General features: G+C 40.4%; 841 protein-coding genes and 2 pseudogenes (2 of these 843 running past the window's edge). 413 read left to right on the forward strand and 430 right to left on the reverse strand.

The genetic code is table 11. The annotated features are described in order from the left end of the window. Positions 1-765, reverse strand: partial view of an alpha/beta fold hydrolase gene (locus tag AC2IOM_RS15255; RefSeq protein WP_486360287.1) — the 5' portion only. The gene continues 132 nt to the left of window position 1, outside the view; the window shows 765 of its 897 coding nt (coding positions 1-765); its start codon is at positions 763-765; its stop codon lies beyond the left edge, outside the window. Positions 766-889: 124 nt separating this feature from the next. Between AC2IOM_RS15255 and rlmF the strand changes: the two genes are divergently transcribed. After that, the gene (rlmF, locus tag AC2IOM_RS15260) at positions 890-1777 is read left to right on the forward strand and encodes a 23S rRNA (adenine(1618)-N(6))-methyltransferase RlmF (protein ID WP_486360288.1); all 888 of its coding nucleotides are present in this window, start codon (positions 890-892) and stop codon (positions 1775-1777) included. A 76-nt stretch (positions 1778-1853) separates the two neighbouring features. Here the strand turns inward: rlmF and AC2IOM_RS15265 are convergent, their stop codons facing one another. From AC2IOM_RS15265 to efpL, 3 genes are all read right to left on the reverse strand, one after another. Beyond that, a complete protein-coding gene (locus AC2IOM_RS15265) occupies positions 1854-2450 on the reverse strand; it encodes a thymidine kinase (RefSeq protein WP_010559099.1) in 597 nt (198 codons plus the stop codon). 102 nt (positions 2451-2552) lie between these two features. Further along, positions 2553-3719, reverse strand: a complete 1167-nt coding sequence (locus tag AC2IOM_RS15270) for a nucleotide sugar dehydrogenase (protein WP_486360289.1) — start codon at positions 3717-3719, stop codon at positions 2553-2555. Between the two features lie 225 nt (positions 3720-3944). Then, positions 3945-4514, reverse strand: a complete 570-nt coding sequence (efpL, locus tag AC2IOM_RS15275) for an elongation factor P-like protein EfpL (protein WP_100915255.1) — start codon at positions 4512-4514, stop codon at positions 3945-3947. A gap of 161 nt (positions 4515-4675) precedes the next feature. Here efpL and AC2IOM_RS15280 point away from each other — a divergent pair, with 161 nt between their 5' ends. From AC2IOM_RS15280 to AC2IOM_RS15290, 3 genes are all read left to right on the forward strand, one after another. Further along, entirely contained in the window at positions 4676-5143 is a 468-nt protein-coding gene (locus AC2IOM_RS15280) for a GNAT family N-acetyltransferase (protein WP_486360290.1), read from the forward strand. Positions 5144-5217: 74 nt separating this feature from the next. Further along, positions 5218-6318, forward strand: a complete 1101-nt coding sequence (locus AC2IOM_RS15285; protein ID WP_486360291.1) for a DUF481 domain-containing protein — start codon at positions 5218-5220, stop codon at positions 6316-6318. Between the two features lie 100 nt (positions 6319-6418). Then, on the forward strand, positions 6419-7303 hold the full coding sequence (locus AC2IOM_RS15290; protein WP_486360292.1) for a dTDP-4-dehydrorhamnose reductase family protein: 885 nt from the start codon (positions 6419-6421) through the stop codon (positions 7301-7303). On the opposite strand, the gene AC2IOM_RS15295 is transcribed toward AC2IOM_RS15290, so the two are convergent. Further along, positions 7297-7923 carry an NAD(P)H-dependent oxidoreductase gene (locus tag AC2IOM_RS15295; protein WP_486360293.1) on the reverse strand — a complete coding sequence of 209 codons (627 nt, stop codon included), beginning with the start codon at positions 7921-7923 and terminating at the stop codon, positions 7297-7299. The genes AC2IOM_RS15290 and AC2IOM_RS15295 overlap by 7 nt on opposite strands. 111 nt (positions 7924-8034) lie before the next feature. Here AC2IOM_RS15295 and AC2IOM_RS15300 point away from each other — a divergent pair, with 111 nt between their 5' ends. The 3 genes from AC2IOM_RS15300 (at position 8035) to AC2IOM_RS15310 (ending at position 9436) form a co-directional block, all read left to right on the forward strand. Then, positions 8035-8721, forward strand: coding sequence for a tRNA (adenine(22)-N(1))-methyltransferase (locus AC2IOM_RS15300; RefSeq protein ID WP_486360294.1), 687 nt, complete (start codon positions 8035-8037; stop codon positions 8719-8721). Positions 8722-8801: 80 nt separating this feature from the next. Then, positions 8802-9041, forward strand: coding sequence for a DUF2960 family protein (locus AC2IOM_RS15305; protein ID WP_054978849.1), 240 nt, complete (start codon positions 8802-8804; stop codon positions 9039-9041). Between the two features lie 2 nt (positions 9042-9043). Next, positions 9044-9436 carry an MAPEG family protein gene (locus tag AC2IOM_RS15310; protein WP_486360295.1) on the forward strand — a complete coding sequence of 131 codons (393 nt, stop codon included), beginning with the start codon at positions 9044-9046 and terminating at the stop codon, positions 9434-9436. 112 nt (positions 9437-9548) lie between these two features. Here the strand turns inward: AC2IOM_RS15310 and AC2IOM_RS15315 are convergent, their stop codons facing one another. After that, positions 9549-10442, reverse strand: coding sequence for a tetratricopeptide repeat protein (locus AC2IOM_RS15315; protein WP_010559089.1), 894 nt, complete (start codon positions 10440-10442; stop codon positions 9549-9551). Between the two features lie 154 nt (positions 10443-10596). On the opposite strand from AC2IOM_RS15315, the gene AC2IOM_RS15320 reads away from it, so the two are divergent. Continuing rightward, positions 10597-10950, forward strand: coding sequence for a RidA family protein (locus AC2IOM_RS15320; protein ID WP_010559088.1), 354 nt, complete (start codon positions 10597-10599; stop codon positions 10948-10950). Positions 10951-11017: 67 nt separating this feature from the next. Here AC2IOM_RS15320 and AC2IOM_RS15325 read toward each other — a convergent pair whose 3' ends face one another. Both AC2IOM_RS15325 and AC2IOM_RS15330 read right to left on the reverse strand, forming a co-directional pair. Next, entirely contained in the window at positions 11018-11617 is a 600-nt protein-coding gene (locus AC2IOM_RS15325; RefSeq protein ID WP_486360296.1) for a M23 family metallopeptidase, read from the reverse strand. An 81-nt stretch (positions 11618-11698) separates the two neighbouring features. Then, complete coding sequence (locus AC2IOM_RS15330) at positions 11699-12634, reverse strand: LysR family transcriptional regulator (RefSeq protein WP_486360297.1); 936 nt, start codon at positions 12632-12634, stop codon at positions 11699-11701. A 111-nt stretch (positions 12635-12745) separates the two neighbouring features. Here AC2IOM_RS15330 and AC2IOM_RS15335 point away from each other — a divergent pair, with 111 nt between their 5' ends. Next, entirely contained in the window at positions 12746-13402 is a 657-nt protein-coding gene (locus AC2IOM_RS15335) for a nitroreductase family protein (RefSeq protein ID WP_486360298.1), read from the forward strand. A 200-nt stretch (positions 13403-13602) separates the two neighbouring features. Further along, positions 13603-15315 carry an alkaline phosphatase D family protein gene (locus AC2IOM_RS15340; protein ID WP_486360299.1) on the forward strand — a complete coding sequence of 571 codons (1713 nt, stop codon included), beginning with the start codon at positions 13603-13605 and terminating at the stop codon, positions 15313-15315. Here AC2IOM_RS15340 and AC2IOM_RS15345 read toward each other — a convergent pair whose 3' ends face one another. From AC2IOM_RS15345 to AC2IOM_RS15370, 6 genes are all read right to left on the reverse strand, one after another. After that, on the reverse strand, positions 15316-15561 hold the full coding sequence (locus AC2IOM_RS15345) for a hypothetical protein (RefSeq protein WP_486360300.1): 246 nt from the start codon (positions 15559-15561) through the stop codon (positions 15316-15318). 83 nt (positions 15562-15644) lie between these two features. After that, positions 15645-16565: a M61 family metallopeptidase gene (locus tag AC2IOM_RS15350; RefSeq protein WP_486360301.1), complete on the reverse strand. Its 921-nt coding sequence runs from the start codon at positions 16563-16565 to the stop codon at positions 15645-15647. Continuing rightward, positions 16540-16992: a tellurite resistance TerB family protein gene (locus AC2IOM_RS15355; protein ID WP_486360302.1), complete on the reverse strand. Its 453-nt coding sequence runs from the start codon at positions 16990-16992 to the stop codon at positions 16540-16542. Before AC2IOM_RS15355 ends, AC2IOM_RS15350 begins: the two co-directional genes overlap by 26 nt. 70 nt (positions 16993-17062) lie before the next feature. Next, positions 17063-18292 carry a TMEM143 family protein gene (locus tag AC2IOM_RS15360; RefSeq protein ID WP_486360303.1) on the reverse strand — a complete coding sequence of 410 codons (1230 nt, stop codon included), beginning with the start codon at positions 18290-18292 and terminating at the stop codon, positions 17063-17065. Between the two features lie 134 nt (positions 18293-18426). Then, positions 18427-21546: an efflux RND transporter permease subunit gene (locus AC2IOM_RS15365; protein WP_486360304.1), complete on the reverse strand. Its 3120-nt coding sequence runs from the start codon at positions 21544-21546 to the stop codon at positions 18427-18429. After that, positions 21543-22616 carry an efflux RND transporter periplasmic adaptor subunit gene (locus AC2IOM_RS15370; protein ID WP_486360305.1) on the reverse strand — a complete coding sequence of 358 codons (1074 nt, stop codon included), beginning with the start codon at positions 22614-22616 and terminating at the stop codon, positions 21543-21545. The genes AC2IOM_RS15365 and AC2IOM_RS15370 overlap by 4 nt, the downstream gene beginning before the upstream one ends. Positions 22617-22795: 179 nt before the next feature. Here AC2IOM_RS15370 and AC2IOM_RS15375 point away from each other — a divergent pair, with 179 nt between their 5' ends. The 3 genes from AC2IOM_RS15375 to AC2IOM_RS15385 all read left to right on the forward strand — a co-directional run bounded on the left by AC2IOM_RS15375 (position 22796) and on the right by AC2IOM_RS15385 (position 24766). Continuing rightward, a complete protein-coding gene (locus AC2IOM_RS15375; RefSeq protein ID WP_486360306.1) occupies positions 22796-23131 on the forward strand; it encodes a DUF2164 domain-containing protein in 336 nt (111 codons plus the stop codon). A gap of 68 nt (positions 23132-23199) precedes the next feature. After that, the gene (locus AC2IOM_RS15380; protein ID WP_486360688.1) at positions 23200-23937 is read left to right on the forward strand and encodes a dienelactone hydrolase family protein; all 738 of its coding nucleotides are present in this window, start codon (positions 23200-23202) and stop codon (positions 23935-23937) included. A 178-nt stretch (positions 23938-24115) separates the two neighbouring features. Beyond that, the gene (locus tag AC2IOM_RS15385) at positions 24116-24766 is read left to right on the forward strand and encodes a hypothetical protein (RefSeq protein WP_486360307.1); all 651 of its coding nucleotides are present in this window, start codon (positions 24116-24118) and stop codon (positions 24764-24766) included. A gap of 15 nt (positions 24767-24781) precedes the next feature. On the opposite strand, the gene AC2IOM_RS15390 is transcribed toward AC2IOM_RS15385, so the two are convergent. The 4 genes from AC2IOM_RS15390 to AC2IOM_RS15405 form a co-directional block, all read right to left on the reverse strand. Then, positions 24782-26713 (reverse strand): TonB-dependent receptor domain-containing protein, encoded by a 1932-nt coding sequence (locus AC2IOM_RS15390; RefSeq protein ID WP_486360308.1) that lies wholly within the window; start codon positions 26711-26713, stop codon positions 24782-24784. Beyond that, positions 26700-28262: an alpha/beta hydrolase-fold protein gene (locus AC2IOM_RS15395; RefSeq protein ID WP_486360309.1), complete on the reverse strand. Its 1563-nt coding sequence runs from the start codon at positions 28260-28262 to the stop codon at positions 26700-26702. Before AC2IOM_RS15395 ends, AC2IOM_RS15390 begins: the two co-directional genes overlap by 14 nt. Before the next feature lie 157 nt (positions 28263-28419). Next, positions 28420-29304: a cation diffusion facilitator family transporter gene (locus AC2IOM_RS15400; protein WP_486360310.1), complete on the reverse strand. Its 885-nt coding sequence runs from the start codon at positions 29302-29304 to the stop codon at positions 28420-28422. A 9-nt stretch (positions 29305-29313) separates the two neighbouring features. Beyond that, positions 29314-31950: a sensor domain-containing protein gene (locus AC2IOM_RS15405; protein WP_486360311.1), complete on the reverse strand. Its 2637-nt coding sequence runs from the start codon at positions 31948-31950 to the stop codon at positions 29314-29316. 63 nt (positions 31951-32013) lie between these two features. On the opposite strand from AC2IOM_RS15405, the gene AC2IOM_RS15410 reads away from it, so the two are divergent. From AC2IOM_RS15410 to AC2IOM_RS15425, 4 genes are all read left to right on the forward strand, one after another. Continuing rightward, positions 32014-32952 (forward strand): substrate-binding domain-containing protein, encoded by a 939-nt coding sequence (locus tag AC2IOM_RS15410; RefSeq protein ID WP_486360312.1) that lies wholly within the window; start codon positions 32014-32016, stop codon positions 32950-32952. A 78-nt stretch (positions 32953-33030) separates the two neighbouring features. Then, entirely contained in the window at positions 33031-33825 is a 795-nt protein-coding gene (locus AC2IOM_RS15415) for a substrate-binding periplasmic protein (RefSeq protein WP_486360313.1), read from the forward strand. Positions 33826-33935: 110 nt separating this feature from the next. Then, positions 33936-35534, forward strand: a complete 1599-nt coding sequence (locus tag AC2IOM_RS15420; protein ID WP_105172821.1) for an ABC-F family ATPase — start codon at positions 33936-33938, stop codon at positions 35532-35534. 314 nt (positions 35535-35848) lie between these two features. Next, entirely contained in the window at positions 35849-38323 is a 2475-nt protein-coding gene (locus tag AC2IOM_RS15425) for a DUF5666 domain-containing protein (protein ID WP_486360314.1), read from the forward strand. 67 nt (positions 38324-38390) lie between these two features. Here AC2IOM_RS15425 and AC2IOM_RS15430 read toward each other — a convergent pair whose 3' ends face one another. Further along, the gene (locus AC2IOM_RS15430; protein WP_486360315.1) at positions 38391-39800 is read right to left on the reverse strand and encodes a PQQ-dependent sugar dehydrogenase; all 1410 of its coding nucleotides are present in this window, start codon (positions 39798-39800) and stop codon (positions 38391-38393) included. 105 nt (positions 39801-39905) lie between these two features. Here AC2IOM_RS15430 and AC2IOM_RS15435 point away from each other — a divergent pair, with 105 nt between their 5' ends. Further along, on the forward strand, positions 39906-41981 hold the full coding sequence (locus AC2IOM_RS15435; RefSeq protein WP_486360316.1) for a TonB-dependent receptor: 2076 nt from the start codon (positions 39906-39908) through the stop codon (positions 41979-41981). Positions 41982-42085: 104 nt separating this feature from the next. Next, positions 42086-43387: an ABC1 kinase family protein gene (locus tag AC2IOM_RS15440; protein WP_486360317.1), complete on the forward strand. Its 1302-nt coding sequence runs from the start codon at positions 42086-42088 to the stop codon at positions 43385-43387. Between the two features lie 34 nt (positions 43388-43421). Here the strand turns inward: AC2IOM_RS15440 and AC2IOM_RS15445 are convergent, their stop codons facing one another. From AC2IOM_RS15445 to AC2IOM_RS15460, 4 genes are all read right to left on the reverse strand, one after another. After that, positions 43422-45425, reverse strand: coding sequence for a methyl-accepting chemotaxis protein (locus AC2IOM_RS15445; RefSeq protein WP_486360318.1), 2004 nt, complete (start codon positions 45423-45425; stop codon positions 43422-43424). Positions 45426-45541: 116 nt separating this feature from the next. Then, positions 45542-46657 (reverse strand): DUF4785 domain-containing protein, encoded by a 1116-nt coding sequence (locus AC2IOM_RS15450; protein WP_486360319.1) that lies wholly within the window; start codon positions 46655-46657, stop codon positions 45542-45544. A gap of 2 nt (positions 46658-46659) precedes the next feature. Beyond that, positions 46660-47526, reverse strand: coding sequence for a lipase family protein (locus AC2IOM_RS15455; protein WP_100915288.1), 867 nt, complete (start codon positions 47524-47526; stop codon positions 46660-46662). Positions 47527-47773: 247 nt separating this feature from the next. After that, positions 47774-48211: an Lrp/AsnC family transcriptional regulator gene (locus AC2IOM_RS15460; protein ID WP_010559059.1), complete on the reverse strand. Its 438-nt coding sequence runs from the start codon at positions 48209-48211 to the stop codon at positions 47774-47776. 94 nt (positions 48212-48305) lie between these two features. On the opposite strand from AC2IOM_RS15460, the gene AC2IOM_RS15465 reads away from it, so the two are divergent. Continuing rightward, complete coding sequence (locus tag AC2IOM_RS15465) at positions 48306-48893, forward strand: LysE family translocator (RefSeq protein ID WP_486360320.1); 588 nt, start codon at positions 48306-48308, stop codon at positions 48891-48893. A gap of 206 nt (positions 48894-49099) precedes the next feature. Here AC2IOM_RS15465 and AC2IOM_RS15470 read toward each other — a convergent pair whose 3' ends face one another. Then, complete coding sequence (locus AC2IOM_RS15470) at positions 49100-50104, reverse strand: substrate-binding domain-containing protein (RefSeq protein WP_486360321.1); 1005 nt, start codon at positions 50102-50104, stop codon at positions 49100-49102. Between the two features lie 358 nt (positions 50105-50462). On the opposite strand from AC2IOM_RS15470, the gene AC2IOM_RS15475 reads away from it, so the two are divergent. The 3 genes from AC2IOM_RS15475 (at position 50463) to cydB (ending at position 53619) form a co-directional block, all read left to right on the forward strand. Next, complete coding sequence (locus AC2IOM_RS15475) at positions 50463-51017, forward strand: GbsR/MarR family transcriptional regulator (RefSeq protein ID WP_100915291.1); 555 nt, start codon at positions 50463-50465, stop codon at positions 51015-51017. A 243-nt stretch (positions 51018-51260) separates the two neighbouring features. Beyond that, complete coding sequence (locus AC2IOM_RS15480) at positions 51261-52628, forward strand: cytochrome ubiquinol oxidase subunit I (RefSeq protein ID WP_486360322.1); 1368 nt, start codon at positions 51261-51263, stop codon at positions 52626-52628. After that, positions 52621-53619 carry a cytochrome d ubiquinol oxidase subunit II gene (gene cydB, locus AC2IOM_RS15485; RefSeq protein WP_100915293.1) on the forward strand — a complete coding sequence of 333 codons (999 nt, stop codon included), beginning with the start codon at positions 52621-52623 and terminating at the stop codon, positions 53617-53619. The genes AC2IOM_RS15480 and cydB overlap by 8 nt, the downstream gene beginning before the upstream one ends. A 61-nt stretch (positions 53620-53680) precedes the next feature. On the opposite strand, the gene AC2IOM_RS15490 is transcribed toward cydB, so the two are convergent. From AC2IOM_RS15490 to hemA, 9 genes are all read right to left on the reverse strand, one after another. Continuing rightward, a complete protein-coding gene (locus AC2IOM_RS15490; RefSeq protein WP_105172811.1) occupies positions 53681-54085 on the reverse strand; it encodes a hypothetical protein in 405 nt (134 codons plus the stop codon). 188 nt (positions 54086-54273) lie between these two features. Further along, complete coding sequence (kdsA, locus tag AC2IOM_RS15495; protein ID WP_486360323.1) at positions 54274-55122, reverse strand: 3-deoxy-8-phosphooctulonate synthase; 849 nt, start codon at positions 55120-55122, stop codon at positions 54274-54276. 20 nt (positions 55123-55142) lie between these two features. After that, positions 55143-56393, reverse strand: a complete 1251-nt coding sequence (locus AC2IOM_RS15500; protein WP_054978740.1) for a DUF819 family protein — start codon at positions 56391-56393, stop codon at positions 55143-55145. 27 nt (positions 56394-56420) lie between these two features. Continuing rightward, positions 56421-57215 (reverse strand): tetratricopeptide repeat protein, encoded by a 795-nt coding sequence (locus AC2IOM_RS15505; protein WP_100915296.1) that lies wholly within the window; start codon positions 57213-57215, stop codon positions 56421-56423. Positions 57216-57414: 199 nt separating this feature from the next. Then, entirely contained in the window at positions 57415-57789 is a 375-nt protein-coding gene (locus tag AC2IOM_RS15510; protein WP_138630898.1) for a SirB2 family protein, read from the reverse strand. A gap of 4 nt (positions 57790-57793) precedes the next feature. Continuing rightward, complete coding sequence (locus tag AC2IOM_RS15515; protein WP_100915298.1) at positions 57794-59338, reverse strand: DUF3369 domain-containing protein; 1545 nt, start codon at positions 59336-59338, stop codon at positions 57794-57796. Between the two features lie 58 nt (positions 59339-59396). After that, the gene (gene prmC, locus AC2IOM_RS15520; RefSeq protein ID WP_486360324.1) at positions 59397-60245 is read right to left on the reverse strand and encodes a peptide chain release factor N(5)-glutamine methyltransferase; all 849 of its coding nucleotides are present in this window, start codon (positions 60243-60245) and stop codon (positions 59397-59399) included. Beyond that, complete coding sequence (gene prfA, locus AC2IOM_RS15525) at positions 60238-61323, reverse strand: peptide chain release factor 1 (RefSeq protein WP_010559037.1); 1086 nt, start codon at positions 61321-61323, stop codon at positions 60238-60240. Before prfA ends, prmC begins: the two co-directional genes overlap by 8 nt. A 16-nt stretch (positions 61324-61339) precedes the next feature. Then, on the reverse strand, positions 61340-62593 hold the full coding sequence (gene hemA / locus AC2IOM_RS15530) for a glutamyl-tRNA reductase (protein ID WP_486360325.1): 1254 nt from the start codon (positions 62591-62593) through the stop codon (positions 61340-61342). Between the two features lie 87 nt (positions 62594-62680). On the opposite strand from hemA, the gene lolB reads away from it, so the two are divergent. From lolB to AC2IOM_RS15550, 4 genes are all read left to right on the forward strand, one after another. Then, on the forward strand, positions 62681-63262 hold the full coding sequence (lolB, locus tag AC2IOM_RS15535) for a lipoprotein insertase outer membrane protein LolB (protein WP_486360689.1): 582 nt from the start codon (positions 62681-62683) through the stop codon (positions 63260-63262). Continuing rightward, on the forward strand, positions 63250-64104 hold the full coding sequence (ispE, locus tag AC2IOM_RS15540) for a 4-(cytidine 5'-diphospho)-2-C-methyl-D-erythritol kinase (RefSeq protein WP_486360326.1): 855 nt from the start codon (positions 63250-63252) through the stop codon (positions 64102-64104). Before lolB ends, ispE begins: the two co-directional genes overlap by 13 nt. Positions 64105-64151: 47 nt before the next feature. Continuing rightward, positions 64152-65099, forward strand: coding sequence for a ribose-phosphate pyrophosphokinase (locus AC2IOM_RS15545; RefSeq protein ID WP_010559033.1), 948 nt, complete (start codon positions 64152-64154; stop codon positions 65097-65099). Between the two features lie 303 nt (positions 65100-65402). Then, positions 65403-67355, forward strand: a complete 1953-nt coding sequence (locus AC2IOM_RS15550; protein ID WP_486360327.1) for a methyl-accepting chemotaxis protein — start codon at positions 65403-65405, stop codon at positions 67353-67355. Between the two features lie 123 nt (positions 67356-67478). Here the strand turns inward: AC2IOM_RS15550 and AC2IOM_RS15555 are convergent, their stop codons facing one another. From AC2IOM_RS15555 to AC2IOM_RS15595, 9 genes are all read right to left on the reverse strand, one after another. Then, a complete protein-coding gene (locus AC2IOM_RS15555; protein WP_486360328.1) occupies positions 67479-68054 on the reverse strand; it encodes a PepSY-associated TM helix domain-containing protein in 576 nt (191 codons plus the stop codon). Further along, positions 68041-68526 (reverse strand): DUF4920 domain-containing protein, encoded by a 486-nt coding sequence (locus AC2IOM_RS15560; protein ID WP_486360329.1) that lies wholly within the window; start codon positions 68524-68526, stop codon positions 68041-68043. The genes AC2IOM_RS15555 and AC2IOM_RS15560 overlap by 14 nt, the downstream gene beginning before the upstream one ends. Before the next feature lie 232 nt (positions 68527-68758). Further along, positions 68759-69802: a ribosome small subunit-dependent GTPase A gene (rsgA, locus tag AC2IOM_RS15565; protein WP_486360330.1), complete on the reverse strand. Its 1044-nt coding sequence runs from the start codon at positions 69800-69802 to the stop codon at positions 68759-68761. A gap of 161 nt (positions 69803-69963) precedes the next feature. After that, complete coding sequence (locus AC2IOM_RS15570; protein WP_010559028.1) at positions 69964-70434, reverse strand: CreA family protein; 471 nt, start codon at positions 70432-70434, stop codon at positions 69964-69966. Between the two features lie 24 nt (positions 70435-70458). After that, on the reverse strand, positions 70459-71697 hold the full coding sequence (locus tag AC2IOM_RS15575) for an ABC transporter permease (RefSeq protein ID WP_010559027.1): 1239 nt from the start codon (positions 71695-71697) through the stop codon (positions 70459-70461). Further along, positions 71690-72391, reverse strand: a complete 702-nt coding sequence (locus AC2IOM_RS15580; RefSeq protein ID WP_010559026.1) for an ABC transporter ATP-binding protein — start codon at positions 72389-72391, stop codon at positions 71690-71692. Before AC2IOM_RS15580 ends, AC2IOM_RS15575 begins: the two co-directional genes overlap by 8 nt. Then, positions 72372-73553, reverse strand: a complete 1182-nt coding sequence (locus AC2IOM_RS15585; protein WP_486360331.1) for an efflux RND transporter periplasmic adaptor subunit — start codon at positions 73551-73553, stop codon at positions 72372-72374. The genes AC2IOM_RS15580 and AC2IOM_RS15585 overlap by 20 nt, the downstream gene beginning before the upstream one ends. Positions 73554-73579: 26 nt before the next feature. Beyond that, the gene (locus tag AC2IOM_RS15590; protein WP_486360332.1) at positions 73580-74296 is read right to left on the reverse strand and encodes a YIP1 family protein; all 717 of its coding nucleotides are present in this window, start codon (positions 74294-74296) and stop codon (positions 73580-73582) included. Between the two features lie 191 nt (positions 74297-74487). After that, positions 74488-74661, reverse strand: a complete 174-nt coding sequence (locus tag AC2IOM_RS15595; protein WP_158523467.1) for a hypothetical protein — start codon at positions 74659-74661, stop codon at positions 74488-74490. Positions 74662-74824: 163 nt separating this feature from the next. Here AC2IOM_RS15595 and AC2IOM_RS15600 point away from each other — a divergent pair, with 163 nt between their 5' ends. Further along, positions 74825-75100: an HU family DNA-binding protein gene (locus tag AC2IOM_RS15600; protein WP_486360333.1), complete on the forward strand. Its 276-nt coding sequence runs from the start codon at positions 74825-74827 to the stop codon at positions 75098-75100. Positions 75101-75202: 102 nt separating this feature from the next. Here the strand turns inward: AC2IOM_RS15600 and AC2IOM_RS15605 are convergent, their stop codons facing one another. After that, entirely contained in the window at positions 75203-75544 is a 342-nt protein-coding gene (locus tag AC2IOM_RS15605) for a hypothetical protein (RefSeq protein WP_336437035.1), read from the reverse strand. Then, positions 75541-78228, reverse strand: a complete 2688-nt coding sequence (locus AC2IOM_RS15610; RefSeq protein ID WP_486360334.1) for a DUF2339 domain-containing protein — start codon at positions 78226-78228, stop codon at positions 75541-75543. The genes AC2IOM_RS15605 and AC2IOM_RS15610 overlap by 4 nt, the downstream gene beginning before the upstream one ends. 57 nt (positions 78229-78285) lie before the next feature. Here AC2IOM_RS15610 and AC2IOM_RS15615 point away from each other — a divergent pair, with 57 nt between their 5' ends. Continuing rightward, entirely contained in the window at positions 78286-79101 is an 816-nt protein-coding gene (locus tag AC2IOM_RS15615) for an SDR family NAD(P)-dependent oxidoreductase (protein ID WP_486360335.1), read from the forward strand. Here the strand turns inward: AC2IOM_RS15615 and AC2IOM_RS15620 are convergent. Continuing rightward, positions 79098-80642 (reverse strand): HD domain-containing phosphohydrolase, encoded by a 1545-nt coding sequence (locus tag AC2IOM_RS15620; protein WP_486360336.1) that lies wholly within the window; start codon positions 80640-80642, stop codon positions 79098-79100. The two genes, AC2IOM_RS15615 and AC2IOM_RS15620, sit on opposite strands and share 4 nt — an antisense overlap. Before the next feature lie 497 nt (positions 80643-81139). Here AC2IOM_RS15620 and AC2IOM_RS15625 point away from each other — a divergent pair, with 497 nt between their 5' ends. Both AC2IOM_RS15625 and AC2IOM_RS15630 read left to right on the forward strand, forming a co-directional pair. After that, the gene (locus AC2IOM_RS15625) at positions 81140-81532 is read left to right on the forward strand and encodes a DUF4019 domain-containing protein (RefSeq protein WP_486360337.1); all 393 of its coding nucleotides are present in this window, start codon (positions 81140-81142) and stop codon (positions 81530-81532) included. Between the two features lie 184 nt (positions 81533-81716). Continuing rightward, positions 81717-83192, forward strand: a complete 1476-nt coding sequence (locus AC2IOM_RS15630; RefSeq protein ID WP_486360338.1) for a cytochrome-c peroxidase — start codon at positions 81717-81719, stop codon at positions 83190-83192. A 39-nt stretch (positions 83193-83231) separates the two neighbouring features. On the opposite strand, the gene AC2IOM_RS15635 is transcribed toward AC2IOM_RS15630, so the two are convergent. Next, positions 83232-86588 (reverse strand): methyl-accepting chemotaxis protein, encoded by a 3357-nt coding sequence (locus AC2IOM_RS15635; protein WP_486360339.1) that lies wholly within the window; start codon positions 86586-86588, stop codon positions 83232-83234. Between the two features lie 221 nt (positions 86589-86809). After that, a complete protein-coding gene (locus AC2IOM_RS15640) occupies positions 86810-88048 on the reverse strand; it encodes a DEAD/DEAH box helicase (protein WP_486360340.1) in 1239 nt (412 codons plus the stop codon). Between the two features lie 202 nt (positions 88049-88250). Here AC2IOM_RS15640 and AC2IOM_RS15645 point away from each other — a divergent pair, with 202 nt between their 5' ends. From AC2IOM_RS15645 to nhaD, 5 genes and pseudogenes are all read left to right on the forward strand, one after another. Further along, a complete protein-coding gene (locus AC2IOM_RS15645; protein WP_486360341.1) occupies positions 88251-88787 on the forward strand; it encodes a hypothetical protein in 537 nt (178 codons plus the stop codon). Between the two features lie 14 nt (positions 88788-88801). Beyond that, positions 88802-89878 (forward strand): annotated as a pseudogene (locus tag AC2IOM_RS15650) (MBL fold metallo-hydrolase). Between the two features lie 68 nt (positions 89879-89946). Next, complete coding sequence (locus AC2IOM_RS15655; RefSeq protein ID WP_486360342.1) at positions 89947-91647, forward strand: sensor domain-containing diguanylate cyclase; 1701 nt, start codon at positions 89947-89949, stop codon at positions 91645-91647. 147 nt (positions 91648-91794) lie between these two features. After that, entirely contained in the window at positions 91795-93891 is a 2097-nt protein-coding gene (locus AC2IOM_RS15660) for a M13 family metallopeptidase (protein ID WP_486360343.1), read from the forward strand. Positions 93892-94260: 369 nt separating this feature from the next. After that, a complete protein-coding gene (gene nhaD, locus AC2IOM_RS15665; RefSeq protein WP_100915884.1) occupies positions 94261-95673 on the forward strand; it encodes a sodium:proton antiporter NhaD in 1413 nt (470 codons plus the stop codon). 35 nt (positions 95674-95708) lie between these two features. Here the strand turns inward: nhaD and AC2IOM_RS15670 are convergent, their stop codons facing one another. Then, positions 95709-96605: a LysR family transcriptional regulator gene (locus tag AC2IOM_RS15670; RefSeq protein WP_486360344.1), complete on the reverse strand. Its 897-nt coding sequence runs from the start codon at positions 96603-96605 to the stop codon at positions 95709-95711. Between the two features lie 113 nt (positions 96606-96718). Between AC2IOM_RS15670 and AC2IOM_RS15675 the strand changes: the two genes are divergently transcribed. Next, on the forward strand, positions 96719-97408 hold the full coding sequence (locus AC2IOM_RS15675; protein ID WP_486360345.1) for a pirin family protein: 690 nt from the start codon (positions 96719-96721) through the stop codon (positions 97406-97408). Here the strand turns inward: AC2IOM_RS15675 and AC2IOM_RS15680 are convergent, their stop codons facing one another. After that, a complete protein-coding gene (locus AC2IOM_RS15680) occupies positions 97409-97744 on the reverse strand; it encodes a hypothetical protein (RefSeq protein WP_486360346.1) in 336 nt (111 codons plus the stop codon). It lies immediately after the preceding gene. A gap of 225 nt (positions 97745-97969) precedes the next feature. After that, entirely contained in the window at positions 97970-99334 is a 1365-nt protein-coding gene (yegD, locus tag AC2IOM_RS15685) for a molecular chaperone (protein ID WP_486360347.1), read from the reverse strand. A 333-nt stretch (positions 99335-99667) separates the two neighbouring features. Between yegD and AC2IOM_RS15690 the strand changes: the two genes are divergently transcribed. The 6 genes from AC2IOM_RS15690 (at position 99668) to AC2IOM_RS15715 (ending at position 103434) form a co-directional block, all read left to right on the forward strand. Next, on the forward strand, positions 99668-100558 hold the full coding sequence (locus tag AC2IOM_RS15690) for an endonuclease/exonuclease/phosphatase family protein (RefSeq protein WP_486360348.1): 891 nt from the start codon (positions 99668-99670) through the stop codon (positions 100556-100558). A gap of 62 nt (positions 100559-100620) precedes the next feature. Then, a complete protein-coding gene (locus AC2IOM_RS15695; RefSeq protein WP_084616604.1) occupies positions 100621-100776 on the forward strand; it encodes a DUF2986 domain-containing protein in 156 nt (51 codons plus the stop codon). Between the two features lie 302 nt (positions 100777-101078). Beyond that, positions 101079-101810, forward strand: coding sequence for a substrate-binding periplasmic protein (locus tag AC2IOM_RS15700; protein WP_100915886.1), 732 nt, complete (start codon positions 101079-101081; stop codon positions 101808-101810). A 159-nt stretch (positions 101811-101969) separates the two neighbouring features. Beyond that, positions 101970-102143 carry a hypothetical protein gene (locus tag AC2IOM_RS15705; RefSeq protein ID WP_158683559.1) on the forward strand — a complete coding sequence of 58 codons (174 nt, stop codon included), beginning with the start codon at positions 101970-101972 and terminating at the stop codon, positions 102141-102143. 33 nt (positions 102144-102176) lie between these two features. Further along, a complete protein-coding gene (locus AC2IOM_RS15710) occupies positions 102177-102488 on the forward strand; it encodes a hypothetical protein (RefSeq protein ID WP_486360349.1) in 312 nt (103 codons plus the stop codon). Positions 102489-102507: 19 nt separating this feature from the next. After that, positions 102508-103434, forward strand: a complete 927-nt coding sequence (locus AC2IOM_RS15715) for a hypothetical protein (protein WP_486360350.1) — start codon at positions 102508-102510, stop codon at positions 103432-103434. 124 nt (positions 103435-103558) lie between these two features. Here AC2IOM_RS15715 and dbpA read toward each other — a convergent pair whose 3' ends face one another. Next, entirely contained in the window at positions 103559-104959 is a 1401-nt protein-coding gene (gene dbpA / locus AC2IOM_RS15720) for an ATP-dependent RNA helicase DbpA (RefSeq protein ID WP_486360351.1), read from the reverse strand. 101 nt (positions 104960-105060) lie between these two features. On the opposite strand from dbpA, the gene AC2IOM_RS15725 reads away from it, so the two are divergent. The 3 genes from AC2IOM_RS15725 (at position 105061) to AC2IOM_RS15735 (ending at position 106547) form a co-directional block, all read left to right on the forward strand. Continuing rightward, entirely contained in the window at positions 105061-105534 is a 474-nt protein-coding gene (locus tag AC2IOM_RS15725; RefSeq protein WP_421973620.1) for an NYN domain-containing protein, read from the forward strand. A 10-nt stretch (positions 105535-105544) separates the two neighbouring features. After that, positions 105545-105991: an acyltransferase gene (locus AC2IOM_RS15730; protein WP_486360352.1), complete on the forward strand. Its 447-nt coding sequence runs from the start codon at positions 105545-105547 to the stop codon at positions 105989-105991. Between the two features lie 88 nt (positions 105992-106079). After that, entirely contained in the window at positions 106080-106547 is a 468-nt protein-coding gene (locus AC2IOM_RS15735) for a nuclear transport factor 2-like protein (RefSeq protein ID WP_138630963.1), read from the forward strand. Positions 106548-106649: 102 nt separating this feature from the next. On the opposite strand, the gene AC2IOM_RS15740 is transcribed toward AC2IOM_RS15735, so the two are convergent. Then, entirely contained in the window at positions 106650-109460 is a 2811-nt protein-coding gene (locus AC2IOM_RS15740; protein WP_486360353.1) for a bifunctional aconitate hydratase 2/2-methylisocitrate dehydratase, read from the reverse strand. A gap of 411 nt (positions 109461-109871) precedes the next feature. Continuing rightward, entirely contained in the window at positions 109872-111914 is a 2043-nt protein-coding gene (locus tag AC2IOM_RS15745; protein WP_486360354.1) for a winged helix-turn-helix domain-containing protein, read from the reverse strand. A gap of 238 nt (positions 111915-112152) precedes the next feature. Here AC2IOM_RS15745 and AC2IOM_RS15750 point away from each other — a divergent pair, with 238 nt between their 5' ends. Further along, entirely contained in the window at positions 112153-112350 is a 198-nt protein-coding gene (locus AC2IOM_RS15750) for a hypothetical protein (RefSeq protein ID WP_100915340.1), read from the forward strand. A 125-nt stretch (positions 112351-112475) separates the two neighbouring features. On the opposite strand, the gene AC2IOM_RS15755 is transcribed toward AC2IOM_RS15750, so the two are convergent. The 27 genes from AC2IOM_RS15755 to AC2IOM_RS15885 all read right to left on the reverse strand — a co-directional run bounded on the left by AC2IOM_RS15755 (position 112476) and on the right by AC2IOM_RS15885 (position 135503). Further along, positions 112476-113522: a hypothetical protein gene (locus AC2IOM_RS15755; RefSeq protein WP_486360355.1), complete on the reverse strand. Its 1047-nt coding sequence runs from the start codon at positions 113520-113522 to the stop codon at positions 112476-112478. A gap of 178 nt (positions 113523-113700) precedes the next feature. Next, positions 113701-114780, reverse strand: coding sequence for a type III secretion system export apparatus subunit SctU (gene sctU, locus AC2IOM_RS15760; protein WP_486360356.1), 1080 nt, complete (start codon positions 114778-114780; stop codon positions 113701-113703). 8 nt (positions 114781-114788) lie between these two features. After that, positions 114789-115574, reverse strand: coding sequence for a type III secretion system export apparatus subunit SctT (gene sctT, locus AC2IOM_RS15765; protein ID WP_010558992.1), 786 nt, complete (start codon positions 115572-115574; stop codon positions 114789-114791). A gap of 2 nt (positions 115575-115576) precedes the next feature. Further along, the gene (gene sctS / locus AC2IOM_RS15770; protein WP_486360357.1) at positions 115577-115843 is read right to left on the reverse strand and encodes a type III secretion system export apparatus subunit SctS; all 267 of its coding nucleotides are present in this window, start codon (positions 115841-115843) and stop codon (positions 115577-115579) included. Between the two features lie 3 nt (positions 115844-115846). After that, a complete protein-coding gene (sctR, locus tag AC2IOM_RS15775; protein WP_010558990.1) occupies positions 115847-116497 on the reverse strand; it encodes a type III secretion system export apparatus subunit SctR in 651 nt (216 codons plus the stop codon). A 1-nt stretch (position 116498) separates the two neighbouring features. Further along, positions 116499-117482 (reverse strand): type III secretion system cytoplasmic ring protein SctQ, encoded by a 984-nt coding sequence (gene sctQ / locus AC2IOM_RS15780; protein ID WP_486360358.1) that lies wholly within the window; start codon positions 117480-117482, stop codon positions 116499-116501. After that, positions 117479-118918 carry a hypothetical protein gene (locus tag AC2IOM_RS15785; RefSeq protein WP_486360359.1) on the reverse strand — a complete coding sequence of 480 codons (1440 nt, stop codon included), beginning with the start codon at positions 118916-118918 and terminating at the stop codon, positions 117479-117481. The genes sctQ and AC2IOM_RS15785 overlap by 4 nt, the downstream gene beginning before the upstream one ends. Then, a complete protein-coding gene (sctO, locus tag AC2IOM_RS15790) occupies positions 118915-119394 on the reverse strand; it encodes a type III secretion system stalk subunit SctO (RefSeq protein WP_486360360.1) in 480 nt (159 codons plus the stop codon). The genes AC2IOM_RS15785 and sctO overlap by 4 nt, the downstream gene beginning before the upstream one ends. Further along, complete coding sequence (sctN, locus tag AC2IOM_RS15795) at positions 119391-120761, reverse strand: type III secretion system ATPase SctN (RefSeq protein ID WP_486360361.1); 1371 nt, start codon at positions 120759-120761, stop codon at positions 119391-119393. The genes sctO and sctN overlap by 4 nt, the downstream gene beginning before the upstream one ends. Before the next feature lie 137 nt (positions 120762-120898). Beyond that, on the reverse strand, positions 120899-123013 hold the full coding sequence (gene sctV / locus AC2IOM_RS15800; RefSeq protein ID WP_486360362.1) for a type III secretion system export apparatus subunit SctV: 2115 nt from the start codon (positions 123011-123013) through the stop codon (positions 120899-120901). Continuing rightward, a complete protein-coding gene (locus AC2IOM_RS15805; protein ID WP_010558984.1) occupies positions 122994-123398 on the reverse strand; it encodes a hypothetical protein in 405 nt (134 codons plus the stop codon). The genes sctV and AC2IOM_RS15805 overlap by 20 nt, the downstream gene beginning before the upstream one ends. Then, complete coding sequence (sctX, locus tag AC2IOM_RS15810) at positions 123398-123778, reverse strand: type III secretion apparatus assembly protein SctX (protein ID WP_486360363.1); 381 nt, start codon at positions 123776-123778, stop codon at positions 123398-123400. Before sctX ends, AC2IOM_RS15805 begins: the two co-directional genes overlap by 1 nt. Then, positions 123778-124152 carry a hypothetical protein gene (locus AC2IOM_RS15815; protein WP_486360364.1) on the reverse strand — a complete coding sequence of 125 codons (375 nt, stop codon included), beginning with the start codon at positions 124150-124152 and terminating at the stop codon, positions 123778-123780. The genes sctX and AC2IOM_RS15815 overlap by 1 nt, the downstream gene beginning before the upstream one ends. Continuing rightward, positions 124149-125249, reverse strand: coding sequence for a type III secretion system gatekeeper subunit SctW (sctW, locus tag AC2IOM_RS15820; protein ID WP_486360365.1), 1101 nt, complete (start codon positions 125247-125249; stop codon positions 124149-124151). The genes AC2IOM_RS15815 and sctW overlap by 4 nt, the downstream gene beginning before the upstream one ends. A gap of 87 nt (positions 125250-125336) precedes the next feature. Continuing rightward, positions 125337-126059 (reverse strand): winged helix-turn-helix domain-containing protein, encoded by a 723-nt coding sequence (locus tag AC2IOM_RS15825; protein ID WP_486360366.1) that lies wholly within the window; start codon positions 126057-126059, stop codon positions 125337-125339. A 27-nt stretch (positions 126060-126086) separates the two neighbouring features. Then, positions 126087-126530: a type III secretion system chaperone gene (locus AC2IOM_RS15830; protein ID WP_486360367.1), complete on the reverse strand. Its 444-nt coding sequence runs from the start codon at positions 126528-126530 to the stop codon at positions 126087-126089. A gap of 18 nt (positions 126531-126548) precedes the next feature. Next, on the reverse strand, positions 126549-127007 hold the full coding sequence (locus AC2IOM_RS15835; protein ID WP_486360368.1) for a type III secretion system chaperone: 459 nt from the start codon (positions 127005-127007) through the stop codon (positions 126549-126551). 72 nt (positions 127008-127079) lie between these two features. After that, a complete protein-coding gene (locus tag AC2IOM_RS15840) occupies positions 127080-128513 on the reverse strand; it encodes a regulator of G-protein signaling domain-containing protein (protein WP_486360369.1) in 1434 nt (477 codons plus the stop codon). Between the two features lie 87 nt (positions 128514-128600). Next, positions 128601-129086 carry a hypothetical protein gene (locus tag AC2IOM_RS15845; RefSeq protein WP_486360370.1) on the reverse strand — a complete coding sequence of 162 codons (486 nt, stop codon included), beginning with the start codon at positions 129084-129086 and terminating at the stop codon, positions 128601-128603. Beyond that, entirely contained in the window at positions 129064-129768 is a 705-nt protein-coding gene (locus AC2IOM_RS15850) for a hypothetical protein (protein ID WP_486360371.1), read from the reverse strand. The genes AC2IOM_RS15845 and AC2IOM_RS15850 overlap by 23 nt, the downstream gene beginning before the upstream one ends. Before the next feature lie 5 nt (positions 129769-129773). Beyond that, a complete protein-coding gene (locus AC2IOM_RS15855) occupies positions 129774-130631 on the reverse strand; it encodes a helix-turn-helix transcriptional regulator (protein ID WP_486360372.1) in 858 nt (285 codons plus the stop codon). A 96-nt stretch (positions 130632-130727) separates the two neighbouring features. Continuing rightward, entirely contained in the window at positions 130728-131492 is a 765-nt protein-coding gene (locus AC2IOM_RS15860) for a hypothetical protein (RefSeq protein WP_486360373.1), read from the reverse strand. Positions 131493-131503: 11 nt separating this feature from the next. Next, on the reverse strand, positions 131504-132733 hold the full coding sequence (gene sctE / locus AC2IOM_RS15865) for a type III secretion system translocon subunit SseC family protein (RefSeq protein ID WP_486360374.1): 1230 nt from the start codon (positions 132731-132733) through the stop codon (positions 131504-131506). Beyond that, positions 132720-133223 (reverse strand): SycD/LcrH family type III secretion system chaperone, encoded by a 504-nt coding sequence (locus AC2IOM_RS15870; protein ID WP_486360375.1) that lies wholly within the window; start codon positions 133221-133223, stop codon positions 132720-132722. The genes sctE and AC2IOM_RS15870 overlap by 14 nt, the downstream gene beginning before the upstream one ends. A gap of 21 nt (positions 133224-133244) precedes the next feature. Beyond that, the gene (locus AC2IOM_RS15875) at positions 133245-133526 is read right to left on the reverse strand and encodes a hypothetical protein (protein WP_100915359.1); all 282 of its coding nucleotides are present in this window, start codon (positions 133524-133526) and stop codon (positions 133245-133247) included. A gap of 253 nt (positions 133527-133779) precedes the next feature. Then, on the reverse strand, positions 133780-134625 hold the full coding sequence (locus AC2IOM_RS15880; protein WP_486360376.1) for a hypothetical protein: 846 nt from the start codon (positions 134623-134625) through the stop codon (positions 133780-133782). A 2-nt stretch (positions 134626-134627) separates the two neighbouring features. Then, a complete protein-coding gene (locus AC2IOM_RS15885; protein WP_486360377.1) occupies positions 134628-135503 on the reverse strand; it encodes a hypothetical protein in 876 nt (291 codons plus the stop codon). A gap of 277 nt (positions 135504-135780) precedes the next feature. Here AC2IOM_RS15885 and AC2IOM_RS15890 point away from each other — a divergent pair, with 277 nt between their 5' ends. The 15 genes from AC2IOM_RS15890 to AC2IOM_RS15960 all read left to right on the forward strand — a co-directional run bounded on the left by AC2IOM_RS15890 (position 135781) and on the right by AC2IOM_RS15960 (position 150723). Then, a complete protein-coding gene (locus AC2IOM_RS15890; RefSeq protein ID WP_486360378.1) occupies positions 135781-136191 on the forward strand; it encodes a type III secretion system chaperone family protein in 411 nt (136 codons plus the stop codon). Next, positions 136172-137968, forward strand: a complete 1797-nt coding sequence (gene sctC, locus AC2IOM_RS15895; RefSeq protein WP_486360379.1) for a type III secretion system outer membrane ring subunit SctC — start codon at positions 136172-136174, stop codon at positions 137966-137968. The genes AC2IOM_RS15890 and sctC overlap by 20 nt, the downstream gene beginning before the upstream one ends. Beyond that, positions 137965-139254, forward strand: a complete 1290-nt coding sequence (sctD, locus tag AC2IOM_RS15900) for a type III secretion system inner membrane ring subunit SctD (RefSeq protein ID WP_486360380.1) — start codon at positions 137965-137967, stop codon at positions 139252-139254. Before sctC ends, sctD begins: the two co-directional genes overlap by 4 nt. A gap of 10 nt (positions 139255-139264) precedes the next feature. Next, complete coding sequence (locus tag AC2IOM_RS15905; protein WP_486360381.1) at positions 139265-139468, forward strand: hypothetical protein; 204 nt, start codon at positions 139265-139267, stop codon at positions 139466-139468. A 67-nt stretch (positions 139469-139535) separates the two neighbouring features. Beyond that, positions 139536-139796, forward strand: a complete 261-nt coding sequence (gene sctF / locus AC2IOM_RS15910) for a type III secretion system needle filament subunit SctF (protein ID WP_395389266.1) — start codon at positions 139536-139538, stop codon at positions 139794-139796. After that, a complete protein-coding gene (locus AC2IOM_RS15915) occupies positions 139796-140167 on the forward strand; it encodes a hypothetical protein (protein ID WP_395389268.1) in 372 nt (123 codons plus the stop codon). Before sctF ends, AC2IOM_RS15915 begins: the two co-directional genes overlap by 1 nt. Next, positions 140167-140490 (forward strand): type III secretion system inner rod subunit SctI, encoded by a 324-nt coding sequence (gene sctI / locus AC2IOM_RS15920; protein WP_486360382.1) that lies wholly within the window; start codon positions 140167-140169, stop codon positions 140488-140490. Before AC2IOM_RS15915 ends, sctI begins: the two co-directional genes overlap by 1 nt. 3 nt (positions 140491-140493) lie before the next feature. Then, entirely contained in the window at positions 140494-141246 is a 753-nt protein-coding gene (gene sctJ / locus AC2IOM_RS15925) for a type III secretion system inner membrane ring lipoprotein SctJ (RefSeq protein ID WP_486360383.1), read from the forward strand. Then, positions 141239-141910, forward strand: a complete 672-nt coding sequence (locus AC2IOM_RS15930; RefSeq protein WP_486360384.1) for a SctK family type III secretion system sorting platform protein — start codon at positions 141239-141241, stop codon at positions 141908-141910. Before sctJ ends, AC2IOM_RS15930 begins: the two co-directional genes overlap by 8 nt. Continuing rightward, a complete protein-coding gene (locus AC2IOM_RS15935) occupies positions 141889-142506 on the forward strand; it encodes an HrpE/YscL family type III secretion apparatus protein (protein WP_486360385.1) in 618 nt (205 codons plus the stop codon). Before AC2IOM_RS15930 ends, AC2IOM_RS15935 begins: the two co-directional genes overlap by 22 nt. Before the next feature lie 31 nt (positions 142507-142537). Beyond that, the gene (locus tag AC2IOM_RS15940; RefSeq protein WP_486360386.1) at positions 142538-143248 is read left to right on the forward strand and encodes a response regulator; all 711 of its coding nucleotides are present in this window, start codon (positions 142538-142540) and stop codon (positions 143246-143248) included. A gap of 68 nt (positions 143249-143316) precedes the next feature. Further along, positions 143317-145401: a tetratricopeptide repeat protein gene (locus tag AC2IOM_RS15945; protein ID WP_486360387.1), complete on the forward strand. Its 2085-nt coding sequence runs from the start codon at positions 143317-143319 to the stop codon at positions 145399-145401. Between the two features lie 367 nt (positions 145402-145768). Continuing rightward, on the forward strand, positions 145769-146494 hold the full coding sequence (locus tag AC2IOM_RS15950) for a TetR/AcrR family transcriptional regulator (RefSeq protein WP_486360388.1): 726 nt from the start codon (positions 145769-145771) through the stop codon (positions 146492-146494). Between the two features lie 21 nt (positions 146495-146515). Continuing rightward, positions 146516-147625 carry an efflux RND transporter periplasmic adaptor subunit gene (locus AC2IOM_RS15955; RefSeq protein WP_486360389.1) on the forward strand — a complete coding sequence of 370 codons (1110 nt, stop codon included), beginning with the start codon at positions 146516-146518 and terminating at the stop codon, positions 147623-147625. After that, positions 147625-150723, forward strand: a complete 3099-nt coding sequence (locus tag AC2IOM_RS15960) for an efflux RND transporter permease subunit (RefSeq protein ID WP_010558953.1) — start codon at positions 147625-147627, stop codon at positions 150721-150723. Before AC2IOM_RS15955 ends, AC2IOM_RS15960 begins: the two co-directional genes overlap by 1 nt. A gap of 345 nt (positions 150724-151068) precedes the next feature. Here the strand turns inward: AC2IOM_RS15960 and AC2IOM_RS15965 are convergent, their stop codons facing one another. Next, complete coding sequence (locus tag AC2IOM_RS15965) at positions 151069-151980, reverse strand: LysR family transcriptional regulator (protein ID WP_486360390.1); 912 nt, start codon at positions 151978-151980, stop codon at positions 151069-151071. 99 nt (positions 151981-152079) lie between these two features. On the opposite strand from AC2IOM_RS15965, the gene AC2IOM_RS15970 reads away from it, so the two are divergent. Further along, positions 152080-152568: a GNAT family N-acetyltransferase gene (locus tag AC2IOM_RS15970; protein ID WP_486360391.1), complete on the forward strand. Its 489-nt coding sequence runs from the start codon at positions 152080-152082 to the stop codon at positions 152566-152568. 84 nt (positions 152569-152652) lie between these two features. Here AC2IOM_RS15970 and AC2IOM_RS15975 read toward each other — a convergent pair whose 3' ends face one another. Together AC2IOM_RS15975 and AC2IOM_RS15980 are read right to left on the reverse strand one after the other, a co-directional pair. Next, positions 152653-153120 (reverse strand): phosphate-starvation-inducible PsiE family protein, encoded by a 468-nt coding sequence (locus tag AC2IOM_RS15975; protein WP_010558950.1) that lies wholly within the window; start codon positions 153118-153120, stop codon positions 152653-152655. 55 nt (positions 153121-153175) lie between these two features. Beyond that, the gene (locus tag AC2IOM_RS15980) at positions 153176-154759 is read right to left on the reverse strand and encodes an ATP-binding cassette domain-containing protein (protein ID WP_486360392.1); all 1584 of its coding nucleotides are present in this window, start codon (positions 154757-154759) and stop codon (positions 153176-153178) included. 470 nt (positions 154760-155229) lie between these two features. Between AC2IOM_RS15980 and AC2IOM_RS15985 the strand changes: the two genes are divergently transcribed. Continuing rightward, positions 155230-156075, forward strand: a complete 846-nt coding sequence (locus AC2IOM_RS15985; RefSeq protein ID WP_486360393.1) for a hypothetical protein — start codon at positions 155230-155232, stop codon at positions 156073-156075. A gap of 34 nt (positions 156076-156109) precedes the next feature. On the opposite strand, the gene AC2IOM_RS15990 is transcribed toward AC2IOM_RS15985, so the two are convergent. Both AC2IOM_RS15990 and AC2IOM_RS15995 read right to left on the reverse strand, forming a co-directional pair. Next, positions 156110-156898, reverse strand: a complete 789-nt coding sequence (locus AC2IOM_RS15990) for a transporter (protein WP_486360394.1) — start codon at positions 156896-156898, stop codon at positions 156110-156112. A gap of 71 nt (positions 156899-156969) precedes the next feature. Next, positions 156970-158181: an EAL domain-containing response regulator gene (locus tag AC2IOM_RS15995; RefSeq protein ID WP_486360395.1), complete on the reverse strand. Its 1212-nt coding sequence runs from the start codon at positions 158179-158181 to the stop codon at positions 156970-156972. Between the two features lie 244 nt (positions 158182-158425). Between AC2IOM_RS15995 and AC2IOM_RS16000 the strand changes: the two genes are divergently transcribed. Further along, positions 158426-160621: a fasciclin domain-containing protein gene (locus AC2IOM_RS16000; protein ID WP_486360396.1), complete on the forward strand. Its 2196-nt coding sequence runs from the start codon at positions 158426-158428 to the stop codon at positions 160619-160621. Between the two features lie 41 nt (positions 160622-160662). On the opposite strand, the gene AC2IOM_RS16005 is transcribed toward AC2IOM_RS16000, so the two are convergent. Further along, entirely contained in the window at positions 160663-165141 is a 4479-nt protein-coding gene (locus AC2IOM_RS16005; protein ID WP_486360397.1) for an EAL domain-containing protein, read from the reverse strand. A gap of 508 nt (positions 165142-165649) precedes the next feature. Then, positions 165650-166522, reverse strand: coding sequence for a patatin-like phospholipase family protein (locus tag AC2IOM_RS16010; protein WP_010558943.1), 873 nt, complete (start codon positions 166520-166522; stop codon positions 165650-165652). A gap of 210 nt (positions 166523-166732) precedes the next feature. On the opposite strand from AC2IOM_RS16010, the gene AC2IOM_RS16015 reads away from it, so the two are divergent. From AC2IOM_RS16015 to AC2IOM_RS16050, 8 genes are all read left to right on the forward strand, one after another. Then, entirely contained in the window at positions 166733-168307 is a 1575-nt protein-coding gene (locus tag AC2IOM_RS16015) for a methyl-accepting chemotaxis protein (protein ID WP_486360398.1), read from the forward strand. Between the two features lie 174 nt (positions 168308-168481). Continuing rightward, entirely contained in the window at positions 168482-169684 is a 1203-nt protein-coding gene (locus tag AC2IOM_RS16020) for a hypothetical protein (protein ID WP_486360399.1), read from the forward strand. Between the two features lie 451 nt (positions 169685-170135). Beyond that, the gene (locus AC2IOM_RS16025) at positions 170136-172940 is read left to right on the forward strand and encodes a TonB-dependent receptor (RefSeq protein ID WP_486360400.1); all 2805 of its coding nucleotides are present in this window, start codon (positions 170136-170138) and stop codon (positions 172938-172940) included. Positions 172941-173247: 307 nt separating this feature from the next. Then, positions 173248-174495 carry a DUF5690 family protein gene (locus AC2IOM_RS16030; RefSeq protein WP_486360401.1) on the forward strand — a complete coding sequence of 416 codons (1248 nt, stop codon included), beginning with the start codon at positions 173248-173250 and terminating at the stop codon, positions 174493-174495. Positions 174496-174504: 9 nt separating this feature from the next. Next, on the forward strand, positions 174505-175314 hold the full coding sequence (gene phnX, locus AC2IOM_RS16035; RefSeq protein WP_486360402.1) for a phosphonoacetaldehyde hydrolase: 810 nt from the start codon (positions 174505-174507) through the stop codon (positions 175312-175314). Next, positions 175314-176729, forward strand: coding sequence for an FAD-dependent oxidoreductase (locus AC2IOM_RS16040; RefSeq protein ID WP_486360403.1), 1416 nt, complete (start codon positions 175314-175316; stop codon positions 176727-176729). Before phnX ends, AC2IOM_RS16040 begins: the two co-directional genes overlap by 1 nt. Before the next feature lie 81 nt (positions 176730-176810). Beyond that, the gene (locus AC2IOM_RS16045) at positions 176811-177497 is read left to right on the forward strand and encodes a UTRA domain-containing protein (RefSeq protein ID WP_486360404.1); all 687 of its coding nucleotides are present in this window, start codon (positions 176811-176813) and stop codon (positions 177495-177497) included. A gap of 117 nt (positions 177498-177614) precedes the next feature. Then, on the forward strand, positions 177615-178727 hold the full coding sequence (locus AC2IOM_RS16050; protein ID WP_486360405.1) for a GGDEF domain-containing protein: 1113 nt from the start codon (positions 177615-177617) through the stop codon (positions 178725-178727). A gap of 55 nt (positions 178728-178782) precedes the next feature. Here the strand turns inward: AC2IOM_RS16050 and phnW are convergent, their stop codons facing one another. The 6 genes from phnW to AC2IOM_RS16080 form a co-directional block, all read right to left on the reverse strand. Further along, the gene (gene phnW / locus AC2IOM_RS16055; protein WP_486360406.1) at positions 178783-179883 is read right to left on the reverse strand and encodes a 2-aminoethylphosphonate--pyruvate transaminase; all 1101 of its coding nucleotides are present in this window, start codon (positions 179881-179883) and stop codon (positions 178783-178785) included. Between the two features lie 108 nt (positions 179884-179991). Next, a complete protein-coding gene (gene ybaK, locus AC2IOM_RS16060; protein ID WP_486360407.1) occupies positions 179992-180462 on the reverse strand; it encodes a Cys-tRNA(Pro) deacylase in 471 nt (156 codons plus the stop codon). A 151-nt stretch (positions 180463-180613) separates the two neighbouring features. After that, positions 180614-180838, reverse strand: a complete 225-nt coding sequence (locus tag AC2IOM_RS16065) for an EF-hand domain-containing protein (RefSeq protein ID WP_010558932.1) — start codon at positions 180836-180838, stop codon at positions 180614-180616. 110 nt (positions 180839-180948) lie between these two features. Then, positions 180949-181164, reverse strand: coding sequence for an EF-hand domain-containing protein (locus AC2IOM_RS16070; protein WP_010558931.1), 216 nt, complete (start codon positions 181162-181164; stop codon positions 180949-180951). A gap of 72 nt (positions 181165-181236) precedes the next feature. Continuing rightward, positions 181237-181449 carry an EF-hand domain-containing protein gene (locus tag AC2IOM_RS16075; protein ID WP_010558930.1) on the reverse strand — a complete coding sequence of 71 codons (213 nt, stop codon included), beginning with the start codon at positions 181447-181449 and terminating at the stop codon, positions 181237-181239. A gap of 86 nt (positions 181450-181535) precedes the next feature. Further along, positions 181536-181757: an EF-hand domain-containing protein gene (locus AC2IOM_RS16080; RefSeq protein ID WP_010558929.1), complete on the reverse strand. Its 222-nt coding sequence runs from the start codon at positions 181755-181757 to the stop codon at positions 181536-181538. A 350-nt stretch (positions 181758-182107) separates the two neighbouring features. Between AC2IOM_RS16080 and AC2IOM_RS16085 the strand changes: the two genes are divergently transcribed. From AC2IOM_RS16085 to AC2IOM_RS16095, 3 genes are read left to right on the forward strand one after another with little or no spacing between them, the layout of a single operon-like run. Further along, positions 182108-183460: a sensor histidine kinase gene (locus AC2IOM_RS16085; protein WP_486360408.1), complete on the forward strand. Its 1353-nt coding sequence runs from the start codon at positions 182108-182110 to the stop codon at positions 183458-183460. Further along, the gene (locus tag AC2IOM_RS16090; RefSeq protein ID WP_486360409.1) at positions 183457-183975 is read left to right on the forward strand and encodes a hypothetical protein; all 519 of its coding nucleotides are present in this window, start codon (positions 183457-183459) and stop codon (positions 183973-183975) included. Before AC2IOM_RS16085 ends, AC2IOM_RS16090 begins: the two co-directional genes overlap by 4 nt. A gap of 9 nt (positions 183976-183984) precedes the next feature. Next, positions 183985-185319, forward strand: coding sequence for a sigma-54-dependent transcriptional regulator (locus AC2IOM_RS16095; RefSeq protein WP_010558926.1), 1335 nt, complete (start codon positions 183985-183987; stop codon positions 185317-185319). A 26-nt stretch (positions 185320-185345) separates the two neighbouring features. Here AC2IOM_RS16095 and AC2IOM_RS16100 read toward each other — a convergent pair whose 3' ends face one another. The 6 genes from AC2IOM_RS16100 to AC2IOM_RS16125 form a co-directional block, all read right to left on the reverse strand. Next, the gene (locus AC2IOM_RS16100) at positions 185346-185738 is read right to left on the reverse strand and encodes a DoxX-like family protein (protein ID WP_486360410.1); all 393 of its coding nucleotides are present in this window, start codon (positions 185736-185738) and stop codon (positions 185346-185348) included. 194 nt (positions 185739-185932) lie between these two features. Then, positions 185933-186472, reverse strand: coding sequence for a cytochrome b (locus tag AC2IOM_RS16105; RefSeq protein WP_486360411.1), 540 nt, complete (start codon positions 186470-186472; stop codon positions 185933-185935). 127 nt (positions 186473-186599) lie between these two features. After that, positions 186600-187385, reverse strand: a complete 786-nt coding sequence (locus AC2IOM_RS16110) for a LytR/AlgR family response regulator transcription factor (protein ID WP_486360412.1) — start codon at positions 187383-187385, stop codon at positions 186600-186602. 205 nt (positions 187386-187590) lie between these two features. Continuing rightward, complete coding sequence (locus tag AC2IOM_RS16115; protein ID WP_486360413.1) at positions 187591-189132, reverse strand: N-acyl-D-amino-acid deacylase family protein; 1542 nt, start codon at positions 189130-189132, stop codon at positions 187591-187593. A gap of 8 nt (positions 189133-189140) precedes the next feature. After that, positions 189141-190292 (reverse strand): M14 family metallopeptidase, encoded by a 1152-nt coding sequence (locus AC2IOM_RS16120; RefSeq protein ID WP_486360414.1) that lies wholly within the window; start codon positions 190290-190292, stop codon positions 189141-189143. Positions 190293-190362: 70 nt separating this feature from the next. After that, positions 190363-193182 (reverse strand): TonB-dependent receptor domain-containing protein, encoded by a 2820-nt coding sequence (locus tag AC2IOM_RS16125; RefSeq protein ID WP_486360415.1) that lies wholly within the window; start codon positions 193180-193182, stop codon positions 190363-190365. A 336-nt stretch (positions 193183-193518) separates the two neighbouring features. Between AC2IOM_RS16125 and AC2IOM_RS16130 the strand changes: the two genes are divergently transcribed. The 4 genes from AC2IOM_RS16130 (at position 193519) to AC2IOM_RS16145 (ending at position 197481) form a co-directional block, all read left to right on the forward strand. Continuing rightward, complete coding sequence (locus AC2IOM_RS16130) at positions 193519-194394, forward strand: LysR family transcriptional regulator (RefSeq protein ID WP_010558919.1); 876 nt, start codon at positions 193519-193521, stop codon at positions 194392-194394. A gap of 123 nt (positions 194395-194517) precedes the next feature. Continuing rightward, the gene (gene dgcN, locus AC2IOM_RS16135; protein ID WP_486360416.1) at positions 194518-195510 is read left to right on the forward strand and encodes an N-acetyltransferase DgcN; all 993 of its coding nucleotides are present in this window, start codon (positions 194518-194520) and stop codon (positions 195508-195510) included. Beyond that, the gene (gene dgcA / locus AC2IOM_RS16140; protein WP_486360417.1) at positions 195510-196526 is read left to right on the forward strand and encodes an N-acetyl-D-Glu racemase DgcA; all 1017 of its coding nucleotides are present in this window, start codon (positions 195510-195512) and stop codon (positions 196524-196526) included. The genes dgcN and dgcA overlap by 1 nt, the downstream gene beginning before the upstream one ends. A gap of 1 nt (position 196527) precedes the next feature. Then, positions 196528-197481 (forward strand): integrase repeat-containing protein, encoded by a 954-nt coding sequence (locus tag AC2IOM_RS16145; RefSeq protein WP_486360418.1) that lies wholly within the window; start codon positions 196528-196530, stop codon positions 197479-197481. Here the strand turns inward: AC2IOM_RS16145 and AC2IOM_RS16150 are convergent. Next, complete coding sequence (locus AC2IOM_RS16150) at positions 197478-198284, reverse strand: DUF2145 domain-containing protein (RefSeq protein WP_486360419.1); 807 nt, start codon at positions 198282-198284, stop codon at positions 197478-197480. The two genes, AC2IOM_RS16145 and AC2IOM_RS16150, sit on opposite strands and share 4 nt — an antisense overlap. Before the next feature lie 89 nt (positions 198285-198373). Then, positions 198374-198715: a hypothetical protein gene (locus AC2IOM_RS16155; protein WP_486360420.1), complete on the reverse strand. Its 342-nt coding sequence runs from the start codon at positions 198713-198715 to the stop codon at positions 198374-198376. Positions 198716-198844: 129 nt separating this feature from the next. On the opposite strand from AC2IOM_RS16155, the gene AC2IOM_RS16160 reads away from it, so the two are divergent. The 3 genes from AC2IOM_RS16160 to AC2IOM_RS16170 all read left to right on the forward strand — a co-directional run bounded on the left by AC2IOM_RS16160 (position 198845) and on the right by AC2IOM_RS16170 (position 201535). Continuing rightward, on the forward strand, positions 198845-199585 hold the full coding sequence (locus AC2IOM_RS16160) for a helix-turn-helix domain-containing protein (protein WP_138633706.1): 741 nt from the start codon (positions 198845-198847) through the stop codon (positions 199583-199585). A gap of 121 nt (positions 199586-199706) precedes the next feature. Then, on the forward strand, positions 199707-200138 hold the full coding sequence (yiaA, locus tag AC2IOM_RS16165; protein ID WP_010558912.1) for an inner membrane protein YiaA: 432 nt from the start codon (positions 199707-199709) through the stop codon (positions 200136-200138). A gap of 137 nt (positions 200139-200275) precedes the next feature. After that, positions 200276-201535 (forward strand): outer membrane protein transport protein, encoded by a 1260-nt coding sequence (locus tag AC2IOM_RS16170; protein WP_486360421.1) that lies wholly within the window; start codon positions 200276-200278, stop codon positions 201533-201535. A 29-nt stretch (positions 201536-201564) separates the two neighbouring features. On the opposite strand, the gene AC2IOM_RS16175 is transcribed toward AC2IOM_RS16170, so the two are convergent. Next, the gene (locus tag AC2IOM_RS16175) at positions 201565-203595 is read right to left on the reverse strand and encodes a CapA family protein (protein ID WP_486360422.1); all 2031 of its coding nucleotides are present in this window, start codon (positions 203593-203595) and stop codon (positions 201565-201567) included. 269 nt (positions 203596-203864) lie between these two features. Between AC2IOM_RS16175 and AC2IOM_RS16180 the strand changes: the two genes are divergently transcribed. Together AC2IOM_RS16180 and AC2IOM_RS16185 are read left to right on the forward strand one after the other, a co-directional pair. Next, a complete protein-coding gene (locus AC2IOM_RS16180; protein WP_100915413.1) occupies positions 203865-204458 on the forward strand; it encodes a lysophospholipid acyltransferase family protein in 594 nt (197 codons plus the stop codon). Positions 204459-204594: 136 nt separating this feature from the next. Beyond that, positions 204595-205038, forward strand: coding sequence for a hypothetical protein (locus AC2IOM_RS16185; protein WP_486360423.1), 444 nt, complete (start codon positions 204595-204597; stop codon positions 205036-205038). A 123-nt stretch (positions 205039-205161) separates the two neighbouring features. On the opposite strand, the gene AC2IOM_RS16190 is transcribed toward AC2IOM_RS16185, so the two are convergent. Further along, positions 205162-206433 carry a sensor domain-containing diguanylate cyclase gene (locus tag AC2IOM_RS16190; RefSeq protein WP_105172727.1) on the reverse strand — a complete coding sequence of 424 codons (1272 nt, stop codon included), beginning with the start codon at positions 206431-206433 and terminating at the stop codon, positions 205162-205164. A 317-nt stretch (positions 206434-206750) separates the two neighbouring features. Between AC2IOM_RS16190 and AC2IOM_RS16195 the strand changes: the two genes are divergently transcribed. From AC2IOM_RS16195 to AC2IOM_RS16210, 4 genes are all read left to right on the forward strand, one after another. Next, positions 206751-207626 carry an endonuclease I family protein gene (locus AC2IOM_RS16195; RefSeq protein ID WP_486360424.1) on the forward strand — a complete coding sequence of 292 codons (876 nt, stop codon included), beginning with the start codon at positions 206751-206753 and terminating at the stop codon, positions 207624-207626. A 91-nt stretch (positions 207627-207717) separates the two neighbouring features. Beyond that, positions 207718-208335 carry a LysE family translocator gene (locus AC2IOM_RS16200; protein ID WP_486360425.1) on the forward strand — a complete coding sequence of 206 codons (618 nt, stop codon included), beginning with the start codon at positions 207718-207720 and terminating at the stop codon, positions 208333-208335. A gap of 140 nt (positions 208336-208475) precedes the next feature. After that, complete coding sequence (locus tag AC2IOM_RS16205; protein WP_486360426.1) at positions 208476-209132, forward strand: NAD(P)H-binding protein; 657 nt, start codon at positions 208476-208478, stop codon at positions 209130-209132. Between the two features lie 774 nt (positions 209133-209906). Next, positions 209907-212870: a TonB-dependent receptor gene (locus AC2IOM_RS16210; RefSeq protein WP_486360427.1), complete on the forward strand. Its 2964-nt coding sequence runs from the start codon at positions 209907-209909 to the stop codon at positions 212868-212870. An 85-nt stretch (positions 212871-212955) separates the two neighbouring features. Here AC2IOM_RS16210 and AC2IOM_RS16215 read toward each other — a convergent pair whose 3' ends face one another. Together AC2IOM_RS16215 and AC2IOM_RS16220 are read right to left on the reverse strand one after the other, a co-directional pair. Next, entirely contained in the window at positions 212956-213168 is a 213-nt protein-coding gene (locus AC2IOM_RS16215) for a hypothetical protein (protein WP_010558902.1), read from the reverse strand. A 145-nt stretch (positions 213169-213313) separates the two neighbouring features. After that, positions 213314-214261: a polyprenyl-phosphate transporter gene (locus AC2IOM_RS16220; protein WP_394225680.1), complete on the reverse strand. Its 948-nt coding sequence runs from the start codon at positions 214259-214261 to the stop codon at positions 213314-213316. A 492-nt stretch (positions 214262-214753) separates the two neighbouring features. Here AC2IOM_RS16220 and AC2IOM_RS16225 point away from each other — a divergent pair, with 492 nt between their 5' ends. Continuing rightward, entirely contained in the window at positions 214754-215764 is a 1011-nt protein-coding gene (locus tag AC2IOM_RS16225; protein ID WP_486360428.1) for a GGDEF domain-containing protein, read from the forward strand. Positions 215765-216074: 310 nt separating this feature from the next. Here AC2IOM_RS16225 and AC2IOM_RS16230 read toward each other — a convergent pair whose 3' ends face one another. Next, positions 216075-216551, reverse strand: a complete 477-nt coding sequence (locus tag AC2IOM_RS16230; RefSeq protein WP_486360429.1) for a low molecular weight protein-tyrosine-phosphatase — start codon at positions 216549-216551, stop codon at positions 216075-216077. 721 nt (positions 216552-217272) lie between these two features. Between AC2IOM_RS16230 and AC2IOM_RS16235 the strand changes: the two genes are divergently transcribed. Both AC2IOM_RS16235 and AC2IOM_RS16240 read left to right on the forward strand, forming a co-directional pair. Beyond that, positions 217273-218064: a hypothetical protein gene (locus tag AC2IOM_RS16235; RefSeq protein WP_486360430.1), complete on the forward strand. Its 792-nt coding sequence runs from the start codon at positions 217273-217275 to the stop codon at positions 218062-218064. Positions 218065-218504: 440 nt separating this feature from the next. Beyond that, positions 218505-218837: a DUF1330 domain-containing protein gene (locus AC2IOM_RS16240; protein ID WP_212751795.1), complete on the forward strand. Its 333-nt coding sequence runs from the start codon at positions 218505-218507 to the stop codon at positions 218835-218837. A gap of 303 nt (positions 218838-219140) precedes the next feature. On the opposite strand, the gene AC2IOM_RS16245 is transcribed toward AC2IOM_RS16240, so the two are convergent. Then, a complete protein-coding gene (locus AC2IOM_RS16245) occupies positions 219141-220037 on the reverse strand; it encodes a LysR family transcriptional regulator (RefSeq protein ID WP_486360431.1) in 897 nt (298 codons plus the stop codon). Between the two features lie 136 nt (positions 220038-220173). On the opposite strand from AC2IOM_RS16245, the gene AC2IOM_RS16250 reads away from it, so the two are divergent. Together AC2IOM_RS16250 and AC2IOM_RS16255 are read left to right on the forward strand one after the other, a co-directional pair. After that, positions 220174-220491 (forward strand): monooxygenase, encoded by a 318-nt coding sequence (locus tag AC2IOM_RS16250; protein WP_486360432.1) that lies wholly within the window; start codon positions 220174-220176, stop codon positions 220489-220491. Further along, positions 220488-220865 (forward strand): hypothetical protein, encoded by a 378-nt coding sequence (locus tag AC2IOM_RS16255; protein WP_486360433.1) that lies wholly within the window; start codon positions 220488-220490, stop codon positions 220863-220865. The genes AC2IOM_RS16250 and AC2IOM_RS16255 overlap by 4 nt, the downstream gene beginning before the upstream one ends. 675 nt (positions 220866-221540) lie before the next feature. Here the strand turns inward: AC2IOM_RS16255 and AC2IOM_RS16260 are convergent. The 11 genes from AC2IOM_RS16260 to AC2IOM_RS16310 all read right to left on the reverse strand — a co-directional run bounded on the left by AC2IOM_RS16260 (position 221541) and on the right by AC2IOM_RS16310 (position 237512). Further along, positions 221541-222344: a substrate-binding periplasmic protein gene (locus AC2IOM_RS16260; RefSeq protein WP_486360434.1), complete on the reverse strand. Its 804-nt coding sequence runs from the start codon at positions 222342-222344 to the stop codon at positions 221541-221543. 158 nt (positions 222345-222502) lie between these two features. Next, positions 222503-223495, reverse strand: a complete 993-nt coding sequence (locus tag AC2IOM_RS16265) for an ABC transporter substrate-binding protein (RefSeq protein WP_486360435.1) — start codon at positions 223493-223495, stop codon at positions 222503-222505. A 414-nt stretch (positions 223496-223909) separates the two neighbouring features. Beyond that, positions 223910-224827 (reverse strand): GGDEF domain-containing response regulator, encoded by a 918-nt coding sequence (locus AC2IOM_RS16270; protein ID WP_486360436.1) that lies wholly within the window; start codon positions 224825-224827, stop codon positions 223910-223912. A 103-nt stretch (positions 224828-224930) separates the two neighbouring features. Then, positions 224931-228371: an ATP-binding protein gene (locus AC2IOM_RS16275; RefSeq protein WP_486360437.1), complete on the reverse strand. Its 3441-nt coding sequence runs from the start codon at positions 228369-228371 to the stop codon at positions 224931-224933. Positions 228372-228385: 14 nt separating this feature from the next. Next, positions 228386-230644 (reverse strand): ATP-binding protein, encoded by a 2259-nt coding sequence (locus AC2IOM_RS16280; RefSeq protein WP_486360438.1) that lies wholly within the window; start codon positions 230642-230644, stop codon positions 228386-228388. 9 nt (positions 230645-230653) lie between these two features. Beyond that, positions 230654-231922, reverse strand: a complete 1269-nt coding sequence (locus tag AC2IOM_RS16285; RefSeq protein ID WP_486360439.1) for an ABC transporter substrate-binding protein — start codon at positions 231920-231922, stop codon at positions 230654-230656. Between the two features lie 87 nt (positions 231923-232009). Next, positions 232010-232930 (reverse strand): diguanylate cyclase, encoded by a 921-nt coding sequence (locus tag AC2IOM_RS16290; RefSeq protein ID WP_486360440.1) that lies wholly within the window; start codon positions 232928-232930, stop codon positions 232010-232012. Positions 232931-232951: 21 nt separating this feature from the next. Beyond that, positions 232952-235021, reverse strand: a complete 2070-nt coding sequence (locus tag AC2IOM_RS16295) for a two-component system response regulator (protein WP_486360441.1) — start codon at positions 235019-235021, stop codon at positions 232952-232954. A 293-nt stretch (positions 235022-235314) separates the two neighbouring features. Further along, a complete protein-coding gene (locus AC2IOM_RS16300) occupies positions 235315-236451 on the reverse strand; it encodes a porin (RefSeq protein WP_486360442.1) in 1137 nt (378 codons plus the stop codon). A gap of 11 nt (positions 236452-236462) precedes the next feature. Then, positions 236463-236903: a type 2 periplasmic-binding domain-containing protein gene (locus AC2IOM_RS16305; protein WP_486360443.1), complete on the reverse strand. Its 441-nt coding sequence runs from the start codon at positions 236901-236903 to the stop codon at positions 236463-236465. A 402-nt stretch (positions 236904-237305) separates the two neighbouring features. Continuing rightward, positions 237306-237512, reverse strand: coding sequence for a hypothetical protein (locus tag AC2IOM_RS16310; RefSeq protein ID WP_486360444.1), 207 nt, complete (start codon positions 237510-237512; stop codon positions 237306-237308). Between the two features lie 448 nt (positions 237513-237960). Here AC2IOM_RS16310 and AC2IOM_RS16315 point away from each other — a divergent pair, with 448 nt between their 5' ends. After that, a complete protein-coding gene (locus AC2IOM_RS16315; RefSeq protein WP_486360445.1) occupies positions 237961-238701 on the forward strand; it encodes a hypothetical protein in 741 nt (246 codons plus the stop codon). A 468-nt stretch (positions 238702-239169) separates the two neighbouring features. Next, positions 239170-239385 carry a hypothetical protein gene (locus AC2IOM_RS16320; RefSeq protein WP_486360446.1) on the forward strand — a complete coding sequence of 72 codons (216 nt, stop codon included), beginning with the start codon at positions 239170-239172 and terminating at the stop codon, positions 239383-239385. Between the two features lie 277 nt (positions 239386-239662). Here the strand turns inward: AC2IOM_RS16320 and AC2IOM_RS16325 are convergent, their stop codons facing one another. From AC2IOM_RS16325 to AC2IOM_RS16335, 3 genes are all read right to left on the reverse strand, one after another. Further along, the gene (locus AC2IOM_RS16325; protein ID WP_486360447.1) at positions 239663-240097 is read right to left on the reverse strand and encodes a hypothetical protein; all 435 of its coding nucleotides are present in this window, start codon (positions 240095-240097) and stop codon (positions 239663-239665) included. Between the two features lie 302 nt (positions 240098-240399). After that, positions 240400-241320, reverse strand: a complete 921-nt coding sequence (locus AC2IOM_RS16330) for an ornithine cyclodeaminase family protein (protein WP_486360448.1) — start codon at positions 241318-241320, stop codon at positions 240400-240402. Beyond that, positions 241321-242484 (reverse strand): alanine racemase, encoded by a 1164-nt coding sequence (locus AC2IOM_RS16335; protein WP_486360449.1) that lies wholly within the window; start codon positions 242482-242484, stop codon positions 241321-241323. A gap of 106 nt (positions 242485-242590) precedes the next feature. On the opposite strand from AC2IOM_RS16335, the gene AC2IOM_RS16340 reads away from it, so the two are divergent. From AC2IOM_RS16340 to AC2IOM_RS16365, 6 genes are all read left to right on the forward strand, one after another. Beyond that, on the forward strand, positions 242591-243496 hold the full coding sequence (locus AC2IOM_RS16340) for a LysR family transcriptional regulator (RefSeq protein ID WP_486360450.1): 906 nt from the start codon (positions 242591-242593) through the stop codon (positions 243494-243496). Between the two features lie 867 nt (positions 243497-244363). After that, positions 244364-244609, forward strand: coding sequence for an excisionase (locus AC2IOM_RS16345; protein ID WP_138633595.1), 246 nt, complete (start codon positions 244364-244366; stop codon positions 244607-244609). Positions 244610-244611: 2 nt separating this feature from the next. Beyond that, complete coding sequence (locus tag AC2IOM_RS16350) at positions 244612-246030, forward strand: site-specific integrase (protein WP_486360451.1); 1419 nt, start codon at positions 244612-244614, stop codon at positions 246028-246030. A 98-nt stretch (positions 246031-246128) separates the two neighbouring features. Then, a complete protein-coding gene (locus tag AC2IOM_RS16355; protein ID WP_486360452.1) occupies positions 246129-247385 on the forward strand; it encodes a hypothetical protein in 1257 nt (418 codons plus the stop codon). A 590-nt stretch (positions 247386-247975) separates the two neighbouring features. Continuing rightward, positions 247976-248527: a hypothetical protein gene (locus tag AC2IOM_RS16360; RefSeq protein ID WP_486360453.1), complete on the forward strand. Its 552-nt coding sequence runs from the start codon at positions 247976-247978 to the stop codon at positions 248525-248527. A 329-nt stretch (positions 248528-248856) separates the two neighbouring features. Further along, on the forward strand, positions 248857-249699 hold the full coding sequence (locus AC2IOM_RS16365) for a hypothetical protein (protein WP_486360454.1): 843 nt from the start codon (positions 248857-248859) through the stop codon (positions 249697-249699). 68 nt (positions 249700-249767) lie between these two features. On the opposite strand, the gene AC2IOM_RS16370 is transcribed toward AC2IOM_RS16365, so the two are convergent. Next, positions 249768-249977 (reverse strand): hypothetical protein, encoded by a 210-nt coding sequence (locus AC2IOM_RS16370; protein ID WP_486360455.1) that lies wholly within the window; start codon positions 249975-249977, stop codon positions 249768-249770. Then, the gene (locus tag AC2IOM_RS16375; RefSeq protein ID WP_421973282.1) at positions 249970-250191 is read right to left on the reverse strand and encodes a hypothetical protein; all 222 of its coding nucleotides are present in this window, start codon (positions 250189-250191) and stop codon (positions 249970-249972) included. The genes AC2IOM_RS16370 and AC2IOM_RS16375 overlap by 8 nt, the downstream gene beginning before the upstream one ends. Positions 250192-250647: 456 nt before the next feature. Here AC2IOM_RS16375 and AC2IOM_RS16380 point away from each other — a divergent pair, with 456 nt between their 5' ends. Next, positions 250648-250911, forward strand: a complete 264-nt coding sequence (locus AC2IOM_RS16380) for a hypothetical protein (RefSeq protein WP_486360456.1) — start codon at positions 250648-250650, stop codon at positions 250909-250911. Positions 250912-250946: 35 nt separating this feature from the next. Next, entirely contained in the window at positions 250947-251741 is a 795-nt protein-coding gene (locus AC2IOM_RS16385; protein WP_486360457.1) for a 6TM ABC transporter family protein, read from the forward strand. A 65-nt stretch (positions 251742-251806) separates the two neighbouring features. Here the strand turns inward: AC2IOM_RS16385 and AC2IOM_RS16390 are convergent, their stop codons facing one another. The 7 genes from AC2IOM_RS16390 to AC2IOM_RS16420 form a co-directional block, all read right to left on the reverse strand. Continuing rightward, a complete protein-coding gene (locus AC2IOM_RS16390) occupies positions 251807-252208 on the reverse strand; it encodes a hypothetical protein (RefSeq protein ID WP_486360458.1) in 402 nt (133 codons plus the stop codon). A gap of 62 nt (positions 252209-252270) precedes the next feature. Then, the gene (locus AC2IOM_RS16395; RefSeq protein ID WP_138633571.1) at positions 252271-252576 is read right to left on the reverse strand and encodes a hypothetical protein; all 306 of its coding nucleotides are present in this window, start codon (positions 252574-252576) and stop codon (positions 252271-252273) included. Between the two features lie 909 nt (positions 252577-253485). Further along, entirely contained in the window at positions 253486-254661 is a 1176-nt protein-coding gene (locus AC2IOM_RS16400) for a cytochrome-c peroxidase (RefSeq protein ID WP_486360459.1), read from the reverse strand. 68 nt (positions 254662-254729) lie between these two features. After that, a complete protein-coding gene (locus tag AC2IOM_RS16405; protein ID WP_486360460.1) occupies positions 254730-257423 on the reverse strand; it encodes a TonB-dependent receptor plug domain-containing protein in 2694 nt (897 codons plus the stop codon). Next, positions 257424-260222, reverse strand: a complete 2799-nt coding sequence (locus AC2IOM_RS16410) for an Ig-like domain-containing protein (protein WP_486360461.1) — start codon at positions 260220-260222, stop codon at positions 257424-257426. Positions 260223-260662: 440 nt separating this feature from the next. Continuing rightward, positions 260663-263566, reverse strand: a complete 2904-nt coding sequence (locus AC2IOM_RS16415; protein ID WP_486360462.1) for a response regulator — start codon at positions 263564-263566, stop codon at positions 260663-260665. Then, positions 263567-264790: a type 1 periplasmic-binding domain-containing protein gene (locus tag AC2IOM_RS16420; RefSeq protein ID WP_486360463.1), complete on the reverse strand. Its 1224-nt coding sequence runs from the start codon at positions 264788-264790 to the stop codon at positions 263567-263569. Positions 264791-264993: 203 nt separating this feature from the next. On the opposite strand from AC2IOM_RS16420, the gene AC2IOM_RS16425 reads away from it, so the two are divergent. Then, a complete protein-coding gene (locus tag AC2IOM_RS16425) occupies positions 264994-266400 on the forward strand; it encodes a DEAD/DEAH box helicase (protein WP_486360464.1) in 1407 nt (468 codons plus the stop codon). Between the two features lie 243 nt (positions 266401-266643). Here the strand turns inward: AC2IOM_RS16425 and AC2IOM_RS16430 are convergent, their stop codons facing one another. Together AC2IOM_RS16430 and AC2IOM_RS16435 are read right to left on the reverse strand one after the other, a co-directional pair. Continuing rightward, the gene (locus tag AC2IOM_RS16430) at positions 266644-266844 is read right to left on the reverse strand and encodes a helix-turn-helix transcriptional regulator (RefSeq protein WP_100915427.1); all 201 of its coding nucleotides are present in this window, start codon (positions 266842-266844) and stop codon (positions 266644-266646) included. Between the two features lie 2 nt (positions 266845-266846). Further along, on the reverse strand, positions 266847-267290 hold the full coding sequence (locus AC2IOM_RS16435) for a hypothetical protein (RefSeq protein ID WP_486360465.1): 444 nt from the start codon (positions 267288-267290) through the stop codon (positions 266847-266849). Between the two features lie 719 nt (positions 267291-268009). On the opposite strand from AC2IOM_RS16435, the gene AC2IOM_RS16440 reads away from it, so the two are divergent. The 4 genes from AC2IOM_RS16440 to AC2IOM_RS16455 all read left to right on the forward strand — a co-directional run bounded on the left by AC2IOM_RS16440 (position 268010) and on the right by AC2IOM_RS16455 (position 272428). Next, positions 268010-270163, forward strand: coding sequence for a TonB-dependent siderophore receptor (locus AC2IOM_RS16440; RefSeq protein WP_486360466.1), 2154 nt, complete (start codon positions 268010-268012; stop codon positions 270161-270163). A gap of 69 nt (positions 270164-270232) precedes the next feature. Further along, on the forward strand, positions 270233-271336 hold the full coding sequence (locus AC2IOM_RS16445; RefSeq protein WP_486360467.1) for a PepSY-associated TM helix domain-containing protein: 1104 nt from the start codon (positions 270233-270235) through the stop codon (positions 271334-271336). Positions 271337-271512: 176 nt separating this feature from the next. Next, a complete protein-coding gene (locus AC2IOM_RS16450; protein WP_138633551.1) occupies positions 271513-271788 on the forward strand; it encodes a hypothetical protein in 276 nt (91 codons plus the stop codon). A 49-nt stretch (positions 271789-271837) separates the two neighbouring features. Continuing rightward, positions 271838-272428 (forward strand): CBS domain-containing protein, encoded by a 591-nt coding sequence (locus tag AC2IOM_RS16455; protein WP_138633548.1) that lies wholly within the window; start codon positions 271838-271840, stop codon positions 272426-272428. 68 nt (positions 272429-272496) lie between these two features. Here the strand turns inward: AC2IOM_RS16455 and AC2IOM_RS16460 are convergent, their stop codons facing one another. From AC2IOM_RS16460 to AC2IOM_RS16505, 10 genes are all read right to left on the reverse strand, one after another. Continuing rightward, positions 272497-272721: a DUF3955 domain-containing protein gene (locus AC2IOM_RS16460; RefSeq protein WP_486360468.1), complete on the reverse strand. Its 225-nt coding sequence runs from the start codon at positions 272719-272721 to the stop codon at positions 272497-272499. A gap of 170 nt (positions 272722-272891) precedes the next feature. Beyond that, positions 272892-275780 (reverse strand): insulinase family protein, encoded by a 2889-nt coding sequence (locus AC2IOM_RS16465; RefSeq protein WP_486360469.1) that lies wholly within the window; start codon positions 275778-275780, stop codon positions 272892-272894. Between the two features lie 209 nt (positions 275781-275989). Then, on the reverse strand, positions 275990-276901 hold the full coding sequence (locus AC2IOM_RS16470; RefSeq protein ID WP_486360470.1) for an SMP-30/gluconolactonase/LRE family protein: 912 nt from the start codon (positions 276899-276901) through the stop codon (positions 275990-275992). A gap of 9 nt (positions 276902-276910) precedes the next feature. Beyond that, entirely contained in the window at positions 276911-279319 is a 2409-nt protein-coding gene (locus AC2IOM_RS16475; protein WP_486360471.1) for a family 20 glycosylhydrolase, read from the reverse strand. Beyond that, the gene (locus AC2IOM_RS16480) at positions 279300-280241 is read right to left on the reverse strand and encodes a sugar kinase (RefSeq protein ID WP_486360472.1); all 942 of its coding nucleotides are present in this window, start codon (positions 280239-280241) and stop codon (positions 279300-279302) included. Before AC2IOM_RS16480 ends, AC2IOM_RS16475 begins: the two co-directional genes overlap by 20 nt. Before the next feature lie 41 nt (positions 280242-280282). Then, a complete protein-coding gene (locus AC2IOM_RS16485; protein ID WP_486360473.1) occupies positions 280283-281734 on the reverse strand; it encodes a sodium:solute symporter family protein in 1452 nt (483 codons plus the stop codon). A 36-nt stretch (positions 281735-281770) separates the two neighbouring features. Continuing rightward, entirely contained in the window at positions 281771-282157 is a 387-nt protein-coding gene (locus AC2IOM_RS16490; protein ID WP_054980188.1) for a RidA family protein, read from the reverse strand. Positions 282158-282231: 74 nt separating this feature from the next. After that, entirely contained in the window at positions 282232-283692 is a 1461-nt protein-coding gene (locus AC2IOM_RS16495) for an N-acyl-D-amino-acid deacylase family protein (RefSeq protein WP_486360474.1), read from the reverse strand. 2 nt (positions 283693-283694) lie between these two features. After that, positions 283695-284567, reverse strand: coding sequence for a MurR/RpiR family transcriptional regulator (locus tag AC2IOM_RS16500; RefSeq protein WP_486360475.1), 873 nt, complete (start codon positions 284565-284567; stop codon positions 283695-283697). Positions 284568-284584: 17 nt separating this feature from the next. Continuing rightward, entirely contained in the window at positions 284585-285811 is a 1227-nt protein-coding gene (locus AC2IOM_RS16505; protein ID WP_486360476.1) for an amino acid deaminase, read from the reverse strand. Positions 285812-286227: 416 nt separating this feature from the next. Here AC2IOM_RS16505 and AC2IOM_RS16510 point away from each other — a divergent pair, with 416 nt between their 5' ends. The 10 genes from AC2IOM_RS16510 (at position 286228) to AC2IOM_RS16555 (ending at position 303720) form a co-directional block, all read left to right on the forward strand. Next, positions 286228-289266 (forward strand): TonB-dependent receptor, encoded by a 3039-nt coding sequence (locus AC2IOM_RS16510; protein WP_486360477.1) that lies wholly within the window; start codon positions 286228-286230, stop codon positions 289264-289266. Positions 289267-289455: 189 nt separating this feature from the next. After that, positions 289456-290994: a tryptophan halogenase family protein gene (locus AC2IOM_RS16515; protein WP_486360478.1), complete on the forward strand. Its 1539-nt coding sequence runs from the start codon at positions 289456-289458 to the stop codon at positions 290992-290994. Beyond that, entirely contained in the window at positions 290985-292508 is a 1524-nt protein-coding gene (locus AC2IOM_RS16520) for a tryptophan halogenase family protein (RefSeq protein ID WP_486360479.1), read from the forward strand. The genes AC2IOM_RS16515 and AC2IOM_RS16520 overlap by 10 nt, the downstream gene beginning before the upstream one ends. A gap of 136 nt (positions 292509-292644) precedes the next feature. Continuing rightward, on the forward strand, positions 292645-293055 hold the full coding sequence (locus AC2IOM_RS16525; protein ID WP_486360690.1) for a DUF2170 family protein: 411 nt from the start codon (positions 292645-292647) through the stop codon (positions 293053-293055). Between the two features lie 19 nt (positions 293056-293074). Further along, positions 293075-293764 carry a PspA/IM30 family protein gene (locus tag AC2IOM_RS16530; protein WP_486360480.1) on the forward strand — a complete coding sequence of 230 codons (690 nt, stop codon included), beginning with the start codon at positions 293075-293077 and terminating at the stop codon, positions 293762-293764. A 177-nt stretch (positions 293765-293941) separates the two neighbouring features. Further along, positions 293942-294259, forward strand: a complete 318-nt coding sequence (locus tag AC2IOM_RS16535; RefSeq protein ID WP_336437064.1) for a hypothetical protein — start codon at positions 293942-293944, stop codon at positions 294257-294259. A 27-nt stretch (positions 294260-294286) separates the two neighbouring features. Then, a complete protein-coding gene (locus AC2IOM_RS16540) occupies positions 294287-294904 on the forward strand; it encodes a DUF1449 domain-containing protein (RefSeq protein ID WP_486360481.1) in 618 nt (205 codons plus the stop codon). 38 nt (positions 294905-294942) lie between these two features. Continuing rightward, the gene (locus AC2IOM_RS16545) at positions 294943-297033 is read left to right on the forward strand and encodes a flotillin family protein (protein WP_486360482.1); all 2091 of its coding nucleotides are present in this window, start codon (positions 294943-294945) and stop codon (positions 297031-297033) included. Positions 297034-297106: 73 nt separating this feature from the next. Next, positions 297107-303202: a DNA repair ATPase gene (locus AC2IOM_RS16550; protein ID WP_486360483.1), complete on the forward strand. Its 6096-nt coding sequence runs from the start codon at positions 297107-297109 to the stop codon at positions 303200-303202. A gap of 56 nt (positions 303203-303258) precedes the next feature. Further along, positions 303259-303720, forward strand: a complete 462-nt coding sequence (locus tag AC2IOM_RS16555) for a SixA phosphatase family protein (RefSeq protein WP_486360484.1) — start codon at positions 303259-303261, stop codon at positions 303718-303720. Positions 303721-303878: 158 nt separating this feature from the next. On the opposite strand, the gene AC2IOM_RS16560 is transcribed toward AC2IOM_RS16555, so the two are convergent. The 4 genes from AC2IOM_RS16560 to AC2IOM_RS16575 all read right to left on the reverse strand — a co-directional run bounded on the left by AC2IOM_RS16560 (position 303879) and on the right by AC2IOM_RS16575 (position 306467). After that, positions 303879-304490 carry a DsbA family protein gene (locus tag AC2IOM_RS16560; RefSeq protein WP_486360485.1) on the reverse strand — a complete coding sequence of 204 codons (612 nt, stop codon included), beginning with the start codon at positions 304488-304490 and terminating at the stop codon, positions 303879-303881. A gap of 9 nt (positions 304491-304499) precedes the next feature. Next, positions 304500-305120, reverse strand: a complete 621-nt coding sequence (locus tag AC2IOM_RS16565) for a hypothetical protein (RefSeq protein WP_486360486.1) — start codon at positions 305118-305120, stop codon at positions 304500-304502. Beyond that, positions 305113-305670: a sigma-70 family RNA polymerase sigma factor gene (locus AC2IOM_RS16570; RefSeq protein ID WP_486360487.1), complete on the reverse strand. Its 558-nt coding sequence runs from the start codon at positions 305668-305670 to the stop codon at positions 305113-305115. Before AC2IOM_RS16570 ends, AC2IOM_RS16565 begins: the two co-directional genes overlap by 8 nt. Before the next feature lie 155 nt (positions 305671-305825). Continuing rightward, positions 305826-306467, reverse strand: a complete 642-nt coding sequence (locus AC2IOM_RS16575; RefSeq protein ID WP_486360488.1) for a TonB family protein — start codon at positions 306465-306467, stop codon at positions 305826-305828. Positions 306468-306753: 286 nt separating this feature from the next. On the opposite strand from AC2IOM_RS16575, the gene AC2IOM_RS16580 reads away from it, so the two are divergent. Beyond that, positions 306754-306894: a hypothetical protein gene (locus AC2IOM_RS16580; RefSeq protein WP_158523471.1), complete on the forward strand. Its 141-nt coding sequence runs from the start codon at positions 306754-306756 to the stop codon at positions 306892-306894. Between the two features lie 217 nt (positions 306895-307111). Here AC2IOM_RS16580 and AC2IOM_RS16585 read toward each other — a convergent pair whose 3' ends face one another. From AC2IOM_RS16585 to AC2IOM_RS16595, 3 genes are all read right to left on the reverse strand, one after another. After that, positions 307112-307387 carry a DUF1496 domain-containing protein gene (locus AC2IOM_RS16585; protein WP_486360489.1) on the reverse strand — a complete coding sequence of 92 codons (276 nt, stop codon included), beginning with the start codon at positions 307385-307387 and terminating at the stop codon, positions 307112-307114. 201 nt (positions 307388-307588) lie between these two features. Then, on the reverse strand, positions 307589-309337 hold the full coding sequence (locus AC2IOM_RS16590) for an amidohydrolase (RefSeq protein WP_486360490.1): 1749 nt from the start codon (positions 309335-309337) through the stop codon (positions 307589-307591). 144 nt (positions 309338-309481) lie between these two features. Further along, positions 309482-310375, reverse strand: a complete 894-nt coding sequence (locus AC2IOM_RS16595; protein WP_105172696.1) for a LysR family transcriptional regulator — start codon at positions 310373-310375, stop codon at positions 309482-309484. 112 nt (positions 310376-310487) lie between these two features. On the opposite strand from AC2IOM_RS16595, the gene AC2IOM_RS16600 reads away from it, so the two are divergent. The 7 genes from AC2IOM_RS16600 to AC2IOM_RS16630 all read left to right on the forward strand — a co-directional run bounded on the left by AC2IOM_RS16600 (position 310488) and on the right by AC2IOM_RS16630 (position 314774). Further along, positions 310488-311009 carry an NADPH-dependent FMN reductase gene (locus AC2IOM_RS16600; RefSeq protein ID WP_138633498.1) on the forward strand — a complete coding sequence of 174 codons (522 nt, stop codon included), beginning with the start codon at positions 310488-310490 and terminating at the stop codon, positions 311007-311009. 262 nt (positions 311010-311271) lie between these two features. Continuing rightward, complete coding sequence (locus tag AC2IOM_RS16605) at positions 311272-311607, forward strand: PadR family transcriptional regulator (RefSeq protein WP_010558865.1); 336 nt, start codon at positions 311272-311274, stop codon at positions 311605-311607. A gap of 12 nt (positions 311608-311619) precedes the next feature. Further along, positions 311620-312354, forward strand: coding sequence for a hypothetical protein (locus tag AC2IOM_RS16610; protein WP_486360491.1), 735 nt, complete (start codon positions 311620-311622; stop codon positions 312352-312354). Between the two features lie 20 nt (positions 312355-312374). Beyond that, on the forward strand, positions 312375-313199 hold the full coding sequence (locus tag AC2IOM_RS16615; RefSeq protein WP_486360492.1) for a flagellar motor protein MotB: 825 nt from the start codon (positions 312375-312377) through the stop codon (positions 313197-313199). Positions 313200-313207: 8 nt separating this feature from the next. Then, positions 313208-313996 carry a motility protein A gene (locus AC2IOM_RS16620; RefSeq protein ID WP_486360493.1) on the forward strand — a complete coding sequence of 263 codons (789 nt, stop codon included), beginning with the start codon at positions 313208-313210 and terminating at the stop codon, positions 313994-313996. A gap of 54 nt (positions 313997-314050) precedes the next feature. Next, positions 314051-314449 carry a fosfomycin resistance glutathione transferase gene (fos, locus tag AC2IOM_RS16625; RefSeq protein WP_486360494.1) on the forward strand — a complete coding sequence of 133 codons (399 nt, stop codon included), beginning with the start codon at positions 314051-314053 and terminating at the stop codon, positions 314447-314449. Between the two features lie 25 nt (positions 314450-314474). Next, entirely contained in the window at positions 314475-314774 is a 300-nt protein-coding gene (locus tag AC2IOM_RS16630) for a DUF3088 family protein (protein ID WP_486360495.1), read from the forward strand. 68 nt (positions 314775-314842) lie between these two features. Here AC2IOM_RS16630 and AC2IOM_RS16635 read toward each other — a convergent pair whose 3' ends face one another. The 3 genes from AC2IOM_RS16635 to AC2IOM_RS16645 all read right to left on the reverse strand — a co-directional run bounded on the left by AC2IOM_RS16635 (position 314843) and on the right by AC2IOM_RS16645 (position 317794). Further along, complete coding sequence (locus AC2IOM_RS16635; RefSeq protein ID WP_105172690.1) at positions 314843-315193, reverse strand: VOC family protein; 351 nt, start codon at positions 315191-315193, stop codon at positions 314843-314845. Between the two features lie 131 nt (positions 315194-315324). Beyond that, a complete protein-coding gene (locus AC2IOM_RS16640) occupies positions 315325-316683 on the reverse strand; it encodes a Na+/H+ antiporter NhaC family protein (RefSeq protein WP_336436005.1) in 1359 nt (452 codons plus the stop codon). A gap of 67 nt (positions 316684-316750) precedes the next feature. Further along, complete coding sequence (locus AC2IOM_RS16645; protein ID WP_486360496.1) at positions 316751-317794, reverse strand: PLP-dependent cysteine synthase family protein; 1044 nt, start codon at positions 317792-317794, stop codon at positions 316751-316753. 132 nt (positions 317795-317926) lie between these two features. On the opposite strand from AC2IOM_RS16645, the gene AC2IOM_RS16650 reads away from it, so the two are divergent. Beyond that, positions 317927-318490: a DUF4136 domain-containing protein gene (locus AC2IOM_RS16650; protein ID WP_010558856.1), complete on the forward strand. Its 564-nt coding sequence runs from the start codon at positions 317927-317929 to the stop codon at positions 318488-318490. A gap of 75 nt (positions 318491-318565) precedes the next feature. Here AC2IOM_RS16650 and AC2IOM_RS16655 read toward each other — a convergent pair whose 3' ends face one another. Continuing rightward, positions 318566-318856 (reverse strand): YkgJ family cysteine cluster protein, encoded by a 291-nt coding sequence (locus AC2IOM_RS16655; RefSeq protein WP_105172687.1) that lies wholly within the window; start codon positions 318854-318856, stop codon positions 318566-318568. Between the two features lie 237 nt (positions 318857-319093). Between AC2IOM_RS16655 and AC2IOM_RS16660 the strand changes: the two genes are divergently transcribed. From AC2IOM_RS16660 to AC2IOM_RS16670, 3 genes are all read left to right on the forward strand, one after another. After that, a complete protein-coding gene (locus AC2IOM_RS16660; RefSeq protein ID WP_486360497.1) occupies positions 319094-320293 on the forward strand; it encodes an efflux RND transporter periplasmic adaptor subunit in 1200 nt (399 codons plus the stop codon). Between the two features lie 3 nt (positions 320294-320296). Continuing rightward, positions 320297-323455 carry an efflux RND transporter permease subunit gene (locus AC2IOM_RS16665; RefSeq protein WP_486360498.1) on the forward strand — a complete coding sequence of 1053 codons (3159 nt, stop codon included), beginning with the start codon at positions 320297-320299 and terminating at the stop codon, positions 323453-323455. Between the two features lie 376 nt (positions 323456-323831). Then, on the forward strand, positions 323832-325622 hold the full coding sequence (locus AC2IOM_RS16670) for a hypothetical protein (RefSeq protein WP_486360499.1): 1791 nt from the start codon (positions 323832-323834) through the stop codon (positions 325620-325622). Here the strand turns inward: AC2IOM_RS16670 and AC2IOM_RS16675 are convergent. The 6 genes from AC2IOM_RS16675 to dapB form a co-directional block, all read right to left on the reverse strand. Next, positions 325619-326311: a potassium channel family protein gene (locus AC2IOM_RS16675; RefSeq protein ID WP_100915469.1), complete on the reverse strand. Its 693-nt coding sequence runs from the start codon at positions 326309-326311 to the stop codon at positions 325619-325621. The two genes, AC2IOM_RS16670 and AC2IOM_RS16675, sit on opposite strands and share 4 nt — an antisense overlap. Positions 326312-326364: 53 nt before the next feature. Further along, positions 326365-327480: a tetratricopeptide repeat protein gene (locus AC2IOM_RS16680; protein ID WP_486360500.1), complete on the reverse strand. Its 1116-nt coding sequence runs from the start codon at positions 327478-327480 to the stop codon at positions 326365-326367. A gap of 89 nt (positions 327481-327569) precedes the next feature. Beyond that, positions 327570-328046, reverse strand: a complete 477-nt coding sequence (gene greA, locus AC2IOM_RS16685) for a transcription elongation factor GreA (RefSeq protein WP_010558849.1) — start codon at positions 328044-328046, stop codon at positions 327570-327572. A 105-nt stretch (positions 328047-328151) separates the two neighbouring features. Beyond that, on the reverse strand, positions 328152-331370 hold the full coding sequence (gene carB / locus AC2IOM_RS16690; RefSeq protein WP_138631479.1) for a carbamoyl-phosphate synthase large subunit: 3219 nt from the start codon (positions 331368-331370) through the stop codon (positions 328152-328154). A gap of 17 nt (positions 331371-331387) precedes the next feature. Further along, positions 331388-332518, reverse strand: a complete 1131-nt coding sequence (gene carA, locus AC2IOM_RS16695) for a glutamine-hydrolyzing carbamoyl-phosphate synthase small subunit (protein WP_105172680.1) — start codon at positions 332516-332518, stop codon at positions 331388-331390. Between the two features lie 217 nt (positions 332519-332735). Continuing rightward, positions 332736-333536, reverse strand: a complete 801-nt coding sequence (gene dapB / locus AC2IOM_RS16700) for a 4-hydroxy-tetrahydrodipicolinate reductase (RefSeq protein WP_486360501.1) — start codon at positions 333534-333536, stop codon at positions 332736-332738. Between the two features lie 339 nt (positions 333537-333875). On the opposite strand from dapB, the gene AC2IOM_RS16705 reads away from it, so the two are divergent. Both AC2IOM_RS16705 and AC2IOM_RS16710 read left to right on the forward strand, forming a co-directional pair. After that, entirely contained in the window at positions 333876-335192 is a 1317-nt protein-coding gene (locus tag AC2IOM_RS16705; RefSeq protein ID WP_486360502.1) for a Na+/H+ antiporter NhaC family protein, read from the forward strand. Positions 335193-335712: 520 nt separating this feature from the next. Then, the gene (locus AC2IOM_RS16710) at positions 335713-337002 is read left to right on the forward strand and encodes a hypothetical protein (protein WP_486360503.1); all 1290 of its coding nucleotides are present in this window, start codon (positions 335713-335715) and stop codon (positions 337000-337002) included. A gap of 151 nt (positions 337003-337153) precedes the next feature. Here AC2IOM_RS16710 and AC2IOM_RS16715 read toward each other — a convergent pair whose 3' ends face one another. Then, positions 337154-338491 carry an FG-GAP repeat domain-containing protein gene (locus AC2IOM_RS16715; protein WP_486360504.1) on the reverse strand — a complete coding sequence of 446 codons (1338 nt, stop codon included), beginning with the start codon at positions 338489-338491 and terminating at the stop codon, positions 337154-337156. A gap of 117 nt (positions 338492-338608) precedes the next feature. On the opposite strand from AC2IOM_RS16715, the gene AC2IOM_RS16720 reads away from it, so the two are divergent. Further along, entirely contained in the window at positions 338609-340588 is a 1980-nt protein-coding gene (locus AC2IOM_RS16720; RefSeq protein ID WP_486360505.1) for a winged helix-turn-helix domain-containing protein, read from the forward strand. A 6-nt stretch (positions 340589-340594) separates the two neighbouring features. On the opposite strand, the gene AC2IOM_RS16725 is transcribed toward AC2IOM_RS16720, so the two are convergent. Beyond that, positions 340595-341113, reverse strand: a complete 519-nt coding sequence (locus tag AC2IOM_RS16725) for a GrpB family protein (protein ID WP_486360506.1) — start codon at positions 341111-341113, stop codon at positions 340595-340597. Positions 341114-341500: 387 nt separating this feature from the next. After that, complete coding sequence (locus AC2IOM_RS16730) at positions 341501-342373, reverse strand: AraC family transcriptional regulator (protein ID WP_486360507.1); 873 nt, start codon at positions 342371-342373, stop codon at positions 341501-341503. Between the two features lie 646 nt (positions 342374-343019). On the opposite strand from AC2IOM_RS16730, the gene AC2IOM_RS16735 reads away from it, so the two are divergent. The 3 genes from AC2IOM_RS16735 to AC2IOM_RS16745 are packed head-to-tail and all read left to right on the forward strand — an operon-like array spanning position 343020 to position 347680. Further along, positions 343020-344264, forward strand: a complete 1245-nt coding sequence (locus AC2IOM_RS16735) for an MFS transporter (RefSeq protein WP_486360508.1) — start codon at positions 343020-343022, stop codon at positions 344262-344264. Positions 344265-344274: 10 nt separating this feature from the next. Beyond that, positions 344275-345141 carry an ROK family protein gene (locus tag AC2IOM_RS16740; RefSeq protein ID WP_486360509.1) on the forward strand — a complete coding sequence of 289 codons (867 nt, stop codon included), beginning with the start codon at positions 344275-344277 and terminating at the stop codon, positions 345139-345141. Further along, positions 345134-347680, forward strand: a complete 2547-nt coding sequence (locus AC2IOM_RS16745; protein ID WP_486360510.1) for a family 20 glycosylhydrolase — start codon at positions 345134-345136, stop codon at positions 347678-347680. The genes AC2IOM_RS16740 and AC2IOM_RS16745 overlap by 8 nt, the downstream gene beginning before the upstream one ends. 285 nt (positions 347681-347965) lie before the next feature. Here AC2IOM_RS16745 and AC2IOM_RS16750 read toward each other — a convergent pair whose 3' ends face one another. Continuing rightward, positions 347966-348805, reverse strand: coding sequence for a GNAT family N-acetyltransferase (locus tag AC2IOM_RS16750; RefSeq protein WP_486360511.1), 840 nt, complete (start codon positions 348803-348805; stop codon positions 347966-347968). 91 nt (positions 348806-348896) lie between these two features. Here AC2IOM_RS16750 and AC2IOM_RS16755 point away from each other — a divergent pair, with 91 nt between their 5' ends. Then, on the forward strand, positions 348897-349340 hold the full coding sequence (locus AC2IOM_RS16755) for a hypothetical protein (RefSeq protein WP_486360512.1): 444 nt from the start codon (positions 348897-348899) through the stop codon (positions 349338-349340). Positions 349341-349597: 257 nt separating this feature from the next. Here the strand turns inward: AC2IOM_RS16755 and AC2IOM_RS16760 are convergent, their stop codons facing one another. The 3 genes from AC2IOM_RS16760 to AC2IOM_RS16770 are packed head-to-tail and all read right to left on the reverse strand — an operon-like array spanning position 349598 to position 353651. Continuing rightward, positions 349598-350287, reverse strand: coding sequence for a polyphosphate polymerase domain-containing protein (locus AC2IOM_RS16760; protein WP_486360513.1), 690 nt, complete (start codon positions 350285-350287; stop codon positions 349598-349600). Then, the gene (locus AC2IOM_RS16765) at positions 350284-352920 is read right to left on the reverse strand and encodes a CotH family protein (RefSeq protein ID WP_486360514.1); all 2637 of its coding nucleotides are present in this window, start codon (positions 352918-352920) and stop codon (positions 350284-350286) included. The genes AC2IOM_RS16760 and AC2IOM_RS16765 overlap by 4 nt, the downstream gene beginning before the upstream one ends. 2 nt (positions 352921-352922) lie before the next feature. After that, positions 352923-353651, reverse strand: coding sequence for a DUF4956 domain-containing protein (locus tag AC2IOM_RS16770; protein WP_100915491.1), 729 nt, complete (start codon positions 353649-353651; stop codon positions 352923-352925). Between the two features lie 481 nt (positions 353652-354132). Between AC2IOM_RS16770 and AC2IOM_RS16775 the strand changes: the two genes are divergently transcribed. Together AC2IOM_RS16775 and AC2IOM_RS16780 are read left to right on the forward strand one after the other, a co-directional pair. Further along, a complete protein-coding gene (locus AC2IOM_RS16775) occupies positions 354133-355515 on the forward strand; it encodes an Lcl C-terminal domain-containing protein (RefSeq protein ID WP_486360515.1) in 1383 nt (460 codons plus the stop codon). Positions 355516-355526: 11 nt separating this feature from the next. Continuing rightward, on the forward strand, positions 355527-356147 hold the full coding sequence (locus tag AC2IOM_RS16780; RefSeq protein ID WP_486360516.1) for a hypothetical protein: 621 nt from the start codon (positions 355527-355529) through the stop codon (positions 356145-356147). A 73-nt stretch (positions 356148-356220) separates the two neighbouring features. On the opposite strand, the gene AC2IOM_RS16785 is transcribed toward AC2IOM_RS16780, so the two are convergent. From AC2IOM_RS16785 to AC2IOM_RS16810, 6 genes are all read right to left on the reverse strand, one after another. Then, the gene (locus AC2IOM_RS16785; protein ID WP_486360517.1) at positions 356221-358404 is read right to left on the reverse strand and encodes a carbohydrate-binding protein; all 2184 of its coding nucleotides are present in this window, start codon (positions 358402-358404) and stop codon (positions 356221-356223) included. Between the two features lie 396 nt (positions 358405-358800). Continuing rightward, the gene (locus tag AC2IOM_RS16790) at positions 358801-361386 is read right to left on the reverse strand and encodes a TonB-dependent receptor (RefSeq protein ID WP_486360518.1); all 2586 of its coding nucleotides are present in this window, start codon (positions 361384-361386) and stop codon (positions 358801-358803) included. A gap of 235 nt (positions 361387-361621) precedes the next feature. Continuing rightward, entirely contained in the window at positions 361622-363220 is a 1599-nt protein-coding gene (locus AC2IOM_RS16795) for a glycoside hydrolase family 3 protein (protein ID WP_486360519.1), read from the reverse strand. A 124-nt stretch (positions 363221-363344) separates the two neighbouring features. Beyond that, a complete protein-coding gene (locus AC2IOM_RS16800; protein ID WP_486360520.1) occupies positions 363345-364142 on the reverse strand; it encodes an ATP-binding cassette domain-containing protein in 798 nt (265 codons plus the stop codon). Then, entirely contained in the window at positions 364135-365127 is a 993-nt protein-coding gene (locus AC2IOM_RS16805) for an ABC transporter permease (protein ID WP_486360521.1), read from the reverse strand. The genes AC2IOM_RS16800 and AC2IOM_RS16805 overlap by 8 nt, the downstream gene beginning before the upstream one ends. Before the next feature lie 9 nt (positions 365128-365136). Continuing rightward, positions 365137-366231, reverse strand: a complete 1095-nt coding sequence (locus tag AC2IOM_RS16810) for a substrate-binding domain-containing protein (protein ID WP_486360522.1) — start codon at positions 366229-366231, stop codon at positions 365137-365139. A gap of 177 nt (positions 366232-366408) precedes the next feature. Between AC2IOM_RS16810 and AC2IOM_RS16815 the strand changes: the two genes are divergently transcribed. Then, the gene (locus AC2IOM_RS16815; protein WP_486360523.1) at positions 366409-367602 is read left to right on the forward strand and encodes an ROK family transcriptional regulator; all 1194 of its coding nucleotides are present in this window, start codon (positions 366409-366411) and stop codon (positions 367600-367602) included. Positions 367603-367670: 68 nt separating this feature from the next. On the opposite strand, the gene AC2IOM_RS16820 is transcribed toward AC2IOM_RS16815, so the two are convergent. From AC2IOM_RS16820 to AC2IOM_RS16845, 6 genes are all read right to left on the reverse strand, one after another. After that, positions 367671-367847, reverse strand: a complete 177-nt coding sequence (locus AC2IOM_RS16820; RefSeq protein ID WP_157813591.1) for a hypothetical protein — start codon at positions 367845-367847, stop codon at positions 367671-367673. Positions 367848-368034: 187 nt separating this feature from the next. Next, complete coding sequence (locus tag AC2IOM_RS16825; protein ID WP_486360524.1) at positions 368035-370152, reverse strand: methyl-accepting chemotaxis protein; 2118 nt, start codon at positions 370150-370152, stop codon at positions 368035-368037. A 206-nt stretch (positions 370153-370358) separates the two neighbouring features. Then, a complete protein-coding gene (locus AC2IOM_RS16830; RefSeq protein ID WP_486360525.1) occupies positions 370359-371372 on the reverse strand; it encodes a tetratricopeptide repeat protein in 1014 nt (337 codons plus the stop codon). A gap of 73 nt (positions 371373-371445) precedes the next feature. Continuing rightward, the gene (locus AC2IOM_RS16835) at positions 371446-371922 is read right to left on the reverse strand and encodes a hypothetical protein (RefSeq protein ID WP_105172657.1); all 477 of its coding nucleotides are present in this window, start codon (positions 371920-371922) and stop codon (positions 371446-371448) included. Beyond that, positions 371922-372521 carry a hypothetical protein gene (locus tag AC2IOM_RS16840; RefSeq protein ID WP_486360526.1) on the reverse strand — a complete coding sequence of 200 codons (600 nt, stop codon included), beginning with the start codon at positions 372519-372521 and terminating at the stop codon, positions 371922-371924. Before AC2IOM_RS16840 ends, AC2IOM_RS16835 begins: the two co-directional genes overlap by 1 nt. 295 nt (positions 372522-372816) lie before the next feature. Then, on the reverse strand, positions 372817-373665 hold the full coding sequence (locus tag AC2IOM_RS16845) for a LysR family transcriptional regulator (protein WP_486360527.1): 849 nt from the start codon (positions 373663-373665) through the stop codon (positions 372817-372819). Positions 373666-373783: 118 nt separating this feature from the next. On the opposite strand from AC2IOM_RS16845, the gene AC2IOM_RS16850 reads away from it, so the two are divergent. Next, on the forward strand, positions 373784-374479 hold the full coding sequence (locus AC2IOM_RS16850) for an FMN-dependent NADH-azoreductase (protein ID WP_486360528.1): 696 nt from the start codon (positions 373784-373786) through the stop codon (positions 374477-374479). Further along, positions 374463-374933, forward strand: a complete 471-nt coding sequence (locus AC2IOM_RS16855; protein ID WP_486360529.1) for a nucleoside deaminase — start codon at positions 374463-374465, stop codon at positions 374931-374933. Before AC2IOM_RS16850 ends, AC2IOM_RS16855 begins: the two co-directional genes overlap by 17 nt. Before the next feature lie 70 nt (positions 374934-375003). Here AC2IOM_RS16855 and AC2IOM_RS16860 read toward each other — a convergent pair whose 3' ends face one another. The 8 genes from AC2IOM_RS16860 to AC2IOM_RS16895 all read right to left on the reverse strand — a co-directional run bounded on the left by AC2IOM_RS16860 (position 375004) and on the right by AC2IOM_RS16895 (position 379574). Continuing rightward, positions 375004-375609 (reverse strand): DUF998 domain-containing protein, encoded by a 606-nt coding sequence (locus tag AC2IOM_RS16860; RefSeq protein WP_486360530.1) that lies wholly within the window; start codon positions 375607-375609, stop codon positions 375004-375006. Between the two features lie 66 nt (positions 375610-375675). Further along, positions 375676-376014 (reverse strand): GNAT family N-acetyltransferase, encoded by a 339-nt coding sequence (locus tag AC2IOM_RS16865; protein ID WP_486360531.1) that lies wholly within the window; start codon positions 376012-376014, stop codon positions 375676-375678. A gap of 22 nt (positions 376015-376036) precedes the next feature. Continuing rightward, the gene (locus AC2IOM_RS16870; RefSeq protein WP_486360532.1) at positions 376037-376306 is read right to left on the reverse strand and encodes a hypothetical protein; all 270 of its coding nucleotides are present in this window, start codon (positions 376304-376306) and stop codon (positions 376037-376039) included. A gap of 38 nt (positions 376307-376344) precedes the next feature. Continuing rightward, the gene (locus AC2IOM_RS16875; RefSeq protein WP_486360533.1) at positions 376345-377202 is read right to left on the reverse strand and encodes an alpha/beta fold hydrolase; all 858 of its coding nucleotides are present in this window, start codon (positions 377200-377202) and stop codon (positions 376345-376347) included. Between the two features lie 55 nt (positions 377203-377257). Further along, positions 377258-377611 (reverse strand): 2OG-Fe(II) oxygenase, encoded by a 354-nt coding sequence (locus tag AC2IOM_RS16880; protein ID WP_138631418.1) that lies wholly within the window; start codon positions 377609-377611, stop codon positions 377258-377260. Continuing rightward, positions 377612-378172, reverse strand: a complete 561-nt coding sequence (locus tag AC2IOM_RS16885) for a GNAT family N-acetyltransferase (protein ID WP_486360534.1) — start codon at positions 378170-378172, stop codon at positions 377612-377614. 106 nt (positions 378173-378278) lie between these two features. After that, entirely contained in the window at positions 378279-378593 is a 315-nt protein-coding gene (locus tag AC2IOM_RS16890) for a hypothetical protein (protein ID WP_138631414.1), read from the reverse strand. 186 nt (positions 378594-378779) lie between these two features. Beyond that, positions 378780-379574: a polysaccharide deacetylase family protein gene (locus AC2IOM_RS16895; protein ID WP_486360535.1), complete on the reverse strand. Its 795-nt coding sequence runs from the start codon at positions 379572-379574 to the stop codon at positions 378780-378782. 253 nt (positions 379575-379827) lie between these two features. Between AC2IOM_RS16895 and AC2IOM_RS16900 the strand changes: the two genes are divergently transcribed. The 3 genes from AC2IOM_RS16900 to AC2IOM_RS16910 all read left to right on the forward strand — a co-directional run bounded on the left by AC2IOM_RS16900 (position 379828) and on the right by AC2IOM_RS16910 (position 383338). After that, positions 379828-380709, forward strand: coding sequence for a class II glutamine amidotransferase (locus AC2IOM_RS16900; protein WP_486360536.1), 882 nt, complete (start codon positions 379828-379830; stop codon positions 380707-380709). A gap of 447 nt (positions 380710-381156) precedes the next feature. Then, entirely contained in the window at positions 381157-382848 is a 1692-nt protein-coding gene (locus tag AC2IOM_RS16905; protein WP_486360537.1) for an ATP-dependent nuclease, read from the forward strand. 226 nt (positions 382849-383074) lie between these two features. After that, on the forward strand, positions 383075-383338 hold the full coding sequence (locus AC2IOM_RS16910) for a hypothetical protein (protein WP_486360538.1): 264 nt from the start codon (positions 383075-383077) through the stop codon (positions 383336-383338). A 305-nt stretch (positions 383339-383643) separates the two neighbouring features. Here AC2IOM_RS16910 and AC2IOM_RS16915 read toward each other — a convergent pair whose 3' ends face one another. The 5 genes from AC2IOM_RS16915 to AC2IOM_RS16935 form a co-directional block, all read right to left on the reverse strand. Continuing rightward, entirely contained in the window at positions 383644-383784 is a 141-nt protein-coding gene (locus AC2IOM_RS16915; protein WP_157813594.1) for a hypothetical protein, read from the reverse strand. After that, positions 383774-384112, reverse strand: a complete 339-nt coding sequence (gene maoP, locus AC2IOM_RS16920; RefSeq protein ID WP_010558808.1) for a DUF413 domain-containing protein — start codon at positions 384110-384112, stop codon at positions 383774-383776. Before maoP (AC2IOM_RS16920) ends, AC2IOM_RS16915 begins: the two co-directional genes overlap by 11 nt. Positions 384113-384436: 324 nt before the next feature. Next, a complete protein-coding gene (locus AC2IOM_RS16925; RefSeq protein WP_486360539.1) occupies positions 384437-385096 on the reverse strand; it encodes a cysteine hydrolase family protein in 660 nt (219 codons plus the stop codon). Between the two features lie 75 nt (positions 385097-385171). Then, positions 385172-385738, reverse strand: coding sequence for a Crp/Fnr family transcriptional regulator (locus AC2IOM_RS16930; RefSeq protein WP_486360540.1), 567 nt, complete (start codon positions 385736-385738; stop codon positions 385172-385174). A 197-nt stretch (positions 385739-385935) separates the two neighbouring features. Beyond that, positions 385936-388050: a TonB-dependent siderophore receptor gene (locus AC2IOM_RS16935; protein ID WP_486360541.1), complete on the reverse strand. Its 2115-nt coding sequence runs from the start codon at positions 388048-388050 to the stop codon at positions 385936-385938. 270 nt (positions 388051-388320) lie between these two features. On the opposite strand from AC2IOM_RS16935, the gene AC2IOM_RS16940 reads away from it, so the two are divergent. Further along, complete coding sequence (locus tag AC2IOM_RS16940; protein ID WP_486360542.1) at positions 388321-390351, forward strand: TonB-dependent receptor; 2031 nt, start codon at positions 388321-388323, stop codon at positions 390349-390351. A 75-nt stretch (positions 390352-390426) separates the two neighbouring features. On the opposite strand, the gene sdhD is transcribed toward AC2IOM_RS16940, so the two are convergent. After that, positions 390427-390765 carry a succinate dehydrogenase, hydrophobic membrane anchor protein gene (gene sdhD / locus AC2IOM_RS16945; protein WP_486360543.1) on the reverse strand — a complete coding sequence of 113 codons (339 nt, stop codon included), beginning with the start codon at positions 390763-390765 and terminating at the stop codon, positions 390427-390429. Further along, entirely contained in the window at positions 390753-391136 is a 384-nt protein-coding gene (gene sdhC, locus AC2IOM_RS16950) for a succinate dehydrogenase, cytochrome b556 subunit (protein ID WP_486360544.1), read from the reverse strand. Before sdhC ends, sdhD begins: the two co-directional genes overlap by 13 nt. Before the next feature lie 245 nt (positions 391137-391381). Between sdhC and AC2IOM_RS16955 the strand changes: the two genes are divergently transcribed. The 3 genes from AC2IOM_RS16955 to AC2IOM_RS16965 all read left to right on the forward strand — a co-directional run bounded on the left by AC2IOM_RS16955 (position 391382) and on the right by AC2IOM_RS16965 (position 395266). Then, positions 391382-391885 (forward strand): RNA polymerase sigma factor, encoded by a 504-nt coding sequence (locus AC2IOM_RS16955; protein WP_486360545.1) that lies wholly within the window; start codon positions 391382-391384, stop codon positions 391883-391885. Beyond that, entirely contained in the window at positions 391878-392771 is an 894-nt protein-coding gene (locus tag AC2IOM_RS16960; RefSeq protein ID WP_486360546.1) for a FecR family protein, read from the forward strand. Before AC2IOM_RS16955 ends, AC2IOM_RS16960 begins: the two co-directional genes overlap by 8 nt. 68 nt (positions 392772-392839) lie before the next feature. After that, positions 392840-395266, forward strand: coding sequence for a TonB-dependent receptor (locus tag AC2IOM_RS16965; protein WP_486360547.1), 2427 nt, complete (start codon positions 392840-392842; stop codon positions 395264-395266). A 48-nt stretch (positions 395267-395314) separates the two neighbouring features. Here AC2IOM_RS16965 and AC2IOM_RS16970 read toward each other — a convergent pair whose 3' ends face one another. Further along, complete coding sequence (locus tag AC2IOM_RS16970) at positions 395315-397567, reverse strand: carboxypeptidase-like regulatory domain-containing protein (protein ID WP_486360548.1); 2253 nt, start codon at positions 397565-397567, stop codon at positions 395315-395317. Positions 397568-397995: 428 nt separating this feature from the next. On the opposite strand from AC2IOM_RS16970, the gene AC2IOM_RS16975 reads away from it, so the two are divergent. From AC2IOM_RS16975 to AC2IOM_RS16985, 3 genes are read left to right on the forward strand one after another with little or no spacing between them, the layout of a single operon-like run. Beyond that, positions 397996-398226, forward strand: coding sequence for a helix-turn-helix domain-containing protein (locus AC2IOM_RS16975; protein ID WP_486360549.1), 231 nt, complete (start codon positions 397996-397998; stop codon positions 398224-398226). Between the two features lie 14 nt (positions 398227-398240). Beyond that, on the forward strand, positions 398241-398843 hold the full coding sequence (locus AC2IOM_RS16980; RefSeq protein ID WP_486360550.1) for a hypothetical protein: 603 nt from the start codon (positions 398241-398243) through the stop codon (positions 398841-398843). A gap of 36 nt (positions 398844-398879) precedes the next feature. After that, complete coding sequence (locus AC2IOM_RS16985; RefSeq protein WP_486360551.1) at positions 398880-400118, forward strand: serine hydrolase domain-containing protein; 1239 nt, start codon at positions 398880-398882, stop codon at positions 400116-400118. A gap of 62 nt (positions 400119-400180) precedes the next feature. Here AC2IOM_RS16985 and AC2IOM_RS16990 read toward each other — a convergent pair whose 3' ends face one another. From AC2IOM_RS16990 to AC2IOM_RS17005, 4 genes are all read right to left on the reverse strand, one after another. Then, positions 400181-400813: a LysE family translocator gene (locus tag AC2IOM_RS16990; RefSeq protein WP_486360552.1), complete on the reverse strand. Its 633-nt coding sequence runs from the start codon at positions 400811-400813 to the stop codon at positions 400181-400183. A gap of 119 nt (positions 400814-400932) precedes the next feature. Beyond that, entirely contained in the window at positions 400933-401430 is a 498-nt protein-coding gene (locus tag AC2IOM_RS16995) for a P-loop nucleotide/nucleoside kinase family protein (protein ID WP_486360553.1), read from the reverse strand. 25 nt (positions 401431-401455) lie between these two features. After that, complete coding sequence (locus AC2IOM_RS17000; RefSeq protein WP_010558790.1) at positions 401456-401692, reverse strand: helix-hairpin-helix domain-containing protein; 237 nt, start codon at positions 401690-401692, stop codon at positions 401456-401458. Between the two features lie 58 nt (positions 401693-401750). Further along, positions 401751-402554 carry a DUF2071 domain-containing protein gene (locus tag AC2IOM_RS17005; RefSeq protein ID WP_486360554.1) on the reverse strand — a complete coding sequence of 268 codons (804 nt, stop codon included), beginning with the start codon at positions 402552-402554 and terminating at the stop codon, positions 401751-401753. 395 nt (positions 402555-402949) lie between these two features. Here AC2IOM_RS17005 and AC2IOM_RS17010 point away from each other — a divergent pair, with 395 nt between their 5' ends. Then, the gene (locus tag AC2IOM_RS17010) at positions 402950-405031 is read left to right on the forward strand and encodes a TonB-dependent siderophore receptor (protein ID WP_486360555.1); all 2082 of its coding nucleotides are present in this window, start codon (positions 402950-402952) and stop codon (positions 405029-405031) included. A gap of 216 nt (positions 405032-405247) precedes the next feature. Here AC2IOM_RS17010 and AC2IOM_RS17015 read toward each other — a convergent pair whose 3' ends face one another. Both AC2IOM_RS17015 and AC2IOM_RS17020 read right to left on the reverse strand, forming a co-directional pair. After that, on the reverse strand, positions 405248-406159 hold the full coding sequence (locus AC2IOM_RS17015; protein WP_138631359.1) for a hypothetical protein: 912 nt from the start codon (positions 406157-406159) through the stop codon (positions 405248-405250). Positions 406160-406260: 101 nt separating this feature from the next. Continuing rightward, on the reverse strand, positions 406261-407223 hold the full coding sequence (locus AC2IOM_RS17020) for an alpha/beta fold hydrolase (protein ID WP_486360556.1): 963 nt from the start codon (positions 407221-407223) through the stop codon (positions 406261-406263). A gap of 335 nt (positions 407224-407558) precedes the next feature. On the opposite strand from AC2IOM_RS17020, the gene yiaY reads away from it, so the two are divergent. The 3 genes from yiaY to AC2IOM_RS17035 all read left to right on the forward strand — a co-directional run bounded on the left by yiaY (position 407559) and on the right by AC2IOM_RS17035 (position 410228). Continuing rightward, complete coding sequence (gene yiaY / locus AC2IOM_RS17025; RefSeq protein ID WP_395389034.1) at positions 407559-408707, forward strand: L-threonine dehydrogenase; 1149 nt, start codon at positions 407559-407561, stop codon at positions 408705-408707. 240 nt (positions 408708-408947) lie between these two features. Further along, positions 408948-409181: a phage tail tube assembly chaperone gene (locus AC2IOM_RS17030; RefSeq protein WP_010558784.1), complete on the forward strand. Its 234-nt coding sequence runs from the start codon at positions 408948-408950 to the stop codon at positions 409179-409181. Between the two features lie 150 nt (positions 409182-409331). Further along, positions 409332-410228: a hypothetical protein gene (locus AC2IOM_RS17035; protein ID WP_395389035.1), complete on the forward strand. Its 897-nt coding sequence runs from the start codon at positions 409332-409334 to the stop codon at positions 410226-410228. 51 nt (positions 410229-410279) lie between these two features. Here the strand turns inward: AC2IOM_RS17035 and AC2IOM_RS17040 are convergent, their stop codons facing one another. After that, a complete protein-coding gene (locus tag AC2IOM_RS17040) occupies positions 410280-412247 on the reverse strand; it encodes an LTA synthase family protein (protein WP_486360557.1) in 1968 nt (655 codons plus the stop codon). 312 nt (positions 412248-412559) lie between these two features. Between AC2IOM_RS17040 and AC2IOM_RS17045 the strand changes: the two genes are divergently transcribed. The 6 genes from AC2IOM_RS17045 to AC2IOM_RS17070 all read left to right on the forward strand — a co-directional run bounded on the left by AC2IOM_RS17045 (position 412560) and on the right by AC2IOM_RS17070 (position 417663). Then, positions 412560-413300 carry a transporter substrate-binding domain-containing protein gene (locus AC2IOM_RS17045; RefSeq protein WP_010558781.1) on the forward strand — a complete coding sequence of 247 codons (741 nt, stop codon included), beginning with the start codon at positions 412560-412562 and terminating at the stop codon, positions 413298-413300. Between the two features lie 83 nt (positions 413301-413383). Further along, positions 413384-413884, forward strand: coding sequence for a hypothetical protein (locus AC2IOM_RS17050; protein ID WP_486360558.1), 501 nt, complete (start codon positions 413384-413386; stop codon positions 413882-413884). Between the two features lie 41 nt (positions 413885-413925). Then, positions 413926-414132, forward strand: a complete 207-nt coding sequence (locus AC2IOM_RS17055) for a DUF805 domain-containing protein (RefSeq protein WP_486360559.1) — start codon at positions 413926-413928, stop codon at positions 414130-414132. 82 nt (positions 414133-414214) lie between these two features. Beyond that, positions 414215-415237 carry a winged helix-turn-helix domain-containing protein gene (locus tag AC2IOM_RS17060; protein ID WP_486360560.1) on the forward strand — a complete coding sequence of 341 codons (1023 nt, stop codon included), beginning with the start codon at positions 414215-414217 and terminating at the stop codon, positions 415235-415237. A 139-nt stretch (positions 415238-415376) separates the two neighbouring features. Further along, positions 415377-416135 carry a DsbC family protein gene (locus AC2IOM_RS17065; protein WP_486360561.1) on the forward strand — a complete coding sequence of 253 codons (759 nt, stop codon included), beginning with the start codon at positions 415377-415379 and terminating at the stop codon, positions 416133-416135. 418 nt (positions 416136-416553) lie between these two features. Next, entirely contained in the window at positions 416554-417663 is a 1110-nt protein-coding gene (locus AC2IOM_RS17070; protein ID WP_395389041.1) for an OmpA family protein, read from the forward strand. A 63-nt stretch (positions 417664-417726) separates the two neighbouring features. Here AC2IOM_RS17070 and AC2IOM_RS17075 read toward each other — a convergent pair whose 3' ends face one another. Both AC2IOM_RS17075 and AC2IOM_RS17080 read right to left on the reverse strand, forming a co-directional pair. After that, positions 417727-418662, reverse strand: coding sequence for a sodium-dependent bicarbonate transport family permease (locus AC2IOM_RS17075; RefSeq protein ID WP_486360562.1), 936 nt, complete (start codon positions 418660-418662; stop codon positions 417727-417729). Positions 418663-418665: 3 nt separating this feature from the next. Next, complete coding sequence (locus tag AC2IOM_RS17080) at positions 418666-418884, reverse strand: hypothetical protein (RefSeq protein ID WP_138631336.1); 219 nt, start codon at positions 418882-418884, stop codon at positions 418666-418668. Between the two features lie 124 nt (positions 418885-419008). On the opposite strand from AC2IOM_RS17080, the gene AC2IOM_RS17085 reads away from it, so the two are divergent. The 3 genes from AC2IOM_RS17085 (at position 419009) to AC2IOM_RS17095 (ending at position 421351) form a co-directional block, all read left to right on the forward strand. Further along, a complete protein-coding gene (locus tag AC2IOM_RS17085) occupies positions 419009-419944 on the forward strand; it encodes a LysR family transcriptional regulator (protein WP_486360563.1) in 936 nt (311 codons plus the stop codon). Between the two features lie 272 nt (positions 419945-420216). Then, the gene (locus AC2IOM_RS17090) at positions 420217-420711 is read left to right on the forward strand and encodes a hypothetical protein (protein ID WP_486360564.1); all 495 of its coding nucleotides are present in this window, start codon (positions 420217-420219) and stop codon (positions 420709-420711) included. A 31-nt stretch (positions 420712-420742) separates the two neighbouring features. Beyond that, positions 420743-421351 carry a superoxide dismutase gene (locus AC2IOM_RS17095; RefSeq protein ID WP_486360565.1) on the forward strand — a complete coding sequence of 203 codons (609 nt, stop codon included), beginning with the start codon at positions 420743-420745 and terminating at the stop codon, positions 421349-421351. A gap of 50 nt (positions 421352-421401) precedes the next feature. Here AC2IOM_RS17095 and AC2IOM_RS17100 read toward each other — a convergent pair whose 3' ends face one another. After that, the gene (locus tag AC2IOM_RS17100) at positions 421402-423357 is read right to left on the reverse strand and encodes a hypothetical protein (RefSeq protein ID WP_486360566.1); all 1956 of its coding nucleotides are present in this window, start codon (positions 423355-423357) and stop codon (positions 421402-421404) included. A 200-nt stretch (positions 423358-423557) separates the two neighbouring features. On the opposite strand from AC2IOM_RS17100, the gene AC2IOM_RS17105 reads away from it, so the two are divergent. The 4 genes from AC2IOM_RS17105 to AC2IOM_RS17120 all read left to right on the forward strand — a co-directional run bounded on the left by AC2IOM_RS17105 (position 423558) and on the right by AC2IOM_RS17120 (position 426705). Next, positions 423558-424604: a ChaN family lipoprotein gene (locus AC2IOM_RS17105; protein WP_486360567.1), complete on the forward strand. Its 1047-nt coding sequence runs from the start codon at positions 423558-423560 to the stop codon at positions 424602-424604. 142 nt (positions 424605-424746) lie between these two features. Continuing rightward, a complete protein-coding gene (locus AC2IOM_RS17110; RefSeq protein ID WP_486360568.1) occupies positions 424747-425235 on the forward strand; it encodes a hypothetical protein in 489 nt (162 codons plus the stop codon). A 63-nt stretch (positions 425236-425298) separates the two neighbouring features. Next, positions 425299-425601 (forward strand): hypothetical protein, encoded by a 303-nt coding sequence (locus tag AC2IOM_RS17115; RefSeq protein ID WP_010558769.1) that lies wholly within the window; start codon positions 425299-425301, stop codon positions 425599-425601. A gap of 54 nt (positions 425602-425655) precedes the next feature. Continuing rightward, positions 425656-426705: a hypothetical protein gene (locus tag AC2IOM_RS17120; protein ID WP_486360569.1), complete on the forward strand. Its 1050-nt coding sequence runs from the start codon at positions 425656-425658 to the stop codon at positions 426703-426705. A 45-nt stretch (positions 426706-426750) separates the two neighbouring features. On the opposite strand, the gene AC2IOM_RS17125 is transcribed toward AC2IOM_RS17120, so the two are convergent. Next, on the reverse strand, positions 426751-427359 hold the full coding sequence (locus tag AC2IOM_RS17125) for a glutathione S-transferase family protein (RefSeq protein ID WP_486360570.1): 609 nt from the start codon (positions 427357-427359) through the stop codon (positions 426751-426753). 106 nt (positions 427360-427465) lie between these two features. Between AC2IOM_RS17125 and AC2IOM_RS17130 the strand changes: the two genes are divergently transcribed. Further along, the gene (locus tag AC2IOM_RS17130; protein WP_486360571.1) at positions 427466-428350 is read left to right on the forward strand and encodes a LysR family transcriptional regulator; all 885 of its coding nucleotides are present in this window, start codon (positions 427466-427468) and stop codon (positions 428348-428350) included. A 411-nt stretch (positions 428351-428761) separates the two neighbouring features. Next, a complete protein-coding gene (locus AC2IOM_RS17135; RefSeq protein ID WP_486360572.1) occupies positions 428762-431179 on the forward strand; it encodes a TonB-dependent receptor in 2418 nt (805 codons plus the stop codon). A gap of 109 nt (positions 431180-431288) precedes the next feature. Here AC2IOM_RS17135 and AC2IOM_RS17140 read toward each other — a convergent pair whose 3' ends face one another. Further along, entirely contained in the window at positions 431289-432182 is an 894-nt protein-coding gene (locus AC2IOM_RS17140) for a LysR family transcriptional regulator (protein WP_486360573.1), read from the reverse strand. A 109-nt stretch (positions 432183-432291) separates the two neighbouring features. Between AC2IOM_RS17140 and AC2IOM_RS17145 the strand changes: the two genes are divergently transcribed. Then, the gene (locus tag AC2IOM_RS17145; protein WP_486360574.1) at positions 432292-432927 is read left to right on the forward strand and encodes an NAD(P)-dependent oxidoreductase; all 636 of its coding nucleotides are present in this window, start codon (positions 432292-432294) and stop codon (positions 432925-432927) included. Positions 432928-433071: 144 nt separating this feature from the next. Here the strand turns inward: AC2IOM_RS17145 and AC2IOM_RS17150 are convergent, their stop codons facing one another. The 4 genes from AC2IOM_RS17150 to AC2IOM_RS17165 form a co-directional block, all read right to left on the reverse strand. Beyond that, entirely contained in the window at positions 433072-433365 is a 294-nt protein-coding gene (locus AC2IOM_RS17150; RefSeq protein ID WP_105172607.1) for a hypothetical protein, read from the reverse strand. 69 nt (positions 433366-433434) lie between these two features. Next, positions 433435-434043, reverse strand: a complete 609-nt coding sequence (locus tag AC2IOM_RS17155; RefSeq protein ID WP_486360575.1) for a glutathione S-transferase family protein — start codon at positions 434041-434043, stop codon at positions 433435-433437. 13 nt (positions 434044-434056) lie between these two features. Continuing rightward, positions 434057-435106 carry an NADP-dependent oxidoreductase gene (locus AC2IOM_RS17160; RefSeq protein ID WP_486360576.1) on the reverse strand — a complete coding sequence of 350 codons (1050 nt, stop codon included), beginning with the start codon at positions 435104-435106 and terminating at the stop codon, positions 434057-434059. A 35-nt stretch (positions 435107-435141) separates the two neighbouring features. Next, positions 435142-435816 (reverse strand): type 1 glutamine amidotransferase domain-containing protein, encoded by a 675-nt coding sequence (locus tag AC2IOM_RS17165; RefSeq protein ID WP_486360577.1) that lies wholly within the window; start codon positions 435814-435816, stop codon positions 435142-435144. 174 nt (positions 435817-435990) lie between these two features. Between AC2IOM_RS17165 and AC2IOM_RS17170 the strand changes: the two genes are divergently transcribed. Beyond that, positions 435991-436875 carry a LysR family transcriptional regulator gene (locus AC2IOM_RS17170; protein WP_486360578.1) on the forward strand — a complete coding sequence of 295 codons (885 nt, stop codon included), beginning with the start codon at positions 435991-435993 and terminating at the stop codon, positions 436873-436875. Between the two features lie 66 nt (positions 436876-436941). Here AC2IOM_RS17170 and AC2IOM_RS17175 read toward each other — a convergent pair whose 3' ends face one another. Next, positions 436942-437778, reverse strand: a complete 837-nt coding sequence (locus AC2IOM_RS17175; protein WP_486360579.1) for a DUF417 family protein — start codon at positions 437776-437778, stop codon at positions 436942-436944. 187 nt (positions 437779-437965) lie between these two features. After that, positions 437966-438829 (reverse strand): alpha/beta hydrolase family protein, encoded by an 864-nt coding sequence (locus AC2IOM_RS17180; RefSeq protein ID WP_486360580.1) that lies wholly within the window; start codon positions 438827-438829, stop codon positions 437966-437968. Between the two features lie 145 nt (positions 438830-438974). On the opposite strand from AC2IOM_RS17180, the gene AC2IOM_RS17185 reads away from it, so the two are divergent. Beyond that, positions 438975-439409 (forward strand): hypothetical protein, encoded by a 435-nt coding sequence (locus AC2IOM_RS17185; protein ID WP_486360581.1) that lies wholly within the window; start codon positions 438975-438977, stop codon positions 439407-439409. A 156-nt stretch (positions 439410-439565) separates the two neighbouring features. Continuing rightward, positions 439566-441221 (forward strand): amidohydrolase, encoded by a 1656-nt coding sequence (locus AC2IOM_RS17190; protein ID WP_486360582.1) that lies wholly within the window; start codon positions 439566-439568, stop codon positions 441219-441221. Between the two features lie 137 nt (positions 441222-441358). Here AC2IOM_RS17190 and AC2IOM_RS17195 read toward each other — a convergent pair whose 3' ends face one another. Both AC2IOM_RS17195 and AC2IOM_RS17200 read right to left on the reverse strand, forming a co-directional pair. Beyond that, positions 441359-441799 carry a hypothetical protein gene (locus tag AC2IOM_RS17195; protein ID WP_486360583.1) on the reverse strand — a complete coding sequence of 147 codons (441 nt, stop codon included), beginning with the start codon at positions 441797-441799 and terminating at the stop codon, positions 441359-441361. Positions 441800-441835: 36 nt separating this feature from the next. Next, positions 441836-442324, reverse strand: a complete 489-nt coding sequence (locus tag AC2IOM_RS17200) for a helix-turn-helix domain-containing protein (RefSeq protein WP_486360584.1) — start codon at positions 442322-442324, stop codon at positions 441836-441838. Between the two features lie 283 nt (positions 442325-442607). Here AC2IOM_RS17200 and AC2IOM_RS17205 point away from each other — a divergent pair, with 283 nt between their 5' ends. From AC2IOM_RS17205 to AC2IOM_RS17215, 3 genes are all read left to right on the forward strand, one after another. Continuing rightward, complete coding sequence (locus tag AC2IOM_RS17205) at positions 442608-443102, forward strand: DoxX family protein (protein WP_486360585.1); 495 nt, start codon at positions 442608-442610, stop codon at positions 443100-443102. Positions 443103-443241: 139 nt separating this feature from the next. Next, positions 443242-443613 carry a BlaI/MecI/CopY family transcriptional regulator gene (locus AC2IOM_RS17210; RefSeq protein WP_054979629.1) on the forward strand — a complete coding sequence of 124 codons (372 nt, stop codon included), beginning with the start codon at positions 443242-443244 and terminating at the stop codon, positions 443611-443613. Between the two features lie 11 nt (positions 443614-443624). Then, positions 443625-445226 carry a M56 family metallopeptidase gene (locus tag AC2IOM_RS17215; RefSeq protein ID WP_486360586.1) on the forward strand — a complete coding sequence of 534 codons (1602 nt, stop codon included), beginning with the start codon at positions 443625-443627 and terminating at the stop codon, positions 445224-445226. Between the two features lie 287 nt (positions 445227-445513). Here the strand turns inward: AC2IOM_RS17215 and AC2IOM_RS17220 are convergent, their stop codons facing one another. From AC2IOM_RS17220 to AC2IOM_RS17230, 3 genes are read right to left on the reverse strand one after another with little or no spacing between them, the layout of a single operon-like run. Then, the gene (locus AC2IOM_RS17220; RefSeq protein ID WP_486360587.1) at positions 445514-446899 is read right to left on the reverse strand and encodes an alpha/beta hydrolase family protein; all 1386 of its coding nucleotides are present in this window, start codon (positions 446897-446899) and stop codon (positions 445514-445516) included. Between the two features lie 12 nt (positions 446900-446911). Beyond that, a complete protein-coding gene (locus AC2IOM_RS17225; protein WP_486360588.1) occupies positions 446912-448174 on the reverse strand; it encodes a DUF885 family protein in 1263 nt (420 codons plus the stop codon). A 2-nt stretch (positions 448175-448176) separates the two neighbouring features. After that, positions 448177-449355: a hypothetical protein gene (locus AC2IOM_RS17230; RefSeq protein ID WP_486360589.1), complete on the reverse strand. Its 1179-nt coding sequence runs from the start codon at positions 449353-449355 to the stop codon at positions 448177-448179. Positions 449356-449675: 320 nt separating this feature from the next. Here AC2IOM_RS17230 and AC2IOM_RS17235 point away from each other — a divergent pair, with 320 nt between their 5' ends. Continuing rightward, positions 449676-450863 (forward strand): helix-turn-helix domain-containing protein, encoded by a 1188-nt coding sequence (locus tag AC2IOM_RS17235; RefSeq protein WP_486360590.1) that lies wholly within the window; start codon positions 449676-449678, stop codon positions 450861-450863. Between the two features lie 62 nt (positions 450864-450925). Here the strand turns inward: AC2IOM_RS17235 and AC2IOM_RS17240 are convergent, their stop codons facing one another. Continuing rightward, positions 450926-451954, reverse strand: coding sequence for a methionine synthase (locus AC2IOM_RS17240; protein WP_486360591.1), 1029 nt, complete (start codon positions 451952-451954; stop codon positions 450926-450928). A 21-nt stretch (positions 451955-451975) separates the two neighbouring features. Then, on the reverse strand, positions 451976-452953 hold the full coding sequence (locus tag AC2IOM_RS17245; protein WP_486360592.1) for a DUF1852 domain-containing protein: 978 nt from the start codon (positions 452951-452953) through the stop codon (positions 451976-451978). 452 nt (positions 452954-453405) lie between these two features. On the opposite strand from AC2IOM_RS17245, the gene AC2IOM_RS17250 reads away from it, so the two are divergent. The 5 genes from AC2IOM_RS17250 to AC2IOM_RS17270 all read left to right on the forward strand — a co-directional run bounded on the left by AC2IOM_RS17250 (position 453406) and on the right by AC2IOM_RS17270 (position 457749). Beyond that, positions 453406-454215, forward strand: coding sequence for a sulfite exporter TauE/SafE family protein (locus tag AC2IOM_RS17250; RefSeq protein ID WP_486360593.1), 810 nt, complete (start codon positions 453406-453408; stop codon positions 454213-454215). 188 nt (positions 454216-454403) lie between these two features. Then, positions 454404-455702: a DEAD/DEAH box helicase gene (locus AC2IOM_RS17255; RefSeq protein WP_486360594.1), complete on the forward strand. Its 1299-nt coding sequence runs from the start codon at positions 454404-454406 to the stop codon at positions 455700-455702. Between the two features lie 505 nt (positions 455703-456207). Further along, positions 456208-456807: a hypothetical protein gene (locus AC2IOM_RS17260; protein WP_486360595.1), complete on the forward strand. Its 600-nt coding sequence runs from the start codon at positions 456208-456210 to the stop codon at positions 456805-456807. Between the two features lie 118 nt (positions 456808-456925). Next, positions 456926-457318, forward strand: coding sequence for a hypothetical protein (locus tag AC2IOM_RS17265; RefSeq protein WP_486360596.1), 393 nt, complete (start codon positions 456926-456928; stop codon positions 457316-457318). A gap of 38 nt (positions 457319-457356) precedes the next feature. Then, complete coding sequence (locus AC2IOM_RS17270) at positions 457357-457749, forward strand: VanZ family protein (RefSeq protein ID WP_486360597.1); 393 nt, start codon at positions 457357-457359, stop codon at positions 457747-457749. A gap of 180 nt (positions 457750-457929) precedes the next feature. Here AC2IOM_RS17270 and AC2IOM_RS17275 read toward each other — a convergent pair whose 3' ends face one another. Further along, a complete protein-coding gene (locus AC2IOM_RS17275) occupies positions 457930-458271 on the reverse strand; it encodes a DUF6172 family protein (protein ID WP_486360598.1) in 342 nt (113 codons plus the stop codon). Positions 458272-458478: 207 nt separating this feature from the next. After that, positions 458479-459714, reverse strand: coding sequence for an FG-GAP repeat protein (locus AC2IOM_RS17280; protein ID WP_486360599.1), 1236 nt, complete (start codon positions 459712-459714; stop codon positions 458479-458481). A gap of 453 nt (positions 459715-460167) precedes the next feature. Here AC2IOM_RS17280 and AC2IOM_RS17285 point away from each other — a divergent pair, with 453 nt between their 5' ends. Further along, positions 460168-461343, forward strand: a complete 1176-nt coding sequence (locus AC2IOM_RS17285) for an acyltransferase family protein (protein WP_486360600.1) — start codon at positions 460168-460170, stop codon at positions 461341-461343. Between the two features lie 187 nt (positions 461344-461530). On the opposite strand, the gene AC2IOM_RS17290 is transcribed toward AC2IOM_RS17285, so the two are convergent. Both AC2IOM_RS17290 and AC2IOM_RS17295 read right to left on the reverse strand, forming a co-directional pair. Further along, positions 461531-462076 carry a DUF3750 domain-containing protein gene (locus tag AC2IOM_RS17290; protein WP_486360601.1) on the reverse strand — a complete coding sequence of 182 codons (546 nt, stop codon included), beginning with the start codon at positions 462074-462076 and terminating at the stop codon, positions 461531-461533. Between the two features lie 240 nt (positions 462077-462316). Beyond that, positions 462317-463798, reverse strand: coding sequence for a serine hydrolase domain-containing protein (locus AC2IOM_RS17295; protein WP_486360602.1), 1482 nt, complete (start codon positions 463796-463798; stop codon positions 462317-462319). 346 nt (positions 463799-464144) lie between these two features. Here AC2IOM_RS17295 and AC2IOM_RS17300 point away from each other — a divergent pair, with 346 nt between their 5' ends. Continuing rightward, on the forward strand, positions 464145-464285 hold the full coding sequence (locus AC2IOM_RS17300) for a hypothetical protein (protein WP_158683525.1): 141 nt from the start codon (positions 464145-464147) through the stop codon (positions 464283-464285). A gap of 26 nt (positions 464286-464311) precedes the next feature. Further along, positions 464312-464452: a hypothetical protein gene (locus tag AC2IOM_RS17305; protein ID WP_486360603.1), complete on the forward strand. Its 141-nt coding sequence runs from the start codon at positions 464312-464314 to the stop codon at positions 464450-464452. Positions 464453-464553: 101 nt separating this feature from the next. On the opposite strand, the gene AC2IOM_RS17310 is transcribed toward AC2IOM_RS17305, so the two are convergent. Continuing rightward, complete coding sequence (locus AC2IOM_RS17310; protein ID WP_486360604.1) at positions 464554-465927, reverse strand: S41 family peptidase; 1374 nt, start codon at positions 465925-465927, stop codon at positions 464554-464556. A gap of 214 nt (positions 465928-466141) precedes the next feature. On the opposite strand from AC2IOM_RS17310, the gene AC2IOM_RS17315 reads away from it, so the two are divergent. Beyond that, positions 466142-467332: a DUF418 domain-containing protein gene (locus AC2IOM_RS17315; protein ID WP_486360605.1), complete on the forward strand. Its 1191-nt coding sequence runs from the start codon at positions 466142-466144 to the stop codon at positions 467330-467332. A 295-nt stretch (positions 467333-467627) separates the two neighbouring features. Next, positions 467628-468719, forward strand: a complete 1092-nt coding sequence (locus AC2IOM_RS17320; RefSeq protein WP_486360606.1) for a M35 family metalloendopeptidase — start codon at positions 467628-467630, stop codon at positions 468717-468719. A gap of 76 nt (positions 468720-468795) precedes the next feature. Here the strand turns inward: AC2IOM_RS17320 and AC2IOM_RS17325 are convergent, their stop codons facing one another. Continuing rightward, on the reverse strand, positions 468796-469230 hold the full coding sequence (locus AC2IOM_RS17325; protein ID WP_486360607.1) for an acyl-CoA thioesterase: 435 nt from the start codon (positions 469228-469230) through the stop codon (positions 468796-468798). Positions 469231-469579: 349 nt separating this feature from the next. Between AC2IOM_RS17325 and AC2IOM_RS17330 the strand changes: the two genes are divergently transcribed. Further along, entirely contained in the window at positions 469580-471922 is a 2343-nt protein-coding gene (locus AC2IOM_RS17330) for a hypothetical protein (protein ID WP_486360608.1), read from the forward strand. 100 nt (positions 471923-472022) lie between these two features. Here the strand turns inward: AC2IOM_RS17330 and ppiC are convergent, their stop codons facing one another. After that, positions 472023-472301: a peptidylprolyl isomerase PpiC gene (ppiC, locus tag AC2IOM_RS17335; RefSeq protein ID WP_010558734.1), complete on the reverse strand. Its 279-nt coding sequence runs from the start codon at positions 472299-472301 to the stop codon at positions 472023-472025. Between the two features lie 216 nt (positions 472302-472517). On the opposite strand from ppiC, the gene AC2IOM_RS17340 reads away from it, so the two are divergent. The 4 genes from AC2IOM_RS17340 to AC2IOM_RS17355 all read left to right on the forward strand — a co-directional run bounded on the left by AC2IOM_RS17340 (position 472518) and on the right by AC2IOM_RS17355 (position 476906). Continuing rightward, positions 472518-473285: a substrate-binding periplasmic protein gene (locus AC2IOM_RS17340; protein WP_486360609.1), complete on the forward strand. Its 768-nt coding sequence runs from the start codon at positions 472518-472520 to the stop codon at positions 473283-473285. A gap of 444 nt (positions 473286-473729) precedes the next feature. Further along, entirely contained in the window at positions 473730-474428 is a 699-nt protein-coding gene (locus tag AC2IOM_RS17345) for a hypothetical protein (RefSeq protein WP_486360610.1), read from the forward strand. Positions 474429-474881: 453 nt separating this feature from the next. Beyond that, positions 474882-476408, forward strand: coding sequence for an arylsulfatase (locus AC2IOM_RS17350; RefSeq protein ID WP_486360611.1), 1527 nt, complete (start codon positions 474882-474884; stop codon positions 476406-476408). Positions 476409-476699: 291 nt separating this feature from the next. Beyond that, entirely contained in the window at positions 476700-476906 is a 207-nt protein-coding gene (locus tag AC2IOM_RS17355; RefSeq protein WP_054979605.1) for a hypothetical protein, read from the forward strand. A 56-nt stretch (positions 476907-476962) separates the two neighbouring features. Here the strand turns inward: AC2IOM_RS17355 and AC2IOM_RS17360 are convergent, their stop codons facing one another. Beyond that, a complete protein-coding gene (locus AC2IOM_RS17360; RefSeq protein ID WP_486360612.1) occupies positions 476963-477781 on the reverse strand; it encodes a DUF3667 domain-containing protein in 819 nt (272 codons plus the stop codon). Positions 477782-478049: 268 nt separating this feature from the next. Here AC2IOM_RS17360 and AC2IOM_RS17365 point away from each other — a divergent pair, with 268 nt between their 5' ends. After that, positions 478050-478538 (forward strand): RNA polymerase sigma factor, encoded by a 489-nt coding sequence (locus AC2IOM_RS17365; protein ID WP_336436124.1) that lies wholly within the window; start codon positions 478050-478052, stop codon positions 478536-478538. 4 nt (positions 478539-478542) lie between these two features. Further along, on the forward strand, positions 478543-479187 hold the full coding sequence (locus AC2IOM_RS17370; RefSeq protein ID WP_486360613.1) for a hypothetical protein: 645 nt from the start codon (positions 478543-478545) through the stop codon (positions 479185-479187). A gap of 217 nt (positions 479188-479404) precedes the next feature. Here AC2IOM_RS17370 and AC2IOM_RS17375 read toward each other — a convergent pair whose 3' ends face one another. From AC2IOM_RS17375 to AC2IOM_RS17425, 11 genes are all read right to left on the reverse strand, one after another. Continuing rightward, the gene (locus AC2IOM_RS17375; RefSeq protein WP_486360614.1) at positions 479405-480046 is read right to left on the reverse strand and encodes a hypothetical protein; all 642 of its coding nucleotides are present in this window, start codon (positions 480044-480046) and stop codon (positions 479405-479407) included. After that, a complete protein-coding gene (locus tag AC2IOM_RS17380) occupies positions 480043-480645 on the reverse strand; it encodes a sigma-70 family RNA polymerase sigma factor (protein WP_486360615.1) in 603 nt (200 codons plus the stop codon). Before AC2IOM_RS17380 ends, AC2IOM_RS17375 begins: the two co-directional genes overlap by 4 nt. 43 nt (positions 480646-480688) lie before the next feature. Further along, on the reverse strand, positions 480689-482392 hold the full coding sequence (locus AC2IOM_RS17385; protein ID WP_486360616.1) for a vWA domain-containing protein: 1704 nt from the start codon (positions 482390-482392) through the stop codon (positions 480689-480691). A gap of 212 nt (positions 482393-482604) precedes the next feature. Next, positions 482605-483462 (reverse strand): chitodextrinase, encoded by an 858-nt coding sequence (locus AC2IOM_RS17390; protein WP_486360617.1) that lies wholly within the window; start codon positions 483460-483462, stop codon positions 482605-482607. A 249-nt stretch (positions 483463-483711) separates the two neighbouring features. Continuing rightward, entirely contained in the window at positions 483712-486030 is a 2319-nt protein-coding gene (locus tag AC2IOM_RS17395) for a TonB-dependent siderophore receptor (RefSeq protein WP_486360618.1), read from the reverse strand. A gap of 462 nt (positions 486031-486492) precedes the next feature. Further along, positions 486493-487674 carry a glutathionylspermidine synthase family protein gene (locus tag AC2IOM_RS17400; protein ID WP_486360619.1) on the reverse strand — a complete coding sequence of 394 codons (1182 nt, stop codon included), beginning with the start codon at positions 487672-487674 and terminating at the stop codon, positions 486493-486495. Between the two features lies 1 nt (position 487675). Continuing rightward, positions 487676-488299: a DUF1190 domain-containing protein gene (locus tag AC2IOM_RS17405; RefSeq protein WP_138631222.1), complete on the reverse strand. Its 624-nt coding sequence runs from the start codon at positions 488297-488299 to the stop codon at positions 487676-487678. Between the two features lie 13 nt (positions 488300-488312). Further along, complete coding sequence (locus AC2IOM_RS17410; RefSeq protein ID WP_054979597.1) at positions 488313-488729, reverse strand: DUF350 domain-containing protein; 417 nt, start codon at positions 488727-488729, stop codon at positions 488313-488315. A 12-nt stretch (positions 488730-488741) separates the two neighbouring features. After that, complete coding sequence (locus AC2IOM_RS17415) at positions 488742-489386, reverse strand: YjfK family protein (protein ID WP_010558716.1); 645 nt, start codon at positions 489384-489386, stop codon at positions 488742-488744. 131 nt (positions 489387-489517) lie between these two features. Beyond that, the gene (locus AC2IOM_RS17420) at positions 489518-490213 is read right to left on the reverse strand and encodes a PspA/IM30 family protein (protein ID WP_010558715.1); all 696 of its coding nucleotides are present in this window, start codon (positions 490211-490213) and stop codon (positions 489518-489520) included. An 11-nt stretch (positions 490214-490224) separates the two neighbouring features. Then, the gene (locus tag AC2IOM_RS17425; RefSeq protein WP_010558714.1) at positions 490225-490614 is read right to left on the reverse strand and encodes a DUF2170 family protein; all 390 of its coding nucleotides are present in this window, start codon (positions 490612-490614) and stop codon (positions 490225-490227) included. A gap of 250 nt (positions 490615-490864) precedes the next feature. Here AC2IOM_RS17425 and AC2IOM_RS17430 point away from each other — a divergent pair, with 250 nt between their 5' ends. From AC2IOM_RS17430 to AC2IOM_RS17445, 4 genes are all read left to right on the forward strand, one after another. Next, positions 490865-491155: a DUF6471 domain-containing protein gene (locus tag AC2IOM_RS17430; protein ID WP_010558713.1), complete on the forward strand. Its 291-nt coding sequence runs from the start codon at positions 490865-490867 to the stop codon at positions 491153-491155. A gap of 324 nt (positions 491156-491479) precedes the next feature. Next, on the forward strand, positions 491480-491815 hold the full coding sequence (locus AC2IOM_RS17435) for a metalloregulator ArsR/SmtB family transcription factor (protein WP_486360620.1): 336 nt from the start codon (positions 491480-491482) through the stop codon (positions 491813-491815). A 13-nt stretch (positions 491816-491828) separates the two neighbouring features. Further along, complete coding sequence (gene arsB, locus AC2IOM_RS17440; protein WP_486360621.1) at positions 491829-492848, forward strand: ACR3 family arsenite efflux transporter; 1020 nt, start codon at positions 491829-491831, stop codon at positions 492846-492848. 2 nt (positions 492849-492850) lie between these two features. Next, positions 492851-493282, forward strand: a complete 432-nt coding sequence (locus AC2IOM_RS17445) for an arsenate reductase family protein (RefSeq protein WP_486360622.1) — start codon at positions 492851-492853, stop codon at positions 493280-493282. 175 nt (positions 493283-493457) lie between these two features. Here AC2IOM_RS17445 and AC2IOM_RS17450 read toward each other — a convergent pair whose 3' ends face one another. After that, positions 493458-494324, reverse strand: a complete 867-nt coding sequence (locus tag AC2IOM_RS17450; RefSeq protein WP_486360623.1) for an AraC family transcriptional regulator — start codon at positions 494322-494324, stop codon at positions 493458-493460. A gap of 199 nt (positions 494325-494523) precedes the next feature. Beyond that, on the reverse strand, positions 494524-495705 hold the full coding sequence (locus tag AC2IOM_RS17455; protein ID WP_486360624.1) for a helix-turn-helix transcriptional regulator: 1182 nt from the start codon (positions 495703-495705) through the stop codon (positions 494524-494526). A 133-nt stretch (positions 495706-495838) separates the two neighbouring features. Between AC2IOM_RS17455 and AC2IOM_RS17460 the strand changes: the two genes are divergently transcribed. Then, entirely contained in the window at positions 495839-497239 is a 1401-nt protein-coding gene (locus AC2IOM_RS17460) for a S41 family peptidase (protein WP_486360625.1), read from the forward strand. 251 nt (positions 497240-497490) lie between these two features. On the opposite strand, the gene AC2IOM_RS17465 is transcribed toward AC2IOM_RS17460, so the two are convergent. Beyond that, entirely contained in the window at positions 497491-498363 is an 873-nt protein-coding gene (locus AC2IOM_RS17465) for a LysR family transcriptional regulator (RefSeq protein ID WP_486360626.1), read from the reverse strand. 104 nt (positions 498364-498467) lie between these two features. Between AC2IOM_RS17465 and AC2IOM_RS17470 the strand changes: the two genes are divergently transcribed. Next, positions 498468-498842 carry a nuclear transport factor 2 family protein gene (locus AC2IOM_RS17470; RefSeq protein WP_486360627.1) on the forward strand — a complete coding sequence of 125 codons (375 nt, stop codon included), beginning with the start codon at positions 498468-498470 and terminating at the stop codon, positions 498840-498842. A gap of 165 nt (positions 498843-499007) precedes the next feature. On the opposite strand, the gene AC2IOM_RS17475 is transcribed toward AC2IOM_RS17470, so the two are convergent. Then, positions 499008-500429: a S41 family peptidase gene (locus AC2IOM_RS17475; protein ID WP_486360628.1), complete on the reverse strand. Its 1422-nt coding sequence runs from the start codon at positions 500427-500429 to the stop codon at positions 499008-499010. 221 nt (positions 500430-500650) lie between these two features. Continuing rightward, entirely contained in the window at positions 500651-503410 is a 2760-nt protein-coding gene (locus AC2IOM_RS17480; RefSeq protein ID WP_486360629.1) for a PKD domain-containing protein, read from the reverse strand. A 624-nt stretch (positions 503411-504034) separates the two neighbouring features. On the opposite strand from AC2IOM_RS17480, the gene AC2IOM_RS17485 reads away from it, so the two are divergent. The 3 genes from AC2IOM_RS17485 to AC2IOM_RS17495 all read left to right on the forward strand — a co-directional run bounded on the left by AC2IOM_RS17485 (position 504035) and on the right by AC2IOM_RS17495 (position 507166). Then, entirely contained in the window at positions 504035-504880 is an 846-nt protein-coding gene (locus AC2IOM_RS17485) for an alpha/beta hydrolase (protein WP_486360630.1), read from the forward strand. Between the two features lie 313 nt (positions 504881-505193). Continuing rightward, positions 505194-505664: a type III secretion system chaperone gene (locus AC2IOM_RS17490; RefSeq protein ID WP_486360631.1), complete on the forward strand. Its 471-nt coding sequence runs from the start codon at positions 505194-505196 to the stop codon at positions 505662-505664. Between the two features lie 110 nt (positions 505665-505774). Beyond that, complete coding sequence (locus tag AC2IOM_RS17495) at positions 505775-507166, forward strand: hypothetical protein (RefSeq protein ID WP_486360632.1); 1392 nt, start codon at positions 505775-505777, stop codon at positions 507164-507166. 176 nt (positions 507167-507342) lie between these two features. Here the strand turns inward: AC2IOM_RS17495 and AC2IOM_RS17500 are convergent, their stop codons facing one another. From AC2IOM_RS17500 to AC2IOM_RS17510, 3 genes are all read right to left on the reverse strand, one after another. Then, a complete protein-coding gene (locus AC2IOM_RS17500) occupies positions 507343-508221 on the reverse strand; it encodes an aspartyl protease family protein (RefSeq protein ID WP_486360633.1) in 879 nt (292 codons plus the stop codon). A gap of 66 nt (positions 508222-508287) precedes the next feature. After that, positions 508288-509679, reverse strand: a complete 1392-nt coding sequence (locus AC2IOM_RS17505; RefSeq protein WP_486360634.1) for a sensor histidine kinase — start codon at positions 509677-509679, stop codon at positions 508288-508290. Further along, positions 509676-510371 (reverse strand): response regulator transcription factor, encoded by a 696-nt coding sequence (locus AC2IOM_RS17510; protein ID WP_486360635.1) that lies wholly within the window; start codon positions 510369-510371, stop codon positions 509676-509678. The genes AC2IOM_RS17505 and AC2IOM_RS17510 overlap by 4 nt, the downstream gene beginning before the upstream one ends. Before the next feature lie 227 nt (positions 510372-510598). On the opposite strand from AC2IOM_RS17510, the gene AC2IOM_RS17515 reads away from it, so the two are divergent. Then, entirely contained in the window at positions 510599-511216 is a 618-nt protein-coding gene (locus AC2IOM_RS17515) for an outer membrane beta-barrel protein (protein WP_486360636.1), read from the forward strand. 251 nt (positions 511217-511467) lie between these two features. On the opposite strand, the gene AC2IOM_RS17520 is transcribed toward AC2IOM_RS17515, so the two are convergent. The 8 genes from AC2IOM_RS17520 to AC2IOM_RS17555 all read right to left on the reverse strand — a co-directional run bounded on the left by AC2IOM_RS17520 (position 511468) and on the right by AC2IOM_RS17555 (position 521349). Then, a complete protein-coding gene (locus AC2IOM_RS17520; RefSeq protein WP_486360637.1) occupies positions 511468-512442 on the reverse strand; it encodes a transposase in 975 nt (324 codons plus the stop codon). A gap of 82 nt (positions 512443-512524) precedes the next feature. Next, positions 512525-513031: an REP-associated tyrosine transposase gene (locus AC2IOM_RS17525; protein WP_486360638.1), complete on the reverse strand. Its 507-nt coding sequence runs from the start codon at positions 513029-513031 to the stop codon at positions 512525-512527. A 223-nt stretch (positions 513032-513254) separates the two neighbouring features. Continuing rightward, positions 513255-513854, reverse strand: a complete 600-nt coding sequence (locus AC2IOM_RS17530) for a hypothetical protein (protein WP_486360639.1) — start codon at positions 513852-513854, stop codon at positions 513255-513257. Then, positions 513851-515659 carry an NACHT domain-containing protein gene (locus AC2IOM_RS17535; RefSeq protein WP_486360640.1) on the reverse strand — a complete coding sequence of 603 codons (1809 nt, stop codon included), beginning with the start codon at positions 515657-515659 and terminating at the stop codon, positions 513851-513853. The genes AC2IOM_RS17530 and AC2IOM_RS17535 overlap by 4 nt, the downstream gene beginning before the upstream one ends. 164 nt (positions 515660-515823) lie before the next feature. Next, positions 515824-518715 carry an aminomethyl-transferring glycine dehydrogenase gene (gene gcvP, locus AC2IOM_RS17540; protein ID WP_486360641.1) on the reverse strand — a complete coding sequence of 964 codons (2892 nt, stop codon included), beginning with the start codon at positions 518713-518715 and terminating at the stop codon, positions 515824-515826. A gap of 241 nt (positions 518716-518956) precedes the next feature. Continuing rightward, entirely contained in the window at positions 518957-519346 is a 390-nt protein-coding gene (gene gcvH / locus AC2IOM_RS17545) for a glycine cleavage system protein GcvH (RefSeq protein WP_010558681.1), read from the reverse strand. A gap of 73 nt (positions 519347-519419) precedes the next feature. Continuing rightward, positions 519420-520502, reverse strand: a complete 1083-nt coding sequence (gene gcvT, locus AC2IOM_RS17550; RefSeq protein ID WP_421973375.1) for a glycine cleavage system aminomethyltransferase GcvT — start codon at positions 520500-520502, stop codon at positions 519420-519422. Positions 520503-520752: 250 nt separating this feature from the next. After that, complete coding sequence (locus tag AC2IOM_RS17555; RefSeq protein ID WP_486360642.1) at positions 520753-521349, reverse strand: hypothetical protein; 597 nt, start codon at positions 521347-521349, stop codon at positions 520753-520755. A gap of 141 nt (positions 521350-521490) precedes the next feature. Between AC2IOM_RS17555 and AC2IOM_RS17560 the strand changes: the two genes are divergently transcribed. After that, positions 521491-522333, forward strand: a complete 843-nt coding sequence (locus AC2IOM_RS17560; protein WP_372771467.1) for a LysR family transcriptional regulator — start codon at positions 521491-521493, stop codon at positions 522331-522333. Positions 522334-522462: 129 nt separating this feature from the next. Here the strand turns inward: AC2IOM_RS17560 and AC2IOM_RS17565 are convergent, their stop codons facing one another. The 3 genes from AC2IOM_RS17565 to AC2IOM_RS17575 are packed head-to-tail and all read right to left on the reverse strand — an operon-like array spanning position 522463 to position 525627. Beyond that, positions 522463-523248, reverse strand: a complete 786-nt coding sequence (locus tag AC2IOM_RS17565) for a class I SAM-dependent methyltransferase (protein ID WP_486360643.1) — start codon at positions 523246-523248, stop codon at positions 522463-522465. Positions 523249-523281: 33 nt separating this feature from the next. Then, positions 523282-524625, reverse strand: coding sequence for an NTP/NDP exchange transporter (locus AC2IOM_RS17570; RefSeq protein ID WP_486360644.1), 1344 nt, complete (start codon positions 524623-524625; stop codon positions 523282-523284). An 18-nt stretch (positions 524626-524643) separates the two neighbouring features. Beyond that, entirely contained in the window at positions 524644-525627 is a 984-nt protein-coding gene (locus tag AC2IOM_RS17575) for an SDR family oxidoreductase (RefSeq protein ID WP_486360645.1), read from the reverse strand. Positions 525628-525869: 242 nt separating this feature from the next. On the opposite strand from AC2IOM_RS17575, the gene AC2IOM_RS17580 reads away from it, so the two are divergent. The 5 genes from AC2IOM_RS17580 to AC2IOM_RS17600 all read left to right on the forward strand — a co-directional run bounded on the left by AC2IOM_RS17580 (position 525870) and on the right by AC2IOM_RS17600 (position 532455). Then, positions 525870-526967 carry a sensor histidine kinase gene (locus tag AC2IOM_RS17580; protein ID WP_486360646.1) on the forward strand — a complete coding sequence of 366 codons (1098 nt, stop codon included), beginning with the start codon at positions 525870-525872 and terminating at the stop codon, positions 526965-526967. A 2-nt stretch (positions 526968-526969) separates the two neighbouring features. Next, a complete protein-coding gene (locus AC2IOM_RS17585; RefSeq protein WP_486360647.1) occupies positions 526970-527692 on the forward strand; it encodes a LytR/AlgR family response regulator transcription factor in 723 nt (240 codons plus the stop codon). Positions 527693-527855: 163 nt separating this feature from the next. Then, positions 527856-528473, forward strand: a complete 618-nt coding sequence (locus AC2IOM_RS17590; protein ID WP_486360648.1) for a hypothetical protein — start codon at positions 527856-527858, stop codon at positions 528471-528473. Positions 528474-528736: 263 nt separating this feature from the next. Beyond that, entirely contained in the window at positions 528737-531991 is a 3255-nt protein-coding gene (locus AC2IOM_RS17595; RefSeq protein WP_486360649.1) for a sulfatase-like hydrolase/transferase, read from the forward strand. A 2-nt stretch (positions 531992-531993) separates the two neighbouring features. Then, complete coding sequence (locus tag AC2IOM_RS17600; RefSeq protein WP_486360650.1) at positions 531994-532455, forward strand: hypothetical protein; 462 nt, start codon at positions 531994-531996, stop codon at positions 532453-532455. Between the two features lie 82 nt (positions 532456-532537). On the opposite strand, the gene AC2IOM_RS17605 is transcribed toward AC2IOM_RS17600, so the two are convergent. Together AC2IOM_RS17605 and AC2IOM_RS17610 are read right to left on the reverse strand one after the other, a co-directional pair. Beyond that, entirely contained in the window at positions 532538-532813 is a 276-nt protein-coding gene (locus tag AC2IOM_RS17605) for a pyrroline-5-carboxylate reductase dimerization domain-containing protein (RefSeq protein WP_336436161.1), read from the reverse strand. 17 nt (positions 532814-532830) lie between these two features. After that, entirely contained in the window at positions 532831-533871 is a 1041-nt protein-coding gene (locus tag AC2IOM_RS17610) for a zinc-dependent alcohol dehydrogenase family protein (protein WP_486360651.1), read from the reverse strand. 137 nt (positions 533872-534008) lie between these two features. Here AC2IOM_RS17610 and AC2IOM_RS17615 point away from each other — a divergent pair, with 137 nt between their 5' ends. Continuing rightward, the gene (locus tag AC2IOM_RS17615; RefSeq protein ID WP_486360652.1) at positions 534009-534473 is read left to right on the forward strand and encodes an Lrp/AsnC family transcriptional regulator; all 465 of its coding nucleotides are present in this window, start codon (positions 534009-534011) and stop codon (positions 534471-534473) included. 81 nt (positions 534474-534554) lie between these two features. On the opposite strand, the gene hmpA is transcribed toward AC2IOM_RS17615, so the two are convergent. From hmpA to AC2IOM_RS17630, 3 genes are read right to left on the reverse strand one after another with little or no spacing between them, the layout of a single operon-like run. Next, positions 534555-535745, reverse strand: a complete 1191-nt coding sequence (gene hmpA / locus AC2IOM_RS17620) for an NO-inducible flavohemoprotein (RefSeq protein ID WP_486360653.1) — start codon at positions 535743-535745, stop codon at positions 534555-534557. Between the two features lie 56 nt (positions 535746-535801). Further along, positions 535802-537019, reverse strand: coding sequence for an NnrS family protein (locus AC2IOM_RS17625; protein ID WP_486360654.1), 1218 nt, complete (start codon positions 537017-537019; stop codon positions 535802-535804). Between the two features lie 8 nt (positions 537020-537027). Further along, on the reverse strand, positions 537028-537321 hold the full coding sequence (locus AC2IOM_RS17630; RefSeq protein WP_486360655.1) for a hypothetical protein: 294 nt from the start codon (positions 537319-537321) through the stop codon (positions 537028-537030). Positions 537322-537502: 181 nt separating this feature from the next. On the opposite strand from AC2IOM_RS17630, the gene norR reads away from it, so the two are divergent. Next, a complete protein-coding gene (gene norR / locus AC2IOM_RS17635; protein WP_486360656.1) occupies positions 537503-539089 on the forward strand; it encodes a nitric oxide reductase transcriptional regulator NorR in 1587 nt (528 codons plus the stop codon). Positions 539090-539496: 407 nt separating this feature from the next. Here the strand turns inward: norR and AC2IOM_RS17640 are convergent, their stop codons facing one another. From AC2IOM_RS17640 to AC2IOM_RS17665, 6 genes are all read right to left on the reverse strand, one after another. After that, positions 539497-540405, reverse strand: a complete 909-nt coding sequence (locus AC2IOM_RS17640; protein ID WP_486360657.1) for an AraC family transcriptional regulator — start codon at positions 540403-540405, stop codon at positions 539497-539499. Next, positions 540395-541042: a flavodoxin family protein gene (locus AC2IOM_RS17645; RefSeq protein WP_486360658.1), complete on the reverse strand. Its 648-nt coding sequence runs from the start codon at positions 541040-541042 to the stop codon at positions 540395-540397. The genes AC2IOM_RS17640 and AC2IOM_RS17645 overlap by 11 nt, the downstream gene beginning before the upstream one ends. A 307-nt stretch (positions 541043-541349) precedes the next feature. Beyond that, entirely contained in the window at positions 541350-542333 is a 984-nt protein-coding gene (locus AC2IOM_RS17650) for an alpha/beta hydrolase (RefSeq protein ID WP_486360659.1), read from the reverse strand. Between the two features lie 48 nt (positions 542334-542381). Continuing rightward, positions 542382-543368: an alpha/beta hydrolase gene (locus tag AC2IOM_RS17655; protein WP_486360660.1), complete on the reverse strand. Its 987-nt coding sequence runs from the start codon at positions 543366-543368 to the stop codon at positions 542382-542384. Between the two features lie 337 nt (positions 543369-543705). Beyond that, positions 543706-544140, reverse strand: coding sequence for a hypothetical protein (locus AC2IOM_RS17660; RefSeq protein WP_486360661.1), 435 nt, complete (start codon positions 544138-544140; stop codon positions 543706-543708). Positions 544141-544396: 256 nt separating this feature from the next. Further along, on the reverse strand, positions 544397-545020 hold the full coding sequence (locus AC2IOM_RS17665) for a TetR/AcrR family transcriptional regulator (RefSeq protein ID WP_486360662.1): 624 nt from the start codon (positions 545018-545020) through the stop codon (positions 544397-544399). A 133-nt stretch (positions 545021-545153) separates the two neighbouring features. Between AC2IOM_RS17665 and AC2IOM_RS17670 the strand changes: the two genes are divergently transcribed. Both AC2IOM_RS17670 and AC2IOM_RS17675 read left to right on the forward strand, forming a co-directional pair. Next, the gene (locus tag AC2IOM_RS17670; RefSeq protein ID WP_486360663.1) at positions 545154-546254 is read left to right on the forward strand and encodes an efflux RND transporter periplasmic adaptor subunit; all 1101 of its coding nucleotides are present in this window, start codon (positions 545154-545156) and stop codon (positions 546252-546254) included. 11 nt (positions 546255-546265) lie between these two features. Then, positions 546266-549325 carry an efflux RND transporter permease subunit gene (locus AC2IOM_RS17675; RefSeq protein ID WP_486360664.1) on the forward strand — a complete coding sequence of 1020 codons (3060 nt, stop codon included), beginning with the start codon at positions 546266-546268 and terminating at the stop codon, positions 549323-549325. Between the two features lie 73 nt (positions 549326-549398). Here the strand turns inward: AC2IOM_RS17675 and AC2IOM_RS17680 are convergent, their stop codons facing one another. Together AC2IOM_RS17680 and AC2IOM_RS17685 are read right to left on the reverse strand one after the other, a co-directional pair. Beyond that, entirely contained in the window at positions 549399-550214 is an 816-nt protein-coding gene (locus AC2IOM_RS17680; protein ID WP_486360665.1) for a hypothetical protein, read from the reverse strand. A 1-nt stretch (position 550215) separates the two neighbouring features. Then, positions 550216-551100, reverse strand: coding sequence for a CE1 family esterase (locus AC2IOM_RS17685; RefSeq protein ID WP_486360666.1), 885 nt, complete (start codon positions 551098-551100; stop codon positions 550216-550218). Between the two features lie 119 nt (positions 551101-551219). Here AC2IOM_RS17685 and AC2IOM_RS17690 point away from each other — a divergent pair, with 119 nt between their 5' ends. Continuing rightward, positions 551220-553226: a winged helix-turn-helix domain-containing protein gene (locus tag AC2IOM_RS17690; RefSeq protein WP_486360667.1), complete on the forward strand. Its 2007-nt coding sequence runs from the start codon at positions 551220-551222 to the stop codon at positions 553224-553226. A 124-nt stretch (positions 553227-553350) separates the two neighbouring features. On the opposite strand, the gene AC2IOM_RS17695 is transcribed toward AC2IOM_RS17690, so the two are convergent. Continuing rightward, the gene (locus tag AC2IOM_RS17695; RefSeq protein WP_486360668.1) at positions 553351-555432 is read right to left on the reverse strand and encodes a S8 family serine peptidase; all 2082 of its coding nucleotides are present in this window, start codon (positions 555430-555432) and stop codon (positions 553351-553353) included. A 458-nt stretch (positions 555433-555890) separates the two neighbouring features. On the opposite strand from AC2IOM_RS17695, the gene AC2IOM_RS17700 reads away from it, so the two are divergent. Continuing rightward, positions 555891-556340 (forward strand): RDD family protein, encoded by a 450-nt coding sequence (locus tag AC2IOM_RS17700; RefSeq protein WP_054981386.1) that lies wholly within the window; start codon positions 555891-555893, stop codon positions 556338-556340. 54 nt (positions 556341-556394) lie between these two features. Here the strand turns inward: AC2IOM_RS17700 and AC2IOM_RS17705 are convergent, their stop codons facing one another. Beyond that, positions 556395-557270 carry a LysR family transcriptional regulator gene (locus AC2IOM_RS17705; RefSeq protein ID WP_010558648.1) on the reverse strand — a complete coding sequence of 292 codons (876 nt, stop codon included), beginning with the start codon at positions 557268-557270 and terminating at the stop codon, positions 556395-556397. Positions 557271-557447: 177 nt separating this feature from the next. Here AC2IOM_RS17705 and AC2IOM_RS17710 point away from each other — a divergent pair, with 177 nt between their 5' ends. Together AC2IOM_RS17710 and fghA are read left to right on the forward strand one after the other, a co-directional pair. After that, on the forward strand, positions 557448-558596 hold the full coding sequence (locus AC2IOM_RS17710; RefSeq protein ID WP_100915655.1) for an S-(hydroxymethyl)glutathione dehydrogenase/class III alcohol dehydrogenase: 1149 nt from the start codon (positions 557448-557450) through the stop codon (positions 558594-558596). A 66-nt stretch (positions 558597-558662) separates the two neighbouring features. Next, positions 558663-559502: an S-formylglutathione hydrolase gene (fghA, locus tag AC2IOM_RS17715; protein ID WP_486360669.1), complete on the forward strand. Its 840-nt coding sequence runs from the start codon at positions 558663-558665 to the stop codon at positions 559500-559502. A 349-nt stretch (positions 559503-559851) separates the two neighbouring features. Here the strand turns inward: fghA and AC2IOM_RS17720 are convergent, their stop codons facing one another. From AC2IOM_RS17720 to AC2IOM_RS17745, 6 genes are all read right to left on the reverse strand, one after another. Further along, positions 559852-560445 carry a hypothetical protein gene (locus AC2IOM_RS17720; RefSeq protein WP_138631122.1) on the reverse strand — a complete coding sequence of 198 codons (594 nt, stop codon included), beginning with the start codon at positions 560443-560445 and terminating at the stop codon, positions 559852-559854. 367 nt (positions 560446-560812) lie between these two features. Next, complete coding sequence (locus tag AC2IOM_RS17725) at positions 560813-560968, reverse strand: hypothetical protein (RefSeq protein ID WP_486360670.1); 156 nt, start codon at positions 560966-560968, stop codon at positions 560813-560815. Between the two features lie 23 nt (positions 560969-560991). Continuing rightward, the gene (locus AC2IOM_RS17730) at positions 560992-562407 is read right to left on the reverse strand and encodes a mannose-1-phosphate guanylyltransferase/mannose-6-phosphate isomerase (protein ID WP_138631120.1); all 1416 of its coding nucleotides are present in this window, start codon (positions 562405-562407) and stop codon (positions 560992-560994) included. Between the two features lie 96 nt (positions 562408-562503). Next, positions 562504-563136, reverse strand: coding sequence for a glycine-rich domain-containing protein (locus AC2IOM_RS17735; RefSeq protein WP_486360671.1), 633 nt, complete (start codon positions 563134-563136; stop codon positions 562504-562506). Between the two features lie 288 nt (positions 563137-563424). Then, the gene (locus AC2IOM_RS17740) at positions 563425-563733 is read right to left on the reverse strand and encodes a putative signal transducing protein (RefSeq protein WP_486360672.1); all 309 of its coding nucleotides are present in this window, start codon (positions 563731-563733) and stop codon (positions 563425-563427) included. Continuing rightward, the gene (locus tag AC2IOM_RS17745) at positions 563730-564206 is read right to left on the reverse strand and encodes a GNAT family N-acetyltransferase (protein ID WP_486360673.1); all 477 of its coding nucleotides are present in this window, start codon (positions 564204-564206) and stop codon (positions 563730-563732) included. The genes AC2IOM_RS17740 and AC2IOM_RS17745 overlap by 4 nt, the downstream gene beginning before the upstream one ends. A gap of 34 nt (positions 564207-564240) precedes the next feature. Here AC2IOM_RS17745 and AC2IOM_RS17750 point away from each other — a divergent pair, with 34 nt between their 5' ends. From AC2IOM_RS17750 to glsB, 4 genes are all read left to right on the forward strand, one after another. Then, positions 564241-564561, forward strand: coding sequence for a hypothetical protein (locus tag AC2IOM_RS17750; protein WP_486360674.1), 321 nt, complete (start codon positions 564241-564243; stop codon positions 564559-564561). 84 nt (positions 564562-564645) lie between these two features. Continuing rightward, positions 564646-564876, forward strand: coding sequence for a hypothetical protein (locus tag AC2IOM_RS17755; protein ID WP_105172516.1), 231 nt, complete (start codon positions 564646-564648; stop codon positions 564874-564876). Continuing rightward, the gene (locus tag AC2IOM_RS17760; RefSeq protein ID WP_486360675.1) at positions 564877-565740 is read left to right on the forward strand and encodes a DNA alkylation repair protein; all 864 of its coding nucleotides are present in this window, start codon (positions 564877-564879) and stop codon (positions 565738-565740) included. It abuts the gene before it with no gap. 116 nt (positions 565741-565856) lie between these two features. Next, a complete protein-coding gene (gene glsB, locus AC2IOM_RS17765) occupies positions 565857-566774 on the forward strand; it encodes a glutaminase B (protein WP_486360676.1) in 918 nt (305 codons plus the stop codon). A gap of 4 nt (positions 566775-566778) precedes the next feature. On the opposite strand, the gene AC2IOM_RS17770 is transcribed toward glsB, so the two are convergent. From AC2IOM_RS17770 to AC2IOM_RS17780, 3 genes are read right to left on the reverse strand one after another with little or no spacing between them, the layout of a single operon-like run. Further along, complete coding sequence (locus tag AC2IOM_RS17770) at positions 566779-568344, reverse strand: sugar porter family MFS transporter (protein ID WP_486360677.1); 1566 nt, start codon at positions 568342-568344, stop codon at positions 566779-566781. Then, a complete protein-coding gene (locus AC2IOM_RS17775) occupies positions 568334-569344 on the reverse strand; it encodes a LacI family DNA-binding transcriptional regulator (protein ID WP_486360678.1) in 1011 nt (336 codons plus the stop codon). Before AC2IOM_RS17775 ends, AC2IOM_RS17770 begins: the two co-directional genes overlap by 11 nt. A 42-nt stretch (positions 569345-569386) precedes the next feature. Next, complete coding sequence (locus tag AC2IOM_RS17780) at positions 569387-570727, reverse strand: GH1 family beta-glucosidase (RefSeq protein WP_486360679.1); 1341 nt, start codon at positions 570725-570727, stop codon at positions 569387-569389. Positions 570728-570905: 178 nt separating this feature from the next. Here AC2IOM_RS17780 and AC2IOM_RS17785 point away from each other — a divergent pair, with 178 nt between their 5' ends. Then, positions 570906-572162, forward strand: a complete 1257-nt coding sequence (locus tag AC2IOM_RS17785; protein ID WP_486360680.1) for a sugar MFS transporter — start codon at positions 570906-570908, stop codon at positions 572160-572162. Continuing rightward, complete coding sequence (locus AC2IOM_RS17790; RefSeq protein ID WP_486360681.1) at positions 572155-574692, forward strand: glycoside hydrolase family 3 protein; 2538 nt, start codon at positions 572155-572157, stop codon at positions 574690-574692. The genes AC2IOM_RS17785 and AC2IOM_RS17790 overlap by 8 nt, the downstream gene beginning before the upstream one ends. A 49-nt stretch (positions 574693-574741) precedes the next feature. Here the strand turns inward: AC2IOM_RS17790 and AC2IOM_RS17795 are convergent, their stop codons facing one another. The 3 genes from AC2IOM_RS17795 to AC2IOM_RS17805 all read right to left on the reverse strand — a co-directional run bounded on the left by AC2IOM_RS17795 (position 574742) and on the right by AC2IOM_RS17805 (position 584212). After that, positions 574742-578440 (reverse strand): sensor histidine kinase, encoded by a 3699-nt coding sequence (locus tag AC2IOM_RS17795; protein ID WP_486359571.1) that lies wholly within the window; start codon positions 578438-578440, stop codon positions 574742-574744. A gap of 99 nt (positions 578441-578539) precedes the next feature. Beyond that, positions 578540-581497: a TonB-dependent receptor gene (locus tag AC2IOM_RS17800; protein WP_486359572.1), complete on the reverse strand. Its 2958-nt coding sequence runs from the start codon at positions 581495-581497 to the stop codon at positions 578540-578542. Between the two features lie 60 nt (positions 581498-581557). After that, a complete protein-coding gene (locus AC2IOM_RS17805) occupies positions 581558-584212 on the reverse strand; it encodes a family 16 glycosylhydrolase (protein WP_486359573.1) in 2655 nt (884 codons plus the stop codon). A 461-nt stretch (positions 584213-584673) separates the two neighbouring features. Between AC2IOM_RS17805 and AC2IOM_RS17810 the strand changes: the two genes are divergently transcribed. From AC2IOM_RS17810 to AC2IOM_RS17830, 5 genes are all read left to right on the forward strand, one after another. Further along, complete coding sequence (locus AC2IOM_RS17810; RefSeq protein WP_486359574.1) at positions 584674-585909, forward strand: sugar MFS transporter; 1236 nt, start codon at positions 584674-584676, stop codon at positions 585907-585909. A gap of 264 nt (positions 585910-586173) precedes the next feature. Continuing rightward, on the forward strand, positions 586174-587136 hold the full coding sequence (locus AC2IOM_RS17815) for a prepilin-type N-terminal cleavage/methylation domain-containing protein (protein WP_486359575.1): 963 nt from the start codon (positions 586174-586176) through the stop codon (positions 587134-587136). Between the two features lie 17 nt (positions 587137-587153). After that, positions 587154-587576: a hypothetical protein gene (locus tag AC2IOM_RS17820; protein ID WP_486359576.1), complete on the forward strand. Its 423-nt coding sequence runs from the start codon at positions 587154-587156 to the stop codon at positions 587574-587576. Between the two features lie 2 nt (positions 587577-587578). After that, positions 587579-589285 carry a GspE/PulE family protein gene (locus AC2IOM_RS17825; protein ID WP_486359577.1) on the forward strand — a complete coding sequence of 569 codons (1707 nt, stop codon included), beginning with the start codon at positions 587579-587581 and terminating at the stop codon, positions 589283-589285. Between the two features lie 192 nt (positions 589286-589477). Next, positions 589478-589792 carry a hypothetical protein gene (locus AC2IOM_RS17830; RefSeq protein WP_486359578.1) on the forward strand — a complete coding sequence of 105 codons (315 nt, stop codon included), beginning with the start codon at positions 589478-589480 and terminating at the stop codon, positions 589790-589792. Between the two features lie 49 nt (positions 589793-589841). On the opposite strand, the gene AC2IOM_RS17835 is transcribed toward AC2IOM_RS17830, so the two are convergent. The 17 genes from AC2IOM_RS17835 to AC2IOM_RS17915 form a co-directional block, all read right to left on the reverse strand. Beyond that, positions 589842-590507, reverse strand: coding sequence for a YoaK family protein (locus tag AC2IOM_RS17835; RefSeq protein ID WP_486359579.1), 666 nt, complete (start codon positions 590505-590507; stop codon positions 589842-589844). A gap of 99 nt (positions 590508-590606) precedes the next feature. Next, positions 590607-590993, reverse strand: coding sequence for a tautomerase family protein (locus tag AC2IOM_RS17840; protein ID WP_486359580.1), 387 nt, complete (start codon positions 590991-590993; stop codon positions 590607-590609). A 36-nt stretch (positions 590994-591029) separates the two neighbouring features. Then, positions 591030-591722 carry a hypothetical protein gene (locus AC2IOM_RS17845; RefSeq protein WP_138634368.1) on the reverse strand — a complete coding sequence of 231 codons (693 nt, stop codon included), beginning with the start codon at positions 591720-591722 and terminating at the stop codon, positions 591030-591032. After that, positions 591715-592485: a hypothetical protein gene (locus AC2IOM_RS17850; RefSeq protein ID WP_486359581.1), complete on the reverse strand. Its 771-nt coding sequence runs from the start codon at positions 592483-592485 to the stop codon at positions 591715-591717. The genes AC2IOM_RS17845 and AC2IOM_RS17850 overlap by 8 nt, the downstream gene beginning before the upstream one ends. Continuing rightward, positions 592475-592810 carry a cupredoxin domain-containing protein gene (locus AC2IOM_RS17855; protein WP_486359582.1) on the reverse strand — a complete coding sequence of 112 codons (336 nt, stop codon included), beginning with the start codon at positions 592808-592810 and terminating at the stop codon, positions 592475-592477. The genes AC2IOM_RS17850 and AC2IOM_RS17855 overlap by 11 nt, the downstream gene beginning before the upstream one ends. Then, a complete protein-coding gene (locus tag AC2IOM_RS17860; RefSeq protein ID WP_486359583.1) occupies positions 592807-594165 on the reverse strand; it encodes a sensor histidine kinase in 1359 nt (452 codons plus the stop codon). Before AC2IOM_RS17860 ends, AC2IOM_RS17855 begins: the two co-directional genes overlap by 4 nt. After that, on the reverse strand, positions 594152-594808 hold the full coding sequence (locus AC2IOM_RS17865) for a response regulator (protein ID WP_486359584.1): 657 nt from the start codon (positions 594806-594808) through the stop codon (positions 594152-594154). Before AC2IOM_RS17865 ends, AC2IOM_RS17860 begins: the two co-directional genes overlap by 14 nt. A 3-nt stretch (positions 594809-594811) precedes the next feature. Further along, the gene (locus tag AC2IOM_RS17870) at positions 594812-595471 is read right to left on the reverse strand and encodes a tetratricopeptide repeat protein (protein ID WP_486359585.1); all 660 of its coding nucleotides are present in this window, start codon (positions 595469-595471) and stop codon (positions 594812-594814) included. Between the two features lie 2 nt (positions 595472-595473). Further along, a complete protein-coding gene (locus tag AC2IOM_RS17875) occupies positions 595474-596271 on the reverse strand; it encodes an SDR family oxidoreductase (protein ID WP_105172493.1) in 798 nt (265 codons plus the stop codon). Between the two features lie 28 nt (positions 596272-596299). Further along, positions 596300-596968 (reverse strand): iron-containing redox enzyme family protein, encoded by a 669-nt coding sequence (locus AC2IOM_RS17880; RefSeq protein WP_486359586.1) that lies wholly within the window; start codon positions 596966-596968, stop codon positions 596300-596302. Between the two features lie 23 nt (positions 596969-596991). Beyond that, a complete protein-coding gene (locus AC2IOM_RS17885; RefSeq protein ID WP_486359587.1) occupies positions 596992-598413 on the reverse strand; it encodes an AMP-binding protein in 1422 nt (473 codons plus the stop codon). Beyond that, entirely contained in the window at positions 598407-599075 is a 669-nt protein-coding gene (locus tag AC2IOM_RS17890) for a thermostable hemolysin (protein ID WP_486359588.1), read from the reverse strand. Before AC2IOM_RS17890 ends, AC2IOM_RS17885 begins: the two co-directional genes overlap by 7 nt. 158 nt (positions 599076-599233) lie before the next feature. Beyond that, positions 599234-599626 carry a YbaN family protein gene (locus AC2IOM_RS17895; protein WP_486359589.1) on the reverse strand — a complete coding sequence of 131 codons (393 nt, stop codon included), beginning with the start codon at positions 599624-599626 and terminating at the stop codon, positions 599234-599236. Further along, on the reverse strand, positions 599623-600213 hold the full coding sequence (locus tag AC2IOM_RS17900) for a biliverdin-producing heme oxygenase (RefSeq protein WP_486359590.1): 591 nt from the start codon (positions 600211-600213) through the stop codon (positions 599623-599625). The genes AC2IOM_RS17895 and AC2IOM_RS17900 overlap by 4 nt, the downstream gene beginning before the upstream one ends. A gap of 68 nt (positions 600214-600281) precedes the next feature. Further along, the gene (locus AC2IOM_RS17905; protein ID WP_486359591.1) at positions 600282-602999 is read right to left on the reverse strand and encodes a TonB-dependent receptor; all 2718 of its coding nucleotides are present in this window, start codon (positions 602997-602999) and stop codon (positions 600282-600284) included. Positions 603000-603082: 83 nt separating this feature from the next. Further along, entirely contained in the window at positions 603083-604069 is a 987-nt protein-coding gene (locus tag AC2IOM_RS17910) for a FecR family protein (RefSeq protein WP_486359592.1), read from the reverse strand. 16 nt (positions 604070-604085) lie between these two features. Further along, positions 604086-604553: an RNA polymerase sigma factor gene (locus AC2IOM_RS17915; protein WP_486359593.1), complete on the reverse strand. Its 468-nt coding sequence runs from the start codon at positions 604551-604553 to the stop codon at positions 604086-604088. A 275-nt stretch (positions 604554-604828) separates the two neighbouring features. Here AC2IOM_RS17915 and AC2IOM_RS17920 point away from each other — a divergent pair, with 275 nt between their 5' ends. The 3 genes from AC2IOM_RS17920 to AC2IOM_RS17930 all read left to right on the forward strand — a co-directional run bounded on the left by AC2IOM_RS17920 (position 604829) and on the right by AC2IOM_RS17930 (position 606865). Continuing rightward, on the forward strand, positions 604829-605887 hold the full coding sequence (locus AC2IOM_RS17920) for a serine hydrolase domain-containing protein (RefSeq protein WP_486359594.1): 1059 nt from the start codon (positions 604829-604831) through the stop codon (positions 605885-605887). A 144-nt stretch (positions 605888-606031) separates the two neighbouring features. After that, positions 606032-606388, forward strand: coding sequence for a MerR family transcriptional regulator (locus tag AC2IOM_RS17925; protein WP_486359595.1), 357 nt, complete (start codon positions 606032-606034; stop codon positions 606386-606388). A gap of 72 nt (positions 606389-606460) precedes the next feature. Continuing rightward, positions 606461-606865, forward strand: coding sequence for a hypothetical protein (locus AC2IOM_RS17930; RefSeq protein ID WP_486359596.1), 405 nt, complete (start codon positions 606461-606463; stop codon positions 606863-606865). A 120-nt stretch (positions 606866-606985) separates the two neighbouring features. On the opposite strand, the gene AC2IOM_RS17935 is transcribed toward AC2IOM_RS17930, so the two are convergent. From AC2IOM_RS17935 to AC2IOM_RS17960, 6 genes are all read right to left on the reverse strand, one after another. Continuing rightward, positions 606986-608017 carry an alpha/beta hydrolase family protein gene (locus AC2IOM_RS17935; RefSeq protein WP_486359597.1) on the reverse strand — a complete coding sequence of 344 codons (1032 nt, stop codon included), beginning with the start codon at positions 608015-608017 and terminating at the stop codon, positions 606986-606988. A gap of 96 nt (positions 608018-608113) precedes the next feature. After that, the gene (locus AC2IOM_RS17940) at positions 608114-608989 is read right to left on the reverse strand and encodes an AraC family transcriptional regulator (RefSeq protein WP_486359598.1); all 876 of its coding nucleotides are present in this window, start codon (positions 608987-608989) and stop codon (positions 608114-608116) included. 160 nt (positions 608990-609149) lie between these two features. Beyond that, positions 609150-611051: a S9 family peptidase gene (locus AC2IOM_RS17945; RefSeq protein WP_486359599.1), complete on the reverse strand. Its 1902-nt coding sequence runs from the start codon at positions 611049-611051 to the stop codon at positions 609150-609152. Between the two features lie 150 nt (positions 611052-611201). Continuing rightward, a complete protein-coding gene (locus tag AC2IOM_RS17950) occupies positions 611202-613574 on the reverse strand; it encodes a TonB-dependent receptor domain-containing protein (RefSeq protein ID WP_486359600.1) in 2373 nt (790 codons plus the stop codon). Positions 613575-613894: 320 nt separating this feature from the next. Beyond that, positions 613895-614863: a hypothetical protein gene (locus AC2IOM_RS17955; protein WP_486359601.1), complete on the reverse strand. Its 969-nt coding sequence runs from the start codon at positions 614861-614863 to the stop codon at positions 613895-613897. A 337-nt stretch (positions 614864-615200) separates the two neighbouring features. After that, a complete protein-coding gene (locus AC2IOM_RS17960) occupies positions 615201-615383 on the reverse strand; it encodes an alternative ribosome-rescue factor A (protein ID WP_010558625.1) in 183 nt (60 codons plus the stop codon). 214 nt (positions 615384-615597) lie between these two features. On the opposite strand from AC2IOM_RS17960, the gene AC2IOM_RS17965 reads away from it, so the two are divergent. Continuing rightward, on the forward strand, positions 615598-616014 hold the full coding sequence (locus AC2IOM_RS17965) for a hypothetical protein (protein WP_486359602.1): 417 nt from the start codon (positions 615598-615600) through the stop codon (positions 616012-616014). 76 nt (positions 616015-616090) lie between these two features. On the opposite strand, the gene AC2IOM_RS17970 is transcribed toward AC2IOM_RS17965, so the two are convergent. The 4 genes from AC2IOM_RS17970 to AC2IOM_RS17985 all read right to left on the reverse strand — a co-directional run bounded on the left by AC2IOM_RS17970 (position 616091) and on the right by AC2IOM_RS17985 (position 628995). Beyond that, positions 616091-617506 carry a DUF1996 domain-containing protein gene (locus AC2IOM_RS17970; protein ID WP_486359603.1) on the reverse strand — a complete coding sequence of 472 codons (1416 nt, stop codon included), beginning with the start codon at positions 617504-617506 and terminating at the stop codon, positions 616091-616093. 248 nt (positions 617507-617754) lie between these two features. Beyond that, positions 617755-618729 (reverse strand): transposase, encoded by a 975-nt coding sequence (locus tag AC2IOM_RS17975; RefSeq protein ID WP_486359604.1) that lies wholly within the window; start codon positions 618727-618729, stop codon positions 617755-617757. Positions 618730-619048: 319 nt separating this feature from the next. Continuing rightward, positions 619049-624334, reverse strand: a complete 5286-nt coding sequence (locus tag AC2IOM_RS17980) for an RHS repeat domain-containing protein (protein ID WP_486360691.1) — start codon at positions 624332-624334, stop codon at positions 619049-619051. Continuing rightward, positions 624334-628995 carry a PKD domain-containing protein gene (locus AC2IOM_RS17985; RefSeq protein ID WP_486359605.1) on the reverse strand — a complete coding sequence of 1554 codons (4662 nt, stop codon included), beginning with the start codon at positions 628993-628995 and terminating at the stop codon, positions 624334-624336. Before AC2IOM_RS17985 ends, AC2IOM_RS17980 begins: the two co-directional genes overlap by 1 nt. Positions 628996-629423: 428 nt before the next feature. Here AC2IOM_RS17985 and AC2IOM_RS17990 point away from each other — a divergent pair, with 428 nt between their 5' ends. Beyond that, positions 629424-630416 carry a YncE family protein gene (locus AC2IOM_RS17990; RefSeq protein ID WP_486359606.1) on the forward strand — a complete coding sequence of 331 codons (993 nt, stop codon included), beginning with the start codon at positions 629424-629426 and terminating at the stop codon, positions 630414-630416. Positions 630417-630600: 184 nt separating this feature from the next. Here the strand turns inward: AC2IOM_RS17990 and AC2IOM_RS17995 are convergent, their stop codons facing one another. Beyond that, positions 630601-631017: a hypothetical protein gene (locus tag AC2IOM_RS17995; protein ID WP_486359607.1), complete on the reverse strand. Its 417-nt coding sequence runs from the start codon at positions 631015-631017 to the stop codon at positions 630601-630603. Positions 631018-631400: 383 nt separating this feature from the next. Here AC2IOM_RS17995 and AC2IOM_RS18000 point away from each other — a divergent pair, with 383 nt between their 5' ends. From AC2IOM_RS18000 to AC2IOM_RS18020, 5 genes are all read left to right on the forward strand, one after another. After that, positions 631401-632657 (forward strand): efflux RND transporter periplasmic adaptor subunit, encoded by a 1257-nt coding sequence (locus tag AC2IOM_RS18000; protein ID WP_486359608.1) that lies wholly within the window; start codon positions 631401-631403, stop codon positions 632655-632657. Positions 632658-632667: 10 nt separating this feature from the next. Next, positions 632668-633408 (forward strand): ABC transporter ATP-binding protein, encoded by a 741-nt coding sequence (locus AC2IOM_RS18005; RefSeq protein ID WP_486359609.1) that lies wholly within the window; start codon positions 632668-632670, stop codon positions 633406-633408. Beyond that, positions 633405-635837: an ABC transporter permease gene (locus tag AC2IOM_RS18010; protein WP_486359610.1), complete on the forward strand. Its 2433-nt coding sequence runs from the start codon at positions 633405-633407 to the stop codon at positions 635835-635837. Before AC2IOM_RS18005 ends, AC2IOM_RS18010 begins: the two co-directional genes overlap by 4 nt. A gap of 86 nt (positions 635838-635923) precedes the next feature. Further along, entirely contained in the window at positions 635924-637249 is a 1326-nt protein-coding gene (locus tag AC2IOM_RS18015) for a sigma-54-dependent transcriptional regulator (protein ID WP_486359611.1), read from the forward strand. Then, on the forward strand, positions 637249-638514 hold the full coding sequence (locus tag AC2IOM_RS18020) for a sensor histidine kinase (RefSeq protein ID WP_486359612.1): 1266 nt from the start codon (positions 637249-637251) through the stop codon (positions 638512-638514). Before AC2IOM_RS18015 ends, AC2IOM_RS18020 begins: the two co-directional genes overlap by 1 nt. Positions 638515-638519: 5 nt before the next feature. On the opposite strand, the gene AC2IOM_RS18025 is transcribed toward AC2IOM_RS18020, so the two are convergent. Continuing rightward, positions 638520-639371, reverse strand: coding sequence for a LytTR family DNA-binding domain-containing protein (locus AC2IOM_RS18025; protein WP_486359613.1), 852 nt, complete (start codon positions 639369-639371; stop codon positions 638520-638522). A 145-nt stretch (positions 639372-639516) separates the two neighbouring features. Between AC2IOM_RS18025 and AC2IOM_RS18030 the strand changes: the two genes are divergently transcribed. The 14 genes from AC2IOM_RS18030 (at position 639517) to AC2IOM_RS18095 (ending at position 650712) form a co-directional block, all read left to right on the forward strand. Continuing rightward, positions 639517-639936: a DUF2141 domain-containing protein gene (locus AC2IOM_RS18030; protein WP_486359614.1), complete on the forward strand. Its 420-nt coding sequence runs from the start codon at positions 639517-639519 to the stop codon at positions 639934-639936. An 11-nt stretch (positions 639937-639947) separates the two neighbouring features. Next, entirely contained in the window at positions 639948-641471 is a 1524-nt protein-coding gene (locus tag AC2IOM_RS18035) for a carotenoid oxygenase family protein (protein WP_486359615.1), read from the forward strand. A gap of 79 nt (positions 641472-641550) precedes the next feature. Further along, positions 641551-642279, forward strand: coding sequence for an SIMPL domain-containing protein (locus AC2IOM_RS18040; protein ID WP_486359616.1), 729 nt, complete (start codon positions 641551-641553; stop codon positions 642277-642279). A gap of 132 nt (positions 642280-642411) precedes the next feature. Further along, positions 642412-642717: a Fis family transcriptional regulator gene (locus AC2IOM_RS18045; protein WP_486359617.1), complete on the forward strand. Its 306-nt coding sequence runs from the start codon at positions 642412-642414 to the stop codon at positions 642715-642717. Positions 642718-642748: 31 nt separating this feature from the next. Continuing rightward, a complete protein-coding gene (locus AC2IOM_RS18050) occupies positions 642749-643150 on the forward strand; it encodes a hypothetical protein (RefSeq protein ID WP_010558610.1) in 402 nt (133 codons plus the stop codon). Positions 643151-643179: 29 nt separating this feature from the next. Then, the gene (locus AC2IOM_RS18055; protein ID WP_486359618.1) at positions 643180-643719 is read left to right on the forward strand and encodes an isochorismatase family protein; all 540 of its coding nucleotides are present in this window, start codon (positions 643180-643182) and stop codon (positions 643717-643719) included. Positions 643720-643837: 118 nt separating this feature from the next. Then, positions 643838-644065 (forward strand): DUF2798 domain-containing protein, encoded by a 228-nt coding sequence (locus AC2IOM_RS18060; protein ID WP_010558608.1) that lies wholly within the window; start codon positions 643838-643840, stop codon positions 644063-644065. Positions 644066-644185: 120 nt separating this feature from the next. Then, positions 644186-646882, forward strand: a complete 2697-nt coding sequence (locus tag AC2IOM_RS18065; RefSeq protein ID WP_486359619.1) for an Ig-like domain-containing protein — start codon at positions 644186-644188, stop codon at positions 646880-646882. Between the two features lies 1 nt (position 646883). Continuing rightward, complete coding sequence (locus AC2IOM_RS18070) at positions 646884-647345, forward strand: hypothetical protein (RefSeq protein WP_486359620.1); 462 nt, start codon at positions 646884-646886, stop codon at positions 647343-647345. A 70-nt stretch (positions 647346-647415) separates the two neighbouring features. After that, entirely contained in the window at positions 647416-647850 is a 435-nt protein-coding gene (locus AC2IOM_RS18075) for a YtoQ family protein (RefSeq protein WP_010558605.1), read from the forward strand. Next, positions 647847-648968 carry an alkene reductase gene (locus AC2IOM_RS18080; RefSeq protein WP_486359621.1) on the forward strand — a complete coding sequence of 374 codons (1122 nt, stop codon included), beginning with the start codon at positions 647847-647849 and terminating at the stop codon, positions 648966-648968. Before AC2IOM_RS18075 ends, AC2IOM_RS18080 begins: the two co-directional genes overlap by 4 nt. 27 nt (positions 648969-648995) lie before the next feature. Then, positions 648996-649469 (forward strand): hypothetical protein, encoded by a 474-nt coding sequence (locus tag AC2IOM_RS18085; RefSeq protein ID WP_100915728.1) that lies wholly within the window; start codon positions 648996-648998, stop codon positions 649467-649469. A 1-nt stretch (position 649470) separates the two neighbouring features. Then, positions 649471-650013, forward strand: a complete 543-nt coding sequence (locus AC2IOM_RS18090) for a GNAT family N-acetyltransferase (protein WP_486359622.1) — start codon at positions 649471-649473, stop codon at positions 650011-650013. A 3-nt stretch (positions 650014-650016) separates the two neighbouring features. Then, complete coding sequence (locus AC2IOM_RS18095; protein WP_486359623.1) at positions 650017-650712, forward strand: aspartate/glutamate racemase family protein; 696 nt, start codon at positions 650017-650019, stop codon at positions 650710-650712. A 36-nt stretch (positions 650713-650748) separates the two neighbouring features. Here AC2IOM_RS18095 and AC2IOM_RS18100 read toward each other — a convergent pair whose 3' ends face one another. Beyond that, on the reverse strand, positions 650749-651339 hold the full coding sequence (locus AC2IOM_RS18100) for a carboxymuconolactone decarboxylase family protein (RefSeq protein WP_486359624.1): 591 nt from the start codon (positions 651337-651339) through the stop codon (positions 650749-650751). A gap of 169 nt (positions 651340-651508) precedes the next feature. On the opposite strand from AC2IOM_RS18100, the gene AC2IOM_RS18105 reads away from it, so the two are divergent. From AC2IOM_RS18105 to AC2IOM_RS18145, 9 genes are all read left to right on the forward strand, one after another. Continuing rightward, positions 651509-652096, forward strand: a complete 588-nt coding sequence (locus AC2IOM_RS18105; RefSeq protein ID WP_486359625.1) for a MarR family winged helix-turn-helix transcriptional regulator — start codon at positions 651509-651511, stop codon at positions 652094-652096. Positions 652097-652119: 23 nt separating this feature from the next. Further along, positions 652120-652578 (forward strand): GNAT family N-acetyltransferase, encoded by a 459-nt coding sequence (locus AC2IOM_RS18110; protein WP_486359626.1) that lies wholly within the window; start codon positions 652120-652122, stop codon positions 652576-652578. A gap of 452 nt (positions 652579-653030) precedes the next feature. Continuing rightward, positions 653031-653456, forward strand: coding sequence for a VOC family protein (locus tag AC2IOM_RS18115; protein WP_486359627.1), 426 nt, complete (start codon positions 653031-653033; stop codon positions 653454-653456). Positions 653457-653523: 67 nt separating this feature from the next. Further along, on the forward strand, positions 653524-654960 hold the full coding sequence (locus tag AC2IOM_RS18120) for an ankyrin repeat domain-containing protein (protein ID WP_486359628.1): 1437 nt from the start codon (positions 653524-653526) through the stop codon (positions 654958-654960). A 158-nt stretch (positions 654961-655118) separates the two neighbouring features. Next, on the forward strand, positions 655119-655550 hold the full coding sequence (locus tag AC2IOM_RS18125; RefSeq protein ID WP_486359629.1) for an RDD family protein: 432 nt from the start codon (positions 655119-655121) through the stop codon (positions 655548-655550). Between the two features lie 569 nt (positions 655551-656119). Continuing rightward, positions 656120-657415 (forward strand): hypothetical protein, encoded by a 1296-nt coding sequence (locus AC2IOM_RS18130; protein WP_486359630.1) that lies wholly within the window; start codon positions 656120-656122, stop codon positions 657413-657415. Between the two features lie 559 nt (positions 657416-657974). Next, on the forward strand, positions 657975-658592 hold the full coding sequence (locus tag AC2IOM_RS18135; RefSeq protein WP_486359631.1) for a class I SAM-dependent methyltransferase: 618 nt from the start codon (positions 657975-657977) through the stop codon (positions 658590-658592). A 424-nt stretch (positions 658593-659016) separates the two neighbouring features. After that, a complete protein-coding gene (locus AC2IOM_RS18140) occupies positions 659017-660051 on the forward strand; it encodes a hypothetical protein (protein ID WP_486359632.1) in 1035 nt (344 codons plus the stop codon). A gap of 354 nt (positions 660052-660405) precedes the next feature. Next, on the forward strand, positions 660406-662589 hold the full coding sequence (locus AC2IOM_RS18145) for an OsmC domain/YcaO domain-containing protein (protein WP_486359633.1): 2184 nt from the start codon (positions 660406-660408) through the stop codon (positions 662587-662589). A 119-nt stretch (positions 662590-662708) separates the two neighbouring features. Here AC2IOM_RS18145 and AC2IOM_RS18150 read toward each other — a convergent pair whose 3' ends face one another. Beyond that, entirely contained in the window at positions 662709-663428 is a 720-nt protein-coding gene (locus AC2IOM_RS18150) for a hypothetical protein (protein ID WP_486359634.1), read from the reverse strand. Between the two features lie 203 nt (positions 663429-663631). On the opposite strand from AC2IOM_RS18150, the gene AC2IOM_RS18155 reads away from it, so the two are divergent. Genes AC2IOM_RS18155 through AC2IOM_RS18180 form a run of 6 tightly spaced genes read left to right on the forward strand, consistent with a single transcriptional unit; the run spans position 663632 to position 670784 of the window. Beyond that, positions 663632-665245 carry a diacylglycerol kinase family protein gene (locus AC2IOM_RS18155; protein WP_486359635.1) on the forward strand — a complete coding sequence of 538 codons (1614 nt, stop codon included), beginning with the start codon at positions 663632-663634 and terminating at the stop codon, positions 665243-665245. A 36-nt stretch (positions 665246-665281) separates the two neighbouring features. Continuing rightward, the gene (locus tag AC2IOM_RS18160) at positions 665282-666664 is read left to right on the forward strand and encodes a sigma-54-dependent transcriptional regulator (RefSeq protein ID WP_138632195.1); all 1383 of its coding nucleotides are present in this window, start codon (positions 665282-665284) and stop codon (positions 666662-666664) included. Between the two features lie 20 nt (positions 666665-666684). Further along, on the forward strand, positions 666685-666891 hold the full coding sequence (locus tag AC2IOM_RS18165; protein WP_010558585.1) for a hypothetical protein: 207 nt from the start codon (positions 666685-666687) through the stop codon (positions 666889-666891). A gap of 5 nt (positions 666892-666896) precedes the next feature. Continuing rightward, the gene (locus AC2IOM_RS18170; RefSeq protein ID WP_486359636.1) at positions 666897-668393 is read left to right on the forward strand and encodes a sensor histidine kinase; all 1497 of its coding nucleotides are present in this window, start codon (positions 666897-666899) and stop codon (positions 668391-668393) included. Continuing rightward, complete coding sequence (locus tag AC2IOM_RS18175; protein ID WP_010558583.1) at positions 668380-668826, forward strand: response regulator; 447 nt, start codon at positions 668380-668382, stop codon at positions 668824-668826. Before AC2IOM_RS18170 ends, AC2IOM_RS18175 begins: the two co-directional genes overlap by 14 nt. 8 nt (positions 668827-668834) lie before the next feature. Next, positions 668835-670784 carry a response regulator gene (locus AC2IOM_RS18180; RefSeq protein WP_486359637.1) on the forward strand — a complete coding sequence of 650 codons (1950 nt, stop codon included), beginning with the start codon at positions 668835-668837 and terminating at the stop codon, positions 670782-670784. 80 nt (positions 670785-670864) lie between these two features. Here the strand turns inward: AC2IOM_RS18180 and AC2IOM_RS18185 are convergent, their stop codons facing one another. The 3 genes from AC2IOM_RS18185 to AC2IOM_RS18195 form a co-directional block, all read right to left on the reverse strand. Next, positions 670865-671302, reverse strand: coding sequence for a GNAT family N-acetyltransferase (locus tag AC2IOM_RS18185; protein WP_486359638.1), 438 nt, complete (start codon positions 671300-671302; stop codon positions 670865-670867). Positions 671303-671504: 202 nt separating this feature from the next. After that, positions 671505-671924 (reverse strand): hypothetical protein, encoded by a 420-nt coding sequence (locus AC2IOM_RS18190; protein ID WP_486359639.1) that lies wholly within the window; start codon positions 671922-671924, stop codon positions 671505-671507. A 163-nt stretch (positions 671925-672087) separates the two neighbouring features. After that, positions 672088-672657, reverse strand: a complete 570-nt coding sequence (locus AC2IOM_RS18195; protein ID WP_138632210.1) for a BON domain-containing protein — start codon at positions 672655-672657, stop codon at positions 672088-672090. 273 nt (positions 672658-672930) lie between these two features. Between AC2IOM_RS18195 and AC2IOM_RS18200 the strand changes: the two genes are divergently transcribed. The 4 genes from AC2IOM_RS18200 (at position 672931) to AC2IOM_RS18215 (ending at position 674855) form a co-directional block, all read left to right on the forward strand. After that, complete coding sequence (locus AC2IOM_RS18200) at positions 672931-673824, forward strand: mechanosensitive ion channel family protein (RefSeq protein ID WP_232732369.1); 894 nt, start codon at positions 672931-672933, stop codon at positions 673822-673824. Positions 673825-673963: 139 nt separating this feature from the next. Beyond that, complete coding sequence (locus AC2IOM_RS18205; RefSeq protein WP_010558577.1) at positions 673964-674410, forward strand: ferritin-like domain-containing protein; 447 nt, start codon at positions 673964-673966, stop codon at positions 674408-674410. Positions 674411-674443: 33 nt separating this feature from the next. Further along, on the forward strand, positions 674444-674614 hold the full coding sequence (locus AC2IOM_RS18210) for a DUF1328 domain-containing protein (RefSeq protein ID WP_010558576.1): 171 nt from the start codon (positions 674444-674446) through the stop codon (positions 674612-674614). 49 nt (positions 674615-674663) lie between these two features. Continuing rightward, a complete protein-coding gene (locus AC2IOM_RS18215) occupies positions 674664-674855 on the forward strand; it encodes a hypothetical protein (protein WP_105172429.1) in 192 nt (63 codons plus the stop codon). A 92-nt stretch (positions 674856-674947) separates the two neighbouring features. On the opposite strand, the gene AC2IOM_RS18220 is transcribed toward AC2IOM_RS18215, so the two are convergent. From AC2IOM_RS18220 to AC2IOM_RS18250, 7 genes are all read right to left on the reverse strand, one after another. Continuing rightward, positions 674948-675646, reverse strand: a complete 699-nt coding sequence (locus AC2IOM_RS18220; RefSeq protein ID WP_486359640.1) for a hypothetical protein — start codon at positions 675644-675646, stop codon at positions 674948-674950. Further along, the gene (locus tag AC2IOM_RS18225; protein WP_486359641.1) at positions 675646-676767 is read right to left on the reverse strand and encodes an FAD-dependent monooxygenase; all 1122 of its coding nucleotides are present in this window, start codon (positions 676765-676767) and stop codon (positions 675646-675648) included. The genes AC2IOM_RS18220 and AC2IOM_RS18225 overlap by 1 nt, the downstream gene beginning before the upstream one ends. A gap of 66 nt (positions 676768-676833) precedes the next feature. Then, the gene (locus tag AC2IOM_RS18230; RefSeq protein WP_486359642.1) at positions 676834-677037 is read right to left on the reverse strand and encodes a hypothetical protein; all 204 of its coding nucleotides are present in this window, start codon (positions 677035-677037) and stop codon (positions 676834-676836) included. Beyond that, the gene (locus tag AC2IOM_RS18235) at positions 677027-677242 is read right to left on the reverse strand and encodes a hypothetical protein (protein WP_486359643.1); all 216 of its coding nucleotides are present in this window, start codon (positions 677240-677242) and stop codon (positions 677027-677029) included. The genes AC2IOM_RS18230 and AC2IOM_RS18235 overlap by 11 nt, the downstream gene beginning before the upstream one ends. Then, entirely contained in the window at positions 677235-677618 is a 384-nt protein-coding gene (locus AC2IOM_RS18240; protein WP_486359644.1) for a hypothetical protein, read from the reverse strand. The genes AC2IOM_RS18235 and AC2IOM_RS18240 overlap by 8 nt, the downstream gene beginning before the upstream one ends. Before the next feature lie 1009 nt (positions 677619-678627). Further along, positions 678628-679620: a fatty acid desaturase family protein gene (locus AC2IOM_RS18245; protein WP_486360692.1), complete on the reverse strand. Its 993-nt coding sequence runs from the start codon at positions 679618-679620 to the stop codon at positions 678628-678630. A 65-nt stretch (positions 679621-679685) separates the two neighbouring features. Further along, entirely contained in the window at positions 679686-680738 is a 1053-nt protein-coding gene (locus AC2IOM_RS18250) for a flavin reductase family protein (protein WP_486359645.1), read from the reverse strand. Between the two features lie 1013 nt (positions 680739-681751). Between AC2IOM_RS18250 and AC2IOM_RS18255 the strand changes: the two genes are divergently transcribed. The 5 genes from AC2IOM_RS18255 to AC2IOM_RS18275 all read left to right on the forward strand — a co-directional run bounded on the left by AC2IOM_RS18255 (position 681752) and on the right by AC2IOM_RS18275 (position 684385). Continuing rightward, positions 681752-682357: a DUF2314 domain-containing protein gene (locus AC2IOM_RS18255; RefSeq protein ID WP_486359646.1), complete on the forward strand. Its 606-nt coding sequence runs from the start codon at positions 681752-681754 to the stop codon at positions 682355-682357. Between the two features lie 435 nt (positions 682358-682792). After that, the gene (locus tag AC2IOM_RS18260) at positions 682793-683188 is read left to right on the forward strand and encodes a cupin domain-containing protein (RefSeq protein ID WP_486359647.1); all 396 of its coding nucleotides are present in this window, start codon (positions 682793-682795) and stop codon (positions 683186-683188) included. A 114-nt stretch (positions 683189-683302) separates the two neighbouring features. After that, a complete protein-coding gene (locus AC2IOM_RS18265; RefSeq protein ID WP_486359648.1) occupies positions 683303-683722 on the forward strand; it encodes a hypothetical protein in 420 nt (139 codons plus the stop codon). Between the two features lie 107 nt (positions 683723-683829). Beyond that, positions 683830-684072, forward strand: a complete 243-nt coding sequence (locus AC2IOM_RS18270) for a hypothetical protein (RefSeq protein WP_486359649.1) — start codon at positions 683830-683832, stop codon at positions 684070-684072. Between the two features lie 157 nt (positions 684073-684229). Then, complete coding sequence (locus AC2IOM_RS18275) at positions 684230-684385, forward strand: hypothetical protein (RefSeq protein WP_486359650.1); 156 nt, start codon at positions 684230-684232, stop codon at positions 684383-684385. Positions 684386-684668: 283 nt separating this feature from the next. Here AC2IOM_RS18275 and AC2IOM_RS18280 read toward each other — a convergent pair whose 3' ends face one another. Beyond that, a complete protein-coding gene (locus AC2IOM_RS18280) occupies positions 684669-685379 on the reverse strand; it encodes an ArsR/SmtB family transcription factor (RefSeq protein ID WP_486360693.1) in 711 nt (236 codons plus the stop codon). Between the two features lie 275 nt (positions 685380-685654). Between AC2IOM_RS18280 and AC2IOM_RS18285 the strand changes: the two genes are divergently transcribed. Continuing rightward, on the forward strand, positions 685655-685975 hold the full coding sequence (locus AC2IOM_RS18285) for an antibiotic biosynthesis monooxygenase family protein (protein WP_486359651.1): 321 nt from the start codon (positions 685655-685657) through the stop codon (positions 685973-685975). Positions 685976-685987: 12 nt separating this feature from the next. Further along, entirely contained in the window at positions 685988-686620 is a 633-nt protein-coding gene (locus AC2IOM_RS18290; protein ID WP_486359652.1) for a LysE family translocator, read from the forward strand. A 322-nt stretch (positions 686621-686942) separates the two neighbouring features. Here the strand turns inward: AC2IOM_RS18290 and AC2IOM_RS18295 are convergent, their stop codons facing one another. From AC2IOM_RS18295 to AC2IOM_RS18305, 3 genes are read right to left on the reverse strand one after another with little or no spacing between them, the layout of a single operon-like run. After that, on the reverse strand, positions 686943-687560 hold the full coding sequence (locus AC2IOM_RS18295; RefSeq protein WP_486359653.1) for a DsbA family oxidoreductase: 618 nt from the start codon (positions 687558-687560) through the stop codon (positions 686943-686945). Positions 687561-687594: 34 nt separating this feature from the next. After that, entirely contained in the window at positions 687595-688476 is an 882-nt protein-coding gene (locus tag AC2IOM_RS18300; RefSeq protein ID WP_486359654.1) for a glutathione S-transferase C-terminal domain-containing protein, read from the reverse strand. Between the two features lie 28 nt (positions 688477-688504). Then, on the reverse strand, positions 688505-688969 hold the full coding sequence (locus AC2IOM_RS18305; RefSeq protein ID WP_100915765.1) for a Dps family protein: 465 nt from the start codon (positions 688967-688969) through the stop codon (positions 688505-688507). Between the two features lie 166 nt (positions 688970-689135). Between AC2IOM_RS18305 and AC2IOM_RS18310 the strand changes: the two genes are divergently transcribed. Then, the gene (locus tag AC2IOM_RS18310; protein WP_486359655.1) at positions 689136-690038 is read left to right on the forward strand and encodes a LysR family transcriptional regulator; all 903 of its coding nucleotides are present in this window, start codon (positions 689136-689138) and stop codon (positions 690036-690038) included. Between the two features lie 45 nt (positions 690039-690083). On the opposite strand, the gene AC2IOM_RS18315 is transcribed toward AC2IOM_RS18310, so the two are convergent. After that, positions 690084-690977, reverse strand: coding sequence for a DMT family transporter (locus AC2IOM_RS18315; protein WP_486359656.1), 894 nt, complete (start codon positions 690975-690977; stop codon positions 690084-690086). 283 nt (positions 690978-691260) lie between these two features. Here AC2IOM_RS18315 and AC2IOM_RS18320 point away from each other — a divergent pair, with 283 nt between their 5' ends. From AC2IOM_RS18320 to AC2IOM_RS18360, 9 genes are all read left to right on the forward strand, one after another. Continuing rightward, a complete protein-coding gene (locus AC2IOM_RS18320) occupies positions 691261-692061 on the forward strand; it encodes a hypothetical protein (protein WP_486359657.1) in 801 nt (266 codons plus the stop codon). 179 nt (positions 692062-692240) lie between these two features. Beyond that, the gene (locus AC2IOM_RS18325; protein ID WP_486359658.1) at positions 692241-692579 is read left to right on the forward strand and encodes a DMT family transporter; all 339 of its coding nucleotides are present in this window, start codon (positions 692241-692243) and stop codon (positions 692577-692579) included. Beyond that, positions 692579-693265, forward strand: a complete 687-nt coding sequence (locus AC2IOM_RS18330) for a hypothetical protein (RefSeq protein ID WP_486359659.1) — start codon at positions 692579-692581, stop codon at positions 693263-693265. Before AC2IOM_RS18325 ends, AC2IOM_RS18330 begins: the two co-directional genes overlap by 1 nt. 160 nt (positions 693266-693425) lie before the next feature. Next, positions 693426-693830 carry a DUF1801 domain-containing protein gene (locus AC2IOM_RS18335; RefSeq protein WP_486359660.1) on the forward strand — a complete coding sequence of 135 codons (405 nt, stop codon included), beginning with the start codon at positions 693426-693428 and terminating at the stop codon, positions 693828-693830. 85 nt (positions 693831-693915) lie between these two features. After that, the gene (locus AC2IOM_RS18340; RefSeq protein WP_486359661.1) at positions 693916-694260 is read left to right on the forward strand and encodes a hypothetical protein; all 345 of its coding nucleotides are present in this window, start codon (positions 693916-693918) and stop codon (positions 694258-694260) included. An 83-nt stretch (positions 694261-694343) separates the two neighbouring features. Next, complete coding sequence (locus tag AC2IOM_RS18345; RefSeq protein ID WP_486359662.1) at positions 694344-695150, forward strand: alpha/beta fold hydrolase; 807 nt, start codon at positions 694344-694346, stop codon at positions 695148-695150. 23 nt (positions 695151-695173) lie between these two features. After that, on the forward strand, positions 695174-695755 hold the full coding sequence (locus AC2IOM_RS18350) for a class I SAM-dependent DNA methyltransferase (RefSeq protein ID WP_486359663.1): 582 nt from the start codon (positions 695174-695176) through the stop codon (positions 695753-695755). A 60-nt stretch (positions 695756-695815) separates the two neighbouring features. Then, on the forward strand, positions 695816-696103 hold the full coding sequence (locus tag AC2IOM_RS18355; protein ID WP_274760254.1) for a YciI family protein: 288 nt from the start codon (positions 695816-695818) through the stop codon (positions 696101-696103). 169 nt (positions 696104-696272) lie between these two features. After that, positions 696273-697502, forward strand: coding sequence for a glycerophosphodiester phosphodiesterase family protein (locus AC2IOM_RS18360; protein ID WP_486359664.1), 1230 nt, complete (start codon positions 696273-696275; stop codon positions 697500-697502). 126 nt (positions 697503-697628) lie between these two features. Here the strand turns inward: AC2IOM_RS18360 and AC2IOM_RS18365 are convergent, their stop codons facing one another. The 5 genes from AC2IOM_RS18365 to AC2IOM_RS18385 all read right to left on the reverse strand — a co-directional run bounded on the left by AC2IOM_RS18365 (position 697629) and on the right by AC2IOM_RS18385 (position 701698). Further along, the gene (locus AC2IOM_RS18365; RefSeq protein WP_486359665.1) at positions 697629-698318 is read right to left on the reverse strand and encodes a hypothetical protein; all 690 of its coding nucleotides are present in this window, start codon (positions 698316-698318) and stop codon (positions 697629-697631) included. 236 nt (positions 698319-698554) lie between these two features. After that, a complete protein-coding gene (locus AC2IOM_RS18370) occupies positions 698555-698851 on the reverse strand; it encodes a hypothetical protein (protein WP_486359666.1) in 297 nt (98 codons plus the stop codon). Positions 698852-698937: 86 nt separating this feature from the next. Beyond that, entirely contained in the window at positions 698938-699378 is a 441-nt protein-coding gene (locus AC2IOM_RS18375) for a GyrI-like domain-containing protein (RefSeq protein ID WP_486359667.1), read from the reverse strand. Between the two features lie 95 nt (positions 699379-699473). Further along, the gene (locus AC2IOM_RS18380; protein ID WP_486359668.1) at positions 699474-700802 is read right to left on the reverse strand and encodes a GAF domain-containing sensor histidine kinase; all 1329 of its coding nucleotides are present in this window, start codon (positions 700800-700802) and stop codon (positions 699474-699476) included. After that, positions 700802-701698, reverse strand: coding sequence for a DUF3369 domain-containing protein (locus AC2IOM_RS18385; RefSeq protein ID WP_486359669.1), 897 nt, complete (start codon positions 701696-701698; stop codon positions 700802-700804). Before AC2IOM_RS18385 ends, AC2IOM_RS18380 begins: the two co-directional genes overlap by 1 nt. A gap of 374 nt (positions 701699-702072) precedes the next feature. On the opposite strand from AC2IOM_RS18385, the gene AC2IOM_RS18390 reads away from it, so the two are divergent. After that, positions 702073-703047 (forward strand): helix-turn-helix domain-containing protein, encoded by a 975-nt coding sequence (locus AC2IOM_RS18390; protein ID WP_486359670.1) that lies wholly within the window; start codon positions 702073-702075, stop codon positions 703045-703047. A 19-nt stretch (positions 703048-703066) separates the two neighbouring features. Here the strand turns inward: AC2IOM_RS18390 and AC2IOM_RS18395 are convergent, their stop codons facing one another. The 6 genes from AC2IOM_RS18395 to AC2IOM_RS18420 form a co-directional block, all read right to left on the reverse strand. Then, a complete protein-coding gene (locus AC2IOM_RS18395; RefSeq protein ID WP_486359671.1) occupies positions 703067-703495 on the reverse strand; it encodes a GNAT family N-acetyltransferase in 429 nt (142 codons plus the stop codon). 11 nt (positions 703496-703506) lie between these two features. Continuing rightward, complete coding sequence (locus AC2IOM_RS18400; protein WP_486359672.1) at positions 703507-704148, reverse strand: glutathione S-transferase family protein; 642 nt, start codon at positions 704146-704148, stop codon at positions 703507-703509. 43 nt (positions 704149-704191) lie between these two features. After that, positions 704192-704833 carry a glutathione S-transferase family protein gene (locus AC2IOM_RS18405; RefSeq protein ID WP_486359673.1) on the reverse strand — a complete coding sequence of 214 codons (642 nt, stop codon included), beginning with the start codon at positions 704831-704833 and terminating at the stop codon, positions 704192-704194. Between the two features lie 15 nt (positions 704834-704848). Then, positions 704849-705478, reverse strand: a complete 630-nt coding sequence (locus AC2IOM_RS18410; RefSeq protein WP_486359674.1) for a DUF6058 family natural product biosynthesis protein — start codon at positions 705476-705478, stop codon at positions 704849-704851. A 66-nt stretch (positions 705479-705544) separates the two neighbouring features. Continuing rightward, positions 705545-705964, reverse strand: coding sequence for a hypothetical protein (locus AC2IOM_RS18415; RefSeq protein ID WP_486359675.1), 420 nt, complete (start codon positions 705962-705964; stop codon positions 705545-705547). Positions 705965-706099: 135 nt separating this feature from the next. After that, positions 706100-706402, reverse strand: a complete 303-nt coding sequence (locus AC2IOM_RS18420) for a hypothetical protein (RefSeq protein WP_234004797.1) — start codon at positions 706400-706402, stop codon at positions 706100-706102. Between the two features lie 252 nt (positions 706403-706654). Here AC2IOM_RS18420 and AC2IOM_RS18425 point away from each other — a divergent pair, with 252 nt between their 5' ends. The 5 genes from AC2IOM_RS18425 to AC2IOM_RS18445 all read left to right on the forward strand — a co-directional run bounded on the left by AC2IOM_RS18425 (position 706655) and on the right by AC2IOM_RS18445 (position 712879). Further along, complete coding sequence (locus tag AC2IOM_RS18425; RefSeq protein ID WP_486359676.1) at positions 706655-707125, forward strand: hypothetical protein; 471 nt, start codon at positions 706655-706657, stop codon at positions 707123-707125. Between the two features lie 133 nt (positions 707126-707258). Beyond that, positions 707259-709004: a methyl-accepting chemotaxis protein gene (locus AC2IOM_RS18430; protein ID WP_138632294.1), complete on the forward strand. Its 1746-nt coding sequence runs from the start codon at positions 707259-707261 to the stop codon at positions 709002-709004. A 336-nt stretch (positions 709005-709340) separates the two neighbouring features. Next, entirely contained in the window at positions 709341-710180 is an 840-nt protein-coding gene (locus tag AC2IOM_RS18435; protein ID WP_486359677.1) for a collagenase, read from the forward strand. Positions 710181-710223: 43 nt separating this feature from the next. Then, positions 710224-710934, forward strand: a complete 711-nt coding sequence (locus AC2IOM_RS18440; protein WP_486359678.1) for a hypothetical protein — start codon at positions 710224-710226, stop codon at positions 710932-710934. A 325-nt stretch (positions 710935-711259) separates the two neighbouring features. Then, positions 711260-712879, forward strand: coding sequence for a sensor domain-containing diguanylate cyclase (locus AC2IOM_RS18445; protein WP_486359679.1), 1620 nt, complete (start codon positions 711260-711262; stop codon positions 712877-712879). Between the two features lie 21 nt (positions 712880-712900). Here the strand turns inward: AC2IOM_RS18445 and AC2IOM_RS18450 are convergent, their stop codons facing one another. Genes AC2IOM_RS18450 through AC2IOM_RS18460 form a run of 3 tightly spaced genes read right to left on the reverse strand, consistent with a single transcriptional unit; the run spans position 712901 to position 714769 of the window. Next, the gene (locus AC2IOM_RS18450; RefSeq protein WP_486359680.1) at positions 712901-713566 is read right to left on the reverse strand and encodes a TVP38/TMEM64 family protein; all 666 of its coding nucleotides are present in this window, start codon (positions 713564-713566) and stop codon (positions 712901-712903) included. Between the two features lie 8 nt (positions 713567-713574). Further along, complete coding sequence (locus AC2IOM_RS18455; protein ID WP_486359681.1) at positions 713575-714033, reverse strand: DUF2141 domain-containing protein; 459 nt, start codon at positions 714031-714033, stop codon at positions 713575-713577. Between the two features lies 1 nt (position 714034). Then, positions 714035-714769, reverse strand: coding sequence for an SDR family oxidoreductase (locus AC2IOM_RS18460; RefSeq protein ID WP_486359682.1), 735 nt, complete (start codon positions 714767-714769; stop codon positions 714035-714037). A 179-nt stretch (positions 714770-714948) separates the two neighbouring features. Between AC2IOM_RS18460 and AC2IOM_RS18465 the strand changes: the two genes are divergently transcribed. Then, complete coding sequence (locus AC2IOM_RS18465) at positions 714949-715479, forward strand: Crp/Fnr family transcriptional regulator (protein ID WP_486359683.1); 531 nt, start codon at positions 714949-714951, stop codon at positions 715477-715479. Between the two features lie 163 nt (positions 715480-715642). Here AC2IOM_RS18465 and AC2IOM_RS18470 read toward each other — a convergent pair whose 3' ends face one another. The 7 genes from AC2IOM_RS18470 to AC2IOM_RS18500 all read right to left on the reverse strand — a co-directional run bounded on the left by AC2IOM_RS18470 (position 715643) and on the right by AC2IOM_RS18500 (position 721168). After that, a complete protein-coding gene (locus AC2IOM_RS18470) occupies positions 715643-716539 on the reverse strand; it encodes a DUF4350 domain-containing protein (RefSeq protein WP_486359684.1) in 897 nt (298 codons plus the stop codon). Positions 716540-716669: 130 nt separating this feature from the next. Continuing rightward, entirely contained in the window at positions 716670-717326 is a 657-nt protein-coding gene (locus tag AC2IOM_RS18475) for a hypothetical protein (protein WP_486359685.1), read from the reverse strand. 494 nt (positions 717327-717820) lie between these two features. Beyond that, the gene (locus AC2IOM_RS18480; protein WP_486359686.1) at positions 717821-718405 is read right to left on the reverse strand and encodes a hypothetical protein; all 585 of its coding nucleotides are present in this window, start codon (positions 718403-718405) and stop codon (positions 717821-717823) included. A gap of 83 nt (positions 718406-718488) precedes the next feature. After that, the gene (locus AC2IOM_RS18485; protein ID WP_486359687.1) at positions 718489-718818 is read right to left on the reverse strand and encodes a hypothetical protein; all 330 of its coding nucleotides are present in this window, start codon (positions 718816-718818) and stop codon (positions 718489-718491) included. Between the two features lie 18 nt (positions 718819-718836). Continuing rightward, positions 718837-719322, reverse strand: coding sequence for a hypothetical protein (locus AC2IOM_RS18490; protein WP_010558526.1), 486 nt, complete (start codon positions 719320-719322; stop codon positions 718837-718839). A 138-nt stretch (positions 719323-719460) separates the two neighbouring features. After that, the gene (locus AC2IOM_RS18495; RefSeq protein ID WP_486359688.1) at positions 719461-719952 is read right to left on the reverse strand and encodes a hypothetical protein; all 492 of its coding nucleotides are present in this window, start codon (positions 719950-719952) and stop codon (positions 719461-719463) included. 388 nt (positions 719953-720340) lie between these two features. Further along, a complete protein-coding gene (locus AC2IOM_RS18500) occupies positions 720341-721168 on the reverse strand; it encodes a TIGR02285 family protein (protein ID WP_486359689.1) in 828 nt (275 codons plus the stop codon). Between the two features lie 228 nt (positions 721169-721396). Here AC2IOM_RS18500 and AC2IOM_RS18505 point away from each other — a divergent pair, with 228 nt between their 5' ends. From AC2IOM_RS18505 to AC2IOM_RS18530, 6 genes are all read left to right on the forward strand, one after another. Further along, positions 721397-721834 carry a GNAT family N-acetyltransferase gene (locus tag AC2IOM_RS18505; protein ID WP_486359690.1) on the forward strand — a complete coding sequence of 146 codons (438 nt, stop codon included), beginning with the start codon at positions 721397-721399 and terminating at the stop codon, positions 721832-721834. Between the two features lie 166 nt (positions 721835-722000). Then, a complete protein-coding gene (locus tag AC2IOM_RS18510; RefSeq protein ID WP_486359691.1) occupies positions 722001-722522 on the forward strand; it encodes a GrpB family protein in 522 nt (173 codons plus the stop codon). Between the two features lie 43 nt (positions 722523-722565). After that, on the forward strand, positions 722566-722970 hold the full coding sequence (locus AC2IOM_RS18515; RefSeq protein ID WP_486359692.1) for an MAPEG family protein: 405 nt from the start codon (positions 722566-722568) through the stop codon (positions 722968-722970). 8 nt (positions 722971-722978) lie between these two features. Continuing rightward, complete coding sequence (locus tag AC2IOM_RS18520; RefSeq protein WP_486359693.1) at positions 722979-723617, forward strand: class I SAM-dependent methyltransferase; 639 nt, start codon at positions 722979-722981, stop codon at positions 723615-723617. An 8-nt stretch (positions 723618-723625) separates the two neighbouring features. Further along, complete coding sequence (locus tag AC2IOM_RS18525) at positions 723626-723997, forward strand: hypothetical protein (RefSeq protein ID WP_486359694.1); 372 nt, start codon at positions 723626-723628, stop codon at positions 723995-723997. Continuing rightward, positions 723994-724791: a PhzF family phenazine biosynthesis protein gene (locus AC2IOM_RS18530; RefSeq protein WP_486359695.1), complete on the forward strand. Its 798-nt coding sequence runs from the start codon at positions 723994-723996 to the stop codon at positions 724789-724791. Before AC2IOM_RS18525 ends, AC2IOM_RS18530 begins: the two co-directional genes overlap by 4 nt. Before the next feature lie 18 nt (positions 724792-724809). Here the strand turns inward: AC2IOM_RS18530 and AC2IOM_RS18535 are convergent, their stop codons facing one another. After that, positions 724810-725217: a helix-turn-helix domain-containing protein gene (locus tag AC2IOM_RS18535; protein ID WP_010558517.1), complete on the reverse strand. Its 408-nt coding sequence runs from the start codon at positions 725215-725217 to the stop codon at positions 724810-724812. 81 nt (positions 725218-725298) lie between these two features. Here AC2IOM_RS18535 and AC2IOM_RS18540 point away from each other — a divergent pair, with 81 nt between their 5' ends. The 9 genes from AC2IOM_RS18540 (at position 725299) to AC2IOM_RS18580 (ending at position 730788) form a co-directional block, all read left to right on the forward strand. After that, positions 725299-725904: a class I SAM-dependent methyltransferase gene (locus tag AC2IOM_RS18540; RefSeq protein ID WP_486359696.1), complete on the forward strand. Its 606-nt coding sequence runs from the start codon at positions 725299-725301 to the stop codon at positions 725902-725904. Between the two features lie 73 nt (positions 725905-725977). Then, complete coding sequence (locus AC2IOM_RS18545) at positions 725978-726733, forward strand: alpha/beta hydrolase (protein ID WP_486359697.1); 756 nt, start codon at positions 725978-725980, stop codon at positions 726731-726733. 1 nt (position 726734) lies between these two features. Continuing rightward, entirely contained in the window at positions 726735-727229 is a 495-nt protein-coding gene (locus tag AC2IOM_RS18550; protein ID WP_486359698.1) for a GNAT family N-acetyltransferase, read from the forward strand. 7 nt (positions 727230-727236) lie between these two features. After that, positions 727237-727695, forward strand: coding sequence for a 2-thiouracil desulfurase family protein (locus tag AC2IOM_RS18555; RefSeq protein ID WP_486359699.1), 459 nt, complete (start codon positions 727237-727239; stop codon positions 727693-727695). A gap of 330 nt (positions 727696-728025) precedes the next feature. Next, positions 728026-728568, forward strand: coding sequence for a GNAT family N-acetyltransferase (locus AC2IOM_RS18560; protein WP_486359700.1), 543 nt, complete (start codon positions 728026-728028; stop codon positions 728566-728568). A 142-nt stretch (positions 728569-728710) separates the two neighbouring features. Continuing rightward, entirely contained in the window at positions 728711-729196 is a 486-nt protein-coding gene (locus tag AC2IOM_RS18565; RefSeq protein ID WP_486359701.1) for a helix-turn-helix domain-containing protein, read from the forward strand. An 8-nt stretch (positions 729197-729204) separates the two neighbouring features. Beyond that, a complete protein-coding gene (locus AC2IOM_RS18570) occupies positions 729205-729615 on the forward strand; it encodes a GFA family protein (RefSeq protein ID WP_486359702.1) in 411 nt (136 codons plus the stop codon). Positions 729616-729619: 4 nt separating this feature from the next. Then, the gene (locus tag AC2IOM_RS18575; RefSeq protein ID WP_486359703.1) at positions 729620-730366 is read left to right on the forward strand and encodes an SDR family oxidoreductase; all 747 of its coding nucleotides are present in this window, start codon (positions 729620-729622) and stop codon (positions 730364-730366) included. Positions 730367-730368: 2 nt separating this feature from the next. Beyond that, on the forward strand, positions 730369-730788 hold the full coding sequence (locus AC2IOM_RS18580) for a GNAT family N-acetyltransferase (protein ID WP_486359704.1): 420 nt from the start codon (positions 730369-730371) through the stop codon (positions 730786-730788). A gap of 36 nt (positions 730789-730824) precedes the next feature. Here the strand turns inward: AC2IOM_RS18580 and AC2IOM_RS18585 are convergent, their stop codons facing one another. Next, entirely contained in the window at positions 730825-731436 is a 612-nt protein-coding gene (locus AC2IOM_RS18585) for a TetR/AcrR family transcriptional regulator C-terminal domain-containing protein (protein WP_486359705.1), read from the reverse strand. 221 nt (positions 731437-731657) lie between these two features. Between AC2IOM_RS18585 and AC2IOM_RS18590 the strand changes: the two genes are divergently transcribed. Beyond that, positions 731658-732740, forward strand: a complete 1083-nt coding sequence (locus AC2IOM_RS18590) for an efflux RND transporter periplasmic adaptor subunit (RefSeq protein ID WP_486359706.1) — start codon at positions 731658-731660, stop codon at positions 732738-732740. Positions 732741-732742: 2 nt separating this feature from the next. Continuing rightward, on the forward strand, positions 732743-735793 hold the full coding sequence (locus tag AC2IOM_RS18595; protein ID WP_486359707.1) for an efflux RND transporter permease subunit: 3051 nt from the start codon (positions 732743-732745) through the stop codon (positions 735791-735793). A 101-nt stretch (positions 735794-735894) separates the two neighbouring features. Here AC2IOM_RS18595 and AC2IOM_RS18600 read toward each other — a convergent pair whose 3' ends face one another. Together AC2IOM_RS18600 and AC2IOM_RS18605 are read right to left on the reverse strand one after the other, a co-directional pair. After that, complete coding sequence (locus tag AC2IOM_RS18600; RefSeq protein ID WP_486359708.1) at positions 735895-736413, reverse strand: cytochrome b; 519 nt, start codon at positions 736411-736413, stop codon at positions 735895-735897. Next, positions 736410-737378, reverse strand: a complete 969-nt coding sequence (locus tag AC2IOM_RS18605) for a catalase family peroxidase (protein ID WP_486359709.1) — start codon at positions 737376-737378, stop codon at positions 736410-736412. Before AC2IOM_RS18605 ends, AC2IOM_RS18600 begins: the two co-directional genes overlap by 4 nt. A 522-nt stretch (positions 737379-737900) precedes the next feature. Here AC2IOM_RS18605 and putP point away from each other — a divergent pair. Both putP and proB read left to right on the forward strand, forming a co-directional pair. Further along, positions 737901-739379 (forward strand): sodium/proline symporter PutP, encoded by a 1479-nt coding sequence (gene putP, locus AC2IOM_RS18610; protein WP_486359710.1) that lies wholly within the window; start codon positions 737901-737903, stop codon positions 739377-739379. Positions 739380-739382: 3 nt separating this feature from the next. After that, positions 739383-740492 carry a glutamate 5-kinase gene (gene proB / locus AC2IOM_RS18615; RefSeq protein ID WP_010558501.1) on the forward strand — a complete coding sequence of 370 codons (1110 nt, stop codon included), beginning with the start codon at positions 739383-739385 and terminating at the stop codon, positions 740490-740492. 102 nt (positions 740493-740594) lie between these two features. On the opposite strand, the gene AC2IOM_RS18620 is transcribed toward proB, so the two are convergent. Genes AC2IOM_RS18620 through AC2IOM_RS18640 form a run of 5 tightly spaced genes read right to left on the reverse strand, consistent with a single transcriptional unit; the run spans position 740595 to position 745818 of the window. Beyond that, positions 740595-741830 carry an ABC transporter permease gene (locus tag AC2IOM_RS18620; RefSeq protein ID WP_010558500.1) on the reverse strand — a complete coding sequence of 412 codons (1236 nt, stop codon included), beginning with the start codon at positions 741828-741830 and terminating at the stop codon, positions 740595-740597. After that, the gene (locus AC2IOM_RS18625; RefSeq protein ID WP_486359711.1) at positions 741827-743017 is read right to left on the reverse strand and encodes an efflux RND transporter periplasmic adaptor subunit; all 1191 of its coding nucleotides are present in this window, start codon (positions 743015-743017) and stop codon (positions 741827-741829) included. Before AC2IOM_RS18625 ends, AC2IOM_RS18620 begins: the two co-directional genes overlap by 4 nt. Further along, entirely contained in the window at positions 743014-744180 is a 1167-nt protein-coding gene (locus AC2IOM_RS18630; RefSeq protein ID WP_486359712.1) for an efflux RND transporter periplasmic adaptor subunit, read from the reverse strand. The genes AC2IOM_RS18625 and AC2IOM_RS18630 overlap by 4 nt, the downstream gene beginning before the upstream one ends. Then, positions 744173-745147, reverse strand: a complete 975-nt coding sequence (locus tag AC2IOM_RS18635; RefSeq protein ID WP_486359713.1) for an HlyD family secretion protein — start codon at positions 745145-745147, stop codon at positions 744173-744175. Before AC2IOM_RS18635 ends, AC2IOM_RS18630 begins: the two co-directional genes overlap by 8 nt. Then, positions 745144-745818 carry an ABC transporter ATP-binding protein gene (locus AC2IOM_RS18640; protein WP_486359714.1) on the reverse strand — a complete coding sequence of 225 codons (675 nt, stop codon included), beginning with the start codon at positions 745816-745818 and terminating at the stop codon, positions 745144-745146. The genes AC2IOM_RS18635 and AC2IOM_RS18640 overlap by 4 nt, the downstream gene beginning before the upstream one ends. 800 nt (positions 745819-746618) lie before the next feature. Here AC2IOM_RS18640 and AC2IOM_RS18645 point away from each other — a divergent pair. From AC2IOM_RS18645 to AC2IOM_RS18655, 3 genes are read left to right on the forward strand one after another with little or no spacing between them, the layout of a single operon-like run. Continuing rightward, a complete protein-coding gene (locus AC2IOM_RS18645) occupies positions 746619-746810 on the forward strand; it encodes a hypothetical protein (RefSeq protein ID WP_486359715.1) in 192 nt (63 codons plus the stop codon). 42 nt (positions 746811-746852) lie between these two features. Beyond that, positions 746853-748019 carry a reverse transcriptase family protein gene (locus AC2IOM_RS18650; protein ID WP_486359716.1) on the forward strand — a complete coding sequence of 389 codons (1167 nt, stop codon included), beginning with the start codon at positions 746853-746855 and terminating at the stop codon, positions 748017-748019. Next, positions 748012-748242: a retron Se72 family effector protein gene (locus AC2IOM_RS18655; RefSeq protein ID WP_486359717.1), complete on the forward strand. Its 231-nt coding sequence runs from the start codon at positions 748012-748014 to the stop codon at positions 748240-748242. The genes AC2IOM_RS18650 and AC2IOM_RS18655 overlap by 8 nt, the downstream gene beginning before the upstream one ends. 145 nt (positions 748243-748387) lie before the next feature. Here the strand turns inward: AC2IOM_RS18655 and AC2IOM_RS18660 are convergent, their stop codons facing one another. Further along, entirely contained in the window at positions 748388-749356 is a 969-nt protein-coding gene (locus AC2IOM_RS18660) for a dihydrodipicolinate synthase family protein (protein ID WP_486359718.1), read from the reverse strand. Positions 749357-749730: 374 nt separating this feature from the next. On the opposite strand from AC2IOM_RS18660, the gene AC2IOM_RS18665 reads away from it, so the two are divergent. The 5 genes from AC2IOM_RS18665 (at position 749731) to AC2IOM_RS18685 (ending at position 752260) form a co-directional block, all read left to right on the forward strand. Beyond that, positions 749731-750075 carry a VOC family protein gene (locus tag AC2IOM_RS18665; protein WP_486359719.1) on the forward strand — a complete coding sequence of 115 codons (345 nt, stop codon included), beginning with the start codon at positions 749731-749733 and terminating at the stop codon, positions 750073-750075. Between the two features lie 10 nt (positions 750076-750085). Then, positions 750086-750535, forward strand: a complete 450-nt coding sequence (locus tag AC2IOM_RS18670; RefSeq protein WP_486359720.1) for a GNAT family N-acetyltransferase — start codon at positions 750086-750088, stop codon at positions 750533-750535. Positions 750536-750555: 20 nt separating this feature from the next. Then, positions 750556-751044 carry a GNAT family N-acetyltransferase gene (locus AC2IOM_RS18675; protein ID WP_486359721.1) on the forward strand — a complete coding sequence of 163 codons (489 nt, stop codon included), beginning with the start codon at positions 750556-750558 and terminating at the stop codon, positions 751042-751044. A 103-nt stretch (positions 751045-751147) separates the two neighbouring features. Next, a complete protein-coding gene (gene def / locus AC2IOM_RS18680; RefSeq protein WP_486359722.1) occupies positions 751148-751651 on the forward strand; it encodes a peptide deformylase in 504 nt (167 codons plus the stop codon). Positions 751652-751882: 231 nt separating this feature from the next. Further along, complete coding sequence (locus tag AC2IOM_RS18685) at positions 751883-752260, forward strand: hypothetical protein (RefSeq protein WP_486359723.1); 378 nt, start codon at positions 751883-751885, stop codon at positions 752258-752260. 36 nt (positions 752261-752296) lie between these two features. Here the strand turns inward: AC2IOM_RS18685 and AC2IOM_RS18690 are convergent, their stop codons facing one another. Then, complete coding sequence (locus AC2IOM_RS18690) at positions 752297-753469, reverse strand: benzoate/H(+) symporter BenE family transporter (RefSeq protein WP_486359724.1); 1173 nt, start codon at positions 753467-753469, stop codon at positions 752297-752299. A 101-nt stretch (positions 753470-753570) separates the two neighbouring features. Between AC2IOM_RS18690 and AC2IOM_RS18695 the strand changes: the two genes are divergently transcribed. Beyond that, positions 753571-754110 (forward strand): helix-turn-helix domain-containing protein, encoded by a 540-nt coding sequence (locus AC2IOM_RS18695; protein ID WP_486359725.1) that lies wholly within the window; start codon positions 753571-753573, stop codon positions 754108-754110. 90 nt (positions 754111-754200) lie between these two features. Here AC2IOM_RS18695 and AC2IOM_RS18700 read toward each other — a convergent pair whose 3' ends face one another. Further along, positions 754201-755421 (reverse strand): endonuclease/exonuclease/phosphatase family protein, encoded by a 1221-nt coding sequence (locus tag AC2IOM_RS18700; protein WP_486359726.1) that lies wholly within the window; start codon positions 755419-755421, stop codon positions 754201-754203. Positions 755422-755657: 236 nt separating this feature from the next. On the opposite strand from AC2IOM_RS18700, the gene AC2IOM_RS18705 reads away from it, so the two are divergent. From AC2IOM_RS18705 to rsgA (AC2IOM_RS18725), 5 genes are all read left to right on the forward strand, one after another. Continuing rightward, the gene (locus AC2IOM_RS18705; protein WP_486359727.1) at positions 755658-756110 is read left to right on the forward strand and encodes a hypothetical protein; all 453 of its coding nucleotides are present in this window, start codon (positions 755658-755660) and stop codon (positions 756108-756110) included. A gap of 11 nt (positions 756111-756121) precedes the next feature. Then, complete coding sequence (locus AC2IOM_RS18710; RefSeq protein ID WP_486359728.1) at positions 756122-756439, forward strand: hypothetical protein; 318 nt, start codon at positions 756122-756124, stop codon at positions 756437-756439. A 230-nt stretch (positions 756440-756669) separates the two neighbouring features. Continuing rightward, on the forward strand, positions 756670-757224 hold the full coding sequence (locus AC2IOM_RS18715; RefSeq protein WP_486359729.1) for a TetR/AcrR family transcriptional regulator: 555 nt from the start codon (positions 756670-756672) through the stop codon (positions 757222-757224). Positions 757225-757340: 116 nt separating this feature from the next. Then, entirely contained in the window at positions 757341-757751 is a 411-nt protein-coding gene (locus AC2IOM_RS18720) for an RNHCP domain-containing protein (protein ID WP_019647342.1), read from the forward strand. Next, positions 757738-758766, forward strand: coding sequence for a ribosome small subunit-dependent GTPase A (gene rsgA, locus AC2IOM_RS18725; protein ID WP_486359730.1), 1029 nt, complete (start codon positions 757738-757740; stop codon positions 758764-758766). The genes AC2IOM_RS18720 and rsgA (AC2IOM_RS18725) overlap by 14 nt, the downstream gene beginning before the upstream one ends. Positions 758767-759118: 352 nt before the next feature. On the opposite strand, the gene AC2IOM_RS18730 is transcribed toward rsgA (AC2IOM_RS18725), so the two are convergent. From AC2IOM_RS18730 to AC2IOM_RS18750, 5 genes are all read right to left on the reverse strand, one after another. Then, positions 759119-759583: an Sbal_3080 family lipoprotein gene (locus tag AC2IOM_RS18730; protein ID WP_010558467.1), complete on the reverse strand. Its 465-nt coding sequence runs from the start codon at positions 759581-759583 to the stop codon at positions 759119-759121. Positions 759584-759986: 403 nt separating this feature from the next. Beyond that, positions 759987-761459, reverse strand: a complete 1473-nt coding sequence (locus AC2IOM_RS18735) for a sensor domain-containing diguanylate cyclase (protein ID WP_486359731.1) — start codon at positions 761457-761459, stop codon at positions 759987-759989. A 172-nt stretch (positions 761460-761631) separates the two neighbouring features. After that, on the reverse strand, positions 761632-761850 hold the full coding sequence (locus AC2IOM_RS18740) for a DUF6500 family protein (RefSeq protein ID WP_010558465.1): 219 nt from the start codon (positions 761848-761850) through the stop codon (positions 761632-761634). 62 nt (positions 761851-761912) lie between these two features. Beyond that, the gene (locus AC2IOM_RS18745; RefSeq protein WP_486359732.1) at positions 761913-762893 is read right to left on the reverse strand and encodes a nucleotidyltransferase family protein; all 981 of its coding nucleotides are present in this window, start codon (positions 762891-762893) and stop codon (positions 761913-761915) included. Further along, a complete protein-coding gene (locus AC2IOM_RS18750; protein WP_486359733.1) occupies positions 762886-763302 on the reverse strand; it encodes a GFA family protein in 417 nt (138 codons plus the stop codon). Before AC2IOM_RS18750 ends, AC2IOM_RS18745 begins: the two co-directional genes overlap by 8 nt. A 139-nt stretch (positions 763303-763441) precedes the next feature. Here AC2IOM_RS18750 and AC2IOM_RS18755 point away from each other — a divergent pair, with 139 nt between their 5' ends. From AC2IOM_RS18755 to AC2IOM_RS18770, 4 genes are all read left to right on the forward strand, one after another. Beyond that, positions 763442-764671, forward strand: coding sequence for an alpha/beta hydrolase (locus AC2IOM_RS18755; protein ID WP_486359734.1), 1230 nt, complete (start codon positions 763442-763444; stop codon positions 764669-764671). 214 nt (positions 764672-764885) lie between these two features. Then, the gene (locus tag AC2IOM_RS18760) at positions 764886-765293 is read left to right on the forward strand and encodes a hypothetical protein (RefSeq protein WP_486359735.1); all 408 of its coding nucleotides are present in this window, start codon (positions 764886-764888) and stop codon (positions 765291-765293) included. Positions 765294-765419: 126 nt separating this feature from the next. Next, the gene (locus tag AC2IOM_RS18765; RefSeq protein WP_394225019.1) at positions 765420-765797 is read left to right on the forward strand and encodes a BlaI/MecI/CopY family transcriptional regulator; all 378 of its coding nucleotides are present in this window, start codon (positions 765420-765422) and stop codon (positions 765795-765797) included. Beyond that, positions 765794-767071 (forward strand): M56 family metallopeptidase, encoded by a 1278-nt coding sequence (locus AC2IOM_RS18770; RefSeq protein WP_486359736.1) that lies wholly within the window; start codon positions 765794-765796, stop codon positions 767069-767071. Before AC2IOM_RS18765 ends, AC2IOM_RS18770 begins: the two co-directional genes overlap by 4 nt. 137 nt (positions 767072-767208) lie before the next feature. Here the strand turns inward: AC2IOM_RS18770 and AC2IOM_RS18775 are convergent, their stop codons facing one another. The 6 genes from AC2IOM_RS18775 to AC2IOM_RS18800 form a co-directional block, all read right to left on the reverse strand. Continuing rightward, a complete protein-coding gene (locus AC2IOM_RS18775) occupies positions 767209-768507 on the reverse strand; it encodes an MFS transporter (protein WP_486359737.1) in 1299 nt (432 codons plus the stop codon). Between the two features lie 203 nt (positions 768508-768710). Next, complete coding sequence (locus AC2IOM_RS18780) at positions 768711-769112, reverse strand: GFA family protein (protein WP_486359738.1); 402 nt, start codon at positions 769110-769112, stop codon at positions 768711-768713. A 36-nt stretch (positions 769113-769148) separates the two neighbouring features. After that, a complete protein-coding gene (locus tag AC2IOM_RS18785; protein ID WP_486359739.1) occupies positions 769149-769571 on the reverse strand; it encodes a VOC family protein in 423 nt (140 codons plus the stop codon). A 117-nt stretch (positions 769572-769688) separates the two neighbouring features. Then, on the reverse strand, positions 769689-770498 hold the full coding sequence (locus tag AC2IOM_RS18790) for an arylamine N-acetyltransferase family protein (protein WP_486359740.1): 810 nt from the start codon (positions 770496-770498) through the stop codon (positions 769689-769691). A 10-nt stretch (positions 770499-770508) separates the two neighbouring features. Further along, positions 770509-771012, reverse strand: coding sequence for a flavodoxin family protein (locus AC2IOM_RS18795; protein ID WP_138629233.1), 504 nt, complete (start codon positions 771010-771012; stop codon positions 770509-770511). Positions 771013-771117: 105 nt separating this feature from the next. After that, the gene (locus AC2IOM_RS18800) at positions 771118-772110 is read right to left on the reverse strand and encodes an AraC family transcriptional regulator (RefSeq protein ID WP_486359741.1); all 993 of its coding nucleotides are present in this window, start codon (positions 772108-772110) and stop codon (positions 771118-771120) included. 100 nt (positions 772111-772210) lie between these two features. Here AC2IOM_RS18800 and AC2IOM_RS18805 point away from each other — a divergent pair, with 100 nt between their 5' ends. After that, positions 772211-772639, forward strand: a complete 429-nt coding sequence (locus AC2IOM_RS18805; protein ID WP_486359742.1) for an SRPBCC family protein — start codon at positions 772211-772213, stop codon at positions 772637-772639. After that, positions 772626-773435: a sterol desaturase family protein gene (locus AC2IOM_RS18810; RefSeq protein ID WP_010558451.1), complete on the forward strand. Its 810-nt coding sequence runs from the start codon at positions 772626-772628 to the stop codon at positions 773433-773435. The genes AC2IOM_RS18805 and AC2IOM_RS18810 overlap by 14 nt, the downstream gene beginning before the upstream one ends. Here the strand turns inward: AC2IOM_RS18810 and AC2IOM_RS18815 are convergent. From AC2IOM_RS18815 to AC2IOM_RS18830, 4 genes are all read right to left on the reverse strand, one after another. After that, positions 773432-774154, reverse strand: coding sequence for a substrate-binding periplasmic protein (locus AC2IOM_RS18815; RefSeq protein WP_138629249.1), 723 nt, complete (start codon positions 774152-774154; stop codon positions 773432-773434). The genes AC2IOM_RS18810 and AC2IOM_RS18815 overlap by 4 nt on opposite strands. A 203-nt stretch (positions 774155-774357) precedes the next feature. Further along, a complete protein-coding gene (locus tag AC2IOM_RS18820) occupies positions 774358-775707 on the reverse strand; it encodes a class II 3-deoxy-7-phosphoheptulonate synthase (RefSeq protein ID WP_010558449.1) in 1350 nt (449 codons plus the stop codon). 76 nt (positions 775708-775783) lie between these two features. Further along, on the reverse strand, positions 775784-776563 hold the full coding sequence (locus AC2IOM_RS18825) for an ATP-binding cassette domain-containing protein (protein ID WP_100915862.1): 780 nt from the start codon (positions 776561-776563) through the stop codon (positions 775784-775786). Continuing rightward, complete coding sequence (locus AC2IOM_RS18830; RefSeq protein WP_486359743.1) at positions 776563-777546, reverse strand: FecCD family ABC transporter permease; 984 nt, start codon at positions 777544-777546, stop codon at positions 776563-776565. Before AC2IOM_RS18830 ends, AC2IOM_RS18825 begins: the two co-directional genes overlap by 1 nt. Before the next feature lie 116 nt (positions 777547-777662). On the opposite strand from AC2IOM_RS18830, the gene AC2IOM_RS18835 reads away from it, so the two are divergent. Next, entirely contained in the window at positions 777663-778526 is an 864-nt protein-coding gene (locus tag AC2IOM_RS18835; RefSeq protein WP_486359744.1) for a DNA replication terminus site-binding protein, read from the forward strand. Between the two features lie 6 nt (positions 778527-778532). On the opposite strand, the gene AC2IOM_RS18840 is transcribed toward AC2IOM_RS18835, so the two are convergent. Then, positions 778533-779750, reverse strand: coding sequence for a hypothetical protein (locus tag AC2IOM_RS18840; RefSeq protein ID WP_010558445.1), 1218 nt, complete (start codon positions 779748-779750; stop codon positions 778533-778535). Positions 779751-780607: 857 nt separating this feature from the next. Here AC2IOM_RS18840 and AC2IOM_RS18845 point away from each other — a divergent pair. The 4 genes from AC2IOM_RS18845 (at position 780608) to AC2IOM_RS18860 (ending at position 787218) form a co-directional block, all read left to right on the forward strand. Further along, the gene (locus tag AC2IOM_RS18845; RefSeq protein WP_486359745.1) at positions 780608-781843 is read left to right on the forward strand and encodes an AAA family ATPase; all 1236 of its coding nucleotides are present in this window, start codon (positions 780608-780610) and stop codon (positions 781841-781843) included. 13 nt (positions 781844-781856) lie between these two features. Beyond that, positions 781857-782825, forward strand: coding sequence for a ParB N-terminal domain-containing protein (locus tag AC2IOM_RS18850; protein WP_010558443.1), 969 nt, complete (start codon positions 781857-781859; stop codon positions 782823-782825). 194 nt (positions 782826-783019) lie between these two features. Further along, positions 783020-786172, forward strand: a complete 3153-nt coding sequence (locus AC2IOM_RS18855; protein ID WP_486359746.1) for a DEAD/DEAH box helicase — start codon at positions 783020-783022, stop codon at positions 786170-786172. 230 nt (positions 786173-786402) lie between these two features. After that, positions 786403-787218: a BrxR family transcriptional regulator gene (locus AC2IOM_RS18860; protein WP_486359747.1), complete on the forward strand. Its 816-nt coding sequence runs from the start codon at positions 786403-786405 to the stop codon at positions 787216-787218. A gap of 13 nt (positions 787219-787231) precedes the next feature. Here AC2IOM_RS18860 and AC2IOM_RS18865 read toward each other — a convergent pair whose 3' ends face one another. Beyond that, on the reverse strand, positions 787232-787474 hold the full coding sequence (locus AC2IOM_RS18865; RefSeq protein ID WP_486359748.1) for a hypothetical protein: 243 nt from the start codon (positions 787472-787474) through the stop codon (positions 787232-787234). 262 nt (positions 787475-787736) lie between these two features. Between AC2IOM_RS18865 and AC2IOM_RS18870 the strand changes: the two genes are divergently transcribed. The 4 genes and pseudogenes from AC2IOM_RS18870 to AC2IOM_RS18885 all read left to right on the forward strand — a co-directional run bounded on the left by AC2IOM_RS18870 (position 787737) and on the right by AC2IOM_RS18885 (position 790441). After that, entirely contained in the window at positions 787737-789095 is a 1359-nt protein-coding gene (locus tag AC2IOM_RS18870) for a DNA recombination protein RmuC (protein WP_486359749.1), read from the forward strand. A 221-nt stretch (positions 789096-789316) separates the two neighbouring features. Next, positions 789317-789526 (forward strand): DUF3465 domain-containing protein, encoded by a 210-nt coding sequence (locus AC2IOM_RS18875; RefSeq protein WP_486359750.1) that lies wholly within the window; start codon positions 789317-789319, stop codon positions 789524-789526. A gap of 254 nt (positions 789527-789780) precedes the next feature. Beyond that, a pseudogene (locus AC2IOM_RS18880) lies at positions 789781-789972 on the forward strand (DUF3465 domain-containing protein); the annotation flags it as partial. A gap of 178 nt (positions 789973-790150) precedes the next feature. Beyond that, positions 790151-790441, forward strand: a complete 291-nt coding sequence (locus tag AC2IOM_RS18885; RefSeq protein WP_486359751.1) for a hypothetical protein — start codon at positions 790151-790153, stop codon at positions 790439-790441. Positions 790442-790647: 206 nt separating this feature from the next. On the opposite strand, the gene AC2IOM_RS18890 is transcribed toward AC2IOM_RS18885, so the two are convergent. Continuing rightward, positions 790648-791409 (reverse strand): DUF4097 family beta strand repeat-containing protein, encoded by a 762-nt coding sequence (locus AC2IOM_RS18890; protein ID WP_486359752.1) that lies wholly within the window; start codon positions 791407-791409, stop codon positions 790648-790650. 312 nt (positions 791410-791721) lie between these two features. Between AC2IOM_RS18890 and maoP (AC2IOM_RS18895) the strand changes: the two genes are divergently transcribed. After that, entirely contained in the window at positions 791722-792060 is a 339-nt protein-coding gene (maoP, locus tag AC2IOM_RS18895; RefSeq protein WP_336436383.1) for a DUF413 domain-containing protein, read from the forward strand. Next, positions 792047-792193 (forward strand): hypothetical protein, encoded by a 147-nt coding sequence (locus AC2IOM_RS18900; protein WP_171043630.1) that lies wholly within the window; start codon positions 792047-792049, stop codon positions 792191-792193. Before maoP (AC2IOM_RS18895) ends, AC2IOM_RS18900 begins: the two co-directional genes overlap by 14 nt. Positions 792194-792253: 60 nt before the next feature. Here AC2IOM_RS18900 and AC2IOM_RS18905 read toward each other — a convergent pair whose 3' ends face one another. Together AC2IOM_RS18905 and AC2IOM_RS18910 are read right to left on the reverse strand one after the other, a co-directional pair. Next, positions 792254-792823 (reverse strand): GNAT family N-acetyltransferase, encoded by a 570-nt coding sequence (locus AC2IOM_RS18905; protein WP_486359753.1) that lies wholly within the window; start codon positions 792821-792823, stop codon positions 792254-792256. A 26-nt stretch (positions 792824-792849) separates the two neighbouring features. Next, positions 792850-793251, reverse strand: a complete 402-nt coding sequence (locus tag AC2IOM_RS18910) for an MAPEG family protein (protein WP_486359754.1) — start codon at positions 793249-793251, stop codon at positions 792850-792852. A 282-nt stretch (positions 793252-793533) separates the two neighbouring features. Here AC2IOM_RS18910 and AC2IOM_RS18915 point away from each other — a divergent pair, with 282 nt between their 5' ends. Further along, a complete protein-coding gene (locus AC2IOM_RS18915) occupies positions 793534-794679 on the forward strand; it encodes a capsular polysaccharide export protein, LipB/KpsS family (RefSeq protein ID WP_486359755.1) in 1146 nt (381 codons plus the stop codon). A 36-nt stretch (positions 794680-794715) separates the two neighbouring features. Here the strand turns inward: AC2IOM_RS18915 and AC2IOM_RS18920 are convergent, their stop codons facing one another. After that, positions 794716-795609, reverse strand: coding sequence for a LysR family transcriptional regulator (locus AC2IOM_RS18920; protein ID WP_486359756.1), 894 nt, complete (start codon positions 795607-795609; stop codon positions 794716-794718). Positions 795610-795749: 140 nt separating this feature from the next. On the opposite strand from AC2IOM_RS18920, the gene hutH reads away from it, so the two are divergent. The 3 genes from hutH to AC2IOM_RS18935 all read left to right on the forward strand — a co-directional run bounded on the left by hutH (position 795750) and on the right by AC2IOM_RS18935 (position 800050). Further along, positions 795750-797249, forward strand: coding sequence for a histidine ammonia-lyase (gene hutH / locus AC2IOM_RS18925; protein WP_486359757.1), 1500 nt, complete (start codon positions 795750-795752; stop codon positions 797247-797249). Between the two features lie 11 nt (positions 797250-797260). After that, positions 797261-799270, forward strand: coding sequence for a urocanate hydratase (locus AC2IOM_RS18930; RefSeq protein WP_486359758.1), 2010 nt, complete (start codon positions 797261-797263; stop codon positions 799268-799270). Between the two features lie 132 nt (positions 799271-799402). Further along, positions 799403-800050 carry a peroxiredoxin-like family protein gene (locus AC2IOM_RS18935; protein WP_486359759.1) on the forward strand — a complete coding sequence of 216 codons (648 nt, stop codon included), beginning with the start codon at positions 799403-799405 and terminating at the stop codon, positions 800048-800050. A gap of 10 nt (positions 800051-800060) precedes the next feature. Here AC2IOM_RS18935 and AC2IOM_RS18940 read toward each other — a convergent pair whose 3' ends face one another. Next, complete coding sequence (locus AC2IOM_RS18940) at positions 800061-801347, reverse strand: diguanylate cyclase domain-containing protein (RefSeq protein WP_486359760.1); 1287 nt, start codon at positions 801345-801347, stop codon at positions 800061-800063. A 228-nt stretch (positions 801348-801575) separates the two neighbouring features. Here AC2IOM_RS18940 and AC2IOM_RS18945 point away from each other — a divergent pair, with 228 nt between their 5' ends. Continuing rightward, the gene (locus tag AC2IOM_RS18945; protein ID WP_486359761.1) at positions 801576-802484 is read left to right on the forward strand and encodes a histone deacetylase family protein; all 909 of its coding nucleotides are present in this window, start codon (positions 801576-801578) and stop codon (positions 802482-802484) included. Between the two features lie 48 nt (positions 802485-802532). Next, positions 802533-802751 carry a TIGR02450 family Trp-rich protein gene (locus AC2IOM_RS18950; RefSeq protein ID WP_486359762.1) on the forward strand — a complete coding sequence of 73 codons (219 nt, stop codon included), beginning with the start codon at positions 802533-802535 and terminating at the stop codon, positions 802749-802751. Positions 802752-802773: 22 nt separating this feature from the next. On the opposite strand, the gene AC2IOM_RS18955 is transcribed toward AC2IOM_RS18950, so the two are convergent. The 4 genes from AC2IOM_RS18955 to AC2IOM_RS18970 form a co-directional block, all read right to left on the reverse strand. Beyond that, positions 802774-803904: an NAD(P)/FAD-dependent oxidoreductase gene (locus tag AC2IOM_RS18955; RefSeq protein WP_486359763.1), complete on the reverse strand. Its 1131-nt coding sequence runs from the start codon at positions 803902-803904 to the stop codon at positions 802774-802776. A 32-nt stretch (positions 803905-803936) separates the two neighbouring features. Continuing rightward, entirely contained in the window at positions 803937-806084 is a 2148-nt protein-coding gene (locus AC2IOM_RS18960; protein ID WP_486359764.1) for a LodA/GoxA family CTQ-dependent oxidase, read from the reverse strand. Continuing rightward, positions 806084-807484: a hypothetical protein gene (locus AC2IOM_RS18965; RefSeq protein ID WP_486359765.1), complete on the reverse strand. Its 1401-nt coding sequence runs from the start codon at positions 807482-807484 to the stop codon at positions 806084-806086. The genes AC2IOM_RS18960 and AC2IOM_RS18965 overlap by 1 nt, the downstream gene beginning before the upstream one ends. Positions 807485-807709: 225 nt before the next feature. Continuing rightward, a complete protein-coding gene (locus tag AC2IOM_RS18970) occupies positions 807710-809932 on the reverse strand; it encodes an exonuclease domain-containing protein (protein WP_486359766.1) in 2223 nt (740 codons plus the stop codon). Positions 809933-810022: 90 nt separating this feature from the next. Here AC2IOM_RS18970 and AC2IOM_RS18975 point away from each other — a divergent pair, with 90 nt between their 5' ends. Together AC2IOM_RS18975 and AC2IOM_RS18980 are read left to right on the forward strand one after the other, a co-directional pair. Beyond that, positions 810023-811504, forward strand: a complete 1482-nt coding sequence (locus AC2IOM_RS18975; protein WP_486359767.1) for an FG-GAP repeat domain-containing protein — start codon at positions 810023-810025, stop codon at positions 811502-811504. Positions 811505-811568: 64 nt separating this feature from the next. After that, positions 811569-812291 (forward strand): substrate-binding periplasmic protein, encoded by a 723-nt coding sequence (locus tag AC2IOM_RS18980; protein WP_010558411.1) that lies wholly within the window; start codon positions 811569-811571, stop codon positions 812289-812291. 547 nt (positions 812292-812838) lie between these two features. Here the strand turns inward: AC2IOM_RS18980 and AC2IOM_RS18985 are convergent. Continuing rightward, on the reverse strand, positions 812839-814068 hold the full coding sequence (locus AC2IOM_RS18985) for a NupC/NupG family nucleoside CNT transporter (RefSeq protein ID WP_010558410.1): 1230 nt from the start codon (positions 814066-814068) through the stop codon (positions 812839-812841). A 21-nt stretch (positions 814069-814089) separates the two neighbouring features. Continuing rightward, positions 814090-814716 carry a uridine kinase gene (udk, locus tag AC2IOM_RS18990; RefSeq protein ID WP_040642196.1) on the reverse strand — a complete coding sequence of 209 codons (627 nt, stop codon included), beginning with the start codon at positions 814714-814716 and terminating at the stop codon, positions 814090-814092. Between the two features lie 309 nt (positions 814717-815025). On the opposite strand from udk, the gene AC2IOM_RS18995 reads away from it, so the two are divergent. The 5 genes from AC2IOM_RS18995 (at position 815026) to AC2IOM_RS19015 (ending at position 820100) form a co-directional block, all read left to right on the forward strand. Further along, a complete protein-coding gene (locus AC2IOM_RS18995; RefSeq protein ID WP_010558408.1) occupies positions 815026-816237 on the forward strand; it encodes a phosphopentomutase in 1212 nt (403 codons plus the stop codon). Positions 816238-816254: 17 nt separating this feature from the next. Further along, the gene (gene deoD / locus AC2IOM_RS19000; protein WP_010558407.1) at positions 816255-816956 is read left to right on the forward strand and encodes a purine-nucleoside phosphorylase; all 702 of its coding nucleotides are present in this window, start codon (positions 816255-816257) and stop codon (positions 816954-816956) included. A 215-nt stretch (positions 816957-817171) separates the two neighbouring features. Further along, positions 817172-817510, forward strand: a complete 339-nt coding sequence (locus AC2IOM_RS19005) for a DUF3718 domain-containing protein (protein ID WP_486359768.1) — start codon at positions 817172-817174, stop codon at positions 817508-817510. Positions 817511-817659: 149 nt separating this feature from the next. Continuing rightward, a complete protein-coding gene (locus AC2IOM_RS19010) occupies positions 817660-819339 on the forward strand; it encodes a substrate-binding domain-containing protein (RefSeq protein ID WP_486359769.1) in 1680 nt (559 codons plus the stop codon). A 116-nt stretch (positions 819340-819455) separates the two neighbouring features. Continuing rightward, complete coding sequence (locus AC2IOM_RS19015) at positions 819456-820100, forward strand: hypothetical protein (RefSeq protein ID WP_138629321.1); 645 nt, start codon at positions 819456-819458, stop codon at positions 820098-820100. A gap of 920 nt (positions 820101-821020) precedes the next feature. Here the strand turns inward: AC2IOM_RS19015 and AC2IOM_RS19020 are convergent. Continuing rightward, positions 821021-822628 carry an isocitrate lyase gene (locus AC2IOM_RS19020; RefSeq protein ID WP_100914611.1) on the reverse strand — a complete coding sequence of 536 codons (1608 nt, stop codon included), beginning with the start codon at positions 822626-822628 and terminating at the stop codon, positions 821021-821023. 253 nt (positions 822629-822881) lie between these two features. On the opposite strand from AC2IOM_RS19020, the gene AC2IOM_RS19025 reads away from it, so the two are divergent. Beyond that, a complete protein-coding gene (locus AC2IOM_RS19025; protein WP_105172274.1) occupies positions 822882-825050 on the forward strand; it encodes a malate synthase G in 2169 nt (722 codons plus the stop codon). A 293-nt stretch (positions 825051-825343) separates the two neighbouring features. On the opposite strand, the gene AC2IOM_RS19030 is transcribed toward AC2IOM_RS19025, so the two are convergent. After that, positions 825344-826066, reverse strand: a complete 723-nt coding sequence (locus tag AC2IOM_RS19030) for a YebC/PmpR family DNA-binding transcriptional regulator (protein WP_010558401.1) — start codon at positions 826064-826066, stop codon at positions 825344-825346. 271 nt (positions 826067-826337) lie between these two features. Continuing rightward, positions 826338-827162 carry an autotransporter domain-containing protein gene (locus AC2IOM_RS19035; protein ID WP_100914613.1) on the reverse strand — a complete coding sequence of 275 codons (825 nt, stop codon included), beginning with the start codon at positions 827160-827162 and terminating at the stop codon, positions 826338-826340. 464 nt (positions 827163-827626) lie between these two features. Between AC2IOM_RS19035 and AC2IOM_RS19040 the strand changes: the two genes are divergently transcribed. Then, positions 827627-827860: a hypothetical protein gene (locus AC2IOM_RS19040; RefSeq protein ID WP_010558399.1), complete on the forward strand. Its 234-nt coding sequence runs from the start codon at positions 827627-827629 to the stop codon at positions 827858-827860. A gap of 23 nt (positions 827861-827883) precedes the next feature. On the opposite strand, the gene AC2IOM_RS19045 is transcribed toward AC2IOM_RS19040, so the two are convergent. Together AC2IOM_RS19045 and AC2IOM_RS19050 are read right to left on the reverse strand one after the other, a co-directional pair. Next, positions 827884-828483 carry a lytic transglycosylase domain-containing protein gene (locus tag AC2IOM_RS19045; protein WP_100914614.1) on the reverse strand — a complete coding sequence of 200 codons (600 nt, stop codon included), beginning with the start codon at positions 828481-828483 and terminating at the stop codon, positions 827884-827886. Positions 828484-828847: 364 nt separating this feature from the next. Continuing rightward, complete coding sequence (locus AC2IOM_RS19050; protein ID WP_486359770.1) at positions 828848-830746, reverse strand: beta-ketoacyl synthase; 1899 nt, start codon at positions 830744-830746, stop codon at positions 828848-828850. A gap of 128 nt (positions 830747-830874) precedes the next feature. Here AC2IOM_RS19050 and AC2IOM_RS19055 point away from each other — a divergent pair, with 128 nt between their 5' ends. The 3 genes from AC2IOM_RS19055 (at position 830875) to AC2IOM_RS19065 (ending at position 834670) form a co-directional block, all read left to right on the forward strand. Continuing rightward, the gene (locus AC2IOM_RS19055; protein ID WP_054977934.1) at positions 830875-831861 is read left to right on the forward strand and encodes a GlxA family transcriptional regulator; all 987 of its coding nucleotides are present in this window, start codon (positions 830875-830877) and stop codon (positions 831859-831861) included. Positions 831862-832401: 540 nt separating this feature from the next. Then, positions 832402-834219, forward strand: a complete 1818-nt coding sequence (locus AC2IOM_RS19060) for a S8 family peptidase (protein ID WP_486359771.1) — start codon at positions 832402-832404, stop codon at positions 834217-834219. Positions 834220-834229: 10 nt separating this feature from the next. Next, positions 834230-834670: a hypothetical protein gene (locus AC2IOM_RS19065; protein ID WP_010558394.1), complete on the forward strand. Its 441-nt coding sequence runs from the start codon at positions 834230-834232 to the stop codon at positions 834668-834670. A gap of 45 nt (positions 834671-834715) precedes the next feature. Here AC2IOM_RS19065 and AC2IOM_RS19070 read toward each other — a convergent pair whose 3' ends face one another. Together AC2IOM_RS19070 and AC2IOM_RS19075 are read right to left on the reverse strand one after the other, a co-directional pair. Beyond that, positions 834716-836845, reverse strand: a complete 2130-nt coding sequence (locus AC2IOM_RS19070) for a sensor domain-containing protein (protein WP_486359772.1) — start codon at positions 836843-836845, stop codon at positions 834716-834718. Between the two features lie 275 nt (positions 836846-837120). Then, positions 837121-837687 carry a DUF6942 family protein gene (locus tag AC2IOM_RS19075; protein WP_486359773.1) on the reverse strand — a complete coding sequence of 189 codons (567 nt, stop codon included), beginning with the start codon at positions 837685-837687 and terminating at the stop codon, positions 837121-837123. Between the two features lie 83 nt (positions 837688-837770). Here AC2IOM_RS19075 and AC2IOM_RS19080 point away from each other — a divergent pair, with 83 nt between their 5' ends. Further along, complete coding sequence (locus tag AC2IOM_RS19080) at positions 837771-838121, forward strand: gamma-glutamylcyclotransferase family protein (protein ID WP_486359774.1); 351 nt, start codon at positions 837771-837773, stop codon at positions 838119-838121. A 262-nt stretch (positions 838122-838383) separates the two neighbouring features. On the opposite strand, the gene AC2IOM_RS19085 is transcribed toward AC2IOM_RS19080, so the two are convergent. After that, a complete protein-coding gene (locus AC2IOM_RS19085; RefSeq protein ID WP_486359775.1) occupies positions 838384-839499 on the reverse strand; it encodes an anhydro-N-acetylmuramic acid kinase in 1116 nt (371 codons plus the stop codon). A 464-nt stretch (positions 839500-839963) separates the two neighbouring features. On the opposite strand from AC2IOM_RS19085, the gene AC2IOM_RS19090 reads away from it, so the two are divergent. Then, positions 839964-843347 (forward strand): S8 family serine peptidase, encoded by a 3384-nt coding sequence (locus tag AC2IOM_RS19090; RefSeq protein ID WP_486359776.1) that lies wholly within the window; start codon positions 839964-839966, stop codon positions 843345-843347. Between the two features lie 192 nt (positions 843348-843539). Further along, complete coding sequence (locus AC2IOM_RS19095) at positions 843540-845120, forward strand: methyl-accepting chemotaxis protein (protein WP_486359777.1); 1581 nt, start codon at positions 843540-843542, stop codon at positions 845118-845120. A 112-nt stretch (positions 845121-845232) separates the two neighbouring features. Here AC2IOM_RS19095 and AC2IOM_RS19100 read toward each other — a convergent pair whose 3' ends face one another. The 3 genes from AC2IOM_RS19100 to AC2IOM_RS19110 form a co-directional block, all read right to left on the reverse strand. After that, entirely contained in the window at positions 845233-847407 is a 2175-nt protein-coding gene (locus AC2IOM_RS19100; protein ID WP_486359778.1) for a M3 family metallopeptidase, read from the reverse strand. Between the two features lie 334 nt (positions 847408-847741). After that, positions 847742-848749 (reverse strand): S66 family peptidase, encoded by a 1008-nt coding sequence (locus AC2IOM_RS19105; RefSeq protein ID WP_486359779.1) that lies wholly within the window; start codon positions 848747-848749, stop codon positions 847742-847744. Then, positions 848749-849282 (reverse strand): dihydrofolate reductase family protein, encoded by a 534-nt coding sequence (locus AC2IOM_RS19110; protein ID WP_486359780.1) that lies wholly within the window; start codon positions 849280-849282, stop codon positions 848749-848751. The genes AC2IOM_RS19105 and AC2IOM_RS19110 overlap by 1 nt, the downstream gene beginning before the upstream one ends. Positions 849283-849498: 216 nt before the next feature. Between AC2IOM_RS19110 and AC2IOM_RS19115 the strand changes: the two genes are divergently transcribed. The 3 genes from AC2IOM_RS19115 to AC2IOM_RS19125 all read left to right on the forward strand — a co-directional run bounded on the left by AC2IOM_RS19115 (position 849499) and on the right by AC2IOM_RS19125 (position 853510). Further along, positions 849499-850224: a substrate-binding periplasmic protein gene (locus tag AC2IOM_RS19115; protein WP_105172260.1), complete on the forward strand. Its 726-nt coding sequence runs from the start codon at positions 849499-849501 to the stop codon at positions 850222-850224. Between the two features lie 243 nt (positions 850225-850467). Then, positions 850468-851379 carry a DMT family transporter gene (locus tag AC2IOM_RS19120; protein WP_486359781.1) on the forward strand — a complete coding sequence of 304 codons (912 nt, stop codon included), beginning with the start codon at positions 850468-850470 and terminating at the stop codon, positions 851377-851379. An 85-nt stretch (positions 851380-851464) separates the two neighbouring features. Further along, entirely contained in the window at positions 851465-853510 is a 2046-nt protein-coding gene (locus AC2IOM_RS19125) for a TonB-dependent receptor (RefSeq protein WP_486359782.1), read from the forward strand. 68 nt (positions 853511-853578) lie between these two features. On the opposite strand, the gene AC2IOM_RS19130 is transcribed toward AC2IOM_RS19125, so the two are convergent. Further along, the gene (locus AC2IOM_RS19130; RefSeq protein ID WP_486359783.1) at positions 853579-855204 is read right to left on the reverse strand and encodes a methyl-accepting chemotaxis protein; all 1626 of its coding nucleotides are present in this window, start codon (positions 855202-855204) and stop codon (positions 853579-853581) included. 451 nt (positions 855205-855655) lie between these two features. On the opposite strand from AC2IOM_RS19130, the gene AC2IOM_RS19135 reads away from it, so the two are divergent. Further along, positions 855656-859087, forward strand: coding sequence for a PAS domain-containing hybrid sensor histidine kinase/response regulator (locus AC2IOM_RS19135; protein ID WP_486359784.1), 3432 nt, complete (start codon positions 855656-855658; stop codon positions 859085-859087). A gap of 117 nt (positions 859088-859204) precedes the next feature. Here AC2IOM_RS19135 and AC2IOM_RS19140 read toward each other — a convergent pair whose 3' ends face one another. Both AC2IOM_RS19140 and AC2IOM_RS19145 read right to left on the reverse strand, forming a co-directional pair. Continuing rightward, the gene (locus AC2IOM_RS19140) at positions 859205-860089 is read right to left on the reverse strand and encodes a hypothetical protein (RefSeq protein WP_486359785.1); all 885 of its coding nucleotides are present in this window, start codon (positions 860087-860089) and stop codon (positions 859205-859207) included. Between the two features lie 239 nt (positions 860090-860328). Then, the gene (locus AC2IOM_RS19145) at positions 860329-860679 is read right to left on the reverse strand and encodes a DoxX family protein (RefSeq protein ID WP_486359786.1); all 351 of its coding nucleotides are present in this window, start codon (positions 860677-860679) and stop codon (positions 860329-860331) included. 109 nt (positions 860680-860788) lie between these two features. On the opposite strand from AC2IOM_RS19145, the gene AC2IOM_RS19150 reads away from it, so the two are divergent. After that, on the forward strand, positions 860789-861667 hold the full coding sequence (locus tag AC2IOM_RS19150) for a LysR family transcriptional regulator (RefSeq protein ID WP_486359787.1): 879 nt from the start codon (positions 860789-860791) through the stop codon (positions 861665-861667). Between the two features lie 185 nt (positions 861668-861852). After that, complete coding sequence (locus AC2IOM_RS19155) at positions 861853-863094, forward strand: EAL and HDOD domain-containing protein (RefSeq protein WP_486359788.1); 1242 nt, start codon at positions 861853-861855, stop codon at positions 863092-863094. Between the two features lie 341 nt (positions 863095-863435). On the opposite strand, the gene AC2IOM_RS19160 is transcribed toward AC2IOM_RS19155, so the two are convergent. The 4 genes from AC2IOM_RS19160 to AC2IOM_RS19175 form a co-directional block, all read right to left on the reverse strand. Beyond that, a complete protein-coding gene (locus AC2IOM_RS19160; protein ID WP_486359789.1) occupies positions 863436-863828 on the reverse strand; it encodes a hypothetical protein in 393 nt (130 codons plus the stop codon). Between the two features lie 132 nt (positions 863829-863960). Then, positions 863961-864365 carry a GFA family protein gene (locus tag AC2IOM_RS19165; protein WP_486359790.1) on the reverse strand — a complete coding sequence of 135 codons (405 nt, stop codon included), beginning with the start codon at positions 864363-864365 and terminating at the stop codon, positions 863961-863963. A gap of 665 nt (positions 864366-865030) precedes the next feature. Continuing rightward, positions 865031-865702, reverse strand: coding sequence for a response regulator (locus tag AC2IOM_RS19170; protein WP_100914639.1), 672 nt, complete (start codon positions 865700-865702; stop codon positions 865031-865033). 110 nt (positions 865703-865812) lie between these two features. Next, on the reverse strand, positions 865813-868125 hold the full coding sequence (locus tag AC2IOM_RS19175) for a TonB-dependent receptor (RefSeq protein ID WP_486359791.1): 2313 nt from the start codon (positions 868123-868125) through the stop codon (positions 865813-865815). Between the two features lie 258 nt (positions 868126-868383). Between AC2IOM_RS19175 and AC2IOM_RS19180 the strand changes: the two genes are divergently transcribed. The 9 genes from AC2IOM_RS19180 (at position 868384) to AC2IOM_RS19220 (ending at position 876458) form a co-directional block, all read left to right on the forward strand. Beyond that, on the forward strand, positions 868384-869685 hold the full coding sequence (locus AC2IOM_RS19180; protein ID WP_486359792.1) for a GntP family permease: 1302 nt from the start codon (positions 868384-868386) through the stop codon (positions 869683-869685). A gap of 9 nt (positions 869686-869694) precedes the next feature. Further along, positions 869695-870870, forward strand: a complete 1176-nt coding sequence (locus AC2IOM_RS19185; RefSeq protein WP_486359793.1) for an E22 family MetX-like putative esterase — start codon at positions 869695-869697, stop codon at positions 870868-870870. Further along, positions 870870-871631, forward strand: a complete 762-nt coding sequence (locus AC2IOM_RS19190; protein ID WP_336436441.1) for a 3-hydroxybutyrate dehydrogenase — start codon at positions 870870-870872, stop codon at positions 871629-871631. Before AC2IOM_RS19185 ends, AC2IOM_RS19190 begins: the two co-directional genes overlap by 1 nt. Positions 871632-871640: 9 nt before the next feature. After that, positions 871641-872345, forward strand: a complete 705-nt coding sequence (locus AC2IOM_RS19195) for a CoA transferase subunit A (RefSeq protein WP_486359794.1) — start codon at positions 871641-871643, stop codon at positions 872343-872345. Beyond that, on the forward strand, positions 872345-873004 hold the full coding sequence (locus AC2IOM_RS19200) for a CoA transferase subunit B (protein ID WP_486359795.1): 660 nt from the start codon (positions 872345-872347) through the stop codon (positions 873002-873004). Before AC2IOM_RS19195 ends, AC2IOM_RS19200 begins: the two co-directional genes overlap by 1 nt. 336 nt (positions 873005-873340) lie before the next feature. Beyond that, a complete protein-coding gene (locus AC2IOM_RS19205; protein WP_054978058.1) occupies positions 873341-873811 on the forward strand; it encodes a hypothetical protein in 471 nt (156 codons plus the stop codon). Between the two features lie 433 nt (positions 873812-874244). Next, entirely contained in the window at positions 874245-874622 is a 378-nt protein-coding gene (locus AC2IOM_RS19210) for a GNAT family N-acetyltransferase (RefSeq protein WP_486360694.1), read from the forward strand. A gap of 166 nt (positions 874623-874788) precedes the next feature. Beyond that, the gene (locus AC2IOM_RS19215) at positions 874789-875277 is read left to right on the forward strand and encodes a hypothetical protein (protein ID WP_486359796.1); all 489 of its coding nucleotides are present in this window, start codon (positions 874789-874791) and stop codon (positions 875275-875277) included. 161 nt (positions 875278-875438) lie between these two features. Further along, entirely contained in the window at positions 875439-876458 is a 1020-nt protein-coding gene (locus AC2IOM_RS19220) for an acyltransferase family protein (RefSeq protein WP_486359797.1), read from the forward strand. Positions 876459-876520: 62 nt separating this feature from the next. On the opposite strand, the gene AC2IOM_RS19225 is transcribed toward AC2IOM_RS19220, so the two are convergent. Beyond that, positions 876521-877072 carry a TetR/AcrR family transcriptional regulator gene (locus AC2IOM_RS19225; RefSeq protein WP_486359798.1) on the reverse strand — a complete coding sequence of 184 codons (552 nt, stop codon included), beginning with the start codon at positions 877070-877072 and terminating at the stop codon, positions 876521-876523. 105 nt (positions 877073-877177) lie between these two features. Here AC2IOM_RS19225 and AC2IOM_RS19230 point away from each other — a divergent pair, with 105 nt between their 5' ends. After that, positions 877178-877642: an HPP family protein gene (locus AC2IOM_RS19230; RefSeq protein WP_486359799.1), complete on the forward strand. Its 465-nt coding sequence runs from the start codon at positions 877178-877180 to the stop codon at positions 877640-877642. 140 nt (positions 877643-877782) lie between these two features. Here the strand turns inward: AC2IOM_RS19230 and AC2IOM_RS19235 are convergent, their stop codons facing one another. From AC2IOM_RS19235 to AC2IOM_RS19250, 4 genes are all read right to left on the reverse strand, one after another. Then, entirely contained in the window at positions 877783-878142 is a 360-nt protein-coding gene (locus AC2IOM_RS19235) for a hypothetical protein (RefSeq protein WP_010558355.1), read from the reverse strand. A 164-nt stretch (positions 878143-878306) separates the two neighbouring features. Beyond that, complete coding sequence (locus tag AC2IOM_RS19240) at positions 878307-878516, reverse strand: cold-shock protein (RefSeq protein ID WP_010558354.1); 210 nt, start codon at positions 878514-878516, stop codon at positions 878307-878309. Between the two features lie 482 nt (positions 878517-878998). Further along, positions 878999-879541, reverse strand: a complete 543-nt coding sequence (locus tag AC2IOM_RS19245; protein WP_486359800.1) for a redoxin domain-containing protein — start codon at positions 879539-879541, stop codon at positions 878999-879001. 11 nt (positions 879542-879552) lie between these two features. Continuing rightward, positions 879553-880134 carry an NAD(P)H-dependent oxidoreductase gene (locus tag AC2IOM_RS19250; protein WP_486359801.1) on the reverse strand — a complete coding sequence of 194 codons (582 nt, stop codon included), beginning with the start codon at positions 880132-880134 and terminating at the stop codon, positions 879553-879555. 118 nt (positions 880135-880252) lie between these two features. On the opposite strand from AC2IOM_RS19250, the gene AC2IOM_RS19255 reads away from it, so the two are divergent. The 5 genes from AC2IOM_RS19255 to AC2IOM_RS19275 all read left to right on the forward strand — a co-directional run bounded on the left by AC2IOM_RS19255 (position 880253) and on the right by AC2IOM_RS19275 (position 885085). Further along, positions 880253-880618 carry a winged helix-turn-helix transcriptional regulator gene (locus AC2IOM_RS19255; RefSeq protein ID WP_010558351.1) on the forward strand — a complete coding sequence of 122 codons (366 nt, stop codon included), beginning with the start codon at positions 880253-880255 and terminating at the stop codon, positions 880616-880618. Between the two features lie 182 nt (positions 880619-880800). Further along, complete coding sequence (locus AC2IOM_RS19260; RefSeq protein WP_486359802.1) at positions 880801-882672, forward strand: methyl-accepting chemotaxis protein; 1872 nt, start codon at positions 880801-880803, stop codon at positions 882670-882672. Between the two features lie 65 nt (positions 882673-882737). Next, on the forward strand, positions 882738-883868 hold the full coding sequence (locus AC2IOM_RS19265) for a porin (protein WP_486359803.1): 1131 nt from the start codon (positions 882738-882740) through the stop codon (positions 883866-883868). Between the two features lie 6 nt (positions 883869-883874). After that, positions 883875-884681 carry a substrate-binding periplasmic protein gene (locus tag AC2IOM_RS19270; protein ID WP_486359804.1) on the forward strand — a complete coding sequence of 269 codons (807 nt, stop codon included), beginning with the start codon at positions 883875-883877 and terminating at the stop codon, positions 884679-884681. Between the two features lie 29 nt (positions 884682-884710). Next, positions 884711-885085, forward strand: a complete 375-nt coding sequence (locus tag AC2IOM_RS19275; RefSeq protein ID WP_486359805.1) for a hypothetical protein — start codon at positions 884711-884713, stop codon at positions 885083-885085. Positions 885086-885161: 76 nt separating this feature from the next. Here the strand turns inward: AC2IOM_RS19275 and AC2IOM_RS19280 are convergent, their stop codons facing one another. From AC2IOM_RS19280 to AC2IOM_RS19295, 4 genes are all read right to left on the reverse strand, one after another. Then, positions 885162-886097, reverse strand: a complete 936-nt coding sequence (locus AC2IOM_RS19280) for a GTP-binding protein (RefSeq protein WP_486359806.1) — start codon at positions 886095-886097, stop codon at positions 885162-885164. A gap of 116 nt (positions 886098-886213) precedes the next feature. Further along, entirely contained in the window at positions 886214-886879 is a 666-nt protein-coding gene (locus tag AC2IOM_RS19285) for a DUF1826 domain-containing protein (protein WP_486359807.1), read from the reverse strand. Between the two features lie 71 nt (positions 886880-886950). Next, on the reverse strand, positions 886951-888279 hold the full coding sequence (locus AC2IOM_RS19290) for a dihydroorotase (RefSeq protein ID WP_486359808.1): 1329 nt from the start codon (positions 888277-888279) through the stop codon (positions 886951-886953). A 32-nt stretch (positions 888280-888311) separates the two neighbouring features. Continuing rightward, positions 888312-888761, reverse strand: a complete 450-nt coding sequence (locus AC2IOM_RS19295) for a Fur family transcriptional regulator (protein ID WP_010558343.1) — start codon at positions 888759-888761, stop codon at positions 888312-888314. 133 nt (positions 888762-888894) lie between these two features. Here AC2IOM_RS19295 and AC2IOM_RS19300 point away from each other — a divergent pair, with 133 nt between their 5' ends. From AC2IOM_RS19300 to AC2IOM_RS19325, 6 genes are all read left to right on the forward strand, one after another. Continuing rightward, positions 888895-890295, forward strand: coding sequence for an alkaline phosphatase PhoX (locus AC2IOM_RS19300; protein WP_486359809.1), 1401 nt, complete (start codon positions 888895-888897; stop codon positions 890293-890295). A gap of 77 nt (positions 890296-890372) precedes the next feature. After that, positions 890373-891119, forward strand: coding sequence for a subclass B1 metallo-beta-lactamase (bla, locus tag AC2IOM_RS19305; RefSeq protein WP_486359810.1), 747 nt, complete (start codon positions 890373-890375; stop codon positions 891117-891119). 732 nt (positions 891120-891851) lie between these two features. Then, complete coding sequence (locus AC2IOM_RS19310; protein WP_486359811.1) at positions 891852-892529, forward strand: hypothetical protein; 678 nt, start codon at positions 891852-891854, stop codon at positions 892527-892529. A gap of 818 nt (positions 892530-893347) precedes the next feature. Then, entirely contained in the window at positions 893348-893698 is a 351-nt protein-coding gene (locus tag AC2IOM_RS19315; protein ID WP_486359812.1) for a hypothetical protein, read from the forward strand. A gap of 124 nt (positions 893699-893822) precedes the next feature. Beyond that, entirely contained in the window at positions 893823-894170 is a 348-nt protein-coding gene (locus AC2IOM_RS19320; RefSeq protein ID WP_486359813.1) for a hypothetical protein, read from the forward strand. Positions 894171-894308: 138 nt separating this feature from the next. Then, positions 894309-895265, forward strand: coding sequence for a glycerophosphodiester phosphodiesterase family protein (locus AC2IOM_RS19325; RefSeq protein WP_486359814.1), 957 nt, complete (start codon positions 894309-894311; stop codon positions 895263-895265). A gap of 125 nt (positions 895266-895390) precedes the next feature. Here AC2IOM_RS19325 and AC2IOM_RS19330 read toward each other — a convergent pair whose 3' ends face one another. After that, entirely contained in the window at positions 895391-895894 is a 504-nt protein-coding gene (locus AC2IOM_RS19330; RefSeq protein ID WP_486359815.1) for a lactoylglutathione lyase family protein, read from the reverse strand. Between the two features lie 102 nt (positions 895895-895996). Here AC2IOM_RS19330 and AC2IOM_RS19335 point away from each other — a divergent pair, with 102 nt between their 5' ends. Further along, positions 895997-896902, forward strand: coding sequence for a LysR family transcriptional regulator (locus tag AC2IOM_RS19335; protein WP_486359816.1), 906 nt, complete (start codon positions 895997-895999; stop codon positions 896900-896902). Here AC2IOM_RS19335 and AC2IOM_RS19340 read toward each other — a convergent pair. Next, complete coding sequence (locus AC2IOM_RS19340) at positions 896891-897505, reverse strand: LysE family translocator (protein ID WP_486359817.1); 615 nt, start codon at positions 897503-897505, stop codon at positions 896891-896893. The two genes, AC2IOM_RS19335 and AC2IOM_RS19340, sit on opposite strands and share 12 nt — an antisense overlap. Before the next feature lie 9 nt (positions 897506-897514). Next, entirely contained in the window at positions 897515-897850 is a 336-nt protein-coding gene (locus AC2IOM_RS19345; protein WP_486359818.1) for a DUF2834 domain-containing protein, read from the reverse strand. A 230-nt stretch (positions 897851-898080) separates the two neighbouring features. On the opposite strand from AC2IOM_RS19345, the gene AC2IOM_RS19350 reads away from it, so the two are divergent. The 5 genes from AC2IOM_RS19350 to AC2IOM_RS19370 all read left to right on the forward strand — a co-directional run bounded on the left by AC2IOM_RS19350 (position 898081) and on the right by AC2IOM_RS19370 (position 902559). After that, complete coding sequence (locus AC2IOM_RS19350; RefSeq protein WP_486359819.1) at positions 898081-898785, forward strand: spondin domain-containing protein; 705 nt, start codon at positions 898081-898083, stop codon at positions 898783-898785. A 12-nt stretch (positions 898786-898797) separates the two neighbouring features. Beyond that, positions 898798-899508 carry a spondin domain-containing protein gene (locus tag AC2IOM_RS19355; protein WP_486359820.1) on the forward strand — a complete coding sequence of 237 codons (711 nt, stop codon included), beginning with the start codon at positions 898798-898800 and terminating at the stop codon, positions 899506-899508. Between the two features lie 142 nt (positions 899509-899650). Continuing rightward, a complete protein-coding gene (locus AC2IOM_RS19360; protein WP_416143383.1) occupies positions 899651-900388 on the forward strand; it encodes a response regulator transcription factor in 738 nt (245 codons plus the stop codon). Beyond that, positions 900385-901860, forward strand: coding sequence for a sensor histidine kinase (locus tag AC2IOM_RS19365; protein ID WP_486359821.1), 1476 nt, complete (start codon positions 900385-900387; stop codon positions 901858-901860). Before AC2IOM_RS19360 ends, AC2IOM_RS19365 begins: the two co-directional genes overlap by 4 nt. 141 nt (positions 901861-902001) lie before the next feature. Continuing rightward, positions 902002-902559: a prepilin-type N-terminal cleavage/methylation domain-containing protein gene (locus AC2IOM_RS19370; protein ID WP_486359822.1), complete on the forward strand. Its 558-nt coding sequence runs from the start codon at positions 902002-902004 to the stop codon at positions 902557-902559. Between the two features lie 15 nt (positions 902560-902574). Here the strand turns inward: AC2IOM_RS19370 and AC2IOM_RS19375 are convergent, their stop codons facing one another. Beyond that, a complete protein-coding gene (locus AC2IOM_RS19375) occupies positions 902575-903699 on the reverse strand; it encodes an alpha/beta hydrolase (protein ID WP_486359823.1) in 1125 nt (374 codons plus the stop codon). An 86-nt stretch (positions 903700-903785) separates the two neighbouring features. Next, complete coding sequence (locus AC2IOM_RS19380; protein ID WP_486359824.1) at positions 903786-904835, reverse strand: helix-turn-helix transcriptional regulator; 1050 nt, start codon at positions 904833-904835, stop codon at positions 903786-903788. A gap of 170 nt (positions 904836-905005) precedes the next feature. On the opposite strand from AC2IOM_RS19380, the gene AC2IOM_RS19385 reads away from it, so the two are divergent. The 5 genes from AC2IOM_RS19385 to AC2IOM_RS19405 are packed head-to-tail and all read left to right on the forward strand — an operon-like array spanning position 905006 to position 910228. Further along, a complete protein-coding gene (locus AC2IOM_RS19385; RefSeq protein WP_486359825.1) occupies positions 905006-906364 on the forward strand; it encodes a DASH family cryptochrome in 1359 nt (452 codons plus the stop codon). Further along, positions 906365-907816, forward strand: coding sequence for a cryptochrome/deoxyribodipyrimidine photo-lyase family protein (locus AC2IOM_RS19390; protein WP_486359826.1), 1452 nt, complete (start codon positions 906365-906367; stop codon positions 907814-907816). It begins immediately after the preceding gene. Further along, complete coding sequence (locus AC2IOM_RS19395; protein ID WP_486359827.1) at positions 907816-907968, forward strand: DUF2256 domain-containing protein; 153 nt, start codon at positions 907816-907818, stop codon at positions 907966-907968. The genes AC2IOM_RS19390 and AC2IOM_RS19395 overlap by 1 nt, the downstream gene beginning before the upstream one ends. Then, positions 907958-909517 carry a cryptochrome/photolyase family protein gene (locus AC2IOM_RS19400; protein ID WP_486359828.1) on the forward strand — a complete coding sequence of 520 codons (1560 nt, stop codon included), beginning with the start codon at positions 907958-907960 and terminating at the stop codon, positions 909515-909517. The genes AC2IOM_RS19395 and AC2IOM_RS19400 overlap by 11 nt, the downstream gene beginning before the upstream one ends. Before the next feature lie 54 nt (positions 909518-909571). Next, positions 909572-910228 carry a flavin reductase family protein gene (locus AC2IOM_RS19405; protein ID WP_486359829.1) on the forward strand — a complete coding sequence of 219 codons (657 nt, stop codon included), beginning with the start codon at positions 909572-909574 and terminating at the stop codon, positions 910226-910228. Positions 910229-910304: 76 nt separating this feature from the next. Here the strand turns inward: AC2IOM_RS19405 and AC2IOM_RS19410 are convergent, their stop codons facing one another. Genes AC2IOM_RS19410 through AC2IOM_RS19420 form a run of 3 tightly spaced genes read right to left on the reverse strand, consistent with a single transcriptional unit; the run spans position 910305 to position 913016 of the window. Then, positions 910305-911495, reverse strand: coding sequence for a hypothetical protein (locus tag AC2IOM_RS19410; protein WP_486359830.1), 1191 nt, complete (start codon positions 911493-911495; stop codon positions 910305-910307). A gap of 16 nt (positions 911496-911511) precedes the next feature. Then, positions 911512-911922 (reverse strand): type 2 periplasmic-binding domain-containing protein, encoded by a 411-nt coding sequence (locus AC2IOM_RS19415; RefSeq protein WP_054981364.1) that lies wholly within the window; start codon positions 911920-911922, stop codon positions 911512-911514. A 14-nt stretch (positions 911923-911936) separates the two neighbouring features. After that, positions 911937-913016: a porin gene (locus AC2IOM_RS19420; RefSeq protein ID WP_138632929.1), complete on the reverse strand. Its 1080-nt coding sequence runs from the start codon at positions 913014-913016 to the stop codon at positions 911937-911939. 157 nt (positions 913017-913173) lie between these two features. Between AC2IOM_RS19420 and AC2IOM_RS19425 the strand changes: the two genes are divergently transcribed. Then, entirely contained in the window at positions 913174-914787 is a 1614-nt protein-coding gene (locus AC2IOM_RS19425) for a methyl-accepting chemotaxis protein (protein ID WP_486359831.1), read from the forward strand. Positions 914788-914843: 56 nt separating this feature from the next. Here the strand turns inward: AC2IOM_RS19425 and AC2IOM_RS19430 are convergent, their stop codons facing one another. Next, complete coding sequence (locus AC2IOM_RS19430; RefSeq protein ID WP_486359832.1) at positions 914844-915374, reverse strand: GNAT family N-acetyltransferase; 531 nt, start codon at positions 915372-915374, stop codon at positions 914844-914846. A 209-nt stretch (positions 915375-915583) separates the two neighbouring features. Between AC2IOM_RS19430 and AC2IOM_RS19435 the strand changes: the two genes are divergently transcribed. Then, positions 915584-916369 carry a hypothetical protein gene (locus tag AC2IOM_RS19435; protein WP_486359833.1) on the forward strand — a complete coding sequence of 262 codons (786 nt, stop codon included), beginning with the start codon at positions 915584-915586 and terminating at the stop codon, positions 916367-916369. Positions 916370-916653: 284 nt separating this feature from the next. Next, a complete protein-coding gene (locus AC2IOM_RS19440) occupies positions 916654-917193 on the forward strand; it encodes a hypothetical protein (RefSeq protein WP_486359834.1) in 540 nt (179 codons plus the stop codon). Positions 917194-917324: 131 nt separating this feature from the next. Here the strand turns inward: AC2IOM_RS19440 and AC2IOM_RS19445 are convergent, their stop codons facing one another. Next, positions 917325-919172, reverse strand: coding sequence for a TonB-dependent receptor plug domain-containing protein (locus AC2IOM_RS19445; RefSeq protein ID WP_486359835.1), 1848 nt, complete (start codon positions 919170-919172; stop codon positions 917325-917327). A 179-nt stretch (positions 919173-919351) separates the two neighbouring features. Between AC2IOM_RS19445 and AC2IOM_RS19450 the strand changes: the two genes are divergently transcribed. Further along, complete coding sequence (locus tag AC2IOM_RS19450) at positions 919352-919873, forward strand: peptide-methionine (S)-S-oxide reductase (RefSeq protein WP_486359836.1); 522 nt, start codon at positions 919352-919354, stop codon at positions 919871-919873. 143 nt (positions 919874-920016) lie between these two features. Here AC2IOM_RS19450 and AC2IOM_RS19455 read toward each other — a convergent pair whose 3' ends face one another. Next, positions 920017-920325: a hypothetical protein gene (locus AC2IOM_RS19455; RefSeq protein ID WP_486359837.1), complete on the reverse strand. Its 309-nt coding sequence runs from the start codon at positions 920323-920325 to the stop codon at positions 920017-920019. Positions 920326-920569: 244 nt separating this feature from the next. Here AC2IOM_RS19455 and AC2IOM_RS19460 point away from each other — a divergent pair, with 244 nt between their 5' ends. Next, positions 920570-922495 carry a S9 family peptidase gene (locus tag AC2IOM_RS19460; RefSeq protein ID WP_486359838.1) on the forward strand — a complete coding sequence of 642 codons (1926 nt, stop codon included), beginning with the start codon at positions 920570-920572 and terminating at the stop codon, positions 922493-922495. Between the two features lie 47 nt (positions 922496-922542). Here the strand turns inward: AC2IOM_RS19460 and AC2IOM_RS19465 are convergent, their stop codons facing one another. After that, positions 922543-922746: the end of a peroxiredoxin-like family protein gene (locus AC2IOM_RS19465; protein ID WP_486359839.1), read on the reverse strand. 447 nt of this gene lie beyond the right edge of the window; 204 of the gene's 651 nt are visible here — the last part of the coding sequence; its start codon lies beyond the right edge, outside the window; its stop codon occupies positions 922543-922545.

Here is a 922746-nt window from a genome sequence, read left to right on the forward strand (position 1 = left end):
TTCACCGTTTCCGCTCTCTTTAATAAACGCTTCTATATCAATTTTTTGTGCGAGTGCTTTGTCGTTTACTGCGCCAATATGCAAAATAGGCGGAAGCGCTATGTCTTCAAGTGCTTTACCGTAATCGAACTGATCAAATGGACATACCCAAGGATTTTTCTTAACCCACTCAACGCCTTCTTTATGTGACAAACGAGTTTCATCATCCGAGCCAAACTTAAAGCGTTTTGCAGGTAAATAGCCATATCTTTTAATTAGCAATGGGGAAATTAAGTACCACACTAAATTTGCTTGAATATATTTTGATGGGTGACGGTTATATATTGTCCGTTTAGAAGCAAAATAAACACACGCTTTTAAATCATCTAGGTAAGTTGGGAAGCGTGCCAATACAGAGTTAAGTAATACCCCACCCCATGAATGTGCGCAAAAATAGACAATAGGCTGTTTAGAATAGTCTTTAATATATTCCAACATCGCTGGGATCTCTTCAACAATAGAATCCCTTTGCCCTGTGCTGCTATGTTTGGAGATTTTTGGTTCACTTAACCCGCGGCCACGCAAGTCAGCAACAAAACAATTAAAACCAGCGTCTGCTAAAAACGGCGCTAATCCTTTGTTTGATTGGGTATAAAAAATGCGGCCATTTTCAACAGCACCATGCATAAAAAAGACAATAGGGCCGTTTTGGTCTTTGTAAATTTGGCGCAAATGGACTTTGTCGCCATTTTTTAATGGAACGAAATGTGAGGCTTGCGTAATCATAAGTATTGCCTTTGAGCTGGTCGCACCAGAACGATACTAAAAACAAATATGAATAAATACAAGCGTTCAAAGGCTAGCATGTTAAAATCAGCGTTATGTAACACTTTTGAATTGCCCCATAACGATGGAAAAAAAACATCACTCGCGAAATATTCACCTCAATGGTTATGATTTAGCAAAACTAGCGAAATTTAGCCCGACACTTACACCATACTTAATCAAAAATGAATTTGGTAACACGACGATTGATTTTAGCGATTCAAAAGCAGTAAAGGCACTTAATCAAGCGCTTTTGGTTGTAGATTATCAGTTACTCGTATGGGATATTCCAGAAACAAATTTATGCCCTGCCGTACCTGGCCGCGCTGATTTAATTCACACGCTCGCAGATTTACTCGCCGAACAAAATAACGGTGATGTACCGACCGGAAAAAACACACAGTTACTTGATATTGGTACGGGCGCATCACTCGTCTACCCGATTTTAGCCAACAAGATTTATGGGTGGAAAGCGGTAGCGTCCGATATTGATGCAAACTCCATTAAACAAGCTAAGAACTTAGCGCAGTTTAATAAGCTGCCCGTAAAATTGCGTCAGCAAAAATCAACTGACAACATATTTCACGGTGTGATTAACGCAAACGACTTTTTTGATGTCACCTGCTGCAACCCACCATTTCATAGTTCGTTAGATAACGCTGAAAAAGCTAACCAACGAAAATGGAAAAACCTCTCACACGAAAACAAAGGGTTTAATTTTTCAGGTCAAAAAGCTGAGTTGTGGTGTGAAGGCGGTGAAATCGCGTTTCTTACGACAATGATTAACGAAAGCGCTGACTATCAAGACCAAGTAGGTTGGTTTACATCGCTAGTATCAAAAAAAGAGAACTTGCCAAAGCTTAAATCGCAATTAACACGCTTTGCTAATTCTGAGGTTAAAGTAATGCCATTAGCCCACGGCCAAAAAGTAATGCACGTGTTGTGCTGGCGTTTTAACAACTCACCTACCTAAGCGTATTGGTGTAAAACAAATAAGGCTTGCGATACATTCACAAGCCTTTTGGGTAACTAACTTAAGATAGTAAATGCTAATTCGGTATTGCTACCTGATTTTCAAGCCCTTCAAAATAGTGCTTTCGGCACACTGACACATATCGGTCGTTACCACCAATTTCAACCTGCTCACCTTGGGTAATTGGTACACCCTGTTCATTGGTACGAAGCACCATATTGGCTTTTCTCCCGCAATGACACACGGTTTTTAATTCAATTAACTTATCCGCCCACGCCAGTAAATACTGGGCACCAACAAATAATTCGCCGAGAAAGTCGGTACGTAATCCATAACACAATACTGGAATATTTAGCCTATCAACAACGATACACAGTTCTTCTACTTGTTTTTTAGTTAAAAACTGGGCCTCGTCAATAAGTACACAATCAACTTTTTTAACTGCATGCTGCGTGGCAATTTCGTCGGATAAATTAGATTCAGGCGAGAACAAAGATGCATCTGCGGCTAAGCCGATACGCGAACTTACTTTACCTTCACCATAGCGTGTATCAATGGCTGCGGTATAAATTAATGGCTCCATTCCACGTTCTTTGTAGTTAAATGCAGATTGTAATAACGTGGTTGATTTACCTGCGTTCATTGCAGAGTAATAAAAGTACAGCTGAGCCATGAATTATCCGAGAAAGCAAAAACGCTAATGCTATATGAACTAGCGTTGTTTCGCTAGTTCAAAATCATAAAAGACACGTTTAAAAGCATTACTATATAAAGCTTAATCGCTACCGAAGAGGTCCCGTGTATAGACTTTCTCAGCAACATCCTTCAGACATGGCTCCATTCGGTTTGATACGATTACATCCGATATTTGTTTAAACTCTTCAAGATCTTTTATAACGCGTGAGTTAAAAAAGGAGTCTTCTTGCATCACAGGTTCATACACCACAACTTCAATTCCTTTTGCTTTAATGCGCTTCATAATGCCTTGTACCGAAGACGCTCTGAAATTATCGGAACCGCTTTTCATAATCAAACGGTGAATACCGACTACTTTTGGTTGCTTATTAATAATTGAAAATGCGATATGGTCTTTTCGTACAGTGTTAGATTCAACGATTGAATTAATCAGTGTGTTTGGTACATCTTCAAAATTTGCGCGAAGCTGCTTGGTGTCCTTTGGTAAACAATAACCGCCATAACCAAACGATGGGTTGTTATAGTGGTTGCCTATTCGAGGGTCTAAACTTACGCCTTCAATAATTTCTCTTGTATCTAACCCGTGACTTTCAGCGTAAGTATCGAGTTCATTAAAATAAGAAACACGCATTGCTAAGTAAGTGTTTGAGAAAAGCTTAACCGCCTCAGCCTCTGTAGAACCCGTTAAAAGAATATCGATGTTCTCTTTCAACGCGCCCTGTGCCAATAATTCAGCGAATTTTTGTGCCCGTTCTGATTTTTCACCAACAATAATGCGCGACGGATGTAAATTATCAAATAGCGCTTTACCTTCACGTAAAAATTCAGGCGAAAATATAATATTGCTGGTACATAACTTTTGCTTAATGCGTTTAGTAAAACCAACCGGCACAGTTGACTTTATAACCATTATTGCTGAAGGATTGACTTTGTTAACTTCATGAATAACCGCCTCTACTGACGATGTATTAAATTTATTTGTTACCTCGTCATAATCCGTAGGTGTTGCGATAATAACGTAATCTGCGTTTTGAAACGCCTTGTTGCTGTCGCTTGTCGCAACTAAATCTAACTTTTTATTTGCAAGGAAATGTTCTATTTCAGGATCTGCAATGGGGGATTGTTTTTGATTAATCAGGTCAACTTTTGTATCGATAATATCATAAGCGATTACTGAGTTATGTTGCGCTAATAAAACCGCGTTTGATAGTCCAACGTAGCCAGTACCTGCGATCGTAATATTCATTGTTATCCTTTAATGCCCAAATCGGGTCGTTTCCACAGTAATAGAGATTGAGATGTGTATTGCGCGTAAAATTTAATACCCTAATTTTAAGTACGAAATGTCAATCACGCAAACACGTTTCGATTAAAATACAACAAGATAGTTAACGTATTATGTTGCCACACCACCGTATAAACAAAAAAGGCTTAGCAACCTTGCTAAGCCTTTTTACAAAACCAAACCGATTTATTCAGCACGGCCCATAAATTTTTGCTCTGAGGTGTTAATTTTTACTTTATCACCGGCTGAAATATGCTCTGGCACTTGAATGATTAAACCTGTTGTCATTGTTGCAGGTTTTGTACGTGCACTTGCTGAAGCACCTTTAATTGAAGGTGAGGTGTCTTCAATTACCAGCTCTACACTTGACGGTAAGTCAATCGATACTGGGCTACCTTCAACCACTACGACCAATAAACCTTTGGTATTTTCATCGATGAACAAAAGTTGCTCAGCAATTGATTCTTTGTTTAAGTTATATGGTGTGTAATCTTCTTCATCCATAAACACATATTCTTCACCATCAACGTACGAAAACACCGCTGGGCGACGATTTAAATCAGCGAAGTTTAACATTTCGTCTGCTTTAAACGTTTCATCAACTTTACCGCCATTTACGACATCATACATACGCATACGGTATAAACTGCCGCCTGCACGCCCTTGAGGAACTGAACGTTCGATATCACGTACAATCATCACTCGACCGTTGTATTCAATGGCTGCATGCTTTTTAATTTCACTTGCTTTAGGCATTTCTAATTCTCATTATGTCAATTTATGCAGACCCTACAAAAATATGCTCTGTTAGTAAATACATAATGATGAAAATCAAACTTGTATTTTTTGTTAACTTGATTTTTAATTATTTGCCCCAACGTATCTAAAGCACAATAATAAAGTTGTTAGAGGACACTATGCAGTTAGTTTCGTTAGATGCCAACGACCCACATGTAATTAGTCTATTTGCTGAAATAGACCGCCTTATGAATTCACTCTACCCAATTGCAAGTGACCAATCCTTACCTTTATCTGAATTAAACCAACCTAATGTACACGCGATTGGTTTGTTAACAGATGAAGGCATCATCGCCTGCGGTGCGATTGTAAAGAAATTTGAATCAAGCCTGTATGGCGAAATTAAGCGTGTTTACGTTAAACCAACACACCGTGGTAAAGGCTTATCTCGTCGCATTATGCAAAACTTAATGTACTGGGCCGGCCAAGCGCAAATCCCATTACTTCGTTTGGAAACCGGTAGTAAGCAAACCGAATCCATTAACCTTTACGAAAGCCTTGGTTTTGAACGTTGCGAATGCTTTGGTCGTTATCGTGATAACCCGCTCAGTGTTTTTATGAAATTACCTTTATCGGCTGCAAGCTAACTGCGTGTTGGTGATGGACCACTACACAATAAATATGTACATATAATATGGATAATAGTTCACAGGATGTTTATATGAAATCTATTTCGCTTTTATTATTAACCACATCGCTGTTGTGCCCGTTTGCCGCTAGCGCAAGCACAAGCCCTCTTTGGAGACCTGCAAACAGCGACTTTAAGCAAAAGTATGATTGGCTTAAAACCGCCTCAGGCGAGTGGATAAAAGGCGACTTAATTACTCTATATGATGAAGACATCGAATTTGATTCAGATGAATTCGGCATTCAAACAATCGATATCGATGATGTTGCGGAGCTTTACACTAAAGGCAAGCAAAGTATTCGTTTAAACGATGGTACGGTGTTAACTGGCAAGCTAGTAATCCAAGACAAACTTCTAACGCTAACCAATGGTCAAGAAAAGCAACAAATTGCAGTAAATAATCTTTTATCAATCGCTTCTGCAAATGGTAACGAACGTGATTATTGGGACGGCGAAATTAACTTTGGCACTAACTTTCGCCGAGGTAATTCCGAGCAATCTGACTACACATTAAGCGGTGAAGCGCAAAGGCGCACTGCTACGACGCGTTTGTCGGGGGAGTTTGTTAGTAATTTTAGCGAAAGAGTAAGTCAAGATACCGGTAAAAAAGAACAAACCACTAACGACCAAAGGCTCTCAACTAGTTTCGATTGGTTTTTCTCTCCCAAAACCTTTATCCGCGTCGCCGATTATGAATATTTCGCTGATGAACTTGGCAACATAGATAACCGTCATACATTGGGTTTTGGCGTTGGTTATGAAGTGCTCGATACCGGTAATTTTGTTTGGGAAATAAGTGCAGGCCCTAGCTATCAATCTACTCGTTACATTACCGTTGAAGCCGGTGAAGACGACAAAGAAACATCCGGTGTATTAAACTTAGGTACCGCCGTTCAGTGGGATATAACCAAAGACATTGAGTTTGACGCAGATTACCAAGTTAAAATTGTAAGTGAAGAAGCAGGTGAATATATTCATCGTCTTAAAGCTGGCTTTGAAGTAGATCTGATTGGCGACTTTGATTTAGACCTCACATTCTATTTAGATCGTATCGAAAATCCGAAACCGACCGATACATCAACCCCAGATAAAAACGATTATCGGTTTGTTGTAAGCCTAGGTTACGAATTTTAGCCGCCTTTTAACAAAATGATACATTAAGTTTTGCTTAAAAAATGGGGTTAAACTGCGCTTTGTTTTACACTAACTGCCCCAAAAGAGTGTTAGGAAATTCATGAAAAAAGTATTGATAACAGGTGCAACTGGCCTACTTGGTAGAGCACTGATGCGTATATTTAATGAAAACGGCTTTGACGTAATCGGCACAGGGTTTAGTCGCGCACAAAGCCCAATTGTTAAGGTAGATTTAACGCAGCATCTAACGGTAACGCAATTTCTTAATGAAACTAAACCCGATATTATTATTCACGCGGCAGCTGAGCGAAAACCAGATGTATGCGAAAATAACCACGCCCATACCAAAGCCCTTAACCTTTCAGTAACCGAGCATCTATCTCACGAAGCGGCTCGTTTAAACGCACAATTCTTTTTTATCAGTACTGACTACGTATTTGACGGAAAAACGCCACCATATAGTGAAAGTGATACACTAAACCCGCTTAATTTTTATGGTGAAACTAAAGCACAGGGGGAGCAAATAGTTTTAAACACGTGTAAAACACATACTGTTATTCGTGTGCCCGTGCTTTATGGGCAAGTTGAAACATTGAGCGAGTCGGCAATTACGGTTATCGCACACCAAATTAAACAACGATCAAACAATGCACATGACAATTGGGCGATTCGTTATCCTACCCATGTTGACGACATTGCCTTAACGCTTGTTGATTTATGCCAAGTAACCAACACAAACATTGGCGGCATATTCCACGTTTCAGATAATCAAGCATACACCAAGTATCAGATAGCATGTATTGCAGCAAAGCAACTTGAAATTGATGAAACAACACTTTCGCCAATAAACGAGCCAAGTCAAGTTGCAAGCAGGCCGCATAACTGTGCACTGCAAGATAGTCGACTAAAACAACTCAATATCTGTCATAGCCGACCATTTGAACAAGCATTTATTGCGTGTATACAGCCCTTATTAACTCATTGACCAAATGGGTGTTTAATTGAAAGCTGAGTGAGCTCATGTCGAATTGGGGCGAGCTGTTTTGCATAGATTACTAGCGCCTGTAAGCCAACTTCTAAACGCGAAAATATGCTTTTTTGCCTGCTGCAAAGCGCGTTATCTTTTTTAGCAAAACTCATAATAAACTCATCGACATTGTTAATGATCACGTGGAATGGCAACCAAACCAAGTGTGAATTTTTAGCACTATAGCCTTTTAATAAACTAACTGGATTGTGCCCACCGCCTGACGTTGATATTCCAATGGCTAACGCAGGCTTATGACCGAGCGGAAAGCCAGAAGCAGAGCCATAAGCACTGAGCAATAAAAAATTATGTAGCACTGGCGGTAACATACCGCCCCACTCCGGTGCCACAATCACAATGCCATCACTTGAATATAATTTTTCAAGAAGTAACGCTTTTTGCTTGTTGAGTACCCCATCATTATGCGCTTCGTAATGATGTAATAGTCGCGTCATTTCGCTTAAATCGACTAAATCACATTCAATGTCTAATCGTACAAGTTGTTCGCTTATCTTAGTTGCCAACTGCACACTATTTGAATTTGGTCGACCGCTGCCACTAACAATCACTATTTTCATATTAACTCCAACACCAACAATGAATACAATATACATATAGAGTTAGGATTTATAAATGAGAACTTGTTAAAATGCAGCTGTTTAAATTTATTATTTTCGCCTAATTTAGCTATGCCATTATCTTACCGCCTGCAATCCATCGCCAATGCAATCAAAAATCCGTATCACCATATTTGGGATACATGTTGTGATCACGGTTACTTAGGCATGTCTTTACTCGCAACTTACCCATCTAGCACCATACACTTTGTTGATATTTCTGCGCACATTATGAAAGGCGTGGAAAATGGGCTAAGTACGCAGGCTGACTCTCAGCAGTTGCCTTATAAAAATTGGCAGTGCCATACAATAAGTGTTAACGAGCTCCCACTTGATCAATACCAAGGTTGTCACCTGATAATTATTGCGGGCGTGGGCGGTGATTTAGCGGCGGAGTTTATTCAACAATTAACGGTGCGCTTTGGTGATTTAGCGCTCGAGTTTATCATTTGCCCCGTGCATCATACGTTTACACTTCGCCAGCAATTAATTGCTTTAGACTACACATTGATAGATGAATCGCTTATTTCTGAAAACAAACGGTTTTACGAAATTATGCACGTATCACGCAATAAGCGCCAAGGTGTAGCAATATCCCCCATCGGCGACAAGCTATGGCATAGCGCTGAACAATGCGAAAAAGCGCAGTACCTCACGCGCTTAATCACGCACTATCAAAAAGTCAGCCGAAATAATCAAAACGCTCTTGTCGCGTTACATGCGTATCAAGCGTTAGAAAATAAACTTAAATGCAATTAATCGATTAAATTAGCGTAAACGTATATCAACCCGTTTACCTGTTAAGTACAATGCAGGTAAATTTATTCCTTAGGTTTAACATGGCTAAGAAAATTCAATACACATATAACCAGCAGCAAAAGTTAATTAACTTCGCGCAAGACAAATATAATTCTATGTTTGAGGCAATCGCCGCAGCAGAAGGATTCGATATTGCGGAGTATTCCAAAATGGAACATCAAGTAACTTTGTACGCAAAAGACAAAGCGGCAATTCGTAACTTTAGAGATGAGTACTTTAGAAAGCTGGGTGTCACTAACATCACATTTATTAAAGAGTAACTATGAATACACTCATCGTTTGCGCCATTATCGCAGCATTACTTCCCTATTTAGCAAAAGCACCTGTCGCAATTGCAATGAACAAGCTCGATGGCTATGACAACCGTCATCCGCGTGCACAACAAAGTAAGCTTACCGGATTTGGTGCACGCGCATTAGCGGCACATCAGAACAGCTTTGAATCATTACTTATTTTTACTATTGCATTAGTTGTTGTTTTTGCCTCTAACACCATCACGGCTACAACTGAAACACTGGCAATTATTTATTTGATTTCTCGGGTTTTATACTGTGTGTGTTACTACGTAAATTGGCATGTGTTGCGCTCAAGCGTATGGCTTATTGGCCTAGTTTGCCCAATTGCAATGATGGTTGTGAGTATTCAACCTAGCTAATAAAGTAAGATAAAGTTAGCTCAGATTTTTGAGTAGTTTTATCGGCTAACGCGATATCAGATTAACAATTTCCCAAACTGATATCGCGTAAATAAGCGAATGCTAATTGCGATTATTCACCCAGTTTTACACCAGCGTCGTCCAATAATTTCAAGAATGCAGGTAATACTTGTAAGTTTTCAAACGCGACTTCGTTTACTAGCTCGTTCTTTAAATTTGGTGATAGCTTAAGCGCCATATGCAAATCATCCATTGAATCACTTAAGCGATTTTCTTGTGCATAGGCACATGCACGCTGCCAATAGGCATAGCCATAATCTTCTTCTTCTTCAATCGCTTGATTACAAAGCGCAATTGCTTTAACCGTTTTACCTTGCTCTAATAATGCATCAGCTTTGTAGGTAATCGCTTCTACATCATCAGGCTTACGCTTTAAAATTTCATCGTAAATTTCAATTTTCGAATTAACATCGCTTTCCAATGTTGCACGCATCCATAGCGAATGTACTTCATTGGTAATGGTAATTTTCCGATGGTTATTAATGATCTCTTCTGAGCGTTCTTTTAATTCACTTTCAAGCACACCTAAACGGCTTTCATACTCTTCGGTAATACTTTTCACCCGTTCGTTAACAATGCTTTCTACTTTGTTTTTCACATCGCGCAACGAATTCCAACCAACCAAAATCAAAATTGTTGCGGTTGCAGTGATAATAAACATTACATTGTTTATGGTGTCATTGGTATAATCAAGCGCTCTGTCTGCTGCACTTAATTCCGTATGGGTAATTTGTTTTGTTGTGTCTTCACGCAGCTTTTGCTGGTCTTGTCGTAACGATTTAAGCTCGTCTAATACGTAACGCTCCAAAAGCGGACGGTACAGCGGTTCGTTGAGTTCTTTTATTGCCTTTTCTTGCTGTTGTTCTGTCATTGGTTTTGATTCATTTGCAAAAGCCCCAAAGCACAAAGTTGTAAAAATAAACAGTAAGATAAATTTTAATTTCATTAAGTTAGCCTTATTAATTTGAGCCACTAATATACAACAATTCAGTTATAAGCTACACCCATGTTTTATAACTTTCATTGCGTTTTCAATACTAATTACCCGTTTGTTTTGCTACAGTTTTGCCAATTTATGTCACCAAAGTTTAGGAACCCGTATGACCATTCAACGCATGCAAACAAAACAGCGCATGAGCCGCATCGTAATTCACAATAAAACAGTCTATTTATGTGGTCAGGTATGCGCAGATGCCACTAAAGGCATTAAAGAACAAACGCAAACCATGCTCGATAAAGTGGATGAATTACTTATTGAGTCAGGTAGCAGTCGCGAACATATGTTAAGCGCAACTGTATACATTAAAGACATGCAGTATTTCAAAGAAATGAACGAAGTATGGGATGCATGGGTACCAGAAGGTCATGCACCTGCTAGAGCTTGCGTTGAAGCTGCAATGGCGCGTCCTGAGTTATTAGTGGAAGTATCTGTTATCGCGGCGCAAAAAGACTAATTTAACTAAATTCCACTTATTAATAACCACAGCCTCAAGGTTGTGGTTATTCATTTTTTATTACGCACTATATTGCTTTGTAAACTTTTCCAGCTTCAATACCGCATTGATGGGGCTTAGTATTTTCAAAAACGACGGGTAACGTTTGTCCACATGGTTTTTGGTTATAGTGTGGTGGTAAATTTGGCCCGCATGTTTGCACATCAAAATGTAAATGTGGCCCACCCGATTGCCCAGTGTTACCACTTTTAGCAATGATCTGACCTTGTTTTACCTGCTCACCTTCTTCTACCAAAGCGCCTAAATGAGTTAGGTGAAAATAACGCGCAACAGTGCCATCAGCATGCTTAATAAAGACAAAATTCTCAGCTAAATCTTTCCCGTTCCAATCTTCAAATTGCTCGCGAACGGCTACAACCTCACCCGCTCTGGCTGCAACAATTGTTGTACCTATAGGCATATTAAAATCAACTGCATACAACCCTACGCCACCATTACTTTCTCGGTAATGGCCGGTTGCAACTTCTACTTTATAGGATTCACCTTTTTGAAATGGCAAGATGTATTTCGATTTTGCTTGTTCGTCAAATACCGAACAGTCTACGGCTTGTTCCGCACATGCCGACAAAGATAAGGTTAAAAAAATTGCGTGTACTAATTTGTTCATTGTAACTCTCCCTTTTGACTTTATTTGTCGCAGCACACCATCAAAAAGGTTTAAACGTAATTTTCTTTTTAACTCAAATAACTAATCAAGTACGCTTTTAGTCAAAATTCCTTTATCTATCAGTTTTTGCAGCAACGCTTTCGTGCGTTTTCTGCACTCATCTCGCACTAATCGCACGGCAGGGGTGATTGATTGTCTACTTGGGCAAATAAGCCACAACTCGGTACTTTTATGGGGGAATTTAGGCATTAATGTCACTGCTCTGCCCTCAATCAGATCATCGGCAATATCTATCGCTGATTTAACGGCAAGGCCTTTGCCTTTTAAACACCATCGTCTCACCAAATCTCCGTCGTTAGCCGCACGTCGACCTTTCATTTTTACTTTTATTACCTTGTCGTTATCTAAAAACTCCCAAGTGTCGTTGATGCGATCTTGTAGCTGATAAAAAAGCCCTTGATGCGCTTGTAAATCAGACGGTTTAATTGGTTCGCCATTGTGTCTTACATATTCGGGCGTTGCGCACAGTAGCTTTGGAATATTACAAATTTTAAAACCATATAAGTTTGTATCACTTGGCTTGCCATAACGAAGCGCCAAATCAACTGAGTCACGATAAAAATCGATATTGCTGTCACTAATATGACTGCGCAAACTTAAATTTGGGTAACTATCAAGTAGTTCATCTAGCCAGGGTATTACAATGTTTCGCCCTAAATCGGACGATAAAGCAACGCGTAATTCGCCCTCAATGTCTTTATTATCAGCTTTAATATTTTGTTTGGCGATAGAGAGTAAATTTATCGCTTCTTGGCATTGCGGTAAAAAGCGCTCACCGGCGTTTGACAGCCTCAAATGACGGGTAGTACGAACAAACAATTCCACACCAAGCTCGGCCTCAACACGTTTTAACGCTGCACTGGCTGTTGCTGCCTGCATATCAAGGGATACTGCCGCAGCAGAAATACTGTTAAGTTCAGCAATTTTTAAAATGAGTTTTAAATCGGTTATTAACATATTAACTATTATTTTTTGATAATGATTCAAACATTACCGTGTTTTTATTTAAATAATCAAGTTTTACAATAGGCTCAAGTTTAACAGCACCTTGTTTGTTAGGAGCAATCAATGACACACCCAATTATTACTGACCTAAATCGTCGTTATACAAGTAAACGTTACGATGCGAGTAAAAAAATCTCACAATCAGATTTAGATATCATTTTAGAAGCTATTCGCTTATCTCCATCGTCAATTAACTCACAACCTTGGAAAATTATTGTGATTAGTTCTGATGAAGCGAAACAACGCATGCATCAAACATTTGTTAACAAGTTCCAGTTTAATCAGCCGCACATTAAGGCAGCATCTCATACGTTGCTATTCGCTTATAACCCTAAATATGCCCGCAGCGATTATGAAAAGGTGATTGATACTGATATAAAAAATGGCCGTACATTAGCTGAAAATAAAGAACAAGCATTCGGTGCGTTTGCGTTTGTTGATTTAAACACGGATGAACATGGTAACAACGCACATTGGACTAAGGCGCAAACTTACATTGCACTGGGTAATACAATGCACACAGTTGCGCGTTTAGATATTGATTCAACACCAATGGAAGGCGTTGATAAAGAAATGATCAGCGAATTATTTGCCGATGAATTAGACGGTTACGTATGTGAAGTTGCGCTTGCGATTGGTTACCATGAAGAAAGCGAAGATTACAACGCCACTTTACCAAAATCACGTTTAGCAAAAGACCAAGTAATTACGATTTTGTAATCTAATAATCGTCGAAACGTTATCAATAAAAGCGCACTTTTATAAAAACTGCGCTTTTAAGTAATTGTTATCTCAATAAGCTAAGGAATTTAATAATAAAATTGTTACATCCATTAACAATGAGGTGGTTGGAGGTTTGACCAGACCTAATTTTGTCATATATGGTAGCTATGATAATAAAAAAAACAAAAGGTCACCTTATGAGTCACAACTTCTCACGCCGAAATTTTTTAAAAGCCTCTATGTATGGTCTTGGCGCCGCGACAATTGCGATGTCACTTACTGGTTGTAATAGCGACGATGATAACAAGCTTGCTGAAAACGATTTTGCGATTAATTTTAATCATGGTGTTGCCAGCGGCGACCCACTTAGTGATGCAATAATCCTTTGGACACGCGTTACCCCAAGTGGCGCACCACAAGGGGTTAATTTAACGCTGCAAATCGCTGATGACGAAAATTTTGACATTAACCGAGTGCAACAAAGCGTTGTTGCATTGGCATCAAACGACTACACAGTAAAAATTGACTTTGCAGGCCTTAACTCGGGTAGCAAGTACTATTATCGTTTTGTCACCGAAAATGAAGTATCACCAACAGGTCAATTCAAAACCCTGCCACAAGGTTCGATTGATTCGGTTAAATTTGCTGTAATGTCGTGTGCAAACTACCCTGCAGGTTATTTCCACGCTTACGCTGAAGCGGCCAAGTTAACGGATATTGACGCAGTATTACACCTTGGCGACTACATTTACGAATACGGTATGGGCGGCTATGCCACAGAAAATGCACAAGCACTTGGCCGTGAACTAGCTGACGATAATGCGGGCGAAATTATCACCCTAGAAGACTACCGTAAACGTTACGCACTTTATCGCAGTGATACATCATTACAACAGCTTCATGCCAATAGCCCATTTATTGCGGTATGGGATGACCATGAAGTTGCCAATGATTCATTTAAAAGCGGTGCGGAAAACCACAACGATGGTGAAGGTGATTTTACAGCGCGTAAGCTTGCCGCATTACAAGCCTATTTTGAATGGATGCCAATTCGTCCTTACGTAAAGGGGCAAACTGAAAGTTTGTATCGCCAATTTGAATATGGTGATCTGGTATCGCTTTATATGCTAGACACCCGTCATGAAAGTCGCGCAAAACCGTTAGATTATGCAAACTACATTGATCCAGTAACAGGTCAAATTGATAGTAACCGCTTTATCTTAGATTTAATCGAACCAACACAAAAGCTAATTGGTACTGACCAATTAATTTGGCTGCAAGATGGCATGATTAACTCAAATGCAACATGGCAAGTGCTTGGCCAGCAAGTATTAATGAACCGTATGCATATTCCAGCTGAGTTACTTGCTGAACTGGCTAACCCAAGTGCACAAACAGCACAAACACTAACAGAGCTTGCGCAAATTAAAGGTCGATTGCTGGCAGGCGATCCAACCCTAACAGAAATGGAAAAAGCCCGCGTTACCACTTTGGCACCATACAATCTAGATGCATGGGATGGCTACCCAGTTGAACGCGAGTTAATTTTACAAACGGCCAATGAATTTAATAAGAATTTAATTGCGCTTGCAGGTGATACTCACAACGCGTGGGGTGGACAGCTAAAAGACGGGAAAGGTAATGTGTGTGGCTATGAGTTTGCAACAAGCTCTGTAAGCTCGCCCGGACTTGAATACTACCTACAATTACCGGAGCAAATGGCATTACAATTTGCCGAAGCGCTTAAATTGTTAGTTGACGACCTTGAATATGCCAATATTCATCAGCGTGGTTTTATGACAGTAACATTTACCGCTGAAAAAGCGCATAGCGAATGGCATTTACTATCAAGCGTACATCAAAGTGACTATCAAATGAGTTCACAAATGACCGAAGTACTCGCTAAATAGTTAGTGATTAAGTTCATTTATAAATTCATCATTTAATATTGTCAGGCGATTAAGTTGTTGTAACAATAACGCTTTATCGCCTTTTTCAACGTTGCAACACAATAGATTGTGTAACTCCAACTGTAACCCCTCAAAACGCGTGATAAGGGATGACAGTTCGTCATTTTGCTCAACATTCATAGTATCAACATGATTGTTATCACCTAACAACATGGTTAATTCTTCGCGGCTTAATTGCATATTCATCTTAGTTTTCCTAAAACGTTTTGTATTTACACACTTTCAAAAGAAAAATTAGCAGGTGAAAAATTAACCTTAAATGAACTTACTTATTGCAATTGCGATTTAGGTGTAAAAGGCGTAATTAGCGAGGCTATTTGAGATTTTGAAATTGCCGGAAAATCTTGTCGTGTTTGATAACGACGGTAAAGCGACGTAAAAATACCTGAGCGTGATAATCTATCGAGCGATTGCAAAAACTGTTTGGCTTGCTGAACACTCGCATATTGCTCGTTTTCACGACAGCACATTTGATACTGCTTGATTAGTGACGCTAAGTCAGATTTGCCTTGCGCTTTCAACTGAGATTCAGCTTCAATAAAAAACGCAACACCGGTCCAATAAACCCGCTGATACGCATTACGTTGCCACATATTTTCACTTACGCTATTTAATTGGCCTTTATTTTGTTTAGTATTAAGTTTACCTCGCTGTAATCCCGCACTAATGCGATGGATAAATTCATCACCACTTATCAGTTGATTGTGTAACATAACGCGATTTTGTAAGTAAGTCGCCAATCCCTCGGCAAGCCAAAAGTCTTTATAATCAAATAGCGGATGATAAAGATGAGAGAGTTCATGATACAAGGTCCAATCTCGTTTTAAGCTTGTAAGCGACGCATAACGATAAAAGTGAAGCTCAACGGTATCAAAAACGCCTCTATTAATACGCGCCCAGGGTACGGGTTCGGTGGCAAAGTAACGGGGATTTAAATCAAAATAGTAATGCGCTTGCCTCGGTAAACCCAACACACGCTTATTAGCATTAATGCCAAAGTTTAACCACGTTTTTACCTTTGTTTGGTGAGACATTGAAAGTGATGACAAATTTTTATACGTCACCTCTGTATCTGAGTTATGGAGCGTGACAGTTTCTGCGCTGTATGCACTAAAGGCGAAAATGCATAAAGCCGCTTTGTATAAGTTTATGGTTAGCTCAAATTTACTGTTTTCTGCTCTCATCAACATTAATCTTGGCCTGAATAAAGTCAGCGTGGGTAACATACATTAGGCTGGCGATTTTACGAATAACGTGATCTTCTTGCCCATCAACTTGACCATCAGCAAATGCTACTTGCCATAGCAGTTCTATAATCTCAATGCGTTCAATATCGCTAGTATGTTCGTTTACTACGTTAACAAACGAATATAGATCAATGGCTTGTTCAACCAATTGCTTTGCTTTTGTTAATAAGCGGCTTGCAGCATCCAGTTCTAACTCACAATAGTGAATCAATGTATTTTGAATATTCTCTAACTCTTCAGTGAGCACTTTGCCATCGGCACGCATCACCTCTACAAGTAAAGCCGCCAAGCCCGTTTCAAAGTCAATTGCAGCGCGCTCTACCGAGGTGTCGTTAAATTTAGATAGTAAAGATTTTAAATGGGCTATCACTGTACACACTCCTAAACCAGTTTTATAAAGCGATATTACAAACACTAAAACACATTATGTGTTTTGACACTTAATATTGAAAAAAGTTATCCCATAAATTATCTAATTGCTTTTTGGCATTTTTGAGAGGCAATGCGGTATACCCGTCTTGTTGTTTTGAAACGAGTTTAAAACGTTCTAACTTAGCTAACGCATCGCTAATTTCAAAATCTAAGGTACATTGGTAATTGTGTTCAAACCAGCTTTCAATTGCGTTGTCTAATTCGTCTGCGCTTTGCGGTTTGCCAGCGTTAAGTAAAAAGCTATATGCGATAATCGCTTCTTTACAGTCCTCTTCTTCTGCCGCGTCGACTAGTGTATGAAACACGCCTGCATTGTTGTCTAAGTTTTTAAAATAAAGGTTATCTGATAACGCTTTCATAAACTTAATTTTTCGATTTTTAAATTTAGTCCATTCTTTAAAAATAAAGCTGCCAAATACTCCTAAACCAAGTCCAAGACTGATTAAATGTTGCTGACTAAACTCCACGCCTTCACTTCGTAATCCTAACCAATACGATAACAGCGCAACCAGCAAAATAATCGATGCGCCCAATTTGGTTACTAAGACAACGGCGCCGCCAACAGCGGCTGATGCACTTATGATCACTTTATCTATGGGCCTCATGCGCACTTCGCTATTAGGAAATAGCATTTCTAAATCAGCCTTTGGTACGTTTTGAAACAGCTTAATAATGGTTGAACCGGGCTCAAAACCTAACGGCGTTTTTTTAGCGTGTTGAAAGTACGCCTCGTCTTTAAAACGGATAAACACCGCAACTCGCTCATAATTCGTAAAGCGAATAGCTTGTTTCTTAAGCCCCCACCAAGTGCGTAATGTTTCATCTTTTTGAGAGGCGCCGCGGCGGTAAAAAACCACTTCAGCAAAATCATCAAACGCTACCTCAAGCCTTACTTTAAAAAGTGATTCTTCGCTTAACGCGTCTTTTAAATCTTGGTCGGTGATCCGCTCAAAATTAGCCGCGTTTAGAATATCGCTAAAGGCCTGCGCAAAACGTTTTTGGCACGTGTGTTTATCGTTTTCAGATAACGGCGCTAAAGAACGCGTATCTGCGTTCGGGTCAAACGGTGCATAATTATCTTTCAATAATTCCAAACGTTTATGGTATTCAAAATGAATAATGCTAGAAAAGAGTTCTGCAAACTCGTTAAATGATGTGTGTTTTTCAGTTGGTAGCAGTGTTTGACACATGCTCACAACATCAGACTTACGAAACGGTATATAACGCTCTAATGACATGGTTTTAGATAGCTAGCTTGGTATATTTTAGACTTTACCCGTTAACGCGCAGTAAACCAATTGCCAAAGCACAAAAAAAAGGCCCTTAAAACTCGGGCCTTTTATAAACAAAGCACAATTACGCAAATGCGTTATTATTTTTCTTTTACCACAGCAACAAGTAATGCGGGTAAGAATGTCAGCGTAAGTATTGTAGACACCAAAATACCACTCATTACAATCACACCTACCCCGCGGTAAAGCTCTGTGCCATCCCCAGGGATTAACACAAGTGGCGCTAGGCCAAATAAGGTAGTAGCAGTAGACATAAGAATGGGCATTAAGCGTTTTTCAAGAGCTTGTTCAACTGCCTGCTTTACACTTAATCCGTGTTTAATAACAAAACGGCGGGTTTGATCAACAATAAGAATTGGATTGTTAACCACAGTGCCAAGCAAAATTAAAAAGCCTAACATGGTGATCATATCAAACGGTTGGTGATAACTAGTTAAACCAATACTGCCTAATACGCTATTTACCCCATTAACAAGCACAAGGCCTAATAGGCCGCCCGCCATGCCTAATGGTACTGTTGCCAAAATAAATAACGGATAGCGCCAATGTGTAAATATGGCTACCAATAATAAGTAACTCAGTGCCAAGGCAATAATAAAGTTACTTGAAAGCGCCTCTTTTGTCGCTTCTAATTGGTCAGCTGCGCCACTAATATTCACTTTTATGCCTTGCGCGATTTTACCTTGCTGCCAAAGCGCCGGTAACAACTCATTACGCACTAATTGTTCCGCTGTTTCTAACGCAACATCTCGCGGCGGAATAATGTACACAGTCACAGTACGATTACCGTCAACACGACGAATTGAGTTACTGTTGTTTGAATTGGTTAAATCAGCCAAAGCGTGAAGCGGTAAAATATTACCCGCAGGCGTTACGATTGGAGAGCTGGCAAGCTCTGCCATATTTTGGCGATTGCCAGCACCGCTAAACAAAAACATGTCAATTTTGTCATCGTTTAGAATAAACTCATCGACATAAGCACCATCGCTCATTGCCGCAATTGCATAGCCAAAGTCATTGTTATTAATGCCTAATTCGGCTAAGCGCTGCCAACGCGGTTTAATTTCAACTAACGGCTGCTCAAGCGCTAACGAGCCGGGATCTGAGTTTATTTGCGGCTTATCAAACACCACATTCGCTTGCTCATAAACGGCTTCTGCCGCGCCGTATAAATCAATAATATTACTGCCCGCAATATCTACTGCAACTGCACGCGTGCCGCCATCATTACTTGATATAATTGAACCTCGCGAACTAAATGCGCGCATATTCGGATAAGCGCGGAATTTATCGGTGACTGCTTCCATCATTTGATTGATATGGTCTGGATTAACCGGTGCGCTTAAAAACCAAATACGCCCCACCGATACCGACATCGAGTAATAATCAAGCGGTGGCATCGCCTCTTTACCGGCAATAAAATCGGCGCTATCAGCGTGAATATACCCATCAAAATATTCCCGTAATTCTTTACCGATTTTTTGCATTTCAGACAAGTTGTAACTTGGCGGCGCAATCATCATAGAAAACGCTTTTGGTTCTTCTCCTTCAGGCAAATATTCTGCCGCAGGCATAAACCACAGTGCACTACCCAAAATACCTACAACGAAAATGGCAACAGCAGTACGCGCGCGTTTTGTTGATTTGCTGAGCCATGCTGCTGGTTTTAGCCACTTGTTTGACAGTTGCAGCTGCTTACCTTCACTGAGTTCTTGTTTTTTACCTATATTGGCAATAGCCGTAGGAACAATAAATATCGCAACCAACATAGACGCGATAATGGCACCTGAAATCGCGATAGCAATATCAGAATAAAGCTGGCCGGCTTCTTGTTGCACAAATAAAATTGGCGCAAATACCATGACGGTTGTTGCGGTTGATGCAAGTACTGCTGGCCATACTTCTTTTACCCCGTTAATTGCGGCGTCGCGTTTACTGGTGCCATTAACCTTTGATTGCACAATCGCCTCTAGCACTACAATGGTGTTATCCACCGTCATACCAATTGCGAATGCCACACCAGCAAGAGAAATAACATTAATGGTGCGGCCAAATAAACTCAGCGCTAAAAACGCAGCGATGGTGCAAAGTGGAATACCAATAATACCCACCAACGTGGCGCGACCTGAACGCAAGAAAAAATACATGACTAAGGTTGCAAGTAAGCCACCTAACGCCAAGTTTACCCAAACATTTTTTAATGAGCTACGCACGTATTTCACATCATCGCTCATCAATTTTAACTCTAGGCCATTTTGACTCAACAGTTGTTGATTGAGCTCAGCGACAATCGGTAACATCGCATCTTTAATTGCTAGTACGTTAGAGCCACTTTCACGGCGTACCGATAAACTTAATGTACGTTCGCCATCGGAAAAAGACATACCACGTGTTTCAAAATGGTCAAGCGTTACGCTAGCCACTTCTTTAAGAAGAATATTTGCACCATTTTTACGTGCAATAATCAGGTTTTCTAACTCGTTTAAGCTTTCAAAGCGCGATACTACACGCAGCAAATAACGGCTTGTGCCTGATTCAATATCACCCGCTGAGGCATCTTTGTTACGGCTACGAATTGCGGTTCTTAATTCTGGTAAACTAATCCCGCGTTGTGCTAATCGGTGTGCGTTCACTTTAATTTGAATTTGCCTTTGCGCACCGCCGCCCACTCGCACTTCTGAAACACCCGAGACACTTTCCATGCGCGGTCGTACATAGTCTTCAGCAAAGTCGCGTAGCAAATCGACATCTAACTCAAGTGGGTTTCCCGACAATGGTTTGAGCGTAAAGTACATAAATGCATTGCCAGAAAATGAGCTTGAAAACAGTCGCGGTTGGTCAACGTTCTCAGGGTATGCCGGAACTTGACTTAGCGCGTTGTTAACTCGAATAAGTGCATCGTTGGCATCAACACCAAACGGAAACTCTAATTCAATGCTAGCAGAGCCCATTTCGCTGTAAGACACCATACGTGACAGGTTCGCAAGGCCGCGTAAATAGCGTTCTTGTTCAATAATGATTTCTTTTTCTACATCCTGTGGTGTCGCACCAGGCCAACCGGTTTGCACAGTAATAGTTCTGACTTCAAGATCGGGGATCATTTGCACCGGAATGTTAAGCGCGGTTACTAATCCCAATATGCTGGTGATCAGTACACAAACCGCAACTAACGTGCCGCGTTTTACTGCCGCTGTGATCATTGCGCACTTCCCTTAACTGAGCTTACCGTTACTTTTAAGCCATCGCTGAGTGCTTCAACACCACTCATAACAAATGCATGATTACTCGGCGCGTTCGTTACGGCAATGCGTTCTGCTTGCTCTGCGATCACATTAACGATATGACGTTTAGCTACATTGTTGGTCACAGAAAACACACTGTATCCGCCATCTGGATGGTGCTTTAATGCCGTTTTTGGCAGCCATAGTTTTTCTTGTGCTGATTGCTGGAGTGCTATTGTTGCCGTTGCTGAAATACCCGGAATGAGTGCGATTGATTTATCAATATCAATAAATACTTTAAAGGTGCGTGATAATTCGCTTGTTGCGCCAACGACATTAGAAATACTGGCTTTAAATTGGCTTGCGTGTTGCAAATCTGGTGTGATGTTCGCAACTAAATTCGTTTGCTTAAAATTAGCGTAATACTCTTGTGGAATTTCAAGTTCAAGTCGTAATTTGTCATTTGCAACTAACGAAAAAACAGTGGCTTGTGGCGTTACCCATTCACCCACCTCCGCAAAACGATTAACAATAACACCTGAAAATGGCGCACGAAGCGTATGTCGATTTACAATTTCTTTTCGCTCAGCAAGCAACGCCTTTGCTTGAGACATAGAAGCTAACGCTTTAGCACGTGTTGCTTTGCGCTCAGCAATTAATGTTTTTGCAACCACTTGTTGCTTTGACAGTTTAATTACTTCTTGAAGCAAACGCTCTGCTTCTTGATAGGCTATTTCGCTTGCCTCTAAGCTTGCTAAAGCTTGCTGATACTGGGCCTTTGCAATACTGCTGTTTAATTCAAGTAATGTATCACCAGCGCTTACATGGTCGCCCGCCTCAACAAATAGCTTTGCCACTACACCTTGTTGTAATACGGTAACCTTGGCATCTTGCTTTGATTTAATCGTGCCCGACAGCGACAGTTGCTCTGAGAATTGATTTACTTGGGGGTAAATTAAATCAACGGCAATTTCCTTTGCTGTTAGCAACGAAGTGTTAAAAAATAAAACGATAAAGGCTAAGGCTAACCTTACGCGCACGACACACATAGCTATCTCACTTTACATTAATGATAATTATTTCTATTTATTTTAAACATCTACGCGTAAAAACACACCCGTTTGCGACTAAATACACAATTTTACGTCTGAATGTATGATGTTTGTGCAGAATTTATACGTTTTAATTGAGTATTTAAAAAGAATACAAACACTACAATGACTTACCTTTGGCTCAATGGCAAAAATCTGATGCAACAATAGACAGTAACGACCAACACGCTTTAGTATTAACAGCCATACAGTTACAAACAGTGCCAACTATGACCATAAAACTAAACCAACACGATAAACAACAGTGCATTAGCAAACTGCAAGATTACTTTGATAAAGAACTCGACGTTGAACTAGGCCAATTTGATGCCGATTTTCTATTAGACTTTATTGCAAAGGAGCTAGGAGCCGCCTTTTACAACCAAGGTATTTACGATGCACAAGCCTTATTGCAAAGTAAAATTGATACCCTTAATGATGGTTTTAGCGAACTTGAAAAGCCTATTCGTTAATTAAATTCATATGCAATTGTTGCGTGAAAAAATTACAATTCTACTCAAATTCAATTGTTAAACTTACTATGATCATTTCAAACCACCAGCACGATATAAAAACTGCAACAGGTATTATGCGCACTTATTGCTATTCTCCTGTTGATTCTGGCACCTACCCTTGCATTATTTTTTATTCCGAGATTTTTCAACAAACTGCGCCAATAGCGCGTTCTGCTGCAATTTTAGCGAGCCATGGGTTTCATGTTTTAGTGCCTGAGGTATTTCACGAGCTAAACCCAATCGGTACCGTACTTGCCTACGATGACGCAGGTAAAGATAAAGGTAATCAAGATAAATGGAATAAGCCACTTGAATCGCATGATAGTGATACAGTTGCTTTAATTGAATTTGCTAAAGCATTACCCAATTGCACTGGTAATGTTGGCGCAATGGGCGTGTGTATTGGCGGCCACCTTGCCTATCGCGCAGCGTTAAACCCTAATATTAAAGCGGCATTTTGTTTGTATGCGACGGATATTCACAGTGATACATTGCCAGCGAAAGAAGGTAATAACTCACTAGAACGGATGTCAGATATTAAAGGTGAAATTCACTTTATCTTTGGCAAGCAAGACCCACATGTTTCAGTGGATGGACGTATAAAAATTTATCAAGCCTGCCAACAAACTGGTATCAATTTTCAATGGCAAGAAGTTAACGCGCAACACGCGTTTATGCGCGACGAAGGTGAACGTTACGACGCTGCACTTGCTATAAAAATGTATCAACAAGCCGTTGCGCTATTTCAGCGTAAATTAGTGTAATTATTAACAAGGTTAGATTAATGTAGTAATCAGGTATACATTGCTACATTATTAACCTTACTTTAACCTTTTCTTACAGACCCTTACACTTTTAGACGAAGACTTACAGAAGTAATATTTACCACGTTAAATTCTAGGCCTACACTCCTGCTACGTACTAATAGCAGGAACGCTAATTGTGAATACTTTAGTCTCTGTGACATCACAAAAAACAAATAATGCAGTAATAAAATGGAATTTATACTACATAATCGCAATCATCGCTGTCTGTCTAATTGTTAATGTCAGCATTCGCTTAGATTATTATTTCTTACAAGGTATTCCTGAACTTTCGTTTACTGAAACCTTGCAAGGCTTAGCACTTGTTTGTATCAATCTGTGCTTTTACAAAATAATAAAGGCGCCAAACGTTGGTGCCGGTAGCTTACTTGTATTTGGATTTTTTACCGCCCTGTTAATACGAGAGTGTGACTTTTGGTTTGACAAAATTACCCATGGTTTTTGGTTTTACCCAGCCATGTTTACAACGCTTATTACGTTAGTTTTGTTTTCAAAACGAGGAAAAAGCGGCTTTACTGAGTTTGTTAACTTACTGCGAGTACCGGCCATGAACAAGGTAATCGTAGGCGTTATTGTATTGATTATTTTTAGCCGTATTTTTGGTACTGGTAGCTTTTGGCGCGATGTTGTAAGCCAAGACGCCTTTGTTGTAAAAACCATTATTCAAGAAGGTTTAGAGCTACTGTGCTACTGTTTTATTACAATTGGCGCATGGGAAACTCAGCAACAAGTTAATACCCTAAACAACAACGAATGTGGTGCGCTTTAACGCACCACGTTTAGTTTAAAAGCTAAAATCTACACCTGCGAAAATGCTTCTTCCCACCTCGGCATATCCATAATCGAATGCGTCTTGGTCAATACGTTTATCGAATAAATTGGTAATACCCACCCTAAAAGCAATTGTTTGCGATAGTGAAAAACGGCTTCCTAAGTCAACGATGACATAACCATCTGCTGGTGTTTTCTGCCATGTTGGTGCCATTTCAATATACTGTTCACCAATATAATTCAGATTGACATAGGTACTGAGTGACTCAATAACTTGCCAATTTAATTTTGCATTTGATTGGTGTTTTGGCGTTTTAATTAACGGGAGCTTGTCACTTTTGTTTTCACTATCAATATAGCTATAGTTAAAACTAAGATCTAACGTATCAAGTACCTGCCAAAGTACATCGAACTCAATGCCTTTTGTCGTCACTTCATTGATATTGATATGTTGGATCATTGGCTGATTATCTGGCGTTACACCGACAAATGTACTGGTGTCACGTGCAATCATATCTTCAATTTCATTATTGAATACAGTTGCTCTAACAAAGCCAAAATCAGTTTGATAACTTGCTGATAACTCATAACTCACCGACTTTTCAGGTTCTAAATCGGGATTACCAACTAATACACAGCGTCCACCACAACTTATCGTTGCAAAATCAGCACTACTGCGCCATATAGCGGGTGCTTTAAACCCTGTACCGACACCGCCTTTAAACGTTAAATCACTGTTAGCGTTATACACTAAATACGCACGTGGACTAAAATGTGACCCAAACTCACTGTGATCGGTAACACGCCCGCTAAACGTCGCAGTCATTTCATCAGAAAGCGCCCATTCATCTTGTATGTAGGCTGCAAACTGAGTATTTGAGGTTTCTTTTGCGTAGTCTCTAGGGTGACTTAGTGTATTATCAGAAACATCAAAACCCGTTGTGATCAAATGATTTTCGTTTCCAAATACTGCTCGACCATCTACATTGTGATTTGTTTGCGTTCCCGTTGTTAACGCTAAGCGAGCGTTATCTTCTTGAATATCTGTTTGCTCAAAATAGTAGTTAAACTCACTGTTTCCCCACTGCCATTCTCGCGCATAATTAACACCAAAATTAACGCGTTCACTCTCATAAAAGTTAGCGACATACGAGCCATCAGGCGCTTGCCATAAATTATAACTTTTATCTTCTTCTAGGTATTCAAGGTTCGCGCTTAACGTATCTTGCGATGTGACATGCCATAACACACTCGTATTTACGCCTGCACGTTGTTGTTTTTCTGTCTTAGAGGTAATTCCATAGTCAGAATCATCTGGTTGCCAAGGGTTGCGATCGCTCCAGTTCACGCCGAACGTCGCTAAAACCCTATCATCTATCAAAGCACCACTTGAAAACACACCAACTCGTGCTAGCTCGCCGCCGCCATCGATTGGCGTACTGTAGTCAATATTACCATTGGTTTGCCATTCATTGTTTGCTTCTTTTAGAATGACGTTAATTACACCACCAATGGCTTCACTACCATAAATAGCTGACATTGGGCCGCGAACAATTTCAACACGTTCGATTGCCGTCATTGGTATGCTCGACAAATCAAACGAGCCTCTAATTAATGCCTCGCGTGAATTCACTCGCTTGCCGTTAACCAGTAACAATGTGTAGCTCGGGTCTAACCCTCGTAGACTAACGGATGCTTCACCATTTCCAGAACGGCGTACATTAACCCCGACTACGTCTTGTAGGCTGGTTGTAATATCCGTTGCTGGGATCTTGATGATTTCTTCAAAATCAATAACACTCACCGAGGCTGGTGCATTAAGTAATGTTTGTTCACCTTGCGTTGCTGTCACTACAATTACATCATTAATTTGAGCGTCGTCCGCATATACGTAATTACTAACGACTAATGTACTGACAAATGCTGCAAGCTTATTTAACCTCATCGTTTATTATCTTCCTGTTTGTTAATAAATAAATCAGTCCATCAGCCAATTCATTACGCCAAACATAAGAATCGTGCCCCCCTGAGAACTCGTGGTACTTTACCGTATAGCCTTTTGCGTTGAGTACATCACGCAAATGGCGATTACTTTCCAGAATATCAATTGTGAAATAACCTGTTTCAAATACTCCTGCGTTCATGTAAATCGACAGTTTTTTGTAGTTATCGCGAGCGATTTTACGCGTTAGCCACTGCGGTTCTGTTTGCTCTTTACTCCCTTCACGTGGCGACCACCAAAATGAACCAGATTGACTTAACACATTGCCAAATACATCAGGGTATTGCATTGCAACATACATTGACGCGAGGCCACCGAAACTAGAGCCCGATAAAACCGTGTTTTGTGCACTTGGTGATAATCCTTTTTTTGTCAGCCAAGGCATAAGTTCATTTGCCATAAACCATGCAAAATCTGGATTTGGTGGCAACTCTTGGCCTCTGGTTTTTCTAGATACATTGCTTATAAATACCGCATTAACAGGAGGAATTTTTTTGTCGTTTACTAAGTTGCTTAGCGTATTGGGTACTTTTAGTTTTGACTGATAATTTTTTCCGTCGAAAAACAAAATTGTTGGTGATTGTGGTGTTGCATCTTTATGTTTGTATATGGCGATATCACGTGTGTTGTTAAGGCGAATACTCGCGATAGTGCTCTGCGTCAAGCTGTAAAAATTTTCTGAAACATCGCGTAAATACGGCGAATGTTTTGTATCTTTTAATGTTAAAATTGAATGTGTTGCGTAGTTATCGGTACCTTCAAATTGCCATGTTGTTGGGTTAAGCGGGTCTTGTTGTTTAGTGGCCATAATGGCAATTCGCGAAGCGCGAGGTTGATTAGGTACATGCGGCACATCTGGTGCTAATTGATATGAAATCAAACTGTCTGTTGGTAAACGATACGTTTTAAACCAAATATCAGTGCCTTCTATTTTTTCCAAATCTTGATGACTGCCAAAAGGCGCGCCGAATAGTCGTACATTATGACGCGCGCCGCGCCACAAAAATGTTACAAGCGCATCAGTTTGCTCGTATTCGACTAAAGGTGTGTCCTCTTTTTCAACATTTCGCCAAAAATCATCTACCACCTTGACCTTGTTATTACCTTTTAGCCTTGTTACTAACGATTGCATGATGGGACTAAGTAACGTTTCATTATCTGACACTGCTGGTTGTGAAATAGGCTCAGAGAGATTAATCGTCGCTAAATTTTTATTAGCACTGATTACGCGTACTTTATACTGCTGATCCCTTTGTGCTAATAAATACAGTTTAAAGGTGTTCTGCTGCTTAGCTAACACTCGCACTAGACGTTCATTTTCGTCAATTAACTCTGCTTTAATAAAAGGCTGTGAAAACGAAAACTCTCCGGTTATATATTGGTCTTTTTTAAGTTTAATTGAATGAAAAAATTCGTGAGAATTGCCAACGGTGCTGGCGAAACACACCCCAGCTGACAATAGAAAATATAAATAAACACCAAAACGAAACATTATTAAACCCATGTAATGAGAGTGATTTGCATTATCACTCATATAATGTGGATTTTCAATATTTTTAACGTGATATTAGGCAGTTATGAAATTTTAGGCTGTTAAACTTTCTAGACTAAGAAAGTTTAACAAGTAAAGATATAGCGAAAACGTGCCGTTACTGTGTTAAATAACAGCCTTTAAAGGATTGTGTACAAGGCAAGGTTTCGATTGTCGAATGTGTGATAGAAAACCGTTTAGCTAACATGTCTTTGACTGACTGCAAATCATCATTACTCAGTGTAATGCTGGCCTCAAGATGAAGGGTTGTGTCGTCCAACTGCCACACGTGCAAATGGTCAACTGCTGACACATTATCTTGTTCTAAGATTGCTGAATACACACTATCAACATCGACATCAGCATGGGTGCCTTGCATCAAGATAATAACACTTTGCTTCGCATAATCTGCGCCATGGTAAAGCACGTACACAGAAATCAAGATTGTGGCGATTAAATCGATAATATACCATTGATATAAAATAATTAATGTGCCTGAAATGATTACAACAAGTGACGCTAAAGCGTCTGATAAATTGTGAATAAACGCCGCTTTTAAATTTAAATTGTCCTTTGCTCCAGCTTTGTATGTAAGCCACGCTGTAGCAACGTCAATCACCAACGCAATCGCCGCAATGTAAACAACAATCCAGCCATCAACGGGCGATGGATTTAAAAATTGACTAAACGCTTCAAAAATTAGGTAACAGCCAACTAATATTAAAATAGTGCTATTGATCAAAGCACCAAGGATCTCAGCGCGTTTATAGCCAAATGACATTACGCTGGTGGCTGGTTTTCTTGCGATTCGCCGCGCAATAATTGCAATAACAATGGCACCTGCGTCACTTAAATTGTGAAGTGCATCAGCAACAAGCGCCATACTGCCAGACAAAATGCCACCAATAATCTGCGCCACAGTCAGTAATACATTAATCACAACGGCAAGCGACAATTTGTTATCGCCGCTATGATGATGGTGGTGATGATGTGAATGCGACATTGAACTTCCTTATGCTATTTGGCGGTATTGTTGTGTGTTAACCAGCTCAGTTGCGTCTTTACACTCTAGCGGTTTACTGAACAAATAACCCTGTACTTTATCTACGTGTAAATCGATTAACGTACTTTGCTGATCGATGTTCTCAACACCTTCTGCAACAATGGTTAAGTTTAACGCTTTTGCAATGGCACATATTGCTTTTACAATTTGTAAGCCAGCTTCACTTGATAAATCATTAACAAACGAGCGGTCAATCTTCAAGCCATTTAGTGGCAGAGCCTTTAATCTAGCCAATGAACTGTATCCTGTACCAAAATCATCAATGAGTAAGTGATACCCTGCATCTGATATACATTCTAGTATGGGTATAATATCAGCCTGATTTTCCATCATTGCAGACTCGGTAATTTCAAGTTGTAACAGTGACCTAGAAACGACGTTTTGTGACTCGAGCCAGTTGAGTAATTCGTTGTTTTTTAACTGCTTTGGAGAAACATTCACATTTACAAAAAGTTGATTTGATGTATCTAGATTAACACTAGCACAAAAGTGTGCGGCTAATTTCGCAACGTGTAGTCCTACGTCAGATATTTTGGCCATATCTTCAATAATAGGCACAAACTCAAGCGGTGAAATAGTACCAAGTTTATCGTCATGTACTCTAAGTAATGCTTCAAAGCCTAAAAGGCGATTTGACATTAAACAGAAAATTGGCTGGTACACCAATCTAATTGCCGATAGGTAACTATCGCTGCTGCAAAAAGTTTCAATTTCACGTTTACGACGATTTGCGATTGCAAGTTCATCATTATAAAAAGAATACTGATCTCGCCCCATTTGTTTCGCACGATACATAGCAAGATCGGCTTCATGTAATAATTGTTCTGGGCATAACTCACACGGTGCCGCGATAGTGCGCACGCCAATACTCGCTGTTATACATTGATATGCGGTTCGTTGTTTTCGCAATTGATGTATGGCGTAAGTCAGTCGCTCAAGCATATTCTCGATTGAAACAGTTAAACGCTTTTGTGCTATAAACAATGCAAATTCATCGCCGCCCAGACGCGCTACTTCACCATAGCTTGAGAATTCGCTTTGAAGTAATCTGGCAAACGCTTTTAACAGTGCATCACCTACCTTGTGCCCATAACCATCATTAACCAATTTAAATCTATCAAGATCAACATATAAAAGATGATAACAACCTTGGCGACTTGTGAGTTCATTACCAACACCATCTAAAAACGCTTGTCGGTTTAATAAATCGGTAAGTGCATCGTGCTCAGCCTGATACCTTAGTTTCTCTTCATGTTGCTTGGTGGCGGTTATGTCGAGCAAGCGCCCTTCAAACAGTGTACGCTCTACATCCTTTATCCAATGCCCTTTTAACAATAAACAATACGTATTACCTAACTTGTTTTGCACAAACAACTCATTGGAAAACTCATTGTTTTGACACGCCAAAAATAAAGCCTGTTGTCTCTCGCTCATCAGGCCACAAATATTGTTATTTGCGTCATCTGGTAAAAGCAGATCAATAAACGCCGGATTCTTCTCTAATATGTCGCCTTTATCGTTACAACAAAAGAGTCCTTCGGAACAATTTACAAACAAGGTTTTGTATTTTTTCTTGGTTTCTAATTGCTGTTCTAGTGCCTTTACTTTTAGTTGTGACGTGGCTGCTAAATTTTGCTGTGTTTTCTTTAATGAATACGTTTTGATACGCACAAGGCGGTTAATATGTGCATATTGATTACGAATAGTGACTAAATACATGAAAAGCGCAAAACCAAATAAAATAGCTAAGGTACAAAGCCCCGCACTTATAAGGTAATGGCTATGGCGCACGTAACTTGGGTTGAAGTAAGCAATATCCAGTGTTTTATCAAAAAATGGGATGCGTTGTTGCGCTAGTGGCTCAGCAAAGGACAAATCTAATGAGTTTTGCCAATCTGAATTATAAATGGCTTGATTACCTACACTAATTGTAATGTGCTGATTTTGCGTATCACCTGATGCATGAATGTAGTCGAAAAAGCTTTTAATATTAAACCTGAGTGACACTGTTTTTACATCAGCGGTATTAAGAATAACACTCCAAAACTCAGTGTTTGGCCACTCTTTTACAATAAAAGCGTTAGCACTGTCATTGTTAATCGATATTGTACTGCCAACTAAGTGACCAAAGTCAGATTCAGGGTAATTGGCCAGTAACACATAATTATCATACTGGTTAGAGAAACTAATACTATCGCTAATAGTAAAGTCGAACGCCCCGACTTGTTGCATATAATCTTCAACAAATTCAACATTGCTTGGTGTCAGGCGATAATAGAACTCAATGCTTGAATCGAACGCTAAACCATTAATTTGGTCATCAATTAATGGTTTTACGTGCTCTTTCGACGCATTTGATGAAGCGCTATATAGGCTCGCGATACCTGAAATTAAATTCTCTACATAATCACTTTTACTTACAATAGCCTTACTAAAGCTTGAAAGTTGAAACTGCCACTGCTCGGACTGCTTTTGCTGTAATTGCGATGCAAACCAATATGCCAGAGCAATGCACGCAATCACATAAATAACAAATACCAATAAATAAGGTTTATATTTATTGATGAGCAAAAAATCAGGTTTCATCTATAGACTTATCGCTAGAACTAGTTAAAAATACAGTAACGATAATAATTACTATTACGATTTATGAAAAGTGTTATTTTCCTTTTTATCTCGTTTTTCGCGTTAAATGCACAGGTATTAGCCAATTCTGTAGTAAACGTATACTCATTCCGAAAGGCTGAAATAATTTCCCCTTTAATAACCGCGTTTGAACAAGAGCATAACGTGCGGGTAAATCTGGTTTATGGAAAACCAAACGCATTGCTCAATAAATTTACTGCCAATGCAGACAATAGCCAAGTAGATGTATTATTAACGTCTGAACTAGGACAACTTCAATCGGTAAAGCACCTATTGCAGCCAATAAATATTCGAACATCGTCTATCGCCCCTCAATTAGTTGACGATGAATATAAGTGGGTCGCACTGTCGTTACGAATTAGGGCATTGTTTTCTCGAACAAATGAAAAAACAATCACGTCATACCGCGAATTAGACAGCGAGCAATTTTATGGCAAGCTTTGCAATCGTGATTTTAATCATAGCTACAATCAACAAATGGAAAAATCACTGCATGCGATTGGTAATAAGCAAGATGTAAAGTGGCTGAAAAGTTACGTTTCGCTCTTAAACAAACGCCCTTCTGGCGGCGATCGCGACCAGTTGCGCGCTGTATTTAAAAATCAATGTGATTATGCACTCGCAAATCACTATTACTATCACATGCTACGTAACAGCAAAAAGCCATCGGACCGTGAAGTTGCGGCAAGCTTAAGCATGCATTTTTTAACAACTTACAATGGAAAAACGCCTGTTTCAGCGACTGCCGCAGCAATTAGTCAATACGCGCCAAATAAAGAAAATGCGCAGCGATTTGTTAACTATTTGCTGTCATCTAATGCGCAAGCAATGATTGCAAATGAGCTTCACGAATTTGCGGTAAACAAGCACGTGCGAGATCGCCAATTAGTGCACTACCCAAATTTGTCACTGTCATTGCAAAGTGTAAAACGGGCACTTTAATAGACCAATTCCATTTTCAGGCGTTTTTGTGAGATTGGTTTATACTTTAGCGATTAGCAAAAGTAATAATAAGTTGTTATGCAAAAAGCGTGGTGGTCATTTTTGTTATTGGTAGTGTGTTGTCAGTGTTACAGTGCGCAAACACCACCTGTCGAATGCAAGACCCCGCTTTCGCTATCGATCACTAACGACTGGTATCCCTATGTTAAGTTTTCTAAGTTTGATAGCACTACCGGTGTCGATGTAGAGCTACTGAAAAAAGTGCTCGAGCAAATGGGCTGTGAACTTACCGTGATTCGCTTTCCTGAACGTAGAACCCTATTTGAACTCACTATCGGTAATTTTGATATTGGTCTTGGCGCCAGTAAAACGCCCGAACGGGAACGGGACTTCTACTTTTCAAAAACCTACCGCCTAGAGCGGAATCGATTTGCCTATCGACAAAACGACCATAGCGTTAAACAAAGCAAAAGCTTTAAATCAATTATTAAACAGCGTAAACTTATTGGTGTTAATTTGGCGGGTTGGTACGGTGACGAACTAGAGCGTGCCAAACAAGCGTATAACGGCTTTGTTTTTTCAGAAACAACAATTAAACGCTTGGAGATGTTAGTTAAAAACCGTGTCGATATTGTGATTGATGACGACGTTGTACTTTGCAGCGAAATATCAAGACAAAACCATCCTCAGGTGGTTATCCACCCTTTACTACTGTCACAAGCAAGTATTCATTTTATCTTTAATAAACAGAGCGTTTCACCTACTTTTATGGCGCGCTTTGACACTGCGCTAACTAAAGTATTAGCCAATGGCGAGCTTGAAGCTTTGTTTTCACATTATGTATCACCAAGTTGTGCTGAGCAGCTTATATAATTTTCATTTTTATAACCAACCGTCACTTTAAAATAAACCGCGCTATCGCTATGTTGTGCCATAAGATAGTGTTAAAATGCCGCCAATTTTGATTCGATGAAAAATATATAATGCTTAGTTCAAACAACATCACCATGCAATTTGGTGCAAAGCCACTTTTCGAAAATATTTCAGTTAAATTTGGTGACGGTAACCGTTATGGTCTAATTGGCGCTAACGGCTGTGGTAAATCAACGTTTATGAAAATCTTAAGCGGTGAGCTTGAGCCAAGCGCAGGTAATATTTCATACGACCCAAATGAGCGCATTGCAAAACTAAATCAGGATCAGTTTGCTTACGAGCAATTTACCGTTGTTGATACCGTAATTATGGGCCACAAAGAGCTGTGGGATATCAAGAAAGAGCGTGACCGTATTTATTCTTTGCCTGAAATGAGTGAAGAAGAAGGCATGTTGGTTGCTGACCTTGAGACCCAATTTGCCGAAATGGACGGTTATTCAGCCGAAGCAAAAGCCGGTGAATTACTGCTAGGTGTTGGTATTCCAACCGAGCAACATTATGGTTTGATGTCGGAAGTTGCACCAGGTTGGAAACTACGTGTGCTACTTGCACAAGTACTGTTTGCCGAGCCAGACATCATGTTACTTGATGAACCGACCAACAACTTGGATATCTACACCATCAAGTGGTTAGAGGATATTTTGAATCAACGTGACTGCACTATGATTATTATTTCCCACGACCGCCATTTCTTGAACTCAGTATGTACTCATATGGCTGATATCGACTATGGTGAATTACGTATTTATCCGGGTAATTACGATGAGTACATGTTTGCCGCAACACAAGCGCGCGAACGTTTATTATCAGATAATGCCAAGAAAAAAGCGCAAATTGCCGAACTACAACAGTTCGTATCTCGCTTCTCTGCTAACGCATCAAAAGCAAAGCAAGCGACATCTCGTGCTAAGCAAATTGATAAAATCCAATTAGAAGAAGTAAAAGCGTCGAGCCGTCAAAATCCATTTATTCGTTTTGAACAATCAAAACAATTATTTAGAAATGCACTTGAGCTTGAAAGCCTTGCACAAGGTTACGACGATACTTTATTCAGTGATTTATCTGCGCTTGTTGAGGTAGGTGAAAAAGTAGCGATTATTGGTGAAAACGGCGTCGGTAAAACCACGCTATTACACACCCTAGCGAATCGCCTGCCTGCGAAAAGTGGCAGCCTTAAGTGGTCTGAAAATGTAAACATTGGCTACTACGCACAAGATCATGCAGATGACTTTGCGACCGATATGGATCTGTTTCAATGGATGGAACAATGGCAACAAGAAGGTGATGACGAGCAAGTAGTACGTGGTTATTTAGGCCGTTTACTGTTTTCTCAAAACGACATCAAAAAATCAGTTAAAGTAATTTCTGGTGGTGAGCAAGGTCGCATGCTATTTGGTAAATTAATGATGCATAAGCCAAATATCTTATTAATGGATGAACCAACAAACCACATGGATATGGAATCGATCGAATCACTCAACCTTGCGTTAGAACAATACCAAGGTACTTTGTTTTTCGTATCCCATGACCGCCAATTTGTATCGTCGCTTGCAACCCGTATTTGGGAAATAAAAGACGGTAATGTAATTGATTTCCAAGGTACTTATGACGAATACCTTGCAAAAAAAGCAGCTGACGAAGCAAAATAACCTGGGTTAGCTTAACCAATTACATTCTTAAAAAGGCGCTATTTATTAGCGCCTTTTTTATTAGCTACGCCAAACAACGCGAACACTTTCAAAAAACAACGCTGTCATAAAAAATTCATATACTAATTTTGTACATAATAAAATCAACATCGAGAATAAATCTCATTGATTTTAAACAGTTTTATTTAAATGTTACGTATATTTAATCTGCCTTTACTTTTGCTTTATGACAGTTTTATTGCAGTTAACGTAATCCTTTCGTATCTTATTCTTGTTCAAGGTGAACACATGTTTATATATTTTAAGGAAATTTCATGACTCGTAAGTTAACACTCTCGTTGCTTGCAGCATCAACCCTCAGCCTTGTCGGCTGCGGTGGCTCATCAACTTCACACGAACCAGCGCCAATCGTACCTAATTCTGGCGAACTTAATATTGGATTTTTAGGACTTCCTGACGGTGCGTCTGCTGATGTGTTGGTTGAAGGCCCCAACGGTTATTCCAATACCGTTAGTACCAGCACCTTACTTACGCAACTGGCCCCTGGTACCTACACACTTTCAAGCGTTGCCCAATCCATAAACAATAAACGTTATCTCGGCATAAACGAATCGATATCGCTGAACGTTTCAAATGGTTTGGTTTCAAATGCGATTTATGAATTTGGCTATGCAACGCAAACCATAGGGACGGTAAGTGGTTTTGGTAGTTTGTATGTCAATGGTGTTCGTTACAATACCGATAATGCCGACTTTACAATTAATGGCCAACCAGGCTCAGAAGATGCAATCCGTTTAGGTGATCGCGTTGTGCTTTCAGGCTTAACCAACAACCAAGGACGTTTTATTGCAAATAGTGTTAACTACGAAGCAACAGCGACCGGTCACATTCAGCGCATTGATTATGCTAATGAGACAATAACAGTACACGGCCAAACATTTGTCTTAACCGGTGAATCTAACTTAGAAGAAGTTACCTTTGATGCGTTAAAACAAGGTGACTTTGTCGAAATCAGTGCCGTATATTCAGAACAAAGTGGCTTTTTAATCTCCAAGCTAGAACGTAAAGACGATGAAGACACGCTTTCTCTTACCGCAAAAGTTACAGCGCTGGATAGTGCTAATAACACCTTAACAATCAACGATACAACTTTTGATGCATCAAACGTTACTGTACCCCCAGAGCTTGCTGTTGGTGATATTGTCGAAATTGAGTTTAACCAGCTAAATGATGTTAACGTTATTACTGACATCGAAATTGAGCACTATGATGAACGAGATGGTGTGTCTGTTATTTTAGATGGTCCAATAGTCAATGTTGCAGATAGCAGTATTACAATTGCCAACACACAAGTATTGATCAATGACGACACGGATTTTGAAAATATATCATTAGCGCAACTTGTAAATGGTACACGTGTCGTTGTTGAAGCAATCATTATTGATAATCAACATATTGCTGAAGAAATCGCGCTGTATGTTAGCGCAGACAGTGATATTGAAGGTGTAATCACCGATATTAATCTGGCATTAAATACCATTACTGTAAATGAGCGCGAATACACAATCACACCGTTTACCCTCTTTGATGATGAATCAAACGCCGACGATAAACAACTGACGCTTTCAAGCTTAGCGATAGGCGATTTTGTTGAAATAGATTTTTACAGCGATGATAACGGTAACGCCTTTGTGACTAAGGTAGAGCGCGAAGAGCAATCTGAAAACGACGATGACATTTCGATTTCAGGCAAGGTTAGCAATATTAACCTTGATACCAATACCTTTAACGTTTCGGGTATTACAGTATTTGTAAATGCATCGTCAGAGCTTGAAAACCGTTTTGGCAATGATGTGTCCGTTCAAGACTTTATGGCATCACTTAGCGATAACGATAAATTGGAACTAGAAGTATTCAAGACATCGGAAGATGGCTACTTAGTGCTAGAAGCAAAATACCAAGATAGTTACGACGATAGCTTTGACATTGAAGGTTCAATTACAGAGTTCAATAGTATTCAAGATTTTAACGTAAACGGTTTTCAAATCATTACCGATGAAAACACGCAATTTTCACACCCACTAGATATGTTTCAAAACGGTGTCGAAGTTGAAATCGATGCAGTACAGCAAGACGGCAACACCCTGCTAGCACTTGCTGTTGAACTTGAAGATGAGAATGATATACGCGAAATCGAAGGTGAAATCACCGCGATTCAAAATGATACAATTACTGTTAACGACACTGCCATTTTGCTAACTGCCGATACCCAGTTTGAAAATGGCACACGTGAACAGTTAAGAGAAGGCGTGACGGTTGAAATTGACGCTATCATTAACGGCCAAGGTCAACTTGTTGCGACTGAAATAGAATTTGAACAACAAGACGACATAGAATTAAACGGTTCAATCACAGAAATTGTAAGCGATTTTCAATTTAAGGTTAACGACACCCTTGTTTACTTTGATGCCAATACGCAATTTGAAAATGGAAATCAAAGTAAACTCGCGCGCGATGTACCCGTAGAAGTTGATGCGATTGAAACCGCAATTGGTTTGTATGCCGCTGAAATCGAGTTTAAAGCAAACGAAGAATTTGAAATTGAAGGTGAAATTCAAAACCTAACCGACATTCAATTTACATTAAGTGACGTTGTTATCCACTACTCAAGCGATACCCAGTTTGAATTAGAAGGTAATCAACTTGAAAATGGCTTAAGTGTTGAAGTGGCTGGCACAATAGATAAAAAGGGCCAATATATCGCATGGCGAATTGCCTTTGATGACTAGGCACTCATAGATATCACATACTAAAAGAGTACGTTCTTAAAATGAACGTACTCTTTGTTACTTTAATTTAACTCGCTGTCAAGATTGAAATAATTTTACTTTCGTTTTTATTTCGGTCATTTATGGTTAAGTAGATTGTGCCATTTGGCGCGGTAACCACATCACGAATACGCCCTAAACCTTTCAGAATAATCTCATCTTCAATTACCTGATTATTTTCAATACGTAAGCGATGCAATTGCTTTTTAGCTAGGCTGCCAACAAACAAGTCGCCCTGCCAATTTTTAAACACATTTCCGGTATAGAAGTTAATCCCAGCAACCGCAATTGATGGCGTCCAATGGTGAATTGGCGACTGCATACTTGGTAACTCAGTGTGTTCGGTGATCGGCGTACCGTTATAATTCATACCAAACGTCGCTTTTGGCCAACCATAATTCACACCTTTTGTGATTAAGTTAAGCTCGTCGCCACCGCGTGGGCCATGCTCGGTTGACCATAAATCCCCTGTTGTTTGATTTATTGTTAAGCCTTGTGGGTTACGATTACCATACGTCCAGATTGTTTGTTGTGCGTCCTTTTCATTATAAAACGGGTTATCTTTTGGAATGCGTCCATCTTTAAAAATGCGGTGTATTTTACCGTTCTGCGTTGTAATGCTTTGTGCATCATTTTGATGGCCTTCATCACCGTTACTAAAGAACAAGTAATCGCCTTGAATAGCGAAACGCGAGCCAAAGTGCCAACCGCGATTTTTACGGTTTTCTGGCTTCGCCTCAAACAAGGTTTGCTCTGAACCCCATTTACCATCGTTTATTTTGCCGCGCACAATTTTCGTAAAGGCAATCTCGTCACCGTTATCGTTTTCCCCAGCAGCTTGACTAAACGACAAATAAATCCACCCGTTTTGGCTATATTGTGGGTCGGGATATACATCAAGTAAGCCACCTTGACGGTTGTGCCAAACCTCAGGAATGCCAATTACTTGCGTTTTTTTGCCGTTTTTCGACATCATCCACAGTTCACCCTGGCGAAGCGTATACAGTAAACTGCCGTCCGGTAAAAAATCCATCGCCCAGATAATACCTTCACTTGTCAGAACTTCTTGTGTCGTAACAGTTTGATGCTTTGTGGTGAATACTTTACCAAGAGATGATTTTGGCGCTTTTTGCCTTTCTACTTTAGCGCCCGCTTCGCGAATAAATACAACAAGCGTTCGCACTTGTTCATCGCTTAGCGTTTCACCAAATGCTGGCATGCCAACGTTAGCGATACCATTTTTGATAGCATTGGTTAATGCTTTATCAGTGCCATCTGTTAGCCATGTGTTATCAACTAACGAGGGAGCCATTGCGCCCATTAATGTTTCGCCATGGCAAGACGCACAGGTAGATTTAAACAATTCTTCAACTTTTGCGTGGGATGGCAAACTTGCAATGCTTGCTAACATCGCGACTAAAATCGGTAACTTATTCATTTTTTGATACATATTATTATTTCACGGTAGAACGAATGCACGGTAATTACAGTATAATGTGCCGAGTTTCTGTTTTCAGTCAAGATGCGTTTAAAGGTTTGTTTCGTGCGAGAAGTGTTTAAGAAGTCGTTAATTGTTTCATTATTAGGTGTTCATTTCACATCATTGGCTAAGCAAAATAGTCAGAGTTTTGCCGATATTGAAACCATAGTAACAACCGCGTCGCGTTCCAAGAAACGCCATTTTGACCTAATTGGCAATACCAGCATTATTGCAAAAGATGCGGTTGCTACCATTAACGCAGAGCATTTAAATCAAGTGTTAAGTTTAGCGTCGGGAGTATGGTTAAGTCGTGGTAATGGCCAAGAATCATTGCTTTCGTTACGTTCGCCGGTGTTAACAGGAGCAGGTTCTTGCGCTGAATTTTTGATGTTAGAAAATAACATTAGCCTACGGGCACCCGGATTTTGCAACGTAAATCAATTATTCGACAGCCATTTTGAAATAAGCGACCGTATCGAAGTAGTAAAAGGCAATAATTCTGCACGTTATGGTTCAAACGCAATCCATGGCGTAATCAACATTAATAATACGCTCTACGCCAGCGAGAATCAGCTCGCACTAGACGTAGGCAATGATGATTTTTATCGGCTAAATGCAACGGCAAGTAACGATTTTGACAATATGCAGTTAGGTGTTGGCGTAACCGTAACGAGCGATGGCGGTTATCAGTTGAGTTCCGGTTATCAACAGCAAAAACTATCAGTCTCGGCACAACACCAGTTAGGCAATTGGCAAACAACACACCATTTTAGTGTAACTAACCTCGAGCAAGATACCGCAGGTTATTTACAACAAGGCGAAAATGCATATAAAGATAAATCGCTGTTGAAAATTAATGAATTTCCAGATGCCTATCGCGAAAGTGTTGCTATGCATTACAGCATGCAAAATAGCGCTGAAATAAACAATGCTCTATGGCAACTAACGCCCTATCTACGATACACAGATATGACTTTTTTGATGCACTTTTTGCCTGGCACTCCCATTGAGAAGAACGATCACCATAGCATTGGACTCCAGTTATCTCGCTACGCTCAAGTTACGGATACCTTGTCCCTTAAATTAGGTAGTGACCTCGATTTTACCCAAGGTTCGTTACAACAATATCAAATAAATGACACCATATCAGATTCGGCATTTTTAAGGGCGGTACTGCCTAAAGGCCAACACTACGATTACACGGTTCATGCAATAAATTACGCGCTTTATGGTCAGCTTGATTATCAAATAGCAGCTGATCAGAGTGCTTTTTTAGCGCTTAGACATGATATTACCGAATACGATTACGATAACGCATTAAGCACAGGTAATTTAAAAGATGACGGCACTGCGTGTGGCTTTGGCGGTTGTCGATACACTCGCCCCGCTAATCAAACCAATCGCTTTAACGATACAAGCTACAGCCTTGGCTATTCTTTTACGCTAAACGACAATACGATTGTATTTGCTAAACTAGATAACAGTTTTAGAGCACCACACACCGCCGAACTTTATCGCCTGCAGAACAATCAGCAACAAAATGACATAACCAGTGTCGACGCAAACCAGCAAGAGCTTGGCCTGCGTTTTCAAACAGAAACGGTATTCGGTGAGCTTGCGTTTTATCATCTAACTAAGAAAAACGCGATTTATCAAGATTCAGACAGACATTATCTCAATGGTTTATCGACTCAGCATAAAGGGCTCGAGTTTGATCTCACCTGGCGCCTTAGCGACACATTTAAAACGCGTTTGAATTCAAGTTATGCAAAACACACCTATGAAAATAATCCAACGAATGGGCAGCAGCTCAAAGGCAATGAGATAGATACCTCTCCACGCTTAATAGCAAACCTCGTTCTTGATTGGCAAATAGCGCAAAACATAACCAGTCAGTTTGAACTAAGGCATCTTGACGGTTATTACTTAGACGATAAAAACACGCAAACATATAATGGGCATACGGTTTCGAATTTACGTGCAAAATGGCAAATAAACAGCAATTTCTCTATCGCATTTGCCGTACTTAATGTATTTGATACACGTTTCGCTGAAAGGGCCGACTATGCGTTTGGTAATCACCGTTATTTTATTGGCGAGCCACGTAATGCCAGTGCAACCTTGCGTTATCAGTTTTAATTTAAAACCGATGCTTTTGCGTAACCCCAATTAAAACCGTTAAGCGCATTGAACTTAGTAACTAATTGTGGCGTATAAACATAAGGTATTATTCGGAGAGCACAATGACACGTAAAGAGGTTAAAGTTCCTAGTTCACGCTTGAGTCGAGCGAGTAAGTTTGGCGGGTTATTAGCAAAAGTAGCAACCAATGTTGCCTACAATGGCACCAAGCAACTATTTAGTGGTAATAAGCCGTCCGTGTCAGATCTCGTTTTAACGCCCAGTAACTTACAAAAGTTAACCAATGAGCTTGCCGCAATGCGTGGTGCTGCAATGAAATTAGGTCAACTTCTTTCGATGGATGCAGGTGAGCTTATTCCACCTGAGTTAAGCCATATTTTAGCGAAACTACGAGACAATGCGCATGCTATGCCACACAAGCAGTTACTCACTGTGCTTCGTGACGCTTGGGGTGATAATTGGGTTGATAATTTTGCTTATTTTAATCTTCAACCTTTTGCCTGTGCATCTATCGGGCAAGTGCATATTGCCAACGACGATAGCGGAAAAAAGCTCGCGATAAAGTTACAATATCCGGGTGTCAGTAACGCCATAAAAAGTGATGTGGATAATCTAGGGCGTATTTTAAAACTCTCAGGCCTTGTCCCAAAACAGGTTGATCTCAACACATTACTTGAAAAAACAACCGAGCAGTTAATCAATGAGGCAAACTATCAACTTGAGGCAAGCTACATAGAAACGTTTAACAATAAACTCGACAAGACACAGTTTGCTTTACCTAACGTTTCCCCTTTAAGTACAGGAACCATTTTAGTAATGAGTTTTATTGAAGGTATGCCGATTGAACAAGCGGCGGCACTGCCAGAAGAAACTCGAAATCACATCGTAAAGAGCTTATTTTCGCTGTTTTTTGTTGAATTATTTGAGTTGAAGCTTATGCAAACCGACCCAAATTTCGCCAATTATGTGTTTAATAATGAAACACATACAATAGGCTTACTGGATTTTGGTGCTACCCGAGAGATTTCACCGGATATATCTAAAGGATATTTATCACTTTTCAGTGCGTTAAGTAATCAAAACAGCGCTCAAATCGAAGATGCAGCCCGTACCATTGGCTTTTTTAAGCAAGATATCGATACTACCTACCTTGAGCAAATACTGGCGCTTTTTGATATCGCGTCAATGCCATTACGATTTGACGGCGAGTACAACTTTGCAACCTGCACTATCGCAACACAGTTACGCGCACAAAGCGTTACAATTAATAAACGTAAAGACCAATGGCACACACCACCCGTTGATGCCCTGTTTATCCATCGTAAAATCGCAGGATTGTATTTAATAGCGAAGCGTTTAAACGCAAAAGTAAACGTCAAACAGCTGTTTGCTAAATACGCGTAAGAAGCAAAAAACAAATTTAAAGAATCAATAAGCGCTATAGCTTAAAGCGGTTTAGTGCATCACTCACTTTATGGCCGAGCTCATTTATCTGACGAATATTTTCACTTAGTGCCGTTAGTTCATCACTATTTTGTTCTGCACTATGCTCTACTTCCTGCATACGCGTAACGATGTCTTGCGCCATGGCACTTTGCTGTGCACTTGATTGATCTATTTGGTTACTTTTATCTGCCAAACGCGACAAACCTTGCTCAATCAAATCGACTGCACCTGTAAGCGCTGCGCTTCGTTCAGTACACGTCAGCGCAGCCTCTTGCCCTTGGTTAATCGCGCGCTGCGCATCGCTGGTACCGCTTTGTAGCGCGGTTATCATTTGCGCTATTTCTTTTGTTGATTCTTGCGTACGCGATGCTAATAACCTCACTTCATCGGCCACGACGGCAAAACCACGTCCCTGCTCTCCCGCACGTGCAGCTTCAATGGCTGCATTCAGTGCTAACAAATTAGTTTGTTCAGAGATTGCGACGATAGTATCAAGAATACTACCAATATTACTTGATTGGTTTGAAAGCTCAGCCATCAACGCAACCGATGTATTCAAGTTTGAAGCAAGCAATTGTATTTGTTCTCGGTTTTGCGTTGCCAAATTTAGCACAGCATCGCTTTGTTCACTTGCTTGATTAATATCTTCGGAGCTTTCTTTGGTTTGTGTGTTTACCGTATTAGCGCTGGTATGCACATCTTGTGCAAGTGCCGTGGTGTGTTTTGCCCGCTCAATTTGTTTTTCGGCATTGTGCGAAACCGTTGCACTTCTTGCTAAGGAATTTTCAAGGCGCGACTCAAGTGATGCCACCTGTTCGAAAATATCGGTGATCAGCTCTTTTAAATTATCAATAACCCGATTCAATTTATCGCTTACTTCACCAAATTCATCATCGTTAATCTTGCGCGCATGACGCGAGAAATCGCCATCAGCTACTTTTGTAAGCGTATGATTTACATAGCCTAACGGTATTATAATCGCACGTATCGTTAAGGTAGCGATAATTGCAGCAACCAATAGAAAAACACCAGCAATGACCATAAGTAACAACTGATTTTCATCTATTTTTTCATCTGCTAATTGTTGATAACGGTTCACTAGTTCACTGGCGCTTTGTTTTATGGTGTGAATTGAACTGTTAATTTCTTCAGAAAGCGCTTCTACGCGATTGTAGTCTTGTTCAAATTGATTGTACTTAGCAAGCTGTAACGTCTGTTGTTGATACAAATGTGCAGGGTTATCTACGTTACTGTTAAATACAGCCAAGTTTTGTTCAAAACGCGTTTGAAAATCACCGCTTTCAATATCTGTGAGCTGTTGATTGAGAAAATTGTAGTTGTCTTTAATATTTGCCAGTAAAAACCGCGTATCGTTTTGATGTTTAACTTGCGTTTCACTGTCTAAAGTTTGACTAAGTGCATTGGTTACTTCAGTTAAATTAAACAACATATCATCGATGCGGATCGCGGTGCCCATCACTTCATCTAACAGGCGCGAACTTAATCCTGTTAATGTTTCTAGGTCATATAATAAATCGGAGCTTTGTGAAATAAGCGCGAGCTGCTTTTCAATCAAAGTTTTGTTTGTTTTTTTAGCATTTAAATAGGCTATTTTGTTATCAGTTAAACTTTCAGAAGCATCAATTAATGCAAGTGATTGGTTATTTAGTTTTTCAAGGTCAATGCTGTAATCTGCAATGCTACTTGAAAGTGTTTGTTGTAGTTGATTTTTAAGTGATTGATTTTGTGCTCTGAATTTTTCTATAACATTTAATTTGTTGGCACCGTAAATTGCGTTAGCGTTTTTTGAGTAGTTGAGAATAAGCGTTTGAATGTCATCGGCACTGCGTTGTACTGGTAAAGCCTGCTCTTTAATATTTAAGTAAGCACGCTCAATATTCGACAAAGACATATAAAAAAACAGGCAAACACCCGCAAGCAAAATGCCCACTGATGCAAAGCCAAAGGTGATTTTTTGTTTTACCGTAAAAACCATTAAAACGCCCTACTACTTTAATAACTCGGTTTAAGTATAACGTAATATTTATAAAGTGATTTTGTTTTGAAATGAAACGAAAATACGCCAACTAATGTTGGCGTATTTTGACATCATTAAATTGATGGACGAAACAACTTCTGAGGTGTTTGTAACACTAATAAGCGACTTTGATCTTTCAGTACCATATTGTTTAAACGATAAGACGAATAACGTACCTGAGTGGTAAATGGTAGCGACAGTGAATCGTCACCGTTTAACTCTTTTGCCATTTCAACCGTGGCTATATCATAAAAACGTACCCCATCATTACTACCTTGTAACGTTGCTTGTAAACTAAAACGCCCCGCATCATTTACAACCAATGGCACCTTCGCTTCAATGTGCGATTGCGACGCATTAAATGTCACATTAGGTAACGCCTTTGCGGTTTGTTTAAAATTAACAAATGGAATTTTAAGCGAACGCTTTACTGGCATATTAGCGCGCTCGGCATCTATTTGAAGTTCAAGCTCATACAAGCCATTGATTGCACCAAAATACGCCAGTGCTTTATCAAAGTTAAAATGGTTATTGGTTATATCTACCGTTACTTTTTCATTTGTTGGGCTAATCAGTTTCGCTGACATCGTTTTGATTTGAGTCGCGTTATCAGTAAACGAAAGCGAATGATATGCCAGTTTATTTGCACTTTGAATAGAACGGTTATTCGCTGCAACGGCAAGAACAACATCACTGTGCTTTTCCTTTACGTGCACTAGATATTTCGCATCATCAATCAGATATTGATTTGTTTTTAGCGTTAGTTGCTGCAAAGCATGTTGCGACTTTACCTTTAGCGCTACACTGCCATCAGTAAAACCTGCATCGTTCATTTCCTTTTGCGCAAACACTTGTTCTACCTGTGCACGATTGCCCTTTGTTAACACTTTAGAATTTGGCGTTAACGACAATGCACTCACATCAAGCGGTTCAACAAATCGTGTGTTTGCAACATCAAATTTAGGCGCAACTCGAACAAAACTATTCTGAGCAGAAAACGGCAACTCAACGCCTTGCTTAAGCGCTTTGCCAGATATTGTCATCCAATATTCATCGCTTTTTAATGCTTGCTGTAACGGCTGCTCAACAGCTGGTTGTACTTTTTTAAACTGATATACAACCGGTTCAGCATGGAGCGAAAACGCCGATAGTAAGCTTGCAAAAAAAGTTAATACAGTAAAATGTTTCATAATTAGATCTCCGTAATTCGATTGCGTAGTAGGCCATCTAAATTGAAACATTTACGACGACTTTGATGATGACTTAAAGGCTCACTGCCACGTGTTTTATTTTTATCTTTAAACCACACACTGCCCGCAAGCGATTGCGAACTACATTCCAAGAATCCGTCAGAGCAATCATCTAACCAGTTTTGTGTAACCTCAAGCGCCACTTGATATTGATAGCCTCCACAGTAACTATCGCCATCCCAAATTGCCGAATCGACATCACTACCTACAACTGCCTCAAATGCAGAACTAAGTGCCGGTCGATTAGGCGTACCATATAACCAATTTTGATTGTAATGTGCCATCCAACCAACTTGCTGCTGTTTCACCGCGTCACTGTCGTAGCCTAAGATCCAGCCAAGGGTTGTTTCAAATGAATTACCAGCGGTTACCGCATCGGCTAAAGGTGTACCACCAGACGACGGTGCAAGCGCGATTGTCTTTTTGACCGTATTTATAATAGTGACAAAACGGCTATCCCAGGTTGGATTAGATAAAATCCAACGCACAACATTACCACCATTTGAGTGTGTAATAAGTGTTAAAGACGTAATGTTTTTACTATTTATAAAGTTAGTGAGCTGCTCTGCCAAACAGCCAGATGCTCGCGTATCCCACATATACCGATCGAAATCGCAATTGATCACCGTGTAATTGTTTGTGTTACTTAACCCTTGCCTCACTGAGTTTACAAATTCACCCGTCCAGTAGTCATTATATGCATCTGTTTGACTTCCAGTCCCATGAATAAAGGCCAGTCCATGACTTGCCCAAAGAGGCGTGCTTGCGTACAACAACACCGCATAAGCTATTATTTTCGTTATTTTCATACTGTGTGTTCCTAATTATTGTTTGTAATCGGAGGAGTGACCTCCGATCACAAAATAGCCAATTTAGGTACAATTACAACACTTTTTTACACTTTATTAACAATCGGTATGGTTAAGCCGATTGTTATTACATAAATATGAAAGCTGGGTTATATATTCATAACCATTTGATATAGCTAAACGAATCGTTTGTATTAAATTTGACGTGGATAACACACTGTTTTACTAAGAAAAGACGCTAAATCCACTAACTATCTTTAACGGAATCCATTACAACATGGGTCGTTATGGTCGCGACCTGCTCGATATCACCTAACACATTGGTGTGAAATTGCTTATAACTTTTCAAATCTTTGGTTTCGACTCTTAAAATATACTCAAACGCACCGGTTACGTTGTGGCATTCAAGCACTTCTTTTGAAAGCGTTATTGCCTCTTCAAATTGCGTTTGCGCTGTTTTAGTGTGTACCGACAAGCCTACCGTAATAAATGCTTTAAAGCCGATCCCTAATTGCTCGGTGTCAATGGTGGCTTTATAACCTGTAATAATCTTTGCCCGCTCAAGCTCTTGTACGCGGCGTAAACATGCCGATGGCGATAATCCAATTCGCTCAGCCAATTGAATATTGGTCAAACTACTGTCGCGCGATAACTCAAACAATATTTGTTCGTTAAATTTGTCCATATCTAAATTTTATTGTGCCATTTAATTATATTAGACAATATAAAACAGCAAATTGCGCAATAAGTAAATTACTCTATTAAAAAAGGAGTCCACTATGAATACTGAATTACTTATTGCATTAATAACATTTTGTTTTGTTTCATCTATTACCCCAGGCCCGAATAACTTAATGTTATTAAGCTCAGGGTTAAATTTTGGTCTGCGCCGTTCGATTTCGCATTTGTTAGGTGTTGCCATTGGTTTTAGTGTGATGGTGCTATTGGTCGGAATTGGCGTAAGTCAGTTATTTCAAGCCCTACCTGCAAGTTACACCGTATTAAAATGGGTAAGCATCGTCTATTTATGTTACCTTGCATACAAAATCGCTAATAACCATACTATTGATGAACTCGCATCGGATGCGAAACCATTAACCTTTATGCAAGCTGCGCTTTTTCAATGGGTCAACCCTAAAGCGTGGACAATGGCGTTAAGTGTAAATGCAGTATATGCCAGTGATCAAAGCATACAATCTGTGATGTTAGTAAGTGTGGTGTTTTTACTTATTAACTTACCGTCTATTGGCTGTTGGTTAGTATTGGGAAAAAGTTTAAAGCAACTTATTGCCTCACCCATTAAAATACGTTTGTTTAATTGGCTTATGGCAGCACTATTAGTTGTATCGGTTATACCTATGCTTTAATCCCCTAGTGGCTAGAAGTGTATTAGCGCTTTTGAGCATAATACATTCAAAGTCATGAAGAAATAACAACAGAACAAACGGGTGACTTGGACTTTCTGGCAGCGTTTTCTTGGCGTTTAGCTTTGTGAACTAAAGCGATAACCGCACTAATTTATTTCTAAAGCAAATAAACAAGTTTGAAGATAGCGATTAACGTTAAACACGCCTTAATAGTTTACGGTACATGTATCAACATTCTGTTTGTCGCAATAGTGAAAACCTAAATAAGTAAATTCTTGCTTAGGTTTCACATTGTGTTTTAAATACTGATACAAATATTCCGCGCCCTGTTTTCCCATATCAAACGGTTTTTGGCCAATATTGACATTAGAAAGCCCCTTAGATAATGCACTCAATTGCAACTCTTCGGTATCGGCCGAGACAATCACAATATCACCTGATTTAATCTTAGGCTTAAACTGATTAAGCTGGTCAATGTAACGTGGATTAAACTGAGCAAATCCCGCTACGGCGATAAAAACCGGCGGCGCATCGAGTTTGATCTTACCTACTAACTGACTGAGTGCTAGGCCTCGTTTACCCAAGCTGTAAACAGGGCATAATTCATGCTCTTGCCATTGGTAGCCATCATTCAAACGCTGTAAACTTTGGCCACTTAACGCATGGCGCACACCTTTGATTCGCTGGTTTAAGTTTGGTGTAGATGGATGCCCAGACTGCAGGCACACAGTGTTTGTGTGTTTAATGTTATTTTTAACGTATTCGCCTAGGGCAACACCAAAGTCGAAATTATTAGTACCAACATACGCTAAACGGTAATCATGATGTTGCGGTAACAAGTCAGAGTCAAAGGTAATAACTGGAATATCAAGCTCAAATGCTCGCTTAAGGGCACCATTTACTAAGTAATCAGAATCAGTAACCGAAATGAGTAACGCATTTACTCCGCTTTCGATCAGTCGGTTAATTTTGAGCGTTTGACCACGAATATCTTGAAAATCATCAGCGCCTTCGTAAATACATCGTAAATCTGGGTGATTTTTAGCGACAGACTCACACCCTTTAAATGATTGGATATAAAAACTATCATTTTTGGTTTTACCGATAACACCAATTGTGTAGCTGGCATTACTGGTAAAACTAAATAAAACTAAAAATAAGTTGAATAAAAACAACAACCAAAAACTACTATTTTGTGCTTTATTCCGCATGGAGATGACTACAATAAATTTAAAATACAATCTCAGTATAGAAGCATCATTGTGTTAAATTAAACAGTTATTTACGATTTTTTTAATTTTCATTCATTTTTGAATAATAACCAATCAAAAGTGGCGTTAAAAACGAACAAAAATAAAACAGCAATGATAATAGGTGCCAATATAATGTTGCAAAAGAATGCCTGACAGACATTACTCATTTATTACAATTCAAATAAATCCGCTTAAATCAATTCGATTGTTCACTTTTCAATCCAAATACGAACAACTTAAACGCATAAAAAGATTGATCTATATCAATGATGGGATTAGTATATTTTAAAGTTTCAGAAATTATTGAAAGTTTAGAATGTTGCTAACACCAAAAATCGAAAGTTTTGTAATGCATTGCGGCGAAATGGGCAGCCGTTGGGGATTTAACCGCACAATCGGTCAAATCATGGGTTTATTGCTAATGAGTGAAGAACCTCTTAGCGCTGTTTCGTTATCAGAAACCTTAAATATCTCGCGCGGTAACGTTAGTATGGCAATCAAAGAATTACAGTCGTGGCGCTTAGTATCGGTAATTCATAAGCCTGGTGACCGAAAAGATTACTATGCACCCGCTGGCGATATTTGGGAATTAGCAAACCGAGTATTTGAAGAGCGCAGAAAAAGAGAGATGGACCCAACCCTATCTCTTTTGCGCGCTTCAATCATTGATGAACCCGCTAACGCAGAAGAAGCGTATGCACAGGACAAAATGTCTGAGCTGCATGATTTGCTTGAAACCATCACCGTTTGGGCAAGTGAGTTACAAAGCATGAGTCCTGAAAAGCTGACAACACTTATGAAGCTCGGCTCTGGTGTTGTTAAAGTACTCGATTTTAAAGATAAAGTTTTGAAAAGCGGTAATAGTAATTAACCGCTTTTTTTGTGCGCACTGAAAAAGTGCATATGTCGTCGTGTTGCTATTTAATTTTTGTTTTATTAAATACCGGAAGAAGTATCGCAAATAATAAACAAGGTGCTATAAGGCTCAATTTCCCCTTTGTTGTTTGTATACAATGGCAAATACAGCCCAACCAGTACACGTTAACACTTGCTAACCAAATCCGTGTTTAAAAAACACTAGATAAATAGCTCGTCTATTCTTTGGGGGTCGTTTATGTTGGATACGTTAATGCTTTCACGCATACAGTTTGCTGCCAACATTAGTTTTCACATTTTATTTCCCACTATAACCATCGCGATGTGTTGGTTTTTAGTTTTCTTTAAAGTCAGGTTTGATATGACAGGCAATCCGGTTTGGATGCGCGCATATCGATTCTGGGTAAAAATCTTTGCCCTTTCATTTGCCCTTGGCGTTGTAAGCGGTATTACCATGTCATTTCAGTTTGGTACTAACTGGCCCGGTTTTATGGAAAAAGTCGGAAACATCGCGGGGCCACTATTAGGCTACGAAGTGTTAACTGCATTTTTCCTAGAGGCGACATTTTTAGGCATTATGTTGTTTGGTATTAAACGTGTGCCACCAAAAGTACATACTTTAGCTTGTATCGTGGTAGCAATCGGCACCACGCTTTCAGCGTTTTGGATCTTAAGTTTAAATTCGTGGATGCAAACACCAACCGGTTTCGAGATGCGCGATGGAATCGCCTACCCAACCGACTGGTTTGCAGTAATTTTTAATCCAAGTTTTCCTTACCGCTTAGCGCATATGCTTTTGGCTTCGGGCTTAACGGCGAGCTTTATGATAATTGGCGTGAGTTGCTATCGTTTACTTAAAGGAGACGATAAACAAGCACCAAAGTTAACATTAAAAGTAGCGGTTATTGTGGCGGCGATTTTATCACCGTTACAAGCATTTGTTGGTGATTTACATGGTCTTAATACACTTGAACATCAACCACAGAAAATAGCGGCAATGGAAGGTGTTTGGCAAACCGAAAAAGGCGCACCTTTACTGCTATTTGCAATTCCTGATGAAGAAAACAGAACGAATCATTTTGAAATTGGCATACCTAACATGGCAAGCTTTATTCTTACCCATGAGCTTGATGGTGAAATTAAGGGGCTTGATGAATTTAAAGGTGAGCATCCGCCAGTTAAACCTGTATTTTTTGGCTTTAGAATAATGGTTGGCCTAGGTTTACTGATGATCGCCATCTCTTGGTTTGCAACCTATACCCTTAAAAAACGCGCCCAATTACCCACATGGCTAATGCGTATTCTTGTTGGCTTAACATTCTCAGGTTGGTTAGCTACGTTAGCTGGCTGGTATGTAACTGAAATAGGCAGACAACCTTACCTTGTTAGCGGTGTGCTAAAAGTGTCTGACGCTGCAACACAAATTGCGCCTGCAAATGTTGGTTTTAGCTTAGCGCTCTATTTAACTACCTATGCCATTTTGTTAGTCGCTTATCTGCATACAGTGTTTCTAATGGCGCGCCGTGCCGTTGAAATTGAAGAATTTGATATGAGCGAAAAGCCAATAAAACAATTACCAAGTAAAGGGGATAATGCATATGTTTGATCAAGCAACTCTGGCAATTATTTTTGTATCCCTAATGGGCCTTGCAACATTAATGTACGCTGTTTTGGACGGTTACGATCTAGGCGTAGGGATTTTACTGCCGTTAGACGATGAAACCTCCGCAGATACCATGATTGCGTCGATAGGACCGTTTTGGGATGCTAATGAAACTTGGCTAGTATTAGCGATTGGCCTTTTACTTATTGCGTTTCCAACTGCACACAGTATTGTCTTTCAAGCACTTTATATCCCGTGTACATTTATGTTGATTGGCTTAATCATGCGCGGTGTAGCATTTGATTTTAGAGCCAAGGCCATTGTTGCCCATAAACGTAAATGGGATACTGTGTTCAAATCTGGCTCTTTGCTCGCCTCGCTGGCGCAAGGTTACATGCTCGGTTTGTATGTTATGGGGTTTTCAAACACCTTAGAAGCGCACGGTTTTGCCCTTTTAAGTGCAATTGGAGTTTCAGCGGCTTATACCTTTATTGGCAGTGCATGGCTAGTTATGAAAACCGAAGGTGATTTGCAACAAAAAGCCATAGCGCATTGTAAATCAACGGTTGTTATTACGTTTGTTGGTATATTGCTGGTATCACTCGTTAACTTGCTTATTTCACCAGAGATCTATCAAAAATGGTTCGACTTTCCGTATGCACTGATCTTAATTCCCATTCCGATTATTTGTGCAAGCTTCTTTGTACTATGTTGGTTTGTACTAAAGCGCTTAGCTAAACAGCCAAATATTGGTGCAGCCCTACCATTCTTTTTTGCGCTATTGATTTTTACCCTATCATTTTTTGGCTTAGCATTTAGCTTTTTCCCTGAGATTGTGCCGGGTAAATTAACAATTTGGCAAGCTGTTGCAGCACCTGAAGCACTTAACTTTATGTTGTGGGGGGCGTTAATTGTAGTGCCAACTATTTTGGCTTATACCGCATTTTCTTACAGAGTGTTTTGGGGAAAGGTGGACGAACTTCGCTACTATTAGCTTCAATTCAGTTATTAAAATAAGTGTGTAGCCACTGGGGTACACACTTATAATAAATCTATTAGAAATATAGGCTTTCAACCGTTTCACCGGCAATTTTAACGTCACACTTGTCGCCTGACTTTGAATTAGATGACTGAATAGCGCCCGCTACTGCACCAAATACACCACCTTTTTCATTCAGCACAGAGCTAAAGTAACAATAGCTAGAAACATTAACTTCTTGATAACTCGTATTTAAATTAAGTGTTGGCGTGTATGGAGGAAAACGACCTTTCATTACCGGATCGCCATTTACCGTTAGTTGTACTTCATTTCGCTTAGTATCGTACTGGCCACCAAAAACGTAAGTCTTACCTTGGTACGCGATGGTTTTTTCTTGTGCTTGAATTGGCGGTGTAGAACCACAACCAACAAGTGTAAGTGAAGAAAGTGCAACAAGTGAAAGGGTTAGTGTTCTTAACATAATTGAATTTCCGTATAAAAATAAGACAAAAATTACTCTACGTTAAAGAATATCTAGATTCAAGAAAATGAATGTTAAGATTTGAAATCGTTTAGATTGTTTCTGTTTAAATAAAAAAGCCAACCTCACTGGCTGGCTTATTACGAAAGTCAACGACATAGCGTTAACCAAGTATCTTTTCTTCCTGATTAACTTGCTGATGTATCAAGTGGCTCAAAGCTTTTTACAAGGTCATCAACCGCTTTCATCTGGCTTAAGTAACCTTCAAGTTTAGCAAGTGGTAATGCACATGGACCATCACATTTGGCAATGTTCGGATCTGGGTGAGCTTCAATAAATAGGCCTGCTAGCCCGAGTGCCATACCGCTTCGTGCAAGTTCTGCAGCTTGCGCGCGACGGCCATCAGCTGAATCGGCACGTCCACCCGGACGCTGCAGCGCATGTGTTGCGTCAAATATAACGGGCGCTTGGTGCTTCATATCATCCATACCCAGCATATCAACTACTAGGTTGTTGTAGCCAAAGCTTGAACCACGCTCACATAAGATTACTTGGTCGTTACCCGCTTCGTTAATCTTTTTAATAATATGACGCATTTCATGAGGTGCTAAAAACTGTGGTTTTTTCACATTTATAACCGCGCCAGTTTTTGCCATCGCTACTACTAAGTCGGTTTGACGTGCTAAAAATGCAGGTAACTGAATTACATCTACAACTTCAGCAACGGGCGACGCTTGATACGGTTCATGTACATCTGTAATCACTGGTACATTAAAGGTATTTTTGATCTCTTCAAAAATCTTTAATCCTTCGTCCATACCTGGACCACGATAAGAGTTAATTGATGATCGGTTTGCTTTGTCAAATGACGCTTTAAACACATAAGGAATGTTTAATTTTGTTGTCACTTCAACATAATGCTCAGCGATTTGCATTGCTAAGTCACGTGATTCAAGCACATTCATACCACCAAATAGTACAAACGGCTTGTCGTTAGCAACTTCACAGTTACCCACTTTAATAATTTGTGTATTCATTTAAATTCCTAACAGAATAATTAACTACCGACTAGCTGCAGCACTTGGCCACAGAACCACGCAGCATATGTTCCAAGTGCATAACCAAGTACAGCCAGTAACACACCAACAGGTGCTAATGCCGGGTGAAATGCAGATGCAACCACAGGCGCTGAGGCAGCACCGCCAATATTCGCTTTACTGCCCACGGCAACATAAAACACCGGCGCTTTAATAATCTTGGCAACAACAAATAATAGAATAACGTGAATTGCCATCCAAATTAGGCCAATAATCACGTATTTTGGTGCTTCAAATACTTTGCCGATATCCATATGTAAGCCAATGGTCGCCACTAAAATATATAAAAATGCGCCGCCTACTTTTGATGCGCCTACGGCTTCAAATTGACGTGCTTTTGTAAACGATAAGCTTAAGCCTATTGTGGTTACAACAAAGATAATCCAAAACAATTTTGAATGCAGCGAGAACTTCTCAAGTGCTGGGTAGTTTGCTTGGAAAAAAGGCACTGCTGTGTCTGCAATTAAATGTGCAAAGCCTGTCGCACCAAAACCAAATGCCACTAAAATCATTAGATCACGCAGTTCTGGCTTGCGTGAATTTTTCTTTTCAAACTGCGATACCGTATCGATTAGTTTATCGATAGATGAAGTATCTGCACCTGTGTGCTTATCAATCTCTTTATGACGAGCCGCTAAATATAAAAGTCCTGCCATCCAAATATTCGCCACTACAATATCTACGGTTACCATAATGGTAAAAATATCGCCGTTAGCTTGATAGATTTCTTTCATCGCTACCATATTTGCGCCGCCGCCGATCCAACTACCAGCCAGTGCCGCCATGCCGCGCCAAAGCTCCCCGGCGCCATCAACACCTAGCAGTTCTGGCATAAAAGTGGCCGCCACTAATAACGCGATTGGTCCGCCAATAACGACGCCAACGGTACCGGTTAAAAACATAATAATGGCTTTTGGCCCGAGCGCTGCAACGGCTTTTAAGTCAATACTCAGTGTTAGTAGTACTAAACAGGCAGGTAATAGGTAATATTTTGCAACCGTATACACGCTATTGCCTTCACCGTCGACAATACCAAATGTATTTAATAGCGATGGTAAAAAATAACACATCAATAATGCAGGAACGTACTTATAAAATTTTGCCCAAAATCCGGTTTTAAGATTAGAGGTATAAAACACGAAACCTAAGATTATGGCCAACATACCCATAACGACGGCATCGTTGGTGAACATCACGCTGTGAGAGTCCATGAAGTTGCTTCCTGTATTAAGTTATTTTTAGTGGATTGTTCTAAAGTGCGAGTCCATTTCTTCAATTTGGCTTTGCAGCACATCAATTGATGGGTCATCTGGGCACTCTTCGATAAACTTTTCAAAGTCTTTAATGGCGAGTTCATCACAGTTCAAATTATGTAATAAATAACCGCGATCGCGTAACTCGTACGGATCACCATCGGTAAGAACCATCAGTTTTTCAACACATTTAAACGCTTCGCCGTAGCGTTTTTCACTGATAAATGCCCATTTTTGATGGGCCAAAAATAGCTTCACAACATCGTCTTCAAACAATTGTTGAAATGCATTATCTAGGCTATTTTCATCGTCATTTTCTGGTTTGATATACCAGCGTTGCCCACCTGAGCACGGGTCGATTAAATACCCTTCACCTTGGCTTACTTCTAGCAATACTTGAATGTCGTTTTCAAATACCAACATTTCAACATCAAAACCAAGTTGTTCCATCACGTAGGTTAAGATCATGCCAAGCGATATGGTGCTGCCAGTGCGATAATTAAGTGCATAGGCGACACTATTAAGCAGACTCATCGGCACTTTTTGGCTCGTCCCGCTAAAGGCAAAGTCGCTGTAAAAACTATCGAGTAGCGAATTTAGGTTTTGCTCTATGGTGTTTTCAGACTTTTGCGTTTTTACCGCCATCAGAACCAGTTCAGACAATTTATCACGACAAAGGGCGTAATCGAACTTTGTCAGCCACGATGATTCATGATTTAGACATGTAAATACCGGCGCTTCTATTGCCGCTGTATATTCTTCCTCAGAGATATCAAACATCAATATCCTTCGGTCTCTCTATAACTAAAAATTAATGCCAGTTTATCGTGTTTTAAAATGAATACCAATGAAGATCGGCGAATAGATAAAGAATAGAGACTAACTTAATGTTCTGTATCAATAATCGCTGAATAGATATAGCGCACTTGTATGAATGTAAAAGCCCAGATAGAAAAGAAAAAGGCTGAATAATCAGCCTTTAAAAAAGAAATGGTGTTTTAAATCTCGCTAAATAAAAAATAGCGAAAATAACGGTTGTAGCAAGCAATAAAAGCGATATTTGCCCTTTAATATGTTTTTGCCTCGCCATAAAGACTCCTACAACAATATACGCTACCACAAGCACGATTTTTTCAAGTAACCAAGGTTGATTATGAGGACTCATACCAAGTGTCACTGCGAGCGCTACGGCTGAGATAAGCAACAAGGTATCAATACTATGACTACCGATAAACAGAATTTTATTTTTAGCAAGTTGTAACTGCTTGATGCGAGCAAATGCACGTGTATAAAAAAGAACAACACTCAGTACAGCTAACAACATATGTGTATGCTTTAACGCAATATATTCCATTTTACTACCCTGGATAATTATTAAGAATTTGTTCGAATCTATCGATGTTGTTAAGTAATACATCAACTAACTTAGGCTCAAAATGCAGCCCACGTTGATTTTGTAATTCAGTTGTAACCTGCTCTACGCTCCACGCTTCTTTATAACAGCGCTTATGACGAAGTGCATCATACACATCTGCTAACGCGACAATACGGCCATAAACATGAATTTCTTCACCTTTTAACCCGCGAGGATAACCTGTGCCGTCCCATTTTTCATGATGGTCGCGGGCCAAAATCGCTCCTGCTTGAATAATATCCCGACGAGATCCCGCTAAAATATTGTGTCCTTTCATGGCATGAGTTTGCATCACTTTCCATTCTTGCTCATCCAATTTACTTGGTTTATGCAAAATTGTGTCGGGAATACCAACTTTACCAACATCATGCAGTGGTGCTGCATAACGCAGTACATCGGCCTCTTCTTCGCTCAAGCCATAACCTTTTGCAAGTTCATAACTAATGAGTGATACACGCTTTACATGATTACCGGTTTCAGAGGAACGCTGTTCAACCGCTTCACTTAGGCGATAAACCAGTTCTCTTTGCGTATCTTCAATTTCAGATTGCAGCTGCACATTTTCGTAGGCAATTTGTACATTTTGCGAAAAAATTTCAATCAAATCTTTATGTGTTTCAGTGAGACTGCGTGGAATACCCGATACGTAAAGCATTGAGTTATGGTTAAAACGGCTTGAACAATAGGCAAAAAGGTAATCTTCTTCATAAACAATGGTTTTGTTACTGAGTGCTTTCTTGCACGCTAACAATTGCTTTTCAGATAGCACCTGGTTAACTGGCTTACCTTCGCTTTTTTCAAACTCGCCTTGTCCTGCAAACACAATCAGCTCTTGCTGTTTTTCATCAGGGCTACTTGCAACAAGTGAGGTTGCATACATCGCCTCATCAACTGACCCTAAAATCGAGGTAAGTTGTTGCATTACGCCATGAATAAAAGTGTCCATAGAATGAGATGAAAAGATATCGCGTGAAGCGGTGATGATTTTCTCAAGACCTTGGCGAGAGTGCTCTATTGATAAAATATCGCGATAAGAACGTAAACTCGACATAACAACCGTAAATAGTTTTTGTGCTGTTAATTCGGTTTTAGATTTGTAGTCATTAATATCATAGTTAACAATGACTTGACGTTCCGGCGCTTGCCCCGGTTGGCCAGTTCGTAAAATAATTCGCACATGGTTATTTTTAGCAGTTTCGCGAATAAACTGGGCAACTCTTAAACCCGCGTCATCGGTTTCCATAACCACATCGAGCAACACAATGGCTGCATCTGGATGCGCTATAATTTTTTCTTCTGCTTCTTTGCCAGAATAGGCGCTAATAAATTCAAGTCGCTTGTCTTGAAATGAGAAATCGCTCAATGCGAGTTTCGTTACCGCATGCACTTCCGGTTCGTCATCAACAATAATAACTTTCCAAGTACCGTGGTTATTTACTTGCTTCGGTGCTTGCTCTGACTCATCAGAAAATAAAAAATCACTCGCCATTCTATCCTTACCCCTTATAACCACTTCACACTCGCGTTAATACCAACTCACTAAATAGCTAATCAGGATCCCACTGCGCTAAAGTTACACGGTCGTTGCCGCCTAAATCTTTTACTGTTGAAATATCTTTATATGCCATTTTTGCAAAAAAATCACGTACTAACTGGCCCTGATCATAACCATGTTCTAATAATAACCAGCCTTTTTTCTGCAAATAGTTACGTCCGGTTTCAATGATATGTTCAATATCGGCCATCCCCTTTTTCGGTGCGACTAACGCCGACAAGGGCTCAAATCGTACGTCACCTTCAAGCAAATGAGGATCTTGTTCATCAATATAAGGCGGATTTGATACGATGACGTCAAACAATTGCGCATCGAGCGCGCCAAACCAATCGCTTTGTACAATGGTCGCATTTGCAATCGCTAAATTTTGTTGATTTTGCGTTGCCAACGCAACGGCATCTGGTTGAAAATCGCAGCCAATCACTTGCCATAAAGGGAGCTCACTTGCCAGTGACAATGCGATTGCACCGGTGCCGGTACCAAGGTCAAGTAATCTACCTTGCTTGTTTATTGCTTTATCAAGCGCACATTCAACTAATGTTTCAGTATCTGGGCGAGGAATAAGCGTAGCAGGACTCACCTTAAAATTTAGGCTCCAGAACTCGCGATATTCAGTAATATGCGCAACAGGTAAACCCGTTTTGCGTTTTTCAATTGCTGACAAAAAATCAGCTTGCTGTTCATCGGTCAGTAATTTTTCAGGCCACGTAAAAAGGTATGTACGCGATTGTGAAATGCAATCTAACAGTAATACTTCTGCGTCAAGTTTGGGGGATTCTGATGTGTCAGTTAAAGCACTTGCGCCAACGGCAAGTGCTTGTTGTATTGAATAATTACTCATCGCCCATCGCTGCAAGCAAGTCTGCTTGATGCTCAAGAACAAGTGGGTCAACAATGGCACCTAAATCGCCTTCAACCACTTCGTTTAGCTTATAAAGTGTTAAGTTGATACGGTGATCGGTAACGCGACCTTGCGGATAGTTATATGTACGAATACGCTCAGAACGGTCACCACTACCGACAAGGTTACGACGCTCAGAGGCTTCTTCTGCCATACGCTTCTCATCTTCAGCTTGCTGTAAACGCGACGCAAGCACACTCAGTGCTTTCGCTTTGTTTTTATGCTGTGAACGCTCGTCCTGACATTCTACAACAACACCCGTTGGAATATGGGTAATACGAATCGCTGAGTCGGTTTTGTTAACGTGCTGACCACCGGCACCTGATGCGCGGAAGGTATCAATTTTAAGATCAGACGAATTGATTTCAATTGCTTCTGCTTCCGGCACTTCTGCCATAACCGCAACTGTACATGCAGACGTGTGCACTCGGCCTTGCGATTCTGTTTCTGGAACACGCTGTACGCGGTGTGCGCCTGATTCAAATTTCAGTTTGCCATACACACCTTCACCAGAAATATTCGCAATAACTTCTTTAAACCCGCCGTGTTCGCCTTCGTTCGTGCTAACAACGTCAACTTTCCACTTTTGTGTTTCAGCATAACGGCTGTACATGCGGAATAAGTCACCAGCAAAGATTGCCGCTTCGTCACCACCTGTACCGGCACGCACTTCAAGAAACACATTGTTATTGTCACGAGGGTCTTTCGGTAACATAAGTACTTGTAGTTCGTCTTCTAACGCTTCGATATTTGCTTTGGCTTCTTTGAATTCTTCTTGCGCCATTTCACGCATATCGGGATCGTTATCTTTAAGCATTTCTTCGGCTGTCGCAACGTCATCTTCTGCCTGACGATAAGCATTAAAAGCCTTAGTCACATCTTCAAGTTCAGAATATTCTTTTGAAAGCGAACGGAAACGGTCTTGATCAGAGATCACGTCCGGATCGCTTAATAATGCTTGTACTTCTTCGTAACGCTCAACCAGCGTTTCTAATTTTCTGTAAACGGATTCTTTCATCTAAGCTTGACGCCTGTTAATTATCTAAATCTAAAACTTTTTTGATTTGTGCAAGCTTGGCAATATCATCTTGCTCAGCAGCTTGCTTAATCGCTTTGGTTGGTGAATGAATAATTCGATTTGCTAATTTATTAGCTAATTCATTCAGCACTTTTTCTGGGTCTTTACCTGATTTTAACTGACCTTGCGCCTTTTGTACTAACTCTAATTTTATTTGTTCAATATTTTTGCGGTAAGTACGAATAATGTCGACTGAATCAAGCGCATTTCGCCAAGTTACAAATTCATTGGCTTTTACAACAATTATCTCTTCGGCTTCAGCGGCCGCACGCTCACGTGATTCCATATTCTGATTAACAATTTCTTGTAAATCATCAACAGAATATAAATACGCATCGTCAAGTTCAGCCACTTGCGCTTCAATATCGCGCGGTACGGCAATATCAACAAGCAGCATTGGTTTGTAGCGACGCGCCTTTAACGCCTGCTCAACCATACCTTTACCGATAATTGGCAGTGTACTTGCCGTTGAGCTGATCACAATATCGGCATCGATTAAACTCTCTGGCACGCGCGATAGCGGCACAACATGTGCGTTGAATTCATCTGCTAAATTTTGTGCACGTGATAAGGTACGGTTTGCCACCGTCATATGCTGACAACCGTTTTGATATAAATGGCGTGCGACAAGCTCTATGGTTTCGCCCGCGCCAATTAACAATACTTTGGTTGGTTCTAAATTACCGTAAATGTGTTTAGCTAAATTAACCGCTGCATAAGCAACCGAGACCGCACTTGCTCCAATATCGGTTTCTGTACGCACTTGTTTAGCAACCGAGAAACACTTTTGAAAAAGACGCTCAAGTAAGGCATTCACCACACCTGCTTGTTTTGCCTTTGCGTAAGCTTGTTTAATTTGGCCAAGAATTTGTGGCTCACCCAACACTAACGAATCTAATCCAACCGATACACGCATTAAGTGCTGAATAGCTTTAAAGTCTTGATGCTGATACACGTGTTCCGCTAATTCGCTTTTATTGAGTTGGTGAAAATCAGCCAACCAATCAATAAGCACTTGGGGTTGTTGATTTTCAACGATACAATAGAGTTCGGTGCGATTACAGGTAGACACAACCACAGCTTCGTTCACGCCATTCTGTTGGCAAAGTTGAGCAAGGGCAACGTCGATTTGTTCAGGAGAAAACGCCACGCGTTCTCTTAATTCAACAGATGCGGTTTTATGATTAATGCCTAAAGCAACTATGGTCATTATGTCTACAATTTGTTTTTAGCACGTTTTAAAGCGATTAATTTTACGTAAATCAAGTCAATAAAAAAAGTAAGGATTTAAGATTTGATGCAATTACGCATGATATTTGTCATATTTTTGGTTTTTTTAACAGGCTGTGCAAGTCAATATTACGACAATGCAACAGTTAAAGAGAATTGGCAAAGGGAATTACTGCAAAAACAGTCTTGGCAGGTAAAAGGCAAATTGGCGATTATTCAGCCAGAAAAACGTCAAAGTGCTAATTTATTTTGGGCCACTACCGCCAAAAAAGATGTGCTTAATCTCACATCATTTGTTGGCACCTCAGTCCTTTCACTTGAAAAGACGCAGACCCATGCCACTTTAGAATTAGATGGCGAAACCCATGTTGGCAAAAATGCACAGCAACTAGTGTATTGGTTAACGGGTATGAATCTCCCATTTTTAGATGACCCTAATTGGTTAAAAGGATTGCCTCATACCCAAACATTTCTTGCCGATGAACTAAATCGCGTTAGCAATGCCACACTTATTGATTCGCAAGGCAAGCAATGGCAAATAACCTACAGCAACTACCAAAAACACGGGGGGTATTGGTTGCCCTATTCCATTTCACTCACTCATGACACCGTTAAACTAAAATTAAAAGTATATACATGGCAGATTTAACAACGCTTTCGCTTATTGCGCCCGCAAAACTTAATTTATTTCTACATATTAATGGGCGCTTACCTAGCGGTTACCACGAACTTGAAACCTTGTTTGTGTTTTTAGATTATGGCGATCGTTTACATTTTAAACGCACAAACGACGGCGCGGTTACGCTAAAAACCCAAATAGACGGACTGCCAGACGAAGAAAATTTAATTTATAAAGCGGCAAACGCATTAAAACTTGCAACAAATACTGCATTTGGTGCAGAGATTTCATTTGATAAACACCTGCCAAGTGGTGGCGGTGTGGGTGGTGGTTCATCCGATGCGGCAACTACATTGCTTGCTTTAAATACACTTTGGCAATTAGCGTTACCACTAGAGAAATTAGCAGAAATTGGCGTTGCACTGGGTGCCGATGTGCCCGTATTTATCAACGGCCAGGCCGCTATTGCACAGGGTATTGGAGAAAAATTAGCCCCAGTAAATTTACCTGAAACTTGGTATTTAGTGGTCCACCCAAATGTACACATTAGTACGGGCGTAATCTTTAACAATGCCAATTTACCGCGTAACACACCGAAATTATCAGGCGACTGGCAAAGCTCCAAACATCGCAATGACTGCGAAGAGTTGGTGAAAAAGCACTATCCCGAGGTTGAAAAGACCCTTAACTGGTTGTTAAAATACGGCCCGTCAAGAATGACAGGTACCGGAGCATGCTGTTTTGTCAGTTTTGAAACGCAGCACGCAGCCCTTGAAGCATTAAAATCGCTCCCTGAAACTTGGCAAGGCTTTGTAGCAAGAAGTACGAACATATCTCCAGCACATTCGGAGTTACGTACTAAACTAAATTAATTATTGGTAACTACTGTTACCCAAAAAAGTGCCTGAGGAAACCTACCGTGCCAGACATGAAGCTCTTCGCTGGTAACGCAACGCCTGAGTTAGCTCAAAAAGTTGCAAAACGCTTATACATTGATCTTGGTGACGCTGAAGTTGGTCGTTTTAGTGACGGTGAAATTAGCGTTCAAATCAACGAAAACGTACGTGGTTCTGACGTTTTCATCGTACAATCTACTTGTGCGCCTACAAATGACAACTTAATGGAATTAATCGTAATGGTTGACGCACTTCGCCGTGCATCAGCTGGCCGTATCACAGCGGTTATCCCATATTTCGGTTATTCTCGCCAAGATCGTCGCGTGCGCAGTGCTCGTGTTCCAATCACAGCGAAAGTAGTTGCTGACTTCCTTTCAAGCGTTGGTGTTGACCGTGTGTTAACTGTTGACCTACACGCTGAACAAATTCAAGGTTTCTTCGACGTACCAGTTGATAATGTTTTCGGTAGCCCAATTCTACTTGAAGATATGAAAGAGAAAAACTTTGAAGATGTTGTGGTTGTATCGCCAGATATCGGTGGTGTTGTACGTGCACGTGCAATTGCAAAACTACTTGATGACACTGATCTTGCAATTATCGATAAGCGTCGCCCACGCGCTAACGTATCGCAAGTAATGCACATTATTGGTGATGTTGAAGGTCGTGACTGTATCATTGTTGACGATATGATCGACACAGGTGGCACTCTTTGTAAAGCTGCAGAAGCATTAAAAGAACATGGCGCTCGCCGCGTGTTTGCTTATGCGACACACCCTGTACTTTCAGGTGCAGCAGCAGAAAACATTAAAAACTCTGTAATTGACGAAGTTATCGTTACTGACTCAGTACCACTTACAGATGAATTAAAAGCAATCGACAAGATTAAAGTGTTAACGCTTGCTGATATGCTTGCAGAAACAATTCGTCGCGTAAGCAACGAAGAATCAATCTCTGCATTATTTGAGCACTAAAATCTGCTTAAATAAATGATAAAAACGCAGGCCTAGCCTGCGTTTTTTGTTTTAACAGCAACGCTATTATCGCCCACGTATATCTTTTTATAAGTTACACATTTAATTTACAGTTTGTTTTAAGCACTCGCTTTACCCCTCCCAAAACGCTTTAGATTAATTCAAAGCACATCAACTAACACATTCATATCTAGTAAATTTTTAGCAATAATGAAGAATTTACAGTGTGCATTAAATTTTCTACCTATACTTAGTTAAATTTATCTTAAATTTAATTCGTCAGATCTAATGAGAGTAGCGTTTATGTTCACTAAGTTAAAACTGGTTCAACAATTATCTATTTCATTTGGCGCCATGATAGGACTAATGGTTTTACTTGCCACTATTTCGTTTTTTGGATTACGCAGTGGCTACAATGATTTTGTCGAATATCGCGGGCTCGCACGCGACAGTAATTTAGCAGGCTTAGTGCAATCTAATTTATTATCTATCCGTTTACATGCCCTTAAATTTTTAAAAGAACAAAATAACGAAAACATCAACGACTTTAAAAAACGCGCTAAGCAACTAAACGAGCAACTCAACATAGCAAAAACCGAAATTATTGAGCCCGGGCGTTCAAACCTTATTAAACAGTCATTTGATAAAGTTATGGCCTACGAGCAAGGATTTTCTGACGTAGTAGATTTATATGCCAAACGTGATGATATTGTTAAAAATCAACTTGATGCAAACGGTGTAGTCATTCGAAAAAATATTAGCGAAATTATTCGAACCGCTTACGAAGATGGCGATACAGATGTCACGTATTTTGCCGCCATTGTTCAAGAACAGCTGTTATTAGGTCGTTTATACACTAGCAAATTTCTCGTTTCAAACACTCAAGATGACTATTTGCGCGCCATCGCGGAATTTAAAGAAGTAATGAAGTCAGTAAAAGTACTTAAGGACAATATTCAATCACCTAAAAGAATCGCACTTCTAAATGAAGCGGCTACTCGTTTAACAACTTATCAGCAAGGCATTGACAATGTTAATGACGTAATCAACCAGCGCAATAACATCATTACCAATGTGTTGAATAAAGTCGGCCCTGAAATTGCCGAGGCTTATGAAGAAGTGAAGCTATCCGTTAAAAATGACCAAGATTCTCTTGGTCCTAAAGTTCAAAGCCGCAGTGAAACCACCACAACGACAATTATTGTCGTCTCAATAGCTGTTGTCGCTGTGGGCGTATTTTTCAGTTGGTTTATCTCCATTACCATTCGCAAACCTATTGGCGGCGAACCAAAAGACATTGAATACATCGCAAACCGTATTGCTGATGGCGATTTAACCATTTCCTTCACAAAATCAGGTAACGAAACTGGCATATATAAGGCCATGGGCGAGATGGTTGGCACACTACGACATATTATTGATAGCCTAAAACACGCAACTACCGAGCTAATACGCTCAACAAAAATATTGGATGAAAACACTGCAAGCTCAATGCAAGGTGCAGAGCATCAAATGGAGCAGTTAAATCAAGCCGTGCTGTCGATGAATGAAATGGCGGCCACAGTTGCGGATATCACACAAAGTGCCCAACTTGCAGCCGATGCCGCAACCAATGCCGACGACCAAACTCATACTGGTAAGCGAGTGGTTGATAATACGCGTAATGCAATAAACGACTTAGTTGATAACACTGAGCTGGTGAGTAATTCAATTAAAAACCTTGAAAACGAAACCGAATCAGTTGGGTCAATTTTAGATGTGATCCGAGCAATTGCAGATCAAACAAATTTATTGGCGCTTAACGCTGCCATTGAAGCTGCCCGCGCAGGCGAACAAGGTCGTGGCTTTGCAGTAGTTGCTGACGAAGTAAGAAGCCTTGCCAGTCGTACACAAAAGAGCACCGAAGAAATTCAAGCAATGATCCATAAACTGCAAAGCGAAGCTAAGACGTCAGTTGACCAAATGAATGCAAACCTAGAAAGTGCGCGCGTTACCACAGAAAAAGCTAACGAAACCAATGAAGCGCTTGACTCAATCTCTAATTCCGTTGGCACAATCCGCGATATGAATATGCAAATCGCCGGTGCGTCAGAAGAGCAGAATGTGGTAACTCAGCAAATCACCGACAGTGTTGGCCAAGTAAATGAAATGGCTGTGCAAACCGTTGCAGGTGCAGAAAAAGCGGCTGAAACAGCACGTGGATTAGTTGAAATTGCCGCTAATTTAGAGGGACTCGTTAACCGCTTTAAAGTGTGAACAAACCCTTAGGCAATACAACAGCACACCAGATGTGCTGTTGTACTGTTTACTTCGTTTCAAAGACATTTTTTGCGCTTTTTAGTCGTTGCTAACTAACCTTTTTTGACACGCTCTGAGCCGTTATAAAAAGATAAAGCCGGCAGGAATCGCAAAGCCCGCCAAAATAAAAAGCCCTCGTTTACCAAATGGTCCGTATTTACCTCGGATCATAAAAAGTGAACTCATTGCCAAAAACAACAACAAAGCGGCAAAAATATCAGATACGATAATCCATGATTGATGTGTTTCGTTCAGGTGCAACCGATTAAGTGCTTGGAAAACCGGTCTAGGCCTTATTTGTTCAACAGTAAGCGTATTAGTATTTAAATTTAAGCTAATATTCGCGTCATCATGTAAAAAAACCTTAAATTGATTTGGCGATTGCCAATAAGACGCTTTGACGTCTAATTGTGTATTAGCGAGTGTCAAAACCTGCTTAATTAAAGCCTGATCGTTATTTATATTCCAATCAATATCACGTGCGTTTATCTTGGTAGTATGTACTGCGTAGTTCGGATTCCAATCATTTTTATGATTAACCGCGATTCCTGAAATCGCATAAATCAAAATAAAGCCAATACAAAAATAACCAACATCGCGATGTAAACTGCGATTTAATCTAAACCAGTTAATGTGATTGGGCTTACTTTTCAACATTGTTATCAATAATCTCAACACCTGTCGGCGACAGTTGGTAGATTACGTCTTGCTCAGTTACTGAATCGGGATTAAAGTCTTTACCTGCTTTTTGAGCGCGATGAGCGAGTAATCGTTTTGTTTGACCAAGGCTTAGTTCTATTTTTTCAAGCGTACCCGTTGCAAGCGCTTTGTTTCCTTTCGCGGTCATCGGGAACACCATGTGCCCATCTTCTACTTTGATACGTAAGTTTTGAAAGCGCTTATCTGATGCAAGTGTCATCCAGCAGCCTCGCTTTTCGCATACGCCGACAATGGTCCCTTCAATGGTAATTGGCGAACTTAAATAATTATCTGGGTTTGCCATCACAGTTGATATTTTAATTAGTTTGTCGCTATCGACCTCTTCACCAAACGTAAGCGTTTTGGCAAGCGCTTGAACTTGCACCAGCATAAGTGCAACAACCAATGTTATTTTTGTAAAAAACGGCATAAGAATTCCTTTTCAAGGTTTACTAGTTAACTGGAATCTAATCTTAGGAATTAAATCTACCGCCATTTTTATCAAAAAACGTCAGTGTATCAACTAGTTTTCTTTTTATTGGGTAATATTTAGAGAATGATGTCAACAAACGACGTATCAACAACATTTTGAAATTTATGTGTTCATATAAGTAAAAATGCGCCTATCAAAACGTGATAGACGCATCGATAAAGCCTACTAGCTATTCGTTTAATTTCTTAAACTTAACTGCCTGGCTTTGTACTCGTTTATACATTTTAGTAAGCGATTTATCGTGCGCTCGGCGTTCACGTAAAGATGCTGTATTAAATTGGTTTTCTTTACGTAACTTTTGGTAATTTAAAAAACGTCGCTCAGTTAAACTACCATCGCTAATTGCTTGCTGTATCGCACATTTTGGCTCATTACTATGTGAGCAGTTAACAAACTTACAACTTGATGCCAAGGCTTCTATTTCGCTAAAGGTTTGCTCTAGCCCCGCGGTTACATCGCTAAGCTGAAGTTCTCGCATTCCCGGCGTATCGATTAATACTGCGCCTGAAGCTAACTTAAGTAAGTATCGCCCAGTAGTAGTATGACGGCCTTTGCTATCTTGCTCACGAATGGCACTTGTTTTCTGCTGCGTTTGCGCCAACGTATTACTTAATGTTGACTTTCCGACACCAGAAGACCCCAACAGCACGATACTAGTTTGTGGTTTTAACCAATCTGACAATTGATTAACCAGTGTAACATCGTGGCAGTCAATGACTTCGACCCGTAACATTGAACTAAGGTTTTGAACTTGCTCACGCTTTTCTAGGCCATCATTTGCAAGATCGGCTTTAGTTAGTATTACCACAGGTTCACAGCCCGCTTCATTGACAAGCGCTAAATAACGTTCGATGCGATTGAGGTTAAAGTCATCGTTCAATGAACACAACACAAACGCAACGTCGACATTTGCCGTAATTGCCTGTTTTTCTAGTTTGCTGCCGGCAGCGCGTCTAGCAAAATACGATTTACGTTCAAAAACACGATTTACGTCGTGTTTTTCAGTAAGTAACAACCAATCGCCAACAACACACTGCGATACTTTTTCAGTTACTGGTAATTGAAATGTGTCGCTACCAGAATCAACCACTAGTCGATTTCGATGTTGTTCAACAACCCTAACAGGAACGCTGTTGTACCATTCGTCGATATCAAGTTGTTGTTGAAAAAAGCTTTGCCATCCAAGTAAGTTTAATTGATTAATATTTAACATTTTTGCCCTTAAATAAAAGAAAAATAAGGGGCTTTTAACCCCGGTTATACAAACCGGGTGTATTAATTATGCGTTACACCCGGTTGGGTTAACTACAATCATCAAAATCTCCTGTTTACGTTATTTACTGTGTAATTTGCGACATTAATCTACTTAATGCGTTAGTTATCTACTGATACACGTGTTTGATATGCTTTTGTACCATACAAAGGCACTGTCGACAAACTGTGCTTAAAACTACCTGACGTTTCTTTCGTTGAATACGACAAGTACATTAAGGTTTGATTTTCTTTATCTAAAATTCGTCTTATCTTCATCGATTTAAAGAAAACGCTCTTCGACTTTTTGAAAATCACTTCACCTGAATCTGAGCTATCTATTTGCGCTATCATCGCTTGGGTGATTGGTCCTGTTTGACGACACGCAATTGAGCTATCACTTGGATCTGAAAAGCTTAAATTAGCTTCAACAGAGGCAACATGACATGTTACCCCTGTTACTATTGGGTCTTGAAAATGGTTTAGTTTAATGTCTTTAAGCGTAAAAACACCAAGCGACACATCACCTACCTCACTTGAATCACAACCAACAAGTGACCCAAGTAACAGTACTAAACCCATTGCCTTTTTCATTTGTTTATTCCTTGCGTAACGCGTTTATTCATATCTTAACGCATCAATTGGGTTGAGTCTTGCCGCTTTTATCGCAGGCACTAAACCAAAAATAACACCAATTGCTGAGGTAAAACCAAATGACAATAATATCGCCCACATTGGAATATATGCCGCAGGCATGCCTGGTACAATCGCTGATATGGCAGCAGCAGCGCCATAACCTGTTATAAGGCCAATTACGCCACCAAATAAACTGAGTACCACGGCTTCTACTAAAAATTGCAGCATAATAAAGCCCGGCGTCGCGCCAAGTGCCTTTAGCGTGCCAATAATACGGGTGCGCTCAGTTACAGACACCAGCATAATATTCATTACACCAATACCGCCAACTAACAAGCTAATACCCACAATACCTGCAGTAATTGCCGTTGCACTGCCCGTAAATTTGTCGATATTCTCACGCGCTTTTTCAGCGGTTTCGAACTCAAAATCGTCGTGATCATCTGGGCCAAGTTTATGATTCTGACGCAAGATACGTTTCATTTGAGCCAAGGTTTGTGCTTCATCAACATCCGGCTTTAAGCGGAACATAATTTGAAAATATGGTTTACGCGCATTGCCTTCTAAAATTTGCATAGTACTGATTGGGATATTGATGTAATCATCCTGATCGAATCCCAAAAAGCTGCCTTGCTTCTCTGCAACCCCAATAATACGAAACCATTCACCACCGAGTTTAATGTATTCACCCACTGGGTTTTCAGGTAGCTTAAGCTTTTCAATCAGTGTTTCACCAATAAAGGCAACGCGACGGCGTTTATCGTCATCTTGTGGGCGAATATAGCGGCCCATTTCAGGATAAATGCGATAGGCCTTTTGATAGTTTGATTCTGTGCCAACTACCCGCGTATTGTGACTTTCGCCTTTGTACTCTACCGCGCCTTGAAAACGAAACGCCATCATTTGTGCAGTGATAGTATCGAACCCTTGTACTTTACCTTTTAGCGTTTCAAAATCACGCACTGTTAAATACGAACGTTTACCAAGCATTTCTTGCTGCGGTGTGGTGTACGGCTTAATGCTAGTCACATCCGGCGCCATATCAGCCAATTGATCGTTAATTTGCTTGGTAAAGCCCTGCATCACAGCAACAACCGTAATAACTGCTGCAACGCCAATGATTATACCTAAACACGTGAGCGCACTGCGCATCGCATTAGCACGAATCGCCTGAAGCGCGGCTTTGGTTCCCTCAATAATCGCGAGAAATGACTTAAACATACGCTCTCTCCTCGCTATTTCGTGTATCCGATACCACTTTTCCATCAACCAAGCGCAATACACGCTGGCAATGTTCAGCAATTTCTTGCTCATGGGTCACCAAAATAATGGTATGCCCGTCATTATGCAGCTCATCAAACAAACTCATAATTTCATTGGTTGTTTTGCTGTCCAAATTACCCGTCGGTTCATCTCCCAGCAGGATATCAGGCTTTGTCACCAGCGCTCTTGCTATTGCCACACGTTGACGTTGACCACCTGAAAGTTGTGATGGTAAATGGTGCAATTTATCACCTAGGCCAACTTTCTCAAGCGCCTGCGTTGCTAGCTTTTGACGCTCTTTTGCTGAGATAAAACGGTAAATCAACGGCTGCATTACATTGCTTAACGCACTGGCGCGAGGAATAAGGTTGAAACTCTGAAAAATAAAGCCAACACTTTTATTTCTCTGCCCTGCGAGCTCAGTTTCAGTCATTTTTTTTACTGGTTTACCTTGCAACACATACTCGCCGCTACTTGCGACATCCAAGCAGCCTATAATGTTCATTAGGGTCGATTTACCTGAGCCCGATGGACCGATAATCGCAAGATACTCATTTTCTTCAATGTTTACGCTTACATTATCCAAAGCCAAAAAGCTTTGTTCACCCATTTTGTATTCTTTGCAAATATTACTAAGCGCGATCACTGACATCTTTAGCATCCTTATCAGCTGTTTTCAGCTTTACCTTATCGCCCTCTTTTAGTTTGCTAACTGCGCGCGCTGGCCCTACTACAACCGTTTGCTTTTCTTCAAGACCACTTTCAATTGCTTGTTCAATATCTGATGACACACCGAGTTCAACCGCTTTCTTAGTGACTGTTTTATCGTCGTTTAATACCCAAACATAGTGATTTTCATCTTCGCTGTGCACTGCTTCAATTGGAATTTTAATGGCGTCTTTACCAATGGCCGTTGCAATTTCTGCACGGCAACTCATACCTGCATACAAAGTGCGTTCATCGTCGTTTAACAGCACTTTCACTTTAAATGAACGCCCTTGTGAGCCAACAAATTGCTTGGCTGACGTACCAATATGAATGACTTTGCCAACAAATGGTTTATTTGGGTAGGCTGCAGCGTAAATTTCTGCCTCTTGGTTTAATTTAATGCTGGCAATATCTGTTTCGTCTACTTTTAGTTCAGCAAGGATTTTGCTTGGATCCGCCAATAACATCAGATCTGAACCAACAATATTGGTGGTACCTGCAATCACGGTTTCGCCTTCTTTAATATCAACCGACGCTAATAAACCACTCATGGTTGCTCTGAATACACTTTTACTTAAACGGTCTTCAGCAATTGACAATGACGCTTTAGCTTGGTTTAGCGATTCTTTACGCGCCGATACATCAATTTCAGCCAGCTCTTTTGCATTTTTAATGTTATCGTAAACTTCTTGCTGCGATAGTCCTACATCGAAGAGTTCTTTTTGACGGTTAAGCTGAGAGATTAAATTCTTAAGACTTGTTTGCGCACGCTCAATATCAATTTCGCTTTGTCTTACTAACGCTTGATAACGGTCCACTTCGGCTTCAAAAGCTTCGGTATCAAGCTGCATTAACATGTCGCCTTTCTCTACACGCTGCCCTTCTTCTACAAATACTTTTTCAACACGGCCGGTTACTTCTGAGCGCAATTGCACTTGGGTGTTAAAAACCAAGGTACCCGACGCTAAAATAGAATCTTTTATTTTTCCTTTTTCAGTTAGCGTGGTTTTTATCTCTGGTAATTTACCATCGCCCTTGATTTGTTGGCTTACAATCATGGCGACAAATGCCGCCACCGCGACTGCTACGATAATAATTTTTTTCATATTCAACCCCAAAGCAAAGCAGCACCTTAAAGTGCTGCAATAATTACCCAAATACCATAAATTAAAATGCTTGGTAGTAATGCAAATAGCATTGCTTTGTTGTTGTTAAAGTTAGTCCATGACTTTAAGCCAATATACGTCAGCGCTAGAGACCAAATTGAGAAAATATTGATACTCTCTAGTAAACCCGCAAATGCGTGGTTAGCGTCAAAGCCAAAAATAAGTTGGTTTAGTGAAGAGAATGTAAGTACTGTTGCAGGGATTTCACCGCTTGAGGCAGTTAACACCAATGCCATGGTACCAATTGCTGCAAAAATTGTTGGCAAGCTCGTAAAAGCGGTAAAACCAAACCAATCACCAAATGTCATATGACACTCTGGGTCTTGCTTCCCAATTAAATAGTAGTACAAAGCAAAAATACAGAAGATAGTTGGAATACCAATTAACACACCGACTGCAGAGAAAATCCACATCATTGGAAATTGCTGTGCGGTCATCGCTTCAGCTTGTTCAAGTTCCGCAGGATTGTAATCGCCACTTTGTTCCATCGTAGCAATTTGTTGTTCAACAAAATATGCTTGGTCAACAGAGTTAAAGTAAATAACTTGTGCCGAGATACCAAACACAAATAATAATATCATCGCAAGCCATGACCAGCCTTTTGCATCTTTTAGGCCGTTAAACGCCTTGGTAGGGGCTAAAAATGTATCGCCAATCGCGCTAATTGCATTTTCTGATTTCATAGTTTTACTCGTTTTTAGTTGTTTTGATACACAAACCATAACAACCTGAAACACTTTGAAAAACTAAAAGTGATAAACGGTAAAATACGATTTTAAGCGGTAAAATATGCCTAGCTACCTAAACGATGTCACGCCGTGAAAACAACTATTGCTTGAAAAAGCGACAAATTCACTGGGGCGTAACACGTCCGCTAATCGAAGTGCGAATGCCTTGGCTCATTTGAATCGCAAAATCCAAGTTCACATTTGTGGCTTTCAAAGTAACTTAGGTTTTCCTCAGCCCATTCATAATCCTGTATTGCAGGATCTTTTCGTCCTTCATCACGTGCTTTTTGATATGCCAAAACCGAAACTAATAGCTCCATAAACACCTCCAACATCAAAAAATAGGAATTTAGTACTGATTACGCTTTAAATAATAAATTGGATCATTAACCGTTAATTTTTCAAATACAGCGTAAAAGGCGCTAAATACTTGACTCGAGCATAAGACATAGTTAGCCTTTGCCGCTTTTTAAGGGCGCTATTATGAATAAATCCCAACTTATTAAACTCATCGCAAAAAACAACGACATGCCAAAAACGACCGCTAAACGTGTTGTGGAGAGTTTAGTTTCGACAATCACTCAATCATTATCAGAAGGTGACTTAGTACAATTACCAGGGTTTGGCAGTTTTTCATTGAGTTATCATCCAGAAAAGCAAGGGCGTAACCCACAAACTGGAGAAGAGATCACCATAGCCGGACAAAATAAAGTAGCGTTTAAAGCAGGTTCGAAACTAAAAAGCGCGATTAACGAATAGCCTTTAATAATTAGGCAGAACACCTAATCCCGAAGTGAATCGTAAACTGGTAGCACTTTAAGCGCCGCCAGTTTACTTAACAATCAACACGCTAACAAAATATCACTTGCCAATCGGTCGACGGTCTTTTATTTCTATTTCGCTCAGCTCGTTACGTAAATGATCAAGCACTTGATTTATAAAACGGTGATTGATAAAAATATCGACCGAACTTTTTGCTGTGCGCAAAAACACATGCGTATTGGTAGCTTCAATTGCACGAATTTCATCAACCGACACTGTAACAGCAAGGCCTTTAATCAAACGTGCAATCGGCGTATCGCGTACAATCAGCTTGCTATCTTGTTGCTCAATTAAATGCTCAACGCTATTAAGTCGTTTTGAATACGTAAGCCAAAGCATAAAAAGCCACATAAAAAAGCAAATTATGATCAATACAATCATTGAGGCGCCTCTTCAGACACTAATTTAAATCGCGTAAATAGCCAGCCTAACGCTACTAACGACAAACCTAAACCAATAAACGAAATCGCACGATAAAGCCCGTCTAGGTGCGCCATATCAAATAGGAAGGCTTTTAAAATAACCACAAGTAAAATTGCAAACCCCGCTTGGTAAACCACAGACTTGGCAATACGCTGCCCGAACAAAATAAATCCTGCCGCGATAATTAACCACACAACCGAATAGCTGTAAATCTCAGCTTGACTCGTTAGTAACGAAAGCCGAATTTGTTCGGTTTGAAAATAACTGCGCACAACACCGTTAATAAATAAAAAGCTAAACCCTGCAGCTATTGGCAACAACACTTTATTTTTATTGAGTTTTAACTGCTTTGGCACAATATCAAAGTAATACACAAGCGCAATTATCACCGCAGGCACAGCCCACATCACCATTAACCAATTAAACAAGAAGATATCACCAATCAAAATAGCTTCTAAGAACGGATTATACTGCGTATTCAAAGCTAAATGACACAAACCACTTGCCGCAGCCAGCGCACAGCCAGCGTACAAATATAAAGAGCGCGAACTGATTTTGAATCGCCACCAATAAACCACGGCTAGTATCAACCAGTTCATTGATAACACGCAAAGTTCTGCGAAGTTTAAGTTACTAAAGTCAGGGTAATGGCCGACTAAGAAATAACTGGTTTCGGTCGTTACAAATAACGCGATTAAATGCAGTAATGCGCCTTCATACCACTTTTTAAGTTCAGAATTGGAATGTAACCGATAAGCATAAAACACCATGGCAAACATCATGGGCAGTACCACTAAACTCCAGTGCACACCAAATACGAGCTCATTACTGTACTGCTGAGTCCAAGGAGCGAGCGTGATGCGCATAAGCACTAGTGACAGAGCTATTTTACTTAGCCACAACGGCAACTCGACTTTAAAACGCTGTTGCCCATAAGCGATTAACACTAGTTGTGCACAAATTGCCAATGATAACGTACTAGCATTCAACCACATGGTAAATACTAACGCTAAAAAACTGTTCGCAGTAAGCCAAAACGAGATTGTTGCTAGCGCATGATGTGCTTTGGTTATTTGCCATAGCGCATAGCCTGCCATCACCATCAGGTATACCGTCCAAAGTGGGTATAAGGTTGTTTCAACTGTTTGCGGCGTTACTATGTAGGACACGGCAAACACCAACAGCGGCGCAATGCCTAACAACAAACTATAACTGGCACGCTTTATAAATAGTTTTTGCATTACCACGCTATATACAAAATACGCTACACCCACTAATTGCGCATATAAAAATACACTGCTAAAAACCAGCATAGGGTCATCGAGCTGATGCACGATAGGATAGCTTACTATCGCAAAACAACTGAAGATTAACGATACAAATGGCCAAGAATCAAATGCACTGTGCCTTAGTGGCAAATACATGCAAAGTGCACTCAATAACACACTTACAATCAATAAACTGCTACTAAAGCCGTGCAAACTATAAAACAGTACTAGCAGTAGTATGTTAAGCACTAAGGCTAATTGCTCTTTGCGTGGCATTAATAGTACTTTTATTGCTAGTGGCGTTAAGTTCTTATTAGTTAAGCGCCAACCGAGCACACTGGATAATACATACAGGTAAAATGCAATTGCCATAGTCGCTGCAATTACCCAAATATCGCTTTTACCTGCAATCGCAACACTAATGGTAAGCCATACAAAATGTCCGACAAAACTTTGCCACCACAGCCACTCTCGTTTGACTTTATTGGCAACCCAAATCGCCGCAATTGATACAAAGTTAACGTACATTAGTAAGGCAAACACATTGTTGCTGCCAGTATTAACCAAAGCAGGCACCGTATATGCGCCAATAATACCTATCACCGCAAGCAATGGACCAAACCGTAATGCGAGCGCAGTAGCTATTAAAGAAATTGCTGCAAGTGCAGCAAAGGCAACAACAGGCGAGATAAAATGATAATAACTAAAGGTAGCAAGTACCAATGCAAACCCAGTAATAATGCCCCCGCTGGCAAGTGCAGCACTGGTGTTCGTAACATGATTGCTGGCACCGTGCTTGCGATACAAATATTCCGCCAATATCACTAATGCCAAAGCAAACACACCACCCAAAATTAAGCGTAACGTAATTGAAATAAGTCCCGACTCTATTGAGTACTTGGCGAGGAAAATACCACCGAGCGCTAAAATACCAGCACCAATCCAAAGCAAACCATTATTTGCTAAAAATTGCTCCAATCGCTGCGCTAAACTTACAGTCTCTATTGGTTTAGATTTAGGTTTTTCATTTAATGAGGTTTTTGCCTGCTGTTGATGGGTTGCCAGCGCTACGCTCACATTGCCTGTGCTATCCACCTGTGGTGTTTGCGGTTGTGAATTGTCGGCAGCTTGTGTGTCGCTTTCTGCGCTTTGTTCGACAACAGATTCTTGCGCTGACTCTTCAGATGTTGCGCGTAGTGTATTAGTTTCGCTTAACTTTTTAACGAGCGACTTTAAATGTAATACCGCGAGCGTTAATTCCTTTATTTTTGCGTCGGCGCTGCGTAATTTAACAAAGCTGTACCAGGCAACGATTAAACCGCCTAACATAAACACAGCAAACACCAGCGCAAAAAGTCCTAATAGAGTTTCCATACTTTTTACGATAAATTAAAACAATCTTGCACTAATGTACCTTGAATGGCTGACGAAATGAATAACTATAAAAATAAAACCGTTTTAATAACAGGTGCTTCGAAAGGTGTAGGCGCTGAAACTGCAAAGCAATTTGCCAAACTTGGGGCTAACGTTGCACTGGTTGCTAGAAACAAAGCGCCCCTTGAGGCACTGGCAGCTGAAATTAATCAATATGGTCATGCTGCGGTATTTCCCTGTGATATTGGCGAGATATCAAGCCTTGAAACCTTAGTAACGCAAGTAGTTGCCACCTTTGGTGCAATCGATGTGCTCGTGAATAACGCAGGGCTACACCATCGCGGCGATTTTGAAAAACTAACGCCAGTTCAGGTTTCAAATATGGTGAATGTGAACTTAAATGCGCCGCTAACACTCACTCATCTTTGTTTAGATCAGCTTAAACAATCAAATAATGGCGCGGTGATTATGGTAGGGTCGTTAGCGGGACGTGCGCCACTGCAAGGTGCCGCGGTTTATTCAGCAACAAAAGCTGCACTAAGGGCATTTAGTTATGCGCTACATGATGAACTTAAGCCTCACCAGATTAAAGTGGCGGTAGTGTCACCGGGTCCAATTGATACTGGTTTTATAATGGATGAGATTGATCACGTTGAAGACATTGTATATTCGCAGCCGATGAGCAGCGCATTAGAGGTTGCAAATGAGATTATCGCATTGTCGATAAACGACAGTGAAGAAAGCGCTATGCCATGGTTTAGCGGCAAGCTAACCACCCTCGCCTATCTATTTCCAAAATTGCGACGAGCCCTGCGCCCCTATCTTTATAAAAAGGGCGCAAAAGCGAAGTTAAAATATAAAAGCCGACGCTAACTATCAAAAGGTGAATCGTCGCTGATTTGGTGTTTTATCGCTACTAACTCACAAAAGTGATCTGTTGCGATTTTTGCGAACTGCGGGTCAAACTTAATACCCGCATTTTGCTCAACATACTGACGAATTTGATCATCGCTCCACGGCGCTTTATAACTTCGTACACTGCCGAGAGCATCAATTACATCCGCAATCGCGACAATACGTGCTTCAAGTGGAATATCGTCACCTTTAAGCCCCTGCGGATAACCACTTCCATCATAATTTTCATGATGAAAACGCGCCATCGTTGCGCCTAGTTTTGCAATTGGCATACTTGATTTATCAAGCAGTTGGCCGCCCTTTTCAGCATGTGTTTTAATTAACTCAAACTCATCTTGCGTAAGCTCACCTTGCTTATGCAAAATGGCATCAGGAATGGTCGTTTTTCCAATATCGTGTAACGGCGCAGCAATGCGTATTGCATCACATAACGAATCTGGTAACCCCGCTTTTATCGCAATAAACTCAGCCATTGCGGCAACGCGCTTAACATGACTGCCTGTTTCTTTGCTACGTGCTTCTATTGCATCACCCACAATATAAAGTAATTCTTTTTGTGTAGTTTGTGTTTGATGTTGGCGCACTAAACTTTCAAGCATCAACGCAATATTATTTATAAATAATTCCGCGATGCTGGCTTTAAAGTCACTGGGTTGATGATCAAATTCAATATACAGCACTGCTTTGGAGTCGCTAGATGTGCTGATACATGCCACATAATAGTCGTCTGAAAAGTGACTTTGTCCACTGCTCAGCGCTTCTTCCACAATAGCATTAACGTTTTTAGGGAAGGGTTGATTTGCTTTTTTAAGTTCGTTAAAGCGACCAGAACTTGCGAGCAGTATTTTATGAGATTGATTAAAGATATCATTTTCATGGCGCATTATGTAAATTGCTGAACTGTCCACTTCCATTAACGATAGAAAGTTATCAAGGGCAGCACATGCGAAATCGTTTATATTCTGAATTTTAAGTAAGTCACCAGACACTTCTATTAAATTGCGAAATGACTTAAGGGATTTTTCAACCGTGTTTAAGTCGCGAAATCCACGTAGCGCCCCATACGTACAGCTTACCAACTTAGTCGCTGTTAACTCGGTTTTTGTTCGATAATCATTTATATCGTACTTTTCAATCACTTCTTGCTCGGGTGCATAACCAGCTTGCCCTGTACGAATTAATAACCTTACTAAGTGATTGTTAAGTGTATTTCTGATCCAGTTAACCAGCTCCAATCCTGCATGGGTAGACTCCATCACGACATCAATAAATACACATGCCCAATTAGTATCGGACATCAAGAGTGTTTTAGCTTGCTCAGATGAAAACGCACTGGTGCAACTAATTGTACGCCCCAATATTTCTTTGCCTTCCAGCACTAATTTGGTTACATCATGAATATTTTTATCATCATCCACGATCAAAATATGCCATTTAAGTGTTTTAGGCTTTTGTGTTTTCTCTGGCTGCTCGCCCTGACTAAACAGGTAATTATCCATAAGGTAATGTAATATATTTGACTAAACTGTTGGCTGACTGCCGCTGATTATTTAAGTTGAACCAGCCCGATAAATACGCAGTACGACAACGTTAAAACGTTAAGGTGAAAGTGTAATTTTAATCTAATCCCACACTTTAAAAAAGGTTATTCACATTTAATCACATGTGAATATTTCATATGTACCCACACTATTTCTAAAGTGCTATTACATTCACAATAAGTAACATACGGTACTACGCATAAACATCAATTAAGCAATTGATATTAAATAATTTTTATAAAAACCAAGTCCATTCTAAAACCCACATTATTGAAATAACGCTTAAATAAATTCGATTAAAAGCGTATTCATTTTAGGGCGACACGTTACGTTTGTAAGAATTTTGAAAAGCGTTAAAACATGCACATCAAATTGTTAACGCACTGTTTTAATGCTATTTATTATTTCAATAATTTGCTAACGTGATGACAGTTTTAAGAAAAAGGTATTTCTCAATGAAACAGTTATTGATCCTTATTTATTTTATCGCATTCAGTGCCGTAGCTAACGACAAAGCCTATGAACAAAGTGCTAATAATTGGCTTGAACTGATTGATAGCGGCGATTATCAAGCTTCGTGGCAAGACACCAGTGATCGCTTTAAAAATCAAGTCAGTGAAGCACAGTTGCAACTTGCTCTAGAACAAGTACGCACCCCATTAGGTAAAGTCGTAAAGCGAAGCCCGCTTGATAGCACTCGTCACACTAGCCTACCCGGTATGCCAGATGGCACATACCAAGTAATGCAATTTAGTACCCAGTATGAAAATAAGCGGGAAAGTATCGAAACCTTGTCTATGACACTGATTGATGGAAAATGGCAAGCAATAGGCTATTTTATTAAATAATCACTAGCACATGTAGCCAGTTCGTTTTCGCCGCGTATTAATTGTTTTTTATGCAGCAGCTTATAACTCTAAAGCGCCCTAGCGGTAGCTTATTGCTTATTTGTCATTAAATGTAATTGATTTACTAATCCTTTCTACTAATATTTTCGCACTTTACTTAAATTTAAAATAAACAGGGGCGCAAATGAAAAGGATATTTAGCAGTATAATCGTGCTGTCGCTACTGGGCTGTAGCGACTCAGACAACTCAGAAACAATCGATGAAAAAGCGGGTTTGGTAAGTGACGTTCGCACTTTAATCGAACCATATCAGTTACAAGGTCTGTCTCAGCATGTAGCTAATCTACCTAATATTGAGCAACCAATCGCACAATTAGGCATGCAACTCTTTTACGCTAAATCACTCAGCGGCAATATTGATACCGCATGTGTAAGTTGCCATCATCCGTTTTTAGGCGGTGGCGACGATTTAGCGTTGCCAATCGGTGTTGATGCCGTTGAACAGAACCTATTGGGACCAGGGCGAGAACACATGCCATCAGCAGCGCATTCCGACGGTGGCCCGACTGTTCCACGTAATGCGCCATCAACCTTTAATATCGCTTTTTACAACAAAGTCATGTTTCACGATGGCCGTGTTGAGAGCCTTGATACCCAATGGGCATTAAATGGCAGTAATCAATCGATCAGAACGCCTGATAGCCAATTTAATACCAAAGACAACGTGGCAGGTGCAAACTTAGCCGCTGCACAAGCACGTTTCCCTGTTACCTCGACGGAAGAAATGCGCGGATTTAATTATGCCGCGGGACAAAGCAATCAAGTATTACGTGAACAGTTAACTTCACGACTAAAAGGTGAAACCAACGAACTTGCCCATAACGAGTGGTTTAATGCTTTTTTGAATGGCTTTGAAGCTGACATTAATGACGTTGATATCAACCAATTAATCACCTTTGATAATATCGCTTTTGCGCTCGGTGAATTTCAACGTTCACAAATTCTAATCAACTCACCGTGGCATAATTTTGTCGAAGGGGATGACAGCGCATTAACAGAGCAACAACTACAAGGTGCAAAGCTGTTTTACACCTCCTATGAAAATGGTGGCTTTAATTGTGCTTCATGTCACTCTGGCGATTTTATGACAGACGAATCATTCCATGTAATTGCCATGCCTCAAATTGGTCGTGGCAAAGGTAATGGTTTAACTGGCGATGAAGACTTTGGCCGTTTTCGCGAAACTAACGAAGAGAATGATCGCTTTGCGTTTAGAACACCGCACTTAACCAATATTGAGGTTACTTTTCCATACGGTCACAGCGGCGCGTTTTTAACCTTAGAAGCGGTCGTTAAGCATCACCTCAATCCGGCACTTTCGATCGCAAATTATGACCCAACCGAGTTACAACCTGGATTACAAACTAATAATTGGTTAGCTAACACGGAAAAAGCATTACATCAGCTTACGCAATTACAAGCGGCAGGTGAATCAAAACTACAAACTGTCGACTATACTGAGCAGCAAATCAGTGCCGTTGTGGCATTTTTAAAGGCGCAGACAGATCCCTGTGTTAAAGATCAGGCGTGTATGTCAAAGTGGGTACCAACACGCGAACAAGATGTCGATAACACTCAGTTAGTCGCTGAGTTTAATTAAACCTTGGATTAGTATGAAAAGGAAACCTCCCTTTTCATACTAGCTCACTTTGAAAAAGTTCACTTCGTCCACCATGCGTTTAGTTTCTTCATTTAGCGCGGCTGCGGAACTGGCAATTTGTTCGACCATTGCGGCATTTTGTTGCGTACTTTCTTCAATATTTGTAACGGCAATATTTATTTCATTAAAGCTTGCTGTTTGTCGTTTATTTGCTTCGGCAATTTCTTCCATTTTCTCGTTAGCATTGGTAATCGAGTGTGCGATACCGACAAGCGCTTCACTTGATTGATCAACATGCAGGTTACCATGTGCCACCTGCTCAACGCTCGATGTGATCAAGGATTTTATTTCGTTTGCTGATTGTGCGCTACGTTGTGCAAGGCTTCTTACTTCGCTTGCCACCACACTAAAACCGCGACCGTGCTCACCCGCTCGTGCAGCTTCTACCGCCGCGTTCAACGCAAGCAAATTAGTTTGGAACGCAATTTCATCGATAACACCAATAATATTTTTAATACGGTCGCTCGACGCACTCACTTGTTGCATCGTTTCTTTTGCTTCAAGCGCAATAACCTGCCCGTTTTGCGCATTAGTTTGCATGGTTAGCATTAGTTGTTCGGTTTCAAGTAAGTTAGATTGCGCTACTTTTGCTGATTCATGCACTCGTTGCACGCTCACACTCGTTTGTTCTACTGCGCTTGCTTGAGATTCAGTTCGGCGTCTTAAATCTTCATTTGCATGCGCAATTTCATGCACACTATTCGACACCGACTGCGCTAGGTTTAGTAAATTTGATAACAGCGAGTTTAACTTACCAACTGAGGTATTCGCGTTATCTTTCAATCGTTTAAATTGACCATCATAGTGAGTCGTAACATTGGCTCTTAGATCTCCCGCAACCAAGCTTTCAAATAAGTGGTCTAAATCGTTGAGTACTCGGCTAACAACCACAATAATCTCATTGACACCCTCACTTAGTTGCAAAAAGCAGCCTTGTTTATTAGCGCTATCAATGCGTTTATCTAGGTTGCCTACTTGTAATGCGCTGATAACATCTTGAACTTCGACCTCAATAACCTGGCTTAGCTGTTCAAGTGATTTATTTATATTCATTTTTAGGGTGTTGAATTCACCGGTATAGTCGCCATTTACATGTATGTGTAGATTGCCATTCGCCAGCGCATTAGCAACAGAGTTAAGCTCACTAATAACATTTTGATTAAGCGCTACTAAGTTATTTAACGAATTACTTAACGACAAGAAAAACCCTGATTTATCATCGGTATTTATACGTTTGGTCAATTCGCCCGATAAACAACTCTGCACTATTTCAGTAATTTCATTCTCTATGATGTGATTAAGTGTAGAAATGGTTTTATTGGCGTTAAGTTGTAAGCGTGCGTACGCACCTTCATATTCCCCGTCTATTGTTACTGCCAAGTTGCCTTGTGCTAAATTCGCAAAAACATTGTCGACTTCATCTATCACATTGCGATTAATCTGTTGTAATTTGTTGATGCTTTGCGTAAGGGTTAAAAAGCCGCCTTGTTTATTTTTCTCATTAATAGATACATCTAACTCGCCTGAAGTCGCACAATCCACCAGCTGTTGAATATCTTTTTCAATAATTTGCTGTAGCGTATCGCGACAATCGATAGCCGAATCCAGTAAAACCGCAAACTCCCCTTGGAGTTGGTTAGTATACTGATTGCTTAAATTGCCGCGCGCTAAATCATTAACAACCGTTGATATCGCACTAAACGAGCGATTGCAGGTATTAATCGTGCTGTTAACATCGTCCTTTAGTTGCCCAAGTTGTCCTTGTAAATTCTCGCTAATGGTATTTGAAAAGTCACCCTTTTTTACCGCCGACATCACTTTTCGTATTTCCCCAACGCCTATGCCCACTTGATTGCCTGCAGTTTCAATTTGCGATACTACTTTTTCCAAGTCACCATTGTATTTTCCGGTATAGTTAATATGGTTGTATTGGCCACTAGCTAACGCATTACTCATATTGCCTATTTCACAAAACGCATTGCCTAAGTTTTCAAGTAATGCGTTGATGTTTTTAGCTGTTTGACCTATTTCATCGTGTTGATTAACTGCAATTCGTAAACTGTAATCGTTGTCTTGTTGTATTTGCTTAATGGTTTGTTGAATGGTGTTCAGCGCCTTTTTAAATGAATGCGCAATGACAAAACCAATAATTAAACTAACCAGTAAAAATGCAAGCGCTGTATAAAACGCATTTTGTAATGTCTGCTCTGTGCTATTTAAATTTTGCTTTGCAGTATTAGTTATTTCGGTTGCCAAGGCCTTAATAAGCCCATTAACCAATTTTATTTCGTCCGTGGCACTGGCAAACCAGGTTTTTGCATCAACATGTGGCAAGATAACGGCGGTAGCGAGTCGCTTACTAATGGCGCTTTTTTGATTACCTGTAATGTCTCGCTCAGCGCTTAATCGGCTCACATAATTTAGAAGCGCCGAAAATACATGCGCGGGTAAATACGGCTTCATATTCAATACAATCGCATTCAACTCATCAATTGACTGCGCGCTCAAAGCGTCTTGACTGAGTAACAGCAGTAATGATTTTTTATCGTTCCTAAGTGCAACGTTATTAGTAAATGTAGCGGTCATTGCCTTTACGTTTACCACTTGTGGGTCAGTTTTTAGCGCCTCAAAACGCTTCAAATAATCGTTATTGGCATAATGGGTAAACTGCTTTTCACGCTTTCGTATTTCGGCTAAAAAGCGATTTACTGCTTCTGCACGCTGTGGCGTGTAATCACCTTTTGCAAATACCCCGTTTAAGGCGCCACGTACTTGGCCCAAATGCTCTTTTAACCAAATTAACTGAATTGACGATTTAAATTTAGCTGACAACTCTGGCTCAGTAATATAAACCGATAGCTTTTCAGTCAAGGTAATGGCATCTGCGTTAATTGCAGAATAAAAGTGAAAAAAGCCAGAGTCAGGTACTAGTGCATCCACTTTTCCTCTTATGTTCATGCGTTCAGAAAGCGTCTTTTGTAATTGCTGTATAACGTCGAGTGAATGTTTATTAAGTGAAAGGGACTGTATCTTATCGATTTTCAATAAGAGTGCGTCAGCTGCGCTATCGGCATTTTTACGCTGCGATTGCAATGCTTGTTTACCTTGAGTGCCACCAGAGCCTAAGTACCCGGCACTCAACCCGCGCTCTACCGCAAAGTTATGTGCTAAATTATTAAGTAATTGTGTTAACTCAATAACCTCGTTTATATGAGTTTGAGCTGTCACTTGTACTTCGCTGTTTTTATTTAATTGGTAAATTAAAAATCCACTAAGCACACTGGGAATAAGCAAAATAAGAAGGAGCTTAAGAACAATCGGTAGGTTTTTTAGCATTGTGTGCATCCCTAAGTTTGGCAAGCAAAGCAGTTAAATGATACGACTCCTCTTTCACAATAGTTTAATTTCAGCAAAACAAAATTTATTAATACAAATAAATTGGTTATCTATTCGTAACGGATTACCAAGGCAAACAAAAAAGCGCGTAAAACGCGCTTTTAGATAAATTACTAATCGTTATTAACGACCAATAAATTTAGAAACAAACACGTGCACCGTTAATTTTTTTTACGGCGACGATTACTGCGTTGACCTAAAATACGCTTTTTATCTCGCTGTTTGCGAGATTTTGTTGTGTTTTTTCTATTGTCTTTTGGCTCTCGGGTTAAATCCGGCTCAAATCCCGTTAACCATTGTGGGGTTAAACGTTCATCCAGTAATACTTCAATTTCTTCCAACAACCAATTTTCGTCTAGGCTTACCAGTGAAATTGCAGTTCCTGCTTTACCTGCACGCCCAGTTCTCCCAATGCGGTGTACGTAATCCTCTGCGATATACGGCAACTCAGCATTAATCACATAATCCAAACTCGGAATATCGATGCCACGCGCCGCAACGTCGGTTGCCACTAAAACACGTAACTCACCGGCGCGAAACTGCTCTAGCGCTTTATTTCGTGCGCCTTGAGATTTGTCGCCATGAATAGCCGTGGTTGGTAAACCGTCTTTATTGAGTTCTTTCGCAAGTTCATCGGCATAATTCTTGGTACGCGTAAACACCAACACTTGGTGCCAGTTGTTTTTTCCTATGGTGTAAGCGATTAACTCGCGCTTTCGTTCATCGTCTACAGCATAAAATAATTGCTCAACTTTGGTTGCTGCGGTGTTAGGCGCATCTACCCCTACGCGTTTTGGCTCATTTAGCCACTGCGATACATTATTGAGTACTTGCTCATCAACCGTTGCCGAGAATAGCAAGGTTTGTCGTGTTAGTGGCACATGACGCATTATGCGCTTAATTTCACCCATAAACCCCATATCCAGCATGCGATCTGCTTCATCGAACACTAAATACGCTAAATCTGACAACGAAAGCGTGCCTTTAATCAAATGGTCGAGCAAACGGCCGGGCGTTGCTACAACAATTTGCGCGCCTTGTTTAAGTTGTTTTTCTTGTGGTCCAATATTTGCGCCACCATACAAACACGCAACGTTCAATCCGCAGTTTTCACTGTACTGAGTACTCGCCTTTGCAACTTGTTGCGCAAGCTCTCGTGTTGGCACTAAGATTAAGGCACTTACCGTATTCGATATCGGCTGACGTGATAACAACTTATCGATAATGGGTAACATAAACGCTGCCGTTTTACCGGTTCCTGTTTGCGCGTGCGCAATGATATCGTGGCCGGCCATAATCTCTGGAATAGCCAATGATTGAATAGGCGTGGCCGTATGGTAATCCAATCGCGTTAAGGTCTCGGACAAGTGAGAATTTAGGTTAAATGCTGAAAATGACATGAGGTTACAAGTGAAAAGCACATGCGAAGAATTATACCATTAATCGTTGTGAAAAAAGCTAACTCACTGGCCTATTTGCCCAAAATCTAACAAAAAAGCTAACATACACATATCACCTGAAATTTAAGCCACTGATTTTCAATAACTTTCGTTTTGGCTTAATTGTTGCCATAGTTAATAAAAACACCAAACGAGAATTCCTATGATAAAAAATAAATTTCTATGGTGCGTTACTGTGTTAGTAGCATTGTTACAAGCTGCTGTTTTGTGCTGGCATTACTTTAATCCTAAGATTGTATTTATTGGTGTATTGGATGCGCCTTACCTACTTGATGTGCCATCTTGGTTTTCACTGATTATCATGCCTATTTTTTCATTGTGCTGTTTGCTTTTAATGCGAAAACGCCTTCAAAGTACGACTGTGAATCGTGGTAAAGCAACCACCTACGCACTAATCGGATTTGTATTTTCATTTAACTATGGTGCAACACTTGCGGGCAGTTACTATTGGGCAATGGAGTTATACACTGTAATGTTAATTATTGGCATCGCTGTGATTGCGTGTATCGTAAAATCATATCGTGCGGAATGTGTTTTTGGTTTTGCCTTGAGCCTTAGTTTTGTAATTGGCGCACTTCAAGCCTTGGTATTAGCATTAGTGACTGCCACAGTGTGCTGGCTGCTTTACAAATGCCGCAAACTGCCATTACACTTCGCCCGAGATAATTCATTTACATAATCATAAAAATATTAATGAGTTCTAGGTATAAATTGACGATCTGCGCTGTGATTTCGCTGCTCGCAGGTTGTGCATCAAACAAGATCACAACAATAAATAACCTTAACGCAGACGGAGCAAGCCTAAAGCAAGGGCGCTATATCAATCGCTACCCCGGTAATAAAACATACCCCTATAGCTGTGAAGAAAATTGCTACCCTCCTACTGACGACATTCACTGCGAAAGTGATATGGAGCAGTGCCAATACAGAGGTAAAAACCCAAAACTAACAACACACTCAGGCTATCAAATTCACTGGCTTGGTCATGCAAGCTTTGAAGTTAAAACGCCATCCGGCAAGCGATTTTTATTTGATCCGGTATTTGATGAATTTGATTGGCCTGTAAATTGGGCGTTTCAGATGGCGAATGGCTTTGAGCGTCAATCACCCAAAAGCAAAGTGCAAAACCTAAGCGATGTCGACGCAGTGTTATATTCCCACTTACATTATGATCATTTTAATAAGCACGATATTGCGTTAATTGGCAACAAACCAAAATATTTGGTGCCGCTAAATTTTGCCAAGCACTTTGACCGCAACCACTACACCATTCACGAAATGGATTGGTTTACAACGCATCTCGTTGCACAAACCAAAATCCACTTTGTGCCTGCCCATCATTTTAATAGTCGAATTTGGGTGCCCTTTTTATACAATGACGATAATCAGGCACTGTGGGGCGGTTGGGTGTTAGAAGAAAACGGCAAAACTTTATTTTTTGCTGGCGACACCGATTATTCAGATCATTTTAAAGATATTCAACGTCAATATGGTGATATCGACGTGTGCTTACTGCCAATCGCATCTTACTTTCACTAAGAGTACGAAGCTTGGTATCGCTATGTACATACACGACCAGAAGACGCTATTGCGGCGGCAAACGATCTTAACTGCAAAGTGACCATTCCTTGGGGTTATGGCAATGCTAGCTGGCAAATGGGCGACCACAGTTCTCACTCCGCGCTTTTTAGGCTGTTACACACCTTGAAAATCATTGAAACAGACAGTCAATTTTATATTATGAACGAAGGCGAAAGGTTGTTTTTGTAACACTCACTGCTGTAATAAAGTGTGTTAGCTTTTTGGTTTGTTTAACGGTATAAATACTAAAAAAGAAGATGCCTTTAGCTGCCATGTTGGTATTTTTACTATTATTTTTTAGTGTTTCAGCAAATGCCCAAATTACAGTAAACCAAGATCAAATTGCATTAACGCAATTTGATACGCATTATTATATTGATGAATCTCGTACGCAAAGTATCGCTGATATACTAAATGCGCCGTTTTCCAGTGCAACCAACCGCCTTACCCTAGGTACAAATGCAAAAACAACTTGGGTTCGATTTGCTTTGCACAACTCATCGGCTCTAAAAAAACCACTGTTTTTGCATGTGCCAGAGGCTTACCATACCGAGCAGTTAAGCCTCTATCTGATTAGTGACAGCAACACACAAATACGCCATTCGATTGACCTAGAAAACAATCAAGCTCATGAAATGTTATATGGTGGAACCGCAGTGTTTCCTTTAATACTTTTACCTAACGAGCGGTATCAGGTTTACTTAAAAAGTGATGTATTTTCACACCAATGGTTTACGCTTGCCATATACGATGAAACACAATCTAAACATGCCCTTGTAAGCGAAAATTATGATATTGCCATCATGGTCGGCATGCTGTTGGCGCTGATGTTTTACAACGTCATATTGTTTTTATCATCACGTAAAAAAGAAAATATTTTCTATGCGCTGTATTTAGTCTCGGGTACAACGTGGATTGCCCTTTCCTATGGTTTTTTAGCAACCTTATTTGGCATTTACGGCAAATCCATGATGCATCTGCACCTTTCACTACTTACCATGCCAAGCTTTCTGATCCTATTTATGATCAGTATTTTTGAAACCAAACGCCTGTACCCGACTGAGCACAAAGCACTTATGTTTGTTTTACTGCTACTGGTATCTGATTTAGTGTTTGGCGTATTTGATATTATTGCAGCATTAAAACCAGCAAGCACATTAGCCGCAATAATGATTGTAGTGACATTAAGTGTCAGCCTCTCAATTCTAAAAAAAGGGAATCCGTTGGCAAAATACTTCTTATTTGGTCACGGTTTGTTTTTCACTTTTAACCTATTAGCAATCGGCTATTATAAAGGCCTATTACCAAATACTTATGTGACAAGTCACGGTGTCGGCATCGGCATTATGCTCGAATCATTTATGTTAGCGTTTATTATTTCGTACCGTATTCGTGTGTTAGAGCGCATAGAAAAGCAACAGGCGGCGCTGCAAGTGCAAGCAAACACCGACCCGCTAACGCAACTTTATAATCGTCGTTACTTTGACCAAGCTACCGAAGCGGTATTAGCGGACGATAAGCAAACCGGTCCTACAAGTATTGCCATCGCTGATATTGATTTTTTTAAGAAGTTTAACGACAAATACGGACACCAAGTAGGCGATGAAGTACTTGTGGTTTTTGCCGATATATTGCAAAAATTCACGCCCGATAATGCCATCGTCGCGCGACTTGGCGGTGAAGAATTTATCATTGCCCTGCCTAATCACAGCGAGAACCAAGCATTTGCCTTAATTGATAAAGTACGCAAGCAAATCGAAAACACCACCATTAGCTCGCATACTCATGATGCCTTATCAATAACGGCAAGCTTTGGTGTGTGTGAAATTGAGTCATTACTGAAACCAGCCATTATTAATGCTGACAAAGCACTTTACCGTGCAAAAGAAAATGGGCGAAATCAAGTGATGCCTTTTAGCACGCTGAGCGAACCTAGATTATCGTTACAAACACAATAACTTAAGCAATAAAAACATATTTATTTACAAAACAGCGCGTTGTTAAACGTGTTCTATTTGCTATCTTGACGTATTTTCGTTAAAAACAAGCTAAGTTTTGCAGTTTTTAACGCAAAATAGAAATATTTAACGCTAAGGGAAATCTTAATGAAAAAATCAATTCTTGCAGTTGCACTTGCAACTGCGTTTCTTGGTGGTTGTGGTGACCAACAAGCTGATACCGCTAAAGTAGAAAAAGAACAACAAGCGAAAGCACCTGTAGCCACAAAAACAGCAGCACAAACTAAAGCAGAGCTTGGCAGCTTTGGTGTTGACCTGACTGCTCGTAATTTAGATGTGAAACCAGGTGACGACTTCTTTATGTACGCAAGTGGTACATGGTACGACAACTATGTAATGCCAGCGGATAAAACGCGCTTTGGTGCATTTACTGCGCTAGCTGAACGCAGTGAAAAACAAGTTAAAGAAATCATCGACGATATCACAAGTCGTAAAGACCTAAACGCAGAAGAGCAAATGATTGCTGATTTCTACAATGCGTATATGGATGTTGAAACAATCAACAAAAAAGGCATTACGCCAATCCAAGGTTTACTTGATGAAATTGGTTCAGTTAAAAACACGGATGACTTAACGCGTATCTTTGGTAATGCATGGCTAACAAGTGTGTCATCACCGATTGGCGGTGGCATGTGGTTTAACCGTTTAGACCCGAATCAATATGAAATGTCGATGGGCGCTGACGGTTTAGGTTTACCAGATCGTTCATATTACCTTGAAGACAGTGAGCGTTTTGCTAAGACACGTGACGCATATGTTGCGCACATTGCAAGTGCACTTAAATTTGCCGGCGTTGACAACACCGAAGAACGTGCAAAAGCAATTTTAGCGCTTGAAACTAAAATTGCCGAGGGTCATTGGCCACGTGAAAAGCGTCGTAATCGCGATTTAACATTAAACCAAATTAAGCGCACAGACCTTGCAAAAGAATACCCTGGCTTTAACTGGGACCTGTATTTTGAGCAAACTGGTTATAAAGTACCGCAGCTAAATATGGCGCAGCCAGAACCAATCAAAGCCATGATTTCACTGATTAACGGTGAAGACATTAACGTTTGGAAAGATTACCTAACGTTTCATGCGATCCGTGGTAATGCAAGCCTACTTTCTGAAGAAATCTATGCAAATAATTTCGAATTCTTCGGTAAAGAATTAAGTGGTCAACAAGAACCGCGTCCACGTTGGAAGCGTGCAATTGGTGCAATGTCTGGCACTGAATCAATGGGCTTTGCAATTGGTAAAGTATACGTAAAACGTTACTTCCCAGAGTCATCAAAAGCACAAATGGCTGAGCTTGTAGAAAACCTTCGTACTGCACTTGGTGAGCGTATCGATGGTTTAGACTGGATGGGCGCTGAAACTAAGGTTAACGCAAAAGCGAAACTAGCTGCGTTTAATCCTAAAATTGGTTACCCAGATGTATGGCAGGAATTCGACGGCCTGAAAATCGCAAAAGATGATTTAATGGGTAATGTGCGTAACACGCGTCAATTCTTCCGTGCAGAAAGTGCAGCAAAAGAGCTAGAAAAAACAGATCGTAATCGTTGGGGCATGACACCACAGCGCGTAAATGCATACTACAACAGCTCGTTTAATGAGATTGTATTCCCAGCTGCGATCTTACAGCCGCCATTCTTTGATCCAAACGCTGACGCGGCCGTTAACTATGGTGCGATTGGTGCGGTAATTGGTCACGAAATGGGTCACGGTTTTGATGATCAGGGTTCGAAATCTGACGCTAACGGTATTCAACGTAACTGGTGGACTGATTCAGACCGTTCTGCCTTTGAAGCAAAAGCAGACAAATTAGCTGAGCAGTACAGCAAGTACGAACCAATTCCAGATAACTTTGTAAACGGTCGTAACAGCTTAGGTGAAAACATCGGTGATGTGGGCGGCCTTGCAATGGCTTATCACGCGTATAAATTAAGCCTTAACGGTAAAGAAGCCGAAGTAATTGATGGCTTAACAGGCGATCAGCGTTTCTTCTTAGCGTGGGCACAAGTGTGGAAAGAAAAACGCACTGAGCAAAGCATGCTAAACCAATTACGCGCGGGTACTCACGCACCAGGTCGTTTCCGTGCACTTGCGCCACGTAACCATGATGCTTGGTACAAAGCGTTTGACGTAAAAGAAGGTGATGCACTTTACCTTAAACCAGAAGAGCGTGTTCGCATCTGGTAATCAAAATAGTACGTTTAAAAGCCCGGCTTAAGCTGGGCTTTTTTGTTAACACCACATGTTAATTTAACAAATGGCTGGATACTCTCATTTTACTTTATTCTAAACCGCCTTTATCACCTTTATTTTTGTATATGGCGTAATCACTTAGCATTAAACGCTCGTCTACTTAGCGTGGCACTCATAAATCACACATTCTTTTGATCTATTTCCGCTATTTGTCAATATTTTAGCCACTTAGACCTCTGTACTATGCAACTTGTTAAATATTTGTGTTAATGTTCGCGCGCTTTTTAACAAACGCTGTAATTTTAATACAAGGCTTCACTCATGAATAACAAGCTGTTTTTGTGTCTACTGTTATTCAGCTTTATGCTGTTTACTCCGACTTCAATGGCCGCCTCCACGGTAGGCTCTCCTCTTGATTTAACTGCGAGCACGCTGGGCTACATCTGTATCGCAATTTTCGTTTTAGCATACGCATTTGTGATGCTTGAAGAAAAATTACATATGCGTAAGTCCAAGCCAGTATTGGTTGCCGCAGGTTTGATTTGGATTTTAATTGGTAGTTATTACGTAAATAATAACTTGCCAGGGATCACAGAAGCTGCGTTTAGACACAACTTGCTAGAATTTGCCGAGTTAATGTTGTTCCTATTAGTTGCCATGACCTACATTAATGCACTTGAAGAACGTAGAGTATTTGATGCATTGCGCGCATGGATGATCCGTAAAGGCTTTAGTTATCCTGTGCTATTTTGGTTAACTGGTTGGTTATCATTCTTTATCTCACCAATTGCAGACAACTTAACCACCGCACTACTCATGTGTGCTGTGGTAATGAAAGTGGCTGAAGGCGACAAGAAGTTTATTAATTTGTGCTGTATTAACATTGTTATTGCAGCTAATGCGGGTGGCGCATTTAGTCCATTTGGCGATATTACAACACTTATGGTGTGGCAAGCAGGCAAAGTCGAATTCCTTGAATTCTTTGCGTTATTCTTACCGTCAGTAGTTAATTATCTTGTACCAGCTGCGATTATGAGCTTCTTTGTTGAGCGTAAACAGCCAGCTGCAGCGCAAGTAGATGTTGAACTAAAGCGCGGTGCAATACGCATCTTATGCCTATTTTTACTTACCGTAACCACAGCTGTATTGTGTCATAGCCTACTTCACTTACCACCAGTACTTGGCATGATGATGGGTCTAGGTTATTTACAATTCTTTGGTTATTTCCTGCGTATGACATTACCAGGCTCTCTTGCACGTAAAAAGGCGCTTGCTGAAAGTAAAGGCGATGAAAGACGCTTAAAATCATTGGGTAGCGTAGTACCGTTTGATGTATTTGCTAAAGTATCACGCGCAGAATGGGACACCTTATTATTCTTCTACGGCATCGTAGTGTGTGTTGGCGGTCTTGGTTTCTTGGGCTATTTAACATTAATGTCTGAAGCGCTATACGGCGGTATGTCAGCAACGACGGCAAACGTATTACTGGGGATGATTTCTGCGGTTATCGATAACATTCCAGTCATGTTTGCGGTACTTGCCATGTCGCCTGAATTATCACATGGTCAGTGGTTATTAATTACGCTTACAGCAGGCGTGGGCGGTAGCTTGTTATCAATTGGTTCTGCGGCGGGTGTGGCATTAATGGGTCAAGCGCGTGGTTACTATACCTTCTTTGGTCATTTAAAATGGGCACCGGTGATTGCGCTTGGTTATGCCGCAAGTATTTTGGTGCATTTATGGGTTAACTCTGAGTTATTTACCATTTACACCTAACACACATTAAGGGAAGCAAATGCTTCCCTTTTTTACTAGCACGCTAATTTTTCACTAAATACACTTTCTAAAAGCTGCAGTAATATTTTTATTTTTGGTAAGTTTATACGGTTTCTAGGATAAATCGCGTACATATCTGACGGCGTCAATTGCCAATTTGGTAATACCTTAACCAAACGCCCAGAGTTTACATCATCTTGACACATATAATTGGGTAAGGCGGTTATACCTAGCCCGTCAATACACGCTTGCTTAATCACACTAAAGTCATCAACAACCAGTTTGGGCGAAAAACTAACTTCCTGTGCTTGACGTTGGTTTAATAGCGTAATGCCCGACACGCTAATACTGCTGCTCATTACAAGCCAATTTAGTGTGTCTAGAGATTTAATCTCGGGTTTAGTTGCTAACGCGTTTAAGTATTTTGGGCTTGCGTACAACCCTCGAGTCGCGCAGCCTAACTTTTTAGCTATTAAGTTCGAATCCTCAAGCTTGCCAATGCGCACTAACATATCAAATCCACCTTCAACTAAGTCGACACGTTGATTAGTTAAATTAAGTTGCAATGAAAGCTCGGGATATTGAGATAAAAATTCAGTGATCTTGGGCTTTAAAATCTCTTGACCAATCGACACAGATGCGCCGATTTTTATTTCACCCGAAACTGTATTTCGTGCCTTATCAATAACCGCATTGGCTAGTGCTGCTTCTTCATAAATACGTTTGCAGTGCGCTATATAGTGCTTGCCCGCTTCTGTTAATTTTTGCGAACGCGTGGTTCTTTCAAGTAAGGTAATACCTAACGTTGACTCTAGTTTTGCTATTTTTCGACTGACGTTAGCTTTTGGCATTGCTAACCTTTGTGCTGCTGCGGTAAAGCTACCGCTTTCTACCACCGCAAGGAACACCATCATGTCATTTAAGTTAAGCATTGATTCTAATTGTTGTTGAAAATGAATTTATCTTAATCATAAATAGGCATTTTTAAAACAATAATTTCACTCTACTATGTGTCTATCAAAGTAGAAAATGAATAGGAAATACAATGCAAGTATTAACACGTAATGAATTACCACTTGGAGGTTTTGCTGGTTTAGTTGAACACCGTTTTGTCACGGATAGTCGATTATTCGGTTCACGTAAATCACCGTTAACTTTCGAAGGATTGGGTCAATTTGTTTATTTGGCTGATGCCAAATTTAACCCATTTGGTGAAACCACAATGCACCCTCATAAAGAGATAGACGTCATCACTATCATGCTTGATGGGCAAGTCACCCACGAAGGTTCATTAGAGCACGGTAAAAATCTGAAAGCGGGTGATGCGCAAGTACAGCGCGCTGGTGGTGAAGGCTTTTCACACAATGAAATAAACCCAAATTCGTCAACTAATCGTTTATTGCAATTATGGGCGTTGCCAGACACATTAGGCGAACCCGCAGCGTATAAATACTATAAAACAGACAAACAAGGCATTACACATATTTACGGCGGTGATAAAACTCAAAACGCTACGTTTGATAGTAAAACCCATATTTACATCGTTAAACTCGCCGCTGGCGAAAGCTACCGTGCAGATACAGAAACATTAGCATATTTCTATAAGGGTAACCTTGATGTTGAAACTACAGAGCGACAAATAATGGCAACTGATGGCACACTAGTACGTACTAAACACGCGACCTTTAGCGCACTAACACCGAGCGAGTTTGTAGTAATAAATCACGTAGAATAGTTAAAACGCCAATGCCAGTAGCGGCACATTTGACACAAACACAATTGCCGATGTAAGTGTTAACACTTTAATTTGCGTTGAAAGCATTCTCATTGAAGGAAAAAGCAAGGTCGTTGCTACTGCCACAAACGGTAAACCAAATGTGGTACCAAGAATAAACGCAATTTGCTTGCTGGGAACATCAAATGCACCATGGTTTATTGTGGCGTAATGAGCAAGATACGCATTTGCGATAATTAACACGGTTAATAACAACACCATTACCCAATCGAGCTTACGTTGAAAGGTGGGGTTAACCAACGAGTGTGACGTATTGGTTTGTGCTGACGTATTCATAAGTCATCCTTGATAAGTTAGGTAGCGACTGGCTTAATATTGCGCGACTCCATTTGCAATAATTTAATATAAGCAAAGGGTGTACCTAATTTCAAGGAAATACGTCACTTAAAACATAATGCGTTATTGTGTTTATAAGTACGCCGTGTTGTGTCGCTTTTGCATTAGCGCAACAAATCCTTATGCAACGCTAATTTTAAGCTGATTAACCTTTTTAAAACCGGGTTATTTAAAGATTTTATTCGCCCACTTCGTTAAACCAGCAGTTACACTACCAAAGTTGTCACCATTTAACATTGGGATATCACCCAAAGCCTGTTGTAATGCCTGTTTGAGTAATGGCGATTGTGCACTGCCGCCAGTAAGATAAATCACATCTGGGCGGGTACCGGCAGCACAAATTGCGTCGTTCGCAAGGTTCACCATTTGCTTTAAACTGTCATTAATCGCATCGCTCAAATCATGATGTTCAATTAACTGCATAAGATCAGATTCAACAAACGAAAGATCTGCATGATGCGTGCTCTGTTCCGATAAACCAATTTTCGCCAACTCCCCTTGCCTAACGACTTGATGAGATTGTTTATTCTCAAGCACTTTAATTAAACGCGAAAGTAAATTTGGCTGCTCTACATCACGCAATAAACGCGTTAATTCGCGATGATTTGTATCGCTGTAAAACTCACTTTGCAAATGAATATCGTTGATTTTACACGCTTGCCAATAAAGTGGATGTGGCATAGGTAAACCCGATTTCATTTGTGTTCCTAAACCAAATTGCGGCATCAATTTATGAAAACTCAGGGCGATGTCTAAATCGTTTCCGCCAATACGTTTACCTGTATGCGAAAGAAAGTCGTTGCTGCGATCATGGTTTTCGCGAAACGATGGACCCATTTGCACGAATGAGCAATCCGACGTACCACCGCCAATATCAACCACCAACACTTTAGTATTTTCAGTGAGGGAGGTTTCAAAGTCGATACCAGCAGCCAGTGGCTCATACAAGAATTCTACGTGTTTAAACCCTGCTCGCAGTGCTGCCTTGGTTAATATACTAATCGCTTGTTGATTGCTTTCTTCTCCGCCAACGGCTTGAAAGTTAACTGGGCGACCAATTACCGTATGCGATAAACTATGTTTTAAATGGTTTTCGGCGCGGGTTTTGATTGCCATAATCATGGCTGTAGCAATGTCTTCAAAAAATGCAATTTGCTCAGGTTTTAATCCGGTTGCACCGAAAAATGATTTAGGAGATTTAACGTAAAAGCCTTCTTCGGGGAATTCTATGTACTCATCGATGGCTTCTCGCCCAATGTAAATTCCGCTTTCATTATTTGCTAAATCAAGATCGCTGCGAATAGCAGGAATACCCGCCAAGAGTCCTTTACGTTGACTAACGTAGGTGTCAGCCAGATCGCCCTTAGCTAAATTTTTAGCAACATAGTCAACAATTAAACTGTTGTGCTGTGCATATAAAGTCGATGGTAAATACGGTTTGCCATTCTCTAGCGGTACAAGCTTAGGAACACCTTGCTCTAAAACACCCATAGCGCAATTTGAACTACCATAATCAAAACCAACAATCATCGCATACTCCTAAGCAAAAAAAGGTCGCGCAGAGTAGCACAGAGCGTTAGCAAGTACCATGGTTTTTAAAGTTGATTGTGCATCATCCAATAAAAGCCGCTCTAGTGAGTTAAATAAGACGTTAGTTTTAAACATGTGCTTATTTCTTAATACATTTAAATAGTGAACGTATCACTTAAAACTCGATTATACTGCAAATAACAAGTTGAAAATGCTTACTATACTATTAGTTAAATGACTAAAAAGAGTTAAGCTACTTGTCCTTACGCAATCATGGTTAAATATTTACTACTTATAATTATCAGCGTTGCCTTCACGTTGGCGCTAGTTGCAATGTCGTCGCTTTCAGCCACTTATTATTGGCTTGATTTAGTGACAAGTTTTATTCCACACCTATTGATGCTGAGCTTTGGCTTATCGTTGATACTCATTTTTATAAAGCCAAAATTAGCATCTAGCATCGCTGTGATTACATTCACCACACTGTTATTAAATCTACCTATAAATCTTTCATTTAATTACTACAACGACCCCAGCATTACGGTAAACCAACTTAACCTTAATTATTACAACGCAGATATTGAAGGCGTTTACAACCTACTTGGCAACGAAGGTAGCGATATAACAGCTCTATTTGAAGTGAATGATACGGATCGCGCACGCTTTATCGCGCTGCGTGGAAATTACTTTGATTATGGCTCTGCCGAAATTGAAGGGTTTCCAGATGGTATCGGTGTCATTACTAAATTCCCAATTTTGCAACGTATCACTCACTCAGTTTTTGAAAACAGCGTACGGGGTGTTATTGTCGAACTGCATTTAGCCGTAGAACATCAAAAGTTGCGTGTATTTGCGCTGCACCCACCCTCGCCGCGTAATCAAAAATTGTGGCATAAACGCAATATGATGTTGTTGTACTTAACAAACCTATTAAACCAACCCCATGACATTAAACACACATTAGTATTAGGAGATTTTAATACCGGACCGTTGTCACAACACTTTATCCGTGTTGGGCGTTTCAACACTTGCTATCAATTAGCTGGCCATTATGCATCTTGGTCACCTGTTAAATTACCGCAGCCGTTATATTCGATTTTTGCACTTACCATTGACCACTGCTTACTAAGTGACTCACTATTACTCGATACATTAACCACCCAATATATCCCGGGTAGTGACCATGCTATGTTGAAATATAACATTGTATTACCAAAGCAATAAAAATACGTTGAGATATGGCAGACTATGCTAAACTCCGCGGCGATTTATTAAGTGAGAATACTATGAACCGCCGCAAAAAAATTTATGAAAAGCTGAAAAAGAAAGACAAGAAAGCAAACGAAAAGCTGAACAAAAATAATAAGCCAAAATACATCTCGAAAGCAGAGCGTGAAAAACTGGCACAAACGACACCTGACAACAATCAGTCAGAAGACTAGAGCGTAAAGTAAAACACGCTCTACATTGTTTATGTTGGGCGTTTTTAAACAGCAATAAAATAAAGTAACGCTCGTTTGCAGCAAAGCGTTAAACGCACCGAATACAGAAACAAAGAAGTAACACATTAAATAAGAATTTTGTCGGTTTATTTAGATTTAACTACGTTATATATTAATAACGGGAATAATAGTTAAATTATGCCGAACACTAAAAACGATTACTTGTTATATAATTGAATGTAAAAGCGTTTTTAACTGAAAGGTACGTTATTAAACACATAACGCATGGAGTGGGTACGAGTTTGTATCGAATAGCTATTTTTAATGTTTGTTTAATACTTTGCACGTTTTCGCTATATGTAGCGGCAAGCGCAAAGCTCAATGTGGTCACCGAAGAGTGGCGACCATATAATTATACAAACGAGCACGGTGAAGTGGTTGGTCGCGCGACTGAGCGCGTCAAAGCTATTCTAGACAGTATTAATATTGACTACCAAATTACGTCTTACCCGTGGGCGCGTTCTATGATTTTAACCGCTAACGACGAAAACACCCTTATTTATACCATTCTTAAAACAAAAGAGCGTGAAAACTTGTTTCAATGGGTTTGTCCGCTTATTGGCCCAGTTAAAGTTAACTTGTACAAGTTAGCGAAGCGCAAAGAAATAAATGTAACCACGCTTGAACACGCCAAGCGCTATGTTACATCCATCGAAAAAGGCGAATCTGATCATGAGTATTTGTTGGCAAATGGCTTCAAAAATGGCGTTAATCTTGATGTAACGAGCGATCCTTACGCAGGCGCACGAAAGTTTTTTGCTGGACGAGTAGATTTGGTATTACAAACAGAGTGGGAAATGTCAGAGAATCTGCGTCATTTTAATCATACCGAGTCTGAAATCGAAAAGTTGATTGAGGTAACTAAGGCCAGTGACGCCGAAGGATGCTTAGCGTTTAGTAATAAAACAGATAAAGCATTAGTAGAGAAAGTTAGAAATGCATTAAAAGCGTATAATCAAAAACACGGCTTATAATTGCAACTTAAACCAACAGCAACCCGCTTCCCGGCAATACACATTTGTTAACATTTATTGTGATGAGTTTATAGTAAAGTGCTTTTAGATTTGGTAAATATATCAATCATATAGAAAGCCCATAAAAGTATATTACTTTAACTTCAAAAGGATTTGACCTTGCAATACGTTGAAATTTTCACGCTCGTTCTGTTTGTTGTGCTCTTTAGCATTGGTTACAAAAAAAATAACCGCAATATGATGTTAACCGCCTCATTATGTTTGTTAATTGGTTTTGCTATCGAACCATTTGTAATCGGGTTTGAACAGGGCATAGCAGATGCGCGAAATTAAAAATTAACAGTATCACATTAAAAGGACATTCAAATGAGACTTAAACTGGCTCCCCTATTCGTAATCTTTCTGTTTTTTGTTACACACTCGATGAGTGCAAATGCACAAGACTGCTCTGTAAAACTCAGCGCGAAAGAACAAACGCGTTGTTTAGAACGAAAAATTGTTAAATTAGAAAAAGTGATTGAAACATTAAGCAAACAATCAAGTTTGCTGCCAAAAAATACGATTGTTGAACTTGATGCGACACAATGCCCACTTGGTTGGACTAAATATGAATCACATCAAAATAATGTAAACAGTCGTTCTGTCGCGCCAACAACCATTAAATGCAAAAAATCCTAGCGCATCCTAATTGGTGACTATGAAAGCATTTACTTATATCGCAATTTCTTTGTGCGCTGTGACTTCGCTTATTTTAATTTTAAACGGCGAAAACACAACGCAAGATATAACAAATACGTCGCTTAAAACGCAGCAGAACATCGAACGGTTTGAGCATGAAAAAATCACCGAACCTCAGCCTATTACTAACGCGTTACCCACACAATCAAAGCACACCAAGCAAGGCCATTTAATTGAAATTACCAAACCTCAATGGCGTTTTGATGATGGCATAAAGAGCCAGTTAAGCACATTAAAGTTACGTGCAAAATCGGGGGACGCTGAAGCGAGTTACCTTCTTGCCCGTAATTTTCGTTATTGTTTATTCGCACCGTTAAATGAGCAAATGTTTGAAGACAAGCTTGAGCAAACCTACCAATTAACAGACAGCACCGTGGCAATTGAGCGAATCGAGGAACAATATAGTTATTGCCAAGGGCTTGAATCAGAAAATTTAAATGCCTTTTACATCTACTTAGAAACTGCAGCAACTCAAGGATTTGTGCCTGCGCAGGAAACATTAGGGCACGTCACTGCTGAGTTTTACATGCAATCACAAGGCTATGCATCATTATCGCGCGATGATTATATTGCAACGCGCAATGCATTTACGACACAAAAACTTGCGCTGTTGGAGCAAGCGGGTAAAAAAGGCAGTATTGATGCATTAATTCAATTGTCGAATCTGCATCACTCACAAAACGCAGGGAAATTTGGTCATGTAAAGTCATTTGCTCTAAACCAATTGATCACCCAATTTACCAACAATGACGAAATTTATAATCGCTTCTCTAGGTTCGTTAATAGACAATACGATAAGCTCTCTGCTGAAGAGCATGATAAAGCGAGTGAACTGCTGGAGCAGTGGTCAACGGATATTTATAAAAACGGTACGCTCTATCATTAGCGTATTTTTATAAAATATAACGCTAAGCGAGTAGATATAAGGTTAGTGAAAACACTATTAAAATTAGCGCGTTATTTAAAGGTGTGTGACTTTGTCACACACCCGTATAACAGATTGAGTACGACTATTTAGTGACTTTGCGTACCCTAAAGTTACGGCCTTTCATTTTGCCTTCGCTAATGGTTTTTACAGCCGCATTGGCAATTTTTCGTGTTACCGCGACATACGATGTCATCGCCGTTACTTTGATTTTACCAATGTGTTCACCGGTAATTGCGCTATTTGACGTAAGCGCACCGAGAATATCCCCCGGGCGAAGTTTTGCTTTTTTACCACCATCAATTTGCAGCGTAATATTTGGCGCGCGCTCAATCGCGTTGGCAAATACTTCATCGCCTGGTAAATCAGTTGGCAACGCTTCAATCTTTAAATAGTCTTCTAACGCATTCACTTTATGAGATTCTTTATAACTCATAAGCGAACAGGCAATACCTTTATTGCCGGCGCGGCCGGTACGGCCAATGCGGTGAACATGCACTTCAGGATCGTGCGCTATGTGATAATTCACCACCATATCAACATGGTCAACATCAATGCCGCGCGCCGCAACATCGGTTGCAACCAAAATGGTTAAACTCTTGTTAGCAAAGCGCACTAAAGTACGGTCACGATCTTTTTGTTCTAAATCACCATGCAGCGCAGCACTATCAAAGCCAAAATGACTTAATTCATCGCATACATTTTGACATTCACTTTTGGTATTACAAAACACCACCGCTGATTTTGGCTGAAACTTAAGTAATAGGCGATTAACCGCATCTAAACGTGCATCATTATTTTCAACTTCATAAAAATATTGGCTAATTGAGCTGTGATCATGCGTTGCTTCGACCACGATTTTTTCAGGATTAACCATTACATGCTGTGCTAACTGCTCGATTTTAGTTGGGTAAGTGGCACTGAATAATAAATTTTGTCTTGCTGTTGGTAGGTGCTCAATGATGCAATTAAGCGACTCTTCAAACCCCATTTCTAGCATACGATCGGCTTCATCAAGCACAAAGGTATTTACTTCATCAAGAATTAAACGCCCTTTTCGTAAATGCTCTTCAATACGCCCAGGCGTACCAACCACAATGTGGGCGCCATGTTCAAGCGAGCCAATTTGCGGCCCCATCGGTGCGCCACCACATAATGCAAGCACTTTAATATTGTGAATCGCACGCGCTAGCTTTCGTATCTCTACCGCTACTTGGTCGGCAAGTTCACGTGTTGGGCACACAACCACTGCTTGTACGCGAAAACGTTTAACATTTAAGTTATGTAACAAGCCAAGTGAAAACGCAGCCGTTTTACCCGAACCTGTTTTGCCCTGCCCAATCACATCTTTACCCGCAAGAATAAGCGGCAAGGTTTGCGCCTGAATATCGGTCATTGTGGTATAACCTAAACTGGTTAAGTTTTCTAAAAGCGCGGGCGATAACGCCGTAGTTGAAAAACAAGAAGTTGAAGACAAAGCGAACACTCAAATATTGCAAAAAGAGAAGTATATCACAGCATGTCATCACTGTTAGTCTCAAACTATGCTTGCTATAGTGTCACAAACAATTAAATGAAATGATCACTTTGAAAAAAATCGCGCTCTTTGTAGATATTCAAAATATCTACTACACCACACGTCAAGCCTATCAACGCCAATTTAATTACCGTGAATTATGGCAACAATTATCAAATCAAGGGGAGATTGTACTCGCTAATGCATACGCAATCGCGCGCCAAGACGACCAACAGCATAAATTTCAAAAAGCACTTAAACACATTGGCTTTGACGTAAAACTAAAACCCTTTATCCAACGCGCTGACGGCTCAGCAAAAGGTGATTGGGATGTAGGTATTACCATTGATGTTTTAGAGCATGCGCCGAATGTCGATGTGGTGTGTTTACTCTCTGGCGATGGGGATTTTGATTTACTACTTCAAAAAGTTGCAGCTAAACATGGTATAGAAACTTGGGTATATGGGGTTGAACAATTGACTGCACAGTCACTCATTTACAGCGCGAGTCGTTTTCAGCCCATTACTAATGGATTGTTACTATAGATGACTAGTTATGGCGAGAAAATTATCCCTTATACAATATGTAAAACGCCGTAATAGTGTACCACTCGGTGCATCAGGCTCGCTTACAAACATGCTTAAAAATGCCCTTGGTGCTAATAACTTTTCGCAGTTTTGGCTTTATTGGAACCCGATCTGGGGCTATTACTTAGCGACGAAAATTCAAAAACCACTAACGCTCTTTTTGCCGCACTCTCTCGCTCTAATTTTAACATTTAGTATCAGTGGACTAGTTCACGATTTAGCGGTAAGCGTAATCAAACAAGAAATGTTTTTTGTTTGCACACCGTGGTTTTTTGTAATGAGTTTAGCCGTTATAGCATCGACTAAATTGAACATTAATGTGAGCAAGTTTACTTTCGTTATCCGAGCATTTATACATTTATCGACCATAGTTATTTGCTACTGGCTAAGTGATTTCATTTTGCGATTAATGTAACAAAATAATTCTAAGCCTTTATTTTTCTTGGCTTTAAAAAATTAAGTCGCTAGATTAGTTGATGTTTATAAAATCAACAGGAACTAAAATGCGCTTAATTATTATTTGCTTATTATCATTTTTAACAATACCTACGGTGCTTGCAGATACAAAAAAAATTGACCTAAAAGCATTCGCCACAGACTACTACAATGCAATGGTTGCAACTCAAGCACCAAACGCAACATCAAAAGAGTTAGAAAATTACTTAGCATTTTTAACCGATGATATAGGTCACACGCATTTACCTTATGTGACTGACGATACAAGACAACCCGATGGCAAAGAAGCAATGCGTAAAGGCATGACGTTTTATTTAGGTGCACACACAGAATACAACTCAAAATTACTCAATGTCTTTGCTTTTAATAACTCTGCCGTTGCCATTCGTTACACATCAAATGCCAAAGGCATTCACCCGCAAAATAAGCAGCCTCTTGCATATTCAAATGTGATGATGGAAGTACTCGAAATTGAAGATGGCAAAGTTGCGGTTATTCGCAAATACCATGAATAACGGTTCGCTTCAGAGCAGTGATAAGAATACTCAAATGATTCGTTAGATAATAAAAAAGCGCGGTAAGTAGAACTTACCGCGCTTTTTCGTTAAATCGGTTTATTAAACCATTTTAACTGGTACTGCTTGCTCTGAACCGAACTTAGTCGTTAGTTCTTCTTCAAGCGGTGTGAACGCTGTTAGGTCAATGCCTTCAACTGCTGCTGAGTATTCAGCCATAGTTGGGAAGCGACCAAGAATAGTTGAAAGTACTACTAATGGTGTTGAACCAAGTAGTGATTCACCTTTCTTCTCTGATGTATCAGCTACAACACGGCCTTGGAAAAGACGTGTTGATGTAGCGATTACAGTGTCACCCGGCTCAGCTTTCTCTTGGTTACCCATACATAGGTTACAGCCTGGGCGTTCAAGATATAGGATGTTTTCGTACTTAGTACGTGCAGCTGTTTTCGGATTTGCATCGTCAAACTCAAAGCCTGCGTACTTAGCGAGTACTTCCCAATCACCTTCTGCTTTAAGCTCATCAACAATGTTGTATGTTGGTGGCGCAACAACAAGTGGCGCTTTAAATTCGATTGAACCGTTTTGCTTTTCTAGGTTACGTAGCATTTGCGCGATGATCTGCATGTCACCTTTGTGAACCATACACGAACCAACGAAACCAAGGTCAACTGGCTTGCCATCGTAGAAAGAAACTGGACGAATAACATCGTGCGTGTAACGCTTAGACACGTCATCGTTGTTTACGTCTGGGTCAGCGATCATTGGCTCAACGATTTCGTCAAGGTTAACCACAACTTCTGCGTAGTACTTCGCGTTGTCATCAGGTGCAAGTGCTGGTTGCTCACCAGACTTAATACCTGCGATACGCTCGTCAGCTAAGTCGATAAGACCTTGAAGCGTCTTCGCTTCGTTTTCCATACCCTTGTTGATCATGATTTGGATACGGCTCTTAGCAAGTTCAATTGACTTGATAAGTGTTTCGTCGTTTGAAATACAGATTGATGCTTTCGCTTTCATTTCTGCAGTCCAGTCAGTGAACGTAAACGCTTGGTCAGCCATTAATGTACCAATGTGTACTTCGATAATACGACCTTGGAACACATTCTCGCCGCCAAATTGCTTAAGCATTTGTGCTTGCGTTGCGTGTACCACGTCACGGAAGTCCATGTGCTTAGCCATTTTACCTTTAAACGTTACTTTAACTGAGTCAGGAATTGGCATTGCCGATTCACCTGTTGCTAAAGCAAGTGCTACAGTACCTGAGTCGGCACCGAATGCTACACCTTTAGACATACGCGTGTGCGAGTCGCCACCGATGATAATTGCACGGTCGTCCACAGTAATATCGTTTAATACTTTGTGGATTACGTCAGTCATTGAGTGGTAAATGCCTTTAGGATCACGTGCAGTGATAAGGCCAAACTTGTTCATGAACGCCATTAATTTAGGAATGTTTGCTTGCGCTTTTGCATCCCAAACTGATGCTGTATGACAACCAGACTGATAAGCACCATCTACAAGTGGTGAAATCGTTGAAGCAGCCATCGCTTCAAGTTCCTGGCATGTCATAGGGCCCGTTGTATCTTGCGAACCTACGATGTTAACTTTAACACGTACGTTTGAACCTGCGTGAAGTGGCGTTTCAGATTGAACACCTACTGCATTACGGTTAAAGATTTTCTCAACAGCAGTAAGGCCTTGACCTTCGTGTGAGATTTCTTTTGACGGTGCGTAAACTGCTGGTGCATCAACGCCTAACGTTTCTGCTGCTAGCGTTTGAAGTTTCTTACCGAATACAACCGCGTAAGAGCCACCCGCGCGCATGAATTCAACTTTCTGTGGCGTGAATGCAGACGACACATCTACAAGCTCTTTGTCACCGTTGTATAGTTTCTTCGCTTGAGTATCAATTGTTAATACCGTACCCGTTGCAACTGAGTAAGCTTCTTCTAGTACTGGGTCGCCATTTGCGTCTGTAACTGTTTTACCGTCAGCGTCTACTTTCTTAACCCAGTTTTTAAGGTCAAGACCGATACCACCAGTTACGTCAACTGTAGTAAGGAAGATAGGCGCAATACCGTTAGTACCCGCAACTACCGGTGCGATGTTAATAAATGGAACGTATGGGCTCGCTTGCTCACCTGCCCAAAGTGCAACGTTGTTCACACCAGACATACGTGAAGAACCAACACCCATAGTTCCTTTTTCTGCGATAAGCATTACTTTCGCGTTAGGGTGCTTTTCTTTAAGTGCAACAATTTCTTGTTGTGCTTCAGGTGTAATCATACATTGGCCGTGTAATTCACGATCAGCACGTGAGTGCGCTTGGTTACCTGGAGAAAGTAAATCGGTAGAGATATCACCTTCACCTGCAATGTAAGTTACAACTTCAATCTTCTCAGGAATGTTAGGTAGTTTTGTGAAGAACTCAGCATTTGCGTAGCTTTCAAGAATTTCTTTCGCAACCGCATTACCTGCTTTGAACGCATCTTGTAAACGCGTTGTATCTGCATCGTATAGGAATACTTGTGTTTTAAGTACATCAGCAGCTTGTTTTGCAACTGCTTCATCATTACCTAGTGCAAGATCAAGTAATACTGCGATTGATGGACCACCTTTCATGTGTGAAAGTAGTTCAAACGCAAAATCAGCTGAAATTTCAGCAACACTTTCTTCACCAAGAATGATTTCTTTTAAGAATTGCGCTTTAACGCCTGCCGCTGGTGTAGTACCAGGAAGCGTATTGTAGATGAAGAATTTTAATGAATCTTCACGGTGCTCATTTGTTGTATCTTTAATTTGAGCGATGATTTCAGATAGTAGCTCTGCACTATCAATTGGCTTTGGGTTTAAACCAAGGTCTTTTTTACGAACCTCAATTTCTTCCATGTATTCTGTGTACAAACTCATAAAAAACTCTCGACGTGTTTTTGAAAAGATATGAACTAAGTATTTTACATGATTTTTACTCACTCACTAAACTGTCGAGTCTAAAAAACATGAAAAACTCAGTAAATTAATACTAATTGATAACCTTACTGGTCATAATAGCGAAGTCGTCAATAACTCATTGATAATAGTTATTATTACCAAACAAAAACCTAACCACTTTGCAACCAATTAAAGCACGTTAATGGGATTACGCAATAGTCTGTTTTATCTGTCGGCTTCACTTTAGATATTCATTTTCTGGCATTGTAACACGAGGATATCACAAGCAGGATTTAGCCAAATAATACCCATTATAAATGAAAGTTATAGTGGAAAGAAAAAATATAATTTAGCTTAATATTTGAACGCAACAGAGCGTTAAATAGCGTTTTACCACCAGATCCGTTCGATATTTATATCTTTCATAATTCTGCTCCCAAGTAATATTTGGTGCTTATTTGTTATGTCCATACTGTGAATATTAAAATCGAGCTTACTGACATCGGCTTCTTTATCACCATCTTTAAAACGATAAACCGTTTTAATTCGGTCAGTTGCGTAAAAGTAATCATCTACAGAGTTAAATCGCATATTTAAATCGACAATAACATTGTCAGGCAGTGTAACTAATTCTTTAGTATCAAGATTAACTAAGCCTTTATCAGTTGCGGCATAAGGCACACCGTTATTACTGTTAAATAGTGACAATGAGTTTACTGATAATATGGTTTGCTGTTCCTCGGTTATAAAATCATAACGCTTTACCCGTGCATCATCACCTTTTTCTACATACAACAAAGTATTACTGTTTTCGCCCCATATGATCGACAATAGTTCTTTGTTCGCTAAAAAATCAACGCTGCGCAACTTGCCCGATTCTACATTTAAAATTTCAATGCGGTTATTTCGTTCAAACAACAAATGGTTGCTGTTTGGGCTTAATTTTAACTTTGATAATGCAGTTGCTTTATCTTCAAAATGGGTTAATTGCTTAACGCCTAATTTGTTACCATGCCATACCTGCGGTATGCCACTTCGTTTAGAAATAAAATAGGATTGCTGGCGCTCATTATCGTACTGAATAAAATATGAGTGGTGTTTTGATTCATAAATACTGTACGCATCATGCCCACGGCCAAAGTCATCAACTTGTTTAAAACCGTAATGCTGGGTGTTACCTGTTGTGTAATAAAGATCTGTTGTGTTTCTGTGACTTATATAATAAGGCAACACAAAATCAGGTAGTGATAGGCGTTCAATGACACTTGATGAGTGAATATCGATTGTTACGATTTGATCATAATCGATAAATCGCAACGTTTTTGCGTCGACCCAATCTAATGCAAATGAATACGTTGCTGACTTATTTTGATATAGCCTTTTTGACTCTAGCGTTTCGAATGAATGTAAAAACACTTGCACACGCTTATTTTTCTCAAAAATTAAATAAGCCAACCACTTTCCGTCTTGTGACAGCTTTGGCATCGCTGGGCCAAACAAATCAGGGCGTGCCGGAACCAATGCGTGTGATGTCTTGGTTTCTGTATCGTACTTTAACAAGGCTTTTGTTTTTAGTTCGTTATTGCTCGATGTGTAATACAAATAGCGTCCTTGTTTATCGAGCGCTACGTAGCCATCTGTTTGGTAATTACAATCTGATAGATGAGTAAAATCTGAACGTGCTGTAAAGCCCGATACATCTGCCAACAGAAATTCGCATTTACCCAAGCTGATATCTACTGCCTGCACAATTAAACTGTGCTGCTGATTTTGCCATGCCAATGCGGAAATCATCATTGTTGGGTGAATCAACGTAATTTCTTGCTTATCCGCCATGCGTCTAATATGGACTTTTCTCTCTTTGGTATCTGGATAAGAGCGAGTGTAAGCCATAAAGGCTTTATCAAAACTAAATAACGGAAGCATTTCAGCGCCGCTATCGTTAGTTACAAGTTCGGTTTTAAAATCTGCTGTCGCCACATAATCGCTACTTTGTTTTGGCCAAAAATACCAACAAAGTTGCCCAACAACCAACAGCAATACACCAATAACAAGCAAAATATTTGGACGTACATTCGTTCGCGTTGGTTTCTCTTTTTCGTTAACTTCAGTGTTTTGAGTTTCAATTATTTTTGGCTGTAGTTGTAAGCTATACCCTTTACGATAATGGGTTTTGATTAGCGGCGCTTCAAGCTCAGAATGCTGGAGTTGTTTTCTCAATTCAGACATTGCACGATTTATCGCATTGTCATCAACAAATGATTGCTGCCAAACATTATCAACCAACATTTGGCGAGAAATAATTTGCTTTGGATGTGCAATAAAATACCGCAATAACTTACCAAGAAGTGGGTCTAATTCCGTTTTAGTATCATCATTCGATAGCAAACATAAATCGCTATCAAAAAGCCAAGGTCCTAACTGATAAATCACGTTGCTCGCAGTTAACAAAAAATAAACGCGATATTAGCATAACTCACTTTATTTTCTATAAGTAATATTATTTATTTAAAAAACAACCAAATAAGGTTTTATTTAACACATTGAAATAAATAAGTAATTTCCAGCGAAACCTTATATTTAGCGATATAATAGTTTGATAAGAGACAAGGATTAATTTAATCGGCATCATGGCCCCACAAACGTAATTTATGTAAAGCGGAAACAACCAATGTCACTTATTGCACTTATTTTTTCAGCACAATTAGCGTTACCTGAGGTTAATCAAAATGAAGTGTTACAAGCTTCAAATACAAACCAGTACACACAAACAAAGCAGACGAATACACAACAAGTAAAAAAGAAGCAAGTTGAAAAGAAAAAAGACACTGGTAGCCTGTTTTCAGTGTCCTTTAAGATTAGATTTTAGCCATTAGTTTTTGATTGGTTATTTAACCCAAGTACATACCGCTTTTCACGTTAAACTTCGCTTGAGTATATTTAACCATTTCAAAAAACAAAAAGGCGGTCAAACTTAACCGCCTTTATAACTATTTACTGCTCACCTGACTGATCGTTTCCAGCAGTTTCTTTTGGCTGTGCGCCCACCTGCTGCATATCTTCTATAATATCATCAAATGCTGCATTCATCGCTTCCATTTCAGCTTTAAGGTTATCGGCAAATTTTGATTCATTCGCTTTACTTTGCTGTGCAATTGCCTCTTGTCTTAATGCATCGACATCAATGCTTTTACCCTCACCCGCTTCGCCAAACACATCTTCGAAATTAGTATCTTTAGCGGCAATATTTTGATCTAGAGCCATTGCAGCAGCCTGTTGTTCAAAGCCAGTGTTCATCATCCCTTCAAAATCGTAAGCAGCTTGTGCCTGCTCGGCAATATTTTGGTCAACTGCCATTTGTCTGTTCACTGGTGAATCACTTTGATTCACAACATCATCAATATAGCCAGCCGTAGCGCCTAAATTAATGTTATCTGGTATGCCTTCGCTACTACCTTCTCGGCTAAGTTGCGGGCCATTTGCCACAACATTAACATCTGCATCTTCACCGCTTTGGTTCATCATGGCTTGTATATTTGACTGAATTTGATTTGGCACATCATCCATTGCCATCATATTATTAACAGGGGCTCCTGGTCCCATACCTGCACCCGGTTGGTCATTCTGATCAACAACAATAGACACTCCCGCCTCAAGATTGGCATGGCTATCAATGGAAAGACCATTATTGTTACTTGAAATCATGTTTTTAATACTATTAAAAATTGAATTTGCTTTGTCACTAATTGCTTCGCCAATATCCGCTAATTTTTCAGAGGCTTTATCGCACCACTCGGCTACACCGTCTTTCACATTACTTAGCGTCGTAACAATCGAGTTTTTAATCGAAGTGCAGGCATTACTAAACTTATCTTGCCAGTTCACAGATACAGGGTCATTTGACACTTGTTGCACATCACGGTGACCTAATTCAGCACTGTTAATCTGAGAATTAGCATCATTATTACTATTAACTTGTGATGGGTTAATCACATTTGTTTGTGAAGCGGATTGAGCTCCGCCTAAACCAAATTCTGGCATATATTCGCTCCTAATAAGTAACTAACTTAATGTTGTTTTCCTAAATTAAGACTTATTATGATGGGTAAAATGCAATGAATTATGCAGAAATGTGCGCAATTAACGAAATTTGTTTTTTGTTTTATTTGAATTTCAAATCTTTGATTTATATTATCTTATTTTTTAAATACTGTTAAGATCAGTAGTCAGATTCATTCTCTGCAAAATCATCATTTTCTAAACTGCGCACAAAACGGATAATATCTGCAACTGCTTCAATGTATTCCTCTGTAATAAAGTTATCCATTTCAACCTTTGCAAACAAACCTCGCGCTAAATATTTTTGGCGGATAACTGGCACACCATGTTTTTCAGCAATGGTTCTAATTTTCTTTGCCGATAGTAGTTCACCTTTAATCGTGACATAGGGCAATGGTGCTTCGGTTGCATCATATTTTAAGCCTACAGCTATTCGCGTTGGGTTAGTCACAATCACATCGGAAGATTTAACTCTCTCTTCGACTTGCTCTTCCATTAACTCTTGATGCAATTGTTTGCGGCGACCTTTAATTTCTGGGCTGCCTTCCATCTCTTTATATTCACGTTTAACTTCATCATGACTCATCATCAGCTGTTTTTTATGCTGTTTCATTTCGAGCAAATAGTCAGCGGCTGCCAAAAAGATAAACACACCTAAACAATACAAAATTAATTTAAATACTAAGCTGCCTGATAACGTAAAGGCACACGCTGCGCCACAGTGAGGTATTGCCATCAGCGTTTTCATTTCATTGGTGAGAATAAAATAGGCAGTGTAGCTCAGCACAATAATTTTAATCAGCGACTTAATGAACTCCATTAAGTTCTTAAAGCTAAATATTTTTTTTGCGCCTTCTTTGGGGCTTATTTTTTTAAGCTCTGGCTTGATTGGTTTCGCGCTCATAATCCAGCCACTTTGTACTAAATTACTTATGATGCCAGTGAGAAAAACGATTGAAAGTAATGGCGCAAGCATTTTCATCGTCTGCAATAAAAACAATAATAAAATTTGGCCAATGGTTTTATTAAATGTGTGATTATCAACGCGATCATAGAAATGCGTTGGTAAACTGAATAGTGTCATAATCTGTTCAAGTAACACTGTACCAAAAATATAGAAATAGCCCATTACAGCAAGCAGCATGGCGAGCGAGACAATTTCTTTGCTTTTCGCAACCTGACCATCTTTTTTAGCATCTTTGAGCTTTTTCGGGGTGGGTTGTTCGGTTTTTTCAGACACAAAGATACCTAGAAAGAGCTAATCATAAATTCGATGATTTGACTGGGTGTTTTTTCGATTAAATCGTATAAGTGCTCTACCAAGTATTTTAGGTATAAAATTAATACAAAAAGCGCAATCGCACTTTTTACTGGCATAGCAAGAAAAAACACATTCAGTTGGGGTGCAAATCGGCTAATTAATGCCAGCGAAAATTCAGATAAGAACATGGCTAGAATTACTGGTGCAGACAACACAACAACCAATTCCATCACTAAATCTAATTGGCTCAAAATAAACGTGTCCAACCCTGTCATAAACTGTGGCAACAGCACACCAACAGGCCACACAGCGTAACTTTGCACCATAACAAGGATAAGCGATAAAAACGCGCCACTAATAACAAAAATAGTAACCATTATTTGTGTCATAAAAATACCTAGCGGTGAAGTCTGCTCGCCCATAATCGGGTTGACCGAGCTCGCCATCGCCGCGCCGCGTTGGTTATCAATAAAAAAGCCTACGCCTTCGGCAATCCAAAATGGCACGGCCGCCATATATCCAATCACCAGCCCTAACGTCATTTCTTTGATTAATATAGTAAAGTAGTCCGCCAACGATAAATCAGGTGGCAATGAGTCTGCGGTCATTGGGTAGATAAAAAGCGCAAACGACAACATGGCGCCATTTCGCACCATGCTGCCACCCAGCACAGACTTACTTAATACCGGTAGTATCATAAACGCTACTGTTAAACGCGGTACACCGAGCAGATAGGTTTTGATGATTTGTTCAAGCCCTGCCGCATCTAACATGGTTAACCACCAATCGCTTTAAAGATATTGTCGGTCAAAGTACTAATCTCTTGTCCCATCCAATTGCCTGTAATCATTAAAGTGATAACTACAGCAATAAGCTTTAGAACAAACGAGAGGGTTTGCTCTTGAATTTGCGTTAATGCTTGCACCAAACTTGTCAGAGTACCGACTAATGATGCAGCAACGATGGTCGGCAATGATAAAATCAAGGTTAAATAAAGTGCTTCATTCGCTAGTTGGATCAGTTCCGCTGTCGACAAATTCACTGGCTAATACCCCGCGATTAAACCATGTGTAAGACGTGTCCAACCATCAAGTAACACAAATACTAATAATTTAAATGGCAATGAAATTGTCATCGGCGACACCATCATCATACCCATTGCCAATAAGATGTTTGACACAATCAAATCAATTACAAGAAACGGTAGGTAGATTAAAAAGCCTATTTTAAATGCTTCTGTAATTTGCGTGACTGTAAACGCTGGCATCAGTACTAATAGGCTGTTTTCATTCAATGTTTTAGCATGTTTCTCAGGCCATAGCTCGTGTGCTTTATTGATAAAAAAATCACGCTCCGTTTCGGTAGTATTTTTATGAAGAAATTGTAAGTACGGCTTAAGCCCATTATCAATTAATTCGCCAAAACGTTCTGGCGATTCAACTACTTCAGGGTTGTTATCCATATACTCTTTTACTTCAAAACCCACAGGGGCCATCACGTACAAGGTCAACACCATTGCAACACCGTAAAGCGCCATATTAGGTGGTGTTTGCTGCACACCCAGCGCATTTCTTAATAGTGAAAATACAATCACTATTTTTATAAATGAGGTCGCCATCACTGCTAAAAAAGGCACTAGGGCTAATGCGCCTAAAGCAATAATTAACGAGACGTAATCTAAATCATTGCCGAGCATATTAGTTTCCAGCTACATCCAAGATACGTACGCCCAGTTTTTCACCGACTTTGACTAATTCGCCATTAGCAATCACTTGATTATTCACTTTTATCAAAATGGGGGAATCGGGGTTGCAGTCACTTTCAAACACATAACCTGGTTGAAGGTTTTGCACATCCGGTAATGACAAAGTCTGTGACGGTAAAGAAAAATCCAATTCAACTTGAACAGTATTTAAATCAAATACCGCATTAGGTTGTGCAAGTTGTTCTTCGCTCATGGTATTACTCCAAGAATGTTCAATTGTGATTGTGTGGTTATTAAGCTTTGCTTGCCAAGCAGGTGTGTTTTCGATTGAAAGACAAACACGCTGCTCTTTGTCGAAATAACATTGGTCAAAAAACACAACATCGCCGCATGCAAGCGCTAAATAGTCTGTTTGATGCAAAGTTGTTTTACCCATGCTTACACTAACCTTGAGGTCGATTGCCGAAAGGTCTTGTCTTACGGATATTGGGTTTTGTGAAATTAAGCGCGCTAGCTGGTGTTGTTTTAACGCGATGATTAAGGCTAAATCGTCGGGTGTGCTTAATGTAAATTCGCAGCAAAAAGACTCTTTATCCGCTTTGTAAGGTGAAGAGAGTGAGATCGATGCAATCGCAACAAATTCGCCGAATAATTGTTTGAAACTGCCTTGAAGTGGTGACAGCAGTTTTTCAATCAAAGCTTCAAGTAAAGCCGAAGGTAAGGAGGTAATACTTAATGCATACCCTTTTTTTTCAAGCCATGACTGCAATGCAGCATGGGTTGCGAATAGACTAAATGACTGTTGTCCAACTGCACACTCAATTTTAACCAGCTCCTCTTGAGGTATCGAGATTTGACGCAATTGATGACAGGTTACCTGTTCTGATACGAGTCTTAGCGGTTGTTTTAGTAATAAATTTGCAAACCTAACTTGTTCAGGTGCTGTCGCGGCTAATTTGAATTTTTCAACCATCATGATTGCTCACCATCAATCTGCTCGTCTTGCTCTTCTCGTTGCTGTCTTTGCTGATCAGAGTCATTCATTGAAAACTGGGTATTAAATTGCGGATAGCGTTCATTCAGTACTAGTTTTAAATCCGGTAAAGATTGCGTAAGCTGCGCCAAAACTTGTGATGACGACACATCAAAATGAATCGTTAAACGCCCTTGTTCAATGTCAATTTGTACTTTACCGCCTTGTAAATATTGACTTTCTAACGAAATAGACAATGACGGAGATTGCTTAAGTATTGCTTCGTCAATCTGGGCAAAGTGTGATTTAAAATTTTCTACAATATGGATTTGGTCAATAGACTTTAACTGGGCACGAAAAACTTGCTCAACCGATGGCAAAGCGTGCGGTGTACTTTGTAATGACACTGAGCTTGCCACTTCATTTATTGAGTCGCCCAAGTTTTCTAATGCAGCTTCAAGGCTTGGCATTACTTTTTGGGGAGCATGGGCCCAGTGAATAGTCGTAGGTCGTTCACCTTTGACGGTAATATTTAGCTGATTGTTATGTAATAAATCATTTACGTCTTTAGAAAACGCAATATCGTTCAACACACTACCATGAAAACCATGCGAAGGCTCAGGCATGAAAATTTGACTGGCGACCGCATTATTGTGTGACGCTTGCGATGTTAATCGGTTAACAAGAGCTGCGTTTACAATAATCATTTCTTCATTGTTTGGCGGGGTTTGCAATGGCAAATTAACCGCTTCGGTTTGGTTGATGTTCGCTTTTTTCTTGCTTCCAGTAACCTCTGCTAATTGAAAAACCTCAGGGAAATGTACAAATGAATATTCATTATTTTCTAATGTTGAACACTGTTCAATAAAGTCAGTCGCTATTGCAAATTGTGGCGAAAATTCTTTTATCGGTTGAAAAACAGGCTGTGCTTGCGTTGTGCAATTTGGATTTTCAACCCCACCAACGCTAATACCCATGGTTGTTGTTGATTTATGTTCTAATGGAATAATTAAGTGCTCAAAACCGTCACAACAAGCAACTGTCGGCTCATGGCATGACAAAGAAGGTTCACAGGCTTGATAGGTTGAAGTAACGTTATTTGCACCGCGTATTTGTGCACTCACATTATCATCAACACCTTTAGCAGCAATTATCGGGTTTTGCTGCTTTTTAGGAAAATCATAATCTGACGTCAGAAATTCATCCAGTTGGGAGTGTGGTATCACACGCTCTTCTTGCTTTATTGTCGTTTTCTCAGGATTATTTTCATTCGGATTTAGTACCAAACCATCATTAATCTGATGGTATTTAGTCGGTTTTTTATCATTCATTAAATGACTAAAGCGACTGCCCTGCTCAGTTAGTTGAGCGCCGTGATTTGTAGGCACATCAACCCCATTAGAAGGTCTATTTTGCATCGTATCATTAGTAATTTTCATATGGTTTTCATTCCCGAAAAGCGCGATGTCACAAATTCATCGAGTTGGTTTTCTTCGTTGCGATTGGCCAGTAATGCACGCTTTGTGTTTTCAAGTGCAATTAAAGAAGCAAACTTTTCCATCGCTTTATTCGCTGTTTGTAACCCAGCCTGACATACCTGAACGGTGTTTTTTGCCGCTTCAATCTGCTGCTCACACGTCGCGATATTTTTTTTCAAGGTCGCATCATGACTGCGAAGGTTGGCAATTTTGAGGCGAAACTTATCTACGCCAGAACGTGTTAAAAACGCATCATGTGCCTGCTGATAGAGGGCTTTTTCTTGTTCTTTTCGCCACACGATATACTCTTCTAACGTTTCAATGTGCCCCTTAAGTTCCGTTTCTAACGCACGCAACCTTGCACCAGCTTGCAACAGTGCTTGCTCTGATTTGTCTCGTTGGCGTTGTTTTATTTGTTGTAAGCGTTCAAGCATCATTTAAATAACGCCTGTAACATCTCGGCAGACTTATCAAACGGAATGTTTTCTTCTGTGCCCTGTTGTAAAAATGCTTTCACCCGGTCAATAACCTCCACAGCCTTATCCGTTTCTTGATCTTGTCCTTTTTGGTATTCACCAATTCGAATAAGCAGTTCTACTTCTTTGTATTTAGCAAGCGCATTTCGTAAACTTAGTGCCGCCTGTTTATGGCCTGAACTAACAAAATGATTCATCACACGACTTGCACTTTGTAATACATCAATTGCCGGATAATGTGCCGCAGCAGCAAGCTCTCGAGACAATACAATATGGCCATCTAATATTGAGCGCGTTTCATCGGCAACTGGCTCGGTCATATCATCACCTTCAACCAAAACTGTGTATAAAGCCGTAATCGAACTGGTATTTGATTGCCCTGCGCGCTCCATTAATTGCGGTAATGCTGCAAATACTGAAGGTGGGTAACCACGACGTGTTGGCGGCTCGCCTGCTGCGAGACCAATTTCTCGAAGTGCCCGCGCATAGCGCGTTACAGAATCCATTAAGAGCAGGACTTTTTTACCCTGATCACGAAAATGCTCTGCTATTGAAGTGGCAACAAGGGCTGCTTTTGCCCGTTCCATCGCGGGTCTATCTGAGGTAGCTACAACAAGTACCGCCTTTTTACGGCCTTCTTCGCCTAAATCACGTTCAATAAACTCGCGTACTTCACGTCCACGTTCACCAATAAGCGCTAGTACTGTGATATCAACATCGGCATTACGAATAAGCATGGCAAGTAAGGTACTTTTACCACCGCCTGCAGCCGCAAAAATCCCCAGGCGCTGCCCTTCGCCACAACTCAACACACCGTCAATGGCTTTCACACCCAAAGAGAGTGGTTTTTCGATGGTATTTCGCGTCATTGCATTTGGTGCATCAGCATACACACTGATTAATGCGCCTTTTTCAGACTCTGCGTGTTCGTCCTTATTCATCGGTTGACCAAGACCATCAACCACTTCACCGAGTAGATGCTCACCCACCCTAATTTGGTGAGGTTTGCCTGTTGGGATCACCTCTGTGCTGTTTGAGATCCCCATCATGTCACCCATCGGGGTCAAGAGTGCTTGGTGTTCATCAAAGCCAACCACTTCTGCAAGGACATAGCTATTATTTTCAGGGTCAACTAAACGACATAATTCGCCAATTTTTACCCCAGGCACCACAGCCCGAATAATGGTTCCGGAAACCTGAGACACCCATCCCCTTACGCGCAATGGACGTGCAACAGATAAATTCGCATTCATCTGTGCCATACGCTTTGCGTTAGCATCTTTTTGCTCGTTAATTAACTCGGTTAGGGTATTACTGAATTCTGACACGGAATATCGTTAGTTAGTTTTGCTTAACGTTATTATGTAAAAACGTAAGGGATAACGATTTTAACCAAGGGCGGCTTTTTTTATAGTTTAGGCAAGAATAGAAATTGAAGGCGTGGGCGATTGCCCACGCCTAACTATTACACGACAACTTTACCAACTGGTTGCACATTGATTTCTTTGGTTAATTCTTGAAAAGAAACGACCGGTAACTCATAAAGTTCACTTTCAAGTAACTTGCGCACATAGCGACGAATATCCATCGCTACCAGCAACACAGGTTTACGTTGATATTTCTTTAAGTCACCTACTGTACTTACTGCATTCGCAATAAATTTTTGCGAGGTACTTGGGTCAAGCGCTAAATAACAGCCTGTTGAGGTTTGTCTAATGGCTCCACGGATTTGCTCCTCAATTTGCTGATCGAGCATAAATGCTGGTAATACATTTTGCCCAGCAGCGTACTTGTAGCAAATAAATCTTCGTTGACTCGCACGAATGTACTCGGTGAGCTGTACAACATCTTTTTCTTTTTGACCCCATTCGACCAAAGATTCTAAGATAACGCGCAGGTTTCGAATCGAGATATCTTCTGACACTAACCGTTGCATCACCTCACTCATTTTATGAATTGGCACCACTCGCTGGGCTTCTTTTACTAATTCGCCGTAATGAGGTTCGAGCTTTTCAAGTAAAAAACGGGTTTCTTGAATACCGATAAATTCTTCTGCATATTTACGTAATACATGGGCTAAGTGAAAAGTCATCACTTTATCGATTGAAAAATACGATAATGAGCCTGCTATCACCTCTTCTAAATCCTCTTTATCAACCCATAAACTCGGCATATTTGGCAAAAATGCCTGCTCTTGTTGATAGGCAATACCAAGCATATCTAACTGTTGCGCCGGCTCGGAAACTAATATCTTATTGGGTACAAGTTTGCCACGAGCCACTGGCAGCTCTTGCATCAAAATCGCGTATTCATCTTTAGGCATAGCCGCATTAAAACGCAAATGCACGCCGGGAAATGGCACGCCCATGTCTAAATAAAGTGCTCGCCTGACTTCTGCAAGCTCCGCATTTAAATTAGTCGCATCAAGTGCCGTTTCTAAATTCGCAGATACATCAACCAGGAGCGGAACAGTAATCGAAAAGTCATCCCCTTGCGCTTTACTTTTAGCCGTGGCTTTTTTACTTTCAGCAGAACTTGTCGCTGCTGCGCCACTGCCTTTTGACAATACTTCTGGCAAGGTCTCAACGGTTTGAACCGCTTCTTGATTACGCTTTATTAAATATACGCCACCTGCACCAATTACAGCAGCAAAGCCTAAGAAGATAAATGTGGGAAAACCAGGGATGAGCGCAAAGCCAGTTAATAGTGCTGCGCCAATAAGCAGCGCTTTTGGTTGAGCTGTCACCTGCGAGCCAATATCACCACCTAAGTTTTGTTGATCTTCTTCGTCTTCATCACCTGCTGAAACACGGGTAACGATAATACCGGCAGTAATTGAAATAAACAGTGCTGGTATTTGCGATATAAGTCCATCACCTATGGTTAAAATTGAATACACCTCAAGGGCTTCGCCTGCCGACATCGCGGCTTGACTCATACCAATGGTAATACCGCCTAAAATATTCACGAAAATAATAATTAAACCAGCGACAGCGTCGCCTTTCACAAACTTCATTGCACCGTCCATTGAGCCAAATAACTGGCTCTCACGGCTTAGGGCATTTCGCTTTACTCGCGCTTCATCAACGTCTAATACCCCTGCGCGCATATCACCGTCAATACTCATTTGTTTGCCCGGCATGGCATCAAGTGAAAAGCGTGCACTTACCTCAGCGACACGCTCAGCCCCTTTGGTGATAACCATAAATTGCACAATGGTAATAATTAAGAAAATAACCACACCGACCACTAAATTACCACCCACAACAAAGTTACCAAAGGTGGTAATAATATCACCAGCATCGCCATCCATTAGGATAAGGCGGGTAGTGGTAATGGAAAGTGCCAAACGAAAAAGTGTAGTGATCAACAACACGGCTGGAAATGCAGTAAACTCAAGCGGTGATTTGATGTATACCGACATCATCAGTAGCACCACAGCAATTGAAAGGTTCATTGCAATTAAGCCATCAACTAAGCCAGTTGGTAGCGGTAGAATCATCATAAAAATGATGGCGACAAGTAACACTGCAAGTGCTAAGTCACTGCGTTGACTCATTTTAAGCAGAAGGTTTTTCATCACTTTCCTGATTTATATTTGAGGCTAAAGAAAGGTACAACTGATGGGCTCTTCGTGCACCGATAAGATCGTCCGCTTGGAATCGTGAAAAGCTTAAACAATAATAAATTGCTGCGCGCTGCTCACAGTTCAATTGGTTATCCGCAAGCAATCGCTCAACGCGTTGTTCTAATAAGGTTAATTCGCCAAGATCTGCCCAGGCGCGACAGAGCATCAGACCTGTTTCTAAATCGGCACCATAAACCGACTCAACCAAGTTAATTAACGACACCGCCTTTTCATTACTGGCATAGTCTTGTTGCAGCTGCGCTTGCATCAATAGCCATTGACGATACTCGCGATGAGGTCGCTCTATTTTATTGTGTTGAACTGGTGTTTCGGTCATCATTGCACCAACAATTTACTACTGATATTCAAGATTAAAGACAACTCTGCAATTTCATTTAACACCGCTCTGGCTTCTTGCTCTGTCTTAGCGTCTACATCGCCACTTTTTTTCATTTCGCCTAACCATTGCAAAGTATCGGTAGGCATATTGAATAAATTGAGATGCGCAATTTCTTTACATGTTGCGTCGGATAACCGGCAGGTATTTTCGACTAACGTTTGGCCTTGGTAAACGTGAAAAAGCGCATCAAAATGCGAGTCAATCGCTTCACCTAGCTGGGGCAATTCTGACTTTTCAGGCAGTTTGGTGGGCACTTCGTCATGTCGTATATGACTGATGGAGGTTAAACCCACTTTTAAATCAATCGGTGTGCTCATTACAATGCCTTAATCGTTTGGCTTTCATTAAGTAAGGCGGTAAAGGCTTGCTCTAAGGCAATTTCGGTAATCTCTTCGTGAGCTAAATTTAGCTGCACAATGGCTTGGTTTTGATACCAGTGATAGCGGAAAAACTGCCCTTTTTGAAAGTGTACGGGGTTCATCTTGGTTAAATACGCAAGTACTTGCGTCTGGCTCGATAACACGATAGGTGTTAAAAAGCTCACCATTAATTGCGCATCGAGAACAGATATTTCACAGGTTATGTCTCCGTCGAATTGCAAAGACAAATGAGGAGAGCTCTGCCAAGGCTGCATAGGTAAACCGAGCTTGGCTAAAAAACCATTTAAGCTGCTCTCTAACCAATCACTCATAGTGCTTCCTCGATTGCAATTACCGCATGACGTGCCGCTTCTAATGCCAATACACATAGCCCGTGCTGCTCTGGATCTTTAAAGGCATCGTGAGGAATGTTATTCACAATATTACGCACCTCAGCAAACAAATTGATTTGTGTACCAAGCGGTAAATCACTTACATTGAGTGCTCTTTCCACGTCAGCTTGTTCAGCCCACGGCATATCATTTATGGTAATGACACTTTGCATTAGTCCACGTGGCGTGACTTGTGCTTGGTTGAGCTTTTGCGCAACCTCGTTACACTGATCAAACATCGCCGCCAGCATTTTCAGTCGGTTCATATCTTTCATAATCACACTAAGCTGCGACTTATCGATACTGCTGCCTTGCGCTTCATAATCGGCCGCGAGCGCTTGCAACATAAAAGCAACGGCAGTCTCAAAACGACTTTCCCCATACTTTTCAATTAAATCCGTAAATGCAGCAGCAGTGCCTTGGTAATCCATTACCGAATCAGCATAGAATTGGCGCAGCTGACTACCTTCATCTAAACCGGCATTGGCAGCTTCAATAGTTGGAATAAAGGTGTTAACACCTAAGGTCAATGTTTGACCGTATTTTCGCTCTAGTTCAGCTAACTGTTGGTTAACCAGTTGAAGAATGGCTTCATTGCCCTCGCCTGCACTAAGTTGCTCACGCACACTTAATAAGCCGATGTATTGCTCTGTAACATCATCGCTGAATTCTTGTAATTTTTGTCTAAGCGCTTGATGGTCGGTTTTGCCACCTGATAGTAAATCTGCCGCTAATTCATCTAATTGATTGCGTTTTTCAACTTTAAACGCCATTTCCATTAATTGTTGAATTTTTTCAACACGGTCAGCATTTGACTGGCGCATGTCTTTGGCTTTACTTTGCGTAAATTGAGCTGATGCTTTATCGCCCAACGCTTTGGTCAGCTCTTCTAGTGCATTTAGATGGTTTTGTGCACTGTTTCCAATCACTCCAACAGAAGTGTTTTGAAACTGGCTGGTTGTTTTCGTTTCGACATTTGCTCCCGCCAGTTTTGCGTTAAACTGATTTGGGTTTATCGGCGCTGCATTTATAGACATATTTCACTCCTTAGGGTAAGAGTAAATCAATTAAGAAGGCGATTTTTGTGAAAAAAGACGAGTTTTTATTAAGTTTTGGCCCAAGTATTAGGTTTGTGTTGTATTTGCTGATGTAAACACATAGCCATGGCCATAAAGCGATAAGATAAACTGTGTGTTAGGACACACTTTCTTAAACTTTTTACGTAAATTACAGATCAACCTATCTAACGTGCGGTCTTCAGGGTTAGGTCTAAAGCGCCCTAAAGCCATCATTAATCGCTCTCTTGATAAGGTCTCGTTGTGATTATCAATCAGCATTTTTAATATTTTTGCTTCACTGTATGACAGTGAGCCGATAACTTTTTCATCAACACTGAGCACACGGCTTTGTGAACAAAAATGCCACTTTTTACCATCAACTACTGGCGCAGTGGCTGGCAGTGATTGCATCAATTGTTGTTGCTGTAAGGTGGTAATCACGGTTCTAATTTCAAGTGCAAGTGCTTGTTTAGAAAACACGTGATTCACGCCTAGGTTATAAAATGCTAATCGTTGATTCTCAGTCAATATATCCGACAAAACAAATAACATGCCTCGCGTTTTAATTTTTAGAGACTCAACATCACTCGTCAGAGCAGAGTCTTCATCGAAGATGATAACCGTAGAGACCGTTAGATTGGCCAATAAGCTAAGTGCGCGTTTACAATTTTGTTCAATTAAAACAAACCAGCCAACCTCAGAAAAACCGACTCGAAGGCGTTCTACAGCAAGATGATCCGATCCAATAATCAGTATTGTTTGCGGAATCGCTTCAACATTGAGAACCATAGAATACCCCCGTTTAAAATCGAACCATTAAACCAATAACATGCTCGAATGTAACGGCACGACATCGTCGTTCGCTTCATCTTTTGCGGTCGCTAAGGTCATTTGCCAAAACAGCGCTATCTGAGTAAAAGATAAAATCTTTTGCGCTAATTGTTCGCCTTCTTGGATTACCGAAGGTAATAGTTTCGCTAACACAATTTGATTAGTTGCGGAATCAATTCCCACTTTGCACCCTTGTAACTGAACGCCCGTTGCATTGGCATTCAGCATTAAGTTATACACAGATGAGGGTAAATCACCTGTCGGTTTTGCTAACGCTGCTTTTAAGCTAAACGTGCCGTTATTCGGATGAAACGAGATGCTAAACACCAATTGCTCTAAATTTACTTGATAATCTTCGTCTGTCAGTGCCTGTGGTGTGACTTCTAACAAAGCGCACGCTTCTTCAACCATTAATTTGAATTGTTTCATTTCAATTACTCCTTCGTCTTACACTGATAACAAGGTGTTATCTAATGGCTGGTTTGTTGATGTCGGTAAGTATTTAACTTCGGCGATGTCTTTTTTCACTTGTTCAGCAATGTCGACAAACTTATTTAACTCTGCGATAACCAATTCTGCACGGTCTAACTCACTTGGTAACAATTGATAAATTGTCACGATATTGTCATTCGGTAAAACACCAATCGACGTGCCACCAGTTGCCCTAAATTCTGCATTTTTTTGCAGAATAAATGTGCTTACTGGCGGAACCTCATCATCATTCAGCGTTTCTAGTTGAGCGTAGAAAAAGAGACTTTCTTTTTCCGTCTCGGTGGCATCAGCGGGTTCTATTAACACTCGAATGCCATCAATCAAAAGTGCATAAAAGTCTTCTTTTACATCAGGTTTGTCGAAGCCAATAAGCTTTGCACATTCAGTGACTAATTCTTTGAATTTATTACTCATGATATTCTCTCTTAGTGAAGCAGCTTTACTGCTCCACTGGTTTAATACAGTTAACGTGTTTGTTATAGCGGACTAATTTTCGCCCATTCCTGGTACCGTTAAGGTATTGCCATAGGTGTGTGTTCTGCCAATCGGATTATTTGACACATTGCCATTAGTCTCGTCTGAAATAGCTAATTGATCGTCATTTTGGGGCACACTTAAATCATTTACCGACAAGCTATTTGTTGGCTCTATCACATCCGCGGCTTTTGAAATATGCGCTAATGTCATATGACTGTGACTAAACGTGCTTGAATGAGTTATTTGATCATTTGCAGCAGTTGGTGCGCCTGATGGCGCCAATGTCGAAGCAACAGTTGGCGCGATAGTTGGAGCCGGAGCTGCATTTGCTTGCGGATCAAAACGCGTGCCCTCAATGTTTTTTTGCAGCTGAATAACCATGCTGGTATTCGCTGCATTGAGTAAATAGGTCGCCTCTTTTGCCGCCGCCCTAAACGAAATATCAAGATTTTCTTTACAATCAAGAACTGCTTGCTTTTGCGCAAATAATGGATCGCTCTGCTCTAAAGTTTCGGAGCGTTTTACGTCCACCGCTTCGAGTTGTGCGAGTTGCTCGGGCTGTACAACTGGAGTCATTTTATTCAATTGATCCGCTGGTATTTGAGCTGTTTCAATGCGTGCTGGATTATCTTCAGTTTGTGCACGTGTAGCTAATTCCAGATCTTTGAGTGCTTCTAAATAATTTTGGATATCCTGTGAGAATACGTTGCGTGCCACACCTGCGATATTTATTTGTAAATCAGAATTTGTACTTACGAATTTGCTGTGAACCTCTAGCGTATCACCCAAGGTAAAATCTAAATTTTGGCTTTGCCTTGAAAGCGGTGCATCTGCATCAATTAAAAAGTTTTCCTGAATTGATTTCAGAAATTCTAGATTTTCCGTCGCAAACTCCTTATCAATCTGTTTAGTCAAAACTTTTGCTAATGGGGTTTTATTATCAAGCTCTTTCAATAAAAAACTTTCATTTAAGTGATGACTCGTTCCTGGATACGCATTCAATATTGTATAGCTCGTCTCTGCACTTAACTTATCTGCAGGTCGATTGAGTCGCATATCGCGATCAACACGCACTTGAATTGCCTGTTCATCATGACCTAGCGCGTTTGCAGTCGCTTCCTGAGTCATCTCTTTTGTCGTAACTGCGGCCTCGCGCACGCCCTGCAACCCGTGAAATAAACGTGAATTCTCAACGTGTTTTTCCACTTTGCTCCAAAATTCTCCAAACTTTTCACAAAAACCATCAACCATTTTTTGAAATGCATTGCGGTTATCATTTGATGCTGCTTGTTGTGCCTGGGTTTCGGATTGGTTTGTTACATCAGTCACTTGACGATTGTTAGTCGCATTATTACTAACTGTAGTAGGCGTATTATCTACATTTGTCGTCGTCTGAGTGGTGGTTTGACTCACATCACCCACATTATTACTGCCTATAGTCATGTTATTTCCTTTTTTATGGCTGAGAATGCACAGAGAAATCCCCTTAGCATCTCAATAACATTGTTGTATGTTCACGAAAATGAACGGTTATTTTTTTGCTTCGTACAGTTTTGTCAGTATGGACGACAAAACATCAAGAATTGCCTTATTAATTAGCGTATTACCTGCATTTTCATAAAGCGCAGTTAGGCAATTTGTATATTCATCAAACAAATGTGTACAGCCAATAAAAGTACTGTGGTTAATCACATTTGCTAACTGTTTGTGGAGCTGAATAAACACCTCACTTAGTGCGTCACTATTATCATTTGGCTGTTTTGCCAGCGTTATTACATCACTTTCAACAATCGCGAAAATCAGTGCTCGGTAGGCAAGCCCTGCTTCTGTCCGAGTAAATTCATGTAACAATTCTGGGTGGCGTTGATAAAACTTAACAATGTCAAAACCGCGCAGGTTTTGCCCAATTAGCCCTTTTTTAGAAAACCCCGCAATGACGTTAATTTCTGCCCGGCGCTGTGATTCTTTTATCTCGATTGCCGCGTCACACGGTTTAAAATGTCTGTTCTTTATCATGATTTGAAAAGAGTTTACCTAGTTCGTTTCGTTCTGTTTGTGTAAGTGTTTTGTCGTTCATTAAAAGCGTAAAACCTACGGACTTTTCAAACCCAACTGTTACTAGCGTGTTATCGCTATTAAACGTGTCAAGTGCTGCTGTATCACTGTAAATTGCATCAATCTCCTGACTAACAAGTAATTGAAAACACTGCTCTAATGAGTCGCATTGAATATAAGATTGGTGCCTAAGTGGTTTTGGCATCACCAGTTCGTTAACCACGCCAGATTCACCTTTAGCAACGTAACCCACGCGTTGAACTTGCCTTAGAAAACTACTTTCGAACACATATTCACTCAGTAATCGTTGATCATCTTTGTAAACCAAATAATCGAAAACGCGTTCTTCTAACACAATGCTGCGACTGTGCATCATCACTTTCAGATCTTCTGTTTCAGGAATGCCAACGATAAGGTCGACATTGCCAACACGCATCTCATCTAGAAGCGCGTCGTAAGGTAATTCGATGACGTTTCCGGCAAGTGTTTGGTTCGACTTACTCAGTAAACGCCAATCCGCAAGGCGTGTATCCTCTAACACACCAATGTTTACAGTGTTAAGCAATGGTTGCACTTGCTCTTTAGTTAAACTGCATGCGCTTAATCCGCACATTACTGTTAAGCTAATAATAAAATTCTTCATTATATTTACTTACGCGCTTGCTTTGGTGTAATGCCAAAACGCGATTTATATGCTTGGGTAAAATAAGACTGGCTTGAAAAACCCGCTTCGATAGCAATATCAATTACGCGCATCTGACTGGTGTGCAATAAATGTGCTGCATATTTAAGACGGCGTTCATTGAACCAGGCACGCGGTGATGTGTGATAAATTTGATTAAATGCCGATTTAAACGCAGTAAGCGACATGCCAATTTCTTTAGCAAACTGCTCTAACGACCATTCTTTTAAATAGTGCTGTTCAACAAATTCTCTAAAGCGTTCTGTTGCAGGGTCACAACTTTCCACCAGTAAATTAACTAAACAGCTACCTTGTGGCTTATTTATTTGCAGTAGCAACAATTCTTCGACTTTAAGCGATGTCAAGCTAGGGACTTGTGAATCACTTAAAAGCTGATCTAGCCCAGTCATCGCCATACGCGTTAAATCACAGCCGCAGAATGCTAGCGGTGCTGAACTATCGTGATGTTTTCCTAACTTTGCGCCAGTTACTAACGCTTGATAGCGTTGTTTAAAATTTACAAGCCATGTTTGTTCAAGTGACAAACATAAAATAACGGTATCACGAGTACTATTAAGGTTTTCAAAGTGACAAAAGCCATCTTTTACAAGCAATAAACTGCTCGGTGCATAAGCACTTAAATTGTTTACACCAGCCGTACCTGTGACCACCATTAACAGTGTCAAGGGGGCCTTAAACGCGACAGAATACTCTGTGCCTGCTGGCAAAGTTAATCGAAATGCAGTCCCATATTCAAACGCCAAATTATTCGTAAACGCTTGTTCTAAAGTCGTATTTTCAAGCGTAGCTAATTGTGTTTGCATAATGCTTCCCTCAAATTTAGGCCGAAAAAACCCGCGATGTCGAAACACCGTTATTAAAAAAACGTGGAATTAGGCAGGTATCAACCTGCCTGTAAGTTAGATGTTGTTACCCATATTGCGCGCTGTGCTTGGCTCTTGTGAAAAGAGCTCTTTTGCCAGGCTCAATAATGCAGCTTGAATATCATTCAAAGTGCCTTCCCAGTTTTGCGCACGTTGTTGCAACGCAGCAGCTTCTTGTGCAGTGGCATCATTCTCAGCTTGCTCTGCTTTTGATTTCTCTTGGATCTCAGTAACTTTATTGTTCTGATTTGCCGCTTCAGCACTAGCAAAACCAGCACTACCACCAGAGCCTGTTGTCACCAGTGACGACACTGCTGCACCTGCTTGAGCACCAGCAAATTTTGTTGCACCGGCACCTGCTAAACCACCACAAACAGCACCACCAATGTTAATTGCTGCTGCAATACGCTGTTGGTGAACGGCTTCATCGCCTTTGTCTTTTGCATCTTTCGCCTCTGAGGCAATGGTCTCTGCGTTGTCGCGTTTAACTTCAACTTGTGTTTCCATTTGTTGAATAATCACTTCCGCGCGATTTTCAGCCGCTTCACGCAAAGATTGCACTAATTGCAAAAACAATTGAGCCATCTTTGTTGCACTGTTTGCAGACGCAGTTAAATCAAATGCAAGCGTTTCTGCACTTTTAACCACATCGCTATCCAAACTTAAAGGCTCATAACGTTGCGCCGCATCATTGGCATTCACACCACAGTTGTGCTGCGCTTTATCCAAGTTGTTTTCGCCCGAAACGACTTGTGGTTGCATTGTATTAATGCGTGAACCATCGAGTACTAAACCATTCATGATAATTTTCCTTAAATTGGTGCACGTGCGTTGTTTAGCACTGTAAGCGATGCTTGCATTTCATTTTTTGCTGCATCAGATAAAATACTTGCAATGTCTACCACCGTACCGGACTGTGATTGAATAAACGCAATAAAGCGTTGCAAAATCGATTCAAGCTTAGATACCAAAGCCTCATTTTCAACTAATTCACTTTCTAAAAGTTGTACTTGTAAATTAACTTTGTTAAGCGCTTCTTGAATGTCTGCTTGCTCTGCACTAATAATGCCACTGCCCGTTTGCGCCCCCATAGATGCAGCACTTGATGCCCAAGTTGTACGCCCCATTGCAGATTTAATCATGTCGTCACTTTGTTTTTTAATCATGGTTTCACAAAGGTTTTTCGCAGCACGCTCTATGGCATTTTCAGCAATTTCTTCAGACACATTTTTTGAAATTTCTTTCACTACAGCTTTAGCTGCTTGTTCTACAACTTCTTCTGCGGCTTCACTTGCTGCCTCTTTTGCTGCGGCTTTTACCCCTTCTTTTACTGCCACTTCGGTTGCTTCTTTTGCAACTTCTTTGCCCGCTGCCGCACCTGCTGCTGCGCCAGATGCAGCACCATAGGTGAGTAATCCCACACCAATAACGGTTAGCGCAATAGCGGTATAGCTTAGTATTTCAGCTGCTTCATGTTCACCAAACATAATGCACACTTGCGCCGCCACTTCACACATGCCTGCAGCTGTAAGCGCAACGCCCGCAGCGATCAGGTTAGGCTGAGAAGCAACCACGCCAGCTACCAGCGAAGCTGCGCCACCGACCATAGTCGCAACCGCGGTAAGAAAGCCAAATGCTTTGCCAAAAATGCCCGCTTGTTTTGCTTTTTTACGCGCTTTTTCCGCTTTTTCAATCTGATCTAAACGGTTGTCTTCTTGCTCATTAAGCTTGTCGATTTGTTCGTTCATTAAATCTTCTTGCTCTGCTTGAACACGCTCAAGTTCCGCTTTATTCGCTGCAATGGTCGAGTCTTTAATCTCTTTGATTTTTCCCAACACAATAAACATGGTGGCAATACCACTTAACGTGGTGTCGCTATCGGGCTCTGCAATACTTGGATTACCCGACTCGTTCGATGCACTGGTTACCCCAGAGGCATCAGATGGGTTAATCCCACTAAAGCTTTTCATTACCGCAGACATTCCTTCTTGGAAAATCTGAGTAAATGCCGTATTGCCAACTCCTAGGCTATTTACTGACATCAGTTTGCTCCTGTTTCTTTTTACGTTTTTCAACGATGGATAGTAACCCTTGTGCTTTCGTTGCAAGTTCGCTGTATTCATCACGCCCTTCACAACGCACAAGCGTACCGGTAAACCCTGCTTCTGCGCGCTCTAAATCACCCAATGCTAAATGGCACTCGCCTGAATGGAATGCAAGCTTTGGTTCCTCAGCATCAATTAACGTCGCCATGCTGTAGGTGTCAGCCGCTTCTTCATATTTACCTTGCGCTTGGCGTGTCGCCCCAAGACCGATTTGATACTTCACGTTTAGGTGGTCACATAACACCAACATTTTGAATACTTGTTCTGCCTCGCTCATGCGATTGGCTTGATACAAGTTAAACGCAACGGCATATAAGCTTTCCATTTGCTCTTTACTTAAGTCCACCAGCTCATGCATTACACCGCCTTTACCAATAAACGTTTCAAGCTGTTCCTTTTTAACTAGACTTGGGTCGATCTGTGCCATAGTGTTTTCACTCCTCAGAATTTAAATGTAATGCGTATGTCGCGGTAATTTTTTAGGTTTGCTGGCAGTAACTTCTTTGCTGGTTTGATTAAGCACTTTACTCACCATTTTTTTAACATCGCTGTGCTGCGTTTTGCCTTTTTCGCGTTCTTTTTTACAGCGCGCTTTGAACTGCTCAAATGTCATGCCTAGCTTTTGCGCTAGCTCCTCTTCTAAGCGACGCGTTTCACGTAAACGTGCATTCACATTCGCGGTTACAGCTTGTAATCTGCGTTGTTGTAGTAATTTGTCAGGATCAAACATGGTGAACACCTTTATTACTGCCTTTTGACTTTATGTGTTCAGTATAAGAAGGGAAATATCAATAAATATGGAGAATTGTTTCTTAATTGTGGCTTTTTACGATTAATTCTAACTTATTGAATATAATAAAATTAACGCTATCACCAAGAACTGGATTTAGAATATGCAGAGATTGTGCAAATTGCTTCATTGAGATTTTGCACATTGTGTTATTTTTACGCCAACAATGTGCAAATTTGCAAAAAATACCTGATTAGTCTGTAAGCTGTTTAATACTACCGTAAAAATCTTCTGCGTATTGCGACATAGCGGTAATAACAGAAGTGTATTGTTCATTTGATGATTGAAAATCAGTACTTAAGGTTTCCGTTTGCGTGGTTTTTTCTTTTACGGTATTGCGAAGAGCTTCAAGTGCATTTGAAATATCGTTTTCCTGAAACGTCATTAGGTATTGTGTAGTATTTAATGTTGTTGTACCAAAGCGATATGTACCGGTATTACTTGTGGTACTGCCACTGATGTTTTCCCAATAAATATAATCATTATTGGCATCTTGTAACAAGGTTACCCGCTCGGTGTCACTCAGTTCTGGTGTTTCTTGTTTCAATAACTTGAAAAATTCATCGCTACCAAATGCCGCAGCAAATGAGTTGTAGGTAATTTCACCGTCTTCTTCAAACGTGGTACTTTCACCTAATGCTGCCGAAATGTAATTCAGCTTCTCTAACAACTCATTGATCTGTTCAATATCGTCTTGTAGCTTTTCGATCATTAGGGTATGAACTTCGTAACCAACCTCAGCGTATTCCAAAGTCTCTCCATTAAACACTATTGAACCTGCTGAAGTTAACGTTAGATCACCATCATTAATCATGGTTTGTATTTCGTTTGACGTATATTCAACCCCTTTAATTTGATAGCGTACCGTATCACTGGTTTCACCCAATGATGCCAAAATACTCCAAGGGTCGATATTTTCATCAACCACTTTCAGCTCATCGGCATCCAGAGTTTCAGTTTTACGTTCACCATCCTCAAAAACGGTTGCTGTAACGGAAGCATTGGCAAATGCGCCAAATTGCCAGTATGGATCAGCCATGGTTACCCTCCTGTTAGCAGGCTTTTTGCTGCATCAAAATAGGTACTATAATAATTCGACATGGCTTCCATTAAACTGTTGTACTGTGATGTATTACTTTGTAGATCAGTACCCAATTGCTCTACTTGAGTTGTTCGTTCTTTTACCTTGTTGTTTAGTACCTCAATGGCGTTTGAGTAATCATTCGTTTGAAAATGTATCCTATTGTATATAGATATTTTGGCTGACGCGAAACTATAGTAAGTGTCACCATCTGCACTTGATGAAGTAGCGTCTACGTAATCATCCACTTCAGCCCATACTAAGTAATCATTGTTTAAATCTTTGATAAATTTGCGAGCATCGGTATAGCTAAAACTTGGCATCTGATCCATTAAACCATTAATAATTGGATGGTCATCCCAATCGGCGTGATTATAAAACTCTTCGCCTTTGTCCTTTATATCATCGTTGAGCTTAAGTACGTTTTCCATAATCTGCATATCACTGATGAAATCATTTAACTCACTTATTTCATCCTGTAATTTTTCAATCAGTAACGAGTGAACTTCGTAACCAACTAAATCTGTGTCTAGTTGATTACCATTAAACATCACATAACCTGAAGAAGTAATATCCAAATCACCATCATCAATAAAGGTTTGAATCTCGTCACTGGTATAAAGTGTGCCATTTATTTGATATTGCACGGCATCAGCAGCATCATCGAGTGCTGATAAAACTTCCCATGGATCGATATTGGCATCGGCATCTTTTAAGTTGGTAATTGATAGCTCTTTGCTTACACGTTCACCATCTTCAAATATGTCTGTCGTTACTTTTTCATTTGCATGATAACCAAATTGCCAATAGGCATCGTCAGTTGAAATACCGCTCATTTCTTTGTTCCTTTATCAGCCAAGATAATCACTCTAACAAATAATTTTGCAAAAAATATGCAGCAATGTGCGTGTGCACTCAGATTTGACGCCAAGTAAAAAATTTACACCCGAATTATAAAAATGAAGCTACGCAAGTATTTCAACGCACGTAATGCTTAACTAAATTCAGTTTTTATGGCTACGACTTTCAGCTTACCCAATATATAAAATTTTGCGCCTTCCTCTACAAACTTATGTTTTTAAACCATGAGACGCTAAGCACCGTGGAGGAGATATGTTAATTAACGATTTTATAAAGCAGCTTGCTACTGAACTAAACATTGATATTAGTCAAAGTGAACAAGGATTTGCGAGCGTGAGTCTGGATGATATTTTGGTCGATATCCAAAGCTACAAAGATACACTGGTATTTTATAGTTACATCGATCACTTCAGTGAACAAGCTTATGAACAAGAACAACAGCTAAAACAAGCAATGAGTTGGACTTACGGCTGGCAAAAAAGCGAATCAAGCATCGCACAATTGTCGGAACGCTTCGCTATACAAACTACTCAACCGCTATCTCTCTCATTTGAGCAGTTACTTGAATTATTGAACAGCCATTGCCAATTAGTGGCGCAAATTCAACAACTCGAACTTCAACCAATTCAACACAGCCAACAGCATGCGTATATTTTACCTTAGATTATTGTTTATCAGCTTTTTACTGCTGCCATTTGGTGTGCTGTGTAAAGCCGCACTTACAAAACAGCCATTTGAATACTATGGTGAAGGCGACTCTCTTAGAAAGGTATTGACTGCGCTTGCTTCAAACGCTGATATTAGTGTCAATGTCTCTTCCACCATTGATGAAAAATTTAATGGTCATTTACGTTATGCTTCAAGCCTTAAAGCGTTAGATTACCTGGCCAGTGCATACGATTTAATTTGGTATTTTGATGGTGCAACACTGCATATAAATCGCAGTGCTGAAAGGCAAAGTCAGATGATCCGCTTAGAGTTACTGTCAACTAATCAACTCAAGCAAACAATGCAAGATTTAAAGCTGTGGGACCCGCGCTTTGAATGGCGCACCATACAACATACCAACATGATTATGGTATCTGGTCCACCGCGTTATATCGAATTAATCAATGAAACCGTAGCCTTATTGCAAGACAGTTCAGATTCCGGCTTTGTTGATCCACTTGTGATCCGCATTTTCAAACTTAATCATGCCAGTGCCATCGATCGGGAGTTTGAAGTGCGCGGTGAGGAAGTAATTATTCCTGGTATAGCTACACTATTAAGCAATATGGTTAGTAGCGAAAGTCGTGGCCAAAGCGGTAATGTGCAAATGCAAGACGTCGATGGCTCATCGAGCGAACAATCAGCAACCAGTAATGCCCATACACAAGTAAGCATACAGGCCGACGCCAGTTTGAATGCGGTAATCATTCAAGATTATCGTTCACGTATCGATATGTATGCGCAACTCATTGAACAACTCGATACACCGCGCGAGCAACTTGAAATTAGCCTAGTGATTATCGATTTAACTATGAACTCATTGTCTGAAATTGGCATTGATTGGGCGACTAAGCAAATAAAAATAGGCGAAGGTTTAGTTGACTTAATCTTACCAGGTGCTGGGGCCACTGATGCTGAAACACTGACGACAACGAATGCTGATTTTTTAGCAACAGTGAGCTTGCTCGAAACACAAGGCCGAGCACGCGTGACCTCACGTCCCGCCATTGTCACTGAAAATGGCCTGCAAGCATTACTTGATAATAACGAATCGTTTTTTGTCCGTGTTGAAGGTGAACGGGTCGCAGAGCTTGAAGAAATCACTTACGGCACTTTGTTACAGGTGACACCTCGCATAATTCAAACAGCCGTACCACGTCAAATTTACCTTGATGTTAACATTCAAGACGGAGCCCGTATTGATGATGGCGGCCCTGACTCTCTGCCATCAATTAAGAACACACAAATCACAACACGTGCCCAAGTACCTGAAGGGGCAAGCTTACTAATTGGCGGTTATTCACGAGAATCAAATAGTTCAGGTGTCGGTAAAGTGCCTGGTGTTGGGGATATTCCAATGCTCGGAAAGCTTTTTCAAAACAATACCAGCAATTCACAACAAATGGTGCGTTTATTTATGATAAGTCCGAAAGTGATGGAAACGCATACCGTTCCTGATGGCACACAAGAAATTGATTATGAGTTACTGCCCGAAAACAAACGCATTAAGCAGTTAATGCGCTTAAGTAACAGTAATGGTCATATTTTTAGTCTGGTTAACCGCTTGCCGTGTGAATCTGCAATCGAAGCACGTGTACGTCGTAATCACTATCAAAATAAACAATACGGCACGGCTATTCGCAGCTGCCGAGACCTTGATGGTTACCAAGGTTATCAAGTGACTCTCAATAACTGCCCAACAACCGCAACTGAGCCGGAGTGTGCACTGTGAAAGAATGGAAGTTACTAATTCTCAACACCGCATACAAAGGTGCTGAAATCAACTTTACGCATTCTCAACGTTTGGGTAGTGACGAAGACAGCATGGATTTAGTACTTAACGACGCTGATATTCCCCCGCATTTACTTAGCCTAAATTGCCAAGATGACGCTGTGTATTGTGAACCTTTTGCACAAACTGTGGGCGTAAAGGTGCAAGGTGTGCTCCATGATAATACGCTCGCATTACCCACCCTGACCCCAATCAACGTGGGGGAATTATGGTTTATGATTGGCGAAGTTAACGAGCCTTGGCCTAAAAAATTACCGGTATTTGATAAACCTTCGGTAAATCAAAGTAAATCTGAACAGCCCGTCAAGATGAATAAAACCTACAAGCACCTGTCAAATGTGATTTGGCTTGCGGTACTTGGCACCATTACCGCTGCGGTATTGCTGTTTTTAGATATAAAAGCAGAAACTGGCCAAGAAGTTGATTCTGAAAAACTCAATTTATCCATCGCTAAAGACCTGCTACAAACTGACAGTCGCCCTCACCTAATAATTGATTGGGACGAAGTCGATCAAAAAATCAGCCTATCTGGTTATGTTGACAGCAAACTTGAACGTAAAAAACTATTGAAGCAAGCAGAAAAACTTAATATTCGCTTTACCAGTGATATTCGTACTATGGAAGAAATTAAGTTTGCAGCACGGTTTATTTTGAAAAACCTTGAGCTTGATGCCATTGAAATGCGTTCAGGTGAGCTTGCTGGCAGTCTTGTATTTGTTACTGACTCAAATAATTTAAATGCATGGAGTCGCGCCGAACAGGTATTGCAGCGAGATATTCCTGGATTAACAGCGTTTGACCTTGAAATTCTTGAAGATAAACCCGCGCTTGAGCAGCTAAATGAACTACTGGTCAATTCCAGCTTTAATGACAAGATTATTGTTGAAGATCGCGGAGATATCATCGAATTAGTAGGTCAACTAAACGGATCTCAATTACGCGAGTTTGATCAATTAAAAAAGCAGTTTGCCACCAAGTTTGGTAATAACCCGCGATTAATTCTATCTACGCCAATGATCAAACAAGACGATAGCCCAAACCTAAGCTTACGCTTTCGTACCGTTAATCTTGGAAAAGTCCCCTACATTGTGCTCGATAACGGCGAACGCTATTTTGAAGGTGCCCGTTTACCTAATGGTGCGCGTTTAAAATCAATTAGCAGTGAAGGGGTCTTTCTTGAGTCGGGGAACAAAAGTTACATGATAAATTTTAGCCGCACTATTTAAGGAATAAACTATGACACTCATTGAAAAAATCAAAAGCCCAGAACAACGCCAAGCGATAACTAATCATTTGGAAGCACTAAAGTCAGCTCACATCGCTGCGCTTGCCAAAGGATTACCACCTCAGGAATTTAAGCAAACAGAGGCATGGATTAAAGCGTTAAACGCCTCACTTAAAATAGTTAAAAGTCCAAAATTACAAGTTTTAAACCCGTAAGCTAAATCACCTCCTTGGTAGGTGATTTAAAATGTTATGGCACTATATTTTTAAAAGAGGATTTATCATGGCTTTAACCCACGCAGGTTACGACGGTACACTAGGTAACTTAAAAACAGTATCAGGTCATCTTGTAACAGTTGCAGATAGCACCGCAGGCACACTTGATTCAGCACTTGAGGATCTTAAAACAGACCCTAATAACCCAGCTAAGCTTGCAAATTTTCAAGCCTCTGTGAATGAGTATTCAGTTGTAATGAGCCTAGTCGCCACAGTACAAAAATCTATTAAAGATGCCATGTCAACCATAGTACAGAAGATGGGCTAATGGATATTCAAGATATCAAGCTATTGGCAGATATCGGCGTGTTAGGCTCAAATTCGGGCCTAACGCGTGAAGCCGAACATATATTTGCTGCATTACGATTATCGAAATCGGGCGAACAGATTGCGGTAACTACAACCGCGTTAAATTTATTTAATCGAGGACAATTTCCAGAGGCTGCACAAGCGCTTTCAAAATGGTGTGAGAATAAAGCCCCAGCTATTCCACATGCATTATTGGCAATGGTGTATTGGACATGGGGATTTAATGTAAATGCCGAAGCCTATGCTCGAGATGTGTTATCACAAGCAATTGAACCAGAAGCACATGCACTTGCCAAAGAAGTACTCAATGGTATGGGAGTAACTTATTAATGGACGCTATTAACCAAATCACCGCTGTTTCAATGGACTCATTGCAAGGACAGCAAGATTATACGCTACCAACCGCACCGTCTATGGCTGAGATGGAAGGCTTAAGCGCACAATTTTTAGAAGCCCTTGGTGAAATGAAAGCTGAAGTGTCTTCGCGTGCCGACAGCGTTGAGCTTAGTTTAAGCAACTTAACGGATTTATCGCCTCAAAAGTTACTTCAAGTACAAATGGAGCTGATGCAAGTGACATTGCAGCAAGAGCTGATAAGTAAAGGCGTAACCAAAACAACACAAAATGTTGAATCATTAATCAAGGCGCAATAATTAATGAATAGGTTTATATCAGTGTTACTTGCTTGTCTTGTACTAACAGGGTGCAAAGTAGACCTTTACTCGGGCCTTGATGAAAAGCAGGGAAACGAGATGCTTGCATTATTGTTGGTTGAGGGCGTAGATGCGGAAAAAATTGCCGACAAAAAAGGTACGGTTAAGTTGCGTGTTGATAAAAACCAATTATCGAACGCCATTGAAATCCTCTCTCGTAACTCTTATCCACGGGATAAATTTGCAACATTAAGCGATGTTTTTCCTGAAGGTGGACTGATTTCGACACCTACTGAGGAGTCGGCCCGATATAATTATGCGGTGTCGCAAGATTTAGCTGCAACAGTATCCAATATCGATGGTGTGTTAACGGCGCGCGTTCATTTAGTATTACCAGAGCAAGACAGCAACAAAAAACCCAAGTCAGATCCCAATCTTGCCAAAGCTTCAGTGTTTATTAAGCATTCCAGCAATATCAGCCTGGATGCCTATATTCCACAGATTAAACAAATGGTTGCTAATTCGGTGGGCGGATTAAAATACGAAAATATCGCAGTTATTCTATTCCCTAGTGTTGCAACATTTAACCCCATTGCAAAAACCAGTACCGATGTAAGTCTTGGTATTATTCAACAATTCAAAGATTTAGGTCCTTGGCTAATTGCCGCTGCAGTACTACTAATCATTGGCTTACGCTTTGAAAAGCTAAGCGGTACAGCAAAAGAAATATACGAACGACAGCAGCGAAATGGTTAATCAAAAACATCACTATGCTGCGATGCTTGAAAGTCAGCATGCCGACGCTATTATCGCTAAACTGTATCAACCATTACGCTGGGTACACCCTCAATGGATTGAAAAGGTGATGCCTACAGACTTTCCAATTAATCATCACTGTATTAAAACCAACCAATTCCTCGCGGAACAATTAAGCATTCCCGCAACATTTGATACTGAGCTCAGCTCGCCGTTGTCTAAATTTTTGTTGCTTGAACGTGAATTGATCACGCAAGTGATTGGTGTATTGGGATTGTCATGTTTTCAACGACCATTGAAAAAGCTGATAAGCAAACACATTAAACACGCCATTGAACAACAAATCGGCTGTAATGCATGCCAAATAGTGATGCAAAAACTTCCTTTTATGTTGAGCGACTTTCCAAAAGAATTGCTGGTTGAAGATATCACGTTGAATTCATCGACCAATTTACCCAATTTCATTGAGAAAGGATTGTCAGTGTTTAAGCAAATTTGTGATGACGAGAGTCATTTTCAATTACTGTGTTTTATTTTATCACCTGATCATGTGGGTAACACAAAACAAAGTGCCCTCTCAGTGGAAGCTTGTCGTAAAACCACCCTACTTATCCGTAAACTAGCCATTGAGATAGATCCACTATGTTCAAATTTACTGAAATAAAAGCTGATAAGCTGCAATTAATCAGTGGCGCTAAAGTGCTAAAAGCCGTTGATTATAATCATTACTTAGGTTCACAAGATATCGTCGAAGCAGCTCAGAAAAAAGCAAATGATATTATTGAAAATGCTGAGCGTGAATATAAAAACCAGCAGGCGCTTGGCTTTGCACACGGTATGGAACAAGCAAAACAGCAACAAGCTCAGTTACTTCTACAAACAGTGGAGCAATGCCATCACTACTTTGTTTCTCAAACGCCAAGAATTGCTGAACTAATTATGACTGGCGTATCACAGCTTGTCAGTCAATTTGATGATACAGAGCTAACCCTTGAAATGGCCAAAAAAGCATTGAGTACAGTAACAAATCAACGAAAAGTTACGTTACGCGTAAACCCAAACTTAGTCGACTCAGTAAAAGAAAAACTCTCAATCCTTTTGAAACAATTCCCTGAAACAAGCTATGTTGATGTTGTTGCAGATCAGCGAGTTGACGCCGGGGGCTGTTTATTAGAAACCCAAGTAGGCGTGATTGATGCAACCATTGAGAACCAAATTGCCGCAATTGAATCTCTGCTTTTAAGCGAAGATCACGTATAATTCGCCAATCTAACGGATATATTTAACACCTATGCTCAAACAAACAATTCTTTTAATTGAGGATGACGAAGATCTCGGCGAAATTTTAATTCGCTTTATCGAGGCATCAGGCTATCAAACAAAGTGGCTTAAAGCCGGCGATACTGTCATGGATTATGTTAATAACAACATGCCAGATCTCATTTTAATGGACGTGATGTTACCTGGTGTCGATGGCGTTACCCTCACCAATCAAATTCGCCAATTTAGTGATGTTCCAATTATTATGGTGACCGCTAAAACTGATGAAATCAGCCGTTTAATTGGCTTGCAAACAGGAGTAGACGACTATGTTTGTAAACCCTATTCGGGCCCAGAGCTGGTACTCAGAATCAAAGCGATACTGCGCAGGGTAAACAACAACACCTCTCCTAAAACAGTTGAAACTAAGGTGTCTCAGGTTAACAATCAAAGCTTACAGCTTGATGAAGCACAACTCAAAATCAGTTACGGTGAACATCAGCAAAAGCTCACATTTGTTGAATATAGTTTATTAAATTTACTAATATCACACCCTAACCGAATTTATAATCGAGAACAAATCATTGAATTAGTTTACGATTCGTATCGCGAAATCAGCGACCGTACAGTCGATAGCCACATTCGTAATGTGCGAAAAAAATTATCCTTACTTGGGTTGGATTACGAAGCTATTGAATCAGTATATGGTGTAGGTTATCGCTATATAGAGCGAGTAATATAATCATGTTCATCCATAAATTGTTTATTATCATACTATGCTCAACAGTCTTTTTTGTTCAGGCCAACCCTTTGCTCACTGAAATTGATGAAATCGCAAAACAGGCTGATAACATTGAAGTTTTAAACTCTTTGCGTCAAGAATCAATTGACCAAAATAACATCGAAGCTTTTGCCAATAGCACCGATTATATTTTAAAAAATTATTTGAAAGCAGGCTTATTTGAACAATTTGATGAGGAGGTGACAAACTTAAAATTATTACACTTTTGGCAAACATCACCAGAACTAAGAGCCATTACTTTAGCAAACCAAGCCAACAAAGCGCATCGCCAAGGTGATACAAAAAAAGCAATAGAGATACAAGCTAGCGCCATTGACATTGTAGAAAGTTTCAAGATTATTTCACGTTTTAGCGAAGTTTATACGCGCATGGGAATTTATTTACGAAATGATGGTGAAATTGATAAAGCAGAAACTAGCTATAATAAAGCGCTTGAATTTGCCAAAGAACAGAATGATCACGAACAAATAGCACGAATCACTATGAACCTTGGCGTGGTTTACGAAGCGCGGCATAACTTTAACAAAGCACTTGAGCTGTATAAAAGCGTTCTTCCCAAAATCGAAAAAACCAATAACCGAGTGCTATTAGCCGATTGTTTGTTCAATATTGCAAACTTATACGCTCGGCTGCGTAATTTCGAACAGGCACTAACTTTTTCAATGAAAGTCCTTGAGCTTGATAAACAAGCGGGTGATATAACGAACCTTATTTACTCTTATAACAAAGTCGCCGAAATTTCACATTTACTAGGTCACTATACGACGGCTCTTGAGCATGTAAACCAGTCAATTGCACTTTCAGACAAAAGCCAGAATATGCAATTACTTTCTAGTGCGTTAATGCGAAAAGGTTATATTTACCTCAAAATGGGACAGCTTGATGAGGCGTTTAAATTTGCAGAACAAAGCGCAGATATTACATTAAAGCTTGATAACGTTATTCATAAGAATAACTCTTTACCTCCTCTTGCTCGCCTATATATTTCGATTGAAAAGTACGAAGAAGCCATTGTTTTACTTAACCAGATTTCTGGTGAAGAAATATCACCTTCTTACATGATTAAGAAACATGCAAGTTTAGCCAAGGCCTATCACGGTTTGGGGGATTATTTACAAGCTTACAATCATCAAATTAAAGTGCAGGAAGCAATGAAAGAAGATCATGCTTCAACAATCAAAGCATATAAAGATGAAATGGATACAGAGCTCGCTAAATTTACCGAAGAGCTCAAAGTAAAAGATTTAGAACTTGAAAATGAAAAGCAGCAAAGTGACCTTGAAGTAATGCAGTATCGCCAATACTTCGGCATTACCTTAGCGTTAATTGTTTTTTTACTACTTAGCCTTTTGATTTACTCACAAATTAAGAAAAAGCAGATGGCACAAGCGCAAGCTCGATTAAAAGAAGCAGCAATTGACCATAAAAACCAAATGCTTTCAGATATTTGCCACGAACTACGCACACCATTTAGCGTGCTGAAATTACAAATTGAAGCGCTGCAATATAACTTAGAACCTGATACTGAACTCGCTCATAACCGTTTAAATGCAAAAATTGAGCAGCTAAGTCACTTGGTGTCTGATATCGACCAACTATCGCAAGCAGATTCGATGGTACTAACCTTAAATAAGGTTAAAATTAACGCACACAACTTACTTAATGCCATTATTACTGATAACCGTGTGCTTATTGAAAAAGTAGGCCTCGAGCTTAAGCTTGATATTCAACTTGACGAGACACTTGATGTTGACCTTGATATCAACCGTATCCAACAAGTTTTCCATAATTTATTTAGTAATGCGATCCGCTACACATCAGTGCCTGGTTTTATTCGATTAAAAGCGCGAAATGACCATAACAATCTGTTTATTCAAGTAGACGACACTGCCCCGGGTGTATCACTTGAAGATATCGAACACTTATTTAATCGCCTCTATCGAGTTGAGAAGTCACGAAGTCGTGCCACGGGCGGTTTAGGTTTAGGTTTATCTATTTGTAAAAGCTTAATTGAATTACACAACGGCTGCATTATTGCCAAACAGGGAAAAAGTGGCGGACTATGTATTCAGATTACACTGCCCTTACACTAAAATGTGACTTGCCAACGCGCTACACATTATCGCGCTTTGGCAAGTCCACTTTCTAGTCATTATTAACGATTACATTCATTATTGTCACTCAACTAACTTACTCGCCGGTTAAATCATTCTTATCACCTACTCTTACGACCATTGTTGTTTAACGAACCGAAAAGCCATAAAAATAACAATGCCTAATTGTTTCACGCAGGTTTTGTACTCAACCTAAGTAGCCATAAGCCTGCGCAAAGAATGCTGCCTTTAACAAAGCTAGTATTACGTATTTTTTAATTGACATTAACCTTTGCTGAATTAGAATAACGCCATTCGAATATCATTCGAATGGCGTTACCAAAGAAAATAAGCAAGAGGTTTAGTAATGGCACCAGCACCAAAATATAGCCTGCAAGAGCAGGAAAGAATGATCTTAAATGCCGCAGAAAAGTGCATTAATGAGTCGTCAGTTACTGACTTTACGATGGCGAAGGTCGCCCGTTTGGCAGGGCTTTCTATGGGTTCTGTATATAAGTTCGTGCAGAGCAAAGAAGATATTGTGCTTGCCCTTGCATATCAGTCATTTGATCACGTATCAAAGGTTTTTGAACGTGTGCTTAGCTTACCCTTATCAACGCCAGAAAAAATGCTCGCGGTATGTTTAATATCCCCTAAAGCCATGCAACGCTTTGAATTTGATTACGAACTGCAATCTTATTCAACCAATAAAGCGGTTATTCAACGCGCATCAAGTCGTTGGACTGAAAAAATGATCGACGCCTGTAACTGTTGTGAACAAGGTTTTAAATTAGCCCTTTCCGATGGCATCAGTGCGGGCGAGCTGCAAAATGTGCCTAACCTAAGCGAAGTGATTGAAGAAATACTCATTAGTGGCTGGGCTATAACTGTTGGATTTGAACAAGTACAACGGGTTAAACAAACGCAAGAAATTGTCGAAGGCACAGACTCATTACTTGAGCCATTACCGCTTAATCATCCTATTATTAGAAGCACAGTGCGTTTGCTTAATAGTTATCCATGGAAGAAACCCATCGATGATGACTCACTTGTCACCATTGAAAACGAATTAAAGAAATTAACATTGCGTTAATGCAATACAAACGGAGAAAGTATGAAAATTAAACGCTGGCTCGCAGCCATTATCCTTATACTTGTTGTTGTCTCGGGACTAGGCTTTGCCAAGTTTAGTCAAATTCAAGCAATGATTGCCTTTGCCGAATCATTTCCTGAACCTTCCGCATCGGTGAAAAGTACCTATGCACAGCCAACTCAGCACATTAAAACCGTAAAAGTTATTGGCCAAGTGCAAGCACCGAATACACTAACCGTAAGCAATGAATATGCTGGCAATATTACCAAAGTAGGTTTTAAGCCAGGTGATATAGTTGAAAAAGATCAGTTGCTTATAAAACTTGATACCAGTATCGAAGAAGCCAACTTAAGTGCTGCTAAAGCACGCCTTACACTTGCAGAATCAACCCTATCGCGTGTTGAAAAGTTGTTATCGCAAAAGCGCATTAGCCAAGATGAAGTGGATAAAGCGCTGGCAAATGTCAATGTCGCTAACGCTGAAGTGGCTAATTTAACGTCAGTTATTAATAAAAAAACCATTAAAGCGCCGTTTGCTGGTCGCGTTGGCTTAACACAATATCAAGTCGGTCAGTTACTTGATGTCAATAGCCAAATCACCACTTTGGTTGGCTTAAATGATAATATTTGGATTGATTTTGCTGTGCCACAAACGCTACCACGCTTAGCAATTGGTGATGCCCTGCGCGTTGCACCAGTAAAGCAGCAAAAGTCAGACGCCACGTTAACAGCTGAACTTATTGCTATTGCGCCAAATATCGACATAAATTCACGCCAGCAAAGCTATCGCGCCATTGTAAACAATCAAAATAAGCAGTTACATCACAACCAAATGGTAAGTGTGTTTGTACCAATTAAAGTGATTGACGCAGTAGCAGTACCGACCAATGCAGTAACACGCAGCCACTTCGGTGATTTTGTTTATAAATTAGAGAAAGACGATAAACAAAATTGGCGCGCCAAGCCAATTAAAGTAGAGCTAGGCGACAAAATCCAAGACCAACAATTAATCTTAAGTGGTTTAAATGCCGGTGAGTTTATTGCCAGTGAAGGTGCGTTTAAACTAAAAGAAAACCTCTTGGTTTACACCACAGAAACGGCTGAAAGCACAACGCACACTGGAGGCTTGTAATGAGTTCATTACACGAAAACAAGCCCTCCTTTATGGACATATTTGTCAATCGACCTGTATTGGCAATTGTACTGTCAGTATTAATTGTGCTCGCGGGTATTAACGCTGCGCAAAAAATCTCGGTACAACAATATCCGAAAATTGAAAGTGCCTCGTTGGTCATTAATACCGTTTACACTGGTGCATCAGCCGATGTTGTAAAGGGCTATGTTACCGAGCCTATTGAGCGTGTCACCTCTACGGTTCCTGGCGTAGACTACGTTGATTCAATTACCACAGCAGGCCTTAGTAAAGTAACTGCGTGGCTTGAACTAAACCACAATACTACGGATGCTTTAGCAGAGCTCACGACTAAATTAAATCAAATCAAATTTGAACTGCCAACGGGCGCTGAAGATCCAGCAATTCAAATTGTACGTGCCGATAGCCCGTACGCGGTGTTTTATCTGGATGTGCAATCGCAAGGTTTACCGCGTAGCGAAGTAAGTGACTACCTAACCCGCAACATTGTGCCGCAAATGAGCGATATTGATGGCGTGCAAAAAGTAACCCTTGAAGGCGGTCGCGATCCCGCTATGCGTATTTGGCTTGATACCGATAAACTCGCTGTTTATAACGTGAGTGCGGTTGATGTGTTTCAAGCGCTGCAAGCTAACAACACCATTGCAACATTAGGCTACAGTGAAAACAACCGTCAACGCATTGATTTAATGGCTAATACGTCATTGAAAAGCGTTGCTGACTTTGAAAACCTGATCGTAAAAGAAAGTGACGGTGTGCAACTTCGTCTTGGTACGATCGCCAACGTCGAAATTGGCGAAGCCGAAGGCATGGTAACAGCGCGTTTAGATGATCACGATACGGTATTTTTAGCAGTTTGGGCGCTGCCAGGCGCTAACGAAATTGTAATTGGTGATGCACTTTATAAAAAGCTAGATCAAATCAATGAAGTATTACCAAACGGTATGCACATTGAAATTGGCTACGATGGCACGCTTTATATGCGTGACTCAATTAAAGAGATTTTTACCACGCTGGGTGAAACCGTACTGCTCGTTGGCATTGTGGTTCTTGCCATGATGGGCTCATTTAGAACGGCTATGGTGCCACTTATCACCATTCCTATTTCAATTTTAGGTGCGATTGCCGTTATTTATGTGGTTGGTTTTTCACTTAACCTGCTGACAATTCTTGCAATTGTGTTATCCGTTGGCCTTGTAGTAGATGATGCCATTGTGGTCGTTGAAAACGTAGCACGCCATATGCGAGAAGGCAGACCTCGCTGGCAAGCGGCGCTCATTAGTTCACGTCAATTGCTTGTGCCGGTAATCGCCATGACCTTAACGCTTGCGGCAGTATACGCCCCCATTGGCTTTTTAACGGGTTTAACGGGTTTCTTATTTAGAGAGTTTGCGTTTACCCTCGCCATTGCTGTACTTATTTCCGGTGTTGTTGCAGTTACTTTATCACCCATTATGAGTGCGTGGGTTAACGCCGAAGGTGGTAAAGAAAGTAAACTGACGAAAAAAGTAAATAGCTACTTTGACAAGTTACAAAATTTCTACTTTAACGCATTAGACACCCTATTTAACTGGCGTGCTCAAGTGTTCTTCGTCGCTATTGTGTTTTCATTGTTGTCGGCACCTTTTTATCTTTTATCACAAAAAGAGCTCGCGCCAATTGAAGACCAAAGCAGTATTCAAGTAGTTGTTGAAGCGCCGCCTGAATCATCGCAGGCGTATACTTCAAGTAAAATGAATGATACCGCAGAGGTAATGAACGCGACCGAAGGTGGTCAGTTTACCTGGCAAATTATTACTGCCGCAGCCGGTTTTGGTGGCGTTGAACTTGCGCCATATGAAGAACGCGAAAACTCGGTACACGACTTACTGTTTGACCTTTACGGTCGACTTGGCAGTGTAACGGGCTTAAGCTTGTTCCCAATTCTGCCAGCGTCATTGCCTACCGCAGGACAGTTTGACGTTGAAGTTGTATTGCGCGCGAATGATAAGCCAGAAACCATGAAGCAATACGCCGACGAGATTATTGCAAAAGCAAACGCCAGCGGCAGCTTTATGTTTATTAATACCGACTTAAAAATCGATTTACCGCAGGCAGAACTAGAAATCGACCGCGAATTAATCGCTGATTTAGGGTTAAATTTACAATCGGTGAATGATCAGCTGAGCATTTTAATGTCGAACAACTTTGTTAACTATTTTAATAAAGATGGCAAAGCCTATCGCGTGATCCCAATTGTTGGCGATAATGAGCGCTATAACCCTGAAAATATTCTCGATATGAAAATACGCACCGGTAGTGGCGAGCTTATTCCTGTGTCGTCATTTGCAACATTACGCACATTTACCAGCCCGCGCGTATTGGGCTCGTTTAACCAACAAAGTTCATTTCGAATTTTAGCGGGTGTTTTACCTCATATCACCAAAGAGCAAGGTTTAAGCACAATTGAACAAATAGCAGCTGACGTTTTACCAAAGCATTATTCTATTGATTATGCAGGTGAATCACGCCAACTTCGTAAAGAAGGTAATACCATGGTTGGCGTACTATTAGTGTCAATGATTGTGGTTTACTTCCTGCTGACAATTCAATTTAATAGCTTCCGTGACCCGCTTGTTGTATTGCTTGGCTGCGCGCCTTTAGCACTTGCAGGGGCTCTAATGTTGCCATTTTTATCATTAACTACGGTGAATATTTATAGCCAAATAGGCCTTATTACCTTAATCGGATTGATTGCAAAGAACGGTATTTTAATTGTTGAATTTGCGAATCATTTACAGCTTGAAGGTAAATCTAAACTAGACGCTGTAAAAGGCGCTGCCGCAACACGTTTACGCCCAATTTTAATGACCACAGGTGCAACCGTACTCGGTCACTTCCCATTGGTACTCGTAACAGGCGCAGGCGCTGAAGCGCGCAATAGCATTGGTATTATTTTGGTTGCCGGAATGTTGATTGGTACCTTCTTTACTTTAGTTGTGCTGCCGCTACTTTATGAAAAAATAGCAAAAGATCACCGCGGCGAAATGGAAACAGAAGAAGCGTTATCTCATACGCAATTTCAAACTAGCCTTTAATAAAAATGCCAGTCAGAAGCCCTGACTGGCTTTTTAGCTTATACTAAGTCTGTGATCAGAGATAGCGCTGGATAAATGACATAGTAACAAAGCGGAATTTTTCTTATGTAGTTATTCTACAATGTTAAATTATAACGTAGTTAGCCTGACATTTAGTCCGGTAGGATGAATAGCGACTTATACCAATTCTGTTAAGTATGTGATCAGAGATAGCGCTGGATAAATGAAATGGTAACAAGGCGGAATTTTTCTTATGTAGTTGTTCTACATTGATAAATTCTAACGCAGTTAGCATGATATTTAGCCCGCTAGGATGTTCAGCTACTTAAGTGAATTGGTATTACATCACGATTCAATAAATAACGTTTCAACTTCACCGACAAACCAATTAATTGCTGCATTATTTGATTTGGATACATGCCAATACAACTGTAAATGATAATTTGGAATATGAATTGGTGGCTTAAGCACCTGTAATTGCAATTTATCAGCCACTAAGGTTGCTATGCGTTTAGGCATAGTTAGTACATATTCGCTGTTAGGCACTAAATACGGCGCAACCAACACACTTGCCTGTTGGCAGCCAATTTCACGGGTCAAATCTAAGCTTGCAAGCACATGGTCAACCACACCGGCATTCTCACCCCACGGTGCTATTAAAATATGCTTATGCGCCAAAAATTGTTCGAGCGTAATTTGATGCTGAACATGCGTATTATGTTTACACGTCACAGTCACATACTCATCACTTAGCCAGGTTAAGTGCCTAACGCCTTCCATTTCACTATCTTGATGTTGAAAGCCCAGGACAAAATCCAAATCACCTTGTGATAATTGCTGTTTAACGGGCAACGGGCTTGCAGGCAACACTTGTAATTTAACCTTAGGCGCAACGGTGGCAAAGTGCTTGGTCAATTTGGGTAGTAAACAAAATTCTGAAAAGTCGGTTGCAGCAATACGAAAGGTTTTTTCGCTTGTTAACGGTTCAAAAGGCGTCACACTACTTAAGCCTTGTTCAATAAGCGGCAGCCCTTTTTCTGTATGCTGAGCTAATAAGTGCGCGCGCTCTGTTGGTTGCATATAATTGTTTTCACGAATAAAAAGTGGATCGTTCAGGCTTTTTCTTAAGCGTGCTAAGGCGTGACTAAATGCAGACTGGCTAATACACATCTCATCTGCGGCTTGGCTAACCGAGCCCGTTACGTAGAGTTTATGAAATAAAATAAGTAAATTCAGATCAAACTGTTTTAGATTCATATACCATGAGCACCTTTCATGTATTTATGATTATTATGCACTGGTTTCATTAGCGCGTTAATCTTAAACTAGCAAAAAAGTTTAAACGATGAGGTTTCAATGAGCTTAACAATTCGCCCGGCAACACTAAGCGATGTCGATACAATTTTGCACTTTATTAAAGAGTTAGCAATATACGAAAAGGCAGAGCACGAAGTATTAGCAACGCCCGAGACCATCAAACAGAGCATGTTTTCTGAGCACTCTGGTGTTTACGGTTTAATTTGCGAAGTAGACGGTCACGCCATTGGCTTTGCCGTATTCTTTTACAACTATTCAACCTGGCTTGCAAAACCAGGTTTATATCTAGAAGACTTGTACGTATCACCTGAATACCGCGGCAAAGGCGCGGGCATCGCGTTACTTCAGCATTTAGCACAAATTGCTGTTGAAAAAGGGTGTGGCCGCTTTGAATGGAGTTGCTTAGATTGGAATACCCCATCACGTGAATTTTATGAATCACTTGGCGCTGAGCCTCAGCATGAGTGGATTGGCTATCGAATGAGTGGTGAAACGTTAGAAAAATTTGCTGAAAACGGAAAATCTTAAAACCAAAGCGTTACGCATAAATAGATAAGAGTGAAAGCGACTTAAATATGCCGCTTTCACTACGAGAAGCCAGCTGTTATTACGTTACAATAAGCTGGCTTTTTTCTTATCCTTTACTGCAATCAACCAATAGGTAACGCCAAGCGCAAGTACTAAGCCTGCTGTGCTCCAAATGTATTCAGGGGCGAGTTTTGTAAAGTCGAGTACAATTACTTTTCGCGCTATCGCCATTAATGCTGTCGCGATTACTAAGTTAACGTGTATTACATCGTCACGCAGATACATAACAATGTTGATAAAGATTTCAATTGCAATCAATACAGCCAAAAACGCGCTGAACACTGCAAGAATGTCACTAATTGATAGTAAGAAATAAGGCGGTGAACTCAATTTCATGTACATCACGTAGACAACATCTAACACCCCCCAAATAATGAGCAACGTCATTAAAATTGCGAGTATTTTTACGCAAAAGCGAATAACAGTATGGCTAAAACGGATCGCTTTATCATCATAACTTGCTTCATCAAAGCCACTATCATGCTTTTCCATTGCATCTCCTTAATGCGGTAAATTTAACAATGATAACTTATTGAACTTTACACGTTTATTCGTGTTCTTCAATAGCACGGCCAGAATTAATATCAAGGCGCATATTGACCCCAACTTGCTCAACAAACTGGGTGTCGTGACTCACTAATATAAACGCGCCTGGATAGTTTTTTAACGAAATCGCCAATGCAGTTTTCGCAGCGATGTCCAAATGATTATCTGGTTCATCAAGTAGCAATAACGCGTCTTTTTTTGCGTGGCTTACGCATAGCATCGCCAGCTTCATTTTTTCGCCGCCACTTAGTGATTCAACAGGTAAAAAAACGCTATCACCTCGAAACCCTGTTGACGCAAGTAAGGTACGCGCGGTTTGTTCACTTATCTGTGTTGTCAAAGCCATAATTGCGGTCAGTACATCACTGTATTGATCGAGCCAGCGACAATTTTGTTCAAGATAAATCACATCGCAATTACTATTAACTGTTAAGTTTGCCTTACTCAGGTTCGCTATGTTTTTAAGTAAGGTAGATTTTCCTGAACCATTACGGCCTTGAAGCCAAACGCGACTTGTATGTTTAATGGTAGCGTTCAGTGGTGGATGATGATTAAACTCACATTGCCAGTTGCTTATATTAACCAGTACCTTATTTTTATGAGTGTTTATATCGGCCATGTGGAATGTGACTGGTTCGTTTAAAACCTGATCATCGCATACCGCACGCAACATTTTATTTGATGTATCAATACGCGCTTTTTGCAATTTCACTTGCCGACTATGGGATTTGGACGCAGCTTCTTTTTTACTATCGAGTAACACTTTAGGCTGACTGCCCGATGCTCTTTTTTGCTTGCCCTGCGCCGCACGCTGATGTGCTTTTTCTAAGCTTAGTTGTGCAATGCGCTTAAATTGCGTTTGTTCGCGTTTAATGTACTCTTGCTTCGCTCTCAGTGCTTTTTGCTTCGCATTAAACTGTGCTTTAAATTCATGATAGCCAACACCGTATTCATTTACCGTACCATTAATTAAGTGCAATGTACGATTGCTGTGATCCAATAGATTTTCATCGTGACTTGCCATAACCACAATCCCCCTAAAGGCTGTTATCTGACCGCTTAACCATTTTCTGGCATTTAGGTCGAGGTGATTGGTTGGCTCATCCAACAATATAATATCTGCATCACTGTTAAAGCACCGATGTAGCATTAAACGAGCTAGCTGCCCATAGCTTAATTTATTACACGATATGAACGGGTCTTTTGGTAATGCAAGTGACGTTAACAGTGCTATTGTATCTCGTTCGCAATGCCAATCATCTTGTAACATTTGATAGTCGTTAACGTCGATGCTACCCGCATTAATGCGCGACAACGCGTTTAGTTTATCGGCAATACCCAAATAGCCTGCAACCGAGCAATTTGGCATAGCATTGAGCTGTGAAAAAATAGCGGTTTTGCCAGTGACTTTAATCGTGTTATTGCAGCCATCAAGCTTTGCTATTGCGTTTATAAGTGTCGACTTACCACTACCGTTGTTACCCACTAAGCCGTAAACGCCACGTGTTAGTTGCAGAGATACGTTTTTTAAAATGTGTTTTTGCGCTACGCAGTATGAAAAATTTGAAATCGAAATATGTGGCATAAGACCATCCTTTTACCCAAGTAAAAGGGATCAGCATCACCTGCGAGAAACGTCTAAGCATAATAATACTTAGCGTCAATATTGATTTTCAGTGAAAAATTGGCAAAGCAACGCCTACTAATCCCTAACATTAAACAGAAAGTTAAAATTGTTTGGGGAGTTAGTTGTTCATGTCGGCGTTTGCTCCAATAAGAAAAGTAGGTTCACTTTGCCCTAAAACGACAAAACGCGCAAGTAATCAGCAATACGAAACGAAAAGAGCGTAGAAAATAAGGTTATTATCAGCCTTCAACACATTGATATTTAAACAAAGCACAGGTATATTGCGCAATTATTACACAGGGACTTTTCTACCTCCCTAATGAACCTTTCAAAAATAAACTGAAGTTAAGCCAACTTAACCAAAAAACGATATAAATTAATCAAATACAACTCGAATTACGAGTAGTTTAAATTTTAAAGGATTTAAAATGCGATATTGGTTTTTTGTTTTAAGCATCGTGTATACGTGTTCGCTTGGGGCAAAAGAAACGCTTAGAATTGGTGTTCAGCTAGAAGGCCAAAAACATGTCGAACAATTTATTGCGGGTCGCGAAATTAGCAGTATAGATGATTACTCAGGCGAGTTTGCGTATCGCGATGTTGTTGAGCAAGTATTGTTGTTACAAGCGCTTCACTTTGGTGGATTTCGTGGCAACATTGAATTAGTGCAAGCAGATCACTATAAACGTCGCTTGCGTCTGCTCGAACAAGGACTTCTTGATTTAAGCGTTACAGGAGTTTGGCTAAGCGACGCTCTGCCCATTAAAGATAATCTCTATATTTCAAGGCCGTTATTACGTGATGGTGAAGCCGAGGCAGGTTTTTATGTACATCAAAATAACACACGCGCACGTCAGGTAAATGACAAATTTGGCTTACAACGCCTAAACGCAATTTCCAATAAAAACTGGCAAATTGATTGGCGAATCATGTCGGCAATTGGTTTTGCTCATTTAGATAGCGTAAGCCAATTTACACAAATGACAGATATGATTATGAAAGGCCGAAGTGATGTTATGCTTGCAACATTTTACAACACCGACGACCTGAGTTTTTCACAAGACAATGAAACCTTTGTACCAATTCATGGATTGAAAGTTAAGCTTCCCGGTAGCAGGCATTTTGTTGTATCAAAAGCCGCGGGCAACTCAGAAATATTTGCATGTGTGCAACTGGGCTTAAAAGAATTGCGAAGCCGCGGTTTAATCAATAAAGCGTATCGACAAAGCGGCTACATAAATGAAAAAGTGAAACACTGGATGGTGATTCGTTAACCGTACCATGCAAAAGTTTAAATTTTTAGATTGGTTATTGCGGAATTAACCAGGTAATCATAATTCGCGCCCCCATTCCATCAGGCCCATTTTCTGGGCCTTTTGCCCAGTAATGCAAGCCTGCACCAAGGCTAAATACATTATCGCCGATGGTTATCACTTGACTGGCAACCAAATTGATTGGTACCGACTCTACATCATTTTCCCAGTCGATTGTTGTTTCGCTGTTTAAGAATACTGAGGTTGCACTTGGCCATGTATAACCAATAAATGGTTGAATAAAAGTTGCATTTACATCCGCCTGGCCTTGGTCCTTATCTGCACCAAAACCCCAAATATGATTTGCCAATGCACCAAAAGTCCAGCCATCACTTTGTTTAAGCAGTACCGCCGTTGGGCCTATTCCCCAATTGTCGCTACCAAACATAGGCTCAGAGGCACTCGGAAACATTAAAACAGGCCCTGCCCCCCAAATCCAGCCGCTGTCGGTTTGTTGTTTAGGTGAAAAGAAAAAGCTTTGAACTATATCGCCAATGCCGTCTTCACGAAACGAGCCAAAGTCTTGACTTACTATGGGAATAATTGTGCGAGAGATTAAATTCCAATCATCGTTTAAATCGTACGGTACAACAGGCTGAACATTAGTTAACCAACGTTCACCTTGCTCGTCCAGGCCAATATTCGGGTCGTAATTAAACTGCACTGGCACACTGATCATATCGGCAACAGGATTTTGTAATTTTTTGGCGATATCAGCGGAATTGTTTGCTGTGGCAGTAAATGAGCTTAGTACAAGCAACGTACTGAGAATGCGGTATTTCATGCGCTTCATCCTTAAAGACTAAAAATCGTTTTAGTTTACTATTTACATACTTACACTAACGCAGTTTGTCTTTAAGAGATAGATTTTTCGGAGATTTGTTTCCATTTGCTGTACCAACGCACAACTTCATTAATGGGTTTTGGCCGACAGATAAAAAAGCCCTGTAACAAAATGCCAATTTCACTTTGGCGCAAGTATTCTAAGTCTTCAATATCTTCGACGCCTTCCGCAACGAGCTCTACCTTTTGCTCTTTTGCAATATCGATAAGCGACTTAACAATTACCTGAGAAAATTTATCATCACGAATGCTCGAAATAAAACATCTGTCTATTTTAATCTCGGTAAACGGCAAGGTTCTTAACTGATTTAAATTGGTAAATCCCGTACCAAAGTCATCAAGCGCAATACCATAACCATGCATGCGCAAGCGGTTTAACGTTTCCAGTTGTTCAGGCGTACGCAACGCATATTCTTCGGTTACTTCAATAATAAATTGGCTTGGCTCTAAACCATTTACACACAAGATGGTCGCCATTTGCTCGGCGCAAAATGAATCTTGCATTTGTTTGGGTGATAAATTAATTGCCAGTTTAAAATCGTGGTCAAAAATCACCTGCAACTCGCAATAATGCCGTGCGGCTTTTTCAACAAGCTGAAAGGTAATAATATTTTCGATGCCAAGTGATACAGCAGTCGGCAAAAAATGTTGCGGCAAAATGGCGTCAATACGACCAGGCTTTACGATTCTTGCAAGAATTTCCAAACTGTCGACGCGGTTAGTTTGGCTGTTAATTTTAGGTTGGTAGTAAGGTTCAATTTGCTGGTTTTCAATGGCTTCTATCAGTTCTTGTTCAGAGAGGTATTGCAAGGTTTGCATTTTAACAACATTGAGTGTTTTTAGCCGGTCTAACACCATTTCAATTTGCTTAACGCTAACTGGCTTTGACAAATTGCCAATAAGCCGGACTTTATGAATTTTAGCAAGGTCAGCGGCCAGCGAGATAACACGTTCATCCATTTCTGAAACAATTGCCACACCGCCATTAAAGCCAATTTCACCTAACTGCCTAATAAATGCCATACCGTCTAATTCAGGCATATTTAAATCAGTTAATACGCAGTGATAAGCTGAACTATCTTTTCTGATTTCGTCAAATGCAAGACGCGCGGAAGAGAAGGTCTCGGTATTTTGATAGCCGAGGCCATTGAGCATTGCTTTTAGCGTTAACAACATGGTTTTCGAGTCGTCAACAATCGCAATTTTAATTAAATTTTTATGCATGTCGCATTCCTTGCAAGTAAGAACATCTTTGACGCCAGCCCTTTCCTTTATAAGTCTAGTAACAAACTGAAAGATTACAAAAATTTAATCGTCAAATTGACATCAAATAGTAGGTCATCTTGCGTTTAGTTTATTCATTAAAAATGATTAACAAAACCGAAAGCTCACATTAATTTGATCTAGTTAAATTTTTAACCCGTACAAAATCTCGCCAGTTAATTATCAAAATAAAAGGATAAACAAGGTGAGAAATTTATTAAAAATAGCACTTTTAGTGTCATCAACGCTTGTAGTAACTGGGTGTAACGACGATGACGACGATCATAAAGTGGAAACGCCAACGACGCCTGTTGCCACACCAACAACAGTGGTCGACGTTGCAGTGAGCAATGGCAACTTTTCTACGCTAGTCGCTGCGCTTGAAGCAACGGGGCTCGACGAAACGCTTGCAAACGCTGATGCCAACTTTACCGTATTTGCGCCTACCGACGCTGCTTTTGCGCTGTTACCTGAGGGCACTGTTGACGCACTTTTAGCCGATACAAACACCCTTTCTGACATCCTCACATACCACGTTATTGCGGACAAAGTCGATGCGGCAACGGCCGTATCAAGCGCAGGATCAAAAGTAACCATGGTTAACGGTGATTCGGTGGGTTTATCGCTCGACGGTGATAATTTGCTGGTCAATACAGTAACTGTTACAGCAACCGATATAATGGCTGACAACGGTATTATTCATGTAATTGATGCTGTATTAATGCCACCGAAAGAAAATACCATGCCGTCGGCAAATATTGTTGAAACGGCGGTAGCTGCAGGGTCTTTTAATACGTTAGTAGCAGCACTTCAAGCTGCTGGATTAGACTCAGTTTTAGCCGATGAATCAAAACAGTACACTGTTTTTGCACCTACTGATGATGCCTTCGCTATGCTCGGTGAAGAGACCATTAATACCTTGCTAAACAACACCGACGTTTTGAGTAATATCTTGCTGCAACATGTCGTGATGGGTGAAGTCGATTCCATCACCGCATATACACTAAATGGTATGGAAGCTGAAACAGTTTCAGGTGCTACCTTGCCTATTTCTATCAATGCGCAAACCGACAGCTTAATGTTTGGTGGTGCCAAGATTGTTTCTGAAGATATTTATACTTCCAACGGCATCATTCATGTAATTGACGCGGTAATTGTGGGTGACGTAAGTGTACCTGAGCCTGTAGGAAATATTGTTGATGTTGCTTCACAAGCTGGATCATTTAATACCTTATTAATCGCTGCAGCAGCTGCAGGACTTGATGGCGTACTTGCGGACGAATCGGCTACATTCACAGTGTTTGCACCAACAGATGCTGCATTTGCACAACTTCCTGAAAGTACATTAAATGCCCTACTCGCCGATACAGAAGCGCTGAAAAATGTGTTGCTCTACCACGTTATTGCTGATGCGAAAGTGATGTCGGATGGAGCTGTAGCAATTGCTAATAGCGACGATAACAAAGTAACAATGGCCAATACGCAAATGGCCGCTTTGTCACTGTCAGGCTCTGACTTATACATCAATGCCTCAAAAGTGCCTGCTGCCAATGTTGCAGCGAGTAACGGTGTTATTCATGTTGTTGATCAGGTTATTTTACCTCCATCAATGAAAGGCGAGCCAACACAAAATATTGTAGAAGTTGCGGTAAATAACCCTAATTTTTCAACTCTCGTCAGCGCATTACAAGCGGCGAACTTAGTTGATGCACTCGCTGATGAAAGCAAAACGTACACGGTTTTTGCCCCCACTAACGCGGCGTTTGATAAAATTCCTGACGACGCATTATCTGCGCTACTAGGCGACAATACTGCTCTTACAAACGTGTTGTTACAACACGTTATTGACGGCGAAATTGGCTCTGTTAGTGCCTACGCAGCTAATGGTAAAACAGTAAACACGCTAGCGATGGAAGATGTCAGCGTAGATTTAGTTAATTATGCCAGCACATCCAATACAGCAAGTGACGAAGTTGCTTATAACGCCGAAATGCAAATGCTTGTAGGCGGGGCAGGTTCATCAAACGCCGGAAATACTCTGTATGTTTTCGATAACGACTTAGGGCAATCGACAAGTACTTGCGTAGATGATTGCAAAGACGCTTGGCCGCCAGTATTAGTCGATGATGGTATGGTGGATAACATTCAAGGTTTGAGCGTGATTACCAGAGCAGATGGTACTAAACAAGCAGCCTTTATGGGACGCCCGTTATATTATTATGCGCAAGATATGGCACCGGGTGAAAGTAAAGGTGACGGCGTAAATAATTTATGGTGGAAAGTGTCACTGCCGCAAGTTGCGCTGCAAGTACAAGGGGCAAACGTGGTAACTACCGACATTTACACTACTAACGGTGTTATTCATGTGATTGATACCGTGATCACTGAAACTCTAAACTAAACACTCCCTTCGCGTTAAAGGGGCGCTGAAGCCCCTTTTTTTTAAGCATTCTTACAGGCGTTGATTTTACGAGATACATCGTTTTGGAATTCGTCACTTAAAAAGGTAGTTGCCGGTACCGGTTTGGCAAAATAAAACCCTTGTAGGTTATAACAGCCTAAACGCTTTAGCACACTGACTTGCGTAAGTTCTTCAACCCCTTCGGCGATACAGTAACTACCTAAATTTTTCGCTAAATCTGCGATGGTTTGTACAATTGCTTGGTTTGTACGGCTGGATAACATTTGACGAATAAAACTCTGATCTATCTTAATCACATCAATTGGAAATTGATTGATATAAGTTAACGACGAATACCCTGTGCCAAAGTCATCCAAATACAGTTTAAAGCCCGCTTTTTGTAAGCGCTCTAGTTGCTCAAGGGCGTTCACTGTATCTTCAATCAAAATACCTTCGGTAATTTCTAAGCGAATTTGACGTGGCGATACGTTGTTGTCGGCTAAAATGGTGACAAATCGTTCAACCAAGTTAGGCTGGGTAATATGTAGTGCTGATAAGTTAATTGATAGATAGCGGTTTTCATTACTTGCTAACCATGACGCTAGCTCTGTTGTCGCAGTTTCAAGCGCTATTTCGGTGATCGCAACAATTTGCCCAATTTGCTCAGCCAACGGAATAAACACACCTGGTGAAATCATGTCACCGTCTTTAAACCAGCGCAATAGCAACTCAACACCTACTACTTTTTGTGATTGCGTATTAATAATAGGTTGATAGAAGTTTGTCAGTTGGCGGTTTTGTACCGCATTTACTAATTCGTTTTCAAGCAACATACGGTTGCGCGCTTCTTTATTAAGCTGCTCGGTGTAAAAACGGTAGCAATTACGACCACTGTTTTTCGCGTGGATCATCGCAATGTCTGCTTTTTGTATTAATTCTTCAGTTGTTTCTGCATCAAATGGATAAAACGAAATACCGATTGATGAACTAATATTGACCGTGTTACCGCCAATTTTATAGGGTTTGGCAAGTTCGCTGTTGAGGTCGTTAGCATATTGGCTAATTTCCTGTGGCGAAACCACATCTTCAAACAACACAATAAACTCATCGCCGCTTTGACGACCTACACTGTGTTGCTCACCAACAACCGAGGTCATGCGCTCGGCAACTTTAACTAATAATCTGTCACCGACACTGTGGCCAAGCGAATCGTTCACTTGTTTAAAGCGGTCAAGGTCTATAAATAACACCGCAACGACTTTGTTTTGAGCATGCAGCAAGGCTTGTTCAATACGATCGTTGATTAAACTGCGATTAGCTAATTGCGTTAGGTGATCAAAATTAGCCATTTGTGTAAGTTTCTTCTCTGCTGCTTTTTGCTGCGTCAAATCCGACACAACAACCACATAGTTACTGACACTTTCTTCACCGATCGCTGAAATTGATAACAATACTTCAATGGTTTCGTTATCAAACACCCAAGTTTCTTCGCGACGTAAATGCTCGCCAACCTTAAGACTGGCTAATTGCTCAACGTAAAATGCTTGACGTTGCTCATCAAATAACGCCAATAACGTATCTTGGGTCGCATCTTCTGCATGTTTTGAAAAGCGTTTATTAAACGCTTCATTTGACGCAACTAATTTGAATTTGCTGTCTAAAATAATCAGCCACTCGTTCATTTTGCGCAGTGCTTCACCGTAGAGTCGAGCTTGGATCTCTTTATTTTTAGTTTCGCTAATATTGGTGTACGTCCCTGCATAAACGGGGGTTTCTTCGTTTTTACTTTCTTTAGAGCGCTTACCTAAGTCTCGATACCAGACCCATTCACCACTTTTTGCGCGCATACGATACGTAACGTCCCATAAATTGGTCGCGCCACTTGAAAATGCCCGCCACTTTGCTTCTAAACGAATACGATCTTCAGGATGAATAAGTGACATATGATCATTAAGGCTAGTTAGCGTTTCACGCTCATAACCTAAGTCAGACACAATGCGTTCTTGATCCAATTGCTGGTTATGACTGTTATAAACCCATACGCCACTGTTACTTGCCTCAAGCGCCAAGCGTGCACGCTGCTTCGCCGCCATCGATTCATTATGAAGTTGTTGCAGAATATGCTGTTGCTTAACGCGCTTAATATAAATTAACGTAAAGCTACCAAGAAACAGAATAATGTAACCAACAATGGCATATGGCGATGTCCATGGGTTGTGCTTTACATAAAATGAAAAAGTTTCAGGCGTGCCTAATTGGCCATCTTTTAATGAATAAGCTGCTACGTTGAAGGTATAATCACCGGGCAACAAGCGGGTAAACTCAATGTTATTTTTACCGTAATGTTCATACACCACACTGCTGGGCCCTTGTAAATCAACGCGGTATTTTATTTGTTTTTGGTTGGCAAAATCAAAGTTAGAAAAGTGAAACTTCAAGCCAAAATCATCATGTTCAAGCGATAATTGTTGCTCCATTAAGCCTGATAACGTCAGTTTTTCATCGCGAGATTTCACCTCGACATCAAGCAACCTGACCGGTTTGTCGTTTCGAGTTTTTTCAATTTCTTCAGCATTAAATAAAATAATGCCCGCGGGTGTTGTAAACGCAATGCGGCCATCTTTTAATTTATGCGGCGCACTGTAGACCTCATCACTTATCAATCCTTGTTCGTGGGTATACTGATTAAGTGCATCTAAGTCTTTATCATATTTGATTAAACCACTTTGCGAACTAAACCACAGTGCGCCGTTATCACTTTGCGTGACACTAAATAATCGATTATCAGGCAAACCATCAGCAAAGGTAATCTCTTTTTGTTGTTGGTATTTATCATCAAGGGCCACTATGCCGTGTGCGTTATAAGCAATCCAAATTGTATTATCTGCATCTCGTGCCCAGTCAGATACAAACTTAAAATCGTGTACTTGATAATTCTCGAGTTGATGAATTAAATCAAATGTATCTTCTTGATAGTTATATTGATAAATCGCACCACCAACACTATAGAGCACGCCAGACTCATCAACGAAGCTTTTCATAAAACCAATTGATAAATCGGGCTCAAAATGTTTATCAAGATTCTTAAGAGACGTGAGGGTATTTTTCTGTGTATCTAAAATAAAATGCCCTTTGTAACTAACAAATATCAAACGATGTTTGTCTAGTGGGTGAACACCGTAAGGGTATAGCTCAGTAAATTCTTTATTAACCTCTGCAGATAAGTTGGTCGGCACAACAACTTCTTTTTCAGTATCAAAAAGCGTCAATCCCTCACTGTGTACCAGCCAAATTTTTCCATCACCTGCGTCAAAAATATACTGAATAAAATGCTTTCCCCATTTATTTTTGGGGTTATCTTCAACGAAGAAATGTTTAGTCTCTTTTGTTTCGGTATTTAGTTTTGTCAGGCCGTTCTCGGTTGCAACCCAAAGCGTACCCGCTTGCAATTCAATAAAATCGGTTACCGATGAATTAGACAAATCGATACCAGACGCTTTGCTGTAACTTGAAAATCGTTGTAAATCTGGATGCCAGTAATAAACACCTTTCGACTCAGACGCAAGCCAAAGTAGCCCGCTGTCGTCTTGGTAAATATCTTTAATAGCGTCGTTACTGACTAATGGGTGACGTTTTGAATATTGTGCCAGCAGATTTAACTCAAACGACATTGGGTCAAAACGATACAACCCTTTTTCAGAGCCAATATAAAATGCATCTGCATTTCTAACTACACCCCAAATATTTAAATCGGGAATAAGCTGCATGGGTTTAGCATCTTTTTCATCGAGTTTAAGTGCAAACAACCCTTCAACCGTGCCAATCAATAAACCTAGGCGATGATCCCATGCTAAATATTTAACATTGTTGTTATCATCCGTATCCTTGATGCTAGAAGGTTTATGATGCGTTAACCCTGCCCCGCCAGTTTCTAAATGGTAGACATAAAGGCCTTTAGACGTACCAAAATAGATGTACTCACCTTTTTGAAATAAGGCGCGAATAAGGTCTTGTTTTTCACTTAATGAAAACAAGATTTTAAATTGCTTGCTTGCAACACTATACGAAACCAAATGACGACCAATTGCTAATATCAAGTCACCCTTTACTTCAATAACACTTTCAATACTTAAATATTCGTCTTTAGTTTCAACTAATTTACCGTCATAAAACCGTGTGGCTTCAAGCGTAAGAGGATCAACAAAATACGCACCTGTATAATAAGTGCTAACAATTAAACTGCCATTTTTTAGCGAATGGAGTGCAATAATGCCATCGTTTGTAAATACGTTGTCAGGACCCGTTATTTTTTCAAATTCATAACCATCAAAACGATTCAAGCCATAATCTGTGGCAACCCATAAGTAGCCATAGTTATCTTGCAGCGTTTGATTGACATAGCTTTGCGATAGCCCTTCTTCTACGGAGTAATTTTTTAGATAGCGGCTATATTCCGCAGTAAACGCATTGCTGGATGCAAAGAGTAAGACAAGAACAAAAGAAAAGACTTTATGAAACAAAAAATTAAACCCTAGTCACATGAATCCGTTCAGAATATGAGAAGTGAACCAACGAGCCATCACTGCTGTCGTTTCATTAATACAGTGTAAAACACAATGCATATTCAAAGAAGAAAAAATTGATCTTATTTAAAACAACTTCTTAACATTACAAAGCGAACTTTAAAGCAAAGCCAAACTCGTAACAAGCTGAAATAGCTAATTATTAACGATAAAACACATAATACGGAATAATCCTTTTGTCGTATCAAAGTACTTTAAAGCTAACCTATGCTTGGCAAGTCTGATCTTGCTCTGGCACGATAACTTAATATTTGCCATTCATTTATAATAGCCCGTATTGGCCTAAGTGCGCGTATTTTGGCCATAAAATACAACAAAACATGTATATTTAACCGACAATCCAGTAAACCCCATTTAAATTGTGAAGTTCTTCACCTGTTTTAGCGCTTTTAAATCGCTAACTTTGCGCTACGACAGGCTGTGTTAAGGCGCTCTGGGTTACACCTTACTCAATCAGTAAATAGTTATTTTTAAGCGCTTTTATACAGGTACTGTAGCCAAGCGCAATCATCTCAGCGGCTTTATCAAACTCTAATGTGCCACAGGCATTACGGCTAATCTCAACCAGTACATCAGGCGGATATGCCGCTAATTTAGCAGCAGCTAAGTGAGACTGCATGGCATCAAATGCTTTATCAGCTACTTCGTACGCCCCCAGTTTATTCACCTCTTTTTCTTCTTTATCAAATCGCAATGAATCAATAAAACGTGAAATTGGGGATGTATCATCATGGGTTTCGACTTTTTCGATGGGCTCTGGTGGTGTTGCTTTTTCACTGCCTAAATTAACCGCTATTTTATAATCACTGTCATCATTAAACGTAGGCGCAATCGGCACAGGATTTAGCACCCCACCATCAATTAAAATTCTATTATTGGTTTCAATCGGTGTAAAAAACAAAGGAAGTGAAATCGATGCGCGGATCGCGTCGAATAATGACCCCGAATTTAGCCATACTTCTTTACCGTTTAAAATATCAGACGCAACAGCCGTGTAGCTAATTGGTAACTCGGCAATCGTAATATCCCCTACCATTTTCTTTAAGGTGTTGATTATTTTGTCGCCCTTTACCAACCCATTATTGCCCCACGCTAAATCAAGCAATGACACAATATCGTATTTGTCTATTTCTAAAATCCATTTCTCAAATTCAGGCAACTTACCTGCCGCATAAATACCACCGATTAAAGCACCAATTGAACACCCTGATATGGAACAAATCTCAAAGTTGTGCTGTTCTAGCGCTTTAATTACTCCGATATGCGCAAGCCCACGTGCACCGCCACTGCCTAAAATAAGTGAAATGCGTTTTTTCATCGTATTTATCTAATTTTAATGAATTTTTATTATTAATACATAAGATTACATACCGATACAATAAGATCAGTTAAACTTATTAGCTGGGTTAAAAATCGATACCGTCATATCAACTCATTTTGGAATAAGCGCAGGAATACACTGCTGTCTAATGTCTCAGTTCGTAACAAAATAAATATCATCTCTGGCGCTCTGCTATTTGCCTTAATATTGTTTGCGAGTTTTGAGATCTATAAGCTCAATTCAATCAAATCGAGCTTTGAGCAGTACAGCCGTGTCGCGGTTAAGTTAGAAGTGACTACACTCAAAATTAATCGCGATGTAAATTACGTATCGCGCATTAATCGCAGCATTATGCTTGGTGACGATTATCAATCAAACCTTGCTAAAATGCGTGAACGTATCAAGGATATTCAATCGCATTTTTCACAGCTAAATTCATTAGCCCTTAACGACAACACCGAACAAAAAGAGCTCAAGCAACTGATTGTTAAATCACAATCATCCACCGAAACATTTTTATCAAAAAGTCTTCAGCTGGTTCAAACGCTCTCATCGACATCGACAAAAGCAGAACTTGAACAAGCATGGCAAACGTATAAACGTGATTACAGCCCTGTTGCTGCAAAATCTCGCGAAGACTTTGCCGCGCTTAACCGCAAAATGAATCAAGAAAGAGAAGTCATTTTTCAGGCAACGACCAACGATATTGACTCATCGATTTCCGTTAGTATTTATTTTGCTGTGGTTGCTGCTTTAGTTGCGGCAATATTAAGTTGGCTTGTCACAAACAATATTATTGCCCCGCTTAATACGTTGCGAAATTCCATTAATGATATTGCAAAGAGCAACGATTTAACGAAACGCACCCAAGTTAAATCGAACGATGAACTTGGCGTAGTGAGCCATGCATTTGATACGTTAATTGATAATTTCCACGGCACATTACAACAGGTGGTTAACGCCAGTGAACAGGTACATCAGGCGTCTAACATGCTGGCCCAATCAAGTGAAAATACTAGCTCGTTAATAAGCGAACAGCGCCAAGAAACCGATATGGTTGCGACTGCAATGAACGAAATGGCAATCACCGCTAACGAAGTCTCTCGCAACGCTGCCGATACAGCAACAGGGGCGATGGATGCAAACACTCAAGCATCCAGCGGGCAACAAGTTGTTGGGTCAACAGTCACCAGCATCGATAAGCTTGCGCAACAAATCGATACGGCTTCACTCTCGGTTGATAAATTATCAAACGATAGCCAAGAAATTGGCCGCGTACTCGATGTTATTCGCGGCATTGCGGAACAAACCAATCTACTTGCGCTAAACGCAGCAATAGAAGCGGCCCGAGCTGGTGAGCAAGGCCGCGGTTTTGCTGTGGTAGCAGATGAAGTGCGCTCGCTTGCATCACGTACCGAAAGTTCAATTCAAGAAATTCATCAAATGATTGAAAGCTTGCAAAATGGCAGTAAAGACGCGGTCGCATTAATGCTGCAAAGTAAGCAACAAGCAGAAGACAGTGTAAACAATGCAACACAGGCAGGTGAAGCACTTGATTTGATCACTACTGCGGTGGCAAAAATAAACGATATGGCGGCACAAATTGCAACCGCTGCAGAAGAGCAAACCAGTGTTAATGAAGAGATAAATCGCAATGTAGTGAATATTTCTACTATCTCAGACAACACCTCGCAAGAGGCCGCAAACACCAGCAGTGCAAGTACTGAACTCGCCGCACTTGCCAGTGAATTAAAGAACCAAGTATCGCAGTTCAAAGTGTAACGCATTAAAGGTGTAACGCGATTAGCTACGCAGCATATGCCTATAGCGATAAGCATAGGCACACTTGATATCAGTGAATATTGATACTTAAATTAATAACCGAGCTCCAAATTGTATACAATTTAAATCTCGGTTATTATGCCTGTTATTTCTATCGTTTAAAATGAGTTCGCTATGTCATTAAACCCCCTTGCCGAGCAATATGTAAAGCTTGTACTGGCAATTGGCCTTCATCACCCACACTATGTTGACGCTTACTATGGCCCAAGTGACTGGCAACCAACTATCAAAGAGCCGCTTGAAGCTATTCAACAGCAAGTTATAGAGCTTGTAGATAGCTTAAAAAATACAACACCAAATGAAAGCGAAACACTCAGACATACCTTTTTATTAAAGCAAAGCGAATCAATACTAACCTTTATAAGTGTGATTTCGGGCAACGCACCGAAATTTGATGATGAATCGCTTGCGTTATACGATGCCATTTCGCCAAATAAGACGGAATCTGAGTTTGATAATGTCCTACTAGAGCTTGAAAATCTGGTACCAGGCGATGGTAGTTTAAGCGAACGCATGGTGGCATTTAATGCACAATTTGAAATCCCCAAAAACAAACTCGATGACGTATTTAAAGCCGCAGTAGCGCGCTCACGGGAGATTACCAAACAGTATATTCCCCTTGCAGATAACGAGAATTTTCAGTTGGAGTATGTAACAAACCAAATTTGGAGTGGCTATAACTGGTATAAAGGCGATAACTTTAGCCTGATTCAAATGAATACCGACTTCCCGATTTATATTTCACGTGCGGTCGATTTAGCTGCCCATGAAGGCTATCCCGGCCACCATGTGTTTAACTCTCTGATGGAAAAGCACCTAGTAAACGAAAAAGGTTGGATGGAATATTGTGTTTATCCATTATTTTCCCCGATGTCACTGCTTGCTGAAGGCTCTGCTAACTATGGAATTGAAGTGGTTTTTCCAAAGCCTGAACGCATGGTCTTTGAAAAAGAAGTGCTCTTCGTGCTTGCCGGTCTCGATGTCTCACAAGCTGAGCGCTACTATCAAGTACAAGCGCTAATGCAAAAACTCTCTTATGCTGACAATATGGTCGCTAAACGCTTACTTGATGGCGAAATATCAGAGCAACACGCAGTCGATTTATTAGTTAAATACACATTAGTGAGTAAAGAGCGTGCAACACAGCGCTTAGGGTTTATTAAAGCAAACCGTGCCTATGTGCTTAATTACAACCTCGGCCAAGATATTGTTAAAGCCTACATTGAAAAACATGCCAATATGCAAGATAAAGCCTCTGTTTGGCAGGTGTTTGCCGATTTATTAGCAAATCCAAGGCCCGCTAGTTTATTGGTATAACTCATTCAATAAGGCCTTTTTTGTTGTTTCACTTTGTTGTAAGCCTCTAAAAAATTCCAAATAAGCAGTTACAACCAATACTCTTTGTGACTGCTTTATTTTATATCATTTAAAATCAATGTATTAAATAACCTGAGCTAGGAATAACAAATTACTTTCTAGCAGCTACTTTTACTTATTACTGCGTTAAATTTGTTTGCAATAGACTCGCTATTGACGCACAAATTTGCCTTGTACTAAGAAAAATTATCAAGCTAGAAGGCTTAAATAAAAATATATATGTATTAAAAATTGTTAGTTAACTTCTTATCCCAAGTTCAGGTTAAATAAAAAACTCAGTCAATTTTCTATTTTTCACACAAGCGTAACCGATTTGTAAAAAACCCTCGTTAGACTGTTTTTCAGTTTCTGGTCTAGACCATAATAATTTTACTAACTGAGAAGCCTTAACATGAAAAATATATCGCGTATTGCCGCCAGTATACTGCTGATAACAAGCCCCCACATTCTTGCCGCCGAAGCAAAACTGACAGGCGTTGTAAAAGATCAACATGCAACACTGCCAGGTGCCATGGTCAAAGTAGTTGGTACTAATAACAGTGCCGTTACCGACTTTAATGGCCGCTTTGAACTGCCTAAATTAACACCAGGTACGCATCAACTGGAAGTTAATTATATGGGTTACCAAACAAAGTTACTGAGCGTTTCTGTTAAAGATGATGAAATGAAAGTACTTGAAACCATTTTCCTCAATGCAAACAACACCAACAATGAAATTGAAGAAGTGGTTGCCATTGGTCAAATTCAACGTGGCGAAATGGCTGCAGCTAACAGCCAAAAAAATGCCAGCAATATTATCAATGTGATTTCAAGTGATGGCATTGGCAAATTACCAGACCGAAATGCAGCAGAAGCAGTACAGCGTATTCCGGGTATTTCCATTGAGCGCGACCAAGGGGAAGGCCGCTTTGTTGCTGTACGCGGTTTACCATCGCAATGGAGTTCAGCATCAATTAATGGCAATCGCTTACCAACCGCTGAAGAAGAAACCACCAGCCGCGCTACCGCATTTGATTTTTTCCCAAGTGAACTTATTGAATTTGTTGAAGTATCAAAAGCCATTTCACCGGATATGGAAGGTGATGCAATTGGCGGTAACGTTAATTTCATCACCAAAAAAGCCCCTGACGAATTTACCTTAAATACCAATATCGCGCTGGGCGCAAATGAACTTGCCGAAGGCACTAACTACTCTGCGAGTGTGCTATATGGCGACCGTATCGCCGATGACAAACTCGGTTATCTAATTAATGCCACTGCATGGAAACGTGATTGGGCGACGGATAACTTTGAACCTCGTCGCGGAAATGATGGTATTGGTATTCGTCGTTTAGAGCTTCGAGACTACACAGGCACACGCGAAACCTACGGTTTAAATGGCTCTTTAGAGTATACCTTAGATCAGGGTAAAGTCAGTGCAAGCGCAATGTACGGTACCTTAATCGACGATGAAACTCATTACAAACATCGTATGCGTTTTGACAAAGACCGCGTTGAAGTGCAACACATTCGCAATGAACTTATCACCGAAATGCGTGGCGGTGAACTTGCTGGTGAACATTATTTTGGTTTTGATAAAACACTTTCTTGGTCACTGTCGAGTTACGAAAATGAGTTCCGCTACGGCGATATGCCAAATGGCGAAGACAACAGTTACTTTGTTGTGCGTTTTGACCAAAAGAACGTTGGCTATGTTGGCCTTGAAGACCGTGGCACAGGTAAAAACTACGCCTACAACGAAGTGGACGGCGGCAGTGACCCATGGAATGCCATCAGCAACCACTTGCCAAATGGCTTTCAAATGTCACCGAGCGATACCAAGCTTGCATGGGTAGAGCTCTACAAAGTTTTCGTGAATGAAAAAGACAAAATCGTTTTCAGCAGTGATTTTGACTGGCAACTAGATAACAGCTTATTACTTAAATTCGGTGTGAAGTACCGTGATAAAGAACGCGTTGCCGAATTTGCTGATGAATTTTACGCATGGGACAGTGAGAACTACGGCGATGCGCCTACGCTTGCTGACTTTGCGTTAAGCGACCAACCAGGTCGAAATGATTACTTAAACGAACTAAGCATTGATTACGCAAGCCAGTTCTCTCAAGTGGCTTCCACGGATGCGTTAGCACAGTTTTGGACACAAAACCGCAATAAATTTAAGCTCGATGCCGGTGAATCAGCACTTATTTCAAACGGTGGCGCCCTTGGTCGTAACTTTGATGTAAACGAGCAACATGCCAGTATTTACGGTATGGCAACTTGGCAAGCTAATGAACAAATCGAAGTACTCGGTGGCCTGCGTTTAACCCAAACCGATACCGAAGTATCTGGCTTTACCTATCTTGCCGATCAAGACAAAGTGGTTGAAAGTAAAGCCGAGAATGATTATCTCTCTGTGCTGCCATCGCTCCATGTCACATATAAAATGAGTGATATGACCAATTGGCGTTTAGCACTCACGCGCACCTTTGCCCGTCCGGATTTTGGCTCATTATCGCCAGGTGCAACTTACCTAGAAGCAGATAACCAACTGTTTTCAGGTAACCCTGAACTCGACCCAACCTATTCAAACAACATTGATGTCATGTTTGAACATTACTTTGACCGACTTGGTTTAGTGTCAGCCGGTGTGTTCTATAAAGATATTGAAGATCCTATTTTCCAAAGCAGTTCCATTGGCAGTTACAACGGCCGTGAAGGTGTTAATTTAATTCGACCAGAAAATGGCGACAACGCATCGTTAGTGGGATTAGAACTTGCGTTTAATCGTGATTTTAGCTTTATCGCGCCAAGCCTTGAGAACTTTGGGGTAATGGCAAATGCGACTTTTATGGATTCTGAAATGACCATCCCAGAGCGCGATGACAAGGTGAGCATCCCTCGCCAAGCCGATGAATTATTTAACATTACCCTTTACTACGATAACACCTTCTTTGCTGCGCGTTTAGCTGTGAACCACAAAGGTGAGTACATTGAAGAGCACGGCAGCGATAAACAAAGCGACAGTTACTACGGTGACTATACCAGCGTTGATTTTACTACTTCATATCAAATTAATGACGATGCCATGGTTTACCTTGAGCTTAATAACTTAACGAACGAACCTTTAATGTATTACCAAGGTCAGCAAGGTCGCCCGCTGCAAGTTGAATATTACGGTATTCGCGGCATGCTCGGCCTTAATTATCGTTTCTAACATTCGTTAAAACGAAGTTTTAACGAATGTTTTTAACGCGAACAAGCTAACAGGGGTAAGGGTGCATCACAGTGCAAACTTAACCCCTTTGGTTACACATTAAGTTCACATAACACTATCACAATGGGTTCCCGAATAAATTGCCCTAAATTAACACTGATTTGTTGATAGTACCGAGGTTGCAAAGCACCTGCTTTGCACCCTTTTTCAAACGCAGTCGAGACGTATTATGTTGTTTAAAAATGCTAACTGGTTACAAAAGACACAAGGCCCCGCGTTCGTATTATTCGCAGCCTCCGCTGCCTTTATGACTTATTTTTGTATGTACGCATTTCGAAAGCCATTTGCCGCATCAAGCTATCTTGCATTTGAGCAAGAAAACTGGCTTGTAAGCTTTAAAGTGGCGCTGGTATTAAGCCAAGTATTTGGTTACATGCTAGCAAAATTTATCGGTGTAAAAGTGATTTCCGAAATGCAATCTAAGCAGCGAGCTAACGCCATCATTTTGATGATCTTAGGCGCAGAGCTCTCGCTGGTGTTATTTGCACTATTGCCAATTGGCCTTAACATTATTTGCCTATTTTTTAATGGTTTATCTCTTGGCATGATTTGGGGGGTCGTCTTTAGTTATTTAGAAGGTAGACGCACTACCGAAATCCTCGGTGCCATTTTAAGTATCACCTTTATTTTATCATCCGGTGTTGTAAAAACTGTTGGCCGCTATATTACCAACAACCTAGGCGTTTCTGAGTTATGGATGCCTGCCCTAACTGGCCTACTCTTTTTACCCCTATTGCTGCTCAGTGTTGTGTGTTTAAACGCCATTCCAAAACCTGATCAAAGCGATATTGCTGCAAGGCAAAAACGCACACCAATGGATGGCAAAGCACGATTTAACTTCTTTAAACAATATTGGTTTGGTATTACAGCGCTCGTTTTAAGTTTTTTACTTTTCACAGGCTTTCGAGACTTTTTAGATAATTTTCAAGCAGAACTCTGGATGGCGTTAGGTTATGGTGAAGAGCCTACCATTTTTGCTTACGCAGGCATTCGCATTTCATTTATCGTGCTGATTGCCCTTGCCATGATGGTACTGATTAAAAACAACAAAACCGCGTTTTTAGTCAATCATGGTTTTATCTTATTTGGTACATTGTTACTCGGTGCCAGTACTTATGGCTTCGAATTGGGCCTATTAGATGCCAAAGCCTGGATGGTACTACTTGGCGCAGGGCTTTATATCGCGTATATCCCCTACAACTGCTTTTTATTCGACCGCATGATTGCCGCCGTGGGTGGTGTTGCCAATGTGGGTTTTCTACTCTATTTAGCTGATTCAGCGGGGTATATCGGCTCGGTCAGTATTTTGCTGTACCGCACTTTTGCCGAGCCAGAGTTGTCATGGCTGAACTACTTTATTGCTACCAGTTACTGGATCTGTGCGGTTGCAAGCGTATTGGTCATCAGTTCCCTTTGCTACTTCAGCATTATTTTATCTAACAAATACAACTATAAACGAGCACTTAATGCTAAGTCGCTCGCACCAACTCATTAAGGACTATTTATGAAACAAGTAGAAGCACTTATTCTCGACTGGGCAGGCACCGTTGTTGACTATGGCTCAATTGCACCCACTACCATCTTTGTTGAAGCGTTTAAATCAGCCTATGATTTTGACATCACGCTCGAAGAAGCACGAATTCCAATGGGTATGGGTAAATGGGATCATATCGAATCACTTGGCAAACTCGACAGTGTTAATCGCCGTTGGTGTGAACAGTTTGGTAAGTCAATGACCACCGAGCAAGTTGACCATATTTATCAAACCTTTATGCCGCTGCAAAAAGCCAAAGTTGCGGATCGTTCAGCACCTATCGAAGGGGTGCTACCCGTGATCCAACGCTTACAAGCAAAAGGAATTAAAATCGGTAGCTGTTCAGGCTACCCGCGCGAAGTAATGACCGAACTTGAAATTGCCGCAGCTGAGCACGGCTATCGCCCAGATTACTGCGTGGCAAGTGACGAGTTAACAGCGGGCTCTCGCCCCGGTCCTTGGATGGCATTGGAAAATGTTAACAAGCTGGCAATTAATTCAGTCAATCACTGTGTAAAGGTCGATGACTCAGTTCCCGGTATTTTAGAGGGATTAAATGCAGGCATGTGGACAGTGGGTGTTGCACTCACGGGCAATGCTGTAGGCAAAAGTGAAGAAGAATGGCAAGCATTATCAGCAAGTGACCAAACTAATTTAACACGCGAAGCATATGCCCAATTATCAAGCGCAGGTGCTCATTTCGTGATTAATAGCTTAGCCGATATTGAACCGGTTCTTTTTGAGATTAATGCACGCTTAGCAAGAGGCGAACGCCCTTAATGACGTATCAACCCTTTTGGTTTGATCAAGCAATGGCTGAAGAAACAACCTCTGTTTCTTCAGCTGGTATTGATGAAAACCCTTACGACATTGCAATTATTGGTGGCGGATTTACCGGACTTTGGACAGCAATCACCATTAAACAACGCGAGCCAAACACACGTATTGTGATCCTTGAAAAAGATTTATGTGGCCAAGGGGCTTCGGGTCGAAATGGCGGTGCCATGTTAACGTGGTCAACCAAGTATTTAAGTTTGAAAAAACGCTTTGGTGAGTCACAGGCCAAGTGGCTAGTGCAACAATCTGAAAACGCCGTTCATGCAATATCCAAATTTGCCAAAGAGCATAATATTGACTGTGATTTACGTATCGATGGCTGTTATATCACTGCATCCAATACTGCGCAGCTAGATGTGCTTACACCCTGTCTTAATGCCCTAGACGCTGTTTCGCTTAATCAATGGCAAGTTGTAAATAAAGAGCAGCTGAAACACACGGGCTCACGTCAGAATCAACACGCGGTCTTTTCACCTCACGCTGGCAGCGTGCAACCGGCCAAGCTGGTTCGCGGACTACGCCGTGTTGCCATAAAAATGGGCATAGTGATAAGTGAATCTACCCGTTATGTTTCCCACAGAAAGGTAAACGCACCACAAAACCAGACTATTAGCGTTTGTTATAGCGATAAAAGCCAGTCAATAAAAAGCCTTAAAACTGAAAAATTGTTATTTGCCGTCAACGCCTGGTTACCAGAGTTAATGCCGCAATTTTCGCGAAATGTTGTGTTGGTATCATCCGATATGGTGATTACTAAGCCGATGCCTGAAAGGCTAAAAGCACTTAATCTTAACCATGGGGCAGCAGTTATCGATTCGCGTATTTTTGTGAATTATTACCGCACAACATCCGATGGCCGTTTAATGCTCGGTAAAGGCGGTAACTATTTTAGTTTTGCCAATCAGATGAGTAATAAATTCAACGCCCCCAGCCAATATCAAACTGAGTTACAACACTCACTTAATTATTTCTTTGGCGATCATGGCTTTGAAATTGAGCGCACCTGGACAGGTCCATCAGATCGCAGCGTAAGCGGCTTTCCATTTTTCCAAGAGAGCGATAAAAATGTAGTGGTTGCAGCAGGTTACTCGGGTAATGGTGTGGTGCAATCGTATTTAGGCGGGCAAATTCTCGCGTCTATGCTAATAAATACGCACGATGAATGGCGAAAGTGTGGCCTTGTAAACCAAAACCTTGAACGTTTTCCAATCGAGCCCTTTCGCACACTTGGCGCTTATGTCATTCGTAACGGCATCAGGCGAAAAGAGCGCGCGGAGGATAACAAAGAAGCACCATCTAAACTCGATAATTACTTAGCTAAGCTTTCCGGTGCTGCTGCAAAGGCCGATACAAATTAACGCGCGATTCATATGCTTGACATATTTCTTAGGCCTAATAGCATAGGCCTCGTTTTCTGCAGATTCTAAAAGCCGCTTTCTATGTTGCTATATCAAAAAATACAAAAGTATATTCAAACACATATCGCCAATGGTGAACTTGCTATTGGTGATAAACTGCCATCGGAGCGCACGCTGCAAGAACACTTTAATTCTACGCGTATTACTGTGCGTGAAGCATTAAACCGCCTCGAAGCACAAGGCTTAATTTACAGCCAAAAACGTCGCGGCTGGTTTGTGACACCCAATAAACTTAAGTGGCGACCTGCAACTAAGGTTAATTTTTATCAATTAGCGCAAGAGCAAGGCTTTACGCCAAACACCCATGTGTTGAGTATCGAGAAGCAAGAAAATGTGTCGCTTAACCAGCACTTTAGTGGGGATACGTTATATAAAATCGAACGTGTTCGCAGCCTTGATGGCCGACCAATTATGTTTGAGCAGATTAACTGCGATGCCAGCCGTTTTGATGATTTAGAATCACAACCGCTCAATGGCTCAATCACCACGATTATGACCTCTCATTATCATGTGGATATTAACAACGAAGAATGCGTTATAAGTGTTACAGTACTGCCCGATGATGTTGCCAAAAGCCTTGAAAAAAATAGCGGTGCGCCGTGTTTAAAAGTGATTCGTCAGCGTTACGAAACAAGTGGTATTTTAATCGATTACAATATTGAATACTGGTTACACGATGCCATTGAAATGATTGTAATTGGTCAATAATAGGTAAAACACTAGCATTCACTTTTTATCACTTTTACTCTAAATTTAACCGCTAACATTTTAACTCTGTTGGATTTTTACTAAACTCAAAGCATAAGTTGCTAAGCGGCAGAGTTAATGAGTATCAGTTACCAAGAAGCAGTGGGTGTTAGCACCACCATAGAGATCATCGCCTGTATCTTCGCGCTATTTATTTTGCGCTCGGTAATGAAAGACAACAAAGAAACCCCCTACCTTTTTGGTTACTTTATTAGCTCGTTACTGTTCTTTTACTTTCTTAATAAATCGACCTTAGAGATTGGCAATACAGGTTGGTACATTGAAGACTTATTGGGGAGCTTAACATCGCTCTTTTTTGGTTTAACCATTTGTAAAAAAGGCCATAGCGAATGGCTTTGTAAATTATTAATCGCAGCATTTATTGCGTTTTCAGCGTCGATATTATTTGTTGCAAACCACGTTCATTACACCATGTCTTTTTCGGCATTTTGCATTCTGCTTGCGTTTGTTAGCCTTGTTCGTACTAAAAATTTAAACCAAGCAGATAAAGGCTTAGCCATATTTATCGCTGTGTCTTTGCTGGTTATATTTTACGAATTAAATAGTATTCCTCATAACATTAGTCGAATTGAGTATTACGCATCTGATTTCTATTATCCGCTGGTTTATTTTTCATCGTTAATATTAGTATTAACGGTATTTATTTTTACCAGCCAATTAATAAACCTTACGCTGAAATACAAAACGCTCGCCACGCAAGACGCACTCACCGGTTTATATAATCGGACTTCTGTTTATGATTTAGTTAACAACCAGCTGGCGCTCGCAAAACGTAATAAACAAGCTTGCGCTGTACTTATGTTAGATATTGATCACTTTAAACAAGTAAATGATCAGCATGGGCATCAACAGGGAGATGATGCAATTAAGCTTGTGGCACAGCAAATACAACACTGCACACGTGAATACGACATTAGTTGCCGTTATGGCGGTGAAGAGTTTTTTATTTTTTTAACCAATACTGACAGTAATCTTGGCTTTCAAATTGCCGAACGCATTCGTGGTTCGGTGACGGAACACTCAAAAGATAAAGCCTACGGGCCATTAACCATCAGTGTTGGATTAACACAGTTTAATGAAACCGTGTCTTTGGATGATAATATTGCACAAGCTGATAAAGCCTTGTATCAGTCTAAACAAGCTGGACGTAACCAAACAACGATTAACTAACAAAACAAAAGGCAATAACCTTAGTTATCACCTTTAGCTTATCGACAATTTTATCTTAAGCTTCTAACCAAAATCGGCTGCGCTTTATTGCACTAAGTAATCGCGTTATATCATCAGGGTAAATTTCGCCAATATTACCAATGCGAAAACAATCAGCATCTGATACTTTACCCGGATAAATTACAAACCCTTGCTCTTTTAACGCACTGTAAAACAAAGCAAAATTGTATTTATTACTGGTTGGTGAATAGAACGAGGTGATAATCGGCGAATGCAGCTCTTTCGCTAGCAAGGTCTCAAATCCAAGTGCGTGCATACCATCAACTAAACGCTGTTGATTTTCTTTGTAACGGTTATAGCGCGCTTTAACACCGCCTTCCTCTTCTAATTCCAAAAGCGCCTGATAGAAAGCTCTTACCACATGAGTCGGCGACGTGAAACGCCACTTACCGTTATGATCTTCCATGGTTTTCCACTGCGCGTACAAATCTAAGCTAAGCGAGCGTGCAATGCCTTGGCATTGCTCAATAATTGCCTTTTTAACAATCACAAACCCAAACCCCGGTACACCTTGAATACATTTATTAGCAGAGCTTATAAGCACATCTATGTTAAGTTCAGCCATATCAAGCTCAATACCACCAAAGCTGCTCATTGCATCTAATATAAAGGTTTTTTGGTACTTTTTAGCAAGCGCGCCCATTTCAGCAACGGGGTTAAGCATACCTGTGGTTGTTTCACAGTGCACCATGGCTATGTGAGTAATATCACTGTGTGTTTGTAACTGCTCTTCAACCTCAGCCATATTTGGTAACTGGGTTTCATTTAAATTTACTACCTGCGCATTAATATTTAAGTAATTTGCAATTTCAGCGATGCGCTTACCATAAGCGCCATTATTAATGATAAGCAGTTTATCAGTGTTTTTAATTAAACTGCCAAGTGCTGACTCAACGCTTGCCGTACCACTGCCTTGCATTAATACACTGGTATAATCGTGAGTGTTACTCGCAAGTGCCGTGAGTTTTGCACGGATCGCCTCTACAACCTCAATGTTATAGTCGTCATCCCAGGTACACCAATCTTTAAGCATTGCTTGCTTTACTGTATTACTGGTTGAGAGTGGGCCCGGCGTCAATAACAAGTATTCATTCATTTCATCTTTTCCAATCTGGTATAGTCCAGATCATTTAAGCATAAAAATGACCTCGAATTATGAAACTTCAATGACAAATAACGGTTCGGGATAAACCTTAGATAGGAGTTATTCGGCTTTTAGTGGTACAAACTGCCCATTAGTCAGTGATAAAAGATCACTTGGTTGAAGTTCAATCTCCAAACCGCGACGACCGGCGCTCACATAAATAGTGGATTGTGCTTTAGCAGAGTCATCAAGCAGGGTTTTAAGACGTTTCTTTTGTCCAAGTGGGCTTACGCCGCCAAGTACATAACCGGTTGAACGCTCAACATCGAGCGGTTTGGCCATTTTGGCTTTTTTTGCTTTACTCGCCTTGGCCACAGCTTTTAGATTTAACTTTTGGTCGACAGGAATAATCGCGACAACCAGCTCGCCATTATCTAAGCTTGCTACCAGCGTTTTAAACACAGTGGCCGCAGATACGCCAAGCTTTTCACTGGCTTCTAACCCGAAAGATGCAACACTGCTGTCGTGTTCATACTGGTGTACGGAGAAATCTATCTTCGCTTTTTCTGCTGTTTTAATTGCTGGCGTCATGATTTTGCTCATAAAACTAAGATGTTATAAGCAGCTTACATAAGCCAATTCAAAAGCAAAAGCACTTTTAATGTGAAAATAGTGCGACCTTAAAAGTATTCATGTCCAACAAAAAATAGTTCAGGTCGCACTAGGGAGGGTTGATACGGGGTTATCCAGTGAATCTGGCGAATTCTTGTGGACTTAATTCGCCATTATTATCACGGTCTAAATGTGTAAATTGTTCAAGTAGTGCGTGATTGCGTTTCGCCTCGTCTACGCTGATGGTACCGCTGTTGTCAGAATCGAACAAAGCAAACTCTTCATCTGCAACGGCTTTTACGGTGGCAAATAACATTACATACATTGAGATTGCGATAACTAAGGCTTTTTTCATTTCACTTCACTACTTGATTTAATAAAAAAAGTTGGACTCACTCGGCATACTGATTGACAAGGAGTTAAGTGAGCCCAACTGTAAAACGGGATATTTAAGAAGCTTTAAACCTATGACGCTTTAAACTTCGAAAATTCCTCTTTGCTTAACTCGCCACTGTTGTCTACATCTAAGTCAGCAAATTGGTGAACTAGCGATACGTTTTGCATTGCTTCGTCTTTGCTGATAGAGCCGTTACCGTCTGTATCAAGTGTTGCGAAATCGTCCGCTGCAACTACTGAGAATGAACTTGCGATAACAAATACTGACATTACTAATTTTTTCATTTTAAATTCCTTCATCTTTACTTTGGGTTTGTTACTTAACGTTGGAAAGTAGCGCACTTCCCTTGGTACGGATTAGCCTTTAAATGCTGCAAACTCGTCTTTGCTTAGCTCGCCGTTACCATCAACATCCAGTGTTTTAAATTGCTCTGAAAGTGCTTCATTTTGTGCCGCTTCCTGCTGGCTGATTGCACCATTGCTATCGCTATCAAGTGTTGCGAAATCGTCCGCTGCAACTGCTGAGAATGAACTTGCGATAACAAATACTGACATTACTAATTTTTTCATTTGGAACTTCCTTTCATTTTAACTTTGAATATCTAAACTGATTGGAAAGTAGCGCACTTCCCTATTATTAAGTGGTAAGGCGTTTATTAGCCTTCAAATGCTGCAAATTCGTCTTTGCTGATTTGCGCATCTTCGTTTGTGTCTAACTCTTGAAACACTTCAGCTACTTTGCTGTTTGCAGCTGCTTCTACTTCAGAAATGAAGCCATCTTTATTAAGGTCAAGCTCATCAAATAATGTGTTTGCTTGTGTATTAAATGCTGCTACACCAAGTACTGCTGTTAAATATGCAATTGCTCTAATCTTCATGGGTATTTCTCCCTATATTTGGATGTCTGTTAAATTTTTGCTTAACGCAAAATACATTTGTTAAGCTAGTCTCGTTTTATGCTTTCGCATTGTCGCTAAGACTATTACAAACATAATGCCAACTTTAAAAAAAGCATATAAAACAAATAGATAGGATATTTTAGAGGTATTTCGCTCGAAAATAAGCTGTTTATTTGTTGCTAAATTGCAACAACAAAACAGCCATCATATTTTTATCTATATAAAACAACTGGTTACATTGTCGCAATTTTGCAACAACTAATTTAATTTCTACTTTTAATCGAGCAAAAGCTGTTCGGTTCAGCCTGTATTTGCAAAGGTTTTTTTTAGTGAAACAATTTTTTTCTCAGTCGTTACAAAAACAAGCGCTAGTTGCCATGTTAGTGGGTGTACTTCCGATCGTATTGCTTACACTGTGGTATGCCACCAGCATCTCGAAACACCAGCAAGAAACGCTTAGTATTTATGATGAAAATCAGGAGCTTATACTCGAATACAATTATATAAAAGCAGACGTAAATGGCATTGAAAAGGCGCTCAAAAACAACCAACTGTTAAAGAGTGAACAATTACAAATTAGTATCGAACAAAAATGGCAAACCACGCAAAATCGCATCGAATTACTAAAATTAAAACTCGCGAAAAGTGATTTTGTTGCTAAATTGCAACAAGCGACATTATTAGACCCAAAAAGCGCTGACGAATTTGCGCAACTGGTGGCGCAACTTAAACAACTTGATGCCAATTTTGATGACACACTAGATACCCGCCTAGCAAATAAAAATGAACAGTTTAAGTCGTTACAAACCGAGTTTGTTGTTGGCCTTATTGTGTTACTGCCGATATTAGTGATTATTAGTTCGTTTTTAATCTTTCGCATTTGTCGTCAACTCAATCAGGTTGAAACCGTGTTATCTGATGTAGGTAAGGGGCAGTTAGATCAGCCGATAAAATTATCAGGTAGCCATGAGCTGCAACAACTTGGTAGGCGACTTGACTGGCTTCGCTTGGCACTAAAACGCGTGCAACAACAAAAGGAAACCTTTTTACGTCATGTCACACACGAACTGAAAACACCGCTAGCCTCAATTAATGAAGGCAGCAGCTTATTAAACAGCGGTTTACTTGGCGAGGTAAGTGATAAACAAGGTAGAATTCTAACCATAATGCAACAATCGGTCGAAAAGCTTGCGCGCATGATTGATGATTTACTTAATTACAGTGCAGCCAGCCACCCTGACGGATTACAACAGGTCACCTCTTTCAACACACTTGAAGAAGAAATTAACCGTCACTTAAGTGATACTATTGCGAATAAGGACGTCGCTATATGTTGGCACATTAGCGCTACAAATAAGGTACCTCACTTACCGTGTAAATTGATCCTTACGCAACTAGTCAGCAATGCGCTAAATCATGCGACGAGCACAGTAGATATTTACATTAGACAAAATCATAATACCATTGAACTTAACGTGGCGGACGACGGACCAGGCATTAATCAAGAAGAAGCACACTTACTTTTTCAGCCTTTTTACCAAAGCGAACACAATAAAAACAAGCAAGGTTCTGGGTTAGGGCTTGCCATTGTGTCAGAATGCGTCAATCAATTAAAAGGCGATATCACATGGCAAGAAACAGACTCAGGTGCAAACATACTAATTACATTCCCAAGCCAATGAAGATATTTAAACTAATTACACATTTAAGTGCAGCACTGCTTATTGTCGCATGTACAAGTACACCACCTGTGCAAAATAACAGTGAACACACTCAGCCGACAACAAATAAAGCGGCAGAACAAACGCATCAACCGATTACCGCAGTAATAAACGCCTTGCTTGCAAATTGTACTCAAGCGCCAACACGCCCAACTCTTGAAAACGAGGCGTTACAAACATTTATTGGTGAATATTGTACAACGACCTCTACCAACAAACAGTTAAAACTGATTGAGGACATTAAAGCCAACGCGTTATGGCCAAATGATTACGTGGTTTGGTTTGATTCGTTAACTTGGCATACGGAAAACTTACGAAAACAAAAGATCACTAACTTTTATTCAGATTCAAAAGCTCAAAAACACGAGCAACAATTGCTCGAGCTGCAAAGGCAATTAATTGAACTTAAACAAAAGCTAGTCGACATTGAAAAACAACGCCTTGAAACCTCTCTTTCAGAAAACAGAACACAATAAAGGACACCTATGAAACATTTGGCTAGCGCTGCCAATTTATTACTGGTTGACGATGACACTGCGCTTGCAGAACTGCTTGCGATTCGCCTTGAAGGCAACGGATATAATGTCACTGTGGCTGAAAATGGTAATCAAGCACTTGCCCTGTTAAAGCAAACCGCCATTGATTTAGTGATCACCGATTTTAAAATGGCGAATATGGATGGCTTTGCTCTTAATCAAGAAATCAAAAAATTTTACACTGGCATGCCAGTAATTATGATGACGGCACATGGCTCTATTCCCGATGCGGTAGATGCCATGCACCAAGGGTTTGTTAGCTTTTTAACAAAACCTATCGATAGCCAACAAATGCTTGATGTGATTGAAAAAACGCTTGCCGGCAAAGTAAGCCAAAACAGCAGTGTTGAGCCAGATAACTTTCATGGCCTCATTTACCAAAGTGAAAAAATGCACCAATTAGTGCAGCAAATAAAAGCGCTGGCAAACAGTAAGGTTAATATCCTTATTCAAGGTCAAAGCGGTAGCGGTAAAGAAGTCGCAGCAAAAGCCATTCACTTAGCCAGTAATCAAGCCAACGGTCCTTTTATTGCTATTAACTGTGGTGCAATGCCAGGTCACTTACTTGAATCAGAGCTATTTGGTCATAAAAAAGGGGCATTCACAGGCGCAGTGAGCGATAAAGAAGGTTTAGTGCAAGCGGCCAACGGCGGTACCTTATTTTTAGATGAAATTGGCGATATGCCGCTTGATTTACAAGTTAAATTATTACGGGTATTACAAGAGAAAAAAGTTCGTCCGGTTGGCAGTCAAGTTGAACAAGAAGTAGATATTCGTGTGGTCTCGGCAAGCCATAAAAATATTGTGCAAGCGGTCAAAGATAATCAATTCCGTGAAGATTTGTATTATCGCTTAAATGTGGTTTCAATTACCTTACCGAGCTTAAAAGAACGCTTAGATGATATCCCCCTACTTGCCACGCGATTTTTAGCCAAACTCACCGACGATGCCAAACAATTTAATCCACAAAGTATCACGCGAATGCTAAGTTACGATTGGCCGGGTAATGTGCGTCAACTGCACAATATCGTTGAACACTGTATTGCCATTAGCGCTGGAAATATTATTACCGAAGATGTTGTCGCAAACGCATTGCCTGATTCAGACGAAACGCATAACGCCTTTGTTGGTTTAAATGAAGCCAAACGTCAGTTTGAATATGACTATATTCAAAAGGTGTTAGCACTGTCTGGTGGCAATGTGTCTGAAGCTGCAAAACTGGCACAACGAAACCGCTCCGACTTTTACAAATTAATGAAAAAACACGAAATTAATAATGAGTGATCATACAGTTACGTAATAGTGTTCCGTTACACTTGGGCGTTATCACCGTTTTTGGATTGGTTTAAGTCTGCGAGTAAAATGAGGCTTAAACCAATTATCGCAATATTCGTTGTAACTGGATTAAATGCTTCAATCAGTAACGACGGCTGTAAAATCGCAACAAACAGTAATAAACCACATAACGCTAAGATATTGAAATATAAAAGCAGTTTTGAACGATAATAAACAAAAATAAGCAGACCGAACAACACTTCCCCAACTCCTGCGGCTTTAGTAATGAAGTATGAGGCTTCTTCAGAAAACCCGATACTCGCCGTCATTAATTTTTCAAGTGGCGCAATATGCACTAGTTTTGGAAAAATTCCGTGATACAACCAACTAAAACTCACGATATAACGAGCAATTTGAACTGATGACACCGAGTTTCGTCCTTGATTTACAGCATTAATATTGACGTCATCCTAACATCAAAACACCCAGCAACGTTTTAAAGATTGCAAAAAACACCAATTTAAATCGCTTACGATGTATTACAACCATAAAAAACACCCAAACAACGACGCGCCGTTTGGGTGTTGGCCCCAAGCCTTACAGCATTTTTCGAAAAATGAGTTTAAGCGCGCCCAAGCATGCGCAATAAGGTGACATCTTTACTCAACAGGTGATGTTTAAACGCACCCAGAATATGCAACGCAATCAATCCAGTTAAACAATAGGCAATATACGAATGCGCTGCTTTAGCTAAAATGAAAATGGTTTCGCTATAGGGAACAGCAGTAGAATCGATGTAATTACTGGCAACCAATGTAAAACCAAAAATATCAATACCGTAACCGCCAAAACCTGAGTACAACATACCACTTATAGGCATCATAATAGTACCGGCTAATAGCGCCCAGTGGGCTGCTTCAATGAGCTTTTGTTGATGGTGTGACACCGCTGATGTAGGCGTTAGCAACCCTTTTTGAAGACGATACAAAGCACGCGGAAGTACGACTAGCAAAGCTAACACACCAATAGACTTATGCGTTGGGTAAAGTGCCCACACCTCCCAATACACCATGTAATAACCTACGCTGATCAGGCCCAACATAATAAACGCGCTCAACCAATGAAAGTAGCGAGTGGTACGATTAAGTGACGGTATATTCATTTTAATTACTCCAATTATGTAATGCGCCATACGTTAAAGTGCACAATAACAGGGGTAAAGTTGGCTGTGATAAATTCACTTATTTTGGGATGAACGGCACGCCTCCATTCATCCCAAAAGCCTATATTTACTGGGCTAAAAGCTGTTTCACAAGTTGCCGTTGTGATTTGCTCACAGGTACGTTTTGCGCATTAGCAAGTACTAAATTGGCATTGCCTGCTCGAATGTTTTGCATGTGTTCTGTATGCACTAAATTAACAATGTAAGAACGGTGTGTGCGAATAAAGTAATCACTTGGTAATAAAGCGATAAGCTCTTTCATTGTCATGCGCAGTAAATAGGTTTTATGTTTTGTCACTATGTCGATATAGTTGCCGGACGATTTAGCGTAATAGATATCACTAAAAGCTAACCTCAATTCAGATGTGACTAACTGGCCTGACAATGGTGCTTTTTCGTCACTTACAACAACGCTTGAATTTGCGCAGTTTTCTACGGTACTCGATTCAGAAAAGAGCTGCTTTCTCGCCCAGACCACCAGAACAATACCGCCATAGGCAAAAACGTGTTTATGCCAATTATAAAACACACTTTCTTGCCATCTAATTCCCTCAAACAAGATATCTAAACTGGTATTAACGCACAGTACAATAAGCAGCGCACTTACACCTATTGATAAGATACGTTTAAACGAAAACTGCGCCTGTAATCCCATACAAATAAGTGGCGTTATCAGTAACCAAATACCGTATTTCTGCAATGACCACGCAATAGACGAGGCAATATCAACACGTGTTTTTGCAATAAATAAACTATGAACGGTACAATTTAAACAAACCAAACTCAGCATAAATAACCATGCGAGTGTCAGTAATTGATAATCTTTAAGGGTAAGAAATTTTTTAGCGAGCACAACCATTCCTGTCTTTGCAAAACGAGTGTGTAATCATAAGAAATGGTCTTATCTGAGTAAAATGCTATTTTCGAAAGAGATATATTCGATAGCAATAGCAATGCAAGGGTTTAAACGCAGTTCATATTTATGTGCTGAGTAATGAGCATCGCGTTTACAGTAGATGCCTTGTGCAGGTGTCACCTACTGTAAACCCCGATTACAATTAATGAGGCTTAATAAATTCGCCCGCTAGCGCGCCGGTAAACGTGCCCGCTTTAATCACATGCTGGCCATTTATAAACACATCGTTAAATCCACTGGTCAATACATTCCATTGTTTAAAGCTGGCATTGACCGTTACATCTTTAGGATCAAACACAATCAAATCAGCGGATAGCCCGTGTTTTATTGCACCTCGATCTGAAATATTGAGTGCATGTGCTGTGGCCGTTGTACTTTGATAAATAAACGTTTCTAAACTAAGTACCTGCTGCTCAAGCACATACGTGGTTAGTTTTTTCGCAAAACTCGCATATTTACGTGGGTGACCATTACTTCCATCTGATGATGTGACAACCCACGGCTTAACCATAAAGTGATTAACATCCTGTTCCGACATATTAAACGATGCAACTTTCACAACAGGACCTTGTGCCAACTCAATCACGGTATCTGCAGGCGTAAGTGAACGGTCTTTTGCAACCTCAGCGAGGGTTTTACCAGTAATCCCCTTTTGCTCTGTGACGGTAATAAGCAAGCGTTCAGCCCCACCACGGCGACGGATATTTTCACTTATTTCAGTAAAAATTTGTTGATATAAACGTTTATCTTTTAAGCGCTTAATAGTGGCTTTTTTACCCCCTTCGCGCACCCAGCTTGGTACAACAGCGCCACTGATTGAGGTTCCTGATGCAAGCCAAGGATATTGATCGGCTGTTATCTTTATGCCACGTTGCTGCGCCGCTTCAATAAGTGCAATCGCATCATTTGCTTGTCCCCATACATCAACGCCGAGCGCTTTAATATGACCAAGATGCAATGGCATCTTGGCTTGCTCCGCTACATGAATTGCTTCTTTTACCGCGTTTAAAAAGCCAATATTAAAAGTACTTTCGTCTCGTAAATGCGTTTCATAAATGCCTTGGTAATTAGCAGCGACTTTAGCAAGTGTTACCACTTCTTCTGTCGTTGCAAACGTGCCCGGTAAATAATAAAGCCCTGTTGATAAACCTAATGCGCCAGCTTGCATATTGCGCTCAACAAGGGCTTTCATTTTATTCATTTCTCGCGTACTAGGTTGACGGTCTTCTTTTCCCATTACCGCATTGCGCACTGTATTATGGCCGATAAAAAATGCGACATTTGTACCAATACCGTGCGATAACAGCTGCTTTGTAGTTTTAGCAATTGAGAGCGGACTTTTGCCATCGTTACCATTAATTACTGTGGTGACACCTTGCGTGAGGTAGTTCAAATTAGCGCTCGTTTTTTCGTTTTTCAGTTCAGACAAGCTGTGCGTATGTGGGTCAATAAAGCCTGGACTAATCACTTTACTACCGTAATCAATATAATTTACATCTAAAGAACGGTATTTAAAGCGTTGGCCGATATCACATATTGTTTTTCCACAAATTGAGATATCAAGGGCTTCAAAGGATTTTTTATCGCTATTGAATACGCGTTCGCTACTGATCACATAATCAATTTGTGGCTTGGCAAACACACTAAGACTCAACACACTCAATGTTAATAGTAGATACTTCATGGTGTTTCCTATTTTGCTGTTTTGGACTGATTAAGTAAGGTTTCACTCAAGGTGTTCGCTGCCGAAATTGCCACTTGCTTAATCACCTTACGATTGGTGTTATCACCCATTTCGTATGTAATGGCGTGCACACCATAGGTATCTGATAACCACTGTTTAAATACGCCGCGCCCTGGGTTATGTCCTGGCTTATCAAGCACAGTGAAATTTGGTTCAGCAAGCGCTAAGCGTTCAAGCCAATTAACGGTGGTATCGTCAGGTGTTAAGCCTTTGCCTTGCGGCATAGTGTAAAACACATCGTGGTGTGTTGAGTGAAAATCAACACCGTAGGTTATCTTGCCGCCACGTTTAACTATCGTATCTAAATATTGCTTAATTGCCGCGGTTTCAGGTTGCTTAAAGTGTTTCCAATCGCGGTTGAGGTCAACCCCGTTAACATTGTGTCGCCAATGACCAAGTGCTACACCATCAGGGTTAATATTTGGTACAAACACAATATTGTAGTGTTGCCTAAAAGTTGAATTTTCTAGCAGGGTTTCACTAAATGGGAAATACGCTAAAGCACCGGTAATTTCTGGTGGGTGCTGGCGTCCTATCACCAATAAATATTTGTCGCTTTGCCCTTTACTCAATAGCGCTGTAATGGCGCGTCCTTGAACCGATTGGCCAAGAGAAACTGAGGTTAATTCAAACCGCGTTTTAATGTTTTGCATCCAATTTTCATACGCGTGATTAGACACAATTTCTTGTCCTGCAACCAACAATGGCGTGTCGCCAAGTGTCACTTGGAACACTAAATCACCGTTTTTAATACGGTACGGTAGCGCGGTCCAATTTACACCATCGACACTAGCCTTGGGATGATAACGATGTTTACCACCATAGTACTTCACCCTAACGGTCACTTCGCTTGCGGTTTTTGCCTCTAACTTAAACGCGTACCAAGGGCTGTCATTAATCGGTTTATTTTCCGGTTTAATGCTAATTGAGACATGGTTGCCATTGATTTTGCAATCATTCACTCGTGCACTTTCAAAATCAGTCGTTAACAACAGTGACTCACTTTGACAGCTTGCTTTACCATCAAAATTAACGCTTGCGTGTAACGTGCAGCAAATGAATAAAAGCGATGCAGATAAGAGGTGTTTATGAAATAACATAATGTGCCTTAAGAATACGAGAAATAGCGGCATTGTTTATGCCGCTGGTTGCTTACATCACGTTTCAGAATTAAAACGATTTGCTGATATCAAAATAGAAATAACGGCCTCGGTTAGAATGCACACTTGAGAAGTAACCAAAGCTTTCATCCGCAATCGGTGGCTTCTCGTCAGCAATGTTACGAACGCCAACACGTATACGCGTTTTAGATAACCAACCTGCGTCTTTAAAACGATAGTCGCCGTATAAATTTATGGTCGTAAAACTATCTATTGGCAAAGGCTCACCATCTGATGTGGTAATGCTAGTATCGTAAAAATCACTTACATAGTTTGCAGTGGTACCAACTGACCACTGGTCGCGCTTAAAACGCATTGACGCATATGCGCGCCACTCAGGTCGGCCATTTTGCTGGATTAAATCGCCAGCGCCCGTAATCACAATAGATTCTGGTACGGCTGGATCGCCAGCTTGCTGCGCCGCTAGCACTTGCGCTGTAATGTCATCAGGTTGTTGTTCGAAACGAATTAAGCGCGCTGCGTTCACCTTAAAATCAAAATTACCAAAGTCGGTTTTTAGGTCATAAAAAACACTAAAATCAACGCCTTCAATTTCTCTTGGGCTTAAGTTGTCATATTGATTATTAACATGGATCACTTCATTGTCATCACCGCGAATAACATTTGCATTACTGCCACCTTGCGAGCGCAATAATGAATCATAGAGTAAGTGCGTTTGACTGTTTAAAATACCTACCACACCATCTTGTTCGATATTCCACCAGTCGGCAGTCACAGTGATGTTATCAAATGGCATAAGTACTAAACCAAACGATGTATTAGTATCGTCCTCAGGTTTTAAGTTTTTGTTACCACCGCGAATTTCTGTTATGCCATAAGAACTGTCGGTAATCGGGTCGTAGCGCGTATTTGAACGTGAAATTCCTTGTTCAACAACCTGTGGTAAGTTTGGCGCTCTAAACCCTTCGGCATAGGCGGCACGTACCTGTAACCAATCGCTTGGCATCCAGCTCAATGCCACTTTAGGTTTGGTCACTGATCCCACATCAGAAAAGTTTTCATAACGCGCAGCAAGTTGAAGCTCTAAATTTTTGGCAAACGCTCTATCCATTAATAATGGTGCTACAAATTCAACATAGGCTGAAAACACATTGCGTGAGCCATTTGAGTCTGGGGTATTGCTAGAGCCTAACACACCACTTTCAGACAACATTTCGCCGCTATTTTTATCAAAAAACGCTTTACTACCATCTAACAAGGGGTCACGATCATCTGAATAGGTTTCACGGCGAAATTCTACACCACTGGCCATTCCCACTTCGCCATCGCCTAATTCAAATAGCGCAGCGTTTGAAACTTTAAAGTCCATAAGTGCCAGAGATGTTTTACTTTCTCGGTCAATATTTACTAAAAACTGATCAATCACAGCTTGTGAATTAGGTGTTGCATCACCTGAGTTTAAGTTTGCTGGGTCTGCACCATTAAAAATGTTATATGCTGTCGCTGCATCTGTACTATTTACCGCGTCAAAAAAGGCATTCGCATCAATACGGTTGTAAGTTTTATCATGGGTTTTCGCTTCGCTGTACAGTACCGCACTTTCCCAATCCCAATCCTGATAATAACCAGACAAACCTGTTAACACCCGAAAGCTTGTATCTTTAACCTGAATGTCTCGCAATCCTGTATCAACTGGGCGGTAACGGCGCATTGTCACTGTTTCACCGAACGGGTTGTAATACGCATCAGGGCTGATAGTAAAGCGTTGTGCGGTTAAATTGCCAGCTTGTTCACGCCAGCGCTGAGTTTCTGCATGGTAATAAATGGCTTCGCCAAATAATGTGATGTCGTTATCCAAGTCGTGATTTAAATAGCCGTAAAAGTTTGCACGTTGCACGTCAGAGGTCATGCTTTGCTCAAGTGCACGATCATAACGCATGTCGCGCGACAAACTGCCCTTATCAGCACATAAACCGTCACCTAACTCAACAACACAGCCTGACATTGTATTTGGTTGAATATGAAATGTTTTTAGCGTATCTGTTGAAAATTCGCCCCAAGGTGATGAGGTTGAACGATTATCAAGTTGCGTATCGCCAATATAATCTTCAGGTAACCCTGCGTATTCTCTGCGGTCTTGCGAAGCCGCATAATCTCTGTCCGACGCGGGCATGCCTTTTCTGTCATATAGGCTTAAGCTCATTGTTAGGTGGGTTTTGTCATCATTAAACGATAACCCTGTTGCACCAGAGATACTTGTTTGACTAAGCTCTGTACCTTGTGACGTACCGTGGTTTACACTGATACGTGAGCCTTCATAATCATCTTTTAATACATAGTTCACAACACCCGCCACGGCATCTGAGCCATAAATTGCCGCAGCACCATCACGTAAAACTTCAACACGCTTTAAACCACTTACCGGTAAGGTGTTTGCATTAACCGTTGACACTGGAACAAAGTTTTCAGTTTGCGTGCCTGGGTGTAACACTAAACGACGACCATTTAATAAGGTAAGTGTATTACCAGTACCTAAGCCACGTAAGTTAATTGACGATACATCGCCACGTGCATCGTTTACACCACCAATAGCACGTTCGTTATTAAACGCCATTTCACCGATTTGTGGAATTGAACGTAACAACTCTTCACCGGTTGCCGCCCCTGTTGCTGCGATATCGTCACTGCTCATTACTGTAATCGGTAAGGTATCTGTCACTTGAGCACGTTTGATATTTGACCCAAGTACTTCGACACGTTCTATTTCAGTGTCTTTTGTCGTTTGCTCATTTGCGTTTGCTGTTATGCTGGTTATCACAGCCAGTGCCATTGCACTTAGCTGAAATCTGGTTTTGCCCGTGTTGTTCATAATGAATTACCATTTATTGTTATAGTGACGCTACCAAACAGGGTTAGCTGTTCATTTCTGAATAACAAAAGTTACAGATGGGCTTCAAAATAACAACTTATAGTTTTTTACCACCCCATAACCTAAAGTTATGCATACCGATTATTTCGTCACTACCAGGGGGGATTTCACCTTTGTTAATATGACGTTACATCTTTCTCACAGAAACTCGTTTTATTGCATAAAATAATATACAAATATAATAAATCGATACGTTGAGTAGACTTTTGGTTTACAACGAGTCCAATTTAGCGACTTGCTAAGCATTAAATTCAGCATTAAAAGAACGAGAACACTATGCGATTAAGACACATTGAAGTATTTCACGCCATATACACAACTGGTTCAATCACCAATGCGGCGCAGTTTCTTCATGTTTCTCAACCATCAGTGAGTAAGGTGTTGGCTCATGCCGAACAACAATTAGGTTTTGCACTATTTGAACGGGTAAAAGGACGCCTTATCCCCACTTCGCAAGCAGAAGCCTTGTTTAGCGAAGTCGACAAGGTATACAAGCAGATCCGCGGGGTTAGAAATACCGCAGAAAATATCAAGAAAAGCAGCTCTGGGCACATTAATATTGGCTTTACTCCAGCGCTTGGTTTTGATCTTATTCCTCTTGTAATTAGCGAATTTAAAAAGCGCTACCCAGGAGTACATATAAACTTGCAAACATTACATAACGAAGATGTACAACAAGCATTGATGGAACATAAACTCGATTTAGCTATTATGTTTTCTCCGCCACCGATAGCCAACATCAGCGCAATTCCACTTTGTAAAAGCGAGATGGTAATGGTTGCACCCAAACCAATTTTGCCGTCGCAGCAAACTGATATCGAAACCAGTGAGCTGGCAAAGCATGAACTAATCGGCATTTGGGATAGCGGACCGCTCGGTGACTTATTATGGAATCGCTTATCCGAAAATGAAGTCAGTGTGTCAAGTTCGATTCAAGTACAAACCTATTTCATTGCGTCGCGTTTAGTGGCGCAAAATATTGGCGTATGTGTGGTAGATGAATTTACTGCGCGAGGTAATTTAACAAATGATACCGACTACGCAGGATTCAAACCTAAGCTGGAATTTGATGTACAAGCGCTTCATTTAAGTGATAAACCTTTATCGGTTAACTGCCAGGCATTTATCGATATTTTAATGAAACAGGTTTAGTTAACACATTCAAAAATAATACCTATAACCTTTAGTTATAGGCCTAAAAAGGCTTGGAAATAGGCAAGGTTTGTACATTCACTTAGTGTAGAGGTATCAACATTAAGAACAACGAGACCCACTATGCTACAAGCCCCTTATTTAGTTTTCCTTGGCGATGCCACCGATCCACTTTCCATCAAAATGGCCAAAGGCGTAGCCACATGGAAGCCAGAGTTATGCGTTGGTCAATATCGTTTAGATGGCTGTTCTGAAAGTGCTAACTTACCCGATATGAGCATTGCCGAAGCTGCTGAAAAAGGAGCGAAAACCTTTGTACTAGGGTTTGCCAATTCTGGCGGTAAAATTGATGTAAGCTGGCTGCCCTATATAAAAGAAGCAATTGAAAATGGCATGGATATTGTCAGCGGCCTTCACGATAAACTCACTGATTTTCATGAGCTTGTAGCGCTAAGTTCACAACATCACTGCAAATTAATCGACATTCGCCACCCAACTGAAAAGTTCGCTACAGGTACTGGCTATAAACGCAGCGGTAAACGCCTATTGACCGTTGGTACTGACTGTTCGGTTGGCAAAATGTATACTTCGTTAGCCCTTGAGAGTGCAATGCGTGAAAACGGCATAAATGTGGATTTTCGCGCAACAGGCCAATGCGGCGTACTAATTGCGGGCAAAGGCCTTGCAATTGACTGTGTAGTGGCAGATTTTATTAGCGGTGCAGCGGAAACATTATCACCCAATAATACTGCTGATCACTGGGATATAATCGAAGGCCAAGGTTCGTTATCGCATCCCGCCTTTGCAGGTGTCAGCCTTGGATTATTGCACGGTTCACAACCGGATGCGCTGGTTATTTGTCATGCGCTTGGACGCAGTTCAATGCGCGGGCTAACAGATCGCCCTTTACCTACTTTAAAGCACACAATCGAACTTAATCTTGCGGCAGCCAGTATCACTAATCCAGCGGTTAAAGTTGCTGGTATTACAATTAATACATCCTCGGTAAGTGAACAACAAGCCAATGAAATCTGCCGTAATTTAAGTCAAGAGCTGGGACTGCCCGTGGTTGATCCATTACGTCATGGCGTACAATCAATTGTGGACAATTTATAATGGCTATTTCGATATCATTACATCAACAATCTTGGCCCTTAGCACAGCCGTTTCGTATTTCACGCGGGGTTAAAAGCCATGCACAAACGATTCTTGTGACTATTTCAGACGGCGAATTTCAAGGCATTGGCGAAGCTGTGCCCTATGCTCGCTATGGTGAAACCTGTGCATCAGTAGCTGCACAAATCGAAGCGCTGGGCTGTGAATTTTCATCGGAAGCTGCGCTCCAGCACGCAATCAGTGAATTAAAAGCAGGCGCTGCTCGTAACGCGCTTGATTGCGCACTTTGGGACTTTAACGCGAAGTCACAATCACAAAGTGTTAGCAAAATGCTGAAAATACCATTACGCCCCTTAACGACAGCTCAAACAATTAGTTTAGACAGTACACAAAATATGGCTGTTGCGGCAAAAGCATTAGCCAATGCACCGCTCATTAAGGTCAAACTTGATGCCGATTCGGTGCTAGATAAAATGAAAGCAATTCACGTAGCAGCGCCACACAGCAAGTTTATTGTTGATGCGAATGAAGCATGGAATTTCGATTTATTAAAAGCCGTATTGCCTACGCTGAAACAGTACAATGTTGCATTGATAGAACAACCCCTGCCAGCCGGTAATGATCAGGCGCTCACTCAGTTAACGCCTTGCGTTCCAATCTGTGCCGACGAATCATGCCATACACGACACCAATTAGCAGAGCTTAAAAACCGCTATCAGGCAATCAATATTAAGCTTGATAAAACTGGCGGTCTAACCGAGGCACTAGCTTTATTAAACGAAGCAAAACAACACGGCTTTATTATTATGACCGGCTGTATGGTAGCGAGTTCGTTAGCGATGGCACCCGCCTTTCTAATTGCACAGCACGCTGATTTTGTTGATTTAGATGGACCTTTGCTCCTTAGCAGCGATATTGTATGTGGCTTTGAGTTTCATGGTACACAAATGTCTCAACCCACCCCCTTTATTTGGGGGGAAGCAAAAGCACACTCAAGCAAAATAGCGGGGCTTTAGTATGAGCAAGCGTGACTTTTATACGACATTTGCCGAAGCCAAGCACGCAGCACACACTTTTAACTTTACCAGTGCTATCGACTATCGCTATCGGCGTTGCCAATGTGATAGTCGTTTACATTCTAATCCGCAGTCCTATTACAAAAATGAGTGGCAAGGCTGGCATGATTTTTTAAACACAGCCCCTGCCACAGAAAGACTTTACAAAGATTACTCCAGTGCAAAACGCGTTGCTGCAAACGCAAATTTTAAAAATGCCCGTGCATATAAGCTATTTTGTAAATCAGTTGACGAGCGCCTGCCCAAAGTACCCGAACAGTTTTACGCAGAGCAATGGCAAGGTTGGTCGCACTTTCTCGGCATTAAAAGAAAGACCTATTACCAAGACTACAAAGAAGCCCAGCAAGCTGCAAAAGCGCTCGGTATTTCAAGTTCGCTTGCTTATTTTGCAACGCGTAAAGAACATGACGAAAAGCTGCCTCCTAACCCAATTAAACATTATGTGAATGACTGGATATCTTGGTATGACTTTTTAGGCACTAAACGTGAAGACAATAAGCTTTACAGCGAATACAACACCGCCAAATCGGTTGCGAAACAATTTAAATTTACCTCAGCCAGTGATTATCAAAAGCGCGCGAAACGTTGTGACATTCGTCTACCCTGTAAACCGCGCGAAAAGTACAAAAACGACTGGATTAGTTGGCGTGATTTTTTAGGATTATGCGATTGTAACCAACACACACTACCTTCGTTTTCAACACTTAAAACGATGGTGCGCGAACAGCAATTTCGCAGTATTAATGATTATGTTACCAAGCGCCATTTCATTGCAGATAACCTGCCGATTTTACCTAACGAAGTATATGATGAGTGGCAAGGCTGGCGAGATTTCTTAGGTGCGAGTTACCGCACCAATCCGTATTTTCCTACGCTGATTCATAATATGCGCTAGTTAGACGCAAGTAACTGACGAGCGGGTTGATTGTAACTAAGCGTTATGACATTTGATGCCAAATCATACGATGACAGGTATTTCGCTATGCTCGTAAACGTGGTGGTATAAATTTTCGTACCATGATCATCGGTCGACACTCCATCCATAAATAAGTTTCCCATTGCCAACTTTGCACGGTTTACTCTAATACGCTGCGGCTTAAAATACGCTTTGGTGTTCGCTTTTAATTGCTGTTTATCTGTAGTTTGATAAATCGCTGAGTTAATCAGATCTAATAAATGCTCGTTGCAATTTTGATATTTTGTTGTGTAAGGGTTTGATATAAGTGAGTAATTGCTATTGTGCAAAGTAACATTATTACCGTTAATAACGGCTTCAATTAGTCGAGATTGTAGGTCGCTGTCAGGAATAATAATACCCGCAGTAAGCTCTGGCACACCCCAAAAAAAATCCACAGGATAATCTGTCACTAAACTGCTTTTGTCTTTATCTTTTAGCTCTTGATACAAGTTATAAATAGCATACCCTTTTGCTGTGTCGCCGTTATCAAGGGCAATTTCAGAATAAATCGCTAATGCCGAATGGGTGAAATTGACACCTTTTGGTAAATCTTTTTTCGCTTGCCCCATGCGCGCAATAATAAATGCACGCGCACCTTTTTTAGCGGCATAGTGCTCAACTTGTTTAGCAAACGCGGTTACATCCTCAACCGGAAACGTTTGCTTTTGTTGTTGCTGGCTGCCTGCAATGGCAGCCTTCGATAACAACAAGCAACTAAATAATGCATATGTCCATTTCATAATGTTTCTCCCTTAATGCTATTTAACCCGGAAATAAGTAACAGGAGCTGCTAGAAACTCATTTGTTACTCCGAATTCAGATTACTTAATTACTGCTTACACTTTTTCTTCATTGCATGTGCAGGTGAACGGTCTACTGTGATAGTCACCTCGGTAATTTCAAGCGGTGAATCTGGTTTTTTGCTAAGTGATTTTGCAGTGCGCATTGCTTTATCGCCCGCAGCCATACTCGCCATGCCAACACTGCCAGCAGCAATTAAAGGTACCGCGACTACACCGCTAGCAACTTGTGCTGAGCCTTTTGCTGAATGGACCGTTGCTAGCGATGAATGCTTGCTCGCCTCACTAAAATTATCTGATGCTGCATTTGCGTGATACGGCATTGCTGCGAAAAGTACTGAACTGATTACAATTGATTTAATAAACTTCATGTTAATTCCTCTTGGGTGGTTCCGTTTACGTTTTTTAAATTAGGAGAAAGGATTATCTCTGTAAACCAAAATGGTTGAAGTATGAGATTTAAAGACTTAAAGTATCAAAAAATAATACCAAGGATGATTATGAGCCAAATTAAAAGCGTCACCTTAACGCTTAAACAATTGCTTAAACAACATAAACTCACCTACCGCGATGTTGCAGCGCATCTAGATTTAAGTGAAGCAAATGTAAAGCGTGTTTTTGCTAGTAATAACTTTTCGCTAACGCGGCTTGAACAAATTTGCCAACTGCTCAATATTAGCCTTACTGATTTGTTTTCATTAACTGAGAAACAACAAAGCCAATTATCACAATTAAACTTAGAGCAAGAACAACAGCTGGTTGACGACCCTAAACTGTTACTTGTTGCGGTATGTATTCGCGATGGCTGGCAATTTGATGAAATTATTGACCAATACGACATAGATCAATTCGAAGCGATCCGTTTGATGGCTAAGCTAGACAAACTCAAAATTATTCAGCTATTGCCCAATAATCATTACAAATCGCTTATCGCACAAGATTTTCGTTGGCAAAAAAATGGACCATTAGAGCGCTTTATGGAAAACGAAGTCATGACTAAGTTTATGGCTAACAAATTCGATAACATTGATGCATCTCGCTTCTATTTACGTGGTCGTTATTCACAAACTTCCATCGATTACATTAAGAAGAAACTAGAACAGCTGACTAAAGAAGCCGCACAACTCAATATTGAAGATGCTGATCTTGCCCTTGATAAACGCAAACACATGGGCATATTATTTGCGATGCGGCCATGGGAGCCATCGTTATTCGAACAGTTTAGACGCACAAAAAGTTAGTTTAGTAGCACAAATTAATACCAGAAAGCGTAAAATAAGCAACTTTCAAATATAAAGTTTACTTATTTGTAATTATCCCGATACTTGTATGTAACTTAATTGACAAGCATGGAAAAATATTATGGATAATTTAAAACCAACCAGCGCATTTAAATTAAGCGCTATCGCAAGTTTAGTGATTGGCATGGGCGCGTATTTAATTGGCTTATACAATGCAACCTTACTGTTGAACGAGAAAGGTTATTACCTAATTATTTTGCTTTACAGTTTATTTGCAGCAGTGTCGTTACAAAAAGTGGTACGTGATAAACAACAAGGTTTACCTATATCAAAGCCGTACACAATGATTTGCTGGGTATCACTGGCAATTGCTATTGCATTACTTGCGATTGGCCTGTTTAACGCCGATATGTTACTCAGTGAAAAGGGCTTTTTTGCCATGGCGTATACCTTATCACTGTTTTCAGCCATCACGGTACAAAAGAATATTCGCGATATGTTAGCGTTCAAACAGGATGAAGATGCCCCTGCATCGCCAGAAATAATTGAATAATAGTAATTAAAAAGGGAAGCTCGCTTCCCTTTTTTTACATTTGTAACCACGTAATTACAACAATCACCAATAACTACAGGCTTACACTTTTCATTACTCTACACTAGCGCGAAATCTTACTATAAAGAGTAACGTCCGTGCTTATTAGAAAAACACTTATCGCATCATCACTAATGATGGTGTGTGCAAATGCCACCGCTGGCGCTTTTCAACTCAATGAACACAGTGCATCAGGTTTAGGCCGAGCCTTCGCAGGTGACGCTGCGATTGCCGATGATGCCAGTATTGTTGCGCGTAACCCTGCAGGTATGAGCAAAATTAAAGACGCACAAATCAGTGGTGTTGTGTCATACATTGCGCCCGATGTGTCGGTATCTGGGTTAAGTGCCTCAAACGGCAGTGATATCACAAGCTTAAATGACAACAGCATCGCGCCTTCAGCTGTCATTCCAGCAGGATATTTTGTGTTACCAATCGACGAGCGTTTAACGCTTGGTGGTGGTGCATTTTCAAACTATGGTTTAAGCACCAAGCTAAATGACGATTACAACGCGGGTCAACTCGCCGGCGAAACATCACTTACCACGGTTAATTTTAATCTAAGTGCTGCATACAAGGTAACAGAGCAACTGAGCGTAGGCGCAGGTTTAAATTTAGTCTATGCCGACGCAAACTTAGTTAGACACTTTGGTGAAACAGCATTTAACCTACCAAATGAGTTAGAAGCAGCAAACTTAGAAGGTGATGATATTGCATTTGGTTGGAATATCGGTGCATTGTACGAAGTAAACCATGACCACCGTTTTGGCCTAAGCTACCGCTCTCAAGTAGAGCTCGACCTAGAAGGTGATTACTCTAATCAACTACCGACCATGATTGGCGGTTTACAAGGTAAGGTATTACCAGGCGAACTTGCCATCACCTTACCTGATATTGCTGAGTTTTCGGGTTATCACGCTTTAACTCCGGCATTGGCTATTCATTACAGCGTGCAATGGACCGACTGGAGTGATTTCCAAGAGTTGGCCGCTTATGTTGAAGGCAAAGAAGACGCAGTATTTACCAAAACTGAAGATTTCAGCGATGCATATCGTGTATCGCTCGGTGCGAGTTATCAGCTTACACCGACAGTAATGATCCGTGCAGGTATCGCCAATGACGCGACACCGACTAACTCGGCGCACAAGTCAATTTCAATTCCAGATAGCGACCGAATTTGGTACAGCACCGGCTTAAACTATTCGCCTAACAAACAGCATAAAATTGATTTTGCAGTCACCTTCATTGACGGTGAGTCGGTTAGTTTTGAAGAACGTGATGATTTAGGCCAAACTTGGGGTTTTGAATCGCACGGCGACGCCAGTTTAGCTGCAGTGCAATACAGCTACACATTCTAATCGTAAAAAAGAGGCATTTGCCTCTTTTTTTAGCGTTGTTTTATCACAAGCCCTGCAGTCTTTTTCAATGGCTGTTCAAAGCCAATATAGGTTGCATGGCCCGCCCCATTATGAAAATGTGCTTGCTGTTGTTTTGGCAGAAAAGGGGTTCGCCACTCGATAAAGGCTATATCGTCTATAAACACCTCTCCACTGTGCTCAAACTCAAACAACACGCGAATACTGCGATACCCTACTCTTGGCGTATTAAATTCACTGGCTATTTCTTGCCAATTTCCATTAAGCTCAATGCTATCTATTCGATGTTTTTTACCATTTTTTAGTGAGTCGAGTAATTTACCTCGCGTTTTACGCCCCTGCCAATAAACATTAACCCTACCTTTACCTTTCACCATTGCACTGACGGTTGCTGGGTTTCCTGCTCGGTAAACACGCGTAAAGTTAGTCATTGCCAGTTGCGACTGCCCATTGTCACCTTGGCTTTTTAGCGCATAATCGCCACTGAAAGCCTGTTTATCACTGATCTGGAACGAACTTTGGTCCAAATTAAATCCACGATCATGAGAATAATATGCCATGTGGGTTTCTAAATTCGCGTTGTTTATCAAATTTATCCCTAATCGATAGCGGTTTTTTTCACTCGTTTTAACGGCCGTAACATGTCCTTCGCTTGCACGATAAGGCAAGGCTAAAACACGTTTATTTTGTGCCGAAAGTGTAATTTCAAATTCTTTCGCCACTTTTGTGTTTGGTAATATAACGCCATGGCCGGCATTTCGTGCAAAATGGGTATTGCGTTTACTGGTTAGCTCATCAAGACGTGTCAAAATACGTGTACGATGACTGCCTGTTGCCGGCGTTGGCACATAGCCCTGTAGATAAACCGGCACAACTTCAGCACGATAGAAGCGCTCGCCATCCATCCAAACGTACAACATAAATGAGTGATTTGTAGCGTAAAAAAACTGATCAAAAATAAAGTTGCCCATTGAATACGCAATCAGCTTTCCGTTATACACTTCAAAACCCTGCGCAACGTGCGGATGGTGTGCAATTGCCAGATCTGCGCCGGCGTCAATTGCCGCCTTTAAGCGTGTCTCGGTCATCATTGAAGGTTCATCTTGGTATTCCAGACTGCCATGATATTGCGCAACCGTTACACGATTATCTGCCACTTCGCGTTTCACTGTAGCAACAATATTGTCATAAGAGCCATAGGCTGCCCCGCCCTTTACCTTTGCTGCTGTTTGACTAGGCTGTGCACTGCCTTCCCATCCAACATAACCAAGCATTGCGTACTGATTACCTTGAATAGATGTACGATACGCTTTGAGCGCTTCGGCTTCATTAACGCCTGCGCCTGAATACGGCATTTGGTAATAATTCAGCGCTTCTAGGGTGGATTTTAGACCTGAATCTAAGTAATCGTAAGTATGGTTGTTTCCAAGAGTGACGTAATCAACACCCGCATCTTTAAGTGCGCTAATCGTCTCTGGTGGTGAGAAAAACGTCACCGATTTAGGCGCACGTTGCGTTGGTGTTTTATCCGCTATTTGGCTTTCTAAATTAACCGCTGCAAAGTCGGCTTTTTTAATGTAAGGCGCCATATACTGAACAATTGCTTTGGTATCAGTGGCGATCGTTTCATCGTGAATGAGAGTAGGATTATCAAAATACGGTTTGGCATAACGCCTGCCCATCATTACGTCGCCGCCAAACGCTAACAGAACCCGCTCTTTTTTCTTAGCAACTAAGGTGATTTTGCCTAAATCAACATTGCCTGTATGGCTGTTTTCAAGTTCGAAGTGCGAATAGCTAAAGCGCATACTATAAAAATTAGAAGCACTAATATCGAGCGCATATATGGTATGTTTTGACAGCTCTAATGAAAAGTTACCTTCACTTGAAGTAACAACGGATGTGTCGCCAATTTTTATATGTGCATTGGCAATTGGTTTATTGCTATCTGTAACAACCTTGCCCGACAACATCATTAAGCTCTCTGCTTTGCTCACGAGCGGCAAGAGTAAACAGACTGTAAGCGCTATTCGTAAAATCATTTTTTTAAGTTTGTTTTTTTGGTTATGAAGCAATACGCTAACACGGAAAACACACCAGCAACAGTGACAGAATAAAGGGTGTGCATAACCTGAGGTTATAGCCCTGTATGGAGTTAAAGTATAGTGTCAAAAACACTTTGCTACTTGATGCGCTCATCCATCACAACAAACCCACTCACGGTAGTATTAGCAAAATAGAAACCATTACTAAACAACTAGACTTTATGCTCTAAATCTGTGATGGTGATAGATGGTAGTAAAAATAATATATGCTTATGCACACTGAAGTACCTAATTCAATTCCTCGCACAAACAGCCAACTTGGTCGTTTTATCGGACGCAACTTTCTTAAGTTATTTGGTTGGCGTGTCTCTGGGGCATTCCCGGATCAGTCAAAATTTGTTGCGGCTGTGGCACCTCATACATCAAATTGGGACTTTATAATCGCAATCGCCGTTAAGCTTTCGTTGGGTATCGAGATTAAGTTTCTTGGTAAACACACCATATTTTTCTGGCCGCTGGGTGTTTTACTTAAAAAGTGGGGTGGCATTGCCGTTGAGCGCTCTTCTAAGCACGGTTTGGTTGCGCAGGTTGCCGATGTATTTCAACAACAAGACAAACTTATTCTAGGCATTGCACCAGAAGGCACACGAAAGCACACCGATGAATGGAAGACGGGCTTTTTACACATAGCCTATGCTGCTAATGTTCCTGTTGTGCCTATGGCACTCGATTTTCGCACCAAAGAATTTATTGTAATGCCACCGGTTACACTAAGCGGTGATATCGAAGCTGACTTAGCACTTATCAAACAACAATTTCCAAAGGCGATGGCCAAGTATCCAAGCAATGTATCAGGTTAATTAATACACTGTGTTACGTGTGCAAGCGCAACAAAATTGAACTTACTGTGCGCTGAAAACGCTCTAAAATAATAAGGATTGGCACTTAACTTGCTCATATTTTGTTCCACACAATACGTATGAAAGGAACTCAATCATGAATGTATACAGCGCAAGTAACCTCAGTGCGGTTAACAAACCTCAATCGTTGCGGGTGACACACGCAGATCAGACGCCTCAAGATACAGTGAACAAAAGTGTCAGTGATTCGGTGTCAATCAGTGAACAAGCCCATAAAATGAATGAAAACTGGCAAACCATTGCCTCTCAGTACGATTTACACAGTATCTATGGCGATGAAATTCGCAGCCTATCTAAAGAGTTATTTGAAGGTGGATTTATTGGCCGCGGTGAAATGATGGCGATTGGTGCCCCTACTTCAATGAATGAATTACCAAATCAAAAACATGACTTGCTCAATGATATGAAACACACCTACAAGCTAAGCACATCATTTGGCGGGCAAAACAGTGGGTCGAATGAGGTTTATCTAAATGCCATAGACGTACTGACGCGGCTAGAACAAACGCGCAGCCAATAACCTGTTACTGACTTCATCTATTCGCGATGTAGTATTCGAACTAACGCGAACAGAAACAAAAAAGCCGCGATTTCGCGGCTTTAAACTAACAACGGGCTGTAAAAATGAGTAACGTGCAACAGCTTAACTTACGTGCGCGACGACTCGGTTGCGGCCTTGCTCTTTGGCTTGATAAAGCGCCTTATCAACACGTTTAAACATGCTATCGAAAGTATCATCGTCATGTTCTCGCATCACTAAGCCGATACTCACTTTTGCCAACACATCATCTTGCTCCGTAGCTATGGCATGAGATGATTGATAATCACGAATGCGCTCAGCTACCTTACTGGCTTGTTCAAAGTTCGTATGTGGCAAAATAATCGCAAATTCTTCACCACCGATACGCGCTAAAACGTCTTCGTCACGTAAATTTCCAATCAGGTTTTTTGCTATTGTTTTAAGCACTTCATCACCTGCTGGGTGACCAAACTTGTCATTTATGCGCTTAAAATGGTCGATATCCAGCGACATTAACGCAAACGGTTCGCCACTGCGCATTGCTCGCTTAAATTCCCGTTCAGCAACTTCAACAAAATAACGGCGGTTATACAGTCCAGTCAAATAATCGGTATTTGCTTGTTTACGAAATTGCTCTTTGAGCTCATAAAGTTCTGTCACTTCGGTTGAAAAGCCAATTAGTGAACGGCGTCCTTGTTGTTCAAAGGGTACTTTTACACTTAAATAGTGGCGCGTATTACCACTTTCATCCGTTACGGTTTCTTCAATTGTTTGTTTTTTACCGCTGGCAAATAACTCTGAATCACTTTGATGGAAATGTGCAGCCATTTCTTCCGGCAATATATCTTGTTCTTTCGCACCGATAATTTGCGATACCGGCAAACCAAATAGCGACGCTACTTTAGCGTTAACATACATAAACTCACGGGCATCATCTTTCATATAAATGTGCGCTGCTACATTATCTAATACAATATCGAGCAGTTGGTTTTGTTCATGTACTTTGCTTTCTAATTCACGTTGCTCGCTAATATCATTGGCAATACCAAATAAGCCGATAATATTTGCGTCTTCATCATAAATTGGCTTTTTTACAATGCGGTAAGTTTTCTCTTTATTAAACGATTTAACAAAATTCGTTTCTTCTTTTTCCAGCACTTTGCCTGTTTGCATTACGGCGCGGTCATTCTCGATGACTTCTTGAGACTTCGCTAAGTTGAAAAAGTGACTATCGTCTTTTCCGAGTACATCTTCTTCATTCAAATCAAACACATTTAATACGGCTTGATTAACATAGGTATATCGTCCATCTAAATCTTTACTAAAAATACAAGCACCCACGTTATCTAACATCCTTTCTAAAATAGCGATTCGCTTCTTTAATTCAGCCGTCATTGGTCACCTAATGTCAGTTTTCTTGGAATTATTTACCTGCGCGACATAATTAATCGCCACACTAGAGTGTACGGGCATGAAACAATAGCGTGTATATTACTCAAGTATATCTTACTTTGCGTTTTTCTCACACTCTTAGAGACGAAAAGTTAAGTAATAATACCAATTAAGTCATACACTTATATTTAGTGCGGTTTTTAAATAAGTAAACTAGCGTAAATCTGATGATTTGACTACGCACAGAGCTTTTGATTGCATAATTATCAATAAACTAGGTACAATTTAGCGGCCTAAAAAAATAATAATAAATGCGCGTAATGTTAAAACCTTGTTTGTTTTTGCTTGTTTTCTATTTGAGTGTTAATTCTGTACTCGCCAAATCGAATGCCCCATGTACGCATTGCCCTATTGTCGAGACCGTTAAAGACGCGAGCTTATTTGACGCAAATATTTATTACCGCGACAGTTACCGTGCGCTTAGCGCAGGGCCACAAAAGCTCAAACACGCAATTCACAAAGACATCAATCGCGAATTTCACACTCTTAAATATAAAGAAGTATGGTCGGTACTTACCTACAGCGATGAAGAGCCAAATAATCGCGAAAATATTCGGTTAATTTATAAAAACACCTCGATTTCAAAACGACATAATGGCACCGGTAAATTTAGTCGTAATCAAGATTATTGGAACCGAGAACATATTTGGCCAAAAAGTCATGGCTTCCCTAAGCGCTCGCAACAAGGCTATACCGATGTTCATCACATAAAACCCGCCGATGTGTCACTCAATACTCAGCGCAGTGATAATGATTTTTTTAATGGGGGCATGCCTATTAAAGAAGCCCCCTGGAATAAAAAGTATAAATCACAGTCTTTTGAGCCACATAACGGGGTTAAAGGCGATATTGCGCGCATGATTTTTTACATGGATGTGATGTATGAAAATGGTTCGCACCATGATATGCCAGATTTACAAGTTGTAACCCATCACGATACTGCACGCAGCAAAATCGAAGACGGCGTTGGCCAGATAGGCGATTTATGCACGTTATTGCAATGGCATTTTGCCGACCCAGTTGATAGTTTCGAAATAAACAGAAATACGGTAATTTATACTTTTCAGGCAAATCGCAATCCCTTTATCGACCACCCTGAGTGGGTTACGTTATTGTATAAAGCCGATTGTGATTAAATCGTCGAATTTAACTTGTGCACGGTCTAAACAAACACGTATGTTGAATTTGCAACACCAGTAAACATAACTGGTAAAAAAAGGAATAATTATGGATTTTGCACTTTGGATAAGTCTTGTTGGTGTTTGTGCAATCGGTGCTATGTCCCCAGGACCTAGTTTAGCGGTGGTGTTATCCCACTCCATGACACGCGGGTTAAAACAAGGTCTGATTGCAAGCGTCGCCCATGGCGTTGGAGTTGGCATTTACGCAACACTTGCGGTTGTTGGATTAGCCGGTTTTATCCATGAATTTCCTATTGCGTATAAGGTAATTTTATTTGCTGGCGCCGCTTATTTAGTTTATCTCGCAGTTAATATTCTGCGACAAAAAACAAATCATTTTGAGATCACGAATAATGCGAATACGGGGAATTTTGCTGCAGCGCAAGATGGCTTTGCCATCGCATTTTTAAACCCAAAGCTCGCCATTTTCTTTTTGGCGCTATTCTCGCAATTTATTGACCCAGATAGCATAACAATTAGTTCAGCCGCTATTATGTGCATTACTGTTTTAGTGATCGACACACTGTGGTATTGCTTGGTAAGTTTCATCACTAGTCATGCTAATCAAAAATTTGAATTGTTACGATACGGTAAAGCAATTAACAATATGCTCGCCATTGCATTTATTCTGCTAGCGATACGCGTTGTAGTAACCAACATTTAGCAGCTGGCGTGTATAAAGTTTCACGCCAAAACGTTTTTAAATTAAAAAGAGGTTAATGGCCGGGTTACGTTGTTGATCGACTAAGTTAAAACAAAGACCGACCGCAATAAACTTAATACGATAAAAATTGAGAAAGATATATGGCGTATAACGTAACAGTGATTGGTGCAACGGGCCTTGTTGGTAGCAAACTAGTAAAGCAATTAATTGAATGTGATCAAATTAAGCACATAAATCTACTGGTAAGGCGAAATGTTGAGTTTCATCATGCCAAAATAACCTGCCACAGAATTAATTTTGACGAGCTAGTACAACATCACGCATTGATAAACGGTGATATGTTATTTTCTTGTTTGGGAACAACAAAGCGACAAGCAGGTTCAATTAACGCACAACGTATTGTCGATGTTGATTATCAATATACAGTAGCAAAAATTGCAGCGGAAAATGGCGTTAGTCGCTATATTTTAGTGTCTTCTAGTGGTGCTAATAGTAAAAGTGTGAGCGCATATCTCAAAATGAAGGGCGAACTAGAAACAAAAATAAAGGCGCTGCCTTTTAAACATATTAGTATTTTACAACCGTCATTACTTTTGGGGAATCGAGATACATTTCGCCTTGGCGAATATATGGCAAGTTTAATATTACCTGCACTGTGTAAGTTTGCTTTTCTAAAGCGCTTTCAACCGATAACCGCATCAAAAGTAGCAACAAAAATGCTTGATGTGTCACTTAATCAAACGTCACCGTTAGCGATTTATTCACTCGACCAACTGTTTGAGTTGCATAAAGACTAATCAGGCTATTTACTACAAGCTCTTTGGAACTTTTAAATTACCAAGATACCAATTTTCCTGAAATCACTGTGCGCTAAATGCGTTAAATAGTATTGTAATCAAGCCTTTAATATTCCCTTTCCATACAAATTAACGCTCAACCTCAAAATAAGCCTCACCATTCAAACTCCAAAAATGTAAGACGAATCTAACCTAGTATTTGGTGTTAATTTTATGCTTTGCATTTTTATATGTTTTTTGTATTTCGACATAATACAACACTGTTACTTTTGCATTTATAAGAACATAAACGTTTTACGCGTTAACAAAGTAAAGTTAGCAGTGCCTTGTAAATAGACATACGTATAAGGCGTGATCTCTTGACAAAACACCTGCCATGTTTGCCATAAAACAAAATCAAAATAGTCATGTTTTTTGCTAAAAAGAAAAGCTCTGTTTTTATGTACATTGCCTAAATTTGATCTCAATTCTTAACATATCCAATTGACTAATGTTGGCATTCTTAAACACATTTTTTACATCGACAATCTTGTAGTGACGCTAATTAGTTAAATTATTATTGTTTAAATTTCACCCAAAGATACATTAACTTAAAATACATAACCTTTTGTATTGTTTGAATTTTAACTTTTTCACTAGGGTTACATTTCGTCCGTAAATGTAAATCAATACAAAATATAATGTATACAATCTTTACACAGCAAGCACATCCATGTTACATCTATTTACATAATGTATACATTATACCTTCACAACAATTCAGGATATGCAACAATGATAAAAACAAGCAACTTACTTAAACGTTCGGCATGCGCCCTTGCCGTTTCCGGCGCAATCGGAATAAGCGCACCAACGTTTGCAAATGATACCTTCAACGGCACTGTAAAAGGTGTTGTGTCAAATGCGCAGCAGCAAGTACTCGAAAACGCTACGGTTACACTAAAACATAAAACAAAAGGTGTAACACGTACTATCACAACCAACGAAGACGGCAGTTATACCCTACGCAAACTACCTGTTGGTGAATACATTATGACCATTGAAAAAAATGGTTATGAACAGATCATCGAGCAAGATCTTCTGGTGACCGTAGGTGGATCAGTTGTATTTAACAATACCATGTATTCTGTCGGCACTGATATGGAAACCATAGAAATTACCGGTAGCAGCATTGCTCGCGTTAACATGGAATCTTCTACCGGTGGTATCGTTGTTACAAAAGCTGAACTAGAGCGTTTACCTGTGGAAGCAGGGTTTGAAGCAATCGCTTTACTGACACCAGGTGTTGTAAGTAACGGTGAATTTGGTGCATCAAGCATTGGCGGAAGTTCGTCTGCTGAAAATGCCTATTATTTAAATGGAATTAATATTACCAATATCAAAACCGGTATTGGCTCTATTGGTTTACCGTGGGAAGGTGTTGCGCAAACCGAAGTTATGACAGGCGGCATTGACCCTAAATTTGGTGGCGCTTTAGGTGGTATTGTAAATGCCGTATCAAAATCAGGTAGCAATGAATGGGAATTCGAAGCATACGCTCGTATCGACCCAGAACTTACGCGTTCACATCACGACAATTTAATCGATAGAGAAGGCAATTACTTCTCAAATACAGCGCAAGACGAAAGCACGTTTACCCGCTACTCAATCTCGGCAGGCGGCGCTTTAATTGAAGATACCCTATTCTTTTATGGTGTTTATGCGCCGCAAAAGAATGATTACGAAAACGGCAAAAACAACACGATAGATATCGGTGAAAATACATCAGACCGTTACCTTGCTACTGTTGACTGGTTTATTACCGACGATCATTCAATTACTGCCACAGCCATTGGCTTTACTAACAAAGGCAAAGGTAAAACTTACGCAAACGATTGGCAAACAGAAGACGTTGGCGAGTTTCTAAGTGATTATAAGTCGCGTACAGGTGGTGATATTTATGGCTTAACATATTCAGGTATTCTCAATGACGATATGTCGATTGAAGTGGTTGCTGGTCGCACAGTAGATAAAACGTATAACTCAGCGACAAGCTCAGATCCACTCGTGTGGTCACAACTCTCAGGTAGCTGGAACAAAATCTCACAAGAGTCAGCATCATCAATTACTGAAAGTGAGTTTATTCGCGATCAGTTCCGCGCTGACTTTAGCTGGACACTCGACGACCACGATATCAAGATTGGTTTTGATTACGTAAATATTGATGTTGATTACGAAAACAGCCCAAATGGTGTTGGTGATCGCGCTGGTTGGTGGGAAGTACTTTACGCGTGGGAAGGTAACCCAGTTGGACACCCTGCGGGCGAAGCATTTATTGATCAACGTGTAAGAACCGACTTCACTAATTCAGAGGTCAACTCAACCGCATTCTACATTCAAGATACGTGGATGGTTACCGATCAACTAACCTTAAACTTAGGCTTACGTTACTCAAGCGTTTACAACACGGTTTCTACGGGTGAAAAGTACGTAGATGTTGACGACCAAATCGCACCTCGCCTACAAGCGATTTATGATTTAGGTGAAGGCACGTCAAAAGTATATGCCACATTTGGACGCTACTACCAGCCAGTATCAGCCAACATGAACATCACGCAAGGTGGTCAACGCCGTGATATTCATTACTACTATGAACTCGGAGATTTAGATGCAAACGGCGAACCAATGCTACTTGCTGATGGCTCACCAAGTACAGGTGCATTTTTAGGTGAAGATGTTGTACAAACTGGTGAGATCAACACAGGTATGATTGTGAGCCAAGACCTTGAAGCCATGTATTCTGATGAAATTACAATTGGTTATCAGGGTGAGTTTTTAGACGGTGATTTAGTTTATGGTGTACGCGGTATTTATCGCGACTTAAAGAAATCAATTGAAGACACCAACTACGGCCCTGTAATGCGCAAATGGTTTGCAGAAAACGGTATCGACAGCGATCCTGGTTATGCTTATATCTTGAATAACCCGGGTACTGACCTTGATATTTTCTACGATACAAATGGCGACGGTGTGGCCGAGCGCATTGTTATTCCAGCAGAGTACATCGCATTGCCGGACCCTAAACGTAAATATGGCGCAATTGAAAATACCTTAAAAGGCAATATTGGCAACGATTTCCATTACAACGCATCATACACTTGGTCGCACAGCTGGGGTAACACCGAAGGCCTTGTACGTACCGATAACGGTCAAGCGGATCCAGGTTGGACTACCTCTTATGACTACGCTGATTTAATGGACCATTCAAGCGGTAACCTGCCAAATGACCGTCGTCACTCATTTAAAGTAAATGGTTATTACAACATTACTGAAAATCTTGTGCTTGGCTTTAACGCGCGTGTTACGTCAGGTGTACCAATTAGCCGATTCTCACGTCACCCAGAAGGCATTGATAGCTGCGCAGCGAGCTCAGTGTGGAGTGAATGTAATAGCCGTGGCTATGACCATGTATCATTCTATGATGCTGATGGTAACCCTGCTCCACGTGGCACATTTGGCGAAACAGATTGGCTAAAAGAGTTTGATTTAAGCCTAGCTTACAACATTTCAGTTGCCGGTAACCCACTTGAGTTAAAAGCAACAGCATTTAACGTGTTTAACTTTGATACGCAAACAGCTGTTGTACAAGAGCATGCGCGCGACGGTGAAAACGGGCAAGAAGTGAATCCGAACTGGGGTATGACATCATCACGTTTAGGTGCTCGTTACCTGCGTTTTGAAGCACGTTATACATTCTAATTTACGTACTTAAAAAACTAAAAAGCCCGAAAGTTATTTCGGGCTTTTTGTTTTACATAATTAAGTTAAGTAACCTAAGTTCAAGTTACGTAATAGACTCAAAATCATCGTTTAATATTAGCTGACCTTGGTCATCATAATGAATGTAATTTTCTTGCGTTAAATATTCGATTACCGTATCAACATCGCTATCTGCCACTCCAGACAGAACTAATTCATGGCGCTTAATTGGCTTTGGATGAGATGTCATCAACTCACTTAATACCACGCGCATAATTAATTTATTTCTACGACACATAACACTTCACTTACGGTTATTTTATGTACAACCACTTTGTACCATAAAAAATCAAATTCGCACACATTTTATTCAAAGCAAATTTTACGCAATAAAAAACCCGAGAATGCATCTCAGGTTTTAATTTTAAAATCAGTTAATTAACCTAGCCTTTTGGCTTATCTGCTGTTAACTTCTCAATCGCTAAAATTAAGCCCAAACCAGCCATTGCCAACGCAAAACAAATTAAGGTTTGCGGATCTTGCCCCGTCAGTGTGTGGTATGTTTCCGGCCCGATATTCGTTTGGCTAAGTGGCTTTTCAATACCTTTTGAATTGGTATAAGTCGTTACCACTTGTTTCCAAGGCCACAATAAATTTAGTGAGCCAAATAAAAAACCAGCCAGTAAAGCAAAAGTTACGTCTCTAAAACGGGCTAACAGCCAGCCTAAAAAGTGCGAAAATGTCATTAAGCCAACAACACAACCCGCTAAAAATAAACCGATTAGCGGTAAATCAAAAGAGGTAACCGCGCTTAATACATGGCCGTACATACCTAACAACAACAAAATAAAACTGCCAGAAATACCAGGTAAGATCATCGCGCAAATGGCAATTGCCCCTGCGACAAAATAATACCACCAGCTTGCATTGGCCTCTGCTGGCGCCAGTGAAGTAATTGTAAAGGCAATTAAGGTTCCGATAATACATGCAATAACGGTTTTTATATCCCAATTCTCAAGCTGTTTTGCGATATGTAGGAAAGACGCGATAATTAATCCGAAAAAGAAAGACCAAACAAACGTTTGATGATTAGCTAATAAATAGGTGATTACTTTCGCCAAAGAAAGCGCACTTAATGCTAAACCACCGAAAACAGCAACCAAAAAATTACCATCAATATGTTGCCATAATGCTTTTATTCCATTTTCCTTTAACACCTTAAACGCAGTTAAGTTAACGCTACGTATTGCGCTTAACAAGCGTTCGTATATACCAGTAATAAATGCGATAGTTCCCCCTGAAACACCGGGAACTACATCAGCCGCGCCCATTCCAGCACCTTTTAAAAAGGTCATTACATAGTCTCTCAGCGTATCTTTGTGCTGTGACATAACCTTAATGTTCTCCATAATTAAAAACTAAGCGTATATTAGGGTAAGTCGCAGCAGAATACTATCGTGAGTTATTACCCAATAACATGAAATCTATTGAATTTTGCGTACCGAAAATCTAGGGTCTGTTGACCTTTCAAGTTCGTTTTTGCAGCAGTTTGATTGGGGTTTATACAAGGCAGAGGCTGCGTGACATAGTTATTCTATGTGAGTCAGCCGATAACACAGTAGAAAAGCCAATCAAGCGCTGCCGAACGGTTCTTTTGAGCGCACTTTTCTCATTGTTGCTCGATATTCGCTTAGATTGCTAGGCCACACATCGAGCGCCGCGATAAAAGCACGCTCAAAGAGAACAAAAATAGAACAGCAAAGATCAACAGACCCTAAAAATTATTGCGCTAAATCAAAAGCATCACTGGTAAAACCACTACTATAGTAGTAAAGGAAAACACTAAGGTGCAGGGAGGTACAGGTTTAAATAGGCGGATGTATATGCTTACCCCCCAACAAGCAAGACAGCGACTGCGTCGCGTTAGCTCATTAACGATTAATGAAGCATCAAATTTAGATAGTTTATTAACCGATTTACTATCTGAAGGCTGTCACTTTTTATGTGTCGATCAAATAACTGTTTGGCTAATCAATGACATTGATTCGGCTGAATATTTACATTGCGTTGCCAGCAGTTGCGAAATTGATGTGCAAACAATACCCAATTTAGATATCGCACAACACCCAGACTACTTTGAACGCATGTTCAAAGGTGAAACCATTATGGCAAATCACCAGCTGCAAAGTACCCACAATGACCAGTCTGATAACGTGGCTAACACAATATTAGATACAGTTATTTTTCACAATGGTAAAGCGCAAGGGGTGATCAGCTGTAAAACAAAAAGCCCTCACTGCTGGAGCAACGAAGATATTGTATATGCCGAATCACTGGCTGATAGCTGCAGTCGGCGACTTATGGCGCTTGAAACACTAAAATTACAAAACAAACTAAGCGAACTGGTGTTTGTTGATGCGCTAACAGGCCTCAAAAACAGACGCTATTTTAATGAACGCGTGCAAAGTGCTAAAAATTCGCAATACCGCATGCAAACACCGCTTTCACTTATCATGATCGACCTAGATCATTTTAAGCATATTAACGACGAATTTGGCCACAAAGCCGGCGACATCGTACTTTCACAATTTGCTAGAACGTGTCAAAACCAATTACGCTTGGAAGATTGTTTATGTCGATACGGCGGCGAAGAATTTATTATTATTTTGCCCTACACTGGCGAACAACAAGCAAGCCAACTCGCTGAAAGACTGAGAGTAACCATTGAAAATATGGTAATTCAGCACGAACAACGAATAATAAAGCTTACCGCTAGTTTTGGTGTTGCAGAAATGGCGTTAGAACATTCTATTGAAGATACAATTAAAAAGGCTGATGTCGCGGTTTATCAGGCAAAAAATGCAGGTCGAAATTGTGTAATTACCCTTTGCTAGAAGTGCTATTACACCAACTTCACGTTAAATACAGCTTAACTACGATTAAAAACTAAGAGCTGACTTATACTAAAACGACTACGTAAAACCTCTGATGAATTGCTGTTTGTTAAAGCAACGTGGTAACAATAGCTCATGAGATTAGGTTAACTGAACTCATTCAGAGCAACAGACCGTGGCACCTAAGGTGCCACGACAGAGCACTTAATTTCTATCAGCGCTTAACTAAACTCATTTCAAGTTTTACTCAAACTTTCACAACCAAACACCATGCTATTTGGCACACACTGCACTTAGTACGCATTAAAAGTTATTGTTTTAGCTGTTGTAAAAAAGCAATGCTGGCATGTTCAATCAGATCGAGTACCCTCTCAAAACCGTGGTCACCGCCATAATAAGGGTCTGGAATTTCATCAACCTCGTTATCACCGTAACTTAAAAACAGTTTCAGTTTATATTGACTCTGCTTTGGGCAAATTGCTTGTAAGTCCGCCAAATTTTGCTTATCCGCACAAAGAATCTCATCGAAGTATTCAAAATCATTAGCCGTCACTTGTCGCGCACGAATTGATGAAAAATCATAACCACGCGCCTCGCCGGCAGCACGTGACCTAAGATCTGAGCGCTCTCCAGCGTGATACGCAATAGTACCTGCCGAATCCACTTCTAAAGCTATACCCGCATCAATCGCCTTAGCTTTAAGCACCGCCTCACCCGTAGGCGAACGGCAAATATTACCCATGCATACGACTAGTACTCGAAAAGGTCTATTTTTCCCTTTACTCACAATAACTTGCCCCAGTTTTAGACACTTGTTACACCTATCATAACATATCTTTAGCTATCAATAGGTTACATTTTTTGTGGGGAATATATTAGGAGAATCCTAGGAGAAAAACCTCCAATTTTTTGTAATAGTAAACAAGTGAAATGAGTGCACGAAATTGTGATTAAGCTGATTTAATTTTTTATATGTGAAACGAATAAATGGTGACTTAGATAACCAGATACGTTGCTTTTGACAAGTTTAAGAGACGTGTAAAGCTGGGGACCTATTAGGCGAGGGATTGCTCAAAGCCAAAAAGTGGACTTTGAGAATGAGAAGATAGATAAGCTTTAGAACTAAAAAGATAATATCACTTTAATTCTGATTAACATGATTTGTTTTACATAGTTAAAATATAGTAGCTCATATCTGAACTTACAGCTTAGGAGAATTAACTTATTTTTAAGCTGATAAGCATCATTAAGCGCTCAAGAGACGGTTGTACTAAATCATTTTTATCCAAACATAGTAGACTTAACGTATCTCACGCTAAAAAGTAGTTGTTGCAAACCTTGCCTTATTAGGTATTATAGATGGCGGCTCAGGTGCCATAGTTAGTCATCGTCTAGAAACCTTTTTAATTGTCTATTGTAATAAAACAAATTTATCTATTTTGGTATTACGACTTTAAAATAAAATGGTGGCATCACGTAATACCTAATAAAATAAATAGGGTAAATCTATGATTATTAACGGTAGAAGCGATGTTAAAGAAATTGCTAAAGTAATAAAACGTTCACTCCCCACAGATTTTAAAAATCAACATATCTATGAAGCTATCGCTTGTTCTCAGTCATTCAACACTGATGCACATTTCAAAGCTAAATTAGACGGTATTAAATACCTGTTAAATACTACAAGTGAGGCTAACCAGAGGTTTAACTCTAGATTGACTGAACTTTCAGGTTTAAATGGTCATAAGTTACATACAGAATTCAGAGATGCTGTTTCTTCCGTATCTCCGCTTCCTTACATATCCAAGCGTGGGTTTGTATTAGCCCTTGAAATTGACTTTGAAAGTAAATCGGTTCATGGACCAATAGAGATTCATGAAAGCGAGTTTTTTCCAAGTCCTGATTTTCTTTTGATCGGTGATTGTATTTCAAAGATTGGTTGGGAAAAATTAAAGGCATACATAGTTGAAGAAATGGCAAAATCTGACTGTATTGAAGAACTGTACATTTCGATTAATAGTGAAGATAACACTACTATGCGAACTGAATCCGATAGCCCTTTGAGTTCCGAAATATATCAGTTACCAACCGATCACTATGAAATTGAACATATAATTTATGATGGTAAGCCGATCCTCAATTATGCTAGTAATGAATTTGAGATTAGAAAGGTAATTGCAACATTCTTGAAAGATGAGATAGATAACGAAATATATTCCGAGCACCCTGAAGATTTATTTGAAGAGTTACAGAGTCAAGTTTATCAAGCAAAGGAAATCTTAGATCAAGGCGAAAAGTAATCTTTACTTAACAAGTATTCACCACACTGTGGGCGTTTTCTAAAGAAACAGAGCGTCCATCTACAAAAATATTAACCAATCCTTTTATTTGTTCATAATCCAATAGCGGGTTAAGAACCATACTAAACAGTTAATGGACATTTCTGAATTAGCACTTTTGCTAAATTAGGGAAAGACGAATTTATTGAAGTATAGCAAACATTGGTTTAACTTGTATCTTAAACAATTATTTGCGATCACGGCTAGTTATCCAACGGCCATTCATGTGTTTCTATCAACCCTTTTGCAAGCAATTCATGACGAAGTTGATGAATCTTTGCTTTAAGTTCATCACGTTGCTGCTAAATAACGAAACAAAAAAGTTAAATTTCAATATCGAGTAGATGAAAGCGATGTAACACTAATCGCTTTCATCTTTTCTGACGGTTTTATCTAGCGGGTTGAGAAACATTAACGCTATTCGCTCTAAAAGAGGAATCTATGTATTTATATATATTCAATTTTCAATTAAAGATCAGCAAGCATTTTCTATATATGCAAAACAAGTAAGCGCTACTGTTGAAAAATACGGCGGAAAAACTATTGCTGTTAATAAGCAAGTGACACCATTAACTGGCGAAATTAATGCCGATGTTAGTGTGATTCAACAGTGGCCTTCTTTAGAAGATGCGGAGCAATGGTTAGCATCACCAGAGTATGCTCCATTAAAGAAAATAAGAGATGAAAAAGCGATGGAAAACTTAGTAATACTTCATTTAAGTAATGTAACCTAAACTAGGCTATTTAATTCACATGCCGTAATTAAAGAGTTGGATAGAAAAACTTCCAAGTTTAACTTGATAAGTAATTTGTGTTACCTCATATCTTTTCTAACAATTTAGTTAAATAGATTTGAATTTAACCTGACAGGCCATTAGGAACAAACGAGCGACACAAACTAAAACAGGTAGAATTCGACCAGTTTAATCTTAGTTGTACTAGCTCATTACTGCCTGATACATAATGAAATTCAGAGGCTTACTTCCGCTTTGTGCCAGTAACGGACATAAGTTTCTATAATTATATGTCTTTTTCCACTATTTATGTTCAGGGGCATAGGTATCTCGAAGTAACATTTCATAAAAAGTCTTGGCTGCGAATCCTGTTTTACTCCGTTTAGGTAAAGTAATATGTATAGGCACTTGGTATTTTTCATTTTGCTCTATCTTGATAATTTTAAGCTTTTCACCATTTCTTTTCCTTATTATATGTTCAGGCAGACGACAGAACCCTAATCCTTGCTCAGTGGCTCTAAATGCATGATCAAAGTTATCAACAGTAATTCTTTGATTTGCTTTTAACCAGCCAACATTTTTTCCCTCGACGTTAGATGAAACGCTACCTAAATCTCGGATAACGATTTGACTATGAATTGCCAAATCTTGAATACATACATAGTCTAGAGCGGCAAGCGGGTGGGTGGTAGATACTACAGGAATCATCGTGGTTAGAGAGAACACCTGTGCGGGATAATTCGTCACTGGCAAAGTAATAATAGCTATATCAGCCTCCTCACTAGTAACCATTTCAGAGGTTTTCGACAGCGATGTTTCGACAACCTGAATAGATGTAGTCGTGTTAGCTTTTAGAAACTCTTTCATTGGCTTATAAAGTAACGTAGGGTCACATAAATGATCCACAGCTATGGTTATTTCTGATTCGACACCAACAGACAGTTGTTGGCTCATTTCCTCTAAATCTCTAGCTTGTTCTACCATGCTTTCAGCCCTTCTGAGTAAGGACTTAGCATGTTTGGTAAGTATTGCCCTACGTCCACTTATCTCCAGTAGCTTTATGCCCAATTGGGCCTCTAGCTTTTTTATTGAGTAGATTAGAGTAGTATGGCTTTTATTTAGTGATGTAGCGGCTGCTTGGATGCTGCCAGATTTATCCACTTCTTGTAGTGTAATCCATTGCTCCAGCGTACTTTTCAATCTCAATACACTATTACCTGTCAGTTTTTTCTACAGTTATTGACAATATTATGAACTTTAATATGTAAATTTTGTAGTGAATAATAAATTTAATGCATAACACAGCGCTTAAAGCGTTATATTTGGAGACTACACGATGAAACTATTACAAGTTGATTTTGAATATCAAGGTGCTTTGGGTGAAGAAATGTCGAAAGCCCTTGTTGGCTTAGCAGAGTCAATTAATCAGGAAGAAGGCTTAATATGGAAAATCTGGACTGAAAATGAATCAGATAAACTAGGGGGTGGCATTTACCTCTTTGAAGATGAGGTCAGTGCGAAGTCATATCTAGAAATGCATACAGCTCGCCTAAAGGGCATGGGAATACCTAACGTTAGGGGAATAGTTTTTGACATAAACTTACCATTGACCAAAATTAATAAAGGTCCCGTATTTAAAGGAGAAACCGTATGAATAATAGAGCATTTTTAACATTACATGGCAGCATTTACTTCGTTTTTGCTTTGGTATTGTTCTTTTTACCTACACAGGTTTGGCCTATGTATGGTGTAGAGATAAACGATAAATACGCATATTTTTTATCACAACATACAAGTATATTTTTAGGTGGATTAGGTGCGGTTAGTTTACTCTTTAGAAATATTAACGATGGTGAAGCCGTTAAACAAATCCTTAAGGCCCTGATAATTACTAACTTACTTGGAATCATAATTACAAGTTACGCAGGAATAACAGGAATATTTGTTGGGTTTGGTTGGAGCGATCCTGCTTTCTTCACGGTATTAACATTACTAAGCTATTGGCAACTCAAAAAATATAAAAGTTAGATTTTATCACTTAAATCAAGCGTGAGCTTTGTATGCTCTCGCTATTGAGTGGTAAAAAAAAATGAACGACCGTTCTTCGCTCATAGCTGCCTGTCAGATTAAGTCCAAACCTACACATAGAAACTGTAAGATCAGATATGAGCTACTACAATTTACAGCAAGTGGTCCAAACGTTCTTAACACCCTTTAAGAAAAGTGTGTTCACGGTAAAGTGGTTTCCTTTTAGGACGCGGGAGTATCATTTCTAATTAGCTGTACTAGCTCAGACTCTTTTTCTGTAGACCCCAACTATGTGTCAATGATGCTGCGTAACCACATAGTTGAAGACATATATCGAACCAAAAGATAAACTTAGAATCACAACCTATCTCAGTATAGAAAACAGCCCAATTATTTCCCTTTTTATCCAAGTTAAAAGCGCCACTGCATCTGCCCGACACAGAAAAATTAGCAGGATTGCACACTTCCGCGATCTATTTTTTGTAACTATGATTCTTTTATTAAGAGTGTTTAACAGTTTTTGAAGAGACAAGTTGCCTGATAACTTTCCACTTATTCATCACAACTAAAAACACAACATATAGTGCATACCATCAATCTCAATTGACAATAGTACTCGTACATATCGGCAATTTAATAAGCACTCTTAAGCAAGGGTTTTGGCTATCATTAAACTTATAGTTTTTTCGCCCCTTCTAACCAAGCATTATGATAATTGTTGATACTTTTTTCTATTTCTCCGCTTTGCCTTAGAAGTGACAACTGCTTATCGAATTCTTTTACAATTCTTTGGCACTCTTTTGCGTACTGATGCGTAAACCCGTTATGTATTTTAAGCCCATTTATTTTAAAAGCGACCTCAACATGACTATCCAACTTGTTGGCTTTCAAGAAGTCGTAGCCTGTGTAAAATCCTGTTATAAAATAGTCTGTTCTACCGAGAATTAACATTTCAAAGTTTTGTGATAGTCCATGAATAAATTGCATATTAGATTGACTTGATACAAATGAATCGACTTTATCACCGTGTTTGTCACCAGCATTCACACTGCCATATAACCCAATTAAGTCTTTAAACGATTTGGGTACTAGCGCCTTGCTTTTTTTTACAAAAATTGCGACTGGATTTGTTGCGAATTCGTTTTGAGTGAATTCGAGGTACTGCAGCCTATCTGATGTTTTTTTTAACGCAGGTATGAAGTCGATTTTTTCTTGCTTGATGGACATAAGCACTCTCTTCCAAGGGCCTTCATAGCTAACTTTTACATCCAATCCCAAATTTTGAAAGATGCTTCGACTGATATCAATCGAAGCGCCAACTAGTGTATCCTGCTCTTTCCAATGAAAAGGAGGGTAATTCGGATGGGCTGATATACTAATACTCTGGCATTTAGAACCGCTAGCAATGGCTATTTGAGATGGAGAAAATATCGTGAAAAATACTATCGATATAAGTAAAAGCTTATTTGTGACTACCATCAGTATTTGAGTCTGTTTTGTTCGTTTTAAATTAATACTAGTTTATTCTTAATTATTGTAAATTGACCAACTTCACAATCGTATTTTTAAGCGACAACATAACAAAGTCATAGCAACTGTACGACGGAGAAGCTATAACACATCAAGCTGACTAATAATTACATGCAAGTGTTTGAGCGCCAAACTTCTATCGCTGACGAATTAGAGGCAATCCATTGCTCAGCCGCCTCTTCTAGGTTTAACTTGTTAATAACAACCAAAGATGAAGCTTCTATAATCATCTCTTTAGAAAAGTTGACCTGTTTAATAAACTGAAAAATACAGTGATAGTTTTCTTTCAATGATTTTGACGCCGCTTTTTTTAGCCAGCCATTCTTTCGATTAGCACAGTCTTTTACGTACTTTTTATTTAATCCCCATTCTGGATTTATTTCACATTCTTCTTCATACTCCGGAAATTGAATGAACTTTCCATGTGCATATTTATCAGTCCAATTTGGGCTCCAGTTTAACAATACAATAGGTTTTTCTTTGTGTATCGCTTGTGCTAATTCGTGCCAAAGCTCTAACCCTGTCTGTAACCGATTAATTTTGAAATTAATATTTAACGCACGAATAATATCAGCATCACCATAATTCCAAGGGCCACCATGGTAAACCCCTTTATTATCTGATGGTTTTTCCTTGAACAAATCAATACACTCATTGAGTGAAGTCCACACTGGTAACGACGGACAGTATTTTTCAACATATTCAGGATACCACCAATCTTCTATCACTGTTGCTTTATGAGTACCCAAATCAATTATTTCGTTTTGTGCTACTAGATGATTGAAAGCCTTTTTCATTGATGGCTCCCAGACCTCTAATTGAAAATGAATTGCGCCACGCCTCAAAGCTCCCCACTGGTCCTCTACATTTATCTCAACGTACTCTACCGGAGTGCCTGAGTCGCTAATAACTTTTCCCACAGCTTTAGATAACACTCGCTGACTTGACCATTTGTTCAATGGAATGTGTATCGACTTATCTGCATACAAGTCAACGCTATAAAATGTTACTAAAACAAAAATGAAACTTAAAACCATCCTATTCAAAATTTTCAATCCTTTAAAATTCAGCAATTCATTGTTTACGATACTATACGCCACTTTTCCCCAACAATGAGGCAATAAAATGAATTTTGCTATAAATGAAGTACTTTTTAGATTTAAAATAATTCAATAGACTAAATTTAGATAAGTTGTGAGAGTATTAATCCTGTTTAGTCGTGAAAGTCATACATATTATCAAAAGCATCTAGAAAATAACTCAATCCTAAATATCTTTAGTCTAGTGTTTTAGAAAATATTCAGAAAGGAGTGATTGAAGAAAACTTACAAATACGATGTATGCAAAAAATGAAATGTTTGCTCGATTTGTGTGGTAAAACTACTACTAATTAAACCAAGAAACGCTAGTCCTTTTTTTCAACTAACATCACGTAGTAGCACAAGAGATTAATTTCTGACAGCTTCACGTGCTTGCGAAAGGCTCTCGTCAATTAACTAAATATCCTAATTATTTCATATGACAAACTGATTTTTACCTAAACGTTTTGCTTCGTAAAGGTTTTCATCTGCAATTTTTATCATTGATTCTAAAGAATATTCACAAATTTTAGTATGCGATAATGCACCACCAATACTAAAAGACACATATTCAAATGGGCTTTCTGCATGTTTTATATTTTTCTTTTTAATATTCGATAGGATATTTTCTGCAACATGTTGAAGACCCGTTAAATCAGTATATGGGAGAATTATCAGAAACTCTTCTCCCCCATATCGCACAGCAACATCTTGAGGTCTTTTCAACGATTCAACTATTGCATCAGCTGCATCTCTGAGACACTCATCTCCTGCCTGATGTCCATATAAATCATTAAAGCGCTTAAAAAAGTCCAAGTCCAACATTAAAAAACCAATCGACTCATTTAACCTCTTTACTTGTTTAACTATCGCTTCGGAATGTTCATTTAAATAATGTCGATTATACAAACCTGTTAACGAATCTTTATAGGTTAGCTTTTGTAACTGCTCTAATCTTGCCTTGTTGAGCAAATGTGCTTTAACTCTATGAACAAGAGTCGATGGCGCAATAGGTTTACTTATAAAGTCGCTGCCTCCAGCTTCCCAACACTCATTCTGCGATTTCACTTCGACGCTTGCAGTAACAAAAATAATTGGAACATCATTCATAGCTTTTAATTCTCTAAGCTGCTTACAAACTTCCAAACCATTTATCTTTGGCATGTGAACATCAAGTAATATTAAGTCAGGAGGAACTCCTGATATACAATAGTCCATAACTTGAGTGCTATCTGACAAAACGTCTACATTGCAGATATCTTTCAAAATAGTACCCATGACTTTTCTCATGAGTAAGTCGTCATCAACAACAAGAATTTTTGAATCTGATAAAGGCTTTAAATCAAGTGGCACGAATACTCCGTTTCGATTATAAGATTTCAGAAAACATTCGCTCTTCAGTATTATCTACATCATGAAATGAATATTGAAATTAATAGTCTACAATACGTTTAATTTACAACTCTTGTAAAGTATGGACTAACTTTGGTAATGATTCCCCTATTTCTTCCAGTTCATTGTTGCATTCAAAATTGCCTTGGCTCGCTTTTATTTCAATTTCTGAGAAAAGCTCTCGAAGACCATTAGCACTTATTTCACCACACATTCCTTTTAGTGAATGTGCTAACTGTCGAGAAAGTTCCTGATCTTTTTGCATTATGGCATCACAAAGTTCTTTAAATCGTCCTAATGCTTTCACAGAAAACATTTTACAAATCTTGAATAATAAATCTTCTTTATTTAGAAGACGCTTCAGTGCGCTATCTCTATCCCATAGTTGGCTACCCTGAGTATTATTAACCTTAACTTCATTGTTGAAATTAGATAATGACCACTCTATTGTTTTTTCCAACACTTGAGTTGAGCTTAATGGTTTACTAAGGTAGTCGTTCATTCCTACTAATAAACACTTTTCCCTCTCACCCTTCATAGCATTTGCAGTCATGGCAATAATAGGAATATTAGTAAATTCTTTACCTGCTTCACCTGCCCTAACTTTTTCACAAGTCTCATATCCATTCAATTCGGGCATTTGACAATCCATCAATACGCAACAAATTGGCACCTCATTTAAGCCGCTTTGTTTCAATTGTGCTATTGCATCTACTCCATTGTTAGCTACATAGATTTCTATTGGTAGAGTTGAGAGAGCATCTTTTACCACTTCAATATTTATGTCATTATCATCAACGATTAGTACTTTGCTGCCAGATAATTTATCAAGAATTGATTGTGAGACTGTTTCTGTTGCGTCGTGAGGTATAGAAGGCTGGGCAATGCTTTCATCGCATACCCCACCACCACTAACCATTTTTAGCTTGCTTTGCGTAAGCGGTTTATTAACCACAGTATATAAATCGACTAAGTTCTTGCTTAAAGGAGCACCAGGCCTATTTAGAATGATAATATTCTCAGGATTAACGTTTATTGATGTTTTTTTGAGTATTTCCTCCGACTTAGCTAGATCAAAAGACTCTTTATCAAAAAATATATAATCGTAGCTTTTATGCATATTCAAATGAACATCGTGACCAGAAGACTCGTGAACAAAAGCTCCCTCAAAGTTGAGTAAATGACGTAAAGACTCTTTAGTTTTTTCAATATCACTAACAATTAAAATATTTTGTGAATCAAAGCATGCAGCATTTGGTGTTTCTGTTTCGTCTTGATTTTCTACACTAATGAAAAATGAGAATATACTACCAACATTACGAGTAGATACACAATTAATATCGCCCCCCATCTTTTGACATAATTGCTTGCATATTGAAAGTCCTAAGCCAGCGCCCTCTCCGTTAGAGTCAGAAAGATTTTGTCCATTATTAAACCGGTTAAATATATCTTTTTTCTTTTTATAGTCTATGCCTATACCAGTATCACTTATTTCAATTATTAGCTTGTAACTATTATCGTCAGTGGCAACGGTCGATGCCTTAACTTCTATACTACCATCTTCAGTAAACTTAACAGCGTTGCTAATCAAATTATCAATAATTTGCGTCAGTCTTATAGGATCTGTTTTTACAACACCACACTTCAACTCTGTAGTATCAAGATAAATCTCTAGCCCTTTGGAAAACACTTTCACTGATAAGGACTCAATTAAATTTTCAATTAAAGTTTTTAACGGTACTACCTTATAATTTAACTCTAATTTCCCAGCTTCAATTTTCGACAAGTCCAAAATGTCATTAATATAAAGGTTGAGATTCTCAGCGCTAGACTCTATCATCTCAGTTAATTTCATAGCGTCTTTTGATAAGGGCTCACGTTTTAGTATATTTAATGGGCCAATTATGCCATTTAGCGGTGTAATTAATTGATGGGTTATGTTTGATATAAATGCATTTTTGATATTGTTGTTTTTTACCGCCATATCTTTTGCTGTTGCAAGCTCTTTTGTTCTCTCTCGAACTTTAGCCTCCAAATCATAATTCAAGCGTTTAACTTTTTCTTCTGCTGATTTTTCATTACTAATATCTCTAATTATTAATGAAATACCTATAATTTTACTACTTTCGGAAAATAAAGGACTGACAGTAATAGCATAGTAATTTTTATTTTCATCAGGTTCAGATGAATACTCATCCCTGAGTATATGTGAATTATCTTTAGCTTCACTTATGTACCTTACTATCGGTAACTCTTTGAGAATATTCACATTAGAAAAGTGCTGTCCGATACTCATCCCTTTAGTTGTTTTACATAAATACTCCGCTGCTAGGTTTAAGCTTGAAACATTTCCGTCAAGGTCAAACCCGATTATTGCATCAATAGCGCCATCAACTATTGCTTCCGCTTCACGCCTGGTTTCCGCTAGAATTTTATTTCGCAGTGAATTCCTATGGAAAAACATAATCAACACGGCTGAAAATATGACGATTGCAACCAACACTCCATATGTCGCATATCGACGCTCATTAATTTGTGCGTTTAGATACGGCTGTTCGACAGTAACACTAAGGCTAAAAAAACCTCTTTCTTGACCATTTCGTATTTGTACTTTTTGGGAGTAAGAATAAGAAGGTTCCATATTGAATAAATTCGATTCAGAAAACTGTAGCGTGTCATACTTAATCGACTGTTTATACAAAGACTTCCAGTTTATTTCTGTCCCTAAATCTTTAGAAAACAAGAATGACTCATTAGGATGATAAACTACATCCCCATCAGGTCCAGTAATAACCAAATCAGCATAGTTCAATGTATTGTCATTTAAGTCCCTTAACAATTGACTAGCATCTATATTCATAATCAAAAAAGCGTAGCGCTTACCATTTTCACTATAGATTGGTATGGAGAAACGAATTGTTGGTTGGTAAGGGAATATCACTTCATTGTGCTCTTTATTAAGTGATATTAGCGATGTATATATCTGGTTAACTTCAAGTTGAGAGCTCGGTAAAAAATATGGCTCACTACTTTTGCTCTGTAGCTGAAAATCTCTCACAGGGGCTATCTTCGACCCATTTTTATCTACTCTTATGAGCTCTTTACCATTTGAACTCACTTCAATAACTCTTAGTTGAGTGATTGTAGGATTGTTTTGCATAAAGCCTACAAAAATTGTTTCTAATCTATTTTTCCACTGTGCAAACGTAGTACCATCAAAAGGATCAATATTTCCATTAAAATGTGCTCGAGGAAGTCCTGAAATTGGTGGTGTGGCATGTAAAAATCTAAGATTTGCTTTTGAACGCTTTATAGACGACTGAAGCGTCGTTTCTAATAGCTGACTATTTTCTGAAAGGCTATTATTTAACTCTCGTAAAGTGTTTGACGTAATTTGGGCTTCAAATATGTAGACTGCCAAAGACAAAAAACTAACTACGAGTACAACAACAAGAATGAGTGATTTTTGCGACAAAACTATATGGTTATGTGGTTTATTTTTCATTTTATCCAACCCAGTTAATTTGTATTAGCTTTATTCGACCACTTAGTCAGTACAGCCTTTAAGCTATCGAAATTTATAGGTTTTGAAACAAAATCATCCATCCCAGAATCAAAACAACGTTGCCTATCTTCCTTCAAGACATTTGCTGTAAGTGCAATAATTGGCGTATCGACATGATTTATCATTTTCCTGATATGCTGAGCGGCTTCTTCTCCTCCCATTATGGGCATCTGCATATCCATTAATACGATATCAAACGCGTTAAACTTACACTCTTCAATTGCCTCTACACCATCACTTGCAATTGTTATGTCGGTAATATTGAATTCCTTTAACAATGCTTCGATTACAATTTGGTTTATCTCATTATCTTCAACAACTAATACACTAAGGTGGGACAAGTTCAAATCTAACGTAATATCATCAGTACTAATTTCAGCTCTTTCAATACTCTTTGCGCGTTTTGTTTTAAAATCAAAGTAAAACTGCGTTCCCTTTCCTAACTCGCTTTTAACCCGAAGTGGTGCATCCATTAAATTGAGTAACTTGCTTGAAATAGTTAATCCCAGTCCGGTACCTCCGAAACGCCTAGTAATTGATGTATCTGCTTGTGAAAATGCTTCAAACAGGTCTTTAATATTATCTTCAGATATACCAATACCTGTATCAGATACGCTGAAAGAAAGTACTAATTCATTGTTTTTTTCATGAATATGTACATTTAAGGAAACGCTACCAACTTCCGTAAATTTGATTGCATTCCCTAATAAATTAATTAATACCTGTTTAAGCCTTGTTTTGTCAGCGTAGAACAACACCTCAGTGTCTTCCGACTTAGAAACAAACAACTGAATGCCTTTATCTAATGCTTGATGAACAAAGAGTTGTTCCAATTCGTTTAACAAAAGCGTTAAATCAACAACAGTATGCTCCAACTCTATTTTAGATGCCTCGATTTTACTCAAGTCTAGGATGTCGTTAATAATCACAAGCAGACTATCACCTGAAGATTGGATGATGTTTAACATGCTTGATTGCTCTGAAGTTAAAGGGGTGCGTTCCAACTGCCTCGCCATGCCGAGAATACCATTCATAGGCGTTCTAATTTCATGACTCATATTAGCTAGAAACTCTGACTTAACTTTGGATACACGTTCTGCTTCAAGTTTGGCATCGTTTAAAGCTTTACTTAGATGCCTAAACCGATCTGCAGCGAGTGCAAGTTGGCCTATTTCATCTCGTCGATTAAGGTCTTCAATAGGTGCGCTAAAGTCACCTTTTAAAAAACTGGAAAAACTATTGGTAAGTCGTTTTAATGCAAAAGAAACGTGTGATTGGATAAAGATGGCTAGCAGCACCAGATAACAGAAAATTCCAATACTTAAGATCGATAATATAGACTCTGCCTCATTAATATTTTTTTCGCTTTGCAGCTTAATTTTCGATAAGCGTTGGAGTGATGATTCCCTTAACCTATTAGCCAGGGAACTAAACTCTATAGAGTCACCCGACATAACAACATTAACCAAAGTGAGATAATTTCGATTCGCTTGAATACTTTTACGAAAAACTTTTGCATATTGCGTAGAAATATTTGAAACCTGGTCCAGCTTTTCATTAAATCCATCATTACTGACAGCATAATTTAGCTTAGATAATAGTTTAAAAATATTTTCTACATTTTGTCTTTTTGAATAATCTTTTTTATTTAAATAAAGAAGCGCATCATGATGTAGGGAATGCCATTTATCTATTAGCTCTAAAGAGTATTGTTTCTCAGTAGGCGTAATTGCAACCGCTTTAAGGCTATTCAATAAATTAACCCCATTAAAATATGTATTTGGAAGCGCTTTCTCAAGTAAACTTTCTCTTATTTCATGCCGTTTATGAAACGTGGGCAAATTACTTTTATACCTAACAATAAGCTCCAACATTGCATCGATATACATCTGCTCAGATGGGTGTATTTTACCGCTGGCGATAGAATTCAACCTGGTTTCAATACTTAAAAAGTTTTCTTTGATTTTATCGAAAATACTAGCACTTCCAGATACACCGTAAACATTAATATCACGCTGTAGTTCAACAATATCTTTACTTATCTTCAATATTTCAAGCGAGTAATGACTTATCTCTGCAGTACTTTGTACAGATTTTTCAATGCTATTCAAACGTTGCGACATAATAAAATAACTTATAACGAGGATCGCAAACACTACCACTAATGCCAGTGTTATTTTTGAAGCAATTGAACTTACTATTTTATTGAACAATTCATTACCCTATGAATTTAGCAGCTCGTACCACTTATCAAGACTGTAGTCATAATTGTTCATAACAGTATTCCATACTGCAATATTTGAAAAGCGCTTAATATAACTGCCTCCATCTCTTGTTTCTCCTGGGTGAACAGACACTTTTCCATCCGTTCCTTTTAACTCTATTGTGGCTTCTTTACCGTTATACCAATAATCCCACTCAGGAATAGACATTAGTGGCTGACTTCTTTCGGGATTCGATATGTAATACCCCTGTCTAGCAATAAATGCTCCAGGATATCCTGATAACCACCAGTTCATGTATTTATATGCCGCTTCTTCCACATAGCCTGTTACGTTTTTAGACATGCACATAACGCCGTGCCAAGCTCGATAACCTTCCTTGGGAGAAGCATATACAACAGGTATGCCACTCCCTCTACATGCACTGACACCTGGAGAAAACATACTCTGAATATGCACTCGATTAGATTTCATAAAATCGACTGACTGCGGGACCGATGTCCAGAACCCTGAAAAATGCCCTTCCCTTTTCTTTGCAAGCAATATACTAAAAAGTGAATCAATTTCATTTATTGACATATTACCAATATCGTTAAACTTCATAAGATCCGCACCTTGAGCAGCCAGTGCGGCATCAAATATGCCAATGGTTGGTGCATTTACTAATGCGACTTTTCCCCTATTTTTTTCATCTAATAACCAAGCCCACGATTCTGTTTTGTACGGGACCCCTTTGTCTAAAAATTTCGTGTTGTAGCCAAACGAATCTACGTTGTGAACATACGGTAAAAAGCTTATCTTAGTGCTCGACTTATTACCTAGGGTTCCATCCGGTTGAACAAACAGTAATTTATTTGGCGAGTCACCAGATCCAATCTTAGCTTCGGGAGCGATTTTCCCAGTTTTTGTCAGCGAGTTTATCTCATTCCAATACACAATTCGGTTAATATCTAGCGGCTTAATAGCATCTGCTTGCCACAAAATATTTATGGAATCTGACCATTGCTCATACAAATCGAAAGAGTTAGGGTCAGCAGCCGCCTTTTGAAGTACCGCAGCACTTCCCATTGGGGTGAATTCTAGATTGATGCCTAATTCTCGCATCGCTCTTTGTCTAAGCTCTTCTTGTAGGGTGACATGGGTACCCATCACTCGGAGTGTCACTTGTTTTTTTGCTAAAACATATGGTGCTTTAAACCCTAAAGACGTTACCGCTGCTCCAACCCCAACTGTCTTGAGAAACTTTCTTCTATTAAATGAACTTTCCATTTCTACACCGTACATGAGAATTGAATTTAGAGTGTAGAACAAGGAGCTTAAAAAATATAAGAAATATAGGCAACTTTATGAAATAGATTAGATTTTAGTGATAATAACGCAGTTTCTACCTGACTCTTTTGCTTGGTATAAGCTTTCATCAGCAAGTGACATCATAGATTCTAAAGATAAGAAACAAAACTTTTCAAATAGTACACCACCAATACTTAAAGTTACTGCTTTATGGGGTGATAGTGGATGGGGGAGTAAACAATCTAGTAACTTAGCCTTTAAGTTTTCACAAATTTTCGTAACCCCGGTATAATCCGTATAAGGCAACACAACTAAAAACTCATCCCCACCGAACCTAACTGCAACATCATGTGGTCTTTTTAGTTCGCCCTTGATTAAGTTTGCAATAGCTACAAGGCACTCATCCCCTTTAAGATGACCAAAATGATCGTTATACAATTTAAAATTATCAATATCTATCATAAGTAGCGAAAATGACCTTTTTTCTCTTATCGATTGTGCTAGTACATTTTTTACTTCTTCCATTAAATAGTAGCGATTGTATAGACCTGTTAAAGGCTCTTTCAGAGAATACTCAAACAGCTTTTCTAAATGTAATTTATTGGTGAGATGATTTTTAGTTCGATGAACTAAAGTAGACGCGACTATTGGTTTAAATATGAAATCTGATGCACCTACTTCCCAACACTTGTCTTGTAATGATTCCTCCGTGGAGGATGTGATGAATACTACTGGAATATATCTAAGAGCAGGAACCTGCTTAAGCTTCTCACATACTTCCAACCCTGATATGCCTGGTAAATTTACATCCAATAACAATAGATCGGGTATCTCCTTCACACAATAATCTAAAACAGCTTCACCACTATTCACTGAGTCGACCTGAAACTCTTCTTTCAGCAAAGTAGTTAATGATAATCTAATCAAATCATCATCATCGACAATAAGCACTTTACAATCTGAAAACGGTTTTATGTCTAGAAGCATATTAAACCTAATGAATGTTTATTAATTTTTATTGAAAGGTTCAGGTTTTCCTAATAAATATCCTTGCCCTATCAAGCAACCTAATGATTGCAACTTCTGTTTTTGCTCTATTGTTTCAATCCCTTCTGCAACTATTTTTAAATTGAGCGTTTTCGCAAGTTCAACAATTGTAGAAACAATGTCTAGTGCCTGTGAGTCATTCAACATGTCTCTCACAAAAGATTGGTCAATCTTCAACACATTCAAAGGGAAAAGCCTTAAATACGAGAGACTCGAGTAACCCGTACCAAAATCATCAAGCGCAATGCTTATACCCATTTTAGATATAGAGTTGAGTTGTGTTACCGTTTGCTCATAGCAATCGATTAATGCTGACTCCGTTATTTCTAGTTCAAGGTAACGACTTGGTAACTTTGTTCTTTCTAAAATTGATGCTACCAATTCGACTAAGGAGGAATCAGAAAACTGTTTGGCAGAGATATTCACCGCTACTTGCTTGGGACACCCCGCATCTAACCATTTTTTCGCGATAACACAGCTTTTCTCTAATACTTGTTCTCCTAATCGGTAAATCAAACCTGTTTCCTCAGCATACTCAATAAATTGTAGCGGTGATATACAATTACTTTCTTCATCGATTAAGCGAACCAGACTTTCATACCCAACAGTTTCATTTGTACCTAAATCCTTTTTGGGTTGAAAATAAACTTCAAGCGTATTTTCATCTAATGCTTTTCTGAGCAAGTTGCCAATTCTTAAGCGTTCATTCATCGCTAGTTGCAATTCGTCATTAAAGTAACAATAACTGTTCGATGCTTCATGTTTTGCTTTGTACATTGCAGAATCTGCATGCCTCAACATTTCTTCAACACTCTTGGCATCATCAGGGTATACACTTATCCCAACACTGGCACTTAATACATGTTGCTCATCTGCGATTCTAAATGGTGTGCCTATTACGTTAAGCACTTGCTCTATTAAAGGCTCAACATTAGATAAAGTTGAAGTATGCGGCACTACTAATGCAAATTCATCCCCTCCCACTCGCGCTACCGTAATATCGTTGCAAGCAAACTTATCCAGACTGTGTCCTACATGGGCTATTATCTCATCTCCAACATGGTGCCCAAGCGCATCATTAATGTATTTAAATTTATCGAGGTCTAATAACATTAAACTGAGCTTGTTCTCACTGAAAGCCGCTCGTGTTATAGCTTGAGTTAGACGGTCATGTAACAAAACTCTATTGGGCAACGCGGTCAGCTGGTCGTGGTGCGATAAGTATGTCATTTGAACCGCCATAGCCATCGTTTCACTCACGTCTTGAAACACCATCACTGCACCACATTGCTCATCATTATTGTTTAATATTGGCGCGGCACTATCTTCAACTCGGTGGGTAATACCTTGCCTACTTGTTAGTTGTGTATTAATTGCCATTGCAACAGGTCTGTTCTCTTGTAAAGCCATTACTAACGGATTGAGAGACTGAATTCCTGTACTTGCATCATTCAGTGTCATCACTTCTTCGATGTGCTTCCCTTTAGCGGCTACGAGTGGCCATCCTGTTAGCCTTTGCGCTACTGGGTTCATATAGTTAATACGCGCTTTGTCATCTGTTGAAATTACACCGTCGGCAATTGAATCAAGCGTAATTCTTAGATGCTCTTTTTCAGACTGAAGTGAGGATTGCGCTTCGTAAAGCATGTTTTCTTGCCGTTTAAAATTGACATGATTTTCTATTCGCATACGACATAACGTGAGATTAAGCGGTTTAGAGATAAAATCTATGGCGCCTAGTGATAACGCCTTTTCTTCTATTTCAATATCACTATGTGAAGTGATTACAATAATACGAAGGTCATTGAAATAGTCTTTCTGTCTAAGTTCTTTTAAGATATCGAATCCGTTTACCTCAGGCATTTCAATATCTAAAACAATAACATCTGGACGGAAAGCATCTATTGTAGAAAGTGCCTTAGAGCTATTATTACAAGACAAAACCTCACCGCACTCTTGCAATATATGCTCAAGTTGCAGTGTGTTAATCTCCTCATCATCAATGATAAAAATACGACAATTTATTTCCATTATCATGTCCTCAAACCTATCCCAAAATAAAAAATAGTAGAAGTTAATCAATAAAACTAATTAAAACTTATGCAAAGAGTTAAAATTTATTCGTGAAAAGGCGCTAAAAAAGAAAGAAGGAACCGTTTTAAGGTTAAATATGTAAGCTCTGTTTATGCTTGATTTAGAAAGATATAGTAATAAAAAATTAGATACGTTTATTTTCTCAGATAATTCAAGTAATGGAATTGGTTAGTATACGATTTTGAAATTTATTGTATGAAAAAGGGCTTTCTCAGCCCTTTTAGACTTGATTAGAAAACAAAATCTATGCCCATACTAATCGTTCTAGAATCACCATGATAAGCCCAACCTGTTGCTTTATCTCCCTGATCTACGAATGTGTCGTATTGTACTTTAAATGCAACATTTGAATAAAAATCATACCTCAAACCATAACTCAACATATAATGCTCTTCTAAATCTTCCGTAGGAACATTTGAACGTTCATGATCTGCTTTGGAATAAGAAACATAAGGTTGGAATTCATCAATGTTGTAAACCACAGAAATAAGATATGTAGGAAATTCAGTTCCAACTGCATCATCATATTCAACATAGTTCATATCAAAAAGAATGGTAAAGTCACTTATATTAACCTGGCCACCAAAGCCAATAAATTGTTGAGAAAAAGGTGTATAAGGGCTAATGCTGCCATCTTGTTGAATGGTTTCTCTATCCCTGTCATTTTGGAAGTAAACAAAACGAAGGTCAAAGAAATCACCTGACATATTCCAGTTGAAGCCTGCAATATCTGTCCAATATTCATTAACTGTCCGTGCTGTGCCACCATATAGCTTATCGTAATACAGCATTTCAACATTATCGTCTGAATATTCATTACCATAAAATGCTGTAATAGTATTTGAATAATCACCGATTTCGAAGCTATACATAGCATGGGCGCCATCGAACTGCGTTACTTGCCACCAGTAAAGGTTTGAAGGTGGACGCATCCAAGGGTATGCGTAACCTACTTCTGCAAACTCTGAGAAATAGTACATCGGTATATTTCGTCGTCCCGCCATGAAAGTCCAATCTTCATTGGCTTGATAAGTAACATAATACCAATCAAATTCAGGTTTGAAATCGTCTACTCCTTTCGCAACCAATTGAGCTGTAAAGGATAGCTTATTATTGAACCGATAAGTACCCTGTACTGCGAGAATAGACTCAGCTTTAAATGTGAGATCATTATTATACTGACCAACATCATAAAAATCAGCGGTGAGGATTTCATCTCGCTTTTGTCCAGGGTTAAGAGGGTCATTGACTGTACCGAGGGTTTTACCTGCGATAATAGATCCGTAGCCACTTATTTTTAGCTCTGCATTTGCTGATTGAGAGAAAAAAACAAGCAGTGCTAATGCTACTAGTGAAAGCTTTTTCATTTTATCTCTCCTCAGAATGTTGCCACGACTTTAACATCGCTTGTTACGGCGCTCGCATCAACGTATCCGATTGCATCAGGGTTTGATGCTACAGATGAAATGACGGCCCCATTTGAGTCCATCTCTTGAGGCGGAGTTCCTTTGCCGGTAAACAAAATTTTTGACCAGTAAGCTTTAACCTGGCTATTCGATTTGCCAAGCACTTTTGAATTAAACTCTTCCACCGCAATATCAGTGTTGCTAGGGCTGATTAAAATTGCAGAGCGGCCATTTGTATAACTTTTAGTTTTACCTAAAAATATTTTCTTAATAGTGCCCTCATCAAAAGTTGAATCATTTGTTGGGTGGACAACAACAGCCACATCAGCTATTGCATGTGACATGTTCATTATTGTCAATGTGGATACTACACAAACAACTTTCCACGTTTTTTTGGGTGAAGGTAATAACATAGTTAATCCTTATAATTGCTGCGCTATTTGTCATGCTCGGGGCACAACGTATTTAAAAAGTAGTCCTCTATTTATTTGATTTCAAGAAATTGAAGAGAATAATAATCTAGACGGAGGCTATAAATAACAACAATTTACAGGTAAAAAGTGAACACCGTTACTCTCTATTAAGCATAGATATCGAGCGCTTATCTTAATTGGGCGGATAAAAGGAAAGGACTTAGCAAAGTCCTTTATTTGGGGTGGTGCTTAAAGAACGAGTTTGATCTCCTTGATCCAAACTCACATCAAGTATAGACAGCGTTTTAACTTTTGCTATTTTTTATTTAACACAACCTCTACAATATATGTAACACCTGCGGCGTTATACATTTTTTCCCATGAGTCGAATGATGTGTTATTTCAGATAAATTTATCCCATTCATCATCGAAATTCGTCTTATCTCCTTTAGAATCGATCACAACTCCGCTTGCTTCAATCAGGTTGTCTATATTTTCAAACTTTGAATGTTCAGATATAAATTTCGGCGGCATTAGTTCATCTAACCCAATTACAAACTTATCTTTCAAAGCTTTAAGATTATTCTCTTGCTTACTCAATTTTCCCATTTTTCACCAGGGGTATCAGAATAGTTAAAAAATAATTTCAGATTACTTAAACATAGCCACAAATATACGTGCTTTCGAAGTTTCATCAGTCGGATATCTCAAAGCATCGATAGTCTATTTCACAAGAGAATCAACACTACAATAATTATCTTAGTGAGTTTAGGTCAGAAACTGAATGAATGTAGTCAAAATTTGGAGCATCTAACCAAAAAAATGTTGCAATACAGATGAGAATAAATTCCAGTGCAACTATATTCAAACCAGAGTTAAAAACTAAATTAAGTTCATCAAATTACTAATTTCAAGTCACACTATCATTAAGTTCCGACTTTAGAATATGAGCCTAACCTTACAAAACACTACAAATCCCTACATTCGCGTACTTGTTTTAGGCATTTCGGGATTTAGAATATATTTTTAATTTATTTTCTTTAACGAAACTACGACGATGAAAAAAACGGGTATTAGCATTCTCGCCCTAGGAATATTAGCTACGGGCTGCACAAGCGACACAGATTCTGATTTATTAAAAACAAAAGCTATCCAAGCAGAAATTTTAGTTAGTTCAAATGGCGAAAGAACAAAGGTGAACGCAGAACTAAACTCTGGCAATAGTTTTGGCTCAAATGTTCGCCTGTCAAATGGTGATAAAATTTACGCTGAGGTACATAACAAACGAATTCAACTAGAGGAAGACACTGATATTCTCGATATCGATTATGAAGGTAGGTTCAGCGGCTCTGAAGAGAGTGCAGAATTTAAAGTTGAATTAATAAGAAGCGATGCGCAAAACGCAAGTTCTACAGTCGAGTTACCATTGAACTTTAAAATTTTAGCCCCAAACAGTAATTCAGAAATTAGATATAATCAGTCTGTCAACGTATTACTTGACGGGATTGATGTTGGTAGCAAAAATGAATTTATCCTCAACTATATTTGTGACAACAATAACGGCGGCACTACCAGCGGTTCCGCGAGCAGACAGTTCGAAAATAAAAGCAGTTTTACCATTAATTTACATACTCTGAAGTTGTTGGAAAACGTAAATTTAAGTAGCGTTAAGAACTGTGAATTGGACGTGATAATCAACAGATACAAACTCGGAAACATTTCAAGTGAATTTGCTGATTCAAGTCAGATACGTGCGGAGCAAACGCGTAAAATTGAAAACATTACTTTTAAAATTTAATAAAGTAATTGGGCTATGCTGGGCTAGCGTTTTATTTGCATAGCCCACGAACTCTGATTGTTAAAATCTGGTGCTTTCTCTATCAAGCTGCTGCACTCAAACTCTTACCTTTGAAAGATATACTTCGTATATACACTCCGATTGACTTTCACCCCCACTATTTATTGGTAAAAGTACATAAAGCAAACAAGAACGCAAGTTAAAATAAATGACAAAAAACAGAAAACCACCATTGATTCAATAGCTTACCATGACACCCTGACATCATGTTAATTAATCTATCACCGTCTCACCAATAATATTAATTACTGACCTAAGTGTTATATCTTGCGCAATAATAATTCATAGAATTATCTAACCAAGTACTCTTAAAAACTACAACACGTTGTTACCCAAAAACCATAAGAGCAATTAAAAAAAGATGTTGTTTATACTAATATTGTAAGATTTTAGAAAAGGGCAAAACCAATGAATGACCGAGACACAGTAAATTTTAGGGAAGATAACGAACTGGACTACCATCTGGAGTTAGTAAATAAATCAAAATCTCATGCGAACCGTACCTTCTTAAGAGAAAATACACAGTGGACTGCAAAAGACGAACTAGGTAAAAAAATCATTACTCACAAAGAATTCAAACCATATGTAATAGCCGACCAATCAAACTTAAATGATTTGAAATAAACAATCAAAAAGGTTCCTTACCTTAGAGTTGAGATTAACTTGTAAATACTCACTATAAATCAGTTTTCATGACCTTGCTAATATAGGCAGCTAAAAAGTATCTATACCTAAATAAATCAAAATTTAAATTGTTATATTTAAGTAAATGTACTCAATCAAAGGCGCGTACTGCAAACAGTCAAACACCAAATCCAGTGTGTAAAATACAAAATTGCTAAATTACAGCGAGGCTGGCTACAAAACATGTATATCATTTTGTATCTGCCAAACATCTTAGTTATTTGTTGTCAACGCTATAACCGTTTAATCGAGCAACTACAATAGGTGAAAACAATGTGACCAATAAAACGAGTGAGAAGAGATTCCCTTGATGCACACTAAAGACTTCATTAATCTCTGATAAAGTTAACTCTTGAGAAAAACCTAATCCATACTCAAGCAGCAATGTTAATGTTAATGTTAATGTTAATGTTAATGTTAATGTTATCCAAAAAGTACCCACACATAGGTAAGTTGTGGAACTTTCACCTTTAACAAACACTAAGAGTTTTAATGAAATCACTATTATCAATACAGATAAAATTAAACCACTTAACGGCAATGCTATTTCAGGTGATAAATATTTGTTCAAAAAAAACTCTCTAAGCGTTCCATTAACTATCGCAGCAACCACCATTAACAGCCATATACCTGTAATTTTTAGTAATAACATAGTAATCCCCGATATTTAGGCACACAAAATTAAGCTCTGCATTTTGCATGGTGATTACAAGTTTTCAACGACTAAAATCGAACAAAATTACGATTAAGCTCAGCGAATTGCTTCTATTAGATACCGCTTTGTGTCGTTTCGCTATTTCGTCAGATTATTAATAAAACCCAAATGACGGGAGTTCAATTTAACTCATTTTTGAACAAAAGTTTGCTAGTGACTTTGCTAATGTAGCTTTTCATGAATTACTTTAGGTATGGCAAAGTCACTTTTAGTATTTGAACACAACTTGACAGACTAAATTATTCAGCAGCCTTTCTATCGACCAAATCTAATAGTTTTGCTGCGACAAATAGATCCTGAATGGCAATGCCAGAGCTATCAAAAACGGTGATTTCTTTATCCGTTTTTCTCCCTGTAGCATTTCCCGTTATGACTTGACCAATCTCAGTAACGAGTGGATTTACCGTATGTTGAAACTCCCCTATAGCAACCGATTGCATTTTATAGTCGCAAAATAGCCTTGCCGTATTATAAAGTTCTGGTGGTAGCTCTTGCTTACCAACTTTATCCGCCCCCATAGCAGAAATATGGGTTCCACCCTTTACCCATTGGGCATCAAATAAAGGCGATTGGGCTGTTGTCGCGGTTACAATAATATCAGCTTGATCACAAGCAGTTTGTGCACTGGCACTTTCCGCATTAATACCCTGTTGCTTTAATTTTTCAACAAATACTTCTGTGTTGCTTCGGCCTACGACCAAAACTTTTTCAATCTTACGAATGTCACAAATTGCTAAGACCTCGAATTCAGCTTGATGTCCAGTGCCAAATACAGCCAGAATCTTTGAATCTTTTCGAGCTAGGTAATCAGCAGCTACAGCATCAGCAGCAGCCGTTCGATAGGCATTTACCTTACTTGCTGCAATTGCTGCCTGCAATTCACCTGTATCTGGCTTTATTAAAAAAACAGTCGTTCCATGGCATGGTATATCTAATTCGCGATTATTGGGCCAATATGTCCCTGTTTTCCAACCGACGAAGTTGGATGTACAAGCTGACTTTAAAGAAAAGATGGAGCCGTCTTGCGAACCAGCAGCATTAACGACAGGAAACAGTGTTGCTTCGTCACTCACTGCCGCTATAAATGCTTCTTTTACAGCATCATAAGCAAGTTCATGAGAAATAAGCTGCGCTGTTTGTTGCTCACTCAGATAAATCATTTACCACCCCTGAACTCGGTTCCAAGTTTCATAAGTATCATTTTTAATATCAAACACATGGTATTGCTGGTGCATTGATGCCATGGCACAGGCATGGTTAGGCAACACATGTATACGACTACCAATTGGAAAATCAGAAAAGTCGATGCTTTCACCATTTACGGCTTCAAGAATACCGTGCTCCTGATTGACACTTGTAACTTGCACATTAGAAATTGGGGCACCGCGATTTTTCGTCACTAAGCCATATCCGCAATCAGTTGGCTGGTTAGCCGTGCCACGATCTGCTGATAACGCCATCCAGCCAGCATCAATTAATACCCAACCTTTTGCTTTGTTATGCCCAATGACGGTTGCAACAACGCTGGCAGCAATATCGCTATACTGACAAACACCGATTCCAGCCATAACCAAGTCAAAAAAGGAATAAACTCCAGCTCTTACCTCTGTAATACCCGTAAGGTCCTGATAATGGTGTGCCGTTGGTGTGGAGCCTATACTGACAATCTCACAGGTGATGTCATGCTGTTTCAAAATATCAACAGCTTCTAATGCAGCCCTAACCTCATTGGCAGCACTATTTTGTAATGAGAGGGGGTCAAAACAGTGATATGACTCCCCTGCATGACAAAGTATTCCCGCAAACTGGGTCTTTCCACCACACAACAACTGGGCAATATCTAATAACTTAGGGTCTTCAGGAGACACGCCACCTCTATGTCCGTCACAGTCCACCTCGATCAAAGCAGCAATAGAACACTGATTTTCTATACAAAACGTATTGAGTTCGATGGCTTGCTCCACACTATCCAGCAGTACAGTAATATCAATTCCATTCGAAATGAGTTCAGATATTCTGTGTAACTTTTGAGCTGAAATACCGACCGCATAAACGATGTTGTTATACCCGATACCAGCGAGTTCCTCCGCTTCTTTCACCGTCGAAACGGTAACAGGAGCAGAGTGTTCTGGTAATAAGTATTGAGCCGCTTCAAGTGAGCGAAGCGTTTTGAAATGCGGTCTCAATCTTGCCCCTTGTGATTTTATTTTACTTCTCATTCGGGTCAGGTTTTTGAGAAATGTACACTTATCAACATACATAAATGGCGTGTCAATTTTTTCATATTGAGCCATCAACGTAGAAGCTTGATTCAAGCTAGACATGTTTTCTTACCTCAGCGATTAGATCCAAGTATCACATTCTAGTATCCACTAATTAGATTTTCCCGTACATTAACAATTATTAACTTATAGATTAGGTTTAAACCAAATGGTTACTACAGAAGATTTGAAGTTTATTGTGACAATAGCTGAAAACCGTACACTGGCTGAAGCCGCCAGAGCACTGAATATCACACCTCCATCAGTCACACTTCGGCTTCAGCATATTGAAAAGAAGCTAGCGGTAAAATTAATTCAGCGACCATCCAGAATCGTTACCCTGACCGAAGAAGGTCAACTTTTACTCAACAAAGGACGTTTGATCCTCCAAGGTTTAGACGACTTGCAAGAGCAGATTAACGAAAGAAAAGAACAAGTTTGTGGCAAGCTAAGAGTTCTGGCTCCACTAGGGTTTGGTAACGACTATATAGCCCCTTTGCTTGGTGAGTATAAAGCCATGCATCCTCAATTAGATGTTGAACTTGAACTCTCTGATAACCCTAATTGGGCCAAACATCATAAGTGGGATATTATTATCTATATCGGCGAATTAAATGATTCATCTCTCAAAATGATCACACTGGCGTCAAATCAACGCTTTATCTGTGCATCACCCAAATATATCGAAAGACAAGGATGCCCCACAACGCCAAATGAATTGACTAGGCATGAATGCATCGCACTTCGAGAAAATAATGAAGATGTAACGTTATGGCAATTTGAAGACGAGAATGGCCGTCCTGACATCGTCAGAATTACACCTACACTAGCAAGTAACGAAGGTAGAGTGGTCAAAGATTGGGCGATATCAGGATTCGGGATTATTATGCGTTCTGAATGGGATGTTCAACCTCAAATTAATAATGGTGATTTAGTGCGTCTGTTACCTACCTATTCGCTCCCCAATGCCAATATAGTGGCGCTATTAAGTAGTCCAGATAAAGAGCGGTCAGCTCGAATTTCAGGTTTTATTTCATTACTGAAAGATCGGATTACACCAATGCCATGGAGATAAGATAGTTGGTACTGGATGTAGAATAATCAGAGTAAATTAATATCAGTTTTGTATTAGATTATGTAAGTTAAACAGCCCCATCAGCACAACTAGAGAGCTTTTGCTCTAAGTTGTTTCGGGGCAGAAATGTTTTAGCCCGAAAAGGCTGAAACGAAAATAGACATAAACAATTTAGAGCCTAAGGCTCTGCCAACAACTGTCATTCGAGCTGACCCTGAATCCATTGCATTTCCAAAGGCATCGACTAGCAAAAATACCGACCTGCGGGTCATTTTCATCATTGTACCAGTTCTACCACACTAACTAACTTGTTGCTACAGATAAACTTTTGATCATTATAGAAATTATGAAAAGGGTAAAAACGACCAAATGGGTCGTTTTCCTGAATATAGGAGAAACACATAGCAACCGAACATAAAATCAGTGTTGAAAAATAATTTTCTAATGACCGCTATTCGCTCTTTTGAGTACTTAGCCTAAACACGTTTTGGGGCAGAAACGAATCAAGCGTGACGATCCGCTTTTGCCTGCTATTGACCACCAAATTTAACTCATTCTAAAACTCGAATCTGGCAAACAGATTCAGCTCAAACTTCTTCAATTGAATGGCTAACGTCAATCCTTATTAACTTTAATGCTATTTTTGACTTCCCACATAAATCACAACCATTAAATTATGCTCATTATTTAGCCAAACAGTATTCAATACTAAAAATATTTTTTATAAAAAAAGCAAAATAAATGAAACCTTTCTCCTATTGCACTGTTTTAATTAGAAAAAGATATTATTTTTTTGCTTAATCGAAGTTTTGTACATTTCGAAAATTATTTTCTAATAGGGGAAATTAATTACTTGGAGTACAAAACTTGAATAACTTAGTAGATCTAAAAACTTGGTGGCATTTAAATTACGGCGATGCTTACTGTGCACAAACAGTTCGCCGCTGGTGCCAAAAAGGTTTAATTTTTCCGACCCCAGAAAAACATGGCGGCAAATATAAAGTTTTTAGAAATGCCAAGTATATCAATAAGGTTGTTGAGTTGAAGCCCAAGCTAAAAACCATAGATGAACGCAATAAAATAAGCCAAAAATTACAACAACTTTTAGGATAGTCATGCCTGTACAAAAAACAAACTCATTATCAATAGGCCTTCCTACCGGTGTCTATGGCAAGTCAGACGATAGATCGGCAACTAAGGAAAGTTTCCAAATGGACAATCCATTTTATGGTTTACATGGCTTATATAAAAGCAACGTAGAGAGACTATCGTTAGGCAGCTGTAAAGAGACAGCAAATACGAAAGCAAATCAAATCCTAGAAGAATTCGCACAATTATCAATTGCCGAAATTAAGGCTTACCAAGAGGAATACAAAATTAGAAATCATGGAAAATACATAAAAACAGTCAAACCAGAAATTTCAATCAGTCCTATTAAACATAAGTTGGTGCAAACCAGTAATGAACAATTAACAGTGAATTGCGTAATTAACTCAATTAAACAAGAGCACATTCGAGATAATGTAGCAGCTGCTACTTTTAAAACTTACAACACGCCTTATAACAGAATCGCAAAGATTTTTGGTAATCATTCTCCCGAATTTCTAACTATCGAAAACATATCAAAACATATGGCTGTTTTAATAAGTAAAGGAAAAAAAAGAGCTGCTCAACAACTTAAAAATGGTTACAAAAGACTTTTAAAACATGGATCACAACAGGGTTTCTTTGACTTTAATCTAAGCGACCTAGACAAGCTCAAGTCTATAAAAGTAAAAGTTAAACGATCGAGACTTGAATATAAGGTATTTATTAAAATTCAGGCGAATAAAAGTCAACCGAAAATATATAAATTATTCAATGACCTTTGTCTCGTACTAAATGCGAGACCTATCGAAGTATCTACAATGAGAAAAGAGACAGGGCAAGATTATGAACAAAGAGTAAAAAACTATAATGACGGGAAATTTACGAATTCTGAAGTCAAAACGTTCAAAGATATAATTAATAACTTACCATATTCTTATATTGATAAAGATGCTCAAGTATTTCGCATTTTTGAAACAAAAAAAGGAACATTCCGTAATGTACCATTCTCACATAAGATAGATGAAAACATCAAAAGCGCAGGTGAAATACTAAAAGAAATAGAGGAATACATAACAGTAGAATCGGATTTCGTTTTAAGTTATCAAAAGGGGCGCGGGCGATCAAAAGCGGGTGCTCCAATCTCACCAAAAGCTGCAGCAGGTAATTTTAATAAGCAGATTGCTAACCTTAATTTAACCTGGGCAAGTGGTACTCCGCCTTCATTATATGAACTTCGGAGTCTTGCAGCCAGACTATCAGAAAAATACAATGGTCGCGATGGTGAACGCCTTACACAAGAAGCTAAAACAGGCACCATAGATGACGAAATTGAAAATGCACAATGTGCGAGTAAAGGAGTTAGGTCCGCATTAGGGCATTCTTCAAAAAGTAAAATAACTGAAACTTATTTAGCACCACGCACTAGCTTTGCTGTGATTGAATAGCATAAGAATATCTTTTACAGGCGTAAAACATATTCATGACTTTTATCATATAAATTAGGAGAATTAAAGAGTTATAAATAAAACAGGTCTTGGATTAGATGAGGAATGAGCTAAACCAACATGGCGTCGACAATCTTTATGTAAGACGTGATAAAAGAACTCGAACAGGTGTTGCTTGCCAATATAAAGACCCCAGATTTGGGTTTAAAGAATTCACTGGCGTCAAGCAATATCGAGGCCTTGGTAGCGATGTAACACAAGCTATAGAAACAGCACGGAAGCTCAATGCTTGCCTTATCCCATTAGTTGCTAGTGCTAAGGTTACTTTGATAGTAAACACAGCCAAAACTTCGAGCAAAAGCATTAAACTCAGCACATGGCTTACCCAATACACAGCTGTTCAAGAAGACAAACTAAAATCTGGTGCTTTGAAACCAAACACTTGGAAAGTTCGCCGCGGATTAATTAACCGCATTAATAAAGCACATGGTAAATACAAACTTGATGCTATCACAACTAAACTCGTTAAAGCTTTACTTGATAGCTATGTAAAAGAAGGAAAAGTGCGCTCAGCTCAGGCTGTGAGAAGCGTGTACATCGACATATTCACAGAAGCGGCACAAGCTGGTGAAGTCGATTCTATGTTTAATCCAGCTAAAACAACTAAAAAGCCAGTTGCTAAAGTCACAAAATCTCGTTTATCACTATCGCAATTTGAGCAAATCTCAGCTCAATTTGATTACAAGCCGTTCAAATTAGCGAGTCTTTTAGCTCTCGTCACGGCGCAACGTAGGACTGACCTATGTCTTCTAAGAAAATTTAAAGGTAGCGATTGGGAAGAACGTTTTAATAAATACAAAGAAAACCCAAACCACTTTATCGACACCAATGATGCGGGCGATTCATTTCAAAAATTAGTTAGATTTGCTCCCTACTCCTATCTTGAAAACGACTATTTACACGTTTTTCAGTTAAAGACAGGCAAGCTTTTAAAAATACCTTTAGCTCTTAAGTTAAATGTAATTGATCAATCAATACATGATGTCATTAAATTAGCGCATCACAATATTGTAAGTGACTTTGTATTACACCACACAAAAAACCGTAATAAAGCTAAAATAGGTGATGCAGTGAGCCCTATTCTTTTAACTCGTCATTTTAAAAATGCCCGCGATAAAACAGGTATTAATTGGAGCAGCACACCAGCTAGCTTTCATGAAATAAGATCTTTATCTGAGCGCTTGTACCGTGAGCAAGGCATAGATACACGCCTACTATGCGGTCATAGCGAACAAAAAATGACAGATGCTTATAACGACTTACGCGGCTCGGATTGGCAAATCGTTAAAATATAGCGCCTTCTGAAAGAACAAAATCAGTAGTTTGCTGCAAGCAAAATGCAATAAAAAGCGCATCAGCATGATGCCAACAAGCGCGTAATTTTAGTTGTCAGCATGACAAATCAAATGAAGCCGCGCTATCTACAGCTGGTCTGTAGTAACCGCGTTTTCGTTTTGCCTTCAGCAAAATTCGCTAAGAGTTTGTAAAACTCGAAAGCGAACCATGACTTTCGTTAGAAAGCAGCGCGTTATGGTTGGACTAAGCGTTTTGCAAAAACAGTCCAAACCAAAAACGGGCGGAAAGGCGGTTACTACAGAGCGTAGCTCGGTAGATAGCGCGAGCAATTTAAACGCCCAGTGCGTAGCACGCAGAGTCATTGCTTTGCGTAGCAAAACCCAGCAATGACAGGCGATTAAAGTGCTTATAGTTGAGTTGCAACGCAATGAAACTATTAGCCGAAGGCTATTTTCATCACACAGTGATTGCGAGAATCATATCGAGCCTAATTTTGTAGTAACTAGCAATGAATATTGTTAGTCGGTGTGTTTGACTGCTACTTGTAAGTATTGAATAATCAAAATTCAACATGGTGTAAAAGGATTTTATGATGAAGATGGTTTTTGTTGATGCCGAAAATATTGGCTTAAAGGAACTTGAGAAAGTAAACGCCACAATTATTGATAAAGTGTTTGTTTTCTCAAAAGTTGAAAGCATTAAACGCGTATGCGAACAGCAACTATTTTTGTGCTTATCGGATTATCCTAGTTCGTCTAACCAAGCAGATTTTTATATCATCGCTTACTTATCGCGTATTCTCGCCTCACTACCAAAATCACACGTTAAAAACGTCGAGTTTTGTTTATATACCAATGACACAAGCCTGATTGAAGCGTTTGAGTTTCAGTGTGCATTAATTGGCGCAAAGACTAGCATCATAAAAACTAAAGACGACACCGTTGTACCTATTCAGCCAAAAACACATATCGAGTTAGTGTTTGAGGCATTACATCAACCAAGGCCACTAAACGATAAATTGCAAAAGCAGTTAGGGTTAACTAAAGCAGAGTTTTGCCGCGCTATTACCTCGTTAAACAAAGCAAATAAAATCATTCGCTCACCCAATAACAAAAAACATTGGGTGCAAAAAACGGCTTAATCAAAATTTTTGCTATCTGCACTAATTTCATAAGATAGCTTTACCGATACACGGGCGACGAACATCTGGTGTGCGCATAATTTATAAGCCAGCGCTGTTCGATATATGGATTGTTTGCCAGGGGTGTTGAGATCCGAAGAGTGCACTCAGATTTTATTTTGATTAAGAGATAAAGCGATGAATACGAGCTAATAATTTCTAAAAGCGGGTATATTGACGAATGTACCCGTTTCTATTTAGTGTTTTGTTATCTTTATTGCGATGAACATCGCTATTTTGCATGCGTTAAATCTAAGTAATTACTCCATTAATAAAATGAGTAATTAAATATGAACAATCCTATAAACAATTTTAATCGCTACCTCTCTGTCGATATGTTTTATCGCCCTGGTGCAAACAACCTTGTTACTGGCTTAAATCGCCGAAAGCTTACCTCTATAATTGCCGTTAGGTTCGGTATTATATCGCCAACACTCGTTAGCAGGTTATATCAAACCAGTAGGCATCATGCACTTGAGCATTTAAATAAACTCGTAAAAGAAGGTTTATTACTGCTTGTTAAAACCCACCGTTCGAACGATGGCCGTATTTATGTACCCACTTACTCTGCTGCAAAATATACGGAGGAGTTAACGGGCATTCAAACTAATTTTCGTTCTAAAGCTAACCCGCAACTCTCCTTTAACCACAACACCGTAATGCATGATTTAATTAATGCATTTGTGTTACTTCGAGGTATTCACAACTGGCAAACAGATGAAAACTATTCGCCATTTTGGCAAGGATTTGTGACTGAAAAAGAGTTTAAACGCATTACTAATAAAGACGTACGTAACATTGATGGGCTGGTGCAAGAGTCTGATGGTGCGCTCGTTGCTATCGAAGTTGAACACTCATTTAAAAACAAAACTGCCCGCCGCCAAATCCTGCTTAAATACTTAAGTGCGATAAAAGGGGGTTATTACAGCAAGGTGTTCTTAGTATCGCATTCGCTCGACATATTAAATGATGCAAAACGTCTCAATAACCAAATAATTGATGAATTAAGCTCTGCCAACAACGGCAAGTATAAAAAAGACTACTTAAGTGATGAAGATGCTGCACTTTTAGAAGCAAGCATCATCTATCGTACTAAATTTTGTAATGAGATAAATGAGTTGTTTTATCAATAAATCACATCGATATCATTACTAAAAATCATCAAATAAAAAAGCCCACGTTTGTGGGCTAGTATTTTAAATTAGTCTGGCTTTTTTGTTAGTTTTACTAATAAGCCCGTTATATAAATCAGTATTGAAAGCTCAACAAGCTCCCAGTTACTCAGCGGGAAATTATTATGCAAAGTGATTACATCAAATACGCTTAATACCCCAAGTAAGCAACCGAATAGTCCCAGAAAGCGTGTAATGCGATAGAGCTCATCCAATAAATAGTTTTGTAATTTACTCATCAGGATTTAACCTCATATCGAGTACATACAGCGCTAATGCCAGCGTATACAAACAAAGTGATACCAAAACAGCATCTTTTAAATAAATGACCCGCAAGTCGTTATTTAAATCGCCTAACGCACCAACGATTATGACAAGGTCGCCTGCAACTTTGAATGCTTTAGCAAATATCCCTGCTAATTCAGTTAGTTTCTGTTTAATTAAACCTTTCATGCAATCTCCTATTGTTATGTCTTGCATTAACAACTAGGTTTGCCATGGGGTAAAAATAAGAAAACAGGCTCAAATGAGCCTGTTTTCAGGTGTCCTAATCATTGAACTCTGTCAATATCCATCGTTATTACAAACTCATTTTAGAGTTTACAAAAACAGGCCAAAAAGCTACTTTCAGCCTCCTTCTGAGTAAGTTTCGCTGTAGCTAGCGAGGTGACATTTTTTAAGGTTGATGAACGAGGTTTGATATCTAAGATATCTTTATTATTGTTTTCTATTTATATATAAGTTTAGAACATGGGAAATACCGCTCATATATGTATTAAGCAAGTAATACTTGCTACTCCAACTTAATAAAAATATTAAATTTAGTCATAAATTCAGTATGTTAACTTGAATGTCATGCGACTATGTACCAACCTTATTTCATAAGGTTTACGAATATAAGTAATGCCAATGACTCAAGCAATCAACAAGGATGTAATCAAACAAGTCGCTATCCCTTCTGTTCTGATAAAGCTTCTATCACTCGCCGTACCATTAACGGTTTTACAAATTTATGATCGGATACTGTCCAATCAAAGCTATGGTACTGCTACTTTATTAATTTTAGGCGCTACAACCGCTGTTTTATTGGAAGCGTTTATTCGCTATGTAGGAAGCTGGTTACTCTCAGCAACTGCTAGCAATACTGAGCGTAATACTATGTCGAGCTCGTAAAAACCGTATTTAGTGCAAACTCTAATGAATTACGTATGTTTGATGCGTCAGGTGTAGACAACGGCCTTTCCTCCATCGCTAAATTCAGAGAATGGTATTCTGGCGGAATTGTTTCTGGCTTTATAGATCTGCCATTTGCTTTGCTATTTTTAGCATTGGTTTTTTATATAGGCGGTTCCTTAGTGCTTGTACCAATTGTTGTATGGGCAATAGCCAAGGTGATTGTTTTGTCTGTTTCAATCAGATCAAAGGAGCTTGGCAAACTCGCTTTAGAGAAAGAACAAGTCCGGAAAGGATTTATGTTGTTACTCAGACAGAGCATCAAACGACAAGCCGTAGAATCTCGACTGTATAGTCAATTTAAGCATGTAAATGATATTCGATTCCTTTCTAAAGCAAGCGAAGAACAACTAAATGCGTTTGCGATGGAGTTTATTCAATTAGCCTCTATCATAACATCCTTGATTATTGTAGTTGCAGGTAGTTTATGGCAATTAACTACAGGAGGTCTCGCAGCATGTTCCATTTTAGCAGGGCGGGCTGTTGCACCATTAAGTGCACTGATTGGACTTCGCGTGAAGCTAAATACGGTTCAAACTGCAAATCAAGCAATTAAAGTACTCAGCTCTTTAAAGCAAAAACCACAACATGTAATGTTAAAAGATGACATCATTGATATCAAAATATCTAATCTCACGGTTGAGCGATTTAAGCAACATTATGCTATCACACTTGATTTACAACCAAGTGATATTACTCTTCTCACGAATGACGAACGTCATATTGGTAGCTTTATCGCATCCTCTATAATTTGTATGTTTAAACATTAACTCAAATAGCCTTTAAACATATCAACTTTGATTCAAAAAAAAGCGAGCCATTTGGCTCGCTCTAGTTAAGCATTTTCAATTTGTTCACACCAAACTTGGATTGCTACCTCAAAATAGTCTTTTGGTGACAGCATGAAAATGCTTTTAAACTCATCCGAAAATAACTCACAGAACTCAGCAATTTCATCAATATAAGAAAGTATCAATAACAACATGTCATTGCCCTCCAGATAACGTTCTTCAAATTGAAGATCGGTCTCATCAAATATCGCTTTTGAAATCGATATACCGAGTGCCTTGCCCACCTCATCTCGATGTAAATAGATATATCGGGTAAATCCCAGTTCTATTTCACCACCTGAGTCAGCAATAACGTCTGCCAAAAGTAAAATTGTACTTTTGTCATGTGATGCCCACTTTGATTTAGAGATACGCTTATATTTACGGATAAATTGATTTTGGCTCATTTTAAAGTTCCTACTTTTATGTCTTTTAAATTAAATAGGAACACGTTGTGGGAGTTATTAGGTTAGTCGTAAAAATCTAAAATGAGTTGCTCATCAAAATAATCATTTTCACGGTCTACCACTAAATTTGGCGTAGTTCTTAATTCATCAAAAATTGTCAGATAACTTATAAACAAGCGTTTACACAACTCATATTCAAAATCATCATGCTGACTATAGTGAGGATCGAGTGTACGCTTCCAAATGTCTTCGTAAGTCAGTTCGCTAACGCCGGCATTCAAATCACAGAATGCATTTTCCGCCATGTAAATTGCTGAGCCTAGGTCATCGTTTGCTTTTAATAAATCAACGGTCGAAATTCGTTTCATATTCTTTATTCCTTTTCTTATTAGTTCAAATCTAACTAGGAACAGACCATGAAAATTATTGTTGAAGAACTAAGAAATCTATTTTTACTGAGCAAATAATAGCGAGTGGGGAGTACATATTTTTCTGTGGGGAATTTTAGGAGAATTATGGGGAATACATCCTCACGGCTTAAGCTATTGATTTTAATAAGTAAAAACACAGTCAATTTCCAAGGGTATTCTACCCATGCATACGACTAGCACTCTAAAAGTTCTATTTTTCCCTTTACTCACAATAAGTTACGCCATTTTTAGACACTTGTTACACCTATCATAACATATCTTTAGCTATCAATAGGTTGGAGTTGTTTAGGAAAAATTGGACAGAACGCCAATTTTGCAATAGTGAACAGACAAAAGAGGTACACAATCAAAACGAAAAACATAGTATTTTTAATATTTGATACGACTAAACAGCGGCTTTTTTAACTAATAAGATTACATTATAAGATCTTGACTTGCATAAAAGTACGGTTAAAAAATACATTAGATGGATTAATTTCTATTCTTAGTGAAGTAGTCAGATGAAGCTGTTTTTCAGCCTCGAAAAGCATAGCTATTAGGATATTATTTGCCACCTATAAAAACATGTATACGCTCGGTAATGCAATGCAGCAATGATTAATACCACTCTCTATCCAAGTCTTTCACTATAAATAGTAAGCTAAATAGCAAGGATATAAGCACGCCATCAAAGATATCTGAAAGTACAATGCAAAACCTATTGGTTTTGTTGAGATATACCCGATTTACAACTAAAAAATAGGACGTGCTTCGATGTGTTCATATACAATCAAGTTTGGCCTAGAGTTAAACGCTAAGTTACTACCACCCTTTAAAAACAGTTCAATTAGTAGTCTCGAAATGTTCTCACTTTACTAAAACAGCTTTTTCATCACGTTCTTGAATTAAAAAACGGGCTTGCGGGCCACCCGCTGGTGATGCCGTAATTGATTGAAGGAATGCTTCAAGTGCATTCATTTCATTTTCGGTCAATTGTAATGGTTTAAGTAATACAGATGTTTCTGGCGATAGCGGATCGTTCGGGTCTTTTTTAATGGGAACGCCTCCCGCATTGTAAATATTGAGGATGCCACGTATATCACCAAATAAGCCGTTATGCATCCACGGACCTGTATTCATTACGCCACGCAAACTAGGCGTTTTAAACTTGCCCACGTCTTCAGCTTTTCCAGTCACATTGTAACGACCTAAATCCTCATATTCGCGTTTATAATACGTCAAACCAATATTGTGAAATTGATTGTCGGAAAATAGCGGCCCAGCATGACAATTCATACAGCCAGCTTTGGTACGGAATAGGTGTAAACCCAAAAGGGCTTCATTACTAAAGCGCTGGTTGTAGGCACGCTGCAAACGCTCATTTTTGATGTTTGGCGCCAACAAAAAAGCATCGAAATCAGAGCGGCGAGAAACCAGCGTTCGCTGATAGGTTGCCAAGGCTTTGCCGATCCGTTCAGAGGTCACTTTGGGGTCGCCAAATACTGCTAAGAATGCTTGTTGGTACTCAGGTAGCTTGTTTAAGCGTGCTTCCAGCTCAGGTAAAGTGAAATTCATCTCAACCGGATCTTGGATTGGCATCAGCGCTTGTTGCTCTAAGCTTTCTGCTCGGCCATCCCAAAAAAGGGTATGCCAAAAAGCGGCGTTTTCAACTGCTGGGGCATTGCGATTACCTTTTTGTCTATCATGACCAAACGACAAAGTACGCCCATCAGCCCACCCTAAATCTTGGTCGTGACAACTGGCACAGGCAATTTGACCAGAACGAGACAGTTTTGGGTCGAAATAAAGTTTTTCACCTAGGCGCATTTTCTCGGTGCTGTAAGGGTTACCTTTTGGAAACGTGACTTCGGGCAAAAGTCCAATTTCGTTGTGTGCTACGTTCGGTTCTAAAGTTGGCTTGGGCCACTCGGTTGGTGGTTTTGAATACGCTTTTCTCAGCGCATCAATATCTATTTGTTCAGCTAACGCTGTTGCAGCTGAACAGATAAGCAAAAAGCCTGTGACGGAAGCTATAAACTGCATGTTATTTAACTCTAATAAAAAATGAAGTGGTGGCAACGCTGCCACCACCTTGTGAAAGGTTAGGGAAACTAATAATTAATATTTACCCCTAACCAAAAGCGACGACCAAGCTCTAATCCTGTGCTATACGGGCTAACTTGATATGTGCGTTTGTTTAGTAGGTTTTCACCTTCAAATGTAAAGGACACGCGATAATCATTGGCTACATGCATAGTGTACTTTACGCTACCACTTAAAAGCCAAAAAGCAGGGCGTTTATCGATACGATATACAGGGAACTCTCGTCTATCTGGTTCACAGCCATCACATATAGTGTTTGCTTCTTTAACTGATTGTGATTGACCAGTTGCATATAAGGCATCTTGTTCACCATTGTATCTGGCATAGGCAGAAATTGACCAATTTTCCCAGCGACCACCCCAACTTAGATTTGCGACAATAGGTCGGTTAAAATCTTGTTTTTCTTGCTCCATGTCACTGCGAGTTACTAAGAAAAAATCTGTTTCATTCTTACGGTTTTCTATGTCGTAGTATTCTGATGATAAGAATACAAGTTCATTGTCATCATAGTTAAAGTTTAAGAAATAGTTGTTTCCACTGGTAAATGTTCTTGGATCTCCATCAAACTGAGCGCGACTTGTGGTGTTTGTGGCATGAGAAACATTCAATTCCACATGTTGATTTTCAAAAGTAGCCATCCAAGCAAGTGTCCAACGTTGGTATCTACTACTACCATCATTAGCTCCGAACAGAATGGCTTCACCGGCATCATTGGTACCTTTGATTCGATTAATAGAATCTTTCTGCTCTCGATAAAGGTACTTTAACTCTAAAGTACCTCCAAAAACCTGATGACGATAGGCGGCTGATAACTCATCACTAAATGGCGTTTTCAATTTATCATATACATGCTTATAGCCGCGGCGGTTGACAGCTTCTTTCCATTGTTGCGGTCTATTTTGATATAGAGGTCTAACTTCGGTGAGAGTAGGCTGCATAGCTGCATTAAGCTTATAACTAATTGTATCACTCGCGTAGTAGCGATTGGCACCAAGTACAATCATTCCCTGAGAATCAAAAAGGTAGATACTGCCTCGTATACGTGGAGCAAAATTATGATTCTTAAAAAAATCATTGTAATCATATCGAGCACCTAGGGTTAGGCGATAATTTTCCCAGTCAAATTCATTTTCAAGGTATGTTCCGAATGAATTAACTGTTGCCTCAGCTCTTGCTTTTGGAGAAACCTGACGGTACTGAAAATACTGCCCGGTTGTTTTAAAGTTATTTTGGTACAAGACGAAGTCATCGATATTAGTTAAATCTATCGGACGACCAAGCTCAGCTTCAATTTCAGAAAAAGGTCGGAAAAGTTCTGTTTCGATACAGTCTGAAATATAACCTGCGCAGTTGATGTTAGTGGATGTAATAGCACCATTGTAAGTGACAGCATCTTCCAGACGGTCAAAAATTGAGGTTTGTTGCTCTAATGAATAACCAAAAGTAAAACTATTATAGGCACCCAGAAAATGATTTGTTGCCAGTTCAAAGTCTTGGGTGAGAATAATACTTTGCTGTTTTTTTTCTATATCACCAAACCCACCTTCAGAGCTATTAATCGACCCTTTTACATCACCCCAATTTTTGCCAGGAATGTTTAACCAATTAAACCAAATAGGAGCTGCATTTTTACTATTTCGGCTGTCTCGCCAAGCCAACTTTGTAGTAAAATAAGCCCAATCTCTGTCAGCATCCCATTTAAATGATGCATTATTGCCGCCTCCTTTTATTATGTAATCACTATTAATAGCGTTCACATCAAAATATTCGCCTTCATAAGGGGCAAACAAATAACTAACAGATATGTCGTCGTGGGGCGTCAGGGCATAATCTAATTTCAATAAGCCATTATAATTCGTTTGAGTTTGCAAACGAGAACTTCCCAACTGGTCCAGACTTTCTTTGGAATCTAGAAATTGGATTTGTGCAACCATGCCTAACTTTTCAGTTAGTGGTGCTGAAACGTAGCCACTAAAATTACGCTTATTAAATGTTGCTGTGTCTAGTTCGTTAGAACCATCAAAATCAGGTGCATAAAATCTGTGATATTCCACCCAATCATCTGCAGTCTGACGGTAGCTTAAACCAAACTCTAGACTCTCACGGGCTTTGCGGGTTTCTGCTTTTACCAATCCACCGCTAAAATCTCCGTATTTGGCAGGAATATTACTGTCGTAAACTTCAATCGAGTCCACAAGTTCTAGGTTTAAAAAAACTTCTTGGCTATGACCTACGACATCTTGCAGTAGATTACGATCATTCGAACTATCATGATTATTTAGATTAGAGTTATTTGAAATTCCATCGATGAGATAACCGGTAGCTTTACCTGTTGTTCCAGCCAAAGAGACTTCAGACGGCTTGATATTTGTTATTTGCTCTGCCGAATAGGCTGCTTCACCATATTGAACCCCAGGTAAAACCCCTAACACGTCATTAAGATTACCATTACCAAAGCGGTAGTCTTCGATGAGCTTTCTGTCGAGTGTATAAACGCCTTTTGATGTAAATGAGATTGGATTGGGTTTCTGCCCTCGAACCTCAATTACCTCCATGTTTTTTATGCAATTGTCTCGTCTAACTTTGCAATCTTCAAAGGTACTTTTTTCGATTAACTTTTCATTTGTTTTTTCATTATCAGCAGAAAAAACAGGACCAGTTAGCACAAGGCTAACTAGTCCGATACAGGGAGTGCTTTTCATTTACTTTTTTGAAGGGTCTAAAGGATATCCGTCGCTATCGTCATTGACACCGTCGTTATCACTATCTTGGTCTAACTCAATCCCAGAGTTAGCGATCATTTCCTCAGTTGCCCAAGGAGCAAAGAAGTTAGCTTTTCCATCTAAATCAGTATCTACGGTCGCAATACTGTATGAAGTAAATGCGTCATAGCTAGCTAAATGTGAAATTACATTAGAAATAATTGAATCTTGCTCAACCTCACCTAGCATTCCTTGATCTTTTAGTGCGAGCGCTTGATCAAACATACTTAGTTTGAGGTATTGATCTGCAAATTCAGGATAGAAAACCACTTGCTGTTGAAGTGAAGCTGTTGGTAAGTTGCCAAGATTCCAAGCAACTAGATCCGCCCATGCTTGAGTAGCAGCGGTGTATACTTCACTGTAGTTATCGATTGAACCGGTACTGTTTCTAACTTGAGATAAGTATTGTGCATAGTTGATATCTTTATATCCAGTATAGTCAAAGAAACGTTTAGTGAAGTCAAAGCGGTCTTCATTTGCAACATTCGTCTCGATCTCTTTAACCAACTCAATCATTTGATTGTAGTAAACCTGAGCTTCACTGAACATACCACCTAGGCCGAGTGCACCACCGAGTTTACCTAAATCAACTGCCTTATCTATTATTTCCTCAGCGCTATATTTTACGATGTATTCGTCAACTTTCGCTGTAAGCGCTTTAACTTCTGCCGCTTGGCCTAAGGGATTGTGATATTTGATTAAATCGATATGCGCATTTATTACGTCTTCTTTTAGTATGTCGATTCCATCTTCTTCTGCATAGCGCGTTAGAGCAACAGTGCGACATGATGCTAGGGTTTCAATCATCTGCTCTCTGTACTTCGTGTCGCCAGAGATACGTGTAAGGTCGTTCAGTTGGTCGAGCATCATGCCACAACCTGTAATACCCGTCACAAATGTCGTTATTGCAATATTCTCTTTTAAATAATCATCTGAAGTTAGTAGCTTTAACCCTTCAGAGATAAACTTGCTAGCTGCTTCAAATTCACCTTGGTTAATTAATATTCTTGCGGCGCCTGGGTTTGAACCATTGAATGAAATTAGGTTAGTAAACAAGGAACGCAAGTCTGAATCATCACGGCTAGCTAAAACGGCGGCTAATGCGGCATCTTTGTCTGGGTTGTTACGAACCTCGGCTAGTAATACTGCTTCCTCAGCGTCACCCTTTGCCCAATCACGATAGAAGTCGCCTTCTTCAAATCCATTTAAGAAAACGTTTAGGTCTTTGTTTGGGTATAGATTTACAAAGTGAGGAGCCATCATTACTAAGCCATATGGATACTCAACATGAGTTACGGCTGCATATTCGTGAGGTTCACGAGGGTAATTTTCATCAACACCAACTAACCCGTGTAATGCTAAAGCATCAGCTAATGCAGGCTTCGCTTCCTCTAGCTTATTTAGTGCAATATAGCTTGCGATCACATCACTAAGCGCAACTTGTCTAGTTGAAAAGTAAGGCTTACCTTCATTACTGTTGCGGTTATTCCGCACATAACGATGGCCAATCATGTTCGCATATCTATGCAAACGTTCTACCATATCTAACGCATTATCGTAGTCAGCCTGGTTACGAGACTCTTGCCAGATAGCTATAGTATCTTCAACTCTATTGCGGAAACCAAAGAATAAACGTAGAGCTTGTGTTGTTTGTTCACCGTCAAGGGCTGAAGTAAGTAGTATGTCGAGCACGCTAAAACTCTGAGCAGCTAATGCTAGTTCCCCTGCTTTTTGGTATGACGAAGCGAGAGAGTTATAAAACTCTTGATCGTCATCATTAAAGTTTGCGATACCTTTACTTGCGACATACTGTGTATAAAGTGTATTTGCTTGCTGGCGAAGCTCGTTTGCTTCTTCCAATTTATTCTGAAGGTTGTATTGGTTAGCAACATTTAAGAAAGCAATTGCGCGAAGTTCATCACGTATAATTTTTTCTTCGGTAATTAATCTGTTTACTTCGCTTTCTAAGCCAGCTTCTGCATAACCGCCAGCAAGTGTCGCGTAAACATTACCTTGGTTAACATCATTTTTAACTGATGCTATTAACGCTTCTGCACGTTTTAAGTGAGACATTTCGCTAGCGTAATAGTAATACGCACGGTCAGTGTTAGTTGCTAGATTAGTGCCGATCGTAATTTGTTTTGCTACTACACCGCCATTCCCATCATCTACTGTTAGTTCAAAACTGTCTACAGCATTTGTCAAATCTGTTGGGGTATAGGTAATTGCACCGCTAGCAGAATCAATGGTTAAGGTACCATTGGTTGGGTCTTGGGTTATGCTGTAGTTTAACGTATCGCCATCGATGTCAGAGGCGTTAACTTGCCCGTTTTTAATTTCACCACCTGAAACGATGACTGAGTCAATATCAATGATAGGTGCGTCGTTTACGGCTGCAACAGTAACAGTAACCGTCGCTGTGACTGAATCTTCACCGTCAGAGACTGCGATTTGGAAAGTGTCTTCACCATTAAAGTTTGCATTTGGCGTGTAATCGATTCTACCAGAGCTTGAATCAACTCTCACAGCACCATTTGCCGCTGCATTTGCTAGTGAATATGTAAGTGAGTCATTGTCTTTGTCTGTTGCAGCAACGGTTAGCGTGCCAGAGGTGTCTTCGTTAATCGAAATAGTGTGATTCGATTGACCAAATACTGGGGCCGTATTTGAATCATTGCTTGAGCCACAACCAGTCAAGAACGCTGATGCAACTGCAAACGCGAGTAAATTAAGCTTCATAGTAACAATCCTGATAAAATTCACAGAATAATAATGCAAACCATTATCATTGGCAATGAATAAATATTCCAATTTTATCATTAATGTTTTTGTGACAAATCTGAAAATAACTAATTTAAACTACTGTAAAGTAGGGACAAATATTCTTTAATCACTGTTTTGTTGTTGAGTTACAATTACTTTTATGTAACTCGCAAAAATGGTCCAACTTTAGAGTTTAGACTCTAAAAACCTTTTAAAATAAAGGGATTTAGCCCCACTTTTAACACTTCGTTGAATTTGACTTCTCTTTAATACAACCGAATGATAATGGATATTTTACGTTGGAAGACCATGCAAAAATATGAAATCGTTAAAACGATAGAGTGAAACTTTTGCGAGAATCACTTAGCGATTCAAGTAAAGCCTTAATATGTGTCAAACTTAAGCCCGTTAGACGCTCAAGATTCAGCTTCTTTTTCCTCTGGCAGCCACGCGCGCAGTTTAGTTTTAAGGTTGGCTTCAACAATTGGTTTAGTAATGTAATCATCCATGCCGGCTGCAATACACTTTTCGCGATCGCCAACCATTGCATTTGCTGTCATTGCGATAATTGGAATGCGTGTGTTGTGCTTTCCTGCCTTACCATTTCGAATCGCCTTGGTGGCATCATAGCCGTCGAGTTCTGGCATTTGGCAATCCATCAAAATTGCAGTAAAGCTGTCTTCGCTTTCGTTTAATATGGTTAGGACCTCTTGCCCATTTGAGGCAATTTTAACGTCCGTTAAACCTAACTTTGCTAAAGTGCTTTTGGCAACAATTTGATTTACTTGGTTATCTTCGGCAAGCAGTAGTTTAATATTTTTCGCCCATTTAACCTGCTCATTAGTAGCATGAGTTTGTAGCGTTTGAATATAATGGCGAGTTACTAAGGGTGTTGCTTGCTCAAGTGCATCGCCGCCGTCAACCACAATCGATAACGCATCGAGTAAGTCTGAGGTAGTCGCGGGTTTTGGAAAATAACCCGCAAAACCAAGCTCTGCGAAATAAGATGCATCGCCTTGATGGTTCATTGAGGTCATCATCACCAATTTTGTTGCATGAAAATCTGCGTGCTGTTTAATTGCTTTACCTAATTTCGCACCATCAACATTCGGCATTTGCATATCCAAAAACGCAATATCAAAGCATCGTTGGTGAGTTTCAAAGTAGGATTTACACGCCAACATCGCTTCATCTGCTGAAAGTGCTTCTGTTACACGTGCTCCCCAAAACTCAAATTGACCACGTAAAACGTCTAAATTTGTTTTATTGTCGTCAACAATCAAAATATGTAATTTACTAATATCAATCGATGGAATACTGGCTTTAGCCCCACTGCCACAGCCAAGCACTAAACTAAATTTGAAGCTGCTTCCCTTGCCCTCGAGACTACTCACCTCAATACTGCCCCCCATCAATTCACATAACTGCTTTACGATGGCCAAGCCCAACCCAGTACCACCGTATTTACGTGTTGTAGATGCATCTACCTGAGAAAATGTTTTAAAAAGCTTGGATTGTTGCTGCTCAGGAATACCAATTCCGGTGTCATTAACCTCACAATTCAGAATATATTTATCAGAATCTTTTAATTCTAAGGCCGCTTTTATCACGACTTCACCGTGTGAGGTAAACTTAATGGCATTGCCTACTAAGTTGTATAGTATTTGCCGAAGACGGTTCGGATCGCCCATTACGGTTTGCGCATTAACCTTAGTAATATCAAGTATCAATTCAAGGTTTTTTTGATGGGCTTGAATCGCTGCGGCCTCTGCAAATTCGCCAAGCAAGGTGCGTAAATCAAATTCTATAAATTCAAGTTCGAGTTTACCTGCATCAATTTTTGAAAAGTCCAAAATATCATTTAACAAATTTAATAATGCATTTGCACTACCAATTGCCACATTTACCCGATGCAATTGCTCTTTCGATAGCTCACTTGTTTGCAGTAAATTAAGCATTCCCAACACCCCATTCATTGGTGTTCGGATCTCATGACTCATTGACGCCAAAAATTCACTTTTGGCTTTATTGGCATTTTCTGCTTGATGCTTAGCTAATTCCAGCGCTTTATTTATTTCAATACGCTCGGTTACATCGGTAAGCGATCCTGCCATACGCGTTGCATTGCCATTTTCATCCCAAATTGCGGTACCTCTTGCACGATAAAACCGGTACTCCCCACTTTTTGTGCGCAAGCGGTATTCAATATCGTAAAGCTGCCTTTCTTTTAAATGTTGTTCGATTGCTTTATTAACACGTTCTTTATCATCAGGGTGCAGGGCATTTTCAAAACTCGCAAAAGTATTAGGAAACGCCTCATCGTATGACGAGTAGCCTAGTAATTCTTTATAGCGCGGCGCATAATAAACCGTTCCGGCTTTTATATCCCAATCCCACAAACCATCGTTACTTCCAGCTACAGCCACTTTATAGCGTTCTTCACTGAGTTTAATTGCACGCTCAGAAGCCGCTAAACGCCGATAGGGATCGAGCAATAATCTGTGGCCAACGAGATAAAGTACAATCCAAGCCACTAAAAGGCTTATTAAAATTGACGACGCAATTTTAATAATCACCGCCATCACGCGCTGCTCAATAAGTTGCATATTTAAATGATAATTGAGCGTAAGTCCCGTATTACCAAGTGCCAACGTAGCAACTGATAAATATTCGGTATTGCTCATTAAACTTGAGAAATCTAACCATTTTCCATTAAGCGTTACGCCATAATTCGCACTGTTTATTACATCTTGAAAAAGCTCGGCGAGGGAATAGCGGAATTCAACAATCATTACCCCTTCGGTAAAACCGTTATACTTTACAGGTACCGCAATTAAGAAATGATCACCTGCTTGCAACGTATTTAAAGTAACTACGTGTGCAACGTTCTCACTCAAAAGTTGTGCAAGCCAAGGGGCGTTTAAATCTGGAGGCTCTGCTTCACTGTTACTATAAACAAGTTCACTAGCAATATTCACAAGCCAAATTGGATGCTTTTTACCGACTAAATGGTAGTCATCTAAATAATCTGACAAAGATGCAGCAGACACATCTGAGCCCATAACACCATTTACTAACATAGGTTGCTTAGCCAAGTCATGCAGCAGCTGTAATCGTGTTTCGACAAACTGTTCAATGTAACTTGCACTCAACTTAGCTTCAGTCTTGGCGTTATTAATCTCATATTGACGCATATTTTTATCGGTGGTGAAACCAACAAACACTGCGCTCACCAACACCGACAATAACAGGCTTAGCACCACAAAAGATAAAAATGCGCTGTTTGCTGATAGCTGTGTACTTAACTTATTATTCGCCATTTAGCGCTCTTTATTGTTAAACACACGAATACCGCCATTCTCTTTGTACTCGGCCATGCATAAGTGTTCAAGTCCTAATGCGTCGTGAGCGTCAGGCTGTGCTGGGCTCCATTGAGAAAACGGCTGTTCATATGTTTTAATCAAACCTGTAATGGGGTTCTTAATACGCTCCAATTCATTACGCAAAGATAAACGAATATCACTAATATCGCCCTCGGGTTTAACATTAGCGAACGCCGTGAAAAATATTTTCGCAAAATCGAAGCTATGAATAAATCCAGCTGGCGCCGATAAATTTTCCAATCCAGTAAATTTATTTGGAAACAACTTTGTAGCTGTAATCGCGGCCTGTTTTGCAAGAGGAGATTGGTTTTGTGGTTCGATAGCGAAACACGTTTGAATAAAGTTTAATTTAACGTCAGTGGCTAGATGTTGCTTAACATGGTTAAAAAAGTCGCCGCCAGTGATCCCCCAATGGCTCACTATTGGCACGCGTTGGTCAGCCGGCAGCGCCGCCATTGCATCAACAAATTGCTTTCCCTCTACTGCATTACCAACAAACAAAATACATTCTGCGCGCGTCGAGGTAATATCTCGCAGCATTATTTTGGCTTGATTAAGTTTTGTATTCCAACTAAACCAGGTTACAGGCCCCTCATTTTCGCTGCCTAGCGCCTTTCGCATGGTAGTGTGGTTAGACTTGCCCCAAGGCGTTTGCTCAAGCAGCATGTGTGGCTGCTCACATCCTAATTGATCACGCGCAAAGCTTACGATGCGATGCCCGGCTTTAGTGCCATCAACCGACACACGAAAAACCCAATTTGTTGGCTCTGCATGGCGAGTGATTGGCCCACCTGCGGCCCATGGTACTAACAGCAACACTTCATTTTTACTAATAAACTGTTTGTACTTAATATAAGGTGGCGAATGTAAGCCGCCCAGCATAAACAGAGCATTTGGGTCTGCTAAAAACTGCTTCATATGCAACAAACTACGATTACTGTTGCCGCGATGATCTTTTTCAATAAAGTTAAATTCTACATTGTTAAACTCGTTTTCGTATTGCGAAAGCGCAGTTAAAAAGCCCATTTTCATCGCATTGGCGGATTCTGCATGATTTGAATAGTCAGAGTCATGGTAGATATTAAAAACGCGCTTTTGTGCAATTGCGTGACTTGTGATAAACAGGGAAACCACCAGTATCCCTCTTACTAAAACTAACATCTGTTTACCTGCAAAATTTCCAGTAATTAAACAATAGTCAACATTTCAAGTTTAGAGTAGTGATAAGCAATTAATTTTGTTCAATAAAGCCATTGTATATTTGTTATTACGCAAAAAGCTATCAAAGCTGAAATCACGTGAAAATTGCGTTCCGAGCGGGGATGCTGTACCCTGCTCGGCCGCCGTTATAAGAGTTACTAAAAATGCATTTCTCAGACTTAAACCTGTGCCCTGAAATAAACCAAGCAATTGAAGAGCAAGGTTATGAAAGCCCAACGCCAATTCAAGAAAAGTCAATTCCAGCAATATTAGCGGGACGTGACGTAATGGCTGCGGCGCAAACCGGTACAGGTAAAACCGCAGGTTTTACCCTGCCAATGCTAGAAATGCTAAGCAAAGGGCCAAAAGTTAGTAGCAATCAAGTGCGCGCATTAGTACTCACACCAACGCGAGAATTAGCAGCTCAAGTTTGGCAAAGTGTTGCAACCTACAGCAAACACCTCCCCCTTTCATGCCAAGTTGTTTACGGTGGTGTTAAAATTAACCCACAAATGCTGAAACTGCGAAAAGGCTGCGATATTTTAGTTGCCACACCAGGGCGATTACTCGATCTCTTTCAGCAAAATGCCGTAAAATTTGACCAACTTGAGTTGTTTGTGCTCGATGAAGCTGACCGCATGCTCGACATGGGTTTTATTCATGATATTAAACGCGTTATTAAAGCGCTGCCTTCAAAGCGACAAAACTTGCTGTTTTCAGCAACCTTTTCTGACGATATTCGCGCACTTGCTAAAGGTCTAATTAACGACCCAATCGAGATCTCAGTTGCTGCTGCCAATACAACCGCTAAAACAGTGACCCAATGGGCCTATCCCGTTGATAAAAGCAAACGTACTAGCTTGCTTAAACACCTAATTAAAACCAATAACTGGCAACAAGTATTGGTATTTACGCGTACTAAGCATGGTGCAAACCGTTTGGTTCGTGACCTTGAAAAAGCCAAAATCAATGCCGCTGCAATTCACGGTAATAAAAGCCAAAGCGCACGTATGAATGCACTTAATGGCTTTAAATTAGGTGATGTAAATGTACTGGTTGCTACCGATATTGTAGCGCGTGGACTCGATATTCAAGAGCTACCTTATGTGGTTAACTTTGACCTACCAAATGTGTATGAAGATTATGTTCACCGTATTGGTCGTACTGGCCGTGCGGGTGCATCGGGCGAAGCAATTTCGTTTGTAACCCAAGACGTAGCTGCCGATTTATTTGGTATTGAACGACTTATCCAAGAAGTTATTCCGCGTAAAATTGAAGCTGGGTTTGAACCACAAAGCCCTGTGCCAGAATCAAAGCTAGATACGCGTCCAATTAAGCCTAAAAAGCCGAAGAAACCGAAAAAGCCAAAAGAAAACGCGAGTACCAACGACAAAGTAAAAGCTGAAGCAAAAGCGGCAAGTAAGCCAAAAAAGAAAAGCAGTTCACACAATGCTAAGCCTAAAAATGGCGAAAAACCAAAGCAAAACAGCAAAGGCAGAAGTGATAATAACGGACAAGCTAAGCGCCCGAAACGAAAGCCAAACAATGTGAAATTTAAAGCAAACAAATAACAGAAAGCCAGCATTAGCTGGCTTTTTTATATTCTTGCTATCGTGGATTCAAAACACGTTAAAAAGTCGGAGTTCTATTTTTCTTTAAAAATAATAAATAACATAATTATCGAATCTGGAATAATAATTGAGTTTCTTACACACAATTTAGCATCTAGTTGACTAGAAGTACTCTGTAAAGTCTAGTATTTTTGTGAACCACAAAAACAGGATGAATCATCAATTAGAATTAACGGTTCTCAGTTAATTCAAACTAAATATCTCCTCTACAGTGACATTAAAAAAGATCGCCAGCTTCAAAGCAATTGTTACCGAAGGTGTAAACCGGCCGGTTTCAATCGTACTAATCGTTTTTCTAGACACACTAATAGCATCAGCTAATGCTTGCTGTGATATTTTATGTTCAGCACGTAACACAGCAATACGATTTTTAACCTCACTCATCACTAACTTTCGCCATATTCGTGCGAATTTTCAATATCTTGATTATCTTTGAAATTTCGCCATAAAATGTAGCCTCCCTGTGCACCAAACATACATCCAATACACAGTTTTGCCGCATATTTAAGGGTAAAGTAATGCGCAAGCCAATCATCAAAAAGCATAAAAACAAATAAAGCGATTACAGCGCCTGTGGCAGCATAACTATATGATGTTTGATAAACATGTTTTAAATATTCATCATCACATCTTTCCGTCATGTGTTTAAAGCTCTTAGCACTCCAATACAATATCAATAAGAATAATATGGCACCCAAAGTTCCCCAAAATGCATTAAAGGTGAATTCAAAGCTGGTATAAATAGCATCGACTGTAAAAAATAAACCAACAGCAAAAAGTATTTTCGCCGTAATTAGTAAATTTCGTTCTTGTTTTAAAATAGCAGTCATAATTATCATTCCTTAGCATTGCACTGCAAATATTTGGTCTTTATAAACCACCCACTGACGGCACTCTTATAAACTAATATCACTTTACCAAAGCCACTATATCCATCTTTTGGAATACGTCTTCGGTATTTATGTTTGTATTAAGCTGTCAAAAGTAACATTAAATTGATAATGACCAATTAAACATTGCTTCAATAAGATGACAAAATGGCTAATACAAATTAGCCTTTTCTAAATACTTTCAATTTATCAACCAATGTAAGATGTCCATTATGTAACTTTGTACTCAGCTCAAATACTTTCTTTAACTTTGATATTTAAATTCTATCAGCCAAAAGTGTAACCCCTAGGTATCACCAAATCAATCATTTTGTAACCTTAAGGTATCTTGTTGATACATTAAGGTATCAACAAATAGTTATTCATTTCACTCGTTAGTGAAATAACCTTTAAATAATGTGCCTGCCCTGTACTTACAGTGATCAAACAAACTTTAATTTAACTAGGTCACATTTAATTTATACGTTTTATTATGTTTTCTCGTGATCGTTAAATTGGAAAAGCGATGCTCAAACCGAACCATAAACTCCATTCAGTTTTTAGAATCTAATGCAATTAACAGCTTAATTGAAAATAACACAATAATAGTATTGAGATCGATTATCATTTGAATTACGATACGCAACAATTTTAGTCACTTGTGAATTTAGGTCCCTGTTATGAAATCGCGTGCTTTTAAACTAAGTACTTTATTTGTCGCCACATCTTCAGTATTCGCTACCCCACTTTTTGCTAACGATCAAACAGATAAAAGCATCGAAAAAATTGAGGTGTTAGGAAAGAACCACTCAAACTACCTTGCCGTTGAAGCAGAAACCGCTTCAAAACTCGGTATTTCAATTAAGGAAACGCCACAATCGGTACGCGTAATTACTCGTGCCCTTATGAACGACTTTTCACTTGATGATGTGAATCAAGTACTTGAAACAACTCCGGGCGTTTCGGTAGAAAAAATTGAAACCGATCGTACTTACTACAAAGCGCGCGGTTTTGATATCACCAACTTTCAAGTAGACGGGTTGGGATTACCGCAAGAAAGTGGCGCACTGCAAGGCACACTTGATACAGCCATTTATCAACGAATTGAAGTGGTTATGGGTGCGAACGGCATGATGACAGGTGCCGGCAACCCATCAGCTACGGTTAACTTTATTCGTAAACGTCCAACCGATGATCTGCGCGCCAATGTGTCAATTACTGCGGGTTCTTGGTCAAATATGCGCTTGGATGCAGATGTGTCAGGCCGCTTAAATGAATACGCAGCAGGACGTGCTGTAGTTGTTAAACAAAAACGTGATTCATACCTTGACCGCTACAGCGTTGAACGTGACGTATTTTATGGTATTACCGAGTTAAACCTAACTGATAGCACCACATTAACAACAAGCCTTACCTACCAGCAAAACGATGCTGACAGCCCACTTTGGGGTGCACTTGCATTATTTGATTCAGAAGGGAACCCTACAGATTATGATACCTCTACTTCTACCGCGGCTGACTGGGCTTATTGGAATAACACGTCAAAACAAGCTTTTGTAGAATTAGAGCAACTTGTAGGTGATAACTGGAGTGTGATCGCACGTTATGCGCATACTCAAACCGAGCAAGACTCAAATCTATTTTATGTTTATGGTACGCCAGATGCGCAAACGGGTTTAGGTTTAACCGGTTATGCCAGTGATTACCAACTAACCGACCGCCTTAACCTATTTGATGTGTATGCCAAAGGGAGCTTTGAATTATTCGGACAAGAGCACTTAATTGCAGCTGGTGCGAGTGTTGCTGATATGGCATATCAAGATAGCTCGTTATACGATTACACGACCGGAAATGGCTTCCCAGCGATGCCAAATCTAAATGATTGGGATGGTGTAGCACCAGTACCAGTATTAAAAGACGGCTTAAATGGTTCTCGTGTAGACAGTGAACAAGTTTCAGAATATGTCTCTGCGCGTTTCTCGATTACAGATGATTTAAAACTACTTGCAGGTATTCGTCACACCGCTTGGGAAACTAACGGTTTATCATACGGTAAAAACAAATCTCGTGATGTGAGCGACACGACCTCTCACTTAGGGTCAGTTTATCAAATCAACGACGATATTAATGTTTACGCATCGTACAGCGAAACCTTTGCTCCGCAAGCTGAAGAAGATAATAACGGCCAAACGCTTGACCCTATTAGTGGCGATACAAAAGAAATTGGTATTAAAACTGAGTTATTTAACGATTTAATGATGTTAAATGTGGCTATTTTTGATGCTGAACAGAAAAACATCGCGATTGGTGTTACCCAAGATCCAAACGATAACGACAACGATGATGGAAAAATTCAGTACCATAGAGCTGCACCTGGTATTCAATCGCAAGGTTTTGAACTTGAATTAAGTGGTGAAGTTGGGTTTGGTATTAGTGCGAACTTAGGCTACACCTACACTGATATTGACGTATCGGATACAATTAATTCAGGCAATAAAGACGCGCAATTAGTAAAAGACTATACGCCAAAACAAGTATTTAAACTTGCTGCTAAATACGATGCGACTTTTGTTGATGGCTTATCATTTGGCATGAACATGCGTTGGCAAGACGATATTAGCCGAGTGCAAAACGACACTCCACTTATTGTTACGAAACAAAACGCCTACGCACTTGTGAATATGATGGCAAGCTACGAAATTAATTCGCAAGTAAGTGTTACAGCTAACGTAAACAACGTATTTGATAAGAAGTACGTGAATTCACTTTACTGGGCACAAGGTTTTTATGGTGCACCGCGTAACTACGCACTGTCACTTAACTGGTCACTATAACAAAACTCAAAACGTAAAGGTCGCGCTATGCGGCCTTTTGTTGTTTTTATAAACGGACGTCACCGAATTATGAAAAAGAAACTCCATCTTTGGCACCGCTACTGCGGTTTAGTCATTGCCCTGCCGCTTATTATAATTTCGCTTACGGGCAGTATTTTAGTTTTTAAAGAAGAAATTGATCACTTAATTATGCCCGAGCTGGCAAGTGTGAATGCTTCACCTGGAACACGCCTTAGCTACGATAACTTGCACACAACCATCAAACATAACTTACCTAACTATGAAATTGGTAGCTGGGAAATATTTGATGATGGGCAAACCGCTGATCGGGTATATGTACTCAAGCACGGTACAGATGAGTGGTCTAAAATTTATTTAGATCAATACCAAGGTATTGTTCGATCAACGCCACAAGCGGTCGACTATTACCTTACCGATTGGCTGTTAGACCTACATTACAAGTTCTTGATTGGCGAAACAGGCCTTTGGTTTACAGGCACTATTTCGCTTATTTTAATGTTTATGGGCATTTCAGGCCTCATTATTTACCGTCAGTTTTGGAAGAAATTTTTTACCTTGCGCGTAAAGGTTAAACGCATCGCTTTTTTTAGCGATCTACATAAGCTAGTCGGAATTTGGTCTGCGCCAGTGCTGCTTATTTTAGGTTTTACAGGTGTATACTGGAATATTTCTGAAATTATTCATCATGAATTTGAGCACGCTGATGAGCCACCACATTTAGTTAAAGGCCCACTATACAACCACCAGCTTTCACTCGATAACTTAATGGTAACCGCAAAAACACAAATGGGCGGCTTTAGGGCGACTTATTTAATGTTCCCTTATGAACCCGACTTACCCCTCACGTTTTTTGGCGACGTTGCAAATACCAGTTTTGTAACGAGTGAATACGCGTCAACGGTCAGCTTTGATAAAGAGACAGGTAAACAACTTTCCAATTACGATATTCGTGAAGCACCGTTCTTTTTAGTTGCAGTAGATAGCTTTCGCAAGCTACATTTTGGCTATTTTGCAGGGTTACCGAGCCGTATAATTTGGTGTTTAATCGGTTTAACACCGCTTATATTTTCGGTTACCGGATGCTATTTGTGGCTTAAACGCAGAAAACCCAAACGCCGAATGCAACATAAAAATGAATACGTTACCTCGTAATTATGTGTTTTGCCGAATATAAATATATTCGGCAAAACTAAAACCGTAAATACAACTTAAATTCAGCAAGTTAAAACCAAATATAAAAATAAAATAAACTTTACATAAAATAAGTGTTGAATTATCAACCAAACAGACCCACTATTAAAGTAACAGTAATTTTTAAGTTGTAAATTATGCTTCGTTGGTTGTTTGTCGTTACAGTAGTTGTTTTGGCGCTTAGCTTAAGCACCACGACAGCTATAGCAAGCGATAGCCAAGCAACCGTTATCAGCTTTGATAACTCTGAAGACTTAAATCCAAACCAACTTGATTTTGACGACGTCGTGTTAGACGTCAGCACAAAAAACGCCATAGCGTTAAGTTTTTACCAACCCAACCAGCTATTACAACCTGCGATTCAATCACGCATCGCGATTAAACTAATAAGAGCACCGCCTACAACCTGTTAGCTTTTCATATTTATCTTAATTCTAACAGTTAATAAATAAGGTGGTCGTTATGAACCAATTCACTTCATTTTCAACAAAACCGCTTCTTGAAGGCGCAAGCTTATTTGCACAAGTTCATGTAGACACAAGTGTGTCACTTTCAAGCCCTGCTTCATTTGTAATGCATGGCTTTCACCTTGAGCCTTTGCAGTATATTGATATCGATACTAATTTAGATGATGCAAACCGCATTTTGGAAAAAACCCATATGCGCACTAGCTTTGTAGTTGATGGACAAAACCAACTTAAAGGCGTGATTTCAAAGGCGCGCTTGGCAAGCAGCTATGTACTTAAAATAGCAAGTAAAAAAGGCTTAACACGCGCGCAACTTACGATTGGTGACATTATGGTGAGATTAGAAGAAATTGACACCGTGTCGGAAACAACACTCGCCAATGCCAAAGTAGGCGACGTGTTAAAAACCATGGAAAAAGCCAGTTACGAATATTTATTGGTAACCGGTGCTAATCAAAACGAATTGCGCGGCTACTTTGATTTAATTGATATTGCAAAAATCACTGGCTATTCACTTAATCAGGCAAAAAGTGCCAAGACTTTCAGTCAATTGGTTGATTCGCTAGTCAATCACAGCGAAATTTAGATCAAAAATCGCCCAGTATTTACTGGGCGATTACTTAACGAGTTTAACAACAAGGAAGTGGTTTACAATCAGCTAAGTTGTGAACGTCTACCAGCTTTTACTTTTAAGGCAATAAAAACCACAAGTAATACACTGCCTAACATAAACAAGCTCAATGAAATGGGAATAAGAAAAAATGCCTCCCTTAAAAACCCATTTTCATTAACCGTAACTCCATTAAATTGATAAGCAAAATACGCGACTAATGAGAAACTAAAACACACTATTGCAGGCCAAACTTTTTTAAACGACATTTTCTCACTTAAATCATACTGTTCTTAGATTATTAAGAATAGTATGAGTTTATGTTCCAGATAAAACAAGTATGTTGAACCAACTTACGGGAATACCCAGCACGAACCTCTGTTACAAAGATTAAAAAGGTCAACATTCATTGACCTTTTTAATCCATAAGATGGAGAGTTTAAAGTTGGTAAGTCACTTTTCCGTTTAACTCTGCAACATTTGTAATTTTGGTTTGTCCTTTAAGTTCAGCAAACGGTTTTTCACGGTAACTAGCACCTCTTAGTTGTACATTAATACGAGAAGCTTTTTCATTTGCTACTGTAGCCAAATAAAAACTTTTAATATCTGACAAAGTTACTTTTCGTACTTCTTCGGTCAGCTTCTGCTTTGAATCGTACTGCCAGTTTTCTTTGTACCAATCGTCTAAGATAGGTGACACTTCTTCATACATATTTTTTGGTGCCTGGGTTAAGCCGACAATAACACCTTGCTTAATCGCATTGAACTGGTCTTGCGTTAATTTATCCAATGCTATTTGGTACTCTACTTTGAAATCATCAAAACGTTTCTGTGCTTGCACTAAGTCCATTACAGGTGACTGAATGTAAAGGCCAACACCGGCATATTCATCAACTGTGTAGTCAAACGCACCAACCGCATAGGCAAGCTGTTCTTCAGTACGTAGCTGGTTAAACGCTTCGTGGTTAAAGTGTTTCGCAAGAACCTTGGCTGTTGCTTTTTGTTTGAAACCAGTCTGACTGTGTACGTGAATGTCTACTAGTCCATTATCTGCGGATAATGTATCTTTTTGATAACTTAGCACTTGACCTGGGCGAGGGGTAATCGTCTTCACTGTAGCAAAATCTGTTTGTTTGTGATTTATACCTAAAGATTTACCGACTAATTTTGCTACTTGCTCGAGGTTTTCATCGTTATAGTTACCAAACGCAAACACTCTAGGTTGGTTTTCATTTAATAACAGGCGCATTTGTGCGTTAAACCCTGCTAAATCAAGTTTATTCACTGCCGCAATTAAAGCCTCACTCTCAAACTGGTGTGCCTTTGTTAAATTAATAAGCGCGGGAAATAATTGGCGAACAGTAAATTGTTTTTTCGCGTTATTAAGTTTTCGAATATAGCGGTCTTTTGCTTGTTCAAACCCTGTTTGACTCACTGTAGGTATTAAATTATTTAACAATTCAGTAAGTAAGAATGACTGTTTATCAGTAAAGCCATTTAATAAAACACTCATACCGTTTGAGTTTTGAGCAAATGCTTTGATTCCCGCAACACTTGCTTCTGCTCTAAGTAGACTCTGCTCTAAGTTATAAAGATCAGACCATAGAGACAAGGCTACATGGCTTTCTATATTCGCGTTAGCATCACCAGCGTTAAAATCAATTTTGATCACCCCTTTTGGCTGTTCAGCAAATAATTGACTAGGATAGTGCCACACTTTTACTCCGTGCTTGTCTACCTTTAACTCAGCTGTTGCCTGCTTCATTTCTTGAGTTTTTAAATCAAAGTTTTCAGGTAGTAAGCGATTAACTGCGGGCAAATTAAGTGCGGTTTGAGTTGAAGCTTGCCAACTTGATATTTCTGCCTCAGAAATGTCTTCGATGCGGTACTCTCCCGCATAAAAATGTTGCTTGCTGTCTACTTTTTCATCTTTGCTTATGTACCAAATACGCAATGTATCAGGAGTAAGCTGCTCTAACACATTATTTACAGCGTCAGCATCAAACTGACCAAAATAATACGGTGCATTGATACTGTAATTAATCGGGTAATCTTGCATACTATCTACAAGTTGCGCAGCGTAACTAAATTCATCTGTTTTTTGTAAGAAACGAAACTCGTTATCAAGCGATGTTTTTATCTCACGATAATATTTCTCATCAACTCCTTTATCTTTGATAAGCTGAATGTATTGCATCAATGTCGCAACAATTTCGTCACGCTTTGCCATACCTTGGTCGGTAAGGTTTAGCGTTATTGACATTTCACCATAGTTACCATAGTGGTTTGGGCTCGCACCAGCACTTAATGAACTAATCCAACCTCGGGCTTTCAAAATTTGTGCAGGTGTTCCTGGCATTTCTGAGTCTAATAAATAAGAGACATAGCGGTTTGGTTTAAACTTAAATTGATCTTGATTATTGCGAATTGTGAAATCAAGTTTCAGTTGTTTTAAATCGTTATTTGGCTTGTAGTAAATTTTTTTTGCAGCCAGATTTGTAAAGTCAATTTCTTGCTGTATGCGCGGCTTTTCGATGTTTTTATCTTTAATTGATGAAAAATGTTTGTTAGCTAATCGTTCCATTTCATCAAGAGGTAGATTACTGATTAACGCAACCTTCATAATATTTGCTGAATAGTACTTATTATAAAAATCAACTGTTTCTTGATGTAAATTACTATCAGGCTTATCGCCTAAGGTCTCTAAATTACCAATTAAGAAACGGTTAGCTGGGTGCTCGCCCATCATTTCGCGCGATAACTTAAATTGACCGAAGAAGTCTAATTCTCGTCGCATTGACCACTCAGCATTTACTGCATTAATTTCTTTATCTGTATACTCAGGATATAGTTTTGGTGCCTTAAAAAAATCTGAGAAACGATCTAAAGTTGCATCATATGCATCATTGTTTACTTTAAACATGTAGTTTGTATACGTAAGCCAAGTCGATGCATTTGAGACACCGCCATTTTGAGACAAGAATTCTTTATATTCATTGGTATCTGGGTACTTGTCCGTGCCTAAAAACAATAGATGCTCTAAGTAGTGTGCCATACCTTGCTGTGTTTTCGGGTCTTGTAGGAGACCAACTCCAACATTAAGTGCAGCAGCAGACTTTTCTGTGCTTGGATCTGAAACTAGGATAACTTCTAAGTTATTTTCCAATTTCAAGGTGCGGTAACTACGCTTATCATTTGGACTAACAGCAAGCTCTGTTAAAGGAGAAAGTTGATTAGTTGCAACCGCTGTTGAGTTTTGATTCGTTGTTTGTGAGCAAGCAGTCGCTAATGCGAGCGCTATTGCACTGACCGTAAATGCTTTTTTCATTGTAAAATCCTGGTTTCCCTTTGAAATAGTGAGTGCAATCTACTTGTTAAACAACGAAAAATGATTAATTTGTGACTAATGGTAATATGAAAGGATGAACGGTAGAAAAGATGATTATAAGTAGCTTTCTTTCTAAAAACGAAATCAAAAAGGAAATAAGTTAGCGTGTTCAACTAATCACGCTAACTTTTAATCTTTACTTTTAAGCTTTACTTTTGAATAAACGAACGCCCGGCAATATCCACATTAAAGGTTTCAATAGCACCGCGTTTTTGCATGGTTACAAACACGGTTTTGCCGTCTTTACCACCAAACGCCAGATTGGTTGGGAACTGTCCTTTTAGTTTAATTTCTCTTAGTAACTTACCTTTTGAAGAAACCACTGCAATAACACCTGCACCATAGCGTGCAATATATAAGTTACCTGCTTTATCTGTACGCATGCCATCAAGGCCATGATCTTTAAATTCGATTAGTAGCTGTTTATTAGATATAGCACCTTTGCTGTCGAGATCATAACGCCATACTTTGCGCTGCACGCTTTCATTCACATACAAGGTGTTGTTATCTGGGCTCACTTCAACCCCATTGGTGGTGCCCATATTTGCCTCTAATAAACTTGTTTCACCTTGTTGGTTGATGCGCCATAAGTTACCTGTGCTGATTTGCCAGTTTGGGTCGCTCGCAAATAAAATACCGTTATCCATAATGGCGAGATCATTTGGTTGATTCATTTTTGCATTATGGGAAAACACCTTAACTTTGTCTGTGAGTTCGCCGCCTTGCGCTAAGTCTTTCGCAGCTATTGTTAGTACATTGTGATTAACGTAGTCAGCAATATACATATTGCCTTTTTTATCAAAGCGAATGCCATTACCGATAGAGCCATTTTTAAGCGTAACGAGCGTCTCGACTTTATCTTTACCAAGCACTTTACCGATAGTGCCTTGGTGGTTGTAATTCACCGCGTATAACACACCTTGCGAGTCAACTGCAGGGCCCTCTACTCCATTGGTAAACGCATTATCTTTCACCCAGTCACTTGTCTCAAATAACGTGTCACTGCTTGCATGGGCGGCAAATAATGCCAGAATTAGTGCACTTGCTATGTTTAATTTCATTGTTATTCCTTATTGTTCGGTGCAAGCAAGATAGAGATCTCGCATTGGATAAATACCCGCAATCACAAGTTCATCTGTGAGTTTTTGTAAATCAAGCAACTGCTCGTCTAATCCGGTGCCCTTTATTTCACTTTTACAACTGCTTATCACCTGTTGTGAAAGCCCAATAAATTGCGTTAGTGATGAAAGCGTCGGTTTTAGCACGCTTAATTTTTTACTTGATGAGAGGGTTTCAAGCCCCATTTCAAGGCCTTTTTGCCATTTTATTAATTGCTTATCTAATTGCGTAAGCGAGTCAAAATCGCCCGCGGTATAGGCTAATACCCAGCGTTTAATTTGGCGTACTTGCTCACTTTCGACATTTAAATAATCAACAAATAGATTTAGTGGTGCCTCTTGATGATATTCATCGTTTAAATATTTAATATGGTGGCGCGTGTAGTAATGAGCGGGTTCAAGCAGTGCTGCCATCGCATTAAGAAGCGCTAAGGTAGTGGCTTTTTCTTGTTTACTAAGCGACTTAGAAAACTGGCGTTCAAAGCCACTTTGTTGCTGCGATAAATGCGCTGCACCAATCACATTTGCAGCAAATGTATTGATAAAAGCCAAGCGCAAATACATGCTGTTTTCATCTGTATTCTCTTTACTTGACCACAAGCGCTCACTTATCACATACAAACGCGGCCAAATGCGCAAATCAATATTGTCATCAGTCACCATTTCGCTCCAAATTGTCGCTTCAGCACCTAAAATATTCGCTGCATGTGAGCTTTTTAATGGTTGAGATAATGTTATAGGTGATGGCGTGTTAAGCATTGATAATTTAACTGGGTAACGGCTATTACCAATCATCACTGCGCTATTTTCACCTTTCAAATCAAATTCAAAGGTCAATGGCCCCATCCAACTGTCCATTTTGGCTTTAAATGCATTTGTTGTTTGATTAGGTGTTTTATTAACTAATGCCAACTGATGGTGGTTATTATTAAGTTTAATTAAAACTTGCTCACCTAAAACAACCAGCTCACCTTTAACATCACTGCCTTTTAAGCGGTCAATCACAAACGACTTTGCCAATACCTGCGGTTTCGATAAATCAACCTGAGGCAATTTGCGTAGAGGATCATTACGATAGTGGTATTCGCTGTATTGTGGCTGATCAATATAAAACCCTGTCGATAAAATGCCTAAATGGCCGCTATTCGCTACTTCATTTAATGAGTCATGACCGCGCCATGATTGCACCACAATATCTTTTGGTAAATCTTGATGAAAAATCTCATCCCAACCCATCATTATGCGCTGGTGTTTAGCAATAATAGATTGAATTTGGGTATTAAAATAATTCTGCAAATCATGGCCATTTTTAAGGGAGTGCTTGGCCATTAGCGCTTGAATATCCTTATTATTTAGCCACTGCTCGGGTTCCACTTCATCACCGCCAATATGTAAATACTGATCAGGGAAAATAGCTGTCATTTCTTCAATTAAACTATCTACAAACTGATATGCCTCAGGTTTAGAAATATCAAGTAACGGCTTAAATACGCCCCAATGACGCTCCATTTCATAGGGTTTCACCTCTGCCATAAGCTCAGGGTATGCAACGGCAATGGCACTCGCATGACCCGGCATACCAAATTCAGGCACCACTCGAATACCTAAAAGAGCAGCATATTCAATAACCTCCTTTACCTCACTTTGGCTGTAATAGAGGCCATCTGATGCCTTTTGCGTAAGCTGTGCAAAGCGTTTACTTTCAATGCGCCAACCTTGATCATCCGTTAAATGCCAGTGCAACACATTTAATTTGGCAGAAGCCATAGTGTTTAGCTGACGTTTAATTGTCTCAGTTGATAAAAAATGCCTCGCACTATCAATTAATAACCCACGCCAAGCAAAACGTGGCGCATCAGTAATCGTTGCATGAGGTAATATCAGTTGATTGTCAAAATGGTTTGCCGCTATTTGTATGAGCGTTGTTAAACCATGCTGTGCGCCAAACACGGTATTGGCGTTTATTGTGATGCCATTTTGGTTAATCACTAATTGATAGCTTTCGTCGTTATTGAGCTGTGGCGCCAGCAAATCGCTTTCTTTGTCGCGCACAATGACTTTAAGGGTAGCGTTATCTGGCGTTTGCTTTTTGTTATTTGCTAATTCTATTAAGGTGATTTTGTGCTTTGCTAAACGTGTTAAGTGCAACTCTAAACGCTTGGCTTGAAATTTTTTTCGCTTATCACTAAATCCTTCAAATGAAAATTCAATTTGACTAGGTAAGCGCAGTTCACCCGTTTGCCTTTCAAATGATTGTGGTTGTGGCATTAAGCTGGTTTCTGCAAAAAGTAATGAGCTAAACAGCAATAAACTACACAGCTTTAAAAATACACATGCTTTATTAATAAAATGTATCGACACCTAAACACTCCTGGTTCGAAAGTTTGGGAAGAAAATGAGTTGGGATAAGCGCACCATGCTGCTTAATCACCGAGGCAGCTACCTTATGCGCAAAATGCGCGGCACTTTTCGTATCACGCCCAAATAACATTGCCGCTAAAAAACCTGCAGCAAACGAATCGCCTGCGGCGCAGGTATCGACAACTTGTTTTTGGGTTAGCTGCTCTGCTGCCACATAAAGCAATGAATCTTTGCCAATTTCTTGAATCACACAGGGCCCTGCCCCTTGCCTAATAACAAGAGTTTGCCTAGAACTTTTTCCTTTGAAGTGTAAGTCAATTATATCGCTCACCGATTGCGTGCCATAAACGGCATATTCATCGTCATTGGTTAAAAATGCGATGTCAGCAAGTGCCATTAACGAAAAGTAATCATGAATGGGCGATACAGACTGCCAAAGCGCTGGGCGATAATTATTATCAAAATAAATGATGCCGCCCTTCGCTTTAAATTGGTGCAGTGCATTTATAAGCAAAGCTCGTTGCTTTTCATCTAAAATGGCAAGGCTTATACCCGACAGATAAATGGCATCCACTTGTTTTGTTTCAAGTTCAGTAAGTAGTTTGCGAGACAAAGCCAAATAATCCCTAGCCGCACTATTTTGCCTATCAAAACGAAAAGAGCGCTCGCCGCTATCACAAACATCAACCCAGTATTGCCCTAATGTTTTGGTTGGATGGCGCTCAACAAAATCAAGCTGCATTCCAGATTGTGTCATTAACGCTTTTAGCATTTCGCTTTGGTTATCAGTGCCAATTGCCGTTGCATAATAAATTTGAATAGGTTTTTCGCCCTGCGAAGCTATGAGTTGACTCAGGTAATAGGCGGTATTAAAGCTATCTCCACCAAAAAACACATCGCCATCAGCGCGATGCTCAATCATACACTCACCTAAAAACACAATAGAATTAAATGGTTGCAGCATCACATTAGCTCCACTGTATTTTTCTGCACTATTTTTGATGGCGTTTTTACTTGTGTAACTAGGCTTACAACAATGCCAAAAAACGCACCGCTTATTACCGCCGGTATTGAAGGGTTACCAAAAAATGCGAGCCACGTGGGGTTAAAACCTATCAGTGCTGCCGTTAATGTACTCGCCACTAAAATTGCAATACTGCCTTGCCATGTAAGCTTTTTCCAAAAACGACCAAGTAGCCCCATCACAAACAAGCCACAGAGTGCGAGCGAGATCATTTTAGTGATATAGGTAATGATATTATTTGATAAAAGGGCAAATAACAGTGCGATGGTCACGGTTAAAATCATGGCTAAACGTGACAATAAAAGTTGCTGTTTATCTGTTAGAGGTTGCTTACTCTGTGATTGTTTGAAAAGCCAAGCATAAATATCACTGACAAATACGCTCACCCCTGCTATAGCATCTGAGCTTGCGCTTGAAAGAGTCGCCGATATGCCCGCTAATAAAATAAGCCCGCCCAGTAAGAGTGGCAGAGTATTAAGAGCAATATACGGAAAAGCATACGCAGGATTATCTAAATCCCCCTTAATCAAATAAGCGCAAATACCGATAATTGCAGGTACTAATGAAAACCCTAAATAAAGTACGCCCGACATCACAAACGATTTGCGAATACTATTCACATTGTCACCTGAATAGATGCGCTGGCGAAATGAAGGGGTGGCCATTACCCCAACTAATACTGCAAATGACATAGAGATTGCTGGAATAAGACCGATATTCTGATAAGACAAAAAACCACTACCGTTAACCAGTTGGTTGTTTTGTACCGCTTGCCAACCACCGACAGAATCAATCGCAAAATAGGCCATTAATAAAAAGCCTACAAATAAAATCACCGCTTGAATGGCATCGGTCCAAACCACTGCAGAATAGCCCCCTAGCGTGACATAAATGGCAAGACCAATGCCGATAATTAGCTTTGCAGTGGTATCATCTATGCCCGTAAGCCATGCTAAATACATACCACCGCCAATTAAATGCGCACCTAACCAGCCAATACTTGCAGCATAAATAATCACAGCGAGTATTTTTTTTACAAGCGCATTATTGCCAACATAGCTCGCAAGCTCTTCACTCATGGTGGCAAATTGTTGTTTGCGCACAGGTGCAAATATCCACGCCAATAACAGTATTCCCACTGCACCACCTATGCCATAGAGCGCACCCGCCCACGCATTTTGATAGGCAAAACCCACAGCCCCCATAGAAGAGCCAGTGCCGACCATAGTTGCAACCGTGGTGCCGAGTGTGAGAAATAAAGGCACTTTTCGCCCTGCTAACAAAAAGTCACTACCGGATTTTTGCCAGCGAGAAACAAACCAACTAATTGCAATCATGGCAAGCAAATAGGCAAAAAATGCAGCCAGAAACGTCATTTGTTGTGATGTCATAAGTGCCCCTATTTTTATTATTCTTGCTTAGTTCCCTTATTGGCCTTTGTAGCAGGTCACATCAACTTCCACTTTACAGTCAACAACTAGGTCTGCCACCATGCAAATTCGCGCAGGCGGGTGCTCACCAAATACTTCTGCAAATACTTTATTAAATGACTGAAAATAACGAGAGTCAGTTAATACCACCGATACATGGGTTACTGTTTCAAGGCCATATCCTGCCTCAGTCATAATGTCGATACAGTTTTGTATGGCAAGACGCGATTGCTCAATAATGCCGCCTTCAACAACTTCGCCATCGCGCATGGGGGTTTGCCCCGATACTTTTAACCAACCACCCGCTTCTACTGCGCGTGAAAAAGGTAAATGTTGGCCACCTGTACCTGTGCCGCCTTCTGCGCCAATACGTCTAATTGTCATAATTTCCTCTTTTAAATGCTGCGTTGAGAACCTTTTCTCAACATTTCAAAATTCTTATTTAGTTGGCGCTCATATTAAGTGCGCGCTAAAAATCGCCCGGCTCGTCCAAATTGCGTAATGCTTAGACCATCAAGACCCTCAACAAAACTTACTTTGCCGTTGACCCATACACACCTAATGCCGTCAGCTTGTGCTTGAGGGTTTTGATAGCTGGCGTTATCGATAATCACGTTTGCATCAAATAACACTAAATCCGCAAAGTAGCCTGTGGCAATTTTGCCGCGATTGTTGAGCTTAAATTGCGATGATGGCAGCGCTGTCATTTTATGAATAGCCAATGCCAGCGACAGCGTTTGCTGCTCTCTTGCGTAATGCCCTAACACCCTAGGAAACGTGCCCCATAATCTCGGATGCGGGTGTGGATCGCAGGGTAAGCCATCCGAGCCAATCATACTGTTCTCATAGCTTAAAAACTGTTTTACATCGTCTTCTAACATGCAGTGATAAACCGCACCGGCAGGCATTAATTTTTTAGCAGCGTCCATTAATGATAATTGCCAGTTATTTGCTATATCACGCAAACTTTTTTCAGCCATTTCAGGATGGGTTTCAGACCACGTAATGTAAATCTCGGTACTGTCAGTGACCTGATTTAAATCGAGTGTGCTTGAGCTCGCAGCATACGGATAACAATCGCAGCAAGCGAGTTGTGATTGTCGTTTATCTTCTAGATGCGCTAATACTTCCTGTGCTCGCCCCCAGTTATCTAAACCGGCGCATTTCAAGTGGGAAATAATCAGCGGAAGCTTTGCTTGTTTCGCGGTTGCAAATGCTTCGTCCATAGCATCAATAATGCCTTGAAATTCAGTGCGTAAGTGGGTGGTATACACACCTTCAAACGGCGTTACACATTTGGCAAGACGATTCACTTCTTCACGACTTGATGCTTTAGCATTCGGATAAGCAAGCCCAGTACTTAGCCCTAAAGCGCCCTCTTCCAGCTGAGTACGCAGTAACGACTGCATTTGGTTAATTTCTTGTTCTGAGGCAGCTTTTGATAAATCATTCATTACTTGCGCGCGAAGGCTAGTATGACCAATTAACTGAGCAAGATTAACGCTTGGCTTTGCCCTTTCAAAAGCATTTCTAAAATCAGTTAAATTGGTGTATTTGAAATCTGCTTTTGGGCCCAATAAATTAATGGGATCTACCGGCTCTATATCAGCAACATAGGGCACACTACTAATACCACAATTGCCTGCAATTACCGTAGTTACACCTTGACTGACTTTGCTCAGCATATGCGGATTACGCAGCACTTCTAAATCGTCATGAGTATGCACATCAATAAAACCAGGGGCTAATGTTAACCCTGTTGCATCAATGTCCTGCTCTGAGTAGAAGTGAGAACAATCACCTAGCGCAATAATGCGGTCGTCACGTATGGCAACATCGCCAACAAAGCATTCATTTAGCTCGCCCGTGTAAACAGTCGCATTACGAATCACAGTGGTAGTGTGGTTATTATCACTCATATTTAATCGCCTAGCGGAAAGCGTGTGTCCGCCGGTGGCGCGTCGCTATTTTGATTACGATGCTGATCTAATTGAATTTTTAAACGACGTAATTTTTCTTTTGAGCGGCGCTGATTTTTAGTTGCCACTTCACTTGATAAAATATCAATCGCGGCCATCATTGCATAACGCGCAGCACTTGGCTTAAAGATGTAATCACTTTCTTGCGTTTTAATCGGCAAATGCACATCTGCAATATAAGCAAGTTCACCTAGAGGGCAAATGGCAATAATATTTGCACCGTACTCTTTTGCAATACGCGCCGCAGCAATCACATCTGGCGATACGCCACTTAGCGATAAACACAGCACCACATCATTTTTGTTGATGGTTGATGCGGTCATACGCATCATCATAGGATCAGAGTGAGCGTTACATAACACATCTAAGCGAAATAGGCGGTTTTGACATTCCATCGCCAGCATACTGCTACCGCCACCCACGCCAAAAATCAAGCAATGGCGTGTATCACAGATTGCTTCTGCAGCGGTCATAACAGCTTCTTCGCTAATTAGACCGACATTAAGTGCTAAAATTTCTTGAATTGACGAGTAAACATGAAAGATATCTTTCTTTTCAATCGGTTCTGAATTAGTAAAGCGCTCACCGATCGCTGCTGACTGAGTGATCTGAAACTTTAGATCGCGCACATTTTCACAGCCTAAACTTTTGGCAAGGCGCGTAATGCTCGCGTGACTCACACTGGCTTTGTCTGCCAGCTCATTAATTGAAGCAGTCGCCGCAAATTCAAGATCACTCAAAATTAGATGAGCAACCTTGTCTTCTGCTGGGCTAAAGTGCCCTAACCCTTCTTTTATTTTGTTAATAATATCCATGTGTTACTGCTTCCTAACTAAAAAAAGGTGGAAATGGTTTTGCGAATTACCCAATCATCATCGGCGATTGCTACCTGACGCCATTTATCAAACGTTAAACACGGATGAGACGTCGAAAAACAGACCATATCACCCACTTTCAGATTGCAGTTGTCAGGCAAGGTTAGCATGGCATGTTGGTCCATGATTTTAACGGTTTCAATTAAGGCATCAGCCGGTTGCAACGTTTGGTTATCAACATGATAGATTAATTCTGCTTTTGGTAAACCTGCGTCAAATGCCACATCACGTTTACCTAAACCGACAATGGCAAGCCCTGCTTCGGGACGCGATACAACATACGCCCACACCGTTAAGCTTGATGCTAAAGCACCTGTCACATCACAAGCCAATTGACTACGTGCCATTACCGCATTTTGTGCATCTTGATAAATGCCAGTGTCATGAATAAGGTAACAGCCTGGGCGAATCACTAAATTAAAGTTCTTTTGGTGATTATGCTTGCCGAGTGTATTCGCTACAATGTCATACCAAGCAGATCCTGCGCCAGTAATAATGGGCTTATCTAAATCAAACGCATTTTGCTTTTTAAGTGTGCTTGCAAGTTGATAAATTTCATCAACAAAACTAGTGACTTTTTCAAGGGCATTACTACCGCCAATCACCCCTTCATAAAAACCAATTCCTGCGAGCTTTATACTTGGGTGCTGTTTACATGCAGCTAAAAATGCCTCTGCATTATTCACATCACGCCAACCACAGCGGCCACCTTGTGCACCAATTTCTAAAAGAATGTTAATTGATACTTTTCGCGCATCAAAAAAGCGGCCTATTTGCTTGGCGTTTTCTACCGAATCGACAAAACAGTAAAATTCTACATCGGTGCTTTCAAGTAAATTAGCTATTTGTTCAAAGTGGTATTTTCCTACCAATTGATTTGCCAAAATAATTCGTTTAACACCGTGATTTACTGCGTTAAGTACTTGCGCGACCGTTGCAAGGGTAATACCCCAGGCACCGTGCTCAAGCTGCATTTTAAAAAGCGCTGGCGCCATAGTGGTTTTGCCATGGGGGGCTAAGTTAACTTTAGCCTTTTGACAAAAGTCGCCCATCCACTTTGCATTATTATTAATGGCCGATTGTGATAATACTGCAACCGGAAAACTCACCTCTTCACGCAATATATGCCAGCCACCGTGTGCAAGAGATTGTGGATTTCCCGCACCTTTAATTACTTCATTCATAAAACTTGTTACCAAATTGCTAACAGCGAAACACCCAACTAATACAATTCTATTCAATCTAGATGCATTTCAAACAAATTTGTTATCAAAGTGTTGCTTTTTTAATTATGTTAATGTTAAAAAGTAACAAGTTCAAGATATTTATGTGTTACTTTTTAACATCACAAAGGAACGGACATTTACATCTTGACGAGGTGAGTCAACTTTCAAGTATCAGCTAAACTGGGCTGTTGATAAGAGTTTAGCGCTGCGTGAATTGAGCTGTAAAACGCATTAATTACTGTCGAAGTTACGACCCTTTTATTATTTTTTTGACAAGCAATGACAACGCTGTCAGCGAATTATACAAGTAATCACAACAATAAGGTTTCTCGGAATTATTTTCTGATAGAACTAAACACTAATAGGGGAAAACTGTGTCAAACAGAACATTTAAACGAAGCGTGTTGTCTTCAACCATAGCGGTGGCACTCTCTGCCGGTTTCGCACAAAACGTTATGGCGGAAGAAAAGTCAGCTGCTGAAGCTGAAATGGAAGTAATTCAGGTTAAAGGTATTCGCGCAAGTACCGTTAAAGCAATCAATACAAAACGATTTGCTTTATCTCAAGTTGACGGCATTGCGTCAGAAGACATCGGTAAACTGCCAGATGTAACAATTTCAGACTCACTCCAACGTATTACTGGTGTACAGGTGGAGCGTGCAGCTGGTGAAAGTGGTCCAGTTCAAATTCGTGGGATGTCACAAGTTGATACTACACTTAATGGCGAAGTATTTTTAAGTGCAACAACCATTGATTCATCAGGCGCTGACTTTGGTGACTTACCTTCTCAGCTTTTCTCTGGTGTTGATGTTTATAAAACAAGTGAAACGAAACGCACAGCTTCTGGTATCACCGGTGCAGTTGACCTTAAAACACGTCGTCCATTCGATATGAGCGAAGGCTGGACAACAAACGTTGCAGCAGATGTGACACGTGGCTCAATTAGTGAAGAAACAGATCCTAACCTAAACGGCTTAATTAGCTACAATGCTGATAAATGGGGTGTGTTATTCTCAGCTGTGACGCAAGAAGCAACACTTGCAACAGACTACAATGGTTTCTTTGATACGTCAGAAAATGGTGGTATTGGTGCGGCAAACAACAACTTCACATGGGGTCAAAACCCACAAGGCAATGACATACGTCACGTTGTACCACAAGGTTTTGCTGCATTTAACAAACAAGAAAAGCGTGAGCGTCAAGGTTATCAGTTCGCTTTCCAAGCTGATTTAAGTGAAGGCGTAGAACTAGTATTTGAAGCTTTCTACACCGACCAAGAGCGTTTCAATGAGCGTCAAGGCTTCTCGCATAACAACCGTTGGTACTCATTTAACGATTATGCATTCCCAACAGAATCAGGCTACACCGATAAATTCACCGACATTCATGGTAATGAGTGGGGCTCGGTAAATGATTTTTACCTTCAGCCATGGCGCATGCAGACGTTCACTCAGGTAAACAATAACTACGAAACATCTACCAACTTAAACTTAGAACTAAATTTTAATAATGGTGGTCCACTTTCAGGTCAAGTACGTGTAACACGTGCTAAAGCCGATGCAAGCATGCGCCACGGCTACGGTGAAGGTGACTTACTAAGTATCGACCAAGGTACACGTGTAACAGGCCCAGGTCAGTTCACACCAGCTGAGTACTGTGGAGCAGGTGACACGATTGTGGGCGACCAAGGTGGTTGTTACGCAGCCTTTGCACCAGGCGGCATCGAAGATGATTCATTCCTTATCCGATATGATGCACGTGGCGAATCTCCAGTATTTAGTGGTTTTGACCAAATGGTTAACGGTGGTCAAGGCTTAATGAGCATTGCTGATTATATGGGCAGCTTAGATTCATACCACATTGGTGCATTCTCATCAGAAGGTAACACGGACGACGAAGGTGAAATTAATACATTCAGCACAAACTGGAATTACCAGTTTGATGATATGCCATTCATTACAAGCGTCGACTTTGGCGTGCGCTTTATGGAGCGTAAAGTAGATCACGACCAATTCACATATACTTCAGAATTTGGTGATGGCTGTGATATCGCACAGTGGAAAGCAGTTGACCAATACCACACAACATCTACATGTGAGGGTAATCCTGCTGCAGGTGAATACCTAACAGAAGATGTTGGCGATTTAACTGCAGGTACTTGGGTACCTTATACATTACTTAACCCAACTCGCCTTGACACACATACTACAGTTAGCCAAATTTCTGACTTCGGTAGCGCAAAAGGCATTCCGACAATGTGGGCAATTGATCCATCAAACTTCCGTGACCCACGTCAGTTCCACTTAGATACGTTTGGAAACGTACAACGTGTTGAAAATGCGGGTGCATCATACGATGTGAAATTAAGTGAGTTTAGCTACTTTGCACAAGCTAACTTTGAGTGGGAAATGATTCGCGGTAACTTTGGTATGAAGGTGGTTGAAACTGACCTTTATGTTAAGCAAAATCTGGCAGGTTCAAACTTACCTCACTCAGGTTTAGGCCCGGATATCGGTGATGTGGTAACTGAGCGCAGTTACACTGATTACTTACCTTCACTAAATATTATTGCAGATATTACAGAAGATGTGATTGTTCGTGGTGCCTACTCTAAGAATATGCAAGCACTTAGCCTTGCTAACTGGGGCGGTGGTAAAACAGTGGGTAAAGCCATTAACGGTGAATGTGACTGCTTACGCGTAGTAAATGGTACCCTAACAGGTAACCCGGCACTTAACCCATGGCGTTCAGAAAACTTCTCACTTTCAGCTGAGTGGTATAACGGCGAAGCATCTATGATGTTCTTAGCGTTTTATAAAATCGATATTGAAAGCTTTACTACAGGTGGTGAAGTAATGATCGATGAGCCAGATGACGATGGTATCCGTCGTGGTCCTTGGCCGTTCAGTACACAAATACAAGGTACGGGTGGTCATGTCCAAGGTGTTGAAGTTGGCATTAAAGCAGCGTTTAACGACTATATGGACGTAGCAATTCTAAATAACTTTGGTGTAGATGTTAACTATACGTACAGTGATAGTGGTTACGAAACTGATGATCCAAGCCCATTTGGTGCGCTTCCGTTCCCAGGTAACTCTGAGCATACATACAACTTTGTACTATGGTACGAACAAGATGATTTCTCAACGCGTTTAGCATGGAATTCACGTAGTGAACGTATGATCATAGAAGGCTCTGACAATTCTGTAGCTAAACAGCGTTTATTACAAGACCCTTATTCGCAACTTGACTTCAGTGCAACATACCATGCAACTGAAAACCTCGATATCTTTATTCACGGTTCTAACCTTACTGAAGAAGTACAACAGACTTATCTGCAGTTCTCTTCACAAAAAGCGTTCCGTAACGAGTATGAATCGCGTTGGACCCTTGGTGTTAGGGCAACATTTTAATCCTTAGAATTATTAGGATTTAGGTTGAATTAACACTTTCTGCCCAAGACTGCCGTCATTTGGCGGCAGTCTTTTCTTTTGGTTTCATCACGATACAATGAAAATACCCATTTGATTAACTAATTGCCTATTTACTTAATCAAGTTACTTAATCAAATTGGTATTGAAGTATAAGCACGAGTGTGAACCATGACAGAAACAACAAAAACAATAAATTCCATCGTCATAGTCGGCGGCGGCACATCTGGCTGGATGACAGCTGCTGCCCTTGCTAATCATGCCCCGCTAAAACACTGTAAAATAACCCTAATTGAATCAAGTAAACTTGGCACCATAGGTGTCGGTGAAGCCACTATTCCAACCCTACGCCGCTTTTATCAAAACTTAGGTATTAGCGATATTGAGGTATTAAAAGCCACCAAAGGCAGCTGTAAACTTGGCATTGAATTTCAAGGTTGGGCGGGTGAAAACTCGCGTTTTATTCACCCGTTTGGCATTTACGGGCAAAGTACGCCTACTACCCCATTTCATCATTATTGGCTGCGCGCAGAGCGTGCAGGTGCCCACAGCGATTTAAATGACTATTCTATTGGCGTGCAAATGGCAAAACACAATAAATTTGTGCCGCCCAAAACTAAACCACAAAACCAGTTAGAAATTTTTGATTGGGCACTGCATTTTGACGCCAGCTTGTTTGCGAAACTGATGTTCGATTATTCAACCAATAAAGGTGTTCAGCATATCGATAACACCATTTTTAGCATTGAAAATCATCCTGATGGCAGCATCAATCAATTACATTTTGAAGATGGCTCAAGCATCGCTGCGGATTTATTTATCGATTGTTCTGGCTTTAAGGCGCTGTTAATTGGTGAAAACCAAGCTGTTGAATATGAAAATTGGAGCCATTGGCTATTAAATGACAGCGCTATCGCAGTGCAAACAAGCGCAACGGCTGAGCCCATCACCCGTACACTCGCTATCGCGAAAAAAGGCGGCTGGCAATGGCGTATCCCACTTCAGCATCGCGTTGGCAATGGCTACGTTTACAGCAGCAAATACCTTTCCCATGAAGAAGCAGAGCAAAGTTTGCTTTCATCAATTGATGGCGACATTTTACAGCCACCACGTAAATTTAGTTTTACCCCAGGACGGCGAAAATCTGCATGGCATAACAACTGTGTCGCCATTGGTTTAAGCTCTGGCTTTTTAGAGCCATTAGAGAGCACCAGCATTGCACTAGTTGAAACGGCAATCGAAAAACTCTTACTTACTTTCGCACGCAATCACTACTCAACGCACGATGTCGCTAAATTTAATGATGTGAATGCGCAAGAATATGAGCGCGTACGCGACTTTATTATTTTGCACTATAAGTTAAACGGCCGCAGCGACAGCCCTATGTGGCAGTACTACCGTGATATGGCAATTCCGGCAACACTCGAAGAGAAAATGCTAACCTTTGCTAAAACCGGTGAGTTAAAACGCCTGCCTTGGGAAATGTTTGGCCCTGATAGTTGGCTGGCTATTTACCACGGTTTAAACTTTTTACCTGAAAACTACCAAGCAAGCGCAGATAATATGCCGCTCAATTACTTAAACGAACATTTAACTAAAATGCGCGAAATGGTTTCAAGCCAAGTAAACAATGCACCTACCCACAGCGAATTTTTGGCACAACACTGTGGCTATCAACCCATAAAGCAACAGGAAGCGGTATGCAGTTAACCCAAAACCCGATTAATAAATTTGTCATTGTTGGTGGTGGCACCGCAGGTTGGCTCGCCGCAGCAACACTTGGCAATATTTTTAAAAACAGTAACACCCAAGTAGAGCTGATTGAATCAGACGAAGTCAATATTATTGGCGTAGGTGAGGCCACTATTCCACCGCTCATTGATACGCTTGAAAGCTTAGGCATCGATTTAGTTGAATTTATAAAAGCCACCCAAGCTAGTTTTAAATGGGGTATTCAGTTTGAAAACTGGTATCAAGAATCACACTGCTATTTTCACCCCTTTGGTGAAGTTGGCCAAAAAATTGATGGTCACGAGTTTTACCAATGTTGGCTAAAACAAAAAGCTGAAGGCGACAGCACACCGTTAATGGCCTATTCGCCAGAAGCGGTATTATCTGAAAAAAATCGTTTTTTTGTACCGCACCAAGCAATGAATACCCCACTTGCAGGTGCCCGCTTTGCACTGCACCTTGATGCGGTGCTGGCGGGGCAATACTTACGCAAATTCTCAGAAAATGTTGGTGTAAAACGCACCGTTGGCCACGTCGAATCAATCAGCAAAACTCTTGACGGCAATATTGCCTCTGTCACATTAAAATCAGGCGAGACAATAAGCGGCGACTTTTTTATTGATTGTACAGGCTTTAAGGGCTTACTGATTGGTAATGCACTGAATACCGAATACCAAGATTGGTCGGAACATTTACCGTGTAATCGTGCGGTTGCCGTGCAAACTAAACTTACGGGTGATACCAAACCGTATACCGTTTCGCGCGGGCAAAAAGCAGGTTGGAGCTGGCATATTCCGCTACAACACCGTACTGGTAATGGCTATGTATTTTGCGATAAATACATCACCGATGAAGAAGCGATTCAAACTTTGCTCGAAAATGTTGACGGCGAGCCGCTAACCGAGCCAAGAGTGATCCCCTTTGTTACCGGTGTGCGCGATAAAGTATGGAATAAAAACTGCCTATCACTTGGTCTTGCACAGGGTTTTTTAGAGCCGCTTGAATCTACTGCAATTCATTTAGTGTCTAAATCGCTAGCGCTGTTTGTACGTATGTTTCCGACTAAAACGCCAAATGCGGTACTACAAAATGAATTTAACCGCCGCATTATTGGCGATTATGAAGAAATTCGTGACTTTTTAGTGCTGCACTACTGCACCACAAAACGTGACGACTCAGCGTTTTGGCGCGATTGGCAACAAAAGCAAATTCCGGCAAGTTTAGCCACACGCATCGAATTTTTTAAACAAAGCGGTGGATTGATCCCTGGTGTTGAAGAGTTATTCCAACCCACCAGCTGGTATGCAGTGTTTGATGGTATGGGTGTGGTACCCAATGGCTACAACCCAACCCTAGATGCGCTTAACAGCGAAATGCTTGCAAAAAGCCTAGCGGCTGGCAGAAATGCCCTTGAAAAATGCGCTGAAGCGCAGCCCAGCCACGATGATTTTTTACAAAAGTACTGTCCTGCCAATGAGGCGATATTTGTTTAAGTGCGTAATAATTTCACAGAAATCAAACTTATGTAATATTTATTTAAATTTTAAATATTGAGTTGACAGATGAAATGGCCTGTGTAATTGTGTTCCCGTAAGACATACTATGTCAAGGAAAAAGGAACGTAACTATATGGATTTAAACGAGCTATCAATTCAATTAGCTGCCGCTAGCTCTAAAAGCAATGAATTCGAATCATTCATTATCTCAAGTAATTCTCAAGACGTACTACAGGTAATCGTCGACGGTAACGATGAATTACCTATTTTTGTAACGCGCACAGATGAACAGGTCTTGTGCATTTGTTATCTGTTTAAAGAGAATGAAATTAAAGAGGCACAACAAGTTGAACTCAATAATTTACTGCTGCAATTAAATGTACCTATGCCTTTAAGTGCATTTGCCAAAATAGATGACAGATACGCAATTTTTGGCGCGTTATTTACCACATCAACATTTGATCAGGTTGAACATGAAATTGTGACACTCGCAGCTAACAGTATCGATGCGCTTGAGGCTATTTCAAATTATTTAACCGACTAATTTTTCAATGGAGTGAACTATGAGTATCTTTCAAAAATTATTTACAGCCCTCAAGGGCGGCGCTCGTGAAGTTGGTGAAGGGTTGATCGATGCAAATGCCATTCGTATTTTCGAACAAGAAATTGTTGATGCTAAAAATGCACTAACCCAAGCAAAGAAAAGCCTAACTCAAGTAATGGCAAAAGAAATGCAATCTAGTCGTGCAATCAAAGCCATTGATAACAAAATAAGCGAACACGAGAATTACGCTGCGCATGCACTTGCCCAAGATAATGAGCCTATTGCATTAGAAATTGCACAAAAAATTGCAGAATTTGAACAAGAAAAAACACATCAAGTTGAGGTGTTACAAAGCTTTCAAAACCACATTGCCGCATTAAAGCAACAGATTAAAAAAGCTGAAAAAATCATTCAGGAAAATCAACGTCAGTTGAGTATGGTCAAAACAACTGAAAGCGTGCAAAAAGCAACCTTGGCTGTTAACGATACTTTAATAAACAATAACTCTTCAATGGCGTCAGCAAAAGAGTCGCTCGAGCGCATAAAACAACGCCAAGCTGACAGGCAAGACCAAATTAATGCCGCTGAAATATTAGAAGCTGAAACAAACAACTGCGACCTTGAGAACAAATTACATGAGGCCGGCATTGGCAAAGATGCTTCTCGCACTCAAGCGATATTGGCGCGCATAAAGGCAAAACAAAGCTAAGTAACATAAACCATATTGTTTTGTTGTTCACGCTGCGTAAATCTTAAATGTGCTTTTTAACTTTATGCAAGGTGAATAACAACAATACAAGTGTAATATTCGTAACACTACTTGTTACTAAAACTGAATTTTTGGCATTAAAAACTCTGCAACTGCAAGCGTAAAGGATTACACGTGATTAAAAACAAGCATACCTGGCAAAAACAAGAACAAGCTGTACGCGCAACTCAGCTCGCTTTTGATTTAAGTTCAGATGCGCAAAAATATATAAAAAAGCAAGCAATTGATGCCGAATTAACGCCATCCGATATGATCAGGCGGATCCTAAACCTAGAAGTAAAATCAAAAAAAACACGTCAACGTTTAAGCTTTAATCTAAACGATGATGAATTGCTCTTGCTTGCAAAGCGTTTTGACGTAGAGCCTCTCGATAAACGCCTAGTTAAGCAAAAAGTCGCTGAGCTATTAATTCAATACGCACAACAAAAAAACTAATCCACCCATTTTATTGAGACAAAAAGTATGGAATTTCTAAATATCGCATTTAGTTTCCCGAGCAGTGTTTTTACATTGTTAATGGTAATTGTAATTTTATTCTGGTTTATAACCCTTATCGGCTTTGCCGACATAGATATGTTCGAAGGAGACGTCGAGCTAGATGCGGATGCAGATGTAAACGTCGATTCTGGTTGGTTCCAAGCCGCATTTGGCGGTGTGCCACTCACCATATCTTTGAGCATCGTTATTATGCTCAGCTGGGTATTCAGTATTTACTGCCAAATGTTTTTTAGCTTTTTGCTAGGTAACGGCATCTTATTTTATGTATTTGGCACATTTATGCTGCTCGCCAGCTTTATTGCCGCAATTCCACTTACCGTACTTTTTATCAAACCATTAAAACGATTATTTAAGAGTCAAAATGCAACCTCTCGCAACGATCTTCTCGGTTTAGAGTGCACAATTGCAACTGGAAAAGTCACCCAAACTTTTGGCCAAGCTCGTGTTTATTTTAATGGCGCAGAGCATCTAATAGAGGTTAGATGTGAACAGGACAACCAATTTAAATCAGGTGATCAAGCAGTATTAATTGATCATCTCGCTACTCAACACAGTTACATTATCGCTGATAAGCCTTGGTAACAACATATTTAAATAACTAGGAAATTCAGGAAAACAACATGGAATTTTTAGACAACATAATGCCAATCCTGACGATTGCAGGCATTGCGGTTGCTATTTTTTTTAGCATCTTACTTATTATTGGCAAGTTCTACCGAAAAGTTGAGCAAGGCCAAGCTCTTATCATCAATAAAATGAAAAACGAGCCAGATGTCACAACAACTGGTGGTATTGTCTATCCTGTCATCCATAAAATGGAAGTCATGGATATTTCCACAAAACGCATGGTATTAGACCGCCGTGAAAGCAGCGGTTTAATTTGTAAAGATAACATTCGTGCAGATATCGCTATTACCTTTTATATTCGCGTTAATGAAAGTAAAGAAGACATTCTACGCGTAGCAAAACAGGTAGGCTGTTCTCGTGCCTCACAGCCTGAAACACTGCAGGAATTGTTTGAAGCCAAATTTTCAGAAGCACTCAAAACAGTTGGTAAGCAACTAGAATTTGAAGAACTGTTTACTCAACGTGATATGTTCCGCGATAAAATTAAAGAAGTTATCGGCCAAGACTTATCTGGCTACACGCTTGAAGATGTCGCAATTGATTATTTAGAGCAAACTAAAATTGAAATGCTCGACCCAAATAATATTCTCGATTCAGAGGGTATTCGCCGCATCACGGAAAAGACAGCACAACAAAATGTTGAGACTAACCAACTAAAATGTGATGAAAAAATCCGTATTGAGCACCAAAACCAGGCTGCACTTGAAAAATCGAAAGAAATTGAGCGCCAACGCGAAGATGTGCTCGCAAAACAACAGCGTGAAATCGAAACCGTGCGTGCACGTGAAACTGCGGAAGTTGAGCGTGTTAGACATGAAGAACGCATCAAAGCGGAAGAAGCTCGCGTTGCGGCAGATGAGCAAATCGCTATTGCGGAGCAAAATAAGCAGCGTGAAATTGATATCGCAGAGCAAAACCGCCTACGTGTTCTTGCTATTGAAGAAGAAAAAGTAACTCGTGCGCGTCAAGTTGAAGAAATTGATCGCGAGAAAGAAATAGAAATTTTGCGCATCAATAAAGAAAAAGCGCTCGAAGTTGAACGTAAAGAGATAGCCGAAGTACAACGTGATCGCGTCGCAGTAGAAAAAACCGTAGCTGAAGAGCAAGAACGTATCAGAGATGTACAAACTATCGCCGCAGCAGAGCGAGAAAAAGAAGCAATCGTGATCCGCGCTAAAGCAGAGGCCGAAGAGGCATTAGTAAAGGACATTGAGTCAGCGAAAGCAAAAGAGCAAGCCGCTGAATACAAAGTGCGTGAGCTTGAAAAAATGGCAGAGGCGGACCTTCGAGTTGCACACCAAAAAGCTGAATCAATTAAGATTATGGCGGAAGCTGAGCAAACTGAAATCGCTGCCAAAGGCCTTGCTGAAGCAGATGTTATTAAGGCAAAAGCAGAAGCAGAAGCGATCCAAGGCGAAGTTGATGCAACTAAGTTAAGACAACAATTCGAGGCTGAAGCACAAGGTAAACGCGAAATTGGTAACGCCGAGGCTGAAGTACAAACAGCTATGGCAGAGGCAGTGAAACAGCAAGGACAAGCTGAGGCCGACACCCTTGAACTTAAAATGACGGCAGAAGCTAAAGGCTTACAAGAGAAGTTAGAAGCGCTAAATGCAATGAATCAAGAAGCGCACGATTATGAGACCTTCTCATTGCAACTAGCACAACAAAAAGAACTTACACTTGCAAAGATTGATGCGAGTAAAGATATCGCAGCACATCAGGCCGAAGTATTAGCGCAAACATTGGGTAATGCAGATATCAATATTATGGGCGGCGACGGTCAGTTCTTTAATCAATTTATGAAAGCCATCACTCTTGGTAAATCAATTGATGGCCTAGTTGACGAGAGTCAGGTAGTCCAAACCGTATTTAAAGACCATTTAACCGGTGAACGTAACTTAGTAGAAGATTTAAAAGGGGTACTTGCCGGTGCCAATGAATCATCTGAAACCCTAAAAAACATCAATATGAGTAAGTTATTAAGCCAATTATCAAACTCAAGCGATGCACAAAAATCTCAGTTGCTCTCGCTACTAGGCATTGATTTAAAGCAAACTCAAAAACTCGAAACACAAGACTAGAAAAGCACTATAAACAAGGCGCGCATTTGCGCGCCTCGCACTCTAAGGCAATTTTTTCAGGACACATTGGTAAATGACGGAACAAACACAACAATCCGCTTTAGAACAAGGATCATACGACCTTATTAAGCGCCGCCTAAGCAACCTAGGAAGTGATTTAAAATCATCAGTTGATGCCATTAATCAGCAACGTATTGATAGCTTCGGCAGTACCGAGCTGCAAGTTAAAGGCCGCGTACGCGTACGTACCGAAAATAACTGTGTTCCTCGAGACATTGTGATCATTGGCGACAAATTAATATTCGCTTACAACGTGTTTATCGGTTTGAAGAAACAAACCAGTATTCACGATGTATTTAGCGTACAAAAGCTAACCATAGTGGATGACCATTTTGAGATCGATAACTACCCAAGCGATACCCGTTTTTTAACGGATAGCCGTTTTATTCGTGACTTTGAGGAACTTTACACTTATTACAAAGAAGCAAAGCTACAACATTTGTTTGCCCAACATGGCAAACTCTATGCCCTATTCCAAATCGGTGACAAGCTCAGCGACGTAAGAGTGTTTCGTTGGCAAATTGAAAACGATAACACCTTAAACTATATCGACAACCGCGGCGAAAGAGACATTCAAAGTCGCCAAGACTACGATTTTGAATGGGAAAAAACCTCGCGTGAAAACCATGTTGAAGGCACTCACCCGCATATAAATGTGTGTGATAAAATCTTTATCGATACCAAAGGTGGATCGCTTACTTTCAAAGTTGAAAACAACACTAATTCTGGCCAGGGTATCTACCAAGAGTCTCTAGAAGACAAAAATCAGTCTTTGGCTGATTGCGATTTAGACTATGCCATTGTTGGTGATCTCGTACTGCTAAAAATATTGCCTTATCGCGAAAAAATCGTTCGTTACTATATTTACAATACACGTAGCCAATCGATTGTGCGGCAAGATGCCCTAGCACATGCCTGCGTATCTTTACCAGAAGATCATGGGATTATTTATCCCGGTGGTTATTATCTGCAATCAGGACAATCACGCTACTTCGAAGATAAACTAAACGACTTAGAGTTTCATAAACAGTTGCGCTCACCTAACGGTGAAGATGTACTGTATATATTTTATGAGCCAAGCGAAGGCCGTTACGCCCTATTCGCTTATAATATAATTGAAAAAAATCTGCAAAACCCTATTTATTGTCACGGCTATGGCGTTTACCAAGATGGCTTAACTGTTACTTTTAAAGCCGAAAAAGACGAAGCTGAACGTGTACATCCATTGCAAATTTGGCAAAGTCCCTTCGTATCGGCTGAGTATGCAGCAAGCGCGCCTGCACCAACCGATACCTTTGGTAAGATTGGTAACCCCGATTTAGTACGCGGTATTTCAGATTTATTCAGTGTCTGTAGAGCTATCCAAGAACAGAGCGCAACACAAAATCACTATGAAGATCTTATTGCCTTAGCACGTGCCATTTTCGACCGTTATCATTGGTTAAGCAAAAAAGAGTTCGATAAACTAAACAGCGAACTGCACAACGTACTTGAAACTGCAGAACAAGTGCTCGATGAGTTTGAGAAAGTCACTCAAATTCAAAACAAAGCGAAAGAAGCGCTTGATGACATCGAACTACAAATAAACAATGCACTAAAAGAAATTCGCCCTGATAGTTTTAAATTTGCGAATCAATTTGTTGCAAGCCTTGCTACACTCAAGCAACTAAGCGGTAAAGTTATCAGTCTTGAAGATGTGAAATACATTGATATCGCTGCACTCACCCAGCTGCAAAACAACATCACAGCACAAGAAACACAGCTAAGCAATGCAACTGCATCGTTCTTACAAAAAGCCGAAGCGCTAGCGCCTTATCATAAACAACTTGATGACATTTCCGAGTTAAGTGAAAAAAGTGAGGGTGTAACCGAGCTTAATGACTTCCTTGGCAAACTAGATGCATTGGCTGCAGAGCTTGATTTACTCAATCACACGATGCTTGACCTAGAGATTGATGATAGCCGTGTGCGCACTCAAATTTTAGAAGATATAAGTAGTGTTTATGCGCTCGTAAATCGCACAAAAGCCAGTATTGAAATAAGACGTAAAAGCTTAGGTTCAGTCGAAGCAAAAGCAGAATTTGCCGCGCGTTTTAAACTCTTTTCGCAAAGTATCACAGGTGCATTAAATAGCGCCAATACACCACAAGAATGTGATGAGCAGTTATCTCGTTTACTGATCCAATTAGAAGAGCTTGAATCACTTTTCAGTGATCATGATGAATATTTAGCTGAAATTATCGCAAAACGCGATGACGTTTATGAAAGCTTTGAAGCACATAAACAAAAGCTACTTGATGAACAACAACGTCGCGCCCTATCTCTGACTAATGCTGCAGAACGTATCTTACAAGGCGTAACTCGTAGGCTATCTAGTTTTAATGAGCTCGATGCGCTAAACAGTTATTTCGCTGGCGACCCAATGATAGGCAAGCTGCGTAAACTAATAAAAGAACTGCAATCTCTCGGCGACGAAATTCGTGCAGATGATCTAGAAGCCAAGCTCAAAGCCACGCGCGACCAAGGTATTCGCGCGCTGCGAGACAAACAAGACATTTATACAGATGGTGGTAACACCGTTAGTATTGGTAAACACGCATTCAGTGTTAACAATCAAGTACTCGATTTAACGCTGCTTCCACGTGACGATGCACTTATGTTCCACCTCACTGGAACAGATTACTTTGAACCAATTACCGACCCCGACACGTCAATAAAAATGCTCGCTTGCCAAGAAATATGGCAACAGTCTTTAATTTCTGAAAGTAGCCAAGTTTATCGCGCAGAGTATTTGGCATATCAGATCCTTAGCGCGGCGAGAACGCAATATCAGGGGCTCACATTAGAACGCTTAATTTCAGCGCAACAAGAATCTCAGTTATTACCGTTAGTTCAAAAATTTGCCGAGCCAAGATATCAAGAAAGCTACGACAAAGGCATTCACGATCATGATGCAGCTATTATCTTGCACAATTTATTATCTCAACAACAGAGTTTAGGCTTGCTGACATTTCCAGTTTCAGCCCGCTTTTTAGCGCAATCATTGTTTATCTCTTTGTCTGAAATTGAGCGTGATACACTTAAAAGCCAAGCTCAAAATAGCCAGCTAATGAGTAACGAATTTGGCAATGATCAATTTAAGCTTTCACTGGCAAATCAACTAACAGAACAGCTTGAACAATTTAGTGAAAATTTAGTAACTGTCGCACCATTGCTTGGGGAGACCTCTTATACGCTCGCTGCAGACTACTTGATAGTTGAGCTTGCTAGCATGCCAAATGAGTCTCTACAGTTTACTATCACCACACAGGCAAAAACGGCAGCTGAGCAATTTATTGGTTCAGCTAAAAGCAAACGGTTTTGGCATACGTTAGCTGACACTGTTAGCAAACTCAACACTTTTGATGACCAAGCGGCACTAATAATTAATTGGTTGAATGCGTATTGTAAAACAAACGAAGTCGATACTCACACCGCGATTGAAGCTGCAAGTTACGTTTTGTTTAGTCACCAATACCAAGCAACGTTTGTTGAAATCGACAGCAAAATCGAAAATCAAGTAACAGGTCTAATGGGACAGCATGCACGGGTTAAAGAACAAATCATGGAGCTCGATTATGCTGAGTTTAGTCAACGCTTAAGCCAGTATAGTAGCGATGTAGTGCCACGTTTCGAGCAATACCATGCGCTTAGAAAGGAAGTCATTGCGTTACAAAAAGATAAGTTACAATTGGATGAGTTTAAAGCTAAGCCACTCAGTTCATTTGTTCGTAACCAGCTAATAGATAAAGTTTACTTTCCAATTATCGGTGATAATTTAGCAAAGCAAATTGGCGCGTCTGGTAAAAATAAACGCACTGATTTAATGGGTATGTTACTGCTTATTTCGCCACCGGGTTACGGTAAAACCACCTTGATCGAATACATAGCCAATCGCTTAGGTTTAACATTCGTTAAAGTAAACTGCCCGTCAATTGGACACGACCAAATATCACTCGACCCCGCACAAGCAATTAACGCTACAGCTGCAAAAGAAATCGAAAAGATAAATCAAAGCTTTGAAATGGGTAATAACGTGATGTTGTATCTCGATGATATTCAACATACAAATCCTGAGTTTTTACAGAAATTTATCTCTTTGTGTGATGGTTCTAGACGAATAGATGGCGTTTGGAATGGCAAAAGTAAAACCTATGATCTGCGCGGCAAAAAGTTCTCCGTTGTGATGGCGGGTAACCCATACACAGAATCAGGTGAATCATTTAAAATTCCAGACATGCTTGCAAACCGTGCGGACATTTATAATTTAGGTGACACCTTAGCTGGTTGTGAACAAGAATTTGCCATGAGTTTTATTGAAAACTCACTGACCTCAAACGCTGTACTTGCGCCACTTGCTAACCGTAATATGCAAGATCTGTATAAATTTGTGCGTATTTGCCAAGGTGAAGACATCTCTCTAAACGAGCTAGAATATGGATATTCACAAGCAGAAGCGAATGAAATTACCGCAGTACTCGACAAACTAATGCACGTAAGAAATACCGTGTTGAAAGTCAATGCCCAATACATCGCGTCTGCAGCACAAGATGATAGCTACCGCACCGAGCCGCCATTTAAACTACAAGGCAGCTACCGAAATATGAACAAAATGGCAGAGAAAATCGTAGCGGCAATGAATGATGAAGAGCTAGAAAATTTAATTCAAGATCATTACCGCGGTGAAGCTCAAACATTAAGTAAAGGCAGCGAAGAAAACCTGCTGAAACTCGCTGAACTGCGTGGCACACTGAGTGAACACGACAATCAGCGTTGGCTGCAGATAAAAAAAGATTACAGCAGTAAAAACAAACTTGGCCAAGCTGGAAGCGCTGAAATGATGGCTGTTGAGCAGCTCGCTAATGTGCATAGTTCACTCGAGCAAATAGGCGAAAAGTTAAATGCAAACACCCTAATGCATAACTACGCTGAACAATTTACGGCGCTAAGTGACTCACTCGCAAAGCTTGATAGTTCGCAATCATTTGAAACGCTAACATCTGCTTTATCTGAACAATTAGCAAACACACCGTATCAAGATTCACTTGCCCTGATTGCTAAAAATATTGCTGAAAATAACAGCGGCGCTACGCTTGATAACATTGCAGACATTCTCACTCAGCGCAATGAGCACAGCACAGAATATGCTGATATGTTCGCAAACCTCACTAGCGCGATTGCTAAACCTAAACTTGCCAATGTAGAGCAATTACTTGCTAAGTTGGCCTTAGCACAAGACAATACGGCACATTCAGTCAATCAGCAAAATGACATATTACTTGAAACGCTGACACGCAATAACAGTAATGACTCGCTATCACAAATCGCAGTCGAGTTAAGTCAAAGCAATGAAAATAAAGGCCACCAGCTTGAAAAGCTGCAAAGTCTAATTGAAACACTCAATACACCAAAATTAAGCGAAGTAGAAAATCAGCTTGCAAAACTTGCTGAATCACACGAAAACATGCTTAACAACTTGAGCAAACAAAACGAAGTTGCATCAACGCGTAACACCCTGCTAGATAAAATCACTCAGCAAAACCAAGAACAGTTAACGTGTAGTCAACAAACTCAACAAAATGCAAGTGCGCTTGCGCTAACATTGCAAAACCTTGCTGACGTGCAGCAACAAAATTTGGAAAGGGACGCAACGAGTGATGTTAACGAATCATTATTAGCACAATTACAAACCATTGTTCAAAATAGCCAAACTCAAAGCAATGATATCAACCAACAATTAGCCACAATAAGCAAGACAATAGAAACGCAGCAAACCTTATCACAACAGACCCTTGAGCAATTAATTGTGGCGCTTTCAGCTATTTCGCCAAAAGTCACTGTCGATAACCATACCGATCCTAAAGTGGCTGAAGCAGTAGCGGCCGTGGCCCAAACCATTGACGCTTCACTACTACCTGTGCTTAAAATTATGCAACACAAAGTAAGGCTCGACCACGATGTTTGGAATAAAGTTGACGCTGTTTCAAAGCAATTAAAGTCGATTGATAACTCTTTTGAAGAGCCAAAAACTGTGTTAACAGAAGATGATAAAGACATCATTGTGTCTTAATTTAAAATAAAGGGCTCAAGTAACTGAGCCCGTCAAACAACATAAGTAGTAACGCTATGCGAACTTTATTTTTTCTAATTATTACTCTATTTTCATCGGCAACATTTGCAACACCTGACAAGCTATTTTTGTTACGTCACGCAGAAAAGCGCGATGGTATTAATCCAAACTTGTCTGAGGCGGGTAAAGCCCGTGCAGAGCACCTCGTTAGCATGTTAAAAGACAAAGAAATTAAGCATATTTTTAGCACTAATTACAACCGCACCTTAGAAACCGTAAAACCGCTTAGTCAAAAATTGGGCATTGTGGTAACCCATTATAACCCGCGTCAGTTAACCGCTTTGGTTAAACAGCTAAGAACATTAAAAGGCAATACCGTAATTGTTGGGCACAGCAACACCACACCACAATTGGTAAAGTTGTTAACCGATCAAGATGTCACTATTAATGAAGATCAGTTTGATAAGCTGTTTGTGATTAAAGGCGCCACGTTAACCCAGCTTAGTTCTAATAATTAAACCTTAGCTTTGAGCAAGCAGCACCCATTGGGGTTTGCTTATAAATACGGGTAACTCACTATTGAGAGCCCGTATTATTTAGCTTATTAAATACATAACTACACATTTTGCACTTTTCGAAAATCCGGCCACCAAACACACCACGTAAATACCGCCAATCATTTTGAAATACGATTAAATCGCTGTGCTAATTCGTTAAATGTGCAAAAGCCAAGGACCAATGGGTAAACATGGTTATTTTCATCAAGGTAAAACAAGGCGGGAAAACCCGTTACGTTTAACTGCTGTGTAATAGCAAGATGTTGTGTCAGCGTTTTTTGCGTTTGTTCAGACTTAAGGGCGTGAACAAACTCACCTTTATTTAATCCAATTGTTGCGGCACATTCAATTAACGTGTTTTCTAACGATGGGTTTTGCGCCTTTTGGTAATACGCTGTTTGAATTGCATTGACCATTTTTTCGGCCCCATTTTCCAGTGAATCATTTGCCACAATCTCCGCACGACACGCTAAATAGGTTGAGCGATACGGCGTATTGCACTGCCAATAATCATGATTAAATGTTACCTGTGTTTTCGCTTCAATTTGCTGCCAATAGGCGGCAATTGTAGCGCGCATTTGCTCGCTCATGGGCTGGTTGTTATCGGGGGCTAGTCCGCCCATAACCCATTCAACATGGATACCTGAATGCGTTTCAAAAAACGCTTCCAGTTCAGGTTTAAACCCGTAACACCAAGCACACATTGGGTCCATTACATATATCAAACGCATATTTTCGCCTTAACTACACACACTGGCTTTACCTGTTTTACGCAGCGCATAAGGACTACCCTGCTCATCTAATACCAACGCTAACCACTGACCCGTGTGCGTACTATCAAATAAATTCGAAGACGCCATTAATTCAGCAACAACCTCACGTTTTATTTTTATTAAAGTCGAACCATCACAGCTCTCTAAATGCCAATCTAATTGCGTATTAAGCACCTTAACGGTCATTATATTTGTATTATCTGATGCGTTGTTAAAGTGTCGATTTAAGTTCGCTATTTGCGCATTACGGTCATTTTCTAACGCATTTTTTTGAGTCGTAATAAACCAACTTAGTGTTTCTGATTGACGTTCTACTACAGCCACTTGATAGTAATTCGCTTCATTGATCTGGCTATATTGAGGCGTAGCCTCACGCTGCACTTGGTTAAACACAACAAATCCGAGCATCGTTAACGCAGCAATGCTCATGGCAAATTGAAGACGGTAAAAAAGTTTAGATTTTGGTTTTTTTATCGACTGGGCAATAATGTTATCGCTAAATTCACGCCTCTGCTTTACGCTTGAGTGCAGTTGTTGTTTGCGCTTTTCATAGAGCGAATCAATTAGTTCGTCTGCTTTATTACTCATCTGCGTACCCTTTCAACATATTGCGTAAATTTTGTTTTGCGTAGCGTAGTCGTGATTTTACTGTCTCAAACTCGCACCCTGTAATATGTGCAATTTCATCAACCGAAAACCCTTCTTTTTGCAGAATAAACGCTTCTCGTTGGTAAAAGTTGAGTGCGTTAAGCGCACTATCAAGTACCGCCAACATGTCATCGCCGCTCACTTCTTGTGATTGGCCGCATACTAGCTGCACATCATCTAGCTGAGTCAGTTTATTTTGACTGCGAAATTCATCAATTAGTAAGCGCCTTGCAATCATAAACAACCAAGATTTAAACGAAACTGATGTTTTAAATAACGCTTTTTTTTCAATCACTTTAAGCCATGTTTTTTGACTAATATCTTGCGCAAGCACTTGATCTGACTGACTTACCAGAAAGTGATATAAATCGTCATAATAAGCATCTACCAATTGATTTAAATACCGCTTTTTCCCTGAATCACGGTACCGCACCATGATTTCCTCTGCGCTGAGGTCTGCACTAAGCCAAGTAGTCAAAGTTAACAGCATCTATAACGACTCCTTTTGCTCGTTGATCCAACTTTTGCGTAGGCGCTGTGTTAGGGATTAAGCGTATTTATGAAAAATACGCTCGTAAAGCTTTTTAAAACAACACAATAAGTCATTTACATTCGCAAAAACAATCCCCTAAACATAACAGCACTTTATTCTTGCGCTAATTTAAATTCAAGCAACACTGACTGGTTTGTCTGAATATGTGCCACCCCGTTATCAATAGAGGGTTTATACTTCCAGCGTTTCAACGCCTTTAGTGCAGCTGTATTAAAAACACGTTTAGGTTCAGCAGCAATTACTTGCGCATCGATAACACGGCCGGTTTTATCAATACTAAACGTCAATTCTACCCAGCCCTCAATGCCATCGCGAGCTGCACCTACAGGATACTTAGGTGGCACACGCACAATTGGGCTTGCCTGCCCACTTTGCGACATAAGGCTAGGCCCACTGCTTGGCATACTACCAATAGACACATTTAAGTTGGGTGCAAATGTTAACGGAACATTGCTCGACACATTTGCTGGCGCTTCTATAACACGCTTCGGAGGCTCCGATAATTTTGGAGGTGGTTGAATTTTAGTTTTCTGCTTAACCTCTGAAATTTCGCGCGCTTGGTATAAAGCAATATCAATTATTGGCTTGGGCGCATCAACAATTCGATTTGGCGATTTAATTAAAAACTGCATAAACGCGAACAAACTAAATGTCACAGCCAACGCAGCAATAAAGCAAAGTGCTAGTTTTAGTATCGGCGTTTGTGACTCGAAAGTATCAAGTTGCAATAACATAGGCTTTCCCTTTTTTAATTGAGTTACCTATAAAACGCAGCGCCATATAAAAAGGGGTAAAATTTTTTTAATAATTTTGAGTTCAAACCTCAACCTTTCAAATTATAAAACTTTATCAACGCATTACACCCCGTTTTGGTCCAATAAATTCAATAAAAAAAATCGCTTACTTAAGTTAACGCCCATTTCTTTTCTAAAACTTTTTAAACCTTTTTAAGCCCTGCTACGACTTATTAAATAACCAAAGCGATAAATGCTTTACTTAACACACAATAGGAATAGCGATATGAACACTTCAAATGCGTTTGATTTATTATTTACGGCAGGTTTAACTACATTTGTTGTTGCAAGCCTGATTACTGCGGGCATGACATTAGCACTGGTAACAGGAACATTAATTGGCGCAAGCTACCTCGTGTTTAAATAATTTAACACATAGCTTAAACACATAAGGGGCTATATATGGCACTAAACTCTCTAAATTAAAAAAGCACTTAGCTTGGCGCAAAGTGCTTTTTTATTGTGCCTGGTTTACCTTAAATTCAATTGTTAACGTGTTTACACGCATTACTCGAATCAACGCTTATCGTTTTCTTAACACCCAATAAATATTAAACTAATAAGTGCTAAAAAGGTGCACGCATTTATTTATCGGCTTGCTTAATTGCCAATGAGTATTTTGAGTCTGCTTTTATAATTTCCACCCACGCTAATTTTTTAGTGTCTGACGGCTTATCGTAGGTATACACGCAGCGTAATACTTTCTCATTTTCACTTTTAATCACCGCACCTTGTGAGTATTTAAGTTGTTTATCGTCGTAGCAAAACTGTGTATTTTCATCTTGCTTTTTTACGTCTGCACTTGTGGTAAATGATGCAAAAACAGCAGAAACGGCCAGCACTGTTAATATTTTTGTCATTGGAATGTTTCCTTACATTAATTAATTTTTTAAAAATAGTGTGTTACCGTATTTTATCTTTCAACTTCAATAAGTCTTATTTCACTATGCCATAAGCGAGTCATCGTACTCGTAACCCGCCTTAAACATTATGAGTACGGTTGATTATTGAGCGAATAATTTTAGATTCAACCGTGTTACATAACCTATAAATAGCGAGTTTTACTCGCTACGACGATAAACGGTGTCACCGCGGCTAATGGTTTCAATCACCTGTAAATCTTTTAACGTTTCAGGTGCTACTTTAAGCGGGTTTTTGTTCAAAATGATTAAGTCGGCCTGTTTGCCCTCTTTTAAACTACCTTTACTGTGTTCTTCAAAGTGCTGATAGGCAGGCCAAAGCGTCATTGATTTTAAACCTGTGTAGGCATCTACACGCTGATCGGGTCCAAGCACTTTATGTGTCCGCGTAGTGCGATTAACCGTTGCATCTAGCACTCTAAAAGAGCTTGGCAATGCCACTGGCGCGTCATGGTGACTGCTGAAAATCAATCCCGCATCAAGCATGGCTTTAGTTGGTGAAATAAAATCAGCGCGCGGAAGACCTAACACCGAGTCGCGATGCCAATCGCCCCAATAAAAGGTATGCATTGGGAAAAGCGCAGGGAAAATACCTGCATCTTTTAATCGTGCTACTTGATCTTGTCGTATTGTTTGGCCATGAATTAATACCGGGCGACGGTCTTTTTTGCCAAGTTTGCTGTTAGCTTTTTCTACAGCAGTAATAAATTGTTCAATTGCCGCATCACCATTGGCGTGGGTTAATACTTGCCAATCATTTTTAAATGCGGTTTCAACATAGTTATAGGCGGTTTCATCTTTAAATGTTGGGTAGCCAACATACTCATTATTTTGCCCATGAGGTGGATGAAAATAGGGCTGTGTTAACCACGCTGTTTTGCCTTGTGGTGAGCCATCAAAATTTAACTTAACACCACCTATGCGAAAATGATTTGTGTACGTTGGCGCATTGTATAGCGAAGTCATAAAGTCACTGCTCGTTACCATATCGGCATATGCAACAACATCTATTAGCAGTTGCCCTTTGGTTGATGCGCGTTTAAGCGCTTGATAACCATCGGTGGTTGCACGGCCCTCTTGCGCGGTGGTGTAGCCAAATTTCGCATACATCTTTTGCGCCGCTTCTAACATAGTGTCTTGCAAGCTTTGGTCGATGAGTTTATTGAGGCTAAATAACACTGCAAAGTGTGCGTTTTCTTCAAGCACACCGTTTGGCTCTTTGCTACCTTCAATACGGCGAATAACACCGCCCTCTGGATTAGGTGAATCTGCGTTGATTCCGCTTAGTTCGAGCGCCTTACTATTTGCCACACTTAAATGGCCCGAAGTGTGCACAATCAACACCGGCTTGTCGGTACTTACCTTATCAAGGTCCTCTTTAGTAGGATAGCGGTCAAGTTCTGCATCGTCATAGCCAAAGCCTAAAATCCAACCTGTTTTCTCGATAAATAAGCGTTGCGTTTGCTCTTGGTCAGCCGCTTTTAATATCTCAATAATGCTGTCTACTGTATTTGCTTTTCCATCAGGCGGCGGTAAAACATTGGCCACCACGGCTTGAAGCCCTACACCATAAACATGGCTATGCGGGTCAACAAACCCCGGTAACAGTGCTTTACCTTTTAAATCAATCAGTTTTGTTTTACCAAACTTATGCACCATGGCACTTTTTTTATCACCGACAAAAATGATTTTTTCGCCAAGGGTTGCGATTGCTTCTGCGTATTGAGGCGTATCACCTTCCATAGTTAATATGTCACCACCAAAGTAAATTCTATCGGCTGCTGTTACTGCAAGCGGTTTTGAAACTGCCTCACTTTGTGTTGGTTTTTCTGAAAAACAGCCTGTTAGTGTAAGCCCAACAGCGCCTGCTATCATCCAATGCCATTTCATAACGTACTCTCCTTTACTTAAGCTTGTGAACTTGTTTTATCAATTCGCACTCACTAAAACCAGTAAACCGCATCTCATTCAAAAAGGGAACAAATTATTTAAGCGCTTGTTATTTCAGATCAAAAATTAGCAGCTGTCGGTCTCTCAAGTTAACTTTTCTTGTAATAGCTCAACAAACTTTCTAACTTTCGGCGATAAATGCTTACGGCTTGGATATACCGCATACACATGAACTTCCGTCGTTGGAAAATCGGTAAACAGTACTTCAATATCGTCATTCTGCAACGCCTCTGCTAAAAAAAATTCGGGCAAGCGCACAATTCCATGGCCGTCTAACGCCATTGCCAATTCCATATGGCCGTTATTGCTGCGAATACGTTCTTTAACAGGTACCGTAAACTCACTGCCATTTTTATCGATAAAGTCCCATTTATCGGCCTTTTTTAAATTGCTATAACAAATGCAGTGATGATTAGACAGCTCACGCGGGTGATGAGGTTTACCATAACGCTCGATGTATTTTTTACTGATTACCGTATAAGTTGGGTAACTGGTTAAACGCTTACAAATTAACGTAGAATCATCCAGAGCGGGCGTTGCGCGAATCGCTAGGTCGTAGCCTTCGTTAATCAAATCGACTTTTTCGTCACTGATATTCCACTCTAAACTTACATTGGGATAAAGCGATAAATATTCCGACAATGCAGGCTGTAACAACCCTTTACTCAAGCCAAGCGGACAGCTCACTTTTAAACTGCCTTTCGGTTTTTCATCACTTGGTGAGATAGATTGCAGTGCCTGCTCAGTATCATTCACCAGCTGCTCGCAGTGATTAAAAAACACTTGCCCCTCAGGCGTGAGTGAAATAGAGCGTGTGGTTCGATTTAATAAGCGCACGCCTACACGCTCTTCTAACTTACTGATTACTTTACTAACATGGGAGTTTGAGTGATTCATCGCCTCAGCAGCTGCACCAAAACCCCCCAGTTTTACCACTTGCACAAAAATGGGAATACCATCAAATATATTATTAGCCATATGGAAACAGTATTTTAATTTTATAAGTATTAATATCGTAAAGGAATTAATATAACCTTATATTCAACAAGTCAAGGTAACTACTTAATTAGAATTCGTGTCGGAGAGCATTATGAAATTATTAGCATTCGCAGCAACAAACAATAGCCAATCAATTAACAAGCAACTAGTACAATACGCATCATCATTAGTAGATGCAGAAGTTGAGATTTTAGATTTAAACGACTTTGAAATGCCAATTTACAGCCAAGATCGTGAACAACAAGGTGGCATTCCAGAGCAAGCACAAACCTTTTACAAAAAAATTGGCGACGCAGATGCCGTTGTAATTTCATTTGCTGAGCATAACGGTTCTTACACGGCGGCGTATAAAAACCTATTCGATTGGACATCACGAATTAATATGAAAGTGTACCAAGATAAGCCAGTTGTATTAATGGCATCATCTCCAGGTCCTGGCGGCGCACAAAGTGTATTAGGCGCAGCAACAGGCTCTGCAGGTTTTTTTGCGATGGACGTTAAAGGTAGTTTTTCACTACCAAGCTTTTTCGATAACTTTGATGTAGAAAAAGGTCAAATTACCAATGATGAACTTGCAGATGAACTTGCAACTGTTATGGCGCAGCTTGGTTAATTAAAACGTAACACTTACGTTTTATTGTGAGGTTAAAACACCCTCCCCTTCAACAGGTGCATTGCACCTGTTTTTTTATGCTGAGCGTTTGATACTCTGAAGTAATTTTTCAACTTCTAACCCAAAGTCACGTTACTTTTAAAACCACGCTTTTAGCTCGCTTGCCATTTTTTACTACAAAATAGTAAAAACCATTTGCATCTTTCAGTTTAAAAAACTATTTTGTAGTAAATTAAGCCTTGATAGTGTCCATAGGTGGTTTGTGGGTAAAAGTGATAAATTTTTAGGTGAGTTTGAACAAATGGTTTTGCTTGCCTTATTACAACTAAAAGAGAACGCTTATGGCGCGGCTATTCGTCAACTTTTAGACCAACAAATTAAACGCACCGTTGCTTTGGGTGCACTTTACGCCACCCTTGAACGGCTTGAAAAAAAGGGCCTAGTGTCATCAAAACTTGGCGAGGCAACGCCTGAGCGCGGCGGTCGCCCAAAGCGTTTTTTTAAAGTAACGAATGATGGATTAAAAGCGTTACAGCGGGCAAAAGATGCTATGGATACCCTTTGGCAGCACGTGCCAAATCAGCCCTTTGAAGTATAAACGGTGAACACCATGGCTAAAAACAATGTAAATCCACCTAAGCTCGCTGCTTGGCTAATTGCGCGCTTTACACCAAAACACCATCAAAATGCCCTATTAGGCGACTTGTACGAAGAGTATTCTCTACTGCAAACGCAAAACCCATCGGTTGCAAATTGCTGGTTTTGGCATCAAACCTATCTTTCAGGTCAAACGGCATTTCATCGCCTAGTTACTAACGCGAATGTTATTAAAGGCGTTACTTTTAGTATCGGACTTACCATTTTTACAATTATTGCCCTCTTGGTAATGTGGTTAAGTAGCATGGATAACGTTGATGGCTTTAGTGACGGTTTTTGGCACTCACTGTTAAATGGCAATATCCACCTCGCCTTGCTCGAAGGGGCATTTTGGTCAGGCACACCTGAATATGTGATGAAAAGTGTCGATGATGGCATTTGGTCGTTTATAAAACTGTTTATTGATGTTCCGGCTGTGATGATGGCGACAGTATCCCTCTTTGCTATTCGTTATTTAAGTAAAACCGCATCAATGCGACTACTTTGCATAGCGTCTTTATTAATGGTGTGTGTGCCCTACTTGTACGGTATGTATTTACTTAGCAATCAAGATTACGCGGCAACGCAAACCGGCCCTGTACTGGCTTGTATGTTGCTCAATGTGTTCTATTTAGTGCTGCCAAGCTGTTATTTTATTGCGAAACGCTTACACGTCGAACACAACAAAGTCTGGCAATCCAACAGTTAAATAACGCAAGAAGTATCGTCATGGAAAACCACGAATTTGTAGATGAAAAAGCCAAAGGTGCGCCTAATTGGATGACGACGTTTGCTGATTTAATGTCGCTTCTGATGTGCTTTTTTGTATTGCTGTTATCTTATTCAGTGATGGATGTCGAAAAGTTTAAACACATTGCGGGCTCAATGAAAAAAGCCTTTGGTGTGCAATCAGAAGTAATGTTAGAAGATATACCTAAAGGCACATCGGTTATCGCTACCGAGTTTTCACCAGGAAAACCAGAACCCACGCCAATACAGTCTGTGCAACAGCTTACAACTGAAAATGAACAACGTGACTTACAAACGCAAAAAACTGAAAGTTATGTAGCTAAAATCAATCTAAAGTTAAAAGAAACCTTAGAGCACTTGCTTAAAAGCGAAATTGACAACGAACTAATTGAACTTGAAATGCTTGGGCAGCAACTGATTATTCGATTAAACGAGCGCGGCAGTTTTCCGTCTGGTTCAAGCTTTTTGCAACCGCGATTCAAACCCGTTTTAACGACTATAGCTGAGCAACTCGCGCGTATTCCGGGGCAAATTTCCGTATCTGGGCACAGTGATGACTTGCACGTAAGTAATGAACTGCATGCCAATAACTGGGAGTTATCATCAAAGCGGGCGAATGCCGTGCTGCAAGCCTTACTCGGTTCAAATCAGCTTAACAGTAACCGCTTGCATATAGCGGCTTACGCCGATACCAAGCCTTTGCTGCCCAACACATCGCAACAAAATAGAGCTAAAAATCGCCGCGTTGAAATTGCAATTTCGCAAGGAAACGCGGTCGAACTTCAACCTTCTCAGTCTTTTTAGGAAAACCCATGGATTCAGCAAGTGGCTTTGGCCTTTCAATCATCATTTTAGCGCTGATTTTTGGCATTTTTGCCAGCGGCGCAGCACCAGAGGCATACGCAAATCTATCGTCTATTTGCATTGTACTTGGCGGCACCTTAGGTGCGGTAATGCTAAGTTATCGCTTATCTAAATTTATCGCTGCAATAAAACACATTAAATGGGTATTTTCTAAAACCACGCCCGATCTCTTCAACACCATGGATGAACTCGTTGAATTAGCTGAAATTGCCCGTAAAAGTGGCTTTTTAGGGTTAGAAGAAAAACCGATAAACGACCCGTTTATGGCTAAAGCAATTAACTTACTGGTCGATGGTCATAACCCTGAAGCCATTGAATTTACAATGAATCGCGATATTTTGCATACTCGCCAAAATAACAACGATGCCATTAAAGTAATGAACAGTTTTACCGAACTTGCACCTGCTATGGGCATGATAGGTACATTAATTGGCTTAGTTGCGATGCTAATTGCAATGGACGATCCAAAAACCATCGGGCCGCAAATGTCAGTCGCGTTATTAACGACTCTATATGGCGCATTGATTGCCAATGGCATCACTGGTCCTTTTGCTAATAAACTGGGCGAACGCGCAGAAGAGATAAAGCATCATATGTGTTTAGTGCGTGATGGTGTGATGCATATTGCCAAAGGGGATAACCCAAAAACCATGATGAATTTGTTAGCTGGCTACTTAGGTGAAGATTTAATATCTAATGCAAGCTTTGTTGATGAAAAAACTAGCGCCAGCCAATAATCATTTTGCTATAGTAAATCGCTGATAACAAAAACAGTTTTAGGTTGCCCAACAATGATTTTAGGCTTAAATCATATCACTATTGCGGTGAGCGATTTAGCTCGCTCCCTTGAGTTTTACATCGATGTACTCGGTTTCAAAGGGCATGTGAAATGGCAACACGGAGCATACTTATCTGTAGGCGATTTATGGTTTTGCCTAAGTGTTGATACACCTTCAACACGAACTGACTATTCGCACATTGCATTTGATATTGCTAAAGCGGACTTTGATAGCTTCAGAACGCAGATAACAGAGCACAATATTCCTCTTTGGAAGAATAATAAAAGTGAAGGCGACTCGCTTTACTTTTTAGACCCCGATGGTCACCAATTAGAAGTGCATGTCGGCTCGTTGAAAACGCGCCTGCAAGCACTCAAACTACGCCCTTACGATAACCTTGAATGGTTATAAACGTTCAGATTTAATGGAGTAAACATTGAAACCAATTTTATTTATTTTAACTATGCCATTTGAAGATGGACCTGGAAAAATGTGGGTATGCTCTCATTGTGCGATGATAGAGGGTGCACTACAGTTTAATCCGCATTGGCAACAACACCTGGATATTCGCCGCATTGAATTTGCTAAACCAAGACAGCAAGTGGTTGAATTACTTGGCGAAGAAAATCAGTGGTTGCCAGTACTTATTCTAGAAAACAAGCGTACCATCACCGATCCAGTAGCTATTATCAACCATCTAGCGAGCGAGTTTGGTGGCGCTGCGGCGCATCCATAAATAAGATACAAAAACGAGGCACACGTTATTTGATTTAAGTATGCCTCGTTATTTATAGAGTTAGTGCGTTATTTATCGCTCCACACAGCAAATTCGTTGCCACAAGGATCGCTAAAGTGAAAACGTTTTCCACCTGGAAACTCAAACGTTTCCACTACAATTTTACCGCCAGCTGCGGTAATTTTGTCTTGAGTTTCAGCCAAATTTGCACTGTAAAACACCACTAATGCTGAGCCTTTAGCTACCGTCATAGCGTTGTCACTTAAATAAAAGCCACCATCAATACCGGCATTATTAAACGCGGTATATTCAGGCCCGTAGTCGGTAAATTCAAAGGCAAAAACCGCATTAAAAAAGGCTTTTACCTGTGATAAGTCGCTGGCTGGAAACTCAAGATAGTTTATTTTTTCGTGTTGCATACGGCCTCCGTGTCTTCGCTAAAAATACTAAATAACCTGAACTTGGCTTAATACGTTAACTACCAATTTGTCATAGATAGATTTATTGGTTTAAACCTTCTCGCTTGATAATTTGTTATGCCAAATCCAAATCAAATTATAAAACTGCCTACCACAACGTACAGTAATAAACTGATTGCAGCAATCACCAAACAATACGGTAACTGGGTTTTCACGTGCTCAATATGATCGCACCCACTGGCGATAGACGCCACTATGGTCGAATCTGAAATTGGTGAAGCGTGATCGCCAAATACCCCGCCGCCCAAAACGGCTGCTAATAGAAACGCCGGCTCAATGCCTGTTTGTAACGCAATAGGTAGGGCAATTGGGAATAAAATGGCAAAGGTTCCCCACGATGTGCCCGTAGCAAATGCCATAATACCTGCAGTAATAAACAGTAACGGTGCAATCCAAAGCATTGATACTTCAGAGCTCATAAGGCCGCTAACGTAAGTGCCTGTGCCAAAGGCTTTTACCGCATCGCCAAAGGCAAACGACAACACTAACACCGCAACCGCTGGCACTAAGTTTTTAATACCTTTCAGGCTGTGCGATAGCAGATGTTTAATTGAAAATACCTTATCAAGTAACAACATCAACACAAGTACAAGGTAACTCGTCACCACGGCCCAAAGCACTGAAAACGAACCACTGCCGCGACGTAAATCTCCATCACCAGTGTAATAAAGTAAACCCAAGGTAATAAAAATAATGCCAAGCATCGGAATAACAAGGTATCGCGCTTTGCCAATCGTATCATTTTGTTCAAATTTTGATTCGACCTTGCTGCTGGCTGCTTTTAAAGGGCCAAACACGCGTCCGCTTAACGCCGTGTAATACACCACACAAATAACGATAATGGGATAAAAATTATAACCTATGGTGCTGATCAAAACGCCCACTTCATCCGATAAATTATATCCATCAAGCAAGCCTAAAATGTATGCGCCCCAGCCATTAATCAGCAATAGAATACTAATTGGCGAACAGGTAGAATCGAGAATAAAAGCAAGACGCGCACGCGATAATTTGTATTTATCAAAAATACTTTGTGACGCAAGACCCGCGGTAAACATACTTAAATTAGTATCGGTAAAAATGGACGACCCGATCAAAGTCGGAACCATCGCTGCTTTTCTATCGTTATCAACCCAATGCTTTTTATTCAGCGCGTTAATAAAGCCAGCCACACCACCACTGGCATTTACCAGCGCAAGCACCGCACCAATCAATAAACTAAATATAATAATGCGTTGGTTATAGGTGGATGTTGCGACATCAATCACCCCTGTAGTCATCGCGCTGACACTTGTTAATGGCGCAAAATTTGATGACATAAAGTATGTAAGTACTAACCCAACTACTAGGGCTTGAATTGCACTTTTGCGCCAAATGGCAACTAATATCGCCACAATCGGCGGGATAATGGTATAAATTGAATCGTTCATTATTATTCTCAGCACGCAATAAGCGGCTTATTTTGAACAGTTAAAAACATAATTGCAAAAAAATGCTCTAAACCAAGGCACTAAGCCAATTTTGATAGTTAGCATCTATCGGAATATGCGCGTGTTGCCAATCGTTATCGTGATAGGTATTTAAATAACGCTCGCCACTATCACAAATCAAACTTACGATAGAGCCCGACTGCCCTGCTTCATGCATTTGTTTTGCTAGGTGTAACATGCCAACAAGATTAGTGCCTGTTGAAGGGCCAACTTTTCGACCGAGTAAATTGGTTAGCCACATCATCGCTGCAATACTTTGTCCGTCAGGCACTTTTAACATATCGTCAATCACACCGGGTACAAATGAGGGCTCTACTCGCGGGCGACCAATGCCTTCAATGCGACTACCCGTTTGATTTGTCAGCGTGTTATCACCATTTTTATAAAAGTCATAAAATACCGAGTTATCTGGGTCTACTACCAACAACTGTGTATCAACACCTTGATAGCGCACGTAACGACCTATTGTTGCCGATGTACCACCGGTACCTGGACTCATCACTATCCAGCGTGGAATAGGGTTTGGCTCTTTAGCCATTTGTGAAAAAATACTCTCAGCAATATTGTTATTACCACGCCAATCGGTTGCCCGCTCAGCATAGGTAAATTGGTCCATGTAATGGCCACCAAGCTCATCTGCTAAACGTTGTGATTCGGCATAAATCTGTGTGGTATTTTCAACTAAATGGCATTTTCCACCATAAAACTCAATTTGCTTTATTTTCTCTTTCGCTGTGGTTTTTGCCATAACTGCAATAAAGGGTAAACCGAGTAATTTTGCGAAATAAGCCTCAGAAACCGCCGTTGAACCGCTTGAAGATTCAATAATCGGTGTATTTTCATTGATCCAACCGTTGCTAAGCGCATATAAAAACAATGAACGTGCTAAACGATGCTTTAGTGAGCCTGTTGGGTGCGTGCTTTCATCTTTTAAATAAAACTCAATATGAGGAAATGCCGTTAAATTAAATGGAATTAAATGGGTATCCGCAGAGCGGGTATAATCGGCGGCAATTTTAGCAAATGCCTGTTTTGTCCAATTGTTATTCATTTTATCCCTATTCATTGTCTATTAAGATAAAAACTGTAGTCTTACCATTAGCATAGAGATTACAGTTCCTAAAATCTATGTTATCTTTCTTAAACAAAACACAACTTCGTTAGCTGGCCAAGGAGCTTGATTATGAAAAACCTACTAATCGCATGTGGCGTGTTACTGTTAGCTGCCTGTGCAAAAACCCCTGATTGGGACTATGACCGCACAGCAAATTTTGCAAACTATAAAACATTTGCCTTTGTTGATAACGCCGATCTTGCTAAAAACACCACTAATTACCAAATTAGCCCGCTAATGGAACAACGTGTGCGTGCAGCAGTTGCACGAGAATTAAAAGCGAAAGGCTTTACCCAAACATCAACCGACTCAGCTGACGTACTGATTAACTACCACGCATCAGTTGAAAAGAAAATTAGTACCGACACCATTTCATACAATACCGGTATGGGTTACCCGTACAGCGCGCGCTGGGGTTACTGGGGTGTAGGAATGGAAACCCATACATCAACTCGCGAATATGAAGTAGGTACGCTGGTGTTAGATGTTATTGATCGCAACGAAAAAGCCCTTGTTTGGCGCGGTGCAAAAGGCGGTAAGTTAACTAAAAATCAATCGCCAGAACAACGTACAAAAGCAGCCAACGAGCTGATCGCTGAAATTCTATCAAACTTCCCGCCTGAATTAATGTAGGGTAAGCGGACACAAAAAAGCCATCAATGATGGCTTTTTTGTTATTAAGGGCATGCCCAATTGGTGAAAGCGAAATTAGGTTGCACCTTCAAGATAGCTAATAATCTTCATTGCATCGTCATTGGTGTCACCACACACATCATGTGTCGGCTTAAAGTCTAAACAGACTTTAGGGCGGGTTTTATCTCCAAATAATCGACATAAGTTATTTTCGTCCAGTTGCACACAACGCACACCCGCAGGTTTACCCATTGGCATACCCGGTATTGATGATGAAATACTTGGCGCAATGCAGCACGCACCACATCCTAATCGACACTCCACGTTTAAAACCCCTTTTGTTTCTCGGCTCGCATTATAAAACATTCTGCCTAGGCTTGCGATAGCGTCACTTCAAGTACCAACGGCCTGGTAAAGTGTAACAAAACATGTTTTTAGGTTATCTTTAGATAACATTTAGAAACTAGGTATTTCATACACTTATAAGCGTATTAAAAATCATTATCAAAAATCACACATAGTTTGTTACATCTAGCTCATCTTCGTAAACATTCTCTTCTCTATAGTAACGTCGTCATCAATAGAAAAATGTAGGGATTTACAATGGCGAGCAAATTAAAACTCACCGGGATCACCCTAGCTGTTTTGCTAGGGTCAGTTGGCGTTGCAGCAGGTTTAGGTGCAATGAAAAAGCCACCGGAAAAAAAAGAAGAAAAAGATTCAATTCCAGTTGTTGTCGTTGAAGATAACAGTGTTGAAACCATCACACTAAACGTTAATTCTTACGGGTTAGTTAACCCTAAGTATCAAACCTCACTTACTGCGCAAGTAACCGGCCAAGTAACTGAAATTTCAAATGCCTTTGTTAAAGGTGGCTTTGTAAAGCAAGGCGAAGTGATTGCCCGTATCGATCCAAACGATTACGAAGCAGCGCTGACAGAAGCAGAAGCAAGTCTCGCGCAAGCGCGCGCAGCACTTGAATTAGAACGAGCACAAAAACGCGTTGCCGAATCCGAATGGGAACGTATTAAAGAAAGTGCCAAAAACGAATTTGTGCCAACCGAACTTTATTTGCGTAAACCACAACTTGCGGAAAAAGTAGCGCGCTACCGTGCGGCAGAAGCCGGTGTTAAACGTGCAAAACGCAACCTTGAGCGTACTTACATCAAAGCACCTTACGACGCAATTATTACCGCACGCTCAGTGGCCCTTGGCTCAGTAGTAAATTCAGGAAGCCCAATCGGCGAATTAAGTAGCACCGATTTTGCCGAAGTGCGCCTGCCTGTTGCGGATAAAGAATTACAATTCTTAATGCAAGGCGGTTTAAACGCTGAGGTTGATCTTGTTACAAATTACCAAGGCAAACTACACCATTGGCAAGCAAAAATTGTACGTAGCGAAGGCCAAGTGGATAACAAAAGCCGAATGTCTTATTTAGTCGCAGAAATTAAAGATCCATATGGTTTAGAATCTAACAATACGCCATTGCGTTATGGTTCTTATGTAAATGCGGCAATTTCAGGCTTATCAATTGAAGGCGTAAGCCGTGTTAAGTCACACCTTGTTAAAGATGGTAAAGTTGCCGTGTTAGAAGACGGCGTGCTGGCATATCGCAGCGTTGAAGTACTGCGTGAAGAGGGCCGTGATTTAATTGTTAAAGGCGACTTAGGCGATAATGAGCAAATTATCGCGTCTAATATTAAGCGCCCTAAAGTAGGGATGAAACTTGCCAACGCAGTACTTGCAAGCGATATCAAGCCTGCAAAGCCTGTTGCAGAACTTGCGATGAAAAACGAGGACTAAACCATGATTGATACAAATAAAGGTATCATTGCATGGTTTACTCGCAACCCTGTTGCTGCAAACCTGCTAATGATCATTATTTTGGTCGGTGGTTTATTTACCGCTATGACCATTCGCAAACAAATGTTCCCGCAATTTGAAATTAACTGGATGTCAGTTCAAGTTGCCTACCCTGGCGCTGCCGCCCAAGAGGTAGAAGAAGGCATAACCATGAAAATTGAAGAAGCATTAGAGGGAATGCAAGGCATAGAACGCCTTATCACCTACTCTAATCGCGGCTTCTCGCAATCGTGGATCCGAATTGACGAAAGTTACGATGCCAAAGAAGTACTTGATGAAGTTAAGATGCAAATCGACTCCATCTCAACCTTCCCAGATGGTATGGAACGCCCTATTGTTGCCAAAGAAAAGTACCGTCAGGAAGTGATGTTTTTATCGCTACATGGCCCGCTTTCGCAACGCGAACTAAAAGATTTAGGCTACAAAATTCATGATGAACTATTAGCATTACCCGGCATTAATATTGCCGAGTACTACAGTGGCTTAAACTATGAAATTGGCATAGAAATTAGCCCTGACAAACTGCGTGAATACGGTCTAACTTTTAGAGATGTTGCCAATGCAGTGCGTGCATCGTCAGCTAATATGTCGGCAGGTCAAATTCGTGCTGAAAACGGCTACATTTCAATGCGTGTTGAAAACCAAGCCTATCGCGGCAAAGAGTTTGAAAAACTCCCGCTTGTTAGCTTAGCCGACGGCAGCCAGATTTTACTTGGTGACGTTGCAACAGTTAACGATGGCTTTCAAGAAGGCATTCAATTTTCTAAATTTAATGGCGACAACTCGCGTACCTTCTTTATTGGTGCGTCAGAAGATCAAGACATCACAAAAGTTGCTGCAACAATTAACACCTACTTAGAAAAGAAAGCAAAAGAGCTGCCTGAAGGCGTAACGTTAGAATCATTTGTTGATATGACCTATTACCTTGAAGGTCGTTTAAACATGATGATTGAAAATATGGCATGGGGTGGCTTGTTGGTTATCCTGAGCTTAGCATTATTCCTTCGCATTAAACTGGCGTTTTGGGTAATGATGGGATTACCTGTGTCGTTCTTAGGCGCATTGTTAGTTATGCCACTTGGCGGCCTTGATATCACCATTAATATTATGTCGCTATTTGCCTTTATTCTGGTACTCGGCATCGTGGTGGATGACGCCATTGTCATCGGTGAATCAGCACACAGTGAAATTGAAAAACACGGCCACTCAACCGATAACGTTATTCGCGGCGTAAAACGCGTGGCAGTGCCTGCAACCTTTGGTGTACTCACCACCATTGCGGCATTCTTACCAATGATGCTAGATAGCGGCCCAGAAGCTGCGGTATCAAAATCCATTGGTGGTGTAATCATTTTATGCTTAATCTTTTCACTGATTGAATCAAAGCTGATTTTGCCTGCTCACTTAGCAAAAATGAAATTAAAGCCACATAACCCTAAAAACCCACTACACCGTATGCGTGAAGGGTTAGATGGTGGTTTAAAACGCTTTATTGATAACAGCTACCGCCCAATGATTGTTAAATTTATTGAGTTCCGCTACCCGGTTATTTTCGCTTTCGTTGGCTTAATGATTATTAGTGGAGGCCTATTTGCAGGTGGCTTTGTTAAATTTGTTGCCAACCCTAAAGTGCCGCACGATTTCGCTAATATCAACATTGAGATGGAACAAGCAACTGCCGAGCGCACAACGCTTGATACGGCGTTGAAAATTGAGCAATTGATTTTGAACGAAGACAAGCTAATTGAACAAGAGCACGGTCAAAAAATGATTGAAGCAATCTCAGTACGCTTAGAAGGCCGTACCAATGCTGAAATTATGGCAAAACTAGTTGACCCAGAACTGCGTCCGATGGATACCTTTGAACTTGCCGATCGCTGGCGTAGTAAAATGCCTGACTTTGCCGCAGTTAAAAACCTAAATATACGCGACAGCATTGGTGGTAACCAACGTGACGACGGCGATATTAGTTTCCGCCTTGAAGGCAAAGATATGGAAGAGCTGCGTTTAGCTGCCGCAGAGTTAAAAACACATCTAAATACCATTAAAGGTGTGGGCGATGTAAATGATTCAATGCAAACGGCGACCGATGAAGTGCAGTTTGAACTGAAACCAGTTGCCTACAGCTTAGGCTTAACCTTAGCGGATGTTGCGTCTCAAGTAAGCTTTAGTTTTTACGGCTTAGAAGCACAACGTATTTTACGTGACGGCGAAGAGGTACGCGTGATGATCCGCTACCCAGAGCAAGAACGTAACGCAATCAGCCGTATTCACGATGTACGCATTATCACACCACAAGGTGCTGAGGTACTGCTATCAGAAGTCGCTGAAGTAAAATTGGTTGAAGGTGTAAGCCGCATTCGCCGTGAAAATGCGCGCCGTACAATTAATGTATGGGCCAGCATTGATGCAGAGCAAGTTGAACCGTTTAAAGTCGCAGAAGATATTCGTGAAGAGTACATCCCAACATTACTTGAGAAGTTCCCAGGTATTAGCACCAATTTAACAGGTCGCGTGCAAGAGGAAATGGACTCAATGATGGAGCAAATTAAGAACTTCATTATCTCATTAATGGTGATTTACAGCTTGCTGGCAATTCCACTGCGCTCATACTCGCAGCCGCTGTTAATTATGTCGGTTATTCCATTTGGTATCATTGGCGCAATGTTCGGCCATATGGTCCTTGGCATGACCATGAGTGCCCTGTCGATGTTCGGTATTATTGCCGCAGCAGGTGTGGTAGTAAATGATTCGCTGGTTATGGTGGACTTTGTTAACAACGCTCGTAAGCAAGGTGTTGCCATTAAAGATGCGGTGGTTGACGCTGGTTGTAAACGCTTCCGCGCTATCTTACTGACTTCAGCAACAACATTTATTGGTCTTATTCCAATTTTGAGTGAAACTAGCTTACAAGCACAACTTGTGGTGCCAATGGCAGTATCACTCGCATTTGGTGTGTTATTCGCAACGGTGATCACCTTAGTGCTGATCCCATGCCAATACGTTGCACTTGAAGATATAAAAGGTCTTTTTAGACGAGGCAAAGAGAAAAAGGAAATTTCTCAATCAGACATTGATGACGACGCTACTGTAAAAATCTGATTACTTGTCTAACCAACCAAAGCCCACACCTGTTGTGGGCTTTTTATTTACTAAATACTAATTTTGTTAAACGTATTTTGATCATTCAACAGCTCATAATACCAATTCTGTTAAGTATGTGATCAGGGATAGCGCTGGATAAATGAAATGGTAACAAGGCGGAATTTTTCTTATGTAGTTGTTCTACATTGATAAATTCTAACGTAGTTAGCATGATATTTAGCCCGCTAGGATGATTAGCTACTTAAGTGAATTAGTATAAAAGTTTAAATAATAAAAATATTCCTTATACTGTCGGTAAAGGTGCTGTCATCTAGGTGATACTAACAGTTGTACTTGGAAACACAGCACCCGTCAGACTGCAAATTAACGATTTATGGAAGAGAATGTGGTAAAAAAGTACAGCGTAATAACCTTAATTATTGTGCTATTTGGCGCACTTATATGGTTCGCCAACTTTTATTCACTGCCTACACCAGAAGTTGATCACGCTTTACCTAACACACCGATTACCGATGAAATAATACTGGAACAGGTAAAAACCGTCCCCGAAAAAGCACAAACACACACAAAAACTGCGATAGCGGAAGATTCAGCTAAAAATAGTTATTGCAAGGACCAAACACGCTACATTGCCAAATTTGAGCGTGACAAAAAAGGTTATTTAAGTACGCTTGCTGTCGCTTGGAAACTACAAGGGCAAAATCCACAAACCATAATTCATGCACTTGAAACAACAGTATCAAAAGACGCCGCACAGCGTTTTAAGCGAGACTTAAAACTGGTCTCATCGTTTAACGAAAGTAATTTGAGTAAAAGCCAACAATACCTCAATGAATTAACCTTTAATGATTATGCGAAAAATAAACACCGTTTACACTTTTTAAAATGGCGTCAGCACGCGATTAAAAACGACTTTATAGAAAGCTATCGCGAACAAGCAGAGCGTTACCCTGATATCGCAGCCGATATACTGCAACAAGCATTTTTACAAGCAATCAATATTGATAACCCCAAGCCCGATTTTGATCAATTACTGTTACTTTACGATAGTTACTACTCACTTAACCCTGTTCCAAACAAATTGATTACGTCACACCAACTATCTTATTTGCTAAGCGGATTAACGCCCGATGTTGCCAATAAAGTGCTATCTCGTTTATTGCTGATTGAACAATTAGACAGTGAGGAAACAAAGTCCATTGTGCTAGCGCGCATTGGCGGTCTCAACAAGCAGTTCGCCGAGATAATCAAAGGTGCGACGGTTAGCGCAAAACCAGTTGTTGAAAGTGATGAATTAAAAACCCGTATCGCAAATATTATCGAAAAAGAAAAACTGAGTCTCAGTGAACAAAATGTTTGTCAGCTTTACGATGTGGCCGAAATCGACAGCCAAATAAATGTTACGTATGTAGATGCATCGACCCTTGATTATGACCACCCGAGTTGCGATCGTTTGCTGTCAGAACAAGCTAAAGAGATTGGCATGTTGGCGTTATTTTCTGAATTATCAGCTCAGTTTTTAGCGGCGGGTATCGACCTTAGTAATCTAAATAATGCAGAGCAGGTAAAACGAGCAGATCTTACCTTGATCCATGAATACCTTGCTAAAAAGCCTGAGTTCGAACGTGAACTTGCGTATTTATTAATTTATTCAAGGCCGATGCATAGTCAACGTGTCGCAATCATTGATGCGCTAGTCACGCAAGGGCTTTATCCGAAAGATGCCAATGCCGTTGCCGTAATTCAGCGCCTTAACAGCGAAGATGCACTGCGTATGCTTGATCGCATGGGCAATATCGATAAGCCAAATCAACGTGGTGAAAGTGTGGTGTATAACCTGATGTTTATCAATCCAAGCCTAACCGTCGAATTAATAAATCGTGGTTATGTGCAGCAACACAGCGAGCGCCATCCGGATCCGCTACTGAAAATGTTACATTTTTTAAAAGAAAACCGTGCATCAGATCAATGGATTAGTGTTGTCGATGCACTTATTAACAACGGTGCAAAACTAAAAGCGCGCCACCTAGACGAAGTGTACCGCATTAAGCTGACCTTACCGGAAATTTACCAAAAGCTAATAGAGTTACACCCCGAATTAGCCGCTGAAAAAGCAGGTTCACTCAAAGTAATACAATGTCAGGGCGTAAGCGACGCACACTAAGCGTCATTATCGTGTTTTTTTGTCATCGAAAGATGATTTTGGTGCATTATATTTAGTCGTGAACCAACTAAACTGGCAACTAATATTGTGAGGTATAGCTGCCCTACCACTGCTTCAAAATACACAAACACCCTAGAAATTGGAATATTAGGGGCAATATCACCAAAACCCAGCGTGGTTAACGTAACAAAGGAGAAATAAATAAACTCTGGAAATAGCGCGAACCACTTGATGGTCGAAGGTACGTTATTAAAAGCTGGCATAAAGTTAATATGGATAAGGCTATAAATAATCGCCCAAATAATCCCCATCATAAAATAGAGGCAAATTGCGCCAAGAATTTTGTTACCGTCTACAACACCTGAAAACAGCACCTGCTTTGCCGTTTTAATTGCAGTAAATGTAAAGAAAACAAGCATTAAGCCCAATGTGACATTATCGCCCATCACACTATCAATAAACAAAGTCAGCCAAGAAAATGCGATAATCACAAACGGAAACAACATCTTATATTTAAACAATTGATTGCTTGAATCTACGCCCCACACCGAAATCACCAAAGTAAACATGGTGCACGATTGCATCATATGTTGCATTTTACTGCTGAAAAATTGGTGACACAGGGCTGTACCAAACAGTAGCAGAGTTAAGGCGATGGTTAGATAAAGAAAGTTATCTCGTTGGCTCATATTAATTCCTTTGAGCGTTGATACAATAAACGGTCTATAGGCGCGTTGTTTAACTAGAATTTTGCTGCAAAATTAAAGTCACTTGCAACACGTATATAAGGCATCGCAATATTATACGTTTGCACTAACTGCTGAGCGCGTTTTTTAGCCGCGGCATATGTCGCAAAATCAAAGTTAATGGCATAATAAAAACCTGCCAGCTCAACAACCTTACAATCAAGCTGTTGCGCCACTCTTAATGCATTTTCACGTTCTGCATATTTACCAAACTGTAAAACAAACCCACTTAAATTTTGACTTGGTTGTGGTGGCTCAAAGGTCAATGCATCGTGCGAACGAGTGCTGGTTTGATGTGCTGCAGCAGATTGATTGCTATGCTCGTTAATAAGGAACATTTCCGCTTGAGGCACACCTTGCTTAAGGGCCATTAGCGCGTATTCATGGGCTTTGTTTTTATCTTGCGCTAGGTATTCGCCATTAAAGTGTAACGACGCCAAGTTATGCGCTGCAAAACCATTGCCTTGTTTGGCGGCACTTTGGTAATAACCAATACTTTCTTGTGGCTCAGTTTTAAAAATCAGTGTGGCATAAATAAATTGCGCTTTATCATATCCTGCATCAGCAGATCCTTTGATAAGTGCCAAGCCCCGTGCTTGATCTTTAGAAACGCCCTCGCCTTTCAAATAAAGCGCGCCTAATTCTAATTTGGCTTTATTATCACCCTGTTCAACAGCCGCAGTTAACCACTGGGCTGCTTTCTCCGGTTGATAAACAACACTCGTCTCATTGCTATAGCGACTCGCCAATTTACGCTGCGCATTAATCGAGCCATTACGCGCTGCTTTCAAATAATAATCAAACGCCAAGCGCTTACGCTTTTCAACATCAACGCCAACAACTTTTCCAAGTTCAAACGTAAGGGCAAGATTAAACGTTGCCTCCGCGTGACCTTGTTCATCGGCAAGGGTTAAGTATTCGAGTGCTTTTTGTTTGTTTTTAACAACCCCATGTCCTTTAGCGTACAAGGTTGCCAAGATAAAATTTGCTTCTGCGTTATCATCTTCTGCTAATTCGGCACATTTATAGCGCGCGTTTATATAATCCGCATCGTTAAACGCACGGGTGCATTCATTATCAAACTGGGGCGTGTACTGGGCTTTAACAGCCATAAATGGCGTTAAAAGTAGCAAGCAAAACAGGAAATGTATTTTCATAACGCTAAAACAAAAAAGCTCGGTAATAACCGAGCTTTTATAAGTTAGATGTATTCTACTTCTGTGATTTCGTACTCAACCGCACCATTTGGGGTTTTGATTGTTACTGCATCATCGATTTCTTTACCGATTAAACCACGAGCAATTGGTGAGTTAAATGAAATCAGATTATTTTTAATGTCTGCTTCATCATCACCAACGATGCGATAAGTTGTTTCTTCGTCGGTATCAACGTTAACGATAGTAACAGTTGCACCGAAAATCACTTTGCCGTTATTTTGCATTTTAGTAACGTCAATGATTTGAACCGTTGAAAGTTTTGCTTCAATCTCTTGAATACGGCCTTCACAAAAACCTTGCTCTTCACGCGCTGCGTGGTATTCAGCATTTTCTTTTAGGTCACCGTGTTCACGCGCTTCTGCAATATCAGCGACAATTTTAGGACGGCGTACCGTTTTTAATTCATTTAACTCGTCACGCAGTAATTGTTCACCACGTACTGTCATTGGTGTTTGTTGCATTATTCTTCCTAGAACTCTTTCACAATAAAAGCCCGGATTAACCGGGCTTTTTATCATTTCTACTTTAATTGTCTTAGTCTATATCAAAAAATATAGACGGGGCAATTAATTTACACGCTTGTGTAGCTCTTGTACGGACGATACCGTTGAACGGTCATCAGCAGCATGTGCTTTACAGTTAGCAAATGCGGCATTAAGCGTTGTTGTGTAGTTTACTTTACCTTGCAGAGCACCACGACGAAGTACTTTAGAATCTTCAATCGCTTGACGACCTTCAGTGGTGTTTACAATGTAGCTGTACTCACCATTCTTGATACGGTCAAGAATATGAGGACGACCTTCGTAAACTTTGTTTACACGACGCGCTTCAATGCCTGCTTCTTCAAGTGCTTTTGCTGTGCCGCCAGTTGCGTCAAGCTCAAAGCCTAAATCACGCATGGTACGTGCTAATTCAACAATACGCTTTTTATCGCTGTTACGAACAGATAGTAACGCACGACCACCACGTGGCATTACGTTACCTGCACCAAGCTGTGCTTTAGCAAATGCGTCAGCGAATGTGTCACCCACACCCATAACTTCACCTGTTGAACGCATTTCAGGACCACGCATTGGGTCAACGCCAGGGAATTTAGCGAACGGAAGTACTACTTCTTTTACGCTGTAGTATGGAGGAATGATTTCTTTCGTTACGCCTTGGCTTGCAAGAGACTGACCCGCCATACAACGTGCAGCTACTTTAGCAAGTGCAACACCTGTTGCTTTTGACACAAAAGGGACAGTACGTGCAGCACGTGGGTTTACTTCAATTAAGTATACTTCGCCATCTTTAACAGCAAACTGCGTATTCATTAAGCCAACAACGCCAAGCTCTAATGCCATGCGAGTTACTTGGTCACGCATGCGGTCTTGGATTTCAGGGCTTAGTGAGTATGCTGGTAGTGAACATGCTGAGTCACCTGAGTGAACACCTGCTTGTTCGATGTGTTCCATGATACCACCGATGATCACTTGCTCACCGTCACAGATAGCATCTACGTCGATTTCGATTGCGTCATCTAGGAAACGGTCAAGAAGTACTGGTGCTTCGTTTGACGCAGATACAGCTTCTGTCATGTAGCGGCGTAAATCGTCTTCGTCGTATACGATTTCCATCGCACGACCACCCAGTACATATGAAGGACGTACAACGAGTGGGAAGCCGATTTCAGCAGATTTAGCTACCGCTTCTTCTAGTGAAGTAACTGTTGCGTTTTCAGGCTGAAGTAGGTCTAAACGCTCAACCATTTGTTGGAAGCGCTCACGGTCTTCTGCACGGTCGATTGCATCTGGCGAAGTACCAATGATTGGCACGCCGTTCGCTTCAAGTTCACGCGCAAGCTTAAGTGGTGTTTGACCACCGTACTGCACGATTACGCCTTTTGGCTTCTCAACACGTACGATTTCTAATACGTCTTCTAGCGTGATTGGCTCGAAGAATAAACGGTCCGATGTGTCGTAGTCAGTAGAAACTGTCTCAGGGTTACAGTTAACCATAATCGTTTCGTAACCATCTTCACGCATCGCAAGCGCTGCGTGTACACAACAGTAATCGAATTCAATACCTTGACCGATACGGTTAGGGCCACCGCCGATAACCATGATCTTGTCTTTGTCAGACGGGTTCGCTTCACACTCTTCATCGTACGATGAATACATGTAAGCTGTGTCTGAGCTAAATTCTGCCGCACAGGTATCTACGCGCTTGTAAACTGGTAATACTTCAAGCGTATGACGCTTTTTACGTACTTCAGCTTCGCTAACACCAAGTAGTTCAGCGATACGTGCATCCGCAAAACCTTTACGCTTTAAGCTACGTAGGAAGTCTTTGTTAAGACCAGCCATGCCGCCTTCAACGATTTTTGCTTCGTCTTTGATGATGTCTTCGATTTGTACTAAGTACCAACGGTCAATCTTAGTCAGTTCGAATACGTCTTCAACACTCATACCATGACGCATTGCATCAGCAACGTACCAAATACGCTCCGCACCTGGCTCACGTAATTCACGTACGATTTTTTCTTTCGCGTTCGGGTCGTCAAGCGCAACGATTGGGTTGAAACCCGTTGCACCAACTTCTAAGCCGCGAAGTGCTTTGTGTAATGATTCTTGTTGGTTACGGCCGATTGCCATAACTTCACCTACCGACTTCATCTGAGTCGTTAGACGATCGTTAGAACCTGCGAATTTTTCGAAGTTGAAACGCGGGATCTTAGTTACAACGTAGTCGATTGACGGCTCGAACGATGCAGGTGTTGCGCCACCCGTAATGTCGTTTTGAAGCTCGTCTAGCGTGTAACCTACTGCTAATTTTGCAGCGATTTTTGCAATTGGGAAACCTGTTGCTTTTGATGCAAGTGCAGATGAACGTGATACACGTGGGTTCATTTCGATGATAACCATACGGCCATCAGCAGGGTTAACACCAAACTGTACGTTTGAACCACCTGTTTCAACACCGATTTCACGAAGAACCGCCATCGATGCGTTACGCATTAGCTGGTATTCTTTATCAGTGAGCGTTTGTGCTGGCGCTACTGTGATTGAGTCACCTGTGTGAACACCCATTGGGTCGAAGTTCTCGATTGAACATACGATGATACAGTTGTCGTTTTTGTCACGAACCACTTCCATCTCGTACTCTTTCCAACCTAGTAAGCTTTCATCAATAAGAAGCTCGCTTGTAGGTGAAAGGTCAAGACCACGCGTACAGATTTCTTCGAACTCTTCCATGTTGTAAGCAACACCACCACCGGTACCACCCATAGTGAAAGAAGGACGAATAATACATGGGAAGCCGATACGCGTTAGCGTGTCACGTGCTTCATCCATTGAGTGTGCAATTTCTGCGCGAGGACATTCAAGGCCAATCGCCTTCATTGCCGCATCAAAACGCTCACGGTTTTCTGCTTTGTCGATTGCATCAGCAGTTGCACCGATTAACTCAACGCCATGCTTTGCAAGTACGCCATGCTTGTCTAAATCAAGTGCACAGTTAAGCGCAGTTTGACCACCCATAGTCGGTAGTACTGCATCTGGCTTTTCTTTTTCGATAATGCGCTCAACTACTTCCCAGTGAATTGGCTCGATGTAAGTTGCATCAGCCATTTCTGGGTCAGTCATGATAGTAGCAGGGTTAGAGTTTACTAAGATTACGCGGTAACCTTCTTCTCTTAGTGCTTTACACGCCTGTGCGCCTGAATAATCGAATTCACATGCCTGACCGATAACAATCGGACCTGCACCTAAAATTAAAATACTTTTTATGTCATTACGTTTTGGCATTTTAGTCTCAGTCCTAATTATTTACGTTCTTGCATTAAGTCGATGAAATGGTCAAATAACGGTGCTGCATCGTGAGGACCTGGGCTCGCTTCAGGGTGACCTTGGAAGCTAAACGCTGGCTTATCAGTGCGGTGAATACCTTGTAATGTGCCGTCGAATAATGAAACGTGCGTTGCACGTAAATTTTCAGGAAGTGTGTCTTGGTCCGCTGCGAAACCGTGGTTTTGCGCAGTGATCATTACCACATCGCGGTCTAGGTCTTTAACCGGGTGGTTACCACCGTGGTGACCAAATTTCATTTTTACTGTCTGAGCACCTGACGCTAACGCCAGTAACTGATGACCTAAACAAATACCAAAGATTGGCGTGTCTGTTTCAAGGAAAGTTTTTATTGCTTCAATTGCATAAGTACACGGCGCTGGGTCACCAGGGCCATTTGATAAGAAGATGCCATCTGGGTTAAGTGCAAGTACGTCAGCAGCTGGGGTTTGTGCTGGTACGACAGTTAACTTACAACCGCGGTCAACTAACATACGTAAAATGTTACGTTTCACACCAAAGTCATATGCCACAACGTGGAATTTTGCATCTTCATCGCTCAGAGTTTTAAACCCTTCGCCTAACGTCCAACTTGTTTCGTTCCAAGTGTACTGTTCTTTTGTACACACTACTTTAGCAAGGTCCATACCTTTAAGGCCTGGGAATGCTTTTGCCGCTTCAAGTGCTTTTGCTTCATCAACATCACCTGCGATGATACAGCCGTTTTGTGCGCCTTTGTCACGTAAAATACGAGTTAGCTTACGCGTATCAATATCAGCAATACCTAGGATGTTGCGTGATTTAAGATACTCATCTAATGATTGCTCATTACGGAAGTTGCTTGCAAGCAGCGGAAGGTCGCGAATAACTAGGCCTTTAGCCCAAATTTTTGAAGCTTCTTCATCTTCGCTATTGGTACCTGTGTTACCGATATGTGGGTAAGTTAAAGTAACAATTTGTTCAGCGTAAGATGGATCAGTTAAAATTTCTTGATATCCAGTCATTGAAGTATTAAAAACTACTTCACCAACTGAGATACCCTCAGCACCAATGGCAGTACCGCGAAATACCGTGCCGTCTTCAAGGACTAACAGAGCGGATTTAGACAAGTTGACCTCCTAACAGTAAAAAACGGGCAAAATTTGCGTAAAATTCAACCCGTTCAATCGACCTAACGCCCTAGAGAAAGCGCTAGATTATAAAATTTTGGCAAATTCCAAGTATTTTAGATGAAATCTGAAAAAAGGTCTAATAAAAAATCAGAAAAAATTAAAAATAACGTGTTTAACAGAAAATTCACTTTAACCTGCCAAAAAATTCAGTTATCTACCTAAAACCAAGCACATCTTGCATAGTATAAAGTCCAACTGGTTTATTATGTAACCAAGCCGCAGCCCTTACAGCGCCTTTAGCAAAGGTCATTCGAGAGCTTGCTTTATGAGTAAGTTCGAGTCTTTCGCCGTCAGCCGCAAAATAAGCCGTATGTTCACCAACTATATCGCCGCCACGCATCACAGAATAGCCAATTTCTTTTTGACTTTTCGCCTGCTCATCTTTTGATCGGTCAAAAACTGCAACTTCATCGTGTTGCCAGCCTTTTGCCTCAGCAATGGCTTCACCAATCATTAATGCCGTGCCAGACGGCGCATCAATTTTATGTTTGTGGTGCAGTTCGAAAATTTCGATATCAATATCGTCTGCCAACGTTTTTGCCGCAGTTTTAACCAGGTTCTCAAGTAAATTGATTCCTACTGAATAATTGCGAGAAAAAACAATTGGGATTGATTTTGCAGCAGATTCAAGCTCCGCCATATCATCCGCGGTTAAACCGGTCGTGCCAATTACCATTGGAATATTATGTGCCACCGCGTAGGCTAAGTGTTTTTTCATGCCTACAGGTAGTGTGAAATCAATAATGACGTCAGTGTCAGCGCTTACACGAGTTTCATCACTGAAGGTTACTGTGCTGTCGCCTTGGTTAATAAAATGCTTAACGGCTTGTCCAAGTAATTCATTGTTAGCGCGCACTGCGGCACATACTAATTGTGTTGACTCATTGTTGATGCTTGCTTCACAAAGTGCGCGGCCCATTCGGCCATTCGCCCCAAACACTGCGATGTTTGTCATAATTTTCTCTACTTTTGTTCGGTTAAATGCGTTAAACCTGACGCTTTCATAATTTCGGATAAAGTTTGTTTGATATTACCCTTTAAAGAAAGCCGACCTTAGCATTTTTTAGCGGTTAATTTTATTCCTTTGCCAATTATAACAAGTTCAATTTGACAAAACATCTAGACATCTATACATTCGCACATCCATTTTTATTCACTCTATTTTTTTGCCAATATCGCTTAAAACTTGCGCTCACGCGCAAAACATGGAACTAATAGAACTGAATAAGAAGAAGAAATTTCAGTTATTGCCTGTTGTTAGCAATAACTTACAAAGTTTCCGTTTGAGGTTTTTATGGATACGCACATTAACAAAACCGCAGCAAAACTCTCGTTGCTGCCGTTACTTACATTTGTCGGCCTATTTTTAGGGGCGGGTTTATATTTGCAGTCGCAAGGCGTTGATTATGCATTTTATCAATTGCCAGCGCCTGTAGCGATTTTACCTGCAATTTTACTGGCATTTTTACTCAATAAAAAAACCATTAACGAATCTGTAGACACCTTTATAAAGGGTGCGGGCCACAACAATATCATCACTATGTGTTTGATTTACCTGCTTGCTGGTGCGTTTTCAACGGTCGCAGGCGCGACTGGTGGTGTTGATGCTGTGGTAAACGCAGGTCTTGATTTAGTACCTCCTTCGTTTTTATTGCCAGGCTTATTTTTAATCTCAGCAGTGGTATCAACGGCAATGGGTACATCAATGGGTACCATAGGCGCCATTGGTCCAATTGCCTATGCACTCTCAGTTAAAACGGGGCTTGATCCTGCGCTTGTTGCCGGTACGGTGGTGTCAGGTGCAATGTTTGGCGACAACTTATCAATTATTTCAGATACCACGATTGCCGCTACGCGCACGCAAGGCTGTGAAATGAAAGATAAATTCCGCGAGAATTTAAAAATTGCCTTACCCGCCGCTGCGTTAACCGTATTACTGTTAGCCTTTTTAACGCCTGAACCTGAAATCATTGATGTTAAGGATTACGACTTATTATTAGTATTACCTTATGCCTTTATTTTAGTGCTTGCGGTCGCAGGCTTGAATGTGTTTGTTGTGCTGTTTAGTGGCATTGTGTTTGCCGGTTTAATGGGCTTTACTGGTGACTACCAAGGTGGTCAATTTGTTAAAGACATTTACGAGGGCTTTAAAGGCATGCAAGAAATTTTCTTGTTGTCGATGTTTATTGGCGGCCTGTCTGAGTTTATTCGTGTAAATGGTGGCCTTGATTATATCGCTCACAAAATTCAAAAAGGCACAGCTGTTATTGCTAAATGGAATCGTAAAGTAGCCGACCAGTTTGGTATTGCTGCGTTAGTACTTACTTCTAATTTATGCATTGCGAACAACACAGTATCAATTATTGTCGCAGGCCCAATTGCGAAAAAGCTTGCTGAAGACGGCAATATTCCGGCTAAACGCTCAGCAAGTTTGCTCGATATTTTCGCCTGTGTAATGCAAGGCAGTTTGCCATACGGTGCACAAGCACTATTACTTGGCGCAACTTTCCATATTACGCCTTGGGATGTTGCAACCAGCTCTTACTATTGCTTTATTTTAGCCTTTGTTGCGCTGGCAATAATTGCTTTTTATAAGCGCAACGAAGCCTAGTTTCGCTTTTAACGATTCCGTGTTTGGCGCTCAAATGAGCGCCTTTTTTTAATCTTTAAAATGTACTTGTCGCTCAAAGGGAGCAACCTCTAAATAAAAACTCTATTACTTATTACCGAGTTAAAAGGAAAATCTAAGCTATTTTAAGACTGAAACACCCTCTGTTATTCCCGCTTTTTTCATAAGCACATCGTTTAGTTTACGCTCTCTTGTACCTTAAATTACGTACAATCTCGCTATGTTAAGACGTAGACAGATTCAGTTTTGGATAACGCAGCATTGCTATCAATTATTATTACTGATATCAGCTTTAATTTTGTCTGCAATAAAATGTGATAAGAAAAGTCGCCTTAAACTCTGTAATCACTACGCCCTATAACTATATACATAACCTTCTACTATTAAATTTAGACAGTCGTACTGTTTCATATTCAGGTCTGATACCAAATAACACTTGCATTTAATTGTTATAGTATAACATAATACCAACGTTACTATATAACATTACAAGGATAAAAAGATGATACGTAAAGCGCTTGCAAGTGCTATTTTGGTTTCCCTACTGAGCGCCTGCGGTTCAGACAAGCACACCGTAATTGACAATACGCCGGTTGTAGATCAACCTTCTGAGCCTCATCCAGAGCTTGAATTACCTGCGGGTCGCTTAGCGATTAACTCTCCCGATTCAAATCAAGTTAGTATTTATGATTTAACCAGCAATCAAATCATTGATACATTTTCTGTTACTAACACTGTATCTGCACTTTATGCCAGCCCTAATGGTCGCTACGCGGTAGCGATTCAGCGTAACGATAATCTAGTTGAATTTATTGATGGCGGTATTTATTTAGAAGAGCACGGCGATCATCATGATCTACATGAAGATGTCCCCTCTGCTAACTCGTTTGAATTACTCGATGTAAAACCAACGCACTATGTGCCTGTAGGCGAACAAGCTCTAGTATTTTTTGACGGTGATAAAGACGCATCTGCAGATGCCGGGTTTGCAATTGTTTCTGACGAAAGTATTACTGAAAGCCGCGTTATTGCTGAGCACCATTATGAAACCTATCAACACGGTACAGGACAAATTCGTGATGGCTTCGTACTTGCCACTATTCGTGATGTAAACAGTGAAACATCATTACCTGAAACAATTGGTTTATTTGAAGTACATAACGATCACTTCCACCAAGAACAAACATTTGAACACGCATGCCCTGATCTTCACGGTAGTTTCCAAACTGAAGACTATATCGCGTTTGCGTGTAGTGACGGCGTTGTAAAAGTAAAACAAGAGGGTGAGTTATTTACGTCTAGCAAAATCGCTAACCCAGAAGAATTACCAGCAGGAGTGCGCATTGGTAAATTTATTGGTAGCAAAGAAAACAACACGATTATCGGCTTATCACGCGGGGGCGTATTTGCTGTTGATTTAACAACTGATGAAATTAGCCCATTCCAATGGCAAGCTGAAGGTATTACTAGCTACTTAGCATACGGTGTTAGTGGTGATGAAGAATCAATCGTCGTATTAGACGAAGCTGGCTATATTAATGTTTATAACCAAGAATCGCAGTGGCAAAGTGTCGCACGTTTCGCCGCGATTACGGAACTAAATGCTGAAAAAAGCGCTAAGCTTATTGCAAATAAAGCAAATAATCACGTTTACCTAGCGTACGGCAATACCGTGTATCAAATTGATATTGAGCAGCAAACAGTCGCTGAAATTACAACGTTTGAAGATGGTATTGGCAACCTAACTTGGCTAGGTGCGTTTGAGGAAGAAGAGCACGAACACGACCATTAATAAGCGCATATTTTATATTTAAATAAAAATACGCTTATCGGTTTAACGCTTTCACTTTGGTTTCCCATTAAAGTGATCTTAATGCCGGCAAGGCTACATTGCCGGCATTTTTTATCTTTCTTAAATGCGATTTAGTTTAAAGCAGCTGCCTCTACTTAAATTTTGCTTTTTTTATATTTACGCTTCTGCGAACAAATACAAAGCCAAGTAAAGCCATCAACCAGTTATGAAATGTGCCACCACTACTTTTACTCGTTTCTTCTGCGTTCGGAGTAGCGGTTGAATTAGCGCTAAAATTTGCAGTTAGTTCGATAGTTGAGCCTTTAACAACACCACAATCAATGTAGCTTTCAGCGGCATGGTAGTAAAAGGTCTGACTATTAAATTCGCCAGTAGCAATATCTTTATAGCCATCAAGATTATAGTCAGCAATTTGTACTGCAGTTAACCCATCGGCACCTTTGCCTATTTGTTCCGCAGAACTATAACTGCCTTCGATATTATAAATAATACGTAAACTATATGGTCCATAATGGGCTGTAACAATATCCATATCACCGTCGTCATCAACATCAGCAAACCCGACTCCATAGGGAGCATTACTCTGATCGACAACGATACCGGAAAAGTCGTCGGATGACCTATACACAGAAACATTACCTGTATCAATTTCTGCTGAAACAATCACTAAACCATGTTCGGCATCAAGATAGCTATCCAATGTAACACCTGCTGTATTAGCGATGTTCTGGGATTTTACGTAACCATCCTCCGATTTTTCATAAATCGAAATTTCTTGATTTTGAATTGAGTTAACAAGTTGAAATAAATCCCCCGACCTATCGGCAAAAAAACTTGAGATAATCAGCTCTGTAGAGCCGTCTTGATTTAAATCTGTTGCACTAATCGAGTAAGGGTTAATATCAGGGATCTTGATGATCTCTGATTCAGCCAATTGCCCCGCGCCATCGTTTCTATATACACGCACTTGTTGAGCACCGTACTCGGCTACGAATAAATCGGAAAATCCATCTTGATCCATATCATGAGTAGCCATCGCCGATGGATATTTTAATGAAGAGGCGAATGTATTAGAAATAAAAGTTCCATCTCCTTGGTTTCGGTATTTTACTAGTTGTCCTTTAAAAAGGCTAATTCCCAACAGATCACTATCTCCATCATTATCAAGATCGATCGTTGCAAGGGTTTTTGCTCCGCCACTCGCCTTTCCGATTAGTGTGCGTTCAGAATTTGTTTTAACACCTTGTCCAAAGTCACATTGCTGGCCACTCCAGTGAGAAAAGCTATCACCAGCGTTTGCACTTGGTGAAAGCATCACATTATTATTCTCTGTACTTATCGTACATGTGTCAGTACAAGTTTCATCACCATATTTAACACTACCATTACCGGTAACACCCAAAGTGATTTGATTCGCAAACACGCTAAACGGCAAACTAATTAATATTGCACAGAGTTTTTTATTCATTTTATTCTCCTAGAAGTCAAACTTTCCGCACAATGCCTTAGCCAAGTGTTCAATTGCAATTAAGAAGTTATCTCGATACTATTTCAAAGTTATCTTATTTATTTTCAGAAGGTTATAATGAGAACGTTTTACATAGCAGATTTCAAAGTTGAACCTGAAAAGAATAAGGTAAGTTTACCCAAGGCAGAATTTCGTTTAGAACCCCGTGTAATGTCAATTTTATGTTACTTAGTCGAACATCAAGGTGAGGTATTAAGTAAAGAACAAATTTTGGCTTCACTTTGGCCAAGCCAATCACTTGAGCCAGAACTCGTTACTAAGGCCGTTTTCGAAATTAGAAAGGTACTAAATGACAACCCTAAAACCCCTCGTTTAATTGAGACTATCCCTCGTAAAGGCTACGTATTTATAGGCAAAATAAACTTACAAAAACCTAAGCTCAGCACAGCTAACATCTCTTTGATTAGTATTTTGGTATGTATAGTTGCCGCATTTTTTTACACCAATAATACGCAAAGAAATGGTATAGATTTATCTAACATACCGACTAAAAAAATAATACGACATAGTGTAGATGGGGAAATCAGTTCGATAAGTGTAAATAACAATAATCAGCTGCTGTTTACTCAAAAAGAAAACTCAAGTTCATCGCTTTATTTACATAACAATACAACGCTCAAAAACACCAAGCTTGAAACTTCGCTGACTGAAATAAGAGATATATTTTCAACGAATGAGTCAGATTATATCCTTAATTGCAATGACGCTTGCTCTATATTCAAACGCGATAAAGACAACGACACACCTATTTTAAAGATTAATGAAAGAATCATTAAATTAAACGTTTCTCCAAACGAAAAATGGTTAGCATTGCAAATCACTAAGCACAATAGACACAATATAGCGTTAGTCTCGATTGAAGAAAAAGACGCCAAAATCTTCTATCTGCCTCATGATGGTAGTGAACAACACCCAGTGTTTGCCAACGACAATAGCCTATACTACATTTCGCAAACTTCAGACAGAAAAACTTACTTAGCAAACTACAATCTAGACACTCGCCAAACGACAACTAAGCCATTACCCATTGATAGAGTGAGCGGTTTATCTTTTTATACTGATTCAAAGTACGTTATAACAGGACGTTACAATGGGCAGTATGCATTATGGCTCTTAACTATAGACCCACTCTCTTTATCAGTTATAGCTAACATTGACCCACAGCAAAAAGTGACTGGGATAGCAGTTGATCACAAAACTAAAACTATCCATTATGCCATACAAAATAGGCCTATCACCATTCAAAGCAAAGGTGCACTATCAACTAAAATTGAGCACCCTAGCATCAACCTCGATGGTAAATACCTTAGTGAAAGTAAAGCTTTTATTTTTAATTCAAATCGCTCAGGAAGCTACGAACTTTGGTTAGAATCGCACGACCAACAATCAAAACTAACCGAAATAAATGCAAGCTACATTCATACGATAAAAGTGGATAACTCACAAAGCCTAATTGCCCTTAGTTACACCAAAGACAAAGCTAAGCACATCGCGGTATATTCTTTATTGAACAATACGATAATCTTCGATGTTACAACCGAAAACGATAGCTATTTACTCAATTTTGACCACACTTCAACTAATTTATATATAAGTCAAAGGGCTGCCGAAAATTATGATTTACTTAGCTTAAATATCAAAAATCAAACTGTCTCTAAAATTGCCCTTAATGCGGGTATTGCAACAATGAGTGATGCTAATGGTATCTACTATTATTCGTTCAGTAACCAAGCTTTGCAATATCAAACAAACCTTGGCGCAACCAATACCCTTTTTGATTTTGAGAACAAAGCGCTTCAAATCAGAGCGAGCAGCATCAAATTAACAAAAGAGGGCTTTTTTTATTTGAGTAAAATCAATAAGCAGCAAGTAATTAGTTTTTACGACTTCAATTCAAAAATAACGAAACCATTATTTATGATAAAACCTAATCAGTTCGTGACTGATTTTGGATTTATCAACTCCCTGCCATATATCATTTTTGATGAAGATGCAGATGTTACAAGCCAGATAATTAGTTTAGAATTAGTTCACTAGCCTAATTTAAAGTTGACTTAAAATACTTTTCACAAAAGGCGATTTTGCTTTGCCGTAGTCATCTTGAACGGTATTACCTTCAGCTAGTACCGCTTTCTTTTTTGCTTCATAGGCAGCTCTATCTTCTGGATTTTCGAGCATATGATGTTTGTAAGCGACTTGCTTTAAATGCTCTTCGCTATTGTGTTCAATAACATGTAAATGCACATTAAACACTTCGCCATTATATTTAACGCCTATGTCTTTACGCGGGCGTGTTGCTGGAAAAGGCTTATTACTGTGTTGGTCAACAAAACCAAACTGCTTGATGTATTCGACTGCCGATTCCAGGTTACCTGGTTGATATAAAATAGAAATATCAATGATGCCCTTGCCGGCAACATAAAATGATGACGAGCCAAAATGTAAAAAGGTAAAACGAGGATCATCAAGGCGTTGCATAATATGCGTTGCGACGGTTAAAAATTCTTCTCGCCAAGGATTAAAGCTAGCTGGCACTAATTTATAACTACAAAATTCAATCATTGAAATGTCTTAAAAACAATTTTGTTTAATATAACGCTTTGTTAGTTAGCGATAAATAGTTTCTCGTTAGATGAAGTTTATTTGTTACAGATCAATAAACACCATTGAGAATAATTATCAATTCACTTAAGATGAATATCAATCTGATACAGTGTTTTTGTCTAAAATAATGCCAATTCAGTTAGCGCAGTTATATTGCTAAACACCTTATGTGCTAACAATTCGTGATTTCGGTGAAGTGGTTTAATTGTACCTGTATTTAACACCCCCTGGTTTTTAGTAACGATGGGCTGTATTTCAGCCTATTCCACTAAGTTAACAAACCAAAGGGCACGCACGTGCCCTTTTATCTTTCAAATGCATGGGCTGTTGCAAAAACTAACAATCTCAATTAATTAAGTTGTGGTTAATGAGTTGTTGACGAAATTTACGCGGCGTACACCCTTTAAACGCCAGAAAACGACGATTAAAGTTAGACACGTTATTAAAACCGCATTGGTCGCTGATCACCGAAATGGGTGATGAACTGGTCACCAACAGCTTGCACGCTTTACCAATGCGTAAACGATTAATAAACTCAGTGAGCGTGCATTCGGTGCGCTGTTTAAAATAGCGATGAAAGTGGTTGGTTGACATATGCGCCAGTTCTGCAAGTTGATCGGCGTATAAATTATCTGTGTAGTGTTGGTATATAAACTCAATCACTTGGTTAAGTTTGCCGTTATCTTGTTCCATCTGCTTACCAAATGCGAACATTGGGGTTGATAAAGTAAATTGCTCTACATCGTGCTGCATTTTATCTAACAAATCGAGTAATAAAAACAAACGCTGAGTTGCCCCCGCATTATCCATAGCTTCAAATAACGCTTTTGCTTCAATTGCGCATTCTTTTGAATACTTAATGCCTTTTAGCGAACGCGCTAACATTGGCAGTAAGCCATGTAACTCTTTATGGTCACGCGCTAGCTTATCAAGCCATTTTACTGGAATTTGCGCTACATACACGATTTGCTCTGAGCCATCTTGGTTTGCTTCAGATTGCCATGTGTGCGGTAAATTAGGCCCGACAAAAACCAAATCTAGCTCACCATATTCCTCAATATGATCGCCAATATGGCGCATACCTTTACTGTTTAATGTTAGGCAAATCTCATATTCAGGATGGTAGTGCCAACTGAACGGCAGATATGGCATCAGGTATTTATGATACCGCCATGACGCATCGGTAGGCGTTATCACCTTTTCGCAAAATGCACGCATAATTTAATAACTAACTTAATTCAATTACTACAAACCATTTCAACAGAATCGTGCATAACAAAAGATACTATTCTATCAAGTAACGATACTTTTCAATTTTATCGTTAAGTTGTATTTCAGACTATTCGCTAAAAGTCGAACAAGTATGTACCTATAAAATTAACGGGTTACTTATTAAAGTGGTTTAAAATAACCTAAATGTTGTGATACCGGCTTCAGCTCCTGTGTTGTTTGGAGTAATCTGCTTCGATATTTACAATAAGTAGATCTGCTTATCTCAAAAAACTCTCAAAACTTACAACATTTCAGCGGTGATGGGCGCATTCAATTAACGCTCCATCCAAAGTCAAAATCACGCCTGAAATGATCGAAAACTGCTGTTAGCTTGATTGAAAAGTATTATTAATAAATAGAAAAATACCGCTATCTGATTCTTTATCTTGGCACACTAGATAACGTTTACAGTCTACTCGGTATTTCCCCCTAAGAAATCACCTCACAGGACATGTAAGCGCGAGGCTGTGGCAATCCCCTTGTTTTTGTCTGCCCGTCAAAAATTAATTTTTGTCGCAGCCTCACCCATACGCTCTTGGCGAACGAAAAATACTAATAAACGAATAAAACCAATAATAAACAGGAAATAATCATGAAAGCCTATCCCGTCGTGCTCTTAGTCTTAATCACCTTTTTTGTGATTTCGTTTGTTTCAAACCTCCTGGGCCCTATTTTTCCCGCACTGATTGAAAGCTATCAAATTGGTCTGATGTTAGCTGGATTTTTCCCCTTTGCCTTTTTTGCCGCATACGGCTTAATGTCAATCCCAGCGGGACTAATCGCACAAAAAAAAGGGGAAAAATTTGTTATTTTACTAGCGTTTGCGCTGGCAGCACTCGGCGCCATATTATTCGTATTACTGCCTAATTTTGCCATGGCAATGTTTGCACTCTTTACCATTGGCAGTGCGATGGCATTACTCCAAGTGGCGATTAATCCGCTGCTTCGACGCGCCGGTGGTGAGCAAAACTTTGCCGCTTATTCTGTATCGGCTCAATTATTATTTGGTGCAGCAGCGGCATTATCACCATTAGTGTACAGCACTTTGGTTAGCCACATTGAAAATGGTACACCAACTGGGCAACTGCTGGCGGCCTTCACTGAACCAAACAAAGCGTGGCTAATTATGTATGCGCTATTTGCGGTTATTAGCTTAGTGATGTTGGCCGTTACTTTTATTACTCCAATCGCGCGCGAGCCTCAGCAACAACAGAACACCAACCTTGCCGATTCGTTAGCACTTTTCAAAGACAAAACCGTATTACTGTTTTTTATTGCAATTGCCTGTTATGTCGGCTTAGAGCAAGGCATTGCGAATTCGATTTCGGTATTTTTAGAGACCTACCACGGACTTGATCCTAACACCCAAGGCACTGAAGTAGTCAGTCAGTTTTGGTTATTTTTAACCATTGGCTGTGTATTAGGGTTAGTGCTGTTAAAAGTGCTCGACGCTAAATTAGTGCTAAAACTGTTTTCTCTGGGTGCTGCAGCGTCACTTACTTGCGCTATTTTTGGCAGCAAGCAAGTTGCGCTTGTGGCGTTTCCAGCAGCAGGCTTCTTTTTATCAATTATGTGGTCTGTACTGTTTTCACTTGCGCTAAATTCGGTTGCAAGCGGGCACAGTGCGGTGTCTGGTATTTTATGTACTGGCATTATTGGTGGTGCGTTGGCATCGCCAATTATTGGCTTTATCGCAGAGTTTTCAGACGATTTACGTGTTGCACTGTTAGTGTTGTTTATTCCACTGGGCTTTATTTTCAGCGTTAGCATTTGGGCTAAACCGCTAATTAAAAATCACACCATTCAATTTAATAAAAAACGTATCGCAGTAGATTAAGAGAGCAGTAATGACTAATTGCAATACCCCGTTTATTACCTGTGTTGACTTAGGCGGCACTAAACTTGCCATCGCAAACATTGCGAATGGCGAGATTATTAAATCGCATACATTGCCAATTGATGCGAGCTTAAGTAAAGACGACTTTAACGCGTTTTTATTTAATAATTTAACCCCCTTTGTAACCAAGGCATGCCGTGGCATTTGCATTGGTGTGCCGGGCTTAGTCGAGAGTGATAGCGGCTTTGTTATTGAGGTGCTCAATATTAAGCACTGGCAAAATGTGGCACTTAAAACGCTGCTTGAAGCGCGCTTTGCTCGGCCTGTTTTAGTGCATAACGATGCCAATTGTTTTGCCTATGGCATTTATAAAAGCAAAGACTATCAACATTATGAAAATTTAGTTGGCGTCACCTTAGGCACAGGCCTTGGCGCGGGCTTAATCTTGAATGGCCGCCTTTATACCGGCAAACAATCTGCCGCTGGCGAGTTTGGTAGTTTCCCCTATTTAGACGGCATTATCGAAGACTATTGTTCAAGCCAATTCTTTAAAAAACAAGGTTTAGATGGCGCTGCTACTTATCAGCAAGCACAAGCAGGTGATAACCGCGCTCTGGCGGTGTTTACCGAACTAGGTAAGCATTTAGGCCACGCACTAGTGCAAGTAGTGCAAGCATTTAACCCTGAAAAAGTAGTGTTTGGCGGTGCCATTGCTAAAAGTGCCCCACTGTTTATTGATGCGTTACAGCAAACATTACTTAAGCAACTGCCGCAAAGCGTTTATAACGCACTGCAAATTCATTACACCCAAGATACAAATACTGCGCTGTTTGGCGCTTATCAGCTTTTTTTAGACGAGGTAGCAACAGGTGAATAAGTTATTAGCCCTTTCTGTTTTATGTTTAGTAACACCGAAACTTGTCAATGCCAATCAACACACCATCGATACGCTTGCCAACGAGCTTGATGTTAACTATCGCTTAATTAGTGCCAGCCCTAAAAGTTGTCCAGGCGATGAAAAAAAGTGTTACTTATCTGAGTTAACACTGACCAACCCAAGTGACCTCAAAGACACCAACTTTGCAATATTTTTTAGCCAACTGATGCCGATTTATGCTGTGGAATCAACGCACTTTGATATTAGCCATATCAACGGCGACGTTCACAAAATTTCCGCAAAAAAGCACTTTAAAGGTTTTACTAAAAATACCCCAGAGGTGATCCGTTTTTACAGCAAAGATTCGCAAATTACCCGCTCCGAATTTATGCCAAACTACATTATTAGCGATAGAACTGCGAGCGATAAGGTAACTGCACGCACCATTAAAAGCACCCATACGAGTATTGATCCTGACACCGGCCTTGAGCGCCAGCCCTACCTTGCGCCATTTACCTCACTTGCGCAGTTACGCGTAAGCAAACAAGACCAAACGCCGTGGATGTCGCCACAATACCTCTATCAAACGCAGTTAAAACCGAACCTTAACACGGCGCCGGTGAGTTTAATCCCGAAACCAAGTCGCCTTGATATTAATTCAGCCGATAATCTTGTAAAGCTCAGCAAAGGGCTAAACTTAGCTCCTGAGCTTGTCAATAATAACGCGCTGTCTGCGGCGTTAACGCGCCTTGAACTGTTCGGTATTGGCCATTCCAAAACAGGCATTCCAACACAACTTAACATTGATAATACACTCGCCAATGAGGCCTATCAGTTAACCCTAGCGCCAGATGCCATTACCATCACAGCGAGCAGCAACACCGGTGCATTTTACGCACTGATGTCGATCGCGGGCTTAGTCAGCCTTGATAATTTAAGCGTACCAAGCCTTACCATTGTTGATGAACCGCATTTTGAATTTAGAGGTTTGCATATTGATGTGGCGCGAAATTTCCGTAGCAAACAGTTTATCTTAGATACCTTGTCACAAATGGCGGCCTACAAACTCAATAAATTACACCTCCATTTAGCCGACGATGAAGGTTGGCGCTTAGCCATTAACGACTTACGAGAGCTTACCGAGGTCGGCGCATATCGCTGTTTAGACTTAAATGAAAGCGAATGTTTATTGCCACAATTAGGCGCAGGTATCGACAAATCGAGCCCAGTTAACGGCTTTTATAGCAAAGCAGACTACCAAGAGATTTTAAAATTTGCCGCGCTTAACCATATTGAAGTCATTCCATCGCTGGATATGCCAGGGCACTCACGCGCTGCCGTAAAAGCCATGGATGCGCGTTACAAAAAATACATGCAAGCGGGCGAGCAACAAAAAGCCGAGCAGTACTGGTTAAGTGAAGCAAACGACACCACCCAATACTCATCAATTCAGCATTATAACGACAACACTCTCAATGTATGCTTGCCAAGCACTTATACTTTTATTGAAAAAGTAATTGATGAACTTATCGCGATGCACCATGAAGTTGGTGTAGAGCTTGCCACTTATCACATTGGCGCGGACGAAACGGCCGGTGCGTGGCTTAATAGCCCGGCATGTAACGCCCTTAAAGCCAGCACACCTGAGCTAACCTCATTTAACGGCTACTTTATTGAAAAAGTATCGCAATTAGTTGCCAGTAAAGGGGTTAAAGTAGCGGCTTGGAATGATGGTTTAGGTGATACTAATCCACAAAATATGCCATCAAAAGTACAGTCGAACGGCTGGTCGATGATCACTGAGGACGGCTACAAAGAAGTACACCAGCAAGCTAATTTAGGCTGGGATATGGTACTCTCGACCCCCGAAGTTACCTACTTTGATTTCCCTTACCAAAGCCACCCTGAAGAGCGCGGCAATCATTGGGCGGCACGTGCCATTGACGGTTATAAAGTGTTTGGTTTTATGCCCGAAAACTTACCTGCTCACGCAGAAATTTGGCAAACCAAGGAACATCTCGCATATCGCGCTGATGATAACCAAGAGCGTCTAAACCAAGGTATTAAATTTAAAGGCTTGCAAGGCCATTTATGGAGCGAAATGTTACGTTCAGATAACCAAGCCGAATACATGCTTTATCCGCGCTTATTAGCGCTGGCTGAACGCGCTTGGCACAAAGCCGACTGGCAACTTAGCTACGCTGAAAAAGGGCGTATCTATGATAAGCAAAGCGGTGTGTTTACAGCACAAAAACAAGCCGAAAGAGATACTGATTGGCAGCGCTTCGCCGCGTTGGTTGGCTTAAAAGAAATTGCAAAGTTAGAACAGCAAGGAGTATTTTATCGCGTACCAACCGTTGCAGCAGCGGTTAATAACACCAAGCTAGATGCATTTACGCCTTACCCTGGCTTTGCAATTGAGGTGCAAGATAACCAAGGCACTTGGCATGCAATTAACCACATCAAAGATGTAAACGATGCTCGTTATATTCGTGCGCGCAGTGAAACACGCGTTGGTAGAAGTCTTTCGTTAAAATAGAAAGTTTGCGCCGCTTTACATTTACGCTAGCCTAAAGCGGCGCAAATAATATATACCGATTTGCTACAAAGGGGTAACTTTTAGTTATTTATAACAAAAGTATTAGCTCACCTAGCACCATGATTTAAATGATAAAATAGTACTTTTAAACAGCTTTACACACCTTTTCTGGGGATAACCCTCTAATAATTATGGATGAAGGTATTAGTTTCCAAATAGACCAGCGATACTATTTAAATAGCAAACAACCATTTCATCATAAAAGGCTTATTTGTTTTTTGCATGTTAACCCAACTCAAAGGTGGTAATGCCATAAATTTTATCACGTGCGGTAGAGGGTATTGTTTTTTGATACATGCGCATTGTGGCAAACACCACATCCATACGTTCCGATTCAGCTAAAGAGATTGCCTGTGGGTTGTTTTCGGGCACATCTAAAATAATCTGTTCACCTTGAATATCCACCTGCAACGCCTGAAAAAGCGATAATGCAATATCTGGCGAATCAGCAAAAAGCGGCCCTACTTTATAACCTTCCTGACACTTGCGCCTGACTGCATAGCCTTTAATTTCACCGTTTTGTAAAAAACATACAGACTTACCCTGAGGTTGTGATAACCACGCTGCTAGAAATTGCTCACGCGTAGCACCAAAACATGGCTTATCGTAAGTTAAAATATCGGGAATATGTTCTTTTGTAATATCAACAACGTGCGTCGAACGAGTTGTCGCATTGGCTAATTTTAGAAAGCGTTTATTCTGGTAATAAGGCACGTAACCGATGCGCTTGTATATTTCGACATTTTCCAGCACACCATCAATGCCAACATTTCGATCGCCGCAATACGCTAAGCGGTGTTTGGTCAGGGTTAAACCATAACCTTTACCTCGATGCTCAGGTGCAACAATATACAAACCACAAAACGCATACGCGTGATCATAAGTGACCGCACTGCCAACTGCGACAATTTCACCGTTTAACTCTCCAACAAAAAAGCCATTGGGATCTGCCAAATAAAACAGCTCAGCATCGTTTAAGCCTGGGTTCCAACCTTCTCTTGCAGCCCAATCAATGGCGATTTTTAGCTCATCAGCCAACATAGGACGAATTGTAAATTCTGACATGGGTTCAACTTTTAAGATAAATAAAGCATTTATTTAAAGTAACAGAAGTTATTGTCGATAAGATAGCGATAACTTTTAACCAAGGAATGTTATGAGTATTTCCAGCATTAATAAAATACCCTTTGCCATTCACCCAACAAGCTCTGTTGTCACTGCAAATGAGCAAGATAATGACGATTCGAGTAACGAAAAAGACGGAACAACCGTGTCAATCTCACCTGAAAGTTGGCAAAAACTAAAAGAAAGTGAAGAGGAGAAAGAAGCCAAATTAAACGCCTTACCCAAACATATTAAAGACATGATCAAGGCAATTGAGCGCATAAAAGAGCAAATCGAAATGGCTGAAGAAATGCTAGCAAAAGCCAAAGAAGCTGATTATTCCGATGAAAAAGTAAAAAAAGCAGTCATTGACAGCCAGCAGAGTTTTTTAAACTCTTTAGAAATTGCGCGCTTCGATGCAATTCAAGCACTGCAAGATGCGATGAAAGAGGCCGGTATTGAAGACGTTAGTATCATTACAGACTTAATGTCTTAAAGCGATAAACCGTGTATACCTGGCTAATAAAGTGGCGCAATTATTAAAAATTGCGCCTTAATGCGTTATTCACTCAAACTTACTCGATAACCATAATCAGCGTGTTATGTATTAAACACTTACGCATACGGATTTTCTGATTATAGACACCGTATTTTTTAAAAGACTACCGTTTCTTCCTCTTGCTTAAACATGTTTAAAAACATTTAAGTGAAAAAAATAAATGATTCGGTTAAATGCCTTTTAAACCTCCAACCCTATTGCCACATCAAATGACGAATGCAGTTAACGTATTTTGAGTGCCGAGAGGGTCTTAACGGGCAGGTAGCCAATAAATCACTTAACGCAGCTTCATTATCCGCGTTTGTTTTAAGCTCCAGTAAGACATAATCACCCAAAGCTGCAGCACGCGTTAAATTTGCCTGCTGACGATACCGTTGATCGTATGATTCAATGTTACTATCAAACGTTGCTCGAATGGACTCATCACCTGAAATATAATACTCCCGACGGTAGCGGCAGATAATAATTGGAGAATGTTCTGTATCCCATAAATACTGAGCATTCACTGGCAAAGATTGGTAAGCGTTTTTAAGTGCGTAAAGCCATGAAAACTCGGGATTTTCGAACTGTAATGCGGTATCAAACGTGACCTTAAACCCTTTGCCACCTTGGCGGTGCTTAAATTCGAGTTTGGCCTGATGAGCATGATGCAGCTCACCATACCAGCGAATGCGTACTTTTTTACGCGTACTAATGCCACTTAAATTTTCTTCAAAGCGTGCTAAAAACGGCGTATCTAGGTACAAACTATTAATATCTCGTGGTGCAAAATGTTCACGAAACATCATCGAGTGCGCCATTAACCATATATACACTTCTTGTAATCGATTTAAAGGAACTGGCACTTTAACCTCAAACCGATATTCTCTATGCTGTAGGTTCATTTTGGTTTATCCGATTTCATTACTGTGTTGTATAAGTCTTTCACATCAAGCGCTTCAGTGCGCACAGCTAGCCCATTCACGTGTAATTGACTACCCAATTCCGCTGTATTCTTGCCACTGCAGTTGGGATCAGAACATAAGTAATCACTAACTCGCATTATCGCAGGGCCAAAAATCCGCTTTTTCGAATAACTCATTAACGCTTTATGTTGAATGTTAGACGCACGCACTCCGTCAGCTTCAATTAAGGAGCTGTCTTTGGCAACCAAGCCAAAATTTACATCGTCAAATTCAGTGTCACTGACAAACAATTGACTGCGCTCACCCGCTGAAATGGCTTTGTCACGCACATTATTAAACTTGGCATGTTTTACCGTAAGCGTTGAGCCACTTACATCTAAGCCATCACCACCAGAGCGAAAACCAATATTGGTAAATTGACTGGTATCAAGTACACCAGTGCAAAAATCGCAATCAAATGCATCAGACAACGCGTTTTTGATGGTTAAGTCGAATATATCCACCTTTGCATTAATAATGTTTAAGCCATCTTCAGATTGATTATCAGTAATTTGCACCGAGCGCATATTCACCTTGCCTTTAACAAAATAAATAGCGCCTCGTGGCTGCCACAAGCCAAGTTTTGGGCTACTGGCATAACTTATTTGCAGATGTTCAACTTGGTTTATGGTATTTACGTCATTTGAGAAAACACTTAAGCCTGACCACTTGGAAGTATCCGCTTGGCGCGTCATAACAACGGGTTGATGCTGTGTTCCTTGACTATGAAGTGCGCCAAACACCATCAAACCTGCATACCGGCTAAATTTAAGCGTAGTTCCTTTAGGGATCACCACTTGTGTATTCGGCGGCGTCACTAAATATTCATTAATAAGCCATTCGCCCGGCTTAAATACCCATTTATTTTCGGTTTGTGTAATAAACGCTTGATAATGAGATGCGTTGAACGGTGTGATGCCACCGCGAGGAATAAATGCCAATGGAGGCGTGTCTTTTTGAAAATAAAAACTGTCTGTGCCTTTATCTTCAAGTCCCGCACGTACCTTGATTGCATGTAAACGCTCTGGCAAAGTAACCGCTAATGTTTCGCCTGCGGCAATAGTAACGGGTAGCTCATCATTAATTTGCTCAAGTGGCGAAATTTCTTGGCGTTTTGTAACACCTTCAATGCTTTTAATCGTCAGTGGAACTCCTTGATTATTCACCACCGACCACACAAGTTTACCATTTTCATTTTTTAATCGACTTAATAGATCCCATGGCGCTAGCGCGCTAAACCCATCCATTTGCTTATGCAGCTCTTCGCTCACTTGCACAATACTCTCACACTCATCAGTTTGGTAATTAGCAGCCCAACAGTTAGCTTGTTGCTTCATTACCTGATAGTTAAATGGCGTAGCGAGTGGACTATCACTGTGCAGCGATTTGATAAATTGCTTGTCGTAATCAGCCAGTGCTGGAATAAGCGTAGTATCAAGGCTCGCAATTAAACGCTGTTTAGCTGTCAAATAATGTTGCTTGATATTAGCGTCTGCAAGCATTGCCTTGCTTAGTGCGAATTGATGACTTGGCGGTTTCATTAACCAAATATGCGCAGCTGGCGTTACCGCTACATCGCTTTGGATCGGTTCGAGTTTGGCGATATGCGGGTTGTAATACCAACGCCAGTTATTCCATGTCAGCGCATGCCATGCTCCCCATAAATCAACCATTGCAAGATATTGCCCCATGCGCTGCGCATCAAATACATCGCTTGCTGGGCGCGTGCCTGTTAAAAAGTCATCTAACAGTGCCAAGGCAATTTGTCGTTGATTAGCAAGTGCTTGATTTGCCAAAATGGTTTTGCGTTGCAAAACTCTCGGCTTCAGCGTACGAATCACTTTGCCGTTTTCATCTGTTGTTTGCGATACTAAATCAAGTCGTGTAATCAAGCCTTCCGTGCGGTTATTAACCGCCAACAAATCTTGACTAAAGGATTGTTCAAACAACATAACGCCCCAATCTGCACCATTAACAATTAAGCGCACAGGAATATTTTTCGGCGAAACAATGTCAAAGTTGCTAAGCGCTAAACTTTTGGCAAACAGGTTCGGTCCCTGGTTTACACGCACACTTGGCGCAACTAAGGCGAACTTACGCGATTCAAACAAAGCTTGTTTTTTCTTAAGTTCAACTTTTAGGGACCAGCGTATTCGTTTATTCACGTGATCTAACATATCACCTTGCAAGCGCACTTTTGCAGTATGGCGTTCCTTACCATATACAATGGTGGCTGGCACTTGGCTACGCAGTTCTGGGATCATGCCACGCTCAAATGCAGTGCGTCTGTCATTTTCAAGCTTAAGCCAATCCTGATACTTAATATCGACCTTGATGAGTGGTAAATCGGTGTTGGCTGATAAGTAACTTTGCGGAGCCTGCACTACACTGCGCATTAATTGCAACGCTTTGTCTTTACCTGAAACATGCTCAGCAACAAACCCTTTATCAACTAAGTATCGTTTGACTGCACCTGCAGATGGCATTAGCAAAATTGCTAACACCAGCAGGCCACCTAATAGTTTTATGCGGTCACCTTTCGTTGGTGATTGAATCGGAGTATCTAATCGCATGGCTAAACCCCCGCAATATTATGTTGCTCCAGCAGCGAAATATTGATACCAGAAAACGCGTTTGACAGTGCCTTCATACACAGGTCAATTTGGCTTTCATCGCTTACTGAAATAAAGAAGTTGGCGTCAAAACGATTATCTGCAATATCAATACGGCGTAATTCAATTCTATCGGCATGTTCACTCAACAAACTTTTAAGTTGCGAGACCAGTTGCGTATCTTTTAAGCTTTGATCACTAATAAAATTAAGCGACAAGAACAAACCGTTTTCTTGTTTGCTTTTATCGTCGCGTTTTTTAACCCAACCAATTAAGAACAGAGTGACAAAACACGCAACTACCGCGGCCAGCGTTTGTCCTGCGCCAAGCGCAACTGCCACACCAATATTCAAAAAGAGGTAAAGCAGTTCTTCGGGTTCTTTTATAGGTGTTCTAAAGCGTACTATCGATAACGCCCCCACCAAACCAAGAGCCAGCGCGAGTGATGCTTTGACTACTGTGATAATTAAAATCACGCTTAACATTAAAAGTGGAAACAAACGCGAGAAATCTTGGCGATTGCAAAACGCGCTCGCATATTTGCGAAAGTGCACACCTATAATGCTGGCCATTACAAATCCAATCAACAGATTGAGCACAAGGGCTGCAAGTTGCACACTTGCGTATGGGAAGAACATGTTGCGTATATCTTTAGGTAGAAACGCGATTAACATTGGGTCAACTGATTCCATAACGGCTCCTATTATATTGCTAACGTAAGTCATCGCGCAGTTGGCAGTGATAACAGTGTATCTACCCAACTGCGCTATTAATGACTCAGGCATAAAGCAATCCATAACTCGCAACCTTTCCTAGCACGCTATTAAAAACCAACAAAAAAGACAAATTAAACAAATAGTTATAATTTCAACATTAATACTGCTCCGCGCGAGCTATTCAATAACCGGCACCGCAGCTAGATAAAAATGCGTTGCAATTTGCGAATTTTCCGCCGAATTTTGCAAAAACGAGTAGTCGATAAACAACAATGGTTAACGCTTGCTACGCTGCAAATGCTCAGTCCGCTAGTTATTTTGAGAAAATTACACGCGATAATTCATAGCGTTAGAAAATTAAAACGCCACATCATTAACGCTTAAAGACGTTCGTGTAACTGCCATTGGATTTGTTTTTGCAAACATTAATCTATTCCAATCTGGCTAAGGCAACGTTATGAAAAACGAGGCAAGATATTCATACTCGCTATTGCACCTCGCAATTATGCTTAGCTGCACTTTACTGGGTGCGTGTAAATATGAAGCGGTTGAGCAAAGTGCAGCACAAGTAAATGACGCAAACACGTCGCAACCAGCTCCAGCTGATTTTCAGCTGCCATTATGCGATGGCGAATGCACATGTGATGAGGTGAGCATTGCATTCAATGATACTGGGTCGCAACTTGCTGGGGATTTTCCCGCTGGCAATTTTGCTAGCTGCAATAACCAATCGGGTTTCTTGCAAGATTGCGATATAGGTGCGGATGCTACGCAAAACCAAGACCTAGACGGCCATGCTGGGTTTAGTTTTACCAAGCTCGATAACGCTGGCAATAGAATTAATGATATGAATGAAACTGCATCATGTGTACTTGATAATGTAACCGGCCTTATTTGGGAAGTAAAAACCTTTGCTGGCTCTGGCGGCCTGCAAGATGCAAATCATACCTACACTTGGCGCGATGATAATTTCGGCGCATTTTCAAGCATTAACGGCGGTGATTGTGATCGTGATTGCGATAGCCAAAGCTATTTAGCACGACTAAATCAACAGGCATTGTGCGGTTACAATGATTGGCGTTTACCGAGCAAAATCGAGTTACAGGAAATCGTTAACTACCACACCAATACACCAGCCATTGATAGTAATTTTTTCCCACATACCAAAACCGCATTTTATTGGAGCAACACCCTCGATGTTGATGATGAGGGCAGCGTGTGGGCGGTCGATTTTAATGTGGGCCGTGTGGCTGGTGGCGTTAGTTCTACAACGCGCCATATTCGTGCGGTTCGTGGTGTTGACCGCATTCTTCAACAACTTCAACCGCCAACAAATGAAGAACAAGAAATTGAAAGCCGTCGTCGCTATGCACCACAACAAAGGTGTAATGCAATTGAAGCGAATACCGCACCTACTATACGTTACAAACAAGATCAAAACGGTAATGTAATCGATACCCTAACCGGACTAATTTGGCAAAAATGCGTTGTTGGCTTAAGCGGTGAAAACTGTGAACAAGGCGAAGCAGAAAAACTAGATTGGCAACAAGCATTTGAATACGCTAATACATTAAATGATAACACGCCAAATGCGCAGCCATGGCGCTTGCCGAGTATCAAAGAACTGCAACAAAATATCGAGCTTGCCTGCGAGGAGCCACCACTAAACCCGTTTGCGTTTAAAAACGTTCCTTTCGGTGAAGTGTGGAGTGCTACACCAAACCCACGTAATGATGACGCCAGTTATCACTACCAGTATCAAAATAGTATTGTCTTTTACAGCTCCCGACAAACAAAACACCACGTTCACTTGGTGCGCAGCTGTCAAAGCACTTTCTAAGGAGATAACTCATGAAAACAGTAATTTTAACCAGCTTAATACTTTGGCTTGTCAGTGCGCATGCATCTGAAAAGCAAAACGTGAACTTCTACGACTATTCAATTGGCGTAAGTTATCAATATTTAACCGCTAGTGATTATCAAGCTACCAATGACAGTGTCACAATCGATGGCGGTAATGCGCATGCAATCGGGTTGTATTACAAAGGTGAACCACATCGCTATTTGCAGTTTGCTACCGGAATGGATTACATGTACATGGAAGATACGTCACCGTTTACACAATCCGTAAAAAACGAATTTACCGGCCAGATCAGTAGTAAAGAGTCATCAATTACGGGGTTTGCAATGTATGCTGAAGCTGGCTTTAAATTCGCACCGCAAACTGTTGAGCGTATGTCATTTGGCGTACTCGCTGGTTATCGCTACAACAATATTGAACGCGCCGTATTTAACTGTGATAGCTGCGAAAGCCAAACATTAGATGACTTTGAAAGCTCACTTTATGCTAAAGCGTTTTTTGAGTATCAGTTAACACAAAATGTACATATTCAGCTCAATTATTCAAACTTTTTTGCTGACAAAGGCTTTGATAACGCCATCGGCTTACATATTAGTTTTATGGGGCTATAACTGTGAGTTGTTATGAGGTGGAAACGCAAATAAAGCGATGCAATGAGCATCGCTTTGCTATTTTATGAAATGATTACTGGCAGTCACTTATAAACTTCCACGGATCACCCGCTGTCGGCACATTATTTTGCGACCACCATTTGGCCTCGTATATTTTGCCTTGATAAGTCACTTGCATACCGCCCGTGTAAACCTCTGACGAACGCCATGCATTTGGACAAGAAACCCCTTGTTCAAAGCTCACAGAAATAGTGTGATTACTACTGATAGTATTAAAGGTATAAGCATTTGCTGCGCTGACCGTTACCCCATCAACTGTAATGTTTGCCACGCGATAACCACTGTCTGCAACAAAATTAAGTGTGAAGTCAGTGTTACCTTTTGCACTTAGCTCACCATTTGCATTAGGTAGTGGTGAAATACTGCCACCATTACCCACCACTGCCGCTGTTACCGTGTAATACACTGGAATATCGATTGTCGCGTCACTAAAGTTACCATTAACAAATGAAAAGTTTGCTGCACTTAGTGTTGTTACATCGGTATTTTTGAGCACTAGTCGTTTTTGATCGCCTTGCGACGCCGCTGCATCTAGTGTAATAACCGTATCCGCCCCCTCTTGCGTTAACACTAGCATCGAAAAACTGTAGTTAAACAGTGGCATACTAATCACTGTTTTTGCAGCATCAAAACTATTAACCGACAAGGTCATGTTCCAGCCCCAGTTTTGACTATTAAGTGGAACAATAAAGCCTAAACGGTCATATCCACCGGTTACATTATCAAACATATCTGGTGTTAAATCGGCGATGGTTAACCCCACCAACTCAACCGAACTATAAATACCGCCATCTGCTGCTTGCACGCCAACCACCAGCGCATTATCCGTTTCGTACGCTTTTAAATGTTTAAAACCAATCCCTGCGGTGCCACGAATTTTATCTAAGCGTGGATTAAAGTTATTAACCGTTTGCGAACCCGACCAAGCAATTTCATAAATTTTTGATTCTGCAATCACAGCACTTGGATTTGCGCTAATTTCAGCGGCGCTCATCCCTTCAATCACCACACGTTGATTAGCAAAGCTAAGCTCTGCACCTGCACCTGCAGCAACATCAGCTATCTGTAAATTTGCCAGTGGCGCTGATGCTGTCCAATCTCTTAGCACAATAAAATCTTCTGCAAGGGTGAAACCGCGCACTGTAGTGATAGCGCTGTCATTTTGATGTAACGCAAGCGTATCCACTCCGCCACCTAATATCACAAGATCATTACCCCAACCTGCGGATAATGTTTCTGCGTAGCTTGAGCCTTCAATTACATCGTCAAAAGGCGTATCGAAAATGGTATTATAACCGCCAAATTTATGTACATATTTAGTGATGCAAGTGCCTAATTCGTCACACGTAATTTCATCCTTTGTTAATAAACGTGCTGTGCCCCACGCACCGCGTAAATGTGCTGCGGCTAACAACCCCGACATAGTCGCTTGCACTTGCACTGGATTGCCATTGTCATCAACACCCGGCCAGCTTTTTGTAAGTGCTTCTGCCCATGTCATATTGGCATCACTTAACAATTGCGTCATCACTCCGTAATTAAAATGCATGGCGTCGCGAATAACCAATTCTTGTTTTTCTGGCTTTATTAAGTCGGCAAATGAGTTAACACCGTTTTTGCCGACGAATGTGCCTTGCCAGTTATTAACATCCGTTGCTAAGATTTTATTGCCATCAGAGCCAACGATTTCGACTAACGCTTCAGTTTCGCAACCAATCCACGTCGAATCATCAACAAAGACATAAAAACTGTCGTATTCAACACCGTCTACGGTAACCACTTTTGGGCTGTAATACCCTGCATCGATTAATACTGCTTCACCTAGCTGATAACCAACAAAGCCCCACGCATTCATTGAGTTGTACTGCATGCTCTTAAACATTTCTGGGTCGTTAGGGGTTTGCGCGTTGTAAAAATGGTCGACCCCCAGTTTAGTGAAAAACTCATTGATGGTAGTTGGCTCGGGGATCATGCTACCAGTTGAGCAATCACGCACCATACGACCGGGTGCACTTACCCGTGCATAGTTATAAACAGGATTATTGAGGTTTTCGAGATAAAAATCGGCGAGATTTGGGTTTATACCCGATTCAAAGTTTCGCAATGAATCTAAAAAGTCTTGAATACCAGTACCTGCATTAACATTACAGCTAATTAATACAGCCAGTGCGCAAGTAGTCATTTTAGCGTGACGCATTAGGGTGTCCTTCTTAAAATTGTTTACAAGTTGCTAATTTTGCAAAAGTTAAATTTAAGTATGCTTAAACAATCGCATTGTCTTGGTTAAACCAGAACTGCGCTAAATCTAATGGTCTAACATAATTCACACTAACGCTTGACTAAAATTTAGTCAATATAATTTACTTATTAATTTAACTTTTTATTTACATTTTAAAATGGTGATAATTGTGAGATAAAGATAAGGCAAACTGGGCAGCTTGCCTTAGGGGAACACGAGCCACTAATCTAAACAACATAATTCGGCCCATCTGTGTTAGACAGATAAACGTTGCTGATGTGGTATTGGTAATACTTTTGCATTCAACAACTAGGAATATAGCGGTTTGAGGCACATTAGCCTCAAACCTTTTATTTAAAAGCGAATGCTGGCGCCAACAAAGTAACGGGTACCGAATTCATCCACACTGTGAACAATATTGCCCGCTTTAGGTTGACGCAATACCAATGCTTCGTTGAGCAAATTCACCGCTTCAAATGACATATCTACATTTTCTGTAACATGCCAAATAACCGATGCATCTAACTGATCATACGCATCATTTAAGCTGTCTAAGCTACTACCATTGTACTGACGGACCCAGTCATCACGGTAGTTATAAGCTAAACGTACACTAAACATTTCGTTTTCAAAGTAACCTGATAAGTTAAATGAGTTTTTAGACACTTCTTCAATTGGTACTTCTTCACCGGCTGAGTTAGTACGTGCACTGTCGGTATACGTGTAATTAAACTGAGCACCAAAACCGTTACCAAAGTCGTGTTGGTATTGTAATTCAATACCTTGCACATCAGCGGTGCCCACGTTACGAGAACGTGTCACTAAACACTCCGGACCACACCCAGCATAGTTCTCTTTTGCTGTGGTTTGCTCTATGTAATCACTAATATTTTTTATAAAGAAAGTCGCACCAACAATCGATGACGGATTAAAATAATACTCTAAACCCATATCGTATTGATCTGATTTGTATGGATTTAATTCAGGACTGCCTACATTAGCTGTTTGAAAACTTTCAGAGATAATGTCTGCTACTTTCATATCGTCATAGTCAGGACGCGACACCGTCGAGCCTGCTGCAACACGGAAAATAAGATCATCTGATAGGTCCATTGCCACATTCACACTTGGCAAGTAATTGGTATAAGACTTTTCAACTTCACCCGCTACACCGTTAATTTCGCCAACTGAAAGAATATCAGTATCGACGATACGCAAGCCTACGTTACCGCGAAAGCCTTCACCTGAAAAATTAGCTTTAACATAGGCCGCGGTAATGTCTTCTTCTATTGAAAACGCGTCACGTACAGAAATGCTACTTGGTTTATTTGCCTCGGCATAACGCCAAATATCGCGACTCGCTACTGGAAATGACGACATACTTCCCGCACGCCCTTCTGCTGAGTGTAGGCCAGATACAAAACCGCCATTAAAATCAGCTAACGAAAGACCCTCAGCCATTGCCGCTGCAAGGTCAAGATCTTGGTAATTACCTTGTGATGAAAACGCTTGTTGTTGATATTTTAAACCCGCTTGAATTGACGTTACTAAGTCGCTCTCTAGCAAGAAAGTAAAATCAGCCTGGGCGTAATCAATTTCGTTTTCACGAATGTAATTGATATAAGTAAACTCTTGAAATAAATCAAAGTTACTGTGTGAATCAAGATAGGCTGGATTCGTTGGGATAAGTTCCAGTGGACCAGCGACATCAAAGCTAAAACTTGAATTTTCGGTGTTGGTGATATCCCCCCACCACGTACTCGACTGCAACGTTTCACCTTTGGCATCCGATTTACCAATTACAAAATCAGCAGACCATGTATCTGCCTCATATTCAACGGTAAAGTTAAGCGCATCTGTTTGCATATCAGGTTTACGCAATACCGCATTGTTAAAAAGTGGCGCAAGTCCAGCACCTGATGCAAGCGATGTTGCTTGAGTAACGATGCCGTTTGCATTTTCAACTACCGAATCACCTTGCATTTGGCCAAAACCAACAATGGCAAACATCGCTGAATTGACGTGATCGTTCTTCAATTCAAATAAATTATAATTTAAGTTAAACGATAAATTATCGCTTGGCGCGTATTGCAATGTCAGTTGAGAGCTTGCACGCTCGCGATCTTCATCGAATAAAATAGATGACATAGCGCCATAAGAGCTACGCTCTACGCCATTAGAATCAGTAAACGTGGCGTTTCCAGCGGGGCCAAAATTCGACAAGGTTTCGCGGTATACCTTTGACTCTTCATTGGAATACGCGAGTAACACACCAAACGTTTCGCTGTCATTCTTCCAACTGCCTAACGCTGAATACGCAGGCGACCAGTCTTCAGCATTATTGTGATACATGCCTTCAACCGACGCAAATACGGTCCCAGCATCCATATCGAGCGGTTTACGGGTTTTAAGATTAACCGTACCGCCCATCGCGCCTTCATTAATATTAGATTCAACGGATTTATACACATCCATGCCAGCAATCTGCTCCGACGCTAACATTTCAAAGTTAAAGCTGCGGTTCATACCGCCCAAGTCAAACCAACCAACGCTTGCTACATTTTGACCGTTTAATAGCACCATACTGTGCTCAGGTGCCGTACCACGAATGGTTACTCCGTTCACTTCACCAAATGTTCTAACAACTGTCACACCAGGAATACGTTGTAGTGCATCACCGATGTTTTTATCGGGAAACTTACCAATATCTTCAGCTGAAATTGAGTCGACAACAGCATTGGCAAAGCGCTTTGTATTGAGTGCTTTGGTTAAACTTCTGCGAATACCACGCACTTCAATGGTCTCAATATTGTCATTTTCAGCCAGTTGTTTGCTTTCTTGCGCTGACAAATTAAAGGTCATGGCACAAAGCGCGGCACCAATACACAATGACAGGCGCGTTGCTTTTAGTGTTACCGCAACAGGTTGGTTAGTCTTCATCTTGTTGTCCTTATTATTATTTATAAGTTTTCAAATGTTATGTGGTCTCACTGCCGCTAACCAACTGAAATATCTTTGCATTCTCAGTCAACTCGCTCCGTCAAAGCACTGCCTTCTCCCCAGACGCATGCAATTGCCACTTTAGTTTATTTGTATTAGTAAATTATTTTGATTAATTATTTATTAAATCATTTTGACTAATTGTCAAGCAATTCTCATTCTTTTTGTTTAATTTCTATAAAAGTGACGCAATGTATTTTGCGGCACAAACACGACTTGAGTATGCACAAATGTAAGTCGCCAATTCTGTATAGTCCGTTAGTTCGTAATCTGAGCGCATAGCAATCACCACTACTTGCTTGCCAAAGCGTTTTAGCGCGCGTTGTACTAATTGCTTTTGCTCCGCTACATCAAAGCTTTCTCCGGGCAGCGGATAATCTTCGGTAACAATTACAAGCGGTGTTGAAATTGTCTCATCACTACCTTCAAGCAACGTTAAAATCTCATCAAAAGGTAATAAGTTAACTTTACTTGTGCGCTGTTGTAGGCCCTGAATAATTGTATCTTTTGCAGATCGGGGATCGTTTGGCCCAATACCTCGACTATTTACTAAGCTGTCATATTTTTTCGGATGCGCGGCAAAGGTGAGAGTAAACTCACGACCAGTAAGTGGCCAATTCCCCACCTCATTACGCAACACCGAAACGCTACTACTAACCGCCGTTTCAATTAACGCTTCAATATCGTCTGCAGTTAAGTGCACCGGCGTTTTTACAACATTGAGCTTGTCATATTTAAACGACAACACATGGTGTAACCGTTCGTTTATCACGGCTTCATCAAGTTGCCCTGATTCAACTGCGTGGATCACCCCATTTAACGTAGCAAGTTGCAGCGCTTTATAATCAGTTGCACTGTTTTCATAGTGCTCTTCGCTTAGCATCACTAAATGCGCACCTGCTTTTAACGCTAAAATCGCAGCTTCAGCAGGTTGGTAGTTTTTACGCATTGCCCACATATTCATACTGTCGGTTATGATCAGTCCATTAAAGCCCATTTGTTGCTGTAGCAAATTGGTTAAGATTTTTGATGACAATGTTGCAGGGTAAGTATCGTCAAGCTGTGGGAAGCAAATATGACTTGTCATAATCATCGATACACCGGCATCAATTGCCGCTTGAAACGGTAACAAATCACCCTGTTGCAGTTCGCTCAACGTTTTGTCGACGGTTGGCAAACATTGATGGGAATCACTATGCGTGTCGCCATGACCTGGAAAGTGTTTTGCCGTTGCCAAATTGCCGCCGCGTTTAATACCCCTAACTGCTGCAGCAACATGCGTTGCGACCTGCTTAGGTGTTTCTCCAAATGAACGCAAACCAATAATCGGGTTATTTGGATTGGTGTTAACGTCAGAGCAAGGCGATAGCAGTGTGTTGTAACCAATTTCATGCATTTGCTCAGCATATACCTGATACATTTGCTCAGTTAGCTCTGCTTTATTGGCTTTGCCAAGAGCCAAATTTCCCGGCCCTAAATCGGTGTGCTTGGCTAAAATCCCCCACGAGCCTTCTTGGTCAACACACAGCAATAAGGGGGCATCGCACGCACGTAACTGGGCTTGGTGTTGCAGTTCGTCAGCTAATGTTTTCGCATCTTTAGGTGTGGCAGCGTTGTCATCGGTAATATAAAAACCACCCACATGATGTGATTTCACCAACTGTTTCGCATAATCAATATCGGGCCCAGCAAATGCCAATACAAAGAGCTGCCCAACTTTTTCAGCTAACGTCATAGTGCTAATTAACTGAGTTACTTTACTGTTATTATTCATGATTTCTCCAAATTTAGGCCGCAAGAGACCGCTTTTATGAATTAACATAAAAGTAAAAACATTGGTTAAGTGAAACTTTTGCTATTTGGCTTAGCGCTAGCAATCGCGCAAAAGCCAAAATCCGTTAAGCAACCTTGGACGTAGTAACGTCGAGTGCTGTTTTTGCGCCCGTGATTAAACTGACTAAGTCTTCTTTCGTAACATCAGAAACAGATACATCGGCAACAGATTGTCCTTGATATAGCACTACTGCCCTATCGCAAGTATCAATCACATGCTGCATATTGTGGCTGATCAGAAGCACTGCCACCCCTTGCGAGCTAATCACATTTATTAATTCATTTACCTGAGCACTTTGCTCAACACCTAGGGCCGCAGTCGGTTCATCCATAATCACAATGTCCGCGCCCCAATTTACCGCTCTGGCAATAGCAACCGCTTGTCGTTGCCCCCCAGAAAGTGATTGAATTTGCGCCTGAAAGCTCGGAATACGACTGTTTAAGCGATTAATCGCTTTTTTGGCGCGCTTTTCCATGGCTTTTTTATCAAGCCAACCAAGCGCACGTAATAGCGGGTTTTTATGCTTTATTTCACGGTTCAAGAATAGGTTATCGGCAATATTAAACTCTGGCACCATGGCGAGGTCTTGAAACACCGTTTCAATTCCCGCATCACGCGCTTGCTCTGGGTTGGTTATGTTTACGGTTTTATCATTCACCAAAATACTGCCGCTGTCGGGCGCATGAATGCCTGATATGCAGCGCACCAATGTTGATTTACCCGCGCCGTTATCACCTAACAAACCCACCACTTCACCTTTGTTGATTTTAAAGCTGACATTTTTTAACGCAGTTACCGCACCAAAGCTCTTTTTAATGTCTTTTAATTCCAGTGCAACTTGATCTAATGCTGTTCTAACCATTTTTAATCTCCTTAACACCAATTGCTACGGCAACAATTAATATTAGGCCTCGAGCTATCATTTGTTCATTGGTCGAAAAGCCAGATAAAATCAAACCGTTATTAATTAAGCCCATTAACCATGAACCAAGCACCGCACCAATAATACACGCACGCCCGCCAAATAAACTCGTACCACCAATGGCAACTGCAGCAATCACGGTAAGCAAATCTGCCTCGCCTAATGTATAGCGCGCGCCATGTAAACGGCCCGCATATAAAAGCCCTGCGAGCGCTGCTGCCATAGATGAAATGACTAAGGCATAAATACGAATGCGCGTTACCTTAATCCCCATAGCAAGCGCCGCTTTAGGGCTGCCACCAACCGCCAAAAGGTGTCTGCCAAAGGCCAGTTTGGTTAATGCCACATAGCCAATCGCAGCAATAACAACCGTCCATACTAATAACGATGGAATGCCAAATAATTCGCCTGCGCCAAAAAATCCGGTGAAGCAACTATTAATAATGGGTACCGATTCTAAATTAGTGAACTGACGCGCAAGCCCTGTGATAACACCCATTGTGCCAAGTGTGATTAATAACGAAGAAACCTGTAATCGCTCAATTAAAAAGCCATTTATTAAACCGACAAACAAGCCTACGCACAGAGCGCCAAGTACCGCCAATGGTATCCCGGTATACTGCAACAAAACCGCACCGACTAAGGCTGATAATGCCACCACGGCGCCAATAGATAAATCTATATGACCCACAGCGAGCGCAAATGTTAAGCCAACAGCCATCACGGTAATAGGCGCTGTTTGACGAATAATATTCATAAAATTAGTCAAACTAAAAAATGCGGTGTCATGCAGTACAACGGCAAAAAGCAATAACACAGCGACGAAAATATAGTAAATAAATAGTTCACGCTTAAAGGCGTATTTAGCGACAAATTCGGCAATGCGCGATTTTGTCTCTATGGTAGTTAAGTCACTGGCACTCATTATTTTTCCTTATTGTTTTAGTGCAAGGTCAAGCATTTTAGGCAATGGCGCTTTAAATGCTTGTTGCCAAATATCAGCAATATTGTCTTTCGTAACAGCATCATATGGCACCAAAGTAAAGTGCGGTGCAGGTAGATCTAATGTTGCTAATGCACCTAACTTAGCCATCGTCGCGCCAATAACATAAGGCCTATCGGATATGGTTGCGAGCATGTTGCGCTGCATCGCCATATCGAGCAAATTATTAACGCCAAGGTCGTGTGTTACTACTTTAATATCGCGATTACCAAATGAACGCAGTGCCTCAATAACACCTTCTGCTGCGGCATCCCAAGATACATAAATCACATCCAGATCAGGATGTTGCAAAATCATTGCCGCGGCGATTGCACTTGTTTCATGCTCTTTAACAAAGCCTTTTTCGACAACAATTTTATGACCCGCCAAGGTGGAAACTTGTTTACGAAATGCGCTATCGCGATTATTGGTAATAAAGTACTTTGCATCGTGAAAAATCATGCCTATTTTGGCGTTCTCACCAAATGCTTGTTGAATACTTGTTGCTGCAGCTTTGCCCATTCCGAACATATCGTCAGTTACAATGCCAACATACTCTTTGCCATGGCGAAAGCCTGGTATTGGGTTGCTTAACAGTACTAACTCTGCACCTGCATTGATGGCTTTTTGGTAACTTTGCTTAGTGCTTGTGCCATCAACACTGAGTGATAACAAAATGTTAGGTTTTAATGCGGTGATATTTTCAAGATCAGCAACTTGCTTGGCCGGATCAAACTGTGCATCAGTACTGGCAACCACTTTAATGCCAAGCGCTTCAAAAGTATCGCTCGCACCGCGAGATACTGCGCTTATCCAAGGGCTTGCACCATGCCAAGCCATAGCTGCTGTAAGCGATTTTTGTTTAATCTTTTGGGCTTGTTCTTTGCTTATCGTAATTGATTTTGCTTGTTTTGCCTGTTGCCAATCGATATTTTGTTCATCGGCGTGAGTTGGCATGGCGAAAGAGATGAGTAATCCCGCGGTTATTGGGATTAGTTTTTTTAATTTCCTAATATTTCGCCAAATTGGCTGTCCTTGCTCTTTCATTTTTGATTTCTTTTTATACAATGGATTGTGTTATATTTATGCAAATGGTCAATTATGTCAAATGTTTTGACTAATTAATTCTGGCGAAAAATACCAGTTAATAATTGCACATCCATCATTACTCAATATATCATCGTTTAAACTTCTGAATTTTGGGATAAAAGCAGGACATTTCTTTTGAAAGGATCAAACGCAAAGCAAAATAAAGCGCTTAATTTACGCTTAGCCCTGTCCCAAATTGTTGCTTTGGGTCCAATCTCCCGCGTTGAGATCGCTCGAAATACTAATCTGACCAAACAAACAATTACCAATATGGTTGAAACCTTATTGGAGCATGATCTGGTGTCTGAAGTTGGCATAAAAAAAGCCGAAGGTGCCGGTAAACCCTCAAAAATGCTCTGTTTTAATGAGAAAGCGGCGTATTCGATTGCCATTCGCATTATGGAAAATGAGTTGTTTGTGGGTATGTTTAAACTCAATGGTGACTGCATCAATAGCTTAACTACGCTATTTTCACATGATGAGCTGGTGAGTAAAGCCACTTATTTAGTAAACACCTTAGTTAATATTGAAAATATCGATAGCAGCAAGGTGCTTGCCGTAGGTCTTGCCATGCAAGATAGCAATAACTTTGCTTTAGATGCGCACAAAGTAGCAAAAGAAACCCAAGTCGCCCTTGCCGAAAGCCTAAACTTACCTGTTGCGTTAGAAAGCACCGCATCCGCGTGTGCCGCTTACCAAATGCTGTTTGGTGAAGCTCAAACGCTGCAAAGTTTTGTTTATGTACATATAGGTAATCGAGTTGAATCATCCGTTGTTTATAACCGCGACATTTTGCTAGGTCAAAACGGCCTAACAGGTGCGTTAGGCGATATATTTGTTACTCCCGAAACGGATAACGATACTGGCGAACTGGGCCGTTTAAACGACTTTTCATCGCTTAATTCATTAAAAGCGGCGCTCAATATTGATAATCAAAAGCACGATGATTTTTTAGCGAATTTAACTGCCGATAATAAGCTTCTTGAAAGTTGGGTTAATCGTGCGGAAGAACCAATGCGCATCGCGATTCATACAATAGAATCTATTTTTAATAGCCAAACGATTATTTTAGGCGGCGATATAAACGAATGGTTACTCGATACCTTAATCAAGCAGCTTCGCCCTTACATTCCAAGCATCGCACAATATGGCGAGCGTCAAGTTATCCGCTTAATTAAAACCCCAGAAGTTAGCCAAATCACGCAAAAGGGTATTGCTACGTTACCACTTTATGCGGCATTAGGCTTTGAGAACCATCATATTCTTTACTGCCCAACCGCGCTACAAGCAACGCCTTTGCAGGCACTTATTTACGCATTAGACGCATAAAAAAACACTTGCTGGTTGAAGGCAAGTGCTTTTATGGTTGAGATACTGTAACTGTAAAATTATAAATGTTATTTATGACGAATTAAGTATGTCGCTAATGCTGCAACTGAGCCGATAACTACTGCACTTGCCATACCTGCACCCACTAATGTGCCAATGGTTGCGCCTAATGCAAAAATTGCGATACCGCCCTCTACCAGGTGTGAAACGTCAAAATCGAATGTTGTGTTATCTGCTGTTGTCATGGTCTTAATCCTGTTCTGTTGATGGGTTTAGTATAGGCAGATCCACGAACTGAAAGTTGGCTTTGTGTTTAGCGGTAAATTTAAGTGATATTTGGTAAAAGCAGAGGATAAAGCGTTGAACAGAGTTAAAAATAAAAAAGGCGCAAATCTAGTTACTTGCGCCTTTTCACTCAAACACCAAAGCGTGTTAGGTTTTTAATTGTCCAAGTTGCTTGTGTTTCTCTTCAACTAGATGTGTTAGTTGTTGCGCCGCTTGTTCAACGGTATCGGCCAGCTGTGACAGTTCCGCTGCGGCATCTGAAATACCTGTCATATTGGCACTTAAATCTTCGGTTACTGCACTTTGCTCTTCCGCGGCTGTAGCGATTTGCGTTACCTCATTTGAGATAAGGGCCAGCTCATCAACCATTTCTCCCATTTGCGACGCGGCTTTAGCACAGTGCGCCATCGCATCGCTAGCTTGCGATACTGATTTTTCGATAATTGATTCAGATGTGCCAACCTCACTTTGCAGGTTATCGATCAATTGGCTAATTTCATTGGTTGATTCTTGTGTTTTCGATGCGAGCGAGCGAACCTCATCAGCAACAACCGCAAAACCTCGCCCTTGTTCACCTGCACGCGCTGCTTCAATTGCCGCATTTAATGCTAGCAAGTTAGTTTGTTCTGCAATCGAGCGGATCACATCAAGAATATGCGTAATATCATTACTGCGCTGAGCAACGGCAACAATTGATTCTTTTGCACTACTTACATATTCGGTCATGGTTTCAACCGAGTGAGATGCTGCCACAATACCCTGTTCGCTCTCTTTTACCTTTAAGTTGGTATTGTTTGTGGTCATCGCAGCATTTTCTGATGAGCGAGCGACTTCACTGGCGGTCGCACTTAATTCATTAATCGCCGTAACAACACTGTCAATTTCCATATGTTGCATATTTACTTTGGCTTTTATTTCCTGCGCAGCCTGTGAAGTGTTTGCGGATTGACTAAACGAGTTATCCGCCAACTCTTTTAAGCCATCAACCATAGTACGCAGCTTTTGCGTAAACATATTAAAACCAGCCGCCAGTGAAATGAGTTCTTCGTGTTGCGTAACCGTTAAGTTCACGGTTAAATCCCCTTCACTGCTGGCTAAGTTTTCGATGCGCTGTTTTATATCGGTAATTGGCTGGATAATAGTGCGTAAAATGACGATTGAAATCGCAATTGCAATTACCGATACCAAAACACCAATAAACATCATGGTACGGCCTACTGACGCGGTTGCTTTAGCTTGGCTTTGTGCAAGTGCTACCGCGTTTGCCAATGCGACATTTTTAGGTAATTCTAAAATTAAGCTCCAAGTAGTATTAGCCGCTTTAATATTGATTGGCATAGAAAAAACCAAATTCTCTCCAATTTCAATATTATCTTGGCGCTTGCGTATTGCCATAATGTTTGTCGCATCACCATTGGTAAGTGACTCGCTTAACGGGCGCGCCAGCTTTTTATAATGACTTGAGCCAACAACTAAACCAATATCACTTAAAATAGTCACTTTAGCTTGCCCATTGTATAGGCTTTGCGAAATGCTCTCAGTAAGTGATTGGAATTTAGGTAAATTAATATCACTGCCTACCAAACCAATAAACTTGTTATTGCGGATGATTGGCACTGTTAGTGACGTCATCAATTCAGATTTGCCGGGCTCAATTTCATAGAGATACGGTTCCATAATACAAGGCTTACGCGTATCCATGGCACACAAGTACCATTCACTTTCTCGAAAACCGAACTCATTTTTTGCATGTAAGTATTTTTCAGCAGCATCTTCAACTTGATGTTGTAATAAGCTGCCATCGTTTTCACGTGTAATGTAAATTTCGAGCGTACCGGCTCCTGGCACCGAGTGTGTAAATCCAGTGGTAAATTCACTATCGCGTTGGTCGTAGCCATTTGCTTCAAATTGCGCATAAATGGACGAAATATCAGGGTTTTTAGCAAGGGCACCGCGTGTCATTTGATAAACACTATCACGTGATAACGGAGAACTTTCTGAAGTATTGGCCAAGCCACCCGACAAAGTTAATGGAATTTTATATTCTGTATTGATGTAGCCCGCAATCTCCGTGGCATAAAATTGCGTTTTGGCCATTAATTTATCGTTTATTTCTGCAAGCAATACGTCCTGTACTTTAGCGCTTTGCGTATCATTATTAGTGTTTAATTGAGACCAACTAATAGCAACCAAAGTAATAACCAGTAAAGCCAAGGTTATTGAGATAAACGCTATTAGTTTTGTTTTGATTGAGAGGTGATGCATAGATGTAGCGACTCTTTGTTTTTGTACTCAATTAAATATAGTCAAACATCAGAGAAATAAGAATTTTTTTGCGCTAAGTGGCGAGTATTTGAGCAAGTGAACCAACGGCAAAGTTACTGCAATTAACTAATGCGATGTTAAATAACAAAAATACGGTTCAGCCAAATGTTTTTGACGTGTTTAATATGCCTTGCTAGCTGCTGCTTTTAGCTTGTTTTCTGACTAAAGTCACAACTTTTTACGTAAGCAAACCAAGGGGCATCAAAACGCGATGATTGCACTTTTGGCGCTTCTAGTGCGAGTAAAATCCCCATCGGCTGAGCAAGGTATTTTTCAACAACCACTTGCTCGCGATAGTCCACTATATAAGCAAACTCTTGTAATAATTGAGTGCGCTCGGCTGCTGATGGTTTTTGCTCTTTTAAATCTAAATAACGAGCGTGAACCCAAGTGAGTAACGCGTGTGACCGTTCGTTTGGAAATGCCTGTGCTTTTCTTGAAATAGGCGCATACAAACGTTGAAAATTAGTGAGCTGCTCTTGAATTACAAACGTCAGTAGCAGATACGTGCCAGTGTTAATATTACCCGCGCGTTTATTGATTGAGGTAAAGTATTCAAGTGCGTCTCTAAAGCGCTGCTCTGCAACACTAATTTGCCCCTGCTCTAACGCTATTAAACCTAGATTGTGGCTTGTCATCCCCATCATATTTACGTTGCGACTTGCCTTCGCTAGCTTAAACGAGTATTCAAACAGGGATTTAGCGCGTTCCAAATTATTAACCTGGCGAACTACCAACGCCAAGCTGTTGTTTAATATTAACTTTAATCGATCATTTTTAGCATGCTGATAGGAACATTCAAAGCTCAACTGAGCATCTTCCAAATAATTATTTTTTCGCAGCCAAATGCCCAGTGCACTTGTTACTGTCGTGATATTCTCAGTAAAATACGGATGGTTATGATGTTCAAACAAGCCTTCAACAGCCAAATAAAGCTCGTCTAACTTATCTAACGGCAATGCAGCTCGCGCTATCAGTATATTTAAGTCAATTTGTTGTTGCGTTGTTAACCCAGTATTTTGCTGCAAGTTAGTTAGAATTTCATAACTTTTTGAGGGTTTAACTGTTAAATAATCCTTGGCTTCTTGCAGCTGTTCATCAATGGGATCTGCACTCAATAACGTTGAAAATGTAATTATCAGCAAATAAATAAAGCGCACAATTAAACCCCATCAGGTACCACAAAAATTTAACCTAAACCTATTTAGGTATAACACATAGCATCAATAAACTTTATAACTCTGGCAAATTATTTTCATAGGGCTTACCAGTAAACTCTGCCATATTTTTACACACGTTTACCGCTACACCTCGTTCTTTGGGGTTTGCCACCGCAACATGAGTGCCATCGTTTAAAACCATATAAACACGGTACCTCTGAGTTGCGGCTTGAGCAGTCATTGCTCTAAAACCCTTTATATCTTTGAGATGATAAACACGGTTAAAAACGGTGTATAAATTACTCGCCTTAAGCTGAATTGTTTGTGAGCTTAAATTCATACGGCAAACATAGCCGCCAAACACGCCGAGCCAACCCAGCCAACAAAAAAAGCCTGATACCCAAATTGGTAAAGACCTTGCAGAATCAGAACCTAAAACACTTACAATGCCAACAAATAAAATCACTAAACTTAGCAATCGTAACAATAACTTAGCAATACCTGTAACGCGATAAACCGCTTCATCATTAGATAGTTTGTTAAAGTACATTAAAGCACTCCATACTTAACCAATGCGCCGAGCACGGTAAAAAAGAAAAAAGGCAGTGACAACCTAATGATTGATTTACGATCCCATATTTCAATATACAGATCGCTTTTATCATTGAGTGTTTCAGTTTGGTCAAGTGGCGTAATATCAGCAGCCTGCATATTGTCAAAGCTAAGCGGTGTTTTGCTAGGCCAATTTGAGATGTTTTCTGTTACAGGCAACTTATAGTGCAAAGACAAAAACGCCAACAAAGCGTAGGCATCTTGATAGTCGTCGAATACGTAGTTTTGCTCTGCCACGGTTATTTGATACGGGCCCTTCGTTCCAAGGCTGGTTAATTCGCATGTCAGCGCACTAAAAGGTGTTATCGCACTTCGTTTTTGAAAAAAATGCCAAAGTGATGTTGATAAATAAACTTGTTGGGTGGCGCTATCAAACTCTAGTAATCGCTTTCGACCGAATAACAGCAATGAAATGCCACAAAAGAATATAGCGGAAATGATAAAAGCGAGTCCGGCTGTTTGATGCAATGCGATTGCCATCACCACACTCGCAATACCAGGCACAAGCGCAACCAATGCAAACAATTTGGAGGTCATTTGACGCCTTGATGGCAAAGTAGCATTGCCACTTGCCGTTATTTTTAGCAAGCGTCTGACCAATTTGGGCAGAGTTTGATAATCCATTATTTTAACCATTACAATTGAGACTATTGACTCTGAAACTAGTCACAAAGAGAAACAGAGCCAAGCTTAATATCGACAAAGGTTACCACAAACAGTACGTTAACTGGCTAAAAAGTTACTAAGCGCAAATAAGCTACCCTACAAAAACGTACGTTAAATAATTAACTAGCGCGCTAATAACCAAAAATGGCAGCGTAAAAGTAATTTGTTATGCCGAGATCAGGTTACTTAACCACTCACTAAACAAACGAGCGGGAAGCGTTGCCAACGCGCTTTTATTAGGAATGTAATAACAAAGGTCAGACGTAACAGGCAAAGTAGTTAGCTCACACAATTCTCCGCGTGCCACATAACTTTTGGCTAATGTTTGTGAGCAAAACACGTACCCGCCATGATCTATGGCCTGTTGCAAAGCAAAAAGCTCTTGATCGTACTGGGTTAAGGCTAACGCTTGCGTTATGCCATTTTGGTTACACCATTGAGTTAATGGCACAGGCGGTAAATCGGGATTTTTCCATTTACAGGTATAAATATGACTTAACGAGGCTAAGTTGTTTTGCTCGCCTGCCGACTTGGCGCGATACACATTAAATACATCGCACTGCAAAATATCTTGGCTACTTACAACGCGTTTATCGCCTAAACGAATAGCCACAGCATATTGATTATGCTCAACGCTCTCTCCCGTTGAAATCGCAACCTCAATATCACCGTGCTTTGCGTTGAACTCTGCGAGCGACGGTAACAACACCGAGGCAGCAAATGACGATGTCGTGTTTACATTAACCAACTTACCAATATGCGTGATTTCATCTAACGCCTGTGCAATTGTTTGAAAACCCGAATTGGTTGCTTGTGCTAAGCGTTTTCCTAATTCGGTCAATTCTATTTTTCGCGTTTTACGTACAAATAATTGGGTATTTAAACGCGCTTCTAGCTTACTTACATGATGCGAAATTGCAGTTGGCGTTAATGCAAGCTCACTTGCTGCTAGTTTAAAACTGCCATGACGCGCCGCCGCATCAAATGCTTTTAACGCTTGTAACGATACTTGCAAAGCTAATCCCACCCTTTCTATAAATAAGTTTTACTCATCTATAAATGATATCAAATCGTTTGTCCGAAGCCACCTAGAAACGCATTATTCAACACACATTTTTAATAGAGGAAACATCATGACCACAATACTACACATAGATTCAAGCGTTAGAGCGATAGATAATGATAATCCCGCACACAACTCACTGTCTAAAAACATTGCTAAAACATTTTTAGACAGCTGGCGAGAAAGCAATCAGATAGATGAATATATTTACCGTGATGTAGGTGTAAATCCACCTCATTTTATTTCCCAAGATTGGATTGGCGCCGTGTTTACGCCAAGTGACAAAAGAAGTGCAGCGCAACACCAACAATTACAACTGTCAGATACCCTAATTGATGAACTAACGCGCGCCGATATCATTTTAATGTCAACACCTATGTACAATTACGGCATGCCAGCACAGTTAAAAGCGTGGTTCGACCAAGTCATTCGCATCAATAAAACGTTTGATTTTGATTTAGCCCGTGGCGATCAACCTCTAAGACCTTTACTCAGTGGAAAAACCTTAGTGCTGATCACCTCATGTGGCGAGTTTGGTTTTGGTAAAGGCGAGGTAAACGAAGCGCACTCACATCTCACACCACATATTCAAACCTTATCGAAATATTTAGGGGTACAAGTGATGTTTGAAATTGCCTCTGAGTATCAAGAATTCAACGATAAAAGACACCAAGATTCTGTTGCTAAAGCGCATCACGATGCAGCCAAGCTGGCAAAGACTCTAAGCACACAACGACAGGAAATACAGCATGCCAGCGCAGTTTAATCAAAATCACATAAGTGCCATAATTTCGCTCGCAGAGAAAAACGTGGCACAAGCTGGCTTACCTTTCTCTGCCATGATTCTTGATGACAAAGGTGAAATATTAAGTACCGGTGTGAATCAAGAATCACAATGTCACGACTGCACGGCTCACGCGGAAATTCAAGCCATTCGAGCCGCAACGAAAAAATGTCGCCGCTTGAGTCTTGAAGGCAGCACATTAATTGCCTCGGGTGAACCATGCGCCCTTTGTTATATGGCTATGCATGTGGCGAAAATATCGCATATCGTGATTTTAACCGACCGCCATCAAGCAAGCGCCTATGGGTTTAACTATCTCGCGAGTTACGACAACATCAATGCACAATTACTTGATAGTTTTTCCATAACCTACTTGCAAAACAGTGATGCAATACGCCCATTCGAGCAATATCGAAAGACACTAAATCAAGGTTAAAAAAGGCGCATTAAGCGCCTTTATACACTGTAACTTTAAAGGGTTGCGATAATTTACACGTTAACGCACACTACCCAAGCTGCAACGACAACCCAGTTAACCAAATTAATTGTGCACCATAAGATAATCGCTGATGAATGCCTGGGTTTGTTTGCTGATTAATTGCACGCGTCATAGTCAGCAAAAATACAACAGCCGCGACCACCATAATCCAAGAAAACACCTTAAAATGCTGTGAAATGACATCACTGGTTGGGCTAAGTGCCACCAATACTGGCGCCACAAATAACGACAACAACATCACTATGCCTGCAATTGTGTGTATTTTGCAGTTAAAAGAAGGATTTTCAGTAAAAGGGTCAGCATCCATCGGGAAATAACCCGCAACCCAAGTCGCGAGGCCATGTGCAATAACACACCAGCCTGCACCGGTGACTAGCAAAGATACATTTGGTAACTGGATTAAATACCAGCCAAAAAAGCAAAAAAGTAAACCCAATGGGTAATTATTGATACGGGGTGACAATTTTTCTGTTGGACACCCCGCAGCACCAAGCTCACTGCAGAACTGCTTAGCATGGTTGTAACCCGCATAATATCGCCCAGCAATAAACACACCGAACACAATCCAGACCGTTGCAATAAGCCCTGAATAAACTGCCACTTTTTCAAACATAAACCACCTTCCTGTGTTATTTCAGTTCCATTTATTTACACTTTCTAATGTCGTTTTTAAAAAGCGTTATTTGCTATGCGTATTTTGCCAAACCATTGGCACAAAACGAATTCCATTTACACTCATTTGAGAGCCTGTTGCCACAAAACCTTGAGACTCATAAAAAGAAACCGCATTTAACGATGCTTTTAAACTTACCTCGCCAGCGTGTGACGTTGCCATTAGCCGTGCAAGTAATGCTTTACCTACGCCCGTTGCCTGATACTGATTATCGACAAACAAGTGCGTCATACCAATTCTGTTAAGTATGAGATCAGGGATAGCGCTGGATAAATGAAATGATAACAAGGCGGAATTTTTCTTATGTAGTTGTTCTACATTGATAAATTCTAACGCAGTTAGCATGATATTTAGTCCGCTAGGATGATCAGCTACTTAAGTGAATTGGTATTATGTAGTTGCCCTCTCGCATTGCAGCAAAACCAATGAGTTTATTGTTAATAGACGCTTTAACGCTTTGATACTCACTGCGATTGAGCACAGTATTAATGTCTGATTGAATGCTAGCAACATACGCGTTTTGCCCGTTGGATTCTAAATACGGCAAAATCGATTGTTGTGATACATCAAGCACTAATGTCGCCAGACTACTGGCATCACTCTGTGTTGCTGTTTCAAACGTTATTTTCTTAAGCACCAATCATCCCTTTTGTGTTTAACCGCATAAAACAATAATTACTCAAGTAGCTGCTTAATACTTTTGACTACAAGGTCGGCATCGGCGATATGAAGGTGATGCTTGTTTGACTTTGAATACACGATTGCGCTTTGACTCGAAAGCCTCAAAAAGTCGTGTTCAGCGCCTGCGTAAAGCGTATCCATTTTTAGCGCAATTTCATCTGGTACAAAAGGCGGATCGTAGCGTTCATCCGATGCCTTAGCGCGTAACACGATAATCGGTTTATTTGCAAAACCGCCTGACTTAACCAGCGATTGATAGCTTGCGATATGGTCAACATTTTCCGGCACTTTTTTATACATTGGATCACGCACACTTTGCTCAAATTGATAGTAACGCGCTAAGTTTTCATCGTCTGTTTTAAAATTTTTCGGCCAGCGTGTTGCCATTGTATAAAAGTAACCAAATGGCGGAGGGTCGATAAATACCGCGCCTTTCACCTTGTCTGCATACTGGTTATTAAACGCTGTGATAATGTAAGAGGCGTAGGAGCCACCAGCAAAATAGTATGGTGGTTTAACATTGGCATTGTGCAGCAGCGCGTTAAGCCGTGTTGCCATATCAGTAACAGTAAACGGTACTGGGCCTTTTTCACTTTTACCTAACCCTGCACGGTCGTACAAACAAATACTAAAATCGCTGTGTAAACGTTTTACATTGTCGAGCCAAACACCATCAGAGCCTGAACGACCAAAACCTTGTTCAATTATGAGTGTCGGTTTATCGTTTTCATAACAGGTCAAATACAGCTTAAATCCACCAACATCAAATAATCCTGATTTTGTTGGTTCCAGCTCTTGCGCAATTGTCGTAACACTCATCGCAAGTGCACATAACCCAGCAACAATCTTCATGTAAGTTCCCTAAATAACATGTTTTAGTATATTTTTTATTAGGCTCACGTGAGCACTACGTATTTCTTATCCAACCAATACTTAATATGTAACGATTACCTTTAATTACTTTAGAAACTCGATGTTCACATGCATCGGGGCGGAAAAATTTAATACGCTCACTGTCGTAAATCGGTGATGCACATATAAACTCACCACCTTGTTGTGCTTTTTTAAGCACAACATTCAATCGATAATGTTTGCCCGACGCAACGTTATCGGTATGCGCTGGTATTTCACTGCCGGTTGGGAATTTCAGTAGGTAAACATCAAATTTAATTGGCCACACGGCCCCACATAACAGCATTTTATCGTAGCCACTATTTTGACGCCCACGTTGCCAACGAAAAAGCCGTGTTGTAAACGGCATTTAACAACCAACCTTGCTGTTAACTAAGGAAGATGCTGCCTTTAACGCCTGCTGATTTAATTCGCTCAGGCGCAAACTAAACTCAGTGCACGCCAAACTTTGTCCGTTCAAGCGTAAAAAATCGGGTTGCGTACTAGCAGCTTGAAAAGCAAACTTGTGCAATACGCGCTCTGACGCGGGGTTATTATTGAGTACCTGTGCACGCAGTGTTGTTAAACTAAATTGCTGCGCAGCAACCTTAATTAGCTGCGCTACACATAAACTGGCGATACCTCGCGAGGTCATGTTTTTTGCTACGCGATAACCGATGTATGCTGTGTCACCTGTTATATCTTTTAAATTTGCACGCGCCACAATTGCATCGTTTTGTATCAACACCGCAGAATAACCGCTTTTCGAACGCATTGTTGCCTCAAGCAAAGCAATATGTTTTAAAACGCCAACATTGGAATAAAAATCGGCGTTTCTTGGTGCGATAAATGATTCAAACCACGCTTTATTGTCTAGTTCAAAGTCGAGTAACTGCTTACTATGACTGCTATTAAGGGTTTCAAATTTCATAAATCACCTTACTACCGCGCATCTGCTGCCTTATTGCACTTTGTTATGGCAATGCTCACAGCAGCAAAACAATTGTTACTTGAAAAATGATTTTTTACTCAACGAATTAATTGCTGCTTTCGATGGTTAAATACCTGTTTTTACCGAATGAAATGTAATACCAAGCGAAAAACATTGCTTCAATAATATTGTTAGCAAATGTGTTTTTAACAGTGATTTTTGTGCCACTTAATTCACTCACTTTCACCTCAGCACTGCTACACCAATCGATTTTTGCTTGAATAACTTGGGTATTCGCAGGCAGCGACACGGTTTGAGTTTTACCTCGTTTAATCACAGCAACTTGTTTACCATCGGCAAATAGTTTGTAATCTCGCGCCATATCTTGGAACTGTTTAGGTCGGAAAACTTCAATATCCATATTTATCCTTGTCTCACTAAAAACTACAGGTCATTAGCAAAAGAGCTTAAAGTAATTACCTAAACACCTATTTTTGCTAATTTTTTAGAACTTTAACAAGAAAAAAACGTATTTACTATCGATTCACCAAGGTTACGTTATGCGCTTGAAAAGAGGACTCAAGCGCTATTAGGTTTAAAGTAACAATTACCGAGTACGTTTTTGCTGAATATACTGATTTACCTCAGCAACGGGTGCTAACCAAAAGCCGTTTTTAGGATCTTTTAAATATACGATTAACTGATCTAATGCCTTGCTATCGATAGTGTAAAGCGCTCTATCACCAACTTCGTGACCGGCAAGTACTATCCATGCGTCATCAAATTTAGCCCGCTCGATAATCGCCTTTATTTCTTCAAACGATTTATTATCGATATCAAACGCGCGGATTTGTGCTGTGTCATAATAATGCGGGTCATTTGCCGTTTCATCATTCCACGTTCTGCCGTATTCAAATGACTTAGCAATCAGCGGCACATAGCTTTTTACCGATTCACCGCGGCCCACAAATTTATGACCACACGGATAGGCATAACCCACAGGCGCCACACCTGTAATTTGCTCAATTTGCTGTTGCGCTGTTTCAATATCTATTTCGATAAATGGCAAATCGACTTGTTCTAGCCCTTTGTTCTTTTCCCGTAACCAGCGAAAATTGCCCGTACATAAATGGCTAGCACTGTGATTCGCAATTTCATGCCCCGCTTTAGCGGCGGCTTGCCACTTAGCTTCTTTGCCTTTCATTTGCACTGGCATCAAGTAAAACGTGCCCTTTACGTTATGTTTATCTAAAATTGGTAGCCCAATATCAGCTTGAGAGCGGCGCGCATCGTCAAAGCTCAAACTAACCGCATGCTGTGCGTTATTGGGGTAAAAATCGCCAGCAACTGAAGCGAAACTCGATAACGTGAAACAAATTGCAAAGGAAGAAATAAGTCGCATAAAACACACTATAAAAAGAATAAGTTAGACACAAACTAACCAGCCACTTTAGTAAATACAAGTGAAAAAAATTTGTATAAACTGAGTTTTAAACACCATATTTTAGCGCCCTTAAACACCGTAAAAACAATCTTTTAGCCTTTTCCCTTCACGTTTACTGTAAATAACAGAAAATCAGCGGTAAACCGTGCATATTTTTGTATGAAATTTTTAAAAATCGCCTATAGTGTAAAAAATTTTTTTGGATAAATTTATGTGTCGTTTTATTGCGTATAAAGGTGAAGAAGTCACTTTAAACGATATTGTTATTTCGCCAACGAATTCGCTTATTGAACAAAGTAAAGATGCGAAAAAGCGTAAAAAGCCGCTCAATGGCGATGGATTTGGCTTAAGTTGGTACCCAACTCACAACGATCCTTTTCCTGCGCGATTTGTCAGCATTGAGCCTGCGTGGAGCAATCAAAACTTGCAACAAATTGCGAGCAAAGTGCGCAGCCAGTGCTTTTTTGCCCATGTTCGTGACGCATCTGTTGGTATGCCTGTCTCGCAAGCAAATTGCCACCCATTCAATTATCAAAAATACACCTTTATGCATAATGGCCGCCTCGACCAATTCGCAAAATTTAGGCGCAATTTACTTAATCAATTATCAAATCGAGCGTTTGATTTAGTGAAGGGAAACACCGATTCTGAGTGCATTTTTGCCCTCTTTCTCGACACCATTAAATTTGCTGATAATTTGTCGACAGATGATCTAACTCAGGCGCTATATCGTGTCATTGAGAAAATTATTCAAATAAGACGCGAAGCAGATGCAAACACCAATGCATTTATTAACTTAGCAGTGAGTGATGGCACATCGATGGTCGCCACGCGTTTTGCAACTGACCGCGAGAGCCAACCTGCTTCATTGTTTTATGGTCAAGGTAAATTGGCAATTGCAGCAGGCAAAGACTTTAGTTTAAACGGAAATTCAGCGCAAAATACGGTAATCATTAGCTCAGAGCCTTTAACGAGTGAACCGCTTACAAGTGATAAAAGCGATTGGATTAAAGTAGCACGTAATCACGCGGTGATTGTTGATGCACGCAATCAGGTTGTCACCCAAGCAATCCCAATAGATTACCAAACATAGCTAAGTAACTACTGAGATAGCTGTAGTCATTTATAGCTATCTCGTGAGTTTATTGATATCTAAGTCAAAAAGTAGCGATAAGCGAAATTTAATAATTAATAATACAACTTCATTTAAGACATTCGGTTTATCATTCAAAATTGATTCGGGTTTGATATAAACGCAAAAGAATCTTAGTGGCAGTCTTATAGGTCAGAAATGAGCGTTCTGCGGTCTTTCAAAATTACTTTTCTACTTCGTCAAAGTATATTGCTTGCATAGTCAGGAACACGACCCAATCGCTCGTTTTTGTCCTGAGATAAAAGCTATAACCACTGCATTTTGTTAGTATTGGCAAATAGTTAAGAAGTTTGTTACAAATGAGTTATTCAGAAAAACGAGCAACGCTGTGGTAGAAAAACGCGCGATTCGCTCGCTATAAACATGTTATAAACCATAAGCATCCATATGATAATCAATAGTCTCAATATTAAAAATGGCTCTAAAGTTGATATAGGAAAATTTACTATATTGATCGGACCAAACAATGTAGGTAAATCTCAAACACTTAAAGACATACATCACAAGTTTACAAAAAGTGATGGAATGGAGGCCGTATTACTCGACTCTTTGGAGTTCGATGAAAAACCTGATTTTGACTATTTCTTAAGAGGATTAGATGTCAAACAGGATCAACACAATGTAGGTATGGAGCAATTGTCAGGAATTACTTCAAAGCTTAATACCTCGGAGAGTGTTGGATTCATGAGACAACATATTGAAAGGGAATATCAAAATAAAGGCATAAATGCTCTTTTCGGAAATATAGCAAAATTTAGAATTTCTTATCTTGACGCTGAGTCAAGGCTAAACGTTGCCAAAACAGCACCCTCGGCAAATTTACATAAGGTGGCACCTCAGAATTTATTACAAGCACTTTATGGAGCGAATGAAGAAATAGAAGAGCAATTAAGAGCAGCTTTTTATGCTGTTTTTGAGAAAGATATAAAGCTGGATTATAGTGGACTAACTGAATTGACTTTTAGGGTTGCAGATAAGTTTGAAAATGTACCGCAAGATCCTAAAAAAGCAGCTGAATTTTTTAGTGAACATTCATTGTTAGACGAACAAGGAGATGGCTTTAGAAGTTTTGTTGGCGTGGTTTTAAGTTTACTATTATCGCATGACCGTATAGTTTTACTCGATGAACCTGAAGCTTTCCTCCATCCAGCTCAATCTAGAAAACTTGGTTATTGGATGGCCAAACATATTGAGCGAGTACCAGGGCAAGTAATTATATCTACGCATAACTCCAATTTTATTGCAGGTATTTTAGCTGCTAATCAGCCCATTGACATTTATAGGCTTAATCGAAAATCTAACTTAACAACATTTAGTCAAATCCCACCTGAGTCAACGGAGCTTCTATCTAAATCTCCTATTTTATCAAGTCAAAGAGTTCTCGATTCTTTATTTCATAAAGGGGTAGCTGTATGTGAGGCGGACTCAGACAGGATTTTGTACAGCACTGTTGCTACCAATGAATTGTCCACACAAGAAGTATTATTTATTCATGCGCACAATAAACAGACTGTTCATGTAGTTTTGGATTTACTTACCAAAGCAAATATACCTTGTTGCGGTATTGTTGATATTGATATTCTTAATAGCAAAAACGAATTAAATAGGATTTTAACCTCTTTAATGCAATCTGTATTAAACCAAGAACAAGAAAAACTATTAGAAGCTCTAATGATTGAGGTTGAACGTACCAGTGATAGTGAAGCATTAAAATCAATTGCAGATTCAATTGAACTGTTTTTAAGTCAGCTTCACAGTGGGGAGCATACTTTTTCAGGTGCAAGAGGGGCTATCAATCGAATTAGAAAAGACGCCAGTAAATGGTCAAATATTAAATCTTCAGGTACTAATATTTTAACTGAAGATATGCGAATAAATATTGATAAACTAATTTCAGTTCTATCTAAAATAGGGGTTTTTGTCGTTCCTGTCGGAGAGCTTGAGGGCTGGATTGATCTTGGTGACGTGAAAAAGAATAAATGGATTGTCCCAGCATTAGAATATATTGATGAACATGGGGCACCTGAACCACTTAAGTGCTTTGTAAATAATGTCATTGAGCATCTAAATGGTTTATAACAAGGCGCTTAAACGGAAAAATTACAGTTGGCTTTGTTCACTTCGCTCACTATTTTAGCCAAACTGTACTTTTCCGCTTAGCGCGGCGTTACGACTGTCCGCTGCGGAAGTAACCCTCTGAATTTAATTATGTATCCGACAGTAATGAGCCAATAACGGTTGTTGATAAAACTATTATGAGCATACAAAATGCAAAGCAGCTCCCCATTTTTAAAAGGACAATAGATTGGGATTAAAAGTAAATATGTATTCAGCCAAAACAACGAGCTCTTCATATTCTTTAGATATCGAAACTCTTTCTATTGAGTTTGCAATTGGCACTATTTGTACTGTAATAGCTATTGCGGGTTATCAATCGCATTTATTATTAATTTTTATCCCATTTTTAATTATTGCAATTGCCTGTTTTTCTCTAATTTCATACAACATATATCAGTATTTTTCAGATAAGAAAAACTGCCAAGGTTCATCTACCAAAAAGTCAGATTAACTGATTCACAAAGTCTATTGTGTGGGGATAATTACCACAAATTTTGAGAGGTAACATTCGTTAGCTGTAGAAAGTTATTTTTGCAATTAATGGGGGAGATGTTGATTTTTTCTCGAACGACCGAATTTGACACCTTTGCGTCTGTCACTCTTGATTTAATTAGGTTAGTTACATAACACAAAGCTAAAGACTCGCTAGAGTAAATAACTGGGCTTTTACATACCATTAGGGCTGGTTTTTCCTAGTTGAACTATCAACAAGAATAAACAAGCCCTATGGTTTTTGTGTAGATAAAGACGTGAGTACTACTCGTCACTCCAGTCATCATCGTCAAATTTTTTGCGTTTAGATTTGTGACTTAATTTAGCTTTCGGTTTTTCCTTTTTTGCTTTCTTGTGTGCTTTATTCTTCTCAAGATAACTACCTTGATTTTGCTCATGCTTCATCGAAACTCTCATACGACCGTGTTACTTCATTGCGAGAACTATTTGCACTCGCTCTGTGGCTCACTTTATATAGCGCTTTTAAGTACTTGCGCCATAAGCGTACCTCGTATAATCCAGACTCAGCATCCACATTGATGTTATCAACAAAGTTTTGCTCCGCCTCGTTACTCGGTGCCAATTCGCCACAATACAAGCCGTTTAACGTATAGCCATAATTAATTAAAAAATTTGCCTCAGGAATAGTGAAAAAGCCAGCCCTATCGATGCCACCAGGAAAGTGTTCATCGTCATAAAATTTTCGACCACCTAATCTAATTTCAGCTGCCATATTTTTAATCTCAACATGTTAGTAAATTAAACCTTGCCCGCATCAACTATTGATGCGCTCGCAAGTGAAAAATAGTTAAATTTTTCAAAGAAGAAAATCAAAAAATTATTATCGTGAAGATAAAAATTAATGGTGGTAAAAGAGAGCGAAAAAACAGCCCGATTTACGCTTAATTAACGGCCAAAATTTTCATCTTAGAAAGACGTTTAATAAATCAAAGAAACTGCAAACATTTAAAATTAAACGTGATTAAAAGCATATTAAAACAATCAGTTATAACCCGTTATTTTAGATAGAACAAAAAAGATGAGGTACTATTTAGTGCTAAAGTGCGTTGAATGTCTCTACTAAAATCCCTTTCCCAAAGTGATGCAAAATCTCGTCTTTGAAATAAGTTTGCTGTTGCTGAGTAAATGCCCCTGTTGCGTCGGTTACAACATACGTTGTATAACCTTTGTCGTGCGCTTCTCTGAGGGTAGATTCAACACACACATGCGTAGCAAAGCCAGCAAGGTACAGTGTTGTAATGTTATTATTTCTTAGGTAACTATCTAAACTACTACCAGCAAACGCTGATGCCCCCGAGCGTTCTGAAATAACAAACTCACCTACTTTTGGCTGAAAATCAGGGTGGATATTTGCCATATCACCTTGCCATGTTTTGGCTTTTTTAATGGCGGCACGTAACCCGAATTGCGCCTTGCCAAAAATTTGATAATTAGCATCGGGCTTTAATGTGACGTGTACAATATGCATTTGATGCTGACGTGCTTTTGCTAATAATTGCTGAGATTGGCTAATAGCCTGTGCAAATGCCTTTTTATCTTTAACCAATAAGTTTCTTAGTGTGCCTTTTGGCGATACCCATTCATTTTGGTATTCAATCAACACTAACGCGCTTGTGTTTACCTGTTCCTTTGCCAATACATGGCAACTAAAAAACAAGCAGCAGATGACTATTTGGCAGTTGAGTAAATTTTTCATAACTATTCCTACAAAGTAAATGTAGCAATAGTGTGATTTGAATAAACTGCGTTTGCCTTAACATTTGATAAGGCATTAATGTTTGTTTTTTACACGCGATAAGGTAACGTCTGTCATACCAAGATACGAAGCGATGTGTTTAAGCGGTATTTGTTGACAAAGTGTTGGGTATTTTTTTGAAAAATAAGCGTAGCGTTTTTTCGCGTCTTGCTGCAAAAACATTAATTCGCGCTCTATTTTGTCTTCGAGCAATTGCGCTGTTAAGCAATGAAATAAGCACTGACTAATACTGCAATCTGCTAAGAGCTCAACCACTTTTGCGTAAGCCATATGGCAGCCATGCACCTCGGTCAAAGTTTCAACATAAAAATTCGATGGGCCTGATATTGCCGACGGCGCAATTGGTGCCAATATGTCACCTTCGCTAAAAAAACCTTTATTTGATTCTTTACCCTCTGAGTCGAGGTAGTACAGGCGCACAAGTCCTTGTGAGATAATATAAAAATCTTGCCAGTGCTCACCTTGGGATAATAACGGCGTGTTTGATTTAAAGATTACGGGCTTTAATTCTTTAGCAAGTAAAGCCGCTTTTGCTGCACTAATGCCTTTGGATTCTAAAAATACGGAAAGTGGCATATCCATTTGCGATACCTATCCAACTTGTTTTGGCCACTATACTATTCGCAAACAACCAATAATGCAGTAACACATTACAAGTTATATCTAATCTTTGCTAAACCACCGAATGTTGTGCGCTTTAAAAGCATGACCTACACACCAAATATACTGAGGCAAAACCCTATAAAAAAGGTGCTAGCAACGCCAGCACCTTAAAAAGCTTAAAACGTATAATTAGCAGATAACGACACAAGGCGTCCGTTACCCGGCGCTACGCCCCAATCCATGCCCTTTGCCCCAGCCGATACCCAATATTCTTTATCAAATAGGTTTTCAACTTTAAAGCGTAGCATTAAATTAAGGTAGCTAAAGTCATAACGCACGCCCGTATCAACGCGCGTATAGCTTGGCAGTGATAAGCTGTTTTGTAAGTTTTGTTGGCGCTCACCCACGTAAAAAACACCAATATTGGCGCTTAACCCAGACAAGCCTTTTAGCGAAGCAAAGTTATAATCAACAAATAGGTTGCCTTGCGTTTTTGGCACATTATGTGGCTGATTACCATTGATCTCTGCTTGCCCCGCTAGCTCTCTAATTTCTGCATCCATAAAGCTGGTTGAGAATACTAACGATAGGTTCTCGATAATTTCACCATTGGCGTTTAGCTCAATACCGCGGTGACGTTGCACACCATCTTGCACAAAGTAATTGGTAGCGCGATTATGATACTCCAATGACTTTTCAATTTGATAAATCGCAGCGCTAAATGTGGCCTTGTTGAAGCGATACTTTACACCTACTTCCATTTGCTCACTTTCTTGCGCACCGAGGTACTGGCCTTCGTTTTCAGCGCCACTGCCAATCACCGCAATGCCGCCTTCGCCTGCGCCTTCGGTATACATACCGTAAAATGCCAGCGCATCATTTGGGTTGTAATTAATACCCAGCGTTGGTGTTGTATAACTATCATCGTGAGTGCGTACTCGTTGCTCGCCAGGAGCTGTTTTATCACGCTGATAGGTTAAATGCCTCACTCCTAAGGTTGCATACACATGATCGCTAAAGTGCACAATATCTGTAATAAATACCGCACGTTCGCGCGATTTTTCTAGATTCGCATCTGGGATCTCTGGAAACTCAGGGCGCGCTGTATAAACAGGCTCAAATAGGCTTGCAACTGGGTTATCAAGTTCGAACCAACGACCCGAAATAGATTCTAAATCACGGTAACTTACGCCAACCACCAGCTCATGATTTATAAAGCCGGTTTCTACTTCGCCACTTAAAAAACTGTGGCCAGAGCGTGCTTTAAACGACTCATCAGGCGTGACTAAAATGGCAGCACTCAGTACTTCCCCGTTAGGTGATGTGGCATAAATATCTGGGAAAATGGTAAAACGATCATTGTTGCTTAGCGCCACCTGATTAACCCATTGCCAATTATCGTTTAACCAATAATCAACACGTGCGCCAATATTATAAGTTTCTGTCTCGTACAACGCCCACGGTTGGCCTAGCAGGACCTCTTGGGTGTCGACATAAGGTGGTAAAAAGGTTTGCCCATTTTCACCATACACTAAGCCAATTAGGGGTTGCGAGACAATCGACTTATCGTGATAGTCAAAGTCTAGTCTGACAAGCACCTGATCATTTAACTGCCAATCAAATGCACTGCTTAAAAAGTAGCGTTCGGTGTCATCACCGCCGGTAAAATCACCATTATCTTCAATCGCTGCGTTCACACGATACCCCACATCACTTTGTGCTGATAGCGGGCCGCCCATATCAAGCGATAAATAACGACCATCACTACTATTAAGCTCTGCACCAAGCTCAATAAATTGCTCAGAGGTAGGTCGTTTGGTGACGTAATTAACCGTGCCTCCAGGATTGTTAAACCCTGCAATCACACCCGAAGGCCCTTTTAGCACATCAATACGTTGAACATTTTCAAGTGCTACATCTTGGTATGGCGCTAGCGATAAACCATCACGTCGCAGGCCATTATTCCAATCCAGTTGAAAGCCACGCAAACTAACAAAATCAAACACAGTACCTATCGAGGTGTTTTGTACCGACGCATCATTACTTAATACCTCACTTAACGTACGCGCAAGTTGATTATCGATAAGTTGTTCTGAAAACGACTGAATGGAAATTGGCAGCTGCAAAGGATCTTTAATGCCCAAGGCCGCGGCGTTCACATCGCGGGCATCATACATTGGAGCACGTGTGCCCAATACTTCAATATGTTCGAGTGACTTTTCAGTATTGGCATAAAGGGAGAGGGTCAATAGAGAAAGAGGTAAGGCACACACGCAATTATTTAACTTCATGGTTTTAAGGTCCGTTTAAAAAAACAAAACGATACATTATAACATATTATTTTTAAAGCATTAGCCAACACACAGCTGCCGCTTTTTCCTTTGGATAAAAAAGAGAACATCGTTAATTTTTATTTAATATCAATAAATAAGCCCTAAAAATGTAGATTGAACGTGTTCTAATTGACATTAATAAAAACATTAAATGATAATTATTACCACTTTTATTTGATTAGAAGTTTCTACAGTAACGTTTTAAATTTTCTCATTATAAGGATTTACATGAAGGCTTTACCTTTTCGGCTAAATACCGTTTTCACAGCCATTTTTCTCGCTTCTATTTTCCATGCAGAGGCACAGCAAAGCGCCGATTCAAACGAAATTGAAACCATTACTATCTTCGGTGAAAAGAAAGAGCAAACCATCTTTGAGACGGGTTCCAGCGTACACGCATTTGATGCAAATGCATTAAATTCACTCACCAATGTAAGTGAAATCGATGACTTACTTGAAATCATTCCAAACCTAGTCAGCTCCGGCATGGATAACAATCTGCCAACAGTTCGCGGAATCGATGGTTCTGGCCCGTCAGTGGGTGGATTGGCGAGTTTTGCAGGCACAGCTCCTCGTTTAAACATGTCCATAGATGGTCGCTCTCTCACTTATTCAGAAATCGCGTTTGGCCCACGTTCCTTATGGGATATGCAACAAATTGAAGTCTATTTAGGGCCGCAGAGTTATATTCAAGGGCGCAGCGCATCTGCGGGTTCAATTGTGATGAAATCGAATGATCCTGTGTATTATTTTGACAGCGCTATCAAAGTGGGAATTGCGAACCACGATTACCGACAAACCGCGGTAATGGTAAACGCACCACTTGTTGATGATGAATTAGCATTACGTTTTAGTGCTGATCGCCAAACTAAAAACAGTCATCTCGATATCGTCAGTTACCAGCCTGCTGGAGATTCTCGCGAAATAAGCACAACAAATATTCGTACTAAATTACGCTATGAACCGAGCGCTCTCGAAGAACTCACCTCTACTTTAACGTTTAATTATATGGATACACGTGCGCCACAATCTGAAAACGAAGTTGGCAGCTTTTTCCCAAAAGAACGTCCTGTTTATGAAACCGATTCGACCAGTGCTGATTGGCAAATCGTTTATCAAATTTCCGATGCTGTGATCTTTGAAAACAGTGTTAACTACACTGATTTTGGTTATGAGCGAATTACAGACCCAAAAGGCCGCCGCGCTGATTTTATCACTGATGGTGAAGAAATATTTATAGAACCGATAATACGTTACAACCCTAGCAATGCGTCATTGTCTGCAATTACGGGGCTGCGCTACTTTGATTCAGCACATGATGACGTGTATACCCACAACCGCGGTAAAAGTGATATGACGGGAGAAACGACAACTCGTTCAGCTTTTGCCGAAGTGGTATATAAAGTTAATGCGCAATTTACAGCGACACTTGGCGGTCGCTATGAAAGTGAAACCGTAACCCGAGTGGTTCCCCTATTCGCACTTGATTATGATGAAACCACCGATGTATTTTTGCCAAAAATAGATATTAATTTTGCACCAAAAGAAAATCAGGCATTCGGTTTTAAATCAGGCAAAGGGTTTAACTCAGGTGGTGCAGGGTTAAGCTTTAATACGTTTACTGCTCGTGCCCCAATGAAACCTTACAGCTTTGACACCGAGTACGTCTGGAATTACGAACTGTATAGCAGACAGCGATTTTTCCAAAACACGCTCGAGCTAACCTCAAATCTATTTTATAACGATTATGATGGTATGCAGATCCTACAAACTCATTCCGACGGTTATGTATCGGTGCAAAACCTCGATAGCGCAAATACTTATGGTGTAGAGGCAAACCTTCGTTGGCTTGCCCTTGATAATTTAGAGTTATCTGGTGGCGTTGGTTTACTTGAATCTGAATACAAAAAAAACAACACTAATACAAAAGTTGAAAAGGAACTACCAAGAGCCCCCAGCGCTTCCGCTAACCTTAACCTTGTGTATCGTTTCTTAAATAGCTTCCAGTTTTCGGCTAATGCCAATTACTCTAGCAGTTACTATTCAGACCGAAATAATATTGAAGCATTAAAAGTAGATGCCTATTGGCGCGCTAATGTGAAACTAGCTTACAAGTTTGATAATGGCCGCATTGCTTTATATGTAGATAATTTATTTGATGCAGATGATATCACCTTGATAAGCTCTGAGTTTGCACCCGAATCGCCGCTTACGATTACGCCAAGAACCATAGGCGCAAACTTCGAATATCACTTTTAAATACAATAAAGCCTGTTTTTAAACAGGCTTTATTTTTCACATAGACTTTTGTGCGTTGGCAATGTTAAACACGGGTTAAAACCAAATAATATAGTTACCGAGTGCTGCAATCATTACACTTACCACAATACACAATGTATTGAATAAATAGTTAACGAAACTTCCCTTTACGTAATCGCCTGCGATTTGCCAACCTGCCAACATGCTATTAAGCGATAACACAATAAGGCTTATACTTGCGATTACTTTAAACCAATGTGCGTTTAACAAGCCGATTAACGATGCATAATCGTCGACAGGAAAAGTAGCGAACACAAAAACAAAACACAGACTAAGTAGCACAATTAATAAATTAGCAACCCGCTGAAAAACCCACTGTTTTGTACCGTGACGATTAATGTTTAAACTAACCAAACCCAGCCTCCTGCAATAATGCTTAATACCAACGCTAAGCCAATCGTAACGCGAGAAATCGCAATGCCGCCTGATAACTCTTCAAAATAACCAAATTCCTGAATAAAGTGTTTAACACTTGCAACGCAATAATACGCCAATGCGGTTAACCCACCCCAAACTAAAAATTGGATAAAAAATACGTCATTGAAATAGGACTTCACTTCGTCAAACTGTTGTTGCGTTCGACTCGCATAATAAATAACAGGGATTAAAGCCACTGAATAAAACCAAATGATCACTGCACAAATTCGATGCAAAATTGATGCGTAGGCCGTAATCGGTAACGCCATGGTATGAATTGCCAAATTGACTGGCCGCTTATTTTTCATAACATAAAACCAAAATGAAAGAGTGAAAACAAATTAACACTAACGATAATCATTATCAATCTCATATATTTATATTAACAGCCAATCACACTGTGTTGATGATTAATTGTGCTAAGTCCAACACGTTTTTGTATGAAGTTGAAAAGAATGGATTTAATAAACACAGTGCACCGACCACATAAAGCTTGATTTTGATAATAGCTATCATTAGCATTAGCGACAAATTGACTGTTTTAATGATTTCAATGCAGCCTCCCTATACTGCCGAGCCAATTTATCAACATTGCATGCCGTTAATGCAGCAACACCTCGCCAAAAAAGTAGCATGTAGCGAAACCAGAAAAGATCTTTCGCAAGAGCTTTACCTCAAGCTTATGCTCGTTGAAAACTGGCATAGCATTGGCAATATTAATGCCTATGTCACAACCATGTTGAACAACTTAATTATTGATTTTTATCGAAAAAGTAGTAAAGAGTTAGTTGATGATGTCGATCTGGATTCACTTAAAGCCGATACTTGTCCAGAACAATATGTTGGCCAGCACCTGGCCATTGAAAAAATTCAAAAACTGCTCGATAAACAAAAGCCCGAAATGAAAGATTTAATTTGGCGCGCTAAAATCAATGGCGATAGCTGTCGTAATATCGCGTGTGATAAAGGGCGCTCACTAAGTTGGGTTGAAAAGTCATTGGCGAATTTGCAAAGCAAATGCCGTCAGCTTATTTTAGGGTCGCAGCATAATGATTAAACGCTGGTTAATTCGAGTACAAGCCAAGCGCTGGTTAACAAAAATGCGCGCTGAGAATGTAACTTACGAGCAACAGCGCGCTTTTGTCGCTTGGTGCAAAAAGTCTAAACAACATCAAGATACCTATTTTGCTGAGCGCGACATATTACTAGACAGCAACAGCAATAAAGCGCCTCGTTTAGGTCATTCATTGGCATTTTTATCGTTAGTGGCATTTGCGCTGACAATTTGGCTTGTCAAAACGCCCAACACCAGCAAAATAGCGCCATCATTGGTGTACTTTAGTGCCGAGCAAAGCCCTGTAACCTTAAGCGATGGTTCGGTAATTGAGTTAAAAAAAGCCACTAAAATTGCCGTTGCTTACAGCCAAAACGAACGCATAATCAAATTGCTTGAAGGAGATGCCTGGTTTGACGTTGCAAGTGACGCTAATCGACCATTTCGCGTTGAGTTTAATAATAAGCAAGTCACCGCGCTAGGTACGTCTTTTTTGATCAATACGTTAGGCGTTGCAAAAGTGGTTGTAACCGAGCATAAAGTTAGTGTTACTAACACCCAAACCAAGCAAATGCAGCAACTTGCACAAGGTGAAGGGTTAATTTTATCAAATAAACATTGGCTGAAAATGCACGCAAGCGAAATTAATGCGGCACTGGCATGGCGTGATGGCAAACTGATCTTTAATGCAACTCCGCTCGGTGATGCAATTAAGCAGTTACAACCTTTTGTGGATTACAAAATTAGCGTCGTTAATCAGCAACACCTAAATTTAAAAGTAACGGGTAATGTGAATACACAATCGCCTGAGTTTGCGCTTTCTTTGTTATTAGAAAGCTTAAATTTAAAGCAAATGCGCAATGCCAGTAACGATCTCATAATTTATTAAAAATAATTTACGGTTTTTCATTTTTAACGCGTTATAGATAGTAAGAATTATTTTTATTAAGGTTAAAAATGAAAATCCTCCCACTTGCATTAGCTATTTCAGCAGTCTCACTTTCTACGATTTATTCACCTGTTGTGCTTGGCAATACGCAAAGTGTCAATCAGCTTGTTCAATTTGATATTAATGCATCCTCGCTACGCCAAGGTTTAGCTGAATTTACACGCGTTACTGGCATTCAATTATTTGTAAACGATGCGCTATTAAACGAACAACAAAATGCACCGCTTAAAGGCCAATTTACAGCGGCTCAAGGCCTTACATATTTGCTCAACCAATCAAATTTATACGCTGAGTGGAAATCACCGCAAGGTGTGGTGCTAAAAGCAAAAGCACCGCAAAATCAACGTTCGCAAACGACGAGCAAACCATCAACAACTGCGCCATTAGATAACATTGAAGTAGTGCAAGTAAATGGATCTCGTATGCAACAAGGGCTGACCAGCGTTGCACGTCAAACCAGCTATTTTTCAGCAGCCGATATCACTAATGCAATGGCCGCGAATGCAAATTTAGCTCAGGTAATTGGCAAACTAGTGCCCGGTGTATCGCCTGCCAGTCAAACCATGACGAATTTTGGTTTAACATTGCGTGGGCGCAACTTACTGGTGTTGATTGATGGCGTGCCAATGAGCACTAACCGTAATGTGTCGCGCGACCTATTTAATCTTGATCCATCACTGATCTATTCAATTGAAATTGTACGTGGTGGTAACGCCATTTACGGTTCAGGCGCAAGCGGCGGTGTGATGTACATCACAACTAAAACGGCTAAGCAATCAAGCACTCAAACGCGTGCAGAATTAAGCACTAGCTTAACTGAAATTTCAAGCGATGCCACCACCTATAAACTGGGTCAAAGTATTGCTGATCAACGTGATAAGCTGTCGTTTGCAGTGGACTTTGATATCGCATCGACCGGTGGCTATTTTGATGCAAATGGTGACAGAATTGCACCAGAGCCAAGCCAAGGTGATCTGTTTGACAGCACTCAATTTAGCCTTCACGGCAAGGTCGGTTATCAGTTTGATAAAAATGCAGAGCTGTTTGCCAGTGTAATGTGGTTTGATTCAAGCCAAGACACTGAGTTCGCGTCAGATCCAAGTGTTAACTCGCTGCCATTACATAGCGTAAGTGCAAAACCGCGCAAAGGCCTGGTATTAGCTGAACAAAATAGTGCCGACAACTTAATGTTTAATCTTCATTATGTTGATAATGACTTATGGTCGCAGCAGTTTTCTGGCCAGCTTTATTATCGCGACTACGAAACCCGCTTTTATCCGTTTGACGGTCGCCCATTCGCCTCTTGGAATCATTTAGGGCAAGTTTACCTTAATGCGCAAGTGCTTGGTTTTAGAAGCGCATTTAGCCTGCCAATTAGCAATCACACCGTTATTTATGGCCTAGATGGTAATTTTGAATCAACTAAAATGCCGATCACAGCATACGACCCTGAAGTATTTGATAACAGTAACGGCTTAGAGTTTGTCAAACTCGAAGATAAAACCTTTATGCCAGAAACCGACACCAATAACATTGCCGCATTTGCGCAATACAAATACCACACAGATTGGGGACTTAATGTAGACGCCGGTGCACGTTTTGAACATATTCGTGTTTCATTCGATGATTTTACAACTCTTGGCCAAGGTAATTCTGTTGATGGTGGCAGCAAAAGCTACGACGGCACTATGCTAAACGCTAGCGTAAACTATAGTCTAACCGACAATATAAAAACCTATATCGCATTTGACCAAGGGTACGAATTACCTGATATTGGTCTGCTACTTCGCTACGCATCAAGTGATTTTGACATCGCAAGCAGTGAACTTGAACCCGTAACCTCAGATAACTTTGAAATTGGTTTTAACTATCAATCGGATAACGTTAGCGTTAATGGTGCGCTCTTTAATTCAACGTCGGACCGTGGACGCGTTAAAAGTAGTGGCTTTGGTTTAGATTTGCGCCGCGATAAAGAACGAATTTCAGGTATCGAGCTGGACGTAAACTATTACCTAACGGATGCCCTAAGCATGATGGCGTTAGTAAGTAAAATAAACGGTGATGAAAAACCTGAAGGCGCCGACACGTGGCGCGAAATGAATGGTTTTAGAATCGCGCCGTTAAAAGCAACATTCGCAACCCAATATCAGTTCGATAACATCAATCTGCAAGCGCAACTAAACTATGTTGACGGTCACGATTACCGCTTAAATGGCAACACCGGCTTTGGCCGCCACCAAACAGATTCGTATACCACACTCGACTTATTCGCCAGCATTGAGCTAGACCAAAGCGTTGTAAATATTGGTATAGAAAACGCCACAAACCGCGAGTATTACCCGCTTTATAGTCAATTATTGCGCTCAAACGCTAATACCAGCCATATTCCTGCGAAAGGTGCGATGGTTAAACTCACTTATCGCTATAACTGGTAAATTAACACGTCAATTTATTAAGCGTTAAGGGCATACGCCCTTAACGTTTTAGCGCGCTACATTGGTGTAATTTGCTCTGTCTACTTCTCGCTCAATATTAATGCGCGACGGGATAAAGGTGTTGTAACCTGGCTGCCCGCCAAACCACAATTGCGCATCACGTTCTTCACGTTCAACAATGTAAAACACTCTATCGCCGTTAATAATAGTACTTGCAATGGGATACCAAAAACGTTTGGCAAAAGGTAGACGGTTAATTTCAATATTCTGTGCCCCCACCTGATAACTCACTGCATCACTTAGCACAAAATTAATGCTGCTTAATCCGTTTTGGTCAGGTCCCTGCCAAGCAACGCCATCGATATTTTGCACTGTGTGACTGGTAAACAACCAGCCCCATAAGCGTTCTGGAATAAGCAAACCATTGCTATCAAACGAACCCGGGATCCACGAATTAATTTCGCCATTCCAGTAATGGTTGCTGCTTGTTGGCTGCAAATAAGCACTATCGAGTACAAAGCTAGTTTGCCCTTTTACCCAAATATCATAGGTAGCAAATTCCCCTTCTGGCGTACTGAACTGAGAAAACACACCGTATTCTAATCCAAGTTGATCAATGATTTCGCTCGTTTGCACAGCGCCATTTGGATATTGGATCACTAACTGACCCGCATTATTTACCTGCCAGTTTGCGCTAATATTAGATATTTTGCCGTTTGCCACGCCATTTGAATCAAACATAATTACATCAGCATACGAGGTGGTAGGATAAATATAATCATCATAAGCGCGTTTACCTTCCGAGTAATTATATTGCCCGCCCCACTGACCAAGCACACATGCAACGCCATTGCTACAGCCCGCTTTAAACGCAATCGGCTCAATATCAAGCGCTGAACGGAAAGTTTGCTGACCACTACTGATTTCAATTTTATTATTTTGCAGCGTTAAGGTATCGCCATTCGTTAATTGAATTGGTGGCGTGCGCTTTTCAACGCGCGTTTCAACATTAATTACATCAACTAACGCACCATCAACAACACGAGCGTAATTTTGCGACAGCGTTGATTGATAAAACACGATTTGGTCATCTACGCCACCGCCCGCATAAAATGCATCAATTTCAGCCTGATCGTCAGTAAGCGATTCAATATTGTAAGTTAGTAATTCTTGCTCGATAGGGGTGGTATAGGTTGTTTCGATTCGGCCATTGGCAACATGCCACGAATAGCCCGCGTTAATTGCTTGCCCATTCCATGAGGTAAAACTGAGCTTGCTTCCTGTACCTGTCACGTTAAATGTAAGTGCTGAGCCACTGCGTGATAAATATCCAGGTTCGGCGGTATCAATGGCGTAATAAAAACTTGGAATATCACTTTCATCGAATCCTGCCACTAAGTCACTGTCGGCTAAAATCGCGTTTTGCGCTGCGATTAGGTCAACCTCGGGTGTGTTCTCAATAAAACTCTCAACTGCACTTTGCGATGAAATAAATTCAATAATGCTGTTGTAACCATCGGGCAATTGATAATTCGCATCATCAACAATCAATTTAATTACCGCGGCTAATTCAATTAACTGCGATGCATCGACGGCGGTTTCAGCTTGTTGTAATTCTGTAATATTAGTCGGTTCTTGAAAGCCATTTGCCGCAAGAGTTAATACGTAACTCGCAGTTGTTACGTTCGTAACATTATGAGAGTCATCTTCTAGTACTTTTTCAAACGACCCTAACAAATTAACGAAGTTAATTTCATCGCCAGTTTGCGCATCAAAGGCCGATGATTCTATTTTCACAAGTGTTTCGAGTGTAGTGGTTAAAATCGTCAGCGAATACGCGCCGTTTTCATCGGCTGTAGTCGTAAAGGTATTACCATTTACGGTAACACTAACGCTGGCATATGGAATAGGTTCATCAGTCACTAAACCCGATAATGTCGCACTGTAACCGCCGCAACTACTAACATCGGTCACATCTGCGCTATCAATTAAAGTGGTATTGTTATTCGCAACAGCGGCAATTTTACACGGCACATAAATCAGATCTTCAATTTGCACTTGCGCATTAAAGCGTTTGTTTTTCACGGTTTCTGAATGAAAAATAACGTTTAAATTGTCGGCATCTCGTAAGGTTAACGACGTATTTTTACCAAAGCCTTTTAGTTCACCTTTAACCTTGAGCCAAGTTTGCTTGTTGTTAACCGACACACTGTCGATTTCAACCGACTGAGTGCCTGCCCAACTCGCTGGTGAGATTGCGGCGGCGCTCAGTAACGCCGCCATAACTAACTGTTTAATCATTGCTTTTCCTAAATCTGAGTTGTTGTCCTCAGAGTTAGATTAGACGTTGGTAAGCAGTTGAGATTTGTCGCAACTGAACACGCGCTTCTAAATCGCTTACTGTTGCGAGAAAGGTGACACCAACTTAAACAAGTTAGTGAGTAATTAACGCAAAAGCAGTAAAACGCTCTCATCCAAAACTGAGGTTATTTAGTTTATTAAGTACCACTTAAAAACAAATGCATCCCTACTGCTCAATGCTTCATTCAGCCTAACAATTGTTTGTTAATTGATCAAATTATTGCAATAGTTTCACATTTTTAAAACTCAAACCAAGGCAAAAAATGTGCTTTTCACATTACTCTCGAAAAAACGTTAAACATCAAATATTTTACGTTTATCATAAAACTTTATTTGACAAACATAAATCACATGATTAATTTATAAGCATGAGTATACGAATCAACCTAGATATAGAACTGGCAAAAAATAAAATGTCATTGAAACAATTATCGCAAGATATCGGCATTTCAATGACCAATTTATCACTGCTTAAAAATGGCAAAGTGAAAGCCATTCGGTTCTCAACATTAGAGGCAATTTGTGCGGCGCTTAATTGTCAGCCGGGCGATATTTTGCAATATGAACACGATCATTCAGACACTGATCTGGATACATAACAAAAGGACGTATTATGACTTCTCGCGATAATTTTATATCCGCTGGGGCGGCTGCTTTGCTAGCAGTGTTATTTCCATTTTACTGGATCACGTTTTTGGGCCAAACCTTTGATGGCTTTGAGGCCGCACTTAAACAAGATCTACTCACATTCAATTGGCGTGATTTACTGTTTGTATTGATTGGCGCATTAGAAGTGTGTGTTTATTTGAGCTTAAGCAATCACCTGAAATCTCACTTTAATGCCCGCTCCGCTCGTATTTTGCTGTGTGCTATGGCCGCAGTCGTCGCCATATTTCACTCAACTGTGTTATTTGATATTTATTTAGCCTTAACCAACCAAGATATGCTTTCAGAAAGTACAGGCATCGTAGCAATGGTGGTAGCATTTGGTTCTTTGGGGCTGTACACATTATTCGCGGCTGTATTTTCAATTGTATGTTTAATTAACAAACATTTGCCGCCACTGTTGAAAGTGTTCTCGGTGTTAATGTTATTAATGAGCATTCTACAAATGACCCTTGTTTTGTCTTTCACCAACGTATTCCTATTCCCTGCGGCACTGCTGGTACTGTCTATTTACTTTGTTAAAGACAAAGAAGAACTAGAAGTAATTTAAGCCATACAAGGTGATGAAACAAAACAAGGAAATGTTATGCGTTTAGTTAAAGTACTTATAAGCTTTATTATACTCACTTTGAGTTGGAGTTGCGTTTGCCTTTATGGCGCATTAAATGGTTGGTGGTTAACACCGCTTGCCAAACAAGGTGATTCGGCCGCATTTATTGCCAGGGTTCAACAGCGCTTTTTAAACGAGGCAAAAGGAAATTTTGCCATGGTTATCATTGAAGATGGGCGGGTTGTGTCACAGCAATTCACACCATCAATAAATTCGGTAAATGGCGATACCCTCTTCCCTGTGGCGTCAATGAGCAAGTTATTTACCGCATATGGTGTGTATCAATTGGCACAACAAGGCGACATTGATTTAGATGCACCTATTTCTAATTACCTAACAGCAGCATGGCAACTACCCGCATCCAGTTTCAATCATAATAAAATCACCTTGCGCAGTTTACTGTCCCATACCTCGGGGTTAACCGATGGCTTAGGCTTTGCCGACATGAGTAAAAGCCAGCCAATGCCTAGTTTAATTGATTCATTAAACCACCCAAAAGGCGCACGCGGTGACGTTAAACTTGAAATCGGATTCGAACCAGCAACGCAGTGGCAATATTCGGGCGGCGGTTACCTAATTACAGAACATATCATCGAGAATGTGACTAAGATGCCATTTGAAGATTTTATGGCAAAAACCGTTTTCAGCCCGCTTTCGATGTATCGCGCCAATTATGCATTTATCGAAACGCACAGTAATGTGGCAAACCCTTATGATTCGGCTGGCAAAAAAGCACCTTTTTATCAATATGTAAGCCCTGCCGCAACGGGGTTACTGGCTAGCACTAATGACCTTACTCAGTTTGTATTGGCCTTACAGCAAACGGATAAACACACTAAAAATGCCATCAACACATTAAGTAAACCTCTCGGTCATAAACTAGGGGCGCCAATTTGGGGCATGGGTGCGATGCTATATGCCCCGCTACCGGATGGTAAATTTATTCTCGGTCATGATGGCGCAAATGAGCCCGCAATTAACAGCGCACTTCGCCTCAATCCAACTAATCACGATGCAATCATTGTGTTAACCTCTGGCGGAGAAAATCTTGCAACCGCTATCGCATCTGAATGGACCTTTTGGCAAGCAGGTATACCCGACTTTTTAACCTTCGAACGCGCGATTCTCAGTGCCTTTTTACCCATAGGTTTAGGCGTAGTCGTAATTTTGCTCGCTCTTGCTCTCGTTTACCGAAAACGGGTTATCTCAACCTAAAGTGACGAGTAGAATACGTGACAGCATAGAGCATGGCTGGCACGTAAAACGTATTAAAACGATTACTTGGTGGCGTCACTGACCAGCACTTTACTGGCTAAGCCCACCAGTAGCACGCCGGAAATGCCATCTAAAACACGGGTAAGACGCGCTGAATTTGCTCTTTTAAACAGCCAACTGCCCAATACCGCGTACAGTAAATTACATGCCGTTGCTAATAGACTGAAAACACACCCCAATAAAAGCAGCTGAAACGCAACATCAGCAGACGATGCGTCGATAAATTGCGGTAAGAACGAGAGAAAAAATAGCGCTACTTTAGGATTTAAAACACTTACAATTATTCCTTGCAAAAATACATTGTCTGACGCGCGTGATTTATCGTTTAGCACGACCTGACTTTCACCACGCCACATTGCGTAAAGTGACTTAATACCGAGGTAACATAAATACGCTGCTCCTAACACCTTAACTAGGGTAAATGCCAGTGCAGAGCTTAAAATTATCGCCGACAAACCAAGGCATGCAGCTAAGGTATGTGCAAAATAACCAACGCCCAGTCCCATTGCCGCTTTTAATCCCGTTGTCATTTTACCTTTCATTGTGTTTGATACGATGTAAATCACATCGGGTCCGGGAATTAAATTTATTGCCAGGCAAGCAATAACGAATATAAGTAATGCGTTTAAATCCATATATTTTCCTATTTGTGTTTCTTAAGCGGTGTTATGTCAGGTTAATCTATGCTCAGGGGCTTAAATTAACACTCTTTTTCTTCAAGCTTAACGTAAAACTATCTTTTAAATTTAGTATGTTATTGCGCATTTTTATTTAGGACTATGTTAAGTCCTTCATTCTCTTTCGGGGGCTCAAAATATTGTGTCACATGATGAAACATTGCTTCTGTATCAAAATGCGATCGCTCAGGTTCTGAAATACGACGCTTGGCGATTTGTGCAAGGCACGTTGCATTACTCACATCTAAGTAGATAACTTTATGTTGGCCATTAATTTCATCACTCAATGAACGCAACCAAGCGCGTTGCTTTACGGTATTCGCAGGAAAATCCATTACCACATGACTACCCGTTGCTAACATACGCTGCACATGCGTTTTCATGAACGGTTTTATCAGATTTGCATAATGAATATAGTCATCAAACGACTTAATTTGCTCAGGGAAGTGCGCACTTAACCATTCATCTTCAGAAATCAATACTCCGTGCGTTTGCTTCGCTATAAGCTTTGCTTGGGTTGACTTACCCGCTCCCATCTTGCCGCAAAAAAAGGTTAAGTTACCAAGATTATTCATAAAACGTCCTGTAAAAAGCGTACGATTAAAGCGTTAACTTTGCGCGTTCAATTGCTGCTGCAATGGCCATTTTAGCCTGCGGGCTATTCTTCCAACAGCTCGTTCTTAACATTGAGGCGACCATTTGGGCGATATCATCAACACTGTATTGGGTTAATTCTGCAAATGAGTGAATGCCTATTTCTTCAAAGCGCTTTATCACGGTTGGCCCAACCCCTTTAACGGCAAGCAATGCCGCTTTTTCTTGGCTTGAAAATGCCATTACAACTCCTTGTAAACATCAAAATAAATGATTAAAAAATATCAGCTCTAAAAGGCTATTAACCCGCGTTCAGTTCGTTAACCACCGTTGGCGGCAGATAAATCGTAAATTCATTGATAGGTTCGATTAAAACACTGTACGGCGACTGTTGCTCTTGAATATTTACCAAGTTTAAATCCGATAACAGCTTAAAGTTTGCAGATTCAAGCTGACCGGGTTTTACATGCAATTCGTCATGCCATACCCGATACGTGCCAAGCTTTTTATCACGACGATAATAAAAACCCGCGAGCGGATGGGTTAAATAAACCAGCGCTGATTCTGTATCTGGAAAGCCGGGAAAATTTAAACTATCGCTATCAGATTGGCTTAACTCAACCGATGCCGCAGCCCATTGGGAACGTGTTTCCATACGATATTGCTGGTACAAGCCTGTCGACTCATCAAAAATACAATCAAACCGAATATTGCCCGCATGCCATGGCAAATTCCACAGATAACGCGGTACCGCTAAGGTCCATGAATCAAGCGTGGTGCCTAAAAACCAAACACAACGCTCGCCCGTTTCACTATCAATAATGTAGATGCGGTAATTGGTTTGTCCCATCGTGAATTTGGGAAACGGAAACACTGCCGAGGTAAAGTCAACATCAATAAAGGGCACTACCGAGATGAGTGCCATCTGCTCGCCATTTAATTCAATGGTGTCGAGTAAAAAGCGCTTCGGAAACAAGCCTGCAAATCGCTCTGCCGGCACCGCATACGTTATGATGGCAAAATGCTTTAAACCGCATAACACATCAATGCCTGTAGGTTTAGGTCGAGCGGTGAGATAATCCTTAAATTTACGTGAACTTTGCACGCTACCTCCTTGAAATTCTTACCTCGATTTATAACACGTTAATTACACCTGTGTCACTGCAATGTAAAAGCGGCTAAGAGTTTGACATAAAAGGCCTATATTTACGGTTCAAGTTTATAATCGCGAATACCTAGGGTCTGCCCACCTTTGCTGTTCTATTTTTGTTCTTTCTGAGCGTGCTTTTATCACGGCGCTCGATGTGTGGCCTAGCAATCTAAGCGAATATCGAGCAAAGCTTCCGCATCCTGCTCACGCCCCTTACCTACATCCATATAGGCAACAATGAGAAAAGTACGTTCATAAGAACCGTTCGGCAACACTATATCAAAACACACTTGCACCTTTTATCGCCACACGATACCATGCCGCCACCTTAAATCTAAATGATAACTATTATGAAATGGGGTTTATTATTGTTTCCAGTCTTTGCATTAAGTGCACTGCTTAACACGCTCAATGCGTCTGAATCCGATGACAAGAAAACAATAGAAGTAATTGAAATTACAGCAGATCGCCCTAACAGTTATAGTGCTAAGTACGTGCAAGCAGGCACCTTTTTTAACGCTAATGTACTTGATACCGCATTAACAACGAACATAATCACAAAAGAGTTATTGGACGCACAACTCGCCAGCTCTTTAGCAGACTCCATTAGAAACACTGCAGGCGTCAGCGCCGCGCAAATCAACACCACCATTTACAGTAACCTTAACATCCGTGGTATTCGACTTGATCCCACCACCAATTATCGTCTTAATGGCATATTACCCATTGCCAACTACGTGCAAACGCCAATGGAGAACAAATACCGCGTTGAAGTACTTAAAGGAGCGGCTGGCTTGTATTACGGTTTCGGCTCTCCCGCCGGAATTGTAAATTTAGTAACTGAACGTGCATATCAAGACCAAATTGCGGGGTCGTTGTTTGCAAATCAACACGGTACCTATGGCGCATCACTCGATATTAGTAAAATATTTGACGATGCCGGTGTGCGTGTAAACTTAGTTGCGGCAGACGAAGAAATCGGTATTGAAAGAACATCAGGCGAGCGCCAATTCGCGTCAGTTGGTTATCATTTTGATATTAATGACAAACTACGTTTTGAATTTGATGGTGAGTATATTGCCCGCGACATTACCGAGCCGACCCAATATTATTTACTTGCAAATCAAGATGGTTCTCTCTCGCTCCCTCCTTTACTCGATACAGATATCAATCACGGTGCTGAATGGTTTAAAGCAGAAACAACGGCGCATAACCTACTCGGAAAATTAAGCTACGCAATCACACCGAATTTACACATAAATATGTCACTTGGGCGTGCTTATGCAGACACAACGCGTCGTTATTCTGCCTTTTTTGGTTATGATATTGAAACAGGTAGTGATGGGTTAGTCAGTTTATCTACATTTCCTAATACTGAGTACGAAAACAACATTGCCGATGTAAAACTTACCAGCAGCTTTACGTTATTGGGCACTTCTAATCAATGGGTTATGGGTGCAAGCCGTCGTAACAATGAGTCGATTATTGCTGATCGTGTGCGCCAAGGTAAGTGGGCGCAAAATTTGTATCATCCTGTCGATATAGCAAAGCTGCCAACCCCGCCCAGAAGTATCAAGAACACCATTGAAAAAACAGATATCGGTTACTTTTTAAATTTGAAAACGCACTTTAATGAGCAATGGCAAACTACCTTAGGTTATCGCTATGCTGATTATAAAAATACCAGCGACTTTGCTCAGTACGATGACACCGAAGACACACTATCAGGCAGTGTGATATACAAACCTCAGCCAAACTTTGCGTTTTATACAAGTTACATTGAGGGGCTTGAAGAAGGCGGTATCGCCCAAGGTATTGCGAAAAATGCAGGGGAAGTATTACCCGCAGCATTAAGTGAACAATGGGAATACGGTGTCAAATTTGAAACATCACAGCAACTGCTGCTAACACTCGCTTATTTTGATATCGACCGCGCATCTGCATTTATTCACCCCGAAACTGAGTTTTTTGTGCAAGATGGCCGTGCAAACTATGCGGGCGTTGAATTAAGTGCCTCAGGCGGCATAACTGAAGGCTGGTCAGTTTACACCACAGCAAGTTATATTGATGCAGAGCAGCAAAAGTCTTCCAACGCACAACTAAACGGCAACGCGATTGAAAATACACCAAAGACCACAGCATCAATATTTACCACATACGAATTAAATAGTGTGCTGGGGTTAAGCCTATCATTAGGTGCCTATTACACGGGTAGCCGCTATGTTGATGCGCTTAATTCAGCAAGTGCCAACGCATACACACTATTTGATGCTGGGATAAACTACCAATTGAATCTTCGCAATCATGATGTTGCGATTAGTCTTTACGTTCAAAATATTGCAGACAAAGCTTATTGGGCGGCAACGGGGTCTAGACTACTGGCACAAGGTCACCCTAGAACAATCAAATTTGAGCTAAAAACAGCGTTTTAGTAAACAAAATTAAGCAAAATGGGGCGGCCATTTTGCTTAATTTATACCAATTCCATTAAGTATGTGATCACAGATAGCGCTGGATAAATGAAATGGTAACAAGGCGGAATTTTTCTTATGTAGTTGTTCTACATTGATATATTCTAACGCAGTTAGCATGATGTTTAGCCCGCTAGGATGATCAGCTATTTAAGTGAATTGGTATTATTGTAGCTGTTAGCTAAAATGCACTCCGGTGATGTCATATTCGCCAATGTATCGCTCACCGTACATATCAGCAAAGAAAAACTCCATTTCGATTTTGTGCCTGCCTTGATGGTTGAGTAGCTCGATTACATAAAAGGTTTTTTTGGGGCCTGAATAGGTTTTAAGATCGCTCGATTGCACTATTTTGAAATCGCTCGGATTACCTATCTTATCAAAATATTCATAAAGCACATTTAAGCCTCGCGAATAAATGTCTATTTCTCGTTGGCTTGCATTGGGAATGTGCTGCGCCATCAAAAATGCAGTATTTTGGCTATTAATCGCATCAATAAATTGGCTAATTAACTGCTGATGCTCAACAGGCGGTACAACTTTAACCTTTGTTGCTAACGCTTTTAACTTATCCGACGGCGGCATAATGCGATTTTGATACACCGTGAAATCACGTGAGTAAGCAACAAAATTCAAATAGCTTTCTAGGCTTTTTTGGTATTGGTTGTGAAATTGTTTAAAATCTTCCGCTAGGTTATTTTCCAAATCTAAGTAAAAATCATAACCAGCTTGTCCAGTTAAATGAAGAATATCTCTATGATCAATGAGTAAGCCAAATAACAATGCATTAAAATCTATCACATTGTCTTGTTGGTTAAATAAAACCAGATCACTTGACCAGGTTTTATTACCTTTTTTTATTTCAAGCACATAATCTTTAAAGGGTGCTTGGCTGCCAAATTCTAGGTGTATTTGGTTAGATTGAAACGGAATAGACTCAGATTTGAAAAATTTTTCGCGTAAATGTAACTGAAAACCTTCGCTTGCTTTAGCAAACTCAGCTGATTTTTGCACTAGGGTCGTCTGTGACGAATGCACCTTAGTAACAAACATAATAAGTACGGTAACAATCAGTAGCTTAATTTTCATTATCACTCCTTGATAACTTGCACATGCGCTTTGATAGTATAAAAATCAATCGGCAAAATAAAGTCTTAACCGTTAAATTTGCATCTATAACTAAGTGTCTGTTACACAGTTACTTTGTTTAGAAACGAAATGACAGCGTGATTGAACACATTTGGCTGCTCCCATTGCAATGCATGTCCAGCTTCTTCCACCACTAAGGTTTCACAACCCGGTAATTGCCTTGCTGCTGCGCGCATCAGAGCAGGCGGTTGATACAGATCTGCGCCGCCAGTTAGTAGGAATATAGGTAAATTAAGATCCTGTAGCTTTTGCCATGTAATCGTATTTTTATCTTTCTGACGATTTCTAAGACCGGGCTCTTTCGCCTGTTTCTCCATCGCTATCCACGCTTTTACGCCCTCAGGATGAGCAAAGCGATACGAGGGACCCAGCTCTTTAAATTCAGGCGGCAAATCGGCAAACCCTTTTGACAAAATAAAATCTGAACGGATATCAAGATCCTTGTCCCACATACCAAACAAACTGCATGCTATGGTGATACTTAACAACCTGTCTGCAAATGAAACGGCAAAATCAGTAACGGTAAAACCACCAGCAGCTAAGCCTACAATATGAAATTTACCAATGTTTAAATGGTTAATCAGCGCATGTAAATCATCGGCATCGGTACTAGGCTGCTCGGCCGATTTAATTGGCGAGCCTTGATGGCCACGCCTTGAATATGCGATGGTTCTAAACCCAGCTTGCGCAAATGCATCTTGTTGATACGGCCATGAATAAGCACTGCCCCGCCCTGGATGCACTAAAATAACCACAGGTCCGTTGCCACCGGTATCCCAATAGTAAATTCCTTGTTCATTTGACACCTGAAATACACCTTCTTTTGCAGGTGCATGCTTAGGTACAGGTAAAAACGGCGCTTCGTCAAAACTGTTCGATACTAGGCCGCTATTTTCTTTTGCATTTACTTTTGAGGTTAGCGCCAAAGATGCGCCAAGCGTGCCAAACGCTGCGCTTTTTATAAACTGGCGTCGTGACGTTCCTTGCTGAATATGGTCTGCCATTATTATGTGTTCCCTTTTTATTATTGTGTACTATTTAAACGCCACCGGTTTTCAATAAACAAGCCAGATACGATAAAACAATGCGTAAACGAGATAGAATCGTTAAATGTAATAAAACTTGTCATAACATACTGAAGTTTTGATTATTTTTTCTGTCACTTTTTATTTTTTCAGCCACTCTAAATAACTCAAATAAACGCCGTTACAAGCGCATTAGATTAAAGTCTAAGTGTTCTAAGCGCGGTATTTGTTTTAAATCAAAAAGGCGAAAGGTTTCGCATGTGACAATCACCGTCGCAATAAAGTAACTCTCACTAAATAAAGGACAAATCATTATGACTACTGCATTTTATATTCCTACCGTTAACTTAATGGGTGCAGGTTGTTTAAAAGATGCCGCTGATAATATTCAAGCAAAAGGATTTAAAAAAGGGCTTATCGTAACCGATAAAATCCTGAACCAAATTGGTGTTGTTGAAAAAGTTCAGTCGCTGCTTAACGAGCGCGATGTCGCAACGGCGGTATTTGATGGTACCCAGCCAAACCCTACCGTTAGCAATGTAAACGATGGCCTAAGTATTTTAAAAGACAATGATTGCGACTTTGTAATTTCACTTGGCGGCGGTTCGCCACATGATTGCGCAAAAGGCATTGCGCTTGTTGCTGCAAATGGCGGCAAGATTGGCGACTATGAAGGGGTCGACCAATCAGCAAAACCAATGTTACCGCTTGTCGCAATTAATACAACAGCCGGTACAGCTTCAGAAATGACGCGTTTTTGTATTATTACCGATGAAGAGCGCCACATTAAAATGGCCATTGTTGATAAACACACCACGCCGTTAGTATCGGTTAACGATCCTGAGCTAATGCTGGCAAAACCTGCCTCGCTTACTGCCGCAACCGGTATGGACGCGCTTACCCATGCAATTGAAGCGTATGTATCAATTGCTGCAACGCCAATCACTGATGCTGTTGCAATTAAAGCAATTGAACTTATTCAAACACATTTGCGCGAAGCGGTGAATAATGGCGAGAACATTGAAGCACGTGAACAAATGGCCTATGCGCAATTTATGGCAGGCATGGCGTTTAACAATGCATCACTTGGTTATGTACACGCGATGGCGCACCAGCTTGGCGGTTTTTACGATCTGCCTCACGGTGTATGTAACGCAATCTTATTACCACACGTACAACGTTTTAACGCTAAAGCGGTTCCAGGTCGCTTGCGTGATGTTGCAAAAGCAATGGGCGTTGATGTGAGCAATTTAAGCGAACAACAAGGTGCAGATGCAGCAATTGACGCAATTGTTAGCTTAGCCAGTGATGTTGGTATTCCATCCGGTATTGAGCAATTAGGCGCAAAAGCTGACGATATTCCTACACTTACTGAAAATGCGCTAAAAGATGCCTGCGGATTTACTAACCCAATACAAGCTACATCTGAAGAAATTGCAGAGATATTCCGCGCTGCAATGTAGTGATAACGCGATAACTCCTTAAAAAATAAAAAGGTTAGCATTCGCAGCTAACCTTTTTTCTTGCCTTAATAATAATGTTGCTTGGCTATCTAATCTAGCGCGTGTTGCTCTTTACGTTCTGCATAAATGCAAAATAAATTTTACCTTTACGACAATTATTTATCGTTTTACTTAAAACAAAAATAGCCCTAATTTGTCGGTGTTAAAAATATCAATCCAGTTAATTGAAAAAGGGTAAATATGAAGATTTTTTTAATGGTATTGGCATTAGCAAGCACTGTAGTTTGGGCAAGCGAAGAACAAGCGAGCGTAGAAACAGTGAAAGATTCTTATGAATTCTGCCTAGATATGGCTGAAGAAGAAGAGAATAAAGACAGCGCCGTGCTATTTTGCGTAAACGATGAATTAAAATCTCTTGGTTACAAAGGGTTTGATTCATTACAAGCAATCAAAAGCTTTATTAAAGCAGATTAAGCGTTAACCGCTAACACACATGATACAGACGAATAAAGGCCAGCATTTGCTGGCCTTTTTGTTTTTTAAGCTTTTGTTTCGTCAAAAAATATTGCAACCTTTTAAAAACAATTTGCGACTTAGTTAAAAACAACAGCTAAACAAACAACTATGAACAAATTTTTACTCGCACTTTGTACACTCGCTATTACCTTTTCAACAAACGCTAGCGCCGTACCAGCCAGCATTTTTGATATTTCGATAAGTGAATCATTTGATTCATCTCTAACTAAATTACAAGAAAATTGCCAAACAAAAGTGCGCGTTTTGTCTAACTTACCAGTGCGCTTTCCACTCGCAAAACACACAGAGCAACATTTAGTATGTGACATTGTAAAACACGGCGGAAAGGCTGCTATTGTAATTGCCGACGGTAAGGTTGCGCACATTAACACAAATAATATCAGTGAAAGCGCCGTTACCGGCTTAAGCGATAAATATGCTGAGTACTTAGCGTATCAAGCACACAGCAATCATTTATTGTGGTTAAATACAGACATCAACAGTGCTACCTTAATCGGGCAGGATGCGCTTCACCCAAATTTATTTGTTTGGTCAAACCCATATATCAACAATAACCAGCAAAGTGAGGTTACGTTAAATACCTTACTTAAATTTGGTGCGTCAATTGATGCGCTTATGCCCATATTTGAAAAGCACTGCCAACCGCTGGTGATTCAAGACACTAAACCCTGGTTGTTAACCAAGCCTAATGCGCAAAAACAAGTTAACTGTTTTAATTTTTCGGCATTTGGTTTTCCGCGCAAAATTGAAGCCGTATTCGGTGATAACCACCTAGAACTCGCTTGGATTTTAACTGCAAGCGCTGAACAAACACGTGTGGCGCAATCACTTAGCAACACCTACGGCAAAGCAATATTTGAAAATGCTCAGTGGCAGGCATATCAAAATGGTGAAATTTATTTACGCAAAGACAAGCCAGAGGTCTTAGCAATATCAAAAAGGCTTATTCCTCTTATCAAAGAAAAATACGCAATTACGTTTTAAAACAAAACACCGCATGTGATTCGTGTGCCAATTAGCTTACCTTGACGCTAACTAATTGGCATGCCAGCCATTTTGATATGCTAAACTGCCCCAAAGCGCATGTGCCAACGCCACTTTCGCCTCATTATGATCGAGTGGTTTTTCACTCATATAATTATCTGCGCTATTAAAATCGAACATTTTCGGTTTTTTCCCTGGCTGCAAAATGGTGATACCTTTATTACTGTAGTAGGCAAAATTATCCGCATACTGCATTAATGCCCTGCCAGTTGTGGTACTTTGTGTTAAATCGCGCCCAATCATAGGCGATTGATTAGTTACCCCCATTAATGACAGCAAGGTTGGCGCTAAATCAATTTGGCTAGCAATGGCTTTATAGCTCTGATTATCAAACTCACTGTTTAAAATAATCGCTGGAATATGAAAATTGTTTACCGGCACTAGAGCCTGACCTAACGCGCGAGCATCGTGGTCAGCAACAATCAAAAACAGCGTATTTTGCCAATACGATTGGGTTTTTGCTGTATTAATAAACTCACCTAAGGCCAAGTCTGCATATTGAATTGCTTTATGTCTTGCGCGCTCTTTATCATCATACTGAGCAAGCTGAGATGGTGTGTAATCAAACGGTTTTATCGCCTCGTTCGGAATTTCAAATGGATCATGATTGCTTGAAGTGAAAATCAGGCTAAAAAACGGTTTTTCTTGTAACGCCAGCTTATTAAGCTCTGTATTCGCTTGTGTGAACACATCTTGGTCACTTGCACCCCAAGAGCCGACAAAATTTAGCTTATCAATATCATCAAAATCCACAATTGTTTGAAAGCCATTGCCGAGAAAAAAGCTTTTCATATTGTCAAAGTGGCTTTCACCGCCATAAATAAACTGCGTGTTGTAACCTTCAGATTGCAACAAACTTGCAAGTGTAAAAAAACCTTTCTGTGACTTGTCTAACTTAACCACCGCCCTTGCAGGCGTCGGCGTAAAGCCAGTAACAACGGCCTCAATGCCACGTACAGATCGCGTGCCCGTTGCATAAAGCTTGTCAAACCCCCATCCCTGTTGATACAAACTGTCGATATTAGGTGTCAGTGGCAAGCCGTTTAAACGTTTAACATACTGGGCGCCGAGGCTTTCTTCTAAAATGATCACCAAATTCTTTTTCGCACCTAGGTAGCTAGGTTGCTGTATTTTAAACAATGGATTATTCGGTAAAGTAAAAGCCGATGTTGGTAAGCCTGTTTCTTGACGAACAATGTTTATAACCTCGCGCTCAGGCATCGCGCCATATAGTTTGCTCGCATTTTTTTCATTTAGCAGCGCTTTAACTGCATGGAATACACTATAGGTGGAATTAAGCGTTAGCGAATTCACTAGCGCATCATTTGAAAAAAACACATACGCGGGATTGATAGGTCGGTGTCCCAACGTGCCACGTGCAAACAGTATAAGTGCAGCAAGTAACAGTAAAATAGCGACGAGTTTAACCTTTGCTGTAGAGTGAGTTTGCCCAGTAGTTTTAAACACAAAATAATTGGCTAGCGGCAGCACAATTAACTTAATTGCAGCGACCAATAAAATAAGTGTTACAAAAACAGCGGCAGAATGCCCGCTCATCAACATTGAAAACACTTCTTTTGGATACACCAAATATTCCACAAACAAACGATTTGGTCGCAAGCCATACTCTTCTATAAACATGGGTGTTGCCATTTCTAAAAACACCAAGATTGTTAGAATTAGCACTAAGTAGCTTTTAAGACATGCTAGCCATATTGGTTTTAGCGCTTTAATACTTAATGCAAGCGGTGAGATAAGTGCAGGGATAAGCAGTAAATAACCCAACGTACTTAAATCAATGCGTAATCCACCAATTAATAAATTTAACAACGCGTTGGGGTTTGAAAAGTGTTGATACTGCCAAAGGCTAAAGCCCAAACGAAAAGTGCTAAGTACACCTAGCACACACAAAGTTAATACCAAATACGGCATTAGATGTTTTTTAAGATCTGTCAGCATTATTAATCTCAGCTGTGACTACCTAGAGCGTTCTATTTGTTAGACCTTAAACGGCAATACTTAAGAAAAGCTTAAGAAACGGTTTGCTGCAGCTTATTGCTAAAATAACCTTGTTAACGTAAGGCAAAGGCAATTAGCTGTGTGAAAGCTGAACAATATCGCTATTAAATGCAATTTCTTTGATGTAGCGCTAATTCTTAAACGCAAACGCGGTTAATTTTTAGCGCGCATTAAACTATAATTTGTGTCGCTAATTACCTTTTACTCGCGTTCTCTTTGCGCTGCACCTTTTTGACTACCGGCTTGTAAATAATGACTACGTTTCTTTTCCGCTTTGCTATGGTTTTTTTGCTAACAGTTTTTACCTACACCGCGACTGCACAAACGGGGAATAATATTAAATGTGGTATGGCGACAGGCTATCCGCCTTTTCAGTTTATCGAGAATAACCAACCCACTGGCTTTGATTACGATGTGCTGACGCGTGTGTTACAGCAAGTTAATCAAGAACTGTATTTAGTTGCAGATACATGGGATGAGGTAGTAAACCACTTACGTTTTGCCGAGCTTGATTGCGTCACTGGAATGGAAATCAATCCGCTGCGAGAAAAGTACTTTGATTTCACCATACCCTATTATTTTCGCTACACCACAGTGTTTGTAAAAGAAGACAGTAAAGACATTGAAATTGTACGTGACCTCTACGGAAAAAAAATTAGCGGCGACAAACACTCGCTCACCGAAACCATATGGCAAGAAAAGCATATAAAAGATAACTTTCGTTTAATCCAAACTGAGTCAAAAGAGCAAGCGATGTTAATGCTTGCCAACGGTGAAACTACCGCTGCTATTATGCCGCGTTCAGTGGGGCTGTACCTCGCTAAACAGTACGGTGTTAAAGTTAAAATTGTGCAATCAAATTATCGCGGTACCCCCGTTGCCATTGCGGTCAGAAAAGGCAACAAAGTACTGCTCGACAAACTGAATTCAGCGCTTCAAACACTGCTTTCGTCAGGCCAGTTAGACACCTTGCAATCTAATTACCAAGACTAATTTAACAATTGATTTAATTGAAAAAATTTATTTAAAGCGTAGCCTAACGCCACATTTTATTTAAAATCACTACAAGGACTGTAATGAACTGCTCTCATGCGCTTTATTGTGTAGAAGACTTCCTTCAAATTGCTTACTTACTTTCAAATCCTATCTTTGCTAGTGGCATCGTAATTCTTGCTTTTATGCTTCGCAATATTCCAGGTCGCCCTTGGCTAATTAGTTTTGCTGCGCTGTCGTTATTTTCCAGCGTGTTTTATTCTGCTATTCAAATTGCGCAATATACATTATGGGGCGATTTACTTTATTTATACAAACATTATAACGACACGATGAGCGTATTAAATTTATTAAAATTTAATATTTTATTTCCCTGCTTTTTACTTAATTTATGGACTCTGAAAAATCTAAACATACCAATTCATACCTTGTTCTTTTCGTGGCGAGGACGTGCTACTCGAAGCATATTTTGGGGTATGTCGCTGCTTTACATAGTATTATGCTTAGGGTTATTTAACGTATTAAATAATTTCTTTAAATCCAATTCTAGCCTGCCCGTTTACGCTGAAGCGATTTTTTCTTAGTATTCTTTTTCACCCTGTGTGTGATTTCCTGGATGACCTTAATGATCCACATAAAGCGTTGGCACGATTGTAATCAGTCGGGTTGGATGATGTTTTTGAGTCTGATCCCTGTGATTGGTCCTATCGGTTGTATGTTATTCCTAGGTTTCGCCAAAGGAACCGATTCAGAAAATAAATATGGCCGCCCAGTTTCAGTAGGTGCTGGCGTTACCAATAACTCGGCACCTAACGAAATAAATCACGGGTAAAAATAAAGCAGCAGTTGCCTTAACCTTGTTTTATCTTTATAACACTAAAGAAAAAACAAACACATGCTGTTAAGGACAATTTATGGCTATTTATCAATTTCTCGATTTCACGTTTTGCGCAACAACATTTGCCTTAACGCAATCAGGTAAAGAAAAGCCGATTCGCCCTAAAACTGCACAAGCACTGCTGTTTTTTTTAACACAGCCAGAGCAATTAATATCAAAACACGCATTGTTTAAGGTGCTGTGGCAAAGTGAAGACGTGCAAGACTACCGCCTTTTTCAAGTGATCAGTGAATTGCGTAAACTGGCACCAGAGCAACAGCTTATTCGCACTCAACCTAATCAAGGTTATATTTGGCAAGCCACGGTAACACAGGTAACGCCGGTTCAAAGAGCACAGTTGCCTTGGCGCGCCATTGCTGCCGGCCTAACCTTAATGATATCAACAATTACCAGTGCTATGTGGGTATCACATAGCGATACACCGCCTACAACAAATTTATTGCCGGCAATGAGCAGCTACTCAAATGCGCTAATCGCTTTTCAAAAAAGTGATTTAGAGAATGCCGAAAAGTGGCTTAACTTTAGTTTGCAAGAAAACCCCCACTCCATAGAGGCGCAACTATTGCTCGCTGAAGTAAAATTACACAAAAAAGAGCTCACTCAAGCAAATCAGCTTGCGTTTAAGATTATTAATCAAACGCCAACTTCAGATTATTATCGTACGCAAGCACTCGACCTGTTAAGCCGTATATCATTAGAAAACAGTGAAATTAATGATGCACTCAACTATGCAATTGAAAGTAAAGCGCTACTTAATTCAAGTTTAGCCGTGTGTAGTAGTGAAGTAGTTAATCAGCGTATTGCGACGATTATCACCAACAAACCAGCAACTGCAAGCACAACTCAGCATAACCCGGTTAACAGAGAATCACTTATTGCAACAATAGTGACAAATAACAAGCAGCAAGCCAACACAGAGCAAAATGCTGAACACTTAGCGCTTTGCCACCAACTAAATCAGCCAACCAGTTTTAATTTCACAAATAGCACCTTGCATAGTGATATTTTTGGCTTACGACAACGCACTATGCGCACCTAAAACCACCTTACCCTTAAAAACATAAGCCATTAATATTAAACAAATTATAGCTATTTATAGATGATTATAGATAGTTTTAAATGCGTCGAACGCTGCTACCTTGTAAGTTGGCCTAATCCAATTTTAATAGGCTAATTATATGCAATCAGTTAATCGAATTATCGCGTTATTGTTCACACTTTCACTCTTTTTTTGCGCTGCGTTTGTGCATTCACAAACAGTGCAACCACTTGAAAATAATCACTCGACTCTTGCAGCGGTAAAACAAAAGTTGTTTGATTTACTCGGTGAAAATACACAGTTTTCCGTCGAGCCCTATAACAATGAGCTCCGCTTAGTCACAACACAAAACCATACGTTTTTCGCAAGCCCCGATGGTAAATATTTATATTTAGGACAAGTTATCGACACCGAAAGCAAAATAGATCTAACTGAATTAGTAAAGCAGCAGCAACGTGTAACACTTATCAAAACCTTGCCTAGAGATGCACTACTAAGCTATCAAGCAAGTAACGAACAGCATGTCATCACGATTTTTACCGATATCGATTGCCCATTTTGCCGCAAATTGCATGGAAAAATTGAGGTACTCAATCGCCAAGGCGTTACGATTGACTATGTAATGATCCCACGAGGCAAAGTCGGCAGCAGCGCATTTGAAAAAACCGCCGCCGCTCTGTGTGCACGCAATCCACAAGAAGCCATGAACCAAGCAATGCAAGTTGGCCACTACCAAGGTAATGTTACAAACGTCTGTGAGAATAACTTAGTTACACAGCAACAGCTGGCACAGCGATTTGGCTTTAGTGCAACGCCTACTATCTTGCTACAAAATGGTGAAGCCATTTCGGGATTAATCAAAACCGATGAGTTGCTACAGCGATTAGCAGATATTTAGTACTTTCGCTTTGTTATGTTGCTGTACCACATTATAAATTGAGGGTCTGTTAAACCCTCATTCCCCATTGTAGTTCGGTTTATAAACACATTGTGTGTAATACCATCATCTAATCATAAAACCACAACATAGTGCCGTTTTTTGCTTTCAAACCCAGCTTGTACCGATTTACAATATACCTTGTGTACCACTGAGCAATGTAAAACTTACAAATTGCGACTTTTTTACCGAGTAACTCTTTACACAGTTATTGTTAAAAAACTAAGAAGCCTTATTAATCCATTGAAATATAAATGAAAAATAATAGGCATAAAATTTGTAAGCCAGTTCGTAAAAAGCAGAACGAACATATTTACTTCGCCACTGCAGCAATCTACTAAACTAAATGACGTTTACATGAGAAAACGGAGATCATTAAATGAAAAAACACACTCTTGCGCTATCTATTTTGGCAGCTGTAACAAGCATGCCATCGCTTGCTGAAGATAAGGAAATCTGGCTTGGTGGCTTTGCCGAATATTACTATGCAGACAAAGATAAATTCCAAGCAATGCCAAAAGACCGTATTGATTGGGGTTGGGGCTTAGAGCTTGGCGAACGTTTCACTCCTTCATGGGGTGGTCGTTTTGAATATGCACGCATCGACTTAGAAGCATATCCAGGTCAAGAAAGTATTGACGGTCATCGCTACGGTTTAGATGCGATGTTCTTCCCATTCCAAGGCAATTCATACGTATTTGCAGGTTTAAAACACGAATCACTTGATACAGGTTATAACCTAGGTAATTTAGGTGTAGGTATGCATTGGCCAGTAGCCGACAAATGGAAAGTGATCACAGAAGTGGCGGCTTACCATGACTTTGGCGAAAATCATAAAGATTATAGCGGTAAACTTGGCCTGCTTTATCAGTTTGGCGGTAACAGTGCGCCTGCAACCGAAGCACCTAAAGCAGCGCCGGTCATTGACAGCGACAACGACGGTGTTATTGACGCAAACGATCAATGCCCGAACACAAAACAAGGTGTACGTGTAGACAGCACTGGCTGTGCTATTGTGCTTGATAGCGATAACGACGGTGTTAACGACAACGAAGACAGATGTCCAAATACACCAACGACAGATAAAACAGACGCACAAGGGTGTACACTGTTTAAAGACATGCAAGACAGCATTAAATTAGCGGTGCAGTTTGATAACAACTCAAGTGAAGTACTTGATCCAAACAGCACTGACTTACGTCGTTTTGCTGACTTTATGAAAAAATACCCTGAACAAAATGTGCAAATTGAAGGCCACAGCTCAGCGCCAGGTAACGCGGTTTATAACCTGAAACTGTCAGAAAAGCGTGCCAAAGCAATTAAACAAGTGTTAATTGACACATACGGCATTGATGCGTCACGTATTAGCGCTGTAGGTTACGGTGAAACGCGTTTATTAAACGACGCAAACACAGCTGAAGCACACAGTGAAAACCGTCGCATTGAAGCGAAATTGATGATTGAAAAACGTGTAAAAGTGACGCGTTAATTCTAGTAAAAACTAAAAAACGGCGAACTTAGATTCGCCGTTTTTATTTAATGACTATCACGATTATTTTGCCGCAAGATATTCTGCAAACGTGATAAAAAATGGCACACCAATCAGTACGTTAAATGGAAAGGTAATACCTAAAGATGCGGTAATCGACATACCAGCATTAGCTTCTGGCAGGCTTTGTTTCATTGCAGCAGGCACCGCAATGTAAGACGCACTTGCGCCTAGCACCGCCATTAATGCAATACCACCGCTACTTAGGCCAAGCATTAACCCAAGCCCTGTGCCCGCAAGACCACCAATCATTGGCATCAGTACAGCAAAGCTAATTAAGAACACACTGTTCTTTTTAACCGATACAAGCTGTTTGCCTGCGATTAGCCCCATTTTGAATAAAAACAGCGCAAGAATGCCCGAAAAAAGCTCAATAAAGAAAGGCGATAATTTAGCAACACTTTCACCACCCAAATAACCAATAATTAAGCTCCCAAGCATCAGCAGAATGCTTTGGTTCGCCACAAGCTCTTTTTTAACAAATTCACCGTTGATGATTTTCAAGCTGCCTTTTGCTAATACTAAGCCTACAACGATCGCTGGCATTTCTAATAGGACGACAAACAGCGGGAAGTATGCCTCATACGAAACATTGTTCGCTTCAAGAATAGCTATTGCAACAGCATACGTGGCCACACTCACCGAGCCATAATGTGCGGCAATTGCCCCAGCATTAATTTTATCGAGCTGTCCGAAGTAGCGTAAAAGTGGGTATGCGATTAACGGTAAAACAAGGCCAAAAGCAACGACGGCCAGTGACATTGTAAGTAATGCGGGATCGATGTATTTTTGCAATGCAAGGCCCCCTTTTAAGCCAATCGCAATCATCAAAAACATGCTTAGCGACTTATACAGCCCATCAGGAAATCCTATTTTGGCACCTAATAATTGACTAACGATACCCAGAATAAAAAAAGCGACAACGGCATCAATAATCATGGTTTATTTTTCTCCCACACGTTGCATATAGTGCTCTGCGGCAGGTCGAGACAAGCCTAGCTTGTTGCGTGCGACTAACTGTGAATAAAGTGAAAAGCTAAACAATAACGCTGCAACAATAACAAATGCCAACTGAGGCTGACCAATTTGACTGCTCAGCGCGTAAAACGCCAGCAGCATTGCACAGGTAACGAGAGACAATATAAAACTTCGGTTCTTCATTTTACTTTCCCATCCATTAAATTAAGCGACAGAAAAAAGTTTACACACCGTTTTGATTAGATAAAAATAGATATTAACTATCTTTGAATTAGATTTTTGTCTAATTTAATATTTTGGAATGAGTATGGCATCACGATTACACGCGCACATTGGCACCTTTCGTCAACTTGAAATTTTATTAGCCGTATTTGAAGGTGGCAGCATTAAAGCTGCAGCAGAATCATTATTTTTGACCCAGCCTACGGTCTCTATGCAACTTAAAAAGTTAAGTGAAGCCATTGGCTTACCGCTTTATCAACAAGTAGGACGGCAACTTAAATTCACCGATGCGGGATTGGCAACCGTGGCAACAAGTCGGCAAATAATGCAGCAATGCGAGGCGCTTGATATGCATTTATCTAACTTGCGAGGACTTAAGTCGGGTACGCTTCGTATCGCCTGTGCCACAACAGCAAAATACTTTATTCCTCACTTATTAGGCCCGTTTTGTAAGCGTTATCCAGGAATTAACATTCAATTTACCGTTGCTAACAGGCAACAAGTCATTGAGCGATTTGAACAAGGGGTAGATGACTTTTATGTATTTAGTTACGTGCCACAAGAGCTTGATCTTGAAGTTATTGAGTTTATGTCGAACGACCTTGTGGCAATAGCCAATGCGGACCACCCGTTTGCAAAACGTAAGCAAGTTTCATTAGCAGAGTTTTCAGCGGAAAGTTTTATTATTCGTGAAGAAGGCTCAGGTACACGCTACGTCACCGAACAATTTTTCAAAGCAAACAATATAAAGCCTAATGTCAGAATGACTATTGCCAGTAATGAAGCCATTATTCACTCTGTACTCTCAGGCATGGGCGTAGCCATTTTATCAGCTCATACATTGGCATTTGGCGACAGCTATAATGTAAAAGTGATTAACGTATCCTCCTTACCTATTCAATCCAAGTGGTCTTTCTCTTGGGCCAAATCGCAACAGCTTTCACCCATTGCCAAAGTGTTTTTAGATTACGTAGAAACCGAAGGTAAAGCAATGATGACAAAAGCTATTCGTTTGCAGTAACACGCTAACCTAAGCAAACACTGCAATACACTTTTTAAAGCATGCTGCTCCATAGTTACCAGCACCAATATGGAGCAAGTGCTAACGTTACGTGAGACATTGTGCAAACCACCAAATCTCACGCTACTATGCGTTCAAAACACATGAAAGTCCGACAATTAACGCCTTATGCTGCCAATCTAGCCATTACATCCCCTAGCTAAAATCAAATTACCGCTTGAAATAATTCAAATATTAATGATAATGGTTTTTATTTAAATTAACTATTTGAGATGCCCGATACTAAAACCTGTATTCATAACGTGATGCAAATTTGGCAACAGCATGTATCAAAAGGTAACCAAGCTTTCGATAGCTGCCAGTTTTCTTACGCTAACCTCTTTTATGCCGATTGTTTAACTGCGTTAGAACAAGTAGAGGCGGAAATCGAATCTGATTCACCTCCGCCAGACGCTTGGATTGTGGATCAGTATATACCCGCTGTGGTGGTGTCGTATTTAAACTTGGTAGATTCCAATATCGCACAGCAAAATATAAACAACGCCTGCGATCTGTTAGTTGAAGGCTACAAAAGCGTATGCAAATGCGCCGCACATATTTTTACATCAACCCAATCTTCGCATCAGCTCCTCGTATTAAAGCATCTCTCACAACTAAAACACCATTGCTTCGTTTTACTAAAACAATATGGCGACGATGCGAATATCGTCAGCAAGTTAACTACCATCATGAACACAATCAGTGCTCAAAACAACACGATTCACTAGCGAGTAACGCTAAATTATAAAGGAAAAAAATATGGCAATTACACTACCGAACCTCGAATATGCATATGACGCATTAGAGCCGCACATTGACGCAAAAACGATGGAAATACATCACACTTTGCATCACCAAACTTATGTGAATAAAGCTAACGAAGCGCTAGCTGATTCTGAGTTTGAACAAAAAAGTGATGAATGGCTACTAGCTAATATTGCTGCATTACCACACTCATTACAGGGGGCAGTTAGAGATCATGTAGGTGGTCATCATAATCACAGCTTATTTTGGCAAGTGATGTCACCCACTGGTGGTGAGCTTCATAAGGGGACGCTCGAAAATGCCATTACTGCAACATTTGGCTCATTTGATGCGTTTCATGATCTGTTTGTTAAAGCAGCATTAACTCGCTTTGGTAGTGGTTGGGCATGGCTTGTTGTAAACGCAAATGGCGAACTAGCAGTGACAAGCTCTGCAAACCAAGATAGCCCGCTAATGAATAACGAAACACCAATTTTAGGTTTAGATGTGTGGGAGCACGCCTATTACTTAAAATACCAAAACCGCCGTCCAGAATACATTAGCGCATTTTTCAATGTAATAAACTGGCAAGAAGTAGAGCGCCGCTATTTAGCTTTAATCTAATCTCGATAAAAAGGCTTACCACATGGTAAGCCTTTTGCTCTGTTAATGGGTTAATGAACGGAAAGCTCTTTTGTCCCTGACACTACGTCATTTGAACCTTTAACTTTGTATTCATAGTTGATTGTGATTGTATTTTTACTCTCTGAAGTATCATCATAAAAATGATAACCCACATCATTTAAAGAAACACTGTAATATTCACCTTGTTCTAATGATGTATGTAACTGGTAGTAACTTGAATAATTACTCTCAACATTTTCATTTTTTGCAAGTGAAGCAATAAATCGTTTTCCAACTTTAATTTCCCCATTTTCTACTACAGAATATCGAGAAAATTCGTCACTCTGATTACTATTTTTTACAGATTTTATTACTGTGATATCAAGATAATCTAATGATGAAATACTCAGAGGAAGGTACAGGGCAGGCGTGTTTGAGTTATAGCTACTATCGTCAATCACCCCTGCAGTATTCTTTTCAATACTACGTAGACCCAACGTAAAGCCGTTATTGTTATCAACTTTAATGTCATCAATATTGAATACTAAATTTGAATTTATGAATTCAAACTCATTTGTGAACTGCTTTGAATAAACATTGCCTGTGTCTACTGATCTGAGGTTATTAACTTCATAGCGATATTCACCAGTTGATAGCTCTGCATTCGGAGTTACAGTTAAAAAGCTATTGTTGTACTCCAGTTTTAAGCTGACGCTACGATCAACACTTTTTCTTTCAATAAGCGTTGTTCCGGCTGGCACCATATCATTGTCACTGTCATTACCTCTGGTTACTACGATGACATTTTTTTGCGTAAACTTAATCGAGTCTTCTGACAATTCAACAGGATGTGATAAAAATAAATTTAATGAATTATTTTCGCTATTTATGTAATTACTCAACGCCCTGAAGTAATAATTAGAGTCAGAGTTTGAATCGTTTTCTTTAAGCATCACGACAAGATTTAATTCACCTTGGTCATCTAGCACATATTCTCTACTTTGATTTAGTACATTATCAAAAGAAACATATGCCTTTTCATCATTCGGGTTTATTTTTGCGAAGCCAGTGTTGTAACTCACGCCATTGAATTCAATTTCAGCTATATTCACTTTAATCGCCGCGGATCCTTTGTAAACAAAGCTGTAAGCTTGCTTTTGCTGATCAAAGATCAGTGCTTGCGGTAATTTGAATTCACTAGAAATAAATACAGCATCATTATTTTCAATAAGCTCACCTTGCTTACTGAGAAGAGTAATATTAACGGGGAATTCTTGGTTATAGACAGTTTTCTTTGCATATACAACATCCGCATTCAGCAATCTACTCGAGTGGATTCGGCTGCCAAAGTCATCGTAACCAAAGTAATAGTCATCTATACCGTCATTATCTATATCACCATCAAATTCAACATCATAACCAGTACCTTGAGGCACTAGTAACGTATAGTTTCCAGTTTGTGTATCATAAGTAGCATTTACTCTGTTAGTAAAACCTTGTGTCTGATAGCCATTTGAGAGGTATGAAATAACAGGGTAACCAATTTTTACATCTTTTATCACGCTATTTGCACTATCTAAGATAGTGAAGCTAGCAGTGGTTGCTCTATACAAATGTTGCGAGCCTAAGTTTTGAACACTGTTTTGACCTTGACTAACCGTACTGGTTTTAAAATAAAAAACGCGTTTCAAGTAAGTATTATCTGGCGATGTAACTTCAACCAAAACGTCGCTATTTCCAGGTAAATTATCTATTACAACCTGTCCGTTTGAGATTGTAAGGCTATCAGACCAATCAACACCAACTTGGTAGCGCACTTGAGTACCACTTATTGGTTCATTTGTTGTTGGATCAATTAAATCCAGTACAGCTTGAACACTTGCGGGTGTTAACTCAGCTTGTTCAACAACAATAGTCTCTTTTGAATCACTATCTTCGACTTTTAAGCAGCCAGATAATGGTAATGCGGCAGTTACGGCCAATACTATCGCTGATTTCTTAAACATTTTATTCCTTAATCCTTGTCTAAAATCAGACGAATCCTATCAAAAAACACCTTATTTTTACAGGATAATCATTGAGTTAATTTACGTTACATAGAATGAAAACATCACTAAAAACCAAATAGAAATAATTCTCACTACGAGTTAAGATATATGTTTCATCCCAGAAGCTAGATTTTAATAAAATATTTAAGGATTTCCGTTTGAATAACAAACAAAAAATCATCATTTTGCTGATTTCGCTACTTGTCGGCGCATGTAAATCTATCAAAGTTTCACAAACCAATTCGAACTTAACTCCCATGAAAAACAACAACCAATGGCACTTAGCTATACCGCTAACAAACTTGTATGACTATCAACTGATCGATGTGCGTTCAGGGCAACCTAAGACTGTTGATTTAGCAAAAGGCGTTGGCGGGTTGAGCGATTATGACGTGATATTTATTGGTGAAAATCATCGCCATCCAGGTAACCATTTAGCACAGGCAAACATTTATCAAGCGCTACTGAAAGCTAACCCTAAAATCATCCTTTCGTTAGAACAATTTGAGCGAGATACGCAAACATACCTAAATGCGTATTTAAATGATGAAATTGGTGAATGGTCATTACGCCACTTTGGCCGTGCATGGGATAATTACCAAAGCAGTTATCGCCCCCTTGTTGAAATGGCAAAAACACATGGTTTACCTGTTATTGCCGCAAACGCACCGAAAGATACCGTGGTATGTACCGGAAGACACGGCTTAGAGATACTTGACAACTTACCAGAAAAACGAAAACACCAAGTGGCACAGTCGTTTTTTACGCCAACCGAGGGCGCTTACTTTAACAAGTTTACTGCCAATATGGGACACAGCCAGGAAACAATTAAACCAAGTGCGTTAAATCGCTATTTTGCCCAAGTAGTTCGTGACGATACCATGGCTGAATCAATCCATAATGCATTAGAAAATCACCCAAATCATAAACTAGTGCACTTAAATGGTCATTTTCACTCTGCATCACATCTCGGTACCGTTGAACGGGTAATGCTGCGAAAAAAGCGAAAAGTCGCGGTGATCCAACCTGTTTTAGTAGATAACCCAAGCGCTCCCTCATTTTCAGTTGATGATATGAACAAAGGCGATTACCTACTGTTAATTCACCCATTGCCAGAACAAGTTAAAACCAAAGAAAACCGAAGTATTTGGATGCAAACCGTATTCAAACGCTCCGAGCAAGACTGTACTTTTGGCACTAAATAAACTTAATCTAAGCTGTTAGATAAAACGTACAAGTTTGGGGTAATGAGTGTGTAGCGTAAATACGTTGCAGGCACACTGATTACTTAGATTTCAGTTTAAGTTATTACGCCACGTTTAAATAAAGCAGGATTTAAAGCATATTATGAGATTTCTAAACATTTTCGCTGTTTTTTCGCTACTTTTAACCTCATGGGTTAGTGTTGCCGAAACTGCAAAGCCGACATTAACCGTGGGACAAACACTCTCGTTACCCGAGCTTAATGACCAATTTGATAAAAAACAGGCACTTTTACCTAGTACGAATTGGCTGGTATTCAGTCACGATATGGATAGTAGCAAGCTTGTTAAAGCGGCATTTGAGAATAAAAAAAATGATGATTTATTGGCTGCAAATGTTCAATACTACGCCGATATTAGCGCCATGCCATCACTTATAAGCCGCTTTATTGCTATTCCTAAAATGAAGAAGCTCGCTTATTCGGTAATTATGGATAAAGAGGGCAACGTACTAAATACTATTCCCAAAAAAGATGATCACGTTACTGTGTTAAAACTCAATAACGGCAACATAACGCAAGTAAATATAGTGGACACTAGCAAGGCATTAAAAGCCCTTATAAAGTCCTTTTAATTTATTTACATATGGCTTAACATTGAACGGTAATGATTATCAATTGCAATTTAATATTAAGCCATGTTAAACGAATTCGTTACTCGCTCGTGCCCATGCTGCAACAAACCGCTTAAGCTAAGTGACCGCCTTGCATTATTAAATCGCGAGCCACTCAACTGTAAGTATTGCGCTAAACCGCTTAAACCAAATGTAAACATCACTTTGTTTAACGTATTTTGGCTAAGTATGAGCATTTCATGGCTAATTAAAAATACCACCAGCTTAAATTATTTATACGCTCTCGCGGCGGCGCTATTTACCGTCAGCGTGTTTCTGCCAGCGCTCGATCTGCTCTTTACACTCGAACCAGATGAATCAGACTAAATCAACAAACGCCTATTCAAAATCTTACGTTCCCCTATTTTCTCAAGGATTATCATGAAGTACTTTACTATTGTATTAATTGCTGTCTGCTTAGCTGCATGCGACTACTTACCGAAAAATGCGACGCTAAATCTATCACCAGAGCAAATTAGTCAATTACAAACACAGTTACAGCCAAGCAAACAGGTTGTCGTCGATGCACTCTCAACCCATCAATTTGTAGCACTTGGCGATGCCCATTACTACCCTGGTTTTATGCTGGCAATAAGTGACATTATTACCTCACCAAAAATTGTATCGCAGCAGCCAATTATTGTGCTGGAGTTTGGCAATCAAAATTATCAAGACTATATAAATCAGTATATTAAAGGTGATGCTGTTGATGAGTCACAGCTAAAACACGTACTGCGCGAAACCCTCTATTTCACCGCATGGCTTGGCGACGGGTATAAGGAGTTATTGCAATCAATCAGGGCCATAAACCAAACATTGCCCGATGACAAAAAGCTAACAGTACTGTTGGCAGAAAAACACTTTAACTGGGAAAATGCAACCGCCGAGTCGTGGCAGCGTGCTGCATCGAGCAAAGTAGATGGCTTTTACGATACACTCAAACCGTTTATTCAGTCTAACCAAAAAGCGATTTTAGTGTTTGGCGGTTTTCACTTATTAAAAGCAGCGCATCCAGAAACGGTTAATCAGCACGATTTATCGCTGGTTTCCCGCATCGAGATGGCTAAACCTAACTCAGTATTTACTGTGTGGCCTGTTATTCAAAACGTGCTATATGACGTGTTGCCTAATACAAACACGGCAAAAATTATTAAACTAGACGATAACTCCGTTCTCGCCAATATCCCATTTCGCGACATAATGCCAAAAGCGCGACCTATGCTTAGTAAAATAAACAGTAAAGATGCGACACTTCAATCACTTGCCGATGCCTTGTTGTATGTTGGTCACACTAAACGCGATATGACGTTTTCAAAAGATGTGATGAGCGATGAAAAATGGATAACAGAAATGAAAAAGCGTGTCGCGATTATCGGTGGCAAACTCGAAACCCGCTTTAATTCGTTACTTACCGATAATCACATCAAGTAACGAATTACACCGTACTAAACATCTGTTGTTAGTACGGTGGTTAACTTAAATATTTTGTAAGGTTTCTGATTGCGGGAAAGTCGTTTGTAATCGCTGTTTATAAACCTTAAATTCAGGGAAACGTGTAAACAGCTCAAAACTTAACACCTGCCCCCAGCCTAAGACCACTGCAAAATATAAATCCGCAAGGGTTGGTTTTTCGCCCGCTAAATAAGGCGATTGAGCTAATCGGTCTGACACAAAATTAAGTAACTTAACAATCTCTTCTTCAGTATTTTGTTTAACCGAATCATGATCCGTTGACACTTTTTCCGGATGAAATATTTTAGTGAAATGGCCATGCAAACTACTGGCAACCAAATTTAACCACTTTAACGCTTCCATGCCATCAACACTTGCTAAATCAGGCATTAGGTGTGCATTTTTATGCTTTTGCGACAAATAAATTAAAATTGCTTCGCCCTGCGTAAAGGTGTGGCTGCCATCTACCAATACTGGCAATTTACCAAGTGGATTAACAGCCAAAAAATCGGCGTTGTGCTGCGCGCCTTCAAAGAGATCCACCACCACAGTTTTATGTTCCACATCAATCACTTCTAGCGCCATCTTTACCGCCGAAGAGCATGAAATTTGAAAATGATAAAGGGTATACATAATTAGCATCCTGTCTAAAGTTAAATTAATTACACACTCACTTTACGCCACTTAAGCGATAAAAAAATTAGTGATTTACGCATTTTTATTGTGCAATAATGCACAGATGAACTTAGATGATGATTACCAATACATAGTTGCACTTTATCAGTCGGGTACCTTATCGGGCGCTGCCAAGCAACTTAAGGTTAACCACACAACCGTTGCACGGCGTATTCAAGCATTTGAAAATCGCTTTAAGGTTAGGCTGTTTGAACGTGTGCCAAAAGGTTACCAGCTGACGGAAACCGGCGAAGCGGTGTTACCTGATATCACGCTGCTAAAAGAGCAACAGCGCAATATTGAACGCAAATTATTCGGTCAAGATCAGCTGCTAAGTGGCGAGGTAAATATAGCCTTAACACCTGAACTAGCAAACGATTTTGTGGTACCCGCACTTAACGAGTTCAATTCACTTTATCCTAATATTCAAACCAACTTACTAATTGGTTCAATGCACAAAGACTTACGTGCAAGAGAGGCCGATATTGCACTGCGATTCACCCCAGCACCGAGCCAAGACGACCTCATTGGCAGAAAGCTGTTTTCATCAAATTGGGGCGTCTATGCAAGTAATGATTATTTAAGTACCTCACGCGCACAGCATCGCGTGTTATTGTGGGAATTAGAATTTGAAGCCGATTGGCATAGCAAATACTTACCAAGTAGCAATGTAATCGCACGATTTGATCAACTCGGCCCGCTTGTTACCGCGACTAAAAATGGCTTAGGTATGGCAAAATTACCCTGTGGTTTAGTCGATTCACAACCACATTCAAATCTTTACCGCTTAGATATACCGGTAAAACCCTCAATTTGGAGTTTATGGTTGCTGTATCATTCTGATTTAAAAACAGCAGCAAAAGTAACCGCAACCAAAGACTTTTTATACCAGCATCTATCGCAATTTTCACACTACTTTTCGGGCGAAAATTCACGCTATTGGAAATAAATTAACTCACCTTACGGTAGTACAAAAAAGCCGCAACTAATTGCGGCTTTTAGTGTTATATAACGGTTTAAATTACACCCTAATTTGTTTGACCCACAAATTTAATGTTATCAATCCAAACCGCATCATCTGACTCCGCAACCGATGAATCTTTGGTATAACGCCATTCATTCTTTTTCAGAAAAATACACGTGTTTATTATTTGTATAGTTCGCATTAAGTGGGCGTGGATATAACTGCACTTATCCAAAACATCGTCTCATCGGCTTATACAGCTCATAAATAGCGCTAATTTGTTAATAACGTTAACTGTAACTTTTATTAATGTTAAATGTCACATTGCCTGATTGAATATAGAAAATGATTACAGTTATCATTTGCACCTTAGTTATAAATACAATTATCTAAACAATGAAATCATTTAATCTCTCGCTTATTGCACTGTCATGTGCAGCACTTTTACCAACTTCAATGGCTTTTGCTAATAACCAAGCAATAGCTAAAAACAACGACGATATTGAAGTTGTCAGTGTTTATGGCCGCCAAAATAAAGTGGTACTAAACTCGGGTCTTGCTACTAAATCGAATATGTCGTTAATGGAAACCCCAGCAGCCGTAGTAGTGGTTGACAGTGAATTACTTAACTCGCAACTTATCGATAATTTACAAGATGCTATCAGAAACATCAGTGGTGTAACCCAAGCTGGTAACAACTATGGCATTGGCGACAATTTAGTGATCCGTGGCCTTGGTGCTAACTACACATACGACGGCATGTATGGTGGCGCAGGCCTTGGCAACACCTTTAACCCTACCCGTTCAATGACCAATGTTGAGTCAATCGAAGTACTAAAAGGCCCTGCAACCGGTTTATACGGTATGGGCAGCGCTGGCGGTGTTATTAACCTAATTGAGAAAAAACCAGAGTTTGAAGCCTCTCACACCATGACTGCCGATTTAGGCCAGTGGAATACCTATGCGCTTGAACTTGATTCAACGGCAGCAATCACCGACGACCTCGCTTACCGTGTTTTGGTTAAATCAGCGCGCAGCGATGGTTATCGCGATTTAAACAGCGACCGCGACGAAGCCTACCTCAGCTTCAAATACGTATTTAGCGACAGCCACGATATAATGCTTTCGACTGCCTATATTAAAGATGGCATTGCAGTTGATTCAATCGGTCACCCTATTCGTATTTATAATGCCGAATCGGTCGGCGGTAAAGGCGCGGGCGACGTAAGCTGGACTGACTTAGTAAACGACCCTAACGGGGTTGGTATTCAGCTTAGCGATGCACAAAGACAACAATTAGCAGAGTCACTTGCTGCCAATGATGGCCTAACGCCTTACACCTTTGGTCATAACGGCATCATTTCTCCAATGGCAAAAGACAATGAAGGTGAAGAGTTTCGTGTAAAGCTAACACACAATATTAACTTCACTGATAACCTCTACTTTAACCAGCAATTACAATACCGCGACTATGATTCAGGGTTTGTTCGCCAAACGGGTGCCTATAACTATGTGTATTGGAACCGCCGCGGCACTATAAATGCCGATCCGCGCGCTCCACTAGTCGTTGACGGCGAGCTTTTCCCATTTGCTGCAAGACGCCAAGAGTACCGAAAAGTAACTGCAAATGAGCAATCGTTACAATATTTTGCTGATTTACGTTACGATTTTTCAATTGGTGATATCGACAACGAATTATTAGTTAATGCGAATTATGAAGATCGCGACATTCGCTTTCAGCAATATTCAATCTATGATGCTGATCAGGTATTTAAAGACGAAGATGGCAATATTACGTATCGTGGACAACTACCATATTTATTAGATATTCGTACACCTAATTGGGGGGTTGGTAGCTTCGAAGATTATGATCCGCTTAAAACCGCTAACTACAACAAGGAAGTCAGTGCTTGGGGTTTAGGTATTCAACATGTAGGTTATTTTGACTTTGGGTTAACCACGCGTATTGGTGTGGCGTTTAACGAAATTACTCAGCGTTATGAGCACTTTGGTGTAGATGCGCGTTACCGCGCAAGTGCTGCAGAGGCAACACCAGAGCAAGATACCTCTGATAGTGGTATCACTTACAATTTAGGTGCAACCTACCTTGTAAATGACGACTTGTCGATATTTGTAAACCACGCTAAAGGCAGAACCGCCTACAGTGTGCTTGGCACTATCTACGGCAACGAAAGTGACCGTGAAGATTCGGAATCAATCAGTAATGATATTGGTGTGCGTTACAAAGCACTCGATGATCAACTGGTCGCATCATTAGTGGTATTTGAATCTAGCCGCACTAATTTACGCTACAGCAACCCAGATTTTGACAAAGGTGTTTCAGCACCGGATGTACCTCGCTACTTCTATGATGGTAAAGAAGAAACAAACGGTATAGAACTTGATTTAAACGCTTATTTAAATGAGCAGTGGAAACTAAATATCAATGCGGTGTATCAAGATGCCCGTAATAACGATGATGAGCGACAAAAAGGTGTGCCGTATGTTACCGCGGGTGCTTGGTTAACTCATTCAAGTTATGTCTTTACCAATGAAAGCCCGATTGAATTCAGCCTAGGCGGCATCTATGTTGATGAGCGCAGTACAAATTCAAAATACTTTGGTATTCCTGACGGTTATGTACCAAGTTATACCGTGTTTGACGCGGGTATTGCTTACCAAGCTGAGAATTGGGGTGTACAACTTAAGTTAAATAACTTATTCGACAAAGTATATTACGAAAAAGCCATGTTCTTAGGTGGTATGCCTGGCAAAGAGCGTAATGCCCAATTGCGCTTTAACTACCGCTTCTAAAACTGTGGTCTCGGGTGAAGTTAACACATATACGGCTAACGTAAATTAATTTAGCCAAACCTGAGATCATAACCATTTTCATACCCAAGGGATCTGAACATTCAGATCCCTACTTGTTTGGCAAAATATCCTGCTGCCAAGAATCCGATACAAAATCGATAAATGCGCGTACAAGCGGAGATTGATAACTTCGTGATAGATACACGGCCCACAACTGACTCGCTTCAAGTGAATACTCAGTTAAAATAGGCACAAGCTGTTGTTGCTGTATGTAACTGCGAGCAATATCAAACGGCAACCATGCTATTCCGGCACTATTTATCGCCGCGTGCACAATCGTGGTTACATCATTACACACGAGTGGCCCAGACACCTTCACTTCAACACGTGTATTGTCATTAAAAAAGCGCCATTGGTTGTGATTTAAATGCACCAAACAAGGGTGATCTGTTAATTCATCCGGTGTTAAAAGCGCACCATTTTTAGCCAAATAACTTGGCGAAGCACAAACACATGCGCCAATTTTCAGAAGTGGTCGTGCAATCAAACTTTCATCTGGTGTATTTGTATACCTAAGCGCAATATCAATACGCTGTTCGACTAGATTTGAAAAGCTATCGCTGGCGTGAATATCGACCTTAACTCGCGGGTGTTGTGCAATAAACTGGCTAACTGCATCTACTAACATAGTTTGTGCAAAACCAATTGGACTCGAAATTCGAACGGTTCCTGACAACTCTGTTTTATTTGCAATACTTTCAGCCACCAGCGCACTGGTTTCATTCAATATTCTCTCAAAACGGATTAATGCGCGCTCGCCTTGTTGAGTCAAACTTACTTTACGGGTTGTTCTGTGCAGTAAACGCTGTTCTAACCATTGTTCCAGCTCTTGAACATGACGCGACACTTGCAAGCGACTGAGTTCCAGGCGCTCAGCTGCTTTAGTAAAGCTTGCCAAGTGTGCAACTTCAACAAAGCTTTTAATTGCATTGATACGATCCATAATTAGTAACTTTAATTGATACAATCTATTTCAATTTAACCTGATTATTTCATGATAGTTTTCTTCTAATCTAGACACAACGAAATCAAACACATTGTGAGGAAATAATATGAAACTCGTTGTTTTAGGTGCATCAGGTTGGATTGGTAGCCATATTGTTGCAGAAGCAAAATCAAGAGGACACCAAGTTACTGCACTGGTACGAAACCCCAAAAACTATGACGTGACCGATGTTAACGTTAAACCATTCGACTTAACCGATAACAGCTCCCTTTCAGATGTAATTACGGACGAAAGCGTATTTGTTGCAGCCATAGGTGGCCGTGCGTTGGGAAATCACAACATAGTGGCAGACACCGCAAGGCGATTACTGAGCGAATTGCCACATACCGCGATTGAGCGACTGGTTTGGGTGGGCGGTGCAGGTTCATTAACCGTTGCACCAAATGTAAAACTGGTTGATACGCCTGAGTTTCCCGCAGAATACAAAGATGAAGCGATTGCTCAAGGCGAGGCATTAACGGTATTTCAGCAAACACAAAGCCCATTAAACTGGACATTTATATGCCCTGCCGCTGAAATATTCCCTGGCGATAAACAGCAAAATTATCGCGTGACAGACGACCAACTATTAGTTGACGAACAAGGCCAGAGCCGTATTTCTGTCGCTGACTATGCCGTTGCGTTTGTTGATGAGCTAGAAAAAGCAAAATACCTGAATCAGCGAATTGGTGTGGCTTACTAAACAAAGTTCACTCATTGGGTTACACCTATTTGATGTATAACGCCGCGTCTAAATAAATAGCCCAAGTTCTGGTTAAGTAAAAGTCTTGTCGCGTATTAGTGCAACAAGGCTTTTTGTATCAAAAGGTTTAAGCTTTGGTTCTGGCTAAAAAAAGCCATTTTCAAAATCCATCGCATGGTCTAAATCATCAGGAAAATAGAATAGCCAACCTTGCGTTTGCTTTTCTACCAGCAACATATTAAGTAATTTAATGCTTAGGCTGTGAGCTTGTAATTGATCAACCCCGAAGGAAAACTTTTCAAATTTGAAGGCGTTGATTGTTACTTTACAGCGAAAATCGCCACCGGGTTCTGGATCAGGTTCAGGTAACCCTATTTCAATGGTTAAGTCTAAAAAATCCCCTTTAGGACTTTTTGCAACATAGTGACTGCTAATCATAAACGTTATTATCAATAAAAAAACGCGACTAGTGTAAATCATGGCCGCGTGTTTTTGTATCGATAATCGTTAGCCAAATGAACGGGCTTTTTGATATGCATCTCGGCTGTGTACATTTGCCAAATAGCGGGTAATGTTATCGCGGTTTTCAAGCAAGTTTAAATTAGCCGCAAACTCTAACGTGATTGTCATCATAATATCTGCGGCGGTAAACTCGTTACCAGCAAAATAGGTTTGCGTCGCAAGTACGGCATCAATATAACCTAAATCTAGGTTAATCTCTTTTGCAATATAGCCATCCATTGGGTTAGTGCCATCACGTTTTTCCATTCGCATTAGCAAGGTCGCAATAATTGGCAAGCCTAACGAGCCTTCGGCAAAATGCGACCATTCAAGATACTGGTAATAACTTTTTGTACCTTTTTCTGGGCGCAAACGCTGTTTGTCATCTTGGTCGAGAATGTACTCCATAATGGCGCTTGATTCGCAAATTACGACATCGTCGTGTTCAATGATTGGCGCTTTATTTAGCGGATGAATTTCACCCAAACTAGCGGGGGCTAATCGCGTTGTCTCATCACGTTTATGGTGTTCAATTTGGTATGGCATTCCCAATTCTTCAAGTAACCACAATACGCGTGTTGAGCGTGATTGATTAAGATGATGTACTTTAATCATAAGCAACTCCTGTTTATTCTGTATCCAAGTGTTCTGGGCCAACTTGCACAACCAATTTGCCAAAGTTTTCGCCTTGCAATAAGCCAATAAATGCTGACACTGCATTTTCAAGGCCGACTACTTTGTCTTCTTTATATTTGATTTGTCCTGATACTAGCCATGGCACCATGGCTTGTTGAAATTCACCATAGCGATGACCGTAGTCGTCAAATACAATAAAGCCTTGCATTTTTATGCGCTTAACAAGCAAATTGCCCATTAGTAAACCAAGGCGATCTGGGCCAGATGGTAAATCAGTCGCGTTGTATTGCGCAATTAAGCCACACAATGGAATACGAGCTTTAGTATTTAAAAGGGGCAGTACGGCATCAAACACTTTTCCGCCCACATTTTCATAATAAATATCAATACCCGAATCGCACACTGCTGCAAGTTGTTCAGCTAAATCTGCATCATTGTGGTTTAAACAGGCATCAAAGCCTAACTCGTTTACCGCGTAATCACATTTTTCTTGGCTGCCCGCGATACCAACCACTTTGCAGCCTTGCAACTTACCAATTTGACCAACAAGACTACCTACTGCCCCTGTTGCTGCTGCAACGACTAAGGTTTCCCCTGCCTTTGGTGCACCTATGTCCATTAACCCCATATACGCGGTTAAGCCTGGCATACCCAGTACACCTAACCCATAAGATGGATTGGCCATTGCGCTATCAAGTTTGATTACGCCCTCGCCATTTGAAATGCTGTAATCTTGCCAACCACCAAATGCGACAACCAAGTCACCTTTCTCAAACCCTTTTAAATTGGACTCTTCGACGCGACAAATACTGCCGCCTACCATAACCTCGTTAATCGCCACGGGGTCTGCATAAGACTTTGCGTCACTCATTCGCCCACGCATATATGGGTCAAGCGATAAGTAAATGGTGCGCAGCAACATTTCATTGTCACCCACAAGTGGCAGGCTGTTTTCTACTAAATTAAAATTCGCGGGTGTTGGTGCGCCATGGGGGCGCGACGCCAAGGTAATTTGGCGGTTTACTGTGCGATTTTGTTTCATATTAAATCCTTCTTATTTAACAGACTGTTGGCTGATTACTCAGCCAATAGCTTTGCCAAAAACTCACCTACAGCGTGTGCGCTCGTTGGGTTTTGCCCGGTGATTACACGCTCATCTTCAATTACAAACTCGCCCCAAGGCTGAACTTTGCTATATTGCGCAGCTTTACGTGTTAACGCTTCTTCAAGTAGGAACGGAATATCATTGATAGTACCAAAATCAATCTCTTCTTCACGGGTAAATCCTGTTACTTGTTTGCTCGCAATTAATGGTTCGCCGTTACTCAATGTGATAGGTAACAATGCCGCAGGGCCGTGACATACTGCAGCAATAATGCCACCTGCTTCATAATGTTTAGCCGCCATACTCGCAACTTCTTCATTGCTCGCTAAATCAGACAGCAAACCAAAGCCACCTGGGTAGAAAATTGCATCGTAATTATCAATATTAACTTGCGATACAGGCACCGTATTGTTGATCTGCGTTTGGAATGACGCATCACCAAGTACTTGGTTATTCACATCATCGCCCTCGATATCTGTGCCATAAAGCGGTGCCTTACCACCATTAATTGATACAATATCAAACGCAATTCCGTTGTCGTTCAATACATGAACAACATGCGTAAGCTCTGGCGCATATGTGCCGTTTGCTTGGTCGGTTTCACCCAATGTTGCGTGATTTGTTACTGGAATAAGTACTTTTTTCATAATAAATACCTTTATTGCGTTTTAATAAGTTAAAACCACTTTATATTGTTTCTAATTTAATGATAATTACCTAAATCAGTTAAACTCTTTTGCTATTTAGCAACAATCAACGCAAACGTGCGCTTTATCATAAAAACGTTAAAACAAAGCAGGTTGTTATAATGGAGCCGTTATATGGACAGTTTTGAAGGTATATTTGAATTTGTGGCCGTTGCCGAAAGCGGTGGTTTTTCAGCTGCCGCTAAAAAGTTAGGCTGCTCCACCAGCCACATTAGCCGACAAGTATCGCGCTTAGAAGAGCGTTTAGGCTCGCGTTTGCTTGCCCGCACCACGCGGCAAATCAGCTTGACCGAAAACGGTGAGTTTTATTACCAACAATGCAAATATCTAGTAAATGGTTTACAACAGGCTAATGAACAAGTTACTCAGCAGCAGTATCAACTTAACGGAACACTGAGAGTCAGTGCTGCAGGGGGCTTTGCTGAGAACTTTGTCGCTCCCGCGCTTATGACGTTTGCCAAAAATCACCCTGAGCTTTCCATTGATATCGACTTTAATAGTCGCATGGTTAATTTTATTGAAGACGGCATAGACTTTGCGATTCGCTATGGCGAATTAAATGATTCAAACCTTATCGCGCGAAAACTAATTAGCCGCTCTATGATGCTTGTGGCAAGTCCAGACTATTTGGCCAAGTACGGAACACCAAATCACCCGAATCAATTAAAAAGTCATCGCTGCATTTTGGCAAACAGTGATCACTGGACCTTTAACATTGATGGGATTAAGCAAAGCATTAAAGTCAGTGGCAACTGGCAAAGTAACAATTCAAATGTGGTACTTGATGCGTGTGAACAGGGTTTAGGTATAGCCTATATGCCTGATAGCACCTTTACTGAGTCAATTAAACAAAACAAGTTGGTGCCCATATTAGCGCCCTTTTGTATTACTGGCGCAACAAGTTGGATTGTGTATCAAAACAAGCAATTTATGCCACTGCGTGCACGCCTTGCGATCGATTATTTATTAGAACACTTCGCTAAATGGCCAAATGAATAAAAACGACTATTTCGAGCTGTAAAATGGCATTAAGAGGTCTTAATGCCATTTTGAATCACGTTATCGCTAAAGCGTATTCTCATCACGATTATTCAAACAATAATACAATACGAGATTTGCGATAAACCATAAGTCTTTAATTAAAAACTGCCCACCCGATGTGAGTAAAGTCTCGCCCGATAACGCTGGAGGCCATGTAAACAGGAATGTTTGAGTGGTAAGCATGACTGCCCCAGCCATAGCAATACCTGGTAACAATAAACGCTTAAATTGCAGAGATAAAATTAATACACTAAGTGCAACAAGGTCGTAAACCCCAATAACATTTGAAGCGGTCTGCACAGACCAAATTGAATACATCCAACTCATTAATGGCGACGAGCGAACCAGATCTTCAATGCCTTGTGCTTCAAGCAAAGTAAACTTCATACCACCAATCCATAACAGCACTAATACAACAGGAAATAGCTGTAAAACGTGCTGTTGACGAAGTGTCATTTTCTCGGCGTAAAGAAAGTGAATTGCAAGTGCCAACAACGCAGCATACTTAATGATCCCTTGCCCCGAACCAATCGCCGGAAAACCACCTAAATCAGCAATCCAACGACTACTGTCCAGTAACGTGAGTAACGGCACTATGCTAATAACGAGTAAAAAAGCAGATAAATCACCTTGGTATTTACGCTTTTTTATACTCAACATAGCAAGAATAGCCATAGCCAAAAATGCAAAACCCGCTAGCAAACTTGCATAGTGCGAACTCATCACGCCATCGAGCAAATAAAAATCCAGCACGCGCTGTAAACTTACATCTTGTCCAATCAGCAAGGTGCTTATCGCCATTAATAAACCGGAAACGCCAAGCAATGCGCCAACAATTACTTTATTGCTGCTCTCTTTCATAAATTATGTACTCAACCGTCTAATCATAAATCGTATGGTGATAGACCTGTATTGAGTACAAAACTATTCAAAAAAGTAAAATAATCCGCCAGTTCAGCTTCGCCCTGACTTACAATATGTTGCTATCAAAATAAAAACAGGCCTTATAACGGCCTGTTTTTAATATGGTAAATCAGCATTATTACTGTTAAGCATGTGAATTCAACCAATCGAGTGCAATTGGCCACAATGTATTGGCGCGACGACTAAAAAACTTCATATGGCCAATTTCGTTTAAATTATGATCGGCTGGCGACAACGTCAGTGTGTTTGCCACTAAGTTGGGGCAAACTGACAGCATATCGCGCACATTCTCATCGGTCGCAATAAAGTCATCTGCGGCATTTACCCATAACGCTGGCATAGCAAGTTCGTTGTAGTAATGCGTAAAAACCGTTTTATTAAATGCGGTTTTTACATATCCACTTCCGTTACACCAAGTTTGCCATTGCTTCGCAACCTGTTTTGGCAATGGCTCTCCCATGCCAAACCATTGGGATTTCGTATAACCAAATACCATGTTTGAAAACGGAATAAACATATTCATGAAGAAATGTGATTTAAACTGATCTTTCAGTTTCATATTGCGCAGTTGCCCTGACGAGCTTGCAAAATTGAATATTGAACTTAATTCGGTCGCATTTTTGGCAAGGCCAATAAGCTGCCCCCCGGCGCTGTGGCCAACTAAATGGTACGAAGTATTTGGAAATAACTGCTGTAAGCATGAAATGGCGGCAGGTTTATCTAATTGCCCCCAACATTGTAAGCTCGCGGTATGCGACGCAATATCGCCATCAATTGATTGCCCGATACCACGATTATCATACGTTAAAACGCCAAAGTCATTGCCTGCTAAATATTCTGCAAACGCATTATAGAACTGACGTTTTATACCAGTAGCCGGCCCAATAACAACCGCTGCTTTTACATTATCAGGTAAATAAGCTGTTGCGGCTAATACATAATTATCTTCACAACTAATTTTAATTTCTTGTTTAACAAAGCTCGCCATGGATTATGCATTTATTAAATGTTCATACTTCATAGATTACAAGTGGTCTTACCAGATAGCAATAAGCATAATCCGTCAAAAGCATTTTTATAAAAGGCACAATAGTTGCTTAACTGCCTGTTTACATGTCAAATTATGGACGTTTATGAACATTAATAACCTTTCCTCGGGCTATTCAGGATATAACACATTACTTCACACCAACAAGGACGACATAACACAATCAAAAAACGATACGGCCACCGCTGACGCAAAAGACAAAGCGAGTGAATCACAAAACGAAAAACCGGCGAAAACAGAAGAGCAACACGATGCTGCTAAGCCAAATGAAACACAAGATAAAATTAATCACATTGTGTCGCTGCAGCAACAAATAAAAAACTTACGTAACACCTCAGATGATGACGACCCAGAAAAAAATACGAAACTCATTGAGCTACAAAAACAATTAGATGAAGCCCTTGTGAACGTACAATCACTAATACAACAGCAAGCAGCAACTTATGTAAGCGGACTCTTTGCAAAACCTAGTCACACAACACAGATCAACGCTGGCTTATTTTTAAATAGTAAAGCGTAATTTATAGGCGTAGTTAAACGTTGACTGTGAATGCAAATAACATAGGATTTACAATAAAATCAATGACAATAATTAAGCAACACAATAAGATGAACTAAACATCAAAAGTACGCTGAAGTGAGCTTTTTACACCTGTAAATCAACAAGGAAGGATCCATGAGAATTAACACAAAATACGTCATGTTAATTGTATTAGCGTTATTTCAATTTAGCGCGATTGCACAAGAAAACAGCCACTTAGCACAGCAGAAAGCATCGCTTTATTACGGAGGGAAGATTATCACAATGGAAGGTGATTCCCCTATGTATGTTGATGCCGTAGTTGAGCAAGCAGGAAAAATAGTTTACGCAGGTTCAAAACAAAAGGCAGAAAACGCATACTCACATGCACGTATGGTAAACCTAACGGGCAAAACATTGTTGCCTGGATTTATAGAGCCCCATCTGCACCCTTCAATTGCGGCCTTGATGCTTCCTAACGATACAATCGCTCCCCATCAATGGAAAAAGCCCAACGGCATTTCCAAAGCGACCAAGACACCTAAAGCATTTCAACAACAACTCAAACAGTCAATCGCTAACGCACCAGAAAACAAAATGCACTTTATTTGGGGCTATCATCAGCTTTGGCATGGTGAACTTAGTAGAGAATTGCTCAACAAATATGCTGGCGAAAACAAACCGGTAGGCATTATTCATCGTTCCTTTCATGAAATTTACCTAAATGACGCAGCCATTAAGTTGTTTAATATCTCCGAAAATGACTTTGTAAGCAACCCGCAAGTAAACTGGCAAAAAGGCCTCGCGATGATGACGGAGCTGATGCTACAAAATGGCATCACAACAATCGCAGAGCCAGGCTTTCCAAGTTCAGACTTTAAAATGGAGTACGCATTTTTAAAAAATGAAATGAATAAGCAGCCACCCTATGATATTTACCTGATCCCGAACGGTACTCAATTGTACGGTATGGCTGGGAATAGCAATAAAAAAGCCGAAAAACAGATGCAAGGCTTAGCAGAAAAATACAATACCGATAATATTTTCTTTTTACCTCAACAAGTAAAGTTATTTGCCGACGGCGCTATTTATTCACTTGCGATGCAAATGAACGAACCTTACCTTAGCAAGCAATTTCACGGCGAATGGATGACACCACTAGAACTTTTTCAACAACAACTCAGCTTTTATTGGCGTAAAGGTTACAAAATCCATGTACATGCCAACGGCGACAAAGGAATACAACAAGTTGTCGACTTTAACAAAGCAGACCAAAAAACACATCCGCGCGAAAATCATCGTTTTACACTACACCATATGGGCTATTTTGATGCCAACATCGCAGAACAAATAAATTCACTCAATATTGAAGCATCTGTAAATCCATTTTACCTGTGGGCGCTGGCCGATAAATACTCAGAGAACGGATTAGGACCACAACGCGCCGAGAATCTGGTGCGTGTAAAAGAGCTCACTAAACGAAATATTCCGGTATCGTTCCACTCCGATTTTGCGATGGCTCCTGCAGAGCCCCTAACCTTGGCATGGACAGCAATCAATCGTGTTACCAGCGAAAACAGTGCTTTTTCTCAAGACCAGCGCTTAGATGTTTATACCGCAATGAAAGGCATTACTATAGATGCGGCTCGTACGCTTAATCTCGAAAATAAAATTGGTTCTATCAAAGTAGGGAAAATCGCCAATTTTACAATACTAAAAGAGAATCCATTTACAGTAGATCCGATGACAATCAAAGATACCCCCGTCGCAGCGGTTGTGCACAAGGGTAAATGGGTACAAAACAAACATTAAAGCCCACGGTCAAGTTTCCCTGTATTAGACAAATTAATTTGAGCATCAAACATATGATGCTCGGTGGACTTTTTAATAGTGCGTTTTGCTCACTTTGCGAAGTGAAGTGCTACCCAAAGGTTTTGAGCGTTAACAGATTACTCAACTGCAAGACTCGGCATTTGCTTCTTCTGTTGGTATTGCGTTGCGATTAAATAACCGAAATAACATAACGGAGCAGGAGACAATACTTTCAATACGTTAATCAACATGGACGCTTCAGGGTGCAATACAATACTTAAAACGCCATACAAGATTAACAATCCGGTAAAGTATACGATCTGTAAAACATGTCTTTTAGCGCGAAAAGTAATAAATGCGGCGGTTATCATAGTTGTAAAGACGCCTATTATCGCACTTCCAATAATTATAAACGGCGATTGTTCTGCCTGTTGTGCCAACGCTTGATAGTTTTGATTAGTAACGTCCAAATTGAGTTGCCAAACCAAGGTTAATAAAATCGAACATGCGATGCTCACAACTAAATACAGCCCGCACGCCATCGCTAACACATTAAATTCTACTGATAGTCTTTTCATCTTTCATCCTTAGCAAGCTCTTACTTGCTCCTTTGGTTAAATTTCAGATGAACCAATGCCTAATTTTCGCTTCAACTTGTATGCATGAAACATAAAATAAAGGGCAGAAAAGACCAAGACAATTGACAAGCTATTCTTCAACACTTGAAACGTTTCACTATCAATTCGTTGCTCGTCATATGCGAAGAAAATGCCTACAAAACCAAACATGTGACAGGCAAATACAAACGCAAATTGAATATACATTCGCTTTAACTGTAATTTGCTCTGTGCGCCTTTTTTTTGTACTTGTTCGTCATCTATTTCCGCTGAAGACTCGCTTATTGATAAGTCACTAATACACAATGATTGCACCGGTACCTCGTACACCGCCGCCAAGCATTTAATGCTTTCTTTCGATGCAACCGATTTTGCTTCAATTCTCTGTATTGTACGTAAACTTAAGCCAGAGAATTCCGACAGCGCTTGTTGCGACCAACATCGAGATTCTCTGAGCGACTTCAAATGCGCAGCGTTTATTTTCAATTGTATATTTGGGCTTCCTTACTGGCTCAGTACTAACCTAGCAAGCAAGCGCAATCTCCGTGACGTTATTGTTCCGTAAGCCTTACGTTACCTTTACGTAACCAAACAATAAATTCAAGCATTAACTGTGGTTAGCAATAAGTAATATTCCGTTAAGCTTTTTTACCAAACCACATTAGTTTGTATAAGTTTTGTAATGTCAGTGAGTTATAGTGGATACAAGGATGTGGTTTTTACGCTTATTAACACCACACATAACAAATAAAGCAATTTGCGAGGGAACGTGATCACACCGGTAATAATTCTTATCTTGCTAATAAGCCCATTACTGTTTGGGTTTATTAAAGGGCAAGTAACGCAACAAGCAATAAACATTAAACAATATGCGTCTATTGGGTTGGGCATCACTTTCGTTTTCTTTGCAATTGGTCATATTGTAAAAACACACGGTATGATTGAAATGTTGCCGCCTTGGGTTCCCCTGCGTTTACAATTAGTTTATGCCACTGGACTATTAGAATTTGCAGTTGGCATTGCACTTTTTACTACAAAGTACCGTGAGCTGGCAGCAAAACTTGCAATTGTTATTTTTATTGTGTTTTTTCCGGCAAATATTTATGCGGCCTTAAACAGCATTGGTTTAGGTGGCCACCAATGGGGACCAATTTATTTACTTATTCGTGCGCCATTACAAATTATCCTCATTGCGTGGGCTTACTTTTTATGTGTTAAAACACACCGCCCAGCACTTATTGCAACGACCGAAAACAATCAATAACCCCGCCATGTTTTAGATACTGCAAAGTTACTTTCAATAATAAAAAGCAAAATTGCTCAAAAAATAGTTTGACTTCATTTTTTATTACTACTACATTTGTAGAAAATAAAAACTACAAACGTAGTAATAAGGTGAGAATATGAAACTAAGTGATTTTGAGCTCGATGTAATGCAATTAATGTGGCAGCACGAACCGTGCACGGCAGCGCAATTACATCAGCTACTTTCGCAAAACAAAGAAGTTGCTTACACCACAGTTAAAACCATTATCGACCGATTAGAAAAGAAAGGTGCAGTTGAGCGCGCAGACAAACAAGGCAGAGCCATTGTGTATCGAAGCAAGGTGCAACAAAGCACCCTTTCAAGCCAAGAAACTCCCAGCTTTATGCAACGTTTTTTTGGTGGAAACTCACGTAGTTTAATTGCCCACTTCATTAAAGAAGAAGAGCTAAATGAAGACGATATACATTACCTACAAGAACTATTAAAAAAGAAAAAGTCACACAAATAAGGTAGGTCAATATGACGGATTATATTCTTACAAATATCATCATTAGCCTGTTGGCACTATTGATTATTAAGGGCCTAACAAACGCCCCTGCAAGAATTGGGTTTTATGTCGCTGTAATCGCTTTAGCTGCTTGGTTTATGCCTTGGCATCTTTTACCTGAAGTTTCGATGTATGCGCAATCTTCAAGCAGCACTTTATTCTTAACAGAGATTAACTTGGCTGATCCCATACTAACCTATAGTGCTTTACCTATTTCGGCTGATGTAACGAGTGAGCTAACACCTTGGTATCATTCACTTGCTTGGTGGCACCTTAGCCTCGCTGTAACCGCAATTGGTATCTACTTATTTTTAAATAAAGTACGTCACTATTTCGCTTTAGTAAAACAGTTAAATAAAGAAGCACGTGACTGTGCAGTGAACTCACAGGGGGAAAACTACCAAGTTAAAACCGTGAACTTAGGCACCCCTGGCATAACAACAGGCATATTAAAGCCAGTGATATGGTTAGACCAAACCCTAGTATCACGTAGTGAACTCGACTCTGTTTTATTACATGAAGCGACACATATTAAACAGCGAGATATTTATTGGATTTGGTTTATATGCCTTACCGAGAATTTATTTTGGTGGAACCCCATCTGTATGTTGCTTGGTGCGAAAGCACGACAGCAACTAGAACTGAGTTGTGATGAGCGTTGCTTTAATCAGCTAAATCAACGCTATCAACATGACCTGGCAAGTTTGACACTTGAAGCTTTTACCGGAGCTCCAAAAGGTTCAAGTTATTGCTCGCCAGTATTAAATATGGCTCATACCAAGCACTTTAACGTGCTCCGAGTAAAAATGTTAAACAAGGAAAAAGTGATGAAGAAAAGACATATCGTAATGATGTTAGCAGCTGTTTCGTTTACTACAATCGCAGCGGCTCAAATTGTTGAGAAAAAAACCTCAACGAATAATGAATCACAAAGTGCGCAATACGAAACAAGTGAATCATATAATACGCAAATGGCAGAATTGCTAAACCTAGCGAAAAACGCAAAATCGGAAGATGCCGCTGAGCTTAAAAAAATTGCCAACACAATCGTTGCATGGCACGAGCAACGCCCTGTCTTATCGCAGGTAGAAGAAAAGCAAATGAAGCTACTTAGCCTAACATTGGTTAACCACCTTTTACACAAAGTTGGCGATCACCAAGGCGCACTTTCTGCATACGAGCTGTGGTACAAAGATGGTAACAACGCACCACACTATACTCGTAATATTAAAGCAGACACCTTGCTCAAACTAGGGCAACCGCAACTTGCAGAACAAGAAATAGAGGCGCTTAAAGCAGACCTTGGCCAGAATGTTAATCAAGGTAGTCTTATGGTTCTAGCGCGTGCCTACATCGACCAAGCAAAATATGAACAAGCGCTTGCTACACTGTCTCATCCAAATGTGGGCGATAACACAGTAACGAATGTCTATAAACGTTACGTTTACTTAAAACAAAACGACATTGAAAACGCCAATAAAATAAAAGCAAAGCTTCCGGCACAATTAGCCACTGAACAACCGTGGATATTTGATTATGGCATTCCAAATTCACCATTGCTGAAACAAATCTAAACTCGTCAGCAATTTAAACGAGTGAAATTGCTCCCGCTACCAAGTTATCTTGGTAGCGATTTTCTCGTTTAAAAACGTGTTTCCTTGTTTAACGACACGTAAACTTCACACTAAAAAGGCGTACAACCTATGTGTACGCCTTTGTTATTAGGGTTATTGGGTATATTACTTAAGCTTGTACTTCTGCGTGCACTATCGCTGCACCTTGGGCAAGGGCATTACGTTTTGCTCGTGCAAGCTTTCAGCCTATTCCCTTAAAAATACATTTGTAACAACATTTGCGAACCTTACTTAAATTGCGCAAGCCAATGAATAGTGTGCTCCCCTATGCGTGCATCAAATAATTCGTTTGGTTCTGTTGGGTTATATTGACGAGATTGACGCGCACGCATATAAGCTTGTTTACTGTCAAAGCGCATAAATGCATGCTCCGCATTTTCGATTACAAGCCCTTTGCTTTGTGGCCTGCCCGATAGTTTCGCGATATCAAATGCCCACGATGGCTCAATGGCTTGAATATCTAAACTGCCATGCATCATCAACACAGGCGTATTTAGCTCTCGCCACAAAGCGCTAAAATTATAGCGATTCAAATCCCTGAAAAAACTGTAATGACGATTTACCGATAACTCACCATTTATATCAACCAAATTTGCTGCAATTGCTTTTTGAACACGTTCATCACTCACGATGCGCTGCCATGGGGTATCTGTATTTAGCCACATATCTAAAAATGGTGTCACCAGCTGTGTATTTTCCAATGCTTGCGCTTTACTAACATCAAAATGTTTCACTGACTGCTTTTGATAAATATCTAGCATATATTGGTACCAACCTTTGGCTACACCACCATACCCTATTATGCCCTTAACTGGAGATTGCTTTGCAATCACAGGGGCATGGAGCACACCGAGCGAATGCCCCCATAAAAACACCTTGTTTGGATCGACGTTTTTGTGTGCTTTAAGCGCCGTTAAACCATGCAAAAATGCGTTTGATTCTGTTGTAAAATCAATATCTCGGCATGCTTTGTCTGAGATGCTGTCGCCTAGTCCGGGCTTTTCTACACGATAAACTACATAACCTGCATTCGTAAATTGGTCGATCATTTGTCGCGTAGTGACATTAGGGATCATGCCATAATCTATAGAATCGCAGGTATAACCCTGAATAAAGAAAATAGCAGGCGCTTTTTCATTGGCTTTTAAGCCATTTGGAATATGCACAATACTGCGAAGTATATTTCCCTGATAGCTCACCTTACTGTATTCAACCTCAGCAAAATCGCTTGTTTCGTATGGCCGAGGCTGCATTTTATTCGACACAGTCAGTACCTTTTTATCGCGCACTAACGAGATACCAATGTCATCTCCTGATTTAAGTGGTCGCACTGCTGATAAGAGCTGATTAAAGTCATTAATCTGCGTACCGTTGACTTGTGTTATCACATCACCAACCGTTAACCCCAATGTAGATGCGGTACTATTAGGTGCCACATGTGCCAGCATCACCCCTTGGTTTTGATGATTGTTATTTGGCATTACGCCAAGTAATGTGGCTCTAGGTAAGGTGTTTTGAGACTCTTTTTTTACATCCGCTGCACTACTTTGGTTTGATAGCATAAACATAGTCAGACAACTTAATGCCAGTAAGTTCGTTTTTATTAATGTCATGATGTTTCCTTGTTATTTATTATCATCAAGCGGCATAAAATCTGCTAACTGTTCTAATGCCAATGGCGGTTGATTACTCAAGCGCAATACTCGATTAAGCGCTCTGGTTCGATTATTTCTATATGGTTCAATCGCCTTTTCAATTCGATATTTGCCATACACATACGTAATAACTTGTGCCGGCCAGTTTTTAATACGATTAATTTCACGAACCATGATTTCTGGGTGCTCTGGCAGATATGTTTGCCAAAGCACTCTGGCTTTTTCATCCGGCCAGCCTTGGTAATGAATGCCGATATCAATTAACACTCTAAGCGCGCGTAATACACGCCACTTTAACGCATACGCCTCAGATGAAGGCATTTTATAAAGCCCCATTTCTTTTCCGAGTGTTTCAACATAGGCCGCCCACCCTTCACTACTGACAAAAGGAATAGGCACAATTGCACTCGTTGGACATAAGCTCTCAGTACTCACCACGTTAAACTGAAGATGGTGGCCGGGGATCCCCTCGTGTAAATAAAGCCAATCAAAATGCGATAAGTGCATTTCGCCATTTTGGGGATGATAAAGAAAACGTTGGGTTCGATTATCATAAATACCAGGCGCAGGAAAACTCTCTGGCAACCCTGAAGGTGCAATAGTTAAAGGCGCATCAAACTCAGGTAAATTTAGCATTGTCTGCAACTTTGCTTTCACTTTCTGCTCTCTGGTTATAAACGCCGCCACGATTTTCTGGTGTTCAACTGCTGGAATAGCTGCTGTGCTCGCACGTGCTTGGGCGTTCATTTTTTGATACTGCGCAAACGCAACTTGAAGCTCATTAAATGCGATTTCTTGTAATTCAGAGGGTGTTACATCATCCATTAGCCAGGTTTCGAGCCAGTGTAAATACCATAACTTACCGTTTGGTAATGCACTAAAATCGCCCGAGTATTGACTCTCTTTAGACAATTGGCTCTTTAACGATTCACGCACTTTAATGCGTCGTAGGTGATTTTCTAAACTCTGAAATGCAATTTTCTGGCAAGTGGTGTGTGGCGTTAACTTTTGTAATTTTGCCTGCCATTCGCTTACAGTGTTTTCTGCAATTTTGGGCTGTTTTTTTAATCTTTCTATCGCATTAGAGAAATCTAGTTGCGGTTGCAAATATGGCTTGTTTATTACGTCATCAACTAACGCTTGATAATGTTGATTAAAATTATGCTCACTAGCATAAAGCACAGAAGCACTTTGTAACCAAAGGCAAAGTAGTAAAGAATAACGTAACAACATGGTTATTCAGCCGACTCTGTTTGTTTTGGTGTGTACTTTGTTAAATCACGATTGAACAAAGTGCGTTTTGCACCGCCATCGGCTTGATAGTCGAACTTTAATGCTGCCGCGCCGCCTAACATTGAGCTAGGTGACAATTGCTCCTTTTCATCCAGCGACTTCAACCATAAGATATGTGAATTAGTTTGGTTATACTCGATTACTAAGTAACGACTTAAACGGCCATTTTCATCAAAGATTTTATGGCTTTTTTGGTTACCATTTGGGTAATAAGTGCTTTTGTGTTCAAACGCGCCCCAGCTAAATACTTTACGCTGACCAAACTTGTCATACCCTCTAAGCCCTACTTTATTGCCAAATTCATCGTAAAGATGTTCGCCCATATGCACCATAGGTCGATTGCCTTCTACCGGATTACCGTCTTTATCGTAAACTTGCCAGCGCGTAAAGTTGCCATGTTGATCATAAATAATACGATCGATGCCTGCACCACTGTCATTATTTGTCGGCTTTCCCTCTAACCCTAAGTTTTTTACAAAACTAAGTTTGTTGTCATGGTCGTATGTGAGCTCAACCTCATAAAACGTAAATTCAGGTCGAAGTGGCTGCTGCTCATTATTTAAATTAAAGCGTTTCTCATATACTTTGCCATTTTCGTGTCGCCACTCATAGCGGTGAATATGCCACGCACTTTCAACTGGTCTCGCATGTTCATCAAAAAAACTCAGGCCCACACGCTTCCCCTTTTTATCTAAAGCATAAACGGCACGATATACCTTGCCATGCGCAGAGGTTTGTTTATTTTGCGCGTCATAATAAGTGTGTATTTCTTTATCTTTATGATAGCTAATAGCCACTTTTGGCGAAAACCAGATAAACGAATCCCACACTTCATTTCCATTAATCAGCTGATTATTCATTTGGTATCGTATCTCGCTAATACGTCCATTTTCATCATAACTAAATTGGTAATGCGCGTTATTTTGAGATGCTTTTTCAGAAATTGTGTGAATGCCACGATAAGGCGCATAAGGCGATTCACGAAACATAATATGGCGAAAATACTTGTGGCTAGACGCACTTTTAGGTGCTGCTTGTACCATTAATGGCACAGATAAAATGTGTACCAACACTATGATGGCACTTAAGAAAAGCACGTGTTTTTTATTCCAAGAAAACATTATTTATCCTTAACAACTTAATTCGATAAATAAGCTTACTTATTATGAAAAAACATGTGTAAAACTAGCTTGAGGTTAACAATTAAGACTGTAAACCATTGATTTTTAGATTATTAAAAACACTTAAAATTTCTATTCTTTTTTCTACGCAAACTTAAACGAGATGGCGTTTTTGCCTCCCTTCAACCATTTCTAGGTTAAACACGTTGGTAATTTAAGCATGTAAACGATTTAAAAAGCTGTAAGAATAGCTTGAACTTTACACTGTCAAAAAATTTATAGTTAAGCTGAGAAGCATAACTTCAAGATTTGGAAAAAGTATGCCACAAACAGTTTTAGGTGTTATTTACTTTATCGCTTTTAGCCACGCATTAATGCTGGCGATTAGCTTATGGCGAAAAACCAAACTAACTAATATTACTACCGCAAAATGGCTCGCCTTGGTATGTTTAATAATCAGCTACAAATTATTTGAAGCAGGTGCGCTTTACCTTGGGTTATACCCGCATTTAGCCCATTTTATGGATTTGCTTCCTGGCGAAGTATTGCTCATTGGTCCGTTGGTGTTTATCTATGTCAGCTTAGTGGTAGGCGAAGAGAAACCAAAGACATATCAACTCATACTTCACTTTATTCCTGCAATTTCATTATGGTGTTATAACGCACCATCGGTGTTTCAATCGCTCGATGCTAAAGTCACTATGTGGCAATTTGTTTTGTCACAAACCGAAGCCCGCGTAATTCCGCTCAAGTTTGTTCTATTGTTTTTAGCAATCAAAACACATTTAAGCATCTATTTATTTTTGAGTTGGCAGCATATTCAAAAGTTTGAAAAAGTATGTAACGCCTTACGTGCAGATAACAGTAAAGCGGTATTAAAACAGCTTACGTTTTTAGTGGTATCACTCTTTTTACTAGAACTCATGTGGGTGGGTCTCTTTATTGGTCAGCAATTTTTCGAAATTGGTACACTTGCATTGGTAAGTGATATTTGGCTGCTATTTATTGCTGTGATCATTTTAGCAATCGGTTATGTCGCAATGCAAAAAACTGATTTGCTTATGAGCAAAGAAGAGCATGCTGTAATACAGCAAAATTATTCGGAAAATAAAGATGAGAGCAGCAATATTAAGTACTTTCACTCCTCCTTAAGTGAGCAACAAAGTAATCAAGTTGCCAAGCACTTAGAACAACAAATTAAGGCAAAACAACTGTATTTAAATGACAAACTCACTTTAACCACGCTCGCACACGAAACCGATATAAAAGCGCATACCCTGTCACAAGTGATCAACCAAAGCATGCAAACAAACTTTTATCGTCTTATTAATGGATACCGTATTCAACACGCTATTTCGCTTATTGATAACCCAAATATTCATTGGCCTTTGGAGCGAATTGCGTTTGAATCAGGCTTTGCAAACCGTGTTACCTTCAGCAAAGCATTCAAAGAAATTATGGGACAAACCGCATCGGAATATAAAAAACAGCGTCAACAAGCAGGCTAACGATAAAAAAGCGTACAGTATTAACCGTACGCTTTTCTTTTGCTTATGTAGCGGTCAACCTACTAAGCGTTTAGCTCTGCCCGCACAATGGCTGCGCCCTGTGCAAGGGCATTCAGTTTTGCTCGCGCAACCTCACGTGATAACGGCGCTAAGCCGCAGTTAGTTGATGGATAAAGCTTATCTGCATCCACGTATTTCAGCGCTTCGCGCAACGTATTGGCGACTTCTTCTGGCGTTTCAATATCATCGGTCGCTACATCAATAGCCCCTACCATTACCTTTTTGCCACGAATAAGTGCAAGTAACTCAATTGGCACACGCGAGTTATGGCATTCAAGAGAGATGATATCAATATTCGATTGCTGTAATTTAGGAAATACTTCTTCGTATTGACGCCATTCAGAGCCTAAGGTTTTCTTCCAATCTGTATTTGCTTTAATGCCGTAACCGTAGCAAATATGCACTGCAGTTTCGCACTTTAAGCCCTCAATCGCGCGCTCTAAACACGCAATACCCCAGTCATTTACTTCATCAAAAAACACGTTAAACGCTGGCTCGTCAAACTGAATAATATTAACACCCGCAGCTTCGAGTTCTTTTGCTTCTTGATTAAGAATTTTGGCAAATTCCCACGCAAGTTTTTCACGGCTTTTATAATGATCGTCATACAAGGTATCGATCATTGTCATTGGGCCAGGCAATGCCCATTTAATTGGTTTGTCGGTTTGCGCGCGTAAAAATTTTGCATCTTCAACAAACACCGGGGCTTTTCTTGCCACGGGGCCGACTACCGTTGGTACGCTTGCATCATAACGGTTACGAATGCGCACGGTTTTGCGATTTTCAAAATCAACACCGTCGAGGTGTTCAATAAAGGTTGTTACAAAGTGCTGACGCGTTTGCTCACCATCGCTGACGATATCTACGCCAGCTTGTTGTTGTTCATGAAGCGATACTTTTAGTGCATCGTGTTTGCCATCAATAAGTGCGTCGCCGCTTAATTTCCATGGTGACCAAAGCACTTCTGGCTCTGCAAGCCAGCTTGGTTTTGGCAAGCTGCCCGCGGTCGATGTCGGTAATAATGTTTTCATAGTTAATGCTAATTCCGATTTTTAAGCAGCAAAGTTTGCCGACCACTTTTCAAGTAGCGATTGATAAGGTTCAATAAAGTGCGTTTGTGCAAATTTACCTTGTTTAATTGCCAGTTGGCTGCGCTCTTCACGGTCGTAAACAATTTGCGTTAACGAGTGATCTTGATTCTTTAAGCTCGGTTGATAACAACTGCATGCCGCTGCGTTAGCGTTATAAATTTCTGGACGATAGATTTTTTGGAATGTTTCCATTGTGCTTATCGTACTGATTAGTTCTAAATTGGTGTAATCGTTTAGCAGGTCGCCAACAAAATAAAATGCTAACGGCGCTTGGCTATTTGGCGGCATAAAGTAACGTACCTGTAGGCCCATTTTTTTGAAATATTGCTCCGTTAATGACGATTCATTTGGCACATATTCGGTGCCTAACACGGGGTGCTGATTATCACTTTGGAAATAAGTTTTGTTATCCGAAACGCTTAAGCAAATAACTGGTGCCTTGTTAAAGTTGTTTTTATATACCTCTGAATTAATGAAGCTTTTAAACAGTTTGCCGTGTAATTCGCCAAAGTTTTCAGGAATACTAAACGATGGCTTGTCTTTGTTATGCTCAAGCAGTAACACGCTAAAATCATAATCACGCACATACGAAGAAAAGTTGTTGCCAACAATGCCTTCAAAGCGCTGATTTGTCTCATGATCAATAATATTGGTTTTTAATACTTCAATTGACGGAAACGCCTCGCTACTGCCCGCTATTTCCATATCTACCGAAATAATATCCAGCTCAACTGAGTAACGCTGGCCATTTTTATTATCCCATTTAGCGCGCGCATTAAAGCTTGTATTAATCATGGTTAATGCGTTGCGTAAGTTCTGTTGGCGGTTTTCACCTCGCGCCAAATTCGCAAAGTTGGTTGTAATACGTGTGCTGTTTGATGGGTGATAGTTTTCGTCTAACGGAAAACGCTTAACAGTAAAAGTAAATTCGTTATTCATGGTGTACGTGTGTCCAATGTGTAAATGCAGTGTATTTCCATTTCACTTACTGCCGTTTTAAATCTGTATTACGGCTCACTTGCGGTGACTGAAAATAAGTTCACGTTAAAAGATGAGTAATTTATACGCGCTCAGTACCATAAAGAAAAACGGTTTTCTTTCACTTAAAACGTGAAGCATATTCATTTCTTAGAACTTCGCTTCGCACTTTTTACAACAAAAAAGCATCCACCAGACAAAAGAAGTTAAGACATCTAGGTGTCCAAATAGCCAAATCAAATTTACTTCATGTTGAATGTGAATATTGCTCACGGCGTAGTTGCAGTTTATCTATCTGTAATTACACATAATATTGCTATACTTTTGCGCTTTTGTTGTAGGCATAAGCGAATCTAAAAGTTTCTGCTCCAACGCCAGCGACGACAAATCAACTAAAAAAACGAGGCGATGGAATGAGTGAACTAATCGAACTATTTGTTTATTGTGCAGTGTTAGGCAGTGGCGTTGGCTTTCTTGCAGGCTTACTGGGAATTGGCGGCGGCTTAGTGATTGTACCAATTTTAAGTATGATTTTGTTGCACTTTGCCGTGCTACCCCAAGAGCAAATTGTGATCACCGCAGTTGCCACATCCCTTGCATCTATTTTGTTTACATCAACCTCCTCTGCCATTGCCCACCATAAAAATGGCAATGTGCCTTGGCAGCTCGCGCCTTGGATTATGACAGGCGTTGCCTTAGGTGCGTTACTAAGTGGCTTTATGGCTGCACTGCTACCAGAAAAAGCCGTACGTTTAGTATTCGTTATCAGCGTTATATTTATTGCCATAAAAATGATGTTTGATAACACTCAAACTGATGACACAACGCGTAAACTGCCTAATAAAGGGCTACTGACTGTGCTTACCACACTTACTGGCGGCTTATCGGCAATGATTGGTATAGGTGGTGGCGCCGTGCTTGTGCCGCTACTGACATTTTTTTCAGTGAATATGAAAAAAGCGATTGGCTGCGCGTCAGCCTGTGGCATTGTAATCGCACTGTTTGGCTCGGTTGGCTATATTGTGTCGGGTAGTGAACAGCTAAGTTTATCGCAAGGTTTCGCCGGCTTTGTGTATTTACCTGCACTATTTGGCATTGTCTGTACTTCGTGGTTTACCGCCCCGCTTGGCGCTAAAGCAACTCATCACTTACCCGTTAGCACCATTAAAAAGAGTTTTGCAGTGCTATTGGTGATCATGGCGGCAAACATGTTGCTACGTTAAGCTTAAACACTCAGGCTATTTATTCTCGCGCAGTTAAACAATTGCGCGAGCATTTCATTTATACACTCCATTCTCAAAATTACTAAAATGCCAAAAGGTGATAGAATACAGCTCGCAATGAAGTGTGCTTATTGCTTAGCTTCTTAATATGCACCCTTTTCTTATTCATTCTTTTGAGAACACATTACATGAGTTTTAAAACCCTTGGTCTTAACAACGCACTTCTAACCGCAATTGCAGAGCAAGGTTACGATACGCCTTCTGCTATTCAACGTGAAGCAATTCCAACTATTTTAAAACGCCAAGATGTAATAGCCATTGCCCAAACGGGTACCGGAAAAACAGCCGGATTTGTTCTTCCGGTATTGCAATTAATTACTGAAAAAACAACGACAAAAAATGTACAAGCGTTAATAATTGCGCCTACCCGCGAGCTCGCTGCACAAGTAGCCACCAGTGTGAGCAATTACAGCGCACACTTAAATGTAAGTTCATTGGCGGTGTTCGGTGGTGTGCGAATTGAGCCGCAAATAGCCGCACTTGAGCAAGGCATTGATGTGTTAATTGCAACGCCTGGGCGCTTGCGCGATTTACATCAACAAAACGCCGTTTGTTTTGACCAGTTACACACCCTAGTACTCGATGAAGCCGACCGCATGCTGGACTTGGGCTTTATTGATGACATAAAAAAAATCAGCGAGTTATTACCGAATAAACGCCAAACGTTAATGTTTTCAGCAACCTTTACTGATCAGATTAAAACGCTCGCAAATACCATGTTACACGAGCCACAATTGATTGACGTTGAAGCCGCCAATACAACGGTTGACAACATTAAGCAAACGCTTTACCACGTTGATAAAAATCAAAAAAGTAATGTGTTAATTCACTTATTGTCAAAACATAACTGGCAGCAAGTATTGGTGTTTAGCCGCACCAAACAAGGTGCCGATGCACTCGTAACCACATTAAAAGAAGCCGGTATAAGCGCAGAATCGATTCACGCTAATCGTACACAGCACGCCCGTACTGAGGCGCTTGCAGCATTTAAAAACAACGATATAAACGTACTTGTTGCTACCGACATTGCCGCACGTGGTATTGATATTAACCACCTACCTTGCGTTATTAACTACGATTTACCTTATGTGGCGGAAGATTATGTGCATCGCATTGGCCGCACCGGACGTGCTGGCAAAAAAGGCGTGTCTATCTCGTTATTTAGCAGCGATGAAAGCAAACAATTGAATGCCATTGAACGCCTTATCAATCGTAAGTTTGAACAACAGGTGGTCGCCGGATTTATACCAAGTATTCAACGTGCCGAACAATTGTGGGGCGGGCAAGGCATTAGCAAGCCTAAAAAAGGCAAAACGGCAGGTAAAAAGTCCAAAACGAATCAGTTTGATGACGATGAATATGGCAATTTTGAACCTATGCCAGATACATCAAGCAAAAAGAAATCAAATAAACGTAAGCGCCGATAAACTGCATAAACTAAACCGCCTTTAAGATGTGAACATCACTGACGTAGGCTTTTAAAACAAACGTTACATCTGCTAAATCTGTGATCGGATGTATCACTATATAAACCAGTGCCAAAAAGAATCTCGTTTTCTTATAGAATGACTCAGCATGGATAAATAAAGATGCTGTTATTATGATTAGCTATGTCATTGAGCCATTATTAAACTCTGCTTCTTACAGCAAATAACAGACGTTCAATTTTGCTCTATCAAAAATTAGCGTTGGCTGTTCACCTTTGCAAAAATGCAGGTTTGAGTAGAATTAGCCACCAACGCGCCATTTTAGGCGCGGTTATGTAATGGCACATATTTACCAAACCATTTTCACGTTGCTAGCGTCACAAACTACTGATAACCTTCTAAAAGTATTAAATAAAAGTTTTATTAGCCTGCGAGTTTAAGGTTGTAGATAGCTTCCTTAAATCGAAATGCACACTAATAAGCTGTAAGCTTTCTAGGAGTATTTGTGAACTATTCAAGCTATTCAATAAGTGAATTAAAAGAGAGTTTAGAAACAATTGATAAGGATGCTTATCCTGATAATTATAAAAAACTAATTGAAGAATTGAATTCAAGAAAGGATGAAGTTCAAAAATACGAAAAAGAACAGAATGAGAGCTTTATCATAAAAACTGAAAACCGCCTGAAAATTGTAACTTGGCTTCAGGCAATTACAGCTATTGCATTCATTTATGCGGGTTTTATAAATTTTAATTCAGAACAACAAGCTTGGGTAAATATAGTACCTTTTTGTATTGCTATTTTTAACGGAGTAGCTGGTTATTATCTTTTCAAACGAGAAAAGCTGGGGTTCAACTTATCTATAATAAATCAAATTTTACAATTATTGACCGTCAACTTAGGCTTTATTTATTATAGCTATTCAGGCTTAGGCTATTTAATGATAGTTATTCAAGATGGTATTGCTCTCAAAGCTAATATTTTTAATCCTTCCTACAATATTCTTTATGGAAGTGGCTTAGGGTTTGGAGTCGGGATAGATTTACTTTCACTATTCTTTCTTACATTACTATATTCTGGTCGTGAAAATTTAGAGCAAAACTAAAGCTAACAAACGTTTTAACTAAAAGAGCGCAAAACAGCAGGCTTGCGCTCCTTTTCGCTAATTTTAGCCTGCTATTCTGCGCTGGTTAAGCAAGGCGTTTTCATGGAAGGAGTTTAATTTGAAATATTTATTTTATTCATTTTTGTATGTTCTTACTTTATCTTTTCTTATCGCAAGTAATGCATACATAGGGCAAGCTACCTATGAAAATGAACCTTGGAAGTATCTTTATTTATTTTGCTTTGCAAGCCAGCTCTTAATACCCTGCTCGGCTATTCTGTTGGTTCTAAAAAGCAGAAGTATGGGGTTAGAATATAAACAAAGTCTTCAAAATAAACTTAATATTTCATTAATGTTAATTGTTGCGTTAGCTTTTTTAGCCGAGTTGTCCTTAACTCCGGAAACAAATATTAGAATAGATCTTTTATTAGTAGTACCGGTTTTATTCATTCACATTATTGTTTATTTAATTTATACGTTCAGCATCAAAAATCGCGAAAGAAACATATAACAGAACAAATATGGAAGAGATACAAAAAGAAAAAACCTATGTATAAATTAACAATAACCCTATCCAGTTTGTTCTTTGCATTTATTATCTGGATTATTTACCTAGCCAATACAGGGCAACAGAGCATTTTCTTTGAGCTTGTTCGCTTAATTCCATATGGTGATAAGGTCGGGCATCTCGGGTTATTTGGCGTGCTCACCTTACTTGCTAACCTTGCGACTAAGTTTAAGGTGTTCAAGTTAGGTAAAATCAAAATATTTTGGGGCTCGGCGATTGTTTTTGTATTTGTGACGTTTGAAGAATTAAGTCAGCATTTTTTACCAACAAGAACGTTAGATATATTTGATTACACCGCTGATATGCTGGGCATTTTACTATTTACTTGGCTCTCGTCCATTTTAGCAAGGAGAAACCTAGCAAAATGCAACTAATGACTATGCCAAGCGCTTTGTGACTATCAAATAAATTAAAGCTTCTAATTAATAGCCTCAGTTTATTTAATACTTAATCGACTATCGCAACATAAAAAAACCGAAGCATTGTGCTTCGGTTTTTTGCAATAAATAGCTTAGTGTTTTTAGCGACCAAGCCAAATGACTTAGCTGAAGTGCTTAGTCTTCGTCATCAAGATCAAATTCATCGTCAAGATCAAAATCGTCATCTTGTTCAATGCGAGATTGTCTTACCGCTGGCTTTGCTAAAATCTCAACGTAGAACGACGTTAAGTTTTCAACTTGCGTTTGGTCAATTAGCTTATTAATTTGCGATAAGTGAATTGGCTTTGCTTCTGCTTCTGTGTTGCCAAATTGACAATCAAAATCCCAATAGTCCGCGCCAGTTGGTAGCTTTTTATTACGCTCGCGCTTAATGTATTTTTTGATTTCATGTTTAACCGCGTCAACACGTCTTGCTAACTTAATTTTTGGGTGTGTTAATTCAAATGTTTTTTTCATGATTGCCTTCAGACAGAAATATTCTGCAGTGCTTTACCTACAAAATATATGGGTGTATTTATAAAGTGCGACAAACCTGCACCTATAAACAAAGATTATGGCTTATTTTACGTTAATTTAAATGCGGTGGCATTAACTAAGCTAAATTTACACTAAAAAAGTGCCCTATTTCCAAGGCCTGAGCACTACTCAATTAACTTATTAGCGTTACGGTTTAGTCGTTTGCAATGTATGAACGTACGCAGCGCCCGATTGCTCACCGTTATCATCGCGATTAGGCGTTGCAATAACGGCATGCTGATCAGACATTGCAATGTTCCAGCCGAATTTATCGTGAGGAGCAGCGTTTTCGGCCATTATTTTCGATGAATATTGCCATGTATCGCCCGCTTTGTTGAAAACGTAAACTGCACCGGCGTTTTCACCACTGGCATCATGGTGCATTGCGCTAACAAGTGCGGTATTACCTTGTATTGCAACGCCTCGGCCAAATCTATCATCGGCTTTTAAATCGGGCGAGCGTAATTTTTGATGTTGGCGCCAGTTGCCATTTTTTCGAACGAAAATATACGCAGATCCTGCGTCTTTGCCAACTCCCTCAATGTCATCGCGACGCGCAGAAATAAGCGCGGTATCGCCAAATATCGCAACACGCACACCAAAAATGTCGGTATCGCCGCCATCAGATGCCACTAATTTAGCCTGTTGCTGCCATGACGCACCATTAAACTCAAACACATAAACCGCGCCAGCATTGTTGTTTTGCTGGTCATTTAAATCTGCGCCCACAAGCACTGTATTACCATCTATAGCAAGGCTAATTCCAAACAGATCGCCCGCAGCCCCATCACTTGCGGTAAGTTTTACCTGATATTGCCAAGCATTATTAACGCGCTGGTAAACGTAAACCGCCCCCGCATCTTTGCCGATAGCATCACTTTTTGGTGCGCCGATTACTAATATTTTTTCTGTAAGCGCAATACTTTGCCCAAACGAATCACCAGGCTTTGCGTCAAATGCGCCCAGTACTTGTGTTTGTTGCCAGTTATTAGATGCGCGCTCGAAACTTATTACCGCGCCCGCATTTTCGCCTTTATCGCTTCGACCAATTGCACCCAAAAGCGCCATATTACCTTTTAATGCAACCTTACCACCCATGGTATCGTTGGAAAACGCAGGGCTTGCAATAAGCTTTTGTTGAAACTGCCAACCATTTGAGCCCAGTGAATAAATATATCCTGCACCACTATCTTGCGCGTTTTTACTATCCGCCTTATGTGCACCGACTAAAATGGTGTTGCCATCAATCGCCACGCCGTAAGCAAAATTATCACCGTGTTTGCCATCGTACGCGAGCAGTTGCTGCTGATCAGCATGTACGTGGCCCATCATTACGGTAACTAAAAAGCTTAATCCGAATTTTACCTTGTGACTAACGCGCATACATGTTCCTAATGGTTAGTGTTCATCAATATTGCTCTTTACTTTAAATGCTCTTAGTTTTAATTACGTGATTGATATTGTAAGAAATTATTTATTTTTTAACTAAAACCAGCAGCGAAACAAACACCTGAATAAGCACCATCCCTTGTCGTGCTTGTTGTGTTGAAAAGCGGCGCTAATGTGGTGACCGCCTTAATCTAACACTTAGATTTTATTACTTTTATTGGTAATATTAACGCGTATACATCATGCAAGGATGACCGTGTATTTCGCCCATTGAGCGAACTGATAACGAGCGAAGTAACTAAACTGTTTTTAGACTTCGCTACTGACAGCGTTCAACTATATAAGCCAAAGACTCAAAAATGAGTGGCGATAACAACGGCACCTTTGTTGAGAGTGATTCTCGGTTTTAATTATTTACTTACTGGCTAACGTTTAAAGGAAGAACGAATGCACACTCAAAGCCGCTTTCATTATATAGATAACCTGCGTTGTATCGCGCTATTGCTCGGTATCGCATTTCATGCAGCGCTAGCGTATGGTCCTTACTTTCGAAATGTGTGGTTTACCGCCGACACGACTAATCATGTGTTATTTAACTACTTTGCTAATTGGTCTCACTTATTTCGCATGCCGTTGTTCTTTGTTATCGCTGGTTTTTGCGCCGCGTTACTGATCAGTAAACGCGGTAGTCGTCATTTTATAAAAAACCGCTTTAAACGCGTGTTACTACCTTTTTTCATCTTTATTCCATTTGTATTTGGCTTAACATTTCACGCCATTACGTGGGGATTGGGCTTTGCAAAAACCACACCCGCCGTATATGTGGTATTTGAACAAGTAAAAGACCTGCCAATTTCGACAGGCCATTTATGGTTTTTGTGGAATTTAATGCAGTTTTGCCTGCTGTTTTGGTTACTTACTAAAAGTCAAAAGGCGTATAACTTAGTACTTTCGTGGGTTGTGAAGCCGCTGTTTTTGTGTGTTTTATTGCCAACAATAATTACAATATCAATGCTTAACGTGGCGGTGCCGTTTCCACCGCCAGATAAACTATACCCTGAGCTTTGGTCATTTGGCTTTTATGGCCTGCTATTTTTAGTGGGTGCAGGGCTTTTTGAGCATAACGATAAAATTGCACAAATCGCAAAGCAATTTCACTGGCTGTTATTGTTAGCAACCGTATCTACCGTTGCCTATTTTTATGTATTGCCGCCTGCGTTCACTATAGAGCAAGTTATTGAAGCCGCCAAAACGGGTAGCTCAGCGCCCAAAGTGATTGCATTTGTGCCTGTTATTGCGCAAACCATAGCCATTTTAAGCTTAACTGCGGTAGGTTTTATTGCAGGTTACAAGTGGTTAAATGTTGAAAACAGTACAAGCCGTTATTTGTCTGACGCGTCGTATTGGCTTTACCTGATTCATGTACCAGTTTTGTTATACATTCAGTTTGCGCTTATTAACCTTGCGATCCCGGCTTTGGTAAAGTTTTTAGTGTCTATTTCGCTCACCATGATTATTGGGCTAATTACCTATCATTTCCTTGTTAGAAACACAGCGATTGGTGTTTTACTTAATGGCAAACGTATTCCTTTAACAAACAAAAGTGTACAAGCAACGGCGTAAGTAACCTAAGTGACAGTAACGAGTTGTAGGTGGTACAAATCAGTTTATTTGCAGTAAATACACTTGATAAATAACGTTAAAAAGCCAATTGAATCATTCAACTGGCTTTTTTGTTGCAACTTCTCTCCAATAAACGTGATAACTCATGCAACTTACACATGCTGATTCTCAACACATAGGAACCGAGTTACTTTTCCACTTCGGTATCAGCGTAACCGCTGCCAATTGCACTAAATGGCATATCGAGTTCAAGTTCTTCCACTTGTAAGCCTAGCCATGCAGGAAACGTATTGCTGTTAGGGCCTGGTAGCAAAGTATATTCGTTCGCCCATGGGTAACGCTCTGTTGCAGCAATAATTTCTGGAATCAATTTTTTAGCTTTATCGCCGGTGATTGAGAGAATTTTTTCTGGCTTTGCGCCATACCAATAACGGTCAGGTGTTTGAGTTGTGTACTTTTTAAGTGCTGGTAAGCCACGCTTTACACGCCAACCTACCACTTCATAAACGGTGTATTCTTTCGCATTCTCAGGCTTTATCGCGACCCAAGTATGCACCGCAAACCAGCCGCGCCAACTAAACGCATCGGCACCATAAAATTCAATAACCGCATCATTAACTAGCATTGGATTAGGCGCGATACCCGCTGGCTCTCGGCTAGCTGTTCGCCAATTTGAATTGCTACACCCACTCAATAAAGCGATAACAATAAATAATGAGATTAAACGTCGCATGGAATACCTTTTAGTTACTACGGTTTAATCATACGTTTAATCACACAGAAATGCCTATTAATTTGCGCTCAATAAGCAGTTTTAATGCCGTTTAACACTTGCTCTACAGCTAACCTTTCAAAGTTAGTCTTATAAGCACAGTAAAATGTGCAAACAAAAGCGAAAAAGTCGTTAGAGTACCTCTACAAAAAAGCACCCGTCAAAGCTTTGAGCGAGTGCTTTTCGTTGTTTGTTATTGTTTTAGTTTAAATGTTTTTCTAACTCAGCAATGCGCTTTTTAGTTAATTGGGCATTTGGATTGATTGCTAATACAGCTTTATAGCTTTCAAGTGCTTGAGGGTAACGCCCTAGGTTGTCGTAAGCTTTCGCTAAACCATAATTAAAATACGATTTTTGGTCTGATAGCGAAACTAAAAAGTTAAAAACTTCTGCAGCATATTCATTTTGATTCTTATCCAATAAAGCAAACCCCCACTCTCCTAGAATGTCCAGATCATACATAACACCCGTATCTTGTTCTGCTTTTGCGAATATACTTGGGAAGTCTTTAAAGTTACGTTTTTTTGCTAGGTCATTTAGGTATTCCATTGGTTTATATGCTTTTAATTTTTCAGAATTTTTAAAACCTGGAATGTAATAAGCAGCAATTTCATCGACAAAACTAATTGGCAAGCCTCCGAGTAAATTTGTAAGCACAACAACAGAGACATTATCTTCCGGATATGTGATCAGGGTCGTTGCATTGCCTCCACTTGCGCTCACTGTAGGGTGATATTTGCGCTGACCAATTTGCCAACCCATAGCATAGCCGTTTTCTTTATTTCCAAAGCCTTCGGTACGGCCGTTATTATGTTTAACAGGCTCCCACAGTGTGTCTAAATTCTTTACTAACTTTCCATTTTGTAATGCAATCATATAATTGGCGAGCTCGGCTGCCGTTGAACTCATACCTGCTGCGGTTCTTAAAATATAAGCAAACTCACCGTAAAAATTCTTATAAACGCCATCACCTTGGTAAATGTATTGTCTTGCTTGATTGGGTACCACGGTTTCTAGGTTATCAAAACCTGCAAGGGCGGTTTGTGTCATGCCAACAGGTTTAAGCTGATTCTCAGAAATATATGCTGGAAAGCCAGCTGGTTCATATTTATCAATAAGTTTGCCAAGTATCACATAACCTGTTTGGTTATATTTAAAGTATTCATTTGTTTTAAATAAAAACGGGCGCTTTTGTACTTCTTGCCACGAGGATTCAATATCGTAAGGGACGATAAGCTCAAGCGTACTGGTAGAGGCTAAAATTTCTGGCAGTCCACTGGTGTGTGCCATTAGCTGTTTGATGGTAAGCGAATGCCAAGCTTTCGGTAAAGCAGGTAAATGTGTACCAATTGTGTCATTCAAATCTAACAAGCCTCTTTCAGCAAGTTGTACTATTGCAACGCCAGTAAAACCTTTGGTCATTGAATTAATTGGGAATAGTGTTTTATTTGTTACTGGTACTTTGTGTTGTAGATCAGCAAAGCCATAACCTTCTAGCTTAACTATTTTGTTGTCTTTAACGACGGCAAGCTGCAAACCAGGAATATTCCGTTCAGCCATCACGGTGTGAATGTACTCATTAAGTGTTTGTTTTGCATTCGCCGTAAAAGGCATGAATGTAGTGGTAATAACCATTACAGATATAGATAGATAAAATGCAAACTTATTATTTTTGTTAAACATTGCTCTTCCTGTATTTTTTAATACAAAACAAATAGCTTTGCATTTTTTAAGCATTTCAAATTCGGCGTGACTTTAATTGATTTTAGCTTTAATTGCTTTATCAATATTGTAAACAACTATTAACATCCGCCCTTATTTGGCATTGGTGCTTCAAATCGCGCGCCTAGTTTGGCTTATCAGAACAATTTAAATTTTTCGCCTTTCAAAAACACTTTATCCCCGATATTTTCCAAACATCACCTTATTTGACCAAACATCACAAAGGGCAGGATCGTAGCGTCAATTCGCCTATTCTTTAACTCAAGCAAAACGCTTTACTCAAACAACACTGAATAGGAAACATAGTATGAACACGTCAAACGCAATCGAAATTTTAATGGCAGCTGGTTTAACAACATTTGTAGTTGCAGGTTTAGTAACCGCTGGTATGACAACAGCAATCGTAACTGGTGCAGCGATTGGCAGCGCTTATTTATTAACTAAATAACCAATTAAAATTAAGAGACAATTCAAATGAACAATGCAAACACTGTAGATATTTTGATGGTCGCGTCACTTAGCACCTTTGTTATTGCAGGCTTAATTACTGCGGGTATGGCAAGTGCAATCGCAACTGGCGCAGCAATTGGCGGCATTTATATGCTAACAAAGTAACCTTTAGGACAGCCTATGAAGCAAACAATAAAACTGTTTTACCATTATAAAAAACAATTAAAATAAGCCTTTCCACTATAACTGCGGAAAGGCTTTTTTGTTTAATTGGCTAATGTATTAAATTCATCCACTATTTTGTCAATTAGCAGCTGCGGCTTTAGCACATCGTCTTTCAATTCTTTATCCGGTGTGACCGGTAACCCTTTTTGTGAGCCACTGGGTCTTTCTAAATAAAAACGAGGTGTTACAGCTTTTAGTTTTGAATGCGGGAGCGTAAAAAATTGAATACCCCCAGTTTGCCACGAATAGCCCGCAGACTCTTCTCCCACAATTTCAGCAAAACCAAAATCTTGCATGGTGTTAGCAAATAAAATGGCCGATGAATATGTATAACCACCTACAACAACCGAAACTTTACCGTTAAACTTTAACGGCTCATCTTTTACTGGTTGCTCAAAACGGTCAAACACTTTAGTTACCACCTCGCCTTCGGTTTCGCCTTCGTCCATATATTTTGCAATGATTTTTTTAGTATATTTACTGGTGTGTTGATACGGCTTGTTTGCGATGTATTTTACAATTCCTTGTTTCCACATATCGTCATCGCCGCCACCATTATTGCGAACATCAATAATAAGTTGCTGAATCTGTCGCTCTTTTAGCTGTTTAAAAACACTTTCAGTAAAACTATAAAAGCGTTCTTTGTCTTGCCACCAAAACTCATCAATTGTTAAAAGTGCATGTTGCTGATTTAAAATTTCAAACTTAAACGTTTGTTCAAATGTTTTACTGTTGAATGATTTAGGTAAGACTTTAGCAGCTTGCATCTCAATCACTTGAGAAGACTTACCTTGTTTAATTTCAAGCTTAAAATGCTCAGTTTTATTGACGAACAACCAGTAAAAAAGTGCAAATTTGTCTGATAGTAAACGCTCACGGTGTTTTACGGTATCGCCATACATACGCGTAATTAAAGTATTATAAATAGCATTAATTGGCTGATCATTAATGCTAATAAGCTCAGATTGAGCAAACGATGTTTCACTGCCGCCAAGTAAGCTTGCTAAATACACTTTGCCTTTGTTAACAGTCACTTCGAAAGGAAATAACCCTTTTTTTTTAATCACTTCTTTAGCGAGTCCTTTTTGGCTACGCGTAAAAACCAACATATGCGCATCGTTAAACTGACTATTGAATTGTGCAAATTGTGACAAAAAGTCGTTTACACGCATTGGTTTGGTGATCGACTGTTTAAAGGCGGTAAGGGAATTTTCAAATGCCGTTGTGTTTTTAATTCGAATACTTAAATCGGGGTGAGTGTTATTTACAAACTCTTGCCAAGCATTTATATCCTCTTTCATTTGCGCTGGCGTTAACATATTTTGTAAATTTTGCGTATGTTCACTCGCCAACGTACTGTTAGCCATAAAAGCAAAAACACATAGTAATACTAAAATTAAGCGCTTAATAATCATCTTCTTCCATTATTGTTTTTATTTAAGACCTTGTATTAGACGAAGCTTTTTTTGAAAAGGTTTAAACAAGATTAATTTTTTAATCACGTTTTTTATTACCAACTAATATGTCAAAAGGCTTATCGCCGTATGACCCAAACCATGATTGCATTCGTTCTGGCATTAGGCATTCGACCGTGTCATCATTAATAAAAAAACAATAATAACAAATACAATGACACCAGCTCAGCGAGATCCACTGCTCGATATTTTTCGTGGCTTTGCCATTTTCGGCATCTTTTTTATTAATATCACAATTATGCACTGCTTGTTTATCAACCAAGATGCCTTTTCAAGCCAATTCCAAGATACTACGAGTGAGCTTATAAACCGGGTATTACAACTCTTTTTTTACAATAAGTTCTTCCCTATTTTCTCGTTTTTATTTGGTTTTGGTATCACTTCGCAGATCATCAAAAAGCAGTTAAATAACAAACCGTATTTGGGCTTTTTTAGGCGAAGAATGGCAGCGTTATTCGTCATTGGCTTGCTGCATATATCCTTTTTTTGGTCAGGAGACGTATTACATTTATACGCTGTTTTAGGGTTGCTTAGTTTAGCTATGGTTAGACTAAATGTACGCGTTTTAATTTTGATTGGGGCTGGTTTATTAGTCTTTCCGTTTTATGACAACCTTGCTGAATTATTCCTCAAAAGCCTAGCTACACCTCTTGATAAAGGACTATTGGCGTATGGTGAACAAGGCATAATTAGCACGCTGCGTGAAGGCGAATACTTTGAGACAATACAACTTCGTTTTCATGAATATATGGCAAACCTACCTATGCTATTGTTTTACCTTGCACCAATGGCATTTGCGATGTTTACATTAGGTATTGCTGCTGGCAAAAGTACGCTTACATTAGGTTCAAAACAATGGCTAGTTTATTTTAAAAAACCAACAATTTTTGCATTAGTTTTAACAAGTATTTACCGTGCAGTTTTCCTTTTTTGCTTACCGGAAAGCGAGCTTTATCGCCACGAGTTACTAAGGCCATTATGGTTTAAATTAATGTTTTTGAGTGATATTACCTTTGGCCTTTGTTACCTGTGGGCAATTGCTTGGCTTTGGCACCGCGGCTTTATAAAAAAACTATTGATACAATTTAGTTATGTTGGCCGCCTTGCACTAAGTAATTACATTCTTCACAGTGTAATTGGCTTGTTTTTATTTACAAACCTCGGGCTTTCGCTATACCAAACACTTAGCCCGCTGATGTGCTTTTTTCTTGCGCTAATAAGCTTTGTTTTACAGTCTCTGCTGAGTAAATGGTGGCTTACACATTATCAATATGGGCCATTAGAATGGGTTTGGCGCTGCATTACTTATAAACAAAAAATGCCATTTAGGCGGGTCGCTTGCTAAAAGATGCTCGACCCATAAAACGCTGCTCAACAATGAGTAAATAGTCAATTTTAAAATTGGCTATCTACTTTAATGTTCAAAATGATATTTATTAGACTGTGCAAAGCACAACCGTTTCATCAAGCACACTCAATCAACTGATTTAGTTGAACCTTGTATGAAAATTCAATTTAAACCTTGCCTATAATTGTGGCACAGCAATAATACCAAAAACATCAACACTTCTTTTCCGTTAACAACTCTGCTACATTTATTTTACCCAAACCGGGTACTTAAAATAATAACAGGAAAAATTATGACAACACTCTCACTCTCACGCATACTCATAACAATATCGCTCGTGATCGGCTTAACGCTATCGGCCTTTGCAAATGCGAGCAACCGAGCGTTAGACGTAGATTTAAATGTTACCCATTTAGATAACGGCAACGTGCAAGCAGAACTGACAATTACGAATAGCGGTAAAGGTGTGCAAAAAATATTAAGTTGGTATACCGACCTTGAAGAAGAGAATCTATTCGCTATTACCCGCGATGGTCAAGCGATCGAGTTTATGGGGCCGCACTACAAGCGTCACGCCCCAACGGATAAAGATTTTATAATGCTAAAATCGGGTCAAAGTTTAAGTAAAACCTTTGAGCTTTCTGGCTTGTACGACTTTTCTCAAGCAGGTAATTATGACGTAACTTATCAAGTTAAATCATTCGACTTATTTGGCCGTGCAACAGGAAGAGATAAACAAGCGAAGCGCCAAGTGGAGCAACTAAAGTCAAATACAGTATCGCTTTGGTCTGAAGGTATCGCACAAAAAGGGTCATCTAACAAAGGAAAACCAGGTGGTGGCGGTTCTACTGGTGATTGTATTGATGGCACATGCTTTACCGGCCGCTGTGATAACAGTCAAAAGAACGACATTATGACAGCACTTTCGGCAGCAGACCAAATCACAAATGACTCAGTCTCGTACCTAAACAGCCATAACGCTTCGAACACATCAGCACGTTACCAAACTTGGTTTGGTGCAGCAACATCATCTCGCTACAACACAGTTAGCGCCAATTTCAATGCAATTAACGACGCAATTGATAATCAACCGCTTACATTCGACTGTAGCTGTAAAAAAACCTATTTTGCCTATGTTTATCCAAATCAGCCTTACAAAGTTTATTTATGTAGAGCGTTTTGGAGTGCCAATGTACTAGGTACTGATTCACGCGCAGGTACAATTGTGCATGAACTAAGTCACTTTACTGCGGTAGCGGGCACGGATGATATTGTTTATGGCCAATCGGGCGCGCAAAGTTTAGCGAATTCAAACCCTGATCAGGCTATTGAAAACGCTGATAGCCACGAATACTTTGCTGAAAACACACCTAATCAAAATTAGTTAGATAACAGTGTTGGGGTCTAGTTTGACCCCTTTTACGTTTTAAAAATAGCGCTTATTATAAGCCAAAATTTGTTTAATACTCACCTTTTTCGTACTGTTTAAGTACCGCTAACATGTCTTCTGAAATAGGTGATTTTTGCCCTGTTTTCATATTAAACATCACTACATTGGCATAGCCTGTAGTGCAAATAGCCTGCTGCGATTCACTGAACGCTTCATAGCGCATAGTAAAGCGGTCACTTTTAATATCGGTAATGTATGAACCAATATATAAGGTATCAGGAAAGGTCACTGGGCGTTTATATTGTGCGTAGGTGTCTCGTAATACAGGGCTACTGGTCGGGTCCGACAACACTGAAAGCAAACCAGTTTGTGTTAAAAAGTCGATTCGTGCTGTTTCAAAGTAACGAAAATAAGACACATTATTTACATGCCCTAACGCATCCATTTCGCCCCAAACAACGTTAATTTTAGTGTGAATTGGATACTTTTCGAAAAATTCCTGCATGGTGTTGCCTTTATAGTTATTAGTGTTTTGAGATTAACAACTCACTTGTCGGACCACAAGTTTTTAAGACTACTTGGTATGGGTTTTACATAGCGGCAAGATGCGCATAAAACGTAATTTATTGCGACTACCATGTTAAACAATAAGTAATTACACCAGCAAAGCCCCCCTAAATACACTCTCACAATTTATTGTCCTTTAGCGCATGTTGACCTTCACGCTCTAATCTAATCAAAAGAATAAATGCTTTGGTCATCAGTTAAATGCCTATCGTCCCACCCCCCTATTAACTTGTGAGCTATGTAAGTACATTTGCGAGCTAGAGTTAATACTTTAAATAGGAACAAGGATGCGTGACGCAATTATTTTATTAACCATAATGCTGTTAGTCGGCTGTGGCGGCTCATCAAGTAAAAAACCACCTCAGGTTGTTAACAGTGCCCCTCAACTGACACTTGAATCTGCCTATACTGCACAAAGCGGTGCAATACTTACTATTGAACATCAAGTAGCTGATCCTGAAAACGACACGGTTTCATTAACTTGGTCGAACGACATTAACCAAGTTACTATCACCCAATCAACACTTGCAATAACCAGTGTTCAATTACCAACAGTAACAACAGAAACCACGCTAACGTTAACTTTAACCGCGCGAGACGATAAAAATGCAACAACTAGTCAGGATGTTACGGTCACAATAAAGCCTAAATCTGCGCAAGTAACGTTTGACTTACTTGATGCATATTCTGCTAAAGAAAACAGTTATTTTGAGCTAACTACGCAAATCGAAGCGAATCATGTTATTTCAGACATTTCGTGGCAGCTAGATGAACCACTTAATGCAGATGTAAATGTACAAAATTCATTAAATGGCACTTTGGCCACATCCTCATTAACACTATTAACGCCTGACGTAACTCAAACACAATCGTTTAATGCCATTATATCGGTTACCGCCAATGGTCAGCTCTCACAAAAGCACACACGTATTACAATCAACCCAGACACCTCAGACTTTTTGTCGATATCACTGCCTGAACGCTACGTTATTGATGAAGGCAAAGACGCAAGCATAAGCGTGACGATAAATTCAAGTGACAGCCAATCTGAAATTAAGTGGCGCTGGCACAATAGTGAAATTGCGCTTACCGGTGACACATCAAAAACGGTATCGTTTAACGCGCCTCAAGTTGATAGCGATCAAACGCTGATACTGGAAGTAAGCGTAACAAGTGCAAACCAAACACACATTGCAGAGATACCAGTAACAATCAAAGATGTTACTGTCTATTCAAACATTAGCTTGGCGGCAAATCGTACTTTAGCAGTAAAAGGGCATGCAGTTTTTGTTGATGTAATAACTGAAAATCCAGAACAAATTTCTAGCATTAATTGGACTGTAAATAACCTTACTGAACAAGATTATAGCGCCAATGACCATCGCCTAAACATTACTGTACCTGAAGTAAGCAGTGGTTTTTTTATTGATTTAGAAGCACAGGCAACGCTCACTTTAACCAATGGCAACCAGCAAACCTTAACTCAATCTATCCGCGTATTAAATCCCTACACGTTAGATACTGAGCTAAACATCGGGCATAATATCGACCGCCCATTGCCGGTATATAACGGCGAAACGGGTAATTTCACATTGAGTGTATCAAATGCGTATGATTTGATTGATTCAGTAGCCATTGATTTACCGTTCACCGTAACGCCTTTCGCAACACAAAATGCTGAGTTAATTAACAACACAATTCAGCTGGCACTGCTATCAGATAACATCACCACAGAAGCAGAAACCACGTTACAAGTTACTGCGTTTGTGGGCGACTACCAAGTAAATGATTACTTTAAGCTAAGACTAAAACCATCCCATTTTACCATTTACCCTGGGTTAACCGAGCAGTTTTACGCGGGCTCTCAAATAACATTATTCAACCAAATTTACCATGATGATACCTTGCGTGCAGAAACCGCCCAGTGGCAAACTGACACACCGATTGGTGATATTGTGCAATCAGATGGTGGCGAATTTAGCTATGAAAGTTCACCGTCGTTTCACGGTGAAATCAGCCTTAACGCATCATTTAATCAAAATGAGTCAACAACGCAAAGCGACAAACTCATTGATATGTATCGCACATTAAGAATTGATAAGGACGATATTAGTTGCTCCGTGAGTGGTCGCAGTACTGTGTGTGTTTATGATGGTCGTACTATCAGGTTTACCCTTGATACCGCCCAACTCCGACAACTAAAATTGAATGACGAAGTCGCCTGTTTACTCACACAAAATAGTGCTGTGGAATGTATTGGTAATTCGGCAAATCCAATTGTTAGCGACACTCCTACACTATCAGGCGAAATTGAACGCCTAAATATGGTTGGAAATAACGCAGCGTGTGTGCAATTTAAAAACGCTCAGTGGCAATGTTGGGGTCAAAATGCAGCTAATACTACTTCATTAACAAACGCTTTTTCTCATGTGTATACGATTACACAACATAAACAGAATACCTGTTTAGTAGCTGATGGCTTTTTACATTGTTTTAATCAAGTTGGCGAGCAAAGCTTTAATGATTTAACGGGCTTTATTAAAGATATTGAGATTAAAAGCAGCGGCTTATGCTACCAATATACTCACCAAAAAACGTCTTCTTGGCAGTGCCCAAGCGAGCTTAAATAACCATTTAAAAAGCGGCTTAAATGCCGCTTCTTCTTTGTATTACGCAATAGTTATATTCATTTAAGGCAACTATAAAGGTTTATTCACCTACAGGTGCCTTTTACGTGCGGTACAGCACTTTAATGATATGCCAACCAAACTTGGTTTTAACTAATTGCGGAGTGAGCACTTCGCAAGAAAAACACACTTTATCAAATTGAGGCACCATAGTGCCGCGTTTAAACTCTCCTAAATCACCACCCTTCTTACCCGACGGGCAATTAGAATACTTCTTTGCCAAAGTTTGAAACTTTGCCCCTTTTTTTAACTGCTTGAGAATATCTTCCGCTTGCTCTTTATGCTTTACCAAAATGTGTAGAGCATGTGCTGTACTTGCCATTGTGCTTAATTCTCACTTTTAATGTTACCGCGCTATTGATAGCGTAATAATACACGAATACAGACCAAAACAAGAAGCAATGGCACAAAGCAAGCATCGAATCCCAGCCCGTATCGGTCTTTTACCCACTTAATTTACGCTGATCTGTTACAATTAATTATCAAACCGAGATACTTTGACCTAAGCTCAAATAATGTGGATAAAAAGGCGAGATTTATGGATATAAAACGCGCAAAACTAACGAAAAACTATGTTGTTTTTATCTACCTTATACTGCTAACAGTGAGTGGATTTTCAAGCAATACTATCGCTAACTCTCTATCTATTTCAGTTGGTTGGAACAAGCCGCCTTATGTTATTGAAGAGAGAAATTCTGGCTTTGAACTCGATATGGTTTCAGCAATATTTGCTAATATGGGTTATTCTGTCAGCTACGTGTATGTGCCATTTGGCCGCTCAAACACACTCATTAAAGTAAAAAAAGTAGACGCCGCATTAACAATGAACGAACACATGGATATAGAAGGCTTAGTGCTTAGCGAGCCCTATATTTCATATCAAAATGCTGCCATCAGTTTGAAGGGGCGCAGTATTGAAATCGACTCAATATCCGATCTAAAAAACCATTCTATTGTTGCATTTCAAAACGCGTCGGTGGTTCTTGGTGATGAATATCGAAAAGCCGCCCAAAAGAGCCCACTGTATTTAGAATTACCCAATCAGCGAAAACAAGTTGAGATGCTGTTAAAAGGCAAAGTCGATTTTGTCGTTATGGACATCAATATTTTTAACTATTTAAGCAATGAGCTAATTGGCAGTTCACATATGGCAAACGTGGTCATTCATCGATTATTTCCAAAAACGACCTATCACATCGCCTTTACTGATGAAAAACTTATGCTTGCTTTCAATAGTGCAATGAGTACCTATAAACAAACAAAAGAGTACAAGAATCTTGTCGCGAAATATGAGTTTCTGTATTAGGCCGTGTTCTCAAACACAATACAACTGAAACTAAACAATCAAATCTGTATCGGTACTTTTTATTACGGGAGCTAAAGATACACACTTTTCGCCATAAGTAGCGGGATAATCTAAAACTTTGCACCTACCAACACCTGATTTTTTAACCCGCTATTTGCGAAATTTCGCTGAAGTCGTGCATGGCAAGTTATGAAAATAGGCGCCGATAACTTAAACGATAATGTCGATGTGGGAATAATTATTTACTGAAGTTATGTAGTCATAGACATAAAACTGGCATTCCAATGAAGTCATAGTAAGCGGGCAAAAAGTAAAATTGTATAACGTTTCAGCCAGAATGATAGCGCCAACTAAAACACGCGCTCGGTACTCTGCTCTTATCACGTAATAAGTTGGCGCTGTTGAACTTTTCTTTTCAAAAAGGCAATATCCTCTCAGTATAAAATGCGTACTTCAGCTATTGATATGCGTGTTACAAAAGCCTATGTATTAGTAATGGATAACAATACAATGCTAACAAAAATACCAAGCGCTTACCGATATTTAGTGGCTTCAGCTTTAATATTATTTTCATTCCTTTGCCAGTCAGAAACGAGTGTAAGTGATAACTCGCACACTACCTGTAGCGCTAAAAATGTTGGATTTAGTGCCGAACCAAACTCCCTCACAGCCAATTCACTTGAGGGATTCTATGGCTATTCAGATCTTTTCTATTTACCCAACAGTCCATCTCAAAAAGTTGTGTTAGTTTCTAACGGACAAAAATTCCAAACCGAACAAGGTATGTTAGATGATATTGAGGCAATGGTTTCAGTGGAAAAGTACAATAATCATTGCGAAAAAATAGACATTATCATCGTTAGAGCAAGGTATTTCGAATCTGGATTAGAGTTAATTCGTGAACTTGCATATTTATATGTGAATACCCATACCACGCCTTTTCGCTACATTGGCGCATATGATTTTGTGATTGGCGACGATAACGAATATCAAATGCTGATGCAAAATACGGCGTTGCTACCCGATGATTTTAAAGACATTTTTTCAACGCTAGATTTAACCCTGAAAAATAGTGCGTTACAGCTGCGCATTACCAACTTTTTAAACACCAAAACCACAGTCAAGGTGTACCCAATCAAATAAAATCACCAATCAGCAGATGCACAAAATTCATTATTATCATGAGCCACACGCTATAGCTCAAGTTAAACTGCTAGATTTACACCAAATCAAACACATTCATTACGTTTGCTAACAAGTGCAAACCAAAAACTTACAACTTACGTAATCTTTCATTTAGGTATAAGCAACATTTAAAAATACCAATGCCGTCAAAGTACCCAAGTATATTGTTCACTAACAGCATTTATATAACAGAGTGAAACTGCTATTTAACTTTGATATTTATAATCTTTTTTTCCTATTTAAATCAAAGTTAGGGTGGAATTAGCTTGTAAATAGATAGCATTCAAATAGTATGGAAAATACACAACCCGTCTTTTTCGGGCATATCGTTATAGCGCAGTATAAGGTGCCTGCAAACAAGGGATTTTTCAGCCGAGGTCTATGTCTTGGCTTGTTTTCAAGGAGAAAGAAATGTTCAAGTATCTATTGGTCTGTATGACCATTTTAGCTTTTAGTTTACCCAGCTATGGGGCAGATAAACCCAATGTGCTTGTTATTTGGGGCGATGATGTTGGCATGTGGAATATCAGTGCCTACCACCGCGGTATGATGGGAGGTAAAACACCTAACATAGATAGCATAGCCAACAATGGCATGATATTTATGGATCACTACGCACAAGCCTCATGCACTGCAGGGCGGGCTGCGTTTATTACGGGTCAATACCCGATGCGAACCGGACTTAGCACAGTTGGTTTGCCAGGTGCACCACAAGGTCTGCAAAAGAAAGATCCAACGCTCGCCACTATGCTTAAATCGAAAGGGTATATCACAGGTCAATTTGGTAAAAACCATTTAGGCGACCTCGATGAGCACTTGCCAACAAACCACGGTTTTGATGAGTTCTTTGGTATTTTATACCACCTTAATGCTGGTGAGTATCCAGAGCAACATGACTACCCGCAAGATGCTAAAACACAAAAGCAATTTGGCTTAAACATGCGTGGCGTGATTCATTCAAAAGCACTCGCTAATGGCAAGCAAGAGATTAAAGATCTTGGCCCGTTTGGGAAAGAGCGCCAGCGTAATTTAGATCAAGAAGTGCTGGTTGAATCAAAGCGTTTTATTCGTGATGCTGTAAAACAAAATAAACCTTTCTTTGTATGGCATAACACAACGCGCATGCACTACCAAACTAACTTAAACAAAGCCTATGACGGTAAAACTGGCTATGGATTATATGCCGATGGTATGGCTGAGTTGGATGATGATGTTGGTGAATTACTAGGTTTATTAGACGAGCTTAATGTAGCTGATAACACAATTGTGATGTTCTCTACCGATAACGGCGCAGCATCTAACTCTTGGCCTGATGGCGGTAACCAGCCGTTTCACGGCGAAAAAGGTGTTGGTGGTTGGGAAGGTGGCTTTAGAGTACCTATGCTTGTTAAATGGCCGGGGCATATTCCAAAAGGTGTAAGCACCGGTGAATTTATGACCATGGAAGATTGGATGCCAACAATTATGTCGTGGGTTGGCGACAAAAATTTAAAATCTAATCTGCTTAAAGGTAGCAAAATTAATGGTCAAAAATATAAAGTGCATTTAGACGGCTTTGATCAGAGTGATATCTTGCTAAACAATGGTAAAACAAAGCGCAAAGAGTTTTACTACTTTACCGAAACCACATTTCACGGTATGCGCTACGGCGATTGGAAGTTAATTTTCACGGAGCAAGAGCACTGGTTTAGGTCAACACAGCAAGCGCTAACTTCACCGTACATTATTAACTTAAAAATGGACCCATTTGAGCGTTTTATTCACGCCAGAGGTTATGATGAGTGGGCAGAAAACCGTAGTTGGATTTTAGGCCCTGCGGGTAAGCAAATTGCAGATTTTGTAAAAACCTTTAAAGCATTTCCGCCAAGCCAAGAAAGTATGTCGGTACAGGTTGATAGTGTTGCTGACATGATTTCGAAACAAGCACACAACCGATAATCAATTAAAGCCAACCGGTACAGCGTATTATCTCGATGCTGTGCCGGTTGTTAAACACAATAAATCAAATAAGAAGCTGCACTTTCACACTTTCCCCTTGCTAATAAATACGCCTTTATTACAACACTTTATCGCAAAAACCATTAACGCAGCCAAAGCTGCACAATCCAAAAAAAGCGAAGTAAAAGGCAATTAATGACAATTGTCACCTTATATTGATGACACTTGGCAGCTGTGCTGCGTGCGGTCATTTGCCACAATAATTACATCAACTAAACAAGGAGAGATATCATGAACAACGTAATTAAACACTTTATTGAATACAGCTTAAGACATTTGCCACTGCTTATCGGGTTAACATTAATTAACCTGTTTACTGCACCAAATCATTTATGGGTGCTATGGGTAGCATTATTTACGTTTATCGGATTTTTTAACGAAGTGAGTTTTACAGGTAAAAATAAGGCTAGCAAGCGCGACGATAATGATACTTGGTAAGCGAATTCGCCTTACCAAGCATCACCACTTGAAAACTCTCTATAGAAAATATGGTTTTATCGTGTATGCAGTGCAATTCCCATCATAATTACAAGAGTGGACAGAAAGGTTACAAACGTCAGCACAAGCGCAAAAAAAGATGCAAAGCCATTGTGATGCGCTTTGCCATAAAAGCCGCGACAAGAGAGCCAACCAAATACAAAGCAAATTAAAACTGAGATCGGTGCATGAACGTCTGGGTTAATCATCATACTGATAAAGCCCAATAATCCGGTGCATAACACAAAATGCCCCATAGTATAAAAAGAGAATACCAGTGTTTCTGCGGTGTTATAAACCTGCCTATGCTTTTTGGAAAATAAACGTAGAAAAAGTGCAAACGGAATACATAAGAAAATAAACCCTAAGTAGGTATAGCCCTGATTGATTACCGACAAATACAAATCAGCATATTTTTTAGGGGCATTTTCTCCCAATAGACCTTTTAAACTTTCGAGCATTTCGGGAGATTGCTGTACTTGCGCAATCATTTTTTCAGATAAAACATCTTTAAACACAAACAACATTAGTAATTGCGCTGCTGCGCCAATCAAATAATAGGTTAACGGATTAGTAAAAATAACCCTTTGCCCTTCTACATGACGCTTTGCAACGGAACCCGGCGATTTAAAATGTTGAAAGAACGTGTAAAAAAAGCCCTTATCTAGGTTAAGCCATTGTGATGGAATATCTATCAACAGCATTTTTAACGATAATCGCTCTGAGCGATAGCGTTGCCCGCATGAAGGGCAAAATTTATCTTCTAATGACGTTTCACAATTTGCACATGCGCTTAAATGCGCTGAAACTTGAGTCGCGTTATGTTCTAAACCCACGGTAGTCGCCTTATTCTTTTTAGGTAAAACGTTACCTAAGCGGCTAATAAATTACAAATAAGTATTTAAAGTAAGGTAAATTGAATAAACGTTGCAAATTTACTTAGTGATTTGCTTACTAGGCTATTGATAAACGTTAACTTTAGCTGACCTTTGCTATTAATGTTTTTCTTCAAATACTTTCCTTCAGAAAAAAAATTCCAATAAGCTGTAATAAACAGCGTCTTTAATCCACTAACTAAAAAAAATACAAAACGGAACAAGGTGAATGGGAAGCGATTTTTATCAGCAATCGATACTGCCCTATGCGGGAATCATCATCAAAATATGTCGGGCATACACACATAGCCAAGAAGATTTTGATGACTATTACCAAGAGGTATGCCTGCAAATATGGCGAAGCAAAGACAGCTTTAACGCGGGATCACAATGGTCTACTTGGGTTTACAAAGTGGCCTTAAATGTATGCTTAACCAATTTAAAACAGCGTAAACAGGGCGAAAAACACTTTGTGTCTGATGCGTTACCCGACGAGGTACAAGATGATTTAAAAGCATTTAACTCAGACGACATTAACGTGCTTTACAACGCCATAAAACATCTATCTGAGATAGACCGAGCAGTAATTTTACTTTATTTAGAAGAAAAATCTTACAGCGAGATTGCAGAAATTATCGGTGCTAACACCAACAGTATTGGCGTGCGCATTACGCGCATTAAAGAAAGATTGAACAAGTTTATAAACGCGCAGGAGTGAACACATGAAAAAATCAATTGAAACAATGTGGAAACAAGGCTTTATTAGCGAAGGCGAACTAGTAGTGCCTAAAGTTAACGACTTATATAGCAGAAAGTCTCAAAACTTAGTTGATAAACTGCAACATATGTTTGCTGTGAACATTAAAGCAATCGTAATTGGGGCTTTGCTGTTACTCGTAGTGATGAGCTTAATCGGCGCACCTTGGCTTGGCTTATATATTTGTGTATTACTGGCTCCGTTGGTGCTGATGGCGAGAAAAGAGTTAGATAAATCGTACAACTTATCGAAAGGGCAAAGTAGTTTAGAGTATTTAGAAAGCTTTAATGCGTGGCTTCAGGATTCAATTACGCGATACGCTATTTACTACAAGTTTTTCTACCCATTATTTTACGTCGGAATGGTGTCACAAGGACTTGCGAGTGACGCAGGTACTCGCGTAATGGCACGGCTCCTAAAAGCCTACCCAACTGACTATGTTTTTCTAGATATTCCTGGTTATGTTTGGGCTCTAATCACTGTGCTATTACTAGTGGTGATAAAATATTCAGCAGCGCTCTATCGCCTAGACTTAAATATGATCTACGGACGACAATTTAAAAAATTAGAAGAGCTAATAAAAGATATGCGAGCGTTAAAACCAGAATAACCTATCAAAAACATAATCAACAAAAGTGTAAAACGCAGCACCTCGACTGCGTTTTATGCATAGCTTTCAAAATATTAGCTATAAGTATATCTGCAGCACGCAATTAACGTTTAAAAGCGAATGAGAGGGTGGAGTTACGTTTAGCCCCAACCTTGCGTTTAACACGATGCTACTTTTTCACGAATGTGTGATTTAAGCCCGCTCTAAAATCCTCTAACTACTCTGGCTTGGCCAATTTACCGTTTTTAACTAGCTCTTGATATAAACCCTTCAGAGGTCCTGGGATCTTATCGTGAAGTTTTGGTTTTGCTTTTAGTAATTCAATTAGCGCTTGTTCTGCGCCATTTTTGTCATTTTCTTCAAGTTTAGCTAAAACAACGTTGAATTCAGAACGTGGTTCAATGCCTTTTAAATTCGGCATCGCGGGCAGTGGCGCTGGAACAGATGGCGCTTTTTGTTCTGGGGCTACGTGTTCAACTCTTGAACCCGTTACTTCTATTTTTTCTAACTGCACGTCATCTGCTAATAATTCCATCATTTCAACTTGCTGTTCACGTTTGGCTGTTTTCTTGGCTTGCGGCAACGCGGGCTTACCCATTGATTCTACAGATTTTAATTCTGATTCAAAATCTGGCTCTTGATAATACTGCCAAGGTGCAAACACGGCGATAGCAACCATTGCTGCTGCGATACCTGAATAATGCCACCAGCGGTTTGGCTTTATGATAACGGGCTGTTCTTTGCTAATTGCATCGGACGCGTGGGCCAAAATGCCGTCATCGAGGGCTTTTGGCGGCAGCTCGTCATTACCTTGTTGATAAAGCTTAATGATCTCTTCATCGTTAAATTGCTTACTCATACCTGCCTTTCGCCTCCTAATTCAGTAGCACCCGCTTTGCGCTTCAAGCATTCGCGAAGTTGCGACATAGCGTAGCGTAATCTGGTTTTAACGGTTTCAGGTTTTGCCTCAACAATGTCGCAAACTTGTGCGGGCTCAAACCCTGCTTCGTGGCGTAACAAAAACGCTTCGCGTTGCTGTGGTACAAGTAGCTCAACACAATGCTTAATGGCCTTTTGTAAATAATCATTATGCAAGGTGTTTTCGTGATGCGTTTGGTTTGAGGCAAGAGTAAGGTGATTGCCTTCATGTTGTTCGTCATCAACTAAAGACAAGTGCTCACCTCGTGCTGTTAACTTTCGGTGTTCATCAACCAACAAGTTATGAGCGATGCGATAAAGCCAAGTGCTAAATTTAGCCTCTACTTTGTAACGGGTGCGATTATCGATTACCCTCAGCCACACTTCTTGAAACAATTCTTGTGCTTTATTTTGCTGCTTTGTGCCTAATTGGCGACACACATAACGATACAAGGGCCCTTTATGACGGGCATAAAGGGCACGAAAGGCAGCTTGATTACCTTTACCATAATCAAGCATAAGTTCCTCGTCCGTTTCCATGTGTGGTTCAATGTTTGTAGTCATATAGGCTATGGTGATTCAGCTATAAAGCACTGGCAAGTTCAACCAAGTTAACAAATTCACCGCGATAGTTAAATGGGTCATCTCCCCTATTTGCTCGTGCAATTGTGGCGATATCTTGGTAATTCATACTGCCTAAGTACTGACTCTGCTTTAACTTTTGCGCAAATGCCGCGACTGAAGTCGCAAATTTAAAATCCAAACTTGCACTATCGAAATCATTTAACACCTGTTGTTTATTAACTACTTGGCTAATTAGTTTACTCTCCGTTTCGCCCGGTAATTTATAGCGAATTTTCACCTGTAACAGTTCATCGCTTGAGTTGACCACTTGTTTTTGTTGGTAGCGCAGTGCATCAACTTGCCCTTTATTGCCTGCAAGCGTTAATTCATATAAGGCAGTCACAGTATGACCTGCGCCAATTTCGCCGGCATCGACCTTATCGTTATTAAAGTCTTCGTCTTTCAGTAAGCGATTTTGATAGCCAATCAAACGATACTCTTTAACATGTGCTGGGTTAAATTCGAGCTGAATTTTGACATCATTCGCAATACTTTGCAGTGTGCCACTCATTTGCCTTAAAAGTACTTTTTGCGCCTCGTGCAGGGTATCAATATAGGCGTGATTGCCATCACCAATATTTGCTAATTGTTCCATCATGGCATCGTTGTAGTTACCGCGGCCAAAGCCAAGTGTGGTTAACGAAATGCCCTGTTTGCGCTTGTCAGCAATCATCTCTTTGAGTGCATCAATATTAGTTGTGCCTACATTAAAGTCACCATCAGTGGCTAAAATTATGCGGTTCACTCCACCTTTAATAAAGGCTTTTTTCGCGGCTTGGTAAGCCATTTTGATACCACTTTCACCATGTGTACCGCCACCTGCTTGTAGTTTTTGTAGCGCATTAATAATAGTTTGCTTTTCATTGCCTTTAGTGGGGCTAAGTACTAACTGTGTATTGCCTGCATAGGTCACCAAACTCACCGTATCGCGTGCCGATAACTGTTTCACCATCATGGTTAGGCTTTGCACTAGTAAAGGCAGCTTGTTTTTATCATGCATCGAACCCGATACATCCAATAAAAACACCAAATTAGACGGCTTGCGTTCACTCACTGGTAAATCATAACCTTGCAAACCAATTCGCAAAATATGGCGCTCATCACTCCAAGGAGCTGGCGCTAATTCAGTAAAAGTAGCAAAGGGTTGTGATTTATCTTCTGGTACGCGGTAGTTGTAGTCAAAGTAATTAATAAAGGCTTCTTCGCGTATGGCATCTTTTGGTGGTTTTTGCCCCATACTCAAATGGCTACGCACATTTGCATAACTTCCGGTATCAACATCAACCGAAAACGTTGAAAGCGGTGTGGTTGCAGCTTGAAATACCCCATTACTGTCACTCGGCAGGTAGTTATCTTGGTTTTGAGGCTGCGTAAAATATTCAGGTGGTGGCGGTGGTGCGATACGCTTTCTCATTGCAGGTGCTGCCATTAACACTTGTGGCTGACTGGCCTTCATGTACTCCACAACTCCCCCATCAGCCAATCGACTACCCGTCACAGTAATTTTTTCAACCTCTGCAACCTCTTTATTTTCTAAAACAGTTTGGGCTTGTTTTTCATTTTCAGACTGCTTTGCAATTGTTGTTTCCGACTCTTGATTCGAACAGCCAGAAATAAATAGTGTGCCGATTGTTAATGCGATTAAGGTTTTATTTGTCTTCATAATCAGTCTCTTTTATAGATGGTTTAACGCTATAAACGGACGACGATGAATTTGGGGGTGAATTATTTTTAAGATTTTTTGTTAGGCCGTTCCCGAGCGCAATCAGCAAACGGTTAGTTTCAATATCCCAATTCTCAAATAATGTAACGAGATCAATTCAATCTGCTCAAATATCGCTTTCGCGTTTAAACGCTCACTCTATAAAAGTTGGATCAGTGCGCTACCCCGGTTAATGCGCCGCAATCTTTATCAGCTGAATAATGAAAATCATCATCCCATGGAATAAGACGATGAACTTTATTTTGCCCCGTTCGATTAGCAAACGCTCTCTCCAAAGTGTTGAAATAGAGGAGTTTGGGGTTTCTAAAGTGTGGGAAAGTAGTCTGTAACACTCTGGTACACATACTAATATTTACGAAATCCAAGATGATTTTTTTGCCTATATTTTCATCTAAATGTGAGAATCTGTTTTGTTCAACATCAATCACTAATTGCAAGGTCGGTGCGGCGGCTAAACTAAAGGTGATAAGCTCTGGTGAGTCAAACTTTTCATAAACAACTCGCTCATAATCATCTCGAATACCGTTTGCGTTTTGATCGACGCCGTCTAACGTCTTATAGTCGTCAGAATGTACTGGTGGTAACTTTGGATCAACATAAGAAAGATCACGTATGCGCTGCCAACTATTATGGGCCTTAGGTTCGCTATTTTCATTCCAATAACGGGCAACAAAATAATCTGTACCAGATTTAACTAAATCACCTCCCTGGTAAACCTTAGTGGGTTGCCATTTTTCGATGACTGAGTTTTGCACCCAGATCCACCCATCCCAATTAATAGTATTTTTAACTGGTTCGATGCCTTTGACCCAGTGCATTGCAACAAATACATTTTCATTATGAGCAACCACATCACCTGCAATATAAACTGAGCTTACATTCCATGGATTATGTTTGGGCTGGATGTTAGCTAAATCAATGTTTTCCTTATCAGAAGCTAACCGTAATAGATTAGTAGCGTAAGTGTGAGCACAAAAAAATAAACACGCTAAAAGCAGTATTCTAACCATTTCAAGTTCCTTTTGAATTAAATGTTAGTACCTCTTAACTCAAGTTCATTTTCTTATTTAAAGCAAATATAAAATGACATAATTATTACAACTCTTTGTTAATAATTGAAATTACTTACTCAAGAATAAAACGAAGACATTTTAATTCTGCGACAAGAGGATTTACCCATCACCCCTTTTTAGTAACAGCTCTTCATTTCATAAAAAATTAGCCTCAGATACGAGGCTAATTTAATACGTGAATTGCGATTAGAAACTATATCTCACGCCAACATTCCAGCTTAATGGTTCGCCACGAACAACGGTCGGGCTCCACGTAGCAATTGCTCCGTAGTAATCTTTATCAAGCGCGTTGTCGATATTAAAATTAACAGTTAAATCGTCTGTTACATCATAACGCGCCATCAAATTGATTAAAGTTACATCAGACTGTTCTATTCGATAAGGAGTGGTAATTGAAGAACCATTACTATCAAACTGCCCCGTTGGACGGCCATGTTCTACATAGTATTTACTTTTATAATTGATACCTAAACCAATTGTTAATCCATCCACTAACTCGCTAAAATCATAAGTGGAATATACGTTAAATAACACTTTAGGTATTTCAGTATTAATACGCTCGCCGTCGTTATCTTCTGTTTGTGTATAAGAAACACCACTGTAAATATTCCAACCATTGCTAATGGCACCTGAAACTTCCGCTTCAAAACCACTGGTTTCGTCACCATCACCACGTACTCGGTAAGGAGTATTACCCTGCGCTGTTTGGTAATTTTGACCAAATCGTGGATCGCGCTCCGCGACACCATTTTCAATGATTCTAAATAGTGCACTTGAGAAATTCAGCGCACCTTCAAGTAATTCAGCTTTTAAGCCAATCTCATAACTTTGGCCTGTAACTGCGTCTAACAAGTTGTCATTTGCGTCATAAACGCGTTGCGGACGAAATGCATCAGTGTAGCTGGTGTAAATACTAAAATCTTCATTAAGGTCATAAACTAAACCAGCGTAAGGCGTAATTTCATTATCAATTTCACGATTATCGCGTTGCTTTAAAAATTGGTTAGTAAGTGGATCGTAGCTATCTGAAGTGTAACGCCAATTAGTCGTTCTTAAGCCTGTAATAAGTTTAAAGTCGTCATGCAGATTGACGCGCGTTGCGGCAAAGAAGCCACTTGTATCTGTGGTGTTAACATAACTTCGCCCTAAACGCTTAAAGTCATAACGCGGTAGTTTTCCATCCCATGTAAACCAATTTGGATTATCGGGAATACTGGATGCATTTGAGCTTTTTGTGCCAAAACCTACAGATTCTCGGTCGTTTATACTGTAACCAATAATCAATTCGTGAGTGCGACCGAATAAGTCAATAGGGCCTTGTAGCGTAAAATCAAATGTGACCTGCTCATCTTCACCACCTGGCATTACCCAATTAGCACCAAATGTGCCTGAGCCATCAGGATTCAAGAAATCGTCGTACCAAAGAAACATTAAATGGCCGCCTTCCATATCAATGGTATTGTAGGTGGCCATTGCATTAAGTAACCAGCCGCTTTCAAAGGAATGATCGATACTTGCAAACGCAGTATGCTCCGTTAAAGGCCAAGCACTCCAAGTTGCAGACATACCAGTTTTACCTGGGCCTACTTTTACTTTACTACCATCATTAAAGAAATAAGGTTGATTATGCGAGTTCATCGCACCGCTCTGAGACGTATCGGCATATTCATAGCCGATACGTAATAGGGTGTAGTCAGTTAAATCAGCCTCGGCAGTCACATAAAGCGACGTTTTCTCTTGGCCATAACGTTCAATGTATGAATCTTTATCATTATAGGCAGCGGCGACACGACCTCGAATACGACCATCGCTGGTAAGTGGTGTTGAAATGTCTGTTTCAACACGATAGTGATCCCAGCGCCCTAGCGACGCTGCTACACTACCTTGAAACTCTTTGCTCGTAGCACGCTTACGTACAATATTTACTGTCGCCGTTGGCTCGCCTTCACCTGTCATAAGACCATTCGCACCACGTAATATTTCTACACGCTCGTACGCAACTGAATCGCCATCAACATCAGGACGACGTCCACCACCAAACTGTTGTACACCGTCAATTTGAATACGGTTTACTTCGCCACCTCTAATATTGTATGAGGGGCGATCTAAACTACCTGTACTTGTTGCATGAAAGCCTGTTGAATGCTGTAAAATATCGGTAATGTTAACTGCTTGCCAATCTTGTAGTTGCTGATTAGTAATAACCGATACTGATTGTGGCGTTTCTCGCAAACTTAATACAAATTTGGTCGCAGATTTTGTAGCCGGATCCGAGTAGCTGTTTGCGGTGTTGCCGTAAACGTAAATTCGCTCCAGCTCTTGGACACGATCCGCCTCATTTTCTAGTTCGATTGAAACGTTATCGCCACTGTCTTCTTGGCTGCTGTCTGCTATTTCGTGTTGTTGAGCCAAAGCGTTAAACGAAATACTTTGAGAAATTATGAGTGCGAGTGTTGTTAACTTAAATACTGGGATTGAAAGCTTAACGCTTTTTAGGGGATTCATTCTATTCCTTTTAAATAAATGTGTGATTGAATTTGCTCTCATGCAATAACAAATCAAAATAACAGAAATAGTAATACTTATCATTCCAATTAAATTTACAACATAACTTTTGTCACCTCTCAAATTGTAACTTAATATTTCAAGCGTAAATCATGTTAATTTTTATAAGTTAAGTTTATGTTTTTGAATCATTTGTGGAAGTATTTAAAGGATTAATCATATTTTTGAAACAATACAAATACTTCCATTAAATCAAAATAGTTCGGGTGTATTAGTTGTTTGTTTACGAGGAATCGACGACTCGTTAATGCGATTTGGACCCACTAAACTGCCTCTTTTCACAATCAGGAAATAAGGCAGAAAATAAAATTTTAAAGCTGAATAATGGAAGTTAGAGAGGATCAACAGCTTCAGCAATTGATCCACAATATGGTTTACAGTGTTATTATCAATAAACGGGCATTAATCGACAATAACATGTGGCAAGTAACGGCTCATATCCTGTGTAATTGCGCTGTCATCTTCTCGAATTGAAATCCCCGCGGCTTGGTCATCCACCAGCCAACTGCCAATAAGTGTGTGGTTTTGGCCGAATTTCGGTAACGCATGTTTGGCTTGAAAGATAAACCCTTCTTCACCGTAAGGGCCATCAGAACCTGATGAGCCGCTAATAGGATTGCCTCGACTATCAACAAATGAAATATTCGCGCCTTCACGAGAGAATATTGGTTTTTTAACCAACACATCACATTCTTGCGCTAAGTGCAGTTCATCATCAAAGAATGCGGGCAATAAATTTGGATGATTTGGGAACAAGCGCCATAACATTGGCAACAATGCTTTATTAGATAAAATCGCTTTCCATGGCGGCTCCATCCAGCGCATGTTTTGTTTGCCTAACAGGTTGCCAAACTCTTCTTGAAACATAAATTCCCAAGGGTACAGTTTAAACATCCAATCGATAACCTGATCATCTGAATCTGTGAAGCGGTTATCTGCATCTACACCGATTTCTTCGATGTAAACGAATTTGGTGTTTAATCCAGCCGCGATTGCGCAATCTTCCATGTACTGCACTGTGCCGCGGTCTTCTTCTGAATCTTTACAGCAGGCAAAGTGTAAAGTCCTATCGGGCGTTAAATATTCAACCTCTTTAAAACGATTAACAAGCTTTTCTTGCAACGAGTTAAATTGGTCTGCTTTTTTTACAATTACCCCATTATCAACGTTATCAGCCAACCATAACCACTGCCAAAAAGCGGTTTCGTAAACTGACGTTGGGGTATCTGCGTTATTTTCGTATAGTTTTGCCGAACCATTGCCTGAATAAGCAAAGTCTAATCGGGAATACAAACTTGGGTCACCATTGACCCATGATTGGCGAATAAAATCCCAGTGCTGCTCGGGAATACAAAAACGCTTAAGTAGCGTTTCGTCGTTAATGACCTGGCTAACAACTTCCAAGCACATTTGATGTATCTCTTCAGTCGGCTTTTCCAGGTCGTCTTCTATTTGCTTAAGATTAAATTGATAATAAGCAGACTCATCCCAATAGGTTTCCCCATACATGGTGTGAAATTTAAAGCCAAATTCTTCGGCTTTTCGCTGCCAGTTTGGTCGTTGCGCTATTGGGAGTCGTAGCATATTAGCCGCCCCAACCGCGAGAAGAAGACTTACCACCGCCCCAGTTAGACTTAGCAGAAGCCTGAGCACCGAACCCACCTCGCGATATCGTGCGTGTTACCGCCGGTTTTGGTTTAGTTACAGAGCTAGGCACTTTATAGCTGCTTTTACCAGCACTACCTAAAATGGTGCCATCCGCAGTCATTATTTTTTGACGGTGTTTAGAGCCACTTTTTTGATAGGTGTATACTGGGTTATAACGGCGTCGATGTTTACGCTCAAACGCATCACCTACTTCATCAATTATCTCAGCTACAATGTAACCGGTAATAAACGGCGTAAAAAAACCTGAGCTAGATTGCTGACACTGACCAAAGTCAGCTTCACATAAATATTGGTGCTGGTAACGCGGCCCTGTGCGCTCTGCTTCTGCCAACGCTTCTTGGTAAGCAGCTTGACATTGCTCAACCGACAATTCAGTTTGGCTCACACAATCATCAACCGATGACACTACTTTAACACGTTCCTCTGGTTCACCTGAGCATCCTGCAAGCGCCGCTGCAACACCAACAGAAAGTGGTGCAAGGCTGAATTTTCGTACTTTTTTTCGCAGCAATGATAAGTCAATATGTCTGGTCTTTTTCATCATGACCTCCCTATTAATATGTCATGCTTGCAGCGTTTAATAAGCCTACGGCAATATTGGTCGAAGCGAGAATTACACCAGCACTGATTTCATTATCTTCAATACGTTTCACGATTTTTGGCATAAAGGCAAAACGCACAATTGCAAACGCGAGCAATTGCGCAATTAGCGCAATACCGCCCCAAATTGCAAAGTCTAAAATGCCACCAGAGTTGCTTACCGCGCCAGCGAGTGCCAAAGCAAAACCCACTACCGCACCACCAAAGCCAATGGCAGCCGCTGCGTTTTTGTCTTCTTTGATGAGTTTCCACTCATCGTGTGGCGTTACAAAAGCAAACAGTATTTTGAACACAAAAAGTAATACCAAGCTTATGCCAAACGACATTGCAAAATTAGTGACACCGGCGATCAGATCATAACCGTTTTCCATTATTGGACTCCTTTATCCATGTATTGTTATTTGAGAAGAGCTTAACGTTATGCCAGTGCTAATTACCAAACACCGTGAAAGATTGCCTGACGATTCAAGCGACTCTTCTGCTGAAAGAAATAGCGACTCGGTTGTGCCATCGCTTAATTCACGTTCAAACAGCATGGTGAATTGGTCTGTTTCACTGGGTTGAGATTTACCATCGAAGGTTTTTTCAGCCATATGAACTGGGTTGTGATAATCGCCCATTGAGGTCCATACGCGATTGTATTCATGCCCATCCAATGTATAGGTAGGCGTGCCAATTTGTTGGTTAAGTAGTTTTTCCCACTGTGCTTGGTTTTGAATATCCAAGGTATCAAAGTAGTAAAACAACTTCACATCAACCACATTCTCGGCTGTTGGTTGGCCTTCACAAATTACTTGAAGCCATGCTTCATCATCTGTGTAAAACCGAAAAAGATAGGTGCCATCCATATCGACTTTGCCAACGGCCTGAATAATCTGGGTGGCGGCAAAATCACCTATTACGAGCTCATCAAGTATCAGCTTGATCGCGAGTTTATCTATTTCAAAACTTGCTCCGAGTCGCAAGCCCATTATTTCTGGCGTTGAGATGGTTGCTTTGGGTTTGTCTTTTTTGAAGAAATTGAACATCAATGTTCCTTAACTTTGCTTCATAGGTTGCTAACGTTACATGTGGGCTAACCAGTTGTCTACAGTGATGTTTACTGTTTAAAAACTAAAAAAGAGATAACTAAGTTATCTCTTTTTAAATTGGTTACTCACTAACCTGCGTTTTTCTTCGCTAGCAGCTGTGCAAGTTTGTCCTGACCCGATGTTTGACCACCTGGCGTTACACCTGCTGCTTTTAATTTTTCGTCAAGACTGCTGCCAGATTCATCAGCCGCGCGCTCTTCAGCGGCTTCTAATTCAGCTGCTCGCATCGCTTGCTTTTGCTTAACACGTTCAAGGCTATCTAGTGCAGTTTTAACTTTGCTATTAGCACCAACATGATGGGTAGATGCTGCTGCTTGCGCCTTTTGCACTGACTCAGTCGCTTTTACCTGATCGATTTGCTGCTCCATGCGTCGTACATTTGTTTTCGCTTTAGCAATGTTGTCCTTCAGGGTTTTCTCTGACTTTTCGAAACCATCAAGAATCGATTGTTCAGTTGCCATTTGGCTTTCTAAATCAGCAACGCGTTCTGCACATTCTACCGCAAGTTCCATATTACCTGATTCACTTGCAGACACGGCATGCTCTGAGTATTTATCGATATCTGCCTGAAACGCAGCAACCTTGTTCGAGGTTAATTTACGTTTTGCCATGATGCTAGTTAGGCTTTGATCTGAACGTCTTAACTCTTCTTTCGCTTCGCGAAGTTCTTGCTCTAAAATTCGGATGGCTTGCGTATCTGCGGCCGCTTCAAGCCCTTCATTTGTTGCGCCTACTAGCGCAGTCCATAATTTTTTAAGACTCATGTGACTTGCTCCTAATTGATATAATCTTCATACAGTTCAAGGAATTCTGGAATATTGGCAAACAAAGACTCAATTTCCTCAACAAGCACTGAATCTTTACTGTCAACAGACAACGCACCAAACGCCACGTAATATTCTTGCCCAGATATCGAACTAATACCTACAGTAGAAAGTGGAACCAACTGATGACTTTTTAAAATCAGTTCATTCAGTCCTGAAGTGTCTGTAACGCTACTTACCGGAAACAACACACTTTCAGCCACTACCTGTGTTTCACCCGCATAAACAAACACATCAATTCCTTCATCGTTTGAAATGCTTACACAGTCACCTTCTTGTTCAACAACCCAATCTGGATGTGTTGAAAACACCGTTTTCAGTTGTTCGGTATTAAAAGCCATTTTGATCTCCATATTTCTATTGGTATTAAATTAATGTCACATATAACTAACACTTGCAAGTTTTATATTGCACTAGTTATTATTTTGTTACACTTAAAATGTATTTGTGTTATATCAATACAGGTAACTTTTAGCATTTAATATGCCTAGCCCTGTTTGCATTCAGTATTACGCTGTAGCAATACCGGTGCGCAATATAGGCTATTTATCTAATACATTGGCGTGAATGTAAACTACTTAGGTATTTTTTATGGATCAACAAACGAGTATTCAAAATAATCTAGCCCTCGCCCCTTACGGTGAGGCATTTTCACGCTTTTTAAGCATGAAGCTAAAACAAAAAAAGGTAACGTATCCACAGCTAGCAGAACTGCTTGAACAAAAAGGTATTGTTCTTACCCCCGGCAACCTGCGCAATAAAGTGTCTAACCGACTAATGCCAACAAGCCTATTTCTTATCATTCTTGAAGTATTAAATGTAAAAGGCGACATCTTGTCTGAAATTCTTACCATGGCAAAAGAAATAGAAGACGAAGTGTAAGCGCACTTAGCGTAGGTTGGCAAAATGCGATTTTCTTTGTATTAGCATTAAAAACCAAAGATACCTGCCCCTTTTTTCACAGTGTTCAGTGCTTACTTAAACTTTTAGGTTTTCAATCGATTAGCAGGGCAACTTAATTAGCTTGCTGGTCGATTTATAACAATTCGAGCCAGTGAAGAATAAATCACAGATTAAGCTAAATAATTACTCCCCCCCTCTTTTTGCTTCCCATCAAAAATTACCTATCAAACAAACGCCCAAGTTGCATAACAAATAAACACATGCGAATATTTACATATGTGTTTTTTCACATATATAAAAACTATGGTTCCACTTCAATTTTACAAATGCCTAGCAGACGATACCCGTTTGCATATCTTATTGTTATTAACGCAGGTTGAAAAAGCGTGTGTTTGCGACTTTATAAGCGCACTTGAGTTAGATCAGCCAAAAATATCACGTCATCTAGCATCTCTAAGAAAATGCGGTTTGTTACGGGATGAACGACAGGGAAAATGGGTTTACTACCAAATACACAATGAACTGCCTGATTGGGCAAAGCAGGTACTTACTCTCAGTGCAGCTTGTAATAAACCCTATTTTCAAAATACATTAACTCGCCTTAAGTCCGCTCAAACGGACGCGAACACTTGCAAGTAGTCAGGAGCATATTATGGGATTATTTGAACGCTATTTATCGGTTTGGGTAGCATTGGCAATTGTCATCGGAATTGCTGCAGGTAGCTTTCTACCTGATCTATTTACTGTGATAGCTAGTTTAGAATTTGCACATGTGAACATTGTGATTGCGGTACTCATTTGGCTAATGATTTACCCTATGATGGTGCAAGTCGATTTTTCAGCGATTAAAGACGTCGGCAAAAAACCAAAAGGCCTAGTGTTAACATTAATCGTAAACTGGCTTATTAAACCGTTTAGCATGGCGTTTCTTGGTTGGTTATTTTTTAAAATATTTTTTGTCAGTTGGGTAGAACCACAAACCGCTAATGAATATATCGCCGGTATGATTTTGCTCGGTGTGGCACCGTGCACAGCAATGGTATTTGTTTGGAGCCAACTAACTAAAGGCGATGCCAATTACACTTTGGTACAGGTATCAGTAAATGATTTGATTATGATATTTGCTTTTGCACCACTCGCTGGATTTTTACTCGGCGTGACGGATGTTACCGTCCCTTGGGATACGCTTGTTTTATCAGTATTGCTGTATGTTGTTATTCCCTTACTCGCGGGCGTTTTTACCCGTAAATTACTAGACAAAAAAGACAACCACACTCAGCTCAATCACTTTATTAGTAAGCTAAAGCCTTGGTCAATTATGGGGCTACTTTCCACCGTGGTATTGCTGTTTGGTTTTCAATCGCAAACCATTTTAGGCAACCCAGTGGCAATTGTATTAATTGCAATTCCCTTATTGCTCCAAACGTATGGGATCTTTGCATTTGCCTATTTACTCGCGAAAAAAATGAAATTACCTCACAACGTGGCGGCTCCTGCTTGCATGATTGGCACCTCAAACTTTTTCGAGCTTGCCGTGGCTGTGGCTATTTCCTTATTTGGCCTGCATTCAGGTGCAGCACTAGCAACTGTCGTTGGCGTATTGGTAGAAGTGCCTGTAATGCTGTCTTTGGTTGCATTTGCCAATAAAACCCGGCATTGGTTTAAGGAGTAGCTATGATTGTTATTCATCACAACCCCGACTGTGGTACATCGCGAAATGTGCTGCGCTTTATTCGAGAATCTGGCTATACCCCTGTGGTGATTGAATATTTAAAAGAAGGCTGGACACGGCCACAACTTTTAGCACTATTAGCGGCAACAGGGTTAACCCCTCGCCAATTACTACGTGAAACCAAGTCGCCAGCCAAGGCGCTGGGACTGCTAGAAAATGGTGTATCTGATGAACACATTCTAGAACATATGCTACAGCACCCCATTTTAGTTAACAGGCCAATTATTGCGACAAAAAATGGCGTGAAGCTCTGTCGCCCTAGTGAAACTGTGTTTGATTTACTTGATCGGCTACCTAAAGGGCCTTTAACCAAAGAAGATGGTGAACTTGTAATAGACAAAAACGGTAAGCGAGTGACGCTCATAGACACATAATCGTTTCGTTTAAAACATCTAATTTATTGTCTAATTAGTTTATTTTAAGTAACGGATAGCCATATATTACTCATTTATCTGGATACCAAAACGAGCTTTCTAGATCATCACGGTGTGTTAGAAGTAATTAAAAAATAGTAAAAATAAGAACCTAGCAATCGCTAGGTTCTTAGTGTTAAGCCGTTAAACAGTATATACGGGTTAATAGCTGCTGTGGCGGTGTGTTCTTCGCATCATTTAAATATTCTTCAAACGGTGGAAAGTCCTTAAGTTGGAAATTACTTTGAGGCAAATATTCACCAAACAGCCAATCATAAGGCTTTTCTAGTTCAGGGTAGTCGCCTTCAAATAATAGTGAAACAGCTTTGGATGAGGGTATATTTAACAGTTCAAACTGATGCTCTTCAGGTAGTTGAGTTACATCAACTGAGATACATGCCTTCGCGCTGAGTTTATCTTGTTCAACCGTTTTTGGATCATCATAATAAATGCCAAAAAAGCGTGTATTTTCATTAATAAGACCGAGCTTACTCGCCATCACAGACAGCTTTTCAAACGCTTGGCCTATTTTCATGTAGTCACCCTTGTGCTCAACGCCAATTAAGCTCATGGCAGGCACAGTGTGTTGTTCAACTTGATACATAATGGTGTACTCCTTGTTAGACTTGGGATAGAGCAGGGTTACCCTTTCTTCAACGCGCGTTATTCGGTATTGATGGGGTGTTTCACCATAGTGTTTACTAAACGCACGGTTAAATGCTTCAACACTGCCATAACCAACCTGTTTCGCAATTTGTTGCTGGGTTAAGTTGCTCCGCAATAAAAGCGCCGCAGCCTTCAATAACCTCATTCTCCGCACTGTTACATTGATCGTTTCACCTGCAAATTCACGGTAAATACGATGAAAGTGATAATTCGACATACAGGCAACATCCGCTAGGGCATTGACGTCCAATTCTCCATCGACATGTTCATAGATATAGTCAATGACATTAAGCAACCGATGCTCATACTGATTTTTAGTTACGTGTTTATGCTTCATTATTTTCACTTTAAGTGCGTTGATTCAGTTAACTGACTGCGACAAACAAAGAGTACTTGATGTTAAATTGATAATGTTTGCGAACTTTAAGATTCACTCGATAAGACTACAGCCCATTGTTTTAGCCTCTAAACATAAAACAAAATGCGCTTTTCGTCTTGTACAGTTCAAGATTGGGTTCTATTGATTGCAATCTTCGTCAAATTTCAGATGCGTTAGGTTCAGTAATAAGCTGTTTTCTATATGCACTTGGTGTATTCCCAACGTGCTTTTTAAATGCTTGATTAAACGTGGAGCGAGAATTAAACCCTACTTCAAATGCAACCTCTAAAATAGTGTGTTCAGATTGCTCAATAGATTTGCATGCCGCATTAATTCGCCAACTGTTAATAAAATCATAAAAGCCGATATTCATGGCTGTGTTTAGCACTTGAGAAATCCTAATTTCAGCTATTCCAGTTAAATCAGACAGTTTCCTTAAGGTAAGGTTAGGATCCTTGTAAAAGCCATCAGCCATGGCTGCGTTCAGTTTGTTTTTGATTCGTTCAATATCGCTATCTTGCATTGGCGAGTTTTGATATTTCCCTTGTTGTTTATCAGCACAAAGTAGCGCTCGCTCTGACTCAACTTCACTTTTGTAGATAGGGCCTTGAGTGATTGATAGTACGCCAACGATCACAAGCCAAAACAGCTCAAAAGTTAAGAATAAGATATTATGCCATCCTTCTTCTGAGAGCCGCTCGGGTAAAAATATGCGGATCGTTGATACAGCGAACGCAATACACAAGGCGATAATTGACCAGCGGATCCATGATAAATCGCGATTATCGATATTAGAAAAATAACTTTTTATAGTATTTAGATGTTGAGCTAACAACTTAACGATGGCGATAACGTAGCAAAGCGAAAACGGCAATAACAACAATAAAACAATGGTTGGCCCTAAAGTTGTTAAACCTAAATGCTCTAACGTACCTGATGGAGCAGATAAGCGGGCGAGTTTAATATCGCTATCGAGCACAAAATAAGGTACACACACCAAGAAACTTACGATAAACCCAATACCATGCTTTACATTTGCCAATAAACGGTTGTTATAACTAGGATCTGTTAACCCTTTTACATACAGATAAAAACTAGGAGCGATTAAATATAAAATAGGCAGATATGCGTTGGTTAATATGGGTGCTACTTGCCATACACCAAAATGCCAAAACCATTCATCAAGAATATTTGCGATGTTCGCACCATAAAATAGTCCCAAATAACGGACTGATGTCACCCGTTCTTTGAGCCACAAATGCGCAAGAATGAATAGACATACGCCAAAAGATGCACCTACAAGCAAAATTTGAATAGCACTTTCTAGTTTTAATTCCACGTAAATTTCCTTGGGCACATACAAAATCGCAATAAGTAAGTTTATTTAATGTGTACTAATCAGCTTAGACGGACGAAAAAAACAAACAAAATCATAGTATCAAGGTTCTTATGGACAATAAATGAGCGTGACTATGCAAATTTTAAAAACATTAATACTAAGTGGCGTACTCGCATTGGCAGGATGCGATAATCGCCCTAATTTTCCAACATCATCAACCTTTAATATTGCTGAACATTCGGGGGTGTGGCAGTCGCAAGGATATGGCTATCTAATGAAAATTGATGCCAACGGAATGCAACTCTTTGATACAACACGAGTAGGTTGCGTGCAAAAAGCGATGAGCAGTGCCGATATCGCATCTCATATGGCCGTATTCCATACGATAACAGATGAACATATTTGGGTGAGTGAAACTCCTAATTCGACGCGCTATTATTTTAATCGGTTACCCAATAAGGATGCGAAAAGCGTCATCGATAAGTGTTTAACGTCACCCAATCACAACCCTACTGACAATTTTATTTACTTTACTCAAACCATGTCAGAACACTATGCCTTTTTTGAGACATACCAGCAGGACTGGCCAAAAATTGTCGAACAGTACGAGTCGAAAGTGAACGACGATATGTCACAAACTGAACTGTTTAATCTCTTTTCAAATATGATAAAGAAATTAGACGATGCTCATGTGTTTTTATCTGCACGTATAAACGATACGTCAAAGCGATTTCAGCCGAATGAATCCCGTATTCTGCGCCCAGCATTATCGCGCGCGTTCAAAGAACAAAATGAAATTAAGGACGAACGCACCTTCCGTTTAAATTGGTATGAGCAATACAAACACCAAGTGCGCACCGCTATCTTAAACGAAAGTGCCAACGATATAGGTAAATTCATTATTTGGGGTATGACTGACAATATTGGCTACATCAATCTTCAACGCATGCAGAACTTTTCACAAAGTGGCTCTATTCAAGGTGATGTGTTGGCAATCCAGCAAGCCATGGATACCATTATGGCAACACTCGCTACCAGCGACGCGATTATTTTTGATATTACTGCCAATGGTGGTGGACATGATGAAGTTGGCTTAGCCATTGCGCAATACTTCAATGCGAAGCAGCGTTTAGCATATTCGAAAACCGCGTTAGGAGGTCCTACCGTACCTCAAAAGTTCTATTTAAACAAAGCAAATGAGCCACCATATATTAAGCCTGTCTATTTAGTAACAAGCGACCACACCGTTAGTGCGGCTGAAACCTTTACCATGGCGATGAGAGCAATTCCTAACGTGACTCATGTTGGTGATACAACACGAGGAAATCACTCCGATGTATTAGATAAAACACTGCTAAATGGCTGGCATTTAGGCCTATCTAATGAAACATATCAAGAAAGTGACGGCAAAATATCTGAAGGTATTGGGCTCAAACCAGCGCAGTCATACCCCATTTTTTCAAACGACAATATATTTGAAAGCCATTCAATTGCTATAAACACCTTAGTTAGAGACGTTAAAGCAAAATTGTAAGCAAGGAGTTTGAGCCAACCGCTTTATCAACCTCAGTAGTTAAATTGACGTTAAGTTTAATCAAATACATAGATAAATTACCGGTGATTACTTAAAAACGGTGACTAGTTCGAGGAATACAACTAGTCACTTTTATCATTACAATCATGAAATTAAAGGAGGGTAATTCTGTTTAAATTAAAGGTGAGTTAATGCTTTTTTCATAGTGTAAAAAAACCTCATGATTGCGCATCCTAAAATTGCCACAAAAATTAGCTATCGCCCACTAAGTTTTGTAAGTGTTTCTGGATACCTTCTACACACACTGCAACGTTAAGCGGTTGGTTTTTACCAAAAGGATGAATTGCAAAAACCGGGTTGCTAGGCAATTTAAGGTTTGAGTCTACCGGTACTAATTCACTATCAAATCGCGACAAATAAAAATCTGGAACAATCCCAATACCCGCACCGGCTTTAATTAATGCCACACACGCATAAAATGAGTTCGTGGTGCATTGCGCCTCAGTAGAGAAAAGTTGTTCAGAGCCATCTTGCGTCGTAAACGTGTGTTTAATGTTGCTCCCCTGCCAAACATTTGCAATGTAGGGCAATGTATTGATGTTTTTCTGCGCAAACCCCACTACACCACACAATATATCATTAAACGACCCAATGCGTTTTTGCGTCAAGTTACTGTCTGCAGATCTGCCAACTCTAATCGCCAAATCAATATCGTTTGCCATAAAATCAAGCTGTTCATCCGCACTTACCAGTTCTGGTTTTAACCCTGGATAGTCTTTCATTAGCTTTGCAATCACTGGCGTTACTAACATTTCCATTAAGGCATTTGGCGCAGTAATGCGAATACGCCCTTTTGGCTGAGCTAAATAAGCTTGCGCTTGCTCCCATGCATTATCCGCAATCGAGTTAATTGTTTTACACTTGGTGTAAAAACGCTCCCCTGCATCTGTCAGTGACAGCCTACGTGTTGTGCGCTTGAGTAAAACAACTCCCAGCGATTGTTCCAGTTGTTTCAAGTTTTGGCTTATTACTGATTTCGATAAGTTGAGTTGTTCACCAGCTGCCGATATCGATCCTGCCTCAACAATATGGGCAAAAATCATCATTTGCTTAAGTCGATTCATATTTATTGTTCTGTATAGCAAAACAGTTATTTCTATTATATCTGTTTTTTAGCGCTTAGTAGCTCGTTAATCTAGCTACTCATTACTAACTAAGAGACAACAAGATGACTGAACAGCAGATTTTAAACGCCTGTAAAGATGGTATTACGGCATGGCAAAACGCATTTAACAACCAAGACGCAGCTGGCTGTGCTGCACAATACAGTAAACATGCCATTATGCATGCTCGCCCTTTTGGTACGTTTAAAGGCTCTACAGAAATTGAATCTTTCTGGCAAGGGATCATTGAACAAGGATTTAAAAACATTGAATACACAGATGTTGCATGGTCAAAGTTCGATGATAAGAGTTTTATCCTTAGCTCAAAATGGACAATGAATAAAGCGTATGGTGTTGTACATCGCGAATTATGGCGCGTTGAAGAAGACGGCAAAGCGCGCTTAATTGACGACGAATTTGAAGTGCAAGGTGAACGTTAATTACAAAACATGTTGTGTTTTAGATTAAGCACAATTCAAAACACTAAGTTATTAACATTTAGGAAAAAGGTTAACGCGTAAAGCGATAACCTTTTTCAAAATGGCTGGCGTTACAAACCACAGTATCAGATCTCGTCTGAACTAATTCAATTTAACAAAAAAGAATTAACGCGCTTCTAAGATCTGTTGTGTGTGATCAATCCATTGGAAAGCAGGCACGCTCGCATCAATGTAATAGTCGGGTTGAATGCCTTTACTGTCTATCGCCATCTCTGGAATTCTAAAGCTCTTTGACAAGCTGTAATAGAGTGTAAAGTGTTTATTTGGCGACTGAACTTGATACATATTCGAAATATCTAAAACGCCGCGGGTTGTCACACCAAACAATTTCACTTTCTTACTTTGCTTGGCCGCCAATAAAAATTGCTCGGCCGTGCTGCCATTGCCATTATCAATTAATACACCAACATTTTTAGGCAGTGGATGCACACGCTCGAATGTTTCTACCGTGACTGTATCGTCTTCCAAATTAACAAACTCACCCAAGCGATTTTCTAACTTGTTATAACTCTCCTTTGCCCACTCTTTATCTTCGTCGCTAAAGTTATCGTCTTCCATAAACTGCAGCATTCTCGAGTTATTAAGTGTTGTAGACAAAAACTCTAGGCCAATAGTACGGATAGGATTGGTATAAATAATTGGTAATATCTCGTCGTAGCTAACATCACTGCCGCCGCCGTTACCACGTATATCGATAATCAAATTTTCCGTCTGCAAAATGGTATCTAAGTTATCTTTAATAACCGTATCAATCTCTTTTTTATAACTATGATCAAATGACGGAATTCTAAGCAGTGCAGTTTTATTTGATAACACCTCAAATAGTGGTTTGCGTGCCGCCATAAGCTTCACATATTGAGTAATGGATGGTGCGCTCACAGTTTTTGCATTCTGACGTGACAACGTTAACCAATTTTTCCCTATCACTAAGTGGTTTTTATCTAGGTTACTTACCGAATCGATAGAACGTAAGGAGTGATCTGACATGTAGTAGCTGACCGTATGTGTGCCGTTGCTGCTATCATGAATTGTGAATTTAATTTGCCCTTTTTTCCAACTTGCGTTGCTCGACTCAATAACGTAAGCGTTATAATCCGAACCTTCTTTTTTCAACGCAAGTGTATAGCCTGAAAACGCCCAAATTCCCTCCCAGTCCTCTGCTTGTTTGGTATCAAGATACTGGCTAAAAGCTAATTCATTAAACTCATGAATTTTAGACGCTTTGTTTTGTACTTCTTCACCATAGGTATTAAGCCCAATGTGAATATGGCCATCTCGAAAAAATGACAACCAGCCCTTTAGATGTTGATGGCATTCAGTTACTGAACCACTCTTTTTAACAGCGTTTAGGTATTCAGCATTGTGACTTTTATAGCTGCTTTCACCTTTTGTAGAAACAGCATATTCAAAACCAGCATCATTATTTTCAAACGTGGTTTTAAGCCACTCAAACTCAGCTGTACAATTAAAAGGGTTTGCAATCGCTGAAAATGGCAAAAGAAGTGTTAAAAAGGCAAGTTTTTTCATTAATATTCAATCTTTTATTATTATAATTCTAGTTACTTTAGCAGTCCATTAAGTAGGCAGACTACCTAATTTAAAACGCCTGTTCAAATAGAAAAAATAAGGCAAAAACAAAAAGCTAGCCCAACGGCTAGCTTTTAGTGAGAGAAGTTTAAAAAATTAACGACTCTGATTGAGTCAGTGTCTTTGTTATTTTTTAAGGCTTAGCTTCTTTCTCTTTTTACTTATTGTGCTGGCGGCATTTCTGCGACATTCCAACGCATATCTAACTGCTTTTTATCTGCGTCGGTACATGTGGCGCCCGCTTCATGTAAACAAACAGTTAGTGTATCTCGCTCAAACTGCTCAAGCGACATTTGCATCGATTTGCCCGCTAATGTGAAATAAGCAATACCATTATCAAGATAGAATGGCGCTACCTCATGCTCATCATTTGCATAGCTAACACTCAATGCATACCTAGGTTCGCTTTCTTCATCACTGATATATAGCTCACTGAAGAAATAATCATTTTTTTGACCGTTCGGTAAGTACTCTCTTACACGCAAGCTGTTCAACATACCATAATCAAACTGCGTAATATTAATACCATCTTGCTTTACTAGGCGCGTAATTCTACTAATTCCGTAAGCTCGTTCACCATTACTACCGAACCCTGACTCTGTGAGCATGACAACATACTGATTCGTATCGTTAGCAAATAAACGGTAAGACGTTTGCTTCGACAAGAAGCAACGCCCATCGTCATTTGTTCGACATAGTTCAAGTGTATCTCTATCTAAATACGTTTCTAATTGCAAAATACCGTTTTCATCTACACGGGCAACCTTATCTTCCCTGTCGATATCCTCTCGTGCAATCAGGTCATCATATATAATTAAGTTTCCCGTATAATGAATGCGCTGTCCTGTCACCTGTTTAAAATGGCCTACAATATCATTTTCGTTAAAGCCTGTTGTTGTTTTTTGCTTCACCATAATGCCGTTACGTGCGAATTGCTGGCCGCCGTTGGTTACACTTGCAACAAACGCATAACCGATTTCGTCTTTATGTGTCACATAGTAAGTAAAGCGAGTCTCATTATCACCACTACCAGAGATTATCTCTAAATTACCATTAGTCACTTGCCACTTGGCATTATTAGTATAAAAATCAACACTTGGCACTTCAATGCTGGCAGAGCCGTCAGCCATTAGATTAGCAATTGCTGGTTCGGTGAAATAGAGACCCTCTGGCGTAAATACATCGTCAATAAACCACGTCCCCGGAAAATCCGCTTCAGATAATTTGGCCGCATTTTGTTTTTCGGTAAAACCGCCGTGCACCACATTGTCATAAGTACCCTCTACAACCGTGCCACTCTTATCGACAAGGCGAATACTTTCATTTAGAACCCCTTCGATAGTGTTACCACGCTGAAAAACAGTATAAAACGCAGACGTCAATAATTGCTCTTCATAAGAGTCCGTTTTTTCATTGATATTGTGAACCCCCATGCGCAGGGTAATAGGCACTTTATATTCCAGAATTAATATTCCTGCCGCATCAATAGACCATGTAAGTTCGCCGCTATTACCATTTTCTAGCACTGTGCTGCCAGTACCGTCTGGGTTTAGCGTGTAGTGGCGGCCTATGGTGTACAAATTAAAACCAGGTGCAAAAACTAACTGCTTAGTTTCATTAATTGCAGGATAAGTAGTTGTTTCAGCAATTAGCTTTTGATTATCATCCGTATCTGATGGATAGCTATCCAGCATACGCTCTCTAAATTCACTGATTAATAAGTCATTTTCAAACAGCTGCCCAAGTGTCGTAACCCCTGTAGGTAAGGGATAGGTTTCACCCTGGTTACCGTTAAGTAACATATGCAGTACATTAGCGTTGATTGCTAGCTCCCCTGAATAGATCCTGCCATAATTGTTTTCTAGCTGCTCTGTGGTTGTAATGTTTTCTCTATCATCAAGCATGTAATATAGCGCCGTTGATATAGCACCAACGCTAACGCCAGAGTACTCATCCTCAGTTAATATATTATCGCTGCCAGCACTTTGCTTTAGCTCGCCTAATGTCAGCAATTGTGAAACAAAATTAAACTCCGGGAAAAATACCGAATTACTAGGCGCAGATAGCTTAACTAAATGCGAGTCATAGCTTTCTTCAAGTTCAACGGGTAAGCTGAATTCACCGCTTCCATTGGTAGTTGCTGTAACAATTTTATCGCCAACGGTTAAATTTACGGCTGAATTAACGCCATTATTAACGCGACCTTTCAAAGTAAATACTTGCGTTTGCGCGCTGGCTTTTACTAGCAAGTGATGCTGCGTCATTGCAATCGCACCACCATCATCGGTTACCATAACGGCAATAGTAACTTGCTGATCTTCATCGATATCTGCTGTAGTGACTGTTACTTGTGCTTTATCGGTATCGCTTAACGTGACTCCTTCACCACTTATTAGTTGCCAGAAATAACTGACAATTTCGCCATCGTTATCGCTGGCGTTGGCGGTAAGGTTAAGCTCGCTTTGCTCATCAACCTCGGTAACCCCATTAATTACCACACTAGGCGCTTGGTTATCTGCATTATCTACAATTGTAAGTGTGTGTTCATCGCGCGCGGTTGCACCATCATTATCGGTTACCGTGACGCTAATGGTGATTTGAGTATCACTATCTACATTTGGCAAAGTGAGATCGACCGAAGCTTGTTCACTATTGTTTAAAGTAACGTTCTCACCCGATGTGATAGACCAAGCATATTTGCTGATCGAGCCATCGCTATCGCTAGCCGCAGCATTAAGTGTTACGACGCTCGATTCTTGTGCGCTGTTGTCACCATTAATAGTAACGGTTGGCACGCGATTACCTTGATCGGGATTGGGCGATGTATCTTTATCAGACGAGCCTCCGCCGCATCCGTAAAGAAAAACGGATAGCGCAGTACTGCAGGCTAAAAATCTAAAAGAAGAATGTGTAGATTTCATTGAATATCCTTATTCCTGAGGAATCACAAACAATCAATGTTTATGACCTGCATGCAATTCCTTTTACATGTTTAAAGGTATTTTCGCTGCGCCAACAAGTGGCGCAACGCATTAAAACTGTACCAAAATTGGCATCAGACTAAAACCCCAAATAACAACAATATCAACGAATATCTCAATAAAAACAACTACTCTAGCGGTTTAAACAGTTAACTAAGTGGATTACAACGCTTATAAAAACGGCGCAGCGATTTCATTTTTAAAAGTTGAAAGTTTGAAGCGGTTTTATGTAAATCAATTTAAACTTTTTATCGAATTTTTTCAAAAGGCAATCGTTTCCCAACAAACCATTATAGTGGATTAGAAGGTTTTCTTTTTTAGGGTAAAAATTGGGCTTTTCAGTTAATTAAGCAAGTAATTTGCGCGCATTCGTTCCGTTGGCATGCCACTCCTTTTCGGGACGCTGGCAGCAGTATATACAAAAAGATGTTTTTGTTTTTTCTCTTAACAATTGAATAACGCCGCGCAGTGAATGGTTCAATTTTTCTTTTTGTAACAAATAAATAACAGCACCTTGCATATCAAAACACAAACAGTTATTGATAATAAAAGGAGTAATAAAACATGAAGTCTCTAAAAATCTCATTCGTGCTCATCGTGATAGCTGGGCTGGCATCTATTTATACTTATATTCGCTATCTCGATCACTACACATCTCCCTATCTAGATGTAATGATTAACTCTCACGTGTTAGGCGAGAGTAGAAAAATTTTTATCCGCTTACCCGATAAATATAATGTGCAAAAAAGTTATCCCCTTGTTATTAAAACCGATGGCAATTTTAATTTAGACAGATGGGCTGAAACAGTTGCCAAGCATGATGACGCTATCGTTGTGGCAATACCAAATCAATTTTGGACAGATACACGAAATCGCGACTTAGTTCCGCCATTTGCAAGAAAAGACGTCAATATCAACGCGCGCCCAACTAATGAAACGGCAAGAGAGCTGTTTGGCCGAGCAGATACGTTTTTAGCCTTTATTGAAACCGAGTTGCTGCCCTACATAGAAAGTCGTTATAAAATATCAGACGACCGTTCACTCAGCGGTTATTCTGCAGGCGGCAGTTTTGTGTTGTACACCATGATCACTCACCCCTCGCTATTTAATGCATATTTTGCGTTTAGCCCAGCAGCTTGGTACGACGATTCAGTGGTTGTAAAAGAATTTAAGAAGAACCTAGTTAAACTTGAAGGTGCACCAAAGTTTTTTTATTTAAGCTTAGGAGCAAAAGAGCCGTCTATCATTACAGGCTCGTTTAAAGGACTGTTAGCAGCTCTCAACGAAAATGCACCTAACAACTTGGTTTGGGCTCATCAATTTACGGAAGGTGCTGATCATGGTAGCAACCCCTACATGTCTATACCCACAGCCGTAACTGAATATTCAGCTTTCAAACAAAAGCTTTAACTACGATCTTAACTAAGGCCTGCTCAATGGGGAAAGTCTGATCTTTCCCATTTGCTTAAAATGACCATAAATCAATTAGGTCTAAGTAAGTTCCTTTATTGCCTTATCGAATCAGTAATTAAAACAGTAGTTTCACCTTATTAAGTTATACCAATCACAATATCAATACACATTAATAGTCACGCATTACTTTATGACATTGTCCTGAATGAATTGTCTACTCTATAAAAAATCTCAGCTAAATCTTAAATTTTTAGCGTGCTCTATAACCTATGCTTCGCTGTGAATGGTTATTAAACAAGCAGAGGGAATTATGGATAGTTGCTTTAATTTTATAGCGCTCATTGAGGAATACCAAAAACTTAAAGGCATAGCGCAATTAAATTGGGAGGCTGGAAACAGCTTCTCTCTCAGTAATGAAGAGTTTGAAATTAACATTGGGTTTGATGAGCAATCTCAAACTATTCTTCTCGTTAGCTACGTGGGTGTAATTAACAACAGCAATAAAGAAGACACCTACTTAAGGCTGCTGTTAGAGAATTATGCAAATCGCTCTGGTAGTAATGCCTTTTGGGGATTCTATTCCACTGACGAAGCCACACTCACAATCAAAAAAGCAGCTCATCACACAGACCAATATATGTTTTCACAGTGGGTCGATCAATTATGTTTAGACACTCAAAAGGCGCGCCAGCTATTGAAAGAGTTAGCCGAGTCTAATGTGCAAACTAATCATGCCGACTCGAGTGAAGCATACGCACTGAATCAATTTATCACACCTTAATTTATCGTTTTCGCAACAAGTACGTTATACGCTTTTATAGTTTCGCTTTATTAGCCAACTAAGTGAAGCGCATAACGTGATAACTATCAGCCCTACTCAAGGACGCTACTATGACGTTTGAACTAACAGCATTTAGAAATATCGCACAAAATAAAGGCTTACAAGACACCGTTAACCTGATAGACAATCATGACGGGCAGTTTGGAGATGTTTCAAAATTAGGATCGAGTGCTACCCCTCTACGTGAAGAGTTTGTTAAATCATTAGATCAATCAGGCATGATGAAAGGTTTGAGCCAAGAACACCAAGCAACCTTAAAAAATAGCGCAACCCCTCTCACCGTAGGTGAAGTAAGAGCAGTCTTTAAATCATCTTCTATTGATATTCGAGGTAACGACAAAGTCGCTGCAGCAAAAGAAAGCTCTATTGCTCGCCAAGGATTGGTAGAAATGGGAAGTTCAGCCTTTGAAGCCGTCAAAGACCATATAAGCGGCCAGTTAGACCGTATTATTGATATGGAAAACAAACTCACTAGTTACAGAGAACATAAGGCAGAAGGGACCTTAAGCACGTCAGAATTGACGAGTGAAGAACAAGAAATATTGGAAGAAATAGATAAGCTGTACACTGATGCACGAATCAGGAAAGCATTAGTGGAAAGAAAGGCAAGACTTCTCGAGAAAATAGACACTAACAAGATAAATATTGCTGAAATATTTGGCGATTCATATGACGACATGAAAACCCGCCTTGACGCTTTTACCAATTTTTACCTGATTTCAACCGATGCGCATAGTAAGGAACGCTATGATTCAGCCCGTGCAAATGATGTCTTCAAAGATAGAGGAAGAGGAGACAACATAGCGAGGCGCGATCGCGCCCCAAGTGCAAAAGACAAAAACTCAGGAATTTCTGCCCAAGAGCATCGCCGTGAGTCACAAGAAGACGTGTTTGCGAAGTCAACTTTTCATGCCAAAGGCAAACTTACAGCTCAAGATGTCGATACTAGCAATACAGTAAAAGCTTTCCGAGAAAACGGTGCGCCATTTATTGGTGGTGTCTCAGGTTCGCTTCTTTCAGAAATATTAGACATAGAATTTGCAGCTGACGGTACAGAACCCAAAGTTGCAGATAGTGATGGTATTAGTGCTGACGAGCTAGCTAAACGTGAGCTATTGCTCGGCGTTAAAAGCATGGAACTTATTGCTTTGGGCCATCATAGTTTATCTGAGTGCTTAATTGCAGCACAAACACTTGGCTATTTCCAACACATCGAAAGCCCGCTGAAAGATTACCCAAAAGCTGTCTCTCAATTTGATGAATTTATGAGTGACGCCTTAAAAGATAAACCTGAGGCAGCCCCTGAAGTTGCAATGGTGGCAGCTGAACAGGCAGCACCCGTAAATGACGCTGCGGCACCGATTATTGATGAAGTTGCTGTAGCTGCAAATAATGGTAACGAACCAGTGGTTGCTGTCGCCGCCGCAGAGCCCAAAAAATAGGTGAAAAGGGAACTGGTCTTGTAAAAGAAAAAGAGTCACCCATTAATTAGCCAATGTAAAATGCGCGGGTACCCCCTAACCTAAACACAGAAAAACACCCAAACTAAACCAAATTAGAGTGGGTGCTTTTGTTATTCCTGATGGGTAAGCCGTTGATGATTTTTTAGTGTATTGATTTAAAAATAAATATGCTTGGCTTGATAGTCGATGACCAATTTTCCGCCTTTGAAATCTGCAAGGCCCATTAGTATTACAGGCTTATTTTCATAGCCGAGTTTTTTAAATACTGGCATATCAGAAACCGTTGTTTTAGCGCTAGTTACGGTATGTTCACCAATATTAAAACTAACCTCACCTAACTTTTGTTTTTGTATTGCTTTGCCATGAAGGCCCTTAAGATCTTCTTTGTCTTTTTTCTCAACGTCAAGCTTTGCCAATAAGTGAGAGTTAATGATGTTTATCGGTGCACCTGTATCTAACACCGCATCAACATTGTGGCCATTAAACTCAACGTTAAACTTAATAAATTCTTCATCAAGCCAAAACGCTTGCGATTTTAAACCATGCGTAACTTGCTCTGAACAGGTTTGTGCGTAAAAAGTCACTTCACTTTTAACAAAGTCTAAAACGGTGCAGTGTTTTTCTAAAAATCCATACCCTAAAATACCCGGCACTTTACCTTGTGCGGTTTTAAGCACGGTTAAATCTTGTGTGATGTAAGGTAAATCCATCACCGCAGTATGGCCAACACGGGTTGTATTGACATTCGCTTGCGTGAGAGTCATTTTGCTTGTTGCACTGGTCACTTCTTCTTTTTCGAGTGCGCTTTCTGGCAATGCCAACTCATTTAATAGGCTATTTGAAATAACTCCTGAAGTAGCTGCGGTATCCAAAACCATAGGTACTGTGTCGGCATTATTTAACTGAGCATCCACCATAACATGGCCATATTGTGTGAACTGCATTGGCATTGTAACCGGTTTAGTGTTCTCTTCATTTGCATTAGTTGAGAAACTCATAATGCCCATAATTACTGTACTTAATATTGCTTTCATAAATTACCTGCTTTGTTATTCTTTGTTTTGTTAGGTGTACTTTAAAAAGCAATTGTTAAGCAATTATCAAGATTTTTTAAAAAGCCTTAATGAAAACTTTGCGCCTTTATTTGGTTCACTTACTACCGTCAATGTTGCACTTAAGAGCTCCGCAAGTTGCTTACAAATAGGCAAACCGAGCCCTAAGCTATTGGTATCGTTACGAGACGTTTGTACTCGGTAAAAGCGCTCAAAGATATTGTCTAATTGAGTTTGCGACATGCCCTCACCATGGTCCTCTACGGCAATATCAACATACGTGTCACAAGCGTATAGACTTACTTTAATAAACTGTCCAGCTGAGCCGTATTTAAACGCATTATCAAGTAAGTTCACCAATATTTGCCTCAGTCTTTTAGCATCGGTGACTAACTTAGTGTTTGGTGCTAAATCCGATGTAAACACAATGCCAAGCGAACTTGCCTGAAGCTGATACTTAGCCATTAAATCAGTAATAAGCCGTGTAATATCAACTTCTTCAAATTGTAAGGTTAGCTGATTTGATTCGGTCAGCGATAATAGGCTTAAGTCATCAATTAACTGACTCAGTGATTCAACCTCTTTACCAAGTACGCTTAGCTGCTCAGGCTCCATCGGTAATATTCCGTCTTCCATTGCTTCAATGCGAGAACGAATGGCATTGAGCGGAGTACGTAGTTCATGAGAAAGGTCTGAATTCATTTGTCGATATTGCTGATGTAACCCTTGCAACCACGCAGCAAGGCGGTTGAAACTGGCTAGGATTTCACCTACCTCATCGTGTTTGGTTACTTCAATACGGGTGTCTAAATTGCCATTTTCAATATCTTTAAAACTGTGTTTAAGGTGTTTTAGCGGCTTTAAAAAGTACCATGCGCCCAACCAAGATAGCAGCGCAGCAAGCAAAGATAAACCAAGCAAACTCAGCATAAATTCATCGGCCAAGCGCGACATCAGCAAAGACTGTTGGTGCTTTCGCTCCAGCGTGTTTTTGGGTAACCAGAATAATGCATATTCACCCGTTTGGTCATTCAGTAGTAACTGTTCCTGGCTGAATTGAATTAATAATGGAGACTGATTGAGCGGTGCTATTTTAAACTGATGACCGCGCTCCACATCAATATAAGTAATCTGTAAATCGGTCGCACTTTCTATTGGCAAAATAACACGCTCATTTTGCACCAAAATAAATAACTGCTCAGTAAAGACATGAGATAGCGCGGTATATTGTTGCTGAACAGACAAATTGGGGGGCAACGAAGTAATCTGCGCTTCCACTTCATCATCATCTAGTAACTCGGTGGTCATTTGTACAACACTTTTTTGGTTAAACTCGACAAATGCATTACTTGCTGTGTATACACTTAACAAGTAATAAATTCCCAACAATACAAAAGTGCAACTAGCAACTAATAGCGTAAATTTGGTACGTAATTTCATTGTGTTTTAGCCGCAACAAACTGATAACCTTGACCATAGTGTGTGGCAATATAGGTTGGATCTTTTTTACTATCACCCAGTTTTTTACGTAAGTTAGCTAAATGGGTATCGACTGCTCTATCGGTGATATCGCTGCGCCCTTGCCACACGAGATCAATCAGTTGTTCACGCGATATAATACGCTTTGCATGAGTCACTAAACTAACCATTATGGCAAACTCAACAGCGGTAAGTTTTAAATGTTCGCCAGCCAATTTTACCAATTTGGCATCGACATCAATTTCTAACTGGCCGAACGACCATACTTGGTGCGCTCCTGTATGCTTGTAACTGCGTTTAAGTAATGCTTGAACACGCGATACCACTTCTCTTGGGCTGTAGGGTTTACACACATAATCATCAGCGCCTAAGTCAAAGCCGTGAATGCGGTCGCTTTCAGTTACCTTTGCCGTCACCATAATGCTGGGTATGTCTTTTTTCGCCGCATTTTTTAATAAAGAGAAACCATCACCTCCTGGCATCATAACGTCGAAAATAGCTAACTGAAACGCCAAGTTATCGAGCGCCCGCTGAGCATCGACTGCATTATCAAAGTGACTAACTCGGTAACCTTGCTTTTCAAGATAGAGGGTTAAAATTTGTGCACTGGCAACATCATCTTCAACGTATAAAATATTAATAGCACTACTCATTGCATTCCTATGCAGATCACATATCACTTCAAAAGCAACAAACTACAACAGCCAAGTAACTATTGCAAAATCAACGCGCACTAATTCCGCATTTATTGGGATGTTCTTCATTCAAAATTATAAAAAGCATTTTCTATTACAATTAGTTACAACATTGAGGATACAACGCGCTGATTGAGCAATATAATGCCGAAAATTACTCAACCTATTAATTAGTAAGGATCATTATGAAAAAGGTAGTATTACTTGTTTCATCGCTAGCATTAGCAGGATTAAGCTCATCAGCGCTAGCGAATGGCATTTATTTAGGCGCAGCCTATAACAACCAAAAACTTTCCCCAAATGAGGCTGATGCCGGTTCTTTCAGTGTTAAAACTGTTGACCTAGTTGCTGGTTATCAAGTAAACCAGTACTTCTCTGTTGAAGCTAGCGTTGTTGTTTCTTCAAACGATGATTTGTTTGAAGCAAAAGATGCCTACTATTTCACACAAGAGTATGTGGACATCGACAGCCAATGGTCACTAAAAGCCAAAGGCACTTACCCTATCAGCGATGCATTTAGCGTATTTGCTTATGCTTCGTATCTGGACACAGAAATTAAAGGCGAATTTGTAGAATTCCGGTTAGACGAAAATGGTGCAACAACGGGCATACCGTCTCGAGGTTCGTTTGCATTTTCAGATTCTGGCGTGGGTTTTGGTTTAGGTGCACAGTATAACTTTAATGAAAACTGGGCAGTTTATGCAGATTACAGCTTACATCCTGATTTCGAAATCGACGTTGGAGAAAGCAGCGCTAAAATTGATCACGATTCATTTTCATTCGGCGTGACTTACAAGTTCTAATCTTTAAAAAGAGCGGATAACCCGCTCTTTTTAAATTATTGCAATATCTTTGTTATTAGCTGTTTATAACATGCTTAATGATACTTGTGAGTTGTCTATGAGATAGCTTTAGCTCTAATTAGGTGGCCAAAATTAACAATGCCACTACACTTTGATGTATAAATCTTATCGAGAGATAATATCCTCCCCATAAACCTTTACCTTTTTGGTGAGCATTTTTGTTTACGATGTTGATTGAATTTCGCGATTAATTAAGCAAGTAATTTTATAGAATTGGCCACATTAGGTCGTCGCTTCTTTTCTAAGTGCTCGCAGTAATCAATTAAATGCTCTGGTTTGCCAACTGCACCATGAAATGCTTTGGTAAATTGCGTAGTGAGCTTTAGCCAATTTTCAGGTGTTATTGATAAACGGGTTAATATCTGAGGTGTGTCGCTTGGGATTACACCGCGTTTATCCTCTCGAAGAATACGTCCCGTTAGTTCAACAAGTTCTAAGTAGCTTTTCAATTCAAACGGCAATCCCTTTGGCATGTGCTTTCTTGGGTTGCCAATAAATTTCATAAGTGGTTTTGGTTGTTTACCTGTTAACGCTGCTTTTATTCTTTGTTGAATGCTTGTGTATTCTGAACCCTCAGGTGTGTTTGCAATCTTTGCTCGTATTGGATTTAGGTCAACGTATGCCATACAGGCTGCAAGTGCAGCTTCATCCAGTAATGCTTGGGATTTGAAGCGACCTTCCCAAAATCTACCAGTGCAGTTATCTTCAAAATTAGCTTTACGCGCAATATCTTCATTGAGCACTCGCATAAACCAGCTAATATCCATTAAGCGATTGCGGAAAACTTGAGTAATATCATCAAGTGTAAATTGCTCAGATGGGTTTAGCTGCTCACCAGATAGGTATTTTTGCGTAAGCAAATTACCCTTAAACAATTTATGCCAGCGAATAATGATGGCTTTTTGCTTTAACCGCTTTGCTTTTTTCTCATCGACACACAATACAATGTGAGTGTGATTGCTCATTACGGCATAAGCACAAACATCAATACAAAACACCTTGGTCAACTCAAGTAGCTTATCTTCAACCCAAGCTCGTCGGTGCTCAAACGACTGCCCTGTTACTTTATCTTCGCCACATAAAAACGCTCGGCGTACGCAGCGAGAAATACAATGATAGAAAGGAGTATCAACCAGACTGATTTGCTGTTTTCTTGGAACCGCCATGACTTCTCATCCTTAAGAAGTGTTACCTACCCTAAACATAGAAAAACACCCAAACTAAATCAAATTAGAGTGGGTGTCTTTGTTATTTTGTTGTTGCAAACATACGCAGTAATGCATCAACAGCCAACCATTCTGGAGCTTCTCGCATACCTATAGTTTCATGATAACTACTCCACTGCCATTCACTAGGATGGTCAACCATACCTTTCGCCCTAACAGGATTTAAAACAATATATCGGCACAGTTCGAGTAAATAACTATCTTTATCCACCAAAATACTTTTATAGCGCCCCTGAAATAAGTGCCCTACTCGTTGATAGTTTCGATTAAAACGTTGTGTATAAACACCATTTAGCTGTCTCATGCCTTTAGACAAATTAGCATCGGGTGTTTCAATCAATAAGTGGTAGTGATTCGTCATCAAGCAATAAGCATGAATTACCCAATTGTAACGGTCACAAACATCACTAAATACTTCAATGAAAGTCGTAAAATCTGATTCATTGCGAAAGATAGGCTTTCGCTCATTACCACGGGAAGTAACGTGGTAGAGCGCACCTGCAAACTCCAATCTAAGAGGTCGACTCATCCTTAAGCCCCAACAAACAAAAAAGGTTAGCTAAAGTATAGCTAACCTTTTAAAAAACTAACCGAACCGTTTTATCATCGGTGCACAATGCAAGACCTGACCCCAATGGTTCCTGACCCCAATGGTTCCCTCTCATCCTTAAGAAGTGTTAACTCCCTTAAACATAGAAAAACACCCAAACTAAATCAAATTAGAGTGGGTGTCTTTGTTATTTTCAATTTCTTTATATTAAACTTTGCAAAACTACTATTAAGTTTTTAATGAATAAGACTGAGAGCAATACAATCCCAATACTAAAAAAAAGAAAAAACATACTTTGAGCTATTCTTCTTTGACTACTGTGAAAAGAATAAACAACCCAAAAAACTTCATTTAAATCATTCTTCAAAAAAGTAAAAACATTATTATTTTTTCCCATAGATAAAGTAAAAGTATTGTTCTCATCAATATCATTTGCAGTTGCAACATCTACAGAGTCTTTTAATATCGAACTTAGCTCTTCACTCTTCTTTCCATTTAAATTCTCTAGGGTCTTTGAAATATTAAAAACTGTCATGCCAAAACTTTCAAAATCACTAAAATTATTAACGTTTTTTATTAACTCAGGACATCGAATTTTATAAATTAATGAAGAGAGGAAGAAAGCTATTGCACTAAAATAAAGCAAAAGTAAACTATTTGGGGCAACCATAGTAAACTGCCAAAACTGATGATTTACGGTTTCTGAAAGTTTTGCTATTGCTGGTACAATAAAAATCCAAATAGCGCTCGAATTTATCAATTGACCAGTAGCTAGTGATTTTGCTATACCCCACATATTCATGCATACAAATCCTGTAATGAATCATCATGCTTTATGACTTGCTCAAACTTATGCAAGTCTTTGTAGATTTTGTCAATTACATTATCCCTTATTAGGTCATAAACATGATCTTTAAGATCGCCAGACACTAAACAAGACAGAAAATCGAAATAAGTAAATTTTGATAACGAAATGGCTTCATCACTTATTAGCAACTTTGAGAATGACTTCTGTAAGTTTTTATGTGGTTTGTCTAATTCTTTAAGTACATATGTGAGTAATTCGTGAATATAACCATATTCGTTCAAACTTAATATACGAGTTATTGCATAATTTTCGTTTGGCTCAGTAATAATTGATATAATGGAGTACTGTTTATCTGTGCTTTTTAGTTCAGTGGCTACTACACTACCAGCAAATATTTTATCAAGTAGGTTATTACTCACCGTTTCTCTATCTACATTTTTCTTTAAAAAATCTAGAATACTAGGCACATAAAAATATTTTGCAAATCGTATCTGATCAATATCAATCAGAAAAGACAACTCACCTTCAAAAGTTTTCCAATCCTTAATTCTGTTCTCATAGAACTTTTTAGCATTTTCTTCTGTTGATTTTTTTAAAAATCTAGCACTGAAATATTGTACTACACTTTCATGAATAAACTCATAATCCAAGCCATCTTCAACAATCAGACAAGCTATGTGCGTCAAGTCATATAAATAATCAGCAGGTTTTACTGTAAGAAACTTACAAATATTTAGTGCTTTACGTATCAATGAAATAATGTCATCTTTACTAAAAACTCTTATTTGGCTTTTCCGACTCAAATAACAGAGTGTAATAAATACCTCCTTTATTTCATCATCTGACAACTTAGATCTAGTAGATCTATCAAGGCTTTCCTTCATTCCATCATGCCTTGATAGTATTGCCGAGAAAAGGTCCTCATAAAATCCAAGTTTAGTTTTTGGTATTTTATAACGCCGTTGATAGACTAAAATGAACCAAGTAAGTAATAATGGGGTATCAAGAACGGTATAGTCAAACTCCTTAGAAGCTGCCATTTTCTCTAATATAGGTTTATAAAGGTTTTCCTTTGCTAAAATCTTCTTTATAAACCCTTCTTGATTCTCCTGATTAAGTAAAGAAATTGAATAATTTTTAAAATTCGGGTTAGTTTTAATCTCAGTATTATGCCTACTTGTCACTAACACTTTAGTATTTGGGTACATGCAACAAATATTAGTTAACATATCATTATAATCATTCCTCTCCTCGAGAGGGGTTTCGTCAAAACCATCAAAAAATAAAGATACGCCACCATTATCTAACAGGAATTGGAACAATTTTTCTGAACAACTGAAACCTAACGAGTTCAATTTCTCACGAGCCGAACTAATTAATTCTGAAGGTCTTTTAATCTTTCTAAGTTCTAAGAATATAGGAATTGATTCTCCCATATTTAGTTCTAAGAATTGCAGATACCTCAGAAGAATTGATTTCCCTTGGCCTAACCTTCCCTGGATCAAAATTCCATTATTACCATTAACTTTGATAAGTTCTATCAATTGAATAATTTTATTTTTTGTACATTGAACGGTAATGGGATAGAAAAAGTTTTGTACTTTATTTTTATCATCAGGATCAATAAATGTACTAACAAGCTGTTCATTTTTAAGCTTTTTATGAGCTGCTTTTAGGTTATTCTCATCTTCTAACCAACCCTGTAACTCAAATTTATTGGTTCTTTTAGCTTTCTCTAATAAAGAGTTTATTGTTACTTTTAAACAGGTTATGGGTTTATTAATTTTAACTTCTTTCATTTAACTTCCATTTAAAATGGTTAATTCTATATAGAAACTTAGATGTTCAACATATCTAAATAAATAATATAAATCAATAACCTAGGGTTCCTACCCCAATTCCCCAAACAAAAAAAGCAGCCATTAGGCTGCTTTTTATTACATTCTATAACTAAATCAGTTAATTACTCATCACGATACGTATCAACCGCAGGGCAAGAACAGATCAAGTTACGGTCACCGAACACGTCATCAATACGTGTTACTGTTGGCCAGAACTTGTCTTTTGCTACCGCTGGTACTGGGAATGCTGCGTAGAAGCGGTCGTATGCACGCTCCCACTCGTTGCCTAGTACGTCAGCTTGCGTGTGCGGTGCAAATACTAATGGGTTGTTTTCTACTGTCCACTCGCCTGATTCAACTTTTGCAATTTCCTTACGGATTGAGATCATTGCTTCAATGAAACGATCAATCTCTACTTTGCTTTCTGATTCAGTTGGCTCAATCATTAGCGTGCCCGCTACTGGGAACGACATTGTTGGTGCGTGGAAACCATAGTCCATTAAGCGTTTTGCTACGTCCATTTCAGAAATGCCTGAGCTTTCTTTAAGTGGGCGTAAGTCAACAATACACTCGTGCGCAACGCGGTTGTTTTGGCCGCGGTATAAAATTGGGTAGTGCTCGCTTAACTTTTCAGTTAGGTAGTTTGCATTCACAATCGCTGTTTCAGTTGCTTGCTTAAGGCCTTCAGAACCCATCATTGCAATGTATGCCCATGAAATAGGTAGAATTGCTGCTGAGCCGTAAGGTGCTGCTGATACTGCGCCGTTACCTTCAGTTGTACCCGGTACGTTAATAACGCTGTGGTTAGGCATAAATGGTGCAAGGTGCGATTTAACACCAATTGGACCAACACCTGGGCCACCGCCACCGTGTGGAATACAGAATGTTTTGTGTAGGTTAAGGTGCGAAACGTCAGAGCCGATAAAGCCTGGGCTAGTTACGCCAACCTGTGCGTTCATGTTCGCGCCGTCCATGTAAACTTGGCCGCCGTGCTGGTGAACAACGTCACAAATCTCTTTAATTGTATCTTCAAATACACCGTGGGTAGACGGGTAAGTGATCATGATACAAGATAGGTTTTCGTTAACTTCTTCTGCTTTAGCTTTAAGGTCAGCAACGTCAACGTTACCTTGCTTATCACACTCAACAACCACAACTTTCATGCTTGCCATTTGTGCTGATGCAGGGTTAGTACCGTGTGCAGAACTTGGAATTAAGCACACATTACGGTGACCTTCGCCGCGTGACTCGTGGTATTTACGAATTGCGATAAGACCTGCGTATTCACCTTGTGCACCTGAGTTAGGTTGTAGTGATACTGCATCGTAACCTGTAATGTTTACTAACCAGTCGTGTAACTCGTTAATCATTACTTGGTAACCTTCTGCTTGGTCTAGCGGGCAGAATGGGTGAAGGTTTGCAAACTCAGGCCAAGTGATTGGGATCATCTCAGCTGTCGCGTTTAGTTTCATGGTACATGAACCAAGCGAGATCATTGAGTGGTTAAGCGCTAAGTCTTTGTTCTCTAGGCGCTTGATATAACGCAGCATTTCAGTTTCGCTGTGGTAGCTGTTGAAATTAGGGTGCGTTAAGAATTCATCGTCACGTACTAGGCTAGCTGGAATACCTGTGATGTTGTCAGCAGTTACTTGTGCATCAAGTGCTGCAACGTCAAGGCCGTGGCCTGCGCCAAGGATGATGTCGAATAATTCAGCTACGTCTTCACGTGTTGTTGTTTCGTTCACAGAAACCGAGAACTCACCTGCGTGGTTAGTTGCAAAGTTAACTTCTGCTGCAAGTGCACGTGCAACTACTTCATCTTTGTTGCTGGTTACAGTGATGGTGTCAAACCAGGTGTCGTGCTTAAGCGAAACGCCTTTTGCTTTTAAGCCTGTTGCTAAAATGCTTGCAAAACGGTTAATGCGTGATGCGATTGTGCGTAGGCCTTCTGCACCGTGGTAAACCGCGTAGAATGCAGCCATGTTTGCAAGTAACACCTGCGCAGTACAAATGTTTGAGTTCGCTTTTTCACGGCGGATGTGTTGCTCACGAGTTTGCATCGCCATACGTAGTGCATCGTTACCTAAACGGTCTTTAGATACACCAATAATACGGCCAGGAAGTGAACGCTTATAAGCATCGCGTGTTGCGAAGAATGCCGCGTGAGGACCACCGTAACCCATTGGTACACCAAAGCGCTGTGCAGAACCTAATACTACGTCTGCGCCTAGTTTACCAGGTGCTTTAAGCAGTACTAATGACATGATGTCTGCTGCCACACAGGCAATTGCTTTTTTGCTTTGTACTTCAGCGATTAGGTCTTGTACGTCTACTACTTCACCTGTAGTGCTTGGGTATTGGAAAAGTGCACCGAAGATTTCGTGGTTTACTGCATCTGCTGCAGGGCCTACAACTACTTCAAAACCAAACTGCTCAGCACGCGTTGCTACAACGTCGATTGTTTGTGCGTGTACGTCTTCAGCAATAAAGAAAAGATTCGCTTTTTTCGCTTTAGATACGCGCTTTGCAAGTGCCATTGCTTCTGCAGCAGCAGTTGCTTCGTCAAGTAGTGACGCAGACGCAAGGTCAAGACCTGTTAAATCCATAGAAAGCGTTTGGAAGTTAAGCAGTGATTCTAAACGACCTTGTGCGATTTCTGGCTGGTATGGCGTGTACGCTGTGTACCAACCTGGGTTTTCTAACACGTTACGTAAAATTACGTTAGGTGTGTGCGTTGGGTGGTAGCCCTGACCAATGTAAGATTTGAAAATCTTATTTTTGCTCGCTACTGATTTTAAGTAGCTAAGTGTTTCAACTTCAGTGCGGCTTTCACCAATGCTAAGACCTTGCTCTAAACGAATACTTGCAGGCACGGTTTCGTTCATAAGCTCTTCAACACTTGATACGCCCAGCTCAGCTAACATTGCTGACATCTGGTTTGCGTCCGGACCGATATGACGGCGGATAAAATCTTGCTTTTGCTCAAGTTGTTCAAGCGATTTTACGTTTGACATGTGTCTAACTTCCTATGGCATTTACATACACGACTAGCTAACAATACTGTGTGCTCAGTAAAGTTAGGCAACCTTTCAAACAACCTTTATAAACGGTATGAATGATTGGTTTTACTAATCAAAAATTTAATAAATATTTAAAATTTTTATCTTTAAATAAAAGATTTAAATATTTACTGAGTGTAAAAACATGAAAAGCTCCAAAATTGGAGCTTTTCATTACAATTCGTTATACGAAGAATTAGTCTTCGTCGATCGAATTTTCGTAACCTTCTGCGTCTAGTAGGTTATCAAGTTCTGACTCGTCAGAAGCTTTGATTTTGAATAACCAACCGTCGCCGTAAGGGTCAGAGTTAACTGTCTCTGGAGAATCTTCAAGTTCTTCGTTGATTTCAACGATAGTACCTGAGATTGGTGCGTAAATATCAGACGCTGCTTTTACAGATTCTGCTACTGCACAGTCTTCACCTGCATCTACTTCGTCGTCTACGTCTGGTAGGTCAACGAAAACCATATCACCTAATAGCTCTTGTGCGTGCTCAGAGATACCTACTGAGTAAACACCGTTACCTTCAGCGCGAACCCACTCGTGTGAAGATGCATATTTTAAATCGGCAGGGATATTGCTCATTCTTATAAATCCTTCGGTTTAAATTAATTTAAATACCATAGTGGTATTTGGGGTATTAATACCCCATATCGATTTAGATTACTGATTTACCATTACGTACAAAGCACGGCTTAACAACTTTAACGTCTACCAGCTTTTTACGCATTTCAACTTGTGCAGTTTCGCCAGTTGAACGTGGAACACGCGCAAGTGCAATACTGTGACCAAGTGTTGGTGAGAAGGTACCCGATGTAATTACACCTTCACCGCCTTCCACTATAACTTTAAGGCCAGCACGCAGTACACCTTTTTCTTCAAGTACTAAACCTACTAATTTGTCAGTACTTTGTTCTTCGCGCTGCTTAGCAACCACGTCACGACCGATAAAGTCACGATCTGCTGGTTCCCAAGCTAGTGTCCATGCCATGTTAGCTGCAAGTGGTGATACCGTTTCGTCCATATCTAGGCCGTAAAGGTTCATACCTGCTTCTAAACGTAGCGTGTCACGTGCACCAAGACCTGCTGGGCGAACACCTGCGTCTAAAAGTGCTTGCCATAGCGCCTCTGCACCGTCGTTATGAACTACGATTTCATAACCTTCTTCACCAGTATAGCCAGTTGTTGCGATAAATAAATCACCCGCTTGTACGCCAAAGAATGGTTTCATACCTTCAACTGCAGCTTGTTGTTCTGCATCAAGTACTTTAGCAGTTTTTTCTTTTGCGTTAGGGCCTTGTACCGCAATCATTGCAAACTCTGGGCGCTCTGTAACTTCTACTTTGTAGTCAGCTGCAACAGCACCAATGTGTGCTAAGTCTTTTTCACGTGTTGCTGAGTTAACCACTAGGCGGTACTCAGTCTCAGTGAAGAAATAAATGATTAGGTCGTCAATTACACCGCCTTCGGCGTTAAGCATACCTGTGTATAACGCTTTACCTGCAACTTGTAGTTTTTCTACATCGTTAGCTACTAGTTTACGTAAGAAAGGTTTTGCATCTTCGCCTTTAACGTCAACAATTGTCATGTGTGACACGTCGAACATACCTGCGTCTTGGCGAACAGCGTGGTGCTCTTCGATTTGTGAACCATAGTTGATTGGCATTTCCCAGCCGTGGAAATCAACCATTTTTGCACCCGCTTCAAGATGCTTGGCGTGTAATACAGTTTTTGAAGTCATAATATTCCTACACTTTCAAATCTACCCGCACTCGGTGCGGCGTGGCTTCAACAGGACAATTGTCCGGTTGAGGGAATAACATGGGCGGCGATTATACCGAAACAATATGGCTTTCGCACCCAGAAAAGTTATAAGTTTTACGCATTATGTAATTAATTTATTTCAATAATTTTTATTTATTAAATTGATTACAACGCTAAATATAAAATAGCGGTAAATCTAACCGCCATTAAGTTTGTTAAGCCTTTGCTTAAACTAGTAATTCTGCTTGCTCGCTAAAGCCTAGTGCAATAAATCGACTTTGCCATTTAGCAAGTTCGTCGCTTTTTGCGACTAGCTCGTAGCCCTTGTGGCTTTCTAAATGGGTTGCCGTTAAAAACACATTACCCGCTTGGCGCGCGTATCTTTGCTGCTCACCGGTTAAAATAATGCCAGGTGTTAGTGCAAATTCGCTTAATACCGTTTTAAAGGCATTATCACCACGCAGTGCTAAAATGCGTAAATCGTTACGGGTGATCACATCAATATCGTGCGACTCTTCCCCTTCACTTAACGCAGCAACCAAAGCTGGCGCAATGTCGTTATCAACAAAAATACGAAACGCTAGTTCAGTAAAGTAGTAAAGCTCAAGCGCAATTTCATGGCCATTTACTTTTGCTGTGCAACGAAGCCCCATTCCCGGCACAGTTAAATGGCGTACATCACTGGAAATAAGTGTTTGTAAATACGGTAACGCAGCGCTGCCGGTTACATCAATAATGGTGCGATCGTTCATTTGCGCAATTTCGTTTGCGCCCGTGTATGCATTTTGATGGCTACCAAATAAGTGAGGCACCTGTGTTGTCATGCCCAATCTCCAGTGAAAATTAACAAGCAAAATTATGTTAGGCCACCTTGCAACAATCAAATTGTATTTTTTTATAAATTGATAAATAATACTAATCATCAAACAAAAATAAATTTCAAAATCTAATGTTTGGAGTGCTTTATGAAAAATATCCCTACTGATAGCTTGCGCACCTTAATTACTGTTGTTGAGGTTGGCGGTTTTGCCAAAGCAGGAGAATTGCTTGGTTTATCGCAACCTGCTGTAAGTTTGCAGATTAAGCGTTTAGAAGAGTTATTAGGTAACAAGCTGTTTAAAAAACAAGGCCAGCGCCAAGTGCTTAACCAGCATGGGGAAATTTTAATGCCACTGGCAAAGCAGTTGCTTCAAGTAAACGACACTATTTTGCAAACATTTAGCTCTGAAGTATTAGCAGGTAAAGTGCGTTTGGGTATTCCAAGTGAATTTGCAGCAACCGTATTGCCTGCCATTATTGGCGATTTTGTAAGCCTCTACCCTGATGTAGCCTTAGAGGTAAAATCAGAGCTCAGTAAAAAGCTGCGCCACAGCGATAACCGCGAACAATACGATTTAATATTGGCATTACTGGAAGGCCCTGAGCAGTCTAAATACCCTATTTTTATGGATGATGAACTAGTTTGGGTAGGTGATGTAAATAACATTAATACCGAAGTAGTTAACCTTATTGCTGCAGAAGAAGGCTGTATTTATCGCCGCCGCGCCATTGAAGCACTGGAAAAAGCGGGATTAAAATGGCGTATTGTGTATACCAATGCCGACCTTGCTGGCATTAGCGCTGCATTAAAAGAAAACTTAGGCATTACCGTACTTGCCAAACACACAGTACCAAACGACTTAAACTGGGCAAAATCCACCAGCCAACTGCCTGAGCTTGGCGAAGTAGGTATTAGTTTAATCAAACAAAGCGAAGAGTCGCACGCAGTTGATAAACTCGCAGAGTTTATTCAGTTACGATTAAAGTAACGGCTAGTTACTTTAATCGAATAAGTACTCACCTTATAAAAAGTAAAAGTAATGCTGATGTACGGCATTACTTTTGTATATGCACTTTTAATAACCACTATTAAATAAACACTGTTGCCAACGCTAATGTTACTCTGCTTTACCAAACTTTAAAATAAAACGACTGGTTTTACCTCGAATGCCTTTCGCGAATACCGATTGTTCCAAATCATCGTTTGGGTTTTGCAAATAAAAGGCTTCTTCTTTTAAAACAAACCCCAGTGATTGCAACTGATGCTTCACTAGATTTGCGTCAATTCTGTGTAAATCATTAGCAGCTTCATAACCAGAACCCGCCTTAGCATGATGATCAATAATGATCAGCACGCCTTCTGGTTTAAGTAAGTTTTTTATATGGCTAAAGGCCTCTCGATAATCCACAATCTTATCGCGCATAATTTGCCGTTCACCATTGCGATTTCGATGGGTGAAAAATAAGTCGTGATAGTTAATGCCCATAAACGCAATATCAATGCTTGACGAAGGCAGCGGAATCTCGTTTATTGCGACTTGGTCAAGGCGCATCATATTTTTGAGCGTTTGGCGCTTAGAGCGCGCCAACATCTCTTTTTTGCCAAAGCGCCAAGTAAGCGTATCGTTATGGGCATAGACTTTACCTTGCTCTCCCACAGCACGGGCGAAAAGTTCGCTGTACCAACCGCCACCAGCGTAAATATCAAGTATGGTCTGCCCGCTGGCAACGCCAACAAAACGCATTATTTGGGCTGGTTTTCTATTTGCATCGTGCTGTTTATCAACATCTGAGCGATTAGGTTCTGTTAACAGTGTTTGTAATCGAGAGAGTGAAAGCGGTTCATAAGCAATACATGAAAAGCTCACACAAACCATCATCAGCATAAAATAATTAACGTGCATCTTTTCTCCTTAAAAGTTTTTGGTTCACTCTCTTTAGGCATTGGAACGGCTTGCTGCTAATGGTGATAATTCAGCATTCTCTGTTTTTGATAAATGTGGGTTCGAATACCCTTTTCCGAGCAAAAAACCAAAAAACGCCCAAAGTGATGCGATACTCGCCCCCACCAGTGAGACTGCAAATAATCCAAGTCCTAAGCCATCGGTTAACCCCGCGAATAACATGCCACTTACGGCATCGCCGCCACGATAAACGGCTACATCAATTACCGGTTTTGCTTTAAAGCGTTCATCTACCGTTACTTGAGTAAACAGCATTTCTCTAGCAGGGCGGGTAAGTGAGTAGTTACCTGCACGGCGTACAATTTGAATCACCAAAATCACCATCACGCTTGGTGCAAATGCTAAAATCAATAAACCAGCCATTAACAAAAGTGGCACTAGCGCCAAAGACACACCTAGCCCTGCCTTTTTAACCAAGCGCCCAGAAACAAAGAACGCCATAACAAAGGTCAGCACATTCACAAACCAATCAATGCTTGCCAATATTTGTGTGCGCTCTGCCCGCGGAAAAGGTGCCAGTAATTGCTTTTGTTCAAAGTAAATAAATGAGCCTATAAACACATAGAGCAAAATAAATGCGGCAATGCCTAACAGTTTTGGATTTGAAATAAGTGATTTAAACCCACTTGCCCAGCCTTGCGCCAATGATGATGTTGTTGCATCAAAACTATGCTGCGTATTGTGAAGTTGCTTATGCTTTAAACGGTAAATATATAAAGTGAGAGGCACCACCAGCATTAAGGCCGATGCGGCAATTAACATAAGCTGCCCTTCATCTAATACACTGCCAAAAAGTGACGGAATAGACGGGCCGATAATCGCCCCTGCACTCGCGCCCGCTGCGATTATGGGAAATAAACGCGTGCTTTGTTTTTGATTAAAGGTGTCGGACATAAAGCTCCAAAACACCGAAATATGAAATAAGCTAAATGCGCTCACCCACACATAAAAGGCTTTTTCAATCAATACTGCGGAGGAAAATAGCGGCATTAACAAATAAAACGCGATAAAACTGCCTGCAAATAAGCTATAAACGGTTGGCACTATGTACTTAAACTTAAGCTTATCAATCGCAAAGCCATAAACAGAGACAATCACTAAGCTAATAACAAACTGCATATTCCATAAAAAACTCACCTCGCTGTCGCTCCAATCGCTGGCAAGGGCATCTCGCACTGGGCGCAGCACAAAATATGCCGCCATTAAAATAAACGCCATAATAAATGCCGCGAGTGTGGCGGTTTGCTCGTTCGATTTAACCTGCGATAAGGTGTTTAACAAACCTGAAATACTCAACTTACGTGTTTGACTGGTCATGCTATCACTCCTTACACGCTACTGATTTGCTTTGTCGATTTCGTGCGACAGCCACGCCAACATCTGTTTTTTATCAAACGTAAACGCATGTGAGGCATTAAGCTCTGCTACTTTTTTGAGCGTGTTTTTAATTGGCAACATGGCCTCTTGCTCGTTGGGTACCACTAGGTAGCGCAAATGGGGTGTTTCATCGAATAGGGCTTTAACAACCGCATTGGCAACATCATCGGGCGCCTTAAAACGGCTGCGATCAGGGTTGGTAAATTTGGCAAAACGTTTGTATTCATCCTGATAGCGCGAATTGGCAAAATGATGCCCTTGTTTTTCCAAGCGACGTTTCAGGTTTTTCATAATATTGGAATTGTAATTTCCAGGCGCAATAACACTGACTTTCACATCAAACTTACGCATTTCTGATGACAATGCCTCACTAAATGCTTCGATGGCATGTTTTGTCATGCTGTAAGGGCCGAACATGGTGCTCGACATTAGCCCTGAAATAGAGCCGATATTGGCAATGCGCCCTTTGTTTTCGATAATTAATGGCGCAAACGCCTTAGTGATTCGATATGGCCCCATTACATTTACGTTGTCTTGAAAATCAATGTCACGCTCTGAAATTTCAATTAATGGGCCAAACACCGCAACCCCTGCATTATTAACAAGGCCATGAAGCTGCTTGCCCGACGCTTTGACTGTGTTTACTGCTGCATCGATATCTGACTGAATGGTTACATCTAACCGTATTGCTTGCACATTTGTCAGTTGGTTCAATGCATCTATGTCTTTTTGCTTGCGTGCGCCAGCAAATACAAAGTGCCCTTGGCGTGCTAACGTTTCAGTGATTGTTCGGCCAATGCCTGAACTTGCACCAGTAACCAAAATGGCTTTTGGGTTTTGCACTGTTGCTGCTTTTGCATGTGATGCCTCAAGGGCGGCTTGTCTATCATCAGCAAATGCGATGTGTGTGGTTAAAATAAAAAGGGTGATGAGTAAACGCATAATAATGTCCTGCTATTAAAAGTAAAACTCAGTGTTATGGGTTTTCTTGCGCGTGTGTATTTACTCGACCAATCGCTTACAACTAGCGATTAAATTGGTGATATGAGCGTTTTGATAAAAAGCGATAGAAAAGCTGTTTTCGTCGACAGTAACAATACGCTTGTCTACACACTAGCCCTTTGATTTGTTATTAAGATATAGTGAAAGCGATAACCCAGTATATTCAGAGCTGCCAAACTAAGATGTTGAATAAGTTAAATAAAGCAAACAATTCCACAACAACGCTTACCAGCACACATATTTGGCTGTTAGCGTTTTGGATACTGGTGTTTTTACTGAGTATGGGGCCGCACTGGGAAAACTACGCATCATTTAAAGAAATAATAGAAACCATCGGCAGTATTGTGTTTGCGCAAGCTATTGTTGCATTTGTAACCTTAAAGTTCTTAGTGCCCAAACTGCTTGATAAAGACCAAACGCCCCTTTTTATCGCCGCGTTATTAGGTGCACTTTTACTTGGTGCGTACTGGGTGATTGCTGTGCGCTATTTTTATATCGAACCGAGTTACCCAGAGACCTATCAAAATTTGCTGTATGTTACGCAGGACCAAGGTATTCAGTATCGTTTATTTAGCTTTTGGGCATTGAAATACATTATCTTTTCGAAAATGCCGCAACTGTTTTTCCCAACAGCTGTATTAATGGCAAGGCAGTTTTACAAAAAACAAAGCTACATTTTAGAGTTAAAAGAGCAGAAAAACTTAGCCGAATTAGCCGCTTTAAAAAACCAACTAAACCCGCATTTTATTTTTAATACGCTTAACAATTTGTATTTATTGGCACTGAAAAAATCCGACCAAACACCGCAGGTAATAGAAAAGCTGGCTGATATTTTAGATTACGTGGTTTATCGCTGTAACGAGCGCTATGTGTCGCTTAATAGTGAGATTACACTTATACAAAACTACCTTGATTTAGAATGTATTCGTAAGTCAGATACACTCAAAGTGAGCTTTTCAAGCGAGATTAATTACCCCCACACTATCGCCCCTTTGCTGTTATTAAACTTGGTGGAAAACGCCTGTAAACACAGCACCAGTAATGAGCTGAATACCGCGTTTGTCGACATTGTGTTAACCTCAAATCGTGATGCAATCACCTTTGAGGTTAAGAACTCAATACCTGAGCACAGTGAAACCAGTAACGATTCGCCCAGTGTGGGCTTAACCATTATGACCAAGCAATTGGAAATGCTCTACCCTAACGCATTTTCACTCACCATTGATCATACCAAAAATAGCTATTTGGCTACCCTTACACTTAACATGGACATAAAGTAAGTATGGCAATTCAAACTCAACAAACACGCTATCGCTGCATCATTGTGGATGATGAAGCGCTTGGCCGCGAACTGATTGAAATGCACTTAGCGCAGTTTGCTGAATTTGAACTTGTTGCCAGTTGCAGCAGCGCCATTGAAGCACATCAATTATTGCAAAACCAAAGCGTTGATTTATTGTTTTTAGACATTGAAATGCCGGTATTAAAAGGCACTGACTTTTATCAAAACCTTGCCCATAAACCCTATGTGATTTTTACTACCGCGTATCGCGACTATGCTATTGAAGGTTTTGAACTTGATGCTGTGGATTACCTATTAAAACCCATTGTATTTTCACGCTTTTTTAAAGCCATAGAAAAGTTTAAGCAGCGCATAACTAACATACATCACGCTGAACCAAATGTGCCAACGCAACAAGCGCCAAATGCGATGTTTGTGCGTGAAAACCGTAAGCAAGTACGCATTGTGTTTGAAAACGTTTTGTATATAGAAGGGTTAAAAGATTATATAAAAATCTTCTTGCGTGATGGCAGCCATATTATCAAAAGCAGTATGAGCGCGTTTGAAAGCCAATTGCCGGAAAATTTTGCCCGTGTGCACCGCTCGTTTATTGTGAATGTAGACCACATCAGCGCTTATGCACATCAGTATTTAGAGCTGGGTGAGATAGAAATACCAATAGGCGAGCAATACCGTGAACATTTGAAAAATAAACTAGGTTAAAGGCGTTAAACCTTATTATCCCTTAAGTAATTTTGGCTATTGCAAACTACTCAAGCGCTACTTTTACTTATCAAGTATTCTCACTTGATCCCAATACACCAAGGTGTGTATGTTAAAAATAAGGACATGTGAAACTCAACTCAAATATTTGCAAGGATCAGACATGGCAAAAACGGACACCGCTGCTATTAAAAATAGTATTATCAAAATCGCATTTGAGTCTTCACTCATCATTTTTAGTGTGCTTTTAGCATTATTCTTAAACGAATATCGTGGGCAATTGAAAGCTGAAGAAGAAAAAAACCGCGCATTGCAAATGATTGAAGTTGAACTCACCACAAATTTAAAAACATTAACCAACTGGACGCCATATCATAAGCAGCTTATTGGGGAGTTTGATAATGCCATCACACAACTTGAAGAAACTCCTGCAGAAACTGATCCACGCAGCTATATTTTGGGATTAATGCCAAAAGGTTTAATGCAAGACTTTATAAGTCGTACCGCATGGGAGTCTTTACAGCAGGCGAGCAGCGATGTTTCTCTTGACATTGAAACCACATTTTTAATTTCAAAAGTATATAAATTACAACAAATGGGCGTTGAGAAAACCTTAATGCAATTTATTGAGGTTATGAACTCACGCGAAAGTATGCGCGCTGAAAATTTAAAAGAAACACTGTATTTACTGAAAAGCACCTTGCAAGAATTACATGCGCAAGAAGTAGACCTCGCACATAATTATCAAAACACGCTAGCGAAACTAGAAAAGATAGACTGAATTAGTAAACTTTTTCTGTTGGAACAAGGCTATTTTATATTTAAATAGCCTTTATACAGTTACCCTATCAAACTACAAATTTAAACGCTCTTTACACACCATTACAAACCAACAATATCTTTACATAACATTTACGCTCTCATTCCCTTTGCCGACTTGTCTTCCCCGCTCTCTTGCTTAAAACTTTATTAATGATTTTTTAAATTCAATACTTCAGTTTTTATGCGTAATAACACTGAAGATGAAAATAAGGTAGGTGCGTTGTGCTTTATAAATTCAATTCTCTATTCACAATAAGTTTGTTAAGCGTAACGCTTGTTGGCTGTGGCGGAGGCAGCAGCGATAGTAATACCGATAACAACGTCACCCCGCCTGTAGTTACAAATCAAGCCCCGCAATTAACAACCGCGATTACTGATCAAACAACCAACCAATCACAGCAGTATTCATTTGATCTCTCTCAAGGGGGGCAAACCTTCACCGACCCAGACGGCGATGCACTTACTTACTCGTTTAGTACATCACCGCTAACAAATGACTTTACCTTAAACGGTACTGTGTTATCCGGCACACCGGCGCTTGCGCAAACAATCACTTTCACCGTAACAGCGACTGATCCTAACGGGTTATCAGCAAATGATAACTTTTTGCTGAACATTAACGGTGCACCAAAACTTACCAACAGCATTAGTAATCAGTCAGTGAATATTGGTGAAAACTATAATTTTGATGTCACTCAAAATGGCTCTACTTTTGAAGATCTTGATAGTGAAATACTCATTTACAGTGTGCAAATCACTCCAACTAATGATGACTTAACATTCAACGGAACGCATTTATCTGGAGTGCCAAGCCAAGCAGGCGAATACACGGTTGCTGTCACCGCAACCGATGACGGTGGATTGTTTGATTCTACCAGTTTTGTATTGTACGTGGTTGAACCAAATGAAAATAACTCGCCGATAGTGGCAAATCCAATTGCCGATCAAAGTGCAACGTTAAACCAAAACTTTAACTTTGATATGAGCCAGAACAATACCACCTTTAGCGACCCTGATGGTGATATGCTGACTTTTCAGGTCGCGATTACGCCAACGGATTCAAGGTTAACATCTGATGGCTTAATTTTGTCTGGCAGCCCAAATCAAACTGGCGAAATTAATGTCACCGTGACTGCCAGCGACCCTGCTGGGCTTTCGGTGAGCGACACGTTTTCAGTTGATGTGTCAGCGCAAGTTAATACAAGCAAGCCAAATGTATTACTGATCATTGCGGATGACTTAGGTCAAGATTCGTCGAACCAATACAGCTTCTCTACCGACTTACCAAGTACCCCAACTATTGATGAAATTGCAGCACAGGGCATCGTGTTTGAAAATTTATGGGTAAACCCAGTTTGTTCACCAACCCGTTCCACCATTTTTACCGGTAAATATGGCACACGCACTCAAGTGTTAGCACCGGGTGACGAACTGAGCCTAAGTGAAACGTCACTACCACAAGCGTTAAAAAATCACCCTGATACGGCAGAGTATGTCTCGGCAAAAATTGGTAAATGGCATCTAGGTGGCGACAGCAGTCACCCAGCCGCGTTTGGCCTAGATTTTTACGCTGGCATTTTTAATGGCGCCGTCAGCGATTACTATAACTGGGAATTAACTACAAATGGGCAAACCCTGCCACAAACCGAATACGCCACAACCGTACTAACTGATTTGGCAATCGACTGGCTAAATCAACAAACTACCCCGTGGTTTTTATGGATGGGTTACAACGCTCCGCATACCCCCTTCCACTTACCGCCAAATGAATTACATAGCCGTAACTTGAGTGGTGATGAAGCTGATATTGAAGCTAATCCTCGCGCGTATTATCTCGCAGCAGTAGAAGCGCTCGACAGTGAAATAAATCGTTTGTTAAATAGTTTAGATCAAGCCACACGCGATAATACCGTGGTGATTTTTATTGGTGATAACGGCACACCAACACAAGCGCGCTTTAGAGATTCAGAGTTATCTGGTAGTAAAAATAATATTAGTGAAGGTGGGATCCGTGTACCTATGATAGTGTCGGGCAAAAATGTCACGCGTCAGGGGCAACGTGAAGCCAACGTATTAAACGGCACCGATTTCTTCAGCACTATTTTGGCCATTGCGGGCCAAGAAGAAGTGGTCATTCACGACAGCTTACCCTTTAACAATTTACTTAATGATGCCAATGCGACACCACTGCGTGAAACCGCTTTTTCGCAAAATGAAGAAGCCTTCACCATTCGCAATGCCCGTTATAAGCTCATTGAATATATTGATGGCACACGCGCTTTTTATGACTTACAAAATGATATTTCAGAACAAACTGACTTAATATCAGGTGGCACATCCCTACCAACAGACTTTTTCTATTTAGACAGTCAATTAAGTGCGCTTAGTAATGACGGCTGGATTGTTAATAAACACAATGAACAATCAAGTTACATGATGGATAGTGGTGCGTTTGTAGAGGTGAATGTGCTGTATGTGCAAGACAATGGCACGTCAACAACAGTAACCACTAATGCCACACCAAATTACAAAGTAGTTGTAACCGATGAAGTGCTGACGGTTTATCAAAGCAAACCTGCAGCGGCCTATGCCAATGGCCAAGTATTGAGCCTCAATCAGCAAATTGATTACGGCCAAGATATTGGATTGACAGCAAATTGCGGTAACACAGGCGGCGATGGATGGTGGCCACAAGCGGGTGCTGCATGCCCTGAGTCTCAATCAAGCATGGCGCTAACCTTTCCAAATAACCCGACCCCAACACAAACAGAGTGTGAAACTGGCCTTGGCCCTGTTGGGCTTTGGGTTAACGGCGTGCCCATTTACAATTGGTCTGATGCCAGCTCTTACAACAACCAAGATATTTGGAATAACTTTGCCCTGCCATTTCGCTCTGCCGCAATGGATGTGTGCAATGGCCACTCAGGCAACGGCATGTACCACCACCACAGTTATAACGCGTGTTTAAAACAACAGCTCGGCGATGAAGGCAAAGGACACTCCCCGATTTATGGTTACGCAGGAGATGGTTACCCAATTCACGGCCCGTATCATAGTAAAGACGTGCTTGCGAAAAGCTGTTGGAAGAAACGTGATTATTCAGCAAACAGTGCAACTGGCTGTGGCAGCGAGGGCCAACGTACCTGTAAATTTATTGATGAAGAAAATATCAGCTTAGGCGTTGAAAACGTGACGGCTGGCCCTGCAACATCAGACATCATTAACTTTTTCACCGCGGGCGATGGCCCTGCTGTATCAGGTATTTATTATGAAGATTACTACTATGATGCACAGTGTACAGCACAAGGTGAAGAATACCTTGATGAACACAGTGGGCATGACCATGATGGTCTAGGTTATCACTATCACACCAGTGTGGATGAAAACCTATCGCCTGTATTCCCGCTGGTTAATGGCCCAGATTACTACGGCAGCCTTAATAGCAGCTCATTCCAGTGTTTTAGAAGGGAGTTTTAATTATGATGCGGTATTTAGTTTTACTCGCAAATCTTGGCGTAAGCTTTTTCAGCCAAGCCCATGAGGTGCATGCCAGTAATATAGATGTCACCGTACAAGGAAATAGCATCGAAATTTTACAAACCACCCCAATTAAAGAGGCACAATCCATTGCCAAACAACTGGGGGCTGAAAACGCAGAACATGACACCACGTTAAATGCAATTTCCAGCGGGTGGCAAATTGAGCACGTCGATGGCTCGTGTAAATTAACCAAACAAGCTTATCGACTTGCACACCATAATAGCCAATTACAAATGCGGTATTTGTTTTCATGCAGCGGTGACAATAAACCAAAATCCCTTGCGTTACCTTGGTTTAAACTCACACCAGAAGATCACTTTATTATTATGAAGCTCACAATAAACGGCAAAAGTGATACGGTAATTTTTCAACGCCAAGATTTAGTAATAGCGCTGGGTTAAACACAAACAACAATAGACTGTTGTAGTTAAAGGCTTTGAGTTTTAGAAACTCTTAATTAACAATAACCTAGATGCAGAGCGCTTACTCTGATTGACTAGAACAGTGTGCATCTAGGTACTCTTTAATAAACATTTGCAGTTTAATTGAGAGCGCTAAATCGACTGTTCCACCTTTTTCAACAGGTAAAAAGTGTGTTGCGCCAAGTACAGTTTTATATGCCAGTTGAGTTGCCATTTCATCTGTTAAACCTGATTTAACACCCGAGTTCACTAACTGTTCAACGAGTAAAGTAAATTCGTAATCAGGCTTGTTCTGAGTAACCACAGTAAATTGGTCTTGTTCAGTTTCATTGCGCATTGTAATACTTCTCTACATCAAAATTGGGTGATTACAGTTACACCTGGCGTATTGTTCTTATCCAGTTGGGTTAACACGTCTATTGATTGTGCAAGCGTGATCGTTTTCCCTAATAGTTTTTCTGGTTGCAACTTACCGGATAAAATCATTGCTAACATGGCATCGTAACGGTGCGCTTGCATGCCATGACTGCCAATAATCTCAAGCTCATGAGCGATCACTTTATCCATTGGAATGCTTGGGTTAGCCTGATCAGCGAGCAGCAGCCCCACCTGAATATGCTTACCGAGTGGACGTAAACTGTTAATTGAGTTCACACACGTTATTGGATGACCTAATGCATCAAGCGAGACATGCACACCACCTTTGGTCAAATCTTTAATCGCTAATGGCACATCATCGACTTGATTAGCATTGATGGTTGCAACAGCACCTAAACTACACGCGAGTGAAAGGGCATTATCATCTATATCTACTGCAATGACATTTGCGCCAATAGCGTTTGCAATCATCACAGCCGATAACCCCACACCACCGCAACCGTGCACAGCAACCCAGTTGCCAGCAGTGACTTGACCTTGATCGACAACAGCACGAAAAGACGTGACAAAGCGACAGCCTAAACTGGCCGCAGTAACAAAATCCATGCTTTCTGGCAAAGCAACTAAGTTAACATTGGCATGATCAACTCCCACATATTCGGCAAAAGAACCCCACTGAGTAAAACCAGGCTGAGTTTGACTACTACACACCTGTTGATTACCAGAATGGCAATGTGAGCACGCGCCACAGGCATATATAAAAGGTATAGTTACGCGATCGCCCACTTTAAACTGCGTGACATCTCTGCCAACGGCGGCAATGGTGCCCGCAAATTCATGGCCCGGTACGTGTGGTAATTCGATCCCTGGATCATGTCCCATCCAGCCATGCCAATCACTACGACAAACACCTGTCGCTTCTACTTTTACCACTACACCATGATTTTTTGGTGTTGGATCTGCTACATTCATTATTTGCGGCGCTTGAACAAAGTTTTCATAAACAACGGCTTTCATAATCACCTCACATTAGTTACTTGCACACTTGCTACTTTACGTAATAGCGCTGAAATTACCTTGCTATTTTGAATTGAATAAACGCTAATTTTGAAATAGTCTTTTATCTAGCCAGGCAAAATAGAAAGAGTCCAACATTGATCGAGCTAGATAAGACAGATAAACGCATTTTGGAACTACTACAATCCAATGGTCGGCTTTCGAGCGCTAAGATTGCTAGCACATTATCGCTAAGTGAAACTCCTTGCTGGCGACGTATAAAACGGCTGGAAGAACAGGGGTATATAGAAGGCTACCAGGCAAACCTAAATCGCCGTAAAGTGGGGTTTGGTGTTATGGCGTTCGTACAATTAACCTATATAGAACATGATGAAAAAACCACCAAAGACTTCGAGCAAATGATCCTCGCCTGTGACAATGTTCTGACATGCTACAACATGACAGGTGATGCTGATTTTTTACTGCAAGTCGTTGCCAAGGACCTAGATGATTACAGCACATTCATTGATAACGTGTTGCGAAAGCTCTCAGGTGTATCGAGTATACGTTCAAGCATTTCATTAAAAGAAATAAAGTCATCATCACGACTGCCCATTAACTAAAATCAGCCAAGTGAGAGTTCCTTTTTAATAGTGGCAATGGACAGACACACCAGTATCTGACCATCGTCTCTTTAAATTTGATTATAAATCCGCATGTGGGCCAAACACTTCATAATGAATACGTTCTGCGCCAACTCCCATATTTAACAGCTGCTTTTTGATGAAACGCATAAAGACAACTGGGCCACATAAGTAGAAATGCGCTTGCCCGTACGGTAACCGTGCATCATTTAAATCAACGAGTCCGTGGTATATGTTTTCCGGTAATTCGTTGGCTTCGTTATAATTCTCATACCATGTATAGGTTTGCCAGTTATTTAACATGGCAAGCTCATTGGTGCGCTGTTTAAACGAGTGCTGTTGCTCAGAGCTGCACGCATGTAAATAATACACATCGTGCTCATAATTTAGCGCCGATAAATACTCCAACATTGACTGCATTGGCGTTACCCCCACCCCTGCTGAAATAAGTACGACCGGTGACTGCTTATCTTGGAAGAAAAAGTCTCCTGCAGGTGCGTTAACTGAAAGGGTATCACCCACTTCAATATGATCATGTAAGTAGTTAGATACAAGGCCGTCTGGTTCGCCTTTTTCGCGTTTTACCGAAATACGGTAGCTTTGCCCATTAGGCTTGTTTGATAACGAATATTGACGAATTTCGGTAAATGGATGATCGTTTGGTTGCACTGAAATACCTAAATATTGCCCTGGCACATAACCAATCACATCATTGCCGTCTTGTGGCGTTAGGACAAAACTGGTGACCAATTCCGATTCTTTGATTTTTTCACTTACTACGAATGGGCGGCTATCGCGCCAGCCACCTTGGCTTTTTGCACGGCTTTCATAAAGCTCACCTTCGCGATGAATAAACACAGACGCTAAAAAGTCATATGCGGCAGTCCATGCTTCTTCAACTTCAGCGGTAAATAGTTCACCCGTTAATTCACGTAGGGTTTCGGTTAGGTGATGACCTACTATTTGGTACATTTCGGGTTGAATATTAAAGCTTGTGTGCTTATGAGCAATGCGCTCAACCGCACTTTTGAGTGCGCCCACATTATCAATATGCTGCGCATACGCTGCGATAGCTTCAAATAAAGCAGCCTTTTGCCTGCCCGACGCTTGATTGCTCATATTAAAGATATGTTTAAGTTCAGGCTGGTGAAAAAACAACCTTTCATAAAAGTGGGCTGTTAGCGCAGGCCCTGTCTCAGAAAGTAATGGCACTAAACTTTTAATAATATCAATATGACGTTGTTGTAACATGTAATACCTCGTGTGTTGCAACGTGTTGTTAGAAATAAGAAATAAAAAATTAGGAATTAACGAAAGCCATCTTGGCGAGGAGCGATTAATATTGGGAAAGACACCCAAACAAAAATTGCAAACGCGATAATCCAGCCAACCGCACTCACTTGCCATGCCAAATGGGCAAGCCCAATTGCAGGTAGTAATGCGCGTGTAACGGCTACAAGAAAAAGCAGTAAAAAAGCTTTACCCATAATCACTTTGGGTATTAATACTCGCCCTGTATGGCCAAGCGAAACACGACTCATCATAGATAAAATCATCAGCCCCATGGCGCCTACAGTGATCACATGAAGCCCAGAACTAAAAGGAATAAGCGGTGTAAAATAGCTCGCACCAAGTAAAATAAGGCCAAGACCAAGTGCGCCGTACGCTAAATGTAATGACCATAAAAGAGAGATACCGAGCGTTTTATTACTTTGCCAAAAACCCAGCTTTGCAAGGTGCAAGCAGCCTGCAGCAATCATTAAATACGCAGGCGATAACGGCAGGGAAATATAGAAATGGCTAAAAAATACTAAAGTGCCGAGTAAGGAAACAACCAATAACAGCGTATCAAGCAAAGACGGATGCGACACTTCTTTAAGCTTGGCACCGTTACGGGTGAAAAACGGAATAACGCGCCCACCCACAATGCCCATTAATATGCCAAACATCAGCACCATGGTACGGCCAATATGCAGTGCTTGTGCGGTATCTATGGTGAGTTCACTTACCAGTAGCACCATTTCAAGTAGCGCCATCACCGTAAATAAAGGGATAAACAAGTAGTTACGACGGTTTTTAGCAAGCAAAACTATGTAGGCATACACAGCGATAATGCATATCCACCAAATACTTTGCAGCACGGTAGCTAAAATGACACTTGCCGTTGAATTAACAAAAAACAGCGCGCGTATAATGAGCCAAAGGCCAACCAAAGCAATCAAGGGTGCCCCCTGTATACTTGGCCTGCCAGTCCATGTTTGCACCGCGGTTAATACAAACCCTGTTGCAATGGTGGCACCAAAGCCAAATAACATTTCGTGTAAATGCCATACCGTTGGGGTTAAGCCTGTTGGATTTAACTGCCACCACGCATTTAAGAAGCCCAACCACATTATCATGGCTAAAATTGATGCGATTGCCCCTAACATAAAGCTTGAGCGAAATGCCAATTGAAAAAAGGCATGTTCTGAAAATGCGCCAACTGCTTCGTTATCTTGCGCGTGTGGTTCTTGAATATTTAACATCGAACCACCTACACACGTTGGCCTAAGCCATGTTGCCCAATGCAGCGCACAATATAGCCAATCTTAAAAAATGCAGGAAACACCATAGTACCGATATGAGCGGCAATTTGCTGAGGCATTGAAAAATACTCAGCAAATGGGTAACTGATTAGCAAACAACTAATAAACAAACTAACAGGAACTAACATTAACCAATTACCCACTTGCTTAGTAAAACCAAACACATTTTTTTTGTTTTTATTTGGTAGCGTTAGCGCACGCTCGTGATTGATAAAAGCAGTCTCATTAACAACTTGCTGCATAATTAAGCCTTAATTTCATTTAAATTCAGCTTGATATAGCAGCAACAATGCCAACATTAATTTATTTATATTAATCAGGTGGTTAATTAAAAAAGCGCCGTTAAACACCAATAAATAAGTCAATTTGACACACTGCAAAAATAAGTCATAATGACACAAGTGTGTTTTTATGTGATTTTGTATGGCAATTAACTCTTTAACCCTTGTAGAATTTGCAAAAGCGCAAGTGACCAGTCTCGATAATCAAGACCGATTTGAACAACTGTTACAAACGCTTGCGACGGTGATTGAGTGCGAGGCCATTGCACTGTTGGCTATGCGTGGCGAGGTATTAAAGCCACTGGCGATTAAAGGGCTTACACCCGACACACTCGGCAGGCGTTTTGTTATTAGCGAGCACCCGCGTTTTGCAGCAATTTGTGAAGCAAAAGGGCCTGTGCGTTTTGCATCATCCAGCCCCTTACCCGACCCATATGATGGCCTAGTTGCTGATCACCCCGGGGATTTACCTATTCACGCTTGTATGGGTTTACCACTTTATTTTGCCGAACGTTTAATTGGCATTTTGACCTTTGACTCATTAAAGCCCAACGCCTTTGACGATTTAGGCCAAGACAAGCTTGATGCCTTAGCAGCCATCGCTGCAGCCACCTTAAAAATTGCACTCACACTCGATGAATTAGAGCAGCGTAATTCGCGCTCGCATTTACTAATGGCAGAGCTTAGTCAAGAAGCCATCGCCAGAGATGGCAACGAATTAATTGGCGACAGCCAAGCCATGGTAAAGCTAAAGCAAGAAGTTAATTTAGTAGCCGCATCGCCCTTTAGCGTGCTAATTCAAGGTGAAACGGGCGTAGGTAAAGAACTTATTGCACGGCGTTTACACTTACAATCAAGCCGCGCAGATAAACCTTTAGTATATGTAAACTGCGCTGCCCTGCCTGAAAACTTAATTGAAAGCGAATTATTTGGCCATGTGAAAGGCGCCTTTACCGGTGCCGATAAAAATCGCGCAGGTAAATTTGTGTTGGCCGATGGCGGCACTCTATTTTTAGATGAAGTGGGCGAGCTGCCACTTGCAGCGCAAAGTAAACTACTACGCGCACTGCAATCCAATGAAATACAACCTGTTGGCCAAGATGATATTCACTATGTTGATGTGCGGGTTATCGCCGCAACCAACCGTGATTTAGCAGACGAAGTAAATAGCGGAAACTTTCGCGCCGATTTGTTTCACCGTTTAAGTGTATACCCCGTTACTATTCCACCGCTGCGCGCACGTAATGGCGATATCGCCTTATTGGCAGGCTATTTTGTCGAGCAATCACGCCGCAAACTTGGCTTGCAACAGCTTAAAATCTCTAAAGACGTGCTGCCCTATTTAAATGCCTATCATTGGCCAGGCAATGTGCGCGAACTAGAACATGTGATAAGCCGCGCGGCACTTAAAGCCTCGGTAAATACTCAATCACCCATAGTAATAATTAACCCGATTGATTGTGGTGAGTTAATCAGAGAGCTAACAATTGAAGGTACAAGTAGCGATGAGCCAAAGGCTAACCCAATTCAAACGCAGCAATTTTTGCTAAAACCAGATGAAAGTTTAAAACAAGCCACAGAGCGTTTTCAAAGTGAAATGATACGAAACACCTTGTCTAACCATAATGGCAATTGGTCAGCCGCAGCACGAGAACTGAACACCGACCGCGCGAACTTAACCCGCCTTGCAAAACGCTTAGGTATAAGTGTGACGAAACAGATTAGCTAAAGTAAGTTTTTAATTATCAGTGTATTAACCCCTTGCATTCGCTTTTAACAAAAGCGAATGCAACAGGCATTTAAAAACCTATGTTAAGAACCCTGGGTCTGTTGACCTTTCAAGTTCGTTTTTGCAGCAGTTTGATTGGGGTTTATACAAGGCAGAGGCTGCGTGGCATAGTTATTCTATGTGAGTCAGCCGATAACACAGTAGAAAAGCCAATCAAGCGCTGCCGAATGGTTCTTTTGAACGCACTTTTATCATTGTTGCCTATATGGATGTAGGTAAGGGGCGTGAGCAGGATGCGGAAGCTTTGCTCGATATTCGCTTAGATTGCTAGGTCACACATCGAGCGCCGCGATAAAAGCACGCTCAAAGAGAACAAAAATAGAACAGCGAAGGTGGGCAGACCCAAGTTATACTTGATGAACTAGCCGTAACCGCTGAATGTCTTTTAAAGGCGGAAGGCCAAACAAACGACTGTATTCCCGACTAAATTGCGAGGCACTTTCATAGCCCACTAAATTACTGGCTAGCGTCGCATCCACACCATTAACCAGCATTTGATCTCTGGCTTCTTGTAACCTTAGCGTTTTTAAATATTGCAGCGGGCTGGTGCCTGTTAATGCCTTGAAATGTTGCCTAAATGTCGAAGCACTCATGTGCGCTTGCTGCGCAAGCTCATCCATATTGATAGCCTCGGTGTAGTTTTGTTTTAACCAAGTGACCGCTTTTAATACCTGACTATTTGGTGAGCCTAATGCAGCCAGATGGCGAAGGTGCATGCCATGAGGGCTATCAAGTAGGCGCACCACAATTTCTTTTTCAATCAGCGGCTGTAATCCAGGTTTTAACGAGGGTTGTTTCTCTAAAATGAGTAATCGCTTTAAAGCATCTAAAAGACCCTCATCGACTTGATAAGAGGATAACGCTTGAAACTGCATGTCTCTCGGTGGTTTTGAGAGTTTTAACTCCGCGCAAGCTTGCATGATCAGTGAGTAATCTAATTTTAATATCAGTGCAATAAAAGGGGCGTGTCGTGAAGCGCTAGCAACATGAGACACAACCGGTAAATCAAAGGTGGTGAGCATGGCTTGCCCCGCATGACAATAGGTCACTTCATTATCTTGCAATAACTCTTTGCTACCCTGCAGAACAACTGCCAAACTGAGTGTGTATATGCAATGCAAAGGCTCTGTGGGGGCATTGCGAACATGGATTGTCAAACCTTGAATACCCGAGTCAAAATCCCCTTCTTTACGAGTGTATTCGTTTACCAGCTCAACTAGTTCAGCATGTGCAGGCGTATTGTTATCAAGATCCATGGGGTACCTCTTGGTAGTTTTGATCGTAAACGTCGAGCATATCTTGCGTGGTAAGTTGATTGCCCATTCGGCCTCTGTTTATCGCCTGATGCGAAAATGAAATCGCGCCATTTTGTTTCACCAGCGATTTAAATTCATCAATAAAGTGTTGCTCAAATTTACTGTTATAGGTGTTAAATAACACCACATTTTTATTTGTAAACGTATTGCTCTTGGCAAACTGCCAAATCGGCGGGGCTGGACTGTAAAGCCATATTGGCGACCCTAAATATACCGTATCGTATTGTTGTAAATCGAGTTGTTCTGGTGTGATAGACGCAACATGGCGTCGCGCATCATAGAGAGCCCTTATCCAACCGGGAATCCCTAACGCGTAATCTTCTGCGCTAATCACTTTCACATCGGCGTTGTAACGTAGAGCAATATGGTTTGCCAGCACATGAGTATTGCCCGAGCGTGAAAATACAATCACCACCGTTTTGCTATTGTGGCTATCAGCAGTTGGTTTATCACTCAGTAATTTGCTGTTGGCCAAGTGCTGATTTTTTTCAGTTGCTGTAACAAATAAAGTAACGGCTAAGGCGCTGAAAAGTATTAAAAGCACTATGCCCAGCAGGGTGATTAATGCCCATTTCATAACTGGCGAATCCTTGTTTACCAGTATGCCGACCAAACTCACGGGCGGCATACTCTAATTGTTTATTAGGTTAATCTCAGCTCCGTTTAAGCAGTTCCTGATTGAATATCGTATGAATACGTAGCAAAACTTCGTTTTTGCGGGTGATTCATACGAAATTGCTTATACAAAGTTCAGGTTAGGTTAATTATACCAATTCACTTAAGTAGCTGATCATCCTAGCGGGCTAAATATCATGCTAACTGCGTTAGAATTTATCAATGTAGAACAACTACATAAGAAAAATTCCGCCTTGTTACCATTTCATTTATCCAGCGCTATCCCTGATCACATACTTAACAGAATTGGTATTATTTAAAAGATGCTTTTCCAAAAATGGCAGAATGTGCGCCATCGCTAGCGCTACGGGCTCATCTTTGTCGTATAAATCGTAGTGAGAAATACCATCAAGCTCAACCAGTTGACGGTCTTTGCTGGCAACCGCTTTACCGTATACTTCGTGGCCATCGCGATATGCACCAAACGCACCGATATTTTTGCCTATAACTGTCATCACAGGTTGGGTGAGCAGTGTTTCGGTGAAAGCAAAGGCATCCCAACTGAGGATCCGCTGTGCATTGGAAAATAGCATTTTCGTGGCGCCGCCTTCACTTTGGCCTCGCGTTGTTTTGTAGTAATCCGTCGCTTCAAAAACGTCACGCTCTGTAAGACCAAGCTCAGTGGCCACATCAAGAGACGGGGGTAAAAGCTCATTCACTTGTAATGTTTCACCTTTGGCTTCCTTTGTGCGCTGTTCTGCCATCGCTGTTAATACACCAAGTGGGTTATATTCGCTAAAACCTTCGCGAAACAATCGGCCTAAATTAACGGGCGTAATGCCAACCACCGCTTTTAAGCGCTTTTCGGTTAACGCGGCATTAATGATGTAAGCACCACCGCCGCACACACCTATTCCTGCGATGCAATTTGAATCGACAAAAGGCAGGGACACCGCGTAATCAATCGCGCGACTAACATCTTCAACCCGTTGTGACGGATCTTCGAGATATCGTGGCATACCGCCTGACTTCCCTTGAAAGCTGGCATCAAAGGCAATGACCACATAACCCGCTTGTGCCAATGCTTTACCGTAAATTGCCCCAGAGGTTTGTTCTTTACAGCTACCAAACGGATGCACACTGATCACCGTTGGATAGCTTGAGTGTTCATCAAAATTATCGGGGTAAAGAACCAAAGCGGCCATCGGCCAATTCATGTTGTGATTTTGAAAAGTTACATTCTGACTGTTCATTTTATTCTCCTATTAGCAGAGGCAAGCAGCGCCTCTGCTAAATTAAAATTAAGCTAAAGTACGGGCAAAGAAAGGTGCTAATACACTGATTGCGTTTGTGATTTCGGCTTCACCATCGTACAAATTCATGTGGTTGGCGCCGTCAATGATATGCATTTCTTTATCTGTGGATGCAGCACGCTCCATCAGGTCATCACTCATCCACTTACTGCCTGCATCACTGCCTACTACGGTTAATAAAGGTTGTGTAAAAAATGCTTCTGCTTTGAAAAAAGCATCGTAGCTGACCAATTGTGTTAAGCTGCGGGCCGTGGCAAAACCCGGTGCAGTGCAATAGGCAGCACGATCTGTGTGGTAATATTCCCATGCCTGACGCAGCTCTTCGTTAGGTGCGTCTTCTTCTTTTAGCGGTGCCATCGGCATGGTGGCAGTGTCGTTACCACTGGCGTCGGAGGTTCTTGAGTCAGAACCCATTTGCAAATAAGGCAATGCATCGCTGTCTTTTACGTTATTATCCCAACCATTTCTGAACATTTGACCTATGTTCACCATGCTAACCGTGCCAACGGCTTTGATGCGTCGGTCGTTAATTGCGGCATTAGCGGTATAGCCAGCACCTGCGCAAATACCCATAGCGCCAATACGATTGTTATCGACATAAGGCAAGGTAGTTAAATAATCGATGGCAGCGCTCACATCTTCGGTGCGTACATAAGGGTTTTCTAACTGACGAGGCGTACCTGTGCTCTCACCTTGATATGACGCATCGTAAGCAAGGGCAATAAAACCGTTTTCAGCTAATTTTTCAGCATAGGTGCCCGCCGTTTGCTCTTTTACCCCGCCACCCGGATGAGAAACAACAACCGCAGGGTAAGTGCTCGACGCATCAAAATCTTTCGGCAAGAAAACCAGTCCTGCCATCGTAATATCTAGGCCATTGGTATTTGGGAAGTTAACTTTATTCATGTAAAACGCTCCTAAGCTTAAATCTAATTCATCTGTTGATGCTGAACTGTTTTGCTGGTTCATCAGCATTTGCGATAGAAATAAGTATAGAAAGTGTTTGGCGGTAATGATTGCCTAAAATGACGAACTGATTGCCTGAAACGCTTTTTAAATTTATAAAGTGAAAAGTTAACCTGGGTTTTAGCAGCTAGAGTTGTAAAATCAAACAATAGCTTTCAATGTCAGATATTAGCTTAATTTAAATGCCGTAACGCAAGCGCTGAATACCGACGATAGGTGAAAAATAGTCATATACACAATGCAAAAACTGACTTAATTATTTTTGCACAAAGTGAGATTATCAAAGAATACGTTTACGCACAGCCAATTTGAAGTAAGCCAAATGAAAAACGTACCTGAGGTTATTTCAGGTATGTTTCTTTTTAACAAAAAAGATTATTGAAGATGAAACAATACTCACAGCAAATACTATAGAGCCGACTATTGGGAAAAATAAAATGATCATCAAGCCCTCTTTTTGTGGGCCATACATAATTACCCTATAACTAAGATATAAAAGCCCCGAAATAGTAGCCGCTGAAACTGCAAAAAAAGCGCATTTACTAACGAAGTCGAATATATTTTTTTTATTAAAACATAAAGCAAAAACGCCACTAACTAATGAACACCCTACCATCATTAATGGCAATAAAATTGCGTATTCTAAAACGTTATCAAGTGTCGCTCTTTCGTTAAACCGATAATTTTCATAATCGATAAAAGTCAAATCTTTACTTAGTGATAACCACGATAAGAACAGCTGCAGTATTAGTAATAAAAATATCCGTTTTTTTTGTTTCATAATTGCACTTAAAATCTGAACTTTAAATATATTTGCTTTTTAATAATTGGTGTCAAATGCACTTTAGATTAGTGTTTCCATTAATGGCGATAAAGCTTCTTTGCTGCAACGAGTATCTAGCGTCAATATCTGCTTTCACCCATTATGCCAGAGGGTAAATAAAAAGCTAAATGGCGGCTAAAAACATGAGTAACAGTTTCACTATCTCATTATGCGATCTATCGAGCCGGTTCGACTAACTAAAATGTTTAACTATTTATTCCGCTTTATACGCTTTTAAAAAGCGGGCGACGGCTTTGTCAACGTGCTCCCGCACTTCGTCTTCGCTAATTTCCTCACTTGGCAGTAATACGGTTTTGATATGTAAACGTCCTTTAACCATTTCGATTAATAACTTTGCGGCAAATTCGGCGTCGTCTACATCAAGCATATTTTGCTGGTGCAAATGGGTTAAGTATTTCGCCAGCGGAATACTGCCTCGTAACGGGCCAAAATGATAGATAAGCTCACCTACTTCCGGCAATTTGGGCACAATATTGGTCACTAAGCGGAACAATTTCACCATGGTTTCTGATAAAAAACCTTGGGCAAAACCATAACACACCTGACTAAGCGCTTGTTGCGGCGGCAAGTCGTAATCAATATTAAGCAAAGTGCCCACTTGCACTTCGGCTTTTTCACGAATAACAGCAAGCAGTAGCTTTTCTTTATTACCAAACTCACTGTAAATATTGCGCCTTGAGCCGCCCGATTCGCTAATAATCATTTCAAGCGAGGTATTGTCGTAACCATGTTCTAAAAATAGCGTTTGTGCTACTGCGAGGATTTTTTTACCGCGCTCTGATAACGGTTTTGCATTTAAAATTTGTTCTAAACTCAAGACTGTACCTATTAATTGTAAAAACATGGTTGACTTTGGTACTACATGGTACCAAAATATTTGGTACTGCATAGTACCAAATTAACTTACTCAATTTGTGCTTATAAAATTAGCACCTTTTACAGGAACCGTTATGCGTTTATTTTACGTTGTTGCGTGTATTATCACGCTTGTTGGCTGTTCAAAAGAAATCGAACACTCTGAACCTCCTATCCGCCCAATCGCATGGACAGCGGTAAAAACCTCAAATTTTGAACAAGTGCGCACGCTTTCGGGCATTGTTGCCCCCGTTGAAAATGCCAGCTTAAGCTTTGAAGTAAACGGTAAAGTTGAAAAGGTGTTTGTAAAATTAGGTGATACGGTGAGTAAAGGCCAACCTCTTGCCAAGCTTAATCAACTCACATTTCAGTTAAGTTTTGAATCTGCATCAGCGCAGGTGAAACAAGCCGAAGCAACACTTCAAGAAGCGCAAAATGAATACGAGCGTTACAAAACGCTAAGTGAACAAGGTTTAGTATCAAAATCAGGTTTTGATAATTCAAAATCAGCGTTTGAATCTGCCAAAAGTGCTGTGGATGTTGCCAATGCTCAGCTCAACATTGCGCGCAAAAACGTGCAAGACAGTGAGTTACTGGCACCTTACGATGGTGTTATCACCAAGCGTTTAATTGAACCCTCACAGCAAGTTGCCGCAGGCCAATCAGTATTTGAAATTGAAGGCCAACACGGCTTTGAAGTACGTGTAATGGTGCCTGAGAGCATAATCCATGACTTAAACAGCGATATGACCTTAAAAGTAACCTACCCTGTAATGCCGCAACTTTCGATGAAAGGGCATATTTCAGAAAAAGGCACCCGCGCTGAATCTGCCAATGCCTTCCCTGTTACGGTTATTCTTGATGAAGAAAACGCTGTGCTACGTGCCGGCATGACTGCAGAAGTGGAATTTGTTTATCAAGGTGTTGGCCGCACTGGTTATACAGGCCCAAGTATTCGCATTCCAGTAAGTGCCCTTGGCGCCGACATCAAGCAAAAGGCATTTGTGTTTGTGTTTGACCCTAACACGCAACTATTAGAAAAACGCTTTGTGCAAACCGAAAACGTTATTAATAACCAAGTGATTATCTCGAACGGGTTAAAAGATAACGAGATTATTGCCACAGCTGGCATTGCGTTTTTGCGCGACGGGCAAAAAGTATCGCTGCTTGATAACGCCGTGCAGCGTTTTAACTAAGGAGCGGGAAAATGAATATTACCGCTTTGGCGTTTAATTATAAAAAACCCGTATTACTTGTGGTGGCGCTATTAATGCTAAACGGCATTTTTGCCTACTTCACCCTGCCCGCACAGGAAGATCCTACTATTACTATTCGTGAAGCCATTGTTAGCACACAATTTCCGGGCATGGCGCCGGACCGTGTTGAGCAATTGATCACGCGAAAGTTAGAAGAAGAAATCCGCAAAATTCCGGAAGTAAAAGAGATTAAGTCGTCATCTTCTACTGGACTTTCGACTATTCACGTAAAAATTTATGACCGATACTTTAACCTCGACAATATCTGGCAAGACTTACGCAACAAGGTGAATAATGCCCAAGGAAAGCTACCACAAGGCACCTTACCATCGTATGTAAATGATGAGTTTGGTGATGTGTCGGTGATCACCCTTGCGCTAACTGCCGATGGCTTTGATATGGCCGAAATGTACGATATTGCGCAGCATATTCGCGACACCTTGTACGGTGTTGAGGGCACTAAAAAAATTGAGATTTTAGGCGCCAAAGCCGAGCGTATTTACCTTGAAGCGTCAAACGCCAAATTGGCACAGCTTGGCATTTCGCCATTAGCACTCATTAGCGAGCTGCAAAAGCAAAATATAGTGCAATCAGGTGGCCGTGTTGATACCGGTAGCCGCAGCTTTATTATTGAGCCAACGGGTAATTTTAATAGTATTCCAGACATTGAAAATACCTATATTACCATTCCAGGTACTGAAGATTTTATCGCCCTTAAAGACATTGTCACGATTAAAAAAGGCTTTATCGACCCACCTGATAAACTGGCGTATTTTAATGGTAAACCAGCCATTTTCTTCGCTAATGCGATGCTGCCTGAATACAACATCTTAGAATTTGCACCGCGCTTTAAAGCCAAAATTGCGGAAATTGAACACACATTACCTATCGGTTATCAACTCGATATTGCCACCTATCAGGCCGACCAAGTTGAAAAAACCGTGAAAGGGGTATCAATTAATGTGCTACAAACACTGGCGATAGTGCTTGTTGTGGTAATTCTTTTCTTAGGGCTACGCACCGGCTTAATTGTAGGTGCTATTGTGCCGCTCGTAATGCTAGTAACCCTTGCCATTATGCAATACAGCGGCATTAAGCTTGAGCGCATGAGCTTGGCAACGCTGATCATTTCACTTGGTTTACTGGTTGATAACGGCATTGTTATTGCCGAAGATTTTAAACGCCGTTTAGAACAAGGTATCGATCGCTACAACGCTATGGTGCAAGGATGTAAAGAGCTGGCAGTTCCGCTACTCAGCTCGTCAGCCACCACCATTTTATTCTTTTTACCGCTAATGCTGGCGGAGCATGTTGCGGGCGAATACACCCGTTCAATTTCATTGGTAATTTTAATTACCTTGCTAAGCAGTTGGGTATTAGCGCTGACAGTAACGCCAATTTTAAGTTACTACTTTATTAAAGTGCCAAAAACAACCAGTAGCGATAGCAATGAATTTGGCAAACTAACCAGCTACTATGGGAAATATGAGCAATTTTTACATTGGGTGTTAAAACACAAAGCCCTGTTTATGGCGGCGATGTTTGTGCTATTTATTGGCGCTGGCGCATCAATGAAATTTGTTGCCAAACAGTTTTTCCCCAATTCGGATCGCACTCAAGTACTCGTCAACATCGATTTACCTCGCGGGACGTCATCGCGCGAAACTAATCGCCAAATGCAGGAGATTTTCACTTGGTTTAATAACAAAGAGCAGTTTGACTATATTGAAAGCTTCTCGGGCTATGTTGGCTTTAGCGGGCCGCGTTTTGTACTCTCACTCAACCCGGAAGACCCAGCTGAGAATAAAGGCTTTATTGTACTTAATGTAACGCCAGAAACAGATATTGCCTCGCGGGTGTTAGAACTTGATACGCAAATTGAAGCACGCTTTCCTAATGTATCAGCACGTGTGCGTAAAATGTTCTTAGGGCCGTCGGATTCGTCTATTTTAAAAGTGCAGGTAAAAGGCCCAGATAAAGAAGTCATTTACCAAAAAGCACAAGAAGTCATGGCTGTTTTAAATGCCGCGCCAAACTCATTGAACGTGCGTACCGATTGGGAAAATTTGATTACTAAAATCTCGGTTAAAGTAGACCAGCACCGAGCAAAACGTGCTGGGCTTACCTCAAGCGAAATCGCACAAGCCCTAGAAAGCTACTTTAGCGGCGGTGTAATTACTAACTTCCGGGATCAGGATGAAATTATTCCAATTGTGCTGCGCGCCGGTGAAAACGAGCGTAATAGCCTAGATAGATTGCGTACACTAAATATTTATTCTGAAAAGTCTGGCCGTGCCGTACCGCTTTTTCAAGTTGCTGACTTTGAGCCGATTAATCAATTTTCGATTATTCATCATGAAGATATGTTCCGCACCATTAGCATTGAAGCGCGCAACACTAAGCTTTCAGCGGAAGATTTTAAAGCCCTTGTCGATGAGCAAATTCAATTGCTTAAACACGACTTACCAGTTAATCACACCATTGAATACGACGGTGTAATTAAAGAGTCAAAGGCGGGACAAAAGGCGCTGAGTGCTAATATGCCGATGGTACTTGGCTTTATTATTATTTTATTGGTGGCGCAGTTTAATTCATTTAGAAAGGCCATGGTGATTTCGCTCACTATTCCCCTTTCATTTATTGGTGCGGTGATAGGTTTATTATTAATGCAAGCGCCCTTTGGCTTTATGGTAACACTTGGTCTTTACAGCCTTGCGGGTATTATTATCAACAATGCCATTGTATTAATCGACCGCATTGCAATTGAACAAACTGAAGGTAAAAGCGAGTATCAAGCCATTATAGATGCATGCTTAACACGCCTGCGCCCAATTGCGATGACCACCATCACTACCATGATGGGATTACTGCCACTGATTATTGGACAAGATCCGCTATTTTACGGCATGGCCTGTGTAATTGCCTTTGGTTTAGGCGTAGGCACGGTTTTAACCTTGGGTGTAGTTCCAGCGCTTTATGCTGGGTTCTACCGCGTTAAAAAGCAGGACTAATGCATGTAAAAAAGCACAAGAGTTTGCCTAGCGCAAACCTTGTGCTTTGCTACTAGAGATATCAGCGCATGCGCTAATTCTTTGAGGATTCAGAAAAAGGGCACGGAGGAAGCTGATAAATTACTTCCGACACGACCTGCGCCATAAGGAGTTGCTCGTCAGCGCGCACACCATTAACTGGCGTTAAAATCACTGAATCGACTCGCTGTCCGGTGATCACTTCAGCAAACACTAACGCCGTTAAATATTTACCCAATGGCGCAGCGTGATTGCCATCACTGGCATGAAGCCTAAGGTTAGGCATTAACTGCAAAACACTATCCCAAACAAGGCCGACTGGAGCTAGACAACTCGCCTGTTTCGCAACAATATTTGAATGCAGGCCATAAACATATTGCGCTTCTGTTGTATCGCCACGCTGCGGGTGCTCAGGAAATAATATCGGCATCACATTAAGCTCCTTTGCATTGGCTATCCATTTTTCTGCCGCCGTAGTTGAATACGTTGTCGTACGTGATTGTGAATATTTTTGCCCTTGCAAAATAAGGTGCGTCCAGTTGCCGCTTTCTAGCGCTTGAGTTGCACTGCTACTTCGAATGCTATCATCTAAAAAACCGCTACCAATAGTCTCAGATACTGTCTGCTTTTGAGGAGTTAACTGAGTAATCACCTTATTAATCTCAGCGCCTAGCCCTGCAACATGGCTATTGCCCGTTATTGCAACACGGTACGAATTAGCACTTTGATTGTTAGGAACTTCACCGTTGTATTTAGGCTTAAGTTGCCAGTTTATATCATCAATTGTTTTACTAATGTCATTGAGTGTTTTTGGTGAATCTGAACATGCAACCAATGCACATGAAAACATTAACCCAAATAATGCACGCATGTTAGTTCTCCAATGCCATACTCGATTGGTAAATTTCGTAAAGCGCATCTGATAAATAGTCTGACTCATGGGCAACCCCATCCAATTTTGAAAGCATTACTGGCGATACACAGCCATGCCAAGCCAAGGTTGACGTACCTGCACTCGTTGCAGTAACCGCAGGATCAGCAGCTTGTACAAACTGATCTTCGCAGCCATTTATTTTTAGCCAGTGTGTAAGTGTCGCATCTACACTGGCAATTTTTCCGTACTCTCGGCCGCTCATTGGTACATCTTTATCGCTCGGACTATGCAGGTGGTGAATAGCGACAGGGGTTTGTGTGCTGCAAGCATTAAAATCACCTCTAAATTGCCCAGCTAGTGCTACCACACCGCTTAGTTTTTCAGGAATGTGACACGCTAAGGTGTAAGCCATAAAACCACCAGCAGAATAACCGAAGATACGTGCTTTATCGCCTTCAACTGTATAATTGGCATGGGCGTAATCAATTAAATTGGCGATGTAATTGCTATCATCACTGATGTTTGCATCTGTATTGCTATCCCACTGCCATGCGCTACCGTTGCCATTTGGGCTAATTACTAAGTACCCTTTTTCTTCAAGCATATTTGCATCAAAAATACCGGCTACTTTTGCCATATATCCCGGTGCGCCATGTAAGGTAATAATTAGCCCTTTGTACTCTTTGCTCGTATCGCCAAAAACTAAGTTTTCTCGCCCATCCACAGTGACGCAAGTTGAACCTTCGGGAATAGCGCGCCCAGCACATAAAGTATCGTTGTTATTTGATTCAATAAATGGGGCGTTTACTTTTTTGTTTCCACCGCCACCACACGCTGAAATAAGGCATGTAGTTAGTACTAAAATAGGGGTTATTTTTTTCATTTTTTGTAATCTCAGTTTTGCCATAAAAAGCGAGATTAAAACTAATCAAAAGCTGTTATTGTTGCTTAATTAAGTTATGATAATTTGATAATGAAATTATAATAACTAGTAAAATCATAATGATAGAAGGTTCATTTAGCTTCGATGCTATTCAAGTTAATACGCAAACAAATACCCTAACCATCAATGGAAAGATGACTGAATGCGAGCCGAAGTTATTTGAGTTACTGATTTTTTTCTGCCGTAATAGCGAGCGGGCACTATCGCGAGACGAACTGATTGAACATGTTTGGCAAGGCCGAGTGGTGAGTGATGCTGCTGTCAATCGCGCAATTAGTCAGCTCAGAAAACTAATTGAGCCTGAACCCACAAAACCGATTTATATTGTAACGGTAAGCAAAGTGGGATATCGCTTTACGGTCACACCCAGTGCATTAACTTCAACTTCGCGCGAAAATGAAGTTAAGCAGCACCCGACTACACGCAAAAATAAGTGGCTAATTGGCTTAATTGCGATGATCGTGCTTATCATTTTCTCGATGATTACTTTTTTGAGTAAACCTAATCACCAGCTCAAATTAACAAATCGACACGTGCTTACAGAACAACTAGGCATGACGTTTAACCCTTATTTTGACGAGACTTCACAAACACTTTACGCCCTGCATAAAAGCAATAACGCTGCAATCAGTAAGGTAGTGAAGCTAGAACAAAACGGCAGCTTAACGCCCCTTGTAAACGATAATTTCTATTATACCGATGTAATCGCAAACGGCGATTTTCTATATTTGGCAAGGCTTTCTAATTTAACTGACCGGCAATGCAACATTGTTGAATTTAATTTAAGTACGCGGCAGATAACTCAATTACTTTCGTGTGGTACCAGCGTTGTGACCAATATGGCGCTCGATAGCAATAATCGTTTAGTTTATGCCTATCGAGAAAGTGCCTCGGCACCTTATAAATTAATGGCCTTTAATATTCGTACCGCTCGCCAGCAACAATTGAGCTTTCCCGACAATAGCGGAAACAGTTTGGGGCACCGCATATTTGCTATCAGCAATAATCAACTTGCTTATATAAATTACCATGCAAATAAACCCGATAGTTTAGTGATTAAAACGCTAAGTGATTCTAAGTCACTCTTTGAAGTACCCTTACTTGATCACGTGCAATCATTAAGCTGGTTTAATGATATTCTGCTTATTTCTGCAAAAGATGGGCTGTATCAGTTTAATCGCGAGCAAGGCACACTAGTCCAGCTAGACTACTCTGATACCTTTAACCGAATTTTTGCAAGTAAAAGCGTGCTTTTTGCCGAGCACTACGCCGTAATCTCAAACCTTTATCACATTACCGATAATCAAGCGCCTCAAGCCATTACCAAACGCCAAGCCAGCATTTTACAATTTGCACCATCCCCTACTAACGACCAACTCGTTTACGTTGAATCACTCAATGGTAAGTTGAGCATAAAACTTGCTGACAAACACACCAGCAAAACACTTAGTTTTGACAGTACCATTGAGTATGTCGGTAATATCGCATGGTCATTTGACGCAACTGCGCTTGTTGCCAATATTAACGATCAAATTTATCGCTACGATATGACCAAATCACTGTGGCAAAAGATAAATCACACATTTAATACGATTCACTTTGTTGGCTTTAATGCTGACAACCAAGTGTTTGTGAGTGCTGAGCAAAATCAAGAGTGGAATATATGGCAACTCGATTCGGCATCAAGCCAAGCCAAACAAATTACCTTTAATGGCGGCTACAGTTTCTACTTTGCTGAAAATACCCTTTATTACAGCAAATTTAGCCAAGATGGCTTATTTTCACGTGCTCTTATAACAAATGAGGAAAGGGTGTTAGTTAAAGATTTTGCACTATTACAGTGGCGCGATTGGCAGTATGTGAACAACAGCATTATTTATCGCACTAGTCTTGGTTATAAACGGCTAAATTTAGCCTCAAAACAAACAACTAGCATCAGCTCATTGGCAAAATATGGTCGTAATTTATGTCGCCAGTCTAACGTCAATCAGCAGTTTTTTTGCACATTACTGGATAACCAAATCAGCCAAATTTGGCAGATTGATATCAGTGAGAACGCGCACTAAAAAAGGCAACCTGATGGTTGCCTTACGCCATTTGAGAATGGGTTTGGTATGGATAACCTCACCTCGGGATCATAAAGTGTTAGTTATCTTCTAACCCCAAGCTTAGGTTAAATATAGGTTTAGGTTAGTTACATGCACCTTCATTTTGCCATACATCCCAAGGGCCTGAGTTTTGCTCTGGGTTTGCACCTTGGGTCCACCATTTAGCTGAGTACAAACGGCCATTGTAAGATGCTTGCTCTCCAGTTAGAAAGACTGTGCCGGCACTCCATGCAACCACACCGTTACAACCTGCGCCAGTATCACCGCTTACAACTACTGATTGGCTTTTTGAGTGACTTAACCCTTCACTATCAGCAACCGTTAAACTTACGGTATAGCTGCCCGCTTTGGTATAATTATGGTTCGGATTGGTAGCGTTACTCGTTGTGCCGTCACCAAAGTCCCATGCATAGCTTACAACGCCTTTATCATCTGTAGCGGTTTGGCTAAACGCTACCGTTAATCCAGTTGCACTAAACGTAAAGTTTGAAACAGGCGCTTGATTTGCGTTGCCATCGCCACTGCATTTACCTGTGTTTTTCCAAACATTAGTATATACATCTGGCTGCGCCCCCGTTGACCACCAAGTTGCTTCGTATTGATTGCTTTGATAAGCCACTTTATCGCCCACTTTGTACGCTTTTGACGCCGACCAATTCGCTAATCCGTTACATCCACCGCTTGAACCATCACTGATTGTGACGATGCTTGATTTACGATTAGTTTGGCCTTTAGTATCAGTAACCGTGAGGCTTACGGTATAATCGCCAAACGTATTGTAGGTATGGCTAGGATTTTGGCTGCTGCTAGTCGCGCCATCACCAAACTCCCATGCGTAACTGGTTATGCCTTTGTCATCAGTCGAGCTATCAGAAAATTGTGCAGTGTTGCCAGAAACTTGTACCGCAAAATTGGCAACAGGCTTTGCATCGCCTGTACCGCCGCCACAACTGCTACTCGCTAAATAATCATACGCTGCTTTGGCTTGCACGATACCATGGCCATAAGAGGTATCGCGTCCTGCTGCACCTTTATCTTTTGCCGTTGTGTTTAATGCATCACGAATTTGCTGGTTAGAACAGTTTGGAAAATGGCTCCATACTAATGCTGCCACACCTGATACATGTGGCGTAGCCATTGATGTACCGCTAATGCTTTTGTAGCCACTGTTAATCCATGTTGAATTCACACTCACACCTGGCGCAGCAATTTCTACTTGGCTGTTATATTGTGAGAACGATGCTTTACTTTCACCGCTATTCACCGCAGCAACCGATACCACTGCATCGTATGATGCAGGATAACTCATCGAACTATTTCCGTCGTTACCCGCTGCTGCAATATGCAACATACCTTGCGCATAACTGTTTGCAAAAGCTTGGCGCTCAGCACTTGATTGACCCGAACCACCTAAACTCATACTGGTCACATTGGCGCCCGCTTGCTGACATTGCTCAATCGCACGAATTAAATCAGAACCGTAAGCCCAGCGTCCTTGGTCGTTAAACACTTTAACAATATGAAGGCCTAACTGATTAGAAGGATTTACCCCAACGACGCCTTGGCCATTTCCGCCAATTGCCGCAATAGTACCCGCAACATGCGTACCATGGCCGTTACCATCGTTATACCAGTTACCAGTATCATTACTGCCATAACCATCATTACCTGTGATGCCGTTTGATGGTAAGTCTGGATGACCCAATTGATAACCGGTATCCATAATACATACTTTGCGATTACCTGTGAGGTTGTCACTTAGTTGATTCGCCTGCACCATACCAATACCGTAAGGGGTGCTTTCTGCAAGTAAATAGCGTTTTGGATCAACCTCCACCGATTGCACATCACTGCGACTCAATAATTGCTCTCGCTCAGCTTGAGTTAGTTTAAGTGCTACCGAATTAGTGCTCGGTAATACATGAATTGCCTGAGACGTAACACTGCTTGCTAACGATTGCAGTTTATTAAGCTTAAAAGCCTGTTGTTGCTGTGCATCTGCTGTAACCGGTAACCCCATTTTCAGTGAATCAGATTTAAGGGTAACGATAAATCGCTCTGAACTATCGGTATCAAGCGACACTTTATCCGCCGCAAGTGCTGTGCCTGCGAAGGTACTGCAAAGTAATAAAGCCTGTGTTGTTTTATTAAATTTTGCTTTCATAACGTTTGCCTTTTTGTTGTTGTGAAGTCATGTAAATAGTTAACAAACCATTTACAACACTCAAAAAAGCAGAAAAAAGACAGCGTTGTCAATTTTAATTATCAATGTAAACAAATGAAAATAAATGCAAAAGCTGGCACGTAAAATTGGCTTTACAAGGTGAGATAGTGTTTATTTGTACCTATTAAAGGGTTTAAAACGAAGAGCAAAAACTCTACCCAATTTAAATGTAAATTTATTGTTACTTTGGATATAGCGAAATCATCTTTTAAACACTTTTTAGGTACAAAAATAATCTATTAATAATCAAGTGAACGTACAGTTTAAGTTATCAACGATTTATCAAAACACGTATTATGCCGTTCGCAATTTAAATTCGCCGTTATTCATTTTTCAGCAATACAAAATAACTGACCGACTAGTATGAACCCATCAACAGGAAGCATACAGAGGTCGCCATGACATATTCAGATTATCAAACAGTTCAACCCCGTATTGAATACGCCGGTTTTTTTAGACGCTTTGCCGCACTTATTTTAGATGGATTACTTTTTTCACTGGTAATTGCCGCATTCGCTTTTACCTTCTTCGATGATTATTTGCCATGGACGCCACTAAACTTCTTCGACTTTAAAGAGTTTATGAATCACGAAGTACTGCCTTTTATACTTACCGTAATGTTTTGGGTATATAAAGCAGCAACCCCAGGCAAAATGGCAGTAGACAGCAAAGTAGTTGATGCCGAAACGGGCGCGAAACCAACCGTAGTGCAAAGCATTATTCGTTATGTTGGTTACTATGTTTCGGCGTTACCGCTTGGTTTAGGCTTTATTTGGGCAGCCATTGATGAGAAGAACCGAGCATGGCATGACTTACTTGCCGGTACTGTGGTTGTAAAACACGCCTAGTAGAATGACTTAATTCAAGTTAAATATAAATAGACTTCCTAATCTTGGCCCGCGTTAAGCGGGCTTTTTTATATGCTGCTGTAAAAATCGAATAAATAAATCGAGCTTAGAAGGCAGCGCCCGATTATGACCATAAAGCGCCCAAATCCCTTCTTCTTTATCGCGATAACTCGGTAATACTTCAACCAAATCGCCCCGCGCTAATGCGTCGCCAACGTAATAATCAGGCAGTTGCGCAAGCCCTAAACCACTTATTGCAGCATCTAATAAACTCACGCCTGAGTTACACTTTAATCGCCCGTTTACGCGAATATTGCGCCCCTTTCCTTGTTGTAAAAAACGCCAATATTGATTACTGCCAACCAAGCATTGATGCATAGCAAGCTCAGATAAAGTATGTGGCTCGCCATGGGTTGCAATATAGTCAGGGCTTGCACAAACAAACATTTGTCGTGTTGCGAGCTTTTTTGCAATCAGGTTTGAATCGTTTAGGTGACCTAAACGAATAGCAACATCAATACTGCTATCGATTAAATCGAGTTTTTGGTTGGTTAACACTAAGTCGACTTCAATTTGCCCATGCAACGCTAAAAATTCATTCACCAGCGGCGCAATATAGCGCTCACCAAAGGTAACCGGAGCGGTAACGCGAATTTGTCCACTAATACCGTGCTGAATATTACTCACATTAAGCTCTGCCAGCGCTAAGCCTTCCACCAGCGGTTTACAGTCATAATAATATTGCTGCCCCATTTCGGTGAGTGACACCTTGCGCGTTGTCCGTTGCAATAGTTTAACGCCTAAGCGTTGCTCTAGTGCTTTGACTTTACGGCTCACATTAACCACAGAGCTGCCTAGTTTATCTGCTGCCGCGGTGAAACTTTGTGTTTCTGCCACCGCAACAAATTCACTTACTCCAGTCCAATCCATTCTTTTTTAACCTCTTCGCTATTCTGAACACATTATTACATATATGAAATAATAATTTTCAATTTAGGGTGATTATCTTTTAATAAGAAATAAATAAACTAGTTACCAACAAAGTAGCAAATGAACTAGCCTTAAAAGCTTCTGCTAGTTCATCAAATCACATATGGGAAACATATTATGGCGTTAGATCTTAAACCAGGCCAAACATCAATAAAATCAAAAGCTGCGGTAGCTTGGGCAGCAGGCGAACCATTAAAAATGGAAGAAGTAGACGTACAACTGCCAAAAAAAGGTGAAGTACTTATTCGCATCATTGCAACAGGTGTTTGCCACACCGATGCATTTACACTTTCAGGTGATGATCCTGAAGGGATCTTCCCATCAATTTTAGGCCATGAAGGTGGCGGTATTGTTGAAATGGTTGGCGAAGGCGTAACAAGCGTTTCAGTAGGCGATCATGTAATCCCCCTTTACACCGCTGAATGTGGCGAATGTAAGTTCTGTAAATCGGGTAAAACAAACCTCTGCCAAGCAGTACGTGAAACACAAGGTAAAGGCTTAATGCCAGACGGCACGACTCGTTTTTCACTTAATGGCGAGCCAATTTACCACTACATGGGTTGCTCAACTTTCTCTGAGTTCACAGTACTGCCAGAGATTTCTCTTGCAAAAGTAAACAAAGAAGCGCCACTAGAAGAAGTGTGTTTACTAGGCTGCGGTGTAACGACCGGTATGGGTGCAGTGCTTAATACTGCAAAAGTTGAAAAAGGCGATACCGTGGCGATTTTTGGCCTAGGCGGTATTGGTTTATCGGCAATTATTGGTGCTCGCATGGCTGGTGCAAGTCGCATTATTGGTATTGATATCAATGAATCAAAATTTGATTTAGCAAAGCAACTTGGTGCTACCGATGTGATCAACCCACAAAACTTTGATAAGCCAATTCAAGAAGTAATTGTTGAAATGACTGACGGTGGTGTTGACTACTCTTTTGAGTGTATCGGCAATGTAAACGTAATGCGCCAAGCACTTGAATGCTGTCACAAAGGTTGGGGTGAATCGGTGATTATTGGTGTTGCCGGTGCAGGACAAGAAATTTCTACGCGTCCATTCCAACTTGTTACAGGTCGCGTATGGCGTGGCTCTGCATTTGGTGGCGTGAAAGGTCGTTCAGAATTACCAGGCATTGTTGAGCAGTACCTTGCTGGTGACTTTGGCCTACAAGAGTTTATTACGCATACCATGTCACTTAATGAGATTAACGAGGCGTTTGAGCTAATGCACAAAGGCGAAAGCATTCGCTCTGTAGTGCATATGGATAAGTAGCTTAAACTCACCGCAATTTTAGTTAAAGCGCCTGACAAATGTTAGGCGCTTGTAAAAGGAAACAACATGTCATTAGAAGTGATAAGTAAAGCCAAAGTGTGTGGCGGTTGGCATAAACAATACAGCCACAAATCTATCAGCTTAAATTGCGACATGCGATTTGCCCTATTTTTACCGCCAAATGCATCAGCAGAAAGCCCCGTTCCCGTTCTTTATTGGTTATCTGGTTTAACCTGTACAGATGAAAACTTTATGCAAAAAGCGGGCGCATTTAAAAAAGCTGCTGAACTTGGCATTGCAATTGTTGCTCCCGACACCAGCCCCCGAGGTGACGATGTTGCCGACGATGAAGGCTACGATTTAGGTAAAGGCGCTGGGTTTTATCTCAATGCGACACAAACGCCGTGGGCAAGTCATTACAAAATGTATGACTATATTGTGAAAGAGCTACCCGCGTTAGTGGAACAGCACTTTCCGGTGACTCAAACAAAATCGATTTCAGGCCACAGCATGGGTGGACATGGCGCATTAACTATTGGCCTTAAAAACCAATCTCAATACCGCTCTATCTCAGCGTTTAGTCCCATTACAAACCCAATGAATTGCCCTTGGGGACAAAAAGCGTTCACACAATATTTAGGCTCGAATAAAGAGTTTTGGCGCGAGTACGACGCATCTGAACTATTGGCAAGTGCTCAATCAAGATTACCTATACTGGTTGATCAAGGTGACGCTGATAACTTTTTGCAAGAGCAACTAAAGCCTGAAAACCTAATTGCTGCTGCGAAGCAAAGCGATAGTGAAATAGAACTTCGTATGCAAGCAGGATACGATCACAGTTACTTTTTTATTCAAAGCTTTATTGACGAACATATTGCGTTTCACAGCAAATATCTAAAGGCGTAGATATTTTGTTTAAAACGTAATGACTAGGGTCTGTTGATCTTTGCTGTTCTATTTTTGTTCTTTTTGAGCGTACTTTTATCGCGGCGCTAGATGTGTGGCCTAGTAATCTAAGCGAATATCGAGCAAAGCTTCCGCGTCCTGCTCTCGCCCCTTACCTACATCCATATAGGCAACAATGAGAAAAGTGCGCTCAAAAGAACCATTCGGCAGCGCTTGATTGGCTTTTCTACTGTGTTATCGGCTGGCTCACATAGAATAACTATGCAACGCAGCCTCTGCCTTGTATAAAACCCAATCAAACTGCTGCAAAAACGAACTTGAAAGGTCAACAGACCCTAAAAAGTGCAAGCTAACTTGCACTTTTTAATTGCGTACGCAGTGAAATATTTTTGAGCCAACACCCCAGCGCTGGGAAAAACATCACCAGAACCAACACACCGTCAGTAATAATAATGGTTGCCGAATATAGCATGGCAATCCAATCGACACTGCCTTGTTCAACTACCATGTAATATCCATTTACCAAGAAATGAGCTGCGCCGTTATAGAGCAATATCATCACCATAATATCGACAGCATCCAAAAAAGGGTTGGCTTGTTTGCACATGCGTTGCACCACTAACATCACTAAAATGGCGGTTAAACTATCGAGTAACGTATAGCTTACCGCAATGGCACGAAAGCTATCGCCTTCATCAAAATATCGGTAAAAGTCATTTACACCGGCCATTAACAAGTCGGTTGATGAATATGACAATGCAACAATAGCAAATGCGAAACACACAAATTTAGGCACTTGCTGTTTAAGGTATTTTAAATAGGTTAAGCCCGCAGCAAGTAACATTAACCAAGAATACAGAGCTGCAATTTGGCTGCCAAACGCAACATTATTTTCGCCAACACCGAATATAGACCAATACCAATCAACAAATGATTCGTACACAGCTACTGCTCTTTAGGTTTTTGACTTTTGTTGTATTTTACGCGAGTGGTAAACAATACAAACGCAATATACCAACTGAAAAACGCCAGAATAAACACCACCAACAAGGCCGGACTAACCGTATCTATCATAATATAAACAACTACTTTATTGCGTTAAGAGAAATGAAAGTGGCGATATTGTATCACTTGCCAATGACGTTTAACAAAAGCGAGCAGCAAATATTGAGCGCGGTGGTTGAGCATCAATCGTTCGAAAACCGAATCTGTATATGCTCAAGTCAGATGCGATAAGTAGATTTTAAATTATAGTGTAAAGACCCAAAACTCAGTTTCAAGACGTCAAACTGAGTTTTAGTTGGCGGTTTCTAACTACTTGCATACCCGCCACAACTTATTATGTGTGAGGTTTGCACATTCGGTTGCTGTAATGATGTAACACGATTAGTTAGTGACAATACATTGATTTTCCCAGCTTGCGGTGAATCATCTAATGCAAGCAATGCTATTTTAACCATTTTCATAATAACTATTTCACGGTTAAAACTTAATTTTCAACACGATTATATTTGTCTGAAAGTCTTATAATATCGTCTTCACTTAAATAATCACCTGTTTGAACCTCTATCAGTTCTAAATCTACATCAGTTGAATTCTCAAGACGATGTGTCGCACCAATTGGAATGTAAATTGATTCATTTTCTGAAACCAAACGTTCAATTCCATTAATTTTAGTTTTAGCTACTCCCTTAACAACGATCCAATGTTCCGCTCGGAATTGATGTTTTTGCAATGAAAGCTGACCTCCTGGCTTTACTGTCACACGTTTAACCAAAAAGTTGTCACCCACATCTACTGTATCGTACTTGCCCCAAGGCCGATAGACTTCTCGGTGTGAGCTATACTCCAGTCTATTCTCCTGAAATAATCTAGCAACGATCTGTTTAACATCTTGAGCTTGATCTCTACTAGATACCAATAGCGCATCTTTTGTATCAACAATAACCAGATCTTCAACACCCAGTGTTGCGACAAGTTTATTTTCCGCAATAATTAGTGAGTCTCGCGTTTTTTCGGCAACCACATCTCCTTTAATAACATTACCTTGCTGACATTTTCTACTTTCATTCCAAAGCGTATTATAACTGCCTATATCCGACCAAGAACACGATAATGGAACTACAGCAGCACATTTTGTTTTTTCCATCACAGCGTAATCAATAGATTGGCTCGGCAACATCGAAAAAGCTTCAGTCTTTACTCTTATAAAATCTAGATCGCTTATCGTATTCTGAGCAGCATTTTTACAACCAGTATAAATACAAGGATGGAACTTATTCAGCTCTTCAAGGTACAACCTAGCCCTAAATAAAAATATGCCCGTGTTAAACATATATCTGCCTGCGTCAACATATGTTTGCGCCATTTCGATATTCGGTTTTTCAATAAAATTGCTGATTACAAATCCATGTGATTGTTCAATACTATTTCCTGGTTCAATATACCCATAACCAGTCTCTGGTGTCGTCGCTGGTACTCCCAATGATACTAAGTAATCTTTTTTTGCTACATTTAATGCATGGTTTACCGCAGTATTAAATACGTCTTTATCATCAAGACTATGGTCAGCTGATAGCACTAATAAGTAAGGGTCTTTGTGGCTTTTTAAAGCATGAAAAGCAGCCAAAGCTATTGCTGGCGCAGTGCTTTTGCTTTCTGGCTCTAACAGTATTTGGGCATTTTCAATAGCCAAGTGTCTAACCTGTTCAGCCACTAAAAATCGATGGGATTGATTACATATTATAAGCGGCGCAGCATACTCTTTTGACAATACTCGATCTAACGTATTTTCTAACAAGCTAAATTCGTTAGTTAAATTTAAAAACTGTTTAGGGTAATCAGCCCGAGAAAGTGGCCATAGACGAGTACCTGAACCACCAGCAAGAATGACCGGTATAATCATGTTAACTATTACGATGAAAAGACAATAAAGGGAGAGATTCTAGCAGCTCTCCTGGTAAGGAGTCACCTTCAACGCAGTAAAAACACTTTAAATAGGCTAACTACTTGCATACCCGCCACAACTTATTATGTGTGAGGTTTGCACATTCGGTTGCTGCGAAGATGTAACACGATTAGTTAGTGACAATACATTGATTTTCCCAGGTTGCGGTGAATCATCTAACGAGTAGCAATAGCCATTTTCAATAGCGAGCATCTCATCAAGCGCAAACAAAAATGGCAGTTTTTCTGGAGTTGAATAATCAATAAAGTGGCGTTGACAAGAATACTGCCACGTACGTTGCAAGCTTGCATCAAGGTCTTGGCTATTTGTCGATGTCGATATAGGTGTGTGATGTAGAAATCGACCAAATGCTTTTTTACAGAACGTTTTATACTCTCGCGTGTGTAATATGAACGCGTGCCACGCAAGATCAACCGCTTTTGATGGCATTGCAACTGGCTGCCCTTTTGCCATATGACAAATCAAAAAATACTCGCGTAAATTCGCTAATACTAGTTCACATTGCTCATCAGAAAGCGAACTGTACTTTGCACGCAATGTTTGCTTAATTGCGCTTGGAAATTCAACATGCTCAATATATTTTTGCTGACTACTTTTAGAACCAATCGCAAAATATAAGGTACTGATAATACTAAGCAACATACAAATAATAATAAATGCAGACATAATGCCTCAAACTGCTTTTTTAAAACTACGAAAGATATAGTACTTATATTATTAACCTAATTTACATAAAAAGTAACAACTATTTTACTTTTAATTGTAATGAGCTAATTACAATTGGATTTATTTTTAAAATTCAATAGCTTAAATTATTACAAAGTGATATTTTTGAAGCAGTCACACTTATACAGCGCGTAATGCGCTATTTGTGTCGCTGTATGTGAAATGTGTTTAGCGTGGTGTAACAATCACGTAAGCGGTATCGCTAGGTGATCATAGATGGCAATAAATTTAGTATGGTTTAGAACTATCACAGTGCCAACAAAAATCAAATGCTGCCCCGTTTAGTTCGGTACAGTGAGTACATTGCCAATCAGGCTGTGTACTCTCTAACGTGATCTGCGCCACTATCTCTTTCGCTTGCTTCACTTGAAACTGTGACGCTACCCAAACCTCGGGCCATGTCTCAAAACAAGGAATTTCGCCACGCCCACCCGCTGCATACTGATTTTTAATTTGCGTTTTAATACCGGCATTTTGCAATGCAGTACTTACATTAACCACTAAGGTCAAATTTTCATGGGTGTATACAAGTGTCATTTAATTTCCTTTTGCATTGGCACACAACGTAGCACTGCACCGGTTGGCGATTCATAGTTGCGTGGCGTATCAGCAATAAAACCATAGGCACTGTAAGCATTTACCGCATTTAGTGTGGCGTCAAGAAATAGCGTTGTTAAACCGTGCGCTTTCGCTTTTTTCTCTAAAAAAGTCAACATAGCGCGCGCTAATCCCAAACCAAAATGCGACGGCAAAACAAAAATGCCATCGATTTGTCCTGTCGTAAGATCTACTTTACCAGTGCCAACAATTTCGTTGCCCATTTTTGACACATAAAATGAATTTACAATCATGTCGGTGATCACTTTATCGGCGCTAACGCCGGTCCACAAATCAAGTTGTGTGCTATCATACGCATCTTTACAGCCAGCCAAAATTGCTTGTTTTCGTACATTAAGCACCGCTGTAACATCTTGATGTTCGGCTTTTCTAATTATGACTGTCTGTTGCAATTTAACGATTCCTTTATCCATTTAAGAAAGTGAAATGACCTACGAGCAAGCATTAAATCAACTCATTACTTACGGCAGCGATATTAATAATGCATATCGTTTACTTGCTCAACAAACACAGCAACAAATCTTGCCGTTAAAAGTTTATAAACAACACCTAAAACATGCACTTAGTTTATATATCTCAGCGCAAATTGATGACGATGATTTAACACTGTGGGCGACCGTACTAATCAATCAAACAGCAATCGATACCAATGAAATCGACGACTTTCTTTTTGCGCTAACTAACGATGACATGATGGGTGGAATTTCACCTGCGTCAATCAAAAAAATGTATTCACTTATAAAGTGAACACCACAAACTTGATTTACATTATATTGTTTTAACAAAAAAGCAGATAAACTACGGGTTATTCATAACTTACAAAGTGTTCTTATGCGAAGCAAGGGACAAATTAAAAGCGAATTAATCACAATTCCAATACTACTGGTTGCCATCGTTTTGGTAATTGCCGGACACTTTATTATGAAACCCATTTTTTACGATAAAGCGTGGGCAGAATACAGTCTTGCAGCACTGCCATTTTTAATGTTTGCATTGGTCATTTTAGCGTTTAAATTAGCACTAAAAAACGACCAAAAAGAAAGCGATAGCGAACAACCTTAAATGTCAGTACAACTGCCATCATTTACTACAGCGAGCATTCCCAGTGCGCCGCGCGCTATCGCAAAAGGCAGCTCGTTAGCCAATCTACTAAACGATAATGCCATTTGCTTTATGGCGCGCAATATCGAACTAGTCTATGACAAATTTAATAGCACGCAGTTTGTTGAAGCCTGTCGTTTAGCACCGAGTGATTTGGCATTAATGGCAAAAGGCCAATATATCGCAGCTACGTTGCATCAATACCTTCCCTCACATTACCAAACTGCGATTGATATTTTATTACGTACCTTGATTGATGCTGACGAAAGCTCAGAAGAATTCGGACTGGCGGGCTTTTATTACTTACCTTTTAGCTTTTACATCGCAAACTACGGCTTAGATGCAAAATACAATGATGGAAGCGACCCGTTCGATGTATCAATGCAAGCGCAATATCAGCTTACTCAACGTTTTAGCGCTGAGTTTTGCATTCGGCCTTTTTTAATAACGCAACAAGCGCGTACCCTTGAAACCCTGAATGAATGGCAATTTGATAGCAACCGACATATTCGCCGTTTAGTGTCAGAAGGTACTCGGCCAAAGCTACCGTGGGGAAAACGATTACCTGCGATTATTAGCGATCCAACACCCATTTTACCCTTCTTGTGCCACTTAAAAGACGACGCCAGCTTGTACGTTAGGCGCAGCGTAGCCAATAGTTTAGGAGATATTGCCAAAGATCATCCGGAGCTAGTTTTCGATCTGCTTGATTCTTGGGTAGGTTCAGCTAACACTGAGCTCAAATGGCTTATTCGTCATGCTGTTCGTTACTATGCCAAAAAAGATCATGCTCGCGCACTGGCACTAAGAATTGCCGCTAAATAACACGCACCTTTGCGCATTAGCTATATTAATTGGTTCAAATAAGTTCTTTTCGTTGGTGACAACTCGCTAAACTCATTTATAGTGATGAGCTTAATGCCAGAGTTAGAGGTTTTACAATGGATCAGATTACGTCGCTGCTTAACACTATAAATTCAGAATGTCGAAGCTTGTTTGGTCAAGGCCAAGTTGCAAATTACATTCCTGAACTTGCCAAAATTAAGCCTCAGCAATTTGCTATGGCGGTGCTCACTGTCGATGGTGAAATCTGCACTACTGGCGATGCCAAAACACGCTTTAGCATTCAGTCTATTTCAAAAGTATTAACCCTTTCGCTCGCGCTACAACGTTATGGCGAATCACTGTGGCAGCGTGTTGGAAAGGAGCCATCTGGCACCGCGTTTAACTCGCTAATTCAGCTTGAGATGGAAAACGGCGTACCGCGCAATCCGTTTATCAATGCAGGTGCGCTTGCTGTATGTGACGCACTGCAATCACGAGTAAGTGCCCCACTGCATCATTATTTAGAAACGGTGCGTCAGCTTTCAGGCAATAGCAAAATTAGCTTTAATAAATCGGTTTCAAAATCAGAGTTTAAGCATCGTTTTCGTAATGCGGCAATGGCAAACTTAATGAAATCATTTAATAATTTTGATAACGATGTAGACGCTGTGCTCAGTAATTACTGTAAGTACTGCGCCATCGAAATGAACGTAGTAGAACTGGCTAAAACCTTCAGCTTTTTAGCCAATAAAGGGGTTTCACAAACCACAAAAGAGACCTTTATTTCACGTAAGCAAAACTCACAAATGAACTCTTTAATGTTTACCAGTGGTTTGTATGATGCTGCGGGAGATTTCGCTTATCGTATTGGTATGCCAGGTAAATCAGGTGTCGGTGGTGCGATTTTAGCCGTAGTGCCTGAGCGTTACACTGTGGTTGTTTGGTCACCTGAATTAAACCAATATGGTAACTCGGTAGCCGGCTTACATGCCCTAGAACTATTTGCGAAAGAAATGGAAATACAGCTTTTCTAAGCGATTAACACTCTTTTGGCTGGCTCAAATACTCTAACGGCTGGCCTTTTGTCTCGGGTAAAAAGCGCATAATGAGTAGCAGTGCAAACAGAGCAAATACACCATAAATTAAAAATGTGGTTGCCGCCCCTAAGGTTGCCAGCTCCCACGGGAAAACCAGCTGCACTAAAAAGCTCACAAACCCATTGATGAGTGCCAATAGCGAAATACCGATACTGCGCAATTCGCTCGGAAATACCTCAGAAAAGAACACCCACATCACAGGACCTAACGACATCGCAAACGATGCTACAAAGGCTGTTATACCAAAAAGCACAAGACCTGCATTGATGTCAGTCGCGCGCATTAACAATTCACTGCCCACTTGCCTATATTGCTGCTCACCAATCGCTTCGATAACTGCATTTTTAAACGCAATGTCAGACCTATAGATTTTAGATAAAAGAGGTGACAAGCTTGAGGCTTTTAGATTTTGGTGAGTTGTCACTAACGCAGCGACATCTTTATCATTAATTTGATACGTTGCCTGCTTAAAACCATAACTGCAAATAAACATACTGGCACATACTCCCACCAAACCAACGGTTAGTAATGGCTTTCGCCCAAATTGGTCAATGGTGATCAGCGCAACAAGGGTAAATAGCACATTAATCGCACCAATCCAGCTTGCTTGTAAAAACGCGGCATCAGTACCGATACCACTTTGCTCAAAAATCACCGGCGCATAAAAAAAGATAACGTTAATGCCTGATATCTGCTGCGCAATCGCTAAGGTAATTCCCATTAACAAAGCCAGTCGCACCTTACTTGTGAAAAGCCCTTTTAAACGGGTAAAAAACGCGCTTTGTTGGTGTTCAATTACGCTAATTTCTTGTAGCTGCGCATCCACTTCCGTTTTAGAAAATAACCGATTAAGTACCGCTTTTGCATCGGCTTGATGATTTTTAAGCACTAACCAGCGCGGGCTTTTTGGCAGCCAAAATAATGCGAAAAACCACACCATTGCTGGTAGTAATTCAAGCGCTAACATAAAGCGCCATGTTTCAGCGTGCATGCCTAACAAGGTTAATGTATTCCCCTCGGCATGCCCTAACTGTAGCAATACGTAATTTGAGAAATACGATACCGATAAACCAATCACAATATTTAATTGGTTTATCGACACTAACCTACCGCGCGATTTAGCTAAACTAATTTCCGCAATGTACATTGGCGTAATAAGCAATGAACAAAATGCCAATCCACCTAAGAAACGCGCCAGTACTAAGCTTTCAAAATCACTGGCGATTGCAGAAAAATATGCGGAAACAATATATAACAAGGCCACCGCAATTAAGGTATTCCGGCGGCCAAAATGGTCACTTAAAAACGCGGCAAAAAAGCTGGCAATAATCGCACCTAATGTGGGCGCACTCACCACTAACCCTTGTTGCCATTCATCGAGAGAAAATTGCTCTGAAATAAAGCCAATTGCACCGGAGATAACCGAGGCATCAAAACCAAATACAAACCCACCAAACGACGCAATAAGCGCAAACTTGGCTGAGGGAGAGATCCGATTAGCCAGCACGCACAGCTCCAAGCGAGTCGCGAACCACTAGTTCAGGTTTAAACAAATGTGTGATTTCTGTATTAATTTTTTGCTGATAAATATTACTAAGTACCCAATTCGCCGCCATTTCACCCATTTTTGCAATCGGGTTATCTACTGTGGTCAGTTTTGGATATAAATAGCGGGCAAATAACACATTGTCGAAGCCTATAATCGATAAATCTTCAGGAATACTTAGCCCATTTTCACGGGCAGCAGTCATTGCGCCAGACGCCATTTCATCATTTGCACAAACCAGTGCGGTAAACGAATCATTGGCCGAGCGCAGCACGTTAAACCCTTCTTGCCCTTCCGGTTCGTGATAACCACCTTCAAAACATAAGTCACTATCAAATGAGATATTAGCCTCTTTAAGTGCTTGTTTATGGCCTGCTAAACGTTGCTGTGCATCTTCTTTAAAATGAGGACCGCTGATGTAGGCGATTTCAGTATGCCCTTGTTCAATTGCCGCTTTGGTCGCTAAATAACCACCTAATTGGTTATCAAGTACAATGCAACGCTCTTGCAGAGATTCGATATCGCGGTTGATCAGAATGATCTCGATATTATTATCGAGTAACGATTTTAAATAGTCTTCAGATACTGCCTCGGCGTTTAAAATTAAGGCGTCGCAACGACGGCTAATCAAAAACTCAATAGCTTGTTTTTCTTTTTCAGCTTCACTGTGACCTGCGGTTATCACCACATGTTTGCCGGCATCACGCAGCATGGATTCAATTGAGCTCATCATGTCGCCAAAAAATGAACCATGCAGCTCTGACACCAATAATCCCACACTATTAGTGCGATTAGAGGCGAGTGACTGTGCAATCGCATTAGGTTTGTAGCCAAGCGCGTCCATTGCTTTGTGCACTTTTTCTTTTGTGCGCTCGCTCACTCGGGCATTACCGTTAATCACTCGTGAAACGGTCGCTAATGATACGCCAGCGGCTTTTGATACTTCGTAAATAGTTGCCATAAAAAAGAAAACTGTGTCTACATTCAATAAATTTAATGGTTATTAGTTTGAATTTCTAGCGTTTATTAGTGCTTTGTACGCAAGCGCGCTTTGCTTTAATGTGCGTTTTTGCGTTTTATAATCAACATGCACTATGCCAAAGCGCTTAGTATACCCTTCTGACCACTCAAAGTTATCTAATAAACTCCACACAAAATAGCCTTTTATTGGCACACCGTGCTGAATTGCTTGTTCAACCGCCAATAAATGTTCGTCAATGTAATCAATACGTGCCGGGTCATTCACTTCACCATCCAAAATGTCATCATCAAACGCCGCGCCATTTTCAGTGATATAGATATTTGGTAATTCAAAGCGTTTATTTAAGTCAGTCAGTAAATCAAAAAAAGCACTTGGTACAACTTCCCAGCCCATTGCTGTTTTTGCGTATTCATTTGTATTTACTTCTTTAAACAGCACATTGTTTCCCGCTTGATACACCTTGCGGGTGTAATAGTTAATACCTATAAAATCGAGTGGTGCAGCGATAATTGCCATATCGCCTTCGGCAATTTCTGGTTTTACATCATCTGGCAATAAGTCAGCAATATCTGGATATCGCCCTTCAAGTAGCGGCGTTAAATACCACAAGTTTAAATACTCATCGGCATGACGACAGGCAACTGCATCTTGGTCTGAATTGGTTAATGGGTAACACGGCGAGAAATTAAGCACAATACCGTTTTCAGTACTTGGGCTTAAACGGTTTAATACTTCCATCGCTAAGCCATGTGCTAACAGTAAATTGTGCGCAGCAATTTTACCGGCCTTTTGGCTGGTATGCCCAGGCGCATGAATGCCTAGTTCATAGCCTAAATACGCTGAACAAAAAGGTTCGTTTAAGGTTGCAAAAGAATCAACATACGGTGAAATGTAAGGGGTGATTGTTTCTACATAATGGGCAAATTCATAGGCTGTTTGACGATTTAACCAACCCCCTTGGCTATCAAGGTAATCTGGTAAATCCCAGTGATAAAAGGTAACAAAAATCTTAATACCGTGTGCTTTTAACGCTTGAAACAAGTTGATATAAAACTTAACACCCTCAAGATTTACCGTACCGTCTTCCAACATAACGCGACACCATGACAATGATAAGCGATATGCATCGACACCAATATCGGCCATTATTGCAACATCCTGTTGCCAGTGCGCAATATGTTCGCAACTTACATCACCATTACTGCTATCGGCAATCACACCATCTTTTTCGCAAAAGGAATCCCAGTTTGCCTTTAATCGAGTATTTCGAGCACCTTCAATTTGATACGACGATGTTGCCACACCAAAAATGAAATCTGGCTGCATCATATTACTCGTTGTGGCTAAGCGAAAATGCTTCATGGTATTTAACACCTTGTTTTATAGCTATTTTACTTGTTATCACTTACCTAAAAGCGAATCAAAACCTGATTTATATTTGATATTTTAAATGCTTTCTGCAATTATCAAACTATAAATGTAAGCGCTTACATGATTTAAATGTAAGCGCTTACAACAAAAAAATCAACTGGAGATCATCGTGAGCTCACCCAATCCAATAAATCAGACTATGCAAGTCGAGGCTAGCAACACCTCAAACACTCAGTTTGCACTCGTTGCTTTAACTAGCCTCTTCTTTATGTGGGGCTTTATTACTTGCCTTAATGACATTTTAATTCCCTATCTAAAAGAAGCTTTTACCCTTAATTACACTCAAGCAATGCTTATTCAATTTTGCTTTTTTAGTGCCTATTTTATTATCTCGCTACCTGCCGGTAAGTTAGTCGGGAAAATCGGTTATCAAAAAGGCATTGTGACCGGGTTAGCCATTGCCTGTGTGGGCTGTTTGTTGTTTTACCCCGTGGCAACCTCAGGCATCTATGCGCTTTTCTTAATGGCCTTATTTGTATTAGCCAGTGGTATTACGATTTTACAGGTCTCTGCAAACCCGTATGTCAGTGCGTTAGGTGACCCTAAAACAGCGCCGTCTCGTTTAACCTTAACGCAGGCATTTAATTCATTAGGTACCACAGTTGCACCATTATTTGGTGCTGCACTTTTCTTCTCTGCTGATAGCGCTAATCAAAGTCATGATGGTACCGCTGTACAGTTACCTTATTTAATTTTAGCTGCGTCATTATTAGTACTCGCGCTTATCTTTTTAGTATTAAAGTTACCTAAAATCGCGAATCAAGAAACGCCTCAAGTTACTCAAGGCTCTGCGTGGCAACACAAGCATTTAGTGCTCGGTGCTATCGGTATTTTTGTTTATGTGGGCGCAGAAGTAGCGATTGGCAGTACCTTAATCAATTACATTTCAAGTGCCAGTGCAACGCAAATGACTGAAGCCACCGCTGCTAAATACATCGCTTATTATTGGGGTGGTGCTATGGTCGGTCGCTTTATTGGCGCTGCTGTAATGCAAAAAATCTCTGGTGGAACGGTACTGGCCTTTAACGCAGCCCTTGCTATCGTATTGATTATGGTATCAATGTTAAGTTCTGGCCCTATCGCGATGTGGACCATGCTTGCTGTGGGTTTATGTAACTCAATTATGTTCCCAACTATTTTTAGTCTTGCGATTAACAACTTAAAAGAGCACACCTCACAAGGTTCAGGTATTTTATGTTTAGCCATCGTGGGCGGTGCCATTATTCCTGTGTTCCAAGGTATGGCCGCTGATACGATTGGCCTGACGCTCTCTTTTATTATTCCTGCTGTATGTTATGTATTTATCGTATTCTACGGTGTGAAAGGACATGTGCCATCAACTACTCAAGGACAAAACAATGAATAAACAGCTATTTTCGCTCTCAGCACTTTGTTTGGCGTTGAGCGGCTGTATGTCGGGCAATGATAATGCCAAACCAACAAACACTAAAAACGATATTTGGCCAAAAATCACAAGCCCTGTGAAATACGATGCAGCGCTTGAGAGTATAATTGATGCGCTGCTAGCGCAAATGACGCTAGAGCAAAAAATCGCACAGATGATCCAACCTGAAATTCGCAATATCACCGTTGAAGATATGCGCCGTTATGGTTTTGGCTCTTATCTAAATGGGGGCGGTTCGTTCCCTAATGGCGATAAGCACGCTACACCAGAAGACTGGATTAAGCTCGCAGACGATATGTATATGGCGTCAATTGACGACTCACTCGATGGGTCTACGATCCCGACTATGTGGGGCACCGACGCAGTGCACGGCCATAATAATGTAATTGGGGCAACGTTATTTCCACACAATATTGGTTTAGGTGCAGCAAATAACCCCAAGTTGATGGAACAAATCGCGGCAATCACAGCAAAAGAAGTGATGGTAACCGGTATTGATTGGGTATTTGCACCAACGGTTGCGGTTGTGCAAGACGACCGCTGGGGCCGTACTTATGAAAGCTACTCTGAAGATCCTGCGCTGGTTCGAAGTTATGCAGCATCAGTGGTAAAAGGCTTACAAGGCGAAGTGGGTAAAGACTTTTTAGGCAATGAGCGTGTAATTAGTACCGTAAAACACTTTGTGGGTGATGGTGGCACAGTCGATGGTGACGACCAAGGCGATAACCTATCGTCTGAACAAGACTTGTTTGATATTCACGCGCAAGGCTATGTTGGCGGTTTAAATGTTGGCGCGCAGTCTGTAATGGCATCATTTAACAGCTGGCATGGCGAAAAAGTACATGGTAACAAATACCTACTTACCGATGTGCTAAAAGAAAAAATGGGCTTTGATGGCTTTATTGTGGGTGACTGGAATGGTCATGGGCAAGTGGCAGGTTGTAGCAATGAAAGTTGCGCGCAATCAATTAACGCCGGCCTTGATATTTTTATGGTGCCTTCTGATTGGAAAGCTTTAATGGCAAATACCATTGCACAAGTAAACTCAGGCGGAATTGCCCAATCGCGTGTTGATGACGCCGTGCGCCGTATTTTACGTGTAAAATTCCGCGCGGGTTTATTTGATAAGCCACGCCCAAAAGACAGAGCACTTTCGGGTAAGACTGAGTTAATTGGCCAAAAAGCGCATCGTGACGTTGCTGCACAAGCAGTGCGTGAATCGCTAGTATTGCTGAAAAACAATCAGCAACTCTTACCGTTATCACCTAAACAGCGCATTTTAGTGGCAGGTGATGCAGCCGATAATATTGGCAAACAATCAGGCGGCTGGACAATCACATGGCAAGGAACGAATAACCAAAATAGTGATTTCCCAGGTGGTTCATCTATTTTAGATGGCTTACGCAGTCAAGTAACTGCCGCAGGCGGTATACTCGATTACAGCCTTGATGGCAGTTACTCAGAGAAGCCAGATGTTGCGATTGTGGTATTTGGTGAAGAGCCTTATGCCGAAGGCCATGGTGACCGCGCAACTCTTGAGTACCAAGCGGGTGACAAACGCGACTTGACCCTATTAAACAAATTTAAAGCTGCCGATATTCCGGTTGTAGCCGTGTTTATTAGCGGCCGCCCTATGTGGATTAATGCTGAGCTCAATGCATCAACTGCGTTTGTTGCAGCTTGGCTACCTGGCTCGGAAGGTGCGGCAATTGCCGATGTACTACTTCGTAAAGCAAATAACAGCATGAATGTTGATTTTAAAGGTAAACTGCCGTTTAGCTGGCCAATGACCCCAAATCAGCATATTGATTTTTATAAAACCAGCGATGAAAAACCGCTATTTGCATACGGCTATGGATTGACATCAAAATCAAATACGACTCTATCGAACGATTTACCTGAGCAATTTGAGCGTAAAGCGGGCGATATTAAGAGTGTGTCTATTCTTGAGGGTGAAGTGAAAAAGCCATGGCAAGCATGGTTGTTCTCAGGCGACCATAGCGAACAAATCACCTCAAGCACTTTGAATCTTGACGGTATTAATTACCGTACCATTGATAAAGTAATTCAAGAAGATGCGCGCAAAATTTCAATCAGTGGCGAGCAACCTGCTGGTCTTCGCTTTGCCAGTAAAAGCCACTTCCGTGAAGACTTAAGCAATTTAGTATCAGATACAGCACAGCTTGTGTTTGATGTAAAAGTTGATAGCCAAAACATTAAAGATGTGTGGCTAACCATGAATTGTGAAGGCACCGCAGATATACCGGGCAGCTGCCATAGCAAAATGGATATTACTCACTTGCTAAGCGCTAAAGCAGATGGTCAATGGCATAGCCTTTCCGTTGATTTAGCGTGCTTTACTCAGCAAGGCATTAAGTTTAATCAGCTAGTTGTACCGTTCGAAATTGGTTCATCGAATGCTCTAACGCTATCACTTGCTAACATTAAAATTACACAATCAGAGACACCTGCAATGCAAATGTGTCAGTAGGTTAACTGCCCCCACATTAAAGCCCTTTTCAATTGATTTGAAAGGGGCTTTATTCACTAATTACATTCACAAAACATTCAATTTCAAATACCGCGCCTTGGTTTTCAACGCGTCGGCTAGTGATTTCGCCATTAAGTAACTGAGTAACTAAGTTATAAACGATGTGCATTCCCAAGCCACTGCCACCTTGATTACGCTTGGTGGTAACAAAAGGTTCAAACATACGCTCCCGCACTTCTTCTGAAACACCTTTACCATCGTCTTGATACAGTACAACAAGCTTGCCGTTATTAAGTGTTATGGAAATCGCAATATTGCCTTTATTTAGACCTTCAAAACCATGTGTTACCGAATTTTGAATAAGGTTAGACATCACTTGATACCAAGCACCGGGATAGGTTTCCACGACTAAACTCTCGGGGCATGCAATCGATACAGTGATATCTTTTCCTTTAGTTAACGGTGCTAACGATGTACGCAACTGTTCAAGGTATTCATGTACATGTACTTCGCGCATTTGCTCTGAAGACTGATCAACCGCCACTTGTTTAAAGTTAGCGATCAGCGCTTCGGCGCGCTCTAAATTGCGCTGCACTAATTGGTAAACTTCGCGCTGTTTTGCAATTTCGTTTATTAGCGTCGCTTGATTTAGGGTTTTATTGGTCAGTTGCGATTCGATCAGTTCAATGCTTTCTTGATTTGATGATACACCGGTAATCGCAATACCAAGTGGCGTGTTAATCTCATGGGCAACACCAGCCACTAAATTACCCAGCGACGCCATTTTTTCGCTTTCAATTAAGTCTTGCTGCATTTTTTCAAGCTCATCTAAGGTTTGCAGCAATTGCTGGTTATTTTGTTCAAGTTGCACTGTACGCTCTTGCACTTTTTCTTCTAACGACTGATTCAATTTTTCAAGGGCGAGTTCATTTTCTTTCAACTTTTGAATGTCTTGAATTCCGCCTGCAATGCGCTCAGCAACACCTGCACTGTTTCTGCTTACGACTTTGCCTCTATCACGTACCCAGCGAAATTTACCCGATTTTTCTTTAACTCGAACGGCTATTTCGTAGCTATCAATTTCACCCGAAATACATCGCTCTAGCTTATCTTCCAGTAAAATACAGTCTTTCGGATGCACGTAACGATGTAACTCATCTAACAGCACGGCATCTGTTAACTCACCAAAATCAAGTTGGCTATTCACACTAAAACGGTGAATGGTATTGTTGGCAATATGCCAATCCCATAAATCATCACCGCTGGCCCAAAGGCTTATTTCAAAACGTTCGTTCAATTGCTTCATTTTGTTGTTATCACTGAGCACTTGGCGATAACGTTTAACCCGTGAATACACAATTAACGAGCCAATTAACAATGCGAAAAGCAGGTAACTTATTTTCGCAACATTCGATGCCCACCACGGCGGCACGATAGTCAGTTTTAGCTGGTGTGCAGCAGAGGCATTATTAAACCGGTCGACCAAATACGCTTCAATTGTGTAATCACCCGGCGTGAGATTAATTAAATCAATTTGATTACGTCCTTGTTCGAGTTTGATCCATTTATCGCTTAAGCCAATCACCCGATAATAAAGATGGGAGAGGCGATCAGACGCTAAACTGGTTGATGAGTACGCAAGCGAGAGAATGTTTTGCTTGGCTTTGAGTGTAAGGGATTGCGTCAGCTCTGGTACAGTAGAAAGCTCTTTGGCGTTAATCGGCGTGAGCTCATTTTCAAGTACCTTAATTGAGCTTAATTGCACATTTGGTTTTTTACGGGCGCTTTCAATTGCATTTGGATAAAACTGATTAAAGCCGTTTGCTCCGCCTAGAAATAAGCGACCGTCTTGGGTTTTTAATGCCGCATTAAAATTAAATTCGTTTGATTGAATGCCATCATTGCGTAAATAATTACGAATCGTAAAATCATCACTTTGAATATGGCTTAACCCGCCACTGGTTCCTGCCCAAAAATTGCCATTATTGTCTTTTACAAGTGCCCAAATGGCATTATTGGCAAGACCATGTTTACGCTCAACAATGCGCGCTAATGTCATATCTTGATTTACAATACTGAGGCCCTTATCGGTAGCAGCCCATATGCGGTTTTGCGCATCTTTTTCGATCATAAAAACTAGATCGGAACTTAAGCCATGTGTTTGATTCATCGAAACTAACGTTTTCCCATCAAATTTAAATAACCCCATGCCAATACTGCCGAACCATAAATGTTCCCCATCGGTGTATAGCCCTGTTGCATGCTCAGGCGCATTTTCGTTATTTTTAATAAAATGGCTAAACTGCTTGGTGTTGGGGTTAAACGTGAGCAAACCTTGGCTACGAGAGCTAAAAACGAGCTCGCCTTTAAAACTAATTACGGAGTTAAAGCTTTCGACTTCTTGATTGTTTATTTTAGGTTTTACTAGCCAAGTTTGCCCTGTGGTTAAATCAAACTTGGCCAAGCCCGCACCACGACTAGTGATCCACACATTGTCGTTAAAAATGGTTAAGTCGGTAATGAAGGTAGTGTTAAACGTTTTAAGCGATGGATAAATACTTTCGGCGGCAAAAAAGCGCTGATTTGAATACAAATAAATGCCCTTAGAAGTACCAATCCACAAGGTACCACTTGCATCAAATTCAAAGCTTCTCACATCATAAAAATCGCTATTGCGCGCGGTGTTCTTAAAATTATAAACATGGCCAAATGCGTTACTTAACTCACGATAGTGATACAAACCTTGAGTTTCGGTACCAAGCCAAATGTCGCCTTCTTGGCTTTTAAATATGGTTAGAATCGTGTTTTCGGCCAACCCCTTTTGGTTACCTTGTTGGCGCTTAAAGTGGTGCAAAATCTCACCTGTGTGCGATAACTGAAAAGCGCCTTGGCTTGATGCAATAAGTAAATCATGCTCGAGTAAACTGAGTTGAAATACCTCAGCCATATGAGAAATGGGTAACGACTTGCACCACATTTGCTGTAACGGTGCCAATTGATAAAAACACACCTGCTGTGCATCATCTATTAATACCAAAGCGTTATTTTTTACCGCGATTTGTTCTATTTTACCTGGCAGTAATAACTCACTTTGCGCTGCACCAACTTGTTTAGTAACAATACCCTTGTTTGTAACTGCAAACCATCGCGATGGCGCTAAATGAATTGCGCTAACATTAGATTTTGCAAAAATGTCTTTGCCTGTTTGCAACCCTGTTTCTGCTTGATATACATACAACTCACCGTCATCGGTGGTGATCACTAAGCTGTCATGGTTACACGATAGGTTTTTAATACGCTCAACCGAATCATCTTTTTTATTAATGTTTATTCGTTCAAATTCACTGGTTTCAAGGTGATATCGTGACAACCCTGTTTGTGTGCCTACCCATAAATAATTTGTTTGACTGCAAAGCGATGTAATAAACCCACCTGCGAGTTCATTGGAAAGTGGTTGTGCGGGAAAAAAGTGCTTAAAACGCTTACCATCAAAGCGGTTTAGCCCCGATTGCGTGCCGAGCCAGATATAACCAAATTTGTCTTGCGTGATTGCAGTAACGGAAGCTTGGCTGAGGCCATTGTCAAAATCATATTGCTGCATTACTTGGGCAATATCATCAAATACTACCGTATGTTTTGGCGCAGCGCTTAGTAACGTAGGCAGTAAACTTAATAGCAACAAAGTAACGCCAGCAATGTGTGCGAAAAGGTCTTGTTTTGAAGCGCGTTGTAGGCGCGTAATCACCATTTTTTTCATTAATTAATAATGGTTAGCGTTACAAAATCCGTCAAATTTTGGCCACAAAAAAGCCGCATCGAAATGCGGCTTGCTGACAACAAGGGAGTACTAGTTAAATGAGTAACGCATACCGAAGGTGTAACGTGGACCATATTGACGAGCAAATAAGAATTGCTCTTCATATCGACCATAACCTTGCTCGGTTTCGTTGTTCAAATTAATACCTTCAAAGAACACGGTGAAATCTTCATTAATGTCGTAGTTCACACTCATATCAATTTGACCGAATTCTTTCGCAAATTGCGGTGGCGCATCCGATGAACCTTGTGCTTGGCCAACACCAATTAAGTATGCATCACGCCATGCATAAGTAAGTTTCACCGACAGGCCATGTTTTTCATAAAACGCTTGGAAGTTTGCCGAGTCGCTTAAGCCTGTAAGCGGCGCTTGCTGCACTAGGCTATTAACATCAAACTCAACATCACCATCAACAAAGGTAGCATTTACGCCTAAACCAAAGCCGGTATCACCAATTAAGTGCTGAACCGCCAATTCAATACCATCAACAGCTTTGCTGTCGGTATTGGTTGGTTGGCTAATATTCCACACAATTAATGGGTCGCCTGCAGTTGGTTCAATTTTACCCTCCGCATTTCCGTGACCATTTGCCAACATTTGCTCAAAAATAGCGGTGCTGGTTGCTTGCTCACCACGGGCTTCAATATCCGCAATCGCCTGTAAATAACGTGGGCCATTGTAAATATCGTTTAAACCGTCGATAGTCGTTTCAGTAATCGTAGTTTGAATAAAGTTATCCACGTCTTTTCTAAAATAGCCAATCGATGCATAACTGCCTTCGCCGTAGTAATACTCAAGTGATAAATCTAAGTTTGTTGATTCAAACGGCAACAAGTTAGTATTACCTTGCGAACCTGTGCGCGCGCCTGGTTTTGGACTGCCGCTTAGTGAGCGAACCCCAGCTAAATCGCCAAGTGGCGCGCGAGACATCGTTTTACCCCAAGAAAAACGTGTGACCAAATCATCGGTCAGATCTACACGTAAATCCATCATAGGTAGCCATACATCGTACCCGCCTGTTTGCTCAAGGAAATTATCGCTGCCGCCCGCTTCATACTGCATGATCCACTCTGAAGCACTTTCCCAGTTCACTTGGGTTTCAACGCGTTGACGCACATTGCTGGTTACGTCGGTATCTTCATAACGCACGCCAACAATAAGTTGCGCTTCGTAGTTTGCAATCTCAAACTGCCAATCACTTTGCAGATAAAATGCCACGGTTTCTTCGGTAACGGCGCCCTGTGCATCAATACCGTCAAAATACGGATCAATTGAGTAAACATCGCCGCCCATAATATCTTCAGTTAAATAAGCTAGCTGACGTGCAACCGCTTCGTCGAAGTCGTAACGGTAGAAATAATGCGGATTTAACGCACTGCCACCGCCAGCAAATTCGTCTAATAGGTCGCTGGTATCATGGCGTGTAAACATGCTGTCTGGGAAAATTTCAGTAAACGATGGATTAAAGCCTGGGCCACCTCGTAAACCACTCCATGCGTTGAAACCACTCATAGTTTGGTCGGTAAATGTACCGCCAAACTTAACCGTGACGAGTGGAATATCAAAGGTGTCGTTAAACCACGTGGTGTGCAGTTGTAACTGCTCAATTTCAGACTTACCTGGCGAGTGAATAAACTGGCTAAAGTTAGAATCTATTTCACTTGGCAGTAATTCGTTTGATCCGTTTCGCCAGTTGATCATTGCATGCGGGATATCGCCAGTGCGGTAGTCATATACTTTGTTAACGAGCTGATCTGAACCGAGAATAACTTGACCGGAACTGCCTAACCCTTTGTCTTTACCATTGTCGGTTTCATTACTTGAATCGTGATAATCAAGCTCCACTTTCCAATCATCGTTGATCTCCCACACAAGGTTTAAACCAATTGATTTTGAATCGACTTCTGTGGTGTCTTTACTTGCAGTAAATGAACCATCGTTACCACTAATATCGGCAAAAACAGCGGTACCATTTTGGTCTAACTCATAGCCGTTAATATTGCCGCCAAACTCATTCCAAATGCCCCAACCTGCAATTTCGGTTGCCGTAATGGCATTGGTATAGGTGTAATCCAATGTGGCAACTAAACCATCAATAGGTTCATATTGAAAGGTCACTTGTGCATTGCTACGTTCACGTTCTACATCTGCAATGCTGTAATTCATATCTTTTGGGAAGAAGTGGTTACCAATGCGGTTGCCTTCGCTGTCTAACGCTCGCGGATCAACAAACGTCCCCTCTTCAAGTGTTGGTAAATCAACATTAGCTTGCCAGCCTTGGATATTCGCTTCTTGGCGCTGAAAATCACGCTCTTGACGTGAAAATGACACGCCAAAGCCAAACCTATCATCAAAGAAGGTATTACTGTAAATGCCTGAAATTTCCGGTGTTACATCGTCACCGTTTTCATTTGAGCTATCGTAAATCCCCTTTACAGTTGCAGTTAATTGCTGTCCTGGGCGTTGGAATGGTTTAGCGGTAACAATATTTACTGTTGCCCCTAACCCCCCAGTTGGCTTTTCAGCGCGCGCGGTTTTATACACTTCTAACGTGCTGACACCCTCTGCGGCGAGGTTTTCAAGTTTATATGAACGCGAGTTACCCGTGCCCGGCATTTGACGGCCATTAAGCGTAACCAAGTTAAAGCTCGGTCCGAAACCACGCACGGTAATTTCACTGCCTTCGCCATTTGAGCGGCTAACCGATACGCCGGTAATGCGCTGTAGTGATTCGGCTAAGTTTGTATCTGGGAATTTACCCATTTCTTCAGCGCTGATCGCATCCATTACGCCAAACGCTTCGCGTTTTAGGTCCATTGCACGAATTAAGCTGCCTCGGATCCCTTTAACTTCAATAACTTCAACGCCTTTTTCCGCATTTTCGTTTTGCGCTAATTGCTCTGCGTATATTGGCGTCGCAAGACTTGTACCTAGTAAGCCAGCCACTAACATTGCTACTTGGCTTTTCTTATAGCTTGTTGTTTTCATAATCTTTCTACTTATCTTGATTTGACTTTAGGCAAGCGAAACGCTTGCCACCAATAATCGTTACGGATTTGCAATTACTGCGTTATCAACGCGATAAACAGCACCTTCACCCGTTCCCCACATTGGGAATATCATGACCACATCAATTGCACTAATATCTAAGCCACGGCTAAACAGCTCTTGCATCGTAAAGGTATACGTTTGCCACTCGCCTGTGCGTGGTGTTTCACCTTCTAGGCTGGCTGATAGTGGCAATTCAACAGCAGTGGATGCATCACCTGATTCAATTTTGAAAAGCCACTGACTGTCAGGATTAAGCGGCATATCAACCACCTTCATTTCAAAACGAACCACCCCCGTTTCAAGTAAGTTAGAGGCATCAAAATACACACCATCTTCGGCAAAAAAGCCCATCACCGTTGGCTGTGTACCAATTACATATTGTGCAACCGTGCCGTGTGCATCATCGTCTTGTTCCTCTGTCGGCGTTGAACCACCACAGCAATCCCAAATACTCCAATTTTCAGCAACGGTATTCATAAATAGTGTGAGTTCATCACCCGCAGGTTTTGTTGCTGTCGGGTCGTAAATTTTTGCATTATCAACACGGTAAGTTGCACCTTCGCCTGTGCCCCACGCAGGGAAAATCATCACCACGTCAATCGCACTAACATCAAGGCCTTTCGACACTAATGTTTTAATTGGGAATGTGTATGTTTGCCATTGCCCTGTTGTTGGCGCCACACCTTCAATTGCATCAGAAATGGGTAACTCAACTGCACTGGCCGCATTATCAGATTCTAGTTTGATTACCCAAGAAGCGTCTGGGCTTAGCGGTGCATCCACTACCTTCATTTCAAAGCTCAATACACCATTTTCAATAATTGTTGATGCATCGAAAGGTTTATCGCTGCCACCATTTGCTGAGCGGGTAATAAAGCCCATTACTGTTGGACTTGCTCCAATTTTAAATTCAGCGACTAAACCATGGGCATCGTCGTCAAGTTCTTCAGTCGGCGTTGAGCCACCACAACAATCCCACATCGGCCAATCTGGGTTTTCACCATCAGCAAACAGTACTAACTCTGGTGAGGTGCTTGGCGCACCGATTTGTACTTCGTCAACAAGGTATTCAGCGCCTTCACCTGTGCCCCATGCTGGGAAAATCATAATTACATCTAGCGCACTAATATCCATTCCCGCCTCAGCCAATACGCTGATTGGGAAAGTGTAGTCTTGCCATTGGCCAACCACTGGGTCGACACCTTCAACACTGGTGTTAAGTGGCACTTCATAGGCGGTGCTTGCACCAACACTTTCAATTTTAAACATCCAAGTTGCATCTGGATTGCTTGGCGCACTAGTCACTTTCATTTTGAAACTAACAGATCCCGTTTCAATCACACCAGAGGCGTCAAACGGTGATGCCTTACCTTCAGCATCGGTAATAAACTCATCGCGCGAAATAAAACCATTTACTGTTGGCTGATTACCCACCGTAAACTGCATTACGTCACCGCGCTCTTCATCGCTCACAATGCTAGGTGTTGACCCGCCACAGCAATCCCATGCTGGCCAGTTTGGATTAAGCGTTCCATCAAAGATCATTACATTTGTAGTACCACCCACTGGCGGTAATGTCGGTGTTGGGGCGGCACCTTCAACGAGTGCATCATCTAGCTTGTCATAACCTGGGCGCACCGTTTCACACCCTTTACCAGTGTCAGGATTTGCTGCACATTCGTATACACGTACGTAGTCAATTTCAAAGCTATTGCCGTTTGCAAACGCCGCTTCATCAATACCAAGTTCATTGACATTTTCTGGCCAATCACCACCTACAGCAAAATTTAAAATCATGTAAAACTGCTGGTCGTAAGGCGCACTTGTCCAGAACGTTTTCAACTCACCGGTTACTTGGTCAAAATATTCCGTAAACCAGCCTTTGTGTGCAAGTCCAACCGCTTCATCTTTACTGTTGTAGCGCACTTCAGACTGGCGCTGCGTTGCGTAAAGGTAATTATCAACATACCAGCGAATTTCACCTTCTTGCCATTCAATAGCATAGTCATGGAAATCGTCAGCAGGGTTCATACCATCGGGTAGCAAATAGGCTTTGCCTGAACTTGCATTGTTAGGCCATTCTCGACCGTAATGAAGTGTGCCATGCACATATGCCTCAGCCTGCCCTTCTGCAGTACTGGCTTTTAGGTTAACCGACTCAACAATGTCAATTTCACCCGAGCGCGGCCAACCACCATAAACTTCATCGGTTGGCATCATCCAAAACGCAGGCCATGCACCTTGCCCAGCAGGGAGTTTCGCACGCATTTCAAAACGGCCATATTTAAAATCGGCTTTGTAGCGCGTATTTAAACGCGCTGAAGTATAAGGTTTTTCACTTCCTTCTGGGGCAGGTTTTGCCACTATGTGCAACATGCCATCCGCGACAAAGGAGTTCTCGTCACTATCGGTGTAACATTGCTTTTCGTTGTTGCCACCACCGGCACAATTTACTTCATGACGCCATTTATTGGCATCAATACTAGTACCGTCAAATTCATCATTCCAAACCATTACCCAATCACTTACCGGCTGACTTGGGTCAACTTTGGTAAGATCTGTATCCGTGTTGGTACTACCACCACAGCCCGTTAAAGCTATTGCCGATAATCCCAACGCATAGGAAGCTATATGTCTCGCTGCGTGTTTCATGATCTTCGCCCCGATAGAGGATTTTATTTTTAATATAGTTAGTTGTCGTACATTCTGTAAAAACAAATGTAAGCGCTTTCATTTTTGATTAAAAATAAAAGCACGGAAATGTAAGCGCTTTCATTTAAGTTAAGTCACTGCGTACAAAAGATCAAATTTTTTTACAATTAAGTTAAACAATGCTTCTTTTTTAATGCATTTATTGCATCGTTCTTTTAGCCCAAAACCAGCAGTTTCCGGTCAAAAATAGAGCAAACGTAATAAAAGGTGAATTAAATGGAATTAAAGGAACCTGTAATTTAATGATACTTAGCACAATAAAACACTATTTAATCAATATGTTGTGTTTATAAAATTAATGCAATCGTATGTAATGCTTTTCAGCTTGTTTTATATTGTATACTTTAGCGTTTTAATATTAAAAATTACAAAAAACTGACAACATATTAAAGGAAATAACATTGAGCTCACCTAACCCAATTAATCAAACCGCTCAGGTTGATGTTGGCAACACCTCAAACACTCAGTTTGCACTCGTTGCTTTAACTAGCCTCTTCTTTATGTGGGGCTTTATTACTTGTCTTAATGACATTTTAATTCCCTATTTAAAAGAAGCTTTTACCCTTAATTACACTCAAGCAATGCTTATTCAGTTTTGCTTTTTTAGTGCCTATTTTATTATCTCGCTACCTGCCGGTAAGTTAGTCGGGAAAATCGGTTATCAAAAAGGCATTGTGACCGGGTTAGCCATTGCCTGTGTGGGCTGTTTGTTGTTTTACCCCGTGGCAACCTCAGGCATCTATGCGCTTTTCTTAATGGCCTTATTTGTATTAGCCAGTGGTATTACGATTTTACAGGTCTCTGCAAACCCGTATGTCAGTGCGTTAGGTGACCCTAAAACAGCGCCGTCTCGTTTAACCTTAACGCAGGCATTTAATTCATTAGGTACCACAGTTGCACCATTATTTGGTGCTGCACTTTTCTTCTCTGCTGATAGCGCTAATCAAAGTCATGATGGTACCGCTGTACAGTTACCTTATTTAATTTTAGCTGCGTCATTATTAGTACTCGCGCTTATCTTTTTAGTATTAAAGTTACCTAAAATCGCGAATCAAGAAACGCCTCAAGTTACTCAAGGCTCTGCGTGGCAACACAAGCATTTAGTGCTCGGTGCTATCGGTATTTTTGTTTATGTGGGCGCAGAAGTAGCGATTGGCAGTACCTTAATCAATTACATTTCAAGTGCCAGTGCAACGCAAATGACTGAAGCCACCGCTGCTAAATACATCGCTTATTATTGGGGTGGTGCTATGGTCGGTCGCTTTATTGGCGCTGCTGTAATGCAAAAAATCTCTGGTGGAACGGTACTGGCCTTTAACGCAGCCCTTGCTATCGTATTGATTATGGTATCAATGTTAAGTTCTGGCCCTATCGCGATGTGGACCATGCTTGCTGTGGGTTTATGTAACTCAATTATGTTCCCAACTATTTTTAGTCTTGCGATTAACAACTTAAAAGAGCACACCTCACAAGGTTCAGGTATTTTATGTTTAGCCATCGTGGGCGGTGCCATTATTCCTGTGTTCCAAGGTATGGCCGCTGATACGATTGGCCTGACGCTCTCTTTTATTATTCCTGCTGTATGTTATGTATTTATCGTATTCTACGGTGTGAAAGGACATAAAACAGACGCTTAAGCGCAAAATAATCCAGTACTTTAAAGGCCACATAATGTGGCCTTTTTTACATAGGTCTCGGTTAACACTAAGACTGTTTTATTAATAAATAAGACTCTCAAGTCTAACCGCACCAAATTAGCTTTATTATTTAGCGGCGAATCAGAATCATGACCCCCTCCAACATTTAGGTATTTTTTGACTAAAAATCAGCTACAAAGAAGAAAGTTCGCTAATGTTGTCTAAACTTGAATGAGTGATTTAGTTATACAATGGACAGTATTAATGAAATTAAACTTTTCAAACAAGCCTCTAATAAAAATCTATCAGGGCTTTACGTTAATCGAAGTCATGTTGGTTGTGTCGATTATCGGTATTTTAGCAATGATTGCACTGCCTAATTACCAAGGCTATGTAAATGAATCAAAAGCCGCTTCGCTTTTATATCGAGTTCACTCTATAGGCCTTGCGTATCAAGATGTTATTGCTACAGCTCCAGATGCATTAGCCAAGCCAGATGAGTTATCCAGTGAGAAATTTGGCTCACCTCCTACCTACTTACCAGGCTTAGCGAGTCAGTTCACAAAAGAGTTTAATATTGAATTTTCTGCGCAGTTGGTTAATCACTCTGGCTATTTTCACTACACGGGCCATGAAGCTTTCCCTGTTTTATTTTTAAAGGCAAATGACCAAAACGGAATAAATGTGCTTAATGCACTAGATCATGTCACTAAGTTACAACACTCTTTTGTAACACCAAATATAATGATTATTGCATTAGCAACTCCATTTGAAACTCACCAAACAAGTGGACAAGCTTTAACAGCCACAACGAGTCAACCACAGCCCGACCCAGTAACAACGCAAAAACCACATAACTCTCCTTGTAATCCAGGGTTTTATCTTTGGCCACCTGAGCCAGGTCAACAATATGGAACGTGTCATTCATCACTTCCACCAAGTAATACAAATAACAATGACGGAAGTAGTAATAACGGCCAAAGTACCTCTTCAGGGCAATCAAGTTCAATGACTGCTAATAATGGTAATAGCGCGAGCAACTCAGGAAGCCAATCAAGTACATCAAGCAGCTCCAACAGCCAAACCAATACTGGCAGTTCTAGCTCATCTAGTAGTGCTAACAGTCAATCAAATACGGGCAGTAATGCGGGTTCTCACTTAAATTGGCCACCTGGTTGGGTAATGCACCCTAATAAACATCATGGTCAACATCATGGCCATCACTAATAAATTGGAGTGTTAAAATGGATTCTACAAACAAACGCTGGCAAGAGAATATTGCAGAGGCGATGAATCAAACTCAAAAGAGTCAATCAACGAATAGTCGCACAACAATTATGTTACCAAGCTGGATAACATACGCCGTGTGTATTGTATTCGGATTTTTAATTGCTAAAACAGCTGTTACTGGCATAAAAACACACCATACAAACTATGACAGGGATTACCAAACCGGCAGTTCTGTTGCTTTATTAATGGTAGCCGAAGACGTAGAGCACTATAAAACAAACTATGGTCAGCTTCCTGACGAATTACCTAGTCCTATCGCCGCGGTGATCGATGTTTCTTATGAGAAAATTAGCAAAGATCATTTTCGCCTAACTATGCCTCATGGCGATTCAACGATTACATTTGATGCCAAAGACGATAAAATTTACATGGACTAACTATGGCTGAAAATAATGAAGTACATAGAAGTAATCAAACGTTTCAGTGGCTACATCGTTTTTGCCTTGAGCATATAAAAAATAAAAAGCTTAATATTGATGAACTCTTCGAAAGCAATTGTGCTCTCAAAGCATGGGAAAATGCAGAATCAGTTCTTCAAGTCGATGCGAATACATTGACAAACATGGTCGCAAAGCATTTTGAGCTGGAAGTTGCCGATAGTCCACAAAATATAACTGAAGAACTGTTACATTTCGTTCCTCTAAAAGTAGCCAAAGAATATGGTATTTTTCCGTTAAGTTTAACCGATGGCCAACTCATAGTAGCTTCACCCCACCCATTTGATTCAGATATGGAATCAATGGTTGAATTTTTAACAAGTCTTCATGTCACGTCTCAATTGGCTCACCCTAATGTTATTGCAAAGTGGACCGAGCTATTTTATGAAGACGATGCGTTGTCGCAGAACGATATCGTTATCAAATCCAATGAAGCAAATACGTCATCCTCACAGTCAGAACCTATTTCTGCAAACTCAGCCATAGTTAAAATTGTTTCTGAGATGCTATTGGAAGCATTTATTCTAAAAGCGAGCGACATACACATCGAACCTTTTCAAGGAGGTGGTGTAGTTCGTTATCGCATTGATGGTATGTTGCGTGTTATTTCAGAGTTACCTTCTCAAGTATTCATTCCAATCATCCAACGTATTAAAGCAATTTCCCGTCTAAATTTGGCTAAGAAAATGGTTCCTCAAGATGGTAGTGTAAGTTTGGAATTAAAAGGTCAAGATGTTGATTTACGTGTATCCACATTACCGGTTCGAGGCGGAGAAAAAGTCGTCATTCGCCTTCTGATTAAATCAGCAGTAAATCAACTAGATGAGATTGGTCTTCAAGACAAAGAGCTCAAAACGTTTAAAAACTTACTCCATAGCAGCGAGGGGATTTTTATCATAACAGGCCCTACTGGGTCAGGAAAAACCAGCACACTTTATTCTGCTCTTAAAGAAATAAATGCCCCAGAAAAATGCCTTGTCACCGTTGAAGATCCTGTTGAGTACGAAATTGAGGGTATTGCCCAAGTTAATATCAACCCAAACCAAAATCTTACTTTTTCGAGTGCGCTTAGAAGTATTTTAAGGCAGGACCCAGATGTCATTTTAATGGGCGAAGTGCGTGATGAAGAAACAGCAGAGATTACTTTTAGAGCAGCTATAACTGGGCACTTTGTTATGACTACCTTGCATACCAGTGATGCCATCACAACAATCCCGAGGCTGATTGGATTAGGAGTCTCTAGACCTATTCTAGCTGATTCATTAAAAGGTGTAGCAGCACAGAGACTGGTAAGAAAGCTTTGTTCTTGTTGTAGTATAGAAAGCACTGAAAATGAACATGGAAAACGCCTTAAAAGCATTTTTCCAAAACTTAATATTATGACTCCTGTTGGTTGTGATAAGTGTAACCAAACAGGCTATAAAGGGCGTATGCCTTTATTTGAAATCATCACGATGGACCAAAACTTAGCTGATGCAGTTAGAGCTGGTGAAAGCTCAAGTGCGCTCAGAGAAATAGCATATAAAAACGGTGCAAGGAGTCTCTATCAAGTAGCGCTTGAGGCTATTACTAAGGGGCACACTTCTGTAGAGGAAATTAATAGAGTATTAGGTGAGTCTTTTTGGAAAGCGTGCAGTAAAAAGCCATAACTGCAAGTGCATTTTAAATCACAACAAAAAATTGACGATTTATGGGCATATTGCCTATTGAATCCACATAAAGTAATTTCATTTAGCCGCTTTTAAAGGCATATCAGATGATTTTAACGTTCTTGGGTGATTTGGTTTAAAAAATGCATACAAAACGCTGTATGCATTTAACAAATTTCAAAAGTTATCACCATGAACAAACAAGAAAATATAGTGTATGTATTGAGCGGTTATGCAAAATGCGCAATTTCAAACAACGATAAGTACAAACTTGGTAATAAACACTCTATCGGACTGTTAACTACCGATAAAAACTATCAAGAAAATATCAAACAGCATAAAAGCTTTATTAAGCAAAAAGGATGGGAATCAATTATGTTTTGCATGGTGGAAGAAGTCGAAGATATTAATTCGTTATCAAATAGCGTGTTGATTTCGAGCTTTAATCGCGCGCAAAAAAATGGCCAGTCATTAGTCGTCAACGATCAGCCTATTACAGTACATTAGCGAAAGAAAATTAGTATATTTTAACTGTAGATAGTGATTTTAAAGGTCATTATCTACTTGATGTTCTGTTTAAATATGTGCGGTACGCAATTGAGAGCAATAAACATAAAATTGCAGGTAACAGTAACGCCATAAATTGATAGCGAGAAAAGCATAAAGCGCCTAACACCCCACCAGAGATAAAGCCCAAAATAATAAAAACGAAAAGTTTCACTTTTCGCTTATCGAGCCTGTCTCCCCTAAAGATGGCACCAAGCATAATACCCAAATCAGTAAAAATACCTGTTACATGTGTCGTTCGTATAATAGCGCCGCTGTAGGTTGTTGCGAGCGCATTTTGTAAGCCACACGCGGCTGACGCAAAATAGTAACCATTGTGTGAGCCACTGGTTAAAAACCACGATGAGATAAGTAATAAAATAAATTCAATAAATAACGCGGTATCGTAGTGTCTTCCTAATTTTAATGTGGAGCCATGTAATAAAAACCCGGCGATAGAAGCACCAAGTAAAAATGAAAGTAAGATGCCTAAAAACTGAAATGCTTTTTGCAATGAACCACTAAAAATTTCAGTACCAAGCAACGTGGCTGTACCAGATAAGTGAGATATAGATTGATGATCAAAGCCAAGTACACCCACAGCATTAACAAAGCCCGCTATCAAAGATAAAATTAGAGCGCCGAATTCTACCCATTTAGGTAATTTGGAAATCACAACATTTAATCCCCTGAAAACACACTCGTTTGAAATAAATGATAACTAAAACTTTAAATAGTTATTGTTGTTACTATCAAGATTTATCGATTGTTTTTACTATACATTGACTTGATAAGTTAAATCTTTCACGTCATCACCAGTCATGCCACGAAATCCCCAGCAATGCTTTGGTTGCTCTTTGATAGTGATTTCTATATCCGTTGGTGAAATGCCAAGTACTGATTCAATATTCTGAAAAAGCGCCATTATTAAGGCTTTTTTAGTTGCGGGAGCTCTACCTTGCATCATATTGATTTCAATTACAGTGTAAGCATCTGTGCGGCCATCTGGATAATAAAAATTTGATCTATCAAGGGGCACAATACGATGGGCACGTTTACTTTCTGGAAGGCCCAACACGTCAGTCATAGAAGCCTGAATAACGTCAGATAACTGCGCTTTAACTGGATTTAGCAACTCGTTAATTCCATAAATTACGACCATTTTTCGTCCTTAAAAATTTAACTATAGATTGCTTAGCTAAAACTCATATTCAATGCCAAAGCGCAGAGTATGGTGTTTACCCGGTTGTGATACTTCAGTTACAAAGCTTGCTTCCCACTTTAATTGCTTTTGCCCATCAAAACGGTAAGTGCCCATAAAGCCTGGGCCAATGGCAGCAAAACGCTCGCCCACATGAAACTCAACGGAGGGTTGAAAGGCACTTAAATAACGGTAACGCACTTTGCCACGCATTGCTATTTCAAGTTCATTTTCGGCCGTATCGCCCCATTCGTACGATAAAATACCATTTAGTGTGGCACTCACTTTGCCAAGCTCTTTTTCAACAATCAGGCCACTAGAAAACTCATAATTAGCTTCGCTATCTTGCTTTTCAATTTCGAAAAATGCACCCCAGTCTGAGCTGTATTCACCTTGCTCGGTGAGCATCCAGCGGGTTTCAATTTCATAGCCCGAAACGGTAAAGTTATCGTCGCTATCACGCTCACCAATCACATAAAACTCGATGGATTTATTCTCTGTAAACGCCTGCCCGTAACCTAAGCGCTGCGCCAGTAAATTGCCAGCATCGGTGTTGCTCGACATTAATCGCCATTCCACTTCGCGTTCGTTCGCCAATACATAAGGGTGGTAAATTTTATCTACCGTCATATTGTCAGCTAAACAGCTGGCACTCACCAATAATAGTAAACAAGCAACTGATTTAGTCATTACTATCCTCACTTGAGCGAAGCGCTAAATTTGATTTAAAAAACGCAATTAACATAATTACCAAAGACACGCTATAGGTGATAACAAAGGCGAAAGTGGGCGATGATTCATATCCCATAATGGCGCTTAATACGCGGCCATATTCCGATTTATCAGACAACCAGTTTTCAAGCACAAAAGCGGTACTACCGGCATCGATTAAATCTACTTGAGATAATAAGTCAGACACCTCAGCTAAATGCCCAGCCACAAAACTGGCAAATAGCACTGCCAATAATACACGGTAGCCTTTTGTCTTTAATTCGTTTAATACAAATAACCAAAGCACCGCAAAACTTAACGTAATGCCGAAGCCTAAAAAGCACGCCAATAAAAACTGCTGTAGCGAACCAACAGAGTTAACACTCACTGTTAAATAGTGGAAAAACCCAGCCAGCTTTAAACTTGCAAGTGATATCACAGCAACTATCACCGCATATTTAATGATGGTGGCTTGCCCATTGATTAGTGAAATAAATAACCCTACCCCGGAGAGCATCAATAAACTTGAGCTCACCACTTCCACCCCAGCTTCATCGAACAGCGAGCTAATGCTTGGTGCACCTTTTAATAGTCCGATTACACAGCACACAATGGCCAGCAATGCTAAAAAAAGCGAGCGTGGCGAATAACTTATATGGTTAAACAACACTTTGAGATAACAAAGCAATACACATAAAGGTAAAATGTCGCGCAAAAAGATTATTACCGTATTAATCAGCACTTTTTGGCTCCTTCGCAATCACCTTACCGCGAGCGGTATCTGGGTGAAATTCACCAAAAAACTCGTATTCACCAGGAGGCAGTGGGCCAACAAAAATCGTTGCTTTGCGCTTCGCAAAAATAACCTTCTCACGGTTCATATCAAAACTATCAAACTCTTCGTCAGAGTCATCTAAGTTAGTGATCACCAATTTTATTTTTTTATTAGCAGGAATTTCTAGCAGCTCAGGGTAAAACACATGATCCTTAAGTGTTAAATGAAATACCTCACGCTCGGCAAAAAGTGAAAACGAGCAAAATAACAAACATACAATTAGGCGCTTCACTGCACCTCCTTATTATCTGTTATTGGTAGGTAAACTTTCACCGACAAACCACCTAACTCCCCGTTTTCAAGTGTCATTTTACCATTTAGCAAATCCACAATATGCTTAACAATGGCAAGCCCCAAGCCCGACCCTTTTACCTTAGTTTGCTTTGATTCTTCACGGTAAAATGGCGTTAGTAAATCTTGCATTATGGTGATATCGACCCCGCTGCCAGAATCAGCAACTTCGATGCCCATCATATTTGTTTCAGCAGGGATTTGACGAATTAAAATGTGCTGCTTTTTACCAGCATATTTAATGGCATTGCGTAGCAAATTATCAAACAAGGTTTTCAAAGCAAATTCTTCGCCAATCACCACTGCATGTGACATTTGCAGTTCAATTTCTTGTTGCTGCGAAATAATCTCATCATAACGCGCAGCAATTAATGCTTGTATTAATGATTCAATATCAATGGGTTTAAGTGTTTCATTAAAGTTTTCAGGGGTGTAGCGCGATAGCGCAATAATTTGCTCAACCACTTGTGCTAAACGCTCAACCTGTTGCTTTAAATCGGCTAAATCGTCTTGTGTAATGTCTTTTTGGTTAAGCTGATAACTTAAATTATGTGCGGTGATGGATAACACACTAATTGGCGTACGCAGCTCATGGGCAATATTGGCGGTTAAACGTTTTTCGCGATCAAACGCCAATGCCAAGCGCGCCAATAAATCGTTAATTTTGTCAGTCACCGGTAAGAGCTCAGTAACCATGCCTTGGCTTGCCACAGGCGTTAAATCGGTATGGTCTTTTTTGCGAAGGGCATTACCGAGCGCCCTTAACGGCCTGATATTTTTACGCACCAAATAAAACACTAACAAACCAATAATAGGCACCACCATCACTACAGGTGAAATGCTGACCATCAGTAAATTTTCAGAAGCCAATTGACGTTTGCTTAAAGGCTCTGCCACCAGCACCGAAAAAGGCGCACGTTCAAGGCGGTATAAACGCCAGCGCTGGCCACCAAAACCCGCTTCAAAAAAACCGCTGGGTAGTTCATTTGCTAAATGTTGCCCAAACGCACGTGGTAAGGTTTTAAAGTCAATTTCTAATTGCTGGCTTTGCCTAACAAGGCCGTGTTGATTGGTGATTTGAAATAAACGATGTGCGCTGCTTGTTTGTGTTTCGCTGCTATTAAGTGCCAACGCTATTTCTGCAAATTCTTGTAATTGTGCATCAAAAAGCTGCATTAACTGCTTAGAACTGCTGCGGTAACTGTGCAGTGCAGCAAAAAAGGTTGCCAGTACCACGCTTGCCAAAATTAAGCTTATCAGCTGGCCTTGCATCGACTTAGCATTATTCTTTGACAAGATAGCCAACACCTCGCACCGTAGCAATAAACTGCGTTGGTAAACGTTTTCGTAAGTTACTAATGTGCACTTCAATGGTGTTGGAGCTAATTTCTTCACCCCAATCGTAGAGTTTTTCTTCCAAGCTTAATTTAGATTGAATGCGGTTGGTGTTTTCCATCAGCGCACGCAGCACCATGTACTCTTTTCGAGATAAATCAACCGCTTGATTATCAACCAACAGCTGATTATTTTCAGTATTTAAGGTGACGTTGCGAATTTGAATAAGCGCCGCATGATTAGTACCTGCACGGCGTTCTAGTACGCGAATGCGCGCCATTAATTCGGCAACATCAAAAGGCTTTGCCAAGTAATCATCGGCGCCCTGATCAAGCCCTGTTACTTTACTGTCAATATCGCTGCGCGCCGTTAAAATAAGCACAGGCACCGCGGCATTAATTGCTTTTAGTTGAGATAACACCAACAGACCATCAATATCTGGCAAGCCTAAATCGAGGATCACTAATTGATATTCCGCCCCCTGGAATGATTTAACCGCAAGCTCACCAAGTGCCACCCAGTCCACTGCGTACCCTGCATTTTGCAGCGATGTTTTAAGGCCTCTGGCAAGAGGCCCATCATCTTCAACTAATAACAATCTCATTTATTATCTTTTTGACAGTTTTTTATTCACTTTAACCAATAGCGCATTTATCTCTTCTTTGCGACCTTCATCCGCCAGAGGGCGTTCACTTCGCGCTGGGGCATTTAATGCTTTTTCGAGAAAAACTTTCGCTTTTGCGTATTCTTTCTCATCATACATAAACTCACCATAAAAGTAATTGGGATCAATACCTTCTGGGTTAATTTTAAGTGCCGTTTCGAGCAGAGATTGGGCTTTTTTATCACTGCCAAAGGCAATCGGCCAACCCGGTACTTTATGATACAAAATACCCAAGCTGGTATAGGCTGAGCCACTCAATGCTTGCTCATCAATAGTGAGTGCTTTTTCAAATGCCGCTTTGGCATTTTTTGCATGTGTTAACGCACCTAAACCACCTTTTGCGCCAGCATAGCTTGATTGCACAATACCATACCAAATCCACGACTCTGCAGAGTCTGGGTAAGCTGCTTTTAAGTTTTCGGTTTCTTTAATGAGGTTTTCATAGGCTTTTAACTGCGACTCTTCTTCCAACTTATAGTTGGTGTTTGCCCAATTATGCTGAATGTTGAGTAGTTCAGTCGTAAATGGCTGGCTCGCCTGTGCCACTGAAAAGTGACTTGCAAACGCAAATGTTGCCGCAACAAGTAAAGTAGATGTTTTCATAATTAAGCTTCCTTCAAAGATTGCGTAAAAAAGGATTTTATTTTTTTGACCTTGCGCGCTAACGCATTGTCAACCAGTTCAGGGAACGCACCGTTTAAGCGCACAAACAGTTTTTCAGGCCAGCCTAGGGTTTTACGCTTTGCTGAGCTATCTAACAATGCGATAAGCGCACTTGCCACTACTTCAGGTTCATCCATTTGGTTACCAAGTAGCTTGTTCATTTGCACTACTTCATTTGAGTTGATAGCGGTATTAGTCGCCCGTGGCGCAAGGTACTTAATTTGCTTATTAGAGTTTGCGTATTCGCGGCCAAGCGCTTCGCTAAAGCCACGTAGGGCAAATTTACTGGTGCAATAAGCAACGTAACCAGGGTGGCCTATTGCACCAAGTGCTGAGCCAACATTAATAATGGTCAGAGGATGTTCGCCCGCTTCAATTAGCGCTTCTTGGCTAAGTGCCATTGCCGCTGTGACGTTTAATTTTAATAAACGCTCAATTTCATCAAGCTGGGTGTCAGTAAAAGGTTTAAACAGCGATAAGCCAGCGCAATTAATCAGTAAATCGAGTTTGCCAAGTGATTTAACAAATGCCATTAAGTTTGAACGGCTGGCGCTATCGCTTAAGTCTGCCAACTGGTAAAAGTGCTCGCCCGGCAGTGCATTTTTAAGGTGATTTAATTTGGTTAAATCACGGCCACTGATCACTAACGTGTAACCTCGGGCTGCTAGGGTTTTGGCAATTGCTTCACCAATGCCACCGCTTGCACCTGTTAGTAAACATAATTTTTTAATCTGACTCATAAGATACACTCCGAGCGGTGTTGGTTAATTAGGCGACTTGTTGCAAGCGAGCTTGATCAAGAGCGCGGAAAATATTGCCATAAAGCACATAAAAACGTTTTGCTGCATGAATGATGGCATCTTGCTGCTTTTCATCATCAATGCGGTTCATAAGCGTTTCAAAAAACTTCACATGTTCTTGGTCAAGTGATCCGTGCGAGCGTAAATAGCTAAATGCGTTATTTGGCAATGACAATTTATCTTTAATGGTGGCAGCCGCTAAATCTGCAATTGCGACGCTGGTGCCTTCAAGCACATGTACCATGCCAAAAAAAGCCACTGGTTCAATGCGGTTAATGGTGTCGTAGGCGTAAGACACCATCAGCTCGGTTTCAAACAATGGCGTGCTATTACGCACCGCTTCTTTATCAAAACCACATGCTGCAATGTCATTTAAAATCCATTCTTGGTGGCCTAGCTCTTCCTCAATATATTCTGCAACCGCGTCGCGTAACCATTCTTGTGAATGCGGCAGTTTGGCACCTAAATTCATCAGTAAAGGCACGGTGTGTTTTACGTGATGAAATGCTTGGCTTAAAAACGCCACATAATCATCAAGAGCAATTTCGCCTTCAAAACAACGCTTAATAATTGGCGCCGATAACAAATAGTTTTTTTCAGCTGCTGTTTCGCTAATTAATTTCTCGAAAAAGGTCATAATCAATTCCTTCTAAAATTGCTTTAAGCAACAAGCGATGATGCTTGTCGTAAAAATGTTTGGTTAATGGCTGGGCGTTTAAAACGGCCATTTTCAGTTAGCATGCCTTGCTCATAGCTAAGTGGGGCATCAAGTAAAATAAAGTGATTTAGTTTGGCGTAATCAGGTAATGCTTGGTTGATGTGTGCAAGGCTTGCCGCAATTTGCTCATTCGCAACCCCTTGCAATGGCATTAAAAGTGCAACGAGTTGTGATAAACCATCACCGATTACTACGGCTTGTGAAAAAAGCCCTGTAGCATCTAGTAACGACTCAGGCCACTCTGGTGAAATATTACGCCCTAAACTATTGATAATTAGATTTTTAGCGCGCCCATTCAAATAGAGTTTATCGCCTTTAAATTCAGCAAGGTCGCCTGTGTGAACGGTGTCTTGATACCAGCTGTTTGGCTCACCTAAGTAGCCTAAAAAGGCATTTCCTTTCAGTACTAACTCGCCATTTTCAATAGTGCCAGTTACGTGTGGTAACAACTTACCCACGCTGCTATCGCTGTTATCTTCAAGGGTATTTAGTGCAACCACAGAGCTTGCTTCTGAAAGCCCGTAACCTTGGCACACTGGTAAACCACATTCACGCGCAGCGGCAATTAAGGCTTTGTCTACTTTGCCACCGCCAACCGCGACAAATTTAAGGCTGTGTGGCGGTTGCCAACCTTGTTTGCAGGCAACAACTATCGCCTTCAATAATTCAGGGACTAAATTAAGCGTATGCGCATCGCTTTGCGCTATTGTGGCTAGCAATGCTTGCATATCCACCAAGCGACTGCCTGAAAAACCACGCTTACTATCACTGATGATTTTGACCGTACCACCGCACAGCAGAGGCGCATAAATCCCAGCTATGTTCTCTAACAAGGTGCTAAATGGCAGTAAACTCAAGTGCTTTGGATTACTTAGGCCAATTACATCAATTAAGCTTTTGGCAACGGTTAATTGATTATCGCGGCTTAAACATACGCCTTTTGGAGTGCCCGTTGAGCCTGAGGTAAAAGTAACTTTTTGCGTACCTTCAGGTAAGGCAACATCACCGTGATAACCAACTTCATTGATAAATAATCCAGTTCCTATCAGTGGTTTGCTATTTGCTGTTGGCTTCTCACAAATTACATGGCTCACTTTGCAGCTGTAAATAACATGCTGCTTTTGCTCTTCACTAAAAAAGTCAGGTACTGGCACAATCAGTAAATTGCCGCTCATTGCCGCCAAGTCCGCCACTAACCAATCAAGTGAATTTGCAGCACACAGTGCGATGCGCTCTACTCCTTCCATTTGCAAAAAGTCACACACCATTTCGATTTTTTCATTGAGTGTTAAATAATCAAATGATTGTTCATCGGTTATCACTGCAATATTGCTTTGATTATGGTTTTTAAGAACATTTAACATGTGAAACGCGCCTCAAATTTATTTGCTAAACGGCCAATTGCAGGCGATAAAAAACGGTAAAGCTGCAAATATTTAGTGCGGTTACGGATAACCTGATTTAGCTGATCTAACGACAGTAAATACACATGTGGGTTTGTACGGTAGTAGCTCCCCCAGTTCTCTCCTTGATTTGGCAGACGTTTTGCCTCTGCTTTTACCAGTTTAATTAGCTTTAAACCGTAGCGTTCAAGAATGCTCGCAACCTTGTGCGTTGCGCAAAAAGCCAAAGCTTTTACGTTCTGATGCACTAACGCCAAGGTTGAAAGCATGAAAAGCGGTGTTGATAAATTACGACCATCACTAAATAAGCTACCGTATTCCACGATTTGCTCACGATTGATTTCACCAATATGTGCTCTTGCATAAGACTCAATTGGTGCATCTAGGTAATGTTCTAAAAACAGCGGCTCTGTCGCGCGGCGAATACCGATTGCAGCAGTTTTTCCTGCAAAACGTAATTGCAGTAGTAGTGGCATGGAAACACTAATTTCTGCTTGGTAACGGTCTGCGTAGCCTTGTTCAATAAAACGTGCAATATGCGACGCTTGCGCCAGTGGCGCTAATTCAAAGCGAGGTAATAACGACGCTGTAAAACTGAGGAAATTATCTTTAGGCTGTAACATGAAACTGCTCTCCATCTTGCGATAGAGTAACTTTATGAGACAAACCTTAAATCAAACTTAAGAAATGAATTTTCGTAAAAAAGTTAAGTTAACATGCTGACATTAAAAGAGTTTACTTTTAATTTTGCGTTTATAAAAAGTGCAAAAGTACTGCTTAATTAAAGCAATACTTTTGATGGTTTAGCTAAAATATACGAGCCCACCAACAACTTGATGCTGCCCACCACACAGGCAATCCAAGTTGCGGGCGAAAGTAGCAGTAAAACACAAAAGCTAACTACCATACCAAGTAATGCCATAATTTTCGCTTTGAACGGGATAACACGATATTGCTGCCATAATTGCAGCGTATGACCAAAACGCGGATGGTGCAGCAGCTTGTGTGCAAGCTTAGGAGAGGCTCTAGTAAAGCACGCCAAAGCGAGAATAAAAAATACCGTTGTTGGCATAACTGGCAGTGCCATGCCAATCACACCAAGGGCGACAAACACGTATCCCAATACAAATAACAGGCTATTTTTATACGTCACTAAAGCGGCTTTTAAAGTCATGAGTAAACGTGCGCCTGAAACGTTTGAAAACGGCTAAAAGCTTGGCGTGCGCCATTAATTAGCGCACTTTCTTGTGCGTCATTGAGCTCAATCGTATCAATAACATTTACCAGCTCGCGCCATGCACTGCCACGCCCTGCACCTGGCCCCGCTAAATAACGCGCACCATTCTCAGCGCTCACGGGTAATTTTGCCTGTGCTTGTTTACCCAGCATAGCAGCGCCCACTTTTGAGCCTTCCACTACATATAACCAGCCTAATGCTGTGGCAAAGTCAGTTGAATCACTGATTTCAGGGGCTAAAAAGGCGCGTGGCAGCTCAGCTGCCAAATCAGCAAAGTCTTGCTCTAGCATGCCTAAACGACGGCGAGAGATTAAATCGTTAATAAGCTCGCTAAGCTCACTATGCTCGTACAATGCGCTTACATCTTTTAAGAAGTAATACTGCAAAGATAAAAACGCTAAATAGCTTTGATTATTGGCAAAAGGGTCGTGTGCCATAATGCTTTTATCAACATTATCATGCACATCTGCGGTAGCGGCTTTTAAATTTTGTGCACGCGAAAATGACGAAGTGACGGTGGTCATAACTGCTCCGAAAAAGTAAAAATAAGTATCCAATAGCGCAGCAATGCGCTATTGGGCATAAAAGGTGTTTATAACTTTGCTTCTAAGCTAATGGTGATGGTTTGCCCAGGTTCTGGCATAGCCACAATTGAACCCGTTGATACCTTGTATTGATCCGTTAAGTTGGTAACGGATAAATTGCTTTTTATGCTGTCGCTAATTGCATAGCTTAAGTAGAAATCAAGCTGGTAACCCGACGGAATATATTCCAATGTATTTACTGCGGTACCTGCTAAAAAGCCTCCTGGGTGGTGTTTTTCAGAATGCTTTTTATAGGTAAACCCTAAATCAAGGGTATCGTCTAACAAGCTGGTGCCGATATTTGCAATATAGTTTTTATCGGCAGGAATTCTGAGCGGCGTTAAACTGCCCGAAAACCCAGTATTGTTACATTTATCAACCCCTTCTGCGTTAGCAATTAGGCTTGAGCACATTTCAACATTGGCGTATTTGGTGTAGCTAAACTTGCCGTAAAGCCAATCACTTTGGTAGTTAAAGCCAAGCTCGGTACCCGGTAATTCAAATGAGTCGTAGTTGGTGAATGAAAAAGTTTGATCCCACGACTGCGCATCTGGTTTTTTGCTCGGTAAAAAGCCCGTTGCTAACATGTCTTTGATGTTAGTGTAAAAATACTCGGCTGAAAGCACTAACTGATCGCCTTTAAACAGCACATCGCTAAATTCGCTTTCGATACCAATATCATAAGATTGGGTATTTTCAGCTTTAACTGGGTAATCTGGCGAGTAGGAAAACACCTCGTTTGACACCGTTGACTCATAAAGATTTGGCATACGGTACGCATTACTGTATTTAGCTTTTACGTTTGTGTTACTAAACACATTGACCCGCGCCTGCAGAGTTGTATCGGTTTTAGCATCGAACGTTAGGGTTTCGCCCGTTTGATAATCATCATTAGTTGAATCATGATGGTTAATGTTTAAAGTAAGCTCGACGGGTGCTAAATCGATTTGCGCATTGGTAAATAACGCGCGCTTAACTTGCTTGCCGTGGCGCGACGTTGCCTTGTACTTGTGATCTTCCGGTAGCCAGTCTTTTTTGAAGTTATCTAACCAATCTTTATGTGGCGCCAACTTCTCTTCTTGCCACGACAAACCATAAGTGAGAACAATTGGCATGTTCGCAATGTTAATGTAAGAGGCGTTAAGTGCGCTTGCACCAATTCGGGTGTTGTTATAGCGGTGAAAATACTGCCCCGCATTTTGTCCTAAATTGCTGCCAAGTGCGTTGTACTGCTGAAGATTCGCACTGGTGCGCCATACATTTACCGTGACATCCAAATACGGATTATTGCTCGGTAAGTAATGGTACAAAGCACTGGCACTATTTACTTTGGCTGTGCCTGGTTGCCATTGTGGCATGGTTTCAACACCCTCTGGTATTTCTTCAGACATCCACTGCTCTTGACCATTTTCGTCAACTTCTTTCCAGAATTTAGTATCGCCTGCGCGCTGCTTATACCAATACGATGCAAGCATTTCGCCTGCCACTTGTTGATGCAAACGCGTATTAACTTCCAGTGAGTGCTCTTTGGTAAAATCATAGGTAAACTTTGCTAAATAAGAGTCGCTTTCAAAGCTGGTGTTTACCACTTCACCATTTCTATTAACCGGAGGCGGAATAAAGAAATCATAAGGCTCATCAACATATTTTGTCGGGTCTTCTTTTGATGGCACCCAGCGAATGTATTCTTTTACTTCTACAAATTCTTCAAAGCCGTTTTTACCCGCAAAGTAGTTGCCAACTTCCTTTTTGCTATAAGCTACGACGGCTTGTAATTTATCGCCTTTAAATGCACCGGCAAGTGATACACCACCGCCGTTAAAATCGAGCGTATCGATGCCATTGGTTACTTCGTAATAGCTTTGCAAGCCAAAGTTCTCTGGCACTTTAGGCGTTTTATTGTTGTTGTGAGTTTTTAACTTAACTAACGCACCAAATGTTTCGCCACTTTTTAAAATATCATGCACACCTAACGTGCGAATATTCACAGTACCGCCAATGGCACCTGAGCTATAAGGTGATGCTTTGCTCGACGACCCTTTTTCAATATCTATGGTACTGATTAAGTCTGAATCGATGTAACTGCGATCAGCTGAGCCCATATAGCCACGGTTGGTATGGGTTGATTGCAAGCTACCATCAATAAAAATTGGCACGCGCCCTTCGCCGTGAACACCGCGAATACCAATATCTAACGCGCCCGCCTCGTTGCGAATATTATTCGCTTCAATGCCTGAAAACGTTGAGAAAATATCTGAATTAGACAGACCACTTGAGCGCTCAATCTCACTGCGGTGCATTTGCAGCTTATTGCCCGTTACCGTGATCACTTCCATATTGGCTTTGCTTGGCTCGGCCTTTGATTTTTGACTTTTTTCCTCGCCTTTAGGTTGTAAAGTATCAGCAGTTGTTTTAATCACAATATTGTTATTCACAATATGTGCGCTTAACTGGCTTTGTGCCAAAGTAATTTCAAGTGCGTTAAGCAAACTCAGTTCGCCAGCAAGCGCTGGCGCTGTTAATCCCGTAAGCAACTTAGCGTCGGCAATCAAATTCATATTCGCTTTTTCAGCCAAAGTGGTAAGGGTGTAAACCAGTGGCTGCTCAGCAAGGTTAAATTGGTAAACTGACGCGCTGCTATTTGCCATGGTTGGCAACGAAAGGCTAAGCCCAAGTGCAAATGCAAGCGGCGTCAATTTAGTTTTGATTGGCGAGTAAGTACTCATTGTGTCATCCGTATTTAATTTTCTTAGCTATTAAAACGAATGAGAATGAGAATCCCTCAATAAAAAATACTGTTTTTTTGCATTTATTTTTCGGAGCTAATAACTATTTGATTATTAATAATTTTAGCCTCAACTGCTAACGCGTATGGCAGCATATTAACAAAGCCGTCTAACTCAGATGCTGAAAAAACGCCCGATAAACGTAATTGCTCAGCGTGTGCATCAGTAAAAATAACGTCGCGATTGTGATAACGCTTAAATGTGTGTAAGACATTTAGCAAAGGCTCATTATTAAACACCAAGCGCCCTTGTTGCCACGCCCCAACATTGGCATGTGCCATGGCGTCACGCTTTATGCTATTACCATTAATCAGTGCAACTTCGCCCTGATTAAGCACCACATTATGCTCATTCATTTGCACTGCCACTTTGCCATGTGCCACCGCAACACGAACCTGATTTGCTTTTTTATCGACCGAGAAACGCGTACCCAGTACGGTTATTTTAGTATTGCCAGCATTAACAACAAACGGCCGTGCTTTATCACTTTCAACATCGAATAGCACCCGCCCAGAGGTAAGCTGTGAAAGTCGCTGCTTGTCATTAAACGCCAGCGACAACTGTGTTTTTGCATCTAAGGTGATATGTGAATTATCAGGCAAGGTATATTCGAGCAATTCTCCGCGTGTTGATTGATATTCGGCAATAAAGGTGTGCTGCGAAAACATATTTGGCACAAAGTGATAACTCAGTACGCTTATCATTAAAAGCGCACAACACGCGGCAATGGCACGGTAGTTTTTGAGCCAAACGGTTCTTTCAGTAGTACGTGTATGTTCGCTTTGTGGCTTTAGCTGTGTTGTTGTGGTGCTCTCAGTCGTAAGCTCACTTTCGTTAAATTGCGCTAGCAGCGCATCAACGTGTTTGCTTTCTTGATAAGCGGTTTGATGCGCTTCACATGCATTAAGCCAGTGTTCAAATTCAGTGCGTTGGTCTGCATTAAAACCCAATTTTTCGAGTTCAATGTATTTGTTAGCTTGTGCTTGTATTGCGAGTGTTTGACGGTTCATTCTGCAGTTTCTCTTATTATTTTTTTAGTGCATCACGACACGCTAACATGGCAGTTGCTAGGTGTTTTTCCACCATGCTTACAGAAATTCCCATCTGCTCTGCAATTTGTGGCTGCGTTAAGTTTTTAAATTTATATAAAACAAAAGCTTGTTTTGTTTTGAGCGGTAAAGCATCGATGCAGCGCTGTAATACTGCAAGCTGTTGCTGCGCTGTTACCACAGTTTCAGGCTCAAAATTAGCAGGGGCTACAAGCTCAACGTCATCTGGCTGTGCAACACTTTTACTGTTGCGATATTGGTCTATCACAATGTTTTTCGCGGCTCTAAAAAATAACGCGCGCGCATGTGTTTTATCTTGTTGAGGATAGTTTTGATTATGACTTAATAGACGGGTATACGCTTCTTGCACTATGTTTTGCGCTTTATCTTTACAGCCAACAGAACGCGCAATATAGCCCAACACCTCTGAATAATACCGTTCCACAATATGCTCGACAGAATTTAAAAGGTGCGCATGCTAGCACGCAATAGTACAATTGAAAACAATTCTTAGTTAGATTTGGAGGTTGTAATAATCGTTCGTTTAAAAACTAAGCTCGATTCAAAGCCTTTGTATTATTAAACCGATGTAACGTTCATTTCACTACAAATAATGTCTAATTGTTAATTTTTACCAACATTTTCAAACAAATCCCTCAAAGCTCTGAGTAAAAGTCACTGTTACGCTAAATGCAATTATTACAAATTGAGTAAACTAGAATGTTAACCACCAAAGGGCTTTTTAAATCTCTGATATTTTCTGTTTTGTCGCTTACCCTTGTCGCCTGTTCAAGCGACAAAGAAATCGAAGTTTCGAAACCAAACGATGGCCAAACTATCGCTGAATACGTTGCAAGCCAAGACTTTTCTGGCGCAGTGTTAGTAGCTAAAGATGGACAAGTTTTGCTGAGCCGTGGCTACGATTATGCCGAGCGCTCAAACAAAATTGAAAACAGTTTCGATACGGTTTTTCGCATTGGCTCAGTTACAAAACAATTCACCGCAATGGCGATGTTGATATTAGAAGAGCGTGGCCAGCTAGCACTCACTGATACTGTTGCCATGTATCTAAATGACTATCCAGATGGTGAGAAGATTACACTTACACATCTGCTCAATATGACCAGCGGCATTAAAAACTATACCGAGATGGGAAACTTCTCATCTTACAAAAACACCTCGCTAACCCCGCTTCAATTAATTGAAAAATTTAAAGATACACCGCTCGAATTTACACCGGGTAGCAAGTTTAAATACTCCAACTCAAACTACGTGATTGCAGGTTATATAATTGAACAAGTGAGTGGTCAGTCGTATGCAGCGTTTATTGAGCAAGAGATTTTTCAAAAACTCGGCATGACTAACAGTAGTTATGGCAAAGACAAAATTGGCTACGATAAATTTGCACAAGGCTACAGCAACGATAAGTCTGTTGGCGGTATTTCAATGACGGTGCCTTATGCCGCAGGCGCATTAGTATCAACGGTGGAAGATTTATATAAATGGCATCAAGGCATTACCAATCGCGCACTCATTTCAGAAGAATCAACGCAAAAAATGTACACTGTGGGGTTAAATGGTTATGCCCTTGGCTGGAATGTAAGTACTAACCGTCACAATGAAAAGTTTTATCAACATGGTGGCGGTATTGATGGCTTTGTGAGCTATATTTTGCGCTCTGAGCAAAGCGGTTACTTTGTTGCCGTGCTTGCCAATGAAGAAGAGTTCCCATCAGGTGCTTTGGCTTTCAATATTATGAGTTTAGTGGATAAAGATTAAATTAAAACGGGCTGTGTTTTTAAAACATAGCCTTTTACGCTTTACACTAGGATCTGTTGATCTTTGCTCCGTTGCCTTAATTATTTAAATCACATCGTAAATATGCCTTAATACTCTCACAGCAGCTGTAAAAAAAGGGATAACATGTTTATTGGAGAATTTAGCAAACGGGTTGGCACTACCACCAAAACCATTCGCCATTATGAAGCGATAGGGTTATTACCCGAAGCAAAACGCCAAGGCCGTTATCGGGTTTATGACGAACGCTACATTGAAACCGTAAAGCAAATTCGCTTGGCACAATCCCTTGGTTTTTCACTTAATCAAATAAAACAATTATGCCAAGGCGCGAATATTAATTATGGTTTGCCAAAACACGTATTATTAACCGCGCTAAGCGAGCGTGAAGCACAGCTAAAAGCACAAATCGCCAAGTGCCAACAACAGCTCAACGACATAAAAAGTTTTAATCTCTTACTCGAAAATTCTAACTGCGCTTAATTAACCTTTGACTTTGCCCTATAGGGCAAAGCGTACACTTGTGCTCGATGTTTAATAAGGAGCACAAACACAATGCAAAACTACAATAAATGGGTAGCACGAAGCGCCTACTATGATTTAATTATCACGACACCGTTTGCCATTCCCGGTGTTGCCAGCTGGGTAATCAGTTTGTTTGCCAGTTTGCACCAAACACTTGGCTTGCTGGGGGAGTTTCCCGCTTTTCAAATACAGCATTTACTGTTTGCCCATTTACTGGGTTCAGTTGTGATTGTGTGGTCGCTGCTTAGAATAAAACATACCAGCCCTTTACTTGGCTTATATGATGGTTTTGCAAGAGTACTTTTCAGTGTGTTTTATATTTATGCAATGGCCCTAGGCGCAAGTCCGCTTATTTTAATTTTTTTAATTCCAGAGCTATTTTTTGCAGTCGTGCAAAATGTGGGTTATTACCAATTAAAAAAACAAGATACATAAACTCGATTTGAGTTAAGCGAAGTAGCGCATTGGTAAAGCGCTACTACTTATCAGGCATAGAAAAATATACGCTTCAAATTCGACTCACTTAAGTCCGAGAATTAGGGAATGCACTAAACTTTATAACACATTTAAGCCATGTCGATTAATAAATGAAAATACGTGACCTAGCACTTGTTGTTGAAGCGCTTTACGGTCAACGCCTTCACGGTCTTTACATAACAACACACCTTGCGCCTTAAAGTTATGTTCGCACTGGTTTATGTAAATAAAGTGCCCTGCGCCTTGTTTAATACCAACCAGCTCCGCATTTTTTATATTCTCAGCATAATATTGTGCATGTTGCTTGAACGGCAAAAAGTCATTTTCAACTGAGCCAATCACCAAGGTCGGCACTTTAACATCCATTAAACTACTTTCACTTACTGCGTGGCCAAGGGCAGGATCAAGTGAGATAACGGCTTTAATGCGCTTATCTAGCATATGTGATTGCACTTCACTGATTTTGCTTATTTTATCGTTTGTGTATGGCGTTGCTTTTTGCTTGTTATAAGCACAGCTTTTATCGTTTTGAGCCTCAGCTAAAGCGCAGTAACGCTCTGACTTTCCGGCTTCTAACTTTGCACCCGCAAGTGCCAATGCCGTAAAGCCTCCAGCGGAGTGACCTAGCATCAGTACATTATTAGTGTCGATATCAAGATTAAATAACCCTTTATTGGTTAATTGCTCAAGGGCAAAGCTGACTTCCTCTGGGCGCTGCCAAAAACGTGCAAGTACACTTGGGTCGATTGTTTCTTTACCGTACACCCAAGATTCGCCATAGTGAGCAACGCCTACCACCAGCCAGCCTTGTGATGCTAAGGCATAACCTAACCAATTCATTTCAATAGGTGAGCCAAATGCACCGTGAGAAATTAACGCAATTTTTCGCTTATTTTGCGAACCCGTTAAACACACTGTTGCGCCACAGTTAGCATCGCCTGCCAAGTACCACAGCTTCACCTTTACAGGCTGATTAGTTTGCCTATTAAAAAAATCGAGATCGTTCGATTGCAACGTATTTTGGGCGACTACTTCATTTCCTTGCGCGCTCATCGCGTTATTTGTGAAAATTAACACGATAACAAGTAACAAAAATCGGATTGGCTTCATTTAAGGTTATTCCATTAAGCTAAGATGATTTTACTTTAACCAATGAGGTTGTCGCGTGTCTGTGCAGAAAGTGCGATTTGTGAGTGTAATCTCACTTTAAATAGCATCGCTTTCCACCGCAAAATAAAGCTCAGTAATCAGTTTTTCAGCATCTGTATCTGCAGGGTTGTTTATATAGCGCTGCACAATATGCTGATCTTTCAATCGGATTTGATTGGGCAACACCCAATGGGCATATACCTGAGAAATGGTTTGCCACATTGTATTGTGCGGCCCTTGATGGCTAAAACAAGCGTAGCGCCCGCCTTGCAGTGTGTAACCCTCTAACTGTTGCTGTTGCGCTAACCCTTTTAAAAACCCTGCAAAAAATTGGCTTTGTGTTTGCTCACCTACCCAAGGGTTATCAATCGCTACACCAATAGGTTGAAGCTCACTAAAATTAAGCGGTGCGGCAAGTTCGCTTAAGCGCTTATAGAGCTGCCCTGCCACCTTTGAAAACGATTGTTCATTAAAGCCAGCACCGTAAAAGCCGAGCACGGTGGTTTGTGGTAATTCGCGCCATTTTGGTTCAAGTTTATACGCTTCAGCTAATTTTTTTGGCGGTAAAGTGCCAGCGCGTTCATTTAGCGGTGATTTACCATTTAGAATATCAGTTGGGGTGCACGCAAAATTGTTTTTAAACGCACGGGTAAAGGATGACGGCGAATCATAGCCAACACACATTGCGACTTCTAATATGTTCTCTTTTCCGCTTTTTAATAAAAACATCGCTTTTTCAAGCTTTTGCCTTTTTATAAACTCGCCGAGCTGGAAACCCGTTGCGGCAAAAAACATGCGATTGAAATGATATTTTGAAAACCCAGCATAATCGGCAAGCGCTTCAACATTGATTGCCTCTTCACTGTGATCATAAATATATTGCGCCACCTTGCTGATAATCGCGGCATTAAACTGCGTGGGACTGCTTGCCATACATTAATAGATTATTTTTATAATTATATTAGCAAGATAGCGAATGTTAATCAGTGAGTCGAGTGAATTTTTAAAGGCATAAAAAAGGCCTTATTGTTGTTTTTCAATAAGGCCTTTTTTGTAATTTTGCCTAGCTCAATATTGAGTAAGGCAAATTAACTTACAGTGTTTCTTCTAGCCACTTGAAGAATTCACGCTGCCATACAATGCCATTTTGCGGCGTAAGTACCCAGTGATTTTCTTCAGGGAATAGCATGAAGCGGCTCTTTAAACCACGTAATTTAGCTGCTTGGAACGCGGCAATGCCTTGCTCAAGTGGAACGCGGTAATCTTTACCACCGTGGATCACAAACATAGGTGCATCCCACTTTTCAATGTGGTTAATTGGGTTGAATTGACCGTATGCTTTTTTCGTTGCTGCATTGTCTTCCCAATATGCGCCGCCTAGTTCGTTATTTACGAAAAACAGCTCTTCGGTTGTGCCGTACATGCTACGTAAATCGAAAATACCACAGTGTGCAATAAAGGTTTTAAAACGACCTTCGTGGTTACCTGCTAAATAAAATGCTGAATAACCACCGTAACTTGCCCCAATTGCACCGATACGTGAGTTATCTACGTAAGACTCTTTTGCTACATCATCAATTGCTGCAAGGTAATCTTCCATTACCTGACCGCCCCAATCATTGCTGATATCTTTGTTCCATTGCTCACCATGACCTGGCATACCACGACGGTTAGGTGCTACCACAATGTAACCCTGTGATGCCATTACTTGGAAGTTCCAGCGGAATGAGTAGAACTGAGAAAGCGCAGACTGTGGACCACCTTGTAAATAAAGTAGCGTTGGGTACTTTTTGCTCTTATCAAAGTTAGGTGGGTAAATTACCCAAGTAACCATGTCTTTGCCGTCGGTCGTTTTTACCATGCGTTTTTCAACATTTGGTAAATCAAGTTCAGCGTAAAACGCGTCGTTTTCTTTAGTAAGTGCTGTGAGCTTTTTGCTACCAAGATCAAAACGGTAAATTTCACGCGCGGCGTTCATGCTGTTACGTGTAACTACAAGCTTATCTTTTAATACCGCTACAATGCCGTTTACATCATATTGGCCGTTGGTAAGCTGCTTAATTTTAGGCTGTGCTTTGGTTTTAGTGTTTACCGACACTTGGAATAACTGCACAGTACCACCCACAGGTGCGACAAAATAAATGGTTTTACCATCAACACTCCATTTGAAGCTGTTTACGGTGCCATCCCAATGCGCTGTTAAGTTATAGTCGCGGTCGTTAACACGTACAATAATGTCTTGTTTATCGGCTTCGTTACCCGCTTCGTCCATTTGTAACCATGCCAAGTGGCCTTTTGGTGAAAACGCAGGGTACTTATCGTAACCTAAGTTTTTCTCAGTCAGATTAGTGGTTTTTTTGTTTGCTAGGTTGTAACGATAAATATCGGTATTGGTGCTTTGAACATATTCAGTACCCGTTAGCTTTTTGCTCACGTAGTAAATATTTTCACCTTTTGGACCCCAAGTGTAATCTGACGTGCCACCAAATGGTGCAGTTGGGCTTTCAAATGGCATGCCCTGCATGATGTCGACTTTTTCTTCGGTTTTTAAGTCTTGATAGAAGACATGCTTAAAGTTGCCGTCTTTCCAAGTATCCCAATGACGGTAATTTAAGTCATCAAATACATAGGCATTTGCTTTGCCAAGTTCTTTATGGCGGTCGGTCGCTAAAATATCTTCTAGTTGTACTTTTTCATGGAACAACTTTTTGCTGCCATCTGGTGAGATACTTTTATCAATCACCACGCCTTGGTAGGCCTCTAGCAGTTGTGACTCACCGCCTTTAAGCGATACTTGGTACACTTTGCTGCTGAAATCGTTTTTCTCAACGCTTGGTGTTGTTACTTTATAAATAACGTGGGTTTTTTCTTTGTTTAAACCAAGCGCGCTTACACGCTTTAATTGCCAAAGTTTTTCAGGTGTCATTACCTCATTGGCGTAAGCACCCGCGCTTAGAGCAACCCCCAAGCTTACAGATAAAATAGTTCGCAACATCGCGAAACTCCTTTAAAGAATAGACCTGCTAAGACTACAGAATTACCCTATGGCTTGAAAAGCGCTATGCGACTAAAAAACAAAATAAAAAGGAGCAACCTAGGCTGCTCCTTGTAAAGTCATATTGACTAATCTTGCTAAATCTAATGTTTAGAAGAACGCAGTAACACCAATCCAGAAGTTACGGCCTTTATCTTTTACATTGTAATCGTCGGTAAATGTAACTTCACTCACCACACCACGACCGGTTAAGTACTCGTACTCGCCGTCACCATTTAGGTCTGTGTAGCTAGTGCTATACGATGTAAAGTCTTCATCCAATAAGTTGTTAACACGTGCGTTAATTTGCACGTATTCGTTTACGTAAAACTGCGCACCTAAGTTAAATAGGTTATAGTCTTTGTAATACAAGGCTTTATCGTGAACATTATCCCAACCACGGTAGCGATCTGAACGGTATACACCTTGTAGATATACAACCATAAAATCAGTTGCTTCCCAGTTTAGTGTAAGGTTAGCCATGTGCTCAGCTGTATTCGTTAGCGGTTGACCTTGTTCTGGGCCGCTTTGCTGTTCACTGTCGGTCCACGTGTAGTTACCCGTTAACGAAATCGTGTTTGAAAGCGTGTATTGGCCTGCAATTTCAACACCTTGCAAATCAACTTCATCAATATTAATTTTTTGGCTGTAGCTTTGATAACCCAGCTGATCGTACTGACCTAAGTTAACACATGGGCGCACATTGTTAGTTTGCTCACAGCTTAAAATAGTATCACCGCGGGCAATCTTGTCTTCAAACTTAGTGTTGTAGTAGGTAACGTTAAAGTTGTGTGCCGCGTCTTCTGAATTCCAGTAAACTGCAATTTCAGAGTTTACGCTGGTTTCTGGTTCAAGTTCAGGGTTACCCGCAAATGGGCTTGTACCTTGACCTCCAAAACCCGTAATACCGTCGTATAAATCGGTTGTTTGTGGCGTTTTATAACCCGTGCTAACACCACCTTTTAGTGTCCATGTTGAGCTTAGGTTATACACACCGTATAAACGTGGTGAGACTTGGCTGCCAAATACGTCGTGATTATCGTAACGCGCACCACCGGTTAAGGTAAAGTCGTCTAAAATCATCCAGTTATCTTCAGCAAAAACCGAGTACATATTTTGTTCTTGTATTTTGCCCGCTTCGTTGCTTTCTAGACCGAAAACGCCGTCTTTTAATTCACCGTCAATTAGCTGAGCACCCACCACAAAGTTATGGTCGCCAAGTGCACCACTGATTGGAATATCAAAGCGCAAATCGTAGGTAAACTGGCTACTTTCTAGTGGACGTTTAGGACGCGGTAGGAAAGTCTCTTCTGCTAAGTCTTTACGTGCCTGTTCGTCCATACCTGCATATTCGCCGGTACCATCGTACATTTCTTGAAGTTTCAAACGTTCAGCAACACTAAGTGGCAGCGTACGACCGTTATTTTGCGTATCAACATAAGAAACTGAGGCTTTAACCGATGCCCACTCTAAGTCACCATCGTAACCAAGTGACCACCATTGGCGATCAAATTTTTGATCCGCCGCATAGCCTGCGCGCGGGTTTACTTTGCCGCGACGTGTTTGCCAAATTGACTCAATATTATCTTTGGTACCTAACGGATAGGTAATTTCGCCTGACTCAATATTGTAGCTTGGAGTGTTGTCGTACACTTGGCTTGAATTATCGTAATCAAAGCTAATGTGATGATCATCAAACGGCGTGTAGTTTAGCGTAAAGCCAAACTGCTCATTGGTGTTATCTACAGTGCGGCCGCCGCTACCAAACCCTAATGAACGTACATGCACTTCACCGTTTGGATCGGTTGCAGGCTCAAAGGTCGGTGAAGATGCAGTTTGTTCGTAAACGCTGCCGCGTACGCCAAGCGTAAGTACATTTTTGATTAATGGGCCGATAATATTAAAATCGGTTGTAATGTCGTCGCCAAAATCATCGTCTTGTTGAATTGAACGGCTAAATGACACCGCACCGCTCCAATTCTCGGTGTGTTTTTTAGTGATGATATTGATTACACCACCAAGTGCATCTGCACCATACAGCGTTGATGCAGGACCACGGATCACTTCAACACGCTCAATCGCATCAACCGGCGGCACGTGGTTAAACGCGTTACCACCAAAATTATTTGGGTAAATATCGCCGTGGTTGTTTTGACGTTTGCCATCAATTAATAGCAGTGTGTATTCACCAGTAAGACCACGCATACTGACGCTGCCCTGACCTGTTTTATCGCGGGTTGTACCAATATCAATACCTTCTAAATATTGCACAGCATCAAGAATCGATGTGAAAGAATGCGCTTTAATATCTTCGTTAGTAATGATTGAAATACTTGCTGGTGCTTCAACTACTTTTTGTTCAAAACCGGTCGCAGTAACTACAATGTGCTCTATGTTTTTTTCTGGGATTTTGTCATCTGCTACAGCTGGCAATTGCGCCGCTACAGCAAGCGCGATTACGCTTGGTTTGATTAAATTGATCATTAGTTACATCTCTTGATGATTATTTAAGCATTATTGAGAAAGGGCGACGTGCATAATACAGATAAAATTAATGATATCAAGAATAATTTCTATTTAGATTTGGTTTTGAGGGTTTGTATCTTATCGTTTTCACGGCAAAGAAGCATTCAGATTTTAATAATAAGAATCTGAAATATAAGCAATTTATTTAGAACTACGCGATAACGAAAAGAAGGTGTAGGTGTGGTCTGCAGCAATAGTAAAGCGTTAAGCATAAAAGCAAGTACTTAACACTTTAAAGCACTGCGGTATCACCACAAAGCATGGCTAACTGCTAAAAATTAAAAAAAGTATTTGTTTATTTCAGCTTGCGTCATCAAATAAATATCGTCAGCAGGCGCTGCGTTAATAGTAAAAAAGTAAAATTCAGGGCCGAGTTCCTGCCCTAATATTTCGCGGAAATAAGTCAATTGAGCACCATGTGCGCTATGTGACTTGCTAAGTTGGCCTGCATCTTTATCACCTTCGCAACACCAGGCATGTACACCCAATTTGCCCCCTACTTCATACTCTTTTTTGATGCCTGCGGCATATAAGTCAACGCCGCCAGAATACGCTTCACCATCGGCTGGCATTACCGTTGTGTATTGTGCTTGATGAATTAGTCTGCCTGTGTGCATATTGATATCATCATTCACAGAACCATCAACACTTTTAAAGATAATGCGATTTACACTTGGGTGATCAAGCGCTAAATCACGAAACTGAACATAGGTTTTACTGCCTAATGTACCCGATAGCTCCGCAGCAGTATTCTTTACCACAAGTTGGCTGTTGCCACCTGAGATTAAGCTTTCGTTAAATGTCATATTAAACGTGTGTAAATTACCCGATATGTTGTCAACAAGCTGGCCTTCTATAACGAAGTTATCGTTTTGCTCGCTTAGCTGTAAATTCTCGCCAAGCAAGGCTTGCTCGGTGTTTTGATTGGTGATCACTGCAACTTCTTGCTTTGGTTTTTCACCTTCAAAATCAAACCCCAACACAATCACGCCAAGATCATAGCGAATGTAAATAACCCCTTCATCCATATCAAAGTCGAGCATTTCGATAGCTGAGTTATGGCCATCGATTTGTACATTTAGCTGCGCTGCTGACTGGGTATAATTTTCAATGTAGCTCGCTACATCTGCGGGCTTAATCGCATGCACTTCCAAACTGGTGTTATCAACTGAATTTGATGAAGAAGAGCCACCACAGCCCGATAAAATAATTGCTGCGGCAATGACAGAAGGGATAAAACGCTTCATATAGTAATCCGTAAATCTGAGTAAAAATTTTCGGAAAGCTTAGCATTGTGCCTTGTAAGATAGCGTTTAGCTTTGTGAGCAAGTGTAGTATTGCAAGTACAATTTCAGACAAGTTTTAACAAAGTAAAAATCTAATGTTAGGTTTGAGCAATGAACTGGCAGTTATTTCTAAAATAGCACCAATAAGATAAACATATCGATGCTATTTAAAAAAAGCTCAAGCCTAGAAATTATAAGGCATTGATAGGGTTAGCTAATGTGCGAACGGCGTTACCGCCTATTAAGTACTTACTGTATAAATTTTACGTAACTAAAGACAAAAGCCTTATCTTAAAGCTTAGGCTGCTTTAAGGTAAGACTCTCGCCCTTTATGTTTGTTGTTACGCTGGTAGCTACCCTTACCTTTTTTCGCCTTTTCAACTTTGCTTTTAAATAACACGCTTGTGACTAACGCTTTAATTGCGTTGTCTTTTATCTCACCACGGCCATGATCGTGATGCATTTTTTTAGTTTTACTCATTGCTGTCCTCTTGATTAAAAATGAGTCAATTAATTCGCCGCAATACTAGCGAAAAATATGTAAAGCACAAGTGTTTACATTACTTTTTTTAAATATTTTTATTGCAGTTAAAAAGTGTTTTAACTTGCCAACAAATACCCAACACTTACTTACATTTTTCGCAATAATCATCCGTAATAATTACACCTATAGTTACTTTATTTATAGGCTCAACATGACGTTTTTTATCAAAGCTACAACCCTAACAGCAGCGTTACTTTTAACTGCATGTGCTCATCATAATAATGTTCGCCCAAGCAGTGACGGCAACCATTACGTTGACTTATACGGCGAAACCAAAACAGAAGTTTCAAAACAGGCATTTAAGCAAGCAAAATCGTATTGTAAAGAATCAAAGTCGAAGCCTTATGTGGTTTCTGAAAAAGTTGATTACATTGGCAATATGAGTGAACAAGATTATTTAACTAAACGCAATATAGCTGATGCCGTTGAAGCTGCAGGTACTGCTATGTGGATTTTTGGCCGAAGCCATGTAGATGATGCGGGCGCAGCTCTAAGTATTGGTGGCGATATTGCTGGCGATGCTTTGGGTGATCCATACCAACTTCATTTAGTGTTTAATTGCGGATAAACATCATCATTTAAACCCAGTAGTTTAATCACACTCAACTGGGTTGATGTACTTTATGTTTTAGTTATTCAGCTGCTTAATCGCCTCTACCACCGTTGATAATTTCCGGCTCATTTTGACTCCCCTCACGTGTTCCTGTAAGCCGAAAACCGTTTGCAAGATTACCATCGTGACAATCGAGCGCCCCCTTAATACAATTATCAAGCAAGGTTTGCATTATTTCTGGGTGCCAGCCATTAAACCAATCTGCATGCAGCGACATCCCACCTTGCGCGGAACTATCTACCGTATACATATCTGAGGCCAAACGCCAACCTTGACTGGCTTTGCTTTGTGGGTGATACACGTCAGGTTTTACACCAAATGCATAGTGATAACTTACGCGAACAACTGGCACAGGGTGTGAACTTGGGCAAATAGTACCGTTCGGGCCGCCTTGATTAATTGGATAAGCCATATGACTTTTGTGATCCGAACTATCAAGGTCCGTACCGTTCCAACAGCTGGGAAAGAAAACATCCATGCGGACTCTATCAGGCGCAACACACTCGGGAATTGAACTACTAAAACGTGGATTTGTAGCGTCATTTGACTCCCATGACTGGCAATGCCAACGTACAATGCTAGTTGACTGTGCTTGCCCAGGCTGTCCCATATGATCCCCTGCAATTATTTTTAACCCAGCAGGGATGGGTTTTATATCATCAAGCTTGTCGATGCCTGCTGAATAATAAAACACCTCATGTGCTTCATCATCATTGCCAACTACGGCTGGTACCACTTGCCATTGTGTATCACCTTGTTCGTCTAAAATGGGCTCTCCAGTCTGTGCATCGTATTGAGGCGCCAGCAACGTGGGCACCCAATATGCTGAACGATTTAAATGATTTCCTTGGCAAGTCGAGTCGCCAGAGCTGTAAAGAGACTCTGTAGTGGTTTGATGATCTACCAAGGTGTTGCCATAAAATCGATGTAAATGCGCAGCATTTTCTTGGTTTGGATAAACAATTGGGTCGTTGTAACTGGCATGTGAAAAATCACAATTTATACGAAAAATACCGCGCCAACTCGCATCTTCAACGGCACTTGGTGCAACATTAGTTTTCACTAAATCCGTGTGAGGATTTGCTGCATTAAACACACTGTCAATCGTCCATTGAAATTCGCTAGCATCACTCAGGCGGCCATCCACCACCGCCCACACTTTTAAGGTTTGCGTGCCACTTTCTAGGCCAAAATAATTTATTGGGCTAGTACATTCAGTAATACTGTCATCATTGAGCTGACACTCAAATTGTTCGGTTTGTTCGCTACTCACATTAAACATAGCGTACGTATTTTGTGTTGGCTGAGTAATAGAAGGACTAATTATCGGTGTAATAATGGTCTGTTGCTCTTCGTTACTAACAGTAATTTGTTGACTGTCACTACTGCCGCAGCCACACAATAATGCTGTTGCTGAGGTCACACTTAAAAGGTGTAAAAATCTCATGGTATTTACCTGCTCTTGATTCACTCAATCACAAGTATGGGTGACACAATGTAAAGTAACGTAAGCCGTTTGTAAAAGTGTGAAAAAGAGAAAACGAAAGAAAATATTTTAGCGTTTGAACCCAACAGGTACACAAACTTCAGCATTGTAAAAAACACCACAGCCACCCACTCTAAAAACAATATCAGTTAAGTGCTGTATAGCTAGAAGTAAAAGTTTAGTATGAGTGTTTTGTATAAGATGCTACCTTAAGCGAGTAAAGCTGTTACATTTGCAATATTTGGTCGCCGTTTCTTTTTGAGGTGCTCACAATACTCAATCATATTACCTGGTTTTCCAACGGCACCATGAAAAGACTTTGTAAATTGTGTTGTAAGAGTTAACCAGTTTTCAGGTGATATGCCTAAACGAGTTAACATTGGAAGTTCATTCGCTGAAATAGCGCCTCGCTTATCCTCGCGAATAATACGTCCTGTTAACTCAACGAGTTCAATATAGCTTTTTAGTTCAAACGGTAAGCCTTTTGGCATGTGCTTTCGTGGATCACCTGCAAACTTAAGCAGTGCTTTGGGTTGAGTGCCTTTAAGTGCCGCGTTAATGCGTTGTTGAATACTGGTGTAATATGATTTTTCTGGGGTGCTTGCCATCTTTGCTCTTATCGGGTTTAAATCAACATACGCCATACAGGCTGCAAGTGCCGCTTCATCTAGTAAGGCTTGGGATTTAAATCTACCTTCCCAGAAGCGGCCTGTGCAGTTGTCTTCAAAGTTTGCTTTGCGAGCGATGTCTTCATTAAGCACACGCATAAACCAACTAATGTCTTTTAAACGATTTCGGAACACTTTAGTCATTTCAGCTAACGTGTTTACCTCAGCTGTATTGAGCGGCTCACATGACAAGTACTTTTGTGTCAGTAAATTGCCTTTGAACAACTTATGCCAACGAATAATAACGGCTTTTTGATTGAGTCGGTTTGCTTTTTTCTCATCGACGCACAATACAATGTGAGTGTGATTGCTCATTACGGCATACGCACATACATCTATACAAAACACTTTCGTCAATTCAAGTAGCTTATCTTCAACCCAAGCTCGACGGTGTTCAAATGAGTGACCTGTGGCTTTATCTTCGCCACATAAAAACGCACGGCGTACACAACGAGAAATGCAATGATAGTATGTTGTATCAGCTAAACTCACCTGTTGTTTTCTAGGAACCGCCATAAATCACCTCAAATGAAGTAAAAAAGCACTCCCCTAAACATAGGAAAACACCCAAACTAAATCAAATTAGAGTGGGTGTCTTTGTTATTCTCAAAACGCAAAACCTGACACCTTCTGCATTACTATTTAAATTCATTCTTACCGTATTTAGTTTTATGCTTATGATATATAAATAAATGAACCAAAAGCATAAATAAGAAATATAGAATTCCAAATAGAACTCCCTTTTTAAATCCTTGCGACCACCAAATCATTCCACCAGTAAAAATTGAAACCCCAAAATGGGTGAATAATATTTGTGAATGTAATCTAAAGAAGTTCAATTAAATGCCCTCTCTAAATAATCGTCAGGTTTAGTGGCCTCTTTAATACCAATATTAACTCCTACATCTGTTCCAGTTGTTATACCTGAAATTCCAGCAGAAGAAGATTGTCCAACAAAAGAGCTATGTGTTGTACCAGCAATACTCGAAGCAACAGTACCACTAGATCCTATTGAGTTCAGTTTACCAGCCATTTGGTTCGAAACTTTTCCACCGACTAAACCACTCACTGCACCTCCTGCTGTTGAAAGTAGAGCTTTTGTAGGTGACACCTCTTGGTTATTTAGTAAATCTGAAGCAACAGAGCCATAGCCATTAGCTAGAGCTGATGATTTAGCGGTTATAGAAACTGCTTCCTTAGCAGAAGTTAAGCCTTTTGCTGCACTCTGTGCCATTCTACCTCCAATACCACCAGTGACCGCGCCAACCGCAGCAGCTACAACAATATCAGAAACGTCCAATTTAGAGAAATCTCCACCATTAGTAATCAGTTGACCACCTGTTTCCACCGCAGCACCGATTATTGCACCTACTATGCCAAACTCCCCGTCAGGATCTAAATATTTATATGGATTGTTGTTGGCGTAGGTATATCTATTAAAGCCATGTATAGGATTTCCACGTCCAATATGCCCCATGACATCAACCGGATCATTCGAATAGAAACGCCCGATAACTGGATCATAGTATCGTGCCTGCATATAACTTAACCCAAGCGCTTTATCAAACTTGTGGCCGGTATAGCCTACATCGTCTTTTGCCTCTTCTATCGTTTCACCGTAAGGGCGGTAATGCTGGCGAGAATCATCAACCGATGCAGCTGGTTCTACATCACCGTATTTCGCAATCAGCTTTTTGCCTAAGTAAATATAACTCATACCGTTACCGGTAATTGTCTCACCTTTTTCTCGATAAATTAGCGCGCCATCTTGTGTATAAACAGAGAAACTGCCGCCATTATCTGATTGGTATACGCGACGATTGTGTCCATCATATTTGTAGCTAAACCCATTCGCTGCTGCTACTTGATTTGCATCATTAAATGTTAAGCCATACTCACCATTATTTGTGATGTTACCTTTGGTATCGTAACCAAAACTATCATACTTATCTTTGATACCCGTTACACCTGTTAATCGGTTCGTTGTGTAGTTATAGGAGTAATCGAGTGTACGCTCTTTACTGCTGTACGCCGTAATGTTGCCAAACCCGTCGTACTGAATAGTGCTGTTGCCAATACCGGAGTTACCAGTGACATTCGTTAAACGGTCGAGTCCATCATACTGCAAGTCAGTAAGGCTAAAATCAGGCTTTACACTATCAATAATTGAGGTAACGTTGGCATTATTATCAAAGGCATACGTTAAGCTCACTACATTGCCGGATGTTCGAGTATCAATCAGCGCTTCAGGTAGTTGGCTAGTCGGGTCCAATGTCAGAGAATGGGTCACACCATTGCCATAGGTGAAACTCTTTAACATTCCATTGGGATAATATTTAGCACTGTGGGCAAAATTGTGTGTTACTTCACTATTGTTATAGACCCGCGCCTCAGTAGGCTCACCAAATGCATTCGGTTTGTAACTAACCACTATGTCTGACACATCTGGATATGCCATCCAACTGCGATGCATGAGTGCATTGTAGCCATAATCCGTGGTTAACGCATTTTGGCCGTTTATCGTTAGCATTTCATCTTCTAACAGGTTTTGATTGTTATAGTTGTATGTATGCCTGATCTCATCTGTGCACTGTTTTTTTGTTTTGTCCCACACTTTGCAAACACTCAAAGTCAAAACATTACCGTTATTGTCGCGCGTATAGGTCACATCTCCGGAGTCATCGGAGTAATCGACTTTATATAAGTCACCTAAATTGTCGTAAGTGTAACTAATCGCACCTACTGGCTTAGTTGTAGTACATGCAGTATTACTTACCCCTGACTTTGACCACGTCATTTCTCCCAATGCATTGCGGCCGAAAAGCGTATTACCAACATCGGGGCGAGTAATTAAACACAATTGTTTTGCACTATTGTAATAACGGTTTTCTGTGATTGTGACATCATTGCCATCTTTATCTGGCCCAGTTTGTGAAACACTGCGCACAAGTCCAAATACATCGACATCAATATCCGTTGTTACACCTTCTGGTGATACTATCTTTGTTGCAATTTCATAGCTAGGTGCACCAAACGCTTGGTAAGTGGTGGTGGTTACGTTATTTTCCGCATCCGTCACCTTAATTTTATTACCCGCGAGGTACTCGTAGTCTATCCGGCCACGGCCAGAAGTAGTGAGGTATTCAACACGTCCCAGTGCATCGTATACAGTGGTCGTCCCTAGATTATCATCCACAGCAGAATCGGTAATGAACGATTGATAGGTAAGCTGGTTGTTATGATCATACGTAAAATGCTGATAACGCTTAATACCATTAAGCTCATCACTCATTTCTTTTTTTGTTAGGCGATAGAGTGAATCATAGTACTCAACCGTTTTAAAACTCGGCAAACCCTCACACTGCGTTCTTTGCTCGTTAAGCACGCAACGCGATAAGGTGCGGGTATTGTTGGTATCATCCCGGGTGATTAGCGTGTCTAGCCAATTTATCTCAAACGTTAAATCATTTTCTAAGTCAATGGCGGTCAAGCGCCCAATGCTGTCATATTCATAATGAGTTGATACCCCATTAGAATCGGTCACTTTTTCTACCCAACCATCAGCATTAACGTCTTTAGATAAGCTAATCGCAGGCCCATTTATACGATTAGCGAGTTCAATCTTTTTCGGAATACCACGATAATAGTCTTTGTATTCTGTGTAGCGGTTGCCTTCACCAAATTGACGACTTTCATTTAACTCTTCACGTTTTATAGTACCATCCCCACTGTAAGTAAACGTTTTTATAAGAAAATCATTACTACTTCCAAATCGATATAAATTTTTAAGAACTAATACAGTCTGTGAAGAATCTTCGTCAGGATTTACAAAATGCGCTTTATATTCATTTTTGTATTCAATTTCTAAACTGTCTTTGTTATTCCCTGCTTCTTTCTTTAAATACAAATTAAAATAATTAACGTCACGTCCTGTGGCGTTTTTGATCTCATACTTAGAAATACGTTTTTGATTTGTAAAGTTGTTAGTCTCCTCGATTTCTTTTGGCTTTCCAAGTATGTTGAAATCAGCGTAACTGGTAGCGTAGGTTTGCTCCGTAATATTGTCATATCTGAGCATAACTGTCTTTTTTGAAAGCTGAATATTATGTTCTATGTTTTGAGCTTTATTAAAAACAATACCTGACTCCCCAATTTTTTCGAGTTTTTTGTACTCGTAAAACTCCCTCTTTATCAGTCTAGGTTCGTTTGAGTAATAATTCGAGAACTCAATTTTACCGAATGCAGGGCTCTCAAAATCTCGATTAATAAAATGTATTATTTTGTTTTGGTCCGGATCCGTAATTTCTGTCGATTTGTAAAAAAACTCATCTTCCTCTGCTATTTCAGCTGGCAGCTGAGCAACTTTAAAAATGACACCTCTATCAATCCAACTATGAGGTGTGAAATACGTATCTTCAAGGTAATCGTATTCTCTACTGTTATTTTGTGAATAACGATAATTCCAAACGTAATCTTCATCATCATTTTTAACGGCCTTTTTAACCAAAGACCAAGTATGATAAAAGGTAGGCATCACATTTTGATATACTGAATTAAACGAAAGATTCTTATCTCTTCTGTAATTTTCAATAATTTCGTAACCTGTTTTACCTACTCGTTCAATCGCATGAAACGTTGATTGAAATTCAAAAGTTGCTTGGGCGCCAAATGGCGTAGTTATTTTGGCAGTGTAATTACCGGCTGTATCACTGTAACTACCTTCTTTCTTATGTTCATTTGGTTTCCATATAGATCCTGAAGGATGTCGTCCAGAGGCTCTCATAATCGGATGAAGCTTATAGTCCATTGAATCGTGTTCAGCATCCCGAGTTGTGGTAAAAGAGGGTGAAAGTTCCTCAAATTGCCATTTTAAGCCATTAGGCAAAATCACTTTATCAAGCGAATAATACGTCATTGTTTTAGTTGGACCATCCATAGCAATATCACGATATTTATATTGCCATTTTTCGCCATTTGCAATGACTTCTTTCACCCTTCTTTTTAAAACGTAACCTGCATTGCCGGTTTTATCGTAATCTTCGTATTTGATTGTAATTTTTCTGCCGTCATTAGAGGTAATTTTTTCTAAAACAGGCTGATAATCAGTCGGTGAAGTTGCCAGAACATCTAAATCACTGTCTGAGTATGTGTACTCAACATAGTTACCCCATTTATCTTTAATTTTACTTGGTAATAAGAACACATCCACATCGGTAAAGGATCTAAAAGAATAACTACTCGTCCTATAAAGATGAAAAATAATTTTAGGTATTTCGAAAAAGTACACTTTTTGATCCGGCGATTTTACTTTAACCCCAAGTCCATCGTTTCGCTCGGAAGTATAACACTCAAAATGATGCCCATTAAGTGTGCTCTTCGTAGTAGGCCCATCAAACTCTCTGTAATTGGCGGATATTGATTGATCAACATCTAATATTTGCTGTTCACCTTGCCTTGGTACATATAAAGATGCAGCATTTGAGAAAAAAACAAAATCATAGGCACTACCATGGTCTAAAGTTTCAAATTTAGTTGAACAAAATGATTTGATTCTATCTAGATAAGCGTAATAACCGTCACCTGTGTGGTCCCACTTTTGTCCGGGAATTTTTATGTAAGGTAAGTCAATTGACCAATCGCCTAAATCCTTAGTACCTGCGTATCCGCCTCCTTGATTTTTAAATACCCTGCGAAATGCAACTTCAAGTTCAGAGTTACCAGGTAAACTTACATCCGTATGTTCAAAGCTAACTCTGCCTGTAGAAATATCATAATTATCCCCAAAATTTGCCTGTATATCATCGTCTTTAGGTATGATGAATTCATGTCTTTTTAAACCATATTGGCCATAAATAGGGTCATCGTCTTCATTGTTGTTTGTACTTGAACTATTTGCATTTTCTTGCTCTGTTATTTCCTCTTTGTTTGCCTGTTCTAATTTCCTTTCTTTTGAATTATTGTCAGTTTGTTCTTTGCGTTCGGATAATGAAACTGAATTCTTAGTATTCAAATCAGCCTTTTCGGTTTGACTGGAGACAGTAGAACTTAAAATGATTAAGAATATCCCGATGAAAAAACTATGTTTAGCGATAAAATTGCTTTTTTGATTATTCCAAAACATCAAAAATTACTCCTATTCTCTTGCGTCTCAGCCACTGGACTTCCTAACAAATCCGTATGTATAAATATAATTTTTTTCTTCTGTATAGGTTGCCACACATTACTCCATGCAGTGCAACTTTCATCGGCAAAGCAGGCTTTAACACGATAGGCGCGTTTAGTATCGTCATTTGGTAATGTAAAACTTGTTGATGCATTCTCTTGGGCAAGTTGCCAACTTTCAAAAGCGAAGCTGGTGCAATCAGTTGCGCATTCAGCTACTTGTAGAATGTATTTTTGAGCATCAGAAATTGCAGTCCAGGATAGATTTGTTTTCTGTTTACTTAGCTTCGGTGTATTAACACCATCAACTATTTTATTCTCAACAACATTTGGCGTATTAACGACTTCAACTTTAATTGTTCCAAGCGAGCAAGTTATTGTTTGCTCCATTTGATATGCGCGCGTTCTAGTTGTTGTGTAGTAGTCGATACGACCGCTATTCTCGCCAGTTATCTGTGTTCGACCAGTAGTGGAATAATCGACACTGCCACTTTTAATCTCACCGTTAGCATACGTGTAAACATACGCGCCTTCACATTTTTCTGCATTCTGCCACTCAAGAAGAAAACGTTGATGTTCTCCGACATATCCCTTAAACAATTCACCTGATTCAGAAAAATATGTTGCGGACATAGTCGGGACAATGACTTGATGTTCGTTACTCCAAGGGCCGCACACTTTAATACCAGCTGACGATGTTTTACATGCTCTAACACTGTAAGATGTATCAGCATCTGATGAAAGTAAGTCATGAGATAGTGAATGCTTAGTAATAGTGCGCTGTTTAGATTCACCACATTCTAATGTACAGTTAGTCTGCGCTAGCTCATAAAAGCCGTAATTACCTTCAGTAACTGCTGTCCAATTTAGACGACCCTTTGTTTGACTAAGTTCCGGCGTTTCTCCTATTCCTGGTGTCTTATCAATCACAATATTGGTAAGCGTTGAAATTTCTGTAATTTTATTGTTTAAACTACAAGTCAACGTTTGTTCCATTGAATAAGGTTTAGTACGAACAGGTGTAATATGTTCAAAAGTATAAATACCATTTTCATATTTTGTACGCTTATCGTCTTTGCTATAAACAACAGGTTTTGTAGAAGTTTCAATAAATCCATCGGCATAAGTGTATTTATAATGACCTTCACATAAATCAGCATTTTGCCAAGATATAATGATTGTTTGGTGCTCTCCTACATAGCCTTGATTTAGTTTTCCACCTTCGGATAAATATTTATGAGCCAAGATTTTTGGTTGTACATCAATATTATTGATTTCAATGGTTTTATCTGCAACAGCACCGTTCTTCATTACTACCACAGCCGTAAACTTCAATACTTTGTTAGTTCTTGGCGCAGTAAAACTTGGTGTTAAGGTAGTTTCATCGGTGAGAACAATATTTTGTTCTTCAGGTTGTAGCCAACTGATTGAACTAAACTCAGTTCCATCTAATTGTGAATAGCTTGCCTGAAGCTTCACTACCTCGTCAGAAATAACTTCTGTTGGTGCATTTATTGTAATTGTTGTATTAGGCTTAACTATATTTGTTAAAGTCGATTGGGTTTTACCCCTTGTGTTAGAACACTCAATAGACTGAACCATTGTATATGGCCTAGTTCTTTTAGGCGTCGCTATCTTTATTTCTTTAGAACCATCAGGAAGCGTTACCACACTACTATTTAAATGGTAATTAACAGGGCCAACGGATTCTGAAGTCCCATCACTGTAGGTATATTGTGCATTACCGATACACGTATCTGCATGTTTCCATGTTAAAAAGAAAACCTGAGTTCGATCTACAAAGCCCGTATTCTTCAAGCCATATTCTGACTCATAACGATGTTTTACAATTTCTACAGGAGGTACCGTCGCAATATTAATCGCAACTTTAGCGGAAGCTACAGCGTCACTTTCCATAACAACTGTTGCCATAAACTCGAGCGTTTCATTTACGTTAGGTGCAATAAAGCTGGTACCTAATTGAAAATTGTTTGTAAGTGTTACTTTGCTTCCCTTTGTTTGAACCCAGGCAATAGACCGCATCTTTACACCAGGGATCGGGTCAAATTCGGCAGTTAAATTAACTTGATTTCCTGTATACGCTTCTTCAGGTGCAATAATTCTTACTTTAGTATTCGGTTTAATTGTATTGGTAAGCTTTGATACAACCTCTTCATTCAGACTGTTAACACATTTTACTGTATGTTCCATCACATATTCGCGCGTACGCTTTGGAGTTAAGTGCTTAAACTGATGAGTGCCATCTGGCAATACGGTTACGTTTTTATGATTGTGATAGCTTACTGGGCCAACAGTTTCAGTTGAACCATCTGAATATCTGTAATTTGCATTACCAACACATGTATCCGCACCTTTCCAATGCAAGAAAAGTGTTTGAGTTTGGTCGACAAATCCCGTATTTGGCAACCCGTATTCTGACTCATAACGATGCTTTAAAATTGAGGGCAGAGGTTTTTGCGTTACCTTAATGTCAGCCGTCATACTTGTAACGTTATTAAAGTTATCTGTTACCTCTAGCTTGAACCTTAAAGGTTGTGAATCAGTAACACCACTTGGCACGTTAAATGTTAGGTGAGCCGCATTAATAGTATTTAAAGCCGCTTGAGGCCCAGATACTTGTGTCCATTTATAGTTTTTCGCACTAAGACCCGGAGTAGGTGTTAACTTACTGTGGATTGTAACTATATCTCCTGCACGATAGGTCTTATTTATATTATCTACATGACTTCTCACAACTTTAAGAGGAACATACACTTTATTGGTAATTTGCTGAGACTCCGCAACACTTCCTAGTCTCTCGCAGCTTACTTTATGTGTCATACTATAAGCTCGATCACGCGCTGGGGTCTGGTAGTCGATAATAAACGTGTCATTTCCTAAACTGCGTTTACGATTTGAATCGTGGTATGTCACTTCTCCCGATTGGGTTGTACCATCTGAATAAGTATATTTATATGAAGCAACACATGTGTCAGCGTTTGCCCATTTAAAAGTAAATTGTTGCGCTTGCCCAACATAGCCTACATTCTTAATTCCAGCTAATGACTTGTATCCACTTTCAATAATTTTAGGTTTACCAAGTACAGTTACCGGTATTTGAACGATATCGCTATCCTCTAAACCATCTGAAACAAGCAATGCTATATTCGTATTGCCTACAAAGTTGTTATTAATAGTTACTTTAGAATCTTGTACAGTGTATCCGTTACCCGGTAGTACTTTAATTCTATGACTGGAGTCATCACTATCTGAGATTGAGATATCACTATGAGTGATTAGCCGGCTGGCCCCACTTAGCAAGTTAAGCATTGTATGCTTACTTGTAGCTTTAGGCTTATCATTGATATAGAAATATTTCGTGGCCCAATACCCACCAGCAGCTGGAGTTCCTGTATCAATTGCTTGCGTTACAAACTGGTAGCGAACATTCGATGTCAACGACTTTTTGATTGCGTCCGCAAACTGTAACGACGCGCCTGTTCGAGTGCCGTTCATAGCCATATCTTGCCAACCGGCGACTGTTGTACTGCCTCTGCGGATCAATGCTTTCACTCGACTAATAGAGTTTAAGTCTTTAAATTGCCCAACAGTTATACTTAACGGGTCAGTTGACTTAAATTTATGGTTTGCATTAGGGGATAGAATGGAGTTACTTGACATATCGTTTAAAAACGCATTAACAACCCCTATACTACGTTTACCATGATTGTCGGTAACTGTGACCTCAAACTGTATTCGATTATTCTGGATCGCATTAGTGACGACTTCAGGTGCTTTAAAATTAATCGTTCGTTGATTTTTAACTGTCCAGTTATTCACTGGGTGACCTGAGATTTGTCTCCAACTATAGCTTGCTATAGAGCCGTTAGAGTCTGATGCTGAAATTCCGATGCTCACATCGCTTTTTTCAATAAAGTAACGTGTTTGTAAGCCACCTATAGCAGGCGCTGGATTGGTGATTACATTGGTAAGGTTAGTTCTTGTTACTTTTGTTCTATTCGGGCTATGACACTCTAATGTATGTGTCATTGAATACTCATCTGTTCTTACAGGTGTATCATGAACAAATAAATACGAACCATCGATTTGACGTCGCGCTCTTTGTGTGTAGTCAACTGTGCCCTGGCGACCATCATTGTATCGATAATGCGCTACACATGTGCCTGCGTCTTTCCATTGTACAGTTAATCTTTGACTTTCACCGGTAAGCCCCCTGTTTAACCCTTGGGTCCCTGAACGATACTCGTGTTTAATGATTCTTGGCGTAGCTTCTTCAGGTTCTGATACTGTCATTGAAACGTACTTTGAAGTACGTTGCCCCTGATCATTCTCACAATAAAGTGTGAAACCAATAGACATAGGTTCAGTTCTTACTGAAGATGTCCAAGTGAATGTATCACTTGTTTCTACGCCATCATAATATGTTACGCCGTATTGTGTGTTGTAACATTTAGAAGCGTTTCGCCATTTGAATTCAAAAGTCTGTTTTTGACCAATAGTTGCGTGTTTAGGTGAATAGCGAGCATATTCAATGTAAGGTGCTGAAATAGCTGAACTTGTAAATACTAGCAAAGCAAGTATAAAAAACTTTAAAGGCACGGGGGATCTTTCCTTAGAAGGTTTATATTAAAGTATTAAATAAGAATATGTGAGCGGGTAGCGAATTGAATAGACCTTGAATCGGTACTATTACGATTATTATCTTCCGAACTGATTACATTTCCTTTTTAGGGTACGAATGTTAAACAATGTAACTATTTATTTCAACCCAATTAATAACTATTGTCATTTTAAAGTTATGAATCCACTCAAGTTTAAGTGCGAATGTTAGCTCAAAACTGACCCATGTTGTCTAAACCTATATAATTCTCAATTTATGGAGTTCCAAAAAAAGAATACCTGATGTTTTAAAGACAAATTGACAAATGGAAGAAGATTGGCGTCCATTAAGGGGACACAAAGATTATATATACCTTGGGCCCGAGTTCGCATTTTTGCTTCATCCCATGCTAATAATTGAGAGAACTATGAAGAAAATACACCGCGCGGTTGTTATATCAGGATTACTATCGCTAATTTGCTTATCATTATCAGCAAACGATGACACGCTTTCAGGTACGTTAGTGGTGGTAAATAAAAAAGCAGATACGGTGAGTTTTATCGACTTACAAAGTCGAAAAATCAAATACACTCGACGCACAGGCAAAGGCCCTCATGAAATTGCCGTAAATGACAATGCAACTACAGCGGTTGTCACTAACTACAATGGCGGTAACAGCTTAACGGTATTTGATATTAAAACCGCAAAAGCGACTAACATCATTAGCCTTACCAAACACCCCTACCCCCACGGCATTTTATATTTAAAAGGCACAAACAAAGTTGCAGTCTCGGCAGAAGGTTCAAACTCGGTGGTAATTGTCGATATCGATTCGGGCAACATTGAAAAAGCAATAAACACACATCAAAAAGGCTCGCATATGGTGGCACTCGCTAATTCTACCAACCGAGTTTATACGCCCAATATGCATGACGATACTGTTTCTGAAATGGATATAAACACGGGTAAATTACTAAGAACGATTGCCACACCAGAGACGCCCGAAGGTATCACCATTAATAAATCGGGCACTGAGCTTTGGGTCGGCAGCAATAAAGATGGCTTAGTTACTGTTTTTAATCTAACAACCGACAATGTAATTAAGCAATGGCAGGGCTTTAAATTCCCTTACCGTATTTTACTTACAAAAGATGAAAAATACGCCGTTATCCCTGACTACAAAAACAATACCTTAACGATTTTTGATGCTGTAAATAAAACACAGCTACACCAAATCACATTCAATAATATTGGGCCAAAAGGCGTTGCCTTTCACCCTAACGATCGCACTCTGTTCTTATCGGCTTACAGCAAAAACAAACTACTCGTGATAGATATTCCAAGTGGTAAAACCTTATTTGAACTACCCACAGGCAACGGCCCTGATGGTATTGGTTATTCACCGATTGTTTTGGAGTGATTTTGGATAATAAAAAGGCTAACTTAGTAGTTAGCCTTTAAGCGTTCATCTAGAATCAACTTAATTTTTCCAGTTTAATAAATTAGAGCAGAAGCATTTTTAACTCAATGTACAATTACTTTAGACAATACACTTTGTAGTACTTCGTTTTTCATCTCTTGCTCTTCTTTATCTTGCTGTTTAGCTATCTCCAGTTCCTGTATGCGAACTTGTTTTTCATGTTTTTTTGTTCTTCGTCCAACTCGCTTACAAATACGGATTTTAATGCGCCCCATTGCTCATCTTCTACCAAATTAATATCGAAGTCAGCATCCAGCTTTTCGCCATAAGGCACATTATAAATAACTGCGATCCACAACTTTTTATTATGCTCTTTGCCATTATGAAACCAGTGTTTATGGGGAACAATCGCATCAGCCGAGTAATAAACTCCGTCATAGAAGAAGTCACCATCTAACCTTGCGAAGGCGACTGACTTACCTTCATCGTCCGCTTTTTCTATTCTGCGTATTGCTTTTTCAAGGTATGTACCAGGCTGGAAAGCGAAATCTTCTTTTGTTAAACCTAAATATGGATTCGTGAATTTTTTACGTTTTATCATCAATTTTGCTCAGCATGTCGATTGTTATCAAACTAGTCACAGCCTATAGTCTATTTTTTGTTAAACAGTTACAACCGCTTTTAGCACACCTTTTTACGCTCCAAACAGGTTATTTTGTAACACTTACCTTTGCCTACAAGCTCCCCTTGCACCTGAATACCTTCTCTAAAATAGCAAGTAAAATTGCGCTAATACACTTCACATTCTGAATACTTGTACGTATCACTCGCTATCCCTTTTAATTTTCCCACTTTTAATTCCCATTCCCGCTCAAGGGAAAAACCAACTTCAACCATAAACAGTAAACAACTGATTTTACTTAATTTATTATATGGCACAGCTTTCGCTGTAGCTAAACTATCAAAAGTTATGAAGTTAGTCAGATGGATATTAAACAAAGCCTTGCAAGTAATAATAAAAAGAAACGTTGGCCGATGTCGCTTGCGATTATTTTATCGCTCAGTTTAGTAGTTGGGTTTGCATCAACCTTTAGTGATGGGGATGCCAGCATAAATCGTAATGAATTACTACTTGCAGACGTAAATAGTGGGCCACTTAAATTAACGGTATCGGGGTTTGGCCAACTGCGCTCTAAATACAGCCGCTTTATTACTGCCCGTTACCAAGCACAAGTAGAGCAAGTATTTCATCTACCGGGTAGCCGTGTAGAAAAAGATACGGTGATTTTGCGCCTTTCAAATCCCACGCTTGAGCAACAACTTAATCGTGCTCGTTTAACGCTCGCTCGTCAAAAAGCTAATTTTGAAGCGTTAAAACTGAGTCAAAAAAGTGAAAAACTAAACCTTGAAGCAAACCTGACTTTACTTGAAAGTGAGCTTGCTAACGCCAACTTACGCGCAGAGGCTGAGCAAAAACTGATTGAGCAAGGCATTGTTTCTACCCTTGATTATAAACGCTCTCAATTAGCGGTTTCACAGCTCAGTAAACGTGTTTCTCTTGCCAAACAGCAGCTTAGCCAAGCGAGTGATTTACACAACCAACGCTTACAAGTTGAGCGCGAATTAATGCGCGAATTTGAGCTCAGCTTTAATGCAGCACAACAAGATGTCGACAAACTGAATGTCACCGCGGGTATCAATGGCATGCTACAAGCGGTCAATGTAGAGCAAGGCCAATCCGTGCAAATGGGTGCGCCACTGGCAGTGGTGGGCAGTGAGCATCAACTGCTTGCTGATTTACATGTACCAGAACGCGAAGCCAGCCGTATTGAGGTCGGTCAAAAAGCGGTTGTAAATACCTTTGCAGGTACGGTTTCAGCAGTGGTGAATCGTATTAATCCAATCGTTAGCGATGGCCGCATTTCTGTGGAGCTTGAGCTTACCGGCACCTTACCCAGTAACGCCCGCCCACAGCTCACCATTGAAGGTGATATTGTCACCGACGAGCTTAACCACGCTCTTTATGTACGTCGTCCAAGCTTTGTAAGTGGCGAAACGCAAAACCATATTTTTGTTTTAGATCCAAACCAAGATCAACTAGTTAAAACCCAAGTTGAGTTTGGTAAACTAGCCGGCGATAACATAGTTATCAACTCAGGTGTAAACGCCGGTGACAGCCTTGTAATTTCAGACAGCTCTGATTTTAAACACTTGCAAACAATAACGATTACAAATAATTAAGGAAGCAATCATGGACAATACACCGGTAATTGAACTGACCAATGTGTCAAAAATTTACTTTAGCGACGACGTAGAAACTCACGCATTAAGTGACATCAACTTACAAATTCACAAAGGCGATTACATTGCGATTAGCGGCCCGTCAGGCTGTGGTAAATCAACCCTTTTAAGCGTGATGGGGTTGCTTGATGATGTTACTAACGGTAGTTATAAAATTGAAGGGGTTGATACCAGCAGTTTAGATATGGACACGCTCGCTGAGCTACGTAACTTGCACATAGGGTTTATTTTTCAATCCTTTAATTTGATAGATGAACTAAGCGTTTACGACAATGTTGCATTACCACTTTTATATCGTGAACCTGCTTTAAGCAAAGCTGATATTGATACGCGCGTGAATACTGCTCTTAAACAAGTAGAGATTGATCATCGCGCTAAACATAAACCAAATCAGTTATCCGGTGGTCAACAACAGCGCGTTGCGATAGCGCGCGCATTAGCTGGTAGCCCAAGCATTTTATTAGTGGATGAGCCAACGGGTAACCTCGATTCAAAAAATGGTGATGCAGTAATGGCATTACTTGCCGAACTAAACGAACAAGGCACCACCATTTGCATGGTAACCCACGATCCGCGCTATGCCGGCTACGCTAAAAAACAAGTAAAACTACTCGATGGTAAGGTGCTAAATTCAGTAAATGATAAAGCGCCTGCAGTAACGACCGAAACTCAGTTGGAGGCGCATGCATGAGTGTCCAACGCCTAACCAAACAAATTAAACATGCCAGCAGTTCGCTGCTGCAAGCGCCCGGATTTACCAGCGCCATTGTGCTCACTCTGTCGCTCACGCTTGCCTGCTTTTTTGTAGTAATGAGCTTATTTAGTAGCTACTTTATTAAACCACTTAATGTCGATGATGAAGCGCGCCTTGTGGTGGTTGAACAAGATAACGTCTATTCCGATAAAAACAGCCCTGGGTTTCAAAGCTTCCAGTCGATTATTCACTGGTATAACAACCACGACAATTTTGACAAAGTCGCCGCAATTAACATTGGCGAAGACGTAATAATGAACTTGCCGGGTCAGCCTAAGTTAAATATGACCTTTGCCAGCAACGACTATTACGACATTACCAATATGCAACTTGCTGCTGGTCAACATTTATCACCACAAAAACGCCTTGATGATAAAAGTACCGAAGTACTGATCAGCTATTCAATTTGGCAAACTTATTTTGATGGCAGCAAAAATGCAATCGGACAAACAATCGAACTCGTTCATGGCCAATATAAAATTGTTGGGGTTGTAGCTAAAGACTACGCAAACCCATTTATGTTTAACCGCAGTAAAAGTGATTTATGGTTTCACTTTAGCGGTGATTCACGCTTTTATAATGACGAACGCCCAAGCCCGTGGTGGAACTTATTTGGTAGCCTAAAACTTATCGGTACGCTCAAAGCGGGTGAAACCCCAGAATCTACCAAAGCTTACTTGCACGCACGCATCTTAGAAATTAAAAGTGATTGGAAAGCGGTATTTGATGAAGTAGACGATATTGTGCCTATCGTTACACCGTTTCGCGAAAAAGAGCTTAACGGCAACGATACGTTAGCAATTTTTATGTTAGTGGGCGTAGTAAGCCTAGTGCTAATTGCGCTATTAAATGTCAGTAACTTATTTATTTCTCGCGCCGTTGTAAAACACAAACAACTCGCGCTACAAGCTGTTTTAGGGGCAAAACGCAGCGTTATTTTCACCAGTATTTTAGTGGAATCAAGCCTGTTGATGGTGGTATCGGCACTTTCTGGTTTATTTTTTGCGGCGTGGGGCATCAAACTCTTTAAGTTTTTAAGTGAAGGTCATTTACCGCTGGTTAGCGCCATTAATCTCGACCTTACCGTAGTTTCTTCTGCCGTAATTTGCTGTGTGGTATTTGCTTGGTTATTTGCTTTTATTACCAGTCGATTAATCAACTTTGGCCAGCTTAGAACGCAAATTCAAAGCTCAGGCAAAGGCGGGGTAAGCCAAATTAAAGGAAGCACCGTAAAGTTGTTAATTGCGCTGCAACTGTTTTTAGCAACGGCCCTTGTAATTGGTGCCACCATGGCATTAAACAAAACGTTAGAAACGCTATTACGGCCGCTTGGCAGTGAAGTAGATAATCGCTATAGCACTATGCTCTTTATCAACGATAGAGAGCGAACTCTCGAACAAAAATATAATGACCTACAAAAAATTCGCGCTGCAGTGGCAAACATCGACGGTGTTGTTAAGGTAGGCCACGGCGACAGCCCAGTAAACGACGGACTACGCTCAAGCACAGTAAAAGATATGTCAGGTAAAGAAACAATCTTTATTCCACAAGCCTGGGTAGGCCCTGATTACTTTGATATTACTGGCCTAAAAATTATAGAAGGGCGCACCTTTAGCGAAGCCGCTATTCGCGGTGAAAAACACGAATTTTTGGTCACCAAAGCAGTTAACGATATGCTCAAACCTGGTGGCAGTTTAGTTGGCGAAAAGTTCTTAAGTTTTGACCCTGAAAACCCTGTTGAAGTGGTTGGTATTACTGAAAACTTTAACCACCCAAAATTTTTCGACAAACACCAAGGGCGACACTTTTGGTGGGCTGCACAGCCATATGCATTTGGCTTAATCATTCAAATGGAACAAGGAAAAACCTTAAACCGAGAGCAGCTGTTACAGGCAGCGCGTACAGTTGATAGCCGCATTGGCCTTTGGAAGTTCGATTTTCTGGAAGATGAATACGCCAAAATGATTCATATGGAGCGTATTACATTAAGCTTAAGCATTGTGTTGGCACTCTTTACCCTAGTTCTGGCGGGTATTGGTATTTACGGTGTACTTAGCTATAACCTAGGTCTGCGCCGCTACGAATACGGTATGCGCATGGCACTCGGTGCAAAACGCAAGCGTTTGTATCAGCAATTGTTGTCAGACACCTTACTGCCTTTAGCGTTTGCTTTTATTGCCGCATTAGTGGTGATGGTTGGTGGTTACACAATGTTTAAAGTTGAGTTAGCAAATTGGTTGCTTCTCAATTGGCTATGGCTCACTATAACCGCAGCTAGCATTGTGTTATTTGCACTGTTTGCCACATTATTCCCAATGAGCAAACTAATAAATGCAAAACCAATGGCAGCACTAAGAGATAATTAACCTAAATTTGGGGTTAATACCTCTGTCCTTAGCCAGTTAAGAAAGCCCTTAATTGGTTAAGGCTCTAAAGCTATAAAAATAAAATTATGAAAAAAATACTGATTATTGATGATCACATCGATGTGCGTTTATCGGCGCGCATTGTACTTGAAAGCCATGGTTACACGTGCACAGAAGCCGACCACCCAAGTGTCGGCTTAGCCCTTTTAAAAAATCAGCAAATCGATTTAATTTTGCTTGATATGAACTTCACCAAAGATACCACCTCTGGCGAAGAAGGCCTTGGCTTTTTAAAAGAGCTGAAACGCCAAGACCTGACAATTCCCGTGATAGTCATCACCGCATGGGCAAAAGTAGACCTAGCAGTTAAAGCCATGCAACTTGGCGCATCCGATTTTGTTGAAAAGCCATGGAAGAACGCCAAATTACTCGAATCTATTGAAAACCAACTAGCGCCAGAAAATATCAGCGATTGCCAACCTAGCTGCGGCTTTTTAGCGTTAGGCGAACAATCGAAAGCGCTCGTTAAAGCCGCAAGCCGCATCGCAAAAACTGATGCAAATGTGCTGATCACCGGCGAAAATGGCTCAGGTAAAAGCCTACTTGCACAGTACATTCACGATAACAGCCCACGGGCAAAACACGATATGGTGAGTGTGAATATGGCTGCTATTCCGGATAATTTATTTGAAAGCGAATTATTTGGTCATAAAAAAGGCGCATTTACCGATGCGAAAGAAAACCGCGAAGGACGCTTTTCTCTTGCAAACGATAGCACCTTATTTTTAGATGAAATTGGCACTTTGCCAATGCCATTGCAAGCCAAAATGCTGCGCGTTTTAGAGACCGGTGAATTTGAAATTCTCGGCAGCTCAAAAACGCAAACCAGCAATGCACGCATTATTTCGGCAACCAATGCCGACCTTGAAAAAGCCATTAGCAATGGCGAGTTTAGACGCGATTTATTGTTTAGGCTTAATACTTTAGTACTCACAATTCCGCCGCTTCGCGAACGCCAAGACGAAATTGCCTTACTTGCCAATCACTTTATCGAAAAACACTGTAAGCGCTATGGGTTTGAGCCTTTACAACTTACAAATACCGCGTTAGAAAAACTCAAAGCTCACAGTTGGCCGGGCAATGTGCGCGAGTTATCACACGTATTAGAGCGTGCAGTGATCATGACCGATGGCGACAGTATTGATGCAACACATTTGCAACTCGAGCTCAGCACACAACATGAAAGTGTGCCATTGATGAACCTAGAGCAAGCTGAAAAGCTGATGATCAATAATGCGCTCAAGCACTTTGATGGCAACGTTATTGCTGCAGGCGAATTTTTAGGGTTAAGTAAATCTGCCATTTATCGCCGCATCGAAAAATTCAATATTAGCGTTAAAGAGAGCAACTAATGCAAAAGCACTCGTTAGAACGCACGGTCATTGCACTTTTTACGCTACCTTGTTTGATTTTATTAGGGCTGTTAATTTTTTTAATTGTGCACTTTAAGCTCGATTTTCTTGAAGGCACAACACTGATTATTGCCCTACTCGCCCCAAGTATTGTGGTATTTACTGCACTTTACCGTCGATTTTTTAATACCCTCGACAGCGTTGCTGTGCAGCTTGATGGCTTAGCTAATGAAGAGTTTACGGTTTGGCACCTTGCGAAGTATTCAGCAGGACGCGTAGCTGGGCTTAAGCGTGATTTACATACCATTGCCAAGCGCATTCAAAATAAACGCCATGAATATGCGCAAAACGAAAGCTTTATTTTTGACTTTATTAACGAACTTGAACTCCCCATAATCGTGATTGATAGCCAATCGCAGGTTTATCACCATAACCAAGCGGCATCTAACTACTATCAAAAAACTAATTTACTGGGTAATGATTTAACAAGTTTAGGGCTAAGTGTCGATGCCGACAAATGGCAACTTGAGCAAAATAATCAACGCCACAAGGTAGTTGCACATGAACTCAAGCGCGGTAATCGTCATTATCGTTTATTGGTATTTGTATCGATTGAGCAGTCTTTAAGACACAACGAAAAAGAAGCCTGGCAAAAGCTAGTAAGGGTACTTAATCACGAAGTGCGCAACTCACTTACGCCAATTTATTCTATGGCGCAATCACTGCAAGAATTGCCAAAGCTAACGCAGTCAGACTTGCAAACCACCATGCTAAACGTGATAGAAAAACGCGCTGAACACTTGTTGGAGTTTGTTGCGAGCTACTCCAAACTGTCTCAAATCCCAAGTGCAAAACTTGATAGCGTTAGCACAGATGAAATCGCCAAACGCTGTGAGGCGCTATTCCCCGAAGTCGATATCATCATTGAACAAAATGGCACTATAACCTGTGATATTGAGCAGCTCGAACAAGCACTACTCAACCTTGTAAAAAACGCCAATGAGGCAAATTTAACTGCAAACTCGTCTGGCGTGACTATTCGGATTAATCAAACCGATAACTGGCAAATTGCCATTGAAGATAACGGTATTGGCGTTGATTCAAACGACAACCTATTTGTGCCGTTTTATTCAACCAAACCTGAAGGATCGGGTATTGGCTTAGTATTAAGTCGCGAATTAATACGAAACCAAAACGGTGAGTTAATACTTACAAACAAAACAGAAAAGCCAGGTGCAATTGCACTTATAAAATTTCAAAATTAATGGAGTTATTTAAGATCTAACACCGCTTTGGTATTGGCTAAATAGGTTTGAGACACCGGCACTTCGGTACCATTTTGCAAAATAAGAATAAGCTTACGCCCGTCTTTTTTGGTATCTACCACAGCCTCTTTAGCTACCCACCAAGAACGATGTGTTTGAAAGCCGTCATAATGTTCAAGTTTCGCGAGTGCATCTTTAAAGCGCATCAATAACAGATGCTCGCCTTTATCTGTTATTACATTTAAGTAGTGGTCGTCCATTTGCAAACAAATTAACCTGCCGCGTTTGGCAATCGGTAGCTCATTAATCAATGATTCGATTGGTTGGCTTTGAATGGTATCTACTTTTTCCGATTCAAGGGCCAGTTCTTCTGCACTTTGTTTAAGCAGCTGCTGTTGTTGCAACATTAACGATTTAATTGAACTTACACCTGCAATAATGCCACCAATAACCGTGCAATATAAAATCGACATAGGTAATGATTGCAAATAGCTGTTATCAAAATAATTAAAAAAGAGATTAATAATAAAGGGCGCTAACAGCCCCATTAAAACACTTGCTACTAATGTTGAAAGTACAAGTCGAACGGCTTTGTTGTTTATCCGCTCGGGTAAATTTCTATCGAGTAGTTTTGACAAAAAGAACATTGTTGGCGAGTAAATTACGTAGCCAGTAAAGCACATCACACTCCAGAAAAACCCTGCATAAAACATGTCAATTTGGTGCATACCAAACGGACGAAGAAACGTTAAAAACAACACAAAAATAGCAACAACAACGGCATCAGTCGCTAAATCCCTTGCCTCTAAAAATTCACTTATCGATTGATTATTAAGGTTAATTTCACGATTCGCCAATTGTACATCCTGCTTTTTTTATTATTTCACGAAGTAATGAACTCACTTTACGAAAGGTCGATTGAGCACTGAAAAAAATCGTCATATTGTGATTCCAACGAGCAAAATAACGCTCATTAAAAAACAATTTAATTAAGGAGATTCAATGAACTTTTTAACACTATCTACGCTTTCGTTAAGCCTTTTTATATTACCTGTATCTGCACAAACCGTGCAATTTAATATTGAAGGTATTCAACACGATAAGGGGAAGTTATACATCCAATTATTCAAAGGCGAAAACAACTTTAAAAAAGGTGAAACACACAATGTTGCAATCGTGAATGCAAAAAAAGGGCAGCTAACAGTGACTTTCAATGATGTTGAACCCGGTGACTATGCCATTCGCTACTTCCATGATGAAAACAATAACCGAGACTTCGACAACAACATGTTTGGTATGCCAATCGAAGGTTACGGTTTCTCAAATAATGCACCGGTAAATTTTGGTCCGCCAAGCTACCAGCAAATGACCTTCGTGGTATCGGATGTTACCGTTATTAATTCTTCAACAGTTAACTACTAAGGAGCAAAGTAATGCAAAGACGTGAAGCCTTAAAAAATATGCTCGGTTTATCTGTTGCAGCAGCTGCTTGTAGCCCCTTCCCTGCGCTCGCAAATTTGGCAAACGCAAATGAAGATATCATGGCGCAGTTTGCAACCAGTTTTGACAAGGTCGCTCTTAATAACCCTAACTTAATTGGTTTAAAAAGCATGTCTGGTGATATTCCTTGGCAAAACTTAATCATTGAAGGGAAATTACCAAAAGCGCTTCGCGGCAATTTTTATCGTAATGGGCCTGCGGTGCATCAGCGCAATGGACAACGCTACACTCATCTGTTTGAAGGTGATGGCATGATCCAACATTTTAACTTTACTGATACTGGCATTCAGCACCGCGCAAAGTTTGTAAAAACCAACAAGTACACTCAAGAGCAAGCCGCAGATAAGTTTTTATTCTCTGGACCAAATAGCAAGTTACCCGGCAGTTTACCTGTCAATAAAACCGACATTATTAATGCTGCCAATACCAATATTATTCCGGTAAATGGCGAGTTGTGGGCACTTTGGGAAGCTGGCTCTGCAACCGCAATAGATGCAAGTAGTTTGGAGGCGAAAGGTCTTGTAAACCTTGGCGAAAACACACGTTATGGCAATAGTTTAAAAGGGCTCGCCTTTTCAGCACACCCAAAAATTGAGGCGGACGGCACGATTTGGAATTTTGGCAGTACCGTTACGGGCGACATTGTACTTTACCATCTTAATAACCGCGGAATAACGCAAAAAGTAAACTTACTTAAAACCAATTACCGTGGCGGCATGTTACATGACTTTTTAATCACGCAGAATAATATACTGATCATCTTACCGTCACTTGATAGAGATAAAACCGATGAGCGTTTGTTCAGCGCAATTCGTTTCAACAACAGCCTGCCGATGAAGGTATTAGTCATAGACAAAAATACCTTAACACTAACGCGTGAATACCAAGTGGATGCAGGCTTTGCCTTTCATTTTGGTAATGCGTGGGAAGACACCGATGGTACGATTCGCTTTGATGCCAGCCTTTATCCAAATTGTGAAAACTTACATCATATGAGTGATTTAATGCGTGGTAAAACGTCGGATGCAACGCCTGCCAATACTGTATTGTTCACACTTTATAAAAACGGCAGTGCTCATAAACAAACCATTGCAGGTATCAGCGAATTCCCGCGCGTGTACGACCACTTAACAGGGTTACAAAATAATTTACTAGTGACTTTATCATCGGTAACAAGTGACATGTGGAGCGACAGTGTGCGCGTGGTAAATGTGAATAATGGCAAGCAAGATACCTTTGTGTATGGCGAAGACTTTTTGGTTGAAGAGCATGTGATTGTTGATAAGTCACAACAAGAAGGTAATGGCTATTTAGTCGGTACAGCATTGCATGTGCCGTCAAAACGCACCTGCGTTAATATTTTTAAAATAGGTCATATTAGTGATGGACCCATTTGCCGCGCTTGGTTAGGGCAAGCGTTACCGCTTGGCTTTCATGGTAATTTTGTTGCGGTTTAACAATTCCTCACAATGCTTTATGGTGAACTTATCTATAATTCATAACTCAAAACAGAGACTTATTTAAAAAGGACGCACCATGAAGCCATTGTTTTATTTATCACTGTTAGCGCTTTCAAGTTTAGTATCTGCGAACAGCCATTTACCAAATCACCGCCATATTGCAATTACCGGCTACGGCGAAACTTCAGTTAAGCCAGACATCGCCATTTTACATTTTTCGGTAGAGCATATAGATAAAAAAAGCACAGAGGCCAAAGCTGAAGTCGATAAACGCTTTAATACCCTGTTAAAAGGTCTTAAAAAATACAATATTAGCGAAAAAGACATTGTTGCATCACGCATTGCTGTATCACCGCGATACGAGTATTCGCAGCAAGAGCGCAAACAACTGCATGTTGGCTACGCTGCAAGTCGCTCAATTCAAGTAACCGTGAACGATTTAACCATGCTTAGCGATGTGATGGATTTAGCGTTAAGCGTTGAAGTAAACCAAATTCAACGTGTTGAAATGGCTTCGTCAAAAGAAGAACAGCTCCAGCAAAAAGCGGTGGAACTTGCCATTGAAAATGCGAAAACCAATGGTGCAGCCCTCGCCAATTCATTTGGCGCAGCACTTGGCAAGGTTTACAGTATTAACGCGCAAAATTACGACCAAATTAAGCATTACGGAACAATGGAAAAAATGGGTAATGCACGCATGATGAGTGCTGACATGGGATCGGTTTCGCCCGGTACCTATTTACAAGATGATCTCATCTTTAAGGCGACAATCAATGTGGTGTTTGATTTAAAAGGTAAAAACTAATTAGAGGGTTAATAACAACCTATTGTGAACACATTTAATACAGCAGTAGTTACTAGAAAATAATGTGTTATCTAGCCTTTAGGTTAGTTATAGTGGGCAGCGAATAATCGCTGCCCAAGGTTTTTAAATTACATGCGTAAATCCGATAAAAAATTAGATAACCAAATCCGCATTGCGCTTACTACACTTTGCGAAGAAACCCTTAAAGACTTAGCAGGGTTTTGCTGGGTTACGCACACAGTTAACTTTCAAAAATTTCCGCAAAGTTTGCAGATTACATGCGTTTTTGAAGACACAAATGCCTTATCCAATTTTACCAATAGCGAGCACGTGCACTCAGTCCGCTCGCAAATAGAGCAAACGCTTCAACAACTAAATATTAATACTGCTGCTATCAAAGAGTGTGTTACTTTCGTAACCAAACAGGATGCACCTTAATGCCTGTTTACACCTATTAAATGGAGTTTTTATGATTAGATTATTATTTTGCCTTATCGCATTTTCGCCACTTACCTTATTTGCTAATCAAAATGTGATTAGTGTTGATCGCGTCGTACCACATAGTTTTGAACTGGCATTTCCAAACGAGCGCAACATCGAACCTGAATTAAGCGACTTCCATGTAAAAAACTTTGTGTTAATGAGCAACGAAAATGGTGAGCGTTTCGCCGTAGTGACCATTCAAAACCTTGCTAATGGCTCGCGTACGCTCAATCATAAACATTTAATGGCACAAGTTAGCAATGGCGCGCGTATTCGCCCATTAGCATTTGAGCAAATGTTTAAAGACGATGAAACGTTATCGCTCACCATTCAATTTGGTGAAAGTCATTTTCCATTATTAACCGTTTATTCTCGCACTAAAGGTTAAACTCAAGGCGAACAATCGAGGCAAATAACATGATTACACGTAATAATGCAGGCTTAATTGTTGTTGATATTCAAGGAAAACTAGCAAGCCTAATGGCAGGCGGTGATGCCTATATTGAACATTGTTGCGCGCTTATCTCAGGCGCTAAAATTCTTAATCTTCCGATCATTTGGCTTGAACAAAACCCTGAAAAGTTAGGTGAAACACACCCTAAAATAGCAAACTTACTGGCCGACATTACGCCCATCACAAAATACACCTTTGATGCCTTTCGCGAGCCCGTGTTTATGCAAACAATTGAGCACGAAAGTAAAGCTCATTGGCTGGTCTGTGGTATTGAAGCGCATATTTGTGTTTATCAAACCTGCTCAAGTTTGCTGCTCAACAATTACCAGGTACACTTGGTGGGCGACTGTATTGCATCTCGTAAAGCAGAAAATAAACAGCTTGCCATCACTAAACTACAGCAATTAGGTGCACATATTACGGGGCTTGAAATGAGCCTGTTTGAATTAGTGAAAGATTGCCGCGACGAGCACTTTAAAGCGATATTAAATTTAATTAAATAAGCTGAGCTTAGGTTAAATAATATTAATGTTTCGTGTTGTTTAATCGCATGACTTGCCTGAAACACGCGCTACTATGGTAAACTTGGCGCGTGTTTTACAAATATAGTTGTCCCCTGCAATGATCCCGAGCAAATACCAACGTTTTGTCTTTTCATTTTTTATGGCACTGTTAATGTCATTTTTAATGTCGTTTGTTATCACCTTATTCAACGTTGGCTTTGTTGATAATTTAATCTCGCTTTGGTTAAAAGCCTGGGGTTTTGCATTTGTTGTTGCGTTTCCAACAGTTACCTTAGTTGCACCTGTTGTAAATAAACTCACCCGCCTTTTTGTTGCACAAGATTGATAAACAAAATTTAATTAAGTCATTTAAAAACATAATATTACAATCCATCACAATCGCTAGACTTGCGCTTTCATTTACGCCATTATTTCAAATTCTTAACAATAAAAATAAAGGACTAAAATGCAAGCGCCAGTATTTAAAGCGAGCCTAATTGCATCGAGCATTCTCTTACTCACGGCATGTGGTTCCGACGACAAACCGAATAAAGCACCCACTATTTCAAGCAATATTGCCAGTGCCTACCCTGAGCGTGGTGATGTTGCTATTGCCATTACACTTTCAGACAGTGACGGTAGCATTAAGTCGTCAAACGTAGTGCAAACTAGCGGCCCAACGGTTGAGTTCACATATGCTAATGGCAGTTTAAGCTTTACTGCGCCAGAAGTGACCAGCGATAGCGCTGTCGGTTTTACCGTAACCGCAAGCGACAACGATGGTGCACAATCAACGCTAAACATCAGCACTACTATTACCGATGTAAACCGCGCACCGATTACCGATGCATCTCAAGTACAAGTTGAATTTAACCAAGCGCTAGAGTTTGATTTAGGCATTTCAGATCCTGATGGCGACACGGTACAAGTTGCAATTAAAACTGCGCCGCAACAAGGTGAATTAACATTACTTGAAAACAACGTATTTTCGTATACTCCGAGCCTAAACAGCGCTGAAGACCAAGAGTTTGAAATCACCTTAAGCGATGGCGACCTTGAAACATCGCAGCTAGTCAGCATTCAATTAGTTGATACAAGTGCTCCTGTAATTGTGACCAAAACACCCGAATCAAACGCACGTTTAGTCGCAGTTGATAGCAAGATTACAATTTCATTCGACGATGTATTAGACGCAACCAGCGTTACCACTAATTCAGATGCACAATGTAGCGGCAGTATTCAGGTAAGTAACGATAACTTTGTTACATGTGTTGCGCTTACTTTAAGCTCGGCAACAACTGATGCTAACCCAACTGTTTTAACCCTAGATCCAGCTCAAAGCCTTTCTGCATCAAGTGATTACGTTGTAAAAGTAACGGGTGATGTTGCCAACTTCCACGGCACGTCGCTTGTTGAACAAAGCTTTACATTTAAAACTGAAAACAGTGATCTGCTTATTTCAGAAGTGTCATCGTCAAAATATTGGGATGATAACCGTTGGGTAGAAGTTTATAACGGTACTGCCAGCCCTGTTTCACTTGCAGGCTATCAAATTGTTGCCGAAAGCATTAACTATACAGATTGGAGTGATACTGGCGTAAGAGCTTTTGCACTTACAGATAAAACCCTCGCACCGGGTGAATTTATTGTGCTGCAAGCAAAGCACGGTAATGGCTACTGGCAACAAAGTGTCGCTGAATCAGATCAGCTAATGTTAATTTCAGACGAATCAAATATTCACCCTGAATGGTACTACTCAGGCGGTTTTGTTGAATTACAAACAGTCTCTGGTACAACGGTAGATTTTGTTAGCTTTGGCGAAAATGCCTACCTGCCAACTGACGCAAGCCAATGGCAAGCAGGTAATAATGCCGCGCCAATGGAAGAAGACCTAGGTATGAGTGTTGTTCGCACAGCGCTTGATAGCGATACAAACTCAGCGCAAGACTGGCAAATAAGCTATTACATGACACCAGGCGGACAAAATGACGTAGCCTGTAATACCGATGACGACAACGACGGCATTCCTGATTGCGCGGAACAAGAAGGCGCAACCTTTGCTGGCCTGCCACTTTATGAGTGGGGTGCTCGCGCAGGTGTAAGAGACATCTTTATCGAAGTTGACTACATGGAAAGTAATGACCCAGGTATTCAATTGCATCGCCAAGCATTAGATTCAGTTAAAGCGGCGTTTGCAGCGCAAAATATTGCAATGCATTTTGATGCAGGTGATTTATACCACCAAGCCGAAGGTATTTCGCCAGCCAACTATGACTTAGGCGGCGGTAACCAAGTTGAGTTTTACGCGCAAACTAACTTTGCAGGTTCAGCTGAAGCACCAAGTATTCTTGACCATAAAGTGAAAAACTTCGACATCAAACGTCGTCCTATTTTTCACTACATGCTAATGGCAAATAGTCAAAACGAAGATGGCTCAGCAGGTTCTTCAGGCCTTGCTGAAATCAACGGTAATGACTTTATTATTTCTATGGGTAACTGGGGCTTTAGCCTAGAAACCGAAATAGACCGCAATATTGTTTACAACATGCAAGCGGGCACGATTATGCATGAGCTAGGACACAACCTAGGCCTTGGTCATGGCGGTAACAACCACACCAATAATAAACCTAATCACCACAGCGTAATGAACTACCTGTATCAATTAAGTGGTTTATCAACTATCGGTGAAAGCGAAGGCGACCGTTACCACCGTCGATTCTTCTCTGGTAACAACAACTGTTTCCCAGAAGGCACGCAACTAACAAATGGTTTCACCTCAGCACCAGCAGATTTCAAAATCAGCTACTCGCACGGTGTTAACGGCACCATTAACGAAGCTCAAATCGATGAGTCGCTTGGTTTAGTTAATGCAAATTCTGTTGCGGTTGATTTTGATTGTAACGGCAACAGCAGCGACGTATTAACTAACTACGACTTAAACTTTGATGGCGAACTAAGTGCCGAGCTAAACGACTTTAACGAATGGGGTAACTTAATGCTCACCTTCACGCGTTACTGGAGTGGTGCAAACGGTGGCGCTACGCTTAGCGCGAATGAACAGCAAAAGCCACAAAACGTAATGAACTCTGATCTACAAGAAGTTATTGTTGAACAAGCGCCGTCTAAGGAGCTGTTAAAAATGATTTCTACTGCTGGTAAATAACATGAAAAGAGTAACGATTGTAATCTTGTTGTTACTCTTGGTGGGCTGCTTTGATAGCAGCTCGCCAGATTGGCAATTGACTAACACTGGCTTAAATTACCAAAACGTTGCGGTAAATTTTAACGCGCAAACACTGGTAAATTGCAGTGATTGTAGATTAAAAAATACATCTCAGCACTCGCCTCAAGGCGCGGTTAAATTTACCGGCCTCTACCAAAAAGATGCGTTAGTTGCCGCTTACGGAGAAAACGCACAGTTAGAGGTCAAAATTCCAAACGATGCGGGGCGAACCGTGTTTAAGGTGTTGGCTAAAAACAGCGCATGGCAATTAGAAAGTGAAAGCAACAGCTTTACATTAAGCGAAGGTGAAGTCACCAATATTACCGTTTATGGTACTAATTACGTCATTTTACCGCTGAAACTCTCTAAGCAACGCATAAACTATATTTGGCTGAAGCAATAGGTTAGGGTTGAGTTGGCTAGTTAGTATGAAATTAGCCAACAACGCACAACATATAAGTAAGGGGCATTTAATGAAAGTTTATTTATCAGGTGAAATCCACAGTGATTGGCGCGAACAAATTATTGCTGGCTGCCAAGCTAAAAATCTCGATATTCAGTTTGTCTCACCAAACACAGATCACGAATCAAGCGATGCTGCTGGCGATTGCCTAGGCGAAGAAACTAACTCATTTTGGCGCGACCACAAGTCAGCAAAAGTAAATGCAATACGTATTCAAAATGCCATTAAATCATGTGATTTAGCGATTATTCGCTTTGGTGATAAATACAAACAATGGAACGCCGCATTTGATGCAGGTTACTGCGCCGCCCTTGGCAAGCCCTACATTACACTGCATAGCGAAGAAATTGTTCATGCATTAAAAGAAGTAGACGGCAGCGCGCAAGCGTGGGCCACATCACCATCACAAATTGTCGAAATTTTAGCGTACACGCTTAATTCATGAAGTTAAGCCTGTTTGATCCAATCCAGTTAGGATCAGTAACTCTCAAAAATCGTATTGTTATGGCGCCTATGACGCGTTCGCGGGCGTCGCAACCGGGCAACATTCCTAACGACCTAATGGCAACCTATTATGCACAGCGTGCAACTGCGGGTTTAATTATTAGTGAAGGAACGCCTATTTCAGCGGTAGCGCGCGGCTATTCACTTACGCCGGGTATTTACACTGAACAGCAGATTGCAGGTTGGCGTAAAGTTACCCATGCAGTACACGAGCGTGGCGGCAAGATTTTTGCTCAGTTGTGGCACGTTGGCAGGCGTTCAAGTACAGCTATCGAAGGGCTACAACCACTGGCGCCATCGGCAATAAAAGAACCCGATAAAGTTTACGGCCCGCTACAAAATGGCGAACTAGGCATGATAGACACCACAATGCCAAAAGCCATGGATTTAAGCGATATTCAAAACACAATTGATGACTTTGTTATTGCTGCGAAAAACGCCATGCAAGCGGGATTCGATGGAGTAGAAATTCATGGCGCACACGGTTACTTGCTAGATCAATTTATGCGCCGTTATGCCAACACACGCGATGATAAATACGGTGGCTCAATTGAAAACCGTATTCGATTAACAATTTATGTGTGCCAAGCTGTGGCTAATGCAATTGGCAGCGACAAAGTGGGGCTGCGTATTTCGCCATTTGTTTCTAGCAGCTTTCAACAGCATGACAGCGACATGCCAACCTTAACCCTAAAACTATTAAAAGCACTCGCACCAATCAAGCTCGCTTATTTGCACCTATCTGAAAATATTGGTAATTATCAGTCAATCACCGATACGTATCGCAAAAAAATACGCTCGCTTTACCCACATCCAATAATGTTGGCGGGCGGTTTAACGCAAGAGCTTGCTAACCGCTTTTTAAATAAAGGCATGGCAGACCTATTTGCCTTTGGTACGGCCTATATTTGTAACCCCGATTTAGTTGAGCGTATGCAGGGCAATATGCCACTAACGCAATTAGCCAATGATGCGCACAGTACATTTTATGGTGGCGGTGAAAAAGGCTATACCGATTACCCAACTAGTTGCAGTTTGGCCCAAAAATCCGTACGCTAGCGCGTCTCTCATCAAAATGGAATTATGATGACTAAACACCTCATTATTTTACTCTTATTATGTAACCTGTTTGCCTGTGCTATGTCGCCTTTTAATAACGACATTAAACAAGGGCATTTTCGTATTGAAAATACCAGCTACGATAATAGCCAAGGTAGAAAAGAGTATGTTTACCTAATGTGCCATAAGCACAAACCCGCCACTTGGGTTACGGCAAGGCAATACCCTGCGGGTAAACACAATATTTGGGTAAAAGCGACGTACCAAGAGGCAAATAACCACAACTCGTACCAAGTTGCATTTGCCAATTTCAACCTCACATTGCCAGCTGGCGGAAACTATCAACTTGCACACACCATTCACGATGAGTCGATTTCAATTTGGTTGCAAGACATCAATACACTTAGCGCAAAATCTGAAGTGATTACTGCTAAATTAACTCGCAACAATATTGCAAACAGCACTAAACTTATTAATCAATGTAAGCAAGGAACTGTTTAACATGCAATTTGAATCCATTTCTCATCATGCAGCGGCCGATATCACTGCGCTCTTTACCCATGTTTTTAGCGACGCTGATGGCGCAAAAGCAGGGTTACAAATTGGCGAACTCACCGAACGCATGCTGAATGACTGCACAAGCGAGGAACTGATTGGCTTTGTAGCTAAAGAGCACGATACGCTTTTTGCCGCAGTACTGTTTAGTAAATTATGGATTAGCAACCAGCCAAATCTTACCGCGGTGATCCTCTCGCCAATGGCGGTGGCATCTTCGCAACAAGGCAAAGGCATCGGGCAAGCACTCATAAACCACGCGCTTACGTATTTAAAAACACACAACGTGGATTTTGTTGTGACCTATGGCGACCCTAATTTTTACAGTAAAACGGGGTTTCAAGCGGTGGCTGATACTCAGTTAATTCCGCCCTTTTCACTGTCGTATCCACATGGTTGGCAAGCGGTTGCGCTTGGCGATAAACCACTTAGCGAACTAACTGGCGAAGTACGTTGCGTATTGCCTCTTAATCAAGCGTGTTATTGGTAATTTATGAAAACAATCGGTCTTTTAGGTGGCATGAGTTGGGAGTCAACGCTCAATTACTACAAAGCCATTAACCAAGGTGTAAAAGCCACGCTTGGCGGGCTTAATAGCGCAGAAATTTTACTTTATAGCGTTAATTTTGATCATATTGAAAAACTGCAACGGGCAGGCGAATGGCAAAAAATGGGCGACATGCTAGCAAAATCTGCGCAAGATTTAGAAGCAGCAGGTGCGCACTGCCTACTTATTTGTACCAACACCATGCATAAAGTAGCGCACCAAATTGAAGAGAGTATTTCGATTCCGCTACTGCATATTGCCGACGCCACCGCAGCACAATTAATACAAGACGATATATCGCGCGTTGGTTTGCTTGGCACCGCATTTACCATGGAACAAGGCTTTTATAAAAACCGCCTAACAGAAAAGTTTGGTATTGACGTTATTGTACCCAACCAAGAGGATCGCGACTGTGTACATAGCGTTATTTACAACGAACTATGCCTTGGCGAAATCAACCCTGAGTCAAAAGAACGTTACCTTGCCATAATCAATAAACTTCACCGCCAAGGTGCGCAAGCGATAATTCTTGGCTGTACTGAAATCGCATTATTAGTATCACAAAACGATACGGAGATTCCCCTTTACGACACCACAGGCATTCATGCCGATGCCGCCGTGAAGTTTGCACTTAAAAAATAACTTTTAAGTGCAATATTCAGTTTTACAAAAGCTCAATTATTGATGTTTACCAACCTGCCAACCATTGTGTGTTAGGTGTTCTTTTCCTGCGGCAACAGCGCCTGCTTCCATGGTTGTGCCCATGCTATCGTTCCAGCGGTTTAAATAACCAAACAGTGATATAACACCCAAAATTTCAACCACTTCGCCATCATCCCAATGTTCTTTTAAATTTGCCGAAATCGCATCATCAACCGCGTTAGGCACGCTTGATGCTGCTAAGGCAAATTCAAACGCCGCTTTTTCAGCATCACTGTATAAATCGGATGTTCTAAATTGCCAAATATGCTTTAAACGTTCATCGCTACCGCCATAACGCTCAGCCGCTAAAATTGTATGTGCTTCGCAGTAACGGCAACCGGTATTTGCGCTGGTGATATAACCTATTAAACGCTTTTGCTCTGCTGTTACGCGCCCTTCGTTTGCCATTACGGCTTTATTTAAATTAATAAATGCACGGGCAATTTCTGGGCGAATTTGCATGGTTAATACGCTATTTGGGCAAAACCCTAAGGTTTCGTTAAAAAACTTTGCAAGTTCTGCCACTTCGCTATCGTGATCGGGTGATAAAGGGGTTACTAACACCATGCTATTTCTCCTGTTGATTATATTTATGTTGCATATGCAACATAAATATAATCAAGCCACTAAACCATGTCTAGTTTTTGCACATACTTATTTCTCAGTGTTTCACATCGGTTAAATATGCTATTTTGCAGCCAGTACCGTGCCTAAATATAAAAATCAATAACGCGCTATGACAACAAACAAACGCCAAACGTCTTTTTCATTAAGCAGTAAAACCAATGACGCGCTTGATCTCTATCACCAGGTTCCCTACCGCATTGCAACCGCCAGTAATTTACTGGTGCTTGATAGAGACGCCTATGTAAAACAAATTACCGACCTAGACACCCGAGCAATTCGCGTACTGTTAAATGTTGGCTCTTATGGGCCAATTAATGCGGCCGATATTGCCTATCAAACACGCTTAGACCCCTACTCGGTAACCCGTGCGATTAACGGCTTGCTAAAAAAAGGGTTAATTTTAGCGTCGAACGACCATCAAAAAAGCCGCAGTAAACTGGTTGAAATCAGTGACAATGGCAAACCGATTTACCAAAAAATTTCTGACTATATGGCTAAGCGCTGCGATGCTGTATTAGCAGGCATTAGCGAAACGGAACAAGCAACGCTAATGATGTTGTTAGAAAAAATAGAGCTCAATACCGAAAAAATGCTGGCAGGCAATGCCGACACAGTTGCGAAGCAAGGCGGCACCCCCACGCGCGACCAAAGTGAACAAATTCGTTGGTTTAAACGCACACAAAAGCAATCGCAATAACGTAGCCAAACAAGGGAGATACCATGATCCGACTCGCTAACAAGGATGATTTAGTTGATGTATTAACGCTCTATAACGAATTGCGACCAAGCGATCCTGCGTTGCCCGATTCACTTGCCATTGAGCGCTGGCAACAAATAATTAATGACGACAGAACCCATATAGTTGTTGCTGATATTAATGGCACACTCGCAGCTACGTGTGCGCTCAGTATCAATTTAAGTATTGCCGTTGGCGCACGCCCGTTTGGTTTAATTGAACATGTAGTCACGAGTCGCAATTTTCGCCGCCAAGGGTTAAGCCAGCAAGTACTCAGTTATGCAATTGATTTAGCATGGCAGTTAAACTGCTACAAAGTCATGCTACTGTCTGGCGCAAAGCTAAATGGTGCCCATAAAGTGTATAGCGCAGTCGGATTCGACGGCGACAGAGAACGCGGCTTTGTTATTAAAGCACCCGATATTGCGGCGCAACATAATTAATCAGCTCTTTAATCAAGAGCACAATTTAAACCCTTTGCTTAGCTGGAAACACACTGCATTAAGCAAATTTTTAGACTTCTCTCGTATTTAAATTAAACCGCTGCCTTACGTCATCCAACGTTTCGCGCCATTAAGTAAGCCATAAATACACTTGCCAAATTTAACGTTGTAAGCCTAAAGCTATACTGATAATCTACTGAAATAATTAAATAAAAAATAATTAGTCTGCAGATAACACGCTTAAATCGTTATGCACACTAATTCGCTGTTATACCAATTCTGTTAAGTATGTGATCAGGGATAGCGCTGGATAAATGAAATGGTAACAAGGCGGAATTTTTCTTATGTAGTTGCTCTACATTGATAAATTCTAACGCAGTTAGCATGATATTTAATCCGCTAGGATGATCAGCTACTTAAGTGAATTGGTATTATGTTTTAAGGAGAAAGAGATGAACCCTGCAATTAAAGGATTAGGCGAAACAGTACTTAGAGTGCGCGACCTAGAAAGTATGAAAGCGTTCTACGCCAACATTATTGGACTTGAACTGATTAAAGAATTTCCCAAAGTCGCATTTTTTAAAATTGCAGAGGGCTTTGGTGGTCATACACAAGTAATCGGCTTATTTGCCGAAGAGTTACCGAGAGCATTTGTGAATGACAATACCTCAACCATTGAACCAGCTTGTTCAAGCCTGCATCATTTTGCATTAGAAATTTCATCAGAAGATTACTTAAGCGAGAAAACAAGGCTAGAAAATGCCGGTTGCGAAGTAATAACCGCCGAACATCAATGGTGTCAGTGGCGCTCAATTTACGTAAAAGACCCTGAGAATAACGTTGTAGAATTAGTGTGTTACGATAAATCCATAGTGTAAAAAAACATAACAAGGGCTGTTGGCTTTACTGCTACCGCGCTGCAAACTCAACATAGGGATATACGTTTTGACATTGAATACTGTTATTTCGCTCGTACTACTTTTTGCTACAACTGCGGTTAATGCGATTGTGATCAGGCATGATGTAGACGATAAAAAGTATCTAGCGCTTGGCGAGCAGTATTCACCGTCTGTTGCTTATGTTGCTGGTTGCGCCGCTACCGTAATTAATAACAACTGGCTGTTAACCGCAGCGCACTGCGTAGCAGGTAAAGAAAGTGACATTTTTACTGCGCGGCATATCAACAGCCATTACCGCGTCGCAAAAATTGTTACCCACCCCAAATTTAAACGCGCAAATGACGAATTTTACGATGCTGCACTAGTTCAATTAAAAGATCCTCTAAAAAACGCAAAACCTGCGACTTTAAATCAGCAAAAAAATGAAGTTGGGCAACAGGTTATTTTTGTTGGCAGAGGCACCTTTGGCAACGGGCAAGATGGCCTTATTCGAGATGATGCTAAGCAACGAGGCGCTACAAATACGGTAGCAAGTGCCAATGAGCATGTGATTGGCTTTACTTTTAATAAACCCGAATCGGCTACCCAGTTTGAAGGCATAAGCTCACGCGGTGACAGTGGCGGCCCTGCTTTTGTTATTGTTGATAACACGCCAATTTTGATTGGCATAAGCTCGTATCAGGTTGGCAATGGCTTTACTGAGGGGCGCTACGGCGTTAGCGAATATTACACCCGAGTGTCGTCTATTTACCCTTGGCTACAAGGCGTTATCGACAAAACAACACCCGCTTTAGTTCCAAATCACCCGCTGATAGATGCGGTGGTAAATAATGATTTAAGCGCACTAAATAACACAATTACTAAATCTACACTCAATCAACACGCCGTAATCACCGAGGCTTTTTATCAATCGGTTATACTAAACCATGTTCAAATGGCAAAAGCTTTGATAGACCATGGCGCGAAATTTGAAAATATCATCATCAATAAAGATTCATTGTTTGCATTTGCGTTAACAAACAACAAGCACGACTATTTTCGCATGCTACAAAATGCCGCAGGCAACAAAACCCAGCTGCATAATTCAAACAGCACCGTTCTGCCATTATTTATTACAAGCTTTCGTAAAGACCCTTACCTATTGGAAGGAGCAAAGCTACTAATACAACAAGGCGCAAACCTAAATGCCCAAACTAAAGCTGGCGACACCGCATTAATACTTGCTGGCTGGAGCACCAACAATTTTGAATTAGTAAAATTGTTGGTTTCGAATGGTGCCGATTTAAATATCGCGAACAATAACGGCGACACACCCACCATTGATGCCGCGTACTTAGGCAAAATTGAAAATTTGCGTTATTTACTTAAAAACGGTGCCGATACATCACGCAAAAATAAGCGCGGCAACACCGCGTTAGACGTTGCTAAAAGCAAAAACAATAAATTGGCTATTGCATTATTAAGTGCTGAGTTGCCGCAGTAGTAAAACGCGTTTTATACAAGCAATCGAAAATACTTAAGCCTTACTTTACATTGTTCACGTAACAGCATGATGGTAATCTACTGAAATTATTAAATAAAAACTTTTTGGCATTTAGAAAGATTTACCAATCAATGGAGATAAAAGTGAGCAGTACTGGAATGGAAACTTCCGAATCACAACACCAATATGTCGGTTTTTGGGCACGTTTTGGCGCCTCAATTATTGACACAATCTTAGTCATAATGATTACTTACCCTTTGCTCTATTCAATCTATGGCAATGAGTTTTGGGAAACAGATCAATTCATAATGGGACTGTCCGATTTTATAATTAGCTGGGTTTTCCCAATAGCTGCGACTGTTCTTTTTTGGGTTTATAAATCAGCCACGCCAGGCAAAATGGCGTTAAAAGCAAAAGTAGTAGATGCTAAAACAGGCAATGCGCCATCCACACAACAATCTATTATTCGATATGTTGGTTACTACATTTCATTATTTCCCCTCGGCTTAGGCTTTATTTGGGTCGCTTTTGATGCAAAAAAACAAGGCTGGCATGACAAAATTGCAGGCACAGTAGTCGCTCGTTCATAGAAATAAACGACGGTGGCCTTATTGCTCCCTTGATTGTTATCTCGCATCATCCATGATGCGCTCGTTCATTCTTTTTAAACGGCCAAAAAGAACGAACCAAGAAAAAGCCGCCCCAGAAATCAAACTAACTCTTCAAACATAATTTAAATGTGAACATAAACGCCATAAATCGGCATCCATGCCTCAGCATGGCTTGCTCAACCGCTGCGCTCCCTGTCTCGCATTATTCATTTAAATTTTGTTTTCAGGTTTGATTAAAGGGGGTAGTTTTTCTCAGCAACAGCCTTCAAGGAGACAATGGAGCGAACAGCTGACATTAGTAAATTATTTTTTAGCGCTGATTTTATGTCCAGTTGTTATGAGTTTCTCCTATATTCAAGAAAACGACCAATCTGGTCGTTTTTATCCTCTTCATAATTTCTACAATCATTAAAAGTATATCTATAGCAATAAGTTAGCCATTGTGATAGAACTGGTTTAATCAGATAAACGACCCAATCAATGGTAGGAAAACGACCCATTGGGTCGATATTAAATTGTTACATGGCAATTCACCAATCGGAGTAAAAATGTTTCAAAAGGAAGTAGTAGAGTTTTCTGAAAATTTAGAAAGCTTAAGAGATTTTATAGAGTTGGTTGATGCTCATTTAGACGAGAAAAACAGTGATCTAATTGGACAAAGCCCAACCGATTTTGCTCCTCTTATGCTTTTTATGAAATTAAAGCACCCTGAGGACTTCGATTTTGATGAGGACAAAGTTTCTAAGCTTGTGGAAGAATTTGGCTCTGAAATCGACTTTATTGATAATGAAGAAGAAAAATCTACTCAGATTAAGTTGGATAAAGAGGGAAGTAAGAAGTTTACAGCGGCTATGAAAAGATTTTCAAAGACGCAAAAAAGAAAATCAAGCCTTTATCAAAGTTCACTTGTGACGATTATTAGTTATGTTGAGTGGTTTTTGGCACAGTTGATTCACCGTTACTATGAAAAAAACCCTAATGCTATAGGCTTAAAAGATAAACAACTTAGTTTAAATGATTTATATGAAATAGGCTCAATTGATGACGCTAAGAAGTATCTAATTGATACTAAGGTTGAATCAGTTTTGAGGGGAAGTTTTAAAGACTGGGTTACATTTTTGAAAGACCAAATGGGCCTTTCTATGGGCTATTTAAAAGAATCTGAAGAAATGTTGATCGAAGCTTGTCAAAGACGAAACCTATACGTTCATAACGGTGGTGTAGTTAATTCCATATACCTAAAAAATTGCAGTTTCAAAAAAAATAAAAGTCCAGAAATAGGTGTTAGCTTGTCTTGTGACAATGAGTACATCGAAAATGTACTATCTGCTTTTGAAAAATCGTTTTTATTGATATCAGCAGAATTGTGGAAAAAAGCGGAGCCTAAAGATAGAGCAAGATTTCAAGTACTTAGCGAGATGGCCCATGATCATATTTGTAATGAACGTTATGATATAGGAAAGTCCATCTCATATTTCTTATGGGGTGACAAAGGTCAAAAAGAACTAGATCAAACCGTAGCTCAAATTAATTACTGGCAAGCGATAAAATGGAATGGGGATTTCGATTCTATTAAAAAAGATGTTGAGAATGCTGATTTTTCGGCAAAGGACTCGATTTTTATTCTTGCTCAACACACGTTGCTTGATGAATATGAACAAGCATTCAATTTAATACCTGACGTTTTGAAAACTGATAAGTTAGACTTTCAGTCTATTTTAGACTGGCCACTATTTAAAAATTTGCGTAAACAAGAGAGATTTGAAGACTTAAAAATCGAATTTGAGCCGACTTCTGTAGTGGAAAATGAAACAACGTCTGAAGAAGAAAAGTTAGTTCATTAGCATTAGCCATGTAACAATTTGCTTAAACGGACAAAAAACAGCTGGCTTTTTGCTCGTGCCTCGCTAATTTTAGCCAGCTATTTTATTGCCGCTTAGCAAAGCGTTATGTGTAATGTAGTGTTGGGCGTTGACTAAACAGGAAATGGAAAGATTTAGACTATTTGTCAAAGTAGTTTTTAAACCTTTATTTATCATTTTTTGTTTAGGTGTTATTTTTCGACTTTTCCTTCTCATGGCCAATGACGAATCAGATACTGTTACGTTTTATTCAATCACATTAGCTTTTGGAATCTGCTTTTTTGGAGCACTATTTCTTGCTGTAATTGTAGCTGTAATGGGTATATATAAAGAGCGTAATGAAAAAAGCACATAACAAACGCCCGCATAATGGGCGTTAACAAGACAAAATAGAATGGAGTCTAAATGAGGGAATCAATGGCGCCAGAGTCGTTGATTTGGGCTTCATGATTTCAAACCAACAAATCTAAGACTCTGATTCCTATTAATCTATATTTAAAGCTGTTTATTAAGGCACCACCAAACCAACTCAGGAAACACCATGCACAAAAAATCACATTGGGAAACGGTTTACACAACAAAAGCATCAAATGCGGTGAGTTGGTTTCAGCCGCATGCGGTCACCTCGTTAGAGTTTATTAACCGTTTAAATTGTGAAAAAAGTGCTGCCATTATTGATGTTGGTGGCGGTGCATCCACTTTGGTTGATGATTTGCTGTTAAATGGTCACACAAACCTAACAGTGCTTGATCTTTCAGGTGCTGCACTTGCAACGTCTAAAAAGCGCATTGGCGAAAATTCAGCAAATGTTGAGTGGATTGAAGCGGATATAACAGAGGTAACACTGCCAAAACAGCAATTTGATGTATGGCATGATCGCGCGGTATTTCACTTTTTAACAACGCCTGAAGAGCGCAGAGCTTATATTAAAAACGTGCTGCATGCGTTAAAACCAAATGGCCACATAATTATTGCTACTTTTGCAGAAGACGGCCCAGAAAAATGCAGCGGCTTACCTATTGTGCGCTACAGTGCAGAAAGCTTAGAAGCTGAATTTGGTGAGCATTTTGTGCTTAAAGAACAGCTCTATGAAACTCATCAAACACCCTTTGATACAACTCAAAAGTTTGTGTTTTGTCACTTTGTAAAAAAGAGCTAGCAAGGATGTAGAACCAATGGGGTCATAGTCGTTGATTTTGACTTCATGATTTCAAATCAACGACTCTAACACTAATGATTCGTAAATATACTTTTTTTCAACCTTAAAATTACTATTTCAATTGAATCAAAACTTCTAGAACCCATCAATTTGATGTTCATTCCAGCACTAGCAAAACACTTTACATTGACCACGCTATAAATGCTTAGGTCACATGTGTAATGAATTGTAATATTTTTTTCCAGCTATTTTACTACATTGTTATTTACTAGTTACTGTTACTATTTTTAGCCTTATTCCATTAAAAATAAGCCAGTAACTTTTTACAAAACGCGCATTTTTAAAAATTAAATTTGAGTTTTATTAATTAGTAAATATACAAACTGCGCAACCACTTAATTAAATAGTAAAGGGAAAATACATTATGAATGTGGCTACAGACTTATCTGAAACTCAAAAATTAGAATGGAAGGCAAAATTTGAAGATTTGTTTCCTCACTTTAAAGAAAAATTTGAAAAGGTGAAATGTCAAGAAGATGTATTAAGTGTTCAAGAAGAGTTTATAAATCACTTTCGCAGTAAATTGAAAACTGAAATTCAAGCTCATCAGTCAAGAACCTTATTGACATCTGCCAAAAGTAATAACGATGTCGATCAGACTATTCCTGTTTCATTGGCTCCAAAACAGTACGAAAAGCTAATTAATGCTCGTGGTAATGAAATCCATACGCAAATTCAACTTATTTTAGATGGGCTAGATAGAGTCTCAAAAATGGGTGAAACAGCAAGCCCAGAGGCTGTGACAGCACAAATTATTGGTTTTGGTTCATTAGCAATCGGAGCTGTGGCTGGCGCTGTCACATTTAGTACATTGGCAGGTGCAACCATTGTTACCGAAGGTGTAACTATCTCAGCCAGTTTAGCTGGTGTTGTTGCAGCTGGTGTAGGGGCTGTTGTTGCTGGGGCAGCTCTAGTGTTAGGGTTAGTTCTAATTCCATTTATTTACTTTATGGTAAAGCCTGCAATATGCATAACTTTTTTAATAAATGAACTAGATAAAGACCTTGAATTTATTGAGGATTACAATGTTCATGGAAAGCCGACGTTATTAACCCAAGAAATAGGTAAAGCTCTTAAGTTTCCCGACGGAGATATATATACGAATGGTGGGTTATACTCTACTTCAAAACGAGATGCAGCGCTTTTTGGAGCGCAATACGGGTTCTCTGTTAGGTATGATGAGAATACAACGATTGCATTTGGATCTGAATGTCCATTAAACGGAAATAACAATTGCTATTGTGAAGTTAATGCTTCCGCTAAAAAAGCGGCTGAACAAACAACAAAAAAAGACAAGTTGTATTTTGAAGATGAAAAAAATGGCATTAAAGCAAGTATCCGATGTAATTCGGATTCAGGTTCCGTAGCTTGGTACATTGCTAGAGTTTACAATGTGTAATAACGCTTGTTGATTCACAATATATTAAAATTCGGAAACTAAAGAGTTCAATTAAGGATTAACATATACACCCATTCTAATTTGAACTAGTTTGGGTGTTTTTTATTTCAAGCAATTTAACTCTTTTAAAGGTAATAAGTCTGGACCAAACAAGTGCAGCAAACACATTATTCGCTCGCTTAATTCACTGCCTTAAATAAGTCACCAAATGTGGCAATAGATAAGCTGAACTTGGGAAAAAGTATTTATTTTCCGATTTTAGTGAATTAAGCGCTAAAAAAGCGGATAATTACAGCCATTATGTTTGCCTTGCTGCAACCACCTATTCGCGGCGACACACTTGGAACCTAATTCATGGAAATCAAAGTAAATTATCTTGATAACTTGCGCTTAGAAGCGCTGTTTGACGACTTTAACGTTATTGCCGATCAGCCTATTCGCTACAAAGGCGATGGTAGCGCTCCTGGTCCATTCGATTATTTTCTTGCCTCATCTGCGCTGTGTGCGGCGTATTTTGTAAAGGTGTACTGTAACGCGCGCGATATTCCAACGAACGATATTCGCCTGTCGCAAAACAACATTGTTGACCCTGAAAACCGTTACAACCAAATCTTTAAAATTCAGGTAGAGCTGCCAGAGAGCATTTCTGACAAAGACCGTGAAGGTATTTTACGTTCAATCGACCGTTGTACCGTTAAAAAGGTAATTCAAACAGGCCCAGAGTTTGTTGTAGAAGCGGTTGAAAACCTCGATGAAGACGCGCAAGCCATGTTAATGGGTCAGCCTGAGGGCGACGCCAATACCATGATTTTAGGTAAAGACTTACCGCTTGAGCAAACCATTCAAAACATGACCAAGATTTTAGAAGACTTGGGTATGAAAATTGAAATCTCATCGTGGCGTAACATTGTACCAAACGTTTGGTCGCTTCATATTCGCGATGCAGCATCACCGATGTGTTTCACTAATGGTAAAGGCGCAAGCAAAGAAAGCGCACTGTGCTCGGCTCTTGGCGAATTTATTGAGCGTTTAAACTGTAACTTTTTCTATAACGATCAGTTCTTTGGTGAAGAAATTGCCAATAGCGATTTTGTGCATTATCCAAATGAAAAGTGGTTTAAACCAGGCCCAGAAGACGAGCTACCAAACGAGATTTTAGACGACTACACGCTGGATATTTACGACCCAGAGCAAGAGCTACGTGGTTCTAACCTGATTGACACTAACTCAGGTAATGTTGAGCGCGGTATTTGTTCAATTCCGTACACCCGTCATTCAGATGGCGAAACGGTTTATTTCCCGTCAAACCTGATTGAAAACTTATTTTTAAGTAACGGCATGAGTGCGGGTAACAACCTTGCCGAGGCCAAAGTACAGTGTTTATCTGAAATCTTTGAGCGCGCGGTAAAACGCCAAATCATCGAGCAAGAAATTGTATTACCAGATGTACCAGAAGACGTACTGAACAAATACCCAAGCATTGTTGCGGGTATTAAAGGGCTAGAAGAGCAAGGCTTCCCAGTAGTCATTAAAGATGCCTCACTTGGCGGCCAGTTCCCTGTAATGTGTGTTACCTTAATGAACCCGAAAACGGGCGGCGTGTTTGCCTCATTTGGTGCGCACCCAAGTTTTGAAGTGGCGCTTGAACGAAGCCTTACTGAGCTATTACAAGGCCGTAGTTTTGAGGGCTTAAACGATGTACCTAAGCCAACCTTTAACTCAATGGCCGTACAAGAGCCTGAAAACTTTGTTGAGCACTTTATTGATTCAACAGGCACCATATCTTGGCGTTTCTTTAGTGCCAAGCACGATTATGAGTTTGTGGAATGGGATTTCTCTGGCACTAACCAAGAAGAGTGCGATGCCCTATTTGGTATTTTAGAAGACCTTGGTAAAGAAGCATATGTTGCTGAATTTACTGGCCTTGGTACCGCATGCCGTATTTTGGTACCGGGTTATTCTGAGGTTTACCCAGCAGAAGACTTAATTTGGGATAACACCAATAAAGCGCTTTTATACCGCGATGATATTTTAAACCTACACTCACTGTCAGACGACGAGCTAGCTGATTTAGTTAATCGTTTAGAAGAAAGCGAGCTTGATAACTACATTGATATCATTACCCTAATTGGTATTGAATTTGATGAAAACACAGTGTGGGGTCAGCTTACTATTCTAGAGCTTAAGCTATTAATTTACTTAGCATTAGGCGATTTAGAAGAAGTAAATAACCTCGTTGAAAGCTTCTTACAGTACAACGATAACACCGTTGAACGCGGCCTATTCTATCAAGCGCTACACGCAACACTGCAAGTAGCACTTGATGACGAACTTGAGTTTGAAGACTACCAGCATAACTTCACGCGCATGTTTGGCGAGGAAGTAATGAATGCGATTATTGGCTCTATTAATGGCGATGTGCGTTTTTATGGTTTAACACCCACTAACTCGCAGCTAGAAGGCCTAGATAAGCACCTACGCTTAATCGAAAGCTATAAAAAACTACACAGCGCTCGCGCAAAATTAGCGGGTAAGTAAGGCGTTATAAAATTTGAAAAGCCCGATGTATTCGGGCTTTTTTAATGCGTGTATTTCAACGCTTACTGACTAGCAACTGATAAATCCTTGTCGCTCAATTTGTACTGCGGCAAACCACGTTATAAATCCAACCATCGCTGCATTAATTTGTAGTCTTGCTTTTGTTCAGCCAATTTATAATTTTCGACAATGTACGGTTCTAATTGGTTGTATATTTCTTTTTCGGTAACCGTTTTGGCTAGTAAGTGTCGGTAAGAGCGAATTAAATAAAAACGCTGCATTGGGATCGCCCGAGGGTATTTCGACTCTAACAACTGGTCGATAATTTTTTGCGCCCGTTCATACTCGCCGCCCTCTGTTAAATAATAAAGCCATTGGGTTCCTATATTAATGGCAGAGTTTGCGTCGTTACATTGCTCGCAATACTCACTTTGCCACGTCTCTTCTAAAAAGTGTGTGATATAGAATTCGTAAAATGGTTTAAACTCGCTTACCGTGCCACGACCTAAAAAGCCTGCAATCTCTTGGGCATTATTTTGATGCTTAAGCATTCGCGCATAAATTACTTTAAAATCACGTTTATATTTATCATCGCCCGTATTTTTCTCGTAATAGGCTGTCATCTCTTCCGATGTAAAATTCATAGGATCAATGTACTTAATTGGTATTGAATGCCACCAATCAGGTTTTGGCACAGCGGCTTCAAACTCAGGCCATTTAGGCCAGCTTTGCTGCTCCTTTGCTTCGCGATCACGTAACGCTTGATAACTCTCACCGCAACCAACGATGATCAACATAAGTGCTAAAATACTTACATTAAAATAGCGGGAAAAACGCATAATATCTCCTTAAGAAAGTGCTAGGCTAGCATATTTATAAAGGTATGTAATTTTTACACACCTTTGCTTTATACCCTTTGTAATTTTTTCAAACGGGTAGTTATTACACGCCCTAAAAACCATTATCACCTTGAAATATATATAAAAATCCATAGGTACGATTCTTGTAACCCTAAGTTATTTAGTTTTGAGGTGTTGATAGTATGAATGTAACTTTCATTTATTTATTACTGGTTGTTGCGGCATCCGGTCTTGTTTATGTGTCTAAACACCCGTTATTTATTTTTGCCAGTAGCTGGATTCTGCTTTCAGTTCTAATAGTGTTTAGCGCTTACCTATTTGAAAAACCAAACTTCTTTCGCAAACGCGCAACAGGGCAAATTCCAGTAATTATTAAACTGGTATTGTTACCTTATTTACTGTGCGCGCAGCTTTACAACGCGTGGCAGCGCTACAAAGACTCAGTTCCTGCGTTACAACAAGTTGAAGACCAAATGTTTATCGCGTGTCGTTTATTCCCAAGCGATATTCCTATGTTAAAAGCCAATAAAATTGACGCGATTTTAGACGTAACTGCGGAATTTGACGGCTTAAATTGGTCGGCTGAGCAAGAAGGGTTGTACTACTTAAATTTACCGGTGCTTGATCACCAGTCACCTACTCGCGCGCAAATTCTCCATGCGTTACGTTGGATTGAGGCAATGCACACGCTTAACAAAAAAGTGGTGATCCACTGTGCGCTTGGCCGTGGTCGTTCTGTATTTTTATTATGTGCTTATTTACTTTATAAGCATAAGCTCAGTACTCAAGGTGCGCTTGATAGAGTAAAAGAATTACGCCAAACCGCGCGTTTAAATCGTTCGCAAAAAAAACGCTTAAATGCCATTGCACACGTTGATTTACTCGCAAAAACCGAAACCCTACCGCTGGTGATAAACCCAGTTTCAGGTAGCGGTAAATGGTATCAATACGATAACCAAGTGATTGGTTATTTAACACAGCGCTTTTTGCTTGAATTTCATTTTACCGAAAAAGACACCAATGTAAGTGCGCTCGCCCTGCGTTTAAAACGTAATCATAACAAAGTGATTGCCTGTGGTGGCGATGGCACCGTAACAGCCGTAGCCCATGCGCTTGTTAACAGCGACTGCCATTTAGGTTTTATTCCGCTGGGTACTGCTAATGCGCTCGCTCACGTATTGCTTGGTTTACAAACTAAGTTAGAACCCATAACACTTGCATGCGAAGCAATTGTAAAAGGTAAAACACAGCAAATTGACACCATTCAATGTAATGAACACACCGCTTTGTTGTTAGTTGCATTTGGCTTTGAAGAGCAGATGATCAGCTTTGCTAATCGCGAAGAGAAAAATCAGGGTGGTCAATTTGCTTACATTAGCGGCTTTATTAATGCCGTGTCTGAAAGTAAATCACAAAAAGTGTGTATTGCAGTTGATGAACAAAACCCCAAAGAATTGAACGTAAACAGTTTAGTGATTGCCAATGCCGCGCCGTTTTCTACCGTGTTAGCACAAGGCGGTGGCGAGCCAAACTACCAAGATGGGCAGCTCGATATCACCTTAATCGAACACGATGAAAACAGCAGCGCAGCGTTTAGTCTTGCGCAACTTGTGTTTAACGGCCTAGAAGGTAAGAAAAAACACAGCGAAAACAACGTAAATCATGCGCTTTGTAAGCGTGTTTGTTTACACCAACACGGCGACACAGTAAGGTATAGTATTGATGGCGAAATAAAAACGTGCGAAACACTAACCATTGAAATAAAAGAAAAATCATTATGGATTATGACAAAGTAATTTGTTTACTTTGTAGTGCAGTACATTGAGGACATTATGAAAACAGTGTTATTGGTCGATGACGACTCTGAATTTAACGAATTAGGCGCGCGTATTTTTGAATATATCGGCTGCGAAGTGTACACCGCTGAAAGCATTGCTGAGGCCAAAGAGTGGCTTGCAAATACGCGCTTTGACCATGTTTTTTTAGATTTTATGTTGCCCGATGGCAGCGGAATTCACCTAATCGATTTTATTCGCGCGCAAGGTATTAACGTCAACATCACCTTAATTACCGGGCATCCGTCGGTAAAAACCGCCATTGCTTCACTGTGCGATGATCAAATCGACTACTTAACCAAACCCATTCAAGCCGACGACGTAAAGCGCGTATTGTTTAAAGAGCCTGCGGTTACTAGCAAAAGTACAACGAAAATAGAGCGTCACTTTGGCTGTTTAATTGGTAAATCAAAAGCGGCGCAGCACCTAATCACCATGATTGAACGCGTGGCAAAAACCAACGCAAATGTATTATTAATTGGTGAAAGCGGTGTTGGTAAAGAAGTTGTGGCAAAAGCCATTCATAACGCCAGCAAATGCCAAGGCGAGCAAGTGTCGGTTAACTGCGGCGCTATCACCAAAGATTTAATCGGCAGCGAATTATTTGGTCATGAAAAAGGCGCATTTACTGGCGCGGTTGCACAAAAGCAAGGTGTATTTGAACAAGCTGAAAACGGTACTTTGTTTTTAGACGAAGTAACCGAAATGCCAATTGATATGCAGCCTAATTTACTGCGCGTATTAGAAACCCAACATGTCACACGCGTTGGTGGTAACAAACAAATTCCAGTAAATTGCCGCGTGGTGTCGGCCACTAACCGCACCATGAGTGAGATTGCCGAAAAGAAAGTACTGCGTGAAGATATTTATTTTCGCCTTGCGGTTTTTCCAATTGAAATACCGCCATTGCGTGAACGAAAAGAAGATATCGAGCTATTAAGCGAGTATTTTTTAGATGACCTAAACCGCGAATATAAAACCCAGTATCAATTTTCACCTACCAGTAAACAGGTGCTATTTGCCCATCATTGGCCAGGCAATATCCGTGAGTTAAAGCACAGTATTCACCGCGCGTTTATTATGGCTGATCCAAATAGCCAAACAATCGATATTGAACAAATAGAGCCATCGCCTTTTGCACAGCCACCAGCGAACAATCAACCTGCGGTCGTTCAGCAAGCGGTTACACCAAGTACGCCAACGGCTACCTTCGATGCGCCAGAAGTTGATGTAGGAAAAACCATTGAGGCGGTAGAAAAAGAGCTTATTTACAAAACGCTTGAGTCGGTTTCGGGTAATAAAACACTGGCCGCTAAGCTACTTGGCATCAGTACTAAAACGCTCTATAACCGATTAAACGCTTACGAAGAATCACTGTAAAACATGATTTGCGAGGAAACATGACTGACAACAATGAACAACTTAATACCTTAGTTCACGATGCACGAAAGCCACTAAATCATATTTCAATGCATGCTGAAATCATTAAAATTTTAAGTGAAGATGCAGCGAAAAACAGCGAAATTAGCGATGCGGCGAATAAAATAATCGCCGCAAGTAAAGCCTGCAGCGAGCTGTTACAACAAATCGCTGAAAACGCTAAGTGAATATAATGAAAGCATTTTTCGATCGTGCCATTCACAGTATTGCCTTTGCATGGTGCGCATTCTTCATTATTGTATTGGGCATTAGCACCATTACGTTTATTGGGTTACAAAACACCCAAAGTATTGCGCAAATTCAACAAAGTTTTCAAAACACATCAAAGGTGATGCTGGCTATTGACCGTTTGCATATCGACTTACTCAACGCCGAATCAAGCCAGCGCGCTTATTTGATCACGCTGCAAGAAGACGATTTAGCACCTTACAAAAAAGCGTTAGATCAATTTTCTGAGAGTATTACGCAAGCCCGCGAAATTCGCTCTGAAAGCGATATTCAGCAAAAACGTATCGACAACTTTGTGCGCTACGCCGAAGCAAAGTTTGCGTTAGTGGGCGCTGGTATTCGTCACGTACAAACAAACTCTGAGCGCTCGCCTAAGCGCCTTTTAAAAGATGTGCAGATATCTGACCTAGACTTACGCACCATTTATCAAGAGATCATAGAAAACGAAACCGTTATTCGTAATCACTTACTTACCCGCTTAAGTAACGCACGTAAAACTTCTGAAGCAAACCTAATTTGGTTTGCCGCCATTTGTATTGTGATGAGTAGCCTGTTTTTAATATTGCTTATTAAACACCTGCGCAATGTTAAACAAAACGCGTTAGAGCTTGAAAAAAGTAACGAATTACTTGAAGAAAAAGTGCAAGAACGTACCCAAGCGCTGGAACTTTACGCCGAAGAGCTTGGCCGCAGTAACCGCGAGCTAGAAGATTTTGCGTTTATTGCATCACACGATCTGCAAGAGCCGCTGCGTAAAATTCGCGCATTTTCAGCGCGTATTACTGAGCTTTATGCCAGCGCAATTGACGATAAAGGCAAAGATTATTTATCGCGCATGGATAACGCTGCTGCGCGTATGTCGTTGTTAATATCAGACTTATTGGCGCTTTCGCGGGTAACGACAAAAGGGAAAGCCTTTGTTGAAGTAGACCTAAACACCGTACTTGAAGGCGTATTAGACGACCTTGAAATCGCTATTAACGAATCAAACGCCACCATTACGCTGGCAAGCATGCCAAAAATTGAAGGTGATGAAAGCCAGCTACAACAGTTATTCTTAAATCTGTTATCGAATGCGCTTAAGTTCAGACAAGGCGATAAAGCGCCCGAAATCAATGTAACCGTGTCAGAGACTAGCGCCCCAGCACAACATTTAGATGATATTACCAGCGAATGGATACAAATTGATGTGTGCGATAACGGCATAGGCTTTGAACAAGATTACAGCGATAAAATTTTCACCCCATTTCAGCGTTTACACAGTCGCACCGCTTACAAAGGCACAGGCATTGGCTTGTCGGTTTGCAGACGCATTGTAGAGCGCCATGGCGGCCAAATAACTGCACACAGCGAAGTTGGCCAAGGTACAACGTTTACCATGATACTGCCGATTGCAGCATCATCATTTCATTTAGAGGAAAATAGTAATGCTGGAAGCTGAAGTAAAACGAATTAATATTTTAATGGCCGACGATGACGAAGATGATCGTTTGCTAACCCAAGACGCACTTGAAGAAAGCCGAGTCATCAACAATTTATATTTTGTAAATGACGGCGTTGAGCTGCTGGCGTATTTGAACAATCAAGCGCCGTTTGAAGATAAACAAAAATACCCGCGCCCTAATATTATTTTGCTCGATTTAAATATGCCACGTATGGATGGCCGCGAAGCGCTAAAGCTGATTAAAGAAAATGCTGCACTGCGCTCTATTCCGGTGGTTATTCTGACTACTTCAAAGCAAGAAGAAGACAAATTACGTGGTTATGATCTTGGCGCAGCATCGTACATTACTAAACCCGTTACTTTCGAAGGCTTAGTTGAACTAATGAAACAGCTTGGTAAATATTGGATTGAAATTGTTGAACTGCCATAGGGATTAATATGACAAGTATTGAGCGTGTAAGTGTTTTATTGGTAGAAGACGATGAAGATGATTATTTGCTTACGGTAGATTACCTTGAGCAAATTCCTAATTACCAATTTGATGTAACTTGGTTAAGTGACTACCAAAGTGTACTCGACCGACTTAAACAGCAGCCAGTGGATTTATGCTTTTTAGACTATCACTTAGGCGCTCATACGGGGTTATCTATTTTAGAGGCCGCTAAATCACTTAAGCTTAGTACTACGTTTATTATGCTGACTGGGCAATCTGACGAGCGGCTTGATAAAGAAGCCCTTGCACACGGCGCAGATGACTTTTTACTAAAATCAGAAATAAGCAGCCCACGCTTTAATCGCGCGATTTTGTATGCACTATCACGACGTGACTTAGAAAACGAGCGCCTAGAGCGCTACAAAGCCGAGGCGGATAGCCGCGCCAAAGACCGTTTTATGGCGCATTTAAGCCATGAGTTACGCACACCGCTTACCTCAATTATTGGTTACACTGAGCTGCTACGCGACAACCCTCAACTTAGCAATATTAAGCCCGAATTAGACATTATTCATAACAACAGTCAGCATTTACTTAATTTGCTGAATGACGTACTCGATTTATCAAAAATTAATGCCAGCAGTTTAAATATTGAAAAGTCACCTACTGAGCTGGGCCCGTTAATTGCCGATCTGCAAAGTTTGTTTTCAATGGAAACAAAGAAAAAAGGCATTGCGCTTAGCATTGTTGCAAAAGGCGACCTGCCAACAGTAATTATGACCGATGCTAAAAGGCTAAAGCAGATCCTAATTAACCTTGTTTACAATGCCATAAAATTCACCCCCGAAGGCAAGGTTGAAGTGGTGTTTAAGCTGGTGCAGCAAAATCACCACTATTGCTTAAATGTGGCAGTACAAGATACTGGTGTTGGCATTGCGAAAGAAAAACAAAAGCAAATATTTAAGCCGTTTGAGCAATTACAAGACACCATTACCCGTACCTCAGAAGGCGCAGGTTTAGGGCTGGCAATTAGTGCCGCTTTAGTTGAATTGTTTGGCGGAAAAATTACGCTCGAATCCGAAGTAGGTGTTGGTAGCACCTTTTGTTTTGATATTGACTTAGGCACCGACATTGGTGAATGCCAGCCTCTGAGTTTGGCAGCAAGCAAAAGTGATGAAAGCCAGCTTTGCCCGTTATCACTTAAAGGCGATGTATTAATTGTTGAAGACTTGCCCGAAATTCAAACCCTATTAAAAAACCTAATTAGTAACACTGGCGCAAAAGTAGCCTGTGCAAATAACGGGCTCGATGCGGTTAACTTAGTGTGCTCAGGCGAGCAGACGTTTGATCTTATTTTTATGGATTTGCATATGCCCGAAATGGGCGGCAGAGAGGCTATTGTTACGCTCAGAAAGCAAGGTATTAACACACCGATTATTGCCCTCACCGCAGCTGCACAAAAAGACAATATCGATACCCTACTTGCCCTTGGTTTTGATGGCATTATTACCAAGCCAATAAATACCGAATTGCTTTACCAGTCGCTTGAAGCGCATTTACAAGCAAAACCATGCATCAGCGAAAAACCCGCTTATTCCGCTAATGAAAACGCAACTAAACAACGTATTTTAGTGGTAGAAGATGATAAAAACACCCGCGATTTAATGTGTTTGCTGTTTGATTCACTTGGCTGTGAGAGTCACAGTGTAAGCGGTTTTAGCGAATGTTGTGCCTTGTTAGACAATGACACCGCATTTGATACGATTTGCCTCGATTTAAACCTGGCTGATGGCTCAGGTTTAACCCTTGCAAGTGAAATAAAGGCAAGAGAGTGTGATGCCAACCTAGTTATTGTTAGCGGTAGCGAACCACCCGCTGAGGCGCTTGCCAAACATCAAATTGAGCATGTTATCTTAAAGCCTGTGTCGTTAGCAGATTTAAAACAAGTGATTTAACACGCCAGCTTTAGGTGATGCGCTAACTAAAATGGGGCAAGTTTTCACTAAAAACCGCCCCTTTTTAGTATTATTGCAAACTATAGCGATATTATCGCGAGCATATCTTCATTGTCTTCATCCATGCCCACTTCTTGAAAGCCAAAACTTGAGTAAAAGTCTTTCGCGACAGGATTTTTAGGGTTATAGCATATTTCAATCTCACACAAGCCCGGTGTTAACTTAATTGCGTCAAGCGCTTGATTTAAGGCGATTCTGCCAATGCCTTTATTTTGATATTTATGATCTATCATAAAACGCCAAATAGACACTTTTTTTGGTGATTCTTGCACCCACATAAAAAAGCCAACAGCTTGGTTATCACAATAAATTGCTTTGCAGGTATGGCCAGAATTGTAATGCGATTCAACCAGCGACCACATATTACACGCCACGTAATCTTGCTGATCTTCTGTTACATCTAAATCACACACTAACTCATAATTTGAGCTGGTTATTTCTTTAAGTACTACGTCCATATATTCTCTAACTGATATACCTAGAGAAAAATAGACTCTAGGTAAATTTACAAATACCTAAACGCGAGTTCAGGTTAAATAAAACAAGAAGTTAGTAGACCACACAGATTAATAAAGAGTTCAATACAGCTCACATGTTAAGTGCTTTAAACATTGACGATGGGCGCCAGTAACTTAGATGTTGGTTACTGGCATTTGATAGTTACACGAATAAAAGCGCAAATTGATTTACAAGAAAGATGCTGGCATAAAAAATAAATGCGATTGCGCCAGCCCAAAAAATTAACGTAAATACTTTGAGAGGTTTGAACGAATTTCTTTCAGGGTGCGGGCGTAAAACAAATAACAAAGTAAAAATTGTGATAGAAATTAAGGCCGTTAAAGGCAAACTCACCACCCATTGCAAAACAGTATATGTTGGCTCACCTTTCTTCGCATTACTGTTATTCGCTGCATACAATAAAATGCAGGGAATAAAAGAAAATAATACAGCCCAAACAATGCCTTTCTTAAACCTTCTAGTCCAATCAACTTTTAAATTTTTGTCATTTCTAACGGCATCAGCCGCGGCTAAAACAACAACAGATACGGCCCCTAAGCTTGAGAACAATCCTTCGTCCATTAATTTATTCCTTGTCTAAATATTAACTATCTTTTTTTGTAGCATAAAACAACACTCAAGCTATTGCTATATATAATATTTTCTAATTTAGATACGTGTAATTAATAGGCATAAAAAAAGCACCTTTCGGTGCTTTTTTGGTAGTGCAGTAATTGGGACAGGATTAAGACTGTTTTACAACGCGAAGGTTATCTTCTACGTTTTCAACGTCGTCTGCGTTTTTAGCAATGGTAATTGCTAATTGCTTTTCAGCTTCTGATTCAACTTCACCTGTTAAGGTAACGTTTTGGTTTTCAACATCAACATCAATGCTCGTACCGCTAATATCTGTATCGAACAATAAGCGTGTTTTGATTACCGTTGCAATTTTTGCGTCTACAAAGTCAGACTCAATTTGACTGTCGTCTTTTTCTGACTTGTTTTTGCTATCTGGTATCACTGTTAAACGGTTTTCAACCTCTTTAACGCCGTCGATACCAATCACTAACTCTTGTGCCAGCTTTTTATCAACATCGTGATTTACTTTACCCGTTAGCGTTACCACACCTTTATCTACATCGGTGTTAATATCAAACGAATTTAGCTGTGTATTGAAAAGTAAAGTTGCTTCAGCTTTACCATCAATCCAAGCGTCGCTTGCTTCTTTTTCCCACTGGTTGTCTTTCGCGTTTACTGAAAGAGCAGTTGTAGATAAAACAGTAACTAGTGCAAGTGTATTAAATGTACGATTCATAATAAATTTCCTTTTTGCTGAGTTCGATTTACTTAATGCATTTCACATACCAGAATTTTTAACATTAAATATCAGTAACTTATGAAAAAACAAAAATTTACCAATGTAGCTTTTACACAACCAGTGTGAAAAATATCCCTGTACCTTTTACACAAATACACCGCCCCATTATTACAAACGCCTCACAACACCTTAGCCTTACGCAATTTAGCTACGCTGGCATATAAACTGCGTACCCCAAGGTAACGTCATTACATTATTAAAGGAGCAGTTATGTCGATTACATTGGAGAAGTTTTGGTCTCTTATAAATGAAAAGCTCACTCACTGGCTTGAAATAACCATAAAGAATTTGCCCAACATGGTAATTGCGCTTGTTATCTTCATTGTGTTTTTAGTTTTATCTAAATGGATATCGGGTTGGATAAAGAAGTTACTTAACCGCATTTTTGAGTCATCACAAATTGCCGGCCTTATTACAGGCATTTGTCGCATGGTGATTATTGTTATTGGTTTCTTTTTCGCACTCGACATTATGGGGCTGTCAAAAGCGGTGGCATCATTACTTGCGGGTGCGGGTATTATTGGCCTTGCTATTGGCTTTGCTTTTCAAGATATGACCGAAAACCTAATTGCAGGCATTGTAATGGGTATTCGAAAACCATTTCGCGTTGGCGATATTATAGAAGCCGGCGATACCTTTGGCACGGTAGAGCGCATTAACTTACGTAATACCTTAATAGAGAACTTTTATGGTCAAATGGCCATAGTGCCCAACAAAATACTGTTTAAAAACGAGCTATTAAATTACTCGCGACTGCGTAAACGTCGTATAGAAGTACCTGTGGGAATTTCGTACGCAGACGATGTAGATAAAGCACGAGACGTGCTTACCGATGCTATTAATGATCTTGATGGCGTAATTAAACAATCTGAAACTGCAGTATATGCCAGCGAGTTTGCTGACAGCTCAGTAAACCTGCTTGTATGGTTTTGGATAGACTACCCAGGCGAGATTGGCTTTATGGAAATGCGCCACAAAGCGGTTGCCACTATTCATAAAACACTTGAGCAAAACGACATTCTTATTCCATTCCCAATCCGTACTTTGGACTTTAACGCAAAGGGTGGCCACTCTTTGCAAGATATACAGAGTCAAGATAAGTAAAAACTTCATAGTGCCTGTAAATGTGTCGCAGGCACTTTTCAACAAAACAACCTAAATTACTGATTTTTAATGATTTAATTTTTGGCACACGCCATGCATTAATAGTTTGAACCGTTAAGAAAATTGAAAAGGAGCATTTATGTCAAACTCGAATTACAACTTAACCCCGGTAAAAGAGCTTGTGAAAGTTTTAAATGGCGGTATCGAATTTTATAAAGAAGCCAAAACAAAAGTCTCTAGCCAAAGTCTTGAAATCATCTTCGATCGCATGATTTCTGAGAAAGAGCGTGCCGCGGCTGAATTGCAACCATTAGTAGTGCTTGATGAAGGTGAAGTCGAAACGGACAGCGACTTAGTTGTATCAATGCGCGAAACATACACTAAGGTGTTGTCGGTAGTAAGTACTGATAAAGAACATACTTACATTGCCCAGCTTGAAGAAGTTGAAGACCGCGTACTTGATAAAATTGAAGCAGCGCTTGAAGAGCCATTGCCAGCGCCTTACTTCAGTACGTTAAAACTGATTCAAAACAGCATGCAAGCGTGTCATGACGAGATGAAAGCATTGCAAGAAGTAACCGCTTAATAGTTAACCGAAACCGATAATTAAGGAGGATGTATGCTTGGTTGGTCACTTACATTTATTGTTTTAGCAATTGTTGCCGCACTTTTAGGATTTGGTGGCATTGCAGGCGCCGCAGCGAGTATCGCGAAAATTTTATTCTTTGTATTTGTCGCACTGTTGGTACTGTCGCTGATTTTACCCAGAGTAAGGGCACCCAGGGCTTAAGCGGGCCAAAAACCGCTAATACTCAATTAATTTTATAAGGAAAAATATCATGAAAACATTAATGACAATGACAAAAGTAATTGCACTTGGTGCCGTATTTACACTAACGGGTTGTTCTGAAGGCCCAGCAGAAGATGCAGGCGAGCGTATTGATGAAGCCATCACTGACGCGCAAAACAAAGCCGAAGACCTGTGTGAAAAAGCGAAAGAAGAGATCGGCAGCGAAGAACAAAACTGCTAATAGCTTTGCAACCACAGAGTTTATTAATCTGATTTTAACCACTAACGAGTAGGCCTAAGCGACTATCATTATCCCCAGATAGTCGCTTTTTTTTAATCCGCACTTTGAGTAGTTAGCTCATTAAACGTGGCAAGCAATTTATCCAACACAAACGGATCACTATTAGCGTGATCAAAGCTAATACTTAGGGGAACGCTCGGCTCTCCATTAATCGTTTTACGCTGACCAAAATAAAATAAGGGGCGTCCTGTTTTTAATTTGTTTCGATGTATTTGAAATGACGAAAATGCCATATTAGGTAAATTGCCAATAAACGGACACAGTGCCCATACTTCCTGTGGCAATACTTCTAGTTTTGCGTCATTACAATCCACAGATTTGCGATAATAACGCGCAAACTCAGGCCACGAAAGTGCCGTAACATTTTCTAAGATCACATCTTTAAAACGCAGCTCTCCCCCTACCGCAATTGGACAAAAAATAGGAAGATTATCAAATCGATACCATTTGCCATTAATGTTACGGGTCGAGAAAATCCACTCACTCTTAAGTGCCCGTGCTAAACACCAAATTAAAAAGCCTTGAAATGATGCACCTTCAGCACTTTGAAAATGATTTTGGTAATTATCACGAGCCGCGCCTAGCGGTAAATCAAGTGTAATAGACAAGTACGGATCGCTTACATGTTGGTCATCATGAAAATAATCCATTGCCCAGCGTTCGTAAAAAGACAAATCATGCGAACTTAGCAACTCACCCTGATACGTGTTTAGCATAGTTTGAAACTGCATTACTTTACCTCTTGGTCTGCCATTAATTTACGCCAGGCTTTCACATTTTGTGGACCTTGCATGCGAATCAACACATTGCGAATAAAACGTCCAAAACGTGAACTGCCAAGTTGTGCTAATCGAATTATTTTGTTGGACTCATTGACTATCCAACTTACTTCTTTAAGCCTTATCGATTTAAAGTCAGCTAATGCTATATCGATGCTGTAAGCATTTTTTAAGCACTTAGATAAAACACATACATCGTTTAAAGCCTGTGCTACCCCCTGTTGTAAACTGGGCGGGCAACCGTGCATTGCGTCACCAATTAATACCGTGCGTTTACAATATACCTGATTAGAAACAACCGACTTTAAACGCCCTTGGCTGATAGTCGTGGCATTATTAATCGCGCTAATTACCGATGGATGATAGTGTTTAAATACCGCTAACATGCTTTTTTTGTGGTCATGATACAACGCTTTAATTTGTTGATTTGCTGCTTGCCCATAACAATACACCTGGTTTTTACCAATGGGGTAAAACATAAACGCATCGCTCTCCCCCACTAAGTAACTTGGTTCCAGTGATGCTGTGGGCATTTCCACAATAAAGCGCCAATGTGTAACATCTAAATCATTGAGTTCTGGCATATCAAATAACGACTCACGTACATTTGAATTCATCCCATCAGCACCAATCACCAGGTCATATTCGAGTACAGAGCCATCGTTAAAACGCACCAATTGAGAAGACTGCTTATGAGTTACATTCACGATTGAGCGGCTAAATTGAATCTGGTTCTCAATACCTTCGCTTAGTATTTCCATCAAAGACTGTCGCGATAAAGCAACGAATGGCTGTTGCGCTAATATGCCCTGCTTAAGGCTGGCACTTGCCAACAACTCGCGTTGATGAGTTTCAAACCGCACTTCTTTAACTTGGTGAGCTTTGGCTAAAATGGCTTGTTTTAACCCCAGTGCTTCAAACTGCTTCATTGCATTTCCAGGTAAGCAAATACCTGCACCGAAATTATTCAAAGCTTCCTGCTTTTCTATAAGATCAGCTTCAATGCCATGACGTTGCAATTCGCGATACATCAATAAACCGGCGATCCCTGCACCTACAATTAATATTTTCATGTTGTTACCTAAAAAAAGCCTCACGGGAGGCTTTGGCTGGGGGATCCTGTTGAAAACAGGGTACTACTAATATTTTGTTCCGATGACCGAGGCTAAATGCTCGAATTGCTTAGCAAGGCGTATTTGCGCGTCGATTTCCATTAGTTTAAGAATATGATCCATCACTTTACTTTTATCAGATTGAATACGGCCGTATTGCCCTTGCTCTGCAATATACTGGTCGGCGGTGCGCGCCACATCTGTTAGTTTATTTACCATATTAGTTTGCATTGTTGGTCTCACTTGCGAGCAATGAAATGCCACACTTTAAGATTGAAAAATAATCGCCATTAAAGGCATCAATAATTTGCGTTACGCGGTCTTCACCGTACTGTTCTGATACTGTTTTAATAACAAGTTGATACAGCACCTTTGTTTGCATTGGCGTAAGCTCATGGCACTGCGATGATTTAAAACACAAACTCACTTTATGCATAGTAGTGCCTCTGCATAATGCCAATTAAAGGCGAATTTAAAACATGAAACGTCTCAACAAGTTTTTCATTGGTATAAAACACCGAACGCGAAAAGCAAAAATTTTTATCTACTGCGCGGAAATACTGCACTAGCTCATTCACTTTGGTATGACATAACTTTTCACAATGACTCAAACTCACTTCTTTGTTGTTAATCATTAATTTGAGTAATTTATGTCTGCAGTAAAACACGGTTAGTTGTGCTTCAAACAGCGTGTTTTTTGACACCACAATTTGGTAATAATCTTCACTAAACAAACGTTCAAGTAACTTTTGTGTGCTTAGTGCAAGCTCAGAAACTGACACCCCAGCGAAATAAATTTCAGCATTTGGCATAATGCATTCCCTCTGAAATTACTTGGGATATGCACGCTGAAAGTTGTGCTTTTTGCATTAAAGTGGGTATGTGAACCCCTTCTTTTAGATACTGAACATTTAACGCCACTAAACAAAAGTCATCATCAAACTGCACAGTGACACAATAGTGAAGGCCACAATACAAGAAGCATTTTATTGCGAGTTTATGATTATTGATGATTGCGATCTCAGTGCTAACGCTGTCATTTTCATAGCTTTTTAGCGCTACTTCAAAACGTTTCGCTGCTTTTTTTATTAACAAACCTGTACCTCATTCGTTCCCCAAGGCGGCGCATTGTGATGATCACACCTTCAAATTGCAAATAGGCAAAAACACAGGAAAACGAAACATTAACAACATTTTTTTTACAGTTAGCAAAAAGTGATAGCGCTTACATAAAATTGAATTACAACTAGTTACAGATCTAAAAATGAGCAAATAGTGTAAAAGTTGTATTTTCTTAAAACATGTAAGAAGTGGATGCTAAATCCCTAGAAAAGATAGGGATAAATAGAGCAGCGATAAAAGGTGGGAAATAACTAATAAAAAAGACTGAAAACAAATATTGGGACAATGTTAATAAAGTGGATATATAAAGTTAAGTTTCAATTTAACATCTAAAACAAATATTACTATTCAACTTATCACGAATGAGTATAAATAATTACTAAATAGAATATAAATAAAATATAAAATAACTAAAAGAAACCTAACTTGTATGAAAAACAGACAAAAAAACACACTTTATTTACAGAATTTAAATATAAATTGTAAAAACCTTTTGTAAATGATTGTAAACAACCCGTTTGGGTAGGTGAGGAAACTCGTGTTGCCTTTTCAAATATCGCTATAGCTTAGCAAACAGTTTTATGTTTTTTGTCAAAACACGATGAACACGGTAATAACTAAGATAAAAAAATAATGCACCCGCGCTATCGTTGGCAGACAATAACCGGGCACATTATGTTAAGGAACTGATTTAACCAGTTATGGCAACGAATAACGCAAAATGCGTTTAACTACCGAGCCATATTGTTTGAAAAAACTACCTGTGTTGTATTGAATACCGTGTTCACGAAATACCTTTTGCACTTTAGGTGCAATTTCACGGTAACGTTTTGCAGGCATATCTGGAAATAAGTGATGCTCTATTTGAAAGCTTAAATGCCCAGTTAGAACATGAAACCACTTACTCCCTTTAATATTTGATGAGCCCAATGCTTGACGGTAATACCACTGCCCTTTTGTCTCGTTTTCGCATTCTTTTTCACTGAATGTTTTTACATCGCCAGTAAAGTGACCACAAAATATAATGGTTGATGTCCATAAGTTACGTAGCAAATTGGCAATTAGATTACCCACTAATACCCATAAAAAGAATGGCCCTGCTAACAGTGGGAAAATTAGGTAGTCTTTAATTAATTGGCGCGCACCTTTACTAAAAAACCGTGTTTTTAGTTCGCTGTGTGGCACTTTGTAATCGCGGTTCTCTTTTTTCTTACCAAAAAACACACGCTCAGCGGCAAGCTCGTGATACGACACGCCCCACTGAAATAACACACTTAAATTTAGGTAAGTGATAAATTGCCAAAGGTTTTTAACTCGCCAGCGAAAATCGTTTGATAAGCGTAATAAACCATAACCAAAGTCGCGATCTTTACCGATAATATTGGTATAGGTGTGATGCTCAAAGTTATGTACGCGGTTCCAGCTTTTACCGTCGCAGGCAATATCCCACTCGTACGCTTTAGAATTAATATGCTTGTCGTTCATCCAGTCGTACTGGCCGTGCATAACATTGTGGCCTATTTCCATATTGTCGAGAATTTTAGCCGTTGCAAGGGCAAGTACACCTACAAGCCAAAGCCACGGCGAGACAAAGCCAAGCACCAATAAAATACGCCCCGACCATTCTAAAACCCGCTGCATAACGATTACACGGCGAATATAGTTTGCGTCTTGCTCACCCACTTTCGCCATAGTTGTTGATTGAATTTCGTTTAGCTGCTCGGCTAATAAATCATAATTTGGTTCTGCTATTGTGTTCACACTTTAAACTCCACATCTGACACCACTTGCGATACACATAATTGAATTAACTCTTCACCGTAATCTGATAATTTACCGGTGCGGATATCTCGCACTACGCCTTTTTTCTTTACGCATTGGCATTGATGACAAATACCCATGCCACATCCATAAGGCACATTAATCTTGTTTGCTTGAAACTGCGCTAAAAGCGGCTGTTGGTTGTCGGCTGTAAATTTAATGCCGCCATGGTCCACCTGAAAATGCGCTTTTTCATCACCATGTACATGCAAATTAACTAGGGAAAAATGCTCACTTGAAATTGATAACTGATGAGCTTCTGCATAATTTTGAATAGTTTTATAAAAATCATTTGGACCACACACCAGCCACTTTGAATTATGAAACTCCGATAGCTTTTCAATAACATCGCCATCACTACTTCGACTAAGTAAGGTAAAGGTAAAATTTGCTAAGCGATTGCTTAAGCTCTCAAGTTCTGCCACCAGTAGATGCTCATTCGCTTTTGCGTAATACACCAAATGGATAGGCTCTACCTGTTCGTGTAGGTTTTGATGCAGCATCGCAATAAATGGCGTAATGCCAGAGCCTGCAGCGAAAAAAGTAACCGCACCGCTTTGCGGTAATAAAAACGTTCCCTTGGGTTTTGAAATATTAACCCACGAATTAACCTGTAAGCGCGATAAATAAGGGGTAAATGCCCCCGCATCTTGCTGCTTAACCACTAAACGGATCACCCCTTCGTGCATCGCCTGATTTGGGCTTGAAGCAATCGTAAATACACGCATAACTAATCGGCCGTTAATCTCTAACGTTAGTTCAATATGCTGCCCCGCTTTATGAGTTGGCCAACGGGATTCTGTTTTTAACTCAATCGCAAGTGTTCGATTAGCAATAGCCTGAACCGCAACCACCTTGGCTCGATAATAACCATCGCGCCAACTTGGCTTAAATAATTGAATTACAGGCTCAATATATCCCGCCATCGATGTGTGATGGAAAAACTGTTTACTGAACCAATTAGAAAGTGGGTTTAACAAAACATTCATAATTTAGGCTTACACATGTACGCTCAATCAGCGCACAAGTGTAAGCTGAACAGGTGTTTTTTTTCAAGCCCCTCAACAGGTAAAAATAGAGTTTTTACTTTAGAAACCTAAGCAAGTACTCTTTTAACCTAGTTGCTATCACATGCCTTTTATGAGTTTAAAGTCAATTAAAACAAAACGTTAAAATTTTAAACACTTAAGGAAACTGCTATTAAAACAGCGCTTTTCATATAGGATTATTTTTTAAAAAATTTGACGGGTTTGATTTGAAGAAAATCTTTAACGTGGGGGTTCAAGTAAATGATTGGAGTTCAATTTGTAATATCTGAGTGTGTAAACTCACCTAACTCCAAAATTCCCATTTTAAGATTTGATCAAATTTCAATAGATTGAATAATGAACTTATTTTTGTCGAAATCAGGTATGTATAAACTCAGCTAACTCCAGAATCTGAACTTAGATTAAGTACATTAAAACAGTTGGTTAGGCTAATTAAACCGAAAAAATGGCAGTTTTTTTCTGAATTAGCCTTATTTTTATCGTTTATTTTTTCTTTCCGTCAGTATTTTCCTGAGATTTCAATCTGGACAAGATGGGAGTTTTGAACATTCAAACGACTCTCAATGGTCGTCTAATCGCTATTAACCAAGTTCTCAAAAACAGACGTTCACCTATACACGTTTTTGCCCCAAGACGTGTTTATGCGAATGCCGCAAAAGAGCGAATTGCAGCCGTTGAATAAACTATTCCATTCTCATATCAAATTTTTCGTCGTTAGAAGTAAAAATCATTCCTATTCCATTTCTTAATGATCATTTCCCTCTTAATAATATTAACAGGCAATTCGCCTGTTTTCTGCAACTTACAAAATGTTAATTTTCAAATAACTAACTGACTAGTAACGACTAATTATTAGTGTTATAAATTGAATCAGAATGTAAACAGGCGATGTTGCGGTAGAAAAAGAGGCAACTTGCCTCTTAATAAACTGTTATGCATTAGAGATAGATTCGATGAAACTTATAATTATAGCAGTAATATCTTTGGTTTCTTTGTTTCCTCTTTTGATGTTCTCAACTGAGGTATGTGGTTTAAACGATAGCGCTGGTGGCATTGTTTCTATAGTACTTGGGTGGGTAGTACTACCTGCGTTGCTGCTTAAGTTTTGGCAGGGCCGTCCTGATCCATCAGTTATCCCTATCGACATAGATGATCCGATAATGCAGGAGCAAATTAACAGAGCTAAATCTGAGCTGCCTCGTTTTATCGAGGGTCTCAATAGTGGCAATTTAGAGGCATTTATTAAGTTTCCCTATGAGTTCGATGGCGAAGTAGAGCATGTATGGGGCGTTGCCCATTCATATAGTAATGGCCAATTTATTGTATCGCTTGCTTCTGATCCTATCGGAGAAGTAAGTGATGAGTTACATTCAAGGTTAAAAATAGCTGAAAGCAAAATAGAGGACTGGACATTGACCGATGCTAAGGGATATACGCAAGGCGGGTATACCATGTTGGCAATGGCAAGATTGTATGAAAAAAGCTATGGCAAGTTACCTAAAATGTATTCCAAGGATTTAGAGCGTTTTGTCGATTTTAAGTGGCCAGAAAATGCATAACAAGGCGCTGCAGACGGACAGTTTGTTCCGCGGCTCAAATGTGTTTTCGCTACGCTATAACACATTTGCTCCGCTCCACAAACTGCCGCTGAGCTTGGCGTTATGTTTTCTGGAAAGTGTGGTGTTTAATTAATGAATAGTAAGCAACCTGTATTTCACGCACCTAAAGTAATAAAAGTAAAAGCAACGTGGCTTTGGCCAACTAGATTTCTTTTCTTGTGTGTATCGTTTTATTTTATTTATAAAACTTATAACGCATATGTTACAGGGGCATTCTATGGGACAGTTAGGTATCACTATTTAGAAGAAAGCCCCATTTTCTTTTGGTTTATGCTCTTAATGTTTTTGATCGTTGCGTTCGCATTTATTTGGCAAGCTTTTAGCGTTAAATTGAAAACATAACAAGCTGTTTATGTACCTAAAGGGAGCCAGTAAGTGTCTAAATCTGTTGCGATTACCATCGAAAGCGAATTCACCAGAGTAGAGTTCTTGAAAAATAGAACACCTGAAACTACGGATGAAGAAGCCAAAAATGCATTTGCACTGTTATCTGAATATAGAGATGGCGGAATATACGTGGCTCACTATTCTGGTTATAGTGAATGGGAAAGGCACGTGAATGGTGACGAATTCGTTCAGGTTTTGGGCGGTGAAACGACATTGGTTCTTTTGAGCGGAGAAAAAGAACAACGCAACGAATTATCATCTGGTCAAATGCTGGTTATCCCTAAAGGTGTATGGCATCGGTTTGAATCACCTATTGGTGTGAAAGTAATGACAATTACGCCTCAACCAACTGAGCATAGCATAGATAGACCAAACGGTACATAACATGCCGTTGCAGGCAGGGACTTTTAATAGTTGGTTTCCCTCACTGCGTTTGTTATTTTAGCCAACTATTAAAAGCCCCTGAATGGGGCGTTATACGTTTTTCAAGGATGAATTATGAGACTTATATTGTTGCTTTTTTTAGTTAGCCTATGTGCGTGCTCTCCCTCAACTGACAATTTGTCGTCTTTAGCAAGTCAGCAGTTTAGAGAAGGCGGTGAAACGGAAGAATCTTGGTTACATGATGGGAAACTGCATTTTTCAAATGCTCTAGAGTGGCAACAAGCTTCTTATCAAAATAAGCGCGCTACTTCTTCCGATTTCTTATTAGCGCTCGACAAGCAAGGGCGTCTGGCAATTGATATTACTGATAATCGAAATTTAAAAGAGTATAGCGAAGAACTTACACGTAAATTAAATAAACATTTTGAAATTATTGGCCCAGCCGTTGAAAACAACAAGAAATTCGCAAATCAATTAGTTAGTGATGCCGTTGTTTTAATAGCATCTAGAAATAGTTGGCTTAAAAACGTATAACAAACAAATTAAAAGTACGGAGAAAAAAATAAATGGACTTTAACCAAACTAAATAAATTCTTGAAACTGTCGCATCCCATGGTAAATCTGGATGCGGTATCATAACTTTGGCAAATCAAACTAATATTAGCCAATCACAACTGAGAGAGTTTCTCGATTCTAATAATGATTTTTTCTGCCAACTAAACAATAAATCCACCTATACACTAAACGCATTTGGTAAATACAAAGGCTCTGTTGAAGCTATGTTGCAATCTGTTTCAGAGCGCAATGAAAAAACAAAGTTAAATCAATTGATTTTGGTAGCATGTGTCGCTTTCGCTTTTGGGTATATTTTAGGCGGCATATAATCAGTTGCTAAAGTATCATTTCGGTCAAAAAACACTGCCGAACTAAACTATGGCGACACCATGTAGCAAGCGGAATTGCATTTAATTAAACCAAACAAGGAAGTAAAACATGATTAAAAAGATAATCTCTATCTTAATAGCAATACTAGGTGCTTGGATGTACCTGCATGATGACCCCATTTTTGGCGTTATTCTTGTCTTTACCGCGCTTCTAATTTATCGACATGCTGACTTTGGAGTAAGTGTTTATTCCGAATTTGATTCGTCGACTGATTCTAGCTCGGGAAGTGACGGTGATTCGGGCGGAGATTAACTTCTGCCGCAACAAGCTGGATAAATGAGATAAATAATAGTTGGCTTAAATTTTGCGAATTTAAGCCAACTATTTTATTTCAGTAAAACACGGCGCAGCATTGTTAAAGAATCAGCATTAAACGTCTAACAAATATTCCAGCTTTAAGTGATTTTAAAGAAAAAATTCCAGAGTTAGGTGATTTTGAACATGCAAAGTGTGTTATATCGGTTTGAAAATAAGTGAAATTCTTAAATTGGAATTCTGGAATTAAGTGAGTTTGTACAATGCGTGCAGTTAACGTTCAAATACCATACCTTTTCGTAAAGGCGCTTAACCCTTGCGGTGTAAATTGAATTACTCTGGAATCTAAGTCTTGGCTTGCCCAATTACGATTCATCGCATCCTCTAACACCCATTTCCCAATACTACCCGCAAGGTGGCTTCTCCTTTCGCTCCAATCAAGACACGCTTTACACAACGGTCTGCGGCGCTTGTTAAGTACGCTAAAATCAACACCTATCTTGCAAAAAAAATCGTATCCTGCTTCTGTCAACGTAAGCTCTGAAGAATCCTCATTAAGCAAACCTTGATTCACTAACGCATCAAGTAACCTTACCCCTAGTTCTCCCGCTAAATGGTCGTAACAAATACGCGATTTTCTTAGTCTTTCGCTTGCGGGTCCCGTAATAGTTTTGCTCTTTGATAGCGTTGCGCTGATATTTAGCATTTGCTCAATCAGTTCAGCAACTTGCAAGTTTTTAAGCTGAAAATATTTATGACGCCCCTGCTTTCTTTCGATTAATAGCTCGCCTTCAACTAATTTCATCAAATGACTGCTGGCGGTTTGAGGGGTAATGTCGGCTTCAAGTGATAACTCTGTTGCAGTCAGCGCTTTACCACTCATCAAAGCAGTAAGCATTTTTGATCTGGCTTTATCGCCTATTAGATTTCCAATGTAAGCAATTAGGTTCCACTTATTTATTCCTTCACAGTTCGACCACCGTCGAAGCATCACTATTTAAGACCGGTAGACTGCCAAAAAACAGACACGGAAACAATAAGTATGAAAATAATCAACTTTTACAAAATCTTTTTAAATTAGATGCACGTGTATTAATCAGCTTTAGCCCGATGGCAATTGATGAAAACTCTCGGAGCAGGTTACATCTGTCATAGCAAGATAAAAGCAATACTCACTTGGCTAAAACTAAAAAATTTATTGTTAATGAAAACGTACGTTTTTGTAGACCCCCGTAACGTACATGCGAGTTCCTAAGGAGAAAATCTATGATCGCAGTAATATTTGAAGTAACTCCAAAAGCTAACGGAAAGGCACGTTATTTTGAAATGGCGCAGGAATTAAAAAGTTCGCTAAATCAAATTGATGGCTTTATTTCTGTCGAACGCTTCCAAAGCCTTTCAAACCCAGACACATATTTATCGTTATCATTTTGGCAAAACGAAGCAGCAGTAACACAGTGGAAAGCGCATTTTAAGCACCAAACCGCGCAGAAAAAAGGAAAAGAAGAGCTTTTTAGTCATTTCAGAATAAGAGTTGGCAATGTAGTTCGCGATTATGGCAGTGACAACCACACACTAAAGCAATAGTCAGAGAAGAAAATGAATCTAGATCAATATACTACGTATACAATAATAGTTACGATGCTTTTGGCATTCCCAGGCCCATCCGTATTACTTTCAATTAATAACGGTTTAAACTACGGCAAAAAGCGCGCAGCGTTTGGCGTTTTAGGGAATGTAATTGCATTTCAACTCTTGTTACTTATCAGCGCCACAAGTTTAGGAACGATTATTTTGGCGTTTGAAGAATTATTAGCCGTAATAAAATTTTTTGGCGCTAGTTATTTATGTTATTTGGGAGTTAAGATTTATCGCTCAGCTGTAGTTCAACTAAGTACTGGTGTGTCTCGACCCTCTATACACTCCCAACCTTGGCTAATCTTCAAACAAGCATTTTGGGTGACATCTTTAAACCCGAAAGCCCTAATTTTTGTATCAGCCTTATTACCTCAATTTATTTACTCAAAAACACCATTGATACCTCAAGTAACTGTGCTTTGTATTATCAGTGCATTGATTCATTTTACAATTTATTTCAGCTATGCCGCACTGGCTGATAAGGCAAAGCACCTAATTAATGGTAATAAAAACCGTCAACGATTCAATAAAATAAGTGGTGTAACGTTTTTATTGTTTGGTATCGCGTTGGTAATACCGAGCTTTAGTACTTAAACATATTAGTGTTACCCTTGTTTTTACAACTCTTTTAATTTATCGACATGCTGACTTTGGAGTAAGTGTTTATTCCAAATTTGATGCGTCGACTGATTCTAACTCTAGCTCGGGAAGTGACGGTGACTCGGGCGGAGATTAGATTCCGCAGCAACAAGCTGGATAAATGAGATAAATAATGGTTGGTTTATGCGCAAGCCATAGCAATTTAAGCCAACTATTTTATTTCATTAAAACACGCCGCAGTATGGGTAAAGAATCAGGCATAAAACGTCTAACAAATATTCCAGCTTTAAGTGATTTTAAAGAAAAAATTCCAGAGTTAGGTAATTTGGCCCAGCGCGCTTTTCAGCATTTGATAATCTACTGCACCAGCAATCTTCCATTTCTTATTAATAATTAGAGTAGGTGTTGATGTAACACCGTAACTTTGGGCTAGCTGTCTATCACTTTGGATTTCAACTTCTCTATCAGTAGAATTGATATCATCAAGAAAAATAGACTTATCTAATCCAACTTGCTCTGCAATATCTGCAAGTACTTGTAAATCTCCAATGTTTCTATTTTCGCTCATATGTGCGTGTGTAACCGCATCAAAGTAATCCCAATACGTATTTACTCCACCTTGTTTTTCAGCGGCTTTACACGCTTTTAATCCAGGCGTTGAAAATGGATACTCGAACGCTTTTTGGCGCATACCTTCAACATTGATGCGTTGAGCATCATCAGCGAGTGCACATTGCTCCCAATGCCCAAGAATAATCTCCTTTGCTTGTGGCATTGATCCGAACTTGCTGATCATCTCGTCGCGAGATGCGGAAAGTGCAAATGCATGGTGATGTACATCTAAATCAAACTCTTCTGATAGCTTTCGTAATCTAGGGGAAAAGACATAACACCAGCCACAAATAACATCATGGAAAAAATCAATTCTAATCATATTCTGTTGCTCTAAGTTAAAGTAAGCGTTTTATTTACCAAGTTATTTCTGGTCCCGCAGGAATAATGCGATGTGGATTGATATGAGCATGAGAAAAATAATAATGCTCTTTCATATGCTCGATCTCTATTGTTGCTCTGATACTCTCAACGTTTAATAAATCAAGCATATATCTATACAGGTGAGTAAACGCTTTTAGAGGCTTTTTATTCGCTTTAAAGTGCACTTCATAAACCGCCTCAAATCGAACTAGTGTTGGAAGTAAAAAAAGGTCTGACAGTGTGATAACTGAACCATGCAAATAGTTACTTTTTGATAGGGTTTCATCCAGTTTTGTTAACGCATTAAACAAAGTATCACTCGCTGAATCATACTCATGTTGCGACTTTGCAAAACCAACGTGGTAAACCTTTCTGTTTACGTTTTGATGCAACCAACTATTCAACCTCTCAATGTCACCTTTCAAATTGCTCGGAACAAGCTCTACTTTATTGGTAGCCATTGATAACCAGTTAGTTGCAAGCTCCATTGCTAAATTAGATGAATCATTATTAGCTATCGTATTGTTTAGCTTATCCCAAAGAACAGGAACAGTTACTCTGCCTGTATAATCTACTTTTGCTCGAAGATATAACGCGGCTAAATTTTGTTGCTCATATATCGGGTCTGGGTTTTGGTTATCGAATAACCATCCGTCGGAATATCGTTTAGCCGCAACGGACGAGAATGAAATTGCATCATTCAAACCCAAGTAGTTAATGACTAATAAAGGTCTATGAGCAAATGGGCACGCGTATGACAAATACAAATGGTATCGGCCCGCAGTACTTTCTATATGACTGTTAAAACTATCTTCAAAAGAGAGGTCTGCAATCTCTTTTTGTTCATTCCAAATGCCTTTTTCTAAAACTGCCATTAATTATTACTCCGTATTTAAAAAATCATTACAACATTGAGCGCAACATCCACGCTGTTTTTTCATGTTCGCGCATTCTGTCAGAAGCTAATGCTGCAGAGGACTCATCGCCTCCGTCTTGCGCTGATAACAGTACTTTGCGGCAAGTTTTGACTACTTGTTCATGAGCACTAAGAAGAAGCTCAACCATATCTGTTGCATTTGGAACAGTATCAACTTGCACAATAGCACTTAGTTTTATGAATGCCTGATATGTTCCTGGGGCAATAAGGCCAAGGGTTCTAATTCTTTCTGCAATCTCATCAACCGCTGTAGCTAATTCGGTGTAGTGCTCTTCAAACATGAGGTGAAGCTCTCTAAATTGGCTACCGGTGACATTCCAATGAAAATTGTGTGTTTGCAAATACAATGTGTATGTATCAGCCAACAGATGTTTAAGCTGCTCACCAATGGCCAGCCTATCTTGCTCTTTTATCCCAATGTTTACATTCATATCAAAAACCTAATCCCGTACTTAAAAACAATTTGCGACACTAATCTGTTTTAGCAGCATTACTTCAATGCAAATCACGTATTAAAATAGTAATTGACCATCATTGGTGGATAAACTATAAGTTAGTTGTTTTATAATTTACTTAAAGTAAACAAAAGAGGTGACTGTGGATAAAATAAGAGCGCTTACTGTTTTCAGACGAGTTGTTGAGCTTGGTAGCTTTACAGGCGCCGCCGATGACTTAAATTTATCGAAAGCGGCTATCAGTAAAAATATTAATGAGCTGGAAGAGTACCTAAAAAGCCCTTTGATAAATCGCACCACACGTAAATTGCACGTTACTGAAAGTGGGCACCTTTACTACAATCAGGTGTGCAATATTTTAGATAACTTAGAAAGTGCCGACTTATCTGTGATTGAATCTTCCAGTACTTTAAAAGGCACACTAAAAATCAGCATTCCTATGTCACTCGGTTTACTAGAAATTAATCCTATCATTTGTGAATTTATGCATGATCACCCAGATCTTTCGATTGAAGTGGTTATGAACGACCAATATGTCGACCTCATTGAAGAGGGTATTGACGTTGCAATCCGAGGGGGCGCTGAGTTAAGTAATTCAAGCCTCAGATCTCGTAAATTAATCGATATGAGACGAATGCTTTGTGCTTCGCCAAACTACCTTTCTAGAACAAGTGAAATAACGCAATTAGCAGATCTTATGCAGCATAAATTTCTCATCTACAGTTTTTCATTTTCAGCGCGCAGCTGGCTCTTTAGACATGAAGATGAAACACGAGAAATCACGTTGCCACCAAGCGCTTATGTTGTAAATAATGGTTTAGCACTCAAACAAGCGGCTTGTTCAGGGCATGGAATATTATTGTTACCTGATTTATTTGTAAAAAATGAGATTGAATCAGGTGAACTAGTTGAAATTCTGCCTCACTGGAAAGCGGATAAACATTCCCTTTATGCTGTGTATCCGTTCCACAAAGAGCAATCTCAAAAGATAAGAACATTTATAGATTACATTGTGAAGCACTTTGAGAGTATCAAGTCATCATAGTACTCAAGACAAAACTATTGAAAGGCATGAGTTTTCTCTCAATTACTATGTTTTACAGGTTTCTTTATTCGTGGTTTGCAGTATTAAGGTCGCAATAATCGACAAAGCCATGCCAGGATAAACATTTGTCGGTATACTTTTTCCTTCAAACAACCACATGAATACAGCGACAAAGACGGGGCTTAAATAAATATAAGCCATCACTCTTGTCGGGCCGAGTTTTATTGTCACTTTATGGATTAAGAAGGTTGATATTAACGTCGCAAATACGGCGAGATAAAGCATATGTAGAGAAAGGTTGATATCTATAGCAAACCAACCGAGCGGTTGTTCAACAATAATTAATGCAAATAGCATCCATACAGCACCACCAAGTAACGTACAAAAAACAACAACGACACTGGATTCGTAGCGATTAAATAGCTTCATTGAGATAGAAAAACAAACCATGGATATGCACCCCAGAAAAAACAAATAGTCTCCTTGATTTATGCTCATACCGATTAATACCTCTAAGCTGCCTCTCACGACCACCCAGCAGGTGCCTAAAGCACCAATCAGATAAATCAGTAGTAATTTAAAAGACATTGATTCTTTGAATACAAAAACACTAAAAATAGCGGTTAAAAAGGGGACTAATGTATAAAGCGTAGCGGTATTTAGAGGGGTTGTTGTTTCTAGTGCTTTAAACATGCAAATGAAAAAAACGGCAAAAAATAGTCCCATAACAAAGCCTTTCGCAAGCACTTTTTTGGTTAACGTAATTCGGTGTTTTTTCATCAAAATGACAGGTAACAACACGATTACGGCAATTGATAATCTTAGTAAGGTAAGAGAAAAGGCGTTTATCACACCTGACAACTTTGCGGTTGATATAAACGAAGCTGCAACAAGCGCTGTTACAAGTAAGGAAAGGAAATGGTATTTAAAATTTTGCATATCTAAATCTGTAATAAAAGAAACCAACAATCAGCGCTTGGCTAATTTCAATGGCTTAACAATAACAATCTCTTTGATTTGTTAAATAGAGTTTGAGTGGCTTAACTGTTTACTAGAGTGAAACTATTAAGGTAATTAAAAGAAATAACAGGGTTAAAATAAACTGACTATTTACTTAAAGTAGATAATCAGTTTACGTAATTGCTGTTTATCACGTCAGCTTATGTTTCTAGACTGAGAACTGAAACATAACTCATCACCCGATAACTTTTGAGGAGAATGAATGATGAATAAATGGTTTAACTTAATATTAGCGAGTGCAATGATAATTGCCCCTATCGCACAAAGCTATGCAAAGTCAGGCTCTACCGCAGGCTCACTTACCCTTTATTACAGTGACGGCAGTGCGCCAACACAGGGGGTGAAAAACGTTAACGCGGTACTAAAAACAGTCGGTGTACGCGTAAGCACAGTCGCATTGCCGAAAGCAGCCAAGCCTATTTTAGAAATATCTAAAAACAGGGCAATCACTAAAGAAGAAGCCGATAGTCTAATTTCTCACTTTTCTCTACATAGAGGTGAATTATTAGATTTAATAAAACAGGCAGGGCGTGTACCAGAAGCACATAGAGGTGGCTTTTTATCAACTTCAGAAATTGGTGTAGCGCCATACCCTAAAGTTTATGATATGAAAGCAATGAACCTAGAAGTAAAACAATACTTGCAAGAAAAATTCGGCAAGTTACATGTTAATAGCTCTGATGATGGTGTAGGTATCGATGAAGTGATGACCATTGTATCTGGTGGTCCGTGGACTTGGTTTTTCAGTTTACCTGGCAACGTGGTTGGCAAGTTAGTACTTGGCGAAGTGCCTACAGATGGCAAAGCTTGGCGAATTAGTTATCCTGGTTTAGGTCCGCATGGTGGATTTTTAGACTCAGCTCACGGGTTAGTAGTTGCCTATGCTCACGGTCCAAAGCACTTTGTTATGCGATATGAAGAGCCGAGCGTAGAAGGTTCAGAACTGCTCGGAACTAACCCTTGGATTGATTTCAGCGGTGACGTACCAAAATTGAAAAAGTAAGACACTAATGACCAAGCTTTAGCGCTTGGTCGTTTTTATTTCAGCCAATCTCACCCCAAAATATCGTTGCAGTTAAAATCCCCTTTTGCTATTTTTAGCGTCCGTTAGGAAGTAAGGACGACCTTACCGCTCCATTTTCATCGGGGACGGCCCCACCAAATATTTATTAGGTGGCGTTTATGTTCTTGAGTTATTTAGCACTAATCGGTGCATCACTTTTCGAAATTTTATGGGTTGCGCTGCTCGGCGCTCACACATCCGCAAAATCTCATTTTTATGTTCTTATGCTATGCGCTTGCATGGGTTTGAGCTTGTATCTGCTTGGCGTTGCCAGTAAAACAATCCCAATAACGGTATCGTATGCTATTTGGGTTGGTCTTGGCATTTTAGGGCAAGCAATTATTCAACATTTCGTGTTTAAAAACACCCTGTCGATTACTGCTTGGGTATTTACATGCACCCTCACTATCAGTGTTTTAGGGTTACTTTTTTCACAAACAAAGCATGGAGTTATGTAATGAAAATCATATTGCCAATTATTTTATCTATTTTACTTGGCGTTGCTAACGATGCCTCTGCGAAAAACAGCAACCACCCGCACAACGCACGAGTTGGTTTACATGGCATGCTGCTTTTTTCAGATGGGCAATCACTTTATGCGTCGCATTTACCCATGTTTCATGCTCCCCACGACATGCAGTTAATTGTGCGTTTTGAGCTCGCCAACAGCGTAAATCACACTAAATTGCGAAATGCGCTAGTAAATAGCTCAAATTATTGGACGCTATCGCCAGAACGATTTGACCTAACCCAGCTAGCCCAAAATGAAAAAGGAATATGGCAGTTTAAGGCTGATCTATACTCAGATCATTTTGAACGCGGTGGAACGCTTGAATTACCTCAACAAAACATTATTGTGAAAGACGTTATTTTTAGGCAACAGCTAAATCCGGATATGCCAAAAACTGCGGAATACATTCGCCTCACACCCAATGGCGTAACAAGGCAATTCTATGCCCGTATTATTGAAGGTAAACCCGGTGTTGATCACTTGTTTTGGATTAACAGCGCATCATCGCTAATGCAAAAATTTAGCATAGAAGGTATGAGCACAAGTCTTAGTAATGAGGAAATTGCACACCAACTCAATGTTAATCCAATCAAAGTTAACGCATACTACCTAGAGCATGGCGATTTAAAATAGCGTTTAAGGTAGTTAATACCATTTTTAGCAAAGAGTGCTACTCGCCCGCGGTATAAATAAACTTGATTAAGTACCAGAGCGTATTAGCCTCTTTGCTCTAATTATTTGTGACCAAAACATAAATAAGATTTATGAACCCTAATCGATAGCAGGAAGCGACATGAACAATGAAGTACAACAGCATTTGCGCACTTACCCTCTTCACGTGCAGCAACGTTTAGAAGAATTGCGCAGCCTAATATTTTCACTGGCAACAGAATTAAACTTAGGCGATGTTGACGAATGTTTAAAATGGGGCGAGCCAAGTTACAGTGTGAAATCAGGTACGCCAATACGCATGGACTGGAAGCCCAAAAACCCTCAATACTATGCATTGTATTTTAACTGCCGCACCAAGCTTGTAGATACGTTTCGAGAACTCTATCGCGATACACTTGAATTTCAAGCAAACAGAGCAATTATATTGCCGCTCAATAAGCCTTTACCGCATCATGTTATTCGCCAATGTTTAACACTCGCATTAACCTATCAGCGGTGTAAACACCTGCCGTTACTAGGCGCTTAACAAATTAATTAATACAGTTATTTACAATACATGTACCTAAAATTAAGTCATAATCGTGCAAATACGTTAATTAGAATATTGCCACATGAATAAGCTTAAGATTTTAAAATGGTGTATCGCAACGTCTCTTGTTGTTAGCGCATTAATTTTTGTGAACACCGCATTTTTTAATTATTGGACTATAAGCTTGCCTGATACAAGCGAGTTTGCTTGGAATGAGCACAGTAAACACAATTTAATGTGGGCCGCATCGTGCACATTATTTGCTGTTATTATTCTCAAAAAGTCACACAATAAATTTAAAGCCTGGTTAGCAGTTGCTGCAATCACCCTCTCTGTTACGCCGTTCTTAAGCGAATTTTTACACTCAGACACCTGCTTAGATTCAGGTGGAAGTTGGAATTACAGTAAATACACCTGTGAATATTAGGCTATTTGGCAAGGGCAAACAGGTATTAGTTTTCGCCTTTGTATAAAAACACAGCCCTCCCACCACCATAGTAAGGAGTTGTTTTGAAATTTTGGTTGTTGTTCGCAAGTTCACTGTTCACTTTTAATGTTTTCGCTACCGCTCAATTTACAAAAGTAAAAGGGGTTACCGTCGAATACCAAATGGCTGGTAGCGGTGAGCATACCATTTTATTAGAAGCCGGAGGGTCGGCAGGTTTATCCGATTGGGACCCTATTTTCAATACGCTAACCCAGCATGCGCGTGTTATTCGCTATTCGCGTATTGGCAATGGCGGTTCGCAAAAAATAACCAAAAACTACAGCTCAGAAGAATATGCAGAAGAAGCGCATTTGCTACTTGCTGCACTAAAAATTAAAAAGCCCGTGGTGTTAATTGCCCATTCTTACGGCGCTTACATCGCAAGACGATTTGCAGCAACTTACCCAACACAAGTAAGCGCATTAATGCTGATTGAGCCAGCCTCAGAGCACGATGTCGATATCATGCGCCAAATTAACTTAGCGCAGGCAGAAAAAGAAATTGCGCAAGTAAAACTCGACGACCAAGCAAATGGACTTTCTAACCAATATTTAGATTTTTGGTCTAAGCGCCCACTGCCCGACTACCCACAAATTCCTGATATTCCGGTTACCGTCATTGCCTCAATAAAACACTACCCCGAGCCAGCACTCTTATTTTTTACCGACAAAGCCCGTGAACTGTGGGGTAAGCTGCATACCGATTGGGCCAATGATTTTCCGCAAGGAAAAGCTGTATTAACCGATAAAAGCTACCATTACCCACAAAACGATGAGCCCGAAATGGTTGTAAGCGAAATACGTGCTCTACTTGCGCGCATTAAACCTTAAAAACTTTTTAAACAGGAACAAATATGAGCAACAGTTGGGATGAATATGCCGATGGTTGGGACAACAACCAAGATGTAGTCCTCTACGCCGAAAACGCGTTCAAATCACTTACACAATATACAGAACTAAATGGCCTGCGTGTGCTCGATTTTGGCTGTGGCACTGGCTTGCTTACAGAAAAAGTTGCGAAACAAGCCGCAGAGGTCATTGCCATTGATACATCAGCAAAAATGATCGATGTGTTAAACGCCAAATCGCTTACCAATGTCAAAACGCTTTGTTGTGAACTATCTGAACACGAAATTAAAAATAACCCATTGTTAACAGAAGGTTTTGACTTAATTATTGCATCATCAGTGTGTGCGTTTGTGCCAAATTACCAGCAGTTATTAACCTTGTTTAAACGCTTGTTAAAACAAAACGGTACGTTTGTACAGTGGGATTGGCAGCGCAACGAGCAGGATGATTTTGGTTTTACACCAAAGATGATCACCCAAGGCTATGAAAACGCAAACTTGCTTGTTGAAAACGTGACTAACGCATTTTCATTAACCAGCAACAATAGTACGATGCAGGTGTTAATGGGCATCGCTAAAAACAACTAAAGCGTATTAGCCTTTACGCGCTAATAATCAGACTTTGCTTTTATAAATCAAGGACGACATATGTTTATTATTTCACTCACCTATCAAGTGCCACTTAACGAGGTTGATAAATTTATACCTGAGCACATTGAATACCTAAATGCCCAATATGAAAAAGGGCATTTCATTTTATCGGGCCGAAAAGAGCCAAGAACAGGTGGCGTGATCATTTCAACCATTAACGATCGCAAAACACTTGAGCGCGAACTAGCACATGACCCTTTTTATCGTGAAAACATCGCCAGCTACGAGATAACAGAAGTTACACCGACTAAAGCAGCCACCGAGCTCAAGTTTTTGATTGATTAGCCAATGTCATTTAGGCAAAGCCGTAAAGTAACAAAATCACACTGCTAGTGCTCAAGTATTAATACGCCACAGCAAGGTTAATATGCGCATTGCCAAAAATAATGTGTTGTTTCACGTTTTGTCATTTTATTGTGCTGTAATGGGTAAATCATAACCATAAGGGCGATGTATGCGCGCGATAATTTTCTTGATGATTCTGCTTCTTAGTGGCTGCCAAAGCGTGTCACAAACACATAATGAAAAAGTTGAAGTGGGTGTGCGCCCATATTATCTCATCTCGCAAATGGACAACTCACCACTTAAAACTCAGCTTGAAAGTTGTAATACAAATACCTTTGAAAAATCGGATTTTTCAATAGGTCATCGCGGAGCGCCACTGCAATTTCCAGAACATACCAAAGAGTCTTACCTTGCTGCAGCAAAAATGGGCGCGGGCATTTTAGAATGTGATGTTGCCTTTACCAAAGACCAAGCCCTAGTATGTAGACATTCGCAATGTGACTTACACCAAACAACAAACGTGCTAGCAAAGCCAAAGCTTGCTAAAAAATGCCGAATACCTTTTACTCCAGGCGATAAAGCGCTTGGCAAAAAAGCACAGGTAGAATGTTGCACATCAGATTTTACACTCGCAGAATTTTTACAATTATCAGGCAAAATGGACGGCGCTAATGTGTATGCCAAAACGCCGCAAGACTACCTAACTGGTACACCTAATTGGCGCACTGATTTATATGCTGCTAACGGCACTTTAATGACTCACCAACAAAGCATAGAACTGTTTAAAAGCCTAGATGTAAAAATGACACCTGAGCTTAAAAAGCCCCAAGTAACAATGCCGTTTGACGGATTGTCACAACACGAATACGCAAAAAAACTGATTAGCGAATATAAACAAGCGGGCATTTCTTCAAGTGATGTTTTTGTGCAATCGTTTGAACTTGCTGATTTACAATATTGGATTAAACACTACCCCGATTTTGCCACGCAAGCTGTGTATTTAGACGATGGCTACGAACAACAAGGGTTTGATCATAATAACCCCACAACGTGGCAACATAGCATGAGCGAATTAAAAGCCATGGGTATCAATATTATTGCGCCACCACTTTGGGTGTTGGTAAGTTTAGATGAAAATAATCAACTGATTGAATCAGCCTATGCGCTAGAGGCAAAAAAAGCCGGACTAAAAATAATTACATGGACGTTAGAGCGTTCAGGGCTAATCACGCAAGGTGGCGGTTTTTATTATCAATCAGTTAAACCGGCAATTAAAAATGAAGGTTTTACCTTAGAGTTGCTCGACTTTCTCGCTAAAAAAGTGGGTGTAATTGGAGTATTTAGTGACTGGCCCGCCACCACTTCTTTTTACAGCAACTGCGCGCTATCGCGCAGTTGACGCATAGCTTAAAGTGTCATGACACAACACAGTAATTTTGGCAGTTATATACTGCCAACGCAGTGAAAAAGCGCTACAAGTAATCACCAAACAGCAATTAGGCTTAAATATCATACTGTTTTCAGTTTAAGCAGCCTTTACGCGACGTGTTTTTGCTATGGGGCTTAACTTAACCCAGCGAAACAAATACATAATAATGAGTTTGGTTATGCCGCTGGTGATTGCTAAAACAAGCAACGGCCACCCTTGTTTCAGTCCCATACTAAAAGCAAACGCAATGGTGGAGATATCCATCATCAAAATAAACTGGCTCATTTTTAAATCCACCGCACCTGTAGAACCAGAACGTATAATCACATAAATTTGATGTGCGTAACCCTGGGCAATTAACGCCGATACCAACAAAATAATGGCTGTCGAAATTAACTTCCCTTTATCAGCAAACGTTTCGCCAACAAACAACCCTAAAATTGAGACCACTAAACACACGCATGCCAAACTCATGCTAATAAATGCTAAATGTGTTTTTCGGTCTCGCCATATTTCTATCAAAATGCCCAACACAAGTAGCGATGCTACAAACCTAGGCCATACAATGTAATGATTAAATGGCGCTATGGAATAGCCATAAATAAAAAACGATAAATACGCTAAAAAACTCACCGAAAATTGATTCAGCGACAAAAGTGCAGTTGGCGAATCGCTACATTGCGCAGCCTGTTTACGTTCAAAAATGGTTTTAAGCTGTGAAAAAACACCATACAAACTAACGACAATAAACAGCGTATTAATAGTGCCAAACAGATTATAAAGCATGACTAACAATCTTATTTAAATTCAAATTGTCGACAAATATAAAGTAAAAACTTAAATAAAGATCATTTTTTATATTTATAAGCGCAATATTGTCGACAATATTAAAAACAAAAACCAATGTGTCTTTGCATTTCAACGTAAAAAGATAGGGCTGAGGAAGGTAAAACGCCGCACAAAAAGCCGCACATAAAACACATAAATGTTCGCGCACAACCGCTTAAGGTGGCATAAATAACTTACTTATAAATCGCGATGTTTTCTTGTCTTAATAGGTAGTTAGCTACAAAATAATAAAGCACAAATGCACCAGTAATCATCACTGGCAGACCAAGATTATGGTTATTAATAAACGGTGTATGAACCACAATTGGCAAAATAATGACGCTATAAAGTAAATAAGTAAGCCAAAAGGCCTTTACCCGTTTTAGCGTTAGCCGTGTTTTGCAGCCATTACATTTAAAGTAAACAGGAAATGCAGCAAACGACAATGAAAATGGATTTAACTTTTGTTGACAGTGTGGGCATTTGTTCATGGCGCTAACAATTGATATTAAACAGTTTTTAATATTGTGGTGGCTGAAAGTAAAATCAGCTCACCCACTTAAACACAGCTATCGTGTTATCTTACCGCAATACATACGTCTATTTGATTGCCACTTGGGTAGTATTCAAAGTCAGTGGTAAATAAGCGTTGATGCTCACACGCATCACCTGCGAAATATTGCCAAACTTGCGTCCACGCATCTATTGCGATTTGCGGCATCTCACCTTTATGGCTAAACACCAAATACTTGCCTTCATTAATCGTAATTGCTTCTAGATTATCTGGGTAAGATGCACCGTCAAACCCCGCTAGCACATTAAACATGCCGGTGTGATCTGATTCATAATCGTAGTAAACGCCGTAAACTCGCTCACCACCTTGATAGTTTACCGGTACCTTTGCATCAAACGTTTGCCAAAGACCCGGAATTTTACCATTTGGCCCCATTTCAGCATCGTTATTAGTTCTTGTTGAGATACCATGAATAATCGTTTCACTAACGTGTCGTAATTCCATTACCAGCCTAATATTTGATTATTATTTGCCGCGCAGCATGACATAAATACGCACGCTATAAAAGTCAGACATCAAAATTTTAGTTTTAAAATTAGTTACTTGCCCGCGAAATAAACACTTACTTTAGTGCCTTTACTTTGTTCGCTGTTAATAACCAAGCGCCCATTTAACGACCCCGTAACTAAATTGTGCACTATGCTCATACCAAGCCCCATGCCGCCCGATTTACGGTCTGTTGTAAAAAATGGGTCAAGAATATGTGCTTGTGTGTCTTCGTCCATACCAATACCGTTATCGGCTATTTCCAGTGCATAATTTGTAGCATCGCCACTTAGCCTAATGGTAATGACCTTTTCAGCTTGGTTGTGCGTTTTTGGAAAGGCGTGTTTTATCGCGTTCGATACTAAATTAGTCACAACTTGAGCTAAACGCGACGGGTACGTATTTACAATTAACGCGTAAGGTGGCAGTTCAAGTTTAAATTGAATACCCGCATTTTTTAGCATTGGTTTTAAACTTGTAGAAATAGACGATATCCACTCAACCAAATTGACATCGCTTTTCGGGTCCGTATGAAAATCGGTCGCGATTTGCTTAAAGTTAACCACCAATTCACTGGCGCGGTTTAAATTAAACTCAACACTTTCGCCCGCCTCTTTAGCATCAATTAGAAAAGCGTCTAAATCATGTTTGCTGAGCGTATTGTTCGCTAACTTTTTAGCAAGTTGATTTACCCCAGCAAGTACCGTTGAATTACCTAGCATAGCAACACCTAACGGTGTATTTACTTCGTGTGCGACACCTGCCACTAAACGCCCTAGCGACGCCAATTTTTCTTGTTCGATAAGTTGTTTTTGCGAACTTTTTAACTGCTTTAATGCGCTTTCTAATTCATGGGTGCGCGACGCTACTTTTTGCTCAAGTGATTGGTTTAATTCAAACAATGCGTGTTCTTTTTCAGCGCGCTCTAATTCAGCAGAAATACGTCCGGCAAATAGTTCAAATAACGACGCAACCTCTTCGGCGTTTTCGATTGGCTTACTGTAAAGCGCTACAACTAAGCCGAATACTGCGCCTTTAGAATCGTGCAACGGTGCGCCAATGTAACCATCGATGCCCATATCGATAAGTAGTTGATCTTTTGGGTATAAGTTACAAATTTTACTGGGGAAAATACATGTAGAATCGTCACTTACATCAGCACACGGGGTGAATTCCAGCGAGTATTCAAAATTTTCGGCAAATTCATCACCTGCCACTAACGACATTGTTTGGGATACATTGCGTATCGCATCTAATTTGGCAATAAAGGTAAACTGCGCGCCAATTGATTTATGCAGCTGCATCGTAATGGTATCTAAAAAATCTTTACCATAAGACGATTTAAGCGAGGTTATGATTTTATCAATATTGAAATGTATCATCACTTTGCTCCATTCACTTTGCTGATCAGGGCACACACATGTTCAGTAAAAATTTCCACCAGCTCTATGGCATTGTTATCGAGCTCAGTGTCCACTTCTAGCACCACCACAGCTTCAATTTCATTGTCGCTTTTATAATAAATTCCGGCGAAATTGCCTTGGTAAGTAAGCTGTTTGGCAGTGGTAACCGTGTTAATAAAATCAGGCACATCAATGGCTGAAGAACTATCACTTTGCGCGTTAATTACCGTGGTATTAGTGCTTTTTATATTGATAACCGACGCTTTGCGCTTATTGATCACCAGTTCTGCTTCATAGGCGTCTAGCACATCACTCAAATAGGTGAGTAAATTTGTCGAAAACGATTCAATATCGGCGAGCTTATCGACTTTTAGCACCGAATTTAGCAAGGCTTTTAACGCATTTTTGTAGCTGCACAAACGGGAAATATCGCGAAACGAACGTAATGAGGTATAGAACAAATGATGCAAGCTATCGACGGTAATTTCGGTTTTGGCTTTGTAACCGTCAATATCGTAGTTTTTAATCACTTCGCTCTCTGGCGCAAGTCCGGCTTGCCCTGTTCTTAACACGATACGCGTATCGCGATTATTTAACTCACCACGAATAAAGTTAACGAGCTTTAAACCCGCGTCATCAGTTTCCATTACAACATCGAGCAAAATAACCGCCACATCGAGATGTTCGCGCAAAAGCGCTCTTGCTTCGCTGCCATTGTAGGCACTGTAAAACTCAAGTCGACGCCCCATAAACTCGAACGTCTTCATTGCTAACTTTGTTGCTTTGTGTACTTCTAAATCGTCATCAACAATCACTACTTTCCATGGTTTACGGTTATTTGTAATTGTTTCTGATTCTTCGGCAAGCCAATCCATCTTTTATCCAGCAATCGTTATTTTGCTAACCAATCTATCAACTAAAGTTATTTCACAAAAGGACTTAAATCAAAACTAAGTAAGAAAACTAAAAGCGCACAAATATAACTTAGCGTTTTTGAACTTGCCGGTTTGTTTTCTGAATATTGCGATAGGGCTGCAACAAAAACGCGGCAAAAAAGTTATAAAAACGCATAAATAATTTACTGGTCGATTAATCAATAAGCGGTATGCTAGAACGTAAGAAAACTGCCGTTTTTTAGCAAAAATAAGTAAATGCAACTGCCAGTTGACAAGATTCCAAGCCAGCTTGCTAGTGTGCAACCGTTGAAATTCCTAAGCTAGAGGCAATTTAACAAACAGAGTAACGAACAATGATCTTATCCGAGAAAATAATTACATTAAGAAAGCAACTGGGCTGGTCACAAGAAGAATTAGCCGAAAAAATGGGCGTATCGCGCCAATCGGTTTCAAAATGGGAGAGCACCAACAGCATTCCCGATTTAAATAAAATTATCAAATTGGCCGAACTGTTTAATGTCTCAACCGACTTTTTGTTAAAAGACGAAATCGAAACGGCTGAACACATAGAAGAGCGCGACAATGACTTAACACAAATTAGCCTAGAGCACGCTATCGACTACGTAAACACCAAAAAAGCCCAAGCCATTCTCACCGCAAAAGGCGTCGCATTTTTTGTATGTTCGGCTGTACCTTTGTTTTTTTTGTTGGCATTAGCCAATAACAACAGCATTGGGTTAAATAAAAATACCGCAGTGGTGTTTGGCATAATTTCAATTTTTATTCTAATTGCAGCAGGTGTGCGTTTGGTGATCCAAACCAATCAATATGAGCGTGCAATTGCTCCCATTGAAAAAGGTAAATTTGAATTGATGTATGGTGTGCATAGTGCCTTTAGTGAGAAAATCGACGCATTCACACCTAAGTACAACGGCAAAGTATCGCTCGCTGTGACCTTATTTATTTCCAGTAGCATTCCATTATTGTTAGTTATTATGCTGATTGGTCGCACCGATTTAACCTTGCTGATGCTCGCCGCGTTATTGTTTATCGTTACCTTAGGTTTATGGGTGATTATTCCCGCATCAAGTGAATATGAAGCCTATAAACATGTATTAAACGAAGGGGATAAAAACCGCGAACTCACCCAAAGTGAGCGCAACGCACTAAAACTGGCACCGTTTTATTGGCCTTTAGTCGTCGCTATTTTCCTAGCCTGGAGCTTATGGACAATGAACTGGGGCGTTACTTGGATTATTTGGCCTGTGGCAGCCGTGCTATTTGCCGCGCTGGTTGGCTTGATGGGCTTATTAAATAAAGAGCAATAACAAAAAGCCGCTTAGCACATTAACTGCTAAGCGGCGTCTCATGATTTGGTGTAAATTTTTTTGTCATACCTTGGCTTTTCGGCGCAACTAATCGATAGCCTAATTTTTCGTAAAAGACTGGTTCATCAGCGATCATAGACACGTACGAGCCTTCAAGCGCGACCGATGCTAAATAGTTATCAATGTATTGCATCACCTCTCGGCCTAAGCCACGACCTTGATAGGCTGGGTCTACCGCAATATCCACCACTTCAAAATTGCACGCGCCATCTCCAACTACACGCCCCATTGCTATTAACTGCTTACCATCGCGTATTGAAATGCCGTACAAACTATTCGGTAATGCAATGCTTGCCGCTTTTAGCGATTTTGCAGAAAGCCCTGCTTTAATTCGCATCTCGCAAAATTCCTCGGGGTTTGGCACGGTTTCTTGATAAATTAACGCCATAATCACTCTCGCTACGATTGATAATCGAGAAGGCTTAGCCCTTCTTTTTCACACACAGTTTTTATCGCACTGTGCTGTGCGAGGTTTTTTAAAAAGCGCGCTAGATTAGTAAACGTAAGCGGTGGCTTTTTAAATTCATCAGCCCACACGCACAACATAAATAAGAAAAAATCACAGGCCGTAACGCTTTGCCCAACCAAATAATTTTTATGTTTTAGTTCATTATCAAGCAGCGCGAGCATATCGGTAATACGTGCTTCTTGCGCCTCAACAATCTGAGTTGCATTTTGTGCATCTAGGGTGTGTTTTTCAGGGTAAAAGTACACCATAAGTTCGGCTTGAATCGTATTGGTTAAATACATCATCCACTGGAAAAATACCGGGCGATTAATATCACCTAATGGCGGGATCAAATTCGCATCTGGGTGATTTTCAGCTAAGTGAATGCAAATGGCAGGGCTTTCAAAAATAGCAGTGCCGTTATCAATTAAGGTAGGAATTCGCCCCGCAGGGTTTAATGCCAAATACTCTATTGATTTTTGTTGATTATTTTTTCTGTCGACTTTAATCAACTCATACTCTACACCCAGCGCTTCAAGTATAAGATGTGGTGCCATACTGGCGTTAAGCGGATAATAATATAACTGATACACAAAACCTTCCTTTTAATGTGATTGCTATCGATAAATCATAGGGTTAGAAGTCTTCTCGGGCTTTTAGTTCGGTAAAATCACTCATCACCCAAGTTTTATAACCGGGACGAGATTTAAGCTTTTGATACCAATTACTTACATGTTCTGGCAAGGGTATCTCTAAACCTTGTGATGTTAATCGATAAATCACTGCGCCAACAACAATATCGGCAAGCGATAGGTTATTGCCAGCCAAATATTTTGAATGTACTAACTGGGAATTAATCGTTTCTAGGCAGTTAATACAGGTATCTAAGTGGCGATTAACTTCCGCCATATTGCGTTTATTAGCTGGCATACGATAATACCCCCAAAATGTACCCATAAACGCAGGTTGGAAAATAGTTTGTGACCAATCGAGCCAACGTTCATACAACGAACGTTCAAACGCGCATGCCGGATACCACGTTGGGCTACCGTATTGTGCGGCTAAATACCTCAATATGGTATGCGACTCCCAAACAGCTCGCCCGTTATCAACCAATACAGGTACTTTGCCCATTGGGTTGAGCTGTTTAAACTCGCAATTATCTAAACCACCAAAACGACCGCCTAGCTCAATATGCTGAAAGTCGAGATTAAGTTCAGTTAAAAGCCACAGCACTTTTTGCACATTAAACGAGGTAGTACGACCATAAAGCTTCATTATGCAGTCCTGTAATTAAAGTTGGTATTTACGTCTTACTTCATCCACTAAACGATGACGAGAACTGTTGTTTCGCTCATGTGGCGCAAACAGAGCACTGGCACCATCAAGCAAATTAACCGCTTGTTCAAGTTGTGTCAGTTGAGCGTTAGTTAAATTTTCTTGCTCGGTAAGTTCATTAATAATCACGATGGCAAACTCTTTTGCAGCAATGTCCTCTGGCAAACCAGACTGCGTACACAAACCATAAATGCCGTTTTGAAAATGCTGCCACTCGCTTTCAATATGTTGCGATAAACCATCATTTACTTTGCTATTTTGCGACGCAAACCCTTGTGCTTTAAGTTCGGCTATCGCGTTTTGATAACGTCTAGAGAACAACTCATAAGCTGAGTGCTCATCACTTATAGACTGCAAATTACCAAGCCAAGCGGTATAGCCTTTGGCATAATATTCCACTGTGTGTGCCTCGGCATGTATGCCAAAAAATGAGTCGCTTTCAACATTCATCGCCAACTTATATGAACACTTTGGCATAAGCCCGTTAGACTGCCACTGTTCAAACACACTTTCAGGTATTTTGCTTAGCTCAAGTAGTTGTTGTTTGGTATAAAAGTATTCGTTTAAATAATTAATTAGTTCCAAAATAGTTACTCAATATGCAATGCGCTAAACCTAACTCAAACGGTTTAGTGAAAATCTGTAAAATCATTATAAAGTTGCCCATGTTTGTTTAATGCCAATCAAATGCACTAGACCAAATACTAAGCAAATCAATGAACTCCAAAGCCAAAATTCGGGGCTTCGTCCGATAGGGGATGAAATAAAGAAAAAGCCCGCAATGCCGCGCGCCAAATATATAAACGTAATTAAAATCAGCGCCAAGCGCAGCAAAGGTAACTTTATCAATAGTCCTGCCGCAGAAAACGCATAGACAGACCAGATTGCAAGCACCACAAAAATAACACTCGTAATAAGCGCAGGTTGATGACTGCCTTGCTCTGCAAGCCGTGCCATTTGTTCACCTGCGCCCAACATACGATACCACGGCGCACCAAAATAAATGCACGCCAAATGCAACAAGGCGGCGCAAGCACTTAACCCGCCTGCAATTAACAAAAATACATTCATATTTGCCTCATTCTATTGGACTTACTAGCAACAACCTAGGTTGCAGGTTATTTCGCCATTAATACAATCTTAGTAACCTTGTTATTTCTTACTGTGCTGCTACCCTAATTGCCCGCTAAGTTAACTCACTTAGCATCAATATCCCCAAATAATGCATACCAGACTTAGCAACACGCCACTAATAATAAGGCTTTGCTGTATTTTTGAATTCACTAATGTGGGTAATTTATAAGACGTTGAAAACAGTTTGCCAATCGGCGTAAAAAAGGTTTTTGGTGCTAAACCAAGGCCGACAAGAATAAGAAAAACAGCAACTATGTTTATCAGATCTCGAATATGTAGGTCGTAATGGAAAAAATCATAAATTCCGGTGGCTAAAACTAAACCACCAATTAAAAAACAAATTACCGTAGCGGTTTGTTCTTTTTCATCGTTCACGTTCAATGTGTATAACTCCTTGTTGTGCTGCTAATTTATAACACGCTTGTTAATGAGTTGTCATCAAATCTATATGTCATTAATGTTACTAAGTGTTTAAAGTAAGCTGATCATGGTAAGGGAATAATAAGGCTCGCGAGCAACCCGCTTTTTTTCAAAATTCAAACATTCAACAATGTTTAATGTGGTTCTCTTATTGCAACATTCTGATATGCTAACGCACAGCATCATCCTCGCGTATTTAAACATTCAATGAGATACACACTCTTAGCAAGTATTGGTTTATTGTTTTTTACCCAAACCGCCGTTGCAGCAAACGAACTAAAACCCTTTACCAGTGATGGTTGCAGCGCCTTTCCCGATGGCACGTTTGAACAAAACAGTCTTTGGCTCAACTGCTGTGTTGCGCACGATTTAGCGTACTGGCAAGGCGGCAGTTACCAGCAACGCAAAGATGCCGATATGGCACTTAAAATATGCGTTGCCGAAGTGGGTGAAAAACAAATAGCAAATTTAATGTTGGCAGGCGTACGCGTGGGTGGCACCCCATTTTTACCTACCACATTTCGCTGGGGCTATGGCTGGCCTTACCCGCGAATGTACGGTGAGCTAACCTTAGATGAACAAAAACAAGTTGCTGAGAAACTTAAACAATTACCCAAAAACAAAGCCATGTTTACAACATCAAATAAAGCGGTGTTGCTACGCGATCTATTGAAATAAGCTGTTTTTTTGTTGGCTGTGCGTCATCAGCCAAAAATTGGAGGTTAACGGCGCTAGTTGTACATTTATAGCTAGCTGAATATTTAGTCCTGCACTAGTCTTTATTGTGGTTACTTCAACAAAGGTAATGACGATGAAGCTAAACTCCATTCGCATTTTAATGACAACCATTTTTAGTGGCATTATTGTATTTGTTTTAGTGGTGACGCTGCTTGTAATTAACATGTATAACGCGTTAATTGACGTAGAAGAGATGGCTGATAACCGTTACAAAGCGTATCAACTTGCCGACGAATTACGACAAAGCTCGGACGACCTCACCCGCTTAGGGCGTACCTATGCCGTTACGGGTAACGATAAGTACGAAAAAATGTATATGGATGTGCTAGCAATTCGCAATGGCGAAAAGCCAAGGCCAGAAGGCTATCATAAGATCTATTGGGATTTAGTGCTCAATTACGGCAGTAAACCCAAACCAGATGGCAAGCGCTCAGTATTGCTCGACGAAATGAAAGCCACTGGCTTTACGCAAAAAGAGCTCGACTACTTAACGCAAGCACAAAAAAATTCCGATGGCTTAGTAGCATTAGAAGTCGAAGCGATGAATGCCGTAAAAGGTAAATTTAAAGACGCGTCTGGCAACTATACCGTTAACGGTTCACCCGATTTAGCAAAAGCCATTCAACTCACGCACAGTGAAGACTATCACCGCTTTAAAGCGGATATTATGAAACCCGTGGAATCATTTTTCACAGCCCTTGAAACACGCACTCAAAACAACGTAGAAACGGCCAATAAACGCGTTGAATCTTATTTATATTGGGTGATTGTTATTTTAATTATTACCGTGTGTTTTAGCTTATTTGGTGTTTACTTGGTGCGCCGTAGAATTGTAAAACCCATTGAATTATTGGGTAAAACGTTTGATGAAATTGGTCGCGCTAACGATTTGAGCAAATCATTAGACGAAACAGGCGCAACTGAAGTACGCGCAGTTGCAAACGTGGTTAACCGCATGCTCAAAAGCTTTCAAAAAACAGTCACGAATATTGGTAGTGCGGGCAATCAAATGTCTCAGTCATCACAGGAAGTGGCCGAGTTTATTCGCAATAATAAAGCGATTAGCGAAGAGCAAAATTCACGCTTAGAAACCATCGCTACAGCCGCAGAAGAAATGACCGCAACCTTAAACGAGGTGACATCTAACACCGTTAGCACCGCAGATTATGCCAATCAGGTAGAGCTAGAAGCGCAGCGCGGAATGGAAGTGATGTCACAAACCAGCCAACAATTTGGTGATTTGTCATCACGCTTTGAGCAAACCGCTAACATTATTTCAGAACTAACAGAACAAAGTGATCAGGTTGCGAACGTAGTCAGTGTAATTCAAGCGATTGCCGAACAAACCAACTTACTTGCGCTTAATGCTGCAATTGAGGCTGCCAGAGCTGGCGAGCAAGGCAGAGGCTTTGCCGTGGTTGCAGATGAGGTACGTACCTTGGCACAGCGAACACAACAATCTACCGAAGAAATCCGCGATATAATTAATCAGCTTCAAGTTAAAGCCGGTAATGCCAACAGTGCAATTCAACAAAGCCAGCAGCAAGTAAATACCACTGAACAACAGGTAATGGTGTCATCAGAAGTGCTCGACAGTATTTTTGAAGCGGTCAGAAAAATCAAAGATCTGACCCAAGGCGTCGCAACCGCATCACAAGAACAACTGACGGTAACCGAAGACATAAACGCCAATATCAATGGGTTAAGTGATATATCAAAAGAGGCCGTTGACCGAATGAATGAGTTTATGGCGGTGGTTGAAATGCTTGAACAAACTAGCGAACGTCTTAATGAGAACTCTCGCGAATTCACGGTATAGCACATCTTTATAATTGGCACTTAATGCAAAACGTCATTAAGTGCCAACCTGTTTTCGCCCTCAAGTGGCACATATTTTAAGAGCGCAGTTATTCTCCGATGGGAAAATCTAAAACCACCACCGCTTTATTGCAAAAAACAAACTAAACACACCACTTTCAACACGAAAATAAAAACAATATAAATTCAACAGTTTAATAATAAAACACAGCTGCACACCACAAAGCATTTCGGGGTATATAACTAAAATAAATCTGCTTAGAACCGATAGATTGTATACATTATATAATATATGCTTTACATTATTTTTACATAACACAACAACAGGAAGCTAATAATGAAAGCAATAAAGCCTATTACCCTCGCAATTTCAGCACTTATTGTTGCAAACTTTGCATACGCCAAAGGCAAACCCACTGCCGACTCAATACTGCCGCATAAATTTACCTGTAGTGCCAGCCTAAAGTTTCAAGCACAAGACATGACGCAACAGCAGTTTATTGATAGCTGTGCGCTAGTTGGCGCAGAGGAAGAATATTTTCACCAACGTTTAGAAACCGGCTATCAACCCGTTGACGGTGATTTAAACGAAGACTTATTAATGGTGATTTTTGATAACTACCGTCAATACGACCGTTATGGCTTTCGCTTATTTGGCATCAATACCAATAATGGCGGTATGTACATTGAAGGCAATGCCGAAGACGCTAATAATCAAGCAACCTTTTATGCCCATGAAGCCGATTGGTTAAGACCTGAGTTTTCAATCTGGAATCTAGAACATGAATATGTGCATTACCTTGATGGTCGATTTGATCTAAAAGGTAACTTTGCTGACTACCCTGAAAACACTGTTTGGTGGAGTGAAGGATTAGCCGAATATATCTCGCTAAAAGACGCAAACGATGACGCAATTGCGTTAGTTCAAGGCAACTTTCAAGACCGCACTCTCAGCCAAGTTTTCAATACTAATTATTCAAATAGCAGTGACGAAATTTACCGCTGGGGCTATTTAGGCGCGCGTTTTATGTTTGAAAACCATATGGACCAAGTACGCAATATTCGCCTGGCCGCGCGCGATGGGAATTGGGCTGACTACCAGACAATTTTGGCAAGTACCGCAGCAAACTATGAACAGCAGTGGCAAAACTGGCTTGTGGCGCTCGCAGGCAACTAAGTTTACATCATCACAAGGATGTGATTTTCAATTTGGAGTGTGTATGAAAATCAAAATTTTACTTGTCATATTATGTGTTGTTTATAGCTCGTTTACTGTTGCAAAAGCACAGAACCAAAAATTATTATTGGAAACGCTTAGTGCAAAACTAAGTGCTAATCAAACCACTGCGCATACTGATTTAATGCAACCAGTAGCAAGTGTAAAGCCCCATTACAACCCTTACACGGGCGCAACACTATTTATTAATTTTTCGGCGATAGAAGTAAACGAAAACATAAATAAACGCCGTTTAAGCCAAGCTAATCAGCAAAAACAACAAAACTTTAAAGAGTCGCAACAACAGGCAAGAGCGTTGTCACACCATATTTATCAGTTAGAACGAAAGTTATCGGCGTTAAAAAAATCAAACAGTAATCAAGCGCAAATCGAATCAATACAACAACAGTTAAGTGAACTTACCATCAATAAAGCGAAAGCAAATAATCAATACCAGCAAAGCAAACACGCCGTATTCGATGATGTAATTGCGACAAACACCTTAACCCAACTACAAAAGCAAATTTCGGGCAATGTGTGCCATTTATCAAACAACGACAAACAGTCATTAAAGTCCATTACATTTGTATTAGCAGGCATACAAAATACAGCCCAAGAAATAACATGGCATTTTGCTGATCTACAGCGTTGTAGTGATAACTCGCTCAATCAACAAACGTTGTTTACCGAGTCGCGTTTAAGCTCGCAATTTTAACGCAAAACCCCAAGCGTGGATAAAAAATAATGACAGCAGTTAAGTCTATAACTGATAAAACTGCTTGATACTGCGTTCAACAAATTTTAGCTACATTCAAAGCACTTTCCGTGAAGCAATAATCCTCAGCTTTTGCGAGTCTGTGGCAAAAATGTAACGCAAGAAATCAGAGTAAACAGCCGTTAAAACACGTTCCTTAGTAACGCTTGAAATTGACGATTTACACTCGCTTGCTCGGCGCAAAGTTAAATACTTTCCTATACTCATAAATAAGTGTGTTAAGCCACAACGCGCTACTCTCACATTTTTTGCTACAGGCTTGTATATGTTTAATTTTATCGCGCGAAGTTTGCGCATTAAGTTACTACTTGTATTCGTGATTATGCTACTTGCATTTTCAAGCGTGCACTTGGTGATACGCCAGTATTGGACCATTCCACAACTAGTCGCACTTGAAGTAGAAAAAGATAAAAAGGATATTTACAAACTCAATTCTGCACTGCTTAGAGTGTACAACGAACTTGAAATGCTGGTGTACGATAACGCCGTGTGGGATGAGCTGTACAACGTGATCCTGACGCGTGATTTAGACTATTTGGAAACTAACTTCTTTATACCTAAATCGTTTGTTTCACTAAAAATAAATGGTATGAGTTTTTTTGACCAAAATCAAACGCTTATTGACGAATTAGCGATAGATCAAAACAACAATCCACTATCAAGTTCCCCTTTTAAATCGCTGCCGCCAAGCCTTAAAAAAAACTTGCTGATCAGCAAGCAAGAAATGATAAACAACGGGCAACAAACATTGTTTAAACAAGGGATAATTACCCTTAATGACAGACTTATTTTGTTCGTAAGCGGGAGTGTTTTACCATCATCTGGCGTGGGTGACTTAGCCGGCACAATGTTAGTATGGAGTTATTTTGATGGCAAAATTGCACACCAACTTAGCGAAATAACCCAAACTACAGTCACTGCTGCACAAGCTGACACTTTCTCTGCCACAACGCCTGTTATCGATTTTAATCAGCTGGATGCACAAAACCATATTCGCACCCAACTTTCGAATATTCATGTGAAATTTAATGACATATTCAATAAGCCAGCGTTGATCCTGAGTTATCCCACGCCCAAGCGAATGTTTGACGACAGTCCATTTGAAATGTCGATGGTTATGGCGCTATTAATGTCATTGGTCATACTGCTTATTATCTATTTTATTCTTACCGTTATGATTATTGAACCGCTCAATAAGCTCAAAGCCACCGTCAGGGAAGTAATGGATCGCGGTAATTTTCAACTCACAACAAACTTAGAACGCACCGATGAAATAGGCCGTTTAGCGCTGCTTATTGATGTGTTATTTAATAAAGTACATGTACAACAACATGCACTAAAACATAACAACCGCCAATTAAAACGATTAAGTGATACCGATCCGCTCACTGGTATTGCTAACCGCCGCGCCATGATGCAAGTGTTAGAACAATTAACACCATCGGCTATGCCAATTAGTGTCATCATGCTAGATGTTGATTACTTTAAAAAATTCAACGATAGCTACGGCCACCAGCAAGGTGACTTGGCGTTAAAACACGTGGCTAAAACCTTAAAACACCATACTCGCCGTCAAAATGATGTAATTGCTCGCTATGGCGGCGAAGAGTTTGTGGTTGTACTGCTCAACACGTGCCAAAGTGATGCGCGCAACATGGCATACGCCATACGTGAAGCAATAGAGGGACTTGCCATTGAACATAAAACGTCTTTGATTTCGCAATTTTTAACCGCATCAATTGGCGTTAGCTGTTGTGATGAGTTTGATAATTTTTCTATTGAAACGCTATTTCACCAAGCTGATAGCGCACTATATAAAGCCAAAGAGCAAGGCCGAAACTGCGTAGTAGATTACAACAGCGAAATGCACAAACATGCAGTTTAGCCTCAACCCGGTTAACACTCTTTAGGTTAATAGCTGGCGTCTCGCTTTCGTTACTTTGCTAAACACAAACCAACCACTCCAAAATAACGCGGTTAAACCAATTGCGGTAAAAATTGCAGGTTTGGGATTTTCAACCGAACTAATCGAACCGGCATAGCAGGCAATAACAGCATAAGGTACCGTACTCACCAACCACAAAATGCAAAACTTCATAAAAGGCATTTTGGTCATACCCGCCATACACGCTGAAACTTCGGGCAAAATTGGCGTCGCTCTTGAAAGTAAAACCACTACTGCGCCATGTTGCTGAAACATATTAACTGTATCAGCTCGTTTTTGCTGATCGTTTACTAAAAAGTTCAAAAGAAAGTGACCGTAACACCTACTTAAGCCATAACCACAACCTCCCGCAAGGCTCAAGCCTATTACAGCGCTTATTGACCCAACTAATGGACCAAGAAAAAACCCTGCTAGCAACATCACGGTTAACGTTGGAATAGCAATAAATAAGTCTGCAAACAGCAGTAATACAATAACAACACAAACATAAATTGCATCAACCGATTTGGCCATTTCAAACCACGCTTCTACTTTTGAGACGGTTACCAAGCCGGTTGATTTTAAAACAACGAAAGTCGAGGAAAAAAATATCGCTAATGTCAGCATAACCTTAACTAAAGAAGCCATATTTCCTCCTACGGATAAATAACCGGAATTGTCAGTGATAACGTTTGGCTATCACGCACAATCGCAGCGTTTTTAAACGTAGGCGCTCCCCGCCAACTTAACGTGGCACCGTTTGAAAAGCCAAGTCCCTCTGAAGGAATAATGCCAGTCCAATTCTTGGTGACTTTACGGTCGCCAATTTCATCGTGCAGCACTTTCACCGCAAACACTGGTAACTCAAGCTCAAGGTGAAAGCGCAATTGCGTTTTATCGGCAGGCGTTGCTAATGTGTAAATTGCTTTATCATGCTGTTTGGGAAAACCAAATTCATTAAAAATCATCAATACAATGTCGCCAGGGCGAGATGTATCAATGTTTGTCACGTGTACGGTTAGCTCGCTTTTATTTGCCTGTGCCACAGGCGCAAACGTTAATGCCGATGTTACGCTTGCGACTATCGCTTTTCGTTTTATAAACTGTTTTAACATATCAGTATCCTTTCATCATGTTGTAAGCCATTGAGGGAAAACACCGCAATAATCCACGCAATAACTTAACTTTGCCGATATTGTTTTCTAATTGCTTGGTTTCTATACCGTGAATAATCTCGCGTGCAGCGTGTTGTGCAGTTATTTTGCCGCTCCCCCGCCCTTTGGTCATAGGCGTATCCACTAATGGTAAAAATGCCTGCAACACCTCAACATTGGTGTTGACTAATTGGTAGCCTAGGCTTTTTGAAAAGGTGTTTACCGCCGCTTTACTGGCACAATACACCGCAGAGTTTGTTTTTGGAGCAAGTGCCAATCCCGAGTTAATGTTAACGATATAAGCAGGCGAAGTGCTTTTCTGTAATGCGGCTAAAAACAAATAACTAAACGCACACACCGCGGTAAAATTAACATCCACTTCAGTGCGTAACATGCCATAGTTAAACATTGGGTCGGTAAAACAGGCTGTGTTTTGAATTGCCGCGTTATTGATCAACACATCAATTGCACCATGGCGCTGCGTAATGTTATTCACCACCGACACATAACTTTCAGGCTGCGCTAAATCACACTCGTAGGCCATCAGCGTTTTAAATTCGAGCGCTAATGGTTTTAGCCGCTCACTGTTTCGCGCTATCACCAATACGGTGTTGTGCGCAGCCAGTTGTTTAACCAATTGATAGCCAATTCCCGACGTGCCGCCCGTCACCACTATGGTTTTATTGATAAGCTTCATAGTTTCCCTTTTATGCCATTTGAAATTGGCATTAACACTATGCAAACAGGCAATCAGCGGCATTAACCTAGGTTAAAAATCACAAAAAACTGATCAAAAAAGGCAATTAGTTTGTAGAATAGCTAAAACGTGTTGACCGTTACGCGCTAATAAGCAAAAGGATATGGGAAGTAAAAAGGATGAATTTAGAAGAGTTTATAGCAAAACATGGCGTAGCGCAGTCGCTCGAAAAAGGGCAACATGTGTTCTACCAAGGCGACTCAAGCAATTGCCTTTATTTTGTAAAAAGCGGCCTGCTTAAAGCCTATTACTTAAGTGATGATGGCAAAGAAACCATAAAGTCATTTATTCAATGTAATAACGTGATTGGTAGTATTAGTGCGGTTGCGGCAAACACACATTGTACATTTAACTTAATTGCACTCGCGCCAAGCGAATTAATCCGTTTTAATTTTAACGTCCTACAACATTGTATCGCGCAATCTCATACGCTAGCGCAAAACGTCATTGCCATGCTGTTAAATCACTCAATGAAAAAAGAGCAGCGCGAATTTGAGTTTTTAATGCTGCCAGCGGAGGAGCGCTATACGCGCTTTAAAGAAAAAGACCCCGAACTTGTAAACAAGCTTACACAAAACGACATCGCAAAATACCTTGGCATTACCCCTGTCGCGCTCAGCCGAATTAAACACCGCTCCACGGGGGTGTAATGGTTACTCAAATTTTTATTGTATGAAGTAAATACACAGCTAGAAAATGATTGTTAGTTAGCTTGCCGAAAAGAATTAAAGCTGGTTTGTCGCAAAGGCTACAGCCTGCAGTTTATCCTTTTAAACGGCATATTAGCATACAGAGCACAAGCATCGGTTACATTTACTGTGACAGCCAGTGCATAACATTTAGTAAAAATTGTTCGTTTTGTTCCGCGCCACTAGATACTAAACCGTATTTTTTTCCTGTTGAAGCTACAAATTGTGACGAGAACATCATGCCCTCAGAAAACACCGCAACCCGCCCTTCTCCTACTTCCAAAACAGCGCCTTGATGCCAACCATTCATTGATACCCTAAGAGTTTTCGCATTTATTTGAAAAGGAATCTTTGGCACAACAGACGTTGCCCTTTTACCCAAAGTTAAAAGAGGTTGTGCTTTCGCTGGTATTTGAAAAGCAGAACCACCAAACGACTTAACTTGAGTGATTCGCTTTGATTGAGAGTCACCTCGGGTAATCGAATGTTCCGCAAGGGATTTATCATCGATACGAAACAACGCATCACGAACATGACCATTACTAAATTCAAAGCCAAAAGCAGATGATAGGTTCTCTATCACTTTTGGAAAAGGGGTGTGATCGGCAACTAAAAAAAGAGAGCCTCCCTGTATTACCCACTGTTTAACGGCTTCAACTTCACTACTGTTAAATGCATCTGTGAACGGGGGAGTCCAGTCGCGTCTATTTTTATCTAGCGCATTGGCTACCACCAATATATTCGCTTGTTGCAAGTACGCTAAAGTGAACTTTTCACTACTAGATTTGACCGTATAACCATCACTAGACAGAACTTGCGCAAAAGGCTTGTATCGACCATTTATTGTCAGAAAATTATTATGAGCCTCATCAATAAACACCACTGGGCTATTAGATTGCGAAAACGTCTTTTTAATATTCTTAGGAACAAAATCAGGATCGGCTTGTTGATCACTATCAGAACAAGACATCACTGCCACTAAAGAAAGTCCTAAAAAAATTGTTTTACAGACAGATTTCATTTAAATATTCCATATCATTTAGTTAGCTGTAGGGTGAAGTGTGCTAACGCCTTTAACAGCTAATCGTGTTAGACATTTTTGCGAAAAATCCGCTTAACAAGCTGATCTGGAGGTGACAGATTACAACTTCTTACACTTTGAGCGCCCCCCATGCTTTCAGCACTTTGTTTTCACCAGATAGACCACCAAGTAACAACTGAAAAGAAATCTGCTCTGCTAATACTTGACCTGAAGCTCGGTCATTTACCCAAAACATAAATGGCCTGATGTCATATTCATCAACTTCACCATATGCGTAAAGTATGTTGTATCGTGCTAGGTAATCGTCATCATGAACTCGAGTAATATCACAGTTCCCTAGAAACGTTTGACCAGCTTGTTCTAAAGTTTTTACTGAGATCCGAGTATTTTCATAGCAACTTTGAGTTTCTAGCTTTCCATTTTTTCTATTATATTTGTACCGCACTTCACTAATATTGGTTGGCTCCAATAGTAGCCGTTGCAATACGTATGAAGGTCCGTATATCTGATCTAACACTGGAAGATCTGCAGAACCAATAGGCATATTAGAGTCATGCCCACCAGAAATTACTTTTTGGCTGGCTATGTTAGCCCGAATGCCAAATGAGTGTTCACCAAGATTTACTTCTCCAACAGCTGAGTTATCAATAATAAATTCAGATGAATACTGTAAGCACCGAGACTTAAAGTCTTGAATCTTTTCTTCATCGGACATGCCACAGCCACTCAAGCAGACAAATGCCACTAGAGCTAATAACTTGTTCATTAGATGCACTCCTTGCCTAACGCCTCGCTAAACAGCTTGTTATGTGCCCTAATACACCGTCTTAATGTGGTTATAAAAAATAACTTCGCACGGTAACGAGTCACATATAAATTTCGCAGTTACTGTATCATATCCTGATTGATTCCTATGCTCCTTAAACCGAACTTCAAAATAGCCATCATCATTAGCAATTTTATATATGGCGTCGCCTAGGTTTTTAGGCAATATTTTCGATATATGCCCCGATTCAATTATTGGAGCTCCATCATCAAATTTTGACTTTATCAATTCAATCGTTTGGATTGAAACATCCCCCTTGATCTCTATCGACTCAGAGCCAATAGAGCTGACGGAAAATAAAAACACTAAACAATGTAAAAAATATTTCATGGGCACAACGCCTTACTAATGGGCGCAAAAATGCTTGGCTAAAATTAGCGACGAAGGAGCACAAGCCAAGCGTTTTGCGTCCTTTTGAGTAACTTATTAGGTACTTATCGCTTGAGCTCATTTTTTAATTTGTTAGAAACAAGGTGCAACTGCTCTGAGTATCTGTTGAGGGTTTGTACATCACCAGAAACAAGAGCAGTTTTTGTTTCAGTGATTAAGTTTTCAAGCTCTATCTTGTATTCCACCAGAGCTTTTGAAGCTGATTCTTCTTGGTTAATACCTAGCATATTTAGCTTATCGCCGACAAATGGAATCTGCCTTACCTTATCCAAGGCTATATCTATCTTATCGAGATACTTAAAACCCAATGCCTGAGCGTCTGCTGTAATCTCACTCAGTTGCATGGACATATTCTGTACAGCCTCGATTGCTTCTTTATTATCAGCTAAGGTCTGAGCCGCATTCCGAGTCTTCGTAACATTTACGTATAAAAAGAAGAATAAGCAAACAAGTGTCAGTATAGTACCAAGACCAAACGTAAGCTCAGGTAACGTTTTGGTGAAACTGCTAAAAACAATAAGGAAGATACCAGTAAAACCAAAAGCAAGAGCAAAACCACCAATCCTATACAACTTAACTATAGAGTTCGAGAGCGTTTCACTCGATTTTAGTATATCGCTAATTGACATATGACCTCCTAACTAGATTTAGTACCTAACGCCGCCAGCAGAGGCGCAGCTTTGCTGCGTCCCGCTGACTGGCTTTGTTATACCTATATTAAGGTAAAGCCTACTGCTGTGTTTACGGTGTCTTTAACGACATTTAGCGCTGCATTTATAGCTTGTTCTACCGCTAAAACCCCAAGCCCCTCAATTGCTAGGAAAACGGTTCTACTAGCGTTTTTCTGTATCGAGAAATGCAATGCCGCTTCCTCATCATCGATTTGCCCTGATGCTTTTAGGGCTTCAATCATTACAAATGATTGTGCTAGCTTTTGGGCCTCAGATTTACCATATTCTTTGATACTTGGCCACTTCTCAGATAAAACACCTTGCATTGCGGACAACATGTTTCCTGCTAATTCTTCTGCATTAATACTCATATTATTTCTCCAATTTAATTAGTCTTCGCCACGTTTCTTTTCAAGTTCAAGCTTTAGTATTGCAGTAAAGCTTGAATTAAATGCATTTCTAAGTGGGGTAATTTCATTAGCACTGATACATTTAAGCTCGCCACTAGATTTTGACTTCTTATCCTTAAGTTTATGTAAAGACTCTAAGCTATCTAAACTGCTATCAAGCAAAGACACTTGCTGCACGGTGATGTCATTTTTTGGAATTGCCTCAGCTCGAACTTTTATAGCACTCAAATCAACTTTCGACTCACTGTAGAATTTCGAATTTTTATCATAGCTACACTCTGGAAGTCCGTCTTTTGCTTCCAGATCAGTTAGAAATGTTTCGAATTTCCTTTGAAGAGCTGTGACATTTTTGTCAGTCGTTTCGTCGTATGACGCTATCAATTTTACTGCGCACCCCGAAACTACAAACAACATCGAGGCTAATAGTATCGCGCTTAGCGGGGTGGTGGTTTTTAACATCTTCATAGATTCCCTCCTTTAGGGAAGTTGTTGTGTAATTAGGTATAACGCCCCATTAAGAGGCAAATAAATGTTTGGCTAAAATTAGCGACGTAGGAGCAAAAGCCAAACTTTATTTGTCCTGCTTGAGTGGCTTGTTAGCTTTTACCTCAGGCAAAACTTTGGCCACCCTTTATTTAAACGCCACCATGCTTCTACAGCATACCGCAATTCGTAGCTATCTATACTTTTAAAACCGACCTTCCATTCATAATCACTGAATGGCGACTCATTGATAACACATCCTAGCTTTACAGTGTCAACGTGCCCCATATTGAATAAGTGCTGCTTTAGTCGTTTATTAATATCTTCCTCAGTACCTGAGTATACGACATATGATTGAGAGTCAACCTGTTCAATTAATGTAGTGCCTTTAGGTGGATTCTTTCTAATCCTTTTATTTTTGCCAGTGACTTCGGATATGGCATCTCGCATTTCAGCAGCAGGCATTGTTGTTTCTATCCAGTAGACACCAGGAGATGACGGAACTATTTCATCGATGCAAGTTGTATTAATTACTGGAATAGACTGCTTGGACAAATGTACTTCTTCACCAAATTTTGCTAGTAAATCTTTCAGTCTTTCAAGATTGCTCATTACTTCCTCCGTGAAAGCTAACAATTTAATATCGACCCATTGGGTCGTTTTCCTGAATATAGGAGAAACGCATAGCAACTGAGCATAAAATCAGTGCTGAAAAATAATTTTTTATGACCGCTTTTCGCGCATTGCCAACTTTGCAGACTGTTGCTAAAAGTCTTTTCCGCTCAACTAAACCCCAAAGCAAAGTTATGAACACGAGAAAAAACTTCACGTAAGAAAGCGTATTTGGATAATTAACGCGTTACTTGCTGACGTTTGTTTGAAAATTTAAATTGTACTTGAGCATTGAAACCGTAAACATGTATTGCTAACAATTAAAAAAACACCACACACCTAATACCGCTATTTACACCTAATACCACTAACAACGCCTAACCAAACGCTAATATTCCTTTAAATACGGTTTTAATATTGGCGTCATGTGCTGTGGTAACCAACGCAGCATTACAGCTGTAAACTGCTTACTGTGGTTAAGCTTTGCAAGCGCTTCATCAATCGCTTTAATTGCAATGTCGCCTTTCGGGTTTTTGCTACAACCAATATACCCGGTTGCTACCGCTTTAGCTTCTTGTACGCTTAGTTGCGTGAGCTCATTATTGGCGTCCATCAATTTACTTAAATAGGCGTGTTCGCTGGGATAGCCCAAAATAATATCCACCCGCCCTTTTAACAACATATAGGTTAAACTTTCAAGCGAGTCGCGGCCTGCGCGAGTAGATAGCTGTTCGCTAGGCGATGATTTTAGTATTGCATCTATTTCTTTACTGTATGACCGATTAAGTGTAGTGCCCACGGTTAAACCGTGATTTAAAATTAAATAACGCAACGACACATCAGTACTGTTGCCAAGTTCTAATTTATCAACCAATGATTTACGCATGGCAATAGCAGGCGATAACCCAAGCGTAGAATATTGCTCAGTAAAGCTAATAAACTGCTCGCGTTCTTGATTACGATACAAAGACGCCATACAAAATACCTGATCACTCCTGCCAAGCGCTTTCACCGCCCGACTTGCCGGCATAACATGACGTTTAAATTTATAACCCACTAAGTTTTTAGAAACCAAATCAATTACTTGCTCGTCTCTTCCTTGACCCATGTATTCGCCTTTTAAAATATAGTAAGGAGGGTAATCAACCACAATCCAATTGATCACTTCAGCTAGGCAATACGTGGGGAGCAGCAATACAAGTAACAAAATGCGCACTTTTTTCGCCTCAAATTTAACCACGCTATAAGTCTAGGCTAACACGCTGAAATTTCTTCATAAGAACAAATTTAACTAATAAATAGAGTGTTTATACCAGAGCGTGTTGAACTTTACGGTCTAACGCTTAAATATGAGCAAAACCAAAATACATCGCTTTATGCGGTTTAACGGGGTAAACTAATTTTTCGCGGCTGCACATCAATTTCAGTCACAAAGAGAAATACCATGATTGTAGAAAATGTGCTTCCTAACGACTACGCAGAATTGCTAGCTGTTTGGGAAAATTCAGTCCGAGCAACGCATGACTTTATTACAGAACAGGACATTGCGTATTTTAAACCCATTATTTTAACGCAGGCGTTTCCAGTGGTAACGCTAAAATGTGTTAAAAATGATTTGGGTGCAATATTAGGATTTATTGGCGTTCATCAACACAAAATTGAAATGCTGTTTGTGCTTAATGCGGCACGCGGTAAAGGCATTGGTACATTATTGTTGAACTATGCCATTGATCAGTTAGCGGCAACAAAAGTGGATGTAAATGAACAAAACCCTCAAGCTGTTGGTTTTTATCAACACAGGGGATTTAACGTTAATACCCGCTCGCCAATCGATGATATGGGTAAGCCCTTTCCAATATTGCATATGACATTGCAACCTTAAACAATAACCATGTAACACGGCTCGGTTGGTCGTCACCACATTGTTAGAACATAAGCCCAAAGCTAATAACTTTGGGCTTTTGCGTTTATGTAAAAGTCTATTTATCGTTGTTGATATGCCTAATTAAAAGACAGCGTTTTAATCAAATAACAATAAAGGAAGTAGCATGCGAAAAATCGAGGTCGTGGCTTACACACCACTATGGCGTGAACACTTCGAGCGTGAAGCCGCGTTAATTTCACCGATACTTGTTGGTAACTTAATCGCAATTGAGCATATTGGCAGTACGTCGGTTCCTAATTTGGCGGCAAAGCCAGTGATTGATATTTTGCTAGAAGTAAAATCCCTCGATGTACTCGACACATGCAACGCAGCCCTTCAACACATTAGCTACAAAGCCAAAGGGGAAAATGGCATTAGTGGTCGGCGCTACTTTCAAAAAGGTGGGAATAAACGCAGTCATCATATTCATGCGTTTGTAAAAGGGGATGAGCACCTCTTTAAGCATCGCGTTTTTCGCGACTACCTTATTGCGATGCCAAATATCGCTACTGAATACGCTAAAATCAAACAAGATGCAGCAATAAGTTGTAACAATAACAGTGCGTTATATTGTGAATTAAAATCAGATTTTATTGCCCAACATCTTGCTCTTGCAGTACAGTGGCATCACAAAAATAATCTTTAAACGGAACTGGCGTATTTAACCCAATTTTATACGCAACAATATCATGGTCGACCTAACTCAATATCACCTTACCCTGTTAGCCCTTGGCTTAACCGCAATGTTAATGATAGTGCAGCTGTTAATTGCCGATGTACTGGCAATTGTAAAAAAGCACCCTCCCGGATTTCCAGTTGAAAACAATCACGAAAATTTATTATTTCGTGCCAATCGCACTCATCTAAACATTAATGAAAGCATTGCCATTTTTATTTTAAGCATAGCGTTTGCGATAGCCATGAATGCCAATAGCAATGTGGTTAACGGAGCCGCGCTCAGCTACTTTGTTGCACGCGCCCTGTATACACTTTGTTATTACTTAAATTTAAAATTAATGCGTAGCGCATTGTTTGTCGTCAGTTTAGTGGCGCTTATTGTGATAAATATCGCAGGTTTTATTGCGTGGTTTTAGAGGAAAACATGGATAATAACGCCCTCTCAGTCGATACATTTAATCGTTTAGCCAAGCAATACCAAGACAAATATATGGACTTCGACCATTATTTTGATAGCTACGATACCTTTTGCCAGCTATTAAAAACCCAAAATGCCAGTGTGCTCGAAATTGGCTGCGGTCCAGGTAATGTAACTAGGTACCTATTAAATAAACGAAATGATCTTCAGATCACAGGCATTGATCTGGCACCCAATATGATTGAACTTGCCAAAGCGAATAACCCAACAGCCGAGTTTAGGGTAATGGATTCACGTAATTTAAGTGATTTAAATCATTGCTTTGACGCTGTATTTAGCGGTTTTTGTACACCTTATTTAAACACCCAAGAAGTTGAAAGTCTTATTAAAAATGTGTCGAACTGTTTAACAGCAGGAGGGCTTTTTCATATCAGCACTATGGAAGGTGAAAATGCGCGTTCAGGCCTGCAAACATCCAGCAAGGGCGACCAAATGTACATTTACTATCATACCTTTAGCGACCTTACAGCCATGCTTGAAAAATACGCATTTGAAATAATTAAGGTTAACCGTAAAGTGATGAATTCAGATGCAACAACGCCTGATACAGATCTGTTTATTTACGCTAAAAAACGCGCGCAATAGGAAATACCATGTTTAACCAACACGTTCTTTACGTCACTATTAATAAAGACCACATAACTATCGATAACTTTGACGCTAACAAGCAGCAAGTGATCACAGGTACGTTTTCTAATGCGCGATTAGCTATCGCACATTTTCAAGCTTGCGAAGCCAAACTCAAAGAAGCTATCAGCCAAGTACAAACTAAATCGCTGCTGCAAACGCTCACCTTAGTTATGCACCAAAAAGCACTGAACGACGGTGGTTTGTGTGAAATTGAAGAACGTATTTTACTTGAACTTGGGTTAGGTGCTGGTGCAAGCAAGGTATTTATTTGGCAAGGACAACCACTCACAAGCGAGCTAATCGCACAAAAAGTTTACGAGAAGGGGCAATCATGAAACTTGAAATGCAGGTGATTGATGCATTCACCAATGAGCGATTTAAAGGCAACTCTGCGGCAGTGATCATTACTGATGATTGGCTAAGTGACAGCCAAATGCAAAATATTGCCAGTGAAAACAACTTATCAGAAACCGCTTATTTAGTGAAAAATGAGGCTAATGTTTACCATATTCGCTGGTTTTCGCCACTTACCGAAATTGATTTTTGCGGCCATGCCACGCTTGCATCGGCCTTTGTTCTATTTTCTAACTATCCAGAAATGTCAGAATTTACATTTTTCGCAAGCGCCGTCGGTGAAATGACCATAGTGAAAAACGCACTCGGCCGCATTGAAATGGACTTTCCAAATCGCAAACCAGTACCTGTTGCCACCAGCGACATTCCTGCAACTTTGCTTGAAGGCTTATCACACACGCCAGTTGAAGTGCTTAAAAACGACCAAGCCTATTTCGCTATTTATGACAATGAAGCGACTATCAATGCAATCACCGCGGATGCTGAAAAACTTAAAACCCTTGCACCTTTAGATGTGACCGTGAGTGCACCAAGCACGCAATTTGATTGTGCATCACGCTATTTTTGGCCCGCCAATGGCGGTGATGAAGATCCGGTAACCGGCTCTATTCACACAGGACTTGCGCCCTACTGGGCTGAAAAATTGAATAAACAGCAAATTGTAGCGCTGCAAGCATCCAAACGCAGTGGCATTTTGTATTGTGAAGTAACAGGCAACCGCGTCAAAATCTCTGGCGATGCAGTGCAATACCTAACAGGTACCATTACAATTTAAGCAAAATCAGCAATGATATTACTTCAGCTTGTTCGGTTTCGCTTTTAGGCGTTTACCCGCAAGATTTAAAAAACGCTGAAACGTTGGGCAAGCTAAATGATGTGGCGCGCTGCACTCAGCAGCGTGGCGCAAGCCATCTCGTATCGCCGTCATCGATTTAATTTGTTTATCGAGCTCGTCGGCTTTTTCAAGCAATAACGAGCGATTCACCTCAACGCCTTTCGGCAGCAGCATTTCAGCAATTTCATCGAGCGATAAACCAACGTAGCGCCCCAAGTTAATTAGCGCTAACTTTTCTAATACCTGTTTATCGTAATAACGGCGCAGTCCATTGCGACCTGCAGAGCGGATCAGCCCTTTTTCTTCGTAATAACGTAAGGTTGATGGTTTTAAACCCGATTGTTTAGCAACTTGTGCAATATCCATAATTTTTCTCACATGCACTTGACTTAAAGTCGACTTGAAGTAATACCCTTATTCTATTGTTTAAATTCACAGGCGTAAATCATGACCTTTGACAGCATGTGGGACACACGATTTTCAAACAGCGAATATGCTTACGGCACACAAGCAAATGACTTTTTAAAACAACACGTTTCATCACTTAAGGCAAACAAAGTGCTCACACTTGCAGAAGGGGAAGGACGCAATGCAGTATTTCTTGCTCAGCAAGGCTTTGAGGTCTGCGCCGTCGACGCGTCAATCAAAGGGTTAGAAAAAGCAGCGCGATTAGCTGACAAGCACAAGGTAAACATTGAGTTTATTCACGCTGATTTAACCAACTTTGATTTAGGTGAAAATAAATGGGATAGCATCATCTCAATTTTTGCCCCGTTTTCACAAGCGTATAGGTGTTTACTTCACGCCAATGTGGTTAAAAGTTTAAAACCAAACGGGGTATTTTTACTTGAAGCCTACACACCCGAGCAAATTCATTTAGGCACAGGCGGCGGCAACGATATCAGTACAATGATCACAACAACACAGCTTAAAAATGAATTAGCCGGGCTAGATTTCACATTGCTACAAAGCCTTAAGCGCACTGTTATTGAAGGTACATTTCATACCGGTGAGGCCGCTGTGGTCCAAGCAATCGCACGGAAATCACTATAAATCATATAGCTAAAATGTTAAAAAGGCGCTCAATCAAACGTTTAAAAACAATAATTTATAAAAAGGAAGATTCATGCGTTTTTCTCTTGCGTTAAGCCTGTTGTTAGGCCTTGCGAGTTATGCGGTTAATGCCAAAAATAGTGACTTGAGCGTATTTGATAAATCACGCGACCGTCATATTCCAGTGACAGTCTCAAAGCCTACAAATTCAGCAAGTTGCACGCAAAAAAATCAATGTCCGGTCGCCATAATTAGCGCGGGATATGGCATTAAACACACTGAATACCAATTTATTGAAACTTTGCTCAATAAAAATGGGTTTTTAACTATAGCTGTAGAGCACGAACTGCCCAATGACCCACCGCTCTCAGTCAGCGGCGACTTATACCAAACGCGCAGCGAAAACTGGCAACGTGGCGCACAAACACTGCGCTTTGTAAAATCGCACTATGCCAACAAATACACACACTATAACTTTAATGCACTCACGTTAATCGGCCATTCAAACGGTGGCGATATTTCGTCGTGGCTTGCCAATGAAAACGTCGATTATATCGAGCGCGTGATCACTATCGATCATCGCCGTGTACCGCTTCCTCGAAATCCAAATATTAAAGTGCTGTCAATTCGTGGCAGCGACTTCCCAGCCGATAAAGGTGTGCTTTATAGCGAAAGCGAAACTCAGCAGCTACCTGTATGTGTTGTTAAAATTGCAAAATCTCGTCATAACGATATGTATGACGGTGGTCCTAAGTGGTTAAAACAGGCAATAAACGCACACATCACGCAGTTTTTAAATAACCAACCTTGTCATTCTAAAAGCGAGTAATATGAAAGATCTGTGCTTGTTCAATAGCCAACGACTCACGGTGTCGGCGTTAAAGCAAACGCTAAACCATGTTGAACTTAACCAGCTGATTGCAATATTAAGTCCAGAGGTAACACGTTACTTACCACCTAGTTTTCACGGGATTACAACACCTGCTGATGCAAAGGCTTGGTTAAATGAACAAGCACACACAAGCCAAGTTTATGGCATCTACCACAATGCCGAGTTAACACTGATTGGCTTACTTATAATTTATGAAGACAATGGCCATGCACATATTGGTTATTTATTTAACGCGCAATACTGGGGCAAAGGTTACGCCAGTGAACTACTAAAAGCACTCATTCACTATGGCAAAGCAAAAACACAATGGCGCGTAATACACGGTGGCGTAAGCGTTGATAATCCAGCATCGGCGCACGTGCTAAGCAAAATGGGGTTTACCAAAACGCCTTCTAACACCAGCGATATGCTGCAGTTTGAATTAGCGCTTTAATAAGCTGATGCAAAAATTACTAATAAGCAGCTGTTTGTTTGGCAATCCAGTACGCTACAACGGCAAAGCGCTCGCCCTTGAGTTACAAACGCTGAAACTGCATTTTGAACTTTTGCCTTTTTGCCCCGAAGTAAGCGCAGGTTTGCCAATTCCAAGGCCGCCCGCCGAAACTATCTATCATCAGAAACACGATACCACACGCGTTGTACAAGATGACGGACTTGATGTGACCGACGCATTTATACACGGCGCAAAACTCACCTTAAAATTTTGCCAAACACACCATATTAAATTGGCGTTATTAACCGAATTTAGCCCTAGCTGTGGCAGCGCTGAAATATATGACGGCACCTTTTCAGGCAGTAAAGTAAGTGGACAAGGCGTCACTGCACAGCTGCTAAACCAGCATGGCGTAAAAGTATTTAATCAGTTCAATATTAATGCTTTAATTGAACTGGGTAGCTAGGGCCTGATGACCTTTCAAGTTCGTTTTTGCAGCAGTTTGATTGGGTTTTATACAAGGCAGAGGCTGCGTGGCATAGTTATTCTATGTGAGTCAGCCGATAACACAGTAGAAAACCCAACCAAGCGCTGCCGAACGGTTCTTTTGAGCGCACTTTTCTCATTGTTGCCTACACGGATGTAGGTAAGGGGCGTGAGCAGGACGCGGAAGCTTTGCTCGATATTCGCTTAGATTACTAGGCCACACATCGAGCGCCGCGATAAAAGCACGCTCAAACAGAACAAAAATAGAACGGCAAAGATCAACAGGCCCTAACTACAAGGAACACCAAACATGGACATCAACTACCGCGCCGCCAATCAAAGCGATGCCTCAGCAATTGCGTCTCTTCACACACAAAGTTGGCAAAACACCTACCATACTATGTTAAAAGCCGAATACTTAAGCCAAGTTGCACCAAGCGAGCGTTTAGCGCTTTGGCAATCTCGTTTTGCTACTGAAAATAGCAAACAGCATGTAATTATTGCGAGCCACCAAAGCAAACTCGTTGGCTTTATTTGTGTTTACGCCGATCACAATGCAGAGCTTGGCAGCTTGCTCGATAACTTACATGTCGATGGTCATTATCACGGTAATGGTATCGCCAAGCGGCTAATGTCTATGGCAACACAATGGCTACAAGCAAACGCCCAACATCCAAGCATCTACTTAGAAGTGCTATCAGGAAATCATCACGCCATTAAAGTGTATGAAAAGTTGGGTGCTAAACGCGTTAAGGCGGGCGTATGGCATGCGCCATGTGGTTCAGTGGTCGATGAATTTGTTTACCAATGGTCGAATAAAACACAATTAAGTGAGTACCAACACTCAGTATAACCGCCATATTATTGAGGTGTCGCTAAATTATCAGATAGATGACGGGCGAGTGTCATTAAGATGCCTGGTATTTGTCAGCGCAGTCGGTACACTAAATTTTTATGCTGTTCCTTATCAACTTACATCGATAAGGAAATACATCATGAGTTTATTTGTGAAACTAGATAATAAGAAAATACAACAACTGCGCTTACAACACTGTTGGAGTCAAGAAGAGCTGGCTGTCACAGCGGGATTAAGTATTCGCACCATTCAGCGTGTTGAAAAAAATGGCAACGCCTCGCTCGAAACCAGTAAAGCATTAGCCGCGGTGTTTGAGCTAACACCCGCGCAACTGCAACAACAATCAAATATTGAGCATATTACCTTTGCTTTTTTAATTAAGTACGGCTGGATTGCCGCATTTGCCATTTCAAGTGTGATGTTTGGTTTGTGGATTGTCGATATTCTGATCCCTACGCTAAAAGGCGCCAATTTTGATGCCCAATATGAATTGCACGGAAATTTTCGTTATTTGGATTTTGGTGGCATCAGCTTTGTGATAGGGTTTGTGTGGTTAAGCATTAACATTTTTGTTGATTTTCATGCGCGTAAAAAGCAGCTAGCAAATTCAACTCCCTCAGTTTAAGGACAAATATGTATTCTGCCACTTGCCTATGCGGCGAAGTTCACATGACAATTAACGGCCCAATTAGCGATATTATTCATTGCCACTGCTCACTATGCAGAAAATCAAGCGGCACCGCCTTTGCGACCAATGGCTTTATTCACTCGCAGTCGCTAACAATCGAAAAAGGGCAAGAATTCATTAACTCGTTTGAAGTTAAACCGGGTAGAAAACGTCATTTTTGCAAGCAATGCGCGTCACCACTTTATAGCTCAAATGCGGATGACCCAACACGTTTACGCCTGCGCTTAGGTGTGCTTGACTGCGATATTGTTGAACGCCCAATGTCACATAATTTTGTTGATTCAAAAGCCAATTGGGATAGTTTAAATATGGATTTGCCGCACTACAGCGAGTTCGAGCCAAGTCGCTCAAAGTAGCATTATGAATAAAGACACAATAAACAAAGTTGTTTTAGTTACCGGCGCTTCTCGCGGTATTGGCGCCGCTACGGCAAAACTGCTCGCTAAGCGCGGTTATCGTGTTGCCATTAACTATGTTAAAAATGCCGATGCCGCAACAGATGTTGCAAATGAGATAAAACAAAACGGCGGAATGTGTGATACATTTTGTGCCGATGTTACAAACGAGAACGCAGTTACTCGCCTTTTTGATAACATTGAAGCGAATTTAGGCAAAGTTAATTATCTCGTTAATAACGCAGGCATTTTATTTACACAAAGCACACTGTCAGATATTTCCCTTGAGCGCTTTTTAAATACCGTTAACGGTAATCTTACCAGCACCTTTTTATGTGCAAAAGAGTTTATAAAACGTTGCCCGAGTGATGGCGCAATTGTGAATGTGTCTTCGGGTGCATCGCAATCAGGCGCGCCCTTTGAATACGTTGACTACGCCGCAGCAAAAGGCGCAGTCGATTCACTTACCCGTGGCCTTGCCCTAGAAGTTGCCGAGCGCGGTATTCGTGTTAACGCTATACGCCCAGGGCTTATTTATACTGATATTCATGGCGACGGTGGCGAACCGACGCGCGTTGACCGACTTAAAGAAAAAGTCCCACTTAAGCGTGGCGGGCAACCTATTGAAGTGGCAAATAGCATCGCTTATTTATTATCAGACGACGCCTCGTTTATCACCGGAAAAATACTTGATGTTACAGGTGGCATCTAATAATGCCTTCACCCTTTCAAGTACAACAAATTACTGCCGCCGAAACGATTAGCGTGCGTCATCACGTATTATGGCCAGACAAGCCAATGGATTTTTGCCAATTACCGGAAGACCAAAACGCCATCCACTTTGGCATTAAAATCGAACAAAAACTAATATGTGTAGCATCGTTATTTATCAATAAAAACGAAGCGCGTTTGCGCAAATTTGCCACCTTGCCTAGTTACCAAAACCAAGGTCTCGGCAGCGAACTTTTACAGCATATTATAAGCGATGTTAAAAAGCGCAATATTGAAAAATTTTGGCTTGATGCCCGCAAAACAGCCGTACCGTTTTATCGTCGGTTTGGCTTAACTGTTGAGGGTGAGCCTTTTTTAAAACACCACCTAACTTACGTCAAAATGGTACTGCGCCTTAGCTAACGCGGTTGCATTTACGCCAAAACCGCGTTTACTCAATTAAATTTCGTAGTAGCTTAAAAACAAGTCCAGAGTATCATTTGTTAGCTCGCGCATTTGCGCTTCAGTCAATCGCGCATCAAAATGTAATACCTGCGGCCAAAAAGCTTGCCCTTTTAACAAACCTAGTAATTGCTCAGATACTAGATACGGGTCTTTTTTGCGAAATTTTCCATCTTCCATAGCATGTCTAAGCCAACGAATAAGCGTTGTTTCTTGTTCAAAGAACTCACGTAACTCACCATTAGACATCTCTGGGTTAAATAAGCAGTAACCCATTGCCACGCGAATTAAATCAAGTGTGCCTTGATCGCACATAAACTGAAGCTCGTTGGCAATCAACTCGCTCAGCTGACTGCGCAAATCTCGATTCTTATCGTATTCAAATTCATACGTCAGAATATTCTGACTCCAAATATCACGAATAATGTGAGTTACCAAAATCTCTTTACTTTCAAAATGATTGTAAACAGTACGCTTTGATACTTGCGCAGTTTCGGCAATTTTATCCATGCTGGTGTCACTTACACCATATTGCTGGAATGCCGTTTTTGCGCCATCAATAATCGCTTGGCGTTTTTGCATACTGCGGCTGATTTTGGCTTCGCTCATGATTTGGTCTCTTAGAAAAGTTGGAAATTATTTTTACACTAATTGGTTTACTTTTCAATTGTGACCAGTAAACTACACCGTACAGTTTACTTGATTAATGATTGTACTGAAGCGTCTTTAGCCGTTAACGGTTTTCTACTTTAGGTTTAAAATACTTTAAAAATCATAAAGATAAAATCAAGTTCGTTTTATTAAACTTTGACAACTAAGCAACAATGACTATGAAAACTCACTTTTTTACCTCTGCGATCCGTGTAAAATTAGTCGCACTTTCGCTGTTAACTTTGTTTTTGCAAGCGTGTTCCGACGCCCCTGCCGAACAACTTACCGTAGAAAAAGTACAAGCCGTTAAGCTAGTACCTGCTGTAAGCAACGCAAAATTGGTTAACCGAACTTTCCCTGCAGAAGTGTCGGCAGTAAAAACCGTCGATTTAAGTTTTGAAGTATCTGGTCGTTTAATCCAAACACAATTAATGACAGGTACGCTGGCAAACCAAGGTCAACTGCTGGCACAAATTGACCCAACCCCGTTTAAACAACGCGTGCAAGAAGCCGAAGCTCGCTTAAGTCAAGCAACACGAGATTTAGAACGTATTGAAGCAACGGCAAAAAACGGTTTGGTATCTCAAAGTCAGTTAGATAACGCAAAAACCAACTTTGAACTGGCCGACATCGCACTTAAACGCGCTGAAAAAGATCTCAGTTACACCACCTTACTCGCACCATTTAACGCGCAGATCTCAGAACGTTTCGCCGAAAAAGGAAACTACGTACAAGCCGGCGATATTGTGGCTCGCCTACAAGATGTTTCGCGCTATTACTTTAATGTGAATGTACCGGAGCGTTTGGTAAGCAAGTACAAAGAGGGTTCGTTAGTTGGCGCTAATGCACATATTATTTCGGCGCCCGATAAAATTTACCAATTAGAATACATTGAGCATGCCACTCAGCCCGACCCTATTACACAAACATACAAGGTGGTTTTTGCCGCACAAGCCAATGACACCAATTTAACCCCAGGTGCGCGTGCGGTTGTACAAGTAAGCCTTGAAAGTCAAAGCGACGAGCAACATTTACTGGTGCCATTTAACGCTTTACAAGGTAACGATAGCGAGGGATTTCATGTTTGGAAATTTAATCGCGATACGGCACAAGTAAGCAAGGCTAACGTCGATGTGTTATCGGTTAAAACCCGTTTTGCAGCCATTAAAAGTGGCATTACCGAAGGTGATTTAATCGTTGCCGCAGGCGCCGCACAAATGCGCGAAGGCATGATTGTAAAACCCTATAAAGCGGAGCTATAACTGTGGATATCGCTCGTTATTCAATTAAAAACCCAGTCAATATATGGCTGCTGGTGATTGTATTATTAATTGGTGGCACCCTTGGTTTAAGTAACATTGGTCGCTTAGAAGACCCGGCATTTACCATTAAGCAGGTGCAAGTTGTAACTCAGTTTCCAGGCGCTAGTGCGCAAAAAGTTGAGCGCGAAGTCACTGAACAACTTGAAATTGCGCTGCAACAAATGCCGCAACTTAAACAGCTAACGTCTATTTCAAAGCCCGGTTTGTCGGAAATCACCGTTGAAGTAAAACCGAACTTCGACTCAAACGAGTTACCGCAAATATGGGATGAACTGAGAAAACGACTGCGCGATGTCACCAGTATTTTGCCATCAGGAAGTCATGCACCAACAGTTTACGATGACTTTGGTGATGTTTACGGCATGTATTACGCGCTGAGTGCGCCTGAATTTAGCCCGCAAGAGTTACGTGAATTTGCCCGCATTATTCGCCGCGATTTACTCATCACCGAAGGCGTTGCCAAAGTGCAAGTCAGTGGTGTACAACAAGAGCAATTGGTCGCTTACATTAACCCATATCAGTTGTCGGGCTTAGGTATTTCATTTCCCGAAATCACAGCGCTACTTGAAGAAAATTTAAAACCATTTAATGGCGGTCGTATTCAACTAGAAGGCCGTAGCCTACGTTTAATTGTTGAAAACCCGCTAGATCAAATTGAAGAAATTTATAACCTAACAATTGTGGTACCCGGTACCAACCAATCATTTAAAATTCGTGATATTGCTGAGCTTAAATTTGAACCGCTCGATATCCAGCCTACGCTTATTCGCTACCAAGGTAACGAAGCAATTACCCTTGCCGTATCGGCGCTAAACGATGTCAACATTGTTGAGGTGGGTAAACGCGTAAATGCTAAAGTGGCCGATCTTTTAAGCGAGCTGCCAGCAGGCATCACACTGACCCCAATTTACGACCAAGCCAATATTGTTGATGAATCTGTAAAAGGGTTTATTAATAATCTGATCATGTCAGTGATTGTTGTAACCTTAACGCTAATGATATTTATGGGTTGGCGCTCAGGCGTGGTGGTTGGCTCGGTACTGTTAATTACCGTAATGGGCACCGTATTAATTATGTGGCTGATGGGTTTACAATTACAGCGTATTTCACTGGGCGCTATGGTAATTGCTATGGGGATGCTGGTTGATAACGCCATTGTAGTTGCCGAAGGTATGATGCTGCGCATGAAACAAGGCAAAAAAGCGCTTGAGGCCGCAAGCTTCATTGTAAAACGTACGCAATGGCCATTATTAGGTGCAACAGTAATCGGAATCGCCGCCTTCTCGGGTATTGGTTTATCAGACGACGCAACGGGTGAGTTTCTTTACTCGCTATTTGCGGTGGTGTTAATTTCACTCATGCTCAGCTGGGTATTAGCAATCACCGTGGTGCCGCTATTTGGTAAATACTTTTATAAAGTGGAGCAGCAATCTGATACACAATCTGGCCACAGTGCATTTTACCGTGGTTATATCGCCCTACTACACAGCGCACTTAAATTAAGATGGATTACGGTTGCTGTACTGTTTGCCATTACCTTTATTGCCTACGCCAGTTTTGGTTTAGTGAAACAAGGTTTCTTCCCACCTTCAAATGCGCCTATTTTCTTTGTGCATTACTGGGGACCGCAAGGGCAAGATATTCGCGAAACTACCAAAAAAGTAGCCGATACCGAAAAAATGCTACTGCACTTTGATGAAATAAAGTCAGTAACCAGCTTTGTTGGCCGCGGTGCAGATCGCTTTACCTTAACTTATGCGCCGCAACAACCAAACGAAAGCTACGGCTTTTTCTTGGTACGCACCCACCAGCGCGATGAAATTGACGGTGTGATTCAGCAGTTAACTAAGCTGATGCCAGACATCGACCTAAACGCCGATTTTTATACCGAACGCATGCAGTTTGGCCCAGGTGGTGGCGCTAAATTAGCAGCGCGATTCTCAGGCCCAGATTCTGAAGTACTGCGCCAATTAGCCCGTGAAGCAGAAAACATTATGCTAAACGATGGCAAAATTCGCGATATTCGTCACGATTGGCGTGAAAAAGGCTTAGTGTTAAACACCCATTATGATTCGGTAAACGCAGGTATTGCGGCGGTTTCACGTAATGATTTTGCACAAACTATTCAATATGCATCAACGGGGCTGGAACTTGGCCGCTTGCAAGATGGTGATTACAGCTATGCCATTACCGCCAAAGTTGCAAGCTCAGGCCAATCAGAAACCGAAGCAATTGAAAACAGCTTAGTGTGGAGTTCATCACAGCGTAAATACATTCCATTTAGGCAAGTATCAACGGGCTTAAAACTGGAAAATGAAGAGACTCAAATTCACCGCCGCGACCGCGTAAGAACCATTACGGTACTTGCCGACCCGGGCTTTGATGAAACCGCAGGTAATGCATTTGCACGTATCAAACCACAAATTGAAGCAATGCAACTACCTGCTGGCTATAGCCTAGAATGGGGTGGTGAATACGAGTCGTCACGCGATGCACAGAAAGCACTTGGTACAGGTTTGCCTGCGGGCTTTTTAGTGATGCTGTTGATTTCAATTGTGTTATTTGGCCGCGTGCGTCAGCCACTGATTATTTGGTTAGTTGTGCCAATGGCTGCGGTAGGTGTGGTAACTGGTTTACTTGTTACCGATATGCCGTTTGGCTTTATGTCACTGCTGGGTTTCTTAAGTTTATTTGGCATGTTAATTAAAAATGCCATTGTTTTACTTGAAGAAATTGATCTGCAAATTAAAGAAGGCAGTGTACCAAACGAAGCTATTTTATCGGCCAGCGCGTCACGTTTACGCCCTGTTGCACTCGCTGCGATTACCACCATTTTAGGTATGGCGCCGCTTTTAAGCGATGCGTTCTTCGCCGATATGTCGGTAACCATTATGGGTGGTTTAGCATTTGCAACCTTGCTCACATTGATTGCCGTGCCTGTGTTCTATAGCATTTTTTACCGCTTAAGCTATCGCAAGGTGAAAGTAAATTAATACTTTGCTAGCCGATTAAAATGCAATAAGAAAAAGCGAGTTAGGTTTCCCAACTCGCTTTTTTATTTTCGATAAACCGCTATTTAAACAAACAATAAACGTTAAAGCATGCGTTTTAAGGTATCGTCTTTTTTAATAAAGTGATGATACAGCGCACCCGCGACATGCATCAAAACTAGCAAGGCAAACACAGCAATAAGTAAGCTGTGTAATTCGCGAAACAAGCCATAAAGCACAATGTCTGGTTCGCTTTTCACGCCAATGCTCACTATGCCAAAAAACGAGATTGGCTTACTGGCAAAATACTGCGACAAAATGCCCGTTAGTGGCACAGCACACATCAAACAATAAAGTAGAAAATGCACACTGCTTGCTGCCATTTTCTGCAACTTAGATGCATCACTGCTCGAAGTAAGCGGCGTTGAGCTAAATTTAGCCCACACACGCAGCACAAATAATACTAAAGCAACTAAGCCAAACGCCTTATGCAGTGCCAGTAAACTGGGTTGCCATGGTTCAAGTGAACTAACCATAGTTAAACCTGCTGCAAACAGCGATACAAACATCATCGCCATTACCCAGTGTAATAATCTTAAACTTAAGCTGTGTTTAGCCATCATTGCAGCGCCTCCAGCAGTTTTTCTTTCGCTCTGCGACGATAAGACTCCGCATATGCAGCAGAGCGCGCGTTCAAGATAGGATCTTGAGTCGCAGCAATGCCTGTTGGTAAGGTTAGCGGATCAAAGTTTATGTCGTGACAGCCCGCATCTTCGCTGGTATCTATAGTTTTAATCTTGAGCACTCCTGCAGATACCTGTTCGCGTGAGCTTGGCCAAATTACCGCAGGGTTAGTTTCATCATCGTCATTACTGGCTAAAGTAAACACCCAATCAAATGATACAGCCCCATTTGCTAAACGGCTTGCTAACTCATCAAACAGCGCATTATCGCTATTTGAAAGCGTATTTGGTGTGTTATCGCGAGGCATTACATGCCACCTCACCGCCTGTTTATTGTTTTGATTATCAATCAAATAGAACGCGTTTATGCTGTTGTATTGCTCAAGAGCAAAACTCGACGACGGCGTGTAGCTGGCTTTCCAATTTAAAAAGTCTTTGCTTTCAGGATGCTCATTAAAAAACGCTTTAATCGCAGCAGGTCCTTGCTTAATTGCCACAATTTGCTGATAAAAATCATGTGCATTAGTGACCGCCATCGCAGGCGGTGTATTCATGGCAATACGCCACTGCTCAGTGCTGCTTAAATTAAAACTCAACGCTAGGCTGCGCACTGGCGCTTTTAAATCTGGCGCTGTTGGATTACTACCCGCAATTGAAAAGCGACCAACAAAGACAGTCGTACCAGCTTCAAACAAGGTTGCTTTTGTGTAGGGTGCAAGTGCGCCATTAGAGACAAACTCACCTGTTATACATGCACCTTTTGCATGCGCACGGCGAAAACCAGCAAACGGCTTATTGCCTTCTTGCAAGTCGACAAATTGCTGCGCAGTGACTTTTTCCTGTGCAACTAAATTGACTGACAACACCAAGCCCGGCCAAGATAAAAATTGAATAAGTGTTTTCAAATGTGCCCCTTAACTTTAAAAAACCACTATAAAGTTCACATCTATACCAATCGCTGAAAATGCAAACATAACTAAAAGAGCGTAGCCGATTGGCATAAATGCACGGTCTATACGGTATAAACCGGAAAACAGGCCAATTTATTTCACCTATTTAGCCTTATTTGTTTCGACTTCAAATTAATATTTGTTTATCTAACTAAATCTAAATAAATCACAAAAACGTTAAAAATAAATTAGATCAATATAAACAAACACTTAAATGCACTTTTAGTGCTGATCAAGTTTTATTCACTTGAAATTAGAGTTCAAATAATTAGAATTGTAATCAATTTAAACCATATGAGGTAAATATCATGAGTACTAAGACGGATCTTTTTGGGTACCTTTCTTTTAAATTTATCGCCGCTGTAAGTTACTTATTAGCCGCGGGTTCTCTTGCTAAAAAGCGAATCTCAGGTGACTCACAAGGGCGCTACGCAAATTCTCAAAGCAAATAACATAATTAATTAGTACTGAAATAAAATGTTCGATTACGCGACTTTTTCTATTTTATTATATTTCGCCCTGCTAATTTTCATTGGCGTTTATGCCATGAAAAAATCCACATCAGATAACGGTGAATATTTACTCGGTGGGCGCAATGTCAGCGCCAAAGTGACCGCATTATCAGCTGGCGCCTCAGATATGAGTGGCTGGATGCTGATGGGTCTACCAGGTGCCGCTTACGTTAGTGGATTAGGCAGTATTTGGCTTGCAGTTGGCCTAGTGTTAGGTGCTTATGTGAATTATCACATTGTTGCACCTAAGCTTCGTGTATTTACAGAACTTGCAGATGATGCACTGACCATTCCCGAGTTCTTTTCGAAGCGCTTCGCCCTTGAGAAAGGCAGTGTAAGGCTCATTGCGTCGATCGTTATTATTGTATTTTTTACGGTTTATACCGCGTCTGGCCTAGTCGCCGGTGGTAAATTGTTTGAATCGGCATTTAATATTGATTACACCATTGGCATTGTTGCTACCGTAAGCATTGTCGTGATTTACACTGTGCTTGGCGGGTTCCTTGCGGTCAGTTTAAGTGACTTTATTCAGGGCGTAATCATGCTCATTGCGCTGATTGCCGTACCTATGGTGACCTTCAGTAGCTTTGATGCTGAAGCTGCCAATAACTTCACCCAATCAATGTCGTTTGATTTTGGCAATGTTGAATTGCTTGCCGCAATTAGCTTAATGACATGGGGCCTTGGTTACTTTGGTCAGCCACACATTATCGTGCGCTTTATGGCAATTGATAGCCATGAAAACTTAGCCAAAGCACGCAAAATCGGTTTATCGTGGATGACGATTTCGATTATTGGTGCGCTAGTGACTGGCCTTGTAGGTGCAAGCTTTATCGCCAATAGCGAGCAATCAGTATCTGATCCCGAAACCATTTTTATCTTTTTATCGCAGTTTTTATTCCACCCATTTGTGGCAGGTTGGCTGCTTGCAGCAATTTTAGCTGCCATTATGAGCACCATTTCGTCACAGCTGTTGGTGTCGTCGAGCTCACTGGTTGAAGATATCTATAAGAGCTATGCAAAGCGTCAGCCAAGCAGTAACGAACTGCTCATGATTAGCCGCGTATGCGTGCTCGTGGTTGCCGTTGTGGCATCACTGATTGCCCTAGACAGCAATAGCAGCGTACTTAATTTAGTATCAAACGCATGGGCCGGTTTTGGCGCAGCATTTGGCCCACTGGTAATCTTTAGTTTGTGGTGGAAAAAGCTAACGCACAGCGGCGCAGTAGCCGGTGTAGTTGTGGGTTCACTCACCGTACTACTTTGGGCATACGTACCGCTACTCGAAAATGGCGAAACCTTAAGTGTTTACTTTTACGAGTTACTACCAGGTTTTGTAGCGAGTTCACTTGCAATCGTACTCGTTAGCCTGAACACACAGCAGCCAGACCAGCAAGCTATCAAATGGTTTAACGCAACAAACGCCAAGCTCCAAGAGGCTTAATTTATGCAACAAAATCTTAAAAATATCGGCTGGAAACGGATTGTGATTAAAGTGGGAAGCGCATTAATTGCGCCTCACCGCGACGGATGCAGTAGCCAGTATTTATTAAGTATCGCAAATTTTATTGTACGTTGCCGTGCATCAGGTATTCAGGTGGTATTAGTATCATCGGGTTCTGTTGCCGCAGGTGCGCACTTATTTAATAACGTCGACAATTCGTCGATGACAGTGAAAAAAGCCATGGCGGCAGCAGGCCAGTCTGAGATGATGGCAACTTGGGATAGGTTATTTGATTTTAATACTGCCCAAGTACTGCTTACGCATGCCGATTTACGCAATCGCGACCGCTTTGAAAGTGTGCGCGACACACTGACTGCGTTACTACAAAACGATATTCTGCCTATCGTAAATGAAAACGATACGGTAACCACCGACAAGCTAAAAGTGGGTGATAACGATAACTTATCAGCAATGGTGGCCAGTGCCGCTTACGCCGATGCATTGATTATCTGTTCTGATATCGATGGGCTTTATACCGCTAATCCTCATGAGGACAAAAGCGCAACGCTTATTCCTGATGTAATGCGTATTGATCCTGAAATTTACGCAATGGCAGGCGGTGCCACCAGCGATGTTGGTACTGGCGGTATGAAAACCAAAGTACAAGCCGCTGAAAAAGCAGTTTCACACGGTATTAATACATACATTGTTAACGGCTTTAGCGAAGCAACGTTTAATACGTTATTACAAGGCGGTAACCCGGGCACCTTGTTCCACGCTATTGAAACGCCAATGCAAGACCAAAGTCACTGGATGAAACACACCACCAAAGCGCAAGGTGAACTAGTTGTTGAAGACACATTTGCAATGCAAAAACAAAGCGACAATCTTATTACGCCGCAAGATTTGGTGAATGTTATTGGTGATTTTTCTGCAGGCGAAGTGGTACTACTTCGTAAAGAAAATGGCGACAAACTTGCCAAAGTAAAAAGTAATTACAGCAGTTGCTTACTTAATTTTGTGGCCGAACAAGACAACGATGACTTGTCTGAGAAGCTGCATGACTCAGCAGCGCCTATTCTCTCAGAGCAATATGTATCTTTAAGTAATTAGCAACTAACTTGCACCGTAATTGTTTGACCCTATCAAACATAATTACAACCCAACAAAGGGGTTAGCATAGCGCTAACCCTTTTTATATTTACCTCACTAATATTAATCACTTTGCAGTGCATCAATCGGATCAAGCTTAGAGGCTTTAATCGCGGGGTAAACACCAAAAACAAGGCCTACCAACGCACAAATACTAAACGATAACACTATTGCGCTCAGCGACCATGACACCGCCCACTGGGAGTAAAAAGCAATCAGCTCTGACAGTGCAATACCAAAGAATACACCCAGTAAGCCACCTAAAATGGAAATGGTGAAACTCTCAGTAATAAACTGCACTTGAATGTTCTTTTGCGTTGCCCCAATGGCGCGCAATAAACCGATTTCTTTGGTGCGCTCAAGCACAGTGGCTAGCATAATGTTCATAATGCCAATGCCGCCCACCAGCAGCGAAATCCCCGCTACACACGACATTACAATATTAAAAATTTGCTGGGTTTGCTTTTGCTGTGCCAATAACGCGGCAGGCACAATCAGCTTGTAATCATCAATATCGTTATGACGCCCTTTCACTAAGGCATCAATCGCTTGTGCAGCCATCACAGGGCTAAAGCCCGGTTCGGTGGCAAGTTTAATACGGGTAATTTCGGGGTCGAGTAATTCGCTTTTAAAACGGTGGATCGCCGTTTTAAGCGGAATAAAAATCTGGTTTTGTTCATCGCCTAATTTAACGCCCTGAAACTCTTTTTTCTTTAAAAATGGCGCTTCAAGAATACCCACTACTTCAAACCACAAATGGTTAATTTTGACTGATTTACCCACCGCATCGCCAAGCGGGAACAAAGTACGCGCGGTATTTGCACCGAGCAGCGCCACTTGCGAAAAATGTTGCCCATCTTGCTGATTAAGCAAACGCCCAGCACTTAAATCAAAATGTGCAAGCTCAAAGTAGTTTTCACTTACACCTACCGCTTGGCCATCAAATTTGGCGTATTCACTAAACACATGGTAGGTTTCAACCACTTTTTCAGCGGCAAAATCAGTAATAAACGGCAAGGCTTCAACTGCAACTTTGCCATCGTTAAGCGATAACCCGTCCGAGTGCTTTCGCTGCTCTCTTAGTTCATCCTCTTCAAAGTCTTTGGCTTCTACAATTACGTTATTAAGGCCCATTGAATCAATCATTTTCAATGCTTCACGCTGTGCACCTTCACCAATGTTCAACATAGCAATTACCGCACCTACACCAAAGATCATACCGAGCAAGGTTAAAAAGGTACGCATTTTATGCTGTTGCAATTGCACTGCGGCATCTTTAAATAATCCGACTAAATTCATAGTTTGCCCTCCTGCTCAACTAGCGCAATTACATCACCTTTGGAAAGGCCCTTTACAATTTCAACATGGCTTAAATTACTTGCGCCTAAGGTAACAGGCGCTTTGCTGTAACCCGATGCCGTTTTAAGTTGCACATACGCGCCTTCTTCGTCAGCAAATACGCTAAATTTTGGTACGATTAGTTTTTCTGCTGGCTGATCCGCCACTATGTTTGCCACCACTTTTAAGCCCGGTCGTAAGTAGTCGCCTTGCTCATCAATACTGGCGGTGATTTCGTAATACTTTTGCGGATCTTGTCGCTTAATTGATTTAGGAAACGGTGCAAGCTTACTTATTTTGCCAGTAAAGATTTTATTGGGTGTTGAAATAAGCGAAAACTCAATTGCTTGATCTTGCTTTAAATTAATCGCTTCGCGCTCTTTTACAAACAACTTGATTTGCATAACCGAGGTATCAGGCAAGCCCGCAATTTTTTGGCCCGGCCATAAAGTTTGCCCTGCTCTTGGCTTTTCACCATGCCAGTTTACACTGTGTGTAAGCAAGCCATCGTGCGGGGCAACCACCTCTAACGACGACAAATTACCATCGAGCATATTAATTTTGCTTTGATGCTGCTGGCTCTGCATGTTTAACAGGTCTAACTCGCCTTGCGCGCTGCTATTAAACTGATCAGACTGCCAATTAAAATAGGCCGTTTTGGCATTTAAATAGTCGACTTTTTGTGCTTGCTCTAAAATCTCAAGTTTCGAGATAATACGGTCATCGTCGATAGAGAAATTTTCAGCAAATTGCTTTTCTTCTTCAACAATTTCCATATCAAACCCTAAGTGTTTTCTACGCGTGTCGATTTCGGTATTTTTACCCGATAAATCTTGCGACACTTTTTGGTTTGAAAAATCACTCTCGCGTTTTTGCTTAATCATTACACGACCATCAAACCGTGCAATCACTTCACCTTTTTTAACTTGAGAATATTCCGGCATTAGCCAAGCCAGCGTTTGCGGCCCGCGCGATGACGCAGGAGTGCTAATCACAGTCTCGTTGGCGGCAATCAACTCCCCCTTTGCCTCTACATAATTTTTAAACGGGGCTTTTTGCACGGTGAACGTAAGCTCGGCGGCTACATCATCGGTTTTTGAGCACGCGGTTAACAAAATCACGCTTACAACAATAGCTAAATACTTCATAAACGCACTACCTCTCCTTGTTCAATGCCGCTTTTTATTACCGCAAAACCATTACTAATATTACCTACCGTAACTGGGGTTTTATCACCATTTCTTTCAATTACATACGCGCTTGATTGGTCGCTATGCAATGCGCTTACAGGCACAATCAATACATCGTCAATTTTATCGGTCGCTATTTCTACGCGGGCGGTTAACCCTGGGCGCATCGCAGCTGCATTGATATTATCAAGCTTAATTAAGGTGTCGACGATTCGGCGTTTATCTTGCGGCGATTTTTCACGAAACGCACTGCCAATACTGGTTATTTTGCCCGATGTAATAATCGGCTCAGAACCATCAATGGTCACTTTAACATTCTGATTAAGTGCAATGCGGCCAAAGTCAGCTTCATCAATTTGTGCTTTTACCTGCATATCTTCAATCACCGCTAATTCAATTACCGGCTGACCAAATTGCACACTTTCACCTACCGTAGGCTTTTCGCCACTGGCATCGGTGTAATACATTACAATGCCATCTATGGGTGCTTTTACTTTGAGCTTTTCAATGTCGTGTTCTAGGGCATCAACTTCTGCTTTTAAGCGCTCGGCTTTACCTTTAGCTAAGCGAATATTCAGCGCTTTAGTTTCATCTTGAAAGGTCAGTTTTTTCTTAGCCAGCTCAAGATCGTTTTGCGCAATGGTAAAATCAATCTGTGCCTTGCGTTTATCGTTATCCGACATTGAATCATCGTTAATATCGGCCTTACGCTTGGCAATATCGTAATTCATTTGCGCTTCGGCAAGGGCGAGTTTTAACTCTTCTTGGTTTTTAATCTCTTGCGCTTTTTGGTTTTCGAGCTCTTTTACCGCGCGGTCATATTCGCTGGTTTTTTCAATTAAGCGGTCGCGCACGGGTTTATCATCAAAAGAGGCAACCATTTCGCCTTTTTTCACTTGTTTATTCTCAGGCGCTAAAAACTTCACCTTGTATTGCCACATACGCGAAATAGACGGCGGTGCAATAAGCGATTGCTGTGCCGACTCTAATTCACCATTGGCTTGCACAGCCAATTGTAAGCTAGTTTTTTCAATGGTGTGATAATCAAATTCATCATCGCCACAACCGGTTAGCGAAAAGGCGATTAGGCTTGCAACTAAGCCAAGCTTAAACTTATTCATTGCAGCCTCCTTGTACCACAACGCGCCCCGTCATACCCGGTAAAATTTTTAACTGCTGTGTGTCGTCAAACTCAAACACTGCGCGATAGTAGGCATCTTTACCCCACTCTTTACGCTCTTCTGGTTGTGTTGAAATATCGCTTAATTTTGCAGTGAGTGGCGTATCTTGATACGCATCAAGCGTAAGCGACATTGTTTGCTCTTGCTTTAAGTGCTTATAATCAATTTCGTGCACCCAAGCTTCTAAATAAAGGCCGGTCATCGCTGGAATTTCAGCAATTTTCCAACCTGGTTGAGCGGTAACCCCTGAAAACAATTTAGTGCCATACCAAGGGTGATTACCATACAAAATGGGGCCTTGATTGGTGGCTTTATGGGTAAGCTTTTGCAAACGTTCGCGGTTTTCTTTTAAGTTAATTTGCAAATGCTCTATTTCGATTTCTTGCTTGCGAATGTTTACCTGCGCCGTAGTTTTGGCCTCAGCTAGGCTTGCTTTAGCTTTGTGTTTTTGAATCACCGCTTGCTCAAGCTTTAGCTGGTTTTCTTCATAATCAAACGCACTTACATGGCTTTTCGGCACAGCCGCATCAATTTTGGCTTTTTCAAGTAACAAATCAGCACGGGCAAGCGCAAATTCGGCTTCTAAAATGGCTTGTTTTCCCTTGTTTTGTTGGCGCTTTAATTCATCTTGTGCGGTGTTAAGGCTTACTTCGTCTTGTTCAATAGTGCTGGCAATTGAGCCGCCCTCAAATACCACAACCACATCACCGGGTTTGGCAACTTCGCCCTCGGGTAACATCCATTCAACTTGAATGCGCCATGTATCGCTCTGCGGTGCAAAAAAGGTTTGGCTGTCGCTCGCTTTTATTTCCCCAGTAATAAAAATATTTTGCGAAGCAAACACCTTCGTTGTAAAAAGCGCGCTTGCAAGCATCAAAGGCAGCGCGCTAAGTTTAAGTGTTTTCATTGAACGCTATCCTCTATTTTCACGCCATCTTTCATGCGAATAATGCGCTTTGCGTATTCAGCAATGTCTTCTTCGTGGGTCACCATCACAATGGTGTGGCCTTGAGCGTGCAGGTCACATAACAGTGACATAATTTCGTGAGATGTTTTGCTGTCTAGGTTACCGGTAGGTTCATCGGCAAAAATCACTTTAGGTTCATTAACTAAGGCTCTGGCTATTGCCACACGTTGCCTTTGCCCACCCGACATTTCATTTGGCTTATGCCCTGCCCTGTGATCAAGCCCCACCTTGGCAAGCATGGCTAACCCTTTTTGTTTTGCTTGTTCTGGCGATATATCACTGTACCTAAGCGGCAAGGTAACATTTTCAAGTGCGGTTAAACGGGTTAACAAATGAAAAGTTTGAAAAATAAAGCCAATACGCTGATTACGGATTTTTGATAAGTCTTCATCACACATATCTTGAATTGATTGGTTAGACAAAAAATACTCACCTTTAGTTGGCGTATCTAAACAACCCAAAATATTCATTAGCGTTGATTTGCCCGACCCCGACGAGCCCATAATGGCGACGAACTCCCCTTCGTCAATGGTGATAGAGACATCGTTTAACGCGGTAACGCGCGTTTCTCCACTGCCGTACTCGCGATATAGATTCTTCACTTCAAGCACTGCACACATTCCTTGATTATAATTTTTAGCCGTTAACGGTATACAATCTGAGCAGTTCAGTCAACTGATATAACCAACTGATTTAAATAGATAAAAACACATTTAAATGAGAATTAATCGCGTTAACTATTTGTAACAAAACGTGTATTTGCAAAGGTGGGAGTTTTGCTTGATTTGGCGTTAAAAATAAAGGTAAAGCGCCAGCCTTAAGCGGCACTGTGTACAGTAAACCAGTAACTGAAAAAATACTGCATAAAATGCTTAAACCACCCAAAAACAAGAGTTTTAGAAATAACAATAGATAATACAGCGTTAAAAACAGCTACTTTTCGATTTTTATATTTGAATATGTTTAGCTTAAACACATCGAGTTAGTCACTTTGCAAAATATAAGGCCTGACCCGAATAGTTTCTTATTTCATTCTGATTAACATTAACGCCTTCTATCCAACTAATAATTAAAAGAAATTTTTAGCTCTGTGATTATTGACTCTTTCTTGGGTTTTTAATAATCTGAGTCACGTAGGTGCTATTCGCCTATTTGTTATTGTTCTTTAAGTGTATAAAAAACAGAAAACCGATGCTCTTCTTAATGTAGAGCGATCCGAAAGGATCATGACCGGCCTCCTGGGATATATTAGGTGCGTTGGCTAAAGTTAGATTTAGCCGTTAAAAATAGTGCCCTCTATACGACAGTTGTCTGGCGAAGAGTTAGAAGTCGGCTCAAGTGGTCAATACAATTATTTCTGAAGCATTCTTTTTGGTCTGGCGTATTTTAACTAGCCAAATAGGAGGCAAAGATGAAGCAAAAGCTTACATTAAAATATACACGTTTGACAGAGAACACAGAAGAATTATTCACAGTTGAGTATGAATCTGAAGAACAAGTTGACCCGAGTTCACAAAGTAAAATAGGACTGGTTTCAGACTATTTACCAGTGATTGTTTCAGTAGTTATAAACGTCCTTCCGGAGGTAATTAACTTCTTCTAACACCGACTTCTTTCCATTTTATTTAAATTATATAGGTTATGCATGGATAAACCTTATTACCCTCATGCAGCTATTGCATCAATTGAAAAGTTAGCTCGCACTCTAGGAATCCACCCAAAAAGATTACTGTCTATTGCAGCTAAAGTTGATGACTCATACACTGAATACCAACTTACCGACAAAAATAGAACAGTATTTGAACCTAAATACGAACTTAAAAAAATTCAAAAACGCATAAACTCAAGAATCTTTGAAGAAGTAGAATTCCCTGCATATCTCCAAGGTGGAATAAAAGCTGAGAATAAAAGAGATTATGTCGAAAATGCGAAGATACATGCCAATGCAGAAACTCTGATTAGCTTAGATATCAAGAAATTTTATACCAATATTAAATCTGAAAACGTTAGAGATATTTATAAATATTTTTTTAAGTTTCCGGATGAGGTAACAGAGCTTTTAGTCAAGTTGACCACCTTTAAAGGAAAAGTTCCTCAAGGAGGCTGCACATCCAGCTATTTAGCTAATTTGGTTTTTTTCAACGCAGAATATCGTTTAGTTTCATCTTTTCGTGGTCAGAATATTAAGTACTCTAGGTTACTGGACGACGTTACAATCTCCACAAACAAAAATCTCAATAATGAGCGATGTACGAAAGCAATCAAGAGTGTTGTGGGGATGTTTATTAATCATGGCTTGAAACTAAATACCAAAAAGACAAAAATTGAATATCGCGGTAAGGCTCATAAAGGATTTGAAGTTACAGGGTTATGGGTTGAACATAGGCAACCAAAATTGCGAAGAAATGATAGACGATATATTCGCCAATTAGTTCATAACTGTGAACTTCAATACCCCAATCAATGTACTACATCTGACTATCATAAATTATGGAATAGGACGTCAGGTCAAGTCGCCAAATTAAGTCGTCTAAATCACCCCCAAGCGACAAAGCTCAGAAACAGGTTAAAATTAGTTTTGCCTAAATATGATGACTATGATGCAAACAAGATCAAGATCCTAGCAAATAAACTATTGAGAGTACCGGCTGATCAACATAACAAGATTGGAAGAATCAAAGACTACAATAAGCTTATGTTTAAATTGGGCATTCTATCAAGATCGCACTCTGGACTTTCAAAAGATTTAACTAAAAAACTAAAAGCTCATTATAAAAGTGTGCCTACTAAAAAGGAGTATTGGCTTGAGTAATACAAAAAATAGAGAAAGCGGTGTTATTCATGTATATGATGCCTTTAAGGGATTTGGTTTTATAAGAAGGGCGAAAGGTAAAGATGTCTTTTTCTTTTATGACGAGTTAGTAACGGGGGATACTGAACCAGCTGAGGGTGATATTGTTAGCTTTGAAGTTGAGAAAAAACCTCGAGGGCCAAGAGCTAAAGATATTCATAAAGAGGGCCACATAGATTCTTGATAAATTGTTGGCACAAAGGATCATTGGAGTCACAAAAAAATTTAATAGGAGACAAGTTTTGCATTGTGCACACCTACAACTCTCCCAAAACCCACAAAAAAAGCTCCGTAAACGGAGCTTTGATCTTTTCAAAAAACTACAAGAGTTATTCAGCTAAACCAAGTACTTCAAGGCGCGCTTTTGCAAGTTGGTAACGTGCGCGTACATCATCAATTTGCGCTGCCGTAAGCTTTTTGCCTAATGTGCGTAGGCCACCTGCTTCGTCATTGTGGTGAATACCAAATGCAAACTTTAGGTATTCTAATAACAGTGGCTGAGCATCAAGGTATGAAATTGAGTTCATTGCTTTCGAGATTTTATTCGCTTCAGCCCAATTGCCCTCATTTACATACTCTTGCATGGTTACACTTGCTTTCGGAAAGATGCACCCTACACCTGTAATGCCGCCACATGCGCCAGCAAGGCCTGCGTGCACCGTTACTGTGTCTACACCTGCTAAGATTTTTGCATCTTTGTTTTCTAGCATCAGCGTTTCAATAACGGATACGTCAGTTGTTGAAATTTTAAGTGCTGTAACTTCTGGCAGTGCTGCAAGCTTTCTTAATATATCGGTTGAAAGCGCATGGTAACCTGCTGCATCTGGGTTGTTGTAAGGCATAATCGTAATGCCAGCTTCACGTGCTGCATCTGCGGCAAGCGCGTAATAAGCATACATTTCATCATCAGAAGGTGCTTCTTGGGTTTTTGGTGGCATTACCATTACCGTATCTACACCTACTGTTGCCAGCTCAGTAACAATAGTTGCAAGCGCTTCTTTGGTTTCTGCCGCAGCACCACTAATTAATGGCACGTTAAACTCTTTAGCAACCTCAGAAAGCGCACTTAGTAGAGAAAGACGCTGCTCAGCGCTTAGGTAGCTATTTTCACCCAGCGTGCCCGAACCAACAAGGCCACCCATGCGTGTGCCGGCTTTACCTTCAACACGTAAAATATCAGCTGCATACTTTTGTGTTGCAACTAGGTCAATTTCAAGTGCGCCTGTTTCAGTCTCTTTTAACCATGTAAACACGGCAGGCATAACCGTATAACGCCAATCTGTACTATTTGTTTGCATCGTATTACCTTTTGTATAAAATCTTTATTGCCCGACTATATCGTATAAAATATACAAAATAAACATTTGTGTGAAATTGTCTTTAATAAATGCTTAAAATTAGTGAGCTGTAATGAGTTTAGCAAGCATACAATTTAGGTTAACGTAAAGCCTATTTGTCGTAAAACATCTGCAAAACCCACCGATTCCATTAACTAAACCTCCGTTTTTAAATGCGTTTAGTTATCTTTGGCTATTGAAAGGTTTACTAATGCACCTACGCTATTTATAGTTTTGTAAAACTTTGGGCGCTCTTACTTTGCCCTTAGCCATTTCACTAATGCCCTTTTGCACTTTTTAAGTGTTAATACGTGCTGCTTATTTATGGAAATATCATGGATGTTATCGATATAAAAACATTTATTCCGAGTAAGGACTACGAGGTTTCTTTATCTTTTTATGCTGAAATTGGCTTTAGGTCTGAATATGTGAGTGAAGACCTTACGCTTTTTGAAAATGGCGATTGTCTTTTTTTCTTGCAGCGCTTTTACAACGAAGATTTAGCAAATAACTTTATGTTGCAAATTTGCGTTGCGGATATCGAAGATGCGTTTGAGTTATGTAGCAACTCAAAATACAAAACTAAAATTACACCAATTCAACAAATGCCTTGGGGCAACGTATTTTATCTATGGGGACCTTCGGGCGAACTTTTGCATATTACCCAATTAGGCAGTTAATTAACAAAATATGATAGCTCAACTTACCCATTCAAATAGCGATATTGCTTCGCACATTTACGCTGTGTTTCAAGCTTCTTATAAAATTGAAGCCGCACTGATTGGCACCGATAATTTTCCACCGCTGTCACGCACGCCACAGGGCATAGCAAGCTCAAATACCTTATTTTATGGTTTTTATGAGGGTGACAGCCTTGCTGGTGTTATCGAAATCACATACCAAGATAACCTATTAGAAGTAGACAGTTTAACCGTTGCGCCAGAGCATTTTCGTAAAGGCATTGCCGGAAAACTAATGAACTATGTGTTAAATGCGTTTGATTTTACCAAAGCCATTGTTGAAACCGCGGTAGTCAATGCGCCTGCTATTCGCTTATACCAAAAGCACGGCTTTAACGAGTTTAAGCGTTTTACACCCAGCCATGGCATTGAAAAAGTAGCGTTAATAAAACAACAATAATAGAAGACATTTACAACACTATGATTCGACATGCATGCAAGGACGATTGCTTACAATTAGCCGCCCTTTCAATAAAAGTGTGGCTCGACACCTATGCCGTTGAAGGCATAAAGCGCGAATACGCGCAGTATGCCCTTGCTACCTTTACGGAAAGCTATTTTAGTTCGTTACTTGATTCGCCAGATTACAACTTATTAGTGATAGAACAAGACCAAGTAATACAAGGCTATGCCCTGCTTAATATGAACTCTCACTATCAATCGGCAAATAATGGTTTTGAGCTTGAAAAACTGTATATCGATACTCGATTTAAAGGCCAAGGTTTAGGTAAACAACTTTTAACCGCGGTAGAACACGAATTTGGTAACGTGTATTGGCTGTACACTTGGGTTGAAAACGAGTCTAACGGGTTTTATTTGCATTTAGGATTTCGCAAAATTGGCCAACTCAATTTTGAATTTGCTGGCACACAAATCGAAAATAACGTTTATCAATCTGGGCTTATCTAACATACAATTGCGCCATCATAACACTTAGCTTGTTTGTCATAATTAATCAGCAAGCACTCCAAAGCCCCATCAAGGGCGATTAGCCAAAAATAATTGAGGTAAAATGGCCGTTTTAGAAATACTAAAAGCTCCAAACGAGAAGTTGAAAGTTAACGCCGAAAAGGTAACCGATGTTGCAAGCGTGCAAACTTTAATTGATGACATGCTAGATACCATGTATCACACCGACGATGGTATTGGACTTGCCGCAACACAAGTAGGCAGAAGCGAAGCCATTATCGTTATTGATATTTCTGAGCAACGAGATGCACCACTCATTCTAATTAACCCAGAGGTTGTAAGTGGCAACCACAAAGAAATGGGGCAAGAAGGCTGTTTATCAGTTCCTGGTTACTACGCAGACGTAGAGCGTTATACCGAAGTAACCGTTAAAGGTTTAGACCGCACAGGCAAAGAAGTAACCATTGAAAGTGATGACTTTCTTGCCATTGTATTGCAGCATGAAATCGATCATTTAAAAGGTAAGTTGTTTATTGACTACCTTTCGCCTTTAAAGCAAAAAATGGCACTTAAAAAGGTCAAAAAAACAATTAAGTCAGTTGCTTGATAAGGTTTTTCAAAAAAGGCTGTTGGTTTAATTTATCATATATAAAGCACACCGATTATTTTTGAAAATGTGTTGATGCGACTATATGTATTGTGTTTATAAAACGGGTAACAGATTGCTTTCACACCCATTGTGTTACCTGTTTTAAAGTTAGAAAAATAGCAAATGACATATTTTAAAATAATATGCTAAACCGTATACTGACCCCAATTTAAAAACACAGATGTAATCATGGTTGCGCACGGAAAAGTTAACTACTCTTGGCATGGCAATATTCTTCAGTTAGATGTATTTGGCCCTTTTAATGTTATTGGTATCAATAACGCATTTAAAGAGCTCAAAAAGCAAGTTAGCACTAACTTTTTGGAAAAGTGGTATCGCATAGATGTGATTGACGACGAAACCTTAGGCTGCCCTGAAGTAATGAAAACCATCGGGCAAACTTACGTGTGGAGCCTTGAAAACAACTGTCAAATGATTGCTATTGTGTGTGCCAATCGCGTGCAATTAAGTTTACTAAACACGTTTATTGAAAAATCTGGCTTAAATGTTCGTGCCTTCACCAATCAAGAAGATGCCTTAGACACCATTAACACTTTATCCAAATAATACTATTTTGGTTATGCCAATTTAACGTTAATTTAGTTACGAATCCTCCGCCTTTTTGTTCATTAAGCTGGCATAGAACCAACCAAGTAATAAGCCCCAAATAATTGCATTTAACCCCAAAAAACTAATGCCTGAAAGCGTGATCAAAAATGTAAGTAACGACGCTTCACGGTAGCGCGCATTTGAAAATGCACTTTGCAAACACATTAATAAGGTGCCCAATAACGCAAAACCAGCAAGCATTTGGGTCACTTCGCTTGGAAACGCAACAAAAATAGAGACAACACTTGTCGCTAATAACCCTGCTAAAATATAAAATAAACCAGCCCAAATTACCGCACGATAACGATTGCCTTTGTTACTATCAACCTCTTCAGTCATACACATTGCGGCAGAAATAGCAGCAAGATTTAAACTAAAACCACCAAACGGTGCAGCCATCATATTTATAACCCCTGTGCCTATTAAAATAGGTTTAACCGGTGCGGTATATCCATAGCTTTGCATCATTGCTATGCCTGATAAATTCTGCGACAGCATAGTGACAATATAAAGCGGCACTGCAACGTTAAAAATCGCCATCACATCAAACTCTGGGGTAAGCCAAACGGGGTTAGCAACGGCAAAGTGTGCTGTGCTTACTAAATCATTATCAAGGCAAAACGCCGCAACTAAACCAACAATAAGCAGCATTAACATGGTGTACTTTGCGGCAAACCGTTTACTTAACGCATAAGCAATGAACATCAACAAAAACACACCCGGCATACTCATAATAGGTTCAAACGCTTTTACGCAAAACGGCAACAAAATAGCGGCAAGCATGGCGGTTGCCAGCGGTGAAGGAATACGTTTTAGGGCATTTGATAGTGGTGTAACAAGCCCCGTAATGAAAATGAGCGCACCAGTAACAACAAACGCACCAACTAACGTAGGCAAATCATGTTGCGGGGCGATACTTACTAGCATCGCAGCTCCCGGGGTAGACCACGCCGTTAAAATTGGTGTTTTGTAATACCAAGAATAACCGATTGAGCTCAGTCCCATCATTAAGCCAAGGGCGAGCAACCAACTTTCAGTTTGCGCCGCAGAGGCACCCGCCGCCGTTGCCGCTTGTAAAATAATAACAATAGAGCTGGTGTAACCGATTAGTACAGCGCTAAACCCCGCTGTGATATGACTTACAGATAGGTATTTGGTGTTCATCATTCGTTATTCTCTGTGTTATATTTTTAACAACTTGTGCGTAATAACGCACAAGAAACAAAACAATAACACCGTGCGCTATAGCGCACAACCGGGAAGTTACTATGAAAGATGCGATTTTTAGAGCCGAAATTGCCCAACATTTAAAAAGTGAACGTCAAAAGAAAGGGTTAAGCTTAGATAAAACCGCTAAGCTAACCGGTGTATCAAAAGCCATGCTTGGCCAAATTGAACGAGAAGAATCTAGCCCAACCATTGCCACGCTATGGAAAATTGCCAGTGGGTTAGAAACCTCGTTTTCAGCATTTTTCGCAGATAAACCAGACTTGCGCGAAAGTGAGCGGATATTCCCAGACGACCCGCGTATGAAAATAAATACCTTATTTGCGTTTCAACCAGATACTGGTTTAGAGGTTTTTGAAATCACCTTATCTGAGCGCCACCAGCAACTATCAAGTGCGCATAGTGCGGGCGTTATTGAGCATATTCACGTGATTGAAGGTGAATTACAGGTGTTTTTTGACCAACAATGGCATCCTTTAAAACAAGGCGACAGCGTTCGTTTTTATAGCGATCAACCGCACGGTTATGAAGCACTAAGCGAAATTGCGGTTTTTCACAATATTATTAGTTACCCGAAATAATGCATGCCGCTAAAGTAGATTTAAAACTAGAGCCAAAAAACCTAATAGTCGACTATTAGGTTTTTGTTTTTCGTCACTTAGTGAAGAGCATTACTTTGCACATGAATTTGCTAACGCTACATCAACCCAAACTAAACGATGATCTGACGAGGCACTTCTATTGGCAACTAAATGTGCACCTTGTTTACCTTTAGCGGGCCAAAACACAGCGCTGTTTAACACCTTTAAATTTGCTGACGGCAACACATAGTCGGCACGCATTCCCCACCCTGCGGTATGTGTTGCAGCATGTGTGTTTTCAGGTTTATTTTGCAAGCCACCTTCAGATTGTGGCGCGCCATAGTGGTTAACTCGTGGGTGAGACAATAGTTGATTAATCGCATTTGGGTGCGCATCACCATCCACTGCGCTGGCATTTAAATCGCCTAAAATCACAAAAGACTGTGGACTAACGCCGCCATGGCGACCGTTATCATCATAAATATAGTGATTGCTTGATGGGCTAATGTAATCTCGCCAAAAGCGGATTTCATCGTGATTGCGTTTTCCATTGCGGTCTTCTTCGCCGTCAAATACTGGTGGTGTTGGGTGGCTTGCCAGCACATGAATCGTGTTATCGCAAACATTTACCGGCACATCCCAATGAGACTTAGACGACAAACGCATTATCGCGCGCTCGTCACTTGAGTACCATTGGCTACCATTTGGGTTAACTGGCATCAAATTATTCGGCATATCTTGCCACAAAAAGTGTTGGAAAGTGCGGACTTGCTCTGAAACAATGGGGTATTTCGACAACAGTACCATGCCATACTGCCCAGCGTAACGGCCAAAGCCAAAATGAGTAAGCTTAACAGCATCACCTTTTAATTCGGTTTTTACCCCTGTATTTACGGGAGCAAGATACACATATGGGTAAGTAATTGGCGCTAAGCCATTTTGCGATACTTCAAGGTACGCCGTCTTAAATAAATTGATGCCTTTTTCGCGCTTTGCAATGTAATCAAACTCGTTAAGTAAAATAATATCTGGGCGAGTGCGCTGAATAATTTCAGCAATATTATTAATTTGTTGTACGTCACCACTTGCTAATGCTTGCGTAAGCGCATGTGCATTTAGGGTTGATTTTGTAGCTGATTGTTCGCTTGATTGGTAATTCGTGGCTTCCATACTGACATTAAATGTTGCAATGCGAAGCACTTTGTTCTCGTTGATATTTTTAACATCTTGCTGCGGTGTTGGCACAGTATTGCAGCCTAACAGCATACCTAACACAGCAGCGTAACTAATGGCACGTAAATTAATATTCATACACTTTAACAATGGCTTAATTTTGGCTTGGAAAATAGCTTAGTTCCTAGTTAAGCGCAAACAAAGACGCTCAGCCACCAATAAACATCTCATCCGTTATAACAGACTTAAATTAAGCCTTGCGTAACTTTCTGTTACATCTATAAAAATATAATAATGGCAATAAGTTATACAATTTGATACTTATAAATTCATAATAAAAATAAGCTTTGCACAAATAAATTGTCATTCTACATATGAAAAAATTAATCCTCTGTTTTTCCCTTGTTTTACCCAATATTGCGATGAGTTGCCCTACGTTGACCGGAACATGGACATCATCCAGCGAAAAGTTCGAATCATTCAATAAAAAGTGGGCCAATGTTAACGGTAATGCGTGGGCTTTTATGACCCAAACTCAAGGTAAAGAAGTCATAACATTCAATAACGAACAGGAAATGCGCATCAATACCCCTGACATTGAGATCACAATGGGCGAAAAAACCATGACGATGCCAGCGAAAGAAGAACGCATAAACTACTCAATTTTAGGATGTACCGATAGCAGCATTGTTTTACAGTTTGAGCGATACGGTAAAACACAGATATCACAGCTCCATTTCGAAAACGAAACCACTTACTGGGAATATATGGGAAACTCACAAAATGATGGCAATAGCCACATACGCGAGTATTACACTAAACGTTAACGTTGCAACCCATGAAAAAAATCGCCACTTACACCGACACACAAAGAAAAGAAGTGCTTTACTTTGCAATTAATCAAAGCAATGTGGCAAAACCTTTTGTGCTTGGCGGCTATACTAACGATCCCAACTTGCCTCCGATTGCACAAACCGGAGGCGCCAGGTCATTTGGTTTAAGTGAGTTAGATAGTGCTGTTGGCCCTGGAGGACTAAGCTGGCGCGATTTTTTAAGCAAAATAGGATGCAGTTGGGGCATACCTATTATTGAAAAAGCGAAACAGGAAAAGAGCACACACTATGCTTTTAACGCTTTTGACCAAATTGTACGTTAAGCTAAAAACACTAACAAAATCTGATAGTTACTTACAAAATAAATCTTACCTCTCCTATCAAACTCGATTAAAAAAGCCGCACGTGTGACAAAACCACAAGTACTTTGTGCAACAGTTATTTTTAAATTGATAAAACAAATGAACATAAAATAATCAGTTGACAATAAAAAAATATTCTTTAAAATCGCCCAAACTGACCAACCGGTCAGCTTTATTGTTAAGGGTTAAACGTGGATAAACGCGAACAAATTTTAGAAACAGCGATAAAACTATTTGCTGAAAATGGTTTTGAGAAGACGTCTATTTCGACAATCTGCGCAAAAGCTGAAACTTCTAAGGGTTTGGTGTTTCACCACTTTAAAACTAAAGACGAACTGTTGAGGGAAATTTTTGCAAGAATAACTGAAATCATCGGTAATTCTAGTAAAGCGTACAAACAGGAAACAGACCCAGTGAAAAGGTTAATCGCTTTTATTGAGTCTATTTTTTCGGCAATGTCGGTTGATGAGCATAAATACATATATCAGTTAAATTTTAATGTAATGTTTCAACCTTCAACAAGAAGGTTACTTCAAGATTTAATTGAAGAAAGAGCGACAATTTTACAAACCGAAGTTAAGGAAATCTTTGACTTTTTAGGTTATGAATCAAGCAGTATTTTAAGTAAGCTATTTGTTGCTGAAATTGACGGTATTGCATTGAACTACTTGTTTCTTGGCGAAGATTTTGCTTTGCCAGCAGTAAAACAAGTATTTATTGAGAAGTACGTAAAAATGGCCAAATAAAAAAGGCTTTTTACAAACATTATTTATCAAAAATTTTTACACAAAAAACTGACTGCACGGTCAGTCAATTTATTATGGTTAAAGGAGAGCCATCACTTTAAAAGAGGTTAAGCATTATGACGAGAAATAATACCATTCGACAAAATCCACAAGAATCATTTATTTGTGCATCATGTGGTCAAGGAGTTTCGCCAATTATTTATGGTGGTCAGCATAGAAACCATTGCCCATATTGTTTATGTAGTGTGCATATGGATATCAAAGCTGGGGATCGCCGATCAAGTTGTCGCGGAATTATGCAGCCAATAGGCATTCATGTTCAGAAAAATCAAGAATGGTCATTAATTCATAAATGTTCAAAATGTAAGACTATCAGAACCAACAGAGTAGCTGCGGACGATAACGAATTGTTGCTTCTCACGATAGCTGCGGAACCGATTATGTCATTACCATTCCCATCAAAAATGGTCTTAACAAGATTAAAGCAACTTAGTATAGAAAGCGGTAGTAACAATGAACACACATAGCAAGTACAGAGTTATTGAAAAGCATTACGATAGTTATAAAATTCAAACCGAAAGCGGGATTAAATCTGCAATATTAAAAGGCAGTTTTTTACATACTATTAAAAGTAAAGAGTCTCTCCCATGTGTCGGAGATTGGGTGAATGTTGCAAATGAACACTCTCATTATTTAATTAACGGCATTGAGAAAAGACACAGCCTTGTTAGCCGAAAATTCACTGGTAACACTACCGAACAACAGGCAATCGCAGCCAATGTTGATTATGTGTTTATCGTATTGGGTCTTGATCGTGAGCGGCACTATTCTGACCGATTACTTGAACGACTGCTAACAATTGCTTGGAATAGTGGGGCAACCCCTATCGTCATTTTGAATAAGTGCGATTTAAATGACATGGCAAGTTTAATTAAACGACAGTTAGAAACAGTTGCGCTCGATATCAATATCATTATTTGCAGCGCAGAAGATAAAACAGGCATCGACGAAGTTGTATCATATTTGATAAATGGAGCTGTTGGAATGTTTATCGGACCATCAGGTGTTGGTAAATCAACGCTCACAAATACTATTCTCAAAGATAGTATACAGAAAACTAATTCCGGCAGAGATAAAGATAAAAGAGGACGACATACTACTTCAGCATGTTATCTGTTTGAATTAGAAAACGGCGGGTATATTGTTGAATCTTCAGGTATCAAAGAGGTGCAAGCTTGGGCTGAATCAGAAGATATTGAAGCCGTTTTTGGTGAAATTCAAAGTGCATCTAATTTTTGTCATTTTCGAGATTGTTCACATGAAGGTGAGCCGGGCTGCGCAGTTCAACAGGAACTAGAATATGGAAATATAACAGCCGAACGATATGATAGTTACCTGCACTTAAAACAAGAGCAAGCTTTCTTAGAAAGAAGAAGAAATGTTCGAAATAAAAGTGCAGAGCGTCAGCATGACAAAGACTTCACAAAAATGGTTAAGTCTACATTGAGCAAAAAGCAGATATTGCGAGATGCACAACGTTAACCTAAAAAGAAGCGCCCGATACGCTATTGCGGCGCTTTTCATTTTCCTAATCTAATGTCGTTGTTTCTAACCAAAAATTTTCAAATTTTCGCCACTCAAAATGAACTCGTGATTCATAATTGCAATTAATCTATGAGAGTATAGGCTGTAAGTTAAAAAGTATTACTCATAAAAAAGCGCTGAATTATCAGCGCTTTTTAAGAGCTTCTTGTTAAATATTTCCCAATTTAACTATGGGAAGCGTACATTTATTTAAGCTAAAGCTGTTAAATCGCTAGCGCAATATACAACAGCTGTAGCCTAGTTTTTTATGTACAACACAGACGATGCGCTATTGTATTTGTTTTTATAATTACGCTTTACAAATTAGCTTTTCAGCTTGTTTTGTATCGATTTTCTTAAACAGTAAATCCATTGATAGCGAAATACGTTCAGCAGCGTTACCGAACTTACCAAAACCACCACAACCAACAGTATCTACTCTTACGTTACCGATACGATTGTTTTTGTTGTATAAACTAATATCTGCATAACGCATGTAAGTTGTAATATCCCACGCCCAATTCGCTTGATATACAATTGCTTGGTCATACTCAAGTACATAATTTGGCGTTTCTACAACTTCAAATTGGTAACCTTGTTTTGTTAACCAACCAGTAATTGAGTCACGCACGCCATCACGTGTGCGTGTGTCGTCAATTACAGTAACGGTTTTATTGGTTTCAAGTGAAGCTTGCTGTGAGTTTTGAACTACTGTCATACAACCAGAAAGTAGTAACGTAGAAGTAATAGCGACTGCTGATGCTAACTTTTTCATGAATTCAAAATCCTTTGAAATATAGAGAGGGGTGTTTATGGGCTTTTGAATTTTTGCGGGATTAAGTGAGTATTTACTACAAAGCGATGCTAAGTCAGTTTTGTATAAACCTTAGTTTAACCACTACAAAAACTACCAAGAAAGCCGTAAAGACCCTAAAGATTGTTTTTAAAAACACTTTATTAAGATAAAGTAACAGCATGATTTATATCATATTTAACACTACTTATCCCAATAAATTATTAGTTTTATCTCAACAAACGTTAAACAAACTAAAATATGAAAGAGGCGAGAAAACTAAATTGCTAGGTAGGCTTTAACTAAATTGATACTAAAACCCTGAAATATCTGCCACATCACATAATAATACCGTACCAAATATGGCTTTCAGTAAGCACAATTATCAGCAATATTGCACTTGATTACGACCTTGGTTTTTTGCGATATAGAGTGCTTTATCAGCACGTTTAAGCATGGTTTCTAGCGTTTTATCATTTTGATCAAACGTACTCACGCCAATACTTAGAGTGTATCGCACGGTAACATTATCCAATGTTACTTGCTGCTCTGAAATGGCTTGACGTATACGCTCTGCAAGCGAAGTTGCATCATCTTGCGTTGACATAGGCAAAAACACAACAAATTCTTCGCCGCCAATTCGCCCTGTAATATCAGATTCACGGGTAAAATGCCGTAGTATATCTGCTGTGTTTTTTATCACTTCATCGCCCATCGCATGGCCGTAGTTATCGTTGATTAATTTAAATTTATCTAAATCTAATAACAACAGCGCACATGACCCCGGATGGCGCAAATACTGACTAAATAAATGATGGGCAGTTTTAAAAAAACCTCTGCGATTGTATAGCTCTGTAAGTGGATCGGTCACCGCTAGCTTAAGTGCCTTTTGTTTTTGATATTCTAACTGGCATGTACGCTCTTCAACTCGTTGTTCTAGTAATCGAGTTAATTCTTCTTGCTCATCTTGCCTTTGGTTAAACACAGCTTGCACCAATAGCACCACGGCAAAAATAAACAAAAAGAAAAACTGTAAAGTGATTTCCGCACTGGCAGCATGATGTTGATAAAAATAGCCCAAACCTTGGTTACTACCAATCCAAGCAAGACAAAACACCAACATATTCATGCAGCTAGTTAAGGTTGATGACAATCGCATGGCACAGTATAAAAGCGGGAATAATAACAAAGACGGCTGTAAAATAGGTAAATCGAAATGGGTATAACCAGGGCCAAAAATTAAATAACAGCATAACACTGTAATGGCGGTTATTAGCAAAGACTGCGTAACATTTTGGATCGTCATTTTATGCGGCCAGCGTCGCCATAAAAAATAAAGTGCAGGGCTTATCGCAATTGCAGCAAGCGCGTTACTAATGCTCCAATTTAATACACCAAAAAATAAACCGTCAAACCACTCAAGCCCAAGTACATAATAAATGCCCACACCAAAAATAGCCGAAACCATGCCCATTGCGGCGCAGGCAAAAATAAACGTACCAGCCACATTTTCGACTCTTTTTAATGGATTATGTAACACAATTTGCTTGTACATAATATTAAATGCACACAGCGCCGCTAGCGTATTTCCTGTTGATGTAGCCAAGTTTATAACAAGATGATTAAACGAGAATGGATCTAAATTATTGAGATAAAAATGGTAAAACACCGACAGTATGGAACCCGCGGCAACGCCGAGCCATGCCTTACGGCCAAATAAAGTAACTGCAGCAAGCGCGACCCCCGCAGGTGGCCATGTAGACAAAGTTTGCAGTGCTTGCATCGTAAAAATAGCAAACAGCAAGTATATGCAGCAGGTAATTAGATTAAATTGCCAAGGCTTTAATACTATTTTCATATTCTTGTTATCTAGCTCAAGTGGGCTGAGCTAAATGCATCTCCCCTTGGACAACATAGAGCGTGTTGACCTTTACGATCTAAGTTCTATTCAAATGTTTAAAATCCATAATGAGTGTTACGCTTGCGGGTTTCCAAAATACGTGTGTTAGCCTTACAGAATAGCTTTGTGCTTATTGCTCAGCTAGTACCATATTCTTAATTTTTGTCGCTTTTTCAAAATGATCAAGTTTATGTGTTTCAATCCACCACGTAGCGGCTTCCATTAAACGTTCAGGATCGTCGTTTTTATTGGCAAAAAACGCGTAAAATGACACGCCTACGTTATCGCCTTTCGCTGCAATTTTTTTATCGCATACTGAAATTATCTTTTGCCTAAGTTCCGCTCTCATTAATACATCTTCCTATTTATCGTTTAAAAACCAAGTTAAGCTGCACAAGCTGTAAACCCCGTTTACAGCTCTAATGTTAATTTTGGCCATTTTTCTAGCCACTTTTTGTTATTAAGTCGTGTTAAAAAAATAGCTTTTTCACGTTTGGGATTATACCGCAGGGTTAAATTAAATAACGACTCAAAACCAAACCCCGAGATAAAGGTAAGCTGATTCATATGGTTTAGTTTCACCGCAACGGCGGTTTCTTTTTCAGGCCAGTAACGCATCGCATCCACCAAACAACTGTAAGGGTTATCGTGATTTTTTATGTGAATTAACGCCTGATTTTTTACTTGCCAATTTACGTTTGGCATTAACTTAACTAAGCTTGCTTGATGATGTTTTGCAATATTGTGGTCTGTCTCGTTTTGGTCAAAGTAAATAACATCAACGTCATTTAAACCGCTTAATTTAGTTTTCCCATGAAGTTTGTCCCACACCAAGTTACGTAAAAAACCAGCCGCAATATACGCACTTGGTATATTAAGTTGGCGTACCGCATTAAGTGCTGACATCCGAAGTGGGTCGTCTAACACATCGCGTTCAAGCACGTGCTGATAACTATGATCACGAGGCCTTCGCATCAAATACTCAGCACAGTCTTCACCTACAACTTGAAAACCCAACTTCAAATACAACCCATATGCCGGGTTTTGTTTGATTACACTCAGCGCCACATCGAGCTGCTGCACTTTGGCGTTTTCAATCATTAACGCCATAACTTGGCTACCAAGTTGCTTATTTTGAAAATCAGGGTGGATTTGTAATTGATAAATGTAACAACACCCAGTTTCAAGCTGATTAGCAAATTTGACCATACCAACAATACTGCCATCGAAAACAATTAAGTGCGTTGCAGCAAATTGATAATTAACACGCGCTAAATGATCTTGCTCCGAACACGGCATACCCGCCTCAAGCAAATAGCTGTGCATGGTTAATTTTCGCAGCGATACTAAATAGTCAACGTCGCTTTGAGTTGCTTTTTGTAGGCTAATCATTTGAATTTGCTGTGCCGTAGGCGTTTGGATGCTGCAACCCATCATCGCCAATCTCATCCCACGACGCTTTTGAATCAACCCAAATATGATGTCGTACTTTAAACTGCTCAGCACCATGAGTGATGAGCCCTACCGGAATAAACTTTCGTTCACTGTCGTTATCGCCCGGTAATTTAGAGCCACACACAGCGCAAAACCACGTTTGCCAGTCGCTGTTTGGTTTTTTCCACGTTGCGATATGGTCTGCTCCGCTTTGCCATTTAAAGTCGGTATTAGCAACCACCAGCACACCAATACCATTTGTGCCTGTCGCCTTGCGGCAAATCGAACAGTGACACATGTAAATGTCTTTTACATCACGGGTTATTTCAAACTGCACCGCATTGCAATTACATGCCCCTTTAATCATCGCAACGACCTCAATCTGTGTTTTATCGTAATTATTTTCACTTTAAAGTAATTTAGGTAATGATCCTAGGGTCTGTTAATTTATCAAATTCAGCAGACCCAAAGCATACGGATAGAAACAACATAAAACAGGAACCCAGATGAAACGCTTTTTTCAGCTATTTTTAATATGTGTCGTATTTTTCGCAACAACCATTGAGGCACAAGCTCAACGTATCACTACAGCGTCTAGCACGCTAAATGAAGACAGAACAATCCAAGTATTACTGCCTGAAAGCTATGCGGCAAACCCCAATGCTACGTATCCCGTAATTTACTTGCTTGATGGCGACTACAATTTTAACGCGGTATCTGGCATGTTAGATATGCTCGCCAATAAAGGCGAACTGATTCCAAATGTGATTTTGGTGGCAATTGCTGATAAAGGCACTCAGTCATACCGTAGCTATATGACACCTAGCTTTAACGAGCAAAAAACGCCCGACAATGCGACAAAATTTGCCACCTATTTAGCCGAAGAAGTAAAACCTTATATTAGTAAACACTACCGCACAGCAAATAATCATATTTTGGTGGGTCAGTCGATTGGCGGGCTGTTTGTACTCAATACGTTAATTGAAAAGCCCAATAGTTTTAATCATTATATTGCGATTAGCCCGTCTGTTTGGGTTGGCGATAACGCCATCGTTAAAAAAGCCAACAACCAATTAAAGCAACAAAACGATACGCCAATTTCGCTTCATTTAGCCCTTGGCGATGAAACCCGCATGGGGCAATATGATTTTATTAATTATTTGGACTTAAACCCTAGCGCTAATCTAACGTGGCAATTTACCCATTATCCAGATGAAAATCATAACTCTGTAGGTTTAATTGCATTACGAAATAGTTTAAAAACGATTTTCAAAGGTTGGCACATCAATGAGCGTGAACTTGCAACAAAAGCGCCGCAGTCAACCATCGAGCATTATGCTGCTTTACAAGAGAAATGGCAGCTAAAACAAGCAATGCCCAATAGTGTCGCGCAAAGTTTAATGCGCTATCACTACCGCAATCAATTAGTTGATAACGTGCCTGATTTTATCGCATCAGCAATTGATATTTTGCCACAATCAAGTCAAGTTTTAGTAGCGAAACAAGCAAGTTACGCCGGTCATTTTGATTCGCCAAAGGCAGCGTTACGTATTCTAAAAGAAAGTGAAAGTCAGCATGGTGAATCAATAAGTCATTTAAAAGCAATTGCTGGCGTTTACGAACAACTCGGCGATAGTAAAAATGCGCAGCAATATTACAAAAAAGCCCTCTCGGTTGCGAAAAATCAAAACGCACAGCAATGGCAACTTAATATTTTGGCTGCAAAAATTAACTAGCCAGGCCTTTTGCTTAAAGGTTCGTTAACGATTAAAACTTGATAGATAAAATAGCTTCGTCACATTCCGCATATTGAGATTGGAAAAGTGACCACCTTATTAAGCGCCAAATTGGCGCTTTTTATTTGCGCTTTTATTGGCTCCCAGTCAATAACTAGATTTCACGTTAATTTGAATTACACTCAAAGAATGAAACTTAGCCAACTCCAATAAAATGGCAATTGAACACGGAACTTTCTCACTTACATTATTACCCAACAATATCATCGTGGCCGATGCAAAAGGGCCATGGAACATTGAAGCCGTTGATCATTACCATAACGACGTAGCTGCTATAGTAAATGGATTTGCCGGAAGCCCATGGCATCATATTGCGATTCTTCGTTGTGAAACGGTATTTATTCCACAAGTTATCGCACGACTTGAACAACATTTTTTGTGGCGCAAACAAAATAATGTACAGTCAGACACCACCATACTTACCGATAGCTTTAGCAAAAACATCTCTAAGCAACAAATAACACAAATCTTCGAAAAACTTGAAATGACGCATTTTTTTGCGAGCGATTTAGATACTGCACTACAGCAAATAGCAAAGCTAAAAGCTGTAACGAAAAATTAAGTACTTAATAATCAACTAACTAATTAAATAAATTAGCCAATCCATACATTCAATTTAAAAAACGCTTGTTATATCTACACATGTAGAGATAAGATATATCTACATTTGTAGATATAGAGAGATCTGATGGCACTTTCTAATTTTGAACTAGAAGTGATGCAACTTTTTTGGCACCACAAAGAGGCCAGTGCACCTGAAATTCATAAGCAAATCGCAAATACACGCGACGTAAAGTACAGCACCGTTAAAACGATTATCGACCGACTAGAAAAAAAGGGCAGTTTAAAGCGCAGCAAAACCCAAGGACGTACTATTTTTTACGCACCTACTACAGAAAAACAAAGCGTTAGCGTGCCGCTGATTAAAGACTTTATAAACAAAGTGTTCCTCGGTAAAAGCCGACCATTAGCGGCGCATATTTTAGAGCAAGAAGCGCTTTCAATGGACGATCTTGAATACTTAGAGTCGGTGCTTAAAGAACGTAAAAAGGACTTACAAAAATGATGTTTTACTTGCTGATCAACATAGGCATTTCGGTACTTGTGCTGAGCTTATTAGCATTTGGTAACGGGTCAAATAAAGCAAACTATCGCTTATCGGTATTTGCGCTTGTTACTTGGTGTATTCCCTACCCTATGCTCGCTAAATTACTACCAGCAGATGCATTGGTTAATCCAATTATTCTGTCGCAAACATTCAGCACAATAACCGCGCAGCAAACACGTCTTAATACTCATTTTATTGATTATCAGCAACTCAATTTAATGCTATTGCTTAGCTGTGTGTTGTTGGGTGGCGTGATATTTAGCACACGCTTGATACGACAGTTAAAAACACACGCACGCATTATTAATAGCGCATCATTTAGCTATTGCGACACCTTATCTAAGCAACATGCAGTGCCCGTTTACCGCGCTGAAAACGTGCCTAGTGGTATGCTTATGGGAGTTTTTAACAGCAAAATAGTGCTATCGAGCTCCATCACGCAAGCCAACCAAATCGCGCTTATTGTTAACCACGAAAAAACACACAAAGTACGTAACGATAACTTACGTTTGCTGTTCTTAACCTTAGTGGAGAGTTTGTTGTGGTGGAATCCTCTGGTTAAAAAGCTGAGCAAACAAACACGCTTTTATATTGAAGCCCTGTGTGATGAACAATGCGCACAACATTATGGCCATAAAGCATATCAGGCTGATTTTGCCGAGTTAATTTTACATCAACACCAAAGCCAGCAGCTCACTTTAAACTGCACGGCAACCTCAACTAAAAACAATAACATTCAACGACTAAAACGTCTCAAGGAACAAAGAGAAATGACTTTAAAAAACAAACTTACCTATACCATGTCGGTTACAGCGGCACTATTGTTAATAACATGGCACACACTTGCGCTAGCTGCACCAAACAGCGCTAACACTAAAAGTGAGCAAGGTGCTTTTGTAAATTTTGAAATTAACGTGACCGAACGCACGAGTGATCAAGCGATAAACACACACACGTCACAAATGACAATGTGGGTACATTTTAACGAAAAAGCAGCGTTTAATATTAGCGACAAATTTCATTTTAACTTTGTGGTATCTGAGAATAATGACGTTGCTGAAGTAGAAATGGCCATTTTAGAAGTAAGCGACGCGGGCGAAGAAATTGTAGCGCAACCAAAGCTCATTGTTGCATTCGACCAAGAATCAAAAATTGAAATTGATAATTACCAATTAAGTAACCACGCGTATTCTATTGCGTTTACACCAAGCCGAGGGCAAAAACCGGAATAAAACAGCTAGGTCTATTTATCAACTTAGAGCGTAGATAAATAGGCCTGTTGAGTCTTTGTGAAAAGTAAAACTAGCTTCGCTATTACGCCAATACAAACTTAAATCCAGCGAATAACGTACCTTAAAATCACACATAATTAGTCTTTTTTAGATACATTTTTCAAGCTAAAGCTCAGCGCAAATGCAATGCCACTAAAAAGCGCAAACGCTAACATCACCGCAAAAATTGAAAACTGCGCTAGTGCCCCGCTTAATAGGCCAATTAGTAACAGCACCACACCAATTAAACTATTACTGACCGAAACATAGTCAGTTCGTTTATTACCACCCGCCATATCGACCAAATATGTTTTTCGTGCTTGGCGCACACCTTCATGCACTACAAGTAGTACAAAAAACAAAGCAAGGTAAGGGGAAATACTGTCAACTTCAAACCAAATAAACAGTGCACTAAGCAAACAAATAATCGTATTTAAACTTGCGGTAAATGCCATTAGCCCTTTACTGTTCTTGTCTGCCAATTTACCCCAGATTCGACCACTAATAAGGCTTGCTATACCACCAAGTACAATTAAACTGGCTAACGAAACATAAGAAGAACTGGCTTGCTGCTCTGCCATTAAAACCAAGTAAGGAGCCGCTAAACCAGAGCTTATCATCAGGCTTCGTACCCACACAAAACGAGCAAAACCAATATCTTGCTTAAGTAGTTTTAAGTTATTTTTTGCAACCTCGAGCGCACTTTTGTCGTCGCTCTTATCGCCCTCATATTCTTTAATAAGCGCACAACTAAATGCACTTAATAAAAAACACACAGCGGCCAGCGCAAGTAAAGTAATCGACCCATCTTGTTCGCTTGAGCGCAGATATAACGCACCACCAAACACAATTGTAATTGCACCCGCAATGCTGGCGGCGGTACCACTTAATTTGCCACGTTTACTTTTATCAATGGTTTTACCCATCACATCTTTATTTGCGATAGAGGAAATAGCGCGTGCCAAACTAAATAGAATGGTTAAAACAACAATAGCGATACCAGCCACAGTGCCACTCAAACTTATTGCCGCAAACAGCAAAGCAAGTACCGCAATAGCCTGTAATACCGCGCCATAAACAAGATATTGCTTACGCGTTGCTTGGCGGCGAATATGCGCACCCAATACAATTTGTGGCAACATCGCGCCCGATTCACGTATTGGCACAAGCAGTGAGGTTAGAAAGATTGGCGCACCTGTGGTTGCCATTAACCAAGGCAACACCACTTTAGCGCTGGCGAGTGAATCGGCGATTTTGCTTAATACCAGCGACACAACAAACAACAGGTAATTACCGTTTTGCGCCTGACAGGCGTTATCGTCAAGTTCGTTACACTTGGACGAATTACTGCCGATGCGATTATGGAAACGCTCTACCCATTTTGAAAAATGCGTCATAAATCCTTAGAAATTCCGTTTTAATTAAGCTTATTACTACGAAAATATATACTATTTAGATCAGATACTTAACCTTTAGACTAGTTATTAAGCAAAGCAACTGATGCAATTAATTAAAACGGCAATCGCAAAACCTTTGCAAACACATTAACTAAATCTGTCGCTAAAACTCGCTTACTACGGCAAGTTCAAATTATGTCATATTATTTCGGCAAGCCGTTAAAACAAGGTGTGTGCGCAATATAATTAAACCAAGGCGCGCGGCTTTTAACAAAAATTTGCGCACTTGGAGACATGGGCACATCGGTATCTAAACTGCCAGCAGGGACCACAACACAATTTAAATCGTGATCGTGTGTTGGCAATGGCGAACCGCAATCGGTGCAAAAACTTTTAACATGCCGAGTGTTTAAATGTTGATAACGTTTTACCTGTGCCAGCCCTTGCAGCCAGTCTATCTGCGCATTAAATGCAAATAAATTGGCACCATGAGCGGTACCGGTTCCCTTTTTACAGCGCGCACAGTGACACAAATAAAATGCATTGAAACTACCGGTTACCGCATACTTAACTGCGCCACATAAACATGAACCTTGATGCTGCATACGCGTTTCTCCTAGCCGCTCTCTTTAGACTTACAATCAGCGTTCTCTATTTGCCATTGGGTGTTCAGCGTTTAATTGTAGTAAATCCCAACGATTTCCGTACAAGTCCTCAAATACGGCGACGGTGCCATAAGGCTGCTGTTGTGGCTCACGAATAAACGACACCCCAACCGATTTCATATGCTCATAATCGCGCCAAAAATCATCGGTATTCAAAAATAGAAAAACGCGCCCACCCGCTTGATTACCAATAAACGCATGCTGCTCAGGTTTTGATGCCTTTGCTAATAACAGTGCCGTACCGGTAGAGTTTGGTGGTGCCACAACAACCCAGCGTTTATCTTGTTCTGTCTGATAAGTGTCTTCTATCAATTCAAACTTAAGCTTATTTACATAAAAATCGATTGCTTCATCATAGTCTTTTACGACCAGTGCAATATTTACAATATTCTGTTTCATCACTTTTCACTTTTGCGGTTTTAGCTCAGATTATTTAGTTTAACGACAAAGCGCCAGCCAGTTAACTTAAAACAACAAAAGCGGCTAAAAAGCCGCTTTTGTTTGCTAAATGTCTTATCACCTTTCTCGATTAATAAACTCAAACAAGGTTTGCGTTTGTGCAAATGTTAGGTCCACTAAACACTGCTCTGTCAGTAGCGAATGTAATTGTTTCGCCGAGGTAATGGTAAATACCTCTTGCTGGTTATGTGCATCATCAAAAAAAGTAACTTGGTTATTCCTAATTAAAATGCGCTCGTTATCCATTATTCGTGATACCACTAGATTATTCACAAATGCCGCTTTTTCATGTTGCGAGCTATAAAAATGGCCAATATTGCAATCCATCTCGGTGAATTCACTTAAATCAAAACGATAAAGTGTGATCGGTTGGTCATTATTAGGCGCTAACGCCAAGCGATACGCTTGCTCGCCAGTTTGTTCAAGGCTATACCGACCATTTGGCGCATCAATCGTTGTAGTTTTTAATGGCACAATAAAGCGCGGGTTAAGCACGCCAAAGCCCACATCTACAATGTATTGTTTCCCTTGATACTCTAATAAAGTAACACGGTGCAAGCGGCCATTTTGCTCATTACCATCAAGTAAAACCCGTGTTATAAGTGGCCTAACCGTAAAACCAAGCGCTTTTAAGGCAAGGTAAAATACCTTGTTGTGTTCAAAACAATATCCGCCTCGTCGATTTGTTACTACACGGTCAAACAATGCTTCAGGTTCAAGTGATAAGTTTTCTTTTAAAATGACATTGGCGCTATTAAAAGGGAATGTCGCTATATGCGCTTTATAAAGCGCCGAAATAAGCGCTAGTCCTTGCAGTTGTGGTGCCACATTGAGCTGATTTAAATAATCTTGTACGTATTGTTCCATCAGTGTACACCTACTTATTTAGTGCCACGTTAAATTGCGCTAACACGGTGTTATCTAGCGAAAAACCGTCACGACAACTAGCATGTAGTTTCGCTGTGTACTGAATATCAAAATAATTAAACACTTTTGCGAAAAAGCCATCAAAAATAGGGCATAGCTCATCACTTGCCGATGTGGCCAAAACAAAGGCCTTTTTATTAGCAAACGCACGGGCTTTTGGTTTGAGTGATTGTACGTCTGTTAGCTCAGTGATCCGATCGATCAATTGTTTAATCGGGGCGGTAGGTGCATGCCAATACACTGGCGATGCAAAAATTAATTTATCGGCCGCTAAAATTCGCTCAACCAAGGCATAAAAATCGTCTTCTGGGTATTCATTTTGATAGTTGTATGGCGAGATCTGTAACGAGTCGATGTCGATCACATCCAATTGATGGTATTTCGCGACTTGCTCAATTAGTTTTGCTGTATTGCCTTGTTTATTTGCACTTGAAAATAACACTAACTTTTTCATCAGTTTAAAGTCCTTTTGCCAAAATTGTGCAGGTACTTTAAAAGCTCAAGTTGGGTTGAGGTAAAGCGTTTTTTTAAACTTTTTTATTTATCAAAAGCGAAAAAATCATAAATTACTTTTTAACAGTAACTTTTGATAGCGCAGCGGTGTTGTCGAAAACCACTTTTTAAACGCATGCGTAAACGATGATTGTTCTTGAAAGCCAAGCTCGTAGGCGGTTTCAGCAATTGTGTGCTGAGTTAGTAAAAAATCGACTCGCGATTTTCGCTCATCTGTTAATAATTCAATAAAGTTAGTATTTTGCTGTTTTAGTTTGCGCTGCAAAGTTCTTGGACTCATAAACAAAGCAGCTGCGATCCGATTTTGATCACAGTGTTTTAAGCTGCTTTTTGCTTTTAGCAGCAATATCACCTGCTCTTTTATATTTTCATTGGGTTGGCGTGCTTGTAGCTCTTTTTCAGATACTTGTATTAAGGCCTGAAACATTGCCTTGTTTTCACTTGTAAAGGGGATTGACAGTAACGCTTTAGAAAAAACGATGCTGTTTTTAATTGCGTTTATTGTCACATTACAATTAAACCAACTACTTAGCGTAAGCCGCTCATTATGGCTTAATTTAAAAGTAAACGTAATTTCATCAGGTTGATAGTGCTCACCAAGAATTTTGCGTACAGTGGCAACCCAAGCAGTGGTGTTTCTTAGCACCATTTGCTTACAATCGTCACTTTTAACATGCCAGTCTAGCTGAACTTGTTGATCTAAATGGCTCACTTTAGTTTCGCCAATATCCGCAACTAGCGAATCAAAACGAATAAGCGCCTCAATCGCTTGTTCTAGATTTTCACAGCTTTCAACCAAATAACCGAGCACACCATAATCTTTGGCTTGAATGCGTTTACCTAGTTCAAAACCAAATAAGCTTTGCTCACTTAAAAGCGCGCCGCAATTGAGCAAATCAATATAATGCTCCATTGTTACTTGGTGCGCGCTATCGCTATTACTCAGCGCAACACTTGCGTTATGCGCTGGTGGCTCTATGCCTAAATCATGTAAGTAGTGTAAAACGCTTTGCAAATACGCAATTGAAACCGATGCCATAATATTGTCGTAAAATAACAAAAACTATGACGTATTAGCGCAAGATAAACAGCTAAAGTCAAATTATGCTGCTAACAGGTGTTCATTAGCGTCATTTTTTATGATTTCTGTTCAATATCAAAAAACAATACAGGCCTCGCCAGATCAAATTTTTACTAAGTTGATTGATCACGAAAACCTTAATCAGTTTTTCAATGCGTCGTTCAAGGTTGTTAAGCCACAAAATAACAATGAGCCAATAGGTGGAAAAGGCTGCGTAAGGCAAATAAGCCTGTTGGGTATTACGTTTTTAGAAGAAATTATCCATGCCAGTGAACGTGAGATCCGTTATCGCGTATTAAACGACTTTCCTGTGAAAGATCATTTGGGCGTTATTACCTTGCTACCACATGGCGAGCACACAACCGTAACTTACACCATACAATGCAATTCACCTTGGTATTTACCTGGTGTTTTATTGCGCCGCATTTTGGCCAACGACATTCGCAATTGCCTTGATAAATTAGGAGCATATTATGATCCCAGTTGAACTTATTTTACTGGGGTTGAGCCCCGTTTTTATTATTTGTGTCGCGTTGGAGTTTAAAAAAGCGCGACAACACTACAATATAAAAGACAGCATTAATAACACCTTGCTGGCGCTGTTACACCAAGCATCAGATGCCGTGATATTACTGTTGTTAATGCCAATATTTTTATGGCTACATCAGTATGCTTTATTCGACATTAAACTCACCTTCACATCCTTGTTATTTGGTTTTATTTTACAGGACTTTTTGTATTACTGGTTTCATCGTGCATCCCACAATATTCATTGGTTTTGGCTGGCTCATGTTGTACATCACAGTTCAACCCACATGAATTTTACTACGGCATTTAGACAAAGCATTTTATATCCGATTGTTGGCATGTGGCTATTCTGGTTGCCGATGATTTTAATTGGCTTTTCACCGAGTTTAGTGTTCGCAATTGTGGCAATTAATTTGGCATATCAGTTTTTTGTTCATACTCAAGTGATAGGTAATTTAGGCTGGTTTGAAAAGGTATTTAACACACCGACCCATCATCGTATTCACCACGCCACTAACAGGCCGTACATCGATAAAAATTACGCTGGTGTATTAATTATTTGGGATAAACTATTTGGCACATTTGCACCAGAAGATAAGGCAATTACCATTAAATATGGCATTGTTGGTGAATTACCAAAAGACAACCCACTGAGCGCGAACTTTAAGCAATTAGGTGTTTTAAGAAAGCAGTTAAAGCAAGCTAACACCCTGCGAGCAAAGCTCAGCGCATTATTTGGGTATCCTAGTCACTAGTTAAGGTTAGTCGAATAAAGACGGGTGTATTTTGATACAATACGCGCTATCACACCACGCTCTGTAAGCGCATCGATAGCGGCATTGAGTTTGGGTAACAAATGCTGCTTTTGTTTATTGAGGCGTAATCTCAGTAACCCTTCAGTATGTAGCTTTTGGAAATCGAGATTTACATCGTAACGTTTACCCCAATAACTCGCCGTTAAATCGCCAATAAGAATGCGCGAAACACGCGCTTTTTTAAGTGCTAACACCAATTCTCTTTCTGATTTAAAATCAATGCGATTAAACAAGCTATCATCGTAGTAATAGTAACCCAGCACGGTGCCGATATTGTCGTGATTTAAGTGCGCAGTTTTATCCGCATCTTTTAACCCAACAAAATATTCTTTTACGGTAAACAAGGGCTTTGATAATACAAATTCAGGGCCAACTTCTTGGTTTGGAAACCATTCAGCACACACAGTATCAAAGTCGAGTTTGCCTTCTAATAATGCTTGGTTGGTACGCTTGGGCGGTAAATTAAGCTGCACGCCTTCGATTTTTGCCTCTACAAGAATAAGCGGAATAAGCTCACCAAGAATGCCTGGCGTTGCTTTATCGGGCATGTAGTAAGGCACCCAGTTGTTAGAACCAGACATGTTGTAACGCAAGCTGTTTTGCTCCGCAAACGCTGAAAACGTAAGCAAACTCAATGTAAGCAGTAAAATCCGTATCAAAATGCCTCCAATCTCCTTACCATCGATAACTCAAAACAACAAAAGCGATAAATATTAACAACCTATCGTTAAGCTTAGCGTAAATAAGCCTAACTGCGTAAATAAAATTAAACGATAATGAATATAAAATCGATCCATTTAGCCATAAAAAAAGGCCCATATTTAGGCCTTTAATGTATTTCTATGGTGATAAAAAACACCGCTTATTTGCGAGCGTCTTTTAATAAATCAGCCACTAAGAAGCCAAGCTCAAGTACCTGATCGGCGTTTAGACGCGGATCACACTGAGTGCGATAACGCTGTGCCAAGTCTTCTTCACATAAACCATATGCACCACCGGTACATTCCGTTACGTGTTGGCCTGTCATTTCTAGGTGAATACCACCTGGGTATGAACCTTCAGCTTTATGAACCGCAAAGAACTGGCTGATTTCACGCATAATATTATCAAAGCTACGCGTTTTATAACCATTGCTGGCTTTTTCAGTATTACCGTGCATTGGATCTGAACTCCAAATCACCTTACGCCCTTCTTGTTGTACTTTACGTACCAACGCAGGTAGTTTTTCAGGTAATACGTCCGCACCCATGCGTGTAATAAGCGTTAGGCGACCAGGGATGTTATCTGGGTTTACTGCATCAATTAAACGGATCAGTTCGTCAGGATCCATGCCAGGGCCCACTTTCACACCGATTGGGTTTTTAATGCCACGGAAGAACTCAATATGAGCGTGATCTAACTGACGTGTACGCTCACCAATCCATACAAAGTGCGCAGAACAATCGTACCAATCACCCGATAAGTGATCGCGACGTGTTAATGCTTCTTCATATCCAAGCAGTAGTGCTTCGTGCGATGTAAACAATTCAGTTTCGCGAATATTTGCAGAGTTACCTGATGTAATACCGCACACTTCCATAAACTGCAGTGCATCTTGAATGCGATCAGCAAGCTCTTGGTATTTGTTTTTAAGTGGGTTTGCCGCAACAAAACTCATATTCCAACGGTTTACTTGATGTAAATCTGCTAAACCACCTTGAGCAAATGCGCGTAACAAGTTTAATGTTGCCGCACTGTGATGATACGCCTGCATTAAACGCTGCGGATCAGGAATACGTGCATCTTCTGTAAATTCGAAACTATTAACGATATCACCGCGATAAGACGGTAGGCTAACGCCATCAATCGTTTCAAGATCAGCTGAACGCGGTTTAGCGTATTGACCAGCCATGCGCGCAATTTTAACAACAGGGCACTTACCGCCGTAAGTTAAAACAACCGCCATTTGCATAAGCGTTTTAAACGTATCGCGAATGCTCGCCGCGTTAAACTCTGAAAAGCTTTCTGCGCAGTCACCACCTTGTAGTAAGAAGGCTTTACCTTCGCACACATTCTCAAGATACTTAAATAAACTACGAGTTTCTTCTGCAAACACCAGTGGTGGTGCTGAATTTAACTGTGCTTCTACGTTTGATAATTGTTCAGCGTCTCTGTAATTCGGCTGTTGTTGAATAGGGAGATCTCTCCAGCTATTCGGGCTCCAAGGTTTCACTACATTTTTCCTCATTCCAATATAACCTCAGTTCCGAATTTACAGGGCTAAAATTAAATTTCAAGTGATAATTTGTTTAGTTCCATGATATTTGGTAATAAGCATTATTTTCATAACTTATTTGCGATGAATTAAGGCCAAAACAATCAACAAGATTCGAAATTTTAATATCTCGACCTGCTTTAAATTCGCCTATTAGCGAACCTTTTTTCATTAATAAACAGGGGTTTTGCGATTTTAAGGCGAAATTCACCTCATGATGAGAAGATAAAACACAAATTCGACTGCTAATATGTTCTAAGTAATCGATTAACCATAACGTATGTTTAATATCTAACCCGGTGAAAGGCTCATCCAACAATAATAAGTTAGCCTGAGGCTTTAGTTTTTCATCGCAACCAAGCAAGGTAGCCGTTAGATAACAGCGCTGACGTTCGCCGCCGGATAAAAACTGCAGCGGTTTTTCAAGTAAATCGGCCACTTCTAAGCCACCCACTACCGCATTGTTTTCAAGTAGCACTTTTAAACTCTCTATCTCGCTATCAAAACAAATTGCCAGCATTTCATAACCAGTAATTGAAAAATGAGCTTGGTTTTGCTGAGTTAAGTACGCCCGCTTTTGCGCTAATTGTTGAAGCGATAACGAGGAGTAGCAACTTCCGGAAATAGTAATCGCACCATAAACCTCGCTGTAGAGGCCTGCAATACAATCAAGTAAGGTTGATTTTCCCGCCCCATTTGCACCTAGTAAATGATAAAAGCCAGGGCTTAGCGACAACTCAGATACCTGAACCGTAAAACCATTAAACGGGTTTAACAATAAATCGCTAATGCTTAAACTGATAGGCGCTGTCATTACATATGGTTCCTATGCGCAAAGTGCTTAAACAACACCAAAATAAATAACGGACCACCAAGTGTTGCACTTACTAGCGCCAAAGGTAAGTTAGTACTCATTAGCGAACGAGATAAAAACTCGATAAACACCATAGTCGTAGCGCCAACGAAGCATAGTTTAGTGATTAAATGCTTGTTGTCATTTCCGAAAATCATGCGGCATGCATGGGGAACCAGCAAGCCTAAAAATGCCACAATACCACCTAGCGATACCGCAATTGCCGTTAATAAAGCAGCAACCGACAAGCACTCTAAGCGCAAGCGTTTTACGTCGATACCATGCAATTGTGCATTTCTATCGCCGAGATAGACAAAATTAAGTGTGCGACTGCGACGCTTTAATAAAGAAACAATTACACCAGTTGCTGCAAGTGTTACCAGTGCGCTGGTCATAGTGACATGTTCAAAACTACCGAGCATCCATACACTAAAAATGCGTAACTGATCGTTATCTGAATAAAAAATAAACCAACTAGAAATCGCTGATGTAATAGTGGTGATACAAATACCTGCCAAGATAATTGCGAGGCTGGCATAATTTCCAAGCTTTTTCGCGATCAAAAAGATCACACTTATTGCCAATGCTGCACCGCATAGGGCAAATAAAAACATGTAGAACACACTAAAATCAAAGGCACTTGATATCAACCCCGCCGCACCTAAGATAACAGCAAGCGATGCGATACCTGAAATGCCAAGTAAACTGGGTTCAGCAAGCGGATTAGCTAACAGTAACTGAAACAAATGCCCAGCAATCGCCAAACAGATCCCTACTGTTATAGCAGTAATAATTTTTGCTAAACGTAAATCAAATAAAATCACTTTATCGATTTCGCTTAGCTGCCAAGGCAGAATAGTTTTACCGCCATTGAGCCCAATAAAAAGGCTCAATAAAATAGCAATAAACCCAACACCGTACGTAAAAATAGCGTGTTTGCGCATGAAACAATTTAACTGATTGGTAATACTGCGTTTATATCAGAAAATGGCGCATAAAGCTTGTGCTTGTCGGCAACAGTAAATACCATCAAACACTCAATATCGCTAGAGATCAAAGAATGAATAAACGTTTTTTACTGCGCAGCCACTTTGATAAGTGCACTCAACTAATTGAACAATTACAACACGCGTTAGTTAATTCAGATCTCGCATTTTGTAATTATTATCAACTGCCAAAAGTCAAAGAAGCGGAAAACCACCGTCCTCCCTCTGAAATTCCCGTCACTCCTTTTGAGGGATTAGATGCGCTCAATAAAAGTTGCTCGGCATTTAAAGATGTATTTAAACAGCCCGAGTTAAGCGGAAAATTATTGACTCGTCATCCTGGGGTGATTGGTATTAAAGGGGATGCTCCCGAAATACGAGCACTTATTAGCGCAATTAATCAAGAAAAACAGAATTTTAAGCAAATTGTATTATCAGAAAAAAGCAAAGACGCCCGTTTTGAACTGGTTCACAGTGCAATTCCCAACTTGATCACCCTAGCGTTTTATCGTCAGATCTTTTGTGAAAGCCGCAGCGCGTATTCAGTGCGATTTACTTGGATGCATAAACATTCGATTCAACACTTAAGCGCAAAACAGGCACTTACCTTTTTACAGCAAAACCAAAGCCATAAACCAATAATCACGCAAGATAAAGCAACATGGCAAGCAATGGTTGAACAAGAAAAACAACGGATAGTAGGTTTAAGTGAAAATAAAAAGCTACGTATTCGTCGCCCTATTCGGGTGTCACCCCAAGTAAACGTGCGATTTAGCGCCAGCGATCGCTATCATGTTAGTGCAGCACTGCCGTTTATTTTATTTAACGCTGACAAGGTTACAAAAATTGGCAAGCTTAGCGATTATGCTAAAAAGCCAGATACACGCGCAAAAAAAAGTCGCTACCTAATTGAGCGACTTTTCTTAGAAACACCGTAAAAGCGTTTAATCTTCAACGATTTGTACAATATCTTCTTCGTTGTCAATGACAATAGCGTCATCGGCGATGCGTTTACCACTTTGAATTTCCAAGCGTTTCTTCTGTTTGTTCAGGCTCAGCATTTCTTCACAGAAATCATCTGTTGGAAACATTTCATAAACGTAATCAACAATTTTGCCAGACTTATCATCTTTAACATTATCAATGGTGTAGTCTGAAATTACCCCTTTACTGATCAAATCTTTCATCGTTGTCGTCATATCACGACGCAAGGCTTTAAGTTTGTTCTCAGTAATTTCTTCATCACCTGTAATTGATCCGTACTTTTCCATAATCGACAACAAACGGAAGTGATGTGTTTTTCCTGGAGCAGCATAACGCCACAAATGGTAAAGACGTAGCATCATCCAACGTGATAAACCACGTTTAAGCTCTTGTGCTCGGTTAAAGTAATAGCCTTTGTATTCAAGGTTATCGATCATGTTGTGAACGAAGGCATTAAGACAAGCAACACACTTAATATTACCGCCTTGACCTTTTTTACCGCTAAAATGCAACGATGATAAAAAGTTCATATTCGACTCATAAAACGAGTCATCAACATCAGTATTTTTGGTATCTTTCGCTGAATATTTAAAGCTCAGCTTAGAGCCTTGCAGCGCCTCTAACGCCTCTTTAATTTGAGGGTAAGGCATTGACTGACCAACACTTTTAAGTTCTTGTGCCAGCTCGTTCATAGAGAATACAACCGCGTATTGAATACCCGATTTAAAGTTAATTTTTACAATTTTGCCTTTTGAAGCAAGGCGGATAAGGGCACGCTCTACTTTTTCTTCGCGATCAGATGGCCAGACTAAAAATTCTTTTTCTTCACCCTGCTGCTTGGTACTAACAACCGCAGGCGTAATTTTTAATTCGCCTTCGTATTGAATACCATCAATGCGTTCAGAGATACGTCGAGTAACAATCGTTCTGCCCGGCGCTTCTTCAACCGGCAGTTTTTTATGACCTGATCGCACAAAACGGCCCCAAAGATCATAATGATTAAAAGTGTTTGAGTACGCGCGAAGATCGTGGCGAGCGTTTTCAATAGGAACACGAACATCTTTATTATCGGTAAACAATGCCAAATTTTCATTATCAATAGCGCTTTCAACGCCATGGATCTGCCCACGTAAGGTATCCGGCAAATTCTCAACCGAGATATTTACTTTGTTAGACATTCAAGTTCCCATCTAAATTTTTATTATCTGTTAATATCATCACAGATCATTACTAAAGTTAATTAAATTAGTTAGTAAAATTGTGATCTGGCCTCGTTTTTTTTGCTCAGATCAAATTTTTACCAACTAAAAATAGATAAAACGAAATAAACATGGCAGTTTCGTGTAAAAAACACACAGACAAATCAAGTTTTGACGTACTGGGATCACTTTTTTACTAACAAATCGTTTTCAGAACGATATTTTACCAACTCAAAGCACGATTTATTAGTATAAATAGCGTTTTTTTTAGAGAAACAGGCCCTGAGTTGGTAAAAATCCGTTCTGAGCCAGTAAAAATGGGCACTCAAAATTTAAAATGTGGATAACTCAAGATCGAATTAGTAGGGATCTGATCTCAACCAAGTTAGGATCCGATCTTAATTAACACGATCTAAGCAATTCCTTAAAAAATTGCACAATTACAAAGCGTTATCTTAGTAAAAAGCTGATCTAAACGGCCTTTTTTGTGAATTGTGCTGTGCATAAACTGTACATTAACGGTGAATATAAAAATTAGTCGGTAAAAGAGTGATCTCGCTGTAGATATAAAACGGATCTTTACCAAGTATAAAGTCGATCCGAAAAAAAATAATAAAATGATGTTTTACAAACAGTTAGATCAACTATTCACAGCTCTAACCTTAAATACCTTAGTATTTAACCACCTTTAAACTTATTTCTTATTCTTTAAGTAAAATTATAACGCAATAAAACAGTATTTTTTTCTTTCAATTAAAACGATGTCGTCATAGAATAGTGAAAACAGCAAATTTAATGGACATTTGCATATTACACGTAAGTGTTAAGGTTTAGCTATGACAATCACTCAAAATGCGTTAAGTACCTATAAGCTATTAAAGGCCACTGCAAAAGTAGCTGAGGAATCTCTTGAAGGGCGTATTCAACATTATCGCGCTCATATTAAGACAGATGACAAAGAATTAAGAACGTATACGCAAAAAGCAGCTGCGGACTTATTAGGATGTAACAACCGCACGCTTAAACGTCGTCATGACCAAGGCGATTTTGACCACCTTGATATTAAGAAAGGGGCAAATGGTCATTATGCTTATACACTAAGTAATATTTATCAAATGGCCGATATCTTAGGTATTCCTGCAGATAATCGCGCTGAAGGTGATAAATTACAGGTTATTGTTGTTAACTCCTTAAAAGGTGGCTGTGGTAAAACCACAAGTCTCGTTAATATTGCTGCTGCATTAGCAACAACAAATATTAAACGCTACCGCATAGGTATTATTGATCTTGACCCACAAGGATCCTCTACAAGCTTCTTTCCACCAGCAGAGCCTGAGCCAATTACCGTTGGCGATCTGATGCGTGATTGTATTGATCTTGAAGACGGTGAGACATGGGCTGATGTAGTATCAAGTGCATTTGCGCCAACGCATATCCCCAATATTCGCTTTTTACCGTCAGGTATGGACGACTTCTACTTTGAGCACGAAACTGCAACAGAGCTAAAAGAAGGCAAAGGGTATGAAGAATCACAGCATTACCATAAGTTGCTCGATAAAGTGATTAAACCCGTTGAAGATCAATTCGATATTATTCTGATCGACACAGCACCATCACTTAATTTTATGTTTTACAACGCATTAATGGCATCAACATCAATGTTAATACCGGTTCACCCAGAAGCGGTCGATTTTGACGCTAACAACAAGTACTTAAAGCGTTTAGGCGAAATTTATCATACGGTTGCGGCATTGGGTCACAATGGTTGGGACTTTATGCAGTTCTTGGTAACTAACTATGTCAAAGGCAATCACTCACAGCGCGATATTGTTAAAGATGTGCGCAGTGCGTTTGGCCGTCAGGTGATGAGTTATCCGATTAATCATAGCTCTGCAATTACCGCAAGTTCCTCGTCTTTCAATACAATTTTCGATCAAAAAACATCTGACAGTCTCGCCAGTCGCGAGTCTTTAATAAAATCACAAGAAAACATCAAAGATGTGGTTGATGAACTAGAAATGTTGATCCGTTCAAACTGGTCGTCAACACAATGTCAGTTAGAAACAGCTTAATTTAGGTTTTACAATGGCAAAGAAACGTAAGAATGATACTCGCATCGATCCATTTGCAACAACAGTGGAGTCGAGCAGTTTAGACGCTTTATTAGAAAACGCACAAGCCGGTGATCAAATCACTATGCCTGCACCATCGGATCCTAACCGTGAAATTAAACTGTACTGCAAACTGATCAAAAATGCAGATATTGCAAAAAGTACAGACGTTTATGGTAAAAACCGCCGTGTACAAGCGTTACTGAACGAAAAGTCAGTCGCTGATATTATTACAAGCATCAAAAGCGATGGCCGCAACCAACACCCTGCCCTTTGTTGGCAACAAGGTGAACAAGAAGTGGTACTGGCAGGATCGCGTCGTCGTAAAGCGTGTATGATCTCTGGCAGTGATTATCTGGTACTCAGCTCGCCAGATTTTACAGATGAAGATGCAAAAATTTTAGCGGTGTCATCTGATCAGTACATTGCGCCAAGTTTATGGGAACTAGGCCAAGCTTACGCACAAACAAAACATGATTTAATTGCTGAAGGGCGTAAAGGCTCTTACCGTGAACTGGCTGAAATTGAAGGTGTTTCGCACACAGCGATAGCTGATGCATTGAAAGCCTATGAAAAACTGCCACAAGAAGTATTATCGCTTTACCCTACTGCAAACCATGTAGGCCGCGAAGTCGCTAAAAAGTTAATTGATGCCCGCGAAAAAGACCCGCAACAATTTGCAGAAAAAGTGGCTGACGTTAAACAGCGTTTAGCTGAGCTAGCGCTTGATACTGATGATAAAACAGCTCTAGCAATTACTCGTGAATTAACGTACGCAGAGCCAGTTAAATCAAGCGCTCGTCAAAATATCGATATGGGCAATAGCTACATTAGCGCGCAAAAACACGAAAAGAGCGGTGATGTTGTGATTAAAATTGATAATCGCGTACTGACCGACAAACGTTTAGAGCAATTAACTAAGCTACTTGCTAACTTTAACTAGGTTAGTTGCTAACGTTAACCAAGTACGACTCGCAATAACGAGTAGTCACTTACACTAAAAGCGTGTTTACAGCCCTGTAAGCGCGCTTTTTAATGTCAATTTTTAACCATTCGCTAATCGATATCATAAATTCGTCATAAATCGCCAGAATTCGCTTTGCCCGCAAGCTAAATAACCATATACTGGCAGAATTATTGATTTTTTATAGCCCCGATATGTCACAGCGCTTGTCAAAAAACGATTTACTCGCCTTATTTGATGAAATAAAAAACGAGGAGCTGGCCAGTTTTCCACTAACTGAGTCATTCTTAAAACGTTTTTTTAAGCCTGCTGTGTTCAATAAAGCGAAAGATTACCTTAGTCATGACCTTGTCTTATGGCGTGAAGCCACCGAAGGCTTTAAATCAATCAATGGTGAAGTAGCTAACCAAGAAGGCGAAACTTTCTACCCACAAGCAACCATCAAACAACTTAATGGCCAACCTAAAGTAACCACATCGTGTTCGTGTCGTTTAGGGCAAAAATGCGAACATATTGCGGCAGTGTTCTTATCATTAAAAACTGAGCACTCGGGTGAATTTGGCAAGAACTACTTACTGCATGATTGGTTTACGCGGTTAGAGTCGCTGAAATCTAAATCTGAAAAGCACGCGCCTAATGTGTTGTTATTTAGTTTAGAGAAAAATGGCGACGACATCGTGTTATTGCCTAAAATCGCCCCGCGTAGCGAAAATCAGTACGGACTAGGTCGCGCACTTACGGCCAAACAACTGAGCTCGCAGGTCACACCAAAAGATCTCGATGAAAAAGACTTTCGACTATTTAGTTGGATCCGATCGCAAAATACGTTAGGTAAACTGACGCTACATGGTGAATGGGGCGCGTTGGCACTGGCAAAACTCGTTGAAACTAAGCGCTGTTATTGGGGCGATGAGCGCACTCCGCTTAGCTTAATTCATAAAGAGCCACTGGCTATAGATTGGCAAGAAAACGATTTGGGGGCGGAACTTAAATTAAGCATTAATACTCACCAAAATTGGGTATTAGTGCCGACCACACCACCCTATTTTGTTGATTTAGAGACAAAACAAGTTGGTGAAATAGATACCAGTCTTGCCAGTGACGAAATGAGCTTATTACTGACCATGCCTGCGGTTGAAAAAAACAGTTATGCCCAAGCGCAGGATAAACTTAACGGTTTGTACGGTTTTGGCTTTGTGCCGTATTTGGTTGATAGCGACAGCCAATCAACCACCCCACAGCCTTGCTTACGTTTTGAATTAGTGGACGAACTGCCAACACTGGCGCTTAGTTTTAATTACAAAACTGCCGTGCACAATGGCGCGTTTGAAAACACGTGTATTAATCAGCTTAACAACTATGGCTTAGAGCTTGTTTCTAGCGAAGCTAATACGCGATACTTTCGTTTTCCACCGGCCAATGAAAACCAAGTGCAATGGCACTGGTTTATCAATGAAGTATGCGATGAACTAAAGAGTCATTTGTGGAAAGTAAGCGAGCCGACTAAAAAGTTACACATGCCGTCAGAGGCAAAGTTAGTTGCCAATTTATCGCGTGTTGCAAATAACAAACTGCAACTTGATGTTAATTTCTCGGTTGATCAGCTAGTACTTGATTTTAATTTGTTGCGAGAAAAAGCAGCGTTAATCAATAACAAAGCGAACAAAGGTTATTACATAAATTATCACCAAGACCGTTGGCTTGTGGTAAGCCGCAGCGATGCGCTAAATCTAAAACAGGTGATTGATCAGTATTATGGTGAAAAACGCTGGCCTAAGCGTTTTACCTTGCCATTGTCGGCGCTTACGTTGCTGCGTGTGTGCGATAGTGCAATGTTTATCATCGAAGATAAGCAACTATCTGAATTGTTTTATCTAGAGCACAGTGAGAGCAGTCTTACGGCAAGCTTACCAAACGGCCTAAACGCCACGCTACGCGACTATCAGTTAAAAGGTCTGGCTTGGCTACAGTTTTTAGAGAAACACGGTCTAGGTGGCATTTTGGCTGATGATATGGGCTTAGGTAAGACGATTCAGGTACTTAGCTTTTTACTCAGCCAAAAAGAAGCAAAACGCAGTACTTTGCCTAGTTTAATTATTTGCCCAACTAGTTTGGTAAACAACTGGCTGCTTGAAGCTGAAAAGTTTACACCTGATTTAAAGCTGGTTGCCGTTCAAGGCGCGAATCGTAAAAAGCTGTTAGCTAAAGCGGCAACGGCCGATGTGGTCATCACCAGCTTCCCATTGTTATTGCGCGATCATGAACACTATTTACAGATGCACTTTGGCAATATTATTTTGGATGAAGCGCAAACCATTAAAAATTACCAATCAAAAGTATCGCGCTTTGCTAAGTCATTGAAAGGTGATTTTCACTTGTGCTTAAGCGGCACGCCGGTAGAAAACAATTTATCTGAACTTAAATCGTTATTTGACTTTGCTATGCCGGGATTACTTGGCAGCACCGCATATTTTAAAAACCATTTTCAACAACCCATCGAGAAAGAAAATAATGCATATCGGGCCGAGCAATTAAACGACATTATTGCCGGATATGTACTGCGCCGAACGAAAGCGGAAGTTGCTAAAGAACTTCCAGCTAAGTCGGAAATGGTAAAAGTGATTGAGCTTTGCGATAGCCAAAAATCCCTGTATCAAAAAGTCAGTGAGCAAATTGAATCAAAAGTTAAATCGATCTTTGAAGCCGGTGAGCAACAAGCTAGTAAGTTACTGTTTTTAGAGTCGTTATTAAAACTTAGGCAAATATGCTGCGATCCGCGATTAATCAGTAAGTCTACCGATCCAGACGAAGCAATTAACAGCGCTAAATTAAACTATTTAGCTAATACACTGCCTGAAATGTTAAAAGAGGGGCGAAAAGTCATTATTTTCAGCCAATTCACCAGCATGCTGTCGCTTATCGAGCAAAAGCTTAGCGAAATTGGAATTGATTACAGCCTACTAACAGGCCAAACTCGCCACCGTCAAAAAGCCATTGATAAGTTTCAGCAAGGTGATGTCAGCGTGTTTTTAATTAGCTTAAAAGCCGGTGGTACAGGGCTTAATTTAACCGCGGCTGATACCGTTATTCACTACGACCCTTGGTGGAATCCAGCGGTTGAGCGCCAAGCAACCGATCGCGCTTACCGTATTGGCCAAGATAAACCTGTTTTTGTTTATAAACTGATTTGCCAAAACAGTATTGAAGAAAAAGTACAGCGTATGCAGCAAGAAAAAGCCGCATTAGCCGAGCGCTTTTTCGATAGCAATAGCCACGGTTTTTCTGATTTTAGTGAACAAGATCTACTGCAATTAATTGGATCGTAATTTTTTTAAATAAATTTGAACTTAACGAAAAACGGTAAGTCTATTACTACAGATGACATATTGACTTTGCTGTTGTTGTCTCAATCCATCCCTGGATTAAATGATTTCCCGTTGATTACTAAGTTAGTAATTTTTGGCCAGCCCCATTAAACAATGTGGCTGGCTTTTTTCATTTTATTTGGTCAAAATAGTTTCAAATAATAAAAATTGCGTCATCAAAGGCATACACAATGCGCTGGGAAGATATAAAACGCTATCAAGTAATTGAAGCGCTTTTATTATGGGAAGGTAAGCTAAATGCTCGCCAACTTATGGATTACTTTGAAACGAGCCGCCCCACGGCACAAAAATACATTTCAGAATACAAGCAGCTTAATCCAACTGGATTTGAGTTTGTGAGTCAGCAACGTGCACACATTGCCAATGCCGATTTTACGCCGCAATTTATTGATTTAGAATTCTCAAGCTATCACGCGCTTTTTAATAATCAAGGCGAGCATGCAGTGACATCGCTTGTTGAAACATTACCGCAGGTACACCGCAATATTAGCCCGCAATTAGTCAGGCCTATCCTGCAAGCAATCCGTTATCAATTACGTTTAGATATCGGCTACATTTCACTTTCGAGCCCTGAATTTGAAGACCGAATTATTCAGCCCCACAGCTTAGTATTTGACGGTACACGTTATCATGTTCGTGCATTTTGCGAGAAAAACCAAGACTATCGCGATTTTGTGTTGTCCCGTTTTTCGGGGGAATTCGCATTTGAGGGAGAAGCCACGTTTGATGAAGCGCATGATACGCTGTGGCAAACTGAAGTTACGCTCGTGGTGTGTCCGGATCACCGTTTAACTGAGTTGCAAAAAAAGGTGATTGCACACGATTACCAAATGACAGAGCAAAAATTAGAACTTAAAACTCGCGCCGCTTTGTTAAAGTATTTGCTCCAACATTTACGACTGGATATTTACCAAGCGGCCGCTGAGCAACAGCAAATCGTGATCGATCCTGAATGTCGAAAACTGCTTGCACCATACATTAGTTAATTCTAAACGCATCTTAAAAAGCCATAAGGGTTAAATAAGGGATCATTAATATACCAACAAAAGTAACCGCACCCAGAGCGTTACTCTGCAATAAGGCTAAAAGCTGCTGATTTCGGGCTGTTCTCGCTTCGGAACATTGTTTTACTAACTCTGAAATTTGGTACTCTTTTACTGCGCTTTTTATTAATTGCTGCTCTACTTTTAAGAGTTTTTTATAGCAGTTTTGTGCGCTTAAAAAATTATCTAATGTATTCATAATAAAGCCTTTTTATAATTCAATTCGTTTGCTTAAGGTTATTAAAGCCAACTTTTATTTAAAAATAAATAGACCGATTTTTGACCTGTAAAAGATGTTTACAGATCACTTTTTTACTAGCCAATAAACCACTTTTTTACTTACTCAATGGCAATGTGGGTGTAAAAAAGTTTTACAGGTAGTGATGTAAATAATTGATTTGTGTGCGGCATAAATGGCAAAAAAGGTATACTAATCACGTCTTTTCAAATAGGAATCGCTTATGCAAGCCTTGTTAAACCAACCTGAAATAGTGATCACAGCGTTTTTATGTCTTTTTGTGGTGTTTTTAGTGACTATTTTGGTGACTGTGGGTCGTTCTAAAAACAAAACTGCATTGCTACAAGCCCAGTATTTACAAGAAAAAGCAGGATTAGAAGAAAAACTGGCGGACCTTGCAAAAACCTCAGATCAAAATTTTACCAACTGGCAACAAGAGCAAGAACGCACCAATCAACTGCGTATTAAGTACAGTGCATTGCAAACACGCCTGGCTGAGCGTGAACACAGCTACCAGCAGCAATTAGCGAGCTTACAAGATGCTAAAACTGAACTTAAAAAAGAATTTTCATTGCTTGCTAATCAAATATTTGAAGAAAAAGGACAAGCGTTTAAATCGTTAAACCAAGAGAGCGTGTCTAATTTACTAAAGCCAATGCAAGAAGAGCTCAGAGGCTTTAAACAAAAAGTTGAAACCATTCATAGCGAAGAATTAAAACAGCGCTCAGAACTAAAAACAGAACTCGTGCATTTGCAAAAATTGAATCAAGCCATTACTTCTCAGGCTGAGCAACTTACAACTGCATTACAAGGACAAAAGAAAACCCAAGGAAATTGGGGCGAATTAATGCTAGAGAATGTACTAGAAAGTGCCGGACTTCGCGTTGGTGACGACTACCAACGCGAATTTCATGTTAAAGCGTTGGAAGGAAATTACCGACCTGATGTGGTGGTATTTTTACCACAAAAGCGTCATTTGGTCATTGATGCTAAAACGTCGTTGAATGCCTACACTCAATATGTAAATGCAGACAATGAACTGGTTGCAGAGCAAGCATTAAAACAACATGTAATGGCCGTAAATGCACGCATCGAGGAACTTGCAAGTAAAGGATATGACAAACTACCAGGCTTAAATTCACCTGAAGTGGTGATTTTATTTATGCCAATTGAATCGGCCTATGTTGAAGCATTGAAATACCAACCTGACCTTTATCAACGTGCTATCGAAAAGAATATTTTAGTGGCTACGCCAACGACCCTCTTAACAAGCATGAATATTGTGCGCCAATTGTGGCGTTTTGAAGAGCAAAGTAAGCATAGCGCTGAACTGGCGCAGCGTGCAGAACGTTTTTATACTAAGTTAAATGGCTTTTTAACCAGTATGCAAGGCGTTGGTAAAACTCTTGATAAAGCAAAAGAAGGTTACGATCGTGCATTTGCACAGCTTTACTCTGGCAAAGGCAACTTAATTAAGCAAGCCGCTGAATTTAAAGAGCTCGGCGTAGCTGTACAAAAAGAACTGCCAAAAGAACTCATTGAGAAGGCCGAACTTGAATTAAATTTTGAGCAAAGTGAGTAAGTTATAAAAGTACTAAGGGGAAGTGTAAATCCCCTTTACAGTTTTAAATGGTTTGCCAAAACCACCAATAATGTGTCATTTTCAGTAAATAACCTTGTTGAAAGTTAAACTTTAAATGTAATTTCTGGATTTTTGAAACGCTAAGGCCAATAAACAGGCTTTGTCAAGAAGCACATTAATTTTATAATCACTCTTTCTAGTAGTAACTCAAAGGATTGAAAATGAAACACTTCACTGCCCTTTTATTAGTTGGTTTTTTCTTAACCGCTATCAACCTACACGCAAATGATCGTCAGCTCAGTAACGCTTATAAAAATCAGCAAAGTGATATACAAGTTAAAGGTTCAGGCACAGTGTTACGTGTTTTGTCTGATGATAATAATGGCTCAAGACACCAAAAATTTATTTTGCGTTTAGCTAGAGCGTGGTGACATTTACGGTCTAAATTCTGTTCAAATCCAAACCGTTTTGATCGCGGCGTCGCTTAGTAGGCCTAGTGGGCTAAGTCAAAAAGTGACAACAAAGAGCATAATGGTTTGGGTTGAACCTTACAGGCTGCGCGTGTTTGGCATTTATGCTGCGTTATCGCTCATTTATGTAGAATAACTACACCACAATCGCTCTGCCTTGTCTAAATGTCAAACAAACTGCTGCAGAAACAGACTGTAAACGTTACCACGCTCTAAAAACCCTACTCGTTGCACATAATATTGATTTAGCGCCGCGCATTTCGAACTTAAAAGTGGGTGATAAGGTAGAGTTTTACGGTGAATATGAGTGGACTAAAAAAGGTGGCGTGATGCACTGGACACACAAAGATCCGCGAAATAAACATGCTCATGGATGGCTTAAACATAAAGGCAAAGTTTACGAGTAAAAGACTTGAAAATAGGATTAATCACTACCTAATGTATTGTAAAATCGAGATATTATGATTATATCTTGCATATTAGCTAGTTATACACTTGCTTTTTTTAAAAGTGATTTTCATCGGTTTTGACTACAAACACCTTATCATTTGATAGATATTTATTTCACTAAAGGAGTTGTGAATTATGGATAGCTTTACAGAATTTGAACTTGTAATGATAGGCTTAACAGCTTTACCAGTACTTATTTATTTTTGTTCACCTCTACAATCGCTGTTTGAAAAGGCCGCTCGTGGTGGAGGTGTGTCTATTGTGGTGTTACCTTTTTCTTTATCATGGATTTTAAGTGGTTATGCCGCTGAAAGTGATATTTTTAGGTATGTTATGTTGAGTTTTGGCTTCTGTTTTTTCACCGTATTCTATGGCGCAGGCGTGGCTTTACTTTTAAAAGAGAAACGAAAACAACGTACACAATAAAAATGCAAACTATGTAACTGTGTTGGTTTAATATCAAACCTTACTCGTTTTGGGATTGTTCTAGTGCGCGAAACGCTTGCTTTAGTATATTTATAATAACTTGACTGTTAGGTTTGAACGATAAAATGGAGCAAACCTAACAGCACAACAGGCATGAAATAGTATAAAGGGGTTTTATACTTCACCTGCTAGTTAGTGGAACCCGTTTAATCGATTTTAACTTCACCTTTTACATTATCGATATTTAAATCGCCCGAACCGTCGTCTTCAACAATCAATCCACCCGCACCGTTTACGGTAATATCGCCGGAGCCATCATCTACTTTAACTGTGCCCGTAACATTTCTAACAAGTAAATCACCTGAACCATCTTCAATGGTGACTGCACCTTTGGTGTTTTCAACCTGGATATCACCCGAGCCATCGTCAATTTCAACGTCACCTTGAATATTGCTTATGTAAAGTGAGCCAGAGCTGTCGTCGACGTATACTGATTTACCGCCATCAATGGTTAAGTCACCCGAGCTATCGTCTACCTTAATGGTGTTACTTAAGCCGTTGATTGTAATATCGCCAGAGCTATCATCGAGTTCGAGTGCTAGCTTGCTTGGCATGGTAATGACAAGGTCGATGCTATGCCCTTGGTTGATGTGAATACGTAAACCATCTTGAATATCGTGTATTGCAACGAGTTTTGCAGTATCACCAGATTGAGTTAAAGAAAGTTCGTAATTTAGATCTTCGCTGGTATAAATGTCGGCATTCACTGTAATTTTATCGCTACTGTCTGAGCCTATAATTTTAAGTGACCCAGCACCAGTTTCGGCGATAAGTGTAGATAATTGACTTGCGTTTAGCACTAATTCACGCTCGATGTGAGTATCTGCAGAATTGGTGTTTCCACCGATATGCACAATACAACCTGAAAGAAGTGTTGCCATAGCAATTGCTGAAAGTGTTTTATACATGATGTTCCCTTCTAATGAATTATTTTTATTATTCATTGTCGTGTTGAGTGACTAATAGCAATTTATAGCAATCACTAGGCCAAAATTTAACTCATTGAATAATATGGTTTTATTCTTATTTAATAAAATAAAGGAAACAATCAAACGAATTATTAGTAATTTTTGCCATTCGAACTTTGTCATTTTGACCAACTATGCGCGTTCACGCCATATTTACTGTATTGAATGTTTTTTAAAAGTGTCATTTATCTTTCATATTTGTTGGCTAATTTTATCGCCGAATAACAGCTCCAAATATAAGAGAATATTGTTATGACAAACATGATCCGCGCTGGACGTCGAAAGTTTTATGACGATGAGCATTTTGCCGGTGGCATTGAGCGTTCTGGCTTTTTTACTATTTCTGAGGCTAATTTTTTAGTTGAATACGGTGACACATTAAATGGATTAAGCGCAGGTAATTTAAATCCTGAATCTGCTGCTGAATCGGAATTTGTGGCCTGTATGCAGTCTAATATTGCCTCTAACAGCTATGAAGTAAAGCTCTGGCGAAAATACATCAAAGCTGTGCACAGCGTGACGCACAGAGCCAGTGCGAATAGTTCACGTACAGAACAACATTATTCATTTGAGGGATATGATGAAGCGTAGTTTGCAACAAGATAGCTATTTAGAAAAAACAAAAGTTGGCCGAAAATCAAAGCGCGATAAGCCGAAAGCCAAATTTGATAATAAAAATAAGCGTAAAAAATTTGATGATCATGACTGGGATGATCGCGATTAATAAAAGCGCTTAATCTTTGATGATAATTGCGGCCCGAGTTAGCTTTCTGGCCGCTCTTATTTAACGTGGCGTAAACTCGGGTTTTAGTAAACCAAAGCACGTTAAATCGTGATATTGGTTTTTCCAAAAGCCACTTGCGCGGCGGATCCCCTCTTGTTTAAAGCCAAGCTTTTTAAGCACTGATTCTGACGCGTCATTACCCAGCATGGTATCAGCCTGAATGCGATATAGTTCACCAAATGGTGAGTTGTCTGAATAAACTAGTGCAATAATCGCGTTTAACGCTTCAGTGGCATACCCTTTGCCCCAATGATCACTAGCAAATTCATAACCAATCACTGCATTGTGCATTTTTGAATTAAACGAATTAAAACCACATGTGCCAATTAGCTCGCCAGTTTCTTTGAGGCGAATAGCCCAACGAATGCCCTCTTGCTGTTTAAATCGTTGATTAAAGAAATCTATTAAATCAAGAGATTGCTGCTTGGATGTAAACGCTTCAATATTATAAAACTTAACCACAGCTTGATCTGAAAAAATCGAAAATAACCCATCGTTATCTTCGATTGTCAGTGTGTTTAGTGTTAATCGTGCAGTGTCTAAATTTGGAAATTGTAGATTAGTTTGCATTAGTACTCCTTGTTTCTTTGCGCGGGTTACGCTATTTGAATGAGCAAAATAACCCACATTGACAACACTGAAATCACAGCCCCCCAAAACGTTAACATGCGATGTAGTACATTATTATAGGTAAGGTGTACAAAGGCCTGTAAAGTTCTAAAAGTAACAAAACTCCACGCCAAGGTGAGCGCTAAGCCATTCGTAATTTCTAGGCTTACAAATAAGGTAGAGACAACATAAAATAATACCGGTACTTCGAACATGTTGTTAAAGCAACGCGTTGATGTGGTTAATTTTTCGGGCACGTCTTGGCCTTCCATTGTGCGATAGTATTTAATTTTCACGCTGCCATTTTTAACGCTTTTAATACGAGTGGTAACGGCCACAATACCAACGGCAAACGTTAATAAAACCATTCCAAACATTGCATAGATCATACAGAGCCTTTTATTTGTTTAATTATTTAATTCTGATCTGAAAGATCGTTTATCTTACTTATTCTGAGTCCTTTTGTAACACAGAGGTGACTACGAAATACATCCTTTTTACTGTGAAACACTTTTGATATTCAATGCGATATGTATTTTGGTATATCCATGTGATTTAAATTTCGAGGTTTAGTGTCAGTTACTGTAATTCCGTTATATACGTTTGTAGCTTAATCATTTCGTCACACTTCTTTCATACACTGCGCTAAAAAGTCAGATTTCTTATTGTCTATGCGTATTTTATTTGTATCCCGAAATAGCAGTCATGCTAAATATTACCGAAAATTGGTTGGTAAGCTGAACCTAGACGCGCAACTTCATGTAACTGGTTGGCCGCGTTTAGGGGCGTTGAAACACACAAAACATTTGGCGAATTTTGATAGTAATGAAATGCTAGCGCATCATTTATTAAGGAAAAAAGCGCGTCATTCCGCGTTATTTTCATCAAAGCTAGTTTGTCAGGTATTTCGTGGGTATTTAAAAGCAGTAGAAACGTTACGCTTTTTAAAATTTATCGATTTATTTCAAGAAGAGCAGCCAGATAAAGTGGTTGTTTGGAACGGTAAAAAGCTACCAAATCAAACTGTGGTATGTGCCGCTGAGTGTTTAAATATTCCGGTGATGTTCTTTGAAAATGGCTTAGTACCTAACACCACATGCTTAGATCCCAAGGGAGTAAACTATTTATCGAGTTTGCCAAAGCTGCCAGAGTTTTATTTAGAACGGGAGCTTTCAGGGGTTGCACTCGCAGCGATAGAACAAGCAAAAAACCATAAAAATCGCACTAGCGATAGCGCGGAAGTAGCACTTCCAGAGCATTATATTTTTGTGCCATTTCAAGTACCAAACGATACCCAAGTAGTGGTTCATTCACCTTGGATAAAGAGTATGGAGCAGCTGTTTTGGCAAGTAATGCAAGCGATTGATGCGTTGCCACAAAGTAACCTTAAAGTGGTATTTAAAGAGCACCCTAACTGGCCAAAAAAATTCACGCATTTACATAAAGCCCATGATAAAGCGATATTTGCCAATGGCGTAAAAGCGTCTGAATTGATAAAACGGGCTGAGGCAACAATTACCATTAATTCAACCGTTGGATTAGAAACATTGCAGCTAGGCGGTAAGCTTATTACGCTAGGTAATGCCTGTTACGCTCTACCCGGCATGGTACTGCCCGCAAATTCGCAGCAACAACTTGTTGAACAATTGAAAGAAATTAACAGTTGGCAACCCAATACACGGTTAATTGAACGTTTTCTTGATTATGTAAACGGGGTTTACGCTATTCCACAAGCATGGCGACGTGCGGATAAAAAACACATCAAAGCGATAGAGGCAAGAATTCTAGGAGCCGATGAGTTTTCGCAACAGCTTTAGTGGTATTTTTCGAAAACATAGCGCAAAGATTAAACGCTAGCGATGGCAGCGTTTAATCTCTTCAACCAGTGCTGTGGCAAGCGGCGATACTGAGCTCATTTTCTTAGTGATTAACATTACGGGGATTTGGTAGTGGTATTTCTCTGGGTGAATTGCTTTGAATACCCCTTTATCAACCCAGTAATTTGCATAGTGCTCTGGTAAATAGCCAATAAAAGCGCCTGATAAGATTAAATGTGCGATACCTTCATCATGATAGGCGGTTGCACTATTTTGATAATTAAGGCCATCATTACGTACTTCTTTATCCCGCATATAGTTTGAGGTAATCACCTCGGCTTGTTTCAATAACTTATTGCGCTCATTCGGTTTACAATCAAAAAGGGCATGTCCTTTGGCGCAATATAGATAATTGGTTTCGTTATGCAGTGGGAAGTAATCTAAACCACGCAAATGATGGCGACTTACGCCAAGCCCCACCAGCGAGCGACCATTTACAACAGAAGTTTCTACTTCCCTCGCCTCACACACATTGATATCAAATTGAATGTTATCGCTTTTTTGCTTTAGCTCGCGAATAACATCACTTATGCCACAGCGCGGATCGCTCACCATGGTATCAATTACCGAAATCGTTACGCGGCCTGATAGCTCATTTTTAGAGCCAGCAACTGTGGTGGCAAATGCTTCGCATTGCTGTAATAACTCAAGGCTTGCCTGATAGGTAATACGCCCAGGCTCGGTGAGTTCAAAACCGCTGCGCCCGCGCTTACATAGTTTGATGCCAAGGCGTACTTCTAAATCAGATAAATGTGAGCTAATGGTTGAGCGGCCAATATTCAATCGAGATTCTGCAGCAGAGAGCCCGCCACACTCCACAATTGCAACAAATATGCGCAATAGGCGCAGATCGACGTCATGAATTTGCATCTTTTTTAGCCTTGTTTTTTAGTTCGGTAATATCGGAATAAGCATCGATAATTATGCATTTATAAAACTTGGGTCGCAAGCTAACATTACTGCATTGATTAATCATCACAGTTAGATGACTAAAACGTTAGGAGACAACAATGACGTTTAAATACGGCGTAGATCGCCTTAATATTGATATTGTAAATGGCATTGCTGATGGCAGTGTTAAAGCAGAGCTTAGCAAAGAAGCGATTGATAAAATTAATACTAGCCGTCAACGCGTTGACAAGATGGCTGCATCAGACAAAGCAGTTTACGGTATTAACACCGGCTTTGGCCCTCTGTGTGATACGCAAATCACCCCAGCAGAAACAAACCTATTACAAAAAAACCTGCTGATCACTCACGCAGTGGGTGTTGGTAATCCAATTGCTAAATCTATCTCTAAACTCATGCTTATCACCAAAGTGCACGCCTTAAGCCAAGGTTTCTCAGGTATTCGCCTTGAAACCGTTGAGCGTATGCTTAAGTTTATTGAGCTTGATTTAATTCCAGTTGTACCAGAGCAAGGCTCGGTGGGTGCATCGGGCGATTTAGCGCCATTATCACACTTATTCTTACCACTTTTAGGTGAAGGTGAGTTTTGGGTTGGCGATGAAATTGTGCCTGCGGCGAAAGCCCTAGCTGACAATGGTTTAGAGCCAATGGATCTTCATGCCAAAGAAGGTTTAGCACTAATTAACGGCACTCAGTTTATTTTATCCCATGGTATTACTGGCCTAACTAAGATGCGTTACTTGCTTGACCTTGCCGATGTGGCAGGTGCAATGAGTATTGAAGGTATGCAAGGTAGCCAATCACCATTTAGAGAAGAGTTACATGCAATTCGTGCCTTTGCTGGCAATGTTGAAGTCGCAACGCGCATGCGTCGTCTATTTAAAGATTCGCAAAATATGGCAGATCACACTGACTGTGACCGCGTTCAAGACCCTTATTCGCTGCGCTGTATTCCGCAGGTGCATGGTGCGTCACGCAACGCATACAACCACTTAAAAGAACTTGTTGAAATTGAAATGAACTCGGTCACGGATAACCCAATTGTTATTAGTGAAGAAGAAGCAATTTCGGGCGGTAGTTTCCACGGTCAACCTCTGGCAATGGCACTTGATTATGCGTCAATTGCCGCTGCTGAACTGGGGAATATCTCAGACCGTCGTTGTTATTTATTGCTTGAAGGTTTACACGGTTTACCGCGCCTATTAACTACATCAGGCGGCCTAAACTCAGGCATGATGATCCCGCAATACACAACAGCGGCACTTGTAACCGAAAATAAGTCACTGTGCTTCCCACCATCAGCTGACAGTGTACCAACGTCTATGGGTCAGGAAGATCACGTGTCTATGGGCAGTATTTCGGGCCGTAAGCTTAACCAAATTCTTGGTAATCTTGAGAAAATCTTCGCAATTGAGCTAATGTACGCTGCGCAAGCCGTTGATTTTAGACGCCCTAATACTTGTTCAGATATTATTGAACAAAATCATGCACTCATTCGTACTAAGGTTGCGAAATTAGAAGAAGACAGACTATTAAAGCCTGATATTGATGCCATGGTTGAGTTTGTAAAATCTCAGGCATTTACTGTTACGCTTAATTAAGGATAACTGACATGAATTTACAAGAATTTCAAAACAGCATAAAACAGGGTATCCCAAGCGAACTGCCTGCGCCTAAAGCATATCCTGCAGGCGCTAACCGCGCGCCAAAGCGTAAAGATATTTTATCGGTTGAAGAAAAACAGCTAGCAGTGCGTAATGCGCTACGTTATTTCCCGAAAGAGTGGCATGCGGAGCTCGCTGTTGAATTTGCACAAGAGCTTAAAGATTTTGGCCGTATTTATATGTACCGCTTTAAGCCTAACTATGAGCTAAAAGCACGTTCAATCTCTGATTATCCTGCAAAATGCGAACAAGCTGCGGCGATCATGTTAATGATCGACAATAACCTTGATCCAGCAGTAGCACAGCACCCAGAGGAACTTATTACTTACGGTGGTAACGGTGCGGTATTCCAAAACTGGGCGCAGTACTTACTTGCGATGAAGTACCTAAGCGAAATGGAAGAAGACCAAACGCTACATATGTATTCAGGCCACCCAATGGGCTTATTCCCATCTTCTAAAGATGCACCGCGTGTAGTGGTAACCAACGGTATGATGATCCCGAATTATTCAAAGCCGGATGACTGGGAAAAATTCAATGCACTAGGCGTAACGCAATATGGCCAAATGACAGCAGGCTCATTTATGTACATTGGCCCACAAGGTATCGTGCACGGCACAACCATTACGGTTATGAACGCATTCCGTAAAGTACTTAACAAAGGCGAATCACCAAAAGGCAAGATCTTCTTAACAGCAGGTCTTGGCGGTATGAGTGGTGCACAGCCAAAAGCAGGTAACATTGCAAACTGTATTACTGTATGTGCAGAAGTTAACCCGAAAGCGGCAATTAAGCGTCATCAGCAAGGTTGGGTTGATGAACTGGTTGATAATATGCCAGACCTTATTGCACGTGTGCGTAAAGCACAGGAAAACGAAGAAGTAGTGTCGATTGCGTTTATTGGTAACGTTGTTGATGTATGGGAAAGCTTCTTAGCTGAAGACATTTTCATTCACTTAGGTTCTGACCAAACGTCACTGCATAACCCTTGGTCAGGCGGTTACTACCCGGTTGATATTAGCTATGAAGAATCAAATCGCTTAATTCGTGAAGAGCCAGAGGTATTTAAAGAAAAAGTACAAGCCACGCTTAAGCGTCACGCTGATGCTGTTAACAAACATACTGCAAAAGGCACCTACTTCTTTGACTACGGTAATGCGTTTTTACTTGAAGCATCACGCGCAGGTGGCGATGTAATGGCTGAAAACGGCATCGATTTCAAATATCCGTCATACGTGCAAGATATTCTTGGCCCGATGTGTTTTGACTACGGCTTTGGTCCGTTCCGTTGGGTGTGTACTTCTGGTAATCCTGAAGATTTAGACAAAACCGATGCAATTGCGGCAAAAGTGCTTGAAGAGATCATGGCAAACTCGCCTGAGGAAATTCAGCAGCAGATGCAAGACAACATCACTTGGATCAAAGACGCGAAAGAAAACAAGCTAGTGGTTGGTTCACAAGCGCGTATTCTTTATGCTGACTCGGAAGGTCGTATTAAGATTGCAAATGCCTTTAACGATGCCATTGCGCGCGGTGAAATTGGCCCAGTGGTACTTGGTCGTGATCACCACGATGTATCAGGTACAGATTCACCATTCCGTGAAACTTCAAACATTTACGACGGTAGCCGTTTTACTGCTGATATGGCTATTCACAACGTGATTGGTGATGGTTTCCGCGGTGCAACCTGGGTGTCTATCCACAATGGCGGTGGCGTTGGCTGGGGCGAAGTGATCAACGGTGGTTTCGGTATGCTACTTGACGGTAGTATTGATGCCGAGCGTCGCCTTAAATCCATGCTACTGTTCGATGTAAACAATGGTATTGCACGTCGCAGCTGGGCACGTAATGAAGAAGCAAACTTTGCAATTAAACGTGAAATGGAACGCACTCCTAAGCTTAAAGTAACGCTTTCACAGAATGTAGAAGACGATATTTTAAATAAACTAGCGTTTTAACGAATGTTTGTATAAATAAAATAGAAATCAAAAGCGAGGCATTTGCCTCGCTTTTTTGTATGTACTACCAATTGCTTTTTACGGGGTTGTTATCTATACAAAACAATAATCGTAGTTTTATAAACAATCCATATGTCTTCATTATCAAAAAAGCTCGCGTCCTATAAAAGTGATTTTAAAACAAGAACGCCAGTCGAAATATTAGAAACCATAAATCGCAGCATATCCTTGTTTCAAGAACACTCAGCTTTAAAATCAGTGCTGCAAGTAGGCCAAACATTTCCATCATTTGAGCTGGCTGACATCAATGGCCAATTGTTTAATAGCAAAGCACTAATTCAAGATAACCCCTTAATTCTGACCTTTGTACGCGGTGGATGGTGCCCTTATTGTGTATTAGAAACACAAATGTGGCAGCAGTATTTTGAAAAGAGCAGAAGTACTTTAAATATAGTTGCGATAACACCTGAAAAACCCGAGTTCGCAAAATCAATGCAATCTGAAAATAATTTAAGCTTTCCACTTTTATTTGATTCTGGGCTTTGTTTTGCTGAGCAGTTAGGGTTAGTTTGGAAAACGGATGATGCGATGAAACAGCAATTGTTAAAGTGGGATATCAACTTAACTGAACGACATTGCACGCCAACTTTCAATCTTCCGGTACCAGCTACCTTTGTTATTGATAAAAAAGGAGTTATTCAGTTTCGTTTTATTGAAGAAGATTATTCTTCACGTGCTGAGCCTGATGATGTGCTTGCCATTTATAATCGACTTATTTAAAGCTAAATATTTAATATGAAAAGCGGTTTTTACCAGCGCGCTTTGCGTGATACATTTTTTCATCGGCAGAACGAATAAGTGCCTCTAATGTGTCATTGCTATCAGGGTAATAAGCAATACCTAAGCTAGCACTGATATTTACTTTGTTACCCTGCCCGTCTGCATCTTTAATTTGATAGTCTTCTGCGATTTCGTTGATGGCTTTTTCAGCGAGCCTAACCGCGTCTTGTTTGTTTGCAAGGTTCGGTAGGCAAATTAAAAACTCATCGCCACCTAAGCGCCCTACTGTGTCAGATTCTCTAAATGTGTTTTTAAGTCTAATCGCTACTTGCTTGAGTAATTCATCACCACTACTGTGGCCATAGCTATCATTTACCTGCTTAAAACCATCTAAATCGATAAACATTACAGCCAACAGTGTTTCATTGCGCTTAGCTTGTTTTAGCGCGCTTGCTAGGCGCTCTTTAGTGAGCCATACCGAAGGTAATTTAGTTAGAGGATCAAAGTGTGCAATTTTCTTAAGCTCGTTTTTGGTGTGTTTGAGCTCTTCAATAGTGTCATGAAGCTCGGTAATGTCATATTCAGTAACAAGAAACACATAATCGCCAGTTAAGGGATGGCGACTAATGCGAATATCAACGTTATGTCGTCTTTCACCAAGTTTTGTAAGCATTATGTGCTCTTGGCAACCTGCTTTGTGCTGCTGAGAGTCAATTAAGCGTTCTTTACCTTCAATCGGATTGGCAAAACGCAGCTCAAAGTCACTTATATTGTCTTGTTTAATTGTTGAATACCACTGCGTAAACGCGGGGTTTTCGAACAGCCGCTTACCTTGCATATCGTAACAACTCACTGCAACAGTGGTGTAACGCATCGCTTCGGCAAAAAGCAGGTTTTCTGGTTGGCTGGTGGCATCCATTTGTTCGCTAATAAAGGCAATAATGCCGCGGTGCTTTTCTGGGCCCAGCAACACAGCTACATGACGCATTAACATCACTTTTGGCTCACCATTAGGGTAAGTTGTCCAAGGGTCGTTAGTTAAGCCCTCTTGCGCGGCTTTTACAAAGGTTTGTTCGGTGCGCTTGCGTGCGCCTTCGGTATCTGCGGATAAGTCTTTATCGATGAGTTGTTGCACATCGCTTAGTCCCCAAAAGTTAAGGGCATGATCATTGCCCCACCAAAATCCATGGCGGTCTAAGTCAAATACCCAAATAATATCGGGTGAAAAGTTAAATCCACCCAGTTCCTGTGGTGATGTAATTATTGGTAAGTGATCGACAGCGACATCTTGATACACAAAAAGACTCTAGCATTTAGTTGTTTAGAATATATTACTCAATTTGATGGTGGTTGCCAGTAGATTATGGTGGCAATTAATGCGTTTTTTTAATCAATAGGTGCATGTAATTTCCCCACTTTGCTGCGCAATTATTCTGATGAACAGGTATGAATAATGGTGTTTTGGCAAAGACGCAGTGCCTTGTTTCAGTTACACTATCAATTATAACAATTTACCAAAGTCACAATGATTAATCCCAACTTACCCCTTGTTTACCACCCTAATTATTCATTTAGTTTTGATGAAAAACACCGCTTTGTAATGAGTAAATTTGCACGTCTTTATCAATATTTAGATAGCAAAGGGTATATCAATCAGCGCAACTTATATCAGCCGCCGCTGGGGGATTTTAAACCGATGGAATTAGTGCATTGTGAAAGTTATGTACACGACCTTTTTCATAATCAACTTGATAACAAGGCGATGCGACGCATTGGTTTGCCATGGTCAGAACAATTAATGGCACGTACCTTTACCGCACCGTTAGGTACGCATTTGGCGGCTGAACTTGCGCTTGAACACGGTATCGCCTGTCATTTAGCTGGCGGCACGCATCATGCACATTATGATTTTGGTTCAGGCTATTGCATGGTAAATGATTTGGCCTACACAGCAACACGGCTAATTAATGAGGGTAAAGCGCGAAACGTACTCATATTTGATTGTGATGTGCATCAAGGCGATGGCACTGCAGCGATGCTTGCCCATAACCCTTATGTGTTTACCTGTTCAATCCACTGCGAAAAGAACTTTCCTTTTCGAAAGCAACACAGCGACTTAGATATTGGCTTAGAGATAGGGTTAACTGATCCTGATTATTTAAAGATCGTATCAACTACTTTAAATGACTTAATTGAGCAGCTAAATCCCTCGCTTGTTCTTTACGATGCTGGTGTAGATATTTGGCAACAAGATACCTTAGGTAAGCTTGATATTAGTTGGCAAGGTATCGCGGCCCGTGATTATGCTGTGCTTGAGATTTGCCAGCGTAAAGGCGTACCAGTAGCCACTGTGATTGGTGGTGGGTACGATAAAGATCATCAGCGATTAGCAGAGCGTCATGCATTAGTGGTTGAGCAAGCAGCTCGCTTCTAAAAGTGACCTCAATTAAGTCGGAAATTTTAATTTTGGTTTCGAGATTTTATGCAACACGCCCTTTCCCCTAATAAACTCTTACACAGTAAATGGACGGCTGTGTCACCGCAAAATAAAGAAAAGCATTTTATGGTAACGAGTGTTGAATTTGATGAAGAAAATAACGTGGTTGACTGTATTATTGAAGCGGTTTTAACCAAACGCGAGCAAAGCATAAACTGGCGCAGCCTGAAAGATCCCAAAGTGTGGAAAATGGGTTGGCAATAAATTTAGTTATTGCCAACTCAGGTTAGTTAAGAAGTAAGCGTCGTTGCCAGAATTTGGCGTTGGGGTATTTATTTGCGCCTTGTTGATAATGTTGCTGATGCAATGAAATAAATGCATTAAAGTCATTAAATACCAGCGATTGATAGTCATCCAAAGAGTCTTTTTGTGGTGCTTCAAGCCACTTTTTTACCGCTTTTGCCGCGACATCTGCGTGCTTTAGCGATTTCGTAATTCCTGCCGATGAAATCGAATCGTAACTTGATGCTGCGTCCCCAACAGCAAGCCAATTATGCCCAATCACGTTCGATAAAATGGCAGATGGTGCCGCTTTAGCGTAAAGCTTTACAGGAGTTTTTGTTTTATCTTGCAAAAACGTTGTGCATTGCTGAAAAAACCAGTTATTGGCTTTTAAACAATTTAACCAATTCTCATAGCAAGTTAGCTTTTGTGTTTTTAACTCCGTTGCGTCAGTACATAAGCTGATAATAGCTCTGTTGTTTGGCAAGATAGCACCGTACCACCATCCATTTGGGTCGCTAGCAACAAGAGTATGTGTGGTACTAGCTGATGTGTGTTCAAGTTCAAAAAAGGCGCAGGCTGAAATCATGCTATCAAACACGTTATTGCTAATATTTAGGCTCTTTGCTGCAACTTGGTGCTGCCCGGTTGCATCAATTAAAAAATCGCATGCTATGCTGGTGGTGTGATTATCACAGTGTAATAAGTAACCTTTTTTTGACGAATCTATTGTTGATACTTTAGTGTTTTCGAAAACTGTTATCCCCCGAGTTTTACATAGTGCAATAAGATCAGCGTCGAAATGTTTGCGATCAAGGTGAAAGCCCTTCCCGACTGGTGAAATAAAAAAGTCATTATAACCGGTTACTTCATCTGCCCACCTAGATTTACTACCGGGGCAAACTAAGTGTTTGTTGCTATTTAGAATGTGCTCAGCATCGAGTTCTCTTAGATAGAAACTCGCGGCGGGAGGGATTGTTTCGCCGATACTTGGTGCAGTAGCTTGTGGCGCGCAAATAAGTATTATGTTTACGCATTTGTTACTTAAGGTGAGTTCTTTTTTAAGGGCAAGTGCGGTGGCAGAACCCGCAGGTCCGCCACCGATTATGCCTATTTGTACTATTGGCTGAGCCATAATATGTCCATTTGGCATGTCACTCATAAAGTTTACTTATCACATTGGGTTGGACCACAGCTATCAGGTGCTTTATAACCTGGTTCAGAAGCTTGCGGCCATACTTCAACCCCATCGCCTTTGCTTTCAAATTGGCTGGCAACTTCAAGAAAGTAATCGGGCCCATAGTTTTGCTTGGTGCTGTCATCATTGATCTGCAGACCTTGAATAACAAATCCAACTTTATGCCAGTTTTCAACAAAGTCGAAGTAGCATTGAAAGCGACCTTGCTGCTGTGGGTAGAGTGTTTTTGTACCATGACCCTCATCGCCGCGCACACTATAAAGTGATACGCCTTTACCCTGCCCGGTATTTGCATCGTACTTAAATAAGAACTTAGGGTAGACAGTCACCGGACGCTGCGCAGGCCAAGACCAATACAAAGTGTTATCAGCGATTGCTTCACCTTCCCCGTTGGGGTTTGGCATCGTTGGATTTGGGTCAGGCGTGTGTGTTGCACAACTGTTGTAGTCAGTATGCCAAGGTTGCGACATAAATTTACTTAAATCGCCTGGTTCTACTTTACTGTCTCGCAGTGGAATATATCCGACCTGCAAAAAAGGCTCATTTTGAGTTGCTTTACTGTAATCCAGCGTCGCCATATTAATGCGAAATGGCCCTGTTTTACCGTGCCAATCGGTTTTATATAAATGGGTATCACGCACAATAAAGGTTAAATCAATGCCCGGTGAATAACGCCCGCCTAAACAGTTTTCTAACACTACTTTATCGAGTTGCTCCCCCTCGCCTAGGCTCGGTGCAGTTGCATTAAACTTATTGCTGTACCATTGCATCAATAAAAAATATTGGGTCTCAGTAACTGATAAAAAGCTTTTCATTGCATCGCCAAGCGCCAGTGGCATTTTTTTACGCGTACCGTCTTCATTGTTTGGCTCGTCTTTGGTGCCCGGGGCTGATGGCTTTCTTAGTAAACTGGTGAATGAGGGGATTTTTTCACTGGGGGTGTCACTTGGTTTTATTTCTTTCATGCGCTTGTGCCCCTGAATGCCTTTTTCAGGTAATGCGGTATTCCATTGTTGCAAGAAAGCACCGTGAAATACTGGCTGAACATCACCATCGAACGAGGCTAAATGGTCATGATTAAAGCCATTGTCAAATATATTTGGCGCTAGAGCTAAATGTTGTATCCATGTATCGTAAACGTCATCCCAGGTCGATACTACATTGCGGGTTTGTGGTGCGTAACTTGGATCTGTACATACAAACCAACCGTGTACAGCCTCTTCAAACGAGCCATCATCAAAAACAATGGTGGCGGTTACTGGGCCATCAGATGTATCGTCAAACCAATCATCATTATCAATCGCACCGTTTAGTTTTGGAATGCAACACTTTTTGTCTTTATCACTTTTATTACCAAGTATGCCACTGGCTTTACCAAAGCCACCAGTGACAATCAGTCTTGCTGTATTTTCTTCAATACGCATTTCGCCAAGCGACGAAATCTCGCCAAGTGGATTAAACATATAGAAAAAATCATCGGGAAAGCTTTTTGGATAGCAGGGCGCTGCGGTTGCTATTTTGCCTTCTTCAATAAAGCTATCTGGTGTTTTTTTATCAAAGCTTGAGCAGGTGTTTGAATCACTTGTAACCGAAAGGGCGCGCGGGCCCGGATCAATCACTAATTGTTGGCGGCGCATGACTGTATTAAGGTCAGCGCCAAACTTCGGGTTTCGCACCGGAGGTGTGTTTTCATTTTGATAGGCAATAACCCCTTCTTCTTCAGGCTTACCATCAACAATGGATGTGATTGTAAAGTTGTTGTTCTTTTTATTAGCGGTATGAACCTGCCAAATAATATCTTTAATCACTTTACCGCCGATATTATCGCCAATATTTATTTCACGGCCACCGTCATTTGATGGGTAAGTTGTTTGTTCGTCCTCATAAGCAAAAATGCGAAAGCGCGCGGCTTGCCGTTTTACATTGCCATGACTATCACGAAAATCGTGTTCGTCAATTGGTGTATTGTTTGTACCCGGCTTTATCGGCAAGCCGCCAAATAAGCCGGTGCGTTTATCAACAATTGTACCCGCAGCGGTTTCAGGGGCGATGTAATACTCTTCACTATTGCCAACACGTGCAAAGTTGATACTTGGGTGAACTCTGAAATAACTCATTATTTCTCTCCTTGAGATTGTAAGTAGGCAATTGCAGCACGTTGTTCTTTTTCTTGAGACCAGAAAAAGATATTTTGAAATGCATGGCTAATGTTTAAGTTTGTTGCTGGTAGCGGTTTTAATCCGTCTTTACTTGCAAATGCTTGCTCTGTGTTGTGACAACGGAAACAATTGTTCATTGCGGTTGCTGATTGCGTGTAAGTTTCAATGGTGCTGTTAGAAAGTTTTAAAGAACCGGTGAGATATTCATCAGTGGCAAAGTCGAGCCCAGGTTTAAGTGGCGATACATCCGGTTTACCTGTAGCTACTTCGTTGTTGATCCAAATTGCGCCAACTTCAAAGTAGTTTTTCCAAATACTTAAGTTATTTGGTAGATGCTTTTTAGCGCTCGCATTCAGTGATTTTATATTATCGGTATTCGATTGTTTTTGGCCCGCTGCATTGCCGTAAGCATAGCGACGACACACTTGGGTAATCGGCGTAAATTCCTGCGTTGATTGCTCGAGTGCTAAGCCGCTAACCGCCGCGTTTTTATTGCAATTCCCAAGTTGCGTGCCTTTTTTATAAAACAGGTAATCTTGATCTGCGACAATTTGGTCAAGTGTCATGCCGTCGGGCACATCCGGTGCATTGTTATCAAATTCAAAGGTAGCCCAAATCATTTCTGGGTGATTGGCAACGACGCCACCAATATGAAAACCAACTAAGGCAAGCGTTTGCTTTTCGACTTTTGCAGGATTGATTTTGATACCCGATGGCGAGTTTTCAAACTGCGCGATGTCTTTTTCAATGGTAAATAACTTACTGGTATCGTCATCTTTACCAACGATTTTCCACGATGCTTTCAGCTCTAGCGTGCCTTTGCTGCCGATAATTGGAAACGCAGTACGCGGGTTCATTGTGAGCACATTTGCTGGGATTGTTAAATCGGGTCCACCACTTTTACCTTGCATAAAGTCGGCAAAGGTTTGATTAATGTACTGCGAGTAATAGATGGCGCGGTGGTCTTGGTCTATCAAGATGCCATCGGTACCCGCTTGTAAATATTCGTCAAATGATGCGCCTGTATGCGGTTGTTTTCGGGTGCGTGGCGAAAGGCCTCGTTGCTCTAATCCGATTAAAGACTGTGGTGAGTCAAATCCGAGAAAGCGAGGTTGGCCATTGTCGTCATCCATTAACCATAAAAACATTTGCCATGACCATTGGTGGAAATCACAATTGTTTGGGTTTGCTGGAAAAGCACTGTCATCAGGCCTAATCACTTTGCCGTTTTTAAACCAACTCGGCTCTATTTCACATGTGTTTGATGTTTGAGCGGAACTGCTATGCGTATAACAAATGGCGAACAATATAACTGCGGGTGCGATGCGACTGAGCATGCATTTACTTGCGTGTTTCATTTTGCCTCCTAGGCGCGGTAACGATAAATCCTTAACGCTCACAAATTGAGCTACATCGATTACTCTAGTTAAGTCGCAAAATACGCGTTTCGTTATCACACTTTATTACAGGCACTGAGGCGAAGTAGCGGGTAGGGCAATGGAAAATTTAAGAAGTATTTTTTGTGATGGCTTATGTGAAATTAATGAGGCATACATTGATGTAAACCCCATTTACAGTTAGGTTTATTGGTCTGCTCTTACGTGATTTATGCGCAATAAAATTTCGGCTGCGGCTTTAGCGTCATCGAGCGCTCTGTGGTGGTTTTTAAGCTCAATATTAAGATCGCAGCAGAGTTTACCTAATGAGTAAGATTTAAAACCGGGTAAATATTTACGTGCTTGCTGCACAGTACAAATTTTAGCGCGCGTGTATTTTTTATTGAGTCGGGCAAACTCTTGTCGAATAAAGCCATAGTCAAAATTAACATTGTGCGCGACAAATATAGCATTACGGCTAAATGTATCTAACTTTTCGGCAATTTGTTCAAATTTGGGGGCGTCTTTAACCATTTCATTACTGATCCCCGTAAGCTCAGTAATCATTTTCGGGATATGACGTTCTGGATTTACTAGTGTTTGCCAGCTGTCGGTAATTTTTCCTTGTTCAACTCTTACCATACCAATTTCAGTGATGCGATGAGTATCTTTTTTTCCGCCAGTGGTTTCGATATCCACGACAACGTAATTTTGCTCACTATTAAAACGCCATTCGGTGCGCTGAATTGATACGTTAAAACCTGCGTTTATTAATTGTTTGATACTGACCAGTTGATTACGCCTTAGGCTATCGCCCGGCGCTTTTATTTCCTCAAAAAACACTTCACCTTGTTCAATATACATTAAATCAGGGTAGCCATCGCAAAGCGCTTTAAAGGTTTTACTCATTGCCAATAAATGATGTTTTATTGACTCAAATGGCGCATGTTGAATAAAGGTGGTTAACACATCTTTTAGTTCGTCATGCCAGTAGAACAGGCCATTCGGTTCACCTGAATATTGATCAATGGTGGCACTAATAAAATCACAGAATTTCTGATTGCTGGTAAGTTCCGACAATTTGTGATCAATTTCTGTGTGCAACAAGTCGTAAAAATTATCTTGTTTAAGTACTTTTGGGTAATACGAAAATTCATTGGCACGCTGTGATGCTGGGTGCTGAAATAGCTCATGCCAAAAAGTTAATGCAAATAACGCGCGCCAAAGCTTGTTTTCGGTAAAGTAGCACAGACGATGCTGTTTGATGTAACGGTCCTTTACACCTGTTTCGACCTGGCCTAAGTACGCTTCGTCAATACCAATTGGCTCGCCTGATTTTTTGAGCATATCAGTCAATACACTGGTGCGCTTTTGGTTAAACTTTTGCGCATAAAAATCCTCGGCAAAGAGCAGTAAGGTTTCACTGTCGGGGTCGTCTAAAATAGCCAGCAGCAAAGCTTCACACTGTGCTTTTCTATCGCTTTTGTAGAGTAAGCGAATGTATTTTTCTTGTGCTGCAGGGTGTTGTGATTGGCTAAGCAATGTTTCACCGAGAGTTGGCTCTTGTTCGATTAAAACAACCGCCAGCTTATATAAACTGTGGTGGTACTTTTGCGTAGCTAAAAAGCCGATTGGTTTGTCGGATGCGATAAGTTGCTCTGCAAGCGTTTGTAATAATGGGATGTCGCTCTTATTGGCTTCTTTTATCGCTTTAAACAGGTTTGCGTAATAAAACGCACTTTTGGCTTCATCTTTATCGCTGAAGTTAGCTTGTTGCTGTTGCACACTTTGGGTTTGCATTACGCCTAAGTCGCGCATAGAAAATTGATTGAGGCTACCTGATAAATGGCCAAAATATAAAAACAATAAATAGTGAAACGTGTCCTGCTTGGCGAAATAAATATGGCTTGTTAGCACCGGGCTTTTTTTAACTTGGTCGTAACTTAAAGCGTTAGACAGCGCGTTGCTCACAAAATTAAGCCATTTGTTTTTATTTGCGCTTTTTGCTGGCTTATCAATCGTTAATGAGATGCTTAAGTCGATTAAGTCTTGCTTATTAAGCTGGCTTATAAAGTCGTGAAAACAGTGTTTATTTATGCGAGATACAAAACCAACTTTTCTTAAAAGGTTAATTGCCGCGCCAGAGTCAGCCACTTCACTGTAGACTAGGGTATCTTTTCGTACAAAAGGGGATTTGCGGTTTACAATCCGTACCAAAATACATTGGGCATCTTCTGGTAGTTTTGCAAACTCGGTAAAAAACGCTGTCTCGTCATCGCCTAACAGGTGTGAAGACGTGGATTTTATAAATTCGGCAAATTCGATAAAGTGCGTTAAATAATATTTTTCTGGCAGTTCTTTCATTGCATCGCTGCGACAAACATTGGCATAGCTAATATTTTGCGTTGCTACGTTCGACTTATCAATCATTTTGCACGTATTAACATTTTCTAACTAATTTGCTTTTACTGATAGCACCAGTATTTGATAGTTTATGATGACATACAGCGAGGAAGTAACATGAAAATAATAACAGCATTAGTCGTTACTCTGGGATTTGCCAGTACATCGAGCTTGGCAAATGGCAAAAAAGATTTATTTAATGAAGTGGCAATAGAAACCGATCTAACCTTGTCACACCCTGTCTACCCAATAGATTTATTGCCTAATCCTGGCAAAGAATTAATGCTTATCGGCACACATAGCGGACAGCAATATATTGATATTTTTGCTGCATCAGAGGCTCAGCTATATAACCGCATAAAACGTGTAAAAGTGCCAGATACGATGCTTGGTGTTGATTTTACTAAGTGGCAAGATGCCACGCAGCAGGTTTATTTATTTTCATCTAATGGCATTTATCAGTTGGCGCTTGAAGGGCCTGAGTTAGTTGTACCAGTTGTTGACACTCAAACCTACTTGAAAAAAAGTGGTGTTCAACACCTAAGCAAAATGGAGTTTGTTTACAACATTAATGATGACCAAAAAGCGGACTTTTTCACGACAGATCTTAATCACAGTTATGTGCATATTTCTGATGAGGCTGGCTATCAAATGGCCAAGGTTGATTTGCCTGCACGACTAGAAATAGAAGGGCACAGTGCTGAAATTGAACCGCCTCGTTTTGCCTTTTTTGATACAAATGAAGACAACATTTCAGAGCTTATCGGCTTTGAAAATGGCTTATTGAATTTACTGCCGAGTGTCGGTAGCAACCCTGGTCAGGCGATAAAATTGCGTGATGATATTATGGTAGATGAATGGTGGCATACCAAAGATGCCGACGGTGATTCACTTGACCAAAGTAATTTAGTGTATCGCAAACTAGAGCGTGTTGTTGACGTTAACCACGATGGTATTTTTGATTTGGTGGTGCGTTATACACGAAGTAGCGGGGCGCTTGATAGGCAAAATGATTACGAAATCTACTTAGGCGCGATTGAGCAAGGAAAGTTTATCTTTCAAAACCAAACGAATTCGCTTATTCAAGACGAAGGCACATTAACCGATCTGCATTTGCTTGATATCGATAACGATAAACAGTTAGAGGCTTTGGTTTCGGGTTTTGATATTGGCGTATCACAAATTATCGGTGCGTTGTTATCGGGGTCGGTATCTCAAGATGTGCATCTTTTTTATCAAAATGAAAAAGGCGAATTTAGTCCCAAAAATAAAATTACACGAGAGGTTGAACTAAGCTTTAGCTTATCGAAAGGGCGCAGTGGTTCACCTGTAGTGCTGTTTGCCGATGTAAATGGTGATGGTAAAAAAGATTGGGTGCTGTCGGATGAACAAAAAGCGTTTAACGTGTATTTAGCTAATAATAAACATAGTTTTTCTCGTCGCGCGAGCAAGTATAAAACCACCTTGCCAATGCAAGGTCGCCGTGTTGTAACAAGCGACTTAAACTTAGATGGCAAAGACGATTTGGTAATGAGCTACGGTCGATTAGATGATAAAAATATGCGTAAAACCATAAAGATATTGTTTGCGACGAGCTAAGTTTTCGTATTCAGTCAGCAAATTCTAGACTACACTTGCTAATTATTTTTCCAAGGGCACTACAGTGTTAAAAAAATTACTTACAGCGAGCTTAATAACACTTTCCTTTTCGGCTTCAGCAGGGGCTATTCGCTTTGGCTATAATCAGCAATATTCAGCGCCACATGTGATTAATAATGGAAAGGGTACAAGCGTATCGGGCATTGTGATTGATGTAAGTAATGCGATTTCACAAGAAGCTGGGTTTATGGCAAAGCAGCTTCCTTTGCCGCGTAAGCGTATTGAACAGTACCTTATTGATGGCAAAATCGATGCACAATGTCATGCCAACCCTATATGGTACAACGCGCCTTCTATTATATGGAGTGAGGTGCTTTATTCTGATGCTGACATTATTGTGAGTGATCAGGCTATCGCCTCGCTGCAAGCGCTAAGCTCACACAAACAGTTCAAATTAGGCACAGTGCTTGGCTATAAGTATCCCAATCTTACTGAGTATTTTGAGGCGGGTAATCTTAAACGTTTTAATAGCACCTCATCTAAAGACAGCTTAACGCGTTTTACTAAAGGCGAATTAGATGGTTTTGTTGCATCCTATAGTGAAGCGAATTACTTAACCCGACTAAGGCGTTTTAATGTGTTAGAAGTGAACTCATATGACTTACATTGCTCGTTTTCACCTAAGCTCAATGCAGAAAAACGTCAGCGTTTAATTGATGCGGCGCATAAACTGCGTGATAACGGTGAATTTAAGCGGGTATTCGCTAAATATATTAAGCCTGAATAGTTTAATTCCAATTCACTTAAGTATAGCTGGTCTTCTTAGTGGACTATAATCATGCTAACTGCGTTAGCATTTATCAATGTAGAATAACTAGATAAGAACAATCCCGCCTTGTTATTATGTCATTTATCCAGCGCTATTTCTGATCTCATCCTTAACAGGATTGGTATAACGTTTAAACAGCTTTTGGTTGAGATTACATAATTGAGACAAATAAAAAGGGCCCATAAAGGGCCCTTTGGTTTTCTCTAGTATCGTTCAAATTTTTTGCCAGTCTTAACCCCTTAAGACAATTAGGCAACCCTTTGCAGGGCTCCAGTACCGGAGTGTTAATCAAGTACTTGGATTTGGGTAGCAAACAGGCTTTGCCTATTTGCTAAATAAAGCGGCTATACAAGTAACTTTATACCCTTAGGTATTAACTTAGCCTACATCCCACATGCTGTAGTTGTTGATTTAGCACATTTATCAACACACTCATTTCTATCGTGCCTGCAATAAAAACGAGTAACTACGTTGCTAAGTTAAGTTACTTCTAGCCGAGTAACCGTTATGCAATTGACAGGAAAAAGCCTGCAATCGCTGCACTCATTAGGTTTGCCATTGAACCGGCTAAAACCGCACGTAAACCTAATTGCGCAATATCTTTACGACGACTCGGTGCCATACCACCAATACCGCCTAGTAAAATTGCAATTGAACTCAAGTTTGCAAAGCCACACAGCGCGAAAGTAACAACGGCTTTCGTGTGTTCGCTCAGCTGCGCTTGATAGTTCATAAAGTCTAAGTAAGCAACAAACTCATTTACTACAAGTTTTTGCCCGATGAAGCTACCAGCAAGCTGTGCTTCACTCCAAGGAATACCTAACAACCATGCAATTGGTGCAAAGGCGTAACCTAAAATTTGTTGAATTGTTAGGTCTGGGTTATCAAACCAACCGCCAATCCAGCCAACAAAGCCATTACTTAGGGCAATTAGTGCCACAAAAGCCAATAGCATTGCGCCTACATTCATTGCCAGCTGCATGCCGTTTAATGCACCACCTGCGGCTGCATCAATCACGTTTACTGGCTTTTCTTCCCCGTGATCTAAATCGTTTAGATCTTGTTTTGGTGTTTCTGTTTCTGGCACCATCATTTTTGCCATTAAGAAACCACCCGGTGCCGCCATAAAGCTGGCTGCAATTAAGTATTTTAATTCAACACCTAAGCTTACGTAGCCTGCTAAAATAGAGCCCGCTACCGTCGCTAAACCACCTACCATAACGGCGAATAGTTCAGAGCGTGTCATCGTGGCAATAAATGGTTTTACTACCAGTGGCGCTTCTGTTTGACCAACGAAAATATTAGCGGTTGCAGAAAGTGATTCTGGTTTCGATGTACCTAATAACTTTTGTAGGCCACCACCTAAAATTTTAATAACAAAATCCATCACTCGTAAGTGATATAACACCGCAACAAGCGCAGAGAAAAAGACAATTACTGGCAGTACTTTGATTGCAAATACAAAGCCGATGCCGTCAATTTCATCTCCCGCTAGGCCACCAAATAGAAAGCGAATACCGTCATTCGCATAACTAATAACGTTGGCAACGCCTACTGAAATACCGTTTAATACTTCGCGCCCTGCAGGTACGTACAAAACAAATGCGCCGATCAGCACTTGCAGTGCAAACGCACCGCCTACGGTGCGTAAATTTATTTTTTTTCGGTTAGTTGAGCATAAAAATGCGAGCGCTAATAAGCTCGCGATGCCAACTAAACTCATTAATGAGGTCATATATATTTCCCAAGTTACCTTCTATTGAAGTAATTGTTTTATTTTGCTTTTTAGTATATCAATGGCAACTCGATTTCGCCCCCCGCGGGTCACAACAACATCTGCATTGTGCTTCGACGGGTCGATAAATTGGTAAAACATGGGTCTTACCGTGGCTTGGTATTGCTCAATCACTGATTGCAAGCTTCTACCGCGCTCTTCTAGATCACGCTGCATACGACGCATCAGGCAAATATCTAACGGAGTATCAATAAACACCTTAATATTAAACTCATCGCACAGTTTAGGATCTGATAAAAGCAAAATACCTTCAACAATCAGAATCTTAGCTGGCTGAATTCGACGAGTTTGGTCGCTGCGCGTGTGCTTTGCGTAATCGTATACAGGAATATCGACTGGTTTACCTTCCTTGAGCTGATTTAAATGCTCAAGCAAAAGTTCATGCTCAAAAGCGTCTGGGTGATCGTAGTTCGTTTGCGTTCTATGTTCGAACGGCAAATGAGATTGATCACGGTAATACGCGTCTTCTTCAATAATAGCGATAGCACCAGGTGCTAGTTCGTTCAAAAGCTCATTGTAAATAGTTTGACTAAACAACGATTTACCAGAAGCTGATGCACCTGCAATCGCGATAATTGTGCGTGTCACAAAAACGTTACCTTAAAAATCATTACAACAGTGACTTACCTTAGCAAAAAAGCGCACAATTATCTTTAGTTCGTGACGCCTACCGGTTCTTTCCTGAATACAGCGGTAAATTTAGCCCCTTTAACTGGTTAAAAACAGGACAAAAGTCCTGTGTAACCCTAGGCACACAGCCTAGAGTATTTATAACGCTGAGCGTGATTAGCTAGGCGAAATGTGAACCAATGGCTAAAATAAATGCAGGCACGCCAATTATTTTTGGTGAGACACAACGGCATTTGGTATATCAGGCTATTTTAAATTGAGGTAACTATGGCAAGAGCGCTAATTTTAATGGCAGACAGTTTAGGCATAGGTGCTGCACCTGATGCTGAACGCTTTGGTGATAAAGGTGCAAACACTTTGGCACATTTACTCGCTGCTTACCATGGTGAAACTGGCCAAAAACTCGCGCTGCCAAATTTATCAAAACTTGGATTAATTGATGCGTGCGAACAAGCAAGCAATACCAATTGCCAAGTGGCTGAGCGTAACGCTCCGATTGCAGCATATGGTTATGCAAAAGAAATTTCATCAGGCAAAGACACACCATCAGGTCATTGGGAAATGGCCGGAGTACCAGTGTTATTTGATTGGGGTTACTTTCACGATAAGCAAAATAGCTTCCCAGATGCGTTTATCGCCGAGTTTATAAAACGCGCTAATCTACCGGGTATTTTAGGCAACTGCCACTCGTCAGGTACGGTTATTTTAGAAGCGTTAGGTGAAGAACACATGCAAACAGGTAAGCCTATTTGCTATACCTCTACCGATAGCGTATTTCAGATTGCCTGCCACGAAGACACCTTCGGTTTAGAGCGTTTATATGAAATTTGTGAAATAGCGCGTGAGTTATTAGATGAATACAATATTGGCCGTGTGATTGCACGTCCATTTTTAGGTGACGCAGCAGATAACTTTGCGCGTACCGGCAACCGCCGTGATTATTCGGTATTGCCACCGGCACCAACATTACTAGATAAACTAGCTGAAGATAATGGTGCAGTAATCAGCATAGGTAAAATCTCTGATATTTACGCACACCAAGGCATTACCGAAAAACACAAGGCGCCAGGGCTTGAAAACTTAATGGCTAAAACCGCCGAGGTATTTAAACAGGCGAAAGACCATAGCTTAACCTTTGTAAACTTAGTGGACTTTGATGAAAAGTTTGGCCATCGCCGTGATGCGATCGGCTATGCCAAAGCGCTAAAGCAATTGGATGATTATTTACCTGAATTTTTAGCCTTACTTGGCAAAGATGATGTGCTAATGATTACTGCAGATCATGGTTGCGACCCAACATGGCAGGGCACAGATCATACTCGTGAATATGTGCCGGTTTTAGCGTATACACCTGGTATGACGCCAGTTAATTTAGGTGAGCGCGAAACTTTTGCAGACATAGGTCAAACATTAGCGACATGGTTTTCACTTGCGCCACTTGAATACGGTAACAGTTTTAAATCTCAGCTTGGCAGTTAACTTAGATAGGAAAGATTATGAGTACTCCACACATTAATGCACAATTAAATGATTTTGCCGAAACGGTATTAATGCCAGGCGACCCGCTTCGCGCGAAGCATATTGCAGAGACATTTTTAGAAGATGCACGTGAAGTTACATCTGTAAGAAATATTCTTGGCTATACCGGTACTTATAATGGTAAGCCTGTGAGCATTATGGCATCTGGCATGGGTATTCCATCGATGAGCATTTATGCGCGCGAATTGATTGTGAGCTACGGTGTTAAAAACTTAATTCGAATTGGTACTTGTGGTGGTATTGGTAGCGATATCAAAATTCGCGACGTAATCTTTGCTCAAGGCGCATCTACTGATTCAAATGTTAACCGTGCACGTGTACAAGGCTACGATTTTGCTGCTATTGCTAACTTCGACCTGTTGGTAAACGGTGTGGAAGCGGCGAAGCGTTTAGGCATCGCTGCTAAAGTTGGTAATGTATTTACGACAGATACTTTCTATCAAGCGTCGAACGATCTTTATCAAAAACTAGATAAACTTGGCGTATTAGCAGTTGATATGGAAACTGCGGGTCTTTATGGCGTTGCCGCAGAATATGGCGCAAATGCAATGGCGCTTTTCACGGTAAGTGACCATGTGATCACAGGTGAAGCTACCCCAAGTGAAGAAAGACAAAATAGTTTTAATGAAATGGTTAAAATTGCTCTCGAGTCAATTTAACGGTTTTATTAAAAAACTCCTAAACAGTTGTGAAGTCAAAAACCAGTAGATAATTCTGCTGGTTTTTTTTCATCTACAACTTGCTGAAAGCACATCAAATACATATTTGATTACAGTTAGATCCTCGGATTAACACTGTGATTACCTCTGTAACAGGCGAAATTACTAGGTTCTGCTAATTTTAAAAGGCGTTCTGAGAGAGTGAGGAATGGAGTATGAAAGCATTAGCAACTACTGCAATGGCGGCATCGCTATTGGTGTTACCTAGCGCGGCAATCGCGTTTGATAAATCGACTATTGAGAGCTTATTAGTACAGGCATGCAAAGATGTAAAAAGTAACAAGGTACTCAAGCTAAAAACCAATTTAAAAACAAATCACTTAACCCTTCCGCTAATTAGTGAAAAGCTTATGTGTAATGGTGAAAGCGTGTATGATTTTGCTATGACGCACAATGCCGATAAAACCGCTAAGCTGTTAAGAACCGGTTCGGTGTCAATTCATGATGTTGCCTATAATAGCTCAGATAAAATTTGGGTATGGCTAGATGATTGAAATATAAGCATTTAAATTATTCAGCCTGCAATCACGCAGGCTGTTTTGTCAACCCCCTTTACAAGCACTTTTCACAATAAATCTAAAGTACTGTCATATAACTGCCATATAAAGTTCATAACATACCCGAAAAAAAATGAGGTATGGCAATGGAACAGGAAAAACAACAGTTAATCGAGCAAATAATCTCAACTGCCAAACGAGAGTTTGATATCGATTTAGCAAAAGAAAAGTTAATCTCAGAAGAAGAATATCGCGCGTTAGTGTTCACTGAGCTTTTGAGTCTAGAAAACGCAGAACTAAGTCGTCTTATTGAACAGTTTAATGCGTCAGCTAGTCATCAAGCGCACGCTTCACAGGCTGAGCCGATTTCTCAGCCAAAACAGCGTAACAACGGCGTAATAATTGCTGCATCAGTTGCTGTGTTAGCGCTTTGTGCGGTAGGCGCTTGGTTTGGCTTATCTGGCGACACTGCAGCACAATCGAGCCAGGTAGCGGCAGTACCGAACAAAGTGATTTCACAAAAATCAGCACAAATGAGCAAGCCTACTCAGGTGGAAAAAGAGCCAGAGGCGGTGTATCAATCCCTATTTGCAATTCACGGCTCGAACACCATAGGCGAAAAACTCGCACCAGCATTATTAAAAGCCTATTTCGAAGAGCAAGGCGCTAAAGATATTGATTGGCAACAGGGACGCATTGCAACTGAGCGCACCATGCAGTTTGAAATGGATGGTGAAAAGTTGGAAATAGGCTTGGCAGCACATGGTTCGTCAACCGCGTTTAAAGCTTTAAACGCGAATATGGCGCAAATTGGTATGTCTTCGCGCAAAATTAAAACCAGCGAAGTGGAAGCGTTAAAAGGTCAGTCAGGTGATTTATCTAAGCTTGGCAATGAGCACATTATTGCGTTGGATGGTCTGGCAATTATTGTTAACCAGAATAACCCGTTAAAGACCATAACAACTGAAACATTATCGCGTATTTTCTCTGGCGAAATTGATAATTGGGCCGAGATTGGTGGTGACCAAGCCCCGATAAAAGTATTTGCTCGTGATGATAACTCTGGCACATTTGATACGTTCAAATCGTTGGTATTAAAGAAATATGGTCGCAAATTAACGAAGCAAGCAGAGCGATTCGAATCGAGTTCAGAACTTTCTGAGCATGTGTCACGCGATGATTATGCAATTGGGTTTATTGGCTTAAATTACATTCGATACAGTAAAGCACTGGCAATTGCAGATAGCAGTGACACTAAAGCAATTTACCCAACGCGTTTTACCATTGCGACGGAAGATTACCCGCTGGCGCGTCGACTATACCTCTACACGCCAACCAATAGTGCTACGCAAATAAAAGACTTTGCTAACTTTGCAATTTCAGATCGCGGTCAAGAAATCGTGCAGGAACTGGGATTAATTTCACAGTCTATTCGTGTTGAAGATGTTATGGCAAGCGAACTGGCCCCAGACAAATATAATCAGTATGCAAAGCTTGCGAAACGTTTATCACTGAACTTCCGCTTTAATTATGCAACGCGCGACCTTGATAACAAAGGTAAGCGAGATTTACAGCGCCTAGTGTCGTTTGTTGAAGAAAACCCAAGTCGCAAGCTTGTACTTATGGGTTTTTCGGACAGCATTGGGGCACGCGATAAAAACACCATGTTGTCGCTAAGCCGCGCTAAAAGTGTTGAACAAGAGCTTAATGCTCGCGGTATTAATGTCTATGCGGTAGAAGGCTTTGGTGAAGATATGCCACTTGCAAATAACGACAACGAAGTTGGTCGTGAACGTAATCGCCGCGTTGAAGTTTGGGTGCTCTAAGACAAATTAAAGTAGCCTTATAAATCACACTTAATACTGAGTTTAGTTAACCTAGTCATATATTTGTCATGTTTGTTGACTAAACTCAGTGCCTTATCTGATTAGGGAGGCTTATTGTGTACAATTTATTAATGGATAAAGCGAGCTTATCGCAAGTTTTTCTGGCGTTTGCACCGATGGAAGCGCTTAAAGTTAAACACAATATTGATTATGCACTTGAGGCGTTATCACTGCCATCAGCTGAGCTATTAGCCGAGATGCAAGTATTAGGAATTGACCTACCTGATAAGCCTTCAGCATCAAAAAAAGTGGATTTAACCACAATTAATAGCACAGTGCTAAGTTCACATTTGACCGAATTGTTTCTTGATAAACACAAGCTACTAAAAACATTTTCAGATTTCTCATTATCAGAGCAAGTTGAGCTGAGAGCGTTTCTGCAAAGCTTGATGCCGATGTTACATTTACCGCCACAAGCGTTAGTTGAAAAAATGCAGCGCGAGGGTGTGCTTGATGTATTGATGGGCGAAAGTGATAAAGCAAAAGCCGTTAAAGATAAAATCGCAGCGCTTTCTCAAAATAAACGCGATCATAAAGTTGATGAAGTTAAGGAGCGCTTAGCTAAGCTTTCTAATAAGCCGCAGCAGTGTGCTGATGAGTTAAAAATAGCGCGTGTTAAAGCTAATCTTAATAAAGCTTCGGTAACTGATAATGCAGCTATCATTGCAGATGCAAAACAGAAGATTGTACAGCTAGGTTAAATTACCTAGTTGTACTTGATTGATAAACAGAGCCCCTTCGTTTTTTCTATAACTACTGTACCAGACCGTTACAAACCAAAATTTTACTAACTTATTAGCGTTCCCCCTTATTTTTAAACGTACTCGGGCATATTTACCGTATTTATTTCTTAGATTTGAATACAGAGATCATATTTTTACTAAGCTAAGCCAGAAAAATATTAAGCAAGCCCGTTTTAGTTAGTAAAATTTTGATCTCAAAGCCGACTTTTTTACTAAAAATAGCGTTTAGTTAGTAAAATTATGATCTCTAAAAACACAAAAATGTCGTTTTATTAGTTTTAGTTAGTAAAAAATTGATCTATTAAGGTATTTGATCATTAATTTACTAATCAGCTAGTAAAATAATGATCCCAAATACGCCACAACTTAGTAAAAATATGATCTCTAAAATCAACAGTTAGTAAAATTTTGATCTCTATTGTTTGGTTTTGGCTGCGAAAACGAGGTGTTAGTGGTACTTTAAGGGTGTGTCAGGGTTAAAAGTAATCAGTTGTTAACTTTGATTTTACAAATGAGCGTGGTTTTAAATCGCTAGTAAAATCTCGATCTGTTTTTTAGCGGTAATCTTGATACTTAGTAAAAATATGATCTCTGTCCCAAAGTTACTATTTATTGAAACAAAAAAAGGCCGTCAGGCCTTTGGATCACAGTTAGGGATACATAATATCAATTCGCTTAAATAGCTAATCGGTCTAACCGGCTAACTATCATGTTAAATGCGCTGGGGCTTATCGATGTAGCATCACACTATAAGAAAGCTACGCCTTGTTAGCATTTTATTTATCCGGTGCTAAACCTGCTCAAATACTTAACCGAATTGGTATAATAATGGTAAAAAAGCTAGGCAAGTGCCTAGCTGGTTTACTGGCTAAACAGTATTAAGAGAACTGATTCATGGTGTTGTCTTCACCTGCAGCTTTTAGGGCCGCATCTCCAGAGAAGTACTCTTTGTGGTCGTCACCCATGTCAGAACCTGCCATGTTTTGGTGCTTAACACACGCAATGCCTTGGCGAATTTCTTGACGTTGTACGTTCTTAACATAACCCAGCATACCTTGCTCACCAAAGTATTCTTTTGCAAGATTATCTGTAGATAGCGCTGCAGTGTGGTAAGTAGGCAGGGTAATTAAGTGGTGGAAAATGCCTGCTTCACGTGCTGCATCAGCTTGGAAAGTACGGATCTTTTCATCAGCTAATGCTGCAAGTTCAGTGTTATCGTATTCCACGCTCATTAGCTGCTCACGGTTGTATTGAGATACATCTTTACCTTCTTCAACCATGATATCGAAAACTTGCTGACGGAAATTCAGAGTCCAGTTAAATGATGGAGAGTTGTTGTAAACAAGTTTAGCGTTTGGCACTACTTTACGAATTTCATTTACCATCGCGCCAATTTGGCCTACGTGTGGTTTTTCCGTTTCAATCCAAAGTAAGTCAGCACCATTTTGTAATGAAGTAATACAGTCAAGCACACAACGCTCTTCACCCGTACCAGAGCGGAATTGGAACAAGTTACTTGGTAAACGCTTAGGACGAACCAGCTTACCGTTGCGGTTTAAAATAACATCACCGTTTTTGATATCAGTCGATTCAATTTCTTCTACGTCTAAGAATGCGTTGTATTGGTCGCCTAAATCACCAGGTTCGTTGCTTACTGCGATTTGTTTAGTTAGACCAGCACCAAGTGAATCGGTACGCGCTACGATAACGCCGTTATCTACACCTAGTTCAAGGAATGCATAACGAACCGCATTGATTTTTGCTAAGAAATCTTCGTGCGGTACAGTCACTTTACCATCTTGGTGACCACATTGTTTTTCATCCGATACTTGGTTTTCAATCTGGATACAGCAAGCACCTGCTTCAATCATTTTCTTAGCAAGTAGGTAAGTTGCTTCTTCGTTACCAAAACCAGCATCGATATCAGCAATAATTGGTACAACGTGTGTTTTATGGTCGTTAATTTTAGCTAGGATTGTCTCTTCTTCTGCACTGTTACCAGCTTTACGCGCAGCATCAAGTTCACGGAAATAACCGCCTAGTTCGCGGGCGTCAGCCTGACGTAGGAAAGTGTAAAGTTCTTCGATTAATGCAGCAACCGATGTTTTTTCATGCATTGATTGGTCTGGAAGAGGGCCAAATTCAGAGCGTAGTGCTGCCACCATCCAACCTGAAAGGTAAAGGTAACGACGGTCAGTATTATTTTGGAAATGCTTTTTAATTGAAATCATTTTTTGCTGACCGATAAAACCATGCCAACAACCAAGTGATTGCGTATATTGAGATGGATCTTGGTCGTACGCTTCCATATCTTTACGCATAATATCAGCAGTATAACGCGCAATTTCTAAGCCGTTTTGGAAGCGGTTTTGCAAACGCATACGCGCTGCTGACTCAGGGTTAATATTTTGCCATTTCTTCTCGCCTACTTCTTTTAACGTTGCAATGCGGTCGATTTCTTGTTGGTAAGTTAATTGTTTAGCCATCGTGTTAAGTCCTTCATCTTGTTGATTAGATGGCGCTGGTGTTATTACCTTTTTGAGCAACAACATTGAACGGGTAGCGCCTTTACATTTAAATTAGGCTGAAACGGCATGATTTATAAAATTTATAGTTTTTATCATGAGTATTTTTTTAATGAATGCCAAAAGCAAGCTTTCTTGTGTAACTTAGATAGAATCAAATAACCAAATTATTTAAACGCATACAATTGTGTGCCACTTCAAGGTGAGAAAATTTATGACAACACGTATTCACCATGCAGGGTTAGCTGTTGATCCCAGCTTATACGCATTTATTAACCATCAAGTTATTCCAGGTACGGGCATTGATGTGGAGCACTTTTGGCAAGGCTTCTCAAAAATCGTGTCTGAAATGACACCGATTAACCGCGCACTGTTAGTGAAACGTGATGATCTGCAAGTGCAAATCGATCAATACCATCAAGCGCATTCAAACTTTGAGTTTGACCATTACAAACAATTTCTACAGCAAATTGGCTATTTAAAACCAGCACCAAGCGATGTCACAGTGGTAACTGAAAGCGTTGAGCCTGAAATTGCCACAATGGCAGGCCCGCAGCTGGTTGTGCCAGTAAGCAATGCGCGCTTTGCGCTAAATGCTGCGAATGCTCGTTGGGGGTCATTGTATGATGCGTTATATGGCACCGATGCTATCTCGTACGACAATGGCCGTGAAGCCGGACGCGAGTACAACCCCGTACGTGGTAATGCGGTAATTGATTTCGGCCGTGAGTTTTTAGACCAAGCATTGCCACTAACATATGGTTCGCACAAAGATGCTAGTGATTACGCGATTGTTGATGGCAAGCTGATTGTCACGTTAAACAATGTAAGCCAAAGCGCATTGCAATCACCAGAGCAGTTGGTGGGCTATAACGGTACTAAGCAGCAACCTACAGAATTAATTCTTAAAAATAATGGGCTGCACATTGTGATTCAGTTTGATGAAAACCATCAAATTGGCAAACAAGATAGCGCGCATATAAAAGATATTGTGCTTGAGTCGGCATTAACCACCATTATGGATTGCGAAGACTCTGTTGCGGCGGTTGATGCAGAAGATAAAGTAGGTGTATACAGCAACTGGCTTGGTTTAAACAAAGGCGATTTATCGGTTGAGTTTGAAAAAGGTGGTAAAACACTTACACGTGCACTTAACCCAGATTTAACCTACACAGATTTAAGCGGCGATGAGCAACAGCTCAAAGGCCGCAGCTTAATGCTAGTACGCAATGTTGGTCACTTAATGACAAATCCTGCGATTCTCGATAAAAATGGCGATGAAGTTTTTGAAGGCATCATGGATGCGGTTATTACGTCGTTGATAGCATTGCATGATTTAAAAGGCAAAAGCACCCGGAAAAATAGCCGAGCTAATAGCATTAATATTGTAAAACCGAAAATGCATGGCCCTGAAGAAGTGGCTTATGCGAATACGTTATTTTGTAAGGTAGAAAACTTACTTAACTTGCCAGAGAATACCTTAAAAATGGGTATTATGGATGAAGAGCGCCGGACTTCGGTTAACCTCGCTGCATGTATCGCTGAGGCGAAAGAGCGCGTTATCTTTATCAACACTGGTTTCTTAGACAGAACAGGCGATGAAATTCATACTAGTATGCTTGCAGGACCAATGTTGCCAAAAGATGCAATTAAAGCGCAAAAGTGGATTGGTGCGTATGAAAACAACAATGTGGATGTAGGCTTAGCATGTGGCTTAAGCGGTAAAGCACAAATTGGTAAAGGTATGTGGCCAATGCCAGATGAAATGGCGCAAATGCTAGTGCAAAAAACTGCACATGTGCAAAGTGGCGCAAATACGGCGTGGGTGCCATCGCCAACGGCTGCTACCTTACATGCGATGCATTATCATCAGCAGGATGTATTTAGCTTACAACAGGAAATTAAACAGCGCGTTGCCGCTAATGTGGATGATATTTTGTGTCCGCCACTGCATCCAGAGCCAAAATCAATGACCTCTGATGCGATTCAAAATGAGCTGAACAACAATGCACAGGGTATTTTAGGTTATATGGTACGTTGGGTTGAGCAGGGAGTTGGTTGCTCTAAAGTGCCTGATATTAATAATGTGGGCTTGATGGAAGACAGAGCCACATTACGTATTTCATCACAGCATATGACTAACTGGTTATGTCATGGTGTTTGCAGCGAGAAACAGGTAATTGACACCCTTGAAGCAATGGCCAAAGTGGTTGATAAACAAAATGAAGGCGACGCTAATTACCGTAATATGTCAGATAATTATGCGCAGAGCGTGGCGTTTCAAGCGGCACTAGAGCTAGTATTATCAGGGACAAAGCAACCAAATGGTTATACAGAGCCTGTGTTACATCGCCGCCGTTTAGAATTTAAAGCAGCGAATTGATATCAATTCACTTAAATCGCAGATCGTTCTAGCGGGTTAAATATCATGCTTACGGCGTTTTAATTTATCAATGTAGAACAACTACATAAGACAAATTTCGCCTTGTAATCATTTTATTTATCCAGCGCTAGCTCTGATCACATACTTAACAGAATAGGTATTAATTGAATACTAATTTTATTAATCACGTGGTTTTTCTAAAGCAACCAGTGAAGCGTAAGTTAATGCAATTTTTATAAACACTATTAACAAAAAAAGGCCTGAAAAATCAGGCCTTTTTTATATGACTTTGATTAGTCTTGTACGATTGCGTTGTGGTAGATGTTTTGAACATCATCGCTATCGTTAAGCATATCCATAAACTTTTGGAAAAGTGGGATATCATCGCCTTCAATATCCACACTTGTTTGTGGTACGAAAGTGATTTCTTCAACATCTAGCTTCACATCTGGAAATGCTTCTGCCAGTGCAGTTTTAACGTTATAGAACTCAGTGTGTGGTGCAAATACTGAAACGATGCCATCTTCAACTTCAACGTCAGTTACGTCAACGTCTGCCATCATTAGTGCTTCTAACACTTCTTCGTCATTGTCGCCGGCAAATGCAAATACAGCTTGGTGATCAAAGCTGTGTGCAGCTGTACCTGGGCCACCAATTTTTGAGTTAGTTTTAGTAAATGCTAAACGTACATCTTTAATGGTACGGTTTGGGTTATCCGTTAAACAATCGATAATAACCATGCAGTTACCTGGACCAAAGCCTTCGTAGCGTGCCGGTTGGTAATCTTCGCCAGCGCCGCCTTTTGCTTTTTCAATCGCTTTGTCGATTACGTGTGCAGGTACTTGGTCTTTCTTTGCTTTTTCGATAAGGCGTTTTAACGACAAGTTAGTATCTAGCTCTGCGCCGCCGTTTTTAGCCGCTACATAGATCTCTTTACCGTATTTAGAGTTTACTTTTGTTTTTGCGGCTGCTGTTTTAGCCATCGCGTTCTTGCGAACTTCAAACGCTCTTCCCATCTTAATTCACTCTCTATTCTCGCAGGAAATTTAGTTGCATGATTCTAACAAGTAAGGATTAAAACAGCTAGTGCTATGACGCTGGCTTTTTATTCAGCATTACCTTAGATAATTAGAAAGGGCATTTATTTAACATAACGTCATTGAAATAAAATTATTTAATGTTTTATATTTTAAATATAAATATTGTGAATAGTGGCAAGTGAAACTCATCAAATACTTTTAATATATGAATAAAGAGGGGTTGCACTTAAAATGCTGTAGGTGTGGATTAGAAGCGATATCCAATACGCCAGCTAACGCTCGACACATTATCATGTGGTAAAAATGCAATACTGCTATCTAGCTCAACCATCCACTCGGGCGTGATATCGTACGTGACAAATACACTTAGCTCGGCGTAATCATCATCAGTATTGTGAGGATACGACTTTCTGCCTGCAAAACTGACAAACTTATCAGTTTGTTTAGTACCATCGCCTTGAAACAGTTCATTCCAGCGTATAACGCCACCTGCAAGTAAATAGGTATCGGGTCTAATTTCAATGATCTTTGACGCCGATAGTAAGCCACTTACTACCAGAGTTTCGTCCTCTAGTGCATCGCGCAATGCTAGCGCCATTTCATTTTGCTCAATCATAATATCGCGATAACGCCATTCGTTGTATTGCACAAGTAACGACGGCTCGATAACCCACTCGTCAAAAAAGATACCGTAACCTACAGACAGGCCGTAACTAGGAGCATACGTTTTGTGTTGTGATGAGGGGAGCTCTAAAAATGATTCTCGGTAATCGCTTTGCCAGTAAGTGTAGTTTCCTGATATAGCAAAGTTTTCAATGAAGTAGGTTAGCGTTGCAGCGTAAGATTGTGAGTCAATCTTTAGTGAATTCGCTTTTCGTGAAAAGTGGGTATCTTCCCAGTTTATATAATCTAAACTAACTCGCACGCTCTCACTAAAGTCGTGTGCTAATGAAAAACTCGTGCCACTGGGAGTTACACTGGTCAATGTGCCAGATTGATCTAGCGGTAAATCTGAATGGCTTTGGCCTACTTTAATTTCAACAGCATTCGCACCAGTTGTTATGCCAAGCATTAAAACTGGTAAAAAACAGTGATATGTAAAGCGGTTCAAATTGCACATAGCCAACTCATAACGATACAGCGGTGACGATAATAGCAGCAATTAGCCGCGGCAAATAAGTGAAATTGCTAATAAAGTGTGAAACTTTGTAATCCAATTTAACAGTTGAGTGCTTTTTATACGCTTATGTGGTTTTTATTTAATCGACAGCCGCGCAACCCTTAGTAAATTTGCTTAGCGTAGCGTGTGATTCAAAGTTGACGATATAGATTGACTGTACTTTGAAAAATGAATTGTTACTGCGGATTACGTAACGAATGAAAAGGTGACTCGCTTGGTTGGTAAATTTTTATTCACTATTGCTAATTGCGTATTGCACTTTTTTTCTACTTAGTATTTAATAGCCGCCACTTTTTTGCCTTGGGCAAAAATACCGAAGTTAGTATTGGTTAGAGAAATAAAAATAACGGTGCGTTATGGATTTTTATATCCTAAAAAAAGGGGATGAGCTAAAAGCCATTCCTGCTGACAAAGCAATTTGCAAAAGCTATGAAAAATCGGGTTATAGCTATATTGATAAAGTAGCGGCATGTACTGAGCAAGCAGCTATTAACAAGCTAAAGGGAAAAACCTTTGAAACGCTTAAAGGGCCATTGCTCCGTTTAAGTGTTGTTATTTTTGCATTGATTCTACTGTGGTGGGTGAGTTAACCACCACAGCTTCCTTATTTACCCTAGCTGGGTGAAATCTTTCTTTTCTTTTTGTTTATTGCCACACGATAACGGTTATGCAGTATGCCAACGCGTTCGACATACGCTTTCGTTTCTGCAAATGGTGGTATGCCTCGGTATTTTTTAACGGCATTAGGCCCTGCATTATACGCAGCCGTTGCTAATCTGATATTGCCATTAAACTTTTCTAATAAATAAGATAAATATTTAACACCGCCTAAGATATTTTGGCTCGGTTGAGTTGGGCGTTTTATGCCCATGTATTTAGCCGTTGCTGGCATCAGTTGCATTAATCCTATTGCGCCTTTTTTTGAACGTGCATTGGCTTTAAATGCCGATTCAGCGTGGATCATTGCACGCACGAGAGCAGGGTCAACATTATGTTGTTTACTTGCTGTCGCTATTTCCAAATGATACTTGTCTGGATAGATAGGAATTTTATGCCAATTTAAAGACGAGCGCAGTTGGCAGGCATAACAGCCCGTACGATAAATACTGTAGCTGTGTTTAATTGGTTTTCGGTCGGTAAAAGCAATAGAGCCATCACTTTTAACGTACTGATAAATAGGTTTAGCAGCCGCTGAAAACGCGAAAAACAGCATTATTAGAAGTAGTCTAAAAATCATTTTCGGTAAGGTATAACGTATTATTGTAATTATGGTCTGAAAGAGCAGATTTTCAACTCTTTCAATGGTGGTTACTTTACCTGTTTTTAGATGTGCTTTGTAGCCTAGATAGAGGAATTCGATAAATTCTGTTATTGATAAATGAAATGCTAACAAAGCTGAGTTTATCTTATCGCGTTATGCTATATCGATAAATTAAAACGTAGTGAGCATGTTATGTAGTGCGTAATCATGATGAACTGGTTAAGTGAAGTGTTATAAAGAGTGCAAAAAAGTAAAAAGGCGCTTAACGCGCCTTTAGTAGATGACAGTGTATCCTATTTAAAGGAAGTGAATTTGCTTACACCATATCATCGAAAGGGTTGCTTGCAGTTAGTTTTACAGAGTGCGTAAAACCAGGCAAAGAAAGGGTTTCTTGCGTTAATTCGATATCGTTTTCATCAATTAAGCCATCACCAAAGCGGTAAATTAATTGGTAATCACCTAAATTTGCAGCCGCGCTGTAATCAGCTTGGTTTTGTTTAGTTTGTGTGAGTTTATCGCGATACGATGCCATTGCACTTTCGCCATGACGTATAGTGAGCATCTCTAGCGTAATATTTGCTGAGAACATTGGCGCCGTAGCGTTATTACCGCCAAAGCCTTTTGAGTTAATAAAGGCAATATCTTGTGCTTCACACTCATAGTGTTCAGTACGAATATCAAGGCGCTCGGCGTAAACGTCGTCAGCGACTTTATCGATTGTGGTGATACCCGGCATAATGTTATGGCTGAAAATACCAAGTGCCATGGCCATTTGGTCGCCACTTGCTGGGCCAATTGTATGACCAACAAAGGCTTTTGGCGCGGCCAGTTTCCAATTATCAATATTAAATGCTTTTGCAACGCGGTCATAAATGATTGACTCAGTTACACGGTTTTGAGGTGTACTTGAACCATGGGCAAGAATATAGCTACGTTTTTGTACCGCTTCTTCACCGAGAATGCTTGTTGCAAGTGCTACTGATTTTGCCATCGTAATATAATTACCTGGACCTGGCGCAGTAATTGATTTTTTGATGCCATCAGCGTTCACAAATACATCTGGTACTGAGCCCATAACGTCAGCGCCAAGCTCTAATGCTAAGGCGTCATCCATTAATACCGCAAATTGTGCGCCTTCACCTATGGTAAAACCGCAGTTTTCACCAAATGGACGGCTGGTGCGACGTAAATCTGGGGTATCGCTATTATCAAGCTTTTTCAAGCCTTCAATATTTGCCAGTGCGCTCATATTGCCAAAGCCTTCAACAATTTCAGGCGTAATTGCACAATCAACACTGCCAACAATAGCAACACGAGTGCGGCCCGCTTTGATATCGTGCACTGCTGCACGTAAGTTGTATAAGAAGGTAGCGCATGCGCCTGATGTAGTGAACGTTGTACCCACATTGCCAGTTACATAAGCGTTAATAAAGTCCGTCGACATGGTATTTAAACCAAGCGCTAAGTTTTTGGTGCTAACGCGGTCGCCTCTTAAGCGGTTTTTCATCATACCGCCGAATGCTTCATCTTGCATTTGGCCTGCAACAGATGCGGAATAAGTACCTATTTGATCAGGGTCGACAATAGCAAGTACATCTTGCCACGCTAAACCGGTCGATTTGATTGCATCAGTAGCGGCAAAAATAGTGGCTTGTAAGCCTCGAGGCTGATAGCGACTGTTATAAAGCGTGCTTGGATCAAAGCCCGTTGGAAATTGGCCAGCTGCTTTAATTGGATTATCGCGGTAGGTATCGTGCTTAAGTGATAATTCACCGTTAATCGTTACTTTAACTTTACCGCCTTCCAAGTTTTCTATTTGCCAATCGCGCGGCTGGGGTGACGGTAAGTGACGCGCACTTGTTTCAAATACAATGCTGTCGCCTTCACTTGGCATTACCGTCATTTTTTGATGTCCATGAGTTGCATCAACATCAAAATGATTGTTTTCAATCTTACGAATTAAGGTACCAGCAATAATTTGCTCACCAAATTTAGCTTCGATCTCGCTTGCGCAAATAGCTTGGTTTTCATGGTCAACCAGTTCACCGTTTTCTTGGCGTACTAGATTCATTAACGTTGCAAGGCCAAGAAATGTTTCTTGTCGCGCTTCTTGCGTTAATTTATCTATTACAATGCGACGGAACCCTTGGTGAGCAGATGTGCGTCCTGCGGCATTAATACCACCCATTCCAACAACAATAGGTAATGCAGTCATAAAAACCCTAGATATATACAGTTTGCGTTATTTAGGCACAGTTTATTTTGATTTTAAGTTTTAGTTTGTGTTTAATTGGACATAGTTTTGGTGTATTTGGCCATTTTGAACTGGTTTGAGCAGTTATTATGACAACAAAAGTACGACTCTTATTGTATCCACAAATATTGGCGACCAGCGTTACGCTGCCAGTAGAAATGCTTAAAGCGGGCGAAGCATCATTTCATGACCGCAAAAATCGTAAGCTTGATATTAAGTTTGTAGCCGATAAACAAGAGCTGATCCAATGCCGCGCGGGGTGTGCTTTTTTACCCGAATTAACTGTTGGCTGTGATGACAATGCCGATTTTATTATTGTGCCGGGGATCTGGCGAAATCCTCGCCCTGTTATTAAGCAAAATCAAGCGGCGATTGGCTATTTGAAAGCTCAATGGCAACAAGGTGCAACAATTGTCGGTGTCGGTACCGGTAACTGTTTACTTGCGGAAGCAGGCTTGCTTGACCATCACGCAGCAACGACGCATTGGCATTACGCTAAGCAATTTCGCAAAGACTATCCTAAGGTCGACCTCAAACCGGAATTTTTTATTACGCAATCGGAGCGTATTTTTTGTGCGGCCAGTTTAAACTCGCTGGCTGATATTATGGTTTACTTGATTGCGCAATTATTTGGACGAGATGCCGCGCAAAATGTGGAACGTAACTTTTCTCATGAAATTAGAAAGCCATATGAAGAGCAGCGCTATTTAGAAGGGGCAGTTGATAGACATGCCGATGAACTGATTGCGCAAATTCAATTTTGGCTTAAAAACAACGCGTCGAGCGAATTATCAATGCAGCATGTTGCTGAGCAATTTGGTATTAGCCAGCGCACCTTATCACGGCGTTTTAAAGCGGCAACGGGCACCACAGCCAACCATTATTTGCAAAAAATGCGCCTTGAAATGGCGCAAGAATTATTGGCTTCGACCAACCTAACCGTGCAAGATGTAGCGGTAGCTGTAGGTTATGTTGATCAAGGTTATCTTACCAAAGTATTTAAGCGCGAGTTAAAACAAACACCGTCCGATTATCGTTTACTGGTGAGGAAAAAATTGTTTAAAACGGATTCGTGATTTTTTAATTATCTAGATGTTTGAAATAGCAGTTATCTAAAATTCATTTCTGCAATTGGGTTTAAACCTTTCGCAACTTACTGTGCGCGAAAACGGCGCAACCAATTGGTCATCTACAAAGGTTATATTCGCGAAAGCTCAAAGTATTAACAGTTATTTTGGTAGTGACTGAACACAGATTCAATATGTTTGTTATGTCTATTGAGAGATTATATGTCTTCGATAAGGCGCAGGTAACATCGTATTTCACGCCCATCGACAGGTGTTGAGAGCGCTCTTGTTATAGCCGAATAATCTAACTTATTTGATTTTTGTTAATTCACTGTAAATAAATGTAAACTCTTACTTTTCAATTAGTTAAGAGTGTATAAATAAGCCTAAAAAGACAGCGTTGTCATAATAAATTTTTTCAAAATCAATGGTTTATGCTTTTTCATTATTGTTTGCTGTAACTGCTATCGGCGTACTTTCTTTTTTATTGTTATCTGTTTTAAATGTTCGTCCCGATTAAAGGGGAAATACTAAATTTCAGGGGACAAAATGAAAATAAAAATAAAACCTTCCTTGTTGGCTGCAAGTGTAATACTTGCCTGTACGCCAGCAATTGCAAAAATTACTGATTCAACTTTTCCATTACAAAATGGTGACCCATTAGTTGCTGAGCAATGGCACCTACAGAACATTGGGCAAACCGGCTTCTCACAGTCTGCAGGCACATCTGGCAATGACCTTGATATTGATTTCACGCATTTAATGGGTATTAAAGGTCGTGGTATTACAGTTTCTGTGATCGATTCAGGTGTAGAGATTGATCACCCAGATTTAAGAGCTAACGTTGTGGCGGGTTCTCTTAATTTAGGTGACGGTTCAGATTATCCGCAAGATAATAATGGTCATGGTACATCTGTCGCAGGCTTAATTGCTGCTACCGAGGCAAATGGACTAGGTGGGCGCGGTGTTGCACCTCACGCTAATATTGTTGGCTTTAACTATTTACCTAATCAAACTGTTGGTAACTGGCTTGTGTCTCACGGTTTGTCAGAAGATTTTCGTCAATTAGACCGTTTTACCGATCCGCGAGTGTTTAACCAAAGTTATGGCAGCACACCTGCGACACCGGTTGTGCACAATTACGTACTTAACCCGTGGCAAGAGCTGCAAGACGACGTATATCGCTACATTACTGAAGAAAGCCATTGGGGACGTGGTTCTGTTTATGTTAAATCGGCGGGTAATTCGTTCGGAACATATAACGCTTATTACCAAGGTGTGCCTATTTTAGTGCTGCCTTACGAAAACAATCAGTTCTTTAATAACCAAGGTTTACCTTTCCATAATGCGAATATTGCTCCGGATAACAATAACCATTGGAACCTAGTCGTGTCAGCGTTAGACGCGCATGGCAAGCTAACGTCTTATTCATCTGTGGGTTCAAACGTATTTGTTGCAGCGCCGGGCGGTGAATTTGGCGAAGCTGCACCTGCAATGGTAACAATTGACTTACAAGGGTGTGAAGCCGGTAGTAATGTAACGGGCGAGCATGGCAATGTATTGCATGGTGGCTCTGAGCTAGATCCGAACTGTGATTATACAGGCACAATGAACGGCACGTCATCGGCAGCACCTAATACATCTGGTGCAATAGCGAATATTATGTCTGCGAATCATGCACTTGACGCTCGTGCGATTCGTCATATTTTAGCGCAAACAGCACGCAAAACAGATGAAAACCACCCAGGTGTTGATTTAACATTTGAAAATGCCGATGGTGAGCTAGTTACTTATAACGCAATTCCATCTTGGCAACGAAATGCAGCTGGCTATAACTTCCATCAGTTTTACGGTTTTGGTGCGGTTGATGTGGATGATGCAGTATATAAGGCCTTGTTCACACCGGTAACACCACTGCCTGAGCAAGTGATTACGCCGTGGCAAACGCAAATCGCAGATGCTGAAATTCCTGATGCAAGTTTGACTGGCGCAACCAGCACATTGGCGTTTGAACAAGATGTGACTGTTGAAGCAGTTCAAGTGAAATTGAATATTGATCATACTCGCTTACGCGACCTTGCTATCGAATTAATTTCACCTTCGGGTACTCGCTCAGTATTAATGAGTGCACGAACTGGCTGGTTAGGTACTACTGAAGGTGGATATACCGATACACTAATGCTTAGCAATCATTTTTATGGTGAATCAGCACAAGGTGAATGGCAGTTAAAAGTAATCGATACAGACAAAGGTAATAGCTTTACTGTTGGTTTCAATGCAAGCATTGGCTTAGTTGGCTTTAACCGAAATAACAATGCAGAAAACGGCGTGTTGAAAGACTGGTCGCTACGTGTAATTGGTCATTAAGGAGTAAAATATGAAGAAATTATTTATCATTGCGGCGTTAACTCTAAGCACGCAAGCTGCAATCGCAAATAGCGCCGAGCAATTTAAAGGCTTAACAATTACTCCGGTAGAACAACTCACCTTGGCGCAATCTGAAGTGGTTGTGAACGATAAAACGTTTAAAACTAATGGTACGAAAACGGTTGTGCCTGGCTTGGATGTATTTGATGTTAGCGGGCTAAATGCCTACACCGTTACGGGCGAAATTATCGTAAAACTTTCAGGTGATGTAGATTTTGAGCAATTTAATAAAGACAATGACCTGATTATTAAACAGGCATTTAAATCTTATTACATTCTTAAATCGCAAAGTCAGCGTGACTTGTTGCCATTAGTTGATGCACTGAAAAAGTTAGAAGGTGTAAGCTCGGTAACATTAGAGCTAGTTGATAAAGGCGTTATTGAAAAATAGCGTTATTAAATCACGCGTTAGTATAGTTAACGTCTGCTATTTGGGCTAAATAGCAGACGTTTTTTTAAATGAAGTTTGCTTTAACTTTTGTTGCACCGAAAATGGATCTTGGCTGGCAAGTTCACGCTCAAACAATAAATGACTAATAGGCTTAGAGACAAAGTAACCTTGGGCATAGTCGCACCCAGCTGCCTCTAATATGAATAATTGTTCTTGTGTTTCAACGCCTTCCGCGATTACTTTTAAACCCAATTTATGCGCCATTACGATAATTGCTTCACACAAGGCTTGGTTTTGTGCCGAACTTTCAAGATTCATGACAAAGGCGCGATCGATTTTTAAAAAGTCGAGTTCAAACTTGGTAAGGTAAGATAGCGCGGCGTACCCAGTACCAAAGTCATCAAGAGAGATTGCTACGCCTGCTGAGCGAAACTTCTTAAGTGTTTCTTTTATTTCTTCATTGTCATCAAGTAATAAACCTTCGGTAATTTCGATACAAATACCGTGCTTAAGACTCAATTGCAGTAAAGTATTGAGCCAAATAACATCGTGCTTACTGACGCTTGACTGAAATTGTGCAGGGGAGCGGTTAACACTAATTTGAAAGTGTTGATCATAGCTTGATTGCCATTTTTTTACTTGCTCGGCAGCCTGCTGAAACACCCAATTACCAATATCAATAATCATTCCTGATGTTTCCGCAAGTGGAATAAAGTCAGCAGGGCTTACCATGCCAAGTTCTGGATGATGCCAGCGCAGTAGCGCTTCTGCTTTATGAATTTTTAAATCAGAGATTGATAAAATGGGTTGATAGAGCACTTCGAGCTGTTGATTAATGACAGCCAGACGCAGTTCTTGCGTGAGTAAATGGGCTTTTTCGGATTTTTCTTGCAAGGTTTTGTTGAAATGACGGTATTGTTTGCGCCCTTCTTCTTTCGATAAATACATTGCTTGATCGGCAAAACGCAGTAACTCTTCCATTTTTTCGCTGTGATCAGGAAACAAAGTGATGCCAATACTGGCCGAAATAAATATTGATTCATTATTAATGTAGAACGGCATCTCAATTGCTTGAATCAACTTTGAAGCAATGTTTTCAACATCTGCTAGGTTGTGAATATTACACAGCAGCGCAGTAAACTCATCGCCACCAATGCGCGCTACCGTATCGGTTTCGCGTAAAATTATTTTTAGGCGCTCAGATACCTCAACTAACAATAGGTCGCCCGCATTGTGACCCATGGTATCGTTAACTTCTTTAAAATGGTCTAAATCAATAAATAACAGCGCAAATTTATCGCCTGAGCGCTTACTTTTGGCGATTTCTTGGTTAAGCCTGTCGGTAAACATATTACGGTTAGGTAACTGGGTGAGTGCATCAAAGTTAGCTTGGTGCCAAATAACTTGCTGAGATTGCTTTTTCTCAGTGATATCAGACATTGAACCAACCATGCGATACGGATTGCCTTTTTCATCGCGCATAGCTTCACCAACAATATGGAACCATAACTCTTGTTGTTTGGCGCTATACATACGCACTTCAATATCAAATGCTTCAAATGGGTCGGTTAGGTGCACCTCAAGACTTGCTTTAAACTGTTTAATATCATCAGGGTGGATTTGTTCAGTAAAGGAAGCAAAATCACAACCAAATGCTAGATTGTCAAAGCCAAGTAGCTCGGTAAATTTAGTAGAGTAAAATACTTCGTTATTTGAAATATCCCAGTCCCATACTCCAGCGCTGGCACCTTTTGCAGCTAATTCGTAACGTTGTTGGCTTAAATAAAGCTTACGCTCTGTTTCATTGATGGTGGTTACGTCTTCAACGATGCCGATATAAGCGGTGATTACTTTGTTTTCAATGAGCGGCTCAGCGTGAATCGATAACAGCTTATTTTTTGTTTTTGCAGCAGATCGGAATGTAAATTGAAAATTAGCACCTTTGGCGGTACAGGCATACCAGTGTTTAATGGCTTTTTGCCGATCATCTGGGTGCATTGCGTTAATGTAGCTGCTGCCGACGATATCAGTATTGGTTAAACTTAACACTCGATACAGCGCATTATTTGCAAACATGCATTCGCCAGTTGGCTTGGCGACAAACAAACCAATCGGGACGTGCTGCAGCACCGCTTTTGTGTTAAATGCAAAACCTTTGCTTAACTTCCTGACCAAAATAGCTATTCCATTATCTAAATACGCTTAGCTTGTAGTAAGTGTAGTCAAAAAAAGTGCGTATGTTTGAAATCCTTGTCTTTTTCTAACAATAAATTGGTGAATTTTTGGTTTAGAGAAAAAGCGCGTTGAGAGGGGCGTTTTTTCCGAACTATTCACTCCGCCTCTTAAGCTAATAGTTCGCGTTAACAGCTACTTTTTTAAATGCAAAATTAATTCTGGCACCTGTATAAACAACGACTAGCAGTAGATGTGCTGTTTATAAATGATATTCGCTACATTTGCGGTAGTTGAAATCGTTCTAGCTGAATACAGTTGTGTTGAACTAGCTGCTCACACATTTGTGCTAAAAAATCGATTTTACGATTAGAAAGTTGGCGATAGTCTAAAAATGGTGAAACCAGCAATTTGTTTTCGATATTGTACGCAAATTCGTCGTTAAGCCAGGTTAAATTGCCACCAAGTAGATTTTGTGAAGCAAGCTTTTTTGCGTAACCTCGTCCAGCAATTATGTGTAGCGTATTTGCGCGTGTGTAGTTTGGCGGGCTGAATAACAATGCGGTAGAAGAGCCTTGCTGTAGTAATTGGGTGTCTCGATATTGCTGCCAGGTTGGCGCTGCGGTTTTACCCGAAAAAACACTGGTGCTTAGGTTGTAAATGAATTTAGCGTAAACATTAAACTGTTTTCGCCAGCCATTACCGCATGCCATGGAAATTTCATTAATCGCGCCCGTGGGTAACGCAATTAATGAGTTTGGAGTCGCGTATGAGGAAAATTGTGGCGCGTTTTCAACATAAAAAGCAAGCTGATATTGATTGCAGCCAAAACCAATTTCTGACATGTTTAGTACTGTGTTTTTTAAACGAATTTATACCACAAAGCGGATAAGGCTTAAATGGTTGAATCAAACGAAAAGGATCTAAAATGGAACGTTTGTTTAGCTATGGCACTTTGCAACAAGAAAACGTGCAGCGAGCTAACTTTGGACGGGTGTTAGAAGGCGAGCGTGCAGTACTTCAAGGATATGTTTTATCTCAAGTAAAGATCGAGGATAAGGATGTTATCGCCAAAAGTGGTAAGCAGTACCATCCAATTTTAGTACGCACAGGTAACAAAATTGATGAAATTACAGGCCATTGCTATTGGCTTTCAACGAAAGAGTTAATGCAAGCGGATAGTTACGAAGTGGCGGAATATACACGCATAAAAGCTAAAACAAAGGATGGTCAAGCATGTTGGATATACGCTGCTAGTAAAGAGCAAAGAAATGCATAGTAACTAGCAGCGTTAAAGCCTAATCTTTTGCATCATTCGCGCCATGTGGCTGCTCAATGCTCCATTGACCTAGGTTTAAATGGGTAATTTGATATAAAAATAGATACGTATCTTTAATTGACTTCATAGTGGCTTCTCCTTTACACGTTTTATTAGTAATGGAAAATCCGTGCCAGCATCAGTTTGTTATTTAAATCAAATAATTAGCAATATAGCCATATTTATTCGAGTTATAATGGTGCAAATTTGCACCATTATAAAACTAAGGTGCAAAGGTGATCTGCCCTAATACTGCTGCTTTGTTAGCACCCGTTACAGAGGGCGCATTAGCTGGCAGACGATTTAACGTGCGATAAGCCAGCCAAGCAAACGCCATTGCTTCCATAAAATCGGCACTGACACCAATATTATCGCTAGTGGTAACATGCCAACTGGGTAAATGATGTTGCAGGCGCGTAACCAAGTAAGCGTTTTTAGCACCACCGCCACACAATACCAACGCACCTTCTTTTGACTGAATAGGGCTTGAAATGGTTAGCGCTGTAAGCTCAGTTAGTGTTGCTAACATATCGTAGTTATTGAGCGTATTTTCAGCACACTTCTGTCTAAGCCAAGTCAGATTGAAATACTCTCGCCCGGTACTTTTTGGCGTGGGCAGTGCAAAGTAGTCATCATCTAATAGTTGTTTAAGTAACTCTTGATTGATTTTACCTTGCTTTGCAAGGTCGCCATTGCGATCGTAAGGTTGGTTAAATGCTTGCTGTGTAAAACTGTCAATAAGTGTATTACCTGGGCCTGAGTCAAAACCAAGTAAGGTGTCTTGGTGGCAAATAGTTAGGTTTGCAATGCCGCCAATATTGGCAAAAACCAGAGAGTTTTTATGCTTATTAGTGCTTATTTGAGCTAACAAACTTTGATGAAAAAGTGGCACTAGCGGGGCGCCTTGACCACCAAGGGCAATATCCATTTCGCGGAAGTTATGTACACAAGTAATGCCTGTTTTAGCGGCGAGCACAGATGCATTTAATAACTGGGTTGAATGCGGTGTTTCACTGTTAGGGTCGTGGAAGACAGTTTGCCCATGTGCGCCAATGGCTTTTATTTCGTTGGCATCAATTTGCTGCGTTTGCAGTAAGTGATTAACGGCAACTGCGTATTCACAGGCTAGTTGATAAGACGCATTACCTATATCTGCAATATTGCATGTCTTATTAGTAATAATTGAAGATAACAACTGATGCAGTGAGTCTGTAAAGGGGGTTTCCAAGCTTACCACTAACCTAGTTTGCCCGTTTACTATGTTAACTAACGCAATGTCGATACCATCCAAGCTAGTGCCAGACATAATGCCAATGTAGTAGTACGATTTATTTTCCATGGAAATTCATTTGCCAAATAAAAGTGATTGTAAAGGCTAATAGAAGAATAAAAAATGCTTAGTTGAATATTTTGTAATTATATATGACTCGGAAAAGTGGTTATATTGGCGTAATAGGACGATATTCAAGCACGGTTTGCTTCATCAATAAACTCTCGAAGGACTAGAGGTTTTCATTAATGTGGGAGTGTGAAGCTATGCCTCACTTTCTTTCCTGTACATGTCATAAACAGTAATAGGTGATTTTACAAGCTAGTTATACTGAATATCTTTTTTGTTATTTATTCGCTTGTTCATTGATTATTAAATTGTTGCTCAACGCGCAACGGTTTAGTTCAATTTTTAACTTTATCTTAAATCAATGTAAACGGCCTGTTGTTGTTTTGAGGTTCTGTTGTTAATGTTATTCAAACTCCACAGTTATTTTGTCCAGAGAAAAAGTTCACCTAAGAGGGAAGTAAAAAATGACAACATTTGGTAACAAAAGAACGTTAATTGCGCTATCAGTTACGGCAGCAATTACGTCAACAGCGGCTAATGCTGCAACATTTAAGCAGTACAACTACAGTGATGCAAAACCAATTAAAGCGCAAGCAAGCATCAAAAATGACGAAAAAGAAGTAAAGCAAGCGAGTGCTTGGTTAGTAAAACTTAACACGCCATCAATAGCGCAAAGCCAAGATATTAGCTCAAATATAGCGAGCCAAACAGCGTCGATTATGACTTCTCAGGCTTTAGTTGAGTCAGCAATTCAAACGATGGATTTAAATATCAGCATTGTTGCAAAAACCTCTAAGCTTGTTAATGGCTTACTTGTTAAAGGTGACAAGCGTGAAATTGAGCAGCTGGTAGCACATAATGAAGTATCGGGTATTTTCCCAATTTATGACTCTAAGTTACATATCGCCGACAGTGCTGAATATATTAAAGCTGCCGAATTAGTAGCATCGGATGTTGTTAACGGAAGTGGTATTAAAGTAGCCGTGTTAGATACGGGGATTGACTACACTCACGCAGTATTTGGCGGTGAAGGTACAGAAGCCGCATATGTTGCAGCAGCTGAAGACCCGACAGACGCAGTAGCGTGGCCGCAAGGTCAGGTTATGGGCGGCTATGATTTTGTTAATATGGATCCAGACCCAATTGATGTCGATACAAGCCATGGTACGCATGTGTCACATTCAGTATCGGGAATAGCGCCAAATGTAGAGCTTTATGTTTACTCTGTGTGTGCTGGTGGGTGTCCAGGTGTTGCTCAATTCATGGCATTGGAAGCAGCGATGGATCCAAATGGTGATGGTGATATTTCAGACCGCGTTGATGTAATTAATATGTCGCTGGGTGGTGATTTTGGTGATATCGCAACGGATGGTGTTGGCCTTGCTATTAATCAAGCGGTGAAGCTAGGTACTAACGTTGTTATTTCAGCTGGTAATGACGGCGCTTATCCATTTATTGTTGGTGGACCAAGTACTTCTGAAAATGCGTTATCAGTTGGCGCAATGACTCACCCAACAGATGAAACATTAATTCCAAGCCTTACTATTAATGGTGAAGAAACGATTATTCAGCTTGCGTCATTCGGTCCATCTGAACCTTACATGCTGTCAAATACAGATCTTGAAGTTGTCTACCCAGATGTAAACCAAACAGCCTGCGAAGCTTTTGCTGACGGTACCGATTTTGCTGGCAAAGCGGTCGTGATTGATCGTGGCGGCTGTTCGTTTGTTGAAAAAGTCTTAATGGCGCAAGCTAAGGGCGCTGAGCTTGTATTTATTGCAAATAGTAACGATGACGGCACACCAGCACCTATGGGCGGTAGCAGCACAGAGGTCACCATTCCATCTGTTGGTATCACATATCAAGCGGGTATGGCGTTAAAAGAGTCAGGTGTATTCTCGGTTAATGTGGATGCGATTACGACAGCTGGTGCGGTTGCTTCATTTTCATCACGTGGTCCATCAATGGACGGTTTATTAAAACCTGAAATTACGGCGCCTGGTGTGAACATTATGACTGCACACCCGGGCACAGGCACAGGCCTTTCTGGTGCGACTGGTACATCATTCTCAGGTCCAATGACAGCTGGTGCAATGAGCTTATTAAAACAAGCGCATCCAAATCGCAATGCGATAGAACTTAAAGCTACTATTATGAATACGGCAAACCTTGATGTCACTATGGAGCCGCGTTCATTAAACCCAGAAACTGAATTGGCGCCGATTAGTTACATTGGTGCGGGGCTTGTTGATGTTGAAAAGGCGGCAAACCTACCTGTGGCAGCATGGGCAAAAGATACAAAACAAGCAGCACTATCACTTGGTTTGATTAACCCTTCTCAGGCAACTGACTACGTTAAAACTGTACAAGTGAAAAACTTTACAAGTGAAAGCAAAACCTACGACCTCAGCCTAGAGCAGCGCTTCAGTAATGATATTGAACGCGGCGCGCTGATGGTAATGCATCCAGATTCAATTACAGTGCCGGGCGGTCAAACGGTATCGTTTGATGTTACGTTTAAAGTTGACCCTGCAAAACTGCCGGAGTGGACATTAAACCAAAATAATATTGGTACACAAGACGCTACGACAGATTTAACTAATCTCGAATTAGACGGCGCCCTTATTTTCTCTGAGGGTGGTGAAAAAGCACTTCATCTTGTTTATCACACGCTACCAAAGGCGGCGGCAGAATTGTCATTTGAACCTGTTCAAATGGAAGGTGGCACGGCGCATAAAGTGACTAACGTAGGTGCTGTTAACTTTGAACCATTCTTTGCACCAACGACTGTCTCAGACGCTGCTGAGGGCAAGCGTCTAGATTTGGTAAGTGGTTCGGTTGAAATGATTGAAGTGCCGACTGAATTCTGTGAATCAGGCTACTCTGTTTTCTCAACAATTGTAATGAATGAAGGTGTGAGCCATAGCTATATTGGTGGCTTTATGGTTGACTTCGATTTAGACCAAGACGGTACATATGATGTAACTGCGCAAAATGGTAAGCTTGAGTGGTTCTATGATGTAGAGCCTACACAAATATCATTTACTCATGCCTACGGTGATACAAGAGGAACGCTAGGCAATATGTATCACACAACTGGTAACAACTTTATGACTATTCAGTCGTGTCTAGGTGCATTTGGCCTAACGACTGAGGACATGGGGCTAACAGCTGACGTACGATTCCGCCTTGAAGAAGGAACTTGGACACCAATTGCTTATGAATCACTTGATGATGCAATGGGAACGTTCACATTTGAGAAATCAACAGGTGTTGCAGCATTAATGACTGCGGAAGAAAATATTGTTGAGTCGTTGGCTCCGGGTGAATCTGCTTACCTTGCGCACGCAGGTAAAAACTTTACAATTTTATCTGAATCAGGTTCGAAAGCGATTAACGCAACACCAAGCGCTGACCGCGCAGTTGCACCAATGCTTGCTGACGCTGAGTTCTCAATCGCTGAAAATTCGGAAAATGGTACGGTGGTTGGAATGCTCGAAGTGTCTTATGGTGCTGAGCTTGCAAACCTAGTGTCAGAGTTTATCGTCGTTAGCCAAACGTCAAATGCGGTTATGCTAGAACAGTCAGGTGAAATTGTTGTTGCTGATAAATCAGTACTTGATTATGAAGCTGGCCTAACTGAAATCGAAATGGAAGTGGTTGTTACCGATACTGCTGGCAATATTTCTGAGCCTGCGATGGTGAAAATTATGGTGACAGATGTGAATGAAAATCCACTTCCTGAACCAGTAACGCCACCTAAAACGAAAAAATCGTCAGGTTCATTTGGTTGGCTTGCACTGCTTGCTGCACCACTGGCATTTATTCGTCGTAGAAAAGTGAAGTAACTATTTCATTTTTATTGAAAAGCCCGCAATAATGCGGGCTTTTTTAGTGCTTTTGTCTGACGTACCAATTAATTAGATAAGTGTATACTAGCGAGCCCCTAAGAGCTTAATTAGTGGCTAAGTACAGTGCTTGTTTTCTGTACTACACTTTGTATAACTAAATAATTAATAAAAAATAATTGGCGTCGTCTTATGCAGAAAAACCAAACCCTCACAGGCAGTGAGGTAAAACTAAAGTCGTCACAACGGATTGTTTCAACCACAGATCTTAAAGGTCGCATTACATACGCAAACCAAGACTTTATCGACATTAGTGGCTATCAGAGCGAAGAACTTATTGGCCATGGTCATAATATTGTCCGTCATCCGGCAATGCCGTCACTGGCGTTTAAGGATTTATGGAGCACTATCAAGCAAGGTAAGCCTTGGATGGGGATCGTTGATAACCGCTGTAAAAATGGTGATAACTATTGGGTTGATGCTTACATTACCGCTGTGATGGAAGGGCAAAAAATTGTCGGTTATCAATCGGTGCGCCTAAAGCCAGAAGAAGAATACCTAAAACGCGCAAAAGCGCTTTATAGCTCGGTGAATAATGGCGCTAGTTTTGGTCAAAAAATTACGTCAGCATTGTCGTTTAACTTAATGGGTAAGTTAACGTTTGCGGGCGTGTTTGCAACTGTTATTCCTGCCTTGATTGCTTCTTTCTTTGTTTCGTCAGTTGCACAGCTTTGGCCATTAATGCTGGCATTCGTGTTGTTCAGCGTATTTGCATGGGGTGTTGCCAAACCTTATCAGGATGCTGCACGAAAAGCGCGTGAGATTTTTGATAATGATATTGCTAAACAAGTGTACACCGGTCGCAGTGATGAACTAGGCCAATTGCAGCTTACGATTAAAATGTTGCAAACCCAGCAAGAAACCATTGTGTGGCGTATTAACGACGCAACGTCAGGGCTTGATACTGTTGCGCACAGCACCATGGACACGGCTGAGAAAACGAATCAATTAATGCAGCAACAAAACCGTGAAGTAGAACAGGTCGCAGCTGCCATCAATCAAATGTCTGCAACGGTAAAAGAAGTGGCGCAAAACGCCTCGCTTACCGCTGATGCAACGCAAGTAGCCGATAACGAAGTCGTTGAAGGACAACAAGTAGTTGATAGAACGACCGCAGACATTAACGAGCTGGTACGCGAAGTAGAGTCGGCTGTAGCAGTCATTAACAAACTTGCGTCAGATAGCCAGCAAATTGGCACTGTGGTTGATGTAATTCGTGGTATTGCCGAGCAAACCAACTTACTTGCGCTTAATGCCGCAATTGAAGCTGCAAGGGCTGGTGAACAAGGTCGTGGCTTTGCCGTTGTTGCCGATGAAGTACGTACACTCGCCGCACGTACCCAGTCATCGACAGAAGAAATTCAGCAAATGGTTGCGACGTTACAACAATCTGCGGGTGAAGCGGTGTCAGCAATGCAGCAAGGGCAAACTAGAGCAGAGCAAAGTGCCGATCAGGCGCAACTTGCAAAAGCGTCACTTAGTCGTATTTTAGATGCGGTAAATACCATTACGGATATGAGTGCGCAAATCGCAACCGCTGCAGAAGAGCAGTCTGCGGTATCAGATGAAATTACAAAGAATGTGATTAACATTGATAATGCGAGTAAAGAAACACTTGACGCGTCAGAGCATGCATTTGAGTCAACAGAAAAACTGTTAAACGAAGCAGAGCGATTAACCACGATGGCGAAGCAATTTAGTCAGCACCGTTAATCTATAGTTGGGTTATTTATTAGCAAGGTTTAAGTTAATAAGATTCAGTGTGAAAAAAATGCCGCGATATTCGCGGCATTTTTGTATCAATTGATAGTAACTCTAAGTCACATTACTTAACTGGGAAGCCTCGGTCACGCATTAGTGCTTCAACTTCTGCGTCACGTCCTCTAAATAAACGATATGCTTCAGCTGGGTCCATTGCATTACGAATTGAGAATAAGTGCTTAACAAGCTTGTCAGCTAATTCTTTATCGTAAAAACCGCCCGGTGCTTCAGCAAATGCCTCAGATGCGTCAGACGTTAGTACTTCCGCCCATAAGTAGCCGTAATAACCTGCTGAATAACCTTCACCAGAGAAAATATGGCCAAAGTGTGTGCTGCGGTGGCGCATCACAAGCTCGCTTGGCATACCAATAGCTTCTAATTGCTCTTTTTCAAATTTAGCTGGGTCAATTTTAGCTGGATCGGTTGTATGGTATAGCATATCCATAATTGCCGACGCTAAGTACTCAGTAGTTTTAAAGCCTTGGTTAAAGGTTGCTGATTTCTTAATTTTAGCAACTAACTCTTTTGGCATTGGCTCACCAGTTTTATAGTGAACAAGGTAGTTATTGATCACTTCATCGGTTGTTAACCAGCGCTCAAGTAGTTGCGATTGGAATTCAGTATAGTCGCGGACACCTGAATGCGATTTAGGGTAAGCAACTGTTGCTGATAAGAAGTGAAGTGCATGGCCAAACTCATGGAAATAAGTCTCAGCATCTGACCATGAGATCAGCGTCGGTTCGCCTTCAGGGCCTTTAACAAAGTTAGAATTGTTTGACGACAGAACGGTTTTCTTACCATCGAATGTTGTGTGGCTACGGTAGGTGGTTGCCCACGCGCCTGAGCGCTTACCTTTACGGCCAAATGGGTCTAAATACCATAAACCAATGTGTTCGCCAGTGGTTTTGTCAGTTACATCCCACACGCGCACGTCTTCATGGAACACAGGTACCGAACCGGCTGCCACTTCTTTAAAGTTGAAGTTAAATAAACGACCTGCCACGTAGAACATCGCTTCGCGCAGTTTATCTAGTTGCAAGTATTGTTTTACTTCGTTTGAATCAAGATCGTATTTCGCTTTACGTACTTTTTCTGCGTAGTAGCGATAATCCCATGGCCCAATTTTAATGTTTGCACCTTCGCTATCAGCGATAGCTTGCATGTCAGCAACTTCTTCACCCACGCGCGCAATTGCCGCAGGCCATACTTTATCCATTAGGGCTTTTGCATTCGCCGGTGTTTTTGCCATGCGATCTTCTAAACGCCACTGGGCATAGTTGTCGTAGCCCAATAGCTGCATGCGCTCGTGACGAAGCGTTAAGATGTCTTTAATTGTTTGGTTGTTATCAAATTCATCACCGTTGCCACCACGGTTATAGTAGTTTTTCCATACTTGCTCACGCAATGCACGCTCATCTGAGTAGGTTAAAAACGGATCCATTGATGAACGCGAATTAGTGATTGCGAACATTTCTGGTTTGCCACGATCTTTCGCCGCCGCTTTTGCCGCTGAAATTAACGAATCAGGTAAGCCTGAAAGTTGCTCTTTAGTTAAAAACACCACGTAATTTTCTTCATCTGCTAACACATTGTTGGCAAATTTGGTGTGAAGACCTGCAAGCTCTTGGTTAATTTCTGCAAAGCGTGCTTTAGATGGTTTATCAAGCGTTGCTCCATTACGTGCAAAGCTATTGTAAGTAAGCCAAGTAACTCGTTGTTCTTCTGGTGTAAGTGATTTTAATGCATCGCTTTCATATACCGCTTTAATGCGCGCAAAAAGCTTTTCATTTTGCGTAATTTTTGAGTTGAAGGCTGATAACTTAGGAGCCATTTCTTTTTGAATTGCACGAAACTCTGCACTAGAAACGTTTGAGCGCCAAATACCGTAGTAAGTGTAAACGCGTTTTAAAAGGCTGCCTGATTTCTCAAGTTCAACAATGGTATTGTCAAACGTCGCTGGCTCAGGGTTATTGGCAATAGCATCAACTTCTGCCAGCTTTTGTGCCATTGCGGCATCAAATGCAGGCTTAAGTTCGCTCAGTGTTACTTTATCAAATGCTGGTACACCATTATACGGACCGCTAAATGCTGCCAAAATTGCGTTGTCGTTTTTAGTGTTTGTGGCAACTGTTTTTTCGGCTGCTGGTGCGTTTGAAACTGTTGGTGCTGATTTTTCACCACAGCCTGACAAAGCAAATACTGTTGCCATCGCAACCAGCGAAAGGTTTAGTTTTTTCATTGTGTGTTCCTAGTGTTATTTGCGAGTCTTAATTGCAATCGGGTTTAGAAAATAAGGCACGCTAAACGTGAATGCTCACTCTTTAAATAGTTAATCATTCTACGGGCTAAATAGCGTGCTGAATGCGTGCATTTGGCGTGATGTCTGATTACATACTTAATAGAATTGATACAAAACAGGCAAGTAGGTGAAAGCAAATGTTAGTAAGGGTGTTTAATACTAAAAATGTTCAATGCACCAAGTTGCTATGTTTAATTCGCTAGCAGAGCGACTCGCTTAATTCGATTGTGTGCTTATGCTAAAAAGCTTTTTGCATAAGCACAATGTTTTTGCGTTAAATGAGCGTTTGCTTAAGGTTAAGCTCAGGTGATACTTCGCACAGCGCACCGTTTACCAAGGTAAGGTTGGGCGGCTGATGGCCTATGTCCATATCGTAAATAATTGGAATATCAAGTTCGGCTTGCGTGAGTGCCAAAGTAAAATCAATTTGCTTGTTAGCCGTTGGGGCCGCATGTCTGCCAACAAAAAGTGCGTTAATGCGCTCGAAATGCCCTTTGTATTTTAGCATTAGCAATGCGCGTAGCCAGGCGGTAGGGCTGAGCTCAGCATTTTCGATGTATAAAATAACACCTTCTTTTTCATAGTGTTGGCAAAAATCCTGCAGATCACAATACGGGCTATCTAAGGTAAAAATAAGCGTATCTAAACAGCCGCCGATTAAACGCCCAGAAACACCCTCACTTGCCCAATTAAGTGTTTTCCAACACGTTTTTTGCGTTAAATTATAAGCAGCATTTGGGTTGTTAATCACATCAGCGTAGTCTGCTTCAAAGTGACTTGATGCGGTTTGTGTAAAGCTATCGCCCTTTTCCAGCGTTATTGCGTTATAAAAAGCAGCTGTCGTGCTATCAGATTGATTAGGAACCAATTGCATTAGATTAGCTGTGTGCATACTTGCCCAATTTAACCGCGTTGACAGTGCAACTTGCAGCGTACTTACATCCGAAAAGCCAATTAGCCACTTAGGTTTCGCACTTTGTAATTGCGCAAAATCAAGCAGGGACAATAGTTCCATTGCAAGTTCTCCGCCCCAAGGCGGCATAATCGCATCGATACTATCGTCTAGCAGGTATTGCATTAGTTGCTGTGCGCGAACTTCTTTGTTGGCGCTGACATGCTGGTGGTTATGTTTTAGGTTTGGGTCAAGAACTAGTTCAAAACCCAATTGTTTAAAATGCGCTAGTGCTAAAGATAAGCGGGGGTGAAAGGCTTCATCGACGCCTGATGAAAATGCACAAACAGCGATTTTACTGCCTGTAACTAGAGCATTTGGGTACTGCATTATCTGTCTCTAATGTAATGATTTTGCACCACTTTATCGATATACTTTTTGCTTGCCAAGAGTTTAAAGCCCAATGGCTCAGGTAAATCGCCAAATAATGGGTAGCCGCCGCCTAACAGCACAGGAATTCGTGTCAGGATCATTTCATCGACTAAGTCTTCCTTTAAAAAGCTTTGAATAGTTTTACCGCCATCAATATAAAGGTTGTGATAGCCAAGTTCAGCTAAGTTTTTGACAATTTTTTGTAGCTCACCGTTTACCAGAAAAACCTTGCCTTCGTATCCCTTAGGAACATGTGTTAGGGAGCTAGAAAGTACAAAAACGGGTTTGCTGTATGGCCATTCCACGCCAAATGACAACACCATTTCAAAAGTGTTTCGGCCCATTAACAGTGCATCGATGCCTGCGATAAATGCATCGAAACCAAAGTCATCGCCGTCAGGGTTAGGTAACTGATGTAGCCAATCAATTTTGTTATCTTTATCAGCAATATAACCATCGAGACTAGTTGCAATAAATACTTTGTTTGTCATCAGAAATTCTTCTTTTTATTGTTCCGAATTCAATTTAACGTAAAAATTTTAATCGGGCTAATAACTCTTTGTTGTAGTGAACTAAACCTATACGACTTGTTTTGGCATAAAAATAGTTTTGTGATGGGATTTTCCTCATAAGCAGTGATGCCACTTTTACCTGCGTAATTACATTGAGCTTCTATACTTAAAGCGTTATCAGTGAGGAAGTTAGCCATGTTGCGGTTATTGGTTTTTATTGGGTTTTTGTATGTTAATACAAGTTACGCAGAGAGCTATACGGTATTGAGTTATCACGGTGCCAACCCGCCCTACAGTTATTTTGAAGGCGATATTATGAAAGGTATTTTTCCTGATATCTTTGCGCGTATCTCGGAATTATCTGGGCATCAGTTTACGTTCGTCACATTTTCTGTTGCCCGTGGTTTGAGGCTGTTCGATCAAGGCAAAGTTGATATTGAACCGGGCATAAATCCAATATGGCGCAGCCACACCAAAGTACCGGGTATCTACAGTGAATTTTATGCCAGCTCACGAGAAATTGTCGTCGCGTCGCAATATCGTCAAGAAAGAACACCGTTAGATTTGTATCATAAAGTACTCGGCGTAGTACGTGGTTATCGCTACGGTGAGTTTGAACAACACTTTGCACCAGGGAAAATAGTGAAAGTAGATTCCCGTTCTGAGGTTGAGTTATTGGCGCAAATTGAACATGGCAATATCGATTACGCCATTTTAGGCGAAGCAAGTGCGCTGTTTTATATAAATAAAAACAAAAGAACCTCGTTTAAACCGGTATTATTGGTGAGTGATTTGCCAGTTGCCATGCGGTTTCAACCACATTTACGTGTTTTGCGCTCAGAGCTAAATAAAATTTTGACCGATATGAAACAACGCGGTGAAATAGACACTATTTACGCTAAATATGGCGCAAAGCCGTAACGTCTAACGGTCAACTTAACAGCTGAAAAAACGAGCTTAAAAGTGCAACACACAACAAAGATTTAGTATATGCTACAGGCCCCTGTTATTTAACGTTAGCATTGTGTATGTTGCTTTGTTTTTCCTTTCTCAATGGAGTGTTATTTGCTCCGTTTATTAGCCTATTGCAAAACCTTACTGCTTTAAATAAGCAGCGTAGTATCGCTTTTCTCACCCTAAACGTATCGCTATTTGGGTATAAATATGACCAATAAACAGTTTTTTCTTTTGCTTTTGCTCGCTGCAATTTGGGGCGCGTCGTTCTTGCTTATTCGTATTGCCGTTGACAGCTTTGCACCGGTTTTTTTAATTGAGGCACGGGTATTATTTGCTGCACTTAGCCTATCAATTATTGCGCTATTGATGCGGCGTAAAGTGATGGTAAAAGGCCTAATTGGGCATTACTTTTTTGTCGGGCTATTTAATTCGGCAATTCCATGGATGTTATTTGCCTACGCGGCGCAAACCTTAACTGTTGCGATGTTAGCTATTCTAAATGCCACCGCGCCAATTTGGGGCAGTTTAATCGGCCGATTTTGGCATGGTGAGCGAATTTCTCGGCAAGGTTGGTGCGGACTCGGCTTGGGTATATTAGGCGTAGTTTTAATGGTTGGATTAGCCCCGAAAATGATCAATGCCGAAAGTTTAGTCGCGTTACTAGCCGCTACGTTTGCGGCGTTTTGTTACGGTATAGCGACAAATTACACTAAGCATGTAAAACACAAAGTGCCGGGTTTTGATACATCTCATGGCAGCTTGTGGGCAACGGTCATTTTATTGATGCCGCTATTGCCGTTTTTCCCAATGAATCAAATGCCATCAACAGATGAAATATTGGCGGTGGTATTACTTGGCATAGTGTGTACTGGTATCGCGCTTATTTTTTACTTTGATTTAGTTGCCGAAATTGGTGCAGCGTCAGCATTGTCGGTCACCTTTTTAATTCCGGGATTTGCTGCAATTTGGGGTTATGTTGTCCTTGGCGAAGTACTAACTTTAAATGTGTTAGTAGGCATTATTACGGTGTTACTAGGTACCATGTTAGTAACTGGATTTTCACCCATGCGCTTTTTAAAAAAACGTAAAGGGGATTTACAACCATCAAGCAAACTGTGACATATTGTCGCAGTTTGCGGTTTTTACTTTGTGATGTGGTGCTTTTTTTAAGAAAATTTCCTTAGTTTGTATATGGAAGTTTTTTATGAAAAGCACACTTAACACAATAACGCTTTGTATTCTCTCGCTATCTTCATCTTTAGTATTTGCTAAGTCAGATATGGAGGTGATCACTGTTTCGTCTCACATTAATCAATTTGCGCTATCTACTGAGCAAGCCAAGGCCAGTGTATCACTGCCTGATGTATCAGATTGGTTACTTTCAGTACCTGGGGCAAATGCCAATAAAAATGGTCAAATATCGGGTATAGCTCAATATCGTGGGTATTACGGTGACCAAGTTGCTGTTGCCATCGACGGCGTAAAACAAATTGGTGCAGGCCCTAATGCCATGGATGCACCGCTGAGTTATGTTTCGCCGCTTTTAATTAACTCGGTAGATGTGTATCGCGGTATTGCACCGGTGAGTAGCGCGTTAGATTCGTTTGGTGGTGTGGTTAAGGTGCATCAAAAACGTGCTGCTGATATTGATGCAGGTGAGCGTAATTTAGCACTTACCGGTACTTATTTATCTAATTACGCGGGTTACAATGTGTCAGCTGTGGCAGGCGCAGGGTTTGATGAATTTGCCTTAAATAGCTATGTCGCATTACAGAATGCGGATGATTATGAAGATGGTGATGGACGAGAAGTTCACTCATCAAAAGTCGAACGCTTGCAGTATGGCGTTGATGTGGCATATCGCAAACAAGCGTCTTCAGTTGGCTTAATTTGGCAGCGCACTGACACCAAACCTACCGGCACAATCACATTGCCAATGGACATTGATTACGTAGAAAGTGATCGCATTAAACTAGATTATCAAACGCAGCTTAACGAGCTTGCATTAGATGCATATATTGCCTACCACACAGCAGAGCATGGTATGGACAATTACTCACAGCGAAGTAATGCAAATATGCAAAAACATCGCTACAACACAACAGATGTTGAGAATTTAAGTTATTTTGTTGCGGGCAAATTGGCTCAGTGGCAATTTGGTTTAGAGGGCTATGTTAGTGAGCATGGCTCACGCATTACCAACCCAAATAATGCAATGTTTTTTGTTGAAAACTTTAATAAAGTTGAAGACAACCGCCATTCAATCTTTACTGAGTGGCAATCAGAAGCCAATGATTTTAGCCAGCGTGTGGGTGCGCGTGTTAAGTACAATCAAGCAGATGCAGGTACTGTGTCTAGCTCAATGGCGATGATGAATCCGCACATTAAAATGTTACAACAGCAATTTAATAATGCCGACCGCAGTGTTAACGATACCACAGTTGATATTAGCTACTCGGGCAGGGCGCAGCACTCAGAGCGCTACTCTACGGAAATCAGTTTTGGCTTAAAACAACGCGCGCCATCTTACCAACAGCGTTATTTATGGTTACCAATGCAAGCGACTGGTGGCCTTGCTGATGGTAAAACCTATATTGGTAATATTGATTTGAATGCAGAAACTGCTTATCAGTTAAATCTTGCATGGCATTATCAAGCCAATGGCTTCAGTATCTCACCACAGGTTTTCTATCATCAAATTGATGATTATATTCAAGGTACGCCATCAAATAATATGGCTGCGAATATGGTTGGAACTATGATGGGAGGTGAAGCGCCACTTCAGTTTAATAATATTGATGCACACTTATTTGGTGCAGATGTAAATCTAGTTTGGCGCTTAAATGATATGTGGCAACTAACTGGGGTTGTTAGTTACGTCACCGGTGAGAGAGAAGACATCGACGATAATCTCTATCGTATTGCGCCGTTAAACTCGCGGATTACTGCTCATTATCAAATTGGTGATTGGCACTCGCAGTTAATACTGAGTGGGTATGCCAAACAAACAAAAGTGAGCGAATTAAACAACGAGAAAGAGTCGGCAGGTTACGGCACTCTTGATTGGCAATTGGATTACGATGTAACAGCACAACTAAGAGTTAACTTTGGTGTTAACAACTTGCTAGATAAAGCTTATCGCCCTCATTTAAATGGTGTTAACCGTGCAATGGGCAGCGAAATCATGGTGGGTGAAGGTGTACCTGAGGTTGGCCGCAATGTATTTGTTGGGTTTAACGTGAGCTTATAGCGAGCTACTGTAAATATTAAAAAAGGAGCGATATCGCTCCTTTTTTATTGGGTATTGAAAGCTATTCGTTAAACTTTAAAGATACTAATATCGTTATTAAGCTTACCTGATAATTCCGACAGCGTACGGCCAGTTTGCGCCATATCAGATGCACTAATTGTGACGCTGCGAATACTATCGCTAAACTCGTTAATATTTTGCGAAATTTCAGCGGCAACCGTAGTTTGCTCTTCAGTTGAGGTAGAAACCACGATATTCATATCGGCAATTTCGGTAATTGCTTCGGCAATAGATTGAATTGAACTGGCTGATGCCGCGGCAATTTCAACACTGTGGCTCGCTTTACCTGAGGCATCCTCCATGCTTGAAACCGCGCGTTGAGATGCATCTTGTAAGGCGATGATCATAGAGCTAATTTGCTCTGTGGCTTTTTGCGTATTGTGAGCAAGCTGGCGTACTTCGTCTGCCACCACAGCAAAACCACGGCCCGATTCACCAGCGCGTGCAGCTTCAATTGCCGCATTAAGTGCAAGCAAATTAGTTTGCTCTGCTACATTTTGAATAATTTGCACCACTGAGTTGATTTCATTGCTTTTTTCACTCAATAAATCAATATCTTCTTTGGTGTGACGGATCACTTCGTTTAACTGATTAATTGAATCAATGTTCTCTTGAACTTTTGCTAATCCGTGTTTAGCGGTGTCGTCAGATTCGTTGGCTTTATGTGATGTGGTTACCGCATTGGACGCAACCTCGCCAATAGCCGCACTCATTTCGGTAATAGCGGTGGCAATCATGGTGGTTTGGTGTTCTTGTTGCTCTGTGGTTGCCGCTACTTGGCTACTGCTACGCGACATTTGATCTGATTCATCACTAAGGGTTTTGACCGCGTTTAAAAGCTCTTCAATCAGTGATTTAAAATGGTCAAGCATCGTATTAATGCTTACCGCGGTGCGAGAAAATTCATCATTACCGTATTCTGAAACACGTAAGGTTAGGTCGGTATTATTGGCAATATTTGCCATGGTAGAGCCAATCGCTCTTAATGGGGTAATAATTGATTTATAAATGAATAGAGCCATCACTATGGTGGCAATAAGCAGTAAAATACAGGCAATGATAAAGCTCAGTTGCTTAGATTCGTAGTTTTCTGTTGCATCATCGGTAAATTGCTGCGATGTGTTTAACTGTAAGTCGATAAGATCATTTAAACTGGTGCTAAACGGGTCAAACACATCGTACATTTCTTTTACGAACATTTCTGGGGAACTGGCGAGAGGCTGCTCCATTGCTATCTGATTTTGGTACCAATTTACTTTTTGTTTTACTTTGCTAAATAGGGATTCACTCACACCAATCAGCCGTTTTTCTTCGCTGGTAAGCTCGGTATTTAAGTAAGCCTGCCAGTTTTGATTAGCAACGTTTTCAGCGCTTTCAATGGCTGCAAGTAATTGGCTTTTAGAAAGTAATTTTGCGTTGTATTTATGCAGGTTATCAACAATGCTCACGGCGTAATTGTCAGACACCACTTTTATTTGTTTTAGGGGGACGACACGGTCGTTGTTGATACTTTGAATTCCCATCACCAGTGACTTAGTCATCATCAGCGATATAATGGCAAGGCCAATAAAAGCAACAATGGGAACGGTTATTAGAATGGTAAGTCTAGTTTTAACACTGACGGTATTGAGCATAGTAATTACCTTTTAGGCTTATTAAATTAATCTGAGCGAGTCAGATTAACGGCTTTAATATATACCCTTCGACCTTACTGTTTTGCTGATATGGTCCTCCCTATCCAATGTAAAAAACAAAACAAGCCATAAACCAGTTTTAAGTATGGTTTATTGTTGAGAAAAGTACATTGTTGAATTCACTAAAAATTCATTTTAAATTTATTTTATTTCATCTTGATTAAGGAATATCGATAAATCAAAGGCTTATTGATTCTGATCAAATTATGCTCGCACTTATTTCTGGGTTCGGTATTTTAGTTTTTACAATGAAGGGTGTGTTGTTTGAAATGTAAACGATTTGATTTTTGCAGCACAATTAATGAATGCGCTGATAGTACTAAAGTTATACGAGCTAATTGCTGCAATATGACTTAGTCTAGTGCTACGCATATAAATAAAAACGAAAATAATGCTTACAATTTGGTCAGTTAGTTCAATTGCATTTGTTTATTTAGCACTGTTATTTGCGATTGCTTATGTTAGTGAAAAATATAAATTCCAGTCATTTAAGCCCATGGTTTATGGGCTAACATTAGCGGTTTATTGTACCTCTTGGTCGTTTTATGGCACCACAGCGCAAGCGGCGAATAATGGCTGGTGGCTTGCGCCGACTTATGTAGGCAGTTTGCTGTTATTTATTTTTGGTTGGCAAGTATATTTAAAAATCAGTGATATATGCCAAACACACAAAATCACTTCTATTTCCGACTTTATTGCCACACGCTATGGGCAATCTAGCTCACTGGCGAGCTTAATTACCACTATTTCAGTGTTTGCCATTATTCCTTATATTTCGCTGCAGCTAAGCGCCATCAGTCAAAGTACGCAATTAATTGCCGGTAGCGCTGAAACGCAGTCAATTTGGCACGATGGAACGTTTTATATAACGCTAGTTTTAGCGATTTTTGCGATGTTATTTGGTGCTAATAAACTGCGCCCTAATGCGCATAACTTAGGCCTGATGAATTCAATTGCATTTGAATCATTAGTTAAGTTGTTCGCGTTTTTAGCGATTGGTTTATATGTATGTTTTGAATTATTTGAAAGCCCTAAAGCGCTGCTGCATAGCGCTAAATCTGCGGGGTTAGAACAACAAGTTGCTGATCATGGCAGCGCCAATTATGTGTACATTAGCCATATGATTTTAGGCGTACTGGCTATGCTGTGCTTACCACGTCAATTCCACGTTAGTTTTGTTGAGCGCGACGATAAAACTGACATTAAAAAAGCACGCTGGATATTTCCTATATATTTGCTTTTGCTAAATATTTGTACACTGCCAATTGGATATGCTGGGCTGTTGCTACTCGAGCCACAAAGTGTTGCGTCAGATACCTTTGTACTGGCGTTACCGCTTGCATTTGAAAATCAAACTTTGGCAATGGTGGCTTATTTAGGTGGCTTTTCAGCCGCAATTAGCATGGTGATTTTAGCCGCAATTGTGCTCTCAGTGATGATAACAAACGACATTATTAACCCATTACTGTTAACTAAAAATAAAGAGAAAAGCGCCGCATCAGGGCTTTCACCCAAAGGGATTTTACGTGCGCGAAAAGCGGTTATTTTGGGTGTGCTTATTGCCAGCTATTTTTGCCATAAGTTGCTCAGTGGCACCAATAGTTTGGCAAATGTGGGGCTTATGTCGTTTACGTTGGTTGCTCAATTTGCCCCTGCGTTATTGCTGGGGTTAGTATGGCGTGGGGCGTCGCGTAAGGCAGCAAAATATGCCATTTTAACGGGCTTTGCTGTGTGGGTTTATGCCTTGTTTTTACCCTCAGTCGCTACTAGTTTAAATTGGCAAAGTGCGTGGTTAGTAGCAGGCCCGTTGGGATTACAGTTCCTAGCACCAGCTGACCTTTTAGGGCTGGGTCTTGATAGTATTTCACAAACCTTATTGTTATCTCTTACCTTTAATACCTTAGTGTTTGTGTATATTTCATTAAAACGTGGCGCAGAAGTGGCAGAGCAACTGCAGGCTGAAAAGTTTGTATTTTCAGTAGAGCAACAACATGCCAACAATAGCAAACATCAGCTAAGCGTTGATGAATTGAGCCGTTTATTACTGCGCTTTGTTGATGGCGCGACCGGTAAACAAATTATTCAGCAGTATTTTCCATTAGCGATAACAGGCTGGCAAAAACCCGCAAGTATGGAGTTAGAATCTTTGGTTGCCCGAGAAATGGCTGCGGTAATTGGCGGCTCGTCAGCAAATTTGGTGCTCACGGCTGCGAAGAATAAACACGGGCAATTAAGCGAAGTGGCAACCATCGTTGATGAAGCTAGCCAAGTACTTAAATTTAATCGCGATTTACTGCAATCGACAATTGAAAACGTAAACCAAGGCATTAGCGTGGTAGATGGCGATTTGAACTTAGTGGCATGGAATAGCGTATATCAAACCATGTTCAATTACCCAGATAACGCCCTTTATATTGGTCGCCCCATTGCCGATATTATTCGTTTTAATGCCGAACGTGGTTTATTTAAGGCAAGCGACATTGAAAGCGAAATCGCTAAACGTTTGGCGTTTTTAAAAACCGGCAGTGCCTATAAATACCAGCGTGCTCATCAAAATGGTCGGGTATTTGAAATGCAAGGCAATCCGCTGCCAAGCGGTGGCTTTGTAACAACCTTTAGCGATGTTACTGAGTTTGTGAATACTCAAGATGCGCTGAAAGAAGCCAATACTAACCTGGAGCAAAAGGTTAACGAACGCACCCATGCATTAACGCAGGCCAATTTAGAATTAGCGCAAGCAACCGAGAGTAAAACCCGTTTTTTTGCCGCGGCGAGCCATGATTTATTGCAGCCCTTTAATGCCGCGAGCTTATTTTGCTCGGTAATGGAAGAAAAGTCGCAAGGCTCAGAATACGCAGAGCTTGCCAGTAATATTAAAAACTCCCTTACTTCGGCAGAAGACTTACTGAGCAGTATTTTAGAGCTAACCAAACTTGAATCGGGTAGTTTAAAAATTGAAAAAAGTGAATTCTCGATTGCCAAATTGCTCACGCCTCTTAGCGCTGAATTCTCTGCCCTCGCGTATGAAAAAGGCCTTGTTTTTACATCGCAATTTGATGACGTGATTGTCAGCTCTGACCGCACTTTACTGCGCCGTGTTGTGCAAAATTTATTAAGCAATGCGGTGCGTTATACCCAATCGGGCGAGGTATCACTTTGCGCTGAGAAAGTAGGCGAGCACTTAGAGTTATCGGTAAAAGACACCGGGCCTGGCATTGCTAGTGAAGATCAAACTCTGATATTCCAAGAATTTAAACAGCTCGATGGACATGATAAAGCGCAAGGGCTTGGCCTTGGTTTAGCCATTACAAAGCGTATTTCCGATGCGCTTAATCTAGACTTAACTTTACGGTCAAATATAGGCCGTGGTGCGCAGTTTTCTATATCTTTGCCACTTGTCGTAGAAAATAAAAATCGACAAGAGTTTACTCCAACACCTGTAAATACTGAGCAAACAGCGAGTTTTGTTGGCTTAACAGTTTGGCTGATTGATAACGATGAAACGGTGTTACAAGCCCTAGCCAAGCGTTTACAAACGTGGGGCTGTAATGTGCAAACGGCAACCAATAAAGTTCAGTTAACGGCGCTTAAAGAGAAAAAAGTACTGCCTATGTTGATCATCGCAGATTATCACCTAGATGATGGTGTGACAGGGGTGGAATTACTTCAAGAATGCGGTTTAAACCATTTGCCTTGTATTATAAATACCGCCGAGCATGATGAGTCGGTGCGCGAATTGATAAGCGATGCGGGATACCCGCTTTTATATAAACCAGTTAAAGCACCAGCGTTAAAGCGTTTAATTAAAAAGTTATGTGCATAAGGCCGCAGTATTTTAGTTTTGAGCAAGTACTTACTACTTAGTTTAAAAATGTAAAAATTACTAAAATAAGGCTGGTTACATGGCGAAAGCTGAATCTCAAACGTGTTGGGTTACACATTAGTGTGAAGCCCGCCTCACCTTTTCTAACATTGCACTTACACTTTCTTTTGAAATGCGTTTAGTGTCATCAATGATATGAATTTTACGCTTTGTTAAATTTAACAAGGGAAGGCTATTTTTGTGTGGAGGGAAATTCACTAGTAAGCTTATGTAGTTGTTATTTTTATTGAGCTTATTAAGGCCGTATTTGATGCGTTCGGCAAGCGCTGTATTATCTTTGGCAACAAAATAAAATATGTGTAACGGATAAACGATTAGGTGGTTTTTATCCATTTCTAAATTAGGAGATTGATAGTTGTTTAGTTCGGATTTGACCTCAAAAACGCCCCTCAAAATATAGTCATAAAGCCCTTTTGCAGTGTCGGTATACAGGTGTTCATACCAATTTGTTTCGTGAACGTTAAAGTGATGCTTTTTCAAAATAATGGTATCTGGCCAATCAAGACCTTGTACAAGTATTAGTTTTTTAAGGTCATTAGTTGAAGCTGTTTTACTAAACTGCTTTTTAACGGTTTTGTTATAAACGGCTACGCGATAACCTAACATGCCGGCCATTAAAGGGAATTTTATTGCACGTGCTTGTCGCTCTCTTTTATTCGAAGACGCGGTCCAAGTGATGTCGAGTAATCCTGAGTTTAAACTTTTTAATTGCCGCTCTTGCAGCATTGGAACATCTGACGCTTCTAATTTGCACGGGCCATATTTATCTTCTGAGGCCTTACAAGCGAGATCTAATATATAAATAAAGAAGTTTTTTTGCGGATCGTTATTTTCCAGCACTTTGGCGTGTTTAATTATGGTAATTTCAGGCTCAGCCTGTGCGCTTACTGGCATAAAGAAGTATGTTACTACTAATAAAATCAGTATTTTATTTAAATTCATGTGACTACCCGATACCTTGCTCAACAATATGTACTTAACTTTCAATGGGTGATATAGCAGCCAGCAAGTCAGCGTATGCCTTATTGAACGAATTTTTATAGGGCTATTCGTTATGTGGCCTTTCAAAAAGTGCACATTCATCACGATAATAACCCATTACACTTAGTATAACGGGTTATGTAATTTAAGCTGGTTGGATGCTGTTTGTTACAGCATCCAAAGGTAAAAAATACGAAATTCTATATTTGATGTATTAATAAAATACTAGATAAAGCGAGTGTGATTAGCGCGGGTACTGCATCTTTAAATGTGTCATATCGAAAGTGAAAATAAAGCGCGCCAATAGATGTGAAAGCAATACCAAGCGCACCCAGTATTAGTAATAAATCTAGGTTCAGTATCAGTGATGCAACTAACAAAATAGCCGCAGTCATTTCAATCAACCCCACTAAAAACATATGGGTACGTGTAAGCCCATATTTCTCAAAAAAGGCTAATTGAGTATTAAAGATAAACGGTTGCCAACCTAGCACTTTGATTGAGCTTGCAAATAGAAAAAATACAAATAACACGGAAGTAATTATTGTCATAATGTGACTCCTTAAGTAATTGATAGTGCCATTTAATCATTCCTATTTTTACTCATAAATACCTATATAATGATTTATACTATTCCCAATTGGAATGTATGGGTGAAAGATGGATAAACTCGAGAGTATTAATTTATTTTGCGTGGTAGCTAGGCTTAATAGCTTTACCGGCGCTGCGAATGAGCTTAATGTGACACAAAGTGCAGTGAGTAAAAAGATTGCGTGGTTAGAGTACAAACTGGGCTTTAATTTGTTTGAAAGAAGTGCGCGAAAAATTAAATTAACCGATGCGGGAAAATCTTATTTAGCATTTTGTGTGCAATTAGTTGAGCAAATTAATGTCACCGAGCAAACGCTAAAAGGTGAGCAGACAAAGGTTTCGGGAAAATTAAAAATCTCTGCACCGTCAGCGTTTGCAACGCAAATGCTTTCTCAGCCTGTGTCAGAGTTTTTAAATCAACACCCAGAGGTTCAGTTAGAAGTCTCTGTAAACGATCAGCAAGTGGACTTATATAAAGACGATGTTGATATTGCTCTTAGAGCCGCGCATTTACCAGATTCTGGGCTGAAAGCAAAAAAGTTATTGGACCACGAGTTGTGTTATTTTGCTGCGCCTCATTATTTAGAACAAAATGGCCATCCTTCGGCCCCTTCAGATTTAGCGCACCATCAATGCATTACTTACTCGCTAAGTCGGCCATCGAATGTTTGGCTTATCGACAAACAAAAGTATTCTGTTTTAGAGTTTCTTAAAAGTGATTGCCCTGAGTTTATTGTGCAAATGGCGCTTTTAGGATGTGGAATTGCGGGAATGCCTAAATGGATGGTTCAAAATAAGTTGAATGAAGGTGCATTGGTAGAGCTATTTGTTGATTATGAAAAGACTACCTTACCTATGTACGCAGTATATAAAAATGCAGACTATATCCCGTTTAAAATCCGCGCTTTTGTGGATTTCTTATCGCGATATTTTACTGAACAGATCTGAACCCTATTGTGCAAGCTGAGTGAGGAGTCATTTACGACACGGCTTTAATTCATCAACATGTTTTGTTTGCCCAAACAGCGTGGCTGACGTAATCTGAATATAGGTGTTGATATTTTACTCAGAACTGTAGTAGATATAATTTTAAACATTTTGTTAGATTCTGCTCTACTCAATTGGCTGTACTTATGACGAAACCTGTAACCCAGTTTATTGCGCGACAAGCCATTCTCGATGGGAACAAGCAAATATTTGCATATGAGTTGCTGTATCGAGATTCAGACAATAATGCTTTTCCTGTTGGTGTTACCGATGAACAAGCTACAGGACGCGTGTTTTTTAACTCGCTTATTTTAGTTGGCAAAGATAAGTTGGTTGCCAATCATTGTGCATTTATAAACTTATCTGACACAACGTTACTGCAAGAAATTCCGCGATTAATAACACCCGACAATCTTGTGCTTGAAATTGTTGAACGCTCGCAGAATATCGAAGAATTGCTGGAAATTGTGAAATCGCTCAGAAAACAGCACTATAAATTTGCCCTAGATGACTATGACAAAGATCCAAGATGGGAGCCTTTGTTGCCGCATATGTCATACGTTAAATTAGAACTAGAACAACCAATTATAAAAACCACCACCTTAGTTAAAAAGCTCAAGCGTTTATACCCAAAACTTAAAATTGTTGTTGAGAGAATCGAAACCTACGACGAGTTTGAATACTTAAAAGGCGCGGGTGTTGATTTGTTTCAAGGCTTCTTTTTTGCCAAACCCGAAATGTTAACTCATGGCAATGTTGAGCCATCAAAGTTGGTGGTGTTTGATTTATTAAAATCGACAACTCAACCAAATCTCAATTTTAAAGAAATCGAAAGTAAGATTGCAAAAGACTTAAGCCTTACTGCACGCGTGTTAAAACTCGTAAATGCCCGTTCTGGCCCTGATAAACAAGAAATGAAGTCAATTTCGCAGGCTGTGGTGTATTTGGGAGAAGACACACTAAGGCAATTTATTCGTGTGTTAGCGCTCAGTGATTTGGGTGTTGATAAGCCCTCAGAATTGACCAAGTTTGGCTTAATGCGAGCAAGGTTTATGTCGCTATTTCTAGCGCCGGGTGGTAACGATATGGCCGAAGAAGGGTACCTGATTGGTTTAATGTCTATTTTAGGCGCAGTACTAGATATGGATCTAAATACCGTTATTAGCGAATTTTCACTAGACAGCAATTCAAGTGGAGCGCTGTTAAATTATGACGGTCTTCTCGGTGGCGCATTAAAAATCGCGATGGCGATTGAAGAAAATAATTGGCAAGCAGCAGAATCCATTTTAGCAGAAGTAAGACCCGCAACACCCATTTCGAGTATTTTTGAATTAGCAGAGCAAAGCCGCACCTATGCAGATGATGTGTATGCGGTTGTATCTGGGTAAGAAGGGTTAGAGTTAGCGCCTTAAAACGTTAAAGAATCGGTTTTAAACTGCTTAAGTGGAATGAAGAACACTCTTCCAACACATCAAATTATTGATATGGTATTTAGCGATATTTTTCTTTGCTTCTAACATCTACCAAAGATTAGACACAACCGTAACGCCGTTTCGCAGTACTTTGAACTGAGATAAAGGGTGGCGTTGAAACTAATAATTTATGGGTGAATTGTTAAATCAAAGTTACGCATTGATAGTTTTTTACGACGGCAAAGTGCCAACAACAGTCATTCGTAACGTCTCAAACAGGGGCGCGCTGTAAGCGCGTCCATGCCTGATTTGACTTGTTAGCTGCCTTGCTGCAGCGTGTATAATGTAGGTAAATTTTCATCTTGCTCTTTTTCTAAAACTAACCCTTGGAAAAAGTGATGATCAATCTCATCTAGTTTGCATACAACAGCATTGTGCAACTGAAACATTAAATCTGTGGCTGTAAATGCATGCGCATTTATCGCATTAATGGTCACAATCGGCTCAATCTGTTCATCACCCTCATAACACCAATATTTGACTCTTATGGAGGGCTCAATAATAACTAGCTCATTGAGTATTTGCTCATCAAAGTCTTCACCAATTATATCTAATTGGTATTCTTTCAACTCAGCTTCAAACTCATCTATCAGCTCAAACGCCTCACCGATGAAGCTCCAACATAAATCCTCTAGAACATATTTAGGCATTTGCTTTCCTAGCAGCTAACGTCGCGTTAAGGGGTTGCAAACGCTACCCAAAAGCCAATGAGACCACCTTAACCACAAAGCCCCATTGGAACAGAAAATGCCACGCGTTTGCAATCCCGCTTTAACGCTTTGTTAGCTGCTTGCTCCACCATGTTGTGGGTAATTGTCGCATAGGCTTAACCACGACACTTTTGAATCTGTGTAAATGTGCTTTTGCTTAACTGGAACAAACTCTGTATCCAACAGCGACAGTGCAAACGTAGACCAACTACTTCCACCCTCTGACACATGAGCCCACTGGATATTTGAACCACAGTTTTTACAAAATGTTCGAACATGATTTGGTGAAGACTTATAACTTTTTAATGCGTCTTTACCTTGAAGAATGAAAAAGTCTTCGTTTCGAGTGGCTGCGTAAGTTGCAAAGGCAGAGCCGTGTGACTTTTGGCACATTTTACAATGGCAGTGAGTTACCGCTTTAATTTCTCCAGCAATTTCAAATTTTATTGTGCCACAAAGACAGCTTCCTTGATGCATAACTAAATGTTTTCCTATTGCAGCTAACAGTTTATTAAGAGGCAAGTTGCCTCTTTTTCTACCGCAACATCGCCTGTTTACATACTGAAGTAATTTATAACACTAATAATTAGTTGTTACTAGTCAGATAGTTATTTGAAAATGAACATTTTATCAATTGCAAAAAACAGGCAAATTGCCTGTTAATATTATTAAGGGGGAAGTAATTATTAAAAAGTGGAATAGGCAAAATTTTTACTTCTAACAACGAAGAGTTTGTTATGTGCTTGGAGTAATTTATTCAATGACCGCTATTCGCTCAATTGAGACCTTGAAGGCTGTTGCTGAGATACTCTTCCGCTTTTATCAAACCCGAAAATCAATTTTGAATTGATAATGCGAGACACGAAGCGTAGCGAGTCGAGTAAGCCATGCTTAGGCATGGATGCCGCTTCATGGCGTTTATCTAAAAATTCAAAGTTGCTTTGAGGATAAAGTTTGATAGAGCGGTCGCCTTTCTTTTGGTTACTTTATCTTTGGCGAAGCAAAGAAAAGTAACATTAAGCCCATGGATGGACTTTATGATAAACAGGAAGTTGTAAATAGCTTGTCTAATACCCAAATTAGCTCATTACCGACTTTGCAATCGTTATTTAGATTCATTCCCGCTGTGTCAAACCCTAAAATTAAGCAAAGCCTTCTGCGGATTTAGTATCTACTTGGCTGAGTTGATTAAATAAAATACCGGCTTGGGTGCGGTTGTTAAGACCAAGTTTACGTAAAATAGCGGATACATGTTGTTTTACAGTGGTTTCTTGCACCGACATTTCGTACGCAATTTGTTTGTTTAACAAGCCATCGGCAATCATTGCCAGCACTTTGTATTGCTGTGGTGTAAGCTTTTCTAAGTTTTGTGCAAATTCGGTTTGCTCGTTGTCGATTGGGTGCGCTTCTAGGTCTAGGTTTTCAGGCAGCCACGTGTCGCCATCAATCACGACTTCAATGGCCTTGCCAATATTGCTCAGCGAAGTCGATTTTGGAATGTAGGCGCAGGCACCAGCTTCCATGGCGTGGTTAATTATTTTGGCGTCTTCCGTTGCCGATACCATAATCACTAAAATATCAGGGTATTGGTTGCGAATTTGAGTGAGCCCTTGTAGGCCTTTGGCGCCAGGAATATTTAAATCGAGGAAAATGAGTTCGGTTTCTGGGTGAGTTTCCAGCAAAGAAAACAAGCTCGCTAAATCATAACACTCTTGAATATTGTCTTTTTCGAGATAGTTTGCCGCCGCTTGGCTTAAAGCACTGCGAAATAGCGGGTGATCGTCTGCGATAATGGCTTTCACTTGCGTTGTCATCCAATTAACTCCAATTCTTCCTGTTATAAGGTATTCGAAATACGGTTACAAGCATTTCCCCAAAGCTGGGCCACCGCACTAGGTGTTGGTGACCCAAGGGGGAGTGTTAATTAAAAGCGGTAATTAACGGTGAGCGTAACGGTACGCGGGTCGCCGTAATAACCAATTAAGGTATTGTCACCACCTAACCCCGGCGTATATTTGCTTGTATCCGTTGGGTCGGTAGGGTCAGGGGTGACAAATTGGTACCCACCAACCAGGTATTCTTCGTCGGTGAGGTTTTTACCCGTTAGTGATGCGCTCCAGTGGCCATCATTCGAGTACCAAGTAACACCTAAATTTACTAAGCCGTAGGCATCTTGCGAAAGTAAGCTGGCTTCTTCAAACAGCACATAATCGCCGCGGTGGTAGTAGTTACCATTTACTACAAAGTCACCAAATGTAGATTCAATTGAGTAATCAAATCCTAGGTTAAAGGTTAAATCTGGGGTGTTGGCAATATCAAATTGGTCTGATTTATCAAACTCTTCGCCTGTTTCTGGGTCGGTGTCGATCACTTCAGTAAATTCAGCATCGATATAACCAAGCGAGGCATTAAAATTAAGGTTGTCAGTGGCAACATAAGTAAATTCGGCTTCTATGCCTTGCGACTCTGAGCGGCCAATATTGCCAAGGCGCTGGTTGAGATCTGCTGAGGTTTCTCCCGGTAAAATCGAAATATACTGGCGATCTTTATGCAGCAATGAGAACAAGGTGATATTAGCGCGTAGGTTATTGTTCCACTCGCTTTTCATACCGAGTTCAAATGAATCTACAATCTCTGGGTTTGCAGCGGGCTCTGCGGTTGTGGCACGCGGGTTATAAGTACCCGACTTAAACCCTTGCGCATAGCTTGCGAAGAACATCATGTCATCTGAATGTTGATATTCCACACCAAGGCGTGGCGTAAAGCGCGACCAATCTTCGTTATCGTTCAGTACTTCTGGTACTAATTCGCCTTCAGGGCGAACATAACTAGGGATCCAGCCCGAATACGGATAAACCGTTTCATAGACTAAACCGTTGCTAACATTGGCTTCTTTTTCGTCTTGGGTGTAACGGGCACCAAGGGTTGCCGACCATTGTTGATTAAAGTAATAGCTGCCTTGAATATAAGCGGCTTTACTTGATGAGTTGTTACAACCCGACACTTCACGGGTTAAGCTTGGTAATGAAATCGCATTGCCTAGCACTTCTAAAATGGCTTCAAACTGGCCGCATGATTCGCCATCATAGTAATACAGACCCGAAACCAATTTGTAGTTTTCACCTGCGTGATTTAGTTGTAATTCATGGCTGGTTTGATTGTCGTCATACACAGCTGGCACATCAAAAATGCGAAGCGGTGTATTATCAAAGTCGATATTAGTTGGTGAATAGCTTTCACGTTTTGATGCAACGTATTTTACGCTGGTGGCATCTGTTAAGTCCCAGTTGGCAAGTAGGCTGTAGCCTTCAAGCTCTACCTTGTTCCAGGTTGGTAAGCTGGTGTACGAGTCGTATACGCTATTTGGCACAGGCGCATCTGTTAATAAACTCGGTAGTAAACGGTAGCCGCCTTTGGCATTTGACGTATCGTCGGTTTTATCCCAATTTAAGCGAAAGAATAAATCGTCATTGGCATGCCATTCGAGCGTAACGCGGGCAGCTTCAACTTCTTTGTTGTAGTTTTCGGTATCTTGATTTGGCAGGTCTGATTGTAAATATTCACCAAACCCGTCGCGGTTTAAGTTGGCATAACCAACACCTACATAAAGAGTATCTCGAATAAGTGGGTATTGGCCTGTGAGTTTAATATCGCGCTGATTATAGCTACCTACGCTTGCCGATACGTTAAATGTTGGGTCGCCCGACATCTCTTTGGTTACGTACTTAATTGCGCCACCTATGGTATTTTTGCCATACAGTGTGCCTTGCGGACCGCGTAATACTTCAACGCGTTCAACATCAAGTAAATCGAGCACGGCACCTTGCGGGCGCGCTAAATACACATCATCAATATAAATACCGACACCTGGCTCGTAGCCCCAAAGCGGGTCTTGCTGGCCAACACCACGAATAAACGCGGTAATGGTCGAGTTTGTACCACGGCTACGTTGTAGCGTGGTATTTGGTGAAAACTGCTGTACTTCAATAAGCTCAGCAATGCCTTTTTCAGCAAGCTCGGTTGCACCTATTGAGGTAACTGCCACTGGCACTTGTTGTAAGTTTTCGACGGTTTTACGTGCGGTTACTTGAATACGTTCAAGTTCTGCTTTTTTCTCGCCATTTTCCTGTTGATTTGCAAATGTAGGGGTTGCTAATGCCAATAATACAGCACCACTTACTGCAGACAGTGAGCGCAGGCAAGCGTGTTTGCTGCTGTTGATATTTGCCTTGGTCATAATGTTGTTCCTATCTTTATTGTTATACGTTACATCGCACAGCCAAGTCAGTTACCAATCTAGTGGGTAATCTTTAAAATAGCTTTAGCACTATAGTACTATCCACTGTTAATTTGTTGTTTTTAAATAATAAATCATACGCGTATAACTATAGTGCTATTGTTTAAATCGCCACCGTTAGCCAAATTGATAGTCAGCAGTAATTTGACGCACTAGCAGCCAAGTCACCCTTGTTAGTGATTCACATAGGAAGATTTTATGTTAAGTATGCTTGGCCTGATTGGTGGGCTGGCGCTTTTGATTGTGTTAACGCTGCGCGGCATGAATTTATTTATTGCCGCGCCAGCATGTGCACTGATTGTGGCGCTCACCAGTAATTTGGCGATTTTTCCAAGCGCTGGCGCTGATAACTTTATTCAAGGCTATATGAATGGTTTTGCTAATTTTGTTAGTGCATGGTTTTTTATGTTTTTGCTTGGCAGTTTGTTTGGCAAATTTATGGAAGACACCGGCGCTGCCGACAGTGTCGCTCGCTATATTGTCGATAAACTCGGTATGAAACACGCGGTACTGGCAATTGTCATTGCCTGTGCCGTATTAACCTATGGCGGTGTTAGCGTGTTTATTGTGGCGTTTTCGGTGTACCCAATGGCGTTGTCGCTGTTTAAAGACGCCAATTTACCGCGCCGATTTATTCCGGCTACGCTAGCATTTGGTTCGGTTACCTTCACCATGACATCCGCAGGGTCGCCTGAAATTCAAAACTGGATCCCCATCAAGTATTTAGGCACTTCGCCTTATGCTGCGTGGGAAGTGAGCCTAGTTGTAGCGACTTTTATGGCGTGTTTTGGCTACTGGTGGCTGAGAAAAATGATCGGTAAAGCTGTTGCAAATGGTGAGCAGTTTGAAGCGCGCGATGACGACCCAGAAATCCCAGAGCGCGATTATCCGCATCCAGTAACGGGGCTTATTCCGCTATTGGTGGTGTTGGCACTCTCCTTTATTTTGCACGACAGCTTACAGCAGGCGGCATTGATTGTGGCGTTGCTAGGTGGGGTGTTGTCGATTGTGGTGATCAACTTTAAACACTTTCACAATCTTGCCAAAGCTACCACCGAAGGCACTAATGGCGCACTGATTGCTATTGGTAATACCGCCGCTGTTGTGGGGTTTGGTGCGATTGCTAAATCGTCAGAGGCATTTACCGTGGCGGTTGATTTAATGACGCAAATTCCAGGCAACGAGCTGATTGGTGCAGCGGTAGCTGTGAGTGTGATTGCGGGATTGACGGGCTCTGCCTCCGGCGGGCAAGCCATTGCGCTGCCATTAGTTGCACCGCATTATTTAGATGCAGGGGTCAACCCTGAGCAATTACACCGTGTGGTATCAATTTCATCGGGTGCACTCGATACCTTGCCACACAATGGGTATGTGGTAACCACCATTCGCGCAATTTGTAAAGAAACCCATCAAGCGGCATATTGGTCTATGGCAGCATTAAGTGCGGTGGTACCGTTACTTGGCGTTGTGTTGGCATTGTGTTTGTTTATTTGGTTTTAAGGGCTGATTATGAAAATAATAAAAATGATTACTTTGGTGTTTTTGCTATGTTGTTTGCACGTAAATGCCGAAACGCTACTTGTTGAAAAACAAACATTTACTACACAAAACTTTAAAACCTTTGGCGGTAAAAGCATTGCCGAAGTAAAGGTGGGTTTTGAAAGCTACGGCACGCTTAATGCTAAAAAAGACAATGCTATTTTAATTACTCATTTCTTCTCAGGTAATTCGCACGCTGCGGGCAAATACGCTGAAAGCGATGCGCTACCAGGTTATTGGGATGCGATTATTGGCCCTGGCAAAACCATTGATACCAATAAATATTTTGTAATCAGTGTGGATTCACTTGCCAATGCCAATGTAAATGATGGTCGCACCATTACTACAGGCCCTGCGTCAATTAATCCTGCCACAAACAAACCGTATGGCCTTGATTTCCCAGTAGTGACCATTCGCGATTTTGTTAACGTGCAAAAGTTAGTGCTTGAGAGTTTAGGCATACAAAAACTGCATGCCGTGATGGGTGCATCAATGGGGTCGTTTCAAGCGCTTGAATGGGCGGTAACTTACCCAGATTGGGTTGGCAAATTAGTGCATGTGATTGGCGCTGGCCAAATGGATGCGTGGAGCGTATCGGCGCTAGAGCATTGGGCATTGCCAATTCGTTTAGATAAAAACTGGAATAACGGCGATTACTACGGTAAACCTGCGCCTATCGACGGGTTAACTGCCACTATGCTCAACATCACCCAAGATGCGATGCACCCGAATATGTTTGCGCTGAGCTTCCCTAATTTTAAAGTGATGGATAAAGGCGCACTTAACGATATTCGTACTCAACCTGAGGTAGTACAAACCCTGTTAAGCCGCGCCAAGCTTCGCGCTAAAACGCAAGATGCCAATCATGTGCTTTATTTAGTGCGTGCATCACAGCTGTTTGTAGCGGGCCATCAAGATGACTACTTAGCAAGCCTTAGCAAAATCAGCGCGCCAAGTTTAATTATTCCTGCCAGCAAAGATTTATTGCTACGCCCAGAAATGGGGCGTGCCCTCAATAACGCATTAAAAGCGCAGGGCAAACAAACTGATATGGTTGAGCTCACCGGCGATTGGGGGCACTTAGAAGGGGTATTTGCAATCTCAGCACAAAAGGAACGTATTCAAGCGTTTTTGGAGGCCAAATAATGAATAAACATATTTTGATCACCGGCGGTGCCAGTGGCATTGGTTTGGGCATTGCAGAAGCGCTTGCCGATAGCGACACTTTAATTACCGTAACGGATTTAAACCAAGAGGCTGCGCTTGAGGCGGCAAAAAAACTCAGTAGCAAAGGCTATCACGCACTTGGTGTAGCACTTAATGTGACCGATGAAGCTGCGATTATTCAGCTACTTAGCGAGCTGCCTGCACCGGTTGATGTATTAATTAATAATGCGGGTATTCAACATGTTGCGGCGCTTGAAGAGTTTCCGCAAAACCAGTGGCGTTTGCTGGTGGATGTGATGCTTACTGGCACGGCACTAATGACCAAAGCGGTATTACCAAGTATGCGCGAGCGCAATTTTGGCCGCGTGATAAATATTGGCTCAATTCATAGCTTAGTGGCGTCGCGTTTTAAGTCAGCCTATGTGGCGGCTAAGCATGGTTTAGTGGGCTTTTCAAAAGTGATGGCGTTAGAAACCGCCGAGCACGATATTACTATTAACACCATTTGCCCTGCGTATGTAAAAACCCCGCTCGTTGAAAAGCAAATTGCCGATCAGGCAAAAAACCATGGCATTAGCGAGCAACAAGTGATTGAGCAAATTATGCTCGCGCCAATGCCAAAAAAATCATTTATCGATATTGCAGAAATCGCCCACACAGTGCGTTTTTTAATGGCGAAAGAGGCATGCAATATTACCGGGCAAACCTTGGCGCTAGATGGCGGCTGGACCGCACAATAGGAGTTTAAAATGGCAGGATTTAATAAGGTAGTTTCAAGTTACAGTGAGGCAATGGCTGGGCTTGAAGATGGCATGACCATAATTGCGGGCGGTTTTGGCCTGTGTGGTATTCCAGAAGGTTTAATTAATGAAATTAAGCGCCAGCAAACTAAAGGGCTTACGGTAGTTTCAAACAACTGTGGTGTTGATGGCTTTGGCTTGGGCATTTTGCTTGAAGACAAGCAAATAAAAAAAATGGTGTCATCGTATGTGGGTGAAAACGCCTTATTTGAGCAGCAACTTTTAGCGGGTGAATTGGAAGTAGAACTTACTCCACAAGGCACGTTGGCTGAGAAAATGCGTGCAGGTGGTGCAGGTATTCCGGCATTTTATACCGCAACAGGTGTGGGTACGCTCGTTGCCGAAGGTAAAGAAATTAAGCAATTTAATGGTCGCGACTATTTGCTCGAGCCAAGTATTATTGGTGATTTTGCCATTATTAAAGCGTGGAAAGCTGACCGTTATGGCAACTGCATTTATCGCCATACCGCGATGAACTTTAACCCCATGGCAGCTACTGCAGGCAAAATTACCGTGGTAGAAGCAGAAGAAATTGTCGAGCCCGGTGAGCTTGCGCCAAGCGAAATTCATACCCCTGGCATTTATGTAAACCGCGTTATTAAAGGTGAAGTTGAAAAACGCATTGAGCGCGTTGTGACACAGGAGCAAAACTAATGGCGTTAACCAGAGAACAAATTGCACAGCGTGTAGCACGTGAACTTGAAGACGGTTTTTACGTAAACCTTGGCATTGGTATTCCAACACTTGTGGCAAACTTTGTGCCTGAAGGTATCGAAGTGATGCTGCAATCAGAAAATGGTTTACTCGGTATGGGTCCTTATCCAACAAAAGACCAAGTAGACGCAGATATGATAAACGCGGGTAAAGAAACCGTAACCGCAGCTACAGGCGCTGCCATTTTTAGCTCGGCAGAAAGTTTTGCGATGATCCGCGGCGGCCACGTAGATTTAACCGTGTTAGGTGCATTCGAAGTGGATCAGCATGGCAATATTGCCAGCTGGATGATCCCCAAAAAATTGGTCAAGGGTATGGGCGGCGCAATGGATTTAGTGGCAGGCGCTAAAAACATTATTTGTGTAATGACCCACGCTAACAAACACGGCGAGTCTAAATTACTCAGCCATTGCAGCCTACCGCTCACAGGGGTTAACTGCATTAATAAAATTGTTACCGATTTAGCTGTGCTAGAAGTAAAAGACGGTGCATTCCATTTATTAGAGCGCGCACCGGGTATTAGCGTAGATGAAATCGTCAGCAAAACCCAAGGCAAGTTAGTGGTGCCAGAGTGTGTGCCAGAAATGGTGCTTAGTTAATTTACTTTTCCAGTTGTAGCGTTAAACCAAAGGGGAAGCCGAGCACTTCCTCTTTTTATTTTTGGGGTATGCAGGAACCTAATAGTACAAGTAGCTGCGCTCGTGCTTTTTAAGTGTTTTATTTATGGCAGTACCATTTTAGGTTGTGATAGGGCTCAAATTAAAAAAGTTGATGCCATTTTTGGTATTGCACTCGTAGGTGATTAAAGCAAGAATTTTAAGCAAATAACTAATTAATCAGTAAACCAAAAGCTGTAGACTTGCGCTAATCGTTTACTTCGTTTAGCCTGATATTTTTAAGTTTTATCATGGTGTTACAAGAGCTAAGGAGAGTTTATGCATCCGAATAGAAATGCTATTGCATTTGGTGGTCTAATCGGCCTTGTATTGTTTTTTGTTTTATTAATTGTTTTAGCCTTATGGGCGTGGCCTAAATATAAAGTATATAAATTAGAAATGAATGGCATTGCTGCGTTAAAAGAAGCTGAATGGAGCAAGCAAATATTAATTGAAGAGGCCAAAGCGCGAGAAGCTGCTGCTTTAATGCAAGCTAAAGCTAGAGTTACGCTAGCCGAGGCAGATGGTAAAGCTAAGATTGTTCAAGCCAGAGCCGAAGGGCAAGCAGATATTGAACGGGCAAAAGCCGCAGCTGAAGCTAATAAAATTATTGGAGAATCTTTGAAAGGCAATGAAGAATATCTTCGTTATGTCTGGATAAAAGGATTGCAGGACGGTAAAGGTGAGCGCATCTATATTCCAACTGAGGCCGGATTGCCCATTTTAGAAGCCGGAAAAGCGGGCAAATAGTAAAGAGCTTATCACTTTCGAATTACGTGCGGGACTGATGGTGCTTTTCTTGGTTCTGCCACGTTTCATACACAAATATCAGTTACTTAAACTTGGTGTCGTAATTGTGGTTATAACATGCTTTGGAGTTGAAATTGGATATTGAAATATAAGAGCGTGTGACCTTTGCTGTCTATTTCTGCAGCAGTTTGTTTGTCATTTAGACTAGGCAGAGCGATTGTAGTGTAGCTCTTCTACATAAATGAGCGACAACACAGTATAAATGCCAAACAAGCGCTGCCCGCAGGGTTCAACCCAAACCGTTATGCTCTTTGTTGTCACTTTTTGACTTAGCTCACTAGGCCTACAAAGCAACGCCGCGATCAAAACGGTTTGGATTTGAACAGAATTAAGACCTTTAAGGTTAACACGCTCTTACAACCCTGAAAAAGAGCTGACGGATTACCTTACTGACAGAATTAGAGAGTTCAACTGGGCGAATTGGGAAGTACAAGAAAGGTTACCTTTGGCTGCGCAAATAAAAAATGAGTCGGGAGAGGTTATTGCAGGTGCGTCGGCTCGCACATTTGGTGATTGGCTGTTACTCGATATTTTGTGGGTTTCTGAGCAATTACGAGGCCAAAACGTGGGTACGCAATTGCTTTATAAAATTGAAACAGCGGCGAGAAAGCGAGGCTGCAAAAAATGCTTGTTAGATACATTAAATTTTCAAGCGATGCCATTTTATAAAAAGCACGGCTATGTTACCCAGTGGGTGCAGGAAGGTTACCCAAAAGAGGGTTGTAAATACTTTATGGTTAAAGAGCTATAACCACATAAATACCCATAGTTTTGGCCTTTTTGTCGGCTTTAGTTAGGTCTTATAGTATTTACCTCAGTGTAATAGAAACTTTTTTACAGCGTTAGTTTGGTTTGTAAGGTAACAGATCTCATGCGGCCTTTTAGAACGCATGGTAGTTATAAGGGATTGAAAATTAATGAGAAAGAGTAAATCAATAATATTACTCATAGTGTGGTTTATTTGGGCGGCGGGGAAAGATCTTGATGCCATAGTACGCTTTGGGCTATCGACCGATTTTTATGTGTTTTCGCTTAATAATCTAACGCCGTTATTTTTCGTTTTTGCATTTATAGTGTTTGTTCTAAATACAGCAACTGTTTATTGCTTTTTTAGGCCTAATCCCAAGGGATTTTACATCGCAATGAATGCGTTAGTGATTGCGGCTACTCAAAATATATTTACGTTTTGTCTTGCGCTTCGAGATTTAGATGCGGTTCGCAATGTGTATGCGGCAAGTAGAGAAGCGCGCGGCTTGCCTGTGCGAGAAGATGCCCTCAATATGATATTTTCACAGCAAGGCATGTATACATCGCTGCTAATTATGTGTGTGCTTTACCTGGTGATTGGCTCTTTAGTTTTCAAAAAGAGAACGTATTTTGAGCGAACGTTAGTCACTTCTTCATAATTGAATAACGAGCACGATATGTTGCCGTTATGTGTATCTTAATGCACGTTAAACAACGAGTATAAAAACGGCTATTTGATGCTAGAGACTCGCATTAACAAATCGATTTAATATTTTTACGACACAAAGTGTTGCTTATTAATACTCCGTAGGAGCCCTTCTTGGAAATTCGAAAACTGAACATGCTGCGTGGTTTAGCTGCGTTGATTGTGTTTTTTACGCATTTTAGCGATATAACCCATTGGCTTGATGGTGCGTTAGGAGGCGGCTCGGGAGCTTACGGGGTAATGCTCTTTTTCTTATTGAGCGGCTTTTTAATGGCGTATTTGTACTTAGGGCAAGATTTTAACAAACATAACCTTATTCGCTATTTTTTAGCGAGGGCAGCAAGGGTGTTACCATTATTCTTTGTTGTTGTTTTCGCGTCGTATTTTTTAACGTTAATGGGAGATGACAGCCTTTATCATATTCCTGACGCTAATACGTTAATAGGGCATTTACTGTTTGTTTACGGCGACAGCGTGCTCTGGTCAATTCCTCCAGAAATACATTTCTATTTATTATTTATCGTATTTTGGCTATTTGCACACAAGCGAAGAGGGTATATTTACCTATCCATTTTGGCAGTAATGATCGCCTTGTTTTTTACCAATTTTCCCAGAGTAACGGGCGATATTTATGGGGTTCCATACAATTATTTTAGTATATTAAGAACGTTGCCATTCTTTTTTGTTGGTGTTCTTTTTGGCATGCATTATCACACCTTTAATGTGCCCGAATACCTTAAAAAACACAGGTTTGTATTGGCTCTTTTGCTTATACCTTTAATGTATCCTGCGTTTTCACCTATTACTACTGTCGATAAAGTGAGAATGTGGCTTAGCTACGAAGTGCTACTTGTTATGAGTACGGTGTTCTTCTGTGTGGTATTTTTGGTTCCGAATAACAATGTGCTTTTGGCAAACCGGTTTGGCGATTTTATTGGCAAAATATCGTATTCATTGTACTTGTGGCATATGCCGATTATTACTAACGTGAATCAGTTTCAACTGTCTATCGAGATTAAATTGCTACTCTCATTGGTTTTGAGTGTGTTTGTTGCTTTTTTATCGTATCAATACTTTGAAAGACCGATTGCAAATTTAATAAGGCGAAATGTAAATCTGCGATCTGCTAGTTAATAAAGCGAGCACGTTAATAGCTCGCTTGCGACTAGGTTAATTTGCGCGAGTAACTAGGTGTTTTAGTCGAGCATACCTTGCAAGGCAGTAATACAGCTTTCTATGTGTTTTGGGTTGTACCCAGAGACTTGCGCGCTGACAATGGCACCTTCTTTCATAATACAAATGGCATCAACTAATAATGGGTTATTGCCTTGCAACTTATTTTCAATTACGGTTTTTACTTCGGCTTTATGTTGCTGACATAGCGCATAAATATTACATTGGGTATCGCTAAATTCAGCTGATGTATTAATAAAAAAACAGCCCCTAAAATCCCCTAATTTGGGTTCATTGTGTGTAAACCAACTCGCCAACGCGTTAAAAAGCAGTTCAATAGTGTGCTGATCCGAATTTGCGCCATATAACTTATCATTTAGCCATGCCATAAAGGTGTTATGGCGCGTTTCGAGTGCCGCCTCTAACAATGCGTCTTTACTTGCAAAATGACTGTACAAAGTGCGTTTTGCCACGCCAGATGTAGTTAGTATTTCATTGATCCCAATAGCGTGAATGCCTTGCTTATAAAAAAGCGTTAAGGCGGTATCAATAAGCAATTGACGTTTTTTACTCATATTTATCTTTGTATGGCTTTGTCTGAAAAGTATATTGACAAAAGTAGACCGTTTTGTCTACTCTAAAAATGTAGACAAAGCGGTCTACTTTTATTTGGAGTTGAAATGAATACATTATTTTTACCGATACTAGCAGGTATGGGGGCGTTTTTAGGCATCGCTTTACTGTCGTTTTTTGATGCGTCTGTTATGGACTTTGCCTTACTTATGGCGCCGTTTGGTGCAACCGCCGTATTAGTTTTCGGTGTGCCAGAAAGCCCATTAGCACAATCGAAAAATGTGATTGGCGGCCATCTCATTACGGCTTCGATTGGTATTATATTTACCTTGTATATTGGCGTTTCACCGCTCACTTTGGCGCTGGCATCAGGTCTTGCGGTAACCGCAATGTTATTGACTAAAACAACACACCCGCCAGCGGGAGCAAATCCAATATTAATAATGTTGGCGGGAGAAGGTTGGAGCTTTTTAGTGACTCCGGTGCTGATTGGCGCGGTGCTGTTAGTGTTAGTTGGAAAATTAATGTTGGTTGTAAAACGCAATGGGGTAAGCGTCTTAAAGCGTGCTTAAATGCCTGTCTGATGCGAAAGCGATTTTTATTCTGGGCGCATTGTGATGAGTTGCATCGGTAAATGTGAAATGCGACTAGATGCTACCTTTTTTACTCTGCTTATGAAGTGATTATCTCAGGCAAATATTGCAGTGAAAAATTAATGCAATTCGGCTTCTAGCCAGTCCTGTGCTTCATTTACTGTTTTAAAAAAGGCGATGTTTTGCTGTTTTAATGATGGCGTACGCGTTAGCAAAATATGTTTTGTGACGTTGTCATCAATGATAAATGCTTTTGCAACGATAGCTTGCTGATTTAACCAGTGATTGTAGTTATCGAGGGTTTGGTATGCCTCTGGCGTGCCACCCTCAATTTCTAGATTATTGATTAGCATTGCAAATGGTTTGCCGGCAAAATCACTGATTATTGTTTTCACCTGATTGATGTAATCACTAATACCACGCTCACTAAAGCTGCCAATAAGTTTAGCGTAAATAATTCGCTCACTTAATAGGGACACAGTGAACTTTCCATAGCTGCTTGATGAATTAACTTTCATTTTCGGTGATAAGGGGTGAAAAATGTAATTGTAACCGAATTAGTGACAGATATCAGTTGGAATTTAATACGAATTTATTGGAGGGGAGCTGAGGCAAATAGATTACTTGCCTCCGGAATTTTTGCTTATAAAACCACTAGGTTTTCAGCTTGAGGTCCTTTTTGACCTGTCGTTACAGTGAACTCAACTTTCTGACCTTCAGTTAAGGTACGGAAGCCGTCACCAGTAATAGCACTGAAGTGTACAAATACGTCTGGGCCTGATGCTTGCTCGATAAAGCCAAAACCTTTTGATTCATTAAACCACTTTACAGTGCCGTTTACTTTTTCTGACATGATATAAATCCAGTATATAAATAGGGGTGTAACAATTGCTCACAATGAGCGTGAATAGCGTCAAAATAAAGCAAAGTGTTAATCACAACAGGACGACGTACATCATATTCGACGAAATGAAGAAATAATACTGTAACTCAACTTATTAGCTACTAACTCAAGTTAACTGGCATGCAAGTCAAAGTCAATGATAATTTAATGACAATATTGGGAAAATTTTACTCAATTTTTGTTTGATAAGTGAACAGTTGTTGCGTGTTAATGCTTACTTTAAGACTAGCTTGTCTGATAGTTTAATTATTTGAAGTATAAGTAATTAGTTTAAATGCTTTGATAATGACAAGACGTTCCATTAGTTACAGTAGTGTTGAGTGTGCAAAAGATACCGCAGTGGCATTTGTGAAGCGCTTAAATGCAGCGTTAACACGTTGCAGTTTATTACCTTAAACTGCAACGGATAATTCGCTTTGACGCTATTTCGATTAAAGGTGCATCCCCCGAATTGGATAGTTATTTTCAGGGTTACGGATCCATGCTACACCATTAACGAGCGCTTCAAGCTCAGGGCGAACAAATGGGTTGTTTGATATATCGACAACTTGAATATCGCCTTTTGCATTTACAACAAATAATCCGGGCTCAGCAAAAGGGTGATCGGTTTCTTGTTCAGAGCGAGGATCAGAAATATAAAGCCCCAGTGTTTTCATTTGCTCTATTGTTAAGCCATAAGCAATTGGAAAGTTCACCGCTAGCTGCTCCAAATGGGAGGTTAATTGATCTTTACTGTCACCTGAAATGGCCACTATATCCACCCCAATTTCAGATAATCGTTGTTTAAAGGTTGCTAATTGATTGAGGTATTTAGTGCAAAGCGGGCAATGACGACCGCGATAAATCAAAACTAATTGCCAATCATGACTCTCAGTTGGTAAGCCAATCTTAATAGTCTCACCAGATAACTGCGTTGCATCAAATTTCGGAAATACCGAACCAGCGTGCAATTTTTGTGTGTATTCAAAAGGCATTATTTACTCCGTTAAAAGTGATCATTCAGGTGGGCTTTAAAACGTTCTAAATCGTTTTCTACATTTGCGTTTTTCATCACATCAAAACAGGCAAATGTTGGTAATGCGCGCATATCAAAAAATTTAAAATTCATGTGCATAGGAAAGAGTAGATCATCTACCGATTTCCCGTTAAAAAATTCACTTGGATCATTAAAGGCTTCTTCCGGCGCATTAAATGTCAAAGACATCATATATTTAGTGCCTGTTAGTGTGCCGCCGCGTCCATAATGTTTTTTAGGTTCATCCGCAGTTCTGCCGTCGCCATTACACAGTGCGCCACTCATACCGGCTGTGTATACCTCATCCATGTATTTTTTGAATGACCAAGTCACGCCCATCCAATTAATTGGCGATTGGAAGATAATAACGTCTGCCCATTGATGGTTTTCAAGCTCTTGCTCAACATTGATTTCGTCTTGCATTGTTACTACGTGTGTTTCGTGACCTTTTTGCGTCAATAGTGAAACGGCTTCGTCTACTAAGGTTGCGTTTAACTTACCTTCTGAGAACGGGTAATACTGGTGACCATTAATAATTAAAATATTGCTCATATGTTGCTTCCTAATGTTAGGTTTCATCAAAAATGTATATGAGGTATATTTTAGGAACCTAGTATGCTAATTCAATTAGTATACTTTTAGTAACCTAGTATTTAGAGGCATATTTTTAATGGAAAGTTATGTAAAAACAGATGCTAAGGGCAGGAAAAAAGTTTTTAACGTGTGTGATGAACCGTGCGCAATTGAAAAAGGCATGCGTTTAATTGGTGGTAAATGGAAAGGCTCAATTATCTATCATTTAAAAGACGAGCCTGTGCGTTTTAACGATTTAGTAAGAATGTTAGGTGGCGCAACTAAAAAAATGGTTGATCAACGCTTAAAAGAACTTGAACAAGAGGGCATGGTACTGCGTAAAGTCATTAATGAGCGACCAGTAGCTGTAACTTACGAATTAACAGAATTTGGCCGCTCTGCGCTTGATATTTTAGAGTCGCTGAGACAGTGGTCTGAGTCACATAATTTAGTCATTAAATAAGACTAACCATTAATGCCTAATGAGTTTTTAGGCAAGTTATTTGGGTATACCATTATCCATTAATGCGCAGGAAAAATGTAAATTTATCAACTAATGTTAAAGACATCTCATAAAAAGAGCCTAAGCAACCCACGTACTTAGACGCTTTTTAGTTATGTAGCAAACATTAGGTTGAGAATGTTATGAAATTTGTTCATAAGGTTGCAATTGCATCTTCACTGTTACTGATTATCACCATTGCCTTTCTTGGCACCATTCAATTTTTCACTGTTAAATCAAAACTTCAAACAACCATCGAAGAGAGCATTGAAGACATTGTGCACGGTGTTAAAAATACAGTTTCGTCAGAGCTTGGTGGTAAAAAAGCAATTGCCAGTTATGCAACATCGCTTGCACAACTAGACCCCTCTCATCAGCACATTACTGATGTCATTCGTATTCCTGAAATTAAACAAGAGTTTTTATTGATTGGCGGTGGCTACGAATCCGATGGTTCAAACTTTAAAAGTGACCCTGATTGGGAGCCAGGAGCTGGTTGGGATCCAAGAGTAAGACCTTGGTATGTAAAAGCAAAAAATGAAAGGCAACTGATTATTACCGAACCTTATGCGGATTCGGCCACAGGTGAAATACTGATTTCCGTTGCCACTCCGCTGATTAAAGCGAACGAATTTATTGGTGCGATCTTTTTTGATTTGAGTCTGTCTGGTTTATCGGATTTGGTTAATCGCGTGCAATTATTTGATGCAGGTTACATTTTTATTGTTTCTGAAAGTGGCGTGGTAATCGCCCACCCTGATGCCAGTAAAAATGGCAAAAATATGAGTGAGTTTTTACCAAATTCTCGTATTCAGGTTAATAACATTGAACACCCAATCGTTGATGGTGAAGAGTTTAACCTAAGGTTTGCCAAAATTCCTGAGCAAGATTGGTACATTGGCGTGCTACTCAACGAAAAAATTGCGTATAAAGCGGTTACCGATATGCGTAACCAAGTTGTCATTTTTAGTATTGTTGCCTTAATTGTAAGCGTGTTAGTGCTGCAGTTTATAATGAAAAAATTATTGACGCCGCTTAATGCACTAAACAGTGCGATAGAGAATATCGCAACTGGCGAAGGGGACTTAACAAGACGGCTATCTACCGATACTGATCAAGAATTTGCTGAATTGGCCACCGGATTTAACCTGTTTAAAGAAAACCTTAGAGAGCAAATTAAGCTGTTAAAGTCGACTGGCGATGATGTTCTAAGCAGTATGAGAGTATCACAACAAGGCGTACACGATTCGAATGCTGCGGTATCGACGCAGTTGCAAGAAATTGATTTGCTTGCGACCGCGATGAATCAAATGACGGTAACCGCTTCCGAGGTTGCCAATAATGCGCAAAGTGCGGCCGAAGCCACGAAAGAAGCTGATAACGCCACCCAAACAGGCGTGCAAATCGTAGAACAAACAACCTCATTGATAGATACATTATCGACGCGCATTGAGCATGCGGTTGGTAATGTCGAAATTTTAGAAAATGCGACCCATAACATTGAAACCATTTTGCAGGTGATCAACGAGATTGCTGAACAGACTAACTTGCTGGCGCTTAATGCCGCAATTGAAGCTGCAAGGGCGGGTGAACAGGGGCGTGGTTTTGCCGTTGTGGCAGATGAAGTTCGCACACTCGCCTCTCGTACCCAAGATTCCACAACTGAAATTCGCGCTATGATTGATCAATTGCAATCGGGCGTAAAAACGGTTGTAGAAGCGATGAAAGTAAGCCAAGGCGCTGCACAAGAAACCGTTGAACAAGCAAAAAGCACACAGCAGGCTCTCGATAGAATTTGCGCTGCAATTAATTTAATTAATGACATGAATACGCAAATAGCATCAGCGGCCGAAGAGCAAAGTTCGGTGTCGGAAGAAATTAATGAAAACACCGTTAGGATCCGAGATATTTCCGTCAATGTTTCTAATTATGCACACCAAACTAGCGAATCAATTGAATTGCAGGCCAATAGTATTCAAGAGCAAAAGCAAATATTAGACCGCTTTAAGGTGTAACGGACAATCGCCTGTTTAATCAATGGACAGTAGTTTAGTCAGTTAGCCATAGTGAGGATACACCGATGAAACGCTTTAACTTACTGCTTTGTGCACCGTTACTTTTTGGTCATGTTGCACATGCCGATACCAGCCAAGAAAATGAAATTGAGCTTATAAAACAGCAGTTACTTGAGTTGCAAAAACGTTTGGCAGATTTAGAAGCAAAAGCCAAGCAACAAGGCGCTACGAATAAAAACGATATGCCAGAAAACCCAGAAGTTTTACAGCCGAAGAAGCGCGAAGATGGCAGTATTAAGCTGTATGCGACGTTGCGGCCAACTTACGGTTATATTGAAGAGCAAGATGAAGAGTTTATGGATATTCAAGATGCCTTGTCTCATGCTGGTTTTAAATCTACCTATCAATTTAAGCCCGGTTGGCAGGCAATTGCTCATGGTGAATGGAGTATTGACCTTGGTAACAATGGTGACTTTGGCAAGGCCAGACAAGTATATGTAGCACTAGATTCGCCAGTTGGTCAGTTTGGTCTTGGTAAACAAAGACCAGTGCAATACACCTTAATTGCTGAATATGTGGATATTTTTAACCATCGCAGTAGCCCCTTTGCTTACGATGTTGAAAGCCCATTTTTTGTTAATAACCTTGTCACTTATGAAAATCAAATCAGTGATTTTAAGTTTATGGTAGGTGGACAGTTTGACGGTGATAGTGGCGATGATTTTGCCGACTTTATTAATACCGGTTTAGGTTACAGCCGAAATGGGCTGCATTTAGCGTTAACTTATTCAAGACAGAATGATTATAACCAGCAACAACTTAAAATTGGTAAAACTGAAGTGGTAGCGGGCATGGCAGCGCTTGATATTAGCGACAATCTTTATGCAGCAATTGCGTATCAAGGTGTTGATTATCAGCGTGTTAACTCAAGAAGCGGCTCCACGCTCGATGTTTCACTTGCTTATCGTTTTCATCCTTTGTATCGCGCTAAATTAGGCTTCTTTGATTTCGACGATGGAAATTCAAAACTTGAAACTAAAAGCCATCAAGGAGCCAACTTAACATTTGAATGGCTGCCAAGCGATAACCTACGCTTTCATTTAGAATATTTAACGAAAGACTTTGATGCCTTGAACGATACTCAGTCAATTTCGGTAGGCTTTCGCTATGATTACTCTCAGCAGTGGGCGTATTAAAACCACATGATAATTAAGTACTATTTACGTTTGCGCCCATTAGTTGCATTGAGTTTTCTGCTTTTTTGCAGTGCCCATTTATTTGCGGTAGATAGTCAAGAAGTACGCATTTTAGTTGACGATGATTACCCGCCTTACAGCTACATTGAAAATGGCAAAGTCAAAGGCATCTATATCGACTTTATACGCCAAGTGAGCCGAGAACTTGCACCTAATTATCATATTCGTTTTTTGCCACTGCCATGGAAGCGTGCATTAATGCTTATGGAACAAGGTAAAGAGCTGGCCATTTTACCTCCTTATAAACACCCTGAAACACGCCCCTTTATTTCTCATTATTCGGAAAAAATTGGATTAGAAGAAGTCGTAGTGTTGTGCCATAAAAATGTGCGATTAGTTGATTATTTTTCTCAAAATAAAAACTCAAAGCCGCTTAGTTTAGGCATTAATGCGGGTTATATACTGCTCAATGATAAATATTCTAAAGCAGTTAAACTGGGCACAATTTTGCTAGAAAGCAATAAGAGCACTGAGCATAATGTTGAAAAATTACTGAAACGGCGAATTGATTGTTATATAAATGATAAAACATCAACCTTGTTGGTGTTAAAAGATGCGTTAGCGCAAAATGATATGCCAAATAATGCCGATTTTATTGTTATGGAAACCATTTCTTCCCAATCTGCACATATTGGCTTTTCAAAAGAATATGTGAAGCATTTTACTGATTTTGAGTCGTTTTTGGCTGAGCTAAATAACGCCATTAAACAGATATCTAATCAGCAGCGAACAACTGACTCAGTTGATCAGTAAATTTAATCTATAAAGTGGTACATAAGGATATGACGTTTCTACTCTACATTTCTGCTTGCTTACTGTTACTTGTATCGTTTGCACACTCTTACCTAGGTGAGCGTTACATTCTAATAAGGCTATTTAAGCGAGATAATTTACCTAAGCTTTTTGGTAACGATGATTTTACCAAACGCACATTGCGTTTTGCTTGGCATTTAACCTCGGTAACTTGGGTTGGTTTTGCCGCTATTTTGTTGACACTTGCAGAGCCAAACCTTAATAAGGCTACGGTGCTTTATATTATTGCAGTGACGTTTGCTATTCATTTTATCGTGGCATTAGTGGGCTCGAAAGCCAAACACTTATCGTGGATGTTATTTGCGGTAGTTAGTATCTTGAGTGCGGTTGCGGCAAATAGTTAGCGTTGTGTTGTTTTTTGATTAGCGATAAAAATAGCGCTTTACGCGCTATTTTCAATTACCGTAAAGTGGCTTTGCGTTAAACGTTACACACCGCCGGTTTTTCCCGTTTTTTTGCTGCGATTAAAGCGTTTTTAATTACTAGCCCTAACAATGTTTTATCGCTTCCTGGGCCAATGGTAAGTAATTTTGTTCCGGTGTCAGGTTTTCCGCGATAAGGTCTTACATATACTTCTCCGTCTGGGCAGCGCTCAAAATACACATAATGGGGCTCATCGGCGACAGTGGTACAGCCCTTTATGCGTAAAATGGTGCTAGGCAAAGCATCGCAAATGTCTTTTACACATAGGTAATCGGGTAAATGTGGTAAATCGGCCGAACTCGATGCCCAATGCGCTTTATGATGCTCGAGTTTTGTTGTTGTGTTGTTCGATGGAGTAACTTCAGGCAGCTGCGCAATATCCACATCAGCAAAGCTAAAAATGTGAGCGCTTGAATTGATCTTTTTGAGCTCGGTTTTAACTTGGTTTACACGATTTGCATCTACTTTATCTTCATGGGTGAGCACTAAAATAGACGAGACTTGGATTTGATTTGCTTCGAGCTCGTTATACTCATCGCGCTTTTGCCAATTGTTTACATCAACTACTGAAATTTGAATCGGTGGTAAAAAGCGCTCGTTAATACCAACACCTAAAAATCCCATTAATGAGCATGCGTCGGTAGTGCCGTTTGCTTCAATAAAGGTAATGCCGTTAGTGCGCTTAGGAATGCGATTAACGCTGTCGCGCAGCTCTGAAATACCGCTGCAGCAAATGCAGCTGCCACTTAAGGCTTTTAACCACTGTTTGTCTAGTTTATCGCTAAGCTGAGCGATATCTAACTCGGCAGTTTCATAGTCGTTAAGCACAATAAACGGCTGCCAATATTGCGCAAGTGCATTATCGACTAGTTTTTTAAGTAAGGTTGTTTTGCCGGCTCCTAAAAAACCAACAATAACTATAATTGCTTCCATAAAATTCTCTTGATGAAATGTGAAATGGTATTAATAGGTTGTCATAATGGTTAACGCTAAACGCCAATTTTTAACTGAGCTAGGCGCGTTAAATCTGCTACTTTGGCAGGGCAGCGCTAATCGATAAAATCGAGTGTGATTACCAGACGTTTTTCATTATTTGCAACGTGAGGTGAACGATGAACCAGTGCCGCACCTTGATTGTTTTGCCAGCCTGAACCTTTTAGCAATGCCACATCACCAGATTGCATTTGTTGTATCGCATTTTCATGCAAATACACGCCAGACTCATCATCGCTTAGGCCAACACTGGCTAAACCTAGCTTAGTGTAATCAACATCTTCAAAAGTGAGCCATTCAGTCGCAGGCCCGCCCAAGGTTGAAACCAATCGACACGGGATTTTGTCAACGTGGAATTTGGGACACATTGCTTTATCAAGCAAGGTTAGGCGAAGCCCAGCACGTTTTAATTCAAACAAGGTACAAAACATATCGAGCAATATTTGAATATGCTGACAAAGTGCTGTTTTATCCGCAAGGGCGTGATTTTCCATTAATTGCGCCATAACGTTGTCTGGTGTTGCCGCCAGCACCATATTTAAGTGTTCGCTACTTTGGCGCAAATCATTTGTTTGTTGTGTTGCGAGTTCGCTCAATTCGTTTTGCCAAATCGCTATGTTTACGTCGTCTTGATAAATATCCGCAAGTATATTTGGTTGTTCAGAAATGGCAGCGCGGCGAAAAAGCGCGGTGTTGTTTTCTAAAATGGCGTGATTACTCATAAGTTGCCCCTGTTAAGTCGGTTTATTTGCTAAAAATCGCGTGTCATAGACATGACTAATAGACGCTACATTTAGCGGTTAAAAATTAGCGGCATTGCGCTGGTGGTGTCGTCAATAATGTCGCCATGGCTGTATACGCATTGACCATTTACGAAGGTGTAGCGAATGCTATGTGAAAACTGATGCCCAGCAAATGGTGACCATGCACAGTGATAATGGGTGTTGTCGTGTGTTACCGGTTCGCTCGCGCTACAACTCACCACGGTTAGGTCGGCAAAGTAGCCTTCACGGATAAAACCGCGTTCATTTATTTTGAAACGTTTAGCTGGGTTATGAGCTGTTTTTTCAACAACTTGCTCAATAGTTAATGCGCCGCGTTTTACTTGGTCAAATAAACTCAGCAGCGCATGTTGTACTAGTGGTAATCCTGCGGGGGCGTCACAATAGGGTACTTGTTTTTCTTGCCATGTGTGCGGTGCATGATCGGTGGCAATAATGTCTATTCGGCCATCGTTTAACGCGTTTAATAAGGCGAGGCGATCATGCTCTGATTTAATTGCTGGATTACACTTAATTAAGTTGCCAAGGCGGGTGTAATCATCTTGGTTAAACCATAAGTGGTGAACACAGGCTTCTGCGGTAATGTGTTTGTTATCAATGGGGCCTGCTTCAAATAGCGCCAGCTCTTTGGCTGTTGTGATATGCAGTACATGCAAGTTGCTACTATATTTTTTAGCCAAATTTACAGCGTAAGAAGACGAGGCATAACAGGCTTCAACATCGCGAATAATCGGATGATCGTGAATCGTTAGCGATTTATTTGCCAATCCTTTTAAATTGTTGGCAATAATATCGCCCTTCTCACAATGAGTGGCGATAAGTGTTGGGCATTCTTTAAAAATTGCTTCAAGCGCAACTGGGTGCTCTACTAATAAATCACCCGTTGATGCGCCCATAAATACTTTTACACCACATACTGTTTTTGGGTCACACGCCTTAATTTGATCAAGGTTGTCAGGAGTCGCACCTAAGTAAAATGCGTAATTTGCCAGTGAATTGGCTGCGGCAATATCGCGTTTATGCCTTAAAGCCGCATGATTTGTGGTTGCAGGGTTTACATTGGGCATTTCCATATAACTTGTAATACCGCCAGCTACCGCAGCGCGCGATTCGCTAGCGATATTTGCTTTCCACTCAAGACCTGGTTCGCGAAAATGAACTTGATCATCAATCATCCCCGGAAGTAACCAATCACCTTGTAAATCGATGACTTGTTCGTTTGGCTGTGCACTAAGGTGTTTTTCGATGCGCTCTATGCGGCCTTTTTTTATTCGTAAGTCGGCTTCAAATATGCTGTTTTCATTAACAATTTTGGCATTTTTTAAAAGGGTTAAATTCATTTATATTCCGCAAAAGTGTCAGTATTAAAGGGTCAAGACGAACATGCTTGGCAAATGCCTTGAAATTCGTATTGAGGTGATTTGAGTTGAAATCCGTGTTTTGCAATATGCTCACTTAATTCATTTGTGATGGTGTGGGGAATATGGATTTCGGTGACTTTTTGGCACACATTACAAATTAAAAATTGGCTGTGAGGATGATGTGATTGGCACTCTAAATGGGCACAGGCAATGTATTTGTTTACAAGGTCGAGCTTATGAACAAGGTTAACCGAAACGAGTAAATCGAGCGTGCGGTAAATTGACACTACAGGAATAGACAGCGAGAAATCGTTCTCACAAAAATGTGCTAATTCGTAAGGTGAAAGTGCCCGATTAGCCAGCACTAAGGTATGGAAAATTTCCATGCGTTTTTGTGTTGCTTTTACACCTGCGAGTTTGAACCGCTTTTTCAGCTCGGCTTCCTTTTCAATTGATAACATTTTCGCCCCTGTTATGAATTTGTGAGATGTTATAATATAACAAAATAAACCAAAGGCAACATACACAGTGATTTAATGAAAATGTCGTCTTTATGGGGTAGGCTAAAATTTATAACGAAAGGAGGCTTTTATAATGGTTTCACGCAGACAATTTACTAAAAATACCGTGACATTAGCGTTTATGGGGTTGAGCAGTAGTTTACTCGGCTGTGCAATTTCGCCATCGAGTAATTCAAACCGTGCTAACACCCCCAGTGTACGCGGTTATGGTGATTTAGTTGAAGATCCAAAAGGGTTAATTGATCTGCCAAAAGGATTTAGTTACCGCGTTATATCTTCTTTGAATAATGAAATGAGTGATGGTTTAACGGTACCCGATCGCGCCGATGGTATGGGCTGTTTTGCGCTTGATGAAAACCGGGTTGCGCTTGTGCGCAATCATGAATTAAGCCCAAAGCATTTAGATGATGCATCAAATGAGATTAAACATCACGTAAGCGACCTTGCTTATGATTCGCAACATAGCAAAGTTGCACTCCCCGGAGGGACCACTCACATCATTTACAATTTGCGTACGCAAAAAGTAGAACGTGAGTTTTACAGTTTAGTTGGCACGATTCGAAATTGTGCGGGCGGCACAACGCCTTGGGGAAGCTGGCTAACGTGTGAAGAGTCGGTGGCGACACCCGATGGTGAAATAAATAAATCCCATGGCTATGTATTTGAGGTGCCGGCAACTGCTGCGGGTTTGGTTGAGGCAAAGCCACTCCGCGCTATGGGCCGCTTTAATCACGAAGCAGCTGCAGTTGATCCGCGTACAGGCATTGTCTACCTCACAGAAGATAGAGGCGATAGTTTGTTTTATCGCTTTATTCCTAAAGTAAAAGAAAAATTGCACTTGGGTGGTCAATTACAAGCACTTGTTTTTAAACACAGCAAACAGTTCGATACACGCAATTGGCAGTTAACCACTTTGCCACTTGCAAAGTGGTTTGAGGTGGAATGGATAAACCTTGATAACCCTGAAAGCCCAGAAGATGACCTGCGCAAACGCGGCTATGAAGCGGGTGCAGCGGTTTTTGCTCGTGGAGAAGGCATTCATTTTGGCGAAAACGAACTTTATTTTTGCTGCACCAATGGTGGTACAAAGCAGCTTGGTCAAATAATGCGATATCAACCGTCTGCTTTTGAAGGCACGGATAACGAGGCAGAGCACCCTGCGTTATTACAGCTGTTTTTAGAAAGTAGCGATAAATCACTATATAACTTTGGCGATAACTTAACGGTGATGCCAAATAGCCATTTATTGGTATGTGAAGACCAATATAGTTTATTTCCTGATAACTATTTACGCGGTGTAACGCCAAGTGGGGCAGTTTATCCATTTGCCAAAATAAACATTAATACAGAGCCTGCAGGGGCGTGTTTTTCGCCAAATGGTGAGGTGTTATTTGTTAATTTGTATTCGCCTACGCGCACATTGGCAATTACGGGTCCTTGGCAAAATTTTATAAATGAAGCACCTGAAGCATAAACTGTTAACAACATAAGTTGACCTTTGTTGTTTGTTTTTGCAAGGTAATAGCTTTATTTTTCGTTACTGGTTTTTACATGTTTAGTTCAATTAATGCGCTGGGTAAATTTACCCTATACGTGCTGTTTATTATTAGCTTTAATCTTAACGCCGCGGATCCGAAATTAACGATAAAGCCAATACAAAATGGGGTTTATGAGCATATTTCCTATCAGCACGTTGGTCAGTGGGGTAATGTTGCTGCACGCGGGTTAGTTGTTGTTGACGGTAAAGAGGCTTACATGATTGATACGCCTTGGTCGAACAGTGACACCGAAAAACTGATTAATTGGACAAAAGAGCAAGGTTTTACGCTTAAAGCGGCTGTTGTTACGCATTTTCATCAAGATGCAAGCGGTGGCCTTGATGCGTTAAACAAGCGAAATATTCCAACTTATGCCTATAAAAAAACGAATCAGTTATTGGAAAAACATAAAGGGTTGTCGGCAACACATATTATCGAAGAGAATAAGTTTTCACTGCTTAAAGACAAAATAGAGGTGTTTTATCCTGGTGGTGGGCATACCGCTGATAATGTTGTGGTATGGCTTGAAAAGTCACAAATGCTCTTTGGTGGTTGTTTTGTAAAGGGGCTTAACAGTAAAAATTTAGGCAACCTTGAAGATGCGGTTGTTTCAAAGTGGCCAGCTTCAATTGAAAATACGCTCAGTGCGTATCCGAATATCAAGCATGTATTTCCGGGGCACGGCCGCGCTGGCGATAAATCGTTACTACTTCATACCGCCAAACTAGCCAAAAACTACTTGGCAGAGCAAAGTAAATAATTAGCTCAGGGGCAATAATTTAAGCGCACTAAGGTGCGCTTTTTATATTTGCCAGCAAGTCATTAATTAGTACTTCGCGGTCGTTTTTTATACGCGTTCATAGCTAGCCGAACTTCGTTCGTCTCAAGACGCTATTCACCCGTACCTTAGCATGCCTTACTCGACTCGCTCCGCTTACTGTCTCGTATTATTCATTTAAGCGATAGTTTCAGGTTTGATTTAAGAGGTGACGAAAGACCGACAAAAATAAATGGAATATTTTTGAACAGCGTAGCTGGCCCTAAGAGTGAAAGGCAGGAAGCCTAGAATCATCTGAGCTTCGCAGCTTGAGGAAGTGAGGTGTGTGACCTACATGGTCGTAGGGCATTAGAATAATGCAGGAGCGATTATTGAGATGACCAATGGAACCAAGCTTCATGGATGAATTATTAATTCAGGTCCATAACATGCTTAGTTGCACTAAGGCAGCTCAGAGCGAATAGCAGTCATTAGAAATTTATTTTTCAGCACCGATTATATGTCCAGTTGCTATGAGTTTCTCCTATATTCAGGAAAACGACCCATTTGGTCGTTTTTATCCTTTTCATAATTTCTATAATGATTAAAAGTATATATGTAGCAACAAGTTAGTTAGTGTGATAGAACTGGTACAATGATAAAAACACCCCGTGGCTCGGTAGAAAAACAACCCATTGGGTCGATATTAAATTGTTATGAATACAAGGAAGTTTAGTGAATAATCAATTAATTCATGTTCCTCACCCAAGAGACTCCTTCGCAAGAACAAATGCAATGCACTTTACATATTTTAGTATTGCTGAGGCTGATTTTTGTAAATGCTTGGAGTTAGAATCTACGGAGACGTCTGCACTAAATGAAGAAGAAACTTATGATTTAAAAAATAGCGTTCATGAATTAGCTATTAAGGCTATTATATTTGCTGCTATGTGTATTGAAGCAGCCATCAACGATTATGCAGGAAAGCAGCTTGGAGACAAGTATTATCAGCAGCACCTTGCTAGTTTAGATATTATCTCTAAGTGGGTAATAATTCCTCGTTTAGTTTGTGGCAAGTCTCTTGATAAATCAGGAGCTGCTTTTAATTCTTTAAAAACGTTAATTTCGGCACGTAATAAACTTGTTCATAGTAAATCCAAAGAAATTGATTTATCAAATCCGCAAGCATTTATAGAAAAACAAGAAAAAGCAACCGAAGATTTTGAAAAAGATTTTTATAGCTCTTTGCGAACTTTATACTTATTGAGTATGGAAATGGACTATGTAGTCGGCCATATGCACAACCCTATGGGGACACTAAATCCAAATTTTAATCCATCGCTTAGTATTCCAACTAGAGCTAAAGAGTTGTATAACAACTGCAAAGAAATTGTACTTAAAAAGTATTCATAACAAACAGTTTAAAAGCGGACAAAATTCAGTTGGCTGGTTTCGCTCCGCTTCACAGTATAGTCAACTAAATTTTGCCTTTTAACTGAGGCGTTAGGGTTACAAATTGAGCTGGATATTAATTGCGAAGATATTGTCTCCAATTATAGGGTTATTTCTATTTTTTAAAGTGGAAAATGCGAGAAAGTCTAATTTAGGGATAAACTCAAATAGAGTGCATTGTCCTAATTGTCAGCTAAAAATGCCTATAATCAGACGCCCCCTGAATGAGTTTCAAAAGAACTATGGTGGGTGGACGTGCAAAAAATGTGGAACCATGATGAATAAATGGGGCAAGGAAGTTGACGAAGATGGTGAGATTATTCCGTAACCCTAGCAAATACTTCAACCAAGGCCGCAAAACAGCAGGCTTGTGCTCTTTCGCCATCAATTTAAGACTGCTATCTTGTGCCGTTTACGGCAAGCGTACGAATGACAGTTATTGACACAAAGCGGAAGTAACCCTCTGAATTTCATTATGTATCCGGCAGTAATGAGCGAGGAACGGTCATTGAATAAATTACTCTAAGCACATAACAAACTCTTCGTTGTTAGAAGTAAAAATTTTGCCTATTCCAATTCTTAATGATTACTTCCCCCTTAATAATATTAACAGGCAATTTGCCTGTTTTTTGCAATTGATAAAATGTTCATTTTCAAATAACTATCTGACTAGTAACAACTAATTATTAGTGTTATAAATTACTTCAGTATGTAAACAGGCGATGCTGCGGTAGAAAAAGAGGCAACTTGCCTCTTAATAAACTGTTAGGTGAAATCGGATGAAGAATATACTTATAATTTTACTGGCCGTTTTTGCATTCAATAGCGCGTACGCATCAAGATGCGGTTTGGCTGTTAAATTTGTCAATGATGGCGCAGTAGATTTGGCGATTCAAGCAAGCATTGATTGGCCAGGTATAGAAATCGATCCTGATATAGAAAAATTTCCTGGTGATATAGCTCACCCTATTAAATTGGATGCCAATTCAGAAGTAACGGAATTGTTTGCCTTTCCATGCGGGTATCCCAGTGATCCGAGTGAGTTCTGGGTAAACTATGGAATATCTGATGCCGAAAATATTAAAAGAATCAAATACGAGAAAGGTATGGTGGTCGTCGTTGGCACCTAACAATTTGCTCCATTTGACGCAGCGGTCTACGCTCCTTTTTGTGCATGGCCTTCGGCCATTGTTGCACAAAAATCCACTACAACCGCCGCGCAAATGAGCAAGGCGTTATATGCGTAGGGTACTTATGAGACTAATTGCTCTACTTTTAATCCTTGTGACTAGCCCTGCTTTTTCAAGTGATAAAGTAATTGAAATAATGAATGCTGCTCCGGCTGAATGTAAATCTGCTTTTATTAATTACCAGAAAGAGATAGCGAACGGTTATCTTGCTCACAAAAAAAGAATTTGGCTCCATGATATTGAGCAACTGTTAAAGGTAAGGGCTGTAATAATCAGTGAGGGAGCAAATAATTCACAGGAATACTTTGATGAAATTTTGGCTAGAAAAGTGATTTTCCTTTTTTCTGAAGACGATCTGCTAACCGAGCAACGGTCTAGAGTTACTGATATAAAAGAGGTTTTTATGACATAACCTTTAAAAGTAAATAATCAGCTCATTGATAACTTAAATGATAAGTTTGTGGCATTCGGCATATAACAACGCATCAAGTCGCGCCCCTTATGCGGGAATTAGTTTTCATCGACCATCAATCAAGGATTCAGGTAATAAATGTTTATAAAAATAGTTAAGACGTTTTTGATTTGTCTGTTTTGCATAATTACTCTAGGAGTTTTTAATGCTTATGTGTTCGTTCCTGACTTACAGCGACATGGCGAGATTGTGGCCTATCGAGGAGGCGGAAGTGCAGTTAACTATGAAAAATTAAAAAAAACTGGCTGTACCTCCCTTTCAATAGAAGCTTCAAGGGGCAATTCAGTTGAGAATACACTTGAAGCTGTGGCTTCTTCCGTTGCAGCGGGAGCAAACGTAATTCATCTAAATGTTCACAGAACACGTGACGACCAACTGGTTGTTTTTCATGACTGGACGTTAGATTGTGCTACAAATGGGTCTGGACCGGTACATAAAACATCGTTTGAGCAGTTGAAAAATCTTGATGCAGGATATGGATATACGTTTGATGATGGTGCTACTTTCCCATTTAGAGGAAAAGGTTTTAGGATTTCCAAGTTAGAGGCGTTTTACGAACGGTATCCAAAGCATGAGTTTTGGCTAAACCTAAAAAATAACGACATACGTTCATTCGAAACTCTATATGAGTATTTAGCTGGAAAAAAATCTAACCATATTGTAATTACCTCTTCAAAAGGCATGGAGTGGTTTCGAAACAAGGATTCGTCTTTACGGTTAGCAAGCGTTGGTAGTGTAAAGAGTTGCGGATTAAATTATCTTTTAGTTGGATGGGCTGGATTAGTTCCCGAGTCCTGTAGGAACACCATTCTTTTTATACCTCCCTCGATGACAAAGTTTTTTTGGGGCTATCCTGAACGCCTCGCATCAAGATTACAGAGCTATGGTTCGGATGTTTATCTTTGGTCTCGACATGAATCGATTACCCAATCCTACGATGACGCTGTCGCATCGGGTATTGGAGTTATCACGAGTGATCTTGATTTTATTCGTGCAACACAAGCTAACAAACGCGTCAATCAAGACGCCCGCTAGCTCAAAGCTATTACGCGGGCGTTACGAATAACATTTGTTGGCACTTTTAAGCCTTTGACGGCGACTGTGAAAGGGGCTGATTACTTAACTAACTGTTAAATAATCAGCCTGCAGGAATATAACTGTTAGTTATAGGCGCCACTTGCATAGTGTAATTCGTAGCTGTGGCTGTATATTTCTAAGATATTGCCAAATGGGTCTTCCATATAAATCATACGGTAAGGCTTTTCACCTGGGTAGTAATAGCGTGGTTTTGCCATACGCTTTTTACCGCCAGCAGCAACAATTTTTTCAGCCAGTCCTTCCACATCTGGGTCTTGCACACAAAAGTGGAAAATACCTGTTTTCCAATATTCAAAATTATCTTCGGGGTTTTCTTGGTTCTTAAATTCAAATAGTTCAACACCAATACGGTCACCAGTAGATAAATGGGCAATGCGAAAACGCTGCCAGCCAGCACCAAACACATCGGTGCACATCTCGCCTATTGGCGAATCGTCTTCAACAATTTCAGTAGGTTCCATAATCAAATACCAACCTAACACCTGAGTGTAGAATTTTACCGCGGCTTCTAGGTCAGGTACTGAAATACCAATGTGCGAAAAACTTCTAGGGTATGTGTGTGACATTGTGTTTCCTTTTTTAACAAGAAAAATTACTTGTGCTAAGCCTAGTTAATCAACTAAATTAATTGAAATTATTAAATTTTAGAAAACCTATAATTTAAAATTATGATGTTAAATAACATATGGTTAAAAACTTATATCACCCTAGTTGAGACAAAAAGTTTTACCAAAACCGCAGATTTATTAGCAATGACACAACCGGGTGTTAGCCAACATTTGCAAAAGTTAGAGAGTTATTGCGGCCAAGCCTTAATAAAGCGCTATGGCAAAGCATTTGAAATTACCGAGCAAGGAAAGTTGGTATATGACTATGCATTGTCGACGTTTAAGGGACAGATTGATTTACTCGAGCAACTTAGCTTTGATGATAAACACAGTGGGGTGTGTCGTATTGCATGCTCTGGCGCAAATGCATTATCTTTGTATGAAAAGCTTATTGCACAACAAGTTAAGTTGCCAAAGCTGGTGTGCGAGCTTGAAATTGCACCAAACGAACGTATTTTAGAGCACATTCAGCAAGGCTCAATTGATTTAGGCATTGTTAACCACTATTCAGCTGATAAAGGGTTTTCCGCAACGCGCTTAAGTCATGAAAAAATTTCTGTGGTGATGGCAAAAACTTGGCAGGGCACGATTACATCGTTTGATGATTTATGCCAACGCGGGTTTATTAATCACCCTGATGGCAAGCACTACCTTAGCATGGTGTTTAATCAACTTGATAAACACCCTAGCAGTATTGAACTTATGCCAGTTAGCGGTTATATCAACCAGCTAAATCAAATCCTGTTACCTGTATCAAAAGGGTTGGGTTTTACCGTTTTACCGCAAGTAGCAATTGCTCATTCACCTTTTAAAGACGTGCTTTGTGAATTTGAATTACCTAAACCAATTTCACAGCCAAGGTATTTAGTTAAAAAATACCAGCGAGACTTACCTGCTCGTTTCGATTTAGTTTTGGATTTGATAAGTGAGCATTTTGACGGTTCATCCAACGTATTATTTAAGTAACTGGGAAATGATCTCGTGCATTACCGGTAATACCGATAACACCAATAAACCAGCCATAGATAAATTAAATATACGCCTGTGGCTTTGGCTATTGAGTGCGTTTTGCAGCAAAGAGCCGAATAACAACCACACACCAACACAGGGGAACGACACGATAAAAAATGTCAGTGAAATAATGAGTTGCTGAGTTAATAAATCGCCACCACTTGAGGTGAATGCTGCAATAGCACCTGTTGCAACAATCCATGCTTTGGCATTTACCCATTGAAACAGCGCACCTTTCATAAACGAAAAAGGCGTTGCTTGACGACTCTTTTCAACATCTGAGCTGCTACTTGCAATAAGCCAGGCTAAATAAAGTAAATAGCCAACGCCCACGCATTTAATAATGAAATGCAGTGTGGGGTAAAGGGCAAAAAGCTGGGCAAAACCAAATCCTACAACCAGCAGCATTAAGCTAAAACCAATACAAATTCCTAACAACAGTGGCAAGCTTTTCTTCAGCCCAAAATTCACTCCAGAGGTCATCACCATAATATTATTAGGACCCGGTGTAACCGATGATGAAATTGCAAAAAGCGTCACTGCCAGCAAGTAATCCATGTAAATTCCTTAAAATGACTTTGCGTGAGTTAAGCGCGTGTTTTGCTCACGGGTACGCAAATATAAATAAAGTGGTAAGCCACATGACACGCCCACACATAATGTGCCCACAAGCGCTAAGTACCAATACGCAACTTTATTTGTTTTTGCATCGACAATAATAAACATAATTAAGGTAATTGCGGCGATTAACACATCAAGCCAAGCGAATAGGCTAATGGGATTGGCCGTTGCCGCTTCAACAAATAAAGGTATATTTGCGCCATTTTCGATTAGCCAAGGTAGAAACGCACCATAAGGAACAATACTGCCTAAAAGTGCTGCAGCGAGATAAAAATACTTCATATTATGTTGAACATCCATTTCATGTTTTGTGTGATAACCAATATTAGCCAAGGCGCATTTTGCGTTACAGGTTAATTTATAGGTTGCCAATGCTCAATTGAACAATTCTTATGCATTTATCGCAAGTTAAAATTTTTTATGAAATCGTGATAATTTTGTGAGATTTCGGTGATGGCATTGAGAACTTTGTTTTTCATAGTGAAAGGGTCTAAAACAACCGAGAACAAATTATGAAGACACAAATCCTTTCACTTTTTGCTACGAGTGCACTTCTTGCTGCTGGCAATGCAAGTGCTGCAGATATAGATGTAAAAATTACTAACTTAACCCAAGGCATTTATTTTACGCCGTTACTTGTTACGGCGCATTCTAGCGATGCCATGTTATATAAATTAGGTGAAGCGGCTTCACCTGAACTGCAAGCAATGGCCGAAGGCGGCAGCTTAGATGGGCTTGTAGCTATGGTAAATGGTATTGGTGCAGATACCATGGCAAACCCTGCGGGTGGTTTACTTGCCCCAGCCATGAGTACCATGACCAACTTAATGACAGCTGACGGCAATACCCAATTATCAATAGTGGGTATGATGCTGCCAACCAATGATGGCTTTGTTGGCCTAAACAGTTGGCGAATTCCAAGCGAAGTGGGTACTTACACCATTTATTTAAATGCCTATGATGCGGGTACAGAAGCCAATAATGAGTTAGTAAAAAATGGATCTGGCGCACCGGGTGAACTTGGTATTCCTGCGTCTCCTGGGGTTGCTCCTGGCGAAAATGGCACAGGCGTTACTACAAGCGAAGAGAATAAAATGATCCATGTTCACCGTGGAAACCTTGGTGATGACAATGCTTCCGGTGGTAGTAGTGACTTACATAATACAGTTCACCGCTGGTTAAACCCAGTTGCGAAAGTAACAGTCACTGTGAAGTAATTGGGGGTCATTATGAGACTTAGTAAAATTTTGATCCCAGCAGCATGTTTAACGCTTGTTGCCTGCGGGGACGACGATAACGAAAAAATGACGGTTGAGCCACCAGTAGTCACGCCGCCAACCACAATGACTTATGAATTTATGGTAACCGCTGTGAATTTAACGCAGGCACAACCTATGTCGCCGCTAGGCAGTGCGTTACATACCTCCGGTCAATTTTGGCAAATTGGTGAAATAGCATCTGAGCCACTTGAAATACTGGCAGAATCCGGTGATAACTCGGGCCTTTTGGCTTTAGATGTGGTGAATGCAAGCACATCAAGTGACGCAGTATTAATGCCGGGGCAAAAAGTAGAGCTGATGCTCACAAGCGAGATGCTGGAAGGCCAAAAATTATCATTAATTTCGATGATGGTGAATACAAATGATGGCTTTACCGGTCTTAATGCCATAGATGTTTCTTCAATGAGTGTAGGGGATATGCAGTACTATAAAACCTTTGCTTATGATGCGGGCACAGAAGCCAACTCTGAAGCGCCAGGTACCATACCGGGGCCAGCTGATGGAGGTGAAGGCTTTAACAGTGCACGCGAAGAAATAAATAAAGTTGCGATGCATCCTGGGGTTGTTGGACAAGATGATGGACTGAGTACTTCGGTTTTAACCAGTCTTCACAAATTCGACAATCCGCTATTGGCTGTCACCGTAACACGCGTTAAATAGGCCGGCGATTTGTTTTGCCACGTTGAATAGTGTGCTGCAGTAAACCCGAGTTAGCACTTTAAAACACTGTAGCGCACTTATTTAGTGTACCTTGTTGTTGTCTTCGTCGGCCTATCTTATTTCTATAATAAGCAGAGGTGTGATGATGCAACACTCGGTACTGATTGTTGAAGATGATCACGATATTGCGGGGTTACTGCAAGTTCATTTAAATGAACTTAACTTGCATGTCGATCATGTTACAACTGGTGAAGCGGCACTGGCCCAATTAGCAAAACAAGATTATCAAATTATCTTACTGGATATAATGTTACCCACAGTAGACGGGCTAACCTTATGCCGCGAAATAAAAACCAAAATGCCCGAGGTGAGCGTGGTATTACTCACATCTAAAAGCAGTGAAATGGATCGGATTATCGGCCTTGAAATGGGCGCAGACGACTATATTTGCAAACCGTTTAGCTATCGTGAATTTCAAGCGCGTATCAAAACGCAAATTAGGCACATCCGCTTATTGCAGCAAAGCCAAGCACAAAGCATGCAAAACAGCGAGCAACCGCAGGTGCTTAACTTTGGTGCCCTACACATCGACCCCTTTAGTCATGAAGTGCGTTTTCAAGGGGAAGATTTACCGCTTACCGCAACCGAATTCGACTTAATGGTGTTTTTTGCAAAACACCCTAACCAAGTGTTTTCAAGAAGCCAATTATTAGAGTCAGTTTGGGGCTACGACCATAGTGGCTATGAACATACCGTTAATTCACATATCAATCGGCTGCGAGGCAAGCTCGAAAAGCATGCTAAACAACACGTGATTGAAACGGTTTGGGGCGTTGGTTACAAACTCAATGCTAAGTCCTTGGCTGTTGCGGCACTATGAAAAACTCGCTTTATACTAAGCTCTCACTTACATTAGCGAGCATTTTCATTCTTACTGCCAGCCTTTTTTTATGGTGGACACAAAACGTATCGCAAGTAAGCCGTGCACAGGCAGAGCAAGCGCTGCATTTGGGCTTGGCCGAACATTTAGCTAATGATAATCCACTGCTAAAACAAGGAGTATACGATTACAAGGCATTAGAAAATTTATTCCATACCTTAATGGTGCTTGGCCCTGCGTTTGAATTTTATTTTGTTGACCCAAGTGGCAAATTACTGACGTTTTCAGCCAAACCAGGGCAAGTTAAACGCCAGTTTATCGATTTAGCGCCACTTGTTACCTTAATTGAAGATCAATCTAATTTACCCATTTACGGTGATGATCCGCGTAACTTCGACCACAAAAAGATTTTTTCAGTGGCCCCTGTGTATAACGGCGATACCCTACAAGGTTACTTGTACGTGATTATTGGCTCGTCGATTTATGATTCTATTTTTGCGTCGATTAAAAGCTCAGAGCAAATTTTAGTAAGCAGTATCTGGTTAGTATTAGGTTTAGGGTTTTTGCTGATTAGCATGCTGGTGGTGTTTCGCACTATTACTAAACCACTTAGAACTTTAAGCAGTTTTATTCAAAAAGTGGATAAAACCGAATTTGATATTTCAGAACTGCCTTTATTAGATTGGCCAGAACACCACAATGAAATTCATCAATTAGGTGCGGCAGTAAATCGCATGCTGATCACCATTAATCAACAAATGATGCAGCTAACAGCGCTTGATGAGCAGCGCCGAGAATTACTTGCGCATTTATCTCACGATTTACGCACGCCACTTGCCTCGCTGCAAGGCTATTTAGAGTTACTTAACAAAGAAACGCCCAATGCTAATGAAAAAGCCGCGCATTATTTAAATGTAACGCTTAAAAATTGCGGCCAATTAAAAGCCTTGATCGATCAAATTTTTGAACTCGCTCATCTTGAATCCGGCCAAACCAATATTAATCTGGAAGTATTCAACTTAGGTGAGCTGATTTACGATGTAATGGCAAAGTTTGCCCTACGCGCTGAAAAAGCGGGCATTCAATTAAAAGTGCACCCGAAAGAATGCGATTTTAGTGTTTATTCAGATATTGCAAAATTAGAGCGTATTTTAACGAACCTAATCGAAAATGCGCTGCGTCATACTAATCAAGGAGGAACGATTAGTATCAAGGTTGGTTTAGAGTCGCAGCAGTACAAAATTGTTGTTGCCGATACCGGCGTGGGTATTAGCAGCGAAGATTTACCCTATATTTTTGAAGCGCGATATCGTGCAAGTAACAGCCTAGGCTGTAAAAAGTCGCACGCGGGGCTAGGGCTTGCAATAACAAACCGTTTAATCCAGCTGATTAAATCCGACATCAAAGTAAAAAGTGAACTTGGTAAAGGCACTGAATTCGCATTTACTTTACGCTCCTCCAAGCCAGTGTAATGTTCATTTGGTATTAGTGGAACAAGGATGTTCGCTATTTTAATTATTTGAACATTTCCCCCAGAAGGCTTACTCTGTAAGGCATACATAAGGGTTTCCCTTATCCATTGAATGTTTAATGTTAAAAGATGTACACCTGCTATGACCTCTCACCGCGGCTTTACCTTAATTGAATTGATTTTAGTGATTGTTGTACTCGGTGTGTTAGCCGTTGTGGCGGCGCCTAAATTCCTTTCACTTAATCGCGACGCAAACATTGCAACCCTAAAACAAGTGGCTGCTGGGTTAGATCAGCTTACCGATGGCATTTATGCTAAAGCAGTGATGCAACATAAACATAAAGTTAGCAATGAATCCGTTATCATTAATGGGGTTACCGTTAATACCTATTTTGGTGCGCCGCAAGAAATCTGGAATAACGCGTTGGGTGATTTAATGGACGGAGATTTCAGTTATGTGGGCAATGGGTATTTTGATTTAGGTTCAAGCTTAGTTGCAAGTTATAACTGTCAAGAGCGCTTATGTGTGATAGATCAAACCCCGGCATCGTATGTAAATAGCAGTATTCAGGGCTGGGGATTATTTATTTTCCCTAAAGGCTACAGCCTACAAGACGAATGCTATGCCTATTACGCTTTTGCTGAAAATGGCAGCCAAGTGACCAGTAAAGTAGCCTCTACTGTTGATACTGGCTGCTAGTTTAGATTAGTCGAATTACTTTTGCTGAATACTAACACCTTCAAATTCGGCGAGTACTAATGGCTTTGCGTTTAAATAATGACTAAAAAAGCGCTGCATATGCTGTTTCACAATGTTATGCATGGTGTTTGTATCAACCTCGCTTGGATAACCAACAATCCAGCGGTTTTGGTCGGTAAAGTCATTGTGCTGACTGCCGTGAATTGATACCAAAATGCTGTCATTTTGATTCGCGTGATAAATTGGCTCTAGCTGTGAAAAAGGATTTTCCGAGCGAAATAGTAACAGTGGTTTGTTTAGTGGATTTATTGCCACGTTACCCAATACGATACCATCCATATTTGCTGCGGCCTTGCATACTAATAGTTGTTGGCAGGCATTCATTGCCGCACTTGCACCTAAGCTAAAACCTAACATGCCAACATTGTTTAAATTGAGCTGATGCTCAAATTGCCAGCTTTCTTGCGTTAACCACTGATATGTAGCGAGCACGTCTTTGGCAATTTCAGATGCAACGTGATTATCAAAATACTTGCGGCCAGCAGGTGTTTGCACATCGTGTTTGCCACTTGGTAAATACAGTCCTTTTTGTTCGCCATTTTGAAAACTGGTAACGCCAGCCAAATAAGTATGGTTAATTGAAACCACGGCAAAGCCATGACTTGCGAGCGCTTCTTGCAGCTCGGTGTTGTCAGCATTAAAAAGTCCTAAGCCATGAGAGTAAAAAAGCATCGGCCAGCCATTTTCCTGATGATATGCGATTGGCGCTTTTGAATTTGACCAAGACAACATGCTTTGCAGCTCATGTTGTTCGGGGTGAATTGGGGCATCTTGTGGCCTTAGTGCAGATAGGTAATCGACTTGGTGTTGCCATTTATCAAAGTACGGGTGGTAGAGAGTCGAACGTAATTGGCTCGGATAATGCACACGAATGGTAAACTGTCGCAGTTCGCCAAGCTCTGGAGCCAGTTTATCTTCGCGGTAGTCGCTAATATCAAACTCCATAATGCCAACCCGATATTGCCCGCTTGGTGCGGGGTAAACGTGTTGCGCAGATGGGTTCTCAAACAGTGCATCATCGCTATCACACGCAATTAATAACAGCGACAAACAAAGCGCAAAAAGTGTTTTGTAGTTCATAAAGTTTTCCTTTTATTTAAAGGCTTTATGGTTCAGCGTTTCGCGTTTGGTGTCGTCTTATTGGCGTTTTTGTACGTACAGATTCGCTAATCTGTACTTAATACTTGGGATTTATACTCGCTTGGGGTGAGATTGCGATATTTTTTAAATGTCGCATTGAAGGTCGATTTAGCATTAAAGCCCGCTTGCATCGCAATTGTTAACATTGGCATATGCGGCTGATTTTTAATTAGGTCGCAAACATATTCAATTCGCCGTTGATTAATTAAATCAATAAATTTTATCCCCAAATGATGGTTTAACACCTGTGAGAGTAAATAGGGTTTCATCGCCAAGTGTTCGGCAAAGGTTTGTAAACTCAAGTTGGGATCGGTAAAAAGCTGCTGCTCATCAAGTGAGGTTAAAATGTGCTCGGCAAGTAATGCATCTTCACTCGCGTGCAATTTTTCTTTGTGAGTGTTTGCCACTTGCTTAGTTTTAAAGTCAAGTAGTTGGGGTTTTAGTAACAACACATAGGTAATGCCATACATCACACAGCACATTAATAATTGCGGTAAAGGTAAGCTAGTTTGCAACATGTATTGAAACGGAATAACAGAAATAGCTAAAAATAAGCTGGCGCATATTCCCCATAACAACAAAATATTTTCGTTACTAAGTGTTGTTGAAAACTGCGCTTGTTGTTTTCGGTATCGCCTGACCGTTACACAGGCCCAAATGGCAAAATAAAGATAAATAACCAGTAAAAAGTAGCCCGATAATTCGTGACGCAAAGACAACACCGTGCTTTTAGGATCGTAAAGAAAATCAATAACGGAGATATTAAGTGCCAGCCAAGGCGCGAAGTAATATATAATTTCTCGTTTTGACGGCATCAAACCGATGCAGCTGCGAATAAAAACAAAAAATAAAATGGCGTAAATTGCCCCCCAACATGCGTTTAGTCGCGATGAAAGCCAATTAAGCTGACCGGCAAATACTAAAAAGAGATCTAAAGCAAACACCAAATGGATCAGCATTAAGATTTTAAACTGCTGAATTTGTTTCGATTTATTGTACAAAAAGCCAGATAACACCAAACTCTGTGCAAAACCGGCTAATAGAATCGCTGTGATCACGTTTACTTCCTCACTCATACCGCTAGCAAACAATACCAAGGCTAATTGACAATAATGTTTAAACAAGCCCTTTGTGATAAATGCACAATGGCATGGGGCGATTTAAAAAGGCGGGTTGTTGTTTTGAACTTTTTAACCTCGAGTTACGTACATACCGCTATAGTTCGTAACACGCTCGGTTGAAAATAGTGCTTAACACCCTTTACTGGTTTACCCATGATTTACGCTTAAGTGATAACGCTGCGCTAGAATATGCGCTAAAAAACAGTGAACAAATTGCGTTTGTTTATGTGCTTGACCCCAGTACAAAAATTGCCAATAACTATCACAGCCAACTGCTTGGCGATCATCAAACGCGATTTATCTTAAATGCTCTACAAGAACTTGCCGATGAACTGCAAGCACTAGGTCATCAGCTAATAGTGTTAGAGGGTAAGCCGCAAGACGTTGTAAGTGAGTTTTTAGAAGCTCATGCGATTACTCAGCTGGTGGTTGCTAAACAAGTAGGTGAATACGAAAAACGACAAGTCCTTCACTTAAAAAACACATTTCCAGAAGTGAATGTAGTGCAGTTTTGGCAACACACACTATTCACACAGCATCAAATTGCAACGCTCGATTGTATGTCGGGTAGTTTTAGTAAATTTCGCAACAAAGTTGAGAAAAAGCCATTAATAGTTTCGGCACCAACCTCGTTGGAAAGCACATTGACGCCAGAGCATTGGCCAAAAGCGATTAAGGTTGACAACAATTGTGTGCTGCTTGCTTGGTTTGAGCGTTATGATGGGACTTATACTACGCCCAATGATATGCCGTTTTTTGCAGGGGAACATGCGGGTAAATATCACTTGGTAAGTTACTTAAATAGTGGCGCGGCAAAAACCTACAAAGAAACCCGCAATGAACTTGATGGCTGGCACAACTCGACAAAATTTAGCCCTTATTTAGCGATAGGTAATTTATCGCCAAGGCAAATTTGGCATGCGGTATTACAATATGAACATTCAGATGGCGCCAACGAATCAACTTATTGGATTAAGTTTGAACTGTTATGGCGCGAGTACTTTCAGTGGCTGAGTGTAAAATTAGGCGAGCGCCTTTATGCGTTTTCAGGCCTCAGTGATACAAAACCTCTCACTAGCTTTTTTGCCGAGCGATATCAAAAATGGTGTAGCGGTAATACACCTTATCCGTTAGTTAATGCACTTATGAAGCAACTTAATGCGACCGGTTATATGTCAAATCGTGGCAGGCAAATTGCGGCAAGTTGTTTTGTAAATGAGTTACAGCTTGATTGGCGCTATGGTGCTGCTTACTTTCAACAGCAACTGATTGATTTTGATGTGGCGTCAAATTGGGGCAATTGGCAGTACATTGCAGGCGTTGGTGTTGATCCGCGCGGCGGGCGGCATTTCAATATTGAAAAGCAAACCGAACTGTTTGATGCAAACGGCATATTTATTCGAAAGTGGCAAGGTTCAGCGGTTGGCTCACAGCTTGATGCCAATGATCCAGCAGATTGGCCAATTCTAAGCGATGTAACTTAAATGAGTATCGCAGTTGTTTGGTTAAAACGTGATCTTCGCTTGTCTGATCACGCCCCACTGCTTGAAGCAGCAAAAACAGGGCTACCAGTATTATTAGTGTACTGTTTTGAAGACATATTGCTTGACGATGCGCACTATTCTGAGCGCCATTGGCGCTTTGTCTCGCAGTCACTGCGCGATATGGCAAACAAGTTGCCAACAGGCGCTTTGTATGTTGCAAAGGGTGATGCTTTAGCGGTACTTCAAGCGCTTAACCTTAAATACGCTATTTCGCAGGTGTTTTCTCATCAAGAAATTGGCCTTGATAACACCTTTGCGCGCGATAAAGCGTTCGCTACATGGTGCAAAAACAATCAAGTCATCTGGCATGAAACCCCTTTAGGGGCGGTGCAACGCGGCTTAACCCATCGCACTCATTGGGATGAAAACTGGCAGCAGGTGATGCGTGCGCCTTGTTTGAATCTTGATTTAAACGAAGTTAACTGGTTTAAAAATAATGAGTTTGAATGTCTGTTGCCACACTTTGAAACGCGCTTTCAAAATATTCAGGGGCAGTTTCAAAATGGCGGCGAAAGCGAAGCATTTAATGTGCTAAATGATTTTTTTACTGCTCGCGGTAAAGAGTATGCATTTAGCCTTTCAAGCCCAAGTTTAAGTCAAGTTCATTGCTCGCGATTATCGCCGTATTTGGCGTGGGGCAATATTAGCTTACGACAAGTTTATCAAACGGTACTCAGTCGCTGGCAAGTTCCCGGCTGGCGTAGAAGCCTTGTTGCTTTTACATCGCGACTTCATTGGCATTGCCACTTTATTCAGAAATTTGAAAGCGAGTGTGAGATGGAATTTCGCCACGTTAACAAAGGGTATGACGACTTACCGCGGGTGACAGGTGAGTTAGCAGATCGAAGATTGCACGCTTGGAAAACCGGACAAACCGGTATTCCCATGGTTGATGCCTGTATGCGCTGTTTAATTGAAACTGGTTATATAAATTTTCGCATGCGCGCTATGTTAGTGAGCTTTTTGTGTCATCACTTAGAACTTGATTGGCGTGCAGGTGTAGCGCATCTTGCCAGTTTATTTTTAGATTTCGAGCCTGGTATTCATTACAGTCAATTTCAAATGCAAGCGGGTGTGACAGGTATTAATACCATTCGAATTTATAGCCCCGTAAAACAAGGGGAAGAAAAAGATGAAAAGGGCGACTTTGTTAGAAAGTGGGTGCCTGAACTTTGCGAAGTACCAGCGCCATTGATCCACAGCCCATGGCAGCTATCACAAATGGAACAAATGATGTATGGCTTTACATTGGGTGCAGATTATCCTGAGCCGATTGTTGATGTAAAACAAAGCTATAAAGATGCACAAGCGTTACTTTGGTTATGGCGTAAAAAGCCAAAAGTTGTGATTGAAAGTAAGCGGCTACTTAATCGCCATGTTAGGCCAAATTAGTGAAAAAATCAGAACTACTTACAAAAATTTGCCAAGTGTGTGAACGCCCATTTACATGGCGTAAAAAGTGGCAGCGAGATTGGCACAATGTGAAATACTGCTCAAAACGCTGTGCGGGTAATCGACAAAAAGGAAAGCATAATGACCAGTGAGCTTCGTTTAATTTTGGGCGATCAGCTCAATGCACAGCATTCTTGGTTTAAAGAAAAGTCGCACAATGTGACGTATGTGATTGCTGAGCTACATCAAGAGGCGAGTTATACCACCCATCATATTCAAAAAATATCGGCGTTTTTTGCGGCAATGCAGGCATTTGCTGGCGCATTAGAAAAAGCTGGCCATAAGGTGATTTACTTAACTTTAGATGACACGCAAAACTACGCCGATTTACCCGACTTATTAAATCATCTAATCAAACAGTACAGTATTCATACCTTTTGCTATCAATTGCCCGATGAATACCGTTTACGCGCCCAGCTAACTGATTACTGTAAAAGCCTTTCTATCGACTACAAGGTATTTGATACCGAGCATTTTTACTTGGCTGATAATCAGTTAGCCAGTTATTTCAAGCATGGTAAAAAACACCGGTTAGAGCATTTTTATCGCAAAATGCGCGTGGAATTTAATGTATTGATGAATGGCGATGAACCCCTTACGGGGCAGTGGAATTTTGATAGTCAAAACCGCAATAAGTTAAAAGCAAGTGATCTTGCCGATATCCCTGAGCCACTGGTGTTTGCTAATGATGTCAGTGACATTTTGGCGCGCATTGAAAGGCATGGTATTAAAAGTATGGGTAAAGCAGAGAAACAATTGCTGTGGCCAATCAATCGCAGTCAAGCAAAGCAGCTGCTCGCCTTTTTCTGTAAAACGCTATTACCGAAGTTCGGTCAATTTCAAGATGCAATGACAGGCAAACTTATTGAGTTTGGTGAGGATAAAGGCTGGAGTTTATATCACTCACGATTATCGTTTGCCATTAATGCAAAAATGATAAGCCCCCATAGCGTAGTGAATGCTGCCATAGAAGCCTTTGAACAAAACGATGACATAGATATTGCACAGGTAGAAGGCTTTGTTAGGCAAATTTTAGGCTGGCGTGAATTTGTGCGCGGTATTTATTGGGCCAATATGCCTAATTACGCATCGCTCAATGCCCTTGATGCAAAATTGCCACTGCCTAGTTGGTTTTGGAGTGGAAACACCAAAATGCGCTGCCTGTCTCATGCGATTACACAATCACTTGATTTTGCTTACGCTCACCATATTCAACGCTTAATGGTAACAGGTAATTTTTGTTTAATTGCGGGAATTCACCCAGATGAGGTTGATGAATGGTATTTAGGCATTTACATCGATGCACTTGAGTGGGTAGAAATGCCAAATACGCGGGGAATGAGCCAGTTTGCCGATGGCGGTATTGTTGGTTCGAAAGCCTATGCGGCAAGTGGTAATTACATTAAAAAAATGAGCGATTACTGCAGTGATTGCCATTATAACGTAGCAAACACTGTGGGTGATGATGCTTGCCCGCTTAACTCACTTTATTGGCAATTTATGGATAAACATAAAGACAGTTTTACCAATAATCCACGCACTAAAATGGTGTTAAGTAACTGGCTTAAGAAACCACAGGATGATCGCGATAAGGTACTTAGTCGCGCGAATTTTTTACTGCAAAATCTTGAAAATTTGTAATCGATAACTCGTGGTTAAGCGTATAGCAAAGCAAATGATTTTTAGGCAAATGCAATGATAAAACACATAACTCAAGATGATATTAAAGCGATGGAACAGCGCGAACGCGCTCGGTTAATTAATAGTTTATCAGGCTTTAAAAGTGCAAATTTAATTGGTAGCCGAAACGCATCAGGCATAACCAATCTGGCGATCGTCAGCTCAGTATTTCATTTGGGTGCTGATCCTGCGTTAATTGGTATGATCATCCGCCCGGAAACCGTGCCTAGAGACACGTTAAGCAATATTAAAACTACGGGTGTCTACACCATAAATCACGTAAATTCATTGATTTGGCAACAAGCCCATCAAACATCAGCGCGTTATGATGAAAGTGAATCTGAGTTTGAAAAAGTAGCGCTGACAGAGCAATTTGAGAAAGGCATAAATGCGCCATTTGTTGGTGAATCGCAAGCCAAATTTTCCCTTAAATTACGCGAAATTAAACCGCTCGAAATTAACGGCACGGTATTGGTCATTGGTGAAATAACTCATATTATTGTGCCACAAATGGCGCTTGCAAAAGATGGTTTTATTGATATTGAAGCGCTTGATACAGTGGCGATTTCAGGTCTTGATAGCTATCACACAACCGATCGGCTAGGGCGATTAAGTTATGCTAAGCCTAATACAAAGCCACAGTTATTGAACATTGAAGGTGACGTTTGCTAATCACGTTGGTTTAACCGATTCCATAAAAAAGCCCTACTTAAAAAGAGTAGGGCTTTTGCTTTTAAGGAAATAATAATTAGAACACCAGGTCCACACCAAAGGTCACTAAGTCGGCGTCGTTGTTGCTTAAATCATCTTCAAAGTGGGTAAATTCCACTTTAAATGCTGCTGATGGGTGGAAGTCATATCGTACGGTAAACGAATATGCATTCGATTTAGCAGCTTGTGACGCGAGCGCTAAGTTAGTGGCATCTTGCAAATACAATGGTGGGTTTGTGCCAGGGGCAACAACAGGTATTTGTACACCGCCAGGGCCTGTTATGCTTCGTGGTACTTGGTTAAATTGATCGTTTGAATTTTCATCATCGTTGCCTTCATACGTTGCACTTAATGTGACTGAATCCATGCGATAACCAAGCGATACATAATATTGTGTTTGCTTGGCTAAAATACTGTTATCAATCTCAAATTGCGTGTATTCAGCGTCGAATAGAATATCGTTGTAATCAATTCCAATACCGATTGCTGCAAAATAAGCGTCGTCTTCTTCAATGGCTAAGTTATTATACTGCTGATTTAAGCCATAGGCTTGCAAGCCATTTAATAACCCTGAGAGTTCGCTACTACCGCTAACATCAATACTGGCTTCAGAAACAAAATAAGCAACCCGTCCTGTTAGCCAACCGTTTGATAAACTCCAGTTAATACCAATTGTGTCTTTAAGTTTTGCAGCGTCGGAATAGGTAACTGCGGTAATATCTGTATCAACCGCGCCTACCATCAGCTGTAAGCTGCTATCAAGTTCACCTATGGTTGAGTTATGCAGATAGCTTAATCCTTCATAGGTCGAAAACGACAAGTTATAAACCGATTGCGGAGGTCTTACCCAGCGATAGGCGTAACCTACGTCAAGAAAATCAGAGTAACGATAAAATGGAATTCGCATTTTACCGGCACTGAGTTGTGAATTTTCAGATACTTCATAGGTTAAATATGCCCATTCAAACTCGGCATTAAAATCATCACTGCCTCGGGCTAACAGCTGTGCGGTTGCAGATAGCCCATCCATCACATCGGCGCTAACTTGTACCGCAAACAAACTGTCGTTTTGCCAGTCTAGTTCATCTGAGTAGTTGTATAAGGCATCATCACTACCAAGGGTTTGCCCACCGTAGATAGAGGCAAAACCATTAACTCGGATATCTGCATAGCTTGATGTTGCAAATCCTGTTAATAGTAATGAAGCAATTAAATAACGTTTCTTCATATTAGCTTCACCTCAATTAGAAGGATTGAACAACCTTTACGCTGCCATCGGCGCTGCCTTTTGTAACAAAACCAATTAAATTTGGATTTTTTGATACTAAGCTCACTACTTCTGCATCATTTGCCGCTTCTTCCGGTGGAGTGCCTTTGCCAGTAAATACTAACTTTGACCAATATGCTTTTAATTGGCTTGAAGATTTGTTTAGTACGTTTTGGTTAAACTCATCGGTAGCAGGGTTGCCATCAGCCTGAGTAATGGGTAGTGCTTTTGAACCATCGGCAAACGATTTTGCTTTGCCGGTAAAAATTTTCTTAATATCACCCGCGTCAATTGCATTTGCATTTGATGGGTGAACAATAACATCTACCGCAGCGCTTAATGAGCAAGATGTGAATAAAATAAGTGTTAAAATAATTAAATTTTTCATTGTGTTACCCTCAATTAAAATACCATATCAACGCCGATAGTAATGGCTTTGCTATCACCAGCTACAGCCAATTCATACGAGTTGTCTTCGACCTCATCGTATTGAATTTTAAATGCAGCGTTTGAATGGAAGTCCCAACGAATACCAAATGATGTGGTGTTGTGATCTTCGCCATCATCACCATCTTTTTGATCGAAGGTAGAATATGAGACAAATGGGGTGAACGAATCGATACGGTAGCCTAATGTCAGCATCGCGGTATCTAAATTACCATCAAGATCGAGACGGTTGAGTTCGCTTAATACAAAAAAGTTACCAAAATCAGCATTGACCGCTAAGCCATAAAAGTTGCCATCGCGCTCATCTTTACCGTTCCATGTTGATGGCTCGCCACCGATATAACGTTGGTTGGTATAGCTCATAGCTGTTGCGCGAATTTCTAACCAGTCATTACTGGTTTGAATTACGCCACCGATAATGTCTTTCCAAATCTCACGGGTTGGTTCACCAAAGAAAAACTCTGAAAGTAGTTTATTTTCTTTGTCGTCCTCGCGACCAAAATAGATATTACCGGATAATGACCAATCACCAATTGATCCGGTGTAAAGGGCGTTTACACCGTTGTAGTTAAAAATTTGCCAGGTGTAGTTATCTGCGGGCGCACGCATCCAAACGTAAGCATAGCCAACGTCATAAAAGTCAGAGTAGTAGAATAATGGAAGGCGTTTCTTACCTGCCTGTATTGTCCAGTTGTCGTTGATTTCATACGACAAATAAGCCCACTCAAACTCTGCGTTAAAGTCATCTGCACCGCGAGCAACAATTTGTGCTGTTGCGCTTAACCCTTCACCGACATCTGCACTTACTTGCAAGCCAAATAGGGATTCGGGTTTAAAGGTAATGTCTTCGTTGTATGCGCTCACTATAGGATAGTCAGCGAGAAAGGTGGGTTCATTAATGCCGTAGTGAGGAACACCTGTGCCACTAAGTACTTTGCCTGCATTTATGCTAGTAAAACCAGAGATATTAACATCTGAAAAGCTTGGAAAAGCCGCAAAACACAATGCACAACCTAATAAAACTTTATTGTTCATAATCGTTTCCTAAATTGCTTAATTTGCGTTATTAGCGAGGTAAGTATAGTTAAATAAACGAGATTACTAGCAAAAATTTAAAAATAGACGACAATTTAATGGTGGTGCTTAAAAGGGCTTATTTAGAACAATAGCTTAATGTAGGGTAACAAGCAGAATGAATATTATTAGCAATTTAAGTATAAACAAGAAGATACACTTAATTACAGGGCTAACAGTGATACTACTAATTGCCATTTTGGCGGTTAGTCGCAGTACCATGGTAGACAATGAAAAATCAATTAATGAAATTTCGAATGTTAGTTACGAAGTAGTTAAATTTGCGACGGCTAACAAATATTTAGTGCAAAAATTGGATGAGCTTTATACTCAGTCGGTGACATTTGGCGATGAAGAATTGATTGGTAAAGCAAAAGAAACCGGAGAGCAGATAAAACAGAACCTTGAGCAGCTTTCGCGTTTATCGCCTGAAGATGCGAGTGGCAGAGATACTAAACTGCTACAAGAGTACAGCAAAATAGCGAGTGACATAGCGTCAGGTATGATTAACGGCACTGCCGATTTTTCAAAAATCCAGCAACAAGCGCAAGAGAAAACTTCAAAATATGAAGCGTTAGTGAGTCATTTTGAAACATTTCAAGCTAAGTCAGATGAGCGCTTTCAGGCGCTTATTAGCGATACATTAGAGCGTTCAAGCGACGCTATTAGTGTAACCATTGGGATTATTGTTGTTGCTATCATTATGTCTGCGTTATTGGCTATCTATATTGCGCAAGCCATTAGTCAATCAGCTAAAGAAGTTGCGTCTTCACTTGAACAGCTTGCCAATGGCGGAGGCAGTTTAAGCAGTAAGTTAGAAGTGCGAGGTGAAGACGAAATTGGTCAAGTATCGCAAAATTTTAATGGCTTTATATCGTTATTGAAAGACTCGGTAGAAAACGTAGTGTCAGTAGTTAGCCCGTTAATGGAAAACTCAACACGCTTGGTACAAGGTATGGAGCGCGCTGAAAACGCAACTAACCAACAATCACATGACGCAGAAATTGTACGCCAGTCAATGGAAGAGATGAAATTAAGCGTAGGTGATATTTCTAACTCGGCGGCAAGTGCCGCAGAAGCAGCAAGAAGCGCCGAAAAAGAAGTGGAAGTCAGCGCGCAGCAAATTGAATCTTCGGTAACAGAATCAAATGCACTTCGAGATGAAATTGAAGCGGCATCGGGCACCATTGATCAATTAGCCAATGACACTCAAAACGTAGGGCAAATCTTAAATGTGATTACCTCTATCGCTGAGCAAACGAATTTACTTGCGCTTAATGCGGCCATTGAAGCGGCGCGTGCAGGTGAACAAGGGCGTGGTTTTGCCGTGGTTGCTGATGAAGTACGTGAACTTGCATCGCGTACCGCAAAATCGACAAACGAAATTCGTGATTTATTAAATGTTTTAACAGTGGCTGCTAATGACTCTGTAACAGCGATGAATTCAGCAATGGAAAAAGCCAAACAGAACTCAGACAACGCGGCAAAAACAGGTGACTCAATTCGTAAAATTGCTGAACAAATATTGGCGATTAATGGTATGAACGCACAAATTGCGACGGCAACCGAAGAGCAAACGTCGGTCGCCTCAATCGTGGTTGATAATGTGTCAAATATGCACTCGTCGTTTGAGTCGACATTAAACTCACTTGAACAAGTTCGCAGTGTTGCAACAAATTTGCATGATTTATCAGACAAGTTACTGGATGCAACATCGCGCTTTAATCTTTAACTAAATAGCTTAAAAACAAAACACCTACCACTACTTTCTGTTGTAGGTGTTTTGTTTTAAGAAAACTCGCTTTTCAACATGCCAAATTTCTGATCGTTGAACCAACTATCATTAATTTTGTAGTTGTTTCTGAGCACGCCTTCTAGTTTAAACCCCAGCGCAGTTAATAATTGACTTGATGCGTCGTTACCTTGTGTAACCGTAGCAGTTACTTTGTGATAATCACATTCGTCAAATGCAAACGTCATTACTCTTCGCGTTGACTCTTTCGCATAACCTAATCCTTGAAATTCAGGGTCAAGCATAAAGCCAAGCTCGGCTTGCTGATATGGTTGCCACTGTGATAAAAATCCGGTAACGCCAATAGGTGTCATGGTATTTTTATCGAACATAGTAAGTGTAAGCCAATCATTAGATTGTTTTTGCCAAGAAATACAGCGTTCATCAAATCGTTGCTTAATTACATCAAGCGTAGGCATATCGCTTATAAAACGCATCACATCGGGCAGCTGATGTAAATGTTTGAAAAATTGCCAATCGTCAGAAGAAAGCGATCTAAGAATAAGTCTTTCTGTTTCAAGTTCCATTTTGTAGATAGGTTGCTCGTTATGTTTTTAGCATAATATGTCAAAATTATTAAACTAGCTCAACGAATTAGGGGGGGAGTTTTAATAAAAAGCGTTATCAATTATTCAATAGCATGATGAGGTACATGTTTTTTTAAATTGTTTGAATACAATCTTCGCTTATCTCGGTCTAAACTCAACATGATGTAATTTAATTATTAAGGTGCGCTATGCTTGAAAATGTATTTAATTATATGTTTTTAACAGTACTCATTTTTTTATCATTGCACGCGCATGGAACCAGCAATAAACAAGTCACATTAACTTATTGTTATGAAAACAAACCGGTTTTACCTCATTTTTATGGTGAAGGCCCATTAGTACCTGAGTCTAAGCCCGGTCCGGCAATTGATATTTTGAATCAAGTTGCAACTTATCATCCCGATTTAATCATTAAATTTGTTCGCTACCCTTGGAAGCGTTGTTTAAACGACCTCGCTAGTGGCAAAGTAGATGCTGTTGTGGGGCGGTACCATCCGCTTAGAGAAAAAATCGCCCGTTACCCAAAAAATAGTGATGGCGAATTAGACAATAGCTTAAGTTTTTCGAATTCTGCATCGTGTTTGTTACATAAAGCAGGCAGTATAAATTGGGATGGCGAAACACTGATTTTTGACAAACCAATGAGCATGTCTATTCCAAATGGCTACGGTGTTATTGGTGAAATGCGTAAAAAAGGCTTTGATATATACGAATCACCATCAATAAATAAAGCCCATGAGTTACTGTTCAAAGGTCGAGTGGCTGTTTCGCTGAGCAATTGTCATATGGAAAATGTGCCAACTGGTTTTGAACAAAATACCATTCCAATTAATCAAAGTATTGGATATTTGATGTTTAGCCATCAATTTTTTGAGCGCCAGCCTCTATTGGCGAATAAGCTTTGGCAAACGCTGTCTGAAATTGATGCTGAGGCGTTTTATCAAGAGTACTTTAATCAGGCCCTGGCACATTGAGCTGATTACAATGCATAAAAAAAGCGGGTTGCCCCGCTTAAACTTTCCCCAAATATTATTCTAGCGTGCAAATAGTCTAATTTTTTGTGCAACAACACCTTTATTATCAATAACAAATAGATGTTTAGCTTGTGGCAGCTCGATTATCAGTTGTTTATTTTAAAGTATGAGTAATTGTTACATTTTGTTTTGATTACTAAAAATTAGTTTTTTATTAAACCTTTTCCCTTTTGCTCGCGACTAAGCTTTTAAACCAATACATTTACTCAACAGGATTAAACGCTATGAAACAGTTCGCCCTTGTTATGTTAAGTTCGGCTATTCTTACCGCTTGCGCGGTTGCAAATGCAACATCAGACAATACATTGGAGAATGATACACCAAATATCTATGTGTTTAAGGATTGTAAGCGCCTAGATACTATCGCGATGACAGAATCACAACTGACCGCTTACCATGCAATGAAAGCGGATGAAGTGAAGTTAAAAACACTTGAAATGCCGATGAAAAGTATGGAACGTGAACTTGCAAAACATGAGCATGCATTAGATAGCTTATCAGGTGATATGGTTATTGAAGATGGCGATACAGTGGTTGTGAATAAACAATTAATTAAGCAACACGAACAAATCGCTGAAAAAATGGAAGCGATAGTCCGTTCTCATAGCAAAGATATTGAAGCCCTCGAACTGCATGCGCGTCAGTTTGAGCACACCGCTCGTGATTTTGAAGCGACAATTCAGCCATCAATTAGCAAATATGGTGAAACCAATATTCAAATCTCAATTGGTAACAAAGCACCTGATTGGCAATGCGAAGTTTAATCATCTACTGGCAAAACGTTGCGTAAGAAGCATCGATAACTTCAAATGTCTATAAATTTAACCAACCAATTTAAAGCCCCAAAAGGGGCTTTTTTTGGCGTGTTCAAATAGCGCAAGTTAGGTTTAAATACTTACCAAGTATAATTTGCCGTAATGGAGTACTGTTCACCGCGACCTGGTGTACCTGGTACTTCTTCGAGTTTTTCATTCCATAAATTATCAACGGCAAACACCAAATTTACACCCGGTAATTGGCTCGGTGCATAGGTAGCTGTTAAATGGGTGAAAAGTGCGTTGTCATCGCCGTTACGCAGGGCATTTTCTTGCTGTTTGCGCCATTCATTATCAATGCGCAGTACCACACTGTCATGCAGGTGCCATACGGCGCCAAGCGTTACACGATGCGGTGGATAATTTAACGCATAAAAACTGGCGTCTACGGTATCGTTAAAGTAGTTTTCAGATTTATCTAAATAGGTATAACTAGCGACAATGTCAGCGTTACCAAAGCTTTTAATAGCAAAAAGTTCAAAGCCTAGCGTGTCAATATCAACGGCGTTGGCTGCACGCGCTGAAGTTGCATCAAAACTATATGTCCAATCGGTTAAATCGTTATCAAAGCGATAAAAAAGTGCAGAATCGAAGCGCCAATCAAGAGCATCAAGCGACATGCCAATTTCAATGTTCTTACTTACTTCACGTTTTAAATCGTGATTACTTCTAAATAGGCCGCCCGTTTCGCTGCCTCCAATTGCGGTGTAGCCAGCAACTTGCGTAGCTTCAGCGTACGATAGGTAGAATTTGCGTGTTGAGTTACCTTGACCACGTGTTAGCCATGAAATATCACCGATCACAGATACATGAGAGTCATCACGATTAGTGTCGTCAAGTGCAACGCCAAGTCGAGCGGTTAGGCTTTGGTTTGCATCAAGTGCGGTGGTGTATTCAGGTACAACACTCAGTTTGTAATAATCACGCGAAGTAAAATTATTTTCAAGTGTGGTTGATTCAATTGAATCTGCCATTACTTGTGCCGAATACAATAGGTTAAATTGGCTATTTACACTGTGCGTGCCCGATAAAGCAAAAGCATCTACTTCCGTTTCATGAAACGCCTCAAACATTGATGGGTTTTCTCTTGAGAACACATAATGATCTTGATGTTTTCTGTGGTACGCGGTTATCTCAAAGTGACTATCATTTGTGTATTGCTGCGTGTGATTTATCATAAACAGCTTAGTTTTTAACGCTTCTGTTTCGTTCACGTTAAATGGCGTATACATATTTGGCCAGCCGAAGAATTTCTCTTGTTGACCATAAAAAACATCGGTTTGAGAATGTTCGCTGGCGAGTTGCACGCGTCCAGAGGCACGGTCAAAATCATGGTCGCCAAACTCGATGGTACCATCACTTTGTGAGTGAGAGTATTCACCTTCCACGCCTAAAGTCCACGAACGGTTAGATTCAAGCTGTGTGCTGTATGCACTGTGCAATCTAAACAGTTTAAACCCATTGTTACCAGCACCTGCTGATACATTGCCACCACTATTAATGGTATTCCATTGATAAGCGATTGAACCTACGGAACTATTAACACCGTAAAGGGCGTTATCTACGCCAGTGAATACCTGTGGTTTAGATAGCATTTCAGGTGCAATAGGAATTTCAGCAAAGTAATGGCCTGTTTGCGGGTCGTATAAGGTTGCACTGCCAATGCGAAAACCTGTGTTTTCAAAAATACCGCCGCGGATGGTAACGTCAGCCTGCGCTTCAGCCATATTACGCGATTGCAAATCAACGCGCGGATCGTATTCTAAATTTGAAACAGGTGAGTCAAAGGTGCCGACAGGACGGTTATTTGCCGTGGCGGCGCTTTGAACGGTGATTTTTTCGATTTCGGTAGAAGAGGTAAGGTCGTTTGACGCGAAAGAGTAAGCTGACAGCGTGCTTAAAAACAAAGCGTTTGCAACGCGAAACATGTGATTTCCTTTTAGACGTAAGTAACTACATTCAGTTGTTGTAAGGGCTACTTGCCAACTAGCTTGGCTCAAATAAAACACAGGGGAAGTTCCCATATAACAACATCGCTAATTTGGCGCGCATTGTATATGATCTCACTCCTGAGGCATATACGAATCATTCTCAACTTAATACATTTATGAATAAACAAAACAAACAGCGCTGCATTGCTAGCGCAAACACGTTAGATCACGTTATCTACTTTGCAGGAGGCTGTTTATGGGGTGTGCAAGAATATTTAAGACATCTTCCCGGGGTAATAAACAGTGAAGCAGGCAGAGCAAACGGCACTGCCAATAGCACACATGCGCCATACGATGGGTATGCAGAATGTGTAAAAGTACACTTTGATCCAGAGCGTGTCACGATTGCGCAATTGATGACGTATTTCTTTGAAATTATCGACCCGTATAGTATTAACAAACAAGGGCAAGATATTGGAGAGAAATACCGTACGGGAGTTTATAGCCAAAACCCAGCACATTTGGGCGATGCCGCTGCGTTTATTAATGCTCGTGATGATAAAGAACAGATTAAAGTAGAAGTATTGCCCCTTACCAATTACGTAAAAAGCGATGAAGAACATCAAGATAGGCTTACTCGCTGCCCTGATGACTACTGCCATATTCCGCAATCGCTTTTACATAAATACAAACAGTAAATTGTTGACCTTATAAGTTGGTTGTTACGAGGTGGCTATGCAGAAAGGTTCTTACTGAATATTTATGATGTCTGGCGCTACGTATTTAGCGCGGTTGATGCAGTTTTAGGCATCAACCTCATAGCTATTTTGTTTGGTGATTATTAAGTATCTTGTTGTTGGTTTGCACTATTAAATTTGTGGAATGTTATACGTTGCCAAACAAACCACTGTGCGAATAAAGCGATAATTAATACAGGTACAAATGCCTGCAACATAGGTATATCGTTGGCGGCAGTGAAAAGACCATAAATAAACCCTAATCCAGCTGAAATTAGGCTGATATTTTTCCATTTTTTACTGATATCTATACGCTTTCTACAGTTTGGACAGTGATAATTCCACGGATTGATATTTCTAAAACTTTGCAAAAAAGTGATTTCATTATTGCATTCTGGGCACGTAGGTTTCATTTCAATACTCCCTGTTTTTATTATGTTTGTGAGTTTAATCAAACATGCGCTAATAACCCACGTTATGTGTTTAACGGTTTGGTTAAGTGATTAATGGCAAATACGGAAAGTGCGTAGTAACAGGTCTGCGACATTATCCGTCACGCATTTCAACATTTTGAAACAATTATTCTCACGTGACACTTGTGTCTAATATTTGTTCAGGTAACAATCGAAAACGGATAATTTACAAGGAATAATTATAATGAAAACGCATTTTCAATTAGCCGCAGTTGCCTGTGCGCTAGGGCTTGTACTAGCTGGCTGTTCACAAACAAACAGTACATCGCAAGCGGTAGAAAAAGTAGAGCAAGCACAAACATTAAAACAATATGATGCTGAAACTTTCTTTGACACCACCTCTATTATGGGTAGCAGCTTTTCACCAAATGGTGACAAAATACTGGTGAGCAGTGATGAAAGCGGTATTTATAGCCTTTATGCTATTGATATTAAAACCGCAAAAAAAACACGCTTAACAGATTTTCAAGACAGTACTTACGCGGTGCGTTATTTCCCAAATGACGAACGCGTGATCTTTACCAAAGATTCAGGCGGTAATGAGCGTTTTCATGTGTATGTACGCGAAGTTGACGGCAGCGTTAAAGACTTAACACCGGGAGAAGAAACCCGCGCGCGCTTTGCCGGTTTCACAGAAGATGGTAGTCATTTTTACATTACCAGCAACCAGCGCGATGCTAAGTTTATGGATTTATACCGTGTTGATGCTAAAAGCTACGAAGTAACCCCTGTTTATCAAAATAAAATGGGGTTAGATGTGGGGGCAATTAGCCCTGACGGCCGTTTTATTGCGCTTTCTAAAAACAACTCAAACAAAGATAGCGACGTGTTTATTCTCGATACGATGAAAAAAACACTGAAACCAGAGTTAATTGCTGGCAAAGGTGTTGAAGCCACATTTGGCCCAGAAACCTTCTCGCGAGATAGCAAGGCACTTTATTATTCAACCAATGCAAAAGGCGAATTTGCGCAGATTTGGCGCTACGATTTAACCTCGGGTGAACATCGCCTTGCACTCAAAGATGAGTGGGATGTTAACTTTATTTACTTCTCTAAATCAGGGCGCTACCAAGTGAGTGGTGTAAATGCTGATGCCAGCACTAAAGTCACTGTGATGGATACAAAAACTGGGCAATCGATTGCGATGCCAAGTTTACCTGCGGGTAATTTACGTGGCGTAAATTTCTCGGCAGATGAAAAAACCATGGCGTTTTACTTAAATTCAGATACGTCACCGAACAATTTATTTGTTTGGCAGGTAGGATCATCAAAGGCATCACAACTAACAAACAGTTTAAGTGCTGCAATTGATCAAAATGATCTGGTTGAAAGTACCATTGTGCGTTTTAAAAGCTTTGATGGGCTAGAAATCCCGGGCGTGTTATACAAACCAAAGCAAGCAAATAGCAATAATAAAGTGCCTGCACTTGTGTGGGTGCATGGCGGACCAGGTGGACAAAGCCGCACCGGTTATAGCGCCATGCAGCAGCACTTGGTAAACCATGGCTATGCTATTTTTGCGGTGAATAACCGCGGTAGCTCGGGCTACGGCAAAACTTTCTTCCATTTGGATGATAAAAAACACGGCACCGATGACTTACAGGACATTGTTTACGGTAAAAAACACCTGCAAAGCTTAGATTGGGTAGATGGCGATAAAATTGGCATTATGGGCGGCAGTTACGGCGGCTTTATGACTGCGGCAGCGCTTGCGTTTGAGCCGGAAGAATTTAAAGTAGGTATTAATATTTTTGGTGTAACTAACTGGGTAAGAACGCTTAATTCTATTCCACCATGGTGGGAGAGCTTTAAAAAAGCGCTTTACGATGAAATGGGCGACCCAGCAACAGATGGTGAGCGTCACCGCGCTATTTCGCCATTATTCCATGCTAAAAATATCACTAAACCCTTAATGGTAATTCAAGGCGCGAATGACCCTCGTGTACTGCAAGTGGAAAGTGACGAGCTGGTAGCAGCGGTAAAAGCCAATGGCGTACCAGTAGAGTATGTATTATTTGATGATGAAGGCCATGGTTTTACCAAAAAAGAAAACCGCATTGAAGCATCAAATGCTTACCTTAAGTTTTTAAATACGTATTTAAATAACTAATTAACGTTTTTTAAATTGCAAAAAGCCGGAGTAATCTCCGGCTTTTTTTATCTCGTTAGCGCTTTAACCGCTGCAAGTACGTCTTTAGGTTCAGCTCTTAAGGTGTAATCTTCTTTTGCAAAGGCAAATTGAATTACGCCATTTTGATCAATGACATAGGTTGCCGGAAGAGGCAATTCATAGCTGTTATCGCCATTCGCTTTTGGAATATCAAGGCCAAGTTGGTGATACACCGGTACTAAATGCTCATC

The sequence above is a fragment of the Pseudoalteromonas sp. NS-SX12 genome (genome assembly GCF_057367955.1).

What these genes read in the sequence shown, in the direction of transcription:
- AC2IOM_RS16655 (WP_105172687.1), bottom strand. Translation starts at nt 318,856, where the DNA reads ATGTTTTATAATGCGAGCCGAGAAACAAAAGGGGTTTTAAACGTGGAG.
- AC2IOM_RS16115 (WP_486360413.1), bottom strand. Translation starts at nt 189,132, where the DNA reads ATGAAGTATCTACTATTAACATTGAGTGTGTTGAGTCTTAGTGTGTTT.
- AC2IOM_RS16770 (WP_100915491.1), bottom strand. Translation starts at nt 353,651, where the DNA reads ATGGAATCAGTTGACCCAATGTTAATCGCGTTTCTACCTAAAGATATA.
- AC2IOM_RS19245 (WP_486359800.1), bottom strand. Translation starts at nt 879,541, where the DNA reads ATGCCTTTTGAATACACACAAAAATTGCACGCTGGTTCGGTATTTCCG.
- AC2IOM_RS19320 (WP_486359813.1), top strand. Translation starts at nt 893,823, where the DNA reads ATGAGACTAATTGCTCTACTTTTAATCCTTGTGACTAGCCCTGCTTTT.
- AC2IOM_RS17975 (WP_486359604.1), bottom strand. Translation starts at nt 618,729, where the DNA reads ATGGCGGTTCCTAGAAAACAACAGGTGAGTTTAGCTGATACAACATAC.
- AC2IOM_RS15580 (WP_010559026.1), bottom strand. Translation starts at nt 72,391, where the DNA reads ATGTCAGTGATCGCGCTTAGTAATATTTGCAAAGAATACAAAATGGGT.
- AC2IOM_RS18385 (WP_486359669.1), bottom strand. Translation starts at nt 701,698, where the DNA reads ATGGATTGGCTTGCCGAAGAATCAGAAACAATTACAAATAACCGTAAA.
- AC2IOM_RS18710 (WP_486359728.1), top strand. Translation starts at nt 756,122, where the DNA reads ATGAAAAAAATCGCCACTTACACCGACACACAAAGAAAAGAAGTGCTT.
- AC2IOM_RS17395 (WP_486360618.1), bottom strand. Translation starts at nt 486,030, where the DNA reads ATGAATCCCCTAAAAAGCGTTAAGCTTTCAATCCCAGTATTTAAGTTA.
- gcvH (WP_010558681.1), bottom strand. Translation starts at nt 519,346, where the DNA reads ATGAGCAATATCCCTGCCGATTTAAAATATGCATCTTCACACGAGTGG.
- AC2IOM_RS17645 (WP_486360658.1), bottom strand. Translation starts at nt 541,042, where the DNA reads ATGAAATGGGCATTAATCACCCTGCTGGGCATAGTGCTTTTAATACTT.
- gcvP (WP_486360641.1), bottom strand. Translation starts at nt 518,715, where the DNA reads ATGTCAAACGTAAAATCGCTTGAACAACTTGAGCAAAAGCAAGATTTT.
- AC2IOM_RS16775 (WP_486360515.1), top strand. Translation starts at nt 354,133, where the DNA reads ATGAAAAACGAGGCAAGATATTCATACTCGCTATTGCACCTCGCAATT.
- rsgA (WP_486360330.1), bottom strand. Translation starts at nt 69,802, where the DNA reads ATGTTAAATATTAATCAATTAAACTTACTTGGATGGCAAAGCTTTTTT.
- AC2IOM_RS18050 (WP_010558610.1), top strand. Translation starts at nt 642,749, where the DNA reads ATGATTAGATTATTATTTTGCCTTATCGCATTTTCGCCACTTACCTTA.
- AC2IOM_RS15930 (WP_486360384.1), top strand. Translation starts at nt 141,239, where the DNA reads ATGGTTAATCAAAAACATCACTATGCTGCGATGCTTGAAAGTCAGCAT.
- AC2IOM_RS16070 (WP_010558931.1), bottom strand. Translation starts at nt 181,164, where the DNA reads ATGAAAAAATTAGTAATGTCAGTATTTGTTATCGCAAGTTCATTCTCA.
- AC2IOM_RS18840 (WP_010558445.1), bottom strand. Translation starts at nt 779,750, where the DNA reads ATGTCTAACAAAGTAAATATCTCGGTTGAGAATTTGCCGGATACCTTA.
- AC2IOM_RS18380 (WP_486359668.1), bottom strand. Translation starts at nt 700,802, where the DNA reads ATGATACATTTCAATATTGATAAAATCATAACCTCGCTTAAATCGTCT.
- AC2IOM_RS18525 (WP_486359694.1), top strand. Translation starts at nt 723,626, where the DNA reads ATGTTTAACCAACACGTTCTTTACGTCACTATTAATAAAGACCACATA.
- AC2IOM_RS17125 (WP_486360570.1), bottom strand. Translation starts at nt 427,359, where the DNA reads ATGTATACCCTTTATCATTTTCAAATTTCATGCTCTTCGGCGGTAAAG.
- AC2IOM_RS15905 (WP_486360381.1), top strand. Translation starts at nt 139,265, where the DNA reads ATGACACTCATTGAAAAAATCAAAAGCCCAGAACAACGCCAAGCGATA.
- AC2IOM_RS18885 (WP_486359751.1), top strand. Translation starts at nt 790,151, where the DNA reads ATGGATAGCTTTACAGAATTTGAACTTGTAATGATAGGCTTAACAGCT.
- AC2IOM_RS19065 (WP_010558394.1), top strand. Translation starts at nt 834,230, where the DNA reads ATGAAGAAATTATTTATCATTGCGGCGTTAACTCTAAGCACGCAAGCT.
- AC2IOM_RS18450 (WP_486359680.1), bottom strand. Translation starts at nt 713,566, where the DNA reads ATGGCTTCTTTAGTTAAGGTTATGCTGACATTAGCGATATTTTTTTCC.
- AC2IOM_RS16520 (WP_486360479.1), top strand. Translation starts at nt 290,985, where the DNA reads ATGCAGTTAACCCAAAACCCGATTAATAAATTTGTCATTGTTGGTGGT.
- AC2IOM_RS16330 (WP_486360448.1), bottom strand. Translation starts at nt 241,320, where the DNA reads ATGATTTATCTGAGTGAGCAACAAACAGCGCAGCTTATTTCTCATGAA.
- ybaK (WP_486360407.1), bottom strand. Translation starts at nt 180,462, where the DNA reads ATGACGCCAGCAATTAAAACAGCAGAAAAAGCGAAGATAGATTTCTCC.
- gcvT (WP_421973375.1), bottom strand. Translation starts at nt 520,502, where the DNA reads ATGACTTCAAAAACTGTATTACACGCCAAGCATCTTGAAGCGGGTGCA.
- AC2IOM_RS15500 (WP_054978740.1), bottom strand. Translation starts at nt 56,393, where the DNA reads ATGGACTCTCACAGCGTGATGTTCACCAACGATGCCGTCGTTATGGGT.
- AC2IOM_RS16050 (WP_486360405.1), top strand. Translation starts at nt 177,615, where the DNA reads ATGAGTATCAGTTACCAAGAAGCAGTGGGTGTTAGCACCACCATAGAG.
- AC2IOM_RS18550 (WP_486359698.1), top strand. Translation starts at nt 726,735, where the DNA reads ATGAAAGATCTGTGCTTGTTCAATAGCCAACGACTCACGGTGTCGGCG.
- AC2IOM_RS18140 (WP_486359632.1), top strand. Translation starts at nt 659,017, where the DNA reads ATGAATGTGGCTACAGACTTATCTGAAACTCAAAAATTAGAATGGAAG.
- AC2IOM_RS17965 (WP_486359602.1), top strand. Translation starts at nt 615,598, where the DNA reads ATGACGTTTTTTATCAAAGCTACAACCCTAACAGCAGCGTTACTTTTA.
- AC2IOM_RS16425 (WP_486360464.1), top strand. Translation starts at nt 264,994, where the DNA reads ATGCATTTCTCAGACTTAAACCTGTGCCCTGAAATAAACCAAGCAATT.
- sctX (WP_486360363.1), bottom strand. Translation starts at nt 123,778, where the DNA reads ATGAGCACACCGATTGATTTAAAAGTGGGTTTAACCTCCATCAGTCAT.
- AC2IOM_RS17795 (WP_486359571.1), bottom strand. Translation starts at nt 578,440, where the DNA reads ATGGTGATTACGCGCCTACAACGCGCTTCAAAACAAGACCTTTTCGCA.
- AC2IOM_RS16145 (WP_486360418.1), top strand. Translation starts at nt 196,528, where the DNA reads ATGAGCAAGCGTGACTTTTATACGACATTTGCCGAAGCCAAGCACGCA.
- lolB (WP_486360689.1), top strand. Translation starts at nt 62,681, where the DNA reads ATGCAATTACGCATGATATTTGTCATATTTTTGGTTTTTTTAACAGGC.
- AC2IOM_RS17150 (WP_105172607.1), bottom strand. Translation starts at nt 433,365, where the DNA reads ATGATTAGCAGTCACTATGTTGCAAAAAGTCCTAAAGGGGATTTTTTA.
- AC2IOM_RS17190 (WP_486360582.1), top strand. Translation starts at nt 439,566, where the DNA reads ATGAGAATTAACACAAAATACGTCATGTTAATTGTATTAGCGTTATTT.
- AC2IOM_RS17570 (WP_486360644.1), bottom strand. Translation starts at nt 524,625, where the DNA reads ATGACCAGTCAAACACGTAAGTTGAGTATTTCAGGTTTGTTAAACACC.
- AC2IOM_RS18755 (WP_486359734.1), top strand. Translation starts at nt 763,442, where the DNA reads ATGAAACGCTTTTTTCAGCTATTTTTAATATGTGTCGTATTTTTCGCA.
- AC2IOM_RS15290 (WP_486360292.1), top strand. Translation starts at nt 6,419, where the DNA reads ATGAAAAAAGTATTGATAACAGGTGCAACTGGCCTACTTGGTAGAGCA.
- AC2IOM_RS17045 (WP_010558781.1), top strand. Translation starts at nt 412,560, where the DNA reads ATGACTACGTTTCTTTTCCGCTTTGCTATGGTTTTTTTGCTAACAGTT.
- AC2IOM_RS19160 (WP_486359789.1), bottom strand. Translation starts at nt 863,828, where the DNA reads ATGCCTAAATATGTTCTAGAGGATTTATGTTGGAGCTTCATCGGTGAG.
- AC2IOM_RS19100 (WP_486359778.1), bottom strand. Translation starts at nt 847,407, where the DNA reads ATGAAAAAACTAAACCTTTCGCTGGTTGCGATGGCAACAGTATTTGCT.
- AC2IOM_RS18280 (WP_486360693.1), bottom strand. Translation starts at nt 685,379, where the DNA reads ATGCTTCGACGGTGGTCGAACTGTGAAGGAATAAATAAGTGGAACCTA.
- AC2IOM_RS18360 (WP_486359664.1), top strand. Translation starts at nt 696,273, where the DNA reads ATGCGCGCGATAATTTTCTTGATGATTCTGCTTCTTAGTGGCTGCCAA.
- AC2IOM_RS17805 (WP_486359573.1), bottom strand. Translation starts at nt 584,212, where the DNA reads ATGAAACACGCAGCGAGACATATAGCTTCCTATGCGTTGGGATTATCG.
- AC2IOM_RS18825 (WP_100915862.1), bottom strand. Translation starts at nt 776,563, where the DNA reads ATGACAGCGCCTATCAGTTTAAGCATTAGCGATTTATTGTTAAACCCG.
- AC2IOM_RS16860 (WP_486360530.1), bottom strand. Translation starts at nt 375,609, where the DNA reads ATGTTTGAAAAAGTGGCAGTTTATTCAGGGCTTATTGCAACGGTCTGG.
- AC2IOM_RS15750 (WP_100915340.1), top strand. Translation starts at nt 112,153, where the DNA reads ATGTCACTTATTGCACTTATTTTTTCAGCACAATTAGCGTTACCTGAG.
- AC2IOM_RS18315 (WP_486359656.1), bottom strand. Translation starts at nt 690,977, where the DNA reads ATGCAAAATTTTAAATACCATTTCCTTTCCTTACTTGTAACAGCGCTT.
- maoP (WP_010558808.1), bottom strand. Translation starts at nt 384,112, where the DNA reads ATGGCAGCTGAAATTAGATTAGGTGGTCGAAAATTTTATGACGATGAA.
- AC2IOM_RS18045 (WP_486359617.1), top strand. Translation starts at nt 642,412, where the DNA reads ATGCGTAAATCCGATAAAAAATTAGATAACCAAATCCGCATTGCGCTT.
- AC2IOM_RS17825 (WP_486359577.1), top strand. Translation starts at nt 587,579, where the DNA reads ATGGCTGAAAATAATGAAGTACATAGAAGTAATCAAACGTTTCAGTGG.
- AC2IOM_RS17075 (WP_486360562.1), bottom strand. Translation starts at nt 418,662, where the DNA reads ATGATTATTGATGCCGTTGTCGCTTTTTTTATTCTGGGTATCGTTAGT.
- AC2IOM_RS16730 (WP_486360507.1), bottom strand. Translation starts at nt 342,373, where the DNA reads ATGCGTGCATTTTGCGAAAAGGTGATAACGCCTACCGATGCGTCATGG.
- AC2IOM_RS18210 (WP_010558576.1), top strand. Translation starts at nt 674,444, where the DNA reads ATGCTTGGTTGGTCACTTACATTTATTGTTTTAGCAATTGTTGCCGCA.
- AC2IOM_RS18750 (WP_486359733.1), bottom strand. Translation starts at nt 763,302, where the DNA reads ATGATTAAAGGGGCATGTAATTGCAATGCGGTGCAGTTTGAAATAACC.
- AC2IOM_RS15710 (WP_486360349.1), top strand. Translation starts at nt 102,177, where the DNA reads ATGAGACTTAAACTGGCTCCCCTATTCGTAATCTTTCTGTTTTTTGTT.
- AC2IOM_RS18230 (WP_486359642.1), bottom strand. Translation starts at nt 677,037, where the DNA reads ATGCAAACTAATATGGTAAATAAACTAACAGATGTGGCGCGCACCGCC.
- AC2IOM_RS18920 (WP_486359756.1), bottom strand. Translation starts at nt 795,609, where the DNA reads ATGCAAATTCATGACGTCGATCTGCGCCTATTGCGCATATTTGTTGCA.
- AC2IOM_RS16825 (WP_486360524.1), bottom strand. Translation starts at nt 370,152, where the DNA reads ATGCATCACCTCTCAATCAAAACAAAACTAATAGCGTTTATCTCAATA.
- AC2IOM_RS18810 (WP_010558451.1), top strand. Translation starts at nt 772,626, where the DNA reads ATGATCCCAGTTGAACTTATTTTACTGGGGTTGAGCCCCGTTTTTATT.
- AC2IOM_RS17995 (WP_486359607.1), bottom strand. Translation starts at nt 631,017, where the DNA reads ATGATAAAACGTAAAAAATTCACGAATCCATATTTAGGTTTAACAAAA.
- AC2IOM_RS18915 (WP_486359755.1), top strand. Translation starts at nt 793,534, where the DNA reads ATGCGTATTTTATTTGTATCCCGAAATAGCAGTCATGCTAAATATTAC.
- AC2IOM_RS18065 (WP_486359619.1), top strand. Translation starts at nt 644,186, where the DNA reads ATGCAAGCGCCAGTATTTAAAGCGAGCCTAATTGCATCGAGCATTCTC.
- AC2IOM_RS17740 (WP_486360672.1), bottom strand. Translation starts at nt 563,733, where the DNA reads ATGACACTTGTATACACCCATGAAAATTTGACCTTAGTGGTTAATGTA.
- fos (WP_486360494.1), top strand. Translation starts at nt 314,051, where the DNA reads ATGATTTTAGGCTTAAATCATATCACTATTGCGGTGAGCGATTTAGCT.
- nhaD (WP_100915884.1), top strand. Translation starts at nt 94,261, where the DNA reads ATGCTGTTTACTCCGACTTCAATGGCCGCCTCCACGGTAGGCTCTCCT.
- AC2IOM_RS16855 (WP_486360529.1), top strand. Translation starts at nt 374,463, where the DNA reads ATGCCAGCGCAGTTTAATCAAAATCACATAAGTGCCATAATTTCGCTC.
- AC2IOM_RS16480 (WP_486360472.1), bottom strand. Translation starts at nt 280,241, where the DNA reads ATGATTGAGCATCGCGCTGATGGCGATGTGTTTTTTGGTGGAGATAGC.
- AC2IOM_RS19405 (WP_486359829.1), top strand. Translation starts at nt 909,572, where the DNA reads ATGATAAAACACATAACTCAAGATGATATTAAAGCGATGGAACAGCGC.
- AC2IOM_RS19120 (WP_486359781.1), top strand. Translation starts at nt 850,468, where the DNA reads ATGACCAATAAACAGTTTTTTCTTTTGCTTTTGCTCGCTGCAATTTGG.
- AC2IOM_RS19350 (WP_486359819.1), top strand. Translation starts at nt 898,081, where the DNA reads ATGAAGACACAAATCCTTTCACTTTTTGCTACGAGTGCACTTCTTGCT.
- AC2IOM_RS16570 (WP_486360487.1), bottom strand. Translation starts at nt 305,670, where the DNA reads ATGCTGTTAACTTTGACTACTTGGCTTAGTGCAGACCTCAGCGCAGAG.
- AC2IOM_RS16600 (WP_138633498.1), top strand. Translation starts at nt 310,488, where the DNA reads ATGAAATTATTAGCATTCGCAGCAACAAACAATAGCCAATCAATTAAC.
- AC2IOM_RS17055 (WP_486360559.1), top strand. Translation starts at nt 413,926, where the DNA reads ATGATCCACATAAAGCGTTGGCACGATTGTAATCAGTCGGGTTGGATG.
- AC2IOM_RS17625 (WP_486360654.1), bottom strand. Translation starts at nt 537,019, where the DNA reads ATGTTAAATATTCAAGAACCACACGCGCAAGATAACGAAGCAGTTGGC.
- AC2IOM_RS18705 (WP_486359727.1), top strand. Translation starts at nt 755,658, where the DNA reads ATGAAAAAATTAATCCTCTGTTTTTCCCTTGTTTTACCCAATATTGCG.
- AC2IOM_RS15360 (WP_486360303.1), bottom strand. Translation starts at nt 18,292, where the DNA reads ATGTCATTAGAGCGTTATATACCGTTTCGTAAGTCTGATGTTGTGAGC.
- AC2IOM_RS15855 (WP_486360372.1), bottom strand. Translation starts at nt 130,631, where the DNA reads ATGCAAACACAATTAGCTACGCTTGAAAATACGACTTTAGAACAAGCG.
- AC2IOM_RS16900 (WP_486360536.1), top strand. Translation starts at nt 379,828, where the DNA reads ATGTGTCGTTTTATTGCGTATAAAGGTGAAGAAGTCACTTTAAACGAT.
- AC2IOM_RS19270 (WP_486359804.1), top strand. Translation starts at nt 883,875, where the DNA reads ATGATAATTAAGTACTATTTACGTTTGCGCCCATTAGTTGCATTGAGT.
- AC2IOM_RS19410 (WP_486359830.1), bottom strand. Translation starts at nt 911,495, where the DNA reads ATGAAGAAACGTTATTTAATTGCTTCATTACTATTAACAGGATTTGCA.
- AC2IOM_RS18780 (WP_486359738.1), bottom strand. Translation starts at nt 769,112, where the DNA reads ATGCAGCATCAAGGTTCATGTTTATGTGGCGCAGTTAAGTATGCGGTA.
- AC2IOM_RS16095 (WP_010558926.1), top strand. Translation starts at nt 183,985, where the DNA reads ATGAAACATTTGGCTAGCGCTGCCAATTTATTACTGGTTGACGATGAC.
- AC2IOM_RS15315 (WP_010559089.1), bottom strand. Translation starts at nt 10,442, where the DNA reads ATGAAATTAAAATTTATCTTACTGTTTATTTTTACAACTTTGTGCTTT.
- AC2IOM_RS17600 (WP_486360650.1), top strand. Translation starts at nt 531,994, where the DNA reads ATGATGCGGTATTTAGTTTTACTCGCAAATCTTGGCGTAAGCTTTTTC.
- sctR (WP_010558990.1), bottom strand. Translation starts at nt 116,497, where the DNA reads ATGCTCGGCAATGATTTAGATTACGTCTCGTTAATTATTGCTTTAGGC.
- AC2IOM_RS19055 (WP_054977934.1), top strand. Translation starts at nt 830,875, where the DNA reads ATGACAACAAAAGTACGACTCTTATTGTATCCACAAATATTGGCGACC.
- AC2IOM_RS17230 (WP_486360589.1), bottom strand. Translation starts at nt 449,355, where the DNA reads ATGTTTTCTTGGAATAAAAAACACGTGCTTTTCTTAAGTGCCATCATA.
- AC2IOM_RS15960 (WP_010558953.1), top strand. Translation starts at nt 147,625, where the DNA reads ATGAGTTCATTACACGAAAACAAGCCCTCCTTTATGGACATATTTGTC.
- AC2IOM_RS15655 (WP_486360342.1), top strand. Translation starts at nt 89,947, where the DNA reads ATGCCTTTAGCTGCCATGTTGGTATTTTTACTATTATTTTTTAGTGTT.
- AC2IOM_RS18670 (WP_486359720.1), top strand. Translation starts at nt 750,086, where the DNA reads ATGATAGCTCAACTTACCCATTCAAATAGCGATATTGCTTCGCACATT.
- AC2IOM_RS17640 (WP_486360657.1), bottom strand. Translation starts at nt 540,405, where the DNA reads ATGGATCTTGATAACAATACGCCTGCACATGCTGAACTAGTTGAGCTG.
- sctE (WP_486360374.1), bottom strand. Translation starts at nt 132,733, where the DNA reads ATGTCAGTAAATAGCCTAGGAGTTGGCAATACGGCATTTACTCAGATT.
- AC2IOM_RS18275 (WP_486359650.1), top strand. Translation starts at nt 684,230, where the DNA reads ATGTACCTGCATGATGACCCCATTTTTGGCGTTATTCTTGTCTTTACC.
- AC2IOM_RS16720 (WP_486360505.1), top strand. Translation starts at nt 338,609, where the DNA reads ATGAGAACGTTTTACATAGCAGATTTCAAAGTTGAACCTGAAAAGAAT.
- AC2IOM_RS18000 (WP_486359608.1), top strand. Translation starts at nt 631,401, where the DNA reads ATGGATATTAAACAAAGCCTTGCAAGTAATAATAAAAAGAAACGTTGG.
- AC2IOM_RS18465 (WP_486359683.1), top strand. Translation starts at nt 714,949, where the DNA reads ATGAATTTAGAAGAGTTTATAGCAAAACATGGCGTAGCGCAGTCGCTC.
- AC2IOM_RS19400 (WP_486359828.1), top strand. Translation starts at nt 907,958, where the DNA reads ATGACCAGTGAGCTTCGTTTAATTTTGGGCGATCAGCTCAATGCACAG.
- AC2IOM_RS17980 (WP_486360691.1), bottom strand. Translation starts at nt 624,334, where the DNA reads ATGTTTTGGAATAATCAAAAAAGCAATTTTATCGCTAAACATAGTTTT.
- AC2IOM_RS18495 (WP_486359688.1), bottom strand. Translation starts at nt 719,952, where the DNA reads ATGAGCAATCTTGAAAGACTGAAAGATTTACTAGCAAAATTTGGTGAA.
- AC2IOM_RS18290 (WP_486359652.1), top strand. Translation starts at nt 685,988, where the DNA reads ATGAATCTAGATCAATATACTACGTATACAATAATAGTTACGATGCTT.
- AC2IOM_RS19185 (WP_486359793.1), top strand. Translation starts at nt 869,695, where the DNA reads ATGAAAATAATAAAAATGATTACTTTGGTGTTTTTGCTATGTTGTTTG.
- AC2IOM_RS18200 (WP_232732369.1), top strand. Translation starts at nt 672,931, where the DNA reads ATGTCGATTACATTGGAGAAGTTTTGGTCTCTTATAAATGAAAAGCTC.
- AC2IOM_RS19265 (WP_486359803.1), top strand. Translation starts at nt 882,738, where the DNA reads ATGAAACGCTTTAACTTACTGCTTTGTGCACCGTTACTTTTTGGTCAT.
- AC2IOM_RS19360 (WP_416143383.1), top strand. Translation starts at nt 899,651, where the DNA reads ATGATGCAACACTCGGTACTGATTGTTGAAGATGATCACGATATTGCG.
- AC2IOM_RS17415 (WP_010558716.1), bottom strand. Translation starts at nt 489,386, where the DNA reads ATGTTCAATTTCTTCAAAAAAGACAAACCCAAAGCAACCATCTCAACG.
- sctC (WP_486360379.1), top strand. Translation starts at nt 136,172, where the DNA reads ATGCGTATATTTTACCTTAGATTATTGTTTATCAGCTTTTTACTGCTG.
- AC2IOM_RS17120 (WP_486360569.1), top strand. Translation starts at nt 425,656, where the DNA reads ATGAAGTACTTTACTATTGTATTAATTGCTGTCTGCTTAGCTGCATGC.
- AC2IOM_RS15400 (WP_486360310.1), bottom strand. Translation starts at nt 29,304, where the DNA reads ATGTCGCATTCACATCATCACCACCATCATCATAGCGGCGATAACAAA.
- AC2IOM_RS19150 (WP_486359787.1), top strand. Translation starts at nt 860,789, where the DNA reads ATGGATAAACTCGAGAGTATTAATTTATTTTGCGTGGTAGCTAGGCTT.
- AC2IOM_RS19075 (WP_486359773.1), bottom strand. Translation starts at nt 837,687, where the DNA reads ATGTCAGAAATTGGTTTTGGCTGCAATCAATATCAGCTTGCTTTTTAT.
- AC2IOM_RS16965 (WP_486360547.1), top strand. Translation starts at nt 392,840, where the DNA reads ATGAAAATCCTCCCACTTGCATTAGCTATTTCAGCAGTCTCACTTTCT.
- AC2IOM_RS15465 (WP_486360320.1), top strand. Translation starts at nt 48,306, where the DNA reads ATGAATACTGAATTACTTATTGCATTAATAACATTTTGTTTTGTTTCA.
- AC2IOM_RS17675 (WP_486360664.1), top strand. Translation starts at nt 546,266, where the DNA reads ATGAATATTACCGCTTTGGCGTTTAATTATAAAAAACCCGTATTACTT.
- AC2IOM_RS15310 (WP_486360295.1), top strand. Translation starts at nt 9,044, where the DNA reads ATGAATACACTCATCGTTTGCGCCATTATCGCAGCATTACTTCCCTAT.
- AC2IOM_RS17750 (WP_486360674.1), top strand. Translation starts at nt 564,241, where the DNA reads ATGACCTACGAGCAAGCATTAAATCAACTCATTACTTACGGCAGCGAT.
- AC2IOM_RS17315 (WP_486360605.1), top strand. Translation starts at nt 466,142, where the DNA reads ATGACACCAGCTCAGCGAGATCCACTGCTCGATATTTTTCGTGGCTTT.
- AC2IOM_RS17050 (WP_486360558.1), top strand. Translation starts at nt 413,384, where the DNA reads ATGAACTGCTCTCATGCGCTTTATTGTGTAGAAGACTTCCTTCAAATT.
- AC2IOM_RS15940 (WP_486360386.1), top strand. Translation starts at nt 142,538, where the DNA reads ATGCTCAAACAAACAATTCTTTTAATTGAGGATGACGAAGATCTCGGC.
- AC2IOM_RS17115 (WP_010558769.1), top strand. Translation starts at nt 425,299, where the DNA reads ATGTTAAACGAATTCGTTACTCGCTCGTGCCCATGCTGCAACAAACCG.
- AC2IOM_RS18015 (WP_486359611.1), top strand. Translation starts at nt 635,924, where the DNA reads ATGAAAAAAATACTGATTATTGATGATCACATCGATGTGCGTTTATCG.
- AC2IOM_RS16955 (WP_486360545.1), top strand. Translation starts at nt 391,382, where the DNA reads ATGCAGCCTCCCTATACTGCCGAGCCAATTTATCAACATTGCATGCCG.
- AC2IOM_RS17385 (WP_486360616.1), bottom strand. Translation starts at nt 482,392, where the DNA reads ATGAAGACAAATAAAACCTTAATCGCATTAACAATCGGCACACTATTT.
- AC2IOM_RS15830 (WP_486360367.1), bottom strand. Translation starts at nt 126,530, where the DNA reads ATGAAACAATTCAAATTAATGGTTGAAGAAGCGTGCGCTTTGTTAGAA.
- AC2IOM_RS19170 (WP_100914639.1), bottom strand. Translation starts at nt 865,702, where the DNA reads ATGACAACGCAAGTGAAAGCCATTATCGCAGACGATCACCCGCTATTT.
- AC2IOM_RS18100 (WP_486359624.1), bottom strand. Translation starts at nt 651,339, where the DNA reads ATGGTGTTAGTAACCCCTTTATCACCCGATCACGATAGCGAAGTGGCA.
- AC2IOM_RS17670 (WP_486360663.1), top strand. Translation starts at nt 545,154, where the DNA reads ATGCGTTTATTTTACGTTGTTGCGTGTATTATCACGCTTGTTGGCTGT.
- rlmF (WP_486360288.1), top strand. Translation starts at nt 890, where the DNA reads ATGGAAAAAAAACATCACTCGCGAAATATTCACCTCAATGGTTATGAT.
- AC2IOM_RS19450 (WP_486359836.1), top strand. Translation starts at nt 919,352, where the DNA reads ATGAATAAACAAAACAAACAGCGCTGCATTGCTAGCGCAAACACGTTA.
- AC2IOM_RS16465 (WP_486360469.1), bottom strand. Translation starts at nt 275,780, where the DNA reads ATGAAAAAAGCATTTACGGTCAGTGCAATAGCGCTCGCATTAGCGACT.
- AC2IOM_RS16235 (WP_486360430.1), top strand. Translation starts at nt 217,273, where the DNA reads ATGATTATTAACGGTAGAAGCGATGTTAAAGAAATTGCTAAAGTAATA.
- AC2IOM_RS18480 (WP_486359686.1), bottom strand. Translation starts at nt 718,405, where the DNA reads ATGTCAATTAGCGATATACTAAAATCGAGTGAAACGCTCTCGAACTCT.
- AC2IOM_RS18320 (WP_486359657.1), top strand. Translation starts at nt 691,261, where the DNA reads ATGATGAATAAATGGTTTAACTTAATATTAGCGAGTGCAATGATAATT.
- AC2IOM_RS18695 (WP_486359725.1), top strand. Translation starts at nt 753,571, where the DNA reads ATGAAAGATGCGATTTTTAGAGCCGAAATTGCCCAACATTTAAAAAGT.
- AC2IOM_RS16045 (WP_486360404.1), top strand. Translation starts at nt 176,811, where the DNA reads ATGTTGCTATATCAAAAAATACAAAAGTATATTCAAACACATATCGCC.
- AC2IOM_RS17465 (WP_486360626.1), bottom strand. Translation starts at nt 498,363, where the DNA reads ATGAATCGACTTAAGCAAATGATGATTTTTGCCCATATTGTTGAGGCA.
- AC2IOM_RS19355 (WP_486359820.1), top strand. Translation starts at nt 898,798, where the DNA reads ATGAGACTTAGTAAAATTTTGATCCCAGCAGCATGTTTAACGCTTGTT.
- AC2IOM_RS17090 (WP_486360564.1), top strand. Translation starts at nt 420,217, where the DNA reads ATGCCCGATACTAAAACCTGTATTCATAACGTGATGCAAATTTGGCAA.
- sctI (WP_486360382.1), top strand. Translation starts at nt 140,167, where the DNA reads ATGGACGCTATTAACCAAATCACCGCTGTTTCAATGGACTCATTGCAA.
- AC2IOM_RS16805 (WP_486360521.1), bottom strand. Translation starts at nt 365,127, where the DNA reads ATGAGTGCCAGTGACTTAACTACCATAGAGACAAAATCGCGCATTGCC.
- AC2IOM_RS19435 (WP_486359833.1), top strand. Translation starts at nt 915,584, where the DNA reads ATGCTTGAAAATGTATTTAATTATATGTTTTTAACAGTACTCATTTTT.
- AC2IOM_RS16335 (WP_486360449.1), bottom strand. Translation starts at nt 242,484, where the DNA reads ATGTCTAGCTTGAATCAAGCTTCTACGTTGATGGCTCAATATGAAAAA.
- AC2IOM_RS16190 (WP_105172727.1), bottom strand. Translation starts at nt 206,433, where the DNA reads ATGACGGCTGAATTAAAGAAGCGAATCGCTATTTTAGAAAGGATGTTA.
- AC2IOM_RS15835 (WP_486360368.1), bottom strand. Translation starts at nt 127,007, where the DNA reads ATGAGTAATAAATTCAAAGAATTAGTCACTGAATGTGCAAAGCTTATT.
- AC2IOM_RS16660 (WP_486360497.1), top strand. Translation starts at nt 319,094, where the DNA reads ATGGCGAGCAAATTAAAACTCACCGGGATCACCCTAGCTGTTTTGCTA.
- AC2IOM_RS17435 (WP_486360620.1), top strand. Translation starts at nt 491,480, where the DNA reads ATGGTTCCACTTCAATTTTACAAATGCCTAGCAGACGATACCCGTTTG.
- AC2IOM_RS17275 (WP_486360598.1), bottom strand. Translation starts at nt 458,271, where the DNA reads ATGAAAAAAACATTTGAATTAACACACCCAAAAATTAAGTTAGCAAGA.
- AC2IOM_RS16635 (WP_105172690.1), bottom strand. Translation starts at nt 315,193, where the DNA reads ATGCAACACGAAAAAATAAACTATCTTGAGTTTCCAGCCAGCGACTTA.
- AC2IOM_RS17565 (WP_486360643.1), bottom strand. Translation starts at nt 523,248, where the DNA reads ATGCACGTTAATTATTTTATGCTGATGATGGTTTGTGTGAGCTTTTCA.
- AC2IOM_RS16935 (WP_486360541.1), bottom strand. Translation starts at nt 388,050, where the DNA reads ATGAAGTTAAATAATTGCGTGTGTGCCTTACCTCTTTCTCTATTGACC.
- AC2IOM_RS17815 (WP_486359575.1), top strand. Translation starts at nt 586,174, where the DNA reads ATGAAATTAAACTTTTCAAACAAGCCTCTAATAAAAATCTATCAGGGC.
- AC2IOM_RS17955 (WP_486359601.1), bottom strand. Translation starts at nt 614,863, where the DNA reads ATGAAGCGTTTTATCCCTTCTGTCATTGCCGCAGCAATTATTTTATCG.
- AC2IOM_RS17095 (WP_486360565.1), top strand. Translation starts at nt 420,743, where the DNA reads ATGGCAATTACACTACCGAACCTCGAATATGCATATGACGCATTAGAG.
- AC2IOM_RS15475 (WP_100915291.1), top strand. Translation starts at nt 50,463, where the DNA reads ATGTTGCTAACACCAAAAATCGAAAGTTTTGTAATGCATTGCGGCGAA.
- AC2IOM_RS18835 (WP_486359744.1), top strand. Translation starts at nt 777,663, where the DNA reads ATGAATAAACGTTTTTTACTGCGCAGCCACTTTGATAAGTGCACTCAA.
- AC2IOM_RS16925 (WP_486360539.1), bottom strand. Translation starts at nt 385,096, where the DNA reads ATGAAAAATTTACTCAACTGCCAAATAGTCATCTGCTGCTTGTTTTTT.
- AC2IOM_RS19085 (WP_486359775.1), bottom strand. Translation starts at nt 839,499, where the DNA reads ATGGAAAATAAATCGTACTACTACATTGGCATTATGTCTGGCACTAGC.
- AC2IOM_RS16440 (WP_486360466.1), top strand. Translation starts at nt 268,010, where the DNA reads ATGAAATCGCGTGCTTTTAAACTAAGTACTTTATTTGTCGCCACATCT.
- AC2IOM_RS18060 (WP_010558608.1), top strand. Translation starts at nt 643,838, where the DNA reads ATGATCCCGAGCAAATACCAACGTTTTGTCTTTTCATTTTTTATGGCA.
- AC2IOM_RS19115 (WP_105172260.1), top strand. Translation starts at nt 849,499, where the DNA reads ATGTTGCGGTTATTGGTTTTTATTGGGTTTTTGTATGTTAATACAAGT.
- yegD (WP_486360347.1), bottom strand. Translation starts at nt 99,334, where the DNA reads ATGATTGTTGGTTTTGATTATGGTAGTTCAAATTGCGCTATGGGTGTT.
- AC2IOM_RS15975 (WP_010558950.1), bottom strand. Translation starts at nt 153,120, where the DNA reads ATGGAAAAGCATGATAGTGGCTTTGATGAAGCAAGTTATGATGATAAA.
- AC2IOM_RS17560 (WP_372771467.1), top strand. Translation starts at nt 521,491, where the DNA reads ATGAAAAATATCCCTACTGATAGCTTGCGCACCTTAATTACTGTTGTT.
- AC2IOM_RS19125 (WP_486359782.1), top strand. Translation starts at nt 851,465, where the DNA reads ATGAAAAGCACACTTAACACAATAACGCTTTGTATTCTCTCGCTATCT.
- AC2IOM_RS16290 (WP_486360440.1), bottom strand. Translation starts at nt 232,930, where the DNA reads ATGCTTCTAGACATAAAACCGTTTTCAGATTGTAAAGTGCTTATTGTC.
- AC2IOM_RS15575 (WP_010559027.1), bottom strand. Translation starts at nt 71,697, where the DNA reads ATGTTTAAGTCATTTCTCGCGATTATTGAGGGAACCAAAGCCGCGCTT.
- AC2IOM_RS16715 (WP_486360504.1), bottom strand. Translation starts at nt 338,491, where the DNA reads ATGAATAAAAAACTCTGTGCAATATTAATTAGTTTGCCGTTTAGCGTG.
- AC2IOM_RS18145 (WP_486359633.1), top strand. Translation starts at nt 660,406, where the DNA reads ATGGAAATCAAAGTAAATTATCTTGATAACTTGCGCTTAGAAGCGCTG.
- AC2IOM_RS15445 (WP_486360318.1), bottom strand. Translation starts at nt 45,425, where the DNA reads ATGGTTTTTACGGTAAAACAAAAAATCACCTTTGGCTTTGCATCAGTG.
- AC2IOM_RS17710 (WP_100915655.1), top strand. Translation starts at nt 557,448, where the DNA reads ATGGCGTTAGATCTTAAACCAGGCCAAACATCAATAAAATCAAAAGCT.
- AC2IOM_RS18455 (WP_486359681.1), bottom strand. Translation starts at nt 714,033, where the DNA reads ATGTTAAAACAGTTTATAAAACGAAAAGCGATAGTCGCAAGCGTAACA.
- AC2IOM_RS16795 (WP_486360519.1), bottom strand. Translation starts at nt 363,220, where the DNA reads ATGAATAATAACAGTAAAGTAACTCAGTTAATTAGCACTATGACGTTA.
- AC2IOM_RS18865 (WP_486359748.1), bottom strand. Translation starts at nt 787,474, where the DNA reads ATGAATACATTAGATAATTTTTTAAGCGCACAAAACTGCTATAAAAAA.
- AC2IOM_RS17035 (WP_395389035.1), top strand. Translation starts at nt 409,332, where the DNA reads ATGAACAAATTTTTACTCGCACTTTGTACACTCGCTATTACCTTTTCA.
- AC2IOM_RS16710 (WP_486360503.1), top strand. Translation starts at nt 335,713, where the DNA reads ATGATACGTAAAGCGCTTGCAAGTGCTATTTTGGTTTCCCTACTGAGC.
- AC2IOM_RS16195 (WP_486360424.1), top strand. Translation starts at nt 206,751, where the DNA reads ATGTTAAAACCTTGTTTGTTTTTGCTTGTTTTCTATTTGAGTGTTAAT.
- AC2IOM_RS18860 (WP_486359747.1), top strand. Translation starts at nt 786,403, where the DNA reads ATGCGCTGGGAAGATATAAAACGCTATCAAGTAATTGAAGCGCTTTTA.
- AC2IOM_RS17140 (WP_486360573.1), bottom strand. Translation starts at nt 432,182, where the DNA reads ATGGATCGTATCAATGCAATTAAAAGCTTTGTTGAAGTTGCACACTTG.
- AC2IOM_RS16590 (WP_486360490.1), bottom strand. Translation starts at nt 309,337, where the DNA reads ATGAAATGGCATTGGATGATAGCAGGCGCTGTTGGGCTTACACTAACA.
- AC2IOM_RS18005 (WP_486359609.1), top strand. Translation starts at nt 632,668, where the DNA reads ATGGACAATACACCGGTAATTGAACTGACCAATGTGTCAAAAATTTAC.
- AC2IOM_RS18945 (WP_486359761.1), top strand. Translation starts at nt 801,576, where the DNA reads ATGATTAATCCCAACTTACCCCTTGTTTACCACCCTAATTATTCATTT.
- AC2IOM_RS15600 (WP_486360333.1), top strand. Translation starts at nt 74,825, where the DNA reads ATGAATAAATCCCAACTTATTAAACTCATCGCAAAAAACAACGACATG.
- AC2IOM_RS17925 (WP_486359595.1), top strand. Translation starts at nt 606,032, where the DNA reads ATGTTTATTGGAGAATTTAGCAAACGGGTTGGCACTACCACCAAAACC.
- AC2IOM_RS18095 (WP_486359623.1), top strand. Translation starts at nt 650,017, where the DNA reads ATGAAAACAATCGGTCTTTTAGGTGGCATGAGTTGGGAGTCAACGCTC.
- AC2IOM_RS17080 (WP_138631336.1), bottom strand. Translation starts at nt 418,884, where the DNA reads ATGAAGAACCGAAGTTTTATATTGTCTCTCGTTACCTGTGCAATGCTG.
- rsgA (WP_486359730.1), top strand. Translation starts at nt 757,738, where the DNA reads ATGAACACACATAGCAAGTACAGAGTTATTGAAAAGCATTACGATAGT.
- AC2IOM_RS18565 (WP_486359701.1), top strand. Translation starts at nt 728,711, where the DNA reads ATGAGTTTATTTGTGAAACTAGATAATAAGAAAATACAACAACTGCGC.
- AC2IOM_RS17235 (WP_486360590.1), top strand. Translation starts at nt 449,676, where the DNA reads ATGCCACAAACAGTTTTAGGTGTTATTTACTTTATCGCTTTTAGCCAC.
- AC2IOM_RS18355 (WP_274760254.1), top strand. Translation starts at nt 695,816, where the DNA reads ATGTTTATTATTTCACTCACCTATCAAGTGCCACTTAACGAGGTTGAT.
- AC2IOM_RS19105 (WP_486359779.1), bottom strand. Translation starts at nt 848,749, where the DNA reads ATGCAGTACCCAAATGCTCTAGTTACAGGCAGTAAAATCGCTGTTTGT.
- AC2IOM_RS17660 (WP_486360661.1), bottom strand. Translation starts at nt 544,140, where the DNA reads ATGAAACAAAAAAAACGGATATTTTTATTACTAATACTGCAGCTGTTC.
- AC2IOM_RS18330 (WP_486359659.1), top strand. Translation starts at nt 692,579, where the DNA reads ATGAAAATCATATTGCCAATTATTTTATCTATTTTACTTGGCGTTGCT.
- AC2IOM_RS17170 (WP_486360578.1), top strand. Translation starts at nt 435,991, where the DNA reads ATGGACAGTTTTGAAGGTATATTTGAATTTGTGGCCGTTGCCGAAAGC.
- AC2IOM_RS15630 (WP_486360338.1), top strand. Translation starts at nt 81,717, where the DNA reads ATGAAAAGGATATTTAGCAGTATAATCGTGCTGTCGCTACTGGGCTGT.
- AC2IOM_RS17300 (WP_158683525.1), top strand. Translation starts at nt 464,145, where the DNA reads ATGAACACGTCAAACGCAATCGAAATTTTAATGGCAGCTGGTTTAACA.
- AC2IOM_RS15850 (WP_486360371.1), bottom strand. Translation starts at nt 129,768, where the DNA reads ATGAAGAATTTTATTATTAGCTTAACAGTAATGTGCGGATTAAGCGCA.
- yiaA (WP_010558912.1), top strand. Translation starts at nt 199,707, where the DNA reads ATGGATAATTTAAAACCAACCAGCGCATTTAAATTAAGCGCTATCGCA.
- AC2IOM_RS17910 (WP_486359592.1), bottom strand. Translation starts at nt 604,069, where the DNA reads ATGAACCGTCAAACACTCGCAATACAAGCACAAGCTAACAAATACATT.
- AC2IOM_RS16075 (WP_010558930.1), bottom strand. Translation starts at nt 181,449, where the DNA reads ATGAAAAAATTAGTAATGTCAGTATTTGTTATCGCAAGTTCATTCTCA.
- AC2IOM_RS19415 (WP_054981364.1), bottom strand. Translation starts at nt 911,922, where the DNA reads ATGAAAAATTTAATTATTTTAACACTTATTTTATTCACATCTTGCTCA.
- AC2IOM_RS16560 (WP_486360485.1), bottom strand. Translation starts at nt 304,490, where the DNA reads ATGCGTTTGATATATGTAATGGACCCAATGTGTGCTTGGTGTTACGGG.
- AC2IOM_RS18630 (WP_486359712.1), bottom strand. Translation starts at nt 744,180, where the DNA reads ATGAATAAGTTTAAGCTTGGCTTAGTTGCAAGCCTAATCGCCTTTTCG.
- AC2IOM_RS15415 (WP_486360313.1), top strand. Translation starts at nt 33,031, where the DNA reads ATGCAAAAAGCGTGGTGGTCATTTTTGTTATTGGTAGTGTGTTGTCAG.
- AC2IOM_RS16680 (WP_486360500.1), bottom strand. Translation starts at nt 327,480, where the DNA reads ATGGCTGTTAAAGCCCAGTACACGCCCCAGTTTGATAATGAATGCACC.
- AC2IOM_RS18235 (WP_486359643.1), bottom strand. Translation starts at nt 677,242, where the DNA reads ATGCATAAAGTGAGTTTGTGTTTTAAATCATCGCAGTGCCATGAGCTT.
- AC2IOM_RS17400 (WP_486360619.1), bottom strand. Translation starts at nt 487,674, where the DNA reads ATGCTACGACTCCCAATAGCGCAACGACCAAACTGGCAGCGAAAAGCC.
- bla (WP_486359810.1), top strand. Translation starts at nt 890,373, where the DNA reads ATGTTTAGTTCAATTAATGCGCTGGGTAAATTTACCCTATACGTGCTG.
- AC2IOM_RS18535 (WP_010558517.1), bottom strand. Translation starts at nt 725,217, where the DNA reads ATGGATATTGCACAAGTTGCTAAACAATCGGGTTTAAAACCATCAACC.
- AC2IOM_RS17865 (WP_486359584.1), bottom strand. Translation starts at nt 594,808, where the DNA reads ATGAGATTGTTATTAGTTGAAGATGATGGGCCTCTTGCCAGAGGCCTT.
- AC2IOM_RS18010 (WP_486359610.1), top strand. Translation starts at nt 633,405, where the DNA reads ATGAGTGTCCAACGCCTAACCAAACAAATTAAACATGCCAGCAGTTCG.
- AC2IOM_RS17310 (WP_486360604.1), bottom strand. Translation starts at nt 465,927, where the DNA reads ATGATTATTAAGCGCTTAATTTTAGTATTACTATGTGTTTTTGCTTTT.
- AC2IOM_RS16250 (WP_486360432.1), top strand. Translation starts at nt 220,174, where the DNA reads ATGAAACTATTACAAGTTGATTTTGAATATCAAGGTGCTTTGGGTGAA.
- sctQ (WP_486360358.1), bottom strand. Translation starts at nt 117,482, where the DNA reads ATGATGGTTGAAAAATTCAAATTAGCCGCGACAGCACCTGAACAAGTT.
- AC2IOM_RS17920 (WP_486359594.1), top strand. Translation starts at nt 604,829, where the DNA reads ATGTTAACCACCAAAGGGCTTTTTAAATCTCTGATATTTTCTGTTTTG.
- AC2IOM_RS19045 (WP_100914614.1), bottom strand. Translation starts at nt 828,483, where the DNA reads ATGCTGTTTTTCGCGTTTTCAGCGGCTGCTAAACCTATTTATCAGTAC.
- AC2IOM_RS16200 (WP_486360425.1), top strand. Translation starts at nt 207,718, where the DNA reads ATGGATTTTGCACTTTGGATAAGTCTTGTTGGTGTTTGTGCAATCGGT.
- AC2IOM_RS15970 (WP_486360391.1), top strand. Translation starts at nt 152,080, where the DNA reads ATGAGCTTAACAATTCGCCCGGCAACACTAAGCGATGTCGATACAATT.
- AC2IOM_RS16580 (WP_158523471.1), top strand. Translation starts at nt 306,754, where the DNA reads ATGAACACTTCAAATGCGTTTGATTTATTATTTACGGCAGGTTTAACT.
- AC2IOM_RS18790 (WP_486359740.1), bottom strand. Translation starts at nt 770,498, where the DNA reads ATGGAACAATACGTACAAGATTATTTAAATCAGCTCAATGTGGCACCA.
- AC2IOM_RS18390 (WP_486359670.1), top strand. Translation starts at nt 702,073, where the DNA reads ATGATCTTATCCGAGAAAATAATTACATTAAGAAAGCAACTGGGCTGG.
- AC2IOM_RS19110 (WP_486359780.1), bottom strand. Translation starts at nt 849,282, where the DNA reads ATGACAAACAAAGTATTTATTGCAACTAGTCTCGATGGTTATATTGCT.
- AC2IOM_RS16975 (WP_486360549.1), top strand. Translation starts at nt 397,996, where the DNA reads ATGAGTATACGAATCAACCTAGATATAGAACTGGCAAAAAATAAAATG.
- AC2IOM_RS17630 (WP_486360655.1), bottom strand. Translation starts at nt 537,321, where the DNA reads ATGCAGCAAGTTGTTAATGAGACTGCTTTTATCAATCACGAGCGTGCG.
- AC2IOM_RS17575 (WP_486360645.1), bottom strand. Translation starts at nt 525,627, where the DNA reads ATGCGTTTACTCATCACCCTTTTTATTTTAACCACACACATCGCATTT.
- AC2IOM_RS15480 (WP_486360322.1), top strand. Translation starts at nt 51,261, where the DNA reads ATGTTGGATACGTTAATGCTTTCACGCATACAGTTTGCTGCCAACATT.
- arsB (WP_486360621.1), top strand. Translation starts at nt 491,829, where the DNA reads ATGGGATTATTTGAACGCTATTTATCGGTTTGGGTAGCATTGGCAATT.
- AC2IOM_RS16090 (WP_486360409.1), top strand. Translation starts at nt 183,457, where the DNA reads ATGAAGATATTTAAACTAATTACACATTTAAGTGCAGCACTGCTTATT.
- AC2IOM_RS19290 (WP_486359808.1), bottom strand. Translation starts at nt 888,279, where the DNA reads ATGAATTTAACCCTTTTAAAAAATGCCAAAATTGTTAATGAAAACAGC.
- hemA (WP_486360325.1), bottom strand. Translation starts at nt 62,593, where the DNA reads ATGACCATAGTTGCTTTAGGCATTAATCATAAAACCGCATCTGTTGAA.
- AC2IOM_RS19095 (WP_486359777.1), top strand. Translation starts at nt 843,540, where the DNA reads ATGCAGAAAAACCAAACCCTCACAGGCAGTGAGGTAAAACTAAAGTCG.
- AC2IOM_RS18030 (WP_486359614.1), top strand. Translation starts at nt 639,517, where the DNA reads ATGAACTTTTTAACACTATCTACGCTTTCGTTAAGCCTTTTTATATTA.
- AC2IOM_RS19230 (WP_486359799.1), top strand. Translation starts at nt 877,178, where the DNA reads ATGAATACATTATTTTTACCGATACTAGCAGGTATGGGGGCGTTTTTA.
- AC2IOM_RS17345 (WP_486360610.1), top strand. Translation starts at nt 473,730, where the DNA reads ATGCGTACTTCAGCTATTGATATGCGTGTTACAAAAGCCTATGTATTA.
- phnW (WP_486360406.1), bottom strand. Translation starts at nt 179,883, where the DNA reads ATGAATGAATACTTGTTATTGACGCCGGGCCCACTCTCAACCAGTAAT.
- AC2IOM_RS16675 (WP_100915469.1), bottom strand. Translation starts at nt 326,311, where the DNA reads ATGAGCCAACGAGATAACTTTCTTTATCTAACCATCGCCTTAACTCTG.
- AC2IOM_RS18650 (WP_486359716.1), top strand. Translation starts at nt 746,853, where the DNA reads ATGGATAAACCTTATTACCCTCATGCAGCTATTGCATCAATTGAAAAG.
- sctT (WP_010558992.1), bottom strand. Translation starts at nt 115,574, where the DNA reads ATGTTAGATGCGGCAGGGCTTGAACAAATCATCAAAACCTATCTGCTC.
- AC2IOM_RS16120 (WP_486360414.1), bottom strand. Translation starts at nt 190,292, where the DNA reads ATGTTATTTCATAAACACCTCTTATCTGCATCGCTTTTATTCATTTGC.
- AC2IOM_RS15505 (WP_100915296.1), bottom strand. Translation starts at nt 57,215, where the DNA reads ATGTTTGATATCTCTGAGGAAGAATATACAGCGGCAATAGAAGCGCCG.
- AC2IOM_RS19370 (WP_486359822.1), top strand. Translation starts at nt 902,002, where the DNA reads ATGACCTCTCACCGCGGCTTTACCTTAATTGAATTGATTTTAGTGATT.
- AC2IOM_RS15870 (WP_486360375.1), bottom strand. Translation starts at nt 133,223, where the DNA reads ATGGCACAGATCGACCCAAGTCTAGTTAAAAAGGAACAGCTTGAAACG.
- AC2IOM_RS19275 (WP_486359805.1), top strand. Translation starts at nt 884,711, where the DNA reads ATGACGTTTCTACTCTACATTTCTGCTTGCTTACTGTTACTTGTATCG.
- AC2IOM_RS15560 (WP_486360329.1), bottom strand. Translation starts at nt 68,526, where the DNA reads ATGCCGTTTTTTACAAAAATAACATTGGTTGTTGCACTTATGCTGGTG.
- AC2IOM_RS17325 (WP_486360607.1), bottom strand. Translation starts at nt 469,230, where the DNA reads ATGCAGGAATTTTTCGAAAAGTATCCAATTCACACTAAAATTAACGTT.
- prmC (WP_486360324.1), bottom strand. Translation starts at nt 60,245, where the DNA reads ATGAGTAATTATTCAATACAACAAGCACTTGCCGTTGGCGCAAGTGCT.
- AC2IOM_RS18225 (WP_486359641.1), bottom strand. Translation starts at nt 676,767, where the DNA reads ATGAAAATATTAATTGTAGGTGCAGGGATCGCCGGTTTATTGATGTAT.
- dgcN (WP_486360416.1), top strand. Translation starts at nt 194,518, where the DNA reads ATGCTACAAGCCCCTTATTTAGTTTTCCTTGGCGATGCCACCGATCCA.
- AC2IOM_RS18660 (WP_486359718.1), bottom strand. Translation starts at nt 749,356, where the DNA reads ATGCAAACAAATAGTACAGATTGGCGTTATACGGTTATGCCTGCCGTG.
- AC2IOM_RS16930 (WP_486360540.1), bottom strand. Translation starts at nt 385,738, where the DNA reads ATGGATATGCCACTTTCCGTATTTTTAGAATCCAAAGGCATTAGTGCA.
- AC2IOM_RS15450 (WP_486360319.1), bottom strand. Translation starts at nt 46,657, where the DNA reads ATGAAACATTTTACTGTATTAACTTTTTTTGCAAGCTTACTATCGGCG.
- AC2IOM_RS16555 (WP_486360484.1), top strand. Translation starts at nt 303,259, where the DNA reads ATGCGAACTTTATTTTTTCTAATTATTACTCTATTTTCATCGGCAACA.
- AC2IOM_RS16365 (WP_486360454.1), top strand. Translation starts at nt 248,857, where the DNA reads ATGAACAATCCTATAAACAATTTTAATCGCTACCTCTCTGTCGATATG.
- AC2IOM_RS17510 (WP_486360635.1), bottom strand. Translation starts at nt 510,371, where the DNA reads ATGAGTAGTGCTATTAATATTTTATACGTTGAAGATGATGTTGCCAGT.
- AC2IOM_RS16970 (WP_486360548.1), bottom strand. Translation starts at nt 397,567, where the DNA reads ATGATTAAACAGTTAGTTATGGCGGCGTTACTGAGCGCCGCCGCAATC.
- AC2IOM_RS15670 (WP_486360344.1), bottom strand. Translation starts at nt 96,605, where the DNA reads ATGCTTAACTTAAATGACATGATGGTGTTCCTTGCGGTGGTAGAAAGC.
- AC2IOM_RS19260 (WP_486359802.1), top strand. Translation starts at nt 880,801, where the DNA reads ATGAAATTTGTTCATAAGGTTGCAATTGCATCTTCACTGTTACTGATT.
- AC2IOM_RS17070 (WP_395389041.1), top strand. Translation starts at nt 416,554, where the DNA reads ATGAAAAAACACACTCTTGCGCTATCTATTTTGGCAGCTGTAACAAGC.
- AC2IOM_RS18295 (WP_486359653.1), bottom strand. Translation starts at nt 687,560, where the DNA reads ATGATTAGAATTGATTTTTTCCATGATGTTATTTGTGGCTGGTGTTAT.
- AC2IOM_RS16665 (WP_486360498.1), top strand. Translation starts at nt 320,297, where the DNA reads ATGATTGATACAAATAAAGGTATCATTGCATGGTTTACTCGCAACCCT.
- AC2IOM_RS15295 (WP_486360293.1), bottom strand. Translation starts at nt 7,923, where the DNA reads ATGAAAATAGTGATTGTTAGTGGCAGCGGTCGACCAAATTCAAATAGT.
- hmpA (WP_486360653.1), bottom strand. Translation starts at nt 535,745, where the DNA reads ATGTTACAACAACGTCATATTGATATTATTAAAAGTTTAGTGCCATTA.
- AC2IOM_RS17185 (WP_486360581.1), top strand. Translation starts at nt 438,975, where the DNA reads ATGAACATTAATAACCTTTCCTCGGGCTATTCAGGATATAACACATTA.
- AC2IOM_RS18195 (WP_138632210.1), bottom strand. Translation starts at nt 672,657, where the DNA reads ATGAATCGTACATTTAATACACTTGCACTAGTTACTGTTTTATCTACA.
- AC2IOM_RS17735 (WP_486360671.1), bottom strand. Translation starts at nt 563,136, where the DNA reads ATGTCTGCATTTATTATTATTTGTATGTTGCTTAGTATTATCAGTACC.
- AC2IOM_RS17210 (WP_054979629.1), top strand. Translation starts at nt 443,242, where the DNA reads ATGAAACTAAGTGATTTTGAGCTCGATGTAATGCAATTAATGTGGCAG.
- AC2IOM_RS18090 (WP_486359622.1), top strand. Translation starts at nt 649,471, where the DNA reads ATGCAATTTGAATCCATTTCTCATCATGCAGCGGCCGATATCACTGCG.
- AC2IOM_RS19025 (WP_105172274.1), top strand. Translation starts at nt 822,882, where the DNA reads ATGACAACACGTATTCACCATGCAGGGTTAGCTGTTGATCCCAGCTTA.
- AC2IOM_RS17505 (WP_486360634.1), bottom strand. Translation starts at nt 509,679, where the DNA reads ATGAAATTACGTACCAAATTTACGCTATTAGTTGCTAGTTGCACTTTT.
- phnX (WP_486360402.1), top strand. Translation starts at nt 174,505, where the DNA reads ATGAAACAAGTAGAAGCACTTATTCTCGACTGGGCAGGCACCGTTGTT.
- AC2IOM_RS18675 (WP_486359721.1), top strand. Translation starts at nt 750,556, where the DNA reads ATGATTCGACATGCATGCAAGGACGATTGCTTACAATTAGCCGCCCTT.
- AC2IOM_RS16310 (WP_486360444.1), bottom strand. Translation starts at nt 237,512, where the DNA reads ATGGGAAAATTGAGTAAGCAAGAGAATAATCTTAAAGCTTTGAAAGAT.
- AC2IOM_RS15430 (WP_486360315.1), bottom strand. Translation starts at nt 39,800, where the DNA reads ATGAATAAGTTACCGATTTTAGTCGCGATGTTAGCAAGCATTGCAAGT.
- AC2IOM_RS17180 (WP_486360580.1), bottom strand. Translation starts at nt 438,829, where the DNA reads ATGGCGAGCTTTGTTAAACAAGAAATTAAAATTAGTTGTGAAGATAAT.
- AC2IOM_RS15570 (WP_010559028.1), bottom strand. Translation starts at nt 70,434, where the DNA reads ATGAAAAAGGCAATGGGTTTAGTACTGTTACTTGGGTCACTTGTTGGT.
- norR (WP_486360656.1), top strand. Translation starts at nt 537,503, where the DNA reads ATGGCAATTAACTCTTTAACCCTTGTAGAATTTGCAAAAGCGCAAGTG.
- AC2IOM_RS18540 (WP_486359696.1), top strand. Translation starts at nt 725,299, where the DNA reads ATGACCTTTGACAGCATGTGGGACACACGATTTTCAAACAGCGAATAT.
- AC2IOM_RS17350 (WP_486360611.1), top strand. Translation starts at nt 474,882, where the DNA reads ATGTTCAAGTATCTATTGGTCTGTATGACCATTTTAGCTTTTAGTTTA.
- AC2IOM_RS18125 (WP_486359629.1), top strand. Translation starts at nt 655,119, where the DNA reads ATGGAAACTTCCGAATCACAACACCAATATGTCGGTTTTTGGGCACGT.
- AC2IOM_RS17365 (WP_336436124.1), top strand. Translation starts at nt 478,050, where the DNA reads ATGGGAAGCGATTTTTATCAGCAATCGATACTGCCCTATGCGGGAATC.
- AC2IOM_RS17830 (WP_486359578.1), top strand. Translation starts at nt 589,478, where the DNA reads ATGAACAAACAAGAAAATATAGTGTATGTATTGAGCGGTTATGCAAAA.
- AC2IOM_RS19225 (WP_486359798.1), bottom strand. Translation starts at nt 877,072, where the DNA reads ATGAGTAAAAAACGTCAATTGCTTATTGATACCGCCTTAACGCTTTTT.
- AC2IOM_RS16500 (WP_486360475.1), bottom strand. Translation starts at nt 284,567, where the DNA reads ATGGATATTATTAACAAAATAAAAGAAGGGTTAGGGCACTTTAGCCCA.
- AC2IOM_RS18110 (WP_486359626.1), top strand. Translation starts at nt 652,120, where the DNA reads ATGATCCGACTCGCTAACAAGGATGATTTAGTTGATGTATTAACGCTC.
- AC2IOM_RS17135 (WP_486360572.1), top strand. Translation starts at nt 428,762, where the DNA reads ATGAAATCATTTAATCTCTCGCTTATTGCACTGTCATGTGCAGCACTT.
- AC2IOM_RS18335 (WP_486359660.1), top strand. Translation starts at nt 693,426, where the DNA reads ATGAACAATGAAGTACAACAGCATTTGCGCACTTACCCTCTTCACGTG.
- AC2IOM_RS19035 (WP_100914613.1), bottom strand. Translation starts at nt 827,162, where the DNA reads ATGCTTGGCATAACAACTGGTGCGAATGCTGTTGAAATTAAAGTAGGC.
- AC2IOM_RS17500 (WP_486360633.1), bottom strand. Translation starts at nt 508,221, where the DNA reads ATGAAAGCAATATTAAGTACAGTAATTATGGGCATTATGAGTTTCTCA.
- AC2IOM_RS19030 (WP_010558401.1), bottom strand. Translation starts at nt 826,066, where the DNA reads ATGGGAAGAGCGTTTGAAGTTCGCAAGAACGCGATGGCTAAAACAGCA.
- AC2IOM_RS18070 (WP_486359620.1), top strand. Translation starts at nt 646,884, where the DNA reads ATGAAAAGAGTAACGATTGTAATCTTGTTGTTACTCTTGGTGGGCTGC.
- AC2IOM_RS17165 (WP_486360577.1), bottom strand. Translation starts at nt 435,816, where the DNA reads ATGAAAAAAGTACTTATTCCAGTAACAAATCACGCAACATTGGGTGAA.
- AC2IOM_RS18775 (WP_486359737.1), bottom strand. Translation starts at nt 768,507, where the DNA reads ATGACGCATTTTTCAAAATGGGTAGAGCGTTTCCATAATCGCATCGGC.
- glsB (WP_486360676.1), top strand. Translation starts at nt 565,857, where the DNA reads ATGGATCAGATTACGTCGCTGCTTAACACTATAAATTCAGAATGTCGA.
- AC2IOM_RS17085 (WP_486360563.1), top strand. Translation starts at nt 419,009, where the DNA reads ATGGCATCACGATTACACGCGCACATTGGCACCTTTCGTCAACTTGAA.
- AC2IOM_RS19130 (WP_486359783.1), bottom strand. Translation starts at nt 855,204, where the DNA reads ATGCTCAATACCGTCAGTGTTAAAACTAGACTTACCATTCTAATAACC.
- AC2IOM_RS18870 (WP_486359749.1), top strand. Translation starts at nt 787,737, where the DNA reads ATGCAAGCCTTGTTAAACCAACCTGAAATAGTGATCACAGCGTTTTTA.
- AC2IOM_RS17650 (WP_486360659.1), bottom strand. Translation starts at nt 542,333, where the DNA reads ATGAACAGTCAGAATGTAACTTTTCAAAATCACAACATGAATTGGCCG.
- AC2IOM_RS16765 (WP_486360514.1), bottom strand. Translation starts at nt 352,920, where the DNA reads ATGCGATTAGATACTCCGATTCAATCACCAACGAAAGGTGACCGCATA.
- AC2IOM_RS15395 (WP_486360309.1), bottom strand. Translation starts at nt 28,262, where the DNA reads ATGTTTCGTTTTGGTGTTTATTTATATTTTCTATTGTCAGCTGGGGTG.
- AC2IOM_RS17885 (WP_486359587.1), bottom strand. Translation starts at nt 598,413, where the DNA reads ATGTTAAATGTTCTTAAAAACCATAATCAAAGCAATATTGCAGTGATA.
- AC2IOM_RS16295 (WP_486360441.1), bottom strand. Translation starts at nt 235,021, where the DNA reads ATGGAAATAAATTGTCGTATTTTTATCATTGATGATGAGGAGATTAAC.
- AC2IOM_RS18395 (WP_486359671.1), bottom strand. Translation starts at nt 703,495, where the DNA reads ATGGCGTTAATTTATCAAGAAACCGTGCCAAACCCCGAGGAATTTTGC.
- AC2IOM_RS16225 (WP_486360428.1), top strand. Translation starts at nt 214,754, where the DNA reads ATGCTTACCCCCCAACAAGCAAGACAGCGACTGCGTCGCGTTAGCTCA.
- AC2IOM_RS18445 (WP_486359679.1), top strand. Translation starts at nt 711,260, where the DNA reads ATGTTTAATTTTATCGCGCGAAGTTTGCGCATTAAGTTACTACTTGTA.
- AC2IOM_RS18545 (WP_486359697.1), top strand. Translation starts at nt 725,978, where the DNA reads ATGCGTTTTTCTCTTGCGTTAAGCCTGTTGTTAGGCCTTGCGAGTTAT.
- AC2IOM_RS15860 (WP_486360373.1), bottom strand. Translation starts at nt 131,492, where the DNA reads ATGAATGGTTTAGTACTCGATGGTTCACGCATTAATACAATGCAACCA.
- AC2IOM_RS17905 (WP_486359591.1), bottom strand. Translation starts at nt 602,999, where the DNA reads ATGAGTACTTACTCGCCAATCAAAACTAAATTGACGCCGCTTGCATTT.
- AC2IOM_RS18555 (WP_486359699.1), top strand. Translation starts at nt 727,237, where the DNA reads ATGCAAAAATTACTAATAAGCAGCTGTTTGTTTGGCAATCCAGTACGC.
- AC2IOM_RS18080 (WP_486359621.1), top strand. Translation starts at nt 647,847, where the DNA reads ATGAAGTTAAGCCTGTTTGATCCAATCCAGTTAGGATCAGTAACTCTC.
- AC2IOM_RS15875 (WP_100915359.1), bottom strand. Translation starts at nt 133,526, where the DNA reads ATGTTTGATCCTGACAAATTACTACAACAACGCAGATTACAAGCTGTA.
- AC2IOM_RS15640 (WP_486360340.1), bottom strand. Translation starts at nt 88,048, where the DNA reads ATGTCATTTTCAGCATTTAACCTAAATTCTCACTTGTCCGAGACCTTA.
- AC2IOM_RS19440 (WP_486359834.1), top strand. Translation starts at nt 916,654, where the DNA reads ATGAAACAGTTCGCCCTTGTTATGTTAAGTTCGGCTATTCTTACCGCT.
- AC2IOM_RS15470 (WP_486360321.1), bottom strand. Translation starts at nt 50,104, where the DNA reads ATGCGGAATAAAGCACAAAATAGTAGTTTTTGGTTGTTGTTTTTATTC.
- AC2IOM_RS17145 (WP_486360574.1), top strand. Translation starts at nt 432,292, where the DNA reads ATGAAACTCGTTGTTTTAGGTGCATCAGGTTGGATTGGTAGCCATATT.
- AC2IOM_RS17215 (WP_486360586.1), top strand. Translation starts at nt 443,625, where the DNA reads ATGACGGATTATATTCTTACAAATATCATCATTAGCCTGTTGGCACTA.
- AC2IOM_RS16105 (WP_486360411.1), bottom strand. Translation starts at nt 186,472, where the DNA reads ATGAATATACCGTCACTTAATCGTACCACTCGCTACTTTCATTGGTTG.
- AC2IOM_RS17040 (WP_486360557.1), bottom strand. Translation starts at nt 412,247, where the DNA reads ATGCTGACAGATCTTAAAAAACATCTAATGCCGTATTTGGTATTAACT.
- AC2IOM_RS16220 (WP_394225680.1), bottom strand. Translation starts at nt 214,261, where the DNA reads ATGTCACAGCACAAAGATACGCTGAGAGACTATGTAATGACCTTTTTA.
- AC2IOM_RS15350 (WP_486360301.1), bottom strand. Translation starts at nt 16,565, where the DNA reads ATGTTGATGAGAGCAGAAAACAGTAAATTTGAGCTAACCATAAACTTA.
- AC2IOM_RS16065 (WP_010558932.1), bottom strand. Translation starts at nt 180,838, where the DNA reads ATGAAAAAAGCCTTAGTTATCGCAATCTCAATGTATGTAATGTTATTT.
- AC2IOM_RS18760 (WP_486359735.1), top strand. Translation starts at nt 764,886, where the DNA reads ATGGCAATTGAACACGGAACTTTCTCACTTACATTATTACCCAACAAT.
- def (WP_486359722.1), top strand. Translation starts at nt 751,148, where the DNA reads ATGGCCGTTTTAGAAATACTAAAAGCTCCAAACGAGAAGTTGAAAGTT.
- AC2IOM_RS15730 (WP_486360352.1), top strand. Translation starts at nt 105,545, where the DNA reads ATGGCGAGAAAATTATCCCTTATACAATATGTAAAACGCCGTAATAGT.
- AC2IOM_RS18245 (WP_486360692.1), bottom strand. Translation starts at nt 679,620, where the DNA reads ATGGCGAAAGTGGGTGAGCAAGACGCAAACTATATTCGCCGTGTAATC.
- AC2IOM_RS16470 (WP_486360470.1), bottom strand. Translation starts at nt 276,901, where the DNA reads ATGAAATTAAACATAGCAAGTGCACTAATTCTGGCATTATTTGCCGCC.
- AC2IOM_RS15270 (WP_486360289.1), bottom strand. Translation starts at nt 3,719, where the DNA reads ATGAATATTACGATCGCAGGTACTGGCTACGTTGGACTATCAAACGCG.
- AC2IOM_RS15615 (WP_486360335.1), top strand. Translation starts at nt 78,286, where the DNA reads ATGAATAACTATAAAAATAAAACCGTTTTAATAACAGGTGCTTCGAAA.
- yiaY (WP_395389034.1), top strand. Translation starts at nt 407,559, where the DNA reads ATGACTACTGCATTTTATATTCCTACCGTTAACTTAATGGGTGCAGGT.
- AC2IOM_RS15365 (WP_486360304.1), bottom strand. Translation starts at nt 21,546, where the DNA reads ATGATCACAGCGGCAGTAAAACGCGGCACGTTAGTTGCGGTTTGTGTA.
- AC2IOM_RS17485 (WP_486360630.1), top strand. Translation starts at nt 504,035, where the DNA reads ATGAAGTCTCTAAAAATCTCATTCGTGCTCATCGTGATAGCTGGGCTG.
- AC2IOM_RS19380 (WP_486359824.1), bottom strand. Translation starts at nt 904,835, where the DNA reads ATGAGTGAGGAAGTAAACGTGATCACAGCGATTCTATTAGCCGGTTTT.
- AC2IOM_RS16185 (WP_486360423.1), top strand. Translation starts at nt 204,595, where the DNA reads ATGAATGTATACAGCGCAAGTAACCTCAGTGCGGTTAACAAACCTCAA.
- AC2IOM_RS16530 (WP_486360480.1), top strand. Translation starts at nt 293,075, where the DNA reads ATGAGTATCTTTCAAAAATTATTTACAGCCCTCAAGGGCGGCGCTCGT.
- dgcA (WP_486360417.1), top strand. Translation starts at nt 195,510, where the DNA reads ATGGCTATTTCGATATCATTACATCAACAATCTTGGCCCTTAGCACAG.
- AC2IOM_RS15300 (WP_486360294.1), top strand. Translation starts at nt 8,035, where the DNA reads ATGCCATTATCTTACCGCCTGCAATCCATCGCCAATGCAATCAAAAAT.
- AC2IOM_RS15625 (WP_486360337.1), top strand. Translation starts at nt 81,140, where the DNA reads ATGAAACAGTTATTGATCCTTATTTATTTTATCGCATTCAGTGCCGTA.
- AC2IOM_RS16595 (WP_105172696.1), bottom strand. Translation starts at nt 310,375, where the DNA reads ATGGCTAATAATATATTTGATGGTATTCCCATTTTTGTGCAAGTGGTA.
- AC2IOM_RS16125 (WP_486360415.1), bottom strand. Translation starts at nt 193,182, where the DNA reads ATGAACAACACGGGCAAAACCAGATTTCAGCTAAGTGCAATGGCACTG.
- AC2IOM_RS17535 (WP_486360640.1), bottom strand. Translation starts at nt 515,659, where the DNA reads ATGAAAGAAGTTAAAATTAATAAACCCATAACCTGTTTAAAAGTAACA.
- AC2IOM_RS18490 (WP_010558526.1), bottom strand. Translation starts at nt 719,322, where the DNA reads ATGAAGATGTTAAAAACCACCACCCCGCTAAGCGCGATACTATTAGCC.
- AC2IOM_RS16260 (WP_486360434.1), bottom strand. Translation starts at nt 222,344, where the DNA reads ATGGTAGTCACAAATAAGCTTTTACTTATATCGATAGTATTTTTCACG.
- AC2IOM_RS15690 (WP_486360348.1), top strand. Translation starts at nt 99,668, where the DNA reads ATGTCGTCGCTTTCAGCCACTTATTATTGGCTTGATTTAGTGACAAGT.
- AC2IOM_RS16985 (WP_486360551.1), top strand. Translation starts at nt 398,880, where the DNA reads ATGCGTTTAGTTAAAGTACTTATAAGCTTTATTATACTCACTTTGAGT.
- AC2IOM_RS17680 (WP_486360665.1), bottom strand. Translation starts at nt 550,214, where the DNA reads ATGCGTGCATTATTTGGGTTAATGTTTTCATGTGCATTGGTTGCATGT.
- AC2IOM_RS17240 (WP_486360591.1), bottom strand. Translation starts at nt 451,954, where the DNA reads ATGAAAACATTATTACCGACATCGACCGCGGGCAGCTTGCCAAAACCA.
- AC2IOM_RS17195 (WP_486360583.1), bottom strand. Translation starts at nt 441,799, where the DNA reads ATGAAAAGACTATCAGTAGAATTTAATGTGTTAGCGATGGCGTGCGGG.
- AC2IOM_RS15510 (WP_138630898.1), bottom strand. Translation starts at nt 57,789, where the DNA reads ATGGAATATATTGCGTTAAAGCATACACATATGTTGTTAGCTGTACTG.
- AC2IOM_RS18635 (WP_486359713.1), bottom strand. Translation starts at nt 745,147, where the DNA reads ATGAAAACACTTAAACTTAGCGCGCTGCCTTTGATGCTTGCAAGCGCG.
- AC2IOM_RS16670 (WP_486360499.1), top strand. Translation starts at nt 323,832, where the DNA reads ATGGAAGAGAATGTGGTAAAAAAGTACAGCGTAATAACCTTAATTATT.
- AC2IOM_RS15815 (WP_486360364.1), bottom strand. Translation starts at nt 124,152, where the DNA reads ATGAGTGATTGGTTAGAGAGCAGCTTAAATGGTTTTTTAGCCAAGCTC.
- AC2IOM_RS18305 (WP_100915765.1), bottom strand. Translation starts at nt 688,969, where the DNA reads ATGAATGTAAACATTGGGATAAAAGAGCAAGATAGGCTGGCCATTGGT.
- AC2IOM_RS17290 (WP_486360601.1), bottom strand. Translation starts at nt 462,076, where the DNA reads ATGCGACGTTTAATCTCATTATTTATTGTTATCGCTTTATTGAGTGGG.
- AC2IOM_RS17270 (WP_486360597.1), top strand. Translation starts at nt 457,357, where the DNA reads ATGTATAAATTAACAATAACCCTATCCAGTTTGTTCTTTGCATTTATT.
- AC2IOM_RS16890 (WP_138631414.1), bottom strand. Translation starts at nt 378,593, where the DNA reads ATGGATATTGAAGTTTTCCGACCTAAACAGTTCCAAGATATGGCGCGA.
- AC2IOM_RS15320 (WP_010559088.1), top strand. Translation starts at nt 10,597, where the DNA reads ATGACCATTCAACGCATGCAAACAAAACAGCGCATGAGCCGCATCGTA.
- AC2IOM_RS17700 (WP_054981386.1), top strand. Translation starts at nt 555,891, where the DNA reads ATGACATATTCAGATTATCAAACAGTTCAACCCCGTATTGAATACGCC.
- AC2IOM_RS19140 (WP_486359785.1), bottom strand. Translation starts at nt 860,089, where the DNA reads ATGAATTTAAATAAAATACTGATTTTATTAGTAGTAACATACTTCTTT.
- AC2IOM_RS16020 (WP_486360399.1), top strand. Translation starts at nt 168,482, where the DNA reads ATGTCATTAAACCCCCTTGCCGAGCAATATGTAAAGCTTGTACTGGCA.
- AC2IOM_RS15995 (WP_486360395.1), bottom strand. Translation starts at nt 158,181, where the DNA reads ATGCATAAAAATTTAATTAAAATTGCGATTGTTGACGACTCGAAAACC.
- AC2IOM_RS17655 (WP_486360660.1), bottom strand. Translation starts at nt 543,368, where the DNA reads ATGCTGATGAACCAGCAAAACAGTTCAGCATCAACAGATGAATTAGAT.
- AC2IOM_RS18150 (WP_486359634.1), bottom strand. Translation starts at nt 663,428, where the DNA reads ATGCGTTTTTCCCGCTATTTTAATGTAAGTATTTTAGCACTTATGTTG.
- AC2IOM_RS18185 (WP_486359638.1), bottom strand. Translation starts at nt 671,302, where the DNA reads ATGGACGTAGTACTTAAAGAAATAACCAGCTCAAATTATGAGTTAGTG.
- AC2IOM_RS18950 (WP_486359762.1), top strand. Translation starts at nt 802,533, where the DNA reads ATGCAACACGCCCTTTCCCCTAATAAACTCTTACACAGTAAATGGACG.
- AC2IOM_RS19205 (WP_054978058.1), top strand. Translation starts at nt 873,341, where the DNA reads ATGCATCCGAATAGAAATGCTATTGCATTTGGTGGTCTAATCGGCCTT.
- AC2IOM_RS17015 (WP_138631359.1), bottom strand. Translation starts at nt 406,159, where the DNA reads ATGAAAATTAAGCTACTGATTGTTACCGTACTTATTATGTTTGTTACT.
- AC2IOM_RS19180 (WP_486359792.1), top strand. Translation starts at nt 868,384, where the DNA reads ATGTTAAGTATGCTTGGCCTGATTGGTGGGCTGGCGCTTTTGATTGTG.
- AC2IOM_RS19430 (WP_486359832.1), bottom strand. Translation starts at nt 915,374, where the DNA reads ATGGAACTTGAAACAGAAAGACTTATTCTTAGATCGCTTTCTTCTGAC.
- AC2IOM_RS18975 (WP_486359767.1), top strand. Translation starts at nt 810,023, where the DNA reads ATGAAAATAATAACAGCATTAGTCGTTACTCTGGGATTTGCCAGTACA.
- AC2IOM_RS16380 (WP_486360456.1), top strand. Translation starts at nt 250,648, where the DNA reads ATGACTCAAGCAATCAACAAGGATGTAATCAAACAAGTCGCTATCCCT.
- AC2IOM_RS16150 (WP_486360419.1), bottom strand. Translation starts at nt 198,284, where the DNA reads ATGAAATGGACATATGCATTATTTAGTTGCTTGTTGTTATCGAAGGCT.
- AC2IOM_RS18730 (WP_010558467.1), bottom strand. Translation starts at nt 759,583, where the DNA reads ATGAAAAAGTTAGCATCAGCAGTCGCTATTACTTCTACGTTACTACTT.
- AC2IOM_RS18910 (WP_486359754.1), bottom strand. Translation starts at nt 793,251, where the DNA reads ATGATCTATGCAATGTTTGGAATGGTTTTATTAACGTTTGCCGTTGGT.
- AC2IOM_RS17285 (WP_486360600.1), top strand. Translation starts at nt 460,168, where the DNA reads ATGCACACTCAAAGCCGCTTTCATTATATAGATAACCTGCGTTGTATC.
- AC2IOM_RS15440 (WP_486360317.1), top strand. Translation starts at nt 42,086, where the DNA reads ATGACACGTAAAGAGGTTAAAGTTCCTAGTTCACGCTTGAGTCGAGCG.
- AC2IOM_RS19390 (WP_486359826.1), top strand. Translation starts at nt 906,365, where the DNA reads ATGAGTATCGCAGTTGTTTGGTTAAAACGTGATCTTCGCTTGTCTGAT.
- AC2IOM_RS19280 (WP_486359806.1), bottom strand. Translation starts at nt 886,097, where the DNA reads ATGGAAGCAATTATAGTTATTGTTGGTTTTTTAGGAGCCGGCAAAACA.
- AC2IOM_RS18590 (WP_486359706.1), top strand. Translation starts at nt 731,658, where the DNA reads ATGAAAACTCACTTTTTTACCTCTGCGATCCGTGTAAAATTAGTCGCA.
- AC2IOM_RS16840 (WP_486360526.1), bottom strand. Translation starts at nt 372,521, where the DNA reads ATGACCTCCAAATTGTTTGCATTGGTTGCGCTTGTGCCTGGTATTGCG.
- AC2IOM_RS19315 (WP_486359812.1), top strand. Translation starts at nt 893,348, where the DNA reads ATGAAGAATATACTTATAATTTTACTGGCCGTTTTTGCATTCAATAGC.
- AC2IOM_RS16350 (WP_486360451.1), top strand. Translation starts at nt 244,612, where the DNA reads ATGCCTGTACAAAAAACAAACTCATTATCAATAGGCCTTCCTACCGGT.
- AC2IOM_RS15715 (WP_486360350.1), top strand. Translation starts at nt 102,508, where the DNA reads ATGAAAGCATTTACTTATATCGCAATTTCTTTGTGCGCTGTGACTTCG.
- cydB (WP_100915293.1), top strand. Translation starts at nt 52,621, where the DNA reads ATGTTTGATCAAGCAACTCTGGCAATTATTTTTGTATCCCTAATGGGC.
- AC2IOM_RS17605 (WP_336436161.1), bottom strand. Translation starts at nt 532,813, where the DNA reads ATGCGCAATGAAACTGAACAAGACCAATTTACTGTGGTTACTCAGAAC.
- AC2IOM_RS16895 (WP_486360535.1), bottom strand. Translation starts at nt 379,574, where the DNA reads ATGCGACTTATTTCTTCCTTTGCAATTTGTTTCACGTTATCGAGTTTC.
- AC2IOM_RS15950 (WP_486360388.1), top strand. Translation starts at nt 145,769, where the DNA reads ATGGCACCAGCACCAAAATATAGCCTGCAAGAGCAGGAAAGAATGATC.
- AC2IOM_RS17420 (WP_010558715.1), bottom strand. Translation starts at nt 490,213, where the DNA reads ATGAGTCTTAAAAAATTATGGACTGCGCTAGTAGGCGCAACAAATGAA.
- AC2IOM_RS17580 (WP_486360646.1), top strand. Translation starts at nt 525,870, where the DNA reads ATGTTGAATAAGTTAAATAAAGCAAACAATTCCACAACAACGCTTACC.
- carB (WP_138631479.1), bottom strand. Translation starts at nt 331,370, where the DNA reads ATGCCAAAACGTAATGACATAAAAAGTATTTTAATTTTAGGTGCAGGT.
- AC2IOM_RS18180 (WP_486359637.1), top strand. Translation starts at nt 668,835, where the DNA reads ATGACAAGTATTGAGCGTGTAAGTGTTTTATTGGTAGAAGACGATGAA.
- AC2IOM_RS17020 (WP_486360556.1), bottom strand. Translation starts at nt 407,223, where the DNA reads ATGGCAGACCATATTCAGCAAGGAACGTCACGACGCCAGTTTATAAAA.
- AC2IOM_RS16370 (WP_486360455.1), bottom strand. Translation starts at nt 249,977, where the DNA reads ATGAGTAAATTACAAAACTATTTATTGGATGAGCTCTATCGCATTACA.
- AC2IOM_RS17445 (WP_486360622.1), top strand. Translation starts at nt 492,851, where the DNA reads ATGATTGTTATTCATCACAACCCCGACTGTGGTACATCGCGAAATGTG.
- AC2IOM_RS16285 (WP_486360439.1), bottom strand. Translation starts at nt 231,922, where the DNA reads ATGGAAAGTTCATTTAATAGAAGAAAGTTTCTCAAGACAGTTGGGGTT.
- AC2IOM_RS16400 (WP_486360459.1), bottom strand. Translation starts at nt 254,661, where the DNA reads ATGCAGTTTATAGCTTCCGTCACAGGCTTTTTGCTTATCTGTTCAGCT.
- AC2IOM_RS19365 (WP_486359821.1), top strand. Translation starts at nt 900,385, where the DNA reads ATGAAAAACTCGCTTTATACTAAGCTCTCACTTACATTAGCGAGCATT.
- AC2IOM_RS18510 (WP_486359691.1), top strand. Translation starts at nt 722,001, where the DNA reads ATGCGAAAAATCGAGGTCGTGGCTTACACACCACTATGGCGTGAACAC.
- AC2IOM_RS17875 (WP_105172493.1), bottom strand. Translation starts at nt 596,271, where the DNA reads ATGAGTCAGATTAAAAAATTATGTTTACTAACAGGTGCAAGCGGTGGC.
- AC2IOM_RS18530 (WP_486359695.1), top strand. Translation starts at nt 723,994, where the DNA reads ATGAAACTTGAAATGCAGGTGATTGATGCATTCACCAATGAGCGATTT.
- AC2IOM_RS19340 (WP_486359817.1), bottom strand. Translation starts at nt 897,505, where the DNA reads ATGGATTACTTGCTGGCAGTGACGCTTTTTGCAATTTCATCATCGGTT.
- AC2IOM_RS17895 (WP_486359589.1), bottom strand. Translation starts at nt 599,626, where the DNA reads ATGACTTTAAAAGCCGCTTTAGTGACGTATAAAAATAGCCTGTTATTT.
- AC2IOM_RS17010 (WP_486360555.1), top strand. Translation starts at nt 402,950, where the DNA reads ATGAAATGGGGTTTATTATTGTTTCCAGTCTTTGCATTAAGTGCACTG.
- AC2IOM_RS18700 (WP_486359726.1), bottom strand. Translation starts at nt 755,421, where the DNA reads ATGAATATTAATTTACGTGCCATTAGTTACGCTGCTGTGTTAGGTATG.
- AC2IOM_RS17220 (WP_486360587.1), bottom strand. Translation starts at nt 446,899, where the DNA reads ATGACATTAATAAAAACGAACTTACTGGCATTAAGTTGTCTGACTATG.
- AC2IOM_RS15660 (WP_486360343.1), top strand. Translation starts at nt 91,795, where the DNA reads ATGAAAAAATCAATTCTTGCAGTTGCACTTGCAACTGCGTTTCTTGGT.
- AC2IOM_RS15825 (WP_486360366.1), bottom strand. Translation starts at nt 126,059, where the DNA reads ATGGTTCTCAATGTTGAAGCGATTCCGCAAACAATACTGATTATTGGA.
- AC2IOM_RS15645 (WP_486360341.1), top strand. Translation starts at nt 88,251, where the DNA reads ATGATAAAAAATAAATTTCTATGGTGCGTTACTGTGTTAGTAGCATTG.
- AC2IOM_RS16790 (WP_486360518.1), bottom strand. Translation starts at nt 361,386, where the DNA reads ATGAAGACTAACCAACCTGTTGCGGTAACACTAAAAGCAACGCGCCTG.
- AC2IOM_RS17490 (WP_486360631.1), top strand. Translation starts at nt 505,194, where the DNA reads ATGGATAGTTGCTTTAATTTTATAGCGCTCATTGAGGAATACCAAAAA.
- efpL (WP_100915255.1), bottom strand. Translation starts at nt 4,514, where the DNA reads ATGCCTAAAGCAAGTGAAATTAAAAAGCATGCAGCCATTGAATACAAC.
- AC2IOM_RS17380 (WP_486360615.1), bottom strand. Translation starts at nt 480,645, where the DNA reads ATGGAAACGGACGAGGAACTTATGCTTGATTATGGTAAAGGTAATCAA.
- AC2IOM_RS18805 (WP_486359742.1), top strand. Translation starts at nt 772,211, where the DNA reads ATGATTTCTGTTCAATATCAAAAAACAATACAGGCCTCGCCAGATCAA.
- AC2IOM_RS19425 (WP_486359831.1), top strand. Translation starts at nt 913,174, where the DNA reads ATGAATATTATTAGCAATTTAAGTATAAACAAGAAGATACACTTAATT.
- AC2IOM_RS16340 (WP_486360450.1), top strand. Translation starts at nt 242,591, where the DNA reads ATGGTTACTACAGAAGATTTGAAGTTTATTGTGACAATAGCTGAAAAC.
- prfA (WP_010559037.1), bottom strand. Translation starts at nt 61,323, where the DNA reads ATGAAAGAATCCGTTTACAGAAAATTAGAAACGCTGGTTGAGCGTTAC.
- AC2IOM_RS19010 (WP_486359769.1), top strand. Translation starts at nt 817,660, where the DNA reads ATGGAACAGGAAAAACAACAGTTAATCGAGCAAATAATCTCAACTGCC.
- AC2IOM_RS15980 (WP_486360392.1), bottom strand. Translation starts at nt 154,759, where the DNA reads ATGCCACATATTTCGATTTCAAATTTTTCATACTGCGTAGCGCAAAAA.
- AC2IOM_RS15840 (WP_486360369.1), bottom strand. Translation starts at nt 128,513, where the DNA reads ATGACTATAGGCAGTAATAATGTGGGTGATGTGAGTCAAACCACCACT.
- AC2IOM_RS17460 (WP_486360625.1), top strand. Translation starts at nt 495,839, where the DNA reads ATGCAAATTTTAAAAACATTAATACTAAGTGGCGTACTCGCATTGGCA.
- AC2IOM_RS16810 (WP_486360522.1), bottom strand. Translation starts at nt 366,231, where the DNA reads ATGAAAGAGCAAGGACAGCCAATTTGGCGAAATATTAGGAAATTAAAA.
- AC2IOM_RS16650 (WP_010558856.1), top strand. Translation starts at nt 317,927, where the DNA reads ATGAAAAACCTACTAATCGCATGTGGCGTGTTACTGTTAGCTGCCTGT.
- AC2IOM_RS17225 (WP_486360588.1), bottom strand. Translation starts at nt 448,174, where the DNA reads ATGTTGTTACGTTATTCTTTACTACTTTGCCTTTGGTTACAAAGTGCT.
- AC2IOM_RS15805 (WP_010558984.1), bottom strand. Translation starts at nt 123,398, where the DNA reads ATGACCGAAACACCAGTTCAACACAATAAAATAGAGCGACCTCATCGC.
- AC2IOM_RS18135 (WP_486359631.1), top strand. Translation starts at nt 657,975, where the DNA reads ATGCACAAAAAATCACATTGGGAAACGGTTTACACAACAAAAGCATCA.
- AC2IOM_RS16360 (WP_486360453.1), top strand. Translation starts at nt 247,976, where the DNA reads ATGATGAAGATGGTTTTTGTTGATGCCGAAAATATTGGCTTAAAGGAA.
- AC2IOM_RS18375 (WP_486359667.1), bottom strand. Translation starts at nt 699,378, where the DNA reads ATGGAATTACGACACGTTAGTGAAACGATTATTCATGGTATCTCAACA.
- AC2IOM_RS18460 (WP_486359682.1), bottom strand. Translation starts at nt 714,769, where the DNA reads ATGAAGCTTATCAATAAAACCATAGTGGTGACGGGCGGCACGTCGGGA.
- AC2IOM_RS18425 (WP_486359676.1), top strand. Translation starts at nt 706,655, where the DNA reads ATGAGATACACACTCTTAGCAAGTATTGGTTTATTGTTTTTTACCCAA.
- AC2IOM_RS18735 (WP_486359731.1), bottom strand. Translation starts at nt 761,459, where the DNA reads ATGAAAATAGTATTAAAGCCTTGGCAATTTAATCTAATTACCTGCTGC.
- AC2IOM_RS18850 (WP_010558443.1), top strand. Translation starts at nt 781,857, where the DNA reads ATGGCAAAGAAACGTAAGAATGATACTCGCATCGATCCATTTGCAACA.
- AC2IOM_RS15675 (WP_486360345.1), top strand. Translation starts at nt 96,719, where the DNA reads ATGCAAGTATTAACACGTAATGAATTACCACTTGGAGGTTTTGCTGGT.
- AC2IOM_RS19345 (WP_486359818.1), bottom strand. Translation starts at nt 897,850, where the DNA reads ATGAAGTATTTTTATCTCGCTGCAGCACTTTTAGGCAGTATTGTTCCT.
- AC2IOM_RS15695 (WP_084616604.1), top strand. Translation starts at nt 100,621, where the DNA reads ATGAACCGCCGCAAAAAAATTTATGAAAAGCTGAAAAAGAAAGACAAG.
- AC2IOM_RS16420 (WP_486360463.1), bottom strand. Translation starts at nt 264,790, where the DNA reads ATGTTAGTTTTAGTAAGAGGGATACTGGTGGTTTCCCTGTTTATCACA.
- AC2IOM_RS17725 (WP_486360670.1), bottom strand. Translation starts at nt 560,968, where the DNA reads ATGAAAATGGTTAAAATAGCATTGCTTGCATTAGATGATTCACCGCAA.
- AC2IOM_RS16980 (WP_486360550.1), top strand. Translation starts at nt 398,241, where the DNA reads ATGACTTCTCGCGATAATTTTATATCCGCTGGGGCGGCTGCTTTGCTA.
- AC2IOM_RS15590 (WP_486360332.1), bottom strand. Translation starts at nt 74,296, where the DNA reads ATGAAATCAGAAAATGCAATTAGCGCGATTGGCGATACATTTTTAGCC.
- AC2IOM_RS16880 (WP_138631418.1), bottom strand. Translation starts at nt 377,611, where the DNA reads ATGCCGTTTACAACACGGCTTTTTCGTTGGCAACGTGGGCGTCAAAAT.
- AC2IOM_RS16210 (WP_486360427.1), top strand. Translation starts at nt 209,907, where the DNA reads ATGATAAAAACAAGCAACTTACTTAAACGTTCGGCATGCGCCCTTGCC.
- AC2IOM_RS15370 (WP_486360305.1), bottom strand. Translation starts at nt 22,616, where the DNA reads ATGTGTGTCGTGCGCGTAAGGTTAGCCTTAGCCTTTATCGTTTTATTT.
- AC2IOM_RS18485 (WP_486359687.1), bottom strand. Translation starts at nt 718,818, where the DNA reads ATGAGTATTAATGCAGAAGAATTAGCAGGAAACATGTTGTCCGCAATG.
- AC2IOM_RS16780 (WP_486360516.1), top strand. Translation starts at nt 355,527, where the DNA reads ATGAAAACAGTAATTTTAACCAGCTTAATACTTTGGCTTGTCAGTGCG.
- AC2IOM_RS17425 (WP_010558714.1), bottom strand. Translation starts at nt 490,614, where the DNA reads ATGGCTTTTAATACCGAACAACTGAAAACGGTGTTTTCAACACATCCA.
- AC2IOM_RS16215 (WP_010558902.1), bottom strand. Translation starts at nt 213,168, where the DNA reads ATGTGTCGTAGAAATAAATTAATTATGCGCGTGGTATTAAGTGAGTTG.
- AC2IOM_RS15955 (WP_486360389.1), top strand. Translation starts at nt 146,516, where the DNA reads ATGAAAATTAAACGCTGGCTCGCAGCCATTATCCTTATACTTGTTGTT.
- AC2IOM_RS18765 (WP_394225019.1), top strand. Translation starts at nt 765,420, where the DNA reads ATGGCACTTTCTAATTTTGAACTAGAAGTGATGCAACTTTTTTGGCAC.
- AC2IOM_RS15425 (WP_486360314.1), top strand. Translation starts at nt 35,849, where the DNA reads ATGACTCGTAAGTTAACACTCTCGTTGCTTGCAGCATCAACCCTCAGC.
- AC2IOM_RS17515 (WP_486360636.1), top strand. Translation starts at nt 510,599, where the DNA reads ATGAAAAAGGTAGTATTACTTGTTTCATCGCTAGCATTAGCAGGATTA.
- AC2IOM_RS15935 (WP_486360385.1), top strand. Translation starts at nt 141,889, where the DNA reads ATGTTCAAATTTACTGAAATAAAAGCTGATAAGCTGCAATTAATCAGT.
- AC2IOM_RS15515 (WP_100915298.1), bottom strand. Translation starts at nt 59,338, where the DNA reads ATGGCGAGTGATTTTTTATTTTCTGATGAGTCAGAGCAAGCACCGAAG.
- AC2IOM_RS18205 (WP_010558577.1), top strand. Translation starts at nt 673,964, where the DNA reads ATGTCAAACTCGAATTACAACTTAACCCCGGTAAAAGAGCTTGTGAAA.
- AC2IOM_RS18665 (WP_486359719.1), top strand. Translation starts at nt 749,731, where the DNA reads ATGGATGTTATCGATATAAAAACATTTATTCCGAGTAAGGACTACGAG.
- AC2IOM_RS19300 (WP_486359809.1), top strand. Translation starts at nt 888,895, where the DNA reads ATGGTTTCACGCAGACAATTTACTAAAAATACCGTGACATTAGCGTTT.
- kdsA (WP_486360323.1), bottom strand. Translation starts at nt 55,122, where the DNA reads ATGAATACACAAATTATTAAAGTGGGTAACTGTGAAGTTGCTAACGAC.
- AC2IOM_RS17930 (WP_486359596.1), top strand. Translation starts at nt 606,461, where the DNA reads ATGCAAAACTACAATAAATGGGTAGCACGAAGCGCCTACTATGATTTA.
- AC2IOM_RS16905 (WP_486360537.1), top strand. Translation starts at nt 381,157, where the DNA reads ATGATAATCAATAGTCTCAATATTAAAAATGGCTCTAAAGTTGATATA.
- AC2IOM_RS16450 (WP_138633551.1), top strand. Translation starts at nt 271,513, where the DNA reads ATGCTTCGTTGGTTGTTTGTCGTTACAGTAGTTGTTTTGGCGCTTAGC.
- AC2IOM_RS18055 (WP_486359618.1), top strand. Translation starts at nt 643,180, where the DNA reads ATGATTACACGTAATAATGCAGGCTTAATTGTTGTTGATATTCAAGGA.
- AC2IOM_RS18085 (WP_100915728.1), top strand. Translation starts at nt 648,996, where the DNA reads ATGACTAAACACCTCATTATTTTACTCTTATTATGTAACCTGTTTGCC.
- AC2IOM_RS16735 (WP_486360508.1), top strand. Translation starts at nt 343,020, where the DNA reads ATGAAAGCCTATCCCGTCGTGCTCTTAGTCTTAATCACCTTTTTTGTG.
- AC2IOM_RS19050 (WP_486359770.1), bottom strand. Translation starts at nt 830,746, where the DNA reads ATGACTGCATTACCTATTGTTGTTGGAATGGGTGGTATTAATGCCGCA.
- AC2IOM_RS17340 (WP_486360609.1), top strand. Translation starts at nt 472,518, where the DNA reads ATGGATATAAAACGCGCAAAACTAACGAAAAACTATGTTGTTTTTATC.
- AC2IOM_RS18475 (WP_486359685.1), bottom strand. Translation starts at nt 717,326, where the DNA reads ATGAACAAGTTATTAGCTCTAGTGGCATTTGTCTGCTTGAGTGGCTGT.
- AC2IOM_RS18965 (WP_486359765.1), bottom strand. Translation starts at nt 807,484, where the DNA reads ATGAAACACGCAAGTAAATGCATGCTCAGTCGCATCGCACCCGCAGTT.
- AC2IOM_RS16275 (WP_486360437.1), bottom strand. Translation starts at nt 228,371, where the DNA reads ATGAAAAATAAACCACATAACCATATAGTTTTGTCGCAAAAATCACTC.
- AC2IOM_RS16325 (WP_486360447.1), bottom strand. Translation starts at nt 240,097, where the DNA reads ATGTTATTACTAAAAATTACAGGTATATGGCTGTTAATGGTGGTTGCT.
- AC2IOM_RS19285 (WP_486359807.1), bottom strand. Translation starts at nt 886,879, where the DNA reads ATGAGTAATCACGCCATTTTAGAAAACAACACCGCGCTTTTTCGCCGC.
- AC2IOM_RS15420 (WP_105172821.1), top strand. Translation starts at nt 33,936, where the DNA reads ATGCTTAGTTCAAACAACATCACCATGCAATTTGGTGCAAAGCCACTT.
- AC2IOM_RS17800 (WP_486359572.1), bottom strand. Translation starts at nt 581,497, where the DNA reads ATGAAAACAACAAGCTATAAGAAAAGCCAAGTAGCAATGTTAGTGGCT.
- AC2IOM_RS18905 (WP_486359753.1), bottom strand. Translation starts at nt 792,823, where the DNA reads ATGCAAACTAATCTACAATTTCCAAATTTAGACACTGCACGATTAACA.
- AC2IOM_RS15460 (WP_010559059.1), bottom strand. Translation starts at nt 48,211, where the DNA reads ATGGACAAATTTAACGAACAAATATTGTTTGAGTTATCGCGCGACAGT.
- AC2IOM_RS16490 (WP_054980188.1), bottom strand. Translation starts at nt 282,157, where the DNA reads ATGACAATTAGACGTATTGGCGCAGAAGGCGGCACAGGTACAGGTGGC.
- AC2IOM_RS16155 (WP_486360420.1), bottom strand. Translation starts at nt 198,715, where the DNA reads ATGAAGTTTATTAAATCAATTGTAATCAGTTCAGTACTTTTCGCAGCA.
- AC2IOM_RS18625 (WP_486359711.1), bottom strand. Translation starts at nt 743,017, where the DNA reads ATGAAGTATTTAGCTATTGTTGTAAGCGTGATTTTGTTAACCGCGTGC.
- AC2IOM_RS15680 (WP_486360346.1), bottom strand. Translation starts at nt 97,744, where the DNA reads ATGAATACGTCAGCACAAACCAATACGTCACACTCGTTGGTTAACCCC.
- AC2IOM_RS18520 (WP_486359693.1), top strand. Translation starts at nt 722,979, where the DNA reads ATGGATAATAACGCCCTCTCAGTCGATACATTTAATCGTTTAGCCAAG.
- AC2IOM_RS18685 (WP_486359723.1), top strand. Translation starts at nt 751,883, where the DNA reads ATGGTTGCGCACGGAAAAGTTAACTACTCTTGGCATGGCAATATTCTT.
- AC2IOM_RS16390 (WP_486360458.1), bottom strand. Translation starts at nt 252,208, where the DNA reads ATGAGCCAAAATCAATTTATCCGTAAATATAAGCGTATCTCTAAATCA.
- AC2IOM_RS17160 (WP_486360576.1), bottom strand. Translation starts at nt 435,106, where the DNA reads ATGAAACAAAATCGCACAGTAAACCGCCAAATTACCTTGGCGTCGCGC.
- AC2IOM_RS18645 (WP_486359715.1), top strand. Translation starts at nt 746,619, where the DNA reads ATGAAGCAAAAGCTTACATTAAAATATACACGTTTGACAGAGAACACA.
- AC2IOM_RS17245 (WP_486360592.1), bottom strand. Translation starts at nt 452,953, where the DNA reads ATGAATAACGAATTTACTTTTACTGTTAAGCGTTTTCCGTTAGACGAA.
- AC2IOM_RS16395 (WP_138633571.1), bottom strand. Translation starts at nt 252,576, where the DNA reads ATGAAACGAATTTCGACCGTTGATTTATTAAAAGCAAACGATGACCTA.
- AC2IOM_RS17060 (WP_486360560.1), top strand. Translation starts at nt 414,215, where the DNA reads ATGGCTATTTATCAATTTCTCGATTTCACGTTTTGCGCAACAACATTT.
- AC2IOM_RS15285 (WP_486360291.1), top strand. Translation starts at nt 5,218, where the DNA reads ATGAAATCTATTTCGCTTTTATTATTAACCACATCGCTGTTGTGCCCG.
- AC2IOM_RS16995 (WP_486360553.1), bottom strand. Translation starts at nt 401,430, where the DNA reads ATGAATAATCTTGGTAACTTAACCTTTTTTTGCGGCAAGATGGGAGCG.
- AC2IOM_RS16455 (WP_138633548.1), top strand. Translation starts at nt 271,838, where the DNA reads ATGAACCAATTCACTTCATTTTCAACAAAACCGCTTCTTGAAGGCGCA.
- AC2IOM_RS17960 (WP_010558625.1), bottom strand. Translation starts at nt 615,383, where the DNA reads ATGAGTAAAACTAAAAAAATGCATCACGATCATGGCCGTGGTGAGATA.
- AC2IOM_RS15740 (WP_486360353.1), bottom strand. Translation starts at nt 109,460, where the DNA reads ATGAGTTTGTACACAGAATACATGGAAGAAATTGAGGTTCGTAAAAAA.
- AC2IOM_RS17760 (WP_486360675.1), top strand. Translation starts at nt 564,877, where the DNA reads ATGTCAGTACAACTGCCATCATTTACTACAGCGAGCATTCCCAGTGCG.
- AC2IOM_RS17175 (WP_486360579.1), bottom strand. Translation starts at nt 437,778, where the DNA reads ATGAAAGAGAGCAGCAATAAAGTAATTGTTGGCGCATTGCTTGGCGTT.
- AC2IOM_RS15550 (WP_486360327.1), top strand. Translation starts at nt 65,403, where the DNA reads ATGTTCACTAAGTTAAAACTGGTTCAACAATTATCTATTTCATTTGGC.
- AC2IOM_RS15620 (WP_486360336.1), bottom strand. Translation starts at nt 80,642, where the DNA reads ATGGATAATTACCTGTTTAGTCAGGGCGAGCAGCCAGAGAAAACACAA.
- AC2IOM_RS15325 (WP_486360296.1), bottom strand. Translation starts at nt 11,617, where the DNA reads ATGAACAAATTAGTACACGCAATTTTTTTAACCTTATCTTTGTCGGCA.
- AC2IOM_RS17945 (WP_486359599.1), bottom strand. Translation starts at nt 611,051, where the DNA reads ATGTTGCGAACTATTTTATCTGTAAGCTTGGGGGTTGCTCTAAGCGCG.
- AC2IOM_RS16320 (WP_486360446.1), top strand. Translation starts at nt 239,170, where the DNA reads ATGAATGACCGAGACACAGTAAATTTTAGGGAAGATAACGAACTGGAC.
- AC2IOM_RS18690 (WP_486359724.1), bottom strand. Translation starts at nt 753,469, where the DNA reads ATGATGAACACCAAATACCTATCTGTAAGTCATATCACAGCGGGGTTT.
- AC2IOM_RS18585 (WP_486359705.1), bottom strand. Translation starts at nt 731,436, where the DNA reads ATGAGCGAAGCCAAAATCAGCCGCAGTATGCAAAAACGCCAAGCGATT.
- AC2IOM_RS17935 (WP_486359597.1), bottom strand. Translation starts at nt 608,017, where the DNA reads ATGAAGCCAATCCGATTTTTGTTACTTGTTATCGTGTTAATTTTCACA.
- AC2IOM_RS16205 (WP_486360426.1), top strand. Translation starts at nt 208,476, where the DNA reads ATGGCGTATAACGTAACAGTGATTGGTGCAACGGGCCTTGTTGGTAGC.
- AC2IOM_RS16435 (WP_486360465.1), bottom strand. Translation starts at nt 267,290, where the DNA reads ATGACTGCTATTTTAAAACAAGAACGAAATTTACTAATTACGGCGAAA.
- AC2IOM_RS17030 (WP_010558784.1), top strand. Translation starts at nt 408,948, where the DNA reads ATGAAGATTTTTTTAATGGTATTGGCATTAGCAAGCACTGTAGTTTGG.
- AC2IOM_RS16990 (WP_486360552.1), bottom strand. Translation starts at nt 400,813, where the DNA reads ATGGATTTAAACGCATTACTTATATTCGTTATTGCTTGCCTGGCAATA.
- AC2IOM_RS18265 (WP_486359648.1), top strand. Translation starts at nt 683,303, where the DNA reads ATGAGACTTATATTGTTGCTTTTTTTAGTTAGCCTATGTGCGTGCTCT.
- AC2IOM_RS17525 (WP_486360638.1), bottom strand. Translation starts at nt 513,031, where the DNA reads ATGAGTCGACCTCTTAGATTGGAGTTTGCAGGTGCGCTCTACCACGTT.
- AC2IOM_RS15595 (WP_158523467.1), bottom strand. Translation starts at nt 74,661, where the DNA reads ATGGAGCTATTAGTTTCGGTTTTGGCATATCAAAAAGCACGTGATGAA.
- AC2IOM_RS15755 (WP_486360355.1), bottom strand. Translation starts at nt 113,522, where the DNA reads ATGCCAGAATTTGGTTTAGGCGGAGCTCAATCCGCTTCACAAACAAAT.
- maoP (WP_336436383.1), top strand. Translation starts at nt 791,722, where the DNA reads ATGACAAACATGATCCGCGCTGGACGTCGAAAGTTTTATGACGATGAG.
- AC2IOM_RS18190 (WP_486359639.1), bottom strand. Translation starts at nt 671,924, where the DNA reads ATGGACGAAGGATTGTTCTCAAGCTTAGGGGCCGTATCTGTTGTTGTT.
- AC2IOM_RS15990 (WP_486360394.1), bottom strand. Translation starts at nt 156,898, where the DNA reads ATGAAATACCGCATTCTCAGTACGTTGCTTGTACTAAGCTCATTTACT.
- AC2IOM_RS18470 (WP_486359684.1), bottom strand. Translation starts at nt 716,539, where the DNA reads ATGAAATCTGTCTGTAAAACAATTTTTTTAGGACTTTCTTTAGTGGCA.
- AC2IOM_RS16610 (WP_486360491.1), top strand. Translation starts at nt 311,620, where the DNA reads ATGGCTAAAAACAATGTAAATCCACCTAAGCTCGCTGCTTGGCTAATT.
- AC2IOM_RS19215 (WP_486359796.1), top strand. Translation starts at nt 874,789, where the DNA reads ATGAGAAAGAGTAAATCAATAATATTACTCATAGTGTGGTTTATTTGG.
- AC2IOM_RS16755 (WP_486360512.1), top strand. Translation starts at nt 348,897, where the DNA reads ATGAGTATTTCCAGCATTAATAAAATACCCTTTGCCATTCACCCAACA.
- sctF (WP_395389266.1), top strand. Translation starts at nt 139,536, where the DNA reads ATGGCTTTAACCCACGCAGGTTACGACGGTACACTAGGTAACTTAAAA.
- AC2IOM_RS19145 (WP_486359786.1), bottom strand. Translation starts at nt 860,679, where the DNA reads ATGACAATAATTACTTCCGTGTTATTTGTATTTTTTCTATTTGCAAGC.
- AC2IOM_RS18325 (WP_486359658.1), top strand. Translation starts at nt 692,241, where the DNA reads ATGTTCTTGAGTTATTTAGCACTAATCGGTGCATCACTTTTCGAAATT.
- AC2IOM_RS17990 (WP_486359606.1), top strand. Translation starts at nt 629,424, where the DNA reads ATGAAGAAAATACACCGCGCGGTTGTTATATCAGGATTACTATCGCTA.
- AC2IOM_RS19335 (WP_486359816.1), top strand. Translation starts at nt 895,997, where the DNA reads ATGATGTTAAATAACATATGGTTAAAAACTTATATCACCCTAGTTGAG.
- AC2IOM_RS18300 (WP_486359654.1), bottom strand. Translation starts at nt 688,476, where the DNA reads ATGGCAGTTTTAGAAAAAGGCATTTGGAATGAACAAAAAGAGATTGCA.
- AC2IOM_RS18165 (WP_010558585.1), top strand. Translation starts at nt 666,685, where the DNA reads ATGACTGACAACAATGAACAACTTAATACCTTAGTTCACGATGCACGA.
- AC2IOM_RS17970 (WP_486359603.1), bottom strand. Translation starts at nt 617,506, where the DNA reads ATGAGATTTTTACACCTTTTAAGTGTGACCTCAGCAACAGCATTATTG.
- AC2IOM_RS16640 (WP_336436005.1), bottom strand. Translation starts at nt 316,683, where the DNA reads ATGAACGATTCAATTTATACCATTATCCCGCCGATTGTGGCGATATTA.
- AC2IOM_RS15305 (WP_054978849.1), top strand. Translation starts at nt 8,802, where the DNA reads ATGGCTAAGAAAATTCAATACACATATAACCAGCAGCAAAAGTTAATT.
- AC2IOM_RS18785 (WP_486359739.1), bottom strand. Translation starts at nt 769,571, where the DNA reads ATGAAACAGAATATTGTAAATATTGCACTGGTCGTAAAAGACTATGAT.
- AC2IOM_RS15585 (WP_486360331.1), bottom strand. Translation starts at nt 73,553, where the DNA reads ATGAAAAAAATTATTATCGTAGCAGTCGCGGTGGCGGCATTTGTCGCC.
- AC2IOM_RS17405 (WP_138631222.1), bottom strand. Translation starts at nt 488,299, where the DNA reads ATGAAAAAGACCAGACATATTGACTTATCATTGCTGCGAAAAAAAGTA.
- AC2IOM_RS15455 (WP_100915288.1), bottom strand. Translation starts at nt 47,526, where the DNA reads ATGAAAATAACGAAAATAATAGCTTATGCGGTGTTGTTGTACGCAAGC.
- AC2IOM_RS19200 (WP_486359795.1), top strand. Translation starts at nt 872,345, where the DNA reads ATGGCGTTAACCAGAGAACAAATTGCACAGCGTGTAGCACGTGAACTT.
- AC2IOM_RS16080 (WP_010558929.1), bottom strand. Translation starts at nt 181,757, where the DNA reads ATGAAGATTAGAGCAATTGCATATTTAACAGCAGTACTTGGTGTAGCA.
- AC2IOM_RS18215 (WP_105172429.1), top strand. Translation starts at nt 674,664, where the DNA reads ATGAAAACATTAATGACAATGACAAAAGTAATTGCACTTGGTGCCGTA.
- AC2IOM_RS17495 (WP_486360632.1), top strand. Translation starts at nt 505,775, where the DNA reads ATGACGTTTGAACTAACAGCATTTAGAAATATCGCACAAAATAAAGGC.
- AC2IOM_RS15965 (WP_486360390.1), bottom strand. Translation starts at nt 151,980, where the DNA reads ATGAATCTAAAACAGTTTGATCTGAATTTACTTATTTTATTTCATAAA.
- AC2IOM_RS18845 (WP_486359745.1), top strand. Translation starts at nt 780,608, where the DNA reads ATGACAATCACTCAAAATGCGTTAAGTACCTATAAGCTATTAAAGGCC.
- AC2IOM_RS15380 (WP_486360688.1), top strand. Translation starts at nt 23,200, where the DNA reads ATGATCATTTCAAACCACCAGCACGATATAAAAACTGCAACAGGTATT.
- AC2IOM_RS16405 (WP_486360460.1), bottom strand. Translation starts at nt 257,423, where the DNA reads ATGAAAAGCACTCCCTGTATCGGACTAGTTAGCCTTGTGCTAACTGGT.
- AC2IOM_RS16645 (WP_486360496.1), bottom strand. Translation starts at nt 317,794, where the DNA reads ATGAATAACAATTGGACAAAACAGGCATTTGCTAAAATTGCCGCCGAT.
- AC2IOM_RS17250 (WP_486360593.1), top strand. Translation starts at nt 453,406, where the DNA reads ATGAGTGAACTAATCGAACTATTTGTTTATTGTGCAGTGTTAGGCAGT.
- AC2IOM_RS19175 (WP_486359791.1), bottom strand. Translation starts at nt 868,125, where the DNA reads ATGACCAAGGCAAATATCAACAGCAGCAAACACGCTTGCCTGCGCTCA.
- AC2IOM_RS18105 (WP_486359625.1), top strand. Translation starts at nt 651,509, where the DNA reads ATGACAACAAACAAACGCCAAACGTCTTTTTCATTAAGCAGTAAAACC.
- AC2IOM_RS18890 (WP_486359752.1), bottom strand. Translation starts at nt 791,409, where the DNA reads ATGTATAAAACACTTTCAGCAATTGCTATGGCAACACTTCTTTCAGGT.
- AC2IOM_RS19420 (WP_138632929.1), bottom strand. Translation starts at nt 913,016, where the DNA reads ATGAACAATAAAGTTTTATTAGGTTGTGCATTGTGTTTTGCGGCTTTT.
- AC2IOM_RS17730 (WP_138631120.1), bottom strand. Translation starts at nt 562,407, where the DNA reads ATGATTATACCGGTCATTCTTGCTGGTGGTTCAGGTACTCGTCTATGG.
- AC2IOM_RS18995 (WP_010558408.1), top strand. Translation starts at nt 815,026, where the DNA reads ATGGCAAGAGCGCTAATTTTAATGGCAGACAGTTTAGGCATAGGTGCT.
- AC2IOM_RS18155 (WP_486359635.1), top strand. Translation starts at nt 663,632, where the DNA reads ATGAATGTAACTTTCATTTATTTATTACTGGTTGTTGCGGCATCCGGT.
- AC2IOM_RS16025 (WP_486360400.1), top strand. Translation starts at nt 170,136, where the DNA reads ATGAAAAATATATCGCGTATTGCCGCCAGTATACTGCTGATAACAAGC.
- AC2IOM_RS19190 (WP_336436441.1), top strand. Translation starts at nt 870,870, where the DNA reads ATGAATAAACATATTTTGATCACCGGCGGTGCCAGTGGCATTGGTTTG.
- AC2IOM_RS16385 (WP_486360457.1), top strand. Translation starts at nt 250,947, where the DNA reads ATGTTTGATGCGTCAGGTGTAGACAACGGCCTTTCCTCCATCGCTAAA.
- AC2IOM_RS18255 (WP_486359646.1), top strand. Translation starts at nt 681,752, where the DNA reads ATGAAACTTATAATTATAGCAGTAATATCTTTGGTTTCTTTGTTTCCT.
- AC2IOM_RS19250 (WP_486359801.1), bottom strand. Translation starts at nt 880,134, where the DNA reads ATGAGCAATATTTTAATTATTAATGGTCACCAGTATTACCCGTTCTCA.
- AC2IOM_RS17845 (WP_138634368.1), bottom strand. Translation starts at nt 591,722, where the DNA reads ATGACTAAATCAGTTGCTTGTTTACTATTATTGGTGAGTGCCAGCTGT.
- AC2IOM_RS15335 (WP_486360298.1), top strand. Translation starts at nt 12,746, where the DNA reads ATGACACACCCAATTATTACTGACCTAAATCGTCGTTATACAAGTAAA.
- AC2IOM_RS17410 (WP_054979597.1), bottom strand. Translation starts at nt 488,729, where the DNA reads ATGGAAAACGGTTATGATCTGATCGCCGGTGTCACTAATTTTGCAATG.
- AC2IOM_RS18970 (WP_486359766.1), bottom strand. Translation starts at nt 809,932, where the DNA reads ATGATTGATAAGTCGAACGTAGCAACGCAAAATATTAGCTATGCCAAT.
- AC2IOM_RS16725 (WP_486360506.1), bottom strand. Translation starts at nt 341,113, where the DNA reads ATGATTGAATTTTGTAGTTATAAATTAGTGCCAGCTAGCTTTAATCCT.
- AC2IOM_RS16550 (WP_486360483.1), top strand. Translation starts at nt 297,107, where the DNA reads ATGACGGAACAAACACAACAATCCGCTTTAGAACAAGGATCATACGAC.
- AC2IOM_RS19165 (WP_486359790.1), bottom strand. Translation starts at nt 864,365, where the DNA reads ATGCATCAAGGAAGCTGTCTTTGTGGCACAATAAAATTTGAAATTGCT.
- AC2IOM_RS18745 (WP_486359732.1), bottom strand. Translation starts at nt 762,893, where the DNA reads ATGATTAGCCTACAAAAAGCAACTCAAAGCGACGTTGACTATTTAGTA.
- AC2IOM_RS19330 (WP_486359815.1), bottom strand. Translation starts at nt 895,894, where the DNA reads ATGTCACACACATACCCTAGAAGTTTTTCGCACATTGGTATTTCAGTA.
- AC2IOM_RS15340 (WP_486360299.1), top strand. Translation starts at nt 13,603, where the DNA reads ATGAGTCACAACTTCTCACGCCGAAATTTTTTAAAAGCCTCTATGTAT.
- AC2IOM_RS16575 (WP_486360488.1), bottom strand. Translation starts at nt 306,467, where the DNA reads ATGTTATTGCAACTTGATACTTTCGAGTCACAAACGCCGATACTAAAA.
- AC2IOM_RS15735 (WP_138630963.1), top strand. Translation starts at nt 106,080, where the DNA reads ATGCGCTTAATTATTATTTGCTTATTATCATTTTTAACAATACCTACG.
- AC2IOM_RS16915 (WP_157813594.1), bottom strand. Translation starts at nt 383,784, where the DNA reads ATGAAGCATGAGCAAAATCAAGGTAGTTATCTTGAGAAGAATAAAGCA.
- AC2IOM_RS17840 (WP_486359580.1), bottom strand. Translation starts at nt 590,993, where the DNA reads ATGGTCGTAATTTATGGAATTAACGAGTTGCTAAATCCAGTTAAAGCG.
- AC2IOM_RS19375 (WP_486359823.1), bottom strand. Translation starts at nt 903,699, where the DNA reads ATGAACTACAAAACACTTTTTGCGCTTTGTTTGTCGCTGTTATTAATT.
- AC2IOM_RS19020 (WP_100914611.1), bottom strand. Translation starts at nt 822,628, where the DNA reads ATGGCTAAACAATTAACTTACCAACAAGAAATCGACCGCATTGCAACG.
- AC2IOM_RS15635 (WP_486360339.1), bottom strand. Translation starts at nt 86,588, where the DNA reads ATGCTAAAAAACCTACCGATTGTTCTTAAGCTCCTTCTTATTTTGCTT.
- AC2IOM_RS18560 (WP_486359700.1), top strand. Translation starts at nt 728,026, where the DNA reads ATGGACATCAACTACCGCGCCGCCAATCAAAGCGATGCCTCAGCAATT.
- AC2IOM_RS17900 (WP_486359590.1), bottom strand. Translation starts at nt 600,213, where the DNA reads ATGACCACCGTCACTTCGTCATTTTCGCGTGCACAAAATTTAAAAGCC.
- AC2IOM_RS16010 (WP_010558943.1), bottom strand. Translation starts at nt 166,522, where the DNA reads ATGAAAAAACGCATTTCACTTATTTTAGGCAGTGGCGGTGCACGTGGG.
- AC2IOM_RS18720 (WP_019647342.1), top strand. Translation starts at nt 757,341, where the DNA reads ATGACGAGAAATAATACCATTCGACAAAATCCACAAGAATCATTTATT.
- AC2IOM_RS18800 (WP_486359741.1), bottom strand. Translation starts at nt 772,110, where the DNA reads ATGGCATCGGTTTCAATTGCGTATTTGCAAAGCGTTTTACACTACTTA.
- AC2IOM_RS19295 (WP_010558343.1), bottom strand. Translation starts at nt 888,761, where the DNA reads ATGTTATCAATTGAAAAGGAAGCCGAGCTGAAAAAGCGGTTCAAACTC.
- AC2IOM_RS17585 (WP_486360647.1), top strand. Translation starts at nt 526,970, where the DNA reads ATGGCAATTCAAACTCAACAAACACGCTATCGCTGCATCATTGTGGAT.
- AC2IOM_RS15280 (WP_486360290.1), top strand. Translation starts at nt 4,676, where the DNA reads ATGCAGTTAGTTTCGTTAGATGCCAACGACCCACATGTAATTAGTCTA.
- AC2IOM_RS19195 (WP_486359794.1), top strand. Translation starts at nt 871,641, where the DNA reads ATGGCAGGATTTAATAAGGTAGTTTCAAGTTACAGTGAGGCAATGGCT.
- AC2IOM_RS16865 (WP_486360531.1), bottom strand. Translation starts at nt 376,014, where the DNA reads ATGCTAACTGCGTTAGAATTTATCAATGTAGAACAACTACATAAGAAA.
- AC2IOM_RS16160 (WP_138633706.1), top strand. Translation starts at nt 198,845, where the DNA reads ATGAGCCAAATTAAAAGCGTCACCTTAACGCTTAAACAATTGCTTAAA.
- AC2IOM_RS16130 (WP_010558919.1), top strand. Translation starts at nt 193,519, where the DNA reads ATGCGATTAAGACACATTGAAGTATTTCACGCCATATACACAACTGGT.
- AC2IOM_RS18430 (WP_138632294.1), top strand. Translation starts at nt 707,259, where the DNA reads ATGAAGCTAAACTCCATTCGCATTTTAATGACAACCATTTTTAGTGGC.
- AC2IOM_RS19155 (WP_486359788.1), top strand. Translation starts at nt 861,853, where the DNA reads ATGACGAAACCTGTAACCCAGTTTATTGCGCGACAAGCCATTCTCGAT.
- AC2IOM_RS18935 (WP_486359759.1), top strand. Translation starts at nt 799,403, where the DNA reads ATGTCTTCATTATCAAAAAAGCTCGCGTCCTATAAAAGTGATTTTAAA.
- AC2IOM_RS19135 (WP_486359784.1), top strand. Translation starts at nt 855,656, where the DNA reads ATGCTTACAATTTGGTCAGTTAGTTCAATTGCATTTGTTTATTTAGCA.
- AC2IOM_RS16175 (WP_486360422.1), bottom strand. Translation starts at nt 203,595, where the DNA reads ATGATTTTACGAATAGCGCTTACAGTCTGTTTACTCTTGCCGCTCGTG.
- AC2IOM_RS16515 (WP_486360478.1), top strand. Translation starts at nt 289,456, where the DNA reads ATGACAGAAACAACAAAAACAATAAATTCCATCGTCATAGTCGGCGGC.
- AC2IOM_RS18575 (WP_486359703.1), top strand. Translation starts at nt 729,620, where the DNA reads ATGAATAAAGACACAATAAACAAAGTTGTTTTAGTTACCGGCGCTTCT.
- AC2IOM_RS17695 (WP_486360668.1), bottom strand. Translation starts at nt 555,432, where the DNA reads ATGAAAGCAAAATTTAATAAAACAACACAGGCTTTATTACTTTGCAGT.
- AC2IOM_RS18405 (WP_486359673.1), bottom strand. Translation starts at nt 704,833, where the DNA reads ATGAAGCTTTATGGTCGTACTACCTCGTTTAATGTGCAAAAAGTGCTG.
- AC2IOM_RS18250 (WP_486359645.1), bottom strand. Translation starts at nt 680,738, where the DNA reads ATGAATGTTTTGTTAAACCCACTTTCTAATTGGTTCAGTAAACAGTTT.
- AC2IOM_RS16495 (WP_486360474.1), bottom strand. Translation starts at nt 283,692, where the DNA reads ATGAGTGATAATAACCACACTACCACTGTGATTCGTAATGCGACTGTT.
- AC2IOM_RS16940 (WP_486360542.1), top strand. Translation starts at nt 388,321, where the DNA reads ATGAAGGCTTTACCTTTTCGGCTAAATACCGTTTTCACAGCCATTTTT.
- AC2IOM_RS18350 (WP_486359663.1), top strand. Translation starts at nt 695,174, where the DNA reads ATGAGCAACAGTTGGGATGAATATGCCGATGGTTGGGACAACAACCAA.
- AC2IOM_RS17880 (WP_486359586.1), bottom strand. Translation starts at nt 596,968, where the DNA reads ATGACCTTTTTCGAGAAATTAATTAGCGAAACAGCAGCTGAAAAAAAC.
- AC2IOM_RS18515 (WP_486359692.1), top strand. Translation starts at nt 722,566, where the DNA reads ATGGTCGACCTAACTCAATATCACCTTACCCTGTTAGCCCTTGGCTTA.
- AC2IOM_RS15345 (WP_486360300.1), bottom strand. Translation starts at nt 15,561, where the DNA reads ATGAATATGCAATTAAGCCGCGAAGAATTAACCATGTTGTTAGGTGAT.
- AC2IOM_RS18035 (WP_486359615.1), top strand. Translation starts at nt 639,948, where the DNA reads ATGCAAAGACGTGAAGCCTTAAAAAATATGCTCGGTTTATCTGTTGCA.
- AC2IOM_RS18960 (WP_486359764.1), bottom strand. Translation starts at nt 806,084, where the DNA reads ATGAGTTATTTCAGAGTTCACCCAAGTATCAACTTTGCACGTGTTGGC.
- AC2IOM_RS18580 (WP_486359704.1), top strand. Translation starts at nt 730,369, where the DNA reads ATGCCTTCACCCTTTCAAGTACAACAAATTACTGCCGCCGAAACGATT.
- AC2IOM_RS17480 (WP_486360629.1), bottom strand. Translation starts at nt 503,410, where the DNA reads ATGAAATCTACACATTCTTCTTTTAGATTTTTAGCCTGCAGTACTGCG.
- AC2IOM_RS16540 (WP_486360481.1), top strand. Translation starts at nt 294,287, where the DNA reads ATGGAATTTCTAAATATCGCATTTAGTTTCCCGAGCAGTGTTTTTACA.
- fghA (WP_486360669.1), top strand. Translation starts at nt 558,663, where the DNA reads ATGTCATTAGAAGTGATAAGTAAAGCCAAAGTGTGTGGCGGTTGGCAT.
- AC2IOM_RS16835 (WP_105172657.1), bottom strand. Translation starts at nt 371,922, where the DNA reads ATGTACTTTAACAAACTATCTAATGATGAAGCGGTTTATCGCGTTACA.
- AC2IOM_RS19455 (WP_486359837.1), bottom strand. Translation starts at nt 920,325, where the DNA reads ATGAAACCTACGTGCCCAGAATGCAATAATGAAATCACTTTTTTGCAA.
- AC2IOM_RS16415 (WP_486360462.1), bottom strand. Translation starts at nt 263,566, where the DNA reads ATGGCGAATAATAAGTTAAGTACACAGCTATCAGCAAACAGCGCATTT.
- AC2IOM_RS16030 (WP_486360401.1), top strand. Translation starts at nt 173,248, where the DNA reads ATGACTTATTTTTGTATGTACGCATTTCGAAAGCCATTTGCCGCATCA.
- AC2IOM_RS18955 (WP_486359763.1), bottom strand. Translation starts at nt 803,904, where the DNA reads ATGGCTCAGCCAATAGTACAAATAGGCATAATCGGTGGCGGACCTGCG.
- AC2IOM_RS16750 (WP_486360511.1), bottom strand. Translation starts at nt 348,805, where the DNA reads ATGTCAGAATTTACAATTCGTCCTATGTTGGCTGATGAGCTAAAAATC.
- AC2IOM_RS17940 (WP_486359598.1), bottom strand. Translation starts at nt 608,989, where the DNA reads ATGGCAAGCAGTCCCACGCAGTTTAATGCCGCGATTATCAGCAAGGTG.
- ispE (WP_486360326.1), top strand. Translation starts at nt 63,250, where the DNA reads ATGGCAGATTTAACAACGCTTTCGCTTATTGCGCCCGCAAAACTTAAT.
- AC2IOM_RS16960 (WP_486360546.1), top strand. Translation starts at nt 391,878, where the DNA reads ATGATTAAACGCTGGTTAATTCGAGTACAAGCCAAGCGCTGGTTAACA.
- ppiC (WP_010558734.1), bottom strand. Translation starts at nt 472,301, where the DNA reads ATGGCAAGTACAGCACATGCTCTACACATTTTGGTAAAGCATAAAGAG.
- AC2IOM_RS19460 (WP_486359838.1), top strand. Translation starts at nt 920,570, where the DNA reads ATGAAAACGCATTTTCAATTAGCCGCAGTTGCCTGTGCGCTAGGGCTT.
- AC2IOM_RS17255 (WP_486360594.1), top strand. Translation starts at nt 454,404, where the DNA reads ATGAGTTTTAAAACCCTTGGTCTTAACAACGCACTTCTAACCGCAATT.
- AC2IOM_RS19445 (WP_486359835.1), bottom strand. Translation starts at nt 919,172, where the DNA reads ATGTTTCGCGTTGCAAACGCTTTGTTTTTAAGCACGCTGTCAGCTTAC.
- AC2IOM_RS19005 (WP_486359768.1), top strand. Translation starts at nt 817,172, where the DNA reads ATGAAAGCATTAGCAACTACTGCAATGGCGGCATCGCTATTGGTGTTA.
- AC2IOM_RS17555 (WP_486360642.1), bottom strand. Translation starts at nt 521,349, where the DNA reads ATGACAACACAGGTGCCTCACTTATTTGGTAGCCATCAAAATGCATAC.
- AC2IOM_RS19080 (WP_486359774.1), top strand. Translation starts at nt 837,771, where the DNA reads ATGGAACGTTTGTTTAGCTATGGCACTTTGCAACAAGAAAACGTGCAG.
- AC2IOM_RS16820 (WP_157813591.1), bottom strand. Translation starts at nt 367,847, where the DNA reads ATGACAACAGCAGATAACACAACATTCGATTTTGACGTTTCACACCTG.
- sctO (WP_486360360.1), bottom strand. Translation starts at nt 119,394, where the DNA reads ATGATGCTTGAACGCTTACAACAAATAAAACAACGCCAACGAGACAAA.
- deoD (WP_010558407.1), top strand. Translation starts at nt 816,255, where the DNA reads ATGAGTACTCCACACATTAATGCACAATTAAATGATTTTGCCGAAACG.
- AC2IOM_RS18240 (WP_486359644.1), bottom strand. Translation starts at nt 677,618, where the DNA reads ATGCCAAATGCTGAAATTTATTTCGCTGGGGTGTCAGTTTCTGAGCTT.
- AC2IOM_RS18930 (WP_486359758.1), top strand. Translation starts at nt 797,261, where the DNA reads ATGAATTTACAAGAATTTCAAAACAGCATAAAACAGGGTATCCCAAGC.
- AC2IOM_RS18020 (WP_486359612.1), top strand. Translation starts at nt 637,249, where the DNA reads ATGCAAAAGCACTCGTTAGAACGCACGGTCATTGCACTTTTTACGCTA.
- AC2IOM_RS15405 (WP_486360311.1), bottom strand. Translation starts at nt 31,950, where the DNA reads ATGAAACCTGATTTTTTGCTCATCAATAAATATAAACCTTATTTATTG.
- sctW (WP_486360365.1), bottom strand. Translation starts at nt 125,249, where the DNA reads ATGTCTATAAATGCAGCGCCGATAAACCCAAATCAGTTTAACGCAAAA.
- AC2IOM_RS17870 (WP_486359585.1), bottom strand. Translation starts at nt 595,471, where the DNA reads ATGAAAACATCTACTTTACTTGTTGCGGCAACATTTGCGTTTGCAAGT.
- AC2IOM_RS15410 (WP_486360312.1), top strand. Translation starts at nt 32,014, where the DNA reads ATGAAAAGTGTTATTTTCCTTTTTATCTCGTTTTTCGCGTTAAATGCA.
- AC2IOM_RS16620 (WP_486360493.1), top strand. Translation starts at nt 313,208, where the DNA reads ATGGATTCAGCAAGTGGCTTTGGCCTTTCAATCATCATTTTAGCGCTG.
- AC2IOM_RS17295 (WP_486360602.1), bottom strand. Translation starts at nt 463,798, where the DNA reads ATGTTTAACAAAAATAATAAGTTTGCATTTTATCTATCTATATCTGTA.
- AC2IOM_RS15610 (WP_486360334.1), bottom strand. Translation starts at nt 78,228, where the DNA reads ATGGAAACTCTATTAGGACTTTTTGCGCTGGTGTTTGCTGTGTTTATG.
- AC2IOM_RS15880 (WP_486360376.1), bottom strand. Translation starts at nt 134,625, where the DNA reads ATGGCTGATCCATACTGGCAATTTGGCGCATTTGCCAATGCTTCCGTT.
- AC2IOM_RS17330 (WP_486360608.1), top strand. Translation starts at nt 469,580, where the DNA reads ATGCGTGACGCAATTATTTTATTAACCATAATGCTGTTAGTCGGCTGT.
- AC2IOM_RS18435 (WP_486359677.1), top strand. Translation starts at nt 709,341, where the DNA reads ATGAAAGCAATAAAGCCTATTACCCTCGCAATTTCAGCACTTATTGTT.
- AC2IOM_RS16410 (WP_486360461.1), bottom strand. Translation starts at nt 260,222, where the DNA reads ATGAAGCTTAATTTACTCGCGTTTGCAGTTGCATCAGCGTTCTTGACT.
- AC2IOM_RS18600 (WP_486359708.1), bottom strand. Translation starts at nt 736,413, where the DNA reads ATGATGGCTAAACACAGCTTAAGTTTAAGATTATTACACTGGGTAATG.
- AC2IOM_RS16875 (WP_486360533.1), bottom strand. Translation starts at nt 377,202, where the DNA reads ATGAAGATTGTTGCTGGGTTATGTGCACTTGCGATGAGTGTTACGACA.
- AC2IOM_RS16255 (WP_486360433.1), top strand. Translation starts at nt 220,488, where the DNA reads ATGAATAATAGAGCATTTTTAACATTACATGGCAGCATTTACTTCGTT.
- AC2IOM_RS18570 (WP_486359702.1), top strand. Translation starts at nt 729,205, where the DNA reads ATGTATTCTGCCACTTGCCTATGCGGCGAAGTTCACATGACAATTAAC.
- AC2IOM_RS18415 (WP_486359675.1), bottom strand. Translation starts at nt 705,964, where the DNA reads ATGAATGTATTTTTGTTAATTGCAGGCGGGTTAAGTGCTTGCGCCGCC.
- AC2IOM_RS15490 (WP_105172811.1), bottom strand. Translation starts at nt 54,085, where the DNA reads ATGTTAAGAACACTAACCCTTTCACTTGTTGCACTTTCTTCACTTACA.
- AC2IOM_RS17155 (WP_486360575.1), bottom strand. Translation starts at nt 434,043, where the DNA reads ATGATTAAAGTACATCATCTTAATCAATCACGCTCAACACGCGTATTG.
- AC2IOM_RS16040 (WP_486360403.1), top strand. Translation starts at nt 175,314, where the DNA reads ATGACGTATCAACCCTTTTGGTTTGATCAAGCAATGGCTGAAGAAACA.
- AC2IOM_RS18740 (WP_010558465.1), bottom strand. Translation starts at nt 761,850, where the DNA reads ATGAGAGCGGAACTTAGGCAAAAGATAATTTCAGTATGCGATAAAAAA.
- dapB (WP_486360501.1), bottom strand. Translation starts at nt 333,536, where the DNA reads ATGACAAACATCGCAGTGTTTGGGGCGAATGGCCGAATGGGCCGCGCA.
- AC2IOM_RS15890 (WP_486360378.1), top strand. Translation starts at nt 135,781, where the DNA reads ATGTTAATTAACGATTTTATAAAGCAGCTTGCTACTGAACTAAACATT.
- AC2IOM_RS18175 (WP_010558583.1), top strand. Translation starts at nt 668,380, where the DNA reads ATGCTGGAAGCTGAAGTAAAACGAATTAATATTTTAATGGCCGACGAT.
- AC2IOM_RS17370 (WP_486360613.1), top strand. Translation starts at nt 478,543, where the DNA reads ATGAAAAAATCAATTGAAACAATGTGGAAACAAGGCTTTATTAGCGAA.
- AC2IOM_RS17100 (WP_486360566.1), bottom strand. Translation starts at nt 423,357, where the DNA reads ATGTTTAAGAAATCAGCGATAGTATTGGCCGTAACTGCCGCATTACCA.
- AC2IOM_RS17375 (WP_486360614.1), bottom strand. Translation starts at nt 480,046, where the DNA reads ATGAGTAAGCAATTTAACGATGAAGAGATCATTAAGCTTTATCAACAA.
- AC2IOM_RS16705 (WP_486360502.1), top strand. Translation starts at nt 333,876, where the DNA reads ATGGATACGCACATTAACAAAACCGCAGCAAAACTCTCGTTGCTGCCG.
- AC2IOM_RS16740 (WP_486360509.1), top strand. Translation starts at nt 344,275, where the DNA reads ATGACTAATTGCAATACCCCGTTTATTACCTGTGTTGACTTAGGCGGC.
- AC2IOM_RS17705 (WP_010558648.1), bottom strand. Translation starts at nt 557,270, where the DNA reads ATGGATTGGACTGGAGTAAGTGAATTTGTTGCGGTGGCAGAAACACAA.
- AC2IOM_RS16760 (WP_486360513.1), bottom strand. Translation starts at nt 350,287, where the DNA reads ATGAACCTACAGCATAGAGAATATCGGTTTGAGGTTAAAGTGCCAGTT.
- AC2IOM_RS16525 (WP_486360690.1), top strand. Translation starts at nt 292,645, where the DNA reads ATGGATTTAAACGAGCTATCAATTCAATTAGCTGCCGCTAGCTCTAAA.
- AC2IOM_RS16355 (WP_486360452.1), top strand. Translation starts at nt 246,129, where the DNA reads ATGAGGAATGAGCTAAACCAACATGGCGTCGACAATCTTTATGTAAGA.
- AC2IOM_RS17590 (WP_486360648.1), top strand. Translation starts at nt 527,856, where the DNA reads ATGGCAAAAACGGACACCGCTGCTATTAAAAATAGTATTATCAAAATC.
- AC2IOM_RS15265 (WP_010559099.1), bottom strand. Translation starts at nt 2,450, where the DNA reads ATGGCTCAGCTGTACTTTTATTACTCTGCAATGAACGCAGGTAAATCA.
- AC2IOM_RS18170 (WP_486359636.1), top strand. Translation starts at nt 666,897, where the DNA reads ATGAAAGCATTTTTCGATCGTGCCATTCACAGTATTGCCTTTGCATGG.
- AC2IOM_RS18370 (WP_486359666.1), bottom strand. Translation starts at nt 698,851, where the DNA reads ATGAACAAATGCCCACACTGTCAACAAAAGTTAAATCCATTTTCATTG.
- AC2IOM_RS19255 (WP_010558351.1), top strand. Translation starts at nt 880,253, where the DNA reads ATGGAAAGTTATGTAAAAACAGATGCTAAGGGCAGGAAAAAAGTTTTT.
- AC2IOM_RS15885 (WP_486360377.1), bottom strand. Translation starts at nt 135,503, where the DNA reads ATGAGCGGTATTTCAACTGACGATGCCTATTGGCAATTTGGTTATCAT.
- putP (WP_486359710.1), top strand. Translation starts at nt 737,901, where the DNA reads ATGTTCGATTACGCGACTTTTTCTATTTTATTATATTTCGCCCTGCTA.
- AC2IOM_RS15915 (WP_395389268.1), top strand. Translation starts at nt 139,796, where the DNA reads ATGGATATTCAAGATATCAAGCTATTGGCAGATATCGGCGTGTTAGGC.
- AC2IOM_RS17000 (WP_010558790.1), bottom strand. Translation starts at nt 401,692, where the DNA reads ATGGCATTTTCAAGCCAAGAAAAAGCGGCATTGCTTGCCGTTAAAGGG.
- AC2IOM_RS16305 (WP_486360443.1), bottom strand. Translation starts at nt 236,903, where the DNA reads ATGTTATTACCTTCACCCAAAAAAACGTGGAAAGTTGTTTGTGTAGTA.
- AC2IOM_RS16505 (WP_486360476.1), bottom strand. Translation starts at nt 285,811, where the DNA reads ATGAATGAAGTAATTAAAGGTGCGGGAAATCCACAATCTCTTGCACAC.
- AC2IOM_RS18365 (WP_486359665.1), bottom strand. Translation starts at nt 698,318, where the DNA reads ATGCTTTATAATCTGTTTGGCACTATTAATACGCTGTTTATTGTCGTT.
- AC2IOM_RS16785 (WP_486360517.1), bottom strand. Translation starts at nt 358,404, where the DNA reads ATGCGTCACGCTAAAATGACTACTTGCGCACTGGCTGTATTAATTAGC.
- sctV (WP_486360362.1), bottom strand. Translation starts at nt 123,013, where the DNA reads ATGAAAAACCTTCTGCTTAAAATGAGTCAACGCAGTGACTTAGCACTT.
- AC2IOM_RS17390 (WP_486360617.1), bottom strand. Translation starts at nt 483,462, where the DNA reads ATGGTTAGAATACTGCTTTTAGCGTGTTTATTTTTTTGTGCTCACACT.
- AC2IOM_RS17470 (WP_486360627.1), top strand. Translation starts at nt 498,468, where the DNA reads ATGACTGAACAGCAGATTTTAAACGCCTGTAAAGATGGTATTACGGCA.
- sdhC (WP_486360544.1), bottom strand. Translation starts at nt 391,136, where the DNA reads ATGAAAAATAAGCGGCCAGTCAATTTGGCAATTCATACCATGGCGTTA.
- AC2IOM_RS17355 (WP_054979605.1), top strand. Translation starts at nt 476,700, where the DNA reads ATGAACAACGTAATTAAACACTTTATTGAATACAGCTTAAGACATTTG.
- AC2IOM_RS17305 (WP_486360603.1), top strand. Translation starts at nt 464,312, where the DNA reads ATGAACAATGCAAACACTGTAGATATTTTGATGGTCGCGTCACTTAGC.
- AC2IOM_RS18075 (WP_010558605.1), top strand. Translation starts at nt 647,416, where the DNA reads ATGAAAGTTTATTTATCAGGTGAAATCCACAGTGATTGGCGCGAACAA.
- AC2IOM_RS17890 (WP_486359588.1), bottom strand. Translation starts at nt 599,075, where the DNA reads ATGTTACAGCCTAAAGATAATTTCCTCAGTTTTACAGCGTCGTTATTA.
- AC2IOM_RS16800 (WP_486360520.1), bottom strand. Translation starts at nt 364,142, where the DNA reads ATGGTTAGAACAGCATTAGATCAAGTTGCACTGGAATTAAAAGACATT.
- AC2IOM_RS17950 (WP_486359600.1), bottom strand. Translation starts at nt 613,574, where the DNA reads ATGATCAATTTAATCAAACCAAGCGTAATCGCGCTTGCTGTAGCGGCG.
- proB (WP_010558501.1), top strand. Translation starts at nt 739,383, where the DNA reads ATGCAACAAAATCTTAAAAATATCGGCTGGAAACGGATTGTGATTAAA.
- AC2IOM_RS18795 (WP_138629233.1), bottom strand. Translation starts at nt 771,012, where the DNA reads ATGAAAAAGTTAGTGTTATTTTCAAGTGCAAATAAACAAGGCAATACA.
- AC2IOM_RS16300 (WP_486360442.1), bottom strand. Translation starts at nt 236,451, where the DNA reads ATGAAAAAGCTTTCACTAGTAGCATTAGCACTGCTTGTTTTTTTCTCT.
- AC2IOM_RS15555 (WP_486360328.1), bottom strand. Translation starts at nt 68,054, where the DNA reads ATGTTGAAAAGTAAGCCCAATCACATTAACTGGTTTAGATTAAATCGC.
- AC2IOM_RS18900 (WP_171043630.1), top strand. Translation starts at nt 792,047, where the DNA reads ATGATGAAGCGTAGTTTGCAACAAGATAGCTATTTAGAAAAAACAAAA.
- AC2IOM_RS16885 (WP_486360534.1), bottom strand. Translation starts at nt 378,172, where the DNA reads ATGAAATTTGAAACCCTTAATAGCAGTCATAGTAAGCAGTTACTCGAC.
- greA (WP_010558849.1), bottom strand. Translation starts at nt 328,046, where the DNA reads ATGCAACAAACACCAATGACAGTACGTGGTGAACAATTACTGCGTGAC.
- AC2IOM_RS15390 (WP_486360308.1), bottom strand. Translation starts at nt 26,713, where the DNA reads ATGAGGTTAAATAAGCTTGCAGCATTTGTCAGTACATTAGTCGTTAGT.
- AC2IOM_RS17690 (WP_486360667.1), top strand. Translation starts at nt 551,220, where the DNA reads ATGATAGAAGGTTCATTTAGCTTCGATGCTATTCAAGTTAATACGCAA.
- AC2IOM_RS15785 (WP_486360359.1), bottom strand. Translation starts at nt 118,918, where the DNA reads ATGAAAATTACTAATGATACGATGCAAAATAGACCTTCTAATGGGGTT.
- AC2IOM_RS16850 (WP_486360528.1), top strand. Translation starts at nt 373,784, where the DNA reads ATGACCACAATACTACACATAGATTCAAGCGTTAGAGCGATAGATAAT.
- AC2IOM_RS17450 (WP_486360623.1), bottom strand. Translation starts at nt 494,324, where the DNA reads ATGAAGCATAAACACGTAACTAAAAATCAGTATGAGCATCGGTTGCTT.
- AC2IOM_RS17755 (WP_105172516.1), top strand. Translation starts at nt 564,646, where the DNA reads ATGCGAAGCAAGGGACAAATTAAAAGCGAATTAATCACAATTCCAATA.
- AC2IOM_RS18130 (WP_486359630.1), top strand. Translation starts at nt 656,120, where the DNA reads ATGTTTCAAAAGGAAGTAGTAGAGTTTTCTGAAAATTTAGAAAGCTTA.
- AC2IOM_RS18160 (WP_138632195.1), top strand. Translation starts at nt 665,282, where the DNA reads ATGAAAACAGTGTTATTGGTCGATGACGACTCTGAATTTAACGAATTA.
- AC2IOM_RS15330 (WP_486360297.1), bottom strand. Translation starts at nt 12,634, where the DNA reads ATGTTAATAACCGATTTAAAACTCATTTTAAAAATTGCTGAACTTAAC.
- AC2IOM_RS18830 (WP_486359743.1), bottom strand. Translation starts at nt 777,546, where the DNA reads ATGCGCAAACACGCTATTTTTACGTACGGTGTTGGGTTTATTGCTATT.
- AC2IOM_RS18040 (WP_486359616.1), top strand. Translation starts at nt 641,551, where the DNA reads ATGAAGCCATTGTTTTATTTATCACTGTTAGCGCTTTCAAGTTTAGTA.
- AC2IOM_RS17475 (WP_486360628.1), bottom strand. Translation starts at nt 500,429, where the DNA reads ATGAAAAAACTTGCCTTTTTAACACTTCTTTTGCCATTTTCAGCGATT.
- AC2IOM_RS17775 (WP_486360678.1), bottom strand. Translation starts at nt 569,344, where the DNA reads ATGGCAACTATTTACGAAGTATCAAAAGCCGCTGGCGTATCATTAGCG.
- sctJ (WP_486360383.1), top strand. Translation starts at nt 140,494, where the DNA reads ATGAATAGGTTTATATCAGTGTTACTTGCTTGTCTTGTACTAACAGGG.
- AC2IOM_RS19325 (WP_486359814.1), top strand. Translation starts at nt 894,309, where the DNA reads ATGTTTATAAAAATAGTTAAGACGTTTTTGATTTGTCTGTTTTGCATA.
- AC2IOM_RS16315 (WP_486360445.1), top strand. Translation starts at nt 237,961, where the DNA reads ATGAAAAAAACGGGTATTAGCATTCTCGCCCTAGGAATATTAGCTACG.
- AC2IOM_RS16565 (WP_486360486.1), bottom strand. Translation starts at nt 305,120, where the DNA reads ATGAGTAATAAAGCAGACGAACTAATTGATTCGCTCTATGAAAAGCGC.
- AC2IOM_RS18220 (WP_486359640.1), bottom strand. Translation starts at nt 675,646, where the DNA reads ATGCAGTTTCAAACTATGCTAAACACGTATCAGGGTGAGTTGCTAAGT.
- AC2IOM_RS18620 (WP_010558500.1), bottom strand. Translation starts at nt 741,830, where the DNA reads ATGAATTTAGTCGGATTATTTAAAGATGCCGCAGTGCAATTGCAACAG.
- AC2IOM_RS17780 (WP_486360679.1), bottom strand. Translation starts at nt 570,727, where the DNA reads ATGAAGCATTTTCGCTTAGCCACAACGAGTAATATGATGCAGCCAGAT.
- AC2IOM_RS18985 (WP_010558410.1), bottom strand. Translation starts at nt 814,068, where the DNA reads ATGACCTCATTAATGAGTTTAGTTGGCATCGCGAGCTTATTAGCGCTC.
- AC2IOM_RS19090 (WP_486359776.1), top strand. Translation starts at nt 839,964, where the DNA reads ATGACAACATTTGGTAACAAAAGAACGTTAATTGCGCTATCAGTTACG.
- AC2IOM_RS15845 (WP_486360370.1), bottom strand. Translation starts at nt 129,086, where the DNA reads ATGATAAAGAACAGACATTTTAAACCGTGTGACGCGGCAATCGAGATA.
- AC2IOM_RS16375 (WP_421973282.1), bottom strand. Translation starts at nt 250,191, where the DNA reads ATGAAAGGTTTAATTAAACAGAAACTAACTGAATTAGCAGGGATATTT.
- AC2IOM_RS16460 (WP_486360468.1), bottom strand. Translation starts at nt 272,721, where the DNA reads ATGTCGTTTAAAAAAGTTTGGCCTGCAATAGTGTGTTTTAGTTTCTCA.
- AC2IOM_RS16445 (WP_486360467.1), top strand. Translation starts at nt 270,233, where the DNA reads ATGAAAAAGAAACTCCATCTTTGGCACCGCTACTGCGGTTTAGTCATT.
- AC2IOM_RS17820 (WP_486359576.1), top strand. Translation starts at nt 587,154, where the DNA reads ATGGATTCTACAAACAAACGCTGGCAAGAGAATATTGCAGAGGCGATG.
- AC2IOM_RS19240 (WP_010558354.1), bottom strand. Translation starts at nt 878,516, where the DNA reads ATGTCAGAAAAAGTAAACGGCACTGTAAAGTGGTTTAATGAATCAAAA.
- AC2IOM_RS18285 (WP_486359651.1), top strand. Translation starts at nt 685,655, where the DNA reads ATGATCGCAGTAATATTTGAAGTAACTCCAAAAGCTAACGGAAAGGCA.
- AC2IOM_RS17685 (WP_486360666.1), bottom strand. Translation starts at nt 551,100, where the DNA reads ATGAAAAAAATAACCCCTATTTTAGTACTAACTACATGCCTTATTTCA.
- AC2IOM_RS16585 (WP_486360489.1), bottom strand. Translation starts at nt 307,387, where the DNA reads ATGACAAAAATATTAACAGTGCTGGCCGTTTCTGCTGTTTTTGCATCA.
- hutH (WP_486359757.1), top strand. Translation starts at nt 795,750, where the DNA reads ATGACGTTTAAATACGGCGTAGATCGCCTTAATATTGATATTGTAAAT.
- AC2IOM_RS18440 (WP_486359678.1), top strand. Translation starts at nt 710,224, where the DNA reads ATGAAAATCAAAATTTTACTTGTCATATTATGTGTTGTTTATAGCTCG.
- AC2IOM_RS17320 (WP_486360606.1), top strand. Translation starts at nt 467,628, where the DNA reads ATGACAACACTCTCACTCTCACGCATACTCATAACAATATCGCTCGTG.
- AC2IOM_RS17130 (WP_486360571.1), top strand. Translation starts at nt 427,466, where the DNA reads ATGAACTTAGATGATGATTACCAATACATAGTTGCACTTTATCAGTCG.
- AC2IOM_RS16430 (WP_100915427.1), bottom strand. Translation starts at nt 266,844, where the DNA reads ATGAGTGAGGTTAAAAATCGTATTGCTGTGTTACGTGCTGAACATAAA.
- AC2IOM_RS18770 (WP_486359736.1), top strand. Translation starts at nt 765,794, where the DNA reads ATGATGTTTTACTTGCTGATCAACATAGGCATTTCGGTACTTGTGCTG.
- AC2IOM_RS16615 (WP_486360492.1), top strand. Translation starts at nt 312,375, where the DNA reads ATGGAAAACCACGAATTTGTAGATGAAAAAGCCAAAGGTGCGCCTAAT.
- AC2IOM_RS15605 (WP_336437035.1), bottom strand. Translation starts at nt 75,544, where the DNA reads ATGATTGTATTGATCATAATTTGCTTTTTTATGTGGCTTTTTATGCTT.
- AC2IOM_RS18875 (WP_486359750.1), top strand. Translation starts at nt 789,317, where the DNA reads ATGAAACACTTCACTGCCCTTTTATTAGTTGGTTTTTTCTTAACCGCT.
- AC2IOM_RS17520 (WP_486360637.1), bottom strand. Translation starts at nt 512,442, where the DNA reads ATGGCGGTTCCAAGAAAACAGCAAATCAGTCTGGTTGATACTCCTTTC.
- AC2IOM_RS17110 (WP_486360568.1), top strand. Translation starts at nt 424,747, where the DNA reads ATGAGATTTCTAAACATTTTCGCTGTTTTTTCGCTACTTTTAACCTCA.
- AC2IOM_RS17430 (WP_010558713.1), top strand. Translation starts at nt 490,865, where the DNA reads ATGGATCAACAAACGAGTATTCAAAATAATCTAGCCCTCGCCCCTTAC.
- AC2IOM_RS16180 (WP_100915413.1), top strand. Translation starts at nt 203,865, where the DNA reads ATGCTTATGCACACTGAAGTACCTAATTCAATTCCTCGCACAAACAGC.
- AC2IOM_RS17065 (WP_486360561.1), top strand. Translation starts at nt 415,377, where the DNA reads ATGCAATCAGTTAATCGAATTATCGCGTTATTGTTCACACTTTCACTC.
- AC2IOM_RS19040 (WP_010558399.1), top strand. Translation starts at nt 827,627, where the DNA reads ATGGATTTTTATATCCTAAAAAAAGGGGATGAGCTAAAAGCCATTCCT.
- AC2IOM_RS17280 (WP_486360599.1), bottom strand. Translation starts at nt 459,714, where the DNA reads ATGCGCGTTAGTCACAAGGTAAAATTCGGATTAAGCTTTTTAGTTACC.
- AC2IOM_RS18340 (WP_486359661.1), top strand. Translation starts at nt 693,916, where the DNA reads ATGAATAAGCTTAAGATTTTAAAATGGTGTATCGCAACGTCTCTTGTT.
- AC2IOM_RS17790 (WP_486360681.1), top strand. Translation starts at nt 572,155, where the DNA reads ATGAATAAACAGCTATTTTCGCTCTCAGCACTTTGTTTGGCGTTGAGC.
- AC2IOM_RS17610 (WP_486360651.1), bottom strand. Translation starts at nt 533,871, where the DNA reads ATGAAAGCCGTTGTTTATGAAAACTTTGTTCAAGCGCCGCAAATAATG.
- AC2IOM_RS18115 (WP_486359627.1), top strand. Translation starts at nt 653,031, where the DNA reads ATGAACCCTGCAATTAAAGGATTAGGCGAAACAGTACTTAGAGTGCGC.
- AC2IOM_RS19060 (WP_486359771.1), top strand. Translation starts at nt 832,402, where the DNA reads ATGAAAATAAAAATAAAACCTTCCTTGTTGGCTGCAAGTGTAATACTT.
- AC2IOM_RS18505 (WP_486359690.1), top strand. Translation starts at nt 721,397, where the DNA reads ATGATTGTAGAAAATGTGCTTCCTAACGACTACGCAGAATTGCTAGCT.
- AC2IOM_RS17530 (WP_486360639.1), bottom strand. Translation starts at nt 513,854, where the DNA reads ATGAATATGTGGGGTATAGCAAAATCACTAGCTACTGGTCAATTGATA.
- AC2IOM_RS16485 (WP_486360473.1), bottom strand. Translation starts at nt 281,734, where the DNA reads ATGACATCACAACAAATGACGTTTCTGGCTGCATTTTTTGCCTATTTG.
- AC2IOM_RS15985 (WP_486360393.1), top strand. Translation starts at nt 155,230, where the DNA reads ATGCGATATTGGTTTTTTGTTTTAAGCATCGTGTATACGTGTTCGCTT.
- AC2IOM_RS16545 (WP_486360482.1), top strand. Translation starts at nt 294,943, where the DNA reads ATGGAATTTTTAGACAACATAATGCCAATCCTGACGATTGCAGGCATT.